Source organism: Marinovum sp. E3 (assembly GCF_055755275.1).
Genome location: NZ_CM146908.1, coordinates 717,669 through 1,617,003 on the forward strand (window position 1 = coordinate 717,669; position 899,335 = coordinate 1,617,003).

General features: G+C 65.7%; 859 protein-coding genes, 6 tRNA genes, 1 other RNA gene and 2 pseudogenes (2 of these 868 only partly in view). 446 read left to right on the forward strand and 422 right to left on the reverse strand.

Going from position 1 to position 899,335, the window contains the following annotated elements:
• On the reverse strand, positions 1-862 hold the 5' portion of the coding sequence (locus tag AC0J5K_RS03555; protein WP_048530021.1) for a hypothetical protein. It extends 101 nt beyond the left edge of the window; the window shows 862 of its 963 coding nt (coding positions 1-862); it begins with the start codon at positions 860-862; its stop codon lies off the left edge, out of view.
• Positions 863-1,060: 198 nt separating this feature from the next.
• Between AC0J5K_RS03555 and thyX the strand changes: the two genes are divergently transcribed.
• Together thyX and AC0J5K_RS03565 are read left to right on the forward strand one after the other, a co-directional pair.
• Positions 1,061-1,966: an FAD-dependent thymidylate synthase gene (thyX, locus tag AC0J5K_RS03560; protein WP_048530023.1), complete on the forward strand. Its 906-nt coding sequence runs from the start codon at positions 1,061-1,063 to the stop codon at positions 1,964-1,966.
• A gap of 562 nt (positions 1,967-2,528) precedes the next feature.
• Positions 2,529-2,750 carry a hypothetical protein gene (locus AC0J5K_RS03565; protein WP_074834435.1) on the forward strand — a complete coding sequence of 74 codons (222 nt, stop codon included), beginning with the start codon at positions 2,529-2,531 and terminating at the stop codon, positions 2,748-2,750.
• Positions 2,751-3,279: 529 nt separating this feature from the next.
• Here AC0J5K_RS03565 and AC0J5K_RS03570 read toward each other — a convergent pair.
• The 3 genes from AC0J5K_RS03570 to AC0J5K_RS03580 form a co-directional block, all read right to left on the reverse strand.
• Complete coding sequence (locus tag AC0J5K_RS03570) at positions 3,280-5,991, reverse strand: VWA domain-containing protein (RefSeq protein ID WP_170850490.1); 2,712 nt, start codon at positions 5,989-5,991, stop codon at positions 3,280-3,282.
• Between the two features lie 173 nt (positions 5,992-6,164).
• Positions 6,165-6,869: a hypothetical protein gene (locus tag AC0J5K_RS03575; protein ID WP_274565624.1), complete on the reverse strand. Its 705-nt coding sequence runs from the start codon at positions 6,867-6,869 to the stop codon at positions 6,165-6,167.
• 127 nt (positions 6,870-6,996) lie between these two features.
• Positions 6,997-7,383: a hypothetical protein gene (locus AC0J5K_RS03580; RefSeq protein ID WP_423135776.1), complete on the reverse strand. Its 387-nt coding sequence runs from the start codon at positions 7,381-7,383 to the stop codon at positions 6,997-6,999.
• Between AC0J5K_RS03580 and AC0J5K_RS03585 the strand changes: the two genes are divergently transcribed.
• Positions 7,384-8,508, forward strand: coding sequence for a HupE/UreJ family protein (locus AC0J5K_RS03585; protein ID WP_423135777.1), 1,125 nt, complete (start codon positions 7,384-7,386; stop codon positions 8,506-8,508).
• A 4-nt stretch (positions 8,509-8,512) separates the two neighbouring features.
• Here AC0J5K_RS03585 and AC0J5K_RS03590 read toward each other — a convergent pair whose 3' ends face one another.
• Both AC0J5K_RS03590 and rrtA read right to left on the reverse strand, forming a co-directional pair.
• Positions 8,513-9,238, reverse strand: coding sequence for a prepilin peptidase (locus AC0J5K_RS03590; protein WP_274565622.1), 726 nt, complete (start codon positions 9,236-9,238; stop codon positions 8,513-8,515).
• Positions 9,231-9,923 carry a rhombosortase gene (gene rrtA, locus AC0J5K_RS03595; protein WP_048530034.1) on the reverse strand — a complete coding sequence of 231 codons (693 nt, stop codon included), beginning with the start codon at positions 9,921-9,923 and terminating at the stop codon, positions 9,231-9,233. The genes AC0J5K_RS03590 and rrtA overlap by 8 nt, the downstream gene beginning before the upstream one ends.
• A gap of 26 nt (positions 9,924-9,949) precedes the next feature.
• On the opposite strand from rrtA, the gene gspG reads away from it, so the two are divergent.
• The 8 genes from gspG to AC0J5K_RS03635 are packed head-to-tail and all read left to right on the forward strand — an operon-like array spanning position 9,950 to position 15,162.
• On the forward strand, positions 9,950-10,408 hold the full coding sequence (gspG, locus tag AC0J5K_RS03600; RefSeq protein ID WP_048530035.1) for a type II secretion system major pseudopilin GspG: 459 nt from the start codon (positions 9,950-9,952) through the stop codon (positions 10,406-10,408).
• Complete coding sequence (locus AC0J5K_RS03605) at positions 10,393-10,857, forward strand: prepilin-type N-terminal cleavage/methylation domain-containing protein (RefSeq protein WP_274565621.1); 465 nt, start codon at positions 10,393-10,395, stop codon at positions 10,855-10,857. The genes gspG and AC0J5K_RS03605 overlap by 16 nt, the downstream gene beginning before the upstream one ends.
• Positions 10,839-11,237 carry a type IV pilus modification PilV family protein gene (locus tag AC0J5K_RS03610; RefSeq protein WP_274565620.1) on the forward strand — a complete coding sequence of 133 codons (399 nt, stop codon included), beginning with the start codon at positions 10,839-10,841 and terminating at the stop codon, positions 11,235-11,237. The genes AC0J5K_RS03605 and AC0J5K_RS03610 overlap by 19 nt, the downstream gene beginning before the upstream one ends.
• A complete protein-coding gene (locus tag AC0J5K_RS03615; protein ID WP_274565619.1) occupies positions 11,234-11,833 on the forward strand; it encodes a type II secretion system protein GspJ in 600 nt (199 codons plus the stop codon). The genes AC0J5K_RS03610 and AC0J5K_RS03615 overlap by 4 nt, the downstream gene beginning before the upstream one ends.
• Before the next feature lie 32 nt (positions 11,834-11,865).
• Positions 11,866-12,762: a type II secretion system minor pseudopilin GspK gene (gene gspK / locus AC0J5K_RS03620; RefSeq protein WP_274565618.1), complete on the forward strand. Its 897-nt coding sequence runs from the start codon at positions 11,866-11,868 to the stop codon at positions 12,760-12,762.
• Positions 12,759-13,940, forward strand: coding sequence for a type II secretion system protein GspL (gene gspL / locus AC0J5K_RS03625; RefSeq protein ID WP_274565617.1), 1,182 nt, complete (start codon positions 12,759-12,761; stop codon positions 13,938-13,940). The genes gspK and gspL overlap by 4 nt, the downstream gene beginning before the upstream one ends.
• Positions 13,937-14,428 carry a type II secretion system protein GspM gene (gene gspM, locus AC0J5K_RS03630; RefSeq protein ID WP_274565616.1) on the forward strand — a complete coding sequence of 164 codons (492 nt, stop codon included), beginning with the start codon at positions 13,937-13,939 and terminating at the stop codon, positions 14,426-14,428. The genes gspL and gspM overlap by 4 nt, the downstream gene beginning before the upstream one ends.
• Entirely contained in the window at positions 14,425-15,162 is a 738-nt protein-coding gene (locus tag AC0J5K_RS03635; RefSeq protein WP_274565615.1) for a type II secretion system protein N, read from the forward strand. The genes gspM and AC0J5K_RS03635 overlap by 4 nt, the downstream gene beginning before the upstream one ends.
• A gap of 5 nt (positions 15,163-15,167) precedes the next feature.
• Here AC0J5K_RS03635 and bamD read toward each other — a convergent pair whose 3' ends face one another.
• Complete coding sequence (gene bamD, locus AC0J5K_RS03640) at positions 15,168-15,689, reverse strand: outer membrane protein assembly factor BamD (RefSeq protein WP_170850494.1); 522 nt, start codon at positions 15,687-15,689, stop codon at positions 15,168-15,170.
• A 218-nt stretch (positions 15,690-15,907) separates the two neighbouring features.
• Between bamD and AC0J5K_RS03645 the strand changes: the two genes are divergently transcribed.
• The 15 genes from AC0J5K_RS03645 to AC0J5K_RS03715 all read left to right on the forward strand — a co-directional run bounded on the left by AC0J5K_RS03645 (position 15,908) and on the right by AC0J5K_RS03715 (position 34,184).
• The gene (locus tag AC0J5K_RS03645; RefSeq protein ID WP_274565614.1) at positions 15,908-16,669 is read left to right on the forward strand and encodes a type II secretion system protein N; all 762 of its coding nucleotides are present in this window, start codon (positions 15,908-15,910) and stop codon (positions 16,667-16,669) included.
• Complete coding sequence (gene gspD / locus AC0J5K_RS03650) at positions 16,656-18,584, forward strand: type II secretion system secretin GspD (protein ID WP_074834460.1); 1,929 nt, start codon at positions 16,656-16,658, stop codon at positions 18,582-18,584. The genes AC0J5K_RS03645 and gspD overlap by 14 nt, the downstream gene beginning before the upstream one ends.
• Positions 18,585-18,588: 4 nt before the next feature.
• Entirely contained in the window at positions 18,589-20,052 is a 1,464-nt protein-coding gene (locus AC0J5K_RS03655; protein WP_274565613.1) for a GspE/PulE family protein, read from the forward strand.
• Positions 20,049-21,266, forward strand: coding sequence for a type II secretion system F family protein (locus AC0J5K_RS03660; RefSeq protein ID WP_274565612.1), 1,218 nt, complete (start codon positions 20,049-20,051; stop codon positions 21,264-21,266). Before AC0J5K_RS03655 ends, AC0J5K_RS03660 begins: the two co-directional genes overlap by 4 nt.
• Positions 21,267-21,575: 309 nt before the next feature.
• Complete coding sequence (locus AC0J5K_RS03665) at positions 21,576-22,310, forward strand: FCD domain-containing protein (RefSeq protein ID WP_074834467.1); 735 nt, start codon at positions 21,576-21,578, stop codon at positions 22,308-22,310.
• Positions 22,311-22,541: 231 nt separating this feature from the next.
• Positions 22,542-23,576, forward strand: a complete 1,035-nt coding sequence (locus tag AC0J5K_RS03670) for a zinc-dependent alcohol dehydrogenase (protein ID WP_139211157.1) — start codon at positions 22,542-22,544, stop codon at positions 23,574-23,576.
• 3 nt (positions 23,577-23,579) lie between these two features.
• Positions 23,580-24,350: an SDR family oxidoreductase gene (locus tag AC0J5K_RS03675; RefSeq protein ID WP_274565611.1), complete on the forward strand. Its 771-nt coding sequence runs from the start codon at positions 23,580-23,582 to the stop codon at positions 24,348-24,350.
• A 251-nt stretch (positions 24,351-24,601) separates the two neighbouring features.
• Positions 24,602-26,122 (forward strand): sulfatase-like hydrolase/transferase, encoded by a 1,521-nt coding sequence (locus tag AC0J5K_RS03680; protein ID WP_274565610.1) that lies wholly within the window; start codon positions 24,602-24,604, stop codon positions 26,120-26,122.
• An 11-nt stretch (positions 26,123-26,133) separates the two neighbouring features.
• The gene (locus tag AC0J5K_RS03685; protein WP_274565609.1) at positions 26,134-27,288 is read left to right on the forward strand and encodes a mandelate racemase/muconate lactonizing enzyme family protein; all 1,155 of its coding nucleotides are present in this window, start codon (positions 26,134-26,136) and stop codon (positions 27,286-27,288) included.
• 29 nt (positions 27,289-27,317) lie between these two features.
• Entirely contained in the window at positions 27,318-29,237 is a 1,920-nt protein-coding gene (locus AC0J5K_RS03690; RefSeq protein WP_274565608.1) for an ABC transporter substrate-binding protein, read from the forward strand.
• 76 nt (positions 29,238-29,313) lie between these two features.
• Complete coding sequence (locus tag AC0J5K_RS03695; RefSeq protein WP_274565607.1) at positions 29,314-30,297, forward strand: ABC transporter permease; 984 nt, start codon at positions 29,314-29,316, stop codon at positions 30,295-30,297.
• On the forward strand, positions 30,294-31,439 hold the full coding sequence (locus AC0J5K_RS03700; RefSeq protein ID WP_274565606.1) for an ABC transporter permease: 1,146 nt from the start codon (positions 30,294-30,296) through the stop codon (positions 31,437-31,439). The genes AC0J5K_RS03695 and AC0J5K_RS03700 overlap by 4 nt, the downstream gene beginning before the upstream one ends.
• A complete protein-coding gene (locus AC0J5K_RS03705) occupies positions 31,429-32,454 on the forward strand; it encodes an ABC transporter ATP-binding protein (protein ID WP_420398624.1) in 1,026 nt (341 codons plus the stop codon). The genes AC0J5K_RS03700 and AC0J5K_RS03705 overlap by 11 nt, the downstream gene beginning before the upstream one ends.
• Positions 32,447-33,433 carry an ABC transporter ATP-binding protein gene (locus AC0J5K_RS03710; RefSeq protein WP_083415910.1) on the forward strand — a complete coding sequence of 329 codons (987 nt, stop codon included), beginning with the start codon at positions 32,447-32,449 and terminating at the stop codon, positions 33,431-33,433. The genes AC0J5K_RS03705 and AC0J5K_RS03710 overlap by 8 nt, the downstream gene beginning before the upstream one ends.
• A gap of 79 nt (positions 33,434-33,512) precedes the next feature.
• The gene (locus tag AC0J5K_RS03715; protein ID WP_074834481.1) at positions 33,513-34,184 is read left to right on the forward strand and encodes a GntR family transcriptional regulator; all 672 of its coding nucleotides are present in this window, start codon (positions 33,513-33,515) and stop codon (positions 34,182-34,184) included.
• Here the strand turns inward: AC0J5K_RS03715 and AC0J5K_RS03720 are convergent.
• The 7 genes from AC0J5K_RS03720 to AC0J5K_RS03750 are packed head-to-tail and all read right to left on the reverse strand — an operon-like array spanning position 34,181 to position 40,894.
• Positions 34,181-35,329 carry a CaiB/BaiF CoA transferase family protein gene (locus AC0J5K_RS03720; RefSeq protein ID WP_274565604.1) on the reverse strand — a complete coding sequence of 383 codons (1,149 nt, stop codon included), beginning with the start codon at positions 35,327-35,329 and terminating at the stop codon, positions 34,181-34,183. The two genes, AC0J5K_RS03715 and AC0J5K_RS03720, sit on opposite strands and share 4 nt — an antisense overlap.
• On the reverse strand, positions 35,326-36,483 hold the full coding sequence (locus AC0J5K_RS03725) for a CaiB/BaiF CoA transferase family protein (RefSeq protein ID WP_274565603.1): 1,158 nt from the start codon (positions 36,481-36,483) through the stop codon (positions 35,326-35,328). The genes AC0J5K_RS03720 and AC0J5K_RS03725 overlap by 4 nt, the downstream gene beginning before the upstream one ends.
• Positions 36,484-36,500: 17 nt before the next feature.
• Positions 36,501-37,304 (reverse strand): IclR family transcriptional regulator, encoded by an 804-nt coding sequence (locus tag AC0J5K_RS03730; protein WP_274565602.1) that lies wholly within the window; start codon positions 37,302-37,304, stop codon positions 36,501-36,503.
• Positions 37,301-38,065, reverse strand: a complete 765-nt coding sequence (locus AC0J5K_RS03735) for an enoyl-CoA hydratase/isomerase family protein (RefSeq protein WP_274565601.1) — start codon at positions 38,063-38,065, stop codon at positions 37,301-37,303. The genes AC0J5K_RS03730 and AC0J5K_RS03735 overlap by 4 nt, the downstream gene beginning before the upstream one ends.
• The gene (locus tag AC0J5K_RS03740; protein WP_274565600.1) at positions 38,062-39,354 is read right to left on the reverse strand and encodes a TRAP transporter large permease; all 1,293 of its coding nucleotides are present in this window, start codon (positions 39,352-39,354) and stop codon (positions 38,062-38,064) included. The genes AC0J5K_RS03735 and AC0J5K_RS03740 overlap by 4 nt, the downstream gene beginning before the upstream one ends.
• Entirely contained in the window at positions 39,351-39,842 is a 492-nt protein-coding gene (locus tag AC0J5K_RS03745; RefSeq protein WP_274565599.1) for a TRAP transporter small permease, read from the reverse strand. Before AC0J5K_RS03745 ends, AC0J5K_RS03740 begins: the two co-directional genes overlap by 4 nt.
• A gap of 56 nt (positions 39,843-39,898) precedes the next feature.
• Positions 39,899-40,894 carry a C4-dicarboxylate TRAP transporter substrate-binding protein gene (locus tag AC0J5K_RS03750; protein ID WP_274565598.1) on the reverse strand — a complete coding sequence of 332 codons (996 nt, stop codon included), beginning with the start codon at positions 40,892-40,894 and terminating at the stop codon, positions 39,899-39,901.
• A 162-nt stretch (positions 40,895-41,056) separates the two neighbouring features.
• Here AC0J5K_RS03750 and AC0J5K_RS03755 point away from each other — a divergent pair, with 162 nt between their 5' ends.
• The 9 genes from AC0J5K_RS03755 (at position 41,057) to AC0J5K_RS03795 (ending at position 51,740) form a co-directional block, all read left to right on the forward strand.
• On the forward strand, positions 41,057-42,169 hold the full coding sequence (locus tag AC0J5K_RS03755) for an extracellular solute-binding protein (protein WP_274565597.1): 1,113 nt from the start codon (positions 41,057-41,059) through the stop codon (positions 42,167-42,169).
• Positions 42,170-42,172: 3 nt separating this feature from the next.
• Complete coding sequence (locus tag AC0J5K_RS03760; protein ID WP_074834492.1) at positions 42,173-42,889, forward strand: SDR family NAD(P)-dependent oxidoreductase; 717 nt, start codon at positions 42,173-42,175, stop codon at positions 42,887-42,889.
• Positions 42,890-42,899: 10 nt separating this feature from the next.
• Positions 42,900-43,946: a zinc-binding dehydrogenase gene (locus tag AC0J5K_RS03765; RefSeq protein ID WP_274565596.1), complete on the forward strand. Its 1,047-nt coding sequence runs from the start codon at positions 42,900-42,902 to the stop codon at positions 43,944-43,946.
• A 120-nt stretch (positions 43,947-44,066) separates the two neighbouring features.
• Complete coding sequence (locus tag AC0J5K_RS03770) at positions 44,067-45,680, forward strand: GMC family oxidoreductase (protein ID WP_211568826.1); 1,614 nt, start codon at positions 44,067-44,069, stop codon at positions 45,678-45,680.
• A gap of 14 nt (positions 45,681-45,694) precedes the next feature.
• Positions 45,695-46,651 carry an ABC transporter permease gene (locus AC0J5K_RS03775; protein ID WP_473009800.1) on the forward strand — a complete coding sequence of 319 codons (957 nt, stop codon included), beginning with the start codon at positions 45,695-45,697 and terminating at the stop codon, positions 46,649-46,651.
• 44 nt (positions 46,652-46,695) lie between these two features.
• On the forward strand, positions 46,696-47,727 hold the full coding sequence (locus AC0J5K_RS03780) for a sugar ABC transporter substrate-binding protein (RefSeq protein ID WP_274565594.1): 1,032 nt from the start codon (positions 46,696-46,698) through the stop codon (positions 47,725-47,727).
• Positions 47,728-47,783: 56 nt separating this feature from the next.
• Complete coding sequence (locus AC0J5K_RS03785) at positions 47,784-48,764, forward strand: ABC transporter permease (RefSeq protein ID WP_274565593.1); 981 nt, start codon at positions 47,784-47,786, stop codon at positions 48,762-48,764.
• The gene (locus AC0J5K_RS03790; RefSeq protein ID WP_274565592.1) at positions 48,761-50,263 is read left to right on the forward strand and encodes a sugar ABC transporter ATP-binding protein; all 1,503 of its coding nucleotides are present in this window, start codon (positions 48,761-48,763) and stop codon (positions 50,261-50,263) included. The genes AC0J5K_RS03785 and AC0J5K_RS03790 overlap by 4 nt, the downstream gene beginning before the upstream one ends.
• A 40-nt stretch (positions 50,264-50,303) precedes the next feature.
• On the forward strand, positions 50,304-51,740 hold the full coding sequence (locus AC0J5K_RS03795) for an aldehyde dehydrogenase family protein (protein WP_274565591.1): 1,437 nt from the start codon (positions 50,304-50,306) through the stop codon (positions 51,738-51,740).
• 39 nt (positions 51,741-51,779) lie between these two features.
• Here the strand turns inward: AC0J5K_RS03795 and AC0J5K_RS03800 are convergent, their stop codons facing one another.
• Positions 51,780-53,699 (reverse strand): acyl CoA:acetate/3-ketoacid CoA transferase, encoded by a 1,920-nt coding sequence (locus tag AC0J5K_RS03800; RefSeq protein ID WP_274565590.1) that lies wholly within the window; start codon positions 53,697-53,699, stop codon positions 51,780-51,782.
• 130 nt (positions 53,700-53,829) lie between these two features.
• On the opposite strand from AC0J5K_RS03800, the gene AC0J5K_RS03805 reads away from it, so the two are divergent.
• Positions 53,830-55,905, forward strand: a complete 2,076-nt coding sequence (locus AC0J5K_RS03805) for an FAD-dependent oxidoreductase (RefSeq protein WP_274565589.1) — start codon at positions 53,830-53,832, stop codon at positions 55,903-55,905.
• Here AC0J5K_RS03805 and AC0J5K_RS03810 read toward each other — a convergent pair.
• From AC0J5K_RS03810 to AC0J5K_RS03845, 8 genes are all read right to left on the reverse strand, one after another.
• Complete coding sequence (locus AC0J5K_RS03810; protein WP_274565588.1) at positions 55,875-56,891, reverse strand: LacI family DNA-binding transcriptional regulator; 1,017 nt, start codon at positions 56,889-56,891, stop codon at positions 55,875-55,877. The two genes, AC0J5K_RS03805 and AC0J5K_RS03810, sit on opposite strands and share 31 nt — an antisense overlap.
• Positions 56,892-56,967: 76 nt before the next feature.
• Complete coding sequence (locus AC0J5K_RS03815) at positions 56,968-57,285, reverse strand: Dabb family protein (RefSeq protein WP_274565587.1); 318 nt, start codon at positions 57,283-57,285, stop codon at positions 56,968-56,970.
• The gene (locus AC0J5K_RS03820; protein ID WP_274565586.1) at positions 57,282-58,874 is read right to left on the reverse strand and encodes a GMC family oxidoreductase; all 1,593 of its coding nucleotides are present in this window, start codon (positions 58,872-58,874) and stop codon (positions 57,282-57,284) included. Before AC0J5K_RS03820 ends, AC0J5K_RS03815 begins: the two co-directional genes overlap by 4 nt.
• Before the next feature lie 26 nt (positions 58,875-58,900).
• Positions 58,901-60,394: a GMC oxidoreductase gene (locus AC0J5K_RS03825; RefSeq protein WP_274565585.1), complete on the reverse strand. Its 1,494-nt coding sequence runs from the start codon at positions 60,392-60,394 to the stop codon at positions 58,901-58,903.
• The gene (locus AC0J5K_RS03830) at positions 60,395-61,507 is read right to left on the reverse strand and encodes an ABC transporter ATP-binding protein (RefSeq protein ID WP_074834515.1); all 1,113 of its coding nucleotides are present in this window, start codon (positions 61,505-61,507) and stop codon (positions 60,395-60,397) included.
• Between the two features lie 4 nt (positions 61,508-61,511).
• Positions 61,512-62,393, reverse strand: coding sequence for a carbohydrate ABC transporter permease (locus tag AC0J5K_RS03835; RefSeq protein WP_048530126.1), 882 nt, complete (start codon positions 62,391-62,393; stop codon positions 61,512-61,514).
• A complete protein-coding gene (locus AC0J5K_RS03840) occupies positions 62,393-63,292 on the reverse strand; it encodes a carbohydrate ABC transporter permease (RefSeq protein ID WP_274565584.1) in 900 nt (299 codons plus the stop codon). Before AC0J5K_RS03840 ends, AC0J5K_RS03835 begins: the two co-directional genes overlap by 1 nt.
• 59 nt (positions 63,293-63,351) lie before the next feature.
• Positions 63,352-64,599 (reverse strand): ABC transporter substrate-binding protein, encoded by a 1,248-nt coding sequence (locus AC0J5K_RS03845; protein WP_211568828.1) that lies wholly within the window; start codon positions 64,597-64,599, stop codon positions 63,352-63,354.
• A 262-nt stretch (positions 64,600-64,861) separates the two neighbouring features.
• Here AC0J5K_RS03845 and AC0J5K_RS03850 point away from each other — a divergent pair, with 262 nt between their 5' ends.
• The gene (locus AC0J5K_RS03850) at positions 64,862-65,905 is read left to right on the forward strand and encodes a LacI family transcriptional regulator (protein ID WP_074834516.1); all 1,044 of its coding nucleotides are present in this window, start codon (positions 64,862-64,864) and stop codon (positions 65,903-65,905) included.
• A gap of 114 nt (positions 65,906-66,019) precedes the next feature.
• Here AC0J5K_RS03850 and AC0J5K_RS03855 read toward each other — a convergent pair whose 3' ends face one another.
• The 10 genes from AC0J5K_RS03855 to trmD form a co-directional block, all read right to left on the reverse strand.
• Entirely contained in the window at positions 66,020-67,546 is a 1,527-nt protein-coding gene (locus AC0J5K_RS03855) for an aldehyde dehydrogenase family protein (protein WP_074834518.1), read from the reverse strand.
• A gap of 3 nt (positions 67,547-67,549) precedes the next feature.
• Complete coding sequence (locus AC0J5K_RS03860; RefSeq protein WP_274565583.1) at positions 67,550-68,317, reverse strand: enoyl-CoA hydratase/isomerase family protein; 768 nt, start codon at positions 68,315-68,317, stop codon at positions 67,550-67,552.
• On the reverse strand, positions 68,314-69,885 hold the full coding sequence (locus AC0J5K_RS03865; protein WP_274565582.1) for an acyl CoA:acetate/3-ketoacid CoA transferase: 1,572 nt from the start codon (positions 69,883-69,885) through the stop codon (positions 68,314-68,316). Before AC0J5K_RS03865 ends, AC0J5K_RS03860 begins: the two co-directional genes overlap by 4 nt.
• Complete coding sequence (locus AC0J5K_RS03870; RefSeq protein ID WP_274565581.1) at positions 69,882-70,886, reverse strand: Gfo/Idh/MocA family protein; 1,005 nt, start codon at positions 70,884-70,886, stop codon at positions 69,882-69,884. Before AC0J5K_RS03870 ends, AC0J5K_RS03865 begins: the two co-directional genes overlap by 4 nt.
• A gap of 139 nt (positions 70,887-71,025) precedes the next feature.
• The gene (locus AC0J5K_RS03875; protein WP_274565580.1) at positions 71,026-73,203 is read right to left on the reverse strand and encodes a hypothetical protein; all 2,178 of its coding nucleotides are present in this window, start codon (positions 73,201-73,203) and stop codon (positions 71,026-71,028) included.
• Between the two features lie 107 nt (positions 73,204-73,310).
• A complete protein-coding gene (locus tag AC0J5K_RS03880) occupies positions 73,311-74,096 on the reverse strand; it encodes a division plane positioning ATPase MipZ (protein WP_074834525.1) in 786 nt (261 codons plus the stop codon).
• Between the two features lie 238 nt (positions 74,097-74,334).
• Positions 74,335-75,543: a multidrug effflux MFS transporter gene (locus AC0J5K_RS03885; protein ID WP_274565579.1), complete on the reverse strand. Its 1,209-nt coding sequence runs from the start codon at positions 75,541-75,543 to the stop codon at positions 74,335-74,337.
• Between the two features lie 97 nt (positions 75,544-75,640).
• Entirely contained in the window at positions 75,641-75,862 is a 222-nt protein-coding gene (gene rpmE, locus AC0J5K_RS03890) for a 50S ribosomal protein L31 (protein WP_048530142.1), read from the reverse strand.
• A gap of 11 nt (positions 75,863-75,873) precedes the next feature.
• Positions 75,874-76,260, reverse strand: coding sequence for a 50S ribosomal protein L19 (gene rplS / locus AC0J5K_RS03895; protein WP_048530144.1), 387 nt, complete (start codon positions 76,258-76,260; stop codon positions 75,874-75,876).
• Positions 76,261-76,802: 542 nt separating this feature from the next.
• Positions 76,803-77,603 carry a tRNA (guanosine(37)-N1)-methyltransferase TrmD gene (gene trmD / locus AC0J5K_RS03900; RefSeq protein WP_048530146.1) on the reverse strand — a complete coding sequence of 267 codons (801 nt, stop codon included), beginning with the start codon at positions 77,601-77,603 and terminating at the stop codon, positions 76,803-76,805.
• Between the two features lie 81 nt (positions 77,604-77,684).
• Here trmD and AC0J5K_RS03905 point away from each other — a divergent pair, with 81 nt between their 5' ends.
• Positions 77,685-78,560, forward strand: a complete 876-nt coding sequence (locus AC0J5K_RS03905) for a phosphotransferase (protein ID WP_274565578.1) — start codon at positions 77,685-77,687, stop codon at positions 78,558-78,560.
• Here the strand turns inward: AC0J5K_RS03905 and rimM are convergent.
• The 7 genes from rimM to AC0J5K_RS03940 all read right to left on the reverse strand — a co-directional run bounded on the left by rimM (position 78,557) and on the right by AC0J5K_RS03940 (position 83,468).
• Complete coding sequence (gene rimM / locus AC0J5K_RS03910; RefSeq protein WP_274565577.1) at positions 78,557-79,072, reverse strand: ribosome maturation factor RimM; 516 nt, start codon at positions 79,070-79,072, stop codon at positions 78,557-78,559. The genes AC0J5K_RS03905 and rimM overlap by 4 nt on opposite strands.
• Positions 79,073-79,264: 192 nt before the next feature.
• A complete protein-coding gene (rpsP, locus tag AC0J5K_RS03915; protein WP_048530149.1) occupies positions 79,265-79,630 on the reverse strand; it encodes a 30S ribosomal protein S16 in 366 nt (121 codons plus the stop codon).
• 46 nt (positions 79,631-79,676) lie between these two features.
• Positions 79,677-79,973: a chorismate mutase gene (locus AC0J5K_RS03920; protein WP_048530151.1), complete on the reverse strand. Its 297-nt coding sequence runs from the start codon at positions 79,971-79,973 to the stop codon at positions 79,677-79,679.
• Positions 79,966-80,565: a GNAT family N-acetyltransferase gene (locus AC0J5K_RS03925; RefSeq protein ID WP_082154397.1), complete on the reverse strand. Its 600-nt coding sequence runs from the start codon at positions 80,563-80,565 to the stop codon at positions 79,966-79,968. The genes AC0J5K_RS03920 and AC0J5K_RS03925 overlap by 8 nt, the downstream gene beginning before the upstream one ends.
• Positions 80,562-81,125, reverse strand: a complete 564-nt coding sequence (locus tag AC0J5K_RS03930) for a GNAT family N-acetyltransferase (protein WP_274565576.1) — start codon at positions 81,123-81,125, stop codon at positions 80,562-80,564. Before AC0J5K_RS03930 ends, AC0J5K_RS03925 begins: the two co-directional genes overlap by 4 nt.
• Before the next feature lie 3 nt (positions 81,126-81,128).
• The gene (ffh, locus tag AC0J5K_RS03935; protein WP_274565575.1) at positions 81,129-82,634 is read right to left on the reverse strand and encodes a signal recognition particle protein; all 1,506 of its coding nucleotides are present in this window, start codon (positions 82,632-82,634) and stop codon (positions 81,129-81,131) included.
• 288 nt (positions 82,635-82,922) lie between these two features.
• Positions 82,923-83,468 (reverse strand): FMN-dependent NADH-azoreductase, encoded by a 546-nt coding sequence (locus AC0J5K_RS03940; RefSeq protein WP_074834854.1) that lies wholly within the window; start codon positions 83,466-83,468, stop codon positions 82,923-82,925.
• A gap of 118 nt (positions 83,469-83,586) precedes the next feature.
• On the opposite strand from AC0J5K_RS03940, the gene AC0J5K_RS03945 reads away from it, so the two are divergent.
• Positions 83,587-84,483 (forward strand): LysR family transcriptional regulator, encoded by an 897-nt coding sequence (locus AC0J5K_RS03945; RefSeq protein WP_048530159.1) that lies wholly within the window; start codon positions 83,587-83,589, stop codon positions 84,481-84,483.
• Positions 84,476-85,378, forward strand: coding sequence for a DMT family transporter (locus tag AC0J5K_RS03950; protein WP_274565574.1), 903 nt, complete (start codon positions 84,476-84,478; stop codon positions 85,376-85,378). The genes AC0J5K_RS03945 and AC0J5K_RS03950 overlap by 8 nt, the downstream gene beginning before the upstream one ends.
• Positions 85,379-85,382: 4 nt before the next feature.
• On the opposite strand, the gene AC0J5K_RS03955 is transcribed toward AC0J5K_RS03950, so the two are convergent.
• The gene (locus tag AC0J5K_RS03955) at positions 85,383-85,718 is read right to left on the reverse strand and encodes an ArsR/SmtB family transcription factor (protein WP_274565573.1); all 336 of its coding nucleotides are present in this window, start codon (positions 85,716-85,718) and stop codon (positions 85,383-85,385) included.
• A 252-nt stretch (positions 85,719-85,970) separates the two neighbouring features.
• Between AC0J5K_RS03955 and AC0J5K_RS03960 the strand changes: the two genes are divergently transcribed.
• The 5 genes from AC0J5K_RS03960 to AC0J5K_RS03980 all read left to right on the forward strand — a co-directional run bounded on the left by AC0J5K_RS03960 (position 85,971) and on the right by AC0J5K_RS03980 (position 88,596).
• Positions 85,971-86,312: an AtpZ/AtpI family protein gene (locus AC0J5K_RS03960; RefSeq protein WP_048530162.1), complete on the forward strand. Its 342-nt coding sequence runs from the start codon at positions 85,971-85,973 to the stop codon at positions 86,310-86,312.
• Positions 86,302-87,060 carry a F0F1 ATP synthase subunit A gene (locus AC0J5K_RS03965; protein ID WP_048530166.1) on the forward strand — a complete coding sequence of 253 codons (759 nt, stop codon included), beginning with the start codon at positions 86,302-86,304 and terminating at the stop codon, positions 87,058-87,060. The genes AC0J5K_RS03960 and AC0J5K_RS03965 overlap by 11 nt, the downstream gene beginning before the upstream one ends.
• Before the next feature lie 103 nt (positions 87,061-87,163).
• Positions 87,164-87,388, forward strand: coding sequence for a F0F1 ATP synthase subunit C (locus AC0J5K_RS03970; protein ID WP_022572950.1), 225 nt, complete (start codon positions 87,164-87,166; stop codon positions 87,386-87,388).
• 86 nt (positions 87,389-87,474) lie between these two features.
• The gene (locus tag AC0J5K_RS03975) at positions 87,475-88,023 is read left to right on the forward strand and encodes a F0F1 ATP synthase subunit B' (protein WP_274565572.1); all 549 of its coding nucleotides are present in this window, start codon (positions 87,475-87,477) and stop codon (positions 88,021-88,023) included.
• Between the two features lie 3 nt (positions 88,024-88,026).
• Positions 88,027-88,596 (forward strand): F0F1 ATP synthase subunit B, encoded by a 570-nt coding sequence (locus tag AC0J5K_RS03980; protein WP_048530172.1) that lies wholly within the window; start codon positions 88,027-88,029, stop codon positions 88,594-88,596.
• A gap of 88 nt (positions 88,597-88,684) precedes the next feature.
• Here the strand turns inward: AC0J5K_RS03980 and AC0J5K_RS03985 are convergent, their stop codons facing one another.
• On the reverse strand, positions 88,685-89,458 hold the full coding sequence (locus tag AC0J5K_RS03985) for an FCD domain-containing protein (RefSeq protein ID WP_048530174.1): 774 nt from the start codon (positions 89,456-89,458) through the stop codon (positions 88,685-88,687).
• 253 nt (positions 89,459-89,711) lie between these two features.
• Between AC0J5K_RS03985 and AC0J5K_RS03990 the strand changes: the two genes are divergently transcribed.
• The 3 genes from AC0J5K_RS03990 (at position 89,712) to AC0J5K_RS04000 (ending at position 94,036) form a co-directional block, all read left to right on the forward strand.
• A complete protein-coding gene (locus AC0J5K_RS03990) occupies positions 89,712-90,002 on the forward strand; it encodes a hypothetical protein (RefSeq protein WP_274565571.1) in 291 nt (96 codons plus the stop codon).
• Between the two features lie 152 nt (positions 90,003-90,154).
• The gene (locus tag AC0J5K_RS03995; protein ID WP_274565570.1) at positions 90,155-93,610 is read left to right on the forward strand and encodes a chromosome segregation SMC family protein; all 3,456 of its coding nucleotides are present in this window, start codon (positions 90,155-90,157) and stop codon (positions 93,608-93,610) included.
• A gap of 63 nt (positions 93,611-93,673) precedes the next feature.
• The gene (locus AC0J5K_RS04000) at positions 93,674-94,036 is read left to right on the forward strand and encodes a hypothetical protein (protein ID WP_053083323.1); all 363 of its coding nucleotides are present in this window, start codon (positions 93,674-93,676) and stop codon (positions 94,034-94,036) included.
• A 15-nt stretch (positions 94,037-94,051) separates the two neighbouring features.
• Here AC0J5K_RS04000 and AC0J5K_RS04005 read toward each other — a convergent pair whose 3' ends face one another.
• The 4 genes from AC0J5K_RS04005 to AC0J5K_RS04020 form a co-directional block, all read right to left on the reverse strand.
• Positions 94,052-94,792: a maleate cis-trans isomerase family protein gene (locus AC0J5K_RS04005; protein ID WP_074834545.1), complete on the reverse strand. Its 741-nt coding sequence runs from the start codon at positions 94,790-94,792 to the stop codon at positions 94,052-94,054.
• Positions 94,789-95,955: a M24 family metallopeptidase gene (locus AC0J5K_RS04010; RefSeq protein WP_274565569.1), complete on the reverse strand. Its 1,167-nt coding sequence runs from the start codon at positions 95,953-95,955 to the stop codon at positions 94,789-94,791. The genes AC0J5K_RS04005 and AC0J5K_RS04010 overlap by 4 nt, the downstream gene beginning before the upstream one ends.
• Positions 95,952-97,100, reverse strand: coding sequence for an amidohydrolase (locus AC0J5K_RS04015; RefSeq protein ID WP_274565568.1), 1,149 nt, complete (start codon positions 97,098-97,100; stop codon positions 95,952-95,954). The genes AC0J5K_RS04010 and AC0J5K_RS04015 overlap by 4 nt, the downstream gene beginning before the upstream one ends.
• A 153-nt stretch (positions 97,101-97,253) precedes the next feature.
• Positions 97,254-97,718 carry an Lrp/AsnC family transcriptional regulator gene (locus AC0J5K_RS04020; protein ID WP_074834550.1) on the reverse strand — a complete coding sequence of 155 codons (465 nt, stop codon included), beginning with the start codon at positions 97,716-97,718 and terminating at the stop codon, positions 97,254-97,256.
• A 100-nt stretch (positions 97,719-97,818) separates the two neighbouring features.
• On the opposite strand from AC0J5K_RS04020, the gene AC0J5K_RS04025 reads away from it, so the two are divergent.
• A complete protein-coding gene (locus tag AC0J5K_RS04025) occupies positions 97,819-98,880 on the forward strand; it encodes a pyridoxal-phosphate dependent enzyme (protein ID WP_274565567.1) in 1,062 nt (353 codons plus the stop codon).
• 14 nt (positions 98,881-98,894) lie between these two features.
• Here the strand turns inward: AC0J5K_RS04025 and AC0J5K_RS04030 are convergent, their stop codons facing one another.
• On the reverse strand, positions 98,895-99,662 hold the full coding sequence (locus AC0J5K_RS04030) for an IclR family transcriptional regulator (RefSeq protein WP_274565566.1): 768 nt from the start codon (positions 99,660-99,662) through the stop codon (positions 98,895-98,897).
• Between the two features lie 107 nt (positions 99,663-99,769).
• Between AC0J5K_RS04030 and AC0J5K_RS04035 the strand changes: the two genes are divergently transcribed.
• The 11 genes from AC0J5K_RS04035 to AC0J5K_RS04085 all read left to right on the forward strand — a co-directional run bounded on the left by AC0J5K_RS04035 (position 99,770) and on the right by AC0J5K_RS04085 (position 113,734).
• Positions 99,770-101,371 (forward strand): GMC family oxidoreductase, encoded by a 1,602-nt coding sequence (locus AC0J5K_RS04035; protein ID WP_274565565.1) that lies wholly within the window; start codon positions 99,770-99,772, stop codon positions 101,369-101,371.
• 235 nt (positions 101,372-101,606) lie between these two features.
• Entirely contained in the window at positions 101,607-102,656 is a 1,050-nt protein-coding gene (locus tag AC0J5K_RS04040; RefSeq protein ID WP_274565564.1) for a TRAP transporter substrate-binding protein, read from the forward strand.
• A gap of 216 nt (positions 102,657-102,872) precedes the next feature.
• A complete protein-coding gene (locus tag AC0J5K_RS04045; protein ID WP_074834554.1) occupies positions 102,873-105,191 on the forward strand; it encodes a TRAP transporter large permease subunit in 2,319 nt (772 codons plus the stop codon).
• 14 nt (positions 105,192-105,205) lie between these two features.
• A complete protein-coding gene (gene hisD / locus AC0J5K_RS04050) occupies positions 105,206-106,513 on the forward strand; it encodes a histidinol dehydrogenase (RefSeq protein ID WP_274565563.1) in 1,308 nt (435 codons plus the stop codon).
• 77 nt (positions 106,514-106,590) lie between these two features.
• Positions 106,591-107,001, forward strand: a complete 411-nt coding sequence (locus tag AC0J5K_RS04055; protein ID WP_048530194.1) for a universal stress protein — start codon at positions 106,591-106,593, stop codon at positions 106,999-107,001.
• Positions 107,002-107,288: 287 nt separating this feature from the next.
• Positions 107,289-108,338 carry a LacI family DNA-binding transcriptional regulator gene (locus AC0J5K_RS04060; protein ID WP_274565562.1) on the forward strand — a complete coding sequence of 350 codons (1,050 nt, stop codon included), beginning with the start codon at positions 107,289-107,291 and terminating at the stop codon, positions 108,336-108,338.
• 26 nt (positions 108,339-108,364) lie between these two features.
• The gene (locus AC0J5K_RS04065) at positions 108,365-109,633 is read left to right on the forward strand and encodes a sugar ABC transporter substrate-binding protein (protein WP_048530196.1); all 1,269 of its coding nucleotides are present in this window, start codon (positions 108,365-108,367) and stop codon (positions 109,631-109,633) included.
• A gap of 51 nt (positions 109,634-109,684) precedes the next feature.
• Positions 109,685-110,755, forward strand: a complete 1,071-nt coding sequence (locus AC0J5K_RS04070; protein WP_074834560.1) for a carbohydrate ABC transporter permease — start codon at positions 109,685-109,687, stop codon at positions 110,753-110,755.
• Complete coding sequence (locus AC0J5K_RS04075; RefSeq protein ID WP_048530200.1) at positions 110,755-111,636, forward strand: carbohydrate ABC transporter permease; 882 nt, start codon at positions 110,755-110,757, stop codon at positions 111,634-111,636. The genes AC0J5K_RS04070 and AC0J5K_RS04075 overlap by 1 nt, the downstream gene beginning before the upstream one ends.
• Before the next feature lie 10 nt (positions 111,637-111,646).
• Entirely contained in the window at positions 111,647-112,642 is a 996-nt protein-coding gene (locus AC0J5K_RS04080; protein ID WP_274565561.1) for a glycoside hydrolase family protein, read from the forward strand.
• A gap of 6 nt (positions 112,643-112,648) precedes the next feature.
• Positions 112,649-113,734 carry an ABC transporter ATP-binding protein gene (locus AC0J5K_RS04085; RefSeq protein WP_074834563.1) on the forward strand — a complete coding sequence of 362 codons (1,086 nt, stop codon included), beginning with the start codon at positions 112,649-112,651 and terminating at the stop codon, positions 113,732-113,734.
• Positions 113,735-113,744: 10 nt separating this feature from the next.
• Here the strand turns inward: AC0J5K_RS04085 and AC0J5K_RS04090 are convergent, their stop codons facing one another.
• A complete protein-coding gene (locus tag AC0J5K_RS04090; RefSeq protein WP_074834565.1) occupies positions 113,745-115,208 on the reverse strand; it encodes a sulfatase-like hydrolase/transferase in 1,464 nt (487 codons plus the stop codon).
• 125 nt (positions 115,209-115,333) lie between these two features.
• On the opposite strand from AC0J5K_RS04090, the gene AC0J5K_RS04095 reads away from it, so the two are divergent.
• The 5 genes from AC0J5K_RS04095 (at position 115,334) to AC0J5K_RS04115 (ending at position 120,447) form a co-directional block, all read left to right on the forward strand.
• A complete protein-coding gene (locus AC0J5K_RS04095) occupies positions 115,334-116,254 on the forward strand; it encodes a Bug family tripartite tricarboxylate transporter substrate binding protein (protein ID WP_274565560.1) in 921 nt (306 codons plus the stop codon).
• Positions 116,255-116,317: 63 nt separating this feature from the next.
• Positions 116,318-116,791 carry a tripartite tricarboxylate transporter TctB family protein gene (locus tag AC0J5K_RS04100; protein WP_074834568.1) on the forward strand — a complete coding sequence of 158 codons (474 nt, stop codon included), beginning with the start codon at positions 116,318-116,320 and terminating at the stop codon, positions 116,789-116,791.
• 3 nt (positions 116,792-116,794) lie between these two features.
• Complete coding sequence (locus tag AC0J5K_RS04105) at positions 116,795-118,285, forward strand: tripartite tricarboxylate transporter permease (protein ID WP_074834570.1); 1,491 nt, start codon at positions 116,795-116,797, stop codon at positions 118,283-118,285.
• Positions 118,282-118,980 (forward strand): FadR/GntR family transcriptional regulator, encoded by a 699-nt coding sequence (locus AC0J5K_RS04110; RefSeq protein ID WP_274565559.1) that lies wholly within the window; start codon positions 118,282-118,284, stop codon positions 118,978-118,980. Before AC0J5K_RS04105 ends, AC0J5K_RS04110 begins: the two co-directional genes overlap by 4 nt.
• Before the next feature lie 9 nt (positions 118,981-118,989).
• Positions 118,990-120,447, forward strand: coding sequence for a sulfatase family protein (locus AC0J5K_RS04115; protein ID WP_274565558.1), 1,458 nt, complete (start codon positions 118,990-118,992; stop codon positions 120,445-120,447).
• 51 nt (positions 120,448-120,498) lie between these two features.
• On the opposite strand, the gene AC0J5K_RS04120 is transcribed toward AC0J5K_RS04115, so the two are convergent.
• Entirely contained in the window at positions 120,499-120,945 is a 447-nt protein-coding gene (locus AC0J5K_RS04120; RefSeq protein ID WP_048530217.1) for a YHS domain-containing (seleno)protein, read from the reverse strand.
• 140 nt (positions 120,946-121,085) lie between these two features.
• Here AC0J5K_RS04120 and AC0J5K_RS04125 point away from each other — a divergent pair, with 140 nt between their 5' ends.
• Both AC0J5K_RS04125 and AC0J5K_RS04130 read left to right on the forward strand, forming a co-directional pair.
• Positions 121,086-121,436, forward strand: coding sequence for a hypothetical protein (locus AC0J5K_RS04125; protein WP_074834573.1), 351 nt, complete (start codon positions 121,086-121,088; stop codon positions 121,434-121,436).
• Between the two features lie 41 nt (positions 121,437-121,477).
• Positions 121,478-121,936, forward strand: a complete 459-nt coding sequence (locus tag AC0J5K_RS04130; RefSeq protein WP_074834575.1) for a copper chaperone PCu(A)C — start codon at positions 121,478-121,480, stop codon at positions 121,934-121,936.
• Between the two features lie 32 nt (positions 121,937-121,968).
• On the opposite strand, the gene AC0J5K_RS04135 is transcribed toward AC0J5K_RS04130, so the two are convergent.
• Complete coding sequence (locus tag AC0J5K_RS04135; protein ID WP_074834576.1) at positions 121,969-122,658, reverse strand: NAD-dependent deacylase; 690 nt, start codon at positions 122,656-122,658, stop codon at positions 121,969-121,971.
• Between the two features lie 80 nt (positions 122,659-122,738).
• Between AC0J5K_RS04135 and AC0J5K_RS04140 the strand changes: the two genes are divergently transcribed.
• Positions 122,739-123,182: a low molecular weight protein-tyrosine-phosphatase gene (locus AC0J5K_RS04140; protein WP_274565557.1), complete on the forward strand. Its 444-nt coding sequence runs from the start codon at positions 122,739-122,741 to the stop codon at positions 123,180-123,182.
• Between the two features lie 74 nt (positions 123,183-123,256).
• Positions 123,257-123,376 carry an entericidin A/B family lipoprotein gene (locus tag AC0J5K_RS04145; RefSeq protein WP_074834579.1) on the forward strand — a complete coding sequence of 40 codons (120 nt, stop codon included), beginning with the start codon at positions 123,257-123,259 and terminating at the stop codon, positions 123,374-123,376.
• On the opposite strand, the gene AC0J5K_RS04150 is transcribed toward AC0J5K_RS04145, so the two are convergent.
• From AC0J5K_RS04150 to lepA, 5 genes are all read right to left on the reverse strand, one after another.
• A complete protein-coding gene (locus AC0J5K_RS04150; protein ID WP_048530224.1) occupies positions 123,373-123,588 on the reverse strand; it encodes a dodecin in 216 nt (71 codons plus the stop codon). The genes AC0J5K_RS04145 and AC0J5K_RS04150 overlap by 4 nt on opposite strands.
• Before the next feature lie 67 nt (positions 123,589-123,655).
• Positions 123,656-123,892 carry a hypothetical protein gene (locus AC0J5K_RS04155; protein WP_048530226.1) on the reverse strand — a complete coding sequence of 79 codons (237 nt, stop codon included), beginning with the start codon at positions 123,890-123,892 and terminating at the stop codon, positions 123,656-123,658.
• Between the two features lie 77 nt (positions 123,893-123,969).
• Positions 123,970-124,965, reverse strand: a complete 996-nt coding sequence (locus tag AC0J5K_RS04160) for a PIN domain-containing protein (protein ID WP_274565556.1) — start codon at positions 124,963-124,965, stop codon at positions 123,970-123,972.
• A gap of 79 nt (positions 124,966-125,044) precedes the next feature.
• A protein-coding gene (locus AC0J5K_RS04165) for an IS5 family transposase (protein ID WP_141224905.1) occupies positions 125,045-125,802 on the reverse strand; the annotation gives its coding sequence in 2 pieces (ribosomal slippage) (positions 125,045-125,466 and positions 125,466-125,802; 759 coding nt in all).
• Between the two features lie 211 nt (positions 125,803-126,013).
• Positions 126,014-127,813 carry a translation elongation factor 4 gene (lepA, locus tag AC0J5K_RS04170; RefSeq protein ID WP_048530228.1) on the reverse strand — a complete coding sequence of 600 codons (1,800 nt, stop codon included), beginning with the start codon at positions 127,811-127,813 and terminating at the stop codon, positions 126,014-126,016.
• Positions 127,814-128,001: 188 nt separating this feature from the next.
• On the opposite strand from lepA, the gene AC0J5K_RS04175 reads away from it, so the two are divergent.
• Positions 128,002-128,283 (forward strand): acylphosphatase, encoded by a 282-nt coding sequence (locus AC0J5K_RS04175; RefSeq protein ID WP_048530231.1) that lies wholly within the window; start codon positions 128,002-128,004, stop codon positions 128,281-128,283.
• A 136-nt stretch (positions 128,284-128,419) separates the two neighbouring features.
• Here AC0J5K_RS04175 and AC0J5K_RS04180 read toward each other — a convergent pair whose 3' ends face one another.
• Positions 128,420-128,872 (reverse strand): Lrp/AsnC family transcriptional regulator, encoded by a 453-nt coding sequence (locus AC0J5K_RS04180; RefSeq protein WP_048530233.1) that lies wholly within the window; start codon positions 128,870-128,872, stop codon positions 128,420-128,422.
• A gap of 120 nt (positions 128,873-128,992) precedes the next feature.
• Between AC0J5K_RS04180 and AC0J5K_RS04185 the strand changes: the two genes are divergently transcribed.
• Positions 128,993-130,042 carry a Glu/Leu/Phe/Val family dehydrogenase gene (locus AC0J5K_RS04185; protein ID WP_274564165.1) on the forward strand — a complete coding sequence of 350 codons (1,050 nt, stop codon included), beginning with the start codon at positions 128,993-128,995 and terminating at the stop codon, positions 130,040-130,042.
• 105 nt (positions 130,043-130,147) lie between these two features.
• Entirely contained in the window at positions 130,148-130,891 is a 744-nt protein-coding gene (locus AC0J5K_RS04190; RefSeq protein WP_048530239.1) for a 1-(5-phosphoribosyl)-5-[(5-phosphoribosylamino)methylideneamino]imidazole-4-carboxamide isomerase, read from the forward strand.
• 102 nt (positions 130,892-130,993) lie between these two features.
• Here AC0J5K_RS04190 and AC0J5K_RS04195 read toward each other — a convergent pair whose 3' ends face one another.
• Positions 130,994-131,686: a metal-dependent hydrolase gene (locus tag AC0J5K_RS04195; protein ID WP_074834584.1), complete on the reverse strand. Its 693-nt coding sequence runs from the start codon at positions 131,684-131,686 to the stop codon at positions 130,994-130,996.
• 153 nt (positions 131,687-131,839) lie between these two features.
• On the opposite strand from AC0J5K_RS04195, the gene AC0J5K_RS04200 reads away from it, so the two are divergent.
• From AC0J5K_RS04200 to rpmG, 7 genes are all read left to right on the forward strand, one after another.
• Positions 131,840-132,490 (forward strand): ceramidase domain-containing protein, encoded by a 651-nt coding sequence (locus AC0J5K_RS04200; protein WP_274564608.1) that lies wholly within the window; start codon positions 131,840-131,842, stop codon positions 132,488-132,490.
• A gap of 37 nt (positions 132,491-132,527) precedes the next feature.
• On the forward strand, positions 132,528-132,815 hold the full coding sequence (gatC, locus tag AC0J5K_RS04205) for an Asp-tRNA(Asn)/Glu-tRNA(Gln) amidotransferase subunit GatC (protein ID WP_048530245.1): 288 nt from the start codon (positions 132,528-132,530) through the stop codon (positions 132,813-132,815).
• A complete protein-coding gene (gene gatA, locus AC0J5K_RS04210; protein ID WP_274564613.1) occupies positions 132,815-134,302 on the forward strand; it encodes an Asp-tRNA(Asn)/Glu-tRNA(Gln) amidotransferase subunit GatA in 1,488 nt (495 codons plus the stop codon). Before gatC ends, gatA begins: the two co-directional genes overlap by 1 nt.
• 33 nt (positions 134,303-134,335) lie before the next feature.
• Positions 134,336-135,019 (forward strand): hypothetical protein, encoded by a 684-nt coding sequence (locus AC0J5K_RS04215; RefSeq protein ID WP_274564615.1) that lies wholly within the window; start codon positions 134,336-134,338, stop codon positions 135,017-135,019.
• 74 nt (positions 135,020-135,093) lie between these two features.
• Positions 135,094-135,717 carry an N-acetylmuramoyl-L-alanine amidase gene (locus tag AC0J5K_RS04220; protein WP_274564901.1) on the forward strand — a complete coding sequence of 208 codons (624 nt, stop codon included), beginning with the start codon at positions 135,094-135,096 and terminating at the stop codon, positions 135,715-135,717.
• Between the two features lie 12 nt (positions 135,718-135,729).
• An RNA gene (rnpB, locus tag AC0J5K_RS04225) (RNase P RNA component class A) lies at positions 135,730-136,137 on the forward strand.
• 233 nt (positions 136,138-136,370) lie between these two features.
• Positions 136,371-136,538 carry a 50S ribosomal protein L33 gene (gene rpmG / locus AC0J5K_RS04230; protein ID WP_048530254.1) on the forward strand — a complete coding sequence of 56 codons (168 nt, stop codon included), beginning with the start codon at positions 136,371-136,373 and terminating at the stop codon, positions 136,536-136,538.
• Between the two features lie 313 nt (positions 136,539-136,851).
• On the opposite strand, the gene AC0J5K_RS04235 is transcribed toward rpmG, so the two are convergent.
• Positions 136,852-137,592: a Bax inhibitor-1/YccA family protein gene (locus AC0J5K_RS04235; protein ID WP_048530255.1), complete on the reverse strand. Its 741-nt coding sequence runs from the start codon at positions 137,590-137,592 to the stop codon at positions 136,852-136,854.
• Between the two features lie 129 nt (positions 137,593-137,721).
• Positions 137,722-137,928, reverse strand: a complete 207-nt coding sequence (locus tag AC0J5K_RS04240; protein ID WP_048530257.1) for a DUF1127 domain-containing protein — start codon at positions 137,926-137,928, stop codon at positions 137,722-137,724.
• A 120-nt stretch (positions 137,929-138,048) separates the two neighbouring features.
• On the opposite strand from AC0J5K_RS04240, the gene AC0J5K_RS04245 reads away from it, so the two are divergent.
• The gene (locus AC0J5K_RS04245) at positions 138,049-138,903 is read left to right on the forward strand and encodes a LysR family transcriptional regulator (RefSeq protein WP_074834862.1); all 855 of its coding nucleotides are present in this window, start codon (positions 138,049-138,051) and stop codon (positions 138,901-138,903) included.
• A 41-nt stretch (positions 138,904-138,944) separates the two neighbouring features.
• Here the strand turns inward: AC0J5K_RS04245 and AC0J5K_RS04250 are convergent, their stop codons facing one another.
• Entirely contained in the window at positions 138,945-139,904 is a 960-nt protein-coding gene (locus AC0J5K_RS04250; protein WP_274564617.1) for an NADPH:quinone oxidoreductase family protein, read from the reverse strand.
• Positions 139,905-140,228: 324 nt separating this feature from the next.
• Here AC0J5K_RS04250 and AC0J5K_RS04255 point away from each other — a divergent pair, with 324 nt between their 5' ends.
• From AC0J5K_RS04255 to AC0J5K_RS04270, 4 genes are all read left to right on the forward strand, one after another.
• The gene (locus tag AC0J5K_RS04255) at positions 140,229-140,606 is read left to right on the forward strand and encodes a helix-turn-helix domain-containing protein (protein ID WP_048530261.1); all 378 of its coding nucleotides are present in this window, start codon (positions 140,229-140,231) and stop codon (positions 140,604-140,606) included.
• Between the two features lie 45 nt (positions 140,607-140,651).
• Positions 140,652-141,455 carry a histidinol-phosphatase gene (hisN, locus tag AC0J5K_RS04260; RefSeq protein WP_407657371.1) on the forward strand — a complete coding sequence of 268 codons (804 nt, stop codon included), beginning with the start codon at positions 140,652-140,654 and terminating at the stop codon, positions 141,453-141,455.
• A gap of 107 nt (positions 141,456-141,562) precedes the next feature.
• Positions 141,563-142,897, forward strand: a complete 1,335-nt coding sequence (locus tag AC0J5K_RS04265; RefSeq protein ID WP_274564619.1) for an 8-oxoguanine deaminase — start codon at positions 141,563-141,565, stop codon at positions 142,895-142,897.
• Entirely contained in the window at positions 142,894-143,325 is a 432-nt protein-coding gene (locus AC0J5K_RS04270; protein ID WP_274564621.1) for a CAP domain-containing protein, read from the forward strand. The genes AC0J5K_RS04265 and AC0J5K_RS04270 overlap by 4 nt, the downstream gene beginning before the upstream one ends.
• Before the next feature lie 232 nt (positions 143,326-143,557).
• On the opposite strand, the gene guaD is transcribed toward AC0J5K_RS04270, so the two are convergent.
• Complete coding sequence (gene guaD / locus AC0J5K_RS04275; protein ID WP_274564623.1) at positions 143,558-144,850, reverse strand: guanine deaminase; 1,293 nt, start codon at positions 144,848-144,850, stop codon at positions 143,558-143,560.
• 112 nt (positions 144,851-144,962) lie between these two features.
• Here guaD and mgtE point away from each other — a divergent pair, with 112 nt between their 5' ends.
• The 4 genes from mgtE to AC0J5K_RS04295 all read left to right on the forward strand — a co-directional run bounded on the left by mgtE (position 144,963) and on the right by AC0J5K_RS04295 (position 149,773).
• Positions 144,963-146,354 carry a magnesium transporter gene (gene mgtE, locus AC0J5K_RS04280; protein ID WP_048533687.1) on the forward strand — a complete coding sequence of 464 codons (1,392 nt, stop codon included), beginning with the start codon at positions 144,963-144,965 and terminating at the stop codon, positions 146,352-146,354.
• The gene (locus AC0J5K_RS04285; protein ID WP_274564630.1) at positions 146,351-146,914 is read left to right on the forward strand and encodes a 5-formyltetrahydrofolate cyclo-ligase; all 564 of its coding nucleotides are present in this window, start codon (positions 146,351-146,353) and stop codon (positions 146,912-146,914) included. The genes mgtE and AC0J5K_RS04285 overlap by 4 nt, the downstream gene beginning before the upstream one ends.
• 174 nt (positions 146,915-147,088) lie before the next feature.
• Positions 147,089-147,904, forward strand: a complete 816-nt coding sequence (locus AC0J5K_RS04290; RefSeq protein WP_274564632.1) for a TIGR00282 family metallophosphoesterase — start codon at positions 147,089-147,091, stop codon at positions 147,902-147,904.
• A gap of 90 nt (positions 147,905-147,994) precedes the next feature.
• Positions 147,995-149,773 carry an SLC13 family permease gene (locus AC0J5K_RS04295; protein ID WP_274564905.1) on the forward strand — a complete coding sequence of 593 codons (1,779 nt, stop codon included), beginning with the start codon at positions 147,995-147,997 and terminating at the stop codon, positions 149,771-149,773.
• Here AC0J5K_RS04295 and AC0J5K_RS04300 read toward each other — a convergent pair.
• Entirely contained in the window at positions 149,764-150,498 is a 735-nt protein-coding gene (locus AC0J5K_RS04300) for a glutamine amidotransferase (protein ID WP_274564633.1), read from the reverse strand. The two genes, AC0J5K_RS04295 and AC0J5K_RS04300, sit on opposite strands and share 10 nt — an antisense overlap.
• A gap of 104 nt (positions 150,499-150,602) precedes the next feature.
• Positions 150,603-152,375, reverse strand: a complete 1,773-nt coding sequence (locus tag AC0J5K_RS04305) for an SLC13 family permease (RefSeq protein WP_048530275.1) — start codon at positions 152,373-152,375, stop codon at positions 150,603-150,605.
• Between the two features lie 168 nt (positions 152,376-152,543).
• On the opposite strand from AC0J5K_RS04305, the gene AC0J5K_RS04310 reads away from it, so the two are divergent.
• From AC0J5K_RS04310 to AC0J5K_RS04350, 9 genes are all read left to right on the forward strand, one after another.
• Positions 152,544-153,074 carry a MarR family winged helix-turn-helix transcriptional regulator gene (locus AC0J5K_RS04310; protein ID WP_074834601.1) on the forward strand — a complete coding sequence of 177 codons (531 nt, stop codon included), beginning with the start codon at positions 152,544-152,546 and terminating at the stop codon, positions 153,072-153,074.
• A gap of 38 nt (positions 153,075-153,112) precedes the next feature.
• The gene (locus AC0J5K_RS04315; RefSeq protein WP_274564635.1) at positions 153,113-153,538 is read left to right on the forward strand and encodes a group I truncated hemoglobin; all 426 of its coding nucleotides are present in this window, start codon (positions 153,113-153,115) and stop codon (positions 153,536-153,538) included.
• Between the two features lie 150 nt (positions 153,539-153,688).
• On the forward strand, positions 153,689-154,429 hold the full coding sequence (locus AC0J5K_RS04320; RefSeq protein WP_048530278.1) for a YebC/PmpR family DNA-binding transcriptional regulator: 741 nt from the start codon (positions 153,689-153,691) through the stop codon (positions 154,427-154,429).
• A 128-nt stretch (positions 154,430-154,557) separates the two neighbouring features.
• The gene (locus tag AC0J5K_RS04325) at positions 154,558-155,700 is read left to right on the forward strand and encodes a lytic murein transglycosylase (protein ID WP_274564640.1); all 1,143 of its coding nucleotides are present in this window, start codon (positions 154,558-154,560) and stop codon (positions 155,698-155,700) included.
• Between the two features lie 237 nt (positions 155,701-155,937).
• Complete coding sequence (locus AC0J5K_RS04330) at positions 155,938-157,707, forward strand: PAS domain-containing protein (protein WP_423135778.1); 1,770 nt, start codon at positions 155,938-155,940, stop codon at positions 157,705-157,707.
• Positions 157,708-157,796: 89 nt separating this feature from the next.
• Complete coding sequence (locus AC0J5K_RS04335; RefSeq protein WP_048530284.1) at positions 157,797-158,393, forward strand: heme NO-binding domain-containing protein; 597 nt, start codon at positions 157,797-157,799, stop codon at positions 158,391-158,393.
• Entirely contained in the window at positions 158,393-159,424 is a 1,032-nt protein-coding gene (locus AC0J5K_RS04340) for a diguanylate cyclase domain-containing protein (RefSeq protein WP_274564645.1), read from the forward strand. Before AC0J5K_RS04335 ends, AC0J5K_RS04340 begins: the two co-directional genes overlap by 1 nt.
• A 71-nt stretch (positions 159,425-159,495) precedes the next feature.
• A complete protein-coding gene (gene tsaA / locus AC0J5K_RS04345) occupies positions 159,496-159,978 on the forward strand; it encodes a tRNA (N6-threonylcarbamoyladenosine(37)-N6)-methyltransferase TrmO (protein ID WP_274564647.1) in 483 nt (160 codons plus the stop codon).
• A 51-nt stretch (positions 159,979-160,029) separates the two neighbouring features.
• Positions 160,030-161,691: an ABC transporter permease gene (locus AC0J5K_RS04350; RefSeq protein WP_074834612.1), complete on the forward strand. Its 1,662-nt coding sequence runs from the start codon at positions 160,030-160,032 to the stop codon at positions 161,689-161,691.
• Between the two features lie 141 nt (positions 161,692-161,832).
• Here AC0J5K_RS04350 and AC0J5K_RS04355 read toward each other — a convergent pair whose 3' ends face one another.
• Complete coding sequence (locus tag AC0J5K_RS04355) at positions 161,833-162,846, reverse strand: Fe(3+) ABC transporter substrate-binding protein (RefSeq protein ID WP_048530291.1); 1,014 nt, start codon at positions 162,844-162,846, stop codon at positions 161,833-161,835.
• Between the two features lie 166 nt (positions 162,847-163,012).
• Here AC0J5K_RS04355 and AC0J5K_RS04360 point away from each other — a divergent pair, with 166 nt between their 5' ends.
• Positions 163,013-163,609 carry a LysE/ArgO family amino acid transporter gene (locus AC0J5K_RS04360; protein WP_074834613.1) on the forward strand — a complete coding sequence of 199 codons (597 nt, stop codon included), beginning with the start codon at positions 163,013-163,015 and terminating at the stop codon, positions 163,607-163,609.
• A 46-nt stretch (positions 163,610-163,655) separates the two neighbouring features.
• On the forward strand, positions 163,656-164,558 hold the full coding sequence (locus AC0J5K_RS04365) for a DMT family transporter (protein ID WP_048530293.1): 903 nt from the start codon (positions 163,656-163,658) through the stop codon (positions 164,556-164,558).
• Between the two features lie 4 nt (positions 164,559-164,562).
• Here the strand turns inward: AC0J5K_RS04365 and AC0J5K_RS04370 are convergent, their stop codons facing one another.
• Positions 164,563-165,420: a helix-turn-helix domain-containing protein gene (locus AC0J5K_RS04370; protein WP_074834616.1), complete on the reverse strand. Its 858-nt coding sequence runs from the start codon at positions 165,418-165,420 to the stop codon at positions 164,563-164,565.
• A 105-nt stretch (positions 165,421-165,525) separates the two neighbouring features.
• Here AC0J5K_RS04370 and AC0J5K_RS04375 point away from each other — a divergent pair, with 105 nt between their 5' ends.
• A complete protein-coding gene (locus AC0J5K_RS04375) occupies positions 165,526-165,729 on the forward strand; it encodes a DUF2061 domain-containing protein (RefSeq protein ID WP_048530296.1) in 204 nt (67 codons plus the stop codon).
• A 2-nt stretch (positions 165,730-165,731) separates the two neighbouring features.
• Here the strand turns inward: AC0J5K_RS04375 and AC0J5K_RS04380 are convergent, their stop codons facing one another.
• Positions 165,732-166,430: an NUDIX hydrolase gene (locus AC0J5K_RS04380; RefSeq protein WP_274564656.1), complete on the reverse strand. Its 699-nt coding sequence runs from the start codon at positions 166,428-166,430 to the stop codon at positions 165,732-165,734.
• Between the two features lie 11 nt (positions 166,431-166,441).
• Positions 166,442-166,903: a DUF983 domain-containing protein gene (locus tag AC0J5K_RS04385; RefSeq protein WP_082154571.1), complete on the reverse strand. Its 462-nt coding sequence runs from the start codon at positions 166,901-166,903 to the stop codon at positions 166,442-166,444.
• A gap of 219 nt (positions 166,904-167,122) precedes the next feature.
• Here AC0J5K_RS04385 and AC0J5K_RS04390 point away from each other — a divergent pair, with 219 nt between their 5' ends.
• From AC0J5K_RS04390 to AC0J5K_RS04405, 4 genes are all read left to right on the forward strand, one after another.
• Positions 167,123-167,737: an EF-hand domain-containing protein gene (locus tag AC0J5K_RS04390; protein ID WP_274564662.1), complete on the forward strand. Its 615-nt coding sequence runs from the start codon at positions 167,123-167,125 to the stop codon at positions 167,735-167,737.
• A gap of 161 nt (positions 167,738-167,898) precedes the next feature.
• Positions 167,899-168,492: an RNA polymerase sigma factor gene (locus AC0J5K_RS04395; RefSeq protein WP_074834619.1), complete on the forward strand. Its 594-nt coding sequence runs from the start codon at positions 167,899-167,901 to the stop codon at positions 168,490-168,492.
• Positions 168,479-168,868: a hypothetical protein gene (locus AC0J5K_RS04400; protein ID WP_074834621.1), complete on the forward strand. Its 390-nt coding sequence runs from the start codon at positions 168,479-168,481 to the stop codon at positions 168,866-168,868. The genes AC0J5K_RS04395 and AC0J5K_RS04400 overlap by 14 nt, the downstream gene beginning before the upstream one ends.
• A gap of 2 nt (positions 168,869-168,870) precedes the next feature.
• A complete protein-coding gene (locus AC0J5K_RS04405) occupies positions 168,871-169,362 on the forward strand; it encodes a periplasmic heavy metal sensor (RefSeq protein ID WP_074834622.1) in 492 nt (163 codons plus the stop codon).
• A 6-nt stretch (positions 169,363-169,368) separates the two neighbouring features.
• Here the strand turns inward: AC0J5K_RS04405 and AC0J5K_RS04410 are convergent, their stop codons facing one another.
• Positions 169,369-170,790: a diguanylate cyclase gene (locus AC0J5K_RS04410; RefSeq protein WP_274564666.1), complete on the reverse strand. Its 1,422-nt coding sequence runs from the start codon at positions 170,788-170,790 to the stop codon at positions 169,369-169,371.
• Positions 170,791-170,886: 96 nt separating this feature from the next.
• On the opposite strand from AC0J5K_RS04410, the gene AC0J5K_RS04415 reads away from it, so the two are divergent.
• Together AC0J5K_RS04415 and AC0J5K_RS04420 are read left to right on the forward strand one after the other, a co-directional pair.
• Entirely contained in the window at positions 170,887-171,171 is a 285-nt protein-coding gene (locus tag AC0J5K_RS04415; protein WP_274564668.1) for a DUF3572 domain-containing protein, read from the forward strand.
• Positions 171,168-171,860 carry an HAD family hydrolase gene (locus tag AC0J5K_RS04420; protein WP_274564670.1) on the forward strand — a complete coding sequence of 231 codons (693 nt, stop codon included), beginning with the start codon at positions 171,168-171,170 and terminating at the stop codon, positions 171,858-171,860. The genes AC0J5K_RS04415 and AC0J5K_RS04420 overlap by 4 nt, the downstream gene beginning before the upstream one ends.
• A gap of 120 nt (positions 171,861-171,980) precedes the next feature.
• Here the strand turns inward: AC0J5K_RS04420 and betA are convergent, their stop codons facing one another.
• From betA to betI, 3 genes are read right to left on the reverse strand one after another with little or no spacing between them, the layout of a single operon-like run.
• Complete coding sequence (betA, locus tag AC0J5K_RS04425) at positions 171,981-173,639, reverse strand: choline dehydrogenase (RefSeq protein ID WP_274564672.1); 1,659 nt, start codon at positions 173,637-173,639, stop codon at positions 171,981-171,983.
• A 1-nt stretch (position 173,640) separates the two neighbouring features.
• Positions 173,641-175,101, reverse strand: coding sequence for a betaine-aldehyde dehydrogenase (betB, locus tag AC0J5K_RS04430; RefSeq protein ID WP_074834630.1), 1,461 nt, complete (start codon positions 175,099-175,101; stop codon positions 173,641-173,643).
• Positions 175,098-175,679, reverse strand: a complete 582-nt coding sequence (gene betI, locus AC0J5K_RS04435; RefSeq protein ID WP_048530313.1) for a transcriptional regulator BetI — start codon at positions 175,677-175,679, stop codon at positions 175,098-175,100. Before betI ends, betB begins: the two co-directional genes overlap by 4 nt.
• An 80-nt stretch (positions 175,680-175,759) precedes the next feature.
• On the opposite strand from betI, the gene AC0J5K_RS04440 reads away from it, so the two are divergent.
• The gene (locus AC0J5K_RS04440) at positions 175,760-176,680 is read left to right on the forward strand and encodes a choline ABC transporter substrate-binding protein (protein WP_048530315.1); all 921 of its coding nucleotides are present in this window, start codon (positions 175,760-175,762) and stop codon (positions 176,678-176,680) included.
• Between the two features lie 59 nt (positions 176,681-176,739).
• On the opposite strand, the gene AC0J5K_RS04445 is transcribed toward AC0J5K_RS04440, so the two are convergent.
• Positions 176,740-177,363 (reverse strand): glutathione S-transferase family protein, encoded by a 624-nt coding sequence (locus AC0J5K_RS04445; protein WP_048530316.1) that lies wholly within the window; start codon positions 177,361-177,363, stop codon positions 176,740-176,742.
• A 71-nt stretch (positions 177,364-177,434) separates the two neighbouring features.
• Between AC0J5K_RS04445 and choW the strand changes: the two genes are divergently transcribed.
• Both choW and choV read left to right on the forward strand, forming a co-directional pair.
• Positions 177,435-178,268 (forward strand): choline ABC transporter permease subunit, encoded by an 834-nt coding sequence (gene choW / locus AC0J5K_RS04450; RefSeq protein WP_048530318.1) that lies wholly within the window; start codon positions 177,435-177,437, stop codon positions 178,266-178,268.
• Positions 178,265-179,299: a choline ABC transporter ATP-binding protein gene (gene choV / locus AC0J5K_RS04455; RefSeq protein WP_048530320.1), complete on the forward strand. Its 1,035-nt coding sequence runs from the start codon at positions 178,265-178,267 to the stop codon at positions 179,297-179,299. Before choW ends, choV begins: the two co-directional genes overlap by 4 nt.
• Positions 179,300-179,408: 109 nt before the next feature.
• Here choV and cysG (AC0J5K_RS04460) read toward each other — a convergent pair whose 3' ends face one another.
• The 13 genes from cysG (AC0J5K_RS04460) to AC0J5K_RS04520 form a co-directional block, all read right to left on the reverse strand.
• Positions 179,409-180,791 carry a siroheme synthase CysG gene (cysG, locus tag AC0J5K_RS04460; protein ID WP_274564677.1) on the reverse strand — a complete coding sequence of 461 codons (1,383 nt, stop codon included), beginning with the start codon at positions 180,789-180,791 and terminating at the stop codon, positions 179,409-179,411.
• Between the two features lie 26 nt (positions 180,792-180,817).
• Positions 180,818-181,774: a glycosyl transferase family protein gene (locus AC0J5K_RS04465; protein ID WP_074834635.1), complete on the reverse strand. Its 957-nt coding sequence runs from the start codon at positions 181,772-181,774 to the stop codon at positions 180,818-180,820.
• The gene (locus tag AC0J5K_RS04470; RefSeq protein WP_074834637.1) at positions 181,771-184,401 is read right to left on the reverse strand and encodes a nitrate reductase; all 2,631 of its coding nucleotides are present in this window, start codon (positions 184,399-184,401) and stop codon (positions 181,771-181,773) included. The genes AC0J5K_RS04465 and AC0J5K_RS04470 overlap by 4 nt, the downstream gene beginning before the upstream one ends.
• Complete coding sequence (gene nirD / locus AC0J5K_RS04475; protein ID WP_274564681.1) at positions 184,401-184,733, reverse strand: nitrite reductase small subunit NirD; 333 nt, start codon at positions 184,731-184,733, stop codon at positions 184,401-184,403. Before nirD ends, AC0J5K_RS04470 begins: the two co-directional genes overlap by 1 nt.
• Positions 184,730-187,162 (reverse strand): nitrite reductase large subunit NirB, encoded by a 2,433-nt coding sequence (gene nirB / locus AC0J5K_RS04480; protein WP_274564682.1) that lies wholly within the window; start codon positions 187,160-187,162, stop codon positions 184,730-184,732. Before nirB ends, nirD begins: the two co-directional genes overlap by 4 nt.
• Positions 187,163-187,173: 11 nt before the next feature.
• A complete protein-coding gene (locus AC0J5K_RS04485) occupies positions 187,174-188,115 on the reverse strand; it encodes a GAF domain-containing protein (RefSeq protein ID WP_274564684.1) in 942 nt (313 codons plus the stop codon).
• The gene (locus tag AC0J5K_RS04490) at positions 188,112-189,803 is read right to left on the reverse strand and encodes an ABC transporter ATP-binding protein (RefSeq protein WP_274564685.1); all 1,692 of its coding nucleotides are present in this window, start codon (positions 189,801-189,803) and stop codon (positions 188,112-188,114) included. The genes AC0J5K_RS04485 and AC0J5K_RS04490 overlap by 4 nt, the downstream gene beginning before the upstream one ends.
• 43 nt (positions 189,804-189,846) lie before the next feature.
• Positions 189,847-190,929: an ABC transporter permease gene (locus tag AC0J5K_RS04495; protein ID WP_048530334.1), complete on the reverse strand. Its 1,083-nt coding sequence runs from the start codon at positions 190,927-190,929 to the stop codon at positions 189,847-189,849.
• A gap of 107 nt (positions 190,930-191,036) precedes the next feature.
• On the reverse strand, positions 191,037-192,404 hold the full coding sequence (locus AC0J5K_RS04500; protein ID WP_274564687.1) for a CmpA/NrtA family ABC transporter substrate-binding protein: 1,368 nt from the start codon (positions 192,402-192,404) through the stop codon (positions 191,037-191,039).
• Between the two features lie 267 nt (positions 192,405-192,671).
• Positions 192,672-193,847 (reverse strand): CmpA/NrtA family ABC transporter substrate-binding protein, encoded by a 1,176-nt coding sequence (locus tag AC0J5K_RS04505; RefSeq protein WP_074834645.1) that lies wholly within the window; start codon positions 193,845-193,847, stop codon positions 192,672-192,674.
• A complete protein-coding gene (locus tag AC0J5K_RS04510; protein WP_048530340.1) occupies positions 193,844-194,428 on the reverse strand; it encodes an ANTAR domain-containing response regulator in 585 nt (194 codons plus the stop codon). Before AC0J5K_RS04510 ends, AC0J5K_RS04505 begins: the two co-directional genes overlap by 4 nt.
• A gap of 293 nt (positions 194,429-194,721) precedes the next feature.
• Positions 194,722-195,090 (reverse strand): DMT family transporter, encoded by a 369-nt coding sequence (locus AC0J5K_RS04515; RefSeq protein ID WP_048530342.1) that lies wholly within the window; start codon positions 195,088-195,090, stop codon positions 194,722-194,724.
• Positions 195,087-196,577: a UbiA family prenyltransferase gene (locus AC0J5K_RS04520; protein WP_420398625.1), complete on the reverse strand. Its 1,491-nt coding sequence runs from the start codon at positions 196,575-196,577 to the stop codon at positions 195,087-195,089. Before AC0J5K_RS04520 ends, AC0J5K_RS04515 begins: the two co-directional genes overlap by 4 nt.
• 124 nt (positions 196,578-196,701) lie before the next feature.
• On the opposite strand from AC0J5K_RS04520, the gene AC0J5K_RS04525 reads away from it, so the two are divergent.
• Positions 196,702-198,393: a glycosyltransferase family protein gene (locus AC0J5K_RS04525; protein WP_274564693.1), complete on the forward strand. Its 1,692-nt coding sequence runs from the start codon at positions 196,702-196,704 to the stop codon at positions 198,391-198,393.
• 117 nt (positions 198,394-198,510) lie between these two features.
• On the opposite strand, the gene AC0J5K_RS04530 is transcribed toward AC0J5K_RS04525, so the two are convergent.
• Both AC0J5K_RS04530 and AC0J5K_RS04535 read right to left on the reverse strand, forming a co-directional pair.
• Positions 198,511-199,362, reverse strand: a complete 852-nt coding sequence (locus AC0J5K_RS04530; protein WP_274564695.1) for a carbon-nitrogen hydrolase family protein — start codon at positions 199,360-199,362, stop codon at positions 198,511-198,513.
• The gene (locus tag AC0J5K_RS04535) at positions 199,362-200,447 is read right to left on the reverse strand and encodes a C45 family autoproteolytic acyltransferase/hydolase (RefSeq protein ID WP_274564697.1); all 1,086 of its coding nucleotides are present in this window, start codon (positions 200,445-200,447) and stop codon (positions 199,362-199,364) included. The genes AC0J5K_RS04530 and AC0J5K_RS04535 overlap by 1 nt, the downstream gene beginning before the upstream one ends.
• Before the next feature lie 154 nt (positions 200,448-200,601).
• On the opposite strand from AC0J5K_RS04535, the gene AC0J5K_RS04540 reads away from it, so the two are divergent.
• From AC0J5K_RS04540 to AC0J5K_RS04550, 3 genes are all read left to right on the forward strand, one after another.
• Positions 200,602-201,102 (forward strand): VOC family protein, encoded by a 501-nt coding sequence (locus AC0J5K_RS04540; RefSeq protein WP_274564699.1) that lies wholly within the window; start codon positions 200,602-200,604, stop codon positions 201,100-201,102.
• Positions 201,103-201,181: 79 nt separating this feature from the next.
• Positions 201,182-201,535 carry a hypothetical protein gene (locus AC0J5K_RS04545; RefSeq protein ID WP_048530352.1) on the forward strand — a complete coding sequence of 118 codons (354 nt, stop codon included), beginning with the start codon at positions 201,182-201,184 and terminating at the stop codon, positions 201,533-201,535.
• A 197-nt stretch (positions 201,536-201,732) separates the two neighbouring features.
• Positions 201,733-203,202 carry a biotin carboxylase gene (locus AC0J5K_RS04550; RefSeq protein WP_274564701.1) on the forward strand — a complete coding sequence of 490 codons (1,470 nt, stop codon included), beginning with the start codon at positions 201,733-201,735 and terminating at the stop codon, positions 203,200-203,202.
• Positions 203,203-203,297: 95 nt separating this feature from the next.
• Here the strand turns inward: AC0J5K_RS04550 and AC0J5K_RS04555 are convergent, their stop codons facing one another.
• Entirely contained in the window at positions 203,298-204,230 is a 933-nt protein-coding gene (locus AC0J5K_RS04555) for a LysR family transcriptional regulator (protein WP_074834652.1), read from the reverse strand.
• A gap of 506 nt (positions 204,231-204,736) precedes the next feature.
• Here AC0J5K_RS04555 and AC0J5K_RS04560 point away from each other — a divergent pair.
• The 9 genes from AC0J5K_RS04560 (at position 204,737) to AC0J5K_RS04600 (ending at position 214,072) form a co-directional block, all read left to right on the forward strand.
• Complete coding sequence (locus AC0J5K_RS04560) at positions 204,737-205,756, forward strand: tripartite tricarboxylate transporter substrate binding protein (RefSeq protein ID WP_048530354.1); 1,020 nt, start codon at positions 204,737-204,739, stop codon at positions 205,754-205,756.
• An 83-nt stretch (positions 205,757-205,839) separates the two neighbouring features.
• Positions 205,840-206,313, forward strand: a complete 474-nt coding sequence (locus tag AC0J5K_RS04565) for a tripartite tricarboxylate transporter TctB family protein (protein ID WP_074834655.1) — start codon at positions 205,840-205,842, stop codon at positions 206,311-206,313.
• Positions 206,310-207,833, forward strand: coding sequence for a tripartite tricarboxylate transporter permease (locus tag AC0J5K_RS04570; protein WP_274564705.1), 1,524 nt, complete (start codon positions 206,310-206,312; stop codon positions 207,831-207,833). Before AC0J5K_RS04565 ends, AC0J5K_RS04570 begins: the two co-directional genes overlap by 4 nt.
• A complete protein-coding gene (locus AC0J5K_RS04575; protein WP_274564707.1) occupies positions 207,826-208,656 on the forward strand; it encodes a sugar phosphate isomerase/epimerase family protein in 831 nt (276 codons plus the stop codon). Before AC0J5K_RS04570 ends, AC0J5K_RS04575 begins: the two co-directional genes overlap by 8 nt.
• On the forward strand, positions 208,653-209,969 hold the full coding sequence (locus AC0J5K_RS04580; protein ID WP_274564709.1) for an enolase-like domain-containing protein: 1,317 nt from the start codon (positions 208,653-208,655) through the stop codon (positions 209,967-209,969). Before AC0J5K_RS04575 ends, AC0J5K_RS04580 begins: the two co-directional genes overlap by 4 nt.
• Before the next feature lie 35 nt (positions 209,970-210,004).
• Positions 210,005-210,667: a TetR/AcrR family transcriptional regulator gene (locus tag AC0J5K_RS04585; RefSeq protein ID WP_074834660.1), complete on the forward strand. Its 663-nt coding sequence runs from the start codon at positions 210,005-210,007 to the stop codon at positions 210,665-210,667.
• A 267-nt stretch (positions 210,668-210,934) separates the two neighbouring features.
• Positions 210,935-212,086 carry a Gfo/Idh/MocA family protein gene (locus AC0J5K_RS04590; RefSeq protein ID WP_274564712.1) on the forward strand — a complete coding sequence of 384 codons (1,152 nt, stop codon included), beginning with the start codon at positions 210,935-210,937 and terminating at the stop codon, positions 212,084-212,086.
• A gap of 10 nt (positions 212,087-212,096) precedes the next feature.
• Positions 212,097-213,251 carry a dihydrodipicolinate synthase family protein gene (locus AC0J5K_RS04595; protein ID WP_274564714.1) on the forward strand — a complete coding sequence of 385 codons (1,155 nt, stop codon included), beginning with the start codon at positions 212,097-212,099 and terminating at the stop codon, positions 213,249-213,251.
• Positions 213,248-214,072: a sugar phosphate isomerase/epimerase family protein gene (locus AC0J5K_RS04600; RefSeq protein WP_274564716.1), complete on the forward strand. Its 825-nt coding sequence runs from the start codon at positions 213,248-213,250 to the stop codon at positions 214,070-214,072. The genes AC0J5K_RS04595 and AC0J5K_RS04600 overlap by 4 nt, the downstream gene beginning before the upstream one ends.
• A 69-nt stretch (positions 214,073-214,141) precedes the next feature.
• Here AC0J5K_RS04600 and AC0J5K_RS04605 read toward each other — a convergent pair whose 3' ends face one another.
• The 9 genes from AC0J5K_RS04605 to AC0J5K_RS04645 all read right to left on the reverse strand — a co-directional run bounded on the left by AC0J5K_RS04605 (position 214,142) and on the right by AC0J5K_RS04645 (position 223,731).
• Positions 214,142-215,122, reverse strand: coding sequence for an aldo/keto reductase (locus AC0J5K_RS04605; RefSeq protein ID WP_074834667.1), 981 nt, complete (start codon positions 215,120-215,122; stop codon positions 214,142-214,144).
• A 28-nt stretch (positions 215,123-215,150) separates the two neighbouring features.
• Positions 215,151-216,434, reverse strand: a complete 1,284-nt coding sequence (locus AC0J5K_RS04610) for a TRAP transporter large permease (RefSeq protein ID WP_048530372.1) — start codon at positions 216,432-216,434, stop codon at positions 215,151-215,153.
• A gap of 11 nt (positions 216,435-216,445) precedes the next feature.
• A complete protein-coding gene (locus AC0J5K_RS04615) occupies positions 216,446-216,973 on the reverse strand; it encodes a TRAP transporter small permease (RefSeq protein WP_274564720.1) in 528 nt (175 codons plus the stop codon).
• Between the two features lie 68 nt (positions 216,974-217,041).
• A complete protein-coding gene (locus tag AC0J5K_RS04620) occupies positions 217,042-218,022 on the reverse strand; it encodes a TRAP transporter substrate-binding protein (protein ID WP_048530375.1) in 981 nt (326 codons plus the stop codon).
• 467 nt (positions 218,023-218,489) lie between these two features.
• Positions 218,490-219,848: a type III glutamate--ammonia ligase gene (glnT, locus tag AC0J5K_RS04625; protein ID WP_274564724.1), complete on the reverse strand. Its 1,359-nt coding sequence runs from the start codon at positions 219,846-219,848 to the stop codon at positions 218,490-218,492.
• Between the two features lie 98 nt (positions 219,849-219,946).
• On the reverse strand, positions 219,947-221,287 hold the full coding sequence (locus AC0J5K_RS04630; protein WP_274564726.1) for an FMN-binding glutamate synthase family protein: 1,341 nt from the start codon (positions 221,285-221,287) through the stop codon (positions 219,947-219,949).
• A gap of 10 nt (positions 221,288-221,297) precedes the next feature.
• On the reverse strand, positions 221,298-221,981 hold the full coding sequence (locus tag AC0J5K_RS04635; RefSeq protein ID WP_274564728.1) for a GXGXG domain-containing protein: 684 nt from the start codon (positions 221,979-221,981) through the stop codon (positions 221,298-221,300).
• A gap of 1 nt (position 221,982) precedes the next feature.
• On the reverse strand, positions 221,983-222,879 hold the full coding sequence (locus AC0J5K_RS04640) for a class II glutamine amidotransferase (RefSeq protein WP_274564729.1): 897 nt from the start codon (positions 222,877-222,879) through the stop codon (positions 221,983-221,985).
• 195 nt (positions 222,880-223,074) lie between these two features.
• On the reverse strand, positions 223,075-223,731 hold the full coding sequence (locus AC0J5K_RS04645) for a helix-turn-helix domain-containing protein (protein WP_244526414.1): 657 nt from the start codon (positions 223,729-223,731) through the stop codon (positions 223,075-223,077).
• A 143-nt stretch (positions 223,732-223,874) separates the two neighbouring features.
• Here AC0J5K_RS04645 and AC0J5K_RS04650 point away from each other — a divergent pair, with 143 nt between their 5' ends.
• Positions 223,875-224,822 (forward strand): GlxA family transcriptional regulator, encoded by a 948-nt coding sequence (locus AC0J5K_RS04650; protein ID WP_148562914.1) that lies wholly within the window; start codon positions 223,875-223,877, stop codon positions 224,820-224,822.
• An 84-nt stretch (positions 224,823-224,906) separates the two neighbouring features.
• Here AC0J5K_RS04650 and AC0J5K_RS04655 read toward each other — a convergent pair whose 3' ends face one another.
• The 5 genes from AC0J5K_RS04655 to AC0J5K_RS04675 all read right to left on the reverse strand — a co-directional run bounded on the left by AC0J5K_RS04655 (position 224,907) and on the right by AC0J5K_RS04675 (position 230,910).
• Positions 224,907-225,470 carry a sarcosine oxidase subunit gamma gene (locus tag AC0J5K_RS04655; RefSeq protein WP_274564733.1) on the reverse strand — a complete coding sequence of 188 codons (564 nt, stop codon included), beginning with the start codon at positions 225,468-225,470 and terminating at the stop codon, positions 224,907-224,909.
• Positions 225,463-228,420, reverse strand: a complete 2,958-nt coding sequence (locus AC0J5K_RS04660) for a sarcosine oxidase subunit alpha family protein (RefSeq protein WP_274564735.1) — start codon at positions 228,418-228,420, stop codon at positions 225,463-225,465. The genes AC0J5K_RS04655 and AC0J5K_RS04660 overlap by 8 nt, the downstream gene beginning before the upstream one ends.
• Entirely contained in the window at positions 228,417-228,704 is a 288-nt protein-coding gene (locus tag AC0J5K_RS04665) for a sarcosine oxidase subunit delta (RefSeq protein WP_274564737.1), read from the reverse strand. Before AC0J5K_RS04665 ends, AC0J5K_RS04660 begins: the two co-directional genes overlap by 4 nt.
• Before the next feature lie 67 nt (positions 228,705-228,771).
• Positions 228,772-230,022: a sarcosine oxidase subunit beta family protein gene (locus AC0J5K_RS04670; RefSeq protein ID WP_274564907.1), complete on the reverse strand. Its 1,251-nt coding sequence runs from the start codon at positions 230,020-230,022 to the stop codon at positions 228,772-228,774.
• 120 nt (positions 230,023-230,142) lie between these two features.
• The gene (locus AC0J5K_RS04675; RefSeq protein ID WP_274564739.1) at positions 230,143-230,910 is read right to left on the reverse strand and encodes a DeoR/GlpR family DNA-binding transcription regulator; all 768 of its coding nucleotides are present in this window, start codon (positions 230,908-230,910) and stop codon (positions 230,143-230,145) included.
• Between the two features lie 168 nt (positions 230,911-231,078).
• Here AC0J5K_RS04675 and AC0J5K_RS04680 point away from each other — a divergent pair, with 168 nt between their 5' ends.
• The 6 genes from AC0J5K_RS04680 to AC0J5K_RS04705 are packed head-to-tail and all read left to right on the forward strand — an operon-like array spanning position 231,079 to position 236,858.
• The gene (locus AC0J5K_RS04680) at positions 231,079-232,047 is read left to right on the forward strand and encodes an ABC transporter substrate-binding protein (RefSeq protein ID WP_274564741.1); all 969 of its coding nucleotides are present in this window, start codon (positions 231,079-231,081) and stop codon (positions 232,045-232,047) included.
• Positions 232,047-233,750 carry an ABC transporter permease gene (locus AC0J5K_RS04685; protein WP_274564743.1) on the forward strand — a complete coding sequence of 568 codons (1,704 nt, stop codon included), beginning with the start codon at positions 232,047-232,049 and terminating at the stop codon, positions 233,748-233,750. The genes AC0J5K_RS04680 and AC0J5K_RS04685 overlap by 1 nt, the downstream gene beginning before the upstream one ends.
• Positions 233,738-234,787 (forward strand): ABC transporter ATP-binding protein, encoded by a 1,050-nt coding sequence (locus AC0J5K_RS04690; RefSeq protein WP_274564744.1) that lies wholly within the window; start codon positions 233,738-233,740, stop codon positions 234,785-234,787. Before AC0J5K_RS04685 ends, AC0J5K_RS04690 begins: the two co-directional genes overlap by 13 nt.
• Positions 234,788-234,838: 51 nt before the next feature.
• A complete protein-coding gene (locus AC0J5K_RS04695) occupies positions 234,839-235,855 on the forward strand; it encodes an MBL fold metallo-hydrolase (RefSeq protein WP_420398647.1) in 1,017 nt (338 codons plus the stop codon).
• Positions 235,852-236,397 (forward strand): histidine phosphatase family protein, encoded by a 546-nt coding sequence (locus AC0J5K_RS04700; protein ID WP_274564748.1) that lies wholly within the window; start codon positions 235,852-235,854, stop codon positions 236,395-236,397. Before AC0J5K_RS04695 ends, AC0J5K_RS04700 begins: the two co-directional genes overlap by 4 nt.
• A complete protein-coding gene (locus AC0J5K_RS04705; RefSeq protein WP_074834692.1) occupies positions 236,394-236,858 on the forward strand; it encodes a phosphatase domain-containing protein in 465 nt (154 codons plus the stop codon). The genes AC0J5K_RS04700 and AC0J5K_RS04705 overlap by 4 nt, the downstream gene beginning before the upstream one ends.
• Positions 236,859-237,043: 185 nt before the next feature.
• On the opposite strand, the gene AC0J5K_RS04710 is transcribed toward AC0J5K_RS04705, so the two are convergent.
• Positions 237,044-238,561: a GAF domain-containing protein gene (locus AC0J5K_RS04710; RefSeq protein ID WP_082154409.1), complete on the reverse strand. Its 1,518-nt coding sequence runs from the start codon at positions 238,559-238,561 to the stop codon at positions 237,044-237,046.
• 77 nt (positions 238,562-238,638) lie between these two features.
• Positions 238,639-238,908, reverse strand: coding sequence for a hypothetical protein (locus AC0J5K_RS04715; protein WP_274564754.1), 270 nt, complete (start codon positions 238,906-238,908; stop codon positions 238,639-238,641).
• A 70-nt stretch (positions 238,909-238,978) separates the two neighbouring features.
• Between AC0J5K_RS04715 and AC0J5K_RS04720 the strand changes: the two genes are divergently transcribed.
• Positions 238,979-239,569, forward strand: coding sequence for a YeiH family protein (locus tag AC0J5K_RS04720; protein WP_283638394.1), 591 nt, complete (start codon positions 238,979-238,981; stop codon positions 239,567-239,569).
• A gap of 66 nt (positions 239,570-239,635) precedes the next feature.
• On the opposite strand, the gene AC0J5K_RS04725 is transcribed toward AC0J5K_RS04720, so the two are convergent.
• The 6 genes from AC0J5K_RS04725 to AC0J5K_RS04750 all read right to left on the reverse strand — a co-directional run bounded on the left by AC0J5K_RS04725 (position 239,636) and on the right by AC0J5K_RS04750 (position 246,427).
• Positions 239,636-241,435 (reverse strand): NAD(P)/FAD-dependent oxidoreductase, encoded by a 1,800-nt coding sequence (locus AC0J5K_RS04725; RefSeq protein WP_274564756.1) that lies wholly within the window; start codon positions 241,433-241,435, stop codon positions 239,636-239,638.
• A gap of 189 nt (positions 241,436-241,624) precedes the next feature.
• Positions 241,625-242,365 carry a sulfite exporter TauE/SafE family protein gene (locus AC0J5K_RS04730; RefSeq protein WP_048530414.1) on the reverse strand — a complete coding sequence of 247 codons (741 nt, stop codon included), beginning with the start codon at positions 242,363-242,365 and terminating at the stop codon, positions 241,625-241,627.
• A 66-nt stretch (positions 242,366-242,431) separates the two neighbouring features.
• Positions 242,432-243,403: an ABC transporter substrate-binding protein gene (locus tag AC0J5K_RS04735; RefSeq protein WP_274564758.1), complete on the reverse strand. Its 972-nt coding sequence runs from the start codon at positions 243,401-243,403 to the stop codon at positions 242,432-242,434.
• Positions 243,404-243,431: 28 nt separating this feature from the next.
• Positions 243,432-244,259: an ABC transporter ATP-binding protein gene (locus tag AC0J5K_RS04740; RefSeq protein ID WP_274564760.1), complete on the reverse strand. Its 828-nt coding sequence runs from the start codon at positions 244,257-244,259 to the stop codon at positions 243,432-243,434.
• Entirely contained in the window at positions 244,259-245,017 is a 759-nt protein-coding gene (locus AC0J5K_RS04745) for an ABC transporter permease (RefSeq protein ID WP_048530417.1), read from the reverse strand. Before AC0J5K_RS04745 ends, AC0J5K_RS04740 begins: the two co-directional genes overlap by 1 nt.
• A 12-nt stretch (positions 245,018-245,029) precedes the next feature.
• Entirely contained in the window at positions 245,030-246,427 is a 1,398-nt protein-coding gene (locus AC0J5K_RS04750) for an amidohydrolase family protein (protein ID WP_274564762.1), read from the reverse strand.
• Positions 246,428-246,615: 188 nt separating this feature from the next.
• Here AC0J5K_RS04750 and AC0J5K_RS04755 point away from each other — a divergent pair, with 188 nt between their 5' ends.
• From AC0J5K_RS04755 to dctP, 7 genes are all read left to right on the forward strand, one after another.
• The gene (locus tag AC0J5K_RS04755; RefSeq protein ID WP_371398852.1) at positions 246,616-247,476 is read left to right on the forward strand and encodes a LysR family transcriptional regulator; all 861 of its coding nucleotides are present in this window, start codon (positions 246,616-246,618) and stop codon (positions 247,474-247,476) included.
• A gap of 99 nt (positions 247,477-247,575) precedes the next feature.
• On the forward strand, positions 247,576-248,805 hold the full coding sequence (locus AC0J5K_RS04760) for a GNAT family N-acetyltransferase (RefSeq protein WP_274564766.1): 1,230 nt from the start codon (positions 247,576-247,578) through the stop codon (positions 248,803-248,805).
• Between the two features lie 254 nt (positions 248,806-249,059).
• Positions 249,060-250,502 (forward strand): NAD-dependent succinate-semialdehyde dehydrogenase, encoded by a 1,443-nt coding sequence (locus AC0J5K_RS04765; protein ID WP_274564768.1) that lies wholly within the window; start codon positions 249,060-249,062, stop codon positions 250,500-250,502.
• Positions 250,503-250,842: 340 nt separating this feature from the next.
• The gene (locus AC0J5K_RS04770) at positions 250,843-251,628 is read left to right on the forward strand and encodes an SDR family NAD(P)-dependent oxidoreductase (RefSeq protein ID WP_274564769.1); all 786 of its coding nucleotides are present in this window, start codon (positions 250,843-250,845) and stop codon (positions 251,626-251,628) included.
• A gap of 47 nt (positions 251,629-251,675) precedes the next feature.
• Entirely contained in the window at positions 251,676-252,218 is a 543-nt protein-coding gene (locus AC0J5K_RS04775) for a TRAP transporter small permease (protein ID WP_048530427.1), read from the forward strand.
• A 69-nt stretch (positions 252,219-252,287) separates the two neighbouring features.
• Complete coding sequence (locus AC0J5K_RS04780; protein WP_048530429.1) at positions 252,288-253,574, forward strand: TRAP transporter large permease; 1,287 nt, start codon at positions 252,288-252,290, stop codon at positions 253,572-253,574.
• Between the two features lie 33 nt (positions 253,575-253,607).
• Positions 253,608-254,660 (forward strand): TRAP transporter substrate-binding protein DctP, encoded by a 1,053-nt coding sequence (dctP, locus tag AC0J5K_RS04785; protein ID WP_274564776.1) that lies wholly within the window; start codon positions 253,608-253,610, stop codon positions 254,658-254,660.
• A 38-nt stretch (positions 254,661-254,698) separates the two neighbouring features.
• On the opposite strand, the gene AC0J5K_RS04790 is transcribed toward dctP, so the two are convergent.
• Positions 254,699-255,064: a winged helix-turn-helix transcriptional regulator gene (locus AC0J5K_RS04790; RefSeq protein WP_048530436.1), complete on the reverse strand. Its 366-nt coding sequence runs from the start codon at positions 255,062-255,064 to the stop codon at positions 254,699-254,701.
• 153 nt (positions 255,065-255,217) lie between these two features.
• Between AC0J5K_RS04790 and AC0J5K_RS04795 the strand changes: the two genes are divergently transcribed.
• The 6 genes from AC0J5K_RS04795 (at position 255,218) to AC0J5K_RS04820 (ending at position 261,814) form a co-directional block, all read left to right on the forward strand.
• The gene (locus tag AC0J5K_RS04795; RefSeq protein ID WP_274564779.1) at positions 255,218-255,946 is read left to right on the forward strand and encodes an SDR family NAD(P)-dependent oxidoreductase; all 729 of its coding nucleotides are present in this window, start codon (positions 255,218-255,220) and stop codon (positions 255,944-255,946) included.
• Between the two features lie 197 nt (positions 255,947-256,143).
• The gene (locus tag AC0J5K_RS04800; RefSeq protein WP_074834717.1) at positions 256,144-257,091 is read left to right on the forward strand and encodes a tripartite tricarboxylate transporter substrate binding protein; all 948 of its coding nucleotides are present in this window, start codon (positions 256,144-256,146) and stop codon (positions 257,089-257,091) included.
• Positions 257,092-257,187: 96 nt separating this feature from the next.
• Positions 257,188-258,756 (forward strand): sulfatase family protein, encoded by a 1,569-nt coding sequence (locus tag AC0J5K_RS04805; protein ID WP_274564783.1) that lies wholly within the window; start codon positions 257,188-257,190, stop codon positions 258,754-258,756.
• Between the two features lie 25 nt (positions 258,757-258,781).
• Complete coding sequence (locus AC0J5K_RS04810) at positions 258,782-259,300, forward strand: tripartite tricarboxylate transporter TctB family protein (RefSeq protein WP_074834722.1); 519 nt, start codon at positions 258,782-258,784, stop codon at positions 259,298-259,300.
• A 10-nt stretch (positions 259,301-259,310) separates the two neighbouring features.
• The gene (locus tag AC0J5K_RS04815; protein WP_048530446.1) at positions 259,311-260,831 is read left to right on the forward strand and encodes a tripartite tricarboxylate transporter permease; all 1,521 of its coding nucleotides are present in this window, start codon (positions 259,311-259,313) and stop codon (positions 260,829-260,831) included.
• A gap of 65 nt (positions 260,832-260,896) precedes the next feature.
• A complete protein-coding gene (locus AC0J5K_RS04820; protein ID WP_048530447.1) occupies positions 260,897-261,814 on the forward strand; it encodes a LysR family transcriptional regulator in 918 nt (305 codons plus the stop codon).
• Between the two features lie 5 nt (positions 261,815-261,819).
• On the opposite strand, the gene AC0J5K_RS04825 is transcribed toward AC0J5K_RS04820, so the two are convergent.
• From AC0J5K_RS04825 to AC0J5K_RS04835, 3 genes are read right to left on the reverse strand one after another with little or no spacing between them, the layout of a single operon-like run.
• Positions 261,820-262,950 carry a mandelate racemase/muconate lactonizing enzyme family protein gene (locus tag AC0J5K_RS04825; RefSeq protein WP_274564786.1) on the reverse strand — a complete coding sequence of 377 codons (1,131 nt, stop codon included), beginning with the start codon at positions 262,948-262,950 and terminating at the stop codon, positions 261,820-261,822.
• A gap of 14 nt (positions 262,951-262,964) precedes the next feature.
• Positions 262,965-264,569, reverse strand: coding sequence for a GMC family oxidoreductase (locus AC0J5K_RS04830; protein ID WP_074834726.1), 1,605 nt, complete (start codon positions 264,567-264,569; stop codon positions 262,965-262,967).
• 38 nt (positions 264,570-264,607) lie between these two features.
• A complete protein-coding gene (locus AC0J5K_RS04835; RefSeq protein ID WP_211568833.1) occupies positions 264,608-265,489 on the reverse strand; it encodes a beta-keto acid cleavage family enzyme in 882 nt (293 codons plus the stop codon).
• 162 nt (positions 265,490-265,651) lie between these two features.
• Between AC0J5K_RS04835 and AC0J5K_RS04840 the strand changes: the two genes are divergently transcribed.
• Entirely contained in the window at positions 265,652-266,416 is a 765-nt protein-coding gene (locus AC0J5K_RS04840) for an SDR family NAD(P)-dependent oxidoreductase (RefSeq protein ID WP_048530453.1), read from the forward strand.
• A 6-nt stretch (positions 266,417-266,422) separates the two neighbouring features.
• Here AC0J5K_RS04840 and AC0J5K_RS04845 read toward each other — a convergent pair whose 3' ends face one another.
• The 4 genes from AC0J5K_RS04845 to AC0J5K_RS04860 form a co-directional block, all read right to left on the reverse strand.
• Positions 266,423-267,133: a GntR family transcriptional regulator gene (locus AC0J5K_RS04845; RefSeq protein WP_048530454.1), complete on the reverse strand. Its 711-nt coding sequence runs from the start codon at positions 267,131-267,133 to the stop codon at positions 266,423-266,425.
• A 150-nt stretch (positions 267,134-267,283) separates the two neighbouring features.
• Complete coding sequence (locus AC0J5K_RS04850) at positions 267,284-267,814, reverse strand: gamma carbonic anhydrase family protein (RefSeq protein ID WP_274564792.1); 531 nt, start codon at positions 267,812-267,814, stop codon at positions 267,284-267,286.
• A gap of 79 nt (positions 267,815-267,893) precedes the next feature.
• Entirely contained in the window at positions 267,894-268,892 is a 999-nt protein-coding gene (locus AC0J5K_RS04855) for an LLM class oxidoreductase (protein WP_274564794.1), read from the reverse strand.
• A gap of 53 nt (positions 268,893-268,945) precedes the next feature.
• Complete coding sequence (locus tag AC0J5K_RS04860) at positions 268,946-269,248, reverse strand: DUF1330 domain-containing protein (RefSeq protein WP_048530462.1); 303 nt, start codon at positions 269,246-269,248, stop codon at positions 268,946-268,948.
• A 151-nt stretch (positions 269,249-269,399) separates the two neighbouring features.
• Here AC0J5K_RS04860 and AC0J5K_RS04865 point away from each other — a divergent pair, with 151 nt between their 5' ends.
• Positions 269,400-270,305: a LysR family transcriptional regulator gene (locus AC0J5K_RS04865; RefSeq protein ID WP_274564800.1), complete on the forward strand. Its 906-nt coding sequence runs from the start codon at positions 269,400-269,402 to the stop codon at positions 270,303-270,305.
• A 111-nt stretch (positions 270,306-270,416) separates the two neighbouring features.
• Here AC0J5K_RS04865 and AC0J5K_RS04870 read toward each other — a convergent pair whose 3' ends face one another.
• The 5 genes from AC0J5K_RS04870 to AC0J5K_RS04890 form a co-directional block, all read right to left on the reverse strand.
• On the reverse strand, positions 270,417-271,403 hold the full coding sequence (locus tag AC0J5K_RS04870) for a zinc-dependent alcohol dehydrogenase family protein (RefSeq protein WP_274564801.1): 987 nt from the start codon (positions 271,401-271,403) through the stop codon (positions 270,417-270,419).
• A 231-nt stretch (positions 271,404-271,634) separates the two neighbouring features.
• Positions 271,635-271,730: a DUF2474 domain-containing protein gene (locus tag AC0J5K_RS04875; RefSeq protein ID WP_274564803.1), complete on the reverse strand. Its 96-nt coding sequence runs from the start codon at positions 271,728-271,730 to the stop codon at positions 271,635-271,637.
• Positions 271,730-272,749 carry a cytochrome d ubiquinol oxidase subunit II gene (gene cydB, locus AC0J5K_RS04880; protein ID WP_274564805.1) on the reverse strand — a complete coding sequence of 340 codons (1,020 nt, stop codon included), beginning with the start codon at positions 272,747-272,749 and terminating at the stop codon, positions 271,730-271,732. The genes AC0J5K_RS04875 and cydB overlap by 1 nt, the downstream gene beginning before the upstream one ends.
• A gap of 3 nt (positions 272,750-272,752) precedes the next feature.
• Entirely contained in the window at positions 272,753-274,177 is a 1,425-nt protein-coding gene (locus tag AC0J5K_RS04885) for a cytochrome ubiquinol oxidase subunit I (protein ID WP_274564807.1), read from the reverse strand.
• A 233-nt stretch (positions 274,178-274,410) separates the two neighbouring features.
• A tRNA-Met gene (locus AC0J5K_RS04890) sits at positions 274,411-274,487 on the reverse strand.
• Positions 274,488-274,661: 174 nt separating this feature from the next.
• Here AC0J5K_RS04890 and AC0J5K_RS04895 point away from each other — a divergent pair.
• Positions 274,662-274,736, forward strand: a tRNA-Gln gene (locus AC0J5K_RS04895).
• A 192-nt stretch (positions 274,737-274,928) separates the two neighbouring features.
• Here AC0J5K_RS04895 and AC0J5K_RS04900 read toward each other — a convergent pair.
• The 5 genes from AC0J5K_RS04900 to fnrL all read right to left on the reverse strand — a co-directional run bounded on the left by AC0J5K_RS04900 (position 274,929) and on the right by fnrL (position 278,561).
• Complete coding sequence (locus AC0J5K_RS04900; RefSeq protein ID WP_274564808.1) at positions 274,929-276,095, reverse strand: WD40/YVTN/BNR-like repeat-containing protein; 1,167 nt, start codon at positions 276,093-276,095, stop codon at positions 274,929-274,931.
• Between the two features lie 69 nt (positions 276,096-276,164).
• Positions 276,165-277,160, reverse strand: coding sequence for an aldose epimerase family protein (locus AC0J5K_RS04905; RefSeq protein WP_274564810.1), 996 nt, complete (start codon positions 277,158-277,160; stop codon positions 276,165-276,167).
• A gap of 62 nt (positions 277,161-277,222) precedes the next feature.
• On the reverse strand, positions 277,223-277,408 hold the full coding sequence (gene hemP, locus AC0J5K_RS04910) for a hemin uptake protein HemP (RefSeq protein ID WP_244526417.1): 186 nt from the start codon (positions 277,406-277,408) through the stop codon (positions 277,223-277,225).
• Entirely contained in the window at positions 277,405-277,542 is a 138-nt protein-coding gene (locus AC0J5K_RS04915; RefSeq protein ID WP_274564812.1) for a hypothetical protein, read from the reverse strand. Before AC0J5K_RS04915 ends, hemP begins: the two co-directional genes overlap by 4 nt.
• Before the next feature lie 284 nt (positions 277,543-277,826).
• On the reverse strand, positions 277,827-278,561 hold the full coding sequence (fnrL, locus tag AC0J5K_RS04920; protein WP_170850505.1) for a transcriptional regulator FnrL: 735 nt from the start codon (positions 278,559-278,561) through the stop codon (positions 277,827-277,829).
• An 84-nt stretch (positions 278,562-278,645) separates the two neighbouring features.
• Between fnrL and hemN the strand changes: the two genes are divergently transcribed.
• Positions 278,646-280,001, forward strand: coding sequence for an oxygen-independent coproporphyrinogen III oxidase (gene hemN, locus AC0J5K_RS04925; RefSeq protein ID WP_274564814.1), 1,356 nt, complete (start codon positions 278,646-278,648; stop codon positions 279,999-280,001).
• 97 nt (positions 280,002-280,098) lie between these two features.
• Here hemN and AC0J5K_RS04930 read toward each other — a convergent pair whose 3' ends face one another.
• The 5 genes from AC0J5K_RS04930 to AC0J5K_RS04950 form a co-directional block, all read right to left on the reverse strand.
• Positions 280,099-281,682 carry an ABC transporter ATP-binding protein gene (locus AC0J5K_RS04930; RefSeq protein WP_274564816.1) on the reverse strand — a complete coding sequence of 528 codons (1,584 nt, stop codon included), beginning with the start codon at positions 281,680-281,682 and terminating at the stop codon, positions 280,099-280,101.
• Complete coding sequence (locus AC0J5K_RS04935) at positions 281,679-282,785, reverse strand: ABC transporter permease (RefSeq protein WP_074834752.1); 1,107 nt, start codon at positions 282,783-282,785, stop codon at positions 281,679-281,681. The genes AC0J5K_RS04930 and AC0J5K_RS04935 overlap by 4 nt, the downstream gene beginning before the upstream one ends.
• Before the next feature lie 3 nt (positions 282,786-282,788).
• Positions 282,789-283,943, reverse strand: a complete 1,155-nt coding sequence (locus AC0J5K_RS04940) for a microcin C ABC transporter permease YejB (protein ID WP_274564819.1) — start codon at positions 283,941-283,943, stop codon at positions 282,789-282,791.
• A gap of 3 nt (positions 283,944-283,946) precedes the next feature.
• Positions 283,947-285,890 carry an extracellular solute-binding protein gene (locus tag AC0J5K_RS04945; protein WP_048532468.1) on the reverse strand — a complete coding sequence of 648 codons (1,944 nt, stop codon included), beginning with the start codon at positions 285,888-285,890 and terminating at the stop codon, positions 283,947-283,949.
• A 201-nt stretch (positions 285,891-286,091) separates the two neighbouring features.
• A complete protein-coding gene (locus AC0J5K_RS04950) occupies positions 286,092-286,604 on the reverse strand; it encodes a c-type cytochrome (RefSeq protein ID WP_074834758.1) in 513 nt (170 codons plus the stop codon).
• A 119-nt stretch (positions 286,605-286,723) separates the two neighbouring features.
• Between AC0J5K_RS04950 and AC0J5K_RS04955 the strand changes: the two genes are divergently transcribed.
• Positions 286,724-287,557 (forward strand): prephenate dehydratase, encoded by an 834-nt coding sequence (locus tag AC0J5K_RS04955; protein ID WP_048532466.1) that lies wholly within the window; start codon positions 286,724-286,726, stop codon positions 287,555-287,557.
• 49 nt (positions 287,558-287,606) lie between these two features.
• On the opposite strand, the gene AC0J5K_RS04960 is transcribed toward AC0J5K_RS04955, so the two are convergent.
• The 3 genes from AC0J5K_RS04960 to ileS all read right to left on the reverse strand — a co-directional run bounded on the left by AC0J5K_RS04960 (position 287,607) and on the right by ileS (position 292,133).
• The gene (locus tag AC0J5K_RS04960) at positions 287,607-288,059 is read right to left on the reverse strand and encodes a methylated-DNA--[protein]-cysteine S-methyltransferase (RefSeq protein WP_048532465.1); all 453 of its coding nucleotides are present in this window, start codon (positions 288,057-288,059) and stop codon (positions 287,607-287,609) included.
• A 52-nt stretch (positions 288,060-288,111) separates the two neighbouring features.
• On the reverse strand, positions 288,112-288,975 hold the full coding sequence (yghU, locus tag AC0J5K_RS04965; RefSeq protein WP_274564827.1) for a glutathione-dependent disulfide-bond oxidoreductase: 864 nt from the start codon (positions 288,973-288,975) through the stop codon (positions 288,112-288,114).
• A gap of 167 nt (positions 288,976-289,142) precedes the next feature.
• Complete coding sequence (ileS, locus tag AC0J5K_RS04970; RefSeq protein ID WP_274564829.1) at positions 289,143-292,133, reverse strand: isoleucine--tRNA ligase; 2,991 nt, start codon at positions 292,131-292,133, stop codon at positions 289,143-289,145.
• A 491-nt stretch (positions 292,134-292,624) separates the two neighbouring features.
• On the opposite strand from ileS, the gene AC0J5K_RS04975 reads away from it, so the two are divergent.
• The 9 genes from AC0J5K_RS04975 to AC0J5K_RS05015 all read left to right on the forward strand — a co-directional run bounded on the left by AC0J5K_RS04975 (position 292,625) and on the right by AC0J5K_RS05015 (position 303,661).
• Positions 292,625-293,392: a LytTR family DNA-binding domain-containing protein gene (locus AC0J5K_RS04975; protein WP_048532461.1), complete on the forward strand. Its 768-nt coding sequence runs from the start codon at positions 292,625-292,627 to the stop codon at positions 293,390-293,392.
• A gap of 491 nt (positions 293,393-293,883) precedes the next feature.
• Positions 293,884-295,815 (forward strand): acetate--CoA ligase, encoded by a 1,932-nt coding sequence (gene acs / locus AC0J5K_RS04980; protein WP_274564832.1) that lies wholly within the window; start codon positions 293,884-293,886, stop codon positions 295,813-295,815.
• Between the two features lie 5 nt (positions 295,816-295,820).
• Positions 295,821-296,501 (forward strand): adenylate kinase, encoded by a 681-nt coding sequence (locus AC0J5K_RS04985; protein ID WP_048533883.1) that lies wholly within the window; start codon positions 295,821-295,823, stop codon positions 296,499-296,501.
• A 131-nt stretch (positions 296,502-296,632) separates the two neighbouring features.
• Positions 296,633-296,893: a DUF4212 domain-containing protein gene (locus tag AC0J5K_RS04990; RefSeq protein ID WP_274564836.1), complete on the forward strand. Its 261-nt coding sequence runs from the start codon at positions 296,633-296,635 to the stop codon at positions 296,891-296,893.
• 12 nt (positions 296,894-296,905) lie between these two features.
• Positions 296,906-298,693: a sodium:solute symporter family protein gene (locus AC0J5K_RS04995; protein WP_074834771.1), complete on the forward strand. Its 1,788-nt coding sequence runs from the start codon at positions 296,906-296,908 to the stop codon at positions 298,691-298,693.
• Between the two features lie 162 nt (positions 298,694-298,855).
• Complete coding sequence (locus AC0J5K_RS05000) at positions 298,856-300,679, forward strand: DUF294 nucleotidyltransferase-like domain-containing protein (protein ID WP_274564839.1); 1,824 nt, start codon at positions 298,856-298,858, stop codon at positions 300,677-300,679.
• Between the two features lie 6 nt (positions 300,680-300,685).
• Positions 300,686-301,198 (forward strand): hypothetical protein, encoded by a 513-nt coding sequence (locus AC0J5K_RS05005; protein WP_048532456.1) that lies wholly within the window; start codon positions 300,686-300,688, stop codon positions 301,196-301,198.
• Positions 301,199-301,206: 8 nt separating this feature from the next.
• Positions 301,207-301,602: a response regulator transcription factor gene (locus AC0J5K_RS05010; protein ID WP_048532455.1), complete on the forward strand. Its 396-nt coding sequence runs from the start codon at positions 301,207-301,209 to the stop codon at positions 301,600-301,602.
• Positions 301,603-301,606: 4 nt separating this feature from the next.
• Positions 301,607-303,661, forward strand: a complete 2,055-nt coding sequence (locus AC0J5K_RS05015) for a 3'-5' exonuclease (protein WP_274564858.1) — start codon at positions 301,607-301,609, stop codon at positions 303,659-303,661.
• A 152-nt stretch (positions 303,662-303,813) separates the two neighbouring features.
• Here AC0J5K_RS05015 and AC0J5K_RS05020 read toward each other — a convergent pair whose 3' ends face one another.
• The 7 genes from AC0J5K_RS05020 to AC0J5K_RS05050 all read right to left on the reverse strand — a co-directional run bounded on the left by AC0J5K_RS05020 (position 303,814) and on the right by AC0J5K_RS05050 (position 311,244).
• A complete protein-coding gene (locus AC0J5K_RS05020; RefSeq protein WP_274564860.1) occupies positions 303,814-306,000 on the reverse strand; it encodes a 3-hydroxyacyl-CoA dehydrogenase NAD-binding domain-containing protein in 2,187 nt (728 codons plus the stop codon).
• Positions 306,001-306,029: 29 nt separating this feature from the next.
• Positions 306,030-307,241: an acetyl-CoA C-acetyltransferase gene (locus tag AC0J5K_RS05025; RefSeq protein ID WP_048533881.1), complete on the reverse strand. Its 1,212-nt coding sequence runs from the start codon at positions 307,239-307,241 to the stop codon at positions 306,030-306,032.
• Between the two features lie 11 nt (positions 307,242-307,252).
• Positions 307,253-307,894, reverse strand: a complete 642-nt coding sequence (locus tag AC0J5K_RS05030) for a glutathione S-transferase family protein (protein WP_274564862.1) — start codon at positions 307,892-307,894, stop codon at positions 307,253-307,255.
• A 316-nt stretch (positions 307,895-308,210) separates the two neighbouring features.
• Complete coding sequence (locus tag AC0J5K_RS05035; RefSeq protein ID WP_274564864.1) at positions 308,211-308,423, reverse strand: hypothetical protein; 213 nt, start codon at positions 308,421-308,423, stop codon at positions 308,211-308,213.
• Between the two features lie 53 nt (positions 308,424-308,476).
• Positions 308,477-310,252, reverse strand: a complete 1,776-nt coding sequence (locus AC0J5K_RS05040; RefSeq protein ID WP_274564865.1) for an acyl-CoA dehydrogenase C-terminal domain-containing protein — start codon at positions 310,250-310,252, stop codon at positions 308,477-308,479.
• A 30-nt stretch (positions 310,253-310,282) separates the two neighbouring features.
• Entirely contained in the window at positions 310,283-310,684 is a 402-nt protein-coding gene (locus AC0J5K_RS05045; RefSeq protein WP_048532449.1) for a MerR family transcriptional regulator, read from the reverse strand.
• A 152-nt stretch (positions 310,685-310,836) separates the two neighbouring features.
• Positions 310,837-311,244: a MerR family transcriptional regulator gene (locus tag AC0J5K_RS05050; RefSeq protein WP_074834784.1), complete on the reverse strand. Its 408-nt coding sequence runs from the start codon at positions 311,242-311,244 to the stop codon at positions 310,837-310,839.
• A gap of 190 nt (positions 311,245-311,434) precedes the next feature.
• Here AC0J5K_RS05050 and AC0J5K_RS05055 point away from each other — a divergent pair, with 190 nt between their 5' ends.
• The 3 genes from AC0J5K_RS05055 to AC0J5K_RS05065 all read left to right on the forward strand — a co-directional run bounded on the left by AC0J5K_RS05055 (position 311,435) and on the right by AC0J5K_RS05065 (position 313,744).
• Positions 311,435-311,857 (forward strand): PaaI family thioesterase, encoded by a 423-nt coding sequence (locus tag AC0J5K_RS05055; RefSeq protein WP_074834786.1) that lies wholly within the window; start codon positions 311,435-311,437, stop codon positions 311,855-311,857.
• Between the two features lie 32 nt (positions 311,858-311,889).
• Positions 311,890-312,396, forward strand: a complete 507-nt coding sequence (locus AC0J5K_RS05060; protein ID WP_048532446.1) for a PaaI family thioesterase — start codon at positions 311,890-311,892, stop codon at positions 312,394-312,396.
• Between the two features lie 73 nt (positions 312,397-312,469).
• On the forward strand, positions 312,470-313,744 hold the full coding sequence (locus AC0J5K_RS05065; RefSeq protein WP_274564912.1) for an MATE family efflux transporter: 1,275 nt from the start codon (positions 312,470-312,472) through the stop codon (positions 313,742-313,744).
• A 43-nt stretch (positions 313,745-313,787) separates the two neighbouring features.
• Here AC0J5K_RS05065 and AC0J5K_RS05070 read toward each other — a convergent pair whose 3' ends face one another.
• The 4 genes from AC0J5K_RS05070 to AC0J5K_RS05085 form a co-directional block, all read right to left on the reverse strand.
• Positions 313,788-314,927 (reverse strand): glycosyltransferase, encoded by a 1,140-nt coding sequence (locus AC0J5K_RS05070; RefSeq protein ID WP_274564872.1) that lies wholly within the window; start codon positions 314,925-314,927, stop codon positions 313,788-313,790.
• 67 nt (positions 314,928-314,994) lie between these two features.
• The gene (locus tag AC0J5K_RS05075; protein WP_274564873.1) at positions 314,995-315,987 is read right to left on the reverse strand and encodes a YcjF family protein; all 993 of its coding nucleotides are present in this window, start codon (positions 315,985-315,987) and stop codon (positions 314,995-314,997) included.
• Positions 315,984-316,430: a GNAT family N-acetyltransferase gene (locus tag AC0J5K_RS05080; RefSeq protein WP_274564874.1), complete on the reverse strand. Its 447-nt coding sequence runs from the start codon at positions 316,428-316,430 to the stop codon at positions 315,984-315,986. Before AC0J5K_RS05080 ends, AC0J5K_RS05075 begins: the two co-directional genes overlap by 4 nt.
• Positions 316,427-317,842 (reverse strand): YcjX family GTP-binding protein, encoded by a 1,416-nt coding sequence (locus tag AC0J5K_RS05085; RefSeq protein WP_274564875.1) that lies wholly within the window; start codon positions 317,840-317,842, stop codon positions 316,427-316,429. Before AC0J5K_RS05085 ends, AC0J5K_RS05080 begins: the two co-directional genes overlap by 4 nt.
• A 108-nt stretch (positions 317,843-317,950) precedes the next feature.
• On the opposite strand from AC0J5K_RS05085, the gene truA reads away from it, so the two are divergent.
• The 3 genes from truA to argF all read left to right on the forward strand — a co-directional run bounded on the left by truA (position 317,951) and on the right by argF (position 321,085).
• Complete coding sequence (gene truA / locus AC0J5K_RS05090) at positions 317,951-318,721, forward strand: tRNA pseudouridine(38-40) synthase TruA (protein ID WP_274564876.1); 771 nt, start codon at positions 317,951-317,953, stop codon at positions 318,719-318,721.
• Between the two features lie 192 nt (positions 318,722-318,913).
• Positions 318,914-320,086 carry an aspartate aminotransferase family protein gene (locus tag AC0J5K_RS05095; protein WP_274564877.1) on the forward strand — a complete coding sequence of 391 codons (1,173 nt, stop codon included), beginning with the start codon at positions 318,914-318,916 and terminating at the stop codon, positions 320,084-320,086.
• Between the two features lie 72 nt (positions 320,087-320,158).
• Positions 320,159-321,085 (forward strand): ornithine carbamoyltransferase, encoded by a 927-nt coding sequence (argF, locus tag AC0J5K_RS05100; protein ID WP_074834802.1) that lies wholly within the window; start codon positions 320,159-320,161, stop codon positions 321,083-321,085.
• A 40-nt stretch (positions 321,086-321,125) separates the two neighbouring features.
• Here argF and AC0J5K_RS05105 read toward each other — a convergent pair whose 3' ends face one another.
• A complete protein-coding gene (locus AC0J5K_RS05105) occupies positions 321,126-321,653 on the reverse strand; it encodes a TetR/AcrR family transcriptional regulator (RefSeq protein WP_074834804.1) in 528 nt (175 codons plus the stop codon).
• 70 nt (positions 321,654-321,723) lie between these two features.
• On the opposite strand from AC0J5K_RS05105, the gene AC0J5K_RS05110 reads away from it, so the two are divergent.
• Entirely contained in the window at positions 321,724-322,794 is a 1,071-nt protein-coding gene (locus AC0J5K_RS05110) for an alcohol dehydrogenase family protein (protein WP_274564881.1), read from the forward strand.
• 51 nt (positions 322,795-322,845) lie between these two features.
• Here the strand turns inward: AC0J5K_RS05110 and AC0J5K_RS05115 are convergent, their stop codons facing one another.
• On the reverse strand, positions 322,846-323,757 hold the full coding sequence (locus AC0J5K_RS05115) for a pirin family protein (protein WP_274564883.1): 912 nt from the start codon (positions 323,755-323,757) through the stop codon (positions 322,846-322,848).
• A 173-nt stretch (positions 323,758-323,930) separates the two neighbouring features.
• On the opposite strand from AC0J5K_RS05115, the gene AC0J5K_RS05120 reads away from it, so the two are divergent.
• Complete coding sequence (locus tag AC0J5K_RS05120; RefSeq protein WP_048532434.1) at positions 323,931-324,410, forward strand: hypothetical protein; 480 nt, start codon at positions 323,931-323,933, stop codon at positions 324,408-324,410.
• Between the two features lie 76 nt (positions 324,411-324,486).
• Here AC0J5K_RS05120 and AC0J5K_RS05125 read toward each other — a convergent pair whose 3' ends face one another.
• The 3 genes from AC0J5K_RS05125 to AC0J5K_RS05135 are packed head-to-tail and all read right to left on the reverse strand — an operon-like array spanning position 324,487 to position 327,194.
• A complete protein-coding gene (locus AC0J5K_RS05125) occupies positions 324,487-325,056 on the reverse strand; it encodes a TadE/TadG family type IV pilus assembly protein (RefSeq protein WP_048532433.1) in 570 nt (189 codons plus the stop codon).
• Between the two features lie 6 nt (positions 325,057-325,062).
• On the reverse strand, positions 325,063-325,602 hold the full coding sequence (locus AC0J5K_RS05130) for a TadE/TadG family type IV pilus assembly protein (protein WP_074834809.1): 540 nt from the start codon (positions 325,600-325,602) through the stop codon (positions 325,063-325,065).
• Positions 325,599-327,194 carry a TadE/TadG family type IV pilus assembly protein gene (locus tag AC0J5K_RS05135; RefSeq protein ID WP_274564888.1) on the reverse strand — a complete coding sequence of 532 codons (1,596 nt, stop codon included), beginning with the start codon at positions 327,192-327,194 and terminating at the stop codon, positions 325,599-325,601. The genes AC0J5K_RS05130 and AC0J5K_RS05135 overlap by 4 nt, the downstream gene beginning before the upstream one ends.
• Positions 327,195-327,666: 472 nt before the next feature.
• Here AC0J5K_RS05135 and AC0J5K_RS05140 point away from each other — a divergent pair, with 472 nt between their 5' ends.
• From AC0J5K_RS05140 to AC0J5K_RS05155, 4 genes are all read left to right on the forward strand, one after another.
• Positions 327,667-329,097: a Glu/Leu/Phe/Val family dehydrogenase gene (locus AC0J5K_RS05140; RefSeq protein ID WP_074834812.1), complete on the forward strand. Its 1,431-nt coding sequence runs from the start codon at positions 327,667-327,669 to the stop codon at positions 329,095-329,097.
• Positions 329,098-329,403: 306 nt separating this feature from the next.
• A complete protein-coding gene (locus AC0J5K_RS05145) occupies positions 329,404-331,023 on the forward strand; it encodes a TadE/TadG family type IV pilus assembly protein (protein ID WP_074834814.1) in 1,620 nt (539 codons plus the stop codon).
• Positions 331,020-331,559, forward strand: coding sequence for a TadE/TadG family type IV pilus assembly protein (locus tag AC0J5K_RS05150; protein ID WP_074834816.1), 540 nt, complete (start codon positions 331,020-331,022; stop codon positions 331,557-331,559). The genes AC0J5K_RS05145 and AC0J5K_RS05150 overlap by 4 nt, the downstream gene beginning before the upstream one ends.
• 5 nt (positions 331,560-331,564) lie before the next feature.
• The gene (locus AC0J5K_RS05155; RefSeq protein ID WP_074834881.1) at positions 331,565-332,125 is read left to right on the forward strand and encodes a TadE/TadG family type IV pilus assembly protein; all 561 of its coding nucleotides are present in this window, start codon (positions 331,565-331,567) and stop codon (positions 332,123-332,125) included.
• A 63-nt stretch (positions 332,126-332,188) separates the two neighbouring features.
• Here AC0J5K_RS05155 and yghX read toward each other — a convergent pair whose 3' ends face one another.
• Complete coding sequence (gene yghX / locus AC0J5K_RS05160; protein ID WP_274564895.1) at positions 332,189-333,091, reverse strand: YghX family hydrolase; 903 nt, start codon at positions 333,089-333,091, stop codon at positions 332,189-332,191.
• A 314-nt stretch (positions 333,092-333,405) separates the two neighbouring features.
• On the opposite strand from yghX, the gene AC0J5K_RS05165 reads away from it, so the two are divergent.
• The 4 genes from AC0J5K_RS05165 (at position 333,406) to AC0J5K_RS05180 (ending at position 338,034) form a co-directional block, all read left to right on the forward strand.
• Entirely contained in the window at positions 333,406-333,822 is a 417-nt protein-coding gene (locus tag AC0J5K_RS05165) for a secondary thiamine-phosphate synthase enzyme YjbQ (protein ID WP_048533878.1), read from the forward strand.
• A 926-nt stretch (positions 333,823-334,748) separates the two neighbouring features.
• Positions 334,749-335,132 (forward strand): hypothetical protein, encoded by a 384-nt coding sequence (locus AC0J5K_RS05170; protein ID WP_074834820.1) that lies wholly within the window; start codon positions 334,749-334,751, stop codon positions 335,130-335,132.
• Positions 335,133-335,297: 165 nt separating this feature from the next.
• Positions 335,298-336,055 (forward strand): IS5 family transposase gene (locus AC0J5K_RS05175; RefSeq protein ID WP_141224905.1). Its coding sequence is split into 2 segments (ribosomal slippage): positions 335,298-335,634 and positions 335,634-336,055, totalling 759 coding nucleotides; the frame shifts between segments, so codons are not numbered across the junction.
• A gap of 32 nt (positions 336,056-336,087) precedes the next feature.
• Complete coding sequence (locus AC0J5K_RS05180; protein ID WP_420398627.1) at positions 336,088-338,034, forward strand: hypothetical protein; 1,947 nt, start codon at positions 336,088-336,090, stop codon at positions 338,032-338,034.
• Here the strand turns inward: AC0J5K_RS05180 and AC0J5K_RS05185 are convergent.
• Positions 338,029-339,188, reverse strand: a protein-coding gene (locus AC0J5K_RS05185; RefSeq protein WP_203277091.1) for an IS3 family transposase whose coding sequence is annotated in 2 segments (ribosomal slippage) — positions 338,029-338,930 and positions 338,930-339,188 — 1,161 coding nt in all. Because the reading frame shifts where the segments join, the coding sequence is not laid out codon by codon here. The two genes, AC0J5K_RS05180 and AC0J5K_RS05185, sit on opposite strands and share 6 nt — an antisense overlap.
• Positions 339,189-339,492: 304 nt before the next feature.
• On the reverse strand, positions 339,493-340,107 hold the full coding sequence (locus tag AC0J5K_RS05190) for a hypothetical protein (protein ID WP_274563460.1): 615 nt from the start codon (positions 340,105-340,107) through the stop codon (positions 339,493-339,495).
• 347 nt (positions 340,108-340,454) lie between these two features.
• Between AC0J5K_RS05190 and nrdR the strand changes: the two genes are divergently transcribed.
• Both nrdR and ribD read left to right on the forward strand, forming a co-directional pair.
• Positions 340,455-340,922: a transcriptional regulator NrdR gene (nrdR, locus tag AC0J5K_RS05195; protein WP_048532372.1), complete on the forward strand. Its 468-nt coding sequence runs from the start codon at positions 340,455-340,457 to the stop codon at positions 340,920-340,922.
• A gap of 17 nt (positions 340,923-340,939) precedes the next feature.
• The gene (gene ribD, locus AC0J5K_RS05200; RefSeq protein WP_274563462.1) at positions 340,940-342,034 is read left to right on the forward strand and encodes a bifunctional diaminohydroxyphosphoribosylaminopyrimidine deaminase/5-amino-6-(5-phosphoribosylamino)uracil reductase RibD; all 1,095 of its coding nucleotides are present in this window, start codon (positions 340,940-340,942) and stop codon (positions 342,032-342,034) included.
• 8 nt (positions 342,035-342,042) lie between these two features.
• Here ribD and AC0J5K_RS05205 read toward each other — a convergent pair.
• The 5 genes and pseudogenes from AC0J5K_RS05205 to AC0J5K_RS05225 form a co-directional block, all read right to left on the reverse strand.
• Positions 342,043-342,864, reverse strand: a pseudogene (locus AC0J5K_RS05205) (capsular polysaccharide export protein, LipB/KpsS family); the annotation flags it as partial.
• Between the two features lie 26 nt (positions 342,865-342,890).
• A protein-coding gene (locus AC0J5K_RS05210) for an IS3 family transposase (RefSeq protein ID WP_203277091.1) occupies positions 342,891-344,050 on the reverse strand; the annotation gives its coding sequence in 2 pieces (ribosomal slippage) (positions 342,891-343,792 and positions 343,792-344,050; 1,161 coding nt in all).
• A 68-nt stretch (positions 344,051-344,118) separates the two neighbouring features.
• A pseudogene (locus AC0J5K_RS05215) lies at positions 344,119-345,333 on the reverse strand (capsular polysaccharide biosynthesis protein); the annotation flags it as partial.
• A gap of 4 nt (positions 345,334-345,337) precedes the next feature.
• The gene (locus tag AC0J5K_RS05220; RefSeq protein ID WP_473009822.1) at positions 345,338-346,474 is read right to left on the reverse strand and encodes a polysaccharide biosynthesis/export family protein; all 1,137 of its coding nucleotides are present in this window, start codon (positions 346,472-346,474) and stop codon (positions 345,338-345,340) included.
• 130 nt (positions 346,475-346,604) lie between these two features.
• On the reverse strand, positions 346,605-347,897 hold the full coding sequence (locus AC0J5K_RS05225) for a capsule biosynthesis protein (protein ID WP_074837184.1): 1,293 nt from the start codon (positions 347,895-347,897) through the stop codon (positions 346,605-346,607).
• 98 nt (positions 347,898-347,995) lie between these two features.
• Between AC0J5K_RS05225 and AC0J5K_RS05230 the strand changes: the two genes are divergently transcribed.
• From AC0J5K_RS05230 to AC0J5K_RS05260, 7 genes are all read left to right on the forward strand, one after another.
• The gene (locus tag AC0J5K_RS05230; protein ID WP_274562599.1) at positions 347,996-348,583 is read left to right on the forward strand and encodes a riboflavin synthase; all 588 of its coding nucleotides are present in this window, start codon (positions 347,996-347,998) and stop codon (positions 348,581-348,583) included.
• A 116-nt stretch (positions 348,584-348,699) separates the two neighbouring features.
• On the forward strand, positions 348,700-350,679 hold the full coding sequence (locus tag AC0J5K_RS05235; RefSeq protein ID WP_274562597.1) for a sensor histidine kinase: 1,980 nt from the start codon (positions 348,700-348,702) through the stop codon (positions 350,677-350,679).
• A 116-nt stretch (positions 350,680-350,795) separates the two neighbouring features.
• Positions 350,796-351,425 (forward strand): ATP-dependent Clp protease proteolytic subunit, encoded by a 630-nt coding sequence (locus AC0J5K_RS05240; protein ID WP_048532365.1) that lies wholly within the window; start codon positions 350,796-350,798, stop codon positions 351,423-351,425.
• A 125-nt stretch (positions 351,426-351,550) separates the two neighbouring features.
• Entirely contained in the window at positions 351,551-352,816 is a 1,266-nt protein-coding gene (gene clpX, locus AC0J5K_RS05245; protein ID WP_048532364.1) for an ATP-dependent Clp protease ATP-binding subunit ClpX, read from the forward strand.
• A gap of 125 nt (positions 352,817-352,941) precedes the next feature.
• Positions 352,942-353,325 carry an NADH:ubiquinone oxidoreductase subunit NDUFA12 gene (locus tag AC0J5K_RS05250; RefSeq protein ID WP_048532363.1) on the forward strand — a complete coding sequence of 128 codons (384 nt, stop codon included), beginning with the start codon at positions 352,942-352,944 and terminating at the stop codon, positions 353,323-353,325.
• 10 nt (positions 353,326-353,335) lie between these two features.
• A complete protein-coding gene (mlaD, locus tag AC0J5K_RS05255) occupies positions 353,336-353,785 on the forward strand; it encodes an outer membrane lipid asymmetry maintenance protein MlaD (protein WP_048532362.1) in 450 nt (149 codons plus the stop codon).
• On the forward strand, positions 353,785-354,141 hold the full coding sequence (locus AC0J5K_RS05260; RefSeq protein ID WP_274562592.1) for a DUF2155 domain-containing protein: 357 nt from the start codon (positions 353,785-353,787) through the stop codon (positions 354,139-354,141). Before mlaD ends, AC0J5K_RS05260 begins: the two co-directional genes overlap by 1 nt.
• Here the strand turns inward: AC0J5K_RS05260 and aat are convergent.
• The 9 genes from aat to AC0J5K_RS05305 all read right to left on the reverse strand — a co-directional run bounded on the left by aat (position 354,108) and on the right by AC0J5K_RS05305 (position 362,846).
• Positions 354,108-354,755, reverse strand: coding sequence for a leucyl/phenylalanyl-tRNA--protein transferase (gene aat / locus AC0J5K_RS05265; RefSeq protein ID WP_048532360.1), 648 nt, complete (start codon positions 354,753-354,755; stop codon positions 354,108-354,110). The genes AC0J5K_RS05260 and aat overlap by 34 nt on opposite strands.
• Before the next feature lie 4 nt (positions 354,756-354,759).
• The gene (gene accC, locus AC0J5K_RS05270; RefSeq protein WP_074837188.1) at positions 354,760-356,106 is read right to left on the reverse strand and encodes an acetyl-CoA carboxylase biotin carboxylase subunit; all 1,347 of its coding nucleotides are present in this window, start codon (positions 356,104-356,106) and stop codon (positions 354,760-354,762) included.
• 10 nt (positions 356,107-356,116) lie between these two features.
• Complete coding sequence (gene accB, locus AC0J5K_RS05275; RefSeq protein WP_048532358.1) at positions 356,117-356,608, reverse strand: acetyl-CoA carboxylase biotin carboxyl carrier protein; 492 nt, start codon at positions 356,606-356,608, stop codon at positions 356,117-356,119.
• A 221-nt stretch (positions 356,609-356,829) separates the two neighbouring features.
• Entirely contained in the window at positions 356,830-357,336 is a 507-nt protein-coding gene (locus AC0J5K_RS05280; RefSeq protein ID WP_274562588.1) for a hypothetical protein, read from the reverse strand.
• Positions 357,337-357,535: 199 nt separating this feature from the next.
• Entirely contained in the window at positions 357,536-358,291 is a 756-nt protein-coding gene (locus AC0J5K_RS05285) for an ABC transporter ATP-binding protein (RefSeq protein WP_048532356.1), read from the reverse strand.
• Positions 358,292-358,369: 78 nt separating this feature from the next.
• Positions 358,370-359,128 carry an ABC transporter ATP-binding protein gene (locus AC0J5K_RS05290; protein WP_274562585.1) on the reverse strand — a complete coding sequence of 253 codons (759 nt, stop codon included), beginning with the start codon at positions 359,126-359,128 and terminating at the stop codon, positions 358,370-358,372.
• 12 nt (positions 359,129-359,140) lie between these two features.
• Positions 359,141-360,355 carry a branched-chain amino acid ABC transporter permease gene (locus AC0J5K_RS05295; protein WP_048532354.1) on the reverse strand — a complete coding sequence of 405 codons (1,215 nt, stop codon included), beginning with the start codon at positions 360,353-360,355 and terminating at the stop codon, positions 359,141-359,143.
• 4 nt (positions 360,356-360,359) lie between these two features.
• On the reverse strand, positions 360,360-361,391 hold the full coding sequence (locus tag AC0J5K_RS05300; RefSeq protein ID WP_048532353.1) for a branched-chain amino acid ABC transporter permease: 1,032 nt from the start codon (positions 361,389-361,391) through the stop codon (positions 360,360-360,362).
• Positions 361,392-361,499: 108 nt separating this feature from the next.
• Positions 361,500-362,846: a substrate-binding protein gene (locus tag AC0J5K_RS05305; RefSeq protein WP_048532352.1), complete on the reverse strand. Its 1,347-nt coding sequence runs from the start codon at positions 362,844-362,846 to the stop codon at positions 361,500-361,502.
• Between the two features lie 223 nt (positions 362,847-363,069).
• Here AC0J5K_RS05305 and AC0J5K_RS05310 point away from each other — a divergent pair, with 223 nt between their 5' ends.
• From AC0J5K_RS05310 to AC0J5K_RS05330, 5 genes are all read left to right on the forward strand, one after another.
• On the forward strand, positions 363,070-364,383 hold the full coding sequence (locus AC0J5K_RS05310) for a helix-turn-helix transcriptional regulator (protein WP_274562577.1): 1,314 nt from the start codon (positions 363,070-363,072) through the stop codon (positions 364,381-364,383).
• A 183-nt stretch (positions 364,384-364,566) separates the two neighbouring features.
• Positions 364,567-364,935 carry a response regulator transcription factor gene (locus AC0J5K_RS05315; protein WP_274562575.1) on the forward strand — a complete coding sequence of 123 codons (369 nt, stop codon included), beginning with the start codon at positions 364,567-364,569 and terminating at the stop codon, positions 364,933-364,935.
• Complete coding sequence (locus AC0J5K_RS05320; RefSeq protein WP_274562573.1) at positions 364,932-365,219, forward strand: hypothetical protein; 288 nt, start codon at positions 364,932-364,934, stop codon at positions 365,217-365,219. The genes AC0J5K_RS05315 and AC0J5K_RS05320 overlap by 4 nt, the downstream gene beginning before the upstream one ends.
• Positions 365,216-367,945 carry an ATP-binding protein gene (locus AC0J5K_RS05325; RefSeq protein ID WP_274562572.1) on the forward strand — a complete coding sequence of 910 codons (2,730 nt, stop codon included), beginning with the start codon at positions 365,216-365,218 and terminating at the stop codon, positions 367,943-367,945. Before AC0J5K_RS05320 ends, AC0J5K_RS05325 begins: the two co-directional genes overlap by 4 nt.
• 59 nt (positions 367,946-368,004) lie before the next feature.
• Positions 368,005-369,090: a flagellar motor switch protein FliM gene (locus tag AC0J5K_RS05330; protein WP_274562570.1), complete on the forward strand. Its 1,086-nt coding sequence runs from the start codon at positions 368,005-368,007 to the stop codon at positions 369,088-369,090.
• 14 nt (positions 369,091-369,104) lie between these two features.
• On the opposite strand, the gene AC0J5K_RS05335 is transcribed toward AC0J5K_RS05330, so the two are convergent.
• From AC0J5K_RS05335 to AC0J5K_RS05345, 3 genes are read right to left on the reverse strand one after another with little or no spacing between them, the layout of a single operon-like run.
• Positions 369,105-369,536, reverse strand: coding sequence for a protein tyrosine phosphatase family protein (locus AC0J5K_RS05335; protein WP_048532346.1), 432 nt, complete (start codon positions 369,534-369,536; stop codon positions 369,105-369,107).
• 9 nt (positions 369,537-369,545) lie between these two features.
• Positions 369,546-369,977: a DUF6691 family protein gene (locus AC0J5K_RS05340; RefSeq protein ID WP_048532345.1), complete on the reverse strand. Its 432-nt coding sequence runs from the start codon at positions 369,975-369,977 to the stop codon at positions 369,546-369,548.
• Positions 369,977-370,402: a YeeE/YedE family protein gene (locus AC0J5K_RS05345; protein WP_074837194.1), complete on the reverse strand. Its 426-nt coding sequence runs from the start codon at positions 370,400-370,402 to the stop codon at positions 369,977-369,979. Before AC0J5K_RS05345 ends, AC0J5K_RS05340 begins: the two co-directional genes overlap by 1 nt.
• A 282-nt stretch (positions 370,403-370,684) precedes the next feature.
• On the opposite strand from AC0J5K_RS05345, the gene AC0J5K_RS05350 reads away from it, so the two are divergent.
• Positions 370,685-370,900: a hypothetical protein gene (locus AC0J5K_RS05350; protein ID WP_048532343.1), complete on the forward strand. Its 216-nt coding sequence runs from the start codon at positions 370,685-370,687 to the stop codon at positions 370,898-370,900.
• A 58-nt stretch (positions 370,901-370,958) separates the two neighbouring features.
• On the opposite strand, the gene AC0J5K_RS05355 is transcribed toward AC0J5K_RS05350, so the two are convergent.
• Entirely contained in the window at positions 370,959-371,174 is a 216-nt protein-coding gene (locus AC0J5K_RS05355) for a hypothetical protein (RefSeq protein WP_048532342.1), read from the reverse strand.
• A gap of 116 nt (positions 371,175-371,290) precedes the next feature.
• Here AC0J5K_RS05355 and AC0J5K_RS05360 point away from each other — a divergent pair, with 116 nt between their 5' ends.
• From AC0J5K_RS05360 to AC0J5K_RS05375, 4 genes are all read left to right on the forward strand, one after another.
• A complete protein-coding gene (locus tag AC0J5K_RS05360) occupies positions 371,291-371,563 on the forward strand; it encodes a DUF2312 domain-containing protein (protein WP_048532341.1) in 273 nt (90 codons plus the stop codon).
• Positions 371,564-371,567: 4 nt separating this feature from the next.
• Positions 371,568-371,978 carry a CopD family protein gene (locus AC0J5K_RS05365; RefSeq protein ID WP_274562562.1) on the forward strand — a complete coding sequence of 137 codons (411 nt, stop codon included), beginning with the start codon at positions 371,568-371,570 and terminating at the stop codon, positions 371,976-371,978.
• Positions 371,979-372,050: 72 nt separating this feature from the next.
• Entirely contained in the window at positions 372,051-374,771 is a 2,721-nt protein-coding gene (locus AC0J5K_RS05370; RefSeq protein WP_274562560.1) for a M1 family metallopeptidase, read from the forward strand.
• A gap of 145 nt (positions 374,772-374,916) precedes the next feature.
• Positions 374,917-375,774 (forward strand): lysophospholipid acyltransferase family protein, encoded by an 858-nt coding sequence (locus tag AC0J5K_RS05375; protein ID WP_074837196.1) that lies wholly within the window; start codon positions 374,917-374,919, stop codon positions 375,772-375,774.
• Positions 375,775-375,801: 27 nt separating this feature from the next.
• On the opposite strand, the gene AC0J5K_RS05380 is transcribed toward AC0J5K_RS05375, so the two are convergent.
• On the reverse strand, positions 375,802-376,551 hold the full coding sequence (locus AC0J5K_RS05380) for an SDR family NAD(P)-dependent oxidoreductase (RefSeq protein ID WP_074837197.1): 750 nt from the start codon (positions 376,549-376,551) through the stop codon (positions 375,802-375,804).
• A 333-nt stretch (positions 376,552-376,884) separates the two neighbouring features.
• On the opposite strand from AC0J5K_RS05380, the gene AC0J5K_RS05385 reads away from it, so the two are divergent.
• The 3 genes from AC0J5K_RS05385 to AC0J5K_RS05395 all read left to right on the forward strand — a co-directional run bounded on the left by AC0J5K_RS05385 (position 376,885) and on the right by AC0J5K_RS05395 (position 381,680).
• Positions 376,885-378,456 carry a Re/Si-specific NAD(P)(+) transhydrogenase subunit alpha gene (locus AC0J5K_RS05385; protein ID WP_048532336.1) on the forward strand — a complete coding sequence of 524 codons (1,572 nt, stop codon included), beginning with the start codon at positions 376,885-376,887 and terminating at the stop codon, positions 378,454-378,456.
• A 13-nt stretch (positions 378,457-378,469) separates the two neighbouring features.
• Positions 378,470-379,903 carry an NAD(P)(+) transhydrogenase (Re/Si-specific) subunit beta gene (locus AC0J5K_RS05390; protein ID WP_048532335.1) on the forward strand — a complete coding sequence of 478 codons (1,434 nt, stop codon included), beginning with the start codon at positions 378,470-378,472 and terminating at the stop codon, positions 379,901-379,903.
• 487 nt (positions 379,904-380,390) lie between these two features.
• The gene (locus AC0J5K_RS05395) at positions 380,391-381,680 is read left to right on the forward strand and encodes a DUF3422 family protein (protein ID WP_074837198.1); all 1,290 of its coding nucleotides are present in this window, start codon (positions 380,391-380,393) and stop codon (positions 381,678-381,680) included.
• On the opposite strand, the gene AC0J5K_RS05400 is transcribed toward AC0J5K_RS05395, so the two are convergent.
• The 4 genes from AC0J5K_RS05400 to AC0J5K_RS05415 form a co-directional block, all read right to left on the reverse strand.
• Positions 381,607-382,689 (reverse strand): YeeE/YedE family protein, encoded by a 1,083-nt coding sequence (locus tag AC0J5K_RS05400; protein ID WP_274562548.1) that lies wholly within the window; start codon positions 382,687-382,689, stop codon positions 381,607-381,609. The two genes, AC0J5K_RS05395 and AC0J5K_RS05400, sit on opposite strands and share 74 nt — an antisense overlap.
• A gap of 209 nt (positions 382,690-382,898) precedes the next feature.
• On the reverse strand, positions 382,899-383,849 hold the full coding sequence (locus tag AC0J5K_RS05405) for an ABC transporter permease (RefSeq protein ID WP_274562546.1): 951 nt from the start codon (positions 383,847-383,849) through the stop codon (positions 382,899-382,901).
• Positions 383,842-384,879: an ABC transporter permease gene (locus AC0J5K_RS05410; protein ID WP_048532331.1), complete on the reverse strand. Its 1,038-nt coding sequence runs from the start codon at positions 384,877-384,879 to the stop codon at positions 383,842-383,844. The genes AC0J5K_RS05405 and AC0J5K_RS05410 overlap by 8 nt, the downstream gene beginning before the upstream one ends.
• A gap of 89 nt (positions 384,880-384,968) precedes the next feature.
• Positions 384,969-386,666: a peptide ABC transporter substrate-binding protein gene (locus tag AC0J5K_RS05415; RefSeq protein ID WP_274562544.1), complete on the reverse strand. Its 1,698-nt coding sequence runs from the start codon at positions 386,664-386,666 to the stop codon at positions 384,969-384,971.
• A gap of 249 nt (positions 386,667-386,915) precedes the next feature.
• Between AC0J5K_RS05415 and AC0J5K_RS05420 the strand changes: the two genes are divergently transcribed.
• The gene (locus AC0J5K_RS05420) at positions 386,916-388,736 is read left to right on the forward strand and encodes an ABC transporter ATP-binding protein (RefSeq protein WP_274562542.1); all 1,821 of its coding nucleotides are present in this window, start codon (positions 386,916-386,918) and stop codon (positions 388,734-388,736) included.
• 52 nt (positions 388,737-388,788) lie between these two features.
• A complete protein-coding gene (locus tag AC0J5K_RS05425; RefSeq protein ID WP_074837290.1) occupies positions 388,789-389,952 on the forward strand; it encodes a M20 aminoacylase family protein in 1,164 nt (387 codons plus the stop codon).
• Positions 389,953-390,036: 84 nt separating this feature from the next.
• On the opposite strand, the gene rsgA is transcribed toward AC0J5K_RS05425, so the two are convergent.
• Positions 390,037-391,056 (reverse strand): ribosome small subunit-dependent GTPase A, encoded by a 1,020-nt coding sequence (gene rsgA, locus AC0J5K_RS05430; RefSeq protein WP_274562539.1) that lies wholly within the window; start codon positions 391,054-391,056, stop codon positions 390,037-390,039.
• A gap of 224 nt (positions 391,057-391,280) precedes the next feature.
• A complete protein-coding gene (locus AC0J5K_RS05435; protein ID WP_274562537.1) occupies positions 391,281-391,586 on the reverse strand; it encodes a DUF2934 domain-containing protein in 306 nt (101 codons plus the stop codon).
• Between the two features lie 183 nt (positions 391,587-391,769).
• Here AC0J5K_RS05435 and AC0J5K_RS05440 point away from each other — a divergent pair, with 183 nt between their 5' ends.
• Complete coding sequence (locus tag AC0J5K_RS05440) at positions 391,770-392,549, forward strand: glycosyl transferase (RefSeq protein ID WP_074837204.1); 780 nt, start codon at positions 391,770-391,772, stop codon at positions 392,547-392,549.
• Between the two features lie 156 nt (positions 392,550-392,705).
• Here AC0J5K_RS05440 and moaA read toward each other — a convergent pair whose 3' ends face one another.
• A complete protein-coding gene (gene moaA / locus AC0J5K_RS05445; protein WP_074837291.1) occupies positions 392,706-393,713 on the reverse strand; it encodes a GTP 3',8-cyclase MoaA in 1,008 nt (335 codons plus the stop codon).
• Positions 393,714-393,795: 82 nt separating this feature from the next.
• Here moaA and AC0J5K_RS05450 point away from each other — a divergent pair, with 82 nt between their 5' ends.
• A complete protein-coding gene (locus AC0J5K_RS05450; RefSeq protein ID WP_244526519.1) occupies positions 393,796-394,287 on the forward strand; it encodes a hypothetical protein in 492 nt (163 codons plus the stop codon).
• Here AC0J5K_RS05450 and AC0J5K_RS05455 read toward each other — a convergent pair.
• Genes AC0J5K_RS05455 through glmU form a run of 4 tightly spaced genes read right to left on the reverse strand, consistent with a single transcriptional unit; the run spans position 394,277 to position 398,683 of the window.
• Positions 394,277-394,957, reverse strand: coding sequence for a DNA alkylation repair protein (locus AC0J5K_RS05455; protein ID WP_074837206.1), 681 nt, complete (start codon positions 394,955-394,957; stop codon positions 394,277-394,279). The genes AC0J5K_RS05450 and AC0J5K_RS05455 overlap by 11 nt on opposite strands.
• A complete protein-coding gene (locus tag AC0J5K_RS05460; RefSeq protein WP_274562533.1) occupies positions 394,954-395,505 on the reverse strand; it encodes a pyridoxamine 5'-phosphate oxidase family protein in 552 nt (183 codons plus the stop codon). The genes AC0J5K_RS05455 and AC0J5K_RS05460 overlap by 4 nt, the downstream gene beginning before the upstream one ends.
• Positions 395,505-397,328, reverse strand: a complete 1,824-nt coding sequence (gene glmS / locus AC0J5K_RS05465; protein WP_274562531.1) for a glutamine--fructose-6-phosphate transaminase (isomerizing) — start codon at positions 397,326-397,328, stop codon at positions 395,505-395,507. Before glmS ends, AC0J5K_RS05460 begins: the two co-directional genes overlap by 1 nt.
• Positions 397,328-398,683: a bifunctional UDP-N-acetylglucosamine diphosphorylase/glucosamine-1-phosphate N-acetyltransferase GlmU gene (gene glmU / locus AC0J5K_RS05470; RefSeq protein WP_274562529.1), complete on the reverse strand. Its 1,356-nt coding sequence runs from the start codon at positions 398,681-398,683 to the stop codon at positions 397,328-397,330. Before glmU ends, glmS begins: the two co-directional genes overlap by 1 nt.
• 109 nt (positions 398,684-398,792) lie before the next feature.
• On the opposite strand from glmU, the gene AC0J5K_RS05475 reads away from it, so the two are divergent.
• Both AC0J5K_RS05475 and AC0J5K_RS05480 read left to right on the forward strand, forming a co-directional pair.
• Entirely contained in the window at positions 398,793-399,467 is a 675-nt protein-coding gene (locus AC0J5K_RS05475; RefSeq protein ID WP_274562527.1) for an HAD-IA family hydrolase, read from the forward strand.
• A 54-nt stretch (positions 399,468-399,521) separates the two neighbouring features.
• The gene (locus AC0J5K_RS05480) at positions 399,522-400,727 is read left to right on the forward strand and encodes a DegT/DnrJ/EryC1/StrS family aminotransferase (RefSeq protein WP_274562525.1); all 1,206 of its coding nucleotides are present in this window, start codon (positions 399,522-399,524) and stop codon (positions 400,725-400,727) included.
• Here AC0J5K_RS05480 and AC0J5K_RS05485 read toward each other — a convergent pair.
• On the reverse strand, positions 400,703-401,179 hold the full coding sequence (locus tag AC0J5K_RS05485) for a CreA family protein (RefSeq protein ID WP_048532318.1): 477 nt from the start codon (positions 401,177-401,179) through the stop codon (positions 400,703-400,705). The genes AC0J5K_RS05480 and AC0J5K_RS05485 overlap by 25 nt on opposite strands.
• A gap of 343 nt (positions 401,180-401,522) precedes the next feature.
• Between AC0J5K_RS05485 and AC0J5K_RS05490 the strand changes: the two genes are divergently transcribed.
• From AC0J5K_RS05490 to AC0J5K_RS05675, 38 genes are all read left to right on the forward strand, one after another.
• Positions 401,523-402,170, forward strand: a complete 648-nt coding sequence (locus AC0J5K_RS05490; protein ID WP_048532317.1) for a DUF1236 domain-containing protein — start codon at positions 401,523-401,525, stop codon at positions 402,168-402,170.
• A gap of 198 nt (positions 402,171-402,368) precedes the next feature.
• The gene (locus AC0J5K_RS05495) at positions 402,369-403,532 is read left to right on the forward strand and encodes an isovaleryl-CoA dehydrogenase (protein WP_074837212.1); all 1,164 of its coding nucleotides are present in this window, start codon (positions 402,369-402,371) and stop codon (positions 403,530-403,532) included.
• A 61-nt stretch (positions 403,533-403,593) separates the two neighbouring features.
• The gene (locus tag AC0J5K_RS05500) at positions 403,594-403,998 is read left to right on the forward strand and encodes a DUF1622 domain-containing protein (RefSeq protein WP_244526520.1); all 405 of its coding nucleotides are present in this window, start codon (positions 403,594-403,596) and stop codon (positions 403,996-403,998) included.
• A 49-nt stretch (positions 403,999-404,047) separates the two neighbouring features.
• Entirely contained in the window at positions 404,048-404,779 is a 732-nt protein-coding gene (locus tag AC0J5K_RS05505; protein WP_048532315.1) for a flavodoxin family protein, read from the forward strand.
• A 1-nt stretch (position 404,780) separates the two neighbouring features.
• Positions 404,781-405,371 carry a hypothetical protein gene (locus AC0J5K_RS05510; protein ID WP_274562516.1) on the forward strand — a complete coding sequence of 197 codons (591 nt, stop codon included), beginning with the start codon at positions 404,781-404,783 and terminating at the stop codon, positions 405,369-405,371.
• Positions 405,372-405,462: 91 nt separating this feature from the next.
• Positions 405,463-407,070, forward strand: coding sequence for a carboxyl transferase domain-containing protein (locus tag AC0J5K_RS05515; RefSeq protein WP_274562514.1), 1,608 nt, complete (start codon positions 405,463-405,465; stop codon positions 407,068-407,070).
• Between the two features lie 66 nt (positions 407,071-407,136).
• On the forward strand, positions 407,137-409,080 hold the full coding sequence (locus tag AC0J5K_RS05520; RefSeq protein ID WP_274562512.1) for an acetyl/propionyl/methylcrotonyl-CoA carboxylase subunit alpha: 1,944 nt from the start codon (positions 407,137-407,139) through the stop codon (positions 409,078-409,080).
• On the forward strand, positions 409,077-409,739 hold the full coding sequence (locus tag AC0J5K_RS05525) for a glutathione S-transferase family protein (RefSeq protein WP_274562510.1): 663 nt from the start codon (positions 409,077-409,079) through the stop codon (positions 409,737-409,739). Before AC0J5K_RS05520 ends, AC0J5K_RS05525 begins: the two co-directional genes overlap by 4 nt.
• Positions 409,736-410,608, forward strand: a complete 873-nt coding sequence (locus AC0J5K_RS05530) for a hydroxymethylglutaryl-CoA lyase (RefSeq protein ID WP_274562508.1) — start codon at positions 409,736-409,738, stop codon at positions 410,606-410,608. The genes AC0J5K_RS05525 and AC0J5K_RS05530 overlap by 4 nt, the downstream gene beginning before the upstream one ends.
• The gene (locus tag AC0J5K_RS05535) at positions 410,601-411,380 is read left to right on the forward strand and encodes a crotonase/enoyl-CoA hydratase family protein (RefSeq protein WP_074837218.1); all 780 of its coding nucleotides are present in this window, start codon (positions 410,601-410,603) and stop codon (positions 411,378-411,380) included. The genes AC0J5K_RS05530 and AC0J5K_RS05535 overlap by 8 nt, the downstream gene beginning before the upstream one ends.
• 297 nt (positions 411,381-411,677) lie before the next feature.
• Positions 411,678-412,043 (forward strand): NADH-quinone oxidoreductase subunit A, encoded by a 366-nt coding sequence (locus AC0J5K_RS05540; protein WP_048533867.1) that lies wholly within the window; start codon positions 411,678-411,680, stop codon positions 412,041-412,043.
• Positions 412,034-412,642, forward strand: a complete 609-nt coding sequence (locus tag AC0J5K_RS05545; RefSeq protein WP_244526521.1) for a NuoB/complex I 20 kDa subunit family protein — start codon at positions 412,034-412,036, stop codon at positions 412,640-412,642. Before AC0J5K_RS05540 ends, AC0J5K_RS05545 begins: the two co-directional genes overlap by 10 nt.
• Before the next feature lie 11 nt (positions 412,643-412,653).
• Positions 412,654-413,265 carry an NADH-quinone oxidoreductase subunit C gene (locus tag AC0J5K_RS05550; RefSeq protein WP_048532308.1) on the forward strand — a complete coding sequence of 204 codons (612 nt, stop codon included), beginning with the start codon at positions 412,654-412,656 and terminating at the stop codon, positions 413,263-413,265.
• The gene (locus AC0J5K_RS05555; protein ID WP_048532307.1) at positions 413,265-413,438 is read left to right on the forward strand and encodes a hypothetical protein; all 174 of its coding nucleotides are present in this window, start codon (positions 413,265-413,267) and stop codon (positions 413,436-413,438) included. Before AC0J5K_RS05550 ends, AC0J5K_RS05555 begins: the two co-directional genes overlap by 1 nt.
• A 2-nt stretch (positions 413,439-413,440) precedes the next feature.
• Positions 413,441-414,670: an NADH-quinone oxidoreductase subunit D gene (locus AC0J5K_RS05560; protein ID WP_170850553.1), complete on the forward strand. Its 1,230-nt coding sequence runs from the start codon at positions 413,441-413,443 to the stop codon at positions 414,668-414,670.
• A 53-nt stretch (positions 414,671-414,723) separates the two neighbouring features.
• Positions 414,724-414,957, forward strand: a complete 234-nt coding sequence (locus AC0J5K_RS05565) for a hypothetical protein (protein WP_048532305.1) — start codon at positions 414,724-414,726, stop codon at positions 414,955-414,957.
• A gap of 40 nt (positions 414,958-414,997) precedes the next feature.
• Positions 414,998-415,552 carry a hypothetical protein gene (locus tag AC0J5K_RS05570; protein ID WP_274562497.1) on the forward strand — a complete coding sequence of 185 codons (555 nt, stop codon included), beginning with the start codon at positions 414,998-415,000 and terminating at the stop codon, positions 415,550-415,552.
• Complete coding sequence (locus AC0J5K_RS05575; protein ID WP_274562495.1) at positions 415,552-416,859, forward strand: NADH-quinone oxidoreductase subunit E; 1,308 nt, start codon at positions 415,552-415,554, stop codon at positions 416,857-416,859. Before AC0J5K_RS05570 ends, AC0J5K_RS05575 begins: the two co-directional genes overlap by 1 nt.
• A 43-nt stretch (positions 416,860-416,902) precedes the next feature.
• On the forward strand, positions 416,903-417,394 hold the full coding sequence (locus AC0J5K_RS05580) for a hypothetical protein (RefSeq protein ID WP_274562493.1): 492 nt from the start codon (positions 416,903-416,905) through the stop codon (positions 417,392-417,394).
• A gap of 16 nt (positions 417,395-417,410) precedes the next feature.
• Positions 417,411-417,629, forward strand: a complete 219-nt coding sequence (locus AC0J5K_RS05585) for a DUF5337 domain-containing protein (RefSeq protein WP_048532301.1) — start codon at positions 417,411-417,413, stop codon at positions 417,627-417,629.
• Between the two features lie 15 nt (positions 417,630-417,644).
• Positions 417,645-418,943, forward strand: coding sequence for an NADH-quinone oxidoreductase subunit NuoF (gene nuoF, locus AC0J5K_RS05590; RefSeq protein ID WP_074837223.1), 1,299 nt, complete (start codon positions 417,645-417,647; stop codon positions 418,941-418,943).
• A gap of 5 nt (positions 418,944-418,948) precedes the next feature.
• Positions 418,949-419,287, forward strand: a complete 339-nt coding sequence (locus AC0J5K_RS05595) for a hypothetical protein (RefSeq protein WP_048532299.1) — start codon at positions 418,949-418,951, stop codon at positions 419,285-419,287.
• A complete protein-coding gene (locus AC0J5K_RS05600; protein WP_048532298.1) occupies positions 419,284-419,679 on the forward strand; it encodes a DUF5333 domain-containing protein in 396 nt (131 codons plus the stop codon). Before AC0J5K_RS05595 ends, AC0J5K_RS05600 begins: the two co-directional genes overlap by 4 nt.
• Positions 419,680-419,684: 5 nt before the next feature.
• Positions 419,685-421,706: an NADH-quinone oxidoreductase subunit NuoG gene (gene nuoG, locus AC0J5K_RS05605; protein WP_274562484.1), complete on the forward strand. Its 2,022-nt coding sequence runs from the start codon at positions 419,685-419,687 to the stop codon at positions 421,704-421,706.
• A complete protein-coding gene (locus tag AC0J5K_RS05610) occupies positions 421,703-422,110 on the forward strand; it encodes a hypothetical protein (protein WP_048532296.1) in 408 nt (135 codons plus the stop codon). The genes nuoG and AC0J5K_RS05610 overlap by 4 nt, the downstream gene beginning before the upstream one ends.
• A 6-nt stretch (positions 422,111-422,116) precedes the next feature.
• Positions 422,117-423,154, forward strand: a complete 1,038-nt coding sequence (nuoH, locus tag AC0J5K_RS05615) for an NADH-quinone oxidoreductase subunit NuoH (protein ID WP_048532295.1) — start codon at positions 422,117-422,119, stop codon at positions 423,152-423,154.
• A gap of 1 nt (position 423,155) precedes the next feature.
• A complete protein-coding gene (locus tag AC0J5K_RS05620) occupies positions 423,156-423,431 on the forward strand; it encodes a hypothetical protein (protein ID WP_074837225.1) in 276 nt (91 codons plus the stop codon).
• Positions 423,431-423,925 (forward strand): NADH-quinone oxidoreductase subunit NuoI, encoded by a 495-nt coding sequence (nuoI, locus tag AC0J5K_RS05625; protein ID WP_048532293.1) that lies wholly within the window; start codon positions 423,431-423,433, stop codon positions 423,923-423,925. The genes AC0J5K_RS05620 and nuoI overlap by 1 nt, the downstream gene beginning before the upstream one ends.
• On the forward strand, positions 423,922-424,329 hold the full coding sequence (locus AC0J5K_RS05630; RefSeq protein WP_048532292.1) for a carboxymuconolactone decarboxylase family protein: 408 nt from the start codon (positions 423,922-423,924) through the stop codon (positions 424,327-424,329). Before nuoI ends, AC0J5K_RS05630 begins: the two co-directional genes overlap by 4 nt.
• Positions 424,326-424,928, forward strand: a complete 603-nt coding sequence (locus tag AC0J5K_RS05635) for an NADH-quinone oxidoreductase subunit J (RefSeq protein ID WP_048532291.1) — start codon at positions 424,326-424,328, stop codon at positions 424,926-424,928. The genes AC0J5K_RS05630 and AC0J5K_RS05635 overlap by 4 nt, the downstream gene beginning before the upstream one ends.
• Positions 424,929-425,099: 171 nt before the next feature.
• A complete protein-coding gene (gene nuoK / locus AC0J5K_RS05640; RefSeq protein ID WP_048532290.1) occupies positions 425,100-425,405 on the forward strand; it encodes an NADH-quinone oxidoreductase subunit NuoK in 306 nt (101 codons plus the stop codon).
• Positions 425,406-425,409: 4 nt separating this feature from the next.
• Positions 425,410-427,482 (forward strand): NADH-quinone oxidoreductase subunit L, encoded by a 2,073-nt coding sequence (gene nuoL, locus AC0J5K_RS05645; RefSeq protein WP_074837226.1) that lies wholly within the window; start codon positions 425,410-425,412, stop codon positions 427,480-427,482.
• Positions 427,482-429,023 (forward strand): NADH-quinone oxidoreductase subunit M, encoded by a 1,542-nt coding sequence (locus tag AC0J5K_RS05650; RefSeq protein ID WP_048532288.1) that lies wholly within the window; start codon positions 427,482-427,484, stop codon positions 429,021-429,023. Before nuoL ends, AC0J5K_RS05650 begins: the two co-directional genes overlap by 1 nt.
• 11 nt (positions 429,024-429,034) lie before the next feature.
• Positions 429,035-430,474, forward strand: coding sequence for an NADH-quinone oxidoreductase subunit NuoN (gene nuoN / locus AC0J5K_RS05655; RefSeq protein ID WP_074837228.1), 1,440 nt, complete (start codon positions 429,035-429,037; stop codon positions 430,472-430,474).
• Between the two features lie 104 nt (positions 430,475-430,578).
• Positions 430,579-431,313 carry a biotin--[acetyl-CoA-carboxylase] ligase gene (locus AC0J5K_RS05660; RefSeq protein WP_274562475.1) on the forward strand — a complete coding sequence of 245 codons (735 nt, stop codon included), beginning with the start codon at positions 430,579-430,581 and terminating at the stop codon, positions 431,311-431,313.
• A gap of 14 nt (positions 431,314-431,327) precedes the next feature.
• Positions 431,328-432,116 (forward strand): type III pantothenate kinase, encoded by a 789-nt coding sequence (locus tag AC0J5K_RS05665; protein WP_048532285.1) that lies wholly within the window; start codon positions 431,328-431,330, stop codon positions 432,114-432,116.
• On the forward strand, positions 432,106-433,773 hold the full coding sequence (locus AC0J5K_RS05670) for a ribonuclease J (protein ID WP_048532284.1): 1,668 nt from the start codon (positions 432,106-432,108) through the stop codon (positions 433,771-433,773). The genes AC0J5K_RS05665 and AC0J5K_RS05670 overlap by 11 nt, the downstream gene beginning before the upstream one ends.
• 206 nt (positions 433,774-433,979) lie before the next feature.
• Complete coding sequence (locus AC0J5K_RS05675; protein WP_048532283.1) at positions 433,980-434,405, forward strand: OsmC family protein; 426 nt, start codon at positions 433,980-433,982, stop codon at positions 434,403-434,405.
• A 57-nt stretch (positions 434,406-434,462) separates the two neighbouring features.
• Here AC0J5K_RS05675 and AC0J5K_RS05680 read toward each other — a convergent pair whose 3' ends face one another.
• The 4 genes from AC0J5K_RS05680 to AC0J5K_RS05695 form a co-directional block, all read right to left on the reverse strand.
• Positions 434,463-435,899, reverse strand: a complete 1,437-nt coding sequence (locus AC0J5K_RS05680; RefSeq protein ID WP_074837230.1) for a DEAD/DEAH box helicase — start codon at positions 435,897-435,899, stop codon at positions 434,463-434,465.
• 207 nt (positions 435,900-436,106) lie between these two features.
• Complete coding sequence (locus AC0J5K_RS05685) at positions 436,107-437,051, reverse strand: glycosyltransferase family 2 protein (RefSeq protein ID WP_274562471.1); 945 nt, start codon at positions 437,049-437,051, stop codon at positions 436,107-436,109.
• The gene (locus tag AC0J5K_RS05690; protein ID WP_274562469.1) at positions 437,048-438,838 is read right to left on the reverse strand and encodes a glycosyltransferase family 2 protein; all 1,791 of its coding nucleotides are present in this window, start codon (positions 438,836-438,838) and stop codon (positions 437,048-437,050) included. Before AC0J5K_RS05690 ends, AC0J5K_RS05685 begins: the two co-directional genes overlap by 4 nt.
• A 145-nt stretch (positions 438,839-438,983) precedes the next feature.
• Positions 438,984-440,591, reverse strand: coding sequence for a peptide chain release factor 3 (locus tag AC0J5K_RS05695; protein ID WP_274562603.1), 1,608 nt, complete (start codon positions 440,589-440,591; stop codon positions 438,984-438,986).
• Between the two features lie 98 nt (positions 440,592-440,689).
• Here AC0J5K_RS05695 and AC0J5K_RS05700 point away from each other — a divergent pair, with 98 nt between their 5' ends.
• Entirely contained in the window at positions 440,690-440,941 is a 252-nt protein-coding gene (locus AC0J5K_RS05700) for a Rho termination factor N-terminal domain-containing protein (protein ID WP_074837233.1), read from the forward strand.
• A gap of 46 nt (positions 440,942-440,987) precedes the next feature.
• Here the strand turns inward: AC0J5K_RS05700 and AC0J5K_RS05705 are convergent, their stop codons facing one another.
• On the reverse strand, positions 440,988-441,992 hold the full coding sequence (locus tag AC0J5K_RS05705) for a Hint domain-containing protein (RefSeq protein WP_274562467.1): 1,005 nt from the start codon (positions 441,990-441,992) through the stop codon (positions 440,988-440,990).
• A gap of 171 nt (positions 441,993-442,163) precedes the next feature.
• On the opposite strand from AC0J5K_RS05705, the gene AC0J5K_RS05710 reads away from it, so the two are divergent.
• The 4 genes from AC0J5K_RS05710 (at position 442,164) to AC0J5K_RS05725 (ending at position 447,445) form a co-directional block, all read left to right on the forward strand.
• Positions 442,164-442,943, forward strand: a complete 780-nt coding sequence (locus AC0J5K_RS05710; RefSeq protein ID WP_074837234.1) for an SDR family oxidoreductase — start codon at positions 442,164-442,166, stop codon at positions 442,941-442,943.
• Positions 442,940-444,061 (forward strand): hypothetical protein, encoded by a 1,122-nt coding sequence (locus tag AC0J5K_RS05715; RefSeq protein ID WP_074837235.1) that lies wholly within the window; start codon positions 442,940-442,942, stop codon positions 444,059-444,061. The genes AC0J5K_RS05710 and AC0J5K_RS05715 overlap by 4 nt, the downstream gene beginning before the upstream one ends.
• A 75-nt stretch (positions 444,062-444,136) precedes the next feature.
• Positions 444,137-445,240, forward strand: a complete 1,104-nt coding sequence (locus AC0J5K_RS05720; protein ID WP_048532275.1) for an ABC transporter ATP-binding protein — start codon at positions 444,137-444,139, stop codon at positions 445,238-445,240.
• A gap of 141 nt (positions 445,241-445,381) precedes the next feature.
• On the forward strand, positions 445,382-447,445 hold the full coding sequence (locus tag AC0J5K_RS05725; RefSeq protein ID WP_074837236.1) for a DEAD/DEAH box helicase: 2,064 nt from the start codon (positions 445,382-445,384) through the stop codon (positions 447,443-447,445).
• Here the strand turns inward: AC0J5K_RS05725 and AC0J5K_RS05730 are convergent.
• Positions 447,442-448,104 (reverse strand): helix-turn-helix transcriptional regulator, encoded by a 663-nt coding sequence (locus AC0J5K_RS05730; protein ID WP_048532273.1) that lies wholly within the window; start codon positions 448,102-448,104, stop codon positions 447,442-447,444. The two genes, AC0J5K_RS05725 and AC0J5K_RS05730, sit on opposite strands and share 4 nt — an antisense overlap.
• A gap of 202 nt (positions 448,105-448,306) precedes the next feature.
• Between AC0J5K_RS05730 and AC0J5K_RS05735 the strand changes: the two genes are divergently transcribed.
• The 4 genes from AC0J5K_RS05735 to AC0J5K_RS05750 are packed head-to-tail and all read left to right on the forward strand — an operon-like array spanning position 448,307 to position 450,806.
• Positions 448,307-448,531, forward strand: coding sequence for a twin-arginine translocase TatA/TatE family subunit (locus tag AC0J5K_RS05735; protein ID WP_048532272.1), 225 nt, complete (start codon positions 448,307-448,309; stop codon positions 448,529-448,531).
• A 6-nt stretch (positions 448,532-448,537) separates the two neighbouring features.
• Positions 448,538-449,047 (forward strand): Sec-independent protein translocase protein TatB, encoded by a 510-nt coding sequence (gene tatB / locus AC0J5K_RS05740; protein ID WP_048532271.1) that lies wholly within the window; start codon positions 448,538-448,540, stop codon positions 449,045-449,047.
• Positions 449,047-449,967: a twin-arginine translocase subunit TatC gene (gene tatC / locus AC0J5K_RS05745; RefSeq protein WP_048532270.1), complete on the forward strand. Its 921-nt coding sequence runs from the start codon at positions 449,047-449,049 to the stop codon at positions 449,965-449,967. Before tatB ends, tatC begins: the two co-directional genes overlap by 1 nt.
• A complete protein-coding gene (locus AC0J5K_RS05750) occupies positions 449,967-450,806 on the forward strand; it encodes an ATP-binding protein (protein WP_274562460.1) in 840 nt (279 codons plus the stop codon). Before tatC ends, AC0J5K_RS05750 begins: the two co-directional genes overlap by 1 nt.
• A gap of 425 nt (positions 450,807-451,231) precedes the next feature.
• Here AC0J5K_RS05750 and AC0J5K_RS05755 read toward each other — a convergent pair whose 3' ends face one another.
• The 23 genes from AC0J5K_RS05755 to AC0J5K_RS05865 all read right to left on the reverse strand — a co-directional run bounded on the left by AC0J5K_RS05755 (position 451,232) and on the right by AC0J5K_RS05865 (position 473,856).
• Complete coding sequence (locus AC0J5K_RS05755; RefSeq protein WP_274562459.1) at positions 451,232-452,407, reverse strand: peptidoglycan DD-metalloendopeptidase family protein; 1,176 nt, start codon at positions 452,405-452,407, stop codon at positions 451,232-451,234.
• A 63-nt stretch (positions 452,408-452,470) separates the two neighbouring features.
• The gene (locus AC0J5K_RS05760; RefSeq protein WP_048532267.1) at positions 452,471-453,115 is read right to left on the reverse strand and encodes a protein-L-isoaspartate(D-aspartate) O-methyltransferase; all 645 of its coding nucleotides are present in this window, start codon (positions 453,113-453,115) and stop codon (positions 452,471-452,473) included.
• Positions 453,112-453,897: a 5'/3'-nucleotidase SurE gene (gene surE, locus AC0J5K_RS05765; RefSeq protein ID WP_074837238.1), complete on the reverse strand. Its 786-nt coding sequence runs from the start codon at positions 453,895-453,897 to the stop codon at positions 453,112-453,114. The genes AC0J5K_RS05760 and surE overlap by 4 nt, the downstream gene beginning before the upstream one ends.
• Positions 453,898-454,014: 117 nt before the next feature.
• Positions 454,015-454,662 carry an SDR family NAD(P)-dependent oxidoreductase gene (locus AC0J5K_RS05770; protein ID WP_074837293.1) on the reverse strand — a complete coding sequence of 216 codons (648 nt, stop codon included), beginning with the start codon at positions 454,660-454,662 and terminating at the stop codon, positions 454,015-454,017.
• A gap of 103 nt (positions 454,663-454,765) precedes the next feature.
• The gene (locus AC0J5K_RS05775; RefSeq protein WP_048532265.1) at positions 454,766-455,029 is read right to left on the reverse strand and encodes a hypothetical protein; all 264 of its coding nucleotides are present in this window, start codon (positions 455,027-455,029) and stop codon (positions 454,766-454,768) included.
• A gap of 211 nt (positions 455,030-455,240) precedes the next feature.
• Complete coding sequence (purF, locus tag AC0J5K_RS05780) at positions 455,241-456,698, reverse strand: amidophosphoribosyltransferase (protein WP_048533861.1); 1,458 nt, start codon at positions 456,696-456,698, stop codon at positions 455,241-455,243.
• 238 nt (positions 456,699-456,936) lie between these two features.
• The gene (locus AC0J5K_RS05785; protein WP_274562451.1) at positions 456,937-457,500 is read right to left on the reverse strand and encodes a CvpA family protein; all 564 of its coding nucleotides are present in this window, start codon (positions 457,498-457,500) and stop codon (positions 456,937-456,939) included.
• A gap of 32 nt (positions 457,501-457,532) precedes the next feature.
• On the reverse strand, positions 457,533-458,900 hold the full coding sequence (gene radA, locus AC0J5K_RS05790; RefSeq protein WP_274562449.1) for a DNA repair protein RadA: 1,368 nt from the start codon (positions 458,898-458,900) through the stop codon (positions 457,533-457,535).
• 46 nt (positions 458,901-458,946) lie between these two features.
• Entirely contained in the window at positions 458,947-459,732 is a 786-nt protein-coding gene (locus tag AC0J5K_RS05795) for a DNA repair protein (protein WP_274562447.1), read from the reverse strand.
• Between the two features lie 109 nt (positions 459,733-459,841).
• Positions 459,842-460,276, reverse strand: a complete 435-nt coding sequence (locus tag AC0J5K_RS05800; protein ID WP_048533857.1) for a paraquat-inducible protein A — start codon at positions 460,274-460,276, stop codon at positions 459,842-459,844.
• Between the two features lie 69 nt (positions 460,277-460,345).
• Positions 460,346-460,738: a hypothetical protein gene (locus tag AC0J5K_RS05805; protein WP_274562444.1), complete on the reverse strand. Its 393-nt coding sequence runs from the start codon at positions 460,736-460,738 to the stop codon at positions 460,346-460,348.
• Complete coding sequence (locus tag AC0J5K_RS05810) at positions 460,735-461,481, reverse strand: ABC transporter ATP-binding protein (RefSeq protein ID WP_274562443.1); 747 nt, start codon at positions 461,479-461,481, stop codon at positions 460,735-460,737. Before AC0J5K_RS05810 ends, AC0J5K_RS05805 begins: the two co-directional genes overlap by 4 nt.
• A complete protein-coding gene (locus AC0J5K_RS05815) occupies positions 461,478-462,263 on the reverse strand; it encodes an MlaE family ABC transporter permease (protein WP_148562865.1) in 786 nt (261 codons plus the stop codon). The genes AC0J5K_RS05810 and AC0J5K_RS05815 overlap by 4 nt, the downstream gene beginning before the upstream one ends.
• The gene (gene alr, locus AC0J5K_RS05820) at positions 462,260-463,297 is read right to left on the reverse strand and encodes an alanine racemase (protein WP_048532260.1); all 1,038 of its coding nucleotides are present in this window, start codon (positions 463,295-463,297) and stop codon (positions 462,260-462,262) included. The genes AC0J5K_RS05815 and alr overlap by 4 nt, the downstream gene beginning before the upstream one ends.
• Positions 463,298-463,493: 196 nt before the next feature.
• On the reverse strand, positions 463,494-464,984 hold the full coding sequence (locus AC0J5K_RS05825; protein ID WP_048532259.1) for a replicative DNA helicase: 1,491 nt from the start codon (positions 464,982-464,984) through the stop codon (positions 463,494-463,496).
• 224 nt (positions 464,985-465,208) lie between these two features.
• A complete protein-coding gene (locus tag AC0J5K_RS05830) occupies positions 465,209-465,886 on the reverse strand; it encodes an orotate phosphoribosyltransferase (RefSeq protein WP_074837243.1) in 678 nt (225 codons plus the stop codon).
• Between the two features lie 57 nt (positions 465,887-465,943).
• On the reverse strand, positions 465,944-466,981 hold the full coding sequence (gene pyrC, locus AC0J5K_RS05835; protein ID WP_274562440.1) for a dihydroorotase: 1,038 nt from the start codon (positions 466,979-466,981) through the stop codon (positions 465,944-465,946).
• A 43-nt stretch (positions 466,982-467,024) separates the two neighbouring features.
• A complete protein-coding gene (locus AC0J5K_RS05840; RefSeq protein WP_074837245.1) occupies positions 467,025-467,960 on the reverse strand; it encodes a phosphoadenosine phosphosulfate reductase in 936 nt (311 codons plus the stop codon).
• A gap of 121 nt (positions 467,961-468,081) precedes the next feature.
• Entirely contained in the window at positions 468,082-469,122 is a 1,041-nt protein-coding gene (locus AC0J5K_RS05845; RefSeq protein ID WP_274562437.1) for a glycosyltransferase family 2 protein, read from the reverse strand.
• A gap of 28 nt (positions 469,123-469,150) precedes the next feature.
• Complete coding sequence (locus tag AC0J5K_RS05850; RefSeq protein WP_274562435.1) at positions 469,151-469,849, reverse strand: FkbM family methyltransferase; 699 nt, start codon at positions 469,847-469,849, stop codon at positions 469,151-469,153.
• Between the two features lies 1 nt (position 469,850).
• Complete coding sequence (locus AC0J5K_RS05855; RefSeq protein ID WP_274562433.1) at positions 469,851-472,178, reverse strand: glycosyltransferase family 2 protein; 2,328 nt, start codon at positions 472,176-472,178, stop codon at positions 469,851-469,853.
• Positions 472,175-472,819, reverse strand: coding sequence for a sulfotransferase family protein (locus tag AC0J5K_RS05860; RefSeq protein ID WP_274562431.1), 645 nt, complete (start codon positions 472,817-472,819; stop codon positions 472,175-472,177). The genes AC0J5K_RS05855 and AC0J5K_RS05860 overlap by 4 nt, the downstream gene beginning before the upstream one ends.
• Positions 472,816-473,856 carry a glycosyltransferase family 2 protein gene (locus AC0J5K_RS05865; protein ID WP_274562430.1) on the reverse strand — a complete coding sequence of 347 codons (1,041 nt, stop codon included), beginning with the start codon at positions 473,854-473,856 and terminating at the stop codon, positions 472,816-472,818. Before AC0J5K_RS05865 ends, AC0J5K_RS05860 begins: the two co-directional genes overlap by 4 nt.
• Before the next feature lie 230 nt (positions 473,857-474,086).
• Between AC0J5K_RS05865 and AC0J5K_RS05870 the strand changes: the two genes are divergently transcribed.
• Entirely contained in the window at positions 474,087-474,998 is a 912-nt protein-coding gene (locus AC0J5K_RS05870) for an AAA family ATPase (RefSeq protein ID WP_274562428.1), read from the forward strand.
• A gap of 97 nt (positions 474,999-475,095) precedes the next feature.
• Positions 475,096-476,355, forward strand: a complete 1,260-nt coding sequence (locus AC0J5K_RS05875) for a vWA domain-containing protein (protein WP_274562426.1) — start codon at positions 475,096-475,098, stop codon at positions 476,353-476,355.
• A 50-nt stretch (positions 476,356-476,405) separates the two neighbouring features.
• Here AC0J5K_RS05875 and AC0J5K_RS05880 read toward each other — a convergent pair whose 3' ends face one another.
• Entirely contained in the window at positions 476,406-476,864 is a 459-nt protein-coding gene (locus tag AC0J5K_RS05880) for an Lrp/AsnC family transcriptional regulator (protein ID WP_048532249.1), read from the reverse strand.
• 141 nt (positions 476,865-477,005) lie between these two features.
• On the opposite strand from AC0J5K_RS05880, the gene cysG (AC0J5K_RS05885) reads away from it, so the two are divergent.
• The 6 genes from cysG (AC0J5K_RS05885) (at position 477,006) to AC0J5K_RS05910 (ending at position 482,571) form a co-directional block, all read left to right on the forward strand.
• Entirely contained in the window at positions 477,006-478,421 is a 1,416-nt protein-coding gene (gene cysG / locus AC0J5K_RS05885) for a siroheme synthase CysG (RefSeq protein WP_048532248.1), read from the forward strand.
• Positions 478,421-478,720, forward strand: a complete 300-nt coding sequence (locus AC0J5K_RS05890) for a DUF2849 domain-containing protein (protein WP_048532247.1) — start codon at positions 478,421-478,423, stop codon at positions 478,718-478,720. The genes cysG (AC0J5K_RS05885) and AC0J5K_RS05890 overlap by 1 nt, the downstream gene beginning before the upstream one ends.
• 42 nt (positions 478,721-478,762) lie before the next feature.
• Positions 478,763-480,427, forward strand: a complete 1,665-nt coding sequence (locus AC0J5K_RS05895; RefSeq protein WP_074837254.1) for a nitrite/sulfite reductase — start codon at positions 478,763-478,765, stop codon at positions 480,425-480,427.
• A 45-nt stretch (positions 480,428-480,472) separates the two neighbouring features.
• Complete coding sequence (locus AC0J5K_RS05900; RefSeq protein WP_074837255.1) at positions 480,473-481,219, forward strand: phosphoadenylyl-sulfate reductase; 747 nt, start codon at positions 480,473-480,475, stop codon at positions 481,217-481,219.
• Positions 481,216-481,614: a DUF934 domain-containing protein gene (locus AC0J5K_RS05905; RefSeq protein ID WP_074837256.1), complete on the forward strand. Its 399-nt coding sequence runs from the start codon at positions 481,216-481,218 to the stop codon at positions 481,612-481,614. Before AC0J5K_RS05900 ends, AC0J5K_RS05905 begins: the two co-directional genes overlap by 4 nt.
• Before the next feature lie 108 nt (positions 481,615-481,722).
• Entirely contained in the window at positions 481,723-482,571 is an 849-nt protein-coding gene (locus AC0J5K_RS05910; RefSeq protein WP_048532243.1) for a ferredoxin--NADP reductase, read from the forward strand.
• Positions 482,572-482,757: 186 nt separating this feature from the next.
• Here the strand turns inward: AC0J5K_RS05910 and infC are convergent, their stop codons facing one another.
• Entirely contained in the window at positions 482,758-483,255 is a 498-nt protein-coding gene (infC, locus tag AC0J5K_RS05915; RefSeq protein ID WP_244526523.1) for a translation initiation factor IF-3, read from the reverse strand.
• A 258-nt stretch (positions 483,256-483,513) separates the two neighbouring features.
• Here infC and AC0J5K_RS05920 point away from each other — a divergent pair, with 258 nt between their 5' ends.
• A complete protein-coding gene (locus tag AC0J5K_RS05920) occupies positions 483,514-484,668 on the forward strand; it encodes a hypothetical protein (RefSeq protein ID WP_274562410.1) in 1,155 nt (384 codons plus the stop codon).
• Between the two features lie 58 nt (positions 484,669-484,726).
• Here the strand turns inward: AC0J5K_RS05920 and AC0J5K_RS05925 are convergent, their stop codons facing one another.
• From AC0J5K_RS05925 to AC0J5K_RS05950, 6 genes are all read right to left on the reverse strand, one after another.
• Positions 484,727-485,716, reverse strand: a complete 990-nt coding sequence (locus AC0J5K_RS05925; protein ID WP_274562408.1) for a molybdopterin-binding protein — start codon at positions 485,714-485,716, stop codon at positions 484,727-484,729.
• A complete protein-coding gene (locus AC0J5K_RS05930) occupies positions 485,713-486,672 on the reverse strand; it encodes an XdhC family protein (RefSeq protein ID WP_274562406.1) in 960 nt (319 codons plus the stop codon). The genes AC0J5K_RS05925 and AC0J5K_RS05930 overlap by 4 nt, the downstream gene beginning before the upstream one ends.
• A gap of 221 nt (positions 486,673-486,893) precedes the next feature.
• A complete protein-coding gene (locus AC0J5K_RS05935; protein ID WP_074837260.1) occupies positions 486,894-487,835 on the reverse strand; it encodes a Gfo/Idh/MocA family oxidoreductase in 942 nt (313 codons plus the stop codon).
• Positions 487,836-487,850: 15 nt separating this feature from the next.
• Positions 487,851-488,732: a class III extradiol dioxygenase subunit beta gene (locus AC0J5K_RS05940; RefSeq protein ID WP_048532237.1), complete on the reverse strand. Its 882-nt coding sequence runs from the start codon at positions 488,730-488,732 to the stop codon at positions 487,851-487,853.
• Entirely contained in the window at positions 488,732-489,133 is a 402-nt protein-coding gene (gene ligA / locus AC0J5K_RS05945) for a protocatechuate 4,5-dioxygenase subunit alpha (protein WP_048532236.1), read from the reverse strand. The genes AC0J5K_RS05940 and ligA overlap by 1 nt, the downstream gene beginning before the upstream one ends.
• 177 nt (positions 489,134-489,310) lie before the next feature.
• Positions 489,311-490,537, reverse strand: coding sequence for a LysR family transcriptional regulator (locus tag AC0J5K_RS05950; RefSeq protein ID WP_274562402.1), 1,227 nt, complete (start codon positions 490,535-490,537; stop codon positions 489,311-489,313).
• Positions 490,538-490,647: 110 nt separating this feature from the next.
• On the opposite strand from AC0J5K_RS05950, the gene AC0J5K_RS05955 reads away from it, so the two are divergent.
• The 4 genes from AC0J5K_RS05955 to AC0J5K_RS05970 are packed head-to-tail and all read left to right on the forward strand — an operon-like array spanning position 490,648 to position 494,065.
• Complete coding sequence (locus tag AC0J5K_RS05955; protein ID WP_048532234.1) at positions 490,648-491,385, forward strand: PIG-L deacetylase family protein; 738 nt, start codon at positions 490,648-490,650, stop codon at positions 491,383-491,385.
• On the forward strand, positions 491,382-492,074 hold the full coding sequence (locus AC0J5K_RS05960) for a 4-carboxy-4-hydroxy-2-oxoadipate aldolase/oxaloacetate decarboxylase (RefSeq protein ID WP_074837263.1): 693 nt from the start codon (positions 491,382-491,384) through the stop codon (positions 492,072-492,074). The genes AC0J5K_RS05955 and AC0J5K_RS05960 overlap by 4 nt, the downstream gene beginning before the upstream one ends.
• A 60-nt stretch (positions 492,075-492,134) precedes the next feature.
• Positions 492,135-493,178: a 4-oxalomesaconate tautomerase gene (locus tag AC0J5K_RS05965; RefSeq protein WP_274562398.1), complete on the forward strand. Its 1,044-nt coding sequence runs from the start codon at positions 492,135-492,137 to the stop codon at positions 493,176-493,178.
• Positions 493,175-494,065, forward strand: coding sequence for an amidohydrolase family protein (locus tag AC0J5K_RS05970; protein ID WP_274562396.1), 891 nt, complete (start codon positions 493,175-493,177; stop codon positions 494,063-494,065). The genes AC0J5K_RS05965 and AC0J5K_RS05970 overlap by 4 nt, the downstream gene beginning before the upstream one ends.
• A 67-nt stretch (positions 494,066-494,132) precedes the next feature.
• On the opposite strand, the gene AC0J5K_RS05975 is transcribed toward AC0J5K_RS05970, so the two are convergent.
• Complete coding sequence (locus AC0J5K_RS05975; protein ID WP_274562394.1) at positions 494,133-494,999, reverse strand: helix-turn-helix domain-containing protein; 867 nt, start codon at positions 494,997-494,999, stop codon at positions 494,133-494,135.
• Positions 495,000-495,073: 74 nt separating this feature from the next.
• Here AC0J5K_RS05975 and pobA point away from each other — a divergent pair, with 74 nt between their 5' ends.
• Positions 495,074-496,243 carry a 4-hydroxybenzoate 3-monooxygenase gene (gene pobA, locus AC0J5K_RS05980; RefSeq protein WP_274562392.1) on the forward strand — a complete coding sequence of 390 codons (1,170 nt, stop codon included), beginning with the start codon at positions 495,074-495,076 and terminating at the stop codon, positions 496,241-496,243.
• 11 nt (positions 496,244-496,254) lie between these two features.
• On the opposite strand, the gene AC0J5K_RS05985 is transcribed toward pobA, so the two are convergent.
• The 3 genes from AC0J5K_RS05985 to AC0J5K_RS05995 form a co-directional block, all read right to left on the reverse strand.
• Complete coding sequence (locus AC0J5K_RS05985; RefSeq protein ID WP_274562390.1) at positions 496,255-498,450, reverse strand: PAS-domain containing protein; 2,196 nt, start codon at positions 498,448-498,450, stop codon at positions 496,255-496,257.
• Positions 498,447-499,589 carry an FIST N-terminal domain-containing protein gene (locus tag AC0J5K_RS05990; RefSeq protein ID WP_274562388.1) on the reverse strand — a complete coding sequence of 381 codons (1,143 nt, stop codon included), beginning with the start codon at positions 499,587-499,589 and terminating at the stop codon, positions 498,447-498,449. The genes AC0J5K_RS05985 and AC0J5K_RS05990 overlap by 4 nt, the downstream gene beginning before the upstream one ends.
• A 73-nt stretch (positions 499,590-499,662) precedes the next feature.
• Positions 499,663-500,361, reverse strand: coding sequence for a response regulator transcription factor (locus tag AC0J5K_RS05995; RefSeq protein WP_048532228.1), 699 nt, complete (start codon positions 500,359-500,361; stop codon positions 499,663-499,665).
• 167 nt (positions 500,362-500,528) lie between these two features.
• On the opposite strand from AC0J5K_RS05995, the gene AC0J5K_RS06000 reads away from it, so the two are divergent.
• The 4 genes from AC0J5K_RS06000 (at position 500,529) to AC0J5K_RS06015 (ending at position 504,899) form a co-directional block, all read left to right on the forward strand.
• The gene (locus AC0J5K_RS06000; RefSeq protein WP_074837270.1) at positions 500,529-501,065 is read left to right on the forward strand and encodes a CoxG family protein; all 537 of its coding nucleotides are present in this window, start codon (positions 500,529-500,531) and stop codon (positions 501,063-501,065) included.
• Positions 501,066-501,112: 47 nt separating this feature from the next.
• The gene (locus AC0J5K_RS06005) at positions 501,113-501,598 is read left to right on the forward strand and encodes a (2Fe-2S)-binding protein (RefSeq protein WP_274562380.1); all 486 of its coding nucleotides are present in this window, start codon (positions 501,113-501,115) and stop codon (positions 501,596-501,598) included.
• Between the two features lie 120 nt (positions 501,599-501,718).
• A complete protein-coding gene (locus AC0J5K_RS06010; protein ID WP_074837271.1) occupies positions 501,719-504,097 on the forward strand; it encodes a xanthine dehydrogenase family protein molybdopterin-binding subunit in 2,379 nt (792 codons plus the stop codon).
• A 13-nt stretch (positions 504,098-504,110) separates the two neighbouring features.
• Positions 504,111-504,899 (forward strand): FAD binding domain-containing protein, encoded by a 789-nt coding sequence (locus AC0J5K_RS06015; protein ID WP_274562377.1) that lies wholly within the window; start codon positions 504,111-504,113, stop codon positions 504,897-504,899.
• 191 nt (positions 504,900-505,090) lie between these two features.
• On the opposite strand, the gene AC0J5K_RS06020 is transcribed toward AC0J5K_RS06015, so the two are convergent.
• Both AC0J5K_RS06020 and AC0J5K_RS06025 read right to left on the reverse strand, forming a co-directional pair.
• Entirely contained in the window at positions 505,091-505,489 is a 399-nt protein-coding gene (locus AC0J5K_RS06020) for a nuclear transport factor 2 family protein (protein ID WP_048532223.1), read from the reverse strand.
• Positions 505,490-505,505: 16 nt separating this feature from the next.
• Positions 505,506-506,099, reverse strand: coding sequence for a redoxin domain-containing protein (locus AC0J5K_RS06025; protein ID WP_211568888.1), 594 nt, complete (start codon positions 506,097-506,099; stop codon positions 505,506-505,508).
• A gap of 64 nt (positions 506,100-506,163) precedes the next feature.
• On the opposite strand from AC0J5K_RS06025, the gene AC0J5K_RS06030 reads away from it, so the two are divergent.
• The gene (locus AC0J5K_RS06030) at positions 506,164-506,718 is read left to right on the forward strand and encodes a TetR/AcrR family transcriptional regulator (protein WP_211568890.1); all 555 of its coding nucleotides are present in this window, start codon (positions 506,164-506,166) and stop codon (positions 506,716-506,718) included.
• A gap of 79 nt (positions 506,719-506,797) precedes the next feature.
• On the opposite strand, the gene AC0J5K_RS06035 is transcribed toward AC0J5K_RS06030, so the two are convergent.
• Positions 506,798-507,772 carry a type I glyceraldehyde-3-phosphate dehydrogenase gene (locus tag AC0J5K_RS06035; RefSeq protein WP_074837274.1) on the reverse strand — a complete coding sequence of 325 codons (975 nt, stop codon included), beginning with the start codon at positions 507,770-507,772 and terminating at the stop codon, positions 506,798-506,800.
• Positions 507,773-507,973: 201 nt separating this feature from the next.
• Here AC0J5K_RS06035 and AC0J5K_RS06040 point away from each other — a divergent pair, with 201 nt between their 5' ends.
• Genes AC0J5K_RS06040 through ccmI form a run of 4 tightly spaced genes read left to right on the forward strand, consistent with a single transcriptional unit; the run spans position 507,974 to position 512,150 of the window.
• Positions 507,974-509,965 (forward strand): heme lyase CcmF/NrfE family subunit, encoded by a 1,992-nt coding sequence (locus AC0J5K_RS06040; RefSeq protein WP_074837275.1) that lies wholly within the window; start codon positions 507,974-507,976, stop codon positions 509,963-509,965.
• A 5-nt stretch (positions 509,966-509,970) separates the two neighbouring features.
• A complete protein-coding gene (locus AC0J5K_RS06045; protein ID WP_074837276.1) occupies positions 509,971-510,525 on the forward strand; it encodes a DsbE family thiol:disulfide interchange protein in 555 nt (184 codons plus the stop codon).
• Complete coding sequence (locus AC0J5K_RS06050; protein ID WP_274562368.1) at positions 510,522-511,001, forward strand: cytochrome c-type biogenesis protein; 480 nt, start codon at positions 510,522-510,524, stop codon at positions 510,999-511,001. Before AC0J5K_RS06045 ends, AC0J5K_RS06050 begins: the two co-directional genes overlap by 4 nt.
• Positions 511,002-511,004: 3 nt before the next feature.
• On the forward strand, positions 511,005-512,150 hold the full coding sequence (gene ccmI, locus AC0J5K_RS06055; protein WP_074837277.1) for a c-type cytochrome biogenesis protein CcmI: 1,146 nt from the start codon (positions 511,005-511,007) through the stop codon (positions 512,148-512,150).
• Between the two features lie 324 nt (positions 512,151-512,474).
• Here the strand turns inward: ccmI and AC0J5K_RS06060 are convergent, their stop codons facing one another.
• Together AC0J5K_RS06060 and AC0J5K_RS06065 are read right to left on the reverse strand one after the other, a co-directional pair.
• Complete coding sequence (locus AC0J5K_RS06060; protein ID WP_274562364.1) at positions 512,475-514,502, reverse strand: protein-disulfide reductase DsbD family protein; 2,028 nt, start codon at positions 514,500-514,502, stop codon at positions 512,475-512,477.
• Between the two features lie 100 nt (positions 514,503-514,602).
• Entirely contained in the window at positions 514,603-517,602 is a 3,000-nt protein-coding gene (locus tag AC0J5K_RS06065; protein WP_274562362.1) for a hypothetical protein, read from the reverse strand.
• A 250-nt stretch (positions 517,603-517,852) separates the two neighbouring features.
• Here AC0J5K_RS06065 and AC0J5K_RS06070 point away from each other — a divergent pair, with 250 nt between their 5' ends.
• On the forward strand, positions 517,853-518,491 hold the full coding sequence (locus AC0J5K_RS06070) for an SIMPL domain-containing protein (RefSeq protein WP_170850551.1): 639 nt from the start codon (positions 517,853-517,855) through the stop codon (positions 518,489-518,491).
• Positions 518,492-518,497: 6 nt separating this feature from the next.
• On the opposite strand, the gene AC0J5K_RS06075 is transcribed toward AC0J5K_RS06070, so the two are convergent.
• The 8 genes from AC0J5K_RS06075 to AC0J5K_RS06110 form a co-directional block, all read right to left on the reverse strand.
• Positions 518,498-519,253 (reverse strand): FkbM family methyltransferase, encoded by a 756-nt coding sequence (locus tag AC0J5K_RS06075; RefSeq protein ID WP_158499035.1) that lies wholly within the window; start codon positions 519,251-519,253, stop codon positions 518,498-518,500.
• Between the two features lie 121 nt (positions 519,254-519,374).
• A complete protein-coding gene (locus AC0J5K_RS06080; protein WP_274562356.1) occupies positions 519,375-520,667 on the reverse strand; it encodes an O-acetylhomoserine aminocarboxypropyltransferase/cysteine synthase family protein in 1,293 nt (430 codons plus the stop codon).
• Positions 520,668-520,894: 227 nt separating this feature from the next.
• Entirely contained in the window at positions 520,895-521,848 is a 954-nt protein-coding gene (locus AC0J5K_RS06085; protein WP_211568892.1) for a homocysteine S-methyltransferase family protein, read from the reverse strand.
• A gap of 40 nt (positions 521,849-521,888) precedes the next feature.
• Positions 521,889-522,646 (reverse strand): IS5 family transposase gene (locus AC0J5K_RS06090; RefSeq protein ID WP_141224905.1). Its coding sequence is split into 2 segments (ribosomal slippage): positions 521,889-522,310 and positions 522,310-522,646, totalling 759 coding nucleotides; the frame shifts between segments, so codons are not numbered across the junction.
• 179 nt (positions 522,647-522,825) lie between these two features.
• Positions 522,826-523,827, reverse strand: a complete 1,002-nt coding sequence (locus AC0J5K_RS06095) for a hypothetical protein (RefSeq protein WP_274564385.1) — start codon at positions 523,825-523,827, stop codon at positions 522,826-522,828.
• 115 nt (positions 523,828-523,942) lie between these two features.
• A complete protein-coding gene (locus AC0J5K_RS06100; protein ID WP_274564387.1) occupies positions 523,943-525,064 on the reverse strand; it encodes an amidohydrolase family protein in 1,122 nt (373 codons plus the stop codon).
• A 123-nt stretch (positions 525,065-525,187) separates the two neighbouring features.
• Positions 525,188-525,874, reverse strand: a complete 687-nt coding sequence (locus AC0J5K_RS06105; RefSeq protein WP_274564389.1) for a DUF1045 domain-containing protein — start codon at positions 525,872-525,874, stop codon at positions 525,188-525,190.
• Between the two features lie 3 nt (positions 525,875-525,877).
• The gene (locus AC0J5K_RS06110; RefSeq protein ID WP_048532207.1) at positions 525,878-526,801 is read right to left on the reverse strand and encodes a LysR family transcriptional regulator; all 924 of its coding nucleotides are present in this window, start codon (positions 526,799-526,801) and stop codon (positions 525,878-525,880) included.
• 92 nt (positions 526,802-526,893) lie between these two features.
• Between AC0J5K_RS06110 and AC0J5K_RS06115 the strand changes: the two genes are divergently transcribed.
• Positions 526,894-527,865 carry an NAD(P)-dependent alcohol dehydrogenase gene (locus tag AC0J5K_RS06115; protein WP_274564392.1) on the forward strand — a complete coding sequence of 324 codons (972 nt, stop codon included), beginning with the start codon at positions 526,894-526,896 and terminating at the stop codon, positions 527,863-527,865.
• Positions 527,866-527,904: 39 nt separating this feature from the next.
• Here the strand turns inward: AC0J5K_RS06115 and AC0J5K_RS06120 are convergent, their stop codons facing one another.
• Positions 527,905-528,918: a LacI family DNA-binding transcriptional regulator gene (locus AC0J5K_RS06120; protein ID WP_274564394.1), complete on the reverse strand. Its 1,014-nt coding sequence runs from the start codon at positions 528,916-528,918 to the stop codon at positions 527,905-527,907.
• A 155-nt stretch (positions 528,919-529,073) separates the two neighbouring features.
• Between AC0J5K_RS06120 and iolG the strand changes: the two genes are divergently transcribed.
• From iolG to iolB, 5 genes are read left to right on the forward strand one after another with little or no spacing between them, the layout of a single operon-like run.
• Complete coding sequence (gene iolG / locus AC0J5K_RS06125; protein ID WP_274564396.1) at positions 529,074-530,069, forward strand: inositol 2-dehydrogenase; 996 nt, start codon at positions 529,074-529,076, stop codon at positions 530,067-530,069.
• The gene (locus tag AC0J5K_RS06130) at positions 530,062-532,056 is read left to right on the forward strand and encodes a bifunctional 5-dehydro-2-deoxygluconokinase/5-dehydro-2-deoxyphosphogluconate aldolase (RefSeq protein ID WP_420398630.1); all 1,995 of its coding nucleotides are present in this window, start codon (positions 530,062-530,064) and stop codon (positions 532,054-532,056) included. The genes iolG and AC0J5K_RS06130 overlap by 8 nt, the downstream gene beginning before the upstream one ends.
• Positions 532,053-533,885 carry a 3D-(3,5/4)-trihydroxycyclohexane-1,2-dione acylhydrolase (decyclizing) gene (iolD, locus tag AC0J5K_RS06135; RefSeq protein WP_274565299.1) on the forward strand — a complete coding sequence of 611 codons (1,833 nt, stop codon included), beginning with the start codon at positions 532,053-532,055 and terminating at the stop codon, positions 533,883-533,885. Before AC0J5K_RS06130 ends, iolD begins: the two co-directional genes overlap by 4 nt.
• Positions 533,886-533,932: 47 nt before the next feature.
• Positions 533,933-534,838, forward strand: a complete 906-nt coding sequence (iolE, locus tag AC0J5K_RS06140; protein WP_274565298.1) for a myo-inosose-2 dehydratase — start codon at positions 533,933-533,935, stop codon at positions 534,836-534,838.
• Between the two features lie 10 nt (positions 534,839-534,848).
• Positions 534,849-535,655, forward strand: coding sequence for a 5-deoxy-glucuronate isomerase (gene iolB / locus AC0J5K_RS06145; RefSeq protein WP_085851855.1), 807 nt, complete (start codon positions 534,849-534,851; stop codon positions 535,653-535,655).
• Positions 535,656-535,667: 12 nt separating this feature from the next.
• Here the strand turns inward: iolB and AC0J5K_RS06150 are convergent, their stop codons facing one another.
• Both AC0J5K_RS06150 and AC0J5K_RS06155 read right to left on the reverse strand, forming a co-directional pair.
• Positions 535,668-536,594 carry a 2-dehydropantoate 2-reductase gene (locus tag AC0J5K_RS06150; protein WP_274591103.1) on the reverse strand — a complete coding sequence of 309 codons (927 nt, stop codon included), beginning with the start codon at positions 536,592-536,594 and terminating at the stop codon, positions 535,668-535,670.
• Between the two features lie 266 nt (positions 536,595-536,860).
• Positions 536,861-536,944, reverse strand: a tRNA-Tyr gene (locus AC0J5K_RS06155).
• A 169-nt stretch (positions 536,945-537,113) separates the two neighbouring features.
• On the opposite strand from AC0J5K_RS06155, the gene rlmB reads away from it, so the two are divergent.
• The 7 genes from rlmB to AC0J5K_RS06190 all read left to right on the forward strand — a co-directional run bounded on the left by rlmB (position 537,114) and on the right by AC0J5K_RS06190 (position 541,620).
• Positions 537,114-537,896 carry a 23S rRNA (guanosine(2251)-2'-O)-methyltransferase RlmB gene (gene rlmB / locus AC0J5K_RS06160; protein ID WP_274563515.1) on the forward strand — a complete coding sequence of 261 codons (783 nt, stop codon included), beginning with the start codon at positions 537,114-537,116 and terminating at the stop codon, positions 537,894-537,896.
• A 58-nt stretch (positions 537,897-537,954) separates the two neighbouring features.
• Entirely contained in the window at positions 537,955-538,287 is a 333-nt protein-coding gene (locus tag AC0J5K_RS06165) for a hypothetical protein (protein WP_274563517.1), read from the forward strand.
• 13 nt (positions 538,288-538,300) lie between these two features.
• Positions 538,301-538,933 carry a CDGSH iron-sulfur domain-containing protein gene (locus AC0J5K_RS06170; RefSeq protein ID WP_048532197.1) on the forward strand — a complete coding sequence of 211 codons (633 nt, stop codon included), beginning with the start codon at positions 538,301-538,303 and terminating at the stop codon, positions 538,931-538,933.
• Positions 538,934-539,014: 81 nt separating this feature from the next.
• On the forward strand, positions 539,015-540,127 hold the full coding sequence (gene ribB / locus AC0J5K_RS06175; RefSeq protein ID WP_048532196.1) for a 3,4-dihydroxy-2-butanone-4-phosphate synthase: 1,113 nt from the start codon (positions 539,015-539,017) through the stop codon (positions 540,125-540,127).
• A 6-nt stretch (positions 540,128-540,133) separates the two neighbouring features.
• Positions 540,134-540,685, forward strand: a complete 552-nt coding sequence (locus tag AC0J5K_RS06180) for a 6,7-dimethyl-8-ribityllumazine synthase (RefSeq protein ID WP_048532195.1) — start codon at positions 540,134-540,136, stop codon at positions 540,683-540,685.
• Positions 540,682-541,179 (forward strand): transcription antitermination factor NusB, encoded by a 498-nt coding sequence (gene nusB / locus AC0J5K_RS06185; protein ID WP_048532194.1) that lies wholly within the window; start codon positions 540,682-540,684, stop codon positions 541,177-541,179. The genes AC0J5K_RS06180 and nusB overlap by 4 nt, the downstream gene beginning before the upstream one ends.
• A gap of 66 nt (positions 541,180-541,245) precedes the next feature.
• Positions 541,246-541,620 carry a hypothetical protein gene (locus AC0J5K_RS06190; protein WP_306456265.1) on the forward strand — a complete coding sequence of 125 codons (375 nt, stop codon included), beginning with the start codon at positions 541,246-541,248 and terminating at the stop codon, positions 541,618-541,620.
• 455 nt (positions 541,621-542,075) lie between these two features.
• On the opposite strand, the gene AC0J5K_RS06195 is transcribed toward AC0J5K_RS06190, so the two are convergent.
• Together AC0J5K_RS06195 and AC0J5K_RS06200 are read right to left on the reverse strand one after the other, a co-directional pair.
• On the reverse strand, positions 542,076-542,825 hold the full coding sequence (locus AC0J5K_RS06195; protein ID WP_274563527.1) for a COG3904 family protein: 750 nt from the start codon (positions 542,823-542,825) through the stop codon (positions 542,076-542,078).
• Positions 542,822-544,153, reverse strand: a complete 1,332-nt coding sequence (locus AC0J5K_RS06200) for an AAA family ATPase (protein ID WP_274563529.1) — start codon at positions 544,151-544,153, stop codon at positions 542,822-542,824. Before AC0J5K_RS06200 ends, AC0J5K_RS06195 begins: the two co-directional genes overlap by 4 nt.
• 107 nt (positions 544,154-544,260) lie before the next feature.
• On the opposite strand from AC0J5K_RS06200, the gene AC0J5K_RS06205 reads away from it, so the two are divergent.
• Positions 544,261-544,740 (forward strand): MmcB family DNA repair protein, encoded by a 480-nt coding sequence (locus AC0J5K_RS06205; RefSeq protein ID WP_048532191.1) that lies wholly within the window; start codon positions 544,261-544,263, stop codon positions 544,738-544,740.
• Positions 544,741-544,749: 9 nt separating this feature from the next.
• Here the strand turns inward: AC0J5K_RS06205 and AC0J5K_RS06210 are convergent, their stop codons facing one another.
• Positions 544,750-544,944: a DUF6324 family protein gene (locus tag AC0J5K_RS06210; protein WP_074838615.1), complete on the reverse strand. Its 195-nt coding sequence runs from the start codon at positions 544,942-544,944 to the stop codon at positions 544,750-544,752.
• A gap of 70 nt (positions 544,945-545,014) precedes the next feature.
• On the opposite strand from AC0J5K_RS06210, the gene AC0J5K_RS06215 reads away from it, so the two are divergent.
• The 7 genes from AC0J5K_RS06215 to AC0J5K_RS06245 all read left to right on the forward strand — a co-directional run bounded on the left by AC0J5K_RS06215 (position 545,015) and on the right by AC0J5K_RS06245 (position 549,817).
• On the forward strand, positions 545,015-545,500 hold the full coding sequence (locus tag AC0J5K_RS06215) for a GNAT family N-acetyltransferase (protein WP_274563540.1): 486 nt from the start codon (positions 545,015-545,017) through the stop codon (positions 545,498-545,500).
• 71 nt (positions 545,501-545,571) lie between these two features.
• Positions 545,572-545,648: transfer RNA gene (locus AC0J5K_RS06220), tRNA-His, on the forward strand.
• Positions 545,649-545,980: 332 nt separating this feature from the next.
• Positions 545,981-546,295, forward strand: coding sequence for an MT-A70 family methyltransferase (locus tag AC0J5K_RS06225; RefSeq protein ID WP_473009878.1), 315 nt, complete (start codon positions 545,981-545,983; stop codon positions 546,293-546,295).
• 47 nt (positions 546,296-546,342) lie between these two features.
• Positions 546,343-547,100 (forward strand): IS5 family transposase gene (locus AC0J5K_RS06230; protein WP_420398465.1). Its coding sequence is split into 2 segments (ribosomal slippage): positions 546,343-546,679 and positions 546,679-547,100, totalling 759 coding nucleotides; the frame shifts between segments, so codons are not numbered across the junction.
• Positions 547,101-547,845: 745 nt separating this feature from the next.
• On the forward strand, positions 547,846-548,502 hold the full coding sequence (locus tag AC0J5K_RS06235) for a cytochrome c3 family protein (protein WP_274565279.1): 657 nt from the start codon (positions 547,846-547,848) through the stop codon (positions 548,500-548,502).
• Positions 548,499-549,329 (forward strand): hypothetical protein, encoded by an 831-nt coding sequence (locus tag AC0J5K_RS06240; protein ID WP_274565278.1) that lies wholly within the window; start codon positions 548,499-548,501, stop codon positions 549,327-549,329. The genes AC0J5K_RS06235 and AC0J5K_RS06240 overlap by 4 nt, the downstream gene beginning before the upstream one ends.
• Positions 549,326-549,817 carry a hypothetical protein gene (locus AC0J5K_RS06245; protein ID WP_274565277.1) on the forward strand — a complete coding sequence of 164 codons (492 nt, stop codon included), beginning with the start codon at positions 549,326-549,328 and terminating at the stop codon, positions 549,815-549,817. Before AC0J5K_RS06240 ends, AC0J5K_RS06245 begins: the two co-directional genes overlap by 4 nt.
• On the opposite strand, the gene AC0J5K_RS06250 is transcribed toward AC0J5K_RS06245, so the two are convergent.
• Positions 549,804-550,115 (reverse strand): DUF6476 family protein, encoded by a 312-nt coding sequence (locus tag AC0J5K_RS06250; protein ID WP_274565276.1) that lies wholly within the window; start codon positions 550,113-550,115, stop codon positions 549,804-549,806. The two genes, AC0J5K_RS06245 and AC0J5K_RS06250, sit on opposite strands and share 14 nt — an antisense overlap.
• Here AC0J5K_RS06250 and AC0J5K_RS06255 point away from each other — a divergent pair.
• Both AC0J5K_RS06255 and rpoH read left to right on the forward strand, forming a co-directional pair.
• Positions 550,114-551,133, forward strand: a complete 1,020-nt coding sequence (locus AC0J5K_RS06255) for an RluA family pseudouridine synthase (protein ID WP_274565275.1) — start codon at positions 550,114-550,116, stop codon at positions 551,131-551,133. The two genes, AC0J5K_RS06250 and AC0J5K_RS06255, sit on opposite strands and share 2 nt — an antisense overlap.
• A gap of 258 nt (positions 551,134-551,391) precedes the next feature.
• Entirely contained in the window at positions 551,392-552,288 is an 897-nt protein-coding gene (gene rpoH, locus AC0J5K_RS06260; protein WP_048532183.1) for an RNA polymerase sigma factor RpoH, read from the forward strand.
• Positions 552,289-552,387: 99 nt separating this feature from the next.
• Here rpoH and AC0J5K_RS06265 read toward each other — a convergent pair whose 3' ends face one another.
• Entirely contained in the window at positions 552,388-554,322 is a 1,935-nt protein-coding gene (locus AC0J5K_RS06265; RefSeq protein ID WP_074838596.1) for a calcineurin-like phosphoesterase C-terminal domain-containing protein, read from the reverse strand.
• Positions 554,323-554,503: 181 nt separating this feature from the next.
• On the opposite strand from AC0J5K_RS06265, the gene AC0J5K_RS06270 reads away from it, so the two are divergent.
• Entirely contained in the window at positions 554,504-555,478 is a 975-nt protein-coding gene (locus AC0J5K_RS06270; RefSeq protein ID WP_274565274.1) for a Gfo/Idh/MocA family protein, read from the forward strand.
• A 90-nt stretch (positions 555,479-555,568) separates the two neighbouring features.
• Here AC0J5K_RS06270 and phaZ read toward each other — a convergent pair whose 3' ends face one another.
• Complete coding sequence (gene phaZ, locus AC0J5K_RS06275; protein ID WP_048532180.1) at positions 555,569-556,834, reverse strand: polyhydroxyalkanoate depolymerase; 1,266 nt, start codon at positions 556,832-556,834, stop codon at positions 555,569-555,571.
• A gap of 115 nt (positions 556,835-556,949) precedes the next feature.
• Between phaZ and AC0J5K_RS06280 the strand changes: the two genes are divergently transcribed.
• The 4 genes from AC0J5K_RS06280 (at position 556,950) to phaR (ending at position 561,109) form a co-directional block, all read left to right on the forward strand.
• A complete protein-coding gene (locus tag AC0J5K_RS06280) occupies positions 556,950-558,743 on the forward strand; it encodes a PHA/PHB synthase family protein (RefSeq protein WP_274565273.1) in 1,794 nt (597 codons plus the stop codon).
• A gap of 131 nt (positions 558,744-558,874) precedes the next feature.
• Entirely contained in the window at positions 558,875-559,330 is a 456-nt protein-coding gene (locus AC0J5K_RS06285; protein WP_048532178.1) for a phasin family protein, read from the forward strand.
• A gap of 172 nt (positions 559,331-559,502) precedes the next feature.
• On the forward strand, positions 559,503-560,450 hold the full coding sequence (locus AC0J5K_RS06290; RefSeq protein ID WP_274565272.1) for an HlyD family secretion protein: 948 nt from the start codon (positions 559,503-559,505) through the stop codon (positions 560,448-560,450).
• 110 nt (positions 560,451-560,560) lie between these two features.
• A complete protein-coding gene (phaR, locus tag AC0J5K_RS06295) occupies positions 560,561-561,109 on the forward strand; it encodes a polyhydroxyalkanoate synthesis repressor PhaR (protein ID WP_048532176.1) in 549 nt (182 codons plus the stop codon).
• Positions 561,110-561,185: 76 nt separating this feature from the next.
• Here the strand turns inward: phaR and AC0J5K_RS06300 are convergent, their stop codons facing one another.
• The 11 genes from AC0J5K_RS06300 to AC0J5K_RS06350 all read right to left on the reverse strand — a co-directional run bounded on the left by AC0J5K_RS06300 (position 561,186) and on the right by AC0J5K_RS06350 (position 572,088).
• Positions 561,186-562,385, reverse strand: a complete 1,200-nt coding sequence (locus AC0J5K_RS06300) for a DegT/DnrJ/EryC1/StrS family aminotransferase (protein WP_274565271.1) — start codon at positions 562,383-562,385, stop codon at positions 561,186-561,188.
• Between the two features lie 101 nt (positions 562,386-562,486).
• Entirely contained in the window at positions 562,487-563,782 is a 1,296-nt protein-coding gene (locus AC0J5K_RS06305) for an NAD(P)/FAD-dependent oxidoreductase (protein ID WP_274565269.1), read from the reverse strand.
• 67 nt (positions 563,783-563,849) lie between these two features.
• Positions 563,850-565,208, reverse strand: coding sequence for a glutamine synthetase family protein (locus AC0J5K_RS06310; protein WP_048532173.1), 1,359 nt, complete (start codon positions 565,206-565,208; stop codon positions 563,850-563,852).
• Positions 565,205-565,882 carry a type 1 glutamine amidotransferase gene (locus AC0J5K_RS06315; protein WP_274565268.1) on the reverse strand — a complete coding sequence of 226 codons (678 nt, stop codon included), beginning with the start codon at positions 565,880-565,882 and terminating at the stop codon, positions 565,205-565,207. Before AC0J5K_RS06315 ends, AC0J5K_RS06310 begins: the two co-directional genes overlap by 4 nt.
• A gap of 16 nt (positions 565,883-565,898) precedes the next feature.
• Entirely contained in the window at positions 565,899-567,233 is a 1,335-nt protein-coding gene (locus AC0J5K_RS06320; protein ID WP_048533843.1) for a glutamine synthetase family protein, read from the reverse strand.
• Between the two features lie 171 nt (positions 567,234-567,404).
• Positions 567,405-568,211: an ABC transporter permease gene (locus tag AC0J5K_RS06325; RefSeq protein WP_274565267.1), complete on the reverse strand. Its 807-nt coding sequence runs from the start codon at positions 568,209-568,211 to the stop codon at positions 567,405-567,407.
• Between the two features lie 97 nt (positions 568,212-568,308).
• Positions 568,309-569,193: an ABC transporter permease gene (locus AC0J5K_RS06330; RefSeq protein ID WP_274565281.1), complete on the reverse strand. Its 885-nt coding sequence runs from the start codon at positions 569,191-569,193 to the stop codon at positions 568,309-568,311.
• Positions 569,194-569,276: 83 nt separating this feature from the next.
• Positions 569,277-570,005: a transporter substrate-binding domain-containing protein gene (locus AC0J5K_RS06335; protein WP_274565266.1), complete on the reverse strand. Its 729-nt coding sequence runs from the start codon at positions 570,003-570,005 to the stop codon at positions 569,277-569,279.
• Positions 570,006-570,030: 25 nt separating this feature from the next.
• The gene (locus AC0J5K_RS06340; protein ID WP_048532169.1) at positions 570,031-570,807 is read right to left on the reverse strand and encodes an ABC transporter ATP-binding protein; all 777 of its coding nucleotides are present in this window, start codon (positions 570,805-570,807) and stop codon (positions 570,031-570,033) included.
• A 142-nt stretch (positions 570,808-570,949) separates the two neighbouring features.
• Positions 570,950-571,387: a tellurite resistance TerB family protein gene (locus AC0J5K_RS06345; protein ID WP_048532168.1), complete on the reverse strand. Its 438-nt coding sequence runs from the start codon at positions 571,385-571,387 to the stop codon at positions 570,950-570,952.
• Between the two features lie 125 nt (positions 571,388-571,512).
• A complete protein-coding gene (locus AC0J5K_RS06350) occupies positions 571,513-572,088 on the reverse strand; it encodes a DUF6151 family protein (protein ID WP_274565265.1) in 576 nt (191 codons plus the stop codon).
• Between the two features lie 138 nt (positions 572,089-572,226).
• Between AC0J5K_RS06350 and AC0J5K_RS06355 the strand changes: the two genes are divergently transcribed.
• Positions 572,227-574,185, forward strand: coding sequence for a bifunctional 2',3'-cyclic-nucleotide 2'-phosphodiesterase/3'-nucleotidase (locus AC0J5K_RS06355; RefSeq protein ID WP_074838570.1), 1,959 nt, complete (start codon positions 572,227-572,229; stop codon positions 574,183-574,185).
• 117 nt (positions 574,186-574,302) lie between these two features.
• On the opposite strand, the gene AC0J5K_RS06360 is transcribed toward AC0J5K_RS06355, so the two are convergent.
• The 3 genes from AC0J5K_RS06360 to AC0J5K_RS06370 all read right to left on the reverse strand — a co-directional run bounded on the left by AC0J5K_RS06360 (position 574,303) and on the right by AC0J5K_RS06370 (position 577,198).
• Positions 574,303-575,946, reverse strand: a complete 1,644-nt coding sequence (locus AC0J5K_RS06360; protein ID WP_074838568.1) for a CTP synthase — start codon at positions 575,944-575,946, stop codon at positions 574,303-574,305.
• A gap of 191 nt (positions 575,947-576,137) precedes the next feature.
• Entirely contained in the window at positions 576,138-576,500 is a 363-nt protein-coding gene (secG, locus tag AC0J5K_RS06365; protein WP_048532164.1) for a preprotein translocase subunit SecG, read from the reverse strand.
• 302 nt (positions 576,501-576,802) lie between these two features.
• Positions 576,803-577,198 (reverse strand): DUF6524 family protein, encoded by a 396-nt coding sequence (locus tag AC0J5K_RS06370; protein ID WP_074838565.1) that lies wholly within the window; start codon positions 577,196-577,198, stop codon positions 576,803-576,805.
• Between the two features lie 189 nt (positions 577,199-577,387).
• On the opposite strand from AC0J5K_RS06370, the gene AC0J5K_RS06375 reads away from it, so the two are divergent.
• From AC0J5K_RS06375 to AC0J5K_RS06385, 3 genes are all read left to right on the forward strand, one after another.
• Positions 577,388-578,683 (forward strand): adenylosuccinate synthase, encoded by a 1,296-nt coding sequence (locus AC0J5K_RS06375; protein WP_274565264.1) that lies wholly within the window; start codon positions 577,388-577,390, stop codon positions 578,681-578,683.
• Positions 578,684-578,690: 7 nt separating this feature from the next.
• Entirely contained in the window at positions 578,691-578,936 is a 246-nt protein-coding gene (locus AC0J5K_RS06380; protein ID WP_274565263.1) for a DUF2842 domain-containing protein, read from the forward strand.
• 106 nt (positions 578,937-579,042) lie between these two features.
• On the forward strand, positions 579,043-579,972 hold the full coding sequence (locus AC0J5K_RS06385) for a DMT family transporter (protein WP_274565262.1): 930 nt from the start codon (positions 579,043-579,045) through the stop codon (positions 579,970-579,972).
• Here AC0J5K_RS06385 and AC0J5K_RS06390 read toward each other — a convergent pair.
• A complete protein-coding gene (locus AC0J5K_RS06390) occupies positions 579,923-580,615 on the reverse strand; it encodes a thiamine diphosphokinase (protein WP_074838555.1) in 693 nt (230 codons plus the stop codon). The two genes, AC0J5K_RS06385 and AC0J5K_RS06390, sit on opposite strands and share 50 nt — an antisense overlap.
• Before the next feature lie 138 nt (positions 580,616-580,753).
• Between AC0J5K_RS06390 and AC0J5K_RS06395 the strand changes: the two genes are divergently transcribed.
• Positions 580,754-582,730, forward strand: coding sequence for a chemotaxis protein CheA (locus AC0J5K_RS06395; protein ID WP_274565261.1), 1,977 nt, complete (start codon positions 580,754-580,756; stop codon positions 582,728-582,730).
• A 57-nt stretch (positions 582,731-582,787) separates the two neighbouring features.
• On the opposite strand, the gene AC0J5K_RS06400 is transcribed toward AC0J5K_RS06395, so the two are convergent.
• Complete coding sequence (locus AC0J5K_RS06400; RefSeq protein ID WP_274565260.1) at positions 582,788-584,161, reverse strand: L-serine ammonia-lyase; 1,374 nt, start codon at positions 584,159-584,161, stop codon at positions 582,788-582,790.
• Positions 584,162-584,394: 233 nt separating this feature from the next.
• Here AC0J5K_RS06400 and rpiA point away from each other — a divergent pair, with 233 nt between their 5' ends.
• The 6 genes from rpiA (at position 584,395) to AC0J5K_RS06430 (ending at position 590,714) form a co-directional block, all read left to right on the forward strand.
• The gene (gene rpiA / locus AC0J5K_RS06405) at positions 584,395-585,195 is read left to right on the forward strand and encodes a ribose-5-phosphate isomerase RpiA (protein WP_074838549.1); all 801 of its coding nucleotides are present in this window, start codon (positions 584,395-584,397) and stop codon (positions 585,193-585,195) included.
• A gap of 10 nt (positions 585,196-585,205) precedes the next feature.
• Positions 585,206-586,564, forward strand: coding sequence for a glutathione-disulfide reductase (gor, locus tag AC0J5K_RS06410; protein ID WP_048532155.1), 1,359 nt, complete (start codon positions 585,206-585,208; stop codon positions 586,562-586,564).
• Between the two features lie 70 nt (positions 586,565-586,634).
• Positions 586,635-587,822 (forward strand): FtsH protease activity modulator HflK, encoded by a 1,188-nt coding sequence (hflK, locus tag AC0J5K_RS06415; protein ID WP_274565259.1) that lies wholly within the window; start codon positions 586,635-586,637, stop codon positions 587,820-587,822.
• Positions 587,822-588,856 (forward strand): protease modulator HflC, encoded by a 1,035-nt coding sequence (gene hflC, locus AC0J5K_RS06420; RefSeq protein WP_274565258.1) that lies wholly within the window; start codon positions 587,822-587,824, stop codon positions 588,854-588,856. The genes hflK and hflC overlap by 1 nt, the downstream gene beginning before the upstream one ends.
• The gene (locus AC0J5K_RS06425; protein WP_048532152.1) at positions 588,853-589,050 is read left to right on the forward strand and encodes a DUF2065 domain-containing protein; all 198 of its coding nucleotides are present in this window, start codon (positions 588,853-588,855) and stop codon (positions 589,048-589,050) included. The genes hflC and AC0J5K_RS06425 overlap by 4 nt, the downstream gene beginning before the upstream one ends.
• A 239-nt stretch (positions 589,051-589,289) precedes the next feature.
• Positions 589,290-590,714: a DegQ family serine endoprotease gene (locus AC0J5K_RS06430; protein WP_074838545.1), complete on the forward strand. Its 1,425-nt coding sequence runs from the start codon at positions 589,290-589,292 to the stop codon at positions 590,712-590,714.
• Positions 590,715-590,777: 63 nt separating this feature from the next.
• Here the strand turns inward: AC0J5K_RS06430 and AC0J5K_RS06435 are convergent, their stop codons facing one another.
• Both AC0J5K_RS06435 and AC0J5K_RS06440 read right to left on the reverse strand, forming a co-directional pair.
• Positions 590,778-591,326: a peptidoglycan-binding domain-containing protein gene (locus AC0J5K_RS06435; RefSeq protein ID WP_074838543.1), complete on the reverse strand. Its 549-nt coding sequence runs from the start codon at positions 591,324-591,326 to the stop codon at positions 590,778-590,780.
• A 42-nt stretch (positions 591,327-591,368) separates the two neighbouring features.
• A complete protein-coding gene (locus tag AC0J5K_RS06440) occupies positions 591,369-591,719 on the reverse strand; it encodes an OB-fold nucleic acid binding domain-containing protein (RefSeq protein ID WP_274565280.1) in 351 nt (116 codons plus the stop codon).
• Between the two features lie 281 nt (positions 591,720-592,000).
• Here AC0J5K_RS06440 and AC0J5K_RS06445 point away from each other — a divergent pair, with 281 nt between their 5' ends.
• A complete protein-coding gene (locus AC0J5K_RS06445; protein ID WP_048532150.1) occupies positions 592,001-592,324 on the forward strand; it encodes a 2Fe-2S iron-sulfur cluster-binding protein in 324 nt (107 codons plus the stop codon).
• Positions 592,325-592,455: 131 nt separating this feature from the next.
• Positions 592,456-593,109 (forward strand): FG-GAP repeat domain-containing protein, encoded by a 654-nt coding sequence (locus tag AC0J5K_RS06450; RefSeq protein ID WP_274565257.1) that lies wholly within the window; start codon positions 592,456-592,458, stop codon positions 593,107-593,109.
• An 85-nt stretch (positions 593,110-593,194) separates the two neighbouring features.
• Here AC0J5K_RS06450 and AC0J5K_RS06455 read toward each other — a convergent pair whose 3' ends face one another.
• Positions 593,195-594,946 carry a trypsin-like peptidase domain-containing protein gene (locus tag AC0J5K_RS06455; protein ID WP_274565256.1) on the reverse strand — a complete coding sequence of 584 codons (1,752 nt, stop codon included), beginning with the start codon at positions 594,944-594,946 and terminating at the stop codon, positions 593,195-593,197.
• 223 nt (positions 594,947-595,169) lie between these two features.
• Between AC0J5K_RS06455 and AC0J5K_RS06460 the strand changes: the two genes are divergently transcribed.
• The 8 genes from AC0J5K_RS06460 (at position 595,170) to glmM (ending at position 605,994) form a co-directional block, all read left to right on the forward strand.
• Entirely contained in the window at positions 595,170-596,114 is a 945-nt protein-coding gene (locus AC0J5K_RS06460; protein WP_074838535.1) for a glycine--tRNA ligase subunit alpha, read from the forward strand.
• Positions 596,111-596,641, forward strand: coding sequence for a DUF6446 family protein (locus tag AC0J5K_RS06465; protein ID WP_074838532.1), 531 nt, complete (start codon positions 596,111-596,113; stop codon positions 596,639-596,641). Before AC0J5K_RS06460 ends, AC0J5K_RS06465 begins: the two co-directional genes overlap by 4 nt.
• 150 nt (positions 596,642-596,791) lie before the next feature.
• A complete protein-coding gene (gene glyS / locus AC0J5K_RS06470) occupies positions 596,792-599,062 on the forward strand; it encodes a glycine--tRNA ligase subunit beta (protein ID WP_274565255.1) in 2,271 nt (756 codons plus the stop codon).
• A 97-nt stretch (positions 599,063-599,159) separates the two neighbouring features.
• Positions 599,160-601,742, forward strand: coding sequence for a putative PEP-binding protein (locus tag AC0J5K_RS06475; RefSeq protein ID WP_274565254.1), 2,583 nt, complete (start codon positions 599,160-599,162; stop codon positions 601,740-601,742).
• A gap of 176 nt (positions 601,743-601,918) precedes the next feature.
• Complete coding sequence (locus AC0J5K_RS06480) at positions 601,919-602,560, forward strand: cell wall hydrolase (protein ID WP_053083360.1); 642 nt, start codon at positions 601,919-601,921, stop codon at positions 602,558-602,560.
• A gap of 107 nt (positions 602,561-602,667) precedes the next feature.
• Positions 602,668-603,600 carry a dihydroneopterin aldolase gene (locus AC0J5K_RS06485; RefSeq protein ID WP_274565253.1) on the forward strand — a complete coding sequence of 311 codons (933 nt, stop codon included), beginning with the start codon at positions 602,668-602,670 and terminating at the stop codon, positions 603,598-603,600.
• A gap of 27 nt (positions 603,601-603,627) precedes the next feature.
• Positions 603,628-604,647, forward strand: coding sequence for a dihydropteroate synthase (folP, locus tag AC0J5K_RS06490; RefSeq protein WP_274565252.1), 1,020 nt, complete (start codon positions 603,628-603,630; stop codon positions 604,645-604,647).
• A 3-nt stretch (positions 604,648-604,650) separates the two neighbouring features.
• Entirely contained in the window at positions 604,651-605,994 is a 1,344-nt protein-coding gene (glmM, locus tag AC0J5K_RS06495) for a phosphoglucosamine mutase (RefSeq protein ID WP_048532143.1), read from the forward strand.
• Positions 605,995-606,085: 91 nt separating this feature from the next.
• Here the strand turns inward: glmM and AC0J5K_RS06500 are convergent, their stop codons facing one another.
• From AC0J5K_RS06500 to AC0J5K_RS06515, 4 genes are all read right to left on the reverse strand, one after another.
• Positions 606,086-607,210: an aminotransferase class V-fold PLP-dependent enzyme gene (locus AC0J5K_RS06500; RefSeq protein WP_274565251.1), complete on the reverse strand. Its 1,125-nt coding sequence runs from the start codon at positions 607,208-607,210 to the stop codon at positions 606,086-606,088.
• 64 nt (positions 607,211-607,274) lie between these two features.
• Positions 607,275-608,156 (reverse strand): CHAD domain-containing protein, encoded by an 882-nt coding sequence (locus AC0J5K_RS06505; protein ID WP_274565250.1) that lies wholly within the window; start codon positions 608,154-608,156, stop codon positions 607,275-607,277.
• A 37-nt stretch (positions 608,157-608,193) separates the two neighbouring features.
• On the reverse strand, positions 608,194-608,655 hold the full coding sequence (locus AC0J5K_RS06510; RefSeq protein ID WP_274565249.1) for an Lrp/AsnC family transcriptional regulator: 462 nt from the start codon (positions 608,653-608,655) through the stop codon (positions 608,194-608,196).
• 10 nt (positions 608,656-608,665) lie between these two features.
• Entirely contained in the window at positions 608,666-609,121 is a 456-nt protein-coding gene (locus AC0J5K_RS06515; RefSeq protein WP_048532139.1) for an Lrp/AsnC family transcriptional regulator, read from the reverse strand.
• A 136-nt stretch (positions 609,122-609,257) separates the two neighbouring features.
• Between AC0J5K_RS06515 and ilvC the strand changes: the two genes are divergently transcribed.
• The 3 genes from ilvC (at position 609,258) to AC0J5K_RS06530 (ending at position 611,984) form a co-directional block, all read left to right on the forward strand.
• Positions 609,258-610,280 (forward strand): ketol-acid reductoisomerase, encoded by a 1,023-nt coding sequence (gene ilvC, locus AC0J5K_RS06520; protein WP_048532138.1) that lies wholly within the window; start codon positions 609,258-609,260, stop codon positions 610,278-610,280.
• Between the two features lie 189 nt (positions 610,281-610,469).
• The gene (locus AC0J5K_RS06525; protein WP_274565248.1) at positions 610,470-611,690 is read left to right on the forward strand and encodes a S8 family serine peptidase; all 1,221 of its coding nucleotides are present in this window, start codon (positions 610,470-610,472) and stop codon (positions 611,688-611,690) included.
• A gap of 51 nt (positions 611,691-611,741) precedes the next feature.
• Positions 611,742-611,984 (forward strand): hypothetical protein, encoded by a 243-nt coding sequence (locus AC0J5K_RS06530; protein WP_074838514.1) that lies wholly within the window; start codon positions 611,742-611,744, stop codon positions 611,982-611,984.
• A gap of 3 nt (positions 611,985-611,987) precedes the next feature.
• On the opposite strand, the gene AC0J5K_RS06535 is transcribed toward AC0J5K_RS06530, so the two are convergent.
• Together AC0J5K_RS06535 and AC0J5K_RS06540 are read right to left on the reverse strand one after the other, a co-directional pair.
• Entirely contained in the window at positions 611,988-613,184 is a 1,197-nt protein-coding gene (locus AC0J5K_RS06535; protein ID WP_274565247.1) for a UbiH/UbiF family hydroxylase, read from the reverse strand.
• A gap of 84 nt (positions 613,185-613,268) precedes the next feature.
• Positions 613,269-613,913 carry a pyrimidine 5'-nucleotidase gene (locus AC0J5K_RS06540; RefSeq protein WP_274565246.1) on the reverse strand — a complete coding sequence of 215 codons (645 nt, stop codon included), beginning with the start codon at positions 613,911-613,913 and terminating at the stop codon, positions 613,269-613,271.
• Between the two features lie 137 nt (positions 613,914-614,050).
• Between AC0J5K_RS06540 and AC0J5K_RS06545 the strand changes: the two genes are divergently transcribed.
• Positions 614,051-614,656 (forward strand): GntR family transcriptional regulator, encoded by a 606-nt coding sequence (locus AC0J5K_RS06545; RefSeq protein WP_371398934.1) that lies wholly within the window; start codon positions 614,051-614,053, stop codon positions 614,654-614,656.
• Here AC0J5K_RS06545 and AC0J5K_RS06550 read toward each other — a convergent pair.
• Together AC0J5K_RS06550 and carA are read right to left on the reverse strand one after the other, a co-directional pair.
• Positions 614,653-616,557 (reverse strand): glycosyltransferase family 2 protein, encoded by a 1,905-nt coding sequence (locus AC0J5K_RS06550; protein WP_274565245.1) that lies wholly within the window; start codon positions 616,555-616,557, stop codon positions 614,653-614,655. The genes AC0J5K_RS06545 and AC0J5K_RS06550 overlap by 4 nt on opposite strands.
• A gap of 127 nt (positions 616,558-616,684) precedes the next feature.
• Positions 616,685-617,848 carry a glutamine-hydrolyzing carbamoyl-phosphate synthase small subunit gene (gene carA, locus AC0J5K_RS06555; protein WP_274565244.1) on the reverse strand — a complete coding sequence of 388 codons (1,164 nt, stop codon included), beginning with the start codon at positions 617,846-617,848 and terminating at the stop codon, positions 616,685-616,687.
• 206 nt (positions 617,849-618,054) lie between these two features.
• Between carA and AC0J5K_RS06560 the strand changes: the two genes are divergently transcribed.
• A complete protein-coding gene (locus AC0J5K_RS06560) occupies positions 618,055-618,519 on the forward strand; it encodes a GatB/YqeY domain-containing protein (RefSeq protein ID WP_048532131.1) in 465 nt (154 codons plus the stop codon).
• A 374-nt stretch (positions 618,520-618,893) separates the two neighbouring features.
• Here the strand turns inward: AC0J5K_RS06560 and AC0J5K_RS06565 are convergent, their stop codons facing one another.
• From AC0J5K_RS06565 to lipB, 6 genes are all read right to left on the reverse strand, one after another.
• Positions 618,894-619,793: a hypothetical protein gene (locus tag AC0J5K_RS06565; protein ID WP_274565243.1), complete on the reverse strand. Its 900-nt coding sequence runs from the start codon at positions 619,791-619,793 to the stop codon at positions 618,894-618,896.
• 7 nt (positions 619,794-619,800) lie between these two features.
• Complete coding sequence (locus AC0J5K_RS06570) at positions 619,801-620,292, reverse strand: DUF2244 domain-containing protein (RefSeq protein ID WP_074838505.1); 492 nt, start codon at positions 620,290-620,292, stop codon at positions 619,801-619,803.
• 259 nt (positions 620,293-620,551) lie between these two features.
• A complete protein-coding gene (locus AC0J5K_RS06575; protein ID WP_158499034.1) occupies positions 620,552-620,728 on the reverse strand; it encodes a hypothetical protein in 177 nt (58 codons plus the stop codon).
• A 167-nt stretch (positions 620,729-620,895) separates the two neighbouring features.
• A complete protein-coding gene (ctaD, locus tag AC0J5K_RS06580) occupies positions 620,896-622,566 on the reverse strand; it encodes a cytochrome c oxidase subunit I (protein ID WP_048532128.1) in 1,671 nt (556 codons plus the stop codon).
• A 174-nt stretch (positions 622,567-622,740) separates the two neighbouring features.
• A complete protein-coding gene (locus tag AC0J5K_RS06585) occupies positions 622,741-622,908 on the reverse strand; it encodes a hypothetical protein (protein WP_170850590.1) in 168 nt (55 codons plus the stop codon).
• Between the two features lie 286 nt (positions 622,909-623,194).
• On the reverse strand, positions 623,195-623,851 hold the full coding sequence (gene lipB, locus AC0J5K_RS06590; RefSeq protein WP_274565242.1) for a lipoyl(octanoyl) transferase LipB: 657 nt from the start codon (positions 623,849-623,851) through the stop codon (positions 623,195-623,197).
• Positions 623,852-624,069: 218 nt separating this feature from the next.
• Between lipB and AC0J5K_RS06595 the strand changes: the two genes are divergently transcribed.
• A tRNA-Leu gene (locus tag AC0J5K_RS06595) sits at positions 624,070-624,156 on the forward strand.
• 88 nt (positions 624,157-624,244) lie between these two features.
• Here AC0J5K_RS06595 and AC0J5K_RS06600 read toward each other — a convergent pair.
• Positions 624,245-625,609: an MATE family efflux transporter gene (locus AC0J5K_RS06600; protein ID WP_074838500.1), complete on the reverse strand. Its 1,365-nt coding sequence runs from the start codon at positions 625,607-625,609 to the stop codon at positions 624,245-624,247.
• A 120-nt stretch (positions 625,610-625,729) separates the two neighbouring features.
• A complete protein-coding gene (locus AC0J5K_RS06605) occupies positions 625,730-626,425 on the reverse strand; it encodes a GntR family transcriptional regulator (RefSeq protein ID WP_420398632.1) in 696 nt (231 codons plus the stop codon).
• Between the two features lie 251 nt (positions 626,426-626,676).
• Between AC0J5K_RS06605 and AC0J5K_RS06610 the strand changes: the two genes are divergently transcribed.
• The 11 genes from AC0J5K_RS06610 to tig all read left to right on the forward strand — a co-directional run bounded on the left by AC0J5K_RS06610 (position 626,677) and on the right by tig (position 638,708).
• On the forward strand, positions 626,677-627,780 hold the full coding sequence (locus tag AC0J5K_RS06610) for an ABC transporter ATP-binding protein (RefSeq protein ID WP_048532124.1): 1,104 nt from the start codon (positions 626,677-626,679) through the stop codon (positions 627,778-627,780).
• Positions 627,777-628,781, forward strand: a complete 1,005-nt coding sequence (locus AC0J5K_RS06615) for an ABC transporter permease (RefSeq protein ID WP_082154489.1) — start codon at positions 627,777-627,779, stop codon at positions 628,779-628,781. The genes AC0J5K_RS06610 and AC0J5K_RS06615 overlap by 4 nt, the downstream gene beginning before the upstream one ends.
• Positions 628,782-628,794: 13 nt before the next feature.
• Positions 628,795-629,676, forward strand: a complete 882-nt coding sequence (locus AC0J5K_RS06620) for a carbohydrate ABC transporter permease (protein WP_048532123.1) — start codon at positions 628,795-628,797, stop codon at positions 629,674-629,676.
• 111 nt (positions 629,677-629,787) lie between these two features.
• On the forward strand, positions 629,788-631,359 hold the full coding sequence (locus AC0J5K_RS06625; protein WP_244526490.1) for an extracellular solute-binding protein: 1,572 nt from the start codon (positions 629,788-629,790) through the stop codon (positions 631,357-631,359).
• An 85-nt stretch (positions 631,360-631,444) separates the two neighbouring features.
• A complete protein-coding gene (locus AC0J5K_RS06630; RefSeq protein WP_274565304.1) occupies positions 631,445-633,775 on the forward strand; it encodes a DUF4962 domain-containing protein in 2,331 nt (776 codons plus the stop codon).
• Between the two features lie 38 nt (positions 633,776-633,813).
• A complete protein-coding gene (locus AC0J5K_RS06635) occupies positions 633,814-634,146 on the forward strand; it encodes a cupin domain-containing protein (RefSeq protein ID WP_274565240.1) in 333 nt (110 codons plus the stop codon).
• A 38-nt stretch (positions 634,147-634,184) separates the two neighbouring features.
• Positions 634,185-635,066: an NAD(P)-dependent oxidoreductase gene (locus tag AC0J5K_RS06640; protein WP_274565239.1), complete on the forward strand. Its 882-nt coding sequence runs from the start codon at positions 634,185-634,187 to the stop codon at positions 635,064-635,066.
• Between the two features lie 267 nt (positions 635,067-635,333).
• Positions 635,334-636,014, forward strand: a complete 681-nt coding sequence (locus AC0J5K_RS06645) for a GntR family transcriptional regulator (RefSeq protein WP_074836625.1) — start codon at positions 635,334-635,336, stop codon at positions 636,012-636,014.
• Positions 636,015-636,198: 184 nt separating this feature from the next.
• Positions 636,199-636,678: a peptidase associated/transthyretin-like domain-containing protein gene (locus AC0J5K_RS06650; protein WP_074836626.1), complete on the forward strand. Its 480-nt coding sequence runs from the start codon at positions 636,199-636,201 to the stop codon at positions 636,676-636,678.
• On the forward strand, positions 636,675-637,268 hold the full coding sequence (locus AC0J5K_RS06655; RefSeq protein ID WP_274565238.1) for a ferric reductase-like transmembrane domain-containing protein: 594 nt from the start codon (positions 636,675-636,677) through the stop codon (positions 637,266-637,268). The genes AC0J5K_RS06650 and AC0J5K_RS06655 overlap by 4 nt, the downstream gene beginning before the upstream one ends.
• A 108-nt stretch (positions 637,269-637,376) precedes the next feature.
• Positions 637,377-638,708: a trigger factor gene (gene tig, locus AC0J5K_RS06660; protein ID WP_274565237.1), complete on the forward strand. Its 1,332-nt coding sequence runs from the start codon at positions 637,377-637,379 to the stop codon at positions 638,706-638,708.
• Positions 638,709-638,776: 68 nt separating this feature from the next.
• On the opposite strand, the gene AC0J5K_RS06665 is transcribed toward tig, so the two are convergent.
• From AC0J5K_RS06665 to rpsF, 5 genes are all read right to left on the reverse strand, one after another.
• On the reverse strand, positions 638,777-639,577 hold the full coding sequence (locus AC0J5K_RS06665) for a methyltransferase domain-containing protein (RefSeq protein ID WP_074836628.1): 801 nt from the start codon (positions 639,575-639,577) through the stop codon (positions 638,777-638,779).
• Positions 639,578-639,716: 139 nt separating this feature from the next.
• A complete protein-coding gene (locus AC0J5K_RS06670; RefSeq protein WP_074836629.1) occupies positions 639,717-639,950 on the reverse strand; it encodes a hypothetical protein in 234 nt (77 codons plus the stop codon).
• A 217-nt stretch (positions 639,951-640,167) separates the two neighbouring features.
• A complete protein-coding gene (gene rplI / locus AC0J5K_RS06675) occupies positions 640,168-640,800 on the reverse strand; it encodes a 50S ribosomal protein L9 (protein WP_048532115.1) in 633 nt (210 codons plus the stop codon).
• A gap of 12 nt (positions 640,801-640,812) precedes the next feature.
• Positions 640,813-641,040 carry a 30S ribosomal protein S18 gene (gene rpsR, locus AC0J5K_RS06680; protein WP_005982441.1) on the reverse strand — a complete coding sequence of 76 codons (228 nt, stop codon included), beginning with the start codon at positions 641,038-641,040 and terminating at the stop codon, positions 640,813-640,815.
• 19 nt (positions 641,041-641,059) lie between these two features.
• Entirely contained in the window at positions 641,060-641,416 is a 357-nt protein-coding gene (gene rpsF, locus AC0J5K_RS06685; RefSeq protein ID WP_048532114.1) for a 30S ribosomal protein S6, read from the reverse strand.
• A gap of 275 nt (positions 641,417-641,691) precedes the next feature.
• Here rpsF and AC0J5K_RS06690 point away from each other — a divergent pair, with 275 nt between their 5' ends.
• The 6 genes from AC0J5K_RS06690 to mltG all read left to right on the forward strand — a co-directional run bounded on the left by AC0J5K_RS06690 (position 641,692) and on the right by mltG (position 646,937).
• On the forward strand, positions 641,692-641,946 hold the full coding sequence (locus tag AC0J5K_RS06690) for a hypothetical protein (protein ID WP_139211339.1): 255 nt from the start codon (positions 641,692-641,694) through the stop codon (positions 641,944-641,946).
• Positions 641,947-642,113: 167 nt separating this feature from the next.
• Entirely contained in the window at positions 642,114-643,052 is a 939-nt protein-coding gene (gene fabD, locus AC0J5K_RS06695) for an ACP S-malonyltransferase (RefSeq protein WP_274565130.1), read from the forward strand.
• 36 nt (positions 643,053-643,088) lie between these two features.
• Positions 643,089-643,826 (forward strand): 3-oxoacyl-[acyl-carrier-protein] reductase, encoded by a 738-nt coding sequence (fabG, locus tag AC0J5K_RS06700; protein WP_274565128.1) that lies wholly within the window; start codon positions 643,089-643,091, stop codon positions 643,824-643,826.
• Between the two features lie 218 nt (positions 643,827-644,044).
• Positions 644,045-644,284, forward strand: a complete 240-nt coding sequence (locus AC0J5K_RS06705) for an acyl carrier protein (protein WP_048532110.1) — start codon at positions 644,045-644,047, stop codon at positions 644,282-644,284.
• A gap of 236 nt (positions 644,285-644,520) precedes the next feature.
• Positions 644,521-645,777: a beta-ketoacyl-ACP synthase II gene (gene fabF, locus AC0J5K_RS06710; protein ID WP_048532109.1), complete on the forward strand. Its 1,257-nt coding sequence runs from the start codon at positions 644,521-644,523 to the stop codon at positions 645,775-645,777.
• 5 nt (positions 645,778-645,782) lie between these two features.
• Positions 645,783-646,937: an endolytic transglycosylase MltG gene (gene mltG / locus AC0J5K_RS06715; RefSeq protein ID WP_274565124.1), complete on the forward strand. Its 1,155-nt coding sequence runs from the start codon at positions 645,783-645,785 to the stop codon at positions 646,935-646,937.
• Positions 646,938-646,989: 52 nt separating this feature from the next.
• Here mltG and AC0J5K_RS06720 read toward each other — a convergent pair whose 3' ends face one another.
• Positions 646,990-647,265 (reverse strand): DUF6552 family protein, encoded by a 276-nt coding sequence (locus AC0J5K_RS06720; protein ID WP_274565122.1) that lies wholly within the window; start codon positions 647,263-647,265, stop codon positions 646,990-646,992.
• Between the two features lie 162 nt (positions 647,266-647,427).
• On the opposite strand from AC0J5K_RS06720, the gene AC0J5K_RS06725 reads away from it, so the two are divergent.
• The 20 genes from AC0J5K_RS06725 to cysE all read left to right on the forward strand — a co-directional run bounded on the left by AC0J5K_RS06725 (position 647,428) and on the right by cysE (position 663,800).
• Positions 647,428-648,240 carry a LysR substrate-binding domain-containing protein gene (locus tag AC0J5K_RS06725; protein ID WP_473009849.1) on the forward strand — a complete coding sequence of 271 codons (813 nt, stop codon included), beginning with the start codon at positions 647,428-647,430 and terminating at the stop codon, positions 648,238-648,240.
• 159 nt (positions 648,241-648,399) lie between these two features.
• A complete protein-coding gene (locus tag AC0J5K_RS06730) occupies positions 648,400-648,741 on the forward strand; it encodes a hypothetical protein (RefSeq protein WP_074836635.1) in 342 nt (113 codons plus the stop codon).
• On the forward strand, positions 648,650-650,017 hold the full coding sequence (locus AC0J5K_RS06735) for a DNA-packaging protein (RefSeq protein WP_274565115.1): 1,368 nt from the start codon (positions 648,650-648,652) through the stop codon (positions 650,015-650,017). Before AC0J5K_RS06730 ends, AC0J5K_RS06735 begins: the two co-directional genes overlap by 92 nt.
• A 195-nt stretch (positions 650,018-650,212) precedes the next feature.
• Positions 650,213-651,391, forward strand: coding sequence for a phage portal protein (locus AC0J5K_RS06740; protein WP_274565113.1), 1,179 nt, complete (start codon positions 650,213-650,215; stop codon positions 651,389-651,391).
• Positions 651,384-651,605, forward strand: coding sequence for a GTA head formation protein, RCAP_rcc01685 family (locus AC0J5K_RS06745; RefSeq protein ID WP_048532105.1), 222 nt, complete (start codon positions 651,384-651,386; stop codon positions 651,603-651,605). The genes AC0J5K_RS06740 and AC0J5K_RS06745 overlap by 8 nt, the downstream gene beginning before the upstream one ends.
• A 73-nt stretch (positions 651,606-651,678) precedes the next feature.
• Positions 651,679-652,233, forward strand: a complete 555-nt coding sequence (locus AC0J5K_RS06750; RefSeq protein ID WP_274565110.1) for an HK97 family phage prohead protease — start codon at positions 651,679-651,681, stop codon at positions 652,231-652,233.
• A gap of 22 nt (positions 652,234-652,255) precedes the next feature.
• Positions 652,256-653,434, forward strand: coding sequence for a phage major capsid protein (locus tag AC0J5K_RS06755; protein WP_274565109.1), 1,179 nt, complete (start codon positions 652,256-652,258; stop codon positions 653,432-653,434).
• A 164-nt stretch (positions 653,435-653,598) separates the two neighbouring features.
• Complete coding sequence (locus AC0J5K_RS06760; RefSeq protein WP_274565107.1) at positions 653,599-654,204, forward strand: head-tail connector protein; 606 nt, start codon at positions 653,599-653,601, stop codon at positions 654,202-654,204.
• The gene (locus AC0J5K_RS06765; RefSeq protein WP_274565105.1) at positions 654,201-654,539 is read left to right on the forward strand and encodes a head-tail adaptor protein; all 339 of its coding nucleotides are present in this window, start codon (positions 654,201-654,203) and stop codon (positions 654,537-654,539) included. The genes AC0J5K_RS06760 and AC0J5K_RS06765 overlap by 4 nt, the downstream gene beginning before the upstream one ends.
• Complete coding sequence (locus AC0J5K_RS06770; RefSeq protein ID WP_274565103.1) at positions 654,536-654,946, forward strand: DUF3168 domain-containing protein; 411 nt, start codon at positions 654,536-654,538, stop codon at positions 654,944-654,946. Before AC0J5K_RS06765 ends, AC0J5K_RS06770 begins: the two co-directional genes overlap by 4 nt.
• Positions 654,947-654,969: 23 nt before the next feature.
• Complete coding sequence (locus tag AC0J5K_RS06775) at positions 654,970-655,383, forward strand: phage major tail protein, TP901-1 family (RefSeq protein ID WP_048532100.1); 414 nt, start codon at positions 654,970-654,972, stop codon at positions 655,381-655,383.
• A 3-nt stretch (positions 655,384-655,386) separates the two neighbouring features.
• Complete coding sequence (locus AC0J5K_RS06780) at positions 655,387-655,713, forward strand: gene transfer agent family protein (protein ID WP_274565100.1); 327 nt, start codon at positions 655,387-655,389, stop codon at positions 655,711-655,713.
• On the forward strand, positions 655,710-655,907 hold the full coding sequence (locus tag AC0J5K_RS06785) for a rcc01693 family protein (protein WP_048532098.1): 198 nt from the start codon (positions 655,710-655,712) through the stop codon (positions 655,905-655,907). Before AC0J5K_RS06780 ends, AC0J5K_RS06785 begins: the two co-directional genes overlap by 4 nt.
• Positions 655,907-656,557: a phage tail tape measure protein gene (locus AC0J5K_RS06790; protein WP_274565099.1), complete on the forward strand. Its 651-nt coding sequence runs from the start codon at positions 655,907-655,909 to the stop codon at positions 656,555-656,557. Before AC0J5K_RS06785 ends, AC0J5K_RS06790 begins: the two co-directional genes overlap by 1 nt.
• Before the next feature lie 16 nt (positions 656,558-656,573).
• Positions 656,574-657,206, forward strand: coding sequence for a DUF2460 domain-containing protein (locus AC0J5K_RS06795; protein WP_274565097.1), 633 nt, complete (start codon positions 656,574-656,576; stop codon positions 657,204-657,206).
• The gene (locus tag AC0J5K_RS06800; protein ID WP_274565095.1) at positions 657,203-658,090 is read left to right on the forward strand and encodes a DUF2163 domain-containing protein; all 888 of its coding nucleotides are present in this window, start codon (positions 657,203-657,205) and stop codon (positions 658,088-658,090) included. The genes AC0J5K_RS06795 and AC0J5K_RS06800 overlap by 4 nt, the downstream gene beginning before the upstream one ends.
• On the forward strand, positions 658,087-658,530 hold the full coding sequence (locus tag AC0J5K_RS06805; RefSeq protein ID WP_074836646.1) for an NlpC/P60 family protein: 444 nt from the start codon (positions 658,087-658,089) through the stop codon (positions 658,528-658,530). The genes AC0J5K_RS06800 and AC0J5K_RS06805 overlap by 4 nt, the downstream gene beginning before the upstream one ends.
• Positions 658,530-662,525: a baseplate multidomain protein megatron gene (locus tag AC0J5K_RS06810; RefSeq protein WP_274565093.1), complete on the forward strand. Its 3,996-nt coding sequence runs from the start codon at positions 658,530-658,532 to the stop codon at positions 662,523-662,525. The genes AC0J5K_RS06805 and AC0J5K_RS06810 overlap by 1 nt, the downstream gene beginning before the upstream one ends.
• Before the next feature lie 4 nt (positions 662,526-662,529).
• Positions 662,530-662,835, forward strand: a complete 306-nt coding sequence (locus AC0J5K_RS06815; protein WP_048532092.1) for a DUF7742 family protein — start codon at positions 662,530-662,532, stop codon at positions 662,833-662,835.
• Between the two features lie 155 nt (positions 662,836-662,990).
• Positions 662,991-663,800 (forward strand): serine O-acetyltransferase, encoded by an 810-nt coding sequence (cysE, locus tag AC0J5K_RS06820; protein WP_048532091.1) that lies wholly within the window; start codon positions 662,991-662,993, stop codon positions 663,798-663,800.
• Between the two features lie 22 nt (positions 663,801-663,822).
• Here cysE and AC0J5K_RS06825 read toward each other — a convergent pair whose 3' ends face one another.
• The 9 genes from AC0J5K_RS06825 to AC0J5K_RS06865 form a co-directional block, all read right to left on the reverse strand.
• Positions 663,823-665,733: a beta-galactosidase gene (locus tag AC0J5K_RS06825; protein WP_074836648.1), complete on the reverse strand. Its 1,911-nt coding sequence runs from the start codon at positions 665,731-665,733 to the stop codon at positions 663,823-663,825.
• Positions 665,730-666,338, reverse strand: coding sequence for a 2-dehydro-3-deoxy-6-phosphogalactonate aldolase (locus tag AC0J5K_RS06830; RefSeq protein ID WP_074836649.1), 609 nt, complete (start codon positions 666,336-666,338; stop codon positions 665,730-665,732). The genes AC0J5K_RS06825 and AC0J5K_RS06830 overlap by 4 nt, the downstream gene beginning before the upstream one ends.
• A complete protein-coding gene (locus AC0J5K_RS06835; RefSeq protein WP_274565087.1) occupies positions 666,335-667,237 on the reverse strand; it encodes a 2-dehydro-3-deoxygalactonokinase in 903 nt (300 codons plus the stop codon). The genes AC0J5K_RS06830 and AC0J5K_RS06835 overlap by 4 nt, the downstream gene beginning before the upstream one ends.
• A 4-nt stretch (positions 667,238-667,241) precedes the next feature.
• Positions 667,242-668,012, reverse strand: a complete 771-nt coding sequence (locus AC0J5K_RS06840) for an SDR family NAD(P)-dependent oxidoreductase (protein ID WP_274565085.1) — start codon at positions 668,010-668,012, stop codon at positions 667,242-667,244.
• On the reverse strand, positions 668,013-669,722 hold the full coding sequence (locus tag AC0J5K_RS06845) for an IlvD/Edd family dehydratase (protein ID WP_274565084.1): 1,710 nt from the start codon (positions 669,720-669,722) through the stop codon (positions 668,013-668,015). It abuts the gene before it with no gap.
• Positions 669,719-671,803 carry an alpha-galactosidase gene (locus tag AC0J5K_RS06850; RefSeq protein ID WP_274565082.1) on the reverse strand — a complete coding sequence of 695 codons (2,085 nt, stop codon included), beginning with the start codon at positions 671,801-671,803 and terminating at the stop codon, positions 669,719-669,721. Before AC0J5K_RS06850 ends, AC0J5K_RS06845 begins: the two co-directional genes overlap by 4 nt.
• Positions 671,800-672,648 (reverse strand): carbohydrate ABC transporter permease, encoded by an 849-nt coding sequence (locus AC0J5K_RS06855; RefSeq protein ID WP_048532084.1) that lies wholly within the window; start codon positions 672,646-672,648, stop codon positions 671,800-671,802. The genes AC0J5K_RS06850 and AC0J5K_RS06855 overlap by 4 nt, the downstream gene beginning before the upstream one ends.
• A gap of 1 nt (position 672,649) precedes the next feature.
• Positions 672,650-673,576, reverse strand: a complete 927-nt coding sequence (locus AC0J5K_RS06860) for a carbohydrate ABC transporter permease (RefSeq protein WP_048532083.1) — start codon at positions 673,574-673,576, stop codon at positions 672,650-672,652.
• Between the two features lie 130 nt (positions 673,577-673,706).
• Complete coding sequence (locus AC0J5K_RS06865) at positions 673,707-674,945, reverse strand: ABC transporter substrate-binding protein (RefSeq protein ID WP_048532082.1); 1,239 nt, start codon at positions 674,943-674,945, stop codon at positions 673,707-673,709.
• A gap of 144 nt (positions 674,946-675,089) precedes the next feature.
• On the opposite strand from AC0J5K_RS06865, the gene AC0J5K_RS06870 reads away from it, so the two are divergent.
• The 3 genes from AC0J5K_RS06870 (at position 675,090) to glpK (ending at position 678,654) form a co-directional block, all read left to right on the forward strand.
• The gene (locus tag AC0J5K_RS06870) at positions 675,090-675,875 is read left to right on the forward strand and encodes an IclR family transcriptional regulator (RefSeq protein WP_074836654.1); all 786 of its coding nucleotides are present in this window, start codon (positions 675,090-675,092) and stop codon (positions 675,873-675,875) included.
• A 33-nt stretch (positions 675,876-675,908) separates the two neighbouring features.
• On the forward strand, positions 675,909-676,970 hold the full coding sequence (locus AC0J5K_RS06875; RefSeq protein WP_074836655.1) for an ABC transporter ATP-binding protein: 1,062 nt from the start codon (positions 675,909-675,911) through the stop codon (positions 676,968-676,970).
• A gap of 211 nt (positions 676,971-677,181) precedes the next feature.
• Positions 677,182-678,654, forward strand: a complete 1,473-nt coding sequence (glpK, locus tag AC0J5K_RS06880) for a glycerol kinase GlpK (protein ID WP_274565075.1) — start codon at positions 677,182-677,184, stop codon at positions 678,652-678,654.
• A 16-nt stretch (positions 678,655-678,670) separates the two neighbouring features.
• Here glpK and AC0J5K_RS06885 read toward each other — a convergent pair whose 3' ends face one another.
• The 6 genes from AC0J5K_RS06885 to AC0J5K_RS06910 form a co-directional block, all read right to left on the reverse strand.
• On the reverse strand, positions 678,671-679,966 hold the full coding sequence (locus AC0J5K_RS06885) for a pyruvate dehydrogenase complex dihydrolipoamide acetyltransferase (RefSeq protein WP_274565073.1): 1,296 nt from the start codon (positions 679,964-679,966) through the stop codon (positions 678,671-678,673).
• An 86-nt stretch (positions 679,967-680,052) separates the two neighbouring features.
• Entirely contained in the window at positions 680,053-680,310 is a 258-nt protein-coding gene (locus AC0J5K_RS06890) for a hypothetical protein (protein ID WP_074836658.1), read from the reverse strand.
• Positions 680,310-681,749 carry a pyruvate dehydrogenase complex E1 component subunit beta gene (locus AC0J5K_RS06895; RefSeq protein WP_274565071.1) on the reverse strand — a complete coding sequence of 480 codons (1,440 nt, stop codon included), beginning with the start codon at positions 681,747-681,749 and terminating at the stop codon, positions 680,310-680,312. Before AC0J5K_RS06895 ends, AC0J5K_RS06890 begins: the two co-directional genes overlap by 1 nt.
• Positions 681,750-681,752: 3 nt before the next feature.
• A complete protein-coding gene (locus AC0J5K_RS06900) occupies positions 681,753-682,139 on the reverse strand; it encodes a VOC family protein (RefSeq protein WP_274565070.1) in 387 nt (128 codons plus the stop codon).
• Complete coding sequence (gene pdhA / locus AC0J5K_RS06905; protein ID WP_048532074.1) at positions 682,139-683,137, reverse strand: pyruvate dehydrogenase (acetyl-transferring) E1 component subunit alpha; 999 nt, start codon at positions 683,135-683,137, stop codon at positions 682,139-682,141. Before pdhA ends, AC0J5K_RS06900 begins: the two co-directional genes overlap by 1 nt.
• 105 nt (positions 683,138-683,242) lie before the next feature.
• Complete coding sequence (locus AC0J5K_RS06910; protein WP_048532073.1) at positions 683,243-683,545, reverse strand: FtsB family cell division protein; 303 nt, start codon at positions 683,543-683,545, stop codon at positions 683,243-683,245.
• Positions 683,546-683,720: 175 nt separating this feature from the next.
• Between AC0J5K_RS06910 and AC0J5K_RS06915 the strand changes: the two genes are divergently transcribed.
• Complete coding sequence (locus AC0J5K_RS06915; RefSeq protein WP_274565064.1) at positions 683,721-684,695, forward strand: alpha/beta hydrolase; 975 nt, start codon at positions 683,721-683,723, stop codon at positions 684,693-684,695.
• A 16-nt stretch (positions 684,696-684,711) separates the two neighbouring features.
• On the opposite strand, the gene tcuB is transcribed toward AC0J5K_RS06915, so the two are convergent.
• The 9 genes from tcuB to AC0J5K_RS06960 form a co-directional block, all read right to left on the reverse strand.
• The gene (gene tcuB, locus AC0J5K_RS06920) at positions 684,712-685,779 is read right to left on the reverse strand and encodes a tricarballylate utilization 4Fe-4S protein TcuB (protein ID WP_074836662.1); all 1,068 of its coding nucleotides are present in this window, start codon (positions 685,777-685,779) and stop codon (positions 684,712-684,714) included.
• Positions 685,769-687,154, reverse strand: a complete 1,386-nt coding sequence (gene tcuA / locus AC0J5K_RS06925) for an FAD-dependent tricarballylate dehydrogenase TcuA (RefSeq protein ID WP_274565241.1) — start codon at positions 687,152-687,154, stop codon at positions 685,769-685,771. The genes tcuB and tcuA overlap by 11 nt, the downstream gene beginning before the upstream one ends.
• A gap of 18 nt (positions 687,155-687,172) precedes the next feature.
• Entirely contained in the window at positions 687,173-687,850 is a 678-nt protein-coding gene (locus AC0J5K_RS06930; protein ID WP_048532070.1) for a GntR family transcriptional regulator, read from the reverse strand.
• Positions 687,851-688,011: 161 nt separating this feature from the next.
• Entirely contained in the window at positions 688,012-688,983 is a 972-nt protein-coding gene (locus AC0J5K_RS06935) for a D-2-hydroxyacid dehydrogenase family protein (protein WP_074836663.1), read from the reverse strand.
• Positions 688,980-689,204, reverse strand: a complete 225-nt coding sequence (locus AC0J5K_RS06940) for a hypothetical protein (RefSeq protein WP_074836664.1) — start codon at positions 689,202-689,204, stop codon at positions 688,980-688,982. Before AC0J5K_RS06940 ends, AC0J5K_RS06935 begins: the two co-directional genes overlap by 4 nt.
• A gap of 64 nt (positions 689,205-689,268) precedes the next feature.
• Complete coding sequence (locus AC0J5K_RS06945) at positions 689,269-689,430, reverse strand: hypothetical protein (RefSeq protein ID WP_158499032.1); 162 nt, start codon at positions 689,428-689,430, stop codon at positions 689,269-689,271.
• Positions 689,431-689,488: 58 nt separating this feature from the next.
• Positions 689,489-690,577 carry a 4-oxalomesaconate tautomerase gene (locus AC0J5K_RS06950; protein WP_274565055.1) on the reverse strand — a complete coding sequence of 363 codons (1,089 nt, stop codon included), beginning with the start codon at positions 690,575-690,577 and terminating at the stop codon, positions 689,489-689,491.
• Positions 690,578-690,588: 11 nt separating this feature from the next.
• On the reverse strand, positions 690,589-692,619 hold the full coding sequence (locus tag AC0J5K_RS06955) for a tripartite tricarboxylate transporter permease (RefSeq protein ID WP_274565053.1): 2,031 nt from the start codon (positions 692,617-692,619) through the stop codon (positions 690,589-690,591).
• Between the two features lie 84 nt (positions 692,620-692,703).
• Positions 692,704-693,783 carry a type 2 periplasmic-binding domain-containing protein gene (locus AC0J5K_RS06960; RefSeq protein ID WP_048532065.1) on the reverse strand — a complete coding sequence of 360 codons (1,080 nt, stop codon included), beginning with the start codon at positions 693,781-693,783 and terminating at the stop codon, positions 692,704-692,706.
• A 150-nt stretch (positions 693,784-693,933) separates the two neighbouring features.
• Between AC0J5K_RS06960 and AC0J5K_RS06965 the strand changes: the two genes are divergently transcribed.
• Together AC0J5K_RS06965 and AC0J5K_RS06970 are read left to right on the forward strand one after the other, a co-directional pair.
• Entirely contained in the window at positions 693,934-694,605 is a 672-nt protein-coding gene (locus AC0J5K_RS06965; protein ID WP_048532064.1) for a response regulator transcription factor, read from the forward strand.
• A complete protein-coding gene (locus AC0J5K_RS06970; RefSeq protein WP_274565048.1) occupies positions 694,602-695,993 on the forward strand; it encodes a sensor histidine kinase in 1,392 nt (463 codons plus the stop codon). Before AC0J5K_RS06965 ends, AC0J5K_RS06970 begins: the two co-directional genes overlap by 4 nt.
• Before the next feature lie 52 nt (positions 695,994-696,045).
• Here the strand turns inward: AC0J5K_RS06970 and AC0J5K_RS06975 are convergent, their stop codons facing one another.
• Positions 696,046-696,939 (reverse strand): fructose bisphosphate aldolase, encoded by an 894-nt coding sequence (locus AC0J5K_RS06975; RefSeq protein WP_074836668.1) that lies wholly within the window; start codon positions 696,937-696,939, stop codon positions 696,046-696,048.
• A 406-nt stretch (positions 696,940-697,345) separates the two neighbouring features.
• Between AC0J5K_RS06975 and AC0J5K_RS06980 the strand changes: the two genes are divergently transcribed.
• Complete coding sequence (locus AC0J5K_RS06980; RefSeq protein ID WP_274565045.1) at positions 697,346-698,116, forward strand: hypothetical protein; 771 nt, start codon at positions 697,346-697,348, stop codon at positions 698,114-698,116.
• A 177-nt stretch (positions 698,117-698,293) separates the two neighbouring features.
• Here AC0J5K_RS06980 and AC0J5K_RS06985 read toward each other — a convergent pair whose 3' ends face one another.
• The gene (locus AC0J5K_RS06985; protein WP_274565043.1) at positions 698,294-699,469 is read right to left on the reverse strand and encodes a phosphoglycerate kinase; all 1,176 of its coding nucleotides are present in this window, start codon (positions 699,467-699,469) and stop codon (positions 698,294-698,296) included.
• A gap of 131 nt (positions 699,470-699,600) precedes the next feature.
• On the opposite strand from AC0J5K_RS06985, the gene AC0J5K_RS06990 reads away from it, so the two are divergent.
• From AC0J5K_RS06990 to AC0J5K_RS07000, 3 genes are all read left to right on the forward strand, one after another.
• Entirely contained in the window at positions 699,601-700,107 is a 507-nt protein-coding gene (locus AC0J5K_RS06990; protein ID WP_048532059.1) for a peptidylprolyl isomerase, read from the forward strand.
• Positions 700,100-700,681 (forward strand): peptidylprolyl isomerase, encoded by a 582-nt coding sequence (locus AC0J5K_RS06995; RefSeq protein WP_274565039.1) that lies wholly within the window; start codon positions 700,100-700,102, stop codon positions 700,679-700,681. The genes AC0J5K_RS06990 and AC0J5K_RS06995 overlap by 8 nt, the downstream gene beginning before the upstream one ends.
• A 218-nt stretch (positions 700,682-700,899) precedes the next feature.
• Complete coding sequence (locus AC0J5K_RS07000; RefSeq protein ID WP_048532057.1) at positions 700,900-701,871, forward strand: DUF3179 domain-containing protein; 972 nt, start codon at positions 700,900-700,902, stop codon at positions 701,869-701,871.
• A 58-nt stretch (positions 701,872-701,929) separates the two neighbouring features.
• Here the strand turns inward: AC0J5K_RS07000 and AC0J5K_RS07005 are convergent, their stop codons facing one another.
• The gene (locus tag AC0J5K_RS07005) at positions 701,930-702,883 is read right to left on the reverse strand and encodes a radical SAM protein (RefSeq protein WP_274565036.1); all 954 of its coding nucleotides are present in this window, start codon (positions 702,881-702,883) and stop codon (positions 701,930-701,932) included.
• A 223-nt stretch (positions 702,884-703,106) separates the two neighbouring features.
• Between AC0J5K_RS07005 and zwf the strand changes: the two genes are divergently transcribed.
• The 3 genes from zwf to pgi are packed head-to-tail and all read left to right on the forward strand — an operon-like array spanning position 703,107 to position 706,908.
• The gene (gene zwf / locus AC0J5K_RS07010; RefSeq protein WP_274565034.1) at positions 703,107-704,561 is read left to right on the forward strand and encodes a glucose-6-phosphate dehydrogenase; all 1,455 of its coding nucleotides are present in this window, start codon (positions 703,107-703,109) and stop codon (positions 704,559-704,561) included.
• Between the two features lie 38 nt (positions 704,562-704,599).
• Entirely contained in the window at positions 704,600-705,271 is a 672-nt protein-coding gene (pgl, locus tag AC0J5K_RS07015) for a 6-phosphogluconolactonase (protein ID WP_048532054.1), read from the forward strand.
• Positions 705,272-705,306: 35 nt separating this feature from the next.
• Positions 705,307-706,908 (forward strand): glucose-6-phosphate isomerase, encoded by a 1,602-nt coding sequence (gene pgi / locus AC0J5K_RS07020; RefSeq protein ID WP_074836805.1) that lies wholly within the window; start codon positions 705,307-705,309, stop codon positions 706,906-706,908.
• Positions 706,909-707,228: 320 nt separating this feature from the next.
• Here pgi and AC0J5K_RS07025 read toward each other — a convergent pair whose 3' ends face one another.
• Positions 707,229-707,642, reverse strand: a complete 414-nt coding sequence (locus AC0J5K_RS07025; RefSeq protein ID WP_074836673.1) for a hypothetical protein — start codon at positions 707,640-707,642, stop codon at positions 707,229-707,231.
• Positions 707,643-708,132: 490 nt separating this feature from the next.
• On the opposite strand from AC0J5K_RS07025, the gene AC0J5K_RS07030 reads away from it, so the two are divergent.
• Positions 708,133-708,405, forward strand: a complete 273-nt coding sequence (locus AC0J5K_RS07030) for a glycine zipper 2TM domain-containing protein (RefSeq protein WP_048532051.1) — start codon at positions 708,133-708,135, stop codon at positions 708,403-708,405.
• Here the strand turns inward: AC0J5K_RS07030 and AC0J5K_RS07035 are convergent.
• The 4 genes from AC0J5K_RS07035 to AC0J5K_RS07050 form a co-directional block, all read right to left on the reverse strand.
• Positions 708,402-708,827 carry a GNAT family N-acetyltransferase gene (locus AC0J5K_RS07035; protein WP_083416035.1) on the reverse strand — a complete coding sequence of 142 codons (426 nt, stop codon included), beginning with the start codon at positions 708,825-708,827 and terminating at the stop codon, positions 708,402-708,404. The genes AC0J5K_RS07030 and AC0J5K_RS07035 overlap by 4 nt on opposite strands.
• Before the next feature lie 151 nt (positions 708,828-708,978).
• A complete protein-coding gene (eno, locus tag AC0J5K_RS07040; RefSeq protein ID WP_074836675.1) occupies positions 708,979-710,256 on the reverse strand; it encodes a phosphopyruvate hydratase in 1,278 nt (425 codons plus the stop codon).
• Between the two features lie 172 nt (positions 710,257-710,428).
• Positions 710,429-711,310, reverse strand: a complete 882-nt coding sequence (locus AC0J5K_RS07045; RefSeq protein WP_274565029.1) for a DMT family transporter — start codon at positions 711,308-711,310, stop codon at positions 710,429-710,431.
• A gap of 65 nt (positions 711,311-711,375) precedes the next feature.
• The gene (locus AC0J5K_RS07050; protein ID WP_048532048.1) at positions 711,376-711,786 is read right to left on the reverse strand and encodes a Fur family transcriptional regulator; all 411 of its coding nucleotides are present in this window, start codon (positions 711,784-711,786) and stop codon (positions 711,376-711,378) included.
• A gap of 187 nt (positions 711,787-711,973) precedes the next feature.
• Here AC0J5K_RS07050 and AC0J5K_RS07055 point away from each other — a divergent pair, with 187 nt between their 5' ends.
• The 4 genes from AC0J5K_RS07055 (at position 711,974) to AC0J5K_RS07070 (ending at position 717,530) form a co-directional block, all read left to right on the forward strand.
• The gene (locus AC0J5K_RS07055; RefSeq protein WP_274565027.1) at positions 711,974-714,376 is read left to right on the forward strand and encodes a GcvT family protein; all 2,403 of its coding nucleotides are present in this window, start codon (positions 711,974-711,976) and stop codon (positions 714,374-714,376) included.
• On the forward strand, positions 714,376-715,914 hold the full coding sequence (locus AC0J5K_RS07060) for a trimethylamine methyltransferase family protein (protein ID WP_274565025.1): 1,539 nt from the start codon (positions 714,376-714,378) through the stop codon (positions 715,912-715,914). Before AC0J5K_RS07055 ends, AC0J5K_RS07060 begins: the two co-directional genes overlap by 1 nt.
• A gap of 9 nt (positions 715,915-715,923) precedes the next feature.
• Positions 715,924-716,583 carry a TetR/AcrR family transcriptional regulator gene (locus tag AC0J5K_RS07065; RefSeq protein WP_074836678.1) on the forward strand — a complete coding sequence of 220 codons (660 nt, stop codon included), beginning with the start codon at positions 715,924-715,926 and terminating at the stop codon, positions 716,581-716,583.
• A 71-nt stretch (positions 716,584-716,654) separates the two neighbouring features.
• Positions 716,655-717,530: a DMT family transporter gene (locus AC0J5K_RS07070; protein WP_274565023.1), complete on the forward strand. Its 876-nt coding sequence runs from the start codon at positions 716,655-716,657 to the stop codon at positions 717,528-717,530.
• Between the two features lie 3 nt (positions 717,531-717,533).
• Here the strand turns inward: AC0J5K_RS07070 and AC0J5K_RS07075 are convergent, their stop codons facing one another.
• From AC0J5K_RS07075 to AC0J5K_RS07085, 3 genes are all read right to left on the reverse strand, one after another.
• Complete coding sequence (locus AC0J5K_RS07075) at positions 717,534-719,774, reverse strand: xanthine dehydrogenase family protein molybdopterin-binding subunit (protein ID WP_274565021.1); 2,241 nt, start codon at positions 719,772-719,774, stop codon at positions 717,534-717,536.
• A 1-nt stretch (position 719,775) separates the two neighbouring features.
• A complete protein-coding gene (locus AC0J5K_RS07080; protein WP_274565019.1) occupies positions 719,776-720,237 on the reverse strand; it encodes a (2Fe-2S)-binding protein in 462 nt (153 codons plus the stop codon).
• A 171-nt stretch (positions 720,238-720,408) separates the two neighbouring features.
• Positions 720,409-721,599, reverse strand: a complete 1,191-nt coding sequence (locus AC0J5K_RS07085) for a lytic murein transglycosylase (protein ID WP_274565017.1) — start codon at positions 721,597-721,599, stop codon at positions 720,409-720,411.
• Between the two features lie 228 nt (positions 721,600-721,827).
• Here AC0J5K_RS07085 and AC0J5K_RS07090 point away from each other — a divergent pair, with 228 nt between their 5' ends.
• Positions 721,828-722,208 carry a response regulator transcription factor gene (locus AC0J5K_RS07090; RefSeq protein ID WP_274565015.1) on the forward strand — a complete coding sequence of 127 codons (381 nt, stop codon included), beginning with the start codon at positions 721,828-721,830 and terminating at the stop codon, positions 722,206-722,208.
• Here the strand turns inward: AC0J5K_RS07090 and AC0J5K_RS07095 are convergent.
• Together AC0J5K_RS07095 and AC0J5K_RS07100 are read right to left on the reverse strand one after the other, a co-directional pair.
• The gene (locus tag AC0J5K_RS07095) at positions 722,172-723,167 is read right to left on the reverse strand and encodes a glutathione S-transferase family protein (RefSeq protein ID WP_274565013.1); all 996 of its coding nucleotides are present in this window, start codon (positions 723,165-723,167) and stop codon (positions 722,172-722,174) included. The genes AC0J5K_RS07090 and AC0J5K_RS07095 overlap by 37 nt on opposite strands.
• A gap of 138 nt (positions 723,168-723,305) precedes the next feature.
• Positions 723,306-724,484 (reverse strand): MalY/PatB family protein, encoded by a 1,179-nt coding sequence (locus AC0J5K_RS07100; RefSeq protein WP_274565011.1) that lies wholly within the window; start codon positions 724,482-724,484, stop codon positions 723,306-723,308.
• Between the two features lie 98 nt (positions 724,485-724,582).
• Between AC0J5K_RS07100 and queA the strand changes: the two genes are divergently transcribed.
• The 4 genes from queA (at position 724,583) to lpdA (ending at position 729,119) form a co-directional block, all read left to right on the forward strand.
• Positions 724,583-725,638: a tRNA preQ1(34) S-adenosylmethionine ribosyltransferase-isomerase QueA gene (gene queA / locus AC0J5K_RS07105; RefSeq protein WP_274565010.1), complete on the forward strand. Its 1,056-nt coding sequence runs from the start codon at positions 724,583-724,585 to the stop codon at positions 725,636-725,638.
• 97 nt (positions 725,639-725,735) lie between these two features.
• Complete coding sequence (locus AC0J5K_RS07110) at positions 725,736-726,992, forward strand: MFS transporter (protein WP_074836686.1); 1,257 nt, start codon at positions 725,736-725,738, stop codon at positions 726,990-726,992.
• 90 nt (positions 726,993-727,082) lie between these two features.
• Positions 727,083-727,658 carry a DUF924 family protein gene (locus AC0J5K_RS07115; protein ID WP_048532035.1) on the forward strand — a complete coding sequence of 192 codons (576 nt, stop codon included), beginning with the start codon at positions 727,083-727,085 and terminating at the stop codon, positions 727,656-727,658.
• Between the two features lie 66 nt (positions 727,659-727,724).
• The gene (gene lpdA / locus AC0J5K_RS07120) at positions 727,725-729,119 is read left to right on the forward strand and encodes a dihydrolipoyl dehydrogenase (RefSeq protein WP_274565007.1); all 1,395 of its coding nucleotides are present in this window, start codon (positions 727,725-727,727) and stop codon (positions 729,117-729,119) included.
• A 168-nt stretch (positions 729,120-729,287) separates the two neighbouring features.
• Here lpdA and gltA read toward each other — a convergent pair whose 3' ends face one another.
• On the reverse strand, positions 729,288-730,583 hold the full coding sequence (gene gltA, locus AC0J5K_RS07125) for a citrate synthase (protein WP_048533809.1): 1,296 nt from the start codon (positions 730,581-730,583) through the stop codon (positions 729,288-729,290).
• An 81-nt stretch (positions 730,584-730,664) separates the two neighbouring features.
• Positions 730,665-732,080, reverse strand: coding sequence for a glutamate--tRNA ligase (gene gltX, locus AC0J5K_RS07130; RefSeq protein ID WP_074836688.1), 1,416 nt, complete (start codon positions 732,078-732,080; stop codon positions 730,665-730,667).
• 83 nt (positions 732,081-732,163) lie between these two features.
• Here gltX and AC0J5K_RS07135 point away from each other — a divergent pair, with 83 nt between their 5' ends.
• A complete protein-coding gene (locus AC0J5K_RS07135) occupies positions 732,164-734,173 on the forward strand; it encodes a ComEC/Rec2 family competence protein (RefSeq protein ID WP_274565001.1) in 2,010 nt (669 codons plus the stop codon).
• A gap of 3 nt (positions 734,174-734,176) precedes the next feature.
• Here the strand turns inward: AC0J5K_RS07135 and lexA are convergent, their stop codons facing one another.
• From lexA to AC0J5K_RS07170, 7 genes are all read right to left on the reverse strand, one after another.
• The gene (gene lexA, locus AC0J5K_RS07140) at positions 734,177-734,878 is read right to left on the reverse strand and encodes a transcriptional repressor LexA (RefSeq protein ID WP_048532031.1); all 702 of its coding nucleotides are present in this window, start codon (positions 734,876-734,878) and stop codon (positions 734,177-734,179) included.
• 128 nt (positions 734,879-735,006) lie between these two features.
• Entirely contained in the window at positions 735,007-736,185 is a 1,179-nt protein-coding gene (locus AC0J5K_RS07145) for a molybdopterin molybdotransferase MoeA (protein ID WP_274564995.1), read from the reverse strand.
• Positions 736,182-736,658 (reverse strand): cyclic pyranopterin monophosphate synthase MoaC, encoded by a 477-nt coding sequence (gene moaC / locus AC0J5K_RS07150; RefSeq protein ID WP_274564993.1) that lies wholly within the window; start codon positions 736,656-736,658, stop codon positions 736,182-736,184. The genes AC0J5K_RS07145 and moaC overlap by 4 nt, the downstream gene beginning before the upstream one ends.
• On the reverse strand, positions 736,651-737,460 hold the full coding sequence (gene trpC, locus AC0J5K_RS07155; RefSeq protein WP_074836692.1) for an indole-3-glycerol phosphate synthase TrpC: 810 nt from the start codon (positions 737,458-737,460) through the stop codon (positions 736,651-736,653). The genes moaC and trpC overlap by 8 nt, the downstream gene beginning before the upstream one ends.
• Entirely contained in the window at positions 737,457-738,110 is a 654-nt protein-coding gene (locus AC0J5K_RS07160; protein ID WP_274564991.1) for a uracil-DNA glycosylase, read from the reverse strand. The genes trpC and AC0J5K_RS07160 overlap by 4 nt, the downstream gene beginning before the upstream one ends.
• Positions 738,107-739,123, reverse strand: coding sequence for an anthranilate phosphoribosyltransferase (gene trpD, locus AC0J5K_RS07165; RefSeq protein WP_074836695.1), 1,017 nt, complete (start codon positions 739,121-739,123; stop codon positions 738,107-738,109). Before trpD ends, AC0J5K_RS07160 begins: the two co-directional genes overlap by 4 nt.
• On the reverse strand, positions 739,120-739,701 hold the full coding sequence (locus tag AC0J5K_RS07170) for an anthranilate synthase component II (RefSeq protein ID WP_274564987.1): 582 nt from the start codon (positions 739,699-739,701) through the stop codon (positions 739,120-739,122). The genes trpD and AC0J5K_RS07170 overlap by 4 nt, the downstream gene beginning before the upstream one ends.
• 167 nt (positions 739,702-739,868) lie before the next feature.
• On the opposite strand from AC0J5K_RS07170, the gene AC0J5K_RS07175 reads away from it, so the two are divergent.
• A complete protein-coding gene (locus tag AC0J5K_RS07175) occupies positions 739,869-741,605 on the forward strand; it encodes a divergent polysaccharide deacetylase family protein (RefSeq protein WP_274564985.1) in 1,737 nt (578 codons plus the stop codon).
• A 3-nt stretch (positions 741,606-741,608) separates the two neighbouring features.
• Here AC0J5K_RS07175 and AC0J5K_RS07180 read toward each other — a convergent pair whose 3' ends face one another.
• The gene (locus AC0J5K_RS07180; protein ID WP_048532024.1) at positions 741,609-742,370 is read right to left on the reverse strand and encodes a helix-turn-helix domain-containing protein; all 762 of its coding nucleotides are present in this window, start codon (positions 742,368-742,370) and stop codon (positions 741,609-741,611) included.
• 297 nt (positions 742,371-742,667) lie between these two features.
• Between AC0J5K_RS07180 and AC0J5K_RS07185 the strand changes: the two genes are divergently transcribed.
• Positions 742,668-743,039: a hypothetical protein gene (locus AC0J5K_RS07185; RefSeq protein WP_148562861.1), complete on the forward strand. Its 372-nt coding sequence runs from the start codon at positions 742,668-742,670 to the stop codon at positions 743,037-743,039.
• 114 nt (positions 743,040-743,153) lie between these two features.
• Here AC0J5K_RS07185 and ilvN read toward each other — a convergent pair whose 3' ends face one another.
• The 3 genes from ilvN to AC0J5K_RS07200 form a co-directional block, all read right to left on the reverse strand.
• Positions 743,154-743,717, reverse strand: coding sequence for an acetolactate synthase small subunit (gene ilvN / locus AC0J5K_RS07190; protein WP_048532023.1), 564 nt, complete (start codon positions 743,715-743,717; stop codon positions 743,154-743,156).
• A gap of 100 nt (positions 743,718-743,817) precedes the next feature.
• Positions 743,818-745,572, reverse strand: coding sequence for an acetolactate synthase 3 large subunit (locus AC0J5K_RS07195; RefSeq protein WP_048532022.1), 1,755 nt, complete (start codon positions 745,570-745,572; stop codon positions 743,818-743,820).
• A gap of 534 nt (positions 745,573-746,106) precedes the next feature.
• Positions 746,107-746,864, reverse strand: a protein-coding gene (locus AC0J5K_RS07200) for an IS5 family transposase (protein WP_420398465.1) whose coding sequence is annotated in 2 segments (ribosomal slippage) — positions 746,107-746,528 and positions 746,528-746,864 — 759 coding nt in all. Because the reading frame shifts where the segments join, the coding sequence is not laid out codon by codon here.
• Between the two features lie 157 nt (positions 746,865-747,021).
• On the opposite strand from AC0J5K_RS07200, the gene AC0J5K_RS07205 reads away from it, so the two are divergent.
• From AC0J5K_RS07205 to AC0J5K_RS07225, 5 genes are all read left to right on the forward strand, one after another.
• Positions 747,022-748,101: a TRAP transporter substrate-binding protein gene (locus AC0J5K_RS07205; RefSeq protein WP_048532021.1), complete on the forward strand. Its 1,080-nt coding sequence runs from the start codon at positions 747,022-747,024 to the stop codon at positions 748,099-748,101.
• A gap of 113 nt (positions 748,102-748,214) precedes the next feature.
• Positions 748,215-749,138, forward strand: a complete 924-nt coding sequence (locus AC0J5K_RS07210) for a TRAP transporter small permease subunit (RefSeq protein WP_048532020.1) — start codon at positions 748,215-748,217, stop codon at positions 749,136-749,138.
• A gap of 12 nt (positions 749,139-749,150) precedes the next feature.
• A complete protein-coding gene (locus tag AC0J5K_RS07215) occupies positions 749,151-751,505 on the forward strand; it encodes a TRAP transporter large permease (RefSeq protein ID WP_274564975.1) in 2,355 nt (784 codons plus the stop codon).
• Positions 751,506-751,729: 224 nt separating this feature from the next.
• Complete coding sequence (locus AC0J5K_RS07220; RefSeq protein WP_074836700.1) at positions 751,730-752,626, forward strand: diacylglycerol/lipid kinase family protein; 897 nt, start codon at positions 751,730-751,732, stop codon at positions 752,624-752,626.
• Entirely contained in the window at positions 752,626-753,429 is an 804-nt protein-coding gene (locus AC0J5K_RS07225; RefSeq protein WP_274564971.1) for a metallophosphoesterase family protein, read from the forward strand. Before AC0J5K_RS07220 ends, AC0J5K_RS07225 begins: the two co-directional genes overlap by 1 nt.
• Here AC0J5K_RS07225 and AC0J5K_RS07230 read toward each other — a convergent pair.
• From AC0J5K_RS07230 to AC0J5K_RS07245, 4 genes are all read right to left on the reverse strand, one after another.
• Positions 753,426-754,250 (reverse strand): arginyltransferase, encoded by an 825-nt coding sequence (locus AC0J5K_RS07230; protein WP_074836704.1) that lies wholly within the window; start codon positions 754,248-754,250, stop codon positions 753,426-753,428. The genes AC0J5K_RS07225 and AC0J5K_RS07230 overlap by 4 nt on opposite strands.
• A gap of 115 nt (positions 754,251-754,365) precedes the next feature.
• Positions 754,366-754,803, reverse strand: a complete 438-nt coding sequence (locus AC0J5K_RS07235; protein ID WP_338020377.1) for an RDD family protein — start codon at positions 754,801-754,803, stop codon at positions 754,366-754,368.
• A 58-nt stretch (positions 754,804-754,861) separates the two neighbouring features.
• Positions 754,862-755,320: a DUF2852 domain-containing protein gene (locus AC0J5K_RS07240; RefSeq protein WP_048532015.1), complete on the reverse strand. Its 459-nt coding sequence runs from the start codon at positions 755,318-755,320 to the stop codon at positions 754,862-754,864.
• 102 nt (positions 755,321-755,422) lie between these two features.
• Complete coding sequence (locus AC0J5K_RS07245; protein ID WP_274564966.1) at positions 755,423-755,899, reverse strand: YbaK/EbsC family protein; 477 nt, start codon at positions 755,897-755,899, stop codon at positions 755,423-755,425.
• A 180-nt stretch (positions 755,900-756,079) separates the two neighbouring features.
• Here AC0J5K_RS07245 and AC0J5K_RS07250 point away from each other — a divergent pair, with 180 nt between their 5' ends.
• Both AC0J5K_RS07250 and AC0J5K_RS07255 read left to right on the forward strand, forming a co-directional pair.
• Positions 756,080-758,863 (forward strand): [protein-PII] uridylyltransferase family protein, encoded by a 2,784-nt coding sequence (locus AC0J5K_RS07250; protein WP_274564964.1) that lies wholly within the window; start codon positions 756,080-756,082, stop codon positions 758,861-758,863.
• The gene (locus AC0J5K_RS07255) at positions 758,860-759,123 is read left to right on the forward strand and encodes a hypothetical protein (RefSeq protein ID WP_048532012.1); all 264 of its coding nucleotides are present in this window, start codon (positions 758,860-758,862) and stop codon (positions 759,121-759,123) included. The genes AC0J5K_RS07250 and AC0J5K_RS07255 overlap by 4 nt, the downstream gene beginning before the upstream one ends.
• Positions 759,124-759,138: 15 nt before the next feature.
• Here AC0J5K_RS07255 and eda read toward each other — a convergent pair whose 3' ends face one another.
• Both eda and edd read right to left on the reverse strand, forming a co-directional pair.
• Entirely contained in the window at positions 759,139-759,783 is a 645-nt protein-coding gene (eda, locus tag AC0J5K_RS07260; RefSeq protein ID WP_048532011.1) for a bifunctional 4-hydroxy-2-oxoglutarate aldolase/2-dehydro-3-deoxy-phosphogluconate aldolase, read from the reverse strand.
• Between the two features lie 87 nt (positions 759,784-759,870).
• Complete coding sequence (edd, locus tag AC0J5K_RS07265; protein WP_074836715.1) at positions 759,871-761,676, reverse strand: phosphogluconate dehydratase; 1,806 nt, start codon at positions 761,674-761,676, stop codon at positions 759,871-759,873.
• Positions 761,677-761,847: 171 nt separating this feature from the next.
• Here edd and AC0J5K_RS07270 point away from each other — a divergent pair, with 171 nt between their 5' ends.
• On the forward strand, positions 761,848-763,041 hold the full coding sequence (locus AC0J5K_RS07270) for an RSP_2647 family RNA methyltransferase (RefSeq protein ID WP_274564958.1): 1,194 nt from the start codon (positions 761,848-761,850) through the stop codon (positions 763,039-763,041).
• 86 nt (positions 763,042-763,127) lie between these two features.
• Positions 763,128-763,667, forward strand: a complete 540-nt coding sequence (locus AC0J5K_RS07275; RefSeq protein ID WP_274564956.1) for an RSP_2648 family PIN domain-containing protein — start codon at positions 763,128-763,130, stop codon at positions 763,665-763,667.
• Between the two features lie 60 nt (positions 763,668-763,727).
• Here the strand turns inward: AC0J5K_RS07275 and AC0J5K_RS07280 are convergent, their stop codons facing one another.
• From AC0J5K_RS07280 to AC0J5K_RS07290, 3 genes are read right to left on the reverse strand one after another with little or no spacing between them, the layout of a single operon-like run.
• Positions 763,728-764,411, reverse strand: coding sequence for a M48 family metalloprotease (locus AC0J5K_RS07280; RefSeq protein ID WP_048532008.1), 684 nt, complete (start codon positions 764,409-764,411; stop codon positions 763,728-763,730).
• Between the two features lie 26 nt (positions 764,412-764,437).
• On the reverse strand, positions 764,438-765,049 hold the full coding sequence (locus AC0J5K_RS07285; RefSeq protein WP_074836717.1) for a DedA family protein: 612 nt from the start codon (positions 765,047-765,049) through the stop codon (positions 764,438-764,440).
• A complete protein-coding gene (locus AC0J5K_RS07290; protein ID WP_074836718.1) occupies positions 765,046-765,414 on the reverse strand; it encodes a hypothetical protein in 369 nt (122 codons plus the stop codon). Before AC0J5K_RS07290 ends, AC0J5K_RS07285 begins: the two co-directional genes overlap by 4 nt.
• A 237-nt stretch (positions 765,415-765,651) precedes the next feature.
• On the opposite strand from AC0J5K_RS07290, the gene AC0J5K_RS07295 reads away from it, so the two are divergent.
• Positions 765,652-766,662, forward strand: a complete 1,011-nt coding sequence (locus AC0J5K_RS07295; RefSeq protein WP_274564951.1) for a Hint domain-containing protein — start codon at positions 765,652-765,654, stop codon at positions 766,660-766,662.
• Between the two features lie 9 nt (positions 766,663-766,671).
• On the opposite strand, the gene AC0J5K_RS07300 is transcribed toward AC0J5K_RS07295, so the two are convergent.
• Positions 766,672-767,274 (reverse strand): HD domain-containing protein, encoded by a 603-nt coding sequence (locus tag AC0J5K_RS07300; RefSeq protein ID WP_274564949.1) that lies wholly within the window; start codon positions 767,272-767,274, stop codon positions 766,672-766,674.
• A gap of 270 nt (positions 767,275-767,544) precedes the next feature.
• Here AC0J5K_RS07300 and AC0J5K_RS07305 point away from each other — a divergent pair, with 270 nt between their 5' ends.
• From AC0J5K_RS07305 to AC0J5K_RS07315, 3 genes are all read left to right on the forward strand, one after another.
• On the forward strand, positions 767,545-768,552 hold the full coding sequence (locus AC0J5K_RS07305) for a DctP family TRAP transporter solute-binding subunit (protein ID WP_048532005.1): 1,008 nt from the start codon (positions 767,545-767,547) through the stop codon (positions 768,550-768,552).
• Between the two features lie 156 nt (positions 768,553-768,708).
• The gene (locus AC0J5K_RS07310) at positions 768,709-769,398 is read left to right on the forward strand and encodes a TRAP transporter small permease (protein ID WP_048532004.1); all 690 of its coding nucleotides are present in this window, start codon (positions 768,709-768,711) and stop codon (positions 769,396-769,398) included.
• 4 nt (positions 769,399-769,402) lie between these two features.
• Positions 769,403-770,779, forward strand: a complete 1,377-nt coding sequence (locus tag AC0J5K_RS07315; RefSeq protein ID WP_074836723.1) for a TRAP transporter large permease — start codon at positions 769,403-769,405, stop codon at positions 770,777-770,779.
• A gap of 142 nt (positions 770,780-770,921) precedes the next feature.
• On the opposite strand, the gene tpiA is transcribed toward AC0J5K_RS07315, so the two are convergent.
• Positions 770,922-771,677, reverse strand: a complete 756-nt coding sequence (gene tpiA, locus AC0J5K_RS07320) for a triose-phosphate isomerase (protein ID WP_274564946.1) — start codon at positions 771,675-771,677, stop codon at positions 770,922-770,924.
• Positions 771,678-771,826: 149 nt separating this feature from the next.
• Here tpiA and AC0J5K_RS07325 point away from each other — a divergent pair, with 149 nt between their 5' ends.
• Both AC0J5K_RS07325 and dddP read left to right on the forward strand, forming a co-directional pair.
• The gene (locus tag AC0J5K_RS07325) at positions 771,827-772,735 is read left to right on the forward strand and encodes an isopenicillin N synthase family dioxygenase (protein WP_074836726.1); all 909 of its coding nucleotides are present in this window, start codon (positions 771,827-771,829) and stop codon (positions 772,733-772,735) included.
• 102 nt (positions 772,736-772,837) lie between these two features.
• Positions 772,838-774,190 carry a dimethylsulfonioproprionate lyase DddP gene (gene dddP, locus AC0J5K_RS07330; protein ID WP_274564943.1) on the forward strand — a complete coding sequence of 451 codons (1,353 nt, stop codon included), beginning with the start codon at positions 772,838-772,840 and terminating at the stop codon, positions 774,188-774,190.
• A gap of 22 nt (positions 774,191-774,212) precedes the next feature.
• Here the strand turns inward: dddP and AC0J5K_RS07335 are convergent, their stop codons facing one another.
• The 6 genes from AC0J5K_RS07335 to rimK all read right to left on the reverse strand — a co-directional run bounded on the left by AC0J5K_RS07335 (position 774,213) and on the right by rimK (position 778,564).
• A complete protein-coding gene (locus AC0J5K_RS07335) occupies positions 774,213-774,608 on the reverse strand; it encodes a HesB/IscA family protein (RefSeq protein WP_274564941.1) in 396 nt (131 codons plus the stop codon).
• A gap of 24 nt (positions 774,609-774,632) precedes the next feature.
• On the reverse strand, positions 774,633-775,199 hold the full coding sequence (locus AC0J5K_RS07340) for a sugar O-acetyltransferase (protein ID WP_274564939.1): 567 nt from the start codon (positions 775,197-775,199) through the stop codon (positions 774,633-774,635).
• Positions 775,200-775,205: 6 nt separating this feature from the next.
• Positions 775,206-775,568, reverse strand: a complete 363-nt coding sequence (locus AC0J5K_RS07345) for an SUF system Fe-S cluster assembly protein (protein ID WP_048531997.1) — start codon at positions 775,566-775,568, stop codon at positions 775,206-775,208.
• Between the two features lie 175 nt (positions 775,569-775,743).
• Positions 775,744-776,019 (reverse strand): NfeD family protein, encoded by a 276-nt coding sequence (locus AC0J5K_RS07350; protein WP_048531996.1) that lies wholly within the window; start codon positions 776,017-776,019, stop codon positions 775,744-775,746.
• The gene (locus AC0J5K_RS07355; RefSeq protein ID WP_074836731.1) at positions 776,019-776,906 is read right to left on the reverse strand and encodes an SPFH domain-containing protein; all 888 of its coding nucleotides are present in this window, start codon (positions 776,904-776,906) and stop codon (positions 776,019-776,021) included. Before AC0J5K_RS07355 ends, AC0J5K_RS07350 begins: the two co-directional genes overlap by 1 nt.
• A 272-nt stretch (positions 776,907-777,178) precedes the next feature.
• Entirely contained in the window at positions 777,179-778,564 is a 1,386-nt protein-coding gene (rimK, locus tag AC0J5K_RS07360; RefSeq protein WP_274564932.1) for a 30S ribosomal protein S6--L-glutamate ligase, read from the reverse strand.
• 176 nt (positions 778,565-778,740) lie between these two features.
• Between rimK and tgt the strand changes: the two genes are divergently transcribed.
• The 3 genes from tgt (at position 778,741) to AC0J5K_RS07375 (ending at position 781,996) form a co-directional block, all read left to right on the forward strand.
• A complete protein-coding gene (gene tgt, locus AC0J5K_RS07365; RefSeq protein WP_074836810.1) occupies positions 778,741-779,868 on the forward strand; it encodes a tRNA guanosine(34) transglycosylase Tgt in 1,128 nt (375 codons plus the stop codon).
• A gap of 93 nt (positions 779,869-779,961) precedes the next feature.
• Positions 779,962-780,996 (forward strand): fatty acid desaturase, encoded by a 1,035-nt coding sequence (locus tag AC0J5K_RS07370; RefSeq protein ID WP_048531993.1) that lies wholly within the window; start codon positions 779,962-779,964, stop codon positions 780,994-780,996.
• A gap of 157 nt (positions 780,997-781,153) precedes the next feature.
• Positions 781,154-781,996 (forward strand): extensin-like domain-containing protein, encoded by an 843-nt coding sequence (locus tag AC0J5K_RS07375; RefSeq protein WP_420398633.1) that lies wholly within the window; start codon positions 781,154-781,156, stop codon positions 781,994-781,996.
• Between the two features lie 7 nt (positions 781,997-782,003).
• Here AC0J5K_RS07375 and AC0J5K_RS07380 read toward each other — a convergent pair whose 3' ends face one another.
• Entirely contained in the window at positions 782,004-782,870 is an 867-nt protein-coding gene (locus tag AC0J5K_RS07380) for a hypothetical protein (RefSeq protein WP_274564924.1), read from the reverse strand.
• A gap of 332 nt (positions 782,871-783,202) precedes the next feature.
• On the opposite strand from AC0J5K_RS07380, the gene lon reads away from it, so the two are divergent.
• Together lon and AC0J5K_RS07390 are read left to right on the forward strand one after the other, a co-directional pair.
• Entirely contained in the window at positions 783,203-785,614 is a 2,412-nt protein-coding gene (lon, locus tag AC0J5K_RS07385) for an endopeptidase La (RefSeq protein ID WP_048531991.1), read from the forward strand.
• Between the two features lie 461 nt (positions 785,615-786,075).
• Positions 786,076-786,150: transfer RNA gene (locus tag AC0J5K_RS07390), tRNA-Val, on the forward strand.
• Positions 786,151-786,315: 165 nt separating this feature from the next.
• On the opposite strand, the gene AC0J5K_RS07395 is transcribed toward AC0J5K_RS07390, so the two are convergent.
• Entirely contained in the window at positions 786,316-787,407 is a 1,092-nt protein-coding gene (locus tag AC0J5K_RS07395; protein ID WP_274564920.1) for a helix-turn-helix transcriptional regulator, read from the reverse strand.
• 250 nt (positions 787,408-787,657) lie between these two features.
• Here AC0J5K_RS07395 and AC0J5K_RS07400 point away from each other — a divergent pair, with 250 nt between their 5' ends.
• From AC0J5K_RS07400 to purU, 3 genes are all read left to right on the forward strand, one after another.
• The gene (locus tag AC0J5K_RS07400; RefSeq protein WP_274564918.1) at positions 787,658-788,419 is read left to right on the forward strand and encodes a hydroxypyruvate isomerase family protein; all 762 of its coding nucleotides are present in this window, start codon (positions 787,658-787,660) and stop codon (positions 788,417-788,419) included.
• 248 nt (positions 788,420-788,667) lie between these two features.
• A complete protein-coding gene (gene folD / locus AC0J5K_RS07405) occupies positions 788,668-789,570 on the forward strand; it encodes a bifunctional methylenetetrahydrofolate dehydrogenase/methenyltetrahydrofolate cyclohydrolase FolD (RefSeq protein WP_420398634.1) in 903 nt (300 codons plus the stop codon).
• A gap of 33 nt (positions 789,571-789,603) precedes the next feature.
• The gene (purU, locus tag AC0J5K_RS07410) at positions 789,604-790,488 is read left to right on the forward strand and encodes a formyltetrahydrofolate deformylase (RefSeq protein WP_048531987.1); all 885 of its coding nucleotides are present in this window, start codon (positions 789,604-789,606) and stop codon (positions 790,486-790,488) included.
• 13 nt (positions 790,489-790,501) lie between these two features.
• Here purU and AC0J5K_RS07415 read toward each other — a convergent pair whose 3' ends face one another.
• Genes AC0J5K_RS07415 through AC0J5K_RS07435 form a run of 5 tightly spaced genes read right to left on the reverse strand, consistent with a single transcriptional unit; the run spans position 790,502 to position 795,288 of the window.
• The gene (locus AC0J5K_RS07415) at positions 790,502-791,980 is read right to left on the reverse strand and encodes an aldehyde dehydrogenase (RefSeq protein WP_274564552.1); all 1,479 of its coding nucleotides are present in this window, start codon (positions 791,978-791,980) and stop codon (positions 790,502-790,504) included.
• Positions 791,981-791,988: 8 nt separating this feature from the next.
• On the reverse strand, positions 791,989-793,023 hold the full coding sequence (locus AC0J5K_RS07420; protein ID WP_274564553.1) for an LLM class flavin-dependent oxidoreductase: 1,035 nt from the start codon (positions 793,021-793,023) through the stop codon (positions 791,989-791,991).
• A 3-nt stretch (positions 793,024-793,026) separates the two neighbouring features.
• Positions 793,027-793,941 (reverse strand): flavin reductase family protein, encoded by a 915-nt coding sequence (locus AC0J5K_RS07425; protein WP_274564555.1) that lies wholly within the window; start codon positions 793,939-793,941, stop codon positions 793,027-793,029.
• A complete protein-coding gene (locus AC0J5K_RS07430) occupies positions 793,938-794,717 on the reverse strand; it encodes an alpha/beta fold hydrolase (protein ID WP_274564556.1) in 780 nt (259 codons plus the stop codon). The genes AC0J5K_RS07425 and AC0J5K_RS07430 overlap by 4 nt, the downstream gene beginning before the upstream one ends.
• Positions 794,689-795,288, reverse strand: coding sequence for an amino acid synthesis family protein (locus AC0J5K_RS07435; protein WP_048531982.1), 600 nt, complete (start codon positions 795,286-795,288; stop codon positions 794,689-794,691). The genes AC0J5K_RS07430 and AC0J5K_RS07435 overlap by 29 nt, the downstream gene beginning before the upstream one ends.
• A 106-nt stretch (positions 795,289-795,394) precedes the next feature.
• On the opposite strand from AC0J5K_RS07435, the gene AC0J5K_RS07440 reads away from it, so the two are divergent.
• From AC0J5K_RS07440 to AC0J5K_RS07450, 3 genes are all read left to right on the forward strand, one after another.
• The gene (locus AC0J5K_RS07440) at positions 795,395-796,240 is read left to right on the forward strand and encodes a LysR family transcriptional regulator (RefSeq protein WP_274564558.1); all 846 of its coding nucleotides are present in this window, start codon (positions 795,395-795,397) and stop codon (positions 796,238-796,240) included.
• A gap of 217 nt (positions 796,241-796,457) precedes the next feature.
• Positions 796,458-801,545 (forward strand): DUF7507 domain-containing protein, encoded by a 5,088-nt coding sequence (locus AC0J5K_RS07445; protein WP_274564560.1) that lies wholly within the window; start codon positions 796,458-796,460, stop codon positions 801,543-801,545.
• Between the two features lie 90 nt (positions 801,546-801,635).
• Positions 801,636-802,892, forward strand: a complete 1,257-nt coding sequence (locus tag AC0J5K_RS07450; protein WP_274564562.1) for an NAD(P)/FAD-dependent oxidoreductase — start codon at positions 801,636-801,638, stop codon at positions 802,890-802,892.
• Positions 802,893-802,896: 4 nt separating this feature from the next.
• Here the strand turns inward: AC0J5K_RS07450 and AC0J5K_RS07455 are convergent, their stop codons facing one another.
• The gene (locus tag AC0J5K_RS07455) at positions 802,897-803,190 is read right to left on the reverse strand and encodes a GNAT family N-acetyltransferase (RefSeq protein WP_048531978.1); all 294 of its coding nucleotides are present in this window, start codon (positions 803,188-803,190) and stop codon (positions 802,897-802,899) included.
• Between the two features lie 376 nt (positions 803,191-803,566).
• Here AC0J5K_RS07455 and AC0J5K_RS07460 point away from each other — a divergent pair, with 376 nt between their 5' ends.
• Complete coding sequence (locus AC0J5K_RS07460; RefSeq protein WP_274564566.1) at positions 803,567-804,838, forward strand: DEAD/DEAH box helicase; 1,272 nt, start codon at positions 803,567-803,569, stop codon at positions 804,836-804,838.
• A 32-nt stretch (positions 804,839-804,870) separates the two neighbouring features.
• Here AC0J5K_RS07460 and AC0J5K_RS07465 read toward each other — a convergent pair whose 3' ends face one another.
• From AC0J5K_RS07465 to AC0J5K_RS07510, 10 genes are all read right to left on the reverse strand, one after another.
• The gene (locus AC0J5K_RS07465) at positions 804,871-805,755 is read right to left on the reverse strand and encodes a TolB family protein (protein WP_074836759.1); all 885 of its coding nucleotides are present in this window, start codon (positions 805,753-805,755) and stop codon (positions 804,871-804,873) included.
• Positions 805,756-805,780: 25 nt separating this feature from the next.
• Complete coding sequence (mgrA, locus tag AC0J5K_RS07470; RefSeq protein WP_048531976.1) at positions 805,781-806,824, reverse strand: L-glyceraldehyde 3-phosphate reductase; 1,044 nt, start codon at positions 806,822-806,824, stop codon at positions 805,781-805,783.
• A 295-nt stretch (positions 806,825-807,119) separates the two neighbouring features.
• Positions 807,120-808,751, reverse strand: coding sequence for an alpha-D-glucose phosphate-specific phosphoglucomutase (locus AC0J5K_RS07475; protein WP_274564576.1), 1,632 nt, complete (start codon positions 808,749-808,751; stop codon positions 807,120-807,122).
• Complete coding sequence (locus tag AC0J5K_RS07480) at positions 808,739-810,727, reverse strand: 4-alpha-glucanotransferase (protein ID WP_074836764.1); 1,989 nt, start codon at positions 810,725-810,727, stop codon at positions 808,739-808,741. Before AC0J5K_RS07480 ends, AC0J5K_RS07475 begins: the two co-directional genes overlap by 13 nt.
• Entirely contained in the window at positions 810,724-812,832 is a 2,109-nt protein-coding gene (gene glgX / locus AC0J5K_RS07485) for a glycogen debranching protein GlgX (protein WP_244526493.1), read from the reverse strand. Before glgX ends, AC0J5K_RS07480 begins: the two co-directional genes overlap by 4 nt.
• Positions 812,829-814,268: a glycogen synthase GlgA gene (glgA, locus tag AC0J5K_RS07490; RefSeq protein ID WP_274564581.1), complete on the reverse strand. Its 1,440-nt coding sequence runs from the start codon at positions 814,266-814,268 to the stop codon at positions 812,829-812,831. The genes glgX and glgA overlap by 4 nt, the downstream gene beginning before the upstream one ends.
• 1 nt (position 814,269) lies before the next feature.
• Positions 814,270-815,529: a glucose-1-phosphate adenylyltransferase gene (gene glgC / locus AC0J5K_RS07495; protein WP_274564583.1), complete on the reverse strand. Its 1,260-nt coding sequence runs from the start codon at positions 815,527-815,529 to the stop codon at positions 814,270-814,272.
• Positions 815,530-815,575: 46 nt separating this feature from the next.
• On the reverse strand, positions 815,576-817,786 hold the full coding sequence (gene glgB / locus AC0J5K_RS07500; RefSeq protein ID WP_274564585.1) for a 1,4-alpha-glucan branching protein GlgB: 2,211 nt from the start codon (positions 817,784-817,786) through the stop codon (positions 815,576-815,578).
• Positions 817,783-820,161: a glycogen/starch/alpha-glucan phosphorylase gene (locus AC0J5K_RS07505; protein WP_274564586.1), complete on the reverse strand. Its 2,379-nt coding sequence runs from the start codon at positions 820,159-820,161 to the stop codon at positions 817,783-817,785. The genes glgB and AC0J5K_RS07505 overlap by 4 nt, the downstream gene beginning before the upstream one ends.
• A gap of 127 nt (positions 820,162-820,288) precedes the next feature.
• Positions 820,289-821,473: a cytochrome P450 gene (locus AC0J5K_RS07510; RefSeq protein WP_274564588.1), complete on the reverse strand. Its 1,185-nt coding sequence runs from the start codon at positions 821,471-821,473 to the stop codon at positions 820,289-820,291.
• Between the two features lie 58 nt (positions 821,474-821,531).
• Between AC0J5K_RS07510 and AC0J5K_RS07515 the strand changes: the two genes are divergently transcribed.
• Together AC0J5K_RS07515 and AC0J5K_RS07520 are read left to right on the forward strand one after the other, a co-directional pair.
• Positions 821,532-823,283, forward strand: a complete 1,752-nt coding sequence (locus AC0J5K_RS07515; protein ID WP_274564590.1) for a sensor histidine kinase — start codon at positions 821,532-821,534, stop codon at positions 823,281-823,283.
• On the forward strand, positions 823,280-824,506 hold the full coding sequence (locus AC0J5K_RS07520) for a sigma-54-dependent transcriptional regulator (RefSeq protein ID WP_274564591.1): 1,227 nt from the start codon (positions 823,280-823,282) through the stop codon (positions 824,504-824,506). The genes AC0J5K_RS07515 and AC0J5K_RS07520 overlap by 4 nt, the downstream gene beginning before the upstream one ends.
• An 8-nt stretch (positions 824,507-824,514) precedes the next feature.
• On the opposite strand, the gene AC0J5K_RS07525 is transcribed toward AC0J5K_RS07520, so the two are convergent.
• From AC0J5K_RS07525 to AC0J5K_RS07545, 5 genes are all read right to left on the reverse strand, one after another.
• Positions 824,515-825,699 carry a vWA domain-containing protein gene (locus tag AC0J5K_RS07525; RefSeq protein ID WP_274564592.1) on the reverse strand — a complete coding sequence of 395 codons (1,185 nt, stop codon included), beginning with the start codon at positions 825,697-825,699 and terminating at the stop codon, positions 824,515-824,517.
• Between the two features lie 9 nt (positions 825,700-825,708).
• On the reverse strand, positions 825,709-825,876 hold the full coding sequence (locus AC0J5K_RS07530) for an apolipoprotein acyltransferase (RefSeq protein ID WP_074836778.1): 168 nt from the start codon (positions 825,874-825,876) through the stop codon (positions 825,709-825,711).
• A gap of 39 nt (positions 825,877-825,915) precedes the next feature.
• A complete protein-coding gene (locus AC0J5K_RS07535) occupies positions 825,916-827,289 on the reverse strand; it encodes a DUF2927 domain-containing protein (RefSeq protein WP_274564597.1) in 1,374 nt (457 codons plus the stop codon).
• A gap of 3 nt (positions 827,290-827,292) precedes the next feature.
• Positions 827,293-827,742, reverse strand: coding sequence for a GNAT family N-acetyltransferase (locus AC0J5K_RS07540; protein WP_074836782.1), 450 nt, complete (start codon positions 827,740-827,742; stop codon positions 827,293-827,295).
• A gap of 486 nt (positions 827,743-828,228) precedes the next feature.
• Positions 828,229-829,068 carry an AAA family ATPase gene (locus tag AC0J5K_RS07545; RefSeq protein ID WP_048531963.1) on the reverse strand — a complete coding sequence of 280 codons (840 nt, stop codon included), beginning with the start codon at positions 829,066-829,068 and terminating at the stop codon, positions 828,229-828,231.
• A 182-nt stretch (positions 829,069-829,250) separates the two neighbouring features.
• On the opposite strand from AC0J5K_RS07545, the gene dksA reads away from it, so the two are divergent.
• Both dksA and AC0J5K_RS07555 read left to right on the forward strand, forming a co-directional pair.
• Positions 829,251-829,673 carry an RNA polymerase-binding protein DksA gene (dksA, locus tag AC0J5K_RS07550; RefSeq protein ID WP_048531962.1) on the forward strand — a complete coding sequence of 141 codons (423 nt, stop codon included), beginning with the start codon at positions 829,251-829,253 and terminating at the stop codon, positions 829,671-829,673.
• A gap of 74 nt (positions 829,674-829,747) precedes the next feature.
• Entirely contained in the window at positions 829,748-830,923 is a 1,176-nt protein-coding gene (locus tag AC0J5K_RS07555; protein ID WP_274564601.1) for an FAD-dependent monooxygenase, read from the forward strand.
• Between the two features lie 61 nt (positions 830,924-830,984).
• On the opposite strand, the gene AC0J5K_RS07560 is transcribed toward AC0J5K_RS07555, so the two are convergent.
• Positions 830,985-833,408: a vWA domain-containing protein gene (locus tag AC0J5K_RS07560; RefSeq protein WP_423135779.1), complete on the reverse strand. Its 2,424-nt coding sequence runs from the start codon at positions 833,406-833,408 to the stop codon at positions 830,985-830,987.
• Between the two features lie 186 nt (positions 833,409-833,594).
• Here AC0J5K_RS07560 and uvrA point away from each other — a divergent pair, with 186 nt between their 5' ends.
• Positions 833,595-836,471, forward strand: coding sequence for an excinuclease ABC subunit UvrA (uvrA, locus tag AC0J5K_RS07565; protein ID WP_274564604.1), 2,877 nt, complete (start codon positions 833,595-833,597; stop codon positions 836,469-836,471).
• A gap of 65 nt (positions 836,472-836,536) precedes the next feature.
• On the opposite strand, the gene AC0J5K_RS07570 is transcribed toward uvrA, so the two are convergent.
• Positions 836,537-837,274 (reverse strand): hypothetical protein, encoded by a 738-nt coding sequence (locus AC0J5K_RS07570; protein WP_274564606.1) that lies wholly within the window; start codon positions 837,272-837,274, stop codon positions 836,537-836,539.
• A gap of 243 nt (positions 837,275-837,517) precedes the next feature.
• On the opposite strand from AC0J5K_RS07570, the gene AC0J5K_RS07575 reads away from it, so the two are divergent.
• A complete protein-coding gene (locus AC0J5K_RS07575) occupies positions 837,518-838,744 on the forward strand; it encodes an IS110 family RNA-guided transposase (protein WP_274565301.1) in 1,227 nt (408 codons plus the stop codon).
• Between the two features lie 62 nt (positions 838,745-838,806).
• On the opposite strand, the gene AC0J5K_RS07580 is transcribed toward AC0J5K_RS07575, so the two are convergent.
• The 8 genes from AC0J5K_RS07580 to AC0J5K_RS07615 all read right to left on the reverse strand — a co-directional run bounded on the left by AC0J5K_RS07580 (position 838,807) and on the right by AC0J5K_RS07615 (position 846,475).
• Positions 838,807-839,136: a hypothetical protein gene (locus tag AC0J5K_RS07580; protein WP_074835791.1), complete on the reverse strand. Its 330-nt coding sequence runs from the start codon at positions 839,134-839,136 to the stop codon at positions 838,807-838,809.
• A 56-nt stretch (positions 839,137-839,192) separates the two neighbouring features.
• On the reverse strand, positions 839,193-840,065 hold the full coding sequence (mmsB, locus tag AC0J5K_RS07585) for a 3-hydroxyisobutyrate dehydrogenase (RefSeq protein WP_074835790.1): 873 nt from the start codon (positions 840,063-840,065) through the stop codon (positions 839,193-839,195).
• A complete protein-coding gene (locus AC0J5K_RS07590) occupies positions 840,062-841,108 on the reverse strand; it encodes an enoyl-CoA hydratase/isomerase family protein (protein ID WP_274564507.1) in 1,047 nt (348 codons plus the stop codon). The genes mmsB and AC0J5K_RS07590 overlap by 4 nt, the downstream gene beginning before the upstream one ends.
• Positions 841,105-842,247, reverse strand: a complete 1,143-nt coding sequence (locus AC0J5K_RS07595) for an acyl-CoA dehydrogenase family protein (RefSeq protein WP_274564508.1) — start codon at positions 842,245-842,247, stop codon at positions 841,105-841,107. Before AC0J5K_RS07595 ends, AC0J5K_RS07590 begins: the two co-directional genes overlap by 4 nt.
• 166 nt (positions 842,248-842,413) lie before the next feature.
• Positions 842,414-843,085, reverse strand: a complete 672-nt coding sequence (locus tag AC0J5K_RS07600) for a DUF2161 domain-containing phosphodiesterase (protein ID WP_274564509.1) — start codon at positions 843,083-843,085, stop codon at positions 842,414-842,416.
• Complete coding sequence (locus AC0J5K_RS07605; protein ID WP_048531953.1) at positions 843,082-844,209, reverse strand: carboxylate-amine ligase; 1,128 nt, start codon at positions 844,207-844,209, stop codon at positions 843,082-843,084. The genes AC0J5K_RS07600 and AC0J5K_RS07605 overlap by 4 nt, the downstream gene beginning before the upstream one ends.
• 88 nt (positions 844,210-844,297) lie before the next feature.
• Positions 844,298-844,699, reverse strand: a complete 402-nt coding sequence (locus AC0J5K_RS07610; RefSeq protein WP_048531952.1) for a hypothetical protein — start codon at positions 844,697-844,699, stop codon at positions 844,298-844,300.
• A 276-nt stretch (positions 844,700-844,975) separates the two neighbouring features.
• Positions 844,976-846,475, reverse strand: coding sequence for a CoA-acylating methylmalonate-semialdehyde dehydrogenase (locus AC0J5K_RS07615; protein WP_274564513.1), 1,500 nt, complete (start codon positions 846,473-846,475; stop codon positions 844,976-844,978).
• 103 nt (positions 846,476-846,578) lie between these two features.
• Here AC0J5K_RS07615 and AC0J5K_RS07620 point away from each other — a divergent pair, with 103 nt between their 5' ends.
• The 3 genes from AC0J5K_RS07620 to coaD all read left to right on the forward strand — a co-directional run bounded on the left by AC0J5K_RS07620 (position 846,579) and on the right by coaD (position 848,580).
• The gene (locus AC0J5K_RS07620; RefSeq protein WP_274564514.1) at positions 846,579-847,475 is read left to right on the forward strand and encodes a LysR family transcriptional regulator; all 897 of its coding nucleotides are present in this window, start codon (positions 846,579-846,581) and stop codon (positions 847,473-847,475) included.
• 73 nt (positions 847,476-847,548) lie between these two features.
• The gene (locus AC0J5K_RS07625; RefSeq protein ID WP_048531949.1) at positions 847,549-847,986 is read left to right on the forward strand and encodes a CBS domain-containing protein; all 438 of its coding nucleotides are present in this window, start codon (positions 847,549-847,551) and stop codon (positions 847,984-847,986) included.
• A 99-nt stretch (positions 847,987-848,085) separates the two neighbouring features.
• Positions 848,086-848,580 carry a pantetheine-phosphate adenylyltransferase gene (gene coaD / locus AC0J5K_RS07630; protein WP_048531948.1) on the forward strand — a complete coding sequence of 165 codons (495 nt, stop codon included), beginning with the start codon at positions 848,086-848,088 and terminating at the stop codon, positions 848,578-848,580.
• 55 nt (positions 848,581-848,635) lie between these two features.
• Here coaD and AC0J5K_RS07635 read toward each other — a convergent pair whose 3' ends face one another.
• The 3 genes from AC0J5K_RS07635 to AC0J5K_RS07645 form a co-directional block, all read right to left on the reverse strand.
• Positions 848,636-848,800 carry a hypothetical protein gene (locus AC0J5K_RS07635; protein WP_170850518.1) on the reverse strand — a complete coding sequence of 55 codons (165 nt, stop codon included), beginning with the start codon at positions 848,798-848,800 and terminating at the stop codon, positions 848,636-848,638.
• 224 nt (positions 848,801-849,024) lie between these two features.
• The gene (gap, locus tag AC0J5K_RS07640) at positions 849,025-850,026 is read right to left on the reverse strand and encodes a type I glyceraldehyde-3-phosphate dehydrogenase (protein WP_048531947.1); all 1,002 of its coding nucleotides are present in this window, start codon (positions 850,024-850,026) and stop codon (positions 849,025-849,027) included.
• Positions 850,027-850,136: 110 nt separating this feature from the next.
• Complete coding sequence (locus tag AC0J5K_RS07645) at positions 850,137-850,280, reverse strand: hypothetical protein (RefSeq protein ID WP_048533793.1); 144 nt, start codon at positions 850,278-850,280, stop codon at positions 850,137-850,139.
• Between the two features lie 130 nt (positions 850,281-850,410).
• On the opposite strand from AC0J5K_RS07645, the gene ggt reads away from it, so the two are divergent.
• Positions 850,411-852,204: a gamma-glutamyltransferase gene (gene ggt, locus AC0J5K_RS07650; protein WP_274564520.1), complete on the forward strand. Its 1,794-nt coding sequence runs from the start codon at positions 850,411-850,413 to the stop codon at positions 852,202-852,204.
• Here the strand turns inward: ggt and AC0J5K_RS07655 are convergent.
• The 3 genes from AC0J5K_RS07655 to gap (AC0J5K_RS07665) form a co-directional block, all read right to left on the reverse strand.
• Positions 852,116-852,715: a helix-turn-helix transcriptional regulator gene (locus AC0J5K_RS07655; protein ID WP_074835776.1), complete on the reverse strand. Its 600-nt coding sequence runs from the start codon at positions 852,713-852,715 to the stop codon at positions 852,116-852,118. The two genes, ggt and AC0J5K_RS07655, sit on opposite strands and share 89 nt — an antisense overlap.
• Positions 852,618-853,274, reverse strand: a complete 657-nt coding sequence (locus AC0J5K_RS07660; protein ID WP_274564527.1) for a cytochrome b/b6 domain-containing protein — start codon at positions 853,272-853,274, stop codon at positions 852,618-852,620. The genes AC0J5K_RS07655 and AC0J5K_RS07660 overlap by 98 nt, the downstream gene beginning before the upstream one ends.
• Before the next feature lie 191 nt (positions 853,275-853,465).
• A complete protein-coding gene (gene gap, locus AC0J5K_RS07665) occupies positions 853,466-854,470 on the reverse strand; it encodes a type I glyceraldehyde-3-phosphate dehydrogenase (RefSeq protein WP_274564529.1) in 1,005 nt (334 codons plus the stop codon).
• A gap of 202 nt (positions 854,471-854,672) precedes the next feature.
• Here gap (AC0J5K_RS07665) and AC0J5K_RS07670 point away from each other — a divergent pair, with 202 nt between their 5' ends.
• Together AC0J5K_RS07670 and AC0J5K_RS07675 are read left to right on the forward strand one after the other, a co-directional pair.
• Complete coding sequence (locus AC0J5K_RS07670) at positions 854,673-855,053, forward strand: DoxX family protein (protein WP_074835771.1); 381 nt, start codon at positions 854,673-854,675, stop codon at positions 855,051-855,053.
• 37 nt (positions 855,054-855,090) lie between these two features.
• Positions 855,091-856,056 carry a DUF808 domain-containing protein gene (locus AC0J5K_RS07675; protein WP_274564532.1) on the forward strand — a complete coding sequence of 322 codons (966 nt, stop codon included), beginning with the start codon at positions 855,091-855,093 and terminating at the stop codon, positions 856,054-856,056.
• A gap of 3 nt (positions 856,057-856,059) precedes the next feature.
• On the opposite strand, the gene AC0J5K_RS07680 is transcribed toward AC0J5K_RS07675, so the two are convergent.
• Both AC0J5K_RS07680 and tkt read right to left on the reverse strand, forming a co-directional pair.
• Entirely contained in the window at positions 856,060-857,322 is a 1,263-nt protein-coding gene (locus tag AC0J5K_RS07680; protein WP_048531942.1) for a cation:proton antiporter, read from the reverse strand.
• A gap of 154 nt (positions 857,323-857,476) precedes the next feature.
• Positions 857,477-859,498: a transketolase gene (gene tkt / locus AC0J5K_RS07685; protein WP_074835768.1), complete on the reverse strand. Its 2,022-nt coding sequence runs from the start codon at positions 859,496-859,498 to the stop codon at positions 857,477-857,479.
• Between the two features lie 239 nt (positions 859,499-859,737).
• Here tkt and AC0J5K_RS07690 point away from each other — a divergent pair, with 239 nt between their 5' ends.
• The gene (locus AC0J5K_RS07690; protein WP_048531940.1) at positions 859,738-860,253 is read left to right on the forward strand and encodes a hypothetical protein; all 516 of its coding nucleotides are present in this window, start codon (positions 859,738-859,740) and stop codon (positions 860,251-860,253) included.
• Entirely contained in the window at positions 860,253-860,669 is a 417-nt protein-coding gene (locus tag AC0J5K_RS07695) for a cell division protein ZapA (RefSeq protein ID WP_274564537.1), read from the forward strand. The genes AC0J5K_RS07690 and AC0J5K_RS07695 overlap by 1 nt, the downstream gene beginning before the upstream one ends.
• Positions 860,670-860,784: 115 nt before the next feature.
• On the opposite strand, the gene grxD is transcribed toward AC0J5K_RS07695, so the two are convergent.
• The 6 genes from grxD to AC0J5K_RS07725 form a co-directional block, all read right to left on the reverse strand.
• On the reverse strand, positions 860,785-861,147 hold the full coding sequence (gene grxD, locus AC0J5K_RS07700) for a Grx4 family monothiol glutaredoxin (RefSeq protein ID WP_048531938.1): 363 nt from the start codon (positions 861,145-861,147) through the stop codon (positions 860,785-860,787).
• Entirely contained in the window at positions 861,144-861,386 is a 243-nt protein-coding gene (locus tag AC0J5K_RS07705) for a hypothetical protein (RefSeq protein WP_048531937.1), read from the reverse strand. Before AC0J5K_RS07705 ends, grxD begins: the two co-directional genes overlap by 4 nt.
• 4 nt (positions 861,387-861,390) lie before the next feature.
• Positions 861,391-861,621: a BolA/IbaG family iron-sulfur metabolism protein gene (locus AC0J5K_RS07710; protein WP_048531936.1), complete on the reverse strand. Its 231-nt coding sequence runs from the start codon at positions 861,619-861,621 to the stop codon at positions 861,391-861,393.
• A gap of 70 nt (positions 861,622-861,691) precedes the next feature.
• Positions 861,692-862,561: a hypothetical protein gene (locus AC0J5K_RS07715; RefSeq protein ID WP_274564542.1), complete on the reverse strand. Its 870-nt coding sequence runs from the start codon at positions 862,559-862,561 to the stop codon at positions 861,692-861,694.
• 4 nt (positions 862,562-862,565) lie between these two features.
• The gene (gene purL / locus AC0J5K_RS07720; protein ID WP_274564544.1) at positions 862,566-864,725 is read right to left on the reverse strand and encodes a phosphoribosylformylglycinamidine synthase subunit PurL; all 2,160 of its coding nucleotides are present in this window, start codon (positions 864,723-864,725) and stop codon (positions 862,566-862,568) included.
• A gap of 339 nt (positions 864,726-865,064) precedes the next feature.
• Positions 865,065-865,964 (reverse strand): LysR family transcriptional regulator, encoded by a 900-nt coding sequence (locus tag AC0J5K_RS07725; RefSeq protein WP_074835762.1) that lies wholly within the window; start codon positions 865,962-865,964, stop codon positions 865,065-865,067.
• 167 nt (positions 865,965-866,131) lie between these two features.
• On the opposite strand from AC0J5K_RS07725, the gene AC0J5K_RS07730 reads away from it, so the two are divergent.
• The 8 genes from AC0J5K_RS07730 to AC0J5K_RS07765 all read left to right on the forward strand — a co-directional run bounded on the left by AC0J5K_RS07730 (position 866,132) and on the right by AC0J5K_RS07765 (position 875,015).
• Positions 866,132-869,551: an indolepyruvate ferredoxin oxidoreductase family protein gene (locus AC0J5K_RS07730; protein WP_274564546.1), complete on the forward strand. Its 3,420-nt coding sequence runs from the start codon at positions 866,132-866,134 to the stop codon at positions 869,549-869,551.
• A 75-nt stretch (positions 869,552-869,626) separates the two neighbouring features.
• The gene (locus tag AC0J5K_RS07735; protein ID WP_074835759.1) at positions 869,627-870,505 is read left to right on the forward strand and encodes a lysophospholipid acyltransferase family protein; all 879 of its coding nucleotides are present in this window, start codon (positions 869,627-869,629) and stop codon (positions 870,503-870,505) included.
• 6 nt (positions 870,506-870,511) lie between these two features.
• On the forward strand, positions 870,512-871,324 hold the full coding sequence (locus AC0J5K_RS07740) for a glutamate racemase (RefSeq protein WP_048531930.1): 813 nt from the start codon (positions 870,512-870,514) through the stop codon (positions 871,322-871,324).
• An 81-nt stretch (positions 871,325-871,405) separates the two neighbouring features.
• Positions 871,406-872,434 carry an N-acetyl-gamma-glutamyl-phosphate reductase gene (argC, locus tag AC0J5K_RS07745; RefSeq protein WP_274564547.1) on the forward strand — a complete coding sequence of 343 codons (1,029 nt, stop codon included), beginning with the start codon at positions 871,406-871,408 and terminating at the stop codon, positions 872,432-872,434.
• A gap of 11 nt (positions 872,435-872,445) precedes the next feature.
• Positions 872,446-872,889 (forward strand): cytochrome c maturation protein CcmE, encoded by a 444-nt coding sequence (gene ccmE, locus AC0J5K_RS07750; protein WP_048531928.1) that lies wholly within the window; start codon positions 872,446-872,448, stop codon positions 872,887-872,889.
• A 123-nt stretch (positions 872,890-873,012) separates the two neighbouring features.
• The gene (locus AC0J5K_RS07755) at positions 873,013-873,630 is read left to right on the forward strand and encodes a holin-associated N-acetylmuramidase (RefSeq protein WP_048531927.1); all 618 of its coding nucleotides are present in this window, start codon (positions 873,013-873,015) and stop codon (positions 873,628-873,630) included.
• Positions 873,621-874,163, forward strand: coding sequence for a holin family protein (locus tag AC0J5K_RS07760; protein ID WP_274564548.1), 543 nt, complete (start codon positions 873,621-873,623; stop codon positions 874,161-874,163). The genes AC0J5K_RS07755 and AC0J5K_RS07760 overlap by 10 nt, the downstream gene beginning before the upstream one ends.
• Before the next feature lie 75 nt (positions 874,164-874,238).
• A complete protein-coding gene (locus tag AC0J5K_RS07765; protein ID WP_074835753.1) occupies positions 874,239-875,015 on the forward strand; it encodes an enoyl-CoA hydratase-related protein in 777 nt (258 codons plus the stop codon).
• A gap of 102 nt (positions 875,016-875,117) precedes the next feature.
• On the opposite strand, the gene AC0J5K_RS07770 is transcribed toward AC0J5K_RS07765, so the two are convergent.
• Genes AC0J5K_RS07770 through AC0J5K_RS07785 form a run of 4 tightly spaced genes read right to left on the reverse strand, consistent with a single transcriptional unit; the run spans position 875,118 to position 878,123 of the window.
• The gene (locus AC0J5K_RS07770) at positions 875,118-876,179 is read right to left on the reverse strand and encodes a dihydropteroate synthase (RefSeq protein WP_074835751.1); all 1,062 of its coding nucleotides are present in this window, start codon (positions 876,177-876,179) and stop codon (positions 875,118-875,120) included.
• Positions 876,176-876,835, reverse strand: a complete 660-nt coding sequence (locus AC0J5K_RS07775; protein ID WP_274564549.1) for an HAD family hydrolase — start codon at positions 876,833-876,835, stop codon at positions 876,176-876,178. Before AC0J5K_RS07775 ends, AC0J5K_RS07770 begins: the two co-directional genes overlap by 4 nt.
• An 8-nt stretch (positions 876,836-876,843) precedes the next feature.
• Entirely contained in the window at positions 876,844-877,773 is a 930-nt protein-coding gene (locus tag AC0J5K_RS07780; RefSeq protein ID WP_274564550.1) for a methylenetetrahydrofolate reductase, read from the reverse strand.
• A gap of 44 nt (positions 877,774-877,817) precedes the next feature.
• On the reverse strand, positions 877,818-878,123 hold the full coding sequence (locus tag AC0J5K_RS07785; RefSeq protein WP_048531921.1) for a virulence factor: 306 nt from the start codon (positions 878,121-878,123) through the stop codon (positions 877,818-877,820).
• Between the two features lie 299 nt (positions 878,124-878,422).
• On the opposite strand from AC0J5K_RS07785, the gene AC0J5K_RS07790 reads away from it, so the two are divergent.
• Complete coding sequence (locus tag AC0J5K_RS07790; RefSeq protein WP_048531920.1) at positions 878,423-879,535, forward strand: Ppx/GppA phosphatase family protein; 1,113 nt, start codon at positions 878,423-878,425, stop codon at positions 879,533-879,535.
• 113 nt (positions 879,536-879,648) lie between these two features.
• Positions 879,649-880,386, forward strand: coding sequence for an RlmE family RNA methyltransferase (locus AC0J5K_RS07795; protein ID WP_048531919.1), 738 nt, complete (start codon positions 879,649-879,651; stop codon positions 880,384-880,386).
• A 397-nt stretch (positions 880,387-880,783) separates the two neighbouring features.
• Here the strand turns inward: AC0J5K_RS07795 and AC0J5K_RS07800 are convergent, their stop codons facing one another.
• The 3 genes from AC0J5K_RS07800 to AC0J5K_RS07810 all read right to left on the reverse strand — a co-directional run bounded on the left by AC0J5K_RS07800 (position 880,784) and on the right by AC0J5K_RS07810 (position 884,367).
• Positions 880,784-881,998, reverse strand: a complete 1,215-nt coding sequence (locus AC0J5K_RS07800) for an NADP-dependent isocitrate dehydrogenase (protein WP_074835748.1) — start codon at positions 881,996-881,998, stop codon at positions 880,784-880,786.
• Between the two features lie 102 nt (positions 881,999-882,100).
• Complete coding sequence (locus AC0J5K_RS07805; RefSeq protein WP_048531917.1) at positions 882,101-882,736, reverse strand: DsbA family oxidoreductase; 636 nt, start codon at positions 882,734-882,736, stop codon at positions 882,101-882,103.
• A 110-nt stretch (positions 882,737-882,846) separates the two neighbouring features.
• Positions 882,847-884,367 carry a class I adenylate-forming enzyme family protein gene (locus AC0J5K_RS07810; RefSeq protein ID WP_274564551.1) on the reverse strand — a complete coding sequence of 507 codons (1,521 nt, stop codon included), beginning with the start codon at positions 884,365-884,367 and terminating at the stop codon, positions 882,847-882,849.
• Between the two features lie 65 nt (positions 884,368-884,432).
• On the opposite strand from AC0J5K_RS07810, the gene AC0J5K_RS07815 reads away from it, so the two are divergent.
• The gene (locus AC0J5K_RS07815) at positions 884,433-885,059 is read left to right on the forward strand and encodes a helix-turn-helix domain-containing protein (protein ID WP_274562344.1); all 627 of its coding nucleotides are present in this window, start codon (positions 884,433-884,435) and stop codon (positions 885,057-885,059) included.
• A gap of 54 nt (positions 885,060-885,113) precedes the next feature.
• On the opposite strand, the gene AC0J5K_RS07820 is transcribed toward AC0J5K_RS07815, so the two are convergent.
• Both AC0J5K_RS07820 and AC0J5K_RS07825 read right to left on the reverse strand, forming a co-directional pair.
• Complete coding sequence (locus tag AC0J5K_RS07820; protein ID WP_048531915.1) at positions 885,114-885,347, reverse strand: hypothetical protein; 234 nt, start codon at positions 885,345-885,347, stop codon at positions 885,114-885,116.
• A gap of 261 nt (positions 885,348-885,608) precedes the next feature.
• Positions 885,609-887,372 (reverse strand): extracellular solute-binding protein, encoded by a 1,764-nt coding sequence (locus AC0J5K_RS07825; RefSeq protein ID WP_283643585.1) that lies wholly within the window; start codon positions 887,370-887,372, stop codon positions 885,609-885,611.
• Positions 887,373-887,739: 367 nt separating this feature from the next.
• Between AC0J5K_RS07825 and AC0J5K_RS07830 the strand changes: the two genes are divergently transcribed.
• From AC0J5K_RS07830 to AC0J5K_RS07840, 3 genes are all read left to right on the forward strand, one after another.
• Positions 887,740-888,513 carry a 3-hydroxybutyrate dehydrogenase gene (locus tag AC0J5K_RS07830; protein WP_048533784.1) on the forward strand — a complete coding sequence of 258 codons (774 nt, stop codon included), beginning with the start codon at positions 887,740-887,742 and terminating at the stop codon, positions 888,511-888,513.
• Positions 888,514-888,617: 104 nt separating this feature from the next.
• Positions 888,618-889,658: a patatin-like phospholipase family protein gene (locus AC0J5K_RS07835; protein WP_074835743.1), complete on the forward strand. Its 1,041-nt coding sequence runs from the start codon at positions 888,618-888,620 to the stop codon at positions 889,656-889,658.
• A gap of 149 nt (positions 889,659-889,807) precedes the next feature.
• Entirely contained in the window at positions 889,808-890,371 is a 564-nt protein-coding gene (locus AC0J5K_RS07840; protein WP_074835742.1) for a methyltransferase domain-containing protein, read from the forward strand.
• Here the strand turns inward: AC0J5K_RS07840 and AC0J5K_RS07845 are convergent.
• The 8 genes from AC0J5K_RS07845 to AC0J5K_RS07880 all read right to left on the reverse strand — a co-directional run bounded on the left by AC0J5K_RS07845 (position 890,368) and on the right by AC0J5K_RS07880 (position 897,674).
• Positions 890,368-890,589 (reverse strand): ribbon-helix-helix domain-containing protein, encoded by a 222-nt coding sequence (locus tag AC0J5K_RS07845; protein WP_048531912.1) that lies wholly within the window; start codon positions 890,587-890,589, stop codon positions 890,368-890,370. The genes AC0J5K_RS07840 and AC0J5K_RS07845 overlap by 4 nt on opposite strands.
• A gap of 172 nt (positions 890,590-890,761) precedes the next feature.
• Positions 890,762-890,974, reverse strand: coding sequence for a DUF4169 family protein (locus tag AC0J5K_RS07850; RefSeq protein ID WP_274562332.1), 213 nt, complete (start codon positions 890,972-890,974; stop codon positions 890,762-890,764).
• Positions 890,975-891,078: 104 nt separating this feature from the next.
• On the reverse strand, positions 891,079-892,470 hold the full coding sequence (gene fumC, locus AC0J5K_RS07855) for a class II fumarate hydratase (protein ID WP_048531910.1): 1,392 nt from the start codon (positions 892,468-892,470) through the stop codon (positions 891,079-891,081).
• A gap of 194 nt (positions 892,471-892,664) precedes the next feature.
• Positions 892,665-893,138, reverse strand: a complete 474-nt coding sequence (locus tag AC0J5K_RS07860; RefSeq protein WP_074835739.1) for an SspB family protein — start codon at positions 893,136-893,138, stop codon at positions 892,665-892,667.
• A gap of 74 nt (positions 893,139-893,212) precedes the next feature.
• Entirely contained in the window at positions 893,213-894,469 is a 1,257-nt protein-coding gene (gene chrA / locus AC0J5K_RS07865) for a chromate efflux transporter (RefSeq protein WP_274562328.1), read from the reverse strand.
• Between the two features lie 578 nt (positions 894,470-895,047).
• Positions 895,048-895,791 carry a DUF502 domain-containing protein gene (locus tag AC0J5K_RS07870; protein WP_048531908.1) on the reverse strand — a complete coding sequence of 248 codons (744 nt, stop codon included), beginning with the start codon at positions 895,789-895,791 and terminating at the stop codon, positions 895,048-895,050.
• 88 nt (positions 895,792-895,879) lie between these two features.
• Entirely contained in the window at positions 895,880-896,794 is a 915-nt protein-coding gene (locus AC0J5K_RS07875; protein ID WP_274562325.1) for a pseudouridine-5'-phosphate glycosidase, read from the reverse strand.
• Positions 896,787-897,674, reverse strand: a complete 888-nt coding sequence (locus tag AC0J5K_RS07880) for a PfkB family carbohydrate kinase (RefSeq protein ID WP_048531906.1) — start codon at positions 897,672-897,674, stop codon at positions 896,787-896,789. The genes AC0J5K_RS07875 and AC0J5K_RS07880 overlap by 8 nt, the downstream gene beginning before the upstream one ends.
• A gap of 107 nt (positions 897,675-897,781) precedes the next feature.
• On the opposite strand from AC0J5K_RS07880, the gene AC0J5K_RS07885 reads away from it, so the two are divergent.
• The gene (locus AC0J5K_RS07885) at positions 897,782-898,885 is read left to right on the forward strand and encodes a HupE/UreJ family protein (RefSeq protein WP_274562322.1); all 1,104 of its coding nucleotides are present in this window, start codon (positions 897,782-897,784) and stop codon (positions 898,883-898,885) included.
• Between the two features lie 91 nt (positions 898,886-898,976).
• Here AC0J5K_RS07885 and xth read toward each other — a convergent pair whose 3' ends face one another.
• Positions 898,977-899,335: the 3' end of an exodeoxyribonuclease III gene (gene xth / locus AC0J5K_RS07890; RefSeq protein WP_170850517.1), read on the reverse strand. Its footprint extends 424 nt past the window's final position; only the last 359 of its 783 coding nucleotides appear in the window; the start codon falls outside the window, past its right edge — the gene reads right to left on this strand; its stop codon occupies positions 898,977-898,979.

Here is an 899,335-nt window from a genome sequence, read left to right on the forward strand (position 1 = left end):
TGTGATCGCTGACGGAAACGATCCCGGCCACGCTGGTGGCGCCGTTGCCGCCAAAGATACCGCCGTAATCGCCGACGTCGGAGCCGACTTCGCCGCTCATCTCGACATCGCCAAAGAACTCGCCGTTTTCGTCGATGTCGCTGACCACCAGCGTCAGATCGTCGAGCACGACGGTGGTGGTGTTGTCGATCGGGCTGATCAGCACGCGGTTGTAGATCTCGCCATTCACCGCATTGTCGGCAAAATTTGCGTTGAGGAAGATCGTGCCCTCGATGCGCGACGGCTGGCCCGGCAGATCGGGAAGATCGTCCGGGTCGACGCCCGGCGGGATCGGCAACAGATCGGCGCCCTCGGAGCTACTGATATTGGTCACGGCGGCATAGTTGCCGGCATAAGAGACCTGACCTTCGCCGGGGCCGTTGCCGATCGACGGCGCATTGAAGCCGCCGTCACGCTGGTAATAGCCGCCGCCGTGGAAATAGTTGAACTGGCCGCCATCGATGGCCACCCCGGCATGCACGCTGCCGTCAAGGCTCTCGGCCGCCAGCGCAATGAACATCCGGTCCAGCGGATCTTCCTGCGTGGTATAGGCCATGTAGCCGGCGGTATCGAGCGCGGCATTGCGGGTGAAGGAATTGGTCAGCGGCGTGCCGTCGAGCGCAAAGATCTCGACGGTGATCGTGTCGGCGCCGGGCTTGGACACGTTGGACACATTCGACGCCAGCGCCTCGTTGATCGTGCTGGCCTCGGCCTGCTCTTCGGTGTCTTCCGGATCTTCTTGGAAGGGATTGTCTTTGCCTGTGCTGCCTTCGCAGGCACTGACGGCCACCGCTGCAATCAGCGGTAATACAAAACGATTCATGAAACTGCCCCGGTCTTTGCCCGTTTGTTTTGTCCACACGCTGATTTTCGGGGCCTTGAAAGTCAATGTAAAAAGCCGCGCGGGCGCCCGACACCCGGCAACTGCGGCAAATCGGGCATACCAAGTCTCCGCTTTTTTCTTGGGCGCCACACCAGATATAGTGGAGCCCTGATTCATCTTGTAGAAAGGATTCGCCCCATGTCCGTCACGCCCGAACAGGCCGCCGAAATCGAAGCTCTGCGGGCCGAGACGCGACCGACCCTGCGCGCCACCTCGGCCGGGATGGAGGCGCATCTCTATACCGCCTATCCGGTGCTCGATCACGGCTTCGTGCGGGTTGTCGATTACATGGGCGACGATGCCGCCATCTGTCAGGCCGCCCGGGTGAGCTATGGTCGCGGCACCAAGTCGGTGCAGAACGACGAAGGGCTGATCCGCTATCTGATGCGGCACTGGCACTCGACGCCGTTCGAGATGTGCGAGATCAAGCTGCACGTCAAACTGCCGGTGTTCGTGGCGCGGCAGTGGATTCGCCACCGCACCGCCAACGTGAACGAATATTCCGCCCGCTATTCGATCCTCGACCGCGAGTTCTACATCCCCGAGCGCGATGCGCTGGCGGCGCAATCCGTGGTCAACAACCAGGGTCGGGGCGAGGCGCTGACCGGGGAAGAGGCCGACCGCGTGCTGCGCTATCTGCGCGACGATGCGATGCGGGCCTACGACCATTACGAGGAAATGATTTCGTCGGACGGTCAGCAGGGGCTGGCGCGAGAGCTGGCGCGGATGAACCTGCCGGCCAACATCTACACGCAATGGTACTGGAAGGTCGATCTGCACAATCTGCTGCATTTCCTGCGCCTGCGTGCCGACGCCCATGCGCAATACGAGATCCGGGTCTATGCGGATGAAATCTGTAAGGTTGTCGCCGACTGGGTGCCCTTCGCCTTTCGCGCCTTCGAAGATTACCGGATGGGCGGGGCGACCCTGTCGTCGACCGCACTCGACTGTGTGCGCCGGATGCTGAAAGGCGAAGAGGTGACGCAGGAAACCTCCGGCATGTCCAAAGGCGAGTGGCGGGAGTTTCAGGCCGTCTTGGGTTGAAACCCCGTGGAATTGGCGGTCGGCTGAATCCCAAAGTGCTTTGAAGTTGATAAATCAATTGCGTATCAATTTTAATTCCCAGCCGCGGGATAGAACGTTGAATGCGAATTTGGAATGGTTCCAATTGGTGGTTCGCGTTCAACGCTTGACGTGTTCAATAGCCAGGTAACCTTTGCCTGAAATGAAACAGGGTGGGTTTTAGCCCGCTTGCGCGCAGGGGTGGGTTGAAAATCCACCCCACGGCGGACTTCGCCGACCGTCCCGATGCAGGGTGCCGTGCCACTGCTGGCCTCGCTTGCCCGCAGGGTGGGTTTCAACCCACTGGCGCGAAATTGCAGAAGAAAATCACTCCAAAGCGGCCGTCGCGAATCGCGTCAGACCGGCCCCGATGCCGCATTTTTCACCCTCTGAGGTGCCTTGTTACCCAGTTTCCGCAAAAATCGCAGAAGACATGCATGTTTTACGTGAATTTTCAGCGAAATATCGCACACGCCAAGATTGTCTCTGGACCAGTGCGCACAATTTGGTCCAACATGGATACAACCTGAAATGGAGTATAGTCATGCTAGCATGTGTCATATTCGGAGCGCTGGCCGGCGTTTTTGCCGCGATCTATGCACTGGCGCAGGGGCTTTCGTTCGGCGATGCCTTCGGCATCTATCTCGGCATTTCGCTCTTTTCGATGGTGGGTGTGCCGGTGATGTGCATGGCTGCTCGGCGCCTGCGACAGTTCGTCAAGCAAGCGCAGACTGGTCACCTGGTCACCCGGTGGTCGAACGGCTGAGAGATTTGCCGCCAGGGCCACGCGGTTTCTCTTCTGATCTCACACAAGGCAGCGGGTGGCACTTTCGCGCCGCCTCGGCCTGCCAACAAAGTCCTCGCCTCGTGCGGGGACTTTTGAGTCTATGGGGTGTGTTGGTCATCGCAGCAAAGCGATCTTGAGACGGTGACGCTGGAGCGGTTGGTGCCTGGCGATGGTCCTTTGCGCAAGATCGGCGCGGGCATCGACTTGGGGCTCGTCGGGGAGATGACCGAAGGCCTCTGTGCCCGGACCAAGGCCGCCCGCCGCGCCCTTCCGTCAGAACCGGCGTCGCAGAGTTGACGGGACGGATGTCGGCCAGGGCCTCCTCGCCGCCAGCGCCCAGAACATCAAGAAACTCGTATTGGCACCATGGGCTGCCATGTCCCGCAGGCCTGGAACCAGCTCCGAACCTCACACGTCAAAACAAAACCCCGCCAAAATGACGGGGTTTGCCAGTGGTCCGAGAAGGCCCGGATTATCCGGGCCTTCTTTTGCTGATCTCCGCCAGCGATTACATGATGCGACGCCGCTGTCTCAGGCCGATCAGGGCGAGCAGTGCCGCGAACATCACGCCCCAGGGGCCGATGCCGCCGCCGGAACCGCCGCCGCCGCCATTGCCGCCGCCGCCGCCGCCGTTGCCGCCGCCATCAGGCACTTTCACCGGCTCATCCGAGGCCAGTTTTGCCCCGATCGAGACCGCATAGTTGCCCATGGCCGCCGTGGCATCGGCGTGTTCCACCGTGACCACGTGACCCGCGGCATCCAGCGAAGAGGCCGGAACCGTGGCCACAGCCCCCGAAGCCGCATTGGCGCTGGTCGACAGGTCGACCATCAGCAGCTCGGTTCCACCGGTCGCGTCGTAGACCCGCACCACAGGTTGCATGTCCAGCGCCAGCGAAGTCACGCGGGCGATCAGATCATTGGCGGTGGAGGTCGGCGTGAAGAAGAAGCAGTCCACGTCGCCGGCCGCGTCGATCCGCCCGGCGGTATCGACGTTGTTGTCGGTGATTGCGGTACAGGCTCCGGGCACCGACGGATCATTGCTGTGATCGTCGGGTGCGACACCCGTCACCGCCGCGTTGGTCACCGCAACGCGGGTGAACATCTCGGTGATGTTGGTGGGTGTCGGGGTCACGCCATTGCCGTTTTCATCCACCGAGATCGCAGTCGCGGTGAAGGTGGTCTGCGCATTGCCTGACGTGTTCTCGGCGGTGACCACCGCGGTATAGGTGCCGTCCATGTCGTAGGGCACATCCGCGGTGTAGGTGCCGTCGTCGGCCAGCCGGTCGGAGTTCTTGCCGTCGTCGAGCAAGGGCAGATTGACCGTCGAACTGTCCGGCTTGGTCACCGTCGCCGTCACGTCGAGACCGGTGATTGCCGGGCCGTCGGTGACGGTGGCTTCGATCGCGAAGCTCTGGGGATAGTTCACGTTGTTGAACTCGACGGCGATGTCATAGCTCTCGAAGTCCGAGGGTGTCCCCGATACCAGAACCGAAACATCGATGTCGCTCGAGGTGTTGTTCACCACCTCGACCCCGTATTGCCCTGCGCCCAGGGTCGTAACGTCGACCTCGGCGTCACAGGAGACCTCGGCCCCAGCGTTGCAGGTAAAGGCCGCGCCGGTGTCCGCGCCGGTGCCGTCGAGCAGCCGCAGCGAGACATCGGTCACCGCCCCCGCGAAGGAGACGTTGATCGCCGCTGTCGCCAGCGAGCTGTCAAGCGTGACATTGCGCACGTCGGTGGTGCTGGCGGTGGCCGCCGCAGTGGTCGATTGCACAACCACACTCGACGAGAAGGCGGCATTGGCAGCGACAAAGGCCTGCTGGATCTGCGCCAGCGTGGTGGGCGAGAAGAAGTACTGCCCGCCGGTGCCATTGGCCAGGCTCTGCAACAGGCCGGCGTTCACGCCCGAGCCGAAGCCGAAGGTCACCAGAGGCACCTTGGCGGCGGTATAGGCGTTGATCACGGTCGTCTGATTGACCGAACTCTGACCATCGGTCAGCAGATAGACCACCGAGGGACGGGTGCCGCCCTGGAAGCCCTGCACCTGTGCCAGCGCGGTCAAGGCCGCGTCCTCGATATCGGTGCCCCCGCCAGCGCTGAAGGCGGCGATGGCCGTCTGGGCGCCGCTGCGCACGCCGGTATCCGGATCAGGAATATCGGTGATCGCAAAGACCTGGGTGGCGCTGCTGGTGAACCGGCCGACGCCGACGGCGTTTTCGCCCGGGGTCAGTTGGCCGACCAGAAGGCTGGCCGCGGTCTTGGCATTGGAAATCGGCGTGCCTGACATCGACCCCGAGGTGTCGATCATCAGTTCCGCCACCTGATTGCCGGCCCAGATGATGTCAAGCTCGCTGCGGGCGGTGCTTTCGTCATCGTTGACGATCAGGTTCGGCGCGGTGGGTGCCACCAGGTTGGTGTATTGCGTCCGCGTCGGCAGGAAGCTGTGCCGCGGGTCAGTCGCCGGATCACGCGTGAGCGTGGCCCATCCGTTTTCGCCGAACACCCTGGCCTGACCGTTCTTGTCGTCGCCATCGGCCTGTGTGGCATAGGGTTCGACGCCGAGGGTCGAAACCTCGAGCCAGTCCTGGCTGCCGCTGACCGCGGTCCATTGGCCGTTCATGATGGACGGCGACGAGGCGGTATCGGTCGAGCGCGGGAAGAAGATCACGCAGTTGGTTTCCGGCGTCTGGCCGCAGTTGGCGACATATTCGTCATAGATGCCGTAGGTGTAATGTCCCCATTCATGCGCCAGGGTGAACCCTGCGCCTTTGGGGGTGTCCATCAGCGTCGGCGCGCCTTCCCAGTTGGTGCAGAAATAGATCCGGGCGCCCGCCACGCCAAAGCCGCTCGGATTGGCCCGCGGCCCGGGGGCCGTAGTGGTCGGATCGCTGTCGGTGCAGTTTTCCTTCCATTGCACGTCGGTGTTGTTGGCCTGATCGCCATCGCGGAAGATCGTGACCTTGCCGATCTTGTGTTTGCCGTTGGTCATCTGGAAGACGGCGTCGGCGAATTCTTCGATTTTCTTCTCGAATTTGTTCTGGTCGTCGTCATCCGTGGCCGGTGTCGGTTCTTCCGGATACTCGTCGTCGCCCTGCGGGTTTTCCTCGAGCGAGATGCTGAGATCGAAGACCGCGGTGGTGCTGGTGGCCCTTGGCAGCGGTCGGCTGCTCAGTTCCCCGGCACTGTAGGTCGTGCGCGCGCCATTCTCGATGGTTGTCACCGTCGACAACCAACTTGAGGCGGCATAGGCCGGCTGGGCCGCCAAACAGGCCACCCCGGCGGTCGCCAATAATTTGGCTATAGTGTGTCGTACATGCTTCATCAGACGAACTCCCCCTGGATCAATGGTTTTTCGAACAAACATCCATCGGGCGCATGAGTGCCGCTAAGCGGTCACCTGCCCGAAAGAATACCAAAATACGCGTGGCCGTCCGGCAGGTCCGCTATGAATCGGGACCGGCCCGGGTTGGTTTCGACGAACCCCCGGAACGCACTGTCGGTACGGGTTACAATGTGACTTCCGCCAAGTGCCTCAGCCAAATTCTTTTCAATGTCCCCGCCACAGCCGTCCGCGGAAAGCGCGAGATCGGCACGACCGGGGTTGTTTGGCGCCAGAATGGACCAGATGTAGTTTCCGCTGGGCGGCGCACTCACTGGCGCCGCGCCGCGCCAGGCCTCGATCAACCCGCTCAGCGCCGGCGTGGCGGCAATGCGGAAGACAAAGCGGGTTTTGCCGTCGGGTTCGAGATAGGCGATCTCGACGGTAAATGTCGGAGGCGAAGGGATCGTGCCATCGTTGGGCACCATGGCGTGACGCGGCTGCGTGCGGGAAATATCCGCCAGGGCGCTTTGATATGCCTCTACCCCAAGGTCGACAAGTTGGGACCGGCCGAGCATATTGTTTCCGTCGTTCCAGAGCGCACGGCTCAATGTGCCGTCCGGGCTGATCCTGAATCCTTCGCGAAGATAAGAGCCGGCATCAAGCTGCCCGATGACCACGTCGATGCTGCGGGTGTCGCGAGTCTCGCATGCGGCCAGCGCTGCACCCGGAATGACCAGGCTGAAAATTAAAAAGAATAGCGGCAGTATATTCCGCACGACCGGACTCCCGGTTAAACGATAAAATCTATGAGAAGAGGATAAACGCCGTATTGTCCCTGCGTCAACTCTTGCTGTAACGCTTTGTTAACGTGAAGTTTATTATGGCGATGATCGGCATTTCGACTCAGTTGGAACAAGCGGAGCGCGATTGCGGGTGCAGATTTGGCAATCCACGGACATTGTTGCGATACTTGACGGAGTGTCCAAAGATTGCATCCATAGAGTGTCCGTACCCGGGCGCTGGCCTCACCAAGGCGCGCGCGGACTGCGGTCGCGGTGAAAAAGGATGCCGGTGATGCCGGCCGCGCAAATTATTGTCACACTTACCAAGTAATTCGGTGACTTGAATTTTATCAACCCGGAGCCTTGCGAATTCATGCGGATTTGTTTTTCCAAGCGACGTCCCCGCCTTTTCCCGGCGCAGCGGGCAATCTATATCCTGACGTGTCTTTTCCTTGTCATCGCCGGTGCGGCGCAGGCGCATTTCAGCCTCGGCACCAAGATCCGCCATATGTTTCTGAGCGAGGCGGAGGGCCTGACCGAGGTTCTTGTCTTTTCGCCGATCCCGCTGGTTTTTGCCGATGTGCTGAGCGGCGAAAGGGACACCGAGGGGTTTCTTGCCACCGTCGGCCCCGCCGATGCGCCCGGCGTCATTCTTTTGCCCGAGGCCGCCAATGCCGCGCCAGAGGCTTTTGCCGCGCGACTGGCACAAAGCCTGCGCTGGCGGGTCGGCCCACGCGAGATCACGCCCGAGATCGAGGCGTTCCGTATCCTGCCGGGGCCGCCGCCCGAGGGGCTGGCCTCGGTCGAGGCGGCGGCCGCGCTGCTGGCCACGCCGTCGCCCGAAGGGCCGGTGAGCATCGGTTCGGGTTATGTCGCCATGCGGCTGCGGCTGGACGCGCAGGCCCTGCTGCTGCCCCTGACGGTAGAGGCCGGATTGCCGGCGCTGACCCTGGCCGAAGGTGTCAGGATCGACAATCATGTGGTCGATGCCCGCAGCGACACGCCGCGCAGCTTCACCCGCCCGGGCCAGCTCGAACGGCCGCTGACGCTGCCCGAGGGCTGGATCGGCTGGGCGGCGGAATATGTCTATCAGGGCATCGTTCATATCCTCGAAGGGATCGATCATGTCTTCCTTGTGGTGGCCATGTCGCTTGCCGCGACGACCGCGCTGAGCCTGCTGCGCAACATCACCGCCTTCACCCTGGGCCATGCGGTCACGCTGGCCGCCGGGTTCCTTGGGTATGCCCCGAGGAGCGCGTGGTTCATCCCCGCCGTCGAGGCGGCGATTGCCGCGACGATCATCATGGCGGCGATCACCAGCTACCTGCGGATGCGCGCCTCTGCCACGATTTACGTGCTGATCGGCCTGCTGCACGGCTTCGGGTTTTCCTTTGTTCTCGCCCGGTTGCTGGGGCCCGGCTCGCCCGATCTGGTGCCGGCTCTGGCGGCATTCACGGTCGGGATCGAGATCGGCCAGCTGGCTATCGTGGCGATGGTGCTGGCGTTGTTCTGGGGGCTGCGCCAGGCCACCGCACCGGGGGCCGAACTGGCCCGCAAGAGCGTTCTGGTGATCCTTGGTCTGGTGGCAACCTACATGGTGGTCGAGCGGATTCCGGCGCTCCTGGGCGCCTGAGTCGTCACCGCCACAGCAGGACAAGCCCCGCCGCCGCGCAAAGAAAGACGCCGAAGGGCAGGGGCGTGTCGCGGTTGGCGCGGCCGAAGACCCCCAGCGCCGCCGCCGCCAGCCCGGCCAGCGAGGCCAGCAGGCCCACCCAAGGCAACGCCAGCACGCCCAGCCCGGCGCCGATGCCGGCGGCCAGTTTCACGTCGCCCAGCCCCAGGCCCTCACGGCCCCGGAGGCCCTGATAACCCCAGCGCAACGCCAACAGCGTCACGGCGCCGATTGCCCCGCCGACAAGCGCATTGCCCGGGCCCCGGCCGTCCAGCCACGCCAGCCCCAGCCCGAGGGCAAACAACAGCCCGGTCATCACATCCGGCAGCCGCAGGCAGATCAGGTCGGTCACTCCCAGCGCCAGCAACAGCCAGAGGTATCCGAGGGTCAGCGCCAGCCCCGGCCAAGTCTCTGTCACCACGATGGCCGCCAGCGCCGCGGCGATCGCCAGAACCTCTGCCGCCAGCAAGCGCCAGGGCAGGGCGGTGCCGCAGTACCGGCAACGCCGCCTGCGCAAGAGGAAGGACACCACGGGGATCAGGTCACGCGCCGCCAATCGCCTGCCGCAACCGGTGCAGGCCGAGGGCGCCGAGAGCGAGCGCCCGTCACAGCTGCGCTCGGCCCAGACTGCCAGGAACGAGCCCACCGGCCCGGCCAGCAACACGGCAAGCCAGAGCCAGAGATCATCCATCGGCGGTGACCGCCGCCGGCAGCGCCGCCGCTTCGCGCTCGGCATGGATCAGCGACAGCATCAGGCAGACCAGCCCGACACCGAGCCGCGGCCAGAACGGCCCCTCGCGCGCGGCCAGCGCTCCGCCCAGGGTGCCCAGCGTATGCGACACGAAGCTGACCCGCCCGCCAATCGCCGCATCGGCGCCCGGCACCGCGCCATTGAAGAATTCCTGCCCCAGCTTGGCCGCGACGCAGGCCAGGATCAGCCCGCCGAACCAGCGTGGCCCGGTCCGCAGCATCACCAGCCCGCCAAAGGTCATCACGCCATGGGTGATGCCGGAAAATCCGACATAGGTGACCCCGGCTGGCATCAGCGCCAGCCAGCCCAGGCTGATCGCCGCGCCGGAGAGCAGGATCGCGCGCGCCAGCATCCGGGGTGTCAGGATCGACCACAGGCTGACCAGGATCAGCCCCAGCCCGAGGATGTTGAGATGGGTGTGCACACGACTGAGATTGACCAGATGCGCGGTCACCAGCCGCCAGAGCTCGCCCCGCAGCACGGCGTCATTCTCCAGCAGGAAAAGCCGCCGCAGCGCCGCACCCCCCAGATCGGTCACCAGCATGACAAGCGCGATTGCAACCGCGATGCCGACCAGCCGCAACAACATTGAGCGCTGCTCAATCATCGGATAGGCTCGATGCATGTTCTCCTCGCGGCATTGATAATTCCATGATTGAAAACAACCACATTCCCTCGAAAACGCAAGGCCGGGACGCGGGCTTCTCGCTGTTGGAGCTTATGGTCGTCGTGGTCATCATGTCGATCCTCGCCCTGGTCATCGTGCCCCGGGTGATCGACCGGCCCGATCAGGCGCGCGCGGCGCGGGTGCAGACCGATCTTTCGGTGCTCAAGAGCGCGGTCGAGCTCTACCGGCTCGACAATTTCCGCTATCCCACCACCGAACAGGGGCTTGCCGCGCTTGTCGAACGGCCAAGCCAGCCGCCGGTGCCCGAGAATTATGCCAGCAAGGGCTATATCGACCGGGTGCCGCGCGATCCCTGGGGGCGCGCGTACCAATATCTTCAGCCCGGTATCCATGACAGTTTCGACATCTTTTCGCTTGGCGCCGATGGGCGCGAAGGCGGCAGCGGAAGTGACGCGGATTTGGGGACATGGCAGGTCGAATAACGCCTCAAAGCGGGTTTTCGCTGGTCGAACTGATGATCGTCGTCGCGGTCCTGTCGATCCTGAGCCTCGGCGCGGTGCTGGCCATCAACCTGCGCGATCCGCGCGGCAGCCGCGACGTGGCCTGGCTGGAACAGACCTTCGCGACCGCACGCCGCGAGGCAATTCTGACCCGGAGGGAGGCGCGCTTTGCGATCAGCCCGACCGGAGTGACGCGGATGGCGCCGGGAGAGGACGGATGGCAGCCCGAGGGGGCCGAGTCCGCGCTTGACGGTCTGGTTACCGCCACCGCCGGCTATGGCGCGCTGCGGGATGATCTGGGCCGTGTAATCATTGCGCTGCTGCCCGACGGCCGCACCAGCGCGTTCGACCTGCGGCTCGAAGCCGGACGGCAGGTCTGGACCTGCGCCGCCGATGGCTGGGGGGCGCTGGCATGCGACGGCGAGAGCTGAGACAGGCAGATGCGAAACGGGCGCGCGAGCGCGGCTTGACGCTGATCGAGGTGACGGTGGCGGTGCTGGTGCTGTCGATCGGCACCGTGGCGGCGCTGCGGGCCTTCGATGCCGCCCGGTTTCAGATCGGCGGCGCACCGGAGCGGCTCTTTGCGCAGCAGGTGGCGCTCAATCGTGCGGCGGAGTTCCGGGCGCTGGGCGCCGAGGCCGCGCGCGGCCTGCCCGAGACCGTCACCTATGCCGGCCGCGACTGGCAACTTGCGGTGACCGAGACCGAAACCCTCGGCGGCTACACCGAGCTCAGGATTCAGGCGGTTGGGCCCGGGGGCGAAGGCGCGCTGGTGGTGGGCTTTGTTGGCGAAGAGGAGGCGGCAGGATGACATCCGAACGCGGGCTGACCCTGCTGGAACTGACCGCCGCGCTGGCGATCTTTTCGCTGATCGCGGTGATGGGGTTGCAGGCGTTGAGCGCGACGGTGCTGTTGCAGGACCGTCTCGGCACCCGCCATGCCGCGACCTGGGAGCTGGGCGAAGCGCTGACCCGCCTGCGCGCGGATTTCGACGCGCTGGCGCCCTTTGCCTTTGTACCGCCGGACGGGCAGGACGACCGCCAGCCGGCTTTTGTTGCCGATGCCGCCAACGGCCGCTTCAGCCTCTCGCTTGCCGGTGTCGGGCGGCTGCCCGGCACGCAGGAGACCGGGCTGGGCCGGGTCGAATGGCGGCTTGACGCGGCCAGCGGCACCCTGCGCCGCCGTTACTGGCGCGACCTGGCGCCGTTCAATGCCAGCGTCGCCGGGCCGGACCAGGTGATCCTGCGCGACGTCAGCGCGCTTCAGGTCCGGGCGCTGACCGAGACCGGCTGGGTCAGCGATTTCGGGCTGGAGGAGGCCGCCTCGCGTACCCGGTTGCCCCGGGCGGTGGAAGTCACGCTGAGAACCGGCGATCACGGCGATCTTCGGATCGTGGCGGCGCGATGATCCGGTGGCGGGATAGCGGCCGTGATCGGGGCGTGGTGCTACTCAACGCGCTGCTTCTGGTGGTGGCGATGACCGCTGCGGCCAATACCGTGTTGTCGCTCGCGGTGGGCGATACCACGCGCCTGGCCGCCATCCACGGTGGCGATCAGATGGCGCTCTATCTCGATGCGGGCACGCCGCTGGTGTCCCAGGTGCTGACGGCCGATTGGGAAGCCGGCGCCGAGATCGACCATGGCGGCGAGATCTGGGCCACCGAGGGCTATTCGGTGCCGATCGACCGGGGTGTGCTCGCCGGTCGCATCACGGACCTGCAAGGCCGGTTCAACCTCAACTGGCTGGCCAGTGACAACGCCGGCCCGGCGCAGGCGGCCTTCGAGCGGCTGATCCGCCTGCTCGGGCTGGATATCCGGCTCGGTCGCGCGGTGACCGAGCATCTGCGCCCCGGCGGCCCGGCCAATCCGGCGCCCTATTACAACCGCGCCCTGCCGGTGACCGCGCCCGGCGGCACAATCGCCACAATTGCAGAGCTGCGCCGGGTGCCGGGGATGACCGAGGCGGCCTTTGACACGCTTGCGCCGCATGTGGCGGCCTTGCCGTTGGGCACCGGGCTCAACGTCAATACCGCCAGCGCGCCGGTGCTGGCCGCTGTGTTGCCGGGCGCCGCGCTGCGCGATGCCGAGAAGCTCTTAAGCGAGCGGGCGGCCGCGCCCTTTGCCTCTGCCGGCGATTTCGCCAGCCGCGCCGGCACGATCCTGCGCCGCGAGGTCGCCGCCGGTCCGGCCCCGCGTGATTTTCGCGTCGTGAGCGAATATTTCGCCGCCGCACTCGATGTCGCACTGGACGATCAGCGCCAAAGCCGGATGATCTGGCTGCATCGCAGTCTCAGCAGCGGCACGGTAACGGAAACCTATAGAATGACATTGCCATGAAGGGCCGCAAGACGAGGACCACGCCGGATATCTGGCGGATGGACAGCGGCGATGCGCCGCCCCCAAGCGGCGCATTCATCGCCGTGGTGCCGGGCGAGGCGGCGCCGCTCTTTCCGCTCGATCTGCCGGCGCGCCTGCGCGGCGGCATCCGCAACCAGGTCGCCCGCCAGCAGGTGGAAAACCTGCTTCAGGACAATCTCGACGCGGTCGAGCTTCGGGTGAACCGGCCCGGGCGCGACGGCGCGGCGGCGGCGCTTGTGGTCACGGCAGAGCGCGCGCGCGACTGGCGTGACCGGCTGAGCGAGCAGGGCCGGCGGGTCGCCGCGCTCTTGCCCGACTATCTGGTCCTGCCGGTGGTGGCCGAGGGCTGGGCGCTGCGCTGTTTGCCCGAGGGCGAACGGGTGCTGGCGCGGCTCGGCCCGGCCGATGGCTTTGCCGCCGGCCTGCCGGTGGCGCTGGCGCAGCTCCGCGCGGTCCTGGCGCGATCCGGGGCGCCACAGCGTGTCTACCTTTGTGACAGCCCGGTGTCCGAGACCCTGCGCAGCGTCCTCGAAGCGACCTCGGCCGAGATCCACGCCGGCTGGCCGGACGAAGCCGCGCTGCTGGGCCATGGCGAGGCCGATTTCAACCTGTTCCGCGATCCTGCTGCCGACCGGATGGCGGTGCGGCGGCAGGTGCGGCGCTGGCGCGGGCCGATGGCGGCGATGGCAGCCGGGCTGGCGGCGCTGGCGGCGGCGCTCTGGATCGACGGCGCGCGGATCGAGGCCGCGGCCCAGCGCCAGCGCGACGCCGCCACCGAGGTGGCGCGCGCGGCGTTCCTGCCCAGCGGGCCGATCCTCAATTTGCGGCTTCAGGTGGGCCGTGTCGTGGCCGAAAGGCAGGCGGCCGAGGCCACCCCGGCGCAGGGGGTGGGCTCGATGGATGTGCTGCACGCCGCGGCGCAGGTGCTGGCGCAGAGCCCGGTCACCCTGCGCCGCGTCACGCGCACCGCCGGCACACCGCTGCGGGTCGAGCTCGAGGTTGGCGACTTTGCCGCGCTCGAGCGGGTGGTCGCGCGGCTGAACGGGGGCGCAACCCGGGCGCGCGTGGTCAATTCCTCGGCTGAGGCCGATGCGCGGGTAGCGGCGCTGGTGGAAATCGTGGCGGCGCCGGGTGCGGCGGAAAGGGGGCTGCGATGATCCCGGTCTCGGACAGCCTTGCCGCGCTCAGCCGCCGTGAACGCGGGCTGTTCGGCCTGTTGGTGGCGGGCGCCCTGCCGCTGGCGGTGGTGTTTTTGGTGCTCCTGCCGTTGGTCGAGGCCCGTCAGGCCGCGAGCCAGAGGCTGGCCGAGGCGCGCGAGCTGCATCTCTGGGTCAGCACCCAGGCGCGGCTGTATCCGCCAGTGGAGGATCCGGCCAGCGAGGCCGGTCCGCGGCCCGCTGCGGGCATGTCGGGGCTGGAACAGAGCCTTGTTGACGCCGGTCTGCGCGCGGCGGTCTCGTCGCTGTCGAACCAGGGTGCGGACCGGGTGGCATTGCGTTTCGACCGCGTGGCCTTTGGCCGGTTCATGCCGTGGTTTGCGGGGCTGGCGGACACCGCGGGCTACACCCCCGAGAGCTTTTCGATCGAGAGCCTCGGCGCGCCGGGCTATGTCGCGGTGGCGCTGGTTCTGGAGCCGGGGGCATGAGGGTGCTGCTGGGCATTTTCGGCCTGCTGGTCGGCCTGCTGTCGGCGGTGGCGCTGTTTGGCGCGGTCGGCCATCTGCGCCAGGCCGCGCCGGAGAGCCTGCCGCCCTGGACGGCCGGGCTGGACGACGCCGCGGGGCTGGTCAGCGGCCGTGCCGAGGTGGCGGCCGGAACGCCATGGCCCGAGGATATCGCGCTCACCTGGGCCTGGGCCGGCCTCGAGGCGGGCGCGCCGCGCTGGCGGGTGACGGCCGGCACGACCGGCGCGCAGGCTTCGGCACATCTGCTGCTGCCCGCCCCGTTCAGTCATGCCCGGCTGCAAGGCGGCAGCGGCAGTCTCGACCTGGCGGCGCTGCCGGCTCTGGGTGCCCGCGGCGAGGTGCGGCTGGACCGGCTCGAGGCCAGCGTCGTCACCGCCGCCCGGCGGTTGGAGCGGCTGACCGGGGCGGGGCGCATCCTCGGCGCGTATTATGATGGCACGCTGCTCGGCAACGGCAGTTTCAACATCGCCACCGACGCCGGCGGCGCCTGGCGGCTCAGGTTCGAGCTGGCGGGGCCCGCGGTCGCGCTCGAGGGCCGGTTGTCGGGCCTGATCGGCGGTGCCGAGGCCACGCTGGATGCGCGGATCACCCCGCGCGAGGCGATGCCGGAGGCCTGGCGGCAATCGCTCGACCTACTGGCCGACCGGCTCGAGGCCGGCGGCTGGCAAGTGCGGACACGTCTGCCGCTGCGCTGAGGCGCTTAGCCCAGCGCGGCGAGTTCACTGGTGATCAGCGCCCGGCGCCGGGCCATCGCCTTGCCGATGTCGAGCCCGGGATATTCCGCCAGCAGCTCATCGAGCGCCGAGGCCGCCGCTTGCAGGCGCTGGCGGGTGGCGGCGCCCCGGTCGCCGGCGGCAATCGCGCTCCGGGCGATCTCGTGGTCGGCCGAGGCCGCCACCGCCAGCGCCATGCCGCGCACCGGCCCGGTCTGCGACGCGGCCAGGCTGCGCGCCGCGCGCGAGGCGGCTTCGTAGTCGCCGCCACGCAGCTGGGCGTGACTCAATTCCAGCATCAGCCGGGCCTCGACCGCGCCGGCGGGGTAGTTTTTCAACAGTTTCTGATAGCTGCGGGCGGCCGCATCATAACGCCCGGTTTCCAGGGCATCGCGCGCGGCGAAATATTGCTGCTGAAAGCCGCCACCGGACGGGGCGGCGAGATCCGTACAGCCCGAAAAGCCCAGCAGGGCCAGTCCGACCACGGCCGGAACGCGGAGTCGTGCCATGCTCATACCCATTGAATTGATTTGAAATTCTGCCTCTTTTTTTCTAAACTATATCAAAAGTTCGCGTTGGTTCAATCTGCTGGAAATTGTCTTTCATTCACAGGGGACCGGGCGCAACACTATAATATACTCGCCAATGAGGCTGGCGGCATCCATGGAGGAGCGAAGCGCAACTCGTGTTTCGGGCAGATCACATTCTATCGCTTGTCGGATCCGCCGTGTTGGGGCTGGGCGGGGGCGCCTTGGCGCTGATCCTGACCGCGAGCCCGGAAATCCCGCTGAGCCGTGTCACCTTTGATCCGACTGCCCGCGCCGAGGCCGCCGAGAGCCGCGCCGAGTGGCTCTGGCCGGCGCTTTTCGGCGAGATCCCGCCGGAGCCGGTGGCCGCCACCGAAACCGCCGCGCCCGAGCCTTCACCGGATTTCAGCCTCAAGGGGCTGGTGGCGGGCGGCGAGGGGGGCTGGGCCATCGTTTCGGCCGACAGCGGCGATCACCTGGTCAGTGTCGGCTCGGTGCTGCCGGGCGGAGCCAAGGTGATCGAGATTCAGCCGGATGGCGTGCGCATCTCTCTGGATGACAAGGAATTTCTGATCGGGTTCGACGAAGAGGCCGAGGCGCCGATGGTTGCGGCAGAACTCGCGCCAGCGCCGGCGGTGCAAAGTGCCAGCCTGTCGCTCTCGGCGCTGCGCGACGACGGGTTCCAGCGATCGCTTGGGCTGGCCGGGGGCTCGAAGATCGTCGATCAGGGCAACGGCAATCTGGCGCAGCAGATTATGTGGGTGCGCAACGGGCGGCTCTATGACAAGGTCGGGTTGCGCAAGGGCGACATCATCCTGACGCTGAACGGCGTACCGGCGGGCGATATCGACGCGCTGCGCCAGGCCGCGCCGGAGCTGTTGCGGCAACGTGATTTCGAGCTTGAGCTTCTGCGGGCCGGGGCGCGCATGACATTGAAAGTGCAAATTGATGAAGACAGTTGAGCGTCTCTTTCTTGCCGGGTTGATCTGGCTCGCGGTGGCCACGACCGGCGCGGCGCAGGTCAAGCTCGACATGCGCCAGGCCAACCTGCGGGATTTCGTCTCGATCGTCGCCGACAGCACCGGGCGCAATTTCATCCTCGATCCGCGGGTGCAGGGCACGGTCACCGTGCTGGCCCCGCGCGAGGTGACGCCGGCGGCGCTCTACGAGATCTTTCTCAATGTGCTCGAACTCAACCGGCTGACCATTGTCGAGGGCACCGAGGCCGACCGCATCGTGCCGCTTGATGTCGCGCGCGAGCTGGCGCCGCCGCGGGTGGTGGGCAGCGGCGGCTATCAGACGCGGGTGATCCCGGTCAACAACGTGCCGGTGACCGACATCGTCGACGTGATCCGCCCGCTGGTCGCTGGCGAGGCGGTGCTGACGGCGGTGCCGGATGCCAACCTGCTGGTGCTCTCCGACCGGCTCGAGAGCTATCAGCGGATCTCGGCGCTGGTGGCCCGGCTCGACACCCCGCGGAGCGACGCGATCGAGACCATCCGACTGCAAAACGCCAATGCGGTGGAGCTGCTGGCGGTGGTGCAATCGCTCGATCTCGGGCCCGAAGGTAGCAATGTCTCGGCCGATTCCCGCGCCAATGCGCTGGTGGTCTCGGGCGACAAGGCCTATCGGCAGCGGGTGCGCCGGCTGGTCGGCCAGCTCGACACGCCGCAGCGCAGCTTTGCCACCGTCGTCGTGCGACTGAACTATGCCGATGCCAAGGAGCTGGAGCCGGTGATCCAGCGCTCTTTCGGCGCCGCGACGGGCGAAGACGGCAGCTCGGGCGGGGAGATCAATATCGTCGCCGAGCCGCAGCAGAATTCTCTGATCATCACCGGCCCGACCGAGCGCATCCAGACCGTGGCGCAATCCATCGCGGCGCTCGATCAGAAGCCCAGCCAGGTGTTGATCGAGGCGGTGGTCTTCGAGCTGTCGGTCGAGAATTTCTCGGATCTCTCGGTGCAGTTCGGCGCGCTGCTCAACGATGCGCTGGTCGGCGGGGTGGAGTTCTCGCTCGACGGTCGCCCGACGCTGACCGGGTTGGTCAGCTCAGTGCTTCAGGGCAATATCTCGGCGCCCGGCAGCGGCGGATTCCTGGGTGGCCGGCAGGTCAGGGGCGAGTCCGGCATCGGCGGCTTTCTTGCCGCGCTGGCCAGCCAGAGCTCGACCCGGCTGCTGTCGACCCCCTCGATCCTGACGCTGAACAACGAAGAGGCAAGGATCGTCGTGGCGCAGAACGTGCCCTTTGTCACCGGCAGCTATTCCACCGTCGGCGACAGCGCCATCCCGAATGATCCCTTTCAGACCATCCAGCGCGAGGATGTCGGCCTGACGCTCGAAGTGACGCCGCAGATCACCGCCGACCACAACGTGCGGCTCAAGATCAATCAGGAGGTCTCGAACCTGACCAATTCCGCCTCTGCCGCCGGCGGCGAGATCACCTCGAAACGGACACTGTCGACCAATGCCATCGTACGCGACGATCATGTGATCATCCTCGGCGGGCTGGTCGAGGACGGCTCGGGCGTCAACGATCAGCGGGTGCCGGGGCTGAGCCGGGCGCCGATCATCGGCAATCTTTTTCGCGGCCGCAATGTCGCGTCGGGGCAGCGGGTGCTGCTGATCATGCTGCGGCCCCGCATCCTAGACAGCGCCGAGGAGGCGACGCGTTACACCCGAAAGATCGCCCGCGAGGCCCGGCTTGTGACCGAGCGGATCGCGCCGCGCGACGATGGCCGTTATCCGACGATCCCCGAGGGCCGGCTGCCCTTCGACGGTGCCGATCTGAACCAGCCGTTCGAGGCCGGCGCCTCGGACAACATGGTGATCGAGCGGCTGATGCCGGCCCTGCCGAAAAGGCTCGAATTCAGCAGGTGAGGGCATGAGCACAAGGGCACAGCTTCCGTTCGCCTTCGCCCGCGACCATCAGGTTGTGCTGTCCGAAGGCGCCCTGGTGGCCGGGCCGGAAGCCACGCCCACCGGGCTGCGCGAGGCCCTGCGCCGCGCCTTTGATGCCCCGGTCGATTTCACCCAGCTCGACGCCGACGCTTTTCAGGACAGGCTGATGGCCGCCTATCAGGGCAATGGCCAGGACGGGCCCGAAGAGGTCGAGGCGCAGGACAGCGTGGTGCTGGACGACAGCTCGCTCGAGGCGCCGCCGACCGATTTGCTCGACACCGGAAGCGACGCACCGGTGATCCGGCTGGTCAACCATTTCCTGCGCCGCGCGGTCGAGGCCCAGGCCTCGGACCTGCATGTCGAGCCGCATGAAGGCGGGCTGCGCGCGCGCATCCGGGTCGATGGCACCTTGCAGACGATCTATGACCGCGCCGGCGCCCCGGCACGGCGGGTGATCTCGCGGCTCAAGGTGATGGCCGGGCTCGACATCGCCGAGACCCGGCTGCCGCAGGACGGCCATATCGCGTTGCGCTATGGCGGGCGCTCGATCGATGTGCGGGTCTCGACCCTGCCGGGCAACTACGGCGAACGAGTGGTGATGCGGGTGCTCGACAAGACCGCCGGGCTGATGCCGCTGGCCGATCTCGGGCTGCGCCCGGCGCAGGTGGCCGAGCTCGAGGCGCTGAGCGCCGCGCCGCATGGCATCGTGCTGGCCGCCGGGCCGACCGGCGCGGGCAAGACCACCACGCTCTATTCCCTGCTCAAGCTCGCCAATCAGGCCGAGCGCAACATCCTCACCGTCGAGGACCCGATCGAATACGATCTGCCGGGCATCAACCAGAGCCAGATCCACGCCGAGATCGGGCTGACCTTTGCCGCCGGGCTGCGCGCCGCGCTGCGCCAGGACCCCGACATCATCCTGGTCGGCGAAATCCGCGATCAGGAGACCTCGAGCGTCGCCGCGCAGGCGGCGCTGACCGGCCATCTGGTGTTCTCGTCGGTGCACGCCAATTCCTCGGTCGCGGCGATCATCCGGCTGCGCGACCTCGGGCTCGAGGATTACCTGATCGCCGCCACCGTCCGCGCGATTATCGCGCAGCGGCTGTTGCGTCAGCTCTGCCCCGCCTGCCGCCGCGCGGCACCGCCCGATGCGGTGGCCCGCGCGGCTTTTGACGCGGTGGAGATGAGCCCCCCGGCCGAGGTCTTCCATGCCGAGGGCTGCCCGGAGTGCAATGGCAGCGGCTATGCCGGACGGGCCGGGATATACGAGATCGCCACGGTGACAGACGCGCTGCGCGCCGCGATTGACGAGGGCGCGCCGGAACAGCGGCTCAAGGCGCTGGCGCTCACCCCGCAACAGACACTTCTGGGCGAGGCGCTGCGCCTGGTCAGCGCCGGCACCACCGATTTCCGCGAGGTGGCGCGGGTCGTGGGCACCAGCCCGTGACCGCCTTTCGCTACACCGCCTATACCGCTTCGGGCCAGCGCCGCCGCGGTACATTGGTGGCCGAGACCCGGACCCAGGCCAATGACCAGCTGCGCGCCAAGGGGTTGTTTCCGGCCGAGATCGAAGCCCGCGCCGCCGGGCGCCGCATCGCCTTTCTGCGACCGCGCACCGTGCTCAGCGCCGATGAACGCGCGGTTTTCACCCGTCAGCTCGAGGTGCTGCTCTCGGCCGATATCGCGGTCGACATGGCGCTCGAGACGGTGAGCAGCTCGGGCGGATCGCAGCGCATAGAAGCGGTGGCCAATGCCGCTCGCGCCGCACTTCAGGAAGGCGAGAGCCTGAGCCGGGCGCTGGGTGACAGCGATGCCGGGTTTCCGCCGTATTTTTTGGCCGCCATTGCCGCCGGCGAGACATCGGGCGAGCTGGCACGGGTGGTCAACGAGCTGGCCCACCACCTGGAAACCGCCGGACAGGACCAGTCGCGCCTGGCCACGGCGCTGATCTATCCGGCCTTCGTTGCCGCCGTCTCGCTGGTGGTCTGCGCCATCCTCGTCACCAGCGTCGCGCCGCAGCTGGTCACGATGTTCGAGGCGACCGGCCAGCCGCTGCCGGGGATCACCCTGCGTCTGCTGGCGGTTTCGCACTGGCTGCAAGCCAACTGGCTGGCCTGCCTGGTTGCGGTAATCGTGGCCGGGACCGCCGCGCGGCTGGCGCTGCGCGTGCCGCGCCTGCGCGACCGTTGGGACGGGTTCCGCCTGTCATTGCCGATTGCCGGCCGGCTGATCCGCAACGCCGCCGCACTGCAATATCTCCGGACCCTGGCGCTGGTGATCTCGAGCCGGCAGACCGCGCTTGATGCGGTGCGCAGCGCCGAGCGTGTCCTGACCATCCGCCGGTTTCAGCGCGAGGCCGCCGAGGTCTCGGTGGCGCTGCAACGGGGCGAAAGCCTCAGCCGCGCCCTGGCGCAGCTGACGGTGATTCCGCCGGTCTGCTGCCAGCTGATCGGCGCTGGCGAGCAAAGCGCGCGGGTGGCGCCCATGGCCGACCGCGCCGCGCGGCTGGTGGCAAGCTGGCTGGAGAACGACCGCAAGCGCATCGCCGCGCTGATGGACCCGCTGCTGATGATGATCGTCGGCAGCTTCGTTCTGGTCGTGGTGCTGGCGATTCTGTTGCCGATCTTCGATCTGCAAGCGATGGTGGCGGCGCCGGGCTGACATCGGCGCGCCTCGGGGATGCGCGGCGGAGCCGGTGACACCGCTGTCGAGCCGTATCTGGGCGATCACCAGTTCGAAATGCGTGTGATCGCCTTGCGTTGCATCGCTGAGCACCTCGGAGAGCGGCAGGGTGAACAATTCGGCGGTGACGGCTTCTATCCTGGGCATACATTATCCTCCTGCCTTCGTTTGGTCTCGCCAAATTATCTACATATACGTCAATATTGTAAGATATTGCTCGCCTTTCCGATATTTGGTAAGTCCATTGTCGCAGCTTGTTCTGCCTGGATTCACATGGGATAAATCCGCATGAGCGACATTCAGCCAGCCTCTTCCGAATCTCAGGTCGCGCCGCGCGAAAGCGCGGTAGAGCGGGTGGTCGCCGCCATCGAGGCGCAGATCATCTCGGGTGAGTTGAGAGACGGGGAATCGCTTCCGGCCGAGCGCAGCATTGTCGAGGCCATGGGCGTCAGCCGCCCGGTGGCACGCGAGGCGATCAAGATCCTCGGCAGCAAGGGCCTGCTGGACATTCAGCCGCGTCACCGGCCGATCGTGCGCAAACCCGATGCCCATACGGTGATGGATGTGCTGGGCGGGCTGGTTGGCCATCTGACCGGTCAGGCGGGCGGGGTGCGCCAGATTTTCGATGTCCGCATCTTTGTCGAGGCCGGGCTGGTGCGCCAGGCCGCGACCCGGGCCGACAAGGCCGATATCGCCAGGCTGCGCCAGGCGCTGGAGGCCAATCACACCAGCATCGATGACTCGCTGGCCTTTTACGAGACCGACACCGCCTTTCATGGTGTGCTCTATTCGATCCCAGGAAACCCGATCTTTCCGGCGATCCACAACGCCTTTCGCGACTGGCTTGATCTGCGCTGGCGTCAGATGCCACGGCTGCCGGAGCGCAACCAGCAGAACTACGAGGCGCATGCGCGGATCCTGGAGGCGATCCTCGACCGCGATCCCGACCGCGCCGAAGCGGCGCTGCGCGATCACCTCGAATCGGCGTGGAAACAGGTCCGCGATACTTTCGACGATCTCTAGGTCTCGGGCGCTCCGGTAATTTGGCTGTGCGGTGGCGTCCTTGGGCGGACGGCCTGCGCTCCCCTTTGCTGTTTTAAGTTCTCAGAATTTTGGTAATACCATGCGTGGCAGATAGGTGGCATTTCGCGCAAAAATCGTGAGGAGTTGACATGCATCCTCATTTTTGGTCATACCATAAATCAAGATTGGCCGCCGGTGAATGGCGGGCGCGAACCAGAGGAGACTTTCCGGATGACCGACACCCAGATCCATGCCGCCTTTTACCGGGGCGACCGGCGCTTTGACGTCGCCCAGAAGCCTGCCCCGGCGCCTGGGCCGGGCCAGGTTGCCCTGCGCATCGCCTTTTGCGGCATCTGCGGCACGGACATGCATGTCTTTCACGGCAACATGGACGCCCGCGTCGGATTTGAACGCATCATCGGCCATGAGATGTCGGGCACGGTCGAGGCGCTTGGCGCGGGTGTCGAAGGCTTCACGAAGGGGCAAAAGGTCGTCGTGCGGCCGTTGGATCATTGCGGCGACTGCCCGGCCTGTGACGCCGGCCACACCCATATCTGCCACAATCTGAAATTTCTCGGCCTCGACACCGATGGCGCGATGCAGGAGGTCTGGAACGTGCCGGCCCATACCCTGCATGCCCTTCCCGATGACATGCGGCTCGACCATGCGGCGCTGATCGAGCCGGTGGCGGTGGCCTGTCATGATGTCCGCATGGCCGATCTGACGGCGGGCGAGGACGTGGTTGTCATCGGCGGTGGCCCGATCGGCGTACTGGTGGCGATGGTCGCGCGCGAGGCGGGCGGCAAGGTAGTAATCTCCGAGGTCAATGAAAACCGTCTGGCGATTGCCGCCGACATGGGCTTTGACGTGGTGAACCCGGCCAAATCCGACCTGGTTGCCGAAATCGGCAATCGCACCGGCGGCAAGGGTGCCGACGTGGTGTTTGAAGTGTCGGGCAGCCAGCCCGGCGTCGATGCGATGACCGATGTGGCCGCCACCCGCGGGCGCATCTGCATGGTGGCGATCCACGCCAAGAAACCGCAGGTCGACATGTTCCGCTTTTTCTGGCGCGAGTTGCAGCTGATCGGTGCGCGGGTCTACGAGGCGGCGGATTACGACAAGGCGATCGCGCTGGTGGCCTCGGGCGCGATTGCTGCCGACAAGGTGATCACCGATGTCAGCCCTTTGGCCGAGATCCAGCGGGCCTTCGAACAGCTCGATGCCTCGCCGACCGCGCTGAAGAGCCTGATCAAGGTGGGGGCCTGAGCCATGGATGTTCTGAAATCCTTTGACCTGTCCGGCAAGACTGCGCTGGTGACCGGCTGCAAACGCGGCATCGGCCGCGGCATGGCCGAGGCGCTGGCGCAGGCCGGGGCGGATATCGTCGGTGTTTCGGCCTCGCTCGAGGTTTCCGGCTCCGAGGTGGAGCAGGCGGTCACGGCGCTGGGCCGCCGCTTCACCGGCTACCAATGCGATTTTTCCGACCGCGCGGCGGTGACGGCCTTCGCCGCGCAGCTGGATAGCGATGGCGTGGCACCGGACATCCTCGTGAACAATGCCGGCACCATCAAGCGCAAGCCGGCCGCCGAACACCCCGACGCCTGGTGGGATGAGGTGATCGAGGTCAACCTCTCGGCGCAGTTCATCCTGTCGCGCGAGATCGGCCGGGGCATGGTGGCGCGCGGGTCCGGCAAGATCATCTTCACCGCCTCGCTGTTGACCTTTCAGGGCGGTATCACCGTGCCGGGCTATGCGGCGTCCAAGGGCGGGGTCGGCCAGCTCACCAAGGCCTTGGCCAATGAGTGGGCGGGCAGGGGTGTCAACGTCAATGCCATCGCGCCGGGCTATATCGCGACCGACAACACCCAGGCGCTGCAAGACGATCCCGCGCGATCGAAATCGATCCTCGAACGTATCCCCGCCGGACGCTGGGGCCGGCCCGAGGATTTCGCGGGTCCGGCGGTGTTCCTGGCCTCGGCCGCATCGGATTACGTCAATGGCGAGATCCTCACCATCGATGGCGGCTGGATGGGGCGGTAGGCCGACCCGCGTCAGAGCGCCGGTCCCGCCGGCCCCGGCCTTTTGGAAAGCCGCCCCACTTCGGGGCGGCTTTTACGTTTGTCGAGGGTTTTTGAAATTTAGAGCGATGAACACAATAAAATCGTCGACTATCTTGAAATCTTCATATAACTATTAACCCGGGGGAACACCGAATCCCGGGAGGAAGAGATGAACGGCGTTGCACCGGCCTTGGCCGAACAGAGAGAGTGTGTCTGCTTGGGGGTCGCCCCGTGAGCCGCACGCCCGACATCCTCTTGATCACAACCGATCAGCAGCGCGGCGACTGCATCGGCGGCGCCGGCCGCCAGGTGCGCACCCCGAACATCGACCGGATCGCCGGTCGCGGCGCACGGTTCGATACCTGCATCACGCCGCATCCGATGTGCCAGCCCGCCCGCGCCTCGATCCTGACCGGCAAGCTGCCCTACAGCCACGGCGTGCGCGACAATGGCCGCAACCTCGATCCGGCGCTTGCCGAAGAGGGGCTGGGCGGACTGTTTGCCCGCGCCGGCCACGACACCCGCTTCATCGGCAAGGCGCATCTTTCGACACATGAGACCTTTGCGCCGACCGGCGCCGCGGAATGCTACAGCTCGGTCGCGGATTACGACGGCGATTGGGCCGGGCCGTACATGGGCTTCGAACGGGTCGATCTCACGCTCAGGCCGCACCATCACTGCGGCTGGAAGGACCGGCCGTATACGCTGCACTACGAAAATTTCCTCGACCAGGACGGCAGGGGCGGCGACCGCTGGGCGCAGGCCAAGGACCGGGTGTCGCCGCTGACCGAGCACAAGCAGGTCTGGCGCTCGGCGCTGTCGGAGGAGTGGTTCTCCACCGCCTGGGTCGGCGACCGGGCCATCGACATGCTCGAGGAAGACCGCGACCGGCCGCTGATGTCCTGGATCTCCTTTCCCGATCCGCATCCGCCTTTCCTGGCGGCGGCGCCCTGGGCCACGATGTACGACCCGGCCAAGGTCGATCTGCCGCCGCACCGGGCGCTCGATCTCGACCGGCGGCCCTGGTGGCACCGCGCCTTTCTCGAAAGCCCGGCGCGGCGCAACCAGAAGCGGCCGCATGCCGGCGACCAGCCGTTTTGGGGCAACGACGATGCCTTGCAGGACAAGGATCTGCGCGACGTGATCGCGGTCTACTACGGCATGATCGCCGCCATCGACATGCAGGTCGGGCGCATCCTCGATCACCTCGAGGCCTCGGGTCGGCTCGAGAACACCATCGTGATCTTCACTTCGGATCACGGCGAATGGCTGGGCGATCACGGCCTGCTCTTGAAGGGGCCGATGCTCTATGACGGTCTGCTGCGGGTGCCGCTGGTGATGGCCGGGCCGGGGGTCACGCGGGGGCGCCTTGATGCGCCGGTCTCGACCCTCGACCTCCGCGCCACCCTGGCCGAGCTTTGCGGGCTGAGCGCCTCCGCCGATGACGGAACATCACTCACCGACGTGATGCAGGGCGGCGCGCGCGAAGTGGCGCACAACGAATGGGAGGTGGATGCCACCCGCAGCGGCGTCGATCTCGATCTGCGCACGGTGCGGTCTCGCAGCCACCGCCTCTCGGTCGACCTCAATAGCGGGGCGGGCGAACTTTATGATCTCGCCGCCGATCCCCACGAAATGACCAACCTCTGGGATGATGCCGGAGCCGCCGCCATGCGCGACCGGCTCTGCGCGACAATCGCGACTGACCGCCCCGCAATGATCCCCGCCGCGCCCCGCGTCGGCTGGCACTGAAAAGGACCAAGATGACCAAGATCGCCTCGATAGAACCGCTTCACGCCCGTGTCGGCATCCGTAACCAGCTTCTGGTGAAGGTGACGACCGAGGATGGCCTGTACGGCTGGGGGGAATCCGGCCTGTCCTGCCGCGAGGGCGCGGTGGCCGCCGCCATTGCCCATTTCGCCGATTTCCTGGTGGGCAAGGATTCCCGCCAGATCGGGCGGATCTGGCAAGAAACCTACCGCAGCCAGTATTTCGAAGGCGGGCGGGTGTTCACCGCGGCCATGTCGGCCATCGACATCGCGCTTTACGACATCCTCGGCAAGCGGCTGGGCGTGCCGGTCTATCAGCTTCTCGGCGGCAAGCAGCGCGACGAGATCCCGACCTTTCCGAGCTGTCAGTCACCGGACATGGACGAGCTTCTGTCAAAGGCGCGGGTGCTGGTCGATGCCGGCTGGGACTGCCTGCGAATCTATACCGGTGATTTCGACGGCGACGCGGTGTTCGACCCGCGCCAGAACCTGAACCGCGCGGCCAAGGAACTGATCGCCATGCGCGAGGAATTCGGCCCCGACCTCTGCCTCGGGATCGATTTGCACCACCGTCTGTCGATCGCCGAGACCGCGGATTTCTGCAACCGCCTGCCGGCCGGCACGCTGGATTTTCTCGAAGAGCCGATCCGCTGCCAGACGCCGCAGGCCTATCGCACCCTGCGCGGCATGACCAATATCCCCTTTGCCGTGGGTGAGGAGTTCGCCTCGAAATGGGAGGCCGCGCCTTACATCGAAGAGGGGCTGACCCAGTACATGCGGCTCGATATCTGCAACATCGGCGGCTTTACCGAGGCGATGAAGGTCGCCGGCTGGTGCGAGCAGCATTACATCGACCTGATGCCCCACAACCCGCTTGGCCCGGTCTGCACCGCGGCCACGGTCCACATGGCCGCGGCGGTCCCGAACTTCAGCTGGGCAGAGACCCGGCAGGGCCCGACCGAAAGCCTCGGCTTCCACGATCCCGAATTGTTCCCGGTTCAGATCCCGCTCGACGGCATCACCTACAAGGTGCCCGACAGGCCGGGGCTGGGGGTCGAGGTCGACGAAGAGAAGATCCGGGCATCCCGGCCCACCCATGTCGAACCGCCGCATCTGACGCGGCCGGACGGCTCTGTCACCAACTGGTGATACACTTCAACGGAGGAGGAGAAAGACCAATGAAAAACAGATGGAAATGGACCACGCTCGCTAGCGCGCTTGCAATGGCCGTCGCCAGCCACGCCGCGGCCTATGAGCAGGCGCCGGTTCTGGACGAAAAGGTTTCTGCCGGCGAACTGCCGCCGGTGGACGAACGCCTGCCGGCGGAACCGCTGGTGATGGACACCATCGAAGGCCCCGGCGAATACGGCGGCACCCTGCGTCGCGCCATCCTCGGCGGCGGCGATCAGCACAACATGGTGCGCACCATCGGCAGCGACAACATGGTGCGCTGGTCCCCCGACTGGTCCGAGGTGCGGCCCAATATCGCCAAGTCCTGGGATGTCTCCGACGACGCCTCGAAGTTCACCTTCCACCTGCGCGACGGGATGAAATGGTCGGATGGCGCGCCCTTTACCGCCGATGACATCATGTTCTGGTACGAGGATGTCTTTACCAACACCGATCTGACGCCGAACAAGGACAGCACCTTCATCGGTCCGGCCGGCCCGGTCACCGTGCGCAAGATCGACGACGTCACCGTCGAATTCGATTTCGGCGCGCCCAACGGGCTGTTCCTGCAAGCGCTGGCCTATGGTTTCGGTTATCACCCGACCGCCTATCCGAAACACTACCTCAGCCAGTTCCATGCGAAATACAATGACGACCTGCAAGCGCTGGTCGATGCCGAGCCGGCGGCGGCGGACTGGAAACAGCTGTTCAACCTCAAGGCCGGGCCGATGGACACGCCGCTTTTCTGGCAGAACCCGGATCGCCCGACGCTGCATGCCTGGCATCTGACCAATGCCTATGGCGCCACCGACCGCGTGGTCGCCGAGCGCAACCCCTATTACTACAAGGTCGACAGCGAAGGGCAGCAACTGCCTTATATGGACCGGATCACCTATGATCAGGTCGAGGATGTGGAAACCATCCTGCTCAAGGCCTTCAACGGCGAGATCGACTATATGCTGCGCCACCTCGGCCGGCCGTCGAACAAGGCTTCGCTGACCGACAACATGGAACGCGGCAAATACGGGTTCTTCGACGTCGGCGATCTTCCGGCCAACATCATGATCCTGATGATGAACCTCAACCACACCGATCCGGTGAAACGCGAGGTGATCAACAACAAGGATTTCCGCATCGGCGTCAGCCACGCGATGAACCGGCAGGAGGTGATCGATCTGCTCTACTTCGGGGCGGGCGAGGCGGCCCAGACCGCGCCGCGTGAAGGCACCGAGCTCTACAAGGAGGAATACGTCAAGCAGTACACCGAGTATGACGTCGAGAAAGCCAATGAATATCTCGACAAGGTGCTGCCCGAGAAGGATGCCGAAGGCTTCCGCCTTGGCCCGGACGGCGAGCGCTTCTCGCTGATCTTTCTGGTCGCCGATGTGTTTGGCCTGCAATATCCCGACGCGATGGAGCTGATTGCCGGCTATGCGCGGGACGTGGGGCTCGACTTCCAGATCCGCGCCACCGACCGGTCGCGGCTGATCGAATTGCACACCTCGAACGATTTCGACGCCTATCTGTGGAATTGTTCGGGCGGGCAGGCGGATGCCTATACCTCGCCGATCTGCTACGTGCCGACGATCTCGAACTCGGTGAGCTGGGCCCGGGAATGGGCGGCCTGGGGTGTCGATCCGACCACCGGTGAAGAACCGCCGCAGGAGGTCAAGGACATCTTCGAGACCTATCGGCAGGTCCGCGCCGCGGCCACGCCGGAAGAGCAGAAGGCGCTGATGCAGCAGGTGCTCGACATGGCTGCGGATCAGTTCTTTACCATCGGCATGGTGCAGAACGACCCGGTCTTCGGCATCGCCCGCAACAATGTGCGCAACGTGCCCGATCCGCTGCCGATCGCCGGTCAGCTCTGGTTCCCGGCACCCTATACCGCGCAGATGTACTTCGAAGGTGGCACCAACCTGCCCTGATCCGAAGTACAGTGACGGGGCGTCCGGTATCCTCCCTTCCGGGCGCCCCACTTGAACTCAAACGCAAGGAGCGGACATGGGTGGCTTCATCCTCCGAAGGGTTCTCTACATGATCCCGACGGTCTTCCTGGTCTCCATCGTGACCTTTATCATCATCCAGCTTCCGCCGGGCGACTACCTCGACAGCCTCGCCGCCGAGATGGGCGAAGCGGGCGTCGACAATACCGCCGTCGTCGAGCAGCTGCGCGCGCAATACGGCCTAGGCCAGCCGATGTATCTGCAATACTGGAAATGGATGACCGGCATCCTGCTGGAAGGCGATTTCGGCATTTCCTTTGAAAAGAACCTGCCGGTGACGGATGTGATCTGGGACCGGCTCGGCTGGACCTTCGGCATCTCGCTGCTGACGCTCGGGTTCATCTGGGCGGTGGCGCTGCCGATCGGCATCTATTCGGCGGTGCGCAAGTATTCGGTGGGCGACTACATCGCCACCTTCTTCGGCTTTGTCGGTCTCGCGATCCCGAATTTCCTGCTGGCGCTGGTGATGATGTATGTCGCCTTCAAGTATTTCGGCCAGTCGGTCGGCGGTCTGGTCAGCCCCGAATACCTCGATCAGCCGTGGACCTGGGCAAAATTCGTCGATCTGCTGAAACACATCTGGATGCCGGTCTTTGTCGTCGGCACTTCCGGCGCCGCCGCGCTGATCCGCATCATGCGCGCCAACCTGCTGGACGAGCTTTATCGGCCTTATGTCGTGACCGCCCGCGCCAAGGGCATGTCGGAATTCCAGCTTCTGATGCGCTACCCGGTGCGCGTCGCGCTCAACCCGTTCATCTCGACCATCGGATGGATCCTGCCCACGCTTGTCTCGGGCGAAATCATCGTCGCCGTGGTGATGAACCTGCCCACCACCGGCCCGCTCTTGCTGCGCGCGCTTCTGGTGCAGGACATGTACCTGGCCGGATCGCTGATCCTGATCGTCAGCCTGCTGACGGTGATCGGCACGCTTCTGTCCGATGTCCTTCTTGCCTGGGTCGACCCGAGGATACGCTACCAATGACAGCCATCGATACCGCAGCCGAAGTTCAGGCGGCCGAATCCGTGAAATCCCCGGCGCTCCTGGGGCCCTGGGCCCTGATGTGGCGCCAGTTCCGCCGCCACAAGGTCGCCTGGGTCAGCCTCTATATCGTGGGTTTCATCTATTTCGTCGCGCTCTTCGGCGAGTTTCTGGCCCCCGCCAATTACCTCGACACCAACACCCGCGCGCCCTTTGCGCCGCCGCAGGGCATCCATTTCTTCACCGAGGGCGAGGACGGCGGCCGCGACTTTCAACTGCATGCCCGCGGGCTGAAGATGGAGATCGACCGCGAGGCGATGCGCCGGCATTTCGTCGAAGACCCGTCCAAGGTGATCCCGCTGGGGTTCTTTGTCGAAGGGTACGAGTACAAGCTGCTCTGGTTGATCCCGACGAACCGGCATTTCTTTGGCCCGACGGACCCCGGGCAAAGGGTCTATTTCTTCGGCGCCGACCGGCTGGGTCGCGATATCCTGAGCCGGATATTCATGGGCACGCGGATTTCTATGTCGATCGGTCTGGTCGGCGTGGCGGTCTCGCTGGTCGTCGGCGTCAGCCTGGGCGGCATCTCGGGCTACTACGGTGGCTGGATCGACAATGCCATCCAACGGCTGATCGAGTTCCTGCGTTCGATCCCGACGATCCCGCTCTGGATGGGGCTGGCGGCGGCCATCCCGCTCGACTGGCCGCCCTTGCGCACCTATTTCGTGGTGACGCTGATCGTGTCGATGATCGGCTGGACAACGCTGGCGCGCGAGGTGCGCGGCAAGTTCCTGTCGCTCAGACACGAGGACTTCGTCATCGCGGCGCGGCTTGACGGCCTGTCGGACTGGGAGGTGATCCGCAAGCATCTGGTGCCCAGTTTCGCCAGCCATATCATCGCCTCGCTCACCCTTGCGGTGCCGTTGATGATCCTGGCGGAAACCTCGCTGTCGTTCCTCGGCATCGGGCTGCAACCGCCCATCGTGTCCTGGGGCACCCTGCTGAAAGAGGCACAGAACATCCGCACCATCATCGAGGCGCCCTGGCTTCTGATCGCGCCCGGATCGGTGATCGTGGTCACCGTGCTTGCCCTCAACTTTCTAGGAGACGGCCTTCGCGATGCCGCAGATCCCTATGCACACTGACACCTCCGCAAAACCCCTGGTCGAGATCAAGGGCCTGAAAACCCACTTCTTCACCGATGACGGGCTGGTCAAGGCGGTCGAGGGCGTCGATCTCGACATTCTGCCCAACCGCACCCTCTGCCTTCTGGGCGAGAGCGGTTGCGGCAAGTCGATCATGGCGCGATCGATCCTGCGCATCGTCGACGCGCCGGGCCGGATCACCGGCGGCAGCATCCTTTATCATTCCGCCGATGGCCGAACGGTCGATCTGGCGCGCGCCCGGGCGGGATCAAAGGAGCTGCGCTCGATCCGGGGCAGCGACATCGCGATGATCTTTCAGGAGCCGATGTCCTCGCTTGGCCCGATCCAGAAGATCGGCAAGCAGATCACCGAGACCATCCGCCTGCACCGCGACGTTTCAAAGGCCGAGGCCCGCGAAGAGGCGATCGACATGCTGGCCCGCGTCGGCATCCCGCGTCCGGCCGAGCGGTTCGAGGCCTATCCCTTCGAGCTCTCCGGCGGCATGCGGCAAAGGGCGATGATCGCCATGGCGCTGAGCTGCCAGCCGCGCCTGTTGATCGCGGATGAGCCGACCACGGCGCTCGACGTGACGACGCAGGCGCAGATCCTCGACCTGATCGCCGAGCTGAAAGAGGAATTCCAGATGGCGGTGATGCTGATCACCCATGATCTGGGCGTGGTGGCCGAAGTGGCCGATGACGTGGCGGTGATGTACATGGGCAAGATCGTCGAGAAATCGGATGTCTACGGGCTGTTCGAGACGCCGCAGCATCCCTATACGCGGGCGCTGCTCGATTCCGTGCCGCGTATCGGGGTGACGGCACGGGCCCGCCTGCCGGCCATTCGCGGCATGGTTCCGCATCCGCTGGCGCGGCCCTCGGGCTGCACCTTCCGCACCCGCTGCGATCATTTCATGCAGGGTCTCTGCGACCTGCGCGAACCGCTGCTGAAACCGCATGGGCCGGGGCAGGTGGCCTGTTTCCTGCACGAAGAGGAGGCGCATGCCAATGTCTGAGGCCATTCTCGAGGTCAAGGACCTTACGATGTCATTCGGCGGCAGCAAGGGCGGCTGGTTCTCGGACCCGGTGCAGGGCTTTGTCGCGGTGGATTCCGTCTCCTTCGAGGTGCGGCGCGGCGAGACCTTCGGCATCGTCGGCGAGTCGGGCAGCGGCAAGACGACGCTCGGCCGCTGCATCCTGCGGGTTCTGGACCCGAGCTCCGGCAGCATCCGCTTCCTGCCGAAAGAGGGTGGCGAGGTCGAGCTGGCCAATGCGCCGCTGGAGCAGATGCGGCAGGTCTGGCGCAAGGTGCGGATGATCTTTCAGGATCCGCAGGCCTCGCTCAACCCGCGCCTGCGGGTGATCGACGTGGTGGGCCAGGCGCTGCAAAAAACCGAAGGGCTGAAAGGCAAGGCGCTGAACGCGCGCGTGGCCGAGCTTCTGGAGAACGTCGGGCTGCGCAAGGAATTCATGCACCGCTATCCCAACGCGTTTTCCGGCGGCCAGCGCCAGCGACTGGGCATTGCCCGGGCGCTGTCGACGCACCCCGAGCTGGTGGTCGCCGACGAGGCGGTTTCGGCGCTGGACGTGTCGATCCAGGCGCAGACGCTGAACTTGTTGCAGGATTTGCAGGAGGAATTCGCGCTGACCTTTCTGTTCATCGCCCATGACCTGGCCGTGGTGGAACATATCTGCGACCGGGTGGCGGTGATGTATCGCGGCCAGTTCGTCGAGGTGGCCGACACAAGAACCCTGTTCGAAAACCCCCAGCACCCCTATACCCGCGCGCTGCTTCAAGCGGTGCCGGTGGCCGATCCGCGCCAGCGCGGCCGTCGCTCCGGCAAACCCGAGCCGGTCGATGTCGGCGTGCCGCCAAAGGGCTGCCGCTTCAGCCCGCGCTGCCCGCACGCCACCGATCTCTGCCGCGAGACTCGGCCGCCGGCAAAGTCCAGCGCCGGCGCCGATGTGCTGTGCCACTATGCGGGAGAGATCTGACAGCAAGGGCCCCGCCCCACTGGAACAGGGCGGGGCAGACCGTTATGATGGCGCTTGATCCAAAGAGTATGACATTATCATGAAAACCGGCGACGATACCGCGGAACTCCCGCTCTACGATGCGATCCTCGATGACATCTATGATGGCCGTCTGGCCGGTGGCCAGCGGCTGAAGGTCTCCGAGATCGCCGAGCGCTATGGCACCAGCACCAGCCCGGTGCGCGAGGTTCTGCGCCGGATGCAGGGTGAAGGGTTTGTCGAGATCCATCCCAACCGCGGCGCCACGATCCGGCCCACCGATGCCGGATCGATCCAGAACATCTTCGAGGTCCTGCAAATGCTCGAGCCGTATTTCGTCAATTGGTTCGCCGATTACGCGCCGCCCGATCTGCTGGACGAGCTGGAGGGCATCCAGGCCAGGATCCACGAGCTGCCGCATTCCGAGCAGCGGACCTTTCGCAAGCTCGACTTTCAGTTCCACGAGATTTTCTGCCGGGGGCATTACAACCAGACAGCGGCCGAGATCTGGCGCAACCTGCGCACCACGCTCAACGTCCAGGCGGCCCGGCTGCGGATTTCACCGGCGCGGTTCGAGGCGATCAAGAAGGAACATGACGAATTGATCGTCGCCCTGCGCGCCAATGATCCGGCCCGCGCGGATACCGTGATCCGCAAGCACGTCGACGGCTCCTTCGTGCAGATGTCACAGCAGATCCGGGCGCTCGGGATGAAGAACGTTGCGGCGCATTAGCCTGTCGCGGCCGCAGCGCTGAACCCGAACTCCGCGGCCAGTTTTTGCCCGTGTTCGTTCAGTGCCGGGCCGCGCCGGGCAGGCTCCGGACGCTGACCGTCGAGCCGGAACGGCGCCGCAACGCGGGCCAGTTCCGCTCCGGGCCGCAGCATTCCGGTCACCGCCGGGCCGCCCTCGGCGATCATGTCCTCCCAGGTGCGGACCCGGGCGCACCAGATGCCCTTGGCCGCAAGCTCCGCTTCCCAGTCCGCCGCCCGGCCGGTGGCGAAAACCGCCTGCACCGCGGCGCGGATCGCCTCGCGGTCGGCGAAGCCGTCCATCCCGTCCAGCTCTGCCGTCAGCGCCGGCCGGCCCAGCGCCTCGGTCAGCACCGGCAGCGGGGTCATGGCCAGCGCCAGCCAGCCCTCCGCGGTGTCGTAGACCCCGTAAGGCGCGGCGAGATAGCCATGCGCCGACCCCTGGCGCATCCGGCGCGGCGGGGTCTGGCCGTTGCTCATCCAGGTGGTCAGGAATTCGAATTGCAGGTCGATCAGCGCTTCCAGCAGGCTGGTCTGCACATGGGCGCCCACGCCGCTGCGGGCCTGCCGGAAAAGCGCGGCGAGCAGCCCCTGCGCCAGACAGGCACCGGCGGCGATATCGGCAACCGGCAGCCCCACCGGCACCGGACCCTGGCCCCGGTCGCCGCTCAGCCACATCAGCCCGCTGCGCGCCTGCGCCAGCAGATCCTGCCCCGGCAGCCCGGCCCAATCGCAGGTCTCGCCGTAGCCGGAAATCGAGCCGTAGACGAGCCCCGGCCGCAGGGCCTGCGCCGCCTCATAGCCGAGGCCCAGCCGGTCGATCACGCCGGGGCGAAAGTTCTGGATCACCACATCGGCCCCGGCGACAAGCCTTTGCGCCGCCTGCTGTCCGTCGATGCTCTTGAGGTCGAGGGTCAGGCTTTCCTTGCCACGGTTGATGGCGTGAAACAGCGTGCTGTCGCCTTCGACGCGGGTCGCGGACACATAGTGATGACGACAGAGATCGCCACGGTCGGGGTTTTCCACCTTGATCACCCGCGCGCCCAGATCGAGCAGCCGCAGCGCGGCATAGGGACCGGCCAGGAACTGGCTGAAATCCACCACTGTCACGCCATCGAGCGGCCTCATGCCCGGGCTGCGGCAACAAGGCTGCCGAACACCGCGTCGGTGTCGGCGCCCAGCGCCGGCGCGGCCACGGGGTTGCGCAGCATCCGGCCGTCGATGCGGATCGGGCAGCGGGTGGTCTTGGCGTCGGCACCGCCTTCGGTTCTGATCACCTGCACCGGATCGAGCGCCGCGAAACCCGGGGTCGCGGCAAAGGCGGGCCAGTCGAGAACCGGCGCACACCACAGCCCGGCCGGTTCGAGAATGTCGAGCCAATGCTTCGTCGGTTGCGTCGCGAGAACGCCGGCCACCACCGACTTGATCTCGTTGAGCCGAGCAAAGGCCTGCGCCTGTCCGAAGGCCGCGATCTCGGGGCAGGCGAGCAGCTCCGCCAATCTGGCCAGAGGTGCCATGGCCAGCGCCATGTGGCCATCGGCGGTCCGGTACACACCGTAAGGCGCGGGCTGATAGGGGTTGGCGTTGCCCTGCGCGTGGCGGCGCGGCTGGCCGCTGTCGTCATTGAGGAAACAGGTGAACTGCTCGAAGGTCATGTCGATCGCCGCCGACATCAGATCGACTTCGACCAGCCCGCCTCTGCCGCTGACCCCGCGCCGCACCAGACAGGCAAGGATGCCCTGCACCAACTGCCCCGCCGTCGCCACGTCGAGCATGGCAAAGCCGGTCGGCACCGGCCCGTCACCGTCATTGCCGTTTAGCCAGGCAATCCCGGACAGCGCCTGCACCAGCAGGTCCTGTCCCGGCTTGTCCTTCCACGGACCCTCGGCGCCATAGCCCGAGACCGCGCCATAGACCAGTCGCGGGTTGAGAGCCTTGACCGCGTCATAGCCCAGCCCGATCAGCTCCATCACGCCGGGACGGAAGTTGTGGATCATCACGTCGGCGGTTTCGATCAGCCTGCGCACGTCGGCCAGATCCTCGGGCCTCTTGAGGTCGGCGGTGACGCTTTTCTTGCCGCGGTTGAAGGTGTGAAACACCAGGCTGTCGCCGTCCAGCCGTTGATCGTTGACCACCATCGACCGACACAGATCGCCGCCCTGGGGCCGTTCGATCTTGATCACCTCCGCCCCCAGGTCGGCCAGCCGCAGCGCCGCCACCGGGCCGGCAAGGAATTGCGCGAAATCCAGCACGCGCAGGCCGGAGAGCGGAAGATCGGTCATGGGTCAGGTCCTTTGTGTCATGAGGTAAGTGCGGCGCCGAATGGGCTGGCGTCGGGCAGAAAGCCCAGCGAACGCGACAGTTCGAGCGCGGTGAGGCGAATTGTGGCGAGGGCGTCTTCGGCGCTGGGCGCGTCGCCCATCTGGCCGATGAACCCCGAGGTAATGGCGGCGGTGACGCCGCGCGTGTCAAAGACCGGCACGCAGAGGTTGCGCACGCCGGTGATCATCGTGCTGGGCGTATCCTCGAAGCCGTTCTGGCGGATGCGGGCGAGGCGCCGGGCCAGCGCCGCGCGCTGGTCTTCGGGCTGGCGGGCGATGTGGCGGTCCTGCACGTCCTCGGGCGAGAAGGCGAGGATCACATGGCCGGAGCTGGTCTGGCTGACCGGAAACAGCGCGCCGGTGCGCACCGCATAGCCGGCGGGCAGGGGGCTTTGCACCGAGGTGAGCACAAGGACGTTGTCGCGGTTTAGGACACCGAGATGACAGGATTGGCTGGTGCGCGCGGCAATCCGTTCCAGCAGCGGCAGGGCGGCATGGATCAGCCGTTCGGTAGGGTCGTGCCGGTGCGACAGCTCGAACAGTTTCAGCGTCAGCGCATAACGGCTGGTGCGCGGATCCTGATGCAGGTAGCCGCGTTCGGTGAGATAGACCACGACGCGATAGATTTCGCCCATGGTTCGGCCCAGCGCATCGACGATCTCGTTCATCGTCAGGCCGCCCGACCGGTCGGTCAGCAGTTCCAGCACGTCGAGCGCCTTTTCGACCGCCGGAACCGAGGATTTGGCTTTCTTGGTCGCGTCATTTGCCGCAGGTTTGTTCATCTGGTGTCCCCTGATTGCCTGGCGCGCATCTTGGCCTGTTGCGCCTTGGCGAAACAGAGGGACATCAGTTCATTTTCGTTGCGCAGCCCCTGTTCCAGACTCAGATCCATCGCCCCGCGCACCGCCGCCTTGACGCCTTGGGTGGCGTGCGGCGCGTGTCCCGCGATCTGGCCGGCGATGGCGCGCGCGCGCTCCAGCTCTTCGCCCGGTGCGACGAGGTATTCGACCATGCCGATCCGCGCCGCTTCTTCGGCGTCGAAGCGATCCCCGGTCAGCAGCAGCCGCATCGCCTGGCCCTGGCCGCACATCCGCGTCAGATGCTGCGCGGCGCCGCCGGCGCCATTCCAGCCGAGCCGCACCTCGGGCGCGGCAAAGACCGCTGAGCGGGCCACCACGCGCAGGTCGCAGGCCAGCGCGATTTCCAGCCCGCCGCCCAGGGCCCAGCCCTTGACCGCCGCGATGGCGGGTTTGCGCAGCGACAGGATCGGCGGGATGTAATCGAGGCGGTTGCGCCAGGCCCAGAAATCCTCATAACCCTCCAGCGCCTTGATGTCGGAACCGGCGCAGAAGGCGCGGTCGCCCGCGCCGCGAAAGATCACCACATGAACGGCGGCGGTCTCGTTCGCCTCGGCGCAGCATTGGCCGATCTGGCGATACATCTGCGGCGTCAGCGCGTTGTGCTTGGCGGGGCGGTTCAACGTGATCTCGGCGACATGTCCGTCGCAAGCGAAATCCACGCTGCTGTCGGTGTCCTGAGTCATTGCGGGCCTCCGTCGAATTGCAGGTTGGGCAGCCAGAGCGAGAGCTGCGGAAGATAGGTGAGCACGAAGAGCATCCCGAAAAGCACCAGGTAGAAGGGGGCGCAGGCGCGGATGAAATCGGCGATCCGCACTCCGGTGATCGAGCAGGTGGTGAACATCAGCGTGCCGAGCGGCGGGGTGACACCGGCGACGGTCAGGTTGAACACCATGACGACACCGAAATGCACTGGATCGATGCCGACCTTGGTGATCACCGGCACCAGTATCGGCGTCAGCAGGATCAGCGCGGCCGAGCCTTCGATGAACATGCCCGCAAGCACCAGCAGCAAGTTGATCAGCAGGAGCAGCAGCAGCGGGTTCTGGGTCAGGGCCAGCATCGCTTCGGCGACCTGCGCCGGGATCCGCTCCCATGTCATGTAGAAGCCAAAGGCGTTGGCGGCGCAGATGATCAGCAGGATCACCGCCGTCGCCTGCATCGTCTGCTCCAGGATCGGGCGAATGTGGGAAAGCTTCAGGTCGCCATGCACCAGCCCGACGACGACCGCGAAAAGCACCGCCATCGCGCCGGCCTCGGTCGGCGTGAAATAGCCCAGCCGGATGCCCAGCACGATGCCCACCGGCACCAGCAGCGCCAGGAAGGCGCCGCGAAAGGCGCGGCCGCGGCCGACCCAGGGCAGGGGCGCCTCATACGCCGGTTGCAGGTCGAGCTGGCGGGCGCGCAGGGCCACCGCGCCCATCATCGCGGCGCAGATCAGTACCCCCGGCACGATCCCGGCGAGAAACAGCCGCCCGATCGACACATCGCCCATGAAGCCGTAGAGGATCAGCCCGATCCCCGGCGGAATGATCACCGAGATGATCGAGGAGGACGCGGTGACGGCGGTTGAAAATGCCGGATCATAGCCGCGCTTCGTCATCTCGGGCACCAGAACCTTGGACTGCATCGCCGCATCGGCATTGGCCGAGCCCGAGACACCGCCCAACAGCGTCGAGAGCAGCACGTTGACCTGCGCCAGCCCGCCTTTCCAATGGCCGGTCATCGCCTCGGCGAAGCTCATCATGCGGCTGGTGATGCCGGCGTAGTTCATCACGACGCCGGTCATGACAAACAGCGGCACCGCCAGCAGTGGAAAAGAATGGGTGACGGCGACAATGCGCTGGATGAAGATCTCGGGCGGCATGGCGCCGGAAATCAGGAAGAAGGAGAGCCCCGCCATGCCGATGGCGAAGGCGACGGGAATGCCGATGGCGATGCCGAGCAGCAGGATCAGGACGGGCGCGAGGCTCATACCACATCCTCCAGCGCGTCGACCGGCGGCGGGTCCATCAGGCCCAACAGCCGCAGGGCCGAGGTCAGCGACATGCCGACAAAGGCGAGCAGCGTGGCGAGGTAGACCCAGGAGAACGGAATATCGAGCACCGGCGAGGGCCGCGTCGCGCCCTTCTGCATCATGACAAAGCTCAGCCAGGCGGCATAGGCGAGAAAGGCCAGCACCAGCCTGTCGGCCAGCTTGCGCAGCGCGCGCCGGGCCGCAGCGGGCAGGAGATCGATCAGCAGGGTCACCCGGATGTGCCGCCCTTCCTGATGGGCGGTCATCGCGCCGATAAAGACCACCCAGGTAAAAAGGATGCCGGAGAGCTCGGTTGTCCAGACCGCCGGGCGTTCGGTGACGTAGCGCGTCAAGACACCCCAGAGCACCGAGCCGGTCAGCACCGCCAGCGCCGTGAAGGACACCAGATTCTCGGCCCGCCGGACCCATTTGGCAAGGTTCTGCATGATCTCTCCTCCCTTGGTTGGCCCGGGCCGCATCTGGCCCGGACCGGGGGCCTTCCTCAGTTGTCGAGGATTGCGCGCACGCGGTCGTACAGGCCTTCGGACCAGTCCGGGAATTTGGTATAGACTTCGGCCGTGGCGTCCTGGAAGGCCGCGATGTCGACGTCGCGGTTGAATGTGACGCCTTCGGCCTCGAGCTTGGAAATCCACTCTTCTTCCGAGTTCAGCATAACGTCGGTCATGAAGACACCGGCCTTGTTGGCCTCTTCGTCCAGCACGGTTTGGATGTCCTCGGGCAACGAAGCGAAGAGATCGGCGTTCATCATCAGCCCGGTGAAGCCCTTGAAATGGCCGGTGAGCGAGATGGTTTCCTTGGTCTCGTGCAGCTTGGCGCCGTGGATCGAGGGCAGGGGCGCCTCGGCGCCATCGACCACGCCGGCGGACAGCGCCGAATAGACCTCACCCCAGGCGACCTGCGTCGGGCGCGCACCCATGGCGTTGAAGGTTTCCACCCACATGATGTTGGGCGGGGTGCGGAAGGTCATGCCTTCGGTGTCCGCGGGGCTGGAGATCGCCTTGTCGGCCAGCATGTGGCGCGCGCCGAACAGCCAGTTGAGAGACAGCAGTTCGATGCCGGATTCGCTGCGCAGCCGGTCCTTCATCTCGGTATACAGGTCGCTTTCCACGATTTTGGTGAAATCGCGGGGATCATCCATCAGGTAGGGCCCGCCCAGAACGCCGAAATCGGGCACGAAATCGCTGAGATAGCCGGGGTCGGAGATCGAGATGATCGGCGCGCCTGCGCGGATCTGCTCAAAGACTTCCGGGTTCGATCCGAGCTGCGCGTTGGCAAAGATCTGGATCGCCACCGCGCCGTCGGTGCGGGTCTCCACGTTCTTTGCGAACTCTTCCATCGCCTGCTGGATCGGCTCCTTGTCCGAGGTCACATGGGCAAGCCGAAAGGTGTATTCCGCCGCTCCGGCCGCCAAGGGGGCCAGGGCGAGGCCGGCAATGCCGATCAGGCGGGAAGCGCGGCCAATAAGTTGAAAAGTCATGAATTTTCCTCCTCCGATTCGGTGGTCGGCGGCAGTGTCTGCGCCGTTTCCGAGTCTGGGATAACACAGGAATTTCAAATTTAGAAGTAATTTTGATACTTGAAAATAGAATCCGGATTCGGCAAGCAAGAAGGCAAGCCGCAGAATCGGGAGGGCAAGCGCATGAAATTGAGGGGCATGACCTGGGATCATCCGCGGGGCTTCGACCCGGTTGTCGCCGCGTCAGAAGTGTTTCGCGCCGAGACCGGCGTCGAGATCGTCTGGGACAAGCGGTCGCTTCAGGCCTTTGCCGATGCGCCGATTGCCGAGATGGCGGAGCGCTACGATTTCATCGTGCTCGACCATCCGCACGTCGGCCAGATTGCCGAAACCGGCGCGCTGCTGTCGCTGCCGATGCCTCAAGATGCCTCGGCCTCGCTGGGTGGGTCGGCAGAGAGCTATTTCTGGAACGGCAAATGCTGGGCCTATGCGGTGGATGCGGCCTGCCAGATGGCGGCCTATCGCCCCGATCTGGGCCCCGATCTGCCGCGCCACTGGGAGGATTTCCTGGGCGGGGAGGCCGCGCGCTTCCGTCCGCTGACGCCGCTGCTGCCGGTCGATGCCTTCGACATGCTGATGACGCTTGTCGCCGGGCGCGGGGGTGCGGTGATGCCGGTGGGCCCGGCGCATTTCGTCTCTGACGACAATGGACTCTATGCGCTCGGGGTTCTGCGCGCGCTCTACAATCTCGGGCCGGATGAGCAGGTCGACATGAACCCGATCGGCGCGCTGGAGGTGCTCTCGACCACCGATGATTTCGCCCTGTCGCCCTGCCTGTTCGGATACGTCAACTACGCCCGCCCCGGATTTCGCCCGCATCCCGTGGGCTATTTCGATCTGCCGCTCTGCGCCGGGCATTCCCGCGCGCGCAGCATCCTCGGGGGCGCCGGGATCGGCGTGTCCGCCAAGTCGCGGCACCCCGAGGCCGCCATCGGTTTCGCGCAATGGATCACCTCGCCCGAGGTGCAATCCGGCGTCTACCTGGACAACAACGGCCAGCCCGCCAACCGCCACACCTGGCTGGCGCAGGCGGAGAACCCGGCAGTTGCCGGTTTCTTCAAGGGCGGCTTTCACACCATCGACAACGCCTGGACCCGGCCGCGCGACATCTGGTTTCTGGATTTTGTCGACGAGGTTTGTGCGATCATGCCGGATTTCTTTCGCAGGGCGATCCCAGAGGAGCAGTTCCTCGCGCGGATCAACCAACTCTATCACCATCATCTTTGCGAGGCCTGAGCCATGCCGATTGCCGTCATCACCGGGGGAAACAAGGGGCTGGGCCTCAGCCAGTCGCGGCGTTTCCTGCAAGCCGGGTTCGAGGTGCATGTGGTGGCCCGGAGCCGGGCCGATTTCGACACGCTGGGGCAGGGGGCGCATTTCCACGAATGCGACATTGCCGCCGATCGGGCGGCCGATTGGCTGGCTGCGATCCATGCCGGCGCCGGCCCGATCGCGGCGCTGGTTAACAACGCCGGCGTGCATTTCAAGAAGCCGATCTGGGAGGTGCCGCCGGAGGCGCTCGACCAGGTGCTCGACATCAACGTGCGCGCCATGTTCGCGGCCTGCGGGCGCTATGTCAGCCTGCATCAGGACAGCGGCGGCGCCATCGTCAACGTCTCGTCGATGGGCGGGATCATGGCGCTGCCCTCGGCCGCGGCCTATGTGACCGCCAAGACCGCCGTTGTCGGGCTGACCCGTTCCGTCGCGGTGGATGCGGCGCAGTTTGGCATCCGCTGCAATGCCGTCAGCCCGGGTTTCATCGATACCGACATGACCCGCGCCGTGCTGGCGAAAGACCCGGCGCGCCGCGACAGGATCGAAAGCCGCATCCCGACCCACAGCTTTGGCCAGCCCGAGGATGTGGCCAATGCCATCTTTTATCTCGCCTCAGACCAGGCGGCCTATGTCAACGGCGTCAACCTGCCGGTCGACGGCGGCTATGCCATCGGATTTTGAAGGAACCGTCATGAGCTTTGTCCAGACCCGCCTGACCGCCGCCGAAAGTGTTGCCACCGGCCCCCAATCGCCGCCCGAAGAGATCGCAAACGGCCATGTCCGCCTGCGCCTTGCGGTTGCCAGCCTCTGTGGCACCGATCTGCATTACTACGCGCATTTCGCCAATGCCGGGTTCGAGCTGCACAATCCGGTGACTCTGGGCCACGAAGCCTGTGCCTGGGTGGAGGATCCGAACGGATCGAGGCTGCGCAGGGGCCAGCTCGTTGCGCTCAACCCGATCATGAATTGCCAGAGCTGCGATCCCTGCAAGCGGGGCGAGGAAAACCTCTGCACCGCCAAGAAATTCCCCGGTTCGGCCACCACCGTTCCGCATCTGGACGGCTTTTTCCGCGATGTGATCGACCACCCGGCGCGCTGCTGCCGCCCGGTGGCCGAAGATGTGAACCCGCGCCACCTGACCTTTGCCGAGCCGATGGCCTGTGCGCTGCACGCGCTGAACAAGGGCGGCGTGGGCGCGGGGGACAAGGTGCTGGTGACGGGTTGCGGGCCGATGGGGCTCCTGGCGATTGCCGGCGCGGCGGCACAGGGCGCGCAAGTCACGGCGCTCGATCTGCGGCCCGGTGCGGTCGAGGTCGCGCGCAAGGCCGGCGCCGGCGAGGGGCTTCTGGCCGACCGGATCGCGGACGCCGACATCGAGAAGCGCTTTGACGTGGTGGTCGAGGCCTCGGGCGCGATCCCGGCCTTCAACACCGCGCTCAAGGCGGTGCGCCAGAAGGGCCGGGTATCGATCCTGTCGAATATCCAGCTGCGTGAGGCCCGGGTGATGCTGCATCTGGTGATGCTCAAGGAAATCGAGCTTTTCGGCTCCTTTCAGTTCAACCGCGAATTCGAGGAAGCGGTGCAGCTGATCGAATCCGGCGCGGTGAATTTCGAGGCACTGACGGCGGCGGAATACCCGCTGGATCAGACCGGGGCCGCGCTGGCGCATATGGCGGCCGGCAAGGCCTTCGGCAAGATATTGTTGCTGGGAGAGGGCCTGACAGGCAAATCTATTTAGTCTTACAAAAAATATCGAAAACGACGGCTATTGACGGAATGTCGGGCGTTTGGCACAAGTTTCTCATATTTTGGTAATACCAAAAATGAGGGGAGGGCGACTTTCCTGGGGAGGGGGATGATGGAGACTTTCGATCATATCGTGATCGGCGGGGGATCGGCGGGCAGCGTGGCCACCGCACGGCTGGTCGAGGGGGGCGCCAAGGTGCTGCTGCTCGAAGGCGGGTATCACCATCGCCATCCTCTGCTCGACATGCCGCCGGGGGTGTTCAAACTGCTCAAGAACGGCTCCAAGTTCTTTCGCACCCACAAATCCACCCCGCAGTCCCAGCTTGGCGGGCGCCAGACCGAGATCCCGCAGGGCAACGTGCTGGGCGGGGGCTCTACCGTGAACGGTCAGGCCTATGTGCGCGGCCGGCCGCAGGATTACGACGCCTGGCACGAAGGGCTGCGCGGCAACAACGACGCCATCGGCTGGGGCTGGGACGCGGTTCTGCCGCATTTCAAGCGGCTTGAGGGCAACCGCAAGTTCAACGACGATCTGCATGGCTGCGACGGGCCGCTGACGGTCTCGGACCCGGGGCATATCGACGATATGGCGCGATGGTTCGTGCAGGCGCTTCAGGCGCAGGGCGAGCCGTTCAACCCGGATTTCAACGGCAAGAGCCAGCGCGGCGCCGGGTTCTTCCAGTTCACCTATGATCGGGGCCAACGGGTTTCGGCGGCCTATGCCTTTCTTGATCCGATCAAGAACAACCCGAAGCTGACGATCCGCCTGCGAAGCACGGTACAGCGCGTGTTGATCCAGGATGGCCGCGCGGTGGGTGTGGTCTATCGCGACAAATCCGGCACCGAGCACACCGCGCGCTGCGCGGGGGAGGTGATCCTTTCGGCGGGGGCGCTGATCACGCCGAAGCTGCTGATGCTCTCGGGGCTGGGCCCAGCGGATCACCTGCGCGACCATGACATCGACGTGGTGCAGGACATGCCGGGCATCGGCCGGAACCTTCAGGATCACCCCGACGTTTCGATCGTCGCGCGCGCGAATGGAAACTACGGCTATTTCAAGCAGGATCGCGGCTGGAACATGCTGCGCAACGGCATGGAGTTCAAACTCTTCGGCCGGGGCCGCATCACCACCACCGGGCTCGAGGCCGCCTGTTTCGTCAACCCAACCGATCCCGAGGCGCTGCCCACGCATGAGGCCTACTGCATCCCGGTGATGTATCTCAATGACGCGCAGGCCAGGACCATCCCCGAGGATTACGGCGTCTCGATCCAGATGGTGCTGCTCAAGCCGCGGTCGACGGGCGATGTGAAATTGGCCTCGGCCAATCCCGAAGACATGCCGCTGGTGAACCCCAACTTCCTGTCGGACGAACGCGACATGGACGAGATGGTCAAGGGGTTGCGCTATTTCCGCGAGACCATGAACCAGTCGCCGCTGGCCGACCGGATTGCCGAGGTCGTGGCGCCCACAGACTATTCCGACGCCGCGCTGCGCGACCATTGCCGCCGCGTGGTCAAGACCAATTTCCACCCCGCCGGCACCGCGAAAATGGGCGCCGATGGCGATCCGATGGCGGTGCTCGATGCGCGCATGAGGGTGCGGGGCGTCGAGGGGCTGCGCGTCTGCGACATGTCCGCCGTGCCCGACATTCCTGCCGGCAACACCAATGCGCCCGCCATGGTGCTGGGCGACCGCTGCGCCGAGATGGTGCTGGGGCGGCTATGAGAAGGATGACAGATATGCCCAACTTCGGACGACTGCTGCGCGAAAGGAACATCATCTTCGTGACCCTCGCGCTCTGTGTGCTGTTCTATCTGATCAGCCCGCGCTTTCTGAGCCTCGACAACATGTCGGCCATCTCGCGCCAGATCGTGCCCATCGGGCTGATCGCGCTGGGGCAGTATTTTGTCGTGGTCTCGGGCAATATCGACCTGTCGATGGGCATGGGATCGGTGCTCTTTGCCATCGTTTTGGGCGTGTTCTTCGGCCTCACGGGCGGCGTCGCCCGCGGGATTGTCGCGGTGATCGTCTGCTCGCTGGCGCTGGGCTTCTTCAACGGGGTGCTGGTGGCCAAGCTCAAGTTACCGGCCTTCATCGTCACGCTCGCCATGCTGTTCAGCGCGCAGGGGCTTTCGGGCCTGATCATCCCGCGCGGGCAACAGATTTTCCTGATGGGCGATTTCTTCCGCTTCATTGGCGCCGGCAAGTTCATGGGGCTCTACTGGTCGTTCCTGTTCCTCGTGGCGCTCTTCGTGCTGGCCTATGTGGTCTACAACCACACCCGCTGGGGCGCCTATGTGATCGCCATCGGCAATTCCGAGGAAAACGCCCGCCTCGCCGGCATCGATGTCGACCGGGTCAAGATCGGGGTGTTCATGTTCTCGGCACTGTGCAGCGGGCTGGCGGGGATCGTCCTGTCCTCGCGCATGGGGTTCGTGCAGCCGGGGCTGGACGGCAACGGCCTGCTGCTCGACGGCATCGCCGCGATCATCATCGGCGGCACGCTGATCCTGGGCGGGCGCGGCACCATTGGCGGCGCTTTCTGGGGCCTGCTGTTCATCGGCGTCATCAACAACGCGCTCAACCTGCTCAACGTCGAGGACGTCTGGCACCAGGTGTTCAAGGGGGCGGTCATTCTGGCCGCGCTGGGGGCCAACTGGCTGCTCTGGCAGTCGCGGCAGGTCGAGGCGCATTGACCCGCGAAATTACCAAAGACCAATCAACAAGGAGGAGACTACAGATGACTTTCAAACGGACATTCGCCAGCACGCTTGCGCTGGCCACGGGGCTGGCCGGCGGCGCGCTGGCCGACGAAGGCAAGCTCGACATCGTGTTCATCAACGATGGCCATGTCGCGCCCTATCACGTCGCCTGGCTCTCGGGGTTCGAGGACGCCATCGAAGCCTATGACGACGCCTTCGAGGAGATCGAGATCACCGGCCGCTGGCTCTCGGCTGAAGGCTCGCTGGAAAAGATGATCCAGCAGACCGAAGTGACGATCAACGAAAAGCCCGATGTGATGTTCGTCAACGCCATCAACGTCGATGCGTTTGAGCCGCTGGTGGCCAAGGCGCAGGAGGCGGGCATCACCTGGGTCGCCGTGCATTCGCCGATGGAAAGCGCGGACTACAGCTTTACCCTGGGCGACGTGGCCAATGGCACCAATCAGGGCATGGCGATGTGCGCGCTGTCGGGCGGAGAGGCCTACAAGGTGGCCGTGATGCTGGGGCAGGCGGGCAACCCGTCGGGCGAGGCGCGGCGCGAAGGCATCATGAAGGGTATCGCCTCGTGCGACAATGTCGAGGTGGTGGCCGAACAGCCCGCCGACTGGGACACCGTCAAGGCGCAGTCGATTGCCGAGAACTGGATGACGCAATATCCGGACCTCGATGCCATCTCGGGCGTGACCGACGCGTATATGTACCCCTCGATTGCCATCGCCACCAACTCGGGCAAGGACCTGGAGTTCTTTGGCTATGACGGCGACATCCCGATCCTGCAACAGATGCAGGACGGGCCGGTCAAGGCCGATATCCTGCTGTCGGGCACCCGCGAGGGCTGGAACTTCGTGCAGATGGCCTATCGCATCCACAAGGGCGAGACGCCGGACAAGGTCTATGACTTCTTCACCCCGCTGGTGATGAGCGAAGAGAACCACAAGCTGGCACTGGCGAACGGCTTTCCCGAGGACGTGCAGGTCTATTACGTCGATCAGGCGCTCGACGTGGCCGCCAAGGGCTATCTCGAGTTCGGCCCGGATTCGGTGAAGTAACGACACGACCGGGGCGGCCCCCAGCCGGGGCCGTCCCCTTCCGGGGAGGAGAGACCATGACCACAGCCACCGCCACGACGCCGTCACGGCCGGGCTTCAAGCTCGACAGCCTGACCCAGCGCTACCTGTTCCTGATCCTGCTGATCGTCATCGCCTCGGTGGGCTTCGGCATCGCCAACGAAAATTTCTATTCGCTGGCCAATATCGGCATCCTGCTGCGCTCCATTGCGGTGCTGTTCCTGCTGTCGATGGGCATGACCTTCATCATGCTGACCGGCGGCATCGACCTTTCGGTCGGCTCCAACGTCGCCTTTTCCGGCGGGGTGGGCGTGGTGGCGCTGACCGCCACCGGTTCGGCCCCCATCGGGTTTGCCGCCGCCGTCGCCGCCGGCATGGCGATCGGCGCGATCAACGGCGTTTTCATCGGGCGGCTGAGGCTTTCGGCCTTCATGGTGACGCTGGCGACCTACGCGCTGGCCCGGGGCATGGCGCTGGTGATCTATAATGCGGATTCGATCAATGTCTCCGACGCCGCCTTCCTCTGGCTGGGCGGGGTGAGCTGGGGCAACATGCCGGTGGTCATCCCCTTTGTCGCACTGGTTTTCGTCGCGCTCTCGGTGCTGCTCTACAAGTCCACTTTCGGCCGCGATGTCTATGCCGCCGGGTCGAATATCAACACCGCCTTCGTGCTGGGCCGCCGGCCGGAACGCACCTTGGTCTGGGTCTATGTCCTCTCGGGCGCATTGGCGGGCCTCTCGGCCATCATCACCGTCGGCCGCGTCTCCTCGGGGCAGCCCTGGGCGGGGCTCTACCTCGAATTCGACGCCATCACCGCGGTGATCCTTGGCGGCACCTCGCTCTTTGGCGGTCGCGGGCGGCTGCTCGGCACAATCCTCGGCGTCCTGCTCTACGGCATCATCATCAACGGCCTCGTACTGACCGGCACCAATCCCTATTTGCAGAGCCTGATCAAGGGGATGATCCTGCTGGGCGTGGTGCTGCTCGACACGCTGGTACAGCGGAGGAACGCGCAATGACCAAACGGCTCGACATGAAGGGCATCGGCAAGAGCTTTTTCGCCACCCGCGCCCTCGACAACGTGAATTTTACCTGCGTGGCGGGCGAGGTGCATGCGCTGGTGGGGTTGAACGGCGCCGGGAAATCGACGCTGATGAAGATCCTCGGCGGCGTCTATCAGAAAGACGAAGGCGTGATCGAGATCGACGGCGCAAAAGTCGAGATCGCCGCGCCCTCGGACGCCGGAGACCGTGGCATCGCGATGATCCACCAGGAGCTGTCGCTGATCAACGAGCTGACCGTGGCGGGCAACATCTTCCTCGGCCGCGAGCTGCGCCACGGCGCCACGCCCTTCGTCAACAAGCGTAAAATGGCGCGGCAGGTGCGGGCCCAGCTTGATCGCTTCGGGCTGACGCTCGACCCCAACCGCAAGGTGGCCGACCTGAACTCGGGCGAAAAGCAGATCGTCGAGATCATCCGCGCGCTGATGTCGGACGCCTGGCTGATCGTGATGGACGAGCCGACCTCGGCGTTGTCGGAAGAGGACAAGGAGATGCTGTTCGACTTCATCCGCAAGATGAAGGAAGAGGGCATCGCCATCATCTATATCTCGCACCACATGCCCGAGATCTTCAGCATTGCCGAACAGGTGACGGTGATGCGCGACGGGGTGATCGTACTGTCGGAACGCACCGCCGCCTCGTCCGAGGATCATGTCATCCGGTCGATGACCGGCGCCGAGCTCGACCATTTCGTCAAACCGCACAAGGAGATCACCGGCAAGACCATCCTGACGGTGGAAAACCTCACCCATCTCGGTGCCTACGAGGACATTTCCTTCAATGTCCATGAAGGCGAGATCGTGGTGATGACCGGGCTGCGCGGCTGCGGCGCCCCGGAACTGGCCAAGGCGATCTTTGGGCTGGACGGCAGTTACGCGGGCAAGATCTCCTATTTCGGCCAGCCATTGAAGCCAGGACGCGGCCCGGCGCAGGCGGTGGCCGACGGCATGGGGCTGGTGACGGAAAACCGCGACAAGAACGGCATCCTGCCGCCACTCTCCGTGCGCGACAACATCGCGCTGCCCTATCTGGAGAAATCGGTGAAGGCCGGATTGATTGACGGCCGCCGGATCGACGCGCTGGTCGACAAGGCGATCCGCGACACCTCGACCAAGACCTCCTCGCCGGAACAGGAGATCCGCTTTCTCTCGGGGGGCAACAAGCAGAAAATCTGTTTTTCCCGCTGGCTCGACCCGGACCTGAAACTGCTGATCCTGCTCGAGCCGACGCGCGGCATCGACGTTCACGCCAAGGCCGACATCTACCGCATTATCGAAGACCTCGCCGGCCGCGGCGTCGGCATCCTGATCCTGTCGTATGAAATCGACGAGGTCATCATGCTCGCCGACCGCGTGCTCACCCTCTACCAGGGTGCGACGGTCTCGGAATATGCCTATCCCGGTTTCGACAAGGACCGGATGCTGGCCGACATGGCCGGCGCGGGGCAGGGGCACTAGCCGCCCGCCCGCGCCGCACCCCATCCAAAAGGACACCGACATGACCACCTATTATCAGGCGTTCATCGCCAATGAGTTCACCGATGCCGCCGGCGGCGACCGTCGGCCCGTGCGCAATCCGGCGACCGGCGCGGTCTGGGCCGAGGTGCCCGAATGCGGCCCCGAGGATGCCCGCCGCGCGATCGACGCCGCCGAGGCCGCCCGCCGCGACTGGGCGGCGCTGCCTTCGGTCAAACGTGCCGAATACATCTATCGCGTCGCCGAGGCCCTGCGCACCGAACGCGACCATTTCGCCCGGCTGCTGGTGATGGAGCAGGGCAAGCCCTTGGCCGAGGCCGGGGCCGAGGTCGACGATACCATCCGCTACATGACCTATGCCGCCGAGGCCGCGCGGCGCATCCAGGGCGAGATCCTGCCCTCTGACCTGCCCAATGAACAGTTGTTCATCTACCGCGTCCCCTATGGCACGACGCTGGGCATCTGCGCCTACAATTATCCGCTCGCCCTGATCGGGCGCAAGCTCGGGCCGGCGCTGGTGACCGGCAATGTCATGGTGATCAAACCGCATGAGGCGACCCCGGTGACCGGCAGCGAATTCTGCCGGCTGGTGCGCGACGCCGGCCTGCCGGCGGGCGTTGTCGGGCTGGTCACCGGCGGCGGGGCCGAGCTGGGCGCGGCGCTGGTCTCCAATCCCGCGACCCGTCTGGTCAGCGTTACCGGATCGACCCGCGCCGGCCAGGCCATCGCGGCGGCGGCGGCGCAGCACCTTGCGGCGCTGTCGCTGGAACTGGGCGGCAATGCGCCGTTCATCGTGCTCAAGGACGCCGATCTCGATGCGGCGGTCGAGGCGGCGGTGGTGGCGCGATATGCCAATGCCGGACAGGTCTGCATCTGCAACGAAAGCGTGCTGGTCGAGGACAGCGTGGCCGAGGCCTTTACCGAGAAATTGCTTGCCCGCGCCGCGCAGGTGAAGCTGGGCGACCCGATGCAGGATGCGGGCATGGGCCCGGTTTCGACCGAGGGCGCGCTGAGCCGGATCGAGGCGCTGGTGGCACAATCCGTCGATGCGGGCGCACGGGTCGCGCTGGGCGGCAAACGCGGCAGCGGCGATTTCGCCAGCGGCAATTGGTACGAGCCGACCATCCTGCTCGACGCCCAGGCCGACACGCCGGCCGTTTCCGAGGAAATATTCGGCCCCGTCATGCCGGTGGTGCGCATCGGCGGGCTGGACGACGCGCTTCGCATCACCAATGCACGCCCCGACGGGCTCTCGGCCTATCTCTGGACCCGCGACGCCGGCAGCTACATGCGCGCCATCCACGAGATGGAGACCGGCACGATCTTTCTCAACAAGGGGATCTCGGGCTATGTGCAGGGCTATCACAACGGCCACAAACGCTCTGGCCTCGGCGGCGAGGACGGCATTCACGGCCTCGAGGGCTTTTTGCAGAAACGCACGGTCTACATGCAATATTGACGCCGGGCGGGGCGGACCCCGGCAGGCCGGGCAGGGCCCTCAGCCCTCAAGATAGGCGCGGGCCTGTTCGGCCGTCTCGTAGATATGGGTGCGCGCCTCTGGGAAGACCTCGCCCAGCTTCATCCGCATGAAGGCCGAGCCGGAATAGCGCGAGACCTTGGCGTAAAAGCGCGCGTGCAGATCTGCGACCATCCGCGCCCAGGGCTTTTCCAGCGCCTCGTCGATGCGGAAGCCGTCGTAGTTGACCACCACGTCGACCTTGCGGCCGAGCGGCGCGCAGCGCTCTTCGACAAGACGGCCGACGCGGTCCACCTCGGCCTGCGACCGCAGGCGCATCTTTTCGAAATTGAGGAAAAGCTGGCTGGAGGCGGCATCCAGCGCCACGCGATCCGGCAGGTCGAGATGCAGCAGATCGGTGCGCAGGTCCATCTCGCGAGGCCGAAAGATGCGGGCGTCCATCATTGCCACTTCGCCGACAATCGGCCGCACCTCCATCTGGCCGAGAATATCCCGGTCGAGATCCACGCCGGGGGCGATCTCGGTCAGGCGCAGGCCCTCCGGCGTCAGCTCGAAGACGCAGCGTTCGGTCACATAGAGCACCGGCTGGCCCAGCCGCGCCGCGCGGGCACCGGAAAAGGTGACCTGCTCCACGTCGCGCAGAAACTTGCGCGAGGCGCCTTCGCGGCGGATCTGCACCGCGCCGTCCTCCACCGCCAGCTCGAGTCCCTTGGCAGTGAACGTGCCCGCAAAAACCACCGCACGGGCGTTCTGCGAGATATTGATGAAGCCGCCGGCGCCGGCCAGCCGAGGCCCGAAGCGCGAGACGTTGACGTTGCCCAGCCGGTCGGCCTGCGCCAGCCCGAGGCAGGTCATGTCGAGCCCGCCGCCGTCGTAGAAATCGAACTGCGCATTCTGCGGGATCACCGCGTCGGTGTTGACCGCCGCGCCGAAATCGAGGCCCGAGGCCGGCTGGCCGCCGATCACCCCGGGCTCTGCCGTCAGGGTCAGATGCTCCAGCAGGCCTTCCTCGGCAGCGACAGCGGCCACGCCTTCGGGCATGCCGATGCCCAGATTGACCACACCGTTCACCGGCAATTCGAAGGCGCAGCGTCGGGCGATCACCTTGCGCGCGTCAAGCCGCATTGGCGGCATGTCTCCGACCGGGGTGCGCATCCGGTTGGTGAACCCCTGCGAAAACCCGGTGGCATAGGTCTGCACATGATGTTCCGGCTGCGCCACCACCACGGCATCCACCAGAATGCCGGGGATCTGCACCTCGCGCGCGGGCAGGGTGCGGGCGCGGGCCACCCGTTCGACCTGAACGATCACCACGCCGCCGGCGTTCTTCACCGCCATCGCCTGCGCCAGGTTGTCGATGGTCAGCGCCTCGCGCTCCATGGTGATATTGCCGGCCTCGTCGGCGGTGGTGCCCCGCAACAGCGCCACCGACAGCCGCTGCGCCCGATAAAACAGCATCTCCTCAGTGCCGATCTGCATCAGGTCCAGCTGCGGGTCGGTTGAGATATCGTTGATCGCGCCGCCCCCGTTGCGCGGATCGACAAAGGTCTCGAGCCCGACCTTCGACAGCATTCCCGGCTTGCCGGCCGCGATATCGCGGTAGAGCTGACTGATACAGCCCTGCGGCAGGTTCCAGCCCTCGATCTTGCCGGCCACCGCCAGCGCCGCCACCTTGGGGATCAGTCCCCAATGCCCGCCGACCACCCGACGCAGCAGCCCTTCATGGCCCAACCGGTTGAGGCCACGGCTTTTTCCGTCGCCCTGGCCGGCAGCAAAGACGAGGCCAAGGTCGCGCGGCTGGCCGGTTTCGAGAAATCGCGCCTCGAGCGCGGCAAGCAATTCGTCGGGCACGCCGATGCCGACAAAGCCCGAGGTGGTGAGGGTATCGCCGCTCTGGATCAGGGCGGCAGCGTCAGCGGCGGAAACGACCTTGTTTGTCATGGCCTCAGCCTAGGGCCGCGCCGCCACATCGTCCAGCGCCAGACACCGCCGAGGTCGCGTCTTGACAGAAGCGGCGCCATTCAATACGTCTGAATGGAACGTTCCAATAGATCAGTCAGGCCGGACAGAAATGACCCAGACAATCCCGCAAGACATCCTCGATGCGCTGACCGACGTCGATATGCCGCGTCTGGCGCCCGAGCCGGGTTTCGACGACAAGCTGTCGCTGGCCGGGCATGTCATTCCGGTGCATCGGGCCGGCGCCATGGTGGTGGGCAGCGGTGCGGCGGGGCTGCGCGCGGCGGTGGAACTCAAGCGGCGCGGTGGCGATGTGAGCATCGTCAGCCAGAGCGCCTGGGGCGGCACCTCGGCCTGTTCCGGCTCGGACAAGCAGACCTTGCACACCGCCAATACCGCCGATCAGGGCGACAATTTCAAGGAGATGGCCCGCGCCATCCGCTCGGGCGGCGCGATGGACGAGGACACCGCCTATATCGAGGCGGTGGGCTCGGTCCGGGCGATGGCTTCGCTGCAATTTCTCGGTCTTCCGCTGCCGCAGGACGGGTTGGGCGGCACCCTGCGCTATCAGACCGACCATGACGAGGTCGGCCGCGCCACCAGCTGCGGGCCGCGCACCTCGCGGCTGATGGTCAAGGTGCTGGCACAGGAGGCGCTCCGCCTGGGCATCGGCTTTTTCAACCAGACCACCGCCGTACGCATCCTGAGCGACGGCCATCGGGTCACCGGGTTCCTCGCTATCCGCCCGAAGGACCGGTCAGAGCAGAATCCGCTGGGCCTCGCGCTCTTTCGCTGCGAGGCGCTGGTGCTGGCGGCGGGGGGACCGGGCGAGCTCTATCGCGACAGTGTCTTTCCCAACGGCTGTTTCGGCTCGCTCGGGCTGGCGCTGGAGGCCGGGCTCGAGCTGGTCAACATCACCGAGAGCCAGTTCGGCATCGGCACCCGGCGCGAGGGTTTTCCCTGGAACCTGTCGGGCACCTATGTGCAGGTCATCCCGCATATCTATTCGCTCGACGACGCCGGGCAGGAGCGCCATTTCCTCGCCGACTATTACCGCAGCACGCAGGAACTGGCCTCGAACGTCTTTCGCAAGGGCTATCAATGGCCGTTCCATGCCGCGCGGATGCTCGATTTCCGCTCCAGCCTTGTCGACCTGGCGATCTTTCGCGAGACGCAGAAGGGCCGGCGGGTGTTCATGGACTTCAATCGCAACCCTCTGCCGGTGCCCGGCGACGCACCGTTTGACCTCGACCGGCTGGATGACGACGTGCGCGGTTACCTGCGCAATGCCGGGGCCGATCAGGCGCTGCCGATCGACCGGCTGCGGCACATGAACCCGCTCGCGATCGAGCTTTACCGCCGCTACAAGGTCGATATCGCCGCCGATCCGCTGGAATTCGCGGTGAACAACCAGCACATGAACGGCGGCATCGCGGTCGATCCCTGGGGGCGGAGCAATCTCGCCGGGGTCTATGCGGTGGGCGAGGCCGCGGGCACCCATGGCGCCACGCGGCCGGGCGGGTCGGCACTGAATGCCGGGCAGGTCTTTGGCACCCGGGTTGCCGAACATATCGCGGCGGCCGGGCGTGCCTCGGTGCCGGCGCAGGGCCTGGCTCCGGGCGTGGCCGAGGCGGTGGCGGCCATCGACGCGCTGTTGCGGCCGGAAACCGGGGTGCCGTTGCAGGAGGTGCGCCGCGAGGTGCAGGCGCGGATGAGCGACACGGCCGGCATTCTCTGCACCGCAGAAGAGGTGCGCTCCGCCTTGCGGGATGCCCGCGCTTTGAACGCGCGCATCCGGGCGCAGGGCATCGCCTTTGGCCGCAGCAGCGAGGCCGGCCGGGCGCTGCAATGGCAGCAGATGGCGCTGGCCTCGGAGGCGGTGCTGGCGGCGCTCGATCACTACATCTCATCCGGCGGCGGCAGCCGGGGCGCGCGGGCAATCTGCGATCCGGCCGGCACCGCTTTGCCGATGTCGGTCCAAGGCCCGCTGGAAGACGTGCGCTTCCGCCCCGAGCGCGAGGACGACAAGGCCAGCCAGATCACCCTGCGGATGGCGGGCGGCAGGATGACGGTCGCCACGCGACCCAATCGGGCGTTCGACGAAGGGGCCAAGGCGTTTTTCGAGCGCGACTGGCCGGCCTGGCTGACCGGGGCGATCTATGACCTGCCGTCGCCGCCGCTCGACTGACGTACCACCAGGCTCACCGGCGTCCGGGTTTCCCCCGGCGGCGGGGTGCCTTTGTCGAGCCAGCCGATCACCGTTTCCGCCGCCTGCGCGCCGATCCGGGCAATGTCGCAGCGCACCGAGGTGAGCGTGGGAAAGCATTGGGCCGCCTCGGAAATATCGTCGAATCCCACGAGGCGGAAGCCTTGCCCGACGTCGCGACCCACTTCCTGAAAGCCTGACAGCATGCCCAGCGCGACGAGATCGTTGAAACAGACGGCGGCATCGACCTGCGGATGTGTCTCGGCCAGCCGTCTTGCCGTCTCGCGGCCGAATTCGCGGGTCGACTGGCCGGTCAGCATCACCGGCGTCATGCCGGCCTCGGCCAGCGCCGACAGATAGCCGTCCTGGCGCTCTTCCGTCACCGCCCGCCCCTCGAGTCCGCCGACAAAGGCCACCTGCCGCGCGCCTCCGGCCAGCAGATGCCGAGTCGCCTCGCCGCTGCCCCGGGCGTAATCGGGCGCGGTGAGGGGGAAGAGATCGAGCCGGTCGTCGACCCGGCGCAGCATCTGCATCGCCGGAATTCCGGCGCGCGCGATGGCGTCAAAGGTCGCCCGCGTCTCGCCATAGGCCGGGCAGAGGATCAGCGCCGAAACACCATGTTCGATCATCGAGCCGACCACCTGGGCTTGCAGCCCCGGGTCTTCGTCGGTGTTGGCGATGACGGCGGAATACCCTTTGTCCGCCAGTGCCATCTGCAAGGACGTGGCGAATTCGGTAAAGAACGGGTTGCGCAGATCATTGATCACCAGCCCGACCAGCCCGGCATTCGAAGACCGCATGTTGGCGGCCGATCGGTTGTAGACATAGCCGATCCGCGCCATCGCGGCGCGCACCTGCTTGCGGGTCTCGTCGCGCACCGAGGCGCTGTTCTGCAACACCAGGCTGACGGTCGATTTCGACACGCCCGCCTCGCGCGCGACGTCGATGATGGTCGGTCTGCGGGTCATTTCTGTGCTCTTCCGCCGTTCTCCTCGGATCAACCTGCCATAGGCCGGTCCGAGGGCAAACGCCAGTCGTGACCGCTCAGGCGCCCGCGACCTCCAGGTCGAAACAGAGAATGCCGTCCTTGCCGCCCTGGGCGTGTTCGGTCAGCTTGGCGCCGGCAATCTGATGATCAGGATGGTCCTGATAGGCCTGCAACCCGTCCCAGTCGGTGAAATCGGCGATAAAGCCGTGCATGTAGCCGCGCTCCATCTTTTCCGGGCTTTCGCTCTTGCCGGCGGTGATGCCGAGGCAGGCGGGCAGCTTGTCCTCGATCTCTTTCAGTTCGGCAAACAGTGCGGCGATCTTCGCCTCGCTCACCTCCGGCTGGAACCGGATCAATACCACGTGTCGGATCATGCTTTCATCCCGTTGTCTGATTTGATCATCTCTGCCGCCTTTTCGCCGATCATGATGGCGGCGGCGTTGGTGTTCGAGGAGATCACCGTCGGCATGATCGAATTGTCGACCACCCGCAGTCGCTCGATGCCGTTGAACCGCAGGCGGGTGTCCACCACCGCGCCGTCATCCACCCCCATCCGACAGGTGCCCGCGCAATGGTGCGAGGTTTTGGAATGGATGCAGATGAAATCGAAATACGCCTGATCGGTCTTCACATCCGGGCCGGGCAGGCGTTCGGCCAGGATGTATTTGGCCAGCGGGGCTTGCGACAGGATCTCCTGCGTCAGCTTCAGCCCGCGGATCGACATCGCGCGATCCAGCGGGTCTTGCAGATAGTTCGGATCGATCAGCGGCGCCTTGGCCGGATCGGCGTTCTGCAATCGGACGGTGCCACGCGAGCGCGGGCGCAGGTAGCAGGAATTCAGCGTGATCCCGCCCTGCGGCATGGCGGCGACCCCATGTTCGATGCCGGTGCCGAGGCCGAGGTGGAACTGGATGTCGGGCGAACGCGCGTCGGGATCGGCGTACCAGAAGCCGCCGGTCTCGAACAGCGACGAGGCCACCGGCCCCTTGCGGCCCATGACATATTGCAGCCCGGCCAGCGCCGCCCAATGCGGCCGGGCGTAGCGGTCATAGCTGTAGGGGCCGGACAGCTCGCTGATGCAGTAAAGGTCGAGGTGGTCTTGGAGGTTCGCACCGATCTCGGGCTGGTCGGCCACCACGTCGATGCCGAGCTGCGACAGATGGTCCGCCGGTCCGAGGCCCGAGAGCTGCAAGAGGCGTGGCGAGCCCACGGCACCGGAGCAGAGCAGCACCTCGCGATCCGCCATCAGCCGCGTGCCGTCCATCATCTCGACGCCGGTGGCGCAGCCACGCTCGACCAGCAGCCTGCGCACCTGCGCGCCAAGCTTGACCGTCAGGTTCGGGCGCCCGCGGTTCGGGGTGACATAGGCCATCGCCGCCGAGGAGCGCCGCACATTGCGCTGGGTCAGCTGGTAATAGCAGACACCATCTTGCGTTTCGCTGTTGATGTCGGGGTTGCGCGGAATGCCAAGCGCGGCGGCGGCTTCGAAATAGGCCTCGCAGATCGGCAGCGGCGCGCGCGGTTCGCTGACCCCCAGCGGCCCGCCCTTGCCATGGAAGGCGTTCTCGTAGGTCTCGTTGTCCTCGGCCTTCTTGAAATAGGGCAACACGTCGTCATAGCCCCAGCCGGTGCAGCCCATCTGTCGCCAGTCGTCGTAGTCCTGGGGATTGCCGCGGGTGTAGATCTGGGCGTTGATCGCCGAGCCGCCGCCGATCACCTTGGCCTGGGTGTAACGGAACACCTTGTTCTGCATGTGTTTCTGCGGAACCGTGTCCCAGCCCCAGGAGCCGATGCCCTTGGTCATCTTGGCGAAGCCGGCGGGCAGGTGGTAGAAGGGATGGCGGTCGCTGCCCCCCGCTTCCAGCAGCAGCACCCGCGCCGAGGCGTCCTCGGACAACCGCCCGGCCAGGACCGAACCGGCCGAGCCGCCGCCGATGATGATGAAATCGTAACCTTTGGACATGGGGTCTTCCTGAGTTTGGGGCGTGGTCAGCCCGCGAGATCGTGCTGGCGCAGATGCGCCCCGGCCCGCAACGCCAGCGCCGCTACGGTCAGCGCCGGGTTCACCGCGGCCGAGGTCGGCAGGAGCGCGGCGTCGGTGATGAAGAGGTTGGGGTGGTCGTGGCTGCGGCCAAAGCTGTCGGTGACGCTGGCACCCGGGTCATCGCCCATCCGCGCGGTGCCGCATTGATGCGACGGCGTGCGCCGATCAAAGGGTTTCGCCACAACCACCGGATAGCCTGCCTTGCGCAGCAGCCGCTTGAGCCGGCTGACCAGCGCGGCATGGGCCTGCATGTTCGAGCGCTGCCAGTCGAGCACGATCTGCCCGTTTTTCAGCGTCACCCGGCTGGCGGGGTTGGGCAGATCCTCGGACATGGCATAAAGGTCGATCGAGCGGGCGGCGATCCAGTCGGCCAGCGGCCCCGGCAGGCCGGAGCTGGCGCGCAGGATCGGACCCGAGATCTTGCCCAGCAGCTGGATATTGCCCAGCGGTTCGCCGCCGGGCCCGCCGGTGAGGTAAAAATCGTTCAGCATAAGGGTCTTCTGATAGACCGACGGGTTCTTGCGCAGCGGGTGCAGGGCCAGAACCGCCGAGCAATTGTGGTTCATGAAATTGCGCCCGACCTGATCGGAGCGATTGGCGAGCCCGGTGGGGCAGCTCTCGTCCGCCGAGGCCAGCAGCAGCGCGGCGCTCTGCACCGCGCCGGCGGCCAGGGCGACGAGGCCGGCCTCGATCACCTCGCCGCTCTCCAGTTCGACACCGCGCAGCCGGTTGCCCGCGCCGCGCAGCAGCCGCCTGACCCGCGCCCCGGTGCGCAGTGTCACGTTGTCCTGCGCCAGCGCCTGGGTCAGCGCGGCGCTTTCGGCGTCACGTTTGCCGCCATTGGTGTCGGGAAAGGCATCCCAGGGCGTCCTGGCCCGCGACAGCCAGCGCTCCAGATCGACCGCCAGCGGCACCGATGACGGATGCAGGCCGAGCGCGGCCAGCCGGTCGCGCAGATCGGCGATGACCGGTTCATGCGGCACCGGGCCAAAGGGATAGTCGCGGGCATGCGGCGGTTCCGTCGGGTCGTCTCCGGTCTTGCCGCGCACGCTGTAGAGCCGCTCGGCCTCGCAATAGAATGGTTCGAGATCGGCATAGGAGATCGGCCAGCCCGGCGTGGTGCCGCCGATGTGGCGCAGGGGGCGGAAATCCTCGGCGCGATAGCGGATCAGCGCGCCGCCGTAGAATTTCGAGTTGCCGCCGACATTGTAGTAGTTGCCGGGGTTGAAGGCGCGGCCGGCCCCGTCGAGCCATTGTTCGTCCGGGCGGTAATGGCCGCGCGCAAAGATCGCCTCGGGATCGCGATCATGTTCCGAAGGGCGCAGATGGTGGCCGCGTTCGAGGATGACGATGCGGCGGCCGCTCGGCGCCAGGCTGGCGGCGAGCGTTGCTCCGCCGATCCCGGAGCCGAGGATCACGATATCCGCCGCCGCGCGCATTCAGGAAATCCGCAGCTCGGTTTCGGGATCGAAGGCCACCGCCTTGTCCATGTTGATGGCAAAGGGGAAGCTTTGCCCGGCATGGACATCCACATCGGCGCGGAACCGTCCGGTGACCTCCTTGCCCCCGAGCTGGGTGACGACAAAGGTGTCCGAGCCCGCCGGTTCGGTCACTTCCACATGCGCCTCGACGATCTGCACCGAACGGCTGTTGCGGTCGGCACCGTCGCGGTCGGTGATCGCTTCGGGGCGCAGGCCCAGCACGATCTCGCGGCCGTCGTGCGCCTCGAACCCCTTGCCTTCGGGAAAGGGCAGGGTGGCCTCGGTGCCGTCGGCCAGCCCGGCCATGGCCACCGCGCGTCCGTTTTCCACCGCGATGCGGGCGGGGAAGAGGTTCATCGAGGGCGAGCCCATGAAGCCCGCCACGAACATGTTGGCCGGATTGTCATAGATCTCCTTGGGCGTGCCCAGCTGCTGCACATGGCCGCCGAACATCACCGCGATCCGGGTCGAGAGCGTCAGCGCCTCGATCTGGTCATGCGTCACATAGACGATGGTGGTCTTGAGCTTCTGGTGCAGTTTCTTGATCTCGGTGCGCATGTCGACGCGCAGCTTGGCATCGAGGTTTGACAGCGGTTCGTCGAACAGGAAGACATCGGGGTCACGCACCAGCGCCCGGCCCATGGCGACCCGCTGACGCTGGCCGCCGGAGAGCTGGCCGGGCTTGCGATCGAGCAGGTGCTTGATCTGCAACAGATCCGCCACCTCGTTCATCGCCTTCTCGCGCTCGGGCTTGGGCGTGCCGTGCATCTCGAGGCCAAAGACGATGTTCTGGCCGACGTTCATGTTGGGGTAGAGCGCGTAGCTCTGGAACACCATGGCGATGTTGCGCTCGGCCGGCCGGACGCCGTTCATCGACCGGCCCTTGATGGCGATGTCGCCCGAGGTGACCTCTTCCAGCCCGGCGATCATGTTGAGCAGGGTGGACTTGCCGCAGCCCGAGGGGCCGACGAGCACGAGGAATTCGCCTTCCTCGACCGAGATATTGGTCTCGTGCAGCACTTTGACCGTGCCATAGGATTTGGTGGCATTGTTGATATCGAGAAATCCCATCGGATTATCCTTTCACAGATCCGGCCATCAGCCCGCGGACGAAGTAGCGGCCGGCGACGATGTAGACGAGGAGGGTGGGCAGGGCGGCCATGATGGCGCCCGCGAAATGGACGTTGTATTCCTTCACCCCGGTCGAGCTTTGCACCAGGTTGTTGAGGGCCACGGTCATTGGCTGGCTGTCGAAATCCGAGAAGGAGGCGCCGAACAGGAAGTCGTTCCAGATGTTGGTGAACTGCCAGATCACGCAGACCACGGCGATCGGCCCCGAAGACGGCAGCATGATGCGGCGGAAGATGGTGAAGAAACCGGCGCCGTCGATCATCGCCGCGCGCACCAGTTCGGTGGGGAACTGTTGATAGTAGTTGCGGAAATAGAGCGTCGAAAAGCCGATGCCATAGACCAGGTGCACGAACACCAGCCCCGGCACGGTGCCAGCCAGACCCGCCAGCCCCAGCATCCGCGCCATCGGAATCAGCACCATCTGGAAGGGGATGAAGCAGCCGAAGAGCAGCAGGCCAAAGAGCACGGTGTCGCCGCGAAACCGCCATTTGGTCAGCACATAGCCATTGAGCGCGCCCAGCACGGTCGAGATCGCGACCGCCGGCACCACCATGACGATGGAGTTCCAGAAAAACGGCTTGAGACCCGTGGCCTCGACGCCGATCTGCGCCGTCGACCAGGCGCTTTTCCACGGCGCGACGGTCCATTGGTCGGGCAGGGACATCATCCCGCCGGCCTGGATTTCACTTAGCGGTTTCAGCGAGTTGACCACCATCACGTAAAGCGGCAGCAGATAATAGAGACAGAACAGGGTGAGCAGGGTGTAGATCACGAAGCGCGTGCCGGCCCCGGTGCGCACCACGGTTGCGGTTGCATTGCTGGACATCACTTCTTCTCCCTGAGTTCGGAATAGATGTAAGGCACCATGATCGCGGCGATCGCCATCAGCATGATCGTGGCCGAGGCCGCGCCGATGCCCATCTGGTTGCGGGTGAAGGTGTAGGAATACATGAAGGTCGCCGGCAGTTCGGTGGCCGTGCCAGGCCCGCCGCCGGTCAGCGCGATAACCAGGTCGTAGGATTTGATCGCCATATGCGCCAGCACCACGAAGGCCGACATGAAGGCCGGGCGCAGTTGCGGGATGACGATCCGGCGATAGAGCGCGATGTTCGACGCGCCGTCGATCTGCGCCGCTTTCAGCACCTCGTTGTCGATGCCGCGCAGGCCGGCGAGGAACATCGCCATGACAAAGCCGGAGGTCTGCCAGACCGCGGCGATGACGATGGTATAGATCGCCATGTCGCCGTCCTTGATCCAGTCGAAAGTAAAGCTTTCCCAGCCCCAAGAGCGTACCACGGCCTGCAAGCCGATGCCGGGATCGAGGAACCATTTCCAGGCGGTGCCGGTGACGATGAAGCTGAGCGCCATCGGGTAGAGGTAGATCGTGCGGATGAAGCCCTCGGCCCGGATTTTCTGATCCAGCAGGATCGCCAGCGTCAGGCCCAGCGCGCAGCAGATCACGATATAAAGCGAACCGAAGATCAGAAGGTTGGTAACGGCGGTGTCCCAGGCGCGGATGCGGAACAGTTTGGAATAATTTTCCCAGCCCACCAGATCGTAGGAGGGCAGGATACGGCTGTCGGTGAAGGACAGGTAGAAGGTGAAGATGATGAAGCCGTAGACGAAGATCAGCACCATCGCGAGGCTCGGGCTGAGAACGATTTTCGGCAGGGCTTCGCGCAGCCAGTCAGAACCGCCTCGGCGGGGTTTGGCAACCTGTGTCATGGGAGTCTCCGGGTGGCAGGGTGGGAAAGCGCACGCGGCGCTTTCCCGAAAGGTGCCGGTTACTGCGAGATTTCGACCGCAGTGACCAGCTCGTCGACGGCGGTTTCGCTGTCGTACTCGCCGTTGAAATGTGCGGTGATCACGTCATACATCGCGTTCTTGACCGCGGCCGGGTTGGCGTGGCCGTGGCCCATGGAGCCATAGAGGTTGCCGCTTGCCGCGGCCGCCTTGAAGTCTTCGTAGGCGCGTTGACCGCAGGCATCCAGCGCGCTGGCGTCAAGGTCGGTGCGGGCCGGAACCGAGCCCTTGACCTTGTTGAAGGCGATCTGGAATTCCGGCGACATGATCGCCTTGGCCAGTGCCGCCTGTTCATCCGACACGCCGTCGCCCTGGCTGAACATGGCGAACTGGTCCGAGTTGAAGGTCACCTGATCCTGGCTGCCGGGGAAGCGGAAGCAGAGGAAATCCTCGCCCGGCACCTTGCCGGCGTTGAGGAATTCGCCCTTGGCCCAGTCGCCCATCAGCTGGAACGCGGCTTCCTTGTTGATCACCATGGCGGTGGCCAGGTTCCAGTCGCGGCCCGAGAAATTGTCATCGACGAAGCCGCGCAGGGTGCCCATGCGGTCGAAGACCTCTTTCATCTGGTCCGAGCCCAGCGCTTCGGGATCGAGATCGATCATCGAGGCCTGGTAGAACTCGGGCCCGCCGACCGACAGCACCACCGCGTCAAAGAAGGTGGCTTCCTGCCAAGCCTGGCCGCCATGCGCCAGCGCGGTATAGCCGGCGGCTTCGGCCGCTTCCAGGGCGGCGACGAAATCGTCCCAGGACTGCGGCTCTTCGAGGCCGAGCTCGTCCATGATCGCCTTGTTGGCCCAGACCCAGTTGGTCGAGTGCACGTTGACCGGGGCCGAGACCCATTGGCCGTCATGGGTGGCGAACTTTTGCAGCGCCGCCGGGATCACTTCGTCCCAGTTGCCCTCTTCGGCGATCGGGTTGAGGTTGGCCAGTGCGCCCTCCTTGGCCCAGTCGGTGATGTCAAAGCCCAGCATCTGCACGGCGGTCGGCGCATTGCCAGAAGTCACCCGCGCCCGCAGCACGGTCATCGCCTGGGTGCCGCCGCCACCGGCGACCGGCATGTCCTGCCAGCCGATGCCCTGACCGGCCAGATCCTCCTTGAGTACGTTGAGCGCCGCGGCCTCGCCGCCGGACGTCCACCAGTGCAGTACCTCGACGTCGGCCGCCATCGCCGGAGCGGCCCCGAGGCCGACCGCCATGGCCGTCATTTTCAGTGTCTTCATCATTGTCATGATCGTTCTCCCTGTTGTTGCGCCCCTCCCGGGCAGCCATATTAAAACGTTACAAATCGCTTTTCCGTCAAGCTTTAACTTTTCATTGAACCTCCGCGATGCCGTGATGGGCGATTTAAGCCACTGTTATTATATTAAAATCTCAAGAGCATGTGTCTGTCAGAATTTTTTCCAGAAAGATTTCAGTTGAATCGTTTTAAGTTTGCCGCTTACTCTGAAACCGATTTCGTCGCCCGCTGTGGCAGTTCGTGAAGTGGATCCCATGAGCCCCGACCCCCGATTCGACCAACCCAGGCCAACGCTGCGCACGGTCGCCGAGCTGACGGGATATGCGGTGGCCACGGTGTCGCGGGCGCTGGCCGACGACCCCAAGATCGCCAAGAGCACGCGGAAAAAGATCGCCGATGCGGCGCGAAAGGTGGGCTACGTCCCCGACCGTGCGGCGCGGCGTCTGCGCACCGGGCGCACCCAGGTGGTGACGCTGCTGCTCAACACCGATCACGAGTTCCTGGGCTTTACCCACGAGTTCCTGACCGGCATCACCCAGGGTCTGCGTGGCACGGGCTATTCGGTCACGGTGGTGCCCGACAGCCTCGGGCCCGATCGGCTGAGCCCGGTGCGCACGATCCTGCGCAACCGGCTGGCTGATGGCCTGCTGTTCACCCGCACCGAAAGCTTCGATCCGCGGGTGCGGCTGTTGATGGAAGAGGGCTTTCCCTTCGTCTGTCACGGCCGGACCGAATTTGCCCAGCCGCACGCCTGGGTGGACTACGACAACGAAGCCTTTGCCCGGGTGGCCGTCGACCGGCTGATCCAGCGCGGCCGCAAGCGCATTCTGCTGATCCCGCCGGCCGAGGATTTCACCTTTGCCCAGCACATCCGCTACGGCTTTGTCTCTGCGGCCCGCGCCGCCGGCATCGATCATGAGGTTGTCTCTTCGGTCAATATCGACAGCCCCGGCGCCGAGATCGCCGAAGCGCTGCGTGCGCGGCTGGCCCGGCCCGATCCGCCCGATGGCTATGTCTGTGTCGGTGAGGCGATCGCCCTGGCCACCATGGGGGTGCTGGCGGATGCCGGTGTGGTGCCGGGCATTGCGGCCGACGTGGTCGCCAAACGCGCCTCGCCGATCTTCGACAACATCCGGCCGCGGATCGAGACCGTCTTCGAAGACCTGCGCGCCACCGGCCAGACCATGGCCGAGATGCTTCTGCGCAACATGGATGGCGAGCCGGCGGGCGGGCTTCAGCACCTCTTTCCGCCGGGCCCGGCAAGCTGGCAGGCGTCCGATGCCACGGTCTCGGCCTGAGCCCGCCAGGGGCGGGCAGGGCGGACGGGCCATCGCTGTTGTCTGTTCGCTATCGCACCACATCAGGGTCTCCATCAGCTTCGGTCTTGGCCGCAGCCACGTTTCCGAAAAATGTCAGCCTGTCTTTACCCAAGGCGCCCGGCTGCGCCCGATGCGCATGACCAGCGATTTCACCTCGAGGAACTCCTCGAACCCGTAACGTCCGATTTCGCGACCCTGCCCGGATTCCTTCATCCCGCCAAAGGCGAGTTCGGGAAAGCCGTCCATCCAGGTATTTGTCCAGACCGTGCCGGCCTGCGCCTTGCGGCAGAAGCTCAAGCAGGTGTGGACATCCTCGCTCCAGACGCCCGCAGACAGACCGTAGGCCGAGTCATTCACCAGGGCAACAGCCTCGTCGAAATCGCGAAAGGTGAGCACCGAGAGCACCGGGCCAAAGACTTCGGCCCGCGCGATCTCCATCTCTGGCGTGACCCCGCGCACCACCGTCGGTTGATAAAATTGCTGGCCCAGGCCCGGCACTTCCATCATCCCGCCGCCGAGCATGACCTCGGCGCCCTGGTCTCTGGCGGCCCGCACATAGCCGTCGATCTTTTGCTGGTGATCGGCGGTGACGATGGCGCCGACCTGGGTGTCGGGGTGCATCGGGTTGCCGAACACCACCTGCCGCGACAGCGCCACCACCCGCTCGACAAAGGCATCGGCAATGTCCTCGTGCACGATGATCCGCGAGGAGGAATTGCAGCATTGGCCGACGTTGAAATAGACGCCGAAGGTCACCGCATCGGCGGCGCTTTCGAGATCGGCATCGGGAAAGATCACCTGCGGGTTCTTGCCGCCCAGCTCCAGCGCCACTTTCTTGAGGCTGTCGCCGGCGGACTTGGTGATCAGCTTGCCCACTGCGGTGGAGCCGGTAAAGCTCACCATGTCGACATCCTTGTGGGTGGTCATCAGGCTGCCCACCGGATCGCCGTGGCCCAGCACGATGTTGCAGACCCCGGCCGGCAGGCCGGCCTCGTTGAGCAGCTCGCCCAGCATGGCGGTGGTCGAGGGCGTCATTTCCGAGGGTTTGACCACGCAGGTACAGCCGGCGGCCAGGGCAAAGGGCAACTTTTGGCTGAGGATCCAGAACGGGAAGTTCCAAGGCGTGATGATCGAGACCACGCCGATCGGTTCCTTCAGAACCACGCCAAGGATGTCGGCGCCCAGGGTGTTGTGGCTGTCGCCGTGGCTGGCCCGCGCGAGGCTGGCGGCATAGCGCCAGAGATCGGCCGCGCCGCCGCATTCGCCGCGGGCCTGGCTGATCGGCTTGCCGCTTTCCAGCGTTTCGATCACCGCCAGCCGCTCTTCGTTCGCCTCGATCAGATCGGCGACGCGGTTGAGTACGATGGCGCGCTCCTTGCCCGAAAGGTCGCTCCAGCACCCGTCGTCAAAGGCGCGGCGGGCGGCGGCGATGGCGGCTCCGGTCTCGCTGGCGGTGCCAAGCGCGGCGCGGCTGACCACAATGCCATGCGAGGGCGAGACGCGGTCGGAGGTGCGGCCATCGGCGCTGTCGTGATATTGCCCGTCGATAAAATGCCGCGCCACATAGGGCGCCTCGGGCATTGCCACGGTCTGGTCGGTCTGGATGGTGAGGTCGAGCATGACTTACTTTCCCGAGAAATCTGGTGTGCGTTTGTCGCGGAAGGCGGCGACGCCCTCGGCGCGATCGTCGGTGGCAGCGATGGCGGCGCTGCCCAGCGCCTCGACCATGGCGGCCCGATCCTCACCTTGGGCGGCATGGATCATCGTCTTGGCAACCTCGACCGCGCGCGGCGAGAGGGTGACGGCGCGCTCCAGCAGCGCCAGCGCCGCGGCGCGGGGGTCCTCGTCGACGGCGGCAACAAAGCCACAGGCCAGCGCCCGGTCGGCTTTGATGCGGTGCCCAAAGAGCGCCATCTCCTTGACCATCGGCTCGGGCAAAAGCCGCAGGAGCCGCTGGGTGCCGGACCAGCCCGGCACGATACCGACGCCGGCCTCGGGCAGGGCCAGAGCCGCCTTGGGGGCCATCACCCGCAGGTCGCAGGCCGCCGCCAGCTCCAGCCCGCCGCCGAAGGCATGGCCGTTGAGCACGGCAAGGGTCGGCTTCGACAGCCGCGCCAGCCGGTCAAAGATGCGGTGGCCGTCGCGTACCCAGTGGCGGGCGAATTCGGCCGGTGTCAGATCGCCCCAGCCGTTGATGTCGGCCCCGGTGCAGAAGGCGCGGTCGCCTTCGGCTGTGAGCATCACGGCAGCGATCGCTGGATCGCGCTCGATCCGCTCGAGATGCGTCGAGAGCGCGCCCAGCATTTCGACAGTCAGCGCGTTCATCTTGGCCGGGTTGTCGAGCCTGAGTTCGGCGATGCGGCCCCGTTGTTCGAACCGGACGCCGCTCATTGGCCCCATCCCATCGGCGCATCCGCCAGCAGTGACAGCGGCAGGGTGACGGCATCCTGGGCCACCCGGACCCGCCCGCCGGAGGCCGCGACGATATCGCGCGCGGGGTCGATGCCCGGCATGATCTCGGTGGCCACGAGACCCTGATCGGTCAGGCGGATCACGCAGCGTTCGGTGACATAGAGGATTTCCTGCTCTAGCTCCCGCGCGCGTTTGCCGGAAAAGGTCACATGTTCAACCGCTTCCACCATCTTGGTGAACTTGCCCGGGGCGGCGATCCGAATGCCCTGATCGGTCAGTTCGACCTTGGCGCCGGCCTCGAACCAGCCGGAGAAGACGATCTTCTTCGCCCCCGCCGTGATGTCGACGAAGCCGCCACAGCCGGCCGTCAGATAGGGTTTCTTGCCAAGTTTCGAAACGTTGACGTTGCCCTCGACATCGACCTCGAGGAAGGACAGGAAGGACACGTCGAAACCGCCGCCCTGGAAATAGATGAATTGCTGCGGCGAGGGCACGAAAGCATCGGCGTTGGAGGCGCAGCCAAAGGCGAAACCGGTCAGCGGCATGCCGCCCACGGCGCCCTGTTCGATGGCCCAGGTCACCGCTTCGGGCTGGCCCTCCTCGAGCAGGATGCGCGGCACCATGGCGCTGATGCCGAAGCCGAGGTTGGCCGACATGCCGGGGCGCAGCTCCATTGCCGCGCGCCGGGCGATGACCTTTTCGACACCATGTTCGGCCAGGGCAAAACTCTCCCAAGGGCGCATCACCTGGCCCGAGATCGCCGGGTCATAGGGCGTTTCGCAGGTCTGCTTCTGATCTTCGTCGATCACCACCAGATCGACCAGATGCCCCGGCACCCGCACATCATGCGGCCGCAGCGAGCCGCGTTTGGTGACCCGGCTGACCTGGGCAATCACCAGCCCGCCGTGATTGCGAACGCAGATCGCCTGTTCCAGCCCGCCCAGATAGGCGCCTTCGTGCTCATAGGTCAGGTTGCCGTGTTCATCCGCCGTGGTGGCGCGCAGGATGGCGACATTGGGCACGATATTTGGGAAATGCAGCCAGGTATCGCCATCGAACTCGACGCGCTTCACAATCGGCGCCGCGGCGCCCCGGTCGTTCATCGCGCAGCCTTCGCGGCGGGGATCGACAAAGGTATCCAGCCCCACCTTAGTCAGCACGCCGGGCCGCTCCGCCGCCGCCTCGCGGGTCATGTCAAAGAGGATGCCGGAGGGCACGTTGTAGGCCGCCACGCGGTCTTCGACGACCATCTTCCAGATCTCGGGCATCGGCTTGGACGAGGGGCCCGAGGGGTAAGAGCCGCCGAGAATCCGCGCCAGAAGCCCGTCCTTGGCAATGTGGTCGACGCCCTTGATGCCGTACATGTCGCCGGCGGCAATCGGGTGGATGGTGGTCAGGTCGCGCGGATGGCCCTCGCTGTCGAACCGCGTGCCGATGGCTTCGAGCATGCGGTCGGGGCAGCCCAGCGCCGATGAGGACGAGACGGTGACGACAGCGCCGTCGGGAATGCGTGCCGCCGCCGTTTCGGGGGTGACGATCTTGGTCATGAGGCTGCTCCGTAATTGAGGCTCTGGCGGGTGCCGCTCTGTGCGGCGTCGCGCATCGCTAGCGCAATCATCAGCGATTTCAGCCCGTCGGTGCCCGAGGCGCTGGCCTCACGACCGTCACGCGCGGCCGCTTCGAACCGGCGCACGGCGGTCTCGTAAAGGCTGGTCGTGCCGAAGGGCAGGGCGCTGCGGCCCGCGGCGGTGATCAGCTCCAGCGCGCCTTTCGGATCCTGCGCCATGACATCCCGCGCGATCAGCGAGCCTTCGGTGCCATGCACCTCGAGCCCCGACGTGGTATGCGGGTGGGTAAAACTCTCGTGGCTGAACACCATTGCGCCCGAGGGCATGCTCCAGACCGACATGGCGCTGTCTTCGACACCCTGGCCCATGCCCGAGACGGCGGATTCGGCGATCACCGATGCCGGGTCTTCCTGCAACAGGAAGCGTACGGTATCGGCGTTGTGCACGGTGATGTCGGGGATCACCCCGCCGCCGGCCGCTGGATTGTCGAGCCGCCAGCCGCGCAGATGCTCGGGCAGGTGCACGGCATGAAAGACCCGCAGCGACAGGATACGGCCCAGCCGGCCCAAGGCGATGGCCTCGCGAATGGCACGGTGGCTGCCGGCGTGGCGCAGGTGGTGATTGACGCCGAGAGTGACACCCGCGGCGCGCGCGGCGGCGATCATTTCCGCGGCCTCAGCGACACTCAGGGCCAGCGGCTTTTCGCAGAGCACATGCTTGCCGGCCGCGATCGCCGCCATCGCCTGGGCATGGTGCTTTTCGTTGGTCGAAGAGATGTAGACCGCCTCGACCGCCGGGTCCTCCAGCGCGGCGGCCAGATCGGTGCCGCTGTGCGGAATGTTGTGGCTCTGCGCATAACGTCTGGCGTGATCCTCGGAACCGCTGACCACCCAGCGGACCGTGCCACCCTGCTGCGCGCGCAGCGCGCCGATCATGTATTGGCTGGCGATCGTACTGGCCCCGGAAAGTGCCCAAATCACGCTCTGTCCTCCTGTTCGTTGGAACGTTCCATATCATTAGTGGAACGTTCCACATCGAGTCAAGAGGTTTTCCGGTTTCCCGCCTTCGCGGGCGCCTGTTTTTCGGCAGGGGCCAATGCCGCATTGGCGCGGCACCTGCTCAGAACGGGGTGCGTCTTATCCGCCCGACCGAGGTGAAAAGCCGCAAGCGCGTGGCGGTTCGCGGCGCGCTTGCGATTTCCAGCGCCGCGCTCTGATCGATCCTGACCGTCGTTCCCGCCGCGACGTCCAGCGGCAGCGGGGTGATCCCGATCCGGACCGTCCCATTGACGAAAAGCCCGGTGGCATAGACGCTGATGAGCCTGCCGTCCGGCGCCGCGATATCCAGCCTGTCGCCGGCGTTGATATCGTGCCAGGGATCGCTCAGCGCTTCGATCGGAAGCCATTGCGCGCCGGCCTGCGCCGCCGCCCGCGTGCGCGTGGCAAAGACCTGCCCTTCGGCAAAGACCGCCGGCCCGCCTCGGTCGGGCGGCCCGGTGCGGCGCTCAGCGGTGCCGGCAAAGACTGGTCCCTCCAGCCGCCCAAAGGCGTGGTTCTGGCTGTGGATCAGCCCGTCGTACCGATGAATGCGCCCGGTCCAGCGGCCTTCGCCCCCGAGCGCGTAAAGCGCCTTTCGCGCGCCGGTCAACCAGCAATCGCCCAGATCGACCCGACCGCGGAACTGGCGCAGGCGGATTGCTTCGAGCGTGCCCCGCACCGCCGCGATGCTGTGGCCCTCGCAGGTGACGTTGAGCTCGCCATGGCGCTGAATGGCGATGTCGGTGCCGGGATAAGTTTCGAATTTCGACGTGCCGGTGCCCTTGTAGAGCACGCCATAATATTCCGTCTCCGGATCGGGCGCGATCTCGATCGCGGTCTGGTGGCCCACCCGGATCGGCGCGCGGTTCACCCGCCCGCGCTGGGCCGGATTGGCAAAGGCATCCGAGACATCGCCGACCCCGATCCAATAGGGATGGCTGACCCCGACATGCTCTGCCCGGCCGACATCAGCCCCGGCCACGGCGGCCAGTTCCCAGCCCTTGGTAAAGCCATGTGTCGCCCGGTCGATCGGGCTGAGAAACTCCAGCGTCACATTCTCCGGGTGCCAGGTTTCGGTCAGCGGATAGCCGGCTTTGTCGAGCGTCTCGCGCCCGGCGGGCGGCCGGTAACGGCCGCTCCAATGGGCCAGAAACAACATGTTGCTCGGCGTGTTGGTGCGGCCGAATGTGCCGACCTGAAACACCGGGCTGTCGATCCAGCCGACTGCGGCGGTCAGGATCGAGGGGTCGCTGTCGACATAACGGTCGTTCTCGTCGCCCCGCACCGAGGCCGCACGGCACACTCGCGCCCGCAGCCGGACATCGCGCCGGCGCGGCTGGGCCTCGGTGGTGTAATAGCCGGTGATCGCCCCGGCCACGACGCCATTCTGTCCGCGGTTCGCCGGTTTCGAGCCGTAGTAGCTGTACCGTCCGATGATCCGGTCACCCTCCCAGGCGGCCCCCGAGGCCGCGAGGTTCAGGCCGCATTGAAAGGTCTGGAAATCGGTCCAGAGCACGCCGCTGTGCCGCCATTCGGCGGTCAGGTCGAACTGCCGGCAGATGTCGATATACTGGCCCGCCTCCGGCCGGTAATGTAGCACGCCGCCCAGCCCGTCGGGGGACAGCTCGATCTCATAGTCGGCGGGCGACAGCTCGACATGCACCTGCTCGGCCAGCGCGGCGCGGTCCAGCCCGGGGTCATGGCGCAGCGCTGCAAAGACCTCGGCACGATAGAGCGCGACGCGGATTTGCTCGGGCCGCTCTGCAAAGAAGGGAAAGGCCCAGCGGTCCTCGCGGCCACCGGCCCGGACGCGGCTGTAGCTGCGCACCAGGTAATCGCCTTCGGCCCGGCAGCGGCCGGCGCCCTGCGCGCGGGCATAGCGATCGGCCAGCAGGAAGCCGTTGATCGCATTGCTGCCGCCCGCGCGCAGCGGCCCGTAGACGGCGCCGTTCAGCCCGTCGAGGTCGCCCTCGCGCAGCTGTCGCCAGCGCAGGTCGGGCAGGGCGCCGAAATGCTCCGGCCGGGGGGCGCCCAGCGGCACCACGTCGGCCATGTCGGGGATCCAGCGCGCGCCCGGTTGCCAGAGATAGCCAATGCCGCCGGCGGTAAAACGCTGGCCCGCGTCCAGCCGGCCGCCCGCCGCGCGCCAGGCCCGGGCGGCGTCTCTTGTGGCAAAATCCGGCGCATCGCCGGCGGCCCGCGCCGGGCGCAGGAACGGCGCGGTGGCGGCGGCGGTCAGAAATCTGCGGCGGTTCAGCATCGGCAGGCCCTTGAAGGTCTCGTCGCCCCAGCTTGCCTGCCTGAGCGGCGCGAGAGAACCCCGCCACGGGCGCGATCACCGCGACGTGAGCGCTCCGCCGCCTGTGGTCAGAAGTTGACCGCGACCCCGGGCAGGTTCAGCGCCTTGATCAGCTCGCGCAATTCCTGCCGCGCGGCGATATTCGACATGTTGAGCTGGCGCACCCCGGCATCCTTGAGATCGAGCAGCGTCAGCCCGCGGGGAAACAGCTCGCGAAACACCACCCGTTCGGAAAATCCGGGTGCGACGCGAAAGCCGATCCGCTTTGACAGCTTCTGCACCGCCTGTTCCATCTTCATCTTGTTGACCATCTGCTGCGCGCCCACCCGGTTGCGCAGCACCACCCAGTCGATCGGCTTGCCGCCGGCGACGGCGCGCTCCTGGCGGGCGCGCCAGACCATCTCGGAATAGACCGATGGCCCGGTGATCTTGTCGCCTTCGGTGTCGATATGGGCCAGCAGGTCGAAATCGACGAAGCTGTCGTTCAGCGGCGTCACCAGGGTGTCGGCCAGCGAATGCGCCAGCTGGCTCAGCCGGGTGTGCGAGCCGGGGCAGTCGATCAGCACGAAGTCGCAGACCGGTTCCAAGGCCGCGAGCGCGCCGTGGATCTTGGCGTCTTCGTCGCCTTCGGTGGCCGGCACGTCGTGATATTGCGGTGTCGGCAGCGCCAGCCCGGCCTCGGCCATATGGCTCAGCCGGTTGTGCATGTAGCGGCCGAACGTCTTCTGGCGCAGGTCGAGATCGACCACGCCGACGCTGTGCCCGATCCGCGCCAATGCGGTGGCCACATGCATCGACACGGTGGATTTCCCCGCGCCGCCCTTTTCATTGCCGACAACGATCTTGTGCGCCATGGGTTAGCCTCTCTGCCCTGACACCTGCTGCTCTGAGTGGCCGCTTATTCCCATCAACCCGGAGCACGTACAAGAGCCCGCGCGGGGTTTTTCGCCGATCCGGTCTTCTTCTGTTTGCAAATGCCGGTGGGGGGGTGGGGGGGCATAGCCCCCCGGTGTGCGAGTCGGGGCGGCCCGGGGTCCGGGGGCAAAGCCTCCCGGCCGGTCGACCCCGCAGGCGCGGCGAAACCCGGCGCTGTCAGCCCCGCGCGCGTCCGCCGCGCGTCGCCAGCACGGTCGTAACCGCCAGCAGTGCACAGATCAGGATGGCCAGGATCAGCCGTTCGGGCGTGCCGTCAAAGACCAGCCCGGTCAGCCCGATCATCACACCGCCCACCACCATCTGCAACGTGCCGCCGTAGGACGAGGCGAGACCGGCGATCGGCCCGTGCGGGTCCAGCGCCAGCACCATCGAGGTCGGCACCACGAGGCCGAGGCAGGCATTGCCCAGCGCCAGCCCGAGGATCAGCCCGAACAGCGGCACCGCGCCGAGAAACGCCCAGAGACCAAGCAGCACCGCAAAGCCGGCAAAGCCGAAGGTCGCCCAGATCACCACCCGCGCCGCGCCAAAGCGGGCGCCCAGGGTGGCGGCGAATTGCGAGGCGGCGATAAAGCCCATGGCATTGACCGCAAAGGCCAGGCTGAACTGCTGCGGGCTGAGCCCGTAGGCGCCGGTAAAGACAAAGGGCGACATCGCCAGGTAGACGAAAAAGCTCGCCATGCCGAAACCGCCGACCAGGGTCAGCCCCATGAACACCGGATCGCGCGACAGGAGCGCGATGCCGCGCCGCATCGAACCGAGGTTGACCGGCTGGCGTGCCTCCGGCACCAGGGTCTCGGGCAGGGCGCGCAGGCTCAGCACCAGCGCCAGGCCGCCGGCGGCGGCCAGAACGCCGAAGATCATCCGCCAGCTGCCGACCCCCATGATCAGGCTGCCCGCGAGCGGCGCCAGCATCGGCGAGACCGACATCACCAGCATGATCATCGCCATCATCCGGGTCGCCGCATCGCCGGTGTGCCGGTCACGGATGATTGCGCGCGGCACCACCATCAACACCGCCGCGCCGATCGCCTGCACCACCCGCGCCGCGATCAGCACGCCGATCGAGGGCGCCAGGGCACAGGCCAGCGTGCCCAGCAGGAAGACCCCCAGCCCGGCATAAATCGGCGGTTTGCGCCCCGCGGCATCCGACCAGGGGCCATAGATCATCTGCGCCAGACCGAAGGCGATGAAATAGGCGGTCAGCGTCATCTGCGTCGCGGCGACCGAGGCACCGAGATCGCGGGTGATGTCGGGCATGGCCGGCAGGAACATGTCCACCGCAAAGGGGCCGGGAATGACCAGCGCGCCGAGGATCAGGCCTTCGCGCCAAAGCGAGGGCGCGCGGGAGAGGGAGAGGGTCGACATGGTTAAACTCGCTTTCACAAAAGAGCAGGCACAAATGAAAATGGCTGCCCGCGGAGGTTCCGGGGGCAGCCACAAAACGCGTGGAATGCACGGGTGCTTAGAACCCGAGGCCCTCGTATTTCTTCTTGAACTTCGACACGCGGCCGCCCTGGTCCATCAGGCGGGTGTTGCCGCCGGTCCAGGCCGGGTGCGCGCTGGGATCGATGTCCAGCGTCATGGTGTCGCCTTCCTTGCCCCAGGTGGTGCGCATCTGGACGACGGTGCCATCGGTCATCTTGACGTCGATGACGTGGTAATCGGGATGGGTGTCTTTTTTCATCTCGCCACTCCTTACGCTTCGGCGCCCGAAGACTTGGGCTTGTAGTTTGCGTCCTCGGCGATGCGGGCCGATTTGCCGCGGCGCGAGCGCAGGTAGTACAGCTTGGCACGGCGGACACGGCCACGGCGCACCACGGTGATGCTGTCGATGTTGGTCGAATAGAGCGGGAACACACGTTCCACGCCTTCGCCGAAGGAAATCTTGCGGACGGTGAACGATCCGGCAATGCCTTCGCCGTTCTTGCGGCTGATGCAGACGCCTTCGTAGTTCTGCACCCGGGTGCGGGTGCCTTCGGTCACCTTGTAGCCGACGCGCACGGTGTCGCCGGCCTTGAAATCGGGAATCTCCTTCCCGAGCGAGGCGATCTGTTCCGCCTCGAGTTCTGCGATCAGATCCATCTGATCCTCTCCTATGTCGCTCACGGTTTTGCCCGTGAAGGTGGTCGGCCTCAGAGCTCTCGGTCTTCTCTCGGGTCCGCATGTCGCGCCCGCCAGAGATCAGGTCGGCTTTGCTGTCGTCGGTCACACGCCTTGCCAGGGTGGCATTTGCAAGCCCCGCCAGAAGCAGACGGGAATCGACAAAAACCGGCATGGCGCGGGATGCGCGCGGTAAACCAGAGAACCGGGCAGTTTTCAAGCGAAAAGCGGCCCGACCCGGCAATCCTCCGCAGGCAAGGCCTCCGATGGCGCACGGATGGCTGCAAGGGCCGCCTCGGGGTCTCGACTCCTTGGCGCGCCATCGGCAGTCCCGCCGGCGCTCCGCCGAATTATCCGCGCGATCTGTCTGGAGCGCAGGGCCAGGCTGCTTCTTCTGGCCAAAATATCCCGGGGGTCTGGGGGCAGAGCCCCCAGCCGGTCGACGTGCGCAGGCACGGCGAAAACAAGGGCGCGCAGATCGGGCCGGCCGCCGGTCGTTGTAGCCGCGCGGGCCGCCGGTGTTGTCACCCTTGCTGCGCCAGCCAGGCCTCCCAGAGGTCGGGCCGGCGCGCCCGGGTGATCGCTTCCGACTGCGCCTGACGCCATTTGGCGATCTCGCCATGATGGCCCGAGAGCAGCACGTCGGGGATCTTGTGGCCTTGCCAATCCGCCGGTTTGGTAAAATGCGGATGTTCCAACAGGCCGTTGGAAAAGCTTTCCTCTTCGGCGCTGGCTTCATTGCCCAGCACGCCCGGCAGCAGCCGCACCGTGGCGTCGATCACCGCCTGTGCCGCCAGCTCGCCGCCGGTCATGACAAAATCGCCAAGGCTGACTTCGGTGATGCCGTAATGCTCGATCACCCGCTGGTCGAGCCCCTCGAAGCGGCCGCAGATGAAGATCGCGCCGGGCGTGGTGGCCAGGCTGCGGGCCATCGCCTGATCAAAGCGCCGGCCGCGCGGGCTGAGATAGATCAGCGGGCCGGGCCCCTTGCGCAAGGCATGTTCGATGGCGCGGCCCATGATGTCGGCGCGCAGCACCATGCCGGCGCCGCCGCCGGCGGGGGTGTCGTCGACATTGCGGTGCCGACCCTCGCCGAAATCGCGCAGATGCACGGTGTCGAGCTGCCATTTGCCGTCCTTCAGCGCCCGCCCGGTGAGCGATCCGCCCAGAACGCCGGGAAACATCTCGGGAAACAGCGTGATCACGCTGGCCCGCCAGACGTCGTGCAGGTCCGGCGTGTCGGTCATCAGCGGCTGCGGAGTCAGGGTCGGGCGCACGGCCTTGCGGCCATGGGACTTGCTCGGAGGGGACTTTGGCTGTGTCATGTGCGCTCCTTAGCCTGCCAATCTGCGCCTGCAAAGACCCCCTGGCTTGCGCGCCCGGCCAAATGCCGCATCAATGCCGCCATGATCCTTGCCGACCTGCCCCTGCGCGCCTGGGCCGCGCTGCGCCCCGAGACCGGTCCCACCGATGTCGAGCTCTTGGGCCCCGATGTCTGGCGGGTGGGGGATGTGGTGCTCAAGCTGTTCCCGCAGGCCGATCTGCCCCGGTTTCGCCGCATCGTCCGGGCGCATCGCCAGGCTGCGCGGATCTTTCGCCGGCACCCGGGGCTGGCGGCGCAGCGGTTGCTGGGGTTCGACGAAGCCTGCCGGGCCCTGTTGCTGGAGTTCGTGCCGGGGCGGTCCGGGCGCATGGCGCTGCTGGCCGGCGTGGCGCCGGAAGAGATCCTCGCCCGGGCCGCCGCCTGGCTCGACCGGCTGCATGCCGCGCGCGAGGTCAGCGCCGGCCGTTTCGATGCCCGGGGCGCGGTCGACCGGCTGCCGCCGGCGCCCGATTGCGCCGAACCCGCCGGCTATGCGGCGGCGTTGGAGCAGCTTCGCAGCCTGGCCGACGGCTTGCGGGGCCGCGCGGTCCGGCGCGCCTGCCTGCACGGCGATCTGACCCTGGCCAACCTGCTCTTTGACGAAGGCAGGGTCACCGGCATCGATTTCGAGAATCTGCGCCGGCATCCCGCCGACCGCGACATCGGCGAGCTCTGGGCCGATCTGCTGTTGCATGTCCGGCGTCTGCCGCCCGAGCTGCGGCTCATGCCGGAGCCCTGGGAACGGGTCTTTGCGGCGGAATATCCGGCGCTCTCGCCGGAGATTGCGCGATTCTACACCCGGCATCGCCTGCTCAGGGCCTGGGCGGCGATCCCGGCAGAGGCGCATCACCGCGGCCCCGGGCGCGAGCGGCAGCTGATCAACATCCGCGCCTTGATGGTGCGGGGGGCCTTTGCCTAGCCCTTGTCGGGAAAGAGCCCTTCGGGCGGGTCGGCGACGATCCGACCGGCGGCCAGATCGACGGTCGGCACCGCGGCCAGCGTGAAGGGCAGAAGCACCGTGGTCTTGAGCCCCGGGCCGTGGATTTCCAGCAGATCGTCGGCGCCGTGGTTGTGCACTGCCTTGACCCGGCCCAGCGGCGCGCCGCCGGTGTCAAAGACCTCCACCCCGATCAGATCGGCGTGGTAATATTCATCATCCGGCAAGTCCGGCAGCCGGTCGCGCGGCGCAAAGAGCTGCACGCCGCGCAGGTCGTCGGCCTGTTCCTTGGTCATCACGCCCGACAGCCGCGCGGCAAAGCCGCCCTTGACCGGGCGGCCGAGATCGAGATCGAAGCTCCGCGCGCCGTCCTCGGTGATCAGCGGCGCGTATTCGGCAATCGCGGTGGGATCGGCGGTAAAGCTCTTGAGGCGCACCTCGCCGCGCACGCCGAAGGCGCCCGCAATCGCGCCGACACAAACCAGATCGCTCATCGGGACATCTCTCCGCAATATCCGGCGCGCAGCCATTGCCCGCCGGCGGTTTCACAGGCCTCGCGCTGCGCCAGCCGTTCGAACAACACGCCCGAGACGAAAGCAACCATCACAAAAAGGATCAACCGGAGCAGGCGCATGGGCACGGAAGGCAAAGAGGCCCGGGCGCGATGCCCGGGCCCCGGCGGCCGATTACTCCTCGGCCGGAGCTTCTGCCGCTTCTGCCGCCTTGGCGGCTTTCTCTTCGGCGCGTTCCTGGGCTTTCTTGCCCGGCTCGGCCTTCTTCATGTTGGCGCGCTCTTTCTTCTCGACGACGCCGGCCGCCTCGAGGAAACGCGACACGCGGTCGGTGGTCTGGGCGCCCTGGTCGAGCCAGTATTGCACGCGCTCCATGTCCATCTTCACGCGGTCTTCGCTGTCTTTCGGCAGCAGCGGGTTATAGGTGCCCAGCTTTTCGATATAGCGGCCGTCGCGCGGCATGCGGCTGTCGGCGGCGACGATGCGGTAGAAGGGGCGTTTCTTGGAACCGCCACGTGCAAGACGAAGTTTGATGGCCATTGGTGTATCTCCTTTGAATGGCGTGTCGTGACCGGCGCTGCGCCGGTCAGGATTGGTGCTGCTTGTGATGCTGAATGACTTCAGCAATGATGAAGTTGAGGAATTTCTTGGCAAATTCCGGGTCGAGATCGGCCTGGACCGCCAGGTCCTCGAGCCGCGCGATCTGGTTTGCCTCGCGGTCCGGGTCCGAGGCGGGCAGATCGTGTTCTGCCTTGAGCTTGCCCACCGCCTGGGTGTGCTTGAACCGCTCGCCCAGGGTATAGACGAGGATCGCATCAAGCCGGTCGATGCTTTCGCGGTGGCCTTTGAGCAGCGCGGCAGCGCGGGTGACGGCGTCAGTCAAGGGCATATCCTTTCGGCTGTAACAGCGGGTCGGCGTCGTGGCTGATTTCCATGTCGATGCCCCGGGCCGTCTGGGGGCCGTCGCGCCCGGCGGACGCGGGCTGGCGGTAGACCAGGCAAGGGGTGTCGGGCTTGGGCTGCGCGGCGGCAGTGTCCAGCACCGCGCCCAACCGTTCGGCGAGCGCGATCGACCGGGTGTTCTCCGGTGTGATGTAATGCACGATCTCGGTCCAGCCCAGCCGCGCGCGGGCATCGGCAATGGCCGCCCGCGCGGCCTCGGCCGCGATGCCACGGCCTTCGGCCGCTTCGAACAGACACCAGCCGATTTCGGTCTCGGGGCGGCCATCGGGGCAGTACGGCCCCACCATGCCAAGGCCCGTGTCATCCGCCTTTTCGGTCACCATCCAGAGGCCGTAGCCGCGGATCTGCCAATGGCCGAGGATCGCCGCCGCATGGCCCCAGGCCCTGGCGCGCGACACGAAGCCGCCGGCATATTGCGACCGTTCCGAGACATAGAACTCGGTCATCGCCGGCACGTCGCGCGGCGCGGGCGGGCGCAGGATCAGCCTTTGGGTCTCGAGCCGCAGGCTCATGGCCGGGCCTCCTGCGCGCCGGCATCGGCCAGCGGATAAGAAAACACCAATGCCCCGTCGAGCCTGCCGGTCTCGCTACCGCCGAGCCGCGCCACCAGCGCCCGGCTCGCCCGGTTGTCGGGCGCCACGTAGCTCACGATCCGATCCGGGCCGAGCGATCGCAGGTGCGCCAGCGCCGCCGTCGCCGCCTCGTAGGCAAAGCCCTGCCGCTGCGCTTCGGGAGCGATGAAAAAGCCCAGCTCGATCGCCTCGTCGCCCGGTTCGACCCCGGCAAAGACAAAGCCCACCGGTGCGCCTTCGTGGCAGACGGTGAACATGCCGTCGCCGCGCAACAGCCAGCCCGCCACGTAATTGGTGAACTGCGCCCAGATCGCGTCATCGCCCGGAACCGAGCCCATGAACTTGGCCGACGGTGCCGAGAACAGCCGTCTGAACAGGGCGAAATCCGTCACCTCCGGGGCGCGCAGCAACAGCCGCTCTGTCGCGAGCACCGGCAGGGTGGCACGCGCGGCGGCAGCGATATCGGCGCCGGGGCAGGGGAGGGTGACGGGCGAAAGCATCGGTTACTTCTTCTTGCCGAACCCGCTGAGACCGGAGGGCAGGCCGCCGCCGCCAAGGCCGGGCAGACCGCCCCCCTTGCCGGCGCCCATCTGCTTGGCCGCGGCTTCCAGCGCCTTGGGGTCCATACCCTGCGCCATTTCCGGGGGGAGCCCCCCCTTGCCGCCGAACATGCCGCGCATCGCCTGTTTCAGCATGCCGCCTTTGCCCATCTTGCCCATCTTCTTCATCATGTCGCCCATCTGGCGCTGCATCTTCATGAGCTTGTTGAGGTCGGAAACTTCCATGCCGGCGCCCTTGGCGATCCGCTTCTTGCGGCTGGCCTGAAGCAGTTTGGGATTGGCGCGCTCCTTCTTGGTCATCGAGTTGATCAGCGCGATCTGCTGGCGGATCACCTTGTCGTCGAATCCCGAGTCCTCGACCTGTTTGGCCATCTTGCCCATGCCGGGCATCATCGACATCATGCCCTCCATGCCGCCCATCTTGAGCATCTGCTCCATCTGCATCTTGAGGTCGTTGAAGTTGAACTGGCCTTTCTGGAAGCGCTTCATCATACGCTCGGCCTGTTCGATCTCCAGCGTTTCCTGCGCCTTCTCGACCAGCGCGACGATGTCGCCCATGCCAAGGATACGGCCGGCGATCCGCTCAGGCTCGAAGGTTTCGAGCGCGTCCATCTTCTCGCCGAGGCCGACGAACTTGATCGGATTGCCGGTCACCGCGCGCATGCTCAGCGCCGCGCCGCCACGGCCGTCGCCGTCCATCCGCGTCAGCACCACGCCGGAGATGCCGATCTTGCCGTCGAATTCCTCGGCCACCTCGACGGCGACCTGACCGGTCAGCCCGTCGACCACCAGAAGCGTCTCGCGCGGGCTGACGACATCGCGGACGTCCTCGACCTCTTTCATCAGGACGTCGTCGATCTGAAGGCGGCCGGCGGTATCGAGCATATAGACGTCATAGCCGCCCAGCATGGCCTGCTGCCTGGCGCGCTTGGCGATCTGCACCGCGTTTTCGCCCTTGACGATGGGCAGCGTGTCGACGCCGACCTGCTGGCCGAGCACCGCCAGCTGATCCATTGCCGCCGGACGATAGATGTCGAGCGAGGCCATCAGCACCTTCTTGCCTTCGCGGTCCTTGAGCCGCTTGGCCAGCTTGCCGGTAGTGGTGGTCTTGCCCGAGCCTTGCAGGCCGACCATCAGGATCGGCGCCGGGGCATTGTCGATCTTCAGCGTGCCGGGCTCGCCTTCGCCTTTCAGCACCTCGATCAATTCGTCATGGACGATCTTGACGACTTGCTGGCCCGGCGTGACCGATTTCGTGACAGCGGCACCGGTGGCCTTTTCCTCGACCGCCTTGATGAAGCTGCGCGCCACCGGCAGCGAGACGTCGGCCTCGAGCAGCGCCACCCGCACCTCGCGCAGGGCGGTCTTGACGTCATCGGCGCTCAGCGCACCCTGTTTGGTCAGGCGGTCGAAGACGCCGGAGAGGCGGTCTGACAGGTTCTCGAACATGCGGCTCTCAAGCCTCCCGATCTGGTTTCCTCGTCAACTCACATAAGAGCCGACCGCACAAAGCACAAACGCCCCCACGGGCGCAACGCGCTGGTGGGAGGCGATCCCGGGCAAAGCCCAAGGGACCGGAAGGTGCAAGTCTTCCGGGTATCGCCGCGGGGAATAGGCAAAAGGCGGCGGCGAGTCAAGCACCGCCGCCGCGGCCCTGCGCGATCCGGTCTTCTTCAGTTCGAAAATACCGTGGGGGAGGCCGCAGGCCGGGAGGCAGAGCCCCCCGGCGCCGCCGGATCAGGCCGCGAACTGCGCGGCGTCGGCCTGTTCGGTTATGATGCTCACATCGGTCAATCCGACAAAGCCCAGCACGTGGCGCAGATAGGTCGAGGCGAAATCGTAATCCGAGCCCAGCTGCACGCCGCCGGAAGCGAAGGCCACGATCACCTTCTTGCCGGTCAACAGCCCTTCGGGGCCCTCGGCGGTGTAGCGGAAGGTCACGCCGGCGCGGGCGATGAGGTCGATCCAGGCCTTGAGCGCGGCCGGTACGCCGAAGTTGTAGACCGGCAGGCCGATCACGATGGTATCGGCCGCCTGCAATTCCGCCACCAGCGCGTCGGATTGCGCCAAACGCGCGTTCTGCGCCTCGCTGCGGTCGGCGGCGGGGGTGAAATTGGCAGCGACCCAAGTCTCGTCGATCTGCGGCAGCGGTGTCTCGGCCAGGTCGCGGGTGATCACCCGCTCGGGCGCCAGGGTCTCGGTCAGGCTCTCGGTCAGAACGCGGGTGGCCGAGCCGGCCTTGCGGGCGGATGCGTCGATGCGCAAAAGGGTGGTGGTGGTCATTGTCATGTCTCCGGGTTTGATCTGCACCTAGAGTTGGCTCTTGCATTCATGAACTCAATTGCCGCATATCAACAGGACTTGTTGATTTTTGCACATAAGTATTCGGTGGAGGTATCTGATGGACAATTGGGGAGAGGTGCGCACCGCGTTTCAGGTGGCCCTGCACGGCACGGTCAGCGGCGCGGCCGAGGCGCTGGGGGTGCATCATGCCACGGTGATCCGCCATATCGACGCGCTCGAGGCGCAGCTCGGCGCCAAGTTGTTCCAGCGCCATGCCCGCGGCTATACCCCGACCGAGGCGGGCGAGGATCTGCTGCGGGTGGCGCAGGCCACCGAGGATCAATTCAACCAGTTGCAGGGCCGGATCAAGGGCCGGGGCGAGGGCGTCTCGGGCGAGCTGGTCGTCACCTCGCTGGTCGGCATGGCGGGGATGTTCGCCCCGGTGCTGGCCGAGTTCCAGCGCGACTATCCCAATGTGGTGCTGCGCTATCTGACCGGCGACCGCCTGTTCCGGCTGGAATACGGCGAGGCGCATGTGGCGATCCGCGCTGGATCGGCGCCGGAACAGCCCGACAACGTGGTCCAGCCCTTCTTTCGCCATCCCTTCGCGCTTTATGCCTCGAAGGCCTACGTCAAGGCACATGGCAAACCCGAGCGTGACAGCGATCTGGCGCAGCACCGGATTGTCTGTCACGACGATCTCAACAGCCGCGCGCCGATGTACCGCTGGCTGCGCGATCAGGTGCCCGAAAGCGCCTGTGTCTTCCGCAGCACCGACATGCGCGCCAACACCGAAGCCGTGGTCGCCGGCGCGGGCATCGGGTTCGTGCCGGTATTCGAGGCCAGGCGGCACCCCGATCTGGTCGAGATCATGCCGGCGCGCGACGAATGGGCCTCGCAGCTCTGGCTGGTCACCCATGTCGACCTGCACCGTGCGGCCAAGGTCCAGGCCTTTCTGAAATATCTGAAATCCCATGCCAAACAGTGGGAAAAGTGCTGCGCGCTGAATGACTGAGGCGTCCAAGGGCCATCTGGCCATGTTGTGTTTCTCGGCGCTGGTGGCCGGCTCCTTTTCGCTTGGCGGGCTGGTGGCGAACGAGATCGCGCCGACGGCGCTTCAGGCGGCGCGGTTCCTTTTGGCCGCGACCCTGACCGGGGCGGTGGCCATCGCCACCGGTCGGATTCGCCGGGCACATCTGGCGGCGCCCTGGCGCTATTTCGTGCTGGCGGGATTTTTCGCCACCTATTTCGTGCTGATGTTCGAGGGCCTCAAGACGGCGGCGCCGGTGAGCGCAGCGGCGGTCTTTACCCTGACCCCGATCATCGCGGCGGGTTTCGGCTATCTGCTGATGCGCCAGCGCCTGACGCCGCGCATCGCGCTGGGGCTGGCGGTGGGGGCCAGCGGTGCACTCTGGGTGATCTTCCAAGGCAGCTGGGCGGCACTGGTGCAATTCGAGATTGGACGCGGGGAGGTGATCTATTTCCTCGGCTGCATCTGCCATGCCGTCTATCCGCCGCTGATGGCCAGGCTCAACCGTGGCGAGCCGCCGGTCGTCTTCACCACCGGCATCCTGATTGCCGGGGCGCTGCTGGTGGCGGTCTATGGCTGGGGCGATCTGCGGGCCACCGACTGGGCCGCTCTGCCGCCGCTGGTCTGGATCGCGCTGGCCTATATCGCGACCTTCGCCACCGTCGCCACCTTCATCCTGCTGCAAGTCGCCTCGCTGCGGCTGCCGGCCTCCAAGGTCATGGCCTATACCTATCTCACCCCCTCCTGGGTGCTTTTGTGGGAGCTGGGGCTGGGCCATGGCGCGCCGGTGTCCTTGGTGCTGATCGGGGTGGGGCTTACGGTGCTGGCGCTGGGGCTCCTGTTGCGGCCGGAGCCGCAACGCGAGGTCACACCGGCCTGAGCCGTCACTCTCGCTGTGGCAGCTCCGCCGCCAGAAAACGCTCGAAAGCGTCGAGGTTGACCGGTTCGAACCGGCCGAAGCCCTGCATCCAGACACTGGCGGCGCGCAGGGCGTCAGGCTCCAGCTTGCACCATTTCACCCGGCCGCGCTTTTCCTGGCTGATCAACCCGGCGCGGGTCAGGATCATCAAGTGCTTGGAGATCGCCGCCAGCGACATGTCGAAGGGATCGGCCACATCGGTCACCGCCATGTCATCCTCGAGCAGCATCGACAAGATCGCGCGGCGGGTGGGATCGGCAAGCGCGGCGAAGACCGCGTCGAGGGAGGCTGTCGGTGTCACAGCCGCCGAGGTAGCCACTGCGCCGGGCCCGGTCAAGTGGCGCAGCGGGCAAGATCAACCGATCAGTTGAATATGGCAAAGCGGCGCAATCGGCCCGCCCGCGGCCTGCGACGGTTTGACAGGCTTGCCGGGAGCTCCTCTAAGGTCGTGCAATATCAATAAGTTGACGGCTGGGCCAAAGGCGCTCACCGCTTATTGACTCGCCGCCGCCGCCGCCTTAGCACAGCGGCAGGAATTACCAAGGGGGACAGCTTGCCGGACCTTGAGCATCGCAAGCGGCTGGAAGCGCTCGACGAGCGCATCGCCAAGCTCAAGGGCGGGGAGGCCAAACCCCATCAGGAAGAGCATTATTCGCAGGCCCAGATGGGCTGGCGCATGGTGATCGAACTGGTGGCCGGTCTGGGGATCGGCTTTGGCATCGGATTCGGGCTCGACAGCCTGTTCGGCACGCTGCCGATCTTTCTGGTGCTGTTTACATTGCTGGGCTTTGCCGCCGGGGTGCAGACCATGCTGCGCACGGCCAAGGAGTTCCAGCCCAAGGACCAATCGGCCGACACGGCCGGAGAGCACGAGAGGGACGATAATGGCGGTTGAAGCGCAAGGTGCCGAAGAGGGCGGGCTGGTTTTCCACCCGATGGACCAATTCATCGTCAAGCCGCTGTTTGGCGGCTCCGAGGTGGGCATGTTCACCATCACCAACGTGACGCTCTGGATGTTCCTCGCGGTGCTCGCGGTCGTGGCCCTGATGGTGCTGGGCACCTCGCGCCGTGCGATCATCCCGTCGCGCACCCAGTCGGTCGGCGAGCTGGCCTACGGCTTTGTCTACAAGATGGTCGAAGACGTGGCCGGCAAGGACGCGCTGGCGTTCTTCCCCTATATCATGACGCTATTCATGTTCATCGTCTTCGCCAACTTCCTCGGCCTGATCCCGATGTCCTTCACCACCACCTCGCATTTCGCCGTGACCGTGGTGCTGGCGCTGCTGGTCTTCGTCACCGTGACCGTGGTGGGTTTTGTCAAGAACGGCTCCAAGTTCCTCGGGCTGTTCTGGGTCGCTTCCGCGCCGTTGGCGCTGCGCCCGGTGCTGGCGGTGATCGAGGTGATTTCCTACTTCGTGCGCCCGGTCAGCCACTCCATTCGTCTGGCGGGCAACCTGATGGCCGGCCACGCCGTGATCAAGGTCTTTGCCGGCTTTGCCGCCATCGCCGTCGTGTCGCCGATCTCGGTCGTGGCGATCACCGCGATGTACGGTCTCGAAATCCTCGTGTCCTTCATCCAGGCCTATGTCTTCACCATCCTGACATGCGTGTACCTCAAGGACGCACTGCACCCGTCGCACTAAGCCTGCGGTGGGTTGAGAAACCCACCCTACGCAATATGGGCGGAGCTTCTCTCCGCCCGGAACACCCCTGAATTCCAACTTCCAATCGTAAGGAGATACACCCATGGAAGGTCAACTCGCACACATCGGCGCAGGTCTCGCAGCTATCGGTTCCGGCGCAGCCGCAATCGGTGTGGGCAACGTCGCAGGCAACTACCTGGCCGGCGCGCTGCGCAACCCCTCCGCAGCTGCTTCGCAGACCGCGACCCTCTTCATCGGCATCGCCTTCGCAGAAGCCCTGGGCATCTTCTCGTTCCTGGTTGCTCTGCTGCTGATGTTCGCCGTCTAAGCCTTACGGAAGACTGATCCTTACGCCTCGGTCGGGCGACCTGTGTCGCCCGACCGCTGGTAACCGGACTTCCCAAGGAGGACGACATGGCAACAGTAACCACAGAGGCCGCTGGCGAATACGGGGCTGACGCCGCCGCATCCGCTCCCGGCATGCCGCAGCTGAACTTCGATCACTGGGGCAACCAGATCTTCTGGCTCCTGATCACGCTGGCCGTGATCTATTTCGTCCTGTCCCGCATCGCGCTGCCGCGCATCGCGGCGGTTCTGGCGGAACGTCAGGGAACCATCACCAACGACCTCGCCAAGGCCGAAGAGCTGAAGCGTCAGGCCGGTGAGGCCGAACAGGCCTATGACAAGGCGCTGGCGGATGCCCGTGCCGAGGCCCAGAACATCATCGCCGAGGCCAAGGCGGAAATCGCAGCCGAACTGAAGGTTGCAACCGACAAAGCCGATGCCGAAATCGCCGCCCGCACGGCGGAATCGGAGAAGGCGATCTCCGAGATTCGCGCCGGTGCGCTCGACAACGTGAAAGAGGTTGCGCGGGACACCGCGGAAGCGCTCGTCACCGCGCTGGGTGGCCGTGCGGACAGCGCCGCACTCGATGCGGCCGTGGCCGAACGGACGAAAGGGTAAGACATGCGCAAACTCATGACAGTGGCGCTGATTGCCTCTGGCTCGATCTCGGCCAGCCCGGCGCTGGCTGCCCCCGGCCCGTTCTTTTCGCTCAGCAACACCGATTTCATCGTGGTGCTGGCCTTCCTGCTGTTCATCGCGATCCTGATCTACTTCAAGGTGCCTGCGCTGCTGGCGGGGATGCTCGACAAGCGGGCCGAAGGTATCCGCAGCGAGCTGGACGAAGCCCGCGCCATCCGCGAGGAAGCGCAGACCCTGCTGGCCTCTTACGAGCGCAAGCAGCAAGAGGTGAAAGCCCAGTCGCAGCGCATCGTCGACCACGCCAAGGAAGAGGCGCGCATCGCCGGTGACGCCGCCAAGAAGGACATCGAAGCCTCGATCGCTCGCCGTCTGGCCGGCGCAGAGGACCAGATCGCTTCGGCCCGTGCCGCCGCGGTCAAGGAGGTGCGTGACCGCGCCGTCGTGGTGGCCGTCGCCGCCGCGCGCGAGGTGATCGCAAAGCAGATGACCGAAGAAGAGGCCAACCGCCTGATCGACGACTCGATCTCGACGGTGGAAGCCAAGCTGCACTGATGCGGCGGGGGCGACCCCATCCGACCGATTGACAAAACGCCCGGAGCCCCGCGCTTCGGGCGTTTTGCCGTTGCAGACGGTTGCCGTGTCAGACCTTGCGGCTCTGTTCGTGCTCGAACCTCTGCCGGGCGATCGCCTCGTTGCGTTCGGCCCGGACATCGTCGCGCAGCGCCGCCTCGACGTAATCGAGATGCGCCTCGATCGCCGCCCGTGCCGCGCCGCCGTCGCGCGCCTGGAGGGCGCTGTTGATCCGTTGGTGCTGCTCGAGCAGCATCTCACGGGTCAGCCGTTGCTTAAACATGATCTGACGGTTGTAGAACACGCCTTCGCGCAACAGTTGATACATCGAACGCATCATGTGCAGCATGATGACATTGTGGCTGGCTTCGATGATCGACAGGTGAAATTCCGCATCCAGCGCCGCCTCGTCGCTGGGGTCGCGCTTGGCATGGGCGGCGACCATCTTGTCATAGACCGTCTGGATCACCTTGAGATCGGTGTCCGAGCCGAGCCGAGCCGCCCGCTCGGCCGCCAGCCCCTCCATGTCACGCCGGAACGAGAGATAATCGAACACCGCCTCGGAATGGCTGGCAAAGAGCTGCACCAGTGCCGGCGAAAACGCCGAGCCCAGGACATCGGCGACAAATATTCCGGCACCGGCGCGGGACGACAGCAACCCCTTGGCCTGCAATTCCGCAATCGCCTCGCGCAGCGAGGGGCGCGACACGCCCAGCCGCTCCGAAAGCTCGCGTTCCGAGGGCAGACGCTCGCCGGGACGCAGGATGCCGCGCAGGATCAGCTGTTCGATCTGCCGGGTCACGGCAGTCGAGAGCTTTTCGGGCTGGATGGGTTGGAAGGGCATGGCGGCTCCGGATAATTGGTCAAATTATATGACCGCAGGCGGGGCGGGGCAAGCGATGGGCAAGGATGCGAAACAATTGCACGAAATCCGCAACAATGTTCTTCCTATGGTAATCTATTGTTAACGCCTTCCGCATTACCTCTGAGGCATGGATCGATTTGCGTTGTTTCCTCTGTTGATCCTGCTTTCAGGCTGTAACGGCCCGGGGCTGCGCCATCTTGGCGTGGCCCCGGTGCCGGTTGCCGAAGGGGGGATGACCTTCGATATCCGCACCCGCGCCGGCATGGCCGAGGCGATCCGCACCAATCCGATGGCCGGCGTGCGAATGGAGGACGTTGCCACAAACGGCGGCCGCGCCATCCTGCGCGTCACCGGCTGCGAGGTGGCCTGGCTCCGGGGCGATCCTGCGGTGCTCCTGGCCGGGCTGAACTGTGGCGCAGGGCACAAGACGCCGCCGCAACCGCGCCGGCGGACGATCTGTACCGGCACCGTCTCGGCGCTTTACCGCACCGGAGAAAGCGACGTGATCTTCACCTGTGGCTGACAAAAGGCTGATTTCAGCCGAAATCCTGTGGATAACCCCGGCCTTATCCCCACATCCTGTGTCAGACCGTTGACAGGCCACAACACCAAGGCTCACACTGGCTGAAAACCGGAATCACCGGGGTGAACCCGGGCAATCGAGAGGCCAGAGCTTTGCGCTTTTCAAAACTGCGTCTGACAGGCTTCAAGAGCTTTGTCGACCCGACCGACCTGTTGATTCAGGACGGGCTGACCGGCGTGGTGGGGCCGAACGGCTGCGGCAAATCCAACCTGCTCGAGGCGCTGCGCTGGGTGATGGGGGAGACCCGTGCCAAGGCGATGCGCGGCGGCGGCATGGAAGACGTGATCTTCGCTGGGGCTTCGTCGCGGCCGGCGCGCAACTTTGCCGAAGTGGCACTGCTTCTCGACAATTCCGACCGGCTGGCGCCGGCCGGTTTCAACGATGCCGATGCGCTGGAGATCACCCGCCGGATCACCCGCGATGTCGGCTCTGCCTACAAGATCAACGCCAAGGATGTGCGCGCCCGCGACGTGCAGATGCTCTTTGCCGATGCCTCGACCGGCGCACATTCGCCGGCGCTGGTGCGTCAGGGCCAGATCAGCGAGCTGATCAATGCCAAGCCCAAGAACCGACGTCGCATCCTCGAGGAGGCGGCCGGTATTTCGGGCCTCTACCAGCGCCGCCACGAAGCCGAGCTCAAGCTCAAGAATACCGAGGCCAACCTGCTGCGCGTCGACGATGTGATCGAACAACTCGCCGCGCAATTGTCGCAACTGGCGCGTCAGGCCAAACAGGCCGCCCGCTACCGCGCCATCGGCGAAGACCTGCGCCATGCCGAAGGGTTGTTGCTCTATCGCCGCTGGCGCGAGGCCGATGAGGCCCGGCTGCGCGCCGAAGAGGTGCTGCGCGGCATGGTCACCACCGCGTCGCAGGCCGAAACCGCCGCCCGTCAGGCCGCCAGCGCGCGCGAAGAGGCCGACACCGCCCTGCCGTCCCTGCGCGAGGAAGAGGCGATTGCCACCGCCGTGCTGCAACGGCTTCAGGTGCAGCGCGACACCCTGGCCGATCAGGAGGCCGCCGCCCGCGACAAGATCGCCACGCTGGAAAACCGCATTGCCCAGCTCGGCCATGACATCGACCGCGAGGCCGGGCTGAACCGCGACGCCGGCGAGACGATCGAGCGACTGGAATGGGAGGCCGAGGAGTTGGCCAAGGCCGGTGAGGGTCAGGACGCCGCACTCGAAGAGGCGACGGAAATGGCGCAGGAGGCCGCCGCCGTGCTGTCCGAGCGCGAAGGCGACCTGACCCGTCAGACCGAGGACGTCGCCCGGCTCGCTGCCCGCCACCAATCGGCGCAGCGCCTGCTGGAGGAGAGCCGCAAACGCCAGGCCCGCAGCGAGGCCGAGGCGCAGAAAGCCCGGGCCGCCGTCGACGAATCGAAGGCCCGGCTGGCCGGGGCCGCCGAGGACGAGGCCGCTGCCCGCGCCGCCGAAGAGGCCGCCAAGCAGATGGCGCAACGCGCCGAGGATGCGCTCACCGCCGCCGACGAGGCCCGCGCCGAGGCGCAATCGCGCGAGGCCGAGGCCCGCGCCGAACGCTCCGAGGCTGAGGGCGAGGCCAATGCCTTGCGGGCCGAGGCGCAGGCCCTGGCCAAGTTGCTGGAACGGGACACTGCCGAAGGCGGTCAGATCATGGACCGGTTGCAGGTGCAGCAGGGCTTCGAAAAGGCGCTCGGTGCCGCGCTGGCCGACGACCTGCGCGCGCCGGAGGTGCAGGCCGACGGCCCTTCCGGCTGGGCCAGCCTGCCGGATTACACCAGCCCGCCGCCGCTGCCCGAGGGGGTGACGCCGCTGTCTCGGCATGTCTCGGTGCCCGAGGTGCTGGCCCGTCGCATGGGCCAGATCGGCCTTGTGGGGGGCGACGACGGCCCCCGTCTGCAACCGCTGTTGCAACCCGGCCAGCGGCTGGTCAGCCCCGAGGGCGATCTCTGGCGCTGGGACGGATATCGCGCCTGGGCCGAGGATGCGCCCTCGGCCGCCGCCCTGCGTCTGGAACAGCTCAACCGGCTGGAAGAGCTCAAGCAGGCGCTGGAACATGCCACCACCCGGATGGACGCCGCCCGCGCCGCGCATGAGGCGTTGACCGGCCGGCTCTCTGACCTGACCCGCGCCGACAAGGAGGCTCGCGAGGCCCGCCGCGAGGCCGACCGCGCCTTCAACGATGCCAGCCGGGCGATGAACCGGGCCGAGGCCGAGAAGAACCTCGCCGAGGGCCGTCTCGAAAGCCTCGGGCTTGCCGTTCAGCGTCACGAGGAAGAGGCCCATTCCGCCGCGCTGCAACTGCGCGAGGCCGAGCGGGGCGCCTCTGACCTGCCCGATCTCGACGATGCCCGGGCGCTGGTCGAGGACGTCAAGATGACGGTCGAGGCGGCGCGGATGACGATGATGGCACGGCGTTCCGGCCTTGACGAACTGCGCCGCGAGGGCGAAGCGCGCACCCGCCGAAGCCAGCAGGTGACCAAGGAGCTCTCGGGCTGGCGCCACCGGCTGGAGACCGCCGAAAAGCGCAGCACCGAGCTGACCGAGCGCAAATCCGCCAGCGAGGCGGATCTCGCCAAGGCCGCGCAGAAACCCGAGGAGATCGCCGAACAACGCGAGGAGCTGGCCGGCAGCATCGAGGCCGCCGAGGCCCGCCGCCGCAGCGCCGCCGATACCCTGGCCACCGCCGAGGCCGCGCTGCGCAGTGCCGAACAGGCCGAACGCGATGCCGAACGCGCCGCCTCCGAGGCGCGCGAATCCCGTGCCGCCGCCCAGGCCCGGGCCGAAGCGGCGCAGGAAACCACCCGCGCCGCCGCCGAGCGGATCGAGGATGAGCTCGAAGTCACGCCGGAGCGGCTGCTGGAGAAACTGGGCACCAATCCCGAGGACATGCCCGCCTCGGAGCGGATCGAAGAGACGGTCAACCGGCTCAAGCGTCAGCGTGACGGGCTGGGCGCGGTCAACCTCCGGGCCGAGGAAGACGCCCGCGAGGTGCAGGAGGAACATGACACGCTGGTCACCGAAAAGACCGATCTGGAAGAGGCGATCCGCACCCTGCGCAACGGCATCGCCAGCCTCAACCGTGAGGGGCGCGAACGTCTGCTGACCGCCTTTGAGCAGGTCAATTCCAATTTCTCGATGCTCTTCACCCATCTCTTCGGCGGCGGCGAGGCCAACCTCGTTCTGGTTGAAAGCGACGATCCGCTCGAGGCGGGCCTCGAGATCATGTGTCAGCCGCCGGGCAAGAAGCTCTCGACGCTCTCGCTGCTCTCGGGCGGCGAACAGACGCTGACCGCGCTGGCGCTGATCTTTGCCGTCTTCCTCGCCAACCCGGCGCCGATCTGCGTGCTCGACGAGGTCGACGCGCCGCTGGACGACGCCAATGTGACCCGCTTTTGCGACCTGCTCGACGAGATGTGCCGCCGCACCGACACGCGGTTCCTGATCATCACCCACCACGCGGTGACGATGGCGCGGATGGACCGGCTGTTCGGCGTGACCATGCAGGAGCAGGGGGTGTCGCAACTGGTGTCCGTCGATCTGAAAAAGGCCGAAAAGCTGGTCGCGTGATCGTGTGCCCCCGGCCTGAGCGGATCGGCTAGGCTGCGGGGGACGAATTCCGGGAGCCTTTTTATGTTGCGTTTACTGTTAGCCCTCTGCCTTGTCACCACCTCGGTGGTGGCCGAACCCGTGATGCGGCGCGACAGCGACCGCGAGATCGGGTTGCAGGCGCTGGACAACCGGCTGCGGGGCCGGAGCATCGCCTTTTATGACGGCGGCGTATCCGAGTTCTACGAGGATGGGCGCTACACCTATACCTATGCCGATGAGGGCGGCACCGGCTACGGCTATTACGAGGTCACCGAGGACAGCACGATCTGCATCGAATTCGTCAATGGCTTTACGCGATGCGATATCTATGTGCTGGACGATCAGGACCGGCTGGTGGTGATCACCGAGAAAGGCGACCGCTTTCCGGTGCGCTCCGAAGGCTGACGCCCGCGCGCGGCCTCAGCGCGGCCGGATCAGCGACCTGTCGCATCGCGCGTCGATCCCGGCCAGATGCAGCATATGCCAGGCCAATGCGAGGTTGCTCGAGATCACCGGCCGGCCGATCCGCGCCTCGGCCTCGGCCAGCACGTCCAGGCAGCGCAGGTTGGTACAGGCGACAAACACCGCGTCGCAGGGTGTCTGCGCCGCCACGGCCTCGACCGCGCGCAGGATCGATGCGCCGGTGATCCGCGCCACCACCCGGTCGTTGCCCTCCTCGAACGAGCCGAAGCCCGCGATTTCGATCCCCGCCAGTTCCAGCTTGAGGCGCATCAGCGACGAGACTTCGGCGACATAAGGTGTCACGAACCCCAGCCGCCGCACCCCCAGGGCGCGGCAGGCGGCAATGGTCGCGGCCAGCGGATCGGTGACCCTGGCGCCGGGGCAGGCGCGCTGCACCGCCAGCGCCACCCGGTCCGATCCGATCACCGTCGAGGCCGAAGTGCAGCCGAACCCGATGGCGTCGAAATGCAGCGCCGGGGGCAGCAGCCGGGCCGAGGCGGGCAGCGCCGCCTCCATGTGGATCAGCGTCTCGGGGCGGATCTCGGGCACCATGGCGATGCGCGTGTGATAAAGCGCAACCCCGGGCCGAACCACGAGACGGGGAAATTCATGCTCGAGCGTCTCGTCGGTCTCGAGCACGATCACCCCGAGATTGGCCCGCGTGCCGATGCCACCATCGGTGTCGAAATCGAGCTTCACGCGGCCGCTCCGATCACCGGAAGCTCGGGCGGCGCGCGCTCTGTCAGAAGCGCCGCCCCCTCGGCCCGCACCACGATGTTTTCCTCATGCACCATGATCCGCCCGTCGCCATAGCTCAGCGAGGGCTCCAGCGTCAGCACCATGTTCTCGGAAATCACGGTTTCGTCCCAGGCGGCGAGCGAGGGGCCTTCGGTGAGCTGCATGCCCAGCCCATGCCCCAGCCGCCCGATGTCGCCGCCGCTCTCGCCGATCACCGCCTGCATCGCCCGAAACACCTCGTGGCAGCTGGCGCCGGGGCGGGCGGCGGCAATCCCGGCCTCGGTGGCGCGCCAGAGCCGATCATGGGCGCGGCGGGCGGCGTCTCCGGGGGGGCCGATGGCGAAGTTGCGGTCGAAATCGCAGAAATAGCCGTCCCATGTGGCGCCGGTGTCGAGCATCAGGATATCGCCGCGTGCCAGCGGCCGGCGCGTGGGCGGCGAGATCACGTCGCGGTAGCCGCCGGTCTTGGCTCCGCCAACCAGATAAGGCACATCATCGGCTCCCTGCGCCAGCGCCGCGCGGCGAAAGGCGCGGAACAAATCTTCCAGCGGCTGGCCTTCGCGGGCGATATCCGCGACGCTTGCGAAGGTGCGCGATCCGATGGCGCAGATATGCGCGATCTTGGCGATCTCGGCTTCGGATTTCACCATCCGAAGCCCGCGCATGAGCGCGGTGGCATCGGCGATCCGGATCCCCGCCAGGCCGGCCCGCAGCCTTTCGTAATCGCCAAGCGGCATCCGGAGATAGGTCTCGTGGCCTTTCATCAGGCCCAGGGTCTCGCGCCGCGCGGCAAGCGGCGCGAGCAGTTCGGTCAGCAGACTGATGCCGTCGTCGCCGGGGGTGGGGGCGGGCCAACTGCGGATGTCGTCGAGCCAGGTGGCGCGCATCAGCGCGGCGCCGATTTCGGGAATGATCGCAACGGGTTTGCCCTCGACCGGCAAAAAGAGAAACCAGGGCCGCGTCGGGCTTTGCCAGAAGGCGGTGTGGAAACCGCTGAAATAGCGCACCTCGGCTTCGGTCGTCAGCAGCAGGCCCGCCAGGCCGGCGCGGGCCATGGCTGCCTGCGCACGGGCGGTGCGGGCGGCGTATTCCGCCGGAGCAAAGCCGCGCGGCGGCGCCGTCATGCGCCCGGCTCCGGTGGCAGCCGGGCGCGCACCAGCTGGACCCAGAGATCCGCGCCGATCGGCAGAAGCGCGTCGTTGAAATCATAGTCCGAGGCATGAAGCGGCTGGCCGTGTCGTCCGCTTTCGCCATTGCCGAGCAACAGGAAGCAACCGGGCCGGGCGGCGGCGAAATGGGCGAAATCCTCGGAAAAGCTCATTGGCTCACGGTCGCGGATCAGCGCAAGCCCCGCCGCCTCGGCGGCGCGATAGACCGCTTGGGCCGGCTCGGCGGCATTGATCGTCTCGACGAATTGCGTGTCAAAGGTGACCTCGGCCCTGATATCATGTGCCGCCGCCACGCCTTCGGCGATCTGCCGCATCAGCGCCTCGACCCTGAGCCGGGTCTCCGGCGACCGGGCGCGAAAATCGCCCTTGAGCCGGGCCCGGCCGGGCAACACGTTGCGTTGCCCGTCGGTCCGGAATTCGGTGACCGAGACCACCGCGCCGCTGCCCGGCGGCAGCTTGCGCGCGACGATGGTTTGCAGGGCGAGCACGATCTCGGCCGCCACGGTCAGCGCATCGACCCCGACCTGCGGCATCGAGGCATGGCCACCCCGGCCGGTGACCGTGATCTCGAACAGGGTTTCGCTTGTGCAGATCACGCCGGCGCGGGTCGAAACCTGGCCCAGCGGGGCGCCGGGCAGGTTGTGGAGGCCATAGACCTCGTCAAAGGCGGCCCGCTCCAGCAGCCCCTCATCCAACATCGCCTGCGCGCCAAGCCCGTGTTCCTCGTTGGGCTGAAACAGGAACACCACCGTGCCGTCAAATCCCTGTTCCCGTGCCAGCCGCTCGGCGGCGCCCAAGAGCATGGCGGTATGGCCGTCATGGCCGCAGGCGTGCATCACGCCGGGGCTGGCGGACACGGGGCCATGGGTCGCGGTCTCGGTGATCGGCAGCGCATCCATGTCGGCACGCAGCGCGATGGCCCGGTTGCCACGCCCCGCGCGCAGCAGGCCGACAACGCCCGCGCCTTCCTGCACCTCGAGGCCGAGCGCCCGCAGATGCTCGGCCACCAAGGCCTTCGTGCGGGTCTCGTGAAACCCCAGCTCGGGGTTGCGGTGCAGATCCTGGCGAATCCGGGTCAGTCGGGTTTCGAAATCACTCATGCTGCGGACATCCGGTGGTTTTCCCAGTGATACCGCGCAATTCTGCATCTTTGGCATCGAGTTTCGCCGGGTTTGACAGAAAAACTTGCACCAAACGGGCCGGTTCAGATGTCTTTCGCCTGCACGACGAAGTTATCGCTCAGTACTTTGGGCTCAGATCGGCAGGCTCAGGCCGATCTTGGTGCGTTCCATCGCCACCGAAGTGCGGAAGCGGCGGACGTTGGAATTCTCGAAAAACAGCCGATGGGTCAGCGCCTCGAAGTCCTGCATGTCCTCGGCGGTGCAGATCAGGATGAAATCGGCCTCGCCGGTGACATAATAACATTGTTGGACCTGCGGTTCGGCCTTGGCGCGTTTACGGAACAGGTCGAGCTGTTGCAGCGACTCGCGGTCCAGCTCGACCATCACGATAAAGGTCATCTTGCAGGCGAATTTCGCCTGATCGAGCACCGCGACCTCCTTGGCGATCAGGCCCGACGCGCGCAGCCGCTTCAGCCGCCGCTGCACCGAGGGCACCGACAGGTTGCAGGCCTGCGCCAGATGCTCGAGCCCGGCGCGGCCGTCGTTCTGAAGCTCTCTGAGGATTGTCAGGTCTGCCGCATCGAGATCGTCGTTCATGAAGAAACCTCTCGCTTCCTGCCGTCAACGTGAAAGAATTTCTCGAGTTTAGGCGGAAGAACGAAAATTGGAAAGCGGCGCCGCCTGCTAGAAACACCCCATGACCTTGTTTGAAAGTCCCGCGATGCCCGATGCCGACCCGCTCCGCTTCGATCCCGATGTGACCCGCGCGCTGGCGTTTTTTCGGGCGCAGCCGTCTTATGCCGTCTCGCCACTGATCGAAGTGACCGGCCCCGATGGCCTGGCCGTCTTGGTCAAGGACGAGACCGGGCGCATGGGGTTGGGCGCCTTCAAGGCACTGGGCGCGCCTTATGCCGTGGCCTGCCTGCTTGCCGAAGGCTGGAAGGCCGAGACCGGCGAAGTGGTGGCGCCGGCGCGGATGGCTGAGCCGGAGTTCCGCGCGTTCACTGCGCGCCATAGCTTTGTCTGCGCCAGCGCCGGCAATCACGGCATGGGCGTTGCGGCGGGGGCAGGCGCCATGGGCGCACAGGCGCGGATCTATCTGGCCAGGACGGTGCCGGAGAGTTTTGCCGACCGGCTGCGCGGTCTGGGGGCCGAGGTGGTGCGCGCCGGCGCGGTCTATGAGGACAGCGTCGCCGCCGCCAGCGCCGATGCCGCCCGCAGCGGAGCGACCTTGCTGGCCGATGGCACCTGGGAGGGCTACACCGAGATCCCGAAGTGGGTGATGGAGGGGTATTGCGTCATCGCCGAAGAGCTGCGCGCCGCCTTCGAGGCCTCTGGCGAGTGGCCGACGCATGTCTATCTTCAGGCCGGGGTTGGCGGGTTGGCCGCGTCGATGGCGCATATGATCCGGGCGCACTGGGAAAAACAGCCAGAATTGATCGTCGTTGAACCCGAAGCCGCCGCCTGTCTGCGGGCCAGCCATCTGGCGGGGGCGCCCCGGCGGGGCGAGGGGCCCGAGACCAACATGGGCCGGCTGGACTGCAAGGCGCCGTCGATCGTGGCTTGGGCGGCGCTCGAACGTTGTGATCTGCGCTATGCGGTGCTGAGCGATGCCGAAGCGCAGAACGCCAGCACGACTCTCTCCGCGCAGGGGCTGGCCACCACGCCCTCAGGTGCGGCGGGATATGGTGCGCTGTGCAAGCAGCCGCCGCGCATGGCGGCGCGACCGCTGGTCATCGTTTCGGAAGGGCCGGCCTGAGCCGTTGCCGCTGATCAGGTCTCAGGAAAGAGCGCGCCGCGCAGCTTGACGGCGGCGGTCTGAAGGGTCGACTTGCGGGCAATCGCCTGCGCCAGTGAAACCCGCTGGGTCGGCGCGTGAAAGGCCAGCGCCGCGACGAACCGCCCCTGGGGATCGGTGACCGGCACGGCGATCGCCACCATGCCCTCGAGAAATTCCTCGCGGTCGAGCGAATAATCCATCGCCGCGATCTGATCGAGCTCATCCAGCAGCAGGTCGGGCTCGGTCAGCGTCGTCTCGGTCATCCGCGTCAGCGGCAGCGCGGCCACGAATTTGGCCCGTGCGTCCGGCGCCAGGCTGGCCAGAAAGCATTTGCCGCTGGCGGTGCAATGGAACGGCACATTGGTGCCGACCGGAAACTGGATGCGAAAGGCCCAATCGGTCTCGACCCGGTCGAGATAGCGCATTCCGGTGTCCGCGGGCATCACGTAGTTCACCGTCTCACGCACTTCGCGCGAGACCTCGAGCAGGATCTGATGTCGGGCGATGTGATCGCGCGAGCTGTGCATCAGCCCCGACCCCAGTTCGCGCAACCGCCGCGACACCTGATACCGCCGATCCGTGCCCAGACGGGTCAGGAACCCGTTGTTCTCCAAGGTGGCGCAGAGCCGGTGCAGCGTCTGCTTCGGCAGGCCCAGCTCTTCGTTGATTTCCGTCGCGGTCATGGCCCGGTCGCTTTTCCCAAGGATTTCAAGGATCAGCAGCGTCCTCAGATTGGGCGGTATCCGGTCTTGGTCAGCCATCGGGTTTGTCTCGAACAAATTGTTTGTGGATTTGTACGCGAATCATTGTAGCGTGCATACGTGGTAAAAATCGAGACCCTTGGTCCCGATTTTTACGGGGGAGGAATATGGAATTCGATTTCGTCATTGTGGGCGCCGGGTCCGCCGGCTGTGCGCTTGCCAACCGGCTTTCCGAGGACGGGCGCTACAGCGTGGCGCTGCTCGAGGCCGGGCCGCGTGACACCAACCCCTGGATTCATATTCCGGTCGGCTATTTTCGCACCATGGGAAATCCGCGCAGCGACTGGCGCTATCGCACCGAGGCCGATCCCGGCATTGCCGGGCGGGCGATTCCCTGGCCGCGCGGCCGGGTGCTGGGCGGGTCGAGTTCGATCAACGGTCTGCTGTATGTGCGCGGCCAGCCTCAGGACTACGACGGCTGGGCACAGGCCGGTTGCCGGGGCTGGTCCTGGGACGAGGTTCTGCCCTGTTTCAAACGGGCCGAGCACTGGGAGGGCGAGGATCCGGACGGGCTGCGCGGGCGGAACGGCCCGCTTTCGGTCCAGACCTCGCGGCTCACCCGTCGGGTGGTCGACCGCTGGATCGAGGCGGCGCAGCAGGCCGGGTATCCGGCGGCGCGCGATTACAATGGCGCCGATCAGGAAGGCGTGGGCTATTTCCAACTGACCATGAAGGGCGGCCGGCGCTGCTCTTCGGCGGTGGCCTACCTCAAGCCCGCGCGCCGGCGTCACAATCTCACCGTCATCACCGACGCCCAGACCGAAAAGGTGCTGCTGGAGGCGGGCAGGGCGCACGGCGTACGGGTCCGCATCCGCGACACCTTTCACGAGATCCGCGCCCGCTCCGAGGTGATCCTGAGTGCCGGCGCCATCGGTTCGCCGCAGATCCTCATGCTCTCGGGCATCGGCGACGGCGACGAATTGCAGCGGCTGGGCATCGGCGTGCAGGCCGATCTCAAGGGGGTCGCGCGCAATCTTCAGGATCACCTTCAGGCCCGCCCGGTGTTCAAGACCGATCTGAGCACGATCAACATCGAAACCAGCAACCTGTTCAAACAGACGCGCATCGCCTTGCAATACGCGCTCACCCAGCGCGGACCGATGACCATGGCCGCCAGCCTGGGCACCGGCTTTCTCAAGACCGAGCCGCACCTGGAAACCCCGGATATCCAGTTCCACATTCAGCCGTTCAGCGCCGACAGCCCGGCCGAAGGTCCGCACCGGTTTTCGGCCTTTACCGCCTCGGTGCTGCAACTGCGGCCCGAAAGCGCCGGTCATTTGCGCCTGCGCTCGGCCGATATGGACGATCACCCGGCGATCCATCCGAATTACCTGGCCACCCCGACCGATCAGAAGACAATCGTCAAAGGTATTCAGATCGCGCGCAAGATTGCCGGTACGGATCCGCTCAAATCGCATATCATGGACGAACATGCGCCCGGCCCGGGCGTGGCCTTTGACGATGAGGCGGCCACGCTCGACTGGGCGCGGCGCACCGCGGTCACGATCTATCACCCGACGGGCACCTGCAAGATGGGGATCGATCCGATGGCGGTTGTGGACCCGAGGTTGCGGGTGCGGGGAATTGACGGGCTGCGTGTCGCTGACGCCTCGATCATGCCGCAAATCGTCAGCGGCAACACCAATGCCCCGGCGATCATGATCGGCGAGCGGGCCAGCGACCTGATACTGGAGGACACCGCAGGCTAGCAACAGGAGACACCAGCCATTCCGGCGGCCTGGCCCGAAAGGGGCGGTCGTCGGGATACGACGACAGAGCAAGACGGGCGGCGCTTTCAGGGAGGAAAGCCGCCCGGTGACGACACGGCCGATCCAGCGCCTTCATCTTCGGCCCGGATAATAATAAGCGGAAGGCAAACGCATCATGGGAGGAAAATTGATGTTCAGTCTCAAGACTTTGACCGTAGGGGCCGCAGCCCTTGCCATGACGGCCACGGCCGCTTTCGCCGAAACCGTGATCCGGGTGCAATCGGTGATCCCGGCGCAGGCCGACGAAGTGACCATGCTCAATGAATTCGCCGCCGATGTGGCGGCCCTGACCGGCGGATCGCTCAAGATCGAGGTCTTGCCTGCCGGCGCCGTCGTCGGCGTGCGCGAAACGCTCGATGCGGTCGACAGCGGGCTGATCGAGGGCGGCTTTGCCTGGACGCACTATTGGTCGGGCAAGCACCCGGCGGCCATGCTCTTCGGCTCGCCCGTGGCGGGCGCCGGTGTCGGCATCGACAATATCGCCTTTGTGTCCTGGTTCCAGTACGGCGGCGGCAAGGAACTCTATGACCAGCTCTGGGACGAGATGGGCGTCAACGTCAAGGGCTTCATGCTGCAACCGGTGGGGCCGGAGGCGCTCGGCTGGTTCAAGGAGCCGATCGCCAGCATGGACGATTTCCGCAAGTACCGATTCCGCACGCCGCCGGGCATCCCCGGCCAGACCTACAAGGATATCGGCGTCGCCTCGGTCGCCATGGGCGGCGGTGACATCCTGCCGGCGCTCGAGAAAGGCACCATCGACGCCGCCGAATGGTGCTGCCCCAAGCCTGACAGCGTCTTCGGCTTCCAGAAGGTGCTGAAGCATTACTACCTGCAAGGTCTGCACCAGGTGGTGGTGAACGCCGATCTCTACATCAACGGCGATGTCTATGATGGGCTGACCGACCTCGAGAAAAAGGCGCTGGAAGTGGCCGCCAATGCCTCGCTGTCGAAAGCCATGTCGTATCGCATCTACGAAAACGGCAAGGCGCTGAAGGATCTCACCGAGAACCACGGCGTCATCCTGCATGACACCCCCGAGGACTACTTCTCGGAGTACATGACCGCCGCCAAGGCCGCGCTGGAGACCAATGCCGCCGAAAACGAATTCTTTGCGGAAGTCTGGCAGAGCCAGAAGGATTTCGCCGAGATCGCGGTGCCGTTCTGGGCCGGGGCGCAGACCTCGAACGCCAACCTCGGCCGGGCCTATGCCGACAGTCTGAAATAGGCGTTCACCGGCCCCGGACCTCGATCCGGGGCCTCTGGACCACCCGACGCAGAGGCCCCGGTCCTGTTCGTGGCGGGCAGCAAAATACGCGTGACAGGCTCGAACGCCCACCCCGGACCTTGATCCGGGGCCTCGCCATCACCCGATGCAGAGGCCCCGGGTCCTGTCCGGGGCGGGCAGCAAGACACGTATGACATTCATGACAAGGGACGTGGCATGGCCGAAGAGGTACTCCCCGAAGAGCTCGATATCACCGACGAGTTGATCGCAGAGCGACGTGCCGAGGAACCGGGGCAGACGCCGGAGGACATGACCCCCTGGCAACGTCCGATCACCGCCACCATCGATGTCATCAATCTCTGGGCGGGGCGGCTGATCTGCGTGCTGATGGTGCCGCTGATCCTTGCCATCGTCTACGAGGTGTTTTCCCGCAACATGTTCGCCGTGCTGACCCAGAACGGCATGAACGAGCAGGCCATCGCCTGGGGTTTCGGCCCGACGCTCTGGGTCTATGACATTTCGCGGATGCTGGGCGGCGTGCTGTTCATGGCGGCCGCCGGCTATGCGCTGATGCGCGGGGTGCACATCCGCGCCGATTTTCTCTATCGCAACTGGTCCGACAGGACACAGGCGACGGTGGACGCGGTGCTTTATCTCGCCTTCTACATCCCGGCGATGCTGTTTTTCACCTGGGTCTCGACCGAATACTGGCTCAAGGCCTTCGTCTCCGGCGAACAGGCCAGCGACAGCACCTGGGCGCCGCTGCTCTGGCCGGCGCGCCTGGCCATGCCGGTGGGGGCCTTTCTGCTGCTGCTCCAGGGCTTCCCCGAGCTGTTCCGCGCCTTCCACAAGATGGGCAAGACGCGCGAGGAAAAGTTCCTCCGGGTGCTGCCCTTCTACTTTGTCGCGCTGCTGATCGTCACCGGCGCGGTGTTCTTTCCCGACGTGGTGCCGATTGCCGACTGGTGGACGGCGGCTTTCGGGCGCGAGGGGCTTTTGAGCGTCGACAAGCCGATCATCGGGCTGATCATGCTGGCGGTGATGCTGTTTGCCATCTTCGTGGGTTTCCCGATCTCCTTCACCCTGATCTTCCTGGGTTTCGTCTTCGGCACCTGGGGGGCGAATTTCAAGCTTGCCACCTTCCTGATGACCTTGCAGACCAATTCCGTGATGCTGTCCGACCAGCTGGTCGCGGTGCCGCTCTTTATCTTCATGGGCATCGTGATGGAGCAGGCCGGGCTGATGGAGCGGCTGTTCCAGGCGGTGCAGATGATGATGAGCCGGACCCGGGGGGCGCTGTTCATCGCGGTGCTCTTCGTCTCGACGATCTTTGCCGCCGCCACCGGCATCGTCGGCGCCTCGGTCACCATCCTCGGCATCATGGCGGCGCGGACGATGAACAAATCCGGCTATGACGTGCGGCTGGCGGCGGGCACGATCACCGCCGGCGGCACGCTGGGCATCCTGATCCCGCCGTCGATCATGCTGATCGTCATGGGGCCGGTGCTCGAGGTGCCGGTGACCGATCTGTTCCGCGCGGCGATCATTCCCGGCGTCCTGCTGGCGGGGCTCTATCTGCTCTATGCATTGGGCCGCTGCTGGATTAATCCAAATCTCGGGCCGATCCTGCCGCCCGAAGACCAGCCCGAAACCTCGCGCTTCTACCTGCTCGAGGTCATTCTCGTCATGGCGTCGCTGATCGTGCTGATCTGGCTGATCACGCGCGGCATCACAACCGGGTACGGCTTTTTCTTCGGCGCGCTGATCGTGCCGCTGGCCTGGATCGGCGTGATGTACGCGGTCTATGCCTGGCTGCACAATGCCAAGCCCGGCGGCTTCTATTTCTCTGACCTCTGGTACGAGTTTTTCATGGGGCTGGTGCCGCCGACAGTGCTGATCGCCTTTGCCCTGGGCTCGATCCTCGCCGGCTGGGCGACCCCGGCCGAGGCCTCGGCCTGCGGTGCCTTTGGCGCGGTGCTCTTGTCGATGCTCTATCGCAAGTTCACCATTCCCGGGCTCTACGACGCGCTGATCAAGAGCCTCGAGATCACCGTGCTGATCATGTTCCTGGTCGCGGCGTCGAACTTCTTCGGCGCGGTCTTTTCCAACCTCGGCACGCCGAAGATGCTGACCGAGCTGCTCTTGGCGCTCGACATGCCCCCGGTGCTGATCCTGATGCTGATCATGGCGCTGATCTTCCTGCTGGGCTGGCCGCTGGAATGGGTGCCGATCGTGCTGATCATCGTGCCGATCCTGATTCCCACCGTCACCTCGCTCGACCTCGGCTTCGAGAGCCAGAACGATTTGCTGATCTGGTTTGCCATATTGGTGGCGGTAAACCTGCAAACCGCCTGGCTCAGCCCGCCGGTGGCGCTTTCGGCTTACTTCCTCAAGGGTGTGGTGCCAGAATGGGACCTGCGCGACATCTATCTCGGGATGATGCAGTTCATGGTGATCCAACTCATCGGGCTGATCCTGATCTTTGTCTTTCCGCAGATCGCGCTCTGGCTGCCGAACTACATCTACGGAAACTGACGTGAGGACATCCGATGCCGCGCCACTATCTGAAGAAGGCGGATCGCACGCCAAAGACCGACGCGCGCGAGACCCATGACACCGTCGCGCGCATCCTGGACGAGATCGAAGCCGGCGGCGATGCCAAGGCGCTGGAGTATGCCGCGCGCTTCGACCGCTACGAGGGCAATGTGCTGCTGTCGCCTGACGAGATCGCGGCGGCCTGTGACCAGGTGTCCGACAGGCTCAAGGCCGACATCTGCTTTGCCCATGACAACGTGCGGCGATTTGCCGAGCTTCAGAAAAGCACGCTGACCGATGTCGAGACCGAGCTGACGCCGGGCTTTGTCACCGGGCAAAAGGCGATCCCGGTGGCGGCGGCGGGCTGCTACGTGCCCGGCGGGCGCTACAGCCACATCGCCAGCGCGATCATGACGGTGACCACCGCCAAGGTCGCCGGCTGCCAGCATATCACCGCCTGTTCGCCGCCCCGGCCGGGTGTCGGTGTGCCGCCCGCGATCATCTATGCCGCCCGGATCTGCGGCGCCGACCGGATCATGGCGATGGGCGGGGTGCAGGGGGTGGCGGCGATGACCTTTGGCCTGTTCGGCCTGCCGCCGGCCAATATCCTTGTCGGTCCCGGCAACCAGTTCGTCGCCGAGGCCAAGCGCATCCTGTTCGGCCGTGTCGGCATCGACATGATCGCCGGGCCGACCGACAGCCTGATCCTTGCCGACGGGCAGGCCGATCCGCATATCGTTGCCACCGATCTGGTGAGCCAGGCCGAGCATGGCTACAACTCGCCGGTCTGGCTGGTCACCGACAGCCGCGCTCTGGCCGAAGACGTGATGGCCCGCGTCCCCGACCTGATCGCCGATCTGCCGGAGGTGAACCACGAAAACGCCGCTGCCGCCTGGCGCGACTATGCTGAGGTGATCCTCTGCGCCGACCGCGAGGACATGGCCGCCTGTTCCGACGATTATGCCCCCGAACATCTGACCGTTCAGGCCGCCGACCCCGACTGGTGGCTTGACCGGCTGACCTGTTACGGGTCGCTCTTTCTTGGCGAAGAGACCACGGTGTCTTACGGTGACAAGGCGGCGGGCACCAACCATGTACTGCCGACCTCGCGCGCGGCCAGTTACACCGGCGGGCTGTCGGTGCACAAATACATGAAGATCGTCACATGGCAGCGCGCCACCCGCGACGGGTCCAGGGCGGTGGCCGAAGCGACCGCCCGGATCTCGCGGCTCGAAGGAATGGAGGGCCATGCCCGCGCTGCCGACGTGCGGCTGGCCAAGTACTTTCCCGACGAGGAGTTCGACCTGTCGGCCGATGGATGACCCCGCCGGGGCGGGGCGGTGCGTGACCCTGGCCGCGCCCCGAGCCCCGGTACAGCCGCAGACCCAAGGAGACCGATATGTACAACAAGATACTGGTGGCCATGGCGCTCGATCACGGGATTTCGCCACAGATGCTCGAGATTGCGCAGGCGCTCTGCAATCCCGGGGCCGAGATCGTCGCTCTGCATGTCTTCGAGGCGCCGCCCTCGTCGGTCAGCGCATATCTCGGCGATGACGCGGTGCGCGACGGGTTTGATCGGGCGCGGCAGCTGATGGCGGAAAAGACTGCCCATATCGAAGGCATCACGGCCAGAATCGTGCGCGGCCACACCTATCGCACGCTGATCGATTATTCCGCCGACCACGGGGTCGATTGCATCGTGATCGGCTCGCATCAGCCGGATTTCAGCGATTATCTGTTGGGCTCGACCGCCGCCAGAGTGGTCCGCCACGCGCCCTGCGCCGTGCACGTCTTCCGCAGCAGCTGAGCGTACCGCAGACCCCCGAGACAGGCGCACCACCTGCCGGCTCCGCTGCGATTTTTGCATGGGTCTCCGATCCTTGAACCGCACACCCGGTAGCCTTGGGGGTGCGGTGCTTGCCATGTGGGCTGTCGCCGCTGGCACATCGGACGAGCGTGAAAGCCCGGCATTTCTCGTCACACGCAGGCTTTGTGGCATCTGAAAAAGGTTGACTCAGCCGGGACGCATCCCGTATGACACCGATGTCATGACACCGGTGTCATAATTGATGACGCACTTCAGGAGGGGGCAGGGTGGCAACCATTTACGACGTCGCGAAGCTGGCCGGAGTGTCGCCAAAAACCGTTTCGCGGGTTCTGAACGGTGACGCCCCGGTCAATGAAAAGACCCGCACCAAGGTCGCTAGGGCCATTTCCGAACTGGGCTATGTTCCGTCTCAGGCGGCGCGGATGATGCGGTCCAGTCGGTCGGGGCTGATTGGGCTGATCACGGGCGCGATTTCTGCCACGCCCCATGGCACCGAAACCCGCGGCCTGCCCGACATGCTGATCGTTCAGGCGATCCAGCGCGAGATGGCCGAGCGGGGCAAGATCCTGATGATTGCCGACACCGGCGGATCGCCGTCGACCGTGCCGATGCTTGCCGCGACCTTTGCCCAGCACCGGGTCGAAGGATTGATCTATGTCGCCGACCATCACCGCGCCGTCGATCTGGATCTGAGCGGCGCGAATTGCCCGACGCTGCTGACCAATTGCTACGACGATCGCGGCACCCCCTGCGTCCTGCCCGACGATGCCGCCGGCCAGCAGGCGCTGGTGGCGCGGCTGATCGCGGCCGGACACCGCCGGATCGGCTTTCTGACGCTGGATCAGGCCATGCCCGCCGGTCGGTTGCGTCTCGAGGGCTACAAGGCCGCGCTGGCCGAGGTGGGGCTGCCCTTTGATCCGGTGCTGGTCGAGGCCGGCTATGTGATCGGGCGCGAAATGCAGAGCGCGGCGCTGACCGAGGCGCTGGAGCACCTGCTCACACTGGACCAGCCGCCGAGCGTGATCTGCTGCGGCAACGACGAAATGGCGATGCGGGTCTATGGCCTGCTGCGCAGCCGGGGCCTGCGGGTGCCCGAAGATATCTCGGTTGCGGGTTACGACGATCATCGCAGCATCGCCGAGATGCTGCACCCGCATCTGACTACTGTCGAGCTGCCCTACATCGACATGGGCCGGCACACGGCGGCACGGCTTCTTGACATGATCGGGGGCGACGTCCCCGCATCCGACGATCCCCTGCTGGTGCAGGGACCGGTCGTCTGGCGGTCCTCGGTGACCGCTCTCACCGAACTCTGAATGCAGTCTCACGGGAGGAGAACTTTATGCAACGCACGAAACTGACCCTTGGCGCGCTGGTCGCGTCCACCGCCCTGGCCGGCATGGCCAGCGCCCAGACCGAGTTGACGCTGTGGTATCACGGCGCCGGCAACGAGGTGGAAAGCAACATCCTGGGCGGCATTATCGAGGATTTCAACGGCGCGCAGGAGGACTGGCAGGTCACCGTCGAAAGCTTCCCGCAGGAAAGCTACAACGACAGCGTCGTCGCCTCGGCCCTGGCCGGCAATCTGCCCTGCATCCTCGATGTCGACGGGCCGGTAATGCCGAACTGGGCCTGGGCCGGCTATCTTCAGCCGCTGCCGATCAGCCAAGAGGCAATCGACGGCCACCTGGACGCCACCATCGGCCGCTGGGATGGCGAGATCTATTCGGTCGGTCTCTGGGATGCCGCCGTTGCGCTTTATGCCCGCCAGTCCACGCTGGACGAATTGGGCCTGCGCACCCCGTCGCTGGAAGAGCCCTGGACGAAAGAGGAATTCATGGGCGCGCTGGAGGCCGCGAAGGCCTCGGGCAATTATGACTTCGCGCTCGATCTCGGAACCGCCTGGACCGGCGAATGGTATCCCTATGCCTTCTCGCCCTTCCTGCAAAGCTTTGGCGGTGACATTGTCGACCGGGACGGCTATCAGACCGCGGAAGGCGCGCTGAACGGCGAGGCGGCCATGGAATTCGGCGCATGGTGGCAATCGCTGTTTGCAGAGGGCTACGCCCCCGGCACCAGCCAGGATCCGGCAGACCGCGACAGCGGCTTCATCGAGGGCAAATACGCCTTTTCGTGGAACGGCAACTGGGCCGCGGCCAACACGCTGGCCAGCGTCGAGAACGCGGATGACGTGGTATTCCTGCCGGCGCCCGATTTCGGCAACGGCTCCACCATCGGTGCCGCCTCGTGGCAGTTCGGCGTATCCAGCGCCTGCGAGCATCCCGAAGGTGCGGCGGCCTTTGTCGAACACGCGCTGCAAGACGAATACCTCGCCGCATTCTCGGACGGCATCGGCCTGATCCCGGCCACCAAGGAGGCCGCCCAGATGACCGAGAGTTATGCCGAGGGCGGCCCGTTGGCGGTGTTCTTCGACCTCTCCGCCGAACAGGCGCTGGTGCGTCCGGTCAGCCCCGGCTACGTGGTGGCCGCCAAGGTGTTCGAGAAGGCGCTTTCCGATATCGCCAATGGCGCGGATGTGGCCGACACGCTGGATGCCGCAGTGGACGAGATCGACGACGATATCGAGGCCAACCAGGGCTACGGCCACTAAGCCCCATCGGGGGTCGCCGTGGCGGCCCCCACCCAACCCCGAGGGACTCTCATGTCTAGCAAGCTGACACGGTCGAACCGTGCCGGGTGGCTTTTTGCGCTGCCGGGCTTCTCGCTCCTGTTTCTGTTCATCATCGTGCCGTTTTTCTTTGCCTTCTGGCTTTCGCTGACAAATCAGCGGCTTGTCTCGCCCAACCCGACCGAGTTCGTGGGGCTGAAGAACTATGCCGATCTGCTCAGCGTCTCGGTCCTGACGTTGGAGCCGGAGCGTGACGAAGCGGGAGAGATCCGCCGCGACGATGACGGTGCCATCGCATATCCCCGGGTCCGCAGTATCACCCGTTCGGACGAGTTTCCGCAGTATCGCGGCATGCGCGAATGGTTCCGCTGGCACTGGGGCGACAAGGCCAAGGTGGTGATCGCAAGCGACGTGGTCTTCATGAAGGCGCTGGTCAACACGTTGACCTTCGCGCTGTTCATCGTGCCCTTGCAAGGCGGCGGGGCGCTGCTGCTTGCCCTGCTGATCAATCAGAAGCTGCGCGGCATCAATGCCTTCCGCACGATTTATTTCATGCCGGTTGTGATCTCGATCGTGGTGATCTCGCTGCTCTGGCGCTTTATCTATTCCGGCAACGAAGGGCTGTTGAACAACATCCTCGAAGCGCTGACCTTTGGTGCCTTCACGCCCGTCGACTGGCTGGGCTCGACCGACACGGCGCTGGGATCGATCATCGCCATGTCGGCCTGGCAGGCGGTGGGCTTTCACATGGTGATCTGGCTCGCCGGGCTGCAAACCATCTCGCCCACGCTCTATGAGGCGGCGGCCATCGAAGGCGCCAGCAAGTGGCAGACCTTCCGCTATGTCACCTGGCCGGGGCTGCGGAACACCGCCGTTCTGGTGCTGATCGTCATCACCATGCAGAGCTTCGCGGTCTTTGCGCAGATCGACGTGATGACCAATGGCGGCCCGCTCGATTCCACCCAGACGCTGGTCTTCCAGACCGTTGAACGCGGCTATGGCAAGCAGGACATTTCCGGGGGCGCGACGATCTCGGTCATCCTGTTCCTCATGGTCCTGATGATTTCGGCCGTTCAGGCCTTTCTGACCCGGGAGCGCAACTGATGGCCCTCGTCACCTCCGACAACCGCGGCCTGCGGCTGGCAGCGCGCTACGCGACGCTGATCCTCGTGGCCCTCATCTTCCTGTTCCCGCTGGTCTTCATGGTGGTCTCGAGCCTGAAGCCCGATCAGCAGCTTCTGGCCGACACCTCGAGCATCCGCGCCTTCCTTCCGGTGGGCGACATCAGCCTCGACAATTATTACAAGGCCTTCGACCGCGCGCCTATCGGGCTGTTCATGATGAACTCGGTGGGGATCACCATCGTCACAGTGGTGCTCTCGATCCTGCTCTGTTCGCTGGCGGCGTTTTCCTTCGTCTTTCTCGACTGGAGCGGGCGCGGCGTGCTGCTTTCGGTGATCGTCGCGACCCTGATCATCCCCTTCGAGACCATCGCGGTGCCGCTTTTGCTCTTTGTGTCGAAACTGCCCTGGATCGGCTGGGAGGGGCTGGAGTTCGGCTGGCTCAACACCTACCGCGTGCAGGTGATCCCCTGGATCGTCGATGCGCTGACGATCTTTCTCTTCGTGCAGTTCTTCAAGGATCTGCCGCGCGAACTGATCGAGGCGGCGCGGGTGGAGGGCGCAAGCTGGTTCACCGTCTACCGCCGGATCGTCATGCCGCTCTCCGGCCCGGTGCTGGCCACCGCCGCCATCCTGAAATCTCTGAAGATGTACAACGAGCAATACCTCTGGCCGCTGATCGTGGTGCAGGACGAGGCGCATCGCCCGGTCATGGTGGGCTTGGGCTACTTCTTCCAACTGCAAATCGCCTGGGGCGAGGTGATGGCCTATCTCACCCTGATCTCCGTTCCGGTCATCGCCTTCTATCTTGTCATGCAACGCGCCTTCATCTCGTCGATCGCTTCGACCGGTGTGAAAGGCTGAGGAACTCACTATGACCATCGCACTCGAAAATCACTGGATCTGGGACAGCTGGTACGCCCACGATGGCGCCCGCTGGCACGGATATTTCCTGAAGGCGCCCAAGTCGCTGGGCAACCCCGACCTGCGCCACTTCAACGTGAGCCAGGGCCATGCGGTCAGCGACGATCTGGTGACCTGGGAGCACTTGGGCACCTGCCTGACCCCCTCCGAGGGGCCTGCCTTCGACGATTACACCACCTGGACCGGCTCCGTGGTGCAGGACGGCGATGGTCTCTGGCACCTGTTCTACACCGGCACCGCGCGGGCCGAGGACGGGCTCTATCAGCGCATCGGCCATGCCACCTCGCACGATATGCACAGCTGGGAGCGGGTGGAAGACGGGCTTTGCCTCGATCTCACCGGGCCGAATGCCCGGCACTACGAGGCGGATCACGCCAAGGGCTTCTGGCACGACCGCGCGATGCGCGACCCCTGGGTGATGCACGACCCCGAGGGCGCGGGCTGGCTGATGTATTTCACCGCCCGCGCGCCGGACATCAAGGAACCCAACGCCGGCGGCGCCGTGGGCTTTGCCACGTCGCCCGACCTCAAGACCTGGACGCTTCAGCCGCCGGTCTTTACCGGCGGCTTCGGCCAGTTGGAGGTGCCGCAGGTGTTTCAGCACCAGGGCCATTGGTTCTGCCTGTTCTGCACCGCTGCCGAGCATTTCAGCAAGGCGCAGGCCGAGGCCACGCCCAGCGGTCCGGTCACCGGCAACCATTACCTGATCGGCGAGGGGCCGCGCGGCCCGTGGAAGATCGCGCCCGGCAATTTCCTTGACGGCGCGCTGCCCTGCTTTCGCTACGCGGCGCGGATCGTGGACACCGGCGAGGGGCTCGTGATCCTCGGGTTCAACGACTACGCGCCGGATGGCGAGTTCGGCGGCTTCGTGCTCGATCCCGCGCCGGTCACCCTCGACGACAACGGGCTGCTCCGCGTCGAGCAGCCGCCGAAAGCTGCGGAGTAAACGGCTATGGCAACTCTGAAACTCACCGACATTCGCAAGAGCTATGGCAACGCCTATGTCATCAAGGGGGTCGATCTGGAGATCGAGGACGGCGAGTTCACCGTTTTCGTCGGCCCGTCGGGCTGTGGCAAGTCGACCCTGTTGCGGATGATTTCGGGGCTCGAGGACATCACCGCCGGCACGCTCGAGATCGACGGTCAGAGGGTCAACGACCTGCCGCCCAAGGAACGCGGCATCGCCATGGTGTTCCAGTCCTACGCGATCTTTCCGCATATGACCGTGCGCGAGAACGTGGCGTTCGGGCTGACCATTGCCGGCGCCTCCAAGGCCGAGAAAGAGGAAAAGGTGGCCGAGGCCGCCCGGGTTCTCCAGATGGAGCATCTGCTCGACCGTCGGCCCAGCCAGCTTTCGGGAGGCCAGCGCCAGCGGGTTGCCATCGGCCGCGCCATCGTGCGCAAGCCCAAGGTTTTCCTGTTCGACGAACCGCTGTCGAACCTCGACGCGGCGCTGCGCATGGACATGCGGATGGAGATCGGCAAGCTGCACAAGCACCTGAACGCGACGATGGTCTATGTCACCCACGATCAGGTCGAGGCGATGACGCTGGCCGACAAGATCGTGGTGTTGAAGGACGGCAAGGTCATGCAGGTCGGCACCCCGATGGAGCTGTTCCACGAGCCCGCCAACCGCTTTGTCGCAGGCTTTCTCGGGGCGCCGTCGATGAACTTTCTCGAGGTGTCGGTCGACGCGCGGGACGGCCGCGAGGCACGCGTCTCGAACGCGGCGCTGGAGCCGCTTGCCGTCGCTCACAAGGGCCGGATCGATGGTCAGCCGCACGCGGTTCTGGGCATCCGGCCGCAACATGTCTCGGCCACCGAGCCGGGGCGCGGCCTGCTGCATGGCACCGTCAACCTGTCGGAGCGGCTGGGCACCGAGACCGTCGTCGACATGACCCTGAAGGATGGCACCAAGTTCATCGCCGCCTTTGACGAGGATCGGATTTTCGAGCCCGGCGAAGCCATCGACCTGGAGTTCGACCCCGCCCGCGCGCATCTTTTTGCCGCCGATGACGATCCGGCGGCGCCGCATTGACCTCTGGCGGTCAGTGCCCGCTGGCGAGATAGCGGTTGCGCTCCGGTGACGGATCGCGCCAGCGCAGATGTTCCGCCGGGGCGGTCGCGCCGACCCAGCTTCGCAGGAGGGCGTTGCGTTGCTTCGCCCTCTCTTGCGCGCGGGCAATGGCGGCGGGATCCCAGCCCTGCATCAGCACGGCGGCGAGTTCGGCGACCAGCTCGGGGCGTTGGGTTGCGAGGTCGGTCAGCTCATCCGGGTCGTCCCGCATGTCAAAGAGCTGTGGCGCATAGCCATCGTACCAGCACAGCTTGAACCGGTCGCGGCGCAGCATCCGGTGGCGTTGCGGGCCGGTGCGGATGTTCATCAGGCCGCCATAATAGCTGGCGGTGACCTGGTTGTGCCAGTCGGCCCGTTGCATCAAATCGCGCCCGATCTGGCCGGGCAGGGGCGCGGCGCCGCTGCGCGCCAGCAGCGTGGCTGACAGGTCGCAGAGGCTGACCACGCGATCATCCACCGCGCCGGCCTCGATCCCGGGGCCGGCCAGGATCATCGGCACCTTGGCGCTTTCGTCATGAAAGGTGCTCTTCCACCACAGGCCGCGCTCGCCAAGCGCCTCGCCGTGATCCGAGACATAGATCACCAGGGTGTCCGCGCGGGCCGCCACCTTGTCGATCGCTCGCCCCGCCAGACGGTCGATCATCCGCACCAGCCCGTAATAGGCCGCCCGGCTGCGCATCACGGCATCCTCGGGCACGGTATCCACCGCGCCGGCTTCGGCCCATTCGGCAAGGGCGGGATGTCGGGTCGCCGGTGCGGCCAGGCGCGGCGGGCCGACCCCGGGCGCAATCGCCCGGTAATCCTCCGGCGTGGCGATATATGGCGGGTGCGGGCAGAACAGGCTGACCAGCGCAAAGAACGGCCGGCCTTCGGCATCGCGCCGGGCGATCACCTCGTCCAGCGTGCGTTCGGCCATTTCGGTGACCGCGTGGTCATAGGCCTGATACGAGGTCTCGCCCATGCCCGACCCCGGCAATTCGGCGCCGCGGTTGCCGCGCGCCCCGGTGAGTGCGCCGATATCCGGCGCCCCGGCGCCGGGCCAGCCGGCGCCGATATCGCCGATCGGGCGGGCGCCAAAACCGTGGTGCTGATCGGGGCCGTAAAAGTGCATCCGCCCGATCAGCCGGGTGTCATACCCGGCGGCACCCATGGCATGGGCAAGGGTTGGGATGTCGGAGGGCAGGAAATCGTCGTTGCTGCGCACACCCGAGACATGCGGCTCGAGCCCGGTGAGAAAAGCCATGCGCGAGGGCACGCAGAGCGGGGCAGGGCAATAGGCATTGCTGAACCTTGTGCCGCGCGCGGCCAGCGCATCGAGGGCCGGCGTCTGTGCCGCCGGGTCCCCCGCCGCGCCAAGCGCCCGGGCCGCATGCTGATCGGTCATCACCAGCAGGATGTTCGGTTTTTCGGTGGTGTCGGATATTGGTCTGGACAATTTGAGGTTTTCCCTATATCGGTTGGTCCAATATGCCATAAATTGGCAAATTTTCAATGTGGGAGGACGGAATATTGCTTAATACACGAAAATTCATTGCGATCTTGGGGCTGGGTGTCGCAGCTTTGGCCCTTCCGGTTGGACCAATTGGCGCCGGCGCGGCCCAGGCGCAGGATTTCCCCGCCAAGCCGCTCGAGGTCATCGTGCCGTTCAAGCCCGGCGGTCGGACCGACGTGGTGGCCCGTCTGATCGGCGACAAGATCCAGGAAAAGGGCCTGCTGAGCCAGCCGATGGCGGTGGTCAATGCCGATGGCGGGGCCGGGGCCAATGCCGTCAACCGGATGCGCCGGGGCGATGACGATGGCCACACCATCGTGCATTGGCACCACCAGGCGCTGATCGCCATGGCGATGGGGCTGGGCGATTTCGGGCTCGAGGATTTCAAGTCGATCGGCTACACCGGCGGCGGCAGCCCGGTCTGGGTGGTCAGCGAGGACAGCGAATTCGACACGCTCGAAGACCTGATCGCGCATCTCAAGGAAAATCCGCGCAGTCTGATCGAGGCGGTGGGCATCGGCACCATTCCGCATTTCGTTGGTGCCATGCTGGCCAATGAAGCCGGCTTCGAGACCCGCTACGTCACCGCCAATTCCGGGGCCGACCGGCTGCGGCTGGTGCTGGGTGGCAATGCCGATATCGCGCTCTTTGCCGCGTCGGAATATCTCGCCCAGGGCGAGGGGCTGAAAGCGCTGGTCTATTTCGGTCGCGAGCGTCTGCCCGACATGCCCGATGTGCCGACCGCGACCGAGCTGGGCTATGACGTGAGCTGGGCCAACCCGAACTGGTGGCTGGCGCCGGCCTCGACCCCGGATGCCCATGTGGCCGAGCTGGCATCGGCGCTGGAAGCGGCAATCAATGATCCCGAGATCGTCGAGTATTTCCGTAACAACACGCTCGAGCCCTATTGGACGCCCGGAGACGCGGCCATGGCCGATGCCGAAAAGCAGCTCGAGGCGTTGAAGGCCGTGGCGGCCACGATCAACTGATCCCCGCGCCGGCGGGCCGGGCTGTGGCCCGCCGGCGCGATGCCTGAGAGGGGAGGCCGAGCCTTGCGCGACGCGACACGCCAGACCATCGCCGACGTCATTCTCGCCGCACTGGTGGCGGCGGGGGCGGCGCTATTGTTCATCGGTGCGGCCGAACTGCCGCCGCCGCGTTTCGAGCCGCTGGGATCGGCGGCGCTGCCGCGCATCCTCGGGACGCTGCTGATCTTTTTCGCGGTGATCCTGGTGATCCGCGCCCTGCTGCGTCTGCGCGCCGGGCAGGCCAGTGCGGCGGCACCCTCCGGCGCCGATCCACGGCGCGGCGCGCTGGTCTTCGTCGCCCTGGTGCTTTATGTCGCCGCGCTCGATTTCGGCCGCATGCCCTTCGTGCCCGCGACCACCGTCTTCGTGACCGCCACCGGCCTCGTCATCGGCGCGCGCAGCTGGGTGAACCTGGCGGTCTTTGCCGCCGTCGGTCTGGTGCTGTCGCTGGCGATCTCGACCATCCTCGAACGCTTTCTCTATATCTCGATCGGCTGACCCATGCTTGACGCCTTCCTCGCCCTCGCTGAGTGGCAAAATCTGCTGTTTCTGGCCGTCGGCACCGGTCTCGGCATCGTCGTCGGCGCCATTCCGGGCCTCACCGCATCGATGCTGATCGCCCTGACCCTGCCGCTCACCTTCCACATGGATCCGGTGAGCGCGGTGACCCTGTTGATCGGCGAATATGTCGGCGGCATTTCGGGCGGGCTGATCACCGCGATCCTGCTGAGGATGCCCGGCACGCCGGCCTCGATCGTCACCACCTTCGACGGCTATCCGATGGCGCAGAACGGTTTTGCCGAACGCGCGCTCGCGCTGGGCATCATGGCCTCGGTGGTGGGCGGCATCATCTCCTGGGGGTTCCTCGCCGGCATGTCTCCGGCGCTCGCGCGCTTTGCCCTGCAATTCGGACCCTGGGAATATTTCACCCTGGTGCTGATGGCGCTGGTGATGCTGGCGGTGCTGTCGCAGGGCTCGATGGTCAAGGGGCTGATGGCCGCCGCGCTGGGCATGGCCTTTGCGCTGCCCGGTATCGACAGTTCGATCGGGCAGGCGCGGCTCACCTTCGGCTCGAGCGCCATGCTGTCGGGCTTCGGGCTCTTGCCGGTGCTGATCGGGGCCTTTGCGATCAGTCAGATCCTGCGCGATGCCGCCACGCCGCAGGAAAGCGGCAGGATGGACATGCCCAAGTCCAAGCTGCCGATCTATCGCAGCGATCTCGGCTATGCACCCAAACTGCTGCGCGGCTCGGTCATCGGCACCTGGATCGGCCTGCTGCCCGGCATTGGCGCAAATATCGCCGCGCTGGTGTCCTATTCCACCGAAAAGCAGCTCTCGAAAGAGCCCGAGAAGTTCGGCACCGGGCACGAGCCCGGCGTTGTGGCCGCCGAAAGCGCCAACAATGCCTCGATCGGCGGCGCGCTCATCCCGCTGATCACCATGGGCATTCCCGGCTCGGTGACCGAGGCGATCCTGATCGGCGCGCTGACCATCCACAATCTGCAACCGGGGCCTTTGCTGTTCCAGAACGCGCCCGAGATCGCCTATGGCATCATCGCGGCCTACCTGGTGGCCAATGTACTGATGCTGATGCTGATGTGGGGCGCGGTGCGCTACATTGCCCGTATCGTGCAACTGCCGCGCTCTGGGCTGATGGCGGTGATCCTGGTGTTCTGCGTCACCGGATCCTATGCGGTGAACTCCAGCTTCTCGGATGTCTGGGTGATGATCGGCTTTGGTCTTGTCGGGCTGGGGCTGGAATATTGCCGGGTGCCGCTCGGGCCCTTTGTCATCGGCTTCGTGCTCTCGCCCATCGCCGAAGAACAGCTGCGCGCCTCGTTGATGATGTCCGACGGCAACCTGGCAGAGATCCTGACACGGCCCTATGCGCTGCTGTTCCTGGCGCTGGCCTTGATCACGGTGATCTGGCCTTATATCGCGGCGCGCCTGGGCGCCCGGGCGCGGGCCAAGCAAGCGGAGGAACCGTCGTGAATTTCCTGAACCTGCCAACCGGAAGCCGCCGGTATCTCGAGATTGCCCGCCACCTGGCGGGGGAAATCGAAAAGGGCGAATATGCCGCCGGCGAACGCCTGCCGCCGGAACGCGAGCTGGCGCAGACCCTCGACGTGAGCCGCACCACGGTCCGCGAGGCGCTGCTGGCGCTGGAGATCATGCAGATGATCGAGATCCGCGTCGGCGCCGGCGTCTTCGTGCGCGATGCGGCCTCTCGCGGCGCGGCGCCGATCTACGAGCCCGATGCCGCGCCGCCCTCGGCGGTGCTGGCCGCCCGCCGTCTGATCGAGGCCGAGACCGCCGCGCTGGCCGCCGCCCATGCGACGCCCGAGCAGATCGCGCTGATGGCCAAGACCAATGACGAGCTTGCCGCCAACATCGACAACGTGGCCGCCTTCGACGCCGCCGATGCCAAGTTTCACGATCTCATCGCTCAGGCCGCAGGCAATGACGTGCTGGCCGGCTTTGTCGGCCATCTCTGGCGGATGCGCGAGAGCGAGATGTGGGCCTTCTGGTACGATCAGACCCGTCACCCCGACAACCGCCGCCGTTCGGCCGAGGATCACCGGGTGATCCTGCGGGCCATCGAGCGCGGCGCCTCCGACGCCGCCCGCACCGCGATGCAAAGCCATCTCGACGTGCTGGCCGACCGTTTCTACACCCTCAAACTCTGAAAGCCGACCATGACAGCTCCGAAGCCCGACATCGTCTTCATCATCACCGATCAGCAGCGGTATGACACCATCGCCGCGCTGGGCGCCTCCCATATGGACACGCCCAACATCGACCGGCTGGTGACCACCGGCGTCAGCTTCGAACAATGCCATGTCACCGCGCCTTCCTGCGTACCGTGCCGGGCCTCGCTCTTTACCGGCTATTACCCGCACACCAATGGCGTGCTGGCCAATGGCCAGCCCTGGAGCCGCACCTGGGTCAGCGATCTGGCGCGGGCCGGCTATCACTGCGTCAACATCGGCAAGATGCACACCATTCCCTATGACGCCAAGGCCGGCTTCCACGAACGCTACGTGGTCGAGAACAAGGACCGCTACATGGAGGGCCGCTGGTTCTTCGACGAATGGGACAAGGCGCTGGCCTCGCACGGGCTGAAAAAGCAGCAGCGCGAGACCTACCGCAAACGTCCCGATTACAAGGACCGCCTCGGTGCCTTTACCTGGGATCTGCCGGCGGCGCTGCAATCGGACAACTTCATCGGCGAGACCACATGCTGGTGGCTGGAGACCAAGCCGGTGGACAAGCCGCTGTTTCTCACCATCGGGTTCCCCGGGCCGCATCCGCCCTATGACCCGACGCCGGAGATGGCCGAGAAATACATGGCGCGCGACGTGCCGCTGCCCGACGTTTCGGACGAGGAGCTGGCCGCACTGGCCGCGCCCTGGATCGAGAAACGCCAGCACGACGTCGAGGTCGACCATGACAGCGTGGCGTGGAAACTGAAGCCCACGCAAGAAGAGCTCAAGCGCATGCGGGCCTATTATTATGCCAACATGGAGATGATCGACACCCAGGTCGGCCATATCCTCGATGCGCTCGAGGCTCGCGGCAACATGGACAATACCATCGTCATCTTCACCTCGGACCACGGCGACAATCTGGGCGATCACGGGTTGAGCCAGAAATGGGCGCCTTATGACGCGGTGACCCGGGTGCCGATGATCGTCTCGGCGCCGGGCCGTTTCGAGGGCGGGCGCGAGGTGTCCGAGATGGTGCAGCTCTTCGATCTCGGACCGACGATCCTGGAATGGGCCGGAGTGACGCCGGATGCCAGTTTCGAGGCCGAAAGCCTGAACCCGGTGTTGGAGGGCAAGCCCTTTGACGGCCGCAGCCATGTTTTTTGCGAACAGGCCGGCGATGTGAACATGACCGGCGCGAGCTATCTCACCATGGTCCGCTCGACCAGCCACAAGCTGGTGCATTTCAACGGCTCGGAGGCGGGCCAGCTCTTTGATCTGGTGGCCGATCCCGGCGAGCGGGTGAATCTCTGGGACGATCCGGTGCATGCGGCGGACAAGCAGGCGCTGCTGGGCGAGCTGCTGGATTTTCACGTCGAAAGCACCCTGCGCACCCGCAACGCCCGTCACCTCATCGTCTCGCCTCCGGGCGAGCAGGCCTGGCAATAGGCGACCGGCGCCGGGGGCGGCGCGCGGTGATTGGCGGCGGCTGGGACCGCCTCAGCCGAGGATGCCCGGCCAGTTGGCCCGTCCCTTGGCGATATTGCCCGGCACATCCTCCAGCCAGAGCTCTCGGGCGCGCAGGTTGGCGTTGAGATAGAGCCGGCCTTCGTAGACCGTCCAGGCTTCGGGGATGGTGGGCGCGAGATAGCCGCGCGAGGCGGCAAAGGCGCAGTAGCCGCCGAATTGCGGCGCGTAGCGTGCCGGCTCGGCGGCAAAGGCGTCGCGATCCTCGGCGCGCGCGAAATGCCAGGTCGCGCCGTTCCAGTCGGCGGCAAAGCGACCTTCGGCGAGAACCGGCCCGCCGGTGGTGAAATAGGCCACCGGATCGGCGCCATTGATGGCGACGCCCCCGGTCTGAAAGACCTCAGGCTCGCGGGCCAGCGCAACACGGGGCAAAAGCGGCGCGGCGGCCAGGGCGGTAAAGAGGGTTCGTCTGGTCAGCATGGCGGGATCTCCGAAAACGGTGCCGGCCAAGCATGCCCGCGCGCCGGCCGTCGCAATAGCCCCCCTCACCAAGTGGTGATGCCGCGCGAGCGACACTAACGCCTCTTGGAGCCGGCGGGGAAATCGCTTACCCCGGCCGCATGCGCGCCCAACCTCGCCTCTTTGCCGGCTTGCTGCTGGCCCTGCTGCTCGGCCTCACCGGCCAGAGCATGGCGGTCGCCCGCGGGGCGCCACCACCGGTCGGCGTAATGGTGCTCTGCACCGGGGCGGGGCCGCTGAGGGTGCTGGTGGACGAGACCGGCGCGCCGGTTGGCCCGATGCACATCTGCCCCGATTGCGCGCTGTCGCTGTTTGACGCCGCCCCGGCCGCAACGCCCGAGGAGCTGGCCCGGGCCTTCACCCGGCAGGGGCGGGCGCGCAGCCCCGGCACGGCCGAGGCCGGGCGCGTGCAGCCGGCGTCCTGCGCCCGGGGGCCGCCGGCCCGGGTGTGACCCATTCGCCAATGACTCACACCCAAATTCCGGAGGTTCAGATGACCCTGACCCGTTTTTCCGCGGCGCTTGCCGCAACCCTTCTGGCCGGCCCGGCGCTGGCAGAGGATATCCTGATCGAAGACGCCTATGCCCGCGCGTCGAACGCCCGCGCCGGGGCGGCCTTCATGGTGATCCACAACCAGGGAAGTGCCGAGGACCGCTTGATTGACATCCGCTCGGACGCCGCCGCGCGGGTCGAGCTGCACAGCCACAGGGACATGGGCGATGGCGTGATGAAGATGACGCACGTCGAGGCGGGCTTTGCCATCCCGGCGGGTGGCAGCCATGCGCTGGCGCGGGGCGGCGATCACGTCATGTTCATGGGGCTCGCCGCACCGTTCGAGCAGGGCGCCACCGTCACCGTGACGCTGACCTTCGAACGGGCCGGCGAGATCGAAGTGGCAATCCCGGTCGATCTGGAGCGTCAGCAGACGGATCACGGCAAGACGGGGCATTAACCCCTTTCGGGCGTCGGACCGGCCGCCGGGCGCTAGCCCAGCAGGCTCTCGACCCAGCGGGGCACGGTCTCGGTCGCCGGCCCGCTATGGCAATGATCGAACAGATGCGAGACGGCGGTGGGCTCGAGGCTCAGCTCCACCGTCTCGGCCCCGGCGGCGCGCGCATCCTCGACAAAGGCCGCCGCCGGGTAGACCTGCCCCGAGGTGCCGATCGCGGCAAATATCCGGGCCTCGGCCAGCAGCGCCGCGATTTCCTCCATGTAATGGGGATATTCGCCGAACCAGACCACATCGGGCCGCGCCGCGGCCCGGTGACAGGCCGGGCAGGGGGTTTCCTCGTCCATCTCGGGTGGCGCCTCCCATTGGTGACCACAGACATCGCAGAGCGCGCCCGCCAGCCGGCCGTGCATCTGCAACACGTGATGCGAGCCGGCCCGGCGGTGCAGGTCGTCGACGTTCTGGGTGACGAGGGTCACCACGTCGCTGCTCTCGGCCTCGAGCCGCGCCAGCGCCGCATGGGCGGCATTGGGCCGGGCGGCGGCGGCCTGGGCGCGCCGGATGTTGTAGAAGCGGTGGACCAGCGCCGGATCGCGGGCAAAGCCCTCCGGGGTGGCGACATCCTCGATCCGGTGCCGCGCCCAGAGCCCGCCTTCGTCGCGAAAGGTGCCCAGCCCGCTTTCGGCCGAAATGCCCGCGCCGGTGAGAATGACGATCCTGCCCATGCCGGCCCCCTGCCGCTGTCGATTGCCCCGCCTGGCGGGGCGCGCTACACCCGGGGCGATACTGGCAAAGGCGCAGGCATATGACCACCCGCATCCTCTTCGTCTGTCTCGGCAATATCTGCCGCTCGCCCGCCGCCGAAGGTGTGGCGCGGGCCCTGGCCGGCGGGCGCGACCTGCGGTTCGACAGCGCCGGCACCGGCGATTGGCACCTGGGCCACCCGCCGCATCCGCCGATGCAGGCGGCGGCCCGGGTCCGGGGGTATGACCTGAGCCGGCTGCGCGCGCGTCAGGTCACGCCGGCGGATTTCGACGATTTCGACCTGATCATCGCGATGGACGCCGACAACCTCGATGCCATCGAGGCGCTGCGCGGCGGGTCGGACACGCCGGTGCGGCTCTTGACCGATTACGCCGAGGGCCCCGAGGATCACGTGCCCGATCCCTATTTCACCGGCGATTTCGACGGGGCGCTGGCGCTGATCGAGCGCTGCACCCGGGGCCTTTTGCGCGACATTGCGCCATGAGGGGCGAGGCCGGCTTTTCAACGCGCCCGCATCGCGTTATGGCCTGTCGGGCAAAACCCGCAGGAGGCCGGAGCATGTGGAAATTGGTGATTGCCGGGGTGACTTTGATCGCGCTCGCCGGCTGCGAGACGGTCCGGGGCGCCGGACGCGACCTGCAATCGGCAGGCCGCGTCGTGGAACGGTCGATTCCCTAGGCGCCGTCGCGCTCGAGCCGGAAGCCGAGCTTCACGCCCACCTGAAAATGCGCCACCTCGCCGTCGGCCACATGGCCGCGGATGTCGGTGACCTCGAACCATTCGACATGGCGCAGGCTCTGGCTGGCGGTGCGGATCGCCTGTTTCACGGCATCGTCGATGCTCTCGCTGGACGAGCCGTAGACTTCGGTGACGGGATAGACATGTGACATGTTTGGTTCCTCCGTTTGACCTCTGCCCCGGACTCTAGCGCGCCCCGCGGCCGCGTCCCGAACTTTCTCAGATCCCGAGCAATGCCCGCGCCTCGGCCAGGGCATCGACCGAGGCCTGATGGCTGCCCGACCGGTGCAGCGCCTCGCCATCGGCACGGAGCTGCTTGACGCGCGCGAGGTCGGTGGCGCTGAGGCTGGCAGTCTTCAGCGCGGCGTCGATGGCGGCCATGTCGGCCGGACATTGGAAGGCGGCAGCCGGGCTGGCGAAAAACGCCAGCAGGGCGGCGGTGATGAGGTGTTTCATGGTGTGTCTCCCCCGAGGTTGCGTGCGGGAGGGTAGCATGATTGAGGAGGGATGGGGGGTCACGATTGCGGGTGGAGTTAAAAGGGGATCTCGTCCTCAGTTGGTACGGAGGCTTCTGGCATAGGTAGGAGTCCCTGAAGCTTTTCCTTTAATTGGCCTGGAATTTTTTCAGAGAAGCCATTGAGTAAAAGTTTGTAGAACTTGAATACGTCATCATCCGACAGAATCCAGTTCACTTGGCTGTTTTCCTCGGCAGCCGCTATCAGACGCTTTATCTGGTTTATCGAGAAGTGATCTATTTGAGATAGCTTCTCGATTGCGATATGAGTGTCATAAAAGCTTCCGCTGGCTTCTAGCTCCGCCACTGCCTTCGAGGCTTCAGTGAAGGCTTCAATCGGAGCGTTTGGGAACTTCGCTGCCATGAATGTGCGAAGAGAAGGGAAGAATTCTACGTCAGCGATGTGCATCTCCATCAGTTCCCGAGCAAGAAACTCATTGAACTGGTTGTCGTGTAGAGCGCTTCGGTAGTCCTTGTCTCTGGACACAAAGCACAAAGTCTGCAAAAGGCCTATTTCAGACAGTATGCACTCCCAGTTTAATGCGTCACCTAGGCTCCCTTTTTTTCCGGGCGGGTTCCCAACCTCCACGCGAGCCTGCGCCCGCGACAAAATTTCGTCTGTCACATCAATAACTTTAGATTTTTCGAATATCTCGCCTACAAGCTCGTCGGCGCTTAACTTGTTTGATTTGGCTCTTTCTATAACTGCGTCCACCAGTAGCTTGTGTGAAGATATGTGCTGCTTTGCGTCTTTCTCGTAGGACGATGATTCTGGGAGATCTCGAGCAAGCGCTGGAACCTTTCTTGAAACAGGTAGTCTGAAGTCCTTGATAGCTTCGGCTATCTTTGCTTCGCGATTTCTCCAGAATTCATCGATCACTTGTTTGGGGAGGAAAAATTTTATTTCTCCTTCTTGGGAAAGTATAAACAGGTTCCTGAACTGCATCAGGTCGTCTTCTGAAAAGGCGTAGAGCGATAGGAATATATTCGTATCGACAAATAAATTGATGGCCATGCTGGACCTTCGGCTGATTTTTAACGATTGAAATGCCTCCATAGTAATCTATGGGTGCCGGTCGGGCTAGGGTCAGGACTCATAGCCAGTAAATGACGAGTGCGGCGAGAGCGATGGCTGACAGGAAGACCTTCGGGCACCGGTCGTATCGGGTCGCCACACGCCGCCAATCCTTCAGCCTGCCGAACATGATTTCGATCCGATTGCGGCGTCTGTAGCGGCGCTTGTCGTACTTGACGGTTTTCTTGCGCTGCTTGCGACCGGGGATGCAGGCGCGTATCCCTTTGTCTTTCAACGCTTCTCGGAACCAGTCGGCGTCATACCCTCGATCTCCGAGCAGCCATTCCACCTTTGGCAAACTGCTCACCAAGGCGCGGGCACCGATATAGTCGCTGACCTGACCGGCAGTGACAAACAGGTTGAGCGGTCGGCCCTGACTATCGCAGACCGCATGCAGCTTTGTGTTCATGCCGCCTTTGGTCCGACCTATCAGGCGTCCAGGCCCCCCTTTTTCACGCCCATGCTGGTCGCTGTGCGATGCGCCTTCAGGTAGGTGGCGTCAATCATCACGGTCTTCTCTTCGCCGTGCCCGGCAGCCAGTCCGGCCATCATCCGGGTAAAGATGCCTCTGTCACTCCACCGCTTCCAGCGGTTGTAGAGTGTCTTGTGTGGGCCATACGCACTCGGCGCGTCGCGCCACCGCAAGCCATTGCGATTGATGAAGATAATTCCACTCAACACACGCCGATCATCGACGCGGGGTTTGCCGTGGGACTTCGGGAAGAAGGGCTCAAGACGCGCCATCTGTGCATCTGTCAGCCAGAAAAGATCGGACATGTTCACCGCTCGTTTTTCGAACCGTGAATCACGCCGACAGGCGGAAATCAATGGGTCCTGACCCTAGGTCAATAATTTTAGTGTGTGATCGACGGACCACCGCCAACCACTCGGCTTGCCGCACTATCAATTGCCGTGGCGAAAGCCGTAGGGTGGGTTTATAACCCACCATATTTTTCGACGAAGGTGGGGTGAAACCCCACCCTACGGGTCACCCGTCCATCTTCAGCGCCGAGATAAACGCTTCCTGCGGGATATCCACCTTGCCGAACTGACGCATCTTCTTCTTGCCGGCCTTCTGCTTCTCGAGCAGCTTCTTCTTCCGCGTCGCGTCGCCGCCGTAACATTTCGCCGTCACGTCCTTGCGCAGTGCCGAGAGGGTCTCGCGGGCGATGACCTTGCCGCCGATCGCTGCCTGGATCGGGATCTTGAACATGTGGCGCGGGATCAGCTCTTTCAGCTTCTCGCACATCGCCCGGCCGCGCATCTCGGCGCGGTCGCGGTGCACCATGGTCGAGAGCGCATCCACCGGCTCGTCATTCACCAGAACCTGCATCTTGACGAGGTTGTCCTCGCGGTAGTCGGTGATCTGGTAATCGAAGGAGGCATAGCCCTTGGTCACCGATTTCAGCCGGTCGTAGAAGTCGAACACCACCTCGTTCAGCGGCAGGTCATAGACCACCATGGCCCGGCTGCCGGCATAGGTCAGGTCAAGCTGGATGCCGCGGCGGTCCTGGCAGAGCTTCAGCACGTCGCCCAGGAACTCGTCCGGCACCAGGATGGTGGCCTTGATCCGCGGCTCTTCCAGGTGATCGACGGTCGAGGGGTCGGGCATGTCGGCCGGGTTGTGCAGCTCGGTCATCGCGCCGTCTTTCATGTAGACGTGATAGATCACCGAGGGCGCGGTGGTGATCAGCTCGATGTCATACTCGCGCTCGATCCGGTCGCGGATCACCTCGAGGTGCAACAGCCCGAGAAAGCCGCAGCGGAAGCCGAAGCCCAGCGCCGCCGAGGTCTCCATCTCGTAGCTGAAGGAGGCGTCGTTGAGCGCCAGTTTCTCGATCGCGTCGCGCAGATCCTCGAATTCCGCCGAATCCACCGGGAACAGGCCGCAGAACACCACCGGCTGCGACGGCGCAAAGCCGGGCAGGGGCTTTTCGGCGCCCTTCTTCTCGTGGGTGATGGTGTCGCCGACCTTGGTGTCGCGCACCTGCTTGATCGAGGCGGTGATGAAACCGATCTCGCCCGGCCCCAGCTCGTCGACCTTGGTCATCGCGGGGCGGAAGACGCCGATCCGGTCGACGCCGTATTTCGCGCCGGTCTGCATCATCTTGATCTGGTCGCCCTTTTTCAGCACGCCATCCATGATCCGCACCAGCACGACAACGCCGAGATAGGGGTCGTACCAGCTGTCCACCAGCATCGCCTTGAGCGGCTGGTCGCGGTCGCCCTGCGGCGCGGGCAGACGGTGCACGATGGCCTCGAGCGTGTCCTCGATGCCGATGCCGGTCTTGGCCGAGACCTGCACCGCCTCGGAGGCGTCGATGCCGATCACATCCTCGATCTGCTCGGCCACCCGGTCGCAATCGGCGGCCGGCAGGTCGATCTTGTTGAGCACCGGCACGATCTCGTGGTCGGCATCGATCGCCTGATAGACATTGGCCAGGGTCTGCGCCTCGACGCCCTGGGTCGAATCGACAACCAGCAACGAGCCCTCGACGGCGCGCATCGAGCGGGACACCTCATAGGCAAAGTCGACGTGGCCGGGGGTGTCGATCAGGTTGAGCACATAGGCCTCGCCATTGCGGGCGATGTAATCGATCCGCACGGTGTTGGCCTTGATGGTGATGCCGCGCTCGCGCTCGATATCCATGGCGTCGAGCAATTGCTCTTTCATGTCCCGTTCAGCCACCGTGTTGGTGGATTGGATCAGCCGGTCGGCGAGGGTGGATTTCCCGTGGTCGATATGCGCGACGATCGAGAAATTGCGAATATGGGCGAGGTCTGTCATGGATCGGGATATGATGTGAAACGGGCGGATCGTCAATTGGATCTGTGGTCCGAGGCGCGACAATCGGCGCCGCGGGGGCCCCTTTGGCGGCTTGGCGCGGCGGCGATGCGCCGAAGGCCGCCCGGGTGGTTTCACCAGACGGCGATCCGTGGCAAGCTTTCCGCGCAACTATGACGGAGAGCCCCGAGATGACGCAGCAGATTGCCAGGCGGGCCCGGGTGATGGGCCGGGTGCAGGGCGTGGCGTTTCGCGCCTGGACGCAGGGACAGGCCGAAAACCTCGGGCTGCGCGGCTGGGTCTGCAACAACCCCGATGGCTCGGTCTCGGCGCTGATCGTCGGCCCGCCCGACAAGGTCGAAGAGATGCTCGACAGCATGTGGGCCGGCCCGGGCGCGGCCGCGGTGCGCGACGTTTCGGTCGAGACGGTCACGCCGGTGCCGGAGGTGTCTGGCTTCGAGATCACCGGCTAGGCTGCCGCGGGCAGGGCGTGAGGCGCGAGGTCCCGGAGTGTGCGGCGCGAGGTCCCGGATCGGGGTCCGGGACGGTGGGCGCGTCGATGTCGCCGTACGCGCCCCGGACCCCGATCCGGGGCCGCCCGGCCGCCGCTCACATCGGCAGAACATCCCGACGGATCATCGTGCGCAGGGCAAAGCTCGAACGCATGTTGCGGATGCCCGGCACCTGCATCAGCCCGTCCTCGAGGAACCGGTCGAAAGCCGCCAGATCGCGCGCCACCACGCGGATCAGCACATCGCGGGTGCCGGTCATCAGGTAACATTCCATCACCTCGTCGAACCGTCGCAGCGCCGTCTCGAAGGCGGCAACCGCGTCGCGGCTCTGGTGTTCCAACTCGACGAAGATGAAGGCATTGAGCGGCAGCCCGAGCTTTTCCTGATCAACCCGCGCCGAGTAGCCGGTGATCACGCCGCTTTCCTCCAGCCGGGCAATGCGGCGGGCGAGCGGCGTGGCCGAGAGGCCGACGGTCTCCGACAGATCGGCCAGCCGCTGGCGGCCGTCGCGCTGCAAGGCCTGCACGATCTTTGCGTCCGTAGCGTCCATTTACCATTTGCCTCCGCTGTCTTGGTGATTTTCACCAATCCGACCAGGATCGGCAATGGTCTTTGGTGAGTTTTTGCGTTGGTGCCGCGCTAGGATTCTCTCATACAGGAGGAGAGAGCCATGTTGACACGGATCGATTGCAGCACTCACGAAGAGGTCTACCGGGTGACCGACCGCGAAAGCGGGCTCGAAGGGCTGATCGCGATACATTCGACGCAGGCAGGGCCCGCCGCCGGCGGCCTCAGGATGCGGGTCTATCGCGGGTTTGACGAGGCGCTGGCCGATGTGCTCGCCCTGTCGCGCGGCATGACCTACAAGAATGCCGCCGCCGGCCTGCCGCTGGGTGGCGGCAAGGCGGTGATCCTTGGCGATCCCCGGACCGACAAGACCGAGGCCAAGCTGCGCGCCATGGGTCGTGCGGTGGCGGCGCTCGAGGGCCGCTACTGGACCGCCGAAGACATGGGCATGAGCCCGGAGGACATGAAGGTGCTGGCCGGCGAGGCCGAGTTCGTCGCCGGGCTGGCCGACGGGCGGTTCGCCAGCGGCGATCCCTCGCCGATCACCGCGCAGGGCGTCTTCAACGCGCTGAAGATCGGCGCGGCGCGGCACTTCGGCAGCGCCGATCTGAAAGGCCGGCGCGTGGCGGTGCAGGGACTGGGCCATGTGGGCTGGTATCTCTGCGACTATCTTGCAGGGGAGGGGGCGCAGCTCATCGTGGCCGATACCGTGGCGGCCCGGGTCGAGGAGGCGCAGGCGAAGTTCGGCGCCGAGCTGGCCGCGCCCGACGAAATCCACCGGGTTGTGGCCGATGTCTTTGCGCCCTGCGCTATCGGCGGCATCCTGAACGGCCAGACTGTGCCCGAGCTGCGCGCCTCGATGATCTGCGGCGCGGCCAACAATCAGTTGGCCGATGACGCCGCCGCCGATGCGCTGCATGCCCGCGGCATCCTCTATCTGCCGGACTACGTCGCCAACGGCGGCGGGATCATCAACGCCGCGACCGAAATCCTGCGGATCGAGAACCGGCCGCGTTTCGTCGCCGAGCGGCTGGCGCAGCTCGAACAGACCATGCGCGGCATCCTGGCCGCCGCCGCGCGCCAGGACACCAGCCCGGCGCATGTCGCCGACGCCACGGTCGAGCAGGGGATGGCGCTGCGCCGCGCCGGCTGACGCCGCCCCGCGAAGGTCGAAATCAGACCCTTGAGCGCCGCGTTTCGCGCGGCGTTCCCGCACCAGCCCGCCTAATGCTATACTCATGCGGCAAGGAGGGGTGACATGCAGCTAATTCCGACCATCGAACTTCAGAACGGCCACCCGGTCAGTCTCTATCGCGGGCGGCTCGAGGAGCCGCAGATCTGGCATGTCGATCCGTGCGACTGCGTGCGCCGCTTTGCCCATGCCGGGGCCGAGTGGATCCATGTGACCGATTTCGACGCCGTCGCTGGCGGGGCGCCGCAGGATGCGCTGTTGCAGGCGCTGATCCGTGCCGCCGAGGCGCCCTTGCAGGTGGGCGGCGGCGTGCGCTCGCGCGAGCGGATCGAGCATCTGCTCGACATGGGGGTGGGGCGGGTGGTGATCGGCACCGCGGCGCTGAACCAGCCCGATCTTGTCAAGGCGGCGGCCAAGTATCACCCCGACCAGATCGTTCTGGCGGTCGATGTCTACCAGGGCCGGGTGATGACCCATGGCTGGCGCGAAACCTCGGCCTTCACGCCGGAAGATTTCATCGATTATTTCAAGGACGACCCCTTGGCCGCGATCATGGTCACCGACATCGACAGCGATCTGTCGGATGCCGAGGCCTCGCTGGCGCTGGTCACCGACCTGGCGGCGCACTCGCGCCATCCGGTGATCGCCAGTGGCCTGGTGCGCACGCTCGACGATCTGGCGCGGCTGAAATACGTGCGCAACGTGTCCGGCGCGGTGGTGGGCCGGGCGCTGTTCAACAAAAGCGTCGACCTGGGCGAGGCGCTGAAACTGGCGGCGCGGCCGATCGAGGAGGTGGCGGAGTTCCTGTGAGCCTTCGGTCGGGCCCGCGGGGTGCCGGCGGGGAGTCTACGTCCCCCCGCCGGCACCCCGCGGGCCCGCAACAGGCCAAGGATACCTTGCGTATTCAACCGGTCAGAGCGTGATCGGGGTCAGGATCTCGGGTTCGATGACGTTCACGCCGGGGAGGCCGTCTTTCAACGCCTCGGCCGATTGCTCGAGCAGCGGGAAGGTCCGGTAGTGACAGGGGATCACCGTCTCGAAATCGAAATAACGGCTGGCGGCATAGGCCGCGGCCTTCATGTCCATGGTGAAATGCCCGCCCGCCGACAGGATGCCGATCTGCGGCTTGTGGTAATCGCCCATCCAGTCCATGTCGGCCATGATCGTGGTATCGCCTGAGAGGTAGATCACCTTGCCCTCGGCCGCGATCATGTAGCCCACCTCGCTGCCGGCCGCCTGCGGTCCGCTGTCGGAGCCGAAGGTCGAGCTGTGCGAGGCCGGCACCATGGTGAGATGCACCCCCGCCGCCTCGACCGTGCCGCCCTTGTTGAAGCCGATGGTTTCGACGTTCTCGTGTTCACCCCAGTATTTCATCACGTCGAACTGGCCGATCACCGGGATCTCGAGCCGGCGCGCCAGCGGCAGCACGTCGACCACGTGATCGAAATGGCAATGGGTCAGCAGGATATGGGTGGCGCCGGCGGTGGCCGTCTCGTGCTGGCTTTCCTCCAGCATCGGGTTGCCGGTGAGCCAGGGATCGATGAGGATCCTGGCCGCGCCGGTCTCGAGCCGGAAGGAGCCGTGGCCGAGCCAGATGAGTTGCATGTCGGTTCTCCCTTGAGGTTTCGCCAGAGCCTAGCATGATCGCGCCGGCGGTCCAGTGAGCCGGGGCGGGGGCGCTGGGCCGTGCCCTGCCCACCGGCGGCGCCTGTCGTTCGGGCGTGCACGAGGTATTTTCGGCAAGAGGAAGGGCAGGGAGTGGATTGGGGTCAACCGGTGGACGGATATTGCGAGCGGCTGGGGCCGGGGCTTTGGGCCGAGCCGCTGAACGCGGTGACGAACCTGGCGTTTCTTGTCGTGGCGCTCTGGCTCTGGCCACGGGTGGCGGGCCGGGCGCGGCTGCTCTGTGCGGTGCTGGCGGTGATCGGGCTGGGCTCGGGGCTGTTTCACACATTTGCCCAGGCCTGGGCCGGGCTGGCCGATGTGCTGCCGATCGCGGTCTTCGTGCTGCTCTATCTCTACCTGGCGAACCGGGCGTATTGGCGCCTGCCGGTCGGGCTGTCGCTGCTCGGGGTGGGGCTGTTCTTTCCCTATGCGGCGCTGGTGGTCTGGCTGCTGGCGCCATTGCCAGGGGTCGGCGGCTCGGCCGCCTATCTGGCGGTGGCGCTGCTGATCGCGCTTTATGCGCTGGCGCTCCGTCGCCGGCTGCCGCATGTGGCGCGCGGGCTGGCGTTGGGCGCGGCGCTGCTGGCGCTTTCGATCACCTTTCGCGCGCTGGACGGCCCGCTTTGCGCCGCCTGGCCGATCGGCACGCATTTTCTCTGGCATCTGCTCAATGCGGCGATGCTGGGTTGGATGATCGTGGTTTACCACCGGCACATGGTTGCGGGCGGCGGGGCGGGGCGGTAAAGCCCTTGCCAGACCTGAATGGATTGGGAGCGACCCGATGTCGATCGATCAAGGCACCGCCGCCAAGGTGGCGAAACTGGCGCGCATTCGCGTCGACGACGCAGACCTGCCGGCGCTGGCGCAGGAGTTCAACAATATCCTCGGCTTCATCGAGCAACTGGGCGAGGTGGATGTCGAGGGTGTCGAACCGATGGTCTCGGTCACGCCGATGCGGTTGAAGCGCCGCAAGGACGGGGTGACCGACGGCGGCCAGCAGGACAAGGTCCTGTCGAATGCGCCGGATGCGCGGGAAGGCTTCTTTGCAGTGCCGAAGGTGGTTGAGTGATGGCTGAATTGAACGGACTGAAGATCGCCGAGGCGCGCGACGCGCTGCGCAAGGGCGATGTGACAAGCGTGGAACTGACCGAGGCCTGCCTCTCGGCGATCGAGGGCGCCGGCGCGCTCAACGCCGTGGTGCACAAGACACCCGAGATCGCGCTCGAGCAGGCGCGCGCCGCCGATGGCCGGATCAAGGCGGGGGACACGCCCGACATGTGCGGCATTCCACTGGGCATCAAGGACCTGTTCTGCACCAGGGGCGTGGCCAGCCAGGCGGCCTCGAAGATCCTCGACGGCTTCACGCCGGAATACGAGAGCACCGTGACCCGCCAGCTGTTCGAGAGCGGCGCGGTGATGCTGGGCAAGCTCAACATGGACGAGTTCGCCATGGGCAGCTCGAACGAGACCTCGACCTACGGCAATGCGGTCAACCCGTGGAAACGCGGCAATGACGAGGCCCAGCTCACCCCGGGCGGCTCCTCGGGCGGCTCGGCCTCTGCCGTGGCGGCCGACCTCTGCCTCGCGGCCACCGGCACCGACACCGGCGGCTCGATCCGCCAGCCGGCGGCCTTTACCGGCATCACCGGCATCAAGCCCACCTACGGCCGCTGCTCGCGCTGGGGCATCGTGGCCTTTGCGTCCAGCCTCGATCAGGCCGGGCCGATGACCAAGGACGTGCGCGACGCCGCCATCATGCTGGAAGCCATGTGCGGCCACGACCCGATGGACAGCACCTCGGCCGATTTGGCGGTGCCGGATTTCGAGGCCATGCTGACCGGCGACATCAAGGGCAAGAAGATCGGCATCCCGCGCGAATACCACATGGACGGCATGCCCGAAGAGATCGAGACGCTCTGGGCCGAGGGCCGCAGGATGTTGCAGGCGGCCGGCGCCGAAATTGTCGACATCTCGCTGCCGCATACCAAATACGCGCTGCCGACCTACTACGTCATCGCCCCGGCCGAGGCCTCCTCGAACCTGGCGCGCTATGACGGCGTGCGTTACGGCCGCCGCGCCCCGCTGGCGCAGGGCGACGGCATCACCGAAATGTACGAAAAGACCCGCGCCGAGGGATTCGGCCACGAGGTGCAGCGGCGGATCATGGTCGGCACCTATGTGCTTTCGGCCGGTTTCTACGACGCCTATTACAACCGCGCGCGCAAGGTGCGGACGCTGATCAAGAAGGACTTCGAGGATGTCTTTGCCCAGGGGGTCGATGCGATCCTGACGCCGGCCACGCCTTCGGCGGCCTTTGGCCTGGGCGAGATGAAAGAGGCCGATCCGGTGCAGATGTACCTCAACGATGTTTTCACCGTGACCGTCAACCTCGCGGGTCTGCCGGGCATCTCCGTGCCCGCCGGCACCGACCGGCAGGGGCTGCCGCTGGGGCTGCAACTGATCGGCCGACCCTGGGAAGAGGGTGATCTGCTGAATTGCGCCTATGCGCTCGAGCAGGCGGCCGGTTTTGTTTCCAAGCCGGCGAAATGGTGGTAAGCAGCGCGAAAGAGCAGGTATGAGGCTGGATCCATGCGTTTTTTGCTGATCAGTGCCGCGCTGGGCGCGGCGACCGTCCTGGCGGCCTGTGCGCCGACTGTGCCCGATAGCGGCGCCGGCGTGGGATTCGACCGGGTCGACCAGGACAGGATCGCGCGGAGCACGCGCGAGCGCCGACTGGAAGGCGCGGCACCGGTCACCACCATGACGCTCGACGGCGAACCGGTCGACGATGAGGCGCGTCAGGCAACGGCGGCCAATTCCGGCGTGGCGCCCGTTCAGGCCGGCCCCGACAACCCGCCGCCGCAGGCGGTGACCGATGCCGCGGGCATCAGCCGCGAGCAGGATTTCCAGGCGGTCTCGGGCGAGCGCGACATCGAGGACGACGCCGAGCGCCTGCGCCAGGCGCAATCGCAGTACCGCGTGATCCAGCCGACCGCCCTGCCGTCGCGGCCGGGCAGCGACCGGCCCAATATCGTGGCCTTCGCGCTGCAAACCAACAATCCGGTGGGCGTGGCGATCTACAAGCGCTCGTCGCTCAATTCCCAGGCCAAGCACCAGCGCAATTGCGCCGGTTTTGCCAGCCCCGATCTGGCGCAGGAGGACTTCCTCGCCAATGGCGGCCCGGAGCGTGACCGCAAGGCGCTCGATCCCGATGGCGACGGCTTTGCCTGCGCCTGGGATCCGACGCCCTTCCGCCGGGTGCGGGGCGGCTGATCTTGCGCGACGGCGCGGCGCTCTGGCACCCGTCGCCGAATTTCGGCGCGCGGCGCGGCGGCGCGCGGCCCGACATGGTGGTGCTGCATTACACCGCCATGGCCGACACCGCCGCCGCGCGCGACTGGCTCTGTGATCCGGCCTCTCAGGTCTCGGCGCATTATCTGATCTCCGCCACCGGCCGCCTGATCCAGATGGTCGACGAAGGCGCGCGCGCCTGGCATGCCGGCGCCGGGCGCTGGGGGGCGGTGACCGACGTCAATTCCCGCTCGATCGGCATCGAGATCACCAACAGCGGCGCACAGCCCTTCACCGAGCCGCAGATGGCCTGTCTCGAGGCGATGCTGCGGCGCATCACGGCGCGCTGGCAGATCCCGCCGGAACGGGTAATCGGCCATTCCGACATGGCCCCGGGGCGCAAATCCGACCCCGGCCGCCGCTTCGACTGGCGCCGGCTGGCCCGTCGCGGCCTGGCGGTCTGGCCGGCGCCGGCCGCGGCGGCCCCGGATCGGATGCAGTTCCGCGAGCTTGCGGCCGCGGCCGGCTACACTGCCGAGGTTGCCGAGGACATCCTGCTTGATGCCCTCAGGGCGCGCTTTCGTCCCTGGGCCATCGGGCCGCTCGCGCCGGAGGACATGGCGCTGGTTGCTGGCCTGGCGGCGCGCTTTCCCGTTGACCGGAGCCGGCTGAGCGCCTAGAGGCTGCGATGCGCGGAAGGCTGGATGGCCGCGGGGTCGCAAGATTCCGAGGAAAGTCCGGACTCCCTGAAGCAACGGTGCCGGGTAACGCCCGGGCGGGGCAACCCGACGGATCAGCGCCACAGAAAACAGACCGCCTCGTATGTCGCTCGCGATATACCGGGTCAGGGTGAAACGGTGGGGTAAGAGCCCACCGGGGGGCTGGCAACAGCGCCCGCATGGCAAGCCCCACCGGGAGCAATGCCAAATAGGGGCCTCGCGCGCGGCTGATCGCCTTCGGGGGATATCGGCGCAGGGATGCTTCAGCCCGAGAGGCCCGGGTTGGCAGCTAGAGGCGCGGGGGCAATCCCGTGCCAAGAGGAATGGTCATCGGCGGTCGTCAGACCGTCACAGAATCCGGCTTACAGGCCTTCCGCGCATGCCGTGGCCAGAGGGCGCAGTTCCGCTGCTTCCTCTTGCCGAAAATACCCTCGGGGGAGGCCGCAGGCCGGGGGCGGAGCCCCCAGGACGCACCTGGAGGCCGAAGAACGACCTCTTGCCGGCAAAACCGCGCAAAACCGCTTGACTCGCGCGCGATCCCCGGTAGAAGGCGACCTTCATAGAGATTTTCGAGTGCGCGATGGCCTTGGCCCGCGCCACGCAGGAGACGAGACATGGCGAAGCCGACCACCATCAAGATCCGCCTGAATTCGACCGCGGGCACCGGCCACTTCTACGTGACCAAGAAAAACGCGCGCACCATGACCGAGAAGATGGTCGTGCGCAAGTTTGACCCGGTTGTGCGCAAGCACGTCGAATACAAGGAAGGCAAGATCAAGTAAACGATCTGCCGGACGACCAGACAACGCCGCGCCGCCTCCGGGCCGCGCGGCGTTTTCGTTTCCGGGGGCGCCCGTGGCGTGGTTCCTTGCCCCCTCTGGCCGCTTCGCCGAAGGGGCGCCGGAGCGGCCGGTAGGGGTTCCCGGTCACGCTCGCGTCACGCGGCAGCAGAGCGCCCCAGGGCCCGTCAGGAGCCGCGCAGGGGCCTTGTCCGGCCCCACCCGGGTGCGGGGCTGTCCGGCGCGCAGCGCGTCGCGCAAGCAAAAGGGCCGGTCAAACGACCGGCCCCTGACATTCTGGCATGAGATGCCCTGGTTACTCGCGGTTGCCCATCAGCTGGAGCAGGAACATGAACATGTTGATGAAGTCCAGGTAGAGGTTCAGCGCGCCCATGATCGCCGCCTTGCCCAGCCACTCGCTGTCGCCGTTGTGGGCGTGGGCCAGATAGGTGTTCTTGATGTTCTGGGTATCATAGGCGGTCAGCCCGGCAAAGATCAGCACACCCAGGATCGAGATCGCGAACATGATCGCGGGCGAGCCCAGGAAGATGTTGATGATCGAGGCCACGATCAGACCGATCACACCCATGATCAGGAAGGAGCCCCAGCCCGAGATGTCCTTCTTGGTGGTGTAGCCCCAGAGGCTGAGGCCGGCAAAGGCGATCGAAGTCACCAGGAAGACCTGGGCGATCGAGAAACCGGTGAAGGCCACGAAGATCCAGCTCAGCGACAGGCCCATCACCGCCGCGAAGGCAAAGAAGAACAGCTGCGCGGCGGCGGCCGAAAGCTTGTTGATCATCGCACCGAAGGCGAAGACCATGATCAGCGGCGCGAACATGACGATCCAGCCGAGGATGTTGGGCTGAAGCGTGGCGGGATCGCGGAACACGGCCAGAAGCTGCGGGCTGGTGCCGACCGCCCATGCCACCGCAAAGGTGAGCAGCATGCCGATCGACATGGTCCCGTAGACCTTGTTCATGTGGGCGCGCAAGCCCTCGTCAATCTGGGCGGCGCGGGCGCCTGCCGCAGACGTCCTGATTGTGTTGTAGTCAGCCATCGATTTCCTCCGAAAAGAACAGGTGGCACGCGAATGCGGGCCGTCCACCCAAATATTGGCGGAACGGCCCGGATTTTCAAGATCGTTGCGTGCTGGATTCGACGTGATTTGCGTCGGTTCCGCCGGTTCTCAGCGCCGCCAATGGGCGGGAATGTCCCAAATCGGTTTGCCGGCCTCGCGGCGGGCCTCTTCGGCGCTCAGCCCCAGGTCGTCGAGCCGGGCCGCATCCATCCGGCTCAGCGCCCGGCGCTGGCGATGGAGCGCCAGCAGCGCGCTCAGGCGGGGCAGGCTGGGGGCACGGTGGCGGGGGGCGGTGATGTGAAGGGTGCGGGCCATTGGGCTCTCCTTTCTTTCGTGATGATTGCGGAGCGTTGCATTTTGTATCTTGATACATAGCGCTGGCGGTATCATAGTGAAAACGAATGTTTATGATCTCTCTTATCACGGAGTGTGATGGTGATGCGCAATCTTGATGTCACGGTCCTGCGCAGCTTCGTGGCGGTGGCCCAGACCGGCGGTGTCACCCGCGCCGCGGGTTTTCTGAATCTGACGCAATCCGCCGTCTCGATGCAGCTCAAGCGGCTCGAGGAATTGCTGGGCCTGGAACTGCTCGACCGCTCGGCCCGGCAGATCGGGCTGACCGCCGCCGGCGAACAGCTGCTGGGCTATGCCCGGCGCATGGTCGATCTCAACGACGAGGCTTTCGCCCGGCTCACCCATGAGGAATTCTCGGGCGAGATCTCGCTCGGGGTGCCGTATGACATCGTCTATCCGGTGGTGCCGCGAGTGTTGCAGCGCTTTGCGCTGGAAATGCCGCGGGTGCGGGTCAACCTGGTGACCGGAAACACGAAATCGCTCAAAGATGAGTTCTCGCGCGGGGCGGTGGACCTGATCCTGACCACTGAGAGCGAGGTCGACATCGGCGGCGAGACCCTGACCGAGATTGCCCTGCGCTGGATCGGCGCGCCGGGCGGGCAGGCCTGGCGGCAGCGGCCGCTCAATCTTGCACAGGCCCGGGTCTGCGCCTTTCGGGCCGGTGTGGTCGACCGGCTCGACGCGGCGGAGATCGACTGGATCTCCACCGTCGAGACCGACAGCGACCGCACGGTCGAGGCCACGGTCAGCGCCGATCTGGCGGTGACGGCGCTGCTCGAGGGGACCGCGCCCAAGGTGCTGATCGAACTGCCGCCGGGCTGCGACCTGCCCGATCTGGGCAGCTACAAGATCAACCTCTACTGCAACCGCCGCAACGGTCAGACGCCGGTCGACGTGCTGGCCGAGATGATCGAGCAAGGCTACGACACGCTCTAGCCGGCGTCACGGGCCGATGATGCGGGGCAATCCGCCGGTGGTCAGATCGTGACCACCACCTTGCCGGTGGATTTCCGGTCGCGCAGCAGTTGCATGGCCTGGCCCGCGTCCTCGAGCGGCAGCGCGTGGCTGATATGCGGGGTGATGCGCCCTTCGCTGTGCCAGCGCATCAGGGTTTTCATCGAATCGGCAATGACCTGCGGATTGAATTTCAGGTATCCGCCCCAGTAGAGACCCAGCACCGAGAGGTTCTTGACCAGCAGATGGTTGGCCTTGATCTGCGGCACATCGCCGCTGGCAAAGCCGATCGGCAGCAGACGGGCCTCGGGGTTGCAGGCGCGGAACGCCGCCTCGAACTGTGTGCCGCCCACCGGATCGTAGACCACATCTGCCCCGCCCAGGGCCTTGACGTCGGTGCGCAGGTCGCAGGTCTCGCTGTCGAGCAGGTGATGCGCCCCGGCGGCGCGCGCCGCCTCGAGCTTTTCGGCCCCCCGGGCGCAGGCGATGACCGTCGCGCCCATGATCCGGCCGATCTCGACCGCGGTCAGACCGACACCCCCCGAGGCCCCCAGCACCAGCAGGTGCTCGCCCGGCTGAAGCCGTGCGCGATGGCTCAGGGCGAGGTGTGACGTACCGTAAGCGATCTGAAAGGCGGCGGCATCGGTGAAACTCATCGTTTCCGGGATGGCAACGGCGCGGGCGGCCTCGAAACAGCCGAATTCGGCCAATCCGCCCTGGCCGCCAAAAACCGCGACCCGCTGCCCGGGTTCGAGCCCCGTGACCCCCTCGCCAAGCGCGTCAACGGTGCCGGCCACCTCCATCCCGAGGGTGAAAGGCGCCTCTGGGGTATCCTGGTAGGTACCCTTTTCCATGAGCAAATCCGCGAAGTTAAGCCCGCAGGCAGCGATCCGAAGGCGGATTTGCCCCGGCTCCGGCCGCGGCGTTTCGATCTCGGCAAGCTGCGCCGGCGCCCCGGCGGAGGCGATGTGAAAAGCACGCATTTGTGTCAGATTTCCCGTAAAGATTGCCCTGAGCCTTTACAGTTTCGCGCAACTGACGCAATGTAAAGAGCATGACATGTCGCGCCTTTGGGGAGGCTGCGAGCGGTGTTTCCATACCGCTTCGCGTGTGTTTTCGGTTAACCGTAAAATCTAAACGCGTTCTTTTTTCTTGCTTTCTTCTTCACCTCCCATATTCTTCGTGACGCTGCAGGGGTGCACAGTCGATATCGTCGGGCCGGGGGATAACTCTGCCTCGTTACAGGAAAAGAATGCGCGGTCCTGCATTTGAAATGCCGGACCAGCGCTAAGTGAAGGATGAATAGTATGCCACACCCCGTGGATGTTCATGTTGGCAAGCGTGTCCGGCATCGTCGCTGGCTGGTCGGGATGACCCAGCAGCAACTGGCCGAGCATGTCGGCATCAAGTTCCAGCAGATCCAGAAATACGAAACCGGTGCCAACCGGGTCAGCGCCTCGCGGCTCTGGGACATCGCCGACGCGCTCGACGTGCCGGTCAGCTTTTTCTTCGAAGGCATCGACGCGGGTGAAACCGAGCCGGCGCAATCCACTGAAAGCAGTGTGCCGGCCGATCTCCTTGGTGACAAGGAAGCGCTCGATCTCGTGCGGTCGTACTACGCGATCCCGGAAAATCAGCGTCGTCGGTTGTTCGAGCTTGCCCGTGTGCTGAGCGACGTCGCATAACGCCCCCAGGTTGCGGCGCCGGTGCGGCGCCGCGTCGAAGGGCGGATGAGACAGATGCAAGACAGCGAGATGCGCCACCTCTGGCAGGTGGCCAATGAAATGGCCGACGCAGCGCGTGCGGCCATTTTGCCATTTTTCCGGGGGGCAGCGCTCGGCACCGAGAACAAGCAGAGCGGCGGTTTCGACCCGGTGACCCTGGCCGACCGGGCGGCGGAACAGGCGATGCGCGATGTTCTGGCCCGGGCCCGGCCCGAGGATGGTATCCTTGGCGAGGAATTCGGCCATGACGCCGGCAGCAGCGGGCTGACCTGGGTGCTCGACCCGATCGACGGCACCCGCGGTTTCATCAGCGGCACCCCGACCTGGGGCGTGCTGATCGCATTGTCGAACGCCGATGGCCCTTTTCTGGGCATCATCGACCAGCCCTATATCGGCGAACGGTTTCGCGGCGGTGGCGGCGAAGCGCGAATGGAGGGGCCCCAAGGCGCGCAAGATCTGCGCACCCGCGCGACCGGCGATCTCTCGGAGGCCCTGCTCTTCACCACCTTCCCCGAAGTCGGCACACCGGAAGAACGCGCCGGCTTTGAGCGGGTCGCCGAGGCGGTCAAGCTGACGCGTTACGGCATGGATTGTTATGCCTATGCGCTGTTGGCGGCCGGGCAGGTCGACCTGGTGATCGAAGCCGGGCTCAACGCCTATGACATCCAGGCGCCGATCGCGGTGATCGAGGCCGCCGGTGGCGTTGTCACCGACTGGCAGGGCAGGCCGGTGCACAATGGCGGCCAGGTGCTTGCGGCCGGCAATGCGGAGCTGCACCGGGCGGCGATGGCCAAGCTCAACAGCGCTTGATCGCCGGCCGGGCCCTTGCTAGCCTGCGGCAACGCCGCGCGAACTTTGCCCGTTACCGGCGCGGCGGGCTTCACCTCAGAAATGGGCGCCACATCTGAGGTTTCTTCATGACCGAAATTCTGTTGCAGCGGGCCAGCCTTGCCCTGACCATGGACGATCACAGCCGCGAGTTGACGGGCTGCGATATCCGGCTTCGCGATGGCGTGATCGCCGAGATCGGCACCGGGCTGAGCAGCGATGGCGACGTGATCGATGCCGCCGGTTGCCTTGTGACGCCGGGGCTGGTGAACACCCACCACCACCTCTACCAGACGCTGACCCGCGCGGTGCCGGGCGGGCAGGATGCGCTGCTCTTTGGCTGGCTCAAGACACTGTATCCGATCTGGGCGCGCTTTGGCCCGGAAGAGATGTTTATCTCGGCGCAGGTCGGTCTGGCGGAGCTGGCGCTCTCGGGCTGTACCATGTCCTCGGATCACCTCTACCTCTATCCCAACGGCGCGCGGCTCGATGACACGATCGCCGCCGCGGGCGAGGTCGGCCTGCGGTTTCACCCGACCCGTGGCGCGATGTCGATCGGCGAAAGCGCGGGCGGGTTGCCCCCTGACAGCCTGGTCGAAGGCGAGGCCGCGATCCTCGACGACATGACGCGGGTGGTCGATGCCTTTCACGACGGGGCCGAGGGCGCCATGGTGCGCGTCGGCCTGGCGCCCTGTTCACCGTTTTCGGTCAGCCGAGAGCTGATGCGCGACACCGCGCTGCTGGCGCGCGACAAGGGGGTGATGCTGCACACTCACCTGGCGGAAAACGATGAGGATATCGCCTATTCGCTGGAGAAATTCGGTTGTCGGCCGGGGCAATATGCCGAGGATCTGGGCTGGACCGGGGACGACGTCTGGCATGCGCATTGCGTGAAGCTCGACGGCGAAGAAATTGATCTCTTTGCCAGAACCCGCACCGGCGTGGCGCATTGTCCGTGCTCGAACTGCCGCCTCGGCTCCGGTATCGCGCCGATCCGGACGATGCGCGATGCCGGCGTCAAGGTGGGGCTGGGCGTCGATGGATCGGCCTCGAACGACAGCGGCAACCTGATGCTCGAAGCCCGGCAGGCGCTGCTGTTGCAACGGGTGGCGCGCGGCGCCGACGCCATGTCGGCGCGCGAGGCGCTGCGGATCGCGACCCGGGGCGGCGCCGAGGTGCTGGGCCGGACCGACTGCGGCCAGATCGCCCCCGGCAAGCGGGCCGACCTTGCGGTCTGGGACATGTCCGGCGTCGAGGCGGCGGGCAGCTGGGATATGGCCGCGCTGCTGCTGGCCGGCCCGGCGCGGGTCCGCGACCTCTTTGTCGAGGGGCGCCCGGTGGTGCGAGGCGGCGACCTGGTTTCCTTCGATCTGGCGGCGGCGTTGCTACGGCAGAATGATCTGGCGCGGAGGCTGATGGCATGAGGCGGCGGAGGCTGCTGGCGGCAGGCCTGGCCTGGGCGGCCTGTCCGGCCTTGGCCGGCGAAGAGGCCGCGCTGGCCCGGGTCAACCGCCTGCGTCGCCAGGCTGGCCGCGCGGCGCTGCGCTGGTCGCCGGTGCTGGCCGAAGTGGCGCAGGCCCATGCCGAGGACATGGCGCGCAACGGGTTTTTCGCCCATCAGGGCTCGGACGGATCGACGATCAGCGACCGGGTGGCGCGGGCCGGCTATGGCTGGTGCAGGGTGGCCGAAAACATCGCCCAGGGCCAGCGCAGCCTCGACGCGGCGATCGCCGGCTGGCAGGGCTCTGCCGGCCACCGTCGCAACATGCTGAACCGCGACATGGCCGATCTGGGTGTGGCGCGGGGGCCGGGCAACACCTGGGTCATGGTGCTGGCCCGGCCGGGGTGTTGACGGCGGGGTTGGAAAATGTGCGCTTCCGCGCGCTTGTTTCCCGCCCGTGGCCGCTGTGACGCCCGGGCGGCCGGCGACGGAGCATGGGGCGGGCGGTGTCGGATCTGCTGAGAGGCGGTTCAGGAGCAGGTCTGCTCTGAACGCGCCACCGCCATCGTCTTGCGAGTCGGCCGCGCCTCAAGGTCCTTCGGCCCGCTGCGCGGGTGCTGCGCAACCTTGACCCGCGGCCGACTCACGGTTTGGAAGTGACCGGGCGGCCATTGATCCAGGTGGCGCGCACCGCGCGGTCATCGCCCATCATCAGGGTCGGAAACACCGCCTCCCAGAGATTGCGGGCCTCGGCCTGGCGCTGGGCAATGGCCGGGGTCGAGGCAAGGTCGAGCACCACCAGGTCGGCGGCCATGCCCGGGGCGAGATTGCCGATCTCATGGTCGAGGTGCAGCGCGCCGGCGGAGCCCTGGGTGGCAAGCCAGATCAACTGGGCGGCGTGCAGCGGCGTGCCGGTGAGCTGGCCGATCTCATAGGCGGCGGCCATGGTGCGCAGCATCGAGAAACTGGAGCCGCCGCCGGTGTCGGTGGCGAGGCCGGTGCTGATGCCGCGGGCCTTCATCGCCGCAGTGTTGAACAGGCCGGAGCCGATGAAGGTGTTGGACGTCGGGCAGTGGATCAAGGCGGCGCCGGTTTCTGTCAGCCGGTCGATCTCGCGCGGTTCGAGGTGGATGGCATGGCCATAAAGGCCGCGCGCGCCGAGCAGCCCGTGCGCCTCGTAGGTATCGAGGTAGTCGCGCGCCTCGGGGTGCAGGTCGCGGACCCAGGCGATCTCGTCGGTCTGTTCGCTGAGGTGGGTCTGCATCAGGCAGTCCGGGTGTTCGGCCCAGAGCCCGCCGAGCGCCGCCAGCTGATCGGGCGAGGAGGTCGGGGTGAAACGCGGGGTGATGGCGTAGTGCAGCCGGTCGCGCCCATGCCAGCGGGCGATCAGCGCCTTGCTGTCGTCATAGGCCGATTGCGCGCTGTCGCGCAGATCGTCGGGGGCGTTGCGGTCCATGCAGGTCTTGCCCGCCACCACACATTGGCCGCGCGCCTGCGCCTCGGTGAACAGCGCTTCGACGCTGGCCGGGTGGATGGTGCAGAAGCTGGCCATGGTGGTGGTGCCATGCGCCGCCGTCAGGTCGAGATAGCGGGCGGCGATCTCGGCCGCGTATCCGGGATCGCCGAACCGCGTCTCTTCGGGAAAGGTGTAGGTGTTGAGCCAGTCGATCAGCCGCAGCCCCCAGCTGGCGATGATCGCGGTTTGGGAGTAATGCACATGGGCATCGACAAAGCCGGCGCAGATCAGATCCGCGCCGTAAGAGATCACCTCGGCCTGCGGATGGGCGGCGCGCAGGGTTTCGGCCTCGTCCACCGCGCGGATGCGGCCGTCCTCGATCAGCACGCCACCCTGGCGACGCAGGGTGCAGGCCTCGGCAAAGGGGACGGCAAAGGGATCGTCGCGAAAGCTCAGGGTCTGTCCGGTCAGCAGCTGCATGATGTCCTTTCCGTGGCGAGAGGCGGCAGAATTGCCGCGGCGCCACTGTTGCTTTCCCATACTCTATCGTATGGTCCGCGCAAATCGTCGGATGCGGCAGAGGGGGCAGGTGATGACCGATCAGATCGAAGAACAGCCCGATGTCGAGGCTGAGTCCGAGGACGCCTATGCGCTTGACCGAAAGGCGGTGATGGCGATCCTCTTTGCGGTCGAGACCGAGGACCGCGCGGCGCTTGTCGCGGCAATGGAGCCGCTGCACGCGGCCGACATCGCCGACCTTCTGGAACAGGTCAACCCCTATGACCGGGCGCGGCTGATCCGGCTCTATGACAAGGAATTCGACGGCGACATCCTGTCGGAGCTCGACGAGGGAATCCGCGAAGAGGTGATTTCCGTCCTCAATCCGCAGGTTCTGGCGGATGCGGTGCGCGAGCTCGACAGCGACGATGTGGTCGACCTGATCGAAGACCTCGAGGAACCGCAGCAGGAGGCAATCCTCGACGCGCTGGAAGACAGCGAGCGGGTTGCCGTCGAACAATCGCTGGCCTATCCCGAATATTCCGCCGGCCGCCTGATGCAGCGCGAGGTAGTGGCGGCGCCAGAGCATTGGACGGTCGGCGATGCGATCGATTTCCTGCGCTCGAGCGAGGAGCTGCCGGAGCAGTTCTATCACATCACCCTGGTCGATCCGCGCATGCATCCGGTGGGCAACGTGACCCTCGGCCGGCTGATGGGCTCGCGCCGCGAGGTGCCGCTGAGCGATCTGGTGGAAGAGGTCTTTCAGGTGATCCCGGCCACCCAATACGAAGGTGACGTGGCCTATGCCTTCAACCAGTACCACCTGATCTCCGCCCCGGTGGTGGATGACGAAGGCCGGCTGGTGGGGGTGATCACCATCGACGACGCCATGGCGGTGCTGGACGAGGAGCATGAAGAGGACATCATGCGACTGGCCGGTGTCGGCGAGGGCTCGCTCTCGGACCGGGTGATCGAGACCACCAAGCAGCGGCTGCCCTGGCTGGCGGTCAATCTGGTGACGGCGGTGCTGGCCTCGCTGGTGATCGCGCAGTTCGAGGCGGCGATCGCCCAGCTTGTCGCGCTGGCGGTGCTGATGCCGATTGTGGCGTCGATGGGCGGCAATGCCGGCACCCAGTCGCTGACCGTGGCGGTGCGCGCGATTGCCACCAAGGACCTTACCGGCGCCAATGTCTGGCGGGTGATCCGGCGCGAGGTGCTTGTCGGGCTGGTCAACGGGGTGATCTTTGCCGTGGTGATGGGGATTGTCGGCCTGCTCTGGTTCGGCTCGCCGGCGCTGGGCTATGTGATCGCCGCCGCCATGGTGATCAACCTGGTGGTCGCGGGGCTCGCCGGCACGGTGATCCCGGTGCTGCTCGAACGGGTGGGCGTCGATCCGGCGCTGGCCTCGGGCGCCTTCGTGACCACGGTGACCGATGTGGTGGGCTTTTTCGCCTTTCTCGGCCTGGCCGTGGTGGTGTTGCTGTGAGCGCGCTCGAAGAGACCAAGCGCGCCGCCCGTGTCGCCGGGTTTGCCCGCCGCGCGGCGGCGCATGCGGCCGCCGGGCCCGGCCCGGCGGGGCATCTGTCGGCGCTGCTGGCGGGGCATCGTGGCGTGCCGGTCTCGGGCTACATGGCGATGCGCTCCGAGATCGACCCGCTGCCGGCGATGGAAGAGGCGGCGGCGCATGGGCCGGTCTGCGTGCCGGTGATCGAGGCCAAGGCGCAGCCGCTGAAATTCGCCCTGTGGGAGCCGGGCTGCGAGATGGTCGACGGGCCTTTCGGCGCGCGTGTCCCCAAGGCGCTGGAGTTCATCGAGCCGGAGATTCTGATCGTGCCTCTGGTGGCCTTTTCCCGCAGCGGCGGGCGGTTGGGCTATGGCGGCGGCTTCTACGACCGCACGCTCGAACGCCTGCGCGCCAGACGCCCGACCCTGGCGGTGGGCTTTGCCTATGGCGCCCAGGAAGACCCCACCCTGCCGCTCGAGCCGACCGACCAGCCGCTCGATGTGATCGTGACCGAAGCCGAGGTGATCACCCCCGGCGCCTGAGCGCGCCCCGGGCTGCCTTGGGCCTCCGGGGTCAAGGACGAGGGCCCGGCGTGGGGGCCGGGGCGGGGCTTGGTGTGGCGTGGGCGGGTCGGCCTCCTTGCGGGGCGGCGCAAAACTTGAGCCGGGGGCAAGATCCGGCTTGTGAAGCGCCTGCCGGGGCACTAACCCAAAGGCATGCGAATACTTTTTCTAGGCGATGTGATGGGGCGGGCGGGCCGCACCGCGGTCAGCGAGCGGCTCAAGGGGCTTCGGGCCGACTGGAAGCTCGATTTCGTCGTGGTCAACGGCGAGAATGCCAGCAATGGCGCCGGGCTCTCGGGCGATCATGCCAAGCTCCTGCTCGAGGCCGGGGCCGATTGCATCACGCTGGGCGATCACGCCTTCGATCAACGCGACATGCTGCAATTCATCGAGACTGAGCCGCGCATCCTGCGGCCGATGAACTTTGCCAAGGATGCGCCGGGCCGCGGTGCCGCGATCTTCGATGCCGGTCGCGGCCGCCGCATTCTCGTGGCCCAGGTGCTGGGGCAGGTCTTCATGAAACGGCCCTTCGACGATCCGTTCTCGGCGGTGGATGCGGTGCTGCGCAGCCACCCGCGCGGCGGCCAGGTGGCGGCCAGCCTGATCGACATGCATTGCGAGGCGACCAGCGAAAAGATGGGCATGGGCCATTTCTGCGACGGCCGCGCCAGCCTGGTGGTCGGCACCCATACCCATGTGCCCACCGGCGACGCCCAGATCCTGCCCGGCGGCACCGCCTATCTGACCGATGCCGGCATGTGCGGCGACTACAATTCCGTCATCGGCATGGAAAAGGCCGAACCGATGCGCCGCTTTGTCACCGGCATGCCCAAGGCGCGGTTCAAGCCCGCCACCGAGGAGGCGACGCTCAGCGGCCTTCTGGTCGAGACCGATGACCGCAGCGGCACGGCGCTCTCTGCCCACATGATACGCCAGGGCGGTCGGTTGCAGCCGGCGGGGCCGCAGTGACCGGGGTGCCGCGCCAAGCGGCCCTTGCCGCCGCCGACGCCTGCGGTAACACTGTCCGACAGGCGCAGTGAAGGGGCCGCAATGAACCAGATGTTGGAACTGTCCCAGACCGGGCAGGCGGTGGTCACCCTGGCCGTCGTCCTGGTGATGTTCGCGCTCTTCATCCGCGAAGTCTATCCGACCGAGGTGGTCGCCATGTCGGGCGCGGCCTTTCTGCTGATCACCGGCGTGCTGCCCTATGACAGGGGGCTCGAGGTGCTGTCGAACCCGGCGCCCTGGACCATCGCGGCGATGTTCATCGTCATGGGGGCGCTGGTGCGCACCGGCGCGCTCGACAGTTTCACCAAGATCGCCGACCGCCAGGCGCGCACCAATCCGCGCGTGGCGATTGCCATGCTGATGGCCTTCGTCATTCTCGCCTCGGCGGTGGTGTCGAACACGCCGGTGGTGGTGGTGATGATCCCGGTCTTCGTGCAACTGGCCCGCACCATGGGGATGCCGGCCTCCAAGCTGCTGATCCCGCTCAGCTATGCCGCCATTCTCGGCGGCACGCTGACGCTGATCGGCACGTCGACCAACCTGCTGGTCGACGGGGTGTCGCGCGCGCTGGGGCAGGCGCCCTTCACCATCTTCGAGGTGACGCCGCTGGCGGTGGTGCTGGTGGCCTGGGGCATGATCTACCTGCGCTACATCGGCCCCTTCCTGCTGCCCGAGCGTGACAGCATGGCCGATCTGCTCTCGGACAAGAGCCGGATGAAGTTCTTTACCGAGGCGGTGATCCCGCCCGACAGCAACCTGATCGGCCGCGAGGTCACCGGCGTGCAGCTCTTCAAGCGCGACGGTGTGCGGCTGATCGACGTGGTGCGCGGCGATGTTTCGCTCCGCCGCAACCTCAAGGGGGTGGAGTTGCAGGTCGGCGACCGGGTGGTGCTGCGCACCCAGATGACCGAGTTGCTCTCGCTCCAGCGCAACAAGGAGCTCAAGCGCGTCGATCAGGTTTCGGCGGTCGAGACCACGACGGTCGAGGTGCTGATCACCCCGGGCTGCAAGATGGTCGGCAAGAGCCTCGGCGCCCTGCGGCTGCGGCGGCGGTTCGGGGTCTATCCGCTGGCGGTGCACCGCCGCAACCAGAACATCGGCCAGCAGCTCGACGCGCTGGTCGTCAAGGTCGGTGACACGCTGCTGCTCGAAGGCGCGCCGGATGACATCAAGCGGCTGGCCACCGAAATGGATCTGGTGGATGTCACCCAGCCCTCGGCCCGGGCCTATCGCCGGGGCCATGCGCCGGTGGCGCTGGTGGCGCTGTTCGGCATCGTGACGCTGGCGGCTTTCGGCGCCGCGCCGATCTTTCTGCTGAGTTTCGCCGCCGTGGCGCTGGTGCTGCTGACCCGCTGCATTGACGCCGACGAGGCGTTTTCCTTCGTCGATGGCCGGCTGCTGTCGCTGATCTTCTCGATGCTGGCGATCGGGGCGGCCCTGGAAAGCTCGGGCGCGGTCGAGCTGATCGTCGGCGCGGTGGCGCCCTGGATCGGCCTTCTGCCCGGGCCGCTGATCATCTGGGCGATCTACCTGCTGACCTCGGTGCTGACCGAACTGGTGAGCAACAACGCGGTTGCCGTCGTCGTCACCCCGATCGCCATCGGTCTCGCTGCGGCGCTGGGGATCGACCCGCGGCCGCTGGTGGTGGCGGTGATGGTGGCGGCCTCGGCCAGTTTCGCCACGCCGATCGGCTATCAGACCAACATGCTGGTCTATGGCCCCGGCGGCTATCGTTTCACCGATTTCCTCAAGGTGGGCATCCCGCTCAATCTTTCGGTGGGGCTGCTGGCAAGCTTCCTGATCCCGTTTCTCTGGCCGCTTCAGCCGTAACGTTCGACAAAGCGCCGCAGGATGTGCTCGGGCTGCGTGACCTTGGCCGCATGGCAGGTGGCAATCAGCGCATCCGCCGTCTCGGGCGGGAAATAGCCATGGTTGCGATAGGTGCGGATCCGCGCTTCGAAGACCGCGCCATCGGCCTCGGGGTGGAACTGCGTGGCATAGACGTGACGCCCGTGACGCACCATCTGGAACGGGCAGGGCGCCGAGCTCAGCAGATGGGCACAGCCCTCGGGCAGCACCTGCAAGGCCTCCTTGTGGCCGACAAAGGCCTCGAATTCCTGCGGAAACCCCTCGAGCAGCGGATCGCGCGCGCCGTCCTCGGTCAGCCGGCAGAGCACCGGACCCACCGGCTCGCCGTACCGCGCCTTCGACACTTCCGAGCGCAGATGCGCGCCAAGGATGCCGATGCCGTAACAACAGCCCATGAAGGGATGGTCGCTTCCGGTGATTGCCGGCATCAGCGACAGAACGGCACGTTCGATCCGCGCCTCGACCTCGGATTTCGCCTCTGGCGCATCCGACACGCAGCCCGGCCCGCCACCGACAATCACCCCGGCATAATCGCGCGGATCGAGCCCCTCGGGCAGGGCTTCGCAATCCAGCCGGATGCGGTGACAGCGCGCCGCGTTCAGCCCCGCCTTGTCGAGAATGGCGGCATATTCCCCGTCGGCGGCATCCGCCTCGGGCCGAAGTTGCAGGATCAGAAACTGTCTCATGGGCCTCCCCATACTGCCCCGCGCCCATCCGGAACAGTCCCCTGCTTCTTCTGGCCGAAAATATTCCCGCGGGTCCGGGGGCAGAGCCCCCGAAGTGCGCCGCCCTACAGCGGCCAGAACACCAGAATGGCCGGCACCGAGACCGCGATCACCAGCATTTCCAGCGGCAACCCCATCCACCAGTAATCGCCGAAGCGATAGCCCCCGGGGCCGAGGATCAGCGTGTTGTTCTTGTGCCCGATCGGCGTCAGGAACGCCGCCGAGGCCGCCACCGCCACGCACATCAGGAACGGGTCGGGCGAGACCTCGAGCGTTTGCGCCATCTGGATGCCCACCGGCGCGGCGACAATCGCCGTCGCGGTGTTGTTGAGCACATCCGACAGGGTCATCGTCACCACCATCAGCACGGTCAGCACCGCCCAGACCGGCCAGCCCTCGGTCAACCCCACCAGCGCGCCGGCGATCAGCTCGGTCCCGCCCGAGGTCTCGAGCGCCGCGCCGAGCGGGATCATCGAGCCGAGCAGCACCACCACCGGCCATTCGATGTGGTCGTAAAGCTCGGACAGTGGCAGGATCTTGAGCAGCACATAGGCCACCACCACCAGCCCCAGCGCCACCGGCAGATAGACCAGCCCGAAGCTTGCCGCGGCGACGGCAGCGGCAAACAGCCCGATGGCGGCCCAGGTCTTGGTGTTTTCGGTCACCGCCAGGCCGCGGTCGGCCAGCGGCAGCACGCCCAGCCATTCGGCCACCGTATTGGCGCTTTCGCGCGGTGCCAGCAGCAGCAGGATGTCGCCCGGTTCGATCTGCGTCTGGCGCATCTGCTTGGTGATCCGCCGGCCCTTGCGCGAGATGCCCATCAGGATCGTCCGATGCCGCCACGCCAGGCCCACCGCCTGCACCGTTTTGCCGTTGAGCCGGGAGGTGTCGGGCACCACCACCTCGACCAGGCTCAGCCCGTCGCTTTCGGCTTTCAGCAATTCCTCGCGGCGGTCGTCGGAAAAGGCCAGGTCGAGCGTGGTGCGGAACTCGTCCAGCGCTTCCGGCGTGGCCTCCAGCACCAGCGCATCCTCGGCCTCGATCCGGGTGTTGAGCACCGAGCCATAACGCCGGTTGCCATCGCGGATCAGGCCGAGGATGGCAACGTCGGATTTGTCGGCGGTCTCCGACAGGTCGCGCACCCGCTGGCCCACCGCCTTGTTGTCGGCGGGGACGGTGAGCTCGGCGATATAGGGATCGAGCTCGCGCGCCTTGGACAGCGCATCCTCGCGCTGCGGGATGAACCGCCAGCCGATCAGCGCCACGAAGGCCAGGCCGGTCAGCGCCGCCACCGCGCCCACCGGGGCGAAATCGAACATCCGGAACGGTGTGCCGAAGGTCTCGCCCCGGATCGAGGCGATGATGATGTTGGGCGGCGTGCCGATCAGCGTGACCATGCCGCCGAGGATCGTGGCGAAACTGAGCGGCATCAGAGATTTGGCCGGCGATCTTCCAGCCTTGCGCGCGGTCTGGATGTCGACCGGCATCAGGAGCGCCAGCGCCGCGACGTTGTTCATGAAACCCGAAAGCACCGCGCCGACCCCGCCCATGATGGCGATATGGGTGCCCAGCCGGCGGCCTGAATCCACCAGGGTGCGGGTGATCAACATCACCGCGCCCGAGCGCACCAGCCCGGCCGAGACCACCAGCACCAGCGCCACGATCAGCGTCGCCGGATGGCCAAATCCCGAGAAGGCGTCCTTGGTCTCGACCACGCCCAGCACCACGCCGAGCAGCAGCGCCGAGAAGGCGACGATGTCATATCGGAACTTGCCCCAGAGCAGGAGGCCGAAAACCGCTCCGAAGAGCGAGAAGAGGATGATCTGATCAACTGTCATGGTTCAGTCCTAACCCTGCGCCGGCCGAGGCAACAGAAGGATATTGCGCGAATCGCCGGATATGTTATTCATGTATGTATAGTTCACGCATGAATGAAAATTCCGGACAGGTCGGGCGACCAGGCCTGACCCGATGTGTCCCGGACCGAGCACTGAGGATCTTTTGCCATGACCGAAAGCGACCCGAGCGGGCAAGAGCCGCAGGAGACCGCCCCGGGGCCTGGCACCGTCCGGCTGGAGGATCAGCTCTGCTTTGCGCTTTATGCTGCCACCAATGCGGTGACGCGGGCCTACCGCCCGGATCTGATGGCGCTCGGGCTGACCTATCCACAATATCTGATGATGATGGTGCTCTGGCAGTACGGCCGCGCGACACCCTCCGAGATTGCCCGGCGGCTGGGGCTGGGCCTGAACGCGGTGACGCCGGTCGCCGATCAGCTTGTCGCCTCGGGCTTCGCCAGCCGCAGCCGCAGCACCGAGGATCGCCGCAAGGTGGTGATCGAACTGACGCCCAAGGGGGCGGAGGTGGAACGGCATGCGGCGCGGGTCCAGCAGGGGGTGGTCTGCCGTACCGGCCTGTCGCCCGAACGCTTCGCCGCGCTGCGCGAGGCGCTGCACGCGCTGACCGACGAAATGACCGGATTGCCCGGATCCGATACGCCGCGCAGGGAGGCGCGGCAGCGGAACGACCGGGAATGACCGTCCCGCAAGGGGCATCGAAAGGGAGGACCAGGTCCATGACCGAGAAGATCGAAGACATCGCTGCCGCTGCGCCCTATGATACGGGCGACGACAGCCTCTATTCCCGTCTCGGCGGGTTGTACGGGATTTCTGCCGCCGTCGACAATCTGGTGGACCGGCTCTACGTCAACCAGTTCGGCAACGCCAACCCCAAGGTCGCCGAGTTTCACGACCAGCAGGGCCATGCCGGGTTCAAGTTCCTGGTCACCGCCTGGTCGATCCAGGAAACCGGCGGGCCGGCGATCTATCCCGGCCGCGATATGCGCGCGAGCCACGCCCACCTGAATGTCACCGCGCGCGAGTTCGACATGGTGCGCACCGAGATCAAGACCTCGCTGTATCAGCTCAACGTGCCCGAACGCGAGTTCGATGAATTCATGGCGATCATCGACAGCTACGAGGATATGGTGGTCGGCGGATAAGGCACGGGATGTCCCGGCCGACGGCGGCGGCGGGCGGGGGGCGCCGCGCCCCATCTGCCGGCCCGCTACGGCCAGAGGTGACGGCCTTGCAGAGCATTGCCCTGCTGGACTATAGAAGCGCCTGATCCGCAGACATGACATGAGGCAGCCATGGCCGGCCATTCCAAATGGGCAAACATCCAGCACCGCAAGGGGCGCCAGGACGCGGCGCGCTCCAAGCTCTTTTCGAAATTGTCGAAAGAGATCACCGTCGCCGCCAAGATGGGTGACCCCGACCCGGACAAGAACCCGCGCCTGCGGCTGGCGGTCAAGGAGGCCAAGTCGCAATCGGTGCCGAAGGATGTGATCGACCGCGCGATCAAGAAATCGCAGGCCAACGAAGGCGATGACTACGAAGAAATCCGCTACGAGGGCTACGGCCCGGGTGGCGTGGCGGTGATCGTCGAGGCGATGACCGACAACCGCAATCGCACTGCCTCGACCGTGCGCTCGACCTTTACCAAGGCCGGCGGCAACCTGGGCGAGACCGGTTCGGTGGGCTTCATGTTCGAACGCAAGGGCGAAGTGGTCTATCCGGCCGAGGTCGGCGACGCCGATGCGGTGATGATGGCGGCGATCGAAGCCGGCGCCGAGGATGTCGAGAGCTCGGACGACGGCCATGTGATCTATTGTGCCGACACCGATCTCAACGAGGTCTCGACAGTGCTCGAGGCCGAGCTGGGCGAGTCGGAGTCGACCAAGCTGATCTGGAAACCGACCACCACCACCGAGCTGGACCTCGAAGGCATGCAGAAGCTGATGAAGCTGCTCGACGCGCTGGAAGACGACGATGACGTGCAACGCGTGACCGCCAATTTCGAAGCTTCCGACGAGGTGATGGAGCAGCTCTGAGAGGGCTTGCGCCCGGGTGTCGGCGGGCCTCTGCCGAAACCCGGCACCATGCCCCGCCACACCGGCGCAGCGATTGCGCCGCCGCCGCGATGCGATAAGCTCGGCGAAAAAGCGGTGAGGGCAGTTTCATGAGGATGACCAGACGGGGTTTCGGCGCAGGGCTGACGGCGACGCTGCTGGCCGGATGCGGTGGCCGATCGGGGCGTGACGACGGCAGTGGTCGCCCGGCCGGGCTGCCGGAGGATCTGCGCCCCGCGCGCAATGCCGGTTACGATGCCTGGGTCGCGGATTTCCGTGCCCGCGCGGCCGACAGGGGGATTTCGCAGGCCACGCTGAATGCCGCCTTTCGCGGCGCCGGCTATCTGCCCGGTGTCGTCACCCGCGACCGCAACCAGACCGAATTCAAGCGCACGCTCGAAGATTACCTGTCGATCGCGGCCTCTGACGCGCGCATCGCCAAGGGCCGCGCGGCCTATCGCCGGCACGAAGGCGTGCTATCGGCCGTCGAGGCCCGCTATGGCGTCGACCGCTATATCGTCACCGCGATCTGGGGGCTCGAGAGCTTCTACGGCGAGCGGCAGGGCGAGATCCCGGTGATCTCGGCCACGTCGACGCTGGCATATGACGGCCGGCGCGGCGCGTTTTTCGAGGCCCAGCTGCTGGCCGCGCTGCGCATCCTGCAACGGGGCGACATCTCTGCCGCGCGGATGACCGGAAGCTGGGCGGGGGCGATGGGCCATACCCAGTTCATTCCGACCACCTTTCAGGAATATGCCGTCGATTTCACCGGCGACGGGCGGCGCGACATCTGGGCCGAAGATCCCTCCGACGCGCTGGCCTCGACCGCCGCCTACCTGTCGCGCCACGGCTGGCAGCGCGGGCTGCGCTGGGGCGCCGAGGCGGGGCCGGGGGCGCCGTCGGGCCGCAGCCTTCAGCCCGAACCGGGCGGGCCGGTCTTTGCCGTGACCGGCAATTTCAACGTCATCAAGCGCTACAACAATTCCGACGCCTATGCGCTGGGGGTCGGCCATCTGGCCGACCGGATCGCCGGCGGCGGGCCGCTGCGGGCGGGCTTTCCGCCCGACCGCTACGGGCTGACCAAGGACGACCGCATCCGCCTGCAACAACGGCTTACCGCCCGCGGCTTCGATACCGGCGGTGCCGACGGCGTGATCGGCGACAAGACCCGCGCCGCGATCGAGGCCTTCCAGCGCCGCCAGGGGCTGGCGGTGACCGGTCTGCCATCGCCGGACCTGCTGCGCCTTTTGTAACCGGTCCCGCGCCAGCGCCGTAGGGCGACGGGCGGGCCGGGCAAGCGGTACATGCAAAAAAAAACCCTTTGCCATATGGGTTTGTCCTTCTAAGTTGACGGGGAGATGACGCGGTGTCGGCCGGTGCGTGGCCCTGGCGCCTTGTCATCGCACCCACGGCGAGAGGCACCCTCTGTGGCACATCAGAGCGACCCGGGCGGGTTTGACAGCGCCGACCTCCCGCGCGGGATGGCCGACATGGAGCTCATGCGCCGCATCATCGATCAGACGGTCGGTTTTGTCGGCCTGCTCGCGCCCGACGGAACGCTGACCGAGGCCAATGCGCCGGCGCTCGAGGCCGGTGGCGTCAGCCGCGACGAGGTTATCGGCAAGAAATTCTGGGAATGTTACTGGTGGTCGCATGACACCGCCGGCATGGCCCGTCTCGAAGCGGCGGTGCAGCGCGCCGCGCAGGGCGAGGTGGTGCGCTATGACGCCGAGGCGCGGATGGCGGGGGATACCCGCATGTGGATCGCCTTCATGCTCTCGCCGCTGCGCGACGCCGCGGGCCGGGTGGTGGCGCTGGTGCCGTCGGGCTTTGACATCACCGAGCGCAAGGCGGCCGAGGACCGGCTGCGCGCCGCGCATGACACCTTTCGCGATCTGGTCGAACGTTCGCCCTTCGGCATCTATACGGTCGATGCCGATTTCCGGCTGCACCAGGTCAGCCAGGGCGCGCAGAAGGTGTTTGAGAATGTCCGGCCGCTGATCGGGCGTGACTTTGCCGAAGTGCTGCGCATCATCTGGCCCGAACCCTTTGCCTCCGAGGCGATCGGCCTGTTTCGCCACACGCTCGAGACCGGCGAACCCTATCATGCCCCCGGCACGGTCGAAACCCGCGCCGACATCCAGGTGCGCGAGGCCTATGACTGGAAGATCGAACGCCTGACCCTGCCGGATGGACGCGACGGGGTGGTCTGTCATTTCTATGATCTCTCGGAACGGCAACGCTTTGAAGAGCAGATCAAATTGCTGATGCGCGAGGTCAATCACCGGGCCAAGAACATGCTCTCGCTGGTGCTCTCGATCGCCCGTCAGACCGCCGCCAGCAGCCCCGAGGATTTTGTCGAACGCTTTACCCAGCGCATCCAGGGGCTGTCGGCGGGGCAGGACGTGCTTGTCCAGAGCGGCTGGCGGCATGTGCCGATTGGCGCGCTGGTGCGATCGCAGCTCAGCCATTTCCAGGATCTGATCGGTACGCGCATTCATCTGGACGGGCCCGAGATCGAGGTCACCGCCGCCGCCGCGCAAACCTTGGGCCTGGCGCTGCATGAACTGGCGACGAACGCGGCGAAATACGGCGCGCTGTCGGTGCCGGGTGGCGAAGTCCACCTGCGCTGGAAGATCGCGCCGCAGCAGGGCCAGCCGCAGTTTCTTCTGGAGTGGCAGGAAAGCGGCGGACCTGACGTGACAGAGCCGCAGCGGCGCGGCTTCGGCTCGACCATGACCGGGCATCTGGTGCGCAGCTCGCTCAACGGCGAGGTCGAGACCAGATATGCCGCCGCGGGGCTGGTCTGGCGGCTGGCCTGCCCGGCGGACGGCGTCATCGAAGACCCGGTGCCGGCGCGCCGGCCGCTGAGCGACGAGACCGGCTATGTGGACACCCGCCCCGACAACACCGTTCTGGTGGTGGACGACGAGCCGCTGATCGCGCTCGATATCGCCGAGGGCCTCGACCGGGCCGGGTACAAGGTACTGGGGCCGGCCAATTCCGTCGCCCAGGCGCGGACCCTGCTGAGCCAGTCGCGCTGCGCGGCGGCGGTGCTCGACGTCAATCTCGGGCGGGAAACCTCGGTGCCGCTGGCCAAGGAGCTGCGCCGGCTCGGCATTCCCTTAATCGCAGTCTCCGGCTACAGCGCGACGCAGCTGCCGGACGAGTTCGAAGGCGTGCCGCTGATCGGCAAGCCGATGAATTTCAACATCTTGTTCGATCAGCTCGGCAAGGTGCTTTCGCCTGGGGCGGAGTGAGCAGCAGGCGGCGTTTATCCCTCGCATTTTATCTGTTGGGAGATCCTTAACGGTCTGTCGCCATCCTGCGCGGAAACGGAGGCTTGGCGATGCATGGTCTGATCAATCGGGCGATCCAGTGTTTTTACCGCGACACCTATGGCGCCCCGGCCTGGGGCGAGGTGGTGCGCCGGCTCGAGCTGGATTTCACCGAATTCGAGCCGATGCTGCACTATGGCAACGAGCTGACCCAGCGGATGATCGGGGAAATGGCGGCTGCGCTCGGCAAGGACCGCGAAACCGTACTCGAGGATGTCGGCACCTACCTGATCTCCAACCCCGCGGTCGAGGCGCCCCGGCGCCTGTTGCGCTTTGGCGGCGAGACGTTTCTCGATTTCCTGCATTCGCTCGACGATCTGCCCGATCGCGCCCGCCTCGCGGTCGAGGATCTGGTGCTGCCCGCGCTCGAGCTGCGCGATTACGGCGGCAATCAGTTCAGCCTGTTCTGCACCGGCGATTTTGCCGGCATCGGTCATGTGGCGGTGGGGGTCCTGCGCGCCATGGCCGACGATTACGGCGCGCTGGTCTTTCTCGAACACAAGGGCGTGTCGCATGGGGCCGAGGTGATCGAAATCACCCTGATCGAAGCCGCCTTTGCCGAGGGCCGCGCCTTCGAGCTTGGCCTGGCCCGGGCCGGGGGCGCGTGATGGACGATCTGGCTCTTTTGCTCGATGTCCTGTGCCCGATGCATCTTGTGCTCGACCGCACCGGCCATATCGCCCATGTCGGCCCGACGCTTGCCAAGCTGCGGCCGGCCGAGGTTCTGGCCGGCCAGCGCTTTCTCGAGGTGTTCGAGATGCGGCGCCCGCGCTCGGTGCGCGACGCCGGCGATCTGCGCCATCACGCCGGGGCGCGGCTGCACATGCGGTTTCGCAGCGGGGCGCCGATCGGGCTCAAGGGCGTTCTGATGCCGGCGCCGGGCAAATCCGGCGGTCTGGTGGTCAACCTCTCCTTCGGGATTTCGGTGGTCGAGGCGGTGCGGGAATTTTCCCTCACCGGCGGCGACTTTGCCGCCACCGATCTGACCATCGAGATGCTCTATCTGGTCGAGGCCAAATCCGCCGCGATGGAGGCGTCGCGCAAGCTCAACCAGAAGCTCGAGGGCGCCAAGATCGCCGCGGAGGAACAGGCCTTTACCGATACGCTCACCGGCCTGAAGAACCGCCGCGCCATGGATCACGTGCTGGCGCGCCTGGTGGCCGGGCCGGGGCGTTTTGCGCTGATGCACCTCGATCTCGATTATTTCAAGGCGGTCAATGACAGCATGGGCCATGCGGCGGGCGACCATGTCTTGCAGGAGGTGGCCAAGATCCTCGTCGAGGAGACCCGCCGCGAGGATACGGTGGCGCGGGTCGGCGGTGACGAGTTCATGCTGCTCTTTGTCGGCAAGATGAACCGAAGGCGGCTGGCAGACATCTCCGAGCGGTTGATCGCGCGGCTGGAACGGCCGATTACCTTTGGCGCGGAGGCCTGCCGGATATCGGGCAGCATCGGCATCACCATGAGCGAGGATTACGAGGCGCTCGACATGGCCCAGCTGCAAGAGGATGCCGACATCGCGCTTTATGCCTCCAAAAACCGGGGCCGGGCCTGTCATACCTTTTATGATCCGGCGCTGCGCACGGGGGCCTTTGCCATCTCGCCTGAGGCACCGGGCGGCAATGTGACGCTCGGCTGACCGGATGGCTTGTTGCCCCGCCACGCCGCGCGCTAGGCTGATGTGACGGAGACGCAGGCCGGGGGCCGGAGATGACACAGAAGTTGCGCGACAACGAGGTGGCGGTTGCGACGGATGCGCCGCGCGATGCGGCGCTGCATTTCATCGGCCGGATCCGCACGCCGTTCACCCGCCGCGACCTCTGCCCGCGGCAGGGGCGGCTCGACGGCCCGGACTGCCGGCTGGTGCTCGACGCGCCCTGGGCCGCCGGTCTGGCCGGGCTCGAGCGCTACGAATTTGCCGATGTGCTCTACTGGCTGCACGAAAGCCGCCGCGACCTGGTGCTGCAAAGCCCGAGCTCGGATGGCGCGGTGCGCGGTGTCTTTTCGCTGCGCTCGCCGGTACGGCCCAATCCGATCGGCCTGTCCAAGGTGGCGATTCTGCGGATCGAGGGGCCAGAGGTCATCGTGCGCGGTCTCGACTGTCTCGACGGCACGCCGCTGATCGATCTCAAGCCCGACCGCTGTGCCTATACCATCGCCGCGCCCGACAAGCCGGCCGACCGCAGCCCCTGAGCAGGGGAGCGGGGCTTGCGTCCGCCCGAGACACCTGACAAAAAAGCTCGGATGCCGACCGACAGCACCCTGAGCCCGCCCCGCCGCCGCCGTCATGCGGAACCGCTGCGCCTTTTGCGCGCGGCGGCCTATGCGGTGGCCGGGCTCTGCCTCTTGCCGATCCTCGCGGTGACGCTGGCCGGGGTCACCGGCGGGGTCGAAACGCTGACCCACCTGGCGCAGACCGTGCTGCCGCGTTACGCCGGCAACACCCTGGTGCTTGTCGCCTGCGTGGCGCTGGGCACGCTCAGCATCGGCACCGGCGCGGCCTGTTTCGTCACCATGACCGAATTTCGCGGCCGCCGGCTGTTCGAGATCCTGCTGGTGGTGCCGCTGGCCTTTCCGGCCTATGTGCTGGCCTATGCCTATACCCATCTGCTCGACCATCCCGGCATCGTGCAGAGCACCCTGCGCGAGGTCATGGGCTGGGGGCCGCGCGATTATTGGTTCCCCGAGATTCGCAGTCTCGGCGGGGCCGCGGCCATGCTGGTTCTGGTGCTCTATCCTTATGTCTACCTGCTGGCGCGCGCCGCCTTTCTGGGCCAGAGCGCGAGCACTTTTCACGCCGCCCGCGCGCTGGGCAACACGCCGCTTCAGGCCTTTCTCAAGGTGACCCTGCCGATGGCGCGCCCGGCGATTGCGGCCGGCGTGTTGCTGGCGACGATGGAGACCATCGCCGATTTCGGCACGGTGTCCTATTTCGGCGTCCCGACCTTTGCCACCGGCATCTACACCAGCTGGTTCTCCATGGCCGACCGTGCCGCGGCGGCGCAGCTGTCGCTCGGGCTGCTGGCCTTTGCGCTGACCCTGGCGGTGCTCGAGCGCCGGTCGCGCGGCGAGGCCAAGTATCATACCGGCCAGCGGGTCGAGCGGCTGACCCGGCTGCGGCTGCATGGCAGCTCCGAATTCGCGGCCTGGGCGCTGTGCGCGGTGCCGGTGCTGTTCGGGGCGGTGATCCCGATCGTCGCGCTGGTGATCATGGGGCAGGGCTCGGGGCAGGATCTTATGAGCCGGCGCTATCTGGGGTTCATCCAGAACTCGCTGGTGCTCGCCGGCACGGCGGCGCTCTGCACTCTGGCCGCGGCGGTGGTTCTGGGCTTTTTTCACCGCGCCGCACGCCGCCCGGGCGCGCGCTGGGCGATCTATGCCGGGCGGCTGGGCTATGCGGTGCCGGGCGGGGTGATCGCCGTCGGGCTGATGGTGCCTTTCGCCGCCTTCGACAACGCGCTGGACGCGGTGATGCGCGATTGGTTCGGGGTCTCGACCGGGCTGCTGTTCACCGGGTCGATCTGGGTCCTGGTCTTTGCCTATATGATCCGGTTTATGGCCGCCGCCATCGGCGCCTATGAGGGCGGGCAGAGCGCGATCAACCCCAATCTCGACGCCGCCAGCCGGGTGCTCGGCCAGTCGAGCTACGGCACCCTTCGGCGCATCCATCTGCCGATCCTGACGCCGTCCCTGCTGACCGCGCTGCTGATCGTCTTTGTCGACGTGATGAAGGAATTGCCGGCGACGCTGATCCTGCGGCCGTTCAATTATGACACGCTGGCGGTGCAGGCGCATCGGCTGGCGGCCGATGAACGGCTCGAAGGAGCGGCGGTGCCCAGCCTGGTGATTGTGGCGGTGGGCGTGCTGCCGGTTATCCTGCTCTGCCGCCGGGTGGGCCGGGAATAGCGGCGCAGACTGGCGCGGGAGCCTGCCGCCGCGCATTGCTTGGCTCCGCAGGTCGGCGAGGCACGGCGCTTGATCCGCTGGACAGAGAAAAGCCCCGCCTGCGGAACAGGCGGGGCCCTGGTCTTCGATCGGGCGCGGAGATTACTCCCAGCCGACCTGGTTGAAGATTTTCTGTGCGGTCGGGATGTTGCCGGCCACGGCGCTCAGATCGACGCTGTCGGGCTTGAAAAAGCCGAGCTCGGCCACCGAGGGGCTGATCGCCACACCGGGCACAGCCGGGTATTCATCGTTGCCGGCCGAGAAATACTGCTGCGCCTGATCCGAGGTCAGATATTCGAGGAACTTGATCGCGTTCTCGCGGTTCGGGGCGTTCACCGCCACACCGCCGCCCGAGAGGTTCATATGCGCGCCGTTGCCGTTCTGATCGGGAAAGACCCAGCCGATGCTGTCCAGGCTGTCGCTCAGACCGCTGACATCGGTGCGGATGGCGCGGGCAAAGTAATAGGTGTTCGACACGGCGATATCGCATTCGCCCGAGACGATGCCGCGGAGCTGGTCGGTGTCGCCGCCCTGCGGATCGCGGGCAAAGTTGTCCTTGACTGCCTGGGCCCAGTCGCGCGCGGCCTCTTCGCCCTCATGCTCGACGATGGCGGCCAGCAGGGTCTGCATGTAGGCGTTGGTCGAAGAGCGGATGCAGACCAGGCCTTCATACTCCGGCTTGGCCAGATCGGCATAGGTCGCGGGCGGGTTTTCCACATCGTTCTTGTCGTAGAAGATGATGCGCGAACGCTGCGAGAAGCCGAACCACTGGTTGTCGTCATCCTGGAGATAGGCCGGCACCCGCGCCTCGAGCAACTCGCTGTCGATCGCTTGCAGCACGCCAGCTTCCTTGGCGCGGGTCAGCCGCGAGGTGTCGACGGTGAGCAGCACGTCGGCCGGCGAGTTGGCGCCTTCGGATTCCATCCGCGCGATCAGTTCGTCGGCATTGCCTTCGATGCGGTTGATGGTGATGCCGGTCTGCGCTTCGAAATCGGAATAGAGCCGCTCGTCGGTGTCGTAGTGACGCGAGGAATAGAGGTTGACCTCACCCTCGGCCAGCGCCGCACCGGCGCTCAGGGACAGGGCAAGGATCGAGGTGACAGCGGTGTGCCGCATGTGTATCTCCATGGGTTGATATCTTACTAAATCTCTCGGTAATTGATCCGCAGGCGCGCTGCAATCCAATTCCGACAAAATAGATCGGAATATTTGCCGCGGGCGCTGCGCTGGACTTTCCGGTCCGGCCGCGCCAGAGAACGCAGCGAACAGGAACGGAGCGGACATGCAGGCGGCAGTCGCGGGATTTGCACTCGGGTTTTCCCTCATTCTGGCGATCGGGGCGCAGAACGCCTTTGTGCTGCGGCAAGGGCTCAAGGGGCTGCATGTTCTGCCGGTGGTGCTGACCTGCGCGCTGAGCGATGCATTGCTGATCGCCGCCGGCGTGGCGGGGTTTGGCGCTCTGGCCGAGGCGGTGCCGCTGTTCGAGACGGTGATGCGCCTGGGCGGGGCGGCCTTTCTGATCTGGTACGGGCTGCGCAATTTCCGCGCCGCGGCCGCGGGCGGCGCGGCGCTGGCTGACACCGGCGAAAGCACCCAGAGCCTGCGGGCGGCGGTGCTGACCTGCCTGGCGCTGACCTGGCTCAACCCGCATGTCTACCTCGACACCGTGGTGCTTCTGGGCTCGATCTCGGCGCAATATGACGAAAGACTGGCCTTCGCGCTGGGGGCGATGAGTGCCTCGTTTGCCTTTTTCTTCTCGCTGGGTTTCGGCGCCCGGCTGCTTCGGCCGCTCTTTACCTCGGCCCGGGCCTGGCAGATCCTCGACGTGGTGGTCGGGCTGACTATGTGGGCGATCGCGGCAAAACTCATTCTGGGATAACGCTGCGGGCCTTGCACATCCCGCCCGGGCGGGTCTTGATGCGCGCATGACAAAACCCCAGCCTTCCCCTGTGCGTGGCGTGTTCTGGATGCTGGTCACGGGGCTGTGCTTCGTGGCGGTGACGGCGCTCGTCAAATACCTCGACAATGCGGTGCCTTCCGCGCAGGCGGCGTTTCTGCGGTATGTGCTGGGGCTGGTCTTCCTGTTGCCGGCGGCCAGGACGCTGCTTGCCACACGGATGAGCCCGCGTCAGTGGCGGCTCTTTGGCCTGCGCGGCGCGGTGCACACCCTCGGGGTGATCCTGTGGTTCTTTGCCATGACGCGTATTCCCATCGCCGAGGTAACGGCGATGAACTATCTTTCGCCGGTCTATGTCACCATCGGGGCGGCGCTGTTTCTGGGTGAAAAGCTGGCTTTTCGGCGGATCCTGGCGGTCTGTATCGCGCTGCTGGGGGCGGTGATCATCCTGCGGCCGGGCTTTCGCGAAGTGAACCCCGGCCATCTGGCGATGCTGGGCACCGCGGTGCTGTTTGCCTGTTCCTACCTGGTGGCCAAGATCGTGGCCGACGAGGTGTCGCCGACGCTGGTTGTCGCCATGCTCTCGGTCACCGTGACCATCGGGCTGGCGCCTTTTGCCTTGGTCGTCTGGGTCGCGCCCGACCTGTGGACGCTGGCGGTCCTGTTTGCCGTCGCCTGTTTCGCCACGGGGGGGCATTTTGCCATGACCCTGGCGTTTCGCGCCGCGCCCCTGACGGTGACCCAGCCGATCACCTTTCTGCAACTGGTCTGGGCGGTCAGCCTCGGAGCACTGGTCTTTGGCGAACCGGTCGATCCGGCGGTGGTGCTGGGCGGCGGGCTGATCCTGGGCTCGGTCATCTTCATCACCCTGCGCGAGGCGCAGCTCAAGCGCCGCGAAGTGACGCCCGGGGTCAACGCGCCCAAGGTCTGAGCCCTCACATCTCCTGCAACAGCGTTTCGATGTGATCGCCCAGAGCGCGGGCCGGGACCGCGGCCTCGCGCACCAGGTGATCGAAATGCCGGGTGATGGCGCGCACCCGCTCGGTGTCGCGGAAGGCCAGGTAATTGCTGCCGAGATAGATCACCGCCTGCAAGGGGCCAAAGATCGTCAGCGGCGCGGAATAGAGCCGGCGGGCGTCGAACAGGCAGATGCGCATCCGCGGATAGAGCTGCGCAGCCAGCCGCTGCAACCGCGCGAGCTGGGCCTGGCGCAGATCGCGGGGCAGCCCGGCGTAATATCCTGTGCCGCCGGCAAAGCTGGCAAGTTCGAACATCGGCAGGGAGATCTCGTAGTCCGAGGCGGAATCGCGCATCCATTCCAGCCGCTCTTCCGAGGCGTTGATCGCCTGTTCGGCGGTGCGGCCCAGATGCGGCGTATATTCCCAATCCAGCACCTCGCGGGTCTTCAGCATGTCGGGCAGGGCAGGGGGAACATAGCGGATCTTGTAGCCGTCGGCCTCGAGATGCCAGTCGAAGATCTGCTGATCGACCAGCGCGCGCGGTGCCTCGGTGATGCGAAAGGCATTGGCGACAATGCGCGCGGCGCTCTCGGGTCGGTCCGACAGGCCCAGCAGCCAATCGGCCGAGACGCCCAGCGCCCGGGCACATTCCGCCACCACTTGGCCGTTGGGCAGGCGTGCGCCGCTGCCGGAGACAAGCTGTGACACGGTCGATCGATCAACGCCGATGTCGCGCGCCAGGGCGCTCTGGTTGGTGCCGGCCTGGGCCATCGCTTCGCTGACCCTGCTTCGGAAGGTTTCAGCTCTGACGCGCTTGTCGGTTTTTGCCATCATGTGGTGAATAATATCACAGATGCGGAATTTTGCTAACTATATTCCGAATGTCCCCACAGGCCTGACAGGCGTATGCCGAAGCCATATCAACAAATGGAGGCAGACTTGGAAACGCGCGAACGCACGATCGTCAAAGGTGTGGTGTGGATTTTCATGGGGCTGGTGGTGATGAGCCTCGTGGGGCTGCTTTTCACCGGCTCCGTGGCCGTGGGCGGCACCATGGCGCTGGTGAATTCTGCAATCGGCTTCGTCAACTACGTGCTCTATGAACGCTTCTGGGCCGGGGTGCGCTGGGGTCGGCAGGCCTGAGGTCAGTCCGGCAGGGCGCGGCCGTGCAGGCGCAGAAACAGGCTTTCCTCGTCGTCATTGCGAAAGAATGGCACCGAGGCGGGCGGCGCGGGGTCATCGACCCGCGCGGCCACCTCGGCCAGCACCACTTCGGTGATGAACGGCAGGTCGAGCGCCCGCACCTCGTCGAGCGCGACCCAGTGCAGATGGCTCAACTCGTCGCAGGCGGCCGAGAAATCATCCGGGTCCGAGGCCAGGTCGGCGGCATCGATCAGGAAAAACCGCGCATCGAAGCGCCGGGGCCGGCCCGGCGGGGTGACGGCGCGAAAAACGAATTGCAGCGGCGCGGCATCGGGCAGAAGGCCCATGTCGGCAAAGCCCTGCCAATCGGCCGGAACCGCGCCGGGCCAGCGGCCTTTCTGGCCAAGCAACAGGCCGGTTTCTTCCCAGAGTTCGCGAATCGCGGCGGCGGCAACCGCGTGGCTGTTGTCGTCGGCGCAATCCTCGCGCAGGCGATGGGCGCAGGGCAGGGCAATCGGACGGGCGAGCGGCACATCGGCATCCGCCGCATCCACCGCGCCGCCGGGAAAGACGAACTTGTTGGGCATGAAGGCCGCGGCAGCGCCGCGCTGACCCATCAGGATACGCGGCCGTGTCGCCCGGTCGCGCAGCACGATCACCGTCGCCGCGTCGCGTATCCCGGTCTTGTCGATGCTGCTCATCCTACCCCCTGTCAGGGGCGCGGCGCCTCTGGTTCGGCCGGTTTGCCAAATCCGTGCATCCTGCGCGCCCATTGAAATGCCACGATCATGCCCTTGAGCCTCGGCAGAAGATATAGCGAGAGCGCAATCGTGCCAACGCCAAATATGGTGAAGAGCACCAGCGGCTCGGGCCGCCAGGTGGTAAAGACAACCAACAGCAACGGCGCCAGAAGATGGCCCACGATCAGGATGGTGAGATAGGCCGGGCCGTCGTCGGCGCGGTGGTGATGCAGCTCCTGCCGGCAGACCGGGCAGGCATCCCGCACCTTGAGATAGCCGGAGAGCATCGGACCGTTGCCGCAGTTCGGGCACTTGCGCCGCCAGCCCTTCCAGAGCGTCGGCCAGAGCTCGCGTTCTGCCGTGTCGGGCCTGCTGCCGGGCCGCAGATCGACCGTCTCGACCGCATCGCGATCGGACAATTGATAATTCTTCATGGTCACCACCTCGCTAACCAAACCGAGACTATGAGCCTTCCAATGAAAAAAACATCGGACAATCCGTCCTTGCGGCGGGATGTCGCGTGAGCGCTCACGGCGACGTGATCAAAAAACCTGCGCAGGGCCGACGGAAGCGCCGGGCCGGCCCGTTTGAGGCTCAGATCGCGACGGAAAAGACCGCCGCATCGCAAGCAGGAAACCGAAAGGACGACTACAATGAGCAAGACACGCACTCCGCTGATCGGCGCGGCCCTCATCGCGGCCATCGCCCTGAGCGTTCCGGCAGGCAGCGCGCTGGCCAAGGGCGGCGCCGGCTTTGGCGGCATGGGGGGCGCAGCCGCTCTCGAGTTCGAGCATTTCGATCAGAACGGCGACGGCAGCCTGACCCCCGAGGAAATGCGCGACATCGGCAAGGCCCGCTTTGCCCGGATGGACGCCAACGGCGACGGCGAGCTGAGCGCCGAAGAGCTCGAGGCCGCGGCCGACGCGCGCCGCGACGCCCGCTTTGCGCGAATGATCGACCGTCTCGACACCGATGGCAACGGCACCGTCAGCGCCGCCGAAATGGAGGCCGGCCACGACAAGATGCGCAAGGGCGGGAAGATGGGCAAAGCGCATGCCCGCGGCGACAAGGCGCGCGGTGGCAAGGACGGTGGCGAACATCGCCGTGCCGACCGTGACGGCGCCCGCGGCGGCGCAGGTTTTGACCGGCTGTTCGCGCTGATCGACACCGATGGCAACGGCAGCGTCTCGGAGGCCGAATTCGACAGCGCCAAGGAACGTCTTGCGGCCCGCCGCCCCGGCAATGCTCCGGCCCCGACCGAGAACTGAGCCCGGCTTCGGGCGCGAGCTTTCATCCCTTTGCTCCCGCCCGGTCCGCGTCTCCCCCTGCCATGGCGGGGGGAGGCGTCGAACAGACCAGGGATGACCGCAAGGGGGCTGGCGGGATTGCCCGGTTCCCAAGCGCGACAAAAGGATTTAGGCCGCGGTATATGGACATGGCGCTCGACGCAACGGACGGGATCAGTGACGAGGCATTGCTGGTGCTCTACGCCAATGGCGACGGGCCGGCGGCGCGTGCCCTGACGCTGCGGCTGACGCCCCGGGCCTATGCCCAGGCCTTTCGCATGCTGGGCGACCGCGCCGAGGCCGAGGACGTGACACAGGATGCGCTGATGCGCCTGTGGAAGATCGCGCCCGACTGGCGGCAGGGCGAGGCGCAGGTCAGCACCTGGCTTTGGCGGGTGGTGGCCAACCTGGCCACCGACCGGCTGCGCAAACGCCGCCGGGTTGCGCCGCTCGAGGACGCCGGCGAACCGGTGGACGACACCGGCGACGCCCCGGCACAGATGCAGACCGAGGCGCGACGCGCCGCCCTGGCCGGGGCGCTGGCCAAACTGCCGGAACGGCAGCGCCGGGCGGTTGAACTGAGGCATTTCGAGGGGTTGGGCAACCCCGAGATCGCCGCCATACTTGGGATCAGCGTTGAGGCTGTCGAAAGCCTTACCGCACGTGGCAAGCGGGCCCTGGCCCGCGCGCTTGAGGGCCGCAAGGCAGAACTGGGGTACACCGATGACGAGGTCTGACAAACTGGGCGAGGAGGCTTTCCTCGAGGCGCTGTTCGAGGAAGAACGGCAGGCGCGCCGTCCTTCTGGCCCGGAGGTCTCGCCGGAGCTGCTGGCGCGGGTGATGACCGATGCCGAAACGGTGCAGGCCGGTTTCGACACAGCTAAATTGCCGGAACGCAAAGCGCCGCCGCGCCCGGGTCTTTTCGCGCAGCTTGGCGCGGCGCTGGGCGGCTGGCCGGCCTTTGCCGGGCTGGCGGCGGCGTCGGTCAGCGGGCTGTTGATCGGCATCAGCCCGCCTGAGAGCCTCAGCGAGACGGCGGCCTATTACACCACCGAGGAGGCGGCGCTTTATGATCCGGTCTCCGGCTTCGACTTCGACCTTGGGGAAGGCTGACCATGGCGGACAATACCAAACCACGCCGCATTTTGCCGGGCCTGCGGGTCGTGCTGTTTCTGTCCCTGGCGATGAACCTGGCGATTGTCGGGCTGGTGGCGGGCTTTCTGCTCACCGGCGGGCCGGGCAAGGCGCCGCCGCGCAACCCGCGTGACGCCGTGGCGCCTTACACCCAGGCCCTGACCCGCGACGACCGCAAGGCGATCGGCCGCGAATGGTTTCGCGAGATGCGCAAGGAAGGCCCGCGCGAGGCGGTGCGAGAGCGGGCCCGGGCCGAATACCGCGAAGCGCTGGCCGTGCTGCGCGCCGAGCCGTTCGATGCGGGCGCCTTCGCCGAGGTGCTCGATCGCCAGAACGCCCGTGCCGCCGCGCGTCAGCAGCGCGGCCAGGAGATCCTGGTGTCCTATGTGGCCGCGATGAGCCCCGAGGGCCGCGCCGCCTTTGCCGACCGTGTGGCCGAGGCGCTGGAGCGCGGCGACCGGCGCCACAAGTAACCCCGCTCAGGCCGCCGGGCGGCGCAGTTCGACCTGGTTGCGGCCGTGCGCCTTGGCCTTGTAGAGCGCGGCATCGGCATCCCGCAACAGCGCCTCGGGCCGCAGCGGGGCGGCACCGGCGGCGGCGCCCGGCGTGGCCTGCGGCCGCGCGATCATCACGCCGATCGAAATCGTGATGCGGATCGGCGCCTCCTGCCCGGGAATGGCGAAGGGCGCGTCCGACACCGCGGCGCAGAGCCGGTGCGCGGTGCGGTTGGCCCGGTGATCGGCGGCATCGGGCAGCACGACGAGAAACTCCTCGCCGCCGATCCGCGCCACCAGGTCGACGGCGCGCAGATTTTCGCGCAGCCGCCGCGCCAGCTCCGACAACACGGCATCGCCGGCGGCATGGCCAAAGTTGTCGTTGACCTTCTTGAAGTGATCGAGATCGGCAACCATCACCGCGAAGGGCCGGCCCAGACGGGTCGCCCGCTCCGAGATGCGGGTGATATGGGGCAGGGCGTAGCGGCGATTGAACAGCCCGGTCAGCGGATCGGTCACCGCCGCGCGGAGCCCTTCGCGCACCGTGCTGCGCAGCCGGTCGGCCATGCGTTTGCGCGCCACCAGCCGCTCTACCCGCAGGGCGATCTCGGCGGGCGAGGTATCGGCCGGGGCGACATCGTCGGCCCCCAGATCGAGCACTGCGGCCGCCAGCGGCCCGGCGTTCTCCGGTGCCAGCACCAGCACCCCGGCATAGCGGGTGGCGGCGCGGGCGCGCAGGTCGGGCAGGATCTGTATTTCCGCATCCGCCTTGCCGGCATCGAGCGCGATCACCAGCACATCCGGCGTCGCCCCGGCGGGGCCACCCGGCGGCCGGTTCAGCGGATGAAACACCTCGCGCGGCGACATCAGGTCGAGCCGATGCGGCAGCAGCCCGCGCAGCTCGCGCAGCCGGCCGGCCAGGCCGCGCCGCTCTTCGGCGATGATCCCGATGCGGGCCGGAAGATCGAAGCGCGCCGCCGGTTCCGACAGGCCCAGCGCGCGGTGGGTGCCGTCGCGCATCCGCAGCTCCATCTCGGTTTCGTGGCCACGCAGCAGCGCCCGCAGCCGGGCCAGCAAGAGCGCGTCGCAGCACGGCTGATCGAGGATGCTGCTGGCCCCGGCCTCAAGCGCGGCAATGCGGGCATCGGCGTTGTTTTCCGATGCCATCAGCACGATCGGACAATGCGCCGTGGCGGCAAGGCCGCGCAGCCGGCGGCAGAGATCGACCGGCGAGGCATCGCCCAGCCCGCCGATGAGGATCACCGAGGGGGTCTTGCGGCGTACCTGCTCCAGCGCTTCGGCGGCGCTCACCGCCTGTTCGACCTCGTAGAAGGCCGCCGCCAGTTTGACTTTCAGAACGATGCGGTTGGTCGCCACCGCATCGACAAGTAGGATTTGCCGTGCCAACAGTGAACCCTCGGGTCTTTCCTCAATCTTGTGTTAAGTTTTCGGCCCGAAGAGTTAAGAAATTCTTTCCACGCGGTAACATTCGGGAGCGCACATATGGCGTATACGCGGGAATCTGCCGAAACCCTGGGCTTGCAGGTCCTGGCTTGGCTGGTGGCGCAGGAGGATCTTGTCGGGGTCTTTCTCGGCTCGACCGGGATGGCAGAGGCCGATCTGCGGCAGCGGGCGGCCGAGCCGGATTTCCTCGGCTCGGTGCTGGATTTCATCATGATGGATGACGCCTGGGTGATCCGGTTCTGCGATGCCCACGGGCTGGCATATGAGCGGATGATGCTGGCGCGTGCGGCGCTGCCCGGCGGCGCGCAGGTGCATTGGACATGACGATCAGGGCCATCGCCTTTGACAAGGACGGCACGCTGTTCGATTTCGGCGCCACCTGGGATGGCTGGGCGGCCGGGGTGATCGCCACGCTGTCGGACGGCGATGCGGCGCTGGCGCAGGCGATGGCGGCCTCGGCGCGCTACGATCTGGAGCGGCTGACCTTCGAGCCCGACAGCCCGGTCATCGCCGGCACCGCGCGCGAGGCGGCGGAATGTTTTGCCCGCGTATTGCCCGGCCGTTCGGTGGAGCAGGTCGAGCGCTTTCTCGACGCGGCCGCCCGCAATGCGCCGCTGGCCCCCGCGGTGCCACTGGCGCCGCTGCTCGGCGCCTTGACCGCCCGCGGCCTGCGGCTTGGCGTGGTGACCAATGACACCGAAACCTCGGCGCGGGCGCATCTGGCGGCGGTCGAGGTCACCGGGCTGTTCGATTTCATCGCCGGGTTCGACAGCGGCTATGGCATGAAGCCCGATCCGGCGCCGCTCCTGGCCTTTGCCAGTGCGGTCGAGATCCCGCCGGAAGACGTGGTGATGGTGGGCGACAGCACCCATGACCTGATTGCCGGCCGCGCGGCGGGCATGGTCACGGTCGGCGTGCTGACCGGCCCGGCCCGGGCCGACGCGCTGGCGCCGCATGCGGATGCCGTGCTGGCCGACATCGGTCATCTGCCCGACTGGCTCGACGGACGCTGAGATGACCCGCGCGCCCCGGCGCGGGGGCCGGGGCCTCCTGGCGCGCGGGCCGTTTCCCGAGGTGCGCGCCTTGGGCGGAGAGGTCCCGGCGCGGGGGCCGGGACGGGGGCGGACTGACGGTCAGCGCTGGCTGGTTTGCCAGTCGGGGTGAATCCAGGGCTCGGCGTTCTCCGGCGGCAGCGGGCTGCGGCCGAGGATGTGATCGGCGGCTTTCTCCCCCACCATGATCGAGGGTGCATTGAGGTTGCCATTGGTGATCCGCGGAAAGATCGAGCTGTCGGCCACCCGCAGCCCCTCGACGCCGATCACCCGGGCCTCCGGGTCGACCACCGCGCCGGGATCGTCGCGGGCGCCCATCCGGCAGGTGCCGCAGGGATGATAGGCGCTTTCCACGTGCTCGCGGATGAACCCGTCAAGCTCGGCATCGCTCTGCACATCCGCGCCCGGCTGAATCTCGGCGCCGGCAAAGGGTTGGAAGGCCTCCTGGGCAAAGATCTCGCGGGTGAGGTGGATGCAGGTGCGGAAGTCTTCCCAATCCTTGGCATGCGACATGTAGTTGAACTGGATTTTCGGCGCGTCCCGCGGATCGCGCGAGCGCAGGCTGACCGAGCCACGCGAGGGCGAGCGCATCGGGCCGACATGGGCCTGGAAACCATGGCCCTCGGCCGCCGCCTTGCCGTCGTAGCGCACGGCGATCGGCAGGAAGTGATACTGGATGTCCGGGTAGCGCACACCCGCGCGCGAGCGGATGAAGGCGGCGCTTTCGAACTGGTTCGAGGCGCCCGGCCCGCGCCGCGCCGCCAGCCATTGAAGCCCGACCCAGGCCTTGCCGAAGAGGTTCCAGTACTTGAACAGAGAGACCGGCTGCGAGGCGGCCATCTGCACATAGAGCTCGAGGTGGTCCTGAAGGTTCATCCCCACGCCGGGGCGGTTGGCCAGCACCTCGATGCCATGCGCCGAGAGATGCGCGCCGGGGCCCACGCCCGAGAGCATCAGCAGCTTGGGTGAATTGATCGACGAGGCGGCGAGGATCACCTCGCGGCCGGCATGCACGGTGTCGCGCCCGCCATGACGCAAAAGCTCGACGCCGGTGGCGCGGCCCTCCTTGATTACCACCCGCGTCGCCAGCCCGCGCACCAGGGTGCAGCGGCCCGTGGCGCGGGCCGGTTTGAGGTAGGCCCGCGCCGCCGACCAGCGTTCGCCCCCGTGAATCGTCGAATCCATCGGGCCAAAGCCTTCCTGCTTGGCGCCGTTGTAATCCTCGGTGGTCTCGTAGCCCGCCTGTCTGCCGGCTTCGACAAAGGCCTTGACCAGCGGGTTCTCGCGGCTGCCGCGGCTGACGTGCAGGGGGCCGTCGGTGCCGCGCCAGGACGGATCGCCGCCATGGCCGCTGGCGTGCCAGTTCTCCATCCGCTTGAAATAGGGCAGCACATCCGCCGCCGCCCAGCCGCTGGCGCCGGTGTCGCTCCAGTGATCGAAGTCCTCGGCATGACCGCGCACATAGACCATGCCGTTGATCGACGACGAGCCGCCGATCACCTTGCCGCGCGGACAGGCCAGCCTGCGGCCGCCGAGATAGGGCTCGGGCTCCGACTGGTACCCCCAGTCGTAGCGCTTCATGTTCATCGGGTATGACAGCGCGCCGGGCATCTGGATGAACGGCCCCTTGTCCGAGCCGCCATGCTCGATCACCACGACGCTGCGCCCGGCTTCGGTCAGGCGGTGGGCCAGTGCGCAGCCGGCGGACCCGGCGCCTACGATGACGTAATCGGCCTGCATATCAGAAAGGTGCCTCGATCTGGGACATGCGGACATAGACGGATTTGAGCTGGGAATAATGCTCGATCGCCGCCTTGGCGTTCTCACGTCCGACCCCCGAGAGTTTCGAACCGCCAAAAGGCACTTCGACCGGGGCGTCGTTGTAGGAATTGATGAAGCAGCTGCCGGCCTGCAACTGGCGGATCACCCGATGGGCGCGGGTGATGTTGGTGGTGAAGACCCCGGCCGAGAGGCCGAATTCCGTCGCATTGCCACGGGCCACGGCCTCGGCCTCGTCGTCGAATTTCAGCACCGAGAGCACCGGACCGAAAATCTCTTCGCGGGCAATGGTCATCTCGTCGGTTACATCGGCAAACAGCGTCGGGGCCACCCAGAAACCGGGGCCCTCCAAGGCGGCGCCGCCAGTGACGAGACGCGCGCCTTCGGCTTTGCCGGCCTCGATGTATCCCAGCACCTTGTCGCGCTGTTCGGCGCTCACCAGCGGGCCGAAATTGACCTCCGGATCCAGCGGGTCGCCGGTCTTCACGCCATGCAGCCGTTCGGCCATGCGGGCAACGAAGGCGTCGTAGATGCCAGCCTGCACGAAAACCCGGGTGCCGTTGGAACAGACCTGGCCCGAGGAATAGAAGTTGGCCAGGATCGCGCCCGAGACCGCATCCTCGAGATCGGCGTCGTCGAAGATCAGCAGCGGCGACTTGCCGCCCAGCTCCATGGTGACATTCTTGATGCCCTCGGCGGCGGCGGCATAGACCTTGCGGCCGGTGGGCACCGAGCCGGTGAGCGAGACCTTGGCGATGCGCGGATCGGCGATCAGTTTCGCGCCCACGTCGCCGCGCCCCTGGATGACGTTGAACAGGCCCGGAGGCGCGCCGGCCTCGACCAGTATCTCGGCCACCTTCAGAGCGCAGAGCGTGGTGGTTTCGGAGGGTTTGAACACCATGGCATTGCCACAGGCCAGCGCCGGCGCGGCCTTCCAGCAGGCGATCTGGGTGGGGTAGTTCCAGGCCCCGATCCCGGCGCAGACGCCCAGCGGCTCGCGCATCGTATAGGCCCAGTCCTCGCCCAGCGGGATATGCTCGCCGGTGAGGCTGGCGGCGAGGCCGCCGAAATATTCCAGCGCATCGGCACCCGAGGTGGCATCGACCAGCGAGGTTTCCTGATAGGGTTTGCCGGTGTCCAGGGTTTCGAGCTGGCTCAGCTCGTGGTTGCGGGCGCGCATGATGTCGGCGGCGCGGCGCAGCACCCGGCCGCGTTCGGTGCCCGAACGCGCGGCCCAGTCCTGCTGGGCATGCAGGGCGGCGGCGATCGCCTGTTCGACGATGCCATCGGTGGCGGCATGGACGCTGGCGATCTGTTCGCCGGTGAAGGGATAGATCACTGCGATCTCGTCGCCCGAGGTGTCTTCGATGTAATAGCCGCCGACGAAATGGCTGGCCTTGGGCTGGGGGGCGGGCAGGGTCATTGCGCGCTTCCTTTCAGTTCCAACTGGATATGTGTCATCGCCAGATCGGCGGCATGACGGTGTTCGGTCTCGCGCGGGGCGAGGCCCTCGCGCAGGTAGAGCCCGTCGATCATCGCCGCGATTCGTTCGGCGGCGGCGGCGGGGTCGGCGACCAGCGGGCGCAGGGCGTGGCGCAGGTTGGCGCGCAGGCGGCGTTGATAGACCGACAGGAGCCGCGCGGCCTCGCCCGAGGACAGCGCCAGCGCATAGAAGTTCATCCAGGCCGAGACCACCTCGCGGCGGAAATGCCCGGGCGCGAATCCGGCCAGAACGATGGCCTCGAGCCGCGCCTGCCGGCCCTGAGCCCCGCGCAGCGCCTCGCGCACGTCGGCGCCATAAACGCTGAGGATATGCCGCATGGTCGACAGGAACAGCTGTTCCTTGCCGCCGAAATAATGATGCGCCAGTGCCGGCGACACGCCGGCGCGGCGCGCGATGGCAGAGACCGTGATGTCAAGCGTGCCTTTGGCGCCGATCTCGGCAATAGTCGCCTGTATCAGCGCTTCACGACGGATCGGCTCCATTCCGACCTTGGGCATGAGATCCTCCGGATTGAAGTCTGGGATTTATATGTTATTGATTGACTGGTCAGTCAACAAAAATCAGGGAGATGAATCACATGAAACTCAGGATCACGGCCTCCGCGCTGGCGATCGGCCTAGCCACGCCTGCCTTTGCCGAATGTGACGAAGTGAACTTTGCAGATGTCGGCTGGACCGACATCACCGCCACCACCGCCGCCACCACCACGGTGCTGGACGCGCTGGGCTATGAGACCGATATCAAGGTGCTGTCGGTGCCGGTCACCTATACCTCGCTGGCCAACGGCGATATCGATATTTTCCTCGGCAACTGGATGCCGACGATGGAAGGTGACATCGCGCCCTACCGCGAAGCCGGCACCGTCGATACCGTGCGCGCCAACCTGGAAGGCGCGAAATACACATTGGCGGTGAACAAGGCCGCGTCCGATCTGGGGATCGCCGATTTCGCCGATATCGCGGCCCACAAAGAGGCGCTCGACGGCGAAATCTATGGCATCGAGCCGGGCAATGACGGCAACCGGCTGATTTTGTCGATGATCGAGGAAAATGCCTTTGGCCTCGAAGGTTTCGAAGTGGTCGAAAGCTCTGAGCAGGGCATGCTGGCCCAGGTCGCCCGGGCCGACCGGCGGGACGAACCGGTGGTCTTCCTCGGCTGGGAACCGCATCCGATGAACGCCAATTACGAGATGTCCTATCTCACCGGCGGCGACGATTACTTTGGTCCCAACCTCGGCGGTGCCACGGTCTTTACCAACACCTCCGCCGGCTATGTCGAGCAATGCCCCAACGTCGGCAAGCTGCTGCAAAACCTCGAGTTCACGCTGGCGATGGAAAACGAGATCATGGCGGCGATCCTCGACGACGGCGAAAGCCCGTCGGATGCGGCCAGGGCCTGGCTCTCGGCAAACATGGGGGTGCTCGACGGCTGGCTCGACGGCGTCACCACCAAGGACGGCGGCGATGCGATGGCCGCGGTGAAGGCCGCGCTGGAGTGAGTTCGGCCGCTGCGGACATGTTCGCCCCTGCCTGCGGGCAGGGGCGCTTGCGCGGCGCGTCAGCCCTCTTCGGGCATCAGCGCGTTGTCCAGATCATTGGCGCGCATCGCCGCCGGGCGGCTGGCCAGCCGCTTGGCGTAATCGGCAAAGCCGGGGCGTTCGGGCAGGGTGCGGAACTGCATCCCCCACTGGATCTGCGCCCCCACGTAGACATCGGCCGCCGTGAACCGCGCGCCGCAGACAAAGGGCCGCCCGTCGGCCAGCATCGCCGCAAGCGCATCGGCCACTGTATCGAGACTGCCATAGCCCGATCGTCCGCGTGCCTGCGGATCGTCGGGCAGGGCGAAGCCGAACGACGTATTGGTGACCGCCTGCTCGCCGGGACCGGCAGCCAGAAAAAGCCAGCGAAAGAAATCGGCGCGCTCGTCGGGCTCGGGCGCCAGCCCGGCCTCGGGAAAGGCAAAGGCGAGATAGGTGCAGATCGCCGCCGCCTCGGTCACCACCTGGCCGTCATGCACGATGGCCGGCACCTTGCCCATGGGATTGAGCGCCAGATACTCCGGCGATTTCATCTCGGGGCCGTAAGCCAGCACCTTGGTCTCGTAGGTCGCGCCGACCTCTTCGAGCATCCAGCGGGCAATCCGGCCGCGCGACATCGGGTTGGTGTAGAACACAAGCGCCATGAACAATCTCCCTCGGGTTTGGAGGAAAGAGTGACAGCAGACACTACAATCGGCAACCGGGAGGCCCGCGCATGGAGTGGCTGACCGACAACAAGATCCCCGTGGGCAAATCCGCCGCCTGGATCTTTGATCTGATGCAGGACTACGGCGCCTGGTTCTTCGACGCCCTGTCGGATGCCATGGACGCGATGATCGAGGCCATCCTCTGGGTGCTGCAAAGCCCGCATCCGCTGCTGGTCATCGCCGCCTTCGCGGCGCTGACCTACGGGTTGCAACGCAGCTGGAAGGTCACGCTCTTCGTGGTGCTGGGCTTTCTCTTCATCCTCAATCAGGGCTACTGGGAGGAAACCACCGAGAGCCTGACGCTGGTGTTGTCGGCCTGCGTGGTCTGCATGGGGGTGGGGGTGCCGATCGGCATCGCCGTGGCGCACCGGCCCAGGCTCTATGCCTGGATGCGGCCGGTGCTCGACCTGATGCAGACCTTGCCGACCTTCGTCTATCTGATCCCTGCGATCGTGTTCTTCGGCATCGGCATGGTGCCCGGCCTGATCGCCACGGTGATCTTTGTCGTGCCGGCGCCGATCCGGCTCACCCATCTGGGTGTGACCTCGACCCCTGATGCGCTGCTCGAGGCGGCGGATGCATTCGGCGCCACCGGCTGGCAGAAGCTGCTGAAGGTGGAACTGCCCTATGCCTTTCCGCAGATCATGGCCGGTCTGAACCAGACCATCATGCTGTCGCTGTCGATGGTGGTGATCGCCGCGCTGGTGGGCGCCGACGGGCTTGGCGTGCCGGTGGTGCGCGCACTCAACCAGGTGAATACCTCGCTGGGCTTCGAGAGCGGCTTTGTCATCGTCGTCGTTGCCATCATGCTGGACCGGATGCTGAGGGTGGACCGCAAATGACCACACGCAAGAACGCCGTCGAATTCGACAATGTCTCCATCGTCTTCGGCAATCATCCCGAAGAGGCGCTGCCGTTGATGGACAAGGGCCGCGACCGCGCCGAGATCCAGCAGGAAACCAGCCAGGTTCTGGGCGTGCACAACTGCCGCATCGACGTCCGGGAGGGCGAGATCCTCGTGCTCATGGGGCTCTCGGGCTCGGGCAAGTCGACCCTCTTGCGCGCGGTCAACGGGCTCAACCCGGTGGTGCGCGGCCAGGTCCGCCTGCGCTGCGGCGATGAAATGGTGAATGTCACCCACGCCGATGCAAAGAGCCTGCGCGACCTGCGCCTGCGCCATGTCGCCATGGTGTTCCAGCAGTTCGGCCTGCTGCCCTGGCGCACGGTGCGCGACAACGTGGTGCTGGGGCTGGAGCTTGGCGGCATGGACCGCAAGGCGCGCAATGCCCAGGCCGAGGAAGAGCTGGCGCTGGTTGGCCTCGCCGACTGGTCCGACCGCAAGGTCGGCGAGCTCTCGGGTGGCATGCAGCAGCGGGTGGGCCTGGCGCGGGCCTTTGCCACCAAGGCGCCGGTGCTTCTGATGGACGAGCCGTTCTCGGCGCTCGATCCGTTGATCCGCACGCGGTTGCAGGATGAGCTGCTCGACCTGCAACAGCGCCTCGGCCGCACCATCATCTTTGTCAGCCACGATCTCGACGAGGCCTTCAAGATCGGCGACCGCATCGCCATCATGGAGGGCGGGCGGATCGTGCAATGCGGCACCCCGCGCGAGATCTTCTCCAACCCGGCCACCGATTACGTGGCCGATTTCGTGGCGCATATGAACCCGCTCGGCGTGCTCTGCGCCCGCGACATGATGCAGCCCGGCGCGGGCGGGGGACCGGAGGTCGCGCCGGAGACGCCGATCAACGATCTGGTGCAGATGTTCTCGGATCAGGTGGACGAAATCACCGTGACCCGCGACGGCCAGGCGCTGGGCGTGGTGACCCGCGACACCCTGCTGCACCGCCTGGCGCAGACCATGCCGGGGTGATTGACGCGCCGCCGTCCCGGCCTCCGCGCCGGGACCTTTTGCCTTTGACGTCGGGGCCCCGGATCAAGTTCGGGGCGCACCAGCCTCCCTCGGTCTCGGCCCCGCCAAGTCATGCCGAGAGCGCCACCTCCGATGCGGCGACCTTGGGCCATGTGATCAGCAACACCGCCACGCCGGTCACTGCTTGGGCGGCCAGGCTCTCGGCCAGCCGGTCCAGCGTGCAGGTGAACCGGCGCTCGCCGGGTTTCGAGACCTCGACCGCCACCGTCACCTCCGCCGCGCCGGGCAGACCGCGGGCGCGCAGCCCGTCGACGATCCGTGTCGCCTGCCGCACCGCCATGTAAAGCGCCAGCGTGGTGCCCGGCCGGGCGTGGCGGGCGCAGTCGGGCAGGGGATCCTCGTCGCGGCAGGTGCCGGTGGTCAGCACCAGCGTATCCGACACCCCGCGCGTGGTCAGCGACCGGCCGGCGCTTGCCGCTGCGGCGCAGGCGGCGGTGATGCCGGGCACGATCTCCACCGCGATGCCGGCCGCCTCCGCAGCCTCCAGTTCCTCGGTGGCGCGGCCGAAGATGCCGGGATCGCCCGATTTCAGGCGCACCACCCGCTGGCCGCGCTGCGCCGCCGCAACGATCACCGCGTTGATCCGTTCCTGCGGCCAAGCATGGGCGCCGACCACCTTGCCGACAAAGACCCGCTCGGCATCGCGCCGCGCCAGTTCCAGCACTTCGGCATCGACCAGACGGTCATAGAAAATCACATCCGCCTCCTGCAACCGCTGCACCGCGCGCAGGGTCAGCAGGTCGCGGGAGCCAGGGCCGGCGCCGACCAGCGCGATGCTCCCCTCGGGCGCATCGCCGGGCGCGCGTCCCTCGGCAATCGCTGCCTTCAGCGCCTGTGCCGCCGCGCGTTCGGCGCCCCGGGTCCAGGCCGCGCGCGGCGTGTCGGAAAACGCCCAGGCCCAGAAGGCGCGGCGCCGCGCGGGCGCGACGCGTTGCGCCACCGCGCCGCGCATCCGCCCCGCCAGAGCGGCCAGCCCGCCGAGGTTGGGGGCCAGCATCTGTTCCACCTGGGTCTTGATCTGTCGCGCCAGCACCGGGGCGGTGCCTTCGGTGCCGATCGCCACCACCACCGGGTCGCGATCGACCAGCGAGGGCGTCGTCAGGTCGCAGAGATCGGGCCGGTCGACCACATTGACCTGGCAGCCGCCGGCCTTGGCCAGCCCGTGCAGCGCCGCATCGAGCCCCGGGCAGCCGGTGGCGACAAAACCCATGGCCGCGCCTTCAAACAGCGCCGGGGTGATCGCCCCGGCGTGATGCACCGCACGGCCCTCGGCCACCAGCGCCGCCAACTCGGCGTCCAGTTCCGGTGCCGCCAGCACCAGCGTCGCGTCGGTCTTGAGCATCAGCCGCGCCTTCTGCGCCGCCTGTTCGCCGCCGCCGCAGATCACAACCCGGCGGCCGGTGGTGCGGATGAACATGGGAAAGCTTTTCATCTCGGTCTCCTCTCAGGCAGACATCCTCAGGCGGCCCGCGCGCGGTGGCGCCGGGCCCAGAGCGATTGCGCCAATTCTTCCGGCCGGTCATGGCCCAGCGTTTCCAATGCCAGCGCGGCGGTGCCCGTCACCACGGCCCGGGCGAAGGGATCGTCGCGGTCGCCGGCCCAGAGCGCGGCGAGATGCGCGGGGTCGGTGTCGCCGTCATCCAGCCGGCGGGTGTCGTCGGTCAGCGCGGGCGCCACGCCTTGCCAGGCTGCGCCGTCGCGCAGGCCAAAACAGGCGATCTGCTTGCCGGCGTGGCGTTCGAACTCGCCGCCGCCGCCCTTGATCACCGTCTGTCGCGTCAGGCCGAGGTGCTGCGCCGCCTCGGTCTGCAACCCGCGATAAGACGGGTGAAACACCCCCTGAACCGAGGCTGCCGCGCCGCCGGGGTTGAACATCCGGCAGACGGTGTTGACGCAGGAGCGCAGGCCCAGAACGTCGCGCAGCCGGAGCAGCGCAAACAGCCGGGGCGAGAGGGTTTCCAGCGGCAGATAGGCCACGCCCTGGGTGGTGAGGCTCTGCGCGCATTCGGCCGGATCGGCGATCAGGGGAATCCCCGCCGGGCCGAGCGCCTGCCGCACCGCGCCATCGGCGCCGTTATAGCCATGCATCAGCACCCGGTGCCCGGCCCGCGCCACCAGCCGCGCCGAGAGCAGAAACCAGGGAAGCCCGCGCGTCCGGCCTGCGGCATAGGAGGGCCAGTCGAGGTCGGGGCGGGGCAGGGGCGGCAGGGTGGCGCCGGCGGCGCGGGCAAAGCCCGCGATCTCTTCCGGCGTTTCGCCTTTCATCCGCATCAGCATCAGGAGCGCGCCGATCGCTTCCGGCGCCGCGCCACCGCGCAGCATCAGCGCCATTGCTTCCTGCGCCTCTTCCTGCGTCAGCGACCGCGACCGGCCGGGGCCGCGCCCGAGGATGCGGACATAGGGGGCCAGGCTCATTCCGCCGCCTCCGGGGTGGCGCAGCGCGCCAGAAGCTCGGCCAGCTCGGGCCGGCAGGAGCCGCAGTTGGTGCCGGCGCCAAGCGCCGCGCCGATTGCCTCGACGCTCATCAGCCCCTCGGTCTCGATGGCGGTGAGGATGGTGTTGACCCCGACCGAGAAGCAGGAGCAGAGCACCGGCCCGGGGTCGGGCTGATCGGCCGGCGGCGCGCCGGTGATCGCCTGCGGTGCCTCGGCTCCGGGCAGAGTGACGAGATAGTCGCGCAGCACCGCCACCGGCTCCGGGGCGACAAAGAGCGCGGCCAGCAAGCGGCCCTCGTCGTAGAACGCCAGCCGGGCGATGCCGCGCGCGCTGTCGATCACCGATTGCACCTCTGCCTCGGGCAGGCCGAAGAGCCTGCGAGCCTCGGCCTCCCAGTCGGCGACCGGCGTGGTGCCGGCCAGTTCGGCGCGATACCCCGAGGGCGTGCGGGCGCGCGCCCAATAGGCGCAATCGGGGGCGAGATCGCCGGCGGTGACGGCAAAGCCGTACCAGGCCGCCGCCAGTTTGGTGACGGCGCAGACCGCCGCCTTGCTTTCCGGCTGGCCCGAGACCGGATCGACCACCGGCGCCACCAGCGCGTCGATCCGGCCCGAGGGCGCGGTCTCGCCGGTCCAGTGCATCGGTGCAAAGACGTCGCCCTGCTGCACATCTGAGCTGATCCGGGCGCGCAGGATGGCGTTGCCCTGCGGGCTCTGCACCTGCACCAGGTCGCCCGGTTCAAGCGCGAGCGCGGCGGCGTCGCCGGGGTGAATGTCGAGGAAGGGCTCGGCCAGATGCGCCGAGAGCCGCGGCGACAGCGCGGTACGCGTCATCGTGTGCCATTGGTCGCGGATACGGCCGGTGTTGAGCCGGAAGGGATAACGTGGCGCGCGTTTCGCCTCTGGCGCGCGGTGGCGCAGCGGCAGCATCCTGCCCCGGCCGTCGGGGTGAAAGAATTGGCCGTCGGCAAAGAAACGTCCGCCTTCGCGCGCCTCGGTCAGCGGCCAGCGGCGGGGCGCCAGCATGTCGTAATCCGGGTCGTCGAGATCGCGCAGGGCCGAGATGTCGAAATCGCGGCCGAAGTAGCCGGCAATGCCGGAGAGTGCGGCGTATTCACGGAAGATCTCGGCAGGGGCCTGATAGTCGAAGGCGGCGCGAAAGCCCATGCGGCGGCCGACATCGGCCAGGATGTCCCAGTCGGGCCGCGCCTGGCCCGGCGCCGGCAGGACGCTGCGCTGCCGGCTGATGGTGCGGTCGGAATTGGTGACGGTGCCGCTTTTCTCGGCCCAGGCGGCGGCGGGCAGGAGCACATCGGCCAGCCGCGCGGTATCGGTCTCGGCGGTGATGTCGGAGACCACGGTGAAATCGCAGCCGGAAATGGCGTCGCGCACCGCGTCGGCATCGGGCATCGAGACCGCCGGGTTGGTATGGATGATCCAGAGCGCCTTGATCCGGCCGTCGCCCACCGCCTGAAACATGTCGACGGCCTTGAGCCCCTGGGTCTCGGGCATTGCTGGCGCCTGCCAGAATTCGCGCACGGCGGTGCGGTGGCTGGGGTTCTCGATATCGAGGTGGCAGGCCAGCATATTGGCCAGGCCGCCCACTTCCCGCCCACCCATGGCATTGGGCTGGCCGGTGACGGAAAACGGCCCCGCGCCCGGCTTGCCGATGCGCCCGGTTGCCAGATGACAATTGAGAATGGCATTGACCTTGTCGGCCCCGGACGAGGATTGGTTCACCCCCTGGCTGAAGACGGTAACCACCTTGTCATGCCGCATCCAGAGCTGGCAAAAGGCGGCGATCTCGGCCTCGCTCAGCCCGGTGACCGTGGGATCATCGGCATAGGCGGCCTCGAGCGCGGCGTCGAAACCATCGACATTGCGCAGGTAGGCTTTGTCAAAGGCGCCGCCCTCGTAGATCTCGACCAGAAGCCGGTTGAATAGCGCCACGTCGCTGCCAGAGGCGAGCGCCAGGTGCATGTCGGCGCCGTCGCAGCTGGCGGTGCGGCGCGGGTCGACGACGACGATCTTTGTCCCGCGTTTCGCCCGCGCGGCCAGCACCCGCTGATAGAGCACCGGATGGCACCAGGCGAGGTTGGAACCCACCAGAACCACGAGGTCGGCCGCGTCAAGATCCTCGTAGGAGCCGGGCACGGTATCGGTGCCGAAGGCGCGCTTGTGGCCGGCGACGGTCGAGGCCATGCAGAGCCGCGAATTGGTGTCGATATTGGCCGAGCCGATAAAGCCTTTCATCAGCTTGTTGGCGACGTAATAATCCTCGGTCAGCAATTGGCCCGAGACGTAGAAGGCCACCGAATCCGGCCCGTGCCGCGCGATGGTGTCGGAGAACTTTTTGGCGACCAGGTCGAGCGCGCTGTCCCAGCCCACCTCCTGCCCGCTGATGCGGGGGGCGAGCAGGCGGCCGGCCCGGTCGAGCGTGTCCCCCAGAGCCGAGCCCTTGGAGCAGAGCCTGCCGCGATTGGCCGGGTGGTCCGGATCCCCCCTGACGTCCAGACCACCCGCGCCGTCCGGGCGCAGGATGACCCCGCATCCCACGCCGCAATAGGGGCAGGTAGACCGTGTTTCACTCACACCCGCCCCGTCCATCACGCCGCACTCCGATGCGCGAGTTTGGTGGTGTCGATCAGGATCCTCCCATCCTCGACCCGCACCGGATAGGTCGCGATGCGGCCCTCGTCGGCGCCCTGCGCCTGACCGGTGTTCAGATCGAACACCCAGTTGTGCAGCGGGCAGGTAACCGACTGGCCGTGCACGATGCCGTGGTTCAGCGGCCCGCCCTTGTGCGGGCAGCGGTCGGAGGTGGCAAAGACCTCGTCCGGCGCAGTGCGAAACAGCGCCACGCAACCGACCTTGGTCTTGATCACCCGGGCGCCGCGCAACGGGATGTCGTTGAGGTCTCCGATGTCGAGCCAGCTCATTCCGCGGCCTCCAGGGTAAGATCGGCAAGGGGTTGATATTGCTCGGACTTGCTCTCGGCCTCTTCGGCCCAGGGGTCCTTGCGATAGATCGTTTGCGACAGCTCGAAGCGCGCGATCAACGCCGCGCGTTCCTCGAGGTCGTCGACCACACGCTCTTTCACCCAGTCGAGACCCACCTTGGCGACCCATTTGTAGGGCCGGTCGAGGTATTTGGCGTTCTCGCGGTAGAGCTGCATGAAGGCGGTGGCGAGGTCGATCGCCTCCTGCTCGGTCCTGGCTTCGGCCAGCCGCTCGGTTTCCTTCACGTCCATGCCGGCGGCCCCGGCGACACCGATCTGATAGCCGCTGTCGACGCAGACCACGCCAATATCCTTGCAGGTCGCCTCGGCGCAGTTGCGCGGGCAGCCCGAGACCGCCAGCTTGACCTTGTGTGGCGTCCAGGAGCCCCAGAGCTTTTTCTCGAGCTGGATGCCAAGCCCGGTGCTGTCCTGCGTGCCGAAGCGGCAGTGATCCTTGCCAACGCAGGTCTTCACCGTGCGCAGGCCCTTGGCATAGGCATGGCCAGAAACCATGCCGGCGGCGTTGAGATCGGCCCAGATCGCGGGCAGGTCCTCGCCCTTGACCCCCAGCAGGTCGATCCGCTGGCCGCCGGTGACATGCACCGTGGGCACCTTGTACTTGTCCGCCGCATCGGCGATGGCGCGCAGCTCGTCCGGCGTGGTCATGCCGCCGAACATCCGCGGTACCACCGAGAAGGTGCCGTCTTTCTGGATGTTGGCGTGCTTGCGCTCGTTGATGAAACGGCTCTGCGGGTCGTCCTGATATTCCAGCGGCCAGTCGGCCAGCAGGTAATAGTTCACCGCCGGGCGGCAGACATGGCAACCGTTGGGCGTGGACCAGCCCAGCTCCTGCCAGACCGCGGCCTGGCTTTTCAGCTCCTGGCTCTTGATCAGCCGGCGCACGTCCTCGTGGCTGAGATCCGTGCAGCCGCAGATCGCTTGCGACGCCGGCATCTGGAAATCGTCGCCCAGCGTGACTTGCAACACCTGTTCCACCAGCCCGGTGCAGGTGCCGCAGGAGGCGCTGGCCTTGGTGGTGGCCTTGATTGCGCCGAGGTCTGTGGCCCCGTCTTCGATGGCAGATACGATGGTGCCCTTGCAGATGCCGTTGCAGCCACAGATTTCCGCATCAAGCGGCAATGCTGCAACGGCTGACAGAGGGTCCGCGGCGGCACCTCCCTGATAGGAGGGGCCAAAGATCAGCGTGTCGCGCATCTCTTCGATGTCCGTGCCGTCCTTGATCAGCCCGAAGAACCAGTTGCCGTCGGCGGTATCGCCATACATCACCGCGCCGATCAGCCTGTTGTCCTCGATCACCAGCCGCTTGTAGACGCCGCGCGCCGGATCGCGGAACACGATGTCCTCGCGACCTTCGCCCTCGGCGAAATCGCCGGCGGAGAACAGATCGCAGCCGGTGACCTTGAGCTTGGTCGACAGCTCCTTCGGGACGAAAGCGCCGTCTTCGCCCAGAAGCGCGGCTGCGACGACCTTGGCCTGATCGTAGAGCGGCGCGACAAGGCCGAAAAGCTGGCCGTCGAACTCCACGCATTCGCCCACGGCATAGACATCGGGGTCCGAGGTCTGCATCTGCGCGGAAACCTCGATGCCACGCCCCACGGTGAGGCCCGCATCATTGGCCAGCCGTGTTTCCGGGCGGATGCCCACGGCCATGACCACCAGATCGGCAGGCAGGGTTTCGCCGCTGTCGAGCAGAACCGCTTCGGCCTTGTCCTCGCCCAGAATGGCCTTGGTCGAGGCCTGGGTCTTGACGGTAATGCCGCGCCCCTCCAGATCCTTGCGCAGCAGATAGCCCGCGGCTTCGTCGAGTTGCCGCTCCATCAGGTGGCCCATCAGGTGCAGCACGGTCACATCCATGCCGCGCTGGGCGAGGCCGGCGGCCGCTTCCAGACCCAGCAGACCGCCGCCGATCACCACGGCGCTGCCGCCCTTGGAGGAGGCCTCGATCATCGCGTTGGTGTCATCGAGATCGCGGTAGGAGATCACCCCGGGCAGGTCCTTGCCGGGCACCGGAATGATGAAGGGCGCCGAGCCGGTGCCGATCAGCAGCTTGTCATAGGCGACCTCGCCGTTTTCGCCGATCACCACCTTGCGGGCGCGGTCGATGCCGACAACGCTTTCGCCGAACCGGCAGGTGACCTTGTTGCCATTGTACCAATCGTCGTCATGGGTGACGATCTCGGCATAGCTCTTTTCCCCCGACAACACCGGTGACAGCATGATGCGGTTGTAGTTGCCGCGTGCCTCTGCGTTGAACAGGGTGACTTCATAGGCGTCGGGGGCTTGTTCGAACAGATGCTCCAGCACCCGTCCCGAAGCCATGCCGGCGCCGATAACGACCAGTTTCTGCATGTCGTTTCCTTTCACGAATACCAGGCGACGATGTGTGACACCTCGCCCTTGGAATGGATCGGCAGGGCCACGAAATTCTCGTAGCCGGCGGCAATTCCGGCGACGCCTTGGTCGACCACCGGCAGGCCGGAGCCCAGCACCCGGCCGATCAGCCCCTGCCAGGCAGCGGCGCGGCGCGGCTCTTCCGCCTCGGCGGCCCAGAGCCGGCCCTCGCGGGCGCAGATGCCGTCGATCAGCACCGCCGCACCGTCCTTGCCGACGCGAGCCGCGCGGGCGTCCCAGATCTCGAAACGCCGGGCGATCGGCGTGCCCCGCGCCGACAGCAGCGTCAGCACGAAGGTCTCGCCGCTCGGCACCGGCACCGGCAGGCCGAGACCGGTGGTCAGCCCGGCCTGTCCGGCGCTTTCCGAGCGGACGAAGCCATAGCTCGAGCCCAGGTCGCGCATCAGGATCGGCGTATTGGCTGCCCAGACCGCCCCGGGCAGACCCTGGCCGCGCGGGAAATGCGTGTGTTTCGAGACAAATTCGAAATGTTTGGCGGCGCCGTAATAGCCGTCTTCGAGCATCAGCAGGTTGTCTTTCGACTGCCAGACCTCAAGCGCGCCGATCCTGTCCTCGCCGTCGCCGCAGAGCACCACGAGCACCGCCTTCAGCGCCTTGCCGTCAAACAGCGGCACCGCCACGGCGCTGGTCAGACCTGCCGCCCTGGCGGCATCGGCGCGTTTGAAGCTGGCCGGGTCCAATGTCTTGAAGACCACCGGGCGTTCCTCGGCCCAGGCCATGCCCGGCAGGCCTTCGCCCTTGGCAAAGCTGGTCTGGCCGGAGGCCGCCTTGAACTCGGTCAGATCGCCGTAGTTGCCGCCCGCCAGTTTCAGCACGCCCTCTTCGGGCACCCAGTATTCGGTGACCTCGATGAAGGTGCGCACCTCGGTGTCGATCATCGCTTCCATCATGCGGCTTCCTTCTCATCGGGCTTGGCGGTCGGGGTGGCGGCCTTCGGCTTGGCACCATGCTCGTATTCTTCGAGAAAGCTCAGCACCTGCTCGCGGTAGAGGTAGTAATCGGGATGTTCGAGCAGCGCCTTGCGGGTGCGCGGGCGGGGCAGGTCGACGTTGACGATGCGGCCGATGGTGGCCTGCGGGCCGTTGGTCATCATCACCACGCGGTCGGCCAGCAGGATCGCCTCGTCCACGTCATGAGTGACGCAGATCGCGGTGACCTTGGTGCGCGACCACACTTCCATCAGCACCTCCTGCAACTCCCAGCGCGTCAGGCTGTCGAGCATCCCGAAGGGCTCGTCGAGCAGAAGCAGTTTGGGCGAAAGCGCGAAGGCCCGGGCGATGCCGACACGTTGTTTCATGCCGTTCGACATGTCGGCGGCAGAGCGGTCCATGGCATCGGCCAGGCCCACCCGCTCGAGGTAGTATTCCACGACGTCCTGACGCTCGGCCTGGCTGGCCTTGGGATAGACCTTGTCGACGCCGATGGCGCAGTTTTCGCGTGCCGTCAGCCAGGGAAAGAGGTTGGGCGACTGAAACACCACCGCGCGCTCCGGATCGGCGCCCTGAACGTGGTAACCGTCAAGCCGGATTGCGCCCTTGGAGATGTCGTTGAGACCGGCGGCCATGGTCAGCACGGTGGACTTGCCGCAGCCGGAATGGCCGATCAGCGAGATGAATTCGCCCCGGTTCACCTTGAGATCGAAATCCTCGACCACGGTAAGCGGGCCTTTCGGCGTCGGGTAGATCTTGTGCAGCTGCGAGAAGTCGAGGAAGCGCTCTTCGATCATGCCTTCCTGCGCCTGTTGCACCGCCTTCGGAACCGAGTGGATCGGCGTCACGTCGGGCAGGATGCGCGAGCCTTCGACCTTGGCTTCGATGCCCACATCCATCAGGTAGTTGGTGACCTTGGCGCGCAGGGCCTTGAACCCGTCGTGGTGGTTCATCTCGCCCCGGTCGCGCGGGCGGGGGATGTCCACCGGGAACTCTTCGCCCAGCGAGCCATCGGGGTTGAGCGCGATGATCCGGTCGGCCAGCATGATCGCCTCGTCGACGTCATTGGTGATCAGCACGCAGGTCTTCTTGTCAGCTTCCCAGATCGCCTCGATCTCATCCGCGAGGTTGGCACGGGTCAGCGCGTCGAGCGCCGAGAGCGGCTCATCCAGGAGCAGCACCTCGGGATTCATCGCCAGCGCCCGCGCCACGTTGACCCGCTGGCGCATGCCGCCCGAAAGCTCGGCCGGGCGGCGGTGGGTGGCGTGGCTGAGGCCCACCATCTTGACGTAATGCGCGACCTTTTCGGCCTTTTCCGCCTTGGGCAAGCCGGGGAAGATGGTATCGACCGCGAGGCCGACGTTGCCCGCCACCGTCAGCCAGGGCATCAGCGAATAGCTCTGGAAGATCACGCCGCGTTCCGGCCCCGGCCCGGTGATCGGCTGGCCCTTGAAGGTGACCTTGCCGCGGGTCGGCTGTTCCAGCCCGGCCATCAGGTTGATCAGTGTCGTCTTGCCGGTGCCGGAGAAGCCCAGCAGCACGAGGAACTCGCCCTCCTGCACCTCGAGGTCGATGTTCTTCAACACCGAGGTGGCGGCAGTGCCTTCGCCGAAGCTCTTGGAGACATTGTCGAATTTCAGGATGCTCATCTGCTTGTCCTTTCTGCGCGACCCCGGAGGTCCGGGGCGCATGTCACCGGTTGTTCGAGAAGGTGAAGAGCGATTGCAGGGCGAACATCACGCGGTCGAGCAGGAAGCCGATCACGCCGATGGTCAGCACCGCGACCATGATTTTGGCGAGCGACGAGGAGCTGCCGTTCTGGAACTCGTCCCAGACGAACTTGCCGAGACCGGGGTTCTGCGCCAGCATCTCGGCGGCGATCAGCACCATCCAGCCGACGCCGAGCGACAGGCGCAGACCGGTGAAGATCAGCGGCAGGGCCGAGGGCAGGACCAGCTTGGTGATCTTGGTATAGGTGTTCATTTTCAACACCTTGGAGACATTCACCAGATCCTTGTCGATGCTGGCCACACCCAGCGCGGTGTTGATCAGTGTCGGCCAGAGCGAACAGAGCGTCACGGTGATCGCCGAGATCAGGAACGATTTGGAGAACATGCCGTCGTTGGTGGCATAGACCGCCGAGACGATCATGGTGACGATCGGCAGCCAGGCCAGCGGCGAGACCGGCTTGAAGATCTGCACCAACGGGTTGATCGCGGCGTTGGCGGTGGGCGAGAGACCGGCGGCGATGCCCAGCGGCACGGCGACGGCGGTGGCGATCAGGAAACCGAAGAACACGGTCTGGATCGAGGTCCAGATCTGCTGGTAGTAGGACGGCGCACCGGTATAGGCGATGTCCTTGACCTCGTCAGCGCGGCCAGCCTCGACCAGCTTTTCGTTGCGCGCGGCGACCATGGTTTCGAACTTCTCGCGCTTGACGGCCTTGGCGGCGGCGTCCTCGTGCAGGTTGACCGCCTCTTCCCAGACCGCGGCCGGGCCGGGGACTGCGCCCAGCGACGTCTGCACCTTGGGCGCCAGCGTGGCCCAGAGCATCAGGAAGGCGATGATGGCAATCAGCGGCACGGCCAGCAGGCGCCAGATTTCCTTGACCTGCGCTTTCGGATTGTCCCCTGCTGCGGCCTTGAGTACCGGGGTGGCCCAGGAGAGGCCGAGCACCTGGAACCATTTGTCGGCTGCGTTGATGCGAGTGAAGAGTTTCGCGCGGCGGGCTTCGCGGGCCTCGGCGGCGGAGAATTCGGGGTCGACGGTGGTCATGGCGGGGTCCTCGGGAGATTGGGGGGAGGCCCCGGATCAAGTCCGGGGCGCGTGTCGCGGGATCATCGCGCCCCGGGCCTGACCCGGGGCCTCTGCCTGGATTGAGCTCAGCCCTTCACTTCGGTGCCGACAACGGTCTGCTCGCCTTTCAGCCCGATCGGCAAGCTGTCGAGGTAGGCGTTGGGGGCCTTGCCGTCATAGGCGATGCCGTCGATGATATCCTCGGCCGGGGTCGGCGCCTTGTAGCCGTCGCTGTCCCAGGGGAAATCGGCCGCATCGGCAAGACCTTCATCGACCAGCAGCCGCGCGGCCTCGAGATAGATGTCCGGCTTGTAGACCGACCTGGCAACCTCGTCGTACCAGCTGTCCGATTTCGGCTCGGCAATCTGGCCCCACCGGCGCATCTGGGTCAGATACCAGACCGCATCCGAATAGAAGGGATAGGTGGCGTTGTAGCGGAAGAAGACGTTGAAGTCGGGGACGTCGCGCTTGTCGCCCTTTTCGTATTCGAAGGTGCCGGTCATCGAGGCGGCGATCACCTCGGCATCGGCGCCGACATATTCCGGCCGGCTCAGCATTTCGACCGCTTCCATACGGTTGGCGTTGTCGTTTTCATCCAGCCATTGCGCGGCGCGGATCAGCGCCTTGGTGACAGCCAGCGTGGTGTTGGGGTAGTCCTCGGCAAACTCAGCGGTGATGCCGAAGACCTTCTCGGGATTGTTCTTCCACAGCTCGTAATCGGTGATCACCGGCACGCCGATGCCCTTGAACACCGCCTGCTGGTTCCACGGCTCGCCCACGCTGTAGCCATAGATTGTGCCGGCTTCGAGCGTGGCGGGCATCTGCGGCGGCGGGGTGACCGAGAGCAGCACATCGGCGTCGATCTGGCCCGAGATGTTTTCCTGGCTGTAATAGCCCGGATGCAGCCCGCCGGCCGCCAGCCAGTAGCGGATTTCGTAATTGTGGGTCGAGACCGGGAAAACCATGCCCATGTTGAAGGGCTTGCCCTCGTTCTTGTAGCTCTCGACCACCGGGGCCAGCGCTTCTGCGCTGATCGGGTGGATCGGCTTGCCCTCGGCATCGGCGGGGATGTTGGGCTTCATTTGCTCCCAGATCTCATTCGACACGGTGATGCCGTTGCCGTTCAGGTCCATCGAGAAGGGGGTGATGATATGCGCCTCGGTGCCGAAACCGATGGTCGCCGCCAGCGGCTGGCCGGCCAGCATATGCGCGCCATCGAGCTGGCCGCCGATCACGCCGTCGAGCAGAACCTTCCAGTTGGCCTGGGCTTCCAGCGTCACGAACAGGCCCTCGTCGAGGAAATAGCCCTGTTCATAGGCCACGGCGAGCGGCGCCATGTCGGTGAGCTTGATGAAGCCGAAGGTCAGTTCGTCTTTTTCAAGATCCAGCATCTGCGCGAAACCGGGAGTGACCAATGCGGTAGAGGCGGCAAGGCCGAAAATGAGGGTCTTCATGAGGTTCTGTCCTTTACTGAGGCCCGGGAAGAGAGGGATCGGGCAAAGAAAAAAGCCGCTGACGCACTTCGCCGGGGGCGAAGGGTCGAGCGGCTTTGCTCATCGGGTCCCGGACGTTCGGGAGAATTCCTGCAACGGACGCCATTGCCCGTCGATGCAAGCTTTATGCCAAATCAGCCTGCGGTGGCGCAAAGGAAAGGCGGCGGGAGGGCGGTGATTTTCTGCATTGCAGCGAGATCATCGCTGCAACTGCACAATAATTGGGCGTCAGGCCAGGTCGGGGTCAAAAATGCGGCCATCGAAGAACCGGTCGCGTCCGAGAATCAGCTGGCCGACGTCGGCCGGCACGGCGGTGGGTTCGGTCACGCCGCCCTCGATCCGCGACGAGGCGGTGGGCAGGCTGGCCGACAGCCCCGAGAGCGCGGCGCGGTGCAGATCGGTGCGAAACACCCGCGCGGCGGCGGATTTGGCGGCGGTCCGGTCGAGCCCGGTGCGCGCCGCCAGTTGCAGCCCGATCCATTCCGCCTGGCTGCGCCAGGGAAAGGTCGCGGCGGAGCGATGGAAGGTAAGGAAGTCGGGCACGCTGCGTTCCTCGCCGCGCCCCGAGAGCACGAGACGCCCGGACAGCGCCCGGTCGAGGATGTCGGCGGGCAGGTCGAGATAGCCGGGCCGTGCCAGGATCTCGGCGGCGAGGCTGGTCGAGGCCGGATCGCCCAGCCAGCGGCCGGCGCGCCAGACCGCGCGGATCAGCCGACCGCGCAGCATGGCCTCGGCCTCGGCCCAGTCGGCTCGCATGGCCAGCACCTTCTCCGGCGCAAAGGCCCAGATCGCCGAACCGGGCAGCAGCAGTTCGCCCATGCCGTCCTCGACCGCCTGAGAGCCCCAGGGTTCGCCGACGCAGAAGGCGTCGATCTCGCCGGCGCGGATCGCATCGCCCATCAGCGGCGGCGGTACGGTGCGCACAGAAACCGATTGCGGCGCCGGCAAGCCCAGCGCCGAGAGCCAGTAATAGACCAGCTCGGCATGCATCGAGAACGGGAAGGGCACGCCGATACGCAGGCCGGCCCCCGACGCGGCGATCAGCGCCAGTCCGGCGGCGCGGGCATCGTTGAAGGCAAAGTCATGGCCGGCGTCGCGCAGCCGGTCGGCCAATGCCCGGCTGATCCCGATGACATTGCCATTGACTGAGAGCACCGAGACCGCAGACAGCGGCGCGCCGGCACCGCCCAGGCCCAGCGCCGTGGCGATGGGAACGGGCGAGAGCATATGCGCCGCCTCGACCTTGCCAAAGCTCAGCATGTCGCGCAGCGACGACCAGGAGGGCGCACGGCGCAGATCGAGGGTGATGCCCTCTTCGGCGGCAAAGCCCATTTCCTGCGCCAGGACCAGCGGCGCCGCATCGACCAGCGGGATGAACCCGACCGAAAGCGTGGTTGCGCTCATCCCAGAAGCCCCGCTGCGGTCACCAGCGCCTGCGCCACATCGGCCACGCGCTTGCCCTGATCCATCGCGGCCTTGCGCAGGATGGCATAGGCCTCGTCCTCGCTGACGCCGCGAGCCTTCATCAGCATGCCCTTGGCGCGGTCGATCACCTTGCGTTCCTCGAGCGCGCGTTTGGTCTCGGCCAGCTCGGTGCGCATGCGCTGGAACATGCGGAACCGGGTGATGGCGGCGTCGAGCACCGGTTTGACGCGGCCGGGCTGCATGCCGTCGACCACATAGGCCGAGACGCCGGCCTCGATCGCCGCGGTCGAGAGGCCCTCGGCCGACCGGTCGACGAACATCGCCACCGCGCGGTCCTGCGGCCCCGAGGCCAGCGCTAGTTCCTCGAGCATGTCGCGCGAGGGGTTCTCGATGTCGATCAGCACCACGTCGGGCTGGCGCGCCTGGATCTGCCGGGCGAGGCTGGTGGGCTCGGCAATCACCTGGATGTCGAAATCGCCGGCGGCGCGCAGGCTGTCGACGATGAGCAGCGCGCGGTCGCGGTCGGGTTCGACGATGATGATCGAGAGTGGGCGGGACATGAGCGCAAATGGGGGGGCTGGTGGAGCTTTGTAAATGGGTGGCGCGGTGTGCGAGGGGCGGCGGCCTGGCGTATGCACAATTATTAATCAGAATGCCGGTCCTGTCTTCCCCGCGCGCAACAAGACCGCAGGCCGCCGCGCGATCGCCGGCCCCTCGGGGGCGGCGATTTGGCCCGCGCACCCCTGTTGATCGGAGGTTCTACGGATTTGGCTGCCATAAGGCGCCGTGAGCAAGACTGTTGCATCGCCATCCCGCGGCTCGGCGCTCGCATGGCGTGGGCTTCAGTGCCCGCCTACCGCCCCACCGCCATCACCAGCAGCCCCGAGATGATCAGCGCCATTCCCAGCACGCGGGTCAGGCTCAGGGTCTCCCCCAGGACCAGCACCCCCGACGCGGCCACCATGACAAAGCTCATCGCCACGAAAGGATAGGCCAGCGACAGGTCGATCCGCCGGAGCGCAAAGAGCCACAGAACCGTGCCCACTCCGTAGAACGCCAGCCCGCCCAGCACCCAGGGCGAGAGCAGCAGCGACAGGCTTTTCTGCACCAGTCCGGCGGTCTCGGCAAAGCTCACCCGGCCAACGCCGGTCTTGAAACAGGTCTGGCCCAGCGCCGAAAGCGCGACGCTGGCGAAGATCAGGGCAAATCCCGCCGGGCTCATCGGATGACCCCGGAAAATTCGAGGTAGCGCGCGGCAAAGAAGACCGCGAGCACCGCAGTCAGCGTGATCTGGCTGATCCGGTCGGTCAGGGCAAAGACCACCGGATCGTCGCCCACCTTGCCCCGGATCGCCCACATCCAGCTGCGGTAGATCCAGAACATCATCAGCGGCACCGCCAGCCAGAGAATGTCGCGGCCGCCATAGGTCTCTCTCGCGGTCGGGCTGTTGATGTATTGCGCCAGGGTCAGCAGGCTGACCGCCGCATTGGCGATGCCGAAGATCTGGATGCTGGCCAGCTCCGCGCCCCAGTAATTGCGATGCGGCAGCTTGGCGTCCTCGGTCACGGCATCAAGCTCGATGAACCGTTTCATGTAGGCCAGGCTGACAAAGAAAAAGAGCGAAAAGGACAACAGCCAGGGGCTCAGAATGATCCCGCCTGCCGCCGCCCCGGCGAGGATGCGCACGGTATAAAGCAGTGACAGCACGATCACGTCGATCGTCGAGAACCGCTTGAGCGCGAAAGAGTAGGCGGTGGTCAGGCCGAGATAGAGAAGAAGCACCAGGCCGAAGGGCAGGCCCACTGCGCCGAACCCCAGCGCAAGCGCGGCGACCAGCAGCGCCAGCGCCGCGCCGACCCCCTGGGCCGGGCGCAGCAGCCCGGCGGCAAAGGGCCGGAGCCGCTTGCGGACGTGGCGCCGGTCGGCCGGAATGTCGAGCAGATCGTTGATCAGATAGACCCCCGAGGCCATCAGCGACATGGCGGCAAAGGCCAGCCCGGCCAGCAGCAGCGCGCCGGGTTCGGTGTAGAGATGGGCAAAGAACAGCGGCAGAAAGACCAGTACGTTCTTGGCCCATTGATGCGGCCGCATCGCCGCCCACAGGCCACGCCAGACCGGTGGCGCCGGATCGGTGGTCAGCGACAGGCGCGGGCCCGCTGCCTGCATCTCGGCCCGGGCGGCGGCGTCGGGGCGGACGAAGCCGGCCTTCTGCGCCGCGCGCCAGATGGGGATGTCGGCGGCGCCGTCGCCCAGATATTCGAACGGACCGGCGCTGTCGCCGCGGATCGCCGCAAGCTTGGCCGCGCCCTTCAGGTTGTGGCCCGGCTCCGAGGCCAGCACCGCGTCGAACAGGCCGAGGTGCACCGCGATGGCCTCGGCCGCCTGGCGGTCGGCGGCGGTGGCCAAGACGATGCGGCGGCCCTGGGCGCGGGCGCTGCGCAGGTAGTCGAGCACCGTGTCGTCATAGGGCAGGAGCGCCGGGTGAAAGCCGTCGCGGTTCCAGACCGCATGCTTGATGCCGCTGACGCCATGCCGGTGCCAGGCGGCGAGGATCGGCCGCCAGTTGCCGGGCCGGGCCAGGGCGGCAACCAGCAGTTCCTGCGCCACGTCGGTGTGCACCAGCGTGCCGTCAAGATCGACATAGAGCGGCAGGGTCGCCGCCTGATGATGCGTCACATCCTCGGCCAAATATCCGTCCAAATTCCGCAACAATCCCGCTCCGTCGCCATTTTCCTCCGCCTGCGCAAGACAATGGTGCGCAAATGTGCGGATTTTCTGGCGCGCCGCGGGTTTGACTGTAAAAAGTTAAGATATGTCTGGCAAAAGTGATTTTGTGACACGCCTCTCGGTGGGTCTGGGCCTGTTTCTTCTGGCGTTCGCCTTGCGTGCCCTGGGCGCGGATTACGGCTATTTCCACGGCGATGAGCGGATCAATGATGCCGCCAAGGTGCTGGCCGGGCAGATCGTGCCGGGGCAGCATTTCTATCCGCCGCTGATCACCTATCTCAACGGGCTGGCCTTCGGCGGGCTGTTCGCGCTGGGGCTGCCGCTCGGCTGGTGGGGGTCGCCGGGCGAATTCCGGGCGCAGTATTTTTCCGATCCGACGGTCTTCTACCTCACCGCCCGCTATCTGACGGCGGTGATCGGCGCGCTGATCGCGCCCTTGTTCTTTGCCATCGGGCGGCGGGTCGGGCTCGGGCTCTGGCCGGCTCTGACCGTGGGACTGCTCGGGGTCTTCTTTCCGCTCGGGGTCTTCATGTCGCATATCGCCAAGGGCGACGTGGCGCTGGCCACGGCCACCGTCGCGGTCTTCTGGGCGCTGATCGCACGGCTTCAGGCGGCGCGGCCGGGGCGCTGGGACATCTGGCTCGGGGTGCTGGCGGTGCTGGTGGTGAGCTTCAAGCAATCGGGGGTCTTCGTGCTGCTGCCGCTGGCGCTCGGCCTGGCGGCGCTCCTGATCCGGGCCGAGGGCGTGGGTGCGATGGCGCGGAGCATGGGCCGGGCGCTGCTGACGGTTGTACTGCTCTGGCCGGTGCTGAACATCGGCATCCTGCTGGATTTCGGCAATTTCCTCGCCTTTCAGAAAATCCAGACGGTGATGTCGCTGCGCACCGGGGACGGCATCTGGCCGGGGCTGACCACGCTGGGGCTGCGGTCGCTGGGCCTGGTCTGGGGGATGACGCCGGTCTTTGCGGCCATGGCGCTGCTGACGCCCCCGGTGCTGATGCTGCCGGCCTGTGCGTTGCGGCAGAAACCGGCGTTGCTGCTGATCTGGGCCGCGCTGGCGATCGGCACGCTCACGCTGGCCCTGCTGGCCGGGCCGCGCCAGCCCGAGCACCTCTGGATTGCCAGCTTCGCCGGCTTCACCCTGCTTGGCGGCCTTGCGCTGGCCGGGCTGATCGGCGCGCCGGGCCGTGCCGGGCAGGCGGCGGCGGGCGCGCTGGCGCTGGGCGCGGGGCTGTCGCTGCTGGGCGCGGTGATCGCGGTGAGCGAGGCGCTGGCGCCGCCGATGTGGCAGGAGACCGACGCCTATATCGCCGAGCACCTGGCGGACGAGAAGATCATGACCATGGCGGTGACCCATCTGCCGCAGCGCCAGGCGGCGCAGCAGATGGAGATCGCCCGTTGGCAACGGCTGGCCGAAAAATACGACACGCCGCTGCCGGAGATGGCCGAGGAACGGCGGATCACCGAAGATGCGCGGGGGGCGGTGTTCTACATCGCCATGCCGACGGTGCTCTACGGCCTGGAAGGTGTGGACGAGGACGATCCGGACTTCCAGGCGCAGGTCCACGCCTGGCCGCCGCAGCGCGCGGAATGGCAGCTTGACCACTGGCGCGATCAGGGGTTCGACAACTTCGTGGTGAAAGATCCGGAGTTCATGCGGTCGCAGGTCAACTCGGCGCTGATGCGGGGGTTTTTCAGCGACCTGCATGCGCGTTGCGCCGTGGTGGCGGCGTTTGAACCCAACAAGCCGCTTTTCCTCGAGCGGGAGATTGCGATTTATCGGTGTGGGCCGGGGTGAGGGGCGCCTGAATTTCGCTGTGCCTGCGCACATCGACCGGCTGGGGGGCCAGCCCCCCAGACCCCCCGAGGGTATTTGGGGCAAGAGGAAGGGGGAGCGGGGCGGTTTTGCCGGGGCTCAGCGGAGGCGCTGGGCTTTTTGCAGCGGACCGAGGCTGTCGAGATAGTCCGAACGGTAGCCGTCCTCGTAGATCGGAAAGCGCGCCGGGCTGTCGCGAAAGCTCTTGAGGGGCTGGCCCATGTTGAGGATGCCGCGCTCGCGCTGGCGGCGGGCTTCGGCGAAATCCACTTCCAGCGGAATCATCTCTTCCTGCACGTTGCCGTCATGCAGCAGCCGCCCGGCCGGGTCGATGACCTGGGAATAGCCGTTGCCGCCGGCCAGCAGCCCGTTGATGTGAAAGACATACATCTGGAACATCGCGGCCGAGGCGCGGGCGCAGGCCAGATCGGCGTGGCGGTCGACAAAGGCGGCGTTGACCGGGTTGATCAGCACTTCGGCGCCCATCGAGGCCAGGGTGCGGGTCAGTTCCGGGAACCAGATGTCATAGCAGATCGACAGGCCGATGCGGCCGACACCGGGCACCTCGAAGACGCAGGGCGCGGTGCCGGCGGTGACCCCCTCTTCGTAGGGGGTGAAAGGGAACATCTTGTCATAGCGCGCGACCTCTTCGCCCGCCGGATTGAACACCGGGGCGGCATTGTAGATGCGGCCATTGCGCCGTTCGAAATAGCTGCCGGGCTGGAGCCAGATCCGGTGCTGGCGCGCCATGTCGGCAAAGGCCTGGTCAAAGTCGCCGCCGGCGGCCTGGGCGCTGGGCAGGGCCGGGCCATGCGCGGCCAGCTCGGAAAAACACACCATCTCGACCCAGGGGTAGAGATGCATGAGCAGCGCCAGCCGCTTGCGCATCTCGGCGATGTTGTTCTGGGTGGTCACATGCATCTGGATGCCTGCGATTGCGAATTTACTCATCACGCCGTCCTTTGCAGGTCTGTCAGGAAGGTCGGCGCGGCAAGCAGCCGGCTGCCGAGATCGGAAAATTCCACGTCGAGCGTGGCGGGCGCAAAGGCCGGTATCTGCCAGTCTTGGCCGGTGCCGCAGCCCCAGAACAGCCGCGCGGTGCCCTGCACGGGCCGGTAGACGATGGAAAACACCGTGCCATAGCCCGCGCGGTACTTGGCCGAAAAGAACGGCGGCGTGAGAAAGCTGGCTTGCAGCGTCGCCTCGTCGGGCGGATTTCGGGCGAACATGAGGCCGAGGCTCTGCGCCCGTTCGAGCGTCGCCGAGATCCGGCCGTGGCGAGGCCATTCCACGCCCAGCTGGTGATTGGTGGCCCAGGGCGTGAACTGCACCATCGGAGGGCGGTCGGGGCTGAGAAACACGGTGGCCGCCTGGCCCCGGCGATCGGTCAGGGTGACATTGTAGGACATGTGGCAGGGCACCGCGCGCAGCGCCTCGAGCCCGTCCTGCACATCGGTGCAGGTCTCGAGCACGTAGCGGATCAGCAACGGAATGCCGAAGCCGCGGCCGGTGCCGACCCGGCCGCCGAAGCTGAGCGAGACGGCCAGCCCGTCCTGGTTCATCCCGTCCGAGAGGCCGGCCAGCCCCTCGACCATGCCCATCACCACCTTGCCGCGCCAGTTCGAGCGCAGCAGCGTGGCCTCGCTCAGCGCAGGGTCGAGATCGTAGTTGCGCATCAGGAACGGCCCGCGGGCATCCTGCGAAGCGGCCTGGGTGCAGCTCACCAGATAGCGCGGCGGGCACCAGAAGGTCAGGAATTCGCGCAGCACCGGATCATCGGGCAGGGTGGCCGACAGCCGGTCGATCAGCTTGGTCATTTCGGGCATGTGGCGGCGCAGGGCGCGCTCGGCCTCGCGGGTGGTCTCGGCGGTGGTGCCGCCGCGCGCCAGATACCAGTCGCGCCAGCCCGGCCAATGGGCGTGCAGCAGGCTTTCCCAGGTCTCGGCCGGCCGCTCCTCGGACAGGGCGGCGAAACGGCGGTGCAGGGCATAGCCCGGTCTGGCCTGCGATGGATGGAGGGGGGCGAAAGGGGGCATGCGGCGGATTTCCTGTCGGTATTCCCTACACTATGTGTCATGGTGTTGCAGTTTCAAGGGCAATATGCTACACCATGGTCCATGGTGGCGAAAATGCCCCAACGTGACTGTTCGAAAAACGGACAAGAGTCCGCCTGACGTGGAGACATCCCGAATGCCGAAGAAACCCGCTGTGACGCCGCGCGGCTATCGCACCTCGACTGCCGCTCTGGCGGTGTCGGACGTGCCCGCCGCGCTGGCTTTCTACGAGACTGCCTTTGACGCGACCGTTCAGGCTCGCGACACAGAGGACGCCCCCTGCTTTGCCGTCGTCAAGATCGGCACATCGATGCTGTTTGTCACCGCCGGCTGGCCGGGGCATGGCCATCAGCCGACACCGGGCGCGGCCTCGGTTGCGCAGCATATGTATGTCGCCGATGTCGACGCCGCCTTTGCCACGGCCATCGATGCCGGGGCGCAGGCGCTGGCCGCGCCGTCGCTGGCCTATTGGGGCGAGCGCTGTGCCACGATCTGCGATCCCTTCGGCCATGTCTGGACGCTGGCGACCCGGATCGAGGCGCTCGGCCCCGACGAGATCGCCGCGCGGGCAAAGGCGCTGCGCGACACGGCCGAGACCGCCCCGGCGCCGGTCGAAGTTGCGGATGTTGTCGGCTGACAAAGGCTTCGCGTTGCCAATCCGGTGATCCGCACCGTATCACGGGGTGGAAGCCTCAGCAGACAAGATCGCGACAGACATGCAGGAAACACCGGCGCCGACCTTCACGATCCGGCAGAACGATCTTGCCGATCTGGCGTCGCAAAAGCGGATCGGCGACTATCCCGTTGCCGTTCGCTCTGCCCGCGAGGTGCTGGGCGGCGGTTTTGCCGATCAGTCGAAGCATCCCAACACCTGGACCGTCTATTTCCTGGTGGATGATCAATGGGCGCTGGTGGAAAGCGCCCGGGGCCTGCGCCGCGAATGGGCCAGTCTCGACCGGCTGGAGAAATGGCTGCGCGGCATGGGCTTTCGGTTTTTCTACGTGCGCAACGATATCGACCCGGTCGAGATGGAATGGGATGGCCCGCTGGGCGGCCCGGCAATGAAATGAGCCGTCTCAGCCGCACCGAACTGCCCCGGCGCGCGGCGCGGCGCAGACGGGCCAATCGGCTGAGACATTGGCTGACTCCCGCGCCGTGGCGATTTTTCGGGCGGCTGCAAGAGACGGCGAGGCTGTGGATAAAAACACAAGGCTTGCGAATCCTGCTAGAGCTGGAGGACGCTTGGGTAATCAAAAAAGGGAATCACATGCCACCCGCCAAAAAACGCACCCGCAGGAAGAAACTCACCGGTCTCAGCGAGATCTTCAATTACCTTCGCAAGAACACGAAGCCGATCTATATCGTCACCCCGACGCCTTACTCTCTCCTGGGCCTCGATCAATGGGTCGGCGGGCTCGAGTTCATCAATTATTTCGACATTTTCGATGGCAGCCATCCCCGCGCCTTCGTGCCCACCAAGATCATGCATGACGAGTTCCAGTCGATGGAGGACGTGGGCAATTACCTGGTCAGCCATCCGCAGTTCGTCGCCAAGGCCAAGGCCAACCCCGGCGGCAAGGCGATCTTCGTGATGTTCAACGAGACCACCGAACAGCTTTGCGCCGATGCGGGGATTGAGGTCGCCCTGGCGCCTGCCGCGCTGCGCGAGCGGCTCGATAGCAAGATCGTCACCACCCAGCTTGGCAACGAGGCCGGGGTCGATAGCGCGCCGAACATCATGGGCGAGGCCGACAGCTACGAGGCGCTGATGGACCTGGCCAAGAAGGGCAAGCTGGGCTCGGACCTAGTGGTGCAGACGCCCTATGGCGACAGCGGCCGGACCACCTTCTTCATCAAGTCGCGCAAGGACTGGGACAAGTATTCCGCCAAGATCATCGACCAGAAGCTCAAGGTGATGAAGCGACTCAACCACCTGCCCGGAGCGATCGAGGGCTGCGCCACGCGGCTTGGCACCTTCGTCGGCCCGGTGATGACCGACATCACCGGTTTTGCCGAGGTCACGCCTTACAAGGGTGGCTGGTGCGGCAATGACGCCTCGCCGGCGCTCCTGCCCGAAGGCGTGCCGGACAAGGTGCGCGAGATGGCGCGCAAGTTCGGCGACCGGCTCTACAAGGAGGGCTACAAGGGCGTCTTCTGCCTCGACTTCCTGCTCGATACCGACACCAACGAGGTTTACCTGGGCGAGCTGAACCCGCGAGTTTCCGGTGTCACCCCGCCGACCAACCTGATCACCTCGACCTATGGCGGCTGCCCGCTGTTCCTGTTCCACCTGCTGGAATATCTCGACGTCGATTACGAGGTCGATGTCGAAGCGGTGCAATCGCGCTGGAACGACTACGACAACTGGACCCAGCTGGTGCTCAAGCAGACCGAGGACAAGGTCGAGCTGATCACCAAGGCGCCGCAGTCGGGCATCTGGAAGCTGACCGACGACGGCAGTGCGGAATTCGTCCGCCCGGCGCTCAACGTCCAGTCGCTGGGCAATGAGAACGAGGCCTTTTATCTGCGGGTCTATTCGGCGGGTGATTACTGCTATCACGGCGCCGATCTGGGCTGTGTTCTGGCGCGCGGTCGGATGCAGACCGACCGGCGCAATCTGACCCGGCGGGCCAAGCTCTGGAATTCGGGCATCAAGGCGCAGTTCGAGTCGATCCCGCTGCCGGCGGTGGAGCCGATCGCCATTCCCGACAACATTTCGGACGGCAAGTGGTTCTGACGCGGGCGTGCGCGTCGAAGGAATGACCATGCGGCCGCCCGGGGATTCCGAGCGGCCGCATGTGCGAATGGCGCGCTGAAACGGCGCCGGCCGGGTCAGGCGAACTCTGGGTCGCGGCTCTGAAGCTCCTCCGCCATGTCGACGAACTTCTTCTCGGGCGGCGACAGTTTTTCGTTCGGCGCATGCACCAGGTAGACATCGGCGCCAATCGGCTCGTTTGCGATATCAAGCCGCCACAGCAGGCCGCGCCGGATGTCCTCTTCCGCCGACAGCAGCGGCAGGATGCCAATCCCGAGCCCGGCGACGAGCATCCGCCGCACCTCTTCGAGATTGGTGCTCAGCCCGTTGATTCGGTTGCTCAGGTGCAGCCCCTCACGCAAGATCGACACCGGCTCGAGATCCGGGCCGTCGGTGGCGCAGGCGAAGGAAATCAGCGGCTCGCGCTGAAGCTCCTCGAGCGGAACCGAGCTTGCGCCGAAAAGCGGATGGGTCTGGCCGCAGAACAGGCCAAACTCGCGGCGGAACAGCCGGATCGAGGGCAGGTTGACCAGCGGGTCGACCAGCAGGCAGAAGCCGATGGTCGCCTTGTCCTGCTGGATCGCGCGCACAATGGCCTGGCTGTTTCTCACCTCGCTCTGAAAGGCCACCGACGGGTAGCGCTGGTGATAGAGCCGCATCAGCTCGTCGAGCAGCGGTGACACCAGGTCCGAGATGATCTGATAACGGACCTGGCCGCGCTCTTGCTCGTCGATGTCGTTCACCAGCGACGATATGCGCTCGGCGCTCTGAAAGATGTCGCGGCATTCCTGATAGATCCGGTCGCCCCGCGCCGTCAGGTTGAAATGACGGCTGTCGCGGATGACCAGTTGGCAATCGAGTTGGGTTTCGAGTTTCTGGAGCGCGCTGCTCACCGAGGGTTGGCTGAGCCCCAGGCTCTTGGCCGCTTTGGTGATGCTCTGTTCCTTGGCGATGACGTAGAACATGCGCAGCAGGTTCCAGTTCAGGTCGGAGTGCAGGCGGGAGGTCATGTGCGTTGCTCTGTCGATGCGGTGATCTTCGAAAGACTGCCTAATACCGTGCAATGTACCCGTGTAGCGTGTGCAAAATCCTATGGAGGTATCCCAGTATCCTACAAGATGATGCGTCAAGTACCGTATATGCTAACTTTTTGGGCTCTTTAGTCAAGGAGTGTGACAAATAAAACCGTGACGCTGGGTCCGCTGTCGCGGCGTTCCGCAAAGTAACAGGGGTGGCGGAGTCCGAGCCTTTTTGGGCGGCGGCGGCGAGATTCTTGAGATGGCATCGGCAAAAGGGTTTCGGAATTCCGGCTCGCGGCGGAGGCCATGGGTGCGCCTCAAGAAAAGGGGGGGCGGGGAGGCGCTGCTCTGGTCCGGGCCAGGACCGCCCTGACCCCTGCGCGGGGGCACAACCGCTGCATCTTGGCGATGGTTTCTCTTCACCAGGCCGCCAAAAGGTTTGACAGGTCCCGATCTGACTCCTAACCTACTACATGGTAGATAACGGAGGAGATATCATGCCAGCCCTTAAAACCATTGCGCTCGTCGCGGCCGCAGGCGCCTTTGCCGCACCGCTTGCCGCCCAAGATTACAGCTGGAAGCCCGACCGTCCGATCAACATCATCGTGCCGTGGTCGGCCGGCGGTTCGACCGATCAGGTGACCCGCGTGGTTGCGCCAATTCTGGAAGAGGCCCTCGGCACCGAGGTCGTGGTGGTCAACCAGCCGGGCGCGTCGGGATCGACCGGCACCAAGGCCGCGCTGGATGCGCCGCGCGACGGCTATACCTGGACCGCCAATGCCATCGCCAACAATGCGACCTATGCGGTGACCGGGCTGATCGAGGATACGTCGATCGAGGATTATCACATCTATCTGCACGTCGCCAACGTGCCGGTTGTCAGCGTCAACGCCGATGCGCCGTATCAGGATTTCCCGGCGCTGCTCGAGGCGATGAAGACCGGTTCGGTCACGGTTGGCACCGCGGGGGTGAACTCCTCGGGCGGCATGGCGCTGGCGGCGATCAAGGAAAGCGCCGAGGGCGATCTGTCGGGCGCGCGTATGATCACCTATGACGGCGGCAACCCGGCGGTGATCGCCGCGGCGAGCGGCGAGGTCGAGGTGACCACCCAGCTGGCGGTGGAACAGACCGAGATGATCCGCGCCGGCCGGCTGCGGGCGCTGACCGTGTTGTCGGATACCGCGCTGAACGTCGAAGGCATCGACCCGGTGCCGCCGATCACCGATTTCATCCCGGATTTCCACGTCGCGGCCGATTACTTCGGCGTTTTCATCCCGATGGGTGCCCCGCAAGAGGTCTATGATACCGTCGATCAGGTCTGGCAGGACCATGTGATGAACAGCGAGGCGCTCAAGACCTATGCCACCGACCGGGGCGCCGTCTTTGCGCCGAGCTACGGCGAGGCCGCGCTTGAAAAGGCGATGCCGGTGGTGATCGCCGAGGCCTGCGCCCGGGTGACCCGCGGCGAAGCGGTCGTCAGCCCGTCGGAAATCGGCATCGATTGCCCGGCTGAATAAGGGCACACTCCGGGTGGGGCCAGATGCTCCGCCCGGACTGCCAAGTGCCCGGCACAACGACAGGTGATTTCATGACTATGGCTATGGCCGACCGCCTCACGGCAGGTCTTCTCTTTCTGCTCGGGCTGGCGCTGCTGGTCGGCGGCTACACGATGGACCGGCTGGAGATCCGACAGATCCACCCGGCCTCGATCCCCGGGCTGGTGCCGATCATCCTCGGCCTGCTGCTGGCGCTCTGCGCGGCGCTGCTGTTCCTGTCGTCCTTCAAGACCGACGACCAGCGTCGGGCGCTTGTCCTCGCCGACGGTTCCTGGGCGCGATTGGGGCTGACGGCGGCAATCTGCACGCTCTACGCGCTCGGGCTGGTGGGCTGGCTGCCGTATTTCTGGGCCACCTTCGTCTTTGCCACTTGTTTCGCACTGCTGTTTTCCTTTCCCCCGGCCGGCGCGCGTCGGGCCCAGGTGATTGCGGTACTCGCGGCGCTGGCGCTGGGCGCCGGGGTGGCGCTGGGATCGTCGTTGCTGTTCGAGAAACTCTTTCTGGTGCGGCTGCCATGAGCGGGCTGGGCGATCTGATCACCGGGCTTGGCACGCTGGCCACACCCGAGATGCTGTTTCACGCCGCCTGGGCGACGCTGCTGGGCATTGTCGTGGGCTCGTTGCCAGGGCTGACGGCGACCATGGGCGTGGCGCTGATGACCACGCTGACTTATTCGCTGGAATCGACCACCGCGATCCTGGTGCTGGTCTGCATGTATGTCGGGGCGATCTACGGCGGCTCGCGCAGCGCCATCCTGCTCAACATCCCCGGCACCCCGGCCAGCGCGGCCACCTCGCTTGACGGCTATCCGCTGGCCAAAGCGGGGCGGGCCGGCTACGCCATGGGGCTGGCCACGGCGGGCTCGGCGCTGGGCACGTTGGCGGGTGTCGTGATGCTGGTGCTGGTGGCGCCGCCGCTGGCCGAGGCCGCGCTCAATTTCGGCAGCTTCGAGTTCTTCTGGCTGGCGGTCTTCGGCATTCTGATCTCGGGTCAGCTCACCGCCGACACCTCGCCCTTGAAAGGCTATATCGCCGGGCTTCTTGGGCTGGCGGTGGCAATGATCGGGTCGGAGGGCATTCACGCCCATGTGCGCTTCAACATGGGGCTTCAGGATCTCAACGCCGGGATCGCGCTGATCCCCGCCATGGTCGGCGCCTTCGGCTTTGCCGAGGTGCTGACGGCGATGTGGAACCGTGCCGGCGAGCTGGCGGTGAAGAAGGACAAGAGCGACCGGACGATCCCCGATCTGGTCGATCTCTGGCGCTACAAGCTGACCATCGCACGCTCGGGGCTGATCGGCACGCTGGTCGGCATCATCCCCGGCGTGGGCGAGGATATCGGCGCCTGGGCCAGCTATGCGGCCGCGCGCAAGACCTCGAAGGAAAAGGAAAAGTTCGGCCACGGCAGCCATGAGGGGCTGATCGCGGCAGAGACCGGCAATTCCGCCGTGGTGCCCGGTTCGCTGATCCCGGCGATCACCCTGGCGGTGCCCGGTTCGGCGTCTTCGGCGGTGCTGATCGCCGCGCTCTTTATCCACGGCATCCGGCCGGGGCCCCTGATCATGATCGAACAGCCGGATTTCATCGGGCTGATCAGCGCCATGGTGGTGACCGCCACGCTCTTCATGGCCTTCTACGGGCTGACGCTGACCAAGGCCTTCGTGCAGGTGCTCAAGGTGCCTTATGCCTATCTGATGCCGGTGGTCTTCGTGCTTTGCGTGATCGGCACCTTCGCGCTGAGCCAGCGGATCTTCGACATCTGGATCATGGTGTTCTTCGGCCTCGTGGGCTTTGTCCTGCGGCAGATGAAATACCCGATGGCGCCGCTGGTGCTGGGGATCATCCTCGGCGATCTGCTCGACAAGAGCCTGCGCCGCGGGCTGACGCTGAGCGATGGCGAGTTGGCGCCGTTCTTCACACGGCCGGTCTCGGCCGGGTTCGTGGCGCTGATCCTGCTGTCGATCGCGATGAACGTGCCGGTGGTGCGGCGGCTGGCGCTGGCGCCGGTGCGCTGGATCGGAGCGCGGCTCGATGCTTGACTATACGCTCTGCAACGAGCTGCTGGCCGAAGAGGGCAAGTCGCTGGCCGAACAGGCCCGGATCGCGGCGGATCTGGGCTATGTCGGGCTGGAGCTGGCGCCGGCGACCCTGGGGGCAGCACCGCACCGGCTGAGCGCCTCCGAGGTGGTCGGCATCCGGCAGACCGTCGAGGATGCCGGGCTGCGCGTCACCGGGCTGCATTGGCTCCTGAGCGGCTACCCCGAGCTGTCGATCACCGATCCGGCGCGGCAGCGCAGGGCGCGCGACGTCCTGTTGCGGCTGGTCGATCTCTGCGCTGATCTGGGCGGCGCGGTGCTGATCCACGGCTCTCCGAAACAACGGCTCCGGCCGGGGGGCATGGGGGATGCGGCGCTGACCGCCCATCTGGCCGCATTTTTTGCGCCGGTCGCCGCGCAGGCCGCAGCGCGCGGCGTGACCTATTGCATCGAGCCGCTGTCGCGGGCTGAGGACAACACGGTCAACACCGTGGCAGACGGTGTTGCGCTGGCCGAGGCGATCGCCAGCCCGGGGTTTCGCACCATGATTGACATGAGCGCTGCCGGCCAGACCGAGCCGCCGGTGGCCGAGCTGATCCGGCACTGGGTGCCGGGCGGGATGATTGGCCACATCCACGCCAATGACACCAACCGCGGCGCGCCGGGCATGGGCGACGACCCGCATTTCGAGATCATCAAGGCCCTGCGCGCGGTGGGCTGGGACAAGCCCGTCGGCGTCGAGCCGTTCCGCTGCCTGATCGACGCCAGCGTCACCGCCGCCACCGGGATCGCCACCCTCAAAGCCTATGAAAGGGCCGCCGCATGACCCGCATCGAACTCCTCTCTGCCTCTATCGCGGAGCGCCCGGTGGTGATGCGGCTGCCGTTTCAATTCGGCAGTACCGAGGTGCGCGAGACCGCCGAAGCGCATTGCCGGGTCGAAATCATGGTCGATGGCTGGCGCGCCGCGGGGCGCGCGGCGCAGCTGATGGTGCCGCGCTGGTTCAACAAAGCTCCCACGCTGAGCAATGCCGACACCATCGACGAGCTGCGCCGGGTGGTGGCCACGGCCGTGCAGGCGGCCCCGGGCCAGGCGGGAACGGCGTTGGAGGTTACCCGGGCGCTGCGCGCGCGGCTTTCGCAAGACTTGCCCGAGGTGCCCAGGCTGGCGCGGGGCTTTGGCCCCGCGCTGGTGGAAATGGCGATGATCGATGCCCTTTGCCGGGGGCTGGAACTGCCGTTCTGGCAGGCGGCGCAGGCCGATGTCTTTGGCCTCGCGGCGGGCTGTCCCGCGGATCAGGCGCCCGAGGATGTCACGAGATCTCTGGCGCGGATCGGTCCGCCCGAACGGCTGGTGCTGCGCCATACGGTGGGCTTCGACGCGCCGCTGTGGCGGGCGGACGTGGGGCCCGAAGCGCCCGACGATGGTTGGCCGGTCTCGCTCGAAGAGGTGATCGACCGGACCGGGATCGCCGCTTTCAAGGTCAAGCTCAAGGGCGATCCCGAGGCCGATCACAGGCGGTTGCGCGGCATCGCGGCGCTGATCGACCGGGGGGGCGATTATGCGGTGACGCTGGACGCCAACGAGCAATATGCGCCCGAGGATTTCGACCGTCTGCTGCGCGGGCTGGCGGGGGACAAGGCGCTCGCCCGGCTTTATCCGGCGATCCGTTTTGTCGAACAGCCCTTCGCCCGGGAAATCGCGCTGGACACCCCGGTCTCGGCGCCGCTGCCGCTGATCATCGACGAAAGCGACGACAGCGAAGGGGCCTTTGCCCGCGCGCTGGCGGTGGGTTGGTCCGGCACCTCGATCAAGAGCTGCAAGGGCGTGTTGCGTGCGCTTCTCAACAAGGTGCGGGCCGAAGTGGCGGGCGCGCATCTCTCGGGCGAGGATCTGACCTGCCAGCCGGGGATCTGCTGGCTTCAGGACGCGGCGATGATGGCGGCCTGCGGTGTCCGCGACGTCGAGCGCAACGGCCACCATTTCGCCGGCGGCTTGCAGGGCGCACCGGCGGCAGAGCGCGCGGAACTGCTGGCGGCGCATGGCGATGTGCTGGCGGAAATCGACGGGCGCGTGGTGCTTCGGATTGCCGGTGGCGCGGTTGAGATCGGGTCTCTGGCACGGCCGGGACTGGGCTGATAGGATGTGCGTCTGACCAGAAGTGACGAGGATGAATGGCCAAGCAAGTGACCCCGATCCGCAAGGACCGCAAGCGCAACCCGGAGGTGACCCGCGCCGCCATTCTCAACGCCGCTCTTCAGGAATTCAGCGAGGTCGGCCATTCCGGCGCCAGGGTTGACCGCATTGCTGCCCGGGCCGGTGTCAGCAAGCCGATGATCTACGATTACTTCGGCGACAAGGATGCGGTCTATGCCGCCGCCCTGCGCGAGGCCTATGTGCAGATCCGCCAGGGCGAGATGACGCTCAACCTGGATACGCTGGCGCCGGAAGAGGCGATCCGCGCGCTGGTGAAGTTCACCATGAACCACTTCTGGAGCAACCCGTGGTTCATCCGGATGCTCAACACCGAAAATCTGATGGGCGGGGCGACGATCCGTGACCTTGACGACGCCACCGATATTCAGTCGGTGCTGTTGCAGCGGGTCGAGGAGATCCTGCGGCGCGGTCATGACGACGGGCTGTTCCGTGCCAGCATCACCCCGGTCGAGCTTTATATCTTCATCGCCTCGGTCTGCTGGTTCCCGATCTCCAACATGCACACGTTGTCGGTGGTTTTTCAGGCGCCGATCGGCGAGGCCTGGTTGAAGGACCACGCCGAAAAGGCCGCCGGCATGATCATCGGCTACCTCAAGTCCGCCGAACCCGCCGCCCCGTAATGCGCGGCGCCAGCCTGTTGTAATCTCGCCCTGTTTCCCGGATGCGCCGTGCTTCGGCTGGTCCCGCCAATCGCTGGATCGGCGGGGTGGCGGCATGCCGGCGCTTGACACATTTGGCATAACCTACTAATTGGTAACTTATGATCTACCAACCGGTAGGCAAAGGGAATCACTGCCGCGCGCCTGGCATCGGACAAGCGCGGCGGCGGGGTGGAGGACATCGGGTCAGAGGATGGCCCGGCGGGATTTCAAGCAAGGGAAGAGACCATGGCACAACAACGCATCGGCATCATCATGCATGGTGTTACCGGACGGATGGGGATGAACCAGCACCTGATCCGCTCGGTTCTGGCGATCCGCGATCGGGGCGGCATGCTGCTGAAAGACGGTGATCGTCTGGTGCCCGACGTGATCATCGTCGGCCGCAACGAAAAGAAGATCGCCGAGCTGGCCGCCAAACACGGCGTCGAACGTTACACCACCGATCTCGATGCCGCGCTGGCCAACCCCGATGACACCATCTTCTTTGACGCCGCCAGCACCCAGATGCGCCCCGGTCTGCTGCGCAAGGCGATCGACGCGGGCAAGCATGTCTATTCGGAAAAGCCGGTCTCGGAAGGGCTGGAAGAGGCCGTCGCGATTGCCAAACATGCCAAGGCCAAGGGCGTCAAGAACGGCATCGTGCATGACAAGCTCGATCTGCCCGGTCTCGTCAAGCTCAAGCGCCTGCGCGACAGCGGTTTTTTCGGCAAGATTCTCAGCGTGCGCGGTGAATTCGGCTATTGGGTCTTCGAAGGGGACTGGATGGCGGCGCAGCGCCCGTCGTGGAACTACCGCAAGCAGGACGGCGGCGGCATGGTCTCGGACATGCTCTGCCACTGGCGCTACGTGCTCGACAACGTGGTCGCCCCGGTCAAGGCGGTGTCCTGCAACGCCGTGACCCATATCCCCGAGCGCTGGGACGAAAACGGTGACCCCTACAAAGCCACCGCCGATGATGCCGCCTATGCCACCTTCGAACTCGAGGGCGACATCATCGCCCATATCAACAGCTCCTGGTGTACCCGTGTGCGCCGTGACGATCTGGTGACCTTCCACATCGACGGCACCCATGGCAGCGCGGTGGCCGGGCTGCACACCTGTTACAGCCAAGCGCGGGTGAACACGCCGAAGCCGGTCTGGAACCCGGACCAGAAGCAGACCATGAACTTCTTCGAGGATTGGGTGGAGGTGCCCGACAACACGGTCTTCGACAACGGCTTCAAGGTGCAATGGGAACAATTCCTGCGCCATGTGGTCGAGGATGGCCCGTGGTCCTACACGCTGGAAGAGGGCGCCAAGGGCGTGCAGCTGGCGGAACTGGGCTACGAAAGTTCGGAAAAGCGCTGCTGGCTCGACGTGCCCGCGCTCGACATCTGAGGGGGCTGACATGGCACAATTGATCCTTCCCACCCCTGGCGGCGGCACCGCCCCGCTCGAGATCACCACCGGCCCGACCCCGGTGCCGGGCGGCACCTGGACCCGCACCGCCTATGCGGCGGCCCATGTAGTGGCCGATCCGCTGGCCGAGGTCGACCCGGGCGAAGGCGTTGCCGTCGATTGGGACCGGACGCTGGCCTTCCGCCAGCATCTCTGGTCGCTGGGCCTCGGCGTGGCCGAGGCGATGGACACCGCGCAGCGCGGGATGGGGCTCGACTGGACCACCTCGCTGGAGCTGATCGGGCGCAGCATGGACGCCGCGCCCGAAGGCGCGCTGATCGCCAGCGGCGCAGGGACCGACCATCTGGCACCAGGCCCTGATGTCAGCATCGACGACGTGATCGCGGCCTACGAGATGCAATGCGAAGCGGTCGAAGCCACCGGCTCTCGTGTCATCCTGATGGCCAGCCGTGCGCTGGTGCAGGCCGCGAAGGGCCCGGAGGACTACGCCCGGGTTTATGGCCGCGTGCTCGCGGGCCTCAAACAGCCGGCGATCCTGCACTGGCTGGGCGAGATGTTCGACCCGGCGCTGGCGGGCTACTGGGGCGACGCCGACCACATGCAGGCGATGGAAACCTGCCTTTCGGTCATCGCCGACAACGCCGACAGGATCGACGGCATCAAGGTCTCGCTGCTCTCGGCCGAGAAGGAGATCGCGATGCGCCGCCGACTGCCCGAAGGCGTGGTGATGTATACCGGCGACGACTTCAATTACCCCGAGCTGATCAAGGGCGACGATCAAGCGTTTTCCCATGCGCTGCTGGGCATCTTCGACCCGATTGCCGGGGCCGCCTGCCGGGCGTTGAGCGCGCTCGCCGAGGGCGATGACGCAGCCTATCATGCCGCCTTCGATCCCACCGTGCCGCTCAGCCGGCACATCTTCAAGGCGCCGACGCGGTTCTACAAGACCGGGGTGGTCTTCATGGCCTATCTGATGGGGCATCAGGATCATTTCACCATGGTTGGCGGCCAGGAAAGCGCGCGTTCCACCCTGCATCTGGCCGAGGCGATCCGGCTGGCCAATGCGGCACAGCTCTTTACCGACCCCGAGGACGTGGTGCGCCGCGCCACGCCGGTGTTTCAGGCACGAGGGGTCTCGGCATGAGAACGCTTTCCGCATCCGACCTGTCGCTGAACACCGCGACCGTCAGCAAGCAATGGAGCCTCGAGGAATGTATCGAAGGCTGCAAACGCCACGGCATCGGCGGCATCGCTCCCTGGCGGGACAAGTTGCAGGACTGCGGCGTCGACCGGGCCGCCAGGCTGATCCGCGACGCCGGGCTGGGCGTTTCGGGGCTGTGCCGGGGCGGCTGGTACACCGCAGAGGGCGCGCTGACACAAGGCGTCATCGACGACAACAAGCGCGCCGTAGATGAGGCCGCCGCCATTGGCGCCGAATGCCTGGTGATGGTGGTGGGCGGGCTGCCGGAGGGGTCGAAAGACCTTGTCGGCGCGCGCGAGATCGTCACCGAGGGGCTGGCGAAGACGCTGGATTATGCCCGGACGCAGGGCGTCAAGATCGGCATCGAGCCGCTGCACCCGATGTATGCCGCCGACCGCGCCTGCGTGAACACCACTGGCCAGGCGCTCGATATCTGCGACCAGCTGGGCGATGGGATCGGCGTGGCGCTGGATGTCTATCACATCTGGTGGGACCCGGAGATCGCGGCGCAGATCGAGCGTGCCGGCAAGGAACGTCTGCTCGCGTTCCATGTCTGCGACTGGATGAGCCCGACGCAGGACATGCTGACCGATCGCGGCATGATGGGCGAAGGGGTGATCGACATCCCGGCCTTTCGCCGCATGGTCGAGGAGCAGGGCTTCGACGGGCTCGTCGAGGTCGAGATCTTTTCGGCCGCAAACTGGTGGACAAAGCCCGGCGACGATGTGCTGAAAGCGATGGTTGGCGCGTTGCCGGCGATCTGACGGCACGCCCAACAGAAACGCCCTCCCTGCCGATCGGGGCAGAGAGGGCGACAGTGCGGGGCAGGGGAGTTAGCGGGTGCGGCCCTTGCCCCACATGTCGATATCGGCGCCAAGCGCCTGTTTGAGCGGCTCCGAGGCACCGTCGAGCGCTTGCAACACCGAAGCCTCCAGCTCCACATCCAGAAGCTTCTTGAGCCCGCGGCTCTGTTCGCCGTTGCGCGTGCCGACGATCACGCCGCCCACGGCAGGGCGCGATTTCAGCCAGCCGATGGCCAGTTCTTCCATGCTCAGCCCGGTCTCTTCCGTCAGCGTCCAGAGCGCATCGAGCAGCTCCTGGCCGGCCGCTTCGGCGCCCTCTTCCTTGTGCACCACCTCGGCCCATTTGCGATGATCGAACATCCGGGTGCGGGCGCGGTTGACCGGGAAGTCCTGCAACGAGCGGTACTTGCCCGCCAGCAGCCCCTGCATCAGCGAGGAATAACACATGATCGGCACGCCGGCCGTTTCGCATTTGGGCTGCACCTCGAATTCGATGGCGCGGTAGAACAGGTGATAGGGCAACTGGTTGACCGAGATCTCCCCCAGCGCCAGCGCCTCGTCGAGATCGGCGCTGCCGAAGTTCGACACGCCGTAATGGCCGATCTTGCCCGCGTCCTTCAGCGATTTGAGCGCGCCGAGGGTCTCGGCCAGGGGCACGTCGCGGTTGGGCCAGTGCAACATGTAGATGTCGATGTGATCGGTGCCCAGGTTCTTGAGGCTGCGCTCGCAGGCGGTGATCACGTCGTCGGGCGCGGCGTTCTGTTCCGCGACCTTGGAGGAGATCACGATTTCCGAGCGCTGCGCGCCAAGCGCGCGGTTCAGGAGCTGCTCGGAATAGCCGGCGCCATAGGCCTCGGCGGTGTCGAAGAAGTTGATGCCGACATCGAAGGCGGCGCGCAGCGCCTCGATCGAGTCGGTCTCCTCCTGCGCGCCGAATGCGCCGGCGCCGCCCATGCAGCCATAAACGATGGGGCTGGTTTTCAGGCCGGTGTTTCCGAAAGTCTGGTTCACAGTAGATACCTCAGGTTGAAGTTTTGGGTTACACGCCGATCAGGCTCGGCAGGGTGAGGGATATCGCCGGCACGAAGGTGATCAGCATCAGCGCCACGAAGATCGCGATGTAGAACGGCCAGATCGTGCGCACCGCCTTTTCCATCGGCAGCCCGCCGACGGCACAGCCGACGAACAGGCAGGAGCCCACCGGCGGGGTGCAGAGCCCGAGGCCGAGGTTGACGAGCAGGATCATGCCGAACTGGTAGGGGTCGACGCCCAAGCTGTTGGCCACCGGCAGAAAGATCGGCGTGCAGATCAGGATCAGCGCCGCCATGTCCATGATCATGCCGAGCATCAGCAGCACCGCGTTGATCATCAGCAGGATCAGGATCGGGTTGTCGGTCAGCCCGGTCAGAAGCTCGATGGTCAGGCTCGGCACCCGGTAGAAGGTGAGCATATAGGCAAAGGCCGCGGCACAGGCGATCAGGATCATCACCATCGAGGTGGTCTTGACCGACGAGGACACCGCGATCTTGAAGTTCGCCCAGGTGATGTTGCGATAGACCAGCAGCGTCACCAGGAAGGCATAGATCGCGCCGAAGGCCCCGCTTTCGGTGACGGTGAAGACGCCCGAAAGCACGCCGCCGACAATGATCACCGCCGTCAGCAGTCCGGGGATGGCGCTGAAGAAGGTGAAGGCCAGCGCCTGCCAGCCCGGAAAGCGCTCGGCCCGGTAGCCGCGCTTGACCGCGACGACATAGGCCGCGGCGGCGAGGCAGAGGCACATCAGCACCCCGGGCACGACGCCGGCGAGAAAGAGCTTGGAGATCGAGATGCCGCCGCCCGCGGCGATGGCAAAGATGATCATGTTGTGCGACGGCGGGATGATGATCCCGGCGATCGAGGAGGTCACGGTGACATTGACGGCGTAATCGGCGTCATAGCCCTTGTCCTTCATCACCGGCACCAGGATCGAGCCCAGCGCCGAGATATCGGCGATGGCCGAGCCCGAGATGCCGCCGAAGAGCATCGAGGAAAAGACATTGACGATGCCGAGCCCGCCGCGCACCGCGCCAACGGCGGCCGAGGCGAAGCGGACCAGCCGCATGGCGATGCCGCCGTGAAACATCAGCTCGCCGGCAAAGATGAAGAACGGGATGGCCATCAGCGAAAAGACGTTGATGCCGGAAATGATCCGCTGAAAGCCCACCATCAGCGGCAGGCCTTCGTACCAGAAGGCGGCGATGGCCGAGATGCCGAGCGCGAAGGCCACCGGAGTGCCGATGACGACGCAGAAGGCAAACAGCCCGAGAAGCAGCATGAGTCCCATTGGGTTTGCCCTTATTCGATGTGGTCGATGCGTGTGTCGCGGCCCAGGAAGACACGCGTCAGATGGCCGAGAGAGAAAACGAGGATCAATCCGCCGGCGACGGTCAGCGGCAGCGAGCGATAGCCTTCGCTGATCTGGATCAGCGGGATCAGCGAATTCCATTTGAACTGGGTGAGCAGCGCCCCGTACCAGAGCATCAGCGCTCCGAAGACCGCCATGAAAAGATCCGAAAAGATCACGAAGAGGGTGCGAACGCGCGCCGGCACCAGGGTGCGGAAGGCCACGACCGAAAGATGGGTGTTCTCGCGCACGCCGACGGCGGCACCGAGAAAGGCGATCAGCATCACCAGCAAAAGCGCATATTGCTCGACCCAGGTGGGGGTGTCGTTGAGCACGTAGCGGCCAAAGACCAGCCAGCCGAAGATGACGGTCATGACAACCAGCGCCACGCCGGCGACGACGCGGCAGATCCAGACGATCGCGTCGAAGACACGTTCAAACGCGCGCAGGCCCTGGGGCAGTTCGGGGGTATCGTTCATTGTATTCTCCCGAAAAGCGCCCGGGACCGCAGGGGACCGGGCGCTTCCGAATGGGTGTCGGTCAGGCGTTATTCGGTCGACTGGGCAATCTCGACGAGCTTGCGCATGTCGGGGTTGGCGGCCAGGTAATCGTCATAGACCGCAACCATCGCGTCCTGAAACGGGGTCTTGTCGGCGATCTCGTTGACCATGACGCCGGCGGCCTCGACATCCTTGCGCGCCTGTTCCGATTGCACCGCCCAGAGCTCACGCTGATAGAGGCCGGCCTCTTCCGCCGCGGCCCGCACCGCATCCTGAAGCTCGGGCGAGAGCGCCTCGAACTTCGAGGTGTTGACGCAGATGCATTCCGGGATGATCAGGTGCTCGGAAAGCGAGTAATTGGTCGTCACCTCGTAATGCGCCACGTTCTTGAACGAAGGGAAGTTGTTTTCCGCACCGTCGACAACGCCGGTTTTCAGCGATTGATAGACCTCGCCAAAGGCCATCGGCGAGGGGTTGCCGCCCATGGCCGAGATCATCGCGGTGTAAAGATCGTTGTTCATCACCCGGATCTTCAGACCGGCGACATCGTCGGGTGTGTTGATCGGTTTCTGGGTGTAGAACGACCGCGCGCCGGCATCGACCCAGGCCAGCGGCAGCAGGCCGGCCTGGCCCATGGCATCCGAGACCATGTCGCCGGCCTCGCCTTCGAGCACGCGGAACATGTGCGGCACGCTCTTGAAGATGAAGGGCAGCGAGACGAGGTTGGCCTCTTTCACCATCGGGCCGATCGGGCCGAGGTTGAAATTGCCCACTTCGATGGCGCCAAGGCGCACCTGCTCGAGCGCGTCGGGCTGGCTGCCCAGAACGCCGCCGTGGAACACCTCGATGGTGACTTCGCCGTCGGTCTTCTCTTCCACCAACTCGGCAAAACGGTCCATCGCGGCGGTGTTGGGGTGGCCTTCGCTGTGGATGTTCCAGGCGCGCCAGGTTTCGGCCGTGGCAGCGGTGCCGAGCAGGGCGACGGCCGCAGCCGCACCGATGAGCGTGGTGGTGAATTTCTGGTACATGGTGTCCTCCCTTGGATGTCGTAACCAGTTGAATGGATTGGCCTGTGACGCATGTCCGGCAACAGGCATCGCCCGGGGCCGGGATCAGACCTGCGATCTGCTGCGGCGCGCAGGCGGCGGACCCTGGTGGAAACCGGTGATCGGTTTGCCGGGTCGCTCCGGTCTCGCGGGCCGCGGTCCTCCCTTTGTCACATCCGTTGGTTTCCGCCGAACCGGCGCCCGTTCTCTCCCGGGGCGCGCGGCCGGCGTGTTCTTCTGGCTCCTAAAGAGTACTAGTATCCCAGTTAAGTCAAGAGAAAAGTTTTCATGCGTCGGAACGAGCCTGCGGCGCGGCCCGGCGGCACCGGACATTGTCCGCCCCGGACCCCGATCCGGGGTCCCATGCTACAGGGACCGGGAGGCCCCGGATCGGGGTCCGGGGCGGGGTCATGTCGAGGCTGCCGGCCAACGGCCCCCGCGGTCGGGCTTCAGATGTCCAGCGTATGGGTTTTTTCCCACTGCGAGAAATGCGACACGAAGGAATTCCACTCCTCGCGCTTCAGCTTGAGAAAGGCGGCCGAAAATTCCTCCCCCATCATCGACTTCAGGTCCTTGTCCTTGTCATAGCCGCGCAGCGCATCGAGCATGTTGAGCGGCAGTTTCGGCGCGCCGCGAACCTTGTGGCCCTCGGCATACATGTCAATGTCGTACCGCTTGCCGGGATCGGCCCGAGTCCGCAGGCCGCTGAGGCCGGCGGCAATGATCACCGCCTGCAACAGATAGGGATTCGCAGCCCCGTCAGGCAGCCGCAGCTCGAAGCGGCCGGGCCCGGGGACGCGCACCATATGGGTGCGGTTGTTGCCGGTCCAGGTCACCGTGTTGGGCGCCCAGGTCGCGCCCGACATGGTGCGCGGCGCGTTGATGCGCTTGTAGCTGTTGACCGTCGGATTGGTGATCGCGGCCAGGGCGCTGGCGTGTTTCATGATGCCGCCGAGGAAGTGCTTGCCCTGTTCCGACAGGCCCAGCTCGGCGGTCGGGCTGTCGCCTTTCTCGCCGGCAAAGACATTGGTCCTGGAGTGCTCGCCCGGCGCGTCCCAGACCGAAATATGCGCGTGACAGCCGTTGCCGGTCAGCCCCTCGACGGGCTTGGGCATGAAGGTGGCGCGGAAGCCGTGTTTCTCGGCCACCGACTTGGTCATGAACTTGAAGAAGGAATGCTTGTCGGCGGTCTTCAGGACGTCATCGAACTCCCAGTTCATCTCGAACTGGCCGTTGGCGTCCTCGTGGTCGTTCTGGTAGGGGCCCCAGCCCATTTCCAGCATGTAATCGCAGATTTCGCGCACCACGTCATAGCGCCGCATCACCGCCTGCTGGTCATAACAGGGCTTGTCGGCGGTGTCGTATTCGTCGCTGATCTGGGCGCCGTCCGGGGTCAGCAGGAAGAACTCGGCCTCGATGCCGGTCTTGACGTGCAGGCCCGCGTCGGCGGCCTCGGCAATCAGCCGGCGCAGCACGTTGCGCGGCGCCTGGGCCACGTCCTGGCCTTCCATCACGCAGTTGGCGGCGACCCAGGCGACCTCGGGTTTCCACGGAAGCTGGATCACCGACGCCGGGTCCGGCACCGCCAGCATGTCGGGGTGGGCCGGCGTCATGTCGAGATGGGTGGCAAAGCCGGCGAAGCCTGCGCCGTCCTGCTGCATGTCGGCAATCGCAGCGGCGGGAACCAGCTTGGCCCGCTGGCCGCCGAACAGATCGGTGAAGGAAATCATGAAATACTTGATGTCGCGCGCGGCTGCAAAGGCGGCAAGGTCGGTCCGGGCGTCGGGCGCCACTTGATCTCTGGGCATGTGGTCGTGTTCCTCTCTGTCGGTATGTGGCGCGGGGGGCTCCCCCTGCATCCTCTTGCGCAACGGCGCGGCCCCGTCGGGAGCCGCGCCGTCGTATGTCAGAACCCCGCCTTGCCGGGCCACCAATCGGTGCCGGCCAGTGGCACCCTGGCCATGGCCGCCGCCTCCATGGTCAGCGCGCAGAGGTCTTCCGGTTCCAGGTTGTGCAGATGGTTGTGGCCGCAGGCCCGGGCGATGGTCTGGGCCTCCAGGGTCAGTACCTTGAGATAGTTCTTCAGCCGCCGGCCGCCCTCGATCGGGTCAAACCGCGCCATCAGCTCAGGGTCCTGGGTGGTGATGCCGGCCGGGTCGCGGCCTTCGTGCCAGTCGTCATAGGCGCCGGTGGTGGTACCCATTTTCTGGTATTCGGCCTCCCATTTCGGGTCGTTGTCGCCCAGGGCCACCAGCGCGGCGGTGCCGATGGCCACCGCATCGGCCCCCAGCGCAACGGCCTTGGCCACATCGGCGCCGGTGCGGATGCCGCCCGAAACCACCAGCTGCACCTCGCGGTGCAGCCCCTGATCCTGAAGCGCCTGAACGGCCGGGCGGATGCAGGCCAGCGTCGGCAGGCCGACATGTTCGATAAACACGTCCTGGGTCGCGGCAGTGCCGCCCTGCATGCCGTCGAGCACGACCACATCGGCACCCGCCTTGATCGCCAGGGTGGTGTCATAATAGGGCCGCGTGCCGCCGATCTTGACGTAGATCGGCACCTTCCAGCCGGTAATCTCGCGGATTTCGAGGATCTTGATCTCCAGGTCATCCGGCCCGGTCCAATCCGGGTGCCGGCAGGCCGAACGCTGGTCGATGCCCGTGGGCAGGTTGCGCATGCCGGCCACGCGGTCGGAGATCTTCTGACCGAGCAGCATGCCGCCGCCACCGGGCTTGGCGCCCTGACCCACGACGATCTCGATGGCGTCGGCCCGGCGCAGGTCGCGCGGGTTCATGCCGTAGCGCGAGGGCAGGTACTGATAGACAAGCTTGCTGGAATGGCCGCGCTCTTCCTCGGTCATGCCGCCGTCGCCGGTGGTGGTCGAGGTGCCTGCGGCGCTGGCGCCCCGGCCCAGCGCTTCCTTGGCGGGGCCGGAGAGCGCGCCGAAACTCATGCCGGCGATGGTCACCGGAATGTCCAACTCGATGGGGGTCTTGGCAAAGCGGGTGCCCAGCGTCACCTTGGTTTCGCAGGTCTCGCGGTAGCCTTCGAGCGGGTAGCGCGAGATCGAGGCGCCGAGGAACAGCAGGTCGTCGAAATGCGGCACCCGCCGCTTCGCGCCGCCGCCGCGGATGTCGTAGATGCCGGTATGCGCCGCGCGGCGGATCTCGGCGTTGATCGAATTCGAGAAGGTCGCCGACTGGATCGGCTCGGTCCGCGGGAGGGTGTCGATTGTCTGATCTTTCATGTCCATCTCCTCAATACGCGGACGCGTTGTCGACGTCGAAATTGTAGAGCTTGCGGGCCGAGCCATAGCGTTTGAACTCTTCCGGTTTGGCGTCGGCTCCGGCGCGTTCCAGCAGGTCGGCCAGGATTTCCAGATGCTCGGGACGCATCTCCTTCTCGATGCAATCGGCGCCGAGGCTCTTGACGCCGCCGCGCACGAAGAGCCGCGCCTCATAGAGTGAATCCCCCAGCGCGTCACCGGCATCCCCCAGCACCACGAGATTGCCGGATTGCGCCATGAAGGCCGACATATGGCCGATGTTGCCATGCACCACGATGTCGATCCCTTTCATCGAGATACCGCAGCGCGAGCTTGCATTGCCCTTGATCACCAAGAGCCCGCCGTGTCCGGTGGCCCCGGCGTACTGGCTGGCGTCGCCCTCGACGATGACCGTGCCCGACATCATGTTCTCGGCCACGCCCGGTCCGGCCGAGCCGTGGACGTGCACCGTGGCCTGGCTGTTCATCCCGGCGCAGTAATAGCCGGTGGAGCCCTTCACGGTCACCTCGATGGGCGCGTCAAGGCCGACGGCAATGGCGTGGCTGCCCTTGGCGTTCACGACTTCCCAGTTGGCCTGGCTGAGGGTCTCGGCCTGCGCGTGCAGCGCTGCGTTCAGGGCGCGGAGGCCTTGCGCTTCCAAATCGAATGTCTGCATCTCAGTGGTTCCAGAAATAAACGGTTGCGGGTTCAGGCTCCCAGACGCGGGCGGTCTCGATCCCCGGCAGGTTGACCAGCGCGCGGTATTCGCTGCCGAAGGCGACATATTGATCGGTCTCGGCCATCACGGCGGGTTTGCAGGCGATCGGGTCGCGCACCACGCCAAAGCCGTCCTTGGTGCCAACGACAAAGGTGAAGAAGCCGTCGAGATCCTCCAGGCTGCTTTTCAGCGCCTCGCCCAGGCTCGATCCGGTTTGCATCTTCCAGGTCAGGTAGGCGGCGCCCACTTCGGTGTCATTCTCGGTCTCGATATGGATGCCTTCGCGGCGCAGCTTGCGGCGCAGGGCGTTGTGATTCGACAACGAGCCATTGTGAACCAGGCATTGGTCGAGGCCGGTCGAGAACGGATGCGCGCCGAGCGTGGTGACGGCGGATTCGGTGGCCATGCGGGTGTGGCCGATGCCATGGCTGCCGCTCATCTGCGAGACGGCAAACCGGGCAGCCACGTCGCGGGGCAGGCCGACTTCCTTGTAGATCTCCATCGCCGCGCCGGTGCTCATGACCCGCACGCCCTGCCGCAGCTCCGGCAGCGCCTGGCGCGCCGCGGCCACCTTGTCGGCCGGCAGGGTCAGCACGATATGGCTGTCTTTGACCGCGCCGCTCACCGCGGCGTCGATGACGCTGCCCAGTTCCTCGGCCAGGGTTGCGAAATCCGCCTGCGGGTCGTCGGATTGCACCGTCAGCTTGGCGCTGCCGGCCGCCTCGCCGCCATAGATCGCGATGCCGGCACTGTCCGGGCCCCGATCGGTCATGGTGACAAGCATGTCGGTCAGAAGCGCGCCGAGCCGAGGCTCGAGCGACCTGTCCTTGAGAAATAATCCAACGATTCCGCACATGGCGCAGACCCTCTCCTGTGGTTGACTCGAAGCCTATCGGGTAGAGCCGGGCGCATCAACTTTCAAGAAACAATTTTTCCTGTAAAGAATATCGGGCCATGCACACACCGAGCCAGATGCCGCCGAATTCGGCGGTCTGCCTGCTTTGCGGGCAATCCGGGATCAGGAACTGTGGTGCCGGGCGGGCGGCCGCGGCTAGTTGGCCTGTGGATACGAAATGATCGACAGGTAGCGGATCGGCAGGCGCACCAGCACCTCCGGCCCATGCGGCGCATCTGCGTCAAAGAACAGCGTATCGCCCGGTTCCAGCCGGAAGACCTCGGTGCCGTGGCGATAATCGACCGCGCCTTCGAGCATGTAGATCGTCTCGATCCCCTCGTGCTGGAAGGTGGGGAAGACGTCAGAGGTTTCGGACAGGGTGATCAGATAGGGTTCGACCATCACGCCGCTGGAATTCGAGCCGATGTGACCGAGCAGGTTGTACTGATGGCCGGCCCGGGTGCCGTCGCGCTCCATCTCGACACCGTGCCCGGCCTTGGTGTGCACCGCCGAGCGCTTTTCTTCGAACCGGCGCAGGAAGGCGGTCAGCGGCACGCTCAGCACATGCGACAGCGTTTGCAAGGTGTTGAGCGAGGGAGAGGTGTTGCCGTTCTCGATCTTGGACAACATGCCGATCGACAGGCCGGAGGCCTTGGCCAGATCGGCCACGGTCATGTTCTGCTGTTTGCGGAAGGCGCGGACCTCGCGGCCGATGGCAACCTCGAGAACCTTTTCGCGGTCTTCGCCGACCCGATGCGGATCCTGTGACAGGGCCTTGGCGTTCATTGCGGCGTCCGGTTTTTGCTGTATCATCGCACCTTCCTAATTTTCACCACCGGAAAATTCCAGCGCCGGAAAGCCACTTGACCCGCAACAAGTTTCCTATCAGGAATATTGCAATGACCAGAGGTGAAAGTACAACCACTTTGGGGTTTCTGATCTTCCCCGGGTTTCCAATGTCCTGCCTGACCTCGGCGATAGAGCCCCTGCGCGCGGCCAACGAGATCTCGGGGCAGGCGGCCTTTGACTGGAAGCTGATCGGCGAAACCGGCGCGCGGGTGGAATCCAGCGCGCATATCTGGTTCGACCCGGATCGGGCGCTGGCCGACGACCTTGAGCTCGACTATCTATTTCTGCTCTCCGGCCCTTTGGCCCGGTTCGAGACGCCGCGACCGTCAAACGGCCGGCTGCGCAGCCTGAGCCGTCACGGCGTTCGTGTCGGCGGGGTCAGCGGCGGGGTCTTTCCGCTGGCGCGCTCCGGGCTTCTGGCGGGGCACCGATGCAGCGTGCACTGGTGTTATGCCGCGGCCTTCGCGGCCGAATTTCCCGATCACCCGGTCGAGGACGACGTCATCATCATCGACCGCGACCGGCTGACGGTGTCCGGGGCGGCCGCCGTCTTTGACCTGATGCTGGGTCTGATCGATGCCAGGCTGGGCGAGGAGGTGACCACCGAAGTGGCCTGCTGGTTCCAGCATCCGCTGATGCGCGGGCAGGGGGTGCGGCAGAAGGTGCCGACCCTGCGCCGCGAAAGCACATCGGACATGTTGCCGCCCTCGGTCGCCGAGGCGATCCGCATCTTTGGTGATCACATCGAGGATCCGGTGAACGTGGACGACGTGGCGCAGCTGGTGGGGCTGTCGCCGCGCCAGCTGGAACGCAACTTCAAGACCGCCACCGGCCAGAGCCCGTCGCGCTATTACCGCAACCTGCGAATGAACGCCGCGCGCCAGCTGGTGCTGTATTCCAACGACAGCATGGCGCGCATTGCCGCGGCGGTGGGCTATGGCGCCACCGCGCCGCTGGTGCGGCAGTACCGCCGGGCCTTTGGCGCGACGCCGCAGCAGGACCGGCAGAAGATCAACCTGTTCCGGGTGGAACGGAACCGGCCGATCCCGTCCTGAACCCGTCCGGTCCTCGCGTCGGGGCCTCGTCTCCCCCACTGGCCGAGAGGCCCCGGCGCAGGGCCGGGGCGCGGGGCGGCGATGTCAGAGCGCGCTGTGCGCCGCCTCGATCAGCGCGTGATGCAGGCTCTGGGCCGACGAGCGTGGCCCGATCACGCTGAAATGCCTTTCGGCCCGGCGGATCAGGAAACAGCTTTGGTGCGCGATTGCGGTGCGGGTTGCGGCCGGGCTGTCCATTCGCCGCGTGTCGGCGTTGCACAGGAGCTCAAGCACCTGGTGACAGCCAGCGCCCTCCAGGTCGAAGCGCACCCAGCCATCGGTCTGTTCGGTGACCGAACCGGCGTCCCCCATGGCCGCCTTGATCCGCGCGGCAAGGTCTTCGTGGCTGCCGTGCGGCGCCTCGAGCATCCATTGTTCCGGGCCGATCCAGAAGGCCGTGACCGGCCCGTCCCCGGCACAGGCTCCGACCCCCGGCAGGTCTGCGCCCAGAAGGGCCCGCGCCGTTGCGGCGACCTCGTCCTCGCGGCCCGGCCTCGGCGCCAGCGAGGCCAGCGCCCAGTCCGGGCATTCCGAAATGCGCAAGCCCTCGAAGTCGCGGACCTCGGCGGTGGTGCCGCCAAGCGCGGTCGTTGCGGTCAAGTCATGCACGGAGACGGTCTCCCTCTGGATCGACGAAATGGGCCGAGACCACCTCGACCTCGATGTTCTGCCCGGTCAACGGGCTGACCAGGCGCAGGCGCTCGCCCATGCGTTCTGACCCGGATTTCAGATAGCCGATGCCGATATGGCTATTCAGGATCGGCGAATAGCAGGCCGATGTGACATAGCCCTGGTCATGCTTTGCATCGACGGGGCCCTCGCGGTTCATCAGGTGCCCGCCGGCGGTGACCTTCTCCTCGGGCAGCTTCGGCAGAAAGCCCACCAGCGCCAGCGCATCCGGCGTGTTCAGCCCCGCGCGTTCCGACAGGGTCGAACCAATGGCGTCCTTCTTCTTCGACACCATCCGCGCCATGCCGAGGTTGAGCGCGGTGGTGGTGCCGTTCAGCTCATTGCCCGCCGCATGGCCCTTTTCGATCCGCATGACGCCCAAGGCTTCCGTGCCGTAAGGGGTCACGTCGAATTCCTCGCCTGCCGCCATCAGCCTGCGGATCAGCGCGTCGCCATAACGCGTCGGCACCGCGATCTCATAGGCCAGTTCGCCGGAGAAGGAGATGCGAAACAGCCGCGCCCGCAGCCCGCCGCAGATCGTGACCGCCCCGCAGGCCATGAAGGGAAAAGCCTCGTTCGAGATATCGAACCCGGGGTCGACGATCTTTTGCAGCAGTTTTCGGGCGTTGGGCCCGGCCACGGCATATTGCGCCCAGGCCTCGGTGGTCGAGATCAGTTGCACGTCCATGTCCGGGAACAGGCACTGGCGGACGAATTCCAAGTGGCGATAGACCGGCACGGCATTTGCCGTCGTGGTGGTCATCACGAAGTGATCCTCGGCCAGCCGCGCAGTGGTGCCGTCGTCCATGACGATGCCATCCTCGCGCAGCATCAGCCCGTAGCGGGTCTTGCCGACCGCCAGCTTGGCAAAGCCATTGGCATAGACCTTGTTGAGGAAGGCCGCCGCGTCGGTGCCCTGCACGTCGATCTTGCCCAGCGTGGTCACATCACAGACCCCGACCGAGCCGCGCACCGCCCGCACCTCGCGGTCGACGCTCTGGCGCCAGTGGGTCTCGCCGGGACGCGGAAACCACTGTGCGCGCAGCCAGTTGCCGGCTTCGACGAAAACGGCGCCCTGTTCGCGGGCCCAGATGTGGCTGGGCGTCTCACGCACCGGGTGGAAATGCGCCCCGCGCGCCCGGCCGCCCAGCGTGCCCATGGCGACGGGGGTGTAGGGCGGGCGGAAGATGGTGGTGCCGACGCCGGGGATCGATTTGCCGGCCAGCTCGGCCATGATCGCCAGCCCGCCCATGTTCGAGGTCTTGCCCTGGTCGGTGGCCATGCCCAGCGTGGTGTAGCGCTTGAGGTGCTCGACCGAGCGGAAGTTCTCCTGATGCGCCAGTTTCACGTCCTTGACGGTGACGTCGTTCTGCTGATCCAGCCAGGCGCGGCCGCGGCCTTCGGTGACATGCCAGAAGGGCTGGATGTTGACCGGCGCATCTTCGGCGCGGGGCAGGCGGGCCTTGTCGGGTTTGATCCCGAGATCGCCGAGAATTGCGGCGGCCTGTTCGGCCCCCGAGCGGAGCGCGGCATGGGTGGAAAAGGCCCCAGCCGCCGCCCCGGCCACGCTTTGGCCCTGCGGCAGATCCGTGCCGGGAACGAAGGCAGAGATGGCCGCGTTCCAGGCCGGGCGGCCGCGCTGATTGCAGGTCAGATGCACGTTGGGGTTCCAGCCGCCCGAGACACCGAGCGCGCCGCATTCGATGATGCGTTCGGAGCCGTCGGCCTGACGCAGCTTGACAAAGCTGAGGCCGAGCCGGCCGGAGGTGTCGATCACCTGCGAGCCGGCCAGCAGCTCGCAATCGGCGATACGCGGGGCGTCGGGGCGAACGTCGATCACGGCGGCGACCCTCACGCCCTTGGCCATCAGATCGCGGGCGGTGCGGTGGCCGTCGTCGTTGTTGGTGAAGACCGCGACCTTTTGCGCCGGCGTCGCCGCCCAGCGATTGGCATAGGCGCGCATGGCCCCGGCCAACAGGATGCCGGGGCGGTCGTTGTTGGCAAAGGCGATCGGCCGCTCGATGGCCCCGGCGCAGAGCAGGGCGCGCCTGGTGTAGACGCGCCAGAGGATCTGGCGCGACTTGCCGGGCGCAGGCGTCGGCAGATGGTCCGAGACCCGCTCGACCGCGCCGTAGATGCCATGATCGAAACCGCCGATCACCGTGGTGCGCGGCATGAGCCGGACGTTGTCCATGCCGTGCAGCTCGGCCACGGCAGCGGCGGCCCATTCGGCCCCGGCGGTGTCATCGATGGCAAAGGTCTCGGCATTGAGCCGCCCGCCCATGGCAAAATCTTCGTCGGCCAGGATCACCCGCGCACCGGAGCGGCCTGCCGTCAGGGCCGCCGACAACCCCGCCGGGCCCGCGCCCACGATCAGAAGATCGCAATGCAGGTAGCCTTTGTCGTAGGAATCCGGGTCTTCCTCCAGCGACAAGGAGCCCAGCCCGGCGGCCTTGCGGATGATCGGCTCGTAAAGCTTTTCCCAGAAGGCGGCGGGCCACATGAAGGTCTTGTAGTAGAACCCGGCGGTCAGGAAGTTCGAGAACCGGTCGTTGACTGCCATGGCGTCAAAGGTGAGCGAGGGCCAGCGGTTCTGGCTTCTGGCCGCGAGCCCGTCGAAGAGTTCGGCGGTGGTGGCGCGGGTGTTGGGCTCCTGCCGCGCGCCGGAGCGCAGTTCGACCAGCGCATTGGGCTCTTCGCTGCCCGAGGTCAGCACCCCGCGCGGGCGGTGATACTTGAACGACCGGCCCATCAGCCGCACGCCGTTGGCCATCAGCGCCGAGGCCAGCGTGTCGCCGGGGTGGCCCGTGAAACGCTTGCCGTCGAACGTGAAGTCGAGGTTCTGGCTGCGGTCGATCTGGCCGCCCGGAAGTCGGTTTTTCTGGCTCATTTGCTGCGCCCCCGGCTGCGGGCCACGTCGCGGGCCAGTTCGACCGATGTGATCTCATGGGTCAGCGTATTGCGCGTCACCACCAGCCAGCTGCGGTCGCCCACCTCGTGGAACCACAGCTCGCGATGTTCGCCCGCCGGGTTGTCGCGCAGGTAGAGGTAGTCGTGGAATTGATCCACGGCATCCTCGGCCTGCCAGTCGGGGCGGTCGATTAGCGACGCATCGCCGAGATAGGTGAACTCCTGCGCGTCACGCGGGCCGAGGAGGGGATGGTCGATCATCATCTGTCAGATCCTTTGTGCGCATCTCGAACCGCAAAACCGGTTCTCACGTTTTCCGGGAAACGCATGGTCAATGCAGGTTGGGTTGCGCGCCCACGCCCTTTTCGTCGATCATCCGCCCGTGGCGGAACCGGTCGAGGCGATAGGCGGTGGCGGTTTCATGCGGGGTGTCGGTGGCCAGCAGATGCGCATAGCACATGCCCGAGGCCGGCGTCGCCTTGAAGCCGCCGTAACACCAGCCGCCATTGAAATAGAGCCCGTCGATATGGGTGCGGTCGATGATCGGCGAGCCGTCCATCGACATGTCCATGACGCCGCCCCACATCCGCAGGAGTCGCGCCCGGCCCAGCGCCGGGATCAGCGCCATGCCGCTTTCGCAGACGTCCTCGACCGTGGGCAGATTGCCGCGCTGGGCATAGGAATTGTAGCCGTCGATATCGCCGCCAAAGACCAGCCCGCCCTTGTCCGACTGGCTGCAATAGAAATGCCCGGCGCCAAAGGTGATGACCCCCGGCAGCACCGGTTTCAGCCCCTCGGAGACAAAGGCCTGCAAGACGTGGCTCTCGATCGGCAGGCGTATGTCGGCCAGCGCCATGACACGGCTCGACGATCCGGCAACGCAGGAGGCCACTTTCCCGGCGCCGATATAGCCGCGCGAAGTCTCGACGCCCCGGATGGCGCCGGCCTCGATGCGCAAACCGGTGACCTCGCAGTTCTGGAGGATGTCGACGCCATGGCTGTCGGCGCCGCGCGCGTAGCCCCAGGCCACCGCGTCGTGGCGCACGGTGCCGCCACGATGCTGGGCCAGCCCGCCCTTGATCGGGAAACGCGCATTCTCGAAATCGAGAAACGGATAGCGCGCGCGGATCTGATCGACGTCCAGAAGCTCGGCATCGGCGCCGTTCAGGATCATGGCATTGCCCCGGCGGACAAAGGCGTCGCGCTGGCCGTCGCTGTGATAGAGATTGAGAATGCCGCGCTGGCTGACCATCGCGTTGTAGTTCAGCTCCTGCTCCAGACCCTCCCACAGCTTGAGCGAATATTCGTAAAACGGCTCATTGCCATCCAGAAGGTAGTTCGACCGGATGATCGTGGTGTTCCGCCCGACGTTGCCGCCGCCGATCCAGCCTTTCTCCAGCACCGCAATGCGTTTCTTGCCGAAATGTTTGGCCAGGTAATAGGCGGTTGCCAGCCCGTGTCCGCCGCCGCCGATGATCACGTAGTCATAGCTTTTCTGCGGCTCGGGATCGCGCCACGCCGGGCCCCAGCCCCTGTGGCCGGTCAGGGCTTCCTTGATGACACGCAGACCAGAGTACTTCATCGCGACCTCGCTCATTTGCGACACCAAGATGCCTGCATCCGCCTGTGTTTGCGAGGTCGGGATCGGACGGGTCGCTGTTCAAACCCGACATTGGCGGCATTTGCCGCGCGGGGATACGGCTCAGACCCGAAGCAGGCGGCAAGACCGCTGCGCGCAGGCGCGCCGTACATCGGCAGGCAATTGCGCGCCGGTGACGATCACGTCGTAATCCCACAGATGCGCGTGCCGGCAGGCCAGGTCCAGCCCGGCCTTTTCGGTGTCGGCGACCAGAATCGTGGTGTTGGCACAGCCGGCAATCGCCTTGCGAGCCGAAATCTCGTCGGAATTGTAATCCATCACCGCGCCGTCGGGCGACAGGCCGCCGCAGCTGAACACCGCGTAATCCACCCGGAAATTGGCAAAGAACGCATGCGCGGCAATGCCGATCATGTCGAGATCGCGCATCCGCACCGACCCGCCCGCCAGTTCGACCACGGCGCCCGGGGCGTTTTGCAAGGCGCAGACCGCATGAATGCTGTTGGTTGCGACAAACAGGTTCTCGCGCGCGGCCAGCAGACGCGCGCATTGCTCGACCGTGGTGCCGGTGCCAAGCGCGACGCGCGCGCCGTCGGGGATCAGGTTCTTCACCGCCAGGGCGATGCGCCGCTTTTCCTGGCGCGCGACGCTCTCGCGCGGGAGATAGCCGATGTTCTCGCTTTGCTGGCGCAGGCGCGCCGCGCCATTGCGGCGCTGCACCAGGGCGGCGTCATCGAGATCACGCAAATCCGCCCGGATGGTCTGAACCGACACCGCAAGACGGCCGGACAACTCGGCCGCCGACAGCTCGCCTTCCTCCGACAGGAGCGCGATAATGCGGTCACGGCGCGCTGCCAGGTCCAATCGCTTCATGACTTTCCTTCGAAAACAACCGCAGGTTACGGCAAGGTTAGGCGGGAACGAAATTCTGCGCAATATCATTAAAAAGTTTACGTTTCTGTCACAAAATCGTTGCCTCCGGCGGGAATAAGGCCCTCGTGAACCACTTTCGAACGAAAGCTGCATCTCCAGGAGAGCCCCATGAAGATCTTCCTCACCACGACCGCCTTTGCCCTCATGGCCAGCACCGCCATGGCAGACACGATCACGCTTTATACCTCCCAGCCGAACGCCGATGCGCAACAGACCGTCGATGCTTTCGAGGCGGCCAATCCGGGCACCGAAGTGGAATGGGTCCGTGACGGCACGACCAAGTTGATGGCCCGTCTGCGCGCCGAGATCGAAGCCGGCAACCCGCAGCCCGACGTTCTGCTGATCGCCGATACCGTGACGCTGGAAGGCATGGCGCAAGAGGGGCTGCTGACTGCCTATCAATCGCCCGAGGCCGCCAATTACGACGCCGCGCTCTATTCGGCCGAGGGATACTATCACTCGACCAAGCTGATCACCACCGGCATCGTCTACAACACCGGCGTCGAGACGGCGCCAGCCTCCTGGGCCGACCTGTCCGATGCCGCGCTCAAGGGCCAGATCGCGATGCCGTCGCCGCTCTATTCCGGTGCGGCGCTGATCCATCTTGCCACCCTGACGGGCGACGAAAGCCTCGGCTGGGATTACTACGGTGCGCTGGCCGCGAACGATGCCCGCGCCCAGGGCGGCAACGGCGGCACCTTCAAGGCGGTGGCCGCAGGCGAAAAACCCTATGGCATGGTCGTCGACTTCCTCGCCATCCGCAACAAGGCCGATGGCTCGCCGGTCGAGTTCGTCTTTCCCGAAGAGGGCGTGTCTTACGTGACAGAGCCGGTGGCGATCATGTCCTCGGCCAAGAACGTCGAAGGCGCCCAAAAATTCGTCGATTTCCTGCTCGGTGAAACCGGTCAGGAGCTGGTGCTCGACATGGGCTATATTCCGGCGCGCGACGGCATGGGCGTGCCCGCGGGCTTTCCGGCGCGGGAAGACATCGCGCTGATGGCCTTCGACCCGGCGGTCGCGCTGGAGAACGCCGAAGCCAACAAGGCGAAATTCGCAGAGCTGTTCGGCGCCGAATAATGGGTCTGGCGACGAAAACGGGAGGCAGCCGGTCGGAAGGCCGGCTGCTCTCTGCCATTCTGGTGGTGGCGATCTGCCTTACGCTGGCGCCGGTCCTGCGGCTGTTTGTCGAAGGGATGACCGATCAGGGGACACCCGGTCTGGCGCTGATGGGCGGGGTCCTGTCGCAGCCCGCGACGCTCAGCGCGCTGAAACATTCGCTGATCACCGCGGGCTTTGGCACCCTGGTGTCGCTGGTGCTGGGCGCGGGATTTGCCTTTCTGGTGGCGCTGACCGATCTGCGGGCCAAGGCGGCGCTGGTCTTCTGCCTGATGATCCCGATGATGATCCCGCCGCAGATCACCGCGCTGTCCTGGACCCAGATCATGGGGCCGTCGTCGGTGCTGCTCAAGACGCTGGGCCTGGCGCCGCCGCTGGGCGCGCCGCAGCCACTGTATTCCGCCGAGGGCATCATCCTGCTGCTGGGCATTCAGCACATGTCGATCATCTTCCTGACCCTGCGTGCCGGGCTGCGGGCGATCCCGCAGGAGGTGGTCGAAGCGGCGCGGATCAGCGGCGCGCGGGGATTGCGCACCTGGTGGCAGGTGGTGATGCCGCTGACGCTGCCGAGCCTGGCCGCCGGCACCGCGATCACCTTTGTCACCGCGCTCGGCAATTTCGGCATTCCGGCCATGCTGGGCATTCCGGCGGGCTATGCGACGCTGCCGACGCTGGTCTATCAGAAGCTCGCCGGCATGGGCACCAGCGTGCTGGCCGAGGTTTCGGTGCTGGCCATGCTGATCGGGACGGTGGCGGTGGCAGGCATTCTGGTACAGCGGTTCTTCCAGTCGCGGCAAAAGGTCCATCTGGTCGGCGCGACCTCGCGGCCGCTCGCCATTCCGCTGGGCGCGGCGCGGCTGCCGGTGGAGATCCTGCTCTGGGCGGTGGTCTGCGCGATTCTGGTGCTGCCGATGTTCGGCCTGCTGGCGACCTCGCTGGTGCCGGCCTACGGCGTGCCGCTGCGCCTCGATACGGTGACCCTGGCGTCGTGGTCCGAGGTGCTGTTGCGTCAGCCGGTGACGGCCCGGGCCTTCGCGAATTCCTTTGGTCTCGCCTTCGGGGCGGCCCTGGTGCTGATGGCGCTCTGCCTGCCGCTGGCCTGGCTGATGGAGCGCAATCCGACCCGGTTGTCGCGGCTCTTCGACAGCCTGCTCGACCTGCCTTATGCGCTGCCCGGCGTGGTGCTGTCGATTGCGATGATCCTGCTGCTGATCAAGCTGCCATTTACCGAGGCCACGCTCTACGGCACGATCTGGATCATTTTCCTGGCCTATCTGGCACGGTTCTTCGCCGTCATGTTCCGCCCGGTGCAGGCCAGCCTCAAACAGCTCGACCCGGCGATGGGAGAAGCGGCGCAATCGGTCGGCGCCTCGCTGTTCCAGCGGTTGCGCGACGTGATCCTGCCGCTTTCCGCTCCCGCCGCCGCCGCCGGCGCGATCCTGGTATTCCTCACCGCGTTCAACGAGCTGACCGTCTCGGCGCTGTTGTGGTCGTCGGGCACCGAGACCCTGGGCGTGGTGATCTTCAATCTCGATGACAGCGGCGAAACCGCGATGGCCAGTGCCCTGGCGATGACCATCGTGTTTGTGGTCATGGCGCTGATGGCCCTGATCGAGCTGTTCTCGCGCCGTTTTCCGAAAGGAGTTGTTCCATGGCAGACATAAGCCTGTCGTCGGTCGGCAAGACATTTGCGGGCGCCCCCGCCTTGTCCGACATCACCACCCGCTTCGAAGACGGGGAATTCATTGCGCTGCTGGGGCCGTCGGGCTGCGGCAAGACCACGCTTCTGCGGCTTCTGGCCGGCTTCGAGATGCCGAGCGCCGGGCAGATCGGCATTGGCCGGCGCACCATGGCCGATGCCGGCAGCGGCGCGATGGTGCCGCCAGAGCGTCGCAACATCGGCTTCGTGTTCCAATCCTACGCGCTCTGGCCGCATATGTCCGTGCGCCGCAACATCGCGTATCCGCTGGAAATTCGCCGGCTGGCCCGGGCGCAGATTGCCGAGCAGACCGAGGCGGCGCTGGCCGCCACCGGGCTTGGCGCCTACGCCAACCGCATGCCGTCGGAACTCTCCGGCGGGCAGCGGCAACGGGTGGCGCTGGCGCGCTGTCTGGTGTCCGATCCCGACGCCGTGCTGCTGGATGAGCCGCTGGCCAACCTGGATGTGGCGCTTCGGGCCTCGATGCAGGGGGTGTTCACCGATTTCCACCGGCGCACTGGCGCGACCATGGTCTATGTCACCCACGACCAGGCCGAAGCCATGGCCATGGCCGACCGGATCGCGGTGATGGATCGTGGCACGATCCAGCAATTCGACACGCCCCAGACGCTTTATGAGCGCCCGCGCAACCGGTTTGTGGCCGAATTCGTCGGCCGTGGCACGGTGGTTCCGGTGCAGGCGGTCGAAGCGACCGATAGCGCGGTCCATGCCCAGGTGCTGGGCGCGCGGATCGCCGTGCAGAGCGGCCGGAACGGCGGCGGCATCGACCACGTCTGCCTGCGCCCGGAGAACCTGACCATCACCGAGACCGGCGATCTCAGGGCCAGGGTCGCGCGGGTCACCTATCTGGGCGGGAAATACCTGCTGGAAACCGTGGCCGACTGCGGCACCCGGCTGCTCGCCGAGACGCGGGCAAAATTCGATGTCGGCGCCCAACTCGGCCTGACCATCACCACCCCATGGGCGTTTTCCGAGGACTGAATGCAAAGCGTAAGACTCCTTTCCGGCATCGGCGACAAGGGCCCCGCCTGCATGCAACTGAACCTCGGCGACCGGCGCTGGCTGCTGGATTGCGGCTTCGGCCCCGAAGCCCATGCCCATTTCGATCCCGCCTGGCTCGACGGTGCGGATGCGGTGTTCATCACCCATGACCACATCGATCATATCGGCGGCGCCTCGCATGCGGTGGAGGCCGGTCTGCCGATCTTTGCCACCGCCCAGACCGCCCGCGCCCTGCCGCCCGCGGCCGAGGTGCATCTGCTGCCCGAACAGGGCGAAACCGTTATCGATGGCGTGCGCCTGACCACCGGGCGCAACGGCCATGCCTTGGGCGGGGTCTGGATGCATTTCGCGCTGGGAGAGGGGGTGTTCTATTCCGGCGACTGGTCCGAGGAATCCGACTGGTTCCCCTTTGATCCGCCCCCAACGGCGGCCACCGCCATTCTCGATTGCTCTTACCATCTCGACGACGTGCCGCAATCAGAGCGCTTTGCGGCGCTGGATGCGCTGCTCGACGGGCTGGAAGGCCAGGTGCTTTTGCCGGTGCCGCCCTCGGGACGCGCCGGCGAAATGGCGTTGCACCTGATCCGGCGCTACGGGGTCGAGAGCGTCATGTTCGATCCCGAATGCCAGGCAACCCTGCGCGCCGCCCTGGCCAGCGCCGCGCTAGGCCCGGCGGTGCAGGAGATCGCACCGCTGCTGTCGCGCGGGCCGATGGATCAGGCGCGCTTTCTGGTCTGCGACACGCCGAATGCCGATGGCGGCGCGGCCTGGGGCTATGTCCGGGCCTGGCATGAAAGCGGGCGTCTGGGCCGTGATGCGCATGTGGTTTTTACCGGTCACATGACCGCCCATGCGCGGGCTATCTGTCGCGTGCCGGGCGGATATTTTCAGCGCTGGAACGTGCATCCGCCGTTTCGCGATCAGGTCAGGATGCTCGAACGGCTCTGCGCGAAACGGTTTGCCCCGGCGTTCTGCGCTCAGCCCGAGGACTACTTGATCGAGGATCTCGGAGTGGAGATTTTCCTGCACGATCCGGTGCGGCTGTGACCGACGTCGCGCCGCCGCCCCGCAGCTTCTGCCTGATCCGCCATGGCGAGACCACGGCCAATGCCGATGGCTGCATTGCCGGGCGCACCGATGTGGCGCTGACCGAGCGCGGCCGCGCGCAGGCCCGTGCCCTGGCCGACCGTGCCTGGCCCATGCGGATCGCCCTGTATTCCAGCCCGCTGTCGCGCGCGCGGGAGACCTGCGACCTGGGCTTTCCCGGTCTGGCCTTCACCTGCCACGACGGGCTGCGCGAGCGCGACTGGGGGGTGTTCGAAGGCCGCCCCCTGGCCGACCAGCCCCGCCGCGAGGACACCCCGGAGACCGGTGAGTGCTGGCCCGGGATGCAAGCCCGGGTGCATCAGGCGATTTGTGAAATCTGCGCCGCATCCGGCGCCGCCTTGCCCGTTCTGGTGTGCCATTCCGGCGTGATCCGCGCCGCCCGGCTGCTCTGGACCGGCGGCGGCGTCGGAGCGCGGCCCGCCAATGCCGTCCCGATCCTGTTTCAGCGATCCGGCGGCCAATTCGAGGAGAAAGAGCTATGAAAGATGCCGTTGCCACCCCCTGCGTGGTGTTTGACGTCGATGGAACCCTGGCCGAATTCGATGCCGGCAAACTGGGGCATCTGGTGCATGGGATCGAAAAGCAATGGGAGGAGTTTCACCTCGCCATGGCCGATGCTCCGCTGATCGCGCCGATCGCCAGATTGATGCAGCGGCTGAAGGAAAGCGGCGAAACCATCGTGATCTGCTCGGGCCGGCCGCGGGGCTGGGCCGACCACACGATTGCCTGGCTGCACAAGCACGATCTGCCGTTCGACGGGCTTTACCTGCGGGGGGAAGACCAGGACGCGGCCAGCGACCCCGACGTCAAACGCCGCGCGCTGGCCGAGATGAAGGCGGACGGGCTTGTTCCCTGGCTGATCATCGATGACCGAAGCTCCGTCGTCGACGCCTGGCGGGCCGAAGGGCTTGTCTGTCTGCAATGCGCGCCCGGGGATTTCTGAACAAAGGCGCGGGGCGGGCGTCGAATAATCGGCCCACCTTGTTCTGGTGGTCGACCCCCCAAAGCCGGGACTTGGGCTGAGGGCGCCCACATCGGTAGGGGGTGAAGAAACCGGTTTGGATCGCCACGATGCGGACCACCGGCCGGAGGACCAGGCCGAGCGCGCCGGAGGCGGTCTTGACCGGTCTAGCCCGGCGGCGCCGGGTCCGCCGAAGCGGCGATACGATCCGTTGGCAGGCGCAGGGTGCAGAGGAAGCCGGTTTCGTCCAGCTTTCGCTCGCAGGTGCCGTCCAACCGCCCTTCGACCATGAGCTGAATGAGCTGGGTGCCAAAGCCGATGCGTTCAGGATCGCTCGGGGTCGAGGCAAGCGGCGCGTTGCGGGTTTCGCGCCATTCGAGCACGAGATGGCCCTGCGTCGTGTCGTAACGGCCGCAGATCGACAGGCGCGCGTCTTCATAGGCCGCGTTGTGTTTCAGTGTGTTGGTCGCCAATTCGTTGAGCACCAGCGCCAGCGGCATGACCGTCTCGCCACCGACGACAAGTTCGGGTGTCTCGATCGTGATGCTGCCATGGTCGGGCAGGATCCCGATCGCGGCCCGGATCAGGGCCGGCAGCGCGAGGCCTTGGCCGCCGTCCTCGACGGCGATGCGATTGGCCCGTCCGACGGCCATCAGCCGGCCCAGAAAGGCCTCGTCGAGCTCTGCCTTGTCCTTGGCCACTTTCGAGCAGCTGCGGTAGATCGAGGCCAGGACGGTCAGGCTGTTGCCCACCCGGTGGCTCATCTCGCGCCGCAGGGTCTCGCGGTGCTCGGCGCTTTCCTTGCGTCGGATGGCGACACCGATTTGGCTGCCGATGGTCTGCAACATGCGCAGCAGCTCGCTGTCGAGCCGAGCCTCTTCGGTGCCGAAGAACTCCAGCACGCCATGCACCTGGCCGCCCTGCGACACCGGCAGGGCAACCGCCCGGGTGAGGCCGACCTGCGAAAAGGTATCGCGCCGGACGAACTGATCGGAGGCGGAGAGGTTCTCCAGCGCCTCGAGCTGGCCGGATTGCCAGGCCCGCCCGGGAAGCCCCTCGCCCCGGCGAAAGCGCAGCGGGGCGGTGACCTCGACAACGGGGGCGAGGCGCGGATCGGCGAGGTGCCAGATGCCCGTCGGATGCAGGCGGGCCTGGCGGCCGGTGCCGCGCACCACGTGGAAATGCCCCGCCTTCATGCCCGAGACCGAGCAGACGGTGTCGAGGCAGAACTGGGTGAACTCGTCGAGCGAGACATCGTCCAGCAACTTCTGCGCCACCGCCAGGAGCGCGTCGGCCTCGCGTGCGCGGAATTCCTGCTCGCGGCGAGCGGCCTCTTCGGCGACCATGCTGCGGATAAAGGCGTAAAAGCAGCGCTCCTCGCGCATCGGAAAGATCGACAGTTCGACGGGAAACTCATGCCCGTCGCGGTGCATGGCAGTGATCTGGATACGTTGTTCGAGAACCGGGCCTTCGCCCGTGCGGTTGTAATGCGCCAGGCCCCGGGCGTGGGCCTCTCGATATTGCGGAGGAACGATCAGATCGCCCATCGAGGCGCCCAGGGCTTCCTCCCGGGACCAGCCGAAGATCTCTTCGGCAGAGCCGTTCCACGCGGTGACGTGCCCGGATTCGTCCATGCCGACCACCGCGTCAAGCGCGCGGTTGAAGAGAGTTTCCAAAGGTACCATCTGGCTCGTCCGCAGTTTCTGCAACAGCTATCCTCGCTGTGCGGCGGTGTCGAGACAATTGCCCGCAGGCCCAAGGATCACGGGGGTCCGTCCAGCTCGGCCGGTCGCAGCGCGAACGCCTTCTGCCAATGGTCGACCAGCGCGATGGCGGCGTCGTTTTCGGTATTGGCATAGAGCACCATCTCGATGTCCTCATGCCCGAGGTGATGCGCGGTCGAGAGGATGTCGCCGCTTTCCAGCTCGCGGTAACACATGCTCAGCGGCGGCCAGCCCAAGCCCAGGCCTTTCAGCACCAGCTCCTTGATACCGCTCGAAAGTGCGGTTTCGCACAGCGAGTTGCGCGACATCTGCCGACGCCGCTCGAACCGATGGACCGGTTGAGCGAGGAACTGGGCGATCTGCGGCGCGTCGGCGGCCATGGCCCTTGCAGCGGTCCTGCCCAGGAATGAGAATTCCGAACGCAACCTCGTCTTTACCGTGATCAGCGTGACCCTGCTCAGCACGGTGGCGATGGTCGTCTATCCGATGCTGATGACCCTGCTCGGCTTTGACGCGCGCGCCGCCGGCCTGTTTCTCGGCGGCACGATCCACGATGTCGCCCAGGTGGTGGGCGCGGGCTACACCATGTCGGAAGAGACCGGCGACGTCTCGACGGTGGTCAAGCTGATGCGCGTGTCGCTGCTGGCGCCGGTGGTCTTCCTGATCGCGCTCGCCGCACGCAGGGTTGGCGCCACCCGGCAAAGGGCGCCGCTGCTGCCGGGCTTCGTCCTGGCCTTCCTGGGCTTTGCGATGATCAATTCGGTGACACCGATGCCCGAGGGCCTGACGCGGACGATCGGCGACGCCTCGGGATGGCTGCTGCTCACGGCAGTCTCGGCGGTAGGAATGAAAACCTCGTGGAAACAGGTGCAGGACGTCGGCGGGCAAGCCTTTGCGCTGGTGATCTGCGAGACGCTGATCCTGGCGGGGTTCTTCCTGGGCGGATTGTGGTTCCTCGGCACGTCATGAGCGCCAGGGCTCGGCCGTGAGGGGGAAAATGCGCCCGGGCCGGGAGCGGGCCCGGGCGCCCGGGCATCACGACAGGTGATGCACCTCCTGCAACCCGTAGACGGGGGTATCGAGGCCCTCCATCCGGGCCTTCAGTTGCAGCGCGAGATAGAGCGAATAATGCCGCGACTGGTGCAGGTTGCCGCCGTGGAACCAGAGATTTTCCTGCTGGGTGGGTTTCCACATGTTGCGCTGTTCGCCCTCCCAGGGGCCGGGATCCTTGGTGGTGTCGGAGCCGAGGCCCCAGACCTTGCCGACCTTGTCCGCGACCTCTTGAGAGATCAGATCGGCGGCCCAGCCGTTCATGCTGCCATACCCCGTCGCCATCACCACCAGATCGGCCTCGAGCCGGGTGCCGTCTGCCAGAACAACGGCATCTTCCTCGAAATGATCGACCTGACCTTTCACCAGCTTGACCTCTCCATCGATAATCAGCTGGCTGGCGCCGACATCGATGTAGTAACCCGAGCCGCGGCGCAGGTATTTCATGAACAGCCCCGAGCCATCGTCGCCCCAGTCGAGCTCGAAACCGGCCTTCTCCAGCCCGGCGTAGAACTCGGCATCGCGCTCGCGCATCTGGTCGTAAAGCGGGATCTGGAAGTCATGCATGATCTTGTAGGGCAGGGAGGCAAAGATCATGTCGGCCTTTTCGGTGGTCACCCCGTTGGCCACGGCCTCTTCGGAGTAAAGCCCGCCGAGACCGATATCCATCAGCGTCTCCGAGCGCACGATATGTGTCGAGGAGCGCTGCACCATGGTCACATCGGCATCCGCCTCCCAGAGCGCGGCGCAGATGTCATGGGCGGAATTGTTGGAGCCGACCACAACGACCTTCTTGCCGGTCCAGGCGTCGGGGCCGTCGTGCTGCGAGGAATGCTGGACCTCGCCCTTGAAGGTTTCCATGCCGGGGAAGTCGGGCAGGTTCGGTTTGCCCGACATGCCGGTCGCCAGCACAAGCTGGGTGGGGCGCAGGGTGAGCGTTTCGCCGTCGCGGTTCACCGTCACGGTCCAGCTTCCGGTGTCCTCGTCATAGCTGGCCTGCTGCACCTCCGAGCGGGTCCAGTAGTTCAGCTCCATGACCTTGGTGTACATCTCGAGCCAGTCGCCGACCTTGTCCTTGGGGGTGAACACCGGCCAGTTGTCGGGGAACTTGATATAGGGCAGGTGGTCGTACCACACCGGGTCATGCAGACAGAGCGACTTGTAGCGGTTGCGCCATTGGTCGCCGGGGCGGTTGTGCTTGTCGAGCACGATGGTCGGCACGCCGAGCTGGCGCAGCCGCGCACCCAGCGCGATGCCGCCCTGACCGCCGCCGATGATCACCGTATAGGGCTGTTTGTCATATCCCAGCTCGGCCGCCTCGGCCTCGCGCTTTTCCTTCCAGCTCGCGCGGTTCTTTTTCGCGCCGTGCTCGGCCCCGATCGGCCGTCGCGTGCCGCGATTTTCTTCGAAGCCTTTCAGCTCGGTCAGCGCCGTCAGCAGCGTCCAGATCCGGTCGTCCTTGAGCCGCAGAAGCCCCCAGCCGCGCCCCGCTGCGGTCTCGAAGGTGATCCAGGCGGTGATGACGCCGCCGTCTTCGGCCGGCAGTTCGCCGGATTGAAGCTGAAAATTGCCGGGGCGGGTGTGCGCCAGCTGACGGGTCAGCATCTCGGCGACGCCCGGGGGGCCTTCGACGGTCTTGAGGTTCCAGCTCACCGCCACCAGATCGCGCCAGTAGCTGTCGGTGGCAAAGAGATCGCTGGCACGCCTGACGTCGCCCTCCTCCAGGGCGGCGTTGAAACTGTCCAGGACCAGCTGGGTGCGGTGTGTCACCGTTGAATCGAGCATCGTGTTCCTCCTCCTGATGCACGTGGATGTGCGAGGAGTATCGCGGTGCCGCCCGCTGCCGATCCATCAAAGCCTGCGGTTCGGGCCGGGGAAAATGCGCTCTGCGCTGCGGCATGTTGCAGGCGCAACAGCGGCGCAACACAGGCTGTTGCCCGGCCCGAGGATGCAACCGCGCCCTGCGCCTTTCGGTCAGAGGCTGAGCAGCAGCATGGCCGTGGTCGCCGTCAGCACCACCAGCAGAACTTTGCGAAACAGCGCCTCGGACAGTTTCCGGGACACGCCCGACCCGGCGGCGATGCCCAGGATCAGCGCCGGCGCGAGCCATGCCGCCAGCTTCAATGTCTCTGTGCCGAAGCCCGACACAAGCGTATAGGTCAGCACGTTTGCGCCATAGGCGAAAACAAAAAAGGCGAGGATGGTCGCGCGCACCGAAGTCTTGTCGAAGGCGCGCAGCGACATCCAGGTGGCGGCCAATGGCCCCGGCATGGCCAGCATCCCGCCCATGATCCCCGCCAGCGTTCCGATGGAGGCGGTTTCCACGGCGGCCGGCGGCGGCTTTGCCCGCCCGGACGCCCGGCGCATGTCGGCGACAAGCGTGAAGGCGACAAATGCCACCATGGCAGCCGCAACCAGCTTCAACGCGGCAACGTTCAAAAGGCTTTGCAGGCCGAGGCCAAAGGCGATCCCGGCACTGCTGCCGGCCATCAACCAGAGCAGAACCCGCTTTTCCACGCCGCCGCGCAGCATCGGGGCCAGGATGAGTGCGATGGCGAGGTTGTGCAGGGCGCTGATCTGGATCGCCTCGGCGCCGTTCAGCGCGACCAGAAAGATCGGCCCGGCGATGACGCCATAGCCGATCCCGGTGGCCGCCTGAAGCGTGGCGGCGCCAAAAACCGCGAGGCCGAGCAATGTCAGAAGCGCAGGATCCATGAGGCAAGTCCATGAAAAGGGCCGGATCACCGCGGTGACCCGGCCAGAAGGGGAGCTGTGGCGAGATCAGTTCAACGCGACCCGACCGGTATCGATGTCGGACAGGAAGCTGCCGTCGACATAGGCGCCGATCGACGCGCGGGTCGGAACCTCGCCCTTGATCGAACCGCGTGCGTTGATCCAGACGCCTTCCTCGACCATCAGATCGATCAACGCATCATCCAGCCCGATTTCGAAGGCATAATTGGCCGAGGCCTCGGCCACTTCGTCGGGCTTCAACGTGCCGCCCAGCACGCGCGAGACCGCTTCATGCGAGGCTGCGGGATCAGAGGTCACGACCTGTTCGGCCTCAAGCAATGCGGTCAGAACGGCAGAGACCGCCGCCGGGTCGTCGTCGATCAGCTCTTGCGTGGCGACAAGGATGAAATGGGTGTTGTAGCTGGAGATCGGGATTTCCCGATATTTCTCGCCGAGGGTCTCCTTGGCGCCGCCGTAGAAAGACGGGAACATGGCGCCGGCAAAGATGTCGCCGCGCGACAGGGCCGGCACGATATCGGGCGGGCCGACCGAAACGATCTCGGCCTCGATCGCGGCGTCCTTCAATTCGTTTTCGAGCCAGAAATGCACATTGGTGCCGGCGGTCACGCCAATCGGCTTGCCGGCCAGATCGGCCACGCTGTCGATCTCGGGGCCGCCGGTGTGGATGATGCGCGTCGCCCGATATTGCGACAAGCCGGCGATGACCTTGAAGTCCTGTTCGCGCATGGCGCCGATGACGGCGGGAAACTCGGCCATGACCGCGACATCGAGCTGACCGCCAAGCAGCGCCTCAAAGGCGGCGCGGCCGGACTGGAAGGGGATGACATTCACGTCAAGCCCGTGTTTGGCGAAAAGGTCGTGATCCATCGCCACGGACAGCTGCGGAATGTCGAGATAGGCGCCGCCGCCGAAGGTGATTTCGGTGTTCTGCGCGGTGGCCCCGGTCGCCAGGATGGCGAGGCTGCCGGCAAGAAAGGTGGATTTCAGAATATGGTGCATTGTTTCCTCCTGTTGGTTTGTGTCTTGTTCAATGATCCTCGGCGCCGGGCTGACGCAGAAGGCCGATGATGTGGTTGCGGTTCTTCAGGAAGCTTTCGGTCACCTCATGGGCGCGGCGCGGGCGCTCGTCGGTGATTTCCATGGTTTCGATGATGCGCCCCGGCCCGGCGCTCATGATGTGGGCGCGGTCGGACAGGATCAGCGCCTCATCCACGTCATGGGTGACAAAGATCACCGTGGCCTTGTGCGCCTCCCAGACGCGAAGCAGGATCTCGTGCATCACCACCCGGGTCTGCGCATCCAGCGCGCCGAAGGGTTCGTCCATCAAGAGCACCTTGGGCGAGGTCACGAAGGTCCGCGCCAGCGCCACCCGCTGCCGCATGCCGCCGGAAAGCTGGCCGGGATAATTGGCCTCGCGGCCTTCCAGCCCGGCTTCCTTCAGCGCTGCCATGGCGCGATCGCGGCGCTCCTGCTTCGAGATCGGAAAGCGTTTCAGCGCGAACATCACGTTGCCGAGCGCTGTGAACCAGGGGAACAGGGCGTATTGTTGAAAGACCACGCCGACGTCGGGGTTGATGCCGGTCACCGGCTCGCCATCGAGCTTGATGACCCCGCCCGAGAGCGGCACGAAGCCACCGACGGCATTCAGCAAGGTCGACTTGCCGCAGCCCGACGGGCCGATCAGCGAGACGAAAGAACCGGGGTCGATCACCAGGTCGGTGGGGGCGAGGGCTTCGATCTTCTTGCCCTTGGGGCCCTTGAAGGTGACGGCGGCGTTCTCGACGTCAATTCTGCCGACCTCGGTGTTGGTCATGGTCTGAGGTTCCTCGACGATTTTCAGTGCTGCATTCTGCATCATGCGCTCTCCCAATGGACCAGCCGGCGGCTGATGAGGACAAAGACCGAGTCGAGCAGGGCGCCCAGGATGCCGAGCTCGATGAGCCCCACGAACATCCGGTCGGTCTGGATGAATTGGCGGGCGTCCTGAAGGCGGAAGCCGATGCCGGAGGATGCGCCGCTGAGTTCCGCCGCGACGAGGCTGAGAAAGGCCAGGGCGGCGCCGAGGCGGAGTCCCACCACGATATGCGGCGCGGCGGCGGGCACGACGACCTCGAAGAACTCGCGGAACCGGTTGGCGCCCAGCGACCTCGCGGCGCGGATATAGGTGCCGGCGACGGAGGAGGCGCCGGCGTGAGTGTTGAGCCAGACAGCCAGGAACACGGTGTAGGAGATCACGAAGTACTTTGATCCCTCGCCGATGCCGAACCAGACGATGGCGATCGGCACCAGCGCAATGGCGGGGATCGGCCTGAGCAGCGTCAGGAAGGGTTCCAGCGCCACCGAGAAGGCAAAGACCCGCGCGGTGAGCAGCCCGATCAGCACCCCCAGCGTCGAGCCGATGGTGAAACCGATGGCGGCGCGTTTGAGCGAGATCTGAAGGTCGGAGATCAGCACCCCGTCACGGTAGAGCTCGACCGCGGCGGCCAATACCTGTGGTGGCGTTGGAAAGAGGTTCTGGTTGACGAGCCCGAAGCCCGAGACGATCCACCAGACCGCGATCACGCCGGAAAGCGAGACGGCGAGCTGGCCGTATTTCTTGAGGTGAGTTTCCATCGCGATGCCCTTTCATCTGTTCCGGAAATCGGCCGAACGGCCATGACACCGGATGATCGGCGCGGCGCCGACGGCGTCGCGCGCGCGTTTCCGGTTGGTCTTCAGAAAGTCTTCGGCGTCCCAGCCCACCGGGCGGGATTGCGCCATCACGCAGCGGCCGTCGACGACGACGGCCTCGATCTGGTCGCGGTTGTAGAGCCGTACCAGCTCCCATTCGAAATCCCAGGACGGGGTGACTTCGGGCTGGCGCCGGTCGAGCACAAGGAAATCGGCGCGCTGGCCCGGGGCGATCTGCCCGGTCACATCGCCAAGGCCGGCGGCATCGGCGCTGCCGCGGGTGGCGGCGTCGATCCAGGTCCAGGCCGCGCCGCAGGAGAAATCGGCGTTCTGCATGCCTTGTGAAAACCGCTGCGCAGTCTCGGCCGATTCCAGCAGGCGCAGCGCGTCCGAGCGGGTGCTGTCGGTGCCGATGCCAAAGCGCACGCCGCGCGCGGCGAAGCCCAGCGCCGGGGCGATACGGTCGCCTTTCCAGGCGCTGGCCAGCGGGTTGTAGCTGACCGCCGAACGGGTCTCGCGCAGGATCTCGATCTCGCGGTCGGTGACCAGGGTGCAATGATGGTGGAGCGTGTGCGGACCGACGGCACCGTGGTCGGCGAAATATTCCAGCGGGCGCTTGCCATGGGTGCAGACGCTCCAGTGCACCTCGACATGGTGTTCGTTGGTGTGGATCTGGAACAACACGTCATGCGCTGCGGCGTAGTCCGACAGGGCGCGCAGCATTTCGCCCGGCGCGCTCTGCACCGCGGGAACGCAGAGCGAGGGGGTGATCAGCGGCTGGCCCTTGCAGGTGGCGATATGCGCCTCGGCCTGTTTGAGCGCGCCGTCGATGGCCTTGGCGATGTCGCAGGGCGAGGGCTGTCTCGTGCCGTCGACCGGCAGCGCCGCGCCGGTGGCAGAGACCAGCCGGATGCCCACGTCGGTCGCGGCCTGATGCAGCGCAGCGGCCTTTTCGCCATCGAGCACCGCGAAATTGACGATGCCGGTAAAGCCGCCACGCAGCGCCTCGAGAAACATCCACTTGGCCGAGACATAGACCGTCTCGGCGTCATAACTGCCTTCCATCGGCGTCCAGATGCGGCGCCAGATCTGCGCCGGTTCGCCGCCGGTGATCGCCTTGCCGAAGGCCTGGCCCAGATGGGTGTGCGCATCGATAAAGCCCGGCACGATGGCGCGTTCGGGCAGATCGACGACGGGGGTGCCGGCTGCAACCAGACCGCGCGGCCCGACCTGCACGATCTCACCGTCGCGGACTTGTACCACCATGTCGCTCAGCGCGCCCTCGGGCGTCAGCACGAGTTCGGGGGCCAGCGCATAGCTGCCGCGATTGGTGAGTTCCGACAATCCTGACATGGTTTTCCCAGATCCTTGTTACGCATCTTGCGAGTCGCGGGAACGACCGCTTGCAGAAAGCGTAGACAGGGTCTTCAATAGAAGATAATACTAAATTTTGCGCCACTCATAGGTAAAAACTATGGACTTTAACTGTGATCAATATTCGTCAGCTTGAATGCCTGCGTGCCGTGATGATGAGCGGAAACATGACTCAGGCGGCGGAATCGCTGGGCATAGCGCAGCCTTCGGCAAGCAGCCTGATCGCCAACCTCGAACATGCGCTGGGATTCAAGCTGTTCGAACGGGTCAAGGGGCGGCTGGTGGCGACGCCCGAGGCGAAAGTGCTGATGCCGGACGTGCAGCGCACCCTGGAAAGCGTCGAGCTGACCGAACACCGGGCGCGGCAGATCCGCGACAATCGCCGGGGCGATCTGGTCGTGGTGTCCTATCCCGATATCGCCATCGATTTTCTGCCCGAGGCGCTGAGCGACTTTCTGGCCGACCGGCCATCGGTTCGGGTCCACCTTCAGGCGCGGCGCTCCGAAATGATGACCGGGCTGTTGCAGACCCATGATTTCGATCTGGCGATATCGACCCGGCTGGCCGAGGCACGCAACCTTGATGTGCGGGAATTCGCGGTGCCCTGCATGATCGCTTTTCCGCGCGGGCAGGCGCCGCCGGGCCGGCTGGCGCTGGAGCCCATCGACCTGCAATCGCAACCGCTGATCAGCGTGAGCGCCGGCCACCCGAGCGCCATCCAGCTGTCCGAGCGCTTTGACCAGCGTGGCGTCGGGTATCCCGGCACGGCGGTCGAGACGCAGACCTTCGAGTCGGTCTGCGGTTTCGTGCGCCGTGGCTTCGGCGCCGGGCTGATCGATGCCATCACGGCAAGCCGATACCGGGACGAACTGGATATCGTCGGCTTCGTGCCGACGGTCTGGCAGACGATCTATCTGCTCCGCCCGCTGGACCGGCCGGCCTCCAAGATCGCACGCGAATTTTCCGACATGCTCGCCGCGCGGATCGAGGCGCTGGTGTCCGAGGGGATGTCTGCGCCGGAGGGCTGACAGGGACCGCCAGATCCGCCTGCGGCCTTTGCAATTCCGGCACATTCGTACCGCAATTGGTTGATAGGGTCACGCCGGAGACATGGAAAGAGGTGCCCCGTGAACGCGACCGCTGCGCTTGAGTCCGCGCCCCGATGCGATCTTCGCACCGAGGTGATCGATCGCCTCGAAGAGCTGAACAAATTGCGCCGCGGGTGGGAGCGGCTTGCTGGGATCGATCCCCATGCGGGGTTTTTCCTCTCCTGGGAGTGGATGAAAACCCTGCTCGCCGACAATCCCGGAAGCTGGCACGTGCTGGTCGTGCGCGATGGCTCTGATCCGCAGGAGATTGCCGCCATCCTGCCGTTGCGCCATTCCTTCCACTGGAGCGAAAGCAGCGAAACCTGTCAGACCCGCTACGATGCGGCCGGTCGTTTTGGCCTCAGCGACGCGACCGGCTTTCTCTGCTACCCCGACCGCGAAGACGCCGCCCTTGCGGCCTTGGCACAGTGCCTTTCAGAGATGCCGTGGAAACGCCTCTCCCTGCGCTATGTCGCCGCCCCACATCGGGCCCGACGGTTCGCCGATGCCTTTGACCCCGAGCGGTTTCGAATCCATTGGCCGCCCTATACAGACAACGCCGGACGCACCGACAAGCTCCGGGTGCCGACCGTTGCCTTGCCCGGGAGCTTCGAGGCCTATTTGAATGAGACGGTGAGCAAGAGCATTCGCGGCAAGATCCGCCGCTTTCGTCGCAGGTATCTGGACGACGGCCCTTACCGCATCACGCTGACCACGCCGGAAACCTTCGCCCGGAATGCCGACGCGCTCCAGCATCTGTGGCGTGCCCGCTGGAGCGACACGCTGTCGCCGCAGGTGATGCGGAGCTATCAAAAGAAGCAGCGTTTGCTGCTCGAAAGATGCCAGGACATGGGCACCCTCTTCATGCCGGTGCTTTGGCGGGATCGGCATCCGATCGGCGTTCTGGCCCGGCTGATCGACCGTCGGAAAAAGACGATGACCGGCATGATCGCCGCCCGCGATCACCGCGACGCCTTGCCCTGCATCGGCTTGTTGCTGAACGCGTTCTGTATCGAGGCCGCCATCCGCATGGCGTTGACCAGCTACGAGCTGGGCCACGGCAACGAACCGTACAAATATCAGTACGGCGCGAGCGACAAACACCTGGCGTATCTGACACTCCGCCGCCGTGGAGGAGATACGCCGGACGTCTTCAGCCCCGCGTCGACCGCCGGTGCGGCCCGTCGCGCGCAGAATGAACTCCGGCAGGGCGCACATGGGCGGACCATGGGCATCCTGCGCCAGATCGAGGATGTGTGCGAGGGGTAGGGCTTGCGGCCGGGCGGCCCTTACCTGAAGAACTTCAGCGCCATCGCGGATTTCGGTCCGGCGGCGTAGCCATGCGGTGAAAATCTCGGGTATTGCATAAACATTTAAAAGTATATATGTTTTGATCAACCTGCGGTGCCGCTCAGGCTCGCTGGGTCATGGCAATTGAAATGGCGGCCTTGGCAACGCGCGCATGTGGCGCCGCGACGGGCCCGCCGCCGGCGGTTGAACTCCCCACGAAAAGGACAGAGATAATGAACGCCTATCCAGAGCTGAACCTGTTGATCGATGGCGCCTGGAGGGCGGGTGCCGCCGGGGCCGCGCAGGAGGTCATCAACCCTGCCACGGAAGAGGTGCTTGGCGTGCTGCCCTCGGCCGCGCCCGAGGATCTCGACGCGGCGTTGCACTCGGCCGCGCGCGGGTTTGCCACCTGGCGCGCCATGTCGTCATATGACCGCGCCGCCATCATGACCCGCGCGGCACAGCTGATCCGTGAGCGGGTCGAGACAATCGCCGTCGCCGTCACGCTCGAGAACGGCAAGCCGCTGGCCGAGGCCAGGATGGAGATCGGTACAGTTGTCGATATCCTCGAATTCAGCGCCGAAGAGGGCAAGCGCCTGCATGGCCGCATCGTCGAAGGCCGCGCCGCCGGTGTCCGGCATCACGTGGTCAAGGAGCCGGTCGGCGTTTGCCTGGCGATCACCCCCTGGAACTTTCCGATCAACACCGTGGCCAAGAAAATCGGTGCGGCGCTGGGGGCGGGGTGTTCGGTGATCCTCAAGGCCTCGAACGAAACTCCGGCCGCGGCCGTCCTGCTGGTGCAGGCGCTGATCGACGCCGGCCTGCCCGAGGGGGTGGTGACGCTGGTCTTCGGGCCCTCGGCGCAGGTGACACGCCATCTGATGGCCTCCGACATCGTCCGCAAGGTCTCGCTGACCGGCTCGGTGCCGGTCGGCAAACAACTGGCGGTCCTCGCGGCCGAACGGATGCAGCGCCTGACCATGGAGCTGGGCGGGCATGCGCCGGTGGTGGTGTTCGACGACGTCGATATCGCCAGGGCTGTCGATCTTCTGGTGCCGGGCAAGTTCCGCAACGCCGGCCAGATCTGCATCTCGCCTACGCGGTTCTTTGTACAGGATGCGATCTACGACGATTTTGTCGCGGCCTTCACCACACGTGCGGCGGCGATCAAGGTGGGCGACGGGATGGCGGCGGGCAACATGATGGGCCCGCTCGCCAATGCCCGGCGGCTGGCCGCGATGGACGGCTTTGTCGACGACGCCCGCACACGCGGCGCAACCGTCACCACCGGCGGCGAGCGGATTGGCAACCGGGGCTATTTCTATGGCCCCACCGTCATCAAGGACGCCCCCGACGACAGCCTGGTCATGACCGAGGAACCCTTTGGCCCGATGGCCCCGATGACCCGCTTTGCTACGATCGAGGAGGTGGCCGAACGCGCCAATGCACTGGACCTGGGGCTGGCCTCTTACGCGGTCACCAATTCGCTGGAGCGGGCGAGCCGGATCGGAGAGGTGCTTGCCGCCGGCATGGTGGGCATCAATACCGTCGGCGTCGCCAGCCCGGAAACCCCCTTTGGCGGCGTCAAGGAAAGCGGCTATGGCGTCGAGAGCGGCCCCGAGAGCCTGGAACATTACCTTGTGCCGAAATCCATCGCGCTGAAACCGTATCTGTGACCAAAGCTACCAGTCGAAGAGCGGCCATGTCCGAAAGGGCGTGGCCGGTCTTGTTTCAGGCACGGGCCACTCAGAAGAAATCCCGTCCCGGGCCTGCCGCCGGGCGGGCGTGGCTTGGTGGGTGAGATTTCTATTGATATAAAGGTATATATGTTTTATTGTATCTGCAAGGCGGCGAGTCACCGGAGCCTGACGCTCGATACTTACAAAAATGTGGGTACTTGAGTTTTTTGCACCCGGCGCGGAAAACTCGCCGAAGGAAACGATTGCCCGCCGCGCGCGGCGGCACTGCCAGGGTCCGCCATGTCGCGCGGCCGAAGATGGCGAAAGGGAGGAACCGATGTCCGAAGACAAGCCGCTCGCCGGGAGAACCGCTGTGGTGACGGGGGCGGGCCGAGGGCTCGGCCGGTCGATTGCGCTCTATTTCGCCCGCGCCGGGGCGGATCTGGCGATTTGCTCGCGCACACTGGCCGAGCTTGAAGCGGTGAAAGCCGAGGTCGAGGCCTGTGGCGTGCGGTGCCTCCTCGGAGCCGTCGATCTTTCGGATCAGGAGGTCACAGCGGCGTTCTGCGATCAGGTCATTGCCGGGTTCGGCTGCGTTGACCTGCTGGTCAACAACGCCGGAGCCGAAGTGGAAACCGGGCGCATCGAAGAGTCCGATCCGGCGAACTGGTGGAAGACCATCGAGATCAATCTGCGGGGCCCCTACATGGTGACGCGCTTCCTTCTGCCGGGGATGTCGGATGGCGCCAAGATCATCAATGTGACCTCGGGCATGGGCAAGCGCGCGGGCAATGCCAACAGCGCTTATCACGTGTCCAAGGCGGCGATGAACATGTTCACCGATGCCCTGGCAAACGAGCTCTGGCCGCGCCGGATCGACGTCAACAACCTGATTCCCGGGCCGGTGGCGACCAGCATGCTCAACAAGGACAAGCCCGGCGACCGGCGCACCCCGCCGGAGGAGGTGCTGGAGCGGTTTGCCGAGGCCCTGCCGCCGGGATTCCCGGAATGGGAACGGCTGAAGCATCCCGATGAGGTCGGCGAACTGGCACTTTACATGGCGACGCGGCCAATCGGCGGGCCAACCGGTCAGAGCTTTTCGCTCGCGCGGCGGCCGCTGTGAGCCTTGCGGGGCGTCTCGATACCGGGCGGGGCCCGTGGGAGGACAGGATGACAGCTCTGACACGCGGTCTCGACCGGATCAACAGGACGATCTGCAAGCTGTTGCGATGGCTGACCATTTTCCTGATGGCGGCGATCACCCTGAATGTCTTTGCCGGTGTCTTCTGGCGCTACGTGGTGAACAGCTCGCTGCCCTGGTACGAGGAGGCCGGCAAATACATGATGTTCTGGCTGGTCTTCGTGGCGGCGCCGATCGTGCTGAAAAACCGCGGCCAGATCGCGCTCGATATCCTGCCGAACCTGCTGCCGCCGCGGCTGCGGAACCTGAACTACCTGATCATCTATGCGGTGGTCTTCGGGCTGATGTGTGTCTTTGTCTGGCAGGGCTATTCCATCGCCTGGATCGCGCGCAAGCAACAGCCTTCGTCCTTCGAGCTGTCGTTTTTCTGGATCTATTTCGCCATCCCCTTCGGGAGCGCGATTATGGCTCTGATATCGCTCGAGTTTCTGCTGAAGGCCCTGCATGGGATCTTCAGGCCCGACGCGGTCGACCTCGAGCCGGGCAACATGATCGACAATTCACTGACGTGAGGCCGCACAGCCCCGTTTGACGTACGCAAGACCGCAGCCGCTGCGGGCTCTTGGGAGGAGACTTGCACCATGCCTTTGACGTTCTTCTGGGTCTTTCTGGTCCTCATGGCTGCCGGGATACCGATTGTCTTTGCCCTGGCGGCCGGGCCGCTGGCGGGCTTCCTGCTGGCCGATCAGGCGACCTTCATGAAGATGCTGCCGCAGCGCATGTTCGGGGGGATCGCGCAATTCCCGATCCTCGCCATCCCGCTGTTCATTCTGGCCGGCGAGGTGATGAATGTCTCGGGCATCACCAAGAGCCTGGTGCATTTCGCCAATGTGCTGATCGGCCATGTCCGGGCCGGGCTGGCACAGGCCAATATCGTGGCCTCGATCATGTTCGCGGGCCTCTCGGGCTCGGCCGTGGCCGACACTTCGGCGCTGGGGTCGATCTTCATTCCGGCGATGGAGAAGGACGGCTATTCCCGCCCCTTCGCCGCCGCCGTCACCGCCGCCAGCTCGGTCATCGGGCCGATCATCCCGCCTTCGATCATCATGGTGATCTATGCCTATGTCATGAACGTCTCGGTCGCGGCGCTGTTTCTGGCCGGCATCGTGCCCGGGGTCATGGTGGGCGCGGGCCTGATGATCGTCACCGCGATCATCGGCAAGCGCCGCGACTACCCCAAGGCCCATCGCCGCGCCACCACGGGCGAGGTCTGGACCGCGTTCAAACCGGCCTTCTTGCCGCTGCTGACCCCGGTCATCATTCTCGGCGGCATCGTCTCGGGTATCGTCACGCCGACCGAGGCGGCGGGGGCGGCGGTGTTCTATGCGCTGGTGCTGTCGATGCTGATCACCCGCACCGTCAAGCCGGCGGATCTGGTGGGCATCTTCTACCGCACCGGGCTGGTGTCCTCCTCGATCCTGCTGATCGTCGGCTCGGCCACGATCTTTGGCTGGGCGGCCACCGTGTCGGGCGTGCCGCAGGCGCTGGGCAAGATGCTCTTTACCATCACCGAAAATCCGTTCCTGCTGCTGCTCCTGGTCAATATCCTGCTTCTGTTCATCGGCATGTTCCTCGATGCCGTGCCCGCGATCCTGATCCTCGGACCGATCTTTGCCCCGGCGCTGGCCCAGGTGGGCGTCGACCCGGTGCATTTTGCCATCATCATGTGCGTCAACGTCACCGTGGGCCTGGTGACGCCGCCGATGGGCATGATCCTCTTTGTTGCCTCCGGTCTGACCCGCACCGGCATCGAGGTCATCTCGCGCGAACTCTGGCCCTATCTCGCCGTGCATTTCCTGGTGATCGTCCTGATCTCGATGATCCCGGCACTGACGCTGACCATTCCGAAACTCTTCGGCTTTCTCTGAGCCGGCCCCACCAGACAAAAGGGAGGACCTATCATGTCTGTCACATCAAAACTCACAAATGCCGCGATCGGGCTAAGCAGCGCCATCGCGCTGGCATCCGCCGCGCAAGCCGCGGAATACACGTTAAAAATCGGGCATGTCTCCGCCGTCACCCAACCGCTGTCGACCTGCGCCGAAGTGATGAAATCGCACGTCGAGCGCTACTCCGGCGGCCGCATCGAGGTCCAGCATTATCCGGCCGGGCAACTCGGCAACTTCCGCGAAAACGTCGAGGCGGTGCAATTCGGCACGTTGGAAATGACCCTGACGTCGGGCGGCGGCATTGCCAATTTCTTTGGCCCAATTCAGGCTTTTGATATCCCCTACCTTTTTGCCAACGATCAGGTGATGGACAAGGTCATGGCCGATCGCGAGCTGACCGAGAGGCTGCGCGCCGATGTGCTGGAAGCGACCGGTTCGGTGCGGCTGATGGGAATGACCGGCGGCGTCGGCTGGCGCGACTTTTTCACCAATGTGCCGGTGAAGACCGCGGCCGATCTGCAAGGCATCAAGATGCGCACGGTGGAATCGCCGGTGTCGATGGAATTTGCAAGCGCGCTCGGCATGAATCCGACGCCGGTGCCCTGGCCCGAGCTCTACACCTCGCTGGCGACCGGCGTGGTCAACGGGACCAAGAACGCGCTGTCCGACGTGGTCGATACCAGCCTCAACGACTATGTCAAATATGCGGTCGCCGACCACCACACCCACAACCTGATCTTCTGGTGGATGTCCGACACCTGGCTGCAATCGCTGCCGGCAGACCTGCAAGCGGTCGTGGCCGATGGCTTCCACGAATTGACCAAGACCTGCAATGGCTTGCCCGGTGCTCTTTATCTCGAAAAATACCAGAAGTTCGTCGACTCCGGCGGCGAGGTGCATATCCCCTCCGAAGAGGAAAAGGCCACCTTCCTGCCGGGCCAGCAGCCGGTGATCGACTGGTTCGTCGATAAATACAGCAGCGAATATTACGACCTCGTGCAGGCCGCGGTAGACCGCGCCAATGCCGAGATCGCGGCCGAACGCGCCAGCTTTACCGGCCAATGATCACCGTGCCAGCCCTGCGGCCGCGGGGCTGGCGCCGATCAGGCCGCGTCGTCGGGGTGGGCCTGCGCCTCTTCGGACAGTTTGCGGGCCTTGAAGGCAATGCCCCATTCCCGCATCACCGAAAGCACCGGCTCCAGGGACCGCCCGAACTCGGTCAGCTCGTATTCCACCCGCGGCGGAACCTCGGCATAGACATGCCGCCTGATTACCCCGTCGGCCTCGAGCTCGCGCAGTTGCAGGGTCACCATCCGCTGGGTCGCGTTGGGCATGTTGCGGCACAGCTCGCCGAAACGCAGCCGCCCGACCAGCAGGTTGCACAGGATCACCGGCTTCCAGCGGCCGCCAATGACGCTGAGCGTCGCCTCGACATTGCTGCCGGTTCGCCAATCGTATTTCCGCGCCATCACACACCTCGTCACGCCCATGTATCGACTGGCCCGGCCTAAGCCGCGCGCGGCACGGGGTCAATTGATCGCACCGCGCGCGAAAATCGTACCATCCGCGAAAGCCGCGCAGCGCCAGGCCGCGACTGCGGCAATCCAGCAAAGGAACAGCACATGAACCGCCTCGACACCAAGGTCGCCCTCATCACCGGCGGGGCAAACGGGCAGGGGGCGATCGAAGCCGAACTGTTCATCGAAGCCGGCGCCAGTGTCGTCATCACCGATATCAATGACGGGGCGGGCGCCGCCACCGCCGACCGGCTCGGCCCGCGCTGCACCTTCGTGCAGCATGATGTCAGCTCGGAAGAGGATTGGGCCCGCGTGGTGCAGACCACGCTCGACCTGCACGGCCGGATCGACGTGCTGGTCAACAACGCCGGCATCTTCCGGGTGCTGACGCTCGAGGACACCGATCTCCGGGCCTGGGATCAGACCGTGGCGATCAACCAGACCGGCGTGTTTCTGGGCATGCGGGCGGTGGCCCCGGCGATGAAGCGGCAGAAGGCGGGCAGCATCGTCAATATCTCGTCGATTGCCGGGCTGACCTCGGCCAAAGCGCATGCCTATTGCGCAACGAAATGGGCGGTGCGGGGCATGTCCAAGGCGGCGGCGGTCGAACTTGGGCCGTCCAACGTCCGGGTGAACTCGGTGCATCCGGGCTTCATCGATACGCCGATGCTGGATGGTCACGGCGTCCCGCGCGAAGAGCTCATCGCCAGGGTGCCGATGGGCCGCACCGCCGAGGTGATCGAAGTGGCGCGGGTCGTGCTGTTTCTGGCGTCGGACGATTCCAGCTATTGCAGCGGCCATGAATTCGTCGTCGACGGCGCGATCAAGGCCTGATCGCCCGCCGCGGCCCTGTTCTCGGCCGCCCGCTCCCCAACCGGGTCGAGGACAGGTCTCGTGCGCCCATGTTGCGGGATGGAGATCGCAGATACATTCCCGTTGGATATGTATTCCGCCCAGATGTTATTGGATCGGCAAGTATTGACCGCTTAGAACGGTGGCAAGCCGAGATATACGCAAGGGAGGAATTTCGTATGATCAAAGGTCTCTTCACCACCGCCGCCACCGCGCTTGCGCTGTCGGTTTCGGCGGCCGGCCCCGCCGCCGCCCAAGCCTACCCGGAAAAGCCGATCAAGGTCATCGTGCCCTTTGCCGCTGGCGGCCAGGGCGACGTGAAGGCGCGTCTGGTGATCCAGCGGATCGAGGAAATGGACCTGCTGGAACAGCCGATGGTTGTCGTCAACGTGCCCGGCGGCGCCGCCACTATCGGCATCCGCCAGGCCAGGGATGCCGATCCCGATGGCTATACGCTGCTTTATATCCACCAGACGATGATGACCGCCGAGCTGATGGGCACGCTGGATTTCAAATACAGCGAGATGGTGCCGGTGGCCGAGACCAACTTTTCCTGCCTGATGACGGCGACCGCCGAAGGTTCGGGGATAGCCGACGTCCAGGACTGGATCGACCAGACGAGGGCCGCGCCCGGCGGCGTCAAGGAGGCCACCTTGGTGGGTAGCATCGCGCATTTCACCACCGAGATGTTTGCCAATGCCGCCGACATGAAGGTGGGCTATGTGAACGCCGGCGGCGGGGCGGACCGCATCGCCTCGATCCTCGGCAATCACACCAAGACCGCTGTCGTGGTGCCGACGCCGGTGACCCGCAATCCCAAGCTCAAGGGGCTGGTCTATTACGGCGAGGCGCGCCATGGCGATCTTCCCGATGTGCCGACCGCGAAAGAGCTGGGCCATGATGTCGTCTCCTGCCTCGACAACATCTGGTATGCGCCGGCGGGCACCCCCGATGAGGTGGTCGAAACCCTAGCCGGCGCCTTCGAGCAGGTGACCAGCGACCCGCAGTTCGCGACCACCATCGAGGCCAAGGGCGACGAGGTGAAATTCCTCGCCGGTGAGGCGCTCGACGCGCATCTGGCAGCCATCTACGAGGATCTCTCCGCCGTCGCCGACAGCCTCAGGTAACCCCTTTGCCAATGCCTGCCGGTCCGGGATCGGCAGGCCCCTCTGCCTGCGTGGCCCCCCGGGGCCGCGCCCGCCTCCTATTTGCCGGAAGAGACCATGACCCGGAAGCCCAACTACCTGTTTATCGTGACCGATCAGCACCGCGCCGATCATCTTGGATGCTATGGCAACCCGGTGGTCAGGACGCCCAACATCGACGGCCTGGCAGACCGCGGCACACGGTTCGACCGGTTCTACGTCGCCAATCCGATCTGCATGTGCAACCGCGCCAGCATCCTGACTTCGCGGATGCCGAGCCTGCACGGCGGGCGGCACAACGGCATCCCGTTGTCGCTCGATGCGACGACCTTCGTCGATCTCCTGCGCGACAAGGGGTACAGCACCGCGCTGATCGGCAAATCGCATCTTCAGGGCATGACCGGTCTGCCCGCCACCGCCAAACGTCAGGTCAAGCCCGGGCTCGAGGAGGCCTCGGAGGAACTGCGCGAGGCCATCCGGCGCCAGCGTGCGGGGGAGCCTTACGAACAGGAAACCGCAACGCGCTGGCGGGACGATCCCGCGCATCAGGTCCGCACGCCGTTTTACGGCTTCGACCATGTGCAGATTGCCAATGATCACGCCGATCAGGTGACTGGCGACTACGAGGCCTGGTTGAAGAAAAATCACCCCGAGATCGCGGCCCTGCGCGGCAAGGAAAACGCGCAGCCCGACGACCGCTATTGCGCGCCGCAGGCCTGGCGGACGCAGGTGCCGGAAGAGCTGTATCCCACCTCCTGGATCGCTGGTGAATGCGAGCGATACATCAAGGAGCGCGCGGGCGAGGAGGATCCGTTCTTCCTGATGATGTCCTTTCCCGATCCGCACCATCCGTTCACCCCGCCGGGCAAATACTGGGACATGTATGATCCCGACGAGATCGAGCTGCCCAGCTCCTTCGGCAAGGGGGATATCCCGCCGATCCACAACCTGCGCCGGCAGTTGGCCGAAGCGCCCGAGACGCGGGTGGGCCAGGACCCCTTTGCCGTCACCGAACGCGAAGCTCGCGAGATCATTGCGCTGACCTATGGTGCGATCACCATGATCGACGACGCGGTGGGCCGCATCCTGAAGGTATTGGAAGAGCAGGGGCTGGCCGAGGATACCGTCGTTGTCTTCACGTCCGACCATGGCGATTACATGGGCGATCACGGCCTGATGCTGAAGCTACTGATGCATTACCAGGGACTGATCCGCGTGCCGTTCATCTGGGCCGATCCGCGCGATCCCGAGGCCCGCGGCGACGACGCGCTGCGCAGCGCCATCGACATCGGCCCGACCATCCTTGAGCGCGCCGGCATCCAGCCGTTCAACGGCTGCCAGGGGGTCAATGCGCTCGAGCCGGTCGCGCGGCAGGGGCTGATCGTGGAAGAGGACAGCCAGCGCCGGATGGCGGCCTTCGAACGGCCGCAGCGAATCCGCACCTATGTCGAAAAGGACTGGCGCATTACCCTGCGCTATGGCGAAGACTGGGACGAGATGTACGACCTGAAGAACGATCCCGACGAGGTGACAAACCTTTGGGGACAGCCGGAATATGCCGCAGAGCAGGCCCGGCTGGTGCACAACATGGTTGTCGAGATGATCAACCTGCAAGACCGCGCGCCTCTGCCGACCTGTCGGGCCTAGAGACCGTCGCGAGGGAGGAGCGAAAATGAATTTCCTGACAAAAGACCGCGGCGGCGAGGCGATTTGCCTGCTGCTGTTGCTGGCGACCGGCGTCGCCCTGCTGGTCGGGGCGGCGGCGCTGCCAGAGCCGATGTTCGACCCGCTGGGGCCGGCCGGCCTGCCACGCTACGTGGGATATCTGCTGCTGGTCTTGCTGGCGCTGCGTCTGGTGTCGCTGTTCCGCGAAAGCCGGGCGGCACCAGCCGCCGAAGCGGATGCCGCAAGCCCGGAGGCGCGCCGGCCTGCGGGCGCCGGCACGGGCGAAGGGCCGCAGAGGCTCCGTTTCGCCCTGGTGGCGCTGATCACGCTGGCCTACCTGACGGCGCTGACCGTTGGGGGGCTGTCCTTCACCTGGCTGACATTGGCCTTCCTCGCGGCGCTGGGCGCGGCGATGAGCGATCTCTCCGCGCGCAAGCTGATCATCGTGGGCGTCATTGCCGCCGTCATGAGCTTTGCCCTGACCTACACCTTCACCGACGTGCTGTCGGTGGTCCTGCCGGAATAGGAGCCACCTGATGCCCCTGCTTGATGCTTTTGTGAACGTCCTCGCCCCGGCGCCGATGTTCTTCATCTTCCTCGGCGTGCTCCTGGGCATTGTCGTCGGCGCCATCCCCGGACTTGGCGGCGCGATGCTGATCGCGCTTCTGCTGCCGGTCACCTTCTATATGGACTCGGTGCTGGCGCTGATGCTGCTGGTGTCGATCTACGTCGGTTCGGTCAGCGGCGGGCTGATCACCGCGATCATGCTCAAGATGCCCGGCACGCCCTCGGCGGTGATGACGGTGCTCGACGGCCATCCGATGGCGCAGCAGGGCCGGGCAGGCCGCGCGCTGTCGCTGGGCATCATGGCGTCCTTCGTGGGCGGCATCGTGTCGTGGCTCTTCCTGGCGCTGCTCTCGCCGCCGCTGGCGGATTTCGCGCTGAAATTCGGGCCCTACGAACTCTTTACCCTGGTCCTCATGGCGCTGGTGCTGATTGCCACGGTGGCCGAAGGCACGCTGGTCAAGGGCCTGCTGATCGCGTTGTTCGGCATGGCGGTGGCGATGGTCGGGCCGGATGCCTCGTCGGGCGTGATGCGGCTGACCTTCGGCGTCGACAGCTTTGCCGGCGGCTTTTCCCTGCTGCCGGTGCTGCTTGGCGTGTTTGTCATCAGCCAGATCATCGAAGACGTGCTGAAAAAGGAACTGCCGATCCAGCAGCAGGGCGGCAGGCTGACCGAATTCATGCCCTCGGCAGGCGACGTCAGAAAACATGGCCCCAACGCCGTCCGTTCCTCGCTGATCGGCACCTGGATCGGCGTGCTGCCCGGCGTCGGAAGCGCCATCGCCGCGATTGTCGCCTACACCACGACCAAGAGCTTTTCGAAACACCCCGAGACCTTCGGCACCGGCGAAGAGGCCGGGATCGTGGCGGCAGAGGCCTCCAATAACGCCTCGGTCAACGGTGCGCTGATCCCGCTGATCACGCTGGGCATTCCGGGCAGCGTCATCGACGCGATCCTGATCGGTGCGCTGGTGATCCACAATCTGCAACCCGGCCCGCTTCTCTTCACCAACTCGCCCGAAATCGCCTACGGCGTGATCGCGGCGGCGCTGGTGGCCAATTTCCTGATGGCGGCGCTGATGTTTGCCGGCGTCCGGCCGATCGCGCGGATCGCCACGATCTCGCGGGCCTATCTCTTTCCGACGATCATCGTCTGCTGTGTGATCGGCGTCTATTCGCTGTCGAACTCCATGTCGAGCGTCTGGGTGATGATGGTTTTTGGCGTGCTGGGCTTCCTGTTCCGCCGCGGCGGCTTTCCGGTGGGGCCGTTCGTGCTGGGCTATATCCTCGCGCCGCTGGCCGAGAAAGAGCTGCGCTCGGGCCTGATGCTCTATGACGGCAGCCTGATGCCGCTGGTGACGCGGCCGATCTCGCTGTTCTTTATCCTGCTGACGCTGGTGCTGGCGCTCTGGCCGCTGGTGCAGGCCCGGATCAAGGCGCGTCAGGCAACACGGTCAGGGGGCCACCAGGCCGCGCGGCCCGGCAGAGGATGACGCCCGGCGCCGGGCGGTGTAGCGTGACGCGGCATCCCAGCCCAAGCCGCAACCCGGACCCGCCCATGCAGATCGACCCCCGACACCTCATCCAGCTGGCCACCATCGTGCAATGCGGCTCTTTCGGCGCGGCGGCGGCCAAGCTGAACGTCGCACAGCCGGCGCTGAGCAAAAGCATGAAAAAGCTCGAGGAACGTCTCGGCGCGCCGATATTCGAGCGCATCGGGCGGCAGTCGGTGGCCACCGACTTGGGCACCACCTTCGCGCGCTTCGGGCTGATGATGCTGGCCGCCGAAGATCAGGCCCGCGCCTATGCGCAACATCTGTCCACCGGGCAGGCGGGCAGCCTGCTGATCGGAACGGCCCCTTCGCTGGCCGACAATCTGTTGGCGCCGATCCTCAGCGATTTCCTGGCCAGCCATGTCGGCTGTCGGGTCGAGCTTCGGGTCGGTCTCCTGGCCGAGCTCGAAACGCAATTGTCCACCGGGCAGGTCAACCTCGTGATCGGGCCGGCGCGTCCGCTGTCGGCCGATTTGCAGCTCGAGACCGAAACGCTGGCCGATGACATGCTGGGGATTGTCTGCCGCAAGGGCCATGCGCTGACCCGGCAGGCCGAGATCCTGCCGCGCGATCTCGAAGCGCAGCGCTGGGTGGCGCATTCCCGCGGCAGCTATCTCAGGATGCAGACCGAAGACGGGCTGGCCAAGTTCGGGGTCAGCTCTTTCGACATCGCGCTGGACACGGATTCGACCGAAACCGCCTACAAGGCGGTTGCCAAATCCGATCTGATCACCGTGATGCCGCGGCTGCCGACGGTGCTGTCCGGCCACAATGACGCCATCGAGTTCCTGCCGCTCGACAGCACCGCCTTTCAGCGCCCGATCGGCATCGTCCAGCGCGCCTCGCATCCGAGATCGAGCCTCGAACTGGCGTTCCTGCGCCAGCTCAGGCGCGCGGTGCAGCCCGCGGGCGGGGCCGGCTGACCGGTTTATCCGAAGGCCGCGTCCAGCGCCGCGACATCGACCCCGAGGCCGGGCGTGTCGGCCAGCGTGACCCAGCCATCGCGGAGTGCGAGCGGGAAGACCGCGTCGCGAAAGGCGTTCTCGTTGGCGTCGCATTCAAGCAATCCCGGCCCGCCCGCCGCCGCCAGAAGATGCGCCGAGGCCGCCAGCGCGATGCCGCCGCCCAGCGAATGCGGGCAATAGGTCAGGCCGTTGGCCACCACCGCCCGCGCTACCGGCAGACCTTCGGTAAAGCCGCCCCATTTGGCAATGTCGGGCTGCACGAAATCCAGCCATTTGCCGCGTGTGGCATCGTCATATTCCTTGCGGCTCAGGAAATTCTCGCCACCGGCAATCGGCACCGAGGTCTCAGACTTGAGCATGTGCCAGGCCGCCGGCGGCACATCCACCGGCATCGGCTCTTCGATCCAGCGCGGCGCGTGACCTTCGATCCAGCGCAGGGCGCGGCCGGCCTCTTCCGGCGACCAGCCCTGGTTGGCGTCGAGCAGAAAGCTTTCGCCCGGCCTCAGGTCGCCGGCCACCGCCGCGACGTTGGCTTGGTCGGTCACGTCGCCGAAGCCGACCTTGACCTTGAAATGCCGGTGCCCAACGGCGCGGGCGCGGGCGACCGTTTCGAGGACGCCGACCGGGTTGATGCCGCTGGCATAGGCCGGGATGCGCGACCGCTCGGCCCCCAGGATCGCATGCAGCGGCGCCCCCAGGCGTTTGCCGATCATGTCCCAGATGGCGATGTCGACCCCGGCGATGGCCTGCGCGATCGGCCCCGGCTCGCCGGTTTGCAGCCGCAGGATGCGCAGCCGCTCGGTCATCGCCGCGTAACAGGCCTGCGGGCTGGCGAAATCGGTGCCGGTGATCCGCGGTGCGATCTCGGTCTCGATCAGCCGGAGGCGGTGCTCGGCGCCACAGACCGGAAAGTTGCACCAGACCTCGCCGTAACCCTGCACGCCGGCCGCATCCGTGACCCGGACAAGAAGCGTCGGGCGGTCGTGCATCACGCCAAACGAGGTGCGCACCGGCGTGGAAATCGGCGTCCGCACCAATCGGGCCTCGATGGCGGTCAGGTTCAGGCGCATGTCCTTGGTTGTCATATCGGTCATCTCTTGTCCGTCCCTCATGCGCCGCGCGCGTCTTCCAGGATCATGTCGCTGGCCTTTTCTCCGATCATCACCGCCGGCGCATTGGTGTTGCCCGACACGATCTCGGGCATGATCGAACAATCGACGACGCGCAGGCCCGCGATGCCCTGCACGCGCAGCCGCGCATCGACCACCGCCCCCCTGTCGGTGCCCATCCTGCATGTTCCGGCGGGATGGTAAACCGTCGTCGAATTGTCCCGCACCCAGGCAAGCGCCGCGGTGTCATCGCTCAGGTCGAGATCGAAGGGCGGGCGGAATTCCTCGGAGATATCCGCCGCCAGCGCGCGCTGCCGCGCAATCCTGCGCGAGATGCGCACGCCCGCCACGGTGCGGCGGCAATCGTCTTCGGTGGCAAGGTAGTTGGGCTGAATCCTCGGCGCCTGCATCGGGTCCGGCCCGGCCAGCGCGATCTCGCCCCTGCTGGTCGGGCGCAGCACGCAGACCGTCGCGGTAAAGGCCGAAAACGGATGCACCCCCTCGGCCGGGCTGTCGGCGGACCAGGGGTTGATGTGGAACTGGATGTCGGGGGTGGCCTCCTCCGGCGCACTGCGCAGGAAGCCGGCCACCATGCTGGCGCCCATGGTCATCGGGCCATTGCGGCGCAGGCCGTAGCGCATCGCCGTCCTGGCCTTGGCAAACAGACTGCGCACCTCGTCGTTCACCGTGGTGGTGCGGGTCTTGAAGGTGGTGCGGGCCTGAAGGTGATCCTGAAGGTTCTTGCCCACCCCCGGCAGATCGTGGTTCGGCGCCACGCCCGCCTTGCGCAGTTCGGCGCCGTCGCCGATGCCCGACAGCATCAGGATCTGCGGCGAGCCGATGGCGCCCGAGGACAGGATGACCTCGCGCCGGGCCCTGAGAATGCGGGCCTCGCCGGCCTCGTCGGTGATCTCGACCCCCACCGCGCGTTTGCCCTCCAGCACCACCTTGCGCACCTGCGCGCGCGTCAGGATGCGCAGGTTGGGCCGGTGCTTCACCGGTCTGAGATAGGCCACGGCGGTGCTGCACCGGCGGCCATTGCGGGTGGTAAGCTGATAATAGCCCACGCCTTCCTGCGTCGCGCCGTTGATGTCGTCATTCGCCGGATAGCCTGCCTGCCGCGCCGCGCTGATCCAGGCGTCACAGATCGGATGCCGGTAGCGCGGGTCCGAGACCCCCAGCGGCCCGGTCGCCCCGTGCAGCGCGTCTTCGCCGCGTTCATTGCCTTCGGAGCGCTTGAAATACGGCAGGACATCGTCCCAGCCCCAGCCAGGATTGCCCATCTGCCGCCAGCGGTCGTAATCCTGCGGCTGGCCGCGCACATACAGCAGCCCGTTCAGCGCCGAGGATCCGCCCAGCACCTTGCCGCGCGGCCAGTTGACCACCTTGCGATTGAGCCCGGGCACCGGCTCGGTCTTGTAACACCAGTCATAGCCGGGGTTGTTCATGGTCTTGAAATACCCGGCAGGCACGTGGATCCAGGGGTATCTGTCGCGCCCGCCGGCCTCGATCAAGAGCACCCGGTTGCGTGGGTCGGCGCTGAGCCGGTTGGCCAGAACGCAGCCGGAAGACCCCGCGCCGACAATGATGAAATCCGCGTCCATGCGATCTCCCGAAGCTGTCATGTCTGGGCCTGCGCGGCTCAAAGCTGCGGCAGCCCGAGAATCTCGCGCGCCTCGGCCGGCGTGGCCATGCTGCCGCCCAGAGATTCCACGATGCTGACGCCCTTTTCGACAAGTTGCGCGTTGCTTTTGCACAATTCGCCCCGGTCGATATAGACCGTGTCTTCCATCCCGATGCGCACATGCCCGCCCATCAGGTAGGACAGCGCCAACATGCGAAAGGCGTTCTTGCCGATGCCGAAGGCCGCCCATTCGCTGGCCTCGGGCAACTGCGAGATCAGGTAGGCCAGTGTCTGGTAATTCGCGGCAGCGCCGAAATTGATGCCCATGACAAACTGAAACATCGGCGGCGCCCTGAGAACGCCCCTGGCCAGGAAATCCTTGGCCATGTTGAGATCGCCGGAATCGAAGATCTCGATCTCGGGCTTGGTGCCGGCCGCATTGGCAATGTCGGCCATGATCTTCAGGGTGGGGGGCGTGTTGATCACTGTCCAGGTCTTGTTGACCATGGTGTTGAAATCCAGCGTGCAGATCTCGGGTCTCAGCGCCTTCACATGCGCCGCGCGCCGGGCCGGGTGGCACAGCGTGGTGCCGGGGCCGGCGACGCTGGGATCGTCCTCGCTTGGCACGAAGCGCTGGCCTTCGCCCGTGGTCAGGTTGATCACGATGTCCGAGCCGGCCTCGCGGATCCGGTCGACCACCTCGCGATAGAGGTCGAGGTCCATCGATCCCTTGGCGGTGTCAGGGTCGCGCACATGCATATGCGCGATGGCGGCGCCGGCCTGGCCGGCCTCCACGGCGGCCTGCGCGATCTCGGCCGGGGTCACGGGCAGGTTCTGGTTCTGCGCCGGCATGGTTCCGTTTCCGGTCACGGCGCAGGTCATGATGGTTTTCTTGGCCAAGGGTCGGGTCCTTTCCTCGCGTCGCGATTCGACGTGGTTTCGAAGGGTTAAAAATTTCTATTGTTATAAACTACTATATGTTTTAATGTTTGTCAAACATGGCAGACAGTCGGCGTGACGTGCCCCGTTTGGGGCCGCGCGCTTTGAACATTGGAGCAAATGATGGAAAATCGGACTGACACCGCCCGGACGGCACTGGTGACCGGGGGGGCCTCGGGCATCGGGCTGGCCTGTGTGACACAGCTTGCGCAACAGGGCGTCCGGGTCGCGATGAACCACCTCGAAGAAGATGCGCAGGGCCCGGAGCAGGTGGCGCGGCTACGTGCGCAGGGCCTCGACGTGATTGCGGCGCCGGGCAATGTCTCGATTCCCGGCGGTGCCGAGCGCATGGTGGAGGCCGCGATTGCCGCGCTTGGCGGGCTCGATTACCTGGTCAACAACGCCGGCATTTCCGGCACCCGAGATCCGATCCCGGCAACGGCGCTGGAGCAGATCGACGAAGACCTGTGGATGGCCCTGCTGAACACCAACCTGATTGGCGTCTTCCGTTGTGCCAAGGCCGCGGCGCCGGCTCTGCGCGCCTCGGGCGGGGCCATCGTCAACACCGCCTCGACCGCCGGGATGGGGCTGCAAGGCAGCAGCACGCCGTATGCGGCCAGCAAATCAGGTGTGGTCAGCGTGACCCGCTCGCTGGCGCGGGGGCTGGCGCCGGATGTGCGGGTCAACGCGGTGGCGCCGGGGCAGGTCGCCACGCCCTGGACGGCGAACTGGCCGCAGGCGCGCAAGCAGGCGGCGCTCGACAAGATGCTGATCAAGCGGCACGTACAAGCCGAGGACGTGGCGCAGACCATCGTCTACCTGCTGACCGGTGCGCCGATGATCACCGGCCAGACCATCGTGATCGACGGCGGGATGACGGTGTCCTGAGGCCGGTCAGGCCAGAAAATCGATGCGGAACTCCAGCGCGTCGCCGGGATAGATCAGGTCGCCGAAATAGATCAGCCGGTCGGCGTCGTCCTTGACCTTGCGGACCACTTTGAACACCGGCGAATTGACCTCGACCTGCAAACCCTCGGCCATCTCGAGATCGGCCGAGGCCAGCGCCACCGTCTGGGTGGCCGAGCCCAGCGCAATGCCGAGTTCCTTGAAGGCCGAGACGATCAGCTCTCGGTCGAATTTCTCCGGCGCATCCTGATAGATGTCCTTTCTCAGATGCACGTCCAGCATGCAGAACGGCTGGCCGCCCAACTCGTGCCGCCGTTTCAGTCGTTTGAAGGCGACGCCATCGATCACCACATCCTCGTCAAAGCTGGTGTCGGTGCTCAGCACGACCTCGAGCGGCATGTCCCCGCCCAGAAGCTGCGACAGGTCGGATTTGACGGAGAAGACCCGCCGCGGCTTGATTTCCACCTCTTTCACAAAGGTGCCCCGGCCCGAGGCGCGTTCGATCAGCCCCTCGTCGTCCAGCGTGTTCATCGCCTGGCGCACGGTCAGGCTGGTCACGCCAAAGACCTTGGCCAGTTCGGCCAGCGAGGGCAGGCGTTCGCCGCTTTTCAGATCACCGCTGAGGATCCGGCTGCGCAGCAGCGAGGCCACCTCGACGTGCAGGGGCACATTGGCCCGACGCATGGTTTGCAGGGACATGGGATCTGACCTCTCGAAATCGTCGAAACTTAGAAACCTATATAAGTCTATGTTCCAAGCTTCGGCAACCCCCGGAGGGCCTGTGATGATCCCTCATCTCCAGAGTTTCCATGGCGCTTCCCTCGCGTCCCGCGAGATCGCGAGCGCGGTTCAGTCGATCCCTCTGAGCTCGCGGGCAAACCGCCGCCAGTTCTGGACGTAGGCCTCGGCCGGCCGGCGCAGACCGGCGCGGCCCTCGTCGCCGAGCATTCGCACCACCTTGGCCGGGCTGCCCATGACCAGCGCGCCATCGGGGATGTCCTTGCCTTCGGTCACCAATGCGCCGGCACCGATCAGGCAGTTGCTGCCGATCCTGGCCCCGTTCAACACTGTCGCGCCCATGCCGATCAATGTGCCATCGCCGATGGTGCAGCCGTGAACGATGGCCCGGTGCCCGACCGTCACGCCGGCGCCGATCCTCACCGGAAAGCCCGGATCGGCGTGGATCATCACATGTTCCTGGATATTGCTGCCATCGCCGATGGTCAGCGGTTCCTTGTCGCCGCGCAGCACCGCGCCGAACCAGATGCCGACATCCCGGCCCAATCGCACATCGCCGATCACATGCGCCCCCGGCGCAATCCAGAAACTGCCGGGGCCCGGCGTTTGGGGCACGAGCTCGCCAAGAGCATAAAGGGGCATGGCCACTTACCTTTCAAGATGCGCGCGAGGGGCGCCGCAGAGGACAACTGTCATCTTGTAAAACGTATATATGTTTATATCAAGGGGGCGTACCGGGAGAGCCCGGCTCCGCATCGGCAAAGGCGGGCAGGACCTCTTGCGCCAGCGTCTGCATCGTGTCCTCGACGTCGGCGCCGTTGAACCGCAGGTTCAGCGCGACGTGGTTGATGCCAAGGCTCTGTACCTCTGACAGATACTGCCGCAGATAGCCGGTGCCGGAGCGAAAGCCGAGGTGGATCGGGCTCGGCGGCGCCCCGGCGTCCGCGACAAGATCGACATAAAGCGACTGCATCACCGGCCGGTCGGGCAGGCCCGCGGCGGCGATCCGGTGGCGATACTCGGCCACCACGCGGCCCTGGGCCACCGGATCGCGCGGATAGGTCATCCAGCCGTCGCCGTTGCGCGCCACCCAGTCCGGCGATTGCTGGCTGCCCCCGGTGATCAGCAGCGGCAGTTGGCCGCCAGCGGGCTTGGGCAGCATGTCGATCCCGCCGGACAGCGTACCGTGATCGGTGTCGCGGCGCGGATAGCTCTCGGCCATGGCCCTTATGTAATCGACGCTGTCGCGAAACCGCATGCCGCGGTCGGGAAAGCTCTTGTTCAGCGCCGGATATTCCTCGGGACGGTCGCCGGAGGCGACGCCAAGAAGCAGCCGTCCGCCGGAGAGAACATCCGCCGAGGCCGCCGCCTTGGCCACATGCGCGGGGTGGCGCAGCGGCAGGACGATGCTGGCCGCGCCAAGCGCGATGTCGCGGGTCGCGGTGGCCAGGGCGCCGAGATAGACAAAGGGGTCAAAGACCTGCCCGGCATCCCCGAAAGAAGGCACGTTGAACGGCACATCGCGCAGCCAGAGCGCCGAAAAGCCCAGCGCATCGGCCAGTTGCGCCCGTTCGATATGGCACGCCATGTTCGGCACCGCGCTATCCGCATAGGTCTCGAGCGGGACAACAAGGCCAAGGCTCAGCCGACCGGGGCGAAACACGGTGTTATAGGCGCGGTTGAGGCGCGGAAAGGCGGTTGTCGTGGTTTGGTCCAGCATGGTTTGCTCCTTCGGCAGGGGCGGCCCGGGCAGGCGGGGCCGCGCGGGGCCCCTCAGGCGAGGTCGTCCTGACCGGCGATCAGCCAGTGCAGGCTGGTCGATCCGGCATGGCGGTTGTCCAGGTGCGGGCGGTAATCCGGGTCGGCCATGAAATCCTTGGCGGCCTGTTCCGAGGGCCATTCGATCACGATGCGCAGCGCGGCATTGCGCGGGGCGCCTTCCAGTTGCTCGTGGCTGGTGGTGCGCGCCAGATATTTGCCGCCGTGTCTGGCCATGATCCGGGTCGCGGTGGGCAGGTAGTCGGGTATCCAAGCCTCGTTCGAGGGGGTCACTTCGAGAACGGAATAATGTGCCATGTCAGGTCTCCTTGATGCGATCGTCGAGGCGTGGCGCCGTGAGATGGTGGACTTGTCCGCCTGTGCCCCGTGTTGCCAATTTAACTCTTGCGAAATTCCGTAAAACCGGCAGATCTCGGATTTCATTTTTCGGAATGCGGATATAATCACCATGGACACCGACAATCTGCACCTCTTTGTCATGGCGGCCGAACGGCTCAACATCTCGGCCGCGGGGCGCGAGCTGGGCCTGGCCCCGGCGGTGGCGAGCGCGCGTCTGGCCAAGCTGGAACAGGAGCTCGGGACCGAGCTCCTGCGCCGCACCACCCGCAAGGTGTCGCTGTCTCTGGAGGGATCGGATTTCCTGCCCTACGCGCGCGAGATCCTGGCGCAGGCCGAGGCCGCAAAGGCGGTCCTTGGCGGCAGCGGGGCGGGGCCGAAAGGCACCCTTCGCTTTGCCGCGCCAAGCAGTTTCGCGCAATTGCACATCATGCCGCTGCTGCCGGCGTTCCACGCGGCCTACCCCGATCTCACGCTGGATCTGCGCCTGTCTGACACGCGGTTCGATGCCATCGAGGGCAGTTTCGATCTTGCCCTGCGCAGCGCGCCGCTGACTGACAGCAGCCTGAAGGGCCGCAAGCTTGCCGATGACACCCGCATTCTCTGCGCATCGCCCGGCTATCTTGCGGCGCAGGGCACGCCGGGGACGCCGGCCGAACTGGCAGGCCACAGGTTCATCGCCTGGAGCAATCTGGAACCGCGGGAGCTGATCAACCGGGCCGGCGATACCGCCGCCCTCGACCCGGCGGGGATGGTCTGCCGGGCCATCGTCGACGATGGCGATGCCCAACGCGAGGCGACGGTGACGGGCGCCGGCCTGTCGATCAACTCGCTCTGGAGCGTCGCGCATGAGATCGCCGCCGGCCGGCTTGTCCGGGTGCTGCCCGATTGGAAGATGAACGACCGATCCGTGCTCTGGCTGGTCTATCCCCGTTCAAATGTGCTGACGCCCAAGACGCGGATTTTCATGGATTTTCTGATCGGAAAGCTGGGCGGTCAGCCGGATTGGTCCGGCTGATACATCGGGCGGCGCTGCTCTCTGTCCGGCGCTGCCGAGCCCGGCGCAAAAGCGGAAAAGGAGCGCCGGAACCGAATTGGCCCCGGCGCCTCTGGTCATTGCAAGGCGGGATCAGACCTCGACAACGACCTTGCCGATGGCCGCGCCGCCGGTCAGCCGGGCGTAAGCGGCGCCGACTTCTTCAAGCCCGAAACGCTCGCTGTCCAGCTGCGGGGTCAGGGCGCCGGCATCGACGATCTCGGCCAGTTTCGCCAGCACCTCGCCATGCACCTCGCGGCCGGTGTCGTGCAGCATCGGCAGCAGCATGAAGATGATGTGCAGCGACAGCCCCTTGAAGTGCGCCGGCGTCAGGTCGATTTCCAGCAGGGCCACGGTCGACACCACCTGCGCGTTCAGCGCCGCCGCTTCGAAAGAGTTTGTCATGTTCGCGCCGCCGACTGCGTCAAAGATCACGTCGAAGCCGGCACCGCCGGTCCGGGCCGCGACGTAATCGACGACCTTCTCTTGCATGAAGTCGATCGGCGTCGCGCCAAATCCCTCGATCGCCGCCAACTGCGCCGCGCCGGTTCCGGTGGCCGAAACCTCGGCGCCGAGGTGTCGGGCCAACTGGATCGCCAGATGGCCGACGCCACCGGCGCCGCCTTGCACCAGAACCTTGTGCCCGGCTCTGACGCCTGCGCGTTGCACGCCTTCATAGGCCGTGATCCCGACCAGCGGCAGCGCCGCGGCCTCGCGCATCGAAAGCGTCTTTGGCTTGTGCGCGATCAGGCGGGCATCGGCCAGCATGTATTCGGCCAGCGCGCCCTGCAATTCGCCCAGACCTCCGGCGCAGCCATAGATTTCGTCGCCCACGGCAAAGCCGGTCACGCCGGCGCCGACCTCTTCGATGACGCCGGCGAAATCCATGCCCAGCACTGCGGGCAGGGCGGGCGACAGCGGCAGATCGGTGCCCATGGCCTTGATCATCGTGTCGATGGTGTTGACGCTGGTGGCATGGACGCGAAGCACCACGTGGCCCGGGGTGACGGCGGGGCGCGCGCGCTCGGCGGCTTCAAAGGGGGCGTCGGGACCATAGGCGGTGAGGGTCATGGCTTTCATCGGTGAACTCCTGTTGATGAAGGGCTGGCCCTCTATCTACACCTCGCTCGAAATTGATAAATCCGGGGATTTCTGGCTTCAGAATTCCGGTTTCGGATATAATCGCCGTGAAAGGAAAGGCGCGCGGCCGTCCGGCCCGATGCTTGGCGGGCTTGATCCGAACTTGCGCGGTCGGGGCTGCGGGCCCGACCTGTCCAAGCCCCTTTGCGCCTCCGGGGCAGCAGCGGCCGCCTACAAGAGCACCAGCCGCAACAGATAGGCGACGCTCACAACGGTGAGCACGCCGGCCAGCCAGAGCGCCACGAACCAGCCCAGTTTCCTCCACATCAGTGATATCCGTCTTCGGGGTCGAGCTTGCCGCGGAACACCCAATAGGCAAAGCCGGTATAAGCCAAGATGATCGGCACCAGCACGATGGCGCCGAAAAACATGAAAAGCTGGCTCTTGTAGGGGCTTGCGGCCTGCCAGATCGTGACTTCGGTCGGAATGATATAGGGCCAGATCGAAATGCCGAGGCCGACGAAGCACAGCAGGAACAGCAACACCACCATCAGCATCGGCAGCCAGTCGTGCCCGCCCTTGTACAGCGACCGCGCCAGGACATAGCCGATCAGCCCGGTCAGCAGCGGCACCGGCACAACAAAGAGGATCTGTGGAAACGACAGCCAGCGCATCCAGTAGGCTGCCTCCAGTGTCGGCGTCAGCGCGCTGACCAGCGCGATGAAGCCAAGCGACAGCAGGCCCGACAGTTGTGCGGCCTTTTTCACCCGTTGCTGCACCGCGCCCTCGAGCTTCCAGTTGAGCCAGCAGGCCCCCATCAGCGCATAGCCCGCCACCACCCCGAGCCCGACAACCAGGGTAAATGGCGTCAGCCAATCCCACCAGCCGCCGCCATAGGCGCGGCCGTCGATCTCGATCCCCTGCAAGAGCGTGCCGAGGACGATGCCCTGCATCAGCGCGGCGACGACGGAGCCGCAGATGAACGACATATCCCAGGCCCGGGCCGAGAAGCGGCGCTGCGAGCGCCAGCGGAACTCGAAGGCCACGCCGCGAAAAATCAGCGCCAGCAGCATCACGATGATCGGCACGTAGACCGCCGGCAGGATGATCGCATAGGCCAGCGGAAAGGCGGCAAACAGCCCGCCGCCGCCAAGGATCAGCCAGGTCTCGTTGCCGTCCCAGACCGGGGCGACCGAATTCATCATCAGATCGCGGTCGGACTTTTCCGGAAAGAAGGGATAGAGGATGCCGATGCCCAGGTCGAACCCGTCGAGAACGACATAGACGAAGGTGGCAAAGGCCAGAAGCAGGGCCCAGGCAATGGTGAGATCAAACGAGACTTCCATGGCTCAGGCCTCCTCTGCCGCTTCGCGCGTGCCAACTGGCGCCGAGGTCATGCCGGCGGTGCGGATCGGCCCGGCCTCGGATTCCACGCCGGTTTCGCCGAGAAGGGGCACCTTGCCCATCAGATGCAGCAGGTAGACCACGCCGGCGCCGAAAACGACGAAGTAGACGGCGACAAAGGCAAGCAGCGAGGCTCCGACGGCGCTGGCGGCGACCGGGGCCACGGCATCCGCGGTCAGCAACTCGCCATAGATGACGAAAGGCTGGCGCCCGACCTCGGTGGTGATCCAGCCCGCCGTCACCGCGATCAACCCCGAAGGGCCCATCACCAGCGCGACGCGGTGCAGCCACCGGTCGTCATGCAGCCGGCCGCGCAGCCGCGAGACCAGCGACCAGAGGCCGACAGCGGCCATCAGGACGCCGATGCCCACCATGATGCGAAAGCTCCAGAACACCACCCCCACCGGCGGCTCGAGCGCGTCAGGCACCGTGTCCAGCCCGTCCATCTCGGCGTCCCAGGACTTGCCCAGGATCGGCCCGCCGATCCTGGGGAGCGACAGTGCATAGCGCATCTCGCCGGCCGCCTGATCGGGAATGCCGAACAGGATCAGCGGCACGCCATCGTCGTAGCTCTCGAAATGGCCTTCCATGGCGAGCACCTTGGTCGGCTGATGCTCATATGTGTTCAGCCCCTGTTCGTGGCCGATGACGATCTGCAAGGGCGCGACGATCGCGGCCATCCACATCGCCATCGAGAACATGGTGCGCACGCCCTTGTTGTGGCTGTGATGGCGCAGCAGATGCCAGGCCCCGACGCCACCGACGACAAAGGCCGTGGTCAGATAGGCGGCGGTGATCGTATGCGCCAGGCGGTAGGGGAAGGAGGGGTTGAAGATGATCTGCCACCAGTCCTCGGGCAAATATTGCCCGGTGTTCGAGATCGAATAGCCCGCGGGCGTGTGCATCCAGCTGTTGACGCTGAGAATCCAGGTGGCCGAGATCGCCGTGCCGACCGCCACCATCACGCAGGCGAACATGTGCAGCCCGTCGCCGACCCGATTGCGGCCAAAGAGCATGATGCCGAGAAAGCCCGCCTCGAGAAAGAAGGCGGTCAGGATTTCATAGGCCATCAGCGGCCCGATCACCGGCCCGGCGCGATCCGAAAAGACCGACCAGTTGGTGCCGAACTGATATGACATCACGATCCCCGAGACGACCCCCATGGCAAAGGAGATCGCGAAGACCTTGATCCAGTATTCGAACAGCCGGAGATAGGTTTCGTGCCGTGTTTTCAGCCAGAGCGCATTCAGCACCGCCAGAAAGCTTGCCAGGCCGATGGTGAAGGCCGGAAAGATGAAGTGGAACGCAACCGTGAAGGCAAATTGCATCCGCGCCAGAAGCAGCGCGTCGAAACCCAGAAAAGTGTCCATGTACCCGTGACCCTGCGATGACTGCCGTTGATACCCGATACCGGTAACGTAGGTCTCCGGACCTATGCCCGGATTGCGACATGGCAACGCAGGCGGGAACTTCCCTGAGGGCGGAACGCGGCAAGGGCAGCAGGCCGGTCTGATTGCCGGGGGGTGGCCGGCAAGATGCGCATGCGCCGCCGGTCAGGGGCGGGGCGAGGCCGTGCTGCAAGGCTGAAATGTAGGAGGTTTTGTGGTAGCGGAGGAGGGACTTGAACCCCCGACACGCGGATTATGATTCCGCTGCTCTAACCAACTGAGCTACTCCGCCACAGGCCCGGCGGGATTAGGACAGCAGCCCTCTGGCGTCAAGACAAAAAGCGCCGGAGTTTGGCGGATTTTCCGCAGTTTTGCCTCGCGGCGTGCGGGATGCAAAAAAGCTGAATTTTTTCGTCAGACGGGGCTTGATCCCGCATGCTGATTTGCGTAGAGACACCCGCACCGTTGGGGTGTAGCCAAGTGGTAAGGCAACTGTTTTTGGTACAGTGTACCGTAGGTTCGAATCCTACCACCCCAGCCATAATTCCGCAAAATCCAATCCTTGCAACGAGATAGCCGCTGATCCTGCGCGCTGTCCGGCCTGTGTTTCCGATCACGCGTCACGCCGGCCAAAGCGCGTCGTTCGGCCCCGGTTCCCCGGATGGGGCCGCTTTGCGCAGGGGCGACTCACCCCGTCTGGCCGGAACAGCCATGCTGCCCGGTGTCGCGGACCTCAGGCCCGGGCCAGCACCTCGACGCAGAGCACCGTCGGCAAGTGGCGCGCGATCTCGTGCCAGGTTTCACCTTCGTCGCGGCTGGCAAAGACCGAGCCGGAGTTGGTGCCGAAATAGACCCCGGCCGGGCGGGCGCGGTCGGTGGCAAGGGATTGACGCAGCACCGTGAAAAAGCAGTTCTCCGTCGGCAGCCCGGCCTGTTTCTTCTGCCAGCTGTCGCCGCCGTCGGTGGATTTCCAGATCGCGGCCGAGGCGTCCGGCGGATACCGCCCCTGGCTGTCGCCGTTGAGCGGCAGCACCCAGATCGTGCGGCTGTCTTCGGGATGCACGGCGATCGGAAAGCCGAATGTCGACGGCAGTCCGGTGGTGATCTCATGCCAGCTGCGCCCGCCATCCTCGGAGCGGAAGGTGCCGTGGTGGTTCTGCTGATAGAGCAGGTCGGTGCCACCACCCTGTTCGGCGCGCACCATGTTGTGCACGCAAAGCCCGGTCTCGTCGCCGGTGCCGGCCGCCGGATGGTCCGACGCAGGGGCCGGGCCGTCCAGATTGCTGCGGCGGTTGCGCAGCTCCCAGCTTGCGCCGCCGTCCTCGCTGGCAAAGACCCCGGCGGCGGAGATGCCCAGCCAGAGCTTGGCGGGATCAGCCGGATCGGTGAGGATGGTGTGCAGCGTCAGCCCGGCGGCGCCGGGCTGCCAGTCTTCGGCCGAGGGGTGCTGGTTGAGCGCCGGCAGCTTCTCCCAGCTTTCGCCGCCGTCGGAGCTGGCGAACAGCGTGGCGGGCTTGGCTCCGGCATACAGCCGGTCGCCGCCCCGGCGGATCGACCACAGCGCCTCGATCTCGCCGGTAAAGGGCGCCGGCGGGCTGGGCTCCATGCCGAAGGTCCTGGCCATCTCGGGGTCATCGGCCAGCCAGGCGTCCATCTGGCCGTTTGCCAGTTTGCTCAGTTGCCAAGAGGCGCCATGATCGGACGACCGCCAGACCCCGGCACCACACCAGTCATTGCCGCCCGCCGCCCAGAGCGCGCCGCTTTCGGGGTCGCCGGCCATGTGGTTGATCGGCCAGCCGTCACAGAACGGGCCGGCGACGGACCAGGCGTCGCGGTCTTCGGTGCCGTCCAGCAGGAAGGCACCTTTGGTTGTTCCGACAAGAACGGTCGTCCGGGGCATGGGGCACCTCGAGGCAGGGCAAAGGTGGCGCGAGGATACCGTCGGTGCGCCCCGGGACCGAAGGGATTTTCAGCTTACCCGTTCGAACGAAAGCCGGATCTCGCTGCGCCAGGTCTCGCCGGGGCGCAGGAGCGCCTGCGACGCCCAGCTCTGGTTCGGCGCGTCGGGCCAGGCCTGCGGTTCCAGCGCAATGCCGGCATGGGGGCCATAGGGCGTGCCTTGCAACCCGGGCCGATTGGTTCCGCCGAGCGCGGCGCCGTCATAGACGTGGAGCCCGGGTTCGGTGGTCTCGAGCGTCATGTGCAGCCCTGCGGCCTCGAGCGTGGCGGCGGGGCCGAGCGCGGTGCGGGCTTCGGCGCGGCAGAAGGTGTGATCGAGCGGAGCGGTCAGCCCGGCGGGGGTGCGGAAATCGAACGGCGTTCCCGCCACATCCGCGGGCGCACCCAGCGGGATCTGGCGCGCATCGACCGGCAGATAGCGTTCGGCGGTGATGCAGAGCCGGTGCTCTTTGATATCGGCCGCGCCGGTGAGGTTGTAATAGGCATGGCTGGCCAGGTTGCAATAGGTCGTCGCGTCGCTGCGCCCGGTCAGCAGGATGGTCAGCGTCGACCCTCGAGTGCTGTAGCGGCAGCGCAGGTCGAGCGCGCCCGGAAAGCCCATGTGACCGTCTTCCAGCATCAGCCCCAGGGTGACGTGATCGTCGGCGGATTCGAGCAATTGCCAGCTTTGCGCCGAGGTGCCCAGGCTGCCGCCATGCAGGCATTGCACGCCGTTTTCGTTGCGGTCGACCTGGTGGCCGCGGCCGTCGAGCGTGAACCGCCCATCGGCGATGCGGTTCGCGTAGCGGCCGACAATCGCCCCGAGATAGCCGGGATTGTCGAAATAGGCCTCGGGTTCGGCATGGCCCAGCACCACCGGCACGTCATGCCCGCCCAGCCGCAGGTCCTGCAAGGCCGCGCCGAAGGTCAGGACGCGGGCTGTCAGCCCGCCGCCGCCGATGGTGATGCTCTGAAAGACCTTGCCGTCCGGTGCGATTCCGAGGTCGGTGATATGTCGCTGTGCCATGCGCGCCCCCTTTGCCGCGCAGCAAAGTCGATGCCGACGGGCGCGTCAATGGGCGCGACGCGTCACTTGGTCAGGATCAGCTTGCCGGCCTTGGTAATGCGCAGGGTATAGACCTTGCCATCAAGCAGGATGCGGGCGGTGGCATTGTTGCCCACCAGCATGCGGGCGTCATAGATCGGCCCAGTGTCTTCGGGGGCAGGCGAGGCATTGGCGCGGCGCAGGTCCATGGGGCGGGCAATGGCGTTCAATTCCGGCCCTCCAGACGGTCAAAGAGCGCCTCGAGCCGGATATCGGCCGGGTAGCTGCAGCCGAGGGCGGTGCTGAGAAGATCGACCCACTGCGGCGTGGGGCGGGTGAGATCACGGGAATATTCTGTCGCCATTTTAACTCTCCAGAACTAGGGAAAAACCGGGCTGTCCTAGGAGGATGGCTGGGCGTTGCGTTTAAGTTGACTGAAATAGTAGGATATGTCAAGCGAGGCCGGGCCGACGTTTTCGGCGCGCGGGCGCGGGGTTTCGGTCGGGTTTTTGCGGAGCGCAGGGAGACGGCGGGACGTGCCCGGCGCCGCCGGGCCGCACGACACCGGCGGTTGGCGCGCCGGATTCGCAGGTCGGGAGATCAGAGAGGCTGGTGGCGGTTACGATCGGGGCGCGGAAAATTGCCCGCTCAGGCCACCAGGCCACCGTCGCTGTCTTCGCCGGCCTCTTCGAGCAGCCGGTCGAAATCGGGCACCGACACCTGGCGTTTTCCCGCCAGTTCGATCACCCCGTCGCGTTTCAGCGACGACATCTGCCGGCTCACCGTCTCGAGCGTCAGGCCGAGGTAATCGGCCATCGCTTCGCGGGTCAGGGGCAGTTCGAAGGACATGCCATCGACGGTGCCGATCAGCCGCAGCGAGGCGTCGCGCCGGCCGATGATCGACAGCAGCGAGGCGATCTTTTCGCGCGCGGTCTTGCGGCCCAGCACCAGCATCCATTCGCGCGCGGCATCGAGCTCGTCCAAGGTCATTTCCAGCAGCCGATGCGCAATATGCGGCGTGCGGTTCATCAGCGCTTCAAAGGGTTTCTTGCGAAAACAGCACATCACCAGATCGGTGGTGGCCACCACGTTGTAGGCGGCGCTGTCGCGCCCCGGGCGGCCGACGAAATCGCTGGGCAGCAGCAGGCCCACCATCTGGGTGCGGCCATCCTCCATGGTCTGGGTCAGCGTGGCGATGCCGGTGACCACCGAGCCCACGAATTCCATCCGGTCGCCGGACCAGACGATGGTCTGGCCGGCCTCGTAGCTGCGGTAATACTTGATGTCTTCGAGCAGGCTCAATTCGTCGCTGTCACAGCGGGCACAGACGGCCCGATGCCGGATCGGACAATCGCCGCATTGCAGGGACAGGTCGGGGGACATCTTGCTTAGCATTGTCGTAAATCGTGGCTTCGGCTTGATCTGGGTCAAGGATCGCGGCGCGTCCCTTGCCCTAGAGCTATGCCCATGGTTACGAGAACACAACTGTCCGCACTGGGGCTTTTTGACGCGAAGGTCCCGCGCTACACCTCCTATCCCACCGCGCCGCATTTTTCGCCCGAGGTGGGGCCGGAGCATTTCAGCCAATGGATCGCGGAGGTGCCGCCCGGCGGCGAGATTTCGCTTTACGTGCATGTGCCGTTCTGCCGGCGGCTCTGCTGGTTCTGCGCCTGCCGCACCCAGGGCACCCAGAGCGACGCGCCGGTGCGTGCCTATCTGGGGACACTGCTGGCCGAGTTGCGGCTGCTCAAGGCGCATCTGCCGGCCGGGGTGCATCTGTCGCGGCTGCATTGGGGTGGCGGAACGCCGACGCTGCTGGCGCCCGACATGATGGAAGAGCTGAGGCAGGCGATCTTCGAGGTCGCGCCGCTGGGCCCCGCGGGCGAATTTTCGGTCGAGATCGACCCGAACGAGATCGACGCCGCCCGGCTTGACGCGCTGGTGGCCTTGGGCCTGACCCGCGCGTCGATCGGGGTGCAGGATTTCGACCCGGCGGTCCAGGAGACGATCGGACGCTTGCAGAGCTTCGAGGTGACCCGCGCCGCCTGCGACATGCTGCGGGCGCGCGGCGTGGCCAGCCTGAACGCCGATATCCTGTATGGGCTGCCGCATCAGACCACCGCGCGGATCACCGATTCCGTGCAGAAGCTGTTGTCGCTCGGCCCCGACCGGGTGGCGCTTTACGGCTATGCACATGTGCCCTGGATGGCGCGGCGGCAGGCGCTGATCCCGGAAGCGGCGCTGCCGTCGCCGGAGGCCCGGCTCGACCTGTTCGAAACCGCGCGGCGGCTCTTTTTCTGGGATAGCTACGACGAGATCGGCATCGACCATTTTGCCGCCCGCCACGACGGGCTGGCCGAGGCCCGGCGCATGGGCCGGCTGCGGCGAAATTTCCAGGGCTATACCGACGACACGTCCGAGGTGCTGATCGGGGTGGGGGCCTCGTCGATTTCTCGGTTTCCGCAGGGCTATGCCCAGAACGCGCCGAGCACCGGCAAACATACCGGCGCGCTCCGGCAGGCGCGGTTTTCCACCGTCAGGGGCCATGTGTTCTCTGACGAGGACCGGCTGCGCGGCCGGATGATCGAGGCGCTGATGTGCGATTTCCGCATCGACGCGGCGGAGATGGCGGCGCGCTTCGGGCTCGACGCCGCCGGTTTTGCGCGGCGCGTGGCACCGCTGCGACAGCGGTTCGGCGCGCTGGTGCAGGTGACGGAGACCGAGGTTTTCGTGCCGGTCGAGTCCCGGCCCCTGACCCGGATCATGGCGCGGACGCTTGATGCCTATGACCTGAGCAGGGCGGGGCATTCCTCGGCGGTGTGAGGGGGCGTGCCATGGCGGGGGGGGATTGCGTGGCGCCGGGGGCGCTGCCCCCCGGCGCCAGCGGTATTTTCAAACAGAAGAAGCTGGGTCGGGCGCCTCAGGCCACCGCGGCAAGCAGAGTGCGGGCATAGTCGGTCTGCGGCGCGGTAAAGATCCGTTCGGCCGGGCCGGCCTCGACCACATCGCCCTGTTTCATCACGATGACATGGTGCGACATGGCCCGGACAACCTTGAGATCGTGGCTGATGAAGAGATAGGCAAGCCCGTATTTGCGTTGCAAGGCGCGCAGCAGTTCGACGATCTGCACCTGCACGGTCATGTCGAGCGCCGAGGTCGGCTCGTCCAGAACCACCAGCTTGGGCCGCAGGATCATCGCGCGGGCGATGGCGATGCGTTGCCGCTGGCCGCCGGAGAATTCATGCGGGTAGCGGTCCATCATCGCCGGGTCGAGGCCGACCTCCTCCATCACCTCTGCCACCTTCTCGCGTCTCGGGCGGGTGTCGCCACGGTCGCCGTGCACGCCCAGGCCCTCGGCGATGATCTCGGCGCAGGACATGCGGGGAGAGAGCGAGCCGAAGGGATCCTGAAAGACGATCTGCATCTCGGCGCGCAGCCGGCGCAGGTTGCGGGTGGTGTAATTGCGCAGGTCGGTGCCGTCGAAGGTGATCGCGCCCTCGGAGGAGATCAGCCGCATGATCGCCAGCGCCAAGGTGGTCTTGCCGGAGCCCGACTCGCCGACGATGCCGATGGTCTCGCCGGCACGGACGGCAAAGCTGGCGTCATTGACCGCCTTGACGTGGCCGACGGTGCGTTTCAGCAGGCCTTTCTGGATCGGGAACCAGATCTTGAGGTTTTCGGCCTTGGCCACCACCGGCGCATCCGATGCCACCGGATCGGGCTGGCCAGTGCTTTCGGCGGCCAGCAGCATCCGGGTGTAGCGATGGCGCGGGTTGGCAAAGATTTCCGCGGTCTTGCCGGTTTCGACGATTTCGCCGTTCTTCATCACGCAGACCCGGTCGGCGATGCGGCGCACGATGCCGAGATCATGGGTGATGAAGAGCAGCGAGAGGTTCTCGGCCTCCTTGAGCTCGGCCAGCAGATCGAGGATCTGCGCCTGAATGGTGACGTCGAGCGCGGTGGTAGGCTCATCCGCGATCAGCAGGTCGGGGCCATTGGCCAGCGCCATGGCGATCATCACCCGCTGACGCTGGCCGCCGGAGAGCTGGTGCGGATAGGCGGTGAGCCGGTCCTCGGGGTCGCGGATGCCGACCTTGTTGAGCAGGTCGATGATGCGGGCGCGCGCCTCGGCGCCGGTGACCTGCTGGTGCAGCTCCATCGACTCGCGCAGCTGTTTCTCCAGCGTGTGCAGCGGGTTGAGCGAGGTCATCGGCTCCTGGAAGATGAACGAGATGTCGTTGCCGCGGATCTGGCGCAGGGTCTTGTCGTCGGCATGCACCATCTCGCGGCCGTCATAGGTGACCGAGCCCTCGACCTCGGCCGAGCCGCCCAGAAGCGAGACGGTCGAGAGCGCGGTGACCGATTTGCCCGAGCCCGATTCACCCACCAGCGCCACGGTTTCACCGCGTTCGACATCGAAGGAGACGCCCTTGACCGCCGCGACGCGCTGGCCATCCTGGCGGAAGCCGACCTTGAGATTTCGGACCTTGAGAAGCGCCGTCATTGAAAGGTTTTCCTTGGGTCGAAAGCATCCCGCACGCCCTCGAAGATGAAGACGAGCAGCGAGAGCATGAAGGCAAAGACGAAGAAGGCGGTAAAGCCCAGCCAGGGCGCCTGGAGGTTCTGTTTCGCCTGAAGCGTGAGTTCGCCGAGGCTGGGCGCCGAGGATGGCAGGCCGAAGCCGAGGAAGTCGAGCCCCGCCAACTGGCTGATCGTGCCGGTTACCAGGAAGGGCAGGAAGGTGACGGTGGCGACCATGGCATTGGGCAGCATATGGCGGAACATGATGGTGCGGTTCGGCACGCCGAGCGCCTTGGCGGCGCGGACATATTCGAGGTTGCGGGCGCGCAGGAACTCGGCCCGCACCACGCCGACCAGCGCCGTCCAGCCGAAGAGCACCATCAGGAACACCAGCAGCCAGAAGCTGCGTCCGAGGATCGCGAAGAGGATGATGATGATGTAAAGGCTGGGGGTGGCACCCCAGATCTCGATCACCCGCTGGAAGATCAGATCGAGCCAGCCGCCGAAATAGCCCTGGAGCGCGCCGGCGATGATGCCGATCACCGAGGCCAGGGTGGTGACGATCAGGGTGAAGAGGATCGACAGGCGGAAGCCGTAGATGATCCGCGCAAGCACATCGCGCTTGGTGTCGTCTGTGCCGAGCCAGTTCTGCTCGTTCGGGGGCAGGGGGGCGGCGCCGGGGCGATCGACCGGTGTGTCATAGCTGTAGGGAATCGGCGGCCAGATCATCCAGCCCTCCACGAAATCGCCACTGGGCGTGCCGCCGGCATCGACCGTCTCGACAAGGCCTTCGGGGTCATCCCAACAGGTCTCGAGCCCGCCGGTGCGGATCAGGCATTTGACCTCGATGTCGCGATAGATCGCTTCGGTCCGGAAATCGCCGCCAAAGGTGGTTTCGGGGTAGAAGTTGAAAACGGGGGTGTAGAACTCGCCGCGATACTTGACGAGGATCGGTTTGTCGTTGGCCACGAATTCGGCAAACAGCGTGATGGTAAAGACGATCAGGAAGATGATCAGCGACCAGAGCGCCCGGCGGTTGGCCTTGAAGTTGCGCCAGCGGCGCTGGTTGATCGGAGAGAGGGCCATGGCTCAGCCCTCCCGCTTTTCAAAGTCGATGCGGGGATCGACGAAGACATACATCAGGTCCGACAGGATGCCGACCAGGAGGCCCAGCAGGCCGAAGACGAAGAGCGTGCCGAAGATCACCGGGTAATCGCGTGCCACCGCCGCCTCGAACCCCAGCCGGCCGAGACCGTCGAGCGAGAAGATCGTCTCGATGATGATCGAGCCGCCGAAGAAGACGCCGATGAAGACCGCCGGGAAGCCGGCGATCACGATCAGCATGGCATTGCGGAAGATATGGCCGTAAAGCACCCGCCGCTCGGTCAGCCCCTTGGCGCGGGCAGTCATCACATATTGCTTCTTGATCTCGTCCATGAAGCTGTTCTTGGTCAGCAGGGTCAGCGTGGCAAAGGCCGAGATCGTCGAGGCCAGCACCGGCAGCGTGATGTGCCAGAAGTAATCGCCGATCTTGCCCAAGAGGCTGAGGTTTTCGAAATTGTCCGAGGTCAGCCCCCTGAGCGGGAAGATCTGCCAATAGGAGCCGCCGGCAAAGAGCACTAGCAGCAGGATGGCAAAGAGAAAGCCGGGGATGGCATAGGCCACGATGATCACGCCAGAGGTCCAGGTGTCGAAGGTGGTGCCATCCCTGACCGCCTTGCGGATGCCCAGCGGGATCGAGACCGCATAGGCGATCAGCGTCGACCAGAGGCCCAGGGTGATCGAGACCGGCAGCTTTTCCAGCACCAACTCGAGAACGCCGATCGAGCGGAAATAGCTCTCGCCGAAATCGAGCCGCAGGTAATTGCCCATCATGATGAAGAAGCGTTCGCCGATGCCGATGTCTTCCTTGAGACAGGCCGGATCATCGAGGTCGGGTGCGCCGGTGTGACCTTCGTCACAGACAATGCGGGCAAAGCCGAAATCCACCTCGAGCTGTTCGATGAATTCCTTGTCGAGCCCGCGTGCGCCGACATAATCGCTGTCGGAGCCGAAGGTCTCTTCTCCCACGTCCTCGCCGCCCCCGGAGAAGCCGCCAAAGACGTCGCCCTCGCCCTGGATCTGGGCGAGCATCTGTTCCACGGGGCCGCCGGGCACGAATTGCACCAGAGCGAAGTTGATGATCATGATCCCCAGAAGCGTGGGGATCACGAGCAGAAGTCTGCGAAGGATATAGGCGCCCATGGGTTACTTCAGTGCGCCCGCGGTTTTCAGAGCCTCGTATTTCTCCTGGTTGAACCACCAGAAATCCAGCACTCCGAGCGCCAGAGGCGGCAGAGGGTCGGGTCGTTCGAACATGTCGTAATAGGCCACCCAGTATTCCGGCACATAGCCGTCATGGGTCACGATCCGCTCGTACCGCAGCGCCCGGTCGAGCGCCTTGAGCGCGGTGATCTCGTCTTCGCGGTTGTCGGTGTCGAGGGCGGCATCGATTAGCGCATCCACCAGCGGGCTGCGCAGGGCGGCGCTGTTGTACGACGATACTTCGGCGGTCTCGGAGCCGAAGAGCTGGCGCAACCCGGTGCCGGCGACCGAGAAGGTCAGATAGCGGGTGTGGATCAGGTCGTAATCCTTGTCGAGGAACCGCTGCTGGCCCTGGGCGCTGTCGATCGCCTCGGCGCGGACGGCGATACCCCAGCTTTCCAGTGTCTGGGCATAGGTCTCGATGATCGCCTTGCGGGTGTCGTCCCAGCTCGACAGCACGAGGAAATCGAGGCTGAGTTGCTGGCCCTCGGCGTCGACCATCCGGCCCTGGTCGTCGACGCTGTAGCCTTCGTCAGCCAGCAGTTTCAGCGCGGTCCGCTGGTTGCGGCGGTCGCTCGGGTCGCGCGGGTTCGAGCTGTGCGGCATGACCACTTCGGTGGTCAGCATCTCCGGCGGCACGACGTCGCCCAGCGATTTGAGCAGTTCGAGCTCGTCGCCCTCGGGCACGCCGGTGGCCTGCCAGTCCTGGCCTTCGGCAAAGGAGCTGCGCTGGGTGGTCAGGCCGAATTGCAGCGAGTCGCGGACCCATTCGAAATTGAACGCCAAGGACAGCGCATGGCGCACGTTGCGATTGTCGAGCGGCGGGCGCAGGGTGTTGAAGATGATGCCCGAGTTGTTGGGCGCGGTGCCGTCGGCGATCTCTTCGCGCACCACATGGCCCCTGTTGAGCGCGGGAAAGTCGTAGCCGGTGGCCCAGCGCTTGGTCGAGCCTTCGGCGCGGAAGGTGTAGATGCCTGCCTTGAAGGCCTCGAACTCGGCGGCGTCATCGGCAAAATATTCAAAGCGGACGCGGTCGAAGTTGTGCCGGCCGACATTGAGCGGATGATCCCAGCCCCAGTAGTTCGGGTTGCGTTCGTAGACGACGTAGCGATTGAATTCGTAATCGCCCACCTGATACGGCCCCGAGGCCATTGGCGAGGCCACCGAGGGTTCATCCAGCCGTTCGCCGGTCTCCTTGTACCAATCCTCGGAAAAGATCGGCGTGCCGCCGACTTGGGAAATCAGCGACCGGCGCGAGATCTCGTCGGCGAAAGTGTAGCGGATGGTCAGATCGTCGATCACCTCGACGCCGGTGATCCGTTCCTTCACCGCGCGGGCGTAAGAGCGGATGCCCTGTTCGAGAAACAGGTTGTGGGTAAAGGCCGCGTCGCGGGCGTGCAGCGGCTGGCCGTTGCGGAAGGTGACGTCGTCGCGCATGTGAAAGACGCACCAGGTCTTGTTCTTGGGGTATTCGACCTCGCGGGCGATCAGGCAATAGGCATCGGTGATCGAATCCGCCGGCAGCCCGCCGCCCCAGGGCATTTCGCCGAACATCGCCTCGGCGACGATGCCCGAGTTGCTCTCGGCATTGCCGCGCCAGGCCCAGCGGTTGAACCCGTCAAAGGTGCCGCGGGTGCCAAGCGAGATCTGCCCGCCCTTGGGGGCGTTCGGATTGACATAATCGAAATGCTTGAAGCCTTCGGGGTATTTCAGGTCGCCGTAGAAGGAATAGCCGTGGCTGACGATGATCTCTTCGCCCTCGCTGGTCTGGGCGATCACCCGCGCGGGCGGCAGAGCGGCACCAAGCGCCGTCGCGCCGAACATGCCGAGGGCGGCACGGCGTGAGAATTCGAACCCTGTGCGGGGGAGGTATCGTTCGTCGGTCATTCAGTCGCTCCTGTTGGCCACGTGACGCGGGGCGCGCAAGCTCAAGGCGTCTTGGCCCTGTACGCTAGAGCGGTGCGGCGGGATCAATCAAGTCGATATTCCGTGAACTTGAGTGAGAACCTGCCGAAACACCGGGACGCAAAGAAAAACCGCCGCTCCCGAGGGAACGGCGGCCAAAATCGGTGCGGGGTGCGCGCGCGATCAGCCGTCGAGGCTGTCGAGCCATGCGATCAGGTTGGCCCGGTCCTCGGCGTCCTTCAGACCCGAGAAAGACATCTTGGTGCCCGGTGCAAAATCCCTGGGATTCTCAAGGAAGGCTTGCAGGTTTTCCGGTGTCCAGACATCGGCGACGGCGACAAGCGCGCCCGAATAGCCGAAGCCGGCAACAGAGCCGACGTCACGGCCCACGACACCGAACAGGTGCGGGCCGGTGCCGTTCGCGCCGTCCTCGACCTTGTGGCAGGCGCGGCATTTGCCCCAGACGCGTTCGCCCTTGCCCGGATCGGCCGCGGCTAGAAGTTCGGCGAAAGGTACGGCCTCTTCGGCTTCGCCGCTGGTTTCTTCTTCGCCGGTATCGATGACATAGGCCTGCTCTTCGCCGCCATGGCCGCTACCGGTTTGATAGATCTCTTCCGCCGCCCATTTGCCGAGCAGGAAGATCAGGAAAGCGCCGCAGAAGCCCCCCAGAATCTTGGTCGAGGTCATTGTATCCATAACACGCGAGTCCCTTAGCTTGGTCTTGTTCGGGGTCTTACGGCTTCCCCTTCGCGGAGGCAAGGTATAGAAACCGCGACGAAACGCCCGGGGCCGGGCCGAAATATGGAAAATCAGCCATGACAGGACGCATCGCCTTTCAAGGGGAGCCCGGAGCCTACAGTCACGAAGCCTGCCGTGACGCACGGCCGGACATGGAGCCGCTGCCCTGCGGCAGTTTTGAAGAAACCATCGCCGCAGTGACGTCCGGCGCGGCCGAGCTGGCGATGCTGCCGGTCGAGAACACCACCTATGGCCGGGTGGCCGACATTCACCGCCTGCTGCCGCAGAGCGGGCTCAGGATCGTCGGCGAAGCCTTTGTGCGGGTGCATGTGAGCCTGATGGCGCATCACGGCGTGCAGATCGAGGATGTCGAAACGGTGCGCGCGCATATGGTGCTCTTGCCGCAATGCGCCGACTTCCTGAAGACCTATGGCATCCGCGGCGAGGCCGCCGCCGACAGCGCCGGGGCCGCCGCCGAACTGGCCGAGAGCGGTGACCGGCGCTCCGGTGTGCTGGCCTCGGACCTGGCGGCCGAGATCCACGGGCTGCACATCCTCGCGCGCCATATCGAGGACCATGCCCACAACACCACGCGCTTCCTGCTGATGGGGCGCGAGCCCGACATGTCGCGGCGCGGCGATCACGGCATGCTGACGACCTTTGTCTTTCAGGTGCGCAACATTCCGGCGGCGCTGTACAAGGCGATGGGCGGCTTCGCGACAAATGGCGTCAACATGACCAAGCTGGAAAGCTACATGGTGGGCGGGTCGTTCACCGCGACGCAGTTCTATGCCGATATCGAGGGCCATCCCGACGATCCGGCGGTGCAACGCGCGCTGGACGAGCTGGATTACTTCACCGACATGCTGGAAATCCTCGGCACCTATCCCCGCGATCCGCGGCGCGATTGAGGCGTCCTGCGGTTGCCGTCGACTGGGACGGTGGCCGATCGGCGGGGGGCTATATCAGCAGGCTGGCGGCCCCTTCGTGCCGCAACAGCCAGACCTTGGTTTCCACGCCGCCCTTTGCCGAGAAACCGCCCAGGCCAGAGGCCCCGAGAATGCGGTGACAGGGAATCAGCACCGGGATCGGATTGGCGCCGCAGGCCTGACCGATGGCTTGAGCCGGCACCTGCATCTCGCGCGCAAGATCGCCATAGGTGCGGGTTTCGCCAAACGGGATGGCCTGCATCGCGGCGCAGGTGCGGCGGGTGAGGTCCGAGCCGCGCGGCGCGAGCGGCAGATCAAAGCTCTGGCGGGCTCCGGCAAAATAGGCGTCAAGCTGGCGCGCGGCCTCGATCAGCAGCGGATCGTCATCGCAGCCGCCGGCCCGCCAGTGCAGGGCGGTGATGGCGCCATTTTCCGCTTCCAGCGTCACGGGGCCGAGGGCTGTGGTCAGGCTGCGTTCCGGCATAGAGGCAGATTGGCCTGTCTTGGCGGCAGGCTCAATCCGGTTCCTGCGGATATCAGGCGTTTTCCAGCTTGTCCTGGGTGCGGTTCTCGAAATCCTCGGCCGCGTGACGCTCGTGCAGTTGCGACGAGAGGTCGCCGCCGGTGCGGTTGACCATGCGGCCGCGCTGCACCGCGGGGCGGGCGTCGATGCGTCTGGCCCAGTCCATCACATGGGCATAGCTCTCGACGTCGAGGAATTCGGCGGCATTGTAGAGCCGGCCCAGCACCAGCTGGCCGTACCAGGGCCAGATCGCCATGTCGGCCAGGGTATATTCGCCGCCGACCATCCAGTCGCGTTCGGCCAGATGCCGGTTCAGCACGTCGAGCTGGCGCTTGCTCTCCATGGCGTAGCGGTTGATCGGATATTCGTATTTCTCCGGCGCGTAGTTGTAGAAATGGCCGAAGCCGCCGCCGAGGAACGGCGCGCTGCCCATCTGCCAGAACAGCCAGGACAGAAGCTCGGCGCGGTGCTCGGGCGCGCCCTGGAAGGCATTGCCGAATTTCTCCGACAGATGCAGCATGATCGCCACGGATTCGAACACCCGCACGGGGGTCTCGCCCGAGCGGTCCATCAAGGCGGGGATCTTGGAGTTCGGGTTGATCTCGACGAAGCCCGAGCCGAACTGATCGCCATTGCCGATGCGGATCAGCCAGGCGTCGTATTCGGCGGCGTGGCCGGCGGCCAGCAGTTCCTCGAACAGCACCGTGGCCTTGACCCCGTTGGGCGTGCCCTGGGAATAGAGCTGGAAGGGATGTTTGCCGACCGGCAGCTCCTTGTCATGGGTGGGGCCGGCGATGGGGCGGTTGGTCGAGGCGAACTGGCCGCCGTTTTCCTGATCCCATGTCCATACCTTGGGGGGCGTGTAGCTTTCGGTCATCGGTCCGTCCTTGGATTGGGTCTTGGTGCAGACCTAGGGCGTAGCGCGGGTTCAACCAAGGTCTGCACAGGGCTTGTGCGTTTATATGGGGGCTTTGCCCCCCGGCCTGCGGCCGCCCCCCAGGAATATTTGGGGCCATAAGAAGCAGGGGGGCGGTGCGGGATCGCTCAGGTCAGCGCGGCGTTGCAGCGGGCGCAGGTGGCGGGGTGGGCATGCGTGCCGACGTCGGGCAGGATCTTCCAGCAGCGCTGGCATTTCTCGCCTTCGGCTTTCTCGAAGACCACGCCGACGCCGTCGATCTCGGGCAGGCGGAAGGCCTCGGCCGGTTGCGGATCGCCGGTCAGCGACATGCCGGAGGTGATGCAGATGTCGTCGAAGTTGATCGACGTCAGCGCCGCCAGCATCTCCTTGTCGCGGATATGGACCACCGGGGCCGCCTCGAGCGAGGCGCCGATCACCTTGTCGCTGCGCTGGATTTCCAATGCGGCGGTGACCACGCGGCGGGCCTGGCGGACCTTGGCCCATTTCGCCGCCAGCGGCTCGTCGAGCCAGTCGGCGGGGGTTTCCGGGATGTCGGTCAGGTGGACCGAGCTCTCCTCGCCGGGGAAGCGTTCGAGCCAGACCTCTTCCATGGTGAAGACCAGGACCGGTGCCAGCCAGGTGGTCAGCCGGTGGAACAGCAGGTCCATCACGGTGCGCGCGGCCCGGCGGCGCTGGGTGTCGCCGTCGCAATAGAGCGCGTCCTTGCGGATGTCGAAGTAGAAGGCCGAAAGCTCGACCGTGGCGAAGTTGAACAATTGCTGGAAGACGCCCTGGAAGTCGAAGGCGGCATAGCCCCTGCGCACCACATGATCGAGCTCGGCCAGCCGGTGCAGGATGTAGCGTTCAAGCTCGGGCATCTCGGCGGGTGCGACCCGGTCGCTTTCCTCGAAATGCGACAGCGCCCCCAGCAGGAAGCGCATGGTGTTGCGCAGCCGCCGATAGCCGTCGGCCACGCCCTTGAGGATCTCGGGCCCGATGCGCTGGTCGGCGGTGTAATCGGTCTGCGCCACCCAGAGGCGCAGGATGTCAGCGCCGTATTGCTTGACCACCTGGTCGGGGGCGATGGTGTTGCCGAGCGATTTGGACATCTTGTTGCCCTTCTCGTCCAACGTGAACCCATGGGTCACCACGTTGCGATAGGGGGCACGGCCGAGGGTGCCGCAGGCCTGCAACATCGAGGAATGGAACCAGCCGCGGTGCTGGTCGGTGCCCTCCATGTAGACATCGGCGATACCGTCCTCGGTGCCATCCTCGCGGTCGCGCAGCACGAAGGCATGGGTCGAGCCTGAATCGAACCAGACGTCGAGGATGTCGAAGACCTGATCCCAGTCGTCGGGGTTGTGATCCGTGCCCAGGAAGCGTTCCTTGGCGCCGTCCTTGTACCAGGCGTCGGCGCCCTCGGCCTCGAAGGCTTCGAGGATGCGGGTGTTGACCGCCTCATCCCGCAGCAGGAACGCGGGATCGGTGGGCAGGGCGCCCTTTTTCGTGAAGCAGGTCAGCGGCACGCCCCAGGCGCGCTGCCGCGACAGCACCCAGTCGGGCCGGTCCTCGATCATCGAATAGAGCCGGTTGCGGCCGGTCTTGGGCGTCCAGTGCACCAGCTGATCGATCGAGGTCAGGGCGCGTTGGCGGATGGTCTTGCCGTATTGATCCTGGCCGTCGCCGACCTCGCGGTCGATGGCGGCGAACCACTGCGGCGTGTTGCGGAAGATCACCGGCGCCTTGGAGCGCCAGGAATGCGGGTAGGAGTGCTTGATCTTGCCGCGCGCCAGAAGGCCGCCGACGGAGGCGAGCTTGTCGATGATCTTCTTGTTGGCGTCGCCTTCGCCGCCCTTGCGCGACAGGATGTAGCTGCCGCCAAAGAACGGCAGATCGGGCCGGAAAGACCCGTCGTCGAGCACGTTGTAGGTGATGACCTTGTCGAGCATGTTAAGGTCACGGTAGAGCTCGTATTCCTCCATCCCGTGGGAGGGCGCGCAATGCACGAAACCGGTGCCTTCGGTGTCGGTGACGAAATCGGCGGCGCGGAAATCGCGCGGCGCGTCCCATTCGCCGTTCGCGCCCTCGGCGCCTGCCAGCGGGTGCAGCAGGGTCAGCCCGGCCAGCAGATCGGCGCTGACGCTGCGGACACGGGCGTACTGGTCCTCGCTCAGGCGGGCGCGCTTGAAGACATCGGCGGCCAGGTTGTCGGCCAGCAGGAAGCGGTCGCCCTCGGCGGCCCAGCATTCCTCGGGCGCGCCGGTGACCTCGTAGAGCCCGTAGCTGATGTCGCGGCCGAAGACCACGGCCTTGTTCGAGGGCAGGGTCCAGGGGGTGGTGGTCCAGATCACCACATGCGCGCCGATCAGGTCATGGGCGACTTGTTCCTCGGCGGCCATGACGGCGCGGCCTTCCTCGGCCTCGGTCTCTTCGCCGGCCAGCGTCAGGTCGGGGAAATCGACATTGGAGACGCGGAACTTGACCCAGACGGTAAAGCTCTCCTTGTCGTGGTATTCGACCTCGGCCTCGGCCAGGGCGGTCTTTTCCACCGGTGACCACATCACCGGCTTGGAGCCCTGGTAGAGTGTGCCGTTCATCAGGAATTTCTGGAACTCTTCGGCGATCACCCGCTCGGCGTGGAAATCCATCGTCAGATAGGGCGCGGGCCAGTTGCCGGTGACGCCCAGCCGTTTGAATTCGTCGCGCTGGACATCGACCCAGCCTTCGGCAAAGCGGCGGCATTCCTGGCGGAAATCGATGACCTCCACCTCGTCCTTGTTCTTGCCCTTCTTGCGGTATTGTTCCTCGATCTTCCATTCGATCGGCAATCCGTGGCAGTCCCAGCCGGGGATGTAGCGCGCGTCGAAGCCCATCATCTGGTGGCTGCGGACGATCATGTCCTTGATCGTCTTGTTCAGGGCGTGGCCGATGTGCAGGTGACCGTTGGCATAGGGCGGGCCGTCGTGCAGGGTAAAGGGCTTGCGGCCCGCTGCACGCTCGCGCAGGCGGTCGTAGATGCCGATGCTTTCCCAGCGCTCGAGCCATTCGGGTTCGCGCTTGGGCAGGCCGGCGCGCATCGGGAAATCGGTCTTGGGCAGGTTCAGAGTGTCTTTGTACTCAGGCGTATCGGCGCACATGAAGGGCGTCCTTGTCGGTTTATTCGGATGTCAGGGGTGAGGCGGCGCGGCAGTCCATACGCCTTGTCCCGGCGGCTCGTCTGATCAGAGCGCCGGGCATGTAATTCGAATGATGATCGCGAAATGTGCCATCTTGGGGTTGCTTATAGGCGCGGGGGAAACGGGCGTCCAGTGGGCCCGGATGGCATGGGGGCGGGCGCCGGGGCGCAGGTGCACCCGATAGACCGCGCTGCAAAAGGAAAGGCCGGCCTCGGTGGTGCAACTCCCCCAGGGTCATTGCGCCATCCAGGCCGGCCCGCTCTAGAACACGCACCTTCAAAGGTGCGGCGGTTTGGTAATGGGTCCGAAGACCCGCAAAAGAACTGTAAGAAACGCTCCCCCCTGAATATCGCGGCAGGCTCAGGTATCAAACGCCCGAATCCCGGATCGGCCTAGTTAATCTTCGTAAATTTTTGCTGGATTTCGTGAGTTACCTAGGGTCAAATTTCACGATGCGTGAAACTTTGGCAGAGATCTGGGCCTCCATCGACTGGGAACGCAAGATCATCGCGTTCTTTGGCGGGGTGCTGGTGATGACCCTGGCCGGGCCCTTCGGAACCTATGAGTACATGAGCTTCAACCAGAGGCTGGTGTTCTGGCTCGTGGTCTTTACCGGCGTCGGGTTTTTCATGCATGTGTTCCAGACCACGGCGCTCAAGTCGGCTTATCTGGGCCGGATGCCCAGGCTGTTGCGCCTTGGCATCGGAGCGGTGCTGGCCGGGCTGCCGGGGGCGGCGGTGGTGATCTTTGTCTACGGCGTGTTCCGCCCGGCGATGATCTCGGCCGAGGCGTTGCCTGTGATCTGGATGCAGGTGGCACTGATCGGCTGGGCCGTGGGGACCGTCGAGTTCTTTGAGTGGCGTCAGGCCAGCGCGCCGGAAGAGACGCCGACCCGGCGCACCGTCTTTCACAAACGCCTGCCACCGGCGCTGGGCGACGATATCATCTCGATCTCGATGCAGGACCATTATGCAGAGGTCACCACGCCGCTTGGTTCGCATCTGGTGCTGATCCGCCTGTCGGACGCGTTGGCCGAGCTCAAGGGCGCCGCCGGGCTTCAGGTGCATCGCTCGCATTATGTCATGACGGCACATATGGAACGGCTCTGCCGCGAGGGAGGGCGGTTGCGCCTGCGTCTGACGGACGGCCGCGAGCTGCCGGTCAGCGCGCGCTACGCCGACAAGGTGCGCGCCGCGCTGAAACAGAAAGCGGCGGCGTGATCACAAGTGCGCTCCGGACCGCTGTTGTCGCGCCGGGCAATGCCCGAGGGGCCGGCCGGCCCTGCTGGAACGGCCCGGATTCGCAGGGAATCACTGATGTGATCACAAATCGGCGGTCATGAGACCATAGTCGCGGTTTTTCCGCCCCGGATGGCATGGCCGGGACGCGGCGGCGACACGCCTGCAAATTTGTCGCAGGCATCGCGCAAGATTGTTAGCGTCCCAAATCTGGCGGCCGAGCGGAAATTTACTAATTCCTGTCGGCGCGGGCAAAAATGCAAGCATCTGACGTAACGGCATTTTTCGCTGCAACGGCACAAAAATTTACTGATTGACAGCGCCGCCTGTCGATTTCTTTACAGAAAAAGCCTTAAGCTTGAGTGACCCGCATCAAATTCCCGCAATCCTCTGTAAACTTGCCGCGACGTTGTTCATCGGGGCGCATGGAGGAGCCATGCTGCGCCCCGGCACAGGGAAAAAAGGGGGACCACATGCCCAACGATCATTCCGCACGCCAGTACCATGTCGACGCAGCGAAATATCAGGAAATGTATGCCGCATCGGTTGCTGATCCGGAGGCGTTCTGGGCCGAGCAGGGCAAGCGCATCGACTGGATCAAACCCTACAGCCAGGTCAAGGATGTGAGCTTTGCCCCCGGCGACATTCACATCAAATGGTATCACGACGGCACCCTGAACGTTTCGGCCAATTGCATCGACCGCCATCTCGAGACCCGCGGCGACCAGACCGCCATCATCTGGGAGCCGGACGACCCGGAGGAGCCGGCGCAGCACATCTCCTACAGGGAGCTGCACGCCAACACCTGCAAAATGGCCAATGTGCTGACCGACCTGGGCGTGACCAAGGGCGACCGGGTGGTGATCTACCTGCCGATGATCCCCGAAGCGGCCTATGCCATGCTGGCCTGTGCCCGCATTGGCGCGATCCATTCCATCGTCTTTGCCGGGTTCTCGCCCGATGCGCTGGGTGCACGGGTCAATGGCTGTGACGCCAAGGTTGTGATCACCGCGGACGAGGCCCCCCGCGGCGGCCGCAAGACGGCGCTGAAATCGAATGCCGATGCCGCGCTGGCGCAATGCAAGGACAGCGTGAAATGCCTGGTGGTCAAGCGCACCGGCGGCGAGTCCTCCTGGAACGACGGCCGCGATCACGATTATACCGCGCTGGCCAAGGATGCCGCCGACAGCTTCGATCCGGTCGAGGTTGGCGCTGAGGATCCGCTTTTCATCCTCTACACCTCGGGTTCCACCGGTCAGCCCAAGGGCGTGGTGCATTGCTCGGGCGGCTATCTGGTCTACGCCGCGATGACGCATGAGATCACCTTCGACTACCACGATGGCGATATCTACTGGTGCACGGCGGATGTCGGCTGGGTCACCGGCCACAGCTATATCGTCTATGGGCCGCTGGCCAATGGCGGCACCACGCTGATGTTCGAAGGCGTGCCGACCTACCCGGATGCCAGCCGCTTCTGGCAGGTCTGCGAAAAGCACAAGGTCAACCAGTTCTATACCGCGCCCACCGCCATCCGCGCGCTGATGGGGCAGGGGCCGGAGTTTGTCGAGAAATGCGACCTGAGTGATCTGCGCCTTCTGGGCACCGTGGGCGAGCCGATCAACCCAGAGGCCTGGAACTGGTACAATGAGGTTGTCGGCAAGGGCAATTGCCCGATCGTCGACACCTGGTGGCAGACCGAGACCGGCGGCCACATGATGACGCCGCTGCCCGGCGCGCACGAGCTGAAACCCGGCGCCGCGCAACAGCCGTTCTTCGGCATCGAGCCCAAGGTGCTCGATCCGCAGACCGGCGAGGAAATCACCGGCAATGGCGTCGAGGGCGTCCTGGTCATCGCCGACAGCTGGCCGGGCCAGATGCGCACCGTCTGGGGCGATCACGAGCGGTTCGAAAAGACCTATTTCTCCGACTACAAGGGCTATTACTTCTCCGGCGACGGCTGCCGCCGCGACGAGGACGGCGATTACTGGATCACCGGCCGTGTCGACGACGTGATCAACGTCTCGGGCCACCGGATGGGCACCGCCGAGGTCGAAAGCGCGCTGGTGGCGCATCCCAAGGTCGCCGAGGCCGCGGTGGTCGGCTATCCGCACAGCATCAAGGGGCAGGGCATCTATTGCTATGTCACGCTGATGTCGGGCGATGCACCGACGGACGCGTTGCGCAAGGAGCTGCGCGATTGGGTCCGGCAGGAGATCGGGCCGATCGCCAGCCCGGATCTGATCCAATGGGCGCCGGGCCTGCCCAAGACCCGTTCGGGCAAGATCATGCGCCGCATCCTGCGCAAGATCGCCGAGAACGATTATGGCGCGCTGGGCGATACCTCGACGCTGGCCGATCCGTCGGTCGTCGATGATTTGATCGACAACCGGATGAACCGGGACTGATGGGCATGGAGGCTTCTGTGCAGACCCGCCCCGCCGTTCTGATCCTTCTCGGGCCTCCGGGCGCCGGGAAGGGCACCCAGGCCCGCAAGCTCGAAGAGACCTTCGGGCTGGTGCAACTCTCGACCGGCGACCTGCTGCGCGCCGCCGTGGCCGCCGGCACCGAGGCCGGCCGCCAAGCCAAGGCGGTGATGGAGGCCGGCGGGCTGGTGTCCGACGAGATCGTCATCGCCATCCTGCGCGACCGGCTGGCCGAGCCCGACACCGCGCGCGGCGTCATCCTTGATGGCTTCCCGCGCACGAGTGCGCAGGCCGAGGCGCTCGACCGGCTGCTCGATGAGAGCGGCCAGAAGATCACCGCCGCGATCTCGCTCGAAGTGGAGGATGCGGCCATGGTGACGCGGATTTCCGGCCGCTACACCTGCGCCGACTGCGGCGAAGGTTATCACGACAGCTTCAAGCAGCCGGTCGAGGCCGGGATCTGCGACAAATGCGGCGGCACCGAGTTCAAGCGCCGGGCCGATGACAATGCCGAAACGGTGGCGTCGCGGCTTGCCGCCTATCACGCGCAGACCGCGCCGCTGATTGCCTATTACGACGGCCAGGGCGTGCTGAAGCGCGTCGATGCCATGGGCGAGATCGGCGCCATCGCCGCCGCGCTCGAAGAGATTGTCGCCAAGGCCCGCTAGGGCCGGGGCGACAGACCAACCTACGCACAATCTGCGTTGGAGCAACGCGGGGGGCCTCGGCCGCCCGCGCACAGGGAAGGTGCGTCCGCGCCATGGTGGCCGGATGCTTTGGAGAGAGGGGAGAGACCGACATGTCGGACAACTCTGAAAACAATGGCTACTGGCAGGCGAATATTCGCCTCGTCAAGATTTGCCTGGTCATCTGGGCCCTAGTGTCCTTCGGCTTCGGCATTCTGCTGCGGCCGATGCTCAGCAGCATCCCGGTCGGCGGTACCGACCTGGGCTTCTGGTTCGCCCAGCAGGGATCGATCATCGTCTTCCTGGCGCTGATCTTCTTTTACGCCTGGCGGATGAACAAGCTCGATGCCGAACACGGCGTTGACGAGCAATAAGGGACGGAGATCATGGATCAATTTACCATCAACCTGCTGTTCGTAGGCGCCTCTTTCGCGCTCTACATCGGCATCGCGATCTGGGCCCGGGCGGGCTCGACCTCGGAGTTCTATGCGGCGGGGCGGGGCGTGCACCCGGTCACCAACGGCATGGCCACGGCGGCCGACTGGATGTCGGCGGCCTCCTTCATCTCGATGGCCGGCCTCATCGCCTTTACCGGCTATGACAATTCCACCTACCTGATGGGCTGGACCGGTGGCTATGTGCTTCTGGCGCTGCTGCTCGCGCCGTATCTGCGCAAGTTCGGCAAGTTCACCGTGTCCGAGTTCATCGGCGACCGGTTCTACAGCCCCACCGCGCGCATGGTGGCGGTGATCTGCCTGATCGTCGCCTCGACCACCTATGTGATCGGCCAGATGACCGGCGTCGGCGTGGCCTTTGGCCGCTTCCTCGAGGTGTCGAACACCGCCGGCCTTCTGATCGGCGCCTGTGTGGTCTTTGCCTATGCGGTCTTTGGTGGCATGAAGGGCGTGACCTACACCCAGGTGGCGCAATACTGCGTGCTGATCATGGCCTATACGATCCCGGCCGTCTTCATCTCGCTGCAACTCACCGGCAATCCGATCCCGGCGCTGGGTCTCTTTGGCGATCACGCCGCCAGCGGCGAGCCGCTTCTGGCCAAGCTTGACCAGATCGTGCAGGAGCTCGGGTTCAACGAATACACCGCGCACCATGGCGACACCTTCAACATGGTGCTCTTTACCCTGTCGCTGATGATCGGCACCGCCGGGCTGCCGCATGTGATCATGCGCTTCTTTACCGTGCCCAAGGTGTCGGACGCGCGCTGGTCGGCCGGCTGGACGCTGATCTTCATCGCGCTGCTGTATCTCACCGCTCCCGCGGTCGGCGCCATGGCGCGGCTGAACATCACCGAGCAATTCTGGCCCAATGGCACCGAAGGCCAGGCGGTCTCGGTCGAACAGATCGAAACCGACGAGACCTATGCCTGGATGCAGACCTGGCAGAAGACCGGCCTGCTGGGCTGGGAAGACAAGAACGGCGACGGGCGCATCCAGTACTACAACGATGCCAACCCCGAAATGCAGGAACGTGCGGCGGCCAATGGCTGGGACGGCAACGAGCTGACCAACTTCAACCGCGATATCCTGGTGCTGGCCAACCCCGAGATCGCCAACCTGCCGGGTTGGGTGATCGGTCTGGTCGCTGCCGGTGGTCTTGCGGCCGCGCTGTCGACGGCGGCGGGCCTGCTGCTGGCGATCTCCTCGGCGGTCAGCCATGACCTGCTCAAGGGCCAGCTGACGCCCAACATGTCGGAGCGCGCCGAGCTGATGTCGGCTCGGATCGCCATGGCGGTGGCCATCGCGGTGGCGACCTACCTGGGGCTCAACCCGCCGGGTTTTGCGGCGCAGACCGTGGCGCTGGCCTTCGGCCTCGCAGCGGCCTCGATCTTCCCGGCGCTGATGATGGGCATCTTCTCGAAGCGGGTGAACAACACCGGCGCGGTTGCCGGCATGCTGGTCGGCCTGCTGGTGACGCTGGTCTACATCTTCCTGCACAAGGGCTGGTTCTTCATCCCCGACACCAACAGCTTTACCGACGCCGATCCGCTGCTCGGCACGGTCAAGTCGACCTCCTTCGGGGCGATCGGCGCCCTGCTGAACTTCGGCACCGCGATCCTCGTGTCGAAGCTCACGGCGGAACCGCCGAAGCACATCCAGGAACTGGTCGAAAGCGTGCGTGTGCCGCGTGGCGCAGGTGCGGCCGTCGAAGGCCATTGAGATGGTGCGGCCCGGTATCCCCCGCGATATCGGGCCGACCTCTGGCGGCGTGCCTCGGTTTCCCGGGCGCGCCGCCGTCATTTGCTGTAAGCCTTGATCCAGAGCAAGGCGGGGCGACCGGACATGCCCCGAACCGGACCCGACACACAACCAGAGGCGCCCATGGCCCTTGAGACGACCAGCACGCTGGCATTCCTGCAATCGGTCCACCCCTATGACGCCATGGCGCCGGACCGGCTGGCGCAGGTGGCGGCGGCGATGACGCCCGCCGGCTTTCAGCCCGGCGCGCCGATCTATGCGCTGGGCGAGGTGCTGGCCGGGCTTTGTCTGATCGTCTCGGGCGAGGTCACGATTTCCGATGCCAACGGCGTGCAGGTCTCGGCACTGGGGCCGCGCAACTCCTTTGGCGAACGTGGTCTGCTGCGCGACCGGCACGCCGTCACCTCGGCCCGCGCCAAGACCGCGGTGCGCCTGCTCATACTGCCGGCGGCGCTCTTTGAGACGTTGCTGCGCGAGGACTGGGCCTTTGCCCGCTATTTCGATCGCGTCCGGCCGCGCCGGGCCGCCGCGCGCGACCTGGCCGAGATGCGGGTCGGCTACCTGATGGCGCCCGATCCGCTGTCCTGCCCGCCCGACACCACCGTGCAGCAGGCCGCCGCGATGCTGCGCGAGGCCAAGGTGTCGTCGATCGGGGTGGTCGAGGGGGGGCGGCTGCTGGGCATTCTCACCACCCGCGATTTCACCACCCGCGTGCTGGCCGAAGGCCTGCCGGGCGACACCCCGGTGAGCCGGGTGATGACGCCCGATCCCGCGGTGCTGAGCGTCAACGATCTGGGGTCGGACGTGCTGCACCTGATGCTCGAGCGGCGGATCGGCCATGTGCCGGTGACCGAAGCCGGCAGCTTTCACGGCATCATCACCCAGACCGATCTGACCCGGCAACAGGCGATCGGCGCGGCGGTGGTGGTCAGCGACATCGCCTTTGCCGAGAGCGTCGACGAGCTTGGCGGCTTCACCCTGCTGATCCCGCAGGTGCTGGCGCAGCTGGTGGCCACCGGCAAGCCGCATGATGTGGTGACCCGGCGGATCACCGATATCGCCGATGCGGTGACCCGCCGGCTCTTGAAAATGGCCGAGGCGGCGCTCGGCCCTCCGCCGGTGCCCTATCTCTGGCTGGCCTGCGGCAGCCAGGGCCGCCGCGAGCAGACCGGGGTCAGCGATCAGGACAACTGCCTGTTCCTGGACGACAGCGCACAGCCCGAAGATGACGCCTATTTCGCGGCGCTGGCCCGGTTTGTCTGTGACGGGCTCGACGCCTGCGGGTATTACCATTGCCCCGGGGAGATGATGGCCACCAACCCGCGTTGGCGGCAGCCGGTCGCCACTTGGCGCGGCTATTTCGCCGCCTGGGTGGCCACGCCCGACCCCATGGCGCAGATGTTGGCCTCGGTGATGTTCGACCTGCGGCCGATTGCCGGCGACGCGCGGCTGTTTGCCGACTTGCAGGCCGAGACGCTGGCGCGGGCGGCGGGAAATTCGATCTTTGTCAGCCACATGGTGTCGAATTCGCTGAAACACGTGCCGCCGCTCAGCCTGTTGCGGGGCTTTGCCACCATCCGCTCGGGCGAGCACAAGGACACCATCGACCTCAAGCACAACGGCGTCGTGCCGGTCGTCGATCTGGCGCGGGTCTATGCCCTGACCGGCCGGCTCGGCCCGACCAATACGAGGGCACGGCTTCTGGCGGCGCAACAGGCGCAGGTGATCTCGGCCACCGGCGCGCGCGACCTGATTGCCGCCTATGACCTGATTGCCCAGAGCCGGCTTGAACATCAGGCCCGTCAGATCAAGCACGGCGCCGCGCCTGACAATTTCATGGCCCCGACCAGCCTGTCCGATTTCGAACGCGGCCACCTGCGCGACGCCTTTGTCGTCGTGCGCACCATGCAATCCGCCCTCGGCCATGGCCGCGGCACCCTGGGATGACAGCTCATGTTCTATGAACTTCTAGCCACGATCTTTGCCGGCCTCGCCGGCGGCGGCCTGATCTACGGGCTCAGCCGGCTGACCCGGGGGCGCATTCCGCGCTCCTGGACGATTGCCGGCGCGGCGCTGGTGATGATCGCCTTTTCAATCTGGAACGAATACAACTGGTTCTCCCGCAGCGCGGCGCAATTGCCCGATGGCGTCGTGGTGGTGGCGGCCAGCGAGAGCCGTGACTGGTATCGGCCCTGGACCTATGCGCTGCCGGTGGTTCCGCGCTTTGCCGCGCTCGACACCAATTCGATCCGGCGCAACCCGGATGTGCCGCAGCAGCGCATCGCCGATCTCTATTTGATGGAGCGCTGGCGCGCGGCGGTGGGCGTCCGGATCGCGGTGGATTGCGCTCGCCCGGCGCAGGCGCGGCTCGAACAGGTGACCTATGGCGAGGAGGGTGCCATGATCAGCGATAGCTGGGAGCAGATGGCCACCGACGACCCGCTGATCGTTGCGGCCTGCGGGTAGGGGGACCGATGACCGGGAGCACGGAAGGCGCGCGCATCCTTTTGGTGGAGGACGAGCAGAACATCGCGCTGGCGCTGAAATTCCTGATCGAGAAGATGGGCCACCAGGTGACCCATATCGACGACGGCCACCGGGCCCTGCAAGAGGTGGCGGGGCTGGCGCCGGATCTGGTGCTGCTTGATGTGACGCTGCCGGGGGCCTCGGGCTACGAGATCTGCCAGCACATCCGCGCCAGCCACGCGCTCGATGCCACCCGCGTGCTCATTCTCACCGCGCGCGGTGCCGATATCGAACGGCGCAAGGCGCTGGCGCTGGGGGCGGATGGCTTCATGTCGAAACCCTTCGAGATGTCGGAGCTTCAGGCACAGGTCGCGGCGCTTCTGGCGCGGCCAAGGGAGGCGTGACCCGATGCTTGCCCGCAAGAGCCTGCGGCTGCGCGTCTTTCTGTTTTTTGTCCTGCTGGCGCTGGCCAGCCTCTCGCTGATCGCCGGCGGTCTCTGGCTGGGCTTTTCCCGTGCCAGCGCGCCTCGCGATCCGGCCGGTTTCGTGTTGGCGGGCGCTGTGGCGGGCTTTGCGGTGCTGGGGCTGGTGACTTGGATCTGGCGGCTCTTCGACGAAAACCTGGCCCGCCCGATGCAGGCACTGGCGGCGCAGATGCGGGTGCTGGCCCATGCCGAGGACACCCGCCTGCCGGACCCGGAAAGCGCCCGCTACCTCGGCGATCTGGCGCCCGCCGCCCAGGCCATTGCCGCGCGCCTTGCCGAGACCCGGGGCGACCTTGCCCGGGCCATCGAACGCGAGACCACCCGGCTGGCCGAGGAAAAGGCCCGGCTCGAGGCGCTGCTGGCCGATGTCAGCGCCGGCATCCTGCTCTGTTCGGCGGATCACATGGTGGTGTTTTACAATTCCGTTGCCCGCGATCTTCTGCAAGCCGGCAACGCACCGCGGCTCGATCAGCCGGTGACGGCCTGCCTGCGCGAAGGGCCCCTGCGGCATGCCCATGACCGTCTCTGCCGGCCGGGCGCGACTCAACAGGAAACCCAGTTTCTTGCCGCCACCCCGGACGGCCGGGCGATGTTCACCGTGACGATGCGGCTGGTTGGACAGGGCGCGGCGCAGGCCGGGGGCTACGCGCTCACCCTGCGCGACGTCACCGCCGAGATCGGCCTGCACGCCGAGCGCGAGGCGCTCTTGTCGGAGATGATCGAGGACATGCGCCGCAAGGCCGCCAACCTCGACACCCTGAGCCGGTTGCGCCGCGCCGGGGCGGATCCGCTGGAGCAGGCGTTTCAGCAGGAGACCCGTGATCTGGCGCAGGCGGTCGACACGTTCGGCCAGCGCTACAACGAGATTGCCCAAAACCACTGGCCGCGCTCGGAGATTGCCGCGCGCGACCTGATGGACAGCCTGCGCGCAAGGCTGCGCGGCGACGGGCTGGCCTTCGGCACCGATCACCAGCGGCTCTTTGTGCTCTGTGACGGTTTCATGATGGTGACGCTGCTGGCACGGCTGGCCGGGCAGGTGGTGGCGCAGGGCCATGGCGCCTCGGTCGCGGTGGCGCTGGGCCCGGGCGCGACGCCGGACGAAGCGCTGGTGACGCTGAGCTGGCAGGGCAGGCCAGTGGCCCTTGGCGCGCTGGAGGACTGGCTTGCCGCGCCGCTCGACCCGGCACAGCCCGAGCTGACCGGGCGACGGGTGCTGGCGCATCACGGCACCGATGTCTGGCCGGAGGACGGAGCCCGGGGGGACGCGCGGCTCTGCCTGCCGTTGCCGCGTGTGGAAGAGACCGGCGCGCAGGGCCTGCGCGGCGCGGTCTATGATTTCGCGCTTTTCGACAAATCCCGCGCCGCGCCGCTGGCCGACCGGCGGCTGAACGAGCTGACCTATGTGGTGTTTGACACCGAGACCACCGGCTTGCTGCCCAGCCAGGGCGACGAGATCGTGCAGATTGCGGCGCTGCGGGTGGTGGGCGGACGGCTGCTGGAGGCCGAGCGGCTCGAGATGCTGGTCGATCCCGGCCGCAGCATTCCCGCGGCCTCGACCCGGGTGCATGGCATCACGCAAGCGATGGTGGCGGGCGCCCCGGGGATTGCCGAGGCCGGTCGCCAGTTGCACGATTTCGCCCGCGGCGCGGTGCTGGTGGCGCATAACGCACCGTTCGACATGGCGTTTTTTCACAAGCACGCGGATGCGATCGGGCGCCGCTTCGACAACCCGGTTCTGGATACCGTGCTGCTTTCGGCCGTGCTTTTCGGTCTGACCGAAGAGCACAGGCTCGATGCGCTCTGTGCCCGGCTTGGCGTCATCCTGCCCGAGGAGCAGCGCCACACCGCGATGGGCGATGCGCTGGCCACCGGCAGGGTCTTTGTGAAAATGCTCGGGATACTGTCAGCGCAGGGGTTTGACAGCTTTGGCCAGGTGCATGACGAGATGAAGAAGCAGATGCGGCTTTATCGGCGCTGATCCGGCGGCACGTGGGGGGCGTGCAGGGGCTGCCATCACGCCATGCAGGCGCTGCGCTTGCCCTCCTGTTTCGGGGCGGCGCGCGCGGAACCGAGGGTGTTCCGAGGCATTTGCGCGGGGCGGGCCTGTGGGATGGCCCGCCCCGACTTGGGTCAGGCGGCCCGGGCGGCGGGGCCGAAACGTTTGTAGAAGCTCTGACCCTTGGCGGCCATCTCGCGCAGGAGATCGGGACAGGCAAAGCGCGCGCCATGCGCCTCGGCCAGCTGGTCGCAGCGTTCGGCGGCATAAGGCGCGCCGATCATGTCGAGCCAGCTGAACGGGCCACCGGACCAGGGCGCAAAGCCCCAGCCGAGGATGGCGCCGACATCGCCTTCTCGGATGTCCTCGAGCACGCCTTCCTCGAGCGCGCGCACCGCCTCGAGCACCTGGGCAAAGAGCAGACGGTGCTGCACCTCGGTCAGATCGGGCTGATCCGCGGCCTGCGGGTACTGCGCCTTGACCGTTTCCGACAGCCCTTGGCGTTTGCCGGCGGCGTCATAATCGTAGAATCCGGCCTTGGTCTTGCGGCCGAGCCGGCCTTCGGCCTCCATCCAGAAGATCACCTCGTCGACCTCGCCATCGGGATAGGCGTCGCCCATCGCCGCCCGGGTGGCACGGGCGATCTTGGCGCCGAGATCGATCGAGGTCTCGTCTACCAGTTGCAGCGGGCCGAGCGGCATTCCGAGCATCTTTGCGGCATTCTCGATCAGCACCGGGGAGACGCCCTCCTTGACCATGCGCATGCCCTCGTTGATGTAGGGGATGATGCAGCGATTGGCGTAGAAGAAGCGGGCGTCATTGACCACGATCGGGGTCTTGCGGATCTGGCGGACATAATCCAGCGCCTTGGCCACCGCGCGGTCACCGGTTTGCTTGCCTTTGATGATCTCGACCAGCATCATCTTTTCCACCGGCGAGAAGAAGTGAATGCCGATGAACTGCTCGGGGCGGCTCGAGGCCTTGGCGAGCTGGGTGATCGGCAGTGTCGAGGTGTTCGACGCAAAGATGCAGTCGTCGCCGATCACCGCTTCGACCTTGGCCGTGACTTCGGCCTTGATCTTGGGGTCTTCGAACACCGCCTCGATGATCAGGTCGCAGCCCTCGAGCGCGGCGTAATCGGTGGTGGCTGTGATGAGCGACAGCGTGGCCGCTTTCTTCTCTTCGGTGGCTTTCTTGCGCTTGATGCCCTTGTCCATGTAATCGGCGGTATAAGCCTTGCCCTTGTCCGCCGCTTCCTGCTTCTGGTCGATCAGCACCACCTCGATGCCGGCGAGGGCCGAGACCAGGGTGATGCCTGCGCCCATCATGCCGGCGCCCAGTACGCCCACCTTCTTGACCTTTTGGTCGGGGGCCTCGGGGCGGTTGGCGCCTTTCTCTAGCGCTTCCTTGTTGATGAAGAGCGAGCGGATCATCGCCGCCGACGACGGGTTCATCAACACGTTGGTGAACCAGCGCGCCTCGACCTTGAGCGCGGTGTCGAAGGGCACCAGCGCGCCTTCGTAGACCGCCGAAAGCAGTGCCTTGGCGGCCGGATAGACGCCCTTGGTCTTGCCGTTGACCATGGCCGAGGCGCCGACGAAGGTCATGAAACCGGCCGGGTGATAGGGCGCGCCGCCGGGGATCTTGTAGCCCTTTTCATCCCAGGGTTTGACGAATTTCGGCTCGGACAGGATCCACTCTTTCGCGGCGGCGACGGGATCATCCGCCACCTCGTCGATCAGCCCGGCCATCTTGGCCTTTTTCGGATCCGAGAGCTTGCCTTCGAGCAGGAAGGGCGAGGCCGCCATGGCGCCCATCTTGCGCACCAGACGGGTGGTGCCGCCGGCGCCGGGGAAGATGCCGACCATGATCTCGGGCAGGCCGATCTTGGCCTTCGGGTTGTCGGCGGCAAAGACCCGGTGGCAGGCCAGCGGAATCTCGAGCCCGATGCCCAGCGCGGTGCCGGGCAGGGCGGCGGCCACCGGCTTGCCGCCCTTGTTCTTGTCGTCCATGCCGCCGCGCTCGATCTTGCGCAGGATGGCGTGCATCTGCATGATGCCGTCGAACAGCCCGCGCGCGGGATCGTCGCCGGCGCTTTCCTTCATCTTGGCGATCACGTTGAGATCCATGCCGCCGGCAAAATCCGGCTTGGCCGAGGTGATAACGATGCCCTTGACGGCGTCATCGGCCAGGGCGGCATCGAGATGGCCGTCAAGCTCGGCCAGCCCGTCGAGGGACAGCACGTTCATGCTCTTTTCAGGCACGTCCCATTCGATGATGGCCACGCCATCGGCGTCCTTGCGCAGGGTAAAATCGGTCATTCTGGCTCTCCCAAATCCTTGAACGGCGCTCACAGGCGCTCGATGATCGTTGCGGCCCCCATGCCGGACGCAATGCAGAGCGTGGCGAGACCCACGCCCTTGCCGCTGCGCTCCAGCTCGTCGAGCAGGGTGCCGATGATGATCGCGCCGGTGGCGCCCAGCGGATGGCCCATGGCGATGGCGCCGCCGTTGACGTTGACCTTGTCATGATCGACATCGAACGCCTGCATGAAGCGCAAGACGACGCTGGCAAAGGCCTCGTTGACCTCGAACAGATCGATGTCGGAGATCGACATCCCGCTGTCGGCGAGGATCTTCTCGGTCACCGGCACCGGGCCGGTCAGCATGATCGTCGGATCGGTGCCGATCTTGGCAGTGGCGCGGATGCGGGCCCGGGGCTTGAGCCCATGCGCCTCGCCGAATTCCTTGTTGCCGATCAGCACGGCGGCGGCGCCATCGACGATGCCCGAGGAATTGCCGGCGTGGTGGATGTGGTTGATGCGCTCGAGATGCGGATATTTCATCAGCGCCACGGCATCGAAGCCGGGCATGGTTTCGCCCATGTCCTTGAAGGCGGGCTTGAGGCCGCCAAGGCTTTGCATGTCGGTGCCGGGACGCATGTATTCGTCCGCTTCGAGGATCGGCAGCCCGTTGACGTCGCGCACCGCGACAACGGATTTGTCGAACCGCTTGTCCTGCCAGGCGGCGGCAGCGCGCTTCTGGCTCTCCACCGCCAGCGCATCGGCGTCATCGCGGGAAAAGCCGTATTCGGTGGCGATGATATCGGCCGAAATGCCCTGCGGCACGAAATAGCTCTCCATCGCCAGCGACGGATCGACGGCAATCGCCGCGCCATCGCTGCCCATGGCGACGCGGCCCATCATCTCGACCCCGCCGGCGATATAGGCCCGGCCGGCGCCGCCGCGCACCTGGTTGGCGGCTAGGTTCACGGCTTCCATGCCGGAGGCGCAGAAGCGGTTGATCGAGAGGCCGGGAATGCGTTCGTCAAGATCGGAGGCCAGCACCGCCGAGCGCGCCAGGCAGCCGCCCTGTTCGCCCACCTGGGTGACATTGCCCCAGATCACGTCCTCGACGGCATGGCCGTCAAGCCCGTTGCGGTCCTTGACCGCGTTCAGGATCTGGGCCGAAAGCCGCAGGCTGGTCACCTCGTGCAGGGAGCCATCCTTGCGGCCCTTGCCGCGCGGGCTGCGCAGGGCGTCGTAAATATAGGCGTCGGTCACGTGCATCCTCCTCAGGTGGCCCGGTCGGCAGGCGAGCCGGGCATCAGGTCATAGGGGGGCTTCCACCCCGGTGTTTCGGAAAGCCGGCTGAGCCAGGCGTCGATATTGGGCCAGTCGGCCCGCTCGAAGCCGAAAGGCTCGGGATAATAGAGATAGCCGCAGCAGCTCAGATCGGCATTGGTGAGGCCCGCGCCGACGATCCAGTCGCGGCCGGCCAGATGGGCATCGAGCACCCCGTAAGCGGCCTTGAGCCGGCCCTGCATGAAGGCGATCACCTCGGCCGGGCGCCGGTCTTCCGGCAAAAAGTTCATCAGGAAGCGCAGCGGGCCGTTCTGGCCGGACAGCTTGTGATTGTCCCACAACACCCAGCGCAGCACCTCGCGCGCCTCTTCCGGCGTGGCGCCGCCGAACTTGCCGGTCTTTTCGGTGACATAGGACTGGATCACGCCGGACTGGCTGAGCCGGATGTCGCCATCCACCAGCACCGGCACCTCGCCCATGGCGTTGATGGTCTCGCGGTATTCCGGCGTGCGGGCCGCGCCATTGAAGAAATCGACATAGACCGGCGTCCAGTCGAGGCCGGAGAGTTCCAGCGCCAGCGCCGCCTTGTAGGCATTGCCGGATTCGCCGAAGCAGTGGAGTTTCATGGTCATGTCTTCCCATTCCTGATCTGGTCGCCCCTGGCGGGCGTGGCACTGGCGTATTTTTCAAAGAGAAGAAGCAGCAGGGGGTAACCCGTTGTTAAGGTTAATCGGCGAGGCTCGAAGCTGCGGTACAGGCTGGCGAGCCGATGACCGCAAGAGGAGAAGCCCCGTCGCCCCGCCAGCAGCCCGCCGCGGGTCCGGGCCGGGTGACGGGGTGGACCTCCCTTTCGTGTTTCTTCTCTTTCCAAATACGCCTTTCTGCGGGCGGTTCGGGCCCGCGTGACCTTGGACGCTGTCGCGCCGGTCGCTGTCACCTGCCGCGCCCTCATCGCTTCCGCGCATCCAGGTCCGAGTTGAAGAGCTGCAGCCTGTGGGTCAGCGCCTCGTTGTCGGTGATGCTGTCGAAATGCTCGAAGACGAAGGACAGCGCCTCGCCCTCGTCGAGACCGGCGGCCTCGGCAAAGCGGCGCAGCCGGCGATAGCCGTCTTCGGTCATTGCCGCGTTGAACCGGCGGGTGAGGCGAAAGCGTTTGGGCATCGGGCGGTCCTTGGTCTGAGAGGTCGGGTGGGGGGTGTTCCCCCACCGTATTTTCAGAAGTTCTCGGCCGCCAGCCCCATCACCGGCGCCGCGCCGGTCTCGATCCGCACCAGATGCGTCTTGGTCATCGGCAGTTGCCGCGCCATGTAATAGCGCCCGGTGGCGAGCTTGGTTTCGTGGAAGTCGCGGTCGGCGGTGCCGGCGGCCAGCGCTGCCTGCGAGGCCTTGGCCATCCGCGCCCACATCAGCCCGAGGCAGACATGGCCGAAGAGATGCATGAAGTCATGGCTGCCGGCCAGCGCCGCGTTGGGGTTCTTCATGCCCTGCTGCATGAAGAACATGCCGGCCGCCTGAAGATCCTTCGACGCGGCTTTCAGCGGCTCAACGAAGTCCTCGAGATCCGCGTCGTCGGCGTTCTCCTTGCAGAATCCCTTGACCATGTCGAAGAAGCCCATGACGTGTTTGCCGCCGTCCTGCGCCAGCTTGCGGCCGACGAGGTCGAGCGCCTGCACACCATTGGCGCCCTCGTAGATCATCGCGATCCGGGCGTCGCGGGCAAATTGCGACATGCCCCATTCCTCGATGTAGCCATGGCCGCCGTAAACCTGCTGCGCGGCGACCGTGCAGTCAAAGCCCTTGTCGGTGAGGAACCCCTTGATCACCGGCGTCAGCAGCGAGATCAGCCCCTCGGCCTGCGGGTCATCGTTGCGGTGCGCCCGGTCGATCAAATTGGCGCCCCAGAGGCCAAAGGCCCGCGCGCCTTCGACAAAGCTCTTCTGGTCGAGCAGGTTGCGCCGGATGTCGGGATGCACGATCAGCGGATCGGCCGGGCCATCCGGGTTTTCCGTGCCGGTCACCGCCCGGCCCTGAAGCCGGTCCTTTGCATAGGCCAGCGCATTGTCATAGGCCACCGCGGCCTGGCCCAGGCCTTGCAGGCCGACGGCGATGCGCGCCTCGTTCATCATGGTGAACATCGCCCGCATGCCCTTGTGTTCGGTGCCGAGCAGCCAGCCCTTGGCACCGTCGTAGTTCATCACGCAGGTCGAATTGCCGTGGATGCCCATCTTTTCCTCGATCTTGCCGACCGAGACGCGGTTGCGGTCGCCGAGGCTGCCGTCGTCGTTCACCAGGATCTTGGGCACGATGAAGAGCGAGACGCCCTTGATCCCTTCGGGGCCGCCGGGAATTTTCGCCAGCACCAGGTGGATCACGTTGTCGCTGAGGTCATGATCGCCGGCCGAGATGAAAATCTTCTGTCCGGTGATGGCGTAGGAGCCATCGGCCTGCGGCTCGGCCTTGGTGCGCATGAGCCCGAGGTCGGTGCCGCAATGCGGCTCGGTCAGGTTCATGGTGCCGGTCCAGTCACAGGTGACCATCTTCGGCAGGTACATCGCCTTTTGCGCCGCCGTGCCATGGGCATGGATGGCGGAATAGGCGCCATGGGTCAGGCCCGGATACATCTGGAACGCCATGTTCGATGCGGTCAGCATTTCGCCCACCGCGGTCTGAACCAGGTATGGCAGCCCCTGCCCACCATACTCCGGGTCACAATCCAGGGCCGTCCAGCCACCTTCACGCAGCTGATCGAAGGCTTGTTTGAACCCCTTCGGCGTGCGCACGACGCCGTTCTCCAGAGTGCAGCCTTCGGTATCACCCACCACGTTGAGCGGTGCGAGCACATCGCGCGCGATCTTGCCGGCTTCTTCCAGCACCGCGCTGGTGAAATCAGCATCCAGCTCGTCATAGCCGGGCACATCCTGCGCCGGTGCGTTCAGCACCTCGTGCAGAATGAATTGCAGATCCTTGGTAGGCGGTGAGTAGCTGGGCATCTGGGTCTCCCTGGGGGTCTTACATGGCCGCTATTCTGCGGCCTTCTTGTGAGCGGACATCGAGGCGATCATCTTTTCGCCCCACTTCAACTGGTCCTTGAGGTCCTTGATGTTGGCGTCGAGTTCGGCACGCTGGCGCTCCAGATCGTCAAGCCGCTTGCTGGCAAGCTCGTAGGTCTGGCGCAGCTGCGTCTGCTGCTGATCGCCGATATCGTAGAGGTCGAGAAGCTGGCGGATTTCCTCGAGCGAAAACCCGAACCGCTTGCCGCGCAGGATGAGCTTGAGCCGGGCCCGGTCGCGGCGGGAAAACAGACGTTTCTGCCCGTCGCGTCTGGGGAACAAGAGTTCCTTGGCTTCATAGAAGCGGAGAGTTCTTGGAGTGACCTCGAATTCATCGCACATCTCGCGGATTGTCATCGTTTGTTCTGTCATTGGTAGCACCTGTTGATCATCGTCGACCAAGGTGCAGTTGCAAATCGCACCCTCTGCCTACAATGGGAAAAATGGGTGACGTAACCCAAACGCTACGTCAGTTTCAGGGTGACGTAAGATCACTGCGCATCACCCTACGTCAGCGCAACATTCTAACCGCTTTGAAAAGGGCCGGAGGCCGCTTCGGCCCCGTCGTTCAAGGTCTCTGCGGTCTCTTTGCGAAGGTCGCTCAGCTCGCGCATCGCGGCGTCGAGCTGTTCTTTCTGCTCGGCCAATGCGATCAGCTGACGGTCGGCCATATCGAGAAACACCCGCATCTGCGCGCGGGTGCCTTCGTGGTCGTAGATCATCAGCCATTGCCGGCATTCCTCGAGCGAGAAGCCAAAGCGCCGGCCGCGCATGACGAGTTCCATCCGCGCGATTTCGCGCGGGCCGTAAAACCGAGAACGGCCTTCGCGCTCTGGCGAAAGCAATTCGATATACTCGTAATAACGCAAGGTTCGTGGTGTGACGTCAAACTTGGCGCACATCTCCTTGAAGCTGAGCCTTGTCTCGCTCATGCCGCATTCCCCCGGTTGCTCTGCTGCCTGCCTCACACCGAAACACCACCCCCAAGGCGGCTTGCGCTCCGGGCATCGGGCCATCCGCGGACAGATTAGGCCAAAAAGGGCGGGGGGCGCAATGACCGCTCGCCGCTTGCAACCGGTGAGCGGGAATGCGCATAAATCGGAAACACTGCAAGGACAGAACATGCCGACCGACAAGACTTCCTTTGCCCGACAGTTCATCGGCAGCATCCCGCATTCACGCGAGCTTGGCATGACGATCACCGAGGTCTCGGACGGCAAGGCCGAGATCGCCATGGGATATGACACCCGCTTTGTCGGCGACCCCGAAACCGGGGTGATCCACGGCGGCGCGGTCTCGGCGCTGATGGACACCTGCTGCGGCACCGCGGTGATGAGCCATCCGCAGGTCGGCGGCGCCACCGCCACCATCGATCTGCGGATCGATTACATGCGGGCCGCCACCCCGGGGCAGACGATCACCGCGCGGGCGGAATGCTACCATGTCACCCGGACGGTGGCCTTTGTCCGCGCCACCACCTACGACGAGGATTTCGACCGGCCGGTCGCCACCGCAACCGGCGCCTTCACCGTCGAGAAAAGCTGAGCCCCGAAACCGCCTGACCCCGAGGTCGCCCCATGCCCCAGAACCGCCGTGAACCCCTGCAACAGGTCAAGCACCGTCGCGACGCCGCCCTGCGCGCCCTGGCCGGCGGCATTCCCTATGCGCAATACCTGGGCATCACCTTCGACCGGCGCGGCGACGAGTTGACGGCGCTGCTGGCCTATGACGACAAGCTGATCGGCAACCCGATGCTGCCGGCATTGCACGGCGGGGTGACGGCGGCCTTTCTCGAGGTGACGGCGATTGTCGGCCTGTCGTGGTCGTTCATCTGGGAAGACATGGAAAGCGGCGCCCTGCCGCTCGAGGAGGTCGAGGCCGGCACATTGCCGCGCCTGCCCAAGACGATCGATTTCACCGTCGATTACCTGCGCTCGGGCCTGCCGCGCGACAGCTATGCCCGCGCCCGGGTGACCCGTTCGGGCCGGCGCTATGCCAGCGTGCACGCCGAGGCCTGGCAGGACAACCGCAACCGGCCACATGCCCAGGCGACCGGGCACTTCCTGATGCTGCCCCGTGACTGACCCGGCCACGGGCCCGGCGCCGGGGCCCGCGCCGCTGACCCATCGGCGGGTGCTGAAGATCTCGCTGCCGATCATGGTGGCGGCGATGACGACGCCGCTGATCGGGGTGGTCGATACGGGCGTGGTAGGCCAGATCCCCGCCGCCGAACCGATTGCCGCGGTCGGTGTCGGTGCGGTGATCCTCTCGGCGGTCTACTGGATCTTCGGCTTTCTGCGCATGGGCACCACCGGGCTGACCGCGCAGGCGGCGGGGCAGGGCGATAGCGCCGAGGTGGCGGCGCTGCTCACCCGCGGGCTGATGATCGGCCTGGCGGCGGGGGTGATGTTCATCCTGCTTCAGCCGCTGCTCTATCCGCTGGCCTTCGCGGTCTCGCCGGCCTCGCCGGAAGTCGAAGCAATGGCGCGCGACTACATGCAGATCCGCATCTGGTCGGCGCCGGCCGCCATCGCCATCTACGGCATCTCGGGCTGGCTGATCGCCCAGGAACGCTCGCGTGCGCTGCTCGGGCTGCAACTCTGGATGAACGGCGCCAACATGGTGCTTGACGTGATCTTCGTGCTGGGCCTCGGCTGGGGGGTCAGCGGCGTGGCATTGGCCAGCTTCCTGGCGGAGTGGAGCGGGCTGGCCATGGGGCTCTGGATGTGCCGCGCCGCCTTTCGTCACCCGTCCTGGCGCGACTGGGCGCGGGTCTTCGACCGGGTGCGGCTCAAGCGGATGGCGGTGGTCAATGCCGACATCATGATCCGCTCGGCGCTGTTGCAGGCAATCCTGGTGAGCTTTCTGCTCTTTGGCGGCCGTTTTGGCGATGCCACACTGGCGGCCAATCAGGTGCTGCTGCAATTCCTCTACGTGACCGGCTATGCGCTCGACGGTTTCGCCTTTGCCGCCGAGGCGCTGGTCGGCCAGGCCTTCGGCGCCGGCGCGGTAGACAGGGTCCGGCGCGGCGCCGCGCTCACCACGCTCTGGGCGACGATCACCGCCGGGCTGCTGTCGCTCCTGTTCTGGCTGTTCGGCCCGGCCTTCATCGACATCCTGGCCAAGGCCCCCGACGTGCGGCTTCTGGCGCGCGAATTCCTGCCATGGATGATCGCCGCGCCGGTGATGCAGATCGGCCTGACCATGCTCGACGGCATCTTCATCGGCGCCACCCGGTCGGCCGACATGCGCAACATGATGCTGCTGGCGGCACTCTGCTATCTCGCCGCGGTCTGGTTGCTGACCCCGGTCTGGGCCAACCATGGCCTGTGGCTGGCGCTGCATGTCTCCTTTGCCGCCCGCGGCCTCAGCCTCCTGGCGCGGTATCCGGCGCTGGAGCGGGCGGCCCATGCCGTAAGCGCCGCCCGGTAGGCAGGCTGATCGCGCCGCCACCGGGGCTGAAGCCGCGGAAGGATCAGCCCGCCACCGTCTCCCGGATCACCCGTTCCAGCTTTTCCAGCAGCTTCCGGTTGTCAAAGCGGTCCTCGGCCACCTGCCGGGCCTCGGCGGCCATGGTGGCGCGGTTCCCGGCGGTCATGGCGCTGCGGATCGCATCGGCAAAACCGGCCTCGTCGTGCTCGTCCACCAGCCAGCCGGTGCGGCCTTCGTCGACCGCCTCGGGAATGCCGGCATGGCGGGTCGAGACGGTCAGGCAGCCGCAGGCCATGGCCTCCTGGATGGCGGTGGGCAGCCCTTCGGTGTTGCCGTTGGCGGCGGTGATCGAATGCTGGAGAAAGAATTCGGTGCCGGCCAGACGGTCGCGCACCGCCTCATGCGGCTGGGCACCGTGGAAACTCACCCTGGCCTCGGCTCCGGCTTCGGCCACCAGGGCCCGGGCCGGCGTGAGCAGGGGGCCGTCGCCGATGACATCGAGATGCGCCCCCGCCAGCCCCTCGCTCGCCTTCAGGAAGGCGCGGAGGGTCACCAGCGGCGCCTTCTTCTCGACCATCCGCCCCACTGCGAGGCACGAGAGCGGGCGTTTCTCGGCGGGCCGGAACAGCCGCACGTTCACCCCCGAAGGGATCACATGCGCATTGGGATGGGTGACGCCGCGCGCCGCCAGATTGTCGAGCAAGAATTGCGAGACCGAGAACACCCCGGCCAGCCGCGGCATCATCTTGGCATAGGCGCCGGGGATATTGCCCTGGTTCAGCGCCTTGGAGGCATCGGTGCCGCGAAAATAGGAAAAGCAGGGAATGCCCATCTCGTTCGCCAGCGGCGCCACCGCCAGCGCCTGGGTGCCGAACTCGGCCAGGATCCCCTCGATCCGCTGCGCTTTCAGAAAGGCCTTCAGCTCGCGTTTGGCCTGGCCGAACGGCAGACGCCCGGTGCCGTGGCGCAGCCGGTTGACCCCGACGGCGAGGGGCATCATCAGCCGGTCGGCCAGCCCGATGTCGCGGCCGCGCCGGTTGAACCAGGCCACGTCATAGGGATTTTCGCCGTGATAGCGGCCGCAGACCACCGCCGCCGCGCCGCCGAAGATGTGCTGGATATGACGGTTGATGAAGGTCTCGCCGGGCAGGTGATACTCACCGGTCACGATGCAGATGCGCATGGGCGCGGGGCCTTTCCTTGGTTCCGCGCCTGCCTAGCAGCGCCCCCCGATTGCCGCAAGCGCGGCCTTAGCGATCGCTCTTGAAGACCCCGGTCAGCGCGCTCTGCACGATGCCGCGCACCGAGGGGCGGGTCTTGACCCCGAAAGGCACCGGGCGACAGACATCCATCGCGGCGACGCCGACCCGCGCGGTCAGCGCCCCGTTGACCATGCCCTCGCCAAAGCGCCGCGAGAGCTTGCCCAGCAGCGAGCCGCCGAGCAGCGGCTCGAGCATGTCGTCGCCCACCGCCACCGCGCCGGTGGCCACGATATGCGCCATCACCGCCTTGGTCAGCCGCCAGCTGCCCAGCGTGCCCGAGCGGCCGCCGTAGATCTCGGCGATGCGGCGGATCATCCGCAGGTTGGAGGTCAGCGCCGCCACCACGTCGGCCAGCGCCAGCGGCACCACCGCCGTCACCGTCGCCACCTGCCGCGCCGCCGCCTCGACCTCGCGCCGGGCGGCGGCATCGAGCGGCGCCAGCAGGTCAAGCTCGACCTCCCCGAGCATGGCGTCGGCGTCAAAGGCATCCTCCATCCCGTCGCGCAGCTTGTCGCGGCCCCAACGCGTGTCCTCGCGCCCGGCGTAGAAGGTCAGGAGATCGGCGGCCACCGCACGGGCGGCCTTGAGATCGGAATTGGCCAGTGCCTCATCCGCCCGGAGCCGCAGCCTGTCGATCCGCCGCAGCCGGCCGAAGGCGGCGACCTCCTTGAGCGAGATCAGCACCATCACCAGCAGCAGCGCGGTGATCAGCGCGGTCACCGCGTAGCCCAGGATCGGCTGCCGGTCGATCATCGCGGTGGCGAAATCCCAGGCCGCGACCGAGACCGCAGCGCCGATCACCGCCCCCAGCAGCCCCCAGAACCAGCGCGCCAGCCGCGACGGCCGCCGCGCCGCCAGCACCGCCGCCGTCTGCATCGCCTGGCCCTTGGGCGTCGGCGCGCCCAGTTCGGGCACCGGCGGCGCCTCGGCGGGCGAGGGGGTGTCTTCGTCAAGCTCGATCAGCACCGGTCCCTTGCTCATGTCTTGGCCTCCCAGGCATAGCGCACGTCGGGCAGTTGCTCCTGGTTGCCCGCGCCGTCGCTGCGCGTCACCTCGGCAAAGCCTTCGCGTTCATAGAATTTCTGCGCCCCGGTGTTGCGCTGGAAGGTCCAGAGCTCGAGCCGGTTCGCCCGGGCCTTGGCGTCGTCGAGCAGCGCCACCCCGACCCCCTGGCCGCGCTCCGGCGCCGCCACGAAGAGCGCATCGATCTCTTCGCCATTGCGGGCGATAAAGCCCAGGATGCGGCCGTCGCCGCTCTCGACCACCCGGACCCAGCCCTTGTCGATCATCCGGCCGCAATGGGCCACGTCCTGCGCGCCGCTGTGCAGGTTCGGCTTCCACGGCGGCGTGTCCATGGCTTCGGTCAGGATCGCGGCGATCTTGCCGGCGTCGGTCGAACGGGCGTCTCGGATGTCGGGGGTCACAGCTTGTCTCCGATCAGGAATTGCGCCGCCCGGTCAATCCGGATGTGGGGCGGGCCGTCGCCGGGTTTGAGTGTCAGCGGCGCCGGGGCGAAGCGCATCGCCTGGAAATCGCCGTCGAGCCAGCGCTCGGCGCCGTCGCGCGCCGGGCCGAGCAGGGAGTTCGGATCCTCCGGCAGTTCGCCGGGGTAGAAGGCCGCCTGCCGGCCGCCGTCGAGCAGCGCGCCGCGCACGCAATCGAGGCTGCGGCCCTTGTGGGCGAGGGTCTGTTCGGTGGTGGCGCGCAACGCCGCGATCGACATCGCCGCCGTATCGGCGCCGGCAAAGCGCGCCCGGTCGCGGGCGTCGCGGGTCAGCGCCTCCATGATCGCGGTCAGCCGGGGGTGCTGGACGTGGTGCAGGTGATCGGCCTTGGTGGCGGCAAAGAGGATCTTCTCGACCCGCTTGCCCATCAGCAGGCGGGTGAGGAAATCGTTGCGTCCGGGGCGGAAGGCCGAGAGGATGTCGGCCATCGCATGGCGCATGTCCTCGACCGCCTGCGGCCCCTTGTGGATCGCGCCGAGGGCATCGACCAGCACCACCTGCCGGTCGATCCGGGCAAAGTGATCGCGAAAGAACGGCTTCACCACTTCGCGCTTGTAAGCCTCGTAGCGGCGCTCCATCTCGCGCCAGAGCGCCTTGCGCGGGGTCTCTTCCGGCTGCGGCAGCGGCGCGAAGGTCAGCACCGGCGCGCCGGCCAGATCGCCGGGCAGCAGGAACCGCCCCGGCGTGCAGTCGTAGTATCCGGCGTCGCGGGCGGCGTTGAGATAGGTGGTGAAGCTCGCCGACAGCGCCTTGGCGACCGGCTCCCCGGCCGGCTGCGTCGCGTCGGTCTGACCGGAAAGCACCAGAAAATCAGCAGCTTCCGAGCGCCCCTTGATCCGTTGCATCACCTCTTCCGACCATTCGGCATAGCTCTTGTCCAGAAGCGCCAGGTCAAGCAGCCATTCACCGGGATAATCGACGATGTCGAGGTGGATGACCCGCGGCCCCTGCAAGCCCGAAAGCAGCCCGCCGGGCTGCACCTTGAGCGAGAGCCGCAATTCGCTCACCGCCCGGGTGCTTTCCGGCCAATGCGGGCTGCGCGAGGTCAGGTCGCCCAGATGCGCCTCATAGTCAAAGCGCGGCACGGTATTGTCGGGCTGCGGCTGAAGATAGGCAGTGAGCAGCCGGCCCTCTGCGGCGGCGACCAGCCCCGGCATCCGCCCGCGATCCATCAGATTGGCCACCAGCGACGTGATGAACACCGTCTTGCCCGAGCGCGCCAGCCCGGTGACGCCCAGCCGGATCACCGGCTCGAAGAAGGTGCCGCTGACCGTATCGGTCACCGCTTCGACGCTGCGCAACACACCATCGGCCAAAGTATTGATGACCAAACCTGCCCCCTCGTTCTGACTGTTCCAGAGGATAGGCGCCGCGACGCCGCAGTTCCAGTGGCGCGAGGGGGATTGTTTCGGCCCGGCCCTCGGGGTAGATGCGCGGCCATGCCCAGATATGCGCTGAAAGTGGAATATGACGGCACCGGGTTCGCCGGGTGGCAACGGCAGGCCGATCAACCCTCGGTGCAAGGTGCGATCGAGGCCGCGCTGGCCCGTCTGGAGCCGCGCGACCACACCATCGCGGCCGCCGGTCGCACCGATGCCGGGGTGCATGCCCGCGGCCAGGTGGCGCAGTGCGACATGGTCAAGCAGTGGGATCCCTTCCGGCTCTCCGAGGCGTTGAACCACCACCTGAAACCCGCCCGCGTGGCGATCCGCGATTGCGCGCCGGTGGCCGATGACTGGCATGCGCGCTTCTCGGCGCTGGAGCGGCGCTATCTCTTCCGGCTGCTGTCGCGCCGCGCGCCCTGCACCATGGAGGCGGGGCAGGTCTGGCGAGTCAACAATCCGCTCGATCTCGAGGCGATGCGCGCGGGCGCGGCGCATCTGGTGGGGCATCACGATTTCACCACCTTCCGCTCGTCGATCTGTCAGGCGGCCTCGCCGGTCAAGACGCTCGACAGCCTCGAGATCACCCTGGCCGAGACCGATGCCGGGCCTGAATACCAGTTCCGCCTGGCGGCGCGGTCGTTCCTGCACAACCAGGTGCGCAGCTTCGTCGGCACGCTGGAACGGGTGGGCTCGGGCGCCTGGCCGCCCGATCGGGTCAAAGACGCGCTCGACGCCCGCGACCGCGCCGCCTGCGGCCCGGTCTGCCCGCCGCAGGGGCTTTACCTGATGGGCGTGGGCTATCCCGAGGATCCCTTTGCGCGATGAGCCCTTGCGCGCGGCGGCGTTCCGCCCTAGACAGCGCGCATGACACAGACACCCCGGATCCGACGAGATTTCTGATCTTCCCGCCGCGCCGCCCCGCGCGCGGCCCCGGCCTGTTTGTTTTCAATCCCATCAAAACCTTGACTTGACCGCGTGCCCTTGGCACCAATCGGCCTTCTTGCAAAGGATGACGCCATGATCCCTCCTGTCCTGCCAACCTACAACCGGGCAAAACTGCACTTCGCCAAGGGCGAAGGCAGCTGGCTGATCGAAGAGGACGGGCGCCGATTTCTCGACCTGGGCAGCGGCATCGCGGTAAATGTCATGGGCCATGCGCATCCGGCGCTGGTCAAGGCGCTGACCGATCAGGCGCAGGCGCTGTGGCATGTCTCCAACCTCTACGAGATCCCGCAGCAGGAGGCGCTGGCCCGGAAGCTGGTCGAGGCGAGTTTTGCCGACACCGTTTTCTTTACCAATTCCGGCACCGAATGCGCCGAGCTGGCGATCAAGATGGCGCGCCGGTATCATCACGCTGCCGGCCAGCCGGAAAAGACCGGCTTTCTTACCTTCGAGGGCTGTTTCCACGGCCGCTCCACGGCCGCCATCGCCGCCTCGGGCAGCGAAAAGATGACCCAGGGCTTCGGCCCCTTGATGCCCGGCTTCACGTCTCTGCCCTGGGACGATCTCGATGCCGTCGAGGCGGCGATCACCGAGACCACCGGCGCCGTGCTGATCGAGCCGATCCAAGGCGAGGGCGGCATTCGCCCGGCCTCCGACGCCTTCCTCAAGGGGCTGCGGGCGCTCTGCGATGCCCACGGTCTGCTTTTGATCTTCGACGAGGTGCAATGCGGCATGGGCCGCACCGGCCGGCTCTTTGCCCATGAATGGTCGGGGGCGACGCCGGATATCATGATGGTGGCCAAGGGCATCGGCGGCGGCTTCCCGCTGGGCGCGGTGCTGGCCACCGAGGCGGCGGGCGGCCCGATGACCGCCGGCAGCCACGGCTCGACTTATGGCGGCAATCCGCTGGCCTGCGCGGTGGGCTGCGCGGTGATGGATCACGTCGGCACGCCGGCCTTCCTCGACAGCGTCAACCGCAAGGCCGGGCTGTTGCGCCAGAAACTCGAAGGCCTGGTGGCCGATCACCCCGGCATCTTCGAGGGAGTCCGCGGCCAGGGTCTGATGCTCGGGCTGAAGTGCCGGGTCGCCCCGGGAGATCTGGTCGCCGCCGGCTATGACGCCCAGGTGATCACCGTGCCCGCCGCCGACAACGTGGTGCGCCTCTTGCCGCCGCTGACCGTCACCGAGGACGACATCGCCGAGGCCGCTCGCCGTCTCGACCGGGCCGCCGCCGCGCTCGCGGCCTGATCTTCTTCTGTTTGAAAATACCGCGGGAGCTTGGGGGCTGGCCCCAATCTTCCGCCAGAAAAGCGAATAGCCATGAACCATTTCCTCGACATCCACAAGACCGCCGCCGCCGACCTGCGGACCATCATCGACAATGCCCAGACGATGAAGAAGGCCCGGCTCGGCCGGACGCGCGGCGCGCCCGACGACGACCAGCCGCTGGCCGGCCGGATGGTGGCGCTGATCTTTGAAAAACCCTCGACCCGCACCCGGGTCAGCTTTGACGTCGGCGTGCGCCAGATGGGCGGGCAGACCATGGTGCTCTCGGGGCAGGACATGCAGCTGGGCCATGGCGAGACCATCGCCGATACCGCCCGCGTGCTGTCGCGCTATGTGGACCTGATCATGATCCGTACCTTCGATGAATCGGTGCTGATCGAAATGGCGGAATATGCCGATGTGCCGGTGATCAACGGTCTCACCGACCGCACCCACCCCTGCCAGATCATGGCCGATATCCTGACCTACGAGGAACACCGCGGGCCGATCCGGGGCAAGCGCGTGGTCTGGGCCGGCGACGGCAACAATGTCTGCGCCTCCTTCCTGCATGCCGCCGGGCAGTTCGGCTTCGACATGGTCTTTACCGGCCCGTCGCAGCTCGATCCCGAGGCCGAGTTCATCGGCCATGCCCGCAAGCAGGGTGTCAGCGTCACCATCGAGCGCGATCCGGTGCGGGCCGTGACCGATGCCGATCTGGTGGTGACCGACACCTGGGTGTCGATGCATGACAGCCAGTCCTCGAAGGAGCGGCGTCACAACATGCTGCGGCCGTATCAGGTCAATGCGGCGCTGATGCAGCACGCCCGGCCGGACGCGCTTTTCATGCATTGCCTGCCGGCCCACCGCGAGGAAGAGGCGACCTCGGAGATCATGGACGGCAAGCATTCGGTGGTCTTCGACGAGGCGGAAAACCGGCTGCATGCACAAAAGGCCGTCATGCGCTGGTGCCTGGGCGTCTGATCCCGGCGCAGAGGCGTGTCTCAGGGCGCTCAGGGCGCGTTCACGCCGATGCGTCGGCCGTGAGCGTCTTGGCCAGTGCGCCGGCCGCGGCCATGGCCGCGGCGCCGCGCAGCGGCCAGGTCTGCGTCAGCCCTTCGAACAACAGCAGCAGATGGGTCTCGCGTCCGGCAAGGCCGGTGGCGGCCGCCGCGCGGGCGGCGACTTCGGTCTTGTGGCGCTCGAGCAGGGCGCGCAGGTCGGCATTGCCGGGATCGGCGGCCACGGCGGCGTGAAACAGACAACCATGCGAGGCTTCGGTCTCCATCCATCCGCCGATCCGGGTCAGGATCTCGTCAAGCGCCGCCTCCGGCGCCGGCGGCAGATCGTCGAACACCCGCGCCAGATAGCGCCGGTGCCGGTTTTCCAGCGCCGCGCGCACCATTTCGACCCGCGAGGGGGTGTATTTGTAAAGCGTGCGCAGGCTTACCCCAGCCGCATCGCGCAGATCCTCGACGCTGGGCGCGGCAAAGCCGCCGCTGGCAAATGCGCGCTCAAGCCCGCTGGCGATCCTGGTCATCGTGTCGGTCATGCTTGACGATGTAGAATGGTTGCTCTACCTGGGCAAGTAGAGAGATCATTCTACACGTGGAGATTCCGCAATGACATTGCCCCGAACGATGAAAGCCGTTGTCCTGACCGGCCATGGCGGGCTCGACCGGCTCGAGTGGCGCGAGGACGTGCCGGTGCCGCAGCCGCGGGCCGGCGAGGTGCTGATCCGGGTCGGCGCCTCGGCGGTGAACAACACCGATGTGAACACCCGCACCGGCTGGTATTCCAAGGCGGTGCGCGGCGACACCGGCTCGGCCGCCGCCGGGGGTTATGACGGTGCCTCGGATGCCGATGGCGGCTGGTCGGGTGCGCTGAGCTTTCCCCGGATCCAGGGCGCCGATTGCTGCGGTGAGATCGTCGCCCTGGGCGCCGGTGTTGCGCCGGAGCGGCTGGGCGCGCGGGTGCTGGTGCGTCCGATGTACCGGCCTGAAGGGGGCGATGCCGATGCGCTGGAGACCTTCGGTTCGGAGCGTGACGGCGGTTTCGCCGAATATACCACCATCGATGCCGCCAATACCGTCCCGGTCGACAGCGCGCTCTCGGATGTGGAGCTGGCCTCCTTCCCCTGCGCCTTCTCGACCGCGGAAGGGATGATCCAGCGCGCCGCCCTGGGCGCCGAACGGGTGCTGATTACCGGCGCCTCCGGCGGGGTCGGCTCGGCTGCGGTGCAATTGGCCAAACGTCGTGGCGCCCATGTCACGGCGGTGACCAGCCCGGCCAAGACCGCGGCGCTCAGAACGCTCGGTGCCGATGCCACCCTGGGCCGCGACGACCAGCTGCCGCAGGACGCCTTTGACGTGGTGCTCGATCTGGTGGGGGGCACGCGCTGGCCCGGGCTGCTCGACGCGCTTGCGCCCAGGGGCCGCTATGTGACCTCCGGCGCCATTGCCGGGCCGATTGTCGAGCTCGACCTGCGCACCCTCTACCTCAAGGACCTGACCCTGATCGGCAGCACCCGGCAGGAGCCGCGGGTCTTCACCGATCTGGTGGGTTATATCGAGCGGGGCGAAATTCGCCCGGTGGTGGCCGAAACCCATCCGCTGCACGATCTGCGCCAGGCGCAGGAGGCCTTTCTGGAAAAATCCCACATGGGCAAGATCGGCATCGTGATCGCCGGCTGATGTCGTGGCGAAAATGATCAGGGCGCCCGGTGTCGGGCGCCCCGCCTGCGATCAATGCGCCGGGCGGATGAAGGTGTCGTTGCGCAGCTCTGCAAAGGCCTGGGTCAGCTCTTCGCGGGTGTTCATCACGATCGGCCCGTGCCAAGCCACCGGCTCGTTGATCGGCGCGCCGGAGATCAGCAGAAAACGGATGCCCTCGGGCCCGGCCTGCACCGTCACCTCGTCGCCGGTGCCGAAGCGCACCAGCGTGCGGTTGCCCGAAAGGTCGCGGATATTGACCTCCTGGCCCGCCACCTCCTTCTCAAGCAGCACGCCCTGCGGCCCGGAGGCATCGGCAAAGGCGCCGGCGCCCTCGAAGACATAGGCAAAGGCGCGGCGGTAGGTGTCGACCCGGAAGGTCTTCTTGACGCCCGCCGGGACAAAGACATCGAGATATTGCGGATCGGCGGCGATGCCGTCGACCGGCCCGCGCTTGCCCCAGAACTCGCCGGTGATCACCTTGACCCGCGTCCCGTCGTCATCCACCACTTCGGGAATGTCCGGCGCGTGGATGTCCTGATAGCGCGGCGCGGTCATCTTCAGCGAGGAGGGCAGGTTGGCCCAGAGCTGAAAGCCGTGCATCTGGCCTTTGGCGTTGCCCTTGGGCATCTCCTGGTGAAGAATGCCCGATCCGGCGGTCATCCATTGCACCGAGCCCGCGCCCAGGGTGCCGGAATTGCCGAGGCTGTCGGCATGATCCACCGCGCCCCCCAGAACATAGGTGATCGTCTCGATGCCGCGGTGCGGGTGCCAGGGAAAGCCGGCGCTGTAGTCGTCGGGCGTCTCGCCGCGGAAATCGTCGAACAACAGGAAGGGGTCGAGCTCGCTCGGATCCTGAAAGCCGAAGGCGCGGTGCAGTTTGACGCCGGCACCCTCCATCGTGGGTTGGGCGCGGCGGGTTTCCAATGTGGGTCGCAAAGACATGGTATGGTCCTTTCTTGCCTCTTGCGGCAAAGATAGGTCGTGCATCAGCGCGCTGCAATCGCGGTCGCCGAAGGGGTCATGTGCGTCAGGACACAAGTCCATTGGCCCGCAAGCCCCCTCGCACCCGGCCGCAAAGCAGGGTAAGAGGCGGCGGAGCTGAGGAGAACGCGCATATGGCAGAGGTTTTGGCGGAACTGGCGGCATCGCCCGCACGGCGGTATTTCGGCGTCGGCACGATGTTCGGGCTGGGGCTGCTGGTGCTTTATCTGGCGCTGTCTCAGAGCTTTGATGCCTTTTACTGGCAGCTGGCGTTGATCGGGCTGGGTGGCGCGGCGCTTTATGCGGCGATGCGGATGCTTCAGGCCACCGCGCTGCGACTCGAGCTGCGCGATGACGGGCTTTTCGATTCCGAAGGTCATCTGCTGGCGGCCTTCGACGATATCGTCACCGTCGAACGCGGCATGCTGGCGATGAAGCCGTCGAACGGCTTCATGATCGTCACCCGGACCAGACAGCCCCGGCGCTGGCGGCCCGGGCTCTACTGGGTGATGGGCAAGCGGATCGGGGTCGGCGGGGTGACGGCGGCGGCGGATGCGAAATACATGGCCGACCTGATGAACATGCAGCTGGTCGAGCGGCGCGGCGGGCTCTGACAGGAGGAACAGACCGGACATTGCTGCCCGGTCTGTCGCTGGTCACAACACGTCTGTCGGTGTGCCTGTTGGGGGGTTAGCTTCCCAGCCAGACGAGTTGTGGCGCAAACCGGGGGCGGGTAAAGACGCGCGCGGTCAGCACGCCGTCATTGAACCCGAGCTCCAATGGCCAGTCGTAATCGACATAGGTTTCGACCACGATCAATTGTTCGCCGCTCACCATCACCGGCAGTTGGTCATGCTGGCCGGCAAGCTCGGCATCGGTCAGGGTCATGGCATGGGCGCCGCGCACCTCGCTCCATTCGACGTTGTAGCTTGCGCCCGGCCCGTCATAGGACACGACGCTGACGCGGATGGTGTTGTCGGCATCGCCGGTGCCGGTGAGAAAGCCGAACAGGTCCTTGGCGCTGTCGACATACGCCGGCGTGATATAGGCGGTCTCGCGCGAGAGCATGTCGCCCAGGGTATAGGTGGCCTTTTCGCCCATGCTGTCGCGGCGGAACGCATCGTAGAACACCATCGACACCGCCATCGTCAGCAGCAGCACCGGCATCAGGATGATGGCCTCGATATTGACGCTGCCATCGGCATCGCGGCGGAATTTACGCAGTTGCGAGGCGAGTTTTCCGAAATTTTTAACAATCATGACGAATTACCTCGGTTCCTGGACAAAGGAGGTTGCGGCCAACAGGGCGTAGTCTCCGGCATTGTCCTTCTGGAGAGACGGCGCCAGGAAAGTAATCGGAAAGATCGGCGTGACCTTGGCGCAGGCGCGCAGCACCATCAGCTCGTTGGTCTGGCCGTTGACGAAGGCGCGCACCGGCGCGACCTCGAGCGCAGTGTCGGTGCAGTCGGCCGAGCCGGGCAAGGCCGTCCAGCCGCGCGGGTCGCGCTGCACCATCTCGAGCCGCAGGTTGGTGGTGCAATCGGGCAGGATCACGGCGCGTTCGCAGATCATGTCCTTGATCGCATTGTGTTGCGGCGCCGCCCCGGTCTCGAGCCGGATCGACCGGACGGTCTGATCCATGGCGCGTTCCAGCATCGTGGCACGGGCGGTATAGGCGCCCACCTCGAGCATGGTCAGCAGGATCAGCACGATCATCGGCATCCAGAGGGCAAAGGCCACGGTTTCGACCGAGCCCGACTCTTCGCGGACAAACCGGCGCATATGGAGTTTCAGGCGATGGGTCATTGGGTCAGCCTCAGTTGGGTGATGGTCCGGGCGATGGAATTGAAGGCGTCGGAGATCTCGACACCGGCGACGTCGAAGTAATGGGACGGCGAGGAGGCGCAGTTCTCCATCGCGTCCAGGCCGCGCTGGGGCGCCTCGAAGCCGATGGCGAAGACCACGATGCCTGCATCCCGAGCCTGGCCACAGATCGCCGCAAGCCGGGTGTCGGCGTGGTCGGCGTAAACGATACCCTCATAGGCGTTGTACTGCCCGGCATAGGTGCTGTAGGACACCCGGCCATCCCGGTAGGGCGTGCGATAGAACTTGGTGGCGCGGCCGCGGGTGCCCCAGCGGGCAAAGGTTTCGGCGTTGCTCATCTGCCGCGCGTTGCTGCCGCCGTCGGGCGAATTGCGGTACTTGTAGCTGTTCGAGTAGTTCTCGTAGCGATCCCAGTAGTAGACATCCGAGGAGGTACCCGACTGGTCGACGATGCGGGACGAGAACCGGTCGTTCGACGGATTGTTGTCGCCGCGGTCGTCAATGAAGATCTCCGACATGCCGGTCTGGAACTCGGGCTTGAGATCATATTCGGTGGTATTGGCGCCGTCGGTCATCAGCACGATGATCTTGAGCGCGTCGGGATCGGTATAGGCGCTGGGACGGCCGGCGACGATGGGATCGGCCTGGCCATCGGCGATCATGTCGTCGACCAGCGATTGCGCGCTCGGATCGAGCAGGGCGGTGCCCCATTTCATCCCGAGGTCGATCGCGGTGTTGCCGCCGGCGCCGAGGTTGTCGATGTGGCCTTTGAGGGCCGTGGCATCGGCGCTTTGCACCACGATCGCGCCGTAATCGTCATCCGGGCACCAGGGCTGCGAGATCTCGGTGGTGTATTCGCTGCTGCTCCAGGGGTCGAAATGGCTCAGCCGGTCAAGCTCGGAAGTGCGCGAAATGCCCAGGGTGTCGAAGGCGGTATCGGGAAAGATCGCGCAGCTCGAATAATTTTGCTCGGCCGAGAGGTTGAAATACTGCGACACCACCGATCCGAGGTTCACCGTGGCATTGTAGCTGACCAGGTTGACCGTGGTCAGGCTGGGGGCACCCTCGGGCTGGATCACCGTATCGACGAATTCGCGGGCGGCGGCGCGCAGGTTCTGGATCTTGTTGTTCGATCCCATCGAACCGGAGCGGTCGAGCACCAGCGAGATCTCGACGTTCGACATTCGTTCCATGGCTTCGCCGGCGGCCGGGGCGATCATCTGATCGATGCCGAGCACGCCGAGAAAGAGCGGGTTGGAGGACTGCTGGGCCGTGGCCGAGACCACGCGGTAATTCAGCCCGTCGTCCACCGAAGTGGAGCTGAGCGTGCCGTCCATGCCGGATTTGACGAAGTAATCGTCAACCACCGCGGCAGGATCGAGATCCTGTTCGAGATCGGCCGCGGCCAGGACGGCCCGGTCAAGCGTGGCCTGCAATTTGGCGCGCTTCATCTCGTTCATCATCAGATCGACGCCGAAGCCGCAGATCGCGATGATGCCGACAAAAATAATCATGGCAAGTACGGTGATGGTGCCCGCGTCGTCGCGCCGGAACCGGTGCAACCGGGTCGCCATCCTTTCCCTTACGGAAAGCGGCGGACCAGAAATGTCCTTATGCATTATTACAATCCTCACTCACTGAAGCCCCGAAGTTTCAGTCTGGCGCCGAAATGGCGGTGGAAGCAGCTGTTCCCGGGACGGACCTCGTGCTGCAATATCTATGCCCGATGAACTCGGCGAAATTAAGGCAAGTCACTGTATAATAACGTGTTTTTGTATCTGTTTCAGCGTTAGTGCAAAGTCCTTCGGGGGATTGTCTGGGCGCTAGAAACAATTTGAGGGAAATTGGGCCTACTGCGCGGTGTCAGCTGTCCGACGCATGGCTTGCCCGGCCATCTCGTGCGCCGAGGCCCGGGGCGGCGGGGAAAATCCGGCAAGGAAAAACCGGAAAAAATGCTCGCGCGCCTTAACCTTAGCGTCATAGGCTTGATGCCAAAAGATTAATCAAATGGGCGAGTCGCCTGCCCGGACCCAATGGAGGAACCCAATGCAGCCAGCCAATGAACCGACATTCCGCGAGAGCGTCGATCTGATGTTCAACCGCGCGGTCTCTCTCATGGACCTGCCGCCGGGGCTGGAGGAAAAGATCAGGGTCTGCAACGCGACCTATACGGTGCGCTTCGGGGTGCGGCTGAGGGGCCGGATACAGACCTTTGTGGGCTATCGGTCGGTGCATTCCGAGCATATGGAGCCGGTCAAGGGCGGCATCCGCTATTCCAACGCCGTCAACCAGGACGAGGTCGAGGCGCTGGCGGCGCTGATGACCTACAAATGCGCGCTGGTCGAAGCGCCGTTCGGTGGCTCCAAGGGCGGGCTCTGCATCGATCCGCGGCAATATGACGAGCACGAGCTGGAACAGGTAACGCGCCGCTTTGCCTATGAGCTGGCCAAGCGCGATCTGATCAACCCGTCGCAGAACGTGCCGGCGCCCGACATGGGCACCTCGGAACGCGAGATGGCCTGGATCGCCGATCAATACGCCCGGATGAACACCACCGACATCAACGCCCGGGCCTGCGTGACTGGCAAACCGCTCAATGCCGGTGGCATCTCCGGTCGGGTCGAGGCGACCGGGCGCGGTGTGCAATATGCCCTGCGCGAGTTCTTTCGCGACCGGCAGGGCGTTGACAAGGCCGGTCTCTCGGGCACGCTCGACGGCAAGCGGGTCATCGTTCAGGGGCTCGGCAATGTCGGCTATCACGCCGCCAAGTTCCTGTCCGAAGAGGACGGCTGCCAGGTGATCGGCATCATCGAGCGTGACGGTGCGCTGTTCAGCGCGGAAGGTCTCAACGTCGAGGGCGTGCGTGAATGGATCGTCAAACATGGCGGTGTGACCGGCTATCCGGATGCCGCGCATCATTCCGAAGGCGCGGCGGTGATGGAGGAGGAATGCGACATCCTCATTCCGGCCGCGCTCGAGGGCGTGATCAACATGTCGAACGCCGAACGGATCAAGGCGCCGCTGATCATCGAGGCGGCGAACGGCCCGGTGACGGCCGGGGCCGACGATATCCTGCGCAAGAAGGGCACGGTGATCATCCCCGACATGTATGCCAATGCCGGCGGTGTCACGGTGTCCTATTTCGAATGGGTCAAGAACCTGTCGCACATCCGCTTTGGCCGGATGCAGCGCCGGCAGGAAGAGGCGCGCCACGAGCTGATCGTCAAGGAGCTTGAGCGGCTCAGCGATCACCTGGGCGACAAATGGTCGATGACGCCGCACTTCAAGGAGAAATACCTCAGGGGCGCGGATGAGCTCGAGCTGGTGCGCTCGGGCCTCGATGACACCATGCGCACCGCATTCCAGTCGATGCGCGATGTCTGGCACGAGCGTGAGGACGTCGACGATCTGCGCACCGCCGCCTATCTGGTGGCGATCGGCAAGGTGGCGTCGAGTTATCGCGCCAAGGGGCTCTAGGGCCAGACAGCTTTCGCCGCGGGGCCGACCCGCGGCGAAATGCGGCGGAGATCGCCGCGCTTTACGGAAAGATAACGGCGCGATCACGCGCGGCCCGCTTTTGGCCCTGTTCCGCTGAATTCCCCCAACCACCTGGTTTTCAAGGAAAACACCATGTCTGCCGTGGCGCAGATGTGGCAGGATTTTCTAAATTCCTCGGATAAAACCCCTTTTTTGCCGCTTTTGTGCCCTCAGCACGCACCAATTCTCACCCAATAGTAAATGCCTCACAGAGATCCGCTCCGTGGTCACAGAGGGAACGACAACATGACAGGATTTGCGAAAGGGCACCGCGCCTTTGTACGCCGCTTCTGGCAGGATGACTCCGGCAACGCCACCATCGTGTGCGTCTACCTGAGCCTCGCGATCCTGCTGACCACTGGCGCGGCCATTGACGTGATGCGCTATGAATCGATCCGCACCAAGATGCAGCACGTGCTCGACCGTGCCGTGCTGGCTGCCGCCGATCTCGATCAGGAGGCCGATCCGTCCGGCGTCGCCCAGGATTACGTCGCCACCGCCGGCGTCGCCGGTGCGCTGACGCAGGTCACCGTCGATGAGGGGCTCAACTATCGGACGGTCTCGGCCACCGGCAACACCGATGTCGAGACGCTGTTCATGCGCATGGCCGGGATCGACAGCCTGAACGCGCCGGCCCACAGTGTCGCGGAAGAAAAGATTTCCAAGGTCGAGATCTCGATGATCCTCGATATCTCGGGTTCGATGGGATCGAACAGCAAGATCCAGAACCTGCGCGCCGCCGCCAAGGAATTCGTCGATACGGTGATCACCCCGACTACCGACGCGATGGATCAGACCACCGTTTCCGTGGTGCCGTACAATGCCACGGTGAACCTCGGCCCGACCGTTTCGCAATATTTCAACATCGAGGACACGCACGACTATTCCAACTGCGTGATCTTCAACGACAATGAATTCGACACGGTCGATATCACACAGGACCAGCTGCTCAAGCGTCTGGCGCATTTCGATCCCTATTCGTCAAGCGAGACCACGACCGAGATCTCCAATCCCTGGTGCCCGGATGACGACTATGGCCAGATCGTCGTGGCCTCGAGCGATGCAAATGCGCTGAAGGCCCATATCGACTCGCTCGGGGCCGGCGGCAATACCGCCATCGACCTCGGCATGAAATGGGGGACGGCCCTGCTGTCCGACGCGGCCGCCCCGGTGTTCGACCAGATGCGCGCCGACGGCCACCTGTCGGAATCGGCCACCCAGCGTCCGGCAACCTTCACCGACACCGAGGCGATGAAAGTGGTGGTGCTGATGACCGATGGGCAGAACACCACGCAATATGACCTCAAACCCGAGTTCAAGACCGAATGGTCCGACGTCTGGATCGACGACCGGGGCACCACGTCGATGAGCGATGACCGCTTCTCGGTGCTTGTCGATGACAACACGGGCACCAGCAACGACACATACTACTGGGTGCGCTACGACGGCTGGAGCTGGGATTACCGCTATCGCAACTATCTCGACGGTGGCACGTCGGCTCGCCGGATGACCAACGCCGAAGTCTATGCCCGCTGGGGGGTCAAGGGCGTGGCCAAGAAGTTCTGGGAACGGCCCGAGCGCGACAACTTCATCTCGCAGAGCGCCTATTCCAACATCTACTACGGCTATACTGGCATCGTCGGTGCGACCTCGGCCGACACCCGTCTGTCGACGGTGTGCCAGGCAGCCAGGGACAAGGGCATCGTGGTCTTTGCCATCGCCTTCGAGGCGCCGACAGCGGGGCAGAACGCGCTCAAGGACTGCGCCTCCTCGGACTCGCATTACTTTGCAGTGGAGGGGATCGAGATCACCGAAACCTTCCACGCCATTGCCCGCCAGATCAACAACCTGAGGCTGATCCAATGACACGCAACCTGAAACAGGCAACCGCCCGGTTCTGCAAGGACGAAAGCGGCGCGGCCTCGGTCATCGAATTCGCCATCGTCCTGCCGCTGTTTGCAGTCTTCCTCGGCGCGATGGTCGAGATGGGCTGGATGAACATCCGCCACGCCATGCTGGAACGCGGCCTCGACACCACGGTGCGAGAAATCCGCCTCTCCACCGGTTTCGCGGCCAATTACGACACCATCCGCGAAAAGATCTGCGACACCGCCGCCATCATTCCCGAATGCACCGCAACGCTGCGGCTCGAGATGAAGGTAGTCGATCCGCGGGCCTTCGCCGGCATTCCGAGCGCCGCCGAATGTCAGAATTCGGCCGAAGACGCCCGGCCGCTGCGGAATTTCCAGAGCGGCGAGGACAACGAGATCATGCTGCTGCGTGCCTGCTACAAGTTCAAGCCGGTGTTCCCGACAACCGGTCTCGGGGGCCAGCTGGCCAAGGACAGCGAAGGCTTCACCGCAATCGTTTCTACATCCGCATTCGTCCAGGAACCGAGGTAATGGCCATGATGACCAGGATTCTGCAAAAACTGCGCCAGTTCACCGGCGACACCCGCGGCGGCGTCAGCCTCGAACTGATCATCTTCACCCCGGTGCTCTTCGTGATGCTGGCCGGCGCCTATGTCTACTATGATGCCTTCCGGCAAAAGGCGATCAACACCAATGCCGCCTATACCATCTCGGATGCGCTCTCACGCGAGACCGATGCAATCGATGACGACTATCTCGACGGGTTGCACAGCATGCTCGAATTCCTGACCCATGCGAACGATCAGGTCGGACTCCGGGTGACGATGGTGCGCTGGAACAAGCGCAAGAACGCTTACCGCCGCGACTGGTCACAGACCCGCGGGCCACTCTATCCGCTGAAGAACCGCGACCTGAACACCACCCTTGCCGAACATCTGCCGACGCTCTTGCACAATGAACGGGTGATTGTGGTGGAGACCTCCGCCATCTATTCGCCGATCTTCGACGTGCCGGGCATGAGCGAGGATACCGAGCTCTACAACTTCGCCTTCACCCGGCCGCGCTTTGCGCCCAAGCTGGAATGGGCCGGCATGTAACCCACCTCTGCCGTCATGGCCGCGAGAGGGCGCCCCGCGAGGCGCCCTTTTGCCGTGCTCTGCTCAGCGCAGATAGCGGTCGAAATGCGCGATCGTGCGGTCCCAGGCCAGTTCCGCCGCCGCTTCGTCATAGCGCGGCGTGCTGTCGTTGTGAAAGCCGTGGTTCACGCCTTCGTAGATATGCGCCTCATAGGTCTTGCCATGTTCGTCCAGCGCCGCCTTGTAGGCCGGCCAGCCCTCGTTGATGCGGCTGTCGAGCCCGGCATAATGCAGCAACAGCGGCGCCTCGATCCTCGGCACATCCGCTGCGCTGACCTGACGCCCGTAGAAGGGCACCGAGGCACCAAGCTCGGGATAGGCCACCGCCATGGCATTGCAGACCCCGCCGCCGTAACAGAAGCCGACGCAGCCCACCTTGCCCGTGGTCTCGTCATGACCGGCGAGGAATTCATAAGCGGCAAAGAAGTCGTTCATCAGCTTTTCGCGATTCACGGTCTGCTGCAACTCGCGCCCCTCGGCGTCATTGCCGGGATAGCCGCCGACCGAGGTCAGCCCGTCGGGCGCCAGCGCGAGAAAGCCGGCCTTGGCCACCCGGCGCGCGACGTCTTCGATATAGGGGTTGAGACCGCGGTTCTCATGCACCACGACGACGGCCGGCACCGGGCCCTCGACATTGGTCGGCCGCACCAGATAGCCGCGCACCTCGCCATGGCCGTTCGGCGAGGGGTAGGTTATATATTCCGGCAGGATGTCGGGATCGGTGAATTGCACCTGTTCGGCCAGCGCGTAATTCGGGCTGAGCATGCCCAGCAGCGCCGCGGCGGTGACCCCGCCGACGGCAAATTTGCCGGCGCGGTCGAGGAACTCGCGTTTCGTGATCTTGCCATGGGCGTAATAATCATAGAGGTCGAGCAGCTCCTGATCAAAATCCTTGGCGGTCATGCGGGGAGGGGAAATCTCGTTCATCGGTAGTCCTTTTTACAAACACAAGCCGGACGCCGGCCGCCCGACCGGTTCACGATACCGCGCAACGCCCAGTTGAACAGGTGAAAAGCCGGAGTTTGGCGCTGCCTCCGCTCACAGTTGCGTGCGTGGCGACCCCTCCGCCCGCGCCGCCGGGCCTGGGCATTTCCCCCTGACCTGCCGCGGTCATCCATGATAGGGAGCGGCCGAAACGCAGAAACAACGGAGCGTGCCATATCTGTCGTCAAACGCCGCCTTTGCATTCCGCGCGGGCGGGTCACGCTGCCGCCGACCACGTCCGAAGGATGACCGGCGCCATGCAGACCACCCTGTCCATCGCCACCCGGGGCCCGGGGCTTTACGAGGTCACCCGCGAAGTCGCGGCCTGGGTCGCCGGCGGCCCGGCCGGACCGGCGCTGCTGACGCTGATGATCCGCCATACCTCGGCCAGCCTGCTGATCCAGGAAAATGCCGACCCGGAGGTGCAGAGCGACCTGCGCGCTTTCTTTCACCGCCTGGTGCCGCCCTCGGACGATCCGGCGATGTCCTATCTCACCCACACCTACGAGGGCCCGGACGACATGCCGGCGCATATCAAATCCGCGCTGCTGCCGGTCTCGCTCTCCATTCCCGTGCTTGATGGGCGCCTGCGGCTCGGAACCTGGCAGGGGATTTACGTTTTCGAACACCGCCGCGCACCCAAATCCCGGGACATCGTGGCCCATCTGGCCTGACGCCAGCCGCCCCCGCCACTCCTGTTGCAAAATGCCCTCGGGGGAGCCCCGCAGGGATAGCGGCCAACGCCTCTGTTAGTTGAAACACATTCTTTCAGGGGATACCGGAAGAGGTCAGAAGAGGCCGGAAGAAGCCGGATCACAAAAAAAATCAGGGTGTTGAGACGTCGCCCGAGCTGATGTGCAGACGAAACTGCAATTCTTTCAGAAACCTTCCGAAACGGCGGTTTGGACGTTGAATGGCTCTTTTGGGCGGTCAGAAGGTGATCGCGCTGATGGTCCGTATAAGCCCGGTTCAATACACGTAAAATCCGTGTTTGAACCGGCTTTCAAAGGCGTTTTTGGGTGTCACGGTGAGCATAATTCTCGGACGTCGGCGTCCGAGAAAGGCACAGGCGTCCGAGAACGGGAATTCGTGCTATATTTTAACGCCATGTGAGATCGGCACTCGCCGGGGACGTGCGGCAAACTCGGACGCGTTTTTTGGGTCTGCCCGAGCTAGGCGGCTAAGAATACCGTTCATGGTCGTGCTGCGGAATATGCTGTGCACTGTCACACCGCAGTCGGTGCGCAAACTCGCGCGGCGGCTGGGACTCAACAAATAAATGATCTGGCGCTGGCGGATGCTTGTGTTTTCCATCATCGGCAGCAGCCCGGCAGTGAGCTTCTCCGAGATCGTTGAGGCGGATGAGACTTTCCAGCGGGAAACGCGCAAGGGTTCTCGCGAATAGGTCCGGCACTTCGCGGATCCGAGGAGAGTCGCACCGCCGCCCCGGCTCAAGTGGGAGGATTTCACGACGCAGGGGCTTAAGTTGTGGCAAGGCTTCTCGAAGTGGCAGCTCCCCATTCTCACCGTCGCTGACCGAGGCGGCGCGCGTCACTTCCGACGCCTGCCGAACCGATAGGGCGTGACACTCGAGCGCGCCATGAAGCCGCTGGTTCCGAGCGATGCCGTGCTCTGTTCCGACGGCGCCACCGGATACAAAAACGTCGCAGCAGCAGGCGGTCTCGAGCACTTCGTGGTCGGAAGCAAGCCTGGCACGCGCGTGGCCTCAGGCTGTTATCACATCCAGAACGTGAACTCGCTCCACGCCCGCTGCAAAAGGTTCATGAAGCTTTTCTGCGGACCGGCCACTAAGAACCTGCGCGGCTACATCCGCTGGTTTGAGGTGCGGCTGGCGGGTATGCGCCCGGCGAAGATTGTCCGCGCATTGCAAACCAAGCGTCACGCAGAAGTCTGCTTCGAGCCCAAAATGACCGCGTTGGTCGAAGGAGGCTTCGCAGTTGCAGCATGGGCGCGCATGTCGTGAAGGCCCAAACTAGACCTGCACGCATATGTAGCGGAGGTTTGCTTCGAGCTCCCAGGAAGGGAGATGCTGAGCTGGACATCAATTGCGGGTTGCGCATACTAGGGTCAGGACCCATTGATTTCCGCCTGTCGGCGTGATTCACGGTTCGAAAAACGAGCGGTGAACATGTCCGATCTTTTCTGGCTGACAGATGCACAGATGGCGCGTCTTGAGCCCTTCTTCCCGAAGTCCCACGGCAAACCCCGCGTCGATGATCGGCGTGTGTTGAGTGGAATTATCTTCATCAATCGCAATGGCTTGCGGTGGCGCGACGCGCCGAGTGCGTATGGCCCACACAAGACACTCTACAACCGCTGGAAGCGGTGGAGTGACAGAGGCATCTTTACCCGGATGATGGCCGGACTGGCTGCCGGGCACGGCGAAGAGAAGACCGTGATGATTGACGCCACCTACCTGAAGGCGCATCGCACAGCGACCAGCATGGGCGTGAAAAAGGGGGGCCTGGACGCCTGATAGGTCGGACCAAAGGCGGCATGAACACAAAGCTGCATGCGGTCTGCGATAGTCAGGGCCGACCGCTCAACCTGTTTGTCACTGCCGGTCAGGTCAGCGACTATATCGGTGCCCGCGCCTTGGTGAGCAGTTTGCCAAAGGTGGAATGGCTGCTCGGAGATCGAGGGTATGACGCCGACTGGTTCCGAGAAGCGTTGAAAGACAAAGGGATACGCGCCTGCATCCCCGGTCGCAAGCAGCGCAAGAAAACCGTCAAGTACGACAAGCGCCGCTACAGACGCCGCAATCGGATCGAAATCATGTTCGGCAGGCTGAAGGATTGGCGGCGTGTGGCGACCCGATACGACCGGTGCCCGAAGGTCTTCCTGTCAGCCATCGCTCTCGCCGCACTCGTCATTTACTGGCTATGAGTCCTGACCCTAGGGCATCGAGAGGCAAATTTATGGCTGGTCAACCGACGGCAACACTGACCGAAGGGTCAACTGTAAGCCATATTCTCGGGCTGAAGGATGGCTCGACAGTCCGGCAGGCGCTCTCGGACCTCGCGGCGCAGCTCCTCGTGTCTCCCGTGCTCGCGGCCCTGATCAGCAACTACGATCTGTTTCAGGGCGAATGGGACGCAAGCGGCGGTGTGTTCCCGTCTGGCGCCGCGAAAGGTCATTTCTGGAGGGTGAGCCAGGCCGGGGCCGGCACTGTCGATGGTGTCTCGTTCGCTGCAAGTGATGTCCTCATTGCCTTGGTGGATGACGCCAGCACCGAGGTCTACGCCGGAAATTGGCACAAGGCCGCTTACACTGGCGTTTCGCACGAGCATGCGATCTCTGCCATCGTCGGCCTTCAGGCGGCGCTCGACGCCAAGGCCTCGGCCGCGCAAGGCGAGAAGGCCGACACGGCCGTGCAGCCAGGTGACTTGGCCGGTGTGGCCACCAGTGGCAATTCCGATGATCTGAGCGAGGGCGTGGCCAAGCTGCTGATGACAGCGGCGGAGCGGTCCAAGCTCGCCGGCATTGAAGCGGGCGTGTTCCCGGTTTCCGACCGGCCCGGCGACCACCCGGAAGCCTTTTCGGCTGGCTATACCGGGGCGGGCGGCGCAAAGGAGCCTCTATCAGGAGGAGTAGAAATCGTTGGGGCTGGCACGGCCTATGTCCTCACCGGCGCGGGCACGGTCGCCGCGCGCTATCCGGTTGCGCTCAACAACGACGTCATGGAGTTCACGGCCCGGTTTCGTCGCACCGCCAACCCCTCCGATCCGAACAATCACGCGGTGCGCCTACAGGTTGCCTGGCTGGACAAGAGCAAGTCGCTGATCGGCAGTGTTCAGACACTTGCCACCAAGTCGGATGCCCTGACCTCTTCAGGGCTTATCGAGCTCTCGTCCCGGGTGTCTTCCATGGCGGTTGAGGACGTTGTGACGCCACCCATCGGCGCCGTTTATGCTTGCCCGTTCGTTCAAACATATGGCGAGGACGGAAGCACAGCCATCGAAACGCTGCGCAGTCTAGAAGTCACGGATTTGCATGCAGTCGAAAGCGCAGACCTTTCGACATTGATTGCCCAGACAGAGGCTGCCCGCGATGCGGCCGAAACTGCAGCCAATGTCGTTGCGACCGAGACCCTCGATACTATGGCGGACGTGGCCAGCTACGATCGTGCCGCTGGTGTCGGTGTCATCAGCCTCAAGGGCGGATATGCCCGTGGCGATGGTCTCGGCGGCCAGTGGGTCTATGACCCGGATGGCGTTGAGGTCACGCCGGACGCGCCCACTTTGCTCATTGGCAATGATGGGGCCAACTACAAGATGACTGCCGCAAATCTCGTCTATCGGACCAAAACGACCATTGCCGCCCTTGCCGCGGCTACTGATATAGCCGTTGGTCAGACGATAACGGTTTCGCAGGGCCATAACGGCGAGAAGGAGACCTTTGTCGCTGTCGCGCCCGGAACGTACAACGCCAATGGTACGACCGTTGTTGATGGCGTGAGTGTGCAGCTTGTTTCGACGCGAATGCGCTTTAACTCCGACGACGAGTTTCAAGCCGACACCCGACCTGATGCGTGGTTTTCCGCTGATACCTTCGTCGGTGTTGGCGGTGGCTCGGGTTACGTCCTCAAAAAGGTATCGAGCGGGGAGAAGCGTACAACGGATGGCGGCGCGAAGTTTGTGCCGATGCCGGGCGTGACAGGGTGGAGTGCCGCCGCGTTCGGCGCTAAGGGCAATGAGTCGCCGGACGACACCGCTGCGATCGGGCTTGCAATCGACAGTGTGAGCGCACTTGGCGGGGGCACGGTGATCATCCCAAACAGCACGCACTTCGTAGACATGATCGCTTTCGGCGTCCACTTGAAGGACAACGTGATGACCTGCCCCCCGCTGGTCCCTCGCTCATGACGAGAGTCTGCCGGTTTGATTTTGGTAGTCGTCGGTTTCGGGCTTGGCAAGCGTGGCAGGCGCGGAGCCCTCAAATAGCTCAAGCGCCTGCCGCGCTTGCTTTGGCGTTCTGTTCCCCAGCGAAGAGTGCGGCCTGACGTTGTTGTAATCGTAGCGCCACAGCGCCAGCTTGCGGCGGGCATCGTCGAGGGTATCGAACAGCTCTTCATTGAGAAGCTCGTTCCGCAGGCTGCCGTTGAATGACTCGATAAAGGCATTCTGCTGCGGTTTTCCGGGGTCGATGTAATGCCAATCCACGCCGTTCCTGTCGGCCCATCTCAGGATTGCCCGGCTGGTGAATTCCGTGCCGTTATCACTGACAATGCAAGCAGGCTTTCCGTAGATCCGGACGAGCGCGTCCAGTTCTCGGGCAACTCGCTCACCTGAAATGCTGGTGTCTGCCGCCAGGCACAGGTTTTCCCGGCAGCAATCATCATTCACGGCCAAGATGCGAAACTTCCGCGACGCCCCGAAGCTGTCCGACAGGAAATCCAGGGACCAGCGCTGGTTGGTCTGTGTGGCTTCAGGCATTGGCGTTCTCGAGCCCCGGGCGCGTTTACGGCCCCGCCGTCGTTTCACTGCAAGGCCCTCCTCTCGGTAGAGGCGGTAAAGCTTTTTGTGGTTCATGATCATGCCTTTTCTCTCAAGCAGCACGCCGATCCGCCGGTAGCCGAACCGGCGGCGTCTGCCAGCGATCTCCTTCATCTCCTGGCGGATCTCAGGATGGTCGGGCGGGCGTTCGCGCCGGACCGTCTTGGGGTCGACACCGACAAGCCGGCAGGCCCTGCGCTGCGAGATGCCATGATCCCGCATCGCATTGAGCGCTGCCTCTCGCCGCTCCTTCGGTGCCGTCAGCTTTTTCCCAGCAGGTCTTTCAGAACCACATTGTCGAGCATCGTGTCTGCCAGCAGCCGCTTCAGCTTGCCGTTCTCATCTTCCAGCGCCTTCAGCCGCGCGGCCTCTGACACCTCCATGCCGCCATACTTGGACTTCAGCTTGTAAAAAGTCGCCGGGCTCAGGCCGTGCCGACGGCACACCTCCGCTGTCGGCATCCCGGCTTCCTGCTCTTTGATCATCCCGATGATTTGCGCCTCGGTGAAACGGCTCTTACGCATTCGTCTGCTCCTTCAGAGTTGGCGCAGACTCTACATCATGGTGAGGGATTTTGCGGGGGGCAGGTCAGCCTCAACAACGTCGAGGCCAGCAACCACGGGGCGGCCTCGCGTGCGCTTTTCCGGGCGTTTCTGTCTAGAGCGGCCTTCGAGAGCCGGGCACAGTACGTGGCCGAGTTCCTGGTGGAGTTCACACCGGATGTGTCTGAGCCGATCTGGCCGCAGGCCTATGCGGCACTGCTCGAAAGGGAGGAAATCAATGAGCCGGCGGACGCGTAGATCAGGGCTTCGGGGCGGCGGTGTACAGCTAATGCTTCCGCCGATCCCGCCGCTGCTTCGCCCGTTCCGCTCGCCGTTGGTTTCGGTTTTTTTCATGAGCCTTACTTTCGCTGTTTGGCAAAGCGGGTCTTTGCTTTGGCCGGAGCGATCTGAAATCAGGCTGCGATGTGTCGTACACTTCCTCGAAGGCAGCAGTAGCAACGTCTTCAACGGTATAGTTGCTCCCGCGATGTTGGTAATATGCGAAGACGGCCATAGCTACAGCTGCCATAGCGGAGACGAAGGCAGAGCCAACTGTAAGCCACTCTCGGAACAATCTTCCGGCTTCCGGGCTGGCAAGACGCACTCGCCCCGCGATTTCCTCCGCCTTACGCGGCGATCGAAGGTAGTCCTTCGTCGCGAGCTCGATCGCGGTGTGCACCTCTGATGTGTAGGCGGACGACGAAAAGAATTTGACGCTGTCTTTCACGATACGAAAAATACCATCAGGTATTGGAGCTCGTGCGTGACATCGAGGGCAAATACTTGCGCTTCCGCTGAACTCTACATACGCGCCCGTACCTTCGCCAAAAGGAACGAATGCTGGAGTTGGAAACATCAGTCCACAATTTTGGCAAATGGCGGGAATACGAAAAACAGCCATTCCACTCTCCTAGCCCCCCGGTGAATTCAGGCGACTTTGCGGCAGCCCAAATGGAGAGTCCAGACCATGCTGGCCCCCAAGCTGAGTCTGCCAGCGCCAATCCGTCTGCTGCAAATATTGCTTTCAAACTCTGCAAATTTCGGTTTCACGCTACAGTTTCACGCTACAATTGGCGCGCCGAGGCAGAGACCGGGTAATCCAAGACAAAATTCCCCTTGACCCATGCGCCACACAATATTGTTGTGCGATTTTCGCTCTACCCAAATGCGGGCGGCTCTCCTATACTTTGTGGATAAGTGGGCGAGGAGACCCATAAGAGGCGGATTAGAGGAAAAGGGGAACGGCCAATGCGCTGTCCGTTTTGCGGAAATATCGACACTCAGGTCAAGGATTCACGGCCCGCAGAGGACCATGTCTCGATCAGGCGGCGGCGCTTTTGCCCGGCCTGTGGCGGGCGCTTCACCACCTATGAACGGGTGCAGCTGCGCGATCTGGTGGTGATCAAGACAAACGGACGGCGTGAGGATTTCGACCGCGACAAGCTCGAGCGCTCGATCCGAATCGCCTTGCAGAAACGCCCGGTCGAACCCGAGCGCATGGATCAGATGATCTCCGGCATCGTGCGGCGGCTCGAAAGCATGGGCGAGACCGACATCCCCTCGAAGCAGATCGGCGAGATCGTGATGGAGAGCCTGGCCCGGATCGACACCGTTGCCTATGTGCGCTTTGCCAGCGTTTACAAGAACTTTCAGGCCGCCGACGATTTCGACAAATTCGTCAGCGAGCTTCGCCCGGACGCCCCGAAAGAAGGGTGAGGCGAAAGGCCCGCGGCATGAGAGACGAGGATCGGCGCCACATGGCGCATGCGCTGGTGCTGGGCCGCCGCGGCCAGGGCCGCTGCTGGCCCAATCCGGCGGTGGGCTGCGTGATTGTCCGCGATGGCCGGGTTGTCGGGCGCGGCTGGACCCAGCCGGGCGGGCGGCCGCATGCCGAGACGCAGGCCCTGGCCCGGGCCGGGGCGGCGGCGCGGGGCGCCACCGCCTATGTCACGCTGGAGCCTTGCGCCCATCACGGCCAGACACCGCCCTGCGCCGAGGCGCTGATTGCCGCCGGCGTGGCCCGGGTGGTGGTGGCGGTCGAGGATGACGACTCGCGGGTCGCGGGTCGGGGTCTCGCCATGCTGCGCGCCGCCGGCATCGCGGTCGAGACCGGCGTGCTGGCGCAGGAGGCGGCGCGCGATCACGCGGGCTTTTTCCTCAAGACCGGGGCGGGCCGGCCCTTCGTGACGCTGAAGCTTGCCACCACGCTCGACGGCCGCATTGCCACTGCCACCGGCGAAAGCCAGTGGATCACCGGGCCCGGCGCGCGCCGCGAGGTGCATGCGCTGCGCGCGCGGCATGACGCGGTGATGGTGGGCGGCGGCACGGCGCGGGCGGATGACCCGGCGCTTACCGTGCGCGGCCTGGGCATCCGGCATCAGCCGCTGCGCATCGTTGTCTCGCGCAAGCTCGATCTGCCGCTGACCGGGCAATTGGCCCAGACCGCCGGCGATGTGCCGGTCTGGCTCTGCCACGGCCCCGACGCCGATCCGGGGCTCTGCGAGGCCTGGGAGGGGCTGGGGGCACGGCTGGTATCCTGTCGGCTGGCCGGTCGCCAGGTCGACATGCGCGATGCCTTGCACGGACTGGGCGCCGCCGGTCTGACGCGGGTGTTCTGCGAGGGCGGCGGGCAACTGGCCGCCTCGCTGTTGGCGGCCGGGCTGGTGGACGAGCTGATCTGTTTCACCGCCGGCATGGCGCTGGGTGCCGAGGGCCAGCCGGCCATCGGCGCGCTGGGGGTGGAACGGCTGGCCGAGGCGCCGCGGCTGGCCCTGGCCGAGGTGCGCCCGGTGGGGGCGGATGTAATGTCGGTCTGGCGCAGGGTCTGAGGGCTGTTTCAGCGCCGCCAGAGATGCGCCTGACTGGCAAAGAGCCCCTGGAGTTTCGCCAGCAGCCGATTGGCCGGGCCGGGCCCGGGCAAGGCGCCGCCGGCGAGCCGCTGCACCACCACCTCGGGCGGGCAGGGCAGGCCGGTGACCGGATCGTGATAGCGCGGATAGGCAATCAGCGTGGCATGCACCAGTGCATCGAGCGACACCCGCGCCCGGCGCCGGGCGGGCACCGCGCCGTGATCGCGGGTCAGCCCCCAGCCGGCATAGAAGGGCGCGCCCAGCGTGGTCACCGGCACCTCGCGCAGCAGCGCCTCGAAGCCCAGCAGCGAGGTCAGTGTCCAGACCTCCTGCACCTGATCGAGCAGCGTCACCGGGTCGGCGTGATCGAGCACCAGATCGGCCAGATCCCGCGCCTCGGGCACGGCCCCCCGGCGCAGGCCGGCCTCGACATCCGGGTGCGGCTTGTACAGGATCACCGCCTGCGGGTTGGCCGCGCGCGCCGCCTCGAGCAGCCCGCGGTTGGTGTTGATCCCGGCGCAGCCGGTGAGGATCGAGGCGTCGTCCTCGACCTGCCCGGGCACCAGAATGCGATGGCCTTCGGGCAGGGCAGGTGTGGCGCCTGCCAGGTTGTATTTGCTCAGCCGGGCCTTGAGGATGTCGCGTCGCAGCCCGTAAGCGCGGTGCAGCTTGTCGGGGCGCAGGCCCTCGCTTTCGGCGATCAGCCGCTCCAGCCGGCTCTCTCGGCGCGGATCGTAGTAGATGCCCAGATCGTCGGCGACCAGCGAGAGCGGCGGCACCAAATTCGCGCCCAGCCCGCGCGAGCGCAGTGACCTGCCCCCCGCTGGTCCCTCGCTCATGACGAGAGTCTGCCGGTTTGATTTTGGTAGTCGTCGGTTTCGGGCTTGGCAAGCGTGGCAGGCGCGGAGCCCTCAAATAGCTCAAGCGCCTGCCGCGCTTGCTTTGGCGTTCTGTTCCCCAGCGAAGAGTGCGGCCTGACGTTGTTGTAATCGTAGCGCCACAGCGCCAGCTTGCGGCGGGCATCGTCGAGGGTATCGAACAGCTCTTCATTGAGAAGCTCGTTCCGCAGGCTGCCGTTGAATGACTCGATAAAGGCATTCTGCTGCGGTTTTCCGGGGTCGATGTAATGCCAATCCACGCCGTTCCTGTCGGCCCATCTCAGGATTGCCCGGCTGGTGAATTCCGTGCCGTTATCACTGACAATGCAAGCAGGCTTTCCGTAGATCCGGACGAGCGCGTCCAGTTCTCGGGCAACTCGCTCACCTGAAATGCTGGTGTCTGCCGCCAGGCACAGGTTTTCCCGGCAGCAATCATCATTCACGGCCAAGATGCGAAACTTCCGCGACGCCCCGAAGCTGTCCGACAGGAAATCCAGGGACCAGCGCTGGTTGGTCTGTGTGGCTTCAGGCATTGGCGTTCTCGAGCCCCGGGCGCGTTTACGGCCCCGCCGTCGTTTCACTGCAAGGCCCTCCTCTCGGTAGAGGCGGTAAAGCTTTTTGTGGTTCATGATCATGCCTTTTCTCTCAAGCAGCACGCCGATCCGCCGGTAGCCGAACCGGCGGCGTCTGCCAGCGATCTCCTTCATCTCCTGGCGGATCTCAGGATGGTCGGGCGGGCGTTCGCGCCGGACCGTCTTGGGGTCGACACCGACAAGCCGGCAGGCCCTGCGCTGCGAGATGCCATGATCCCGCATCGCATTGAGCGCTGCCTCTCGCCGCTCCTTCGGTGCCGTCAGCTTTTTCCCAGCAGGTCTTTCAGAACCACATTGTCGAGCATCGTGTCTGCCAGCAGCCGCTTCAGCTTGCCGTTCTCATCTTCCAGCGCCTTCAGCCGCGCGGCCTCTGACACCTCCATGCCGCCATACTTGGACTTCAGCTTGTAAAAAGTCGCCGGGCTCAGGCCGTGCCGACGGCACACCTCCGCTGTCGGCATCCCGGCTTCCTGCTCTTTGATCATCCCGATGATTTGCGCCTCGGTGAAACGGCTCTTACGCATTCGTCTGCTCCTTTAGAGTTGGCGCAGACTCTACATCATGGTGAGGGATTTTGCGGGGGGCAGGTCAGCAGGAACCCGTCCTCGACCCGCACCACCGCATCCCCGTCCCCCGCCTTGCCGGCCCAGGCCATGCGGCGGCGGCCTTCGGTCTCGGCGCGGCTGCGCGCCTTGGCGGGGTCCGCTTCGAAGACCATGGGGCGCTCGCGGCCGAACACCTTCTGCAACGGCCGGCGCTTCCACAGCCGCATGCCCGAGGCGACCCAGCCGCGATGATCCTCGCGCCAGGCGCGGGTGCGGGCCTCGAAGGCGTCGAGCGCGGTCTCGATGCCGCAGAGTCGGTCGGTGAACGGATCATACCACCGCGGATAGAGGATCATCGCGGCGGCAAAGAGCTGATGCCGGGTCAGTCGGCGTTCGCGCCGGGGCACCGGGGTCTCATCCGTGGTCAGCCCCCAGCCGGCATAGAAGGGCTGGCCGAAGACGCGGGGCTTGTGGCCGGCGAAAATCGCCTCGAAGCCCATCTGCGACGACAGGGTATAGACCCCGACTGCGCCCTCGAACAGCCGCCAGGGGCTGACCGGCTCGCTCAGCAGGGTGATGCGGTCGTTGGCGTCGGCCTCGGTGAAATGGCCGGGGCGCAGGCCGCGGGCGGTCTCGGGGTGGGTCTTGATGACGACCGGCGTGCCTGGGTGTTCCTCCTGGGCAAAGACCAGCATCTCCTGAAACTGCGCCCGCGCCGCGCCCGAGGCGGTGACCGAGGCGTCGCCGCGGGTCTGGTCGATCACCAGCACATAGCCGGGCGCCGGTGCCGCGGTCGTGGCGTCGAAACCGCTGTATTTCGTCAGATGTGCGGCCCGGATCCGGGCAATGGCGTCGCCGGCGCGGGTCATCAGCGCGGCATCGTCGAGCGGCGCCTCGGTCAGCAGCCGTTCGAGATCGCTGATCCTGGCAGCGTCGAAATGCACGCCGGCATGGTCGATCATCAGCCCCAGCGGCGGCTCGCCGCCGGCACGGCCGGGGTGGAGCGAGCGCAGAAAGGCATCCTCGATGCGGACAAGGCCGGCGCCGCGACGGGCGGCAACGGCTTCGCCGCGATGGGCCGTCGGGCTCTGGCCCCAGACCGCCACCAGATCGTCGGGGCCGGGCAGGCCGATGCGGATGTCGTAGCCGGCCAGCGTGAGGATGCGGCGCGGCCGGGGCTGGGTCAGGAAACCGCCGTTGTAGACATAAAGACGCCGGGGCCCTGCGGCCCCGGCGCGGTTGTCGTCATCGGCTGTGCTCACTTGGTCAGCCGCCGGTCAGATCGCCGGAGGCCAATGCGCTCACCGAGGTCGCCGTCGAGGACAGCGTGGTGATCGCGCCAAGGCTGCCGGTGAGGGCGGCGATGGTCTTGTTCCACTGCGACAGCGGCGCTTCGGTGACATAGAGCAGGTCGTCGTCGCGGACGATGAAATCGCGCGCCAGGAACAGCCCGTTGGGCTCGGTCAGATCGAGCACATAGACCATGCGCTGCGGGCCTTGCAGATCGTCGCGGCCCAGCACGTTCTCAGCGATCACCTCGGCCTCGTTGCGCAGGACAAAGACGCCGGTCGGATCGGCCGAAGTCGACAGCAGCCCGCCGACCTGGGCGATGGCCTCGACCGCCGAGAGGGTCTGTGTCTCGAAGGGCACGCGCGATTGCGCGCCGGTGGCGCCGAGGGCGACAAAGGCGCGGGTGTCTTCCTCGATCAGGATCTTGTCGCCGCCACGCAGGGCGATGTCCATGCGCGGATGGGCATAGAGATCCTCGAACCAGATCTTGCCGGTCTGACCGCCACGGGTGACGGTGATCTGGGCGATTTCGGGCTCGATGGTCACGCCCCCGGCACGGGCCATCATCGACGACAGCGTGCGGGTCGGCCGCTCGATCGCATAGACGCCCTGGGCGCCCACCGCTCCGACCACCGAGACGGTGGCGCCGTCACCGGCCTCGCGGCGGATTTCGACCTGCGGATCGGGGGTCTGCTCCTCGAGCTTGCGGGTGATGATGCGGCGGACGGCTTCGGTGGTGTTGCCGGCGGCCTTGATGCGCCCGGCATAGGGCACAAAGATAAAGCCCGCGCCATCGACCTGTACCGTCTCGAGCAGGGTGGAGGAGGAGGTTTCGCCCGCCAGAAGCCCGTCATCGACGTTTTCCCAGATCGTCAGTCCCAGCGTATCGCCGGGGCGGATGACGTCAGAGCCGATCACGCCGGCGGATTTGAAGGTCTCGGAAAAGCCCAGTGCGGGCACCACACCGGTGGCGCGGGTCACGCGATCGTTGACGCTGACGATGAAGGCATCGCCCTGGCGCTGCACCGATCCGGCAAAGATTTCACGCTTGTTCGGGCCGGAGCGCGGCAATCCGCAAGACGCCGCAAGCGATACGGCAAGAAGCAGGGCCACGGAACGGGCCCATCCTGTCTGATGGTTTTTCACTGCTCGGTCTCCTCGACCTTGTCGTTATGCTGCCTCAGCTTTTTGCCGCAGGCTACGGGAATCCGTATCAAAACGCCAGAGGCCGCACCTGTGGATATCAGGTCACGAGCCGCAACTGTTGCCGTGGGGCCGCGGTGCCGGAATTGAACCCGTCATAGGGATCTTCCGGTGAGAGCATCATGTCGACCACCAGCCGCAGCAACTGGCGGCGGCCCTTGGCCGAGTAGAAACCGCCCGGCACCTGGCTGGTTTCCAGCAGGTAGCGGCGGTAATCCTTGTAGGCGCGGTTGTCGGGCCGCTCGGGCGCGGCAAAGAATTCCTTGAGCGGCTGCATCGAGACGAATTCGGGTTTGGCATAGACCGCGCGGCCGAAGACCCGGAGCGGAATGCCGCGCCAGAGCACCTGCTGACCGGCGGTGGAATTCACCGTCACCGCGCTGCGGGCATCGTTCAGCAGCGGCGCAAGCTTGCCGCCGCGGACATAATGCACCCGGCCCCTGACACCGTATTTCTGCGCCAGCCGCCGAAGCTCGCGGCGGATGTTGGTGCGGCCGTTTTCCAGCGGATGCGCCTTGAAGACAAGGTGATGATGGCCCGGCGCGCCCTGGGCAAAGCCTTCGACCACCAGTTCGAGAAACTCGGTCATCCGCTTGAACGGCGAATGTTCGAGGAAGGAGCTGTCATGCTCGAGTTGCAGCAGGCAGAGGTGATAGGGATAGCCGCCGTGCCGGATGCCGAAGGTCGCGGCGCGGCGCTCCAGCGCGTGCAACGGCATCAGCAGCAGCCGCTTGAGATACAGCGCGAATTCCATTGTCACCGGCAGGTCGCGATGGGCGCGGAAATTGCGGTAATCGCCGTTTCGGAACATAACGAACCAGTGGTAAAGCGCGCCATAGAACACATGTTGCCGGGTGTCGCCCCAGTGGCCCGGCGGCAGCGGCGCCTCCATGTCCGACAGTTGCAGCGCCTTCTGCATCTCGTCGACCGGCATCTCCATCAGACGCGAATGGCCGTTCGCTCCGCCGCGCTCATAGGTCACCCAATAGGGCCGCATGTAGCCCTCTTCGAAGACATGCACGGTGAGCCCCAGATCGCGGGCGATCCGGATCGCCTCGGCGTGGATGGTGCGGGTGTCGCCATACAGCACGATGTCGGTGACCTGCCGTTCGGCGATCATCCCGGCAAAGGCCTCGGGCCAGCCTTCGGGGGTGCCGGTGTAGGGGATGAAGCTCTTGGGGTGAAACCAGAATGCCCGGTCGCCGGCGTTGAACCCCACCCGCCAGACCTGCGCCCCGGTGAGCCGCAGCATCCGTCCCAGACGGTGAAAGAACGGGCCGTGCGGACCCTGTAGGAACAGGAAGACCCTTTTCTCTCCGGCGGCGTTGCCCATCAGGCGGATTTCCCTCATACGGTTGCGGATGGCGGCTGTGTAGCAAGCCATCTGGACGAAAATATGGCCGAAAGCGCCAGCAGCGGCGAGGGAAAACGATGTTTACCGGGATCATCACCGACATGGGCCGGATTGCGGCGCTTGAGAAGCGCGGCGACCTGCGGGCACGGATCACCACCGGATATGACACCGCGACGATCGAGATCGGCGCTTCCATCGCCTGTGACGGCGTCTGCCTGACGGCGGTGGCGCTGGGGCCGGACTGGTTCGACGTGGACATCAGTGCCGAGACGGTGTCGCGGACCAATCTCGATTTCTGGGCCGAGGGGCGTACGATCAATCTCGAACGGTCGCTCAAGGTCGGGGACGAGCTGGGCGGCCATATCGTTTCGGGCCATGTCGACGGCGTGGCCGAGATCGTGGCGATGACCGACGAGGGGGATTCGACGCGGCTGACCCTGCGGGCGCCGGAGGCGCTGGCGAAATACATCGCCTCCAAGGGCTCGGTGGCGCTCAACGGCACCTCGCTGACGGTCAATGAGGTGGCGGATTGCACGTTCGGCATCAACGTCATTCCGCATACCCAGGAGGTGACGACCTGGGGGCGGGCGCAGGTCGGCGACCGGGTCAACCTCGAGATCGACACGCTGGCGCGCTACGTGGCGCGGCTGCGCGACTGGGGCTGACCGGCGACACCAAAGCCGCGCCAAATTGGCGAAATCTGCAAAATTAACCCATCGGCAAGGATGTCGGGCTATCGTCGCTGAAGAATGTGTTCTTCTCGATTGGGCGGAGCCTGTCGATGACCCGTGATCTGACCCGCCGGCGCCGTGACCTCCCGGACTGGACGAACCTTCTTGCGGTGCTGCCGCTGGCCTGGGCGCTGCTGGTGCTCGGGCTGGGCTGGGGGCTGGGGTACGAGGGGCTGGTGCGGCTGCGTGCCGATCTTCCGGCGATGGTGCCGGAAACCGCGCTGGCGCTGGTCTTTGCCGGCATCGGAACGCTGGCCACGATCAACCGATGGCCGCCGGCAGTGGCGGCGCTGGCCACCCTGGCGCTTGCGGCGGTGGTCGGGGCCTATTTCATCGAGCCGGTGATGCGCCGCGGGCTGGCCGCGGGCGAGCGCATCGTGCCCGCCCCCGGCGACGGCATGGCAATGGCCACGGGCTTCTGTCTGCTGTGCCTCGGCATCGCGATCGTGGCGCTGGCGGTGCCGGTCCGCGGCGCGCGTGCGGTCGCCATCACCGCCAGTGCGCTCTGTGCCTTGGTGTCGGGCACGGCACTGATGGCACATGGCTTGTCTTCGGCCTCGGTGCGCGATGTGCTGGGCTTCAAGGAAATGTCGCTCTCCACCGCGGCGGGCGTCTTCCTGCTGAACCTCTCGCTGGTATTGTCGCACCGCGACAGCCCGCATTTTCGCGGCCTGTTCGGCCCGCGCCGGCAGAGCGTGATCCTGCGGGCCTCGCTGATCCTGTCGATCCTCGGGGTGCTGGTGATCGGCGAGCTGACGCGGTTCATGACCCTGCGTGACTGGATCACCCCGGATTTCCGCCTGGTCTTCCTGTGCAGCGCGATGATCGCCTTGCTGGTGGCCTCGGCGCTGATCGTCGGCTTTCTGATCGACCGGCTGGAGGCCGAGAAAAAACGGATCACGGCGCTCGAGAGCGCCTCGGACCGGGCTTTGCAAAACATCGAGATCAACAACGCCCGGGATGAGAACCTGCGCATCCTGGGCCAGATCGTCGCCGGGGTGGCGCATGATTTCAACAATGCTCTCACGGCCTTGCGCGGCAACCTTGAACTGATGGAAATCGATCCCTCGAAATCCGGCACCTACCTGCGCGAGGCGATCAGCGCCGCCGACCGCGCTGCCGGGCTGACCAATCAGCTGCTGGACTCCGGCCGCCAGACCCGGCTGCACAAGGGCGACGGCGATGTCGTCACCATCGCCGAGCAGGTCGTCGAGCTGTTCAAGCGGGTGGCGCCGATCAACATCGGTGTGACCCTGACCGCGCAGCCCGCCACCCTGGGCCGGGTCGGGATCGACGATTCCACGCTCGAGCGGGCGCTGCTCAACCTTCTGGTCAACGCGCGCGACGCCATGCCTTCGGGCGGCGATCTTCATGTCACGATCTCGCAGCGGGTCATCACCAACGGCTTTGCCGCGACCTTCAATTTCAACGCCGGCCTGACCCCCGGCGAACATGTGGTCATCGAGGTCACGGACACCGGCTTGGGGATGGATGAGGCGACGGTGCGCAGGGCGGTGCAGCCCTATTTCACCACCAAGGAGGTGGGCAAGGGCAGCGGCCTCGGGCTGGCCTCGGTCAATGGCGTCTGCCAGCAGATCGGCGGCGGCCTGCTGATCAACAGCGCACCGGGGGCGGGCACCACCGTCGTCGTCGCGCTGCCGGTCGCGCCCGCCGAAGACGACCAGGCCACGCCGGCCGGGGAGGGCAGCGCCCCGGTCGATATCCTGCTGGTGGCCAACAGCGCCTGGCGGCACCGCGACGTTCTTGGCTATCTCGATGGCCAGGACCGGCATGTGCGCCGGGTGGGCACCGAGCAGGAGGCGCTGGAATTTCTCGACATCACCCGGCTGCCCTCGGTGGTGCTGATCGACGAGGGGCAGTTCGGCGGCATCGACGGCGAGCAGATCCGCGCCGATATCGAAAACCGCTTTCCCGATCTTCCGGTGGTCTATGTCGGTGACTACGGCGAAAGCCGCTTTGACCGCGCCGCCCCGTCCGACAAGGGCGACCGCACCCTGGCCTGCGCCTGAGCCCGGGGCCGCGGCATCCTTTTCCCCGCCGCCCCTTGCAGCCCCCCAAGCCCATGACTAAGACTCTGGTAATTCCGGCGGGGTAGAAACCCCCAGAGCACAAGAGGCAGGCTGCGATGCACGACCCGTTAGACACCTACATGAATACGCTCGTCCCGATGGTCGTCGAACAGACGAGCCGCGGCGAACGCGCCTACGACATCTTTTCGCGCCTGTTGAAGGAGCGGATCATCTTTGTCTCCGGTCCGGTGCATGACGGCATGTCGTCGCTGATTGTGGCCCAGCTTCTGCACCTCGAGGCCGAGAACCCCTCGAAAGACATCTCGATGTACATCAACAGCCCCGGCGGCGTGGTGACCAGTGGTCTTTCGATCTATGACACGATGCAATACATCAAACCCAAGGTTTCGACCCTGGTGATCGGCCAGGCGGCCTCGATGGGCTCGCTGCTGCTGACCGCCGGCGAAAAGGGCATGCGCTTCTCGCTGCCCAACAGCCGCATCATGGTGCACCAGCCCTCGGGCGGCTATCAGGGCCAGGCGACGGACATCATGATCCACGCCGAGGAAACGCTTAAGCTGAAGAAGCGGCTGAATGAAATCTACGTGAAGCACACCGGCCAGACCCTGAAAAAGGTGGAAGCCGCGCTGGAACGCGATAACTTCATGTCTCCCGAGGACGCAAAGGACTGGGGCCTGATCGACGAGATCGTCGAAAATCGCGCCAAGGCGGGCGACGAAGACTAAGCAAGGGGCGGCAGGGGACATTTTGCAATTGTGACCCCTTGCCGCCTGTCCTAAGCTGGGTGAAAGCCTGTGGCGGTGGTGAGCGCAGCGTCACAAGAGCACAAGACGGCTCCGAAAGGTAAGACATGGCGACGACAACCGGCGGTGACAGCAAGAACACCCTCTATTGCAGCTTCTGCGGCAAGAGCCAGCACGAGGTGCGCAAGCTGATTGCCGGACCGACGGTGTTCATCTGCGATGAATGCGTCGAGCTCTGTATGGACATCATTCGCGAGGAAACCAAATCGGCCGGGCTCAAGAGTTCGGACGGGGTGCCCACGCCGAAAGAGATCTGTCAGGTGCTCGATGACTACGTGATCGGTCAGGCAGTGGCCAAGCGGGTGCTTTCTGTCGCGGTGCACAACCACTACAAGCGGCTCAATCACGCGGCGAAATCCGGCGATATCGAGCTTCAGAAATCCAACATCCTGCTGATCGGCCCCACCGGCTGCGGCAAGACGCTGCTGGCACAGACGCTGGCGCGCATCCTCGACGTGCCGTTCACCATGGCCGACGCCACCACGCTGACCGAGGCCGGTTACGTGGGTGAGGATGTGGAAAACATCATCCTCAAGCTGCTGCAATCCTCGGAATACAATGTCGAGCGGGCGCAGCGCGGCATCGTCTATATCGACGAGGTCGACAAGATCACCCGCAAGTCGGAAAACCCCTCGATCACCCGCGACGTCTCGGGCGAGGGTGTGCAGCAGGCGCTGCTCAAGTTGATGGAAGGCACCGTCGCCTCGGTGCCGCCGCAGGGCGGCCGCAAGCATCCGCAGCAGGAGTTCCTGCAGGTCGACACCACCAACATCCTGTTCATCTGCGGCGGCGCCTTTGCCGGTCTCGACAAGATCATCGCCCAGCGGGGCAAGGGCTCGGCCATGGGCTTTGGCGCCGATGTGCGTGACAATGACGATCGCGGCGTCGGCGAGGTGTTCAAGGACCTCGAGCCCGAGGACCTGCTGAAATTCGGGTTGATCCCGGAATTCGTCGGCCGCCTGCCGGTTCTGGCGACGCTCGAGGATCTCGACGAAGACGCGCTGGTGACGATCCTGACCAAGCCCAAGAACGCGCTGGTCAAACAATATCAGCGGCTGTTCGAGCTGGAGGATACCACGCTGTCCTTTACCGATGAGGCGCTGACCGCGATTTCCAAGCGCGCCATCGAACGCAAGACCGGCGCCCGTGGCCTGCGCTCGATCCTCGAGGATATCCTGCTCGACACGATGTTCGACCTGCCGGGGATGGAAAACGTCGACGAGGTTGTCGTCAACGAAGAGGCGGTCACATCCGACGCCGCGCCGTTGATGATCTATGCCGATGCCGAGAAAACCCCCGCCACCGCCGGGTGACTGATCTCGTGGGCCGGGCGTCAGCCCGGCCTTCGCCCAACCCGGCGCGACGGACCGGCGGGCATTGCGGCTGGATCTTTGCCGCCGCTTGATCCATACCGATCACAAGCAAATCGGAGGCTTCCATGGGTATCCTGAACACGCTTCTGCGCGCCGTGACATGGTGGAACGGATCGACGCTGAACACCCAGCTCTACACCCGTCGCAACGGCGTGCAGGTAGGCGAGGACGATCAGGGCAATGTCTATTTCGAGACCCGTGATGGCAAGCGCCGCTGGGTGATGTTCAACGGTGAGGCCGAGGCCAGCCGGGTGAACCCGGAATGGCACGGCTGGCTGCACCACACGATGAAAGAGCCGCCGAACAAACGCCCGCTGCCGCACAAGGCCTGGGAAAAGCCGCACCAGGAAAACCTGACAGGCACGCCGCTGGCCTATGCGCCAGCCGGATCTTTGCGCCGGGCAGAGCCTGCCCCGCGGCAGGATTATGAGGCCTGGACCCCCGAATAAGGTCGCGCACATGTCTGAAAACAAAACCGAAGTTCTCGTCGGTGGCGCCGTTCTGGCGGTGGCGCTGGGCTTTCTGATCTATGCCGGTCAGGCCGCCGGGCTGGCCCAGGGCAGCCAGGGCTATCCGCTTCATGCGAGCTTTCGCTCGCTCGAAGGGGTGCAGGTCGGCACCGATGTGCGGCTGGCCGGGGTCAAGATCGGCACCGTCACCGACGTCGCGCTCAATGCCGAAACGTTTCGCGCCGACACGGTCTTTTCCGTCGCCAACGGCATCCAGATCCCCGATGACAGCGCGGTGGTGATCGCGCAGGAGGGGCTATTGGGCGGCAATTTCGTGGAAATCGTGCCGGGCGGATCGCCGTTCTATTACGAGCCGGGCCAGGAAATGGAAGACACCCAAGGCGCGGTGAGCCTGATCTCGTTGCTGTTGAAATTCGTCTCCGGCGGGGAGGAGAGCTGATGAAACATCCGGTTCTGGCCGCCCTGTTCCTGGCCGCGTTCCCGCTGGCGGCGCAAGAGCCCGCCGCGCGCGGAGAAGGGGCTGTTCTGCGCGGCCTCGACAAGGTGTCGGGCGAAACCACCGATCTCGAGCTGGCCAATGGTGGCGCGACAGAGTTTGGCAATCTGCGCATCGACATGAGCGAATGCCGCTATCCCGAGGGCGACCCGTCAGGTGATGCCTATGCCTTTCTCAACATCTGGGAAAAGGGCGCCGATCAGCCGGTGTTCTCGGGCTGGATGATTGCCTCGTCGCCGGCGCTCAACGCGCTCGATCACGCGCGTTACGACGTCTGGGTCATGCGCTGCAAGACCTGATCGGCGCGCGCGAGGGGCGGCGCCAGAAACGAGGCCTCGCGCGCCGTGGCGGCGCGCAACAGCCCGTGATAGGTGGCCCGGGGCACTTCGATCGCGCCAAGTGAGGCGAGGTGATCGGTCAGGAACTGGGTGTCGAACAGGGTGAAACCACCCTGCCGCAAGCGGTCGATCAGATAGGCCAGCGCCATTTTCGAACCATCGGTGCGGCGCGAAAACATCGACTCGCCACAGAACAGCCCGCCAATGGCCAGCCCGTAGACGCCGCCGATCAGCGCATCCTCCTGCCAGATCTCCAGCGAATGGGCATAGCCATGGGCGTGCAGCGTCTGGAAAACATCGAAGATCGGCGGGTTGATCCAGGTCTCGTCGCGCTCGCCACAGGCGCGCATTACCTCGCCGAAAGCGGTGTTGATGCGCATGTCGTGCGGCGTGCGACGCAGCCGGCGGGCCAGCGACCGCGACAGGTGAAAGCCGTCGATCGGCAGGATGCCGCGGCGGCGCGGATCGACCCAGAAAACCTCCGGGTCGTCGCGCCGCTCGGCCATCGGAAAGATGCCGGCCGCATAGGCCTGAAGCACCAGGTCCGGGTCCAGCGCATGGGCCGGATCACTCATGCGGTCAGCCCAGGTTGCGGGCGAGCCACTTTTCGAGCCAGTGGATGTTGTAATCGCCGGACAGGATCGCCGGCTCTTGCAGCAGCTCGTGGAACAGCGGGATCGTGGTATCGACACCATCGACGATCAGCTCTCCCAGCGCGCGGTGCAGACGCGCCAGCGCCTCTTTCCGGTCGCGGCCGTGCACGATCAGCTTGCCGATCAGGCTGTCGTAATAGGGCGGGATGGAATAGCCGTCGTAAAGCGCCGAATCCATCCGCACGCCAAGCCCGCCGGGGGCGTGGTATTGGGTGATGCGCCCGGGGCAGGGCGAGAAGTTGGGCAGCTTCTCGGCGTTGATCCGCACCTCGATGGCATGGCCGTTGATTTCCAGCTCGTCCTGGGTGAAGGACATCGGCAGACCCTCGGCGACGCGAATTTGCTCGCGCACCAGATCGACGCCGAAAATGCCTTCGGTGACCGGGTGTTCGACCTGAAGCCGGGTGTTCATCTCGATGAAATAGAACTCGCCATCTTCGTAGAGAAACTCGATTGTGCCGGCGCCGATATAGTTGATATTGGCCATCGCCTCGGCACAGATCTTGCCGATGCGGGCGCGTTCCTCGGGTGTGATCGACGGGCCGGGCGCCTCTTCAAACACCTTCTGGTGACGGCGCTGGAGCGAACAGTCGCGCTCGGCCAGGTGCACCGCGGTGCCCTTGCCGTCGCCAAAGACCTGGATCTCGATATGGCGCGGCTTTTGCAGGTATTTCTCGATATAGACTTCGTCGTTGCCGAAGTTGGCCTTGCCTTCGGCGCGCGCGGTCATGAAGGCCTTTTCCATCTCCTTGTCGGAGTTGGCCACCTTCATGCCCTTGCCGCCGCCGCCGGCGGTGGCCTTGATGATCACCGGATAGCCCATTTCCTGGCCCAGTTTCTTGGCCGTGGCCAGATCGGGCACACCGCCTTCGGAGCCGGGAACGCAAGGCACCCCGAGCTTGATCATGGTGTCCTTGGCGGTGATCTTGTCGCCCATGATGCGGATGTGCTCGGCGGTGGGGCCGATGAAGGTCAGCCCGTGATCCTCGATCACCTGCACGAAATTGGCGTTTTCCGACAGGAAGCCGTAGCCCGGGTGAATCGCCTGAGCGCCGGTCACTTCGCAAGCGGCAATGATCGAGGGGATCGACAGGTAGCTCTGCGGCGAAGGCGGCGGGCCGATGCAGATCGATTCGTCAGCCATGCGCACATGCATCGCGTCGGCATCGGCAGTGGAATGCACCGCAACGCTGGCGATACCCATTTCACGGCAGGCGCGGATCACCCGCAGGGCAATCTCGCCACGGTTGGCAATCAGGATTTTATCGAACATCTGTGGCCCCTTACTCGAGGATCACGAGCGGCGAGCCGAACTCCACCGGGTCGCCATCGCCGACCAGGATACGGGTGACCTTGCCCGAGCGGGGGGCGGGGATGTGGTTCATGGTCTTCATCGCCTCGACGATGAGCAGCGTATCGCCCTCGGAGACGCTGTCGCCGACGCTGATGAAGCTGGGCGCGCCCGGTTCGGCCTGCATGTAGACGGTGCCGACCATGGGCGAGGCGACGGCGCCGGGGTGGTTGGCCGGATCGCTGGTGTCGGCTTCGGCAGCGGCGGCAGGTGCCGGGCTCGCGGCGGGCGCTGCGGCGGCAGGTGCCGGTGCGGCTACCTGGATCGGGGCCGCGGCCGGCGCGGCGCGGCTGACCCGCACATTCAGGCTGTCGTCCTCGCCGTATTCGCGCTTGACCTGCAATTCCGTCAGGTCGTTGTCATGCAGAAGCTTTGCGAGGGCTTCGATAAAGGTCACATCGGCGTCATGCGTATTCTTCGTCATTCTCGTTTCCACCCGTTGTTTTGCCCCGCGGGCCGGTCTTTTGCCATCTCGTCCCGAGGTTGCTTATAGGCCAGCGAAACGGCTGTGAAAAGCGATCAAACCGGCCATCGGCATGTGTGTGAACTGCCGATAACGCGGTTTGTGGGGGAAAAACAGGGGGACTCGCGAGAATTTCGACGCAGCTATCGCGCCCGGCCGGCACAGGCGGGCCGCGGGCACGGTCAGATCGCCTTGCTCAGCCCGGGTTCGGGCGCCTCGGGGCCGGCGGCGGCGTAGAGCGTGCTGGCCGGGCTGGGAGCCGGTGCACCGTTTTCCGGCCCGGCCGGGGTGGTTGACGGCGGTTCGACGGCGTGTGGCGCGGCGACGTGCGGGGCAGGGCCGTCACGCCCGCCGGGGGTCTGCGCCGTGTCATGTGCGGCTGCCGGCGCGCTGTCCGGGGCGGCATGCTCGGCGGCGGTCTCCTGCGCGCGCTGCTGTTGCTCTTCGAGCAGGGTGTTGATCTTGAGCTGAAGGATGGTTGGCGGCGCCGAGGCCTGTTCCCGGTTGCGGCCGTTGTGCCGGGGGCTGTCGCCGGCGGAATGATCGCTTCGGGCAGAGCCGGCCGCGCCCCCGGGTTGGCTGGCGGCGATACGCGTGTCGCCGGTCTGCCGCCCGAGTTCCTGGGGCAGGGCGGCGGGATGTCCGGTGGTTTGCGGTGCCGTGAGGGGCAGAGCGGCGGTGAACATCATTCTCAGCTCCGGGGTGGCTATTGGTGACAGATCCTTATGACTGTCTAAAGAATGATGAAGAGGCCTTAACAGCCGCTTAACAGCGCCGCGTCAGACCCCGGCCATTTGCCTAAAACGCGATTGACCGATCCGAGTCAAAAACCCGCGCAGCCGGGGACCGCCTGCGCGGGGTGCAATCGTTTCCAGCTCCCGAAAAGAGTCAGATCGCCAGGTATTCGGCGCGTAATTCGTCGTTTTCCAGCACTTCGGCAGCGGTGCCGTCGAACACGATACCGCCGGTATCGAGGATCACCGCGCGGTCGGCCAGTTCGAGGGCACGGACCGCGTTCTGTTCCACCAGGATGGTTGTCATGCCCTGGCTCTTGATGTGCATCAGGGTCTTTTCGATCTCGTCGACGATCACCGGGGCCAGGCCCTCGTAAGGCTCGTCCAGCAGCAGCACCTTGATGTCGCGCGCCAGCGCCCGGGCGATGGCCAGCATCTGCTGCTCGCCGCCCGAGAGGGTCACGCCCTCCTGCTTGCGACGCTCGCCGAGCCGCGGAAAGAGGTCATAAAGCCGCTCGAGCGACCAGCCCACCGGCGGCGCGATCTGCGCCAGCTCCAGGTTCTCTTCGACGGTCAGCCCCGGGATGATGCGGCGATCCTCGGGCACCAGGCCGAGGCCGCTGCACGCCGCCTCGTGGCTCGCCATCTTGTGCAGCGGCTGGTGATCGAGCCAGATTTCGCCCTGGGTGACCAGCGGCGAGCCGATCCGCGCGATCGAGCGCAGGGTCGAGGTTTTGCCGGCGCCGTTGCGGCCCAGAAGCGCCAGGATCTCGCCTTCGTGGACGTTGAAGCTCACGCCCTGCACGATGTAGCTCTCGCCGTAATAGGCGTGCATGTCCCAGACCGAGAGAAAGGCCGGGGCGGTTTCGGCCATGTTGGCGTTCTTGCTGAAGTCCGGTTTGATGTTCATCTTGCGCTCCCCGTCCCGGGCTTGCCCCGGGACCTCATGGCGGTGGAGGCCCCGGATCAGGTCCGGGGCACGATTGGATCAGGCGGCGCTTTCGCCGAGATAGGCCTCGCGGACCTTTGGGTGGCCCTTGATCTTGTCCGGCGTGTCCTCGACCAGTGGCGTGCCCTGGGCCAGAACGGTGATCCGGTCGGCGAGCGAGAACACAACGTGCATGTCATGCTCGATGATGGCGATGGTGATGTCGCGCTCGTCCTTGATCTGTTTGAGCAGGTCGATGGTGTTGTTGGTATCGGCCCGCGCCATGCCCGCCGTCGGCTCGTCCAGCAACAGCAGCCGGGGCTGCTGCGACAGGCACATGGCGATCTCGAGCCGCCGCTTGTCGCCGCGCGACATCGAGGCCGCGTGCATGTGCCGCTTGTCGGCCAGGTTCATCTCTTCGAGCATGTGTTCGGCCTGTTCCAGCACGTCCCGCTGGGCGAAGACACTGGAAAAGGCGTTGAGTTCGAAGGCGCCATCGCGCTTGGCGAAGATCGGGATCATCATGTTTTCCAGCACCGAGAGGTCGCCGAAGATCTCGGGCGTCTGGAACACCCGGGAAATCCCCATCTGGCAGATCTCGTAGGGCGTGCGCCCCAGCACCGACTGGCCGTCGAAGAGCACCGATCCGGTGTCGGGGATCAGCTTGCCGATCAGGCAGTTGAGCAGGGTGGACTTGCCGGCGCCATTGGGGCCGATGATGGCGTGGCAGGAGTTCTCCTGCACGCTGAGATTGACGTCGCCCAGCGCCTGCAATCCACCGAACCGCTTGCCCACGTCTTTGACTTCAAGAATACCCATGGGTCGCGCTCCTTATTCCGCGGCGTTGCGTTGCTGGGCGGCCTCGGCCTCGGGGCCGGTTGATTTGATGTCGCGGCGGCGGAACAGCCGCCCGACCCGCTGACCGCCCTCGACCAACCCGCCGGGCAGGAAGATCACCACCAGCATGAAGAGAATGCCCAGCGTCAGGTGCCAGCCCTTGCCGACAAAGGGATGCACAATTGTGACCATCAGGTTTTCCAGCCCGTCGGGCATGAAGGCGAACCAGCCGTGCAGCACATTGTCGTTGAGCTTCGAGAAGATGTTCTCGAAATACTTGATGAAGCCCGCGCCCAGCACCGGCCCGATCAGGGTGCCGGCGCCGCCGAGGATGGTCATCAGCACCACCTCGCCGGAGGCGGTCCATTGCATCCGCTCGGCGCCGGCCAGCGGATCCATCGAGGCCATCAGCCCGCCGGCCAGCCCGGCATACATGCCCGAGATCACAAAGGCCGCGAGGGTATAGGGCTTGGTGTTCAGCCCGGTGTAGTTCATCCGCTGCTGGTTCGATTTCACCGCCCGCAGCATCATGCCGAAGGGCGAGCGGAAGATGCGGATCGCCATGTAGAAGGCGGCAAGCAGGATCAGCGCGCAGAGGTAGTAGCCGGCGTTGAAGGTGAACTGCCAGTCGCCCAGGACCAGATCCCAGGACGCCCGCATCTCCAGCCCGAAGAGGGCGGGCACCGGGATGTTGCCGCCGGCGGTCTGGCTGATGCCGAGAATGCGCGGATCGTCGAGCGCCAGCTGCAACCCGGTCTCGCCGCCGGTGATCGGGGTGAACACCGAATAGGCGAGCGCAAAGGACATCTGCGCGAAAGCCAGCGTCAGGATCGAGAAGTAGATCCCCGAGCGGCGCAGCGAGACATAGCCGATGATCAGCGCGAAAACGCCGGAGAGCAGCACGCTGAGCAGGATCGCGGGGATCACGTTCATGCTCAGCAACTTGAACATCCAGACCGCCGAATAGCTGCCGACGCCCAGAAAGGCGGCATGGCCGAAGGAGAGGTAGCCGGTCAGCCCGAACAGGATGTTGAAGCCGACGGCGAAGATGCCGAAGATCACGAAGCGCTGCATCAGGTCCGGGTAGCCGGCGTTGAACTGCGCCAGCCCGCTGCTGGTGGGAAACGGGTTGAGGATGAAGGGCGCGAACAGGCAGAGCACCGCCACGATCAGCAGGAGCTTGGTGTCGGTCTTGTCTAATCCGAACATGGGGTCAGTCCTCCATCACGCCCTTGCGACCCATGAGGCCGCGCGGACGAGTGAGCAGAATGGTGATGGCGACCAGGTAGATGATGACCTGGTTGATGCCGGGAATGAGGTCGATCACCGCCGACATCGAGGCAAAGCTCTCGAGGATGCCGAGCAGGAAGCCGGCCAGCACGGCGCCGGGCAGCGAGCCCATGCCGCCGACCACGACGACCACGAAACTCAGAACCAGAAAATCCATGCCCATGTGATAGTTGGGCGAGTTGATCGGGGCGTACATCACCCCCGCAAGCCCGGCGACGGCGGCGGCGATGCCGAACATGATGGTGAAGCGGCGGTCGATGTCGATGCCCAGAAGGCCCACAGTCTCGCGGTCGGCCATGCCGGCGCGCACCACCATGCCGAAGGTGGTGAACTGCAAGAAGGCAAAGACCGCGCCGATGATCAGCGCCGCAAAGGCGAAATAGACCAGCCGCCAGTAGGGATAGATGATCTGGTTGGCCTCGAAGCCCACCATCGCGCCGAAATCGAACGAGCCGCGAAAGACATCGGGGGCCGGGGTCGGGATCGGATTGGCGCCGTAGAAATACTTGATGACCTCCTGCAAGACGATGGCCAGGCCGAAGGTGACGAGGATCTGGTCGGCATGGGGGCGCTTGTAGAAATGCTTGATCAGCCCGCGCTCCATCACGAAGCCCACCAGCAGCATCACCGGGATCGAGAACAGGATCGCAAGCGGCACCGCCCAGTCGATCAGCGCGTCGCCCACCACCGGGCCAAAGAAGTCATGCGCATAAGGCACCTCGACCTTGAGCGGATTGCCGAGGAAGTCGGTCTGCGTCTCGTCGATGGTGGTGCGGCTGAGGGTCAGAATCCGGCTCAGGGTGACGGCACAGAAGGCGCCGATCATGAACAGCGCACCATGGGCAAAGTTCACCACCCCCAGGGTGCCGAAGATCAGTGTCAGCCCCAGAGCGATCAGCGCATAGGCCGAGCCCTTGTCGAGACCGTTGAGTATTTGAAGAATGATTGCGTCCATGAGACCCACCCCGGCGGTTGCATGTCGGGGCCCGGCAATCCGCGCGGGGCCCCGATGTCCTGGAAAGAAATCGGCCCGGACTTCTTGGAAACGTCCGGGCCCGGCGTATCAGGCGCCGTTGTTGCAGGTGCCGAGCGCGCCGCCGGAGAACTGCGGGTGGTCCGGCGCATAGGTGACCTGCGACGCCGGGGTGACCTCGACGATCTCGAGCAGGTCGAAATCCGAGGTCGGGTTCTCCTTGCCTTTCACCACGAGCACGTCCTTGAAGCACTGGTGATCCTCGGCGCGGTAGAGCGTCTTGCCGTTGCCGAGCCCGTCGAACTCGTAGCCCTCGAGCGCCTCGGCCACCGCGCAGGGCGCGAAGGAGCCGGCCCGCTCGACCGCATCGGCATACAGCAGGGTCTGCACGTAGCAGGTATGCGCCGCCTGCGACGGCGGGAAGCCGTACTTGGTGCCGAAGGACTTGACGAAGGCCTTGGACCCTTCGTCCTGCAACGACCAGTGCCAGTTGGTGGAGCCGAAGATGCCCTTGACGTTGGCACCGGCACCTTTGGCCATCAGCCGCGAATAGAGCGGCACGACAATCTCGAAGTTCTTGCCGTTGACCTGCTTGTCACGCAGGCCGAACTGCACCGCGTTGGTCAGCGAGTTGACCATGTTGCCGCCGTAGTGGTTCAGCACCAGCACGTCGGCGCCCGATTGCAGCACCGGCGCGATATAGGAGGAGAAGTCGGTCTGGGTGAGTGGCGTCTTGACGGTGTTGACGGTCTCCCAGCCCATCGCCTCGGTCGAGGATTTGACCGCTTCCTCGGTGGTGTAGCCCCAGTTGTAGTCGGCGGTCAGGTGATAGGCCTTGCGGTCCGAGCCATACATCTTCTCGAGCACCGGAGCGAGCGCCGCGCCGGACATGTAGGAGTTGAAGAAGTGGCGGAAGCCGTTGGCGCGCTTGTCCTTGCCGGTGGTGTCGTTGGAGTGGGTGAGACCGGCCATGAAGATCACGCCCGCCTCCTGGCAGAGCGCCTGCACCGCCACCGCCACGCCCGAGGACGAGCCGCCGGTGATCATGATGGCGCCGTCCTTCTCGATCATCGACTTGGCGCTGGCGCGGGCGGCGTCGGATTTGGTCTGGGTGTCGCCGGTGACATATTCGACCTTCTTGCCGAGGATGCCGTTGCCCTGAAGCGCGTTCGACGAGAAGGTGCCCATCATGCCGCCATCGCCGCCGCCGTTCAGATGCTCGACCGCCAGCTCATAGGCGCGCAGCTCGTCGGCCCCCTCGTCGGCATAAGGCCCGGTCTGCGGCACGTTGAAGCCCAGCGTCACTGTCGCGCCGGCGGGCGCGTTGGTAAAGCCGGAATGGCTGGCGGCGGTCAGGATCGTCGGCAGCGCGAGGCCGCCGGCGGTCATCGCGCCCGTGCGCAGCACGCCGCGTCGCGTGAAGTTCGATTTGGACATGGATATCCTCCCGTTTGATGATTGGTGCCCCTCGGGGCTCCTCTTCCCCGGGGCACATGGCACTTTTCGTGCAGGGCCATTATCGCGGCAGCTCAGAAAATTTCGCAACAAGGGCTTTTGATGGAACGTTTTTTTTGTAAAGAAATGGACTATGCAGGGGCAGAATTTGTAAATAACTTATTCTGCGACGCAGAACGCCCTTAAAACTTCCGGGGAAATGCCCATGGCCCGCGACACTCTGACAGGCACCCGCATCCGCGAGCGGCGCACCGCGCTCCGGCTCAAGCAGGCCGAGCTTGCCGAGGCGGCGGGCATCTCGGCCTCCTACCTCAATCTGATCGAACACAACCGCCGCAGAATCGGCGGAAAATTGCTGCTTTCGATCGCCCGCATCCTCGAGGTCGAGCCCTCGGCGCTGGTCGAAGGCGCCGAGGTGGCGCTGATCGCGGCTCTGCGCGAGGCCGCCGCGGCGCGCCCCGATCTCAAGGCCGAGCTCGACCGGATCGACGAATTTGCCGGCCGCTTTCCCGGCTGGGCGGCGCTGCTGGCCGACAGCCGCAAGCGGATCGACGCGCTGGAACGCACGGTCGAGACCCTGACCGACCGGCTCACCCATGACCCGCATCTGGCCGCCTCGCTGCACGACATGCTCTCGACCGTGACCTCGATCCGCTCCACCGCCGGCATCCTCGCCGAGACCGGCGAGATCGAGCCGGAATGGCGCGACCGGTTCCACCGCAACATCAACGAGGATGCCCGCCGGCTGGCGGAAAGCTCGACCGCGCTGGTGCGCTACCTCGATTCCGCTGACAGCGAGGCCAACCTGACCTCGCCGCAGGAAGAGGTGGAGGCCTTTCTCGAGGAAAACGCCTATCACTTCCCGGTGCTCGAGGAGGGAAGCCGCACGGTGGACGAGATCGTCGACGGCTCGGCGTCGCTCACCATGGCGGCCTCGCGCGATGCCATGCGGCGCTATCTGTCGCGCTACGCCCGCGACGTGACCCGCATTCCCCCCGCGCCGCTGCGCGATTTCGTCGCCGCCCAGGGATTCGACCCGGCGGCCCTGGCGCAGGCCTTCGACGCCCCGCTGGGCAGCGCGCTGCACCGGCTGGCGACCCTGCCGGCCGAGGCCGGGCTGGGGCCGCTCGGGCTTGTGATCTGCGACGCCTCGGGCACCTTGCTGTTCCGCAAGCCGCTCGACGAGTTCCCGCTGCCGCGCTTCGGCGCCGCCTGCGCGCTCTGGCCGCTGTTCACCGCGCTGACCCGGCCGGCGCAGCCGATCTATCGCCTGGTCGAACAATCCGCCCGCGAGGCGCGGCGCTTCGAGACCTTCTCGGTGGCCGAGCCCACCGGCGGCATGCGCTTCGGCGATGTGGCGCGGATCGAGGCGGTGATGCTGTTCCGCCCGAGCTTCGACAGCCAGCGCGCGGGGCAGACCGGCCAGGCCCCGGTGCCGATCGGCGTCTCCTGCCGGATCTGCGCCCGCACCGGATGCAGCGCCCGGCGCGAGCCCTCGGTGCTGGCCGAAGGGCTGTGACCGGCCCCGGGCCGACGCTCCTGCTTCCTCTTGCCGAAAATACCCTCGGGGGAGGCCGCAGGCCGGGGGCAGAGCCCCCGGGGACGCGCCGGCGCCCAGAAAGCGTTTTGACTTGCCCCGGAAATCGGCCGATAAAGCCGGGATAATATAAGTGCGCGGCGCTGACCTGGGGAGGAGGACGCGATGGGCAAACGGGTTCTCGTCATCGAGGACGAGCCGAATATCATCGAGGCGATCAAGTTTTTCCTGTCCCGCGACGGCTGGGAGGTCTTCACCCATTCCAACGGTCACGACGCGCTCGAGGCGGTGGACCGGCGGGCGCCGGATCTGCTGATCCTCGATGTCATGCTGCCCGGCCGCTCGGGCTATGAAATCCTGCGCGAACTCCGGGCACAGGAACGCTGGGCGAAGCTGCCGGTGCTGATCCTCACCGCCCGCGGCCAGACAAAAGACCGCGAGATGGCGGCGGCGGCGGGGGCCAGCCGCTTCATGACCAAGCCGTTCTCCAACACCGACATTCTCGAAGCCGTGCGCGAGCTGGCCGCGGCATGAGCGACCGGCCCCGGCATCTGTTTGTCGAGCGCCAGACCTATCGCCGGCGCCGGCTTCAGGATGCGGCGCGGTTCCTGCCGGTGCTGGGCATCGTGCTGATGATGGTGCCGCTGCTCTGGTCCGAAGGCGCCGAGGGCGTGACGATGTCGGGCGCGGTGATCTATCTCTTTCTAATCTGGGCGGCGCTGGTGGCGGCGGCGATGGTGCTTTCGCTCTATCTGCACGACGACCGGAGCGAGCCCGAGGACAGCCCGCCGGAAAGCCGGCGGGAGGCCGGCAGATGAACACCGTCAACCTGCTGATCCTGGTCTGCACGGTCTATGTGGCGCTGCTCTTCCTCGTCGCCTTCGTGGCCGAGCGCAGCGCCATGCGCGGCCGCGGCCGCTGGCTGCGCTCGCCGATGGTCTACACCCTGTCGCTGTCGATCTATTGCACCGCCTGGACGTTTTACGGCGCCGTCGGCTATGCCGCGCGATCGGGGCTTGAATATATCACCATCTACCTCGGGCCGACCATCGTGATGATCGGCTGGTGGTGGGTGCTGCGCAAGCTGGTGCGGGTCGGCCGGGCGCAGCGGGTGACCTCGATCGCCGACCTGATCTCGGCGCGGTTCGGCAAGTCGAACCTGCTCGCGGTCGGTGTCACCATCCTCGCCGTGGTCGGCACCACGCCTTACATCGCGCTGCAATTGCAATCGGTGACCCTGTCCTTCGCCTCTTTCGCCGATGCGGTGGGCCAGCCCGGGCCGGGGGACGGCGCGCGCGCCTCGACGGCGCTCTGGGTGGCGATGGGGCTGGCGCTCTTTACCGTGCTCTTCGGCACCCGCAATCTCGATGCCAACGAACGTCACCACGGCGTCGTCATGGCCATCGCCGTCGAGGCGGTGGTCAAGCTGGTGGCGTTACTGGCGGTGGGCGTCTTCGTGGTCTGGGGCCTTTCCGGCGGGGTGAACGAGACCCTGGCGCGGATCGATGCCTCGAAGATCGGCAACTGGCAGATGGACGGCGGCCGCTGGGCGGTGCTGACCTTCCTGTCGGCGGCGGCCTGCCTCTGCCTGCCGCGGATGTTTCAGGTGATGGTGGTGGAAAGCGCCGACGAGGCGCATCTGCGCACCGCCTCCTGGGCCTTTCCCGGCTATCTGCTGCTGATGAGCCTGTTTGTCGTGCCGATCGCGGTGATGGGGCTCGAACGGCTGCCCGAGGGCGCGAACCCCGATCTCTTTGTCCTCACCCTGCCGCTGGCCGAGGGCCAGACCGCATTGGCGATCTTTTCCTTTCTCGGAGGCTTTTCCTCGGCGACCTCGATGGTGATCGTGGCGGCGTTGGCGCTGGCGACCATGGTGTCGAACCATATGGTGATGCCGCTCTGGCTGCGCTGGACCGGCGGGCGGGCCAGCGTATCGGGGGACGTGCGCCATGTGGTGCTGCTGTCACGGCGGATTTCCATCGCCGGGGTGGTGGCGCTGGGATACGTCTATTACCGCACCACCGGCGGCGGCGCGGCGCTGGCCTCGATCGGGCTGGTCAGTTTCGCCGGGGTGGCGCAGGTGTTGCCGGTGATGATCGGCGGGCTCTACTGGCGTGGCGCGACACGGCTTGGCGCGCTGGCGGGGCTGAGCGTCGGCTTCGGGCTCTGGGGCTACGCGCTGTTCCTGCCGAGCCTCGGCGGCGGGATCATGCCGCAGGACATCCTCGCGAACGGCCCGCTCGGCATCGCCTGGCTGCGGCCGCAGGCGCTCTTTGGCATCGAGGGGCTCGATCCGCTGGTGCATGCGGTGCTCTGGTCGCTTCTGCTCAATGCGCTGACCTTCTTCACCGTGTCGCTCGCCACGTTCCCGACGCCGCTGGAGCGGCTTCAGGGGGCGCAATTCGTCAATGTGCTCAATCAGGCCGGCTCGGCGCGTAGCTGGTCGGCCGGGGCGGCGCAGGCCGAGGACCTGATGGTCATGGCGCAGCGTATCCTCGGCGCGCCCGAGGCGCAGGCGTTTTTCGAGCAGGAGGCGGAACGGCAATCGGGCCGGGCGGTGCGCCCCGGCGCCCTGCCGGAGCCGAACCCGGATTTCCTGCAACGGCTGGAGCGCGAGCTGTCGGGCTCGGTCGGGGCGGCCACGGCGCATGCCATGGTGGCGCAGATCGTCGGCGGCGCCAGCGTCTCGGTGCGGGAACTGCTGGCGGTGGCCGACGAAACTGCGCAGATGATCGAATATTCCGACCGGCTCGAGGCGCAGTCCAAGGAACTGGCCGCCACCGCCGCCAAGCTGCGCGAGGCCAATGACAAGCTGACCCGGCTGTCGGTGCAGAAGGACGCCTTCCTGAGCCAGATCAGCCACGAGCTGCGCACGCCGATGACCTCGATCCGGGCGTTTTCCGAGATCCTGCGCGACACCGCCGATGTCTCGCCCGAGGAACAGCGGAAATATTCGTCGATCATCCATGACGAATCCGTCCGGCTGACCCGGCTGCTCGACGATCTGCTCGATCTCAGCGTGCTGGAGAACGGCCAGGTCAACCTCAACATCCGCCAGGGCGATCTGCGCGAGGCGCTGGACAAGGCGGTTTCGGCCGCCGCCGCCGAAGGCGATGCCGGGCTGCGGGTGCTGCGCGAGGATGCCGCCGCCCCGATCCGGCTGGAAACCGATTTCGACCGGCTGGGGCAGGTCTTCATCAATCTGATCGCCAATGCCCGCAAATATTGTGACGCCGCGGCGCCGGAATTGCGGATCACCACGCGGCCGCTCTCCGACGGGCAGGTGCAGGTGGATTTCGTCGACAATGGCTCGGGCATTCCGCTCGAGGCGCGCGACCTGATCTTCGAGAAATTCGCCCGTGCCAGCCCGCAGAGGGCCGGCGGCGCCGGGCTGGGCCTGTCGATCTGCCGCCAGATCATGGAGCGGCTGGGCGGGGCGGTGGATTACCTGCCGTCGGAGCGCAATGCGCATTTCCGCGTCACCTTGCCTGCCACTGCCGCGGCTGCGCGGCCGGCACGGGGTAAGCCGAAGTTAACCAATTGACGGCATAGATCATCTGGTATGAGCAAAGAGCCCGCCGGGCTCGCGATGACCGGGAAATCATGGCTGACACCCAACGCAAGAATCTGCTCCGGAATCTGGCCTCTGCCGCGCGCAGGGCGCAGGAGGTGCGGGAAATGTCGCCGGCCCGGGCGCTGCGACTGGGGCTGGCCCGCGCTGCCGCGCAGCTCTACGAGCTGCCGGTGCAGGTCACCGAGGTCAAGTGCACGGGTCTCGGCGGCGAGGAGGTTGCCGCCGCCTGCGGCCCGGACATGCTGCTGGCGCTGCTCGACGGGCCAGATGGCGCGCGCGGCGCAGTGGCGCTGAACCGGGCAATGGTGGCGGCGTTGATCGAGGTGCAGGTCATGGGCGTGGTCAGCACCCTCGAGCTGTCCGACCGGGCGTTGACGCCGACCGACGCCGCGATGGTGGCGCCCTGGCTCGATGCCGCTCTGGAACGGGTCGACCTAGCGCTTGCGGAGGGGCTGCCCGAGGGGACCGGCCCGGACTGTGGCAAGGCGGGCGACTGGCTGATCGGCTACCGCTTTGGCGCCATGGCCGAGGATGCCCGCGCGCTGGCGCTGGCGCTCGACGCGACCCGGTTTCACCTGCTGCGGCTGACGGTGGATGTGGCGCTGGGCCGACGGACCGGCGAGATCGTGCTGCTGCTGCCGGCCGCCGACATGGCCGAGCGCCGGAACCAGGCCGAACCCGCCGCAACGGCGGGCGAGAGTTTCTTGCAGGTTCCGGCCGAGCTGCGGGTCGTTGCCGGGCGCCTGTCGCTGCCCTTGTCGCGCGCCGGGGCATTGCGGCCCGGCGATGTGCTGCCGCTGGACCGGCTGGCGCTGGCCACGGCCGAACTGCGATCGGTTGACGGCACCCTGGCCGGGCAGGCGCGGCTGGGTCGCGTGGGCGAGCATTGGGCGGTGCGCTTTGGCCCGGCCGCGCGGCCCGAGCCCCCGGCCGAGCCAGTGGCGGATACACCAGCGCGCAGCGCGCCCGCCGGACCGGCGCGGCAGGTGCCGAAAGAGCAGGTGACGTCGCTGCCCGAACTGCCGCCCATGGATTTCGACGACCCGCCGGAGCCGGACACCGCGCCGGTGGCCTTGGACGGGACGCAGGAACTGGGCAATGCCGGGTTCGAATGATCCCGGCGGCGGGCTCAGATCTGCCGCATCAGGTCGAGCTGCGGGCGCAGACCGGCGAGGTCGTAGCCGCCCTCGGCCGCCTTGGCGAGGATCTCGTCGGTCGAGCGGTCGCCGGCCATCGCCTGTGCCAGAGACCAGATCACCGTACAGCGCGTGCCAGAGGCGCAATAGGCCAGAACCGGCCCCTTTGCCTCGGCCACGAGCCGCGCCTGTTCAGCGATATTGTCCGGCGTCATGGTCTGATGGGTGAGCGGCAGGACGTGAAAGTCGAGCCCGGCCGCCTCGGCCGCCTGCCGCATCGCCTCGGCCTGAAGCGCCGGCGGCACCTCGGCATCGGGGCGGTTGCAGATGAGGGTCGAAAACCCCGCCTCGGCCAGCGCGGCGGCGTCTTCGGGCGTGATCTGGGGAGAGACGTGATAGCTCTCGTCAATGTGCCTGATATCCATGATGCCCTATTAGGCCGGCGCGCCGTATCTGTCCAGTTGCCCTCTGATCGCCGGCGCCGCGAACATCCCGGCAAGCATCGCCGCGACAAAGACCGCATGGCCCCAATGGCCAAATCCCAGCGCCGCGATGGAGGGGCCGGGGCAGAGCCCGGAGAGCCCCCAGCCCATGCCGAAGAGCACCGAGCCCAGCACCAGGTTGCGGCCGAGCTTCGGCTCTGGCGGGGCGGGGAAGCTGCCTCCGGTCAGCGGCGTGCCACGCCGGGTCAGCCGCCAGGCCAGCGCCATCGGCACGATCGCGCCGCCCATGACAAAGGCCAGCGTCGGATCCCAATCGCCAAAGACATCGAGCCAGCCCTGCACCTTGGCGGTGTCGGTCATGCCCGAGATGAACAGCCCGGCGCCAAACAGCGACCCGGCCAGCAAAGCCATCAGATACCGCATCAGATCACTCCCAGAAGGTGGCGGAACAACACGACCGTCAGCGCCCCGGCGCCGATATAGAACACCGTGGCGACGATGCCGCGCAGCGACAGCCGCGAAATGCCACAGACGCCATGGCCGGAGGTGCAGCCATTGGCCAGCCGGGTGCCGATGCCGACCAGCAGCCCGGCCGCCACCAGCACCGCCGGGTTGGTTGTCAGATGGGTGTCGGCCTCGGGAAACAGCGGCAGGAGCAGCAGCGGCAGGACAAAGACCCCGGCGAGAAAGATCAGCCGTTCCCCGACGGTGCCGCGACCGCTGCCATCGACCAGTCCACCAATGATGCCGCTGGCGCCCATGATCCGGCCGTTGCCGAGCAGGTACACCGCGCCGCCGCTGCCGATCAGCAGCCCGCCGACCAGCCCCCAAATCCAATCCGCTTCCATTCGTGCCGACCTTTTCCTGCGCCGGGCCGGTCTTCGGCCCGTCCTTCTAATACTTCATATATTGATAATGGAATGTGTTTCAAGGGGGGACATGCCGCGCCCGGATTGACGCGGGCTTGATGTGGGTCAACGCGCGCCCGACGGCATTGCCGACATACTGGGCAGCGCCGAGGAAAAAGAGCAAAAACCCACCGAAAATCGCCCGAAATACAACCCATGCGTGCAGAAACTGTTACTCGAATCTGAGAGTGTGCTACTGTCGCAGCTACGGGGAGGACCAAAATGACCAGGATGCAATATCAGACATTGATCGCCGACATCGAAGCCCAGATCGCCGCCAGCGGCCCCTTGGACAAGGACCGTCTGCGCGCCCATCTGGCCGCGATGAAGCAAAAGGCGGGGACCGACCGCGTCCACTTTGGCCGCTATGGCACGCGGCCCGAGCAGGACCGCTTCGAGGAAGAGGTCGAAGCGCAGTTCGACAATCTTCCGGTCTGAGAGAACCGGGGCCTGCCCCCCGGGGGCGGGCCTCATTCCGGCGCGATCGCAGCCGTCCTCAGCCGAGGGAAATGCCGACGATCACCATCATCAGCCCGATCACCGACAGAAACAGCGATCCGAGATTGCGCGGCAGCACCCGTTGCATCACCGCGCGCATCTCTGCATCGTCAAGGCCGGCCCTGCGCGCACGCATCACGGTGACGATGCACCAGACCAGCCCGAGCAATCCCACCACCGACAGCGCGGCGCCGCCCCAGATCAGCCAGTCCATATCTCGTCTCCTGAGCAATTTCGCGCTTCGGTAATAGAAGCGGCGTGCCATCGCAAGGGTCTTGCGGTAAAGGCGCGGCAAAGCTAGCAACACCTGAAAACAGGCAGGAGCACATCATGGACGTGACCGAGAACGAGAATGGTATCCCCGACAGCTACAAGGTGACCGCCGGCGAGCTGCGCCAGTTCATCGAACGCTTCGAGCGGCTGGACCAGGAAAAGAAGGACATCGCCGAACAGCAGAAAGAGGTGATGGCCGAGGCCAAGGCACGCGGATATGACACCAAGGTCATGCGCAAGGTGATCGCGCTGCGCAAGCGCGACAAGGACGACATCGCCGAGGAAGAGGCGGTGCTCGAGATGTACAAGGAAGCGCTGGGCATGTCCTGAGCCCATGCACTGGGTCAAGATCATACATCTGCTCTGCGTCATGGGCTGGATGACCTCGATCTTCGCGGTCCCGCGCGCGCTGATCTATTGGAAGCGCGAATGGGCGCGGCTGGGGGAATTCGGCCCGCTGGGCGATCTGACCTATCGGCTCTATCGGTTTTCGGCCGGGCTCGGCGTCATCGCGCTTTTGACCGGGCTCTGGCTGGGATGGGCCTGGGCCTTCGCGCCCTGGGTCTGGGTCAAGCTGGGCCTGGTGGCACTGTTGGCGGGGCATTACGTCCTGACCGGCCGCATGGTGGCGCGGGCCCGGCTGGGCGAGTTCCGCGAAAGCGATCTTTACCTGCGGATTTTTAACGAAATCAGCGTGTTGGGCGTGGTTGCCGTGCTCTGGGTGGTGGTGGTCAAACCGTTCTGACCGGGCTTTGGCTTGTGGAGGTCCGGCACAGGGCCTACCTTCCGCCCCAGACCCATACGGAGCAGGCCCGCCATGAAAGACGCATCCCCCCAGACCATTTATCTCAAGGATTACACGCCCTTCGGATTCACCGTTGAAAGTGTCGAGCTGACCTTTCGGCTGGCGCCGCATGCGACGCGGGTGCTGTCGAAGATCCGCTTTGCGCCCAACTCCGAGGCGACGGACCGGACCTTCTTTCTGCACGGCGAAGATCTGCGCCTGATCTCGGCCAGGATCGACGGCAGGGAGGTCAACCCCGAGCTCAGCGACAGGGGACTGACCTGCGCCGTGCCCGAGGGCGCCTTTACCTGGGAGGCCGAGGTCGAGATCGACCCGGCCAACAATACCGCGCTCGAAGGCCTCTACATGTCGTCGGGGATGTATTGCACCCAATGCGAGGCCGAGGGCTTTCGCAAGATCACCTTCTACCCCGACCGGCCCGACGTGATGTCGGTCTTTACCGTGCGGATCGAGGGCGATCTGCCGGTGATGCTGTCGAACGGCAACAAGGCGGGGCAGGGCGCGGGCTGGGCCGAATGGCACGATCCCTGGCCGAAACCGGCCTATCTCTTTGCGCTGGTGGCGGGCGATCTGGTCAATCATCCCGACAGTTTCACCACCGGATCGGGACGCGCGGTCGAGCTGAACATCTGGGTGCGTCCGGGCGATCTGCACAAATGCGCCTTTGGCATGGAGGCGCTCAAACGCTCGATGACCTGGGATGAAGAGGTCTATGGGCGTGAATACGACTTGGACATCTTCAACATCGTGGCCGTGGATGACTTCAATATGGGGGCGATGGAGAACAAAGGGTTGAACATTTTCAACTCTTCAGCGGTTCTGGCCAGCCCCGAGACCGCGACCGATGCGAATTTCGAACGTATCGAGGCGATCATCGCGCACGAGTATTTTCACAACTGGACCGGCAACCGCATCACCTGCCGCGACTGGTTCCAGCTCTGTCTGAAAGAGGGGCTGACGGTGTTCCGCGATGCGCAGTTCACTTCGGATGTGCGTTCGGCCCCGGTCAAGCGGATCGGCGATGTCATGGACCTGCGCGGCCGGCAGTTTCCCGAGGACAACGGGCCGCTGAGCCACCCGGTGCGGCCGGAGAGTTTTCAGGAAATCAACAATTTCTACACCGCCACGGTCTATGAAAAGGGCGCCGAGGTGATCGGCATGCTGAAACGGCTGGTCGGAGAGGAGGCGTATTACAAGGCGGTCGAGCTGTATTTCGAGCGCCATGATGGCGATGCGGCGACGATCGAGGATTGGCTCAAGGTGTTCGAGGACACCACGGGCCGCGATCTCGGCCAGTTCAAGCGCTGGTATTCGCAATCCGGCACCCCGCGGCTGACGGTCGAGGAGGCCTGGGAGCCGGGCGAGACCGGGGCGGAAGGCGTTCCCGCGTCCCGCCCCCCGAGCCGGGACCTCGCCGCCGAACAAGGGGCAAGTGATGATTCAAAGGGAAGCCAAGGGGCCCCGGATCAGGTCCGGGGCGCGGCGCGCGAACAGGCTTCGGGCGGGGCTGCGCCGACCGGCGGCGGCACCTATACGCTGACTTTCCGGCAGGAGACGCGGCCGACGCCGGGGCAGGAGGAGAAACTGCCACAGGTCATCCCGATCGCCGTCGGGCTGCTGGGGCCGAACGGCGCCGAGGTGCGGCCGACCGAAGTGCTCGAGATGACGCAGGCCGAACAGAGCTTTCGCTTCACCGGGCTGGCGACGAAGCCGGTGCCGTCGATCCTGCGCGATTTTTCGGCGCCGGTTGTCCTCGATCGCAGCCTGACCAGCACCGAGAACGCCTTTCTGCTGGCGCATGACACCGATCCTTTCAATCGGTGGGAGGCCGGGCGCAACCTGGCCCGGGCAACCTTGCTCGACATGGCGACGGGCGATGCACGGCCGGATGGGGACTACCTCGACGGGCTTACCGCCGTGCTGCGCGACCGGGGGCTCGATCCGGCGCTGCGGGCGCAGATGCTGGCGCTGCCGACGCAATCCGAAATCGCGCAGATGCAGCATGATCGCGGTCAGACCCCCGACCCTGAGGCGATCTATACCGCGCATGAGACGCTCAAGCTGCGGATGGCCGAGCATTTGCAGGATCTTCTGCCGGTGCTCTACGCCGAGAACCAGATCGAGGCGCCGTATCGCCCCGACGCCGACCAGGCAAGCAAACGCGACCTGAGCACGGCAGTGCTGGGGCTGCTCAGCCGGATCGACGGCGGTGCCCAGGCGGCACAGCAATATGCGCGGGCCGACAACATGACCTTGCAGCTCTCGGCGCTCGCAGGTCTGCTGATCGCCGGCAAGGGCGAGGCCGAGCTCGAGGCATTCCAGCAGCAATGGAAGGATGACCGTCTGGTGATGGACAAGTGGTTCGGCTTGCAGGTGAGCCATGCCGCGCCCGCCCGGGCGGCCGAGGTGGCCGAACGGCTGACCCGGCACCCGGATTTCACCCTGACCAACCCGAACCGGTTCCGCGCCGTGCTGGGCGCGCTGGGCATGAACCACGCGGGCTTTCACCATGGCTCGGGCAAGGGCTATGCGCTGGTGGCCGACAAGCTGATCGCGCTCGATGCCAAGAACCCGCAGACCACCGCGCGGATGTGCGCGCTGTTCCAGACCTGGCGGCGCTATGACGCGTCTCGTCAGGCCCATGCCAGGGCGGCGCTCGAGCGGATTGCGGCCACCCCCGGGCTCAGCCGCGACACCACCGAAATGGTCACCCGGATGCTTGCCGGCGCCTGATGCCGACGCGCGCCTCCCGGCCGGTCCGGGCCGGGGGCGGCGGGTTTTGGCGCATCAAACGGCTTTTTGCCCCGCCGGGCTTTCCTCGGACCGAATTCGCGCCATATGTCATGAAGCTGTTGCTTAGCCATGACGATTTGGGCGAATGAGAGATCGCATAGACCCACTGATTCAAGAGCGCGCCAACTGGCTCTTTGCCGACCGCTTGCAGGCGCGACTGGCCCGTCGCCTCCTCGACCGCATGTTGAGTTACGAGGACACCATTGCGCTGGCCACGGAGCTGCGCGACAGCCCCTATCCCGAGATCATGGATCGCATGGGTCGGCTTCTGGCGCGGCGGGTCGAGGCCAGCGGGCTCGAGAACATTCCCGCCAGCGGGCCGGCGCTGATCGTCGCCAACCATCCGACAGGCATTGCCGATGGCATCGTGTTGCACCGGCTTCTGGCCCGCAAACGCCCCGACAGCTATTTCTTTGCCAATCACGACATCCTGCGCGTGCTGCCGCAGATGGAGGGGATGATCGCCCCGGTCGAATGGCGCAAGGAAAAGCGCAGCCATGCCAAGACGCGACAGACCATGGCCTATACCAGCAAGGCGGTCAAAGAGGGCCGGTTGGGGGTGATCTTTCCCTCCGGCCGCCTGGCCAAGCGGCGCGGCCTGAGGCTTTATGAACGGCCGTGGATGTCCTCGCCGGTGACCCTCGCGCGCAAGTTCGGCCTGCCGGTCATCCCGCTGCGGATGGAGGCGCGCAATTCCGCGCTGTTCTACCTGTTTGACGCGATCCACCCCACCCTGCGCGACATCACCCTGTTTCACGAGACGCTGAACAAGCATCGCCAGATCTTCCGCATCCAGGTCGGCACACCGATTGCCGCCGCAGATCTTCCGGCCAGGCCGGAAGAGGGGATCGCCATGCTGCGCGAGGCGACCCTGTCGCTGGCCGGGGGGCGGTCGGATTACGAACGCGCCGTGCCGCTGGTACATGCGCCGGAACTGGCCTGACGGCTGCCGCCGGCCTCTGGCAATCCGCTACATCTGGCCGCCGGCGATCTCGATGGTCTGGCCATTGACGCTTTGCGAGCCCGGCCCGCAGAGCCAGAGCGCCGCCGCCGCAACCTCTTCGGCGTCCAGCAGCCGCCGGTGGCGGTTGGCCTTGACCATCACCGCCAGCGCATCCTCTGCACTCATCCCGGTGCGTTCGGCAATGCTGCTCTGGTTGCGGCTGACAATCTCGGTGTCCACATAGCCGGGGCAGAGCGCATTGAAGGTAAACGGCGTGCCGAGGAAATCCTCGCTCAGGCCGCGGATCAGCCCGACCAGCCCGTGTTTCGAGGCGGTATAGGCCGGCGCGCCACGCAACCCGCGGATGCCGGCAATCGACGAGACGGCGATGACCCGGCCCCAGTCGGTTTCGGTCATCGAGGGCAGGCAGGCGCGGATGGTCAGAAAGGCACCGTCGAGATTGGTGCGCATCGTGTGCCGCCAGGCGTCCAGATCGGTCTTGCGGATCGACTGGCCTTCGGCAATCCCGGCATTGGGCACGCAGATTTGCACCGGGCCCCGCGCCGCCACCGCCTGCGCAACGCCTCGGGTCACCGAACTTTCCTCGGTCACATCCATCACCAGCGGATGCAGCCCGGGGCCGGCGACCGCCTCCAGCACTTCGGCCCGGCGGCCGGTGATAGTCACCTCAGCGCCGGCCCCGGCCAGCGCCTGCGCGATCGACAGCCCGATGCCGGTGCCGCCACCGGTGATCACGGCGTGTTTTCCCTCGAGCATGTCGTCTCCTTCGCTGTGTCGCCAACCTGCGCCGCAATGCCGCCTTTTGGCAAGCAGGCCGCGCCCCTGCTACGGGGCAAATGACGATGGCGGCGCGTCCGGGCGCGGGCCTGAGGCCGGGCAAGGTTTCCTCTGGTGGCGTCGAATCTGCACGATAATTCGTCAATATTCGTGAATTACGTGGCGGCATGGACATGCCGCAACGCAACAAATATGAAGTTGCGGCAGGGAATCGACCTGTGTTCTTTCATCTCGACAGAAGTCGCGTTGAAATATAATTGCGCAGCGGATATTGCGCAATGGAACGACGTAACCGACGAAGGAAACGCACACGTGAAAATCGGGACGCCACGAGAGATACTGAACGGCGAGAACCGGGTCGCCATGACGCCGGACAGCGCGACGCAGTTGCAGAAGCTGGGCTACGAGTGCCTGGTCGAGACCGGGGCCGGGGCGAAAGCCGGGTTCTCGGATGATCTCTACCGCGAGGCGGGTGTCACCGTCGTCGACAGCGCCGAGGCGCTCTGGGGCACGGCCGACATCATTGCCAAGGTGCGGATTCCGACCACCGAAGAGCTGGACTATCTGACCGAAGACAAGACGCTGATTTCCTTCTTCAATCCGGCCGGGAACGAAGAGGGCATGGAGGCCGCCAAGGCCAAGGGCGCCTCGGTCATCGCGATGGAGATGGTGCCGCGTATCTCGCGTGCGCAGAAGATGGACGCCTTGTCGTCGATGGCCAATATCGCCGGTTACCGCGCGGTGATCGAGGCCGGCAACAACTTCGGCCGCTTCTTCACCGGTCAGGTGACGGCCGCCGGCAAGGTGCCCCCGGCCAAGGTTCTGGTGGTCGGCGCCGGTGTGGCCGGTCTGGCCGCAATCGGTACCTCGACCTCGCTTGGCGCCATCACCTATGCCTTCGACGTGCGGCCGGAAGTGGCCGAACAGGTCGAATCGATGGGGGCCGAGTTTGTCTATCTCGACTTCGAGGAAGAACAGGCCGACGGCGCCGCCACCGGCGGCTATGCCGCGGTCTCCAGCCCGGAATTCCGCGAGGCCCAGCTGGCCAAGTTCCGCGAGCTGGCCCCCGAGATGGACATCGTCATCACCACGGCGCTGATCCCCAACCGCGAGGCACCCGAGCTCTGGACCGAGGACATGGTGAAATCCATGAAACCCGGTTCGGTGATCGTCGACCTGGCGGCGGAAAAGGGCGGCAACTGCAAGCTGACCGTGGCCGACGAGAAGGTGGTGACCGACAATGGCGTGACCATTATCGGCTATACCGATTTCCCCTCGCGCATGGCGACGCAATCCTCGACGCTCTATGCCACCAATATCCGTCACATGTTGACCGATCTGACGCCCGACAAGGACGGCACGGTCAACCACAACATGGACGACGACGTGATCCGTGGCGCGACCGTGACCCACAAGGGCGAGATCACCTTCCCGCCGCCGCCGCCCAAGGTGCAGGCGATTGCGGCGCAGAAGAAGGAGAAGCCCAAGGAGCTGACCGTCGAGGAGAAGAAGGCGCAGGAGGTTGCGGCCTTCAAGGCGCAGACCAAGCGGCAGTTCACCCTGCTCGGCGTCGGCGGCGTGCTGATGCTGCTGGTGGGCCTCGTCGCCCCGGCAAGCTTCATGCAGCACTTCATCGTTTTCGTGCTGGCCGTTTTCGTCGGCTTCCAGGTGATCTGGGGCGTGGCGCACAGCCTGCACACGCCGCTGATGGCGATCACCAATGCGATTTCCTCGATCATCATTCTCGGCGCTCTGATGCAGATCGGTTCGGGCTCCTGGCTGGTGATCCTGCTGGCGGCATTGTCGATCTTCATGGCCGGAATCAACATCTTCGGCGGCTTCCTCGTCACACGGCGCATGCTCGCCATGTTCCAGAAATCCTAAGGAGTCCGTGCAGATGGAATTCGGATTCACCACTGCCGCCTATGTTGTCGCGGCTGTTCTCTTCATCCTCTCGCTCGGCGGCCTGTCGAACCAGGAAAGCGCCAAGCGCGCTGTCTGGTACGGCATCGTCGGCATGGGCCTGGCGGTCTTTGCCACCCTGGTCGGCCCCGGCGCGGGGCTCTGGCTGCTGTCGCTGATCCTGATCGCCGCCGGCGGCGTGATCGGCGTCTATGTGGCCAAGCGCGTGCAGATGACCGAGATGCCGCAGCTGGTCGCGGCGATGCACAGCCTCGTCGGTCTGGCCGCCGTCTTCGTCGGCTTCAATGCGCATTTCGAGATGGGCCGGGTGCTGGCGATGGAGCCCGAGGCGCGCAAGGCGCTGGAAGGTTTCGCCGCCGTGCTGGCCAAGAAGAACGGCGCCGAGCTGGCGATCCTCAAGGTCGAGCTGTTCCTCGGCATCTTCATCGGGGCGATCACCTTCACCGGGTCGGTCGTGGCCTTCGGCAAGCTGGCCGGCAAGGTCACTTCGGCCGCGACCAAGCTGCCGGGCGGGCATATGCTCAACCTCGCGGCCGCGATCGTCTCGCTGCTCTGCCTGGTGTGGTACTTCAACACCGGTGGCTTCCTGCCGCTCTTCCTGATGACCCTGGCGGCGCTCTTCATCGGCTATCACCTGATCATGGGCATCGGCGGTGCCGACATGCCGGTGGTGGTGTCGATGCTGAACTCCTATTCGGGCTGGGCCGCCGCGGCGATCGGCTTCTCGCTCGGCAACGATCTGCTGATCGTGGTCGGCGCGCTGGTCGGCTCATCGGGTGCGATCCTGTCCTACATCATGTGCAAGGCGATGAACCGGCATTTCGTCAGCGTCATCCTCGGCGGCTTCGGCGGCCCGGCGGGTGAGCAGATGGCGGTCGAGGGCGAGCAGATCGCCATCGATGCCGAGGGCGTGGCCCAGGCCTTGAACGAGGCCGACAGCGTGATCCTGATCCCCGGCTACGGCATGGCGGTGGCCCAGGCGCAGAACGCGGTCTCGGACCTGGTGCGGAAGCTGCGCGGCCAGGGCAAGAACGTGCGTTTCGCCATCCACCCGGTGGCGGGCCGTCTGCCCGGCCACATGAACGTGCTGCTGGCCGAGGCCAAGGTGCCGTATGACATCGTAATGGAGATGGACGAGATCAACGAGGACTTCCCGGAGACCGATGTTGCCATCGTCATCGGCTCGAACGACATCGTGAACCCGGCCGCCCAGGACGACCCCAACAGCCCGATCGCCGGCATGCCGGTTCTGGAATGCTGGAAGGCCAAGCAGGTCTTTGTCTGCAAACGTGGCCAGGGCACCGGCTATTCCGGCATCGAGAACCCGCTGTTCTTCAAGGACAACACGCGGATGTTCTACGGCGATGCGCGCGAAAGCCTCGACAAGCTTCTCGGGCTGGTCGACTGACAGCCGGCGGTGGGTTGAACACCTGCCCAGCGAACATCAACAAGCCTTCCCGGAGAAATCCGGGGAGGCTTTTTCTTTGCGGCAGGCCGTAGTTTTTGGGTTACGTATATACGATGTCTATAGTATGAATATATACAGCGCGGCGCAGACCGCGTGTGACCTCAATCAAAAAGGAGCCTGTCATGGCGAGCAAAGCAAAGATCAAAGACCTGAAAAAAGAAATGGCTGCCCGCAAGAAGAAAGTCGCGCGGCAGGAAGCCAAGCTGAAGAAAGCCAAGAAGGCGCTGAAAAAGGCCGCGTGATCCGGCCTTTTGACGACGATCTCCGGGGCGGCGCAGCGATGCGGCGCCCCGTTTGCGTTCGGGCGCCGGGGGCAGGGCGGACGGTATGCCGTTGTATTCACGTAACATATTGAAACTGCGACAATATCTTTCTTTACCTTGCGGGAAGAGCGGTTAAGTTGCACCAAAACAACGGGGCCGCTGCCATGCCGGAATTCACCGATCATCCCTTGCGCTACCAGCTGTCGAACGAGCTGCACGCACGGCCGTTTCCGACCGCACATGCGCCGGGGCGGGCGGTCTATCTTGTTGTCAGGAAAGAAAATCACGCCGCCTCTCGCGACAAGAGCGAAGACCTGGCGCATCTCATAGACCTGCTGGACCGCTACGGCGCGGCGCATCCCCAGCCCGGCGCGACTCATCATTCGGCGCAGATCGGCAAGCACAATCTCAAATGGGAGAGCCACACCGAGGTGGTGACCTATTCGGTGTTCATGGACGGTCTGGGCGAGCGGCCCTTCGACCCGGCGGATTTCGACGTCTTTCCCAAGGACTGGCTGGCCAGCGCGCCGGGCCAGCGGGTGACATCGGCGCTGGTCAGGGTCGAGACGCCACCGGAGGAGGAGCGGCTGTCGCATGCCTTGCAGGAATGGTTCGTGCCGGAAAGCCTGGCGGTCAGCCATGTGCTGGAAGGAGCGGCGATCGTGGCGGGGGATTTCCGCATCGATCCGGCCGGGCATGTGCGGTTTGCGGTATTTCCCGGTGAGGGCACGGGCGCCAGCCGGGTCGGCCGAATCCTGCAACGGATCTGCGAGATCGAGCTTTACAAATCCTTGTCGATGTTGGGCTTTGCCCGCTCACGCGAATTGGGCCCGGTCCTGGGGGCGCTGGATGACCGGCTGTCGGACCTGATGAACCGGATGACGGACGAGACCGTTCCGGCCGATGAGACGCTGCAAGCGCTGCTGGCGATTTCGGCCGAGCTCGAGGCGCAGTCGGCGACCTCGTCCTTCCGGTTCGGGGCCACGGGGGCCTATGAGGCCATCGTGCTGCAACGGATCGAGATGCTGCGGGAAAGCCATTTCAATGGCCGGCAGAGCTGGCATGAATTCATGATCCGGCGGTATGACCCGGCGATGCGCACCGTGAAATCGACCGAGCGGCGGCTGGCCAATATGGCAGAGCGGGCAATGCGGGCCAGCGAACTCCTGCGCACGCGGATCGAGGTCGAGCGCTCGGCACAGAACCAGTCGCAGCTCGAGGCGATGAACAAGCGGGCGGAATTGCAGCTGCGCCTGCAAGAAACGGTCGAAGGTCTGTCGGTGGTGGCGATCAGCTATTACGCCGTGTCGCTGGCCGGCTACCTCGCCTATCCCTTTGGCAAGAGCCTCGGGATAAGCAAGGAATGGGTGCTGGCCGGGCTTACTCTGCCGGTTGTGCTGCTTGTCGCTTGGGCGCTGCACCGGATGAGGAGTCGCCTCGGCGCCCAGCATTGAGCGCCGCATTGGTGGCCAGGGCGCCGACGACGATGGAACCCAGCGCCAGGAGCGCGGCAAGCGACAGCGTCGGTACACCGGCGAGGCCGGCGCCGACGGTGCAGCCGCCGGCCAGAACGCCGCCAATCCCCATCAGCGTCGCGCCGGACAGGTAGCGGCCGGTTTCGCGCGGCGAGACAAAGCTCTGCCAGCGGAAGCTGCGAAAGACCAGCGCGGCCAGCAGCGCGCCGCCGAGGACACCGCCGAAGAAGCCGACGCCAAAACCCGGCGCGATGGCGGTGCTGGCAACGGTCCAGAACAGGGTTTCGGTGGCGGGGGCGGTGAAGGACAGGCTTTCCATCGCGATCGGATCGAAATCGTCGTAGAGCAGGAAGCCGGTGCCGACCCAGGCGGCGGGCACCAGCAGGCCCAGAAGGCCGGCCATGACGAGATGCGAGGCGCGGCTGCCCGAGCGTACTGCAACGCCCAGCGCCAGCGCCGCGATGAGGCCGGTCCAGACAAGCGCGCCGCCGGGCAGGGCGGCCAGCGAGATATTCTCGCCCAGCGGCAGGGTGACGCTGGCAAGGGCGGTGCGGGCCGGGGCCAGAACGCCCTTGAGCGTGGCATGCGCCACCACGGCAAAGACCAGGATCACGGTCAGCGCCCGCAGGTTGCCGCCGGCGCCCAGCACCGTCAGTCGGGAGATGCAGCCCCGGGTCAGCACCATGCCGGCACCGAACATCGCGCCGCCGAGCGCAATGGCGAGCCAGGCGAGATCGGCGGTCATGAAGCGGTGGTCGTCAAAGCTGATCACACCGGCGGCCACGGCGGCCTGGGTGCCGAGCAGGGCGGTGGCCAGCGCCATGAGCCAGACGCCGGCGGCCTGCTTGCGGTCTTCGCCCACCAGAGCGCGGCGGAAACAGAATTTGGTGCGTTCGGCCAGAATGCCGAAGAGCGCGCCAAGGATCAGCGCCAGCACAAGGCTGGCCTGTTTGACGGTGGTGTCCTCAAAGCCGAATTGCTCGAACATGGGGCAGACTCCCTTTGGCAGATCCGGGTGCACATGCGCATAAATCCCGCCGCGATCAAGGGGGCAGGCCGGGGATCTGGCCGGCTTTCACGGAACATTCGCCTTGTCGCCCGGGCTTTGGGCGGAATGGCGTTCCGGCGGGCTCCGTCGGGTCGAAATCGCCGCCAGCCGCGCGCCGGTCGGGCCGAACAGGTGATCTTATTTTCGCCTCACCGCCCCCGGATCCGCGGGTCGAGCGCATCGCGCAGCCCGTCGCCGAGGTAGTTGACCGAGAGCACGGTAAGCGAGATCAGGATGCCCGGCCAGATCGGCCGCTCGGGGTAGCTCGAGAGCCGCACCACGCCGTCGTTGAGCAGCCGGCCCCAGGTCGGGAAATCCGGCGGAAATCCGAAGCCGAGAAAGGAGAGCGCAGATTCCGTGATGATCGCCGTGGCGATGCCCAGCGTCGCCGAGACCAGGATCGGCGAGAGGATGTTGGGCAGCATGTGGCGGGTGATCAGCCGCGTGTCGGTGGTGCCGATCGAGCGGGCGGCGAGGACGAATTCGCGCTCTTTCAGCGCCAGCACGTCGCCCCGCACGATCCGCGCGGTCTGCATCCAGGAGGTCAGGCCGATCAACGTGACGATCAGGATGAACACCCCGCCTTCGGGCCCGAAACGCGCCGCCAGCGCCTCGCGAAAGAGCAGCGAGGCGACGAGGATGAGCGGCAGCAGCGGCAGCGCCAGGAACAGATCGGTGAGCCGCATCAACGGCCCGTCTAGGCGGCGGAAAAACCCGGCGAGAATGCCGATGAAGGTGCCCAGAAGCACCGAAAGCACCATGGCGGTCAGACCCACCGCAATCGAGACCCGGCCACCGAACATCAGCCGGGCGAGTGTGTCGCGGCCGAGGTTGTCGGTGCCCAGAGGATGCGCCCAGCTCACCTTGGCGCCGCCATCCCAGAGCGCCACATAGATCGGCCGGGTGTCGCGCAGATCGAGAAAGTCGCGGCCGCGCGGCAGAAACTGCGGATCGACCGTCCAGACCAGCGGGCCGAGATAGACCGCCCCGACGAGGAAGACAAAGACGAAAGCGCCGAACATCGCGCCGCGATGGTGCCGGAACTGGTGCCAGACGTCGGCCCATTGGCTGCGCGGCGGGGCAAGCGGGGTGTCAGTCATAGCGGATCCTCGGGTCGAGCATGCCGTAGGCGAGGTCGGCGATCAGGTTGAAGAGCACGATCAGCACCGCAAAGACAAAGGTCAGCGTCTGTACCATCGGCAGGTCATTGGCCTCGATGGCGGTGATCAGCAACTGGCCGATGCCGTTCACCTTGAACACCTGCTCGGTGATGATGGCGCCGCCAAAGATATTGGGCACGCCAAGCGCGATCACCGTGACCACCGGGATCATCGAGTTCCTGAGCACATGCACCAGCACCACGTTGGGTTCGCCCAGCCCCTTGGCGCGGGCGGTGCGCACGTAATCCTGGCCCAGGTTGTCGAGCATCGAGGCGCGCATGAAACGGCTGAGCTGCGCGGTGATCTGCAAGGTCAGCACCATCACCGGCAGGATCATCTGGTTGATCTGGCGCAGAAAGCTGTCCCAGTCGGTCACCTGCAAGGTGGTGTCGTAGATCGAGGGGAACCAGCCGAGCTGGACCGAGAAGATCACGATCACCAGAACGCCGGAAAAGAATGGCGGGATCGAAAAGCCGATCATCGACACGAAGGTGCCGGCCTGGTCGAACCAGGAATATTGCCGATAGGCGGAATAGATGCCGATCGGCACGGCGATGACGATGGCCAGCAGATAGGCGGTGCCCACCACCCAGAGCGTCTGCGGCAGGCGCTGGACCACGATGTCCATCACCGGCGACCGGGTCTGCCAGGAGATCACCCGCAGCTCGCCCTGATAGAGCGCGGTATCGGGCAGCCAGCCAAGCAGCAGGCTGTCGGCGGTGAGCCAGTCGATCAGCACTTTGGGCTCGGTCCAGAACATCGCCACCAGCCATTTCCAGAACTGAAGCGGCAGCGCCTCGCCGATGCCAAGCGCCTCGCGCATCTTCTGTTTGACCTCGGGCGGGATCGTCAGCGGCACCTGGGCCATCGGATCGTTCGGCGCGAGGTTGAGCAGCAGAAAGATCACCAGCGCGATGAAAAGCAGCGTCGGTACCGAAAGCACCAACCGTCTGATGGCAAAAGTCAGCATGTCATGGAAGATCCGTGTCAGCGCGCAGGCGCTTGTCGTCGATACCGCCAGGCGCGGTCATCCGCCTGGCGGTCAGGTTTCGGCGCCGATCAATCCGCGCGGCGCCAGTCGTGGATGTTCCAGAGCTCGCTGTCCCAGGCGTTCATCACCACCCCTTCGAGCGTGTTGGACTGTGCCGAGACGCGGCCACGGTGCACCAGCGGGATCATCATGCCATCTTCGATCGCCATGTCGTTGAGCCTGCGGCCGATGGCGCCGCGCGCCTCGTTGCCGACCGCGGTCTTGAGCTCTTCGAACAAGGCGTCAAATTCCGGGTTGCAATAGCGCGAGATGTTTTCCCCCTGCCATTGCTTTTCCGGGGTCGGCGCCTTGTCGCAGAGACCGTTGCCGAAATAGCCTTGGGGATCGGTGCCGCCGAATGTGTTGGAATACATCTGCACGTCGGCATAGAACTTCTGGAAGGTGTCGGGACTGCCGGCATCGCCGCCGAAATAGACGCTGGCATTGATGTTGCGCAGCTCGGTCTCGATGCCGATGTCGGCCCACATCATCTTGACCAGCTCCTGGGTGTCCTGGCGCACCGCATTGGTCGAGGTCTGGTACAGCACCTTGAGCGGCACGCCGTCCTTTTCGCGGATGCCGTCGCCGTCGGTATCGACGATGCCGGCGTCATCCAGCAGCTTGTTGGCGCCTTCGAGATCCTGTTCGTCGCAATCGAAGGTGTCGGAGTTGTGCCACTCGGGCGCCGGCACCCAGTTGCAGGTGACCTTGCCGGCCGGGCCATAGCCCACTTCGACCAGCAGCGGCCGGTCGATCGCCAGCGACATCGCCTTGTAGATCGCCGGATCCTGCAAGAAGGGATGCGGCTTGATGATCGAGCGTTCGTCGGGCCCGAGGCTCGGGTCGGGATTGCTGTGGTTGAGCACCAGCCGTTCGACCGTCGGGCCGAATTCCGAGATGAACCGGCCCTTGCCGCTGGCTTCCATGCTCTTGATGATGTCGGGGGCCAGCTGCTGGTTCCAGGCGTAGTCGAATTCGCCGGTCTCCATCACCGCCCGCGCCGCCGAAGCCGCGTCGCCGCCGCCCTTGAGCGTCACCTTGCCGAAATGCGGCTTGCCTTCCAGCCGGAACCGGTCATTGGCGGAATAGATGATCACGTCGTTCGGCTTGAACTCGTCCACCACGAAGGGGCCGGTGCCGATCGGGTTGAAATTGGCCTCGGTACAGGTCGAGGCGGTGGCGCCGAGACAGTCGGCGAATTGCGCTGCCTGCAAAACCGGGCTCTCGAGACCGACAAAGGCCACATGCGGATTTGGGGTGGGGGCGTCGAAGGTGATGACGACGGTCTGCGCGTCGGGCGCCTCGACCGAAGTGATGCCGTCGAACTTGGTCTGATGCGCACAGCCGCCTTCGGGATGGGTGCAATAATCGTAGGTGAACTTGACGTCGGCCGAGGTCAGCGGCGTGCCGTCGGACCATGTGACGCCGGGAGAGAGCTTCCAGGTGATCTGGGTCAGATCCTCGCGCACCCCGCCATTTTCGACGGTGGGGATCTCGTCGACCAGCCAGGGGGTCAGAACGCCGCGCTCGTCAAATCGCGCCAGCGGCTCGAGCACCAGCCCGGCGGCTTCGGAATCCTTGCGCCCACCCGATAGAAACGGATTCAGCGTCGAAGGCGCTTGCCAGTAGAGCAGCCGGAGCTCGCCGTCGCTGCCCCGTTCGGCTTGCGCGCTTGCGGCCATGGCAATGCTCGCCGTCGCCCCGAGCAAAAGGGTTCTTGCCGTCATGTCGATCTCCTTGCTGACTCTGCGCCGCACGGTGTCGCGGCCGGGATGACGCAGCATCGGGTTGTGAGTGGTGCGAGCAGAATTACGCGTATAGGCGGTATTTTGCCAGCCTTTCACAGGCACACATCGAAACAGAAGCTGAAAGAAATGCAAGCGTTGTCATTCTGCCATGGGGGCTGTCGGTTTGACACCGCTTTGACCCGCGCCTAGCTTGCCCGCCAATTCAGCACCCACGGGGACATTCGCCAGATGCTCGATCAGCCGATTGCCAGGATCGACCGCCTGCGCGTCACCTTTCAGACCCGCGACGGTCCGGTTGCCGGGGTCGCCGATCTGTCGTTCGACATAAATCCCGGCGAAACGGTCTGCGTGGTCGGCGAATCCGGCTCCGGCAAATCGGTCTCGTCGCTGTCTCTGATGCGGCTGGTGGAGTTCGGCGGCGGCGAGATCGCCGGCGGCCGGCTGCTGTTCGACCGGCGCGAGGGCGGCGAAACCGATCTGACGCAGAGCACGCAGGAGGCGATGCGCGGCATTCGCGGCAATGAAATCGGCATGATCTTTCAAGAGCCGATGACCGCGCTCAACCCGGTGTTCACCGTCGGCCGGCAATTGACCGAGGGGCTGCGCCTGCACCGGGGGATGAGCCGGCGTCAGGCGCGCGCGCGGGCGCTCGAGTTGTTGCGCCAGGTGCGGATGCCCGAGCCTGAGCGGCGGCTGCGGCAATATCCGCACGAGCTGTCCGGCGGCATGCGCCAGCGGGTGGTGATCGCCATGGCGCTGGCCTGCGCGCCGCGTCTGCTGATCGCGGATGAGCCGACCACCGCGCTCGACGTCACCATCCAGGCCGAGATCCTGGCGCTGATCGACCGGTTGAAGCGCGAGACCGGCACCGCGGTGATGTTCATCACCCATGACATGGCCGTGGTGGCGCAGATGGCCGACCGGGTGGTTGTCATGCACCAGGGCCGCAAGGTCGAGGAGGGGCCGGTCGAGCGCCTCTTCGAGGCGCCGCAACACGCTTATACGCGGGCGCTCTTGGCTGCGGTGCCGCGGCTGGGCGAGATGCGCGGCAAGCCGGCGCCGGAGCCGATGCGGCTCCTGGGCGCCGACGATCAGCGGATCGCGCCGATCCCGGGCAGCACGACGCCGCTGCTGCGTGTGCGCAACCTGACCACGCGCTTTGCCGTTCGGGGCGGGCTGTTCCGACGTACGGTGGCGCAGGTGCATGCGGTCGAGGATGTGTCGTTCACGCTCAATCGCGGGCGCACCCTCAGCCTTGTCGGCGAATCGGGCTGCGGCAAATCCACCGCCGGCCGTTCGATCCTGCGGCTGGTCGAACCGCAGGCGGGCCAGGTGAATCTGGACGAGACCGATGTCACGGCGCTGGCCCCGGCAGAATTGCGCCGCGCGCGGCGCGACATGCAGATGATCTTTCAGGATCCCTTTGCCTCGCTCAATCCGCAGATGCGGCTGTTCGACCAGGTGAGCGAGCCGCTGCGCAATTTCAACATCGCCTCGGGCAGCGCGTTGACCGATCGGGTTGCCGCGCTGTTCGACCGGGTCCACCTGCCGCGCAGCTTCCTGCGGCGCTACCCGCATGAACTGTCGGGCGGCCAGCGCCAGCGGGTGGCGATCGCCCGGGCGCTGGCCCTGAACCCCAAGCTGATCATCGCCGACGAGGCGGTCTCGGCACTGGATGTCTCGGTGCAGGCGCAGGTGCTCAACCTGATGATGGAGTTGCAGGCCGATCTCGGCCTGTCCTTCCTGTTCATCAGCCACGACATGGCGGTAGTCGAACGGGTGAGCCATGATGTCGCCGTCATGTACCTGGGCCGCATCGTCGAGATCGGGCCGCGCGCGGCGGTCTTCGAAAATCCGCAGCACCCCTATACAAAGGCGCTGATCAAGGCGGTGCCGGTCGCCGATCCGCAGCGCCGGAAAGGCGAAAAAGACCTGAATTTCAAGCCCATCCCCTCGCCAATTCATCCTGTGGGCCATGTGCCCGAGCCTTCGGTGTATGCGCAGGCCGGCACCGATCACTTTGTTCTGACGACCGCATCGGGATATTGACGCGCGGCGCGGAAAGGCGCACCTCAGAGGCAAGCAGACAAGGAGAGTGATGATGCCCGTGAAGAACCGTTTTGCCGAGCTCCAGGAGGAGATCACCGAATGGCGCCGGGATCTGCACGCGCACCCCGAGATCCTGTTTGACACCCATCGCACCGCCGCGCTGGTGGCGGACAAGCTGCGCGACTTCGGCTGTGACGAGGTGATGACCGGCATCGGCCGCACCGGCGTGGTCGGCGTGATCAAGGGCAAGGCCAATGGCTCGGGCAAGGTGATCGGGCTGCGCGCCGACATGGACGCGCTGCCGATCCACGAGCAGACCGGGCTCGACTATGCCTCCAAGACTGATGGCGCGATGCACGCCTGCGGCCATGACGGCCATACCGCGATGCTGCTGGGCGCCACCAAATACCTGAGCGAGACCCGCAATTTCGATGGCACCGTGGTGGTGATCTTCCAACCCGCCGAAGAGGGCGGCGGCGGCGGCAAGGAAATGTGCGACGAAGGGCTGATGACGCGCTGGGGCATCCAGGAGGTCTATGGCATGCACAACTGGCCGGGCCAGCCGCTGGGCTCTTTCGCCATCCGGCCGGGCGCCTTCTTTGCCGCGACCGACCAGTTCGACATCACCTTCGAAGGCAAGGGCGGCCATGCCGCCAAACCGCATGAGACGGTCGACAGCACGGTGATGGCGGCGCAGGCGGTGCTGGCGCTGCAAACCATCGCGTCGCGCAATGCCGATCCGGTAGATCAGGTCGTCGTCTCGGTGACCTCGTTCCAGACCTCGTCGAATGCCTTCAACGTCATTCCGCAAAAGGTCGATCTGCGCGGCACCGTGCGCACCATGTCCGCCGAGATGCGCGATCTTGCCGAGACCCGGATTGCCGCGATCTGCGACGGCATCGCCGCGACCTTTGGCGGCACGGTGGATGTGCGCTATCACCGCGGCTATCCCTGCATGGTCAACCACGAGGAACAGACCGATTTCGCCGCCGAGGTCGCCCGCAAGGTGGCCGGCGATTGCGCCACCGCGCCGCTGATCATGGGCGGCGAGGATTTCGCCTATATGCTCGAAGAGCGCCCCGGCGCCTATATCCTCGTCGGCAATGGCGACACCGCGGCGGTGCACCACCCGGAATACAACTTCAACGACGCCGCGATCCCGGCGGGCTGCTCCTGGTGGGCCGAGATCGTCGAGACCCGGATGCCGGCGGCATAGCCGCAACGCGCCCCGGACGTGATCCGGGGCCGCGCGGTTCCTTGCGGGGCGAGGTCCCGGATCGGGGTCCGGGACGCGGGCAGGTCAACGTTCGACGTCGCGCTTGCGTCGCCCTTCGGCCTTGGCTTCCTTGATCACCCGGGAAAAGCTCCGCCCACGGGCCCGCGACTGTGCCAAGGTTTCCGAGTTGTGGCGATCCTCGCGCAAGAGCTTCTGCCAACGCGCCACCCGGTCGGCCGCCACCGCGCCGCTGGCCACCGCCGCCTTGATTGCACAGCCGGGCTCGCTGTCATGGCCGCAATCGCTGAACCGGCAATCGGCGGCCAACTCCGCGAGATCGTCGAACACCGCGCCAATGCCCTCGGCGGCATCGGTGAGCTGCAACTCGCGCATGCCCGGGGTGTCGATCAGCCAGCCGCCGGCCCGCGTCGGCCGCAGCGCCCGAAAGGTCGTGGTATGGCGGCCGCGGGCGTCGTCTTCGCGGATCTCGCGGGTCTCGGCGCTTTCTCCGGTCAGCGCATTGCGCAGCGTGGTCTTGCCGACACCGGACGAGCCGATCAGCGCCAGGGTCTGCGCCCTGGAACACCAGGGCGTGAGCCGCGCGGCATCCTCCGGGTCCTTGGCGTTGAGCGCCAGCGCGGTCACCAGCGGCGAGAGCTTTTCGGCTTGCCGAAGAAAGGGACGGGCGTCCTCGGTCTTGTCGGCCTTGGTGAGGATCACCAGCGGCAGACAGCCGGCGGAGGAGACCAGCGCCAGATAGCGCTCGAGCCGGGGCACCGAGAAATCGTCGTTGCAGCTGGTGACGATGCCGATGGTGTCGATATTGGCGGCAATGCGCTGCGCGGTGACCCCCGGCCCGGCGGCGCGGCGGCTGAGATCGGACACCGGCGTCAAGCGGCGCACCGCCGAGGTGCCGTCGGTCAGCACCCAGTCGCCCACCGCATAGGCGCCGCTGGCTTCGCGCGGGTGCAGGTTGAAAGAGCCTTCGGGCGTGACAACGACCAGCCGGTCGCGATGGATTTCGGCCACGCGGGCAGGCGAAAAGACGGCGTCGGCCGCGGTGAGCTGACGTGCGAATTGCTCTGACCATCCGAGGTCAGACAAGGTTTTATCGTTCAAGGGATTTGTCCTGTTTCAGGGGGATCACATGCTCGGTGTCCAAGCATAATTCCGAACCGGGCGCCGTCAGACGGCGGCCCGCAGGGTGCTGACATTCTCCATGAAGCCCTCCTGCGCTGAAACAATGGCTGCGGGCACCTTAATCCGCCGGATGCGGCGGATCAAGCGAATTGGCGGGCGGCCGCAGCAAGCCACCCGCCCATCGAGGCTCAGACCTTGGGTTTGGCAGGGGCCTTGGGTTTGGCGGTCTTGGGCGCCGTTTTGGCCGCCGCTTTGGCGGCCGGCTTGGCGGCGGATTTGGCCTTGGCAGTTGTCTTGCCAGCGGCTTTCTTCGGCGATGCGGCCTTTCGGGCGGTGGCGCGGCGCGCCTTGGGCGCGGCAATGGCCGCGTTCAGCGTCTGTTCGGCGCGCAGCCAGAATTCCTGATCGCGGCCCTGCGGCTGGCCTTCTTCGAGCCACAGGTAAAACGCGGCTTCGGCAATGGCAGTGGTGTCGGCGGTGTGACCCTCGGACATGATGTCCCCTCGCTCATGGGTTAGGTTAGCGCTAACATGGATAGCGATTTTTCTGCACCTGCACAATTCCCCGGACCTGTGCAGAAATGTCACGCCCCGGCTGGTGTGGCAAAAAAATCCGCGCTAAGCGGGGAGGGCAGAAAAAAGGAGCCAAGGGTGACGCAAGCTCAGACCGCGAACATCATGTGCATCAAATGGGGCACGCTTTTCGGCCCGGAGTACGTCAACCGGCTCTATTCCGGGGTGCGGCGCAACCTGGACCACCCGGTGCGGTTTTTCTGCATGACCGAAGAGCGCGCCGGGCTGCACCCGGACATCGAGCTGCTCGACCTGCCGGTCGAACCCTTTGCCGAGCCGATGAATGCCGCCCTTGCCGTCGCCAACCGGCAGGGGGCGATGCGCAAGGTCTCTTTGTTCCGCCCCGGGCTGGTGCCGGATCTCGACGGGCCGGTGCTGGGGTTCGATCTCGACGTGGTGATCACCGGCGACCTGACGCCGATCTGGAAGATGTCGCCGGGCAAGATCGCCATGCGCCACGACTGGACAGAAGCCCGCAAGGGCCGGCCCACCGGTCATGGATCGGTGTTTCGCTTCGATCCCGGCCGGCATGGGTTCCTGTATGAAGATCTGGCCGCAAACCCTTACGAAGAAGTCGAAAAGGCCCGTGGATCCGAACAGCGTTACACGTCGCACAAGGCGATGGATGAGGGCGTCTTCGACTATATTCCCGGCGATTGGGTGGTGAGTTACAAATACGATTGCAACCCGTTCCCGCGCAATTACCTTGCCGCCCCGCGCCTGCCAGACGAGGCGCGCGTCGTCTGTTTCCACGGGCGCCCGAAAATGCCGGATGCGCTCGAGGGGTACACCGGCTCTTTCATCCGCTACTCCAAGCCCTGCGACTGGCTGAAAGACCACTGGATCGATCGCGCCCACGACGATCTCGGGCCGGAGTGGGCCTGATCCGGTGACCCTGGCCGGGGACGCGGCGCCCAACTGGCGTCAAACAGGGCATGAAACGAGGTGCAGGCGTATTTGGGAAAGAGAAGAAAGACCTGCTGCTTCTTCTCTTTGACAAATACGCTGCGCGCCGGCCGCCCCGGGCGCGCCGCCGGCGGATCAGCCGCCGGTGTGGCTCATGTGGCGCGAGACCTGACCATCGGCGCGCTGGCGGGAATAATCGAAATCATGGCCCTTGGGCTTGTGCGCGATGGCGTCGCGGATTGCGGCCTCGAGCGGCGCGTCATCCTCGGGATGATTGCGCAGCGCGGCGCGCAGGTCGGCATTGTCTTCCTGGCCGAGGCACATGAACAGCTCGCCGGTGCAGGTCAGGCGCACGCGGTTGCAGCTTTCGCAGAAATTATGGGTCAGCGGCGTGATGAAGCCGAGTTTCTGGCCGGTCTCCTCGAGCCGCACGTAACGCGCCGGGCCGCCGGTGCGCTCGGGCAGGTCGGTGAGTCGGTATTCCTGTCGCAGCTGGTCGCGCAGGTCGTCGAGCGACCAATATTGGCCGACCCGGTCCTCGTTGCCGAGATCGCCCATCGGCATCACCTCGATGAAGGTCAGGTCGATGTCGCGCGCGGCGCACCAGCGGGTGAGCGTGAAGAGCTCGTTTTCGTTGAAGCCCTTGAGCGCGACGGTGTTGATCTTGACCCGGAGCCCGGCCTTTTGCGCCGCGTCGATGCCGCGCAGCACCTGGGGCAGGCGGCCCCAGCGGGTGACGCGAGCGAATTTCTCCTCGTCCAGCGTGTCGAGCGAGACATTGACCCGGCGCACGCCGGCGGCAAAAAGCTGATCGGCGAAGCGTTCGAGCTGGCTGCCATTGGTGGTCAGGGTCAATTCCTGGAGCGCGCCACTGTCGAGATGGCGGGTCATCGCCTGGAAAAACGTCATGATGTCGCGACGCACCAGAGGTTCGCCGCCGGTGATGCGCAGCTTTTCCACCCCGAGGCCGATGAAGGTCGAGCACATCCGATCCAGTTCCTCCAGCGTCAGCAGCTCTTTCTTGGGCAGAAAGGTCATGTTCTCGGCCATGCAATAGACACAGCGGAAATCGCAGCGGTCGGTGACCGAGACCCGAAGGTAGGAGATCGGGCGGAGAAAGGGATCGATGAGCTTTGTAGTCATGTGATGAACGTAAGGTTGCCGAAACGGGCCGACAAGGGGAATGTGGCGTTGACGGCCGAGACCATTGGCGTAACCTGCCGCCATGATGTACCGGTTTTTCTTCGGCGCCACGGCGCTGGTTGTGCTGGCAGGTTGTACCGAGTTGAGCGCCCCGTTCCAGCAACGAGAGCGGCAGGCGGATGCGCCTGCCGGGGTTTCCGACACCGACGGTGCGCCGGAAACGGCTGCCGCGCCGCCGGCCGATGCGGCGTCGGAAGCGGCTTTTGACACCACGTCGGCCGAAGAGCGCGCCAGGGCCGCCGCGGCGCCCTCCGAGGCCGGCGCGCAATCGCTTGGCACCACCGTCGCCTCGCTGGGCGATCCGACGCGCTCCGGCTTCTGGCTCGAGACACCGCTGGTGGATGCGCCGGCGCAGGGCCGGGTGGAGTACCCGGAGACCGGCAAATCGGCGCAGGTCGAGCTGATCCCGATCGACGGGGCGGCGACCGCCGGTAGCCGGATTTCGCTGCCTGCGATGCGCCTGCTCGGAGCGCCGCTGACCGGGCTGGTCACGCTCCGGGTGTTCAGGAACTGAGGTATTTGCCGGCCTCGCGGCGGGCAAAGGGCTTCATCCGCGCGCCATGCTGCGCCAGGAACGCGCGGGTCAGCTCGGGGGCATGTTTCGACAGGTCGCGCAGCCACCAGGCCACGGATTTCTGGATGAACCAGGCGGGATCGTCGACGTAGCCCGCCGCCCAGCCGAGAATACGGTGCCGCTCGGCCTCCTGCGCCGGCTTCGGATGGCGCAGCTTGGCCCAGGGCAGGGTGATGACAAGCGCTGCGCGCCGGGTCCACAGGTGATCCGAGGCGGTCCAGGTCTCGACCTGGTCGAGCCGCGACGGATCGGCGCTCAGCCGACGCTGCCCGGCCATGCAGGCATGATCGGCAATCGCCCAGGCGTCGAAATCGGGAACCCAGGTGCAGATCAGCGCCCAGACGGCGTCATCCGGGCGGAGGCGCGCCTGGGTGAGCAGCTTGGCGGCGGCGATCCGGGCCTCGTGGATGTCGGTCTGCCAGAGGGCCTCGGCCAGGGCCAGGCGTTCGGGCAGCGACAGCGCCTGCCGCCAGCTCTTGGTCAGGTCGTTGAGCACCGGGTTCGGTACGCCGAGATAGCGCCGCGCCGCCTTGTGATAGGCGGAGGCGCCTGCCGCGCGGCCGGCGTCGCTTCGGGCCTCGAGCGCCGCGAGCGCGTCGTCGAGGGTCATGTCAGGTTGGCGTCGATGCCGGTGGGCAGGCCGTCGATCGTCTCGCGGTTGCGGCTGGCCCAATAGTCGCGGATCCCCTCGGCGCCCCGGTCCTCGCCCCAGCGGGTAAGGGTGTCGCGTTCGCCGGTGAAATCCATGAAGGGGATGGAATAGCCGCAGGAGGTCTGCACCATGTCAATGCTCAGGTCATAGATCTGGCGCGCGCCGAGCCGGTCGCCGAACCGGGCGATCATGTCGTCCCAGTCGGCGGCATCGCGGTGCAGGGTGCGGGCGCGGCCATAGGTGCGCAGGATTTGCGGGCGCTTGTCGAAAGAACACCACATCAGCGTCATCCGCGGGTCGCGCGCCAGGTGGCCGACGGTTTCATTGCCCGATCCGGTCATGTTGAGCCAGACGATCCGATTGGGGCCGAGCACCCGCAGGCTGTCCATGCCCTTGGGCGAGATATTGACCCGGCCCTCGGCCGCCGCCGTGCCGCAGAAGAACATGTGCTGCGCGGCGATGAAATCGCGGTGTGCGTTGCTCAGGGCCTCGAACTGCTTGCCCATTATTCCACCGTCACCGATTTGGCGAGGTTGCGGGGCTGGTCGACGTCGGTGCCCTTGGCGATCGCGGTGTGATAGGCCAGAAGCTGTGCCGGGATGGCATAGAGGATCGGGGTCAGCACCTCGGGCACCGTCGGCAGGGCCAGGCTGTGCCAGACGTCCTCGGCGGCCTCGTCGCGGCCCTGCGCATCGGTGATGAGGATGACCCGGCCGGAGCGGGCGATGACCTCCTGCATGTTCGACACCGTCTTGTCGAAGAGCGAGTCGCGCGGTGCCATGACCACCACCGGCACCGTCGGATCGACCAGCGCGATGGGGCCGTGCTTGAGCTCGCCCGACGCATAAGCTTCGGCGTGGATGTAGCTGATTTCCTTGAGTTTCAGTGCGCCTTCCAGTGCCAGGGGGTACATCAGGCCGCGGCCCAGGAACAGCACGTCGCTGGCATCGGAAAGATCGTGCGCGATGTCGCGCAGCGCGTCGCTCAGGGTCAGGGCGTCGTTGATCTGGCCGGGCAGCGCGCGCAGGGTGGCCAGGTGATCCTGAAGCTGCTCGGTGGTGATCTGGTCCCGGACGTGGGCCGCTTTGAGCGCCAGCAGGAAAAGCACGGTGAGCTGGCAGGTGAAGGCCTTGGTCGAAGCCACGCCGACCTCGACCCCGGCATGGATCGGCAGGGCGGTGTCGCTCTCGCGGGCGATCGAGCTTTCAGGGACATTGACCACCGAGATCACGTGATCGGCCTTGTCGCGGACATAGCGCAGCGCCGCCAGGGTGTCAGCGGTCTCGCCCGACTGGCTGACAAACAGCGCGGCGGTGCGCGGGGTGACCGGCGGTTCCCGGTAGCGGAATTCCGATGCGATATCGACCTCGACCGGCAGGCGGGCGATGCGTTCGAACCAGTATTTGGCGGTGAAACAGGCGTAAGAGGCCGTGCCGCAGGCCACCATCGTCAGCCGGTCGACCTGCGAGAAATCCGGCAGGGTCTCGGGCCAATTGAGGCCGGTGCCGGCCTCGTCGAGATATTTGGTGATGGCGTTCTGGATCACCGCCGGCTGTTCGGCGATTTCCTTGGCCATGAAGTGTTTGTAACCGGCCTTGTCGACGTTGGTGGCATCCAGCGCCACGGTCTTGGTGGGGCGGTTGGCCAGGCGGCCCTGGTGGTCGCGGATCTCGAGGCTGGTGCGGGTCAGAACGGCGCGGTCGCCTTCCTCGAGGTAGGTGATCTTGTCGGTCAGCGGCGCCAGCGCGATGGCGTCGGAGCCGACGTACATCTCGCCCTCGCCATGGCCGATGGCCAGCGGGCTGCCCTTGCGGGCGGCGACCATCAGGTCTTCTTCGCCGTCAAAGAGAAAGGCCAGGGCAAAGGCGCCTTCGAGCCGGTCGAGCGCGGCATGGGCGGCCTCGACCGGGGACTTGCCCTGGCTCATGTGGTGATGGGTCAGCAGCGCCACGGTCTCGGTGTCGGTGTCGGTCTCGGTGGCGATGCCGGCGGCGGCCAGCTCTTCGCGCAGCGCGCGGAAATTCTCGATGATGCCATTGTGCACCACCGCCACGCGACCGGTGTAATGCGGATGCGCATTGACCTCGGAGGGCGCGCCATGGGTCGCCCAGCGGGTGTGGCCGATGCCTGATTTTCCGGCCAGCGGTTCGTGCACCAGCCGGTCGGATAGGTTCACCAGCTTGCCGACGGCGCGCCGCCGTTCGAGACGGCCACCGTGCACCGTGGCGATGCCGGCGCTGTCATAGCCGCGATATTCCAGCCGTTTCAGCGCGTCGACAAGGATCGGCGCGGCCTCGTGGTTTCCAAGGTATCCGACAATACCGCACATTATCCCTTGCTCCCCGCCTGATTTGCCTTTTTGGATTTTAACATCTCGAACAATTTCCGGGCCAATCCCGGTTTGTTGACCTGATCGGCGCGGGAAATCGCCAGCGCGCCCGGGGGCACCTCCTTGGTGATTACCGCACCGCTCGCGGTCATCGCTTCGGCCCCCACCTTGACCGGCGCCACCAGCATGGTGTTCGAGCCGATGAAGGCCCGCGCCCCGATCTCGGTCCGGTGCTTGAAGACCCCGTCGTAATTGCAGGTGATGGTGCCGGCGCCGATGTTGGTCTTTTCGCCGATATGGGCGTCGCCGATATAGGTCAGGTGATTGACCTTGGCGCCTTCGTCCAGCACCGCGTTTTTGATCTCGACGAAATTGCCCACCCGGACATCTTCGGCCAGTTCCGCGCCGGGGCGCAGACGGGCATAGGGGCCGACGACGGCGCCGCGCGACACATGGCATCCCTCGAGATGCGAAAAGGCCCGGATATGGGCGCCGTTCTCGATCGTCACACCGGGGCCGAAGACGACGTTGGGCTCGATCTCGCAATCCGGGCCGATCCAGGTGTCATGGGCAAACCAGACGGTCTCGGGCGCGGTCATCGTCACGCCCTCGATCAGCGCCTCGGCGCGTTTGCGCGACTGGAACCCGGCCTCGGCAGCGGCCAGGTCGACGCGCGAATTCACGCCCATGGTCTCGGCCTCGTCGCAAGAGACGGCCGTGGCCGAAAGCCCGGCCTCGCGTGCCAGTGCCACGATGTCGGTCAGGTAGTATTCGCCAGAGGCATTGTCGTTGCCGACCCGGTCGAGCAAGGCAAAGAACGTATCCGCGCTGGCCGAGATCACGCCGGAATTGCAGAAATCGATTGCCCGTTCGCGCAGGCCGGCATCCTTGAATTCGACGATCTGCATAAGCGCGTCGCCTTCCATCACCAGCCGGCCGTATTTGCCCGGATCTGCGGCGGTAAAGCCCAGCACCACCACATCATGGCTCCTGCGCGCCTCGGCCATGGCCTCGAGCGTTTCGGGACGGATAAAGGGCGTGTCGCCATAAAGCACGATGACATCGCCGCTGAAGCCTTCGAGCGCCGGGCGTGCCTGAAGTACCGCATGGCCGGTGCCCAATTGCTCCGATTGCAGCACGCAGGTCGCCGTCTCGTCGATTTCGCGCGCGGCGGCCTCCACCTGCTCGGCGCCGTGACCGGTGACAATCACCGTGCGTTCGGGCGAGAGGCTGGCGCCGGAGGCCATCGCATGGGCCAGCAGCGGCGCGCCGGCCACCTTGTGAAGGACTTTCGGCAGGTCGGAGCGCATCCTTGTGCCTTTGCCGGCGGCAAGGATGACGAGTGCGATGCTCATAACAGATTCTCTTTGTAATTAGGTCGGTCCCGTTTTATCCGCTGAGGCGCGCGCCGCAAGGACGCGCCGCTCACATTGGATTTCCGTCTGTGTCAGGAAAGGCACGCCGATGCGCACCGTGATTTTTGACCTCGACGGCACACTGGCCGACACCAGTGGCGATCTGCTGGCCGCCGCCAATGCCTGTTTCCGGGCGATGGGCGAGGGCGATCTGCTGGGCCCCGAGGATGCCGGCACGGCACTGCGCGGCGGGCGGGCGATGCTGCTTCTGGGGATGCAGCGGCTGGGCCGGGCGGATGATTTTGCCACCATCGATGCCTGGTATCCGCGGCTGCTCGAGGAATATGACGCGGCGCTGCATCACACCACGGTGCTCTATCCCGGCGCGGTCGAGGCGATCGGCACCTTGCAGGGCGCCGACATCCGTACCGGCATCTGCACCAACAAGCCCGAGCGCCTGGCACACAAGCTGCTGGTGGCGCTTGGCGTGCGTGATCTGTTTGGCTCGCTGGTCGGGGCCGATACGCTGCCGGTGCGCAAACCCGATGCCGCGCCTTACCGCGCCTCGGTCGAACGGGCCGGCGGCGCGGTCGAGCGTTCGCTGCTGGTGGGCGACAGCGTGACCGACCGCGAGACCGCGCGGGCGGCCGGCGTGCCCAGCGTGCTGGTGACCTTCGGCCCCTCGGGCGACGACATGGCGGCGCTCGAGCCGGAACATCTGTTGCAAGCTTATGGCGATCTGCCGGGCGTGGTGGATTTGGCGCTGGGGCGCGGCGCACTCTAGAACGGCGGCCGGCAGGTGGTTGACCTCGGCCGGAGCCCGCCGCAAGACTGGCGCATGAACGAGAGATTTCACGGCAGTTTCACCCAGCAGGAGCCAATCCCCGAAGAGGGGATCGAGGCGGCGCTGGCGGTTTTGCGCTCGGGGCGGCTGCATCGCTACAACCTGGCCCCCGACGAGGCTGGCGAAGTGGCGCTGCTGGAGCAGGAATTCGCCGCCCGGGTCGGGGCGAAATACTGCCTCGCGGTGGCCTCGGGCGGCTATGCCATGGCCTGCGGGCTGCGGGCCATCGGGGTCCGGCCGGGCGACCGGGTGCTGACCAATGCCTTCACGCTGGCGCCGGTGCCCGGCGCCATCGCCTCGGTCGGTGCGGTGCCGGTGTTTGTCGGCGTGACCGAGGGGCTGGTGATCGATCTCGACGACCTGGCGGCCAAGGCGGATCAGGCCGAGGTGCTGATGCTGAGCCACATGCGCGGGCACATCTGCGACATGGACCGGCTGATGGCGATCTGCGACGCGGCGAACATTCGGGTGATCGAGGATTGTGCCCATACCATGGGCGCCGCCTGGCGCGGACTGCCCTCGGGGCGGCACGGGGTTCTGGGCTGTTATTCCTGCCAGACCTACAAACATGTGAACTCCGGCGAGGGCGGCTTGCTGGTCACCGATGACGAAGAGGTGGCGGCGCGGGCGGTGATGCTTTCCGGTTCCTACATGCTTTACGGCCGGCATCTGGCGGCGCCGGGGCCAGAGGTGTTCGAGCGGGTGAAATACGACACGCCCAATGTCTCGGGGCGGATGGACCATCTGCGCGCGGCGATCCTGCGCCCGCAACTGCGGGCGCTCGACCGGCAGATCGGGCGCTGGAACGCGCGGTACAGCGTGGTCGAAGAGGGGCTGCGCGACACGCCCGGGCTGCATGTGGTGGCGCGGCGCGAGGGCGAGGCCTTTGTCGGCTCGTCGATCCAGTTTCTGCTGCTCGACTGGGGTGAGGCAGCGATTGCCGAGGCGCTGCGCCGCTGTGCCGACCGGGGGGTCGAGCTCAAGTGGTTCGGTGGCGCCGAGCCGGTGGCCTTTACCTCGCGCTACGACAGCTGGCGTTATGCGCCGTCAGAGGCGATGCCGGCCACCGACCGGGTTCTGAAGGGCATCGTGGACATGCGCCTGCCGCTGACCTTCAGCCTCGAGGATTGCGCGTTGATCGCGCGGATCATTCGGGCCGAGGTGAGCGCGGTTCATCAATCCTGCAACCGGGCGCCATAGAGCGGCACCGTCGACATCGAGACCTTGGCCGAGCCATCGGTCAATTCGGCGGCATGGGCGACATAGATCAGCGTCTGATTGGCCTCGTCGAAAATGCGTTTGACCCGCAGCGATTTCAGGATGATCGACCGCGAGGTGCGGAACACGTCCTCGCCGTCTTCGTCCAGGTCGATGTCGCCGACCTTTAGCGGCCCGGTCTGGCGGCAGGCGATCGAGGCGTTCGAGGGATCTTCGAACCAGTTGCCCTTGGACAGCCGGTCGAACAGGCCGCGTTCGAAATAGGCGATATGACAGGTGACACCCTCGACCTTGGGGTCGGCGATGGCCTCGATGAGAATGTCGTTGCCCACCCAGTCGACATCGATCTCGCCGACCTGTTCGGCGCCGGCAGCGCCAGCAAGGCCGAGGCAGAAGGTGGCGGTGGCGCAGAGGCGGGCGAGGGTGGCGGGCATGGCGAACTCCTGAATGCGTCGGGCGTAAGGCGCCCACCAGACATGATCCCGGTCGCGGCGACCGGTCAAGGTGCAACGCAGCCCTCGCGTCCTCGGTTCCCGCGCGGCGGCGCGCGCCAATGCCGGTGCGTTGAAAAGGTTGCATCACGTTGTCGCGCATCGGCACGGAAACGCCGGGCCCTTCGGAGGTTTTGGGCGGGATTTTGCCAAGGGACCGAGGGCCTTGCGCAAAGCGCCGCAAGTTTGCACGACAGCGCGGAACAAACCTCATCGGCTGGCGATTGGACCCCCGAACGCCGCGCAACATGCGCCGCTTCAAAGCAAAGTGAGAAGGAGTCTACCCATGTTTCGCAAAGCTATCCTGACCGCCTCGACCGCCATTTTTGCCGCCGGTTCGGCCGCTGCCGCGACCTCGGCCACCGCCGTGACCGACCTCAACCTGCGCGCCGGCCCCGGCCCCCAGTATGAGATCATCGGCGTGATCGATGCCGAGGCCAAGGCCAGCGTTGACGGCTGCATCGAGGAATCGAACTGGTGCAAGGTGACGTATGACGGCCAAGAGGGCTGGGCCTATGGCAACTATCTGACCGCCATGGTCGAAGAGACCCCGACCGCCGTGATCGCCCCGGAAGTGACCGTCGGCACGGTCACCTATGACTCATCCAAGGACGGCGAGGCCTTTGCCGGTGCCGGGACCGTGGGTGCCGTGGCCGGTGCGCTTGTCGCCGGGCCGATCGGTGCCGTTGCCGGTGGTCTGCTGGCCGGGTCGGCCGGGGCCTATGCCCAGCCTGACGAACGCGTGGTGACCTATGTGCGCACCAACACGCTCGATCCGATCTATCTAGAAGGCGAAGTGGTGCGCGGCGCCGTGGTGCCCGAGAGCGTGGAGCTGGTCGAAATCCCGGATGCCGAGTTGCGTTATGTCTACATCAACGGCCAGCCGGTCCTCGTGGAGCCGGAACAGCGCACCATCGTCTACGTCGTGCGCTAAGTTTCCCGACGTTCGGTAACCAGTGTCACGGGCGGCCCGGATGGGCCGCCCTTTTTCGTGGTAGGCTCGGGGTCGCACTTTCGGCCGAGAGGCCCCGGCGCGGGGGCCGGGGCGGGTGGGGCAACTGGCCATTGACCGACTCGAAACCTGCTGGTATGGATTTATTGAACACTTGTTCATTAATTGGGAGGCAAGGTCATGTTCAACGCGGTGATGGCGTTTGATCTGGGCGAAGATGTAAACGCGCTGCGCGAGATGGTGCACCGCTGGGCGCAGGACCGGGTCCGGCCGATGGCGGCGGAGATCGACGCCAAGAACGCGTTCCCCAACGAGCTCTGGCAGGAGATGGGCGAGCTGGGCCTGCTGGGCGTGACCGTGCCCGAGGAATACGGCGGCGCGGGCATGGGCTATCTCGCCCATGTCATCGCGGTCGAGGAAATCGCGCGGGCCTCGGCCTCGGTGTCGCTGTCTTACGGCGCGCATTCCAACCTCTGCGTCAACCAGATCAAGCTGAACGGCTCCGAGGAGCAAAAGCAGAAATACCTGCCGCGGCTCGTCTCGGGTGAACATGTCGGTGCGCTGGCGATGTCCGAGGCCGGTGCCGGCTCGGACGTGGTGTCGATGAAGCTGCGCGCCGAAAAGCGCAACGATCACTACCGGCTCAACGGCAACAAGTTCTGGATCACCAATGGCCCCGATGCCGATACGTTGGTGGTCTATGCCAAGACCGACCCGGACGCCGGGTCGAAAGGCATCACCGCCTTTCTGATCGAGAAGGAAATGAAGGGCTTTTCCACCTCGAAGCATTTCGACAAGCTGGGGATGCGCGGCTCGAACACCGCCGAGCTGGTGTTCGAGGACGTCGAAGTGCCGTTCGACAACATCCTCGGCGAAGAGGGCAAGGGCGTGCGCGTTCTGATGTCGGGGCTGGACTATGAACGCGTCGTGTTGGCCGGCATCGGCACCGGCATCATGGCCGCCTGTCTCGACGAGATCATGCCCTACATGGCCGAGCGCAAGCAGTTCGGACAGCCGATCGGAAACTTCCAGCTGATGCAGGGCAAGCTGGCCGACATCTACACCAAGATGAACTCGGCCCGCGCCTATGTCTACGAGGTGGCCAAGGCCTGCGATCGCGGTGAGGTCACCCGTCAGGACGCCGCGGCCTGCTGCCTCTATGCCAGCGAAGAGGCGATGGTGGTGGCGCATCAGGCGGTGCAGGCGATGGGGGGCGCGGGCTTCATGAACGAAACCCCGGTGGCCCGCATCTTCCGCGATGCCAAGCTGATGGAGATCGGCGCCGGCACCAGCGAAATCCGCCGCATGCTGATCGGTCGCGAGATGATGGCGAAGATGGGCTGAACGGAACCGCGACTTCGGCGGCCGGGTTGGGCGTACGATCCGGAACCCGGAACGGAGGTGTGTGATCTTGGGAAGTCTTGTCGATCTGGAACTTGAGGGCGGCATTCTGCATGGCCAGTTTTCCTGGCTGGTCGAACTGCTGGAATGGGCCGCCGCCATTGTCGATATCGCCGCCGTGGTGCTGATTTTGCTGGGGGCGGTGCGCTTCATCATCGGGGTGAGCGGGGCCGAGATCTTCGGGCGCGGCTCCGAGCGCGTCAACCGAACCAACCGCGAACGCATCGAGCTGGGCCGTTATATTCTGGCCTCGCTCGAACTCTTCATCGTGTCGGACATCATCCACACCGCGCTGAGTCTGGCATTCTCGGATCTGATGTTCCTCGGCCTCCTGGTGGTGATCCGGTCGATCACGTCGTTCTTTCTCGATCGCGAGTTGGAGCAATTGAAGAAGGACCTAGGTGAATAGGTCGGGCATGGCACGCGTGCTAGGCTGACCCCACCCATGGAGGATGACAATGACCGATGGCAAACAGACATTCGCAGGACTCAAGGCGCTCTTTATCAACACCTCGCTGAAGAAAGACGGCAGCAAGAGCCACACAAGGCTGTTGATGGGGGCCTCGGCCGACATCATGGAAAAAAACGGCGTCGACGTCGAACATCTGCATCTGCTCGATTACCAGGTGCCGCCCGGCATCTTTCCCGACATGACCGAACATGGCTGGGACAGCGACGACTGGCCCAAGCTCTGGGACAAGGTCAAGGCGGCCGATATTCTGGTTGTCGGCACGCCGATCTGGCTGGGCGAGGAAAGCTCGGTCTGCCGGGTGCTGATCGAGCGGCTGTACGGCATGTCGGGCGAACTCAACGACAAGGGCCAGTCGATCTATTACGGCAAGGTCGGCGGCAGCGTCATCACCGGCAACGAGGATGGCGTCAAACATGTGGCGATGACCCTCGGGTTCGCGCTGAGCCACCTGGGCTATACCATCCCGCCGCAGGCCGATTGCGGCTGGATCGGCGAGGCCGGGCCGGGGCCGTCTTATGGCGATCCGCAGGAGGGGGACACGCCGGTCGGCTTCGACAATGATTTTACCCGCCGCAACACCACGATCATGACCTGGAACCTGATGCATGCCGCCCGGATGCTGCGCGACGCCGGCGGCTATCCGAACGAGGGCAACGACCGCAAGGCGTTCGAGGCGGGCTGTCGTTTCGACTACGAAAACCCGGACTATCGCGCCTGAGATGGGCTGCGGGGCGCAGATCATCGGCGGGGCCGTCGCGGCCCTGGTGGGCCTGGCCGGGGCGGCCCGGTCGGAGGAGACGCTGCCGGAGTTCTCGGCCTGCATCGATGCCGAGGTCGCGCGCTACGAATGGCGGCTTCGGGTCCATCGCGACCGGGCGCTCGATGCGGCGGATTTCGATCTCTGGGATGTGCGCGGGGTGGAATACTGCGGCAATATCGGCGTCACCCGCTGCGACCGCTCGGCGGCGCCGCTGGCCTGCCAGAAGGCGCTGGCCGGCGACCAGCATGTGCTGCACGGCCATATCATGGCGGCACTGCCGGACCCGCCGCCGCCAAGCGAGGGGCTGCCGACGCGGCTTTATCATACGGCCTGGCACCTTGCGCGTGACATTTCGGCGGGGCCGGATTGCGCCGGGGCGGGCGAGGTCATGGCCACCTGGTGCACCGCGCGCGAGGCCAATCTGCGGCTGAAAAGCGCCGTGCTGGCCTGGCAGGTGGGGCGATACCTAGGGCTGGCGGCGCCAGCGGTGACAACCGGCTGGGCCGATCCGCCACCGCCGCCCCGGCCCAAGGCGCGACCCGGGCGATGAGGAAGGCCCGGCCCGGAGCGAACAGACCGAGACGAATGACAGGACGAAGGGCCCTCGCCGGAGGGCCGGGATTGCGCAGGAGGCGCGGAACATGAAGCTGACATCGAAGCTGGTGACCGGATCGGACGCGGCAAAAGCCAATCGCGCCGCCCATGAAGAGGCGCTGCGCGTGGTGCAGGAGGCGGCCGAAGCCGCGGCCGCCGGTGGCGGGGCGAAATCTCGCGAGCGCCATGTGGCGCGTGGCAAGATGCTGCCGCGCGAGCGGGTGGCCAACCTGCTCGATCCCGGTTCGCCCTTCCTCGAGATCGGCGCCACCGCGGCGCATGGCATGTACGACGGCGCGGCCCCTGCCGCCGGCGCCATCGCCGGCATCGGCCGGGTGATGGGCCGCGAGGTCATGGTGGTCTGCAACGACGCCACGGTGAAAGGCGGCACCTATTACCCGATGACCGTCAAGAAGCACCTACGCGCCCAGGAGATCGCCGAGGAAAATCATCTGCCCTGTATCTACCTGGTGGATTCAGGTGGGGCGAACCTGCCGAACCAGGACGAGGTCTTTCCGGACCGCGACCATTTCGGCCGAATCTTCTACAATCAGGCGCGGATGTCGGCCAAGGGGATCGCGCAGATCGCCGTGGTGATGGGCTCCTGCACGGCGGGCGGCGCCTATGTGCCGGCGATGTCGGACGTGACCATTATCGTCAAGGAACAGGGTACGATCTTTCTCGCCGGGCCGCCGCTGGTGAAGGCGGCGACCGGCGAGGTGGTGAGCGCCGAGGATCTTGGCGGTGGCGATGTGCATACGCGGCTTTCGGGCGTGGCGGATTACCTGGCCGAAGACGACAGCCACGCGCTGGCGCTGGCGCGGCGGGCTGTCGGGTCGCTTGGCGGACACAGCGGCGGTGGGTTGCAAACCCACCCTACGGGGTCGGCGCCGGCCTATGACCCTGACGAGCTCTTCGACGTGGTGCCGGGCGATCTGCGCACACCATATGACATTCGCGAGGTGATCGCGCGGCTGGTGGACGGCTCGTATTTCGACGAGTTCAAGCCGCGCTTCGGCGAGACGCTGGTGACCGGCTTTGCCGAGGTGAACGGCTGCCCGGTGGGGATCGTGGCCAACAATGGCGTGCTGTTTTCCGAAGCGGCACAGAAAGGCGCGCATTTCGTGGAATTGTGCTCGCAGCGCAAGACGCCGCTGGTCTTCCTGCAAAACATCACCGGCTTTATGGTCGGGCGGAAGTACGAGAACGAGGGCATTGCCCGCCATGGCGCCAAGATGGTGACTGCGGTGGCCACCACCTCGGTGCCGAAGATCACCATGCTGGTCGGTGGCTCCTTCGGGGCCGGTAACTACGGCATGTCGGGCCGCGCCTATCAGCCACGCTTTCTCTGGACCTGGCCCAACAGCCGCATCTCGGTGATGGGCGGGGCGCAGGCGGCCGGCGTGCTGGCGACGGTGAAACGCGATGCCATCGAACGCGGCGGCGGCAACTGGAGCGAAGCGGAGGAGACCGAATTCAAGCGGCCGACGATCGAGATGTTCGAGGAGCAGAGCCACCCGCTTTATGCCAGCGCCCGGCTCTGGGACGACGGCATCATCGATCCGCGCAAGTCGCGCGAGGTGCTGGCCCTGTCGCTGTCGGCGGCGCTCAATGCGCCGATCGAGGACACGCGCTTCGGCGTCTTCCGGATGTGATCGGGGCAGGCGGCATGAGGCGTATTTGCAAAGAGAAGAAGATTTGGACCAGCGAAGGGAAGCCCGATGTTTGACACGATCCTGATTGCCAACCGGGGCGAGATCGCCTGTCGGGTGATGAAGACGGCGCAGAGCCTGGGCGTGCGCTGCGTGGCGGTCTATTCCGAGGCCGATGCCGGGGCGGCGCATGTGGCAATGGCCGATGTGGCGCGCTGCATCGGGCCGGCGGCGGTGGCCGAGAGCTATCTCAAGGGTGACCGGATCATCGAGGTGGCGCTGGCCGAGGGCGCGCAGGCGATCCACCCGGGCTATGGCTTTCTCAGCGAGAACCCCGAGTTCGTCGAGGCGGTGGAGGCGGCCGGGCTGACCTTCATCGGACCTTCGGCCAAGGCGATCCGAGCGATGGGCCTGAAGGATGCCGCCAAGGCGCTGATGCAGGAGGCCGGGGTGCCGGTGGTGCCGGGCTATCACGGCGCCTCGCAGGAGGGGCTGGCGGCGCGCGCCGAGGAAATCGGCTATCCGGTGCTGATCAAGGCGGTCGCCGGAGGCGGCGGCAAGGGCATGCGGCTGGTGGAACGGCCGGCCGAGTTCGAGCGGGCTCTGGAGAGCGCGCGGGCCGAGGCGCGCACCGCCTTTGGCAATGACGCGGTGCTGATCGAGAAATTCGTCACCCAGCCGCGCCATATCGAGGTCCAGGTCTTTGGCGATGGCGACCGGGCGGTGCATCTCTTCGAGCGCGATTGCTCGCTGCAACGGCGCCATCAGAAGGTGATCGAGGAGGCACCGGCGCCCGGCATGACCGAGGAGATGCGCGCGGCCATGGGGCAGGCGGCGGTGCGCGCGGCCGAGGCGATCGGCTACAAGGGCGCGGGGACGGTGGAGTTCATCGTCGATGGCTCGCAGGGGCTGCGGCCGGACGGGTTCTGGTTCATGGAGATGAACACCCGTTTGCAGGTCGAACATCCGGTCACCGAGATGATCACTGGCGTCGACCTGGTGGAATGGCAGCTCCGGGTGGCGGCCGGCGAAAGCCTGCCGGCGCGGCAGGAGGCGCTGACGATCACCGGCCATGCCTTCGAGGCGCGGCTTTATGCCGAGGATGTGCCGGCGGGGTTCCTGCCGGCCACCGGGACGCTGACGCATCTGTCGTTCCCCGAGGGCGCGCGCGCCGATACCGGGGTGCGCGGCGGCGATGAGATCAGCCCGTGGTACGACCCGATGATCGCCAAGCTGATCACCCATGGGCCGACCCGGGAGATCGCCCTGAAACGGCTGCGCCAGGCGCTGGGACGCACCGAGGTGGCGGGATCGGTGACCAACCTGGCCTTTCTCGGGGCGCTGGCGGCGCATGAGGGCTTTGGCCGTGGCGAGGTGGACACCGGGCTGATCGGCCGCGAGATCACAGCGCTGACCGCCGTGACGGAAGAGAATGCCGCGGCGCTGGCGCAGGCGGCGCTGGTCGAGGCCGGGCTCTGGCAGGGCGACGGTTGGGCGACAGGTTTCACCCTCTGGCAGCCGCTGGCGCGGACACTGGTACTCGACGAGGGCGAGAGCCGGCACGAGCTGCGGCTGCGGGTGCGCGGGCCGGGCGCCTGCGACGTCGAGATCGGCGATCGGGTGATCGAAGCCCGGCGCGGCCCCGGCGGCTGGACGTTGGATGGCCGCGCGGCCTGGCCCTTTGCGGTGGCCGGCGATGTGGTGACCGTCTTTGCCGATTACGGAAGGGCCTACCGGGTGATCCGGGCGCTCGACCGGGCGGCGGGGGCGGCCAGCGATGCCTCGGTGATCGAGGCGCCGATGCCGGGGCTGGTGCAGAAGATCGACGTGCAGGCCGGGCAGGAGGTGCAGGCCGGCGACCGGCTGGCGGTGCTCGAGGCGATGAAGATGGAACATGCCCTGACCGCGCCGCGCGATGGCGTGGTGGCCGAGGTGCTGGTGCCGGCCGGGGCCCAGGTCGAGGCCGGGGCGGCGCTGATCCGGCTGGCCGAGGACGGGGAGGCGGCGGCATGATCCGTCTGCACCATGTGCCGCTGGCGCGCTCGTTCCGGGTGCTCTGGCTGATGGAGGAGCTGGGGCTCGATTTCGAGGTGGTGCCCTATTCGATCCGCGACGGTTCCCTGCGGCGGCCGGAGTTCAAGGCGTTGTCGCCGGCCGGCCGGGTGCCGGCGCTGGAATATGGCGACGAGGTGCTGTTCGAGAGCGGGGCGATCCTGCAATGGCTCTGCGAACAGCATCCCGAGCCCGGGCTTCAGCCGGCGCCGGGCACGGCCGAGCGGGCGCGCTATCTCGAGTTCATCGCCTATTCCGAGACCATCGGTTGTCTGGTGGAGAACCTCAATCTCAACCGGGTGTTCCTGCGGGATCCGGCGGATGCCTCGCCGGTGGTGATCAAGCTGCTGACCGCACGGCTGCGGGCGGCGCTGGGCGCGATGGAGGCCCGGTGGCAGCACGACCATTGCCTGGCCTCGGGGTTTTCGGCGGCCGATATCATGTTTTCCTACGGGTTCGAACTGGCGCGTTATTACGTGCGGTTCGACGAATTTCCCCGGCTCTCGGCCTATTGGGATCGGCTGAAGGCGCGCCCCGGCTATCAGCGGGCCAAGGCGCGCGACGGTGAGCAGGATCTCTATGATCGCGACTTCTATCCGCTGGAGGAGGTCGGGACATGAGCGCGAAGGTCGAGATTTTCGAGGTCGGCCCGCGCGACGGCTTGCAGAACGAAAAACGCCGAATCCCGACGGCGGAAAAGATCGCGCTGGTCGACTGCCTGAGTGGCGCCGGGTTTCGCCGCATTGAATGCGCCAGTTTCGTTTCGCCGAAATGGGTGCCGCAGATGGCGGATTCCGGGGCGGTGCTGGCCGGGATCGACCGGGCCGAGGGGGTGTCTTATGCCGCGCTGACCCCGAACCTGCGCGGGCTGGAGGGGGCGCTTGCGGCGCGCGCCGACGAGGTGGCGATCTTCGGCTCGGCCTCCGAAGGGTTTTCCAAGGCCAATATCAACGCCAGCATCGCCGAGAGCCTGGCACGCTTCCGCCCGGTGGCCGAGGCGGCCCGGGCGGCGGGGCTGGCGGTCAGGGGCTATGTCTCCTGCGTGGTGGAATGCCCCTACGACGGGCCGGTGGCGCCGGATGCGGTTGCGCGGGTGGCGCGGGCCCTGCTGGACATGGGCTGCTACGAGATCTCGTTGGGCGATACCGTGGGGCGGGCCACGCCGGAGGGCATCGCCGCGATGCTGGAGGCGGTGACCGCGCAGGTGCCGGCGGCGCGGCTGGCGGGGCATTACCATGACACCGGCGGGCGGGCGCTGGACAATATCGAGGTGTCGCTGGAGCGGGGCCTGCGGGTCTTCGACGCGGCGGTGGGCGGTCTGGGGGGCTGTCCCTACGCGCCGGGCGCGGCGGGCAATGTGGCGACCGAGGCGGTGGCCGCACGGCTGGAAGCGCTGGGTTATGAGACCGGCCTCGACCGGGGGGTGATCGCCACGGCGGCAGAGATGGCGCGCGCGATGCGCGTGCCGCGGGAGACGGATGATGTATGAGACTGTAAGAACAGAGACCGACGCCCGCGGCGTGGCGACGCTCTGGCTGGCGCGGAGCGAGAAACACAATGCCATGTCGGCGCAGATGCTGGCCGATCTGGTGGCGGCGGCCAAGGCGCTGGACGCGGATGACCGCGTGCGGGTGGTGGTGCTGGCGGCCGAGGGCAAGAGCTTTTGCGCCGGTGGCGATCTGGCCTGGATGCGGGCGCAGTTCGAGATGGACGCGGCGACGCGCAAGCGCGAGAGTGCCAAGCTCTCGACCATGTTGCAGGCGCTTGATACCCTGGCGAAACCGTTGATCGGGCGGGTGCAGGGCAATGCCTTTGGCGGCGGTATGGGGCTGATGTCAGTCTGTGACGTGGTGATTGCCGAGGAGGGGGCGAAATTCGGCTTTACCGAGACCCGGCTGGGGCTGATCCCGGCCAATATCGGGCCGTTCGCGCTGAAACGCATGGGGCCGGCGATGGCACGGCGGGTCTTCATGTCGGCGCGGATTTTCGATGCCGCCGAGGCGATGGCGCTTGGGTTGGTGGCGCGGGCGGTGCCGGCGGCCGATCTGGATGCGGCGGTCGCGGCGGAAGTGGCGCCCTATCTGGCCTGCGCGCCGGGCGCGGTGGCCGAGGCCAAGGCGCTGATCCGCGCGCTGGGCGGCGGCGTCAGCCAGGACGAGATGGATTTTGCCGCCGGGGCGCTGGCCGAACGCTGGGAAAGCGCCGAGGCACAGGAGGGCATCGCCGCCTTCTTCGACAAGCGCAAGCCCGGCTGGGCGTGACACCGGCGGCCTGGCGCGGTCGCGCCGGGCAGGCCGTGGGGCCCCGGATCGGGCCCGGGGCGGGGGCCGCTTGGGGCCGGCGCTGTTAGCGCACAACAGAGTGCGACGCACCCGGGCGCGACGGGCCGGAAATTTCGCCCGGAAGTCCCTAATTTCCGGGCGATTACCGAGGTCATCAATTCTCGCGAATATGTGATGGGTGGATTGACCCCCTTGGGCGGCAGCGATAAACCCGGGACAAGCCCAGCGAGCCAATTGAGCGCACGTGCGATGCGCGTGCTGAAAGGAGCCTGCCCCGTGGAAGAGATGCTCAGGGAATATCTTCCCATTCTCGTCTTTCTCGCCGTCGCCGTCGGACTTGGCATTGTCCTCATCCTGGCCGCCGTGATCCTCGCCGTCCGCAATCCGGACCCCGAGAAGGTCTCGGCCTATGAATGCGGGTTCAACGCCTTCGACGACGCGCGGATGAAGTTCGACGTGCGGTTCTACCTCGTTTCGATCCTCTTCATCATCTTCGATCTCGAGATCGCCTTCCTGTTTCCCTGGGCCGTCGGCTTCCGGGATATCTCGATGGTCGGTTTCTGGTCGATGATGGTCTTCCTGGCCGTGCTCACCATCGGCTTTGCCTATGAATGGAAGAAGGGGGCCCTGGAATGGCAGTGAACCAAACGCCCGAACCCGATGTCACCGAAGTGCAGGGCATGGGCCCGCAGCATGAGCGGGTGAAATCCGGCGCCTCCGCCCAGGCACCGATCGAAACGGCGGGGCTGCCGGCCGGCGCGGAGGCGCTGAATGCCGAATTGCAGGACAAAGGCTTCCTGCTGACCTCGACCGAGGACATCATCAACTGGGCGCGCACCGGCTCGCTGCACTGGATGACCTTTGGCCTGGCCTGCTGCGCGGTCGAGATGATGCACACCTCGATGCCGCGTTATGACGCCGAGCGGTTCGGCATCGCGCCGCGCGCTTCTCCGCGCCAGTCCGACGTGATGATCGTCGCCGGCACGCTGACCAACAAGATGGCCCCGGCGCTGCGCAAGGTCTATGACCAGATGCCGGAGCCGCGCTACGTGATCTCGATGGGCTCCTGCGCCAATGGCGGCGGCTATTACCACTACAGCTATTCCGTGGTGCGCGGCTGTGACCGGATCGTGCCGGTCGACATTTATGTGCCGGGCTGCCCGCCGACCGCCGAGGCGCTGCTCTACGGTCTGATGCAGCTGCAACGCAAGATCCGCCGCACCGGCACGATCACAAGGTAAGGGGGCAGGCGATGACCGCAGCACTCAACGAGCTTGGCGCGCATATCGAGCTGAAACGGCCGGATTGCGTGTTGAGCTATTCGGTCGATCACGGCGAGCTCAACGTCAATGTGGCGCCGACGAACCTCACCGGGCTGGTGGAATTCCTGCGCAGCGACCCGAATTGCCAGTTCTCGTCGCTGGTCGACATCACGGCGGTGGATTACCCCGAGCGTCAGAAACGCTTTGACGTGGTCTATCACTTCCTGTCGATGTACCAGAACCACCGCATCCGCCTGCGGGTGTCGATCCGCGAAGAGGCGATGGTGCCCTCGATCACCGCGATCCACCCTTCGGCCAACTGGTTCGAGCGCGAAGTCTTCGACATGTTCGGCATCCTGTTCTCGGGGCATCCCGATCTGCGCCGTATCCTGACCGATTACGGCTTTCGCGGCTATCCGCTGCGCAAGGATTTCCCGACCACCGGCTATACCGAGGTGCGTTACGACGAGGCGCAGAAACGGGTGGTTTATGAGCCGGTGAACCTGGTGCAGGAATATCGGCAGTTCGATTTCATGTCGCCCTGGGAGGGCGCGGAATACATCCTGCCCGGCGATGAGAAACCCGACGCGGAGGCCAAGTGATGGGCACGCTGATCTGGATCATCATGTCGGTGCTCACCATCATTCCGATGATGAAGCTGTTGCCGCATTTCGGGTATGACAAGCTCTGGGCGCTGGCCTGTGTGATTCCGCTGGGAACCTTGATCCTGCTGTGGCTGATGGCCACCAAGCTACAGGAATTGGAGAAACGCTGATGATGGACGGCTCCAAGTTCGACGACGGCAGCACCGACGCGCTGTCGGGCGAGCAGAAAATTCGCAACTTCAACATCAACTTCGGCCCGCAACACCCTGCGGCGCACGGGGTTCTCCGGCTGGTGCTCGAGCTTGACGGCGAGATCGTCGAGCGCTGCGACCCGCATATCGGCCTGCTGCACCGAGGCACCGAAAAGCTGATGGAGAGCCGAACCTACCTGCAAAACCTGCCGTATTTCGACCGGCTCGATTACGTCGCGCCGATGAACCAGGAACATGCCTGGTGTCTGGCCATCGAAAAGCTGACCGGCGTGCAGGTGCCGCGCCGCGCCTCGCTGATCCGGGTGCTCTATTCCGAGATCGGCCGTATCCTGAACCACCTGCTGAACGTCACCACCCAAGCGATGGACGTGGGCGCGCTGACCCCGCCGCTCTGGGGCTTCGAGGAACGCGAAAAGCTGATGGTGTTCTACGAGCGGGCCTGTGGCGCGCGGCTGCACGCGGCCTATTTCCGGCCCGGCGGCGTGCACCAGGATCTGCCGCCCGACCTGATCGACGATATCGAGACCTGGGCGCATGAATTCCCCAAGGTGATCGACGACATCGACGGGTTGCTGACCGAAAACCGCATCTTCAAGCAGCGCAACGCCGATATCGGCGTGGTCAGCGAAGAGGACATCCAGCAATGGGGCTTTTCCGGCGTGATGGTGCGCGGCTCGGGCCTGGCATGGGATTTGCGACGGGCGCAACCCTATGAATGTTATAACGAATTCGACTTCCAGATCCCTGTGGGCAAGAACGGCGATTGCTATGACCGCTATCTCGTCCGCATGGAGGAAATGCGCCAGTCGCTGAAGATCATCCATCAGGCGATCGAGAAATTGCGCGCGCCCGAGGGGCAGGGCGAAATCCTTGCCCGGGGCAAGATCACGCCGCCATCGCGCCGCGAGATGAAGACCTCGATGGAGGCGCTGATCCATCACTTCAAGCTTTATACCGAAGGCTTCCACGTGCCCGCCGGCGAAGTCTATGCCGCGGTCGAGGCGCCCAAGGGCGAATTTGGCGTCTATCTCGTGGCGGATGGCACCAACAAGCCCTATCGCGCCAAACTGCGGGCGCCGGGGTTCCTGCATTTGCAGGCGATGGATTACGTCGCGGGTGGCCACCAGCTGGCCGATGTGGCGGCGATCATCGGCACGATGGACGTGGTCTTCGGGGAGATCGACCGGTGACCCCAGTGCGTTACGGTCTTTTCCTCACGCCGGTTGCGGCCCTTTCCGGGTGCATGGATCTGCCGCCAGACGGGACCACCGTCGAGGACCTGGCGGCCTATGACGCCGCGGTGGGCACGCTCGGCTGCCAGTTGGTCAGCGAGGCCGATTACGGCGTGGTCGAATTTCAGGCCGGGCTGACCCGCGCCCAGGCGATAGCGATCACCGAACGGCGGCTGGCCCGGGACGAGGCGGTGCGGCTGGCAGACGGTGGCGTTCGGCTGACTTCGGGGAGCTGCGCGGCATGAGATTGACGCGGGGCGCATATGGCCTTGCGGGGCAGGGCGCATGAGAAGGCCCGGCACCTCCCGGCCGGCGCGCGATGCCTCGACCATCGTGCTGGCGGCCTCGACGCTGGTGGCAGCGCTTTTTGTCGCCGTGCAGGCGTGGTATGCCCGGACGTCCTTTGTCGAGGCCTCCGAGACCCGATTCCTCGAGCGCAAGCTCGACATCTGCTTCGAGAACTTCGACGCCGCCGCCCAGCTTGACATCGAGCTGCGTGCCGCGGTGCCGGAAATGGCGGCGCAGGAGGTCTGGCCGCCGCAGATCGCGGTGACGACACCGGAGCGGCTGGCGCGGTTCCACCGCGAGGTGGTGCCGAAACTCGATGCGCTGGATGCCGGTCTGACCAAGGCCGGCGTTCTGGAAAGTCTCGACAAGTACCGGGCCTATCTGGCCCAGAAAATCCGCGGCCTCTCGAAGCGGCTGATGGATGTCTCGCCGGGCGATCTGAGCCCCGAGAACAAGGACACACAAGCGGTCTTTGCCGCGCTGAGCGAATTTCTGGGTGGTCAGTACCAGGTCCTGACCGGTTGCCGCCTGGTTGCGGAAGGAAAAGCCTGATGCTGCGACGTCTGTATCCCGATCAACCCGAAAGCTTTGCTTTCACCGAGGCGAATCTGGCCTGGGCCGAAGCGCAGGTCACGAAATATCCCGAGGGCCGTCAGGCCAGCGCGGTGATCCCGCTGCTGTGGCGTGCGCAGGAGCAGGAGGGCTGGCTGACCCGGCCGGCCATCGAACATGTCGCCGACATGCTGGGCATGGCCTATATCCGGGTGCTCGAAGTGGCCTCGTTCTACTTCATGTTCCAGCTGCAACCGGTTGGCTCCGTTGCCCATATCCAGGTGTGCGGCACCACCTCCTGCATGATCTGCGGCGCCGAGGACCTGATCGGCGTCTGCCGTGACAAGATCGCCCCGGCGGCGCATCAGCTGTCCGAGGATGGCCGGTTTTCCTGGGAAGAGGTGGAATGCCTGGGCGCCTGTGCCAATGCGCCGATGGCGCAGATCGGCAAGGATTACTACGAAGACCTGACTGCCGCGCGTCTGGCCGAGATCATCGACGAGATGGCCGCAGGCCAGGTGCCGGTGCCGGGGCCGCAAAACGGCCGCTACACGTCCGAGCCGGCCGCCGGTCTGACCAGCCTCGCCGAAGGCAACGATGACCGTCACCAGTACAACGCCTCGGCCCAGCTGGCGACCGACCTCGGCGACACGATCAAGCGGATCGACGGCAGCGAGGTTGCGCTGAGCGCGCCCTGGCAGAAAGGCGCCAACCATGGCGACAAGCCGGCCAGCGTGACCGCGCCCATGACCCATCAGCCGCGGCCTTCCAAGGGGGATCCGGCGGATGAAACCGGCATCGACACCCGCGAGGCCCATGCCACCACCAAGGGCCATCCGATTTCGTCGAGCTCGCCCGAGACCGATGCCGAGGCGGCTGGCCATCCCACCGAAGACGCCAAGAACTTGACCGCCGATGGCGACAAGGACGCCGTCACCGCGTCGAAAGGCAAGACGGCCAAGAAGCCCAAGGCCAAATCCACCAAGAAAATGGCCAAGACCGAGACCGCCAAGGCGGAAACCGCCGACGTGGGCCAGCGCCCCCAGGCGCTTGACGCGCCGCGCGGCGGCAAGGCTGACGATCTCAAGAAGATCAAGGGCATTGGCCCCAAGCTGGAAGAGCTGTGCCACAGCCTCGGCTTCTACCATTTCGACCAGATCGCCGCCTGGACCGAAGACGAGGTCGCCTGGGTCGACCAGAACCTCGAAGGCTTCAAGGGCCGGGTGACGCGCGACGACTGGATGTCTCAAGCCAAAGTCCTGGCCGAAGGTGGAGAGACGGAATTCTCCTCCCGTGATAAAGAGTGAGGTGTTTTAGGACATCGACACAGTAGAAACGGGAGACAAGACCATGACAGAGACCAACACCGGAAAATGCAGGAGCACCTGCTGGAAGGGCGCCGCCGCGGCGGGCGCGCTGTTGTTCGTGATCTTGTTTCTCACTGCGGGTTTCGGCTTTTTCTCGGCCTTGCTGATCGGCCTGGTGTTCTACGGCGGGCTCGGGTTGGCGCTGTCGAGGATGGTCTGCGGCGACACCGCAGAAAGCGCCTCGGTCAGCCAGAGCGCCGCTTCGGCCAGCACCAGCACGGCCGCCTCGCCCGCCGCTGCGGCCGTCGCACCGACACCGCAGCCGGCGCCGCGGCCCGAGCCGGAGCCCGAGACCGAGACCGAGCCAGACGCCGCGGCGGAAGCGACGGCACCCACGCCCGAGGCTGAGGCGCCCGAGGCTGAGGCGCCCATGGTCGCGACCCGGCCCCTGGTCAAACCGTCGGCCGTTCTGGCCGGCGAGGCCGAGTTGAGCGCGCGCAAAGGCAGGTGGCGCTATGAGCCCGGCGGGAAATAAGGACAGGGACGAGGCCATGGCACGCGAGAGCGAAGAGCAGATTGCACGGCAGGGGCGCGTGACGGCGCTGGTGATTGCCGGCACCATGCTGATCTGGCTCGCGGCCCAGTTTATCGGGCCGAGGATCGGTCTGGCGGGGCGCTATGCGCTGCTGATTGATCTTCTGGCTCTGGCGGCGTTCATCTGGGCGTTCGTCAATATCTATCAGATCTGGCGCAAGCGTCAGGGCAACTAAAAGGTGGCATCGCACATGCTCAAGGATCAGGACCGGATCTTTACCAACATCTACGGGATGCAGGACCGGACGCTGGACGGCGCCAAGAAGCGCGGCCATTGGGACGGCACCGCCGGCATCCTCGCGAAGGGCCGCGACTGGATCATCGACCAGATGAAGGCCAGCGGGCTGCGCGGCCGTGGCGGCGCGGGCTTTCCCACCGGGTTGAAATGGTCCTTCATGCCCAAGGAAAGCGACGGGCGGCCGGCGTATCTCGTGGTCAACGCCGATGAATCCGAGCCCGGCACCTGCAAGGACCGCGAGATCATGCGCCATGATCCGCATACGCTGATCGAAGGTTGCCTGATCGCCAGTTTCGCGATGCAGGCGCATGCCTGCTACATCTACATCCGCGGCGAATACATTCGCGAACGCGAGGCGCTGCAAATCGCCATCGACGAGGCCTATGACGCAGGCCTGGTGGGGCGCGATGCCGCCGGCTCGGGCTGGGATTTCGACATCTACCTGACCCATGGCGCGGGCGCCTATATCTGCGGCGAGGAAACCGCCCTGATCGAGAGCCTCGAAGGCAAGAAGGGCATGCCCCGGATGAAGCCGCCGTTCCCGGCCGGCGCCGGGCTTTACGGCTGCCCGACCACCGTGAACAACGTCGAGTCGATCGCCGTGGTGCCGACCATCCTGCGCCGCGGGCCGGACTGGTTTGCCGGCTTCGGCCGCGCCAACAATGCCGGAACCAAGCTCTTTGCCGTCTCCGGCCACGTGGAAAACCCCTGCGTCGTCGAAGAAGCGATGTCGATCTCTTTCGAAGAGCTGATCGACAAGCACTGCGGCGGCATCCGGGGCGGCTGGGACAATCTTCTGGCGGTGATTCCCGGTGGCTCTTCGGTGCCCTGCGTGCGCGGCGAGAAGATGCGCGATGCGGTGATGGATTTCGACTATCTGCGCAATGAGCTGGGCTCGGGTCTGGGCACGGCGGCGGTGATCGTGATGGACAAGCAGACCGACATCATCAAGGCGATCTGGCGGCTGTCGAAGTTCTACAAGCACGAAAGCTGCGGCCAGTGCACGCCCTGCCGCGAAGGCACCGGCTGGATGATGCGGGTGATGGACCGTCTGGTGAAGGGCGAGGCCGAGGTCGAGGAGATCGACATGCTCTTCGACGTGACCAAGCAGGTCGAGGGCCATACCATCTGTGCGCTTGGCGATGCGGCGGCCTGGCCGATTCAGGGCCTGATCCGCAACTTCCGTGAAGAGATCGAAGACAGGATCAAGGCCCAGAAAACCGGTCGCATGGGCGCGATGGCGGCGGAGTGAACGGAATGAAGCGCCTGATCCTCCCCCTTGTTGCCGGCCTCGGCCTTGCCGCCTGCGGCAATGTGGTCGAAACCTTCACCAGCAAGAGCGTGACCTTCGACGGCGTGTCGTTCCGGGGCAAGGCCGCAGCGGCGAACAAGGCGGACAGGCGCGATTTCGTCGCCACCGTCGGCCCGGCGTCGCGCAGTATGGTCGGCGCGCGCGAGGCCGTGCAGTATCAGGGGACGCGCTATTGCATCCTGAACTTCGGCGTCTCGGACATCGCATGGGAGATCTCGCCCGAGGCAGAAGAGCTGCCGATGGAGAATGACAGGATCGTGCTGAAAGGACGGTGTCTGGAATGAAACGTCTTGGATTTCTGATCGCCCTGGCCCTGGCCACACCGGCGCTGGCGCTGCCGCCGCTGGCCACCGTCAAGCCGATCAATGACGGGCTGCGCGCGGTGATGATCGCCGATCAGATCCGCATTGCCTGTCCCAGTATCGCGGCGCGGATGATTGCCGGCTGGTCCTTTATCCGCTCGCTCGAGGCGCAGGCGCGCGACATGGGCTACAGTGCCGGGCAGATCGAGGAATTTGTCGAAAGCTCGGCCCAGCGCAAGCGCCTCGAGGGCGAGGCGGCGGCCTATATGAAGGCGGGCGGCGTGGTGGGCGGCCAGCCCGAGACCTATTGCGCGCTGGGGCGCGAAGAGATTGAGAAGGGCAGCCAGATCGGTGCCTTTCTGAGAGTGAAGTGAGAGCCATGAGCGACCTGAAAAAGATCATCATCGACGGCAAGGAAGTGGAAGTGGACGGGGCGATGACCCTGATCCAGGCCTGCGAGATCGCTGGCATCGAGGTGCCGCGCTTCTGCTATCACGAACGCCTGTCGATTGCCGGCAACTGCCGCATGTGCCTTGTTGAGGTGGTGGGCGGCCCGCCGAAACCCGCCGCTTCCTGCGCCATGCAGGTGCGCGATCTGCGCCCCGGCCCCGAAGGCCAGCCGCCGGTGGTCAAGACCAACTCTCCGATGGTCAAGAAGGCGCGCGAGGGGGTGATGGAGTTCCTGCTCATCAACCACCCGCTGGACTGCCCGATCTGCGATCAGGGTGGCGAATGCGACCTGCAAGACCAGGCGATGGCCTATGGTGTCGATTTCTCGCGCTTCCGCGAACCCAAACGCGCGGTGGACGATCTCGACCTCGGGCCGCTGGTCGAGACCCACATGACCCGCTGCATCTCCTGCACCCGCTGCGTGCGTTTCACCACCGAAGTGGCGGGCATCACCCAGATGGGGCAGACCGGCCGCGGCGAGGATGCCGAGATCACCGCTTATCTTGGCGAGACGCTGGATTCGAACCTTCAGGGCAATATCATCGATCTTTGCCCGGTGGGCGCGCTGGTGTCGAAGCCCTACGCCTTTACCGCCCGTCCATGGGAGCTGACCAAGACCGAGACCATCGACGTGATGGATGCGCTGGGGTCGAACATCCGGGTCGATACCAAGGGCCGTGAAGTGATGCGCATCCTGCCGCGCAACAATGACGACGTGAACGAGGAATGGATTTCCGACAAGACCCGGTTTGTCTGGGACGGGCTGCGCCGTCAGCGGCTGGACCGGCCATACGTGCGCGAAAACGGCAAGCTGCGCCCGGCGAGTTGGCCGGAAGCCCTGGACAAGGCCGCAGAGGCGATCAAGGGCGCCGAGAAACCGGTCGGCCTGGTCGGGGATCTGGCCCCGGTCGAGGCGGCCTTCGCGCTCAAAGAGCTGATCGAAGGGCAGGGCGGCAGCGTCGAATGCCGCACCGACGGCGCGCATTTGCCGGCGGGCAACCGGTCCGGCTATGTCGGCACCGCGAGCATCGCCGATATCGACAGCGCCGGTGCGATCATGTTGATCGGCTGCAACCCGGCGCTCGAGGCACCGGTGCTCAACGCCCGTATTCGCGGCGCCTGGAGCCGCGGCGCCAAGGTCGGCGTTGTCGGCGAGGCGGTCGATCTGACCTACGAGTATTTCCACCTCGGCAGCGACCGGGCCGCACTCGACAAGCTGGTCGCAGGCGACAATTCCGACGCGCTGAGCCGCGAGACGCTGGTGATCCTCGGCCAGGGTGCGATCCGCGAGGCCGATGGCGCGGCGGTGCTGGCCAAGGCGATGGCATTCGCCGACCATACCGAGAGCAAATTCCTCGTGCTGCATTCGGCCGCCTCCCGGGTTGGCGCGATGGACGTGGGCGCGGTGACCGAAGGTGGCCTGGCGGCGGCGATGGAGGGGGCCGATGTGGTCTACAACCTTGGCGCCGACGAGATCGAGATCGGCGACGGCGCTTTCGTGATCTATCAGGGCAGCCATGGCGACCGGGGCGCGCATCGCGCCGACGTGATCCTGCCGGGCGCGGCCTACACGGAAGAAAACGGGCTTTTCGTCAACACCGAAGGCCGCCCGCAGCTGGCCCTGCGCGCCGGCTTTGCGCCGGGCGAGGCCAAGGAAAACTGGGCGATCCTGCGGGCGCTCTCGGGTGAGCTGGAGGCCAAGCTGCCCTATGATAGCCTGGCGCAACTGCGGCAGGCGCTGGTCAAGGCGGTGCCGCATCTGGCCAAGATCGACACGGTGGTCGAGAACGACTGGCAGCCGCTTGCGGCCGGCAAGCTGGGCAAGGCGGATTTCCGCAACGCGGTGTCGGATTTTTATCTGACCAACCCGATTGCCCGCGCCAGCGCCCTGATGGCCGAGCTCAGCGCCGCCCAGAAGGCCCGGACGGAGAAGCGAATTGCGGCTGAATGATCCGGCATATCTCGATATGGCTCCGGGCGGCGTTGCTGCCCGCGATGGCGCTTGCGGGGTGCGAGGTGTCTGAGACCGCGCAGGATATCCCGTTCGAGCCCGAATACCGGGGCATCGAGACCCGCCTGCTCGAGGGCGATCTGGTCAATTTTCACGTGAAGATGACCGGTGCGCGTGATGTGCAGGACCTGGCCGATTACGCCGAATGCGCCGCGGCGCAATATGCGCTGATCCGGGGCTACGGATTTGCCCGCCACGTGCGGACGACAAGCGAAGTTGAGGCTGGCCTTTGGCGGGGGGATGCGGTTTACACCATCTCGCCAGCGCTGCCCGACGGATTGAAGACGATAGATGCCGAAGTGGCGGTGGCCAACTGCCGCGAAAGACGCATTCCGACTGTGTGAGGGACCATGGCTGAATTCTTTACTACCCCGCTCGGGATCGGCATCACGATCCTTGCGCAATGCCTGGCGGTGCTGGGCTTCGTGATGGTCTCGCTGCTGTTCCTCGTCTATGGCGACCGCAAGATCTGGGCCGCCGTCCAGATGCGCCGCGGCCCCAACGTGGTGGGGGCCTTCGGCCTGCTGCAATCGGTGGCCGACGCGCTGAAATACGTGGTCAAGGAAGTGGTGGTGCCGGCCGGCGCCGACAAGCCGGTGTTCTTCCTGGCGCCGATGCTCAGTTTCGTGCTGGCGGTGATCGCCTGGGCGGTGATCCCCTTTGCCGATGGCTGGGTCCTGTCAGACATCAACGTGGCCATTCTCTATGTCTTCGCCATGTCCTCGCTCGAGGTGTACGGCGTCATCATGGGCGGCTGGGCGTCGAACTCGAAATACCCGTTCCTCGGCTCGCTGCGTTCGGCGGCGCAGATGATCTCCTACGAGGTTTCGATCGGCCTGATCATCATCGGCGTGATCATCTCGACCGGCTCGATGAACTTTGGCGACATCGTGCAATCGCAGGACGGCCGCTTCGGCTTCTTCTCGTGGTACTGGCTGCCGCATTTCCCGATGGTGTTCCTGTTCTTCATCTCCTGTCTGGCCGAAACCAACCGCCCGCCCTTCGACCTGCCGGAAGCGGAATCGGAGCTGGTGGCAGGCTATCAGGTGGAATATTCCGCGACGCCTTTCCTGCTGTTCATGGCCGGCGAATATATCGCCATCTTCCTGATGTGCGCGCTGACCGCGCTGCTGTTCTTCGGCGGCTGGCTGTCGCCGATCCCGGGCCTGCCTGACGGGGTGATCTGGATGGTGCTGAAGATGGCATTCTTCTTCTTCATCTTCGCGATGGTGAAGGCGATCACGCCGCGGTATCGCTACGACCAGCTGATGCGGCTGGGCTGGAAGGTCTTCCTTCCGTTCAGCCTGGTCTGGGTGGTCTTCGTGGCCTTTGCCGCCAAATTCGACTGGTTCTGGGGCGCTTATGCCCGCTGGGCCGTGGGAGGCTGAGATGACCGATCTGAAAAACGCAATTCTTGACGCGAAATACATCGACATGGTGTCGCTGGCGGATTTCGTGGTGCAGGACTGCGGGCTGCCCGACTACGACGACGACGGCAACCCGCTGCCGCAGCAGAACGAGATCGCCGCCGCGATCTTTCGCTGGGCGGCCAAGCAGGGGTCGGCAGCCGAGGCCGCCTCCGAGGCGCCGGCGGGCGACACCAGGCGCAACTGGCCCAACATCGGCAAACTGCCGGAAAAAGATGCCGGCGAAGGGGACGACTGATGGCTGATATCGACTATGGCCGGGCGGCCAAGTATTTCCTGCTCACCGATTTCATCCAGGGTTTCAAGCTCGGGCTGAAGTACTTCTTTGCCCCCAAGGCGACGCTGAACTATCCGCACGAGAAGGGCCCGCTGTCGCCGCGTTTTCGCGGCGAGCACGTGTTGCGGCGCTATCCCAACGGCGAGGAACGTTGCATTGCCTGCAAGCTCTGCGAGGCGATCTGCCCGGCGCAGGCGATCACCATCGACGCCGAGCCGCGCGAGGACGGCAGCCGCCGCACCACGCGCTATGACATCGACATGACCAAATGCATCTATTGCGGCTTCTGCCAGGAGGCCTGCCCGGTCGATGCCATCGTCGAGGGGCCGAACTTCGAGTTTGCCACCGAAACCCGCGAAGAGCTGTTCTACGACAAGGCCAAGCTGCTGGAGAATGGCGACCGCTGGGAAGCCGAGATCGCCGCCAATCTCGCCGTGGACGCGCCCTACAGATGAGTGCTGGAAAAACCCCGTTCGAGCTGATGATGGAGCAGGCGCAGGAGATGGCCAAGGCCTTCAACCCGGCGCTCGAGACGTTCTCGCCCAAGGGGTACGAGGCGCTCTGGCCGACCATGCCCAAGGAGATGATGGAGATGGCCTTCGGTCGCGGCATCTCGAAAGAGGGGCTGGATGCCAAGACGCGGCTGTTGCTGACCATTGCCGGGCTGACCATGCAGGGCGCGCAGGCGGAAACGCCGTTTCGCATGACCGTGCGCCATGCCATGGAGGCCGGCGCCACCAAGGATGAAATCGCCGAGACCATCGCCCAGATGTCGATGTTCGCCGGCCTTCCCGCGATGAACCGGGCCATGGAGCTGGCCCGCGACGTCATGGACGACCAAGAGGATGACGAACAATGACCGTCTTCGCCTTTTACCTCTTTGCCCTCAGCACCCTGGCCGGGGGGCTGTTCACCGTGATCGCCCGCAACCCGGTGCATTCGGTGCTCTGGCTGATCCTCGCCTTCCTGTCCTCCGCCGGGCTGTTTGTGCTCCTGGGGGCGGAGTTCGTGGCGATGTTGCTGATCATCGTCTACGTCGGCGCGGTGGCGGTGCTGTTCCTCTTCGTGGTGATGATGCTCGACGTGGATTTCGCCGAGCTCAAGGCCGAGATGGCGCAATACATGCCGCTGGCGCTCTTGATCGGGGTGATCCTGGTGATGCAGTTCGGCATGGCGGTCGGCGCCTGGCAGACCGCAGAGGTGGCCGAGGGGCTGCGCGCCCAGGTCACGCCGGTCGATGTGCACAATACCCATGCGCTGGGGGTGATCCTCTATGACGATTACTTCCTGCTGTTCCAGCTGGCCGGCCTGATCCTGCTGGTGGCGATGATCGGCGCCATCGTTCTGACCCTGCGGCATCGCCAGGACGTCAAGCGTCAGAACGTGCTGGCGCAGATGTACCGCGATCCGGCCAAGGCGATGGAACTGAAGGACGTGAAGCCGGGGCAGGGGCTGTGAGACCCTGACCCGGCCCCGGACGCGATCCGGGGCCTCCGGGCCGGGGCAGACGATGAGGTCCCGGAGCAGGTCCGGGACGGGGACCGGCGACAGACCGGGACGCGACAAGACAAACCCGGGCGTGCCCCGGGACGGACAAGACGAAACGGGCCAGAGGCCCAGAGGGACGACATGATCGGACTTGAACATTATCTGACGGTGGCCGCGGTGCTGTTTGTCATCGGCATCTTCGGCCTTTTCCTGAACCGCAAGAACGTGATCATCCTGCTGATGTCGATTGAGCTGATGCTTCTCGCGGTCAATATCAACCTCGTCGCCTTTTCCGCCCATCTCGGCGATCTGGTGGGGCAGGTCTTCACCCTCTTTGTCCTGACCGTGGCGGCGGCGGAGGCGGCCATCGGGCTTGCCATCCTCGTCTGCTTCTTCCGCAACCGCGGCACCATCGCCGTGGAAGACATCAACGTGATGAAGGGGTAGGCCCATGGAAAGCATCATCCTCTTTGCCCCGCTCGTCGGCGCGATCATCGGCGGCTTCGGCTGGAAGCTGATCGGCGAACGCGGCGCCATGTGGATCACCACCGGGCTGCTGTTTGTCGCCTGCGCCTTTTCCTGGATCGTTTTCCTGACCCACGGGCCGGAAACCCAGCACATCCAGATCATGCGCTGGATCGAGAGCGGCTCGCTCTCGACCGACTGGTCGATCCGGCTCGACCGGCTGACTTCGGTCATGCTGGTCGTGGTGACGACGGTCTCGGCGCTCGTGCATCTCTACAGCTTCGGCTACATGGCCCACGACCCGCAGTGGAAAAAGGGCGAGACCTATAAGCCGCGCTTTTTTGCCTATCTGTCGTTCTTCACCTTCGCGATGCTGATGCTGGTGACCGCCGACAACCTGGTGCAGATGTTCTTTGGCTGGGAAGGCGTCGGCGTCGCCTCTTACCTGCTGATCGGCTTCTACTATCGCAAGCCCTCGGCCAATGCCGCCGCGATCAAGGCCTTCGTGGTCAACCGGGTCGGCGACTTCGGCTTTGCGCTCGGCATCTTCGGTCTATTCTTCCTGACCGACTCGATCCGCTTCGACGATATCTTTGCCGCCGCGCCCGAGCTGGCGACGACGCAGCTCACCTTCCTCTGGACAGAGTGGAATGCCGCCAACCTGATCGCCATCCTGCTGTTCATCGGCGCGATGGGCAAATCGGCCCAGCTCTTCCTGCACACCTGGCTGCCCGATGCGATGGAAGGCCCGACGCCGGTCTCGGCGCTGATCCACGCCGCGACGATGGTGACGGCGGGTGTCTTCCTTGTCAGCCGCATGTCACCGCTGATGGAATTTGCGCCCGAAGCCACCGCCTTCATCACCTTCCTCGGCGCGGCCACCGCCTTTGTCGCGGCGACCATCGGCCTAGTTCAGAACGACATCAAACGGGTGATCGCCTATTCGACCATGTCGCAGCTGGGCTACATGTTCGTGGCGGCGGGCGTCGGCGTCTACTCGGTGGCGATGTTCCACCTGCTGACCCATGCATTCTTCAAGGCGATGTTGTTCCTCGGCGCCGGCTCGGTGATCCACGCGATGCACCACGAGCAGGACATGCGGAACTATGGCAACCTGCGCAAGAAGATCCCCTATACCTTCTGGGCGATGATGATCGGTACGCTGGCAATCACCGGCGTCGGCATCCCGCTGACCGGCTGGATCGGCTTTGCCGGTTTCGCGTCGAAGGATGCGGTCATCGAAAGCGCCTATGTCGGGACCGCCGGCGGCTTTGCTTTTTGGGCGCTGGTGGTGGCGGCGCTGTTCACCAGCTTCTATTCCTGGCGGCTGATGTTCATGACCTTCTACGGCAAGCAGCGCGGCGACAAGCACACGCATGAGCACGCGCATGAAAGCCCCATGACCATGCTGGTGCCGCTGGGCGTTCTGGCGGTCGGCTCGGTATTTGCCGGGATGATCTGGTACAGCTCGTTCTTCGGCAAGCCCAACGAGGTGGTGAAATACTTTGGCGGCACCTATGGCGAACCCTCGGCCGAACTGGTCGAAGCGGTCAAGGAGCGCAGCCCCAAGGCATCGGAACTGCACTACGTGATGGAAAGCGCGCCGGGCGAGGCGGCGATCTACATGGCGCCCGAGAACACCGTGCTGCACGAGGCGCATTATGTGCCCACCTGGGTCAAGCTGTCGCCGTTCATTGCCATGCTGATCGGTTTCGGCACCGCCTTCTGGTTCTACATCGTCAACCCGGGCCTGCCGAAGCGGCTGGCCGAGCAGCAGCGCCCGCTCTACCTCTTCCTGCTCAACAAGTGGTACTTTGACGAGGCTTATGACTTCCTCTTCGTGCAACCGGCCAAGGCGATCGGCCGCTTCCTGTGGAAGCGCGGCGACGAAGGCACGATCGACGGCACGATCAACGGCGTCTCGATGGGCGTGATCCCGTTCTTCACCCGTCTCGCCGGGCGCTTCCAGTCCGGCTACATCTTCAGCTATGCCTTTGCCATGGTGATCGGCCTCGCGCTTCTGATCACCTGGATGACCATCGGCGGAGGAGCGCACTGATGGACAACCTGCTTTCCATTGTCACCTTCATTCCCGCTCTCGGCGCGCTGATCCTCGGCGTCTTCCTGCGCGGCGAGGACGAGGCGGCGAACCGCAACGCCAAATGGCTGGCGCTGATCGCCACCGGGGCGACCTTTCTGATCTCGCTGTTCATCCTGGCGCAGTTCGATCCCAATGACACCGGCTTCCAGTTTGTCGAAGAGGCCGACTGGCTGCTCGGGCTCAAGTACAAGATGGGCGTCGACGGCATCTCGGTGCTCTTTGTCCTGCTGACCACCTTCATCATGCCGCTCTGCATCGCCGCGAGCTGGGACATCAAGGTGCGGGTCAAGGAATACATGATCGCCTTCCTGGTGCTCGAAACGCTGATGCTCGGCGTCTTCATGGCGCTCGACATCGTGCTGTTCTACCTGTTCTTCGAGGCCGGTCTGATCCCGATGTTCCTGATCATCGGCATCTGGGGCGGCAAGAACCGGATCTATGCCAGCTTCAAGTTCTTCCTCTACACCTTTATCGGCTCGGTGCTGATGCTGGTGGCGCTGGTGGTGATGTACACCCAGGCCGGCACCACCGATATTCCGACGCTGATGAACCACGAATTCGGCTCCGAGAGCTTCTCGCTTCTGGGCATCCAGATCGTCGGCGGGGCGCAGACCCTGATGTTCCTGGCCTTCTTCGCCAGTTTCGCGGTCAAGATGCCGATGTGGCCGGTGCACACCTGGCTGCCCGACGCCCACGTGCAGGCGCCAACCGCGGGCTCTGTCGTGCTGGCGGCGATCCTGCTGAAGATGGGGGGTTACGGCTTCCTGCGCTTCTCGCTGCCGATGTTCCCGGTCGGCTCGGAGGTGATGGCGCCGCTGGTGCTCTGGCTCTCGGCCATCGCCATTGTCTACACCTCGCTGGTGGCGCTGGTGCAGGAGGACATGAAGAAGCTCATCGCCTATTCCTCGGTGGCGCACATGGGCTATGTCACGGCGGGTATCTTTGCCGCCAACCAGCAGGGCATCGACGGCGCGATCTTCCAGATGATCTCGCACGGCTTCATCTCCGGCGCGCTCTTCCTTTGCGTGGGGGTGATCTATGACCGGATGCACACCCGCGAGATCGACGCCTACGGCGGGCTGGTGAACCGGATGCCGGCCTATGCGCTGATCTTCATGCTCTTCACCATGGCCAATGTCGGCCTGCCGGGCACCAGCGGGTTTGTCGGTGAATTCCTGACGCTGGTGGGCATTTTCCAGGCCAACACCTGGGTCGCGGCGGTGGCCACCTCGGGGGTGATCCTCTCGGCGGGCTATGCGCTCTGGCTGTATCGCCGGGTGGTGTTCGGCGATCTGATCAAGGAGAGCCTGCGCACGATCACCGACATGACCCGCCGCGAACGCGCGATCTTTGCGCCGCTTGTCGTGATGACGATCCTGCTGGGCGTCTATCCGGCGCTGGTCACCGATATCATCGGGCCCTCGGTCGAGGCGCTTGTATCCAACTATCAGACGGCGCTGGCCGCATCGGGTGATGCGGTCCAGGTTGCCGGGCATTAAGGAGCCGGAACATGATTCAGGCTGATCTGAACGTCATCCTTCCCGAGATCGTGCTATCGGTCTATGCCATGCTGGCGCTTCTGGCGGCCGTCTATACCGCCAAGGACGAGCTGGCCGGGCTGCTGACATGGATCACCGCCGGGGTGTTCGCGGCGCTGGCCTTCTATATCGCCACCAGCGGCGGCACCACGGTGACGGCCTTTGGCGGCATGTTCATCGACGACGGCTTTGCCCGGTTTGCCAAGGTGATGATCCTGCTTTCGGCGGCGGCGGTACTGGCGATGAGCCAGGGCTATCTCGCGGCGCGGGGCCTTCTGAAATTCGAATATCCGCTGCTGATCGCCCTGGCCACCGTCGGCATGATGATGATGGTCTCGGCCGGCGACCTGATGGCGCTCTACATGGGGCTCGAGCTGCAATCGCTGGCGCTTTACGTGGTGGCGGCCCTGCGCCGCGACAGCGTGAAATCCACCGAGGCGGGCCTCAAGTACTTCGTTCTCGGCGCGCTCTCCTCGGGCCTGCTGCTCTATGGCGCCTCGCTGGTTTACGGCTTTGCCGGCACCACGCAGTTCGCCGGCGTGATCCTGGCGGCCTCGGGCGAGACCTCGCTCGGCCTGCTCTTCGGTCTTGTCTTCCTGATCTCGGGGCTGGCGTTCAAGGTCTCGGCGGTGCCGTTCCACATGTGGACGCCGGATGTCTACGAGGGCTCGCCGACGCCGGTCACCGCCTTCTTTGCCACCGCGCCCAAGGTGGCGGCCATGGCGCTCTTTGCCCGGGTGCTGCACGATGCCTTCGGCGGGGTCACCGGCGACTGGCAACAGATCATCGCGCTCCTGTCGGTGCTGTCGATGTTTCTCGGCGCGGTTGCGGCGATCGGCCAGACCAACATCAAGCGCCTGATGGCCTATTCCTCGATTGCCCATATGGGGTATGCGCTGATGGGGCTGGCCTCGGGCACGGTGTTCGGCGTGCAGGCGATGCTGCTCTATATGGCGATCTACGTGACGATGAACGTCGGCACCTTCGCCTTTATCATGTCGATGTCGAAGGACGGCGCGCCGGTGGTGTCGATCGACAGCCTGCATCTCTATTCCCGCCGCGAACCGGGCAAGGCGCTGGCGATGCTCTTCCTGCTGTTCTCGCTGGCCGGTGTGCCGCCGTTCCTGGGGTTCTTCGGCAAGCTCTACGTGCTGCGCGCGGCGGTCGAGGGCGATCTGGTCTGGCTGGCGGTGGCCGGTGTCATCGCCTCGGTGATCGGCGCATTCTATTACCTGCGGATCGTCTTCTACATGTATTTCGGCCAGGAGACCGACGAGGCGCTCGACAGGGGCGGATCACCGATCCTCTACGGGTTCCTGATGGCCTCGGCGGCGGTGATGCTGATCGGCGTGGTCAATTTCTTCGGCATCGAGACCGTGGCAGAGGCCGCGGCGGCAACGCTTGTCAACTGACCGGACCGGCCGGGGGCCGGGCGGGCCGCGCAGGGCATCGAGCCCCGCGCGGCCCGGTGCCGTTCCGGCACGGGCGTATTTGACAAGAGAAGAAGGACCACGTGATGCACTGGCCTGAGGGGTATGGGCGCCGGGTTCTGCCCGAGGTCGACAGCACCAATGCCGAAGCCGCGCGGGTCGCCGAGGGGCTGAGCGGCCCCGAGTGGATCCTCGGCCTGCGGCAAACCGCCGGGCGTGGCCGGCGCGGCCGGCCCTGGGCCGATCCCGACGGCAATTTCTCGGCCACCCTGGTGATGCGGCCGCAGGGCGCGCCGCAGACGGCGGCGCTGCGCTCTTTCGTGGCCTCTCTGGCGCTTTACGACGCCTTTATCGCGGTCACCGGGCGGGCCGGGAGCTTTGCGCTGAAATGGCCCAATGACGTGCTGCTGAACGGTGGCAAGGTGGCCGGCATTCTGCTGGAGAGCCCGCGGCCGGGCCTGCTGGCCATCGGCATCGGCGTCAACCTGACCCAGGCGCCGCCGGTGGCGGCGGTGGAGGCGCGGGCGCTGCGGCCGGTGTCGCTGCTGTCGGAAACCGGGGTGGCGGTGACGGCGGAGGAATTCCTGACGCCGCTGGCCGTGGCCTTTGCCCGCCACGACGCCGGTTTCGCCACCTACGGCTTTGCCCCGGTCCGCGAGGCCTGGCTGGCGCGGGCGGCGCGGCTGGGCGAGGTGATCACCGCGCGCACCGGCAAGACCGAGACCACCGGCACCTTCGTGGATGTGGATGCGACCGGCAACCTAGTGTTGCAGACCGCGAAATCCCGCGTCGCCATTCCGGCGGCGGATGTGTTTTTCTGAAAGGGAGGCGCGCAATGCTGCTCTGCATTGACTGCGGCAATACCAATACCGTGTTTTCGATCTGGGATGGCCGCGAATTCCTCTGCACCCTGCGCACCTCGACCCATCACGCGCGCACGGCGGATGCCTATTTCACCTGGTATTCGACGCTGATCAAACATTACGGCATCGACACCGACATCACCGATGTGATCATCTCGTCGACCGTGCCGCGGGTGGTGTTCAATCTGCGGGTCTTTTCCGACCGGTTCTTCGGGTGCCGACCGATGGTGGTGGGGCGGCCCGAGTGCCTGTTGCCGATCCAGGCGCGGGTCGATGCCGGCACCGCGGTGGGGCCGGACCGGCTGGTCAATTCCGCCGGCGCCTTCGACCGCCATGGCGGAGATCTGATCGTGGTGGATTTCGGCACCGCCACCACCTTTGACGTGGTGGCCGAAGACGGGGCCTATGTCGGCGGGGTGATCGCCCCCGGCGTCAACCTCAGCCTCGAGGCGCTGCACATGGGCGCCGCCGCGCTGCCGCATGTGGACATCTCGCGCCCGGACAAGGTGATCGGCACCAATACGGTGCAATGTATCCAGTCCGGCGTGTTCTGGGGATATGTCGGCCTTGTCACCGGCATTACCGAGCGGATCCGCAAGGAATATGCCCGTCCGATGCGGATCATCGGCACAGGCGGGCTTGCGCCCTTGTTCGCACAGGGTGACATGTTATTTGACACCATCGAAGACGATCTGACGATGCATGGGCTGACGGTGATCCATGCCTACAACAAGGAAAACGGGATTGCCCATGAGCAGTGAACGCATCATCTACCTGCCGCTTGGCGGGGCAGGCGAAATCGGCATGAATGCCTATGTCTACGGTTACGGGCCGGAGGACAACGAACGCCTGATCCTGGTCGATCTGGGGGTGACCTTCCCTGACATGGACGGCACACCGGGGGTCGACCTGATCTTTCCCGACATGACCTGGCTGATCGAGCGGCGCGACCGGCTCGATGCGATCTTCATCACCCATGCGCATGAAGACCATGTGGGCGCGGTGCACCAGTTCTGGGAGCGGCTCGGCGCGCCGGTTTATGCCCGGGCCTTCACCGCCAATATCGCCCGGCGCAAGATGGACGAGAAGGGCCTGCCCGAGACCACGGTCAAGACCGTCTCGGCCTGGCCCGAGACGGTCGAGGCCGGGCCCTTTTCCGTGGGGTTCCTGCCGATCTCGCATTCGATCCCGGAAAGTTCGGCGCTGGTGATCGACACGCCGGCGGGCCGGCTGGTGCACACCGGCGACTTCAAGCTCGACGAGACGCCGGTGGTGGGCGAGGCCTTCGACCCGGCGCTCTGGGCGGAGGTGGCGACCCCGGGCATCAAGGCGCTGGTCTGCGATTCGACCAATGTCTTTTCGCAGCATGCCGGCCGGTCCGAGGTGACCGTGGGCCCGGAGATCGAAACCCTGGTGGCCGGTGCTTCCGGGCTGGTCTGTGCCACGACCTTCGCCTCGAACGTGGCGCGGGTGAAGACTCTGGCGGAGGCCGGGCAGCGGGCCGGGCGGTCGATCGTGCTGCTGGGCCGGGCGATGCGGCGGATGATCGAGGCGGCGATCGAGACTGGGGTGCTCACGGATTTCCCCAAGGTGGTCTCGCCCGAGGATGCGGGCAGCATTCCGCGCGAGAACCTGATGCTGCTGGTGACCGGCTCGCAGGGCGAACGCCGCGCGGCCTCGGCGCAGCTGGCGCGGGGCAAGTACAACGGGCTGGAGCTGAAGGAGGGCGATCTCTTTCTGTTTTCCTCCAAGACCATTCCGGGCAACGAGAAGGGCGTGATCCGCATCATGAACCAGCTCTCGGAAAAGGGGGTGGATGTGGTGGACGATTCCTCCGGGCTCTACCACGTGTCGGGCCACGCCAACCGGCCCGATCTGGAGCGGATGCAGGACATCGTGCAGCCGCAGATGGTGATCCCGATGCATGGCGAGCATCGGCACCTGCGCGAGCATGTGAAGCTGACCCAGCGCAAGGGCCGGGCGGCGGCGCTGGCAATCAATGGCACCATGCTCGACCTCACGGGCGACCGCCCCGAGGTGGCGGGTTTTGTCGAGACCGGCCGGGTCTATCTGGACGGTGCGATCCAGATCGGCGCGCTGGACGGCATCATCCGCGACCGGATTCGCATGGCGCTGAACGGCCATGTGATCGTGACGGTGATCCTCGACGAGGACGACGAGCCCCTGGGCAACCCCTGGTGCGAGGTCATGGGGCTGCCGGAGATCGGCCGCAGCCAGGCGCCGCTGGTCGATGTGCTGGAAGAGGATCTGGCGCAATACCTCGGACGCGCCGGCGACCGGACCTTGACCGACGACGACAAGCTTGACGAGGACATGCGGCGGATCGCGCGCAATTCGACGATGAACGAGATCGGCAAGAAACCGGAAGTCACGGTGATTGTCAGCCGGCTGAGTTGAGGTCGCCACGCTTGCGCGTGCCGAGAGCGCCGGGGGCTCTGCCCCCGGACCCCCGGGATATTTCCGGCCAGAAGAAGCGGCGGAGCGGCGCAGGACTTGCGCCGGAGGGAAATTAATCGCGGTTCCAGGGTGCAAGCGCGGCGCAACGCCCTATTGTCTGGAGGGAGCGGCCGCAGGGCCGTGCAATCAGACAACGGAGTGTACCCATGATCAAGAAATCCGGTTCCGCCAATTGGAAGGGTGGCCTGAAGGACGGCAGCGGCACGGTTTCGACCGAGTCGGGCGTGCTGGACAAGGTCAACTACGGTTTCAACAAGCGGTTCGAAGGCGAGGCGGGCAGCAACCCGGAAGAACTGATCGCCGCGGCGCATGCGAGCTGTTTTTCGATGGCGCTGTCGATGATTCTCGGCGAGGCCGGGTTAACCGCCGATGACATCGCCACCTCGGCCACGGTCTCGCTGGAGCAGAAGGACGGCGGCTTCGCGGTGACCAAATCGCATCTGGTGCTCGAGGCCAAGGTGCCCGGCGCAAGCGAAGAGGATTTCATGAAGGCCGCCAATGCCGCCAAGGAAGGCTGCCCGATCTCGAAGCTTCTGAATGCCGAGATCACCCTGGACGCCAAGCTGGCCTGAGGCGGCACATCAGGGCGAACAGATGCGGCGGGGTCGGTTGCGGCCCCGCCTTTTTTGTCAGCCGGCGCGGCGTTCGTCGAAGCTCAGCGCGATGAACTGGGGCATGTGATCGCCCATGCCGACCACCTTGTTGTCGCCCCCGCCGGTGCGGCGGCCGCCCCGGCCGCGGGACGGCTTGTCCTGCGGCTTGGTGTCGGTGCGGTCGTTGCGCTCCTGGCGCTCGGGTGCGGCCTCCTTGCGCTCGGGGCGTTCGCCCCGGCTGCGGCGGTCGGGCTTGGCGGCGGTTTCGGCCTCGGGGGTCTCTTCGGCTTTTTCGGATTTGCCGCGGCGCGGCTTGTCCTCGGTCTTGACCGGGTTTTCGACGCGGGGGATCTCTTTCTGGATCAGCTTTTCGATGGCGTCGAAGTTCTTTTCGTCCTTCGGCACGCAGATCATCAGCGCCTTGCCATCGCGCCCGGCGCGGCCGGTGCGGCCGATGCGGTGGACGTAATCCTCGGCATGGCTGGGTACGTCGAAGTTGAACACATGGCTCACCGAGGGCACATCGAGGCCGCGGGCGGCGACATCGGAGGCCACCAACACCTTGAGCTCGCCATTGCGGAAGGCCTCGAGCGTGCGGGTGCGCTGCGACTGGTCGAGGTCACCGTGGATCGGCGCCGCGTCCATGCCGTATTTCTTCAGCGATTTCGCGGTGATGTCCACATCGGTCTTGCGGTTGCAGAAGACGATGGCGTTGGTGCATTTCTCGCCCTCACCCTCGATCAGCGCGCGCAGCACCTTGCGTTTCTCGCTGCCTTCGCGATCGCGGCGCGAGGCCTTGAACATCACCACACCCTGTTCGATGGTTTCCGAGGCGGTGGCCTGGCGGGCCACTTCGATGCGCTCGGGCGCCGACAGGAAGGTGTTGGTGATCCGCTCGATCTCGGGCGCCATGGTGGCCGAGAAGAACAGCGTCTGGCGGGTGAAGGGGGTGAGCGAGAAGATGCGCTCGATGTCGGGAATGAACCCCATGTCGAGCATCCGGTCGGCCTCGTCCACCACCATGACCTGCACGCCGGTCAGCAGCAGCTTGCCGCGCTCGAAATGGTCGAGCAGCCGGCCGGGGGTGGCGATCAGCACGTCGACGCCCTTGTCGATCAGGAGGTCCTGCTCCTTGAACGAGACGCCGCCGATCAGCAGCGCCTTGGTCAGCTTGACGTGCTTGGCATAGGTGTCGAAGTTCTCGGCCACCTGCGCGGCCAGTTCGCGGGTCGGGCAGAGCACCAGGCTGCGCGGCATCCTGGCGCGGGCGCGGCCGCGCGCCAGCATGTGGATCATCGGCAGGGTGAAGCTGGCGGTCTTGCCGGTGCCGGTCTGGGCAATGCCCAACACATCGCGGCCCTGAAGCGCGGCCGGAATGGCGCCGGCCTGAATCGGCGTCGGCGTCTCGTAACCGGCTTCTTCGACGGCTTTCAGGACTTTGGGGTTCAGGTCGAGATCAGAAAATTTCGTCATGTGTGTCCGATGTTTACGGACACCTCTGGCCCGTACGTATTTTGGGGGAGGCCCGTATGGCCCTGCGTTTTCGCAGCATGATCCCCGCGCGGGCTTCTAACCTGCCAAGCGCGCGCGGTCAATCATGCTGCATTGCAGCGTAAACAAACGGCCTGAATCTGACCGTTTGTCGCTGTATTGTGACAAATGGGAAGCATTTCCGGCGTTTCAAGTGCCGGGAAACTGCCTGACGCGGGCTGCGTCGAGGTTCAGGTCGTGCCGGCGCAGCAGGCCCTCGGCGGCGAGACGGTCGCAAAGCGCCGGGGTGGCGAGGCAGATCTCGTCGTAAAACCGGCGCAGGCCGGCGACGCCCGCCTCGGATTCGAGTCGCGAAAACAGCTCGTGCAGGCTCAGCCCGCCGGAGTGCCGGTTGACCTGCGGCTTGAGGTCCGGGCGGTAGGAGCCTCTGGCCATGCGATAGCGATAGCTGCTTTGCCAGTCTTCCCAGCTTTGCGCATGCATGTGGCAAAGCTCGGTCTCGGGCAGGGGCTGTTCGCCGGGGTTCTGGCGGCCGTCGACCTCGATATTGTGGATTTTTGCCCGCAGCCCGTCGATGCCAGTGCGGTAGACAAGCTTGCCCGCCACATGGCTGAGAAAGCCGCCGCTGAGATGCCGGCCATAGGTGGGAAACACCCGCTCGGCGGCGCGCTGGCGCTCTGCCGGGGCCAGGTGAAAGGCCTTGAAGGTGGTTTCGGGGCCGCTGCTGCCCGGGGCGGGGGCCAGTGCCTCGATCGGGCGGACGCGGGCGCAGAGGCAGTCCTGGGGCAGGTCGGCCAGCTGCGCGGCCAGGGGGCGGGCGGGCCAGAGGAATTCGTCGACGTCGATATGCGCCAGCCAGTCGACCTCGACCCTGCGGTTATAGGCGTGGCGGGCGTTGAGGAACTGGCGCGACTGGTGTTTCTCGGGTCGGCCCCGGCGTTTGGCCCACCAGTTGTCGTCGCAGGCCACCACCTTGATCTTGGGATGCGCCGCGAGCCGGTCGAACACCGCGGGGTCGGGCGCGTCGAGATAGAGATAAAGCCGATGCGCGCCGTGCTCGAGGTGATAGGCGGCAAAGTTCAGGATGTCGCGCGCGTCTGCCTTGACTGTCGAGACAATGCCCCAGCGGGTCATGCGGCGCCCGCATCCGCCGCGCGCGGGCCAAAGACGGTCCGGACCTGGGCATCGAGATCGAGCTCTTGCGTCACCAGCATGTCATGGTGCGCCAGCCTGTCGCGCAGCGGGGCGCTGTCGGTGCAGACCTCGTCGAAGAAATGCCGCAGACCGGCCTCGCCCTCGGTGTCCAGCACGAAATCCAGCACATCGCCCAGGCGCATGGCATCGTCATCCTCGGGCTTGCGATAAGAGCCGCGGGTCAGGCGAAATGTCACCCGGTCGCGGAAATGTTCGAAACTGGCGGCGTGGCAATGCGCCAACATCATGCGCGGCAGCGCGCCCTCGTTGCCCACCGCCTTGCCATCCAGCCGCAGCCCGTGAATGCCGAAACGCACATCCGAGAGCCGGGTGCGGGCAAAGACCTTGCCGCTGGTGTGGCTGATGAAGCCGCCGGTGAGATAGCTGCCGTAATGCGGGTAGATCTCGGAGAGCACGCCGCGTTTCGCGCCGACCTGGCGGTGGGTGCGCTTGAAATGGCGGGGCAGACCGTCCTGCGGCGCCAGAAGCTCGACCGGGCGGACGCGGGCCTGGGCGCAGTCCTCCGAGACAAAGCGCAGGCCACGCGCCACCTCGACCTGTGGCAGAAGGAATTCGTCGGTGTCAAAATGGCCGAGGAAATCGAGATCGCTGGCGCGGTAGGCCCGGGTCGCATTATGCGCCTGGCGCAATTGATGCGCGGCGGGGCGCGGCTTGCCGGCGTCCTGCCAGTAGGCCGCGTCGCAGGCGATGACCTCGACTGCGGCATGCCCGGCGAAAAAGGCGCTGACCTCGGGCGCGGGATTGTCGAGGTAGAGTGTGATGCGGCTGGCGCCGAGGGTCAGGTAATGCGCGGCAAAGCGCTGGATGTCGGCCAGCGGCGCATGGGTGGTGCAGACCACGCCCCACCTTGGCAGCGGCCCGCGCCGGGGCGGCACGTGGCGGACGGGGGCGGTGACCTTCGGCTCCTCAGGGGTGTCGGTTTCGGCCGCCTGTGCCGCGTCGCGGCGGGCCTTGCGCTGGCGCATGATGCGCAGCCGGCGAAAGACGGTGCGCGGATCGTGGATCAGCAGGTCGAGCAGGTGATGCGCCAGGGGGCGCAGCACCACGTCCTCTTCGGCATCGACCCAGAGCCGGCCGAGCATATTAACGTCGAGCCCGCCGGCGGGCAGGTGAAAGGCATCCATTTCCAGCGGCAGCGGCCCGCGATCCTTGCCTTTCAGGGCAAACGGCCGGTCGGCCGCGAAACCGGAATAGCGCCGTTCGCTCTCGTAGAGTTTCATCGTGCCGAACAGCACCGTCATCGCCTGACCGACCCGGCGTTGCACCTCGGTCTGGCCGTGATCGCCGAAGGTCGTGAGCGCCGATACCAGCCAGCGCGGATCGAGCCGCGCCAGCAGGTGGTCGCTTTCCTCGGCCCACATCCGATGAAACAGCGCGGCGGTATGGGCCGGTTGCGCCGATTTGCGCAGATGCGCGATAAGCAGCCCGTGCAAGGCGCAGAACTCGCTCCGGCCGGCCATTTCCTCGCGAATTTCCAGCAGCTTGCGGCGATTGGACGAGCGCACCGGCGCATGGCGCAGGGGGTCGTCGTCCTGCGGCGGCACGATATGCGCCTTGAGCGGGCCGAAATCCACATCCGGCGGCGGCAGCGCCTCATTGGCGGCAAAGCTCAAGGGCTCGCGCCGCGCCTCCATCTGGGACAGAACGCCCGTGATTCCATTGTCATAGGTGGATGTGCGGTCGGGGCGGCTGGGCGTATCGGTCATGCCGCGACTTTGCCGCGTTCCCGCTGGCAATGCAATTGCCGGCTGCGCGCGCGGACGCCCTTGAAGCGACGCCCGCGCGGCACCCCGAAGTGATCCGCGCCCCGGGCGCGACCCGGGGCCTCCTGGCCGACACCCGGGCCCGGGCTCAGACCATCATTTCCTTGGTCGACGTGAGCTTGACGTCCGGATAATCACGTTCGATCCGGTCGATGTCCCATTGCAGCCGCGTCAGGTAGACAATGTCGCCGTCGTTGTCATGGGCGATGTGCTGCTTGTTGGCGTTGATGAACTTGTCGACCGCCAGCTTGTCGCCCTGGACCCAGCGGGCCGAGGTGAACTGCGACGGCTCGAAGCGCACCGGCAACCCGTATTCCAGCTCGATCCGGCTGGCCAGAACCTCGAACTGCAGCGCCCCCACGACGCCGACGATGAAGCCCGAGCCGAAGGAGGGTTTGAAGACCTTGGCCGCGCCCTCCTCGGCAAACTGCATCAGCGCCTTTTCCAGGTGCTTGGCCTTCATCGGATCACCGGCGCGGCAGGTCTGCAGCAGTTCCGGCGCGAACGAGGGGATGCCGGTCACGCGCAGCGCCTCGCCCTCGGTCAACGTGTCGCCGATGCGCAACTGGCCGTGGTTGGGAATGCCGATGATGTCGCCGGCCCAGGCCTCTTCCGCCAGTTCGCGGTCTGAGGCGAGAAACAGCACCGGGTTCGACACCGCCATCGGTTTCTTGGTGCGCACATGGGTCAGCTTCATGCCGCGCTTGAAATGGCCGCTGGCCATGCGCAGAAAGGCCACCCGGTCGCGGTGCTTGGGGTCCATGTTCGCCTGAACCTTGAAGACGAAGCCGGAAACCTTTGTTTCCTCGGGCGAAATTTCTCTCGGCTGGGCGCGTTGCGGCTGCGGTTTCGGCCCGTAGTGGCCAATGCCTTCCATCAGCTCCTTGACGCCAAAGGAGTTGATGGCAGAGCCGAACCAGATCGGTGTCATATGGCCTTCGAGCACCGCCTGCGGGTCGAGTTTGGGCAGCAGTTCGCGCGCCATCTCGACCTCTTCGAGAAACGGCTCGAGCAGCTCCGCCGGCACGTGTTTGGCCAGCAGCGGATCGTCCAGGCCCTTGATCTCGATCGATTCCGCCACCTTGTTGCGGTCGGCGCGGTCCATCAGTTCCAGCCGGTCGTTGATCAGGTCGTAGCAGCCGATGAAATCGCGGCCGACGCCAATCGGCCAGGAGGCCGGTGTCACGTCGATCGCCAGGTTTTCCTGGATCTCGTCGATGATCTCGAAGGTCTCGCGGCTCTCGCGGTCCATCTTGTTGCAGAAGGTCAGGATCGGCAGGTCGCGCAGCCGGCAGACCTCGAAGAGCTTCTGGGTCTGGCTCTCGACCCCTTTGGCGCCATCGATCACCATCACCGCCGCATCCACCGCCGTGAGCGTGCGATAGGTGTCCTCGGAGAAATCCGAGTGCCCGGGGGTGTCGACGAGATTGAAGCGGAAGTCCTTGTAATCGAACGACATTGCCGAGGCCGAGACGGAGATGCCCCGGTCCTTTTCCATCTGCATGAAGTCCGAGCGCGTGCGCCGCGCCTCGCCTTTGGCGCGCACCTGTCCGGCCATCTGGATCGCACCTCCGTAAAGCAGGAATTTTTCCGTCAGCGTGGTCTTGCCGGCGTCGGGGTGCGAAATGATGGCAAAGGTGCGCCGCCGGGCTATTTCCCGGGGCAGGTCAGGGCGGTTTGGCGTCACGTCAAGCATGGCGCGCGTATAGAGCCTGGCCGGTCCCGGCGCAATATGGCGCAACCGGCCCGGTCCCTGGCCTCGCGGCAACTTGTACCAGTGAAAGGAGCGTGATCATGCCCAACCCGAGCATCAAGGATGAAGAGACCTATCAAAGTCTGCGCGACGACGGCCATTCCAAGGAAAAGGCAGCGCGGATCGCCAATGCCCAGGCCAACGACAAGCAGGACCCCTCGAAGAAAGGCGGCCAGCAGCCGCCCTACGAGGACTGGACAAAGGCAGAGCTCTATGACCGCGCGCAGGAGCTCGAGATCGACGGCCGCAGCGACATGACCAAGGATGAACTGATCGAAGCGCTGCGCAAGTGAGCGGCGTGCGCCCCGGATCAAGTCCGGGCCGCGATGGTTTCTGCGGCTATCGCGTCGAGGCGCGGCGCAGAAGTTCGGCGGCGTCGGGCCGGCAGGCCAGGTTTTCGCTCAGCTCGAACTCGCTGCGCAGCCGGCTGTCGTGGGCGGGCAGGGCAGAGCGCAGCTTGTCGTCCAGCGCCTTCGGCAGCGCGGCGCGGGTGCGGGTGTCGACCAGCAGCGTCTCGGCGGCGATGCCCTCGGCATAGATGATCTGATGATCATCGAACAAAAGCTGGAAATACTCGACAAATCCGCCTTCGATCCGGCGCACGCTGTCGCCATTGATCAGATGGCGCGCCTTGACCAGAACCTCGGAGCGGCCGGCACCCATGTGATCGTGGCGCTGGTAGACAAACAGCCGGTGATCGGGGCTGACCAGCAGATCGCCGGCATTGTTGAGCGTGCCCGCCCGGATCAGGATCGGGGCCCCTTCGCCGGTGGCGCGCGTGGTGGACTGGCCGACCCAGCGCAGCGGCTGCGCGCCGTCATCGCGGGTCAGAACCATGTCGCCCTCGGCCAGCTCCTCGACCGGCTTCTGGGCGCCGCTGGCCATGGTGATCATCGTGCCATGGGTGAAGGACACGCAGGCGACTTCGGCAAAGCGCCGCTCGGGCGTGGTGAAATCGAGGCCGATGATGCGGTAATCGGTCTTGGCGCGGAGCTGGCCCAGCGGCAAGCCATAGGTCGCGGCAACCAGCCCCTCGGCATCCACCTCGACCAGCACGATCAGATCGAGCGTGTCGCCATCGTTGCACATGAAGGTGATGCAGCAATCGACAAAGACATTGCACCCGGCCCGGCCCAGTCGGCTGCCTTCGGCCAGTTGCAGGCTGCGGGGCCCGCTCTGGCGAAGCCGCAGATCGGATCGCAGGGCCCCTTCGCGCAGGTGATAGACATCGTCATGCTGAAGATCCTCGGCACATCCCAGATCGTCGCCCAGATTGGCGCCGTCGACGACCGTCAGGTCGCCGGCCTGATACACAGATAGCGTCTGGGTCGTGCCGCGTGCCATGCCATTCTCCGATTGCCCGTTTCGGGCGGAAAAATCCAGTTCTGGGGCTTACTCTGGCCGCCGATTGTGGCACCACTGGGAAAAGTGGCGGGCGATTTCCCGGCACGGGCCCCTGATCGAGGATACTAGGGCAACCCGGGACAGAAGCGAAGCAGAACAAGGAGATATATCATGGATCTGGGCATTGCCGGCAAACGTGCAGTGGTTTGCGCCGCCTCAAAGGGCCTTGGGCGCGGTTGCGCCATGGCGCTGGCCGAGGCGGGCGCGCATCTGGTGATCAACGCACGGGGCGCGGAGGCGCTGGAGGACACCGCCGAGGCGATCCGCGCGGCGCATGGCGTCGATGTCACCGCGGTGGCCGCCGACATCACCACCGAAGAGGGCCGGGCCAAGGTGCTCGACGCGGCGGGCGACACCGACATCCTGGTCAACAATGCCGGCGGCCCGCCGCCGGGCATGTGGCAGGACTGGGACCGCGAGGATTTCATCAAGGCGCTCGACGGCAACATGCTGGCGCCGATCGCGATGATCCAGGCGCTGGTGCCGGGCATGATGGATCGCGGCTGGGGCCGCGTCGTCAACATCACCTCGCAATCGGTCAAGGCGCCGATCCCGGTGCTGGGGCTGTCGAATTCGGCCCGGGCCGGGCTGACCGGTTTTGTCGCCGGCACCTCGCGGCAGGTGGCGGGCAGCGGCGTGACGATCAACAACCTTCTGCCGGGCATCCACGCCACCGACCGCGCCAAGGCGCTGGACGAGGGCGTTTCCAAGCAACAGGGCATCTCGACCGACGAGGCCAAGGCGCAGCGCTGCAAGACCATTCCGGCCGGCCGCTACGGCACCGCCGAGGAATTCGGCGCCGCCTGCGCCTTCCTCTGCTCGACCCATGCCGGCTTTATCGTTGGCCAGAACCTGCTGCTCGACGGTGGCGGGGTCAACGCCACGCTATGAGCGAGGCCTTCTCGCTCCGCGATCATCTGTTCAACGCGGCGACCCTCGGCCAATTGGCCGAGGAGTTCGCCGTCGGGGTTCCGGGCTTTGACGCGGAGCGGTTTCTGGCGACGGTGCTGCCGCAACTGCCCGAGCTGGGGCTGCTGCATCGGCTCGAGGCCTTGGCCGACGGGATCGAGGCGCAGCTCGCCGGCGATTTTCCCACCATGGCCGATCAGCTCACCGCCGCCATGCCGCCACCGCTCGACCCGGCGTTGCGCGATGACGATTTCGGCCGCTTCATCCACGCGGTTCCCGGCATCCTGGCAGTGCGCCACGGGCTCGAGGATCACCGCGACCGCGCGCTTGATCTGCTTTACGCGGCGACGCAGCGGTTCTCGATGGAGTTCTACATCCGCCCCTTTCTCAACCGCTGGCCGGAAGAGACCATGGCGCAGCTCGCGCTCTGGGCGGAGGACGACAATTATCATGTGCGCCGCCTGGTCAGCGAAGGCACGCGCGCCCGGCTGCCCTGGGCGCGGGCGATCACGCTCGATCCGCTGGCGCCGCTGCCGCTGCTGGACAGGCTGCACGCTGATCCCGCGCGCTATGTCACCCGCTCGGTGGCCAACCACATGAACGACATCGCCAAACTCGCGCCCGAGGTGGTGATCGCGCGGCTTGCCGCCTGGCGGGCCGAGGCCCGGCAAACCCCGAAAGAGCTGACCTGGATCACCCGCCATGCCCTGCGCACGCTGATCAAGCAGGGCCATCCCGGCGCGCTGGAGCTGCTGGGCTACCGCGCCGATGCGCCGGTCACGGCGCAGTTGTCGCTGGCGGCCCAGCGGATTGCCCGGGGCGATCCGCTGGAGTTCGACGTCTCGCTGACCGCGCCCGAGGACGTGCCGGTGCTGGTCGATTACGTGATCTCGTTTCGCAAGGCCGATGGCCGGCTCGCGCCCAAGGTGTTCAAGCTGAAACAGGCCGCGCTTTCCGCCGGCGCGCCGCTGACCCTGCGCAAGCGGCACCGGCTGAAATGGGATGCCACCACCTTCCGGCTCTTTCCCGGGGGGCAGCGGCTCGGGCTTCAGGTCAATGGCCGTCTGGTGGCCGAGGCCGAATTCACCTTGCTGGACTGACCTTGCAGGGCGGGGCCGGGGTTGTTATCTCACGCCGAAGCCGATTGTTTTGATCGGGAAACGCGAGAGGCCCCCTTGCCGCCCGAGACCAAGCAGACCCTCCCTCCGCCGCGCCTGGAAATCCGCAACCTCGTCCGCAATTTCGAGGGGCGCCGGGTGGTCGACGATGTTTCGCTCTCGATCCAGCCGGGGCAGGTGACCTGCCTGCTCGGGCCGTCGGGCTGCGGAAAATCGACGACACTGCGGATGATCGCCGGGGTCGACATGCAGGACGCGGGCGAGATCTATGTCGACGGCGAGCTGATCTGCGACACCCTGTTCCGGGTGCCGCCCGAACGCCGCTCGATCGGGCTGATGTTTCAGGATTTCGCGCTGTTTCCGCATCTGACGGTGGGGCGCAACGTGTCTTTCGGCCTGACCGAGCGCGGCGCGGTGGCGCGCGCACGGGCCGAAGAGATGCTGGCCAAGGTCGGTCTGGAGCGGTTCATCGACAGCTATCCGCATGAGCTTTCGGGCGGCGAACAGCAGCGCGTGGCGCTGGCCCGCGCGCTGGCGCCGCAGCCCAAGATCATGCTGATGGACGAGCCGTTTTCCGGCCTCGACAACCGGTTGCGCGACGGCATCCGCGACGAAACCCTGGCGGTGCTCAAGGAAGAGGACACCGCCGTCCTGCTGGTCACCCATGAGCCGGAAGAGGCGATGCGCATGGCCGACGAGATCGCGCTGATGCGCGACGGCAGGATCGTGCAGCAGGGCGCGCCCTACAATATCTACCGCGCGCCCAAGGACAAGGCGGCGGTGGCTTTCTTCAGCGATGTCAACGTGATCGAGAGCGAAGTTCACGGCGCGCTGGTGGATACGCCGTTCGGCGATTTCCTGGCGCCCGGTCTGCCGGACGGCGCCCAGGTCGAGATCGTCTTTCGGCCGCAGCACGTCGGCATCGACTTTGATCGCGCGGGTCAGGGCCCGCACCCCACCGCCGAACGGGGCGTGGCGGCGCGCGGCGTGGTGGAACGCGCCCGCTTCATGGGCAAGGAAAGCCTTGTCGAGTTCCGCATGGACCACGACGACACCAGCCTGCGCGCGACGGTGCCCAATGTCTTTCTGCCCAAGAAAGGCACGCCGCTCTGGCTCACGATCCGCCGCGACCGCTGTTTCGTCTTTCCCCGCGTCGGCTGACCTCCGCTGCGACAGATCGCGCCAGGGGCAATTGACCATGTACATCCGCCGCGCTTTGCGCTAGGCGGGCGGCTTCGCAACCTGTCCTTCGGGGCAGAAGGGCTGGCACCATGCCGCCCGCCACTCAGAACGGTTTTCCACATGATCCAGACCCTGTCCGATGCGCTTGCCGAGCGTGGCTATGACACGTTGACCCCGGTGCAGACGGCAGTCACCGACCCGGAGCTGGCCAGTTCCGACCTTCTCGTTTCGGCCCAGACCGGCTCGGGCAAGACGGTGGGCTTCGGCCTCGCCATCGGTCCGACGCTGCTGGACGAGACGGGCCGCTTTGGTCCCGCCGCGGCGCCGTTGGCGCTGATCATCGCGCCGACCCGCGAATTGGCCTTTCAAGTCAGCCGCGAGCTGACCTGGCTGTATGAAAAGGCCGGTGTGCGGATGGCAACCTGTGTCGGCGGCATGGACATGCGCGACGAACGCCGCACGCTGGAGCGCGGCGCGCATATCGTCGTCGGCACCCCGGGCCGGCTGCGCGACCACATCCAGCGCGGCTCGCTCGAGATGGGCGACCTGCGCGCGGTGGTTCTGGACGAGGCCGACGAGATGCTCGACCTCGGCTTCCGCGAGGATCTCGAATTCATGCTGGGCGAGGCGCCGGAAGAGCGCCGCACGTTGCTGTTCTCGGCCACGGTGCCGCCGATGATCGTCAAGCTGGCGCAGAATTACCAGCGCGACGCCGTGCGCGTCACCACCCTGGCGGAAAAGGGCCAGCACGCCGATATCGCCTATCAGGCGCTGCGGGTGGCGCCGCAGGATGCGGAAAACGCCATCATCAACGTGCTGCGCTATCACGACGCCCAGAACGCCATCGTCTTTGCCAATACCCGCGCCACGGTGAACCGGCTGACCGCGCGCTTTGCCAACCGCGGCTTTTCCGTGGTCTGCCTGTCGGGCGAGCTGAGCCAGAGCGAGCGCACCCATGCGCTCCAGGCGATGCGGGACGGGCGGGCCCGGGTCTGCGTCGCCACCGACGTGGCGGCGCGCGGCATCGACCTGCCCAATCTCGAACTGGTGGTGCATGCCGAGCTGCCGTCGAACTACGAAAACCTGCTGCACCGCTCGGGCCGCACCGGCCGCGCCGGGCGCAAGGGCGTCTCGGCGCTGATCGTGCCGCCGAAGGTGACGAAGAAGGCCGAGCGTCTGCTCAAGATGGCCAAGGTCACCGCCGAATGGACCGAGGCCCCTGGCGCCGACGAGATCCTGCGCCGCGACGAAGAGCGGCTTCTGGCCGATCCGACCTGGGCCGAGGAGATCAAGCCCGACGAGGCTGATTTCGCCGCCCGCCTGCTGGATCTGCACAGTCCCGAAGTGATCGCCGCCGCCTATCTGCGGCTGGCGCGGTCGCGCTATTCCGCGCCCGAAGACCTTTCCGATCCCAACACCCGCCCCGAGCGCAAGGAGCGCAAGCCCTTCGGTCCCAGCACCTGGGTCGCGCTCTCGGTGGGCCGCGATGACCGGGCCGAGGCGCGCTGGATTCTGCCGCTGCTTTGCCGCGCCGGCGGGCTCGACAAGGACGCGATCGGCGCCATCCGGGTGCAGCAGAACGAGACCTTCGTCGAGCTGACCGAAGCCGTGGCACCCGGCTTCCTGACCAATCTCGGCGCGGGCAACGTGCTTGACGAGAATATCACCGTGCGTCCGGCCGAGGCGCCGCCGCAAGGTCCGCGCCCGCCACGCGATGACCGCGGGTCGGGCAAACCGCGCCCGAAACGCGATTTCGACGGGCCGCGCCCAAAGCGCGACTTCGACGCGCCGCGCCCGACGCGGGACGAGGCACCGAAGCCGCGCCCGGCGCCGAAACCCTACAAACCCGTCGATCCCGAAACCCATGCCCCGGCGAAGAAACGCGGCAAATCGGCGGATGCGCCGCGCCGTGACGACAAGCCGCGCGATTTCGACAAGGCGCCGAAACACCGTGGCGACAAGCCGGGAAAACCGTTCAAGCCGGGCGGCAAGCCCGGCGGCAAACCGGCCGGAAAACCGGCGCCGGGCAAGGCCTTGGCGGGCCGTGTTCCCGGCGGCAAAGGGCCGGGCAAGCCGGCCAAGCCGCGCGCCAATGCCTCGGACACCTCCAAGCGCTTCACCCCGCCGGGCAAATCCGCAGGCCCTCGCAAGGGCGGCAACCAGCCGCCGCGTCGCAAGCCCTAACGGCCCGGACGCGCGTGATAATCCTGTAGCCTCTTGCCCGGCTCCTCGACAAAGAGGCCGGGCAGGGGCGCCAGCGCCTCGATCTGGTCGATGCGGAAACTGGTGAAATCACCTGCGCTCTCGCTCCATCCGACGCAGGCCCAGATCCGCCCCCAATAACGCAGCTCCAGCGGCCGCAGGTCGTGCCGCGTGCCGTCGCTCAGCGTGATCCGCAGCTTCTGCCGGGCGCGGATCGCCGCCCGAAAGGCCGGCATGTGGCGAAAGCCGCGCGCCGCCGCCTCGAAGGGGTAGGCGGCAAAGGCAAATTGCGTCGGTGCGGCGTGATCCTCGGGCAGCAGCGCGTCGATCTTGGCCATCAGCGCGCGGGCGGCCTCTTCCATCCCGTCCCCGCCGGAGCGCGCGACAACCGCCAGCCCCAGATGAAGCGCCTCGAGCTCGGCATCGGTGAGGTTGATCGGCGGCAGGGTGATCGCCGCCTGCGCCGAATAGCCCAGGCCCCGCTCGCCGATCACCGGCACTCCGCTTTCGATCAGCGTGTCCATGTCGCGGTAGATCGTGCGCACCGAGACCCCGAGTTCGCGCGCCAGATCTTCGGCGCGGTGCAGCGAGCCATCCTTCAGACGCTCCATCAGCCGGTACAGCCGGTCGGCCCGTTTCATCGCGTGATTCGCCCCCAGTTTTTGCCCATTACTGACAATAATCTGTCACCTGACAATGCTATGTCAAAATGCGCCCGAAATTGCCACGCCCCGCGCCCCGGAATAGGGTGTTTTGCCACTTTCAGGGCGGGGGCGAAGGCTTTATGCAAGGCAGCGAGAGGCCGCGCGGCTGGCGCGGGCGCGAGATGTGGAGACAGAACCCATGCTGAACAATATCGGCCTTCCCGGCCTTCTTCTGATTGCCGTCGTGGTGCTGGTGCTTTTCGGGCGCGGCAAGATTTCGTCGCTGATGGGCGAGGTGGGCAAAGGCATCACCGCGTTCAAGAAAGGCGTGAAGGACGGCAGCGAAGAGAGTGACGAACTCGATGACAAGACCGGCGACAGCGCCAAGGACGTCACCCCGAACGACGAAAAAGACAAGGTTTAACCGCAGATGTTCGACCTTGGCTGGACCGAGCTTCTGGTCATCGGGGTGGTGGCGCTGATCGTCGTCGGCCCCAAGGACCTGCCCGTGCTGTTCCGCCGCGCGGGAGAGTTCGTGGGTCGCGCCCGCGGCATGGCGCGCGAATTCAGCCGCGCCATGAACGAGGCCGCCGACGAAGCCGGGGTGAGCGACATCAAGAAGACCATCCACACCGCGACCAACCCGATGAAATCGGCGATGGACGGGGTCAAGGATGCGGCGCGGCAGGTGGCCGATCCGCTGGGCGATCTGGAAAACGGCAAGAAGACCGGCGGCTCCAAGGGCGACAATACGTCCAGCGCGCCCAAGCCCGACGACGCCGAAAGCGCCAAGCGCGACGCACAGGCCAGAAAGATCCAGGCCGCCACCGCGCGGGCCGCGGCGGAACGCAAGCGGCGCGAGGCGGATGAGGCGATCAAGGCCGCCGAGGCAGCGGAAGCGGCGGCCGACCAGCCGGCCAAGGACACGAAAGACCTTTGATGAGCCATAGCGACGAGATCGAAGACAGCTCGGCCCCGCTGATCGAGCATCTGGCGGAACTGCGCACGCGGCTGATCCGCTGCGTGGTCTATTTTCTGATCGGCATGGTGATCTGTTTCACCGTGGCCACGCCGATCTTCAACTTCCTGACCGATCCGCTCTGCCAGGTGCTGGCCGAGCGCGGGCAGGATTGCGACCTGATCTTCATTTCGCCGCAGGAAGGTTTCTTCGTGGCGATCAAGGTCTCGTTCCTGGGGGGCTTCATCCTGGGGTTTCCCTTTATTGCCAACCAGTTGTGGCGCTTTGTTGCGCCGGGGCTCTACAAGTCGGAAAAAGGCGCCTTCCTGCCATTCCTGATCGCCTCGCCGTTCATGTTCTTCCTCGGCGCCGCCTTTGCCTTCTACGTGGTGACGCCGCTGGCCTATGACTTCTTCCTCGGCTTCCAGCAGTTCGGCGCCGAAGGCGAGGCGGTGGTCGGCGAAGAGATCGAGCAGGGGCTGTCGGTGGTCTTCCAGGGCTCGGCACAGGAGTACCTGAACCTGACGATCAAGTTCATCGTCGCTTTCGGCCTCTGCTTTCAACTCCCGGTCCTGCTGACGCTGATGGGCAAGGCCGGGCTGGTCAATGCCGAGGGCCTGGGCGCGGTGCGCAAATATGCGGTTGTCGGCATCCTGGTGCTGGCAGCGCTGGTGACACCGCCCGATGTGATCACCCAGGTGATCCTTTTCGTGGTGGTGTACGGGCTCTACGAGGTGTCGATCTTCCTGGTGCGCCGGGTCGACCGCAAGCGCGAGGCCGATCTGCGCGCACAGGGCCTGTGGTTCGAGGATGAAGAAGAGAGCGAAGACCTTGCCGATGATCCGCTGATGTCGGAATTCGACGAGGACGAAGATGATCTTGGAAAACCGGACAAGAGTTAATGAGTAAAGCTTTGAAACGTATCGCCGCCGCGCTGGAGCGGATGGCGCCCGCACCTCTGGACGCGCCTGATTTCACCGCCGCCGAGGCCTTTCTCTGGCATGTGGAGCCGGATCGGCTGCAACCGGTGCCAGAGGTCAGCCGGGTGGACATCGCGCTTTTGATCGGTGTCGACCGGGCGCGGGACACCCTGCTGGCCAATACCTTGCAGTTCGCGCGCGGCCTGCCGGCCAACAATGCGCTGCTCTGGGGCGCGCGGGGCATGGGGAAATCCTCGCTGGTCAAGGCGGTGCACGCCGAGGTTCTGCGCCAGGGCGAGGGGCTCAAGATCGTCGAGCTGCAACGCGAGGACCTGCCGTCGGTGGGGCGGTTGCTGGGGCTCCTGCGCGGCCGCAAGGAGCGCTTTGTGCTGTTCTGCGACGACCTGTCGTTCAGCCATGACGACCAGCACTACAAGTCGCTCAAGGCGGTGCTGGACGGCGGCATCGAGGGCCGGCCGGACAATGTGGTGTTCTACGCCACCTCGAACCGCCGCCACCTGATGCCGCGCGACATGATCGAGAACGAACGGTCGTCGGCGATCAGCCCGTCGGAGGCGACCGAGGAAAAGGTCTCGCTGTCGGACCGCTTTGGTCTCTGGCTGGGGTTCCATCCCTGTACCCAGGACGAATACCTGACGATGATCGGCGGCTACTGCGCGGCCTATGGTCTGGAGATCGACAGCGCGGAGCTGCGCGCCGAGGCGGTCGAATGGCAGGCGACCCGCGGCGGTCGGTCCGGCCGGGTGGCCTGGCAGTTCTTTACCGACCTCGCAGGCCGCAGGGGTGTGGCGCTGAGCTGAGGCTGGCGGCTTGCCTGGGCCGGATCCGATCGGGCGGCACCACCGCGCGGCAAAGTCCTATTCGACACGCTCGCATCCTGCCGGGCCCGGAACAAGGGCGCAGCCCGCCGGGTCAGTGGCGGCCCGCCCCATCGGGCTGCCGCTTTGGCCGCTCCAAGTGCATTGATCAGGTGTTCTACGGGCTGGGCTGCCATAAAGCGTGGCCATTGCCAGCGTCGCAGCGGCATCCCGCGGGTCGCCGCTGGCCCGGCTCCGATGCCCGGTCTCGACGCAGCAACAGCGGCCCGCGCATGACACGCTCTGCGCTCGCATGACGAGTGTTTTACAGATCTTGTGGCTAGAGCGGCCCACCGCCGCCAGCCGACTGCAAACAACCCGCCCCGGGCTTGACCCGGGGCCCCCCGCCTCAAGCAACCGACCTCGGATCAGCGGACGTAGGGCAGGGGGTCGACGCTTTCGAAACCTTCGCGCACTTCGAAGTGCAGATAGGCCGGATCGCCCGCCGCCACCTTGCCCAGGGTCTGGCCGCGGCTGACGCTGTCGCCCTTCTTGACGGTGATCCCATCGACATTGGCATAGACGGTCAGCACGTTGTCGGCATGTTTCACCACCACGATCGGCACCTGGTCGGCGCTGGCGGTGATCGCGGCCACGGTGCCGGCTTCGGCGGCCTTGACCGGGGTTCCGGCGCTGGCGGCGATGTCGATGCCGTCGTTGCGGCCCTTGGCGTATTCGCGGATCACCGAGCCGCTGACCGGCATCTGCATGCGTGTCGCCTTGGCCGGGGCCTTGGTCTGCTCCTTGCCGAGATCGGGCGAAGGCGGCGTCGGCACCGGCGTTGCGGCGGCGACCGGCGTCGCGGCGGGCAGCGGCTTGGCGGCGCTCGGCGGGGTCGGCGTGGGCGAGCCCTGGCCGGGTTCGGAGGTCTCCAGCGGTTCGGGCTCGGCGACGGCGGCCGTTTCGCGCACGGTGGGGATCAGCAGGAATTGCCCCTCGCGCACGGTAAATTCCTGGTCGAGACCGTTCCACTCGGCCAGAGAGCGCACCGAGACATTGTAGAGCCGCGAAATGGTAAAGGCGGTCTCGCCGCGCGCGACCTGGTGGCGCACCGGCTCGGTGCCGGTCTGGACCGGCGGAAGTTCGCTTGTCTGCACCGGCGTGGCGGCGGCATTGTCGATGGCGGCACCGGCAATCGCAGTGAGGTCGCGCGCCTCGGAGGCGGGGCGGATCGGGCCTGCGGCGGGTTCATCGACCTTGTAGGGCAGGGCGATGACCTCTCCGGCGCGCAGGCTGTCGTCGGGCCGCATGCCGTTGAACCGCGCCAGATCGGCCACGTTCATGCCGATGCGTCCGGCCAGTCCGCCCAGGGTATCGCCGCGCCGGGCCACAGCGACCTGATAATTGGGATAGGAAATAATCCCGCGATCGTCGGGACTTGGCCGGTTCGCTGTGGCATTGCGCGCCGCTTCGGACGTGTCATACCGGCTGTCGCCGATCTTGCCGCGCAGATCAAAATCGTTGGGCAGGCTCTCACAGCCCGCCAGAACGGCCAGCGCCGAGCCAGCCATGATCACCGGAAAGCGGGGCGGAAAACTCCACATCTCGATATCCCTCAAACTTCGTCCGGTTGGCCCGGATTTGACGTTAACATTTCTATACACCGTTCACGTGTCACGCCCAAGCCCTTCGACCAGCGGCACAAAGCGCACGGCGCGCAATTCGTCGTATTCAAAGCCCTCCGGCCCGCGTTTTACGCGGATCAGGCGCTGTACGGCGTCCGATTGGCCCACCGGCAGCACCATGACACCACCCACCCGCAGCTGCGCCAGAAGCGGCCCGGGCGGGTCTTCGGCGGCGGCGGTGACGAGGATGCGGTCAAACGGGGCCTGATCGGGCAGGCCAAAGGAGCCGTCGGCGGTGAAGGCGGTGATATTGGCCAGGTCGAGCTTGTCGAACACCGCCCGCGCCCCCTGCACCAGCCGCTTGTGGCGGTCGACGGTGTAGATGCGTCGCGCCAGTTGGCTCAGGATCGCCGCCTGATAGCCGGAGCCGGTGCCGACCTCGAGCACGGTGTCGCGCGGCTGCACGTCGAGCGCCTGGGTCATCAGCCCCACCACCGAGGGCTGGCTGATGGTCTGGCCGCAGGCGATCGGCAGGGGCATGTCCTCATAGGCGCGTTCGGAAAAGAAGCCCTGGATGAAATCGGCGCGGTCGATCTTTTCCATCGCCATCAGCACCCGCCGGTCGGTCACGCCCTTGGAACGGACGGCATAGAGGAACTGCATCTTGCGTTCGGCTTCGGGGCTCATTCCAGTACGCCCCGCAACGCCTCGAGCGCATCCGGCGCGGTCAGATCGGCGCGCATCGGGGTGACCGAGATATAGCCGTCGAGATTGACGCCGGCGTCGCTGTTGGCTGCCACCGGGGCGCGCTGGTCGCCGCCGCGGATCCAGAAGAACCGCCGGCCCGAGGGCGAGAGCTGCGGTTCGACGCTAAAGGCGGTGTTCTCGCGCAGGCCCTGCGGCGTGGCGCGGGTGCCCTTGACGCTCTTGGCCGAGACCGGCGGAAAGTTGATATTGTAGAACAGCTGATAGGCCGAGGGATTGGCCAGGCGCGCCTTGAGCACCCGGCGGACGACATCGGCGCCATGCTGGCGCGCGGCTTCGAAAGGATCGTCGAGGTCTCGGTTCTCGGGGCCATAGTATTGCGACAGCGCCATCGCCGGAAGCCCCTGAAGCGCGGCCTCGAGCGCGCCGCCCAGAGTGCCGGAATAAAGCGCGTTCTCGGCCGAATTGTTGCCGCGGTTCACGCCCGAGAGCACAAGGTCGGGCCTGTTGTCCTTCATCACGTCGTGCAGGCCGACCATGACGCAATCTGCCGGGCTGCCCTCGGCGGCATAGCGGCGCCTGCCCATTTCCGAGACCATGAAGGGATGGGTGTAAGAGATGCAATGCGCCACACCCGATTGCTCGAAGGCCGGGGCCACGGTCCAGACCTCGCCGTCGGGGCCTGCGATCTCGGTGGCGATCTGATGCAGAACCTTCAGGCCCGATGCGTTGATGCCGTCGTCATTGGTGATGAGAATGCGCATGAATACCCCAGGGAACAACTCGCTTCTGCTTAGTGGAGCAGGGGCCCCGGGGCAAGCCGGGGCAGGGCCGATCCGTCCCCGGACCGGTGCCGATTTACCATGCTGGCGGGGCTGGTCTCAGCCCAGCCCCAGCGTCGCCAGGACCCGGGCCGCCTCGTCCCGCGGGCGGGCCAGTTCGCCGGCATCCTGACCGGGAAAGAACCGTGCCCGGGTGCCGCTTGGCATCTGCGCCGGCTCCAGCACATGCACCTTGGGGCCCATGAGCTCGGTTTCTGACTGCCAGCTGCGCGCCAGTGCGATCTGCGCCGCCTTGGTGGCGCCGTAGGAGGCAAAGAATTTCTGCCCGGCGCGCGGATCGTCGAAGAACACGGCCTGCCCCTCGGTGCCCAGCAGGGGCGCGATAAAGGGGATCAACCGGCCCAGCGCGGTGACATTGACCTCTATGCTTTTCTGCCAGTCCTTCATGTCGAGGTGATCGGCCGGCGTCAGCGGCGCGGCATGCACCGCGGTGTGGCACCAGAGGTCGAGTTTGCCCCAGCGGTCATGGATGCCCCGACAGAGCTGCGCCATGGCGGCCTCGGTGGTGATGTCCATCGGCGCCAGGGTGGCGCTATGGCCTCTGGCCTGGATCCGGTCGTCAAGCTCTTCGAGCGCGCCGGTGGTGCGGGCCACGGCGATGATGTGATGCGTCGGCGCCAGCGCTTCGGCCAGCGCGGCGCCAAGCCCGCGGGAGGCGCCGGTGATCAGGGCGGTTTTCTCGGTCATGCGCCCGGGTTTGGTGCGGTTCGGCGCGAAGGTCAAGCGGGCGTCGCCGGAAAATGGCGGCCCCGCTCGGGGCGCCGCCATGTCCCGGACGGATCGCGGCCGGTCAGGAGCCGGGAATGGTCAGCTTGATGCCACGCCCGTCTTGCGAGATGTAGACCTCGCCATCGCGGATCGCGGTGACTTCGCCGCCATTGATATGTTCTCCGACGCTGACCGTGGAGACGCCGCCAAAGCCGTTGCGCAGGATGGCCTTGGTGCCGGATTGCGATGTCAGCGTGCCGAGCAGAACGGTTTCGGTCATCGGCAGTTCGGCTTTCTGCGTCGCCGCCGCCCGGGTTTCAGGTGTGATTTTGACAGTCTGTGCCATGTGGCTTTCCCCATACGTAAAAGCACCGCAAACCTATCGAGCAGGTGGTCGCACTGCGATGCTGCGAAAGGCATCTATGCAGTTCGGTGGGATAGGGAAAGTGACCGAAAGATCATCGGCAGAATGGCGCCCCGATGCGCGACCGGGGCGGCAGATTACGGCTTGTTGCGGCACTCGGTCGCGTTTCGCGTCCGGCGGGATTGCCCCGAAGTTATTCCGCCGCCTTCATTTCAAAGCCTTTTTCGATCATATCCGCCGGTGTGACCGGATATTCGCCCGAGAAACAGGCGTCGCAATACTGCGGACAGGCCTTGTTGCGGCCCTCGGCCTCACCCACGGCGCGGTAAAGGCCGTCGAGCGAGATGAACTTGAGCGAATCGACCGCCAGGTGATCGCGCATCTCGTCTTCGCTCATGGTCGCGGCCAGCAGTTTTTCGCGCTGCGGGGTATCGACCCCGTAGAAGCAGGGCCAGGCGGTGGGCGGAGAGGCGATGCGGAAATGCACCTCCTTGGCGCCGGCATCGAGGATCATTTCCTTGATCTTGCGGCTGGTGGTGCCGCGTACGACCGAGTCGTCGACCAGGATCACCCGCTTGCCTTCGATCAGCGCGCGGTTGACATTGAGCTTGAGCCGCACGCCCATGTTGCGGATCTGCTCGGTCGGCTCGATGAAGGTGCGGCCCATGTACTGGTTGCGGATGATGCCCATGCCGTAGGGAATGCCGCTCTCATGCGCAAAACCGATCGCCGCCGGAGTGCCGCTGTCGGGCACCGGGCAGACGAGATCGGCCTCGACCGGGGCTTCGCGGGCCAGTTCGACGCCGATCTGGCGACGGGTCTCATAGACCGAGCGGCCGCCGAGGATGGAATCGGGACGCGAGAAGTAGACATGTTCGAAGATGCAGAAGCGCGAACCGGCGGGGGCGAAAGGCCGGTGCGAGTGCACCTTGCCACCCTCGATCACCACCATTTCGCCGGGTTCGACCTCGCGCACCAGTTCGGCGCCGATGATGTCGAGCGCGCAGGTCTCGGAACTGAGCGCATAGCCCTCGTCGCCGATCTTGCCCAGCACCAGCGGGCGCACGCCCAGCGGATCACGCACGCCGATCAGCTTGGTGCGGGTCATTGCCACGACGGAAAAGGCGCCTTCGACCCGGCGCAGCGCGTCCTGCATCCGTTCCGGCACCCGGCGTTGCAGCGAGCGGGCCATCAGATGGATGATGCATTCGCTGTCCGACGAAGACTGAAAGATCGAGCCGCGCTCGATCAGCTCGCGCCGGAGCGCATCGGCATTGGTGATATTGCCGTTGTGGGCGATCGCGGCGCCGCCCATCGAGAACTCGCCAAAGAACGGCTGCACATCGCGGATCGCGGTCTGGCCTTTCGATCCGGCGGTGGAATAGCGCACATGACCGATGGCGAGATCGCCGGGCAGCGTTTCCATCAGCGATTGCTTGGTGAAGTTGTCGCGCACATAGCCGAAGCGACGGGCCGAGTTGAAGCCGTGATCGGGGTGATACGAGACGATCCCCCCGGCTTCCTGGCCACGATGCTGAAGCGCGTGCAGGCCGAGCGCCACGAAATTGGCGGCGTCGGTTACTCCGACAACGCCGAAAACGCCGCATTCTTCTTTGAGTTTGTCGTCATCGAAAGGGTGGGCGGGGGGCATCTGGGCGTCGGCCAAGGGGTGGCTCCGAATCCGTTGTGGCTTACGGGGGTTACTTAAGCCCTCATTGCGCACATGTCACGGAACTATGACGGACTTGTGCAAAACTGGCGTGCGAGCACCTTACGTTGCGGCACCCAGCACCGTCCTTAGCGCCCAAGAGAGAGCCACAGGCCGCCCGATCAGGACCAGCTGCGGGAACAGCCGCTGTCCCGGATCGTGCGGGCGAGGATGGGCGGGCTTACTCGGCCGGGGCGTCACAGACGCCGACAAGCTCTTCGTATTGCGTGGTGACCCAGCCCAGCGCCTGCTCGGGATTGCGCTCTTCGATGGCGTCAGTCATCCGGCCGAAGACCTGCGCCGAGCGCGAATCGTCAATCATCGCGATGTCCTGGCTGCTAATCACCGTCTCGTAGACAAAAAAGGCGATTGCCACCAGCAGGATGCCGCGTGCTACGCCAAAGAGAAAACCGAGCCCCTGATCCAGTCCGCCAAGCGCCGAGCGTTGGACGATCGAGGAAAACAGCGGCGTGAAGAGCGAGACAACCACCAGCGCTCCGGCAAAGACCACGGCAAAGGCGGTGATGATGCTCAGTTCGCAGCTGTCGCGGATGAAATCGCCGAGCACGGGAATTTCCTTGACCAGCGGATCGACCTGCGGGGCAAAGATGAAGGCGAGGATCGCGGCGGCGACCCAGCCGGCAATCGCCATGGTTTCACGCACAAGGCCGCGCGAATAGGCCAGCAGCGCGGATAGCACGATGACAACGGCCACAATGCCGTCAACCAGTGTAAAACCTTCCATGTCCTGCCCTTCACTGCCCTTGGCGGTGCCGCTTACCCGGCACCAAACGTTTCGCCCACGAATGCGGTCAGATCGGCCATGCGGTTGAGCGAGAGGCCGCCGTTGCCCGACATCTTGCCGCCCTCGGGCACGATCGCGGATGTAAAACCAAGTTTGGCCGCTTCTTTCAACCTGTTTTCGCTCTGACCCACCGGGCGCAGGGCACCAGATAGGCTGATTTCGCCGAAAACCACCGTTTCCGGCGGCAATGCCGCATCTTCGCGCGCGGAAAGCAATGCCGCCGCGACGGCCAGATCCGCCGCCGGTTCGCTGACCTTCATGCCGCCGGCGACATTGAGGTAGACGTCGAGCCCGGCAAAGGGGATGCCGCAACGCGCCTCAAGCACCGCGAGAATCATCGCCAGCCGCGAGCCGTCCCAGCCGACGACCGAGCGCCGCGCCTGGGCATGCGGCGTCGGCGCGACCAGCGCCTGCATCTCGACCAGCACCGGCCGCGTGCCCTCGATGCCGGAGAACACCACCGAGCCGGGGGCCGGGGTGCCGCGTTCGCTGAGAAACAGCGCCGAGGGGTTGAGTACCTCCTGCAAGCCGCTGCCGGTCATCTCGAAGACGCCGATCTCATCCGCCGGGCCGAACCGGTTCTTGACCGCGCGCAGGATGCGGAACTGATGCCCGCGTTCGCCTTCGAAATAGAGCACGGTGTCGACCATGTGCTCGACCACCCGGGGGCCGGCGATCTGGCCGTCCTTGGTCACATGGCCGACCAGGATCACCGACATGCCCTTGCGCTTGGTGAAGGAGGTCAGCTCATGCGCCGCCGCCCGCACCTGAGACACCGAGCCCGGGGCAGAGCCCACGTTGTCGGCCCACATGGTCTGGATCGAATCGATGATCGCGAGTTGCGGCCGCTCCTGATCGAGCGTGGTCAGGATATCGCGCAGGTTGGTCTCGGCGCCGAGCCGCACCTCGGCCTGGGTCAGCCCCAGCCGCTGCGCCCGCATCCGCACCTGTGCGCTGGCCTCTTCGCCCGAGATGTAGACGGTTTTCAGCCCGGCGCCCGCAAAGCGCGCGGCGGCCTGCAACAGCAGGGTCGATTTGCCGATGCCGGGATCGCCGCCGACGAGGATGGCGCTGGCCGGAACCAGCCCGCCGCCCAGCACCCGGTCCAGCTCGTCCATGCCGGAATGGGTGCGGGGCGGGGGTGTCTCTTCGGTCGAGAGGTCGGACAGCGCCACGGCGCGGCCACGGGCGTCGCCCAGGGATTTTCCCGCCGGGCCGGCGGATATGCCGCTGTCCTCGGAAATCGAGTTCCATTCGCCGCAGGCTTCGCAGCGCCCCGACCATTTGGTGGTGACATTGCCGCAGGCGGTGCAGGAAAAGGATGCTTTCGTCTTGGCCATAAGGCGTCATGCCCGAGGACAGACGCCTTGCCAAGTCGATCCTGAGCTATTCGGCGGCCTGGCGCCCGGCGAGTTCGATCATCCGGCCATTCGCCATCCGGCTGGCCTGCCGCAGGTCGGCGCCTTCGGGCAGGTCGAGTTCCGGCATCACGTCGGACAGAAGCTCCGACAGCCGCTGGATCTCGGAGCGGGCGATATCTTCCTCGATCTCGACCCGCATCGCCCAGTTGTGGATGTCGTTGGCGATCACCTTGGCCTCGTCGAGCCGCTCTTCGATCATCTTCACCTCTTGCTGGCGCTGCGCGAGGAAGGCGCGGGCCCGATCGACCTTTTCGTCGGAATAGACCTCGGCCAATTCGTGGCTGATCGCGCCCATCTGGGCCGCCACCTCGAGAAGATCGGTCTCGAGCACGTTCAGATCGGGGTGGTTGCGAAGAAAGATCATGCGTTCGCGAACCGCGTCGAATTCCGACTTGAGCTCGAAGACGCCGGCGCGGTCGGCCTTGTGGACGGCGTCATAGGCGCGGGCGACATCCTGCATGTTGATGGAAAAACGGCGATGGCTGTTCTCCAGGCGCAAGATGCGCTGATTGGATGGCAGATAGACGACCAGGCCAAGCACCATGGCTGTCAAGGCAATCTGGACAATCCAGCCCAGATCGACCGGCGGATTGCTGCCGAACTGGATGGGCAGAGTCAGCCAGGAGGCTTGTCCCAGGGCACTCGCGATTGTAAAACCGAGCAGGCCGATGCCGGCCACGGCATAAAAGGCCATGAAAATCATTTGGAAAACTACGGCGGCCAGCCGCAGGGCAGTGTGAAAATTGCGCATATGATCCCCCTAGGATCTGAAAATGGGCGGCCCAGAGGAGTATGCAGGCCTGCGACTTTTCGACCTAGAAGTATTTGATTGTCGGTCAACCTTTGCCGATCTGCTGTGATCAATATTTCGATTCGTTACGCTTTGTGAGAATTGAGCAGCCAATCGACGTCAGAATGCACAGGGTAAAGAGATACAGCCCCCAGAGCGTCTCGATTCGCCCGACGCCGATTCCCTTGATCACCGTGATGTAGAGCGCGATCAAAAAGACATCCGCCATCGCCAGCTTGCCCAGCAGGGTCAGCGCCGGCAAGAGCCGCGGATCGGCCAGCCCGAAATGCACCAGCGCCAGGCCAATGGTCTTGAGGTAGGGGGCGAAAAGCGCAAAGAGCGTAACCACCAGCGCCAGCACCACGTCGCTCGACCACAGCGCCTGAAGCCCGGTGATGACGCTGATCCGTTCCAGCCCGAAAAGCGGCAGCAGCCCGGCCTGCATCAGAGGCGCGAACCAGGCCACCGGAAAGAGCACCAGCAAGGACAGGTTGATCCAGCGCATCTTGTCATGTCTCCGCACGGCCGCGCACCTGCGCCGCAGGCCGGATTTCATTCTCCGCAGGCGCCGCATTCAATAAAACCGCGTATATCCCCAAAGCCCCAGCAGCACCGCCAGCAGCACAACATGCGCCCAGTCGACCCATTTCCATGCCCGCCCGGCGACAAAGCCGGAGGCCAGCAGCGGCAAAGAGGCGATCAGCGGCAGCATCATGCCCCCCGCCGGCTTGGTCATCAGCGTCGCCAGCCGGGGCAGCGGCCCGGTGTAGAGGTTGAGCAGCGGCGGGCCGAAATGCGCCGCCATGCCCAGCAGCGCCAGCGCCAGGCTGGCCAGCCCGAGCCAGCGGCTCGGGCCGCGCGCGGCGCCGGTGCGACAGGCAGCCAGGATCGCCAGCAGCGGCAGATAGAGAAAGGTCTGAAGGCTCAGCAGCGCCATCACTGCCGGGCTCGGTTGCAAAAAGGTCATCGCACCGCCTCGATCGGGCCGTCGGCGCGGCCACGGATGAATTGAGCCAGATAGGGATCATCGGCGCCGTCCATCTCGGAAATCGGGCCTTCCCACTGGATCACCCCGTCATGCAGCATCGCCACCCGGTCGGCGATGGTGCGCACCGAGGTCATGTCATGGGTGATGGTCATGGTCGTTGCGCCCATTTCGGTGACGATCTCGCGGATCAGCTCGTTGATGACGCCGGCCATGATCGGATCGAGACCGGTGGTTGGCTCGTCGAAAAAGATGATCTCGGGATCGGCGGCGATGGCGCGGGCGAGGCCGACGCGTTTCTGCATGCCGCCGGAGAGTTCCGAGGGGAAAAGATCGGCCACTGCGGCGCGCAGCCCGACCCGGCGCAGCTTGTCGACGGCGATCTCGCGCGCCTCTTCTTTCGGCCGCTTGAGCGCGCCGCGCATCAGTCGAAAGGCGACGTTCTGCCAGACCGGCAGGCTGTCGAACAGTGCGCCGCCCTGAAACAGCATGCCGAAGCGCGCCAGAAAGGCATCGCGGTCGCCTTCGTGCACCTCGCGTCCATCGACCTCGATCCGGCCGCTGTCGGGTTCGACCAGCCCGAGCACCGATTTGATCGTCACCGACTTGCCGGTGCCCGAGCCGCCGATGATCACCATCGACTGGCCCTTGGGCACATGCAGGCTGACGCCTCGCAGCACGTGGTTGTCACCAAAGGATTTATGCACGTCGGTAAGGGTGATCATGCCGCGAAAAACACCTCGGTCAGGATGTAGTTGGCGGCAAAGATCAGCACCGAGGCGGTGACCACGGCCGATTTTGTCGCCCGGCCGACGCCCTGGGCGCCACGGCCCGAGTTCATGCCGAAGTAACAGCCGCAGAGCGCGACGATAAAGCCAAAGACCGCGCCCTTGATCAGCCCCGAGGTCACGTCCCAGAGCTCGAGGAAGTCGAAGGTGTTCTTGAGGTAGGCGGCGGCGTTGAAATCGAGCCGCGTCACCCCAACGAGGTAGCCGCCGAGAATGCCGATACTGTCGCCCACCGCCACCAGCACCGGAACCGCCAGCGTCGCCGCCACCACGCGCGGCACGGTGAGGTATTTCATCGGATGGGTCGACAGCGTCACCAGCGCGTCGATCTGTTCGGTCACCTTCATGGTGCCGATCTCGGCGGCAATCGACGAGGCCACCCGCGCCGCCACCATCAGCCCGCCCAGCACCGGGCCCAGCTCGCGCACCATGCCGATGGCGACGATCGAGGGCACGGCGAATTCTGCCTGGAATCGCGCGCCGCCGTCATAGATCTGCAAGGCCAGCGCGCCGCCGGTAAACAGCGCCGTCATCCCCACCACCGGCAGCGACAGCCAGCCGATCTGCATCAGCGCCCAGCCGAACTCGCGCCAGTACCAGGGGGGCCGGAAGACATGGGCCACCGTCGCGCCGGCAAAGATCGCCACCCGTCCGACATAGGCCAGAAGCGCCAGCACGCTGCGTCCCAGCGCCGCGACAGGGGACAGCAGACCGCTCATTCGCCGCGATAGACCCGGCTCAGCCGCGCGCCCAGCGAGGTCAGGATTTCATAGCCGATGGTGTCGGCCCATCCGGCCAGCGTATCGATCGATTGGTGCTGGCCAAGAAGCTCGAGCCTGTCGGGCAACTCCGGCGCATCGGTCACGTCGACGCCGATCAGGTCCATCGAGATCCGCCCCGCGACCGGGCAGCGCGTCTCGCCCGCCATCAGACTGGCCCTGGGCCCCATGCCTCGGAGGATGCCGTCGCCGTAGCCGGCGGAAATCGTGGCGATGCGGCTGGGACGGCTGGCGGTGAAGCTGTTGCCATAGCCCACGGTCTCGCCCGGCTCCAGCTCGCGGACCTGGATCACCGGCACTTCGAGCGTCACCACCGGGGTCGCATCGACAAAGGGCAGCCCGCCATAAAGCCCGACGCCGGGGCGGGTCAGGTCGAAGTGATAGTCCGGCCCGAGGTGAATGCCGCCCGTCGCCGCCAGCGAACGCGGCACATCGATGCCATCGGTCATCTCGCGAAAGGCCTGCAACTGTCGCGCGTTCATCGGATGTGCCGCATCATCGGCGCAGGCCAGATGGCTCATCACCAGCACCGGGTTCTGGGCCAGGGCGATGTCACGCAGCGCGGCCCATTCGGCAGGCTCCATGCCCAGCCGATTCATGCCGGTGTCGAGTTGAATGCCGAAGGGCGCGCCGGGCAGGGCCTCGACGTGGCGCAGCATCTGGTCGATGTTGTTGATCATCGGCACCAGCGACAGATCGTTGATCATGTCGGTATCGCCCGGCATATGCCCGGAAAAGACGCAGATCTCAGGCCCCGGACCCAGCGCCTCGCGCAGGGCGGCGCCTTCCTCGGCCAGCGCCACGAAGAACCGGCGGGCCCCGGCGCGGGCCAGCGCACGCGCCACGCGGGGCGCACCAAGACCATAACCGTCGGCCTTGACCACTGCCGCCGTTTCGCCCTCGGAGCGGGCGTCGAGCGCGCGCCAATTGCTGCGCAGCGCGTCGAGATCGATTGTCAGTTTCGCCTGTGCCATGCGGGCTTAGTCGGGCGGCGCGTGCCCGAGGTCAAGGGGGAATTCAGAACCGCCGCGTGCATTCGCGGCTCTCCGCCAAGGGGCGGCGGCGGGCCTCGGAATGACTGCGGGCCGGACCTTGCCCTGTCCGACCCGCAAACCTGCCCTCGCTCGATTATTCCTGGAAGCCCCGGCCTCTGCCGCGGCTCCGAAAGTTCTAGAAGTTCTGGCCGCCGCCGTCCTGTTGCCAGGGTTTGACGAGGTTGCCGAAACGGGTGAACTGGCTTTCAAAGCTCAGCTCGACGGTGCCGATCGGGCCGTGACGCTGCTTGCCGATGATGACCTCGGCCTTGGCGTGCAGGCGTGACATGGCCTCCTGCCATTCCGCCATCTTGTCGAGTTCGTGATCGCCGGGTTTTTCCCGTTCCTTGTAATATTCCTCGCGGAACACGAACATCACCACGTCGGCATCCTGTTCGATCGAGCCCGATTCCCGCAGGTCCGACAGCTGCGGCCGCTTGTCCTCGCGACTTTCCACCTGACGCGAGAGCTGCGACAGCGCGACCACGGGAATGTTCAGCTCCTTGGCGATGGCTTTCAGGCCCATCGAGATCTCGGCGATCTCCTGCACCCGGTTGTCGGCGGTGCCGCGCGCGAGTTGCAGGTAGTCGATGATCAGAAGGTCGAGCCCATGGGTCCGCTTGAGCCGCCGGGCACGGGCGGCAAGCTGCGAGATCGGAATCGACGGCGTGTCGTCGATATAAAGCGGGCAGGCCTCGAGCGCCTTGGCGGCATCGACGAAGCGGCGGAATTCCTCTTCGGTCATGTCGCCCTGGCGGATCTTGTGGCTGGAGATCTCGGAGGCTTCGGCGAGAATACGGCCGGCCAGCTGCTCGGCGCTCATCTCGAGCGAGAAGAAGCCCACCACGCCGCCGTCGATCGCGCCTTCGCTGCCATCGGGACGCAGGCCGCGCTTGTAGGCCTTGGCCACATTGAAGGCGATGTTGGTGGCCAGCGAGGTCTTGCCCATCGAGGGCCGCCCGGCCAGGATCAGAAGATCCGAAGGGTGCAACCCGCCCAGCTTCTTGTCCATGTCGATCAGCCCGGTCGAGAGCCCGGCCAGCCCGCCCTCGCGCTGATAGGCGGCATTGGCCACATTGACCGCATCGGTGACCGCCTTGAGGAAGGACTGGAACCCGCCCTCGGTCTGGCCCTGTTCGGCCAGCTTGTAGAGCTTCTGCTCGGCCTCGACGATCTGTTCGCGCGGCTCTGACGCCACATCGACCCGCGCTGCCTTGGCCGAGATGTCGCGGCCCAGCCCGATCAGGTCGCGGCGCACCGCGAGGTCATAGATCATCTGCGCATAGTCGCGCACCGCAAAGGCGCTGACCGCCGCGCCCGCCAGCCGCACCAGATAGGCGGCGCCGCCCAGCTCCTGAAGGCCTTCGTCATCTTCCATGAAGGCCTTGAGCGTGACCGGCGAGGCCAGGTTGTTCTTGGCGATGCGGGCGGCGGCGATGTCGAATATCCGCGCATGCACCGGTTCGTAGAAATGCCGCGCGCCGATGATCGAGGCGATGCGGTCGTAGACGTCGTTGTTGGTGAGAATTGCCCCCAGAAGCTGCTGCTCGGCCTCGATCGAATGCGGCATTGTCTCTTCGGATTGAATCTCCACGCCTGTGGGATTGATCGTTGTGATCTCGTTCATTGTGCCCGCTCTTGTCTTTGCCCCATGGTGCCCAGTTCTAGCCAAACCGGGGCCACCAATCCATCTGGATAACGCTGTGGATACCCCGCAGGGATAACTTTTGTGACCTTAGGTCACATCGCTTTTGCCTCGGCTCATATGGTAGCCGATTACAGGCGTTCTGCCAAATGTTGAATGTACCGGTGAGTCGCGGCCGGGTTTTCCCCAGCCGTCCACAGGTGGATTTATTTCTTGTTGGCTTCCTGCCACTTACGTGGATCGTTCAGGAAGGTCTCGACCTCCGTCAGCGTTTCGGCGGCGAATTTGCCCTGGCGCCTGGCCTCGGCCAGCACGTCCCACCAGGTGCAGAGATGGTGCAGCGCGACACCGTGATCGCCCAGCGTCTTCTCGGTCTCGGGGAAGATGTCGTAATAGAAGATCACCGCCGTATGGCCGCAGCTGGCGCCGGTCTCGCGGATCGCATCGACAAACGACAGCTTGGAGCCGCCGTCGGTTGTCAGGTCCTCGACCAGCAGCACCCGCTCGCCTTCGGACATCGCACCTTCGATCCGGGCGTTGCGGCCGTAGCCCTTGGGCTTCTTGCGCACATAGGTCATCGGCAGCGCCATGCGCTCGGCCACCAGCGCGGCAAAGGGGATGCCGGCCGTCTCGCCGCCGGCGATATTGTCGAAGGCCTCGAAACCGGCCTCGCGCATCACCGTGACGGCGAGGAAGTCCATCAGCGTCGACCGGATGCGCGGAAAGGAGATCAGCTTGCGGCAGTCGATGTAGCTCGGCGAGGGCAGGCCGGAAGCCAGGGTATAGGGCGCGTCGGTGTTGAAATTCACCGCGCCGATTTCCAGCAGCATGCGGGCGGTCAGGCGGGCGATTTCTTCCTTGGCGGGATAGGTCGAGGGGATCATGGCGAGGGTCCGTTGCTGTGGCAGGCGGTGGATTGCGTATTTGGAAAGAGAAGAAGATCAGGCGACATGCCAATGCACCGGAACGCCCGGGTCGAAGACGGTGACGGGGCCGTCCTCGGTCTCGATCTTGTCGGGGAAGGTCACGGCGTCGCCCCTGGTGAGGGTGATCGTGGCGTCGTTGACCGGCAGGCCGTAGAAGCCGGGGCCGTTGAGCGAGGCAAAGCCTTCGAGCTTGTCGAGCGCGCTTTCCTCTTCGAAGACATGAGCGAGCAGGGCCATGGTGTTGGTGGCGGTGAAACAGCCGGCGCAGCCGCAGGCGCTTTCCTTGTTCGGGTCGGTATGCGGCGCGCTGTCGGTGCCGAGGAAGAAGCGCGCGTCTCCGCTTGTGGCGGCGGCGCGCAGAGCGAGGCGGTGTTCCTCGCGCTTGGCCACCGGCAGGCAGTAGTAATGCGGCTTGATGCCACCGACCAGGATGTGGTTGCGGTTGATGATCAGGTGATGGGTGGTGATCGTGGCCCCGAGGTCGCGGTCGTTCGCCTTGACGTAATCGACGCCGTTTTTTGTGGTGATATGCTCCATCACCACCCGCAGGCCGGGGGTGGCGCGGCGGATCGGGTCGAGCACCCGGTCGATGAACACCGCCTCGCGGTCGAAGATGTCGATATCGGCATCGACCATCTCGCCATGGACGCAGAGCGGGCAGCCGATCTCGGCCATCCGTTCGAGCACCGGGCGGACCCTGTCGAAATCCTGAACGCCGCTGGCGGAATTCGTCGTCGCACCGGCCGGGTAGAGCTTGACCGCGGTGATCAGGCCGCTGGCATGGGCGGCGGCCAGGTCGTCCGGGTCGGTGTCCTCGGTCAGATAGAGCGTCATCAGCGGGGTGAAATCCGCGCCCTCGGGCAGCGCCGCCAGGATGCGGTCGCGATAGGCCGCGGCATCGGCGCCGGTGACCACCGGGGGCACCAGATTGGGCATGATGATGGCGCGGGCGAAATGGCGCGTGGTTTCGGGCAGGACGGCGCGCAGCATGGCGCCGTCGCGCAGATGCAGGTGCCAGTCGTCGGGGCGGCGGAGGGTCAGGCTCTGGGTCATGCGCCAGCAGTTACACCAGCCGCGTGAGGGGTGCCAGAGGGCTTTAGCCGGCCTTTTTCTTGTCGGCCACGATCTCGTCGAGCCGGCGCTGGAACTTGGGCGCGCTCTGACGCGAGACCACGAAGCGGCAGAGCCGTTCGGCCAGCGCGGTGCGCCGGTCGCGATCCAGCGCGCCGAGCAGGTTGCGCAAATAGGGCGGATGGCTGCGCCGCGCCCGCATCAGCCGGTAGAAGCTTTGCGGATCGAGCTTGCCGGTGCCGGCCTTGGCGAGAATGCGGAACAGGACCGACATCTCGAGCAGGTCGCTCTGGATCGTGTCGCCGAGGCCCGGCACCGGCAGCAGCGTGGTCTGCGGCCCGTGAAAGAGCGCGGCATGCATCGCGTCGAGCGGCTCGCGCGGGTCATAGATCACATACAGCTGATCGGCGCCCTGCGACATGTCGGGGGCATAGCCGTACCGCGAGGTGAAATCCATCGCGCGCAGATCGGTGAACCGGTCGTCCCAGCCGGCAAGCCGCGGATTGAGTGTCGCCTGCGGCTGGATCGCCACCACCGTCGCGCCCGGTGCCGCCACCGAAAAGGCCGTTGCCGCATAGCCGCAGGGCCCGGCGCCATAGAAGATCACCCGGTCGAATTCGTCGAAGAAGCCGTCGTCGGTCAACTCGTCGAAGAATTCATAGACCTCGCCGGTGCGGAACCATGTCTCGCCGTCGCAGACCACGCCGAGATGCGACCAGCCCATCGCGCGCACCAGATCGAAGCCCAGCGGCTGGCCGGTCTCCGACAGGGCCTGGATGCCCTGAAAGCTTTCGAAGGTCACCAGCAGCGTATCGCCTTCCTCGATGAAGGCGGCGGCGTGTTTCGGGCCGAGCGGGGCATAGAATCCCTCTTCCTCGGCGATGTCCTTGAGCGCGCCAAACCACTTTGCCTTGGGCAAGGAAGTCATCGGCGCGTCAAATGTGTTCAGCGTGTCCTGCATCGTCAATTCCTCGGAGCGCACGCGGCTTTTGCGCGATTACCTCAGGGTTAAACGACAATTTAGGCGAAAGTTGGAAGAATTCCCCGGGGAACAAGGCGAATTCCTGACGAATTCTGCCTATTCAGGGGCTTAGTCCCTGGCTTCGCCGGGCATGGACGATCAGCTTGCGGGCGGCGTCGCGCGGGAGGGGATGCGACGGCGGGGTCATCATCAGGCGGCCGAAGAGTGCGCGGTAGTCCTCGGTCTGCATCAGCTCGGCAAATCGTGCATGACGCCAGGCCACCGCCGCGGCATGCAGACGGGCCAGCTCGGGGTCGGCGGCCAGCCGGGCGCGCTCCGCGGCCACCTCGGCGCCAAGCCGCAGGATGCTGCGATCTTCCTCGGTGTTGAAATTGCGATCGGTCCAATAGTCCATGCCGAGCCGGTCGTCGGAATGCACCGCCCGGCCGCGGGCGGATTTCAGGACGAAGCTTTCCATCGCCCCCAGCGCGTAGTGATTGAGCTGGGCGAGGCGGCAATGGCGTTGCCCCAGCGGCGAGAACACCCGCCGGTCATGCGCCTGCAAATCGAGCGTGCGGCCCGCGCCATCGCGCCACTGCACCGCGCGGCCGTCGCGCAGCCCGCGCGGGCGGTGCACCCCCAACTGCCGGAAGCTGCCGTCGTTGCGATAGAGCGTCTTGAACATCTGCGCCCGCCACGGCCAATGCATCACCTCGGGGGCCGCGCGGGTAAAGACCTCGGGCACCGGGGCGTCGCGCCAGGCAATTTCGCCGGCATTGCCGAACAACCGCCAGGTGAGGGTGATGGCGCTGGCTCCGGGCAGGGCGGCGATCAGATCGGGCAGCCGGTGGCCGCCGGCGTGAATGTTGACAAATTCGTCGATGTCGAGCGCCATCAGCCAGTCGGCCTTGCGCACCGGCTTGACCTTGCCCGCCAGCTTCAGCCCGGTGAACTGGATACCGGCCTGATGATAGGGCCCGTCGTTGCGGATGTGGGTGACGCCCCCCAGCGCCGCCAGCCGGTCGGCGATCAGATCGGTGCCGTCGGCGCAATCATTGGTGCAGATCACCACATGGGAAAAGCCCACCGTCCGGTGATGCGCCAGCCAGTCGAGCACAAAGGCGCCTTCGTCGCGCAGGCACAGGACGGCGGTGGCCTGCATCAGCGGGCTCCGGCGGGGGACATGCGGCTCACCATCCCCGGCGGAAGGTCACGACCTTGCCATGTGAGGCGCGCGGGAAATAGCTCAGCCCCGCGCCCTGCATGGCGTCAAACACCGCCTGAACACCGGACTGGCCGATCCATTGCGGATGCAGCTCGATCACCGCCGCACGCAGCGACGACCAGTCGCCGGCCGGCAAAAGCTCGGCCTCGCCGCCCTCGATGTCGCAGATCAGCACCTCTGGCCGCACCTCCTCGAGCACCGGGCCGATGGCCTGGCGCGCGACCTCGACGGTACCGGTGATGGCGCCAGGATCGACGGTGCCATCGAGCGACGAGCTGAGGATATTCTTGCGCAGGTAAAACGGCAGCGGGGCGCCACCCTCGGGGGTGAGCAGCGCATTGCGCAGCTCGATCCGCTCGGCATCATTAGCGGCGTGCATCCGGCGGATATGCGGGATCAGTGCCGGGTTGGCCTCGTAGCTCACCAGCCGCCGGGCCTGTCGCTGGGTGGCGATCAGCGTCGAGACATAGCCGATGCCGCCGCCCAGTTCGAGCACCCGGTCGCCTTGCTGCACCACACGCATCACGGCCTCGCATTCCTTGCGCTCAAAGGTCTCGGCCCGAAGCGCGGCACGAATCCGGCCTGTGGTGATGCCGGGATGGCGCGGCACCCGCATCCCGCGCGAGCGGATAAAGCCCCGGGCGGGCGGCGTCTCGACGTTCATCTCAGGTCTCCATGTCGAGCGCCAGCGCATAGGCCGCGCGTTCGGTTTCGGTCAGGCGCAGGGCCATGGCCTGGTCGTAAAGCTCGGCGAATTCCGGCACCTGCCGCAACTCGGCGGCCTTGGCCCGGTGCCAGGCCAGCCCCCTGGCGTGCCACTCGGACAGCACCGGATCGGCCAGCAGCCGGTCGTATTCCGCCCGCACCCGCGGCAGGTTGCGCTTGATGGTGATGTCGCGGTGATCGTTCCAGTCCATGCGAATCCAGTAGTTCAGCCCGATGGTCCGGTCGACATGCAGCGCCCGGCCGCGCTGGCGCTTGATCAGGAAGCTCTCGGCCGAGCGCAGGGCGTAGTGGTTGAGCTGCAAGAGGTCATAGCCGATCGAGCGCTTGGAATTGCGCCAGCCGTTCTTCTTGACCTCGTCGCCCATCGGCAGGCCCGAGCCGTTGACCCAATGCACCCGCTCGGCCATGTCCGGCACAAGCTTGTTGGGCCGGTGGCAGGAGAGTTTCTCGTAGGCGCCGATATTGCGCACCATGGTCTTGAACCCCCAGGCGGTGTGCGGCTTGGGGCAGAACTTCGGCGCGCAGCTGTCGAATTGGTCGATGACAAAGTCGTCGCCGAGACTGGTGACTCCGTTATGGCCGAACAGCCGCCAGGTCATGGCGACATTGGTGGCCTCGGGCACCCGGTCGAGGAAATCCTGAAGCGTGCCATTGCCGCAGCGGATGTTCATGAATTCATCGACGTCGATATGAATGATCCACTCGGCCTGGCGGATCACAGGCTCCTTAAGCGACTGGTTGAGCGCATATTGCTGCGGCGACTTGCCCGACCAATTCTCGTTGTCGCGGTGCTCGATCACGCCAAGGGTTTGCAGGCGATCGAGGATCTCGTCGGTGCCGTCGGCGCAGCCGTTGGTGTAGATCAGGAAACTGTCGATGCCGATGGCGCGGTGATAGGCGATCCATTCCAGGATGTAGGGCGCCTCGTTCTTCATGCAGCCGACAATGACATTGCCGCTCGAGCCCGGCGGCAGGCGGCGCGCCGGAGCCGGGGCAAAGGCCTGCGCCAGCTCTTCCTCGTTGACCCGCCCGAGCCGGTTGTGCGGCGCGAATGGCCCGCCCCGCAGTTGCGCGAATTTCTCTTTCGCCAGCTGCGGCATCAGTGCGGCGGCCTGACGCGACAGCCCCGCGACATCGGCCCCGTTTGCGGCGCGGTCGGCGGCGCGCGCCTCGCGGGTGGATTTTTCGATCCGGGGGAGGGCCGCCAGCAGGTGTTGCGAGGCGCGGTAGCCCTCCGTCGTCTCGGCCTCCTGCCAGCGCGCGAGCGGTCGGTCGGCGGTAAAGGCGGGGGCCAGGGCCGGCGTCTCCTGCGCAAGCGCCGCCAGGTCGCCGGCAAACCGCGCGGCGATCGGCGCCAGCGTTCCGGCCTGCATCGCCGGGCCGGGCAGCCGCAGATAGCCCAGCATCCGTTTCCAGATCTGCCGCGATACGCGGTGATCGCCCTGTGCCAGAAGCCGGGTGAGGACATCGTTGAACTGCCGCGCGCGCGCCATCCATTCCGCCGACGGCATGGCGGGCGCGGTGATCGCCTCATGCTTGCCGATCTGCGCGTCGAGGCCAAGGCAGGTGCGCAGCTCTTCGGTCACATCCTCGCGGCAGAGTGCCGCCACGTCCAGCGGCCGAAACCGCACCGATCCGGCGCCAAAGACTGCCTCCCAATGGCGCCGCAGGGCGGGGTAGTCGAGCCAGGCCGGCGCCATCTGCACCTCGGGGAATATCCCCTGGTCGGGGCGCGCCCGGGGCCGGTCGGCCAGCGCCGCCGCCCACCAGTCGGGGCAATCGGCCAGCCGCAGTTCGAGCTCGAGCGGCCGCATCCGCCCATCCAGAACCTGCACGATATACTGCCGCAACAGCATCCGCGCCGGGCAGTCCAGATGGGCAATCACCTCGACCCGGTCGGAAATCGGCGCCAGCACGGCCTTCAGCCGCTCCAGCTCGGAGCCGGTCAGCAGGCTGCTGCCGAACTGATGCGCCGAGAGGATCAGATGCCCGGCGCCGCTGGCCTCGACCTCGCGTGCCAGCGCCTCGGTCACATCGGCACGCAGCTGCGCCTGCCGCTCGGGCGCGGCAAAGCCCCGGTTGTGGCGCAGGGTGTCCACCGCGCCGGGATCGCTCACCGCCATGAACAGCCGCGTGTGGTTGCGCGCGCCCGGCGTGCGGGCAAACAGCACGCCATTGCGCAAGAGCTGCCGCCGCTTGGCGTCCAGCACCTGCTGAAGCCGTGTCGTGGCCCAGAGGTCGGGCCCGATATGCAGGCTGATTTTCATGCGCTGTCATCCTCTTGCGCGGCGCGCACCGGGTTCACGTTGGTTTTGCCCCACCATGGCAGGTCGCGGCCCAGGAACGCGCCGATCCGCGCCGGCGCCGCCCCATCGGCCACGTCGATCCGCAGGAACTCCTCACAGCCGGCGAAATACCGGTCGAGCGCGGCGTAATGCCCGGCGATCCAGGTCTCGCGTTCGCGGGTCGTCACGCCATAGCCGGCGGGCAGGCCGGGAATATCCGCCGCCGGGAGCCGCTCTGTCCCGAGGTTCGACCAGCGCAGCATGGAATCCGCGATCTCCTCGGGCCGCCGCCAGGTCGCCAGAAACCGCGTGCCCGGGTGACAGGCGCGAATGGCGGCCAGCAGCCCGAAATCGAACTGCGGCCAGATCGAGCGCGGCGGGCGCAGGGCGTTGATCTCGGCAAAACCGTCAAAGACGTCGAGCCCGTGCAGCGGATCGCCGCGCAGGAAATAGCCATCATACATCATCTCGCCGACGAACCGCCCGTGCAGTGCGGCCTCGTCGGTCTGCACCGGCTTGATCCGGTGATCGGCCACATGCAGCCCGGCCTTGCGCAGCGCGCGGGCCAGCGTGGTGGTGCCCGATTTCGGCAGCCCGAGGTTGATGACCCGCAACCGGCTCATGGCAGGGCCAGAACCGGCGCGGCGCCGATCCGCGCCAAGAGCTCGTCTTCGCCCGGCGGCAGGGTCGACGCCGCGCGCAGCTGCGCCTGCATCGCCTGATAGCGCGCCTGCTGCACCAGCGCATCGCGCCGCGCCCGGTGCAGGCGCACGCATTCCGCATGCAGTTCCGCCACGCCGGGCAGCGCCTTCAGGGCCGCGATCTGCGCCTCGAGCTTCGGCAGCATCCGCAGGATCGAGGGCTCTTCGCAGGCGCCGTCGTTGCGCTCGCGCCAGTAACTGTCGTCGAATTCCCGGTTCTCGCGGTTGACGTCGCCGCGGTCGTTCTTGACCAGGTAACTGTCGAGCGAGCGCAGCGCGTAATGGTTCAGCGTGGCGAAACTGCGCGCACCCTTGGCCGGGAACTTGCGGATCCGGCGCTTGTTGGCGGCCCGCAAAAAGGCCTCGGGCACATCGCGCCCCGCACCGTCCTTCCAGACCGGTGCCGCCGCTTTGTTTGGCTTGTGAAACGGTCGATGCGCGCCGTAATATTGCAGCGGAAAATCGCGCCGCACCAAAGTCTTGACCTCGATCGCGCTCTCGCCGCACCAGAGGTCGGGGGCGTGGCAGCGGGTGAACTGGCCGATCACCGGCCGGTCTTCGAAACGCGTGACCCCGGCATTTGCAAAGAACCGGAAACTCACCGAAATGGCCTGCGGATCGCCACAGGCCGTGATCAGCGCCGGGATGCTGTGATCGCCGACGTGGATGTTGAGGAACTCGTCGACATCCGCCACCCAGAGCCAATCGGCGGCGTGCACCATCTCCTGCCCGCGGGCGTGTTTGAGCGCTTCCATCTGGTAATTGCGGCCTTCGGCCGGATTGGCCAGATGGGCCACCACGCCATGCGCCGCCAACCGATCCAGCAACCTGTCGGTGCCATCGGAGCAATCGTTGGAATAGAACAGGTGATCGCGCACGCCGATCACCCGGTTGTAGGCAATCCATTCCAGCAGGAACGGGCCTTCGTTCTTGACACATGTCACGGCGGCTATGCGCATGAAACCGCACCCTCACCGTCGTGTTTGACGCTCTGCATTGCCGCCCCGTGATCGCGGATCGCCGCGATACTGCCGCCTCTTGGTTATCTTTTTGCAAAAACTCGCATGTTGCCGGCCCTGCGTCAATTGCGCTGCCGCCGGGGCGGGCGAACCGGAGGCAACGCGACTTTTGTCGTCTTGACCCCAAAGACGGCGCGTGTAGCCCTTGCTGCACAAGGGAGAGGGCTTGAATGACACAGACACCGGCAAGCATCGACGCGGTTCAGACCATGCTGGGCGCTCAGGATTACGTCTGCGACCGGGCGCTCGGCACGGTGGCCTTTCTGGCGCTCACCCTGGGCAAGCCGCTGTTTCTCGAGGGCGAGCCGGGCACCGGCAAGACCGAGATCGCCAAGGCCATCGCCCGGGGCCTCGGCCGCCGGCTGATCCGCCTGCAATGTTACGAGGGGCTCGACGCTGGCTCGGCGGTCTATGAATGGAATTTTCCGGCCCAGATGGTGGCGATCCGCACCGCCGAGGCCGAGGGCGTCGCCGACCGCAACCTGCTGAAATCCGAGCTCTTCGGCCCCGACTACCTGATCGAACGCCCGCTGCTCGAGGCGATGCGGCCCGACGAGGCCGGCGCCCCGGTGCTGCTGATCGACGAGCTCGACCGCACCGACGAGCCCTTCGAGGCCTTCCTGCTCGAGGCGCTGTCAGACTACCAGGTCACCATCCCCGAGCTCGGCACCATCAAGGCGCCGGAACCGCCGATCGTCATCCTGACCTCGAACCGCACCCGCGAGGTGCACGACGCGCTGAAACGCCGCTGCCTTTACCATTGGGTCGATTACCCCGATTTCGGCCGCGAGATGGAGATCCTGCACGCCCGCGTGCCCGAGGCCACCGACACCCTCTCGCGCGAGATCGTGGCCTTCGTGCAGCGCCTGCGCACCGAGGACATCTTCAAGCGCCCCGGTGTCGCCGAAACCATCGACTGGGCGAAATGCCTGCTCGCCCTCGATGTCATCGCGCTGTCGCCGCAGGTGATTTCCGACACCCTCGGCGCGATCCTGAAATACCAGGACGACATCGCCCGCCTGCAAGGCTCCGAGGCCAAGCGCATCCTCGACGAGGCTCGCGCCTCCCTCGAACCCGCCTGAACCAGAACGCCGAAACCGCCAGATCCACAGACTGATCCTTCTCCTGGCCCAAAAATATTCCCGGGGGTCCGGGGGCAGCGCCCCCGAAAATCAACAGATGCCAGAATACGCCCCGCTCGAGCTGCCGGAAAACCCGGCCCTCACCGCCAACATCACCCATTTCGCCCGCGCGCTGCGCAAGGCCGGGCTGCCGATCGGCCCCGGACGGGTGATCGAGGCGATCCGCGCGGTCGAGGCGGCGGGCTTCACCGAGAAACGCGACTTCTACTGGACCCTGCATTCGGTTTTCGTCAACAAGCCCGAGCAGCGCGTGGTCTTTGCCCAGATCTTTCGGCTCTACTGGCGCGATCCGCGCTACATGGAGCACATGATGTCGCTGATGCTGCCCGCCATCCGCGGCGTGCAGGAAGAGCGCAGCGCCAAGGCGGCCGAGAAGCGCGCCGCCGAGGCGCTGCTTGACGGCGCCGACCTGCCAGAGCCCGAGGAGCCGCCGAAAGGGCGCGAAGAGGAGCCGACGATCGAGGTCGACGCCTCGCGCACCATGTCGGCCGAGGAAAAGCTGCGCAGCCTCGATTTCGAACAGATGAGCACCGAGGAAATGGCCCGCGCCCGCCGCATGCTTGCCCGGCTCACCCTGCCGGTGCCGCCGATCAAGTCACGCCGCGCCCGCGCCAGCCACCAGGGCCACCGAGTGGATTTCGGCAAGACCCTGCGGCTCTCGATGCGTCGTGGCGGCCAGTTGCGCGAACTGGCGCTCAAGGAGCCGCGCCTGCGTTGGCCAAACCTCGTGGTGCTTTGCGACATCTCAGGCTCGATGAGCACCTATTCCCGCATCATCCTGCATTTCCTGCACGCGGTCTCGAACGAGAAGGGCGCGGGCTGGGCCCGGGTGCATGCCTTCACCTTCGGCACAAGGCTGACCAATATCACCCGCCATCTGGCGACCCGCGATGTCGATGCGGCGCTGGCCGCCGCCGGGGCCGAGGCGCAGGACTGGGAGGGCGGCACCCGGATCGGCGACTGCCTGCATGATTTCAATCGCGACTGGTCGCGCCGGGTGATGGGGCAGGGGGCGGTGGTGCTGCTGATCACCGACGGGCTCGACCGTGGCGATCCGGATGCGCTCGACAAGACCATGGAGCGCCTGCACCTGTCCGCGCGCCATCTCATCTGGATCAACCCGCTGCTGCGCTGGGACGGATTCGCCGCCCGCGCCACCGGCATCCGTACCATGCTGCCGCATGTCGACACCTTCCGCGCCGGCCACAACATCGACAGCCTCGAGGCGCTGGCCGAGGCGATCTCGAAACCCAACGACCCCGGTGAGAAGGCGCGGCTCATGGCCGATCCGGGCTGATCCGATCCGTCAACAGACCGGCATCGATCCAGGGAAGCATCGGCCGCCGCTCACAACGCCAGCGCCGTCGTCGACTTGATCTCCTCCATCGACAGCAGCGCGGTGACATTGTGTACCTTCACCTCTGATATCAGCGCCTGGTAAAACGTGTCATAGGCCCGCGCGTTCGACACCCGCACCTTGAGGATATAGTCGATATCGCCGGCCAGCCGATGCGCCTCCTGCACCTCGGGGCGTTCCTTCAGCGCCTTCAGAAAGGCCTTCTGCCAGGTGGCATCATGTTCCGAGGTGCGGATCAGCACGAAGAAACAAGCCTCGAAGCCCAGCTTCTCGGCATCGAGCTGCACGGTCTGCGCGCCAATGATCCCCGCCTCGCGCATCTTGCGGATTCGGTTCCATACCGGCGTCTTGGAAGAGCCCACAACCTTGGCAATCTCGTCCAGCGAGCGGCTGGCGTCCTCTTGCAGCGCCTTGAGGATTTTCCGATCGGTGTCGTCGATACGTGCCATCTGTCCGGCCTTTCCCGCGTTTTTGAAACAAGCGTTCCTTCTCTGCGCCCCATTAGAACGAGCATCCTTAAATCCGCAACCCACTAGCGCCAAAACGGGAAGATTTCCTATATATCCTCCTAGGACAGGCAGGAGAGTCAGATGCAGCATTTTCCGATCTTCGTGAACCTCGCCGGGCAGCGCGTTGTTGTCTCCGGTGGTGGTGAGGCGGCGCTGGCCAAGCTGCGGCTGCTGTTCAAGACCGAGGCTGCGCTCGTGGTTTATGCCGCCGATCCCGCCGGGGAGATCGTGCAATGGGCCGAGGCCGGGCGCCTGACCCTGGTGCGGCGCCCGCTGGCTGAAGGCGATGTCGCCGGCGCGCGGCTGTTCTATGCCGCCGACGAGGACGCGGGCGAAGATGCCCGCACCTCGGCCGTGGCCCGCGCCGAAGGCGCGCTGGCCAATATCGTCGACAACCTGCATGACAGCGAATTCATCACCCCCGCCATCGTCGACCGGGATCCGGTAACCGTGGCGATCGGCACCGAGGGCGCGGCCCCGGTGCTGGCCCGCGCCATCAAGGCCGATCTCGAAGCCCGGCTGCCGGTGCGTCTCGGCCCGCTGGCGCGGATCGGCAAGGCCTTTCGCAAGATGGCCGATGCCCTGCCAATGGGCCGGCCGCGCCGCGACTTCTGGGCCGATTACTATTTCAACGCCGGCCCCCGCGCCTTTGACGAAAAGGGCGCCGAGGGTGCCGATGCGGCGCTGAAGGGCCTGCTGACCGATCACCTCTCGCGCCAGTCGCGCAAGGGCCACGTGGCCTTTGTCGGCGCCGGCCCGGGGGATCCCGAGCTGCTGACGCTCAAGGCCCGCCGCGCGCTCGACGAGGCCGATGTGGTGATCCACGACCGGCTGATCAGCCCCGAAATTCTCGAGCTGGCGCGCCGCGAGGCCCTGTTGCTCGACGTCGGCAAGGAGGGCTTCGGCCCTTCGACGAAACAGGAAGACATCGATGCGCTGATCGTCGAACATGCCCGTCAGGGCGCCCAGGTGGTGCGGCTGAAATCCGGCGACAGCACCGTCTTCGGCCGGCTCGACGAAGAGATCGACGCGGTCGAGGCCGCCGGTGTGAGCTGGCATATCGTGCCCGGCATCACCTCGGCCTCGGCCGCCGTCGCCGCCATCGGCCAGAGCCTGACCAAGCGCGGCCGCAATTCCTCGGTCCGCTTCCTCACCGGTCACGACACCAAGGGCTTTGCCGATCACGACTGGCGCACCCTGGCACGCGAGGGCGAGGTCGCGGCGATTTACATGGGCAAGAAATCCGCCCGTTTCATCCAGGGCCGGCTGCTGATGCACGGCGCCGATCCCGCCACCCCGGTGACACTCATCGAGAATGCCTCGCGCGCCGAACAACGCATCCTCGAGACCTGTCTCGCCGATCTTCCCACCGATCTCGCCGCGGCTTCGGTCGATGGCCCCGCGCTCACCTTCTATGGCCTCGCCCCGCGCGAAGCGGCCCTTGCCCGGCAGGGGATGGCCCACAAAGACCTCACACTGACACAGGAGCTTGCCTGATGCCCCGTCCCTTTACTCCCAAGGTGATCACCGCCAATGCCCTGATCGAGGGCGATGTGGTCTATCTCACCGAAGACGACCGCTGGAGCCGCGCGCTGAAAGAGGCCGAGGTCATCACCGACGAGGCCCATGCCGAGGTGCGCCTGCTCGACGCCTCGTCGCGCCATGCCGAGGCGGTGGGCGTCTATCTCGCCGATGTGGCGGTGAAGGACGGCACGCCGGAACCCACCCATTTCCGCGAAGAGTTCCGCCGCACCGGCCCCTCGAATTATTTCCACGGCAAACAGGCCGAAGGCTGAGGTCCACCCCGATCTCGCCCCAGCCCAACGCAAGGATACGACATGTACAGCTATACCGACTTCGACCGCGCCTTCCTCGCCGAGCGCAACCGCCAGTTCCGCGCACAAGTGGAACGCCGCATCGACGGCTCGCTGACCGAAGATGAATTCAAGCCGCTGCGCCTGATGAACGGCGTCTACCTGCAACTGCATGCCTACATGCTGCGGGTCGCCATCCCCTATGGCACGCTGAATTCGGCCCAGATGCGCCAGCTGGCGCTCTTGGCCGAGAAATGGGACAAGGGCTACGGCCATTTCACCACCCGCCAGAACATCCAGTACAACTGGCCGAAACTGTCGGATATCCCCGACATGCTCGACGCGCTGGCCGAGGTGAATCTGCACGCCATCCAGACCTCGGGCAACACCATCCGCAACGTGACTTCGGATCATTTCGCCGGCGCCGCCGCCGACGAGGTCGAAGACCCGCGCCCCACCGCCGAGCTGATCCGCCAGTGGTCCACCGACCACCCGGAATTCCAGTTCCTGCCGCGCAAGTTCAAGATCGCGGTGATCGGCGCGCCCAACGACCGCGCCGTCATCAAGTCGCATGACATCGGCGTCGAGATCACCGAACAGGACGGCCAGCGCGGCTATCGCATTCACGTCGGCGGCGGCCTCGGCCGGACCCCGATGCTGGGCAAGGTGGTCCGCGAGTTCCTGCCCAAGGCCGACCTGCTGCCCTATCTCGAGGCCATCGTCAGCGTCTACAACCTGCTTGGTCGGCGCGACAACAAGTACAAGGCGCGGATCAAGATCACCGTGCATGAAAACGGGCTCGAGAAGATCCGCGATCTGGTCGAAGAGCGCTTCGACCTGCTGAAATCGCAGTTCGGCGGCGTCGATCAGGAGATGCTGGCCGCGATCGAGCCGCAGTTCGCCGCGCCCGACTTCCGCGATGCCGCCACCGGCGCCTTCGAGGCGGCCTACAGCAACGACCCGACTTTCCGCTCCTGGGTCGACACCAATATCGCGGCCCACCGCCGCGCCGATCATGCCATCGTCTCGATCTCGCTCAAGGCGCATGGCAAGACCCCGGGCGATGCCACCGGCGCACAGATGCGGGTGATGGCCGACCTGGCCGAAGAACATGCCTATGACGAGCTGCGCATCAGCCACGAGCAGAACGTGATCCTGCCGCATGTGCCCAAGGACGCGCTGCCGCAGCTCTACCGGGCGCTCAAGGCCGAAGGCCTCGGCACCGCCAACATCGGGCTGGTGTCGGACATCATCGCCTGCCCGGGCATGGATTACTGCGCCCTGGCCACCGCCCGCTCGATCCCGATCGCGCAGGAGATCGCCACCCGTTTCGACGAGCTCAAGCTGGAGCATGAGATCGGCGACCTGAAGATCAAGATCTCGGGCTGCATCAACGCCTGCGGCCATCACCACGTGGGCCATATCGGCATTCTCGGGCTCGACCGGGCGGGGGTGGAGAACTACCAGATCACCCTTGGGGGCGACGGCACCGAAACCGCGAGCATCGGCACCCGTGCCGGGCCGGGCTTTTCGGCGGATGAGATCGTGCCCGCCATCGAACGGCTGGTGGTGGGTTATCTCGACCTGCGCAACGACGCCGACGAGACCTTTCTGCAAGCCTATCGCCGGCTCGGGGCCGAGCCGTTCAAGGCGCTGCTCTATCCGGAAGCCCGCGAGAAGGCCGCCTGAGACAGCCGGGCCGTCCACCCTTTCAAGCTACGCAAAGGCGATACAGTGACCCATGTCACCGACATAAAAGACCTGCGCGACACCATCGCCAGCCTCAACACCGAGTTCCGCCACCACGGCGCGACCTCGGTGCTCGAGGCGGCGCTTTCGCGGCCCGAGTTCGGCAAGATCGCCATGGTCTCCAGCTTCGGCGCGGAATCCGTGGCGCTGCTGCATCTCGTGGCGATGGTCGACCGCACCACCCCGGTGCTCTTCATCGACACCCAGATGCTCTTTGCCGAAACCCTGGTCTATCAGACCGAGGTCGCCGAGCGGCTGGGGCTGAAAAACGTCCGCGCCATCCATGCGGACCCGGCCGAACTGGCGCGCCGCGACCCGGACGGGCGGTTGCACAAGACCGATACCGACGCCTGCTGCACCCTGCGCAAGACCGAAGCGCTCGACGGGGCGCTGGCCGGATATGACGGCTGGATCACCGGCCGCAAACGCTTTCAGTCGGGCACGCGGGCGCAGATGGAGTTCTTCGAGATCGAAGCGGCCACCGGCCGGATCAAGGTCAACCCGCTGGCTTTCTGGGCGCCGGGCGACGTGGCTGCCTATATGGAAGAAAACCGCCTGCCGCGCCACCCGCTGGTGGCCCAAGGCTATCCCAGCATCGGCTGCGCCCCCTGCACGTCCAAGGTGAAACCGGGCGAAGACCCCCGCGCCGGGCGCTGGCGCGGCGAGGAAAAAGAGGAATGCGGCATCCATTTTGTCAACGGCAGGATGGTGCGAAAAGGAGAGACAGCATGACGGATACGGTGATCGTGCGCGACACGGGCTTTGCGCCCGAGGATTTTTTCGATGCCTTCGACGGCGAAACGGCGCTTGACCTGGCCTCGGACGCCGATGTCGAGGCGGTGGCAGACACATTTTCCGGGCTCCGGATGATCCGGGTGGATTTTCCCAGCTTCGCCGATGGCCGGGGCTTTACCATCGCCCGGCTGCTGCGTCTCAAGGGGTATACCGGACGCCTGCGCGCCCGCGGCCATGTGCTGGCCGACCAATATGCCATGGCGCGGCGCGCGGGCTTCGACGAGGTGGAGATCTCCGCCGATCTCGCCGCCCGGCAACCCGAGGACCAATGGGTCTTTCGCGCCGACTGGCAGGGCCATGACTATCAGTCGCGGCTGCGCGCCGGCGTCTGACGGGCCAGAACCGGAGGGCAGGGGACGCGCCCGCGACAGCGCGTCCCTTTCTCTGCCTTGCAGCAACGTTTAAAGTGAGGTGCCGGCCAACCGTGCCGGCAGGATGAAATGACAGAGTTGACCAACGTGACCGAAGCCAAAGCCATCAAAGTGCCCACCCTGCCGGACGCCCAGACCGTGACGTCGGTCACCCATTGGACCGACCGGCTGTTCTCCTTCCGGGTGACGCGGCCCGCCAGCCTGCGCTTCCGCTCGGGCGAGTTCGTGATGATCGGCCTGATGGGCGACCCGCACCCCGAGACCGGCAAGGTCAAGCCGCTGCTGCGCGCCTATTCCATCGCCTCGCCCTCCTGGGACGAGGAACTGGAATTCTATTCGATCAAGGTGCAGGATGGCCCGCTCACCTCGAAGCTGCAACACATCCGGCCCGGCGACGAGATCATCCTGCGCCCCAAGCCCGTGGGCACCCTGGTGCATGACGCGCTGCTGCCCGGCAAGCGGCTGTGGTTCTTTGCCACCGGCACCGGCTTTGCGCCCTTCGCCTCGCTGCTGCGCGAGCCGCAGACCTACGAGGATTACGACGAGATCGTCATCACCCACACCTGCCGCGAGGCCGGCGAGCTGACCTATGGGGCTGAGCTGATCGAGAGCTTGAAGGCCGACGAACTGCTGAACGAGGTGATCGGCGACGGGTTCTGGAAGAAGATCAAGTACTACCCCACCACCACCCGGGAAGAGAGCGCCAAGAAAGGCCGGATCACCGACCTGATGCGGTCTGGCGAGGCCTTTGCCGATCTCGAGGTGCCGGCGCTCAGCCCCGACACCGACCGCGCGATGATCTGCGGCAACCTGGCGTTCAATCTCGAGCTCAAGGAAATGCTCGAAGGCTACGGCCTGGTCGAGGGCGCGAACTCGAACCCGCAGCATTACGTGGTCGAAAAGGCCTTCCTGGACTGACTGCACTCCCCGAGGGCATTGCCAAACAGAAGAGGCAGGGGATGCGTCGTCCTGCTTCCTTTTGCTCCAAATCCCTCGGGGTGAGGCCGCAGGCCGAGGGGCAGAGCCCCTGTCACGCCACAGCCGCCAAACGCGAAACGCCGGAGCAAATGCCCCGGCGTTTGTCGTTTCGGTGCCGAAACGCGTCTATTTCTGTGGCAGCGGGCCGATCATCATGATCATCTGACGGCCTTCCATCTTCGGCATATTCTCGATCTTGCCGATTTCCTTGACGTCTTCCGCCACCCGTTCCAGCAGTTCGCGGCCCAGGTTCTGGTGCGCCATCTCGCGGCCGCGGAACCGCAGGGTGACCTTCACCTTGTCGCCGTTCTCGAGGAACTTGAAGACATTGCGCATCTTGACGTCATAGTCGTGGGTGTCCGTGTTGGGACGGAACTTCACCTCTTTGACTTCGATGATCTTCTGCTTCTTGCGCGCTTCGGATTCCCGCTTTTGCTGTTCGTATTTGAACTTACCGAAATCCATGATCTTGCAGACCGGTGGGTTGGCATTGGGCGAAATCTCGACGAGATCGAGCCCCGCGTCTGCGGCCATTTCCATCGCGCGGGCCGGCGATACGACGCCGACATTTTCGCCTTCGGCGCCGATCAGGCGAATCTCGGGGGCTCGGATACGTTCATTCACGCGCGGGCCGGTGTCTCTTGTCGGGGGCGCGTTGTGAGGTCTGCGGGCTATGACGTTGTTCCTTTGACAGTTTCAGACATGAAATCAGGGCTGCAAGGTAGTGGGGGGCGGACAGTCTTTCAAGCGTATAATCGGCGCAAGGGGGGCGCCCCGGGCGCTTTTCCCCTTGCCTATGCTGCAAGTGCAGCGCAGGTCTTGGGGCGAGAGGGTCGCGGATCGTCGCTGGCCCCGAAAACCTAGTCTGAGGGATTTCACGAGATGAAGAACAGCACCTGGGTAGTGGTTGCCGTTGTCGCCGCCGTGGCGGTGGGCGCGGGCGTGTATCTCAACCGGACACCGGAGGTCAGTGCGCCTCCGGTTGCCGATGTCGCCACGCCGGTTGAAGAAGTCACGCCGGTTGAAGAAGAGGTGGCGGTGCCGGAAGAAGAGGGCGCCGAAGAGCTGGACCCTGCCGCCGAAGAGGCGGAAGAGCCGGCCGACGCGATGCAGGACGCGGCCGACGAGATGATCGAGACCGTCGAACAGGCGACCGATGAGGTCGCGGGGGCGGTGGAAGAGGCCGTCGATCAGCTTGAAGAGGCGATCGAAGCCGCCAGCGCGCCGGAGACCGCTGAGCCCGAGGCGGACGGGACGTCCGAAGCTGAGATGGCCGGCGAGGCTGAAGCAGACATGGCGGCGGGTGAAGCGGCGGCTGACGCGGATATGGTCGCCGAGGATGCGGCCGCGGCGGATGCGGGCAGCGACGCGGACATGGCGGCGGGTGACGCGGCCGAGACCGATCCTGCGGCGGACACCGATGCGGCGACAGATGACGCGTCCGGCGCGGACACAGGCGCCGACGCGGACATGGCGGCGAACGATGGCGCCGGGGCCGAATCGGAGGGGGCCGCCACGGAGGCTGGTGCCGGGGCCGATGCGGCGGCCGAGGTGGCGGTTGAAGACGCCAGGGCCGCGGATCTGGCAGAGGCCACGGAAGAGGCGGCGGACAGCATCGCGGCAGCGGTGGACCCCGAACTTGAGGCGACAGCCGAGTCAGAGGCCACGGAGCCCGCCGCCGACATGGCCGATGCCCCGGCCGAGGAGGGCAGTGCAGTGGCCACTGATGACGCGGAAGCGACCACCGACGAGATCGGCACGGCGATCACCGAGGCCATCGAGCCCGCGACAGAGCCCACCGAAGGCGCGGAAGAGACCGCCGCGCCGGCGTCTCCGCAAGAGCTTTTGACCGTCGAAGGCTTTGACTACGACGCGGTGATCGCGCTGATCGACGACTCCGAAGAGGTGAGCCCGCTGCTCAAGACGCCGCTGAAACAGGCGCTTGAGCAGGCCCGCGACAATCCCGATTTGCTCACGGCCGCGCTCGAACGGGTGCGTGATGCGCTGGGCATCGAAGCGCCGGCCGCCGCCGAATAAGGCAGCGCCAACAGGACAAGCCGCGCCCGGCCTCGAACGGGCGCGGCTTCTCGGGGTGTCAGCCGCGCCGCGGCTGCGGCCGCGTCGGGATCTCCTTGAGCAGCCCGCCGACTCCCATGGCGGCGATGTCGGCATGGCTGACCGCGATCCCGCAGGCCACTCGCGCCAGCACCCAATCGGCGCCATTGAGCGCCGGTGCCCGGGCGCACCCCGGCAGGCCGATCACCGGACGCCCCGAAAGCGCACCCAGAAACAACAGGTTGCCCGGATCGACCGGCATGCCGAAACGCTCCACCGTTCCACCGGCCTGGCGCAGTGCCTCGGGGGCCACGTCATGCGGGTCTGAGGTGGCCGATCCGGTGAGGACAAGCGCCAGATCGCTGCCGACGCGGCCCAGCGCCTCGGCAATCTCCGGCATCCTGTGCGGCACCATGACCACCTGGTCGAGCGTCATGCCCAGCGCGGCGAGCCGCCCGCGGATGGCCGGCACGCCCTTTTCGCCGGCGCCGCCGGGAATTTCCGTCACGATCAGCGTCGCGGTGGCCAGCACCGGGCGGGCCAGCCGCACCGCGCCGCGGGCGATCTCGCAGGCGGCGGCCAGGTCGGCGCCGGGAACGGCGTAAGAGATGATCTTGACCGTTCCGACCATGCCGCCCTCGGCCATCTGCCGGCAGGCGGGTACGGTGGCCAGGGTGATCATCGGGTTGATCAGGTTGAGCCGGCTCAGCCGCGCCACATCGAGCATCGCCACGCCGGGGCCCTCGGCCAGCAGGTTGACCCGGCCGGTAAACGCCTTGGTCAGTCGCAGCCCGGCGGCCTGCGGATCGGGCACCAGGGCGGCGGCAAGCCGGGCGGCGGCCTGGTTTTCGTGCACGTCACCGGGGTCGAGCCGGGCCGCGATGACCTCGGTTTCGCCGGCCCGGGCGAGATCGGCCAGATGCGCCGGCGTCAGCGTCACCCCCTTGCGCAGCCGCTGGCCGTTGAGCCGCACCGAATGGGCAAGCACCGCGCCTTCGGCTTCGGCCAGCGGGAGAGGGCCGAATTTCATCCGCCTTTCCTCAGAACGCGGATCATCTCGGCAAGGATGGAAACGGCGATTTCCGCCGGGCTGGCAGCGCCGATATCAAGCCCGATCGGGCCGTGGATGCGGGCGCAATGCTCTGGCGCAAAGCCGGCCTCGGTCATCCTTTCGAGCCGCTTGCCATGGGTCCGGGTGGAGCCCAGCGCGCCGATGTAGAAGACATCCGCCGCCAGCGCCGCCATCAGCGCCGGATCGTCGAGCTTGGGGTCATGGGTCAGCAGGCAGAGCGCGGTGCGGCTGTCGAGGCCAAGCTCGTCGACCGCCGCGTCGGGCCAGTCGTGCAGCAGGCGGGTGTCGGGAAAACGGGCGGCAGAGGCAAAGCTCTCGCGCGGGTCGATCACCACCGGGTCATAGCCGATGTCACGGGCCATGGGCACCAGGTGCTGGGCGATATGCACCGCGCCGACCACGATCAGCCGCAGCGGCGGGTTGTGGATCGCCACGAAGGTCTCGCCGTCCGGCTCGAAGCCCGAGCGGTCCATGCGAAAGCGGCTGGCGTGGCCCGCGCTGTCGAGCCGGCGCGCGCCGCTCTCGATGTTGACCACATAGGCCGCCGGGCGGCGGGCGGCGCGGGCGGCGGTCAGCTCGGCCAGCAGAGGTTCGGGCAGGGCGGTGCCGATGGGTTCGACCAGCACCTTGATGGTGCCGCCGCAGGCCAGGCCCACGGCAAAGGCATCGCCGTCCGAGACGCCGTATTCCAGCACCCGCGCCGCGCCGGCCTCGAGCGCCTCCAGCGCCTCGACCACCACGGCGCCCTCGACGCAGCCGCCCGAGACCGAGCCTTCGATCTCGCCCGCGCCGCTGATCGCAAGCTGCGCGCCGATCCGGCGCGGCGCGCTGCCCCAGGTCTCGATCACCGTGGCCAGGGCCGCGCCCTTGCCGGCGCGGTGCCAGTCCAGTGCGGTTTCCGCTATGCCCTTCATCTCAGGTCCTCCCGCGCCGCAGTCTATCAGCTTTGGCGGGGGTGTCTCGCCCCATCGGCCCGGACTTTGGTCGCAGGGGTCGCCTCGGCAAGACACCCCGCCCCGGGCCCGACCCGGGGCCTCCTGGTAGAACGGGATGGCAGCCGCCGCAGAGGTCCCGGAGCGGCTCCGCGACGGGGCGCCTGTCTCGACGCGGTCTTGCCGGAGACGTGAACCGGAGGTCAGAAGCTCTGTTCGATCCGGTCCAAGGTCTTCATCGCCGCCAGCACGTCATGCACCGAGCCATTGGGTTCGCGGCCCTCCTCGATCGCCGAGATGAACTCGCGGTCGATCAACTCGATGCCGTTCGACGACACCGCCACATCGCTCAGGTCGATGGGGTTTTCGTTGCCGTCAAACAGATCGTCGTACCGCGCGATATAGGTGCCGTTGTCACAGATATAGCGGAAGAAGGTGCCCAGCGGCCCGTCGTTGTTGAACGACAGCGACAGGGTGCAGAGCGCGCCCGACGGGGTCTTCATGCCGATCGACATGTCCATGGCAATGCCCAGCTCGGGGTGGTGCGGGCCTTCGAGACCGTAGGCCTGGCTCACCTCTTCGCCGGTCTGGTACTGAAACAGATCGACGGTGTGGCAGGCATGGTGCCAGAGCAGGTGATCGGTCCAGCTCCGCGGCTCGCCCTTGGCGTTCATGTTGGAGCGGCGGAAGAAGTAGGTCTGCACATCCATTTGCTGGATCTTCAGCGCGCCGGCGGCGATCTTGTTCTGGATCCACTGGTGCGAGGGGTTGAAGCGGCGCACCTGTCCGGCCATCGCCAGTACGCCGGTCTCTTTTTGCACTTTGCAGATCGCCTCGCTGTCGGCCAGCGAATCCGCCATCGGAATTTCGATCAGCACCGGCTTGCCGGCCTTCATGCAGGCAATCGCCTGCTCGGCATGGAGCTGTGTCGGCGTGGCCAGGATCACCGCGTCGACGTCGTCGCGGGCGAGACATTCCTCAAGCGTGGTGGCGGCGTGGCCGATGCCACGCTCCTGCGCCAGCGCGTCGATCTTGGCTTGGGTCGGGCCCATGACCGAGGTGACATCGACCCCGTCGATGGCGGCCAGGGCGTCGAGATGTTTGATGCCGAATGCGCCATAGGCGCCGGCGACACAAATCCGCATGTCGGTGTCCTTTCGTTATTCGGCCGCGATCGTGCGACCGTCGTGGTAGGATTTGTTTTCCAGGATGATATGGCCCACGGCGGTGTTCGATGCCGGCACATGGTAATGCCGGTGCACCTCGACCACATCGTCCTCGAGCGCGCCGCGCATGACGTGCCACATCACCATCTCCACGCCTTCCGATCCGGCCTCGCGCAGATACTCCACATGCGGCATCCGGCTCAGGCCGACCGGGTCGGAGGTGAGGCGGTCAAGAAAGGCGTTGTCCCACTCGGGGTTGATCAGACCGGCGCGCTTGTATTGCAGCTGGTGGCTCATGCCGCCGGTGCCAAAGATCATCACGTCGAGATCCTCGTCATAGCTCTCGACCGCGCGGCGCACTGCCTTGCCGAGATTGTAGCAGCGGTTGCCGGTGGGGGCGGGGTATTGCACCACGTTGACCGCCAGCGGGACTACCAGGCAGGGCCAGGCTTCTTCCGGCGCGACCTCGCCGAACATGACCGAGAGCGGCACGGTCAGCCCATGGTCGACCTCCATCTCGTTCATAATGGTCATGTCGAATTCGTCGAGCACCAGGCTCTGGGCGATATGCGAGGCCAGTTTCTGGTGATTCTTGACCACCGGCACGGGGCGCGGGCCCCAGCCTTCGTCGGCCGGCTGAAACTCGGCCGCGGCCCCCAGCGCGAACGTCGGGATGCAGGAGGCGTCGAAGGCGGTGCAATGGTCGTTGTAGACCAGGAAGATAACGTCGGGCTTGTTCGCCTTCATCCATTCGCGCGATTTGCGGAACCCGTCGAAGACCGGCTTCCAATAGGGTTGATCGGTGATGCCGGTGTCCATAGCGACGCCGATGGCGGGCACATGAGAGCATCCCACGCCTGCGGTGATACGGGCCATCAGGTTTCCTCCTCTTCGTCCCATTCGGATGTATAACGGTTGCCTTCGACCGAGCGGCCGCCATGCAGCATCATGTCGCGATAGGCCTCGACGCCCATGCCGGTCATCAGCCCGGCCAGGTTCTGGAAGTTGATGCCGTCGTTGGCGGCGAGCTTCGAGGTGTAATAGATATTGCCGCCGAGCTCGAGCAGGCGGTTCCATTGGCGTTTGCGCACCGCTTCGCGCTGGTCCGCCGTCATCGGATACTTGTCGAGATAGGCCTCTTCGTCGGCATTGAAGGCGTCGCGGTTCTTTTGCAGCCGCAGCGAGATGCAGAACTGGTTCAGATGATATCCTTCGCGGCTCCTGTCGGCGTCAAACACGAAGGTGCCGGGGATATCCTCGTAGTCCTTCTTGGTCATGGCGTGTCCTCCTCTTCCTCCGCACCGGTCCGCCCGGTGCCCCGGCCGCCCTCATCCCGGGCCCGCCAGGGCAGGCGGCAAAGGCGACCGGTTGCGCAAGAGCCTAGCATCCGGGCCCGGCAGCGGCCAATTGGAATGCGAGGCGTAGCATTGGAAAAAGCTATAGAGCCCGAAATATCAGGGGGTGTTCTCCGGCTCCGGGCGGCTGTGTTGGCGCAGGAAACCGATGAAGCTCTCCTGCGTCCGGGTCGGCCGCCAGTCGCGGCGATGGGTCAGGCCGATGGCGCGGCCGCTGCCGGCAAGCGGGATGTCCAGCGCAGTCAGCAGGCCGGCGCCGATCTCGACCGAGACCTGGTGGCGCGAGACGATCGAGACATAATCGCCCTGGGCCAGGATGCCGCGCAGCATGACCAGCGAGGATGAGACCACCCGCACCGGCGTTCGGTCGCGTTCGTGGATGCGCAGGGTTTCAAAGACATATTGCCCCGCAGGGGTATCCTTGGGCGAGGCGACCCAGGGGTAGGCCAGCGCCTCATCCAGTGTCACGCGCGTCCGTCCGGCCAGCGGATGGCCGGGCCGCGCCACCACGGCAAGCCGGTCCTGGAACAGCTCTTCCTGCACCACGTCATCGGCCGGCAACGGATGGCGCAGGGCGCCGATCAGGCAATCGAGATCGCCTTCGCGCAGCGAGCGCAGCAGCTCGTGATAGCGACCGTCGATCACCCGCACCTGCACCCCGGCAAAGCGCGACACCATCGCATGGGTGGCCCTTGGTACGATGGCGGTGCGCGCAAGCGGCAGGCTACCCAGCAGAAAGATGCCCCGGTCTTCCCCCAGCTCGCGGCCGATTTCCTCCATGCCCTGCCGGATTTCCGCCTGCGCCAGCTTGGCCCCCAGGGTAAAGGCCTGGGCGGCGGCGGTCAGCTCGACCCCGGCCACGGTGGATTTGAAAAACGGCACCCCCGCCACCTGTTCCAACGCCCGCGCGGCGCGGTGGACGGTGGGCTGCGACAGGCCCAGCCGCCGGGCGGCCACGGTAAAGCTGCCGCTGCCGGCGATGGCAATCAGGGCGCGGATCTGCGCCGGGGTGACATTGCGTTCAAAGCCGGCGGTATCGCGCGCCCGCGAGGCGGTGCCGCGCCGCGCCTCGCGCGCCCCGCGTTGCAGGTGATCGAGCGCCGCCTCGGCCCGGCGCACGAAGAGCGCACCGCAGGGGGTGGCGCCGAAGGCCTGCGGCTGGCGGAGCACCAGCGGCGCGCCCATGCTGGCCTCGAGCTTGGCAATCGCCTGGGTGGCGGCCGGTTGCGACATGTGACAGCGCTGCGCGGCAACCGAAACCGAGCCGCTGCGCAGGCATTCCAGAAACACCCGCATGTGTCGCAGGTTGGGCAGGGTGAATTCCATTTTCGGCGTGCCTCATAGCAAAAACTTATATTAGGAATATTATTCGAAATAGGCAAATCCCGCGACCTGCGCCATGATGCGGCCAAGGTGAAACGAGGGAGGGATTTATGATGTCCGACAAGAAAACGGCACTGGTGATCAGCGCGCATTCCGCCGATTTCGTCTGGCGCGGGGGCGGGGCCATCGCGTTGCATCAGGCAAAGGGCTACGAAGTGACCGTGGTCTGCCTGTCCTACGGCGAACGCGGCGAAAGCGCCAAGCTCTGGAAACAGGAGGGCATGACCCTCGACAAGGTCAAGACCGAACGCCGCAAGGAGGCCGAGAGCGCCGCCGCCGCGCTTGGCGTGACCGACATCCGCTTTTTCGACGTGGGCGACTATCCGCTCGACCTTGGCCGCGAGACCCGCGATCGCATGGTCGACGTGATCCGCCAGGTGCAGCCAAATTGGATGATGTCGCATTCCAAGTGGGATCCCTACAACACCGACCACATGAACACGACGCAATTCGCGCTGGAATGCCGGATGGTGGCGCAGGCCTGGGGCCATAACCCGGGGCAAAAGGTGCTGGGCGCGCCGCAGCTCTATCTCTTCGAGCCGCACCAGACCGAGCAGATGGAATGGAAACCTTCGGTCTTTCTCGACATCACCGATGTCTGGGACAAGAAATGGGCTGCCATCCAGTGCATGCAGGGCCAGGAGCACCTGTGGAATTTCTACAAGAACGTCGCCGAAAACCGCGCCAACCACTTCCGCCGCAACTCCGGCGGCATGGCCGGGGGCCGGGCGGCGAAATACGCCGAAGGGTTCCAGACGATCTTTCCCCGCACTGTGGATGAACTGGAATGACCGGTGCAGTGGGACAAAGGGGCGTGGTCGTGCAAGAGATCGACCGCGCCGATCCGAAGGTGGTCGATGCCCTGGGCGCCTGTGGCGTCGCCACGGTGCACGAGGCGCAGGGCCGCAAGGGCCTGCTGGCCAGCTACATGCGGCCGATCTATCGCGGCACCCGGCTTGCCGCCTCGGCGGTGACGATCAGTGCCGCACCGGGCGACAACTGGATGGTGCATGTCTGCATCGAACAGTGCCGTGCCGGCGACATCATGGTTCTGGCGCCGACAAGCCCTTGCGAAGACGGCTATTTCGGCGATCTTCTGGCGACTTCGGCGCAGGCGCGCGGGGTGCGCGGGCTGGTGATCGATGCCGGTGTGCGCGACGTCATGGATCTTGAACAGATGGGCTTTCCGGTCTGGTCCAAGGCGATCTACGCTCAGGGCACGGTGAAAGAAACGGTGGGCTCGGTCAATGTGCCGCTGCTCTGTGCCGGCCAGCTGGCGAACGCCGGCGATGTGATCGTGGCCGATGACGACGGCGTCTGTGTGGTGCGCCGCGAAGAGGCCGAGGACGTGCTCGTCAAGGCGCAGAAGCGCGAGGCGGCGGAACAGGACAAGCGCCGACGTCTGGCGGCCGGCGAACTGGGGCTCGACATCTATGACATGCGCGGGCGGCTGGCCGAGAAGGGCCTGAAATATATCTGAAATCCGCGCCGGCGGCGCCCGGATGCGGTGCCGGCAAGAGAACGCAGGAACGGAGCTGACATGGACGCTGTGCGCTGTATGTGGATGCGGGGCGGCACCTCGAAAGGCGGGTATTTCCTGGCCGACGATCTGCCGCAGGACCGGGACGGGTTTCTGCTGCGGGCCATGGGCTCGCCCGATCCGCGCCAGATCGACGGCATGGGCGGGGCGGATCCGCTGACTTCCAAGGTGGCCGTTGTGCGGCCGTCCGAGCGCGCGGGCGTCGATGTGGATTACCTGTTTCTCCAGGTGTTCGTGGATCAGCCGATCGTTACCGATGCGCAGAACTGCGGCAATATCCTGGCCGGTGTCGGCCCTTTCGCCATCGAGCGCGGGCTGGTCGCGGCACAGGACGGCGAGACGCCGGTGACGATCTTCATGGAAAACACCGGCCAGGTGGCGGTGGCGCGGGTGGCGACGCCGGGCGGCAGGGTGTCGTATGCCGGAGAGGCGCGGATCGATGGCGCGCCCGGCGGTTCTGCGCCGGTGCCGATTGCCTTTCGCGATACCGCCGGCTCGTCCTGCGGTGCGCTTCTGCCCAGCGGCGCGGTGGTGGACGAGGTTGAGGGCGTCGCGGTGACGATGATCGACAACGGCATGCCCTGCGTGGTGATGCGGGCCGCGGACATGGGGATCACCGGCGATGAGCCACCGGAAGAGCTCGAGGCCAACACGGCGCTGCGCGACAAGCTCGAGGCGATCCGGCTGGCCTGCGGGCCGGTGATGAGCCTTGGCGATGTGCGCAAGAAATCGGTGCCCAAGATGACCATGGTCTCGGCGCCGCGGGCGGGTGGGGCGATATCCACGCGCACCTTCATTCCGCACCGCTGCCACAAGACCATCGGCGTGCTGGGCGCGGTCTCTGTTGCCACCGCCTGTCTGCTCGAAGGATCGCCGGCCTACGAACTGGCGTCGCGTGGCGCGGGGCGCGAGCGGGTGCTTTCGGTCGAACATCCCACCGGCGAGATGACGGTGGTGGCGACCCTCGGTGACGAAGGCATGGTGGCCGAGGCGGCAATCCTGCGCACGGCGCGCAAACTGATGGACGGAGAGATTTTCGGATGAGCGAACAACAGATCATGGATGCCGATTGGCTGGTCTTTCACCCCAATCCGAAGCGGCCCGACTTTCGGCTGCCCGAGGGGGCGGTGGATGCGCATTGCCATGTCTTCGGGCCGTCGCCGGAGTTTCCCTTTGCGCCGGAGCGCAAGTACACGCCCTGCAACGCCGGCAAGGAAGAGCTTTACAAGCTGCGGGATTTCCTCGGGTTTTCGCGCAATGTGATCGTCCAGGCGACCTGTCACGGCAAGGACAACCGCGCCATGGTCGATGCCTGCCGCAGCGCCGGCGACCTGGCGCGCGGGATTGCCAGCGTCGGGCCCGACATCACCCTGGACGAGCTGCAAGAGATGGACGCCGCCGGGGTGCGCGGGGTGCGGTTCAACTTCGTCAAGCGGCTGGTGGATGCGACCCCCAGAGAGGTCTTTCTCGGGATTGCCGAGAAGGTAGCGCAGCTTGGCTGGCACATCGTGGTCTATTTCGAGGCTGCCGATCTGGAAGAGCTGGAGCCCTTCCTGAAGCAGCTGCCGACCACCATCGTGGTCGATCACATGGGGCGGCCCGATGTGTCCAAGGGCGTGGATCATCCCGATTTTCAGCGCTTTATCCGGCTGATGGACGAGGTGCCGACGATCTGGTCCAAGGTGACCTGCCCGGAGCGACTGACTGCGGCCGGGCCGCCCTATGACGACGTGGTGCCGTTCTACCGGGCGATCGTCGAGCGCTTTCCCGACCGGGTGCTCTGGGGCACCGACTGGCCGCATCCGAACATGAAATCGCATATGCCCGACGATGGCGCGCTGGTTGATTACATCCCCCGTATCGCGGTGACCGAAGCGCAGCAGCGCAAGCTTCTGGTCGACAATCCCATGCGGCTGTACTGGGCGCGCTGAGGCAGCAGCGGCCCCGGGGGCGTGTTTGCAAGGCCCGGGCGATCTGTGGCGGGTCCGCTTGGGCGGTTCAGCCCTGGCTCTGCTGCCGGAAGCTGCGGGGCGACAGGCCGGTCGCGCGGGTGAAGACGCGCGAGAAATAGGCCGGGTCGTCATAGCCCAGGTCATAGGCGATGCTCTGCACCGGCAGGTTGGTATAGACCAGATGGCGGCGGGCCTCGCGGATGATACGGTCTTCGATCACCGCGCTGGCCGGGCGGCCGGTGGCGGCGCGGCAGAGCCGGCTGAGATGCGCCGGGGTGATCGCCAGTGCCGCCGCATAACGCGCCACCGGCCAATGCTGGCGGAACCGCGCCTCGACCAGAGCGTCGAAACGATGCAGAAGATCGGTCTTGCCCGCCGCGGGCCGCGCCGTGTTGCGCTGTGCCAAGGCGCGTGCGATCTGTCCAAGCAGCAGGGCGCAAAGCCCCCGCAGGATCTGCGCCCTGGCAAAGCCGCGGTCGGAAAAGGCGGCGGCGATCTCGGATAATGTGGCGGCGACTTCGGCAGGTGCCGGCAGCACCGCCGGGCGCGACAATTGCGCCGCCAGCCCTTCGCCGGGGCGCAGCGTCTCGTCGAGGATTTCCGCCGCCAGGGTGACCACCAGCCCCGAGGATCCCGGCGCAAACCGATATCCATGCACCAGACCCGGCGGTACGTTGACCAATGTGCCATCGCCCAGCGTCAACTCGCCGCCGTCGAGCGTGACGCGGCCGCTGCCCTGTTCGAGCAGCAGCACCTGATGCAGTCGCGCGTGGCGGTGCGGTGCGAATTCCCAATTGTGCAGCCGCGACCGGGCCTCGATGGTTTCACAATGCACCACATCGGGCAGGTCGCGGGATTCACCGAACAGGTTGTAATTGAGGATCTCGGGGTGCGGCATGTGCGATTTGTACATGTTTCTGCCGTTCCGGTCCATTCGCGCGCGCCGGGTTTTTCGGCATGATGCGAGAGATCAAGAGGAGGGATGGCATGAAAACTCAGGTTTGTATCATCGGCGGCGGGCCGTCCGGGCTGTTGCTCAGCCAGTTGCTGCATCGCAAGGGGATCGAGACCATCGTTCTGGAACGTCAGACCCGGGCGCATGTGCTCGGCCGGATCCGCGCCGGCGTGCTGGAGCATGGCTTTGCCGATCTGATGCGCGAGGCCGGCTGCGGCCAGCGAATGGATGCCGAGGGCGCGGTGCATGACGGCTTCTACATTGCGCATGACGGGCGGATGGACCGGGTGGACCTGCACCGCTTTTCCGGCCAGAGCGTGCTGGTCTATGGCCAGACCGAGGTGACCCGCGATCTCTATCAGGCGCGCGATGCCTTGAATGGCCAGATCCTGCATGAGGTGAACGAGGTCGTGCTGCACGACCTGAAAGCCGCGACGCCGCATGTCACCTTTGTCCAGGACGGAGAGGCCAGGAGGATCGACTGCGATTTCATCGTCGGCGCCGACGGCTATCACGGCGTCAGCCGCAAATCGATCCCGGCGGATGTGCTGAAGGAATATGAAAAGGTCTATCCCTTCGGCTGGCTGGGCGTGCTGTCCGAGACCGCGCCGGTCTGCGACGAGCTGATCTATGCGCGCCATGATCGTGGCTTCGCGCTCTGCTCGATGCGCAGCCAGGTGCTGAGCCGCTTTTACATCCAGGTGCCGCTGTCCGACAGCGCCGAGAGCTGGTCGGACGAGGCGTTCTGGGCCGAGCTGAAGGCACGGTTGCCGGAGGACGTGGCGGCGCGGCTCGAGACCGGTCCCTCGATCGAGAAATCCATCGCGCCGCTGCGGGGCTATGTGGCCGAGCCGATGCGTTATGGCGCGCTGTTCCTGGCCGGTGACGCGGCGCATATCGTGCCGCCGACCGGCGCCAAGGGGCTCAATACCGCGGCCTCGGACGTGCATTACCTCTATCACGGCTTGCTGGCGCATTACGCCGAAGGCGACGAGAGCGGCCTCGACAGCTATTCCGAAAAGGCGTTGGCGCGGGCCTGGAAGGCGCAAAGGTTCAGCTGGTGGATGACCTCGCTCCTGCACCGGTTCCACGACGGCGACAGCTATGACAGCCGGTTGCAGCAGATCGACCTGGCCTATCTGTTCACGTCCGAAGCGGCGCAGGTCTCGCTGGCCGAGAATTACGTCGGCCTGCCGTATTGAGCCGTCAAGCCTCAGGCCAGTTCCGACAGGAAATGCTCCAGGTCGCGGCCGTCGAGCGGCTTTGACAGCAGTGGCACGCCGAGGCTCTTGCAGCGTTTGCCCAGGCCCGCCGCACGGTGGGCCGAGATGATGCGGGCCGGGATCGGGCCATAGCGTTCGGTGATCTCGCGCAACAGCTCGGTGCCGGTCATGCCGGGGCCGAGATCCTCGTCGAACATCAGCGCGTCGGGGGTGATCTCGAGCTCGTCGAGCAGGTCGAGCGCGTCGCGGGCATTGGCCACATCGATCACATCCGCCCCCAGCCCTTCGAGCGAGAGGGTCAGCGCGCGGCGCAGGTCGGCGTCGTTTTCCACCAGGAAGACCACGCGGCCCGGCACTGGCGCGCCCGGCGGCGAAAGGCGACTGCCGTGCGATGCGGGGTTGCGCGGCGCCTGCGCGGCCAGTGGCACGGTGACGGAAAAGACAGTGCCGCGCCCCGGTTCCGACCGAAGATCGAGCGGCAGTCCGAGACCGGCGCAGGCGCGGTCGACAATGGCCAGGCCCAGCCCGAGGCCTTCGGAGGCCGAAGCCGGGGCGTCGACCCGGCTGAACTCGCGAAAGATCATGTCGCGGTGCTCATGGGCGATGCCGGGCCCGGTGTCCCAGACCTCGATCCTGACGCTGTCGCCCTGGCGGCGCGCGCCCATCAGCACCCGGCCGTGGCGGGTGTAGCGCACCGCGTTTCCCAGCAGGTTTTGCAGGATGCGGCGCAGATAGGAAGGATCGGTTTCCACTCTGGCCGAGGTCGGGCGCACCCGGAGGCCAAGGCCTTTCTGCGCCGCCAGCGGTTCGAGCTGGGTGTCGAGCGCGGTGAAGATCTGGCCGAGATCGATGGGCCGGATGTCAAAGGCCGCACGGCCGCTGTCAAGCTTGGACATGTCGAGCAGCGCCTCGATGATATGTTCGAGCGAGCCCAGCGCCGAAGAGATCTTGCCCAGCGTCTCGCGGCCTGTCGGCGAGAGGGTTTCGCCCGAGAAGGTGCCGACAAACAGTTTTGCCGCCGACAGCGGTTGCAGCAGGTCATGGCTGGCGGCGGCGACAAAGCGGCTCTTGGAGGCATTGGCGCGTTCGGCCTCGGCCAGCGCCGACGCCAGCTCGGTGGTGCGTTCGGCGACCCGCGCCTCGAGCCGTTCGTTCATCTCGCGCAGGGCGCGGGCGGCGTTGCGCTCGGCGGTGACATCGGTAAAGGAGATCACGAAGCCGCCGTCCGGCAGCCCCTGGGCAAAGGCATCGAGGGTCAGCGCCGCGCCTTGGGTCGCCTCGAACCGCAGCGCGCCGCGCCGCGCCGGACGGTCCGCCCAATCCAGCAACCGTTTGCGTGACATGCCGTGCGACAGGGCGAAATCCTCCGGCAACTGGGCGATCAGGCCGCCAAAGCTCGCGCCACGCTGGACCCGGGTCAGCGGCAGCCGCAAGAGCTCGGCCACCCGCGCGTTCCAGCCGATCAGCCGGGCGGCATCGTCAAAGATGCAGACCCCCTGGTTGAGATGTTCGAGCGTCGCGGCGATCAGCCTTGCCTGCTTGTTCTGCAATCGCGCGCGTTCCTTGCGCTCGAGCCGGATCAGATCGGTCACGTCGGTTTGCAACACCACGGTGCCGTTGCTGGCGGTGCGCCGTTCCGAAACCTGAAGCCAGAGATCCTGGGTCAGGCGCACGTTGAACATGGCGTCGTTCTCGCGGTGGCGCGCCTTGCGTTTCAGCGCCCAGGCCAGCCCGGTTTCGCCCGGCGGCAGGGCGAGATAGGCGGACCGGCTGACAAGATCGACATAATCGTCGAACCGCAGCCCCGGGGTGAGTTGATCGGCGATGTCGCGCATGTCCTGGCAGAACCGGCTGTTAGTCAGCACCAGCCGGTCCTGGCTGTCGAAGAGCGCAAAGCCCTCGTGCACCGCCTCGATCGCGTCGGCAAGGTTGGCCCGGGCCGCCTCGGTCTCGGCGCTGGCCTGTTCCAGTTGCAGGTTGCTGTCGTGCAGGAGGTCGAGCGCACGCTCCAGATCGCGGGTGCGCGAGCGCACCTGATCCTCGAGCAGGGCGGCGCGCTCGAACTGGGCATAGGCCAGCCCCGAGGGATCCTGTTGTTGCTCCACCCGGCGCATCAGCGACTGGGTGATCCGCAGGAGCTTTTCGTTCTGGCGCTCGACACTGTCGGCGGGGTTGATCAGCGTCATTCGGCATCGTCCGGCGGATAAAAGGCCACGCCGGTCATCGTGTGGTTCACATGCAGCGCGCCGAGCTGTTCGCCATAGGTCGAAAAGCCGCGCACATTGTGCCGGCGCAGCACGTCCGAGACCGCCCGGCTCTGTTGGTTCTGGCCGGCTTCCAGCCGCCGCAGGATGCAGTCGCAGCCAAGGATCATCGCCGGGTCGCGGTCGCGCGACAGGCCGGAAAGCTCGGTTTCGAGATGGCCCGCCATATCCTCGGTTGTGGCCAGCGTCAGCACCATGCCTTCGTCGATGGCGGAAAAGAACACCAGCTCGCCTGCGGCATTGACCCGCTGGATGGCGCGGACGTGATGGCGATGGCCGAGCTGGACCACAACCGGATGGGCGGCAAAGGTGAACTGGTCGAGTTGATCGGGCAGCTTGCCGACGATGCGGGCATATTCCCGCGCTGCCGGTTCGGCATTGATCTGGCGGACGATGCGGCGTTCGGGGTCGGCATCGGTCACCACCATCTTGATATCGGTCGGGGTCAGGTGATCGAGGCTGAACACCCGGATCGGGCAGATCGAGCGCACCATCGACACCACGGCGGCATTGCCCCGGGTCTCGCCGTCGAGCGCAAGCAGCGTGCGGCGGAAGGTTTCGCCATCGCCGGCCGAGCCGCCGAACAGCGGCACACCGCCCAGCCCGGCCGAGAGGACGGCGGTCAGCTCGTCTTCGCGCAGCGACAGGCCGTCGATGGCGAGAAAGGCGAATTCCGAGGTGAAATCCGGCGCGCAATCGGCCAGCGCCACCCGGTGGCGGATCAGCTTGTCGATCTCGGATTGCGGGTCGAGCCGGTCCAGCCCGTCGACCAGGTAACAGACGGCGCGGAAATGCGAGGGCAGCAGGCCCAGCGCCACGATCTGGTCTTCCTCATAGCCCTCGGCGCCGATCTCTCCGGCGGTGGTACAGGCGGTGACATGGCGCGCATCGAGCCGTTCATGCGCCTCGACGGACAGCGCGGCGAAATCGCCGCGATTGCTGACAAACAACAACACGAGTTCGAACGGGCCGGGGCCAAGCCCCGCCGCGATGGCCCCCACCGGATCGGCTTCGTGCACCGACACCTGCGCATTGCGCAGCCCCGCTGCCTGTCCTCCCACGGCGGACGGTTCTGGTGTCTGGCCGTCCAAAATTTCGGATGTCCCGGATTGTTCCTGTCTTGCGCGCCGGATCTTATGCGTGTTGGGAATGGTCTGGCAAGCCGCCACCAAGCCGCGCGTCCTGCGCCACCAGCACCGCCTGGGTCCGGCTCTGCACCCCGAGCTTGCGCATGATCGCGGTGACATGCGCCTTGACGGTGGTTTCGGCGATCGACAGGTCATAGGCGATCTGCTTGTTCAGCTTGCCCTCGCAGATCAGTTGCAGGATGCGCGATTGCTGGTTGGTCAGCGTGGACAGCCGCTCCATCGCGTCGTTTTCCTGCGGCTGTTCATCGGCGTCGGGCAGGTAATCCTCGGGCGTATAGACCTGGCCCTTGCGCACCGCGCTCAGCGCCTTGTGAAAGGCCGGCTTCTGGCTGTGCTTCGGCACGAAGGCCGCCGCACCGGCCGCGAGCGCCTTGGAAATCGTCCGGTTGTCGGCCATCGAAGAGACCACGATCACCGGGCTGTTCTGACCCAGCGCCGCGCGCAACCGCAACAGCCCGTCAAGCCCGTTCACATCCGGCAGGTTGAGGTCGAGCAGCACGATGTCGGGCGATCCGGTCTCGGCCACGCGGGTCAGCCCCTCGTCCAGACTGGCGGCGGTTTCCACCCTGGCCCCGACACAGAGCGCGCGCAGGGTAAGCACCAAGGCGTCGCAGAACAGCGGATGATCGTCGATCACAAGGGCGCGGGAAATGCCATTTATCGGCGTCTGGGGGGCATTGGTCATTGTGCACTGTCCGTTCTGCGTTAGGCTCAGCCTAGCGGCGATGGCGGGGCCGGTCTTTTGTCCAATAGTCGCATGGGCGCGGCCGCGCCAGCGGCCACCCGGCACCTTTGTATAATAGCCGGTTACGCCGATCCACGCCTAGGTTCGGACCCGAGGAGACCAACACCATGCAACTAACCGATTCCCGAGAGATTGCCGCGACGCCCGAGATCGTCTGGGCGGCCATCCTCGACCCTGAAGTGCTCAAGCAATGCGTGCCCGGTTGCCAAGAAATGACCGGCAGCCCGGAAGAGGGCTTCGAGGCCAAGGTCGTCCAGAAGGTCGGGCCGGTGAAAGCCACCTTCAAGGGCACCGTTACCCTGTCGGACATGCAGCCGCCCGAGAGCCTGACCCTGACCGGCGAAGGCAAGGGCGGGGCGGCGGGCTTTGCCAAGGGCGGCGCCGACGTGCGGCTCGAGCCCAAGGGCGAGGGCACCTTGCTGAGCTATGATGTCGAGGCCAAGGTCGGCGGCAAGCTGGCCCAGCTGGGCAGCCGGATCATCGACGGTTTTGCCAAGAAGATGGCCGACCAGTTCTTCGACAACTTCAAGGCCGCGGTCGAAGGGCCGGGCGAAGACGCGGCCGACGACGCCCCCGAGGCAGCGGCTTCCGACGGGGACGAAGCGGCACCGAAAAAGGGCTGGTTCAAGCGGGCGGTGACCTGAGATACCGTCCGATTCATTCATTTGAGACATAACCAAGGGAGGACTTCATGACCAAGGTAACGATGACCGTAAACGGCAAGTCCGTGAGCGGCGACGTGGCGGGCAACACGTTGCTTGTCGAGTTCCTGCGCAGTGATCTGCATCTGACGGGAACCCATGTCGGCTGCGACACCAGCCAATGCGGCGCCTGCGTGGTGCATGTCAACGGCGGGGCGGTCAAGAGCTGCACCATGTTCGCCGCCGAGGCCGAGGGCGCCGAAGTGGCCACCATCGAGGGCCAGGCCAATGCCGATGGATCGCTCAACACCATCCAGCAGGCGTTTCAGGATTATCACGGGCTGCAATGCGGCTTTTGCACGCCGGGCATGGTGATGTCGGCGGCGGCGCTGCTCAAGGACAATCCCAAGCCGTCCGAACAGGAGGTCAGGGCCTATCTCCAAGGCAATATCTGCCGTTGCACCGGCTATCACAACATCGTTCGCGCGATCATGGCCGCATCGGGTCAGGAGGTCCCGGCGGTCGCCGCCGAGTGATGTGACGCCGCGGGGCGCAAAGAAGGCGCACCCGACAGCAACACCCCGTAGGGTGCGCATTCACTGCGCACCGTCCGTAGGGTGGGCTTGCAGCCCACCGATCCCATGGGAGGAACGAAAATGCCGAAAGATCATGGCATAGGAGCCAGCACCAAGCGCCGCGAGGACGTGCGCTTTCTGACCGGCGCCGGAAATTACACCGATGACATCAACGTCCATGGCCAGGCCTATGTGCATTTCCTGCGCTCCGACGTGGCGCATGGCCGGATCACCAATATCGATACCGCCGCCGCTGCCGCCATGCCCGGCGTGGTGCGCATCTTCACCGGGGCCGATTTCGAAGGCGTCGGCGGGCTGCCCTGCGGCTGGCAGGTCACCGACAAGCACGGCGAGGTGATGAAGGAGCCGCCGCACCCGGTGCTGGCCCAGGGCAAGGTGCGCCATGTGGGCGAGCCGATCGCCGCCGTCGTCGCCGACACGCTGCAACAGGCGCGGGACGCCGCCGATGCGATCGATCTCGACATCGAGGAGCTGCCCGCCGTCGTCAACATGAAGGCGGCGCTGGAGGAGGGCGCCACCAAGGTGCATGACGACCTTTCCGACAACCTCTGCTACGACTGGGGCTTCGTCGAGGAGAACAAGGGCGCGGTGGAAGAGGCGATTGCCAATGCCGCCCATGTCACCACGCTCGAGCTGGTCAACAACCGGCTGGTCGCCAACCCGATGGAGCCGCGCGTCGCAGTGGGCGATTTCAACCGCGCCACCGGCGATTCGACGCTCTACACCACCAGCCAGAACCCGCATGTGATCCGGTTGCTGATGGGCGCCTTCGTGCTGGGCATCCCCGAGCACAAGCTGCGTGTGGTGGCGCCGGATGTGGGCGGCGGCTTCGGCACCAAGATCTTCCATTATGCCGAGGAAGCCTTCTGCACCTTTGCCGCCAAGGCCTGCAACCGTGCGGTGAAATGGACCTCGACCCGGTCCGAGGCCTTCATGTCCGACGCCCATGGCCGCGACCATGTAACCAAGATCGAACTGGCGCTGGATGCCGACAACAACTTTACCGCCGTGCGCACCGAGACCTATGCCAACATGGGGGCGTATCTGTCGACCTTCGCGCCCTCGGTGCCGACCTGGCTGCATGGCACGTTGATGGCGGGCAACTACAAGACGCCGAACATCTACGTGAACGTCAAGGCCGTCTTCACCAATACCGTGCCCGTCGATGCCTACCGTGGCGCCGGCCGGCCCGAGGCGACCTATCAGCTCGAACGCGTCATCGACAAGGCGGCGCGCGAGCTGGGGGTCGACCCGGTGGAGCTGCGGCGGCAGAACTTCATCACCGAATTCCCCTATGCCACCCCGGTGGCGGTGGAATATGACACCGGCGATTACCATGCCACCATGGACAAGATGCTCGAGCTGATCGACCGCGACGGCTTTGCCGCCCGCCGCGCCGAGAGCGAGAAGAAGGGCAAGCTGCGCGGCCTCGGCATCAACTGCTTCATCGAGGCCTGCGGCATCGCGCCGTCGAACCTGGTGGGGCAGCTGGGCGCGCGTGCGGGGCTCTACGAATCCGCCACGGTGCGGGTCAATGCCACCGGCGGCCTGGTCGTCATGACCGGCTCGCACAGCCACGGGCAGGGGCATGAGACCGCCTTTCCGCAGGTGATCTCCGAGATGATCGGCATCCCCGAGGACCAGGTCGAGATCGTGCATGGCGACACCGCCAATACGCCGATGGGCATGGGCACCTACGGCTCGCGCTCGATCGCGGTCGGCGGCTCGGCCATGGTGCGGGCGGCCGAGAAGATCATCGCCAAGACCAAGAAGATCGCCGCCCACCTGCTCGAGGCCGCCGAGGCGGATATCGAGCTCAAGGACGGTCAGTTCTCGGTCGCGGGCACCGACAAATCGGTGGCTTGGGGCGATGTCTGCCTGGCGGCTTACGTGCCGCACAACTATCCGCTCGAGGATATCGAGCCGGGGCTGGAGGAAACCGCCTTCTACGATCCGTCGAACTTCACCTATCCGGCGGGGGCCTATGCCTGCGAAGTCGAGGTCGACCCCGAAACCGGCGTCACCACGATCGAAAAGTTCGTTTCGGCGGATGACTTCGGCAATGTGGTCAACCCGATGATCGTCGAGGGCCAGGTACATGGCGGAATCGCCCAGGGCATCGGCCAGGCGCTGCTGGAGAACTGCGTCTATGACGAGAACGGCCAGCTGCTCTCGGCGTCTTACATGGATTACGCCATGCCGCGGGCAGATGACCTTCCCGAGATGGCGGCCTATACGGTCGATCATTCCTGCCAGACGCCCTGCACCCACAATCCGTTGGGGGTCAAAGGCTGTGGCGAGGCCGGGGCCATCGGCTCGCCGCCGACGGTGATCAACGCGATCCTCGACGCGCTGAATTCCGGTGGGCATAAAGTGGATCACATCGACATGCCGGCCTCGCCTTCGCGGGTCTGGGCGGCGATCAACAACGCGTCTTAAGGGAGGGCTGAATATGTACAGCTTTGACATCGAACGGCCAACCACCCTGGCCGATGCTCTGGCGGCGCTGGCCGACGACGAGGCGCAGGCGCTGGGCGGCGGGCAGACCCTGATCCCGACGCTCAAGCAGCGTCTGGCAAGCCCGTCGAAACTGGTCTGCCTGTCGGGCATCGAAGAGCTCAAGGGTATCAGCCGCGACGGCGACACGCTGACCATTGGCGGCGGCACCACGCATGGCACCATCGCGCGCGAGACGGCGGAGGGCTTTCCCGGTCTTGCGGGGCTGGCTTCGAAGATCGGCGATCCGGCGGTGCGCAATCGCGGCACCATCGGCGGCTCGCTGGCCAACAACGACCCGTCGGCCTGTTATCCGGCGGCGGCCATGGCCTGCGGCGCGACCATCGTGACCAACTCTCGCGAGATCGCGGCGGACGACTATTTTCAGGGCATGTTCGCCACTGCGCTGGAGGAAGGCGAGATTATCACCGCGGTGAAATTCCCGGTGCCCGAGAGCTCGGCCTATATCAAGTTCGAGCAGCCGGCCTCGCGCTTTCCGCTGGTGGGGGTCTTTGTGGCCAAATACGCCGACCGGGTCGGCGTCGGCGTCACCGGCGCCTCGGAAGAGGGCGTATTCCGCTGGACCGAGGCAGAAGCGGCGTTGGGCGGCAATTTCGCCGAAAACGCACTTGAAGGGCTGTCGGTCTCTGGTGACGGCATGATCGGAGATCTGCATGGCACCGGCGCATATCGCGCGCATCTGGTGGGCGTGATGACGCGGCGGGCGGTGGCTGCGGCCCGGTGACCGTCAGGGGCATGAATTGAGAGAGGGGCGGCCCTGACGGGCCACCCCTTGCCGTTGGTTGGAGGTGTCGGGCGGGCGCCTCTGACATGGCCGAGGCTGCGGGGGTGGCGCAATGCGCCATGATCAGAGGCCAATTGGCGATCGCCCGACTGCGCGCCATTGCCGTCCGCGCTGCGCGTATATGGCTCGGATCAGGCCGCTTTCTGGTCCGGACGGCTGAAATTCACCTCGCGGACCACCTGCCAGCGGCCGTCTTCAAAGACGAAATCGATGCTCAGATCGATCATCATGTTCGGGCCACCAACCGGAATCCTGCGCGAGATAAGCACATGGCCACGGTCCCCTGTGACCGTGAGGCTGTGGATTTTCGACCACATGTGATCTTCCGGCGTCTTGTCCCGGAAGGTCTCCTTCAGCAGCGCCATGAAGTCGTTTTTCTCCAGCGTCATCAGGCGGCCGTCGATGCTCAGATCCATGACGACGATGTTGTCATGGTAAATCTTGTCCAGCGTCTCCATGTCAGCGCTGACCCCGGCTTTCATCAGCTCGTCGATCCTTGCGCGCAGAGCGGTTTCAGTTTTTTCGGTCATGATGTTTCCTTCTGGTTCAGGCATATGTGCCGTTGATGGGGGCCTCTTTCATGGGCCCGCGCCGGAAGCTGATGCCCTTGGCAATCCACTCCAGGTTGGGCCGGGAAAACGGAACGTTCGAGATATCGACGATTTGCAGAGCCCCGGTCTCATCGAGGACAAACAGTCCCGGCTCGGCGAAAGGGGCCTCGACATCCATCCCGTTGCGGGGATCCGAGATATAGAGCCCCAGCCTCGCCATCTGCGGGATCGTCAGGCCATAGGCGACGTCGAACCTGGGCGAGACTTTCGCCATCTGCGCGGTCGCCCGGGCTTCGCTGTCGGCCGATACCGCGATCACGTCGACGCCCTGAGCGTTCAGCTCGGGCAAGGCGGCGTTGAGCTCTTGCAAATAGGTCGTGCAAAGCGGGCAGTGCTTGCCGCGATAGACGACAACAAGCATCCATTCAAAGCCCTCGGCGGGCTTGGCAATTTCGCGACGGCGACCGCCGAGCACAGGAAGGTCGATCGCCGGAAATACCGATCCGGCGGCAAGTTTTCCACTGGTCAATTTGGGTGATCCTCTATATGTAACGATCAACACATAAATCGCAGAGCCCGTGAGGGTCAAGGATTATATATTGTCCGTTACAAAAAAATTAGGGCGCCCGCGAACCTTCGATTATGACACGGCCTTGCTGCAAGCGATGGCCGTGTTCTGGGAGAAGGGCTACGATGGGGCGTCGATGCGCGACCTGACCGGCGCGATGGGGATCACGGGGCCGAGCCTCTATGCCGCCTTCGGCGACAAACGTGGGCTCTACCTGAAAACGATCGATCACTATTGCTCGGCCGATGCCTGCACGCCGCTTGTCGTCCTGGAGGGCGAAGAGAACATCGAGCCGGCGCTGCATGGCTTTCTGGTCGAGGTGATCCGGTCGGCGACCGAGCATGAAAGCGGGGCAAAGGGGTGTTTTCTCGCGTCCAGCGTCGTGGCCTCTGTCGGCCAGGTGGACGGGGTGGCCGAACGTGTCGAGGATGCCATTGCCGACACCGAACGCAGATTGACGGCCCGCTTTGAACGAGAGATCGACAAGGGCACCTTGCCGGCAACCTTTCCCGCCCGGGAACGGGCGGCCCTGCTCTTTGACATCAGGCAGGGCTACATGTTTCGCGGGCGCGCGGGGTTGTCGCGCGAGTGTATGTTGAAGGACGTGCCCGAGCGGGTTGCCATGCTGCTTTCGAACTGATCTTCACCCTGGCAGATCTGGGCAGCGCAATCCGGCCGAACGACCCCGTGGCGCCCGCAGCCGTCCGGCCCATGCCACGTCAGGCCATCCGGCGTGCCATATCGAGCATCCGCGCCGAAAAGCCCCATTCGTTGTCATACCAGCCGAAGATCCGCAGCACGCCGCCTAGCGAAACAGAGGTTTCGCGGCCCGCCACCACCAGCGATTCCGGCCGGCCGCGCAGGTCGGTCGAGACAAGCGGCAGGTCGGTATAGCCGAAGAGCGCGGGATCGGCGGCGCGGATCAGCCCGTTCAGCCGCTCGGCCGTGATCGCCGCGCGGGTCTGCACGGTGAGGTCGATGGCCGAGACGCTGGCGGTGGGCACCCGGATGGCGCGGGCCTCGATCCGGCCGGCCAGATGCGGCAGCACCACGCCGATCAGCCGGCCGGCCGAGGTGGTGGTGGGCACCATCGACAGCGCCGCCGCGCGCGAGCGCACCAGATCGCCGCGCGGCGCATCGACGGTGGGCTGCGAACCGGTGTAGCAATGCACTGTCGTCATGTGGCCGCTCTCCACCCCCGCCGCCTCGTCGAGCAGGCGCAGCAGCGGTGCCAGCGCATTGGTGGTGCAGGAGGCGTTGGAGATCACAATCTGATCGCCCAACAGCTCGGTGTTGGCGCCAAGCACGATGGTATCGTCGGTCGCCGGTGAGGGCCCCGAGATCAGGATGCGGCGCGCCCCGGCGGTGCGGCCACGCAGCGCCACCTCGCGGGTCTGGGCCTTGCCGGTGCACTCCATCACGATGTCCACGCCCGTGAGGTCCAGCGCCGAGATATCCGGCGCATGGGTCATCGGCAGGGCGCGGCCGGCCGCATGCAGCGTGCCGTCGCGGCCCTCGGCACCGCCGGGGAAGGGGCCGAAGACGCTGTCGTAGCCGAACAGATAGGCGCAGGTCTCGAGCGGCGCGATGTCGTTGATTCCAACGATCTCGATATCGGGGTGATCGGTCAGGATCATGCGGGTGATGGTGCGGCCGATGCGGCCGAACCCGTTGATGAAGATGCGAAGGGACATGGGCGATCCTGCGGCTTTGGGAGGTCACCGGAAGTGACCTCATTGCGGCGCCAGAGGCAATGGCCCGCGGCGGAAACTTTTGGCCGCGACGCCCGGGCTGCGACCAAATGATACGTAAAACAACGAAATGGTGACTTAAATTTTCACCTCTCAGCGGCTAGGACTGTCGCAATGATCTGACAGCCCATGGGGAGTGGTGCCATGATCCCGGAACTCGGACAATTCGGCCTGGCCCTGGCGCTCGCGCTGGCGGTGGTGCAATCGGTGGTGCCGATGGCAGGTGCGGCCCGCGGCAACCTGGTGTGGATGCGCTCGGCGCAATCGACGGCGCTGGGGCAATTGGTGTTTCTCGCCCTGGCCTTCGGGGCGCTGATGTGGGCCTTCGTGGTCAGCGATTTCACCGTGCGCAACGTGGTCGAGAATTCCAACTCGCTGAAACCCATGTTGTTCAAGGTGGCCGCCACCTGGGGCAGCCACGAGGGTTCGCTGCTGCTCTGGACGCTGATCCTGGCGCTGTTCGGCGCGGGGGTGGCGGTCTTTGGCACCAATATTCCCCATGCCCTGCGGGCGCGGACACTGTCGGTGCAGGCGTGGATTTCGGTCGGCTTCCTGACCTTCATGCTCTTCACCTCGAACCCTTTCGAGCGCATGTTGCCGCCGCCGGTCGACGGCAATGACCTCAATCCGCTGTTGCAGGACATCGGCCTCGCGATGCATCCGCCGCTGCTCTACGTCGGCTACGTGGGCTTTTCCATCGTCTTCAGCTTTGCCGTCGCCGCGCTGATCGAAGGCCGGGTCGATGCCGCCTGGGCGCGCTGGGTGCGTCCCTGGACGCTGGCGGCCTGGATGTCGCTTACCGCCGGCATCGCGCTCGGCTCCTGGTGGGCCTATTACGAGCTTGGCTGGGGTGGCTGGTGGTTCTGGGACCCGGTCGAGAACGTCTCGTTCATGCCCTGGCTACTGGGCACCGCGCTGTTGCATTCCGCCATCGTCACCGAGAAACGCGGCGCCTTCAAGTCCTGGACCATCCTTCTGGCAATCCTCACCTTTTCGCTGTCGCTGCTGGGCACCTTCATCGTCCGCTCGGGGCTGCTGACAAGCGTGCACGCCTTTGCCGTCGATCCCGAGCGCGGGATCTATATCCTCGGGCTGCTGGGCATCTCGATCGGCGGTTCGCTGACCCTCTATGCGGTGCGCGCACCGGCGATGGAGGGCGGCGGGCTGTTTGCGCCGGTCAGCCGCGAAGGCGGTCTTTTGATCAACAACCTACTGCTGGCGGTGGCCACCGGCACGGTGCTCTTCGGAACGCTCTATCCGCTGTTTCTCGAGGCGATCACCGGCGACAAGATCTCGGTTGGCCCGCCGTTCTACAATGCCTCCTTCGTGCCGATCATGCTGCCGCTGGTGTTCGTGATGGGGCTGGGGCCGTTCCTGACCTGGAAGCGGGCCGACCTGAAGGGCGTGCTGCAACGGCTCTGGCTGGCGCTGGCGCTGGCGGCGGTCGCGGCCTTGGTGCTCTGGTATCTGGTGACCGAGGGGCCGGTGCTGGCCGTGCTGGCCTTCGGCCTCGGCATCTGGCTCTTTGTGGCGACGGCGCAGGAATGGGCGTCGCGGATCAAGCTGTTCCGCGCGCCGTTTTCCGAAAGCCTGCGGCGCGCCCGCAATCTGCCACGCGCCAGCCATGGCATGACGCTGGCGCATCTCGGGTTGGCGGTCTGCATCTTCGGCTTTGTCGGCTCCTCGGCCTGGAAGGAAGACCTGATCGTCTTTGCCGAACCGGGTACAGAGGTTCAGGTGGCGGGCTTTGACCTGCGCCTCGAGGGCGTCGAAGAGGTGCCCGGGCCGAATTACACCGCCTTTCGCGCCACCCTGGTGGTAAGCCGCGATGGTGAATTCCTGCAAAACCTCTATCCCGAGCGGCGCAACTACCCGGTGGCGCGCAGCCAGACCACCGAGAGCGCCATTCGCCATTCGCTGGCCGGCGACCTCTATGCCTCGATCGCCGAGCCGGCCTCGCAGACCGCGGGCGAGGCCTGGACGCTTCGGGTGCTGTACGAGCCGCTGGTGAATTTCATCTGGCTCGGCTCTTTCATGCTGGTCCTCGGTGGCGCGCTTTCGCTCAGCGACCGGCGGCTGCGCGTCGGCGCGCCACGCCGGGCCAAGGCGCCCGAGATGGCGCAACCTGCGGAGTAAACGACATGCAACGTATCCTTGTCCTGCTGCCCATCGCGGTGGTTCTGGTGATCGGTGGCTTCTTTGTCTGGGGGCTGAACCCCGAGCGCGACCCCAACGCCATTCCCTCGGTGCTGATCTCGAAACCGGTGCCGGTGTTTGACCTGGCGCCGATCGCCGGGGTCGATGTGCCGGGGCTGGCCAGCGGCGATCTGGCGGCAGGCGAACCGGTGCTGGTCAATGTCTTTGCCTCCTGGTGCGTGCCCTGCCGGGCCGAGCACAAGGTGCTGACACGCCTGGCTGCGCAGGAAGGCTTTCCGCTTTTTGGCATCAATTATAAGGACAAGCCCGAGGATGCGAAGGCATGGCTTGAAGAGTTGGGCAATCCCTATCTGCGCATCGGATCGGATGAGAGCGGCCGTTCCGGGCTGGAATGGGGCATCTCCGGCGTGCCCGAGAGCTTTCTGATCGACGGCACCGGCACCGTGATCTGGCGCTATGTCGGACCGATTGTCACCGAGCAGGCGCAGGACGATCTGCGCCGCGCGCTGGCCGCGACGCGGGAAAGGGCGGCGTCGTGAGGGGGTTGCTTGCCGCGCTGCTGATCGCGCTGGCCGGAATGGCGGCGGCGGTCGAGCCGGATGAGATCCTCGACGACCCGGCACTCGAGGCGCGGGCGCGGGAAATCTCCAAGGATATCCGCTGCGTGGTGTGTCAGAACGAACCGATCGACAGTTCGAACGCCGGGGTGGCGCGCGACCTGCGGCTGCTGATCCGCGAACGGCTGGTGGCCGGCGACAGCGATGACGAGGTGCGGCAGTACCTGGTCGACCGCTACGGCGATTACGTGCTGTTCAAACCGCCTTTCAAGCCGTCGACCTATGCGCTCTGGCTGGCGCCCTTCGTGCTTCTGGGGCTGGGCAGCGTGGCGGCCGGGGCGGCGCTGCGGCGACGCAGCATGCGCGCCGGTGCCGAGGCGCTCAACGCCGAGGACGAGGCGCGCGTGGCCGAGTTGATGGCGCGCTATGACGGCGATCAGAGCAGGAAAGACGACTGAGTGATGACATTCTGGATACCCGCCGCGGCGATGGCGCTTCTGGCCGTTCTGATGATCCTGCTGCCGCTCTGGCGCCGCGATGGCGCTGCGGTGGATCACCGCGAGGGCGCGCTGGCGATCTTTGTCGATCAGCTCAAGGAGATCGACGCCGAACGCGCCCGTGGGCTGATTTCACCGGCCGAGGCCGAGGCCGCGCAGCTCGAGATCAAGCGCCGGATGCTGGCGGTCGGTCGCCTGAAGGGGCGCGGACCGGCACGAACCGGCGGCGCGGCGATGCTGATGGCGCTGGCGGTTCTGGTGCCGCTGCTGGCCGGCGGGGTCTATGTGATGACCGGCGCGCCGGGGGCCGAGAGCCTGCCGTTTGCCGAACGCGCCGAGGAGCGCGCCGACACTCGCGAGATCGTGGAGCTGACCGAACGGCTGCGTGAGCGGCTGACGAGCGACGAGAATGGCGGGCCGACCGAGGGCTGGGAGCTTCTGGCCCAGACCTACATGAGGATGGGCCGATTCGACGCCGCCGCCGAGGCGCTGGGCCGGATCGTCGACCGCGAGGACGCCCATTCCGGCCATCTGACGCAATGGGCCGAGGCGCTGATCGCCGCCAATGACGGCATCATCACCGCCCAGGCCGGAGCAGCGATCGACCGGGCGCTGGACATGGATGTGCTGAACCCGGCTGCGAGCTACTACAAGGCGCAATGGCTGGAGCAGGAAGGCCGCTCGGGCGAGGCCCGCGAGCTGCTGGTGCTGCGGTTGCGGCAGGCAGACGAGGCGCAGCCCTGGATGGAGGTCTTTCTGCGCCAGATCAACCGCCTCGGCAGCGAGACCGGCGCGGCACCCGTGGCGCTCGACGATTTCGTGGTGACCCGCGGCCCCAGCGCCGAGGACGTGGAGGCGGCCCAGGCCATGACCGCAGAAGAACGCGGCGATTTCATCCGCTCGATGGTCAACCGTCTGGCCGAGCGGCTGGAGGACGAACCCGACGATCTCGACGGCTGGCTGCAACTTGGCCGCGCCTATGGCGTTCTAGGCGAGCAGGCGCGGGCCTTGCAGGCCTATCAGGCGGCCGAGGGGCTGCTGGAAGGGCTGGCTGCCAACGATCCGCGGCGGGAGGTCGTGGCCGCCGGACTGGCGGAACACGGCGGATAAGCGGCGCGGCCGGGGTCGGAGCGAGGGGCCAGCCCCTCGCGCTCCCCGCGGTATTTTCGGCAAGAGGAAAGCCCGGGCGGGGGATCACCCGCCGGCCTGTTCGACACTATTCCGTTTGCGAACGAGCTGAGGACGCCGGGCCCATGAGGTTTCGGCCGCGCAGGCGTGGTCTTGCAGGTCCATCGGGCGGTCGAGGAGGCTCTGGTGGGGGGCGCCGGGCCGGCAGAAACCGGCGGACAAGCGGCGCGGCCGGCGTCGGAGCGCGGGGCCAGCCCCGCGCGCTCCCCGTGGTATTTTCGGCAAGAGGAAGGCCCGGGCCGGGCGTCAGCCGCCGGCCTGTTCGATCGCCTCGAAGATCGCTGCTTCGCTGAGGATCTCGGGCAGCGGGATGCCGTTGGGCGCGGCCGGGCCGTAGACTGCGTTGAACGGGATGCCGAAGCGGCCGAAGCTTTCCAGATAGGCCGAGATCGCCGGGTCAGGGCGGGTCCAGTCGGCCTGCATCGGCAGGATGTCTTCGGTCGCAAGTGCCTGCGACACCGGGCCCCGGTCGAGCACCAGCGCTTTGTTGGCCTTGCAGGTCAGGCACCAGTCGGCGGTGACATCGACAAAGACGATCTTGCCGGCGTCCACATGTTCGGCCAGGCGCGTGGTGTCGAAGCTGACCCAGTTGGTGGCGCTCTGGGCGGCCGCGGCCGGGGCGGGATCGCGCAGGGCGGGCAGGGCGACGGTGAGCGCCGCTAGCGCCGCCACGGTGAGCACGCGGCCGGGCAGGCGGCGGAAGGCAAGCGCCACGAGGATCAGCGCCATCAGCGTCGCGGTCAGCGCCGCGGCGGTGAGCCCGGCGACGCCGGTCAGGACAAAGAAAAGCCAGGCGGCGGTCAGTGCCAGAAGGCCCCCCATCACCAGCTTGAGCGCCAGCATCCAGCGGCCGGGCTTCGGCAGCAGCGCCACCACGCCCGGAAACGCTGCGACGGCGAGATAGGGCAGCGCGAGGCCGAAGCCCAGCGCGGTGAAGATCACCGCAATCTCGCGGCCGCCGCCGGACATGGCATAGGCCACCGCGGTGCCGAGAAAGGGCGCCGAACAGGGCGTGGCCAGGACCGCGGCAAAGGCGCCGGTGGTGAAATCGCCCAGCCGCCCGCTGCCGCCGGCGACCGAGAGCCGGGTTTGCAGCGCGGCGGGCAGGGATAGTTCGAACAGGCCGAAGAGGTTGGCGGCGAAGAGCACCAGGATCACGATCATCGTCGAGAGGAACACCGGGCTCTGGAATTGCAGGCCCCAGCCCACCGCGTGGCCCATGGTTTGCAGCCCCCAGGTGACCGCCGCCAGCGCCCAGAAGAAGGTCAGGACGCCCGCCGCCGAGAGCAGGAAGCCGGCCCGCACCCGGGCGCGGCCCTGGTCGGATTTGCGCACCGCCGCGGCGAGCTTGATCGACAGCACCGGCAGCACGCAGGGCATGACATTGAGGATCAGCCCGCCGAGGACCGCGATCAGCGCCATGGCCACCAGGCCCCGCCCGGGCGACGGCGCCGGCGGTGTGCTGCCGCCCAGCTCTGCCGAAATGGTGCCGGCATAGCTGCCGTCGGTCACCGTCAGGCGCAGCGCTTCGGGTGCGCCGTCCAGCGGATAGAGCAGCGGCACCTCGGCCCAGAGCCGGGTGCGGTCGCTGTCGAGGCGCAGATCGGGCTTGCCGAAGATCGCCTCGTCCAGTTCGGGAAAGACATCGGGCGTGCGAAAGCCGTTTGCATGGCGCACCGCGAAGGTCAGCGCCGTGTCGGAGAGATGTGCGGCTTCGATCTCGAGGCCCGAGGCCGCCTCTTCCTCCGGCACCCGCGCCAGGGCGTCGGCAAGGGTTTCGGCGGCGGCGGTGTCGATGCCGGTGCCCTGCGGCAGATCGAGCGTGAGGCTGAAATCCTCGGGGATGCAGATGTCCTTGCAGACCAGAAGCCGAACCTGGGTGGCCAGGCGGGCCGGCTGGCCCGGGCTCTCGAGCGCGACCTGGATCGGAAAGGTCACCGCATCGCCATAGCCGAAATTCTCGATGTCGAAGGCGGTGAAGCGGGTCGGCGCCGGAAACAACAACTCGGTCGAAGCGAGATTGCCGGAAGCCCCCCAGTCGAGCTCCGGCGGCAGGCCGACTTCGCCGGGGCTGCGCCAATAGGTCTTCCAGCCGTCCGCCATTTCGAGCACCAGCCCGGCCGAGAGCGTGCCGGCCTCGGGCGCGACGCCATCCTCGGCGGTGATCAGCCGGGCGGTGAGGGCGGTCGAGCTGTAGGTGTCTGACGTGGCTGCCGCAGCCGCCGTGGGCAAGGCGAGGCTCAGCATTGTCCAGAGGACGGGGGCGAGGCGCATGGGATCTCCTTTGATGAGAGATGTTAGCCGATCTCGCGCCGGTATGCGCCATCCGCCCGATCACGTCGAGGGGGGCAGAAGGTCACTTTGGCGCGAGGCTTCAGCCCCGCGGCATGCGCAGGACGATGTTGCGGCCGCTCTTGACGTAGCTGAGCTGGCCGTCGCCGATCGCCGAGACCCGGCCGCCATCGATCCGGTCACCGACCTTGACCTTCTGGTAGCGGCCATTGGCAAGACGCACCAGCGCCCGGCGGCTGGCCGGTTTGCCATAGACACCGATCAGGTTGACCTTGTGCAGGTTGATGGCGTTCTTTTCGGTCGCGGCCGAGGTCACCGAGGCGCGCGAGGGAATGCTGGGCTGGACGGTGCGCGGCTGAACGGCGGCGGCCTGTTGCACCTCCTCCGCCTCGGTCGAGCGCTGCGCGCGGGTGACCAGGGCGGCGATGTTCGACGGCCGGCGCTGCGGCTGCGGCGAGGCGGCCACTGCCAGGGCGCTGGCCTCGATGTCCTCTTCGGCCGCGATCTTCTCGGCTTCCTGCTCGGGCCGGGGGCGCGGGCGCTTCTGGCGCAGCTCTTCCAGGCTGACGCCGCCCAGGTTGGCGCGCTCGTTCTGTTCGATCAGATCGCCGGGACGGCCGCGTGGTTTGATGCCGGAAAGCGTTTCATCCACCGCGGCCGCGACGTTGAGCCGCGGCGCTGATTCCGGTGCGTCCGCCTCGGGATCGGCCTCGGTTGTGGCGGTCTCTGCGTCGGGCGCTGCGCCGGTGGCGGCCTCGGGGCTGGCCGGCAGGGCGGTCTCGACCGGGGTGCCGGTGCCGGGGCGCTGCGGCGGCTTCAGCGGCGGCGGGCCCTGTACCAGAAGGAAGCCGGCCGGGTGGCGCACCCCTTCGGGGGTGGGCCGGATCAGCCCGTTGTCATCGAAGGTCAGCCCGGCATCGGCGGGATAGGGGTTCACCTGCGAGGGCGGCAGGACGTCGGTCTGCGCCTCGCGGCTGGTGGGGATGGCCACGGCGTCGCCCACCGCGACCGAGGGGTCGATCGAGGCGACATAGACATCGCCCAGAAGGCTCTGGGCGGGCTCATCCGGGGGCAGGGGCGCGCGCTGCCAGATGCCGGTCGCCGCATAGCGCGCTTCGGCCTGTTCCGGGCTCAGCGCCTCAGCTTCGAAAGGCACCGAGAGCCCGTCGACCTGATCCTCGACCAGATCGCGGCTCAGCGCCGGCAGGCCGGCATTCAGGGCTGCGACATTGATGGCGGCCGGATCTTCCGGGTTGATCCGATCGCCGGTTTCGGGCAGGGCAAGCGCGGTTTCGGGCACCGGCTCGACCCGGATCGCGGCCGGCGCATCCGGCGGCGTTGCGGCCTGGGCCGCCGCGCTGTCTTGCGGCAGGTTTTCGGGGGCGGCGGCCGCGGCGACCTGGGTGTCGGGGCTGCGGCGGAAAAAGCCGGCGAGCCCCTCGTCGAGGAAGATCGAGGCCATGGCGGCCACGGCCAGCATGACAAGCAGCAGCGCGGCGGTCAGGAACAGCCCGAGGAACCGCGGCTTGCCGCCCACCTTTTGCTGGCCGCGCGCGCCAAAGACGGTCATCCGCTCGCTCTCGTCCATCACAGCGCTGCCTGGGCCGGCGGCGGGCCGCTTGCCCTTGCCAAAGGCCGGCTTGCGGATATCGGCCGCCGGGTCGGCGGGTTTCAGCGGCTTGCGGCGGCTGGCAAAGCCGACGGATGGTCCGGAAGCCTCGGGCGCGGCCGTGCTTGCGGCGACGGCCAGGGCGGCGGTGGAGCTGGCGGGTTTGCCCTTGTCCGGGCCGGCTGGGTCGGGCTGGGCCTTGGGCCGCATCGAGAACGAGGCGCGGGCCTTGGCGGCAAGTTCCTCGGTTGCATCCTGCGGCTTGGGCGCCGTGCTGGGGCCGGTCGGGGCGTCGGACCGGGCGCTGATCTGTTTCGCCGGGCGCGGGGCCGGGGCATCGCGATGGGCGCGGATGCTGGCAAAACTGGGCGCGGCGGCGCTGTCGCTGGCAGCAGGCGCCTTGGGAGCGGCCGGTTTCGCCTTGGGCGGGGCGGATTTCGGCTTGGCGGTCGGCGCGGGTCGGGGCGCCGGGGCCGGCTTGGCTGCGGGGGGAGCTTCGGGCGGGACCGCCGGTGCCGGTTTCGGTGCGGCCGGTTTCGCCTTTGGCTTGGCGGCCTTGGGTTTCGGCTTGTCTGCTTCCGGTTTCGCCTTCGGCTTCTCGACGACAGGTTTCGCCTTTGGCGCGGCCGCCTCCGGTTTCGGCTCGGTGACCGGGGCAGGGGCTTTCGCGGAAGTTGTTGCCGGCGTTTTCGCCGAGTTCGGCTTGGGCGTGGCCACCGCATCCGCAGCGGGCGTCGGCGCGGCCATCGGTTCCGGTGCGGGCTCGACTTTGGCCGCGGGCTTGGCGTCCGGTTCGGCTTTTGCCGCAGGCGCGGGCTTGTCTTGCGGTGCGGAGCCTTTCGCAAGGTCCGGTTCCGGTTCGGCGGCGGATTTGGCCTCCGGTTCGGCCAAGGGCTCCGGTTTCGGCGGCGTCGGGCGGGCAATCACGGTGATCGGCGCCGCGTCGCCTTCGACCGTCACGCCCGGGGCGAGCGAGGTCAGCGCGGTTTCGGTCGGGCCAAAGAACGGCTCGCGGCCAAAGCCGGCGCCGCTGGCCACCGCCGATACAAATCCCAGCGGGTGAAACCCGTGCGAGGTGGCAAAGCTCTCGGCCTCTTCCAGCGTTTCGCGGGCCACGGCCGCAATATGCAGCTTTCCGTCGCCGGCCTCGTAATCATAAACCAGATCGTCGATCGCATAGGGCGTGGCGCCATCCAGGGCCGATTCGACCGAGGCCACCGGCGAAGTCCCCGCTGCGGGCGCCGGAATGTCGAGAAACCGCACCTGTTCGGTCGGCAGGACAAGCTTGACCTCCGCCGGATCACCGCCCTCTGCCGAGGCGGAATTTCGCAGGTCTGCAAGGGCTTTGGGCAGGTTTTCCGTTTCGGGCGCCACATCGCCGAGCTTGTACCAACGGCCCTCGGTGTCGCCGTCTGCACGGCGCAGAAGGGCGATCCCGTCAAAGGACAGCAACAGTGCAAAATCTGGTTTCATTCGTTCGGCTTTCGCACTCCTTCGCGGGTCGCACAAGTCACGACCGCCTCACCTCGAATTTAGGGCAGCTTCCCGCCGAGAAAACCCTTTGCGCCGCTCCGCCGCCGCTTCTAGATTGGCGGGCACAGGGCGGTCCGGCATCCGCCGTGATGAGTATAACACAAAGGTTCCGCCAATGTTGAGACGTTTGATTGTAAACACTTTTGTTGCCCTGATCGCAACGATTCCCGTGGCCGCGCAAGAAACGCCTGTGGCGCGGCAGATCGTTGTCACCGGCGAAGGCCAGGTGCAGGCCGCGCCGGATATGGCGACGCTGTCGATCGGCGTCGGCCACGAAGCGCCGACCGCGGCCGAGGCGATGGCGGAGGTAAGCGGCACGGTGCAGCAGATCTTCACCCGGCTGACCGAGCTGGGCGTTGCGCCGCGCGACGTGCAGACCGCCTCGCTGCGGATCGATCCGATCTGGCGCGACCGCAACCGCTCGACACCCGAAGAACCGCCGGAGATCGTGGGCTTTCGGGCGCAGAATGACATCACCGTCCGTCTGCGCGACATGGCGCGGCTCGGCGAGGTGATCGGCCTGCTGGTCGAAGACGGGGCCAATCGGCTCTCGGGCGTCAGCTTCGGCGCCCAGAGCCCCGATTTGCACATGACCGAGGCGCGCCGGCTGGCGGTTGTCGACGCGCAGGCCCGCGCGGCGCTTTATGCCAAGACCGCCGGGGTCGAGTTGGGCCCGGTGATCGAGATCGTCGAGCCGGGCAATTCGGGCGGTCCCGGCCCGATGTTTGCCCGCGCCGAGTCGATGTCGGTGGTCGGGGATGTGCCGGTGGCCGGCGGCGAACTGACCTTTTCCGCGCAGGTGCGGATGACCTTTGCGATCACCCGCTGAGGGCGATCAGCGCGCGGCGTCGGGCAGGAAAAACGCATTGCGCTCCATCTGCCCGACCATGCGATAGCCGAGGCCGGGAAAGGCCTCGGTCAGACGGGCCTCGAAGCTGCGTTGCGCCCAGGCCTTTTCGGCCTCGAGCACGAGCAGCGGCCGGCAGGTCTCGATCACCCGCCGGGCGCCCAGAAGAGCCGGCCATTCGTGACCTTCGAGATCGAGATGCAGCACCGAGACGCGGCGCGAGGCATCGACCAGATCATCGATCGGCACCACCGGCACGGCAACCGTCTTGCCGGCGATCTCATCCTCCACCACTCGGGCGCGCGCGGCCATCGGCTGGCCGCTGTCCGAGACGGTCTGAAGATGCAGCGTGCCCGGCGTCTCGCCCACGGCGAGCGGATGCAGCGCGGCGTTGTCGATCCGGTTGAGCCGCAGGGTGATGCGAGCGGCGGCATGGCTGAGCGGCGCGGGCTCGAAGGAATGCACCGTCGCGCCCGGCACCATCACCTGTGACAGTGCGGGCAGGAAGTCGCCGACAAAGGCGCCGCCGGTGACGACATCGCCATCGCGCACCCAGCGCCGCATCAGTTTCAGCGTTTCGGGTTCATAGACGCCGCCAGCCAGCAGCACCCGCGGCACCTCGCGGCGGGCATAGGCATCGGGCAGGCAATAGAACCCGTATTCATTGACGGCGGTGGTATAGCCGAAGTCCGGATCGGCCATGGCGGTCTCGGATCCCTTGGCGGCAATTGTCCTGTGCTGCATCCTGCTTGGCCTCGCTCGGATTTTTGCCGCCAGCATAAGGCCATTGCGGCCCAGTCCAAGACAAATCGCGCCCCGGGGTAAATCGGGGCGCGATCTGTGGCTTGCGGTGGTCAGTCGCGGCTCAGGCCGAGGCGGCCTTGAGCGCCTGATCGAGATCGGCGATCAGATCGTCGGCGTCTTCGATCCCGATCGAGATGCGCACCACGTCGGCTCCGGCGCCCGCCGCCTCCTGCTGTGCCGGGGTGAGCTGGCGGTGGGTGGTCGAGGCCGAGTGGATCACGAGGCTCCGGGTGTCGCCGAGATTGGCAACATGGCTGAACAGCTCCAGCGTATCGACGAATTTGACACAGGCGTCGTAGCCGGCCTTGAGCTTGATGGTGAAGAGGCCACCGGCGCCCTTGGGGCAGAACGCGTCCTTGCGCGCCTTGTAGGGCGAGCTGTCGAGGCCGGCATAGGTAACGCCCGCCACGGCGTCGTGGCTTTCCAGCCATGCGGCGATCTTTTCGGCGTTCTGCACGTGGCGCTCCATGCGCAGCGACAGCGTCTCGATGCCCATCAGCGTGTAATGCGCCGCCTGGGGGTTCAACGTCATGCCGAGATCGCGCAGCCCGATGGCAATGCCGTGGAAGGTGAAGGCCAGCGGCCCGAAGGTCTCGTGGAACTTGAGCCCGTGATAGGCCTCTTCCGGGGCGCTGAGCGACGGGAACTTGTCCGAGGCCGACCAGTCGAACTTGCCGCTGTCGACCACCACGCCGCCGGTGACGGTGCCGTTGCCGGTCAGGTATTTGGTCATCGAATGCACCACCAGCGTCGCGCCATGTTCGATCGGCTTGCAGAGGTAGGGCGTGGCCGAGGTGTTGTCGACGATCAGCGGAATGCCGGCGGCATCGGCCAGTTTCGCGGCAGCGGCGATGTCGGTGATATAGCCGCCGGGGTTGGCGATGCTTTCGCAGAACACCGCGCGGGTGTCGTCATCGATGGCGGTTTCGACGGCGTCCATGTCGTCGAAATCGACGAATTTGGCCATCCAGCCGAAGCGCTTGATGGTCTGGCTGAACTGGGTGATCGAGCCGCCGTAGAGCCGGGTCGAGACCACCACGTTCTTGCCGGGCGCCATCAGCGGAAAGAGTGCCATGATCTGTGCCGCGTGCCCCGAGGAACAGCAGACTGCACCGACGCCGCCCTCGAGCGTGGCGACACGTTCCTGCAAGACCGCGACGGTGGGGTTGGTCAGGCGCGAATAGATATAGCCCACTTCCTGGAGGTTGAAGAGCGCGGCGGCATGTTCGGCATCGCGGAACACATAGGCCGTGGTTTGATAGATCGGCGTCTGCCGCGCGCCGGTCGCCGGATCGGGGCGGGCGCCGGCGTGGATTTGCAGGGTGTCGAAACCGTAGTTCGGGGCGTCGGTCATGTGGTCCTCCGTTGAAATTGCGCGGAAGGTATGCAGTGCGGGGGCGGAAGGCCAGAGGGTATGTAGCGGGAGAATGTCGAGTGTCGGGTTTGCGGACAGAGCGTCATTTCGTGGCGTGTGCTCCTGTGTCCGCTTTGGGCGTAACGGATGAATGCACCGGTACGAACGAAACATGTTGAATTAATTGGCGCAGTCAGCCACGATTCTGGGCTATCAAGTTGAGATTTTTAGGTTGCAGCGACCCTTTCTGCAATCTTGCGGAGATGCCGCAGGTCCGTTCCACAGCAGCCGCCCAAAATGCGGACGCCAGAGTGTGACCCCTTGAGGTCGGCGAGCTGCCGACTCAACTCGTCAGGATCGCCATCATCAAGAACTTCCGCATTGTCCAACTCTTCGTGGCTTTGCCGAGATGCATTTGCGACGATGCCAGCAAGTTTGACTTCCCAGTTTCCGCCGTCAAACCCGTTTGCAATATGGTCTGGATGCGCGCAATTCACCATAATCGCCAGTGGATTCGCCGTGTCGGCAAGTTGCGTGACGGCGTCGGCCAAAGTCGTCCCATCGGCCAGCTTACCGTCTGTCTCAACAACAAAGGAGATGACAGCCGGTATGCCCAACTCTTGCGCCGCCAGCGAGATGCCGATCGCCTCTGCTGCTGACCCAAGTGTGTAGGCACTTATGACGTCAGCGCCAGCCTCCTTGGCGGCCGCAATCTGCGGGCGGTGATAGTCGGCGGCGAGCTTGGCCGATGCCATCCCCGGCGCGTAGCCATCGCCTTGAGGGCCAATCTGAACACTGACACAAATCGCTGCATCGGCGTGTTCATTCGAGACGCTGCGCACCAGAGCAACCGCATCGCGGGTCACACGCGGCAGGTCTTCGGCCGCATAGCCGACAGCTTTCGCGCGGTCAGGATTTGCCATCCAAGTTGGCGTGTCCAAAATTACGCCTGCACCGGTGTCGCGGCCGATCTGGATCAAATCCTCATAATAGTCCCGAAGCCGCTGTCGTCCGTCAGAGTTGTCGATCAAGGGGAACGCCGCAAATTCCGGCAACTCTACACCGTGATTGAAAATCAGATCGGTCTCCATGCCTGTCCACGACAGCCAAGTCCGATCACCACCTAGAATTTCCGTTTTCATCATTTTTTTGACCCCCGTCCTCTTGCCGAAGACGGTCATGGCTTCAGCTTGGAATTGGACCTCACATTAGGGTCAGGACTCATAGCCAGTAAATGACGAGTGCGGCGAGAGCGATGGCTGACAGGAAGACCTTCGGGCACCGGTCGTATCGGGTCGCCACACGCCGCCAATCCTTCAGCCTGCCGAACATGATTTCGATCCGATTGCGGCGTCTGTAGCGGCGCTTGTCGTACTTGACGGTTTTCTTGCGCTGCTTGCGACCGGGGATGCAGGCGCGTATCCCTTTGTCTTTCAACGCTTCTCGGAACCAGTCGGCGTCATACCCTCGATCTCCGAGCAGCCATTCCACCTTTGGCAAACTGCTCACCAAGGCGCGGGCACCGATATAGTCGCTGACCTGACCGGCAGTGACAAACAGGTTGAGCGGTCGGCCCTGACTATCGCAGACCGCATGCAGCTTTGTGTTCATGCCGCCTTTGGTCCGACCTATCAGGCGTCCAGGCCCCCCTTTTTCACGCCCATGCTGGTCGCTGTGCGATGCGCCTTCAGGTAGGTGGCGTCAATCATCACGGTCTTCTCTTCGCCGTGCCCGGCAGCCAGTCCGGCCATCATCCGGGTAAAGATGCCTCTGTCACTCCACCGCTTCCAGCGGTTGTAGAGTGTCTTGTGTGGGCCATACGCACTCGGCGCGTCGCGCCACCGCAAGCCATTGCGATTGATGAAGATAATTCCACTCAACACACGCCGATCATCGACGCGGGGTTTGCCGTGGGACTTCGGGAAGAAGGGCTCAAGACGCGCCATCTGTGCATCTGTCAGCCAGAAAAGATCGGACATGTTCACCGCTCGTTTTTCGAACCGTGAATCACGCCGACAGGCGGAAATCAATGGGTCCTGACCCTAGCAACCTTAACTTCGAAATAAAGTGAAAGCTGACCTTCGTGCATTTTGCAGCATCGGTCAAAGTGGGCTCGAAGCAGTTATTGAACCCACGGCAATGCCGCACCATCCACCCCTCATCGCATCCAGAAACCTTCGCGCCTGATCTTGTTGCGGATCGCCTGTTCCTTGCGCGGCAGGTTATCGCGGTCGAACAGGTCGCGTACCTTGTGGCCGCGCCCCTGATAGATCATCCGCAGGGCGGGTTCGTATTCCTTGAGCCGTTTCTTCACCTTGTTCGGCGCGGCGACGATCTCGAGCGTGTCGACCACATGCTTGCCCTCGCGCGCAAAGAGCAGCGGCAGGAACCGGTAGTGACAGGAATGCGTGCCATCGAGCATGCCGGGGGGCAGGGTATCACGTCCGCCGCCGAGAGAATGGATCACCAACGGCAGCGCCACCTGGTCGAGCCAGGGGGTCATCGGCTGACAGACCAGCGCCGGCGGGGGATCGTCGCGGATCGCCAGGGCATAATCGAGGAACCGCGCGCCGAATTCGCGGGGGCAGCGGTAGAAGAAGAAGCCGGCGTTGAAATAGAGGTAACGCTGCCAGTATTCCTCGGGCTGCGTCGGATCGAGCGAGCTTTCGAAATCGAGGCCGAACTTGTCGTAGAGCGATTTCCAGATCTCGGTATACCCCGGCCCGTATAGCTCGATCCTGGGCCAGGTGCCCTCGCGCCGCAGCGAGGCGGTGGGCCGGTCGAAATCGAAAGGCACTTCGGACAAAGCGCCGGTGATTAGTGTGTCGGTGTCGAAGAACACGAAAGGCTCGCCCTCGGGCAGAGCCGCCAGCGCCTCGATCTTGTTGCCATGCGGGTAGCTGTGGCCGAAATGGCGGTTCTCGAACGGCAGGAACTCGGCGCCCAGCTCGAGCAGGAAATTGCGCAGGTCGTCGTTCTTGATGCGGGGGTCATGCGGCCAGAGCGGGCCGGGCTGCGGTTCGGCGATGAACAGCCGGCCGCGAAAGCCGCGGTTGGAATAGCGGAACGAGGCGGCGAAAAGCAGGGCCTCGTATTGCAGCCGTCCGGCCTGGGCCACGATCACGATATTGAACGGCCTGTCGCCTGTTGCCTGTCGCACCTGACTGCCCCCCGGAGTTGCCCATGGCTGTTTTGCCGGTGACTATAGGATGGAACCGGGCGCGCCAAAAGCCGTCATGACCGGGAAAATTCGCCGCCTTTCGGGGGCGGCCGGTTCAGCGCTCGCCGGCGGTTTCGGCCAAGGCCCGCGCGCCGATCTCGCGCCGGGCGGGCTGGGGCGCATGCAGCGGCGGGGCGAATTCGGGGTTGCGATAAATCCAGCGGCCGGCCGACATGGTGGCGGCGACAGCGCCGCTGGCGCGGTGCAGCAGCACCAGGTCGGCACGCTGCCCGGGCGCCAGCCGGCCCCGGTCGCGCAGCCCCAGCACCTGCGCCGGGCGCGACGATATCAGCGACCAGGCCCCGGCGATCGGCAGGGCGCCGCTGCGGTCGAGATGCAGCGCCGCCTGCATCAGCATTTCGGGCGTGCCATCGGAAACCAGCGCATCGCACATCCCGGCGGAAATCAGGTCGCGCGGATCGGGCATGTCGGGGCGGAGGCCGGGCGATGTCACCCCGGCGGCCGGAAGCGCCACCGGATCGGACCAGGCCCGCGCCACCGAAGCCGCGCCGCTCGCCACCGGGGCGACGCAGATCTTGGCGCCCATCATCGCCAGCCGCTCGCGCGACTGGCCGTCGCGGTCGCCGTAGCTGCCCGAGCGGATGTTCATCACGTCGAAGGCATGGGCCAGGTTGCACAGGAACCGGTGCACCTCGTCGCCGCGCAGGCGCAGCGCCCCGGCGGTGGCACGCAGCTCGGGCGCCACCGGCACGGCGGCATCGCTCAGGCTGTCGACAAACAGCACCGCGCTTACCCCGTAGCGGTGCAGCAGCTCGAGCAGCCGTGTCTCGGCGTCCATCATGTGGGTGTCGCAATGCAGCAGCACCCGCAGATCGGTGCGTGACCGCAGCCGATGGCTGGCGTGGCGGTCGAGAAAGCCGGCGGCGGCATCGGGCGCGCAGGCGCCGCCCTGCCAGCCCCAGCCCTGTGCCACCCAGGCGGTCGTGATCCCCTGGGCCGCAAGCTGCCGGTCGAGCGCGGCAAGGCTGGTGGTGCCGCCGGGCCGGGCGTGGATGTCGACGATGCCGGGCAGGATGTCATAGCCGGGCAGCGCCACTTCCGGCGCCGGGCCTTCGGAAATCATGCCATCCGAAATGGTCAGCGCCCGGGCCTCGAAGCCGGTGGCACCGAGCACACGCGCGCCGGTGATGCGCAGAGGCAAGGAAAGAACGGACATGGGCCTGCTCGTGGTTCTCGATCTGAGACCTTGGTAGCGCAGCAATGTTGCGCCGACGTGACAAACCGCCCCCGGATGCCTCACTTGGGCGTTATGTTTGTATCCATGTGTCGCGCGCGCGCCTCAGCCGGTCAGCGGCGCGCGGCGGATCAGGTGAAATCGCCCGGTCGCGGCGTCGGCCCCCAGCAGCGAGAGCGCCTCGATGGCAAAGGGGGCCGGCAGCAGCGGCGCAAGATGGCGGGTGAGCGCTTCGGTTACCGGCGCGATCTCCTCCGGGCGCAGCGGGCCGGTCAGGGTGATGTGAAAGCGGAAATCCTCCATCACATGCGGATAGCCCCAGCGGATCAGGTTGGCCTCCTGCCGCGGGCTGAGCCGTGCCTTGCGGCGGCGGGCCAGCGCCTCGGCCGTGGGCGGGGCGCGGAAACGGTCGAATTGCTGCACGGTCGCGGCCGCCAGATCGGCAAGCGCCCGGGTGTCGCCGCGCGGGACGAGCGCCAGGAAACGGCCGATCCGCGTCACCTCCAGCTCGTCGAGCCACACCGGCGCGCGGCCGGCGGCAAAGGCGTCCAATGCACCCGTCAGTTCATCCGCCACGCAGCCGGGGGCGAGGTGAAACGGCGGTTTGAGCGTGCCATGCGCGCCGTATTTGCGGGGCCTGTCGGTGAGCGCGGCGGCCGGGCGGGGCAGCCCGGCCAGCACCGGCGGCTGACGATCGGCGCCGCGCGTCGCATCCCAGCCCAGCCAGTCGGCCAGCGCCTCGGCCAGCGCCCCTTCGGGCGGGGTGTAGTAGATCGCGTACCGGTCGAACATCGCTCACTCTTCGGGTTTCGGGCGCAGCCGGGCGCGCAGGTGCCGCTCGATCCTGTCCCAGACCAGGCGGATGCGGCGCGAGGATTTCACCTCGCGATGCGCCACCAGCCAGACCGGGTAGCGGATCGGCCCGTGCCCCGGCAAGAGCCGCACCATGCCCGGGGTGGATCGGCCAAGGAAATCCGGCCCGATGCCGATCGCCACACCTTGCCGGGCCAGCTCCCAATGCACCAGGTGGTTGTCGGCGCGGATGGCCAGCATCTCACGCGTCAGGGGGATGTCGAAATTCGCCAGCGCACCGATCATCTGTTCGGCGCTGTCCATGGCGACAAAGTCATGTCCGGCGAAATCCTCCAGCCCCTGTGGCGTGCCCCGGCGGGCCAGATAGGCCTCGGAGGCATAAAACCAGCCGGTGTCCTCGGCGATCCGCTTGGCGGTCAGCGCCGGATCTTTCGGCGCGGTGTTGCGGATCGCGATATCGGCCTCGCGGCGGCGCAGGTCGGTCACCGCATTGGTGGCGTTGATTTCGATCTCGAGCCCCGGCGCGTTCTGACGCAGCTCGGCCACCACGGCGGGCAGCAGATAGGCGGAATAGATCTCGGATGCGGTGATGCAGACCCGCCCGGCGATTTCCTGGCTCTGCCCCGAGGCGGCAAGCGAGATGCGGGTGGCAGCGGCGCCCATGGCGCGGACATGATCGACAAGCTCGATCCCGGTGGGCGTCAGCTCCAGCCCCCGGCCGGTGCGTTCAAACAGCGCCACGCCCAATTCATCCTCGAGGGCGCTGACCTGACGGCCAAGCGTGGGTTGCGCCATGCCCAACGCACGGGCGGCGGCCGAAAGCGAGCCCTCCTCGGCGGTCACCAGGAACGCGCGGGCGCGGTTCCAGTCAAAGGTGATGCTGCGCCAATCCATGCGAAAATGCATATCAGCCCTGCCGGATTGGTCAATTCCCCAAAGGCTCGCGCATGGCTACCTTGGCGTCAATCAGGGGATCAACCCGAGGAAGGAGGCCGGTCATGAAAGCGGCGATCTATCGGAAATATGGCGGGCCCGAGGTGGTTCGGATCGAAAACACCGCCCGGCCCGCGCCCGGGCCGGGCGAGATGCTGGTCAAGGTGGCGCATGGCAGCGTGACGACCGCCGACTGGCGGCTGCGCGCGGCGGCCTTTCCCGGCGTCCTGGCGGTTCCGGGGCGGCTGATGTTCGGGCTGCGCCGCCCGCGCCAGCCGGTGCTGGGCAGCGAGTTTTCCGGCGAGGTGGTGGCGCTGGGCGCGGGCGTGACCGAGTTCGCGCCGGGGCAGGCGGTCTTTGGCTTTGTGATGCAGGGCGCGCATGCGGAATACCTTGTGGTCAAGGCCGCTGGCGCGGTGCTGCCGGTGCCCGAGGGGCTCGATCCGGCCGAGGCGGCGGCGCTGCCGTTCGGCGGGCTCTCGGCGCTGGTGTTCCTGCGCGACTATGCAAAGCTCGCCCCGGGGCAGAAGTTGCTGGTGGTCGGGGCCTCCGGCGGGGTCGGTGCCTATGCGGTGCAGATTGCGCGGGCCCTGGGGGCAGAGGTGACCGGCGTCGCCTCCGGCGCGCATGAGGCCTTTGTGCGCGGCCTGGGGGCGGTGGGCTTCGTCGATTACCGCCGCCAGTCGCTGCGCGGGCTGGGCAGCCGGTTCGATGTGGTGATCGACACCGTGGGCGCGACGGATTTCGCCACCGCCCGGGCGGTGCTTGCGCCCAGGGGGGTCTTCGTGCCGCTGAACTTCGGGGTGCGCGAGATCGGGCAGGCGCTCTGGTCGCAGGTCTTCGGTCGGCGAAAGCTGCGCCTCGGGGTCAGCGGTGACACCAAGGCGGATCTGCGGGTACTCGCGCGCTGGGTCGAGGAGGGCCGCCTGCGCCCGGTGATCGACCGGCGGTTTCCGCTCACGGAAATCCGGGCCGCCTATGCGCTTGTCGAGGGGCGCCACCGCCAGGGCGCGGTTCTGCTCGACATGGCGGCCTGAGGGCGGCTTGAGGGCGGATTGCGGCTCCGGCGGGCGCTCTCAGGCGCTGTGCCGGGGCACCAGGCGACCGCCGAACTGGCACAGGCCGCTGCCGTCACTGCGGTTGAGCACCACCTCGGCAAGCGCCTCGGCCATGGCGGTCATCGGCTGGCGATAGGTGGTCAGGTCATAGACCCGGTTGGCCGCCAACGGCACATCGTCAAAGCCGGTGACGGCAATGTCGTCGGGCACCCGCAGCCCCAGCGCGTGGCGCAGCGCATCCATCGCGCCGATTGCCAGCGCATCGTTCTCGCAGACGATCACATCCGGGTAGGCGCGACGCGACGTCAGATTGCGCTCGATGATCTCGAAGGCGCGGCGCGGGTCATAGGAGCCGACGCTCAGCACCTCTGGCGTGACGTCGAAACGGCTCTGCCAATGGGCGACAAAGGTCTCCTTGCGAAAGACATGCGCCGAACGGGTGTCGGGGCCGGCCAGGAACAGCGGCCGGCGATAGCCCTTGTCGATCACGTAGTCGGTGATCTCGCGCATCGCCGCGACGTCATCGACGCAGATCGAGATGGTCTCGGGATGGTCCGAGGCGCGGGCAAAGAGGATCAGTTTCTTCACCCGCCGCGCCCCCAGCGCCGCATGCAGGATCGAATCGTCGAAATTCACCCCGATCAGCACCGCCGCATCGACCCGCCGCTGGGTGGCATTGCGCAGCGCGTGCTGCGCATCCTCCGACCCCAGGGTGTTGACCAGCAAGGTGTCGAGCCCGGCATTGCGCATCGCCGTGGTGAGCCGTTCGAGCATCACCAGCTTGTGCGGGTTGTTGAAATCGTCAACCAAAACCGCCACCAGGTTCGACCGCTCCGAGGCCAGGGAAGAGGCCAGCAGATCAGGCGCATAGCCCAGCTCCTCTGCCGCCGCCATCACCTTGGCGCGGGTCTTTTCCGAGATCGAGGCATTGTTCTTGAAGGCGCGGGTCACCGTCCAGCGCGACACGCCGGCAATCGCTGCCACGTCGTCTGCGGTGGGCAGGGGCCGGGAAGAAAGCTCGTCGTCTGTCATGCGTTGTGCTGGTCGCTCCTTCTGCGCCCGGCGCCGGGCGCGCCGTAATGAGACCGGGTAGACCACATTTTGCTCGCGCGTGCAATAAGCTCTTGCACGCGCGAGCAAGCTTGACCATGTTGCGGCCAAATCAAAGGGAATCGGGGGAGATGAACATGCTGAGGGTCGGACTTCTTGGGGCAGGGCGGATCGGTTTTGTCCATGCCCGCACCATCACCCGCCATGCCGACAGCACGCTGGTTGCGGTGTCGGATTTCGTTCCTGACAATGCGGAAAGGCTGGCCGCGCAATACGGCGCCACGGCGCGCACGACGGACGGGATCCTTGCCGATGCCGAGATTGACGCGGTGCTGATCGCGACCTCGACGGACACGCACTCCGATCTGATCGAACGGGCGACGGCGGCGGGCAAGGCGGTGCTGTGCGAGAAACCGGTCGATCTTTCGCTGGAGCGGGCGCAGCGCTGTCTTGCCGCGACACGAGGCAAGGGCCAGCCGGTGATGATCGGCTTCAACCGGCGGTTCGACCCCAGCTTCGGCGCGCTGAAATCCGCGCTCGACGCGGGCGAGGTGGGCAAACCCGAGTTGCTGTCGCTCACCTCCTTCGATCCGGCGCCGCCGCCGGTGTCCTACATCAAGGTCTCGGGCGGGCTGTTCCGCGACATGATGATCCATGATTTCGACATGGCGAATTTCCTGATGGGCGGGGCGCCGGTCTCGGTCTCGGCCACCGGCAGTTCGGTTGTCGACCCCGAGATCGGCGCGTCGGGCGATGTCGATACCGCCGTGGTCACGCTGAGCTATGCCGATGGCCGCATCGCGGTGATCAAGAACTCGCGCCGGGCGGTGTATGGCTATGATCAGCGGATCGAGCTTCTTGGCTCCGAAGGGCTGTTGCAGGCGCAGAATATCGCGGAAAACACCGTGGTCAAATCCACCGCGGCCGGCGTGACCGGCGCCAGGCCGGTGCTGTTCTTCCTCGAACGCTACATGCCGGCCTATGCCGCCGAATGGGAGGCCTTCGTGACCGCGATCAACTCCGGCGCGGCGATGCCGGTGACGCTGGAGGACGGGGTGGCGGCGCTGGCGATGGCCGAGGCGGCGACGCGATCCGCCAAGTCCGGCCAACCCGTGAGGCTTGCGGATGTCTGAAGTATTTGCAGCAAAAGTGGGCACAGGCTTTGCGTCCGCAAATACGTCCGGCGAACATGAGCTCGATCTGATCACCATCGGCCGGTCGTCGGTGGATCTTTACGGCGCGCAGGTTGGCGGGCGGTTGGAGGATATGGGGTCCTTCGACAAGTACATTGGCGGCTCGCCGACCAATATCGCCTGCGGCACGGCACGGCTGGGGTTGCGTTCGGCCGTGATCACCGGGGTGGGGGACGAGCACATGGGCCGCTTCATCACCGAGCAGCTGGCGCGTGAGGGGGTGAGCACCGAGGGCGTCAAGGTCGACCCGGAGCGGCTGACCGCGCTGGTGCTCCTGGGCATCCGCGACCAGGAGCAGTTTCCGCTGATCTTCTACCGCGAGAATTGCGCCGACATGGGGCTGACCGAGGATGACATCGACCCCGATTTCATCCGCCGGGCGCGGGCGGTGGTGGCGACCGGCACGCATCTGTCGAACCCCAAGGTCGAGGCGGCGACGCTGAAGGCGCTGGAGATCGCGCGGGCGGCGGGGGCGAGATGCGCGCTCGACATCGATTACCGGCCCAACCTCTGGGGGGTGGCGGGCCATGGCGCGGGCGAGCGCCGCTTTGTCGAAAGCGCCGCGGTGACCGCCAAATTGCAGGAAAGCCTGCCTCTGTTCGACCTGATTGTCGGCACCGAGGAGGAGTTCCACATCGCAGGTGGCTCGACCGACACGGTCGCGGCGCTGCGCGCGGTGCGGGCGGTCTCGGGTGCGACGCTGGTCTGCAAACGCGGCGCGGCCGGCGCGGTGGCCTTCACCGGCGCGATCCCCGACAGCCTCGATGAGGGCGAGACAGGCCCCGGTTTCCCGATCGAGGTGTTCAACGTGCTGGGCGCGGGCGATGGCTTCATGTCGGGGTTGCTGAAGGGCTGGCTCGATTTCGAGAAGGGGGGCGAGGACTGGCCCACCGCGCTCAAATACGCCAATGCCTGCGGCGCCTTCGCGGTCAGCCGCCATGGCTGCACCCCGGCCTATCCGTCCTGGGACGAGCTGCAATTCTTCTTCGACCGGGGCCTGCAACGGCCCGACCTCAGGAACGATGCCGCGTTGGAGCAGGTGCATTGGGCGACCACCCGCTCTTCCAGATCGGGGGGCGACTGGTCGCAGGTCAAGACCTTTGCCTTCGACCACCGCCTTCAGCTCGAGGAGATGGACGGCTATACCCTGGAAAAGGGCGGCCGGTTCAAGGAACTCTGCCTTGAGGCCGCGCTGCGGGTGCAGGCCGGCCGGCCGGGCTACGGCATCCTCTGCGACAACCGCATCGGGCGCGCGGCGCTGCACCGGGCCTCCGGCAGCGGGCTGTGGATCGGGCGGCCGACGGAGCTTCCGGGCTCGCGGCCGATCGCCTTCGAGCCGGAACTGGGCGCCGATCTCGGCCAGTTCCGCGAATGGGCCCGCGAGAATGTGGTCAAGCTGCTGGTCTTCTGCCACCCCGACGACGCTGCCGACACGATGGCCGCGCAGGTCGGGCAGGTGACGCGCCTGTTCACGGCGGCGCGGCGCAACGGGCTGGAATTCCTGCTGGAACTCATCCCGTCCAAGGTCGGGCCGGTGGATGACGAGACCTCGGCCAGGCTGATCCAGCGCTTCTATGATGCCGGCGTCTTTCCCGACTGGTGGAAGCTGGAGCCGTTCAGGACCGAGGCGGCCTGGGCGAATGCGGTGGCAGCGATCACCCGCAACGATCCGCGCAGCCGCGGCATCGTGGTGCTGGGGCTCGACGCGCCGGAAGAGGCGCTGGCGGAGAGCTTTGCGCTGGCCGCGAAACAGCCGCTGGTCAAGGGCTTTGCCGTGGGGCGCACGATCTTTGGCCCGGCCGCGCGGCGCTGGCTGGCCGGCGAGATCACCGATGCCGAGGCGGTGGCCGAAATGGCCGAGAACTACAGCCGCCTGTGCACCATCTGGGACAAGGCCCGCGCCCGGGCCATGGAGGAGGCCACATGACAGCAACGATCCGACTGACCGCCGCACAGGCGATGGTGCGCTATATCGCGGCGCAGAAAAACCAGGATGGCGATCCTTTCCTTGCCGGGTGCTGGGCGATCTTCGGCCATGGCAATGTGGCCGGGCTCGGCGAGGCGCTGCATGCCGTGAAGGACAGCTTTCCCACCTGGCGCGGCCACAACGAACAGACCATGGCGCATGCCGCGATTGCCTATGCCAAGCAATCGGGGCGCAAACGGGCGATGGCGGTCACCTCCTCGATCGGTCCGGGGGCGGCCAACATGGTCACCGCCGCGGCGCTGGCGCATGTCAATCGGCTGCCCGTGCTGCTGATCCCGGGCGACGTCTTTGCCACCCGTGGCCCCGACCCGGTGCTGCAACAGATCGAGGACCTCCAGGATGGCACGGCAACCGTTAATGATGCGTTTAGGCCGCTGACGCGGTATTTTGACCGCATTACCCGCCCGGAACAGCTTCTGACGGCGCTGCCGCGGGCCTTTCGCGTCCTGACCGATCCGGCAGACTGCGGCCCGGTCTGCCTGTCTTTCTGTCAGGATGTTCAGGCCGAAGCTTTTGAATATCCCGAGAGTTTCTTTGTGCCCCGGGTCTGGCGCCCGCGTCGCATCCGCCCCGACGAGGCCGAGCTGGCCGAGGTCGCCGAGATCATCCGCGCCGCCCGCCGCCCGGTGATCGTGGCCGGCGGCGGGGTGCATTACGCCGGTGCCACCGGGGCGCTGCACGCCTTTGCCGAGGCGCACAACATCCCGGTGACCGAGACCCAGGCCGGCAAATCGGCGCTGCCCTGGGACCATGCGCTCAACCTCGGACCGGTCGGTGTCACCGGCGGCGCGGCGGCCAATACGGTCTGCGCCGAGGCCGATATGGTGCTCGGGGTCGGCACGCGGTTCCAGGACTTCACCACCGGGTCGTGGGGGCTGTTCGCCAATCCGTCGCGCAGGCTGATCTCGCTCAATGTCGCGGCCTATGACGCGATGAAACACGGCGCCGCGCCGTTGCTGGCGGACGCCCTGGTCGGGCTGACGGAGTTGAGCGCGGCGCTCGACGGCTATACCGCGCCGGGCAAGACCGACGGGCTGAAAGACGACTGGTTCGCCAAGGTCGACCCGCTGACGGCGGCGCCTGAGGACAGCAATCAGCTGCCGACCGACATGCAGGTGATCGGCGCGGTGCAGCGCGCCGCCACGCCGGAAACCGTCGTCATGTGCGCCGCCGGCACCATGCCGGGCGAGCTGCACAAGTTGTGGAAGGCCGGGCGCCCGGGCAGCTACCACATGGAATACGGCTTTAGCTGCATGGGCTACGAGATCGCCGGCGCCATGGGCATCAAGATGGCGGATCCGGCGCGCGACGTGATCTGCTTTACCGGCGACGGCACCTACATGATGGCCAATTCCGAGATGGCGACGGCGGCGATGATGGGCATCGCCTTTACCGTGGTGGTGACCGACAACCGCGGCTATGGCTGCATCAACCGGCTCCAGATGGGCTGTGGCGGGGCCGAGTTCAACAACCTGCTCGATCACACGATCCACGAGACCCCCTCGGCGATCGACTTTGCCAAACATGCCGAGGCGATGGGGGCCACCGCGGTCAAGGTCGGCTCGATCGCCGAGCTGGAAGCGGCGCTGGCCCGGCGTCACGACGCCAGGGGGCCTTACGTGGTGGTGATCGACACCGATCCCTATCCCTCGACCGAACACGGCGGCGCCTGGTGGGATGTCGGCGTGCCGGAAGTCTCGGAGCGCCCAGCGGTGCGCGATGCCCGCGCCCGATACACCGAAAACAAGCAGAAACAACGCGCGGATTGATCCGTAGGGTGCGTGCTTTGCACGCACCGCCAAGAAGGACGAGACCCATGGCTGTAAGGATCGGCATCTCCCTGATCGCCTGGCAGAACGACGACCTGCCGGAGCTGACGAAGGACTTCACCACCGAGGGCGCGATGCAGGATGCCGCCAGGATCGGCTATTCCGGCGTCGAGCGCGGCCGCCGAATGCCGGCCGACACCGCGGGCCTGCGCGCATACCTCGACCGCTACGGAGTCGCGCTTTGCGGCGGCTGGTGCTCGGGCAACCTGTTGGTCAACGACCTCAAGACCGAGAAGGCGGCGATCGCGGCGCAAGTGGAACAATTCGCCGCCCTCGACGCGCCCTGTATCGTCTATGCGGAATGCTCCAACACCATCCAGGGCGACCGGGGCACGCCGGTGTCGCGCCGCCCCAGGCTCTCGCGCGACGAAGTGACCGCCTATGCGAAGAAACTCTCGGAGCTGGCGAAATGGACGCGCGATCAGGGGGTTGTGCTCTCCTACCACCACCACATGGGCGCCATGGTGCAGGATGCCTGCGACATCGACTGGCTGATGGCGGGCTCCGACCCGGCGCTGACGCTGCTCTATGACACCGGGCATCTGCATTTTGCCGGCGCCGATCCGCTGGCGGTGCTCGACCGCTGGGGCGACCGGGTGCATCATGTGCACGTCAAGGACGTGCGCCAGCCGGTGCTCGACTGGGTCCGGGCCGAGGACCGCAGCTTCCTCGACGGCGTCGCGGCCGGGGTCTATTCGGTGCCGGGCGACCCGGAGGGCTGCCTCGACTTCCAGGCGGTGACCGACCGGCTGAAGGCGATGGACTATGATGGCTGGATCGTCGTCGAGGCCGAACAGGATCCGGCCAAGGCGCCGCCGTTTGAATATTCCAGGCGCGGGTATGACCATCTCGTCGAGATCTGCACCCGGTCCGGACTGAACATCCAACCCTGAGGAGGCGCCCATGCCCGATCTGCTCTGCAAACCCTTCGGCACTCACGGCAAGGTGCATGAGATCACCCCCGCGCGCGCCGGCTGGCGCCACGTCGGCTTCTCGCTCTACCGCCTGCGCCCCGGCGAGACCGCGGCCGAGGCGACCGGCGCGCGCGAGGTGATCCTTGTCATGGTCGAGGGCAAGGCGGCGATCACCGCCGCCGGCCGGGATTGGGGCACCCTCGGCGCGCGGATGAATGTCTTCGAGAAGACCCCGCCGCATTGTCTTTACCTGCCGAACGGGACCGAATGGTCGCTGCTGGCCGAGACCGATTGCACCGTCGCGGTCTGTTCGGCGCCGGGCCGCGGCGGCCATGCGCCGCGCCGCATCGGCCCCGAGGGCATCACGCTCACCGAACGCGGCCGGGGCACCAACACCCGCCACATCAACAACATCGCGATGGAAGCCGAGGATTACTGCGACTCCCTCTTGGTCACCGAGGTATTCACCCCCGCCGGTCACTGGTCCTCCTACCCCAGCCACCGTCACGACGAGGACGACTTCCCGCGCATCACCTATCTGGAGGAAACCTATTACCATCGCCTTAACCCGGCCTCGGGATTCGGCGTGCAGCGGGTCTATACCGAGGATGGCACGCTCGACGAATGCATGGCGGTGCACGATGGCGAGGTCGTTCTGGTCCCCCGCGGCCACCACCCCTGCGGCGCGCCTTACGGCTTCGAGATGTACTACCTCAACGTCATGGCCGGCCCCCGCCGCAACTGGCGATTCCTGCCCGACCCCGCCGTCAAGTGGATCATCGATAAAGACGGGTGACCGCGCCGGCATTCAACCGGACATCTGCGCCTCGGCAATCGGTTTCAGCGCCGCGTAGAGCACGCTGTGGATCGGGGTCGGCACGCCGTGACTTGCGCCGGCCCGCACCAGATCGCCGCTCAGATACTCATGTTCCAGCGGCTTGCCATTGCGCAGATCGTCGAGCATCGAGGCATGCATGTGATCGGGCAGCCCCTCGAGGAAGCCCCAGACCGTCTCGGCCGTGTCCGCCGGCATGTCGGGGCGCACCGCGCGGGCCACGGCGACCGCCTCTTCGACAGCGGCGCGAAACAGCGCCCGGCTCTCGGCGGTGGCACGCAGCGGCCCCATGTCGAGCCCGGTCAGCGTGGTCATCGAGGCCATGGTGCTCTGGCCGCAGAACTTGGTCCAGAGATCGATCAGGATGTTTTCGTGCAGCACCGGGGTGGTTCCGGCCTCGGTCAGCGCCTCGGCCAGCATTTCGCAGCGCGGGCTGATGCCGCCGCCGGCCTCGCCAAAGGTCAGCATGTCGAACGGCGCGGTATGGGCGATGACCCCGGGCTTGGCAATATGGCCGGGAATGCGGGCGACGCCGGGGATGACGTGTTGCGCGCCGATCGCGGCTGCCAGACGTTCCCAGGCGGTGATACCGTTCTGGCAGGTCACGACGGCGGTTTCCGGCGTCAGCATCGGGCGGATCGCCTCGGCCGCCGGTTCGACGTCGATGTTCTTGACCATGAACAGCACCGTATCGACCGGCCCGACCTCGGCCGGATCGCCGCTGGCGCCGATCCCGGGCAGATGCGCGTCGCCCTTGGGGCTACGGATGGTCAGACCGTTGCGGCGCAGCGCGTCGAGATGCGCGCCCCGTGCGATCAATGTCACCTCATGGCCGGCCTGCGCCAGCCGTCCGCCGAAATAGCCCCCCAGCGCGCCTGCGCCCATCACCGCGATCTTCAATGCCTGATCCTCCGTATCTTGCGGGAAGCATAACAGCAGATGGCGGAAAACCGAGCGGAAACAGGCCGGCGCAGGCTGTGCCGGAGGGCGGGTCATGGTTCTGGAGAAGTGGTGGGCGACCTTGGAATCGAACCAAGCGTGCGTCTCCGCGAGGGAACCGCAGGTGGCCGCTGCCACATGCCAGGGAACGCGGGATCGATCCGGGGGATCGATCGGTATCCAGCCGCGCAGGCTGTGCCGGAGGGCGGGTCATGGTTCTGGAGAAGTGGTGGGCGACCTTGGAATCGAACCAAGCGTGCGTCTCCGCGAGGGAGTTACAGTCCCCTGCCACACCTTGCGGCCTGTCGCCCACTGTGTGGGGCTGATTAATGATGGGGCCGGGGGAGGTCAAGCCGGAAATCCGGGAAAATTTGCCGGCCCGCATCTTTTCTTGCGGGGGGCATTTGCGCCCGGTAAGGGGCGGCGGGTTGCGCCATGGGGCGCGGGCGGCCATTGTCGCCAGAGGCGAAGGGGATTGCGATGAAAAAGCCCAAGTGGGTTGTCGAAAAGGAACAGGCCAAACGGGCGGCGGCGGCTGAAACCGTCTGGCTCTTTGGCATCCATGCGGTGCGCGATGCGCTGGAAAATCCGGCCCGCGAAAAGCTGCGGCTGATCGTGACGCGCAATGCCGCAGCCAAGCTGGACGCGGCCATCGCCGCCAGCGGCCTGACCCCCGAAGAGGCCGATCCGCGCAAGTTCCCGGCCCCGATCGATCCGCAATCGGTGCACCAGGGCGCGGCGCTCGAGGTCAAGCCGCTGGCCTGGGGCTCGCTCGAGGATGTGGCGCTGGCCGACGGGCCGGGGGCGCAGCGGCTCTTGCTGCTCGACCGGGTGACCGATCCGCACAACGTGGGCGCCATCCTGCGCTCGGCCGAGGTCTTTGGCGCCCGCGCGGTGATCGCCCCGCGCCACCACAGTGCGCCCGAGACCGGTGCGCTGGCCAAGACCGCCAGCGGCGCGCTGGAGCGGCAGCCCTATCTCAGGGTGCGCAACCTCGCCGATACGATCCTCGCATTGCAGGAGATGGGCTATATCGTCCTCGGACTGGCCGGCGAAGCCGAGCAGACCATCGAACAGGCGCTCGAGGGCCGCGCCGACCGGCCGGTGGCGCTGGTGCTGGGCGCCGAGGGGCCGGGGCTGCGTGAACGCACGCGCGAGACCTGCGACGCGCTAGTCCGGATCGATTTCGCCGGCGCCTTCGGTTCGCTCAATGTCTCCAATGCTGCCGCCGTGGCGCTTTATGCCAGCCTGAGCCGCGGCTGAAGGCTTTCAATTCGCGGTGCCGTGCTTAGGTTGGAGGGCACACATCACGGAGGATGCGATGCCGCAGGGCACAAAGATCGCCACATGTTGTTATTGCGGCACCCGCGCCGCGCTGATCCTGACCGGCAAGACGCGGCACGAGCTGAGCTGTCAGGGCTGCGGCGCGCCGCTGCATGACCTCAAGATGATGCCCGGCCCCCGCGCCGAAGTGCCCAGACAGGCGAAGGCCTCCAGGACGCCGAAGGCCGGCAAACGCAAGTCCGCGACGCCCAATCCGCTCTGGGAGATGAAGCGCGACGACAGCTACAAGCGCAAGAAGAAGAAAAAGAAACGCGGCGTAAGCTGGTTTCTGGAAGAGGCCTTCGACGTGATCGAGGAAATTTTCGACTGACCGGGAGGACAACATGGGGAAAGCCAGGACTTACGACGGTAAGGACATCGCCATCTCTTTCGACATGTCGCGCTGCATCCACGCGCGCAATTGCTATCTCAAGCTGCCGCAGGTCTTCGACCCGTCGCGCCGGCCCTGGGTCGACCCCGATGCCGCCCCGGCCGAGGACATCGCGGCGATGATCCGCACCTGTCCCTCCGGCGCCTTGACCTATGCCCGCCGCGATGGCGGCCGCGACGAGACGCCGCCGGCGATCAATCGCGTCGCTGTCTGGGAAAACGGGCCGCTGGCTCTGGCCGGAGATTTGCAGATGGGCGAGGACCGGATGCAGCGCGCCACGCTCTGCCGCTGCGGGCTCTCCGCGACCAAGCCGTTCTGCGATCACAGCCACGTCAAGGGCGGGTTCCAGGCCACGGGCGAGCCGGCGGAGGCCGAAGGCGAGGCGCAGGCGCCCGGGCCGCTGAAGATCACCTGCCGCGAGAACGGGCCGCTGGTGCTGGTCGGCCCGGCCGAGGTGACCACCGGCACCGGCCGGCGGGTGAAACAGGCGGGCCGGCTCTTTCTCTGCCGCTGCGGCCAGTCCGGCAACAAGCCTTTCTGTGACGGAAGTCACAAGGAGGCCGGCTTTACCGCGGATCCGGTCTGACGCGATGGGACGGCGGCGGGATGGTCTTTCCAATTCGCGCGGCCTCCTTTATCCCGAGCGGCAGAATTCAGGAGGCGTGCCATGGAATATGTGACCCCGGGGCCGGTCGAAGAGAACTGGAGCGAGGCGATCTCTCCGGTCGAGGAGATCATCAACGAGGCCCGCAACGGCCGGATGTTCATCCTTGTCGATCACGAAGACCGCGAGAACGAGGGCGATCTGGTGATCCCCGCGCAGATGGCGACGCCGGATGCGATCAATTTCATGGCCACCAATGGCCGCGGGCTGATCTGCCTGACCCTGCCGGGCGAGCGGGTCGATGCGCTGGGCCTGCCGCCGATGGTGACCAACAATTCCTCGCGCACCGAGACGCCCTTTACGGTGTCGATCGAGGCGCGCGAAGGCGTCAGCACCGGGATTTCGGCGCATGACCGGGCGCTCACGGTGGCGGTGGCCATCGATGGCAGCTCCACCGCCTCGGATATCTCGTCGCCGGGCCATGTCTTTCCGTTGCGCGCGCGTGATGGCGGCGTGCTGGTGCGGGCCGGCCATACCGAGGCCTCGGTCGATGTCAGCCGGCTGGCCGGGCTCAACCCCTCGGCGGTGATCTGCGAGATCATGAACGAGGACGGCACCATGGCGCGGCTGCCGGAACTGGTGTCCTTTGCCCAGAAACACGGGCTGAAGATCGGCACGATTTCCGATCTGATCGCCTATCGGCGGCGGCATGACAATCTGGTCAAGGAAACCGCGACACAGGAAGTGGTCTCGGCCTTCGGCGGCGACTGGGTGCTGCGGGTCTTTACCGACGTCACCGAAGGTGTCGAGCATGTGGTGCTGACCAAGGGCGACGTGACCTCGCCCGAGCCGGTGCTGGTGCGGACCCATGCGCTTTCGGCCTTGCAGGACGTGCTGGGGATCGGCAATTCCGGCGAGCTGCGCAAGGCGATGGAGATCATCGCGCGCGAGGGCAGGGGCGTTGTCTGCCTGTTCCGCAATCCGCAGGCGCGGGTCATTCGCGAAGAGGCCGAGGAGGGGCCCAAGACAGTGCGCGAGATCGGTCTGGGCAGCCAGATCCTCTCGACCATGGGTCTGTCGAAGCTGATCCTGCTGAGCGACCACGAGGCGACGCGTTATGTCGGCCTCGACGCCTATGGGCTTGAAATCGTGGGCACCCGCCCGATCACGGAGTAACAAGAGATGGCCGAAGCCGAGACCCACTACATCCTGCCGCGCGCCGAATTCGACAAGCCGGTGAAGATCCTCATCGTGGTGGCGCCCTATTACAAGGCCATCGCCGACAATCTGGTGGCCGGCGCCAAGGCCGAGATCGAAGCCTCGGGCGGCACCTGGGAGCTGATCGAGGTGCCCGGCGCGCTCGAGGTGCCCTCGGCGATCGGCATCGCCGAGCGGATGAGTAACTTCGACGGCTATGTGGCGCTGGGCTGCGTGATCCGCGGCGAGACCACTCATTATGAAACGGTGTGCAACGACAGCTCGCGCGGGATCACCCTGCTGGGGCTTCAGGGGCTTTGCATCGGCAATGCCATCCTCACGGTGGAAAACATGACCCAGGCCGAGGTTCGGGCCGATCCGGACCGCGGCAACAAAGGCGGCGGGGCGGCTGCGGCGGCCTTGCATCTGGTGGCACTCAGCCGTAAATGGGGCGCTTCGCGTGACGGTGTGGGATTCCGCCCGGCGCGAGACGAATACCAGATAGCCGCCGACATGAAGAGCACCCCGACCGCATGAGTGACGAGACCGAAGCCTCCGCCCCCAAGGCGCTGTCAGGCAATCAGAAGCGCAAGATGAAATCCGCCGCCCGGCTTTATGCCGTGCAGGCGCTGTTTCAGATGGAGGCGCGCGGCCAATCCGTGCCTTCGGTGACGCATGAGTTTGTCGAACACCGCTTTGGCGCGGTCTACGAGGGCGACGAGATGGTCGAGGGCGATGTCAGCCTGTTCGGCCAGCTGGTGGCGGAGGCGGTCAACCATCAGGCCAGGATCGACCAGATGACCGACCGGGCGCTGGTGGCGAAATGGCCGATCGCGCGAATCGACCCGGTGCTGCGGGCGTTGTTCCGCGCCGCCGGCGCCGAGCTTGTCGAGGGCGAGGCGCCGCCGCGGGTGGTGATCAAGGAGTTCGTCGACGTGTCCGGCGCCTTCTTTCCCGAGGGCCGCGAGCCGCAGTTCGTCAACGCGGTGCTCGATCACATGGCGCGCGAGGCCCGCCCCGAGGCATTCTGAGCGAAAAAACGCCGGATGACGTGATGTCGCAGCGGCTTTTCATATCGCTTTGGCGTGATATCCTGTATGCTGAACGGCAAGCGCCACATTCCTTGGGGCGCCGGGAGAGGGATTACGATGCGAGAGCCGCAATTGCCGAAACTTGTCCGTCAGTACTTCAAGCACGTCTTGATCGGGTTCCTGGCCTCGGCGGTCTTCGTGATCATGCTGCTGGGTTTCAACATCGCCAATCTCGCGCATCTGGTTGCCACGTCGCCGCTGGGTATCCTTGCCGTGTTCCTGCTCTGGGTGGTTAACGGCATCGTTTTCGCCGGGGTGCAATTCGGCATTTCCACAATGGGCGATGACGATGACGACACCCCCGGCGGGGGCCTGCGCGCGCCGGTACGCGAATATGCCCCGGTGCGGGTGCCGGTCGCGAAGCCGCGCCGCAGGATCTGACGTCGGGGCCGCGTGGTGCCCGGCTTTTCGTGAAGGTGCGCAGGCGTTGCGCGCCTTTTTTCATGCCATGACGTTTTTGCCGTGATTGTTTTCGTGCCGTGACGGCAGGGAAGCCGCCAGGGGCGGCGATCTGGTGGAAAACGGCGGGCCCGCAAACGCGACCGTGGGGTTATCTCATTCCCGAGGACCTGTATATACAGGTGGGCGCCAGGTAACCAGGCCAGGACCAGGACAGAGCCAGCTCCCTCGGAATTGCTTAAGGCCACCGGAATGCAACCGTACACGAGAAGGGCAGCACCCGCCTTCACGCCAGATAGGGGCTCCGTGGCGCGGCGGCAAGGGGGGCGGGAAAGAAATCCCGGCCCGGCTGCGGCGAACGGGCGGAGGCGCGGCCCCTGCCGCCTGTGGCGAAATCCCCGAGGGGGCTTGAAAACAGAAGAAGATCAGGCGCTGTCCTAGCCGTCGGAGGCGCTGCGGAACTTGTAGCGGTCAAGCTCTTCGGGCAGGAGCAGGTAGATTTCATCCGGCGGTGTGGCCAGCGCATGGCGCATCACCAGCGGGTCGATGCCCATCTCTGCCAGATAGCCCATGACCTCGCCCTGACCGCGCTGGATGTCTTCCACCGCGACAAAGGCGGGCAGCAGGGAGCTTTCGCCGAAGTAGTGCTGATGGACCCCGACCGAGGCCGTGGCGTCGATCACGCGGCTGCTGCCGCCGGCCAACAGATAGGGGCAGGCAGAGTAACAGAATTCGCCTGCCAGCATCTGCGTCTCGATCCCCCTGGCGCGCAGGTGGCGGCCGAGAGTCAGCGCCTCGGCCACGGCGCCGCCGGGGGATTGCAGGATCAGCCGCTCCGGCACCGGCTCGGCGCTCTCGAGCTGGTCGATGATGCGGCTGGCGTCGCCCTCGGCAATGGTGCCTTCGAGCCGCCAGGTGCCGCCTTCGGCGGGGGTGAGAACAAGGCGGTCCGGCAGGGTGCCGGGATCCCGCAGGGGCTGTGTCGCCGGGCGGTCGCGGCCCGGATCGAAGACCCGGCGCTGGTCGCCCGGTCGCACCGGTTCGGACAGCCGCGGCGTGTCGGTCCAGAGTTTCGGCAGCCGCAGCCCGCCGCGCTGCACATCGCCCACCACCAGCAGCACGCCGATGCCGACCTGAAACACCAGCACGCCGGTGAGGATGCGGGCAATGGCGCTGCCGGCGCTCATGTGGATTTGCCGGTCAGCGGGTGGACCTTGCCGCCGTCCTTGCCGGTCTCGGGCTGGGGCTCGCTGTCGGCTGCGGGGGGCTCTGCCGGGGTCTCGGGCACCTGGCGCATGGCGGTTTCGACATCGCGCAGGGCGGCCAGGGCGGCGCGCAGCTCGGCCAGGGTCATCGTGTCCTCGACCCCGGCCCCGTCGCGGCCGGCGCGAATCGCCGCCTGGGTGATGGCGAGAATGAAGACCAGCACCGCCGGCAGCAGGTCGATGGCAATCGCCCCCGCCCAGGAGGGCACGAAATTGCCGGCATAGAGGATGACCGCGTCGGCCGAGGAGATCGGCGCATAAGAGACCTCGGGCGGCGGCGCGAGGGTGCGGACATCGCGGGCGGCGTTTTCCAGTGTGGCGGCGCGGCGGACCAGCACGTCGAGCACCGAGGTGATGGTGGCGGCCTGATCGCCGCGGTTCTGTTCGGTGGCGCCATCCAGCTCGGGCAGCACGACAGAGGCCGCGAGATCCTGCGCCGCGCGTTCCACCAGCGGTGCCACCGAGAGCTGACGCAGCTGGGTGATCAGCCCTTGCAGTTCGACCGCCAGTTCGGAGAATTCCACCGACCGGGGTTCGACCGCGCCGGGCTCGACCGTCAGGGCGCGCATCCGGCTGAGCAGGGCGTTGCCCTGGGTGAAGGCGGTCTCGACCCGGGGGGTCTGGGCGGCGATCTGCGCCTCGAGCGCGGCCAGCTCTTCGGATTTCTGCCGCAGCACGCGGAACACCGCCCCGCGCCCCGCCAGCCCCGAGAGATTGCCGGTCGCCTCCTGTTCCGAGAGATCCTCGAAGCCCTGGCGCACCCGGGAGACATCGCGCTCCAGCGCCTGGCCGGTGAGCGCCACCTCATGCGCCCGTTCGAGCGAAGTCTGATAGCGTTGCACGGTTTCGGCCAGGTGCTGTTCGACGGCCGCAGAGCCGGCCAGCGCGGCGGCATTGAGCCAGGATGACATGGCAACGATGGCCAGCGAGCCCAACCCCATGGCGGCCAGCAGGCCGATGCGGGCCTGGGCGGTGCGCACCGCAGGAAACAGCCGCATCATGTAGGACCAGAAGACAAAGATGCCGACCGAGACCGCGACCGAATAGGCGATGGCGGCAAAGACCGACATGGCGCCGTTCTCGTCCAGCAGCGAGGAGACCCCGAGATAGGTGTAGATCCCCGAGGCCACCGCCAGCACGCCGAGCGCGGTGCCGGAAAAGGTGTCGAGCCAGCCGAGATGGCCCTGCAATTCGCGCGCATGGCGCACGCCGCGCGCCTGCGCTTCGGTCAATTCGGTCTCTTTGGCCATTCTGTCCTCGACGGTTGCAGGATTGAAAATATGAGGGCCGGTGGATTTGGCAACGGCGGGGCGGCAGGGGATTGTCAACGTTCGCCTTATGTTCCAGTATTTACCGCATGAGCACCGCGTCCAGACCCGACCCGACCGCCGATCTTGCCACAGATCTCATGCCCGGCCAGCTTCTGGCGCGCGGGGTATGCCGCCACATGGCGAGCCTGGGGTTTGTCACCGTCGAGGAACTGGTGGTGACCCGGGGCTTGCGGGTCGACGTGATGGCGCTTGGGCCCAAGGGCGCGCTCTGGGTGATCGAATGCAAATCCTCGCGCAGCGATTTCATCACCGATCGCAAGTGGCAGGGATATCTGGAATGGTGCGACCGTTATTTCTGGGCGGTGGACGCGGCCTTTCCGACCGATCTTCTGCCCGAGGGCACCGGGCTTATCATGGCCGATGCCTATGATGCCGAGGTGCTGCGCATGGGCGAAGAGAGCAGGCTTGCGCCGGCGCGGCGCAAGAAGATGATCCAGTGTTTTGCCACCCATGCTGCCCGCCGGCTTCAGGCGTTGCGCGATCCCGGTGCGCGGATCGAGATGTGACGGCGGGCCTCAGCGGCGCTTGCCGGCCTTTTCGGCGGCGGCGGCCGCGGCGGTCAGCTCTTCGGCGATCTCGCGTGCCTCGTCGGGGTCGAAATCCATCGGAATCTCGATACCATCGGCGCTCACGAAGAGGCGCACCATGCCGGCGTCGGTTGGGCCAATCTGAAGATTGGCCTCGATGTCACGTTCGGAATTGATACCCATGATAGCCTCCTTCTGGCCGCCTCTGACAAGGCCGGATCGGGCTACAGGAGGCGGCGCGGAAAGGCAAGAGATGCAACAGGAGGTGACATTGCGCGCCCTGCGGCAGGGCGATGTGGACTGGCTGACCCGGGCGCATGGCCGGCTTTATGCCCGCGACGAGGGATTCGACGCCAGTTTCGAGACATTGGTGGGCCAGGTGCTGGCGGATTTCCTGCGCGATATGGATCCGGCCTGCGAAGCCGGCTTCGTGGCCCAACGGGGCGGGGCGCGGCTGGGCAGCATCCTCTGCGCCCGCGAGGATGCCACGATCGCGCGGCTGCGGCTGTTCCTGCTGCTGCCAGAGGCGCGGGGGCGGGGCCTGGGCCGCTGGATGCTGGGGCGCTGCACGGGGTTCGCGCGAGAGGCGGGATACAGCCGCATGGTGCTGGCCACCCATCGCAGCCATGCCGCGGCCTGCGCGCTTTATGCCAGCACCGGCTGGCGCCTGCTGGACAGCCGGCCGGTCACCAGCTTTGGCGTCGAGCTGGAAGAGATGCGCTGGGAGGTGGATTTGTGAGCGGTTTCGGCAGAATTTTCGCCGCAAACGGCTTGCAATCGACGCGCGTCAGAGCTATTCCGCCTGCCAGTGCCGCCTTAGCTCAGTAGGTTAGAGCGCTTGATTGTGGATCAAGAGGTCGCCCGTTCGAACCGGGCAGGCGGTACCATTTCTCTCTATATATAGACAGATAGTTGTGCGTTCAGCGACGCTGATGAACTTAATCAAGAGCTACACCTAGCTAGGCGCACGAATGATGCGCAGTGAGTTGCTATGATTGATTCTGTTGTCCCCAGCGAGAGGTGTTTGGGAGACAAGGGAGAGTCACGGGTGTGGTATACTAACTGCATATGTACAAGGTGATATACGCTGATCCTGCTTGGGTGTATCAAGACAAAAGCAAGTCTCACGGCGGTGGAGCAGAGCAACACTATAAATGCACTCCAACAGATGAAATGGCTTCTTGGAGGATTCCTGCTGATGAAAAATTCAGTTTGTTTGATGTGGTGTACTTACCCGCAATTGAAAGAGGGCTTTAAGTTATTGGAGGCTTGGGGCTTCAAATATAAGACCATGGCTTTTACTTGGGTAAAGACTAATAAGAACGGAAGTATATATATGGGGATGGGGAGGCATACGCGAGCAAACGCGGAAATATGCCTCTTGGGGACAAAAGGAAAGGGGGTACCACGTCAAAGTGCGTCAATTTACAACACACAACTTCATCAACGCGGTAGGCATTCTGAAAAACCCGAAGCTTTTCGAGCATCAATTGAAGAACTCTACGGCGACGTACCTAGGCTCAGGATGCATTGATTTCGGCCGCACCGCGTGATTCACGGCTCTTAAAACGGAGCTGTGACATGAGCGATCTTTTCTGGCTGACCGACGCGCAGATGGCGCGTCTGAAGCCCTTCTTTCCGAAATCGCACGGAAAGCCGCGCGTTGACGACAAGCGTGTGTTGAGCGGCATAATCTTTATCAATCGTAATGGCTTGCGCTGGCGTGACGCTCCTGCCGCCTACGGCCCGCACAAGACGCTCTACAGCCGATGGAAGCGTTGGAGCGAGAAAGGCATCTTCGCGCGGATGATGGCGGGTCTGGCCGCCCTGCACGGCGAGAAGAATACAGTGATGATCGATGCGACCTACCTGAAGGCACATCGCACGGCGTCCAGCCTGGGCGTGAAAAAAGGGGGCGTGGTCGCCTGATCGGTCGCACCAAGGGCGGCATGAACACCAAACTGCACGCCATCTGCGACAGTCAGGGGCGCCCGCTCGACCTGTTCGTCACCGCCGGTCAGGTCAGCGATTACATCGGCGCGCGGGCATTGCTCAGCGGCCTTCCAAAAGTCAATTGGCTGCTCGGGGATCGCGGCTACGATGCCGACTGGTTCCGGGAAGCGTTGAAAGACAAAGGGATACGCGCCTGCATCCCAGGTCGAAAGCAACGCAAGACCCCGGTCAAATACGACAAGCGCCGATACAAGCGGCGCAACCGCATCGAGATCATGTTCGGAAGGCTCAAGGACTGGAGGCGCGTCGCGACCCGCTATGACCGCTGTCCAAAGGTATTCCTCTCTGCCATAGCCCTCGCAGCTATTGTCATCTATTGGTTATGAATCCTGACCCTAGGATAGAATTATTTGCTAGAAAGTCGTCGCCCGGTTGGGACATATGGGGAAATGAGGTCCACTCTGATATTAAGCTAGCTGCATAATAGTAGAGAGGCCGCCCGAAGACGACCTCCCCATCAGACCTTACAGCCCGAAGTACTTCAGAAGCCAACCCAGAGCGATAACGCCCAGGGACAGTTCCATACGGTACTTCGTACCGTTCGACCTGCTGGCTTCGAGAATCAAAGTAGCCCGCATTACACGTGCCTCCCTCTCTGCTCGTGCGCGGGTCCCTTATGGTAGCGGTCTACGCGCATTAGGCCAGTTGCCGGGATTCTGTGTTTGAAGAGAGCACAAGGGTCCGGCAACCACCGCTCTCAACTGGAGAATGTATGTCGCGCCTTTGAGTCGTGCAAGTCCGAACATTGCTCATCATGCTGGCCTTTGAAGCTCAAAGAACCAAGGAGACAAAATAGAGTCAATAACTCCTAAGTGTCTGTTAACAAACGGTAGCGTTTCAATTGTGGATCAAGAGGTCGCCCGTTCGAACCGGGCAGGCGGTACCATCTCCAACCTGACAAATGTCACGACGCCCCGCATGGCGCAGGTGTCCAATCCCGCCGCTGGCGTCGGGTTGGCTGAGCGGCGAGGCGCGAAAAGAGAGTAAATTTCTGCCGCCTTAACCAATTATTAAGGGCGATTAATCAACTTAAAAGCGATTTCGGGGTTAAGGCATTCTGGAGAGATCGCGATGACGTTGCGCCGGTCGGCAGTGACCATGGCCATTCCGGTGGCCTTTCTGGGGGCGATGGGCCTCTGGACCGGGCCGGCGGCGCATTGGCTGGCGCAGGGGCCGATTCAGCAGGGCCATGCCGAGGTCTCCTGTCAGGGTTGTCACACGCCCAGCCCCGGCACGACGCGGCAGCAGGTGCAGGCCCGTTTCGCCTTTGCCATCGGGCGGCGCGACAGCGATGTCGATTTCGGCAATGGCCCGGTGACCAGCGATCACTGTCTGGCCTGCCACGCGCGGCCGAACGAGCGACATCCGATCTATCGTTTCCGCGAGCCGCGGTTTGAACCGGCGTTGCGCACGGTCCGCGCCGACAGCTGCCTTGGCTGCCACTCCGAGCATGACGCGGCGCGGGTGTCTGCCACGCCCGATATTTGCAGCGCCTGTCATGGCGATCTGACGCTGGCCCGAGATCCGGTGAACATCCCGCATGACCGGCTGATCGCGGAGGAGAAATGGGAAAGCTGCCTGGGCTGTCACGATTTCCACGGCAACCATGTCTTCGAGCCGCCGACCCGTGTGCAGGCGATGATCCCCGGCGCCGCCATCCGCGCCTATTTTCATCAGGGCGCGGGGCCCTACGGCACCTTCAAACATTTCGAGGCAAAGCCGGAATGAGTTTCAGGATCATCGTCGCATTTGGCTGTTTCACCTGTCTGGCGATCTATCTGGTAGTCACCGCGCCGCCGCCGCTGCCGCTCGAGGCCAGCCGCGCCGGGGCCGGGCGCAGCCTGCCGGTGGCGCGGATGTTCGACGCGGTAAATGCGATCAACGATGCGGCGCGGGCGACCTATACGGCGCGGATCGTCGGCCCCGGCGGCAAGGCGGGGCTGAAATTCGGCGAGGACTGGGCCGAGCCGGGGGTCGACAAGGGGCCGTTGCCGGCGCTGTTCCTGCGGCTGACGGCGGCGCGGATCGAGGCCAGGCCGCCGCGCCTGGGGCTCTATCTCGGCTCGGATGCGCCGATCAACGCTTCGAATCTGTTTGCCGGGCCGCAGGCGACGGCCTTTGCCCGGGTCCGCGCCACCAAGGCGCCGGTGTTTTCCACTTCGGAGCGCGGCGATCAGGTGGCGATGTACCCCGATTTCGCCAGCGCCGCGCCATGTGTGAGCTGCCACAACGACCATCCCGACAGCCCGCGCAAGGATTGGCAGCTCGACGCGGTGATGGGGGCCACGACCTGGACCTATCCCGAGGCCGCGTTGAATGCCGACAGCGCGCTCGAGGTGACCGAAGCCTTTTACCGTGCGGTCGAAGAGGCCTATCAGCGCTATCTCGACAAGGCGGCGGGTTTCGCCGTTCCGGTGACGATCGGCGCGGCCTGGCCCGAGGCGGGCGCGCCGGTGCTGCCCGACAGCGCGACCTTCATGGCCGAGGTCCGGGCCCGGGCGGGCGGGGCGGTGATGCGCGCGCTGATCCTGAGCGGCGGCGAGGGCGGGGCATGACCGAGATTCTGTTGCGCATCCGGCGGCGGCCCTACGTGATGCTCGGGTTGCTGGCGCTCGCCTTTGCCGTCGCGGCGCTGACCGCCGGCACGGCCTTTCGGCCCTGGCCCCTGGGCGGAACGCTGACCTGGCAGGTGGTGACCGGCACGCTGCTGCTGACCGGCATGGGCTATCAATGGATGCTGCTGCGCGCCCGCACCGGCGGCACCGCGGCCGATGTCCGGCGCCATTATGCCGCGCATCGCTGGGTCGGGGTCGGGCTGGTGCTTGTCTTTGCGTTGCATGCGGTGCGCTTCGGCCATGCCTGGACTTCGGCGCTGGCGCTGTGCTTTGTCGCCATCGCCGCCACCGGCCTGCTGAACCGCGAGGTCATTCCCTATCGCAGCCGCTGGCTCTACCGGGCCTGGCTCTGGATGCACATCGCCCTGTCCTCGGCGCTGATTCCGCTGGTCGCGCTGCACATCTGGGTGGCGCTCACCTATCAGTGAGCTCCACCTCCTGGGTCATCCGCCCGGTGACCCGATCAAAGATCAGGATGCGGTTGTCGCCGGTCACCACCGCCACCCAGCCGGTGCCGAAGGTCACCGCCTGGGCCTCCACCCCGGCGGGCAGGCTGAGATCTTCGGGCAGCTGCGGCCCGGGATCGCGGAAGCGGATGACAATCAGCGCGATGATCAGTATGACCCCTGCGATCATCACGCCCGTGAGCACGGTCACCAGCAGGCGCAGAAAGCGCAGGTTGGCCGGTTCGGGCAGCTCCGCCTGCGTTTCAGAAGGGTCATCCATGCCGGAACTCCGTTTCACCATCGGCGCCAATCCGCCCGGACGTCTTGATAAGGCCTTGGCCCGCGATGTGCCAGAGGTGGCGGCCCTGTCGCGCACCCGGCTGGCGCGTCTTCTGGAAAGCGGGGCGGTGCGGCTGGATGGCGCGGTCGAGGTCAATCCCAAGGCCAGGGTCGCCGAGGGCGCCGAAGTGGCGATCACGCTGGAAGAGGCGGAAGAGAGCCATATCCTGCCCGAGGACATTCCGCTTGACGTGCTTTACGAGGACGATCACCTGATCGTCGTCAACAAACCGGTGGGCATGGTGGTGCATCCGGCGCCGGGCACGCCCTCGGGCACGCTGGTCAATGCGCTGCTGCATCATTGCGGCGACACGCTCTCGGGCGTGGGCGGCATGAAGCGGCCGGGGATCGTGCACCGGATCGACAAGGACACCTCGGGCGTGCTGGTGGTGGCCAAGGATGACGCCGCCCACCATGGGCTGGCGGCGCAATTCGAGAAACACACCGCCGAACGCGCCTACAAGGCGGTGGTTTTCGGCGTGCCGGATGCGGCCGATCCGCGACTCAGGGGGCTGCGCGGCATCAGCTTCGAACCCGGCAACGTGCTGAAGGTGACCACGCAACTGGCCCGCCATCGCACCGACCGTCAGAAACAGGCGGTCTGTTTCGAAGGCGGCCGGCATGCGGTGACACGGGCGCGGGTGGTCGAGCGCTTTGGCGCGCCGGCGGCGGTGGCGCTGCTCGAATGCCGGCTGGAAACCGGCCGGACCCATCAGATTCGCGTGCATATGGCCCATGCCGGACATGGGCTGATCGGCGATGCCACCTATGGCGGCAAGCGCAAGATCGCCAAGGGCGCGCTTGCCGAGGCCGGGCAGGGGGCGGTGCAGGGCTTTCCCCGTCAGGCGCTCCATGCCGAGACGCTGGGATTTGTCCATCCGGTCACCGAAGAGCGTCTGAGCTTCACCGCCGCGCTGCCGGAAGACATGGAATTGCTGCTTGCCGCGTTGCGCGGCTGAAACATTTCCAATGCGATGATGCACGAAGGCCCCGGTCCGATCCGCAGGGTCTGTGCATTTGTGCACATGGACACCAATTATTCACGCTCTTATGACAGGTTTTGTCGTGAAGTGCACATGGCTGTGATCCGGCCACATGGGGCTTCCAATCTGAACGGATCGGTACAATTATCGTAATCAAGGTGGATATGTGCTCTTGAAAGGCCCGATTTCCACACCATATGGAATGTTAAAGCCCTAAACATTGGAGGGACCAACATGGCTAACTACGCAAATCTCCCGGCGCCGACGCCCGAAGGCGGCCTGTCGCGCTATTTGCAGGAAATCCGCAAGTTCCCCCTGCTTGAGCCGGAAGAGGAATACATGCTGGCCAAGCGCTGGGTCGAGGAGCAGGACACCGAGGCGGCGCACAAGATGGTCACCTCGCACCTGCGTCTGGCAGCCAAGATCGCCATGGGCTATCGCGGCTACGGTCTGCCCCAGGCCGAGGTCATCTCGGAGGCCAATGTCGGTCTGATGCAGGCGGTCAAGCGCTTCGACCCGGAAAAGGGCTTTCGTCTGGCCACCTATGCCATGTGGTGGATCCGGGCCGCGATTCAGGAATATATCCTGCGGTCCTGGAGCCTGGTGAAACTGGGCACCACCTCGGCACAGAAGAAGCTCTTCTTCAACCTGCGCAAGGCCAAGGCCAAGATCGGCGCGCTGGAAGACGGCGACATGCACCCCGACAACGTGGCGCAGATCGCCACCGATCTGGGCGTGACCGAACAGGAGGTCATCAGCATGAACCGGCGCCTGTCCGGCGGCGATGCCTCGCTCAATGCCACCGTCGGCTCCGAAGGCGAAGGCACCATGCAATGGCAGGACTGGCTCGAGGATGAAGACGCCGACCAGGCCGCCGATTACGAGGAACGCGACGAACTGGAAGCGCGCCGCGCGATGCTGGCCGAGGCGATGGATGTGCTCAACGACCGCGAAAAGGACATCCTGACGCAACGCCGGCTGTCGGATCAGACGGTGACGCTCGAGGATCTGTCCGGCCAATATGACGTCAGCCGCGAACGGATCCGCCAGATCGAGGTGCGGGCGTTCGAAAAGCTGCAAAAGCGGATGAAGGAACTGGCCAAGAAACAGGGCATGGCCGCAATGGCCTGAGCGTTTCCAGAGAGGCCCGAGGGTTTCTTAACGAGTGCGGCGGCCCGGGGGTGACCCCGGGCCGTTTTTTGTCGCCTGCGGGCCGAGCAGGCGCCGGGATCATTGCCAGAGCTGCGTCTGCCAGGTCATCTGCGGGATCTCTGCCACCACTTCGAAGGTGTAATCGGTGGTGAAGGCCCGGCCGTGACGGTCGGTGGCGGTGACGGTCATCACATGCACGCCGTCCGACAGGTCCGAGGGCAGATCGGCACGCCACAGGTGCAGGCTGTTGTCGGTCAGAAGCCAACGCGGAAAGGGGCCGGCGACACCGGACATGCGGTTGCCCTGGAACATGGCATAGCCGGCGGTGTCGTCACCGCCGCGGTCCGACCGGATGGCCAGGCTGCCCTGGGTCGCCTGTTTCAGGATCGCCGCCGGGTCGGCATAGTCGAGCCCGCGGTACTTGGCCTCGCCCTCGCCGGGCTGGGTGCGCGTGGCCACCATCGGCGTGCCGCCATCGATCGACACGGTGACCTCGGTCGATTTGCCGCCGTTCCAGACATTCACCGCGACCCAGCTGTCACCTTCCAGATCGGCGCGGGTCAGCATAAAGGGATCGGCCAGATCGTTGCGCGTCACCGGCGGCAGCACCTTGGAGGGCGTGCCGTAGAGCTCGGCATAGGTGATCAGCGCATCGGCCCATTTGCGGAACCGGGGCGTATTGAACGCGGCGTGGAACTGGCTGTCCTCGGTGGTATGGAAGGTCAGATAGGTATCGACAAAGGTTGCGCCGTCGAAATCCAGCCGGAAATAGCCCCGTGGGCTGCCCAGACGCTGGGTGGCATGCGGCACGCCCTGGGCGTTCAGGTCGCCGGCCCACCAAGAGCCCGACAGCCCGCCGATCACCAGTTGATGAAAGGGCGAGGTCGCCAGACCGGTGGCCGCTTCCCAACCTTCAAAGCCTTCGCCCGGTTCGATGTTTTCGGTGGTGTGGGTGTGGCCCGCCATGGTCAGTACCTTGCGCCCGTCGAGCAGCGCGGCCAGCTCGGCGAGGTTGTCGGTCTGGTGCTTGGCGGCGGTGTTGTCGGTGAAGGTCTGGAACGGGATATGCGCCGTCATCACGATCAGCCTGTCCTCGGGCACCTGCGGCAGCAGGTTGCCCAGCCATTCCATCTGCCGCTCGGAGATCACGCCGTTGTAGGTATGGCTCTTGTCGGTCGAGCAGAAGGGGTGCGGATCGACGCCGTTGCAGGGATAGCGCACATTGTCGAGGCCGATGAAGAGCACGTTGCCGAACTCGGCCGCCCAGTATTCCGGGCCCCATTCGCGGCGGAAGGTGTCAAAGCTGTGGGCATCGGTCTCGGCGTCGAAATCGACGTCATGATTGCCGCCCACCCAATATTGCGGCGTCTGGCCGACGGCGATGATGCGCTTGAAACGCGGATAGAGCGACAGGTCGTCGCCCATCACGTCACCGGCAAAAATCAGGCATTCGGTCGAGGACAGATCGGCGGTTGCCAGCAGCTTGCCGGCGGTTTCGCGGACGTAAGAGACCTCCTGATTGGTATAGGGCTGGGCGTCGCCGAAGGCGAGGCAGCTGAAGCGGTCGCCGGCCGCGTCCTCGATCATGGGAAAGTTGATCGCGGCGGGCAGGGGGCCGGTCGGGGCGATGCCGCCAAAGCGCAGCTCGGGCGAGCCGGCCTGTTTGTGCACATAGGCGAACTGCGGGATCATCTGTTGATCGACCGGGTTGGCATAGCCGGCGGGTTTGATCACGCTCAGGTTCATGTCGTCATAGGCCGGCAGCGCGTAGGTGCCATCGGCGCCGGTTGCCACGACTTCGCGGCCATTGGTCACCAGCGCGCCTCCGATCCCGGTTTCGCCGGCGTCGAGGCGGCTGTTGCGGTTGGCGTCGACAAAGACGGTGCCGCGCGCCATGCCGGCGCTGTCGCCGGCAACGGTTTCGACGGTGCCAATGTAGCTCGCGTCCTTGGCCGCGGCGGGCAGGGCGGCAAGCCCGGCCAGGGCCGCCAGTGAGAGAGAGGAAAGTCGCATGTGGGATGTCCCTTTTGTAAAAGCGCCGAGGCCCAATCTCGCCGCGCTTCGCAAAGGGGATTTTGCGGCGCTGTGAAACTTGAGTGACGCCTCTGTGACAGCGCCGGGCCGGGCGCTTCCGGGTTGCAGCCGCGCCGCAGGTGGCTAGGGTTCGGCGCAAGCATTTCAGGGAGACGAGATCATGGCAGACCACATTCGTTGGGGCATTCTGGGCGCGGCGAAATTTGCCCGGCAACATATGGCTCCGGCCATTCAATCCGCGCGGCGCGGCCGTCTGGCGGCGCTGGCCACCTCGAGCGCGGACAAGGCCCGGCCGTTCCAGGAGCTGACGCCCGGGATCGAGGTGTTCGGGGACTATGACGAGATGCTGGCCAGTGATGCGGTGGACGCGGTCTATGTCCCGCTGCCCAATCACCTGCACGTGGAATGGGCGGAAAAGGCGCTGCGCGCCGGAAAACATGTGCTGGTGGAAAAGCCGCTCGCGATGAAGGCCGGCGCCTTCGACAGCGTGATCGCGCTGCGCGACGAGACCGGGCTTCTGGCGGCCGAGGCCTATATGGTGGTGCACCACCCGCGCTGGCAGAAGGTGCGCGAGCTGGTGCAGGCCGGCGAGATCGGCGAGCTGGTGCTCTGGGACACGGTGTTTTCCTATGACAACCGCGCCGACACCGGCAACATCCGCAACCGCGCCGACACCGGCGGCGGCGCGATCCCCGACATCGGCGTCTATACCTACGGCACCGCGCGTTTCGTGACCGGCGAAGAGCCCGAGGAGATCCTGTCGACCGAGATGCGCTGGGAAGAGGGGGTCGACGTCTGGAGCCATGTGACGGCGCGCTTTCCGTCCTTCCACTTTTCGGGGATCAATTCGATGCGCATGGCGCCTCGTCAGTATGTGGCGATCCAGGGCGACAAGGGCGTCATCACCGTCAAGGCGCCGTTCAACGCCGGGGTCTTCGACCAGGCCGAGCTGACGCTGGAGCGCGCCGGGATGGAGGCGGTGACCTGGCGCTGGCCGGGGGTCAACCACTATGTCTGCCAGGTCGAGAACTTCAACGCCAGCGTGCTGGATGGGGCCGAATATCCCTGCCCTCTGGAATTCTCGCGCGGGACGCAGGCAATGATCGATGCGGTGTTTGAGAAAGCCAGAGCCTGACCGGCCGTCGTGTGCGCCTTTACGGCGCACCCTGGTTCCTGCGGATGTATCTGGCGGAAGGTGCGCCGTGAAGGCGCACCCTACGGGGGGTCACACCGCGCGGATTTGGGTTGCCGCCGGCGGTGTATCGCTGTTGGCATCGATGAATTCGAGCACCAGCGGACGGATGTTGTTGCGCCAGGACTTGCCGGCAAAGATGCCGTAGTGGCCGGCGCCCGGCTCGAGGTGGCTGGCCTTCTTGTTGTCGGGCAGCCCGGTGCAGAGATCGAGCGCGGCGATACATTGGCCCGGTGCGGAGATGTCATCCTTGTCGCCTTCGACGGTTTTCACCGCCACGGTGGTGATCTTGCCGATATCCACCGGTTTGCCGGCGACGGTGAAGGCGTTCTTGGCAATCTCGCTGTTCTTGAAGATCCGCTCGACGGTCGAGAGATAGAATTCCGCCGGCATGTCCATCACCGCGAGATATTCATCATAAAAGCGGTTGTGCGCATCGTGGTCCGAGGCCTCGCCCCGGGCGACACGGCCGATCTGATCGACGAAAGCCTTGGAGTGGCGATCGGCGTTCATCGAGATGAAGGAGGTCAGTTGCAGCAGCCCCGGATAGACCTTGCGGCCGACGCCGGTGTATTTGAAGCCGACCTGCTGGATCATAGATTGCTCGAGCTGGCCCATGGTCACCCGATGGCCGAAATCGGTCACGTCGGTAGGGGTGGCGTCGGGGTCGATCGGGCCGCCGATCAGGGTCAGCGAACGGGGCTGGGCCTCGGGGTCCTCTTCCGCCAGATAGGCGGTGGCGGCCAGCGTCAGCGGCGCCGGCTGGCAGACCGCGATGACGTGGGTATCTGGGCCAAGATGCCGCATGAAATCCACGAGGTAGAGGGTGTAGTCCTCGACATCGAACTTGCCTTCTGACACCGGAATATCACGTGCATTGTGCCAATCGGTGACATAGACTTCACAGTCAGGGAGCAAGGACCGAACTGTCGAGCGAAGGAGCGTGGCATAGTGTCCGGACATAGGTGCAACCAGCAAAACCTTGCGTGGTGCGGGCGTGCGGCCTGCAATCTCGAAGTGAATCAGGTCGCCGAACGGCCGGCTGATTTCGGTGCGGATATTGACCAGGTGATCGCGCCCGTCTTCGCAGGTGATCGAATGGATGCCCCAGTCGGGCTTGACGGCCATGCGTTCGAAAGCCCGCTCGGTCACCGACCCCCACGCCGCGAGCCAGGTCATCGCCGGATTGGGCCACATGGCAAAGGCGGGATAAGAGGCCATCGCCTCGGCCGTCGCGCCGAGCCACTGGTTCGTGTTCCGAAGGGTTTCCATCATATCGTAGGTGACCATGTAACGCATTTGCGTGGGCTCCGGAGCTATGGGGCACTGGCACGCCCCGTTGTTTTTGTCGCTTTGCCCCCTCCAACAAAGCAATCTAATGCTGCGCCTGCAAGATTAAAGAGGAATCGTTGAGATGACAATCGAAGACGCTAAACAGAGTAATAATATTGCTCATCTAGACGAGAATATTGCCAAAATTGACGAGTTGACGCAGCGTCTGACCAAGGCCTTGACGCTACGCAAACCGCCGAATCCGCAAATTGCTGCGCCCGAGTCCGAGCTTTTTGCACGTGCAGCGACGGCCTATTGGCAGGAATGGATGCAGAACCCGGCCAAGATCCTCGAGCATCAGGTGGACTATTGGGGCAAGTCGCTGAAGCATATCGTCGAGGCGCAGCAGCTTCTGGCCCAGGGCAAGCTGGCCGCGCCGGAAGACAACACGCCGGACGACAAGCGGTTTTCCAATCCGGTCTGGAAATCCAACCCCTATTTCAACTTCATCAAGCAGCAATACATGATCAATTCCGACGCCATCAAACAGGCGGTCGAGGACATTGAGGACATCGACGAGAAGGAAAAGAAGCGGCTGCGCTACTTTTCGCAGCAGATCGTCGACATGATGGCGCCGACGAATTTCTTTGCCACCAATCCCGACGCGCTGATGAAGGCGATCGAGACCGAGGGCGATTCCGTGGTCAAGGGGCTTGAGAACCTTGTCGCCGATCTCGAGGCCAATGACGGCGAGTTGGTGGTGCGGCTGGCCGATACCGAAGCCTTCGAAGTGGGCGGCAATATCGCCACCACGCCGGGCAAGGTGGTGTTTCGCAACGACATGATGGAGCTGATCCAGTACAGCCCCAGCACCGACAAGGTGCATGAAATCCCGGTCGTGCTGTTTCCGCCCTGGATCAACAAGTTCTACATCCTCGATCTCAAGGACAAGAACAGCTTTATCAAATGGGTGGTCGACCAGGGCTATACGCTGTTCGTGGTCAGCTGGGTCAATCCCGATCCGACCTATGCCGACAGGGGCATGGAGGATTATGTCGAGCATGGCTATCTGGCCGCCATCGAAGAAGCCAAGAAGCTCTGCAAGGTCAAGCAGGTCAATGCGATCGGCTATTGCATCGCTGGCACCACGCTCAACCTCGTGCTGGCGCTGCTCAAGAAGCGTGGCGACAAGTCGGTCAAATCCGCCACCTTCTTTACCACGCTGACCGATTTCTCGGATCAGGGTGAATTCACGCCGTTCCTTCAGGATGATTTCGTCGACGGGATCGAGGCCGAGGTCGCGCAGCACGGTATCCTGCGCAGCTTCATCATGGGGCGGACGATGTCCTTTCTGCGCTCGAACGACCTGATCTATCAGCCGGCGATCCGCAGCTACATGATGGGCGATACGCCCCCGGCCTTCGATCTGCTGTACTGGAACGGCGATGGCTCGGGCCTGCCCGGCAAGATGGTGATGCAGTACCTGCGCGGCCTGTGCCAGCGCAACGAGATGATCGAAGGCACCTTCGAGCTTCTGGGCGAGAGCCTGTCGATCAAGGATGTCACCGTGCCGATCTGTGCCGTCGCCACCGAGACCGATCACATCGCGCCCTGGAAGGATTGTTATCGCGGGTTCCTGCAAACCGGCAGCCGGTCGCGCAGCTTCATCGTCGGCCAGTCGGGCCATATCGCCGGGATCGTCAATCCGCCGACCAAAAAGAAGTATGGCCATTACGTCAACGACGATCTGCCCGATACCGCGGAGGAGTGGATGGAAGGCGCCGAGTTCCACGAGGGCTCCTGGTGGCCGCGCTGGGAGGCCTGGCTCAAGCCGCGTGCAGGCAAGATGATCGATGCACGCGACGCGGGTGATTCTGAGCACCCGCCGCTTGGCGATGCCCCGGGTGACTACGTTCGGGTCAAGGCAAGCATCTGAATTTACGTAGGGAAAACCTTTTTCTGCACCGCAGCAAAAAGTGGTTGAAATGCTGCGGTGCAGCGGCTATATTCTTTGCAGACGCAGAGACGGGGTGGGCCCGCTCCGCGCAGAAACAAAGGATTTAGATTATGGCTGCTGCAAAAGCACAAGACGTCACCGCGCTGCTGAAAGACATGATGGGCGCGTTCCCGGTTGACACTTCGGCTCTGGAAGATGCCTTCAAGACCCAAGCGACCCTGAACGAGAAACTCTCGGGCGTTGCTCTGGAAGCTGCCGAGAAGTCGACCGAGATCTCCTCGAAATGGACCAAAGACACCCTGGCCAAACTGGCCGAGCTGTCGAAAGCCAAATCCGAGCCCGCCGACTATGCCAAGGCGATGACCGATTTCGCTTCGGCTCAAGCTGAAGTTGCCGCCGAGAACGTGGCCGCTTTCGCTGAAATCGCCAAGAAAGTTCAGATGGAAACCGTCGAACTGATGATGGCGGCCGGCAAGGAATTCTCGGAAGAAGCTTCGGCTGCCGTGAAAAAAGCCACTTCGGATGCGACCGCTGCCACCAAGAAAGCGACCGCAACCGCCAAGTAAGCTGATCGTCTGATCAGGATGTAGTCCGCGCTGTCTCCTCCCCCCTGATGCGCGACGACATCACGGAAAGACGGGTCCCTCGGGGCCCGTCTTTTCTTTTGCGCCCGCCGCTCTTGCCAGATCGCCCGGCATTGCGCACCATCACCCGGATCGCAGCGGGGAAGGGCGCATCATGATCGGCAAGATTGCATCGAGACGCGGGGCGCTGGCCCTTGGCCTGGCGGCGACGGGGGCCGTGGCCCAAGAGACAGAGGCCGAATTTCAGCCGTTCACCTTTGCCGGCACCGTGGTGGCCCGTGAGATCACCGGGCTGTCTTATGAAACCGGCGGCTGCATCGTCACCGTCTCGGACAGCGCCCGCCGTACCGGCGCGGCCGAAAGCGGGCAATTGCTGGTCGAGCTTGACGCGCAGGACGCCGAACTGGCGCTCGAGACCGCCAAGGCAAGGGTTGCCGATCTCGAGGCGGCGGTGGCTGAGAAACAGCTCGCCATCGACGCCGCCGAGGCCAATGTCGACCGCCGGGCGCAGGAACTGGCCTTTGTCGGCAAGGAATTTGCCCGCAACGAACAGATGTTCCGCCGCGGCTTGATCAACGAAAGCACCATGGAAGGCGTCGAAAGCCGGATGATGAACGCCGATTTCGCCGCCGATCAGGCCAAGGAGACCCTGGCCAGCGCAATCTCCGCCAAGAAACGCGCCGAGATCGCGCTCGACATCGGCCAGCTCGACCTGCAATTGCAGCAGGTGGCCCATGCGGCGCTTCAGCTGCGCGCGCCTTATGCCGGTGTTCTACTGGGGTTTGCGCCCAATGTCGGCGATTGCGTCAGCGCCGGCGCCTCGGCCGCGCAGATCTATGCGCCCGAGAAGAAATCGGTCGAGGTTTTCGTGCGCGTCGATCAGCTTGTGGCACAGCAATCCTCGGGGGTGACCATTGGCGCGCCGGTCCGGATCGCGCGGATCAACGGCCAAGCCTGTGGCGGCAGCTTCACCTGGATCGGCACCGAGGCCGACCTTGAACATCAATACGTCAAATCCTCGATCGAGGTCGACGAAGACTGCGCCGCCGCGCTCTATCTGAACGAGGCGGTCGAGGTCGAAACCCTGCCGGATCCCGCGTGATGCTGCGCAGCATCATGTTTTTCGCGCCTGCGGCGTGACAACGCTTTTCTTTTTGCAAACGCTGGCCTAGGCTTTTTTGCAACGCTGAAACTCACGGGAGGACGGCCCAAGTGGCGGACAAACCGAAACCCCTTCTGATCAAGCGGTACGCGAGCCGCAGGCTCTACAATACCGAAACCAGCGATTACGTGACGCTCGAAGACATCTCGGGGTTCATCCGCGATGGCCGCGACGTGCAGATCGTCGATCTGAAATCGGGTGACGACCTGACCCGGCAATACCTGCTTCAGATCGTCGCCGAACACGAGAGCCGCGGCGAAAATGTGTTGCCGCTGGGGGTGCTTACCGACCTGGTCCGCAGCTACACCACCCAGGCGCAAAGCGTCGTGCCGCAGTTCCTGACCGCCTCGTTCGAGATGCTGCGCGAAGGCCAGAACCGCATGCTCGAGATGAGCCCGATGGCCAAGATGCCGGGCTTCGAGGCGATGAAGGCGCAGCAGGAAGCTTTCATGAAGGCGATGACCGGTGGCATTTCTCCGCAATGGTCGGGCCCCGATCAGGGCGAAGGCCAGAGCGACCAGAAAGACGAGGAAGACCTCGACGCGATCAAGAAACAGCTGGCCGAGCTTCAGGCCAAATTGTCCAAGATGGACAAGTAAACCGCGAGCAAAAGCTCAGGTTTGCAAAGCCCCGCGCCGGTCGCGGGGCTTTTTCGGTTCCGACCCTTGCGGCGGATCAGGTGCCGTAGGCCCGGGGCGTGCCCATCACCGTCTCTGCCGCGGCGATCAGCGCCTCGGCGATAAAATCGCACTCCGCCCGCGTCAGCCGCGCCGGCAGCCGCACGTCGCAGGCCCGCATCAGCATCGCCCGGGTGGCGGGCAGATCTTCCGGCAGATCCGGTACGAAATGCCAGTTCCAGAAGGCGCGCGCATTGTCTGTCGAGAGCCCGAAGATCTGCACCTTGACGCCCATCGCCTCGGCCGCCTCGGCAAAGCTGCGGCGCTGGGGCTCGGTCATGCCCTCGAGGTTGAACTGGATCGAATCCGGCGCGCGCTCTTCACCGGGCAGACTGTCGGGCACCTGCATCCAGGGAGAGGTGTTGAGCCGCGCCGCCACGTGATCGTGGTTCGCCCGCCCGTCGCGCACCCGGCGCGCCAGATGCGGCAACTGCGGCCGGATCACCGCCGCCGACAGGTTCGACATGCGCTGATTGTAAAGAGGCAGGCGGTTCTGCAACGCCGGGAAATGATCGCGCAGCACCGGGTGTTTCTTCCAGTTGTGCTCATAGGCGCCCGACAAGATGATCGCGCGCGCCACCAGCTCGGCATTATCGGTAACCAGGATGCCGCCTTCGCCGGCGTTGATCATCTTGTAGCTCTGAAAGCTGAAACAGCCGATCCGGCCAATGGTGCCGATCTTCTGCCCGCGCCAGGTGGTGCCCAGAGAATGCGCCGCATCCTCGACCACCGGAATGCCACGCGCGTCGCAAAGCGCCATGATCGCCGCCATGTCCGAGGTATGGCCGCGCATGTGGCTGATGATCACCGCCGCGACATCGTCGAGCTTGGCGGCGAAATCCTCGAGGTCGATGCGGTAATCGTCGCCGACCTCGCACAGCACCGGGCGGCATTCGGCATGCACCACCGCCGAGGGCACCGCGGCAAAGGTGAAGCCGGGGATCAGCACGCGGGCGTCGCGCGGCAGCTCCAGCGCCTTGAGCGCCAGAAACAGCGCCGCCGAACAGGACGCGACCGCCAGCGCATAGCGCATGCCCATCATTTCGGCGAATTCCGCTTCGAGTAGAGCCACCGGCGCATCCTCGGGCGCGGTATAGCGGAACAGGTCGCCACTTTGCAGCAACCGGTCGATTTCGGCGCGGGCCGCCTCCGGGATCGGCTCGGCGTCATGAACGTTGGGGGCCTCGAGACTGCTCATATTCGCTTTCCTTAATCGGGGTTTTCAGAAAACTAAATCAGAGCAATGCGGCAAAAAAGTGAATTTTCCGTAACGGGCGTCAATGCCCGTCGCCTGTGTCGTCAGATCCCCAATCTGTCGCGCAGGGCATACCAGCTCATCGCCAGGGTCAGCAGCGGCGTCCGCATCATCCCGCCGCCGGGAAAGGCGGGGGCGGGCAGGGCGGACATGGTCTCGAACCCCTCCTGTTCGCCCATGATCGCCCGCGCCATCAGCCAGCCGGCATGGGTCGCCGTGCCGACCCCGTGGCCGGAGTAACCCGAGGCCGAGAGCACCCCCGGCGCCACCCGCGCCAGAAAGGGCAGGCGTTTCATGGTGATCGCCAGGGTGCCGCCCCAAGCATAGTCGATCCTGACGTCTTTCAGATGCGGGAAAATCTCGGCCATCGGCCGCCGCACCTTGGCGGCGATGTCCTTCGGGAACCGATAGCCATAACTCTCGCCACCGCCGAACAGCAGCCGCCTGTCGTGGCTGAGCCGGAAGTAGTTCACCACGAAGCGGCTGTCGGCCACGGCCACATCCTCGGTCAGCACCTGCGCCGCGCCCGCGCCCAGAGGCTCTGTGGCAACGACAAAATTGTTGATCGGCATGACCCGCGCCCGCACCTTCCGATCCAGTGTGCCAAGATAGCCATTGCCGGCCAGGATCACGTGATCGGCCTTGACCCGCCCATCGGCGGTCTGCACCAGCCCCGGCGCGACGTGATGCACGCAAGAGCCTTCATGGATCGCCGCCCCGGCCGCCGCCGCCGCCCGCGCCAGCCCCACCGCCAGCCGCAAGGGGTGCAGATGCGCCGCATCCCGGTCGATCATCCCGCCCTTGTAATCGGGAGACGGGCAGAGCGCCCGGCAGGCCGCTTCGTCCAGCGCCTCGACATGGTCATAGCCATAGCGGTCGCGCAGGAAATCGACATTGCCGTGCAACTCGGCCACCTCCGCCGCGCTCGAGCCGGTCCAGGCCACGCCCGGCTTGAGCTGACACTCGATGTCATGGTCGGAAATCAGCCGCTTGACCAGCGCCTTGGCCGCCTCGCCAAGCGCCCAGTATTTCGCCGCATCCGCGCGTCCCACCAGTCGCTCCAGCCCCTGCTGGTCGACCCGCTGCCCCGAGCCCAACTGCCCGCCATTGCGTCCCGAGGCGCCAAAGCCCACCCGATGCGCCTCGAGCAGGACAACCCGGCGCCCGGCCCGCGCCAGTTCCAGCGCCGCCGAGAGCCCGGTATAGCCACCGCCGACAATACAGACATCAGCCGTCACCGCGCCCTGGAGCGGCGCAAAGGGCGGCAGAAACGCGGTTGTCGCCGCATACCAGCTCTCCGGGTACTGGCCCTGGCGATCGTTGGAAAACAGCAGGTTCATGCCCCGCTCCCCTGCTTCTTCTCTTTGACAAATACCGCCGGGGGTCCGGGGGCAGCGCCCCCGATCCTCACACGTTCAGCAACAGGTGTTCCCGCTCCCACGGCGAGATCACCTGAAGAAACTCCTCGTATTCCGTGCGTTTGACGATGCCATAGACCCGGGCGAATTCCGGCCCCAGCACCTCGTGCAGCTCGGTCGCCGCGTCAAACAGATCCAGCGCCGATCCCAGCACCTGCGGGATGTCCGGCTCGCCCTCGTAGGCATCCCCCGAAAACTGCCCGGCCGGCGTCACCTTGTTGACCAGACCGAGATAGCCACAGGCCAGCGACGCTGCGATCCCGAGGTAGGGGTTGCAATCCATGCCGCCGATGCGGTTCTCCACGCGCCTGGCCTCCGGATCCGAGATCGGGATGCGGATGCCTGTGGTGCGGTTGTCGCGCGCCCATTCCAGGTTGATCGGGGCAGCATGGTCCCGCACGTAGCGGCGATAGGAGTTCACATATGGCGCCATCACCGCGATGGCGCTTGGCAGATACCGCTGTAAACCGCCGATGAAATGCGCAAAGGCATCTGTCTCGCCGCCCTGCGGCCCAGCGAACATGTTGCGGCGGGTCTCCAGGTCGAGCACCGAATGATGGATGTGCATGGCCGAGCCCGGCTCATCGGCGATCGGCTTGGCCATGAAGGTGGCAAAGCAGTCGTGGCGCAGCGCCGCTTCGCGGATCAGCCGCTTGAAATAGAACACCTCGTCGGCCAGTTTCACCGGATTGCCATGCCGCAGATTGATCTCGAGCTGACCGGCGCCGCCCTCCTGAGTGATACCGTCGATCTCGAAACCCTGGGCCTCGGCAAAATCGTAGATGTCGTCGATCACCGGGCCGAATTCATCCACCGCCGTCATCGAATAGGCCTGACGCGCCGCGGCCGGCCGGCCCGAGCGGCCCATCATCGGCTCGATGCTCTTGGCCGGGTCGATATTGCGGGCCACCAGATAGAATTCCATCTCCGGTGCCACCACCGGCTTCCAGCCGCGCTGGTGGTAGAGGTCGACCACCCGTTTCAGCACGTTGCGCGGGCTCGCCGGGATCGGCACGCCCTCGCGGTCAAAGGCGTCGTGGATCACCTGCAAGGTCCAGTCGCCGGTCCAGGGCGCGGCAGTGGCGGTCGACATGTCGGGCTTGAGGATCATGTCGCGCTCGATAAAGCCGTCGGCGCCGGCGGCCTCGCCCCAGCCACCGGTGATGGTCTGATAGAAGATCGAATCTGGCAGGAAGAAGAACGACTGCCGGGCGAATTTCGACGCCGGGACCGCCTTGCCGCGGGCAATGCCCGGCAGGTCGGGGATCACGCATTCCACCTCGTCGAGCCGGCGCCCCTCGAGATAAGCCTGCGCGGCCTGCGGGGTCTGGGCGATCCAGTCGGTCATGCAAGGCTCCTGTCGCGAAAGAACTGGCCGATCATCCGGCCCAGCGTGGCATTGGCCACCGGCTTGTCGACCGTGGCACGCGCCTCGGCCAGCATCTCCGGCGGGATCGCCCCGCCGCGCGCCTCCATCAGCCCGGTGAGAAAGCCGGCGTCAAACTCGGGATGCGGCTGCACCGAGAACATCTTGCGGCCATAGACCAGCCCGGCGTTCTCGCAGAAATCGGTGCGGGCGATCACCCGGGCCTCCTGCGGGCGCGCGGTCACCTGATCCTGATGCCAAGCGTAAAGCGGCAGGGTCTCGCCGTCGAATTCATAATCCACCCGGCCCACCGACCAGCCACCCGAGAATTTCTCGACCCGCCCGCCAAGCGCCTGGGCCATGATCTGGTGGCCAAAGCAGATTCCCACCATCGGGATATCGGCCGCATAGGCCGCGCGGATCAGCGTCTCGAGCGGCGCGATCCAGGGCAGGTCGTCATAAGCTCCGTGTTTCGACCCGGTGATCAGCCAGCCATCGGCGTCCTCGACGCTGGCGGGAAACTGGCCATCCACCACGTCGTAATTGTCGAAGTCAAAGCCCTGGCCGTCCAGCAGATCGCGGAACATGCCGGAATAGGTCTTGTGGTCTGGCAGCGCCTCGGGCCTGTGCCCGGTGGTGAGGATGCCGATCTTCATGGTTCACCCATTTGTTCTAGACCGTGTCGAGATAGATCTCGACGCGCTCCGTTTCAGTCAGTTCTTCCATATAATGGGCCTCCTGCCGTTTGGTCAGGAGGAAATTGCGGATCATCTCCGGGGCAAAGATGCGGCGGATGTGATCGCTGCCTTCGAAGGCGTCCATCGCGCCCACCCAGGTGACCGGAATCCGCGGCAGATCCAGCGCATAGGCGTTTCCGGTGATCGGCGCCGGCGGCTCGATCGCATCCTCCATGCCGTTCATCGCCGCCCCGAGGATCACCGCCAGCATCAGATAGGGGTTCACGTCGCCGCCCGCCACCCGATGTTCGATCCGTCGCGCCCGGGCATCGCCAGACGGCACCCGCACCGCCGCGGTGCGGTTCTCATAGGCCCAGCAGATGCCGGTGGGCGCATGCGCCTCTGGCACCAGCCGGTCATAGGAATTGTGATGCGGCGCAAAGATCAGCGCCGAATCGGCCATTGCATCGAGACAGCCGCCAATCGCATGGCGCAGCACCTCGGTGCCGGTTTCGCCGCCGTCGTCGAAGATGTTGTCGCCGTTCTCGTCGAGCACCGAGAAATGCGTGTGCAGCCCCGAGCCGGCATAATCGTCATAGGGTTTGGCCATGAAGGAGGCGGCAAAGCCGTGCCGCCGCGCCAGCCCCTTGACCAGCCATTTGAACAGCCAGGCATCGTCGGCCGCCCGCAGCGCATCCTCTGAATGCATCAGGTTGATCTCGAACTGCCCCAGCCCGGCCTCGGAGATCGCGGTATCGGCGGGGATGTCCATCTCTTCGCAGGCATCGTAGAGATCGGTGAAGAACTGGTCGAAACTGTCGAGCGCGCGGATCGACATCGTCTCGGCCGCCTTGCGCCGCTTGCCCGAGCGCTCGCTCACCGGCACCTGCAACGACCGGCCGCTGTCGTCGATCAGGTAGAATTCCAGCTCCACCGCCACCACCGGCGTCAGCCCCTTGGCCTTGTAGCGGTCCAGCACGGCGCGCAGCGCATGGCGCGGATCGCCCTCGTAGGGGCGGCCATCCTCGCGGAACATCCAGATCGGCAGGAGGGCGGTCGGCGCCTCGAGCCAGGGCATCGGCAGAAAGCCGCGTTCGGTGGGCAGGAGCACGCCGTCGCGGTCGCCGCTCTCGAACACCAGCGGGCTGTCGTCGATATCCTCGCCCCAGATGTCGAGATTGAGCACCGAAACCGGAAAGCGGGTGCCGCTCTCGACCACCTTGTCGGCGAAACGCACCGGCACCCGCTTGCCGCGCGGCTGACCGTTGAGGTCGGCGGCGGCGACACGGATCGTGCGCACCTGCGGATTCTTGCGCAGCCAGGATTTCATTGCATTGCCGGACATGGGGCACCTTGGGTAAATAATTTGATCAAATTATGGATAACGACCCCCGCCGGGGTTTGGCAAGCGGGAAATGAAAACCCAATTGCCGCGCCCCGGACCTGATCCGGGGCCGCGCCGATGGCCAGGGGACGTCCCGGATCGGGGGTCCGGGACGGGTCAGCGAATGAGGTTCAGCCGCAGCTTCATCTTGGCCCGCCGCGCCTGCGGCAGATGCCGGTTGAGCCGCCGGTTGATCAGCCCGAAGAGCGCGATCAGCAAGAGCGTCAGCAGGATGAAATAGCCCGCCAGGATCGGGTAGGGGACAAAGGGGTTGAAGGTCTTGTCGGCAAAGTAATTGGCATAATACAGCGCGTCGCCGCGTTGCTGAAACGCCGGAAAGCCCGAGAAATAGACCAGCGTGGTGGCGTGAAACAGAAAGATCGCCTCGTTGGTATAGGCCGGCCAGGCCAGCCGCAGCATAGTCGGCCAGACAATGCGCCGAAACCGCACCCAGCCGGAAAAGCCATAGGCGTCGGCGGCTTCGGTATCGCCCTTGGGCACCGACAAAAGCGCGCCATAGAAGATCTCGCCGGAATAGGCGGCGGTGTTGAGAAACAACACCACAAGCGCCCCGGCCCAGGCCGAGGTCAGCGGCGTGAAGACGGGCGCCACCTGTTTCAGCGACAGGAACAGGAAATAGGCAAAAAAGAACTGGATAAACAGCGGCGAGCCGCGAAACAGGAAGATGAACCATTCCGCCGGCTTGCGCAGCCAAGGGCTTTGTGCCGCCTTGCCCAGCGCCACCGCCGTCGCCAGGAAAAAGCCGGCAAAAAGCGCCAGCACCCCGAAATAGACGTTCCAGATCATCCCCGAGCCGATCAGCACGAACTGCTGGCAGAGGGTAAAATCCGACCGCGGCAACAACCGCTCCCCCACACCGACAGAACGCAGGGCATAATCGGCAATAGTCTCCCAACAACTCATTCCACGCCCCCCCTGCAGCTTCCTCTTGCACAAAATACTCTCGGGGGAGTCGCCAAAGGCGACGGGGGCAGAGCCCCCAGAGTACCGCCACCCAACCTCATGCCGCCGCCTTCCGCTGCGCTTCGCCGCCGGCTGTCGCCTGCCCGAAGGTCAGACGTTGCATCACCCGGCCCAGCACCACCTCCGACACCTTGGTGAACCCCAGGTAGAACACCAGAAGCGCCAGGAAATACCACATCCGCCAGTCGCCATGCGGATATTCGGTGAAGCGCGGGGTCTTGGTGCCGCCTAGCTCGCGCGCCCAATAGACGATATCCTCGACACCGAGCAGGAACAGCAGCGGTGTTGCCTTGATCAAAACCATCCAGAGGTTCGACAGGCCGGGCAGGGCATAGACCCACATCTGCGGCACCAGAATGCGCCAGAAGCTCTGCCGGCGCGACATGCCATAGGCCTCCGCCGTCTCGATCTGGGCCCGGGGCACGGCGCGCATGGCGCCAAACAGCACATTGGCGGCAAAGGCGCCAAAGACGATGGCAAAGGTCAGCACCGCCAACAGGAACCCATAGGTCTCGTGCACCCATTGCGGCGCGGTGCCCAGCGGCAGCTTGGCGGCGTCGCAGACCACGAAATCATTGCCCTGCCGGATCGGCTGATCCCAGCCCGGGCAGAGCGCCTGGTGGCGCAGCCATTCGAATCCCTGGTCGAGCGCGATGACAAAGAACAGGAAGAACGCGATGTCGGGCACGCCACGGACGATGGCGATATAGGTCCGGCCCAGCCAGTTGATCGGAAAGATGTGGCTGCGCGCCGACATGGCGCCGAGAAATCCGAAGGCCAGCGCCACCGGCGCGGTGATCGCCAGCAAGAGCAGCACCGTGCCGAAAGAGGCATAGAAGGCCATGTGCTTGCCGGTCGTCAGATAGCACGCCAGCCAGCGGGCGCCTTCGAGCAGCTCGGGATCTGCGCAATAGCTGAAAATGGCAGCTCTCCTGCGGAGCGGGCGGGCCGGCAGGCCCACCCTGCGTTTCAGGGCCGAAGGCGGGTGTCAGCCCGCCCGCGGGATCAGAAGATTTCGCCGACGTCCCATTTCTCGATCAGGGCATTGAGCGAGCCATCTTCCTTCATCGACTGGATCGCCGCATCGAACTTGGCGCGCAGCTCGGCGTCGCTTTCGCGGAAGCCCATGCCGATGCCGCCGCCCAGCAGGATATCCTCGGCCACGAAATCAAGCTCGGCGCTTTCTTCGGCATAAGGCGTCAGGAAGGATTTGTCGGCCAGAACCGCATCCGCCTCGCCATCGCGCACCGCGCCGATGGTTTCTTCCGGGTTGGCGAATTCCAGCAGGGTGGCGCCGATCTCGGCGATATGCGCCGCCTGGATGGTGCCGGCCTGCGCCGCGATCACCGCGCCGGCCGGATCGATCTCGGTGCCGGCCATGCCGAGATAGGACGAGGGGTCGGGCTGGGTGTAGTTCTGGGTGAAGTCGATGACTTCCTCGCGCTCGTCGGTGATCGACATGCCGGCGATGATGGCATCGTAGTTGCCCGAGACCAGGTTCGGGATGATCGAATCCCATTCGTTGGTGACCCATTCACAGGTCAGCTCGGCGCGGGCGCAGAGTTCGTCACCGACCTCGCGTTCGAAGCCGTCGACCTCGCCGGCATCATTGAGGAAGTTGAACGGAGGATAGGCGCCTTCGGTGCCGAGCCGCACGGTCCCGGAATGGCTTGCGGCCATGGCGAGGCTGGCGGTCAGGGCCAGAGCGGCGGTGCCGGTCAGGAAAAGTTTCATGTCTGTTGCTCCCTTGGTTGGTGGTTCAGGCGGCTTTGGTCGAGGACAGAAAGCCCCGCAGCCGCTCGGATTTGGGCGCGTCGAACAGCGGTCCGGGCGCACCTTCTTCTTCGATCAGACCCTGGTGAAGAAAAACCACGTGGTCGCTCACGTCATGGGCCATCTTCATGTCATGGGTCACGATCAGCATGGTCCGGCCTTCGGTGGCCAGATCCTTGATCACCCGCACAACCTCCTGCTCGAGCTCCGGGTCCAACGCCGAGGTCGGCTCGTCGAAGAGCAGCGCCTCGGGCTCCATGCAGAGCCCGCGGGCAATCGCCGCGCGCTGCTGCTGGCCGCCGGAAAGCTGTGCCGGATAGGCCGCGCATTTGTCGCCGATGCCGACCTTGTCGAGGTAGTGGCGCGCCCGTTCCTCGACGTCGGCCCGGTCGCGGCCCAGCACGGTGACCGGTGCTTCCATCACGTTTTGCAGGATGGTCATATGGGCCCAGAGATTGAACTGCTGGAACACCATCGACAGGTTGGTGCGGATGCGCAGCACCTGTTTGGCATCGGCCGGCCGGCGCGCCAGCCCGCTGCCTTTCCAGCTCACCGGCTCGCCCTTGAACAGGATCTCGCCCTGCTGGCTGTCTTCGAGCAGGTTGGCGCAGCGCAAAAGCGTCGATTTGCCCGAACCGGACGAGCCGATCAGCGAGATCACCTCGCCCCGGTGCGCCGTGATCGATACGCCCTTGAGCACTTCGAGCTGGCCGTAGCTCTTGTGAAGGTCGCGGATCTCGATGACGGGGGGCTGGTCTGGCACGTGACGCTTTTCTGTGTGTGAAGGTTCCCTGTAATAGGGCAGTAATTTTGCGGCCTTGCAACTTGCAAAACGGCGGAAATGCCCGGATTCCGCCGGACTTGCCGTCACGGCAGGCCAAATCGGAGGGCCCTTGCCCCCCGCGTCACTCCCGTGTGACGCGCTGGCGGGCCATGGCGCTGTCGACATCGCTGATGCCCAGCATCGGCGCCACCATGCGCAACAGCGCATCTTCGGCCTCGTCGCGGGTGCCATCGGCCAGCACCACCTGCCAGAGCGCCTCGATCACCCCGAGGCGGGCCTCGAAAGGCACCGCATCCTTGATCGCGCGGGTAAAGCGCACGGTGTCGGGGGCCTCGGATTCGAGCTGTTCGGCTTCGCGCCGCAGGGCGCTGGCCTCGAAGGGCGAGAGGCCGAAACGGCTGGCGGCAATCTTGTCGATCAGGGTGCGTTCGTCATCGTCATAGGTTTCGTCCGACCGCGCCACCCGCACCAGAAGCGCAGTCAGCGCGAGGCGGGCGTCTTGGTCGGGCAACTGGGCGGGCTCTGGCTGGGTCAGCCGTCTGAGGAAATCTGCGAACATGGGGGAGATATAGGCGCAAGCCGGGGGAGGGCCAAGCACTTCGGCCGAGGGTTCGAGGGATGGCCGGCGCCTTGGCGGGGGCGCGGGCCAAGGCTTATGCGCCGCGCCGTGGCCCGGTGTGCCGCTCAGGCGCGCGCCCTGAGACGCGCCTGCTCGCTCAGGATCTGCGGTTCCGCCACCGGCGCCCAGTCGGGCGGCGCAAAGAACGGCGTCTGTTGCCAGCGTCCCGACAGGCGCTCGGCCAGGAGCCGCTGGCCAAAGGCCAGCACCATCCGGCCCAGCCCCCGGTCCTTGCGCGGTGCGCCGGGCCCGCTGGCCCAGACGGTGTTGGCATGGGCCCGCACCGGCCCCAGCAGCTTGTCCTCGCCCTGGTGCGCCGCGCAACTCAGCGAGACAAAGGGCAGTTTGGCCGATTTCAGCGTATTGGCCACCGGCGTGCCGCAACAGGTGGTGTGCCAGCGCGACAACCCCTGTGGCGAGAGCCGGAGCAGGCCGAGATTGCCGATCCCGCGCGTGAACGTCACCTGTGATGGCGCCACCTGAAGCAGATCGGTGCCGCCGGCCTCGTTCAGGATATCGGCGCCGAGGTGGCGCGGAAAGCTCTGGCAGTCGGCGCAATAACAGATCAGTCGCGTCCCCCGCCGGGGCGCGCTGACGTGCCATTCAGTGGCACCGCAGGTGCAGGCAAAACGGGCGTTCATGGCGGCGAGGCTAGCCGCGCCTCCGGCGCGCCGCAAGTCGCCACGTCAACCGACAGCTTTCCTTCGCGGAATCGATCCGGAGGTGTAGCATTCACACGGCACCTGTGTGTCAAAATAACCGAAAGTTGGGGAGTTCTCATGTCTATGTCCTTGTCCCGCCGCGGCTTTTTGGCTGGCACAGCCGGATTCGTCGCGCTGCACCCGTTCTCTCTCCGCGCTGCCGCCAATCAGGCACATCTGCGCATCATGGAAACCACAGACCTGCATGTGCACGTCTTTCCCTATGATTATTACGCCGACCGTCCGATCGATACGGTCGGCCTGGCCCGCACCGCCGCATTGATCGACGATGTTCGCGCCGAGGCGACCAATGCGCTGTTGATCGACAATGGCGATTTCCTGCAAGGCAACCCGATGGGCGATTACATCGCCTATGAGCGCGGCATGAAAGAGGGCGACATGCATCCGGTGATCGCCGCAATGAATGCGCTGGGGTTCGATGCCTCGACGCTGGGCAATCACGAATTCAACTACGGGCTGTCCTTCCTCGAGAAATCCCTCGCCGGGGCCAAGTTCCCGGTGGTCTGCGCCAATATCGCCAAGTCTCTGGGCGCCAGCCCGACCGAGGATGAGACCCTTCTGCCGCCCTATGTCATCCTCGATCACAGCGTCACCGACGGCGCCGGCGAAAGCCATCAGATCAAGCTCGGGCTGATCGGCTTTGTCCCGCCGCAGGTGATGAACTGGGACCGTCGCCACCTCGAAGGCAACGTCATGGCCCGCGACATCGTCGAAACCGCCCGGGCCTATGTGCCGCAGATGCGCGAGGCCGGCTGCGATCTGGTTGTAGCGCTGTCGCATTCCGGCATCGGCGGGGCGGATCATACCGACGGCATGGAAAATGCGTCAGTACCGCTGGCCGCGGTCGACGGCATCGACGCCATCCTCACCGGCCACAGCCACCTGGTCTTCCCGTCTTCGACCTATGCCGAATTCGCCGGTCTCGATGTCGAACAGGGCACGATCATGGGCAAGCCGGCCGTGATGGGCGGGTTCTGGGGCTCGCACATGGGGCTGATCGACCTGATGATCGAGCGCGACGGCAGCGGCTGGCGGGTGCTCTCGCACACCGCCGAGGCGCGGCCGATCTACACCCGGGGCGAGGACCGTTCGATCACTCCGACGGTCGAAAGCGTCGACAAGGTGCTGGCCGCCGCCGAACAGGAGCATCAGGAGACTCTGGCCTATGTGCGCCGCGCCGTGGGCAAGACCGATGCGCCGCTGCACAGCTATTTCGCTCTGGTGGCGGATGACCCCTCGGTGCAGATCGTGTCGAACGCCCAGACCTGGTATATCGAGCAGATGATGCAGGGCACCGAATACGAGGGCCTGCCGATCCTCTCGGCCGCGGCACCTTTCAAGGCCGGTGGCCGGGGCGGGCCGGAGTATTACACCGATGTCGCCGTGGGCGACGTGGCGATCAAGAACGTTTCCGACCTCTATCTCTATCCCAATACCGTGCGCGCGGTGAAGGTGACCGGGGCCGAGGTCAAGGACTGGCTCGAGCGCTCGGCCGGCATGTTCAACCAGATCGAACCGGGGGCCGAGGATGCCACGCTCTTGAACCCGGAGTTCCCGAGCTACAATTTCGACGTGATGGACGGGGTGACCTATCAGATCGACCTCAGCCAGCCGTCGAAGTTCGGGCCCAAGGGCGAGTTGATCAACCCCGAGGCCAGCCGTATCGTGAACCTCGCCTACAATGGCGAACCGATCGACCCGGCGCAGGAGTTCATCATCGCCTCGAACAACTACCGTGCCGGCGGCGGCGGCTCCTTCCCCGGCGCCTCGCCCGAGACCACTGTTTTCGAGGGGCCCGACACCAACCGCGACGTGATTGTGCGGTATATAGTCGAGAAGGGCACCGTCAGCCCCCGCGCCGATGGCAACTGGTCCTTCGCGCCGATGGAGGGCACCACGGTGATCTTCGAGACCGGCCCGGCGGGCGCGCAATATGCCGACGGCGTGCCGGGGGTGACGATCGAAGAGGCGGGCCAATCCGACAGTGGCTTCGCGCGGTTCCGCATTTCGCTCTAGGCGCGTCGCGCTCCAACCTCCCGTCCCGGCCTCAGCGCCGGGACCTTTCGCCTGCGGCTGGCGACCGGACGGCCCCGGATCAGGTCCGGGGCGCGGTGCTGCGGACCGTCTCGCGCCTCACACCAGTCGCGAGATCTCTTTCGCCGCCCGCACGAAATCCTTGAACAGCGGATGCGGCTCAAAGGGTTTCGATTTCAGCTCCGGGTGGAATTGCACGCCGATGAACCAGGGGTGATCCTGCCATTCGACGATCTCGGGCAGCCGCCCGTCCGGGCTCATCCCGGAGAACACCAGCCCGTGTTCCTCGAGCTTGTCCTTGTACTTGATGTCGACCTCGTAGCGGTGCCGGTGCCGCTCGTCGATCGCCTGGGAGCCATAGACCTGCGCCACCTTCGACCCTTCGGCCAGCGCCGCGTCATAGGCGCCCAGCCGCATGGTGCCGCCCTTGTCGTCATCGGCCGAGCGCGAGACCTTGGCATTGCCCTGAACCCACTCCTTGAGGTGATAGACCACCGGCTCGAAGCGTTTCTTGCCGGCCTCGTGGTCGAATTCCTCCGAGCCCGCGCCGGAGACGCCGGCGACATTGCGCGCCGCCTCGATCACCGCCATCTGCATGCCGAGGCAGATGCCGAGATAGGGCACCTTGTGCTCGCGGGCGAATTGCGCCGCCTTGATCTTGCCTTCGGTGCCGCGCTCGCCAAAGCCGCCGGGCACCAGGATCGCGTGATAGCCTTGCAGATGTACCGCCGGATCCTCGCGATCGAAGAGCTCGGCATCCACCCATTCCACCTTGACCTTGACCCGATTGGCAATGCCGCCATGGGTCAGCGCCTCGGCGATGGATTTATAGGCATCCTCGAGCTGGGTGTATTTGCCGACGATGGCAACCCGCACTTCGCCCTCGGCGTGATGGATGCGGTCGCTGACGTCTTCCCATTTGCTCAGCTCGGGTTTGGGCGCGGGCGAGATCTGGAAGGCATCGAGCACCGCCTGATCCAGCCCCTCGCGGTGATAGGTCAGCGGCGCGTCATAGATCGTCGAGAGATCCTGGGCGGCAATCACCGCCTCGGGACGCACGTTACAGAACAGCGCCAGTTTCTCGCGTTCCTTGGCCGGGATCGGCCCCTCGGAGCGGCAGACCAGGATGTCGGGGGCAATGCCGATCGACCGCAGCTCCTTGACCGAGTGCTGCGTCGGCTTGGTCTTCAGCTCGCCCGACGCGGCGATATAGGGCAGCAGTGTCAGATGCATGAAGATGCATTGCCCTCGCGGCTTGTCTTGGGAAAACTGGCGGATCGCCTCGAAGAAGGGCAGCCCCTCGATATCGCCGACGGTGCCGCCGATCTCGCAGAGCATGAAATCCACCTCGTCCTCGCCGATCGAGATGAAATCCTTGATCTCGTTGGTGACGTGCGGAATGACCTGGATGGTCTTGCCGAGGTAATCGCCGCGGCGCTCCTTCTCCAGCACATTGGAATAGATCCGCCCCGAAGAGACCGAGTCGGTCTTGCGCGCCGCCACCCCGGTGAACCGCTCGTAGTGCCCGAGGTCGAGATCGGTCTCGGCGCCATCGTCGGTGACAAAGACTTCGCCGTGTTCAAAAGGGCTCATGGTGCCGGGATCGACGTTCAGATAGGGGTCGAGCTTGCGCAGCCGGACGGAGAAGCCGCGGGCCTGCAACAGGGCGCCGAGCGCGGCCGAGGCCAGCCCCTTGCCAAGCGAAGACACAACACCGCCGGTGATGAAGATAAAGCGCGCCATGCTGAAGGAAACTCCCGTAGTCGAACGTCGTTTGAACCGCGCGGCCAGAGGCCAAATTTTCGCAGTACCACGGGAGTCCATCGTTACAGGATTCGCGTGGATTTGACAAGCCGACCGCAAGATACTGTTGCGGTCAGCCACGAAATCTCAATGGATTGTAGAGCCCCGAAATTCCGGCGCGGTCAGGCCCGTCAGTCAGCCCGCGGCACCAGCGGCGCGTTCTCGTCCTGGCCGGGCGGCAGAAGCTCGTCGCCGGGCAGGGCGGGGGTCGCAGGGCCGTCGCCTTCGCTGGCGGCTGGTGGGGTCAGGCGGTCGATGACCGAGCTGCCGGCGGAGTTCTGCGCGGCGATGATGGTCAGGGTGATCGAGGTCACGATAAAGGCCACGGCCAGCACCCAGGTCACCTTGCCCAGCGCGGTTGCCGCCGACCGTCCCGCCACGGCGCCGCCGCCGCCACCCATGCCAAGGCCGCCGCCTTCCGAGCGTTGCATGAGCACAACGCCAATCAGCGCCAGCGCCAACAGCAGGTGGATGATCAGGACGACGTTTTCCATGGGGCCTCGCGGGTATCGTGTTGCCGGGGTATGTAGGCGGAAAGATCCGCACGCGCAACCCGCAACCCGGCAACAGTCCGCAGCCCCGCCGCCGTCCGCCCGGAAACCACCCCCGGCCCAATCCCCAAAGACGCGCTCACCCCGCCCAGCCCCCCGGCCGCATACACCACGGCGCGCGAACAAAGCGCCCCGCACCGCTCTTCCTCTTGCTGAAAATACCCTCGGGGGAGGCCGCAGGCCGGGGGCAGAGCCCCCCATTCCCGCGACAGCCCGCCGACAGCCAAAAGTCCCTAACCGGGAATTCAGACGTCGACGTCATCCACATCCGCCTGGCCGGAAAGCCGCCGCCGCAGGATCGACCAGCTCAGCCCGATTCCCAGCACCGTCGAAAGCGCCAGGATCCCCAGCCAGGTGTTGAGCGCCTGGTTGTCCAGCGTCAGCACCCCGAAATCATGCAGCACCCAGAGCAGGGCGGCGACGATGGCGGCAATCAGCATCATGCCGAAGGCGCCGATCGAGCGCAGGGTGGCGCGCAGGTAGACGATCCAGCCGACCAGCAGCAGCAGCCCCAGCAGCAGGACCAGCGGCAACTGGCTGTCCCAGGCGCGCAACGCCCAGCCGAGATAGCTGAAGGCGGTCGGATTGAAGGTGGCGGCAACCAGAAGGAAGGCAAAGACCCAGCGAACGAGAAAACCCATGGCGGCCTCTTTTGGTGACACGCGTTTCCGGTTCTGCCGAAACGCGCTCCACATCTAGCCGATTGCCGGCTCATGTCCAGCGGCGGCAAATTCCGCCCCGCGCCGGCGGCGAGGTCAATTTCGCGGTTTCGCCCCCGCGCGGCAACGGCTATATCGGCGCGGGTTTGGCACCATAGAGAAGGATGTGACATGGCCAATGTTGTCGTGGTCGGCGCACAATGGGGCGACGAAGGTAAGGGCAAGATCGTGGACTGGCTCAGTGAACGCGCCGATGTGATCGCGCGCTTTCAGGGCGGCCACAACGCGGGCCACACCCTCGTCATCGACGGCAAGGTCTACAAGCTGCATGCGCTGCCCTCGGGCGTGGTGCGCGGCGGCAAGCTGTCGGTGATCGGCAACGGCGTGGTGCTCGACCCCTGGAACCTGCTGAAAGAGATCGAGACGATCCGCGCCCAGGGCGTGGAGATCTCCCCCGAAACGCTGATGATCGCCGAGAACACGCCGCTGATCCTGCCCTACCACGGCGAGCTTGACCGGGCGCGCGAAGAGGCCGCCTCCAAGGGCACCAAGATCGGCACCACCGGCCGTGGCATCGGCCCCTGCTACGAGGACAAGGTCGGCCGCCGCGCCATCCGGGTCGCCGATCTGGCCGATCCGGCGACGCTCGAGGCCCGCGTCGACCGTGCGCTCCAGCACCACGACCCGCTGCGCAAGGGGCTGGGGGTCGAGGCGATCGACCGCGACGGGTTGATCGCGCTGCTGCAAGAGGTGGCGCCGAAGATCCTCGAATATGCCGCCCCGGTCTGGAAGGTGATGAACGAAAAGCGCAAGGCCGGCAAACGCATCCTCTTCGAAGGCGCACAGGGCGCGCTGCTCGACATCGATTTCGGCACCTATCCCTTTGTCACCTCGTCGAACGTGATCGCCGGGCAGGCGGCCACCGGCGTGGGCATTGGCCCCGGCTCGATCGATTACGTGCTGGGCATCGTCAAGGCCTATACCACCCGCGTCGGCGAAGGCCCGTTCCCGACCGAGCTGGATGACGCCGACGGCCAGCGCCTCGGCGAGCGTGGCCACGAATTCGGCACCACCACCGGCCGCAAGCGCCGCTGCGGCTGGTTCGACGCCGCGCTGGTGCGCCAGACCTGCGCCACCTCGGGCGTCACCGGCATCTCGCTGACCAAGCTCGACGTGCTCGACGGCTTCGAGACGCTCAAGATCTGCACCGGCTACGAGCTTGACGGCGAAACGCTCGACTATCTGCCCACCGCCGCCGACCAGCAGGCGCGGTGCACGCCGATCTATGAGGAAATGCCCGGCTGGACGGAAAGCACCGAGGGCGCGCGCAGCTGGGCCGAGCTGCCGGCCAATGCGATCAAATACGTGCGCCGGGTCGAGGAGTTGATCCAATGTCCGGTGGCGCTGCTCTCGACTTCGCCGGAGCGTGAGGACACCATCCTCGTCACCGATCCTTTCGCGGATTGAGGGCGTCATGGGTCTCGGCAAGGGATTGAGCTACAAGGCCCGGCGGCGCTGGTCGCTGGTGATCCTGCTGGTCGGACTGCCGGCCTATGTCGTTGCGGCGGTCAGCATCGCGAACATGCTGAGCCGCCCGTCGATCCTGGTGGAACTGCTGGTCTATATCCTGCTCGGCGTCCTCTGGGCGCTGCCGTTCCGCTTTGTCTTTCGCGGCGTCGGTCAGGAGGATCCCGACGCCGACGGCGGCCCCGAAACCTGATCTCGGGCCTCGGCCCGGGGTGGCGGCCGCTGATGACGGGGCAGGCCGCGAAATTTCCCTTGCGTCAGCATTGGCGCTGCGCGAGCCTTTGGTCTAGCGTTCCACCATGACGCGCGCGCCCGACATTCTGGCTCAGGACAACCCCTTTCTCGGCATACTGCTGATGCTGGGCTTCTGCCTGCTGGCGCCGCTGGGCGACGCCATCGTCAAGCTTCTGGGCGAGACGGTGCCGCTGCTGGAAATCCTCACCATCCGCTTCGTCATTCAGGCGGTGGTGCTGGCGGTGCTGGTCGGCATGACCGGCCGGTCGTGGTACATGTCGCGGCGGGTGTTCTGGCTGGCCTGGCTCCGGGCCTTCCTGCATATCGCCGGAATTGCGACGGTCTTTGCCGCGCTGCGCTATCTGCCGCTGGCCGAGGCCATGGCGATTGCCTATGTCATGCCGTTCCTGATGCTGCTTCTGGGCCATTACGTGCTGGGCGAAGAGATCGGCGCCCGGCGCGCCTGGGCCTGTGCGGTCGGATTTGTCGGCACCTTGATGGTGGTGCAGCCGACCTTTGCCGATGTCGGCTGGCCGGCGCTGCTGCCGCTTGCCGTCGCCGTGATCTTTGCCTTTTTCATGCTGGTCACCCGCCAGATCGCGCGCGAGACCGATCCGATCTCGATGCAGGCGATCAATGGCGTCATGGCCTCGCTGGTGCTTGTCCCGCTCTCGGTCCTGGCCGAACGCGCAAGCGCCGGCCTGCATTACGTGGCGCTCGATCAGACCGAGATCCTGCTGCTTGCCGCCGTCGGCATCACCGGCACCGTGGCGCATCTGCTGATGACCTGGAGCCTGCGGTACGCGCCCTCGGCCACAGTCGCGCCCATGCAATATCTCGAGATCCCGGTGGCGATGTTCTACGGCTGGCTGATCTTTGCCGATCTGCCCAATGGCCTCGCTCTGTTCGGCATCGCGGTGACCATGGCGGCCGGTCTCTATATCGTCATGCGCGAACGGTCGATGGCGCGGACCCCGCCGCTAGAACAGCCCTGACCGCCGCGTCAAGACAATCCCGCGGCAGGATCACCAGCATACCGGGGCCGTCCATTTCCAGGGTGACCTCGTCGGCCAGCGCTTCGTTCGAGGTGCCGACCCGGCCGCCGGGGGTGAAATCTATGCCATGGATCGGCCAGCGCAACCCGGTGCTTTGGCCGGTCACCGGCCGCAACGGAAACAGCGAGACCCGGGTGCCGGCCGCCAGATCGAGCGCCAGCCGGGGCGGGGCGTGAAATACCACGTCCTCGCGTCCGATCAGGATGCAGGGCCGGTCGGCCCGCGCCGCCAGCCGGTTGAAGACCGAGAGCTGATGATCCACCCGCGCGCCCAGAAACCCCAGCCCGAGGATTAGCGGCGCCTCGATATTGCGCAGGCACTTGTCGAAATCGGTGCTGTCCTGTTCGGCGATGTGATGCAGGGTGTCGGGCGAGAGCGCGGCGCGGGTCTCGGCCGGAAGCGAATCGAAATCGCCGATCACCGCCTCGGGGGTCACCCCGTGGCGCAGCAGCACCAGCGCCCCGCTGTCGGCCGCCACCGCGCGTCCGGCCCAGGTTTGCGCCAGCGTCAGGTCGGCGTGGCGGAACTCTCCGCCACCGACAAGCAGGATCGGCGCTTCGGCAGTAATGATGGGGTGATTCATGGCTTTTTAGCCGTATTCCGGGAGAAAGGTCACAATCTGGTCACGAAATGATACCCTCACTTGCACAGATTCGGGCCGCTTTGGCCGGGACCATCATGATAAACATGAGCTTGCAGGTATTTGGAAGGCGAGCACACGATGGTACAGACAAATAAAATCCTGACCGTCTCTTACGGCACATTCTCGTGCACGTTGGAAGGGTTCGACGAATCCTTCGAGACCATGAAGGCAATTGCAGAATACTTCCGCGACCTCGCGTCGGATGACCGGTATTTCGGGGCGGAGCCGCCCACACCAGACGCCGAAATGCTGGCCCGGATCGCGGAAAAGGAAATTTCGCGCCGCGTTGAGGCCCGGTTCGAGGATGACGGCATCGTGCTGCGCCCCTCGCTGGCCGCTGCCGCCGAGGCCGAAACCGCGCCGCAGCAGGCCGCGCCACAGAGACCCGCGCCGGAACAGCCCGCAGCCGCCAAAGCCGAAATCGCAGCGCCCGCCGCCCCGTCGGAGCCGGCCCCCGCCGCCGTGACCGAAGCGGTGAGCGACGCCGGGCTCGACGACGAACTCGAGACTATGTCCGCCGCGCTCGAGGTTCACGCCGAGCCGGAAGTCGAGACAGGGATCACGCCCGAGGCTGCCCCGGTGCAAGAGGCCGCGCCGGAAACGGTGGAAGCGGTCAGCGACGTCCCGGCAGAGCCACCGAAGACCGAAGCGGTCGACGATTCCGCCGTCGCCGCCGCCAAGCCCGATCGCATGCCGGAATCGATTGCCGACAAGCTGGCCCGCATCCGCGCCGTCGTCTCTGCCAGTTCCCCGGCGGCCGCGCCGGCGGCCCCCGAAACCGAAGCCGTGCCCGCGACCGAGAGCGCCGAAGCCGCGCCCGAGACCATGGTCGACCCGGTGATCGGAAATGTCATGTCGACCCTGGCCTCCGGCGACGCCGAGGACCGGCTGACCGACGCCCCCGAGATGCAGGACGTGGCGGTGACCGAAGTCACGCTTGACGGCATTGCGGACCTGGTGCCCGCCAAACCCGAAATCGAACCGGCCGAAGAGATGGACGGGGATGCCGCGGCGCCGGAAGCCGAGGCGGAACCAGAGGTTACCGCCGCCGCCGAACCCGAAACCGCGCCGGAAGCCGAGCCTGCGCCCGCGCCGGAAGCCGAGCCCGAGCCCGCGCCGGTCGCGCCGCGCCGTGTGGCCCCGCGCCGCCCGGTCCGGGTGGTCAAGGTCAAGCGCCGCGCCGTTGAAACGCCGCCGAGCAGCCTGTCGCAGGATGACGAGGCCGAGCTGATGCGGGAGCTGGCCGAGGTGGAGGCCGAAATCGGCACGCCCGAGGCCGAGGCACCTGCGGCCGGGGCCGGCGCGCTTGAAGTTTCCGACGTGGTCGAAGACACCCAGCGCGCGGTGCGCGCCATGTCGCGCCGCGACCGCCGCGAGAATTTTGCCGAGGAAGAGGGCGACGTGTCGCGCCTGTTGGCGGCCACCGACGAGCAGTTGCAAGAGCCCGAAGGCCGCTCGCGCCGCAATGCCATCGCGCATCTGCGCGCCGCCGTCGCCGCCACCCGCGCCGATCGCAGCAGCGAGAGCCGTCATGACGAAAGCGATCCGCGTGGCGCCTATCGCGACGACCTTGCCGCCGCTGTCCGCCCGCGCCGCACCGCCTCGGCCGAGCCCGATCCCGAGCTGCCGCGCGTCGCGCCGCTCAAGCTGGTGGCCGAACAGCGCGTCGACCTGCCGGAAACCGAGCTGCCGGCACCCGGCGCCGTGGCCCAGACCGTGCGTCCGCGCCGTGTGTCGATGCCGCTGGAACGCGATGACGACGACAGCGCCGGCGGTTTCGCCAGCTTTGCCGAAGAGGTGGGCGCCAACCGTCTTCCCGAGCTGCTGGAAGCGGCCGCCGCCTATATGTCCTTTGTCGAGGGCCGCGACGAGTTCTCGCGCCCGCAGCTGATGACCAAGGTGCGCCAGGTCGACACCGGCGACACCAGCCGCGAGGACCGGCTGCGCAGCTTTGGCCAGCTTCTGCGGGATGGCAAGATCGAAAAGGTGCAGGGCGGGCGCTTTGCCGCCTCGGACAGCATCGGCTTCCGCCCCAAGGATCGCGCCGCCGGATAAGGCTCGCGGATATCGTACAAAAGGCCGGGGCAAGCGCTCCGGCCTTTTGCTTTTGTATCAACAGTTTGGCACGTTGACCGCCAGCCCGCCGAGCGACGTTTCCTTGTACTTTTCGTGCATGTCGGCCCCGGTCTGGCGCATCGTCTCGATCACCGCATCGAGCGGCACGAAATGGTCTCCGTCGCCGCGCAGCGCGAGACTTGCGGCGGAGACCGCCTTGATCGCACCCAGCCCGTTGCGCTCGATACAGGGCACCTGCACCAGCCCCTTGACCGGATCGCAGGTCATTCCCAGATGATGCTCCAACGCGATTTCCGCTGCATTCTCAATCTGTTCCGGCGTGCCCTTCATCGCCGCGCAAAGCCCGGCGGCGGCCATGGCGGCGGCCGAGCCGACCTCGGCCTGGCAGCCGGCTTCGGCGCCGGAAATCGAGGCATTGTATTTCACCAGCCCGCCAATCGCCGAGGCGGTGAGCAGGAAATCCGGCACGCCTGCGCGCGTGGCGCCCGGCACATGGTCGAGCCAGTAACGGATCACCGCCGGCACCACCCCCGCCGCGCCATTGGTGGGCGCGGTCACCACCTGATTTCCGGCGGCATTCTCTTCGTTGACCGCCATGGCATAGGCGCTCATCCAGTCGTTGATCGTATGTGGCGCCGAGAGGTTGCGGCCGCGCTCGGCCAGCAGCGCCTCGTGGATATTCTGCGCCCGCCGCCGGACGTTGAGCCCGCCCGGCAGGGTGCCGCCGCTTTCGAGGCCGCGATCGATGCAGTCGTTCATCACCTGCCAAATCCGGTCGAGGCCCTTCTCCAGCCGGTCGTGCCCGCCGCGCGACACCTCGTTGGCGCGCTTCATATCGGCGATGGATTTGCCGGAAGACGCCGCCATTTCAAGCATTTCCGAGGCGCTCTTAAAGGGGTAGGGCACCGGCGGCCCATCGTCCTTGTCGCGGCCTTCGGCCAGTTCGGCCTCGGTCACCACAAAGCCGCCGCCAATGGAATAATAGGTTTCCGACAGGATCACGTCGCCTTGGGCGTCGCGCGCGCGCAGGACCATGCCGTTGGCATGGCCGGGAAGATTGGGGCCGAAATCGAACACCAGATCGTTCTTGGGATCAAAAGAAAGCGTTCCGAGTCCCTCCGGGCAAATGGTTTTTTCACTCTGGATACGGGCAAACTCGGCCTCTGCGCGGGCGGCATCATAGCTTTCAGGGGTAAAGCCGGCCAGGCCGAGGATGGTGGCGCGGTCGGTCGCATGACCGACGCCGGTAAAGGCGAGAGACCCGTGAAGAGTCGCCTGTAAGCCTTTGAACTCAAACGGAGAGCCGCGCATCGTCTTGAGGAAACGCGCGGCGGCGACCATGGGGCCCATGGTGTGCGACGAGGACGGGCCGATGCCGACCTTGAACATCTCGAAAACCGACAGAAACATCAAAAGCTCTCCCTTGCGCGGGTTGGCGGGTTCGGGACGAGTGGTACAGCCCGGCTCAGAGATTCCAAGGGCGGAAAGCGACGTCTTGCGCGGCTTTGCGGCCGTGGGAGCAGCGCAAACGCCCCGAAGATCACGCAAAACTGCGCGAATCCGGGAAAATGCGTGCCGAAACGGTCTCGCAACCCCACCGGCGATTTCCTATAACTCCGCGAAGCTTGAGGGAGTCGCTCACAATGTCCGGAGAATTGTCGCCAATTGACAAGGCCAAGTTCGTGGCCGCCAAACGTGCATCCGACCTCGTCGAGGATGGCATGCGTGTCGGCCTGGGAACCGGCTCCACCGCCGCCTGGCTGGTGCGCTGCCTGGGCGAACGGGTGCGCGAGGAGGGGCTGCGGTTTCGCGGCGTGCCGACCTCGACCCGCACCGCCGAGCTGGCTCGCGAGGTGGGGATCACCGTCATCAGTCTCGACGAGGCGCGCTGGCTCGATGTCACCATCGATGGCGCCGATGAATTCGACGGCAACTTCAACCTGATCAAGGGCGGCGGCGGCGCGCTGTTGCAGGAAAAGATCGTCGCCACGGCCTCGGATCAGATGGTGGTGATCGCCGATGCTGCCAAGCGGGTCGAGCACCTGGGGGCCTTTCCGCTGCCGGTCGAGGTGATCCCCTTCGGCTGGCCGACGACCCAGGCGCTGATCGAGGAAATGCTGGTGTCGATGGATGTGATGGGCCGCAATTCGACGCTGCGGATGACGGGCGACGCGCCATATGTTACCGATGAGGGCAACCACATCCTCGACCTGCATCTCGGCCGGATCGGCGACCCGCGGCAATTGTCGCTGGTGCTCAATCAGATCCCCGGCGTTGTTGAAAACGGGCTTTTCGTGGATATCTGCGATACGGTGATTGTGGGTTTCGGCGACGGCCGCATCGAGTTGCGCGACATCAACACCGGCGAAACCGAGAATGAACGCCTCGATTTCGTGGAAAACGAGAACATGTTCGCCGACCTCGGCGACTGGAAACGCGATTAAGGGATCCTTCATGGAATTTGACTACGACCTGTTTGTCATCGGTGGCGGCTCCGGTGGCGTCCGCGCTGCACGGGTTGCGGCGGGTGAAGCCGGCGCCAAGGTCGCTCTGGCCGAGGAAGACCGCTATGGCGGCACCTGCGTGCAACGCGGCTGCGTGCCGAAAAAGCTGATGGTCTTTGCCTCGGGTTACGGCGTCTCGGCCAAGGAGGCGCAGGACTACGGCTGGACGATGATGGCAGGCGGCTTCGATTGGCCAAAGTTTCGCGGCACCCTGGAGTCCGAACTTGACCGGCTGGAAGGGGTCTATCGCAAGATCCTGGCCAACAACGGTGTCGAGACATTCGACGCCCGCGCCCGGATCTCCGATCCGCATACGGTGGAGCTTTCGACCGGCGAGACAAAGACCGCCAAACATATCCTTGTTGCCACCGGCGGCTGGCCGGTGCGGCCGGATATCCCCGGCGCGGAGCTGGCGATCACCTCGAACGAGATCTTCCATCTCGACGTGTTGCCGGAACGCATGCTGATCGTCGGCGGTGGCTATATCGCCTGTGAATTTGCCTGCATCATGAATGGCTTGGGCGTGAAGACCACGCAATTCTATCGCGGCGCGCAGATCCTGCGGGGCTTCGACGAAGAGGCGCGCGGGCTGGTCTCGGAAGAGATGATTCAGAACGGTGTCGATCTGCACCTCGGCACCAATGTGCTCGAGATGAAGAAGGTCGACGACGGCATCTGGGTCAAGGCCACCAACGGCCAGGAATACACCGTCGATCAGGTGATGTTCGCGACCGGCCGGGCGCCCAATTCCAAGGATCTGGGCCTCGAGGAAATCGGCGTGAAGCTGGGCCGCGGCGGCCAGATCGAGGTGGATGAATACAGCCAGACGGCGGTGCCCTCGGTCTATGCCATCGGCGACGTGACCAACCGGGTCAACCTCACCCCGGTGGCGATCCGCGAGGGCATGGCCTTTGTCGAGACCGTGTTCAAGGGCAATCCGACGCCGGTCGATCACGAGATGATCCCCAGCGCGATCTTCACCCAGCCCGAGATGGGCACCGTGGGCCTGAGCGAAGAGGCGGCGCGCGAGCGCGAGCCGATCGAGGTCTATTGCACTTCGTTCCGGCCGATGCACACCGCCTTTATCGGCAAGTCCGACCGGGTGATGATGAAGCTCGTGGTCAGCCAGGAGAGCCGCAAGGTTCTGGGCTGCCACATCGTGGCGCCGCAGGCCGGCGAGATGATCCAGCTGGCCGGCATCGCCGTGAAGATGGGGGCGACCAAAGAGGATTTCGACCGGACCGTGGCGGTGCATCCGACCATGTCCGAAGAGATCGTGACCATGCGGACTCCGGTACGTACGGGTTGATTATGACCGTCCGCTCCCCGATTTTAGGGAGAGGACAAGAGATGAAGCGAACCTGAAGGGAAGAGCGGAAATGGCAGGCAATTCTGGCGGACCCTGGGGCGGTGGCTCTGGCGGCTCGGGTGGATCGGGCGACGACAGGCGCGGCTCCGGCGGTGGCAAGAGGGGCGGCGGACGTCGCCCCGGCGACGGCGAGAACCCACAGATCCCCGAGATCGACGAATTGATGAAGAAAGGCCAGGAGCAGCTTCGTGTGCTCATGGGCGGACGCGGCGGCGATGGCCGTCAGAACGGCGGCGGCGGGGGTGGCGGCCGGGGCAATGGCCCGATGCTGACCCGGGGCACCATCGGCCTCGGCATTGTCGGCGCGGTGATCCTCTGGGCGATGGCGAGCTTTTATACCGTCAAGCCCGAGGAACAATCGGTCGAGCTGTTTCTCGGCGATTACTCCAGCACCGGCAGCCCCGGTCTGAACTTTGCGCCCTGGCCTCTGGTCACCGCCGAGGTCATTCCGGTGACCCGAGAACAGACCGAAGACATCGGCGTCGGCGGCCGTGGCAGCGATGCCGGCCTGATGCTGACCGGGGACGAGAATATCGTCGACATCGATTTCCAGGTGGTCTGGAACATCAACGATCCGGCGAAATTCCTGTTCAACCTGCGCCAGCCGCAGCCGACCATCCGGGCGGTGTCGGAATCGGCCATGCGCGAGATCATTGCGCAATCCGATCTGGCGCCGATCCTCAACCGCGACCGGGGCGTGATCGCCGCGCGGCTTCAGGATCTGATCCAGTCGACGCTCGACAGCTATGACAGCGGCGTCAACATCGTCCGTGTCAACTTTGACAAGGCCGACCCGCCGACGCCGGTCATCGCGGCCTTCCGCGATGTTCAGGCCGCCGAGCAGGAGCGGGACCGTCTGCAAAACGTCGCCGACGCCTACGCCAACCGGGTTCTCGCCGAGGCGCGGGGTGAAGCCGCGCAGCTTCTCGAGCAGGCCGAAGGCTATCGCGCCCAGGTGGTGAACGAGGCCGAAGGTGAAGCCAGCCGCTTCTCTGCCGTCTTGCAGGAATACGAAAAGGCGCCGGAAGTCACCCGCCGCCGCCTCTATCTCGAAACCATGGAGCAGGTGCTGGGCCGGGTCGACAAGATCATCCTCGACGAAAACGGCGCCGGCGGCCGGCAGGGCGTTGTCCCCTATCTCCCGCTCAATGAACTGCGCCGCAACACCGCCACCACCAATACCGGAGGGTCCAACTGATGCGGAGAACCACCTATCTTCTGCCCGTCGCCGTGGTCGCCCTGATGGTGGCCCTGTCGGCGGTGTTCATCGTCGACGAACGCGAAAAGGCGCTGGTGCTGCAATTCGGCCGCGTGGTCGCGGTCAAGGAAGAGCCGGGGCTGAACTTCAAGCTGCCGCTGATCCAGGACGTGGTGCGCTATGACGACCGTATCCTGAGCCGCGATGTCGATCCGCTCGAAGTGACGCCGCTGGATGATCGCCGCCTGGTGGTCGATGCCTTCGCGCGCTACCGGATCGCCGATGTGAACCAGTTCCGCGAAGCCACCGGTGCCGGCGGCGACCTGGCGATCGAGGTGGCCGGGCAACGGCTCGACTCGATCCTGCGGTCGCAGACCCGGGAAATCCTCGGTTCGGTCTCGTCCAATGATATCCTGAGCTCCGACCGGGCCGCGCTGATGCTGCGGATCCGCAATGGCGCGCTGGAGGATGCCCGCGAGCTGGGCCTCGACCTGCTCGATGTGCGGCTCAAGCGCACCGACCTGCCGGCGGAAAACCTCGATGCGACCTTTGCGCGGATGCGCGCCGAGCGTGAACGGGAAGCGACAGACGAACGCGCCCGCGGTAACGAGGCGGCACAGAGGGTGCGCGCCCAGGCAGACCGGACCGTGGTCGAGCTGACCTCGGATGCGGCCCGCCAGGCCGAGATCATCCGCGGTGAGGCCGACGCCCGTCGGAACGGCATCTTTGCCGCGGCCTTTGGCGAAGACCCGGAGTTCTTCGAGTTCTACCGGTCGCTTACCGCCTATCAGCGTGCCTTGCAGGAAGGCAATTCGACGCTGGTCCTGTCGCCCGACAGCGATTTCTTCAACTATCTGAAATCCGACACCGGGGCGCAGGCCGACCGGCGGCGCGATACGGCCGCGGCCCCCGCGGCTGAGGTCCCGGCCGAGGAGGCATCCGAAGCGGCGCCCGCCGACGCGCCGGCGCCCGAAACGACCCCCGCCCCCGAGGCACCGGTCGACGACAGCGGCGACGCGGCCGTGACGCAATGATCGAAACCGCATTTCTGGCCCTCGGGCTGGTCTTGATCGTGGAGGGGCTGGCCTATGCGCTGGCCCCTTCGCTTGTGGAGCAGCTGCTGGAAGCGTTGCGCGCCCTGCCGGAGACCCAGCGCCGCAACCTCGGCCTGCTGGCACTGGTGCTCGGCGTGCTGATGGTCTGGATCGCCAAGACGCTGGGCGGATGAGGTCTGCCGCGGATGTGATCGTGGGCCGGTTGCGGATGTGTTACTTTCTTCACGATCAAATCACAGGTGGTTGAAGGCGCGAGAGTTCCTTTGTTTGTGGCTTTTGAGTACCTACATTGGCACTGGTTATTCAGGCAGTGACCGCGGCGTGCGGTCAAACAGGAGGAGTTCTTCAATTGAGACCCCAATTCAATGCAATTGCCCGAGCAGAGCACCAGACGCATCCCGCGCGTCTGCGCATGCTGTGGATGCTGGGCATCTCGGTGATGTTCGTGCTGACCCAGGCGCTGGCTGCCGCGGCGCGCGGCGCACCTGACAGCTTTGCCGATCTGGCCGAAAGCATCAGCCCGGCCGTGGTCAACATCACCACCACGACCACCGTCGCCGGCCGCACCGGCCCGCAGGGCATCGTTCCCGAAGGTTCGCCCTTCGAGGATTTCTTTCGCGAGTTCCAGGACCGCAATGGTCAGGGGCAGGGCGACCGGCCGCGCCGGTCCTCGGCGCTGGGTTCGGGCTTCGTGATCTCTGAAGACGGCTTCGTGGTCACCAACAACCACGTGATTGACGGCGCGGACGAGATCCTGATCGAGTTCTTCGGCGGCCGGGAGCTGCCGGCCGAAGTGATCGGCACCGATCCCAAGACCGACATCGCGCTGCTCAAGGTCGAGGCCGATGCGGCGCTGCCCTTCGTCAGCTTTGGCGACAGCGACACCGCCCGTGTCGGTGACTGGGTGATGGCCATGGGCAACCCGCTGGGTCAGGGCTTTTCGGTCTCGGCCGGCATCGTCTCGGCCCGCAACCGCGCGCTGTCGGGCACCTATGACGATTACATCCAGACCGACGCCGCGATCAATCGCGGCAACTCGGGCGGCCCGCTGTTCGACATGGACGGCAATGTGATCGGCGTGAACACCGCGATCCTTTCGCCCAATGGCGGCTCGATCGGCATCGGCTTTTCGATGGCGTCGAACGTGGTGACCAAGGTCGTCGACCAGCTCAAGGAATACGGCGAGACCCGCCGTGGCTGGCTTGGCGTGCGCATCCAGGACGTGACAGAGGACGTGGCCGAGGCCATGGGGCTCGAGACCACCTCCGGCGCGCTGGTGACTGATGTTCCCGAAGGCCCGGCGATGGAAGCCGGCATGGAAGCCGGGGACGTGATCGTCAAGTTCGATGGCCGCGACGTGAGCGACACCCGTTCGCTGGTCCGGCAGGTGGGCAACACCACCGTCGGCAAGTCGGTTCTGGTGGTCGTCAATCGCGAGGGCAAGACCCAGACGCTGAAGGTGACCCTGGGCCGCCGCGAAGAGGCCGAAGGCACCGCGGTGCCGGCCTCGCAGCCGCTGGAAGAGACCGCCCCGGCAGAGGCCGAGATTCTCGGCCTCACCGTCTCGCCGATGAACGACGAGCTGCGCGGACAGCTCGAGCTGCCGGCCAGCGCCGAGGGGCTGGTGGTGACCGATGTCGACGAGATGTCGGAAGCCTATGAAAAGGGCCTGCGCGCCGGTGACGTCATCACCGAAGCCGGCCAGCAGAAGGTGACCGAGATCGCCGCCCTGGAAGAGCAGATCGAGGCCGCCCGCGAGGCCGGTCGCAAGTCGCTGCTGCTGCTGGTGCGGCGCGCCGGTGACCCGCGCTTTGTGGCGCTTGGTCTGGAAGAATGATCTCGCACGTTGCGTGAGACCGAAAGGGGGCGTCCTGCGGGGCGCCCCCTTTTTGTTTGTGGCTCAGCCCAGCTCGACCGCCGCCAGCCCCAGCTCGCGGGCGGTCTCGATCGTCAGCAGCGCCGTTTCGACCCCCTGCGCCCGCTGATAAAGCCGCAGCGCGGCCTCGGTGGCGGGGTTGATCTCGCCCGAGATCGCGCCATCGTATTTGCCGCGCACCTGAAGCGCGCGTTGCAGCGAAGCGACGAATTCCGGCGTGATCTCCTCGGCGCAGAGCGTCTCGAAGACATATTCCCGGCGCGGGGTGACGATCTCCTGCTGAATCTCGGTGGCATAGATTGCCGGCGCCAGCAGCGAGCCGTCGGCATTGAGGATGGCGGGCTGTTCCAGCACCTGCGCGGTGCGCGTCTCGAGTACGGCCGGCGTCACGTCGCGGGCCCAGCAACTGCCGGGCCGCGCTCCCGCGGGGGCGGGCACCCGGGCCCGCTCCAGCGCGGTAAAGGCAAAGCGGGTGGGGGGATCGGGGGGCGGAGCGCAACTGGCCAGGGCAAGACAAAGCGCCACACCAAGCGGCGCGACGCAGGCCCTGCGGGATGCGGTGCGGTGGATCATCTGCTTCTGCCTCTTGCCCTCTGCCGGGGGCTTTGGGGCAGGTTAGCGGCTTTGGCCCGGGGCGGAAAGCGGGACGGATGGCGGGGCGGCACCTTCGCCGGGATCTGTGACATCGAGAAGACTGTCGAGCATGGCCGAGATGTCCTCGACCTCTTCGGCGATCACATGGATCACCCCGGCCTCGCGCTGCACCCGGCCGGTGACGCGCAACAGGCGGCCGGCGATCACCGCCCGGCGAAACCGTTCGTAGAGCTTGCGCCAGACGATGACATTGACCACCCCGGTCTCATCCTCCAGCGTGATAAAGATCACCCCCTTGGCCGTCCCGGGCCGTTGCCGCAGGATCACCAGCCCCGCCACGGTGACCCGCGCGCCCTCCGGCGGTTCGACCAGCCGCGCGGCCTGAAGCGCGGCCGGCGGACGGGGCCAGTCCTCGCGGCCAGAGACGCCCGGACCGGAGGCGCCCGGACCGCCGTGGGAGGGCCCGGAGCGAACCGGACGCGCCGGGTCGGAGAGAGCAGAGCCGGAGGGGGCAGCACGCAGGATCTTCATGAGAACGAATATAGAACATTCACACCTCACCGCAAGTTGCAAGAGGCGGGGTCGCAAAAGGGGATAAAACACCATAAGAGGCTTTGCTAACACCAAGGCGAGATTCCGAAAGAGGGCAAGGCATGGCGAAGATCACCTATATCGAGCACAACGGCACCCGGCACGAGGTCGACGTGGCCACCGGGCTGACCGTGATGGAAGGCGCGCGCGACAACAACATTCCCGGCATCGAGGCCGATTGCGGCGGCGCCTGCGCCTGTTCCACCTGTCACGTCTATGTCGACAAGGCCTGGACCGAAAAACTGCCGCCGATGGATGCCATGGAAGAGGACATGCTCGATTTCGCCTACGAGCCCGACCCCGAGCGCTCGCGGCTGACCTGTCAGCTCAAGGTCTCCGACGACCTGGACGGCCTGGTCGTCCAGATGCCGGAGAAACAGATCTGAGCGGCGCGCCGCGTCACCCGCTGCGCCCCCGGCGCGGCCCCGCCCGCGGCGCTTGGCTGGCGGCAGCCCTGTGGCTGGCCGGGGCTGCCGCGGCACAAACACCGGACGAGCCGCCCTGTGGCGAGAGGCCGATGCAGGCCAGCTATGGCGCGCCGACCGATCGCTATCCGCATGGCGTGCTGGGCGACGATCTGGAATGGGGCAGCTTGCAGGTCACCTGCGGCGGCAGCCGCCACAGCGTGGACCTGCCCGAGGCCCTGGTCTTCGAGGATGTCGCGCCGCGGCTGGCGCAGCTTGACGGGCAGGGCCCGCCCGAGGTCATCGTGGTGGAAAGCCACCGCGACCGGGGCGCCCGGCTGGCGATCTGGGGGCTGGACGACGGCGCCTTGCAACGCCGCGCCGCGACACCTTTCATCGGCACGCGCTTCCGCTGGCTGGCGCCGCTGGGCGCCGCGGATCTCGACGGCGACGGCAGGATGGAAATCGCCTATGTCGACCGGCCGCATCTGGCGCGTGTGCTGCGGGTCTGGCGCTATGAGGCCGGGGACGGGCTGCGCGAGGTGGCGCAGCTGCAAGGGCTCAGCAACCACCGGATCGGCGCGCCCGACATTGCCGGCGGCATCCGCGACTGCGGCCAGGGCCCCGAGATGATCCTCGCCGATGCGCAGTGGCGCAGGCTGGTCGCCGTCACTCTGAACGACGGCACGCTTACCCGCAGGGATCTCGGCCCCCACCGGGGCCGCGACAGCTTTGGCGCCGCCATGGGCTGCGACCGACCCCGCTGACGCAGCCCGGCTCTTCCTCATGCCGAAAATACCCTCGGGGGAGTCCCGCAGGGACGGGGGCAGCGCCCCCATCCCCGCTGCGGCATCAGTCCCAGCAGCTCACCAGGACCGCCATTCCGCGCGCCTTGTTGGTCAGATCCTCCGGCGCCATCTCCGCGCCGCCCGGCGCCATCCGCGCCGTGACGCCGGCCTGCCGCATCGCCGCCTCCAGCGCGCTGGCATCGGCGGCAAAGCTGACCTCCTCGGGCAGCCTCCGACCGTCGCCGTCGCGCGGCAACAGCATGCCGATCACCGCGCCCGAGCGGTCCATCACCGGCCCGCCGGCATCGCCGGGCAGGGCCGAGAGCGCCACCCGGTCGAGCGCGTCCTCGCCGTTCAGCCCGCGCAGATCGACCAGCGTGCCAAAGGTCATCGAGGGCGCGCCCAGCACACCTTCGTAGGAAAAGCCCGCAACCGCGATCTCGGATTGCAGGCGCGGCGCGGCGCTGGCCAGTTCGGCCACCTCCAGCGGCGCCAGGGCGCTCTGGGGCGTCAGCAGGGCCATGCCCAGCGCGGTGTCGGTCGCGGCGACGCGCGCCTCGGTCGTGCCATCGAGCGTGACCCGGGTGCAGCCGTCGACCGCCTCCAGGGTGGTCAGCACGGTGCCATCCGCCGCGACAAAGAACCCGGTGCGCGACACCCGCGGCCTGCGGATTTGCAGTCCCGACAGCAGGTCGACCGACTGGCTGTCGTCGGCCCCCAGGTCAGACGGCAGCACGCCGGCGAGGCGGGTGAAACTCTCGGACATCTCCTGAAGCACCCGCGTCCGGCGGTCTTCGTCGCCGGCCGGCCAGACCAGCATGAACCCCTTGATCTCGCCGTCCCGCAGGCTGACCTCGGTGTGAGAGACGATCTCGTCATTGCGGCCGGTTATGCTGAAACCGTCGTCGCGGCGCTCGCGCGGGCCGTCAAGCGGCACCACTTCCAGGGTTTGCAGGATGTCGTAGAGACCGAACAGGCGGCGCGGGTCACCGGCCTGCGATATCAGCAGCACCTGGGCCGGCAGATCGCCGGTGGCCGCATAGCGGGCAAAAGGCGCCTCATGCGCCTCGAATGCCACCACGCCCAGCGGCAGCAGCATCTCGATCCCGGCCTGGCTGTCGGTGACCTGTTGCAGGTCCATGCCCTCGAGCACGGCATTGTATTGCCGCAAGGCCTGGGCCCGCTGGCGGGTGGTCATCACGCTGGTGGCCTCATGGCCGTTGGCCTCTTGCCAGGCTGCCATGGCGCGGCGGGTGCCGGCGCCATAGGCGCCGTCGATGGCGGCATTGTAAAAGCCGGCCCATTGCAGCGCGACCTGCAAGTCGCGTTTCTCCTGGCCGGTCATCTGCGCCTCGCTGCGGCGGGCCTGGGCCAGGGTTTCCTCCGGCACCTCCGGGGCGCCGGGCGCCGCCTCTGCCGCCGCCTCCGCCGCCTGGTCATCCGGCAGGTCCGAGGTCTCGACCGGCGGCGGTGCGGTCTGCGCATCGGCGCCCACCGGCCAGAACTGGCGTTGCAGCGACTGCGCGCCGACGACAAAACTGTCCCGCGGCACCCGGCCCCGGGCACGCAGTTGGCGCAGCTCGCCATTGGCGGCATTGCGCGACGCATAGGGCCCGAGCGCCACCGCATACCAGCCCGATCCCACGGCAAATCCGTTCACATTGGGCAGAAATTCGGCGTAATCGCGCACCCGGTCTTCGGCTTCGAGTAGGCTGGGCAGCGCCTCGATCTGAATCCAGGCCCGGTTGTCCTGGGCGATGGCGGCGCTCAGGGAAAATACCAGCGCGCAAAGGGTGGCAAAAAACAAACGTGTCATATGTGTGGGTCGTCCTGGCCTGCATATCTGTCGTATCGAACCAGTGTAGAGCATGGCGGCCGGCTTGCACGTTGAAAGTGGCGGATTTCCGCTTTTGTCACGTGATCGTCAGCCCAGGGTTGCCGCAATGCCGCAGGGCACTATTTGCCGCCAATCCGGGGCCTCTGATTGACCCTCGCGCCGCATCCGCCTAAGCAGGCGCAAAGCTTGCAAAGGCCATGACATGACACGCGACACCGCCACCAAACCGCGCTCTTTCCAGGAGATCATCCTGCGGCTCCAGGCCTATTGGGCCGAGCAGGGCTGCGCCGTGATGCAGCCCTATGACATGGAGGTCGGCGCCGGCACATTTCACCCCGCCACCACCCTGCGGTCGCTCGGTTCGAAGCCCTGGGCCGCGGCCTATGTTCAGCCCTCGCGCCGCCCCACCGACGGCCGTTACGGCGAGAACCCGAACCGGCTTCAGCATTACTACCAGTATCAGGTGCTGATCAAACCCAGTCCGCCCGATCTTCAGGCGCTCTACCTCGGTTCGCTGCAAGCCATCGGCATCGACATGGCGCTGCACGATATCCGCTTCGTCGAGGATGACTGGGAGAGCCCGACACTGGGCGCCTGGGGCCTGGGCTGGGAGGTCTGGTGCGACGGCATGGAAGTGTCGCAATTCACCTATTTCCAGCAGGTCGGCGGCCATGATTGCCACCCGGTCTCGGGCGAGCTGACCTACGGGCTCGAGCGGCTGGCGATGTATGTGCTGGGCATCGATCACGTGATGGACATGCCCTACAACGATCCCCAAACGCCGATCGCGCTCAGCTATGGCGACGTGTTCCGCCAGACCGAGCAGGAATATTCCCGTTGGAATTTCGATGTGGCCGACACCGAGGTGCTGTTGCGGCATTTCGAAGAGGCCGAGGCGGAATGCGCTCGCATCCTTGAGGCGCCGCACCACGATCCCAAGACCGGCAAGCGCATCGTCATGGCGCATCCGGCCTATGACCAATGCATCAAGGCCAGCCATATCTTCAACCTGCTCGACGCCCGGGGTGTGATCTCGGTCACCGAACGGCAGGCTTATATCGGCCGGGTCAGGACGCTGGCCAAGGCCTGCGCCGATGCCTTCGTGCTGACCGAGGCGGGCGGCCATGTGGCGGAGGCCGCAGAATGAGCGGCCGGATTATTGCGGGGGTGATCGTCTTGGTGGCTTTGGTCGCGGGCGCGCTGGTCTACTACATGCAGATCTATGCCTTCTACTCGCCGGTGGCCGCCAACGGTCAGGATGACGTGCAGCTTGTCTCGCTGACGTCCGGCGTGCCGGAGCCGATCGTCTATGACGCCTTCGAGGCGATCGACGCCGACAGCTCGCCGATCCGCTACCGCGCCTGCTTCACCACCATCCACAGCCTCGCCATGCTGACCGAGACCTATGAAATCTACGACGATGCCGAGCCGCGCATTGCGCCCGGCTGGTTCGACTGTTTCGACGCCGAGGCCATCGGCGCCGCGTTGGCGGCCGGGGACGCGCTGACCTTTCTGAGCCAGAAGAACGTGGCATATGGCGTCGACCGGGTGGTGGCGATCACCGATGACGGGCGCGGCTTTGTCTGGCACGAGCTGAACGACTGCGGTGACAAGGCCTATGACGGCACAGTGGTGGGCGAGGAATGCCCCCCGCGCGAAAATTCCACCGACTGAGCACGGTGCACCGGCCTCCCGCGTCGAGCCTTCGGCAGAGGTGCCCGGCCCGGCCAGAAGATGGGAGGGCAAATTCGCCGCTATCGGCTTGCCGTGCAGGGGCAGGGGCATTAAGCACCGGGGCGTTGATCCAGAACCCCCGGTGACCCTATGCCCGACCTGCTTATCGAACTCTTTTCCGAAGAAATTCCCGCGCGGATGCAGGCGCGCGGCTGTGATGACCTGAAAAAGCGGATGACCGACGGGCTGGTCGAGGCCGGGCTGACCTATGCCTCCGCCGCCGCCTTTTCGACGCCGCGCCGGCTGGCGCTGACCGTCGAGGGGCTGCTGGCCGAAAGCCCCACCGTGCGCGAAGAGCGCAAGGGCCCCAAGGTGGGCGCGCCTGACAAGGCGATCGAGGGGTTTCTGCGCGGCGCCGGTGTGAGCCGCGACGATCTTGAGGAACGCGAAACCCCCAAGGGCGCGGTCTATTTCGCCACCATCACCAAGCCCGGCCGCCCGGCGGCAGAGATCGTCGCCGAGGTGCTGGAAGAGGTGATCCGCAACTTCCCTTGGCCGAAGTCGATGCGCTGGGGCGCGGGCAGCCTGCGCTGGGTGCGGCCGCTGCATTCGGTGATCTGCCTGCTGAGCGACGAGGCCGGCGCCGAGGTGGTGCCCTTCGAAATCGACGGCATCCGCGCCGGCGATGTGACCCGCGGCCATCGCTTCATGGCACCGGATGCATTTTCTGTTGTGTCTTACGAGGATTACGCGGCAAAGCTAAAGCGCGCGCATGTGGTTTTGGATGCGCAGGAGCGGGCCGATCACATCTGGAACGACGCCACCAACGTAGCCTTTTCGCAGGGGCTGGAGGTGGTCGAGGACAAGGGGCTTCTGGCCGAAGTGGCCGGGCTGGTGGAATGGCCGGTGGTGCTGATGGGTGAGATCGGCGCCAATTTCCTCGGGCTGCCGCCGGAGGTGCTTCAAACCTCGATGAAAGAGCACCAGAAGTTCTTTTCGGTGAAGAATCCCAAGACCGGCCGGATCGAGAAATTCATCACCGTTGCCAACCGCGAGACCGCCGACAACGGCGCCACCATCCTGGCCGGCAACCAGAAGGTTCTTTCGGCCCGGCTGTCGGATGCAAAGTTCTTTTGGGAGAACGACTTGCGCGCCGTTTCTGATGCGGGGCTCGAAGGCATGGCGGCGCCGCTGGCGCAGGTCACCTTCCACAACAAGCTGGGCTCGCAGGCCGAACGCATCGCCCGCATCGCCGCACTGGCACGCGAGATCGCGCCGATGGTCGGGGCGGACGCCGATGCCGCGGAACTGGCCGCGAAAGTGGCCAAGGCCGACCTGTCGTCAGAGATGGTCTATGAATTCCCCGAGTTGCAGGGGATCATGGGGCGGTACTACGCCATGGCGGCCGGGCTGTCGCAGCCGGTGGCCGACGCCTGCCGCGACCATTACTCGCCGCTCGGCCCTTCCGACGACGTGCCGGTCGAGCCGGTCTCGGTCGCCGTGGCGCTGGCCGACAAACTCGACACGCTGACCGGCTTCTGGGCGATCGACGAAAAGCCGACGGGATCGAAGGATCCGTTTGCACTCCGGCGGGCGGCTCTGGGGGTGATCCGGTTGGTTTTTAACAATAAAATATGGTTATCTTTGGTTTCAATCGTTGAGAATCACTATTCCCGCACCATTAAAAGTCTATCGGACCTGAACATCCTATATTTCAAGCCTGGTGATACCTTTCAGCCTTGGCATCCCGATCTACACTCTACGGAAACAAATCCGTCAACTCTCTTCATCGGACCTCGGTTCACTCGAAGCGAAAACATTACAATTGTTGAAGCAGACGATACTTTTGACTGGCCAGCGGAAACCTATGAAATTCCAAGTTCATCGCGAGTTTCTGCTGACCTCCTGTCCTTCTTCCACGACCGTCTGAAGGTCTTCCTGCGCGATCAGGGTATCCGGCACGACGTGATCGACGCTTGTGTCGCCATGCCGGGCAGTGACGATCTGGCGCTGCTGGTCAAACGCGCCCAGGCCTTGCAGGGCTTCCTCGACACGTCGGACGGCGAAAACCTGTTGCAGGGCTTCAAGCGCGCCAACAACATCCTGACTCAGGCCGAAGAGAAGGACGGGGTTGAATACAGCTTTGGTGGCGACGTGAAGTTCGCCGAGGAAGCCGAGGAAAAGGCGCTGTTTTCCGCTCTGGATGCCGCCCAGCCCAAGATCAAGGCGGCGCTGGAGCGTCAGGATTTCGAGGCGGCGATGTCGGCGCTGGCGGGCTTGCGCGGGGCGGTCGACGGGTTTTTCGAGGCGGTGCAGGTCAACGCCGAAAATGAGGTGCTGCGGCGCAACCGGCTGAACCTGTTGTCGAGCATCCGCACCGCCTGTCTTTCGGTGGCCGATCTGGCGCGTATCGAAGGGTGATCGGGGGGCCCGATGGTCGGCCGGGCCGGGCATGGGGTGATGTAACGATGGCGGGGCACGGCGTGAGTTAGCGCTTGTGCGATGCGTGGTGGCGCTTATGCTGCGCTGCAACGCAAAGGAGCCGCGCTTGCTTCAGGACAACCCCGATATCACGCCGATCACGCCCACGGCACAGATGAAGGCCCACACCCATGGCGGGCGGGCGAAATGCCTGCAACGTCTGGTGCGGCTCGACATGCCGGTGCCGACGACCGTAGCGCTTTCCTTCGAAACCGTGCATGGTATCGCCAGCGGACACATGCCCGACATGGCGGAAATCCTCGCCGCCTTTCCCGAGGGCGCGCTGCTCTGTGTGCGGCCGTCGAGCCAGGATCCGGATTGGGGCGGGCCGGGGGCGATCCTCAATATCGGCATGAACGATGCTCGTTACGTCGAGATGTGCGATACTCTGGGGAGCCACGCGGCCTCGGCGCTTTATGCAAGGTTTGTCGAGGCTTACGCCCTGCATGTGGCGCGGCTCGACCCGGATGTCTTTGAAGAGATCACCGCCGAGGGGCCGCAGGCGCTGTCCGAAGCGCTGCGCGCCTATGAAGACGAGGCCGAAGAACCCTTTCCGCAGGATCCGGCGGCGCAATTGGCGCAGGTGCTGCGCTCGATGGCGCGGGCCTGGGAGGGCACCACGGCGCGGCTGTTGCGCCAGGCCAAGGGCGCGCCGGCGGATGCCGGTCTTGGCCTGGTGGTGCAGGAGATGGCGCTGGGGATCGGCCACCCCGAGGCGCGCGACGGCGAGACCGGATCAGGCGTGCTGCAACTGGTCAACAGCCACACCGGGCTGCGCCAGATTACCGGGCGCTACCTGAGCCAGAGCCAGGGTCGCGAGGCGCTTTCGGGGGCGTCCGAGGCGCTGTTTCTGGCGCGGGACGAGCGCGGGCCGTCGCTGGAAGAGGTGGCGCCAGAGGCCTTCAACGAGATCGTCGGCATTGCCGAGCGGATGCGCCGAAAGCTGCGCGCCGAGATGCAGATCGAATTCACCATTCAGGGCGGGCGGGTGCATGTACTCGACGGGGTGCGGGTGCGTCGCTCGAACCGGGCGGCGGTGCGGATTGCCGTGGCGCTGGCACAGGACAAGATCATTCCGCGCGAAGAGGCGCTGATGCGGGTCGAGCCGCGGGCGCTGAGCGAATTGCTGCACCGTCAGATCGACACCGACGCGCCGCGCGACATCCTCGGCCACGGCGTTGCCGCCAGCCCCGGCGCGGCCACCGGCAGGATCGTCTTCAGCGCCACCGCAGCCCAGGCCAGCGCGGCGCGCGACGAACCCTGTGTGCTGGTGCGGCGCGAGACCTCGCCCGAGGACATTCGCGGCATGCAGGCGGCGGTCGGCGTGCTGACCGAACGCGGCGGCATGACCAGCCACGCGGCGGTGATCGGCCGTGGCATGGGCATTCCCTGCATCGTCGGCGCCGCGAGCCTGGCCTTCCACATCCGAAAGAAACGTCTGGTGGCGGCCGATGGCCGGGTGTTCCACGAGGGCGACGTGATCACCATCGACGGCGCCACGGGCGAGGTGCTGGCCGGCAGCCCGCCGATGCTCGAGGCGGCGCTTGACGAGAGTTTTCAGACGCTTATGGACTGGGCCGATGCGGCGCGCGACATCGACATCCGCGCCAATGCCGATACGCCGATGGACGCCCAGACCGCGCGCAACTTCAAGGCCGACGGCATCGGGCTGTGCCGCACCGAACATATGTTCTTTGAAACCGACCGCATGATCGTCATGCGCGAGATGATCTTTGCCAAATCCTCCGAGGACCGGCGGGCGGCGCTAGAGCTGCTCCTGCCGATGCAGCGGGCGGATTTCATCGAGCTGTTCCGCATCATGCAGGGCCAGCCGGTCTGCATCCGGCTGTTCGACCCGCCGCTGCACGAGTTCCTGCCATCGGACAAGCCCGGCATGCGGGCGCTGGCCGAGGCGCTGGACCTGCCGGTCTCGGATGTCGAACGGCGGGTGGAATCTCTGGGCGAATACAATCCGATGCTGGGCATGCGCGGGGTGCGGCTGGGCATCACGCTGCCCGAGATCTACGACATGCAGGCCCGCGCCATCTTCGAGGCGACGCTGGCGGCCAGCCGCGAAGGCGCGCCGGTGGTGCCGGAAATCATGATCCCGCTGGTTTCGGCCAAGCGCGAGGTGGAAATCGTCAAGACCCGCGTCGACGCGGTGGCCGCCGCGGTGCGCAACGAACGGGGCCGGGATTTCGACTATCGACTGGGGGTGATGGTGGAAACGCCCCGCGCCGCGCTGCGCGCCGAAGAGATCGCCGGCCATACCGATTTTCTCAGCTTCGGCACCAACGATCTGACGCAGATGACCTATGGGCTGTCGCGCGACGACGCCGGGCGGTTCATGTCGGATTACGTCAAGCAGGGGGTCTTTGCCGAAGATCCGTTCCATGTGCTGGACCGCGACGGCGTGGCCGAGCTGTTGCGGATCGGGGCCGAGCGCGGCCGCAAGGCGCGGCCCGACGTGGTGCTTTCGATCTGTGGCGAACACGGCGGCAACCCCGAATCGATTGCCATCTGCCGGGACATGGGATTCACCTATGTTTCCTGTTCGCCCTTCCGTGTGCCGGTCGCAAGGCTTGCGGCGGCGCAACTTGCGTTGGGCGGCAAGATATAGAGGAAGGCCCTTTGCGGCCGGGTCGATCTTGTGGATTATCCGCGCGCCGCCTCCGCGCTGTGGCGGTTTTCTGCCCTGCGTCAGGCTGCCGCTAGAAGAAAATTCACTTTCTGACTATACAACGCGGGTTGCCAGCAGCCCGGGACCCTCTCGGGCTTTCGCGTGTGAGGGATAGAATGCGTCTGATAATTGCCGGTATAGCGGCCGCGATCCTGGGGCTTCCAGGTCACGGTGCCAAGGCCGAATTGCGTCCGAACGAGGTCGGCAGCCTGATCCAGCTGGAGCGCAAGGGGCTCAAATCCGTGCCCAAGGGCACGTTGAAATGGGCGCTTGGCGCCAATCAGCCCAAATCCGCCGGTTCCATCGACTACGATGAGGCCTGGCTCAGAAGCCTGCCCAACGGCAAGGGCGGCGAACAATTCACCTGTCTGGCCGAAGCGCTCTATTTCGAGGCGCGCGGGGAAAGCATCAAGGGCCAGGTTGCCGTCGCCGAGGTCATTCTCAACCGCGTCGAGAGCAATAAGTTCCCGAACACGGTCTGCGGCGTGATCAATCAGGGCACCGGCCGCAAATACGCCTGCCAGTTCACCTATACCTGTGATGGCCGTGCCGAGACCGTGGGCAATCCCGGCGCCTATGCCCGGGTGGCCAAGATCGCCAAGGCGATGCTCAGCGGCCTGCCGCACAAGCTGACCGGCGGCGCGACCTATTACCACACCACGGCGGTGCGCCCGAACTGGTCGCGGGTCTTTGCCCACACCACCACCATCGGCGTGCACAAGTTCTATCGCGAAGACACCCGTCTTTCGCAGAAGTAACGGCCCATGCACTTCGCCTCTTGCGGCGAACAGGCCGGTTTTGGGTCTGCCAGCGCGGCAGGATTGCTGCTAGACACGGGCGGCAGACCCAAAGCCGGAAACCCATGATGAGCCAGGACATCCACCTCGCATTCGCCCACCCCTCGGAACGGGCCGCCGCCACCGAGGGCGCGGCCCCGCGCGACCGCATCTCGCTGCGCGATCATATCGTCGAGGTCGAGATCGGCGCCTTTCAGTCCGAGCGCGGCCACACCCAGCGGGTCTGTTTCAACGTGGTGGTCGAGGTCGCCCGCGCCGGCGACCGCATCGACGACGATGTCGACCGCATCCTCAGCTATGACCGGGTGACCGAGGCAATCGCCTTCGAGCTTGCCGAGGAACGGCTCAACCTTCTGGAAACCCTGGCCGAACGGGTGGCCGAGCGCATTCTGCTCGAGCCGCAGGCGATGCGGGTCTTCGTACGGATCGAAAAGCTCGATCGCGGGCCCGGCGCGCTGGGGGTCGAGATCGTGCGCAGCCGGGGCGATCTCGATCCGGCCCATGCCGCGCAGCTCACCGGCGCGCGGCCGCATCCCCGGGTGGTCTATCTGTCGAATGCGGCCATTGCCGCGCCGCATCTGACCGACTGGCTCGACTGGCTGGCCGGGCAAGCGGCGCCGGTCGTGCTCTGCGTCGGGTTGCCCGACGGCGCGCGGCCCGAGGCCGATCATCCGCTGGCGCAGCGCCGGGTCGATCTTCTGGCGATCGAGCAGAACGGCTGGGTGCTTGCGGCGCGCGATCCGCGCTGCGTGGTCGTCGGCACGCTGACCGAGCTCGACTGGGGCATGAAACACGATCAGATGAGCCTCTGGGCGCCGTCCAAGATCGTTCTGGACGCGGTCGAAGGCCCCAAGACTCGGCCGCGCGACAGCGTGGCGCTTGCGGCCTGGTTCGCGGGGCATATCGAGGCCAGCGACTTCCTGGTGATCGGCGAAGATCTGCCCGAAACCCAAGGCTTGAAGGCCCGCGCCGTCGCGGTGACGCAGCGCCACCTTGCATGACCGGAACGATTGGATCATGTGAACGCCATGACGGCGACTCGTGAGACATATTTCCGCCCGCTGGTCCAACGCGGCACCGCCCGTCCGGAGAGTGCCGTGGCGCTTGCCGGGGGGCCGGGCTGGTTCACCCAGGCCGAGCGGCTGAGCCACGACGGCGGCCGGGCTATTGTCGCGGCCGACGCCATCCCCGACGACCTGTTGCAGTGTCTCAGCGCGCCGCGTGCGGCCATCGCCGGGCTGGAGATGGACCGGCCCCGCCTGATGGGCATTCTCAACGTCACCCCCGACAGCTTTTCCGACGGCGGAAGGCACAGCGGCTTTGACAGCGCGCTGGCGCATGGCCGTGCCATGGCCGATGCCGGGGCCGACATCATCGATGTCGGCGGCGAAAGCACCCGTCCGGGGGCGGTCGATATCTCGGAAGCCGAAGAGATCGGCCGGGTTGCGCCGGTGATCGAGGCGCTGTCCTCGGCGGTGCCGCTGCCGATCTCGATCGACACCCGCAAACGGGCGGTGGCCGCGGCCGCCGCCGACGCCGGGGCGCATCTGGTCAACGATGTCTCTGGCTTCGTCTTCGACGCCGGTCTCGCGCCGTTCTGCGCCGAGGCAGGGCTGCCGGTCTGCATCATGCACAGCCAGGGCACGCCGCAGACCATGCAGGACAATCCGCGCTACGGCGACGTGCTGCTCGAAGTCTATGATTTTCTGGCTCGCCAGATCGCCCTGGCCGAGGCCGCCGGCATTCCGCGCCACAGGATCGTCGCCGATCCCGGCATCGGCTTTGGCAAGACCACCGCGCACAACCTTGCGCTGCTGCGCGGCCTGAGCTTGTTTCACGGGCTGGGCGTGCCGCTGCTGCTCGGCGCCTCGCGCAAGGGACTGATCCGCGATGTGGGCCAGGCGCCTCGGGCCGAGGACCGGATGCCCGGATCGGTGGCGGTGGCGCTTGCCGGGGTTGCGCAGGGCGTGCAGATTCTAAGAATTCATGATGTAGGTGACACCAGGCAGGCCCTGCGGCTCTGGTTGGCGATTGAAGAAGGAATTTAAGTAATGTCTCGCAAGCTTTTTGGCACCGACGGGGTGCGCGGCAAGGCGAACACCGCGCCGATGACCGCCGATATGGCGCTTCGGATCGGCGCGGCGGCCGGGCGGTATTTCCGCCGGGAAAACGGCGGCGTGCACCGGGTGGTGATCGGCAAGGACACCCGGCGCTCGGGCTACATGTTCGAAACCGCGCTGACCGCCGGGCTCACCTCGACCGGGATGAGCGTTCTGCTGCTGGGGCCGGTGCCGACGCCGGCGGTGGGGCTGCTGACGCCCTCGATGCGGGCGGATGTGGGCATCATGATTTCCGCTTCGCACAATCCGGCCGAGGACAATGGCATCAAGTTCTTTGGCCCCGACGGGTTCAAGCTTAATGACGAGGCCGAGGCTGAGATCGAGCGGCTGGTCGAAGAGGGGGTGGAACCCGCGCTGGCCGGTGATATCGGCAAGGCCAAGCGGATCGACGATGGCCGTTTCCGCTATCAGGAGCGGGTCAAGAGCACCTTTCCGGCGGGCATGCGCCTCGACGGCATGAAGGTGGTGGTGGACTGCGCCAATGGCGCCGCCTATCGCGCCGCGCCCGAGGTTCTCTGGGAGCTGGGCGCCGAGGTGATCCCGGTCGGGGTGAACCCGGACGGCTTCAACATCAACAAGGCCTGCGGCTCGACCAAGCCGCAATCCGCCGCGGCCGCGGTGCTTGAACACGGTGCGGATGTCGGCATCTGTCTCGACGGCGATGCCGACCGAGTGATGATCATCGACGAAACCGGCACCGTGGCCGATGGCGATCAGATCATGGCGCTGATGGCGGCGCAATGGGCGGCGGAAGAGCGCCTGCGCGGCGGTACGCTGGTGGCGACGGTGATGTCGAACCTCGGGCTCGAGCGGTTCCTGCATGGCCACGGCCTGCGGCTCGAGCGCACCGGCGTCGGCGACCGCTATGTCGTCGAGGCGATGCGCGCCGGCGGCTGGAACCTCGGCGGCGAGCAATCGGGCCATATCGTGATGACGGATTACGCCACCACCGGCGACGGGCTGATGGCGGGGCTGCAATTCCTTGCCGCGATGACGCGCACCGGCCGCAGCGCCAGCGATCTGGCGAACAATTTCGATCCGGTGCCGCAGATGCTCAAGAACGTGCGTTTTGGCGCCGGGCAATTGCCGCTGGAGACCGATGGCGTCAAGGCGGCCATCGCCTCGGCCGAGACCGAGCTCAATGGCAAGGGCCGCCTGCTGATCCGCAAATCGGGCACCGAGCCGCTGATCCGGGTGATGGCCGAATGCGAAGACCCGGCGATGCTGGAAGCGGTAGTCGACCGGGTTGTCGAAGCGGTGCAGGACGTGGTCTGAGCCAGTCCGGCCCGGCGCGACCGCGTTATCGAGAAGCCCCCGGACAGGGGGGAGCGCGCCCCGGGTCTGACCCGGGGTCTCTTTGTTTCCGTCAGAGCACGTCTGACAGAACTCTGTCGAGCCGCGCCACCGTGGCATCGACATCATAGAGCTTGTCGAGCCCGAAAAGCCCCAGCCGGAAGGTCGAAAAGCCGTCGCCTTCGTCGCATTGCAGCGGTACTCCGGCGGCGATCTGGGTGCCTTGGGCGGCAAAGGCGCGGCCGGATTGCACCTCAGGATTGTCGGTGTAGCTCACCACCACGCCCGGCGCCTCGAAGCCCTGGGCCGCCACCGAAGCGATGCCCTTGGCGACGAGCAGCGCCCGCACCTTGCTGCCCAGCGCCCATTGCGCCTCTTTCAGCCGGTCGAAGCCGTAGTCGCGGCTTTCCAGCATGGTGTCGCGGAACATCCGCAGCCCGTCGGTGGGCATGGTGGCGTGATAGGCATGGCCGCCGTTTTCATAGGCCATCATGATCTGATGCCATTTCTTCAGGTCGGCGGCAAAGCTGTTCGAACTGGTCTCTTCCATCCGCGCCAGCGCCCGTTGCGACAGCATCACCAGCCCGGCGCAGGGCGTCGAGGACCAGCCCTTCTGGGGGGCCGAGATCAGCACGTCGACGCCGAGCGCGCCCATGTCGACCCAGACGCAGCCCGAAGCGATGCAGTCGAGCACCATCAGCGCGCCGACCTCATGCGCCGCTTGCGCCAGCGCTGTCAGGTAATCGTCGGGCAGGATGATGCCGGAGGAGGTTTCCACATGCGGAGCGATCACAAGGTCGGGCTTTTCCTCGCGGATGCGGGCGGTGACGTCTTCGATCGGCGCCGGGGCAAACGGGCTTTGCGGATCGTTGCCGCTGCGCCGCGCCTTCATCACGGTTTCCGAGCCTGCGAAGCCGCCCATCTCGAAAATCTGGCTCCAGCGGAAGGAGAACCAGCCATTGCGCACCACCAGGCATTTGGCGTCCTGGGCGAACTGTCGCGCCACCGCCTCCATGCCGAAGGTGCCGCCACCGGGCACCACCACAGCGGCCTCGGCGCCATAGACCGATTTCAACGTGTCGTTGATGTCGCGCATCACCTGCTGAAAGGTGGCCGACATGTGGTTGAGCGAGCGGTCGGTGAAGACCACCGAGAACTCGTCGAGACCTTGGGGATCGATATCGTCGCGCAGGGCCATGCGGGCCTCCTTCCTGAGAGTTTTCTCAGGGCTAGCGCGGCGGCGGTGAAAAGGCAATCGCGTGTCAGCCGCGCCATTTTTTCCAGCGCTTGCGGTAGCTCCCGACCAGCGCTTTCGGCGGTTTGCCGAGCACCTTGGGCGCCAGTGCAAAGGCACGGTTTTGCAGCCGGTCCATTTCGATGGCGAGCGGCGAGGCCAGCGCCTGCGCCGCCTCGGGCGGCAGGGCCTCGGCGTCGATCATCCGCCGCAGATCGGCCAGGTCCTGGTGATCGCCCAGAAGGTCCGACAGTTCGCCCAGCCGGTCGATGCGCCGCCGCAGCTTCTTCGACGCCAGCGGTTTCAGCAGCCGCGTGTGATACCAATGGTATTTCACCCGTTTGCGCCATTGGTGCAGGTCGCGGGGATCGCGGGTCTCGAGCGCCGTGGCCCAGGCGGCGCGGGCGCGTTTGTAGGTTTTCTTCAGCCCGCCCTCGATCGCGCCAAAGCCGGTCTTGTCGACCTCCCAGAGCGCGGCCCGGTGGCGCACCGCCTTCAGCGCGTCGCGAAACGCCGCGCGGCGACTGTCGAAATCGTCCAGATGCGTTTCGGCGCGCCGCGCCTTGAGCGCGTCGCGCAGGGCGGCGGCATTGGGGCCGGAGAGCCGCTCGGGATAGCTTTGTTCCAGCCGCGTCAGAATCTCCAGCGCCGCGCCGGTTTCGCGCAAGTCCGACAGGCGGCGGGCAGCGTCGCGAAATGCGCGGTTTTCGGTCTTGTAGTCGATGAACTGCGGCCGGACGAGGCGGATCAGCCCGCGCAGCTTCTTGCAGCGCTTGCGGGCGTCATGCACCGCTTCGGCCATGTCGCCGGTGCCATCAAGCGCGGCAAGCGCCCTGTCGAGCTGGTCGCAGGCGATGCGGCGCAGCCCTTCGGAGACATCCTCGTCGGATCGCTTGAGCTTGTATCCCATGGCCCGAAACCTAGCCTCGGGCCGGGCCGCGGCAAGATCAGCCCAGCGGGCCGGGCAGACGTTCCTCGGAGAGCACCACATTGGCCTCGACCTGGCCGGCGCCGGGCAGGGTCATGATCCGGCGGCGCAGAACCCGTTCGAAATCCGACAGATCGCGCGCCACGATGCGCAGGCGGTAATCGTAGAGGCCGAGAATGTGTTCGACGGTCTGTACCTCGGGGATGGCGGTGACCGCGCGTTCGAAATCCTCGAGACTGATGCGGCCCTTGGTGGCCAGCTTGATGCCGAGAAAGACGGTGACGCCAAACCCCAGCTTTTCGCGGTCGAGCAGCAGGCGGGTGCCCGAAATCACGCCGGCCTCGCGCAGACGCTTGATCCGCCGCCAGGTGGCGGGTTGCGACAGGCCGAGACGCCGGCCAATCTGACCGGCCGAAAGGCTGGCGTCACGGGACAGGGCGCGCAGGATGGCGCGGTCGGTGTCGTCGGTCTCGATGGTCATGAAAGCGGGCTCATACCGGCAGCGCCTCGTCGTCCTTGATCCGGGCGACATGCATTAGCGCCTCGACATCAGCGATATGGGGCAGGGTGAGCAGGCGTTCGCGATAGATCTGCTGGTAATGCGGAATGTCGCGGGCGATGACGGCAAGGCGGACGTCGACCTGGCCGAGAAATGTCTGTATCTCGATCACCTCTGGCACCTGGCGGGCGGCGGCGAGAAAATCCTCGAAGGCGCGCGATTGCGTCTTGTCCAGGGTCAGTCGCAACGAGACCTCGACCGCATAACCGAGGCTAGGCCAGTGGATCTCGGCGCGCTTGCCCTTGACGATGCCGGCCTCGCGCATCCGTTCGAGCCGCCGCGACAGGGTGGCCGGCGTCAGATCGGCGCGCTGCGCGAGATCGGAGAGCGGCAGGTCCGGGGCGGCCTGCATCTGGCGAAGGATGCGTCTGTCTGTATCGTCGAGCATGATTTCACCGAGATACCGTAATCAGACGAATAGTTAAATCGCCAAATGGCGAAATCATCGCGGTTTTGAACGCGCATTCACGGCAGGCCTCGCGTAGGTTGCCGCTCAAACGTACACTGAAAGAAGGAAGACCGATATGCGCGTCTATTATGATCGCGATTGCGATGTGAACCTGATCAAGGACAAGAAAGTCGCCATCCTGGGCTATGGCTCGCAAGGCCACGCCCACGCGCTGAACCTGCGCGACTCTGGCGCCAAGAACATCGTCGTCGCCCTGCGCGAAGGCTCGGCCTCGGCCAAGAAAGCCGAAGGCGAAGGTCTTCAGGTCATGGGCATCGCCGAAGCGGCGGCCTGGTGTGACGTGATCATGTTCACCATGCCCGACGAACTTCAGGCCGAGACCTACAAGAAATACGTCCACGACAACCTGCGCGAAGGCGCGGCGATTGCCTTTGCCCACGGTCTGAACGTGCACTTCGGTCTGATCGAGCCCAAGCCCGGCGTCGACGTCATCATGATGGCGCCCAAGGGCCCCGGCCACACCGTGCGCGGCGAATACACCAAGGGCGGCGGCGTGCCCTGCCTCGTGGCCGTCCACCAGGACGCCACCGGCAAGGCGCTGGAAATCGGCCTGTCCTATTGCTCGGCCATCGGCGGCGGCCGCTCGGGCATCATCGAGACCAACTTCCGCGAGGAATGCGAAACCGATCTCTTCGGTGAGCAGGCGGTTCTCTGCGGTGGTCTGGTCGAGCTGATTCGCATGGGCTTCGAGACCCTGGTCGAAGCCGGCTACGCCCCGGAAATGGCCTATTTCGAGTGTCTGCACGAAGTGAAGCTGATCGTGGACCTGATCTACGAAGGCGGCATCGCCAACATGAACTATTCGATCTCGAACACCGCGGAATACGGCGAATATGTCTCCGGCCCGCGCATCCTGCCCTACGACGAGACCAAGGCTCGCATGAAAGCCGTGCTGCGCGACATCCAGACCGGTGCCTTCGTGCGCGACTTCATGCAGGAAAATCAAGCGGGTCAGCCCTACTTCAAAGGCACCCGCCGTCTCAACGACGAGCACCAGATCGAGCAGGTCGGCGAGAAGCTGCGCGGCATGATGCCGTGGATTTCCGCCGGCAAGATGGTCGACAAGGAAAAGAACTGATCTACGCCCACCGGCGTTGATTTCAGGCGATTTGCGCCCGGCAGTCGAGGGGCTGCCGGGCGTTTTTGCATGCGGCCGGGGCAGGGATGCCAGTTCTCCACGGTTGAAAATTTGCAAATCTGTGCTACCATTGCGGGTATTGCCGCAGTCTATTTTCTCGTCCTTTTTCGCAACAATTCGGTTGGTCCCATGTCCCAGATCCTTCATGAATTCCTTCGCCCGCAGCCCACCGGGGGCACCATTGTCACCTTTCACAAGGATTCAGACGTCGCGACCCAGCGCCAGGCTCTGGTGCGCAGTGCCGGCGAGGGGGTTCGATCGCTCTCGGGCGGTCCCGGCCGCTCGGCCGAGATGAGCGACGATGCCCCGGCGTTTCACCTGGAAGACGTGGGCATCGGGGTGATCTCGGAGCATGTGGATGCCCAGCGCTCGGCCGGCATTCTGAGCGGCGAGGAGTCGGTGGTCGAGGCGCGGCCGGAATTCTGGCTGTTTGCCATTCAGGATTTTCAGGACACGGCTGACCGCACCTGGGGAATTGCCGCCACCGGGGCCGAGACCTCGCAGTTTACCGGCGCGGGCATCAAGCTTGCGGTGCTCGATACCGGGCTCGATTTCGAACACCCGGACTTCACCGGCCGCAACTTGGTGCAGCAGAGCTTTGTCACCGGTCAATTGGCGCAGGACGTCCAGGGCCATGGCACCCATTGCTGTGGCACCGCCGCGGGCCGGGAGGTGAGCCAGGGCGTGCCGCGTTATGGTGTCGCGCCGGAGGCGCATCTGCATGTCGGCAAGGTGCTCAACGATTCCGGTTCGGGGCGCGAGCGCGACATCATCAACGGCATGATCTGGGCGATCCAGCAGGGCTGCGCGGTGATCTCGATGTCGCTGGGCCGCCGGGTCAGGCAGGGTGAAGGGCCTTCGGCCGCCTATGAGCGTGTCGGCGAGCTGGCGCTGGATTCGGGATCGCTGATCATTGCCGCCGCCGGCAATGACAGCGCCCGCCAGTTCGGCTTTATCGCGCCGGTGGGGGCGCCGGCCAATTCCAAGTCGATCATGGCGGTGGCGGCGCTGGATGAAAATCTCAAGATCGCCGATTTCTCCTGCGGTGAGATCAACGCCGGCGGCGGCGAAGTCGATATCGCCGGGCCAGGGGTGAACGTGCTGTCTTCGGTGCCGCGGCCACAGCTTTATGACGTCAAGAGCGGAACCAGCATGGCCTGTCCGCATGTCGCCGGCATCGCGGCGCTGCTGGCGCAGAGCGATGCCAACCTGCGCGGCAAGGCCCTGTGGACGGCGCTGACCGACAGTGCCAAGGCGCTCTCGGCGCCGGCCTCGGACGTCGGGGCCGGTCTGGCGCAGGCGCCGCAAGGCGCGCCGGACGAGGGCTATGGCAAGACGCCGGTGGCATAGCAGGCGGCGGCTTCTTATATCATCAGGGCAATCCGCCACGGGATGGAAGCCATGTCAGACGTCACCCTGAAGATCGTGCTCGACGACGCGCATCGCGACAAGTCGGACGAGGTCTGCCGCGCGCTGGAAGCGGCGGGTCTGCGGATCGAAGACAGCATTCCGGCGATCGGAGTGATTTTCGGCACCGCCGACAGCGAAAATCTGGCCCGGGTCAAGCAGACCCGGGGCGTGCTCGAGGCCGAACCCGAGGCGCAGTATCAGCTGCCGCCGTTTGACAGTGATCAGCCGCAATAAACGCTAGCGCGACTGGCCAAGACCAAGCTGCATCAGCGCCCGGCGCAGCGGCGCCGCGCCATGCAGCGCGGCCAGGCCGGCGGCGCGCAGGTCGCGCAGCGGCGGCGGCTTGAGCATCGAGACCTGGTTGAGCGCGGTGATCCCGGTGATGCGGGCGCGGATGTCGGTGATCCGGGCGCGGTGATAGCGGTCGAGCATCTCGGCACTGCCGAGGCTCTCCGGCGCGGCGCGGGCCAGATCGAGCAGCGCCGAGAGATCGGTCAACGACATATTCAGCCCCTGCGCGCCGATCGGCGGCACCACATGCGCGGCCTCGGCCACCAGCGCCAGCCGTTCGGAGGTGAGCGCCTTGGCGTGCTGCGCGATGATCGGCCAGATCGACCGCCGCGAGGCCAATGTCAGCGGGCCGAAGAGATGCGCCGAGCGCTCGGTCATCGCCGCTTCGAAGGCCGGCACGTCGAGCGCGTGCAGCTCTGCCGCTCTGGGGCCTTCCTCCATCCAGACCACCGCCGACGACGGACGGCCCTGGTGGTCGGACAGCGGCACCAGGGTGAAGGGGCCGCCGGTGCGGTGAATCTCGGTCGAGACATTGCCATGCGGGATCGGGTGGGTGACGGCAAAGGCCAGCGCCTTCTGGCCGAAGCGTGTGCAGGCAACATCGATGCCCGCCGCCTGACGCAGCGCGCTGTCGCGGCCATCGGCGGCGATCACCAGGCGGCAGCGGATACGGTTGCCGTCCGACAGGGTGACGCGGGCCTCGTCGGTGCGGGTAAAGAGCGCCTCGGCGGCGACACCGGTGCGAAACGTGACGTTGGCCATCTCATCGAGCCGCGCCGCCATCTCGCGCCGCAGCAGCCAGTTGGGCAGGTTCCAGCCAAAGGGCAGGTCGGGCGAGAGATCGGCGGCCTCGAAATCACGGCTGAGGCGGGCCTCGGGTTCCGGCCCGCCGGCGTCGACAATGCGCATGGTTTGCAGCGGCGTGGCATGCGGGGCGAGCCTGTCCCAGAGACCGGCCGCGTCGAGAAAGGCCTGCGCCGGTTGCAGAAAGGCGGTGCTGCGCATGTCGGCGCCCTCGGCCTCGCGACTGGTGACCGGCGGCGCGGGGTCAACGCAGAGCACGGTGAAACCGGCGGCGCCAAAGGCGGCGGCGGCGGTCAGCCCGGCGATACCGCCGCCGGCTATGAGAATGTCGTGGTCCATGGGGCGACTCCTTTGCCCAAGGTTATAGCGCGGGCGCGGGCGGGGGCCATGGGACAAAGCGCGGCGGTGGGGTGCAAACCCGCCCTACGCAAGGCCGGAGAGAAATCGGCTCAGATTGTCGGTGTGGTGGTGGATGTGATCGGCCAGAAGCCGTTCGGGCGCCACATGCACGGTGCGCATCCCCATGGCATGGGGCGCGGCAAGGTTGCGGGGGTCATCCTCGAACATGGCGGCGTGGGCGGGATCGGTGCCGTCGCGGGCAAAGATCGCTTCGAAGGCCTCGCGCTCGGGCTTGGGGCGGAACTGGGCATGTTCGACGCCATAGACCGCATCGAAGAGCCCGGAGAGCCCGCGCGCCGCCAGCACCTCTTCGGCATAGGGCGAGGTGCCGTTGGTGTAGACGATGCGGCGGCCGGGCAGGGCGCGGATGCGGGCCGCCAGCTCGGGGTCGGGGGTGAGCACGGAAAAGTCGATCCGGTGCACGTCCTCGAGATAGGGCGTGGGATCGACGTCATGTTCGCGCATCAGCCCGGCGAGGGTGGTGCCATAGGTCTTCCAGTAATGCACCCGCAGGTGACTGGCCTCGGCCTCGGTGACGCCGAGCGCCTGCATCACATAGGCGGTCATCCGCGGTTCGATCTGGGAAAACAGCCGGCTCTCGGGCGGATAAAGCGTATTGTCGAGATCGAAGACCCAATGGGCCACATGCGAGAAGTATTCTTTTGCCATGCGCCGGACGCTACGCCCGGCGCGGGCGCGGCGCAATGGCCGTATTGCCGGCCAAGGTCGGGCTGGGTAAGGTCTCGCCCGGGACAAAGGAGACACGCGTGAGCCAGAAGACGACGCCGCAGAAAGACGCCTATACGATGATCCTCGAAGCGATTGACGTGGGCACCTTTCGCCCCGGTGATCGGCTGGTGGAAAGTGATCTGGCCGAACGTCTGGGCATGAGCCGCACGCCGATCCGCGAGGCGCTGCAACGACTGGAGACGCAGTCACTGCTGTCGCGCGATGGCCGCTCGCTGATCGTCGCCTCGCTCGACCACAATCAGATGGCCGAGCTTTACGTGGTGCGCACCGAGCTCGAGGGGTTGGCGGCGCGGCTGGCGGCGCGACATGCCACTGCGGAAGAGGTGCGGGTGCTGCGCGACATGGTCAAGGAGGACCATGCGCTGATCGATAACCCGTCGGCGCTGTCGCGCGCCAACCGGCGGTTTCACAAGCAGATTCACCTGGCCTCGCACAACCGCTTCCTGGTGCAGCAGCTCGACCTGGTGCACCGGTCGATGGCGCTGATGGCCACCACGTCTCTGGCCGCCGAAGGGCGCGGCGAAAAGGCCTTGGAGGAGCATGACGCCATCGTCCGCGCCATCGAGGCGCGCGACGAGGCGGCGGCTTACGAGGCGCTGAAATCGCATATCTCGGTGGCTTTTGTCACGCGGCTCAAACTCGACTCGCGCAATGAGGGTTAGGGCGCAGCCTCCCGGTGATCGATCAGCGCTTCGCTGTTGGAATGGCCGTGCTCGGTCTTGTCCCAGTAGAAGGGCTTGATCAGCAGTTCGATCAGCCCCTTGTAGATCGCGATGCTGCCCATCGGGAAATAGAACAGCAGCGTCGGCACCCAGGGGATCAGCCCACGGTGCTGCGGGCTGGCCACCGCCGTGGCGCCGATCACCAGCCCGGCACATTCCGCCAGCAGGAAGAACGACAGCACAACGGTCTCGGTGGCCGGGCCCATCCAGTCGATCAGAGGATGGCCGAGGCCTAAGACGGCGATCCAGAACGACCAGAGCACCGGCGCCAGAAGCGCTTGGCTGATGGCGCCGAGAAACAGCGCCTGAAAGCCCAGAAAACGCCTCCAGCCGAGATCGCGCAGCAGGGCGCCGGGGCGGCGCATATGCACCAGATAGGTCGCCATGTAGCCCTTGAGCCAGCGCGAGCGCTGTCGGACCCAGGGCCAGGGGCGGCAGTTGGCCTCTTCCAGGGTGACGGAATCGATCAACTCGATGCGAAACCCGCGCCGGGCCAGACGAATGCCCAGGTCGGCATCCTCGGTGACATTATGCGCGTCCCAGCCGCCGACCTGCTCGAGCACCCTGCGACGGCAGAACAGCGTGGTGCCGCCCAGCGGAATGGGAAAGCCCAAGCGCGACAGGCCGGGCAGGACGATACGAAACCAGGTGGCGTATTCAATGGTGAAACAGCGCGACAGCCAGTTGGAATAGGGATTGTAGTAATCGAGGATGCCTTGCAGGCAAGCGACTTCTGGCGGTGCCTCCTGGAAATGTGCCGCGACCCGGCCGATTTGGTCGGGGGCGGGATTGTCCTCGGCGTCGTAGATGCCGATGATGTCGCCGTTGCAGAACCGCAGCCCGTAATTCAGCGCTCGTGGCTTGGTGGTGAGTTCGCCCGGCGGCACCACGAGAATGCGCATCCAGGGCGGCAGATCGGCACATGACAGCGCCTGGCGGGTCAGCAGATCCTCGGCTTCGAGCAGCAGGACGATATCGAGGCGCGATTTCGGATAGGTCAGCCGCGACAGTCGGGTGACCAGCTGCGCGGCAATCGAGGTTTCGCGGAACAGCGGTACCAGGATCGAGACCTTGGGCGGGGCGGGCTGGCCGGGCGTCTTCGGCGGGGCCTGGGGCCGGAGCAGCGGCGGGCGCAGCCGGGCCAGAAAGGCCGCCAGTTTGAGCCCGGCCACCGCCACCAGCGTGAGCCCCGCCCAGCCGGCGGCCAGGGCAAAGAAAAGCAGCGGCTGCACCAGCACCGCCGCGACGCCAAAGAGCGCCGCCAGCGCCACCCGCCGCAGACGACGCGGGCTGGCCACGGCGCGCAGGCTGCGGCAGCTGTCCTCCTCGGGCAGTGCGGTTTCGGCCAGCTCCGAGAGCTGCGGGCCATGACATAGGGCGATCGCGGCGTGAACGTCGGCCTCGGTGGCGATGCCCATCACCACCGGGCCGATATCTCGCGGCAAGAGATCGCGCAGCGCCTCGAACCGGTCGGGATGGCAGGTTGCCAGCACCAGCGTCTCGCCAAGCCGCATCCAGGGCATGACCCCGTGTTCGAGACAGGTGAGCGGATCGAGCGCCAGGGCGCAATCGGCATCCGGCGGCGCCTCGTCCAGCACCAGCGAGATGGCGGCATGTTGCGCCGCCTGGGCGTGCAGGATGTCCCGCGCCGAGGCGAAGCCCTCGGCCAGAAAGACCTGGTGGATCGGTGCCTGACACTGGTTGTGGATCGCCAGCGCGCACAGGAGATCGGCCGCCGAGATCACCCCCATGTCGACCAGGATGCGCCCCAGCGGCAGTTGGTAATGACGACTGAGGCGCGCGGACTGAAGACCGCGCAATTGCAGTTGTGGGGGACTCATGATCCTGGCCTCGTAGCTGCTGGGCCAAGATTGACAAGCTTTAGATTAATACTAGGTAAACAAGAGCTTAACAAAAAATTAACCGCGCCGGAGCGCGGTTAATCATCTTGTCGCAATGGTGCCCGGCTCAGCCGCGTGCGGCCATCGCCTCGGCGAATTGCTCGAACAGGTAGAAGCTGTCCTGCGGGCCGGGGCTGGCCTCGGGGTGGTGCTGCACCGAATAGACCTTGCGGACGTCGGAGTTCAGCGCGATGCCGCAGTTCGATCCGTCGAACAGCGAGACATGGGTCTGCACCACGTTCTCGGGCAGGGTGGCGGCATCGACGGCGAAGCCGTGGTTCATCGAGGTGATCTCGACCTTGCCGCTCTGCATGTCCTTGACCGGGTGGTTGGCCCCGTGGTGGCCGTGGTTCATCTTGATAGTGCGACCGCCAAGCGCCAGCGCCAGCATCTGGTGGCCGAGACAGATACCGAACATCGGCAGATCGGTCTCGTCCAGCAGCGTCTTGATCATCGGCACGGCATATTCGCCGGTGGCCGCCGGATCGCCGGGGCCGTTCGACAGGAAGATGCCGTCGGGGTTGTGGGCCATCACCTCTTCCGCGGTGGCGGTGGCGGGCAGCACGGTGACGTCACAGCCGGCCGAGGCCAGGCAGCGCAGGATGTTGCGCTTGGCGCCGTAGTCCACGGCGACAACCTTGTGTTTCGGCGCCTGCTGGCGGGCATAGCCCTCGGGCCAGGACCAGCGCATCTCGTCCCAGCGGTAGCTTTGGGTGCAGGTGACCTCCTTGGCGAGATCGAGGCCCATGAGCCCCTTGAAGGCGCGCGCCTTGGCAACCAGCGCCTCGATGTCGAAATTGCCGTCGGGATCATGCGCCAGGGCCACATGCGGCGCGCCCTGCTGGCGGATCGCGCGGGTCAGGCGGCGGGTGTCGATGCCGCCGATGGCGATGCGGCCGCGGGCGGCGAGCCAGTCGGAGAGCTCCTGCACCGCGCGCCAGTTCGAGGGCTCGGTGGGCATCCATTTGACCACCATGCCTTCGGCCACCGGATCGCCGGTTTCGTCGTCTTCGGGGTTCACGCCGACATTGCCGATATGCGGAAAGGTGAAGGTGACGACCTGGCCGGCATAAGAGGGATCGGTCATGATCTCCTGATAGCCGGTCATGGCGGTGTTGAAGCACAATTCGGCCACCCGGATACCGGTGGCACCAAATCCTGTGCCGTAGAAAACCGTGCCATCGGCAAGGGCGAGGCAGGCGGTGGGCGTCTGATCGGCGCGTGCGGTCATCTGGGCGACTCCCTGTGACGGACTGTGGGGCAAATTTGCGCGAAACTATGCCCGGACCGACACGGGGTCAAGGGGCTAGATTGTCCTGCCGGAAATTTCGATTTTATTGTCTTTTCAATAGCTTGGGTCGCGGCTCCGGGCATTGCCTCGGATCGAGGCATCGCGTATGGTTCGAGGCTGGTATTCACCCATGGGGATGGGACGACATGAGTTTACGCGCAGAGATCAATTCAGCGCTCAAACAGGCCATGCGGGACAAGGACGCCCGGCGCCTGTCGACGCTGCGCCTGATCAACGCCGCCATCAAGGACCGCGAGATCGCGCTGCGTGGGTCCGGCGAGGAAGAGAGCCTGGGAGAGGCCGATGTGCTTGCCATCCTGGGCAAGATGGTCAAGCAGCGGCAAGAAAGCGCCCGCACCTATGAAGAGGGCGGGCGGCTGGACCTGGCCGCGCGCGAGCTGGAAGAGATCGAGGTGATCGAGGAATTCCTGCCGCGCAAGCTCGACGACAAGGAAGTATCGGCGGCGATCGATGCGGCGGTGGCCGAGGTCGGTGCCTCGTCGATCCGCGATATGGGCAAGGTGATGGGGGCGCTCAAGGCGCGCCACACCGGGCAGATGGATTTCGGCGCGGTCGGCTCGCAGGTCAAGGCGCGGCTGGCGCAGGGCTGAGCCGGCGTCGCTCCGCCCGCTTCGATCGGCCTGCTTCGATCAGCCTGCTTCGATCCGGGGCGCCTGCGGCGCACAGTAGGCCTCGGCCCCCATCCTGACCTTCCCCCGGACACGGGGGAAGGAACCTCTTGGCGGGCCGACCCTGTTTCACCTCTGTCTGTGTGCCTCGCTGATGAGGCCGGGCTCAGGGCTCACCAAAGCAATGCCTCGAAGACACCCCACGCCCTCTCCGGGCGAGGGGCGGCTCCGAAGCAATGAGCAGGCTTCCTGGAAACGCTCCGGTGGAGCGTTTCGCCTGCGCATGGGCGGAGCCCAAGGCTTCCCGGAAATGCTCCGGTGGCGCGTTTCGTCTGCGCATGGGGCGGCGCGTCGGATTATAGGTGAAATTCCTGCCGGATGGCCCGGTCGTCCGCGACGCGGAAGCGCTGCACGAAGCGGGTCTTGAAGCTGATGCGGCCGCGGCGGGCGCCGAAGTTTTCGCCGTGGTTGAGCAGGTAGAGCACGCGCGGTGCCTCGAGCGTCGTCAGCGGGCGGCCCGCCAGGCGCGCCAGATAGGGGAACATGCGGTGTTCGTGCTGGCTCATCTCGCGCAGCAGGTCGATCTCTGCCGGGCCATTGGCGAGATCGAAGCGCAGGGCGGCACAGGAGCCGCAGAGCTTCCAGAAGGGTTTGCGCAGCGGTTGCGTCAGGCTGCGCGGCGCCGCCAGCGCCAGGGCGTCGGCGGATTTGTCGTAGACGTAACCGGTTTGCGCCAGATAGCCGCCGCGGGCCTCGCGACTGATGATCTCCGAGACCAGGCCGGGATGGGCCAGATCGTCGGCGTCGAAGGTCATGGCATAGCCGGCGGCGATGCCGAGCGCCGGCAGGTGATCGCAGAGCTGCGCCAGCTTGCGCCATTTGTCGTTGCCTTCGACCGGGGTGGTGAAAGGCAGGAAGGTGACGCGCGGATCGTCGGCCAGGTCTTTCGGCCGGTCCTGGCCGCAGATCACCGCCTGCCAGCGGGCGTCGCTCTGGCGCCGCAGGCTGGCCAGCGTGGCGGCGAGGCGGGCGCAGGTACCCGCCCAGTCGCCGACATGGTGGCGGCCGACCAGCGGGATCAGGAAGACGACCGTGTCGGCCGGGGCGGTGGCCTGATGCGGGCGCAGGGTCAGAGCCGCGCGTTCTGAGGATTGCAGGCCAGTGTCGCGCGCCAGCAGCCGCGAGGGGCCGAGGCTCGCGGCAGACACGAGGCGCCGCAGACGGGCAGGTTTGGGGGTCGCGGGGATCTGGGCCATGTCGGGATCAGCGGCGCGCCGGGGGCAATTGCCGGCTGAGGTCCTGGAACAGGGCCATGCGTTCGTCTTCGGACAGGAAGGCGCCGATCTCGACCTCGCGGCCGCAGCCGGTGAGGGTGACGTAATTGGGCACCGGGCCGCCGTCGGCATGCAGGTGCGGCCGGGTCCAATAGGCGTTGCAGGCCCAGTTCTGATCCGGGCCATTGGGGTTGTGGCGGGTAAGCGATACCGTCTCGGGCGTCAGGCGCAGCACCTCGAGCAGCTGGCAATCGCGGTGGTTGCGGTCGAGCGCGTACCACAGCCCGCCGAGCGCCAGCAACAGGAACGGCAGCAGTCCCCAGAGCAGCACCGTGCCGAGCACCGTATAGAGCGGGATCGTGGCGAGGGTGAAGGTGGCCAGGAGAAACGCCGCATAGCCCCGGGGTGGCAGCGATTCATGCGGCCAGAGGCGCAGTTCGGCCTCGTTCGGAGAGGGGCTTGGCAACCATCGATAGGGCATAGGAAGTATATAGGAGTCGGCCGGGCCGGCGTCGACTGAAATATCGCCGCAGGACGGGGCCGGGCGCACGGGAAGCGAGCCAGGGGATGGTCGCGCACCGCGGCCCCGGCTGGCGATCCTTGGGGGGTCCGCCAGCAAAAGCGCCTTGCGGCGCCCCCTGCGTCAGGCTGGCATGAAATCATCGGCGCCCCTGTGAGACAGGTCACAGCGCCGGTGACTGCCCGCCCGGTTCTGGAGAAAACCGGAAAACGCGTTTGGGTCAGCCTGCCGTTTTCGGGCAGAGCAGGCAGGGGCCCCGGGTGGGGGTGTCGCCCTGCGGCCGCGGGTCGGAGGGAAAGGTCAGAAGGGGCAGAGTGCCGGCACCGAAAGCCTGTGCGGGCGGGGGTGTCGCGCTGGCCAGAAAGCCGGCGGCGAGCAGGGTGAGAAGGCGGGTCATGGCAAAGTCCTTTGCGGCAATAATGCAGTTGCAGCATAGCGCGTGACCCAACGTCAACCTGTGTGACCGGTCACACTTCCGACCGCTTTCAACCAGCGCATTTTCAACCAGCGCATGAAAAAGGCCCGCGCAATGCGCGGGCCTTTTCCTGTTTCTGTCTGGCGCGATCAATGCGCCGGATGCTTGTCCCAGTCTTCCTGCTTGGGCAGGATTTCGAAGGTGTGCTCCGGCGGCGGGGTCGGCAGGGTCCATTCCAGCGTATCCGCGAATTCGTTCCAGTAGTTGTCGCGGGTCTCCTTGGCGCCGCGCAGGAGGGCCTGGCCGACGATGTAGAAGAACAGCAGGAACGAGGCGAAGGAGATGAACGCACCGATCGACGACCACCAGTTCCAGGTGGCGAATGCCTCCGGGTAGTCGATGTAGCGGCGCGGCATGCCCTGACGGCCGAGGAAGTGCTGCGGGAAGAAGGTCAGGTTGGCACCGATGAAGAACATCCAGAAGTGCACCTGGGCCAGCTTCTCGTTGTACTGGCGGCCGGTCATCTTGGCGAACCAGAAGTACATGCCGGCAAAGATGCAGAACACCGCGCCCAAGCTCATCACGTAGTGGAAGTGCGCCACGACGTAATAGGTGTCGTGATAGGCCCGGTCGACCGCTGCCTGGCTCAGCACGATGCCGGTCACGCCGCCAACGGTGAACAGGAACAGGAAGCCCATGGCAAAGAGCATCGGCGCCTTGAACTCGATCGAGCCGCCCCACATCGTTGCGATCCAGGAGAAGATCTTCACGCCGGTCGGCACCGCGATCACCATGGTCGCCAGCATGAAGTAGCTCTGCTGGGTCAGCGACATGCCGACGGTGTACATGTGGTGTGCCCAGACGACAAAGCCCAGCGCGCCGATCGCGATGATCGCCCAGACCATCGGCAGGTAACCGAAGACCGGCTTGCGCGAGAAGGTCGCGATCACGTGGCTGACGATGCCGAAGCCCGGCAGGATCACGATGTAGACTTCCGGGTGACCGAAGAACCACAGGATGTGCTGGTAGAGGATCGGGTCACCGCCGCCGGCGGGGTCGAAGAAGGTGGTGCCGAAGTTGCGGTCGGTCAGCAGCATGGTGATCGCGCCTGCCAGAACCGGCAGCGAGAGCAGGATCAGCCAGGCGGTGACGAAGATCGCCCAGGAGAACAGCGGCACCTTGAAGAGCGTCATGCCCGGGGCACGCATGTTCAGGAAGGTGGTGATCATGTTGATCGCGCCGAGGATCGAGCTGGCGCCCGAGACGTGCACCGCAAAGATCGCCAGGTCCATCGACAACCCGCCTTCGTTGGTCGAGAGCGGCGGGTAGAGCACCCAGCCCACGCCGGAGCCAAGCTGGTCGTTGCCGCCCGGGGCCAGGACCGAGGAGACGGCCAGGGTGGTGCCGGCGACATAAAGCCAGAAGGACAGGTTGTTCATCCGCGGGAACGCCATGTCGGGCGCGCCGATCTGCAACGGCATGAAGTAGTTGCCGAACCCGCCGAAGAGGGCGGGGATGACCACGAAGAACATCATCAGGATGCCGTGGCCGGTGATCAGCACGTTCCAGAGGTGGCCGTTCGGGGTACAGACCGCGTCCGAGGCAATCAGCCGGGCGCCTTCCATGCACATGAACTGCACGCCGGGCTCCATGAGCTCCAGACGCATGTAAACGGTGAAGGCCACCGAGATGAAGCCCGCAAACGCAGAGACGATGAGATACAGGATCCCGATATCTTTGTGGTTGGTGGACATGAACCAGCGGGTGAAGAAACCGCGCTGATCCTCATGCTCGTGGCCGTGAATGGCGGCGTCAGCCATGTCTCGTGCCTCCTGCTAGACAAAACATGGGCGCATGCACCATAGCCGGCGCCCGGACTCTCGGACCGGTTCTAGAATGCACGCCCGGGATCGGCAACGGGTCAGATTGACCTAGATCAAGAAAAAGTGTCGCGGGGGGCGTGGCTTCGCCGGTGGCGCCTGGCTGGCGACGCTCTAGCTGGCGACGACGATGAGCCCGAGCAGGGGAATCACCAGCGCCGCCAGCCAATAGGGCAGCCTGCGGTTCCAGATCGGGGTGGGTTGAAAGCAATTGCCACAGACCGGCGCGCCAAAGCGCAGGCGATGGGCGCAGCTGGGACAGTGAAACAGACGACGGGCCACGGGGGTACCTCGGGCGGTGCTTACGGGGCGAAACGGTTGGGAAGGCGATTTGGTTCCAGCCCGATGATGCAGATGGCCCGATGTGCAGAAAGCGAAATGCGCGCGGGCCAGTGACATCTATCACCACCCCGGCGCGTTTTCATGCGACGCCAGAACTGATGCTGCGCAGTCGGGCACAGGGGGGCGGATATGCGGTGAATGGCGCGACTTCGTGAGCTGAGCTGCGGCCCGGCGGATGGTCGGAAAAGCCAGCGGGCGCCCGGCCCGGTGATGGCGCGGGTCGGGATCAGTCGATCTCGCCGAAGACCGCGTCGAACTGGCTGCGCAGCGCGACATCGAGGTCGGCCATGGTGACGGGCAGCCCGAGATCGACCAGGCTGGTGACCCCGTGGTCGGTGATGCCGCAGGGGACGATGCCGGAGAAATGCTCGAGATCCGGCTCGACGTTGATCGAGACGCCGTGAAAGCTCACCCATTTGCGCAGGCGGATGCCGATGGCGGCGATCTTGTCTTCCTGTGGCTCGCCGGTCGCGGTCAGCGGCTTGTCGCCGCGCGCGACCCAGACCCCGACGCGGCCGTCGCGAATCTCGCCCTTGACGTTGAAGGCTGCGAGGGTGGCGATCACCCAGGACTCGAGCTGATGCACGAAACGGCGCACGTCGCGGCCGCGCCGGCCGACATCCAGCATGACATAGGCCACCCGCTGCCCCGGCCCGTGATAGGTATACTGGCCGCCGCGCTTGCTGGGATGCACCGGGAAGCGGTCGGGATCGGTCAGATCCTCGATCCTGGCAGAGGTGCCGGCGGTGTAGAGCGGCGGATGTTCGACCAGCCAGACGGCCTCGTCCTCGCGGCCCGCGGCAATGGCGGCCGCGCGGGCTTCCATGAAGGCGACGGCGGCGTCGTATTCGGTCAGCCCGTCGGAGATGATCCATTCTACCATGCGGATGAGGTACACCGGCGGCGCGGGAGGGGGAAGCGGAAAGCGGTGTCGGGGGCGCTGCCCCCGTCGCCTTTGGCGCCTCCCCCGAGGGTATTTTCGGCAAGAGGAAGCGGCAGGAAGGGGGCTTTGGCGGCGGTGGGAAAAAAAGTGCCGGGGGGCGGTTTTCGCTCTTGGCATTGTCCGGGCTATTGGCTAAACCCCGCCCACCAGTTCAAAGTGCGGTCGTGGCGGAATTGGTAGACGCGCAGCGTTGAGGTCGCTGTGGGGTAACTCCCGTGGAAGTTCGAGTCTTCTCGACCGCACCAATTCTCTCTCGCGAGAAAGACGGTGACGAAAGAGCCCCTGTTTGTCAGGGGCTTTTCGCGTTTTGCGAGGGGCCTGAAGGCCCGATTCTCAGGGCTCCGGCGGGGCGGTCTTCCATGTGCCTTTCAGCAGCCGCAGATGGAAGGGCGGGAATTTCACCAGCTCCTCGAGCAGCAGCAGCGAGAAGATCCAGATCACCGGCAGGTCGAGCCAGAGAACCATGACGGCGGTCGCCGGCACCCGGAAGAGCCATTGCGACCAGATGAAGATATGCATCACATAGACCGTGTCGCCGCCGGCGCGCAGGGTGTTGCCGCAGATCGCGTTGGAGCCCTTGGGGAAGGGCAGTACCAGCAGGATCGGCAGGAAGCCGAGCAGCGTCATCTGGGTTTCGCGGGACAGATCGGCGTAGAGCCAGGGGCTGGCCAGGATGACCCCGGCGTAGAAGGTGGCGACCAGGGCCGCGGCCAGCAGCGCCACGCGCCATGCGGCGGCAAGAAAGACCTCGAGATCCTCGGGCGGGGTCTGGCGGCCCAGCATCTGGCCCACCATGATGCCGGTGGCCTGGGCCCAGCACATGCCGACGGTGCCGGCGACCTGGACCCAGGGCATGATGATCGTCATCGCCGCGAACTGGTTGACCGGCAAGGTGGCATAGATCAGCCCGCAGACATGCAGCGCGATGGTGGCGCTGGCGAAGGTGGCGGCGATCGGCAGGGCAAAGACCAGATGCCGCCGGAGTGATGCGGAAAAGCTGCCGTTGCGCCATCCCGGTGTACGCAGCAGGTCACGGCGGGTTCTGAGCAGCACGACGGCGAGAAAGCCGACCTGCACCATGGAGGCCAGGGCGCTGCCGAGTGCCGCGCCGAGCACGCCGAGCGCCGGGGCGCCGAAATGGCCGTGGATCAGGATGACGCTGGTGGCGATGTTGACCGGCACGGCGAGGCCATAGCTCAGCGCCGGCAGACGGGTGTCGCCGCAGCCGTTGAAAAATCCGGTCAGGCATTGGCCCACCGCCTCGGCCAGGATCACCACGGCGAAGACCGAGAGATAGCGCCGCGCCTGATCCGCGATCCAGGCGTCATGTGCGAGGGCCTCGATGGCGGGGCCGGCGGCGAGGGCCAGCACGGCGAGGCCTGCGAGGATCACCGAGACATTGATTGTCAGCCCGGCCAGCAGGGCAGATTTCAGGAACACCCGGTCACCGGAGCCGAAGGCCTGGGCGATGCGGATCTGGGTGGCATTGGAAAAGGCGACGATCAGCCCGAGCAGCAGACCGGCGATCGAGGCCGAGAGGCCCAGCACCGCCACCGCCGGCTCGCCCAGCGACGAGACGAGCCAGGCGTCGATGACGACGATGCCATGCAGCATGATCGCCTTGAAGGTCAGCGGCCAGGCGAGGTTGAACACCGCGCGCGTCGAGGGAATGTCCCTCGTCAGGGGGAAATGGGTCATCGTGACTGGGTCCATGGGTTCGCGACGGCCCGGGTGGGCGGTCGCTCTGGGGCGGCGGGCGCGCGGGGCGCCCTGGCGGCAAGGGTCAGGGGGGAGACGGCAGGGGCGGCAGGGCCCCTGTCATTTTTCATTTTCGAAGTATGAAGCGTTGTCTTTGGTTATTTTTTCGAGGGTGGAGTCGAGTCTTTTGAGGTGTTGCATTCCGTTGGCGACGGCGGTTTCGGGGTCTCCTTGGAGGATGGCGTTTGCGATGGCTTCGTGGTCTGCGAGGAGCTGGGGCATGCGGTCCTGTTTGGCGAGGCCGAGCAGGCAGAGGCGGTCGACCTTGGCCTTTTCGGCGGCGATCACCTCGAAGGCGAAGGCGGCGCCGGCGATGGTGCAGAGGGCGCGGTGGAAGGCGTAGTCGAGGGCGCTGAAGCCATGGGCGTCGCCGGCGGCGAGGGCGGCGCGCTGGCGGGAGAGTTCCTGGGTCAGGGCCTGGCGGGCGGCGGCCTGGGCCTCGGCGGCGGCCAGGGCGGCGCGGCGCAGCACCTCGGCCTCGACGGCGGCGCGGACAAAGCGCGACTTCTCGATCTCGCGGGCCGAGAACCGCTTCACCTCGGTGGCGCGCTGCGGCCGGATCAGCAGCAGGTCGAGATTGGCCAGCCGGGTGAAGGCATCGCGCACCGGCTGGCGCGAGACGCCGAAGCGGGCGGCGATCTCGGCCTCGGAGATGCGGTCGCCGGGGCGCAGGCGCAGGGCGTCGATCTCGGCGCGCAGGTGGTCGAAGATCTCGTCGACGGCGGTGCGCCGGTCGCTGGACAGGCTGTGTGGCATCCCTCGGGTCTCCCTGTGCGGGGCCGGCGGCTGCCCCCTGATGGCTGTGGCTGCGGCGCCGGCGCGCCGGGCCCCCTGGGGGGGCTGGCGGGCGCCCTGCCGAACTTCATACTAGTATTCCAGATTTGTTACTAGTATACCAGTCTTAAGTTAGCCCCGAATCGCACCGCCATGCAACTGATTGGGGGCGGCATCCGCACAGGCGGGACCGGCGGGGGCCGGGCGCCGGCAACTTTAACGGAGGAGAGGACATGTCGGGAGTTCGTTTGGAGGGCATCGTCAAGGCCTATGGCGCGGTGCAGGTGGTGCATGGCATCGACCTCGAGGTGGCGGAGAAGGAGTTTGTCGTGCTGGTCGGGCCCTCGGGCTGCGGCAAGTCGACGACGCTGCGGATGATCGCCGGGCTGGAAGAGATCAGCGACGGCGATCTGACGATCGACGGCCGGCATGTGAACCGGGTGGCGCCGAAGGATCGCGACGTGGCGATGGTGTTCCAGAACTACGCGCTCTACCCGCATCTCAACGTCGCCGACAACATCGCCTTCGGGCTGCGCATCCGCAAGGAAAGCAAGGACCACATCGCCGCCTCGGTCGACGAGGTCGGCGGCATCCTCGGGCTCACGCCCTATCTCGAGCGGCGGCCGGCGGATCTCTCGGGCGGCCAGCGCCAGCGGGTCGCCATGGGCCGTGCCATCGTGCGCCGGCCCAAGGTCTTCCTGTTCGACGAGCCGCTGTCGAACCTCGACGCCAAGCTGCGCACCCAGATGCGGGCCGAGATCAAGCGGCTGCACAAGCGGCTCGGCGCGACCTCGATCTATGTCACCCACGACCAGGTCGAGGCGATGACCCTGGCCGATCGCATCGTGGTCATGCACGACGGGCGGATCGAGCAGATCGGCAGCCCGATGGAGCTCTTCCTGAACCCGGCCAACACCTTTGTCGCGGGCTTTCTCGGCTCGCCGCCGATGAACATGATCCGCGCGCAGGTGGTGGCCGGCGATCGCGGCCCGGTGGCCGAGTTCGACGGCCAGCGCATCCAGCTGCAACCGATCCCGTCGTTGCAGAACGCGGTCGGCCAGACGGTCATTCTCGGCATCCGGCCCGAGTTCGTCGCGGTCGCCGGGGCCTCCGACCCGACCCGGGTCGGCCTCGATGTCGATCTGGTCGAGACCCTGGGCTCGGAGGCGCTGATCCATGCCAGCCTGCAGGGCGAGCCCTTTGTCATCCGCACCGAGACGGTGGGCCAGATGCACATCCTCGACGGCATCTCGGGCTTCACCATCGCGCCGCATCTGATCAAGGTCTTCGACGCCGAGACCGGCCGGACGCTGCCCGGGCAGGTGCTGGAACAATGAGCAACGATCCCAACTTCACCGGCGCCGCCGGCCCGGCGACCGAAGAGCTGATCTTCGACGCCTCCGAGGCGCGGCGCGCGCGCCGGCCGAGCCGCATCCAGAGGGTGGGCGACCACCTGCGCCGGGAATGGCAGCTCTATGTCATGCTGATCCCGACCATCCTGTGGCTGGCGGTCTTTCTCTACAAGCCGATGTACGGGCTTCAGATCGCCTTCAAGGATTACTCGATCTTCCGCGGCGTGGCGGCCAGCCCCTGGATCGGCTTCGAGCACTTCCAGACGCTGTTCGGCAACGACCAGTTCCTGCGGGCGCTGAAGAACACCATCATCATCTCCTTCTACGGGCTGCTCTTCGGCTTTCCGATGCCGATCATCCTGGCGCTGATGTTCAACGAGATCCTCAAGCAGAGCTTCAAGAAGACGGCGCAGACCATCGTCTATCTGCCGCACTTCATCTCGAGCGTGATCATCGCCGGCATCGTGATCACCGCCTTCAGCCCCTCCGCGGGCATCGTCAACACCTTCCTCGGCTGGATCGGGGTGGAGCCGATCTACTTCCTGACCAAGCCCGAGTGGTTCCGGCCGATCTTTGTCGGCACCGGCATCTGGCAGGAGGCGGGCTTCCAGTCGATCGTCTATCTGGCGGCCATCGCCGGGGTCTCGCCGACGCTGTATGAATCGGCCGTGGTCGATGGTGCCAGCCGCTGGCAGATGATGTGGAAGATCACCATTCCCTCGATCCTGCCGACGATCATCATCATGCTGATCATCCGCATCGGCAACATGCTCGAGATCAGCTTCGAGATGATCATCCTGCTCTATCAGCCGGCGACCTACGAGACGGCGGATGTGGTCAATACCTTCATCTACCGCCAGGGCATCCAGGGCGGGCAATACGATCTGGCGGCGGCCGCGGGCCTGTTCAACGCGGTGGTGGCCTTCGTGCTGGTGATGACGGCGAACACGATCTCCAAGCGCTATTCGCGCACCTCGCTCTGGTAAGGGAGGACCGGACATGACCAACATGAACCTCTATTCGCGCGGCGACAGGCTCTTTGTCATCGTCAACATGGTGCTGATCGGCCTGTTCACCATCTCGACGCTCTATCCCTTCATCTACATCGCCTCGATGTCGATGAGCACCGGCTTCGAGGCCCGCGCCGGCAATGTCATCCTGACCCCGGTGGGCTTCACGCTGGAGGCCTACAAGCAGGTGCTCTCCGAGCCGCTGTTCTGGTCGTCTTACGCCAACACCTTCATCTACACCATCGGCGGCACGCTGATGAGCCTGGCCTTCATCATCCCCGGCGCCTATGCGCTGTCCAAGCCGCAGCTCTACGGCCGGCGGTTCTGGAACCTGGTGGTGGCCTTCACCATGTGGTTCAACGCCGGCCTCATTCCGTTCTTCCTGAACATGCGCGATCTGGGCCTGCTCGACAGCTACTTCGGCATCATCATCGGCTTTGCGGTCAACGGCTTCAACATCATCCTGCTGCGCAACTTCTTCGAGGGCATTCCGCGGAGCTTCGAAGAGGCCGCGCGGATGGACGGCGCCAACGAGTTCCAGGTGCTGTGGAAGGTCTATGTGCCGCTTTCCAAGCCGGCGATCGCCACCGTGGCGCTGTTCTGCATCGTGTCGCGCTGGAACGGCTTCTTCTGGGCCATGGTGCTGCTCCAGGACGAGGACAAGATCCCGCTCCAGGTCTATCTGCGCAAGGTGATCGTCGAGCTCTCGGACGACGAGGAGTTCGCCACCTCGCTGCTGACCGCGGCCTATTCGGTCGAGACCGTGACCGCGGCGATCATCGTCTGTTCGATCATCCCGATCCTGATGATCTACCCCTTCCTGCAGAAATACTTCTCCAAGGGCATCCTGCTCGGCGGGGTGAAGGAGTGAGCGGCGCCCGGACAGGGCTCCGGTGGAGCCCTGTCCGGGCGCGAACGCCCGAGGCCCTCCCGAGGGCCTGGCAACCGAATACCGAATGAATTCGCATAAAGGGAGGACACCATGCGAAACCTGTCACTGACCATGCTGGCGACGACGGCCTTGACGGCGGCCATCGCCGTGCCGGCGTCTGCCGAAAGCCATCTGCCGATCACCGAGGAGCCGCTCGAGCTGACGATCCACATGCATTGGCCGCGCGCCCAGGGCTATGGCCCCGGCGGCGACACCTCGAAGCTCTACCCGGTCGAGGAAGTGGCCCGCGAGAAAACCAATATCCACCTGATCGATCAGACCTCGGGCCGCAACACCAAGGACAACAACGAGGCGATGAACCTGCTGCTCGCCACCGGCGATCTGCCCGACATCGTCGGCGGCAACCTGATCAAGCAGCCGGTCAACCAGTACGGCCCCGAGGGCGCCTTCGTGCCGCTCAACGATCTGGTCGAGGACCATGCGCCCAACATCAAGGCCTGGTTCGACGACCATCCCGAGATCTGGGATGCGATCAAGGCCTATGACGGCAATGTCTATTACATCCCCTATCTGCCGGACGGCAAATACGCCCGCGCCTGGTTTGTCCGCCAGGACTGGCTCGACGCGCTGGGGCTGGAAGCGCCCGACAACGTGGAAGAACTCTACGACGTGCTGGTGGCCTTCCGCGATCAGGACCCCAACGGCAACGGCGTGCAGGACGAGATCCCCTTCTTCGTGCGCGACTGGGAAGAGGTGCTGCGGCTGCTGACGCTCTGGGATGCGCGTTCGACCGGGGCGGATGTCTATCACCAGTTCTACGTCAAGGACGGCCGCGTGGTGCATCCTTACGCCCAGGAGGCCTATCGCGACGGTCTGGCCAATATCGCGCAATGGTACGAGGAAGGCCTGATCGACCCCGAGGTCTTCACCCGCGGCTCCTCGGCGCGCGACTATCTGCTGGGCGAGAACCTGGGCGGCATGACCCATGACTGGTTTGCCTCCACCAGCGGGTACAACGTGGCGCTGGAAGACAAGGTCGAGGGCTTCAACTTCATCCCCTTCCTGCCGCCGAAATCGGTCTCGGGCGTGCGCATCGAGGAAAACCGCCGCATCCCGATGAAGCCCGACGGCTGGGCGATCTCCTATTCCAACGACCATCCGGTCGAGACCATCAAGTACTTCGACTACTGGTTCTCGGAAGAAGGGGCGCTGCTCGCCAACTTCGGCGTCGAGGGCAAGACCTGGGACATGATCGACGGCGCGCCGGTCTACAAGGACGAGGTGCTGAGCTCGGGCCAGCCGGTCAACAGCCAGATGTATCTCGAGGGCGCGCAGGTCTATCGCGGCTATCCGCAGGACTACCGCTACGAATGGCAATGGACCCGCGACAGCGCGCGCAAGGGCATCGAGCTCTATGACACCGAGGACCTGCTGATCGAGCAGTTCCTGGGCGTCGCCTTCAACAAGGAGGAGCAGGAGGTCTACGACCGGTACTTCCCCTCGATCCAGACCTACATGCTGGAGCGCCAGCAGGCCTGGATTCTCGGCTCCGGCGACATCCAGGAGGACTGGGACAGCTACATCGAGACCCTGAACAAGATGGGTTACGAGGAGGTGCTCGAGGTGATGAACTCGGCCTACGAGCGCCAGTACGGCGGCTAGGCCAGAGCCCCCCGGACAGACCCGCCTGCGGCCGTCGCCGGCCGCAGGCCCCCCGAATCTTCCCCGCAAGCAACAGGATATCCCGATGCCCGGCGCCACCGCCCCCACGCTCGACGAACCCAGAACCGGCCGCCTGACGATCCAGTATGCGCCCGACGCGGAGACCCCGATCGTCGAGAACCCGCCGCGCTTCACCTGGCTGCCGGTGATCGAGGACGAGGCGCTCTATCTGCTGCGCCTGTCGCAGGACCCGGCCTTTCCCGCCGCCGAGACCCGAACCCACGGGCCGGTGCCGCTCAACTTCTTCACCCCCGACCGGGTGCTCGAGCCCGGCACCTGGCACTGGGCCTATGCGGTCTGCGACGCCGAGGGCCAGCCGGTCACCGGCTGGAGCGCCACCCGGCAGTTCACCCTGGCCGAGGGCTTGCCGGAAACCCCGCTGCCCGGCCGCGCCAGCCGCTTTGCCGAGGCCCCCGAAAGCCACCCGCGGCTCTGGCTCGACGCCGCCCGGCTCGAGACCTTCCGCAAGGCGGTGAAGGCCGATCCCGACCATTGCACCTGGGCGCGCTTCTACGAGAAATCCGTCCTGCCCTGGATGGACCGCGAGATCACCCGCGAGCCGGCGGGCTATCCCGGCCACCAGCGCACCGCGCCGGTCTGGCGCCAGACCTACATCGAGTTGCAGGAGGTGATCTATGCCATCCGTCACCTCGCCATCGGCGGCCAGGTGACCGGCGACCAGGCGATGCTCGACCGCGCCAGGGACTGGCTGCTGGAGGTGGCTTCCTGGGATCCGATGGGGGTGACCAGCCGTGCCTATACCGACGAATGGGCCTACCGCGTCACCAATGCCCTGGCCTGGGGCTACGACTGGCTTTACGACCAGCTCTCCGACGACGAGCGCAGGCTGGTGCGCGACGCGCTGCACGAACGCACCCGCGACATTGCCGAACACGCCATCCTCAACGCCAAGATCCACCTCTTTCCCTATGACAGCCATGCGGTGCGCTCGGTCTCGCTGACCCTGGTGCCGGCCTGTATCGCGCTCTTGGGCGAGGACGAGGGCGAGAACGGCAGCGGCGAGGCCCGCGACTGGCTGAACTACTGCATCGAGTTCCTCGCCACGGTCTATTCGCCCTGGGGCGATGCCGATGGCGGCTGGGCCGAGGGCACCAACTACTGGATGATGGGCATGGCCTATCTGATCGAGGCCGCCAACCGGCTGAAGAGCTTTGCCGGCATCGACCTCTACCAGCGCCCCTTCTTCCGCAACACCGGCGACTTCCCGCTCTATTGCAAGGCGCCGAACACCCGCCGCGCCACCTTCGGCGACGACAGCACCCAGGGCGATCTGCCCTGCATCAAGACCGGCATCAACCTGCGGCAATACGCCGGCGTCACCGGCAATGGCGCCTATCAATGGTACCATGAGGAGCTCGCCCGGCTGAACCCCGGCACCGAGGGCGCCTTCTACAACTGGGGCTGGTGGGACACGCATTTTGACGAGCTGACCTATCTCACCGACTTCCCCCTTGTCGAAGCTACGGATCCGCCCTCGGGCATGCGCCACTTCAAGGGCATCGGCTGGGTCGGCATCCAGCACGAGATGGCCGACCCCGACCGCCATATCCAGTTCGTGTTCAAAAGCAGCACGTTCGGCTCGATCAGCCACAGCCACGGCGACCAGAACGCCTTTTGCCTGGCCGCCTTCGGCGAGGACCTGGCGGTGCAATCGGGCTATTACGTCGCCTTCAACTCCTCGATGCACCGCAACTGGCGGCGCCAGACCCGGTCGAAAAACGCCATCCTGATCAATGGCAAGGGCCAATATGCCGACAAGGACAAGGCCCGCGCCATGGCCGCCACCGGCACGATCCTCGCCGCCGAGCAGCGCGACGACCACATCTACATCCACGGCGACGCCACCGCCGCCTATCGGAGCCTCTCGCCCGAGGTCACCCGCGCCGGCCGCGAGGTCTACTTCGTGAACGGCAGCTACTTCGTCATCGTCGACAGCGTCGATGCCGACGCAGCCGTCACCATCGACTGGCTGCTGCATGCCAACCAGCCCTACGACCTCGGCCGGACCTCCTTCCGCATGACCGGCGAGACGGCGGGCTTCTACGGCCAGGTGGTCTGGTCCGAGGCCGGCAAGCCCGAACTCAGCCAGGTCACCGGCTTCCCCGGCGTCGACCCGGCCGATTACGCCGGCCTGCCCGAAAGCACCTGCCTGCACGCGACATACCCCGCCGCCAGACGCCATCGCATCGCCACCCTGCTGGTGCCCTACCGGCGCTCCGAACCCAGGCGCATCTTCAACTTCATGGACGACCAGGGCTACGACGCCGACCTCTACTTCACCGACCCGGACGAAAACACATTCAAAATTACCCTCAAAAAACTCGCAAAATCATGAGCCGAGCACGAGGGACCCCAACGACACGGAGATGAGACATGACAGTAAAGAACTACTTCCCGGGGAGCGAAAACCAGCTCTTCGACGCCGGTGGCGGGCTGACCCGGAAGGTCGGCGCCTATAATGACAATGCGATGGTGGTCGAGGTGCATTTCGACACCGGAACGGTGGCAGCGCGCCACCACCATCCACACGAGCAGATCACCTATGTGATCTCGGGCAAATTCGAATTCGCGGTGGGCGACGAGACCTACATCGTTGCCGCCGGCGACTCGCTCTACAAGCAGCCCAATATCGAACACGGCGCCACCTGTCTCGAGGCCGGTACGCTGCTGGATATCTTCACGCCGCATCGGGAAGATTTCCTATGAAAGACAATCCTCAAGACCAACTTAACGGAGTACATGGCATGACCAAACCTGTCATCGGGTTCATCGGCCTCGGCCTCATGGGCGGCAATATGGTGGAGAACCTTCAGAAGCGGGGCTACGAGCTCATCGTGATGGATCTCAATACCGAGGCCGTGGCAAAATGCCTCGCGCGTGGCAAGGCGCGCGAGGCGGCCTCGGCCAGGGAACTGGCGGAGGCCAGCGACATCGTGATGCTCTGTCTGACCAAGTCGGACGTGGTCGAAAAGATCGTCTATGCCGAGGACGGCATCCTTGCCGGCATTCGTGACGGCGCGGTGCTGATCGATTTCGGCACCTCGATCCCGGCCTCGACCCGCAAGATCGGCGCCGACCTGGCCAAAAAGGGCGCCGGCATGATCGACGCGCCGCTGGGCCGCACCCCGGCCCATGCCACCGACGGGCTGCTCAATATCATGGCCGCCGGCGACAAGGCGACCTTTGACAAGGTCAAGCCGGTGCTGGAAGAGCAGGGCGAGAATGTCTTCTACCTCGGCGCGCTCGGGGCCGGTCACACCACCAAGCTGATCAACAATTTCATGGGCATGACCACGGTCTGCACCATGAGCCAGGCCTTTGCCGTGGCCGACAGGGCCGGTGTCGATCGCCAGCAGCTCTACCACATCATGTCGACCGGCCCGTCGAATTCGCCGTTCATGGGCTTCTGCAAGAACTATGCCGTGGATGGCGTCAGCGACCTGGGCTTTTCGATCAACAATGCCAACAAGGATCTGGGCTATTTCCTCGAGATGGCCAAGGATCTGGGCACGCGGGCCGAGATTGCCGAGGGCACCTCGCACAATCTTCAGGCTGCGGTCGACGCCGGCCTGGGCGAGGGCAATGTTCCGGAGATCTTCGATTATTTCATGACCCTCGAGCGATGAGGCCTCCGGCGGGAAGGCTTGCCTTTCCGCCGCTCGCCGGCGCGCGCAGGCCGGCGGCAACGGCGGCGCCCGCTGGCGCGGGCCAACCGCCACGTTTGAATTGATTCCGCCGCACAAGTCATTATTTAACGGCATGACAAGGTGAGACTGGTCTATAATGGCAGAATTCCGCGCGTTTTCGACGTGAAACGCGACATTCCGAGGCGCCGGCTTGGCAGCAGCGCTTTCGTAAGGGAATTTGACATATAGACGACGGGGAGCGACGGCATGCTGAAAACTATGGATACGCCGGTGGCACGGACATCGACCGACATGGTCTTCAATGCGCTCTACGAAGAGATCTCGACGTTGAAGCTCCTGCCGGGGACCAAGATGTCCGAGGCCGAGGTGGCCAACCGCATGGGCGTGTCGCGGCAGCCGGTGCGCGATGCCTTCAACCGGCTGGGCAACATGGGGCTGCTGCTGATCCGGCCGCAGCGCGCCACGGTGGTACGCGGTTTCTCAATGGACGAGATCCAGAATTCGCGGTTCATCCGGCTGGCGGTCGAGCTGGAGGTCATCCGGGAGGCCTGCGCGGTCTGGGACGCCGAAAAGGCCGGTCTGCTCGAGGCCAGCCTGGCCGAGCAGCGGGCGGTCATCGACGCTGGCCAGAACGACCGATTTCACGCGATGGACTATGATTTCCACCGACTGATCTGCGAACTCGGCGGCCGGCCGCTGGCCTTCGAGACGATCGAACGCTGCAAGCAGACGGTCGATCGGCTCTGCGTGCTGAGCTTTGGCCAGGAACGGGCCCTGAGCGATGTTTTTGGCGATCATTGCGATATCGCGCAGGCGCTGGCGGCGCGCGACGAACAGGCGGTGCGCGATGTCATGCGGCGCCATCTGCGACGGTTGGACGAGACCGTCACCCAGATCCATTCGGCGCATGCGGATTACTTTGAATAACCGGCCCCGAAAGCGGGCGGGCAGGGGCCGCGCCGCCCCGGCTCACGCAATCGTGGGCGCAATGTGTTTGGTGCAGGCGGCTCCGGTTCTTGGGGGCTGCGCCCAAAGACGGTAAACTCGGTCAGGTAATTGTAACGGTTGCCGACAGCGCCCGGCTGCGGGCCTGTCCGACAGGAGAGTTTCCATGCCTCAACTTCCAATCCGACGCCGACACCTGATTGCCGCCGGTGGCGCGGCTCTGGCTCTGGGACTGATATCACCCCTGGCCGCGCAGTCGGTCACGCCGACGCGCACGATGCGGGGTGGTGCCAACAATTACCGCCCCGGCGCGCCGATCGTCGACCGCATCGGCGGCGGCGGCTTCTGGATGAGCGGCACCGTGCGCCGCGCCGGTGACGGCGCGCCGCTTGCCGGCCAGCGCATCCAGATCTGGGCGCATACCACCGAAGGCCACGAACGCGACCCGCAGAGCCACGGCGCGACGCTGACCGACGAGAACGGCATGTTCCGGCTGGAGATGCCGCAGATCGTGCCGGCCTTTGGCCAGCCGCATGGCCATTTGGCCTATGACAGCGGCGATTATGAGACGGTGTTTCTGCGCCCGGTGATGGGCAGCGCGCGCGACACCAGTCTGGAGGCGCATTTCGTCCTGCAACCGGCGTGAGGGGGCCGGGCCGGCTGCCTGCGGCGCTGATCTGGGCGGGGCTCGGGCTGGCGCTGGGCCTTCCCTTGGTCGCGGCGGCGGACAGCCCCTTGCTGGCCTATCGCCGACCGGTCTATATCGCGGCCGGCTTGGCCGGGGTGGTCGGGCTGATGCTGCTGGCGGTGCAGCCCCTGCTGGCGGCAGGCCTGCTGCCGGGGCTGTCGCCGAGGCAGAGCCGGCGGCTGCACCGGTTTGCGGGTGCGGCGCTGGTGCTGGCGGTGATCGGACATGTGGTGGGGCTCTGGATCACCAGCCCGCCGGATGTGATCGACGTGCTGCTCCTGCGGTCGCCGACGCCGTTTTCGATCTGGGGCGTGCTGGCGATGTGGGCGCTGTTTGCCAGCGCCACGCTGGCCGTGCTGCGCCGCCGCCTGGCCTCTCGGCTCTGGCGCCGGGCGCATCGCGGGCTGGCGCTGGTGATCGTTGCCGGGACGGTGGCGCATGCGCTTCTGATTCAGGGCACGATGGAGCCGGTGAGCAAGGCCGGTCTCAGCATTCTGGCCGGGCTTGCGGTGCTCTGGGCCGTGGCGGGGCGAAACTCTGCCCGGTAGCCGCCCGGACGTGCAGATCCGCCTTGCACGCTTGGGCGGGGGCGCTTAGAAGACCCCAGATTTGAAATAGGCGGGCTGGGACTCGCCCTCGAACTTATGGGGAATGGGATGCAGGTCACCGAGACTCTGAACGAAGGTCTGAAGCGCGAATACGCGATCACCGTCAGCGCCGCCGAGCTGGAAGAAAAGGTCAACGAAAAGCTGGCCGAAGCCCAGCCCGAGATCGAGATGAAGGGCTTTCGCAAGGGCAAGGTGCCGATGCCGCTGCTGAAGAAGCAGTTCGGCCAGCGTCTGCTGGGCGAAGCGATGCAGGAAACCATCGACGGCGCGATGAACCAGCATTTCGAAGCCAGCGGCGACAAGCCGGCGCTTCAGCCCGAGGTCAAGATGACCAACGAGGACTGGAAAGAGGGCGACGACGTCAATGTCGAGATGTCCTATGAAAAGCTGCCCGAAATCCCCGAGGTCGATCTGAAATCGATCTCGCTCGAGAAGATGACCGCCAAGGCCGGTGACGACGAGGTGGACGAGGCGCTGAAGAACCTCGCCGAGACCGCGCAGGACTTCAAGGCCCGCGACGAAGGTGCGGCCGCCGCAGACGGTGATCAGGTGGTCTTTGATTTCGTCGGCAAGGTCGACGGCGAAGCCTTCGAAGGTGGCTCGGCCGAGGATTACCCGCTGGTGCTGGGCTCCGGTTCGTTCATCCCGGGTTTCGAGGAGCAGCTGGTCGGCGCCAAGGCCGGCGAGGAAAAGGACGTTACCGTCACTTTCCCCGAGGAATACCAGGCCGAGCATCTGGCCGGCAAGGAAGCGGTTTTCTCCTGCACCATCAAAGAGGTGAAGGAGCCGGTTGCGGCAGAGCTCGATGACGAACTGGCCAAGAAATTCGGCGCCGAGTCGCTGGATGCGCTGAAAGAGCAGATCCGGGAGCGTCTGGAAGCCGAATACGCCGGTGCCGCCCGCCAGGTGACCAAGCGGGCGCTGCTCGACAAGCTGGACGAGATGGTGAAATTCGACCTGCCGCCGACGCTGGTGGAGGCCGAGGCCAAACAGATCGCGCACCAGCTGTGGCACGAGGAAAACCCGGACGTGGAAGGCCACGATCACCCCGAGATCGAGCCCACGGACGAGCACAACAAGCTGGCCGAGCGCCGCGTGCGCCTGGGGCTTCTGCTGGCCGAACTGGGCCAGAAGGCCGAAGTGCAGGTGTCGGACGCCGAGATGACCCAGGCGATCATGAACCAGGCGCGCCAGTACCCCGGTCAGGAACGTCAGTTCTTTGAGTTCGTGCAGCAGAACCAGCAGATGCAGCAGCAGATGCGCGCGCCGATCTTTGAAGACAAGGTCGTCGACTACATTCTCGAGCTGGCCGAGGTGACCGAGAAAGAGGTCTCCAAGGAAGAGCTTCAGAAGGCTGTCGAAGAGCTCGACGAAGAATAATCAGCACACCTCATGTGCTGAATTCGGGCCGTTCCCCCTCGGGGGGCGGCCTTTTTTCTTGGGTACTATCAGATCTTTTGCGCGATGGCGGTGGCAATGGCCTGATATCCGTAGAGCCGGCCATCGGCGGCGCGCTGAGCATGTTCGGCGATCAGCGCATCGGCCAGCCCCTGACCGATCAGCCCCCGGGTCACCATGTCGCGGGTGGTGATCTCTACCCAGGGCAGCATCTGGGCTTCAGTGATGATGACGCGGCTTTGCACATCGAAATGGTCGAGTCTCAGGCCGGCGTCGGCAATCAGCCCGCGCAGCCGGCCGACGAGGTGCGGGTCGGTCACATAGGTGCGGACGAATTCCTTGGCACAGCAATCAAGCGGATCATTGGCGGCGCTGGCAAGCGCGGCCTTGGAAAAATCGACATCTGCCACGACCAGCCAGCCGCCGGTGCGGAGCGCGCGCGCGGCTTCGGCCAAGAGGGTCTCCGGCGCAACGACGTGGGTCAGCACGGTGTGCAGGATGGCATTGTCGACGCTGTTGTCGGCGACAGGCAGGGTGGCGCCGTCGGCCTGTTCAAATCTCAGATTGTCGAAGTTGGGCGCGCGGGCCCTTGCCTCTTTGACAAAGCCTGCCGAGGGTTCGTAGCCGATCACCTGCGCCGGCGCGGCATGTTTGGCGATACGGCGGGTCACCGCGCCGGCCCCGGCGCCGATTTCGACGGTCAGGCTGTCCTTGGCGAAATCCAGCCGCGAGAGATAGCCGGCAACGAGCGCCTCCATTGTCGGGTCGCTTTGACGGATTTCCATGGTATCGGCAAAGATCTTGATGAATTCGGGCCCCGCGGCATCGACGTTCTGAAACGGATCGGTCATGTCAGTCGCTCCCTGTCACACGCAAGGGCAGTCTACACCGTTTCGGGATTTCTCGCGCCGCCGTGTCAGACTTGAAAAGGCCGCCTCGGGAGGGAGAGGCGACCTTTCCATAGGCCGGAGGCATCCGGGGACAAGGAATTTACCGGCCGTCGTTTCCGAACCGCGTTTTCATGCGCGCGATCGCTTCCGCCACGCGGCGGGTGGTGCTGGCCTCCGCCAGCGCGGCGTTGCGGGCAGCCAGAATGTCTGCGTGGCTGCGCTCTGCCGCGGAGAGCGGGGCGTCGATCAATCGAAGGACACGGGCCGATGCAAGCGAATAGAAGACCGCGCCGGGTGCCGGGGCGACGTTCTGAACCAGTCCTTTCTGTGCCATGGCTGCAATCTTCCGTAATCGTTACTGTATACTTTTACCGGTACTCTTTATGTCGAAGCATCGGCCCGTTTGCCTTCCTTGGTGTTGTACCGCGTCTGGGCGATACACGGCAAAGCTGCTGGCGGATACGCGGGCCATCCTTTCAGGTATGCCAAATGACAAAAGGCCGTGCGTCGGGGACGCACGGCCTTCGAAAGTATAGGGATGGACCGGGAAATCAGCCGCGGTCTTCTTCCGGTTGTTCTTCGCCGGAGTCGTCCTGGACCACTTCGGCCAGGTCGTCGTCGTCCGAAGCGGCCGAGCCGATATCGTCGAACAGTTCCGCGATCTCGAATTCGGCGGCGGCTTCTTCTTCCGCAGCCAGTTCCTGGATCGACTTGCCCGAGGCTTGCAGTTCGGCCTCTTCAGGCGAACGTGCGACGTTGAGGTTAACGGTGGCCATCACCTCGGGGTGCAGGTGCACCTCGATCTCGTGCAGGCCCAGTTCCTTGATCGGCTGACGGATCAGGATCTGCTTGCGGTCGATCGAGAAGCCCTCTTCGGTGGCCACGTTGGCCGCGTCACGGGTGGTGACCGAGCCATAGAGCGAACCGCCGTCGGAGGCCTGGCGAATCACGACGAACTGCTGGCCGTCGAGACGCGATGCCAGAGCTTCGGCTTCTTTCTTGGTTTCCAGGTTGCGCGCTTCGAGCTGGGCTTTCTGCGCCTCGAATGCCTCGATGTTGGCTTTCGACGCGGTCAGCGCCTTGCCTTGCAGCAGCAGGTAGTTGCGGGCGAAGCCGGGCTTGACGTCGACGACGTCGCCCATCTGGCCGAGCTTGGCCACGCGTTCGAGAAGGATGACTTGCATGTGCTTAACTCCTTACTTCACAGCGTAGGGCAGCAGCGCGAGGAAGCGGGCGCGTTTGATGGCGCGGGCCAGTTCACGTTGCTTCTTGGCCGAGACGGCGGTGATCCGGGACGGCACGATCTTGCCGCGCTCGGAAATGTAGCGCTGAAGAAGGCGGGTGTCCTTGTAGTCGATCTTGGGTGCATTGTCGCCCGAGAAGGGGCAGACCTTGCGGCGGCGGAAAAACGGTTTTGCGGCCATGGGTTAGCTCTCCTTCGACTTAGCGGCGTTCACGACGGCGGTCTTCGCGCTCGTCACGTTTCTGCATCTGGATCGACGGACCTTCCTGGTGCTCGTCGACCTTGATGGTCAGCACGCGCATCACGTCGTCATGCAGGCGCATCAGGCGTTCCATTTCCTGCACGGCGTCCGACGGGGCGTCGGTGCGCATGTAGGCATAGTGGCCCTTGCGGTTCTTGTTGATCTTGTAGGCCATGGTCTTGACACCCCAGTACTCGGTGTCGACGACCTTGCCGCCGTTGTCGGACAGGACAGTGCCGAAATGCTCGACGAGGCTTTCGGCCTGCGCGCCGGAGAGATCCTGGCGCGAGATAAAGACATGCTCATAAAGGGGCATGTGCACTCCATTTATATCAAGGCGCATTTCAAAGGGCGGGGCCATGTCCTTTCGCCCCCAACCCACGAGAGACTGCGCGGTTCATACGTCTTGCGAAAGGATGGCCCGATATACAGCCTCGGGCACAAATGGCAAGGGGGCTGGGGGCGGCTGCGGCCCGTTGACGGCCCGTTGACGCCCCGGGGGCGGATCGTTCCGCCTCTTTTCCCTGTTTGTGCCGCATTCCTGCCGGAATTCGCGCGGAACCTCTCCAATATGCCAATGGGAGAAGCCAGATGACCGTAGCCAGCCTCTTGATGCGCGCCGACCCCGAGAGAGAGACCGAAATGAACGCGGACATGATTGCACGGTGGTTTGTCCGACTGGTTGGCCTGTCGCTGGTGGTCGCAAGCCTGGGCATGTGGGTCGCGCCCAATGCCGCGACGCTGCCGGAACTGATGATGATAAAGCTCTGCGCCTCCTTCTTCTTTGCGTTGACTGGTGGCTATCTGCTGTATTTCGCCCGAACGCCAAAGTCTTCGCGCGGCTGAGCGGGGCGGCTGGGTCGCACCGCCGAACCGATTCGACCGGCTGTCCGCCTGACTGGCGCGGCCGGTTTTTCTTTTGAATTTCTCCGCACTGCGGCGTGGCATAGACATTGCAGTCGGGTTTCGTGGCGCGTATCCATGGCAAAACGACGCTGCAACAGAGGGATGGTATGGGCCGCGCATTTGTTTTTCCGGGACAGGGGGCACAGGCGATCGGTATGGGCAAGGCCCTCGCTGATGCCTATCCGGCGGCGAAAGCCGTTTTTGAAGAGGTCGACGAGGCGCTCGGCGAAAAGCTCTCTGACCTGATCTGGGAAGGCGATGCGGCCGATCTGACCCTGACGCAGAATGCCCAGCCGGCGCTTATGGCGACCTCGCTGGCGGCGATGCGCGCGCTCGAGGCCGAGGGCATCGATGTGACGGCGGCCAACTATGTCGCAGGGCATTCGCTGGGGGAATATTCGGCGCTGGCCGCCGCGGGTTCTTTGAGCATCGGCGATTGTGCACGTCTTCTGCGCACCCGGGGCAAGGCAATGCAGGCGGCGGTGCCGGTCGGCGAGGGCGCGATGGCGGCGCTGCTGGGGCTTGACCTCGAACGCGCGCGCAAGGTCGCGGCCGAGGCAGCACAGGGCGAGATCTGTGCGGCGGCAAATGACAATGACCCCGGTCAGGTGGTCGTCTCAGGCCACAAGGCGGCGGTGGAACGCGCGGTCGAGCTGGCCAAGGCGGCCGGCGCGCGGCGCGCGGTGCTGCTGCCGGTGAGCGCGCCGTTCCATTGCAAGCTGATGGAGCCGGCCTCGCATGTGATGGCCGACGCGTTGGACGATGTGCAGATCCACCGGCCCAAGGTGCCGCTGGTGGCCAATGTGGTGGCCGAGGCGGTGAGCGATCCGGCGACAATCCGCTCGCTTCTGGTCAATCAGATCACCGGTGCCGTGCGCTGGCGCGAGAGCGTGCAGTGGATGGCCCGTCACGGCGTCACCGATCTTTGGGAAATCGGCGCCGGCAAGGCGCTGATCGGCATGGTGCGGCGGATCGATCGGGATATCGCCACCCGCAACATCGGCACGCCCGAAGACGTGGCGGCGGCAAAGGATGCGCTGGCCTGAGCGCCGGCGCCACAAGCAAGACAAGAGGAAGAGCGGATGTTTGATCTGAGCGGGAAATCTGCGCTGGTGACCGGGGCATCGGGCGGCATCGGCGGCGCGATCGCCAAGGCGCTGCACGGGGCGGGGGCGACCGTCGGCCTGAGCGGCACGCGCGAGGCGCCTTTGCAGGAACTGGCGGCGGAACTGGGCGAGCGGGCGCATGTGCTGCCCTGCAACCTGAGCGATCTGGAAGCCGTCGAAGCGCTGCCGAAACAGGCCGCCGAGGCGATGGGCGCGGTCGATATCCTGGTGAACAATGCCGGCATCACCCGGGACAACCTGTTCATGCGGATGTCGGATGACGAATGGAATTCGGTGCTTTCCGTCAATCTCACCTCGTCAATGAAGCTCTGCAAGGGGGTGATGCGCGGAATGATGAAGGCGCGTTGGGGGCGGATCGTGAATATCTCGTCGATTGTTGGCGCCACCGGCAACCCCGGGCAGGCGAACTATGCCGCGTCGAAGGCCGGGATGATCGGCATGGGCAAATCGCTGGCCTATGAGGTGGCGAGCCGCGGCATCACGGTGAACGCCATTGCGCCCGGTTTCATTGCCACCGCGATGACCGACAAGCTGACCGACGACCAGAAGGAAAAGATCAACGTGCAGATTCCCGCCGCGCGCATGGGAACGCCCGAGGAAATCGCCGCCGCAGTCCTCTATCTGTCGAGCCCGGAAGCCGGGTATGTGACGGGTGCGACGCTGCATGTGAACGGCGGAATGGCCATGATCTGACGCCATGACCGGTTCTCCCGGAAAGCGTTTGCCAATCGCTGCTCTTATGCTATAGGCGCGTGGAAATCCGGGGGGGCTCGTGCTGGCCTGGATCGACCTGCTTATGCGGGGAACAGGCCAAAGGCCAACCGCCGCCTCGGGAGGGGCAAGTAAAGTTCGAACCCCTCGGGGCACGGGCAAAACAGGGCCAAAGGCCCAAGACGATGAGGATTAAAGATATGAGCGACGTCGCAGATCGCGTGAAGAAAATCGTTGTGGAACACCTCGGTGTCGAAGAAGGCAAAGTTGTCGAAGGCGCGTCGTTCATCGACGACCTCGGCGCAGACAGCCTTGACACCGTGGAACTGGTGATGGCGTTCGAAGAAGAATTCGGCATCGAGATCCCCGATGACGCCGCCGAGAACATCCAGACCTTCGGCGATGCGGTCAAATTCATCAACGACGCGAAAGAAGCGTAAGAACGCTTTGATCCGTCAGGATTTTGTGGGAACGGCGTGCCTTTTCGGGTGCGCCGTTTTCCGTCGTGAGGCACGGCGCGGCAAGCGGCCGTGACAGGGCTTGTCAGTTGCCGCAGAGCCGGCTTCCGGCATAGGGTTTCGATACGCGGGGGCTTGCCCATCCGGCATCGCTTTCCCTTGCCCCTCTTCCCCCTGTCGGGGTAAGAGCGTGCAACTTGTTTCAAAGGGGCAACACCATGCGCAGAGTAGTTGTGACAGGGCTTGGTCTGGTGACACCGCTGGCTTGCGGCGTCGAGGAGAGCTGGAAGGCGATTCTGGAAGGCAAATCGGGCGCAGGCACGATCACCCGGTTCGATGCCAGCCAACTGGCCACCACCTATGCGTGCGAAGTGCCGCATGGCGACGGCACCGACGGCACCTTCAACGCCGATGACTGGATGGCGCCGAAAGAACGCCGCAAGGTCGACGATTTCATCCTGTACGGCGTTGCCGCCGCCGAGCAGGCGGTGAAGGATGCCGGCTGGACGCCGGAGGACAAGGAAAGCCTCGAGACCACCGGTGTGCTGATCGGGTCGGGCATTGGCGGGCTGAACTCGATCGCCGAGACCGCCGTGCTGATCAAGGAACGCGGGCCGCGCAGGGTGTCGCCTTTCTTTATTCCCGGCGCGCTGATCAACCTGATTTCGGGCCAGGTGTCGATCCGCTATGGCTTCAAGGGGCCGAACCATTCGGTGGTGACCGCCTGTTCGACCGGCGCCCATGCGATCGGCGATGCGGCCCGGATCATCAAGGACGGCGATGCCGAGGTGATGATCGCCGGTGGTGCCGAGGCGGCGATTTCCGAGATCGGCATTGCCGGCTTCAACGCCTGCAAGGCGCTGAGCACCAAGCGCGGCGACGCGCCGGAAACCGCCAGCCGGCCGTATGATGCCGACCGCGACGGTTTTGTCATGGGCGAGGGCGCCGGTGTTGTCGTGCTGGAGGAATACGAGCACGCCAAGGCACGTGGCGCGAAAATCTACGCCGAGGTCGTGGGATACGGCATGTCGGGCGACGCCTATCACATCACCGCCCCGTCGGAGGATGGCGAAGGCGCCGAGCGTTGCATGAAGATGGCGCTGAAAAAGGCCGGCGTTGGCCCGTCGATGATCGATTACATCAATGCGCATGGCACCTCGACCATGGCCGACACCATCGAGCTTGGCGCGGTCGAGCGGCTGATGGGTGAGGCGGCGTCGAAGGTGACCATGTCCTCGACCAAATCGGCCACCGGGCACCTTCTGGGCGCCGCCGGCGCGATCGAGGCGATTTTCTCGATACTGGCGATCCGCGACCAGGTGGCGCCGCCCACCATCAACCTCGACAATCCGGCGGTAGAGACCAAGGTTGACCTGGCGCCGAATGCAAAACGCGAGCGCGAAATCAACTACGCGCTGTCGAACTCCTTTGGCTTTGGCGGCACCAACGCTTCGGTCATCTTCAAGAAGGTCTGAAATACATGTGGCGCAGTATCGCCTCGAATGCCCTGAGCTTTTTCGTCGTCGCCATCTTTCTGGCTGGCGGCGCCTTGCTCTGGGCGCAGGGGGAATATTCGGCGGAAGGGCCGCTGGAGGCGCCGATCTGCCTCGAGGTGGCGCGGGGGTCGAACTTTTCGCGTGTCTCTCGCGATCTGGCCGGTCAGGGTGCGATTTCCAGCGGCTTTCTGTTTCGCGTCGGTGCCGACTATGCCGACAAGACCGACGCGCTGAAGGCCGGGTCTTTCCTTGTGCCCGAGGGCGCGAGCATGGCCGAGATCGTCGATACCGTGACCCGGGGCGGGGCCAGCACCTGCGGCACCGAGGTTGTTTATCGGATCGGCGTCAACCGGGTTACCGCCGAAGTGCGCGAGCTTGACCCCGAGACCCAGCGCTTTGTCGAGCTGGCGAAGTTCGTGCCGGGCGAAGACGAGGTGCCGGAAGACTACAGCCGCGTCCGCGGAGCTGCCGATACCCGCTACCGGATCGCGCTGGCCGAGGGGGTGACCAGCTGGCAGGTTGTCGAGGAACTCACGGCGCTCGACGTGCTGGAAGGTGCGGTAGCGGAGCTGCCGCCGGAAGGTTCCCTGGCGCCGGACAGCTACGAGCTTCGGGTCGGCCAGACGCGGGCCTCGATTGTCGAAGAAATGCAGCGGCGGCAGACGGCCATCGTGGCCGAGGCCTGGGCCGACCGGAGCGAGGGACTTCCCTTCGACACGCCGGAAGAGATGCTGACCCTGGCCTCGATCATCGAAAAGGAAACCGGGGTGGCCGGCGAGCGCGGGATGGTGGCGAGCGTCTTTGTCAACCGTCTGAACCAGGGCATGCGGCTTCAGACCGACCCGACGGTGATCTATGGCATCACCGAGGGCAAGGGTGTGCTGGGCCGCGGGCTGCGGCAGAGCGAGCTGCGTGGCGCGACGCCTTATAACACCTATGTCATCAATGGCTTGCCGCCGACGCCGATCGCCAACCCCGGGGCGGCTGCGATTCAGGCGGCGGTGGCGCCGGAAGACACCGATTTCCTGTTCTTTGTGGCCGATGGCACCGGCGGGCACGCCTTTGCCGAGACCCTGGCAGAACACAACGCCAATGTCGCCAAGTGGCGGCAGATCGAGGCCGAGCGCAGCGGCAACTGAGTGGCGTGGCGCTGGACCGGAAGGCAGGCCCTTGTGGCCTGCCTTTTGCGTTTCAGGCGGCGAAGATTCCGGCCACCATTGAGCCGAAGGCGATGACGTGGATCAGGATCACGGCACGATCTTTCCATAGCAATCCGACAACGAACCAGCCGATCAGACCGAGCAGGAACAGGTAGATGTTCCACGGCACGAGGCCGAAGCCGGTGGCGGCATATCCCATGATCTGAAAGATCGAGGCGAGCCATTTGATCACGGTGACGGGCGCGGCCCGGGTAATGCCGCGCCGGGCGGAATGGGTGAGGTCCTGGGCGGTAAGGGATCGGCTCATTGTAGAATTCCTGTTTCCTGCGGCTTGGATGTGGTAGATATGCGGCAGGCAAGGCGTGTCGTGAAGCCAGATGATGGCCTGCGTGACTGTAGGAAAACTATTGGCATGAGAAATCTACCGCCATTGAATGCATTGCGGGCCTTTGAAGCGGCGGGCCGGGCCATGACCTTTCGCGCCGCGGCGGAGGAACTGGGCGTGACCCAGGGCGCGGTGGCGCAGCATGTGCGGGCATTGGAAGCGCGGTTGCAGGTGCAATTGTTCGAGCGCCGCCACCGCGATCTGGCCTTTACCGCGGCCGGCCGCGCCTATCACGAGGCAGTGGAACGCGCGTTTTCCAGCATCGAGACCGCAACGGCGCGGTTGCAGCCGGCGACCGCCGAGGTGACGATCAGCGTCACTCCGAGTTTTGCCGCCTGTTGGCTGATCCCCAACATGCGGTCGCTGACCGAGGCGCATCCGGATGTGGAGCTTCAGATCCGTGCGACCGAGCGGCTCGCGAGTTTTTACTCAGATCCTGTGGATCTGTCGGTCCGGCAGGGGCGCGCGCCTTTTGGCGCCGCGTTGCGGGCGGAGCTGTTGTTCGAAAACCGGCAGATCGCGGTGGCGGCGCCGCAGGTGGCCGGGCTGGCGCGTGCGGCGCCGGAGCGTGCCACTTTGCTGCATGAGCCGCATGGCCGCTGGCCGGAGTTTTTCGACCAGGTGCTCGGACTGTCGGGAGAGCGCGCGCAGCGCGGCGCAAAGTTCAGTCAGACCGCGCTTGCCATCGATGCAGCGGCCATGGGCCAGGGCGTTGTGCTGGCGCCGGAGGTGCTGGTGGAACGGCACATTGCCGAGCGACGGCTGGTTCAGGTCTGGCCGGGTGACTACCTGGGCGCGCGGCATTTCTATCTGCTGGCCCGCAACGATGTGGCGCTGCGGCCGGAGGTGGAAGCGGTCTGGGATTGGTGCCTGTCGATGCGGAAAACGGTGCGGTAACAAAGCGTTAACTCACTTTGCCTTGACTTGGCGAACGGTTTCTCCTATAAGTTGTGACATGCTGGAAGACATGGGCAAACGGCCCCCGGGGAAACCCGGGCGGCCGTTTTTTTGTGTCGCTCGTGCGGGGGCAATCCCAGCATGGAAGGTGACGTATCAATGACACTCATCACCGCGAAACAGGAAGTCGACCGCCTGGAAGGCAAACTTCTGGTCGTTCGGGAAAGTCTCGAAGACTTCGAGGCGGCGCTCAGAGACCTGAAGCAACAGGTGCGGAGCGGGGAGGTCACAGCACTCAAGGATGTCAGCAAGACGCTCGCGGAAATTCGCGGCTGGATGAAGCTGGCGATGGAAACGGAGGCGCAACTTGCTGAATATGCACGAAGAGAAGCCGCTATCGAAGGCGCATATGGGATCGACCTTGAAAGGGCACGATCTGAGATCGGGTGCCGTCTTGCTAAGCTGCGCAAGTGCTGCGGTGCAGGACGAGTTCCTCGATAGCCTCAGCGAGGGAGAGCTTCTGGCTCTCCCTTTCCTGTTCGAGTTCTGGGCCCATCCGCACCAATTGCCCCCCGAGGGCGATTGGCGGTCCTGGGTGGTCCTTGGCGGGCGCGGTGCGGGCAAGACCCGGGCCGGTGCGGAATGGGTGCGCGACATGGTGGAAGGGGCGCGACCGAGGGATGCGGGGCGCGCCGCGCGGGTGGCTCTGGTGGGCGAGACCTATGACCAGGTGCGCGACGTGATGATCTTTGGCGACAGCGGCATTCTTGCCTGTTCGCCGCCCGACCGGGTGCCGAAATGGGAGGCCAGCAAGCGCCGCCTGGTCTGGCCCAATGGAGCGGAGGCCAAGGCGTTTTCGGCCAATGACCCCGAGGCGCTGCGGGGCCCGCAGTTTGATGCGGCCTGGGTGGACGAACTGGCGAAATGGCCCAATGGCGAGAGCACCTGGGACATGTTGCAGTTTGCCCTGCGGCTGGGCGACGATCCGCGGGTCTGCGTGACCACGACGCCGCGCAATGCGGAGGTGTTGAAGACGCTGCTGGATTCGCCGTCGACGGTGGTGACGCGGGCGCCGACCGAGGCGAACCGGGCGCATCTGGCGGAATCCTTCCTGCGCGAAGTCCGCGACCGCTATCGCGACACACGGCTGGCGCGGCAGGAGCTCGATGGCGAGATGCTGACAGATCTCGAGGGCGCGCTCTGGACGCATGAGATGCTGGATGGCTGTCGCGGGCGCAAGGTGCCGGAGCTTGATCGCATCGTGGTGGCCGTCGATCCGCCGGTGAGCGGGCATTCCGGCTCTGACGCCTGCGGCATCGTCGTGGCGGGGGTGAGGATGTGCGGCCCGGTGCAGGAGTGGGAGGTGCATGTGCTGGAGGATGCCAGCGTCGCGGCGGCGAGCCCGAAGACCTGGGCCGAGCGCGCGGTGCGGGCCTATCGCGAGCATCGGGCCGATCGCATCGTCGCCGAGGTCAACCAGGGCGGCGCGCTGGTCGAGAGCGTGATCCGGCAGGAGGATGGCGCGGTGGCCTATACCGCAGTGCATGCCAGTCGCGGCAAGGTGGCGCGGGCGGAACCGGTGGCGGCGCTTTATGAGCAGGGCCGGGTGTTTCACGGCGCGGGGCTGGCGGCGCTGGAAGAGCAGATGTGCCTGATGGCGCTGCGCGGCTTCGAGGGCAAGGGCAGCCCGGACCGGGTGGACGCGCTTGTCTGGGCGCTGACGGAGCTGGTTGTCGCGGCGCAGGAAAGACAGCGGCCGCAGGTGCGTACGCTGTGATCAAGCGGGTTTAACCTTTTCGTAGCAGAGTGGTCTCGTCAGGCCGGGGAGCCTCCGGCGGGCGTTTGCGGGGCAAGATGAAATGGCGCGGCTGCGCTGAATTCCGAAGACGACACGGCGATGCCAGCCGGGCCGGATGCGGCCCCGGAGCAGGCCGCGCCATGCCCGAAGGGCGATGAAGGAGCACGGGACGCGATGTTTGATTTTCTGCGGCGGGACAACAAGGCGGAGAGCGCGGGCGAGACCAAGGCCAGCGCCACGGGGCGGGTTGTGGCCTGGCAGGGCGCGGGCCGGGTGGCCTGGAGCCCGCGCGATACGGTGTCGCTGACCAAGGCGGGTTTTGCCGGCAATCCGGTAGGCTTTCGCGCGGTGAAGCTGATTTCCGAGGCGGCGGCGGCCCTGCCGCTGGTATTGCAGGACGCCGACCGGCGTTATGAGGTGCATCCGCTGCTGGACCTGATCACCCGGCCCAACCCGGCGCAGGGGCGGGCGGAGTTGCTCGAGACGCTTTACGGCCATCTCTTGCTGTCGGGAAATGGCTATGTCGAGGCCGTGGCCGGTGATGACGGGCTGCCGCTGGAGCTGCATGTGCTGCGCTCTGACCGGGTGTCGCTGGTGCCGGGGCGGGATGGCTGGCCGGTGGCCTATGATTATGCCGTGGGCGGGCGCAAGCATCGGTTCGACGTGAGCGGGCCGGTTTCGCCGATCTGTCATATCAAGAGCTTTCATCCGCAGGACGACCACTACGGCATGGCGCCGATGCAGGCCGCAGCGCAGGCGCTGGATGTGCATAATTCGGCCTCGCGGTGGTCGAAGGCGTTGCTGGACAACGCCGCGCGGCCCTCGGGGGCGATTGTCTATCGCGGTGCCGATGGCTCCGGCACGATGAGCGCCGAGCAGTTCGACCGGCTCAGCCATGAGATCGAGACAAACCATCAGGGCGCGCGCAATGCCGGGCGGCCGATGCTGCTGGAAGGCGGGCTGGACTGGAAGCCGATGGGGTTTTCGCCCGCAGACATGGAGTTTCACAAGACCAAGGATGCGGCGGCGCGCGAGATTGCGCTGGCTTATGGTGTCCCGCCGATGCTGCTCGGCATTCCGGGGGAGGCGACCTATGCCAATTACCAGGAGGCGCACCGGGCGTTTTATCGCCTGACGGTGCTGCCGCTGGCGGCGCGGGTGACGGCGGCGATTTCGGCCTGGCTGGTGCAATTTGGCGGCGAGGCGGTGGCGCTGAAGCCCGATCTCGACCAGGTGCCGGCCCTGGCGGCGGAGCGCGAGGCGCAATGGGCGCGGGTGAGCACCGCGGAGTTCCTGAGCAATGCGGAAAAGCGGCGGCTGCTTGGGCTGCCGGCGGAGCCCGAGGATGGGTGAGCGTCCAGGGTTCGAGGCTTTCGATTGCGCGCCGGCGCTGCGCCTGGAGGCACATGAGCGGGTGGCGGAGTTGCAGTTTGCGGCGATGACCAAACGGCTCGACCGGATGGAGGCGCTGCTGGAGCGGTTGGAACGGCGGCTGTGGCTGGCGGTCTACGGGGTGGCGGCGGCGATTGTCGGGCAGGCGTTTCAGAGCCTGTTGGTGGTGCAGTGAGGTAGGCGGGGCGCCGGACGAAAGCCCGGCCACCGGAGCGCGGCTTGCGACGGCGGCACATGTGGAGACGGATATGGATCTAGAGACGAAATTTGCGCGGTTCGACACCGGGTTGAGCGTGACCGACGGGCAGGTGATCGAGGGCTATGCGAGCCTGTTCGGGGCCTGCGATCAGGGCGGAGATGTGGTGGCCGAAGGGGCTTATGCGGCCTCTTTGAAGCGGCTGACGGCGGAGCGGCGGCAGGTGCGGATGCTCTGGCAGCATGACCCGGCGCAGCCGATCGGCGTCTGGGACGAGGTGCGCGAGGATGGGCGCGGGCTTTTCGTCAAGGGGCGCATTCTGGAGACGGTTGCGAAGGGACGCGAGGCGGCAGCGCTTTTGGCGGCGGGGGCGATCGACGGGCTGTCGATCGGCTATCGCACCCGGAAAGCGGTGACATCGGACAGGGGTCCCAACAAGGGCAAGAGGCTCTTGCAGGAACTGGAGCTTTGGGAGGTGTCGCTGGTGACCTTTCCGATGCTGCCCAGTGCGCGGGTGGCGGCCAAGGGCGAGCGCCCGGACGACACCTTGCGGGAATTGGCCGCGGTTTTCGAGGCGGCGCGCCAGGAGATCGCGCGCAACAGCTAGCGCGGGACAACAGGAGAAGCGGATGGAAATGACCGATGCAGAGGCAGCGGGCGGGGATCCTTTGTCCCCGGCGCAGGAGGTGAAGACAGCGGTTGGCGGCTTTGTCACCGAGTTGAAGGCCTTTCGGGCCGAGATCGAAACCAGAGTTCAGAAGCAGGAAGAGAAAATGACCATGTTTGAACGCAAGACCCTTGCTGCGGCCCGCCCGGCGCTTGCCGCGACCGATTACGACGCACCGCATCAGAAGGCCTTTGACGCCTATCTGCGCTCGGGTGATGACGACGGGCTGCGCGGGCTGGAGCTGGACCAGAAGAGCATGTCGACCGCGGTGAATTCTGATGGCGGCTTTCTGGTCGATCCGCAAATGTCGGAGACCATCAAGTCGGTGCTGCATTCCGGCGCGTCGATCCGGGCGGTGGCCAGCGTGGTGAATGTCGAAGCGACCTCTTATGACGTGCTGGTCGATACCACCGATCTGGGCGCCGGCTGGGCCAGCGAGACCGCGGTGAGCGCCGAGACCGGTACGCCGACCATCGACCGGATCACCATTCCGCTGCATGAGCTCTCGGCGCTGCCCAAGGCGTCGCAGCGGCTGTTGGACGATGCTGCCTTTGACATCGAGAGCTGGCTGGCCGGGCGCATCGCCGAGAAATTCGCCCGCGCCGAGGCGGCGGCCTTTGTCAGCGGTGACGGCATCGACAAGCCGACAGGCTTTCTGACCCATCCGGTGGTGGACAATGACATCTGGGCCTGGGGCAATATCGGCTATGTGCCGACCGGTCTCGACAGCGCGCTGGGCAATGGCGATGCGATCATCGACCTGGTTTATGGGCTGGGGGCGGAGTACCGCGCCAATGGCACCTTCGTGATGAACTCGAAAACCGCTGGCGAGGTGCGCAAGCTCAAGGATGGTGACGGGCGCTTTCTGTGGTCGGACGGTCTTGCGGCGGGCGAGCCGGCGCGGCTGCTGGGCTATCCGGTGCTGATCGCCGAGGACATGCCGGACATTGCCAGCGGCTCCGATTCCATCGCCTTTGGTGATTTTGCGGCGGGCTATACCGTGGCCGAGCGCCCCGATCTGCGGGTGCTGCGCGACCCCTTCAGCGCCAAGCCGAACGTGCTGTTCTACGCCACCAAACGCGTGGGCGGGGACGTGAGCGACTTTGCCGCGATCAAGGTGCTGCGCTTCGCCGTCTCGTAATCCGGGGCGGTGAGGCCGGGGGGCGAGGCCCTTCGGCGGGCGCGCGTCGGTTGACCGGCGTTGTCTGGCTGCTCCCCTCCGTTCGAGCAACGTGGGTGGCGCGCGCCTGAAACCGGACGGCGGGAAAGCATGGGGCCGTGGGGGCCGAAGACGGAGTTACCGAAATGATGTTGGTAGAAGAGACCAATGTGCCCCTGGCGGCGCTTCCGGTCGAGGAATTCAAGGCGCATCTGCGGCTGGGCAGCGGCTTTGCCGGGGCAGGCGTGCAGGATGCGGTGCTGGCAAGCTTTCTGCGCGCGGCCATCGCGGCGATCGAGGCGCGCACCGGCAAGGCGCTGATCCTGCGGCCGTTCACCTATACGGTGGAGCGCTGGCGAGAAACGGCGGCCCAGCGCCTTCCGGTGGCGCCGGTGACGGCGGTGAGTTCGGTCACGATCACCGATGCGGCGGGCACGGCGGAGGTGGTGGACCCGGGCGATTACCGGCTGCGCCCCGATGCCCAGGCGCCGCAGCTGCGCGCCACCGGGAGCTGTCTGCCGGTGATCCCGGCAGGGGGCAGCGCGGCCGTCGCCTTCAGCGCGGGATATGCGCCGGACTGGGCCGGGCTTCCGGCCGATCTGGGGCAGGCGGTGATGCTGCTGGCGGCGCATTACTACGAATACCGCGACGAGACGGCGCTGGGGCAGGGCTGCATGCCGTTTGGCGTGACCACGCTGATCGAACGCTACCGGATGATGCGGGCAAGTTTCGTCGCAGGGGGGCTGGGATGAGCGCGCCGCGGATCAATCGGGCGCTGGTGCTCGAGGCGCCGCAGGATGTGCCGGACGGCGCCGGCGGGTTTGACCGACTGTGGCTGCCGCAGGGCACGCTCTGGGCGGAAATCACCGCCCGCAGCGGACGGTTTGCCCGGGGTGAGGCGGGGCCCAGCTCTCTGACCGGCTACCGCATCGTGGTGCGGGCCGCGCCGGTGGGCGATTCGCAACGGCCGGTGGCAGGCCAGCGGTTTCGCGAGGGAACACGGAGCTGGCGGATCGAGGCGGTGGCAGAGAAGGGCGCCGATGCCCGGTATCTCACGTGTTTTGCCGAAGAGGAGGTGGCGGCATGAGCTATGCGGTGGCGGCCGCCTTGCAGGCGGCGGTGTACAGCCAGCTCTCTGGCGATACGGCGCTGGGCGCGATCGTCGGGACGGCGGTCTATGATGCGGTGCCGGCGGGGACGCTGCCGGCGATCTATGTGACGCTGGGCGCCGAAACGGCGCGCGACCGGTCGGACATGACCGGCCGGGGGGCGGCGCATGATCTGCGGATTTCGGTGATCTCTGACGCCCAGGGCTTTCAGCAGGCCAAGGAGGCGGCGGCGGCGGTGAGCGATGCGCTGGACGCTGTGCCGCCGGCGTTGAGCCGCGGGCGTCTTGTCGGCCTCTGGTTCCGACAGGCCAAGGCGACGCTGGACCGAAGCGACGGCATGCGGCGGATCGACATGATCTTTCGCGCCCGGGTGGAAGACAACTGACATTCTTTATCGGAGGACGCGATATGGCGGCTCAAAACGGCAAGGACCTTTTGATCAAGGTCGATCTCAGCGGCGCTGGGCAATTCGAAACCATGGTGGGCCTGCGTGCCTCGCGGATCAGCTTCAATGCGGAACCGGTCGATGTGACCTCGCTGGAAAGCGCCGGGGGCTGGCGCGAGCTGCTGGGAGGTGCCGGGGTGAAAAGCGCGGCGATCTCGGGCGCCGGCATCTTCAAGGACGACAGCACCGACGAACGCGCGCGGCAGATCTTCTTTGACGGCGAGGTGCCGAATTTTCAGGTCATCATCCCGGATTTCGGCACCGTCGAAGGGCCCTTTCAGGTGACCAGCCTGGAATATGCCGGCAGCCATGACGGCGAGGCCACATATGAACTTTCGCTTGCCTCGGCCGGTGCGCTGACCTTCGTGGCGCTCTGAGCCATGGGCAATCCGTGGCGGGGCGAGGTCACGCTGGTGATCGATGGCGAGGCGCAGGTGCTCAAGCTGACACTGGGCGCCTTGGCCGAGCTGGAAGAGGCGCTGGACGAAGGATCGCTGGTCGACCTGGTGGCGCGGTTCGAGGCGGGGCGGTTTTCAAGCCGCGACGTGCTGGCGCTGATCGTGGCCGGGCTGCGGGGCGGCGGCTGGCAGGGCGGGCCGCGCGATCTGGTGCGGGCCGAGATTGCCGGCGGGCCGATGGGCGCGGCGCGCGCGGCGGCCAAGCTTCTGGCGCGGGCCTTCATGCTGCCGGAGGCACAGGAGAGGTGAGCCGGATCAACTGGCCCAAACTGATGGCCGCGGGCCTGCGCGGGCTGGGGCTGACACCGGCGGCATTCTGGGCGCTGACCCCGGCCGAGTTGATGCTGATGCTGGGTGTGGGCGGCGGCGGTGGCGCGCTGACCCGGGACCGGCTGGATCAGCTGATCGCGGCCTTCCCGGACGATGAGAAAGGAACGGAGTGATGGCGGAACTGGACGGATTGGACGATCTCGATATGCAGGTCGACGCACTGGCGCAATCGCTGGGCTCGGCGGGCGCGTTGGCGGCCGGGTTCGACAGCGAACTCAAGCGGATACACCAGACGTTTGCCGCGACAGGCGATCAGGCACGTTCGCTGGGCACGACACTTTCGGGCGGTCTGCGCAAGGCGATCGACGGCGTGATCCTCGATGGGATGAACCTGTCGGATGCGCTGGGGGTCGTCGGAAAGTCGATGATCAACGCCGCCTTTAACGCGGCAGTGAAACCGGTGACCGATCACTTCGGCGCGCTTCTGGGCGGTGCGCTGACGCCTCTTGTGCCGTTCGAGAAAGGCGGTGCCTTCAGTCAGGGGCGGGTGACGCCCTTTGCCAATGGCGGGATCGTCAGCGGCCCGGTGGTCTTTCCGATACGCGGCGGCATGGGGCTGATGGGCGAGGCCGGGCCGGAAGCGATCATGCCGCTGGCCCGGGGGGCGAACGGCAAGCTCGGGGTGCAGGCCCAGGGCGGCGCCGGCCCGATCAACGTGGTGATGAACATCCAGACGCCGGATGCGCAGGGCTTCCAGCGCAGCCAGAGCCAGATCGCGGCGCAGATGAGCCGGGTGCTCGCACGCGGCACGCGCAACAGGTAACCGGGGAGGGGAGACGATGGCATTTCACGAGGTACGGTTTCCCGCCAACCTGAGCTTTGGCTCGGTCGGCGGGCCGGAGCGGCGGACCGATATCGTCACGCTGGCGAATGGCTTCGAAGAGCGCAACACGCCCTGGGCGCAATCGCGCCGGCGGTATGACGCAGGGGTCGGGCTGCGCTCGCTTGACGATATCGAGCGGCTGATCGGGTTTTTCGAGGCGCGTCAGGGCCAGATGTACGGCTTTCGCTGGAAGGACTGGTCGGATTACAAATCGGCGCTGCCGAGCAAGGAGGTCGCCTATCGCGACCAGGTGATTGCCCTGGGCGATGGCGCCTCGGTCACCTATCCGCTGATCAAGACCTATCGATCCGGCGCTGCCGCATACGCCCGGCGGATCACCAAGCCGGTGCAGGGCACGGTGCGGATGGGGGTGCAGGGCGACGAATTGCAGGAAGGCGTGCACTACGAGGTGGACGTGTCCAGCGGCTTGGTTACCTTTGCCACGCCGCCCTTGCAGGACGTGGAGATCACCGCGGGCTTCGAATTTGACGTGCCGGTGCGCTTTGACACCGACCGGATTGCCACCTCTGTGGCCTCGTTCCAGGCGGGCGAGGTGCCCTCGGTGCCGGTGGTGGAGGTGCGGCTGTGAGGGCGCTTTCCGAGGCGCTGGCAGCGCATCTGGAAAGCGGTCTGACGACGCTGTGCCGGGCCTGGGCGATCGACCGCACCGATGGCGTGGCGTTCGGCTTTACCGATCATGACCGCACGCTGGATTTCGAGGGGCTGAGCTTTCGCGCCGATACCGGGCTGTCGGCCATGGCGTTTCAGCAGGGCACCGGGCTTTCGGTCGACAATTCCGAGGCGGTGGGGGCGCTGTCAGATGCGGCGATCACCGAGGCGGATATCCTCGCCGGGCGCTATGATGGGGCAACGGTGCGAGCCTGGCTGGTGAACTGGAAGAACGTGGCCCAGCGGCACATGCTGTTTCGCGGTACCATCGGCGAGATGCGGCGGGTGGACGGTGCCTTCGAGGCCGAGCTGCGTGGGCTGGCGGAGGCGCTGAACCGGCCGTTCGGGCGGGTCTACCAGTCGCCCTGCACCGCCGTGCTGGGGGATCGGGCCTGCGGCTTTGACCTGACGACGCCCGGCTATCACTGGCAAGGCGCGGTTCAGGAGGTCGACGAGACCTCGAGCGTGGCGGTGTTTACCGACAATGGTTTTGAACCGGAGTGGTTTCAGCGCGGGCGGATGGAGGTGCTTTCCGGCACGGCCAAGGGGCTCTCGGGGCCGATCAAGCGCGACAGTACGGAGGGGGCCGGGCGCAGGATCGAGCTTTGGGCACCGCTTCGGGCGCAGATGGCTGCGGGCGATCTGGTGCGGCTGACGGCGGGCTGCGACAAGCGGCTCGAAACCTGTCGATTCAAGTTCAACAATCTGCTGAATTTCCGGGGGTTCCCGGATGTGCCCGAGGACGACTGGCTGATCGTCAACCCGGCGCGGGCCGGGGCGAAATCCGGCGGGAGCCGGAGATGAGCGGCGGCGAGAGGGCGGTGGCCGCGGCGCGGCGTTGGATCGGCACGCCCTATCTGCACCAGGCGTCGGTCCGGGGGGCAGGCTGCGACTGTCTCGGGCTGTTGCGCGGGGTGTGGCGCGAGGTAATCGGAGCCGAGCCCGAAGCGGCCCCGGCCTATTCGCGCGACTGGTCCGAGCCGCAGGGCGAAGAGCGGCTGTGGCAGGCCGCCCGCCGGCATCTGCGCGCCAAGTCGCGCACCGCCGAGGCGCCGGGCGACGTTCTGTTGTTTCGTATGCGTGAGGGAGCGGTGGCCAAACATCTAGGCCTTCAGGCGCGCACCGGTGCGGCGGCCAGTTTCATCCATTCCTACAGCGGTCACGGGGTGATCGAGAGCCCGTTGAGCGGCCCCTGGGCGCGGCGCATCGCGGCCCGATTTGCCTTTCCAGAGGAGACGACCTGATGGCGACAATCGTTCTTTCCGCCGCCGGTGCCGCGCTTGGCAGCGCCGTCGGCGGCACGTTCCTGGGCTTGTCGATGACCGCTGTCGGCCGGTTCGTCGGCGCCTCGATCGGGCGCGCCATCGACCAGCGGCTGATGGGGCAGGGATCGGAGGTGGTGGTCGAGGGCAACCGCATCGACCGGTTTCGGGTCAATCGCGCCGGTGAGGGCGCGCCGGTGGCGCGCAGCTATGGCCGCACGCGGATGTCGGGGCATGTGATCTGGGCCAGCGCCTTTACCGAACATGTGGATACCGAGACCAGTGGCGGCGGCGGTGGCAAGGGCGCGCCCGCGCAGCCCGAGGTGACAACAACCACCTATTCCTATTCGGTCAGCCTGGCGATTGCGATCTGCGAGGGCGAGATCACCGGGATTGGCCGGATCTGGGCCGATGGCGAGGAAATCTCGCCCGAGGATCTGAACCTCAAGGTCTATCCCGGCAGCGCCGATCAATTGCCCGATCCCAAGATCGAGGCGATCGAAGGCAGCGGCGCGGTGCCGGCCTATCGCGGCACCGCCTATGTGGTGCTGGAAGAGCTTGACCTCTCGCCCTTTGGCAACCGGGTGCCGCAGTTCAGCTTCGAGGTGACCAAGCCGGTGCAGACCGACACGCCCGAGGGGCCGGCAGAGGTGCCGCACAACCTGCGCGGCGTGGCGCTGATTCCCGGCACCGGCGAATATGCCCTGGCCACCACGCCGGTGGCCTATCGCTATGGCGCGGGCCAGTCTCGGATGGCCAATGTCAACACGCCCTCGGGGCGCAGCGATCTCGACACCTCGCTTGACCAACTGGTCGCGGAATGCCCCGACATGGGCGCAACCTCGCTGGTGGTGAGCTGGTTCGGCGATGACCTGCGCTGCGGAACGTGCAGCCTGCGGCCCAAGGTCGAGCAGACCGAGTTTGACGGGCGCGGCGCCAAATGGCGGGTCAGCGGGCTGGCGCGAAGCGCGGCAGAAACCGTGGTGCAGGAGAGCGATGCCACGCCGGTCTATGGTGGCACCCCGTCCGATGGCGCGGTGCTCGAGGGGATCAGGGCGCTTCAGGCGCGCGGGCAGGCGGTGATGTTCTATCCGTTCATCCTGATGGAGCAGATGGCGGGCAACGGTCTGCCCGACCCCTACGGCGCGGCGACGGATCAGCCGGTGCTGCCATGGCGCGGGCGGATCACCACCTCGGCCGCGCCGGGGCTGACCGGCAGCCCGGATGGCACGGCAGCGGCCGAGGCCGAGGTTGCGACCTTCTTTGGTACGGCGCAGGTCGGGGATTTTGCCATCGACGGACAAAGTGCGACCTCGGGCGGGGTGATCGCTGCGCTGGGCGGCACGGATGAGGTGATCGGCAAGACGGTCACCTATAGCGGGCCCGAGGAATGGAGTTATCGCCGTTTCATCCTGCACTATGCCGCGCTTTGTGCGGCGGCTGGCGGGGTGGATGCCTTCTGCATCGGATCCGAGATGCGCGGGCTGACGCAGATCCGGGGCGCGGGTGGCAGTTTTCCGGCGGTGGCGGCGATGGTGCAGCTTGCGGTAGACGTGCGCGAGATCCTCGGGCCGGGGGTGAAGATCGGCTATGCCGCCGATTGGTCGGAGTATTTCGGCTATCACCCGCAGGACGGATCGGGCGACGTCTATTTCCATCTCGATCCGCTGTGGAGCGATGCCAATATCGATTTCGTGGGGATCGACAATTACATGCCGCTTTCGGACTGGCGCGCCGGCGATGACCACGCCGATGCGGCTTTCGGCGCGATCTACAACCTCGACTATCTGCGCGGCAATGTCGCGGGCGGCGAAGGCTATGACTGGTATTACGACACGCCCGAGGCGCGTGCGGCGCAGCGCCGCGAACCGATCAGCGATGGCGCCCATGACGAGCCTTGGGTGTTTCGCTACAAGGACATCCGCAATTGGTGGGAGCACAAGCACCATGACCGCATCGGCGGCGTGCGCCAGGCGGGTTCAACCGCCTGGGTGCCACAGAGCAAGCCGGTGTGGTTCACCGAATTCGGCTGTGCCGCCGTCGACAAGGGCAGCAACCAGCCCAACAAGTTCCTCGACCCGAAGTCCAGCGAAAGCAGCCTGCCACGGTTTTCCAATGGCCGGCGGGACGAACTGATCCAGCGGCAATATCTGAGGGCGGTCACCGAATTCTGGGGCGATCCGGCCAACAACCCGATTTCCGAAGAATATGGCGGCACCATGATCGACATGGCCCGCGCCTTTGCCTGGGCCTGGGACGCGCGGCCCTTTCCGGCCTTTCCCGGCAATGAGACGCTCTGGAGCGACAGCGGCAACTACGTGCAGGGGCATTGGCTCAACGGGCGGGTCTCGGGGCTGTCGCTGGCCCGGCTGGTGGCGGAGATCTGCGAAGAGGCCGGGGTGCTGGCGTATGACGTCTCGCACCTTCATGGCTTCGTGCGGGGCTATACCGCGGCCGACAGTGGCGACATGCGGCGGCTGTTGCAGCCGCTGATGCTGCGCTTTGGCTTTGATGCAGTGGAACGCGACGGGGTGCTGCATTTCCGGATGCGTGACGGCCAGACCGCCAAGGTGATCGATGCCGCGCGGCTCGCCGAAAGCCCCGATCTCGACGGCATCCTAATGCAGAGCCGCGCCTCGGAGGCCGAGATGGCGGGGCGGGTGCGGCTCGAGTTCATCCGCTCGGACGGCGATTACGAGACCATTGCAGAAGAGGCGGTGCTGCCGGACGACGCGACCCATGCGGTCTCGCGCAGCGAGATGCCGCTGGTAATGACCCGCGCCGAGGGGCGGCAGACGGTCGAGCGTTGGCTGGCCGAGGCGCGGGTGGCGCGCGAACAGGCGCGTTTTGCGCTACCGCCCTCGCGGCTCGATATCGGGCCGGGCGATATTGTCTCGTTGCCCGAGGAGGCGGGCCGTGCGCTCTATCGCGTCGACCGGATGGAGACCGGTCGCGAACAGATCATCGAGGCGGTGCGGATCGAGCCCGAGGTTTACGACCCGGTGGATGTGCCGGAGGATCCGGGAACGGTCACGCCCTTTGTGGCCCCGGTGCCGGTGCTGCCGCTGTTCATGGACCTGCCGCTGATGTCCGGCGACGAGGTGCCGCATGCGCCGCATCTGGCGCTGGTGGCCAAGCCCTGGCCGGGCACCGTGGCGCTCTATGCTTCGGCGCAGGATGCCGATTACGCGCTGTCCGACACCTTTGCTGCCCGGGCCACCTTTGGCGTGACCGAGACCGCGATGACCGCGGCGGCGGCGGGGCTGATCGACCGCGGGGCGGGGCTTCAGGTGCGACTGACCAGCGGGATGTTCTCTTCCGTCACCGAGGCGCAGCTTCTCTCCGGCGCCAATCTCTGCGCCATTGGCGATGGCACGCCCGACGGCTGGGAACTGTTCCAGTTTCGCGATGCCCGGCTCATCGACACCGACACCTGGGTGCTGAGCCACCGGCTGCGCGGGCAGCTCGGCACCGATGCGCTGATGCCGCAGACCTGGCCCACGGGGTCATATGTGGTGCTGCTTGACGGCGCACCGCAACAGATCAGCCTGGCCTCGTCGCAACGCCGGGTGGCGCGGCACTACCGGGTCGGGCCGGCGCGGCGCCCGGTGGGCGATCCGTCTTACACCCATGAGGAACACGCTTTTGACGGCAATGGCCTGCGGCCCTATAGCCCGGCACATCTGCGGGGACGCTGGGCCGGCGGCGATCTTGAACTGAGCTGGATCCGTCGCACACGGGTGGATGGCGATAGCTGGGACCTGGCCGATGTGCCCCTGGCCGAAGCGCGCGAGAGCTATCTGGTGCGGGTGCTGGACCAGAGCGGTGTGTTGCGCGAGGCGATGGTGGACACGCCGGGCTTTACCTATGGTGCGGCGATGCAGGCGCAGGACGGGGCCGGCACGGGGCTGGCGGTCGAGGTGGCGCAGGTGTCGGATATCTACGGCCCGGGCCTTTTCGCGCGCTGGGCGGGCTGAGGCGATGCGGCCGGTTCTGCATGGCGATGTGACGGCGGCGGCCCGGGCGCTGCTGATGGTGCCGGCAGAGGCGCGCGACGGGCTCTGCCGCCGGATGATCGAAGAGGCGGATTTCGCCGACCGCTATGCCAAGCGCCTCGGGCGGCCGCATCGGCTCTGGGGCAACGGCACGTTGATGGCCGCCGCCCGGGCGCGGCCGTTGGCGGCCGAGCCTGCGCTGGGCGAAGAGCGCTATTGCCGCTGCCTCGAGACGGTGTTTCGCATGCTGCTGGAGTGGCGGGCGGTACGGCGTCCCGCTGCGCGGACATAACGCAGGTCGCGCAGCGCGATCGGGGTATCGCCTTGGCGGCGCTGGCTTTCTTGCCGGCGTTCACCGGCCGGAATACACCTTATCACAGGTTTGCGTTTGGCCTCGGCCGCAGGCGTGTTATATCACAGGGCACGGACACCGGAGACGAGGATGCCATGGCCCGGACACAGACGCATATTGCAGAGGTCGACCCGATCTGGGCGCGGATCCTCGACGAGGCAGAGGCCGCGGTGGGCGATGAGCCGCTGCTCGGCGGGTTGATCCACCAAAGCGTGCTGCACCATCCTTCGCTCGAACGGGCTCTGAGCTATCGGATTTCGCTCAAACTGGCCTCGGGCGAGATGTCAGAGCAAATCCTGCGCGAGATCTGCGACGAGGCCTATGCCGCCGATCCTGCGATCGGGCAGTCGGCGCGGGCCGATATCTCCGCCGTTTATGACCGCGATCCGGCCTGCCACAGGTTCTTGCAGCCTCTGCTGTTCTTCAAGGGATTTCAGGCGATCCAATCCTACCGCATCGGTCACTGGCTCTGGCATCAGGGCCGCCGCGACATGTCTTATTTCATCCAGATGCGGGTGTCGGAGGTCTTTGGCATCGACATCCATCCGGCCGCGCGCATCGGCAAGGGCATCATGATCGACCACGCCCATTCGATTGTCATCGGCGAGACGGCGGTGGTGGGCGACAATGTCTCGATGCTGCATTCGGTGACCCTTGGCGGTACCGGCAAGGAAGAGCAGGACCGCCATCCCAAGATCGGCGATGGCGTGCTGATTGGCGCCGGGGCCAAGGTGCTGGGCAATATCCGCATCGGCAATTGCTCGCGCATCGCCGCCGGGTCGGTGGTGCTCTCGGAAGTGCCGCCCTGCAAGACCGTTGCCGGCGTGCCGGCCCGGATCGTGGGCGAGGCGGGCTGTGATCAGCCGTCGATGTCGATGGATCAGATCCTCAAATCCGGGGCGTGAAGACCGCCCCGGAAACTCTTGATTACACACGTGTTACCGAGATCGGCGGCAGAGTTTGCCCGGCCACTTCGGCGGCGCTTTCGCTGTAGTTGAACCAGAAGCATTCCGCTCCGGTCTCGCGCCGGCGCACGCCTTCGGGCATCTCGCAGGTCTCCAGCCCGGCTTTGTCGCAGGCCCAGTTCAGCACCCGGGCCAGCGCCGCCGCATCCAGCCAGCCGCTGACATAGGCCAGCGGGCCCTGGGCGATCAGCACCGGCGCGCCATCGACGCTTTCCTCGATGACTTCGGCCGAGCCTTCGACAAATTCGCGATACAGCGTCACCGCGCCGGTGGTCTTCAGCGCCACCGGCATGTCGGGCCGCAGGCTTTCGACCCGGGACACCAGCGCATCGAGCCCCGGCATCGCCGGCGGCAGCGGCACCGGGATGGCCATGTTCTCGGTGCGGGCGCCGCTGCGCGGACCGAGCAGCACCACGGCGCCGCTCTCGGCCAGGGCGGTCTTCACCGTCTCGGGCAGGTACATTGCCCCCGGCGCCACGATCAGGCGATAGCCCGAGAGATCGCCACCGGGTCGCAGGATGTCGACCGACAGGCCGAGCTTGCGCAGCCCGCGATAGGTCTCGAACACCAGATCGAAATAGCTCAGCCCCCGGCCATGCGGCTGGATCTGCCAGGTCCAATCGGCCTCGTAGTCAAACAGCAGCGCCACGGGCGCCTGCGCCCTGGCAACATCGGGCGCATCGGCCAGCTCTGCCGCCACTTCGCGCGCCTCGACGATCGCCGGAGCGTCGGCGCTGTCGGGCCGCAACATGCCGGCGTGCATCAGTTCCTGCGCCATAGGCGCCTGCCGCCAGCGGAAATAACAGACCGCCTCGGCGCCATGGGCAAAGGCCTCCCAGGTCCAGATCCGGACCATGCCGGGCAGGGGGGCGGGGTTGTAGGGCGCCCAGTTCACCGGGCCGGGCTGCTGTTCCATCACCCACATCCGGCCACGTCCCACGGCGCGGTAGAGATCGTGGTGAAAGGCCTGGAAATCCGGGTCGCCCTGGCGCGCATATGTCCGGCGGTGGGCCTCGGTGGCGGTCAGCCGATCTTCGAGAAAGCCCAGAGGATAGCTGTCCCAGGCAGCGATATCGAGATCGTCGCCGACCTTGTAGTGATCGAAATCCGTAATCTTTCCCATGTAGTTATGGGAAATCGGCGCGTCGGAATGGCGGCGGATGATTTCGACCTGGAGGCGGTTGAAGCTGACCACCTCATCCGAGGCGAAGCGGCGGAAATCGAGCACATGGCTCGGGTTCGGCTCGGTCACCGTGAGGTTGGGCAGGTCGATCTGATCGAAGCTGTCATATTCCATCGACCAGAAGACATTGCCCCAAGCCCGGTTCAGCGCGTCGATATCGCCGTCGTTGCCCTTTCCGGGATATTGCGCCCGGAGCCAGCCGCGAAAGCCCTGCCGCGCGGCTTCGGAATAGGAGAGCACGGTATCGTGGCAGGCGTATTCGTTGTCGGTCTGCCAGGCGGCGACATGGGGATTGCGGCCATAACGTTCGGCCAGCTTGCCGGTGATCACCGCGCATTCCTCGCGGTAACCCCGGTGGGAAAAGCAATAATGCCGCCGCGAGCCGAACTTGCGGGGCCGGCCCTCGGCATCCACGGCCAGCATGTCGGGGTGACGGTCGACCATCCAGCGCGGCGGGGTGGCGGTGGGGGTGCCCAGCACGACCTTCAGCCCGGCGGTTCCCAGCACGTCGATGGCGTCATCGAGCCAGCCAAAGTCATACTGCCCCGGTTGCGGCTCGAGCCGCGACCAGGCAAATTCGCCGATCCGGACCCAGGTCAGCCCGGCCTCGGCCATGCGCCGCGCGTCCTCTTCCCAGGTCGCGCGCGGCCAATGCTCGGGGTAATAGCAGGTGCCGAGGGTGCGTTTCATGCCGGTTGGCCGGCGTCATAAGCGGCGACGATGGCCCGTGCCTTTTCACCGACCTCACCCGCCGTCATGCCGGGCTTGTAAAGCGCCGAGCCGATGCCGAAACCGGTCACCCCGGCGTCGAACCATTCTCCGAAATTCTCGGGCCCGGCACCGCCGACGGCATAGGTTTTGGTGCCTTTCGGCAGCACTGCCGAGATCGCGGCGAGGCCCTTGGCGCCCACCAGGAAGCCAGGGAAGAACTTCAGCCCGTCGGCGCCGTGGCGCAGGGCGGTGAAACATTCGGTCGGGCTGGCCACGCCGGGAAAGGACAGCATGCCCAGCTCCTTCGAGCGGTCGATGACGGCCGGGTTGCAGTCGGGCGAGACCACCAGCGTGCCGCCGACGGATTTGAGCTCGTCCACCTGCTCGGGGGTCAGCACGGTGCCGGCGCCGATGGTGGCGCGGCCTTTCAACCCCTCGGCGAGGATGCCGATTGACTTGAACGGCTCGGGCGAATTCAGCGGCACCTCGATCCGGTCGATACCGGCGTCAACCAGCGTCTCGCCGATCTCCAGAACCTCATCCGGCGTCACGCCTCGCAGAATGGCAATGATTTCGCGGCTCATGTCATGCTCTCCTCATAGGCGGCCCTGAGGCCCGCCAATACGATTTCGGCCCCGTCTGTTTCACTGACGGAGGCCCCCTGCGGCGCCAGCGCCGCCTTGTACAATGCGTTGAGTTTCGGCGCGCCGATCAGCACGATCTCGCGGCCGAGCCAGTATTCCTTTGCCCCGGCAATCTCGAGCCCCATCAACAACCCTGAGAGCCGCGCCCGCGAGGTCGCAGCCTCGGTGCCGTCAAGCAGCGATCCGGCACGCAGCGAAAACAGCCGCGCGGTGAATTTCTGTGGCGCGCTCATGGCGTCGGTGACCGCTTCGTCGAAAGCCGCCTGATCCCAGCCGTCGCCTGCTACGGAATGGCGCAGCACCGATTGGCCCGAAAGCAGGGCGAAAATCTCGCCGGTCATGAAAGTGCGGAAGCTGACGATCTCGCGCGCGCTGATATGCACCCATTTGGTATGGGTGCCGGGCAGGCAGAGCACGCCGTCGAACTCCGGGTGCGCGGCCAGAAAGCCGGCGATCTGGGTTTCCTCGCCGCGCATCACGTCCGCCGGGCTGGCCTGCGACACGCCGGGCAGGATACGGACCTTGAGCCGCGGGTCGCGGACCTCCGGCGTCACGGCCTGACCCACGCCGGGCGCGGCGCAGGGGGTGGTGACATAAGGCGCCTCGTGCCAGCCCTGACGCGCGCCCACCATGCCGCAGGCGATCACCGGCACCGTGCCGCGCTCGGGCAGGCAATCGCCCACCAGCCGCAGCAGTTCCGGCTCGAAGCCGTCCCGTTCCAGAGCGCCCATGCCCTTGTCAGAGGTGACCATGCCGATCACCCCGTCCTTGCCCATCAGCCATGCCCTCAGGTTCGACGTGCCCCAGTCGACCGCGATCCAATCCGCAATTTCATTCATAATATCAGCCTGTTACAACAACTCCGCCATCCACGACCATGGCCTGGCCGGTCATCATCCGGCTGGTCTCCGACGCCAGGAAAAGCACCGCATCGACGATGTCCTGGGGCGCCAGATGATCCTTGAGGCACTGCCGCGAGAGATGTTCGGCCAGCGCCTCCGGCGTGGCCCACATGTCGAGCTGTTTTTCGGTCAGAACCCAGCCGGGGGCAAGGGCGTTTACCCGAATTTTATCTGGCCCGAACTCGCGCGCGAGCGACCGGGTCATGCCATTGATGCCGGAATTGGCGGTGGTGTAGCTGACGTAACCGGCATTGCCCATCATGTAGCTGATCGAGGTGAAATTGATGATCGAGCCGCCGCCGGCCGCGCGCATTCCCGCCATCACTGCCTGACAGGCAAAGAAATAGGCCTTGAGGTTGACCGCCTGCGACCAGTCCCAGAATTCCTCGTCCACCTCTTCCGCGCTGTGGCGCTTGTCATTGGCGGCATTGTTGATCAGCGCGGTGATCGGGCCATGTGCCTCGGCCGCCTCGGCGATACAGGATTTCAGCCGGTCGATGTCGGTGATGTCGCATTGCAGGAACAGCGGCCGGCGGCCGTGCTTGGCCTCCATCTCGTCGCAAAAGCCGCTGGCGTCGGAGCGCTGGACAAAGGCCACCTGTGCGCCCTGCGTCATGAAGCCATCGGTGATCGAGGCACCGATGCCGGCGCCGCCGCCGGTGATGAAAACGCTTTTGCCCTCAAGGTCGTGAAATGTTGCAGTCTTGGTCATTCAATGGCTCTCTCGTGTCACGGGGCGGGTGTCCTTGCCCACCAGAAAATCCAGATCGGCGCCCTGATCGGCCTGAAGTACATGGTCGACGTACATCTTGGCATAGCCGCGGGTGTAGCGCGGCGCGTCGGGCTGCCAGATGGCGCGGCGCTCGGCCAGTTCGGCGTCAGAGACCAGCAACTCGAGCGCGCCGGAGCTGGCTGAGACGCGGATGCGGTCGCCGGTTTTCACCAGGGCCAGGGTGCCGCCCTCGTTGGCCTCGGGCGAGACATGCAGGATGACGGTGCCAAAGGCGGTGCCCGACATCCGCGCATCCGAGATCCGCACCATGTCGCGCACCCCCTGTTTCACCAGCTTGGACGGGATCGGCATGTTGCCGACCTCGGCCATGCCCGGATAGCCCTTGGGGCCGCAGCCCTTGAGCACCAGAATGCTGTTCTTGGTCACCGGCAGGTCGTCGGAGTTGATCGTGGCCTTCAGCTCTTCGATGTTCTCGAAGACGTAGGCCTCGCCCTCGTGTTCCAGCAGCGCATCGGTCGCGGCAGAGGGCTTCACGATGGCGCCGCGCGGCGCCAGGTTGCCCTTCAGCACCCGCAGGCCGGCGGCGGGTTTCAGCGGCTCGTCGAAGCTGCGGATCACGTCGCGGTTCCAGCATTCGGCGCCTTCGGCATAGGTGCTGATATCGCAGTCGAGCACGGTGTTGGCGGGCCGCAGCAGGTGCTGCAATTCCTTCAGGATCACCGGCATGCCGCCGGCGTAACAGAAATCCTCCATCAGATACTTGCCCGAGGGCATGCAGTTGACGAGCAGGGGGATTTCGCTGCCGATCTCGAAATCGTCCAGCGTCAGGTCGACGCCGACACGGCCGGCCATGGCCAGCAGATGCACCACCGCATTCGTCGAGCCGCCGACAGCAGCATTGGCGAGGATCGCGTTTTCAAAGGCCTCGCGGGTCATGATGTCAGACAGTTTCAAGCCTTCTTCCACCATGCCGACGATGCGCTTGCCGGTCATATGCGCCAGCGCCATGCGGCGGGCGTCGACGGCGGGCAGGGCGGCATTGGTGGGCAGGCTCATGCCCATCGCCTCGACCACGCTGGCCATGGTCGAGGCGGTGCCCATGGTCATGCAGACGCCCTTGGAGCGGCTCATGCCCGACTCGGCGGCCATGAAATCGGCCAGCGTCATGTCGCCGGCGCGCACGGCCTCGGAGAACTTCCAGACGTCGGTGCCCGATCCGATGTCCTTGCCCTGCCACTTGCCGTTCAGCATCGGGCCGGAGCTGACCACGATGGTCGGCAGATCGACCGAGGCCGCCCCCATGAGCTGGCCCGGCGTGGTCTTGTCACAGCCGCCGAGCAACACGACACCGTCGATGCCATAGGCGCGGATCGATTCCTCGACATCCATCGCCAGCAGGTTGCGAAACAGCATGGCGGTGGGTTTCATCTGGGTCTCGCCCAGCGACATCACCGGGAATTCCACCGGAAAGCCGCCGGCCTCCCAGACGCCGCGCTTGACCCCTTCGGCCAGCTCGCGCAGGCCCGAGTTGCAGGGCGTGAGTTCCGACCAGGTGTTGCAGATGCCGATCACCGGCCGGCCGTCGAAGGCGTGATCCGGGAACCCCTGGTTCTTCATCCAGGAGCGGTGAATGAACCCGTCCTTGTCCAATTTGCCATACCAGGCGCGGTTGCGGCGTTCGTCGCTCATACCAGCGTTCCTTTCACGACCCACATGGTTTCGGGAAAGCTCCAGGGCAGGGTCAGCCCGTGGCTCATCAGATAGGCGCCGCTCAGGGTGAGCGGCTCGGACTTGATCGCCTGATCGCCGCGCGACAGGGCGGGCGCATCACCCCGGTTGAGCAGCTCGATCCGGTAATACCGGTCCGGCGACAGCCGGGTCAGGCGCAGCGGCCGGGGGGCGATCTGCGCCGAGGTCTCGGCCTTGCCGGCAAAGACCACGAATTGCCCGCCGCCCTGTTCCAGCTGCTGCTCGGCGATCACCGCCGGGTCGGAGCTGTCGAGCCGCAGGATATCGGCGCCGGCCAGCCAGTGGCGGTTGTCCTTCCACCAGCGGGTGACCTCGGTCAGCACCTTCACCTCGTCCTCGGTCAGCTCGCGCGGGTCCATCTCGAAGCCCATGTGCCGCTGTGCCGCGACCCAGGCCCGCATCCGGATGTCGATGGTGCGCCCCGAGGTGTGGCAGGTGCGCGGCCCGACATGGCTGCCGGTCACCACCATCGGCAGGAAAAGCGCGGCGTTGTGCTGCATCCTCAGCCGCTCGATGGCGTCGTTGCTGTCGGACAGCCAGACCCGGTGGGTGCGCTTGAGGATGCCGAAATCGATCCGCCCGCCGCCAGAGGCGCAGCTCTCGATCTCGACCTTGGGAAAGGCCGCGCGCAGCTGATCGATCAGCGCATAGGATCCGCGTGTCTGGGCCGCATCGGGCATCGGCAGGACGCGGTTGTGATCCCACTTGATGTAGTCGATGTCATTGTCGCCCAGCACCTTGCCGATGCGGTCGAACAGAAAATCGCGCACCTCGGGCAGCGCCATGTTCAGCGCCATCTGCTGGCGGCCGAGGATCTGGTCTTCGCCGCCAAGCGCCCAGTCCGGGTGGGCGCGGAAGACGTTGGAATCCTCGTTGATCATCTCGGGCTCGAACCAGATACCGAAGGACATGCCCAGCCCGTGCACATGGTCGATCAGCGGCGTCAGCCCCTCGGGGTACTTGCGCGGATCGACCTCCCAGTCCGAGAGCGAGGTGGTGTCGTCATCGCGGTCGCCGAACCAGCCGTCATCGAGCACGAAGCGCTCGGCGCCGAGGTCTGCGGCGCGGTCGGCGATCTCTTTCAGCTCGGGCAGGTTGTGATCGAAATAGACCGCTTCCCAGCAATTGTAATGCACCGGACGGGCGCGCGCGGGATCGGGGAAGGTGACGATCCGGTCGCGCAGATGCCGCTGAAAGGCCACGGCGCAACCGTTCAGGCCATCATCGGAGAACATCGCGTAAAGCGGCGCGGTGGCAAAGCGGGTGGCCGCCTCGGTCTCGATCCGGGAGGCGTGGCCAAACTGCACCTGACGGCGGCCGTCGGGCAGCTCTTCGGCAATCATCCGGTGGCCGCCGGACCAGCCGTAGTGAAACCCGTAGGCATGGCCGGTGGCATTAGTGGCGCCTCGGCAGGGCACGATCAGCCCGGGGAAATGTTCGTGGCCGGTGCGGCCGGTGCGGTTCTCGCGGTAGCGGATGCCGGCAGACCAGGCGGTACGGTTCATCTGGAACTCGCCGCACCAGCGGCCGGCGAAATCGATCATCTCGTCGCTGGCCTGGGGCGCCGGAAAGACCGGGGCCGAGAGCCAGTGCAGGTGCATCGGCGCGGTCGCCTCGATCTCGGCCCTTGCCTCGATCACATGGGTCTGCGGATCGATCGAGAACAGCGCGCGATAGCCCAGCACACCGGATTGATCGCGAAAGCTCAGGGTCAGCCGGGTGTCGTCTTCCTCGGCGCTGTCGAAGCAGAACTTGGGCAGGAAGGGCTGGCCGGAGGCATCGCGGATCACCAGCCCGGGTTGGCCGGGAAAGCTGCGCGTCGCCTCGGGGCAGAGCGACAGCTCCGGGTTGGCATCGAGCATGCCGCCGGTCACGTCGATGGCATGGGCCCGGGCCAGGGTCTCCAGGTCTTCGTCGTCGGGCAGGCGCGGCCCCCAGTAGACCACCTCGGCGAGGTGGTCTTTCCGGGAAGCCAGCACCAGCGTTTGACGGGAGTCATCCAAACGCCAGCTTTGGATCATTTTACGGCTCCGAGGGTGAGACCAGCAATGAAGTGGCGCTGCATCAGGAAGAACATCAGCACCGGCGGCAGGGCAGCCACGATCGACCCGGCCGAGACCAGGTGCCAGGCGGCGACCCATTGGCCGTTGAGCGAATAGAGCCCGGCGGTGATCGGTTGTTGATCGGCGCCCTGGGTCAGCACGGTGGCCCAGAAATAGTCGTTCCAGATGAAGGTGAAGATCAGCACCGAGAGCGCCGCCAGCGCCGGTTTCATCAGCGGCATGACCACATACCAGAAGATGCGGATTTCGCTGATGCCCTCGACGCGCGCGGCCTCGATCAGCTCGTAGGGCAGGGCCTTGATGAAGTTGCGCATGAAAAGCGTGCAGAACCCGGCCTGAAAGGCGATGTGGAAAAGCGCAAGGCCATACCAGGTGTTGTACATGCCGAGATCGAGCGTCAGATCGCGCACCGGCACCATCAGAATCTGGAACGGCACGAAGTTGCCGGCGACGAACATGAAGAACAACAGCAGGTTGCCCTTGAACTTGTAGACCGCCAGCGCAAAGCCGGTCATGCAGGAGATCGCCACCGCGCCGATCACCGTCGGGATCGTCACCTTGAACGAGTTCAGGATGTATTTGCCGATCGGCGTCTGCTCGAAGATCGCGGTGTAGTTCTCGATCAGGTTGAAGCTGGTGGGCCAGCCCCAATAGTTGCCGGCGGTGATGTCGCCGGCCGAGCGCACCGAGGTCAGCGCCACGGCGATCAGCGGCAGCAGCCAGACGATGAGCGCGACGGGCAGGGCGATCTTGTAGGCGATCTGCGCGCCGGATGAGGTCTTTTCGATAGGGGTCGGAAACATCTTAGCGCCCTCTCTCGTCGCGGTACATTTTGTAAAGGAAGCCGGTGATATAGATCATCATGATCAGAAAGAGCACGACGGCGATGGCCGCGCCGTAGCCCATGCGGAAGCCGTATTCGCTGAACGCCTGTTCATACATGTAGAAGGCCAGCACCCGCGAGCTGCCCCAGGGCCCGCCATCGGTCATGATCGAGATCAGGTCGAAGGAGCGCAGCGCGCCGATCACGGTGACCACCACGGCGATGAAGGTGGCCGGGCGCAGCTGCGGCAGGATCACGTACCAGAGCATCTTGACGCCCTTGGCATTGTCCAGCCGTGCGGCCTCGATCTGCTCGGGGTCGACGGCGTTCAACCCGGTGAGATAGAGGATCATGCAATAGGCGGTCTGTGGCCAGAGGCCGGCGGCGATGATGCCGTAGGTGACGTAATCCTCGTTGGCCAGCACCGCGATGGGCTCGATCCCGAACCAGCCCAGGGCGATGTTCATCAACCCGAAGTTGGGATCGTAGAACCAGGCAAAGACCAGGCCGACCACGACCTGCGAGATCACGAAGGGGAAGAAGAACAGCGATTTGTAGATGCGGATGCCGCGCACCGTCTGGTTGAGGAACAGCGCCACCAGCAGCCCGCCGGGAATGGCCAGCATGTAGAGCACCAGCCAGATCACGTTGTTCTTGAGCGAGGTATAGAAGGCCTCGTCGTCCATCAGTTCGATGTAGTTGTCGGCCCCGACCCAGGTGGCCTCGCCCAGACCATCCCATTCGTAGAAGGAAATGTTCACCGATTGGAAAATCGGGATGATCACGTACATCATGAACATGAAAATCCCCGGTGCCAGGAACAGCCATGGCGCAAGCCGCTGCTGGTTCTGCTGCCACCACGTCTTTTGTGCGGGTGGGTGGGTATCGGGAAGGGCGGGGGCGGTCATGGCAATACCTCCGGACAACAGGAAGCCTGTCCCGGGCCGGACCCGGGACCTCATGGTCGGATTCGGGGGTGGATGAAGGGCGAGGCCCCGGGGCAGGCCCGGGGCGCCGCGGTGTCACCCGGCGGGGGTGTTACTTGTAGACCCGGGCGCGGACCTTTTCGAGCCGCTCGAGGATCGCGTCCATGCGCTCGGGCTTGACCATGAACTCCTGGAAGCCTTCCATGCCCGCCTTGGCCATCTCGGCCGGGTAGTCACGGTCAAAGAACTGCGCGATGCCGCCGTCGGTGGTCGAGAGCATCTCGTAGCCGGCTTGCAGGAACTTGTCCTCGCCCACTTCCGAGTTCTTGTTGATCGGAAGCTGTCCGAGCGTCTTGTTGATCTCGGTCTGCACCTCGGGCCGGGCCAGGTAGGCCAGGAATTTCTTGGCGTCTTCCTTGTTCTTGGCATTGGCCGGGATGTGGATCGTGTCGGTCGGCGCCTCTTCGGCCAGCGGCACATCGGGGTTGATCACCGGGAACTGGAAAAAGCCCAGCTGATCGTCCGACAGGCCGGCCTCGCGCAGCGGCGCCACCGCGAAGTTGCCCATCACATACATTGCCGCATCGCCCTGGACCATCGGCGCCAGCGCCTCCTGCCAGGAATAGGCGGCGTGGTTTTCCAGGAAGAAGCCGGCGTCGATCAGCTCTTTCCAGTTGTTCATCGTGGCTTTCACCCGGTCGTCGGTCCAGGACACCTCGCCCTTGCCCAGCGCCATGTGGAAATCATAGCCGTTGGTGCGCAGGTTGATGTAGTCAAAGACCCCGCCGGCGGTCCAGAGGTACTTGGTGCCGATGGTGATCGGGGTGATGCCGGCTTCGCTCAGCTTGGCGCCGGCCGCCTTGAACTCGTCCCAGTTGGTGGGAACGGCGATGCCCTGCTCTTCGAAGATGTCTTTCCGGTAGTACACGCCCCATTGGTAATAGGTGTAGGGCACGCCCCAGATCTTGCCGTCGATGGTCATCGATCCGACCGAGGAGGCGAGCGAGTCCTTCAGGCCGTTTTCTTCCCAGACATCATCGACCGGCTCGAACAGCCCGGCGTTGACATAGGGCAGCATGCGGTTGCCGGCGTACCAATTGGCCAGATCCGGCGAATCTGCGGTCAGAAAGTTGCGGATCGAGGTCTTGTAACCTTCGTGGTCGAACAGGTTCCAGGTGACGGTGACATCGGGGTTTTCCGCCTCGAAGCCTTTGATCAACGCCTCGAAGGCGGCTTTCGGCGCCGGGTCGGACGTATCTGTGTTGATCACCAGTTCGCCAGCCAAGGCCGCCGAAGAAATCAACGTGGACGCGGCCAGTGCCGCCGTCAGTTTCAACGATGTGTAGAGCATCTCTCTCCCTTTCTCCTCCACAGCTGCAAAGTCCCGAATAGTGGAACAAATGTTTTGCATGTTGATCTTTTAGTCCCATACTGCTAGAAGAGTCAAGAATTACTTCCCCGGGCTCTTCCGGGGCTCAGGAGAGCAGGCATTGGGATGAACAAGCAAGTCACATCGGACGGAACTGTCGGCAAGGCCTTGGAACTGCTGGATATGGTTGTGGCGTTCGGCCGGTCGGTGCGGTTTTCCGAGGTGCTGGAGGTCAGCCCTTACCCCAAGGCGACCACCCATCGCCTGTTACAGACCCTGACGAATCAAGGCATGCTGGCTTTCGATGACGAACGGCATGTCTATGTGCCGGGCATGCGTCTGGTGCGGATCGCGCGACACGCCTGGAACCAGTCGTCGCTGGGGCCGCTGGCCTTGCCGTTCCTTCAGACCCTGGCCGCCGACGTGAAAGAGACGGTGCATCTGGCGCAGATGGAACATGGCCGGGTGGTCTTTGTCGAAAAGACCACACCCGACGAGGGGTTCAAGACCATGGCCACCCCCGGCCGCCGCTCGCCGGCGCATTGCACCGGGGTGGGCAAGGTCATGCTGGCCTTCATGGACGACACCCGCCGCGCCGCGGCGCTGGAATGCCAGACCTACGAGGCCTTCACGCCCAACACCCACAAGAGCGAGAAGACGCTGCTGCCGGAACTGGCGCAGATCCGGGCCGAGGGCGTGGCCTTTGACCGCGAAGAACACGAAGAGGGCATCATCTCGATTGCCGCCCCGATCCTCGGCGGATCGAACCGGGTGATTGGGTCGCTCTCCGTGGTCACGTCGACCTTTCGCATGTCACTCAAGGATATCGAGAAATTCCGGCCCGCCTTGCAGCGGACGGCGGCGCAGATCGGGGGGGAGGCGGCCGTCTGGCCGTATCCGATCGCGCAATGATCACCACCTAATTCCCGAGGGAGAGGAAAGAGAATGTCAGGTGTCGCACTCAACAGTGCCGTGAAACGTTATGGCGATGTTCAGGTCATCCACGGAGTGGATCTTCAGATCGAGGACGGCGAGTTCTGCGTCTTTGTCGGCCCCTCGGGCTGCGGCAAGTCCACGCTCCTGCGGATGATCGCCGGGCTGGAGGAGACTTCGGACGGCAATATCTCGATTGGCGGTCGCGATGTGACCCGCGCCGATCCGGCCGAACGCGGGGTGGCGATGGTGTTTCAGACCTATGCGCTCTATCCCCATATGACGGTCGAGGAAAACATGGGCTTCGGGCTCAAGATGAACGGCCATCCGAAACAGGAGATCAAGTCCAAGGTCGCCGAGGCCAGCCGCATCCTGAAACTCGACGATTACCTTGCCCGCAAGCCCAAGGCATTGTCCGGTGGCCAGCGCCAGCGCGTGGCCATCGGCCGCGCCATCGTGCGCGGTCCCGAGGTCTTTCTGTTTGACGAACCGCTGTCGAACCTCGACGCCGAGCTGCGCGTCGACATGCGGGTCGAGATCGCGCGCCTGCACAAGGAGATCGGCGCGACGATGATCTATGTCACCCACGATCAGGTCGAGGCGATGACCCTGGCCGACAAGATCGTGGTGCTGCGCGCCGGTCATATCGAGCAGGTGGGCAGCCCGATGGAGCTGTATCAGAACCCCGACAACAAATTCGTGGCGGGCTTTATCGGGTCGCCCAGCATGAACTTTCTCGCCGCGCGGGTGAACGGGCAGGGCGTGATTGTGCCGGGGCTCGACAACATGCAGGTGCCCACCGATGTCGCCCTGCCGGCCGAGGGCAGCGAGGTGATCATCGGCATCCGGCCGCAAAACCTCACCGTGCGCGAGGCCGAGAGCCCGGTGCGCATCGACATCCGCGAACGGCTGGGCGGGGTGGCCTATGACTATCTGATCTCGGCCAATGGCGAGCGCATCATCGTCGAGACCCGCGGCGACGAGGCGATTCCCGAAGGCACCGGGGTGGCGGTCGAATTCGATCCGGCCACCGCCATGTTCTTTGACGCCAAGACCGAGGCGCGCCTGCGCTGATCACAGCATGGGCCCGGGCTGAAAAAAACGGCGCGCTCCGCGAGGGGCGCGCCGAATTGCGCTGGCCTGACGCGCCGGAATGTGCTGAAACGAAAGCGGGGGCTGGCGAAAGCGAAGGCCGAACGTCGGCAATACGAAAGAAACCGCGCGCAAGAACCCAGGGAAACGAACGTACGACGCGCGGGAACGCGCCGAAAAGGGAGGCCACCGAATGACCCATATCCTTGCCATCGATCAGGGCACCACCTCGACCCGCGCCATGGTGTTTGATGACGCCCTGGCGCTCGTGGCCTCGGCGCAGGAGGAGTTCACCCAGCATTTTCCGCAGAGCGGCTGGGTTGAACACGATCCGAAGGACCTCTGGGACACCACGCTGGCGACCTGCCGCAAGGCGATCGAGACCGCCGGCGAGATCGCCGCCATCGGCATCACCAACCAGCGCGAGACCACCGTCGTCTGGGACCGTGAGACCGGCGAACCGGTCTATAACGCCATCGTCTGGCAGGACCGGCGCACCGCCGAAGTCTGTGCCGATCTCAGAGCGGAAGGTTTCGAGGAGGTGGTGACCGCGCGCACCGGGCTGTTGCTCGATCCCTATTTCTCCGGCACCAAGCTGGCCTGGGTTCTCGACAATGTCGAAGGCGCGCGGGCGCGGGCCGAGGAGGGCGAACTGATCTTTGGCACCGTCGACAGCTGGCTGGTGTGGAACCTGACCGGCGGGCGCGCGCATGTGACTGATGCCACCAATGCGGCGCGCACCATGCTTTATGACATCCACAAGGGCCGCTGGTCGCAGACCATCTGCGACAAGCTGGACATCCCGCGCGAGATGCTGCCCGAGGTCAAGGATTGCGCCGCCGATTTCGGCGAAACCGATCTTCTGGGCGGCACGATCCCGATCCTCGGCATCGCCGGCGACCAGCAGGCGGCCACCGTCGGGCAGGCCTGTTTCCAGCCGGGCATGATGAAATCCACCTATGGCACCGGCTGTTTTGCGCTGTTGAACACCGGCGACACCCCGGTGACCTCGCAGAACCGTCTGCTGACCACCATTGCCTATCAGCTGGACGGCAAGCCCACCTATGCGCTCGAAGGCTCGATCTTCATTGCCGGCGCGGTGGTGCAATGGCTGCGCGACGGGCTGAAGGTGATCGAGAGCGCCGGCGAGACGCAAGCGCTGGCCGAGGCCGCCGATGCCGGCCAGGAACTGATCCTGGTGCCGGCCTTCACCGGGCTGGGCGCACCTTACTGGAAACCGGAGTGCCGGGGCGCGATCTTTGGTCTGACGCGCGGGTCGGGCCCGGCGGAATTTGCCCGGGCGGCGCTTGAAAGCGTGGGCTTTCAGACCCGCGACCTGCTCGAGGCGATGTGCGCCGACTGGGACGGCGCCGGCGACACCGCGCTGCGCGTCGATGGCGGGATGAGCGCCTCGGGGTTTGCGATGCAGTTCCTTGCCGACATCATCGGCGCGCCGGTGGAACGGCCCCGGGTGCTGGAAACCACCGCCATGGGTGCGGCCTGGCTGGCCGGGCACAGGGCGGGCCTCCTGCCGGACATGGCGGAATTTGCCGCGAGCTGGGAATGCGAGGCGCGGTTCGACCCGGCGATGGCCGAAGACATCCGCGACAAACGGTATGCGGGCTGGCGCAAGGCGGTCAGCGCCACCATCGACGTGGCCAGCTGACCGCTGCGACGTCGGCTCAGGCCAGCAGCGCGAGCGGGTTTTCCAGCCCGTCCTTGATCGCCGCCAGCAGCTGCGCCCCGAGGGCGCCGTCGATCACCCGGTGATCGACCGAGAGGGTGACCGACATGACGGTGGCCACGCCCAGTGTGCCATCCGCCTGAACCACCGGTTTCTGCACCCCGGCGCCAACCGCGAGAATGGCGCCATGCGGCGGGTTGATGACGGCGTCGAAGTTCTCGATGCCGAACATGCCGAGATTGGAGATCGCGAAACTGCCGCCCTGATATTCCTGCGGGCTGAGCTTGCGGTCGCGGGCGCGGGCGGCGAGATCCTTCATTTCGGTGGAGAGCGCCGAAAGCGATTTCTGATGCGCGTCGCGCAGCACCGGAGTGAACAGCCCGCCCTCGATCGCCACCGCGACCGCCACGTCAGAGGGCGTGAGCCTGAGAATCCGGTCGCCGGCCCAGACCGCATTGGCCTCGGGCACCTGTTGCAGCGCGGCCGCGCAGGCCTTGATGATGAAATCATTGACCGAGAGCTTGATTTCGCGCGGGGCGAGCTGGCGGTTGATCTCGGCGCGCAGCGACAGCAGCGCATCAAGGTGGATGTCGCGGCGCAGGTAGAAATGCGGGATCTGCTGCTTGGCCTCGGTGAGCCGGGCGGCGATGGTCTTGCGCATGCCGTCGAGGGTGACCTCCTGATAGTCGCGGTCGGCATAGAGCGCGGCGATCTGGCCTGCGTCGGGGCCCGGGGCCGGCGCGGGGGGCGCGGCCTGCGCCGGGGCTTCGGCTGCGGCGGGTTTCGGGGCGCCGGCGGCTTCGACATCGGCCTTGACGATGCGGCCGCGCGGGCCCGAGCCGGTGATCTGGGCAAGATCGATGCCCCTGTCGGCGGCGATGCGCCGGGCCAGCGGCGAGGCGAAGATGCGGGCGCCGTCGCCACGCTTTCCGGCCGGGGGGGCGGCTGTCTCGGAGCGCCCTGCGGGCGCCGCCTCGGCATCCGCGTCGGACGGCCGGGCCGCCTCCGGCGCAGGGCGCGCGGCGGGCTCGGCAATGTCGTCTTCGCTTTCGTCCTCACCCAAAAGCACCGCGATCGGGGTGTTGACCTTGACCCCGGCGCTGCCCTCGGCGACCAGCAGCTTGCCGATCACGCCCTCGTCGACCGCTTCGAATTCCATCGTCGCCTTGTCGGTCTCGATCTCGGCCAGCAGGTCGCCAGAGGCCACGCTGTCGCCTTCCTTGACCAGCCATTTCGCCAGCGTGCCTTCTTCCATCGTCGGGCTGAGGGCGGGCATCAGGATTTCGGTGGGCATGGTGTCGTCTCCGGACATGGCACTGGGGGCGCTGGGGGCCAGGGGCGGAGCGAGGGGCCAGCCCCCTCACGCTCCCCGCGGTATTTTCAAACAGAAGAAGGGATCAGGGTGATGGTGTCAAAGGGCGGTTTCGGTCGTTGGCCGCGGGCGAGCCTGGTGATGGCGGTCTCGATCTCTTGTTTGTGGCCGGCCATCCAGACATAGGCGTCCTGATGCGAGGGCCGCCCGGCCAGCCGCAGATCGGCGGCGAGCCGCTCGGGTACCAGGGCCATGACCTTCTGCCCGTCCACCTCATGGGTGACACGGTAACATTCGGTCTCGATATCGCGGCCGTGCACCTCCATCAGCGATAGGTGACCTTTCTCACCGCCTCGATCACCTCGGCGGTCGAGGTCAGCGCGTGTTTTTCCAGATTGGCAGCATAGGGCATGGGCACGTCCTTGCCGGTGCAGTTGATCACCGGAGCGTCGAGCCAGTCGAAGGCCTGTTCCATCAGAAGGGCGGTGATCTGATTGCCGATCGAGCCGCGCGGGAAACCCTCTTCGACCGTGACGCAGCGGTTGGTCTTTTTCACGCTTTCGAGGATCGCCGCGCTGTCCATCGGCCGCAGGGTGCGCAGGTCGATCACCTCGGCGTCGATGCCGTCCTCTGCCAGCTTCTCGGCCGCTTCGAGGGCATAGGTCATGCCGATGCCGAAGCTGACGAGGGTGACGTCGGCGCCGGTCCGCCAGATCCGGGCCTTGCCGAAGGGCAGGGTGAAATCCTCGAGCACCGGCACGTCGAAGCTCTTGCCGTAGAGGATCTCGTTTTCGAGGAAGATCACCGGGTTGGGATCGCGGATCGCGGTCTTCAGCAGCCCCTTGGCGTCCGAGGCGGAATAGGGCATCGCCACCTTGAGCCCCGGGATATGGCTGAACCAGGCGGCAAAATCCTGGCTGTGCTGCGCGGCGACCCGGGCGGCGGCGCCATTGGGGCCACGAAACACCATGGGCGCGCCCATCTGGCCGCCGGACATGTAAAGCGTCTTGGCGGCGGAATTGACGATCTGGTCCATCGCCTGCATGGCGAAGTTGAAGGTCATGAATTCGACGATGGGTTTCAGCCCGCCAAAGGCCGCGCCGACGGCGAGACCGGTAAAGCCGTGTTCGGTGATCGGGGTGTCGATGACACGCTTGGGGCCGAACTCGTCGAGCAGGCCCTGGGAGATCTTGTAGGCGCCCTGGTATTCGCCGACCTCCTCGCCCATCAGAAAGACGTCGTCGTCACCGCGCATTTCCTCGGCCATGGCGTCGCGCAGCGCGTCGCGCACGGTCTGCTGCCGCATTTCGGTGCCTTCGGGCCAGTCGGGTTCGGCCTGGGATGGTCCCGAACCTGATCCTGCCTGCCCCGGACCTGATCCTGCCTGCCCCGGACCTGATCCGGGGGGGGCGGCTTCCTGGTCTTTGTCTGCGTCTGCGTCGCGCGGCTGGGCCGGAGGCCCCGGCTCGGGGGCCGGGGCGGTGGTCGTTGCGGCCTCGGTCTTGATATCCTCGGCGCTTTCGCCTTCTTCTACCAGCACGGCGATGGGGGTGTTGACCTTGACGCCCTGGGTGCCTTCGGAGATCAGAATCCGACCCAGCGTGCCTTCGTCGACCGCTTCGAACTCCATCGTTGCCTTGTCGGTCTCGATCTCGGCGATGATGTCGCCCGAGCTGACGCTGTCGCCTTCCTTGACCAGCCATTTGGCCAGCGTGCCTTCTTCCATCGTCGGCGAGAGGGCGGGCATGAGAATTTCGGTGGCCATGGCTCACGGCTCTCCTTTTTCGGGCGCGAGGAAGCCCACGATGTTGCCTTCGCCATCCTCGACATAGGCGGCACGGCCGATGCCGGGGTAATCAGTGGGCGGCAGCGCCTCGGCGCCGCCATTGGCCAGCGCCCATGAATAGCGGTCGTCGCAATCGGCGACCTCGAAGGTCAGCGTGCAGCCGCGCACCGGGGTGCCGGAGGCCGGGGTCTCGCCCATGCGCTGCATCATGCCGCCGGTGAGGCCGGCGTCGAGGCCGGGGCCGGAAATCAGGTGATAGGCCACCTCTTCACCGCCGGGCATCGGTTCGAAGGACCAGCCAAAGAGGCCGCTGTAGAAGGTCCGGGCGCGCACCGGATCGGCGACGTGAATTTCGAAATGTGCGGGCATCAGCGGGCCTCCGCGTAGATGTCTGTCCAGAGTTCGTCGAGCGCCGGTTCCGGGCTCTCGCGGGCAAATTCGGCGGAGTCGTTGACCACCTTCTTGATCTCCTTGTCGATCGCCTTGAGATCCTCTTCGCTGGCATGTTTGCCCTCGAGCAGCATGGCGCGGACATGTTCGATCGGGTCGCGTTCCTCGCGCATCTTCTGCACCTCTTCGCGGGTGCGGTATTTCGCCGGGTCCGACATCGAATGGCCGCGGTAGCGGTAGGTTTTCACCTCGAGGATATAGGGGCCCTTGCCGGCGCGGCAGTGGCCCACCGCCTTTTCGCCCGCCGTCTTGACCGCCAGCACATCCATGCCGTCGACCACCTCGCCGGGGATGCCGAAGGCCTCGCCGCGGGTGTGCAGATCGGGGGTCGAGGTCGAGCGCTGTTGGGCGGTGCCCATGGCGTATTGGTTGTTTTCAATGACAAAAACCACTGGCAGAGCCCAGAGCGCGGCCATGTTGAATGTTTCATAGACCTGGCCCTGGTTGGCGGCGCCATCGCCGAAATAGGTGAAGGTGACGCGGCCGTTTTCCTTGTAGCGGTCGGCAAAGGCCAGGCCCGCGCCAATCGGCACCTGGGCGCCGACGATACCATGGCCGCCGTAGAAATGCTTTTCTTTCGAGAACATGTGCATCGAGCCGCCCTTGCCCTTGGAATAGCCGCCCTCGCGGCCGGTCAGCTCGGCCATCACGCCGCCCGGGTCCATGCCGCAGGCCAGCATATGGCCATGGTCGCGATACGAGGTGACGCGCTTGTCGCCCTCTTCGGCGGCGGCCTCGAGCCCGACGACAACCGCCTCCTGACCGATGTAGAGGTGGCAGAAGCCGCCGATCAGCCCCATGCCGTAAAGCTGGCCGGCCTTTTCCTCGAACCGCCGGATCAACAGCATGTCGCGGTAATATTGCGTCAGCTCGTCCTTGGAAATGTTGGGTTTTTTCGTCGCTCTGCGCGCGGCCATTGCGGCGCCCTCCCGGAGGCGAATTGTTTAGTGTTAAACTATAGCCTAGCCCAAGCGGCCCCCGGGTGGAAAGGGGGCTTTCCCGCTGCACCTGCGAAGGGCGGGTCAGCGAATGACGATCTCGTCGCTGCGGATCAGGCCCAGCACCTCGCGCGCCTGCTGGTCGAGCAGGTCGAGATCGAGATATTCGTCGGACAGCCGTCGGGTGAGATTTTCCATTTCCGCCAGCTCGGCGCGCAGCACGTCGCGCTCGGCCTCGAGGCGGGCGGCATTGTCGAGGATTTCCGCCCGCCGGAACAAGCCGTAATCCCCTTGCACGGCGGCAAAGGTGAAATAGGCCCCCAGAGTGAACGCGATGGCGAACACGCTTAACGGGACGATGTTCCGGCGGGTCGGATGTGTGCTCATGGTCTGCCTCAATGCATCTCTGACGGATGCTGTAGGGCCACTATGACACAGGTGATTCGCCATGTGAATCCCTATTGCGAATCCTTGCGTGAATTATGTGCGATTCTCGCCCGTTGCCGTCAGAAATCTTGGCCAGCCGCCGGCATCGGGGTATCACTTGGGCATGAGGGTTCTGGTGCTTCTTTTCGTGGCGATGCTTGCGCTTGCCGCCTGTGCGCCGCGCGGCGTGCTGCATCTGGTTCGGGGCGCCGACGAAGGCGATGTGCGGCAGATTTTCGTCGCCTCGAACCGGGTGCTGAAACATGACAACGGGGTGCAGTTTTCCGGGCGGCGTGGCACGCGGCTGTATTTCTCGCGGCTCGACGTGTCGGTGCCGCCGGTGCATCGCGATGGTCGGATCGAGCGCCCGGCGCCGGAGGCCGCACCCGATCCGGCCCGGCATTTCGTGCTCTCGGGGGCCTATGCCTTTCCCACGTTGGCGGATTTCCTGGCCGGGGTGGCCAAGGCGCCGGGCGGGGCGGAGGAGGTCTTTGTCTATGTGCACGGCTACAACACCAACAATGCCGAGGCGACCTATCGGCTGGCCCAAATGGCGCATGACTTCGATGCCGAGGTTCCGGTCGTGTCGTTTTCCTGGCCGTCCGGCGGCGATCCGCGCGGCTATGTCTATGACCGTGACAGCGTGATCCACTCCCGCGACGCGCTGGAAGAGCTGCTCGTGGCGCTGACGCGGCACCGCAAGGTCTATCTGGTGGCGCATTCCATGGGGTCGCAACTGGTGATGGAGACGCTGCGGCAGATCTCGATCGCCCGGAACACCGCCGTTCTGCACAAGATCAGCGGCGTGACGCTGATCTCGCCCGATATCGACCCGGAAGTCTTTGTCGTGCAGGCGGGCCGGATCACGCCGTTTCCGCAGCCCTTCATCCTGATGACATCGACCCGCGATTCGATCCTCGATCTGGCGGCCTGGATCGCCGGCCGACCGCGGCGGCTGGGCGAGATCACGACGGCGGACGAGCTGGGCGGGCTGCCGGTGACCGTGATCGACCTGAGCGATTTTGCCGATCCCGGCCAGAACGGACATGACACGGCCTTTGCGGCGCCCCGGGCCATCGAATATTTCCGGAACTTCCATGGCCTGAAATGAGCCGCGACGCGGCGGCTCAGGCGGCCCTGTTCTGCGCCGCGTCGCGGGTCAGCGCGGCCATGCGATAGAAGCCATGCGCCATCTTGGAATAGGGCGTAAGCAGAAAGAAGGTCAGCACCGCGCCGAGATGCAACGGCAGCAGCCAGGCCACGGCGGAGGTGCCGGTCGCGGCGTAAAGCGCGAGGCCCGAGACCGCGACGGCAAAGAGCAGCAGGACAAAGGCCATCTCGCCGCCCCAGGCGGCGGGGGCCCCCAGCTCGGGATCGGCCTTGAGCTTGAGCCAGGCGAGCCCGGCACACCCCACGCTGAGCAGCAGGCCGCCGGGAACCCCGAGCAGCTTGGGCAGGCTGAAGAATCCATAAGGCGCCTCTATTCCGAAGGCGTAGTGCAGCACGGTGCCGCTCGCGGTCGAGGCAAAGCTCAGCAGGAAGCCGTAAAGCACAGCCTGATGAAAATGCCGCCGCGCCTGGCTGAAGCGGTCCTCGTCCTCGAAGTTGCAGCCGTCGCCATGGCCGCCGTCGAGGTTCTTCATCCGGCCGGCCGAACGCAGCGCGCCCCAGATATCGCCGGGCCGGACCGGGCCGCCGCCGACGGTGCGCCAATAGCCGCGCAGCGACACCGCGATGGCGAGCAGGGGCAGCAGAAACGCAGGGGTAAAGATCGTCACCATCAGCCCGTGGGACATATAGGCGTAGAAACCGGCGCCGCTGTCGGGGCGCAGCGCCTGCGCCAGGGCGAAGATTAGCGCAAAGCCCAGCACCAGCCCGCCGGCCATCAGCACGCCCGACCGGTCGAACAGATGCGCAAAGCCGCGCGGCCAGGCGTGATCCTTCCAGCTTGCCTGCCGCACCTCGGCCAGCGCCCGGGGCAGGTTGAGGTCGAACTCGTGCGGTGCGGTGTATTGGCAGGCGTAGTAGCAGCCGCGGCAGTTGTGGCAGAGATTGGCGAGCTGGGTGATGTCGCCGTCGCTAAAAGCACGTTCGCGGTGCAGGGCAGGGAAGACCGAGCAATAGCCTTCGCAATAGCGGCAGGCGTTGCAGATCTCGGCCTGGCGGCGGGCTTCCTGGATCAGGTCAGTTTGCATGGGCTGCGGCCTCCTTGCCTGCGATACGTCCAAAGACGGTGCCGATGGTCATGCCGAACCCGGCGAGATAGCCCTGGCCGAGGATCGACCCGGCCATCGTCTCGCCTGCGGCCCAGAGATTGGTGACGGGGCGGTCGCCGATGCGGCATTGCGCGTTTTCGTCCACTTTGAGCCCCAGATAGGTGAAGGTGACACCGGTTCTCAGCGAATAGCCGTAAAACGGTGGCTCGGTGATCGGGCGGGCCCAGTTGGTCTTGGGCGGGGTGAGGCCGTTGGTGGAGACGCCGTCAAGCTCGGTCGGGTGAAATCCCGAAAGATCGCCGCAGGCGGCGTTGAACTCGTCGACCGTGGCGCAGAGCTTGTCTGGCGGCAGGCCCATCTTTTCCGCCAGCTCCGGGAGCGTCGCGGCCTCGATCGGTGGAAACACCGAGGGCATGAAGAGCTTGAGCGATTTCGCGTCGATGATGACATAGCCCACCTGATCGGGCTGCGCCGCCACCAGCCGGCCCCAGATGGCATAGCGCTTGGGCCAGACATCCTCGCCCTCGTCGTAAAAGCGCTGCGCCTCCTTGTTGACCACGATGGAAAACGGCACGCAATCCAGCCGGGTGACGATGCCGCCATCGAATTTCGGCGCACGGCCGTCGATGGCGACGGCGTGGCACTGCGTCGGGTCGCCCACCTGTTCGACGCCCTGGTCCAGCAGGTCGGACAGCACGACGCCACGATTGTAGGGGGTGCCGCGGATCAGGAAATTCCGGGCCGCCGGTCCCCAGGCGCGGGCGAGCCAATCGGTATCGGCCTGAAACCCGCCCGAGGCGACGACGACAGATTTGGGTGTCACGGTCTTCTCTTCGCCGGCGTGGGTAAAGGTCATCTGGGCGATCCGGTCATCCGCGAGGTCCAGATGTGTCACCGCCGCCTCGTAGAGCACCTCGACCCCCAGCGCCTCGGCGGTGCGGTAATAGGCGTTCACCAGGCCCTTGCCGCCGCCGAGGAAAAAGGCATTCGTCCGCGCCAGTGACAGTGTGCCCGACAGCGAGGGTTGAAACCGCACGCCATGTGCTTCCATCCAGGGCAGGCAGTCCTCGGAGGTGCGGATGGCGAGGCGCGCCAGGTGTTCGTCGGTCTTGCCGCCGGTCACCTTCATCAGATCGGAAAAATATTCCTCTTCGGAATAGCTCTCGACCAGCGGGCCCAGGGGGCCGCTGTGCATGCAGCGAAAATTGCGGGTGTGGCGCGAATTTCCGCCGCGATAGGGCTTGGGCGCGGTCTCCAGGATGAGAACCCTCGCGCCCGCTTCGGCGGCGGTGATCGCGGCGCAAAGCGCGGCATTGCCACCGCCGATCACGGCGATGTCGTAGCTGTCGGGAATGGCTGTCATGGCTGTCCTCTAGGTGTCGTCGTGGCCCCGGTCGCGCTCGCGCAGGGCGCGGATGCGCATGCGCTGCGCGGCTTCGATATGGGCGCGCATCTGCGCCTCGGCGGCGGCGCCGTCGCGGGCCTGAAGTGCCGCCATGATGTCGCGATGCTCGCTCACCGCCTCGTCGGCGCGCTGGCCGTCCAGGAGCTGCGACGGCCCGAGGATCAGCAGCGCCTTTTGCAGCGACAGCATCGACCGGGCAAGAAAGCGGTTCTTGGCCGCATCGAGAAGCGTGGCGTGGAAAATGCGGTTGATCCGCGTCGCCTCGGGGCCGGTGCCGGCTTCGGCCAGCTGGTCGTTCAGCGCGCCGAGCTCGTCGAGTTCCACATCCGAGGCGGCCCGCGCCGCCAGCCGCGCGGCGGTGCCCTCAAGCACGGCGCGCATCTCGTAAAGCTCCATCACCTCGGCATAATCGAGGCTGCGCACGGTCGCGCCCTGGCGCGGCACATGGGCGACCAGCCCGTCGGCCTCGAGCTGTCGGATCGCTTCGCGCACCGGCGTGCGCGAGACGTTCAGACGCTCGGCCAGCTCGGTCTCGCGCAGGCGATCACCGGGGAGCAATTGCCCCTCGCGGATCTCGTCCAGCAGGCGGGTGTAGGTCGAACTGCCTTGCGGTCCGGGCTGTGACGCGTCGTCCTGGTCGCTCATCTCATTTCCTCGGCATTGGTATCCATATGTATACAAGTGGATACATAAGCGGTCAACCCTTGTTTCCGTCGCCCAGACGGCAAAAGCGCGGCTGCACAAAGAAAAAGACGGCGCGCAGGACTGCGGCCGTCTTTGGCAAGGCTCCGGGGCGGGGGGGAGGGTCAGATTCGGACCTCGGGGTTGATCATGTGGATCGGCCGGCCTTCGGCAAAGGCGTTCACCTGCGCGAAGATATCGCTGAACTGAAGATCGAATTCGTCCTCGGTGACAAAGCCGATATGCGGCGTGCAGATCAGCCTGGGGTGCGACAACAGCGGATCGTCGGGATCGGTCAGCGGCTCGGTCTCGAATACATCGACCGCCGCCATGCCGGGGCGCCCGGCGTTCAGCGCGTCAAGCAGCGCGCCCGGTGCCACCAACCCCGCGCGTGAGGTGTTCACAAAGAGCGCCCCGTCCTGCATTTCGGCGAAATCCGCTGCGGTGACGATACCGCGGGTGTCGGGCTTCAGCCGGATATGGATCGAGACCACGTCGCTTTCGGCGAAAAACGCCGCGCGGCTTTCGGCCACGGTTTCGCCCGCTGCCCGGGCGCGGGCCCGGCCGGCCTCGGAGCTCCACCAGACCACCTTCATTCCGAAGGCGCGGGCGTAGTCCGCCACGGCGCCGGCGATCCGGCCATAGCCGTAAAGACCCAGCGTGCGGCCGCGCAGGGTCTTGCCGACGCCCATCTGCCAATGCCCGGCCCGGGCCGAGGCCATCTGTTGCGGGATCTGCCGCATCGCCGCGAGGATCAGGCCAAAGGTCAGCTCCGCCGCGGCATAAGACGGCGTGCCGGAATGCATGTTGGAACACAGCAGCACGCCGGTGTCGGTGCAGGCCGGAACATCCACATGCGGATAGACGCTGCGCTGCGAGATCAGCCGCAGGTTCGGCAGGCGTTGCAACAGCCCGCGGGTCACCTTGGTCCGTTCGCGAAAGAGCACCAGCGCCTCGGCGTCGTGCAGGCGGTCTGCCAGGGCGGCCTCGTCAGGCGCGTGATCGGTCCAGACCGTCACCTCGTGCCCGTCGAGCAGGCGAAAACAGGGCAGGCCGCGCAGCGTGTCGAACCAATCGTCGAGGATGTGGACCTTCATCGGCTTTCCACCCCCGCGCCGGGGTGCAGGCTGCGCGGCGTGGCGACGAACACCTCGCCATCGAGGGCTGTCAGGGCGTTGCGGATGCGGGTCCGCGTGGCCAGAAGGTGGGTGTATTGCGCGTCGCAGCCGGCAATCGGGCCGGGGTACTCCGCAAGGTCGCGGGTCACCTCTTGCAGCGCCGCATGCAGATGCGCCCGAGCCTTGGCAATCTCCGACATGGTGCCTCCGTCATTTGTGTATACCGAGGTATACCAAATTTCCCGGCCGGATCAATCCCGCCAGTCAGCCTTGCCCCGAGAGCGCCGTGAGTGCCTTGCTCACCCGCTGGTGCAGCTCGGTCATGGTGCGGGTATCGCCTTCGCGTGCCTCGATCTTCTTGACCAGGTCGAAGCGAAGCCTTTCCAGATTGGCGACAGCGGAGCGGAGTTGATCGTATTCTGACATGGGTCCTTTTCCCTCGATGCGACAGAAGAACGGATATGCGGATGGGCAGACGGCCGGCTCAGGGGCCTTGCCAGATGTGCGCCGGCACGTAGACCCGGCCATCCGCCAGCTTGCGCGCGGTGCGCAAAAGCCCGGCCGAATTCAGTGCGAAGCCCTCGCTTGCGTCAAAGTTCACCAGCACCTCGATGGTGCCGGATGGATGCTCCAGCACCACATTGGCCGGGCTTGCCGTCGGCCGGTCGAGCAGGCCGTCGGCAATGGTGCCCGGGGTCAGGGCGCAGGAGGCCATGCATTGTCCGCCGGTGACCGCCATGCTGGGGTGAGTGTCCCAGGGCATGAAATAGCGCGCCGCAATGGTGCCGCCGTCGCGGGCCGGGGCGAACAGCCCGAACTTGGGGGTGACCGATTGCGCCACGTCGCCCATGCCCATCCGGGCCCCGGCCTCGATGCGCACCGCCTCCATGCGGGCAAAGAACGCCTTGTTTTCGTTCAGCTCCGCCAGGGTTTCATGGCCGCTCAGGCCAAAATCGGCGGCGCGGGCAAGGACCATCGGCATCGCGACATCCATGCAGGTGATCTCGATCCCGTCGATCTCGTCGCGCAGCTGCCCGGTGGGCAGGAACTTTCCGGTCGACGAGCCGACAACCCCCATGAAGTTGAGCGCGATCGGCGCGGCGCTGCCCGGAACGCCGGCAATCTCGGCCGCGCCGTCATAGGTCAGCACGCCGCCCGGGGTCTGGAGTTTCGTCACAACCTTGGCGCCGGTGTTGACCGCGCGGATCCGGATCTCGGTCTCGTCGGTCGTCGGTGTCACCAGCCCCAGTTCGATGGCGGCCGGCCCGACCCCCGAGAGGATATTGCCGCAGGTCGGTTTGAAATCGACCAGCCGGTCGCTGACGGACACCTGGGCAAAGAAGTAATCGACATCGGCCCAGGGATCCTCGGAGGGCGAGAGCATGGCGACCTTGGTGGTCACCGCAACGCCGCCGCCGATGCCGTCGATATTGATCGGATGGCCAGAGCCCAGCGCGGCGATCAGCACCTCGGCCAGCCTGTCGAGTTCTTCGGGCAGGTCGGCGCGGTTGAAATAGGGGCCGCGTGACGTGCCGCCGCGCATGAAGACAAAGGGAATGCCGGTCTGTGTCATCTCGATCCCTCTCAGTTCAGCGGCCAGGGCAGGTCGACGGCGTCCTGCAACAGGCCCGGCGGAAAGTCGCGATTGAGCGCCCCGGCCATGACGCACATCAGCGCGACGCCGGCGGCGGTGAGGATCGCGGTCTTCTGCCAGGAGGCGCCGGCGCGGATCCGCAGGAAGGCGGTCATGAAGCCGACGAGCGCAAGGATGAAGCCGACGACAAAGGTCAGCCCGATCAGCGCGGCAAACCAGGCCAGCGTCGACCAGAGACCATAAGGCGCATCTGCGTCCTCGCCCGAGACTTCCTTGTCGGCAAAGATCACGTCGGTCTCCGGCCGCAGCATCATCTGCACCAGCATGATCAGGCAGCAGGTCAGGGCGATGCCTCCGACCACCAGCGGCACGATCTTGTCGGTAAGGTTGAAGTTCGGGATCAGCGAGGCATTGATCAGCGCGGTCACGAGATAGGCCGAGATCACCAGCAGGAAGACCAGCGGCGCGCGTTTCGAGCCGGACTGGACGTCACCTTCGGCCATGATCGACTTGGCCTGCCGCAGACCGAGCACGACCGACACCACGGTGACGATGATCAGCACGATCACGATCGGCGAAAACACGTAATCCATGCCCTCCTCGAAGGACTTGCGGAAGCGGAACGAGGCGATCTGGAACGCCTGGTTCGAGAATTTCTCGACCGGGTTGGACAGCACGAAGCCGATCAGGAAGGCCGGGCGCGACCAGTCGAAGCGGCGCAGGAAGATGCCGATCAGCCCGATCACGAAGAGCGCCAGAAGGTCTTCGAAGTTCTGCCCCGACTGGAAGGCCGCAAAGGAGATCAGCATGAAGAGGAACGGCGCGAGATAGGTGAAGCGGATCGTGGTCAGCCGGGCGATGCCGCCGGACGCCGCGATGCAGAGCAGCGTGCCCACCACATTGGCCAGCGCCAGCAGCCAGACGATGGAATAGGTGATGTCGAGGTTGTCGCGCAGCATCGAGGGGCCGACCTCGATATCGCCCGAGCCCAGCAGCGCGATGGCACCGATGAAGATCGCCATCGAGCCCGAGCCGGGAATGCCGAACAGCAGGGTGGGGACCAGGCCACCGCCTTCCTTGGCGTTGTTCGAGCTTTCCGGGCCGATGACGCCGCGGATCTCGCCCTTGCCGAAGTTCGACTTGTCCTTGGTGGTCTGCACCGAATGGCCATAGGCGATCCAGTCGACGACCGAGCCGCCAAGGCCCGGAATGATGCCCACCAGCACGCCGATCAGCGAGCAGCGGACCGAGAGCCACTTGTTGGCGAACCAGTCGCGCACGCCCGCGCCCCAGCCGGCGCCCAGCTTGGCGTCCTTGGCGATCGAGCGGTCCTGGCGCAGCAGCGAGACGATTTCTGGCACCGCGAAGATGCCGAGACCGACGATCACCAGCTTCAGCCCGTCGGTAAGATAGGGAATGTCATAGGTCGCCATGCGCAGCGAGCCGCCGGCGTCGGCCTCGCCGATGGTGCCGATTATCAGGCCCAGTCCGGCGGCGGCCAGCCCCTTGAGCGCGACGCGGCCGGCCAGAACCGCCACCATCGACAGGCCGAGGATGGTGATCATCAGCATTTCCGGCAGGCCAAAGGCCAGCACGATGGGCCGGGCCACCAGAATGAAGATCGTCAGGAACAGCGCGCCCACCAGCCCGCCGAAGAGCGACGAGGAAAAGGCAGCGGCCAGCGCCCGCGCGGCTTGGCCCCGTTTGGCCAGCGGAAACCCGTCCAGCACCGTCGCCTGTGACGCCGAGGAGCCGGGGATGCCCATGAGCACGCTGGCAAAGGTGTCCGAGGTCGGCACCACGGCGACCATGCCGATCATCAGCGCAAGGCCCAGCACCGGTTCCATGCCGAACATGAAAGGCAGCAGCAGCGACAGCCCGGCGATGCCGCCCAGGCCGGGAAAGACCCCCACGGCGAGGCCCATGACCACACCCAGAACAAGATAACCGAGAACAACAGGTTGCAGAATCAGGGCCCATGCATCGCCGAGGGCGGGCAGGGCTGTTGCGAGAATATCCATCGCACCGGCCTTTTGAATTGTGAGGGGGGAGTCGGAGGTGCGGCCCGGGGCAATCATGCCCCGGACCGCGCTTCTGCTCGATTATCAGTTCAGCGAGACGCCGTAGGCCTCTTGCAGCCAGTTGGTGACAAAGGCCTTGGCATCGGCGGACACGGTGGTGCCTTCCTTGGTGGCCCGGGCCGCGCCTTCGCCCACGAAGACCGGATATTTGCCAACCCGCTTGGCGGCGATTTCGGCAAAGTCGTCGCGGTTGCGCACCGCGTCGAAAGCCGCTTCATAGGTCTCGCGCACGTCATCCGGCGTGCCGGCCGGCAGGAAGGCGATTTTCTGCACCGGGAAGCCGGCGATAAAGAAGGCTTTCCAGGCGTCCCAGGCCTCGCCGGAGGTTTCGCAGCCCTCGGTGGCTTCGCAGACTTCCTTGAAGGTCGGGATGTCCGGGAAGGTCGGGTCGCGGACGATGTTGCCATCGTCATCCAGCGCGCCCCAGGTCATCATCGGCACGGCGGTGCCGGCATCGACGAGATCCTTGGCGGCGCCGAGGTAGGCCGAGGAGGTCTGATAGTCGATGGTGGCTTCGCCGCGCTCGAACATCAGCCGGCCATCGCCGCGGCCCTTGATGCCGAACACCGGCTCGACGTTCATGCCCAGCATCTGCCAGGCGAGCAGCGGCACCAGATCGAGGCGGGTGGCGCCCTGCGAGCCGTAGATGAAATCGATGTCTTTCAGGTTGTTGGCCGAGCCGTCGAATTTCTTGCCGTCTTCGGCGTTGAGATAGGCCACGCCGCCGGTGCCCGAGGCCATGACCGGCACCCAGTCGCTGTATTCATAGCGCACGCGGGGATCGCCGAGCAGATAGGGGAACTGGGTCGAGCCGGAGGTGCCGAACATCAGCGTGCCGTCTTCGTGTTCCTGTTCCTGGAACCAGTTGGCGCCCTTGGTCGAGCCTGCGCCCGGCATGAACTTGACGACGACGGTGGGGTTGCCGGGCAGCTCTTCCGAGAGCAGCGGGGCAAAGAAATTGGCCCATTTGGCCGAACCACCGGTTTCCGAGAACGGGATAACCCATTCGATGGTCTCCCCGGAAAAATCGACCTCGGCCGAGGCGGCGGTGGCGGCGACAAGCGCGGCCGCAGCCACGGTGGATGCGAGTGTACGTATGGTCATTGGTGTCCTCCCTGGACGGTTTCGATTGCCTCACGGTCTCCCGTCCGGCGCAATCGGTCTTCCATTAAGGGAACGAATCCCCTCTCCAATGGAGACACAATGACGTTCCAACCTTGCGCGAAACTTGCGCAACATGACAAAGTTCACGCCATGCGAATTGCCATCATCGAAGACAACGTGGAGCTGGCCCACGGCATTGCCTATCGGCTGCGCGACCGTGGCCATGCCGTGGACGCGCTGCATGACGGCGAAGAGGCCGACCGGTTTCTCGCCCAGGAAGGCGCCGACCTGGTGGTGCTCGACATCAACCTGCCGGGCATGTCCGGGCTGGATATCCTGCGTGCGCTGCGGCGGCGCGGGGACGGCACGCCGGTGATCCTCCTGACCGCGCGCAGCGAAACCGAAGAGCGGGTGGCCGGGCTGGATGCCGGGGCCGACGATTACCTGACCAAACCCTTCGAGATGGACGAACTCGAGGCGCGGCTCCGGGCGCTGGCACGGCGCAAGGACCTTGTGTTCTCGGCCCGTGACAGGCTTGGCGGGCTGGTCTTCGACCGCAGCGCGCGGCAGCTTCTGGATGGCGACCGGCCGCTCGAGATCCCGCGCAAGGAGATCGCGACGCTGGAATGCCTGTTCGAACGGCGCGGGCGGATCGTGTCGAAGCCGCAGCTCATGGCGCATGTCTACGGCACCGGCGCCGATGTCGAGGACAGCGCCATCGAGCCGCATGTCTCGCGGCTGCGAAAGCGTCTGGAATCCTACGGCGTGCGGATCAAGACGGCGCGCGGGCTGGGCTATATGCTGGATGTCGACGGCGCATGACCCGCACCGCCCTGTCGCTGCGCGCGCGGCTCTTTCTGATGATCCTGGCGCCGTTGATCCTGGTGGCGATCCTGCTGGGATTCTGGCGGATCGAGACGGCGCGGGCCACCGCCGAGGACCTGTTCGACCGTGGGCTGCTGGCCGCCGCGCTGGCGATCTCACGCGATGTGGCGATTTCCGAGGGTGACGCGCTGTCGCCGCGCACCCGCGGGCTGATCTCGGACGCGGGCGGCGGCGAATTATTCTATCACGTGACCGGTCCCGGCGGCATCTATGTCACCGGCTACGCCTATCCGCCGCGCCAGAGCGAGCCGCGCGCGGGCGACGGCCCGCATTATTTCCGCGCCCTCTATCGCGGCGAGGCGGTGCGCGTGCTGCGGATGTCGGAAACCACCACCATCGGCAATCTGACCGGCGAGACCGTGGTGACCGCCTGGCAGCGGATCAGCGACCGCAACGCCTTTGCCGCCGCGCTGGCCCGCCGCGCGGTGGCCCTGATGGCCGCGCTGATCGCGACGCTGGCCATCGTCGTCTGGTTCGGCGTGCAATTCGGCCTGCGCCCGCTGCGCGATCTTCAGGACGCCATCGAACAGCGGTCGCCGGACGACCTGAGCCGCATCCGGCGGCCGGTGCCGGCCGAAGTCACGGGGATCGTCGCGACGCTGAATCGTCTGCTCGGCCAGGTCGATCATTCGATCCAGACCCACCAGGCCTTTATCTCCGACGCCGCGCACCAGCTGCGCAACCCGGCGGCGGCGATCCTGTCGCTGGCAGAGACCCTGCCGGATGTGACCGACCCCGAGGCCCGGCGCCAGCGCGAGCAGGAGCTGATTTCCGCCTCGCGCAAATCGGCGCGGCTGGCCGGGCAGCTGCTGCATCTGGAACGGCTGCACTATGGCAACACCGCCACGCCGGAACCCTTTGACCTGAATGCCGTGGTCGAGGAGGTCTCTGCCGATCTGGCGCCGGCGGTGCTCGGTCAGGATATCGGCTTTTCCTTCGACCGCAGCCCCGAGCCCTTGCCGGTCTGCGGCGATGCCACGCTGATCGGCGAGGCCGTCCGCAATCTGATAGACAATGCGCTGCGCCATGGCGGGCCGGGGCTGGGCCGGATCGCGATCCGCACCCTGCGGCAGGAGGATCGGGCATTGGTCGAGGTCACTGACGACGGGCGCGGGCTGTCCCCCGACAACTCCGAGATCGCCTTTCGGCGGTTCGGTCAGGTCGAGCCCGGCGAAGGCAGCGGCCTCGGCCTCTCCATCGTGCAATCGGTGGCCACGCTTCACGATGGCGAGATCGAAGTCGGCGATGTGCCGAATGGCGCGCTCTTGCGGTTGCGGTTGCCGCTCACTGCCGGGGCGCCGGCGACAGGAGGCGGCGGCGCGTGAAAAGGGCGGCCCCGCAGGGCCGCCCCGTGTCGTTCTGGAATTGCGCCGGGGCTCAGCCCGCTTTCGACGCCTGATAGATCGAGTCGATCGCGTCGCCCAGCTTGGCGTTGAAATCCTCGTCGCTCTGCTGTGCCGAGAGGCCTTCGGTCAGCCCGCGCGAGAAGCTGGCGATCAGCCCTTCGTTTCTGGCCAGAAGCGTGTTGGCCTCGTCGCGCGAATAGCCGCCCGAGAGCGCCACGACGCGCATCACCTTGGGGTGGTCGATCAGCGGCTTGTAGAAATTGTCCTCGCTGGGCAGCGACAGCTTGAGCATGATCTGCTCGCCTTCGGGCAGTTTGTCGAGGTGCTTGAGGATCTCGTCGCGCAGGATCGCCTCGGCTTCGGCCTTGTCGTCGATGGTGATCGTCACCTCCGGTTCGAGGATCGGCATCAGCCCGTTGGCCTTGATCTCGCGGCCGAACTCGAACTGTTGCGAGACGATGGCGGTGATGCCGGCCGGGTTGGCCGCATCGATCACCGAACGCATCTTGGTGCCGTAGATGCCCTTGCCCACGGCGCGGGCGCAGAGCGCGTCGAGACCGGGAATGGCCTTCATCAGCTTGACGCCATCGGTCGGTTCGCAAAGCCCCTTGTCGACCTTGAGAAAGGGCACGACGCCGCATGTGTCCCAGAGGTATTCGGCGGTGGGCGTGCCGTCGATGTCGCCGTCCATGGTGCGTTCGAACAGGATCGCGCCGATCACCTTGTCGCCGGAAAAGGCCGGGGATTTGATGATCCGGGCCCGCATCTCGTGGATCAGGCCGTACATCTCTTCGTCACCGGAATAGGCGTCTTCCTCGATGCCGTAAAGACGCAGCGCCTTGGGGGTCGAGCCGCCCGACTGGTCGAGTGCCGCGATAAAGCCGTCCTTGTTGGCCATCTGCTTGGCCATTGCGTCGTTGCTCATGGAAATGTCCGTCCCGAAAGTTGATCACCGGGGCGTGACCGCCCCCTGTCTGGCAGTGGTAAGCGAGGGGGCCGGCGCTTGCAATGTGCAGCGCGGCGTGATGGCGCTAACTTGGCCGCTCTGTTGCCCACGGGGCGACAGGGCAGGCGCGGCGCACCGGGCGTGGCCTCGGACAAGGGCCGGCGGGCCCGGGCGCCTTGCGCGAGGGGAGCCTGGGCGGGCGACGGCGCGCGCGATCCATCCAGGGGGAAGGGGGGCTTGGAGGCCGGACTATTTGATGCTGCGCTACGCGCGAACGGCTGCAATGCGCAGGAAGCAGACTTTACAAAGCTTGGCTCATGTCAGCTTCGCTTGCAAAGCAAGCCCTTGTGTGAGAGCTTTTTGGTTTCAAAACTGACTTCGTGATATGACAAAAAGATACACCTTAAAACAAAGCCTCTATGTTCGTGCCAGCATGTTTACCGCTGATGAGCTTCGGCGGCAGAAACGGCTTGGCCTAGATGAAATAAATGAGAACCTTCTCGAAGGATTGATAGACCAAAGGGCGAAGCTTGAGGGTCAGCAAAACAACCTCATTCGTACTCTCACGATTTCACTGTTCTTGGCGTTCGTAGCTTGGAGTGGGGGAAACATCCAAGTTCCCGGAACAGGCGCGTCAATAGCAGAAGTACCCGCGTTTTTAGAGCTTAGCCTGATCGTGGCAGCTTTAAACGTATTGATGGTAACCTACACGTTTCTTTCACTACAACTGTACAACGCAGTGATTGCTGCTGTGACAAGTGATGTACTAGGAAAGAACGAGCTTGATCCCGATTTATTTGCTGCTGCCCACGCTCCTACGTGGTTGTTCGTAAAATACTGTAAAGAGGCTCCTGTTGACGGGCGAATCCCCGGCTTTAAGGTATCGAAAAGTGGAAGAATTTTTTATAGCCTCCTCGTTGGATCCTTATCAGTAATCCTGCTTGCTTTGTGGTTCCTCGCAATCGTTAGCATTTTGTATATTGCCCATTCAGGGTTAACTGATAATGTCGCCGGATGGGCGGTCTACACCACATGTGTCGCAATCGTATTGGCGTCATTCATATCTATGGCGGCAAATGTTGTTCAATTCACTCACGAGATGGATTTTTCAGTTTTAGAAGAGTTAGAAAACGACAGAGGCAATCTCAATAGCTAGTCCGCTAATGAGTTAAGTTCGAACGGCCGTTCTGGGCTGGGTGCCGTCATTCGCCGCTTCGGCGTGAACAACCGCTTCGTCCGCCAGCAGGCACCCAAGGTCAAATGCCCTCGCAACGATCTGCGAGGGCGCCTGTGTGCAACGCCTGCTCCGGGCCTCCGGCCTTGGTCGGAGGTGTCAGCCGAGGGCGGCGACGCCGGGCAGGGTCTTGCCTTCCATCCATTCGAGAAAGGCGCCGCCGGCGGTGGAGATATAGGTGAAATCCTCGGCCGCCCCGGCCTTGTTGAGCGCCGCCACGGTGTCGCCGCCACCGGCGACCGAGATCAGCCTGCCGGCCTTGGACAGTTCGGCGGCCTGTTTCGCGGCGGCATTGGTGGCGCGGTCGAAAGGCTCGATCTCGAAGGCGCCCATCGGGCCGTTCCAGATCAGCGTCTTGGCGCCTTCCAGCACCTCGGCCACCTTCTTCACCGTCTCCGGCCCGGCGTCGAGGATCATCGCGTCGGCGGGGCAGGCATCGGCGGCGACGGTCTCGTTTTCGGCCCCGGCCTTGAATTCGCGGGCGACCACCACGTCGAAGGGCAGCAGGATGTTGCAGCCGGCGGCCTGGGCCTTGGCCATGATCTCGCGGGCGGTGTCGGTCATGTCATGTTCGGCCAGCGATTTGCCGACGTCGATTCCCTGCGCGGCGAGGAAGGTATTGGCCATGCCGCCACCGATCACCAGATGATCGACCTTGCTGACCAGATTGCCCAGCAGGTCGAGCTTGGTCGAGACCTTGGCGCCGCCAACCACGGCCACCACCGGGCGCTCCGGTTGGCCGAGCGCCTTTTCCAGCGCCGAAAGTTCGGCCTGCATCAGCCGGCCGGCGCAGGCCGGCAGCAGCCGCGCCACGCCCTCGGTCGAGGCATGGGCGCGGTGCGCGGCGGAAAACGCGTCGTTGCAGTAGACGTCGCCCAGCGAGGCGAGGAATTGCGCCATCCTGGGATCGTTCTTCTCTTCCATCTCGGAGAACCGGGTGTTTTCCACCAGCACGATGGTCCCCGGGGCCAGATCGTCCAGCGCCTCGCGTGAGGGGCGTTCGACAAAGGTGACCGCCTGGCCGAGCGCGGCTTCGAGCGCGGGCACCACCTGTCGCAGGCTCATCTCGGGCACCGGCTTGCCCTTGGGGCGGCCGAAGTGGGCCAGCATCACCGGGGTGCCGCCCTTGGCGAGGATATCCCGGATCGTCGGAACGATGCGCTGAATGCGGGTGTCATCGGTCACTTTGCCGTTATCCATCGGCACGTTGATGTCGACACGCGTCAGCACGATCTTGCCGTCGAGGTCCATGTCGTCGAGAGTTTTCCAGCCCATCTCGGTGTTCCTTCCCTAGGGTTCAGGTTGCGCCTTGTTTGGCCGCTAACGGCCGGAGGGTCAATCGCGTGCTTGCCGCGGGCGCGCTGGCAAATTAGGTATCAGGCCAATTGCATGCAGAGGAGGGCCCTATGGCCGAGATCAAGGATCCCGAAAACACCATCCTGATGGAACTCAAGGGCGGCACTGTCACCATCGAGCTGTTGCCCGACGTGGCCCCCAAACATGCCGAGCGCATGAAAGAGCTGGCGCGCTCCGGCGAATATGACAACGTCGCCTTTCACCGGGTGATCGACGGTTTCATGGCGCAGACCGGCGACGTGCAGCACGGCGACATGGAAGACGGGTTCAACATCCGCATGGCCGGCACCGGCGGCTCCGACAAGCCCGATCTGCCGGCCGAATTCTCCAAGCTGCCGCATGACCGCGGCACCCTGGGCGCGGCCCGCTCGCAGAACCCGAATTCCGCCAATTCGCAGTTCTTCATCAACTTCAAGGACAACCATTTCCTCAACGGTCAATACACCGTCTATGGCCGCGTGGTCGCGGGCATGGAACATGTCGATGCCATCACCCGCGGCGAGCCGCCTGCGGAGCCGGACCGGATGATCTCGGTCAAGGTGGCCGCCGATGCGTAAACTGACCCTTGCCCTCGGCGTGATGGCCGGCCCGGTGCTGGCAGGTCTGGCGGGTGCGCCGGCAGGCGCCACCGGTCTCGAAATCGAGATCGAAGGCGCGGCCAATGGCACCGTCAGCATCGATCTCTTCGAGGATGTCGCCCCGAAACACGTGGCGCAGATCACCGAGCTGGCGGCGGCCGGCGCCTATGACGGCGTGGTGTTTCACCGGGTGATCGACGGCTTCATGGCACAGACCGGCGACGTGCAGTTCGGCAAATCCCAGGCTGAAGGCTTCTCGATGCAGATGGCGGGCCGCGGCGGTTCGGACAAGCCCGACCTGCCGGCGGAGTTCTCCGATCTCGCTTTCGAGCGCGGCGTAGTCGGTATGGCCCGCTCGCAATCGCCCAACAGCGCCAATTCGCAGTTCTTCATCATGTTCGAGCCGGGGTATTTCCTGAACGGGCAATACACCGTCGTCGGCGAAGTGACCGAAGGTATGGAGGTGGTCGACGCCATCCATCGCGGCACCGGGCCGAATGGTGCGGTCGTGGGCGCGCCGGACCTGATGAAAACGGTGACCGTCACCGAGTGACATCCTTCGCGGGCGCCTGACCTGATCCGGGAGCCCGCTCCGGACTTGAACCGGGAGCCTGCCCCGGACGTGATCCGGGGTTTCCCGGTCATCGACCGCGAGGTCCCGGATCGGGGTCCGGGACGCGGGGGCGGGTGTGCACGGATGATCAAACCCGCGTGCGGGGGGCTAGGCAAGGGCCCCCCGCGCGGCGCATCCTGAAGAAAAGGGGATGCGCCATGATTTTCAGAACCACCATTCTTGCCGCGGTCTGTGCGGCGCTGGCCACGCTGGCCACGGCCGAACCGAGGGCCTGGCAGGGCGAATGGCCCGATACCAATTTCAACAAGACCACCGTCGACGCCTGGTCCGAAATCCTCTCGGGCGGCCCGCCCAAGGACGGCATACCGGCGCTCGACAATCCCGGTTTCATTCCGGCGGCGCGCGAAACCCGGATCGGGGCGCGCGAACCGGTCATCACCGTCGAGGTCAGGGGCGCCGAGCCGCGTGCCTATCCGATCCGATATCTGACCTGGCACGAAATCGTCAATGACACCGTGGCCGGGGTGCCGATCGCCGTCACCTTCTGCCCGCTGTGCAACTCCGGCATCACCTTCGACCGGCGCACGCGCCACGGTGTGCTGAGCTTCGGGGTTTCGGGCAAGCTGCGCAATTCCGACATGGTGATGTATGACCGCCAGACCGAGAGCTGGTGGCAGCAGGCCCTGGGCGAGGCGATTGTCGGCGATCTGACCGGCACCGTGCTCGACACCCTGCCGACCTGGATGGAAAGCTGGGCGCAGTTCAAGGAGCGCAACCCCCAGGGGCTGGTGATGAAAGAGCCGTCATGGTCCCGCGATTACGGCCGCAACCCCTATCGCAACTACGACAGCTCGAAGCAGCCCTTCCTCTATAACGGCGAGATGCCACCGCATGGCATTCCGCCGCTGATGCGGGTGGTGCGGGTCGGCGACCGGGCCTGGCCGATGTCGCGTTTCGACACCCAGCAGAAGATTAGCGAAGCCGGCGTCACGCTGACCTGGAGCAAAGGTCAGGCCTCGGCGCTGGACGCCAGCCGGATCGATCAGGGCAGGGAAGTCGGCACCATCCGGGTGCGCGACGCGTCGGGCCGCGACCTGCCACATGACATGTTGTTCGCCTTTGCCTTCCATGCCTTCTGGCCCGATGGCCGCTGGATGCTGGGACAGTAAGGCCGCACGCGAGACCGGGCTTTGGCCCTGCGGCCCTGCTCAGGCGGGGCCGCGCGGCTCAGCCCGAGCAGCTCGCCCCGCCCAGCACGCAGAACTTGGCACAATGGGGATGGTTGAGCGCGACCGGGCGCTCGGCCTCTTCCAGCGTCTGGCCGAGGTCGAACTCGGGCTCATACGGCAGGAGCGTGCAGGCCAGCACCGAAAGATGCCCGGCGCCCTTGCGCTTGACCACCATCCGGGAGGAGGAGCACATCACATCCTTGGGCGATTTGCCCAGGATGCCCCAGCAGGCGGTGGTGATCTCGGGCACTTCGACCCGGGTGTCCATTTCGGGAAACAGCACCGTCTCTGCCGGGCTGTCGGCGTCGATGGCAAAGCCTTCGTCGGCAAAGAGCCGGCCAAAGCCCTGTCGCGCCGCCGCTTCGCTCTCGGCCCAGATGATCCGCCCGGCAACCGCCATGCGCACGCCCTGATCGCGCAGCCAGCGCATGCCGACAAGCGTGGACTCGTAGCTGCCCTCGCCGCGCTCGGCGTCGTGATGCACCCGGCTCCAGTGATCGAGTGAGACGCGCAGCGTGAGCTTGTCGCCGTATTCCGCCTGAAGCTCGGCAATCCCCGCCTGCACGCGTTTGCGCATCATCGGTCGCATGGCATTGGTCAGGATCAGAACCTCGTAGCCGCGCGCCAGCGCAACGCGCGCCATGGCGACCATCTCGGGGTTCATGAAGGGCTCACCGCCGGTAAAGCCGATCTCGCGCACGCCCCAGCGCCGCGCCTCGAGTTCATCGAGAAAGCGCGCCACCTCGGACTCGGTGATATAGACCAGTGCATCGTTGCTGGGCGAGCTTTCGATATAACAATTCGCGCATTCGATGTTGCACAGGGTGCCGGTGTTGAACCACAGGGTCTGCGGATCGCTGAGCGCGACCTTGGCGCGCGGCTCGCCCTTGGCGGTCAGGTTGGGGTCGATGAATTTGCCGACATTGGCGTCGGAAAGCGTTTGATCTTTCATGAACTTGTCGCATATCTCCCGTTTCTTCCGGGGTAACTTGCGGGCGAAACGTTGCCAATGCTCAACACTGAGCCTGACGCCATTGTGATGCGCAAAATGCGTGTTAGACTTTTCGCGACCAACCGGGTAGTGAGGCACCGAAGCCGGAAGTTAGCGCTAACAGCGTTGCGGCGGAAACTGATGCCGGTCTTAAAAAAGACCAATGACAGCAAAAGGATAGCTCATGGTTTCACGTGTCATCCCTGTGAACCCGTTTGATCTGGTTGTGTTTGGCGGCACGGGCGATCTGGCCCGCCGCAAGATTCTTCCCGGCCTGTTTCGCCGGTTCTGCGCCGGTCAGATGCCGCAGGACGCCCAGGTGATCGGCGCCGCGCGTTCCGAGATGGATGCCGAGGGCTATCGCCAGATGGTGCGCGACGCGATCCATGAATTCGACGGTCGGCGGCCCGAGGAATGCCCCGAGCTCGAGGGGTTTCTCAGTCGTCTCAGCTATGTGCAGGTCGACGCCCAGGGCGAGGGCGGCTGGCAGGAGCTCAAGGACCTGCTGCGCAAGGACACCGTCAAGGCCTTCTACTTTTCGGTGGCGCCTTCGCTCTTCGGCGATATCGCGGAGCGGCTCAAGAACAACGGGCTGGCCAAGCGCGACGCGCGCATCGTGGTGGAAAAACCCTTTGGCCGCGATCTGGCTTCGGCGCAGGCGCTGAACAAATCGCTGGCGGCCTATTTCCACGAGGATCAAATCTACCGGATCGACCATTACCTCGGCAAGGAAACCGTGCAGAACCTGATGGCGGTCCGTTTCGGCAACATGCTGTTCGAGCCGCTGTGGAACAGCCAGTACATCGACCACATCCAGATCACCGTGGCCGAGACCGTCAGCGTCGGCGGCCGTGGCGGCTATTACGACAAATCCGGCGCGATGCGCGACATGGTGCAGAACCACCTGATGCAGCTGCTCTGCCTGATTGCCATGGAGCCGCCCTCGAAATTCGAACCGGGCGCGGTGCGCGACGAAAAGCTCAAGGTGATCCGCGCGCTCGAACCGGTCGAGCCGCATCACATCGTGCGCGGCCAGTATGACGCCCAGGGCGACGAAGGCAGCTATCGCGACCATGCCGAGAACCCGCGCTCGCGCACCGAAAGCTTCGTGGCGCTGAAGTGCCATATCTCGAACTGGCGCTGGGCCGGCACGCCGATCTATCTGCGCACCGGCAAGCGGCTTCGGGCGCGCACCAGCGAGATTGCCGTGGTCTTCAAGGAAACCCCGCATTCGATCTTTGACGATGACGCCGGGCGCCATCGCAATATCCTGACCATCCGGCTTCAGCCGAACGAGGGCATGGAGCTCGGGGTGACGATCAAGGAACCGGGGCCGGGGGGCATGCGTCTTGTTGATGTGCCGCTCGACATGTCGTTCTCTGACGCGCTGGGGCCCGATGCCGAAGAGGTGCCGGATGCCTACGAGCGCCTGATCATGGATGTGATCCGCGGCAACCAGACGCTCTTCATGCGTGGCGACGAGGTCGAGGCCGCCTGGGCCTGGACCGATCCGATCATCGAGGGCTGGGAAGCGCGCAACGACGTGCCCAAACTCTATGACCCGATGTCGTCGGGGCCAGAGGATTCGCTGATGCTGATGCACCGCGACGGCCGCAAATGGCGGGAAATCAGACCCTGATCTCCCGGCACCGCAACTGAGACAAGAAAGGACATGTCATGGACTTCGTCGACTATCCTGACCGTGAAATGCTGGCGATCGACGTCGCCAACAAACTGGCCGGCGAGCTGCGTGCGGCGCTGGAACACGAGGACCGGGTGCTGATGGCGGTGCCGGGCGGCACCACGCCAGGGCCGATCTTCGACGATCTCTGCGCCGCCGATCTGGATTGGAGCCGGGTCGACGTCATGCTCTCTGACGAGCGCTGGGTGCCCGAGGACAGCGAGCGTTCCAACACCCGTCTGCTGCGGCAGCGGCTTCTGGTCGAACGGGCGGCGGCGGCGCGGTATCTGCCGCTCTATCTGCCGGGCGATGCGCCCGAAGAACGGCTGGAAGAGCTCGAGGCCAATATCACCCCGCGGCTGCCCATTCAGGTGCTGGTGCTGGGCATGGGGGCCGACATGCACACCGCCTCGCTCTTTCCCGGCGCCGACAAGCTGGCCGAGGCGCTCGATCCCAAGGCGCCGGCGCTGATGGCAATGCGTGCCCCCGGCGCGCCCGAGCCGCGGATCACCCTGACCGCGCCGGTGCTCGATGGGGCCATGTCCAAGCACATCATCATCTTTGGCGCGGAAAAGCGCGAGGCGCTGGAACGTGCCCGCCACCTCAAGCCCAGCGAAGCGCCGGTGGCGGCCGTGCTGTCGCAGGCCCAGGTGCATTGGGCGCCCTGAACAGATCAACCGGCCTTACGAAGGACATGGAATTCATGTGGACCAAGCTGAAGTCTCTGGCGCAGGACGCCGAGACCCGTAAAATCACCGAGCTGTTCGAAGACCCCGGGCGCGCGGAGGCCTTCTCTACCAGTTTCGACCAGACCCTGTTTGATTTTTCCAAGACCAACATTGACGCCGCCACGCTTGCGGCGCTGCTCGAACTGGCCGAAAACGCCGGCGTCGCAACCAAGCGCGATGCGATGTTCTCGGGCGCGAAGATCAATGAAACCGAAGGCCGCGCCGTGCTTCATACCGCGCTGCGCAACCTCGACGGCGCGCCGGTGGCGGTCGACGGCGAGGATGTCATGCCCGGCGTCCTGAAGACGCTGGACCGGATGAGCGACTTTGCCGGCCAGGTGCGCGACGGCAGCTTCCGGGGGCAGGGCGGCGCGATCACCGATGTGGTCAACATCGGCATCGGCGGATCGGATCTGGGGCCGGTGATGGCCTACAAGGCGCTTGCGCCATATGCGGACGGCCCGCGGGTGCACTATGTGTCGAACGTCGACGGCGCCGACATTGCCGATACGCTGCGCGGGCTGAACCCGGAAACCACGCTGGTGATCGTGGCGTCCAAGACCTTTACCACCATCGAGACGATGACCAATGCCCGCACCGCGCGAGCCTGGATGTCGGAAAAGGTCTCGGATCCGGCGGCGCAATTCGCGGCGCTGAGCACGGATCAGGAAAAGACCGGCGCTTTCGGCATCGACCCGGCCCGCGTCTTCGGCTTCGAGGATTGGGTTGGCGGGCGTTATTCCGTCTGGGGTCCGATTGGCCTGTCGCTGATGATCGGCATCGGCTCCGATGCCTTCCGCGCCTTCCTGCGTGGCGGCCAGGCGATGGATCGGCACTTCAAGGAGGCGGAGTTTGCCGAGAACATGCCGGTGCTGCTGGCGCTGGTGGGGATCTGGCACAACCAGGTGCTGGGCCACGCCACCCGCGCGGTCCTGCCTTATGACAACCGGCTTGTGCGCCTGCCGGCCTACCTGCAACAGCTCGAGATGGAGAGCAACGGCAAGAGCGTCGCCATCGACGGATCGGACCTTGGCCACAATTCCGGGCCGGTGGTCTGGGGCGAGCCGGGGACCAACGGTCAGCACGCTTTCTATCAGCTCATTCACCAGGGCACGCGGGTCATTCCCTGCGAGTTTCTGGTCGCCGCCGAAGGCCATGAGCCCGAACTGGCGCATCACCATCAGCTTCTGGTCGCCAATTGCCTGGCGCAATCCGAGGCGCTGATGCGCGGCCGCACGCTCGACGAGGCGCGCGAGAAGGTGGCCGGCAAGTTCGAGGGCGACGAGATGGAACGGCAGGCACGGCACCGGGTCTTTCCCGGCAACCGGCCCTCGACCACGCTGATCTATCCGCAGCTGACGCCCGAGATACTCGGCCAAATCGTGGCGCTTTACGAGCATCGGGTCTTTGTCGAAGGCGTCATTCTCGACATCAACTCCTACGACCAATGGGGCGTCGAACTGGGCAAGGAGCTGGCCACCGCGCTGGGCCCGATCGTCGCCGGCGAGGAAAGCGCCGAGAGCAAGGACGGCTCGACCCGCCAGTTGGTGGAATACGTCCTGAAACACCGCGGCTGAGCGCCGCCAGACCCGGCCGGTCCCGCACCGGCCGGGCCACGCCTCGGCAGGACCGGGGTGGCCCCGATCTGGCCCATGCGGCGCGGCCGCACATGATCATTTCCAAAATTTCAGGTCCCCAGTCGCCCGGCGCCGCGGTCTTGGCGTCGTTGTGGCGGGGCGCGGTCCTTGGGCGCCGGCAGGGCACCGGCGCCTGTGGCCGTCTCCGGCCTGGCCCGAAGGGGCCGGAGCAAGCGCAGGCCCAAACGAAAAATGGACGGGAATATATCCCGTCCAAGTTAGTAGAGCTGGTGGTAAAAAAAGGTTCCGGCCGGGGAAGGCTAGAACAGGCCTTGCCAACCACCACGGACAAGGGCCGTCTCGCCACCGCCCTGGATTGTCAGGATCAGCAGCGCGAAGAGGAAGCCTGTGGCATGCAGGAATTCCCAGACGGCCGCCGGACCGTAGACAGCATAGGGGGCGGTAAAATCAAACAGGATCAACACCGTGATCAGGACCATCGACGAAAAGGCGATGATGCGGGTGCGGATGCCCAGCATCAGCCACAGTGCGAAGATCAGGATCAGCAGGACGAGGGGGACGGTCATGAAGCGAAACTGCGACACGTAGTCGAAGTTCATCCATGAATGGGAAAACGGCCCCCGGTAAACGCCGATTGTCGTGAGGGCACACAGCAGGAGCGTGTACCCACAGAACAGACGCAACAGAAGTGTCATGTAGCGTTCGTATTTCATCACTGCCTCGGTAGGATCTTGTTATCTTTTAGTTGAGTTCATCATATTTAACAAAATTAGCAATTCAACCAAAAAGGTGCATGTCAGATGCTGTTTAATATGTGAAGTAACGGCGGACTTGAGTTAATACGTTGATTTTAAACAGTTGTTGGTATTGATGTTACATTGATTACCGTGGCGTTCGCGTCACGCAATATGTAAATCAGGCTGATTTAGCGACCGCACAGGTTGTATCGATTGTGTCGAGGCGCTTTGGCTAATTTGTAAGTTGCACTGAATTACCAATGATAGTCTCTGCCTATAGATGTTGACGTGGGTATTCGGCACGTCAGCCGTTTGACTATTTCGCTTTGGCCAAAGCGGTTTCGGCGGGGTTTCGCCGACCATAAAAGTTTTTACGCAAAAACGCGCTTGGCGGCATAATCCGGCTGGCCCCGACGCGCAGCGGCACTAGGTTCGGGGTCATCAACACTGGAACCAGGAGACACAGATGAAACTCCCAAGTATTGCGGCTGCGGCCTTTGCGCTCACTGGCCTCGCGGCCTGCGAGTCCCTGACACCTGAGCAACGTTCTGTCGTTGGTGTGACCGGCGGCGCGGCAGCGGGCCTTATCGCGGCCTCCGCTCTCGAGGCTGATGACAACTGGCGCCTGATCTCGGCTCTGGCCGGCGCGGCGGCAGGGACGGTCGTGGCGCAGAACACCGCCACCGGCAGCTGCGCCTACGCGCGTGGCGACGGGACCTACTACAAGGCGCCCTGCTAAAGCGTCATTTCAAAGTACAGCAGGTGCCCCTCGGCTTCGGGGGGCACCGGTTGATAGGGGCCGCGCAGGCGAAAGCCGAGCGACAGATAGAGCCTCTGCGCCGCAACAAGCGGTTTGGACGTATCCATCAGGATACGTTCAAAGTGCAATCTCCGACATTCTGCGATCAAGGACTGCATGAGTGCATAGCCTGCGCCTATGCCTCTGGTGGTGTCTGTGACATAGACTCGCTTGATTTCGGCCGACCTTGGGGAGAGCGAATGCACCATTCCGCACCCTACGGATGATTCGCCCAGCATCGCCAATCTGATGAAGCCGTGCGGCGGCGCATGGCTCTCGGCGATCTGCTCCATCAGCGCGGCATATTTGGCCTCGGGGTAGAACAAGGTGACCAGTTCGGCGTCAAAGGCCGAGAGCGACATCAGATAGGCCCGGTACTCCCAGCACAGCTGTCGGACCGCCTCGAGCTCGGCGGGGGTGCGGGGCGATATGATCCGTAGGTCCGGCAACAAAAAGGGCCTCTCCAAGCGAATGGAGAGACCCTAGACCCATGCCACCCGAGGCGGCAAAAGGTTATTTCTTCAGAATCGACCGCCCGGCATATTCCGCCGTCTCGCCCAGCATCTCTTCGATGCGGATCAGCTGGTTGTATTTGGCCAGCCGGTCCGAGCGCGCCAGCGAGCCGGTCTTGATCTGGCCGCAGTTGGTGGCCACGGCGAGATCGGCAATGGTGGCGTCCTCGGTCTCTCCCGAGCGGTGCGACATGACGTTGGTATAGCGCGCGCGGTGGGCCATATCGACCGCCTTCAGCGTCTCGGTGAGCGAGCCGATCTGGTTGACCTTGACCAGCATCGAGTTTGCCACGCCGCGTTCGATGCCGTCGGCCAGGCGGGTCGGGTTGGTGACGAACAGGTCATCGCCCACAAGCTGGATCTTGTCGCCCAGCTTGTCGGTGAGGATTTTCCAGCCGTCCCAGTCGTCCTCGGACATGCCGTCCTCGATCGAGATGATCGGGTAGTCGTTGCAGAGCGCGGCAAGATAGTCGGCATTTTCCTCGGACGTCAGCGATTTGCCTTCGCCCTTCATCTGGTATTTGCCGTCCTTGAAGTATTCGGTCGCGGCGCAATCCATGGCGAGATAGATGTCTTCGCCGGGCTTGTAGCCGGCCTTCTCGATCGACTTGAGGATGAAGTCGAGCGCCTCGCGGGTCGAGCCCAGCTCGGGCGCGAAACCGCCTTCGTCGCCGAGGCCGGTCGACATGCCGGCGGCCGAGAGCTCTTTCTTCAGGGTGTGGAACACTTCGGACCCCATGCGCACCGCGTCGCGGATGTTCTCCGCGGCGACCGGCATGATCATGAATTCCTGGATGTCGATCGGATTGTCGGCATGTTCGCCGCCGTTGATGATGTTCATCATCGGCACCGGCAGGACACGAGCCGAGGTGCCGCCGACATAGCGGAAGAGCGGCTGCGCGGTGTAATCTGCGGCCGCCTTGGCCACTGCCAGCGACACGCCAAGGATGGCATTGGCGCCGAGCCGGCCCTTGTTGTCGGTGCCGTCGAGCTCGCACATCGCCAGGTCGATCGAGACCTGTTCGGTCGCATCCATGCCGACGATCTCGTCGGCGATCTCGCCATTGACCGCGGCCACGGCTTCGAGAACGCCCTTGCCCATGTAGCGGGCCTTGTCGCCGTCACGTTTTTCGACGGCCTCATAGGCGCCGGTCGAGGCGCCCGAGGGCACGGCGGCGCGGCCGATGGTGCCGTCTTCCAGGGTGACGTCGACTTCGACGGTCGGGTTGCCGCGGCTGTCGAGAATTTCGCGTGCATGGATATCAATGATAGTGCTCATGGGCATGTCCCTCATGACGATAAAGTTGGTGCCTCCTTAACAGAGGCCTCGGGCTTTGGGAACCAGTTTGGTTAGCGCTAACAAGTGCGCCGTTGCAGCGCACCGCCGCGCTGCTGCCCTTGCGGCAGGCCCTGCGTATCGTGCGGGCAGGGCGGCCTGTCGCGAATCTCGCTCAGGCCGGGGCCTGGACCTGCGCCCTGGCCAGCTGTCGTTCGCGGAAAAAGGTGTAGAGGCCGGAGATCAGGATGATCGTCGCGCCCAGCAGCGTCAGCGTATCGGGTCGGTCGCCCAGGACGATCACGCCAAGCCCCATGGTAAAGACCAGCCGGCTGTAGCGGAACGGCGAGACGATGGCCGCCGGCGCAAGCCGCATCGCGGCGGTGACGAGGTAATAGCCCGAGGTGGTGACCACCACGGCCACGCCGATATAGGCAAATCCGCCGCCGCCGGTGCTCCAGTCCGGCCCCATGATCAGCATCAGCACCAGCCCCGCCGGCACCGTCGCGCCAAATCCCCAGGTCGAGAGGGTCAGCGAATTGATCGCCGCCGGCACCCGTCGCGTCAGAAGATCGCGTGCCGCCAGCCCACAGGCGCCAAGCGCCACCAGAAGCGCCGCCGGCTCGAACCCCGCCATGCCCGGCCGGATCACCAGCAGCATGCCGACCAGCCCGGCCAGGATCGCGGCCCAGCGGCGCCAGCCCACGGCCTCGCCCAGAAACAGCGCCGCGCCCAGGGTGACAAGCAGGGGTGTGGTCTGCATGATCGCCGCCACCATCGGCAGCGGTGTCCAGGCGATGCCGGTCACCATCCCCAGGGCCGCGAGCACCTCGGCCAGGTTGCGGGACATCACAGTCGGATGCCAGAACGCCGGGCTGACAAGCGGGATGCCGCGCAGTGCCGCGATCAGCATGAACAGAAGCGTGCCGCCAAGGCTGAGAAAGAACATCACCTGCCCGGGCGGCAGGCTTTGCGCCGAAAGCTTGATGAACAGATCGCTCAGCGCGAGGCAGGCCATCGACGCCGTCATGAAAAGGATCGCGCGCAGCACCTGCATCAGCTTACTTTCAATGTTAAGTATCCCGCCCTGACTATCCTCTGCACAGCGGGAAGCCAAGGCGCTTACTTCTTGAGCGGCACCCCATAGAGCTCGAGCCGGTGCCCCTTGAGCCGATAACCCAGCTTTTCGGCGATCTTTTCCTGCAAGGCCTCGATCTCGGGATCGACGAATTCGATCACCGCGCCCGAGTTCATGTCGATCAGATGGTCGTGGTGGTCGCGCTCGGCATCTTCATAGCGCGCCCGGCCGTCGCCGAATTCGTGCTTTTCCAGAATGCCGGCCTCTTCGAACAGTTTCACCGTGCGATAGACCGTGGCAATGGAAATCGCCGCGTCGCGGGCCGAGGCGCGGGCATAAAGCTCTTCGACGTCCGGGTGATCGTCGCTGTCTTCCAGCACTGCCGCAATGACCCGTCGCTGGCCGGTCATGCGCAGGCCCTTGGCCTCGCAGCGTTCCAGAATGGTGTAGCTCATGATCTCGCCCGGTTGTCGTCCCGCGCGGCGACGTCTAGGCGATTTGCCCCGACGGGAAAAGCCCCGGCTGGCGATTTGTTCGCGTCGCCGCAGCGTCGCTGAAGGCATCGCGAGAGCATTGGACAAAAATGTCTAGACGGAATCAGAGACCCGTCCTACCGTCGCCCTGACAGCCAGGGAGAGCGCCATGAAATCGCAATACCGCGTGGTCGTGATCGGGGGAGGCGTCGTGGGCGCCTCGGTGCTCTATCATCTGGCCCGGTATGGCTGGACCGATGTCTGCCTGATCGAGCGCGACGTGCTGACCGCAGGGTCGAGCTGGCATGCGGCTGGGGGCTTTCATGCCTTGAACGCCGATCCAAATATCGCGGCGCTGCAAGGCTATACCATCGACCTGCTGTCAGAGGTCGAGGCGGAAAGCGGCCAGTCCATCGGCATGCATATGACCGGCGGCATGCATCTGGCCGGCACCCCCGACCGTTGGGAATGGTTGCAGGCCAATTACCGCACCTTTCAATCCATCGGCATCGACGACGTGCACCTTATTACCCCCGACGAGGCGGCGCAGCTCTCGCCGGTGCTCAACACCGAGGGCATCCTCGGCGGCATGTGGGCCGACCGCGAAGGGTATGTCGATACCACCGGCACGGTGCATGCCTATGCCATCGCCGCGAAAAAGCGCGGCGCCGAGGTGATCGAGAAGAACCGCGTGCTCGAACTGCATCAGGTGCCCGGCGGCTGGCAGGTGGTGACCGAGCAGGGCACCGTGAGCTGCGAACATGTGGTCAACGCCGGCGGGCTCTGGGCCAAGCAGGTCGGGCGGATGGCCGGGGTCGAGCTGCCGGTCTCGCCGCTGGCGCATCATTACCTGATCACCGACACCATCCCGCAATTGCAGGGGCTGGAGCGGGAACTGCCGATGTGCGTCGATCTCGAAGGCTTTACCTATTCGCGGCAGGATCAGCAGGGGATGCTGGTGGGGATCTATGAGCTGACCCCCAAGCACTGGATGATGGACGGCGCACCCTGGAATTACGGGGTCGAGCTGTTGCAGGAGGAACCCGACCGGATCGAAAGCGAGCTGTGCCACGTCTTCAAACGTTTCCCGGTGCTGGAAAGCGTCGGCGTCAAGACCTGGGTGCATGGCGCCTTTACCTTTTCGCCGGACGGCAACCCCTTGGTCGGGCCGGTGCGCGGCAAGCCCGGCTATTGGTGCGCCTGCGCGGTCATGGCCGGGTTCCTGCAAGGCGGCGGTGTCGGCAAATCGCTGGCGGAATGGATGATCCACGGCGAGACCGAGGCCGATGTCTTTGGCATGGATGTCGCGCGCTACGGCGACTACGCGGCGAACAAGAGCTATATCCGCGAAACCACCGGCCAGTTCTATTCCCGCCGCTTCGTGATGACCTATCCCAACGAGCAACTGCCGGCTGGCCGGCCGCTCAAGATGGCCCCGGCGCATGACGCCATGTGCGCCGCCGGCGCACGCTGGGGCGAGAGCTGGGGGCTGGAGGTGCCGCTCTACTTCGCGCCCGAGGGGTTCGAGGAACATCCGAGCCTGCGCCGTTCCAATGCCTTCGATCTGGTGGCCCAAGAGGTGCGCGCCACGCGCGAGGCCGTGGGGCTGCTGGATATTTCGGGCTTTTCGCGTTTCGAGGTGACGGGGCCGGAGGCCGCCGCCTGGCTCGATCACCTGCTGGCCGGTCGGCTGCCGGGGCCGGGCCGCACCCGGCTGGCGCCGATGCTCTCGCCCAGCGGACGGCTCAAGGGCGATCTGACGGTGTTCAACTGGGGCGATGGCATCTGGTGGATCATGGGCAGCTACTACCTGCGTGAATGGCACATGCGCTGGTTTGCCGATCATGCGCGCCCCGGGGTGGCGCTGCGCGACATTTCGGATGCGGTGGTGGGGTTTTCGCTTTCCGGCCCGAACAGCCGCCGGGTATTGGAACAGCTCACCGAAGGTCCGATTTCCGAGCTGCCCTTCATGGGCTGCGGGCGCTTCGACATCGGGCTGATCCGCGCCCATGTCGGCCGGCTCTCGGTCAGTGGCGCGCTGGGCTACGAGATCAATTGCACCGCCGCCGAACATGTCGCGCTGCGCCGCATGCTGCTGGCGGCGGGGGCGGACCTCGGGATATGCGAAATCGGCTATGAGGCGCTCGGCAGTCTGAGGCTGGAAAAGAGCTTTGGCATCTGGTCGCGCGAATTTACCCAGATCTACACCCCGGCACAGACCGGCATGGACCGCTGGATCGACTGGTCGAAAGCGTTCATCGGAAGTGATGCGGCCCGCGCCGAACGCGATGGCAACGGCCCGGCCCGGGTGATCGCCACATTGGCGATCGATGCCGAAGACGCCGACGCCAGCGGCTACGAGCCGGTCTGGCAGGGCGACCGGCTGGCGGGCTACGTCACCTCGGGCGGCTATGGCCATTCCGTCGGCCGGTCGCTGGCGATGGCGATGCTGGACCGCGAGGCGGCGAATGTGGGCACCGACCTGACGGTGCATGTGGTGGGCAAGGCGCGGGCGGCGCGGGTGATCGCGGCTTCGCCCTATGACCCGCAAGGCAAGGCAATGAGGGCATGATGAGCGATCACACCAAATCTCGCCGCCGCAAGCGCGCTCCTCGCGGCGCAGAAGCGCATCACCGCCAGATCGATTACACCGAGCTGCGCAGCCCGTTCCCGATCATGAAGGCCTTTTCCGACGACCGGATCGCGGCGATCCACACGGCGGCGCTGGACCTTCTGGAAACCGCCGGCATCAAGGTGCTGCTGCCTGAGGCGCGACAGATTTTGAAGTCCGCCGGTGCAAGCGTCGATGAGGAAAGCCAGATGGTGCGCATCGGCCGCGAGATCGTGCGCGCCGCGCTGGCCACGGCGCCGCGCCGTGTGGTGATGAAGGGCGGCCGGCCCGAGCGCGATGTGACGCTGGAGCTTGGCCGGCTGGTGTTCCAGCCCGGCGGCGGGACGCCGCATGCCTCGGACCGGTTGCGCGGCCGCCGCCCCGGCACCGGCCGAGATTTCCGCGAGTTGGTGCAGCTCACCCATCATTTCGACGCGCTGCAAATGGTCTCGGCGCTGCTTGAACCGCAGGACATTGCACCCAGTTTGCGCCATTACTTCATGATCGAGGCGCAACTCACATTGATGGACAAATCGCCTTTCGTCTATGGCCGCGGCAGCCCGCAGGTCCGCGAGAGCTTCGAGATGATCCGCGATTTCAGGGGGCTGGCGGACGCGGCTTTTGCCGCCGAGCCCTGGAGCTACACCGTCATCAATACCAATTCGCCGCGCCAGATCGATATTCCCATGGCCCAGGGACTGATCGATTTCGCCCGCCACGGCCAGATGGTGATTGTCACGCCCTTTACCCTGATGGGGGCGATGGCGCCGATCACCGTGGCCGGTGCCATGACGCTGAGCCATGCCGAGGCGTTGGCCGCGATTACCCTCAACCAGCTGGCGCTGCCCGGCGCGCCGGTGCTCTATGGCACTTTCACTTCGAACGTCGACATGAAATCCGGCGCGCCGGCCTTTGGCACGCCCGAGCATTTCACCGCCTCGCTGGTCGCCGGCCAGTTGGCGCGACACATCGGCCTGCCATGGCGCTGCGCCAGCGGCGCGGCCGGGGCGGCGGCGGATGCGCAGGCGGCGAATGAAACGCAATTCGGCCTCTGGGGCTGCCTGCTGTCCGGCGCGACGGTGGTGATCCATGCGGCGGGCTGGCTGGAAGGCGGGCTGACGCTGGGCTATGAAAAGCTGATCACCGATATGGAGGTTCTGCAAATGGTGGCCGAACTCTGCACGCCCACATCCGCCGCCGATGCGGAGCTGGCGCTCGATGCCCTGGCCGAGGTGCAGCCGGGTGGCCATTTCTTTGGCTGCGCCCATACCATGGAACGCTATCAGACCCAGTTCTATCAGCCGCTGGTCGCCGATTGGTCGAATTACGGCCGCTGGCAGGAAACCGGCAGCCAGAACGCCACCGAACGCGCCACTGGCATCTGGCAGGGCATTCTCGCGGCCGGCAAACGCCCCGGGACCGACCCCGCCCGCGTCGCCGCCTTGCACGCCTATATCACCAGACGCAGCGCCGAAGGCGGCGCGCCGCCGGAAAGCTGAGGCAAGCGCATGGCAAACGGCCCGGTGCTGCACCGCGACGATCCCGACAAGGAGCCGCTGGTCGGCCATATAAAGGTCACCCGCGAGGATTGGCTCAACGTGGCGCGCGATATTCTGGTGACCGATGGTGTGGCCGAGGTCAAGGTGCTGGCCATCGGCACCCGGCTCGAGGTCTCGCGCTCGAGCTTTTACTGGTATTTCAAGAGCCGCAAGGATCTTCTGTCGCAATTGCTCGACGATTGGGAGGCGCGCAACACCGCCCGGATCGAGGCCCATTGTGCCGCGCCCGCGGCGACGATCACCGGTGCGATCTGCAATTTCTTCCGCTGTTTCATGGATCCGGCGCATTTCGATCAGGGGCTGGATTTCGCCATCCGCGAATGGTCGCGCCGCGACGGCCAGGTGCGCCGCCGCATCGATCTGGCCGACAAGGCCCGGATCAAGGCGGTCACCGCGATGTTTGCACGGTACGGATATGACAGCTACGAGGCCGATGTCCGCGCCCGCATCCTCTATTTCATGCAGCTCGGCTATCACGCGCTTGACCAGACCGAGCCGATGGCCGACCGGGTGGCGCGCACCCGGGGCTATCTGCTGGGCTTCACCGGGCAAGAGGCCGATCCGGCGGCGCTGGCAGACTTCACCGCATTTGCCGAAAGCCTTGGCTGAGATCTTGCGCATTGCCGCGCCGCCGCAGGCCCGATAGGCAGCGGTAAAAGGCATTCTGGCGGGGCAGCGGCATGACACGGGGCGGACGGATGATGGGCATCGCGGCGGTGATCGCCGCGGCGGCGCTCTGGGGCACCACCGGCACGGTTCAGGCGCTGTTGCCGGAGGGCAAGCAGCCGCTTGTGGTCGCGGCGCTGCGGCTCTCCTTCGGCGCCGCCGCGCTGATCTTTCTGGCGGCGCTGCGCCCTGAGAGCCGGCGGGCCTTTCGCGATTTGCCGCCGGCGGTGGTGATCTTTGCCGGGCTGGCGATCGGGCTTTATAACCTGTTGTTTTTCTGGGCGGTTCTCGAGACCGGCGTGGGGGTCGGCACGGCCATCGCCATCGGCTCGGCGCCGCTCTGGGTCACCGCCTATGAGATCGGTATCAAACGCCAGTTGCCCGACAGGCTGCGTGCTTTCGGCCAGGCGATCTCGATCTGCGGCGCGGCGTTGCTGGTGCTGTCGGGCGCGGACGCCGGCGCCTCGGGGTTCGGCGTCGCCCTCGCGGCGCTGAGCGGCGCGGCATATGCCGCCTATTCACTGGCCACCAGCCGCATCAGCCAGCGCGCGCCCTCGGCCACCGTGGCCGCCGCCACCTTCACCGTTGCCGCCGTCGCGGTGCTGCCGGTCTTCCTGATCGTGCCGCTGGGGTGGCTGGCGGCGCCGGGCATCTGGCCGGCGATGCTGTTTCTCGGCATCTGCGCCACCGGCGTCTCTTATGCGCTCTACACCTGGGGGCTGGGACGGGTCGCGGCCTCGACCGCCGTCACCCTCGCGCTGATCGAGCCGCTGACCGCCTGGGCGCTGGCGACCGTGGTGGTGGGCGAGGTGCTGACGCCCGCCAAGCTGGCGGGCGCGGTGCTGCTGATCGCCGGCCTGGCGATTGTCACGGTGTTTCCGAAGCGCTGAGCTTCAGACGAAATCGACGAATTTCGCAAACGGCATTTCGCGCAGCCGTGTGCCGGTGGCGGCAAAGATCGCGCCGGCCAGGGCAGGGGCGGCGGGCGGCACCGGCGGCTCGCCAATGCCACGGACCCTGTCGCCGTTCTCCAGCCCGCGCACCGCGATCTCGGGGGTCTGATATAGCCGCATGGCCGGATAGCCGTCATAGTTCGACTGCTCCGCTCGGCCGTCCCGATAGGTGATCTCGCTGTGGATCGCATGGCCCAGCGCAAAGATCACGCCGCCCTGCACCAGGTTTTCGAAGTTCACCGGGTCGAGCACCCGGCCCACCTCGGCCGCGACCCAGACCTTTTCGAGCCTGATGCCGTCATCGGTGGCCCGCACCTCGACCACCTCGGCGCAGCGTACGCCGAAGCTGGTGGTCAGCGCCACGCCGCGCCCCCGGCCATCGCCCAGCACGCCCTCCCACGACGACATCTCGCCCACCGCCTCGAGCACGTGCCGCGCCAGCGGGTCGTTACAGAGCCGCAGGCGTTCCGCCAGCGGATCGGCCCCGGCGGCATGGATCAGCTCGTCCAGCGCGGCATTGTGGAAAAAGCCGGCGTGCGAGGCGCCCACCGAGCGCCAGGACGAGATCGGCGCCAGCGGCGCGGCGCGGTAGCCGGTGACCCGATGATGCGGAATGGCAAAGGGCGCGTTCCAGGCGCCGGCGACAATCTGGCTGTCGGGGCCGGGGACGGAAATGCCCTGGCGACCCATCTGCGAGACCATGACCGACGGGCTGGCGATCGACAGATCCATCGCCGCGACCTGGCCGGCGTCGACCGTGCCGCGCAGCCGCGCCATGGCGATCTGGCGGGGAAAGTCGTGGGTCATGTCCTCTTCGCGCGAATAGGTGAGCTTGATCGGCACGCCGGGCATCTGCACCGCGATTTCGGCGGCGCGTTTGACCACCTCGTCCTCGAGCCGGTGCCCGAAGGAACCGCCCATCATCTGCACATGCAGCGTGACATCCTCGGCCGCGATCCCGGCAATGGTGGCGACATTTTTCTGAACGAAGCGAGGAACTTGCGTGCCGGTCCAGACCTCGGCCTTGCCGTCCCTCACGCGCACGACGGCGCTGATCGGTTCCAGCGGCGCATGGGCGAGATAGGGCGCGCGGTACTCGGCCTCGATCACCTCGGCGGCCTCGAGCGCCGTGTCGACATCGCCGTCGTCGCGCTGGCGGCTGTCGCGGGCGTCCTCGGTGAAGGCGTCCGCCAAGGCCTGCCAATGATCCGCCATCGTGGCGGGCATCTCGGCCGGTCCCCATTGCACCTCGATCGCCTGTGCCGCCTGAAAGGCGCGCCAGGTGTTGTCAGCCACCACGGCGACGCCGCCGGTAACCGGCAGCACCGCCTGAACGCCGCGCATCTTTTCGGCCGCGCTGGCGTCAAACCCCCGCATTTCGCCGCCCTGCGCCGGGTTCAGCTTGACGGCGGCATGCGCCATGCCGTCGACCTCGACGTCGATGCCATAGACCTGGGTGCCGGTGCTCTTGGCCAGAATGTCGATCCTCTGCATCGGCTGACCGAGCTGGCGCCATTGCGAGGGATCGCGTGGCGGCACGTCCTGCACCACCTCGACCTCGGCCAGCGCCGGGATCAGCCCGGCATAGGGCAGGGCGCTGCCGTCGGGCAGGAGAACCTGGCCGTTTTCGGTGCGCAGCTTGTCTGCCGCCACGCCGGTCTGGTGAGCCGCGGCCGCCTTCAACGTTTCGCGGGCCGAAGCGGCGGCGGCGCGCAGCTTGTCGAACTGGTCGGGCACCGTGGTCGAGCCGCCGGTGATCTGCATGCCCATCATCTTCATCACCGCGCCGACGGCGGTTTCGGCGACAGTGCGCATCAGCCCTTCGGAGGGTACCGAGAACTCCGCCGCCTCTTCGGCCAGCGCGGAATTCCAATAGGCCGCCCCCGGCGGGCCGGGATCGGTGCGCACCTCTGCCAGATCGAGGTCGAGCTCTTCCGCCAGAAGCGCCGCCTGCACGTGATAGGCGCCCTGGCCCATGTCGGCGCGCGGAGTGATCAGCGTCACCCCCCGGGCGTCGAGCCGCAGATAGGGCGTGAGCGCGGCCTCGCCCGGGGCCAGGCTGTCGGTCAGCGGGTTTTCATGTGGCTTGCGCACCGAATAGATGCCAAAGGCGACGCCGCCGGCGACAGTGGCAGAGCCGACAAGGAAGGCGCGGCGGGTGAAGGTCTTCAACCGGCCCATGTCACGCCTCCCGCAGCCTGGCGGCGGCGCTGTGGATCGCCGCGCGAATCCGCGGATAGGTGCCGCAGCGGCAGAGATTGCCCGACATCACCTCATCGATCACCGCGTCGCTGGGGGCCGGGTCTTCAGCCAGAAGCGCGGCGGCCTGCATGATCTGGCCGGACTGGCAGTAGCCGCATTGCGCCACCTGATGTTCGATCCAGGCGGCCTGCACCACGTGCAAGGCCTCGGGTTGGCCAAGTCCTTGAATGGTGGTGATTTCCGCGCCCTCGGCATCCTCGGCCCAGACCTGGCAAGAGCGGACGGCGGCACCATCGAGATGCACGGTACAGGCGCCGCATTGGGCAATGCCGCAGCCGTATTTCACACCCTTGATCTTCAGCTCGTCGCGCAAAACCCACAACAGCGGCATGTCGGCCTCGACATCCACCTCATGCGCCACGCCGTCCACGGTCAGTCTCATCGCCCCTCCGGTGGGATTGCCCTGTTGGTCAGAGGATAGGGACGGCGGGGCGAGAGCGCTAATCTTACGTGGCGTTAGGCCGGCCGGGCCGGGCGCGCATGATCGTCGGCAATTCGTCCTGACGCGGGACGTAAGCCGGCGCGGCGCACCGGGGGCGCGCCGCATCCGGGATTACAGCCGGTTCAACAGATCGCGGGTCGGCCAGGCGTCGGCGGGCAGGCCCAGCTCCTGCTGCACCTGTTGCACCGCGTTGCGGGTGCCGGCACCAAGGATGCCGTCGATCTCGCCGACATCATGGCCGCGTGCCTGGAGCTTGCGCTGAAGCTGCTTCATCTCTTCGTCGCCCAGGCCCGGTTCCGGGGTGCCGGCGTCGAACACCGCGGCGCCTTCCAGCCGGTTGGCGAAATAGGCGGCGGTCAGCACATAGACAAAACTCTTGTTCCACTCGAAGTAGACGTTGAAATTGGGATAGGCGAAAAACGCCGGGCCCTTGCGCCCCTGCGGCAGGATCAGCGCCGCCGGCAGATCCGCCGCCTGACCATCGCGCACCCGCACGCCCATCGCCTGCCAGTCCGAGGGGGGGCGCGGCTGGTCGAGCCCGGTGAGCGACCAGTCGAGATCGGCGGGCACGGTCACCTCCTGCAACCACGGCTCGCCGGCCCGCCAACCCTGATCGCGCAGCATGTTGGCGCCCGAGAGCAGCGCATCGGGGGGCGAGGTCTTGAGGCTGACCTGGCCGTCGCCATCACCGTCGACGCCATTGGTCAGGATGTCTTCGGGCAGCATCTGGACCATGCCGATCTCGCCGGCCCAGGCGCCGGTGGTGGTGCGGGGATCGAAATTGCCGCGCTCGAAGAGGTCCAGCGCCGCAAAGACCTGCGGCCGGAAGAGCTCGGGCCGGCGGCAATCATGGCTCAGCGTCACCAGCGCATTCAGCGTGTTGAAATCGCCCTGCACCTGGCCATAGTCGGTCTCGAAGGCCCAGAACGCCAGCAGCACGCCGGGCGAGACGCCGTATTCCCGCTCCATCCGTGCGAAGACGTCGGCATGGCGCTGCCGGTTGGCCTTGCCGTTGTCGATCCGGTTCTGGCTGATCAGGCGGCGGGCGAAATCGACAAAGGGCATCTGAAACACCCCCTGACGCCGATCGGCGCGCAGCACCGCCGGATCCTGCTGGACGCCGGCAAAAAAGCGATCGACGGCGGCGGCGGAATGGCCCTTGGAGACAGCCTCGGATTTCAGCCCGGCCACGAATTGCGAAAACGAGCCGCCGCAGTCCTGCGCCAGGGCGGGTGACGTCAGGACGGGCGAAGACAGGGCAAGCACGCAAGCCAAAACGGACGCACGGCGGAAAAATCTCATGAAGGACCCTCTGGATATGCCAATTTCACGGCAACCTAGCAGCCATCGGCCCGGGGACAAGCGCCAAGCCCGAAGCCGGGCCGCCGCCCGCCGGGCTGGGGCCGCGGCGGGCGAATTATCGCCTGCGCTCCGGATTTTAATCACTTGTTAAGGAATTTGGCCGAGGCTGCACCTCAGGGCACGGTGACATTCACGAGTTCAGGTCATGAGGTCATTGAGGTCAGGGACATGCACGTATTGATCGTCGAATCCAATCCGTCGCTGGGTCTCATATGGGCGCGTCATCTCGAGCGTTTCGGCGCTCGGGTGGTGCTCGTAGATGCGCCTCCGCCGGCGATTCAGGCGCTGACCGACACCGAATTCGAAGTGATCGTTCTCAACCTCGCGCTGGGTGACGGGGCGGCGCTGACCGTGGCCGATTTTGCCTCCTATCGCCAGCCCGAGGCACGGATCATCTTTGTCACCAACGCCGGCTTTTTCTCGGACGGGTCGATCTTTCAGTTCTTCGGCAATGCCGCCGCCATCGTGCCGTGCACGACGCCGCCAGAGGATCTGGCGGCGCTGGTCGAGCATCACGCCGCTTTCGGAACCGACAATTCGCGGCCATGAGGCGCGTTGAAATCGATGTCGGGCCCGATCGGCACGATCCGATGCGGATTGATGGTCTCGTGGCTGTAGTGGTAATGGCGTCGGATGTGATCGAAATTCACCGTCTCGGCCACGCCCGGCACCTGATAGAGTTCTCGGGTATAGGCCCAGAGATTGGGGTAATCGACGATCCGCGCGCGGTTGCATTTGAAATGGCCGTGATAGACGCGATCGAAACGCACCAGCGTGGTGAACAGCCGCCAGTCGGCCTCGGTCAACCGGTCTCCCATCAGATAGCGTTTGCCGCTCAGCCGGTCTTCCAGCCAGTCGAGCGTGTTGAACAGTGGCCGGACGGCCGTGTCATAAGCCTTTTGCTTGGTGGCGAAACCGGCCTTGTAGACGCCGTTGTTGACCGTGTCATAGACCCGGGCGTTGACCTCTTCGATCTCGTCGCGCAGCGCTTCGGGCCAGTAGTCGTCATGGTTGCCGGTGATTTCGTCGAAGGCGCTGTTGAACATGCGGATGATCTCGGCGCTTTCGTTGCTGACGATCGTCTTGCGCACCTTGTCCCAGAGAACAGGCACCGTCACCCGGCCCGAAACCTTGGGATCGGCCTTGAGATAGATGTCGCGCAGGTAGGGCAGCCCATAGAGCCGGTCGCCGGTGGCACCGGGATAGCCGGCGTCGAGCTCCCAGCCGTCCGACAGCATGTCGGGATGCACCACCGAAATGCTGATGAAATCCTCGAGCCCCTTGAGCTTGCGAAAGATCAGCGTGCGATGCGCCCAGGGGCAGGCAAGACTGACATAGAGGTGATACCGTCCGCATTCGGCCGGAAAGCCGCCATCGCCACTGGGGCCGGGCGCGCCGTATGCGGTGATCCAGTTGCGGAATTTCGCGGTCGAGCGTTCAAAGGCGCCGCCGGTTTTCTTGGTGTCATACCATTGGTCGTGCCATGTGCCGTCGATCAGAAGTCCCATGTCATCCTCCTTTGAGTTGACACAAGACATAGCTTGCATCGGCGCACAGAACACCGGAATTAACGCGCAAGACCTGCGCATTTCTGCACAGCTCTGGTGGGAACCCGGCGGTGGGCCGGGTAACCCCCGCGCCGCCACTTATTGAAGGTCGCCAAAGGCCTTTTGCAGCCGCTCCACCGCTTCGGCCACCCGGGCGCGGGGGGTGGCGAAATTGAACCGCAGGAAGGTCTCGCCGCCGGCGCCGAAGGTCGGCCCGTGGTTCACCGCGATGCGGGCGTGTTTCTCGACTCGGCGCAGCAGCTCTTCATGCTCCATGCCGGTGCCCTTGAAATCGGCCCAGGCCAGATAGGTCGCCTCGAGCGGCATGGAGGTGACGCCCGGCAACCCGTTCAGCCCCTCGTCCAGCAGCTTGCGGTTGCCGTCGAGATAGGCGACCAGCGCATCGACCCAGGCAGCGCCCTCGGGGCTGTAGGCCGCCTCGACCATGTGCATGCCAAAGGCATTGGTGGAAATCCCAAGGCCCCCCATGACGGCGGAATATCTCGCGCGCAGCCTGGCGTCGGGGATGATCGCATGGCCGGTGTGATGGCCGGCAAGGTTGAAGGTCTTGCTGGTGGCGCCCAGCACGATCAGCCTGTCGCGGGCCTCGGGCACCGCCACATCGGTGGGCAGGAAGTTGGCCCCGGGAAAGACGATGTCCTGGTGGATTTCGTCCGACACCAGGATCAGGTCATGGCGGCGGCAGAAATCGGCCACGCCGCGCAGCTCCTCCGCGCTCCAGACCCGACCGCCGGGATTGTGCGGCGAACACAGCAGCAGCACCTTTTCGCGCCCGGTCATCTGCGCATCCCAGGCGTCGAAATCCATTTCGTAGCGGCCATCGCGGTTGGCCAGCTCACATTGCACCGCCGTGCGGCCGGCGGCGCGGATGATCCGGCCAAAGGCGTGGTAGACCGGCGACATGACGACAATGCCGTCGCCCGGCTCGGAAAAGGCATGGATGCAGAGCGCCGCCCCGGTCACCACCCCCGGCGTATAGCGGATCCAGCTGTCCTCGATCTCCCAGTCGTGGCGGTTCTTCATCCACCAGACGACGGCGGCATTGGTGGCCGAGGCATCGCCGAAATAGCCATAGACACCATGGGCGGCGATTTCTTCCAGCTTGGCCTGCACCGCCTGCGGCGGGCGGAAATCCATGTCAGCCACCCACATCGGAATGCCGTCGTCGGGCGAGACGCCGTAGTGGCCCTCCATCGCATCCCATTTCGAGGAATGGGTTCCGCGGCGGTCGATGATCTCGTCGAAGTCGGGGGACATGGGCAAACTCCTGATATTTGCCGGGACGCTAGCAATTTGCTGCGGGGATGCAAGACCCGCCGATTGCCCCCGCAGGGAGGCTCGGCTAGAGGAAGCGCATGCAACTCTCCGATTTCGATTTCGACCTGCCGCAAGACCGCATCGCAACGCGCCCCGCGCGGCCCCGTTCCTCGGCCCGCCTGCTGGTGGCCGAGGGCGACGCCGTGACCGATGCCCATGTCTTCGACCTGCCGGATTGGTTGCGCCCCGGCGACCGGCTGGTGCTCAACGACACGCGGGTGATTCCGGCGCGGCTCTCGGGCAGCCGGCGGCGCGAGGGCGCCCAGGGGCCGACCGAGGCGCGCATCGGCGTGACCCTGCTCGAGCCGCAGGCAGACGGCACCTGGTCGGCGTTGATCAAGCCGCTCAAGAAGGTGGCCGATGGCGAGGTGATCCGCTTTTCCGACGCCCTGTCTGCGGTGATGGAGGCCCGGGCCGAAGGCCAGGGCCTGTTGCGCTTCAACCTCGAAGGCGAGGATTTCGATGCCGCGCTGGCCGAGGCCGGCGCCATGCCGCTGCCGCCTTACATCGAGGCGCTGCGCCCGGCCGACGCGCAGGACCGCGAGGATTACCAGACCGTCTGGGCGGCGCGCAAAGGGGCGGTGGCCGCGCCCACCGCCTCATTGCATTTCGACGCCGCGCTTCTGGCAGCGCTCGAGGCCCGAGGCATCGGCTTTACCAAGGTCACGCTGCATGTCGGTGCCGGCACCTTTCTGCCGGTCAAGGTCGAGGACGTGACCACCCACAAGATGCATGCCGAATGGGGCGAGGTCAGCAAAGAGGCCGCGGCCGAGATCGCGGGCACCAAGGCGGCGGGCGGCCGGGTGATCCCGGTCGGCACCACCGCCCTGCGGCTGATCGAGACGGCGGCCCGCGACACCGGCGCCATCCGGCCCTGGCAGGGAGAAACCGACATCTTCATCTATCCCGGTTTCGCCTTTCGTGTCACCGATGCGCTGATGACCAACTTCCACCTGCCGCGCTCGACCCTGATGATGCTGGTCGCCGCCCTGATGGGCCGCGACCGCATATTGCGCGTCTACGATCACGCCATCGCCAGCGGCTACCGATTTTTCTCCTATGGCGACGCCTCGCTCTTGATCCCGCAGAGGTAATCTGAGAGGCGTCAGGCCAAGCCCGCATCGAGTCGCTTTTGGGCCAGCGTTGACACCGAACTGGCGCTAGAGTGCCGGAAGTGAAAGGGATAAGCCCATGATGGCCGTGGTTTCAAACGCCTGGGCGTTGCTCCTTGGTATTATGCTCCTGATGGTTGGCAACGGCCTGCAAGGTACGCTGCTCGGTGTCCGGGGCGAGATCGAGGGCTTTACGACGCTCGAGATGTCGATCGTGATGTCGGCCTATTTCGTAGGCTTCCTAGGCGGGTCGCGCATGGCGCCCGAAATGATCCGCCGCGTCGGGCATGTGCGGGTCTTTGCCGCGCTGGGCTCGTTCATCTCGGCGGTGCTGATCCTCTATCCGGCACTGACCCATCCCATCGCCTGGACGCTGGGGCGGGTGATCATCGGCTTTTGCTTTTCCGGCGTCTATGTCACCGCCGAAAGCTGGCTCAACAATGCTGCCACCAATGAAACCCGGGGCCAGACGCTTTCGGCCTACATGATTGTCCAGATGGTGGGCATCGTCGCGGCGCAGGGGCTTCTGCTGGTGGCCGATCCTTCGGGCTATGCGCTCTTTGTCATCATCTCGGTGCTGGTTTCGGTGTCCTTTGCGCCGATCCTGTTGTCGATTTCGCCAACGCCGGCCTTCGACACCACCAAGCCGCTGAGCCTGCGCGAGCTTTACAGCATCTCGCCGCTGGGCTGTGTCGGCATGTTCCTGCTGGGTGGCGTGTTCTCGGCCCAGTTCGGCATGGCGGCGGTCTATGGCGCCGAGGCGGGGCTGACGCTGAGCCAGATTTCGATGTTCGTCGCGGCCTTCTACATCGGCGCGCTGGTGGTGCAATATCCGCTGGGCTGGCTGTCGGACCGGATGGACCGGCGGATGCTGATCCTTGCTGCGGCGCTGGTTTGCGGCCTGGGGGCCTTTCTCGGCGCGCTGACCGGCGGCTATTTCCCGGTGCTGCTGGTGGCCGCCTTCATGATCGGCGGCATGTCGAACCCGCTGTATTCGCTGCTCATGGCCTATACCAACGATTACCTTCAGGTCGAGGACATGGCCGCAGCCTCGGGCGGGATGATCTTCATCAATGGCGTCGGCGCCATTTCGGGCCCGCTGATCACCGGCTGGGCGATGGGGTTCTTTGGCCCGACCGGATATTTCCTCTATATCGGCTCGCTGATGATCCTGATGTCGGCCTATGCCGCCTATCGCGCCATGGTGCGGCCCTCGGTGCAGGTGGAAGAGACCACCTCTTACGCGCCGGTCGGCCCGTCGGCCACGATGGTCGCCGTCGAATTCGCGCAGGAATATGCCGTTGCCGAGGCCGAAGAGGATGAAAAGTCGGGATAAAGTGTTAACTCTGTCGCAAATTGTGATCACCATTTTAGCCAAACATTATGTAACGTGAATATAAGGGGGGTGAACGTGAGGAGACCAGAGATGGTAGCACCCGAGGATATTCTGGCCTTTTGGCTGGACGATATTGGACCCGAAGGCTGGTACGTGGCCGATGCCGCGCTTGACGCCAAGATCCGCGACAGATTTCTCGACGCCTGGACCGGCGCGATGGAGGGGCGATACGCGCTTTGGCTGACCTATCCCAGCGGCACCCTGGCCTATCTGATCCTGCTGGATCAATTCTCGCGCAACATGTTCCGGGGCGAGGCCAGGGCCTTCAGCTCGGACCGGGTGGCAATCGCCGCCGCCAAGAGCGCGATCGCCAAGGGCTATGACCTCAAGATCGACCCGCCGGCGCGGCAGTTCTTTTACCTGCCGCTGATGCATTCGGAAAACCTCTGCGATCAGGAGCGTTGCGTGCGGCTGATGGCCGAGCGGATGCCCGAGGCCGAGGGCAACCTGCTGCATGCCCGCGCTCACCGCGAGATCATCCGCAAATTCGGCCGTTTTCCCTATCGCAACGAGGCGCTGTCGCGGCGGGCCACCGCGCCCGAGCAGGCCTATCTTGCCGAAGGCGGCTATGGCGAGACCTTGCAGGAGCTGCAACAGGCGGTCTGAGCCATAGCGATTGAAGCTCCCCCGGCCATCGGCTAGCGTTTGCCGACATGAACGGGAGGGCGCAGAATGGCAGGCCAGAGCTTTGACATGATCGTAATCGGGGCAGGGCCGGGCGGCTATGTGGCCGCCATCCGGGGCGCCCAGCTTGGCCTCAGCGTGGCGATTGTCGAACGCGAGCACATGGGCGGCATCTGCCTGAACTGGGGCTGCATCCCGACCAAGGCGCTGCTGCGCTCTTCGGAGGTCTTCCATCTGATGCAGAACGCCGGCGCCTACGGGCTCAGGGCCGATGCGGTGGATTACGACCTCGACGCCGTTGTCAAACGCTCGCGCGGGGTGGCGAAACAGCTCAACGCCGGCGTCAGCCACCTGATGAAGAAGAACAAGGTCACCACCTTCATGGGGGCGGCGACACTGCCCGGCGCCGGCAAGGTCCGGGTCAAGACTGACAGCGGCACCGAAGAGCTGTCATCGAAGAACATCGTGCTCGCCACCGGTGCCCGCGCCCGCGAATTGCCCGGGCTCGAGGCCGACGGCGATCTGGTCTGGACCTACAAGCACGCGCTGGTGCCACCGCGCATGCCGAAAAAGCTTCTGGTCATCGGATCGGGCGCCATCGGCATAGAATTCGCCAGTTTCTACAATACCCTGGGCGCCGAGACGACGGTGGTCGAAGTACTCGACCGCATCCTGCCGGTGGAAGATGCCGAGATCTCGGCCTTCGCGAAGAAGGCCTTTGAGAAACAGGGCATGGTGATCCGTGAGGCATGCATGGTCAAACAGCTGGACCGCGGCAAGGGCAAGGTCACGGCGCATCTGGAGCAGGGCGGCAAGGTCACCAGGGAAGACTTCGACACGGTGATCTCGGCGGTGGGCATTGTAGGCAATACCGAAGGCCTGGGGCTCGAGGCGCTTGGCGTGAAGGTCGAGCGGGCCCATGTGGTGACCGACCGGCACTGCCGCACCGGCGTCGAGGGGCTTTATGCCATTGGCGATGTCGCCGGCGCGCCCTGGCTGGCGCACAAGGCCTCGCACGAGGGGGTCATGGTGGCCGAGCTTATCGCCGGCGGCGCCCCGCATGCGGTCGATCCCGATGCGATTGCCGGCTGCACCTATTGCCAGCCGCAGATCGCCTCGGTCGGGCTCACCGAGGCGCAGGCGAAAGAGGCCGGCCACGAGATCCGGATCGGCCGCTTTCCGTTTATCGGCAATGGCAAGGCCATCGCCCTGGGCGAGCCGGAAGGGCTGATCAAGACGGTGTTCGACGCCAAAACCGGCGCGCTGCTCGGCGCGCATATGGTGGGGGCCGAAGTGACCGAGCTGATCCAGGGCTATATCGTCGCCCGCCAGCTCGAGACCACGGAGGAAGATTTGATGCACACCGTCTTCCCGCATCCGACGCTGAGCGAGATGATGCACGAAAGCGTGCTGGATGCCTTTGACCGGGCGATCCACATGTAAGCGCCGCGCCCGCCGCCGCCGTGGAGCCGCGTACTTTGGAAAGAGAAGAAGCGGCAGGGTCTTCTTCTCTTTGGCAAATACGCAAGCCCGACCGCCAAGAGGTGCGCCGGTCACGAAAAAGGCGCCCCCGGTGACGGAGGCGCCCTTGAGCTGTCAGGACACTGCGGCTCAGCGCTTTTCGATATCCACGTAGTCGCGCGCGGTCTCGCCGAGGTAGAGCTGGCGCGGGCGGCCGATCTTGTTCTGCGGATCGGTCAGCATTTCCTTCCACTGGCTCACCCAGCCGACGGTGCGCGACAGCGCGAAGATCGGGGTGAACATCGAGGTCGGAAAGCCCATCGCCTCGAGGATGATGCCGGAGTAGAAATCGACATTCGGGAAGAGCTTTTTCTCGGCGAAGTAGGGATCGCTCAGCGCCGCTTCCTCGAGCGCCTTGGCGGTGGCCAGCACCGGGTTGTTCTCGACCCCCAGCAGATCAAGCACCTCGTCGGCGCTCTGCTTCATCACCGTCGCGCGCGGGTCGAAGTTCTTGTAGACCCGGTGGCCGAAGCCCATCAGGCGGAACGGATCGTTCTTGTCCTTGGCGCGGGCGATATACTCGGGGATGTTCTCGGGCGAACCGATTTCCTTGAGCATTTCCAGACAGGCCTGGTTGGCGCCGCCATGCGCGGGCCCCCAGAGGCAGGCGATGCCGGCCGCGATACAGGCAAAGGGGTTGGCGCCGGAGGAGGAGGCCAGCCGCACCGTCGAGGTCGAGGCATTCTGCTCGTGATCGGCGTGCAGGGTAAAGATCCGGTCCATCGCGCGGCTCAGGATCGGGTTGACCTCGTAATCCTCGGCCGGAACGCTGAAACACATGCGCAGGAAGTTCGACGCATAGTCCAGATCGTTGCGCGGATACACGAAGGGCTGGCCGGTGTGGTATTTGTAGGCCCAGGCCGCAATGGTCGGCATCTTGGCGATCAGCCGGATCGAGGCGACCTCGCGCTGCCAGGGATCGGAGATGTCGGTGCTGTCATGGTAGAAGGCCGACATTGCGCCGACCACACCCACCATGATCGCCATCGGATGGGCGTCACGGCGGAAACCGCGGAAGAAATACTGCATCTGTTCGTGCAGCATGGTGTGGTTGGTCACCCGGCTTTCGAAATCCTCGAGCTCGGTGGCGGTGGGCAGGTTGCCGTAGAGCAGCAGGAAGCAGACCTCGAGGTAATGCGATTTGCTGGCCAGCTGGTCGATCGGGTAGCCGCGGTGCAGCAGCACGCCCTCTTCGCCGTCGATATAGGTGATGGTCGAGTCGCAGGCCGCCGTCGAGGTGAAGCCCGGATCATAGGTGAAAACACCCGCCTGGCCGTAAAGCTTGCGGATGTCGAGCACGTCCGGCCCCACGGTCGGGCTGTGGATCGGGAGCTCATAGCTCTGATCGCCAATCGTGAGGTTCGCGGTCTTGTTGCTGTCTGCCATGGTCATCCCTTCGTCCTTGAGCCGCGCAATCCTGCCTCGGCAATCCATAAATCACGTGACGGTCAATCGGTTTGCAAAACCTCAACCGGCCTCAGTCGCGGCGTGGGTCAGTCGCAGAATAGTCTCGTCCTTGCCCAGTACCAGCATCATGTCAAAGACGCTGGGGGTCACCGCGCGCCCGGCCAGAGCGGCCCTGAGCGGGCCTGCCATCTTTCCGAATTTGATCCCGAGGGTCTCGCCAACCCGGGCTGTGACCGCCTCCAGCTCTTCCCGGGTCCAGCTAGCATTTTGCAACTGCGGCGTCAATCTGTCCAGTATACCACGGGATACATCGTCCAGGTTCTTGGCCGCCTTGGCATCCGGTTCGATCGGGGTGCTTGTCAGGGCAAAGTGTGCCTTTTCAAGCAGTTCCGGGAATGTCTTCGCGCGCTCCTTGAGGCAGTACATGGCGCTCAGCATTTTTGCCCGCTGCGCTTCGGTCAGGGGCGGTTGGCCGCTCACGGCGAGATAGGCCTGCACTTCTTGCAGCAGCGCAGCATCATCGGCGACGGCGATATGCTGGCCGCAGAGATTTTCCAGCTTCTTGAAATCGAACCGGGCGGGGGATTTGCCGATCCCGTCGAGGCCGAACCACTCGATGGCCTGGCCGTCGGTAAAGAACTCGTCGTCGCCATGGCTCCAGCCCAGCCGCGCCAGATAGTTGCGCATGCCGGCCGCCGGGTAGCCCATCGCCTGATACTCCTCGACCCCGAGCGCGCCGTGGCGTTTCGAGAGCTTCTTGCCGTCGGGCCCGTGGATCAGCGGAATATGCGCCCAGACCGGCACATCCCAGCCCATCGCCTGATAGATCATCATCTGCCGGGCGGCATTGTTGAGGTGGTCGTCGCCGCGGATCGCATGGGTCACCCCCATGTCGTGATCGTCGACCACCACCGCCAGCATGTAGACCGGCGTGCCGTCAGAGCGCAGCAGCACCATGTCGTCGAGCTGGTCGTTGCGGATCGTCACATCGCCCTGCACCGCGTCGCGGATCACCGTCGCGCCGTCGAGCGGCGCCTTGATGCGCACCACGAAAGGCGCCTCGGGATGGGATGCCGGGTCGGCGTCGCGCCAGGGCGAGCGGAACAGGGTGGAGGTGCCCCGGGCCTTGGCAGCCTCGCGGAAGGCGGCGATCTCTTCCTGGCTCGAGAAGCACTTGTAGGCCTTGCCGTCGGCGAGCAACTGATGCGCCACCTCGGCATGGCGGTCGGCGCGGGCGTGCTGGCTGATCACCTCGCCATCGTGATCGAGGCCCAGCCAGTCGAGACCGCGCAGGATCGCATCGGTGGCTTCCGGGGTCGAACGCGCGCGGTCGGTGTCTTCGATGCGCAGCAGAAACTTGCCGCCACGGCCGCGGGCGAACAGCCAGTTGAACAGCGCGGTGCGCGCGCCGCCGATGTGAAGGAAACCTGTGGGCGAGGGGGCGAAACGGGTCACCACCTGAGAGACGTCGGACATGGGGGCCGTTAACCTTTCGATAACCATGGCGGGATAGCTTGAGGCCTGATTACCCTCCGCAGCGGGCGGGAACAAGCATGTGGATGTGGCAGGCAATCGGTCAGGGGATCCTCGGTCAGCGGGGCGCGCTGATGCCATGGTCGCCGGTGATGCTTGCTCTGGGCATTGGGGGGTACTTTGCGCTTCGCCAGGAGCCGCCGGTCTGGGCGCTGATCGCGCTTGCCGGCTGCGCCGTGGTGGCGTTCCTGGTTGCCTGGAAGGCCGGGCCACTGCTCGGGCCCGGCCTTCTTGCTGCCGGTCTGGTTGCGGCCGGGGTGGCGCTTGCCGGCGCCCGGGCACAGGCGGTGGCCGCGCCGGTTCTGGATTTTCGCTACTATGGCCCGATCGAGGGCCGTGTTGTCGGCATGGACCGGTCGGCCTCGGGCGCTTTGCGGCTGACGCTGGACCGGGTGCGGCTGCATCGGGTGCGCGAGGTGCCGGCCCGGGTGCGTATCTCCTTGCACGGGCCGCCGGGGGCGGTGCCGCGCCCCGGCCTGCGGGTGATGACCACCGGCCATCTGTCGCCGCCCCAGGGCCCGGTCGAACCCGGCGGTTTCGACTTTCGCCGCCACGCCTGGTTTCTCGGGGTCGGTGCGGTGGGCTATGCCCGGGTGCCGCTGGTGGTGAGCGCACAGCCCGATGGCGGGCAACCGGTCTTTGCCCTGCGCATGCGCCTGTCGCGGGCGGTTCAGGCGGCGTTGCCCGGAGAGGTCGGGGCCTTTGCCGCCGCCATCACCACCGGCGACCGGTCCGGCATGGGCGAAGCGACCAAGCAGGCGCTGCGTGACACCAACCTTGCGCATCTGCTGGCGATCTCGGGGCTGCACATGGGGTTGTTGGCCAGTTTCGTCTTTGGCGCCGTGCGGCTGGCGCTGGCGGCGGTGCCGGTGGTGGCGTTGCGGGTGCCGGGGCGCAAGATCGCGGCCCTTGCCGCGCTTGTTGCGGCGGCGGGCTATCTGGCGCTGTCGGGTGGCAACGTGGCGACGGAACGCGCCTTTGTCATGGTTGCCGTGGCCCTGACGGCCGTGCTGTTCGACCGCCGCGCGATCAGCCTGCGCGCGGTGGCGGTTGCGGCGATGATCGTGCTGATCCTGCGGCCCGAGGCCCTGCTGGGCCCGGGATTCCAGATGTCCTTTGCCGCGACAACGGCGCTGGTGGCGGTGTTTTCGCGGCTGCGCGGCGCGCCGCAGATGATGCCGCGCTGGCTCTGGCCGTTGGTGGCGGTCATGCTGTCCTCGGCGGTGGCGGGGCTGGCCACCGCGCCGGTCGCGGCGGCGCATTTCAACCGGATCGCGCAATGGGGGCTGTTGGCCAATCTCGCGACCGTGCCGCTGATGGGCCTCGTCGTGATGCCGGCCGCGGTGGTGGCGGCCTGCCTAGCGCCGTTCGGTCTCGAGGCGCCGGCGCTCTGGTTTCTGGGGCGCGGCCTGGCCTGGGTTCTGACCGTGGCGCACGAGGTCGCCGGATGGGATGGCGCGCTGCGGCATGTGGTGGCGCCGGGCGCTCTGGTTTTGCCGCTGATGGCCCTGGGCGGGCTGTTTTCCATGCTCTGGCGCGGCCGGGTCGCCATGCTGGGCGCGGGGCCGGTTCTCGCGGCTCTGGCGCTCTGGTCCACCGCGGAAAGGCCGGCGATCTTGATCGCCGAATCCGGCGGTCTGGTCGGCCTCACCGGCGAGAGCGGCCGGGCGTTGAGCCGCGCGCGCGGCTCCGGCTTCGTCGCCCGGGTCTGGCTCGAGAACGATGGCGACGGTGCCGATCAGGCCGGCGCTGCCCTGCGCTGGCCAGAGGTCGACGGCGGCCTGGCCTCTGCGCCGATGCCGGGCGGCGGCACGCTCTGGCATGTCGCGGGCCAGCGAGGGCGGGCATCCTTTCCCGGCTGTCGCTCCTCCGACCTGGCGGTCTTCAACACCCCCGGGCCGCATCCGGGCGCCTGCCTTGCCTTCACTCCTGAAACGCTGCGCCAAAGCGGCGCCCTGGCTGTCACCTTCTCGGAGGGCGCGCCGCAGGTCCGCACCGTCGCGGATCAGAGCGGGCGACGGCTCTGGACGCCGTAAGGCTCAGTAAGTGCGGATCAGCCCGACCAGCCGGCCCTGCACCTGAACCATGTCCTCGCGCACGATGCGGGTCTCGTAAGCGGGATTCGCGGCCTCCAGCGCGATGGCCCCGCCACCGGCGCGGCGAAACCGTTTCAAGGTGGCCTCCTGACCTTCGATCAGGGCCACCACGATATCGCCATTGTCGGCCACGTCGGTTTCGCGGATCACCACGACATCGCCATCGTTGATCCCGGCGTCGATCATCGAATCGCCTTTGACTTCAAGCGCATAATGATCCGAGCCATGGCGCAGCATCTGCCCGGGAACGGCCACGGCATGCGAGGCATGGCTGATCGCCTCGATCGGGACGCCGGCGGCGATCTGCCCCATGACCGGCAGTTCCGCCACATGCATCGGCGCGCCCTGCGGATCGCGTGGGCCGGTGCCGCCGCCATCGATGACCCGCGGCTGAAAGGCCTGCGTCGCCGCAGTCGGCGCGCCGCCAAGGGATTCCGGCAGTTTCACGATCTCGAGCGCGCGCGCCTTGTGGGCGAGGCGACGGATGAATCCGCGTTCTTCCAGCGCTGTGATCAGCCGATGGATGCCCGATTTCGATCGCAGGTCGAGCGCCTCTTTCATCTCGTCAAACGAGGGCGGAACACCGTCAGTCTGGATGCGCTTGTTAATGAAATCGAGCAAATCGAGTTGCTTTTTCGTTAACATGGTATTCGCCCTTCGGAATTTATTGATTTGGGTTTTGTTCTACGCATGTTCCCGTTTTGTGTCAATGGGCCCTGTGGATAACATGTTTAGAATGCGCCCGAGAATGCCGGTGGGCGATTAAGAATTCTTTAACTTTGCAGTGAAATATACTCGGCCATCTCACCGGCCTTGCGAGCGCCGTCGCGGGGCGGGCGGACAAGCAGGGCATCGGCCCGCGACAGCACGTGCAGCAGGGCGGAATCCTGTGCGGCGAAGGGCAGAATGCCCTGCGGGGTCAGGGTTGCGCGCATGTAATGCTCGCGGGGGCCGTTGGAGGCGATATCGGCGGCCAGCGGCGCCGTGATGCGCGGTGCGGGCGCCGCCGCGAGGCCGGTCATTGCGCGGATGACCGGCGCCAGAAAGACATGGCCACAGACCATGGCCGACACCGGATTGCCGGGCAGGCCCAGCATCATGGCGTCGCCGAGGCGACCGGCCATCAGCGGCTTGCCCGGGCGCATGGCGACCTTGTAGAACGCGCGCTCCATGCCGCGTTCGGAGGTGACATCCGCGACCAGATCATGATCGCCGACGCTGGCGCCGCCGATGGTGACGACAAGATCGGCCCCGGCCGCCAGATCGAAGGCGGTGGCCAGGGAGGCTCTGGTGTCGCGGGCGATTGGCAACAGGCGCGGCGCGGCACCGAGATTGCGCAGCAGTGCATGCAGACCGAAGGTGTTCGAGGCGATTATCTGGTCCGGGCCGGGGTGTTCGCCCGGCATGACAAGCTCGTCGCCGGTCGAGATGAGGGCGACGGACGGCCGTCGGGCCACAGTGACGCTTGCGACGTTCATCGACGCCAGGAGCGCGATGTCTTCCGGGCTCAGGCGCCGGGGCGCCGGGACCCGGTCACCGGCATGAAAATCTCCGGCGGCGGGGCGGATGTTGGTTGCCTCGCCGAGCCCTTGCCCGAGCGTGATGACATCGCCGTCGCGGTGCACATCCTCCTGGATCACCACGCAATCGGCCCCGGGTGGCACCGGAGCGCCGGTGAAGATGCGCACGGCCTGACCGGCGCGGACCTCACCGTCGTAGCGATGGCCCGCGGCGGCTTCGCCGACCACCTCGAACCGGGCCCCGGGCGTCGCTTCGGCTCCGATCACCGCGTAGCCGTCCATGGCAGACGCCGCGAAAGGCGGCTGATCTCGGGTCGAGATGGCATTGCGGGCAAGCACCCGGCCGGCGGCCTCGCGCAGCGGCACCTCTTCGCCGGGCAGGCGCCGGGTCAGCGCGAAGAGGTGATCAAGCGCCTGCGAAACCGATATCATGTCGCCTCGTAACGCCCTGATTTACCGCCGTCTTTCAGTTTCACCCGAATGCCGCCGATCTCCATGGCCCGGTCCACGGCCTTGGCCATGTCATACACCGTCAGCGCGGTGACCGAGACGGCGGTCAGCGCCTCCATCTCGACGCCGGTCTGCCCGGTTGTCTTGACCGTGGCGCTGAGCCGCAATCCGGGCAAATCGGCATCGGGCGTCAGATCGACAGAGACTTTGGTAATCGGCAGCGGGTGGCACAGCGGAACGAGGCTCGATGTCTGCTTGGCCCCCATGATCCCCGCGAGCCGCGCGACGGAGATGACATCCCCCTTCTTGGCACGACCTTCCGTAATGATATCAAAAGTTTCCCGCGCCATCTTGATGTAGCCCTCGGCGGTGGCAATGCGCGCGGTCACCGCCTTGTCCGAGACATCCACCATATGGGCGTCGCCCTTGGCATCGAAATGCGTGAGATCAGCCATTGGCGGGCACCGGGTCGGCCAGAAGGCTGCGGGTGGCGGCGGCGACATCGGCCTGACGCATCAGGCTCTCGCCGATGAGGAAAGTGCGCGCGCCGTGGCGGGCCATGTCGGCCAGATCGGCGGGGCCGGTCAATCCGCTTTCCGAAATCAGCAGCTTGCCCTCGGGCACCCGTCTGGAAAGTTCACGCGTCGTCTCAAGAGTGGTTTCGAAGGTTTTGAGATTGCGATTGTTTACGCCCAGAAGGGGCGACTTCAAGGCCAGCGCGCGGTCAAGTTCTTCGCCATCATGCACCTCGACCAGAACATCCATGTGCCAGGAAAAGGCCGCGTCCTCGAGCTCTTGCGCCTGGGCGTCGGAGACGCTGGCCATGATGATCAGGATGCAATCGGCCCCCAGCGCGCGCGCCTCCGCAACCTGATAGGTGTCGTACATGAAATCTTTACGAAGTGCCGGCAGGCTGGTGGCATTGCGGGCTTCGGTGAGGAAGCTTTTGGCGCCTTGAAAGGAGGGAGTATCAGTCAACACGGAAAGACAGGTAGCACCGCCGGTCTCATAGGCCCGGGCCAGTTGGGCCGGATCGAAATCGGCGCGGATCAACCCTTTGGAGGGCGAGGCCTTCTTGACCTCGGCGATCAGCCCATAGGCCTCGCGCGAGGCACGGCGCAGGGCCTCGGCAAAGCCGCGGGTGGGGCCCGCGGCGCGGGCGGCCTCTTCGACGGCAGAGCGCGGGGTCGCGGCCTTGTCGGCGGCAATCTCTTCGAGCTTGTAGGCCTTGATCTTGTCGAGAACGGTCTGGGTCATCTGCCTGTCCAGTCTATCGCGGGGTCACCTTGCTTCTTAAGCCAGTCGTTGACGCGACTAAAGGGTCGCGAACCGAAAAATCCGCGCCGTGCCGAAAGCGGTGAAGGATGGGCGGTTTCGATCCGCAGGTGATCGGGATGGGTGAGCCGCGTCCCCAGCTTCTGCGCCGGTTTGCCCCAGAGCAGCAGCGCGCGGGGCGCGAGGTCGAGCTCGGCGAGGATATCGGCGGTCAGACCGGACCAGCCGAGCTTGAGATGGCCGCCGGCCTCGCCGGAGGGCACGGTGAGCGCGGTGTTGAGCAGCAGGACACCCTGATCGGCCCAGAATCGCAGGTCGCCGGTGGCGGGGCTTTGGCCGAGGTCTTCGGTCATCTCGGCGTAGATGTTGCGCAGCGAGCGGGGCAGCGGCGCTACCTCGGGCGCGACCGAAAAGGCGAGGCCATGGGCGTGACCGGGGGTCGGATAGGGATCCTGCCCGAGGATCAGCACGCGGACATCCTCGGGCGCGCAGGCCTCGAGCGCGGCAAAGGTCTGCGGCGCCGGCGGCAGGATCTCGCGCGTTTCGGCGGTCAGGGCGGCGTCGAGCGCCGGCCAGGTCTCGGCAAAAAACGGCAGATGCGCCCAGGCGGCCGGGACGGTGCGGGCGCTCATGCGGCGCGGGTGGCCTGGGCCAGGGCGATGATGCGCGCCTTGGCCGCGCCGCTGTCGATCGATTGTGCCGCCAGTTCGACGCCGGCCTTCAGATCGGCGGCCTTGTCGGCCACCACAAGCGCCGCGGCGGCATTGAGCAGAACCGCGTCGCGATAGGCCGAGGTCTCGCCGTCGAGCAGGGCGGCGAAGGCGCGGCCGTTTTCCGCCGGCGTGCCGCCGAGGATCGCCTCGAAGGGATGTTCCGGCAGGCCGGCCTCCTCGGGGTGGATTTCGCGGTCGGTCACGCGGCCGTTCTCCAGCGCGGCAACCCAGCTGACGCCGGCGATCGACAGCTCGTCGGTGCCGTCGGAGCCATGCACCAGCCAGGCGCGCTCGGACCCCAGTGTCAGCAGGGTTTCCGCCATCGGCCGGATCAGATCGCGGGAAAAGGCGCCGGTGAGCTGGCGTTTGACGCCGGCCGGATTGGTCAGCGGGCCGAGGATGTTGAAGATCGTGCGGGTGCCCAGCTCTTGCCGCGTCGGCATGACATGGGCGATCGCCGGGTGGTGCAGCGGCGCCATCATGAAGCAGATGCCGGTTTCGGCCAGCGCCCGTTCGGCCACCTCGGGCCCGACCATGACGTTCACGCCCATCTGGGTCAGCGCATCGGCGGCGCCGGATTTGGACGAGAGGTTGCGGTTGCCATGCTTGGCCACCGGCACCCCGGCACCGGCCACCACAAAGGCGGTGGCAGTGGAGATATTGAGCGTGCCCTTGCCATCGCCGCCGGTTCCGACGATGTCCATCGCGCCCTCGGGCGCCTTCACCGGATTGCATTTGCCGCGCATCACCGCCGCGGCGGCGGCATATTCCTCGACCGTTTCGCCGCGCGTGCGCAGCGCCATCAGCAGCCCGCCGATCTGGCTCGGCGTGGCCTCGCCTTCGAACAGGATGTCAAAGGCGGTTTCGGCCTCCTGGCGGCTCAGCGGCCGGTCGGCGGCGGCACCGATCAGCGGCTTCAGTTTCTCGCTCATGCCGGCACCTTCAGCAGATCGGTGAAATTCCTGAGCAGCGCGCGGCCATGCTCCGAGCGGATCGATTCCGGGTGGAACTGGACGCCGTGGATCGGCAGATCGCGGTGTTGCAGCCCCATGATGGTGCCATCCTCGAGCTCGGCGGTGATCTCGAGACAGTCGGGCAGGCTTTCGCGCGCGACCACCAGAGAATGATAGCGGGTGGCGTCGAACGGCGAAGGCAGGCCGGCAAAGACCCCCTTGGCGGTGTGATGCATCCGCCCCATCTTGCCATGCACGATCTCGTGGCAGCGCACCACCTTGCCGCCAAAGGCCTGGCCGATCGCCTGGTGGCCGAGGCAGACGCCCATCAGCGGAATGCCGGTCTCGGCCGCGGCCTCGACCAGCGCCAGGCAGATGCCGGCCTGATCGGGATCGCAGGGCCCCGGCGACAGCAGGATGCCGGCGGGGTTGAGCGCCATCGCCTCCTGCACATCGAGCGCGTCGTTGCGATGCACCTGAACGTCGGTGCCCAGCTCGCCGAGGTAATGGACCAGGTTATAGGTGAAACTGTCGTAGTTATCGATGAGCAGCAGCATGGGATGAACTTTGCCGTTAGGGGCTGGGAAGGGGGGCCTTCACCGCAGTATAAGGATCGGGGTATACATGTTCAGGCTTGGCCGCCAGCGTCAAGGGCGGTCGGGGCTTGCAGAGGGCGGCACCCGGTGAAAAAGAGGCGCGGTCCGGGATCGAGGAGTAGGCAGTCATGGCACAGAATTTCGTGGCAGGGGCGCTCGCGGGCCTTGTGGTGGCGGGCATCGGCGCGGGGACCGTTTCGGTCCTGATGGGGCCGGTGCTGTCGCCAAGTCCGGATGTGGCCGTGGTGCCCGCCGCCGGCACGCCGCCGCCCGCCGCCGCGCCAGATGCCCTGCCGCGGGCGGGCACCGGCGATGGCAGCTCGCCGCAGGCCGCCTCGCCGGGCATTCCAGAGCCCGACTCCGGAGCCGAAGAGGCGCGCGGGCTGGCCGACACCGCCTCGACCGGCCGGTCGGAAACCGGCGATGTGGCCGATCTCGGCCCCGGACCCGACGGCGAGGGCGCCGGCGAGGTGGTCGCCCGCGGCGTCTCGCCGGTGCAGCCCGGCACGCCGGGCACCCCGCCGGCGCGTCCCGAGGCGGATGAGCTGTCGATTTCCAACAACCCGGCACAGCCGGCGGCGCCGGCGGTGACCGAAGCCGCGCCCCGGCTGGGCTCGGCCGAGCCCGAGGCAGGGGCGGGGCCGGTGGCCCCCGAGGCCGAAGCGCCGGTCGGCGCCAGCGAGGCCGATCCGGCCCGCGCCCGGGCCGAGGCCGAGGCCGACGGCAGCATCGCCCCCGGTGCCCCGGCCGCCGCGCCCGAGGCCGCCGATGACACGCCGATGACCGCCGCCGCCCCGGACAGCACCGATCTGCCAGCGCCACCGGCAGCCGAACCGGAGGCGCCGCAGACCGCCGCCGCGCCGCAGGCGCCCGGCGGCGAACAGGCGCGGCCCAGCCCCGTGGTGGTGCCCGAAGAGCCGCCGGCGGTCATCGCCCTGGCGCCCGAACCCGCGGTGACCGAGGATTTGGCCCCCGTAGCGCCAGCCGCCGAAGAGGCGGTGCGAGACAGCCGGCCGGCCCGGCCGCAGGTCTCGTCGCTGATCGAGCGCGACGCGGGCGAGGATGGCCGCCCCGACATCGGCACCCCGGCCACCACGCTGACCGACCGCGCGACCGGGGTGATCGTCGGCCGCCTGCCGACACTCGACACTCCGCCCGAGACCGGGGCAGCGGCCGCGCCGCGCCGCCCGGTCGAGGCCTTCGCGGTGCCGGCGGAGGTCGACAGCGACAAGCCGCTGATGTCGATCGTGCTGATCGACGACGGCAGCACGCCGATGGGTCTCGAGGCGCTCGAGGCCTTTCCCTATCCGATCACTTTTGCCGTCGACACCGCGTGGCAGGGCGCGGCCGAGGCGATGCGCCGCTATCGCGATGCCGGGTTCGAGGTGATGGCGCTGGCCAATCTGCCCGCCGGAGCGCGGCCGCAGGATGCCGAGATCTCGCTCGGATCGGCGCTGTCGGCCGTGCCCGAGGCGGTGGCGGTGCTCGAAGGTGATGCCGGCGGATTGCAGGAAAGTCGCGAGGTCTCGGATCAGGTGGCGCGCATCCTGGCCGACAGCGGCCATGGTCTGGTGCTCTATCCGCAGGGGCTCAACACCGGCCAGGCGATCGCGGCGCGCGCCGGGGTGCCGGCGGCGACGCTGTTCCGCGACTTCGACAGCAAGGGTCAGACCGCCACGGTGATCCGCCGCTTTCTCGATCAGGCCGCCTTCAAGGCGGGGCAGGAGGGGTCGGTGATCATGCTGGGCCGGCTGCGCCCCGAGACGATCTCGGCATTGCTGATCTGGGGCTTGCAGGACCGGGCCAGCCGCGTCGCCTTTGTGCCGGTGACGCGGGTGCTGCTGCCCGAGGGGGCCGACAGCTAGGTCTCAGGCAAAGGGCTTGTCGGGGCGCAGCAGCGCCTGATCGCTTTCGCTGAGCTGGCTGAAGGTGCGGAAACCGGCGCTGCGCCCGACCTTGAGCGCCCCCGACATGCCGCGCCCGAGATGTTCCCAGACGATGCGCGCCATGCGGTGGCTGTTCTCGCTCTCATGGGTGATGCGCGCGGTAAAGCCGGTCCAAGTCCGGTTCTCGAGCGAGGGCACCCGGTGCAGGAAGGTGAAGGAGCCGCTGGTCGCCCCGCGCCGCGCCACGATCGCCGCCACACCGCGATCCTGACGAAAGAAGAAGCCGCCGAATTCGCGCCCTCGCGGGCTTTCCGGCAGGCCGACGCGCGACATCGCCTCTCGGGCCTCATGGCCGCGCACGAAACAGAAATCGCCCAGCCGATAGACATAGACCAGCGCCTCGACGAATTTCTGCTGATCCATGAAGGACCGGCGGATGAACCGATAGAAGCCGTCCGGCAGAAGTTCCTGGCCGATCTGGGTGACTTCCGGCCCGAGAAACCCGGCCAGTTCCGGGTGCTGCATCACAAAGCCCGAAGTTGTCGCTATTTGTTCCACCGGCTCGAGCAGTATGCGCGCATCAACGTCAAAGAAGGTGCAGATACGATGCAACACGTCGGGGCGAGGGAAACTCTCGCCGCTCAGGTATCGGTTGAACTGCGTGCGATTGATGCCAAGATCGCGGCACAGGGCCGAAATCGAAGGCGCGTCGCGGCAGAGATGTTTGAGATTTGCGCCGAACATGGCACGCAATTCGGCCGGGGAGGCAGAAGATCGGGACAGGGTTGTAGCAGTATTCGACAAGTTTTGCGTCTCGCAGCGTATGGTCAGGTCTATTCAGTTACAAATCGCCGGGACAACTCACGAAACCGGACGATCTGAACTCCAAATGATGCTATGCCGCGTCAGCCGACGCGAATTAGCTTCAAACCTGTACCAAGCTGGCACAAATTACAAGAGCAGGTGACCCTCTACGTACCTTCGCAAGAACGAAAATTGTGCCACATTTGTCCCCAACGAGACGCAATAAAGGTGAAGGCAATGTCACTTGGACGCATGTGCGGATTGGTGCTCTGGGCCAACTCAGACGACCAGAAAGCGGTAGTCTGGTGTGAAGATCAGGGCGATCTGGCCTTTTACGTCGAGCCGAAAGACACGGCGATGTCGGGCGTGGCGCTGGATGCCGGCGATCTGATCGAATTCGAACTGAGAGAAGACCGCCAGTTCCGCCGGGTGACCAACCCGACGCTGCTGGTGCAGGACCACGCGCCGGAGCTGGTGGCCAAGCTGGGCCGCTGCGCCAATTCCGGCGGTGTCGCGCCCTCCGGGGCGGATACAAACAGCAATGTCGTGCCCTTCCGCCGGGCGCGTGACTGGGCCAATTCGATAGCTACCACTCACGTCACGGCCTGAGAGAGGTCTCGCCGCTCTGTGGGGGCGCGGCAGACCTGAAAACGCCGCCGACGGCTTTGGGCCGCGGCGGCGTTTTTTATTGCGAGCGGCGCAAGGCCAGGCGCCGGGCGGGGATCAGTGCGATCCCCGGCTGATCGCCGCGACGCCGGTGCGCGCCACTTCGACAAGGCCCAGCGGCCGCATCAGATCGGCAAAGGCGTCGATCTTGTCGGGCGCGCCGGTGATCTGAAAGACAAAGCTTTCAAGAGTCGAATCAACCACATGCGCGCGGAACACATCCGCCAGCCGCAGCGCCTCGACCCGGTCGTCGCCCTTGCCGGCGACCTTGATCAACGCCAGCTCGCGTTCGACGGAGGGGCCTTCGACGGTCAGGTCATGCACTTCGTGCACCGGCACGATGCGGCCGAGCTGCGCCTTGATCTGTTCGATCACCTGCGGCGTGCCGGTGGTGACCACGGTGATGCGGCTGAGGTGGCCGGTATGGTCGACCTCGGCCACGGTGAGGCTCTCGATATTGTAGCCCCGGCCCGAGAACAGCCCGATCACCCGCGCCAGAACCCCGGGTTCGTTGTCGACGATGACCGCCAGGGTATGGCTTTCCTGCACGTCCGAGAAATTCGGCCGCAGGTTATAGGCGGAGTGTTTGGACGAGCCTTTTTTGATCTTTAGCGCAGACATGATCTCTTCTTCTGTTTGAAAATACCGCGTGGGGTCGACTTTGACCCGCCATTGGTCCGAGGGTCAATGTCGACAGACAGAGCCCCCGGACAGCGCATCGTCACACCATCACCGCGCCCTTGGCGCCGATGGCATCCTTGGTCGAGGCCGCGCCCAGCAGCATCTTGTTGTGCGGCTCGCCCGACGGGATCATCGGGAAGCAGTTCTCGTGCTTCTCGACCAGACAGTCGAAGATCACCGGCCCGTCATACTCGATCATTTCCATGATCGCATCGTCGAGCTCGCCGGGGTCCTTGGCCAGGATGCCCTTGGCGCCGAAGGCTTCGGCCAGCTTGACGAAATCGGGCAGCGCCTCGCTCCAGGAATGCGAATAGCGTTCGCCGTGCAGCAGCTCCTGCCACTGGCGGACCATGCCGAGACGCTCGTTGTTGAGGATGAACTGCTTGACCGGCAGGTTGAACTGCACCGCGGTGCCCATCTCCTGCATGTTCATCAGCCACGAGGCCTCGCCGGCGACATTGATCACCAGCGATTTCGGATGCGCCACCTGCACGCCGACCGAGGCCGGGAAGCCATAGCCCATGGTGCCGAGCCCGCCGGAGGTCATCCAGCGGTTGGGATCCTCGAAGCCCAGGTATTGCGCCGCCCACATCTGGTGCTGGCCGACCTCGGTGCAGATATAGCGGTCGTGCCCCTTGGTCAGCGCCTCGAGCCGTTCGAGCGCGTATTGCGGTTTGATGCCGGGGCCGTCGTTCTTGTAGCTCAGGCAGTTGACGCGCTTCCAGTCGTCGATCTGAGCCCACCACTTTTGCAGCCCCTCGCGGTTGACCTTGCGGCCGCGCGCCTTCCAGACCTTGAGCACATCCTCGAGCACATGGCCGACATCGCCGATGATCGGCATGTCGACGCGGATCACCTTGTTGATCGAGCTGGGATCGATGTCGATATGCGCCTTGCGGCTGTGCGGGCTGAAGGCATCGAGCCGGCCGGTGATCCGGTCGTCGAAGCGGGCGCCGATGTTGATCATCAGGTCGCATCCGTGCATCGCCAGGTTGGCCTCATAAAGCCCGTGCATCCCCAGCATGCCCAGCCAGTGCTTGCCCGAGGCGGGATAGGCGCCAAGGCCCATCAGCGTCGAGGTGATCGGAATGCCGGTGGCCTCGACCAGTTCGCGCAGAAGCTGGCTGGCCGCCGCGCCCGAGTTGATCACGCCGCCGCCGGTGTAGAACACCGGGCGTTCGGCGTTCTCGATCGCCTCGACCAGCTCGGTGATCGTCTCCATGTCGCCCTTCACCCGCGGCTGGTAATGGCCAAGATCGGCCTTGGCCGGCGGGGTGTACTGAGCCGAGGCAAACTGCACGTCCTTGGGAATGTCGATCAGCACCGGGCCGGGGCGGCCCTGGCAGGCGACGTGGAACCCTTCGTGGATCAGCGACGCGAGGTCCTTGGTGTCCTTCACCAGCCAGTTCATCTTGGTGCAGGGGCGGGTGATGCCGACGGTATCGGCCTCCTGAAAGGCGTCCGAGCCGATCATGAATGTCGGCACCTGGCCCGACAGCACGACGATCGGGATCGAATCCATCAGCGCATCGGTCAGCCCGGTCACCGCGTTGGTGGCGCCGGGGCCGGAGGTCACCAGCGCCACGCCCGGCTTTCCGGTCGAGCGGGCATAGCCCTCGGCGGCATGCACCGCCGCCTGTTCGTGGCGCACCAGGATGTGGCGGATCTCGTTCTGCTGGAACAGCTCGTCATAGATCGGTAGCACAGCACCGCCCGGATAGCCGAATACCGTGTCCACACCCTGATCCTTCAGGGCCTGAACCACCATCTTTGCTCCGGTCATCTGACGTGTCATCTTGTTGCTCCGTTCATGACGTCATCATTTTTTTCTTCTGCGCACAAAAAAGCCCCCGAAATTTCGGGGGCGCATGGGGTACCGTTCAGGGTGTCCGTTACCGGCCCATGCGCCACTTGCCTACTACGACGACTAGACGTGTCATTGAATGCGTCCTTCCTTGTGCGTGGGCGCGACACTAGGTGAGGGCGGCAGGAGGGTCAACCGCTGTTTGACGGGTTTTCTTTGCAAATATTGCCCGGCGAGCCGATCTGGCGACAGGAATGCAAAGTTTCCCGGAGTGGCGGCCTGGTCTGGAAAACGGTGCGCCGGTCGCGCCGCCGCTCGGGAATTTCCGCCGGCCGAACCTGTGAGCGTTACCGGTCATTTAACAAGATAAATATGTCTGAAATACAGGCACTTGCCTGCCGCAACGGCAGCTTTCCGGGGGTGGGGCGCGCTGCCTTCAAACCCCTTCGGATGCAAGTCGAAAAAATGTCCAATCCGGAAATTGTGGGTATTTACACATGGCGACACAGCCGCTAGGGTCAGGATTCATAACCAATAGATGACAATAGCTGCGAGGGCTATGGCAGAGAGGAATACCTTTGGACAGCGGTCATAGCGGGTCGCGACGCGCCTCCAGTCCTTGAGCCTTCCGAACATGATCTCGATGCGGTTGCGCCGCTTGTATCGGCGCTTGTCGTATTTGACCGGGGTCTTGCGTTGCTTTCGACCTGGGATGCAGGCGCGTATCCCTTTGTCTTTCAACGCTTCCCGGAACCAGTCGGCATCGTAGCCGCGATCCCCGAGCAGCCAATTGACTTTTGGAAGGCCGCTGAGCAATGCCCGCGCGCCGATGTAATCGCTGACCTGACCGGCGGTGACGAACAGGTCGAGCGGGCGCCCCTGACTGTCGCAGATGGCGTGCAGTTTGGTGTTCATGCCGCCCTTGGTGCGACCGATCAGGCGACCACGCCCCCTTTTTTCACGCCCAGGCTGGACGCCGTGCGATGTGCCTTCAGGTAGGTCGCATCGATCATCACTGTATTCTTCTCGCCGTGCAGGGCGGCCAGACCCGCCATCATCCGCGCGAAGATGCCTTTCTCGCTCCAACGCTTCCATCGGCTGTAGAGCGTCTTGTGCGGGCCGTAGGCGGCAGGAGCGTCACGCCAGCGCAAGCCATTACGATTGATAAAGATTATGCCGCTCAACACACGCTTGTCGTCAACGCGCGGCTTTCCGTGCGATTTCGGAAAGAAGGGCTTCAGACGCGCCATCTGCGCGTCGGTCAGCCAGAAAAGATCGCTCATGTCACAGCTCCGTTTTAAGAGCCGTGAATCACGCGGTGCGGCCGAAATCAATGCATCCTGAGCCTAACCTCCGCCTCGTTACCAACGATCCGCCATGCTGCGACCGGCGCAGGCCGCTGGCAGGAGCGTGGCAATCAAAAAACCATGGGAGGTATGAATGGATCGTCGTTCATTTCTGAAGAATTCCGCACTTGGCGGCACCGCGGCCGCGGCCACTACGCTGGCCGCCCCGGCTTATGCCCAGGGCAAGCGCACCCTGCGTCTGGTCACCTCGGTGCCCGAGGGCTTTGCCGTGTTTGACGACGCCGCGCAGTATTTCACCGACGCGGTCAACGCGATGTCGGAAAACATCACCATCCAGAAGAACCCGGCCGGCACCCTCGTGGGCGCCTTCGAGGTGTTCGACGCGGTGACCGCCGGTCAGGCCGATCTGTATCACTCGGCCGACTACTACTTCGGCGGCCAGCACCCGGGCTACTATTTCTTCACGGCCGTGCCGTTCGGCGGCACCGGCCAGGAGCTGATGAACTGGTATCTGCACGACGGCGGCGCCGAGCTGCATGACGAGCTGGGCGAGATCTTCGGCCTGAAGTCCTTCCTCGCGGGCAACACCGGGCTTCAGCCGGGCGGTTGGTTCAACAAGGAAATCAACTCGGCCGAAGACCTTCAGGGCCTCAAGTTCCGCATGCCGGGCCTCGGCGGCCGCGCGCTGGGCCTCACCGGCGCCTCGGTACAGAACGTGCCGGGCGGCGAGATCTATCAGGCCCTGTCTTCGGGCTCGATCGACGGTGCCGAGTGGATCGGTCCCTTCGCCGACGAACGCCTCGGCCTGCAAGAGGTCTGCGAATTCTACTACACCGCCGGTTTCCACGAGCCGGGCTCGGCGCTGTCCTGTGCCTTCAACCGCGACGTCTTCAACGAGCTGGACGCCGCCGATCAGAAGATCGTCGAGATCGCGGCGCAGGCCACCCACCACTGGTCGCTCGCCCAGAGCTATGCCAACAACGCGGCGGCGCTCGAGCGTCTGCAATCGGGCGGCACCAAGCTGATGACCTTCCCCGACGACGTCTGGGAAGCTTTCGGCAAGGGCTCGCAAGAGGCGCTCGACGAGCATATGGGCGACGAGCTCTATGCCCGCATCCGCGAAAGCTTCAACGCCTCGCTGAAGAAATCGTCGAAATGGACCTCGGTTTCCGACGACGCCTATCGCCAGCAGCGCGACCGCGTCCTGGGCTGATCGTTCCGACACTTCACTGAAAAAGGTCCCCGGCATCCGTGCCGGGGGCTTTGCTGTACCGACGGCACGGGCCAGAGGCCCGGCCGGACACGGGGATATCGAAAGGGGGCACGATGCTGGACGGTCTTGTTTGGGCGCTGCAAAACCTTGTGCTGGCGTTTTTCAATTTCGCCAACGCGCTGATAAACTGGGACCAGTGGATGAGCTGGACCGGCGGGATGGAAACACCCGAGGACAAGCAGGCGCTGATGCGCTTCATCTACTACGGCGGGTCGACAGAATTTTTCTTTGTCGTCTTCACCCTGTTCCTCGTGATCTTCCTGGTCGGCCTCTGGAGCCGGAAGTTCCTCTGGGGCGTGGTGATCGGGCTCGAAGGATTTGCCAATGGCATCGGACGGTTCTTTGCCTGGGCCGGGATCCTGATGGTGATCCAGCAGATCCTGATCGTCTTCAACCAGCGGATTTTCGCGACGCCGGAAATTTCGCTGGGCTTCGGTTCTGTGCTGACCCGCGACATCAGCTGGTGGGCCGAGGAGCTCAAGCTCTATAACGCGATGATCGTGGCGCTCTGTGTCACCTACACCTTTGTCCAGGGCGGGCATGTGCGCGTCGACCTGATCTATTCCGCGATCTCGTTCCGCGCCAAACGACTGGTCGACATGGTGGGCTGTATGATCTTCATGATCCCGGCGGCGGTGCTGACCTGGATGTACGGCTGGTACTTCCTGTGGCGGCATCTGGTGGTGCCCAAACCCTCGGCCTCGGACACGCTCGACCGGCTGATCGCCAAGGCGCGCGCGCTGCGCTGGAACGTTGAGACCATCGGCTTTTCGCCGAACGGCTTCGACGCCTATTTCCTCTTTAAAGTCCTGCTCGTGGCCTATGCCGGGCTGGTCTTCATCCACGGCTGGGCGTTCTTCTACCGATCCTACCTGGAATGGCGCGAAGGACCTGAGAGCGAACACAAATACCTCGACCGGGACGTGCTTGGCAGCGACGAAGCCGAACTCGTTCACGCGATCGAAGAACATCACTAAGGGGCAGGGTACATGCTATTCGGACTTGATGGCGTCGAGATCGGCCTGATCATCGTCTTCCTCTGCCTCTTCGGGGGCATTCTTTCCGGCTTTCCGGTGGCCTTTGCCATCGGCGGCGCCGGCATCATCTCATTCGGCATCATTGCCGCGCTCGACAGCGCCGGGCTGCTGCTGCACCAGGCGATCGACACCGGATCGGCGATGTATGCCGATCTGGTGGCGCAGGGGGTGCGGCCGGAGTCGATATCGACCTTCCGATACCCGGATCTGCCCAGATACAGCGAACCGGTATTCCCGCGCGGCTGGGAAGTGGCGCTCGACCGCAACATCTCTTTCGTGGTCAACCGGATGAACGAACGCGTTCTGGCCGGCCAATCGATCGAGACGCTGCTGGCGGTGGCGATGTTCGTGCTGATGGGCATCACGCTGGAGCGGTCGCGGATCGCCAATGACCTGTTGACCACCATGGCGCGGGTCTTCGGCCCGCTGCCCGGCGGCCTCGCCGTCTCGGTGGTTGTGGTGGGGGCCTTCCTGGCCGCCTCGACCGGGATCGTCGGTGCCACCGTGGTGACCATGGGTCTGCTGTCCCTGCCCACCATGCTGCGCGCCGGCTATTCGCCACAGCTCGCCACCGGCGTGATTGCCGCCTCGGGCACGCTGGGGCAGATCATTCCGCCGTCGATCGTCATCGTCCTTCTGGGCACGCTGGCGGGCGATCTCTATTCCGCCGCGCAGGAAGAGCGCGCGACGCTGGCCGGCTGTACCGATGCCCTGACCTTCCTGGGCGAACCGGCGGTGGTCTCGGTCGGTACGCTGTTCCAGGCGGCGCTGCTGCCGGGCATCCTTCTGGCCGGGCTCTACGGGCTTTATGCCTTCGGCTACGCGCTGGTGAACCCCTCCAAGGCCCCGGCGGTTGAACTGGGCGACGGCGGCTCCGAGCCGGTGACCCGGGGCGAGGCGATGACCTGGTTCCTCGGTGTGCCGGCGCTGCTGATCGTCGGCATGCTGGCGCTGGGGCAGGTTGGCGTGATCGGTTCGCAGGATGTGACCGTCGACACCTATTCCGACGCGGGTGAAACCGCCAGCCTGCGCACCAACGTAGGCGAGCAGTGCCGCGCGTCGATGATCGATCTGCACGGCCAGGCTGCCTGGGACCGGGCGGTCGCCGAACAGCAGGCGATCAACGAGGCGGGCGGTGTCGAACAGGCGCGCGCGCTGAGCGAAGAGGAACGCGACGCCCTGCGCGACGCCAAGATCGCCAACAGCCCGGTGATCGGCACCGGCGTGGCGGTGGGTTTCCTGCTGCTGGCGCTGGCGCTCAGCGTGGCGCGGGGGGTGTCGCCCACCGCTGAGCCGCTGCCGCTGATTGTCGGCGCGGCAGGGGTGGCGTTGGCACTGCTGTTCGACGCGCTCTTCATCTCGCCGCTGGCCAGCGCGGGCGTGACCTTCCTGATCCTGTTGGTGCCCCTGGCGCTGACGCTCTGGGGCGTGCGCTACGCAACCGGCATCCTGTCGCAGAACGAGCTTTTGCGCGTGGTCTTCCCGCCGCTGGTGCTGATCGTCGCCGTGCTCGGCTCGATCCTCGGCGGCATCACCAACCCGACGCCGGCGGCCGCGCTTGGTGCGGGCGGGGCGATCATGCTGGCGGCCTATCGCAAGCTGGCGGACGAGAACCGGTCGGGCAAGCTGATCATCTGGACCACCTTCGCGGTGGTGATCATGATCCTCGTCGGCATCAACTTCGATCTGCGGGTCGGGCTGGCCGACGTGGCGCTGGAAAGCTGGATCGCCTATGTCGTGGCGCAGGCGGCCTATCTGTTTGCCATCTTCGGGCTGTTCTATGCGCTCTGGGTGCTCTTTGCCGGCGGGGTGCTGACCCCGGTGGTGCGCGAGACGGCCAAGGTGACCTCGATGGTCTTTACCATCCTGATCGGCTCGCAGCTCTTGAACCTCGTGGTGATCAGCTTCGGCGGCGAGCATTACATCCAGACCTTCCTTCAGAGCTTCGACAACGAGTTCAAGGTCTTCCTGATCGTGATGCTGGTGCTCTTCGTGCTGGGCTTCGTGCTCGACTTCCTCGAGATCATTTACATCGTGATCCCGATCGTCGGGCCGGTGATCTATGGCGGCACCTTCGATCCGAAATGGGTGACGATCATGATCGCGGTCAACCTTCAGACCTCCTTCCTGACACCGCCCTTCGGCTTTGCGCTCTTCTACCTGCGCGGCGTGGCGCCCAAGGAGGTGACCACGGGGCACATCTATCAGGGCGTGTTGCCCTTCGTGCTGATCCAGGTGGTGGGGATCGCGATCCTGTGGTTCTTCCCGGCGATCGTGACCATCGTGCCGGATCTGATCCCGAACTAGGGTCGTTTCAAGGAAATCGGAAAGGCCGGGCTCAGCGCCCGGCCTTTTTTGTTGCGGGTGGGGCAGGGTGATGGGTTGGAAACCCGTCCCAAGGGGGGCGATTTGCCCTCCGGCCGCGCGGTGTTCCGAAAGGGAGGTGCGCCGCACCGTGGCCCGGCGATGGAACCGAGGCCGGTCTCGCGCATTGTTTCGGCGAGGCTGGAAACCACGGACAGTGACCGCAAATGCGCGCATGTATCATTCTCAATCCCGCGTCGGGGCGCGGCGACCACAGGGGTGACGCAATCCGCGCCGCCGCGGCGAAATTCCCCGGGGTCGAAATTCGTGAGGTGCCGTCCCCGTCGAAGCTGGGCGACACCGTCGACACCGCCTTGGCCGAAGGCTGCGATCCGATCATCGCCGCCGGCGGCGATGGCACCATCGGCGCCCTGGCCGCCGCCCTGGCCGGCACCGACGTCGCGCTGGGAATCCTGCCGATGGGCACCTTCAACTATTTCGCGCGCAGCCTGGGCCTGCCGGAAGACCCGGAACAGGCGCTGACCGCGGCGCTCGAGGGCGACACCCGCGCGGTCTCTGTCGGCGAGGTGAACGGCCGGGTCTTTCTCAACAACGCCAGCCTCGGCGCCTATGCCTCGGTGCTCAGCGTGCGCGAAAGCATCTACAAGAACTGGGGCCGCAGCCGGTTGGCGGCCTATTGGTCGGTGATCGTGGCGATGACGACGATCTACAAGTCGCTCAAAATGACGATCACCGTCGACGGCAAGACCCACCGGGTGAAATCGCCAATGGCCTTTGTCGCGATCAGCGCCTATCAGCTTGAGCAGTTCGATCTCGACGGCGCCGATGCGGTCTCTGACGGCAAGCTGGCGTTGTTGGTGGCGCGCGACGTCGGCCGGCTGCATCTGTTGTGGCGGGCGGTGCGCATCTTCTTTCGCGGCGCCCGCTCGGGCACCGATTACGTACTGCTGACCGGCGAGGACATCACCATCGAAACCAAGCGCAGCAAACGCCTGATCGCCCATGACGGCGAAAAGGAGCGCATGCCGGGCCCCTATCGCTTTCACCTGAGGAAAGACGCCCTGACGGTCCGTGTGCCGCGCCCGACCGACGGGGTGCGGTGATGCGACTGGCCCTGCTCTCGGATCTGCATTTCGGCCGGGCCAGCCCCGAGCTGGTGCCGCCGCTGCTTGCCGCGCTGGAACGGGCCGCGCCCGATCACATCGTCATCGCCGGCGATTTCGTGCAGCGCGCCCGGGCCAGCCAATACGACATGGCGCGCAGCTTCGTCGATCGGCTGCCAGCGCCCTGGCTCGCGGTGCCCGGCAACCACGACATTCCGCTGTTCAACCTGCTGGCCCGGGTGGCCTGGCCGCGCCGCGCCTATCGCCGCTGGATCGCCGACGACACAGAGCCGATGCTGGTGACCGACAGCTGCGCCATCCTCGGTCTCGACACCACCCACCGCTGGAGCCGGCAGGGCGGGCGGGTCGATCCGGCCCAGATCGAGCGTGTCGCCGGCTTCATCCGCGAGCATGCGGCCGACCGGGTGGTGCTCATCGCCGCCCACCATCCGTTTCACCAGGGTGCCGAGATCGCCAAGAAGCTGATGCGCGGTGCGCCACGGGCGCTCGAGGCCTGGGCCGAAGCGGGGCCGCATGTGATCCTCACCGGCCATCTGCACCGCTGGCTGGTCGAGCCCTTCGTCTCGCGCAAGAACCGGTCGGCCACCTTGCAGGTGCACTGCGGCACCGGGCTCTCGACCCGCCTGCGCGGCGAGCCGAACGAATTCGCCCTGATCGAGATCCATGATCACGCGGTGGAAATCCGCCGCATGGTGGCCGAGGGCGCCGAAACCGGCTTTGACGCGGCCGGACGCTGGTGTTTTGTGATCGAAGCGGGCGACTGGGCGCTGTCCGAGGACTAGCGGCCTCTGGGGCTCAGGTCGGGCAGTGAGATATTGGCGACCTGTTCGGCAATCGGATCGGTCGACAGCGGATGGTGATCGGCGTCATAATCCTGCGGGTTCCGCATCCGGGTCCAACGCCCGCCGCGATAGACCTCGAGACCGGCGAATTTTGCCTTGTAGCCCATCTTGGGGCTGCCCGGCACCCAATACCCGAGGTAGACATAAGGCAGGCCGGCCTCGCGCGCGATTTCGATGTGATCGAGGATCATGTAGGTGCCGAGGCTCTGGCGCGGCAGTTCGGGCTTGTAGAAGGAATAGACCATGCTCAGCCCGTCATCGAGCACATCGGTCAGGCAGACCGCCGTCAGGTCGTCGTCGGCCTCGCGGTCGGTGTATTCGACGACCCGGCTGCGAATCGGCGTCTCTTCGATCATCGCGGCGAATTCAAACACATCCATGTCGGCCATGCCGCCTTCGGCATGACGGCTCTCGAGATAGCTGCGGAACAGGTCGTATTGCTCGTCGGTGGCCCAGGGCGAGGTCGCCCGGCGGTCGAGGTGGGCATTGCGGCGCAGGGTGCGCTTCTGGCTTCTGGAAGGGGCGAAATCCGCCACCGAGATCCGCGCCGACATGCAGGCGGCGCAATCGGTGCAGGACGGCCGGTAGAGCACGTTCTGCGACCGCCGAAAGCCCTGTTTCGACAGGCTGTCATTGAGCTTTTCCGCGCTTTCGCCCTGCAAGGCGGTGAACAGCTTCCGTTCCAGCCGCCCGTCGAGATAGGGGCAGGGCTGCGGAGCCGTCACGTAGAATTGTGGCGCGAGTGGAAGCGTATGGCGCATGTGGACATCCCTGAGCTTCCCAGAAGATAACAACGAATATCGCCGCCGCCAAGCGCAAGACTGGGGCGGCGGCGGTCCTTTGCGTGGCGGGCCTCGGGCGGCACCGGCGGCGGGCTCAGATCCGGCGGTTCACCATCACCGTGCCAAGCACCATGTCGGTCAGGCCCTGGCCGCGCTCCGAGGTCAGCATCAGCACCACGGACCCCAGCTGCACCAGCGCCATCAGGCAGCTCAGATAATAGCCCAGCGTGTGCAGAAAGGCGCCGCCCAGGTCGAGCCTTTCGCCCCGCGCATTGCGCAATTCGACCGACATCACCCGCATGCCCAGCGTCGCCGAGCCGCCGGCAAGGGTCATCACGCGATAGGCAAAGCCCAGAGCCGCATAAAGAAAGGGCAGGAAAAACAGGCCGATAAAGGCGGTGAACGGCAGCGCGATCAGCGTCAGGCCCAGGATCAGGCCGACATCGATCATCCAGGCCATCAGCCGCTTGGGGGCGATATCGGCGTAGAACTCGGGCTGATACTGCGGATCGGGCAGGGCGGCGGTATGCATCATGTCCTCCGTTGGCAAGGGTGGCCCCCTTCGGGGGACCACCCGGTCATGCTCTGGCTCAGGCGTCGCGACGGTCGTCGTCATCGGCGCTGTCTTCGGCGCGGGCCTTGCGGGCGTCGCGGGCGCGCTCGTCCATGAACTGGTCGAATTCGGCCTTGTCCTTGGCGGCGCGCAGCCGTTCGAGGAAGGCCTCGAAGCTCTCCTGTTCCTCCTGGAGCCGGCGCAGGGTCTCTTCCTTGTAGGCGTCAAAGGCGCTGTTGCCCGAGGGTTTCATCGCGTTCCAGCGCGCCGCGTGGCGGCTGTGACGGCGGGAAGACATGCTGCATTTTCCAAACATGCGTTTGCTCCAGATCATATAGGCAAGAAGGGCGAGGCCGACGGGCCAGAAAAAGATGAAGCCCAGGACCATCGCAGCAATCCAGGCACCTCTGCCCTTGCTGTCGAGCCAGGCCTCGCTGCGCGAGAACCAGCCCTGGGTGGACCGGATCGGGTGGACTTCGGTGGCGACGGTTGTCATCGGGGCTCTCCGTTGTTGGGTTCAATGTGAATGCTCTTCACATCACAACAGATGGGAAGCCGGTCCCCGGGGCGCAAGCCTCCATGTGAATGTTTTTTACATTTATTTTGACTCTACAACGAAATCAGATACTTGAGCCCCGGTCAGCGGCTGCAATTCCGCCGAAGGCATGGCAAAGACATGCCGCGGCGTGCCGCCTGCGGCCCAGACCTCGGCAAAGGCCTGCAAGCGCGGATCGAGAAAGGCGCGGATCGGAGCGAGATGGCCGATCGGCGCCACCCCGCCGATGGCAAAGCCGGTCTGCGCCCGGATCAGCGCCGCATCCGCCTTGCCCAGCGGCTCGCCGGCCAGGGCGCTGGCCTTGGCGCCATCCACCCGGTTGCCGCCGGCGGTGAGAAACAGGATCGCGGCGCCGCTCGCCTCGCCGCGAAAGATGATCGACTTGGCGATCTGGTCGATATGGCAGCCGACGGCATCGGCCGCCTCCTCCGCGGTGCGCGACTGGCCCACCTCGACGATCTCGGTCTCGATCCCGGCCTCTGCCAGGGCGCGCGCCACCCGTTTCAGCGATTTGCTCATGTCAGCCTCCTGTCTCACCGTCACAAACGCAAAACGCCGGCCGGGGTCAAGCGGGCTCCGGTCTTCCTCTTGCCGGAAATACCTCGGGGGAGGCCGCAGGCCGGGGGCAGCGCCCCCTGTGATCCCGCCGGTCCCAAGCGCCACTTGACGGGGTCCCGCCCCCATGCACAACGTGGCGGCATGAATTTCGCCAGCCGCATCACCCGCTTGCCCCATCCCTTCGAGCCCGACCGCGGCGCCGAGACCCGCGCGCTCTTTCCCGGGGTCGAGCAGGGGGTCGGTGATCTTCTGGCCGGCACCGGCGGATGCAGCCCCTATCTCAAAGGACTCTGCGAAAAGGAGCAGGCCTGGCTGGCGCCGGCCCTCTACGATGCCGAAGCGGCAATCGAGGCGCTCTTCGACACGCTTCGCGCCACCGCCCCGGATCAGCTCGCCTCGGCGCTGCGGCGGGGCAAGCGCCGGGTGGCGCTCTTGGCAGGGCTTGCCGATCTCGGCGGTGTCTGGTCGCTGGAAGAGGTCACCGGCACGCTGACCCGCTTTGCCGATCTCGCCACCCACCTGGCGATCCGCGCCTGCGTCGGCCACGAGCTGCGCCGCGGCAAGATCCCCGGCAAGACCGAGGAGGATGCCGAAACCGGCGCCGGCATGGTGGCGCTGGCGATGGGCAAGATGGGCGCGCATGAGCTGAACTATTCCTCCGACATCGACCTGATCTGCCTGTTCGACGAGAGCCAGTTCGAACGCGACGATTATCACGAGGCCCGCGCCGCGCTGATCCGGGCCACCCGCAAGATGGCGGCGATGCTCAACGACCAGACCGGCGAGGGCTATGTCTTCCGCACCGACCTGCGGCTGCGGCCGGATGCCTCGGTCACTCCGGTCTGCATGACGATGGAGGCCGCCGAACGCTATTACGAAAGCCTCGGCCGCACCTGGGAACGCGCCGCCTATATCAAGGCCCGCGCCTGTGCCGGCGATATCGCGGCGGGCGAGCGGTTCCTGCATACGCTGCGGCCCTTCGTCTGGCGCCGGCACCTGGATTTCGCCGCCATTCAGGACGCCCATGACATGCGGCTGCGGATTCGCGAGCACAAGGGGCTGGGCGGGCCGATCACCCTGCCAGGGCACAACATGAAGCTCGGCCGTGGCGGCATCCGCGAGATCGAGTTCTTCACCCAGACCCAGCAGATCATCGCCGGCGGCCGCGATCCCGATCTGCGGGTGCGCGGCACCGTCGAGGGGCTGGCGGTGCTGGCGGACAAGGCGTGGATCCCCGACGATCTGGCGCAGCTGCTGACCGACCATTACCGCTGTCACCGCGAGGTCGAGCACCGGCTCCAGATGGTGGCCGATGCCCAGACCCAGACCCTGCCCACCAGCCAGGAGGGCTTCGACCGCATCGCCGCGATGATGGGCACCGACCGCGTCGCGCTCGAGGCCGATCTGATGGCCCGGCTGACAGAGGTTCACGAAAGCACCGAGGGTTTCTTCGCACCCGATCCCGAAACCGAGCCCGGCGCCCCCGAGACCGAGTTCGACAGCGGTGTCACCAGCCGCTGGCGCAGCTATGCGGCGCTGCGCAGCCCGCGCGCGGTCGAGATCTTCACCCGCATCCGCCCCGAGATCCTGCGCCGCCTGGCCGAGACCGCGCGGCCCGACGATGCGCTCAATGCCTTTGACGGGTTCCTGTCGGGGCTGCCTGCCGGGGTGCAGCTGTTTTCGCTCTTCGAGGCCAATCCGCAGCTCATCGACCTGCTGGTCGACATCGCCGGCACCTCGCCGGCGCTGGCGAAATACCTGTCACGCAATTCCTCGGTCTTCGACGCGGTGATCGGCGGCGATTTCTTTGCCGACTGGCCCGGCACCGAGGCGCTGACCGAGGAGCTGGCCGAAGTGCTGGCGCGCGAGGGCGATTACGAACGCAAGCTCGACGCGGCGCGACGCTGGGCCAAGGAATGGCATTTCCGTATCGGCGTGCATCACCTGCGCGGGCTGATCGATGCCCGTCGGGCCGGGGCGCAATATGCCGACCTGGCCAGTGCCAACCTCGCCGCGCTCTGGCCCGAGGTGGTGGCGCAGTTCAGCCTCAAGCACGGAGACCCGCCGGGCCGCGGCGCGGTGGTGCTGGGCATGGGCAGCCTCGGCGCCGGGCGGCTGACCTCGGCGTCGGATCTCGACCTGATCGTGATCTATGACGCCGAGGGGGTGGAACAGTCGCAGGGCCGCCGCCCGCTGGCGGCGCGCACCTACTACGCCCGGCTGACCCAGGCGCTGGTGACCGCGATGACCGCGCCGATGGCCGAGGGACGGCTCTACGAGGTCGACATGCGGCTGCGGCCCTCGGGGACGCAGGGCCCGGTGGCCACCTCCTGGCAGAGTTTCGAGAACTACCAGCGCAACGAGGCCTGGGTCTGGGAGCATCTGGCGCTGACCCGGGCGCGGGCGGTGGCCGGCACCGCGGCGCTGGGGGCCGATGTCGAGGCGCTGCGCCGCGATCTGCTGGGGCAACGCCCGCGCGCCGAGGTGCTGCGCGAGGTGGCGAAGATGCGGGCGCGGATCGCCGCCGCGAAATCGCCCGATGGCCCGCTCGACGCCAAGATCGGCCCCGGCCGGATGCAGGACATCGAACTTCTGGCTCAGGCCGGCGCGCTGATCGACGGCTGCGCCGTACGCAGCACCTCCGAGGGGCTGGCGGCGGCGGCCCGGGCCGGGGTGATTTCGGCGGCGTCGGCGGGGTATCTGACCGAGGCTTATGCCTTGCAGGGGGCCTTGCAGATGGCCTCGCGGCTGTTGAGCGAGCGGGCTTTGGACCCCGAAACGCTTGCCGGCGGCGGCGCGGGCTTCGTGCTGCGCGAATGCGGTGCCGAGACGCTGAGCGATCTCGGCGGGATGTTGGCGGATTTCCGGGATCAGGCGGATCAGGCGATCAGCGCCGCGCTGCCCGGGTTGGAGGAGGTGTCATGAGCAAGGGCGATGCATTGGATCCGCGCGGGCTGATCCACGAAAGCTATCGGATGGAGGGGATCACCGAAGGCGAATGCCGGTCGATCTTTCTCGACTGGGCCTTGGCGGTGGAGGGCGATGTCACCACCACCATCGATGCGCTGCTGGAGCGTCACGGCCAAGCCCACCCGGACCACCCGATGACAGGCGTTCTGCGCGAAGGCCGCGCCCCGGCCGCAAAACCGCGCCGCCGGGGCGGCTGGCGGTCGCGCGACCGGTAAGGCCCGGCGGGCGGCTCAGCCGCGGGCCAGGGCGGCCGCTTCGCGGGCCAGTTCCTCGATGGCTTTCCAGTCGCCGGCCTGCACCAGGTTTTTCGGCGCGACCCAGCTGCCGCCGCAGCAGAGCACGTTCGACAGGCCCAGGTAATCCGGCGCGTTCTTCAGCGAGATGCCGCCGGTCGGGCAGAACTTGATCTGCGGCAGCGGCGCGCCGATCGAACCCAGCGCCTTGGCGCCGCCGTTGGCCTCGGCGGGAAAGAACTTCTGCACGGTATAGCCGCGTTCCAGCAGGCGCAGCGCCTCGGTGGTGGTGGCCGCGCCGGGCAGGGTGGGCAAATCGGCCGCTTCGACGGCGTCGAGCAGCCGGTCGGTGCAGCCCGGTGTCACGCCAAAGCGCGCGCCGGCCGTCTTGGCGTTCTGCACGTCTTCCGGCGTCAGCAGGGTGCCGGCGCCGACCACGCCGCCCTCGACCTTGGCCATCTCGCGGATCACGTCGAGCGCGGCCGGCGTCCGCAGGGTGACCTCGAGCGCCGGCAGTCCGCCCGCGACCAGCGCCTCGGCCAGCGGCCGGGCATGGGCCACGTCCTCGACCACGAGCACCGGCACCACAGGTGCGCGGCGGCAGAGGGCTTCGGTTTCCTTGGAGGCGTCTTGCGGGGTCATGTCACTGGGACCTTTCTGCTTGGGGCCGGAGCTGCGGCCGGCGGCGGGGCTGCGTATTTGACAAGAGAAGAAGCACGGGAGCGACGATTAGACAACCACCGCCGCGCCATTGGAGGCAAGACCGACGTTCTGGCGGAAGGCCTCGAAGAGCTCGCGTCCGACGCCATGGCCATTGCCGGTGATATCGGCCACCACCGCCTCGCGGCTGTCGAAATTCTCGACCAGCGCCTCGATCCTGCCATTGGTGGCATCGACCCGGACGATATCGCCGTCGCGCAGCTTGGCCAGCGGGCCGCCGGCGGCGGCCTCGGGCGAGATGTGGATCGCCGAGGGCACCTTGCCGGAGGCGCCCGACATCCGGCCATCGGTGACCAGCGCCACCTTGAGCCCGCGGTCTTGCAGCACCGCAAGTGTCGGGGTCAGCCCGTGCAGTTCCGGCATGCCGTTGGATTTCGGCCCCTGAAAGCGGACGACAATCACGGTGTCGGAGGTGAATTCGCCGTTCTTGAAGGCCTGTTTCACCGAGGCCTGATCGTGGAACACGCGGGCCGGCGCCTCGATGATGTGACGTTCGGGAGCCACGGCCGAGACCTTCATCATGCCATGGCCGAGGTTGCCGTACATCTGCTTGAGCCCGCCGGTCGGCTGAAAGGCCTCGCCCACCGGGCGCAGGATCTTGTCGTTCTGGGTCACCTTGGCACCGTCTTCCCAGACCAGCGTGCCGTCCTTGATCTTGGGTTCCTGGGCATAGGCTGCGAGCCCGCTGCCCATCACCGTGGTGGTATCGTCATGCAGCAGTCCCGCGTCGAGCAGCTCGCCGATCATGAAGCCGAGCCCGCCGGCGGCGTGGAAATGGTTCACATCGGCCAGCCCGTTGGGATAGACCTTGGCCATCAGCGGCACGACGCTCGAGATCGCGTCGAAATCCTCGAGCTCGAGTTCGACGCCCGCCGCCCGCGCCATCGCCGGCAGGTGCAGCACCAGGTTGGTCGAGCCGCCGGTCGCCATCAGCCCGACGATGCCGTTGACAAAGGCTTTTTCGTCCAGCACGTCGCAGACCGGGGTATATTGGTTGCCCAGCGCGGTGATCGCCAGCGCGCGTTCGGTTGCCGCCTCGGTCAGCGCCTCGCGCAGCGCGGTGCCGGGGTTGACAAAGCTGGTGCCGGGCAGGTGCAGCCCCATGAACTCCATCAGCATCTGGTTGGTATTGGCGGTGCCGTAGAATGTGCAGGTGCCCGGCCCGTGATACGAGGCCATCTCGGCCTTCATCAACTCGTCCCGGCCGACCTCGCCGGTGGCGAATTTCTGCCGCACCTTGGATTTTTCGTCATTCGGCAGCCCCGAGGTCATCGGCCCGGCCGGGATGAACAGCCCGGGAATATAGCCGAAAGTGGCGGCGGCGATGATCAGACCGGGCACGATCTTGTCGCAGACCCCGAGGTAAACGGCGGCGTCATAGGTGTTGTGCGACAGCGAAACCCCGGTGGCCAGCGCGATCACGTCCCGCGAGAACAGTGACAATTCCATGCCCACCTGACCCTGGGTCACCCCGTCGCACATCGCCGGCACGCCGCCCGAGACCTGCGCCGTGCCGCCGGCGCGCCGGGCGGCCGCCTTGATCAGCTGCGGATAGGTCTCGAAGGGCTGGTGCGCCGAGAGCATGTCGTTATAGGCGGTGATGATTCCCAGGTTGGGCTTTTGCGAGGCCGCGAGGGCGTCCTTGTCCTCCTCCAGCGCGGCATAGGCATGGGCCTGGTTGCCACAGCTCAGATGGCCGCGGCGCGGGCCCTCCTCGGCGGCGCGGCGCATCTTGTCGAGATAGCCGGCGCGGCGCGCCTCGGAGCGTTTGCGGATCTTGTCGGTGACATCGGCAATGATGGCGTTCAGGGTCATGCTGGCTCCTATCGCGGCGGCAGGTCTGTCGCGGCTGTTAGCGCTAACTTCCTGGGTCTTCTAGCTGGCCGGCCTGGGGATTGCAACCCTCGTCCCGCGCGCAGGATAACACAGTGGCGCGGAATGGCGACGGGTCTTTCCTCGGCGCGGTTTTGGCCCTATCAGCGCGCTATGACAGATTTACCCGTGATCCGCCTGAAACCCCAAGCCAACGCCCGCGCCATTCGCCATGGCGCGCCCTGGGTCTTTGCCAACGAGGTGGTCACCGACCGCCGCACCCGTTCGATCGCGCCGGGCGCGCTGGCCGTGCTCGAGGATGCCGACCGCACGCCACTGGCGCTGGTGGCGGCCAATCCGACCTCGAAGATCATCGGCCGGGTGCTGTCGCGCGATCCGGGCGAGACCGTGGATCAGGCCTGGTTCGCGGCGCGGCTGAGCAAGGCGCTGGCGCTGCGGGCGCAGCTTTATGATGCGCCCTTCTATCGACTGGTGCATGCCGAGGCCGACGGGCTGCCGGGGCTGGTGATCGACCGGTTCGGCGACACTGCGGTGGTGCAGCCCAACGCGGCCTGGCTCGAGGTCCGGCTCAAGGCGCTGACCGCGGCCCTGCAACAGGTGACGGGGGTCCAGCATGTGCTCAAGAACGCCGGCGGCCGCACAAGGGCGCTCGAAGGGCTCGACGACCAATCCGGCGTGCTGGCGGGGCAGGCGCCCGACGCGCCGCTGCCGGTCACGATGAACGGCGCCACCTACATGGCCGATCTGACCGGCGGCCAGAAGACCGGCCTGTTCTTCGACCAGCGGGCCTCGCATGCCTTTGCCCGCCGGCTGGTGACGCCGGGGGCCGAAGTGCTCGACGTCTTTTCCCATGTCGGCGGCTTCGGCCTGGCCATGCTGGCGGCCGGCGCAAGGACGGCGCTCTGCGTCGATGGCTCCGCCCCGGCGCTGGCGCTGGCCGAGGCGGGGGCCGAGGCCTCGGGCTTCGGCGACAGGCTCTCGGTTCGTCAGGGCGATGCCTTCGACACGCTGACCGTGCTGGCCGAGGCGGGCGCGCAATTCGACGTGGTGGTCTGCGACCCGCCGGCCTTCGCGCCCTCGAAACAGGCGCTGGAGGCCGGGCTGCGAGCCTATGAGCGCATCGCGCGGCTGGCGGCGCCGCTGGTCCGTGATGGCGGTTATCTGGGCCTCTGTTCCTGCTCGCATGCCGCCGATCTCGGCGCCTTCCGCACCGCCTGCACCCGCGGCATCGGCCGCGCCGGGCGGCAGGGCACGCTGATCCACACCGGATTTGCCGGGCCGGACCATCCGCTGATGCCGCAGCTGGCGGAATCGGGTTACCTCAAGGCGTTGTTCTACCGCCTCTGATCCCGTCCTCAGTTTGCCAATACCCTTGGGGTGAGGCCGCAGGCCGAGGGGCACGGCCCCACTCTCCCCGTTACGGAGCCTGTATCGTGAAAGTCCTGCTCGACGCCTGCGTGATCTATCCGACGGTGATGCGCGAGATGCTGCTCGGCGTGGCGGCGCAGGGCGCCTTCACACCGCTCTGGTCGGCCCGTATCCTCGAGGAATGGGCGCGGGCGGCGCGCAAGATCGGACCGGGCGGCGAGGCCCAGGCACGCGGCGAGATCGCGCTCCTGGCGATCGACTGGCCGGAGGCGGAGGTGAGCTGGCCACCATCGCTGGAGGCGCGGCTGTGGCTGCCCGATCCGGCCGACATACATGTGCTGGCGGCGGCGATCGCCGGCTCGGCCGACATGATCTGCACCATGAACGCCAAGGATTTCCCCCGTCAGATCCTGGCCGAAGAGGGGCTGTCGCGGCTCGATCCCGACGGTTTCCTGTATGGCATCTGGCAGGCCCGGCCGGAGCTGGTGGAGCCGGTGGCGACAAACGTGCTCGCCAAGGCTCGCAGCCTTTCAGAACATGACTGGCAGATGCGGCCGCTGTTGAAAAAGGCGCGTCTCCCCCGGTTGGCCAAGGCTCTCGCCTAGGGAGCATCGAACCCACCCGGGCAGGCCGGCCGTCGCGCCACGTTGGGGTGCACACCCGCCCTAGGACTGCCAGCGGCCTTCCAGCTTCTCCAGCTCCGCCACCCGCTCGGCGGTCTTCGGGTGGCTCATCAGCCAGGCCGGTGCGGCACCGGCGCGTTTCGCGGTCAGCGCGTCCAGCTTGTGGAACAGGCTGATCTGCGGCGCCACGCCGATCCCGGCCTTGGTCAGCAGCGCCGCCGCGTAGGCATCGGCCTCGTATTCATCCGACCGGGACAGCCGCGCCGCCAGCAACGAGGTCAGCGCCCCGGCAATCCAGACACCGATCCCCGGCAGGAAGCGGCTCAGCACCATGCCGAGCGCGGTGCGCAGCGCGTTCTGGCCGGAAAAATCGATCATCCGCCGCCGCGAATGGCCCAGCGCCACATGGCCCAGCTCATGGGCGATCACGCTGGCCATCTCCTCGGCGGTGACCTCGCCGTTGCGATACTTGCGATAGAAGCCGCGGGTGATGAAGATCCGCCCGTCCGGCGCCGCCAGCCCGTTGACCGGATCGATCTCGTAGATATGCACCCGAATGCGCGCCAGATCGAGCGCCGCGGCCATCCGGTCGGTCAGCCGCTTCAGCGCCGGATCGGCCAGTTCGGTCGACCGCGCGTCAAGCTCCTTGCGGGTGCGCCAGGCCGAGAAGTGATACATCGCCAGGCCATAGAGAAGGGCGAGCAGGATCGGGGTGAATTTCAACATGGCTCAGATATGGGGCCGGCGCGGGCTCATGTCGAGCCCGCCCGCGCCCGGGCCCGGCGCACCCGCGCCCGCAGGAGCAGCCCCAGACCCAGCGCCACCGCCGCCGCCGCCAGGAAACCCGAGGCATTTGCGGCAATATCCGCCACCTGCGCCAGTTGATCGGCAAAGACATAGCCCAGGGTGATGTAGCCGCCGACCCAGATCGCCTCGCCGGCGGCATCCCAGAGCAAAAAGCGCAGCCAGCCCAGCCCGCTGGCCCCGGCGATGAAGTTGACGTAAGGCCCCAGCGGCGCCACCAGCCAGGTGGAAAAGAACACCCCGAGCCCGCCTCGCCGCGCCACCAGTGCCCGGGCGCGGGCAATCAGCGCAGCCTGTTTGGCATGGCGCGCGGACAGCCGGTCGAGCAAAGGCGCGCCGCTGCGGCCGATCAGATAGCCGGTCTGATCGCCCGCCACTGCCGCCAGCCAGGTGGCGAGGAACATTGCCGTGAATTCCAGATCGCCCGCCGCGACAAAGGCGCCGCCGGCCAGCATCAGCAGCGACGAGGGGATCGGCACCAGCAGGCACGACAGGAAACAGGCTCCGGCCAGCAGCCAGATGCCATTGCTGGCGACAAGCTCGAACAGCGCCTCGCTCATCCGCGCGGTCCCGGCGTCGGCCCGCCGCGCGCCGCGCGGTCGGCTTCGATGGCGGCGATCACCCGGGCGGCGATTTCCGGCAGGCTCACGCCTTCGCGCGCCGCGATCTCGGCCATGGTGATGCGTCCGCCGCCGGGGGTGAGCCCCAGCGCCTCGGCCACCACCTTTGGCGGCACATGCCAGGAATGCGCCACATAACGCGGTGTCATCCAGGGCTCGATCGCCTGATTGCGATGCGCCGGATCGGCCCAGTAGATCCAGAACCCCACCGCCCGCACCGCAAAGAATCCGGCCAGCACCAGCGCCAGCACGAAACCGCTCAGCAGCAGCTTGTTGTCGCGCCACAACAGGGCCAGCGTGCCCATCACGACAGGCCGGTCACGGGCAGGGCAGAGCTTCGCAGGACCATGGCGCGCCTCCTCGGAAACATCGCCGCCAGCCTAGCGGCCCGTGGACGGAGGACCAAGCCCCGATCCGCCCCGCCTGTGGTGTTTGCGCCGCGCTGCGCGGGCAAGGGCGCGGGCCGGATTGACGCCGGCCTCCGGCATGCCGCATTCTCGGCGCCGAGCAGAATGAATAACAGTCAGAAAAAAGGGTAAAAAATGCCCAGCTATACGATCTATTCCCTGGGAGAGTCGCAGATTTCGATCTCCGGGGGGGCCGAGCTTTCGGGGTACGACCAGGGCGACGGCTCGCATCTGGTCGGCGAGACCATCACGCTGAACTCCACCGCCTGGGAAACGATTGACGTCGACGACAGCGAGAACAATTTCGAGGACACCGACAGCAGCCAGACGCTGGACGGCGCGCAGAGCTTTGACGGCGTGTCATATGACAGCGGCCTGCGGGTCGAGGCCGAATATCAGCTTGTGGTGCAGGATCCCGACGGCAACAGCTACACGCTGATCGGCTTCAACATCAACGAACCGGGCGGCGGGGCCTCTTATGGCACGGTCGAAGGGCTGGCCTTCATGGGCGGCCCCGGGGGCTTTCCGCCGCCGGGTGTGCCGCTGACGGTGGTGTCGGCCTCCGAGGGCGGATCGCGCCCCTATGAAGAACTGGCCACACCGGTCTGTTTCCGCGCCGGCAGCCGCATCGCCACCGAAACCGGCCCGGTCCGGGTCGAGGCGCTGGCGCCGGGCATGCGGGTCAAGCTGCATGGCGGCGGCACGGCCGAGGTGCGGCAGGTGCTGATGAAGCGTTATCCCTTGGCCGCGGTGCGCGAGGACCGGCGGTTCTGGCCGGTGCGCATCGGCGCCGAGGCACTGGGCCCGGGACGGCCGCGCCGCGCGGTCGAGCTGTCGCCGCAGCACCGGGTTCTGGTGCGCGACTGGCGGGCCCAGATCTATTTCGGCGAAGAGGCCGTGCTCGTCCCCGCCATCAAGCTGACCAATGGCGACAGCATTCGCCAGGTCGCGCCCGAGGGCGATCTTGTCTATGTGCATGTGGCGCTCGAGGGGCATGAGGTGCTGATCTGCGAGGGGCTGGGCTGCGAATCCTTCCTCGGTGACGTGGCGCAGGGCCTGGCCGCCTATTTCGAGACCGAAGCCGAGGTTGCGCCGCCCACCGCATTGCCCGCGATCCGGGACCGTCGGCTGGTCTGTTTGCGCTGAGGCGGCGGCTCAGGGGGCGCCGCCGCGAGGCTGCGCCGCCTTGCGCCGCGTCATCGCGTCCACACGATGCCGCAGATCCCGCAAGAGATCGGTCTGCGCCGTGCGGCTGACGCCATAGCCGAGGTTCCATAGGTAGTCGAAATCGGGCTGCTGCGTGCCGGTGACGTGCTGCACCATGGTCTCGATCTTGTCCAACCCCTTGGCCAGCGCCGCTTCCGGCGTCTCGCCCCGGTCGTATTCCTCCCAGAGCGCGAGCAGCCGCGTGGTGACATCCTCGGGCAACCCGTCGCAGAGCGTCAGAAGATCGGCACGCTCACGGGCGGATTTGTCGTCCTCCGGGGTCTGGTGGATCGCCGGCACGTCGCCCGAGATCGCCTCGCCCAGATCATGCACAAGGCAAAGCCGCAGGAGCTGCAAAAGGTCGGCGCCGGCAATCTCGTCCTCGAGCAGCAGCACCAGCAGGCAGATCGACCAGCTGTGCGCCGCCACGCTCTCGGGCCGCCCTTCGGCGGTCCGGCCTGAGCGCAGGGTATCCTTCAGCCGTTCGGCCCGTTGCAGAAAGGCAAGCAGCCGGTCGAGCCGGTCGGGCGGGATGTCTTCGGGCTGCGTCATGCGGAGCAGGGTGACTGCCCCGCGGGAGATTCGCCAGCCCCGCCGACCTGTGCGGATTTTCGCACTGTTTGCCGCTAACCTTGTGCGGAATTTCGCACAGGTGACATGTGGTGCTCGGACTTGAAATTTGAAATTTAAATAAAATCAGTTGGTTGAAGGATTATTCTCACCTGCGATCACAACCTCTTGAGCGGATTCCCGCCGCGCTGTCTAGTACGGTCATCGGTCCGGAGCGCACTCCGGGCGCGTCAATTCTCGGGAGGAGAGACCATGAAAACATTCCTGACAACCGCCGCAACTGCCGTGGCCTTGACCGTCACCACCGCATCCGGTGCGCTGGCGGCCTGCGAAGAGGGCGAGATCGTCATCAAGTTCGCCCATGTCACCAACACCGACAAACACCCCAAGGGCATTGCCGCCTCGCTGCTGGAAAAGCGCGTCAACGAGGAAATGAACGGCAAAGCCTGCATGGAGGTCTTTCCGAACTCGACCCTCTACAACGATGACCAGGTGCTCGAGGCGATGCTGAACGGCGACGTCCAGTTCGCGGCGCCCTCGCTGTCGAAATTCGAGCGCTTCACCAAACAGTTCCGGATTTTCGATCTGCCGTTCATGTTCAACGACATCAACGCCGTCGACGCCTTCCAGAACTCGGAAACCGGCCAGGCGATGAAGGAATCGATGACCCGCCGCGGCCTGCTGGGCCTGGCGTTCTGGCACAATGGCATGAAGCAGATGTCGGCCAACAAGCCGCTTCTGGTGCCGTCCGACGCCGAAGGCCTGAAGTTCCGGGTGCAATCGTCGGACGTGCTCAAGGCGCAGATGTCGGCGATGGGCGCCTCGCCGCAGCCGATGGCCTTTTCGGAGGTCTACGGCGCGCTTCAGACCGGCGTTGTCGACGGTCAGGAAAACACCTGGTCCAACATCTACGGCCAGAAGTTCTTTGAGGTGCAGGACGGCATCACCGAGACCAACCACGGCATTCTCGACTACCTGCTCGTGACCTCGGTGGATTTCTGGGACAACCTGCCCGATGATGTGCGCGAGCAGCTCCGCACCATCGTCGACGAGGTGACCGAAACCCGGAACTCGGAATCGGCCAAGGTGAACGGCGAGGCCAAGCAGGCGATCATCGATGCCGGCGGCACCGTGCGCCAGCTCGACGCCGATCAGCGCCAGGCCTGGGTGGACGCAATGAAGCCGGTCTGGGCGGAATTCACCGAGGACGTCGGCCAGGAGAACATCGACGCCGCGCAGGCGATCAATAACATGAACTGATCCGGCACTGCCGACCCGGCCCGCTTGCGGGCCGGGACCGCCAGACCGCGGGGACAGGGGCCGGGATCCGCAACGATCCCGGCCCGTTTCACTTCCGGGGCACGGCCGGCAACGCGCCGGGTGTCCGGCAACTTCCAGACGAAAAGGGGACGGGCGATGTCAGCCCATTACGAACCCAAGGGGATTCTGGGCCGCATGGTCCATGAGCTCGAGGAAACCTTCATCGCGCTGATCCTCGGCGCCATGACCATCATCACCTTCATCAACGTCGTTTTGCGCTATGGCTTCAACACCGGGCTGATCTGGGGGCTGGAGATGACCGCCTTTCTCTTCGCCTGGCTGGTGCTCTTCGGGGTGAGCTATGCGGTCAAGGTCACCGCCCATCTCGGCGTCGACGCGGTGATCAACCTGTTCGACCGGCCGGTGCGCAAGGCGCTGGCGCTGATCGCCGGGGTGATCTGCATCGTCTATGCCTTCCTGCTGCTCAAGGGGTCCTGGGACTACTGGGCCAATTTCGCAAATCTGCCGCAGACCACCGGCCGCTGGTTCCCCACCGGCTTGGAAGAGATGGGGCGTTCGTCGTTCCGCGCCTGGTACGAGGTCAACGACATCCCGATGCCGGCCTTTCTCGCCTGGCTCGGCGATGCGATGAACGAAGGCGAGGCCTACGAGAAGATCCCGCGCTTCATCCCCTATGCCATGCTGCCTTTCGGCGCGGCGCTGCTGCTCTTTCGCTTCATCCAGGCCTTCCTGCGTCTGGTGACTGACAAGGCCGAGGGGCTGATTGTCAGCCATGAGGCCGAAGACGCCGTCGATGATGTCCGCCACATGAACTACGAGGAATAACCCAATGGAAGTCGTCTTCCTCTTTGTCATGGTGATCGGCCTGATGCTGATCGGCGTGCCCATCGCCGTTTCGCTCGGCATGTCGTCCATCCTGTTCCTGCTGCTGCTGTCGGACACCTCGCTGGCCTCGATTGCCCAGACCTTCTTTCAGGCGATGGCGGGCCATTACACGCTGCTGGCGATCCCGTTCTTCATCCTGGCGTCCAGCTTCATGTCGACCGGCGGCGTGGCGAAGCGGATCATCCGCTTCTCGATCGCGCTGGTCGGCCATTTCCACGGCGGCCTGGCGATCGCCGGCGTCTTTGCCTGCATGCTCTTTGCCGCGCTCTCCGGCTCGTCGCCGGCAACCGTGGTGGCCATCGGTTCGATCGTCATCGCCGGCATGCGCCAGGTCGGCTATTCCAAGGATTTCGCCGCCGGCGTGATCGCCAACGCCGGCACCCTGGGCATCCTGATCCCGCCCTCCATCGTCATGGTGGTCTATGCCTCCGCCACGGATGTGTCGGTCGGGCGGATGTTTCTGGCCGGTGTCATTCCGGGGCTGATGGCGGGCACCATGCTGATGGTGACGATCTACATCATCGCCCGCATCCGCGCGCTGCCCAAGGGCGAATGGAAGGGCTGGGGCGAGGTCTTCGAGTCCGGCGCAGAGGCCGGCTGGGGCCTGTTCCTCATCGTCATCATCCTGGGCGGCATCTACGGCGGCATCTTCACCCCGACCGAGGCGGCGGCGGTGGCGGCGGTCTATGCCTTCTTCATCGCCACCTTCGTCTATCGTGACATGGGGCCGCTGTCGCGTCCCGAGGGCGAGCGCAACCTGTCGCTGATGCAGAAACCCATCGCGCTGGTCACCGCCTTCGTGCACCGCGACACCCGCGACACGCTGTTCGAGGCCGGCAAGCTGACGGTCACGCTGATGTTCATCATCGCCAATGCGCTGATCCTGAAACACGTGCTGACCGACGAGCAGATCCCGCAACAGATCGCCGCCTCGATGCTCGCGGCGGGCTTCGGCGCGGTGATGTTCCTGGTGATCGTGAACGTGATCCTGCTGATCGGCGGTCAGTTCATGGAGCCCTCGGGGCTTATCGTGATCGTGGCGCCGCTGGTGTTTCCGATTGCCATCGAACTCGGCATCGACCCGATCCACCTCGGGATCATCATGGTCGTCAACATGGAGATCGGCATGATCACACCGCCGGTCGGCCTCAACCTCTTTGTCACCTCCGGGGTGGCGGGGATGCCGATGATGCGGGTGGTCAAGGCGGCGCTGCCCTTCCTCGCGGTGCTCTTTGTCTTCCTGATCATGGTGACCTACATCCCCTGGCTCTCGACCTGGCTTCCCACCACCTTCATGGGGCCGGAGATCGTGGTTCAATAGACCTGCGCCCGCGCCGCCGCGCGCCTGTTCCCGACAAACCAAAAAGGCGACGCTCCATCCGGGCGTCGCCTTTGCAGTCTGCTTTCCTCTTGCCGGAAATACCGCGGGGAGCGCGAGGGGCTGGCCCCTCGCTGCCGCAGTCTCAGCCCGCGCTGGCCTCGAGGGTGTCGATGATCGGGCCGAAATCCTCAGGCTTCAGGCTGGCGCCCCCCACCAGCGCACCGTCGACATTCGAGACCGCAAAGATCTCGGCCGCATTGCCCGGCTTGACCGAACCGCCGTAGAGAATGCGGATGGCATCGCCGGCCTCGGCGCCGAACCAGCGGGTGAGGCCCGCGCGGATGAAATCATGCACCTCGCCGATCTGATCGGTGGTGGGCACCTTGCCGGTGCCGATCGCCCAGACCGGCTCATAGGCGATGACCACGCGCGCGCCGCTGGCGCCATCGGGGGTGGAACCTTCGAGCTGGGTGCCGATCACGTCGAGCGTCTGCCCGGCGTCGCGCTCTGAGAGGCTTTCGCCGAGGCAGATCACCGCGGTCAGCCCGGCGGCAATGGCGGCCTCGGATTTGGTGCGCACCAGGGCATCGCCTTCGCCATGGTCGGCCCGGCGCTCGGAATGGCCGAGGATCACGTGGCTGGCGCCAGCGTCCTTCAGCATCCCGGCCGAGATGTCGCCGGTATGGGCGCCGCTGGTGGCGCCGTGGCAATCCTGTCCGCCAACCGCGATGGCGCTGCCCGAGAGCGCCTCGGCGGCGCGGCTGAGCAGGGTGGCGGGCGGGCAGATCAGCACGTCGCAGCCGGCGGAGCCGTGGCTTTCGGCCAGGGTTGTCAGCCGGGCGAGCTCGGCCGAGGTTCCGTTCATCTTCCAATTGCCGGCGGCAAGTTTTCTGCGCATGACCACTCCTCTGGTTTGATTGGCGCGCATCATTGCCGCTGCCGGCCAAAGGTCAACCCCGGTTGCAGGACCGCGGGGGTTCTGAAACACAGGGGGCCGAGGCACAGGGGCCCGACGCACAGCGGCCGGCCGGCAAGGGAGGCGCCAGCATGATACCGAGGATCGACGCCTGTTCGCTGCGCGCGGGCGATCCGCTGACGCTCGATGCCCTGCGGGTGGCGGCGCAGGAGATCGGCTTTCTCGTCCTGACCGGTACCGCGCTCGATGCGGCCCGGGTGACGGCGGTGATCGCCGCCTACCGCGATTTCTTTCGCCGGCCCGAGGCCGAGAAACGTGCGGTCGACATGGCGCGCACCGGGTCGAACCGGGGCTGGGGCGCGGCGCAGAGCGAACAGGTCGATCCCGGCGCCAATCCCGATTACAAGCAGGTCTTCGATTGCGGCTTTGAACTGGCGGCGGGCGATCCGCTGCGCGGCCTTGATCTGCCGGTCTATGCCGACAACCTCTGGCCGGCGCGGCCCGCGCGGTTCCGGCGCATCGTGCAGGCCTATTACAGCGATGCGCTGGTCGTGGCGCGCGACATGCTGCGCGGCATCGCGCGGGCCATCGACGCGCCCGAGGATTATTTCGACGACAAGTTCACCCGGCCGATGGCGCTCTTGCGGGGCAATTACTATCCAGAACGCCCGACCTGGGCCGGCGAAAAGGATTTCGGCATCGCCCCGCATACTGATTACGGCTGTCTGACGCTGCTGGCCACCGACGGGGTGCCCGGGCTCGAGGTGCAGACCCGCGACGGGCGCTGGCTGCCGGTCGCGGCACAGCCCGGCAGCTTCATCATCAATTTCGGCGAAATGCTCGAGATGTGGACCGAGGGGCAGGTGGTGGCGACGCTGCATCGGGTGAAGGGCTCCGAGCAGGAGCGAATCTCGGTGCCGATGTTCTTCAACCCCAATCATGACGCCAATGTCGCGCCGCCGGGCTCGGGTGTGGTGATCCGCGCCGGCGATCACCTCGCCAAGCGGTTCAACGAGACGTACCTGCATCTGAAGGGCTGAGGCGGACGGCAGGTCGTTTCCGCCGCCCCGACAGGTCGCAATCCGGCGCATCGGGGCGTCTGGCATCGGGTCATACTCGGTGCGAGCGATCCCGGAGGCCCCATGAGCAAGGACAGGTTCGAACCCTACAGCACCCGGCGCAAGATCGATCCGGGCCGGGGGCGGCGGCTGGCCGACAACACGCCCAACGATGCTGATCGGGTCGAGATCGGGCCGACGCGGCTGGCCTATGACGAATGGGCGGCGGCGGGGCTGGCGCTGCCCGATCTTCAGGCGATGCGGCGCTGGCGCTGGCAGCGTCTGGTGCAGGCGGTGCAGGCGCGCGGCTGGGGCGGGCTTCTGATCTTCGATCCGCTCAACATCCGCTATGCCACCGACAGCACCAACATGCAGCTCTGGAACACCCACAACCCGTTCCGCGCCGTGCTGGTCTGTGCCGACGGCTACATGGTGATCTGGGATTACCGGGTGGCGCCGTTTCTTTCCGGCTTCAACCCGCTGGTGCGCGAACAGCGCTCGGGCGCCGATCTGTTCTACTTCAGCCGCGGCGACGGGCTGGAGGCGGCAGCGACGGTCTTTGCAGGCGAGGTGCGCGATCTGCTGGCTGACCATGGCGGCGGCGAGATGCGGCTGGGGGTGGACAAGATCATGCAGCACGGGCTGCGGGCGCTGGAGGGGCTGGGCATACGCCTCTTCCCCGGCGAAGAGGCCACGGAAAAGGCCCGCAGCATCAAGGGGGCGGACGAGATCCGCGCAATGCGCTGCGCGATCCATGCCTGCGAGGCGGCCATGGCCGAAATGGAGCGCTTTGCCCGGGCAGAGGTGCCGCGCGGCGATGTGAGCGAAGATGACATCTGGGCGGTGCTGCATGCCGAGAACATCCGCCGGGGCGGCGAATGGATCGAGACGCGGCTGCTGACTTCGGGGCCGCGCACCAACCCCTGGTTTCAGGAATGCGGCGGCCGGATCGTGCAGGAAAACGAGATCTTCGCCTTCGACACCGATCTGGTGGGCGCCTATGGCTTCTGCACCGACATCAGCCGGACCTGGTGGATCGACCCGGGGCCGCCACGGCCCGACATGGTCGACGCGATGCGCCACGGGCTCGACCACATCCGAAGCAACATGGACATGCTGGGGCCGGGCGTGCAGATCGAGGATCTGAGCCGCAATTGCCACCGCCTGCGGCCGGAGTTCGAGATGCAGAAATACAGCTGTCTGGCCCATGGTGTCGGGCTCTGCGATGAATGGCCGCTGGTGGCCTATCCCGATCACACGATGCCCGGCGCCTTCGATTATGCGCTGGAACCGGGCATGACGCTTTGTGTCGAGGCGCTGATCAGCCCTGAGGGTGGCGATTTCTCGATCAAGCTGGAGGATCAGGTGCTGATCACCGAGACCGGTTATGAACTGTTGTCACGTTATCCCTATGACCCACGGCTGACCGGGCAATGAGCGGCCGGCGGAGCGGCCCGGCTCAGCTCAGCTTCGGAATGCCGTCGGGGAATTCCTCGGCCAGCTCCTCGACATCCTTGAACTTGATCGATTCGCCGCAGCCGCAGGCGTCTTCGACATTGGGATTGTTGAATTTGAAGCCGCTTTCCAGAAGCGAGGTCTGGTAGTCGATCTCGGTGCCGAAGAGGAACATCTGCGCCATCGGCGCAATCATCACGCGGGCGCCGTCCTGATCGACCACCTCGTCGTTTTCGCCGATCTCGTCGGCGAAATCCATGGTGTATTCCATGCCCGCGCAACCGCCTTTCTTGACGCCGACGCGCAGGCCGGCATGGCCTTTCTGCTGCATCAGCTTCACGATCTGACGGATCGCGGCGGGGGTCATGGTCACGGCCTGCTTGCCGGGGATGCCAAACATGAGCGGGTCTCCTTTGCGCCTTACCTAAGCCTGCACCCGGCGCGAAACAAGCGGGCGGGCCGGATTTCCGCCAACCGTGATGCCGGCGGCCACGTCGCGGGTGACAACGGCGCCGGCGCCGATCACCGCGTCATCGCCGATGCTGACGCCGGGCAGAAGGATCGCGCCGCCGCCGATCCAGACATTGCGGCCAATGGTCACCGGCCGGCCGAATTCCAGCCCCCGATCGCGGGTTTCCGCGTCGCGCGGGTGATCGGCGGTGAGGATCTGCACATAAGGGCCGATCTGGGTCATGTCGCCGATGGTAATCGGACAGACATCGAGCAGCACGCAGCCATAGTTGAGAAACACCTTGTCGCCCAGAAACACGTTCCAGCCGTAATCGACAAAAAGCGGGGCGCGCAGGGCGCAGCCGTCGCCCCGGCGGCCCAGAAGTTCATCCAGAATGGCGGCGCGGGCCGCGCCTTCGCCGTAGATCGTGGCATTGTAGTCGCGCATCAGGCTCTGGGCGCGCTGCCGCGCCGCCGCCAACTCGGGATCGCCGGCATCATAAAGCTCGCCGGCCTGCATGCGCGCCTTCTGCGACGTCATCGGCGCCTACATGAACCCCAGCTCGAGCCGGGCCTCGTCGCTCATCATGTCCATGCCCCAGGGCGGATCCCAGGTGATCTCGACATCGACCTCCTGCACGCCATCGACGGGCGAGACCGCATCCACCAGCCAGCCGGGCATTTCCCCGGCTACCGGACAGCCCGGCGCGGTGAGGGTCATGATGATCATGACCTTGTTTTCGGGGCTGATCTCGATCGTGTAGACCAGACCGAGATCGTAGATATTCACCGGGATCTCGGGATCATAGACCGTCCGGCAGGCTTCGACGATATTGTCGTAGAGCGGGTGTTCGGTGCTCGAAGGCTTGATCAGCGGCGCGCCTTCCATTGGCGCGGTGGCGTCATTCATCACGGGGCCTCGTTTGATTTCTTACCAAACATATAGGGAATGGGGGCGGCAGGGTCCAGAGGGGCCGATGCCCCGGCAGCACGCGCGCCCCGGGCCTGACCCGGGGCCTCTCGGCCCGAGCCGGGGAAGACCGAGGCCTCGGCAGCGGCGCCGGGGCGGGCCGGGGACCGAGACGTCAGTCGTTGATGTCGCGGTCGAAATGTTTGACCTGGCCCTTGGGCAGCGAAAACAGCCGTCGCAGCACCAGCCAGGCCAGCAGTGACAGGGCCGCAAAGACCAGCAGGATCATCGCTGGTGACAGCCAGGCCAGCGGCCCCAGCATCGCCAGCCCGACCAGCGCCGCGCCAATCGCGAAGCCGAGAAAGACGAAGCCGGGCACCAGAACCTCGAGGCTGCCCAGCACCAGCGCCGCCGCCAGCCAGACCCACCATGTATTGACCAGTTCCGCCATCACGCCCGGCCCTTGAGCAGCTTGAAGGCATCGCCGAAGGCCTCGAGCGCCTGCGCCGGGATCACCACCGTCTGGTTGCCGGCGCTGGCGCCTAGGCCGGCCATCGCCTCGACCTGTTTCAGCGCCACTTGGTATTGCGCCGCCTCGATGCCGTGGTCGGAGATCGCCTGGGCCACCACCGCGGTGGCATAGGCCTCGGCGTCGGCCTGGATGCGGCGTGCCTTGGCGGTCTGTTCGGCGGCATAGAGTTCGGCATCGGCGTTCAGTTCGACCGCGCGTTTGGCGCCCTCTGCCTTGGTCACCTGCGCCCGGCGCTCGCGTTCGGCATTGAGCTGTTGCAGCATCGCTTCGCGGGTCGCCTGATCGAGATTGACGTCGAGGATCTCGGCCCGTGTCACCTCGATCCCCCAGTTGTCCACCGCGTCCTCGACGCTGTGCTTGATGGTGTCGATCAGCGCCGACCGGTTGGATTGCACATGGTCGAGCTCCATCTTGCCGATCTCGGCGCGGACGATGCCGGCCACCGTGGTCTCGATCGCGGCGTCGATGTCGCGGATGCGATAGACGGTCTTTTCCGGCTCGATGATGCGGTAGAACACCGAGGTGTCGACCTGCACCAGCACGTTGTCCGAGGTGATGGCGTCCTGCGAATGGGTGGGAAGCTGCCGTTCGAGGATCGAAATCCGGTGCGCGACCCGGTCGAGGAAGGGCACGATGAAGTTGATGCCGGGGCCAAGCACCGCATGCAGCCGGCCGAAGCGTTCGACGACGAATTTCTCGGATTGCGGCACGATCTTGACCCCGCGCACGACAACGAGGATCAGGAACAGCGCCGCCAGCAGGATCACCAGATTGTCCTGCAACAGGGGGAGGATCACGTCTTCCATGGGTTCTCTGCGAGCTCCGGGTCTGAGGCCCGAAATCGCGGGCGGATCGTTTTGTAAAGCTGTGGTCAGTATAACGTTCGAAGGGAGGCGGGGAAGGGCGCTTTCATGAGAACTGTCTGATTTCTCAAGACGTCCCGAAGCCGCACATCCCCGGGTCGCGGCGCGGCGATCCTCGGCGTGTGCCGAAACGGTTTATGCCCGCCGGGCCCATCCGACCGCTGAACAATGCGCCTGCGGGCAGGCAGCCCGCCGGCAAGGCGCGTGGCGTGATTTCAATCCGTCTTCCGCCGCCGCACCGGCTGCGGCCGCACATGGGTCTCGATGTGATCGTAAAGCAGACCGGCGATGTTCTTGCCGCTGGCCTTCTCGATGCCCTCGAGACCGGGCGAAGAGTTGACCTCCAGCACCTTGGGGCCGGCCTCGGAGCGCAGCAGGTCCACGCCCGCCAGCTTCAGCCCGAAGACACGGGCCGCCTTGACCGCCGCCTCGCGCTCTGCGCGGGAGATGCGGACCACCTCGGCCGAGCCGCCGCGGTGCAGGTTGGAGCGGAAATCGCCCTCGGCGCCGGTGCGCTTCATCGCCGCCACAACCTTGCCGCCCACCACCAGACAGCGGATGTCCTCGCCCGCGGCTTCTTTCACGAAGTCCTGCACGAGGAAGTTGGCCTTGAGCCCGCGGAAGGCGTCGATCACCGATTGCGCGGCCTTCTTGGTTTCGGCTAGCACGACGCCCTTGCCTTGGGTGCTCTCCAGCAGTTTCACGATCAGCGGTGCCGTCCCGACAAGCCCGATCAGCCCGTCGGTGTCCTTGGGCGAGGCGGCGAAGGCGGTGTTGGGCATGCCGATCTTGTGGCGCGCCATGAGCTGGTGGGCACAGAGCTTGTCGCGGCTCTGGGTGATGCCCTGGCTGCCGTTGATGCAATAGGTGCCGATGGTCTCGAACTGGCGGACCACGGCGGTGCCGTAGGAGGTGACCGAGGCGCCGATGCGCGGGATCACCGCGTCGTAGCGGGGCAGGCGCTTGCCGTCGTAGTAGACGTCGGGCGACAGCGCATTGATCGCCATGTAGCAGCGGGTGGTGTCGATGGTCTCGACCACATGGCCGCGCTCCTCGCCCTCGGCCACCAGACGCGCGGTGGAGTAGTTCTGTTCGCGGCTCAGCACGGCGACGCGCAGCGCCCGGTTCGGCGCCATCTTGCGCACGCGGGTGGAGTGGTAGACGTCGAAGCTGAGCTCGGGCTGCTGGAACTTCTCGGAGGGCACCACGGTGACCTGATCGGCCAGCGCCTGACGGCCCAGCAGCATGTGGTTGGACATGCCGCGCCGGTCGGTGAGGGTGACCTCGATCGGCCAGGACTTGTCGCCGACCTTGAGGTTGGTGGCGATGACGTAGCGGCTTTCGGCCTCGCCGTTGGACGAGATCACCTCGCGCCGGTCGATGATCTCGGCCGAGCAGGGAATCGAGAGATCGTCCCGGCCGGGGATCGGGTGGACGGCAAAGCGGACCTTGGGCTTGGACGCCGGGCCGAAGCGTTCGATCTCATAGGCGTGCAGCGCCGAGGTGCGCGCGCCGGTGTCGACCTTGGCGCGCAGCGCCGGCAGGCCCAGGTCGGGCAGCGATACCCATTCTTCCCATCCCAGCTTGATCTCTTCGCTCATGTTTCATGCCCCCGGTTGCCGTGCGGGGCAGCGGTAGCGATTACGGGGCGATGTAGCAAGGAAAGAACGGGCAGGGGGCTGGGATCATCATGCATGGGCTGCAAGCTAAGGCAGAGCCGGCGCGGGTCAAATCCGCGCTCTCGACAAATGCCGTCAAACCGGGCAAATCCGGGCGCATGACACAGACCTCCTTCACGCTTCACGCCAGTGATGGCCGCGCCCGCACCGGGGTGATCTCGACCCCGCGGGGCGATATTCGCACCCCCGCCTTCATGCCCGTCGGCACCGCCGCCACCGTCAAGGCGATGCTGCCGGAAAGCGTGCGCGAGACCGGGGCCGATATCCTGCTGGGCAACACCTATCACCTGATGCTGCGGCCTACGGCAGAGCGCATCGACCGGCTGGGGGGGCTGCATGTCTTCATGAACTGGCAGCGGCCGATCCTGACCGACAGCGGCGGCTTTCAGGTGATGAGCCTGGCGAGCCTGCGCAAGCTGACCGAGCAGGGCGTGTCGTTCAAATCGCATATCGACGGCTCGAAACACATGCTCAGCCCGGAACGTTCGATGGAGATCCAGCGGCTTTTGGGCTCTGACATCGTGATGTGTTTCGATGAATGCCCGGCCCTGCCTGCCGACCGCGACCGGATCGCCGAGAGCATGGAGCTTTCGATGCGCTGGGCCGCGCGTTCGAAAGCGGCCTTTGGCGACCGCCCCGGGCACATGCTGTTCGGGATTCAGCAGGGCGGGCTGGAGCAGGACCTGCGCCAGCACTCCGCCGAGGCCTTGCGGGAGATCGGCTTTGACGGCTACGCCATCGGCGGGCTGGCGGTGGGCGAAGGCCAGGAGGCGATGTTCGGCTGTCTCGATTTCGCGCCCGGACAATTGCCCGAGGACCGGCCACGCTATCTCATGGGGGTGGGCAAGCCCGACGATATCGTCGGCGCGGTAGCGCGGGGCGTCGACATGATGGATTGCGTGCTGCCGTCGCGATCGGGGCGCACCGGGCAGGTCTTTACCCGGCTGGGCCAGCTCAACATCAAGAACGCGCGCCATCAGGACGATCCCAGGCCGCTGGACGAAAGCTGCGGCTGTCCGACCTGCCGCAACTATTCGCGGGCCTATCTGCATCATGTGTTCCGCAGCCAGGAGATCATCTCGTCGATGCTGCTGACCTGGCACAACCTGCATTATTACCAGGAACTCATGGACGGAATGCGCACCGCCATCGCCAAGGGCGGCTTTGCCCAATGGGCGTCCGAGTTCCATGCCCAGCGGGCCCAGGGCGACATCGATCCGCTGTAGAGCCGCGCCGCAGAGCCGGATGACGTTAAGCTAACGTTTGCATGCTTGGGTTATTGCTCTATGAAGCCGGCCAACCAACGAGCAAGCAGGCGCATGACCGAGACACCGCAATCGCCCCGGCGATCCCCCGAACCGCGCGCCGCGCGCGACTGGGTCAAACTCCTTTCGGAATACCGTGATCCCGATACCACGCGCAGCTGGTTCGAGCTGGCGGTGACCATCGGGCCCTTCGTGCTGCTCTGGGCGCTGGCCTGGTGGTCGCTCGGGGTGAGCTACTGGCTGACGCTGGCGCTGTCGTCGCTCAACGCGGCCTTTCTGCTGCGGCTCTTTGCCATCCAGCACGATTGCGGCCATGGCGCGTTTTTCCGCAACCGCACGCTCAGCGACTGGCTGGGCCGGGTGCTCGGCGTGCTGACGCTGACACCTTATGACGTCTGGCGGCGGTCGCATTCGATTCACCACAGCTCTGCCGGCAATCTCGGCCGGCGCGGCATGGGCGATATCCACACCCTGACCGTGGCGGAATATCGCGACCTGACGCCTTACAACCGGCTGATGTACCGGCTTTATCGTCATCCGCTGGTACTGTTCGGCCTGGGGCCGGGCTATCTGTTCTTTCTGCAAAACCGCCTGCCGCTCGGCTTGATGGAGACCGCGCGCTACTGGATCAGCGCGATGTGCACCAATGCGGCGATCCTCGCCCTGCTGGGGCTGATCTTCTGGTTTGGCGGGCTGATGCCGATCCTGCTGATCTTCTTGCCCTCGACGCTGCTGGCCGCCACCGCCGGGGTCTGGCTGTTCTATGTGCAGCACCAGTTCGAGACCACCCATTGGGAGGCCGAGGAAGACTGGCAGTTGCACGATGCCGCGCTGCATGGCAGCTCGCATTACGTGATGCCGGCGGTGCTGCAATGGCTGAGCGCAAATATCGGCATTCACCACGTGCATCACCTGCACAGCCGCATCCCGTTCTATCGCCTGCCGCGTGTGCTGCGCGATCACGCAGATCTGGCCACCGGCAACCGGATGACGATCCGCGAAAGCTTTCAGAACGCGCGCCTTCATCTTTGGGACGAAGACAGCCGCCGGCTGCTGTCGTTCCGCGAGGCGCGGACGTTGATCGGCTAGGGCGGCTTCGGCAGGTCGTCGCCACCGGCCGGCCTGGACGGGAACCCGAGGCGAAACCCGGCGTTGACCGGCCATGATACGCCGAAACCGCCACACCGCTTATGTGAGTTCGCCTCCGGCCCGGCCAGCGCCGCGCGAGGACGCGCGGCCGCGACACATGCCGTCGGCGGCGGCGGCTGGCGACCGGGTGTCACAATCTGGCGGGATGTGGGGCGCGGTTCTGGTCGCGGCGCTGGTCGCCTTTCCCGTCGTGGCGCAGGAGGCGGACGCGCCCGCCCGGCCCGAGGTGCCGCCCGAGACTTCCCTGAAACCGCAGGCCCGGCCTGCTGACCGCGCCGGCACGCCCGATGCCGATGAACCGGGCCGCGACGCGCCGCTCGCCGCCGGGCAAGGTCTGGCGCCAGAGACGCCGCCGAAACCCGACAGCATCGCCATGGGGACGGCTGAGCTGGCGGCCTGTCTTGCCGCGCTCGATCTCCTTGGCGTGCAATATCAGACGATTGCCCCGATCAGTGAACCAGAGGATGCCGCCTGCGGCATCCGCCAGCCGGTCGAGGTCAGCGCCCTGCCGGGCGGGGTGGCGCTGGAGCCGGCGGGCCAGATGCGCTGCGAAACCGCGCTGGCGCTGGGGCAATGGGTGCAGGATTTTGTCATTCCGGCGGCAGAGAGGCTGCCCGAGCGCGGGGCGCTGGCGGCGATCGACCAGGGCAGCAGCTACATCTGCCGCCGCCGCAATTCGCAGCCCGATGGCAAGCTGTCGGAACATGCGGTCGGCAATGGCATCGATATCACCGGCTTCCGCTTCGCGTCCGGCGCGCCGATCCCGATCCAGCCACGTGAACGTGACGGCGGCATGGCCGAGGCGTTCCAGGATACGGTGCGCGCCACGGCCTGCCTGCATTTCACCACGGTGCTGGGGCCGGGGACGGATGCCACCCATTCCGATCACCTGCACCTGGACGTGATCGCCCGGAGCAGCGGCTTCCGGCTCTGTCAGTGAGTGCCGCTCACGCCCGGAGCTTCAGCAGACCTTCGATCGCTTCCTGACGGCCTTCGCCGATGTAGCGGTTGTAATCGGGGTGCTCGAACAGGTGGCCATAATAGATCTGGTGGCGGTACGGCAGGTAATCCTGATGGATCAGGTTCTGGTTGCGGTGGATGCGGATCGCCTCCTGCCCGGCGTTCAATTCGGCAATGGCGCGCAGCTGGCCATTGTGTTCGCCGTACATTTCGAGCTCGGAGCCGAGAACATCGTCGAAATACATGAAGATCCGCGGCAGGAAATGTTCGGGCTTCTCTGCCACTTCGTCAAAGATGTGAAAGCTTTCGCGGGTCGAGGAATGGTAATCGGTGTCATTGAACATCACGCCGATCGGGGCGGGCTTGTGGGCATCGAGAAAGCCGGCGATGGTTTCGCGGATGTCGCCGATCACCAGCTTGGCCTGCGGCACCCGGGCTTGCAGCGCGGCCTGGTCCATCCGGTATTGCTTGGCGGCGAACCAATAGGGCAGGTCATAGGCGCCTTCCGGCTCCGGCATGCCGGCGCCGGTGTCAAAGCCGTAGCATTCGACGGTGACCCCGGTCACCGCCTTCACCTGTTCGGCAAAGTCGCACATGTAGGCCAGCCCGTTGCCGCCGGCGACGCCGAACTCGATGGCTGAGATCCGGTCATGACCCAGCGCCTTGCCCAGCCGCGCGGCATTGAGCATGCACCAGGCGTAATGCGGGCGCTCGACGGCCAGCATGTCGACCTGGAAATCGACCGAATATTTCATCCGCGACGCGGTGGCGCGGATCAGCTTGCGGGTCAGCGCCCCGGCCATGGAATTGCGAAACTCGCGCGAATAAAGCAGGTCGGAAATCATCGCCTTCATGCGGTACCCCATATATGACAGCTGGCGCGGCGTGCTGCCGGCCGGGATAAAATACGTCGGGCCGGACGATGGCCCAAGGATTGCGCGCGGTATGGCCAACAATTGTGGCGATTTTGCGAGCGATGGCCGGGTGGATTGCGGCCCGAATCCCGGGGCTGACCCAAGATACCCGCTTGCCCCGCCGCCGCCGCGCGGGCATTCTGAACCGGACAAGACCAACCGCCCATCCTTGAATGGGACAGGGCGCCGCCCTACTTGATTAGCCTGACAGGAGCTGGTGAGTGCTGCCGCAAAGCGGGGCCGTGCCAGTTTGCCAAGAATAAGGAAAGAGCATGCAAGACCCCCTCAACTCAAGCTATCCCGTGCTTCCGCTGCGCGATATCGTGGTCTTCCCGCATATGATCGTGCCGCTTTTCGTCGGCCGTGAGAAATCGGTTCGCGCGCTGGAAGAGGTGATGGCCGACGACAAGCAGATCCTGCTGTCGAGCCAGATCGACCCCGCCGTCGATGACCCCGAAGCCTCGGGCATCTACAAGGCGGGCGTGCTGGCCAACGTTCTGCAACTGCTCAAGCTGCCCGATGGCACCGTCAAGGTGCTGGTCGAAGGCGTGGCGCGGGTGCGTATCGTCGAATACCTGGAAAACGAAGAGTTTTTCGAGGCGCGTTGCGATTACCTGACGGAAATGCCGGGTGACCAGGCGTCGATCGAGGCGCTGCTGCGCACCGTCGCGGCCGAGTTCGAGCGCTATGCCAAGGTCAAGAAGAACATCCCCGAAGAGGCGCTTGTCGCCGTGTCCGAGACCGAGGAGCCGGCCAAGCTGGCCGACTTGGTGGCCGGGCACCTGGGCATCGAGGTCGATCAGAAGCAGGATCTGCTGGAAACGTTGTCGGTCTCGGAACGACTGGAAAAGGTCTATGGCCTGATGCAGGGCGAAATGTCCGTCCTTCAGGTCGAGAAAAAGATCAAGACCCGGGTCAAGAGCCAGATGGAGCGCACCCAGCGCGAATATTATCTGAATGAGCAGATGAAGGCCATTCAGAAGGAGCTGGGCGACGGCGAGGACGGCGCCAACGAGATCGCCGAGCTGGAAGAGAAGATCGCCGGCACCAAGCTCTCGAAAGAGGCCAAGGAAAAGGCCGAGGCCGAGCTGAAAAAGCTCAAGAACATGAGCCCGATGTCGGCCGAAGCCACGGTTGTGCGCAATTACCTCGACTGGATGCTGTCGATCCCCTGGGGTGTGAAGAGCCGCGTCAAGAAGGATCTGAACAAGGCGCAGGGCGTGCTTGATGACGATCACTACGGTCTGGAAAAGGTCAAGGAACGCATCGTCGAATACCTTGCGGTGCAGCAGCGCTCGAAGAAGCTGAAGGGCCCGATCATGTGCCTTGTCGGCCCTCCGGGCGTGGGCAAGACCTCGCTGGGCAAATCCGTGGCCAAGGCCACGGGACGCGAGTTCATCCGCATCAGCCTCGGCGGCGTGCGGGACGAGAGCGAGATCCGCGGCCACCGCCGGACCTACATCGGCTCGATGCCGGGCAAGATCATCCAGGCGCTGAAGAAGGCCAAGACCACCAATCCGCTCATCCTGCTCGACGAGATCGACAAGATGGGGCAGGACTTCCGTGGCGATCCGGCCTCGGCCATGCTCGAAGTGCTCGACCCGGAACAGAACGGCACCTTCGTCGACCACTATCTCGAAGTGGAATACGACCTGTCGAACGTGATGTTCCTGACCACCTCGAACAGCTACAACATGCCCGGACCGCTGCTTGACCGGATGGAGATCATCCCGCTGGCCGGCTACACCGAGGACGAGAAGACCGAGATCGCCAAACGGCACCTGATCGGCAAGCAGATCAAGAACCACGGTCTGAAAAAGACCGAGTTCGAGCTGACCGACGAGGCGCTGTCGGACATGGTGCGCTATTACACCCGCGAGGCCGGGGTGCGGAACCTCGAGCGCGAGATCGCCAAGACCGCGCGCAAAGCGGTGACGCAGATCGTCAAGGGCGAGAGCGACAAGGTGGTCGTGAACTCCGGGAACCTCTCGGATTTCCTCGGCGTGCGCAAACACCGCTTTGGCCTGGCCGAGGATGAGCATCAGGTCGGGGTCGTGACCGGGCTGGCCTATACCTCTGTCGGCGGCGACCTGTTGCAGATCGAGGCGTTGCGCCTGCCGGGCAAGGGCCGGATGAAGACCACCGGCAAGCTCGGCGACGTGATGAAGGAATCGATCGACGCGGCCTCGAGCTACGTGCGCTCGATCTCGCCGCAGATCGGGGTCAAGCCGCCGAAGTTCGAGAAGTGGGACATCCACGTCCACGTGCCCGATGGCGCCACTCCCAAGGACGGCCCCTCGGCCGGTCTGGCGATGGTGACCTCGATCGTCTCGGTGCTGACCGGCATTCCGGTGCGCAAGGACATCGCCATGACCGGCGAGGTCTCGCTGCGCGGCAATGCGATGCCGATCGGCGGGCTGAAGGAGAAGCTTCTGGCGGCGCTGCGCGGCGGGATCAAGACGGTCTTCATTCCGGAAGAGAATGAAAAGGACCTGGCGGATATCCCCGACAACGTCACCTCGGGGCTCAAGATCATTCCCGTCACCCATGTTTCGGATGTGCTGGAACAGGCGCTGATCCGCAAGCCCGAACCGGTGGAATGGGATGAGGCTGCCGAAGAAGAGGCCGCAGCCCGGCGCGCGCTCTCGAAGGGAGACGACACGACGAGCGCCGTGGCGCACTGAGCCTGTCGCGAGAGAAATGACCGAGGCCGTCCGATCCGCTCGGGCGGCCTTTTTCGTGCGGGGACAACCCGAGGCCGTTGCACGACTGCGCCGCGCCAAAGACCACAAGGAGCATCGGCAGAAGCGCCGTTGCCGGCCAAGGATGCGCGGACCGCCTCGGGCCTGACCGCGACGACCACGGGCCGGACAGCGGGCTGCCGGCCCGCGCCGCGTTGGCAACGCGCGCCGCGCAAGTGACTGCGATCAATGATGCCTTCATCTTTGCAGACCGCCTTTCCCTACGCCGCCCGAGGTGGGCGCCGCCGGTGCAACCGGTCACGCCTTCGCCGGTCCGGCGGGGATCTCACGCACCGGCGATCGGGCCGGGCAGACAGGGGCAGGGGCGCGGGATTGGCGGTGCGGAATTTTCTCCCGATCCCCTCTTGCACGGCCCGAAAAGGGGCGTTAATAGACGCGCTACCGGGTGATTAGCTCAGTGGTAGAGCGCTTCGTTCACATCGAAGATGTCAGGAGTTCAAATCTCTTATCACCCACCATCTCCCCCCCTTTGCGACCAAGAACACCTTTTCCCCAACCGCACTGCCTCCGTTCCCGCCGAACAGACTGGGTTGCGCGGATAGCCGGCAGAGGGAGGAAACCGGAAAAAGAGCTTTGATCAATCCGGGCATCAGGGCGCGCGGGCGATCTTGCCACCGGTTCGGTTACAAAAGACCGCCTTTCAGGGCCCGGGCAACAGCCTCGAGCATTGTCCGCGCCCCGAGCTTGCGCCGAACGTTTCTGCTGTGCAGGTCGACTGTGGCAACAGAGATATCGAGTTCGAAAGCGAGCTGATCACGCCGCTGACCTTTCATCAGGCCGCGCAGGACTTCCGCTTCGCGGGCGGTCAAGACGGCCTTTTCCTCGGGAGCGTAGGCCGCGGCTTTCAGGGCTGGCAGTTCCTCGGTTGTCGCGATGACAAGGACATGTCGCCCACCGTTGGTTTGAGGCAAGAAATTCACCCGCATCCCGGGCAAAATTCGTCCGTCGGCACCGCGAACCTGGGGCAGGTCCAATGTGTTCGCCCGGCCGTATGTGGCATCCGTGGCAAGTCCGACACCGGCCTGGAACTGCGCGGCCATCGGACCGCTCAGCGTCACGACCTGATCGTTGCGAAAGATGAAATTCGGGTGTTGCCGCAGCAGGAAATCCGCCAGTCCGTTCAGGCGAAGCAAGCGGCCCTCATGGTCCAGCTCGAACATCGGAACTTCGCCGTTCAGGGAACCGTCCGCGGCCGCGATGTCGCGAACCCGGTTTCTGATCAGCTCCCGCCTGATTGCGTGCATCCGACCGAGGTCGGACTGGCGCCGATTGAGCAGCGCCATCTCATCGTCGGAAAAATCGCCGGCGTGCTTGCCCTTGTGAAAGGCCGTGACCACCCGCCCGTCCCGGGTGTCTTGCACCAGCCCGAGACACCAGAAGCGCTCGAGGCGATTCTTCACGATGAACTCGTTGTACATCAGGCTTTTCTGAAACGTCTCGGGGCTTACGAACTGGGTCAGCCGAAAGGCGCCCGTGCCGATCCTTTCATCATTGACCTGGGCCATCCACGGATCGCGGCGCATGAACTCGGCGTAGTCGTCATTGGTTTCGGGCTGCGTCCCGGCGCTTACTTCCTGAAGGTCACCGGGATGCAGCCAGAAGAACATCGCCGACGGCACATCCATGTCGCGGGCCAATTGCCGGGGCAGTGTCTCGAAGAGTTCGTTGTCAAGGGCCGCATCATAAATCTCGTGATGGGTAAGTTTTTCGTTCATTTGGGCATACTTACGACGCTGGACTGCCTTCGCCCGAAAGGTGGCAGAACTTTCGGGCGTGAGCAACATCTTGTGAACCGGGGCCCGTTCGGCGATCCCGCCTGGCCGGGCGCACGTCTCACGCGCGATCATCCGCCTCCGCGCTGGCATCGGGCCGCCGGGGCGGTTAAAGCTGTTTCCAGTCTGACTGCCCGGCGTGCCGGAGGGGTCGGAAGGTGCCGGCGCGCAGGGCTGACAGGGAGTGGAACACATGAAATTTTCGGCAAATCTCGGGTTTCTCTGGGCCGACAGGCCTTTGCCAGAGGCGATCCGGGCGGCCAAATCGGCGGGGTTCGATGCCGTCGAATGCCACTGGCCCTATGACACGCCGGCCCAGGAGGTGCGCGCCGCGCTGCGCGAGACCGGGCTGGAGATGTTGGGCCTCAACACCGCGCGGGGCGACCTGGCGGCGGGCGACAACGGGCTGTCGGCGCTGCCCGGGCGCGAACCCGAGGCGCGTGCCGCGATTGACGAGGCGCTGGCCTATGCCAGCGAAATCGGCGCGCGGAACCTGCATGTGATGGCCGGTTTTTCCGCCGGCCCGGCGGCGCAGCGCGCCTATGTCGACAACCTGGCCTATGCCTGTCAGGAGGCGGACGACGCCGGGATCACGATCCTGATCGAGCCGCTCAACCGCTACGACGCGCCGGGCTATTTCCTGACCACCACGGTGCAGGCGGATGAGGTGATCCGCGCCGTCGGGGCGCCGAACCTGAAACTGATGTTCGATTGTTATCATGTGCAGTTGATGGAGGGCGATCTGAGCCGCAGGCTCGAGGCGCTGCAAGCGCAGATCGGTCATATCCAGTTTGCCTCGGTGCCCGATCGCGGCGCGCCCGATCATGGTGAGGTCAATTACGCCCATGTCTTTCAGGTGATCGAGAGGCTTGGCTTTCCCATGCCGCTTGGCGCCGAATACAAGCCCGCCGGCGCGACCGAGGACAGCCTCGGCTGGCTGACGGCGCTGCGCTGATCCCGGCGCCGGCGCGCATTTTTCCGGACCATCGCGGCGCATGCATGCGCCGGGGGCCGGATCGGGGCAGGTGACCACTAAAGGAACCGCCAAGCTGCTATTGGAAAAGCCTGCCGCCTCTCTGCGGTCATTTCCGTCTGACCGGGCGGCAATTCGGGCTGGCGTCCGCGCTCCGGGCGTGGTCGTGATCCACCTCAGGGCCGTTTGCGCAGGAACGCCGCGGCCAGAGCGAGTGCAGGAGAGCGGATATGACGGCCCGGATCATCGATGGCAAGGCCTTTGCGGCCAAAGTGCGGGGACAGGTAGCAGGGCAGGTGACCCGGCTCAGCGAGGACCACGGGCTCACGCCCGGGCTGGCGGTGGTGCTGGTGGGCGAAGATCCGGCCAGCGAAGTCTATGTACGCAACAAGGGCAAGCAGACCGTCGAATGCGGCATGGCCTCCTTCGAGCACAAGCTTGACGCCCGCACCTCCGAGGCAGAGCTTCTGGCGCTGATCGCGCAGCTGAACGCCGATCCGGCGGTGCATGGCATCCTGGTGCAACTGCCGCTGCCCGATCATCTGAACGAGAATCTGGTGATCAACGCCATCGCGCCGGAAAAGGACGTCGACGGCTTTCACATCTCGAATGTCGGCCTGCTGGCCACCGGGCAGAAGGCGATGGTGCCCTGTACGCCGCTGGGCTGCCTGATGATGCTGCGCGAGGCGCATGGCAGCCTGTCGGGGCTGAATGCCGTGGTGGTCGGCCGGTCGAACATCGTCGGCAAACCGATGGCACAGCTTCTGCTGCGCGACAGTTGCACCGTGACGCTCGCCCATTCCCGCACCCGCGATATCGAGGCGCTCTGCCGCCAGGCCGATATCCTGGTGGCCGCCGTGGGCCGGCCGCAGATGGTGACCGGTGATTGGGTCAAGCCCGGCGCCACGGTGATCGACGTCGGCATCAACCGCATCGACGCGCCGGAAAAGGGCGAAGGCAAGACCCGGCTCGTGGGCGACGTGGATTTCGCCTCGGCCGCCGCCGTGGCCGGCGCCATCACCCCGGTGCCCGGCGGAGTGGGGCCGATGACCATCGCCTGCCTGCTGGCCAATACGCTGACCGCCTGTTGCCGCAGCCACGGTCTGCCCGAACCCGACGGCCTGACCGCCTGATCCCTTGACAGACAAATTCGCCCGGAGCCCCCAATGAGCAAATATGCCCTCACCGTTGCCTGCCGTTCGACCCGCGGCATCGTCGCCGCCATCGCCGGATACATGGTCGGGAACGGCTGCAACATCACCGACAGCGCCCAGTTCGACGACATGGAGACCGGCAATTTCTTCATGCGCATCAGCTTCACCAGCGAAGACGGCGTCGACCTGGCGACCCTGCGCGCCGGCTTTGTCGACACCGCGGCCGAGTTCGGCATGACCTGGGATTTCCATGACGAGGCCGAAAAGATGAAGGTCATCATCATGGTCTCGCGCTTCGGTCATTGCCTGAACGATCTGCTTTATCGCTGGCGCATCGGTGCGCTGCCGATCGACATCGTGGCGGTGATCTCGAACCACATGGATTATCAGAAGGTGGTGGTAAACCACGACATCCCGTTCCACTGCATCCGGGTGACCAAGGAAAACAAGCCGCAGGCCGAGGCGGCGATCATGCAGGTGGTGGAAGAGACCGGCGCCGAACTGGTGGTGCTGGCGCGCTACATGCAGATCCTGTCGGACGAGATGTGCCAGAAGATGTCGGGCCGGATCATCAACATCCACCACTCGTTCCTGCCGTCGTTCAAGGGTGCGAACCCCTACAAGCAGGCGTTTCAGCGCGGCGTCAAGCTGATTGGCGCGACCTCGCATTACGTCACCGCCGATCTCGACGAGGGGCCGATCATCGAACAGGACATCGTGCGCGTCACCCACGCCCAATCGCCCGAGGATTACGTCTCGCTTGGGCGCGACGTCGAAAGCCAGGTGCTGGCCCGGGCGATCCACGCGCATATCCACCGCCGGGTCTTTCTCAACGGCAACAAGACGGTGGTTTTTCCGGCCTCGCCGGGTTCCTACGCGTCCGAGCGCATGGGCTGAGCGCCGGACCGGATCAGCGCATCACGAAGGGATTGGCCATCGGCCGGTCCGAGGTGCTGATCCAGGTGGTCTTGGTACGGGTGTAGTCCTGGATCGCCTCGATCCCGGCCTCGCGCCCGTAGCCGGACTGGCCATAGCCGCCAAACGGCGCGATCGGCGACACCGCGCGGTAGGTGTTCACCCAGCATATCCCCGCCTTGAGCCGCGCCGAGACCCGGTGCGCGCGGGCGAGGTTTTCGGTAAAGACGCCCGAGCCGAGGCCGAACGGCGTGTCATTGGCCAGGGCGATTGCCTCTTCCTCGCTGTCGAACGGCAGCAGCGACATCACCGGGCCGAACATCTCGACATGCAATGTCGCGGTGTCGGGGCCAGCGCATTCCACCAGCGTCGGCGGCATGTAATTGCCGGGACGCGCGAGCGGCGCACCGCCAAAGCGGATCGTCGCGCCCTGGGCCGTGGCGGTGGTCAGCGTGGCCTCGATCATCGCGATCTGCGCCGCGGTGCAGAGCGGGCCGATCTGCGTCTGCGCCTCCAGCGGGTCGCCAATGGTGACCCCGGCCATCTTTTCCTCGATCCGGGCGACAAGCGCGTCGAAGACCGGGCGATGCACCAGCCCGCGCGAACCGGCGACACAGCTTTGCCCGGAGGCGCCGAAATTGCCCGCGATCAGCCCGTTGGCCGCACCTTCGAGATCGGCATCCTCGAACACCAGGATCGGGGATTTTCCGCCGAGTTCCAGCGTCGTCACCGCGAAGCTTTCGGCCGAATTGCGCACCACGTGCCGCGCGGTTTCCGGCCCGCCGGTAAAGGCGATGCGGTCGACCCCGGGGTGACGGGTGAGCGGAATGGCACAGGCCTCGGCGTCACCGGTCAGCACCGAGACGACGCCGGGCGGAAAGCCCGCCTCCTCGATCAGCCGGGCAAACTCGAGCATCGGGGCGGGGGCCACCTCGGAGGCTTTCAGAACCACCGCACAGCCCGCCGCCAGGGCCGGGCCGAGCTTGGTGGCGGTCAGGAACATCTGCGCATTCCAGGGCACGATTGCCACCACCACACCAATCGGCTCGCGGCGGGTAAAGACATGCATGTCGGGTTTGTCGATCGGCAGCACCGCGCCTTCGATCTTGTCGGCGAGGCCGGCATAATAGCGATAGTAATCGGCTACATAGGCGGTCTGGCTGGCGGTTTCGGCCAGGAGCTTGCCACTGTCCGTGGTCTCGATCCGGCCGATCCCGGCGGCGTGTTGTTCGATCAGATCGGCGAGGCGATGGAGCAGCTTGCCGCGCGCGGTCTGGCTGAGGTCACGCCAGGCTGGATCGGTCAGCGCGCGGCGGGCGGCGGTCACGGCGCGGTCGATGTCCGCAGGCGCCGCGCAGGCGAAAGTCGCCCATTCCTCACCGGTCGCGGGGTTTAGCGTGCTCATGGTCTGGCCATCCGCGCCCTCGATCCATTGGCCGTCGATGAAAAGCTGGTAATGCGGTGTGTCGGTCATCTGATCCCTCATTGAAAGGCCGGCATAACTTCGTCGATGAACCGCGCGAGCGAGGCGCGCTTGCGCTCGAAGCTCATGCCGCTGTCGATCCAGAAGGCGAATTCATCGTAGCCCAGGGCCTCGTAGGCCTTGATCCGCCGCGTCACCTCCGGCGCGGTGCCGATGGTCAGATCGCGCGCAAGGTTTTCCGGCGCCATCATCGCATTGCCGGCGATTTCCGCCGCCGAAAGCGGCGCGATCAGTCCTTGTTCCACTGGTCGCTTGTTCTGGAACCAGGCCCCGAAATAACAGTAGAAGCGCGACAGATCCCGCGCGGCCTGCGCCACGTCGTCGCCGTCGGCTCCGACATAGGTGTGGTGCAGCAGCATGATTTTCGGCCGCGCGCCATCGTGGCTGGCGCAGGCGGCGTCAAACCGGGACATCAGGGTTTCGATCTCGCGCATTCCCTGCCAGAGCGGGGTGACCTGGATGTTGAACCCGTTGTGCACGCCGAATTCATGGCTGTTGGGGTCACGTGCGGCAATCCAGATCGGCGGGCCGCCGGGCTGTGCCGGTTTCGGCGCCGAGGTGGTGGCGGGAAAGGCGAAATACTGGCCGTCATGGACGCAGTCCCCGGCCCAGAGCCGGGGCAGAAGCGGCGTCATCTCGCGCATTCGCTGGCCGGCTTCCCAGGCGTCCATGCCGGGCATCAGACGCTCGTATTCATAGGCATAGGCCCCGCGCGCCACGCCAAGCTCGATCCGTCCACCGGTCATCAGATCGGCGGCGGCGGCTTCTCCGGCGAGCTTGATCGGATGCCAGAACGGCGCGATCACCGTGCCGGTGCCAAGCCGGACCCGTTTCGTGTGATGGGCGAGGTTGACCAGCGTCGTCAGAGGGTTGGGCGCAATGGTGAATTCCATGCCGTGATGCTCGCCGGTCCAGATGGCACGCATGCCGGCGGCATCGGCCATCTTGCAAAGTTCGATGAATTCATCGTTCAGCCGGGCCTGCGGCTGGTCGGGCGTGAGCCGTTCCATATGCACGAAGAGCGAGAACTCCATGGGTCAGGTCCTTTCAGACGGGGTGTGAACATCGCCGCGCTGGCCATCGCCGAGGTAGAAGCCAAAGCTGCGGCTGCCGGCCTCGCGGGCGAAACGCGCCATCATGTCGGCGATGGGCGGGGCGGTGTAAGTCAGATGCGGCAGCGCGGCGGTGGCGATGGCCTCGATGTCGCCGGCGGGCGTGGCCTCGGTGGTGGCGCGCAGATAGGTAAAACGGGTGTTCGCCACGTCAAAGACGGAATAGGCGGCGTGCAACCGGGCCGGCAGCCCCCGTCCGGCCAGGTCCTGCGACAAGTCGTGCCGCAGCCGGCCCCGGTCGGGCAGCGCGACCTGTGGCGGGCGGTGGCCGTGCGGCGTGCGCTCCAGCAGGACACGGTCGCCGCGTTCGAGGATCGCGCCGCAGATCGTGGCACCGGGGCGGCGCTCCAGCGCCGCGCGTTCCAGCCCGAGGCTGAAATACTGGCCGCCGGCATAGCCCAGCCCGCGCCCTTCGGCACAGGCGAAATCCTGCACCCGGCCAATCAGGATGCTGTGGTCGCCGGCGTCGAGCACCCGTTCCGTGGTGCAGGAAAATTGCGCCAGCGCGCCCTCGATCAGCGGATTGCCACGGGCGTCGCTGCGGTGCGGTACACGGGCAAAACGGTCGCCCTTGAAGCTGGCAAAGGTATTGGAAACCTCCTGCTGGCCTTCGGCGAGGATATTGACGGCAAACCCCGTGCAGGTGGCAAAGCGGTCATGGGTCGAAAGGAACTTGCCCGGACAGACCAGAAGAAGCGGCGGATCGAGCGCGACGGAGGTGAAGGAATTGGCGGTAAAGCCCAGCGGCCGGCCGTCGTCCGTGCGGCTGGTGACGACGGTGACGCCGGTCATGAAACTACCGAAGGCGCGGCGCAGCGCACGCGGGTCGAGGGCGGTCATGGCAGAACCTCCGTGGCCAAGTCGATGAGCGCGGCATTGACGTCTCCGGCATGGGTCATCGGCATCATGTGAGCGGCGCCCGCGGCGATCCGCACGCGGCCCCGTGGCGCCAGGCGGGCCATGGTGTCCGACATCTGCGGGGTGGAGTTGGGCTCCAGCGCGCCGGTCATGAAGAGCACCGGGCAGGGCAGGCGGGCCAGGGCTTCGCGGGCCGGGCCCTGGGCGCGGGCAAAGGCAGCATAGGCCATCCTGTAACCTGCCGGATCGACGGCGCGCAGCCAGTCGCCGCAGGCGTGGCGCTCTGGCGTCTCGTCCGGACCGAACCAGCGCGCCAGCGTCGGCCCGGGATCGGCCGCGCGTTCGCCGTCGAGGCTGGCGGCGCGGGCCTCGACCGCTGCGGCGGCCGCGGCATCACGTTCGAACACTGCGTTCAGCGCCGCCACGCCGCGGACCATTTCAGGATGACGCACGGCCATGTCGAGCGCGATCATCGCCCCCATCGAATGACCGACGATCAGCGCCGGTTCGGCCAGAACGGCCAAGGCCGCCTCGGCGTAGTCGGCCAGCGCCATCGGCACGGCCGGCCGGGGGCTTTCGCCATGGCCCGGCAGGTCGGGCGCGGTCACCCGGTAGCGGCGGGACAAGGCGTCGATCTGCCGGTTCCAGGCCTCGGCGCGCAGGCCGACACCATGCAGGAGTAAAACCGGCGGGCCCTCGCCGCAGCGGATCGCGGCCAGCCCGCCGATCTCAGACCGCGGCCGGGTTGTCCAGGTCATGGCCCAGGTCCTTAAGGTCTTGGTAGCGGTCGCCAATGCGGTGATGCGGCCGGCCGCCGGTGGCGGCGCCCAGCACGACGACGATCTCATCGGCGCGCGGCGCGTCGGGAATGGCGAACTGGAGCGTCAGATAATGCGAGCGGCGGCCGGCATCGTCCTTGTCCATCAGCGGCACCATGATCGGCGCATTGGCCGGGCCACGGGTGTTGGTGAATGCGAGGTAGGATTTCGCGGCCACCGCCTCGCGGTAGTGATTGCCGAACCGCAGCGTGTGGATCAGCCCGGAGGCATGTTCGATCTCGCCGTCAAGGCCCACCACCGCCGCCTTGCCATAGGCCTCGATCGCCGCGCCGCTTCCGGCAAGGCGGATCATCCGCTCGGTCAGCAGAGCGCCCAGAACCGGGCCATAGGCCTGGATCTCGGGCTTCAGGTTCTCGACGAAACGGCCCGCCCAGGGGTTGCTGACCACGGCGGCCACGGCGAACATGCGCCAAGGTGGGTCGGCCGGGCGAAACCCCTCGATCAGAACGTCTTCGGCATAGGTTACGATTTTGCGGATTTCGGGGCGCATGGTCACTCCTGTTCGTGTGACCAAACGCTAGAAACCCGTTGCTTTTTTCACAAACGAAGGATTTCCCCCCTTAGCCATTAGCAAGACTTATGGCTAAGTTGACCTCATGGCCAAATCACTTCCTCCCCTGACCTGGTTCCGCTCGTTCGAGGCGGCGGCGCGGCATCTGAGCTTTACCGCCGCGGCGGAAGAGATCGGCATGACCCAATCGGCGGTCAGCCAGCAGGTCAAATCGCTCGAGATGCGTCTTCGGGTGCCGTTGTTCGTGCGGCAGCCGCGCGGGCTGGCGCTGACAGATCACGGAAGGCGGCTTCTGCCCGAGGTCGGCGCGCCGCTCGAGGCGCTGGCCGCGGCCACCGCCCGGTTCGAAGCCGGGCCGGGGACCGATCTGCTGACCGTCGCCACCTCGGTCAGCGTGGCGCAATGGGTGATCGCGCCGCATCTGCCGGTTTTCACTGCCCGCCACCCCGAGATCCGGGCGCGGTTCCTGAGCGCGATCTGGCCCGATGATTTCCAATCCGCCCGCGCCGATGTGGAAATCCGTTTCGGGTCTCTCAAACAGGTGGGCAGCGATGCCGAACTGTTGCTGCCAAACCGGCTTGTGGCGCTGAAATCGCCAGGTCTGTCCGGGGCGCTCGCCGATCTGCCGCTGATCGAGGCGGTGGGCACGTCGAGCGGCTGGCGCGCCTGGGCCGAGATACAGGGCGGCGGCGCGCTGCATCCGACGCTCTATGCCGATACCTATGGAATGGCCCTGCAACTCGCCGCACATGGCAACGGTGTGGCGCTGGTAAGCGAGCTTCTGGCGCAGCATGCGGTCATGACCGGGCTGGTGCAGCGCGCGCATCCGGGCTCGATCCCATGTCAGGAGGGGTATTTCCTCTCGGTCAAAGAACATCGTGCCGCCGCCACGGCCTTTCGAAGCTGGCTGCTGGAACAGCTCGGCAGGTGATCTGCCACGGTTGAATCGACAGGCGCGGTCTACCTCGAAAGGATAGGGGCGCACACCGGATGCGCGGCCCGGCTACCCGGGCGATCAATGGCGCCTGTCCGGTCTTTCGTGCGACATATGCCTTGTCCATGTGTCTCTTCGGGCTGCGGTGAAATTAATGAATGTATGTTTGGCGATACCGTATGCACGGGCGGTAAAAAGTGTCCTTGTTTCCTTCTTGCTCCTGCTGACCACCGCGCTTGTCGCGGCGGCGCAGGAGCTCATCCTTCAGCCGGTGGGGGCGCCGCAGGTGACCGGCGCCGGAGCCGGCAAGCGCGCCGTGTGGCGCAATGCCGGCACGGTCGGCGGCGCGACGGTGGACATCGTCGGCGTGATGACCGACGCGGCGCTCGATCACAGTCTGACCACCGCCAATGGCCAGATCCAGATCACCTCGGCCGCGCAGGACGTGCATTACCTCGACATGTACATCTACAGCGCCGGCACCTATGATCTTGCCAGCGACAGCGGCGGCGTTCCGGTCATCGCCGACGTGCATATCCAGATCAACGATATCGACGGGCCGTCCAACGAACAGGTCTATGTCGAATTGTGTTCGGGCCAGGTGGAATACGTCCGCATCGACCGCAACGCCACCACCCGCCGCTCCTTCGTGGCCGGGCCGGCGCCGGTGGGCACCGAAATCTTCGTTCTGTCGGGCGATCGGAATTACAGCAATCAGCCGGTCTCGGGCCTCGAGATCTATTACCCGCAGACCTCGGTGTTCCGTTTCGGCCGCACCGCCAACAGCCGGTTTCTGGTGCGCCTGGCCAACCCGACCTATGACGAGGCCGATACCTTCGATCTGAAATGCGGCGATTTCCGCACCATCACGCTGGTCGATGACCTCAAGGAACAGGTGTTGGGCCAGCCGGTGACGCTCAACATCCTCTACAACGACACAGTGTCGACCGAAAACAACAATGGTCCGGCCAACGCGTCCCGCTTGCCGAGCACCTACGGCACCCAGGCGGTGGATCTGATCGCGCCGACCGGGGCGATCAACCAGGTGACCGACAGTTCCGGCCATCTGGTCGGTTTCGACGTCATCGGAGAAGGCACCTGGAGCTACGATGACAACACCGGCGAGCTGACCTTCACCCCCTTTGCCGCCTTCTTCGGTGTGCCGACGCCGATCGACTATCGCTTTCAGCGCCCCGAGAACACCACCGGCGTGGCCTATTCGGCCCCGGCCCGAGTGTCCATCGACATCGGCGCGCTCGGTCTGCTCAAGACCGCGACGCTGGTCGACACTAACGTCAACGGCTATGCCGATCCGGGCGAGACAATCGCCTATGTCTTCACCGCCGAGAATTTCGGCAATGTCACCCTGACCAATGTCACCCTGGCCGAGACCCAGTTCAGCGGCAAGGGCGCCACGCCGGTGATGCAGTTCCAGGCGGCGACCGGATTGTCGCCGGAAGGCACGCTCGAACCCGGCGAGCGTGCGGTCTATACGGCGACCTACACCCTGGTGCCCGAAGACCTCGACACCACGATCAGCAATCAGGCCCGCGCCACCGCCACCACGCCGGGCGGCACCGAGGTCTCGGACCTGTCGGACTCCGAGAACCCGTCGGATGGCGATGGCGAGGCCCGGAACGGCCCGGGGGCGGGCCGGGACGATCCGACGACAATCTACGCAGGCTCCGGCCCGGACCGGGGCGATGCGCCGCTGAGTTACGGCGATCCGCAGCATGCCGACACCGCGCAATACCGCATCGGCGCGGTCAACGGCGACGGCGACAGCAGCGCCCAGCACAGCGCCGATGCCAGCGGCGACGATCTCGACGGCAATGACGACGAAGACGAAACCATGCTGCCGCAGCTCTATGGCGGCCTGACGCGGACCGTCACCATCCCGGTGAGCGAGCCCGCGCCGGGCACCGGCCGCTTGCAGGTCTTTGTCGATTTCGGCGCCGATGGCAGCTTTCTGACGCCCGGCGATCAGGTTGTTACCGATCTGCGCGATGGCGGGCCGCAGGATCTTGACGGGGCGGTCAATGGCCAGATCAGCTTTGCCGTCGCAGTGCCGCCCACGGCGCCGCTGGTCCCGACCTTCGCGCGGCTGCGCTGGTCGAGCGTGGCCGGCCTGAATGCCATTGCCGCAGCCGCCGATGGCGAGGTCGAGGACCATGCGATCACGCTCAAGACCCCGCCCGATGCCGACCGGGGCGATGCGCCGGCCAGCTATGGCGATCCGCAGCATGTCGTCGAAGGGCCGGGTGCGCCGACCATCTACCTGGGCAGCGTGCCGCCGGATGTCGACCTGGTGTCGCAGGCGGGCGCAGGCGCCACCGGTGACGATCTTGACGGCAGTGACGACGAGGACGGCGTGACCCTGCCGCAGCTCTACGCCGGCGGCCTGACTGAAGTGACGGTGAATGTGGCCGAGCCCGCCGCCGGCACCGCCTACCTTCAGGCCTTCGTGGATTTCGACGGTGACGGCACATTTGCCGGCGAACAGGTGGCCAGCGATCTTCAGGACGGTGGCACGCTCGACAAGGACGGCGCGGTCAATGGCGCCATCACCTTTGAATTCACCGTGCCCGCCGGGGCCACCACGCTGCCCACCCATGCCCGGTTCCGCTGGTCCACCGATCTGACCGGCGCCGAGACCGCCTTTGACGGCGAGGTCGAGGATTACGGGCTGACGATCTCGTCCGATCCGCCGCCCTTCATCTGCGACGCGTCGCTCTATGCCTTCTCGACCAGCCGGACGACCCTGTCGCGGCTGACCTTCTCGGATGCCGGCGGCAGCTATGCGGTCACGGCGACGACGGTCGGATCGACCGGGTCCAACCGGGACGGGCCCTGGGGGTTCAACGAGCTCGACGGCTATTTCTATGGCGTCGATCAGGGCCGGCGCAGGCTCTACCGCGTCGACGGCGGCGGCACATTCACCGATCTCGGCAATATCTCGGGCGCCAGGACCGCGGCGGACGCGGGCGATATCCTGCCCAACGGCCGGATGATCTATGAGGTCGACGAGGGCAGGTGGCATATCGTCGACCTGAGCGGCGCGGGCGCAGCCACTGCGGTCGGCGATATCGATCTCAGCTTCGATGTCTTTCCGGATGATCTTGCCTACAACCCGATCGATGGACTGGTCTACGGCATCGACCGCTCCAGCCGCCGGCTGTTCAGTGTCGCGGTCAACGGCGGGGTGCCCGGCACCCGCACGCCGCAGCTGATCGGCCCCGCGATCTATTCCGGTGTTTTCGATTCCCTCTGGTTCGATCGGGACGGCCGGCTGTACGGCTATTCCAACTCGACCAACAATCTTTATCTGATCTCCACCGTCACCGGCGAGGCGCAGTTGATCATGACGCTGCCCTTCGACGAAGGCGACAGAAGCGATGGCGCCTCCTGTCGCGGTCCGGCGCCGATCCCCTTTGGCGCGGTGTCGGGCAATGTCTTCGAGGATCGCGACGCCTCGGACATCAAGGAGGCGGGCGAGCCGAATTACGGCGCCGGCATCGGCCTGACGATCTTTGCCGACAATGGCACGCCGGCGAATTTCGGCGACGATCTGCAAGTCGCGGTGACCGAGACACTGCCCGATGGCACCTACGGGTTCGGCGACCTGCTGATCAACACCACCTACCGTATCCTGCTGGACGAGACCGACCCCGATCTCGGCCCCGGCGCCACCATCGGCACCTCGAACCCGCTGACTTCGGTCGCGGTGGACGGCAACGCCGTGACCGAAGATCAGGACTTCGGATTTGACGCCGCCGAGGCCGACCTCTCGATCACCAAGTTCGCCGCCGCCTCCGGCACGGCCACGCCGCGCAGTTCGGCCACACCGGGCGACCTGATCGACTGGGTGATCACCGTCGAGAACATCGGGCCGGGCTCGCCCTCGGGCGTCAAGGTGATCGACCGGATCCCCGACGGCTATGAATACGTCTCCGACAGCGCGCCCAACACCGGCGACACCTACGACCCGGCCACCGGGCTGTGGTTTGTCGACGAGATCCTCGCCGGCACCTCCGAGACGCTGACCGTGACCGTGCGGATGCGCGACACCGGCGAGACCACCAACCTCACGGAAATCGTCTACAGTTCGCTGCCCGATCCCGACAGCGATCCGGATGTCGGCCATCTGGTCGATGACCTCGGCGACGGCAGCGTCGACGACGACGAAGCCGCCTATGCGCTGGCCCGCATCGTCGATACGCGGCGCCTGGCGGGCCGGGTCTTCCTCGACACCGGCGCCGGCGGCGGGAGCGCCCATGACGCGCTGGTCAACGGCGCCGAAGCCGGCGTCGGCGGCGGAACCCTGCGCCTGATCGACAGCGCCGGAACCGAGATCGCCGCGCCGGTGATCGGCTCCGATGGCAGCTGGAGCGCCAGCCTGCCCAGCAGCGTCACCGGGGCGGTCACGCTGGAGCTGATCGCCGCCGAAGGCCGGATCGCGATTTCCGAACGCACCGCCGGGCTGCCCGCGCTGAGCAATGCCGATCCGAACGACGGGCGCTTTACCTTCACCCCCGATCCAGGCAGCGACTACACCGATCTCGATTTCGGCGTGATCGAAACGCCGCGGCTCACCCAGGATCAGGTTGCCGCGATCATGGCCGGCCAGGTGATCGCGCTGCCGCACCGCTACACCGCCAGCTCGGAAGCCACGGTTGCCTTTTCGACCAATGTGACCACCGAGACCCCGGCCGGCGCCTATTCGATCGCGGTCTTCCGCGACACCGATTGCGACGGCGCCGCTGACAGCCCGCTGTCCGCGCCGGTGGGCGTCTCGCCCGGGGCCGAGCTGTGCCTCGTGGTGCGGGTCTCGGCGGGGGCCGGGGTCGGCGCCGGATCGGCGCTGACCTATGATCTGATCGCCACCACCGGCTTTGCCCGCACCAGCGCCAGCCATGTCACCCGCAACACCGACCGGATCGCTGCTTCGAGCGAGGCCGCCGTGGTGCTACGCAAGACCGTGCGCAACCTGACGCTCGGCTCGGCCGAGGGCACTACGAATGCGGGCGCGCCGGGCGATGTTCTGGCCTATCGCATCTACCTCGACAACACCTCGAGCGAGACGGTCTCGAACCTGACGATCCACGACCGGACGCCGCCATATACCGTGCTCGGCGCGGCGCCGACCTCGCCCTCGGCCGTGGCGTCGCAGCTCAATTGCCTGCTGGTCGTTCCGGCCAGCGCGGCGCCGGGCTATGCCGGGGTGCTGCAATGGGATTGCAGCGGCATGCTGCCTCCGGGCGACAGCGGCTTTGTCAACTTCGAGGTGCGCATCCTCGACTAGCCGCCGGGCCGCGCCAAAAAATGGGGCTGTCACCCGGCGGCCTGTCGTAGCACAGTGGCCCCGAAACGGATGCAGCCATGGGGGCGCCGGGTGACGCAGGCCAAAGAGCAGATCAGAACCGCCGTGGTGGGCGCCGGGATCATCGGCACCAGCATCGCCCATGCGTTGCAACAGCGCGGCCATGCAGTGGCGCTGATCGACCGGGATGCGCCGGGCCGCGGCGCCTCATTCGGCAATATGGCCTCGATCGCGGTTTCGGGGTTCATGCCGATTTCCCGGCCGCGGGTCTGGATGCAGGCGCCGGGTTGGCTGCTCGATCCGAAGGGGCCGATCCGGGTCGCGCCGGGCTATGCGCCGCGCCTTGTGCCCTGGATGCTGCGGTTTCTCTCGGCCGGGCGGCCGGGCCGGCTGCGTGCCTTGCAGGGGCAGGGGGCGGCGCTCTGCGCCCGCGCCCTGGCCGACACCCGGGCGCTGCTCGGCGACATCGGGCTTGCCGATCACATGAGCGAGACCGGTTGCCTCTCGCTCTATGCCACGCCGGCCGAATTTGCCGCCGACCGCGAAGCGCTCGAAATGCTCGACCGGTTCGGCTTTGGCTACGACGTGCTTGATGCCGAGACCCTGCGCGCCCGCGAGCCCGCCCTCGGGCCGGGGCTGCACAAGGCGGTGCTGATGCCCGACAACCGTACATTGCGCGACCCCCATGCCCTCGTTACCCGGCTGGCCGAGGTGGTGAAAGCCCGCGGCGGCCGGCTGGTGCGCGCCGCCGTCACCGGGGTCGAACGCCGGGGCGCGGCCGCGACGGGGCTGCGTCTCGACGGCGGCGAAACGCTGGCGGCTGACCGCGTCGTGCTTGCCGCCGGGGCGCACACCGGGGCGCTGGCGCGGCAGTTGGACGAGCCGATCCCACTCGAGACCGAGCGCGGCTATCACACCCAGATCGGCCGCCCGGGGATCAGCCTGACCCATGCGCTGATCTGGCCGGCGCGGGCCTTCATGGTTTCGCCCACCGGCGGCGGCATCCGCATCGGCGGGACCGTGGAATTCGCCGGTCTGGAGGCGCCGCCGAACTGGCGCCGCGCCGAGATCACCGCGCAGCGGGCAAAGACGATCCTGCCGGGGCTCAGGCTGGAAGAAACCAGCCGCTGGATGGGCCATCGCCCGGCGCTGCCCGACACCATCCCGGTGATTTCGCCCTCGGCACGGGCGCCCGGTGTCTTTTACGCCACCGGCCATGGCCACCTCGGCATGACCCAGGCGGCGACCACCGCTCAGCTGATGGCCGATCTGGTCACCGGCGCCGCGCCGCCGATCGACATGGCGCCGTATCGCATTGACCGGTTCTGAAAACTCAGCGGCCCTGAAGCACGTCCTGCCACTCCGGCGTGCGGTCGATTTGCGCCTTGGTAAAGGGGCAGAGCGGCACGATCTTGCGGCCTTCGGCGCGGGCGTCGGCGACGGCCCGCTCGACCAGCCGGCGCCCGGCGCCGGTGCCGCGCAGGGCATCGGGCACGGCGGTGTGATCGATGATGATGGCCGCGCCGCCAAGGCGGGAATAGGTCAGCTCTGCTGTCCCGCCCTCCTGGCGGAGCATATAACGGCCCTTGCTGTCGTTCTCTTCGCGGGTGATTTCGGGGTCGGACATCGGGGCTCCTGACGGCTGCGTTGCGCCCCGGCACCCTGCGACAGGCGCCGACCCCCGGTCAACCGGCGGGGTGTGACATCGGAGCCCGAGGCGCGCTGTCCCGCCGCGCCCGGCGACACCCCGCTTGACTTTTCCGCCGGCAGAGCGCATCTGACAGGTGTCGCTGCGCTGCCGCGTGAGCATGCCGCCCCTTGCAAGGGGCTCTCAGCGACAGCGATTTTCAGTTCCCCATCACGCAGGGTTCCTGACGCGACGGCCGGATGCGGCGGGACACGCCCGCACGTCCAGAGGCCCCGCGCACCCTCACAGGGCTGCGGATGCGGCCTGCAACAACGGGCTCGCCGGTCTCCCCCGGTGCGGCTCCGAAGGATACGACTTGTTCGATTTCGACATGCTGGGCCTGGCGCCCGCGCTCAACGATGCGCTGACCCGCGCAAAATTCGACAAACCCACGCCGATCCAGGCCAAGGCGATTCCGCTGGCCATGGAAGGCCACGACATCCTGGGCCTGGCCCAGACCGGCACCGGCAAGACCCTGGCCTTTGGCCTGCCGCTGATCGACCACATGCTGGCCGAGCCCGGCAAACCGGCGCCCAAGACCGCCAAGGCGCTGATCCTCGCGCCGACCCGCGAACTGGTGAATCAGATCGCCGACAGCCTGAAGAACCTGACCCATGACACCCGCATCCGGGTGGTCACCGTGGTCGGCGGCCAGTCGATCAACCGCCAGATCAACGCCCTGGCGCGCGGCACCGACATCCTTGTCGCCACGCCCGGCCGGCTGATCGATCTGATGGACCGCCGCGCCGTGGATCTGGGCCAGGTGCGGCACCTGATCCTCGACGAGGCTGACCAGATGCTCGACCTGGGCTTCATCCATGCCCTGCGCAAGATCGCGCCGCGGCTGGGTACGCCACGCCAGACCATGCTGTTCTCGGCCACCATGCCGAAACAGATGGAAGAGCTGTCGCGCGCCTATCTGACCGATCCGCGCAAGGTGCAGGTCTCGCCTCCGGGCAAGGCCGCCGACAAGATCACCCAGTCGGTGCATTTCGTCGACAAGGCCGCCAAGCCGACCAGGCTGCGCGAGATTCTGTCGCGCGACACCGAGGCGCTGACGCTGGTGTTCTCGCGCACCAAGCACGGGGCCGAAAAGCTGATGAAGGGGCTGGTCGCCGATGGCTACAACGCCGCCTCGATCCACGGCAACAAGAGCCAGGGCCAGCGCGACCGGGCAATCAAGGGCTTCCGCGAGGGGGACATCAAGGTGCTGGTGGCGACCGATGTGGCGGCGCGCGGCATCGACATTCCGGGCGTGGCCTATGTGGTGAACTACGATCTGCCGGAAGTGCCCGACAGCTATGTGCACCGCATCGGCCGCACCGCGCGGGCCGGCCGTGAAGGCGAGGCGATTGCCTTCTGCTCGGCGGAAGAGGTCGATCTGCTGTTGCAGATCCAGAAGCTGATGAAGATCGAGATCCCGGTCGCCAGCGGCACCATGCCGGCGGCGGTCAAGGCTCCGACCCGCGGCGGCAACCGCGGCCAGCGCCGCGGTGGCGGCGGTCGCCGGGGTCCGCAAGGCAATGCCGGCGCGCCCTCGGGCAACGGCGCCAAACGCCGCCGGCCGCGCCGTCGCAAGGCCGCCTGAATGGGAAAGGGCCGGGGGTTTCCCCGGCCTTTTCATTTGCGTCGGTGCGGCCGCCGCGCCGTTCCGGAGGCGGTTGGCGCGCGTGCACCGGTCTCGTGTCGGGCATAGCGCACGAAGGCAAACCGCCCGCCGTCGGGCGCCCAGCTGGGCACGTTGAGGGAGCCTTGCCCGCCATGGAAGGCCAGCAGGGTCCGCGGAGTGCCGCCCGCGACCGGCATCAGCCGCAATTCGACTTCGCAGCCCGCCGGGTGTCCCTCGGTTCCCGGCGCATAGGCCAGGTAACAGACCGCGCGGCCATCCGGCGAGGGATGCGCAAACCAGTCGACGCTGGCGCCAAAGGTCATCTGCTCCGGGTCCCGGCCATCCGCCCGGATCCGCCAGAGATGCATCCCGCCACCGCGATCCGAGTTGAACCAGATCCATCCGCCATCCGGGGTGTAATCCGGCCCGTCATAATGATGCGGGCTGGTGATCAGAAGCCGCTCGTCGCTGCCATCCAGCGCGCAGGTGGCAATGGCGAACTGGCCGGCGCGCACGCAGGCATAGGTCAACCGCGTGCCGTCGGGCGAAAAGCCGTGAAACCAGCTGGGCAGCAGCGGCGTGATCCGCCGGGGCGGGCCGCCGTCGCGGGGCAGGGTATAGATGCAGGAGGCCGCCGTATCGGTCTTGTCGCAGAAGGCCAGCAGCCGGCCATCGGGCGAGAGCCCATGGTCGTTGTTGAGCGTCTGGTGCCAGCCGGTATCGACTGGAACCAGGGCCGGTTCGGCCAGATCGACCTGGTAAAGCGCGCCCTCGGCATTGACCAGCAACGCGCTGCCGTCCGGCGTCCAATTCGGCGCCTCGATGTGCCGGTCGCTTTGCAGCACCACGCGGGTTTCGCCGCTGGCAACATCGATGATCTCGAGCGAGGCGCGCATCAGCGCGCGCCGCCCGGGCTAGCCCTCACCGCGACGGCCCCTCGCGTTCCGCCGAGGCCGCCCACAGGTTGATGTTGGCGTCCTTGGCATGCTGGTCGATCCGCGCCAGCTCGTCTTCGGTGAAGTCGAGATTGGCCACGGCGCCGGCGCAATCCTCGATCTGCGACGGTTTCGACGCGCCGATCAGCGCCGTCGTGACCCGGCCGCCGCGCAGCACCCAGGCCAGCGCCATCTGCGCCAGCGTCTGGCCGCGCTCTTCGGCGATGGCATTGAGCGCGCGGACGTTGGCCAGCGCCTCTTCGGTCAGGAACCCCTCGCGCAGAGATTTGCCCTGGCTGGCGCGGCTGCCTTCGGGGATGCCGCCGAGGTATTTCCTGGTCAGCATGCCCTGGGCCAGCGGCGAAAAGACGATCGAGCCGATGCCCAGATCGTCGAGCGCATCAAGCAGCCCGTCCTCCTCGACCCAGCGGTTGAGCATGGAATAAGACGGCTGGTGGATCAGGCAGGGGGTGCCCAGTTCCTTGAGGATCGCCGCCGCCTCGCGGGTGCGCTGCGCGTTGTAGGACGAAATCCCGACGTAAAGCGCCCGGCCCGAACGGACGATGTGATCGAGCGCCATCATGGTTTCTTCCAGCGGGGTGTCGGGATCGAACCGATGCGAATAGAAGATATCGACGTAATCCAGCCCCATGCGTTTGAGCGACTGGTCGCAGGAAGAGATCAGATACTTGCGGCTGCCCCATTCGCCATAGGGGCCGGGCCACATGCGATAGCCGGCCTTGGACGAAATGATCATCTCGTCACGATAGGGCGCGAAATCCTGTTGCATCAAGTGACCAAAGGCCAGCTCGGCCGAGCCCGGTTCCGGGCCGTAGTTGTTGGCCAGGTCGAAATGTGTGATGCCGTGATCGAACGCGGTGCGGGTGATCGCGCGTTTCGTTTCATGCGGGGTGTCGTCGCCGAAATTGTGCCACAGCCCCAGCGAGATCGCCGGCAGCATGAGGCCCGAAGTGCCGCATCGGCGGTAGTGCATGGTGTCATAGCGGGTGTCGGACGCGGTCCAGACCATGGTATGTCTCCTGAGATCGCGGCCCCGGATGCGCGCCATGGGGTGGCGGGCAGGGCAGGCCGTTGGGATACTTGTATGCGATGGATGCCGGAAGCGGCGGCCGAGGTCCACCACCCGGAGTGAAATAATCGCGCTGTGGGTTGGGGGCCTTGGAGGGGGCGCTGGCGGGCGTTGCGCCGCTGCGATGGAAATGAACCCGCTGAGCAGCCGGCCGAAACTCTATCACCGCGCAAACGACCCCGCGCAGGCCCGCCACCGTCCTTAGCGGCACGCCCGCCCGAAACCACCGATCGGATCAGGTCATCACGTCCGGCGTCTCGCGGCCGGTGCGGGCGGTGAGGGCGCTGAGTTCGGCGACCGCCGCCGCCACCTCCCGAAGCGCGGTCTGGGTCTCGATGGTCAGAGCGCCCTCGGCGGGCATGTATCGCTCGAGATAGACCCGCAGTGTCGCGCCTTCGGTGCCGGTGCCCGACAGGCGCAGCACCGCGCGTGATCCGCCATCGAAGAAGATGCGGATGCCCTGGTTCTTGCTCACCGAGCCATCGACCGGATCATGATAGGCGAACTGGTCGGCTTTGGTCACCGTCAGCCCGTGCACCTCGGTGCCCGGCAGCTCACCCAGCCTGGCCTCGAGATCGGCCATCAGCGCATTGGCCTTGTCGCTGTCGACCGCCTCGTAGTCGTGCCGCGAATAGTAGTTGCGGCCATAGGTCTGCCAGTGATGCAACAGGATCTCGCCCACCGAGGCCTTGCGCTCGGCCAGGATGTTGAGCCAGAGCAGCACCGCCCAGAGCCCGTCCTTTTCGCGCACGTGGTCCGATCCGGTGCCGGCGCTTTCCTCGCCGCAGAGCGTGGCGCGACCGGCGTCCAGAAGGTTGCCGAAGAACTTCCAGCCGGTGGGCGTCTCGAAACACTCGATACCCAGCTTCTCGGCCACCCGGTCGGCGGCCTGGCTGGTGGGCATCGACCGCGCCACCCCGGCCAGCCCCGTGTCATAGCCCGGCGCCAGATGCGCATTGGCGGCCAAAACCGCCAGGCTGTCGGAGGGGGTCACGTAACACCGCTTGCCGAGGATCATGTTGCGGTCGCCATCGCCGTCCGAGGCGGCGGCGAAATCCGGGCCATCCTCGGCCATCACCATATCGACCAGCGGTTTGGCCCAGATCGGGTTGGGGTCGGGATGGCCCTTGCCGAAATCCACTTTCGGCTCGCCATTCAGCACCGTGCCCGCCGGCGCGCCCAGCGCGCCTTCGAGGATGGCCTTGGCGTAAGGCCCGGTGACGGCATGCATGGCGTCGAACTTCAGGCTGAACCCGCCGGCGATATGCGCCCGGATCGCATCGAAATCGAACAGGGTCTTCATCAGAGCGGTGTAATCCTCGACCGGGTCGACGATCTCGACCGTCATCTCGCCGAGTCGGGTCTCGCCAATCGAGCCGAGGTCGATGTCCTGCGCGTCGAGCGTGTGGTACTCCGAGATCCGCTTGGTCTCTTCATACATCGCCGCCGTCACCTTTTCCGGCGCCGGGCCGCCGTTGGCGGTGTTGAACTTCAGGCCGAAATCCTCGTCGATGCCGCCGGGGTTGTGGCTGGCCGAGAGGATCAGCCCGCCGTCGGTCTCGCGCTGGCGGATCAGGTTCGAGGCGGCGGGGGTGGACAAGAGCCCGTTCTGCCCGACGATGGCGCGATGCGCGCCATTGGCGGCGGCCATGCGCAGGATGGTCTGGATCGCTTCGGCATTGAAGTAACGGCCGTCGCCGCCAATCACGAAGGTCTTGCCCTTGGCGCCGCCGATGGCGTTGAAGATCGATTGCACGAAACATTCGAGGTAATGCGCCTGCATGAAGACCCTGGTCTTCTTGCGCAGACCGGAGGTGCCCGGCTTCTGGCCGTCAAAGGGTGTGCAAGAGTGGGTTACTCGGGACATGACATCGGTCCTTTCTCTGCTGGAACAGGCGGTTGGCGGTTGCCGGCCCGCATGGTGGCGCCGATCTCGGCGAGGCGCGGCGAGGTCTCGAAATTTTCGACGGCGAGGCCGGTGCGGCGGCGCCAGTTGGGGTGTTCGTCGATCGTGCCAGGCAGGTTGGGCGCGTCGATCTGGCCCAGCACATCGTCGAGCTGCACCGCGACCATGGCCGCCGGCGCGGCGGTCAGCGCGCCGTGGATCACCCCGGCGATTTCGTCCGGCCCGGCGGTGGGCGCAATGTTGCAATCGCGTCGCAACCCGGCGCGTTGGTGGCTGCGGTCGCCATGGCGGCGCTTGGCCCCGGCATCCGAAAGCCAGCCCATTCCGCGCCAGACCTCGACATCGGCGCCATACCAGAAGCCGCGCAGGGTGGGGGTATCATGGGTCGAGAAACAGGCGAGGCTGAAGGGCCGCAGATCCCCTGCGGGGCGCAGGCTGCCGTCGTCGAATGTCTCGTATTGCCAGACGGCATAAGAATAGAGCCCGGCCTCGTTCATCGTCTGCCGGAACCCGGCGGGCACTAACCCGAGGTCTTCGCCCACGACGACGCAGCGGGCGCGGTGGGCCTCGATGGCGATCACCGCAAGCAGCCTGTCGAACGGTTGCGAGATATAGGCGCCCGGGCTGCCATCCTCGGGCAGCCAGTAGCTGCGCATCAGGCCCAGCGCATGATCGATCCGCAGCAGCCCGCATTTCTCCATCAGCTTGCGCAACATGCGGCGCAGCGGTCGGTAGCGCGCCCGGGCGAGGCGGCCCGGCGCATGCGCCACCAGATCCCAGGACTGGCCCTGGGGGCTGAGCTGGTCCGGCGGGGCGCCGATGGTGACGCCATGGGCAATGGTGTCGTTATGCATCCAGGCCTCGGCGCCGCCCGGGCGGGCGCCGACTGCGAGATCGAGATAAAGCCCGAGCGACATGCCCGCGCCCCTGGCCGCCGCCTGCGCGGCGTCGATCTCGGCTTCGGCACGCCATTGCAGCCAGCGGTGAAATTCGGCGCGTTGGCCGGCGGCGGCCACTGCCGCCGGTCCTGGCTGTTGCAACTCGGCGGGCCAGCGGCGGCAATCCGGACCATAGCGATCGCTGAGCGCCTCGAAGCAAGAGAAATCTTCAAGCGATGCATCGGCTTTGGCGCAGAAGCTCTTGAAATCCTTGCGCCTCGCGGTCTTCTTGTAATCCGCCTCCAGCGCGGGGCGCTGCCGGGCGCGAAACGCCGCATAGTCGATCAGCGCGCCGTCCGGGCTGGGGCCGAGGCCGGCGGCAACGGCAATATGATCGGCATTGAAAAAGCCGCGATGGGTCGGCGAATAGGGGCTGATCGTCTCGGTCGCGGCCCAGCCCAGCGCCGAGACCGGGTTGATCCCGAGAAACTGCGCGCCCTGTGCACCAAGTGCGCGAGCGGCAACCGCGAGGTCGTCATAAGAGCCGAGCCCGCCATTGCGGGCCGAGCGCAGACCGTAGAGCGCGGTGGTCACCCCCCAGCTGCGGGAATGGCCCGAAGTCTCGGACAAAAGCGGCGCATGGGCCGGGCGCACCAGCAGAAAGCTCTCTTCGCGCCAGCCGCCGCCGGTCAGATGCAGGCTGTAATAACCGACTTCGAGCGGCGGCAGCGCGAGGCTGTCATCGGCCTTGCCGGCGGCCAGTTCGGCGCCGTCCTCGTCCAGCAGCTGCCAGCCGCAGGGCGTGGCGATCGCGATCTCGGTCGGCTGGCCGGCCCGCAACAGGATCTCGTCGGGCAGATGGCGATGCGCCGTGCCGGCGCGCCGCAGGGCGAGCGCCTCGGAAACCTGGGCCGCGCTTTCGGCCTCGACGCCCAGCGCCCGCAACAGCGCGCGCAGGGTGGGCACCGGAGTTTCCCGCCGGGTGCCGGAGAGGTCGTGAAAGTCCAGGTGCACGCCGCAAAGCTGGGCCAGTTGGCGCAGCGCCCCGTCGTCACTCATTCCGAAACCTCTTTGCTCAGGACAAAGGCCGCCACCGAATTCGCCGCCACGCGGGTGCGCCGCACCGGCATCACCACCGCTGACTGCTCGGCCTGCGAGGTGTCGATCTCGCGCACCCATTGGCGGCGTCCGGGATCGGGCAGGACAAGCACCTCGGTCCGCGCCTCACGGTTGAAGGCCAGAAGGATGGTGTCGTCCATGGCGTCGCCCAGGGGATGTTCGGCACAACCGCGCAGCACCAGGCAGAGGCTCGACAGCCCCGGATCGCGCCAGTTCAGCGGCCCGCCGTCAAAGCCCATCCAGGCCACGTCGCGTTCGCCGTCGCTGGCGCGTTTGGCACCATGCAGAAAGCATTTCTGCCGCACCAGCGGGTGCGCCTTGCGGAAATTGGTCAGCGTTGCGGTAAAGGCGATCTGTTCCTGGTCGAGCTTGTCCCAGTCGATCCAGGTGGTCGGATTGTCCTGGCAATAGGCGTTGTTGTTGCCGCCCTGCGAATGGCCGCCCTCGTCGCCGGCCAGCATCATCGGCGTGCCCTGTGACAGCATGACCGTGGCGAGGATATTGCGCTGCCGCCGCTTGCGCCCGGCCAGGATCATCGGGTCGTCGGTCTCGCCTTCGACGCCGAAATTGTCGGAATGGTTGGCGTGGTGGCCGTCGTGGTTGTGCTCGCCATTGGCTTCGTTGTGGCGTTCGACATAGGCGGTGGTGTCGGCCAGCGTGAAACCGTCATGCGCGGCGGCGAAATTCACCGAGGACCAGGCCCGCCGCCCACGCTGATCGAAGAGATCGGCCGACCCCAGCAGCGCCGATCCCAAATCCTGGGCGCTGTGGCCGTCACCGCGCCAGAAACGGCGCACGGTGTCGCGGTAGCGGTCATTCCACTCGGCAAAGATCGGCGGGAAATTCCCGAGCTGATAGCCGCCGGGGCCAATGTCCCAGGGCTCGGCGATCATCTTGACCCCGGCCAGCACCGGATCCTGCCGCAGCGCGGTCAGGAAGGAACCATGCTGATCGAAACCCTGCCGCCCCCGACAGAGCGTGGTGGCCAGATCGAAGCGAAAGCCGTCGACGCCCATCGCCTGGACCCAGAACCGCAGGCTGTCCATGATCATCCGCAGCACGAAGGGATGGGTGGTATCCAGCGTGTTGCCGCAGCCGGTGTCATTGACGTAGTACCGCGGCTGACCGTCGAGCAGGCGGTAATAGGCGGCGTTGTCGAAGCCCTTGAACGACAGTGTCGGCCCAAGCTGATCGCCCTCGGCGGAATGGTTGTAGACCACGTCGAGGATGACCTCGATCCCGGCTTTGTGGAACCTCTCGACCATGGCGCGGAACCCGGCCACCCCCTTGGGCCCGAAATAGCGCGGCTCGGGCGCAAAAAAGCCAATGGTGTTGTAGCCCCAGTAATTCACCAGCCCCTTGTCGCGCAGCATCGGCTCGGATTTCAGCGCCTGCACCGGCAGAAGCTCCACCGCCGCGACGCCCAGCCGGGTCAGATGGTCGAGCATCGCGTCGGAGGCCATGCCGTCATAGGTGCCGCGCAAGTCTTCCTCGACGCCCTTGTTCAGCATGGTGGCGCCCTTGACATGGGCCTCGTAGATCAGCCCGCCGTCATGGCCGCAGGTCAGCGTCCTTGCGTCGAGCGGGAACAGCGCCGGATCGGAGACCACAGATTTCGGCACATGCGGTGCGCTGTCGCTGGCGGAAAAGCTCAGGTCGTCACCGCCGCCCGCCGCGTCATAGCCATAGGTGGCGTCATGGTCGGAAAAGGCGCCGCGCAGCTCGCGGGTATAGGGATCGATCAACAGCTTGTTGGCATTGAAGCGGTGGCCGCGCGACGGTTCGTACGGGCCGTCGACGCGGTAGCCGTAAAGCGTGCCCGGCACCAGCCCCGGCACATAGCCGTGCCAGACCGCGCCGTTGCGCTCGGGCAGGTCGACGCGATGCTCCTCGCGCCGTCCGTCGGGCGAGAACAGGCACAGGGTGATCCGGGTGGCATTTTCGGAAAAGACCGCAAAGTTGGTGCCTTCGCCGTCGAAATGCGCCCCGAGTTGATGCGAGCGGCCCGGACGGATTTCGACCGTCATCGGCGCACGGGTGTTCATTCGCTCAGAACCTCTTTGTACAGATCGGCATAGGCGCGGGCCGAGATGTCCCAGCCCACTTCCTGAGACATAGCGGCGCGCTGCATGCTCTGCCAGTCATCGGTGCTGGCATAGCTGCGAATGGCGCGGTCGAGCACCTCGGTGACACCCGCGACACCAACGTCATCAAACAGGAAGCCGGTCGCGGTCTTCGCCCGCAGTGCGGCCAGGTTGCCGTCGATCACCGTGTCGGCCAGACCGCCGGTGCGGGCCACCACCGGCAATGTGCCATAGCGCAAGCCGTAAAGCTGGGTCAGGCCGCAAGGCTCGAAGCGCGAGGGGATCAAGATGGTATCGCTGCCTCCTTGCAGCAGATGCGAAAAGCCTTCGTCATAGCCGATGTGGCAGCCGACCTTGCCGGGATGCGCTTCGGCCGCGCTGCGGAACGCGGCCTCGAGCTCCGGCGCGCCGGAACCCAGTACCGCGAGCTGGCCGCCGCTGGCGACAAGATGCGGAATGGCCTCGGCCAGCGCATCCAGCCCTTTTTGCTCGGTCAACCGGCTGATGACGCAGAACAGCGGTCCCTTGTGGGCCGGATCGAGGCCGAGGCGGGTGCAGATTTCGGCGCGGTTGGCCGCCTTGCCGGCGAGGCTGTCGGCGTCATAGTTGCGGGCCAGCGCCGGGTCGGTCGCCGGGTTCCAGGCGGCGGTGTCGATGCCGTTGAGAATGCCCGAGAGCACGGATTGCCGCGCGCTCAGCACGCCTTCGAGCCCCATGCCGAACCGCGGCGTCAGGATCTCGCGGGCATAGGTCGGGCTGACGGTGGTGATGCGGTCGGCATAGACCAGTCCGGCCTTCAGAAAGGAAATGTCGCCGTGGTATTCGAACCCATCGGGGGTGAACCAATCCCAACGCAGCCCGAGCTGCTGGCCTTCATGCGCGGCGAAGCGGCCCTGAAAGGCGATGTTGTGAATGGTGATCACCGATCTGGGGGCCGGCACGCCGGGCTGTTTCAGATAGACAGGCGTCAGCCCCGCCTGCCAGTCGTGGGCATGCACGATGTCGGGTTTCCAGTCTGCCAGCCCGTCAAAGCTGATCCTCGCTGCCGCCTGCGCCAGCGAGGCAAAGCGGCGGTGGTTGTCGTTCCAGTCGTGGCCGCCCTCGTGGGAATAGGGACCGCCGCGCCGGTCAAAGAGCTGCGGCGCGTCGAGTAATAGCAGGGTGAGCCCCTCGGCCTCGACCTGCACCACGCGGCCGGGGCCGCCGGGCAGGTCGCCGAAGCTGGCAACTTCGGTGCCCCGGGCCACCAGCGGCATGAGCGCCGGATAGGCCGGCAGCATGGTGCGCAGGTCGATGCCAAGCGGCGCGAGCGCCCCCGGCAGCGCGCCCGCCACATCCGCCAGCCCGCCGGTCTTGATGAAGGGCGCGCATTCCGAGGTGACCATCAGGACATTCATGTCAGCCATCCAGCTTGTCGATCATCTTCTGGGTGATCAGGCAGATGCCGTTTTCGGTGCGGCGAAACCGCTTGGCGTCGGCCTCGGCATCCTCGCCCACCACAAGGCCCTCGGGAATCATGGCGCCGCGGTCGACGATGCAGTTCTTGAGCTTGGCGTTGCGGCCGATATCGGCATAGGGCAGCACGATGACCCCCTCGAGTTCGGCAAAGCTGTGGGTCCGCACGCCGGTGAACAGCAGGCAGCGATGCAGTTGCGAGCCCGAGATGATGCAGCCGCCCGAAACCATCGACGAGGTGGCGGAGCCGCGGCGGCCTTCCTCGTTGTGAATGAACTTGGCCGGCGGGGTTAGCTCGGAATAGGTCCAGATCGGCCAGTTCTGGGTATAGAGGTCGAGCTCGGGCTTGAAATCGGTCAGGTCGATATTGGCTTGCCAATAGGCATCGATGGTGCCGACATCGCGCCAGTACGGCCGGTCCTCCAGCCCCGACATCACGCAGGAGCGCCCGAAGGGATGGGCATAGGCGCCGCCTTGGGCCACGATATCGGGAATGATGTCATTGCCGAAATCATGGCTGGAGTTCGGATCGTCATTGTCCTTTTCCAGCAACTCGTAAAGGTATTCCGCCTCGAAGACGTAGATCCCCATGCTGGCCAGCGCGCGGCTCTCGTCGCCGGGCATGGCGGGGGGATTTTCCGGCTTTTCGACGAATTCGAGGATCTTGTCGTTCGCGTCCACCCCCATCACGCCAAAGGCCCTAGCCTCGTCGCGCGGCACTTCGATACAGCCGACCGTGACCTTGGCGCCGGTCTTGACGTGCTGCTCAATCATGACCGAATAGTCCTGCTTGTAGATATGGTCGCCGGCCAGAACGAGGATGTATTTCGGCCCGTAGCCGCGCAGCACGTTGATGTTCTGCGTCACCGCGTCGGCGGTGCCCTTGTACCAGTTGTCCTCACCCATCTGCTGCGAGGCGGGCAGGATGTCGAGGCTTTCGTTGCGCTCCGCGCGGAAGAAGGACCAGCCGCGTTGCAGATGGCGGATCAGGCTGTGGGCCCGGTACTGCGTGGCGACACCGATGCGGCGGATGCCGGAGTTCACCGCGTTCGACAGTGCAAAGTCGATGATCCGCGTCTTGCCGCCAAAGAACACCGCCGGTTTTGCCCGGATATCGGTCATTTCCTTCAATCGGCTGCCGCGCCCCCCGGCCAGAACATAGGCCATCGTTTGTTGCGCGAGTTCGTGTCGTGCCTGTGTCATCGGGTCCTCCCAGACTTGATCGGATGGTCTAATAAATGGTTGAAATTCATGTCCCTTTATAACGCAGGAACGTTGTCGCCAGCGGCGGCACGGTCAGCTCAATCGACTGTGCGCAGCCATGCGCCGGCTCTTCTGTCGTGGCCAGCGGGGTGGCGTTGATCTGGTTGCTGCCGGCATAGGCGGCCGCATCGGTGTTCAGAACTTCCTCCCAGGTTCCCGCCAGCGGCACGCCGATGCGATAGCCGGGTCGTGTCACCGGCGTGAAATTGCAGACCACCAGCACCGGGTCGCTGCCGTCTTTGCCGTGGCGGAGCCAGGAAAACACCGACTCGCCGGCGTTGCCGCCGTCGATCCAGCGGAAGCCCTCGGGCTTGCTGTCGAGCTCGTAGAGCGCAGGGGTGTCGCGATAGAGGTGGTTGAGATCGCGGACCAGCGACTGCACGCCCTTGTGGGTCGGATACTCGAGCAGGTGCCAGTCGAGGCTCTTTTCGTTGTTCCACTCATCCCACTGGCCAAACTCGCAGGACATGAAGAGCAGCTTCTTGCCCGGATGGCCCCACATGAAGCCGTAATAGGCCCGCAAATTGGCAAACCGTTGCCAATCGTCGCCCGGCATCCGGTCGAGGATCGAGCCCTTGCCATGCACCACCTCGTCATGGCTCAGCGGCAGCACGAAATTCTCGGAAAAGGCGTAATGCAGCCCGAAGGTCATCTTGTCGTGGTGATACTTCCGGTGGATCGGATCTTCGCCCATGTAGCGCAGGGTGTCGTTCATCCAGCCCATGTTCCACTTGAAGCCGAAGCCAAGGCCGCCGGTGTCGGTGGGGGCGGAGACGCCGGGGAAGGCGGTGCTTTCCTCGGCGATGGTCATGATGTCGGGCTGGTCGGCATAGACCGCCTCGTTCATCCGCTGCATGAAGCTGATGGCTTCGAGGTTCTCGCGGCCGCCGTGGATGTTGGGCACCCATTCGCCCTCTTTCCGGGAATAGTCGCGATAGAGCATCGAGGCCACGGCATCAACGCGCAGCCCGTCGATGTGATATTCCTGCACCCAGAATTTCGCGTTGGCGATCAGATAATTGGCCACCTCTGTCCGGCCGTAGTTATAGACCAGCGTGTTCCAGTCCGGGTGATAGCCTTCTTTCGGATCGGCATGTTCGTAAAGCGCCGATCCGTCGAACCGGCCAAGGCCGTGTTCGTCTGTCGGGAAATGGCCCGGCACCCAGTCGATGATCAGCCCGATTCCCGCCTGGTGGCAGGCATCGACGAAATAGCGGAAATCGTCGGGCGTGCCGAAGCGCGAGGTGGGGGCGTAGAGCCCCACCGGCTGATATCCCCAGGAGCCGCCGAAGGGATATTCGCTGATCGGCGTGGTCTCGATATGGGTGAACCCCATCTCCTTGACATAAGAAACCAGCGCGTCGGCCATTTCGCGATAGGTGAGCGAGCGGCCATCCTCTTCGGGCACCCGCCGCCAGCTTTCGAGGTGCACCTCGTAGACCGAGATCGGCCGGTCGATGCGGTGCGCGCCGCTGCGCCGTGCCATCCAGTCGCCGTCCTGCCAGTCGTAGCGCGACAGGTCGCGCACCACCGAGGCGGTGCGCGGCGGAAGCTCTGCGCCAAAGCCCACCGGATCGGCCTTGAGCGGCATCAGCTGACCGTCGATGCCCAGCACCTCGTATTTGTAGGCGGTGCCATCGGCGACGTCGGGCACAAAGATCTCGTGCACACCGGTCGCGCCCCGCCGGCGCATGACAAACCGGCGGCCATCCCAGCCGTTGAAATCGCCGACAACCGAAACCCGCCGGGCGTTCGGGGCCCAGACCGCGAAATGCGTGCCCTCGACACCTTCATGGGTCATCACATGCGCGCCGAGCGCTTTCCACAGATATCCGTGCGTGCCTTCGCCCAGCAGGTATTCGTCGAATTCGCCCAGCACGTTGCCAAAGGCATAGGGGTCGTATTCCGTCCAAACGTTGCCGCCCCGGGTCATCCGCAGCTTGTAGTCAAAGCGTTTCTTGCGCCGCGGCACCTCGGCGGCAAAAACGCCGTCGCCCCCCGTGACCCGCCCGAGCGAAACAACCGCCTTGCCAGTCTTGGCATCGATCAGTTCGACGCTGTCTGCTTCGGGGCGGAACACACGCACGACAAGCTTGCCGTCGGTCTCGTGCATCCCGAGCACGGCAAAGGGATTGCCGTGCGACCCATCTGCAAGGGAGGCTGCTTCTTCGGGGTGGATCAGGGGGGCGTCAATCATGCAATTTTCTCCATTCCACCAGTGTTGACCGGGCCCGCATGCCAGATATCGCGCGCGTAGCCCTGAATCGTGCGATCCGACGAGAACCAGCCCATGTTGGCCGTGTTCTTGAGCGCCATGGCCGCCCAGCCGGTCTTGCTGCGATAGGCGACATCAACACGGCGCTGCGCGTCGAAATAGCTGTCGAAATCGCAGGTCACGAGGAAGTAGTCGTGATCGTAGAGATTGCCGACAAGTTCATGGTAGCGCGTGACTTCGTCCGGGCAAAACACACCATCGACGATCTGGCCCAGCACCCGGCTCAGCCGCGGGCTGGCCTCGATGGCGGCGCGGGCGAAGCCATGTTGCAGGCGGCGTTCCTGCACCTCCTGCGCGGTTAGACCGAAGAGGAAGAAGTTCTCGGCGCCCACATGCTCGCGGATCTCGACATTGGCGCCGTCGAGCGTGCCGATGGTCAGCGCGCCGTTCAGGGCGAATTTCATGTTGCCGGTGCCCGAGGCTTCCTTGCCGGCGGTCGAGATCTGTTCGCTGAGGTCGGCGGCGGGGATCAGATTCTCGGCCATGGTGACATTGTAGTTCGGCGGATAGACCACCTTGAGCAGATCGCCGGTCACCGGGTCGTTGTTGATCCGGGTGGCGACGTCGTTGATCAGGTGGATGATCTGCTTGGCGACGTGATAGCCCGGCGCCGCCTTGCCGCCAAAGATCTTGACGCGCGGCGTCCAGTCGCCGCCCGGATTGTCGCGGATCTCGTTCCAGAGCGCCACGGTCTCGAGGATGTTCATCAACTGGCGCTTGTATTCGTGGATCCGCTTGATCTGCACGTCGAACATCGCGTCGGGGTTCACCTCGGTGCCGCAGGTTTGCCTGATCCATTGCGCCAGTTGCACCTTGTTGGCGCGCTTGGCGGCCTGGAACTCGGCGAGGAACGCCTTGTCGCCGGATTTCTCGTTCAGCGCCTTGAGCTGTTCGAGATCGGCCACCCAGCCATCGCCGATTTCGCGGGTGACGAGATCGGACAGCGGCTGGTTGCAGGTATACAGCCAGCGCCGCGGGGTGATTCCGTTGGTCTGATTGATGATCCGGGTCGGGTGGATCTTGTGCAGATCCTCGAACACCGTCTCCTTGACCAGCTCGCTGTGCAGCGCCGAGACGCCATTGACCTTGTGCGCCATGATAAAGGCCAGTTCGCCCATCTGAACATGGTCATGCTCGATGATGCGCGGGCTGCCGGGGTGGCGTTCCTGGTGGTCGTGGTCGATGGCGCGGATGATTTCCAGATGCCGGGGCAACACATAGGCCATCAGCCCGACGTGCCATTTCTCCAGCGCCTCGGGCAGCAGCGTGTGGTTGGTGTAGCCCAGGCAGTTGCGGGCGATTTCGATGGCTTCGGGCATCTCGAGCCCGTGCACGTCGACCAGTTGCCGCACCAGTTCCGGCCCGGCAATCGCCGGGTGGGTGTCGTTGAGCTGGATCGCCACGTGATCGGGCAGGGCGCGCAGATCGTCGTGATCGCTCAGGTAGCGCCGCATCAGGTCCATCAGCGAGGCGGCGGTGAAGAAATATTCCTGCTTCAGCCGCAGCTGCTTGCCGGCGTCGGTGGTGTCATCGGGGTAAAGCACGCGGCTGATGGTGCGCGCCAGCGCCTCGGAGCGGCCGGCGGCAAGGTAATCGCCCCGGTTGAAGCTCTCGAGGTCAAACGCCCCCGGCGCCTTGGCCGACCAGAGCCGCAGAGTGTTGCCCCAGGTGCCCTTCCAGCCGATCACCGGCGTGTCATAGGCGGTGGCCAGCACGGTCTCGGACGAGATCCAGCGCGCCTTGCCCTCGTGATGCTCGACATGGCCGCCGAACTGGATGCGGTATTTCACCTCCGGCCGTTCGAATTCCCAGGCGTGGCGCTGGGTCAACCAGGTCTCGGCGGTCTCGACCTGTTTGCCGTCGGAAAACTTCTGCTCGAACAGCCCGTGCTCGTAGCGGATGCCGTAGCCATAAGCCGGAATGCCCAGGGTCGCCAGCGAGTCCATGAAGCAGGCGGCAAGACGCCCGAGGCCGCCGTTGCCCAGCGCCGCATCGGGCTCGTCATGCACGATTTCCTCGTAATCCTGGCCCAGCGCCTCGATGGCGTCGCGGGCTTCGCGGTCGAGGCCGAGGTTGGCGGCCATGTCCTCGACCAGCCGGCCCATCAGAAACTCGAGCGAGAGGTAATAGACGCGTTTGGCGTTCGAGGCATAGGTCTCGCGCGTGGAGCGATACCAATGATCGACCATCCGGTCGCGCAGCGCCAGCGACAGCGCGATGCGCCAGTCGTAAACCGAGGAATGCTCGGCGTCCTTGCCCAGCGAATAGCGGATATGGTGAAGGATTTCGTCTTTCATCTGGCTTGCTCACAGCAATTTCTTTGAGGTACTGTTAGCGCTAAACCCGCCATTTTTCCACTCGGAACGTCGCGTCCGGCCAATTTGCCACATTGCCCGGTCGCGTGGGCCCAAGACCGGCGGCGGGTCATTGCGCACACAGCAAGAGACGCTCAAGCCCGTGAAAATGGTAGAGGTTCGCGTAGCGCGGCGGCGCGGCGAGGCGCAGGCCGGGCAGGCGGGCAAAGAGCACCTGAAGCGCGATGCGCAACTCGAGCCGGGCCAGTGGCGCGCCAACGCAGAAATGGCGGCCGGCGCCAAAGGCCACATGCGGCTTCAGATGTCGATTCGGATCGAAACGGTCGGGGTCGACCCACATCTCGGGATCGCGGTTGGCCGCCCCCAGCAAGAGGCCGATGCGGTCGCCGCGCCGCAAGGGGCTGCGCCCGATCTCGAGGTCTTCGTATACCCAGCGGGTGAACATGTGCAGCGGCGGATCGAACCGCAGGATTTCCTCGACCGTCGCATCGATCATCGAATCAGAGGACCATTCGGGGCGCATGCCGGTCTCGAGCATCGCCTTCACCCCATTGCCCAGAGTATGCACCGTGGCCTCATGGCCGGCGTTCAGCACCAGAACGCAGGTGGCGATCAGCTCGTCCAGGCTCAGCTTTTCGCCATCGGCCTCTGCCGCGATCAGCCGGGTGATCAGATCGTCCGAGGGGGTGCGGCGGCGGGTGGCGATGTAATCGGCCAGAAAGGCCGAAAACTCGCGCGCGGCGGCATTGGCGCCGTCTTCGATCGTCCGGTCGCGGCGGGCCTGGTACATCGCCACCATGTCGTTCGACCAGGCCAGCAACCGGTCGGCCATGTCGTCGGGCACGCCCAGCAGCCGTGCGATCACGATTACCGGCACCTGGGTGGCATACTGCGGCAACAGGTCGAAATCGCCCTCGGGGCACGCGTCGATCAATTGGTGACAGAGCGCCTCGATCTCCGGCGCCAGCCCGGCAATGCCGCGAGCGGTGAAGGCATGCAGCACAAGCTTGCGCAGCCGGGTGTGGCGCGGCGCTTCCAGTTCCAGCATGGAATTGTCGTCGATGGCATAGAAGTCGCGCAGATGCGCGGGCCGCGGCTCTTTCAGCTCGTCGGGTGCCTCGCGGCCCATGCGGCTGTCGCGCAGGGCGGCATTGACGGCGGCATGCGAAAAGGCGCAGTGGATCCCATAGTCGCGCCACTGGTGCACGGCGCCCTTGGCCCGCGCCTCGGCGTAAAACGGATAGGGATTCTGGACAAAACCCGGGTCGGTCGGAGATTGCGAAAGCTCTGCCATGAGATCATCCTGACGGGCTGGCTTTCCTTTGCAAGGGGGGACGCGCTAAAGTATCGTCATGTCGTCGAAATCTTCCTCACTTCGTGGTCTGGCGGCGCTCTACATCGCATGTATAGCGGCGGTGAGCGCCGGCGTCTGGCACACCGGCTTTCGTCAGGGCCTCGATCAGATCGCCCGGCGCGGCGAGGCCGGGCTGTCGCTGGCCGCCGACCGACTCACCGCCCAATTGCAGCATCACGCCGAGGTGGCAGTGCTGACCGCCGATCACCCGGCGCTGGCGGCGCTGCACGATGGCGGCGAGCGCGCACCGGCCGATGCGCTGCTGCTCGACGTGGCCGACAAGACCTCGGCGCTGACCATGCATTACGTCGATGCCTCGGGCCGGGTGCTGGCGGCCTCTGGGCCGCGCACGCCGGAGGCTCTGGGCGACAGCGCCTATTTCCGCCGGGCGATGCAGGGCGCGCTGGGCTCGGCGCATGTGGTGAGCGAGACCTTCGGCGTGCGCGCCTGGTTCTTTGCCGCGCCGACTTTTGATGCCGCCGGCAAGGTGCGCGGGGCGCTGATCCTCGGCGTCGACATCGACCGGCTGGAAGAGAACTGGCGCGGCGACCGCCCGGCGATCTATTTCGTCGACGGCGACGGCCGGGTCTTCATCTCGAACCGTTCCGAGCTCTTGTACTGGCGTCAGCCGCCCGGCGCGCTGGGGCCGGAGACGCCGGCGGGCGAAACGCCGCGCGCGGTGCAGGTGGGCGCGCATGAGGTCTGGTGGCTCGACTGGTCGCCCTATGTGCCGCGCCGCGCCTTGCATCTGAGCCAGGATCTGCCGGTGATCGGAATGCGCGCCGAGGCACTGATCGACACCAGCCCGGCGCTGCGGCTGGCGCTCTGGCAGGCGGCGGCGGTGGCGGCACTGATGGCGACCTTCGGCGCGCTGCTGTTTCTTGCCGGGGCGCGACGGCGGGTGCTGGCACAGGCCAATGCACGGCTCGAGAGTCGGGTCACCGCGCGCACCGCCCAGCTGTCGCAGACCAACACCGCGCTGCGCCACGAGGTGCGCGAACGCCAGGAGGCCGAGGCGGCGCTGAAACGCGCCCAGGCCGATCTGGTGCAGGCCGGCAAGCTCTCGGCGCTGGGGCAGATGTCGGCCGGCATCAGCCACGAGCTGAACCAGCCACTGATGGCGATCCAGCACTATGCCGAGAACGCCCAGGCCTTCCTTGACCGCGACCGCCCCGCGACCGCACGCGAGAACCTGGGTCGCATCGCCGCCATGGCGCGCCGCATGGCGCGGATCATCAAGAACCTGCGCGCTTTTGCCCGCAACGAAAGCGAGCCGATGGGCAAGGTCGATATCGTCGCGGTGATCGACAGCGCCATCGAACTGGCCGAGCCGCGGCTGCGCCAGGGCGCGGTGACGCTGGTCTGGCAGCCACCGCCGGCGCCGGTCTGGGTCTGGGGCGGCGAGGTGCGGCTGGGACAGGTCTTTGTCAATCTGATCTCGAACGCTGCCGACGCCATGGAGGACGCCCCGCGCCGCGCCCTGACCATCACGCTCGACGCCGGCACGCGTCCGGTGGTGACGGTGGCAGACACCGGGCCGGGCATTGCCGATCCCGACCGTATCTTCGACCCGTTCTATTCCACCAAACAGGTCGGCGGGCCCGACGGCATGGGGCTTGGCCTGTCGATCTCCTATGGTCTGGTGCAGAGCTTTGGCGGCACCATCCGCGGCAGCAACGCGCCCGGCGGCGGGGCGGTCTTTACCGTCGAGCTCGACCAATGGCGTGAAGCGCAGGAGGCGGCGGCATGAGGCAGGTCTTGTTGGTGGACGACGACGCGGGCCTGCGCGAGGCGCTGTGCCAATCGCTGGAACTGGCAGAGTATGCACCGGTTCCGGCGGGGTCTTTCGTGGTCGCCAAGGATCATATCACACCGGACTTCGACGGGGTGATCCTGAGCGATATCCGCATGCCGGGGCGCGATGGCTTTCATCTGCTCGACCACGCCCAGCAGGTCGATCCCGACCTGCCGGTGATTCTGCTGACCGGCGAGGGCGACATCCCGATGGCGGTGCGCGCGCTTGGCGCCGGGGCCTTCGCCTTTCTCGAAAAGCCCTGCGCCACCGAGGATCTCCTCAAGGTGCTGGACCGGGCGCTGAAGGCCCGCGCCATGGTGCTGGAAAACCGCCGGTTCAAAAGCCAGATCGAGGCCGGCGATCCGGCGGCGCGGATGATCTTCGGCACCTCGGCGCTGGCCGAGGCGCTGCGCGCGCAGGTCCGTCAGGTGGCGGCATCGACCGCCGATGCGCTGATCATCGGGCCGCAGGGTTCGGGCATCTCCAAGGTGGCCGAGGTCATTCACCTATCCTCGCCCCGCGCCAAGACGCCGTTCGAGAAACGCGCCGCGCGCAGCCTCGATCCCGCCGGCCTGCGCGACGTGTTCTCGCGCGCCGAGGGCGGGGCGCTGTTTCTCGATGGCATTGCCGATCTTTCGGCCGACAGCCAGCTTGTGCTGCTCGATCTGCTGGACTCCGGCCAGGGGTTGCGGCTGATCGCGGGGGCGGTCGACGGGATCGATGCGGCCTTTGCCGAGGGCCGGGTGACCGCCGATCTCTATTACCGGCTCAATGTCCATGTGGTGCGCATTCCGGCGCTGTCGGAACGGCCCGAGGACATCCCGGTGCTGTTTCGCCATTACGTCGACCAGGCCGCCGAACAGGCCGGCATCACCGCGCCTGAAATCAGCCCGGATCATGCTGCCGCGCTGATGGCGCAGAGCTGGCCGGGCAATGCGCGCTCGCTGATGTCGGCGGCGATGCGGTTTGTGCTGGGCATGCCGGAAGAGGTGGCGCGCAATGCCGAACAGGGGCTGGCGGCGCAGATGGCGCAGGTCGAACGCTCGCTTCTGATCGCCGCGCTCAGCCGCCAGAACGGACGCGCCACCGAGGCCGCGAAACAGCTGAAACTGCCGCGCAAGACGCTTTACGACAAGCTCGCGCGCTATGGCATCAAGCCCGAGGATTACCGCCGCTGACAGGCGGGCTAACGCGCCAGCGCCTTCATGCCGCGTTCCAGCCCTTCGAGCGTCATCGGCACCATGGCACCCTCGAAGATCTCGTGGATCATGCCGATCGACTGGGTGTATCTCCATTGCTGTTCGGGCACCGGGTTGATCCAGAGATTGTCGGGCCATTGGTCGCGAGCGCGCGCCAGCCAGACCTGGCCGGCTTCCTCGTTCCAATGTTCGTTGGCGCCGCCGGCAAAGGCGATCTCGTAGGGTGACATGCTGGCATCGCCGACAAAGATGCACTTGTAGTCCGAACCATAGGTGCGCAGCACCTCCCAGGTCGGCGTTACCTCGGACCAGCGGCGGCGATTGTCGCGCCAGACACCTTCGTAAAGGCAATTGTGGAAATAGTAATATTCGAGGTGCTTGAATTCGGAGCGCGCGGCCGAGAACAGCTCTTCCACCACCCGGATATGCGCATCCATCGAGCCGCCGACATCGAGAAACAGCACCACCTTGACCGCATTGTGCCGTTCCGGCCGGGTCTTGACGTCAAGGTAGCCGTGTTCGGCCGTCGCCCGGATGGTGCCGTCGAGGTCCAACTCGTCATTGGCACCGGTCCGTGCCCAGTTGCGCAGGCGTTTCAGCGCCACCTTGATGTTGCGGGTGCCAAGCTCGATCTGATCATCGAGATTGCGGAACTCGCGCTTGTCCCAGACCTTGACGGCGCGCTGGAGGCGGCTTTTCTCCTGGCCGATGCGCACGCCCTCGGGATTGTAGCCATTGGCGCCGAAAGGCGAGGTGCCGGCGGTGCCGATCCATTTGTTGCCGCCCTGATGGCGGCCTTTCTGCTCCTCGAGCCGCTTCTTCAGCGTCTCCATCAGTTGATCGAAACCGCCGAGGCTCTCGATCTCGGCCATTTCCTCGGGGCTGAGGTGTTTCTCGGCCATCTTGCGCAGCCAGTCCTCGGGCAGATCGACGGCGCTCAGCACGTCCTGCGCCGAAATTTCTTCCAGCCCCTTGAAGCTGTGCGCAAAGGCGCGGTCGAACTTGTCGAGGTTGCGCTCGTCCTTCACCATCGCGGTGCGCGCGAGGTAATAGAAGGCATCGACGTCATAGGTCGCCAGACCCGCGCTCATGCCTTCGAGAAAGGTGAGATATTCCCTGAGCGACACCGGAACGCCGGCGCGGCGCAGGGTTTCGAAGAAGGGAACGAACATCGCCGCGCCTCAGAGGGCCAGGCGGTGGATCACCAGCGTGGCCAACATGCCCAGAAGCGCGAAGGCCAGCGCATAGATGCCGACATATTGCACCACGTCCAGCGTCTTGCCGCCGCGCCGCCTGGCGATCGTGCCGCCGATGATACCGCCGATAATGGCGCCGATGATGACCAGCATCTGTTCCTTGTCCTTCTGTCTGCGCCGGCGCCGCCGGAACTACCCGCGCGGGCCCTTGAGCGGGTTGAGCGCGGCAATCTCGCGCAGTTTCGCGCGCACCGCCCAATCCGCGCCAAAGCCGTAGCGCGCCCATCCCAGAGAGTCCATCCGCACCTCGCGCGCTTCCGAAACCCGTCCGGTCAGATCGAGCGCCTCGGCGCGCAACAGCAGCAGCGTGCTCAGCAGCGCCGCGTTTTCATGGCGCGCGGCGGTGTCGAAATGCGGTGCCACCAGCGCCAGCGTCTGGTCCGGCCGGCCGCGCGTCAATTCGAGCGCGCCGAGCTGCGAGGCGACATAGGCCAGATGCAGCTCGGTCGCCGGGCTCATGCGATAGAACCGGTCGGCGGCCTCGAATTCGGCGCGCGCCCGATCGGGGTCGCTGATCAGAAGAATGCGGCCCATGGCGTAATGCGAAAAGGCGCGGCGGTGATCCTGCCAGCCCATGGCGGCGGCGATCCTGAGCGCCCGGGTGGCGGCGGTCCGGCGTTGAGAATGCCTGGCGCCGGGCCCCAATGCCTCCTGCACCGCCTCGATCCAGGCGCGGGGCGTGCGCGACTGCCGGTTGGTGCCGATGCCGGCGCCGCGCGGGTTCAGCCGGGCGAGAATGGCGGGCAGGCGGGCGGCGACACTCGCGCGGTCCATGCCGGAGCGCAGCGCGCTGTCATAGGTCGCCCGCAGGATCAGCATGTCGAAACCGGTCAGGACGGTGTGCACATTGTCGTCGTTGAACACCGAATCCGGCAGGCGATAAAGATCGTTGAGCGGCCCCAGCGCCTGGGCCAGCTCTTCGTGCAGGCAATCGCGCATCTCTTGCGGGGAGGTGTCATTGGGCACGAAGATCGCCACCGTGGTGCGCTGTTGCAGCTGCGCCCAATTCAATTTGCCGGAGCGGCGCTTGCGCTTGTAATCGGCCAGAGAAGTGACATTGGGCACCACGAAACAAGCCGCCATCGGCAGGGCGCGGCGGATCTCGGCCGAGCTGATCGCCTCGATCGTCACCGCCGCCGGCGCGTCTGGCGCCACCTGGCGAATGTCCAGCGCCGCCTCGCTGCGCAGCCGGTGCAGGAGCTGCTTGAGATCGCGGTCGAGCTGGGCCGGGGCATCGCCGGTCACCCGCACCCCGATCGGCCCTTCGAACCGGGTCAGCCGAGGCAGCGGGCGGCCGCTTTCAAGCTGGAAGTGCAGGTCGATGAAATCGCGGGCAATATCGGTATTCGACCGCGCCGCCGGCAGCGGGCGGGGCTGCGAAAAGGTCTTCATCACCGGCAATGTGGATTCCAGACTGGCGGCGCGGGTCGGCATATCCGAAGAGGCCATCGGCACGCAGGCCGAGAGCAACATGTAAAGCGGCAGGAAAAGACGGCTGCGGCGCATGTGTCAGGCTCGCTGGTATTTGATGAACGGGGTCAACACGCCGATCCGGTCATAGAGATCGCGGGCGGTGTGGTTGAACTCCTGGGTGAGCCAGTAGACCGAGGGCGCGCCCGCCGCATCGGCTCGGGCATAAACTGCCTCGATCAGCTTGCGGCCGATGCCACGCCCCCGCAGATCGGGCACGGCGTAGAGATCCTGCAAGTAACAGACCTCTTCCTCTTTCCAAGCATGGCGGTGAAACAGGAAGTGCGTCAACCCGACGAGCCGGTCCCCGGAAAGGGCGACAAGGCCATTGAAATCGCGGCTGTCGTCTCCCAGCAAACGATGAAAGGTGCTGTCATAAATCCGCGCCGGAAGCTCGGTTTCATAAAACGCGAGATATTGCCGCCAAAGCTCCTGCCATTGGTCCCGATCTGCGGGCCGCAGCGCGCGGATAGTCATTTCAATCGACATTCTGGTCTGCCTGCTCTTTCGGATGCATCAGGACATCCCGTTTGGCGTTATCGCCTTATGGGGGAGTATACGGCAAAGCCGGGATTTCCTAAGCCGTAAATCGGCCGAGTTTTTCCGGCGTCCGAAAGCGTTGCAATTCAGCCGAATCAAGGGGTTGGGTTGTGGGCGGGCAATCGGGATCACACCAGATATGGTGAATTGCCGACGTTTGCCGACAGGTAATGCACGAGGGCAGGATGCAAATGCCCGGCTATGCCGGGCGGGGCCGTCCGACTGGCCGTGCCACGCCGCAAATTCGTCGCCGGCCGCCAGGGATTGGCGCGTCGGTGGCCGCCGCATCCGGCGCCCGGTCAATCGCCGGGCGCCGGATCTTTTATCGCGCGATCGCGCCGGTTTCCCGATCAGGGCAGGGCGGTCTTTCCGTCCATGGGCCCTGGCCCGCTCCGCCACAGGTTTTCGACCGGAACGGGACCGGGCCGCCCCGGATCAGCGGCCGCGGCGGGCCATGAAGGCGAGGCGTTCGAAAAGATGCACATCCTGCTCGTTCTTGAGCAGGGCGCCGTGCAATTTGGGCAGGGCGTTGGCCCCGTCGCGGGCCAGATCCTCGGGCGTGAGATCCTCGGCCAGCAGGAGCTTGAGCCAGTCGAGCACCTCGGAGGTCGAGGGTTTCTTCTTGAGCCCGGCCTGCTCGCGGATCTCGTAGAACTGGGTCAGCGCGGTGGTCAGCAGCGCCTGTTTGATACCGGGATGATGAACCTCGACGATCTGGCGCATCGTCGCCTCGTCGGGGAACCGGATGTAGTGAAAGAAACAGCGGCGCAGGAAGGCGTCGGGCAGTTCCTTTTCATTGTTCGAGGTGATGATGACGATCGGGCGCTGGCGGGCCTTGACGGTTTCGCCGGTCTCGTAGACGTGAAATTCCATCTTGTCGAGCTCCTGCAACAGGTCGTTGGGAAACTCGATGTCGGCCTTGTCGATCTCGTCGATCAGAAGCACCACCTTCTCTTCCGCCTCGAAGGCCTGCCAGAGCTTGCCCTTGCGGATGTAGTTGCGCACGTCATGCACCCGCTCTTCGCCGAGCTGGCTGTCGCGCAGGCGCGAAACGGCGTCGTATTCATACAGCCCCTGCTGCGCCTTGGTGGTGGATTTGACGTTCCACTCCAGCATCCGCAGGCCCAGCGCATCGGCCACCTGACGCGCCAGTTCGGTCTTGCCGGTGCCCGGTTCGCCCTTGACCAGCAGCGGCCGTTCCAGCGTTACCGCGGCATTTACCGCTAACGTGAGATCTTCGGTCGCCACATAGCTCTCGGTGCCCTGAAATTTCATGCCTGCTCCTTGTTTCGGCTTCTGGCGCGGAGCCTATCGATACCGAGAATTCGCCGCAATACAGCGCTTTGTGTAGTGACATTCCGGTGCTCAGGGAGTACTCCGAGCGCGCAGGGGTTGCCGGTCAAAAGGAGCATTCAAAATTGATTTCAACTGAGGCTGGCCAGAAAAAGGGAGCGGATATGAAACAAGAATCGTTTCTACCCGAAGATTATCGTCCCGCTGAGGACGAACCATTCATGAACGAGCGGCAAACTGAATATTTCCGCCGCAAGCTGATTTCCTGGAAAAACGAATTGCTCGACGAAACCCGCGATACGATCGAAGGGCTTCAGGAGAGCACGCGCAACATTCCCGATGTTGCGGATCGCGCCAGCGAAGAGACAGACCGCGCCATTGAACTGCGCACCCGCGACCGTCAGCGCAAGCTGGTCGCCAAGATCAATGCGGCCCTGCGCCGGATCGACGAGGGGGAATACGGCTATTGCGAGGTGACCGGCGAGCCGATCTCGCTCAAGCGTCTCGACGCGCGGCCGATCGCCACCATGAGCCTCGAGGCGCAGGAGCGTCACGAGCGCCGCGAAAAGGTGCACCGCGACGATTGAGCCGCGGCGCTGCATTGTAAAATAACGAAAACGCCGGGGCGCTCGCCCCGGCGTTTTTGTCAGAAGGGAAAGAGATGAGCCTTCTAGGTCTTGATATCCGCATCGTCGGCGGGGGCATCGGCGGGCTGGCCGCTGCGCTGTGCCTGGCCGGGCGGGGTGCACAGGTCACCGTTCTGGAACAGGCCGAGGCGATCCGCGAGGTCGGCGCCGGGCTTCAGATCAGCCCGAACGGGCTGCGGGTGATCGAGGCACTGGGGCTGGCGCCGGAGCTGGCGGCGCGCTCGGCCGAAGGCCGGGCGGTGTCGCTGCGCGATTTTCGCGCCGGCGACGAGGTGGCGCGGCTCGATCTCGGGCTGTTGCCGCGGGATCAACGCTATTTCTTTGTCCACCGCGCCGATCTGATCGATCTTCTGGTCACCGAGGCGCGGGCGCGCGGCGTGCGCTTCCGGCTGTTGCAAAAGGTGGCGGAGGTCCGGCCCGGCGCGGGGCCCGAACTGGTGATGGCCAATGGCGACGCCTGTACCGCCGATCTGGTGATCGGTGCCGACGGGCTGCATTCGCGGCTGCGCGAAGCGCTGATCGGCCCGGCCAGTCCGCAATTCACCGGTCAGGTGGCCTGGCGCGCGGTAATCCCGAATGTCACCGGCCAGGGTGCAGAGGTGCAGGTGCACATGGGGCCGGGCCGGCATCTGGTGTGTTATCCGCTGCGCGACGGCTCGGTGCTCAACCTCGTGGCGGCGCAGGAGCGCGCGGCCTGGGCCGAGGAAGGCTGGCAGCACCGCGACGATCCGGCCAACCTGCGCGCGGCCTTTGCCGGGTTCGGTCCGGCGGTGCAGCGGATGTTGGGCGCGGTGGAGGCGGTCCATCTCTGGGGTCTGTTCCGCCATCGGGTGGCGCCGCGCTGGGTCGGGGGGCACTGCGCTCTGCTGGGCGACGCGGCCCATCCGACGCTGCCCTATCTGGCGCAGGGGGCCAATATGGCGCTCGAGGATGCCTGGGCGCTCGGCGCCTGCCTGGCCGGGCATGAGGATATCGGCGCGGGGCTGGCCGCCTATCAGGCGCTGCGCATGGCGCGCTGTCAGAAAATCGTGGCCGCGGCCACCGGCAACGCCTGGAAATACCATTTGCGGCCCGGGCCGCTGCGGCTGGCGGCGCATACCGCGCTGCGTCTTGGCGCGCGGCTGGCCCCGGCGCGGGCGTTGCGGCAGTTCGACTGGCTCTACGGCTATGACGTAACCCGCGCGGTCTGACGCGCGGGGGCTGCGGCGCTGCGGTCGGGGAGGCCCCGGCGCGGGGCCGGGGCGGGGGTGGCTATTCGACCGTCAGCGGCTTGCGGGCGATCACCTTGCGGTTCTGGCCGACCACATAGCGCAGCTCGTAAGCGCCGGGCTGTTCGGGCAGTTTCAGGATCAACGGGCTGTCCTGACTGGTGCGGCCATAGGTTTCGTATTCATCGTCCGAAGATTGGGCGCGGGCGATCGACACGTAATCGTCGCTGAAATCAGGCCCGTCCCAATGCACCGCCAGATTGCCGCCGGCGGCGCCGCGCTCGGCGGCCTGCAAATCCGCGCTTACTTCGGTCAGGGTGATCTCCTTGCGGGCCAGGACCGAGGTGCCGTTGCTGGCCGCCACATAGCGCACTTCGTAGGTGCCGGGCACCGCCGGGGTACGCAGCAACAGGGGCGAGCCGGTCCGGGTGTAGCTATAGGCATCATGGCGGCTGTCGCCGGGCCGCGAAATCGAGATATAGTCGCGGTCATATCCCGGGCCCTCCCAGTTCACCACGATCGGGGCCCCGGCGCGGGCGGTCTCGGGAAGAGCGAGCGTCGCCTGCACATCCTGCACCTCGATCGGCAGGCTCGCCAGAACCGTGCGGTCCTGCGACATGACATAGCGCAGCTCGTAGCGGCCCGGCACCAGCGGCATGGTGAGCGAAAGCGGCATGCCCTTGCGGGTGTAGGTATAGGCCTCGTGGCCGTCGTCGCCGGGCCGGGCGACAGAGATGTAATCATTGGCATAATCCGGCCCGGTCCAGCGCACCTCGAGCGGCTGGCCGGCGGCGGCCTCGGCGGGGGCCTCGAGCGTGGCGCTGATTGCGACCACCGCGATGGGCCTGGTCGCCAGCACGGTGCGATCCTGCGACATCACATAGCGCAGCTCGTAGTCGCCGGGCACCGTCGGCATGACCACCTGCGCCGGGCTGCCCTTGCGGGTATAGGCGTAATTCTCGTAACCGTCATCGCCAAGCCGCGCGATGGAGATGTAATCATTGGCATAATCCGGGCCCTCCCAGGTCACCGGCAGGGTGGCGCCGGCGAGCGCGCTGTCTTCGGAAGCCAGTGTCGCCGTGACCTCGGTCACCGTCACCCTGCGGGTCGCCAGAACGGTGCGGTCCTGCGACATCACGTAGCGCAACTCGTAGTCGCCGGGCAGGGGTGGCATCAGCAACTGTCCGGGGCTGCCCTTGCGGGTGTAGACATAGCTCTCATAGCCATCATCGCCGGGCCGGGCGACCGAGATGTAGTCATTGGCATAATCCGGCCCTTGCCAGGTGACGGGCAACTGCGCCCCGGCGACGACGCTGTCGGCGGCGTCGAGGCTGGCGGTCACCTCGGTGACGGCGATCGGCCGGGTTGCCAGAGTCTTGCGCCCGTCCGAGAGGACATAGCGCAGCTCGTAGTCGCCGGGCAGGGCGGGCAGCAGTAACTCTGCCGGGCTGCCCTTGCGGGTATAGGCATAGGTTTCATAGCCGTCATCGCCGGGGCGCGCGACAGAGATGTAATCGTTCTGCGCATCGGGGCCGTCCCATGTCACCGGAAGGGTCGATCCGGCCGGCGCGCTATCGGCCGCTTCTAGGCTGGCGGGCGGCAACAGCGCGGGCAGGGCCAGGGTGACGGTTTGCGGGGCGTCGCCCTGGGCAAAGGTCATCTCGGCGCTGGCCTCGTCCTCGGGGCGCAACACCGACACAAGGTAATCACCCGGCAGCAGATCGGCGCTGACGGTGGCGCCACGCTCGAAATCGAGGATTGCGGTCTCGCCCCGCGAAAGGGACCAGATCAGCGGCGTGGCGATGCGTGGCCCGTCCTCGCCGTCGGTGGCGGCGAAATCGACGGTCACCGGCATCGGCTCGGGCGCGGCGGCGACCTCGGTCAGCGCCTCGCCCAACTCGCCGGCATTGGCGGCGGTGAGAAAGCGCCCGCCGGTCTCTTCGGCCAGGCATTGCATCTGCTCCAGCGCCTCGGGGTCGCTCACGTCGAAGCCCACCACATGCACGGTGAACTCGGCGCCGGCCTGTTCCAGCGCGCGGGCGGCGGCGCAGGGATCGGGGTTGCAGGTCTCGATGCCGTCGGACACCAGGATCACCGTCGCCTTTTCTTCGGTGTAGCGCAGCGCCTCGGCGGCGGCGGTCACCGCATCGGTCATCGGCGTCTTGCCGCGCGGCTGAATGCCGTTGACCGCAGTGGCGATGGCGTCGCGGGTGCCGGCACCGGGGGCAACCAGCGTCTCGATGTCGCTGCAATCGCCCTTGGTGCGGTGGCCATAGGCGGTCAGCCCCAGTTCCTGATCTCCGGGCAGGGCGGCCAGCAGATCACCCATCACCGTCTGGGCGATCTCGATCTTGGCCCGGCCGTCGATCTGGCCCCACATTGAGCCGGAGCCATCGAGCACCAGGATGGTGCGCGGGTTTTCCTGCGCCGACAACAGGCCCGGCAGCGCGAGCAGAGAAACTAACAATGTGCGGAGAAATGACATCCCGACCCCCAAATGACCAATTGAATGCGATAACCCTGCGTAAAGTGGACCCGCCGATCAACAGGGGAAATCCTCGCCTCGGCAGATGTTCGCCTTGTGTTCTCATTTTTCCATTGGCGAAACCGGCCTCATCCCCTATGTGTTAACCACTGCCGAAGGGGGGCTGAAATGCCGGAACTGAAACATATCGAGGTGCGCGGCGCGCGCGAGCACAATCTCAAGGGCATCGACGTCGATATCCCGCGCGATCAGCTTGTGGTGATCACCGGGCTGTCGGGCTCGGGCAAATCCTCGCTGGCCTTTGACACGATCTATGCCGAAGGGCAGCGCCGCTATGTCGAGAGCCTCTCGGCCTATGCGCGGCAGTTCCTCGACATGATGGAAAAGCCCGATGTCGATCATATCACCGGCCTGTCGCCGGCGATTTCGATCGAGCAGAAGACCACATCGAAGAACCCGCGTTCAACCGTCGGCACCGTGACCGAGATCTACGATTACATGCGGCTGCTCTTTGCCCGCGCCGGCACGCCCTATTCCCCCGCCACCGGCAAGCCGATCGAGGCGCAGCAGGTGCAGGACATGGTCGACCGGGTGATGACGCTCGAAGAGGGCACGCGCGGCTATCTGCTGGCGCCGATCATCCGCGACCGCAAGGGCGAATACCGCAAGGAATTCCTCGAGCTGCGCAAGCAGGGCTTTCAGCGGGTCAAGGTCGATGGCGCCTTCTACGAGCTCGACGAGCCGCCGGTGCTGGACAAGAAATACCGCCATGACATCGATGTGGTGGTCGACCGCATCGTAGTGCGCGAGGGGCTGGAGACGCGGCTGGCCGACAGCTTCCGCACCGCGCTCGACCTCGCCGATGGCATCGCCATCCTGGAAACCGCACCGCGCGACGACGAAGACCCGGAGCGGATCACTTTTTCCGAGAATTTCGCCTGTCCGGTCAGTGGCTTCACTATCCCCGAGATCGAGCCGCGGCTGTTTTCCTTCAACGCGCCGTTCGGCGCCTGCCCGGAATGTGACGGGCTGGGGATGGAGCTGTTCTTTGACGAACGGCTTGTGGTGCCCGACACCACTCTGAAGATCTACGATGGCGCGCTGGCGCCCTGGCGCAAGGGCAAATCGCCCTATTTCCTGCAAACCATCGAGGCGCTGGCCAAGCATTACGAGTTCGACAAGAACACCCGTTGGAAGGATCTGCCGAAACACGTCCAGCAGGTCTTCCTCTATGGCTCTGGCGACGAGGAGATCGAGTTTCGCTATGACGAGGGCGGCCGGGTCTATCAGATTTCCCGCGTCTTCGAGGGCGTCATTCCGAATATGGAACGGCGCTACCGCGAAACCGACAGCAACTGGATTCGCGAGGAATTCGAACGCTACCAGAACAACCGGTCGTGCCATGCCTGTGGCGGCTACCGTCTTCGGGACGAGGCGCTGGCGGTCAAGATCGGCGCGCCCGAGGACGATCTGCTGCATATCGGCCAGGTGGTGCAGATGTCGATCCGCGAGGCCTTTGACTGGTGCAATGAGGTGCCGCAGCACCTCAGCTCGCAGAAGAACGAGATCGCCCGCGCCATCCTCAAGGAGATCCGCGAACGGCTGGGGTTCCTCAACAATGTCGGCCTCGAATATCTGACGCTGAGCCGCAATGCCGGCACGCTCTCGGGTGGCGAGAGCCAGCGGATCCGGCTGGCGTCGCAGATCGGCTCTGGCCTGACCGGCGTGCTCTACGTGCTCGACGAGCCGTCGATCGGGCTGCACCAGCGCGACAATGACCGGCTGCTCGGTACGCTCAAGAACCTGCGCGACCAGGGCAATACTGTGATCGTGGTGGAACACGACGAAGAGGCGATCCGCGAGGCGGATTACGTCTTTGACATCGGGCCCGGTGCCGGGGTGCATGGCGGCCAGGTGGTGGCCCATGGCACGCCGGCCCAGGTGGCGGCGGAACCGTCGTCGGTCACCGGCCAATACCTCTCGGGCCAGCGCGAGATCGCGGTGCCGTCGGAACGGCGTGAGGGCAATGGCAAATCGGTGACCGTGGTCAAGGCCACGGGCAACAACCTGCGCAAAGTCACCGCCGAGTTTCCGCTGGGCAAATTCGTCTGCGTTTCGGGCGTGTCGGGCGGGGGCAAATCGACCCTGACCATCGAGACCCTGTTCAAGACCGCCTCGATGCGGCTCAACGGCGCGCGGCAGACGCCCGCCCCCTGCGAGACGATCCAGGGGCTGGAGCATCTCGACAAGGTGATCGACATCGACCAGCGGCCCATTGGCCGCACCCCACGGTCGAACCCCGCCACCTATACCGGCGCCTTCACCCCGATCCGCGACTGGTTTGCCGGGCTGCCGGAGGCCAAGGCGCGCGGCTACAAGCCCGGGCGCTTTTCGTTCAACGTCAAGGGCGGTCGGTGCGAGGCCTGTCAGGGCGACGGTGTCATCAAGATCGAGATGCACTTTCTGCCCGATGTCTATGTCGAATGCGAGACCTGCAAGGGCGCGCGCTACAACCGAGAGACTCTGGAAATCAAGTTCAAGGGCAAGAGCATAGCCGACGTTCTTGATATGACGGTTGAAGAGGCGCAGGAGTTCTTCAAGGCGGTGCCCTCGATCCGCGACAAGATGGATGCGCTGATGCGGGTGGGCCTTGGCTATATCAAGGTCGGCCAGCAGGCGACGACCCTCTCTGGCGGCGAGGCGCAGCGGGTGAAACTGTCGAAGGAACTGGCCAAACGCTCCACCGGCCGCACGCTCTACATCCTCGACGAGCCGACAACGGGCCTGCATTTCGAGGACGTGCGCAAGCTTTTGGAAGTGCTGCACGAACTGGTCGAGAGCGGCAATACCGTGGTGGTGATCGAACACAACCTCGACGTCATAAAGACCGCTGACTGGATCATCGACATCGGCCCCGAGGGTGGTGATGGCGGTGGCAAGATCGTCGCGACCGGCACGCCCGAGAAAGTGGCCAAGGTCAAGGCCAGCCACACCGGCCATTACCTCGCGCCGATGCTCAAACCACGCAAGTTGGCAGCGGAATGACAAACAGGGCCGGGCGCCGAGGCCCGGCCCTGTTTCCTGGGCGCTTTGACGTCCGGCCGCGCCGTTCAGCCGCCTTGGGCGACAAGGGACGAGGGCGCGATGGCGGCGATCCGCAGCAGCTGGATCATCTCGTAGGCGCGCAGCGGCATCAGCAGCACTTCGCCATCGACGGCGGCGTAATAATGATCGGGCTCGGGTTCGGGCAGGTCATAGGTTGCCAGCAGCCGGTCATGCCCCGCCAATGACGTCAGGTCGAGATCCTCGACATCGAACACCTGCACGTCCTGCAACCCGCGCAGCAGGCGGATGCGGCGATAATTCTCCATGTCGAGAAGCACCGGCTGGCCGTCGATGATGATATAGGCATGATCTTCGGGAGCCGGGTCGAGCGCAAAAATCTCGACGATCCGCTCTTGCGTCAGGGCGAAATCATTGACGAACGGGTCGAGGTCGGCGCCGTCCTCGACCTCGATATCGAGGTCATATTCCCGTTCGATCTCGCGGTCGATGTCGCGCTGGCGTTCGATCAGGTGCAGGTGCACGTCCTCGTCGTTGCGGCTGGCCCAATCCTCGGCGGTAACGGATTTTTTCGCCTGTCCGGGCGGCACGCAGGGCACGTCTTTCCCGGCCAGCCCCGGTGGGCAATCGATCAGAATGTCGCTGAGCCCCGAGGTGCCAAGCACCGCCAGCGGCACGCCCAGCCCGGCGATCCGCGACAGCGCGCGACGAGCAAAATCGGCGTCGCCATCGATCTCGACCTTGGACTTGCCGTCCTTGACCTCGATCTTGGCTTTATCCGGCATGATAGAATCGGCGCTTCGAAACCCTGCCAGTCTGTGCAGATCGGAGATAGGGTAGCACCATCCGGGATTTGGGGCGCCGGGAGCACGAAAGTGCGGGCAGACCGAGCTTGAGACATGGGCTGCGAGCCCGAAGCTTTATCTGGTCGCCCCTGCGGCTTGCCCGGATGTGCCGAGAGCACGGATCTGTAGTTGCCGCGTGCCCGCCTGCTCCCACGACGTGAATGCTTTTGAAGTGGAGGGAGTATGCGGATCATAGGAATGGACATTCATCGGGACTTTGCCGAAGTGGTGGCGCTGGAAGGTACCGCGCTGACCCATCTGGGCCGAGTAGAGATGACACGCGACAAACTTAGGGCCTTCGCGGCAGAATTGGAGGCCGCGGACCACGTCGTGCTGGAATCGACCGGCAATACGGTAGCGGTGGTCGACCTTCTGTCGCCGCATGTGGCACGGGTTGCGGTAGCCAACCCGCTGCAGGTGCATCTGATCGCGAAGGCCAAGACCAAGACAGACAAGATTGATGCGGGCGTTCTGGCAAAACTCTACGCCGCGGGTTTTCTACCCGAAGTGTGGATCCCGGACGAGGCGACGCTGGCGCGGCGCCGGCAGGTGGCGCGCCGCAGCCAGCTCGTGAAACAGCGTGTCCGGCTGAAGGGCTTCGTTCACTCAATCTTGCATGCGCATCTTGTCCCGCGGTGCCCCCATGCCGATATCTTCGGCGGCAAGGGGCGCGCTTGGCTGCGCGCGCAAGTGTTGCCAGACGATGAGCGCTCCGCAGTGGAGCGCCATATCGCCGAGCACGACCGACTCACAATCGCGCTGAAAGACATTGAAAAAGACATCGCCCAGGCGGCGCTGGCGGACGAAAACGTCCAACGGTTGATGACGATCCCGGGCATCGACATGATCGTGGCAGTCGGCGTGATGGCGGCCATCGGCCGGATTGATCGGTTTGGCTCACCCGACGCGCTTGTGGCCTATATCGGTCTCAATCCCAGCGTCTTTCAGTCCGGGGATGGACCTGCCCGTCATGGCCGTATCACCAAGCGCGGGCGCTCTCACGCGCGCTTCCTGCTGGTCGAGGCTGCCTGGCAGACCGTCCGTTCGCCCGGCCCTCTGCGCGCCTTCTACGAGCGCGTCCGCGCCCGCCGCGGCAATCACATTGCCGCTGTGGCCGTCGCGCGCAAACTGGCGGTCCTCATCTGGCACCTGCTGACCAAACGTGAGGACTATACCTGGGCGAGCCCGGCTCTCATGGCGCGCAAGCGCCGGTCCATGGAACTCGCTGCCGGGATGCCTTCTGAACGCGGAAAAAAGGGCGCCACGGCAGACTACAATCTGCCACATCGCCGGCGTGCCGACCGCGCAGGCGCCGAACTGTCAGAAATCGCCTATCGCCGCATGATGGAGGGCTGGCGAAAGAAGAAGCCGCGGAAGGGTGCGGGCGCCACACCCGAGGAACGACTATGACAAGGCTGCGTGACGGGACTTGAACCTCACGTCCCGTCCTTCGCCACGTGGTCACCCGCGCCTCAAGAATAGCACAAAATCGAAAAATGGGGCTGTTCAATCTCATCTGTGTCCTTGCCATCCTTGATCTCGATCTTGGCCTTGTCGTCCTTGATGTCGATCTTGGCTTTGACCTTGCCCTTGTCTTTCGACTTGTCCTTTTTCTTCTTCTTTTTCAGCTTGGCCTTTTTCTTGCCCTTCTTCTTGTCTTTGTCCTTGACGAGCAACAGGTCGGCACCCGCCACGGCATTGGCCTGAACATCCGGCCGGGGCATCTGGGTCGGGGCCGCCTCGGCGGCGAAGGGCAGCGAAAGCGCGGCGGCAAGGGCGAACGGAGAGATGAAGCGGGTCATGGCGTTCCTCGCAGTATGAACTGCAACGTCAACGCGCCAGCTTTGCGCCCGGTTCCTCAGCCACGGCTCCGGGTTTCGAACCGGGGCAACATGGCCGAGAAATCTCGGCCCGACCCGTCCTCGTTTTCGACGAATTGCGCATAGAGATCGCGCGCTGCCTGACCCATGGGCGTGTCCGCATCCGCGGCTTCCGCCGCCTGCTGGGCCAGTCGCAGATCCTTCAGCATCAATTCGGCCGCGAAGCCGGGCTGATAGCCGTTGTCGGCGGGGCTTTTCGGGCCGATGCCGGGGGCCGGGCAATAGGCGTTCATCGACCAGCTGTACCCCGATGAGGTCGAGACCACGTCGAACATCGCCTGCCGGTCGAGGCCCAGCTTGTCGGCCAGGGCAAAGGCCTCGCAGGTGGCGATCATGGTGACACCGAGGATCATGTTGTTGCAGATCTTGGCCGCCTGACCATTGCCCGAGGGGCCGCAGAGCACTGCTTTCTGGCCCATCACGTCAAACAGCTCTTTCACGGCGGCAAAGCCCATGTCGGAGCCGCCCACCATGAAGGTCAGCGTGCCCGCCGCCGCCCCGGTGACTCCGCCGGAAACCGGCGCGTCGAGCGGCTCGAGCCCGGCGGCCTGGGCCTGTTCGGCCACGACGCGGGCGCTTTCCACATCGACGGTCGAGCAATCGAGGAAGACCGCGCCTTTTTCCATCGCCGGAATGATTTCATCGGCGACGGCGCGCAGGATCGCGCCATTGGGCAGCATGGTGATGACCACCTGCGCGCCGCTTGCCACCTCGGTGGCAGAGCCGGCCTTCGCCACGCCCTCGATCTCGACGTCGGCAGTGTCGAAGCCCGTGACCTCATGGCCGGCCTTGGCCAGATTGGCGGCCATTGGCCCGCCCATGTTGCCCAATCCGATAAACCCGATCTTCATTTTGCATCCTCCCCGAATGTCAGCCCGTCCTTGCCCAGCGGTTGCAGCATCTGCGTGACCCGCGGCGGTTTCAGCCCGCGCAGATCGTCGCTCCACTTCGGGCTCTTGTCCTTGTCGATGATCGCCGCGCGAATGCCTTCGAGAAAGTCGCCATGTTCCATCGCACGGGCGGAAAAGCGGTATTCGGTCTCGAGCGCGCGGCGGATGTCGCCACCGGGGCCGCGCAGCCGGTGCACCATCTCGAGCGTCGCGCCCATCGAAAGCGGGCAGTTGCGTTCGAGCATCTTCAGCGTCTCGGTGGCAAATGCGCTGTCGTGGTGATCCAGCGCATTGACCACGTCCAGCAGGGTTTCGCCGCCGAAGGTGGCGTCGATCTCGGGCTGGAGCGCGGCCAGCCGGCTTTCCGGCGGGGTCACACAGGAGCGGTCGATCATGGTCCATTCGCCGGTGCGTTCCAGCACCTCGATCAGCGCCGGCCAGTCGGCCTCGGGAATGTAGCAATCGGCAAATCCGGCGTGGATCGCATCGCCGGGGCCCATGCGTGCGCCGGTGAGACCGAGGTATTCCCCAAGCCGCCCCGGCGCCTGCGCCAGCAGCAGGCTGCCGCCCACGTCCGGCACCAGACCGATGCCGCATTCCGGCATGGCGATGCGCGAGCTTTCCGCCACGATCCGGTGCGAGCCGTGACAGGATACGCCGACGCCGCCGCCCATGGTGAAGCCCTGCATGAAGCTCGCCACAGGCTTGGGAAACTGGAACAGCCGGGCATTCATCCGGTATTCGTCGCGCCAGAACCGCCGGCCATATTCATAGTCGCCGCGCAACCCACTGGCATACATTTCGGCGATATCGCCACCGGCGCAGAACGCCTTTTCGCCCTCGGCATCGATGATCAGCATTGCGACATCGGTGTCGGCGGCCCACTCCCGGAGCGCGGCGTCGATCGCCAGGCACATGTCATGCGTCAGCGCGTTGAGCGCCTCGGGGCGGCTGAGGGTGATGCGGCCGGCGCGGCCGGTCTTGCGTATCGAGATATCGGTCATCTGTTCTTCAGCAGGTGGCGCGCGACGATCACGCGCATGATTTCATTTGTGCCTTCGAGGATCTGATGCACGCGCAGATCGCGTACCAGTTTTTCGATCCCGTAATCGGCGAGATAGCCATAGCCACCGTGCAGTTGAAGGCACTGATCCACAACCTGGCTTCCGGTCTCGGTCACAAATTTTTTCGCCATGGCGCAGGCCGGGGTGGCATCAGGCGCGCCGGAATCCAGTTTCCAGGCTGCCTGCCGCAGAAAGACACGGGCGGCCTGTAGGTTGATCTCCATGTCTGCCAGGCGGAACTGCAATGCCTGGAACTGGTCGATCGGCTGGCCAAAGGCCTTGCGCTCGCCCATGTAGTCCAGCGTCAGGTTCAGCCCGCTCTGCGCCGCGCCCAGCGAACAGGCCGAGATATTGAGCCGCCCGCCGTCGAGCCCGGCCATGGCGTATTTGAAGCCACTGCCTTCCGCGCCCAGCAGGTTCTCGGCCGGCACCAGACAATCGTCGAGCTGCACCTGGCGGGTCGGCTGGCTCTTCCAGCCCATCTTGTCTTCGAGCCCGCCAAAGCTCAGCCCCTCTGTGCCGTCTTCGACGATCATCGCCGAGATGCCGCGCGGGCTGTCATCGCCGGTGCGGCACATCACGATATAGGCGTCGGAATAGCCGCCGCCCGAGATGAAAGCCTTGGTGCCGGTCAGACGATAGCCTTCGTTGGTCTTGGCGGCGCGGGTCTTGAGCCCGGCGGCGTCAGAGCCCGAGCCCGGCTCGGTCAGGCAGTATGAGAACACCGTCTCCATCGACACCGCCTTGGGCAGCACCCGCGCCTTGAGATCGTCGGAGCCGAAGCTGTCGATCATCTTGGCGCACATGTTGTGGATCGACAGGAAGGCCGCCACCGAGGGGCAGGCCATACTCAGCGCCTCGAAGACCAGCGTCGCGTCGAGCCGCGACAGGCCCGAGCCGCCGCTCTCTTCGGAGACGTAGAGCCCGCCCAGGCCCAGCTCGCCGATCCGCGGCCAGAGATCCTTGGGAATCGAGCCCTCGGCCTCCCATTGCCGGGCATGGGGCTCGATATGCTCCTGCCCGAACGCATGTGCCATGTCGAAAATGGCGGTCTGTTCCTCGGTGAGTGCAAAGTCCATGTCGCGGCGCTCCCCCTTGCCGTGAATTGAATGCCTGTTCAATTATCGCGGAGATATGGGGCAGTTTGCAAGAAACTTTTTGGCCAGTCGGGGCCGGGCAGGTCGGGGAACAGGTCAAAAAGATGGCAGGGCGGGCATCGCGGCGCGGCCCATGCAGGCCAATACGTCACAACTCGGTGTCGTCGCCGTTGCCCATCGCCTCGGTCCCGCGCGGGGTAAGCTGATAGACGCCGCGCGTGACCCGCTCGAACCAGCCATAATGGTCGTCGGCCATGATGCGGGTGGCTGTGGTGACGCCGGTGACCGCGCGGATCTCGGCACATTTCGAGGCGCCATGGCGCCGCAGATGCAGGGCGATCTTGACCGCGTCCTGCCGATAGGCGGTGACCAGCGGGCCACTGCGCGCGGCACCGCCGAGGTTCGGGTCGCCCTCGCGGCGGGCAAATTCGCGCAACAGCCGGGACTTGCGCGCCTTGACCTTGCGCGGCGCATAAGGCGCGGGGTCGAGGTGGACCTCGGTATGGCCATCGCTCAGCCGCACGGTGATCAGACCGAGCCCGAGCCGGCGGCACAGGGTCTTGTTGTCCTTGAGCGCCCGCAGGAACCGCTTGCCGGGCAGGCGCGGCACCGCGACATAGACAAAATCCGTCATCGCCTGCCGCGCCACGGCCTGATGAAACAGGGTCAGCGCAAAGCCGGTCTTCAGCTCGACGATCACCGGTTCGTCCTCGCCGGGGCGCAGGGCCACGACGTCGGCGGCGCCGATCTCGGCTTTCACGTCATAGCCCTGCGCCACAAGCAGCGCCTTCACATGGGGGTAGAGATCGGTTTCTTTCACAGGTCGGCCTGAAAATCCTCGATCAGATGGCTGACCACCGCGCGCATCTGGGTGTCATGATCAGCGCCGGCGGCCTCGGCCGCGACACGAACCGCGCGCTGGCGCATTGCAGAGGTGCCGCGGTCGAGGATGGTGCGCAGGTGCATCAGCTCTTCGACACAGTTCAGCGCCTCGGCGTCCTCGTGCAACAGGCCGATCAATTCGTTGGTCAGCTCGTCCATCGGTACGATCTCGCCCCGGCCGAAATCGATCAATCCTTCCTCGATGCCATAGCGCTGGGCCCGCCAGCGGTTTTCCGAGATCAGGAAGCGGTCGTAGATCCGCCAGCGCTGGTTGCGGGTGCGCAGGCGCCACAACATGCGGTGCAGGCATTGGATCACCGCCGCCACCGCCAGCGTGTCTTCCATCCGCGGGCAGACATCACAAATCCGCGTCTCGAGCGTGGGAAAGCTGTGGCTGGGGCGCAGATCCCACCAGATCTTGGTGCTGTCCTCGATCAGCCCAAGATCGACCAGCGCCTTGACGGAACGTTCGTATTCGTCCCAGGAGCTGAGCTGCGGCGGCAGGCCGGTGCGCGGAAGATTGTCGAAAACCGACAGGCGGTAAGAACTCAATCCGGTGTCCTCGCCCTGCCAGAACGGCGAAGAGGTGGACAGCGCCAGGAGATGCGGCAGAAAATAGCTGAGCTGACGCAGCAGGTCGGCCCGCAGCGGGTCGTCGTTCAGGCCGACATGCACATGCATCCCGCAGATCAGCATCCGTCGCATCACTCCGCCCAGATCCTGGCGGATCCGGTTGTAGCGTTCCTTGTCGGTGTGGTGCTGGTTTTTCCAGTCGGCGAAGGGGTGGCATGAGGCGGCAATCGGCGCGGCGTTGTGCCTGGCGGCGCAATCGGCAATCGTCCGGCGCAGGTGACGCAGGTCATCGCGGGCCTGGCCGACGTCCTCGCAGACGCCGGTGCCGATCTCGATCTGGCACTGCATGTACTCCGGGCTCACCTGATCGGCCAGCGCCTGCTTGCAATCGGCCATCATGTCGTCGGGCACCTCGACCAGGGCGAGGCTGTCGCGGTCGACCAGCAGGTATTCCTCTTCGATGCCGATGGTGAACTCGGGTGTGGCCATTGCGTCGGTCCCTTCGCCCGGCTGCTGCGCATTGCGACGAGCCTGCCATAACCTGCTGGCAGCGCGCAATATTAAGCACCCGGCGCCGTCAGGGAACCCGCAGCGTTTCGGGCGCCACGGCGAGAAATCTTGCCGCTTCGGCGCGGTCGCGGAACACATCCGCCGTGATCCCGTCAAAGCCCTGCATGAGCGCCAGATACATCCGCGCGGTGCCGAAGCCGATGTCGTTCGGGGCCAGGATGGCCACCCGAACCTCTTTGGCCTGCTCATAGAAGCCGGTGCGCGAACGCGTCAGGCTCATCACCTGGGTAAAGCTGAGATCGGCACTTTCCAATCCGGTCAGGTCGCAAAAGACATTCTGATCCGGCTTTCGATCGGGACTGGCCGCGAGTTCCTGGAACAAATCAGCCATGTCCTGTGCGCCGATCCGCCCGTCCAGTCGCAGCAGAAATAAACCCCGGTCGTGATCGACATCGAACTTGTAACGCATTTACCTCTCCCGACCTTGCGGTGCCGCCATTAAGCTTCGTGTTCCAAGGAACATCAGGGGAAAAAGCGGGTCAGCTTGCCATCACCATGACGGCACATGTCGGGAAACTCCATAAAAACGAGTGGTTGCAGGGGGTATTTGACGCCATCGTCACGGTCTTGTGATGATGTATCCGATATGCGTTAATTAATCGGGCGGACAATGACCCGCCAAAGCGCTTGATGCAAAAAAAGGGCGACCGCAAGGCCGCCCTTTTGGAATTATCACTCTGAGCGATTAATCCATCTCCTTGAAGTTGAATTCGCCGCCTTCCTTGATTCCCGAAAACCAGCGCGCGGTAACGGTCTTGGTCTTGGTGTAAAACCGGAAGGCATCGGGGCCGTATTGATTGAGGTCGCCGAATGCCGATTTTTTCCAGCCGCCAAAGGTGTGATACGACAGCGGCACCGGGATCGGAAAGTTGATTCCGACCATGCCGACATTGACCCGATGGGCAAAGTCGCGCGCGGTGTCGCCATCGGCGGTATAGATCGCGGTGCCATTGCCGTAGTCGTTGTCGATGATCAGGTTCAGCGCGTCTTCATAGCTGTCCATCCGCACCTGGCTCAGCACCGGACCGAAGATCTCTTCGCGGTAGATGTCCATTTCGGGGGTGACATTGTCAAACAGCGACGGCCCGCAGAAGAAGCCGTTCTCATAGCCCTGCAATTGAAAGCCGCGGCCGTCGACCACCAGCTTGGCGCCTTGCTCGACACCGCTGTCGATCAGCCCGTTGATCCGTGCCTTGGCCTGGGCGGTGATGACCGGGCCGAAATCGACGTCATCGCCGGCGGTATAAGGCCCGACTTTCAGCTTTTCGACGCGCGGCACGAGTTTCTCGACGAGACGGTCGGCAGTCTCCGCGCCCACCGGCACCGCGACCGAGATCGCCATGCAGCGTTCGCCCGCCGCGCCGTAGCCCGCGCCCACCAGCGCATCGGCCGCCTTGTCGAGATCGGCGTCGGGCATGATGATCATGTGGTTCTTGGCGCCGCCAAAGCACTGGGCGCGTTTGCCGTTGGAGCAGGCGCGGCCATAGATATATTGCGCGATCGGGGTCGAGCCGACAAACCCCACAGCGGCAATGGTGTCATTGTCGAGGATCGCGTCGACGACCTCCTTGTCGCCGTTGACCACCTGAAGCACACCATCGGGCAGGCCGGCCTCTTGCAGCAGCTCGGCGAGGCGCAGCGAGGTCGAGGGCACCCGCTCGGAAGGTTTCAGGATCATCGCGTTGCCGGAGGCGAGGGCAGGGCCCATCTTCCACAGCGGGATCATCGCCGGGAAGTTGAAGGGCGTGATACCGGCCACGACACCGAGCGGCTGGCGCATGGAATAGAGGTCGATGCCGGGGCCGCCGTCATTGGTGTGCTCGCCCTTGAGCAGATGCGGCGCGCCCATGCAGACCTCGATCACCTCGAGCCCGCGCTGCACGTCGCCCCTGGCGTCGGGCAGGGTCTTGCCGTGTTCGCGGCTGACCAGCTCGGCCAGCTCGTCCATGTGCTGGTTGATCAGCTGGCCGAATTTCATCATCACCCGGGCGCGGCGCTGCGGGTTGGTCGCGCCCCAGGCCTTTTGCGCTTCGGCCGCCTTGGCGACGGCGGCGTCAAGCTCGTCCTTGCTGGAGAGCCTGACCTGCGCCTGAACTTCGCCGGTGGCCGGGTTCATCACGTCGGCGGTGCGGCTTGAGCTGCTCTCGACCATCTGGCCGTCGATGTAATTCTTGATCACGTCCATGGGATCCTCCTGGGGTTCTTTGCGCAGAGCTTAGTCTTGCAATTTCGCCATGGGTAGGCGCAATGTGCCAAAGAGGTTTTGCATTATTGCAAAGGATGCCCGTATGGACCCTTGGGATGATTTCCGTGTCTTTCTTGCCGTGGCACGGCAGGAAAGCCTGTCAGCGGCAGGCCGTGCACTGCGGATCGATCCGGCGACGGTGGGGCGGCGCGTGGCGCGGCTTGAACAGCGGCTGGGCCAGCCGCTGTTTGCCAAATCGCCGCAAGGCTATGCGCTGACCGATGCGGGCCAGCGGTTGTTGCCGCATGCGGAACAGGCCGAACAGGCCACCCAGGGGGCCGTGGAGGCGCTGGCAGGGGCGACCGAGGGGCTGACCGGACAGATCCGCATCGGGGCGCCGGACGGCTGCGCCAACTTCCTGCTGCCCCGGGTCTGCGCGGCGTTGTCGCGCGACAATCCCGAGCTGGAAATCCAGATCCTCAGTCAGCCGCGTGTCGTCAACCTGTCGAAGCGCGAGGCCGATCTGGCGATCTCGGTCAGTCCGCCCACCGCCGGGCGGCTCAGCGTGCAGAAGATCGCCGATTATCACCTGCACATCGCCGCAGCCGAGGCCTATCTGGCGTCGAGACCGCCGATCGCCGCCCCGGGCGATCTCAGGGGGCACCGAGTCGTCGGCTACATCTCCGACATGATCTTCGACCGCGAGCTCGACTACCTCTCGGAACTGGGCCTCGACCAGGTGCACCTGGCGTCGAACTCGGTCTCGGTCCAGCTCAACTGGCTGCGCCAGGGCGGGGGGATCGGCATCGTGCATGATTTTGCGCTGCCCTTCGCGCCAGAGTTGCGCAAGGTGCTGGCGCAGGAGATCTCTCTGACCCGGGCCTTTTATCTGGTGCGGCATGCCGATGACCGGCGTCTCGACCGCATGAACCGCTTTGCCGCGGCGCTTGTGGCGGAAATGCGCGATGAAGTGGCCCGTCTCGAACACTTGGCGGAATAAGTCTTTAGGATTGGTTGACAGGCGAAGGACTTGCGGGAAAGCTGAACGCAAGAAGCAAGGCAAGGAGCACGCGATGCTGGTCCAGCAGATTCTCAAGTCCAAGGCAGATGCAACTGTCTTTACCGTGCCCCCCGGCACTCTGGTCTCGGAAGCGGCGGAAATCCTGGCCGAAAAGCGCATCGGGACGGTGATCGTCTCGGCCGATGGTGGCAAGACGGCCATGGGGATCCTGTCGGAACGCGACATCGTTCGGGAACTCGCCAAGACCGGCGGCGCCTGCCTCTCTGAAAAGGTCGAGGCCTATATGACCAGCGATCTGGAAACCGCGACCCGCGACGAAAAGGCCGATACCATACTGGCGCGGATGACCGAAGGGCGCTTTCGCCACATGCCGGTGATCGAGGGCGGCGAGCTTGTCGGGCTGATCACCCTGGGGGATGTGGTCAAGGCGCGCCTCTCAGAACTGGCGATGGAAAAAGACGCGCTTGAAGGGATGATCATGGGCCATTAACGCCCTGATCGCACGCAACTTCTGACGATGCGCTTGACACTGCATCCTGCAACGCGGCATTCATCCGCCAAGTGACACGACCCGAAAGCGGACTTGCTCATGCGCATCGGCCTCTATCCCGGCACCTTCGACCCGATCACCGAAGGCCATATCGATATCATCCGCCGGGCGACCGTCCTGGTCGACAGGCTGGTCATCGGCGTCGCGATCAACCGCGACAAGGGCCCGTTGTTCACGCTCGAGGAACGGGTGGCGATGATCGAGCGGGAATGCGGCCACCTGGCCGAGCAGACCGGCACCGAAATCGTCGCGCATCCTTTCGAGAACCTGCTGATCGACTGTGCCCGCGATGTCGGCGCCGGGGTGATCGTGCGTGGCCTGCGCGCGGTGGCGGATTTCGAATATGAATTCCAGATGGTTGGCATGAACCGGGCGCTCGACGATTCCATCGAGACCGTCTTTCTGATGGCCGAGGCCCGGCATCAGGCGATCGCGTCGAAGCTGGTCAAGGAAATCGCCCGTCTCGGCGGCGATGTCAGCAAATTCGTCACGCCGGCGGTGCATAAGGCGCTGACCGAGAAGTTCAGCAAATAAAAACGCCCCGGGATGGCCGGGGCGCGGGGTCTCTCAGGCGGTGCGGGCTGGCGCATCAGGCGCCATAGACCGCCCGCGCCGCGATCTTGTCGGCATCGCCCTGACGGATGCCCAGGTCCAGGGCCGTGCCATGCGGCAGGCTGCGCAGCTCTTTCGCGGTGCGGCGATAGGCAACGTGTTTTTGCAGGCGGTCGCGCAAGGTGGTCATTGCATGGGTCATGGTTTGTCCTTTCCCGATCTGTGTTCCTGACGCTTTCGCGCCGGTTACAGCAGGGATATGGGCCCGTTTGGCGGCCGGACAACGCCCGGCGCGACAAAGCCGCCATGCATGAGGCGTGCAGCTGAAGGCGCTGAAAACACGGGCTTTCCCCGCAGCGACCCACAAAAAGAAACGCCCCCGCAGGTCTGCGGGGGCGCTCTCGTTCAAATTCGACGGGCGTGGGCTCAGATCAGCTTGCCCATGGCGACGGCGGTGTCGGCCATGCGGTTGGAGAAGCCCCATTCATTGTCGTACCAGCTCAGGATGCGCACCATGGTGCCCTCCATGACCTTGGTCTGGTCGCAGTGGAACACCGAGGAATGCGGGTCGTGGTTGAAATCCGAGGACACCAGCTGACGGTCGGTATAGCCGAGGATGCCTTTGAGCGGGCCGTCGGCCGCGGCGCGGATCGCGTTGTTGATCTCCTCGACCGTGGTTTCGCGCGCGGCTTCGAAGGTCAGATCGACAACCGAAACATTCGGGGTGGGGACGCGGATCGCAACACCGTCGAGCTTGCCGTTCAGCTCGGGCAGCACCAGACCCACGGCCTTGGCGGCACCGGTCGAGGTAGGGATCATCGACAGCGCCGCGGCGCGGGCGCGATAGAGATCCTTGTGCATCGTGTCCAGCGTCGGCTGGTCGCCGGTGTAGCTGTGGATCGTGGTCATGAAGCCCTTGGCGATGCCGATCTCGTCGTTCAGCACCTTGGCCACCGGCGACAGGCAGTTGGTGGTGCAGGACGCGTTCGAAACGATCAGGTCTTCGGCGGTCAGCGTGTCATGGTTGACGCCATAGACGATGGTCTTGTCGGCGTCCTTGCCCGGGGCCGAGATCAGCACGCGGGACGAGCCGTTCTCGAGATGCGCCTGGCATGCCTCTTTCGAGGTGAAGATGCCGGTGCATTCCAGCACGACATCGACGTCTTTCCAGGGCAGGTCGGCGGGATTGCGCTCGGCGGTGACGCGGATCTTGCCACGGCCGACATCGATCCAGTCGTCGCCGGTGGTCACTTCGGCGGGAAAGCGGCCGTGCACAGAGTCGAATTGCAGCAGATGCGCATTGGTTTCGACCGGACCCAGATCGTTGATCGCAATGACGTCGATGTCCTTGCGGTCGCTTTCGATGATGGCGCGCAGAACGTTGCGGCCAATGCGTCCAAATCCGTTGATGGCAACTTTAACAGCCATGATCTTCTCCTAGCTTCGCGCAGAGTGACTGGGCAGCCAGAGCCGCCCGGCGATTCCGATTTCCGTTATCGCTAACAAACTCATTTGATCCCGAGAGTCAATCGCCGGCCTCAGCGCCAGAAGGCGACCCACTCCAGGAGTTCCAGGAATTTCTTGGCCAGAAACAGGAAGTTCTCGGTGCCGGAGAGGACGTAAACTGCGGTGATTGCGGCCAGAATGGCCAGTCCCAGGTAAACGGCGATGCGGTTCGTCATGACGGCTGGCTCCGGTTTGCTGTCAGCCTGCCGCAGAGTGACCCAAGGGGCAACCGGCAAATTGGCGCTTTGCCTGATGCCGGATCGGTGGCACCCTCCGAGGTAGATTTCAGGAGGAGAGGATACCGTCATGAGATATTTTTCCGGCACGATGACGCTGGCCGCGCTGGTCGCCTGGCCGGCGCTGGCGCAGCAGGCCGCCGACGATGTCGCCCCCGAGGCCGAGATCGGCCGGCCCGCTGCCTTCGAGGCGCTGTCAGATCAGGCGCAGGCGGCGATGGATGCCAAGGCCGCGGGCATGCCGGTCACGGCGCAGGAGTGGATGGTGGTCGCAGCCAACCCGCTGGCGGTCGAGGCCGGGGCCGAGGTGCTGGCCGCCGGCGGCAGCGCCGCCGACGCCATGGTCGCCGTGCAGAGCGTGCTGGGGCTGGTCGAGCCGCAATCCTCGGGGCTGGGCGGTGGCGCCTTTCTGGTCTGGTACGACGCCGAGAGCGGCGAAGTCACCACGCTCGACGGCCGCGAAACCGCGCCGCTGGCGGCGACTCCGCGATTGTTTCAGGACGAGACCGGCGAACCGCTGCAATTTTTCGACGCGGTTGTCGGCGGGCTTTCGGTGGGCACGCCGGGCACACCCCGGCTGATGGAAGAGGCGCATCGCCGCTGGGGCCGGTCCAACTGGGCCGGGCTGTTCGACCGGGCCACGCAGCTGGCGGAAGACGGCTTTGTCGTCTCGCCGCGTCTGGCCGGGCTGGTGCGCGACGATGCCGAGCGGCTCCAGCGCTTTCCCGCCACCGCCCGCTATTTCTTTCCCGACGGCGAGGCGATTGCCGAAGGTGACAGCCTGGCCAACCCGGAGTATGCCGAGGTGCTGCGACTGATGGCCGAGGGCGGCAGCGAGGCATTCTACAGCGGGCCGGTGGCCGAGGATATCGTCGCCACCGTGCGCGGCGCCGAGGGCAATCCCGGCGTGCTGTCTTCGGTCGATCTGGCGCTTTACCATGTCAAGGAGCGCCCGGCGGTCTGCGTGCCCTATCGCGCGCATGAGGTCTGCGGCATGGGGCCGCCGTCGTCGGGGGCGCTGACCGTGGGGCAGATCCTCGGCATGCTCGACCACTACGATCTTGCCACCCTTGGCGCGACGTCGCCAGAGGCCTGGCGGCTGATCGGCGATGCCTCGCGGCTCGCCTTCGCCGACCGGGGCCGCTACATGGCCGACAGCGATTTTGTTCCGGTGCCGGTTCAGGGGCTGGTTGCCGCGCCTTATCTCGAGGAGCGGTCGCAACTGCTGTCAGGCGATGACGCGCTGCCCGAGGTCAGCCCCGGCACCCCGGAATATGACCACGCCTTCCTCTGGGCCGATGACGAGAGCATCGAACTGCCTTCGACCTCGCATATCTCGATCGTCGATGCCGAGGGCAATGCGCTGTCGATGACCACGACAATCGAAAACGGCTTCGGTTCGCGGCTCTTCGTGCGCGGCTTCCTGCTCAACAACGAGCTGACCGATTTCTCCTTCCGCACCCATTCCGACGGCATGCCCATCGCCAACCGGGTCGAGCCCGGCAAGCGACCGCGCTCTTCGATGGCGCCGACCATCGTGCTCCGGGACGGGGCGCCGGTGCTGGTTACCGGCAGCCCGGGCGGCAGCCGGATCATCGGCTATGTGGCGCAATCGATCATCGCCGTGCTCGATTGGGGCATGGATGTGCAGCAGGCCGTCGCCATGCCGCATCTGGTCAACCGCTTCGGCACCTATGACGTCGAAGAGGGCACCTCGGCCGCCGATCTGACCACCGCGCTTGCGGACATGGGGTTCGAGGTCAATGCGCGCGGGCTTACGTCAGGCCTGCATGCGATTTCGCTGGGTGAGGCTCTGACGGGAGGGGCCGATCCGCGCCGGGAAGGGATTGCACTGGGGCAATAGCTCCGGTTCCGGTCAACAGCGGTGCGCGCATCAGATCCTCGATCAGAAGGCTGAGCAGCGCGCCGCGCCCGGACACCCCCGCCTTGCGATAGATCGCATTGAGCTGGGATTTGACCGTCCCCTCGGCCGAGCCGCGATGGCCGGCAATCTCGGGGATGGTCAGCCCCTTGAGGGTAAAGAGCGCGACGTCGCTTTCGGCCGGCGTCAGGGCCCAGGCCTCGAAATGCCGCTGCATCACCTGATGCAGCTCGCCCGCCGCGATGCTGACCTGCCGCTCCAGCGCGGTCTTGCGCTGCAAGAGCATCCGCAGATAGCGCACCTGAAAGAAGATCGCCAACACCAGCGTCAGCGTGATCAGCGCTTCGGGGATCAGGTCGGCCTCTTCGGGGGCCGTCCATTCTTCGGTCAGAAGATCATATATGACGTCGCCGACGAAATACCCGGCGCTCAGGAGTTGCGCCAGGATTGCCAGCGCGAGGGTGCGCGGTTGCTGCGTCGTGGTCGGGGCCATTGTGCCAGTATAGGTCATCGGGCAGGGGTTTGACACCGGTGAGCAAGGTCAGACCCAGATTGGCCCGGTAGTGCAGGCTGGCCCAGACCACGCCGGCCAGATAGGCCGCCAGCGCCACGTGAAAGCCCAGGGCCAGCGCCTCGTGGATCGCCTCCGTCCCGCCGCGCGCGCCGCCAAGCGCCAGGGCGGCGCCACTGAGCACCACCAGCGCCAGCATGGTCAGCAGGACAAGCGAGAGCACCGCGCCGAGGGGTGATGGCCCGAGATCGAAGCGTTTCTCGCCCCGCGCCAGATCGGACAGCTGCAATGCGATCTCGGCACGGCCCGGCCAGAGCGCGCCAAGCGCCGCGCTCTGCGGGCCGATCACACCCCAGAGCAGCCGCAGGACAAGACAGAGGCCAAGCATCGCGCCGGCCCAGACATGGGCCGCGCCCCCCTCTGGCGTCACGATGGCGGTGAGATAGCTGACTGCCAGGGCCCAGCGCAGGCCAAGCTGCACCGGATCGCAGCAGCGGACGGCGGTGACGGAGGGGCAGGCCGAACCTGGGCTGTGGGTCATGGGGGCTTCCTCTGACAAGGCCGATATCCATGGGTCTGCCCTGACATTGGCCTGTGACAGTTTCATGAGATATCCACCAAAGAGGCAAAATTGCCGCCTATAACTTTGGTTCAGCGCCAATCCCCAGGCGGCCGCCGCAAAAAAGCCCGCCGGAACACCGGCGGGCCTGGATCGTGGGGCTGCGGAAAGGTTCAGTGGAGCAGCCGGCCCATGGCGGCGGCGACATCGGCCATACGCACCGAAAAGCCCCATTCGTTGTCGTACCAGGCGAGCACCCGCACGGTGCGGCCGCCGACGACCTTGGTCTGGTCCGGGGCAAAGATCGAGCTTTGCGGCGTGTGGTTGAAATCGATGCTCACCTTGGGTTCGGGGTCATAGCCCAGCACCGCGCCCATGTGGCCGGCGGCGGCTTCGCGCACGATCTCGTTGACGTCCTCGACGGTGACATCCTTGCCCGCTTCGAAGGTCAGGTCGACGGCCGAGACATTCGGCGTCGGCACCCGCATCGCCGTGCCGTCGAGCTTGCCCTTGAGGTTGGGCAGCACCTCGCCCAGGGCTTTCGCCGCACCGGTGGAGGTCGGGATCATCGCCATGGCGGCGGCGCGGGCGCGGTAGAGGTCGTTGTGGCGGCGGTCCAGCGTCGGCTGATCGCCGGTGTAGCTGTGGATCGTGGTCATGATGCCGCGTTCGATGCCGATCGCCTCGTCCAGCACCTTGGCCAGCGGCGCCAGGCAGTTGGTGGTGCAGGATCCGTTCGAGATCATCGTGTCGCCGGGGATCAGATCGCGGTGGTTGACGCCGTAGACCACGGTTTTCTGCACGTTCTTGGCCGGCGCCGAAATCAGCACCGATTTGGCGCCACGTTCCAGGTGTACGCCGGCCTTGTTGCCGTCGTTGAACTGGCCGGTGCATTCCAGCACCACGTCGCAGCCCGACCAGTCGAGCTCTGCGGGATCGTAGGTCGAGAACATCTCCATCGGGCCGCGGCCGAGATCCATGGTGCCATTGGCGACTTTGACCTCGCCGGGAAAGCGGCCATGCACGCTGTCATAGCGGAGGAGGTGGGCCGAGGTCTCGAGCGGGCCGGTGGCGTTGATCTTGACCACCTGCACATCGTTGCGCGCCGCCTCGGCGATATGCGCCAGCGTGCAGCGGCCGATCCGGCCAAATCCGTTGATCCCGACAGTGACAGTCATCCGATTTCTCCTGCGCGTTTCCTTGGCCGTGGTGATACCGAGCAGGCGCAGCATGTCAAAGGGAAATGCCTTGTTTTCCAATGTGATAGCGTTAACCGTGGCGCGGGAGCGCATGGTGGCGCTAACCTGTTTGCGCTATCCTCGCATGGTGGCGTTAACGGCGGCGGCGGGACTTTGCGCCGGGCGCGCTAGGTAGACGTCGATGAAGACTCGACTTGATGATCTCGCGGTATTCACCGGCCGCCTTCTGATTGCCGCCCTCTTCCTCGGTGGTGCGGTGCAGAAAGCGCTGAGCCCCGGCGGCACGACCGGCCTGCTGGCCGATTGGCAGCTTCCGCTTTGGCTGATCTGGCCGGCGTTCGGGTTCAACGCCCTGGCCGGCCTTGCGTTGGTGTTCGGGGTGCAGGTGCGGGCGGTGGCGGTCCTGCTGGCGCTCTATTGCGGCGTGACCTCGGTGTTCCATTTCCTGCCCGACGATCCCTGGCAGATGACGATCTTTGTCAAGAACTGGGCGATTGCCGGTGGGTGCCTGGTCCTGGCCGCGCATGGACCGGGGCGATGGGCCTTGCAGCCGGAGAGCTGACCTCTACATTGCCCACGGACAGCCTGGGGAGAATGACATGAGCGGTTTGCTGGCGCTGCTGGACGATGTGGCGGGGATTGCCAAGGTGGCGGCGGCGTCGGTCGACGATATTGCCGGCCAGGCGGCCAAGGCGGGCGCCAAGGCGGCCGGCGCGGTGATCGACGATGCGGCGGTGACGCCGAAGTATCTTACCGGTTTCGAGCCGGCGCGCGAACTGCCCATCGTCTGGCGCATCGCCCGGGGCTCGCTGATCAACAAGCTGGTGTTCCTGCTGCCGGCGGGGCTGGCGCTTTCGGCCTTCGCGCCCTGGCTGATCGCGCCGCTGTTGATGCTGGGCGGCGCCTACCTCTGTTTCGAGGGCGCCGAGAAGGTGGCCCATGCGCTGGGTTTTGGCGCCCATCACGGCGGGCCGGACGGCAGCCATCTCAACCAGGATCCGGCGCATCTCGAAGAAGAGAAGATCAAGGGCGCGATCAAGACCGATTTCATCCTGTCGGCCGAGATCATGACCATTGCCCTGGCGGCCATTCCGGCCAGCACCTTCTGGCTCGAGGCGGCGACGCTGGCGACCGTGGCGGTGGGCATCACGCTCGCGGTCTATGGCGCGGTGGCGCTGATCGTGAAGGCCGACGACCTCGGGCTGTGGATGGCGGCGAAGGGCCGGCTGGGCCTGACCCGGGCGCTGGGCCGGGGGATCGTGACCGCCATGCCCGGCTTCATGAAGCTTCTGATGGTGGTCGGCACCGCCGCGATGCTCTGGGTCGGCGGGTCGATCATTGTGCACGGGCTGGCCGAGATGGGCTGGCACGGGCCGGAAGAGGCGATCAAGCACTACGCCGTGGCCGTCGCCGATCTTGGTGCGGAAAGCTGGCGCGGCGCGCTGGAATGGACCGGCAAGGCGGCGATTGACGGGCTGTTGGGGCTGGCGCTGGGGATCGTGCTGATCCCGATCGGCACCAGGCTGATCGCGCCGCTCTGGGCGCGGGTCTTTGCCCGAGGCTGAGGCTCAGGCCTCGGGGCCTTCGGCTTCCTGCGACAGATCCTCGATCGCCATGGCCGAGGTGAAGCCGTGCAGCAGGGTGGAAATCAGGATGGTGAAACCGACCAGCGCCCAAAGCCGGTCTTCGTTGAGAAACTCGATCTTGCCGGCGGCATAGGCGAGGTAATAGATCGAGCCGATACCGCGCACACCATAGATCGCAACCACCCACCGGTCGCGGCCGCGCACATCGGTGCCGATCAGCGACAGCCAGCCCGCAATCGGCCGTACCAGAAGGATCAGCGCCAGGGCGATGCCGGCATCGGTCCAGCTCAGCCCTTGGAGCAGCGCCGGCAAAACCGCCCCCAGCGCCACCAGAAGCACCGCCGTCAGCGCATGTTCCAGCGCCTGGGTGAAATTGTGCAGCCGGCGGTGAAACTCGTGCTCGGCCTCGATCCGCCGCAGGGTCAGCCCCATGACGGCGACGGCGATAAAGCCGTAGCCCTCGACCAGCTCGGTGCTGCCGTAACACAAGAGTACCCCGGCCAGCGCCACGACACCCGACGCGGTGTCGGCCAGCGTCGCGCCGCGGGGCAGCACGAAAAGCACCTGTCCCAGTGCCCAGCCGCCGGCGGTGCCCATGGCCACCCCGGCCGCAATCCGCCAGGCCACGTCCTGAGCCAGCCATTGCGGCCCCCAGTCGCCAAACAGCGTGCCCTGTGCCGCCACCGCCAGTCCGAGATAGACAAAGGGAAAGGCCAGCCCGTCGTTCATCGCCGCCTCGGTGGTCAGCGCAAAGCGCACCGGATGCTCGCCGCCCTCGAGCGGCGGGCCGACCTGGACGCCGCCGGCCAGCACCGGATCGGTGGGCGCCAGCACCGCGCCCAGCAGGATCGCGGCGGCGACCGTCATGCCGGCAAAGACATGGCCCATCACCACCACGGCAAGAATGGTCAGCGGCATCGCCAGCGCCAGCAGGCGGATCGTCGGCGCCCAGCGGCGGAGCGACGACAGGTTGTCGATCCGGATGCCGGTGGCAAAGAGCGCAATGATCACCGTCAGCTCGGCGACAATTTCCCAAGGCTGGGGCTGGATGCGCGGATCGGGCAGTGCGGGCAGGCCCGGCACCACCGCATAGGCCAGCATCCCCAGCAGGATCATCAGCCCCGGCGCCGCCGGCTCGCGCCGGCTCACCCAGCGGGGCAGCCAATGGGCGAGGATGATCACACCGCCAAGCGCGGTCAGCAGAAAATGATAGCCATCGAGGCCGAAAAAGGCACTGTCGCTCATCGGTCGATCCTCGTGTTACGCGCCGGGGCGGGCTCCGGGCGGGCAGGGCCGCCGTCGGAAAAGGAACGGGCCGGTTGCGCAGGCAGTTCCCTGCGCGCCCGGCCCGTCCAAAGATGTACCGGCCCGGGTCGCGGGCCGGAGGAGGTGCGGGCGATCAGCCCAGCAGATCCTTGACCTTGGCGACAACCGCCTCGGCGGTGATGCCGAAATGCTCGAAAAGCTCGCCGGCCGGGGCCGAGGCGCCAAAGCTGTCCATGCCGATGAACCCGGCCTTGGCCTCGCGGCCGCGCTCGCCCAGAAGCCAGCGATCCCACCCGCCGGCCCGCATGCCGGCCTCGATGCCGACACGCACCGGGCCGCCGGGCAGGACACGTTTGCGATAGGCGTCGTCCTGCTGGGCGAAAAGCTCCATGCAGGGCATCGACACCACGCGCACGCCGATCCCCTCAGCCTGAAGGGTTTCGCGCGCCTGCATGGCGATCTCGACCTCGGAACCGGTGGCGATCAGGATGACCTCGCGCTTGCCCTCGGCATCGGCCAGCACATAGCCGCCCTGCGCGACCATGTTCTTGGTCTTGTGCTCGGTGCGCACGGTGGGCAGGCCCTGGCGGGTCAGCGACAGCACCGACGGTGTCTTCTGCTGGGTCAGCGCGATTTCCCAGGCCTCGGCGGTTTCCACCGTGTCGGCCGGGCGAAACACCAGCGTGTTGGGGGTGGCGCGCGAAATCGCCAGATGCTCGACCGGCTGGTGCGTCGGGCCGTCTTCGCCGAGGCCGATGCTGTCATGGGTCATGACATAGACCACCGGTTGCTGCATCAGCGCCGAGAGACGCATGGCGGGGCGGGCGTAATCGGTAAAGCACATGAAGGTGCCGCCATAGGGCCGCACGCCGCCATGCAGCGCCATGCCGTTCATCGCCGAGGCCATACCGTGTTCGCGGATGCCGAAATAGACATAGCGCCCGGCGCGGTTGTCCACGTCGAAGACCCCGAGATCGCCGGTCTTGGTGTTGTTCGAACCGGTCAGGTCGGCCGAGCCGCCAAGGGTCTCGGGCATGATCGGGTTGATCACCTCGAGCACCATTTCCGAGCTCTTGCGGGTCGCCGCCTTGGGCTTTTCCTCGCTGACCTGTTTCTTCAGCGCCTTGATCGTGGCCGAGAGTTTCTTGGGCGCCTCGCCGTTTTGCTGGCGCTCAAACTCTTTCTGCTTGGCGCCGGAGGCCGCGCTGAACCGCGTTTCCCAGTCGCCACGCGCCGCGGCGCCGCGCTGGCCGATCGCTTCCCAGGCGGATTTGATCTCGGCCGGCACTTCGAAGGGGCCGTAAGGCCAGTCATAGGCCTCCTTTGCGGCCGTCAACTGCTCGGGATCGGTCAGCGCGCCATGGCCCTTGGAGGTGTCCTGCGCGGCATGGCCCAGGGCGATATGGGTCTTGCAGGCGATCATCGACGGCAGATCGGATTTCTTCGCGGCGGTGATGGCGGCGTCGATTTCCTCGGGGTTGTGGCCGTCGATTTCCTGCACATGCCAGCCGGCGGCCTCGAAGCGCGCTTTCTGATCGGTGCGGTCCGACAGCGCGACCTTGCCGTCGATGGTGATGTTGTTGTCATCCCAGAAAACGGTGAGCTTGGACAGCTTCTGCCGCCCGGCAAGGCCGATGGCCTCGTGGCTGACGCCTTCCATCAGGCAGCCGTCGCCGGCGATGACATAGGTGTGGTGGTCAACCAGCTTGGCGCCGAAACGGGCGCGCTGGATCTCTTCGGCCATGGCGAAGCCGACGGAATTGGCGATGCCCTGACCCAGCGGGCCGGTTGTGGTCTCGATCGCCTTGGCGAGGAAGTTCTCGGGGTGGCCGGCGGTCTTGGCGCCCAGCTGGCGGAAGTTCTTGATCTGGTCGAGGGTGATTTCCGCATCGCCGGTCAGGTAGAGCAGCGAATAGAGCAGCATCGAACCATGGCCGGCCGAAAGGATAAAGCGGTCGCGGTCGGGCCACTCGGGGTTGGCGGCGTCGAATTTCAGGTGCTTTTCAAACAGCACGGTGGCCACGTCGGCCATGCCCATCGGCATGCCGGAATGCCCGGAATTGGCCGCATGTACCGCGTCGAGCGTCAGGGCACGGATCGCTGCCGCTTTCTTCCAATGGTCGGGATGGGCAGATTTCAGCGCGTCGATGTCCAAGGGAGCGTTCCTTCTTGAGCTGTGGTTGCCAGCTGAATAGCAGTCGGGCCGCAGAGTTCAAGGCGGCGTGAACAGTGTCGTGTAAGTGCTTGATGTCAATCGGGGCGCAATTTTCCACAGGGTTGGCTAAACTCGCCCGGAAAGACCCTGCGCGATGATTCGCTGCGGGGCCGGCAACAGGCGCCACAGGTGATACGCAAACCGCGATACGGTTGTGGCAGAAAGGAAAGGCAGGCGGTATGGCCGACATCGAGGAGTTGCAGCGCAGATTGACGGCTGCGATCGACCGGATCGGAAAAGGAGTGGAGCGGCTGGACGCGGCCAGCGAACCGCCCGAGGATCCGGTGGATATCGAGGATTTGCAGGCCAGGCTCGGCGCGTCCGAGGCGGCGCTGGAAGAAGAGCGCATCGCCGGGCAGCAGCGCGAGGAACGGATCAAGACGCTGCATGCCAAGCTCGAAGATGCCCAAGCCACGATGAAGGCGCGGATGGACGCGCAATCCGAGGCCACGGCACAGGTCGATCTCGAATTGCAAAGGCTGCGCAAGGCCAATGAGCAGCTGCGCGCCAACAACAAGGCCCTGCGCGAGGCCAACAAGGCCGGGCTGGCCGATCCGCATCTGATCAACACCGGCATGATCGCCGAGCTCGAGGCGCTCAATGCCGCCCGTTCGGCCGAAACCGCCGAGGCCGAGGCGATCGCCGCGGCCTTCAAACAGCTGTTGCCCGATGATTCCCCAAGGGAGGACGCCTGATGCCCGAAGTCACGATCACCATCGGCGGCCGCAGTTTCGACGTCGCCTGCCAGTCTGGCGAAGAGCATTTCCTGCATGCCGCCGCCGGCATGCTCGACGGCGAGGCGCGGGTGTTGTCGGATCAGATCGGCCGCCTGCCGGAATCGCGGATGCTGTTGATGGCCGGGCTGATGCTGGCCGACAAGACCGCCGGCCTCGAGGACAAGGTGCGCGAGCTCGAGGACAAGATCACCGATCTGGGCGCCGAGGCCGAGGGCCTGCGCAACAAGCCGGCGCCGGAGCCCGAGCGCATCGAGGTGCCGGTGGTGCCCGGCGCGGTTGTCGACACCCTGGCCGAACTGGCCGCGCGGGCCGAGGCCGTGGCCGAGCAGGTCGAGGCCAAAGGCCGGTCGGACGCGGCCGGTCAATCGGGCTAGCAGGACAGGGCGGGTCGATCGCACGCCACGCGTCCCGGCCTTGCGCCGGGACCTCTCCCTCGCTCCTTGCCCCGCCGGGGTCTTTCGCCGGCGCGGGGGCCGGGGCGGGCGGCGCTTAGCCGTTGGCTTCGCGGATCTTCTCGGCGGCGTCCTTGTCGAAGGCGACGCCGTTCTGCTCGAACATGGTGTCAAGTTCGCCCGACAGCGTCATCTCGGTGATGATGTCGCAGCCGCCGACAAACTCGCCCTTGACGTAGAGCTGCGGGATGGTCGGCCAGTCGGAAAACTCCTTGATGCCCTGACGCAGCCCGTCGTCGGCCAGGACGTTCACGTCCTTGAAGTTGACGCCCATGTAGTTCAGCACCCCGGCGACCCGGCTGGAAAAGCCGCATTGCGGCATTTCCTTGGTGCCCTTCATGAACAGCACGACGTCGTTTTCGGTCACGGTTTGCTGGATGTTCTCTTTGACTTCTGTCATTTGTCTTTTCCCTTCGGAATGAAGCGTTTGGCGTATTCCTGCGGATCGCGCGGCACCTTGTAAGAGCTGTCTTGCCCGCCCAGGCCCGAGGAATAATGCGAATGCAGGGTGTGATATCCGCTGCCGGGCTCGGAGCCGCGGCCGGTCTGTTTCTTGTCCTCGCGGATCGCGCGCCGGGCCAGCAGGAGGGTCACTCCGATGATGGCCAGAACCAGCACGATGATGCCGAGGAGATCCATCCCCCTAGTCCGGGGCGCGGGTGGTCAGTGCCAGCGCATGCAGCTCGCCACTGTCGAGCTTGGCACGGATGGCGGCGTTGACCGCGCGTTGCTGCTGCACGCGGTTCATGCCGCGAAAGCTCTCGTCCACCACTTCGGCCGCAAAATGCTGGCCGTCATCGCCCTGAACGATGATCTGGGCGTCGGGAAAGCTCTGGCGGATCAGCTGTTCGATTTCGGTGGCATTGATCGGCATTGAGTGTCCTTTGGTCCTTTGGTCGAAAGGTAAGTGTGGCGCGTTGGGATGGCAAGTGGCCGCCGCAGCATCAGGGATGCAGCACCCGGGCCAGCCCGCGGCTGGCGATGCGCTGCAAATCCTGGTCGTAACGCTCTGACATTGCGGTCTTTTCCCTCTGCGTCCAGGGCTGAAAGGCGGGATACTCCGGCCCCTTGGGAAAGCGGCGCAGCGCTTCGACGGTGGACTCCGGCGTGACCTGGCCCACCTCGGCCAGATAGTCGAGCGCCCGGGCCGAAAAGCCGGGATTGGCGGCGCTCTCGGGCAAGGTGATGCGGGCGCTGGCCTCGCCCATGCACCGATGCAGAACCTTGGATGCGATGGTAGGGTAATCCTCGTAGCGCCAGAGGAAAATCGGCGTGTCGCCAAGGGCTTGGCGCAAGCGCCTGACCAGTTTGAGCCAGCCGATTTCCGCCACCTCGGCGGTGCCGAGGTAATCGCAGAAGGGGCGGAAGGCATGGCCTTTCATGTGTTCCTGCCAGGACGAGACCAGAAAGCCGGCCGGGTTGCGCACCGCCATGCCGACCTGGATGTCATGGCCGGGAAAGAGGTCGAGCAGCCGTTTTACCCGCTGCGGCGCGAATTTGTAGAGCTGGCCGTCCTTGAAGGCCATGTCGGGGGCCAGAGAGGCGCTGAGGATGTTCTCGTTCATCAGCACCACGGTTTCGGCGTCTCCCGCATGTTTGTGCAGAAACCCCTCCGAGGCCAGCGCCAGCAGGTCGGGCTCGGCCCGGCCGCGCAGCAGTTCGGACAGCGGCAGCAGGGTGCCGCCGATCGGCAACGGGCCGATCACGCCGACGCCGGCCGGGGCCAGCGCCGCGCGCTGCGCCACCAGCGCGCGTTGCAAATGGGTCGAGGCGGTCTTGTGCGCGCCGATCAGAAAGGTCAGCCGGCGCCGCATCGGCTCAGCCGAAGAGCGCGGGCAGGGTGGCGCGAGAGGTTTCCCGCAATTCCGCGACAGCGGCGCTGGAAGTGCCGATGACCAGATCGCTGCCGGTGAATTTGCCGACCGTGACCAGCGGCAGATCGGCCTTGGCCGCCGCCCCCATCAGCGCCTCGGCCTGATCGAAGTTGCAGGCGATCAGATAGCGGCCCTGATCCTCGCCGAACAACCCGGTCGTGTCGGTGACCGTGAGCACCGCGCCGACGTCGCCGGCCTCGGCCATCTCATAGGTCGCCAGCGCCAGGCCACCGTCCGAGATATCGGTGCAGGCGGTGATCCAGTCGCGGTTGTCGCGGATGAAATCGCCGGCCGCCTTCTCGGCCTCGAGATCCACATGCGGCGCGTCGCCATCGGTGCGGTTGAACACCTCTGCCAGCAGCGCCGAGCGGCCCAGATGCCCCTCGGCCGCGCCCAGCATCAAGAGCACATGGCCCTCGCGCGGCACGCCGGTGATGGCGTGTTCGGCGTCGTCGATCAACCCGACCGCGCCAATGGTGGGCGTCGGCAGGATCGCGGCACCGTCGGTTTCGTTGTAGAGCGAGACATTGCCCGAGACGATCGGCATGTCGAGCGCGGCGACGGCCGCACCGATGCCCTTGATGGCGCCGACGAACTGGCCCATGATCTCGGGCTTTTCGGGGTTTCCGAAGTTGAGATTGTCGGTTGTGGCCAGGGGCTTGGCACCCACGGCGGTGAGGTTGCGATAGGCTTCGGCCACCGCCTGCTTGCCGCCTTCGACCGGGTTGGCCTGCACATAGCGCGGCGTCACGTCCGAGGTGAAGGCCAGCGCCTTGGCGGTGCCATGCACCCGGATCAGCCCGGCGCCAAAGCCCGGCGTGCGGATGGTGTCGGCCATGACTTGGCTGTCATATTGTTCGTAGACCCAATTGCGCGCGGCATAGTTGGGCGAGGCCAGAAGCGCCTTGAGCCCGTCGACACCGTCGATCTCGGGCACATCGGCCAGGGCTTCTGCGGCGGGCGTCTCGACCCAGGGCCGGTCGTATTCCGGCGCGGTCGAGGCGAGCTGCGACAGTGGCAGATCGGCCTTGGCCTCGTTGTTGTGCATGATGAGGAAACGGTCCTCGGCAATGGTCTCGCCAACGATGGCGAAATCGAGGTCCCATTTGTCAAAGACCGCCTTGGCCTCGGCCTCCTTTTCCGGGCGCAGCACCATCAACATGCGCTCCTGGCTTTCCGAGAGCATCATCTCGTAGGCGCTCATGTTCTCTTCGCGCACCGGCACATTCTCGAGGTCGAGCCGAATGCCCAGCTTGCCTTTGTCGCCCATTTCCACTGCAGAGCAGGTGAGGCCGGCGGCGCCCATGTCCTGGATCGAGATCACGGCGCCGGTCTGCATCAGCTCGAGCGTCGCCTCCATCAGGCGCTTTTCGGTAAACGGATCGCCGACCTGAACGGTGGGGCGCTTTTCCTCGATGGTGTCGTCGAACTCGGCCGAAGCCATGGTCGCGCCACCCACACCGTCGCGGCCGGTCTTGGCGCCGAGATAGACCACCGGCATGCCGACGCCCGAGGCGGCAGAGTAGAAGATACTGTCGGTCTCGGCCAGGCCTGCGGCAAAGGCGTTGACCAGACAGTTGCCATTGTAGGCCGGGTCAAAGCGCAGCTCGCCGCCGACGGTGGGCACGCCGAAGCAATTGCCATAGCCGCCGACACCTTCGACCACACCGTTGACCAGCTGTTTGGTCTTGGGGTGCGCCACCTCGCCAAAGCTGAGCGAGTTCATCGCCGCGATCGGCCGGGCGCCCATGGTAAAGACATCGCGCAGGATGCCGCCGACGCCGGTGGCCGCGCCCTGGTAGGGCTCGATATAAGACGGGTGGTTGTGGCTCTCCATCTTGAAGACCACGCATTGGCCGTCACCGATATCGACGATGCCGGCGTTTTCGCCGGGGCCGCAGATCACCTGCGGGCCGTCGGTCGGCAGGGTGCGCAGCCACTTCTTGGAGGATTTGTAGGAACAATGTTCGTTCCACATGGCGGAGAAGATGCCAAGCTCGGTAAAGCTTGGCTCACGCCCGATGATTTCGAGGATCCGATCGTATTCATCGGGGCTCAGCCCGTGTGCGGCGATCAGATCGGGCGTGATGGAAGGCTCTTGCATATCCGTAAAATCCCCAGGCTCCGGTTTGGGCTCCGTTTACGACATGGGCGTGACGGGTACAATCCGGGTTTCGCGCGCGCTCAAACCTGTTGCGCCGGATGCTCAAACTCCGGGCAGCCAAAAAAAAGGCCGAGCACTAAGCTCGGCCGAAGTCCAACAGGGAGGTATGAAGTCTGGCGCGATGCGCAATCAAACTTCATGAAGCTGAAATAAGTCGCAGGGCTGAGTCGATCAAGGGAATTAATGCCGCATGTGCAGCATAGTGGGTATGCGTTGCAGGCATACCTCACCTCGCGAGTGATCAATTCGTGGGCGTCGGGGCGGGTTGTTGGCTGTGGCTCAGACGTTCTCACGCAGCTGGCGGCGATGCGCGATGATTTCCTCCTGAACGAAATCCCTGAAAGCAGCGATACGGCGAGATTGCCGCAACTCTTCGGGATAGGCAAGGAAAACAGGGATTTCGCCGCTCTCTTCATCGGGCAGAACCCGCACGGCCCGGGGGAAATCCTCGATCACGTAATGCGGCAGAACGCCGATGCCGAGATTGTTGATCACCGCCTGAAGCACACCGAAATAGTTGTTCACGTTGAGCGTCGATTTCACGTCATAGGTCAGCAAACGCTGAACAAAGACTTGACCGGCACCTACCTGGGTAGAATCGGTCCTTTGACAGATCAACCTGTGGTTTTCCAGATCATCCAGCGATTGGGGGGTGCCATGCTGTTCGAGATATTCCGGCGACGCATAGAGCCGCATCCAGACCGACATCAGCCGCTTGCGCACGAGATCAGCCTGGCTCGGCTCTTTCATGCGGATGGCGACGTCGGCCTCGCGCATCGGCAGGTCGAGCACGCGCTCCTCGAGCATCAGGTCGATGTTGAGGTCGGGGTATTTTTCATAAAGCTTGGCCAGACGTGGCGCCAGCCAGAGCGAGCCGAAGCCGGTGGTGGTGGTCACCCGCAGGCTGCCAAAGACCTCTTCCTCGCTGTCACGGATGCGCGCGGCGGCCGCTTCGAGCCGTTTGTTCATCGACGAGGTGGCGTCGAACAGCAGCTCGCCTTGTTCGGTGAGAATCAGCCCCCGCGCGTGGCGGTGAAACAGCGTCGTGTTCAGGCTTTCTTCGAGCGCACGGATCTGCCGGCTCACCGCCGATTGCGACAGGTGAAGCACATCGCCCGCATGCGTCAGGCTGCCGGCGTCGGCAACCGCATGAAATATTCTGAGTTTATCCCAATCCATAGTCGTTTCTTTCGTGATGCCTGTCGCCTGATTTTGCAAGAAAAACCTTTATGACGCCTAGATAACGCTAACATGGCAATGTCACGAAAAATTTTCCTCGTAAGGTCAGCAATTATGACCTAATATGGCGCTATACTCTAGCACGCGCAGCACCTTGGGAGGGGTCCATGAGCCAGCAGAAAATTTCCCTGAACGACCGGTTCGATCTGACGAAATCGCCTGTCCTGTTGAACGGCACCCAGGCGCTTGTCCGGCTGATGCTGGCGCAAAAGGCGCGCGATGCAGCGGCCGGGCACAATACCGCAGGCTATGTCACCGGCTATCGCGGTTCGCCTCTGGGCGCGGTCGATCTTCAGATGAGCAAGGCGGAAAAGCTGCTGCGTGCCTCCGATGTCACCTTCAATCCCGGGCTGAACGAAGACCTGGCCGCCACCGCGCTCTGGGGCTCGCAACAGGCCGAGCTGCGCGGCGAGGGTAAATATGACGGCGTCTTCGGCCTTTGGTACGGCAAGGGGCCGGGGGTGGACCGCTCCGGCGACGTGATGCGCCATGCCAATATGGCGGGCACCTCGGCGCTGGGGGGCGTGCTGATGGCGATGGGCGACGACCACACCGGCGAAAGCTCGACCGTGCTGCACCAGTCGGAATGGGCGCTTGTCGATGCCTATATGCCGGTGGTTTCGCCGGCCGGGGTGCAGGAGATCCTTGATTACGGCCTCTACGGCTTTGCCCTGTCGCGGTTTGCCGGGCTCTGGGTCGGCCTCAAGACGATGAAGGACACCATCGAGACCACCGCCGTGGTCAATGGCGACCCGCACCGTCTGAGCTTCCGCTTGCCTGACTTCGACATGCCCGAAGGCGGTCTCAACATCCGGCTAGGCGACACGCCGCATGCCCAGGAAGCGCGGATGATCGATTACAAGCGGTTTGCCGCCGAGGCCTTTTCCCGCGCCAACCGGATGGACAAGCGCGTCTGGGGCAAGCCCGGCGCCAAGATCGGCTTTGTCGCCGCGGGCAAGAACTGGCTCGATCTGCAACATGCAATGAGCCTGCTCAACATCCACGAGGGTGAGGCCGACCGGCTGGGTATCACCACCTACAAGGTGGGCCAGACCTTCCCGCTCGACATGCATTCCTTCCACGACTGGGCCGAGGGGCTCGACCTGATCGTCATCGTCGAGGAAAAGCGCAAGTTGATCGAGGTGCAGGTCAAGGAAGCAATCTTCGACGACCGGCGGGGCCGCCGCGTCTATGGCTGGTACAAGGGCGGGGCCGGCGGCATGCACCGCGACGAGCTTTTCCCGACCCGTGGCGCGCTCGATCCGATCTGGATTGCCGAAAAACTGGGCGACATCCTGATCGAAGAAGGGCGCGGCACCGATGGCATCCGCGCCGGGCTCGACGCGCTGCGCCAGGCCCGCGCCGGCGACAACGCCCAGGAGATCGCGGCGCGGCTGCCCTATTACTGCGCCGGCTGTCCGCACAACACCTCGACCAAGGTGCCCGACGGCAGCCGGGCCTATGCCGGCATCGGCTGTCACTACATGGTGCAATGGATGGACCGCCAGACCACTGGCTTTACGCATATGGGGGCCGAGGGCGCGAACTGGATCGGCGAGGCGCCGTTTTCCAACACCAACCACGTGTTCCAGAACCTCGGCGACGGCACCTACAACCACTCCGGGTCGCTGGCGATCCGCGCCGCCTTGGCGGCAGGGACGAATATCACCTACAAGATCCTCTACAATGACGCCGTCGCCATGACCGGCGGCCAGCCCAACGAGGGCGACCTTAGCCCCTATCGCATCGTGCGCGAATTGCAGGCGATGGGCGTGAACAAGGTTTTCGTGGTTTACGACCAGAAAGAAGACGTCGATCTCGAGAAATTTCCCAAGGGCGTGGAAATTCAGGAGCGCGACGAGATGGAGAACGTCCAGACCCGGTGCCGCGAGATCGAAGGCGTGTCGGCCATCGTCTATATCCAGACCTGTGCTGCCGAGAAGCGCCGCCGGCGCAAGCGCGGCAAGTTCCCCGATCCCGACAGGCGGGTGTTCATCAACACCGACGTCTGCGAGGGTTGCGGCGATTGCGGCGTGCAGTCGAACTGCGTCGCCATCGTGCCGGAAGAGACCGAACTTGGCCGCAAACGGGCCATCGACCAATCGGCCTGCAACAAGGATTTCACTTGTCTGAAAGGGTTTTGCCCGTCGTTCCTCACGTTGGAAGGGGCCAAGGTGAAAAAGGGTGCCACGCGCGAGCTTGACCTGCCGGACCTGCCGCAACCCGAATTGCCGGCGATCAACGGCACCCACAACGTGGTGATCACCGGCGTCGGCGGCACCGGCGTGGTGACCATCGGCGCGGTGATGGCCCAGGCCGCCCAGCTTGACGGCAAGGGCGCCGGCATGATGGAAATGGCCGGCCTTGCGCAGAAGGGCGGCGCCGTGGCGATCCATTGCCGGCTGGCGGAAAAACCCGCTGATATCAGCGCGATCCGTGTCGCAACCGGCGAGATGGATGCGCTGATCGGCGGTGATCTGGTGGTCTCGGCCGGGGCCAAGACCATCGGCCTGATGCGCAGCGGGCGCACCGGCGGCGTGGTCAACAGCCATGAAATCATCACCGGCGACTTTACCAGAAATACGGAATTTTCCATTCCGTCCGACAGGTTGCAGCTCGCTCTTGAGGCGCGGCTCAAAGATCGGCTGACGATGTTCGACGCATCGGAACTGGCCCGCGCGGTGATGGGCGACTCGATCTATTCCAACATGATCCTGTTTGGCGCCGCCTGGCAGAAAGGCCTCGTGCCGCTCAGCCATGCGTCCATCCTTCAGGCGGTCGAGATGAACGGCCAGGCGGTCGAGCGCAACCAGCGCGCTTTCGAAATCGGGCGCTGGGCTGCGCTGTACCCGCAAGAGGCCGACGAGATGGCCAAACCCAGGGTGGTCGAGCTGCCCAAATCTCTGGAAGAGCGCATCGCCTTCCGCGCCGATCATCTCACCCGGTATCAGGGCAATCGGCTGGCCAAGCGCTATCGCGGCCGCGTCGATGCAATCGAGGACGAGGCGCTGCGCGAGGCGGTGGCGCTCGGCTATCACAAGCTGCTGGCCTACAAGGACGAATATGAAGTGGCGCGGCTGCTGATCGACAGCCGGGAAAAGGCCAAAGGCACTTTTGAGGGTGAGTTCAAGATGCGCCTGCACATGGCCCCGCCGATCCTGAGCAAGGCGGGCCCCGACGGCCGCCCGAAAAAGCGCGAGTTCGGCGAATGGCTGCTTGGGCCGATGAAAATCCTCGCCAAGCTCAAAGGGTTGCGCGGCACGCCGCTGGATGTCTTTGGCTATTCAGCGGATCGCCGCTTGGAACGCGCCCTGATCACGCAATACGAGCGCGACCTGGACGAGGTTCTGCCCGGTCTGACGGCCAATGCCCGCGACGCCATCATCGCGCTGGCGCGGCTGCCGCTCGATATTCGCGGCTTTGGCCCGGTCAAGGCGGCCAATGAAGCCAAGGCGGCCAAGCGCCGCGAAGAGCTTCTGGCGGTGATCCGCGCGGGCGGGCCCGAACTGCGCAAGGCAGCCGAATGAGCCCACGCGGTTTTGCTTTGAAGCGGGCAGGAAAGGGATGTAAACAGGCCGAAAACCCCTGACAAAGGTCTTGCCATGCAGAGCAAGCGGCAGGTCGCCAGAGACATCTCTTATGCCTATTCCGCCGAGACCCGTGGCGGCCGCGCCATGATCCGGCTGATGGAAAATGCCACCGGCCGGCTTGGCCTGATCAAGCGTGCCGATGGCTATGAGCTGGCCGTCGCCGATGGCGAGGATTTCTGGCAGGTCATGGTCGAACGTTACGGTCTGGGGCTGGAGGTGACGCGCGGCGCGCTGGACAATATCCCCAGGGACGGCCCGCTGATCGTTATTGCCAATCATCCCTACGGCATTCTCGACGGGCTGATGCTGGGCCATATCCTGTCGGTGGTGCGGGGCGATTTCCGCATCATGGCGCACAAGATTTTCCGCAAGGCCTCCGAGCTCGACCGGATTATCCTGCCGGTCGATTTCTCGGAATCCAAGGAGGCGATGCGCACCAATATCGAGACCCGCAAGGCCTCGCTGGCCTATCTGGCCGAGGGCGGCGCCATCGGCATCTTTCCCGGCGGTACGGTTTCGACCGCGGTCAAACCGTTCAGGCGGCCGATGGATCCGGGGTGGCGCACCTTTACCGCGCGGATGATCGCGAAATCCGATGCGGCGGTGGTGCCGATCTATTTCGATGGCCACACCTCGCGGCTGTTCCAGCTGGCCAGCCATCTGCACAACACCCTGCGCATGGGGCTGCTGATCCAGGAGTTTCGGCGGCGGGTCAACACCCCGGTGCGGGTGGCGATCGGCGAGCCGATCCCGCGTGCGGAGTTGCAGGCCCGCGCCAAGGATGGGCGGGCAATGATGGATTTCCTGCGCAAAGCCACGTATGAGCTGTCTCCGACACCTTTGGAATCCTATGATTACGGGTTCGAGTTCGAGGAGCGGCACAGGTCGTAAGCGCTGATGGCAGTTGGAATTTTCGATAGCGGCCTCGGGGGGCTGACGGTCTGGGACGCGGTGGCGAGGCGGCTGCCGGAGGTGCCCTTTGTCTATTATGCGGATTCGGCGCATGCGCCTTATGGCGTGCGCACGGTGGATGACATCCACGATCTCACCCGCGCCGGCGTGACCCGTCTCTGGGATGAGGGCTGCGATCTGGTGATCCTCGCCTGCAACACCGCCAGCGCCGCCGCGCTGCGCCGGATGCAAGAGGCCGGCGTGCCGCAGGGCAAGCGGGTGCTCGGCGTCTTTGTGCCGCTGATCGAGGCCATGACCGAGCGAAACTGGGGCGACCAGTCGCCGCCGCGCGAAGTCGCGATCAAGCACGTGGCGCTCTTTGCCACGCCGGCCACCGTATCGAGCCGGGCTTTTCAGCGCGAATTGGCCTTTCGCGCCATAGGGGTAGACGTCGAAGCTCAGGCTTGCGGCGGCGTGGTCGACGCCATTGAAGAAGGCGATCTGATCCTTGCCGAAGCGCTGGTGCGCAGCCATGTCGAAGCGCTTAGGCGTAAGATGCCTGGGCCGCAGGCGGCGGTGTTGGGATGCACCCATTATCCGCTTCTGGCCGAGATTTTTCAGCAGTCCCTGGGCCCCGATGTCAAGGTGTTCAGCCAGGCCGATATCGTCGCCGAGAGCCTCGCGGATTACCTGCATCGCCATCCGCAAATGGTTGGCGATGCCGGAGAAACCCGCTTTCTGACCACCGGCGATCCGCGCCGGGTGAGCGATGGCGCCACGCGGTTTCTGCGACGAAAGATCGACTTCGTCAAAGCCTGACCGTGATCCAATGCACGCGCGGCGACGGCCCTGACCGCAGGCCTCGTGCGGCACATTCATACCCTTGTGGGAGATCTTGATATGACAAAGAAAATCGCAATCCTCGGCGCGTCGGGGTATACCGGGGCAGAGCTGGTCCGGCTGATCGCCACCCATCCCGATATGGAAATCGCCGCGCTTGCGGCCGAGCGCAAGGCCGGCCTGAAGATGGCCGATGTCTTCCCGCATCTGCGCCATCTCGATCTGCCCGATCTGGTCAGGATCGACGAGATCGACTTTGCCGGCATCGACCTGTGTTTCTGCGCCCTGCCGCACAAGACCAGCCAGGAGGTGATCCGCGATCTGCCGCGCGACCTCAAGATCGTCGATCTGTCCGCCGATTTCCGGCTGCGTGATCCGGCGGCCTATGAAAAATGGTACGGCAACGCCCACGCCGCGGTCGAGATGCAGGGCGAGGCGGTCTATGGCCTTACCGAGTTCTACCGCAACGACATCCGCGCCGCGCGGCTGGTGGCCGGCACCGGATGTAATGCCGCGACCGGCCAGTTTGCCCTGCGGCCGTTGATTTCCGCCGGGGTGATCGGGCTGGACGACATCATCCTCGACATGAAATGTGCCGTTTCGGGCGCCGGGCGCAGTCTCAAGGAAAACCTGCTGCATGCCGAGCTGTCCGAGGGGTACAATGCCTATGCGGTCGGCGGCACACACCGGCATCTGGGCGAATTCGATCAGGAATTCTCGGCACTTGCCGGCCGCGAGGTCAAGGTCCAGTTTACTCCGCACCTGATCCCGGCCAATCGCGGCATTCTGGCCACCGGCTATGTCAGCGGCGATGCGGCCCAGGTGCATGAGACCTTTGCCAAGGCTTATGCCGATGAGCCCTTTGTCGAGGTGCTGCCGTTTGGCCAGACCCCGAGCACCCATCACGTGCGCGGCTCGAACTTCGTGCATGTCGGTGTCACCGGCGACCGCATCGCGGGGCGGGCGATCCTTATTGTCGCACTGGACAATTTGACCAAGGGCTCCTCTGGACAAGCGCTTCAGAATGCCAATCTTATGCTTGGGCTGGAAGAAACCGCCGGGCTGATGATGGCGCCGCTGTTTCCATAGGGAGGTCGCTGATGAGAAACCTGAAAAAACAACGCCGTATTCAGGTGATCGCCGTGGCAGCGGTGGCGCTTGTGCTGGCCACCGGGCTGATCGGCTATGCCATGCGCGACGGGATCAACTTCTTCCGCTCGCCGTCGCAAGTGGTTGCCGATCCGCCGCGCGAAACCGAGGTGTTCCGCATCGGCGGGCTGGTCGAAGCCGGCTCGCTGCAACAGGGGCAGGACAACCGGATCGATTTCAAGGTGACCGATGGCAACGCCGTCGTGCCGGTCAGCTATCAGGGCATCCTGCCCGACCTCTTTGCCGAGAATCAGGGCATGGTGGGCACCGGGAAATACATCAACGGAACCTTTGAGGCCTCTGAAATCCTTGCCAAACACGATGAGACCTACATGCCGCGAGAGGTGGTGGACGCGCTCAAGGAGCAAGGTGTCTACCAAGAGCCGGAGGGCTGATTTGCCCGCGCCGGCATCCGGCGTGGTGTGCGGCCGCCGGATGTTGCACCGCACGCTGGCATGAGCCTGCGTTAACCCCGTCCTGCCCAGACTTGTCGCGTCAACAGCGCAAGCGAGGCAGAGATGCTGCAACATTCGGTCCGGCAGATTGCCGATGAGATCATCGCCCGCGAGGGCGGCTATGTGAACGACCCCGACGATCCCGGCGGCGCTACCAAGCACGGTGTCACCATTCACACCCTGCGCCGGCTCGGGCTCGATCTCGACGGTGACGGCGCGGTGACAACGGCCGATGTCCGCCGGCTGACCCAGGAGCAGGCGGTGGATATCTTCATCCGCCATTACTTCATTCGGCCCGGCATCGCGAAACTGCCCGAAAGCATTCAGGCCAGCGCCTTTGACATGTATGTCAACGCCGGCGCCAATGCGGTCAAGATCCTCCAGCGGCTGCTGTGCGACATGGGCCAGAAGATCGCCGTCGACGGCGTGATCGGCCCGCAGACCGCCGCCGCCGCCGCCCGGGCCGAACGGGCCGGCCCGCGCCATTTCGCCGACGCCTATGGCATTGCCCGGCGCAACTACTATTTCCGTCTCGCCGACCGGCGCCCGGCCAGCCGCAAATATGCCCGCACGCGGGCCGGCGGCAAGGGAGGCTGGATCCGGCGGGCCGAGGATTTCATCTCGCCGCGCTATCACCTGACAGATGCGGAATTCGGCCGGAGGGTGGCGGCATGGGGCTGATCGAACGGGCCCTGTCGCTTGTCTTTGGCGGCGGCCGCAATGCCCTGGTCGAAACGGTCGAGGTGTTTCGCGAGAATGCCGAAAAGGGCGCCGCGCGCGAGGTGACGCTGCACCAGGCGACGCTGGCGCAATTTGGCAAGGAGTTCCGCCGCGACCGGCGCGGCTGGTTCGACCGGCTGATGGATGCGGTGAACCGGCTGCCGCGGCCGGCGATGGCGATGGGCACGCTGGGCCTCTTCGTGGCGGCGATGGCCGATCCGATCTGGTTCGCGGCCCGGATGCAGGGCATCGCCCTGGTGCCAGAGCCTTTGTGGTGGCTGCTCGGGGCCATCGTCAGCTTCTATTTCGGCGCCCGCCACCAGGCCAAGGGCCAGGCGTTCCGGCGCGAGCTGGCGCAGACCGTCGCGCAGGTGCCGCAGGTGGTCGACAATCTGCGCCGGCTTGACGACATGCAGGCGCCGGATGCGCCCGACCCCTCTGCGGGCGCCGGTGACAACCCGGCGCTTGAGGCCTGGCGCCGAGAGGCGGCGTGACGCCGCGTTTGCTCTGGCCTCGGACCTGCCATTGCGCCAGTCTCGCGCCGACAGCAAACACCAGGGCCGCGAGACATGAACTACGAAGCCATCACCCTCGAGATTTCCGACGACATCGCCGTACTCACGCTGAACCGCGCCGATGTGATGAACGCGCTCAACACCCAGATGCGCGCCGAGATCACCGATGCCGTGCGGGCGGCGGGCGAAACGGCCCGCGTGCTGGTGATGACCGGGGCCGGGCCCTCCTTCTGCTCTGGCCAGGATCTGGGCGATGCCAGCTCTGCCGCCAAGCTCGATCTGGAGCGGGTGCTGCGCGATGAATATGTGCCGATGCTGCGCGCGATCTTCGATTGCCCGATCCCGACGATCTGCGCCGTCAACGGCCCGGCCGCCGGGGCCGGCGCCAATCTCGCGCTGGCGGCGGATGTGGTTATTGCCACCGAGAGCGCCTTTTTCCTCCAGGCCTTCACCCGCATCGGCCTGATCCCCGACGCCGGCGGCACCTATTGGCTGCCGCGTCAGATGGGCGCCGCCAAGGCGATGGGCGCGGCGCTGTTCGCCGACCGGATCAGCGCGCAGCAGGCCAGCGATTGGGGCATGATCTGGGAAGCGGTCGAGGATGACGCCTTTGCCGCCCATTGGAAAGCCCGCGCCGCCCATCTCGCCAAGGGCCCGACCGAAGCCTACCGGCACGTCAAGACCGCGATCCGCAGCTCGTTCGACAATCCGCTCGACGACCAGCTCCTGCTCGAGGCCCGGCTGCAAGGCAAATGCGGCCAGACCCGCGACTTCAAGGAGGGTGTTCTGGCCTTCATGGAAAAGCGCCCGGCGCAATACGAAGGCCGCTGACCGCCCGAACCCGAAAGGGGCGCCGACCTCGGCCAGCGCCCCTGATTTCCTCTTGCTCGAAATACCTCGGGGAGCGCGAGGGGCTGGCCCCTCGCTCCGCCCTCAGGCCCGGCGCCGGCGGCCGCCGCTGCGGCCGGCCCGGCCGCGGCCTTCCTGGCCGGCTTTCGGCGCCACCTTGTTGAACGCGATCCAGGCGCCGCCATGGGCGTCGTTGTCGGTCAGCAGGTTGGCGGCGCGAATGGCCTCCATCTCCTTGCCGGGGCGCACCTTGGTCGAGCCGAGGCCAAAGAGCGTCACGAAGGTCTCGTCGTCCATCCCCTCGGGCAGAACGAGTCCGGCGGCAGCCACTTCCGCCTTCTTTTCGGCGATCCTGGCCTGGGTTACCGGCATCTGGACCGGGTTCATGATGGCGCTGGTCATGCCGGCGCCCATGGCCATCGGCAGGAAGGCGTTGTTGATGCCATGCCGGTTGGGCAGGCCGAACGAGATGTTCGAGGCGCCGCAGGTGGTGTTGACCCCCAGTTCGTCGCGCAACCGGCGCACCAGGGTAAAGACCTGCTTGCCCGCCGTCGCCATGGCGCCGATCGGCATCACCAGCGGGTCGACCACGATGTCATGCGCCGGAATGCCGAAATCGGCGGCGCGCTCGACGATCTTCCTGGCGACCGCAAAGCGCACGTCGGGATCCTCGGAAATGCCGGTGTCGTCGTTCGAGATCGCCACCACCGGCACGTTGTATTTCTTGACCAGCGGCAGCACCAGCTCCAGCCGCTCCTCCTCGCCGGTGACCGAGTTCAGCAGCGGCCGACCTTCGGCAGCGGCCAGGCCGGCCTCGAGCGCGCCCGGCACCGAGCTGTCGATACAGAGCGGCACGTCGACGAGGCCCTGCACCAGCTCGATGATCTTGGTCATCAGCGGCGGCTCGGTCTCGTTCGGGTTGGGGTTGGAGTTGTAGACCACCCCGGCGTTGATATCGAGGATATTGGCCCCGGCGGCGACTTGCGCCAGCGCGTCGGTCTCGACGGTCGAGAAATCGCCGGCCTCCAGCTCGGCGGCCAGCTTCTTGCGGCCGGTGGGGTTGATCCGTTCGCCAATGACGCAGAACGGCTCGTCAAAGCCCAAGACGGCGGTTTTGGTTTTCGACTCGACGATGGTGCGCGTCATGCGGCTACTCCTTTGAAGCGCTTCAGGACATCTGACAGCGCGGGATCGGTGAAATCTTGCAGGGTGACATGCGCCCCGGCCTGGCGCAGGCTGTGGTCGTCCAGACCCGAGCGGATGCCCACGGTATAGGCCCCCGAGCTGCGCGCCGCGCGGGTGCCCGAGGGGCTGTCTTCGAAGGCCACCGCCTGATCAGGGGTGACGCCCAACTGGCGCATGGCCTCCTGATAGGGATAGGGATCGGGTTTGCCCCTGGGGCATTCCTCGCCGATCACGATCACCTCGAAATGCTGGCGCAGCCCGATCGCGCCCAGCATCGCTTCGGCATTGAGCCGCATGGCATTGGTGACGATGGCGCGCGGCCAATCCTCGGCCACCGCCTGCGCCACCAGCGCCTCGACCCCCGGCATGGCCGGATAGGGCCGCGGCAGGCGCGCGCGGAACTGCGCTTCCTTCCAGTCCGACAGGCCCTGGTGGTCGGGCTCGTCGGGCAGGAATTCGGCATAGATATCGACGTTCAGGCGGCCGTGCATATGTGTCATGTATTCCGCGTCCGCCAGCTCCATGCCACGCGCTGCCCACATCTCCTTGTAGACCTGAAGATGGATCGGATCCGAATTGAGCATCGTTCCGTCGAGATCGAAAAGCAACGCGGGCATGTCTGTCCTCAGGTCTGGCTGGCGGGGCGGGTGGCCGCGCCGCCGTGGTCGATGGCCCAGGTGGCATTGGCCTTGATCCCGCCCAGCGGGAAGAAATGCACCTGTTCGATGTTGAATTCCGGGTGGCGGGCCTTGTGCAGCGCCAGCTCGGTGACGACGTCGGTGGGCTCATAAGGCAGCAGCAGCTTGGAGACATCCATCGCCCGCTTTTGCAGCACTTTCAGCGACGGGCCGACACCGCAGGCGATGGCGAACTTGATCAGGGTTTGCAGCTTGGCCGGGCCGGCGATGCCGATGTGGATCGGCAGGGTGATGCCGGCCTCGCGCAGCGCGTCGGCCCAGGCGATGATCGGCCCGGCCTCGAAGGCGAACTGGGTGGCCAGCGCCATCTCGGCGTCGGTGGTCTCGTTGAACTTGTTCTTCCAGCGCAGCGCCGCTTCGACATTGGCCGAGCCGCCGTCGGGATCGATGTCGCGGTTGCCCTCGGGGTGGCCCGCGACATGCAGACGCTTGAAGCCCGCCTTGTCGAAGAGACCGGTTTCCAGGAGCTGGATCGAGCTGTCGAAGTCACCGACCGGCGTCGTGACGCCCCCGGCCAGCAGCAGCGCCTGGTCGACGCCGGCCTCGCCGCGGTACATGGCCAGCCAGTTTTCCAGCGTCGCGCGGTCCTTGATGATGCGCGCCGGGAAATGCGGCATCACCGGATAGCCCTCGTCGGCCAGCCGGCGGGCGGTGGCAACCATGTCCTCGATCGGCGTGCCGTCGATATGGGCGATATAGACCCGGGTGCCCGGTGCCAGCAGGTCGCGAAAGCTCTCGACCTTTTCGGCGGTGCGGGGCATCACTTCGATGGAATAGCCTTGCAGAAAGGCCTCGACCTCGGCGGCGGCCGGACGATCTGGCGCTGTGTCGCGCTTCTTGAAACTGAGCAGGGCCATCGCGGCCTCCCATAGCTTGTGTGGCGTCATCGGGTCGGGCCGCCTTAGCCGGCAGTTGCCCATCCGTCGTTGGCAATGAGAGCCTTGATCCTGTCACGATCATACTCCGCCTCGAGCCGCGCCGCTTCCTGCGCGGCCACCTCCGAGGCATCGCCCTCAACCGGATAGGGGGCGGCCTTGCGCCATTCGGCCAGATAATCATCCGTGCCGTCGGCGCCAACCTTCATTGCAGCCCTGTCGATGGCCTGTTCGAACCGCTCCGGCAGCTGGACCTTGGCAGCCCGGCGACCCTTGCCGACGATGACCTGCGCCGGAATATCCCGCCAGTAGACCACTGTCACATCAACCATGCGATTCCCCTTCTCCGATGGACCCTGAATAGATCAGGGGGGCCGGGTGCCACGTCTCAATTTCGACAATTGACCGCGTCCGAGCGACGCCGGATGCGCCCGAACTCTGGATAAAGGCAGGAGGCGCCAAGGGAAACCCTGAAGCCCGCTCATAATACTCATGCAGATGATGAGCCGGGCTCAATGCCGATTTCCCGGGCGAGAGGCCGCCTTGTTGACGATCGCATGACAGGGTGGCTTGCGCGAAGCCGGGCGCGCGCCTATCCTCGGAAGCAACACGATACTCGGAGGGCGTTAAGATGGCGCCCAGGCGTCCCAAGGGTGCGGGCGCATTCCCGAAACCGGTCGAGAGCCCCGCGCCGAAACCGCCCAATCCGGACGAGCTTTATGCCGCCCTGGATCTGGGCACGAATAGCTGCCGCATGCTGATTGCCCAACCCAAGGGCAGTCAGTTTCATGTGGTGGACAGCTTCTCCAAGTCGGTGCAGCTGGGATCGGGGCTGGAACGCTCCGGGCGGCTGAGCCGCGCCTCGATGGGGCGCACGGTTCAGGCGATGCGAATCTGCGGCCAGAAGCTGCGCCGCCACAAGGTGACGCGCATGCGGCTGGTGGCGACGGAGGCCTGTCGGCGGGCCAAGAACGCCCGCGACCTGGTGAAATTCGTCCGCCGCGAGACCGGGCTGCAACTCGACATCATCGAGCCGGAGGAAGAGGCGCGGCTGGCGGTGATCTCCTGCGCGCCCCTGGTCTCGACCAAAACCGAGCAATTGCTCGTGGTGGATATCGGCGGCGGCTCGACCGAGCTGGTCTGGATCGATCTCTCGACCGTGCCCAACCATGACCGGCCGCGGGCGATCATGCGGCTGCACGCCGGCTTTCACAATGCCGACAGCCCGTTTCCGGTGGCCCGGGTGGTGGACTGGATCTCGGTGCCGCTCGGCGTGGCGACGCTGCGCGACCAGTTCAACGACGTGCAGGACGATGCCGCGCGGTATGCGCTGATGTCGTGGTTCTTCGAGGAGAACCTGGCCGATTTCGCGCCTTACAAGGACGAACAGGCGCGCGAGGGGTTCCAGATCGTCGGCACCAGCGGCACCGTGACCACGGTGGCGGCCTCGCATCTCGGGCTGAAGCGCTATGACCGGACCAAGGTGGACGGGCTGCGGATGACCTCCGACCAGATCGACAAGGTGATCAACCGCTATCTCGAGCTTGGCCCCGAGGGCCGGCGGCGCGATCCGCGGATCGGCCAGGACCGGCAGGCGCTGATCATGTCGGGCGCGGCGATCCTTCAGGCGCTGCTGCGGAGCTGGCCGACCGACCGGCTCTCGGTGGCGGACCGGGGGCTGCGCGAGGGACTGCTTTATGCGCAGATGTCGGCCGACGGGGTGCTCGAGGACGGGCCGTTCTGAGGCCGGCGCTTTGACAATGGCTGCTGCGCAGGCTTAATGAGCCCTTCGGGCCGGAATGGGGGCTCTGCCCCCAAACCCCCGGCGGTATTTGTGAAGAAAAGAAGTGCTGGACCATGGCGAAGACACCGAGCGGCAAGAACACCTCCGGGCGCGGGCAGCGCGACCTCAAGGTCAAGGTCAAGACCGCGCGGGGGCGCAAGCTGTCCTCGACGCGGTGGTTGCAGCGGCAGTTGAACGATCCCTATGTCAAACGGGCCCAGGCCGAGGGCTATCGCGGCCGCGCGGCCTTCAAGATCCTCGAGCTGGACGAGAAGTTCCGCTTTCTGGTGCCGGGGGCGCGGGTGGTGGACCTGGGCTGTGCACCGGGCGGCTGGTGCCAGGTGGCGGTAAAACGGGTCAATGCGCTTGGCGAGAAAAGCGGCAAAGCGGTGGGGTCGGTGCTGGGGATCGATCTCCAGGAGGTCGAGCCGATTGCCGGGGCCGAGATCCATCAGCTCGATTTCCTCGAGGATGACGCTGACGAGAAGGTGAAGACCTGGCTGGGCGGCGCGGCGGATGTGGTGATGTCGGACATGGCGGCGGCCTCCTCGGGGCACAAGCAGACCGACCACTTGCGGATCATGATGCTCTGCGAGACGGCGGCGCATTTTGCCTTTGACGTGCTGGAAGACGGCGGAACCTTTGTCGCCAAGGTGCTGGCCGGCGGGGCCGAGGGCGATCTTCAGAAGCTGTTGAAGCAGAATTTCACCAAGGTGGCGCATGTCAAACCGCCGAGCTCGCGATCGGATTCCTCGGAGAAATTCGTGGTGGCGATGGGCTATCGGGGGGGCAGGGCCGCGCCGGAGGCGTGAGGGCCGACGCCCGTGTGGTGCGGGACCGAGACGGGAACGAGAAAGGCCGGCCCGGATGTGAGAGCGGGGCCGGCCTTTGGGCGAAACGCTTGAGAGGGCCTCAGCCGTCCAGCGGAATTGTGATCCGGGGGGAAGAGGCCGCCGTCTCCAGCTCTGGGCGGCCGCGGGTGGGGGCCTGCGCCGGGGGCGTCTTCCACTTTCATTCGATGGGGACATGAGTAAGCCCAAGCCGCTGTTTTGACAACTTCCATCTCGAAAAACGACGCATTTTCAGCAAATTGCAGCGGCTCTTTTGCCTGGTCGGAACCATTCTGCGCGGCCTTGGGGGATTGCGCGCTCCGGCGAAACAATGCCGCGCCCGATTGCGGCGGAAATCGGGCGCGGCGATTCGCCGAGCCTACCCCTTGAGCGCGCGGTCGAGGTTCTGATCGATCTTTTCGAGGAAGCCCATGGTGGTGAGCCACTTCTGATCGGGGCCGACCAGCAGTGCCAGATCCTTGGTCATATGGCCGGATTCCACGGTTTCGACGATCACCCGCTCGAGCGTTTCGGCAAAGGCCCGGAGGGCCACGTTTTCATCCAGCTTGGCGCGGTGTTTCAGCGCGCCGGTCCAGGCGTAGATCGAGGCGATGGAATTGGTCGAGGTGGCCTCGCCCTTCTGGTGCTGGCGGTAGTGGCGGGTGACGGTGCCATGGGCCGCCTCGGCCTCGACCGTCCTGCCATCGGGCGTCATCAGGATCGAGGTCATCAGCCCCAGCGAGCCGAAGCCCTGGGCCACGGTGTCGGATTGCACGTCGCCGTCGTAATTCTTGCAGGCCCAGACGAAGCCGCCCGACCATTTCAGCGCGCTGGCCACCATGTCGTCGATCAGCCGGTGTTCGTACCAGATGCCGGCGGCCTTGAACCTGGCGGCGAATTCATCCTCGTAGACCTCTTCGAAGATGTCCTTGAAGCGGCCGTCATAGACCTTGAGGATGGTGTTCTTGGTCGAGAGATAGACCGGCCAGCCGAGGTTGAGCCCGTAATTCAATGACGCGCGGGCGAAATCGCGGATCGACGCGTCGAGGTTGTACATGCCCATGGCGACGCCGGCGGCGGGGGCGTCAAATACCTCTTTCTCGATCACCGTGCCATCGGCGCCTTCGTATTTCAGGGTGATCCTGCCGGGGCCGGGATAGTGGAAATCGGTGGCCTTGTACTGATCGCCGAAGGCGTGGCGGCCGACGACGATCGGCTGGGTCCAGCCCGGTACCAGGCGCGGCACGTTGCGGCAGATGATCGGCGCCCGGAACACCACGCCGCCCAGAATGTTGCGGATGGTGCCATTGGGCGAGGGGTACATGCGTTTCAGGCCGAATTCCTCGACCCGCGCTTCATCCGGCGTGATGGTGGCGCATTTGACGCCGACGCCGATCTCCTTGATCTTTTCGGCGGCGTCGAAGGTCACCTTGTCGTCGGTGCGGTCGCGCTCCTCGATACCGAGATCGTAATACAGCAGGTCGATATCGAGATAGGGCTCGATCAGCTTCTTCTTGATGAAATCCCACATGATGCGGGTCATCTCGTCGCCATCGAGCTCGACGATGGGGGTGTCTACCTTGATCCGGGTCATCGGGGCCTCTTTTGATAGGTCGGTTCGAACACTGGATATAGTGCTAGAGCAAACCGCGTCTCAAAAGAAGCCCTGTATGCAAATGTATACCGACTGTGGCGCTCAGGCGGACTTTTCGCGAATTTCCGCGATCACCTTTGCCCAAAGTTCGGGCGGTTGCGCGCCGGGCACCGCATGTTTGCCATCGACGATGAAGGTCGGCACGCTGGTCACGCCCATGTCGCGGGCGGCGGCGTCGCGGTCGCGGATGTCTTGGGCGTCGCTGTCGCTTTGCAGCAGGCGCAGGATCACCGAGGCGTCGATCTCGAGCCCGTCGGCGATATCGGCCAGAGTGTCATGATCGCCGATGTCGCGGCCCTCGACGAAATAGGCCTTGAACAGGGCCGAGACCGCGGCGGTCTGCTTGCCCTCGATGCCGGCCCAGTGGATCAGCCGATGTGCGTCGAGCGTATTGGGCGTGCGGGTGATCTTGTCGAGATGGAGTTCCAGCCCGGCGGTCTCGGCATGTTCATGCACCGGCAGATAGGCCTGGATCGCGGCCTCCTTGCCGCCGAACTTGCCTTCGAGATAGGCGCGGCGGTCCATGCCGTCGGCGGGCATCTCGGGGTTGAGCTGGAAGGGGTGCCATTCGATGGTAAAGGGGTGATCGGGTGCCGCCGCCAGGGCGCGATCGAGGTAGGATTTGCCGATGTAGCACCACGGACAGATCGGGTCTGAGAGGATATCGAGCTTGACCATGGAACAGGCACCTTTGTTGCGGAATTCCCGGGCATGTAACAGGATGTTGCCGGAATGGCGAGGGGGGAGGTCCCGGCGGGGGCCGGGACGCGGGCCGCTCCGGGGCCCCGTCAGGTGGTGAACCCCCGGCGCAGGGCGCGGCGCGACAGCTTGCCGTTGGGGCCGGTGGGCAGGCGGTCCAGCCGGCGGAACAGCCGGGGCTGTTTGTAGCGGGCAAGCTGCGCCTCGGCGCGGCGGGTCAGCGCTTCGGTCAGATCGGTTTCGGCGGTGTAGAAGGCGGCGATGACGCGGGTGTCGGCCTTGATCTCGACATCGGTGACGGCGAGGCCGGTGAGGCCGGGCACATCGTGCAGCGCCTGTTCCACCTCCTGCGGCGAGACGCGGAAACCGCCGGCGTTCATCATGTCGTCGGCGCGGCCGAGATAGGCGATCTGGCCGTCGGTCTCCATCCGCCCGAGGTCGCCGGTATGGAACCAGCCGCCATGACGCCGGGCGGCGGTGGCCTCGGGGGCGCCGAGGTATTCCAGCATCAGCCCGGGATCGCTGTCGGCAATGCAGATCTCGCCCGGTTCTCCCAGCGGCACCGGGCCGTCCCCGTCGCAAAGCGCGATGCGGCGGCCGGGCTGGGGCCTGCCCAGCAGCCCGCGGCGCGCGGGCGTGGCCGGGCTGGAGGATATGAAGGTCGAACATTCCGACATGCCGTAGGCCTCGTAGATCTCGGTCCCGGTCTCGGCCCGCCAGGCGCCGCGCAGGGTCTCGGGCAGCTTTTCACCGGCCGAGAGCGCATGCCGCAGCCTGGGCAGCGGCGGCAGCGGGCGCGAAAGCAGCTTGCGGAAGATGCCGGGGGCCGCGGCAAAGAGCGTGGCGTCGTGGCGTTTCAGCAGGAGCGGCAGCATCGCCGGATCGGTGCCGGGCGCCGGGATCAGCGCGGTCGCCCCGGCGGCCCAGGGGTCGAGCAGGCCGGTGCCGAGGGTGAAGGTCCAGTTGAAGGCACCGGCGTGGCAGAGCCGGTCGCTGGCGCGCAGATCGTACCAGCCCGCCACCATCATCTGCCGCGCCCAGACCGCGCGATGCGCGTGCACCACCGCGCGCGGCACGCCGGAGGTGCCGGAGGAAAAGACGACATAGGCCGGGCGGTCGGGGGCCCCCAGGGCGAATTCCGCCGGCGGCAGGGCGGCCATTTCGTGCAGCGCGGCGGCGGGCAGCAGCGGCACGTCGGTCTCGGCGCAGGCCACTGCCGGGTCACGCAGGATGAGCGCCGGAGAAAGGATGTCGATGATTCGCGCGGTTTCGGGTTCGGAGAGCTGGGCCGAGGTCGGCACCGGGATCAGCCCGGCGGCAATGCAGCCGAGGAAGGCCAGCGGGAAATCCGGGGTATTGCCCAGCCGCATCAGCACCCGGTCGCCCGGGGTCAGCCCGCGCTGCAAGAGCCCGGTGGCGATGCCGCGCACCGCACCCTCGAGCCGGGCATAGCTCCAGCGTTCGGCCCGTGACGGACCGAGCAGGGCAAGCGCGATCTTGTCGGGCTGGGCGCTGGCATGGCGCAGCACGAAACCGGCCAGGTTGAAGGGCGCGGGGCAGGGCGGCGGCGGGCCCTGATCGAACAGGCTGGATGCATCGGGCGTCATCATGGCGCAAGGCCTAGGTAAGCGCAGGCAGAGTTGCAAGCGCGGCCAAGCCTGCCTATAGCATTTGCATGACGAAAGAAGACAATGCGCAGTTGATCCGCGTCGCCCGCGACAAGACCGGCGAGCCGATCCATACCGAGCCGCTCGATCTGGGCGAGCGTGTGCGCGAGCTGCGCAAGGGCCACGGCTGGACGCTGGAACAGGCCGCCAAGAAGGCGGGCCTGGCGCGGTCGACGCTGTCCAAGATCGAAAACGGCCAGATGTCGCCCACCTATGACGCGCTCAAGAAGCTGGCGCAGGGGCTGGGCATCACGGTGCCGCAGCTCTTTACCCAGCCGCAGAACGAAAAGGTCAACGGCCGGATGTCGGTCACCCGTTCGGGCGAGGGCGCGGCACATGCCACGACCACCTATGAGCATGCGCTGCTGGCCGAAGGGCTGACCAAGAAACAGATGCTACCGTATCGCGCCCGCATCCGGGCCCGCGACCTGGCGGAATTCGACGGCTGGGTGCGCCATGACGGGGAAGAGTTTCTGTATGTGCTGACCGGGGCGATCAAGCTGTACACCGAATTCTACGAGCCGATCGAGATGCGCCGCGGCGACAGCGCCTATTACGATGCCACCATGGGCCACAACGTCATCTCCGTCAGCCAGGATGACGCCACCATCCTCTGGATGACATCGCTGGCGTGACAGGTTGGCCGGAGCGGAAGGTCAGAGACCGGAGCGGGCCGTCAGAGCGCGGGCTCAGCCGGCCTCGAGTTCGCTGGCCTGGCGGGCGAGGCTTTGAACATAGGCCCAGTCGCGCAGTTCCTCTTCGGCCTCAAGCTCGGTCAGGTCGTGCTGATGCGCCAGATGCGCGGCAAGCACGTCACGACGCACCGGCTCGTCGCCGAACTTCTGTTCGTCGATGCGCGGAAAGCGGGACTTCAGCCGTTTGAAGCTGTCGGTCCAGTTCGTGCTTATATCGTTCCAGTCCATAATGGCGCCCTATGTCAAGATCGCCCCTCGCTGAACGGACCTTAGCATGTCGCGGCAACGCCTCAAGCGTCATTATCGGAAAATTCGAATATAAACCGGCAAGGGCGGCGGCGCGTGGCGCCACCGCCATGGTTCCGTTGGTCAGAGCAGGGTATCGACCACCGCGTCGGCGGCGTTGACCGGCGCCTTGATGACCGCCTTGACCGGGCCGCAGGCGACAAGCGTGCCGCATGCGACAATCAGGAGAATGCAACGCAATGATCAGTCCTCTTCATACCACCAGACGTCAGGCTGCCAGCCGATCCAGTCGCCGTACATCGGGATGTGCGCGGGGTACTTGAGTTCCTTTACATGTGCAATCCGGCTGATGTTGAACTGATAGATCGGGATCACATAGCGCCCGGTGGTCAGCACCCGGTCAAGCGCCCGCACCGAGGCGAGGAATTGCTCGCGGCTTTCGGAATTGACCAGCTTGTCGATCATCGCCTCGGCCGCCGGCGAATTCATCCCCATCCAGTTCTTGGTGCCCGGCGCCTCGACGCCCTCGCTGCCCCAGTAGAGGCGCTGCTCGTTGCCCGGGCTGAGCGAAACGCCGACCCGGTAATAGGTCATGTCGAAGTCGTAGTCGTTGGTGCGGTCCTTGAACTGCGCGCTGTCGACCACCGTGACCGTCGGGCTGATGCCCAGCCGTTCGAGCGCCTGGGTATAGAGGTCGATCATCGATTGCTCTTCGGTCGCGCCCTGGCTGAGCAGGATTTCGAAGCGGAAGGGCTGGCCTTCGGCGTTCTTCATCACGCCGTCCTGCACCGTCCAGCCAGCCTGTTCCAGCAAGTCCATCGCCTTGGCGATGTTCTTGCGGTTGCGGGCCGAGCCATCGGCCTGGGGCAGGGCGTATCCCTCGAGCGCGCCGGGCAGCAGCTCGTCCTCGAAAGGCTCGAGAAACTCGGCCACCAGCCCCTCGGCCGGGCCGTCCCGCATCGCCAGCACCGAATTCGAGTAATACGAGGTGATGCGCGGCTGTTCGCCGCCGGTGAGCGTCTCGTTGATGTATTCGAAGTTGAAGGCATGGATCAGCGCGTCGCGGACCCGCCAGTCCTGAAAGATCTCGCGGCGGGTGTTCATCACGAAACCGGTGATGCCCGAGGGCCGCTGATGCGGGATCACCGATTTGATCACATCGCCGCGTTCGAAGGCCGGGAAATCATACTGCGTCTCCCATTTGCCGCCGTTGAATTCGCGGTTGGTGGTGACCTCGCCGGCCTTGAAGGCCTCGAAGGCGACCGAGCCGTCGCCGTAGAACTCCATGCGGATCTCGTCGATCACGTTGGTGCCGCGGCGGAAGGGCAGATCCTTGCCCCAATACTCGGGGTTGCGCTTGAGCGAGACGAAGCGGCCAGCCTCGAAATCCTCGATCACGTAAGGCGCGGTCGAGACCGGGATATTGTCGAGCCCGGAGCGGGTGAAATCCTTGTCCTGCCACTGCGCCTTTTTCAGGATCGGCCGCATGCCGACCAGCAGCGCCAGTTCCCGGTCCTCTTCAGCGAAGGTAAAGCGGATCTTGCGCGGACCGGTCTGCTCCATGGTCTCGATCTTGTTCCACAGCCCGTGGTAGCGCGGGTGGCCCTCGGTGCCGAGCGTCTCGTAAGACCACATCACGTCTTCGACAGTGACCGGGCTGCCATCCGAGAACCGCGCCTCTTCGCGCAGGGTGAATTCCGCCCAGCCTCGATTCGGCCCGACCTCTATCGATTCGGCCAAAAGCCCGTAGAGCGAGAAGGGTTCATCCCAGCTCCGGCCCAACAGGCTCTCGTAGGCCAGAAACCGCAACTGCCAGGGAACCGAGCCCTTGGCGATATGCGGATTGAGGCTGTCGAAGCCGCCGGTCTCGCCGGTGACGATACGCCCGCCGGTGGGCGCATCGGGATTGGCATAGGGCAGATGCTCAAAATCTGGGGGAAGGGCCGGGTCTCCGTACATAGCTATGCCATGCTGAGGCGCGGCCCAGGCGAATCCGGCGACGGACATCAGTGCCGCTGCGGCACCCGCGGCGGCGAGGTGACGGAAAAAAACTGGACGCATTTTGGCAACAATCTCCCGCATGCCTTATATTATTGGCCTCGGACCGTAACGGGGGATTTATGCCTTTTCAAACTTTTAGCTTGGATACCGGCGCGAGATTGCTTATAAAGGGGGCACTGCTCGATAGGTTTCTTGCCTGTATGAAACCTGCCTCAATAACTTAACCCCGGCTTCGTGCCGGGGTTTTTTTCTGCCCAAAACCCAAGCAGATCTGCCTCTTAGCGATGTCCGCGCCCGGCGCAACCCCTTGGCCTTTTGCAAATGCAGCGACTAGGCTGCGGTGCAGAATCACGGCATCAAGGGAACGCGGATCATGACGCTCAAGGGCAAGACGGCTGTTATCACGGGATCGAATTCTGGCATCGGGCTTGGCGTGGCGCGCGAGTTGGCCAGGGCCGGCGCCGATGTGGTGCTCAACTCCTTTACCGACCGCGACGAAGATCACGCCCTGGCGCGCGCGCTTGGCGAAGAGTTCGGCGTGACCGCGAGGTATATCAAAGCTGACATGTCCAAGGGCGCGGAGTGCCGCGCGCTGATCGAGCAGGCCGGGGTCTGCGACATCCTGGTGAACAACGCCGGCATCCAGCATGTGGCACCGATCGATGAATTCCCCCAGGACAAATGGGACGCGATCATCGCGATCAACATGTCCTCGGCCTTTCACACCACCGCCGTGGCGCTGCCGTTGATGCGCAAGGCGGGCTGGGGCCGGGTGATCAATATCGCCAGCGCCCATGGGCTGACCGCCTCGCCGTACAAATCGGCCTATGTGACGGCCAAGCACGGCGTTGTCGGCATGACCAAGACCGTGGCGCTGGAATGCGCACGCGAGGAGATCACCGCCAATGCGATCTGCCCAGGCTATGTGCTGACGCCGCTGGTCGAAAGCCAGATCCCCGACACCGCGAAGAAATACGACATGACCGAGGAAGAGGCCAAGCAGAAGGTCATCCTCGAGCGCCAGCCTTCGAAGGAATTTGCCACCACCGAACAGATCGGCGGCACCGCGGTGTTCCTTTGTTCCGACGCGGCGGCACAGATCACCGGCACCACGATCAGCGTCGACGGCGGCTGGACCGCGCTCTGAGGGCGCGGCTGCGGGCCTTGCCCGTAGGTTCAGAAAGGCGGGCCTGCCGGGCCCTCCGGCCTGCCCCCCAAGGGGGTTTCCAAACAGAAGAAGTGGATAGGTGATTGCCCGAGACCGTGCGGATCAATCTGGCCTTGCAGGGCGGCGGCGCGCATGGCGCCTTTACCTGGGGGGTGCTCGACCGGCTGCTCGAAGAGGAGTGGATCGAGATTGCCGGCATCTCGGGCACCTCGGCGGGGGCGCTCAATGGCGCCGCGCTGAAATCCGGCTGGGTTGCCAATGGCCGCGCGGGCGCCCGCGAGAGCCTGCGCGCGCTCTGGAACGAGGTCAGCGGGCTGGGCGACATGCGCATCCCGGCCTGGATGGAGAACTTTGTTCCCGATCCCTATTTTGTCGCGCGTGCGATCGAGGCCTCGCCCGCCTTTGCCTTTGTCGACACCCTGAGCCGGGTGGTCTCGCCTTATGCCTATGGGCCGTTCTACCAGAATCCGCTGGCCAAGGTGGTCGGTCATTTCGACTATGGCCGGGTCTGTGACGAGGGGCAGGGCCCGGATCTTCACATCTGCGCCACCCGGGTGCGCGACGGAAAGGTGCAGGTCTTTACCGGTGACGAGATCAACACCGACGTGATCCTGGCCTCGGCCTGCCTGCCGACGCTGTTTCAGGCGGTCGAGATCGCCCAGCCCGACGGCACCACCGAGGCCTATTGGGACGGCGGCTATACCGGCAACCCGGCGCTGTTTCCGCTGTTCGACCCCGCGTTGCCCGATGACATCGTGATCATCAACATCAATCCGATCGAACGCCGCGCAGTGCCGCGCAGCGCCCAGGATATCCAGAACCGGATCAACGAGATCAGCTTCAATTCCTCGCTTCTGCGCGAGCTGCGCGCCATCGATTTTGTCCAGCGGCTGATCGGCCAGGGCAAGATCGAAGACGGCAGCATGAAAAACGCCCGCATTCACATGATCGCCGATGACGCGCTGATGAACGATCTCAGCGTTGCCACCAAGCTGGTGCCGCTCGCGACGGTGATCGGCCAGCTGCATGACGCCGGGGCCGCGGCGGCCGAAGGATTCCTGGACGCCCATGGCACGGATCTGGGGCAAAGACAGACCTTGGCGCTGCGCCAGATGTTTGCCTGAGCACCGCTGGCCAGCCTGACCCCGGGCGGAGGGCCGGGACGCCACAGAAATGCCGTATTTCCCTGCCCTGATCCGGCCCGGAGTGGCGGGCGGAGAGGCGCCCGAGGCCCGCCAGGCCGGGCCGGGACGACAGGAGCAGAGGGACATTCGTGGCGAGCTTGAACCGCGTCTACATGCAGAAGAAGAGCCGGATTCTGATCCGCACGCTCGAGCCGGCGGGGCTCGATGCGGTCGAGATTTCGGGCACCTGGGGCAAGCCGCTGGGCTTCAGGACTTACCGGTCGCTTTTTTATCCCGCGCATGACATCTGTCAGGGGCCGTTGCAGGAGGACGGGGCGGCGATCACCTGCGATATCGTGCTGGCCAATCAGGTCTGGGAACATCTCGACCGGCCATATGCCGCCATTCGCCATGTACGCGAAATGCTGCGACCGGGCGGCTATTTCTGGCTCGCCGTGCCGTTTTTCGTGCCGTATCACGCGGCGCCGGTGGATTGCTCGCGCTGGTCGGCGCGGGGCCTGGCCAACCTGTTGATCGAGGCCGGGTTTTCCGAGGACAACGTGGTTGCAGACCAATGGGGCAACCGGGCGGCGGGGCTGCGCAACCTGGTGGGCAGATGGCCGCCGGTCCTGGACCGTGACCATGACGACCTGAGCAATGACGAGCACTTTCCGATCTGCGCCTGGGCGCTGGCGCAGAAAGAGGGCTTTTAGGCGGCGTTGCGATAGTGGCGCAGCACAAACAGGCGGATGGCCGAGGCCAGCCCGCAATCGGTGCCGCGCTCTTCGTCGATCTCGGCGGCCAGGGCGTTGATCGCCCGGCCTTTTTCATCGGCGATATCGCGAAAGGCGCGCCAGAAGTCATCTTCGAGCGAGACCGACGTGCGGTGGCCCCGCAGCGTCAGTGATCGTTTTTTGGGCCGTCCGTTCATGACAAGCTTCCCCACAACAGCAAGCCACACCCAGGACCGGACTCTTTTGGCCAGAACGCTTCGCCACCGGTACAGGCAGAGATTGTAAAACATGGCTTATCAGAAGGTTCTGGCAGAAACCTTACCTGGTGCGGCCCGCAGACTACGCAATTTTTTCGAGTTCTACAAAACTTTAAGGCGAATTCGTGTCATCATTGGCACCGGAAGGGGGCGATTCAATCTCGGCCTGATCCAACCTGCGGCGCTGGCGCTCCGCAGCCGCGGCCTCGGCCTCTTTCTGCCCGGATGTCCGGCCAAACTTCGCGGCGTTTTCAGAAGCTTGTGCGGCTTTTTTCTTGCGCGCTATCTGCTTGCGCGCGGTCTTGAGATTGATGATCTTGGCCATTCTTCGCCTGTTCTGCCGAAACAACCTTAACTAGGCATGGACATAGGTCAAGAAAAACGCCCGGCAAGCGCGTGCCGGGCGTTTCCTGGGCTCGAAGGGCCGGCTTACCTGGGGCCGACCATGTCTTCCGGGCGGACCACCCGTTCAAAGGTCTCTTCGTCGACGAAGCCCAGTTTTATGGCCTCTTCCTTCAACGTGGTCTTGTTCTTGTGCGCGGTCTTGGCGACGGTGGTGGCATTGTCATAGCCGATTTCCGGCGCCAGCGCGGTCACCAGCATCAGGCTCTCGCGCATCAGCTTTTCGATCCGGTCGCGATCGGCCTGGAGGCCGACCACAAGATTGTCGGTGAAGGCCGAGGCGGCGTCGCCCAGAAGTTGCATCGATTGAAGCACGTTATAGGCCATCATCGGCTTGTAGACATTGAGCTCGAAATGCCCCTGCGAACCGGCAAACCCGACGGCCGCGTCATTGCCCATGACATGGGCGCAGACCTGGGTCAGCGCCTCGCATTGCGTCGGATTGACCTTGCCCGGCATGATCGAGGAGCCGGGCTCGTTTTCCGGCAGGATCAGCTCGCCCAAACCGCAGCGCGGGCCGGAGCCCAGCAGGCGGATGTCATTGGCGATCTTGAACAGCGAGGCGGCAACCACCTTGAGCTGGCCGGAGATCTCGACCATGGCGTCATGCGCGGCCAGCGCTTCGAACTTGTTGGGCGCGGTGACAAAGGGCAGGCCGGTGATCTCGGCCATGTTGGCGGCGACCTTCTCGCCCCAGCCTTCCGGCGTGTTGAGGCCAGTGCCGACGGCGGTGCCGCCCTGCGCCAGCTCGTAGATCCGGCCGAGGCCATCCTTGACCCGCTGGATGCCCATGGCGATCTGATGGGTATAGCCGCCGAATTCCTGGGAGAGCGTCAGCGGTGTCGCATCCTGGGTGTGGGTGCGGCCGATCTTGATGATGCCGTCGAATTCCTCGACTTTCTTCTGCATCGCGGCATGGAGCTTCTCCAGTCCGGGCAGCAGCACGTCATGCGCGGTCATCGCGGTGGCGATATGCATGGCGGTGGGGAAGGTGTCGTTGGAGCTTTGCCCCATGTTGCAGTGATCGTTGGGGTGAACCGGATCCTTGGAACCGAGCTGGCCGCCGAGGATCTCGATGGCGCGGTTGCCGATCACCTCGTTGGAATTCATGTTTGACTGGGTGCCCGAACCGGTCTGCCAGACCACCAGCGGGAAATTGTCGTCGAACTTGCCCTCATAGACCTCGCCGGCGGCCTGGATGATCGCATCGGCGATCGGCGCGTCGAGCTTGCCCAGATCCTTGTTGGCCATGGCACAGGCCTTCTTGATCACGCCGAGCGCGCGAACGATGGCCACCGGCTGCTTTTCCCAGCCGATCGGGAAGTTCTGGATCGAACGCTGGGTCTGGGCGCCCCAATACTTGTCCGAAGGGACTTCCAGCGGGCCGAAGCTGTCGGTTTCAGTGCGGGTTTCGGTCATCGGGACACTCCTTGACGGTTTGCCCCTTCAATACAAGAACCGCGGCCAAGATCAATGATGTATACGACGGAATACCGCGACCTTCGGCGTTAACATGCGGGCCGGACCCCGCGATGGGAGCGCCGCGCCCCGGACCTGATCCGGGACCTCTTGGCCAGCTGTGGGGGAGACCCCGGATCAGGTCCGGGGCGGGATCACTTGCGGAAGCTGTCGAGGCTCACCACCTCGGCGTCGTGCTTGTCCTCGGCGCCGTCGGCTTCGGTGTCGGGGGTGTCATCCTCGTCCGGCAGCGCGGCGAGAGATTGCTCGTCCTCTTCCTGGGTCTCGAACCGCAGGCCGAATTCCACCGAGGGATCGACGAAGGTCTTGATCGCATCGTAGGGGATGTAGAGCGGCTCCGGCGCATCGCCGAAATTCAGCGTCACCGAGAAGCCGTCTTCGCCGACATCGAGGTTTTCATACCAATGCTGCATCACCACTGTCATGTCGGTGGGGTAGCGGTCGGTCAGCCACTGCGCGAGCTCGACATCCGGGTGGGTGGTGTCGAAGGTGATGAAGAAGTGGTGATCGCCGGGCAACCCGTGTTCTGCCACATCCTCAAGCACTTCGCGGATGAGCCCGCGCATGGCGCGGTGCATGAGATTGCCGTAGTCGATACTGGTCTTCATTGAGGGTCCCCGGAATTCGTCCTTGGATCATACGGGATTCGAGCCGAAACAAAAGGGGCTCAGGCCGCCGTTTGTCACATTCCGGTGATCCACATCAGCACCACCGCCGCCAGGGCCGTGCAGAGCAGCGTCAGCGGCACCGCGAGGCGCAGAACAAAGATCAGACCGCCGGCAAATGCGGTGAGCAGCAGCGCCGTCGGATCGAGGCTGGCCGGGGCGGGCAGGGTGAGGCGGACCGGCCCGACCGCCCATGTGACGCTCTGGGCAAACAGCACGCCGATGGCGAACCAGACCGAGAGATTGGCGATCACACCGACCACCGCCGCCGTCACCGCCGAGAGCGCGGCGCCGATCCGCGGCCGGGCGGTGATCTGTTCGAGATAGGGCGCGCCGGCGAAGATCCACAGGAAACAGGGGGTGAAGGTCATCCAGAGGGTCAGCGCCCCGGCCAGGGCAAACCCGGCCCAGCCGGTCTCGTTGAAGCCGGCCAGGTGGCCGACGAATTGTGTCACCAGGATCAGCGGGCCGGGGGTGGTCTCGGCCAGGCCCAGCGCGTCGATCATCTCGGCGGTGGTGATCCAGCCCTGGGCCTGCACCACCTCCTGGGTCATATAAGCCAGCACCGCATAGGCGCCACCGAAGGTGACCAGCGCCAGCTTGCCGAAGAACAGCGCCAGATCGAGCAGGAAGGGCATGTTGAGCGTCCAGAGGACCACCAGCGGCAGCAGCCAGAGCCCGCCCCAGACCGGAACCGCCAGCCAGGGTGCGCGGCCCCGGCGCGGCGGCAGGGCCTCGTCCGGCACCACAGGCGCGCGCAGCGCGCCGATCAGCGCCACCAGCGCGATGATCAGCGGAAACGGCAGGTGCAGGGCAAAGAGCGCCACGAATGCCGCCACCGCCAGCGCCACGTCGCCCGCGCCTTTCAGCGCCTTGCCCGATAGCCGCGCCAGCGCCTGGGCGACGATGACGATCACCGTTGCCTTGACGCCCAGAAACAGCGTCTGCACCAGCGGCACTTCGCCATAGCTGATGTAGATCGCGGCCAGCGCGGTGATGACCACGGCCCCCGGCAGGACAAAGAGCAGCCCGGCCAGCACGCCGCCGAAGGTGCCGCGCAACCGCCAACCGGCATAGGTGGCAAGCTGCATCGCCTCGGGGCCGGGCAACATCATGCAGAAACTGAGCGCGCGCAGGAACTGGGCCTCGGTCATCCACTTGCGGTCGTCGACCAGCTCGCGGTGCATCACCGCGATCTGCGCCGCCGGGCCGCCAAAAGACAAAAGCCCGATCCGCCCGAAGGCGCTGAGCATCTCGGAAGGTGTCGGGGTCATGCCTTGCCTGTCTTTGCCGCCCGGAACCGGGCCAATCACGGTCTTCGTCATAGCCCTCCCGCGCCGGGCGGTACAGGGCATCATGTGGCGAAAGACCTGTCGGCAACTGTGCCGGATCATTGCAAAACCTGCGTGACAAAGTTCCAGGTACGCGCCGGCTTTTCCGGCTGGCGTCTCCGGCTCGGCCCCAACCGCGACGCCCACCCGGGATACCACTGTCGAGAGCGCGACAATTGCCCGGCACATACGGACGCTATCCGTGATCCCGTCCCGACGCCCGCAAGCTGCTCCGTTGCGCGAGGCTGTTCACGCGTACTTTGCATCACAGGATCAGGCCCCATGACCCGACCTCATGCCAAGATGGGATGCGACGTCGCCAAGCCGGAGCTCGCGTTTTTCGAACCCGCCGCCGCGGTCAACCATATCGCCAATATCCCGCCGGAGATCACCGCGCATCTGCGGCGCAATGTCCACCGCCCCGGAGCTGCGCTGGGGTTATGGGGTGCAGCCCTGGGTCCCGGATCGTGTCCGGGACGTGTTTCTTCTGTATGGACTTGCTGCGCCGACCCGGCGCCGGATCATTTTCGCGGCGGCTTGGTCGGGTCGTCGCCGTTGGGATAGACCAGCCCGGCCGAGATCACCAGTTTGGCCGCCTGTTCGACGGTCATGTCGAGCTCGATCACGTCTTCCTCGGGAAAGAACAGCAGAAACCCCGAGGTCGGGTTCGGCGTGGTCGGCACAAAGATCGACATCAGCCGCCCGCCGGTTTCGGCGCGGCGCGAAATCTCGCCCTTGGCGGTGGTCGAGATGAAGCCGATCGCCCAGATCCCCTTGCGCGGATACTGGATCAGGCAGGCTTTCTCGAACGACCGGTCCTCCTGGTTGAACACCGTCTCGGCGATCTGCTTGACCCCGGAATAGATCGAACGCACCACCGGCACCCGCTCGACCAGGCTCTCGGCATAGCGCACCAGCGAGCGGCCGATCAGCCCCTTGGCGATCCAGCCGACCAGCAGGGTAAAGAGCAGAAAGACGATGACGCCGACGCCGCGCACGTTGACGCTGATCCAATCGGGATCAGAGGCATCGCGGATGCCGAGAAAGCGGTTGAGCAGGGCTTCGGGTTGATAGGCCTGCGGCACGAACGGCCAGACAAAGCCATCGACCCAGCCGATTACCGTCCAGATCAGCCAGACCGTCAGGCCGACGGGCGCAATCACCACGATCCCGGTCAGGAAAGAGGCGCGCAGACTGGCCATCCGGCTTGCCATCCACCCCGACCGCGGCCGCGGCAGTGGATCTTCATCAAATGGCGTGGTCATTCAGGTCCGTGATCCCGTGGTCATCCCCGTCGGCCAAGCTATGCATTTTGCATGCCAACCTCAATGGCTTGGGACGTGAATAACCTGTTCAGGTAACGATTTTGCCCACAGCGCAGGCGATCTCGGCCCCGAGGCGGGCATTGTTGCGGACCAGCGCGATATTTGCGGTGAGCGAACGGCCTTCGGTCAACTCGTAGATCCGTTGCAGCAGATAGGGCGTCACATCCTTGCCGCCGATGTTGTGGGTCTGGGCGTCGGCCAGGGCGCGGGCGATCACCGGGTCGATCTCGCTGCGAGGGATTTCGGCCTCGGCCGGGATCGGATTGGCCACCAACTGGCCACCCGAGAGGCCCAGCGCGCCGCGCGCCAGGTGGGCGCGGGCGATGGTTTCGGGATCGTCCATTCTCAGCGGCGCACGGTAAGCCGAGGTCGCCGACCAGAAGGCTGGAAAGGCCTGTTGGCCATAGGCGATCACCGGCACGCCCAGGGTTTCCAGCACCTCCAGCGTCTTCGACAGGTCGAGGATCGCCTTGGCGCCGGCCGCCACCACGGTGACGGCGGTGCGCGACAGCTCTTGCAGGTCGGCCGAGATGTCAAAGCTCTGTTCGGCGCCGCGATGCACCCCGCCAATGCCACCGGTGGCAAAGACGCCGATCCCGGCCTGCGCCGCGCCGATCATCGTCGCCGCCACGGTGGTGGCGCCGGTGCCGCCGGTGGCCATGCAGGCCGCCATGTCGGCGCGCGACAGCTTGGCCGCACCCTTGGTCTGCGCCAGCCCTTCGAGCTGGGCATCGTCGAGCCCGATGCAGAGCTGACCCTCGATCACCGCGATCGTCGCCGGGATGGCGCCATTGTCGCGGATCACCTGTTCGACCCCGCGCGCCATCTCGAGGTTCTTGGGCCAGGGCATGCCATGGGTGATGATCGTGCTTTCCAGCGCGACCAGCGGGATGTTCTCGGCGCGGGCCTTGTTCACTTCGGCGGAATAGCGGATCTCAATCATGGGGTGTTTCTCCGGAGACATAACGTGCGGCGGCGGTCAGGGCGCGGCTGAGTGCGGCCTCGCGGTCCTGGCCGGCGGCTTCGGCGGCCATATGCGCCGCCATGAAGGTATCGCCCGCGCCGGTGACCCGTGTCACCAACACCTCGGGCGGGCGTTCCGACACCAGCCCCTCGGCCGAGGCATCGGCACAGGCGTTGCCGCCATCGGTCACCACCGCACGTTTCGCCCCCCGGGCAACCAGCGCCGCGGCCGCGCCGGGGGCGTCGGCAAAATCGCTCTGGCACAGGATGCCGGCCTCTTCGCGGTTCACGTAGAGCACCGCGCCGGGGCGGGTGACAAAGGGCTGCAACCGCTCGGCCTTGCCCGGCGAGGCGGGGGCGACACGCAGATCGGCGGCGGCAAAGGCCGGATCGCGGGAAATCTTCGACAGCAGGGTTTCGGTCAGGTTGCCGTCAAGCGCGATCAGTCCGGCATAGGGCGCCTCGGCGCTGCCCAGCCGGCCGTCTTTCAGCGGTCGCAGGATCTTGTCATCGGCGGCTTCCAGCGAATGCGCATCGGCGATGGCGGCAATCAGACCATTGGCGCCTTCGATTGCCATGTAGCGATCGGTCGGCAGATCCTCGGAGCGATAGAGCCAGGTGCAATCCAGGCCCATGCCCTCGCATTCGGCGATCAGCACATCGCCCAGCACATCGCGGCCCACCGCGCTCAGAAGCGCCGGTTTCATGCCGAAACGCACCAGGGTCATGGCGATATTGAGCGCCACGCCGCCGGGGATCTGGGTGATCCGGCCGGGCACGTCGGAGCCCTGGCGCATCACCGAGGCCGACCGGCCGATCACGTCCCAGAGCACGGACCCTATGCAAAGAACATTCCCCATTGAAGCCCTTCATGGCGCGAAACTTTTTTCGCCGCAAGCCGTAGCTTGGGGTTGCAGCTGGGACGGATCGCGGCATTCTGCCGCCAGGCAAACAGGGTGAGATTGTGATGAAGCGGATTTTGTTGAGTGTATTGGGCCTTTGGGCGGGCGCGGCCGGGGCGCACGAGGTGATGCCGACGATTGGCGATCTCACGGTGACCGAGGGTGCGGCGCAGATCGAGCTGCGGCTGAATGCCGAGGCGTTCATCGCCGGGATCGATCTTGACGGGCTCGAAGACACCAACACCACCGCCCGCTCCGATGTCTATGACGCCCTGCGCGCGCTGCCGCCCGAAGACCTGGCCGAGCGCATGGCACCGACGGCCGACACCATGGCCGAGGCGATCCGGCTGGAAAGCGGCGGGACGACGGTGCCGCTGGCGGTGACCGGCTTTGCACCGGGCGAAATCGGCAATCCGACGTTTGCGCGCGAAAGCATGTTGTCGCTGCGCGCGGATCTGTCGAACAGCACCGCGCCGCTGGTGCTGCACTGGCCCGACGGCTACGGCACCCTGGTGCTGCGGCAGTTGGGGCTCGAGACGGGCTATACCGGCATAATCGAGGGCGGCGACATGAGCGACAGCATCCTGCCGACCGGGCAGACGCCGAAATCCGGGTTTGCGGTCTTTGCCGAATATATCCCGGTCGGCTTTGACCATATCCTGCCCAAGGGGCTGGATCACATCCTGTTTGTGTTGGGGCTGTTCTTTCTCAGCACGCGGCTTGGCCCGCTGTTGTGGCAGGTCACCGCGTTCACCGCCGCCCATACGGTGACGCTGGCGCTTGGCGCGCTTGGCATCGTCACCATTCCTGGCAGTATCGTCGAGCCGATCATTGCCGCCTCGATAGTCTATGTCGCGGTCGAGAACATCTTTTCGCCCCGGATGCACGCATGGCGGCCGCTTGTGGTCTTTGGCTTCGGGCTGCTGCACGGGCTGGGTTTTGCCTCGGTGCTGAGCGAATTCGGTCTTCCGCAGGGGCAATTTATCCCGGCGCTTCTGGGGTTCAACGTCGGGGTCGAGCTGGGCCAGCTTACCGTGATTGCCATGGCCTTTCTTGCGGTCGGGCTCTGGTTTGGCCGCAAGAGCTGGTATCGGCCCGCCATCGCGGTGCCGGCCTCGGCGGTGATCGCGCTGGTCGGCGCCTATTGGTTTGTCGAACGGGTGATCTGAACTGCGGCGTTGTCGGGTGAACGATACGGCACGATGAGGGGATGCGCGGCTTTATAGAGTGGGTTCTCAACCCACCGCGCATCCGCCGGTCTCAAGCGGCGAGATCGACCCAGACCGGCACGTGATCCGAAGGCTTTTCGCCGCCGCGCACGGCGGCGTCGATCTGGCAATCCTGCATTAGATCCGCGCATTCCGGCGACAGCAGGAAGTGATCGATCCGGATGCCGTTGTTGCGCTGCCAGGCGCCGGCCTGGTAATCCCAGAAGGTGTAATGCCCGGGCCCCTGAACCCGCGCGCGAAAGGCCTCGGTATAGCCCAGATTCTCGATCCGACGGAAAGCGGCGCGGCTCGCCGGAAGGAAAAGCGCGTCGTCTTTCCATTGCGCGGGCGTTTCTGCATCTTCTGATTGAGGAATTATATTAAAATCTCCCGTTATAAGTGTGGGGAGCT

Coding starts and splice junctions, on each gene's coding strand:
- AC0J5K_RS03750 (WP_274565598.1), bottom strand. CDS start 40,894: ATGACTTTTCAACTTATTGGCCGCGCTTCCCGCCTGATCGGCATTGCC.
- AC0J5K_RS06840 (WP_274565085.1), bottom strand. CDS start 668,012: ATGACCAAGACTGCAACATTTCACGACCTTGAGGGCAAAAGCGTTTTC.
- AC0J5K_RS05320 (WP_274562573.1), top strand. CDS start 364,932: ATGAGCGACCGGCCCCGGCATCTGTTTGTCGAGCGCCAGACCTATCGC.
- lipB (WP_274565242.1), bottom strand. CDS start 623,851: ATGGTAGAATGGATCATCTCCGACGGGCTGACCGAATACGACGCCGCC.
- AC0J5K_RS06205 (WP_048532191.1), top strand. CDS start 544,261: ATGAGCACCGCGTCCAGACCCGACCCGACCGCCGATCTTGCCACAGAT.
- AC0J5K_RS04385 (WP_082154571.1), bottom strand. CDS start 166,903: ATGAAGAATTATCAATTGTCCGATCGCGATGCGGTCGAGACGGTCGAT.
- AC0J5K_RS05635 (WP_048532291.1), top strand. CDS start 424,326: ATGACCGTCTTCGCCTTTTACCTCTTTGCCCTCAGCACCCTGGCCGGG.
- ccmI (WP_074837277.1), top strand. CDS start 511,005: ATGACATTCTGGATACCCGCCGCGGCGATGGCGCTTCTGGCCGTTCTG.
- AC0J5K_RS05830 (WP_074837243.1), bottom strand. CDS start 465,886: ATGATCCCCTCGACCTATCCCGCCAAGGAAGAAATCGCCCGCCTGACC.
- AC0J5K_RS07185 (WP_148562861.1), top strand. CDS start 742,668: ATGTCACTTGGACGCATGTGCGGATTGGTGCTCTGGGCCAACTCAGAC.
- ggt (WP_274564520.1), top strand. CDS start 850,411: ATGAGATATTTTTCCGGCACGATGACGCTGGCCGCGCTGGTCGCCTGG.
- AC0J5K_RS04705 (WP_074834692.1), top strand. CDS start 236,394: ATGAAAGATGCCGTTGCCACCCCCTGCGTGGTGTTTGACGTCGATGGA.
- AC0J5K_RS05495 (WP_074837212.1), top strand. CDS start 402,369: ATGTTCAACGCGGTGATGGCGTTTGATCTGGGCGAAGATGTAAACGCG.
- AC0J5K_RS05005 (WP_048532456.1), top strand. CDS start 300,686: ATGTTCTATGAACTTCTAGCCACGATCTTTGCCGGCCTCGCCGGCGGC.
- AC0J5K_RS05480 (WP_274562525.1), top strand. CDS start 399,522: ATGAACGAGAGATTTCACGGCAGTTTCACCCAGCAGGAGCCAATCCCC.
- fumC (WP_048531910.1), bottom strand. CDS start 892,470: ATGACCGAAACCCGCACTGAAACCGACAGCTTCGGCCCGCTGGAAGTC.
- AC0J5K_RS04085 (WP_074834563.1), top strand. CDS start 112,649: ATGGCAACTCTGAAACTCACCGACATTCGCAAGAGCTATGGCAACGCC.
- AC0J5K_RS04775 (WP_048530427.1), top strand. CDS start 251,676: ATGACAGCTCTGACACGCGGTCTCGACCGGATCAACAGGACGATCTGC.
- AC0J5K_RS04985 (WP_048533883.1), top strand. CDS start 295,821: ATGGAGGCTTCTGTGCAGACCCGCCCCGCCGTTCTGATCCTTCTCGGG.
- AC0J5K_RS04045 (WP_074834554.1), top strand. CDS start 102,873: ATGGCCGAAGAGGTACTCCCCGAAGAGCTCGATATCACCGACGAGTTG.
- AC0J5K_RS05280 (WP_274562588.1), bottom strand. CDS start 357,336: ATGATGTTCACCGCCGCTCTGCCCCTCACGGCACCGCAAACCACCGGA.
- glgA (WP_274564581.1), bottom strand. CDS start 814,268: ATGAATGTCCTGATGGTCACCTCGGAATGCGCGCCCTTCATCAAGACC.
- AC0J5K_RS05410 (WP_048532331.1), bottom strand. CDS start 384,879: ATGCTGACTTTTGCCATCAGACGGTTGGTGCTTTCGGTACCGACGCTG.
- AC0J5K_RS04905 (WP_274564810.1), bottom strand. CDS start 277,160: ATGGCACAGCGACATATCACCGACCTCGGAATCGCACCGGACGGCAAG.
- nuoN (WP_074837228.1), top strand. CDS start 429,035: ATGATTCAGGCTGATCTGAACGTCATCCTTCCCGAGATCGTGCTATCG.
- AC0J5K_RS06180 (WP_048532195.1), top strand. CDS start 540,134: ATGGCCGAAGCCGAGACCCACTACATCCTGCCGCGCGCCGAATTCGAC.
- AC0J5K_RS04840 (WP_048530453.1), top strand. CDS start 265,652: ATGGAAAATCGGACTGACACCGCCCGGACGGCACTGGTGACCGGGGGG.
- AC0J5K_RS05060 (WP_048532446.1), top strand. CDS start 311,890: ATGCCCCAGAACCGCCGTGAACCCCTGCAACAGGTCAAGCACCGTCGC.
- AC0J5K_RS05455 (WP_074837206.1), bottom strand. CDS start 394,957: ATGACCCTCGACGACGCGCTCGCGGCGCTCGAGGCCCGAAGCGACGCC.
- AC0J5K_RS06645 (WP_074836625.1), top strand. CDS start 635,334: ATGCTGAAAACTATGGATACGCCGGTGGCACGGACATCGACCGACATG.
- AC0J5K_RS04235 (WP_048530255.1), bottom strand. CDS start 137,592: ATGGCTGACTACAACACAATCAGGACGTCTGCGGCAGGCGCCCGCGCC.
- AC0J5K_RS04800 (WP_074834717.1), top strand. CDS start 256,144: ATGATCAAAGGTCTCTTCACCACCGCCGCCACCGCGCTTGCGCTGTCG.
- AC0J5K_RS05490 (WP_048532317.1), top strand. CDS start 401,523: ATGTTTCGCAAAGCTATCCTGACCGCCTCGACCGCCATTTTTGCCGCC.
- AC0J5K_RS04675 (WP_274564739.1), bottom strand. CDS start 230,910: ATGAAGCGATTGGACCTGGCAGCGCGCCGTGACCGCATTATCGCGCTC.
- AC0J5K_RS05670 (WP_048532284.1), top strand. CDS start 432,106: ATGAGCAGTGAACGCATCATCTACCTGCCGCTTGGCGGGGCAGGCGAA.
- AC0J5K_RS06890 (WP_074836658.1), bottom strand. CDS start 680,310: ATGGAGGTGCACGGCCGCGATATCGAGACCGAATGTTACCGTGTCACC.
- AC0J5K_RS06335 (WP_274565266.1), bottom strand. CDS start 570,005: ATGAAACTTTTCCTGACCGGCACCGCCGCTCTGGCCCTGACCGCCAGC.
- AC0J5K_RS05890 (WP_048532247.1), top strand. CDS start 478,421: ATGCCCCGTCCCTTTACTCCCAAGGTGATCACCGCCAATGCCCTGATC.
- cysG (WP_048532248.1), top strand. CDS start 477,006: ATGCAGCATTTTCCGATCTTCGTGAACCTCGCCGGGCAGCGCGTTGTT.
- AC0J5K_RS05315 (WP_274562575.1), top strand. CDS start 364,567: ATGGGCAAACGGGTTCTCGTCATCGAGGACGAGCCGAATATCATCGAG.
- AC0J5K_RS03865 (WP_274565582.1), bottom strand. CDS start 69,885: ATGACCAAGATCGTCACCCCCGAAACGGCGGCGGCACGCATTCCCGAC.
- AC0J5K_RS05695 (WP_274562603.1), bottom strand. CDS start 440,591: ATGCTTGACGTGACGCCAAACCGCCCTGACCTGCCCCGGGAAATAGCC.
- AC0J5K_RS05710 (WP_074837234.1), top strand. CDS start 442,164: ATGGATCTGGGCATTGCCGGCAAACGTGCAGTGGTTTGCGCCGCCTCA.
- AC0J5K_RS04745 (WP_048530417.1), bottom strand. CDS start 245,017: ATGGAAACTCACCTCAAGAAATACGGCCAGCTCGCCGTCTCGCTTTCC.
- rplS (WP_048530144.1), bottom strand. CDS start 76,260: ATGGATCTGATCGCAGAACTCGAGGCGGAACAGATCGCCTCGCTCGGG.
- AC0J5K_RS05910 (WP_048532243.1), top strand. CDS start 481,723: ATGACAGAGTTGACCAACGTGACCGAAGCCAAAGCCATCAAAGTGCCC.
- AC0J5K_RS07435 (WP_048531982.1), bottom strand. CDS start 795,288: ATGCGCCCCGAAATCCGCAAAATCGTAACCTATGCCGAAGACGTTCTG.
- AC0J5K_RS03880 (WP_074834525.1), bottom strand. CDS start 74,096: ATGGCGCACAAGATCGTTGTCGGCAATGAAAAGGGCGGCGCGGGGAAA.
- AC0J5K_RS05570 (WP_274562497.1), top strand. CDS start 414,998: ATGAGAAGGCCCGGCACCTCCCGGCCGGCGCGCGATGCCTCGACCATC.
- AC0J5K_RS06280 (WP_274565273.1), top strand. CDS start 556,950: ATGACAATCGAAGACGCTAAACAGAGTAATAATATTGCTCATCTAGAC.
- AC0J5K_RS06530 (WP_074838514.1), top strand. CDS start 611,742: ATGTCAGACGTCACCCTGAAGATCGTGCTCGACGACGCGCATCGCGAC.
- mltG (WP_274565124.1), top strand. CDS start 645,783: ATGTGGCGCAGTATCGCCTCGAATGCCCTGAGCTTTTTCGTCGTCGCC.
- AC0J5K_RS07370 (WP_048531993.1), top strand. CDS start 779,962: ATGACCGAGACACCGCAATCGCCCCGGCGATCCCCCGAACCGCGCGCC.
- AC0J5K_RS05940 (WP_048532237.1), bottom strand. CDS start 488,732: ATGGCCCGTATCACCGCAGGCGTGGGATGCTCTCATGTGCCCGCCATC.
- AC0J5K_RS04380 (WP_274564656.1), bottom strand. CDS start 166,430: ATGAGCAGCATCGACAAGACCGGGATACGCGACGCGGCGACGGTGATC.
- AC0J5K_RS06485 (WP_274565253.1), top strand. CDS start 602,668: ATGAGCCAGGACATCCACCTCGCATTCGCCCACCCCTCGGAACGGGCC.
- AC0J5K_RS06245 (WP_274565277.1), top strand. CDS start 549,326: ATGACCGAGATTCTGTTGCGCATCCGGCGGCGGCCCTACGTGATGCTC.
- AC0J5K_RS07335 (WP_274564941.1), bottom strand. CDS start 774,608: ATGTTTGGCATCCCCGGCAAGCAGGCCGTGACCATGACCCCCGCCGCG.
- iolE (WP_274565298.1), top strand. CDS start 533,933: ATGGCTGTAAGGATCGGCATCTCCCTGATCGCCTGGCAGAACGACGAC.
- eda (WP_048532011.1), bottom strand. CDS start 759,783: ATGACCCCGCAAGACGCCTCCAAGGAAACCGAAGCCCTCTGCCGCCGC.
- zwf (WP_274565034.1), top strand. CDS start 703,107: ATGGTTTCACGTGTCATCCCTGTGAACCCGTTTGATCTGGTTGTGTTT.
- AC0J5K_RS04325 (WP_274564640.1), top strand. CDS start 154,558: ATGAGGATGACCAGACGGGGTTTCGGCGCAGGGCTGACGGCGACGCTG.
- gltX (WP_074836688.1), bottom strand. CDS start 732,080: ATGTCCGACGTCTCTCAGGTGGTGACCCGTTTCGCCCCCTCGCCCACA.
- AC0J5K_RS05070 (WP_274564872.1), bottom strand. CDS start 314,927: ATGCGCATCTGCATCGTGACCGGTGAGTATCACCTGCCCGGCGAGACC.
- AC0J5K_RS07820 (WP_048531915.1), bottom strand. CDS start 885,347: ATGGACTGGAACGATATAAGCACGAACTGGACCGACAGCTTCAAACGG.
- AC0J5K_RS06865 (WP_048532082.1), bottom strand. CDS start 674,945: ATGCTCTACACATCGTTGAAACTGACGGCGGCACTGGCCGCGTCCACG.
- AC0J5K_RS03715 (WP_074834481.1), top strand. CDS start 33,513: ATGAAAACCGGCGACGATACCGCGGAACTCCCGCTCTACGATGCGATC.
- AC0J5K_RS05105 (WP_074834804.1), bottom strand. CDS start 321,653: ATGACCGACACGATGACCAGGATCGCCAGCGGGCTTGAGCGCGCATTT.
- aat (WP_048532360.1), bottom strand. CDS start 354,755: ATGAGTGATCCGGCCCATGCGCTGGACCCGGACCTGGTGCTTCAGGCC.
- AC0J5K_RS05510 (WP_274562516.1), top strand. CDS start 404,781: ATGGGCTGCGGGGCGCAGATCATCGGCGGGGCCGTCGCGGCCCTGGTG.
- AC0J5K_RS05095 (WP_274564877.1), top strand. CDS start 318,914: ATGATCCCTCCTGTCCTGCCAACCTACAACCGGGCAAAACTGCACTTC.
- AC0J5K_RS05580 (WP_274562493.1), top strand. CDS start 416,903: ATGACAGAGACCAACACCGGAAAATGCAGGAGCACCTGCTGGAAGGGC.
- AC0J5K_RS03810 (WP_274565588.1), bottom strand. CDS start 56,891: ATGACCCGCAGACCGACCATCATCGACGTCGCGCGCGAGGCGGGCGTG.
- AC0J5K_RS07305 (WP_048532005.1), top strand. CDS start 767,545: ATGAAAACATTCCTGACAACCGCCGCAACTGCCGTGGCCTTGACCGTC.
- AC0J5K_RS06635 (WP_274565240.1), top strand. CDS start 633,814: ATGACAGTAAAGAACTACTTCCCGGGGAGCGAAAACCAGCTCTTCGAC.
- AC0J5K_RS04420 (WP_274564670.1), top strand. CDS start 171,168: ATGACGATCAGGGCCATCGCCTTTGACAAGGACGGCACGCTGTTCGAT.
- AC0J5K_RS07595 (WP_274564508.1), bottom strand. CDS start 842,247: ATGGACTTTGCACTCACCGAGGAACAGACCGCCATTTTCGACATGGCA.
- coaD (WP_048531948.1), top strand. CDS start 848,086: ATGCGCATCGGCCTCTATCCCGGCACCTTCGACCCGATCACCGAAGGC.
- AC0J5K_RS04995 (WP_074834771.1), top strand. CDS start 296,906: ATGGATCAATTTACCATCAACCTGCTGTTCGTAGGCGCCTCTTTCGCG.
- AC0J5K_RS05630 (WP_048532292.1), top strand. CDS start 423,922: ATGAGTGCTGGAAAAACCCCGTTCGAGCTGATGATGGAGCAGGCGCAG.
- AC0J5K_RS04495 (WP_048530334.1), bottom strand. CDS start 190,929: ATGACCACCGTCGACCCCGAATTCTCCGCCGCCGAGGCCCGCGAAGCC.
- AC0J5K_RS04340 (WP_274564645.1), top strand. CDS start 158,393: ATGGACGATCTGGCTCTTTTGCTCGATGTCCTGTGCCCGATGCATCTT.
- AC0J5K_RS05155 (WP_074834881.1), top strand. CDS start 331,565: ATGATGACCAGGATTCTGCAAAAACTGCGCCAGTTCACCGGCGACACC.
- AC0J5K_RS07215 (WP_274564975.1), top strand. CDS start 749,151: ATGCTATTCGGACTTGATGGCGTCGAGATCGGCCTGATCATCGTCTTC.
- AC0J5K_RS07080 (WP_274565019.1), bottom strand. CDS start 720,237: ATGAGACTGACCGTGGACGGCGTGGCGCATGAGGTGGATGTCGAGGCC.
- AC0J5K_RS06545 (WP_371398934.1), top strand. CDS start 614,051: ATGATCCTCGAAGCGATTGACGTGGGCACCTTTCGCCCCGGTGATCGG.
- AC0J5K_RS04590 (WP_274564712.1), top strand. CDS start 210,935: ATGGCACAACAACGCATCGGCATCATCATGCATGGTGTTACCGGACGG.
- AC0J5K_RS04620 (WP_048530375.1), bottom strand. CDS start 218,022: ATGTACCAGAAATTCACCACCACGCTCATCGGTGCGGCTGCGGCCGTC.
- AC0J5K_RS04815 (WP_048530446.1), top strand. CDS start 259,311: ATGCCCCTGCTTGATGCTTTTGTGAACGTCCTCGCCCCGGCGCCGATG.
- AC0J5K_RS07050 (WP_048532048.1), bottom strand. CDS start 711,786: ATGAGCTACACCATTCTGGAACGCTGCGAGGCCAAGGGCCTGCGCATG.
- cydB (WP_274564805.1), bottom strand. CDS start 272,749: ATGGAAGTCTCGTTTGATCTCACCATTGCCTGGGCCCTGCTTCTGGCC.
- AC0J5K_RS04130 (WP_074834575.1), top strand. CDS start 121,478: ATGACCCTGACCCGTTTTTCCGCGGCGCTTGCCGCAACCCTTCTGGCC.
- AC0J5K_RS07055 (WP_274565027.1), top strand. CDS start 711,974: ATGAAATCGCAATACCGCGTGGTCGTGATCGGGGGAGGCGTCGTGGGC.
- glmU (WP_274562529.1), bottom strand. CDS start 398,683: ATGAGCATCGCACTCGTCATCCTTGCCGCCGGCAAAGGCACAAGGATG.
- argC (WP_274564547.1), top strand. CDS start 871,406: ATGACAAAGAAAATCGCAATCCTCGGCGCGTCGGGGTATACCGGGGCA.
- AC0J5K_RS04660 (WP_274564735.1), bottom strand. CDS start 228,420: ATGAGCCAGAAAAACCGACTTCCGGGCGGCCAGATCGACCGCAGCCAG.
- AC0J5K_RS06535 (WP_274565247.1), bottom strand. CDS start 613,184: ATGGACCACGACATTCTCATAGCCGGCGGCGGTATCGCCGGGCTGACC.
- AC0J5K_RS07110 (WP_074836686.1), top strand. CDS start 725,736: ATGATGGCCGTGGTTTCAAACGCCTGGGCGTTGCTCCTTGGTATTATG.
- AC0J5K_RS04635 (WP_274564728.1), bottom strand. CDS start 221,981: ATGCAGACATTCGATTTGGAAGCGCAAGGCCTCCGCGCCCTGAACGCA.
- AC0J5K_RS04670 (WP_274564907.1), bottom strand. CDS start 230,022: ATGAAGTACTCTGGTCTGCGTGTCATCAAGGAAGCCCTGACCGGCCAC.
- AC0J5K_RS04935 (WP_074834752.1), bottom strand. CDS start 282,785: ATGGCCCTCTCTCCGATCAACCAGCGCCGCTGGCGCAACTTCAAGGCC.
- AC0J5K_RS04105 (WP_074834570.1), top strand. CDS start 116,795: ATGCTTGACGCCTTCCTCGCCCTCGCTGAGTGGCAAAATCTGCTGTTT.
- AC0J5K_RS07245 (WP_274564966.1), bottom strand. CDS start 755,899: ATGAGCAAATCGCTGAAACGGGTGGCGCGCGCCCTGGCAGAGGCCGGG.
- AC0J5K_RS07070 (WP_274565023.1), top strand. CDS start 716,655: ATGACACGGGGCGGACGGATGATGGGCATCGCGGCGGTGATCGCCGCG.
- AC0J5K_RS07380 (WP_274564924.1), bottom strand. CDS start 782,870: ATGAAGGCGATGATTTCCGACCTGCTTTATTCGCGCGAGTTTCGCAAT.
- AC0J5K_RS05595 (WP_048532299.1), top strand. CDS start 418,949: ATGAAGCGCCTGATCCTCCCCCTTGTTGCCGGCCTCGGCCTTGCCGCC.
- AC0J5K_RS05300 (WP_048532353.1), bottom strand. CDS start 361,391: ATGGACGCAATCATTCTTCAAATACTCAACGGTCTCGACAAGGGCTCG.
- ffh (WP_274565575.1), bottom strand. CDS start 82,634: ATGTTCGAGAACCTGTCAGACCGCCTCTCCGGCGTCTTCGACCGCCTG.
- AC0J5K_RS05530 (WP_274562508.1), top strand. CDS start 409,736: ATGAGCGCGAAGGTCGAGATTTTCGAGGTCGGCCCGCGCGACGGCTTG.
- AC0J5K_RS04565 (WP_074834655.1), top strand. CDS start 205,840: ATGGCCGACCGCCTCACGGCAGGTCTTCTCTTTCTGCTCGGGCTGGCG.
- AC0J5K_RS06945 (WP_158499032.1), bottom strand. CDS start 689,430: ATGTCAGAATACGATCAACTCCGCTCCGCTGTCGCCAATCTGGAAAGG.
- betI (WP_048530313.1), bottom strand. CDS start 175,679: ATGCCCAAGGTCGGAATGGAGCCGATCCGTCGTGAAGCGCTGATACAG.
- gltA (WP_048533809.1), bottom strand. CDS start 730,583: ATGGCAGACAGCAACAAGACCGCGAACCTCACGATTGGCGATCAGAGC.
- AC0J5K_RS05815 (WP_148562865.1), bottom strand. CDS start 462,263: ATGAGCGGTCTGCTGTCCCCTGTCGCGGCGCTGGGACGCAGCGTGCTG.
- AC0J5K_RS04330 (WP_423135778.1), top strand. CDS start 155,938: ATGGAGCTCATGCGCCGCATCATCGATCAGACGGTCGGTTTTGTCGGC.
- AC0J5K_RS05995 (WP_048532228.1), bottom strand. CDS start 500,361: ATGACCAATGCCCCCCAGACGCCGATAAATGGCATTTCCCGCGCCCTT.
- AC0J5K_RS04465 (WP_074834635.1), bottom strand. CDS start 181,774: ATGAGCCTGGCCCCCTATGTCCGCATCCTCGGGCGCGGCCCCGGCCGG.
- AC0J5K_RS03675 (WP_274565611.1), top strand. CDS start 23,580: ATGGATGTTCTGAAATCCTTTGACCTGTCCGGCAAGACTGCGCTGGTG.
- AC0J5K_RS06705 (WP_048532110.1), top strand. CDS start 644,045: ATGAGCGACGTCGCAGATCGCGTGAAGAAAATCGTTGTGGAACACCTC.
- AC0J5K_RS03785 (WP_274565593.1), top strand. CDS start 47,784: ATGACCACAGCCACCGCCACGACGCCGTCACGGCCGGGCTTCAAGCTC.
- AC0J5K_RS05485 (WP_048532318.1), bottom strand. CDS start 401,179: ATGCCCGCCACCCTCGCCCGCCTCTGCGCCACCGCCACCTTCTGCCTC.
- AC0J5K_RS04220 (WP_274564901.1), top strand. CDS start 135,094: ATGGTGGTGCTGCATTACACCGCCATGGCCGACACCGCCGCCGCGCGC.
- AC0J5K_RS07625 (WP_048531949.1), top strand. CDS start 847,549: ATGCTGGTCCAGCAGATTCTCAAGTCCAAGGCAGATGCAACTGTCTTT.
- AC0J5K_RS04515 (WP_048530342.1), bottom strand. CDS start 195,090: ATGAGCCCGGCGGGATTTGCCCTGATCTTCGCCAGCGTCGCGCTTTCG.
- hisN (WP_407657371.1), top strand. CDS start 140,652: ATGAGACAGATGCAAGACAGCGAGATGCGCCACCTCTGGCAGGTGGCC.
- AC0J5K_RS05555 (WP_048532307.1), top strand. CDS start 413,265: ATGGGCACGCTGATCTGGATCATCATGTCGGTGCTCACCATCATTCCG.
- AC0J5K_RS05845 (WP_274562437.1), bottom strand. CDS start 469,122: ATGCAGGCCACCGCCGTCCTGTGCCTGCGCGACGAAGGCGCCTTTGTG.
- AC0J5K_RS05675 (WP_048532283.1), top strand. CDS start 433,980: ATGATCAAGAAATCCGGTTCCGCCAATTGGAAGGGTGGCCTGAAGGAC.
- AC0J5K_RS05250 (WP_048532363.1), top strand. CDS start 352,942: ATGGGTATCCTGAACACGCTTCTGCGCGCCGTGACATGGTGGAACGGA.
- AC0J5K_RS05810 (WP_274562443.1), bottom strand. CDS start 461,481: ATGATCACCCTTACCGACGTGCATAAATCCTTTGGTGACAACCACGTG.
- AC0J5K_RS05380 (WP_074837197.1), bottom strand. CDS start 376,551: ATGCTCGAGGGAAAACACGCCGTGATCACCGGTGGCGGCACCGGCATC.
- AC0J5K_RS06040 (WP_074837275.1), top strand. CDS start 507,974: ATGATCCCGGAACTCGGACAATTCGGCCTGGCCCTGGCGCTCGCGCTG.
- tpiA (WP_274564946.1), bottom strand. CDS start 771,677: ATGCGCAGAAAACTTGCCGCCGGCAATTGGAAGATGAACGGAACCTCG.
- AC0J5K_RS05165 (WP_048533878.1), top strand. CDS start 333,406: ATGCAGACCACCCTGTCCATCGCCACCCGGGGCCCGGGGCTTTACGAG.
- AC0J5K_RS05240 (WP_048532365.1), top strand. CDS start 350,796: ATGCACGACCCGTTAGACACCTACATGAATACGCTCGTCCCGATGGTC.
- AC0J5K_RS06100 (WP_274564387.1), bottom strand. CDS start 525,064: ATGTCCGTTCTTTCCTTGCCTCTGCGCATCACCGGCGCGCGTGTGCTC.
- AC0J5K_RS05560 (WP_170850553.1), top strand. CDS start 413,441: ATGGACGGCTCCAAGTTCGACGACGGCAGCACCGACGCGCTGTCGGGC.
- AC0J5K_RS06845 (WP_274565084.1), bottom strand. CDS start 669,722: ATGAGCGACGAACGCCGCAACCGCGCCTGGTATGGCAAATTGGACAAG.
- tig (WP_274565237.1), top strand. CDS start 637,377: ATGCAGGTCACCGAGACTCTGAACGAAGGTCTGAAGCGCGAATACGCG.
- AC0J5K_RS04630 (WP_274564726.1), bottom strand. CDS start 221,287: ATGAAAGATCAGACAATCGACACCCTCCCGCGGACCGAGCCGATCCAG.
- AC0J5K_RS04790 (WP_048530436.1), bottom strand. CDS start 255,064: ATGGCGCGGAAATACGATTGGCGAACCGGCAGCAATGTCGAGGCGACG.
- AC0J5K_RS05360 (WP_048532341.1), top strand. CDS start 371,291: ATGGACGTGACCGAGAACGAGAATGGTATCCCCGACAGCTACAAGGTG.
- AC0J5K_RS07620 (WP_274564514.1), top strand. CDS start 846,579: ATGGACCCTTGGGATGATTTCCGTGTCTTTCTTGCCGTGGCACGGCAG.
- AC0J5K_RS03720 (WP_274565604.1), bottom strand. CDS start 35,329: ATGAGGCCGCTCGATGGCGTGACAGTGGTGGATTTCAGCCAGTTCCTG.
- chrA (WP_274562328.1), bottom strand. CDS start 894,469: ATGACCCCGACACCTTCCGAGATGCTCAGCGCCTTCGGGCGGATCGGG.
- AC0J5K_RS05290 (WP_274562585.1), bottom strand. CDS start 359,128: ATGGGTATTCTTGAAGTCAAAGACGTGGGCAAGCGGTTCGGTGGATTG.
- AC0J5K_RS04650 (WP_148562914.1), top strand. CDS start 223,875: ATGTCCTGCCTGACCTCGGCGATAGAGCCCCTGCGCGCGGCCAACGAG.
- AC0J5K_RS04535 (WP_274564697.1), bottom strand. CDS start 200,447: ATGCCCCCTTTCGCCCCCCTCCATCCATCGCAGGCCAGACCGGGCTAT.
- AC0J5K_RS05880 (WP_048532249.1), bottom strand. CDS start 476,864: ATGGCACGTATCGACGACACCGATCGGAAAATCCTCAAGGCGCTGCAA.
- AC0J5K_RS03855 (WP_074834518.1), bottom strand. CDS start 67,546: ATGCTCGACCTCACCATCCAGACCGACCAGACCGTGGCAATGCCCGAG.
- AC0J5K_RS07790 (WP_048531920.1), top strand. CDS start 878,423: ATGGCGCCCAGGCGTCCCAAGGGTGCGGGCGCATTCCCGAAACCGGTC.
- AC0J5K_RS03990 (WP_274565571.1), top strand. CDS start 89,712: ATGACCTTCGATATCCGCACCCGCGCCGGCATGGCCGAGGCGATCCGC.
- AC0J5K_RS05960 (WP_074837263.1), top strand. CDS start 491,382: ATGACCGGTGCAGTGGGACAAAGGGGCGTGGTCGTGCAAGAGATCGAC.
- acs (WP_274564832.1), top strand. CDS start 293,884: ATGCCCAACGATCATTCCGCACGCCAGTACCATGTCGACGCAGCGAAA.
- AC0J5K_RS07075 (WP_274565021.1), bottom strand. CDS start 719,774: ATGGGCCGGTTGAAGACCTTCACCCGCCGCGCCTTCCTTGTCGGCTCT.
- AC0J5K_RS07850 (WP_274562332.1), bottom strand. CDS start 890,974: ATGGCCAAGATCATCAATCTCAAGACCGCGCGCAAGCAGATAGCGCGC.
- AC0J5K_RS06910 (WP_048532073.1), bottom strand. CDS start 683,545: ATGAGCACACATCCGACCCGCCGGAACATCGTCCCGTTAAGCGTGTTC.
- folP (WP_274565252.1), top strand. CDS start 603,628: ATGACGGCGACTCGTGAGACATATTTCCGCCCGCTGGTCCAACGCGGC.
- AC0J5K_RS03635 (WP_274565615.1), top strand. CDS start 14,425: ATGAGGGTGCTGCTGGGCATTTTCGGCCTGCTGGTCGGCCTGCTGTCG.
- fabD (WP_274565130.1), top strand. CDS start 642,114: ATGGGCCGCGCATTTGTTTTTCCGGGACAGGGGGCACAGGCGATCGGT.
- AC0J5K_RS06650 (WP_074836626.1), top strand. CDS start 636,199: ATGCCTCAACTTCCAATCCGACGCCGACACCTGATTGCCGCCGGTGGC.
- nirD (WP_274564681.1), bottom strand. CDS start 184,733: ATGAGCTGGCTCGACATCGGAGACCTCAACGACATCCCGTTGCGCGGC.
- iolB (WP_085851855.1), top strand. CDS start 534,849: ATGCCCGATCTGCTCTGCAAACCCTTCGGCACTCACGGCAAGGTGCAT.
- AC0J5K_RS06255 (WP_274565275.1), top strand. CDS start 550,114: ATGCCGGAACTCCGTTTCACCATCGGCGCCAATCCGCCCGGACGTCTT.
- AC0J5K_RS05690 (WP_274562469.1), bottom strand. CDS start 438,838: ATGACCGATACGCCCAGCCGCCCCGACCGCACATCCACCTATGACAAT.
- glnT (WP_274564724.1), bottom strand. CDS start 219,848: ATGCCCAGAGATCAAGTGGCGCCCGACGCCCGGACCGACCTTGCCGCC.
- AC0J5K_RS07025 (WP_074836673.1), bottom strand. CDS start 707,642: ATGAAATACGAACGCTACATGACACTTCTGTTGCGTCTGTTCTGTGGG.
- AC0J5K_RS06930 (WP_048532070.1), bottom strand. CDS start 687,850: ATGAGCGACCAGGACGACGCGTCACAGCCCGGACCGCAAGGCAGTTCG.
- glgC (WP_274564583.1), bottom strand. CDS start 815,529: ATGACACAGGCACGACACGAACTCGCGCAACAAACGATGGCCTATGTT.
- AC0J5K_RS04710 (WP_082154409.1), bottom strand. CDS start 238,561: ATGGTACCTTTGGAAACTCTCTTCAACCGCGCGCTTGACGCGGTGGTC.
- AC0J5K_RS07170 (WP_274564987.1), bottom strand. CDS start 739,701: ATGCTGCTGCTCATCGATAACTACGACAGTTTCACCTATAACCTGGTC.
- AC0J5K_RS04575 (WP_274564707.1), top strand. CDS start 207,826: ATGCTTGACTATACGCTCTGCAACGAGCTGCTGGCCGAAGAGGGCAAG.
- AC0J5K_RS04405 (WP_074834622.1), top strand. CDS start 168,871: ATGGCGGACAATACCAAACCACGCCGCATTTTGCCGGGCCTGCGGGTC.
- AC0J5K_RS05930 (WP_274562406.1), bottom strand. CDS start 486,672: ATGAAGGGCATAGCGGAAACCGCACTGGACTGGCACCGCGCCGGCAAG.
- AC0J5K_RS03690 (WP_274565608.1), top strand. CDS start 27,318: ATGAAAAACAGATGGAAATGGACCACGCTCGCTAGCGCGCTTGCAATG.
- AC0J5K_RS07175 (WP_274564985.1), top strand. CDS start 739,869: ATGGCACAGAATTTCGTGGCAGGGGCGCTCGCGGGCCTTGTGGTGGCG.
- AC0J5K_RS05860 (WP_274562431.1), bottom strand. CDS start 472,819: ATGAGCCGGTTGCGGGTCATCAACCTCGGGCTGCCGAAATCGGGCACC.
- AC0J5K_RS06170 (WP_048532197.1), top strand. CDS start 538,301: ATGGGGAAAGCCAGGACTTACGACGGTAAGGACATCGCCATCTCTTTC.
- AC0J5K_RS07465 (WP_074836759.1), bottom strand. CDS start 805,755: ATGCGCGCCTCGCTCGAGATCATCGATGTTGCCAGCGGCGAAACCCGC.
- AC0J5K_RS04490 (WP_274564685.1), bottom strand. CDS start 189,803: ATGAGCATCCTGAAATTCGACAATGTCTCCAAGAGCTTCGGCGAAGGC.
- AC0J5K_RS05115 (WP_274564883.1), bottom strand. CDS start 323,757: ATGTCTTTGCGACCCACATTGGAAACCCGCCGCGCCCAACCCACGATG.
- AC0J5K_RS03820 (WP_274565586.1), bottom strand. CDS start 58,874: ATGTCCAAAGGTTACGATTTCATCATCATCGGCGGCGGCTCGGCCGGT.
- AC0J5K_RS06165 (WP_274563517.1), top strand. CDS start 537,955: ATGCCGCAGGGCACAAAGATCGCCACATGTTGTTATTGCGGCACCCGC.
- AC0J5K_RS06080 (WP_274562356.1), bottom strand. CDS start 520,667: ATGACCGACGCCCCGAACTACGGTTTCGACACCCTGCAAATCCACGCC.
- AC0J5K_RS07580 (WP_074835791.1), bottom strand. CDS start 839,136: ATGACCCGCTTCATCTCTCCGTTCGCCCTTGCCGCCGCGCTTTCGCTG.
- AC0J5K_RS05895 (WP_074837254.1), top strand. CDS start 478,763: ATGTACAGCTATACCGACTTCGACCGCGCCTTCCTCGCCGAGCGCAAC.
- AC0J5K_RS06300 (WP_274565271.1), bottom strand. CDS start 562,385: ATGAGCAGTCTCGAGGCCCCCAACGTTCATGACGCCGAGCCGATCCCG.
- AC0J5K_RS03940 (WP_074834854.1), bottom strand. CDS start 83,468: ATGACCACCACCACCCTTTTGCGCATCGACGCATCCGCCCGCAAGGCC.
- AC0J5K_RS03725 (WP_274565603.1), bottom strand. CDS start 36,483: ATGACCGATCTTCCGCTCTCCGGCCTGCGCGTGCTGGATTTCGCGCAA.
- AC0J5K_RS06035 (WP_074837274.1), bottom strand. CDS start 507,772: ATGTCCCTTCGCATCTTCATCAACGGGTTCGGCCGCATCGGCCGCACC.
- AC0J5K_RS06235 (WP_274565279.1), top strand. CDS start 547,846: ATGACGTTGCGCCGGTCGGCAGTGACCATGGCCATTCCGGTGGCCTTT.
- yghU (WP_274564827.1), bottom strand. CDS start 288,975: ATGACCGAAAGCTACACGCCCCCCAAGGTATGGACATGGGATCAGGAA.
- alr (WP_048532260.1), bottom strand. CDS start 463,297: ATGGCACAGGCGAAACTGACAATCGATCTCGACGCGCTGCGCAGCAAT.
- AC0J5K_RS04185 (WP_274564165.1), top strand. CDS start 128,993: ATGTTGACACGGATCGATTGCAGCACTCACGAAGAGGTCTACCGGGTG.
- AC0J5K_RS06950 (WP_274565055.1), bottom strand. CDS start 690,577: ATGACACAGACCGGCATTCCCTTTGTCTTCATGCGCGGCGGCACGTCA.
- AC0J5K_RS04930 (WP_274564816.1), bottom strand. CDS start 281,682: ATGACGGCGCTTCTCAAGGTCCGAAATCTCAAGGTCGGCTTCCGCCAG.
- AC0J5K_RS05505 (WP_048532315.1), top strand. CDS start 404,048: ATGACCGATGGCAAACAGACATTCGCAGGACTCAAGGCGCTCTTTATC.
- AC0J5K_RS07290 (WP_074836718.1), bottom strand. CDS start 765,414: ATGGGCACGCTGGCCCTGTTGTGGCGCGACAACAAGCTGCTGCTGAGC.
- AC0J5K_RS04120 (WP_048530217.1), bottom strand. CDS start 120,945: ATGCTGACCAGACGAACCCTCTTTACCGCCCTGGCCGCCGCGCCGCTT.
- AC0J5K_RS06250 (WP_274565276.1), bottom strand. CDS start 550,115: ATGGATGACCCTTCTGAAACGCAGGCGGAGCTGCCCGAACCGGCCAAC.
- AC0J5K_RS06130 (WP_420398630.1), top strand. CDS start 530,062: ATGTCTGAAGTATTTGCAGCAAAAGTGGGCACAGGCTTTGCGTCCGCA.
- AC0J5K_RS05955 (WP_048532234.1), top strand. CDS start 490,648: ATGTCCGACAAGAAAACGGCACTGGTGATCAGCGCGCATTCCGCCGAT.
- AC0J5K_RS04075 (WP_048530200.1), top strand. CDS start 110,755: ATGGCCCTCGTCACCTCCGACAACCGCGGCCTGCGGCTGGCAGCGCGC.
- AC0J5K_RS04730 (WP_048530414.1), bottom strand. CDS start 242,365: ATGGATCCTGCGCTTCTGACATTGCTCGGCCTCGCGGTTTTTGGCGCC.
- AC0J5K_RS03925 (WP_082154397.1), bottom strand. CDS start 80,565: ATGAGCCTGCGGCTCGAGACCCAAAGGCTGATCCTGCGCCCGCCCGCG.
- AC0J5K_RS03970 (WP_022572950.1), top strand. CDS start 87,164: ATGGAAGGTCAACTCGCACACATCGGCGCAGGTCTCGCAGCTATCGGT.
- AC0J5K_RS07135 (WP_274565001.1), top strand. CDS start 732,164: ATGTGGCAGGCAATCGGTCAGGGGATCCTCGGTCAGCGGGGCGCGCTG.
- AC0J5K_RS06290 (WP_274565272.1), top strand. CDS start 559,503: ATGATCGGCAAGATTGCATCGAGACGCGGGGCGCTGGCCCTTGGCCTG.
- AC0J5K_RS04145 (WP_074834579.1), top strand. CDS start 123,257: ATGTGGAAATTGGTGATTGCCGGGGTGACTTTGATCGCGCTCGCCGGC.
- ilvC (WP_048532138.1), top strand. CDS start 609,258: ATGCGCGTCTATTATGATCGCGATTGCGATGTGAACCTGATCAAGGAC.
- AC0J5K_RS07400 (WP_274564918.1), top strand. CDS start 787,658: ATGAAATTTTCGGCAAATCTCGGGTTTCTCTGGGCCGACAGGCCTTTG.
- AC0J5K_RS06560 (WP_048532131.1), top strand. CDS start 618,055: ATGAGTTTACGCGCAGAGATCAATTCAGCGCTCAAACAGGCCATGCGG.
- dksA (WP_048531962.1), top strand. CDS start 829,251: ATGAAACAAGAATCGTTTCTACCCGAAGATTATCGTCCCGCTGAGGAC.
- edd (WP_074836715.1), bottom strand. CDS start 761,676: ATGACCCTGAACGCCATCATTGCCGATGTCACCGACAAGATCCGCAAA.
- AC0J5K_RS06315 (WP_274565268.1), bottom strand. CDS start 565,882: ATGAAGATCGGCATCCTCACCACCGGGCACAGGCCCGAGGCGCTGCCA.
- AC0J5K_RS06830 (WP_074836649.1), bottom strand. CDS start 666,338: ATGAGCCGCGAAATCATTGCCATTCTGCGAGGCGTGACGCCGGATGAG.
- bamD (WP_170850494.1), bottom strand. CDS start 15,689: ATGGCACGACTCCGCGTTCCGGCCGTGGTCGGACTGGCCCTGCTGGGC.
- AC0J5K_RS05805 (WP_274562444.1), bottom strand. CDS start 460,738: ATGACCTTTTTGCAACCGAGCCCGGCAGTGATGGCGCTGCTGAGCCTT.
- AC0J5K_RS07755 (WP_048531927.1), top strand. CDS start 873,013: ATGCTGCAACATTCGGTCCGGCAGATTGCCGATGAGATCATCGCCCGC.
- AC0J5K_RS05565 (WP_048532305.1), top strand. CDS start 414,724: ATGGATCTGCCGCCAGACGGGACCACCGTCGAGGACCTGGCGGCCTAT.
- gatA (WP_274564613.1), top strand. CDS start 132,815: ATGGCTGAATTGAACGGACTGAAGATCGCCGAGGCGCGCGACGCGCTG.
- AC0J5K_RS06450 (WP_274565257.1), top strand. CDS start 592,456: ATGCAGGCCAGCTATGGCGCGCCGACCGATCGCTATCCGCATGGCGTG.
- AC0J5K_RS06940 (WP_074836664.1), bottom strand. CDS start 689,204: ATGTCGGAGATTGCCAAGGCTCGGGCGCATCTGCATGCGGCGCTGCAA.
- AC0J5K_RS06980 (WP_274565045.1), top strand. CDS start 697,346: ATGACAAAAAGATACACCTTAAAACAAAGCCTCTATGTTCGTGCCAGC.
- AC0J5K_RS04215 (WP_274564615.1), top strand. CDS start 134,336: ATGCGTTTTTTGCTGATCAGTGCCGCGCTGGGCGCGGCGACCGTCCTG.
- tatC (WP_048532270.1), top strand. CDS start 449,047: ATGAGCCATAGCGACGAGATCGAAGACAGCTCGGCCCCGCTGATCGAG.
- yghX (WP_274564895.1), bottom strand. CDS start 333,091: ATGAACGAGATTTCCCCTCCCCGCATGACCGCCAAGGATTTTGATCAG.
- rrtA (WP_048530034.1), bottom strand. CDS start 9,923: ATGCATCGAGCCTATCCGATGATTGAGCAGCGCTCAATGTTGTTGCGG.
- AC0J5K_RS05620 (WP_074837225.1), top strand. CDS start 423,156: ATGACCGATCTGAAAAACGCAATTCTTGACGCGAAATACATCGACATG.
- AC0J5K_RS04950 (WP_074834758.1), bottom strand. CDS start 286,604: ATGGATACAATGACCTCGACCAAGATTCTGGGGGGCTTCTGCGGCGCT.
- AC0J5K_RS03655 (WP_274565613.1), top strand. CDS start 18,589: ATGAGCACAAGGGCACAGCTTCCGTTCGCCTTCGCCCGCGACCATCAG.
- AC0J5K_RS06390 (WP_074838555.1), bottom strand. CDS start 580,615: ATGAATCACCCCATCATTACTGCCGAAGCGCCGATCCTGCTTGTCGGT.
- AC0J5K_RS06385 (WP_274565262.1), top strand. CDS start 579,043: ATGACGCGCGCGCCCGACATTCTGGCTCAGGACAACCCCTTTCTCGGC.
- surE (WP_074837238.1), bottom strand. CDS start 453,897: ATGCGCATTCTCATCACCAATGACGACGGCATCAACGCATCGGGCCTG.
- AC0J5K_RS04725 (WP_274564756.1), bottom strand. CDS start 241,435: ATGCTCGATTCAACGGTGACACACCGCACCCAGCTGGTCCTGGACAGT.
- AC0J5K_RS06065 (WP_274562362.1), bottom strand. CDS start 517,602: ATGAAACCAGATTTTGCACTGTTGCTGTCCTTTGACGGGATCGCCCTT.
- AC0J5K_RS07315 (WP_074836723.1), top strand. CDS start 769,403: ATGGAAGTCGTCTTCCTCTTTGTCATGGTGATCGGCCTGATGCTGATC.
- AC0J5K_RS07860 (WP_074835739.1), bottom strand. CDS start 893,138: ATGAAGACCAGTATCGACTACGGCAATCTCATGCACCGCGCCATGCGC.
- AC0J5K_RS05575 (WP_274562495.1), top strand. CDS start 415,552: ATGCTGCGACGTCTGTATCCCGATCAACCCGAAAGCTTTGCTTTCACC.
- AC0J5K_RS05735 (WP_048532272.1), top strand. CDS start 448,307: ATGCTGAACAATATCGGCCTTCCCGGCCTTCTTCTGATTGCCGTCGTG.
- AC0J5K_RS06960 (WP_048532065.1), bottom strand. CDS start 693,783: ATGACCATACGTACACTCGCATCCACCGTGGCTGCGGCCGCGCTTGTC.
- trmD (WP_048530146.1), bottom strand. CDS start 77,603: ATGACACAGCCAAAGTCCCCTCCGAGCAAGTCCCATGGCCGCAAGGCC.
- AC0J5K_RS04080 (WP_274565561.1), top strand. CDS start 111,647: ATGACCATCGCACTCGAAAATCACTGGATCTGGGACAGCTGGTACGCC.
- AC0J5K_RS07455 (WP_048531978.1), bottom strand. CDS start 803,190: ATGTCCGACCCCGAAATCACCCGCGAAGAGAACGACAGCAAGGGCCGT.
- AC0J5K_RS07645 (WP_048533793.1), bottom strand. CDS start 850,280: ATGACGAACCGCATCGCCGTTTACCTGGGACTGGCCATTCTGGCCGCA.
- AC0J5K_RS06855 (WP_048532084.1), bottom strand. CDS start 672,648: ATGTTTCCGACCCCTATCGAAAAGACCTCATCCGGCGCGCAGATCGCC.
- AC0J5K_RS03735 (WP_274565601.1), bottom strand. CDS start 38,065: ATGACTCAGGACACCGACAGCAGCGTGGATTTCGCTTGCGACGGACAT.
- AC0J5K_RS06765 (WP_274565105.1), top strand. CDS start 654,201: ATGAGCGCGCCGCGGATCAATCGGGCGCTGGTGCTCGAGGCGCCGCAG.
- AC0J5K_RS04115 (WP_274565558.1), top strand. CDS start 118,990: ATGACAGCTCCGAAGCCCGACATCGTCTTCATCATCACCGATCAGCAG.
- AC0J5K_RS04990 (WP_274564836.1), top strand. CDS start 296,633: ATGTCGGACAACTCTGAAAACAATGGCTACTGGCAGGCGAATATTCGC.
- AC0J5K_RS06790 (WP_274565099.1), top strand. CDS start 655,907: ATGGCGGAACTGGACGGATTGGACGATCTCGATATGCAGGTCGACGCA.
- AC0J5K_RS03965 (WP_048530166.1), top strand. CDS start 86,302: ATGGCGGTTGAAGCGCAAGGTGCCGAAGAGGGCGGGCTGGTTTTCCAC.
- AC0J5K_RS05040 (WP_274564865.1), bottom strand. CDS start 310,252: ATGCCCAGCTACTCACCGCCTACCAAGGATCTGCAATTCATTCTGCAC.
- AC0J5K_RS06735 (WP_274565115.1), top strand. CDS start 648,650: ATGGGATCGACCTTGAAAGGGCACGATCTGAGATCGGGTGCCGTCTTG.
- AC0J5K_RS07295 (WP_274564951.1), top strand. CDS start 765,652: ATGCCCAGCTATACGATCTATTCCCTGGGAGAGTCGCAGATTTCGATC.
- AC0J5K_RS04150 (WP_048530224.1), bottom strand. CDS start 123,588: ATGTCACATGTCTATCCCGTCACCGAAGTCTACGGCTCGTCCAGCGAG.
- AC0J5K_RS04240 (WP_048530257.1), bottom strand. CDS start 137,928: ATGGCCCGCACCCTTCACATCACCGCCCCCCGCCACCGTGCCCCCAGC.
- AC0J5K_RS05925 (WP_274562408.1), bottom strand. CDS start 485,716: ATGAAATTCGGCCCTCTCCCGCTGGCCGAAGCCGAAGGCGCGGTGCTT.
- AC0J5K_RS07880 (WP_048531906.1), bottom strand. CDS start 897,674: ATGGGGAATGTTCTTTGCATAGGGTCCGTGCTCTGGGACGTGATCGGC.
- AC0J5K_RS03580 (WP_423135776.1), bottom strand. CDS start 7,383: ATGGCGGATCTTGGTGCCGAGGCTGAAATGCGCCTGCGCCGCACCGGC.
- AC0J5K_RS03780 (WP_274565594.1), top strand. CDS start 46,696: ATGACTTTCAAACGGACATTCGCCAGCACGCTTGCGCTGGCCACGGGG.
- AC0J5K_RS04025 (WP_274565567.1), top strand. CDS start 97,819: ATGACCTTGTTTGAAAGTCCCGCGATGCCCGATGCCGACCCGCTCCGC.
- AC0J5K_RS04440 (WP_048530315.1), top strand. CDS start 175,760: ATGAAACTCAGGATCACGGCCTCCGCGCTGGCGATCGGCCTAGCCACG.
- AC0J5K_RS03930 (WP_274565576.1), bottom strand. CDS start 81,125: ATGCTTTCGCCCGTCACCCTCCCCTGCCCCGGCGCCGATATCGCTGCC.
- AC0J5K_RS06630 (WP_274565304.1), top strand. CDS start 631,445: ATGCCCGGCGCCACCGCCCCCACGCTCGACGAACCCAGAACCGGCCGC.
- AC0J5K_RS04685 (WP_274564743.1), top strand. CDS start 232,047: ATGGGTCTGGCGACGAAAACGGGAGGCAGCCGGTCGGAAGGCCGGCTG.
- AC0J5K_RS06860 (WP_048532083.1), bottom strand. CDS start 673,576: ATGACCGCCCCCGCCCTTCCCGATACCCACCCACCCGCACAAAAGACG.
- AC0J5K_RS07695 (WP_274564537.1), top strand. CDS start 860,253: ATGCCCGAAGTCACGATCACCATCGGCGGCCGCAGTTTCGACGTCGCC.
- AC0J5K_RS05425 (WP_074837290.1), top strand. CDS start 388,789: ATGCCCGTGAAGAACCGTTTTGCCGAGCTCCAGGAGGAGATCACCGAA.
- AC0J5K_RS03705 (WP_420398624.1), top strand. CDS start 31,429: ATGCACACTGACACCTCCGCAAAACCCCTGGTCGAGATCAAGGGCCTG.
- AC0J5K_RS05305 (WP_048532352.1), bottom strand. CDS start 362,846: ATGTCCAAATCGAACTTCACGCGACGCGGCGTGCTGCGCACGGGCGCG.
- AC0J5K_RS05140 (WP_074834812.1), top strand. CDS start 327,667: ATGCAGCCAGCCAATGAACCGACATTCCGCGAGAGCGTCGATCTGATG.
- lexA (WP_048532031.1), bottom strand. CDS start 734,878: ATGTTAACGAAAAAGCAACTCGATTTGCTCGATTTCATTAACAAGCGC.
- AC0J5K_RS07885 (WP_274562322.1), top strand. CDS start 897,782: ATGAAGCGGATTTTGTTGAGTGTATTGGGCCTTTGGGCGGGCGCGGCC.
- AC0J5K_RS05370 (WP_274562560.1), top strand. CDS start 372,051: ATGAAAGACGCATCCCCCCAGACCATTTATCTCAAGGATTACACGCCC.
- rpmE (WP_048530142.1), bottom strand. CDS start 75,862: ATGAAAAAAGACACCCATCCCGATTACCACGTCATCGACGTCAAGATG.
- AC0J5K_RS05535 (WP_074837218.1), top strand. CDS start 410,601: ATGTATGAGACTGTAAGAACAGAGACCGACGCCCGCGGCGTGGCGACG.
- AC0J5K_RS05970 (WP_274562396.1), top strand. CDS start 493,175: ATGAGCGAACAACAGATCATGGATGCCGATTGGCTGGTCTTTCACCCC.
- AC0J5K_RS07250 (WP_274564964.1), top strand. CDS start 756,080: ATGAATTTCGCCAGCCGCATCACCCGCTTGCCCCATCCCTTCGAGCCC.
- rpsR (WP_005982441.1), bottom strand. CDS start 641,040: ATGGCCGCAAAACCGTTTTTCCGCCGCCGCAAGGTCTGCCCCTTCTCG.
- AC0J5K_RS06270 (WP_274565274.1), top strand. CDS start 554,504: ATGGCAGACCACATTCGTTGGGGCATTCTGGGCGCGGCGAAATTTGCC.
- AC0J5K_RS04360 (WP_074834613.1), top strand. CDS start 163,013: ATGCAGGCGGCAGTCGCGGGATTTGCACTCGGGTTTTCCCTCATTCTG.
- folD (WP_420398634.1), top strand. CDS start 788,668: ATGACGGCCCGGATCATCGATGGCAAGGCCTTTGCGGCCAAAGTGCGG.
- uvrA (WP_274564604.1), top strand. CDS start 833,595: ATGCCGGAACTGAAACATATCGAGGTGCGCGGCGCGCGCGAGCACAAT.
- AC0J5K_RS05985 (WP_274562390.1), bottom strand. CDS start 498,450: ATGACGCTGATCAACCCCGCCGACAGTGTCGAGCGCCAGAACGAAAAG.
- AC0J5K_RS07735 (WP_074835759.1), top strand. CDS start 869,627: ATGCAGAGCAAGCGGCAGGTCGCCAGAGACATCTCTTATGCCTATTCC.
- AC0J5K_RS04470 (WP_074834637.1), bottom strand. CDS start 184,401: ATGGACGGGGCGGGTGTGAGTGAAACACGGTCTACCTGCCCCTATTGC.
- AC0J5K_RS07350 (WP_048531996.1), bottom strand. CDS start 776,019: ATGGCGGAACTGGTCAATACATGGTGGGTCTGGCTGGCGGCGGCGCTG.
- rpmG (WP_048530254.1), top strand. CDS start 136,371: ATGGCGAAGCCGACCACCATCAAGATCCGCCTGAATTCGACCGCGGGC.
- AC0J5K_RS06395 (WP_274565261.1), top strand. CDS start 580,754: ATGGTACAGACAAATAAAATCCTGACCGTCTCTTACGGCACATTCTCG.
- AC0J5K_RS05825 (WP_048532259.1), bottom strand. CDS start 464,984: ATGAACGAGATCACAACGATCAATCCCACAGGCGTGGAGATTCAATCC.
- AC0J5K_RS05950 (WP_274562402.1), bottom strand. CDS start 490,537: ATGGAATTCACCCTGCCCAACCTGCGACACATGCGGGTGTTTCTGGAA.
- AC0J5K_RS07045 (WP_274565029.1), bottom strand. CDS start 711,310: ATGCAGGTGCTGCGCGCGATCCTTTTCATGACGGCGTCGATGGCCTGC.
- AC0J5K_RS05345 (WP_074837194.1), bottom strand. CDS start 370,402: ATGGAAGCGGATTGGATTTGGGGGCTGGTCGGCGGGCTGCTGATCGGC.
- AC0J5K_RS04135 (WP_074834576.1), bottom strand. CDS start 122,658: ATGGGCAGGATCGTCATTCTCACCGGCGCGGGCATTTCGGCCGAAAGC.
- AC0J5K_RS06455 (WP_274565256.1), bottom strand. CDS start 594,946: ATGACACGTTTGTTTTTTGCCACCCTTTGCGCGCTGGTATTTTCCCTG.
- AC0J5K_RS07775 (WP_274564549.1), bottom strand. CDS start 876,835: ATGCCCGCGTTGCTTTTCGATCTCGACGGAACGATGCTCAATTCGGAT.
- glpK (WP_274565075.1), top strand. CDS start 677,182: ATGACCCATATCCTTGCCATCGATCAGGGCACCACCTCGACCCGCGCC.
- AC0J5K_RS04010 (WP_274565569.1), bottom strand. CDS start 95,955: ATGACGGCGCCGCCGCGCGGCTTTGCTCCGGCGGAATACGCCGCCCGC.
- AC0J5K_RS07440 (WP_274564558.1), top strand. CDS start 795,395: ATGGCCAAATCACTTCCTCCCCTGACCTGGTTCCGCTCGTTCGAGGCG.
- AC0J5K_RS07535 (WP_274564597.1), bottom strand. CDS start 827,289: ATGCGCCGCAGCCGTCTTTTCCTGCCGCTTTACATGTTGCTCTCGGCC.
- AC0J5K_RS05335 (WP_048532346.1), bottom strand. CDS start 369,536: ATGGATATCAGGCACATTGACGAGAGCTATCACGTCTCTCCCCAGATC.
- AC0J5K_RS03830 (WP_074834515.1), bottom strand. CDS start 61,507: ATGGGATTTCTCGATATCAACAATGCCACCAAATCCTATGGCACGGTC.
- AC0J5K_RS04735 (WP_274564758.1), bottom strand. CDS start 243,403: ATGCACCATATTCTGAAATCCACCTTTCTTGCCGGCAGCCTCGCCATC.
- AC0J5K_RS07800 (WP_074835748.1), bottom strand. CDS start 881,998: ATGACCCGGATCAAGGTAGACACCCCCATCGTCGAGCTCGATGGCGAC.
- AC0J5K_RS03770 (WP_211568826.1), top strand. CDS start 44,067: ATGGAGACTTTCGATCATATCGTGATCGGCGGGGGATCGGCGGGCAGC.
- AC0J5K_RS07670 (WP_074835771.1), top strand. CDS start 854,673: ATGAAGACTCGACTTGATGATCTCGCGGTATTCACCGGCCGCCTTCTG.
- AC0J5K_RS05055 (WP_074834786.1), top strand. CDS start 311,435: ATGCCGACCGACAAGACTTCCTTTGCCCGACAGTTCATCGGCAGCATC.
- AC0J5K_RS07005 (WP_274565036.1), bottom strand. CDS start 702,883: ATGAAAGATCAAACGCTTTCCGACGCCAATGTCGGCAAATTCATCGAC.
- AC0J5K_RS05610 (WP_048532296.1), top strand. CDS start 421,703: ATGATCCGGCATATCTCGATATGGCTCCGGGCGGCGTTGCTGCCCGCG.
- AC0J5K_RS05225 (WP_074837184.1), bottom strand. CDS start 347,897: ATGGGCAACGCCGCCGGAGAGAAAAGGGTCTTCCTGTTCCTACAGGGT.
- AC0J5K_RS07730 (WP_274564546.1), top strand. CDS start 866,132: ATGAGCCAGCAGAAAATTTCCCTGAACGACCGGTTCGATCTGACGAAA.
- AC0J5K_RS07255 (WP_048532012.1), top strand. CDS start 758,860: ATGAGCAAGGGCGATGCATTGGATCCGCGCGGGCTGATCCACGAAAGC.
- AC0J5K_RS07810 (WP_274564551.1), bottom strand. CDS start 884,367: ATGATGACGCCCGATGCATCCAGCCTGTTCGATCAGGGCCCGCCGCCG.
- AC0J5K_RS04885 (WP_274564807.1), bottom strand. CDS start 274,177: ATGGACACTTTTCTGGGTTTCGACGCGCTGCTTCTGGCGCGGATGCAA.
- rimK (WP_274564932.1), bottom strand. CDS start 778,564: ATGAGCGAAGAGATCAAGCTGGGATGGGAAGAATGGGTATCGCTGCCC.
- AC0J5K_RS07575 (WP_274565301.1), top strand. CDS start 837,518: ATGCGGATCATAGGAATGGACATTCATCGGGACTTTGCCGAAGTGGTG.
- AC0J5K_RS07300 (WP_274564949.1), bottom strand. CDS start 767,274: ATGACGCAGCCCGAAGACATCCCGCCCGACCGGCTCGACCGGCTGCTT.
- AC0J5K_RS07675 (WP_274564532.1), top strand. CDS start 855,091: ATGAGCGGTTTGCTGGCGCTGCTGGACGATGTGGCGGGGATTGCCAAG.
- AC0J5K_RS07615 (WP_274564513.1), bottom strand. CDS start 846,475: ATGGACGTGATCAAGAATTACATCGACGGCCAGATGGTCGAGAGCAGC.
- AC0J5K_RS05725 (WP_074837236.1), top strand. CDS start 445,382: ATGATCCAGACCCTGTCCGATGCGCTTGCCGAGCGTGGCTATGACACG.
- tcuB (WP_074836662.1), bottom strand. CDS start 685,779: ATGCAAACTGACCTGATCCAGGAAGCCCGCCGCCAGGCCGAGATCTGC.
- AC0J5K_RS04530 (WP_274564695.1), bottom strand. CDS start 199,362: ATGAGTAAATTCGCAATCGCAGGCATCCAGATGCATGTGACCACCCAG.
- pgl (WP_048532054.1), top strand. CDS start 704,600: ATGGACTTCGTCGACTATCCTGACCGTGAAATGCTGGCGATCGACGTC.
- AC0J5K_RS04415 (WP_274564668.1), top strand. CDS start 170,887: ATGGCGTATACGCGGGAATCTGCCGAAACCCTGGGCTTGCAGGTCCTG.
- AC0J5K_RS06000 (WP_074837270.1), top strand. CDS start 500,529: ATGCAACTAACCGATTCCCGAGAGATTGCCGCGACGCCCGAGATCGTC.
- AC0J5K_RS05010 (WP_048532455.1), top strand. CDS start 301,207: ATGACCGGGAGCACGGAAGGCGCGCGCATCCTTTTGGTGGAGGACGAG.
- AC0J5K_RS05715 (WP_074837235.1), top strand. CDS start 442,940: ATGAGCGAGGCCTTCTCGCTCCGCGATCATCTGTTCAACGCGGCGACC.
- AC0J5K_RS04550 (WP_274564701.1), top strand. CDS start 201,733: ATGCCACCCGCCAAAAAACGCACCCGCAGGAAGAAACTCACCGGTCTC.
- gor (WP_048532155.1), top strand. CDS start 585,206: ATGGAATTTGACTACGACCTGTTTGTCATCGGTGGCGGCTCCGGTGGC.
- AC0J5K_RS05050 (WP_074834784.1), bottom strand. CDS start 311,244: ATGAGCGAGACAAGGCTCAGCTTCAAGGAGATGTGCGCCAAGTTTGAC.
- AC0J5K_RS06325 (WP_274565267.1), bottom strand. CDS start 568,211: ATGAGTTGTTGGGAGACTATTGCCGATTATGCCCTGCGTTCTGTCGGT.
- rimM (WP_274565577.1), bottom strand. CDS start 79,072: ATGAGCGATCTGGTTTGTGTCGGCGCGATTGCGGGCGCCTTCGGCGTG.
- AC0J5K_RS05600 (WP_048532298.1), top strand. CDS start 419,284: ATGAAACGTCTTGGATTTCTGATCGCCCTGGCCCTGGCCACACCGGCG.
- AC0J5K_RS05770 (WP_074837293.1), bottom strand. CDS start 454,662: ATGACCGAGAAAACCGCCCTGATCACCGGCGCCTCCCGCGGGCTTGGC.
- AC0J5K_RS06510 (WP_274565249.1), bottom strand. CDS start 608,655: ATGACCATCGAGACCGACGACACCGACCGCGCCATCCTGCGCGCCCTG.
- AC0J5K_RS07000 (WP_048532057.1), top strand. CDS start 700,900: ATGATTTTCAGAACCACCATTCTTGCCGCGGTCTGTGCGGCGCTGGCC.
- phaZ (WP_048532180.1), bottom strand. CDS start 556,834: ATGCGTTACATGGTCACCTACGATATGATGGAAACCCTTCGGAACACG.
- glgB (WP_274564585.1), bottom strand. CDS start 817,786: ATGATTGACGCCCCCCTGATCCACCCCGAAGAAGCAGCCTCCCTTGCA.
- AC0J5K_RS05965 (WP_274562398.1), top strand. CDS start 492,135: ATGGACGCTGTGCGCTGTATGTGGATGCGGGGCGGCACCTCGAAAGGC.
- AC0J5K_RS04955 (WP_048532466.1), top strand. CDS start 286,724: ATGACAGGACGCATCGCCTTTCAAGGGGAGCCCGGAGCCTACAGTCAC.
- AC0J5K_RS07085 (WP_274565017.1), bottom strand. CDS start 721,599: ATGAGATTTTTCCGCCGTGCGTCCGTTTTGGCTTGCGTGCTTGCCCTG.
- AC0J5K_RS06460 (WP_074838535.1), top strand. CDS start 595,170: ATGACACGCGACACCGCCACCAAACCGCGCTCTTTCCAGGAGATCATC.
- AC0J5K_RS06045 (WP_074837276.1), top strand. CDS start 509,971: ATGCAACGTATCCTTGTCCTGCTGCCCATCGCGGTGGTTCTGGTGATC.
- AC0J5K_RS05850 (WP_274562435.1), bottom strand. CDS start 469,849: ATGAACGTCGAGACGCCGCCCGCCCGGGGCTTTATCCGCTCGCGCGGG.
- AC0J5K_RS07635 (WP_170850518.1), bottom strand. CDS start 848,800: ATGACCCATGCAATGACCACCTTGCGCGACCGCCTGCAAAAACACGTT.
- AC0J5K_RS06750 (WP_274565110.1), top strand. CDS start 651,679: ATGGATCTAGAGACGAAATTTGCGCGGTTCGACACCGGGTTGAGCGTG.
- AC0J5K_RS03885 (WP_274565579.1), bottom strand. CDS start 75,543: ATGTCGACCCTCTCCCTCTCCCGCGCGCCCTCGCTTTGGCGCGAAGGC.
- AC0J5K_RS04900 (WP_274564808.1), bottom strand. CDS start 276,095: ATGCCCCGGACGACCGTTCTTGTCGGAACAACCAAAGGTGCCTTCCTG.
- AC0J5K_RS07770 (WP_074835751.1), bottom strand. CDS start 876,179: ATGACGCGCACCATCGTCGAGTCGAAAACCAAAACCGCCGTCTTGGGC.
- hflK (WP_274565259.1), top strand. CDS start 586,635: ATGGCAGGCAATTCTGGCGGACCCTGGGGCGGTGGCTCTGGCGGCTCG.
- AC0J5K_RS04015 (WP_274565568.1), bottom strand. CDS start 97,100: ATGAGTGATTTCGAAACCCGACTGACCCGGATTCGCCAGGATCTGCAC.
- AC0J5K_RS04645 (WP_244526414.1), bottom strand. CDS start 223,731: ATGATACAGCAAAAACCGGACGCCGCAATGAACGCCAAGGCCCTGTCA.
- nuoI (WP_048532293.1), top strand. CDS start 423,431: ATGGCTGATATCGACTATGGCCGGGCGGCCAAGTATTTCCTGCTCACC.
- gatC (WP_048530245.1), top strand. CDS start 132,528: ATGTCGATCGATCAAGGCACCGCCGCCAAGGTGGCGAAACTGGCGCGC.
- AC0J5K_RS04000 (WP_053083323.1), top strand. CDS start 93,674: ATGTTGCGTTTACTGTTAGCCCTCTGCCTTGTCACCACCTCGGTGGTG.
- carA (WP_274565244.1), bottom strand. CDS start 617,848: ATGACCGCACGCGCCGATCAGACGCCCACCGCCTGCCTCGCCCTTGCC.
- guaD (WP_274564623.1), bottom strand. CDS start 144,850: ATGCAGCTGCTGACCGGACAGACCCTGAGCTTTCGCGACGATCCCTTT.
- AC0J5K_RS07825 (WP_283643585.1), bottom strand. CDS start 887,372: ATGTCCGTCGCCGGATTCGCCTGGGCCGCGCCTCAGCATGGCATAGCT.
- AC0J5K_RS06615 (WP_082154489.1), top strand. CDS start 627,777: ATGAGCAACGATCCCAACTTCACCGGCGCCGCCGGCCCGGCGACCGAA.
- AC0J5K_RS06005 (WP_274562380.1), top strand. CDS start 501,113: ATGACCAAGGTAACGATGACCGTAAACGGCAAGTCCGTGAGCGGCGAC.
- AC0J5K_RS06935 (WP_074836663.1), bottom strand. CDS start 688,983: ATGAAGGTCCACATCCTCGACGATTGGTTCGACACGCTGCGCGGCCTG.
- AC0J5K_RS05065 (WP_274564912.1), top strand. CDS start 312,470: ATGGTGGCGGCGATGACGACGCCGCTGATCGGGGTGGTCGATACGGGC.
- AC0J5K_RS05920 (WP_274562410.1), top strand. CDS start 483,514: ATGAAGAACAGCACCTGGGTAGTGGTTGCCGTTGTCGCCGCCGTGGCG.
- pdhA (WP_048532074.1), bottom strand. CDS start 683,137: ATGGCCGCGCGCAGAGCGACGAAAAAACCCAACATTTCCAAGGACGAG.
- AC0J5K_RS04610 (WP_048530372.1), bottom strand. CDS start 216,434: ATGGGACTCATGCTGCTTCTCGGGCTGTTTGCCTTCTGCGTCGTCATC.
- AC0J5K_RS05685 (WP_274562471.1), bottom strand. CDS start 437,051: ATGACCCGCTGGGGCATTGTCTCGACAGTCAAGGCAGACGCGCGCGAC.
- AC0J5K_RS06435 (WP_074838543.1), bottom strand. CDS start 591,326: ATGATCCACCGCACCGCATCCCGCAGGGCCTGCGTCGCGCCGCTTGGT.
- AC0J5K_RS06015 (WP_274562377.1), top strand. CDS start 504,111: ATGTACAGCTTTGACATCGAACGGCCAACCACCCTGGCCGATGCTCTG.
- AC0J5K_RS05120 (WP_048532434.1), top strand. CDS start 323,931: ATGGCAGAGGTTTTGGCGGAACTGGCGGCATCGCCCGCACGGCGGTAT.
- AC0J5K_RS04865 (WP_274564800.1), top strand. CDS start 269,400: ATGGACACCGACAATCTGCACCTCTTTGTCATGGCGGCCGAACGGCTC.
- AC0J5K_RS04255 (WP_048530261.1), top strand. CDS start 140,229: ATGCCACACCCCGTGGATGTTCATGTTGGCAAGCGTGTCCGGCATCGT.
- gap (WP_274564529.1), bottom strand. CDS start 854,470: ATGACTGTCACTGTCGGGATCAACGGATTTGGCCGGATCGGCCGCTGC.
- truA (WP_274564876.1), top strand. CDS start 317,951: ATGCCCAGATATGCGCTGAAAGTGGAATATGACGGCACCGGGTTCGCC.
- AC0J5K_RS06505 (WP_274565250.1), bottom strand. CDS start 608,156: ATGGGATACAAGCTCAAGCGATCCGACGAGGATGTCTCCGAAGGGCTG.
- AC0J5K_RS05760 (WP_048532267.1), bottom strand. CDS start 453,115: ATGAGCCCCGAAGCCGAACGCAAGATGCAGTTCCTCTATGCCGTCCGT.
- AC0J5K_RS07530 (WP_074836778.1), bottom strand. CDS start 825,876: ATGCTGGTCATCATCGGCGCCATTATCGGCGGTATCATCGGCGGCACG.
- AC0J5K_RS07065 (WP_074836678.1), top strand. CDS start 715,924: ATGGCAAACGGCCCGGTGCTGCACCGCGACGATCCCGACAAGGAGCCG.
- nirB (WP_274564682.1), bottom strand. CDS start 187,162: ATGCAGAAACTGGTCGTTATCGGCGCCGGCATGGCTTCGGGACGGGTG.
- AC0J5K_RS04615 (WP_274564720.1), bottom strand. CDS start 216,973: ATGAACGATACCCCCGAACTGCCCCAGGGCCTGCGCGCGTTTGAACGT.
- AC0J5K_RS04270 (WP_274564621.1), top strand. CDS start 142,894: ATGAGGCGGCGGAGGCTGCTGGCGGCAGGCCTGGCCTGGGCGGCCTGT.
- AC0J5K_RS07030 (WP_048532051.1), top strand. CDS start 708,133: ATGAAACTCCCAAGTATTGCGGCTGCGGCCTTTGCGCTCACTGGCCTC.
- AC0J5K_RS06445 (WP_048532150.1), top strand. CDS start 592,001: ATGGCGAAGATCACCTATATCGAGCACAACGGCACCCGGCACGAGGTC.
- mgrA (WP_048531976.1), bottom strand. CDS start 806,824: ATGGTCTGGACCGCGTCCGACACCCGCTATGACACCATGCACTACCGC.
- AC0J5K_RS03760 (WP_074834492.1), top strand. CDS start 42,173: ATGCCGATTGCCGTCATCACCGGGGGAAACAAGGGGCTGGGCCTCAGC.
- AC0J5K_RS06770 (WP_274565103.1), top strand. CDS start 654,536: ATGAGCTATGCGGTGGCGGCCGCCTTGCAGGCGGCGGTGTACAGCCAG.
- AC0J5K_RS04640 (WP_274564729.1), bottom strand. CDS start 222,879: ATGTGCGGAATCGTTGGATTATTTCTCAAGGACAGGTCGCTCGAGCCT.
- AC0J5K_RS06200 (WP_274563529.1), bottom strand. CDS start 544,153: ATGGCCAAAGAGACCGAATTGACCGAAGCGCAGGCGCGCGGCGTGCGC.
- AC0J5K_RS03795 (WP_274565591.1), top strand. CDS start 50,304: ATGACCACCTATTATCAGGCGTTCATCGCCAATGAGTTCACCGATGCC.
- AC0J5K_RS07270 (WP_274564958.1), top strand. CDS start 761,848: ATGACAGATTTACCCGTGATCCGCCTGAAACCCCAAGCCAACGCCCGC.
- argF (WP_074834802.1), top strand. CDS start 320,159: ATGAACCATTTCCTCGACATCCACAAGACCGCCGCCGCCGACCTGCGG.
- AC0J5K_RS06345 (WP_048532168.1), bottom strand. CDS start 571,387: ATGTTCGCAGATTTCCTCAGACGGCTGACCCAGCCAGAGCCCGCCCAG.
- AC0J5K_RS03825 (WP_274565585.1), bottom strand. CDS start 60,394: ATGCGCGCGGCGGCGGATATCGTGATCCTCGGCTCCGGGATCGGCGGA.
- AC0J5K_RS05230 (WP_274562599.1), top strand. CDS start 347,996: ATGTTTACCGGGATCATCACCGACATGGGCCGGATTGCGGCGCTTGAG.
- AC0J5K_RS04445 (WP_048530316.1), bottom strand. CDS start 177,363: ATGGCGCTTGTGTTCTACACCAACCCGATGTCGCGCGGCCGGATTGCC.
- AC0J5K_RS04065 (WP_048530196.1), top strand. CDS start 108,365: ATGCAACGCACGAAACTGACCCTTGGCGCGCTGGTCGCGTCCACCGCC.
- nrdR (WP_048532372.1), top strand. CDS start 340,455: ATGCGCTGTCCGTTTTGCGGAAATATCGACACTCAGGTCAAGGATTCA.
- ctaD (WP_048532128.1), bottom strand. CDS start 622,566: ATGGCTGACGCCGCCATTCACGGCCACGAGCATGAGGATCAGCGCGGT.
- AC0J5K_RS06575 (WP_158499034.1), bottom strand. CDS start 620,728: ATGACCCGCCTTCTCACCCTGCTCGCCGCCGGCTTTCTGGCCAGCGCG.
- AC0J5K_RS06570 (WP_074838505.1), bottom strand. CDS start 620,292: ATGCCCTATCGATGGTTGCCAAGCCCCTCTCCGAACGAGGCCGAACTG.
- AC0J5K_RS04870 (WP_274564801.1), bottom strand. CDS start 271,403: ATGAAAGCCATGACCCTCACCGCCTATGGTCCCGACGCCCCCTTTGAA.
- AC0J5K_RS04320 (WP_048530278.1), top strand. CDS start 153,689: ATGGCCGGCCATTCCAAATGGGCAAACATCCAGCACCGCAAGGGGCGC.
- AC0J5K_RS06755 (WP_274565109.1), top strand. CDS start 652,256: ATGGAAATGACCGATGCAGAGGCAGCGGGCGGGGATCCTTTGTCCCCG.
- iolD (WP_274565299.1), top strand. CDS start 532,053: ATGACAGCAACGATCCGACTGACCGCCGCACAGGCGATGGTGCGCTAT.
- accB (WP_048532358.1), bottom strand. CDS start 356,608: ATGACGAAGAATACGCATGACGCCGATGTGACCTTTATCGAAGCCCTC.
- AC0J5K_RS04765 (WP_274564768.1), top strand. CDS start 249,060: ATGAACGCCTATCCAGAGCTGAACCTGTTGATCGATGGCGCCTGGAGG.
- AC0J5K_RS06610 (WP_048532124.1), top strand. CDS start 626,677: ATGTCGGGAGTTCGTTTGGAGGGCATCGTCAAGGCCTATGGCGCGGTG.
- secG (WP_048532164.1), bottom strand. CDS start 576,500: ATGGAAAACGTCGTCCTGATCATCCACCTGCTGTTGGCGCTGGCGCTG.
- ligA (WP_048532236.1), bottom strand. CDS start 489,133: ATGACCAAGAAGGACTACGAGGATATCCCCGGCACCTTCGTGTTTGAC.
- AC0J5K_RS04690 (WP_274564744.1), top strand. CDS start 233,738: ATGGCAGACATAAGCCTGTCGTCGGTCGGCAAGACATTTGCGGGCGCC.
- AC0J5K_RS07765 (WP_074835753.1), top strand. CDS start 874,239: ATGAACTACGAAGCCATCACCCTCGAGATTTCCGACGACATCGCCGTA.
- AC0J5K_RS07475 (WP_274564576.1), bottom strand. CDS start 808,751: ATGTCCCGAGTAACCCACTCTTGCACACCCTTTGACGGCCAGAAGCCG.
- AC0J5K_RS05390 (WP_048532335.1), top strand. CDS start 378,470: ATGGAATTCGGATTCACCACTGCCGCCTATGTTGTCGCGGCTGTTCTC.
- fnrL (WP_170850505.1), bottom strand. CDS start 278,561: ATGTCCCCCGACCTGTCCCTGCAATGCGGCGATTGTCCGATCCGGCAT.
- AC0J5K_RS04720 (WP_283638394.1), top strand. CDS start 238,979: ATGGCCCTTGCAGCGGTCCTGCCCAGGAATGAGAATTCCGAACGCAAC.
- rpoH (WP_048532183.1), top strand. CDS start 551,392: ATGGCTAACTACGCAAATCTCCCGGCGCCGACGCCCGAAGGCGGCCTG.
- AC0J5K_RS05750 (WP_274562460.1), top strand. CDS start 449,967: ATGAGTAAAGCTTTGAAACGTATCGCCGCCGCGCTGGAGCGGATGGCG.
- AC0J5K_RS03945 (WP_048530159.1), top strand. CDS start 83,587: ATGGACAATTGGGGAGAGGTGCGCACCGCGTTTCAGGTGGCCCTGCAC.
- dctP (WP_274564776.1), top strand. CDS start 253,608: ATGTCTGTCACATCAAAACTCACAAATGCCGCGATCGGGCTAAGCAGC.
- AC0J5K_RS04665 (WP_274564737.1), bottom strand. CDS start 228,704: ATGATGATCGACCATCCCCTCCTCGGCCCGCGTGACGCGCAGGAGTTC.
- AC0J5K_RS05015 (WP_274564858.1), top strand. CDS start 301,607: ATGCTTGCCCGCAAGAGCCTGCGGCTGCGCGTCTTTCTGTTTTTTGTC.
- AC0J5K_RS04750 (WP_274564762.1), bottom strand. CDS start 246,427: ATGTCAGGATTGTCGGAACTCACCAATCGCGGCAGCTATGCGCTGGCC.
- AC0J5K_RS06265 (WP_074838596.1), bottom strand. CDS start 554,322: ATGCGACTTTCCTCTCTCTCACTGGCGGCCCTGGCCGGGCTTGCCGCC.
- AC0J5K_RS06900 (WP_274565070.1), bottom strand. CDS start 682,139: ATGCCCGCACATTTCGAAATTCACGTCGCCGATCCGGTGCGCGCCCGG.
- AC0J5K_RS06195 (WP_274563527.1), bottom strand. CDS start 542,825: ATGAGCGCCGGCAGCGCCATTGCCCGCATCCTCACCGGCGTGCTGGTG.
- AC0J5K_RS07225 (WP_274564971.1), top strand. CDS start 752,626: ATGCGACTGGCCCTGCTCTCGGATCTGCATTTCGGCCGGGCCAGCCCC.
- AC0J5K_RS04570 (WP_274564705.1), top strand. CDS start 206,310: ATGAGCGGGCTGGGCGATCTGATCACCGGGCTTGGCACGCTGGCCACA.
- AC0J5K_RS07740 (WP_048531930.1), top strand. CDS start 870,512: ATGGCAGTTGGAATTTTCGATAGCGGCCTCGGGGGGCTGACGGTCTGG.
- AC0J5K_RS06965 (WP_048532064.1), top strand. CDS start 693,934: ATGCGAATTGCCATCATCGAAGACAACGTGGAGCTGGCCCACGGCATT.
- AC0J5K_RS06110 (WP_048532207.1), bottom strand. CDS start 526,801: ATGCATTTTCGCATGGATTGGCGCAGCATCACCTTTGACTGGAACCGC.
- AC0J5K_RS03610 (WP_274565620.1), top strand. CDS start 10,839: ATGCGACGGCGAGAGCTGAGACAGGCAGATGCGAAACGGGCGCGCGAG.
- AC0J5K_RS07340 (WP_274564939.1), bottom strand. CDS start 775,199: ATGACGTCGCAGAAGGCGCGCATGCAGGCCGGCGAGCTTTATGATGCC.
- AC0J5K_RS06550 (WP_274565245.1), bottom strand. CDS start 616,557: ATGAGTCCCCCACAACTGCAATTGCGCGGTCTTCAGTCCGCGCGCCTC.
- AC0J5K_RS05775 (WP_048532265.1), bottom strand. CDS start 455,029: ATGGCACAGACTGTCAAAATCACACCTGAAACCCGGGCGGCGGCGACG.
- nusB (WP_048532194.1), top strand. CDS start 540,682: ATGAGTGACGAGACCGAAGCCTCCGCCCCCAAGGCGCTGTCAGGCAAT.
- AC0J5K_RS04315 (WP_274564635.1), top strand. CDS start 153,113: ATGACCGAGAAGATCGAAGACATCGCTGCCGCTGCGCCCTATGATACG.
- AC0J5K_RS05170 (WP_074834820.1), top strand. CDS start 334,749: ATGAAGCCGCTGGTTCCGAGCGATGCCGTGCTCTGTTCCGACGGCGCC.
- AC0J5K_RS04820 (WP_048530447.1), top strand. CDS start 260,897: ATGCAGATCGACCCCCGACACCTCATCCAGCTGGCCACCATCGTGCAA.
- AC0J5K_RS06075 (WP_158499035.1), bottom strand. CDS start 519,253: ATGCAGCACAGGACAATTGCCGCCAAGGGATCCGAGACCGCCATGGCC.
- AC0J5K_RS06625 (WP_244526490.1), top strand. CDS start 629,788: ATGCGAAACCTGTCACTGACCATGCTGGCGACGACGGCCTTGACGGCG.
- AC0J5K_RS06780 (WP_274565100.1), top strand. CDS start 655,387: ATGGGCAATCCGTGGCGGGGCGAGGTCACGCTGGTGATCGATGGCGAG.
- ribB (WP_048532196.1), top strand. CDS start 539,015: ATGGAATATGTGACCCCGGGGCCGGTCGAAGAGAACTGGAGCGAGGCG.
- AC0J5K_RS06810 (WP_274565093.1), top strand. CDS start 658,530: ATGGCGACAATCGTTCTTTCCGCCGCCGGTGCCGCGCTTGGCAGCGCC.
- choW (WP_048530318.1), top strand. CDS start 177,435: ATGGAGTGGCTGACCGACAACAAGATCCCCGTGGGCAAATCCGCCGCC.
- AC0J5K_RS07280 (WP_048532008.1), bottom strand. CDS start 764,411: ATGTTGAAATTCACCCCGATCCTGCTCGCCCTTCTCTATGGCCTGGCG.
- AC0J5K_RS05680 (WP_074837230.1), bottom strand. CDS start 435,899: ATGACGAAATTTTCTGATCTCGACCTGAACCCCAAAGTCCTGAAAGCC.
- AC0J5K_RS04770 (WP_274564769.1), top strand. CDS start 250,843: ATGTCCGAAGACAAGCCGCTCGCCGGGAGAACCGCTGTGGTGACGGGG.
- AC0J5K_RS06500 (WP_274565251.1), bottom strand. CDS start 607,210: ATGGCCCTGCGCGACGATATCGATCCCCAAGGTCTCGACGAGTTCTCG.
- AC0J5K_RS07285 (WP_074836717.1), bottom strand. CDS start 765,049: ATGAGCGAGGCGCTGTTCGAGCTTGTCGCCAGCAATGGCATCTGGCTG.
- AC0J5K_RS06105 (WP_274564389.1), bottom strand. CDS start 525,874: ATGTTCGACCGGTACGCGATCTACTACACCCCGCCCGAAGGGGCGCTG.
- AC0J5K_RS05840 (WP_074837245.1), bottom strand. CDS start 467,960: ATGCAGGACACGCTGAACACATTTGACGCGCCGATGACTTCCTTGCCC.
- AC0J5K_RS06885 (WP_274565073.1), bottom strand. CDS start 679,966: ATGCCCACCGAAATCCTGATGCCCGCCCTCAGCCCGACGATGGAAGAA.
- AC0J5K_RS05785 (WP_274562451.1), bottom strand. CDS start 457,500: ATGGAAGGTTTTACACTGGTTGACGGCATTGTGGCCGTTGTCATCGTG.
- AC0J5K_RS07210 (WP_048532020.1), top strand. CDS start 748,215: ATGCTGGACGGTCTTGTTTGGGCGCTGCAAAACCTTGTGCTGGCGTTT.
- AC0J5K_RS05515 (WP_274562514.1), top strand. CDS start 405,463: ATGAAGCTGACATCGAAGCTGGTGACCGGATCGGACGCGGCAAAAGCC.
- AC0J5K_RS05035 (WP_274564864.1), bottom strand. CDS start 308,423: ATGCCCAAACGCTTTCGCCTCACCCGCCGGTTCAACGCGGCAATGACC.
- AC0J5K_RS07725 (WP_074835762.1), bottom strand. CDS start 865,964: ATGGATTGGGATAAACTCAGAATATTTCATGCGGTTGCCGACGCCGGC.
- AC0J5K_RS06355 (WP_074838570.1), top strand. CDS start 572,227: ATGTCTATGTCCTTGTCCCGCCGCGGCTTTTTGGCTGGCACAGCCGGA.
- nuoG (WP_274562484.1), top strand. CDS start 419,685: ATGAGCGACCTGAAAAAGATCATCATCGACGGCAAGGAAGTGGAAGTG.
- AC0J5K_RS06850 (WP_274565082.1), bottom strand. CDS start 671,803: ATGATCCAAAGCTGGCGTTTGGATGACTCCCGTCAAACGCTGGTGCTG.
- AC0J5K_RS04370 (WP_074834616.1), bottom strand. CDS start 165,420: ATGATGGCAAAAACCGACAAGCGCGTCAGAGCTGAAACCTTCCGAAGC.
- AC0J5K_RS04855 (WP_274564794.1), bottom strand. CDS start 268,892: ATGCTGGACCAAACCACGACAACCGCCTTTCCGCGCCTCAACCGCGCC.
- AC0J5K_RS06825 (WP_074836648.1), bottom strand. CDS start 665,733: ATGAAACGCACCCTCGGCACCTGCTATTACCCCGAGCATTGGCCGCGC.
- fabF (WP_048532109.1), top strand. CDS start 644,521: ATGCGCAGAGTAGTTGTGACAGGGCTTGGTCTGGTGACACCGCTGGCT.
- AC0J5K_RS07520 (WP_274564591.1), top strand. CDS start 823,280: ATGAGGCAGGTCTTGTTGGTGGACGACGACGCGGGCCTGCGCGAGGCG.
- AC0J5K_RS04795 (WP_274564779.1), top strand. CDS start 255,218: ATGAACCGCCTCGACACCAAGGTCGCCCTCATCACCGGCGGGGCAAAC.
- AC0J5K_RS05190 (WP_274563460.1), bottom strand. CDS start 340,107: ATGGCTGTTTTTCGTATTCCCGCCATTTGCCAAAATTGTGGACTGATG.
- gspG (WP_048530035.1), top strand. CDS start 9,950: ATGATTGAAAACAACCACATTCCCTCGAAAACGCAAGGCCGGGACGCG.
- AC0J5K_RS05755 (WP_274562459.1), bottom strand. CDS start 452,407: ATGTGGAGTTTTCCGCCCCGCTTTCCGGTGATCATGGCTGGCTCGGCG.
- AC0J5K_RS03755 (WP_274565597.1), top strand. CDS start 41,057: ATGAAATTGAGGGGCATGACCTGGGATCATCCGCGGGGCTTCGACCCG.
- AC0J5K_RS04140 (WP_274565557.1), top strand. CDS start 122,739: ATGACCACCCGCATCCTCTTCGTCTGTCTCGGCAATATCTGCCGCTCG.
- AC0J5K_RS04390 (WP_274564662.1), top strand. CDS start 167,123: ATGAGCAAGACACGCACTCCGCTGATCGGCGCGGCCCTCATCGCGGCC.
- hisD (WP_274565563.1), top strand. CDS start 105,206: ATGCCGCGCCACTATCTGAAGAAGGCGGATCGCACGCCAAAGACCGAC.
- AC0J5K_RS07540 (WP_074836782.1), bottom strand. CDS start 827,742: ATGTCGATTGAAATGACTATCCGCGCGCTGCGGCCCGCAGATCGGGAC.
- accC (WP_074837188.1), bottom strand. CDS start 356,106: ATGTTCGATAAAATCCTGATTGCCAACCGTGGCGAGATTGCCCTGCGG.
- thyX (WP_048530023.1), top strand. CDS start 1,061: ATGTCCGTCACGCCCGAACAGGCCGCCGAAATCGAAGCTCTGCGGGCC.
- tatB (WP_048532271.1), top strand. CDS start 448,538: ATGTTCGACCTTGGCTGGACCGAGCTTCTGGTCATCGGGGTGGTGGCG.
- AC0J5K_RS05310 (WP_274562577.1), top strand. CDS start 363,070: ATGGCCCGCGACACTCTGACAGGCACCCGCATCCGCGAGCGGCGCACC.
- AC0J5K_RS05545 (WP_244526521.1), top strand. CDS start 412,034: ATGGCAGTGAACCAAACGCCCGAACCCGATGTCACCGAAGTGCAGGGC.
- eno (WP_074836675.1), bottom strand. CDS start 710,256: ATGAGCACTATCATTGATATCCATGCACGCGAAATTCTCGACAGCCGC.
- AC0J5K_RS04070 (WP_074834560.1), top strand. CDS start 109,685: ATGTCTAGCAAGCTGACACGGTCGAACCGTGCCGGGTGGCTTTTTGCG.
- AC0J5K_RS04810 (WP_074834722.1), top strand. CDS start 258,782: ATGAATTTCCTGACAAAAGACCGCGGCGGCGAGGCGATTTGCCTGCTG.
- AC0J5K_RS05730 (WP_048532273.1), bottom strand. CDS start 448,104: ATGAAACGGGCCGACCGGCTGTACCGGCTGATGGAGCGTCTGAAGGAT.
- AC0J5K_RS03950 (WP_274565574.1), top strand. CDS start 84,476: ATGACTGAGGCGTCCAAGGGCCATCTGGCCATGTTGTGTTTCTCGGCG.
- AC0J5K_RS04600 (WP_274564716.1), top strand. CDS start 213,248: ATGAGAACGCTTTCCGCATCCGACCTGTCGCTGAACACCGCGACCGTC.
- gspD (WP_074834460.1), top strand. CDS start 16,656: ATGAAGACAGTTGAGCGTCTCTTTCTTGCCGGGTTGATCTGGCTCGCG.
- AC0J5K_RS07425 (WP_274564555.1), bottom strand. CDS start 793,941: ATGACCGCCCTCGACCCGCGTGCGCTGCGCCGCGCCTTCGGTAGTTTC.
- AC0J5K_RS03615 (WP_274565619.1), top strand. CDS start 11,234: ATGACATCCGAACGCGGGCTGACCCTGCTGGAACTGACCGCCGCGCTG.
- AC0J5K_RS05000 (WP_274564839.1), top strand. CDS start 298,856: ATGGCCCTTGAGACGACCAGCACGCTGGCATTCCTGCAATCGGTCCAC.
- AC0J5K_RS04485 (WP_274564684.1), bottom strand. CDS start 188,115: ATGATGGAAGCGATGATCGACACCGAGGTGCGCACCTTCATCGAGGTC.
- AC0J5K_RS06515 (WP_048532139.1), bottom strand. CDS start 609,121: ATGCTCGACGATACAGACAGACGCATCCTTCGCCAGATGCAGGCCGCC.
- AC0J5K_RS06605 (WP_420398632.1), bottom strand. CDS start 626,425: ATGCCACACAGCCTGTCCAGCGACCGGCGCACCGCCGTCGACGAGATC.
- moaC (WP_274564993.1), bottom strand. CDS start 736,658: ATGGCTGATCTCACGCATTTCGATGCCAAGGGCGACGCCCATATGGTG.
- AC0J5K_RS06775 (WP_048532100.1), top strand. CDS start 654,970: ATGGCGGCTCAAAACGGCAAGGACCTTTTGATCAAGGTCGATCTCAGC.
- AC0J5K_RS07510 (WP_274564588.1), bottom strand. CDS start 821,473: ATGGCAGAGCTTTCGCAATCTCCGACCGACCCGGGTTTTGTCCAGAAT.
- AC0J5K_RS07715 (WP_274564542.1), bottom strand. CDS start 862,561: ATGCGGCGCCGGCTGACCTTTCTGATCGGCGCGCACAAGACCGCCTCG.
- AC0J5K_RS04180 (WP_048530233.1), bottom strand. CDS start 128,872: ATGGACGCTACGGACGCAAAGATCGTGCAGGCCTTGCAGCGCGACGGC.
- AC0J5K_RS06760 (WP_274565107.1), top strand. CDS start 653,599: ATGATGTTGGTAGAAGAGACCAATGTGCCCCTGGCGGCGCTTCCGGTC.
- AC0J5K_RS03775 (WP_473009800.1), top strand. CDS start 45,695: ATGCCCAACTTCGGACGACTGCTGCGCGAAAGGAACATCATCTTCGTG.
- AC0J5K_RS03815 (WP_274565587.1), bottom strand. CDS start 57,285: ATGATCCGACACGTGGTATTGATCCGGTTCCAGCCGGAGGTGAGCGAG.
- AC0J5K_RS06240 (WP_274565278.1), top strand. CDS start 548,499: ATGAGTTTCAGGATCATCGTCGCATTTGGCTGTTTCACCTGTCTGGCG.
- AC0J5K_RS07100 (WP_274565011.1), bottom strand. CDS start 724,484: ATGTCCCCCGACTTCGACGAGATCATCGACCGCCGCGGAACCCATTCC.
- mmsB (WP_074835790.1), bottom strand. CDS start 840,065: ATGAAGATCGGGTTTATCGGATTGGGCAACATGGGCGGGCCAATGGCC.
- AC0J5K_RS05395 (WP_074837198.1), top strand. CDS start 380,391: ATGCCGGAATTCACCGATCATCCCTTGCGCTACCAGCTGTCGAACGAG.
- choV (WP_048530320.1), top strand. CDS start 178,265: ATGACCACACGCAAGAACGCCGTCGAATTCGACAATGTCTCCATCGTC.
- purL (WP_274564544.1), bottom strand. CDS start 864,725: ATGCAAGAGCCTTCCATCACGCCCGATCTGATCGCCGCACACGGGCTG.
- rpsF (WP_048532114.1), bottom strand. CDS start 641,416: ATGCCCCTTTATGAGCATGTCTTTATCTCGCGCCAGGATCTCTCCGGC.
- purF (WP_048533861.1), bottom strand. CDS start 456,698: ATGCCCCCCGCCCACCCTTTCGATGACGACAAACTCAAAGAAGAATGC.
- AC0J5K_RS04540 (WP_274564699.1), top strand. CDS start 200,602: ATGCCGAAGAAACCCGCTGTGACGCCGCGCGGCTATCGCACCTCGACT.
- AC0J5K_RS06425 (WP_048532152.1), top strand. CDS start 588,853: ATGATCGAAACCGCATTTCTGGCCCTCGGGCTGGTCTTGATCGTGGAG.
- hflC (WP_274565258.1), top strand. CDS start 587,822: ATGCGGAGAACCACCTATCTTCTGCCCGTCGCCGTGGTCGCCCTGATG.
- AC0J5K_RS07690 (WP_048531940.1), top strand. CDS start 859,738: ATGGCCGACATCGAGGAGTTGCAGCGCAGATTGACGGCTGCGATCGAC.
- AC0J5K_RS07680 (WP_048531942.1), bottom strand. CDS start 857,322: ATGAGCGACAGTGCCTTTTTCGGCCTCGATGGCTATCATTTTCTGCTG.
- ccmE (WP_048531928.1), top strand. CDS start 872,446: ATGAGAAACCTGAAAAAACAACGCCGTATTCAGGTGATCGCCGTGGCA.
- AC0J5K_RS07795 (WP_048531919.1), top strand. CDS start 879,649: ATGGCGAAGACACCGAGCGGCAAGAACACCTCCGGGCGCGGGCAGCGC.
- AC0J5K_RS03985 (WP_048530174.1), bottom strand. CDS start 89,458: ATGCCCTTCCAACCCATCCAGCCCGAAAAGCTCTCGACTGCCGTGACC.
- AC0J5K_RS04310 (WP_074834601.1), top strand. CDS start 152,544: ATGACCGAAAGCGACCCGAGCGGGCAAGAGCCGCAGGAGACCGCCCCG.
- AC0J5K_RS05585 (WP_048532301.1), top strand. CDS start 417,411: ATGGCACGCGAGAGCGAAGAGCAGATTGCACGGCAGGGGCGCGTGACG.
- AC0J5K_RS06795 (WP_274565097.1), top strand. CDS start 656,574: ATGGCATTTCACGAGGTACGGTTTCCCGCCAACCTGAGCTTTGGCTCG.
- AC0J5K_RS03840 (WP_274565584.1), bottom strand. CDS start 63,292: ATGACACAGGTTGCCAAACCCCGCCGAGGCGGTTCTGACTGGCTGCGC.
- AC0J5K_RS07195 (WP_048532022.1), bottom strand. CDS start 745,572: ATGACACGTCAGATGACCGGAGCAAAGATGGTGGTTCAGGCCCTGAAG.
- AC0J5K_RS06740 (WP_274565113.1), top strand. CDS start 650,213: ATGTTTGATTTTCTGCGGCGGGACAACAAGGCGGAGAGCGCGGGCGAG.
- AC0J5K_RS03565 (WP_074834435.1), top strand. CDS start 2,529: ATGCTAGCATGTGTCATATTCGGAGCGCTGGCCGGCGTTTTTGCCGCG.
- AC0J5K_RS04595 (WP_274564714.1), top strand. CDS start 212,097: ATGGCACAATTGATCCTTCCCACCCCTGGCGGCGGCACCGCCCCGCTC.
- AC0J5K_RS06720 (WP_274565122.1), bottom strand. CDS start 647,265: ATGAGCCGATCCCTTACCGCCCAGGACCTCACCCATTCCGCCCGGCGC.
- AC0J5K_RS06565 (WP_274565243.1), bottom strand. CDS start 619,793: ATGGCCCAGATCCCCGCGACCCCCAAACCTGCCCGTCTGCGGCGCCTC.
- AC0J5K_RS03850 (WP_074834516.1), top strand. CDS start 64,862: ATGAGCCCCGACCCCCGATTCGACCAACCCAGGCCAACGCTGCGCACG.
- AC0J5K_RS04020 (WP_074834550.1), bottom strand. CDS start 97,718: ATGAACGACGATCTCGATGCGGCAGACCTGACAATCCTCAGAGAGCTT.
- AC0J5K_RS05700 (WP_074837233.1), top strand. CDS start 440,690: ATGCCCAACCCGAGCATCAAGGATGAAGAGACCTATCAAAGTCTGCGC.
- AC0J5K_RS04300 (WP_274564633.1), bottom strand. CDS start 150,498: ATGAGACAGTTTCTGATCCTGCAACTTCGGCCCGAGGCGGATGCCGCC.
- AC0J5K_RS03710 (WP_083415910.1), top strand. CDS start 32,447: ATGTCTGAGGCCATTCTCGAGGTCAAGGACCTTACGATGTCATTCGGC.
- AC0J5K_RS06350 (WP_274565265.1), bottom strand. CDS start 572,088: ATGAACGCCCGTTTTGCCTGCACCTGCGGTGCCACTGAATGGCACGTC.
- AC0J5K_RS04875 (WP_274564803.1), bottom strand. CDS start 271,730: ATGTGGAGGAAACTGGGCTGGTTCGTGGCGCTCTGGCTGGCCGGCGTG.
- AC0J5K_RS03590 (WP_274565622.1), bottom strand. CDS start 9,238: ATGGATGATCTCTGGCTCTGGCTTGCCGTGTTGCTGGCCGGGCCGGTG.
- AC0J5K_RS04740 (WP_274564760.1), bottom strand. CDS start 244,259: ATGCAGAATGCAGCACTGAAAATCGTCGAGGAACCTCAGACCATGACC.
- AC0J5K_RS06870 (WP_074836654.1), top strand. CDS start 675,090: ATGAACAAGCAAGTCACATCGGACGGAACTGTCGGCAAGGCCTTGGAA.
- AC0J5K_RS05440 (WP_074837204.1), top strand. CDS start 391,770: ATGTGCATCAAATGGGGCACGCTTTTCGGCCCGGAGTACGTCAACCGG.
- AC0J5K_RS05045 (WP_048532449.1), bottom strand. CDS start 310,684: ATGACAGAACAAACGATGACAATCCGCGAGATGTGCGATGAATTCGAG.
- AC0J5K_RS05475 (WP_274562527.1), top strand. CDS start 398,793: ATGCGCACCGTGATTTTTGACCTCGACGGCACACTGGCCGACACCAGT.
- AC0J5K_RS05795 (WP_274562447.1), bottom strand. CDS start 459,732: ATGCGCAATTTTCACACTGCCCTGCGGCTGGCCGCCGTAGTTTTCCAA.
- AC0J5K_RS07760 (WP_274564548.1), top strand. CDS start 873,621: ATGGGGCTGATCGAACGGGCCCTGTCGCTTGTCTTTGGCGGCGGCCGC.
- AC0J5K_RS06955 (WP_274565053.1), bottom strand. CDS start 692,619: ATGGATATTCTCGCAACAGCCCTGCCCGCCCTCGGCGATGCATGGGCC.
- AC0J5K_RS04335 (WP_048530284.1), top strand. CDS start 157,797: ATGCATGGTCTGATCAATCGGGCGATCCAGTGTTTTTACCGCGACACC.
- AC0J5K_RS06640 (WP_274565239.1), top strand. CDS start 634,185: ATGACCAAACCTGTCATCGGGTTCATCGGCCTCGGCCTCATGGGCGGC.
- AC0J5K_RS06540 (WP_274565246.1), bottom strand. CDS start 613,913: ATGGCAAAAGAATACTTCTCGCATGTGGCCCATTGGGTCTTCGATCTC.
- AC0J5K_RS04400 (WP_074834621.1), top strand. CDS start 168,479: ATGACGAGGTCTGACAAACTGGGCGAGGAGGCTTTCCTCGAGGCGCTG.
- AC0J5K_RS05375 (WP_074837196.1), top strand. CDS start 374,917: ATGAGAGATCGCATAGACCCACTGATTCAAGAGCGCGCCAACTGGCTC.
- pobA (WP_274562392.1), top strand. CDS start 495,074: ATGAAAACTCAGGTTTGTATCATCGGCGGCGGGCCGTCCGGGCTGTTG.
- AC0J5K_RS04825 (WP_274564786.1), bottom strand. CDS start 262,950: ATGACCGATATGACAACCAAGGACATGCGCCTGAACCTGACCGCCATC.
- AC0J5K_RS05285 (WP_048532356.1), bottom strand. CDS start 358,291: ATGAACATCAAACCGGACTTCAGCAAGAACGCCAACATGGCCGAAACC.
- purU (WP_048531987.1), top strand. CDS start 789,604: ATGAGCAAATATGCCCTCACCGTTGCCTGCCGTTCGACCCGCGGCATC.
- trpC (WP_074836692.1), bottom strand. CDS start 737,460: ATGACCCAGACCGTTCTCGACAAGATCAAGGCCTACAAGCTCGAAGAG.
- AC0J5K_RS03805 (WP_274565589.1), top strand. CDS start 53,830: ATGACCCAGACAATCCCGCAAGACATCCTCGATGCGCTGACCGACGTC.
- AC0J5K_RS06210 (WP_074838615.1), bottom strand. CDS start 544,944: ATGGGTATCAATTCCGAACGTGACATCGAGGCCAATCTTCAGATTGGC.
- fabG (WP_274565128.1), top strand. CDS start 643,089: ATGTTTGATCTGAGCGGGAAATCTGCGCTGGTGACCGGGGCATCGGGC.
- queA (WP_274565010.1), top strand. CDS start 724,583: ATGCAACTCTCCGATTTCGATTTCGACCTGCCGCAAGACCGCATCGCA.
- AC0J5K_RS06670 (WP_074836629.1), bottom strand. CDS start 639,950: ATGGCACAGAAAGGACTGGTTCAGAACGTCGCCCCGGCACCCGGCGCG.
- AC0J5K_RS04395 (WP_074834619.1), top strand. CDS start 167,899: ATGGACATGGCGCTCGACGCAACGGACGGGATCAGTGACGAGGCATTG.
- AC0J5K_RS07420 (WP_274564553.1), bottom strand. CDS start 793,023: ATGGAGTTCTCGCTCTTCGTGCATATGGAACGGCTCACGCCCGACCAG.
- AC0J5K_RS06975 (WP_074836668.1), bottom strand. CDS start 696,939: ATGAGCAACGACGCAATGGCCAAGCAGATGGCCAACAAGGACGGCTTT.
- AC0J5K_RS07090 (WP_274565015.1), top strand. CDS start 721,828: ATGCACGTATTGATCGTCGAATCCAATCCGTCGCTGGGTCTCATATGG.
- AC0J5K_RS04580 (WP_274564709.1), top strand. CDS start 208,653: ATGACCCGCATCGAACTCCTCTCTGCCTCTATCGCGGAGCGCCCGGTG.
- iolG (WP_274564396.1), top strand. CDS start 529,074: ATGCTGAGGGTCGGACTTCTTGGGGCAGGGCGGATCGGTTTTGTCCAT.
- AC0J5K_RS06225 (WP_473009878.1), top strand. CDS start 545,981: ATGTGGTGTACTTACCCGCAATTGAAAGAGGGCTTTAAGTTATTGGAG.
- AC0J5K_RS06360 (WP_074838568.1), bottom strand. CDS start 575,946: ATGGCGCGCTTTATCTTCATCACCGGCGGTGTTGTGTCTTCGCTTGGC.
- AC0J5K_RS04055 (WP_048530194.1), top strand. CDS start 106,591: ATGTACAACAAGATACTGGTGGCCATGGCGCTCGATCACGGGATTTCG.
- trpD (WP_074836695.1), bottom strand. CDS start 739,123: ATGAGCGAGAAACTGAAGCCGCTGATCGGTGCCGCCGCCGACCGGCCG.
- AC0J5K_RS04365 (WP_048530293.1), top strand. CDS start 163,656: ATGACAAAACCCCAGCCTTCCCCTGTGCGTGGCGTGTTCTGGATGCTG.
- AC0J5K_RS04945 (WP_048532468.1), bottom strand. CDS start 285,890: ATGACCGACGAACGATACCTCCCCCGCACAGGGTTCGAATTCTCACGC.
- AC0J5K_RS06305 (WP_274565269.1), bottom strand. CDS start 563,782: ATGAACCTGCTGTTTTCCAACGATCGCCAGGGCCAGTACCCGGAGAGC.
- AC0J5K_RS04695 (WP_420398647.1), top strand. CDS start 234,839: ATGCAACTGAACCTCGGCGACCGGCGCTGGCTGCTGGATTGCGGCTTC.
- AC0J5K_RS07590 (WP_274564507.1), bottom strand. CDS start 841,108: ATGACCGATATCTCGATACGCAAGACCGGCCGCGCCGGCCGCATCACC.
- AC0J5K_RS07870 (WP_048531908.1), bottom strand. CDS start 895,791: ATGACCACGCCATTTGATGAAGATCCACTGCCGCGGCCGCGGTCGGGG.
- gap (WP_048531947.1), bottom strand. CDS start 850,026: ATGGCTGTTAAAGTTGCCATCAACGGATTTGGACGCATTGGCCGCAAC.
- AC0J5K_RS05870 (WP_274562428.1), top strand. CDS start 474,087: ATGACACAGACACCGGCAAGCATCGACGCGGTTCAGACCATGCTGGGC.
- AC0J5K_RS07325 (WP_074836726.1), top strand. CDS start 771,827: ATGATACCGAGGATCGACGCCTGTTCGCTGCGCGCGGGCGATCCGCTG.
- AC0J5K_RS04960 (WP_048532465.1), bottom strand. CDS start 288,059: ATGCCGGAACGCAGCCTGACCACAGCCCTCGGCCCCGTGACGCTGGAA.
- dddP (WP_274564943.1), top strand. CDS start 772,838: ATGAGCAAGGACAGGTTCGAACCCTACAGCACCCGGCGCAAGATCGAT.
- nuoL (WP_074837226.1), top strand. CDS start 425,410: ATGGAAAGCATCATCCTCTTTGCCCCGCTCGTCGGCGCGATCATCGGC.
- AC0J5K_RS04250 (WP_274564617.1), bottom strand. CDS start 139,904: ATGCGTGCTTTTCACATCGCCTCCGCCGGGGCGCCGGCGCAGCTTGCC.
- AC0J5K_RS05650 (WP_048532288.1), top strand. CDS start 427,482: ATGGACAACCTGCTTTCCATTGTCACCTTCATTCCCGCTCTCGGCGCG.
- AC0J5K_RS03800 (WP_274565590.1), bottom strand. CDS start 53,699: ATGACAAACAAGGTCGTTTCCGCCGCTGACGCTGCCGCCCTGATCCAG.
- AC0J5K_RS06190 (WP_306456265.1), top strand. CDS start 541,246: ATGCTGAACGGCAAGCGCCACATTCCTTGGGGCGCCGGGAGAGGGATT.
- AC0J5K_RS06895 (WP_274565071.1), bottom strand. CDS start 681,749: ATGGCCACCGAAATTCTCATGCCCGCCCTCTCGCCGACGATGGAAGAA.
- AC0J5K_RS05295 (WP_048532354.1), bottom strand. CDS start 360,355: ATGTTCGGATTAGACAAGACCGACACCAAGCTCCTGCTGATCGTGGCG.
- AC0J5K_RS07780 (WP_274564550.1), bottom strand. CDS start 877,773: ATGGCCCTGCTCAGTTTCAAGAAGCGCGACACAGCGCCAGATCGTCCG.
- AC0J5K_RS07430 (WP_274564556.1), bottom strand. CDS start 794,717: ATGACCTGGACAACCCGGCCGCGGTCTGAGATCGGCGGGCTGGCCGCG.
- AC0J5K_RS03875 (WP_274565580.1), bottom strand. CDS start 73,203: ATGCTGAACCGCCGCAGATTTCTGACCGCCGCCGCCACCGCGCCGTTC.
- AC0J5K_RS04160 (WP_274565556.1), bottom strand. CDS start 124,965: ATGGCCATCAATTTATTTGTCGATACGAATATATTCCTATCGCTCTAC.
- AC0J5K_RS07830 (WP_048533784.1), top strand. CDS start 887,740: ATGACGCTCAAGGGCAAGACGGCTGTTATCACGGGATCGAATTCTGGC.
- AC0J5K_RS04350 (WP_074834612.1), top strand. CDS start 160,030: ATGCCGACCGACAGCACCCTGAGCCCGCCCCGCCGCCGCCGTCATGCG.
- AC0J5K_RS05975 (WP_274562394.1), bottom strand. CDS start 494,999: ATGTACAAATCGCACATGCCGCACCCCGAGATCCTCAATTACAACCTG.
- lepA (WP_048530228.1), bottom strand. CDS start 127,813: ATGACAGACCTCGCCCATATTCGCAATTTCTCGATCGTCGCGCATATC.
- clpX (WP_048532364.1), top strand. CDS start 351,551: ATGGCGACGACAACCGGCGGTGACAGCAAGAACACCCTCTATTGCAGC.
- AC0J5K_RS05340 (WP_048532345.1), bottom strand. CDS start 369,977: ATGCGGTATCTGATGGCTTTGCTGGCCGGGTCGCTGTTTGGCGCCGGG.
- lpdA (WP_274565007.1), top strand. CDS start 727,725: ATGGCAGGCCAGAGCTTTGACATGATCGTAATCGGGGCAGGGCCGGGC.
- AC0J5K_RS05145 (WP_074834814.1), top strand. CDS start 329,404: ATGACAGGATTTGCGAAAGGGCACCGCGCCTTTGTACGCCGCTTCTGG.
- AC0J5K_RS07480 (WP_074836764.1), bottom strand. CDS start 810,727: ATGAGTGACGACGGGGCGCTGCGCCAACTGGCCCAGCTTTGCGGCGTG.
- AC0J5K_RS04780 (WP_048530429.1), top strand. CDS start 252,288: ATGCCTTTGACGTTCTTCTGGGTCTTTCTGGTCCTCATGGCTGCCGGG.
- AC0J5K_RS04035 (WP_274565565.1), top strand. CDS start 99,770: ATGGAATTCGATTTCGTCATTGTGGGCGCCGGGTCCGCCGGCTGTGCG.
- AC0J5K_RS07660 (WP_274564527.1), bottom strand. CDS start 853,274: ATGACCCACAGCCCAGGTTCGGCCTGCCCCTCCGTCACCGCCGTCCGC.
- AC0J5K_RS04500 (WP_274564687.1), bottom strand. CDS start 192,404: ATGAAGACCCTCATTTTCGGCCTTGCCGCCTCTACCGCATTGGTCACT.
- AC0J5K_RS04355 (WP_048530291.1), bottom strand. CDS start 162,846: ATGCGGCACACCGCTGTCACCTCGATCCTTGCCCTGTCCCTGAGCGCC.
- AC0J5K_RS03835 (WP_048530126.1), bottom strand. CDS start 62,393: ATGTCCAGCAATGCAACCGCAACCGTGGTGCGCACCGGGGCCGGCACG.
- rpiA (WP_074838549.1), top strand. CDS start 584,395: ATGTCCGGAGAATTGTCGCCAATTGACAAGGCCAAGTTCGTGGCCGCC.
- AC0J5K_RS04850 (WP_274564792.1), bottom strand. CDS start 267,814: ATGCCCCTTTATGCTCTTGGCGAGCTCGTGCCCCAAACGCCGGGCCCC.
- AC0J5K_RS04040 (WP_274565564.1), top strand. CDS start 101,607: ATGACGGCCACGGCCGCTTTCGCCGAAACCGTGATCCGGGTGCAATCG.
- AC0J5K_RS07505 (WP_274564586.1), bottom strand. CDS start 820,161: ATGAAAGACGAAATCCTTCACCATATCCGCTATTCGCTGGGCAAGGAC.
- AC0J5K_RS07845 (WP_048531912.1), bottom strand. CDS start 890,589: ATGAACGGACGGCCCAAAAAACGATCACTGACGCTGCGGGGCCACCGC.
- AC0J5K_RS06310 (WP_048532173.1), bottom strand. CDS start 565,208: ATGACCGACTGGATCGCCCAGACCCCGCAGGCCGCGCAGGCTTATCTC.
- AC0J5K_RS06620 (WP_048532123.1), top strand. CDS start 628,795: ATGACCAACATGAACCTCTATTCGCGCGGCGACAGGCTCTTTGTCATC.
- AC0J5K_RS05420 (WP_274562542.1), top strand. CDS start 386,916: ATGCTCGATCAGCCGATTGCCAGGATCGACCGCCTGCGCGTCACCTTT.
- AC0J5K_RS07545 (WP_048531963.1), bottom strand. CDS start 829,068: ATGAAATTTCAGGGCACCGAGAGCTATGTGGCGACCGAAGATCTCACG.
- AC0J5K_RS05705 (WP_274562467.1), bottom strand. CDS start 441,992: ATGGCACGCGGCACGACCCAGACGCTATCTGTGTATCAGGCCGGCGAC.
- gspL (WP_274565617.1), top strand. CDS start 12,759: ATGAAGGGCCGCAAGACGAGGACCACGCCGGATATCTGGCGGATGGAC.
- AC0J5K_RS04940 (WP_274564819.1), bottom strand. CDS start 283,943: ATGGGCGCCTATATCCTTCGCAGACTTCTGCTCGTGATCCCCACGCTT.
- AC0J5K_RS06995 (WP_274565039.1), top strand. CDS start 700,100: ATGCGTAAACTGACCCTTGCCCTCGGCGTGATGGCCGGCCCGGTGCTG.
- AC0J5K_RS07205 (WP_048532021.1), top strand. CDS start 747,022: ATGGATCGTCGTTCATTTCTGAAGAATTCCGCACTTGGCGGCACCGCG.
- AC0J5K_RS07555 (WP_274564601.1), top strand. CDS start 829,748: ATGAGCCTTCTAGGTCTTGATATCCGCATCGTCGGCGGGGGCATCGGC.
- AC0J5K_RS05075 (WP_274564873.1), bottom strand. CDS start 315,987: ATGAGCAAGGGACCGGTGCTGATCGAGCTTGACGAAGACACCCCCTCG.
- AC0J5K_RS03605 (WP_274565621.1), top strand. CDS start 10,393: ATGGCAGGTCGAATAACGCCTCAAAGCGGGTTTTCGCTGGTCGAACTG.
- AC0J5K_RS06835 (WP_274565087.1), bottom strand. CDS start 667,237: ATGAATGAAATTGCGGATTGGATCGCGGTCGACTGGGGCACGTCGAAC.
- AC0J5K_RS04125 (WP_074834573.1), top strand. CDS start 121,086: ATGCGCGCCCAACCTCGCCTCTTTGCCGGCTTGCTGCTGGCCCTGCTG.
- AC0J5K_RS03845 (WP_211568828.1), bottom strand. CDS start 64,599: ATGACAATGATGAAGACACTGAAAATGACGGCCATGGCGGTCGGCCTC.
- AC0J5K_RS07240 (WP_048532015.1), bottom strand. CDS start 755,320: ATGACAACCGTCGCCACCGAAGTCCACCCGATCCGGTCCACCCAGGGC.
- pgi (WP_074836805.1), top strand. CDS start 705,307: ATGTGGACCAAGCTGAAGTCTCTGGCGCAGGACGCCGAGACCCGTAAA.
- AC0J5K_RS03765 (WP_274565596.1), top strand. CDS start 42,900: ATGAGCTTTGTCCAGACCCGCCTGACCGCCGCCGAAAGTGTTGCCACC.
- AC0J5K_RS07610 (WP_048531952.1), bottom strand. CDS start 844,699: ATGCGTTACAAGTTCGATGTCGATCACGACCGGGGTTTATTTCTGCTG.
- AC0J5K_RS06115 (WP_274564392.1), top strand. CDS start 526,894: ATGAAAGCGGCGATCTATCGGAAATATGGCGGGCCCGAGGTGGTTCGG.
- AC0J5K_RS06875 (WP_074836655.1), top strand. CDS start 675,909: ATGTCAGGTGTCGCACTCAACAGTGCCGTGAAACGTTATGGCGATGTT.
- AC0J5K_RS06475 (WP_274565254.1), top strand. CDS start 599,160: ATGCTGCGCTGCAACGCAAAGGAGCCGCGCTTGCTTCAGGACAACCCC.
- AC0J5K_RS06725 (WP_473009849.1), top strand. CDS start 647,428: ATGACCTTTCGCGCCGCGGCGGAGGAACTGGGCGTGACCCAGGGCGCG.
- ribD (WP_274563462.1), top strand. CDS start 340,940: ATGAGAGACGAGGATCGGCGCCACATGGCGCATGCGCTGGTGCTGGGC.
- AC0J5K_RS05150 (WP_074834816.1), top strand. CDS start 331,020: ATGACACGCAACCTGAAACAGGCAACCGCCCGGTTCTGCAAGGACGAA.
- tgt (WP_074836810.1), top strand. CDS start 778,741: ATGACACAGACCTCCTTCACGCTTCACGCCAGTGATGGCCGCGCCCGC.
- AC0J5K_RS04755 (WP_371398852.1), top strand. CDS start 246,616: ATGACTCAGGCGGCGGAATCGCTGGGCATAGCGCAGCCTTCGGCAAGC.
- AC0J5K_RS06320 (WP_048533843.1), bottom strand. CDS start 567,233: ATGAAATCCTGGCTGCGCAAGAATCCGCAGGTGCGCACGATCCGTGTC.
- AC0J5K_RS07415 (WP_274564552.1), bottom strand. CDS start 791,980: ATGACCGACACACCGCATTACCAGCTTTTCATCGACGGCCAATGGATC.
- AC0J5K_RS06745 (WP_048532105.1), top strand. CDS start 651,384: ATGGGTGAGCGTCCAGGGTTCGAGGCTTTCGATTGCGCGCCGGCGCTG.
- AC0J5K_RS05330 (WP_274562570.1), top strand. CDS start 368,005: ATGGCTGACACCCAACGCAAGAATCTGCTCCGGAATCTGGCCTCTGCC.
- AC0J5K_RS06375 (WP_274565264.1), top strand. CDS start 577,388: ATGGCCAATGTTGTCGTGGTCGGCGCACAATGGGGCGACGAAGGTAAG.
- AC0J5K_RS05135 (WP_274564888.1), bottom strand. CDS start 327,194: ATGGCGACCCGGTTGCACCGGTTCCGGCGCGACGACGCGGGCACCATC.
- hemN (WP_274564814.1), top strand. CDS start 278,646: ATGGTTACGAGAACACAACTGTCCGCACTGGGGCTTTTTGACGCGAAG.
- nuoK (WP_048532290.1), top strand. CDS start 425,100: ATGATCGGACTTGAACATTATCTGACGGTGGCCGCGGTGCTGTTTGTC.
- AC0J5K_RS07875 (WP_274562325.1), bottom strand. CDS start 896,794: ATGATTGAGATCCGCTATTCCGCCGAAGTGAACAAGGCCCGCGCCGAG.
- moaA (WP_074837291.1), bottom strand. CDS start 393,713: ATGACTACAAAGCTCATCGATCCCTTTCTCCGCCCGATCTCCTACCTT.
- AC0J5K_RS07220 (WP_074836700.1), top strand. CDS start 751,730: ATGCGCGCATGTATCATTCTCAATCCCGCGTCGGGGCGCGGCGACCAC.
- AC0J5K_RS05235 (WP_274562597.1), top strand. CDS start 348,700: ATGACCCGTGATCTGACCCGCCGGCGCCGTGACCTCCCGGACTGGACG.
- AC0J5K_RS04505 (WP_074834645.1), bottom strand. CDS start 193,847: ATGAGCGCAACCACGCTTTCGGTCGGGTTCATCCCGCTGGTCGATGCG.
- AC0J5K_RS04290 (WP_274564632.1), top strand. CDS start 147,089: ATGCGAATACTTTTTCTAGGCGATGTGATGGGGCGGGCGGGCCGCACC.
- AC0J5K_RS05660 (WP_274562475.1), top strand. CDS start 430,579: ATGCACTGGCCTGAGGGGTATGGGCGCCGGGTTCTGCCCGAGGTCGAC.
- AC0J5K_RS07230 (WP_074836704.1), bottom strand. CDS start 754,250: ATGCGCCATACGCTTCCACTCGCGCCACAATTCTACGTGACGGCTCCG.
- AC0J5K_RS05665 (WP_048532285.1), top strand. CDS start 431,328: ATGCTGCTCTGCATTGACTGCGGCAATACCAATACCGTGTTTTCGATC.
- rpsP (WP_048530149.1), bottom strand. CDS start 79,630: ATGGCCATCAAACTTCGTCTTGCACGTGGCGGTTCCAAGAAACGCCCC.
- AC0J5K_RS07310 (WP_048532004.1), top strand. CDS start 768,709: ATGTCAGCCCATTACGAACCCAAGGGGATTCTGGGCCGCATGGTCCAT.
- rplI (WP_048532115.1), bottom strand. CDS start 640,800: ATGCAAGTCATCCTTCTCGAACGCGTGGCCAAGCTCGGCCAGATGGGC.
- AC0J5K_RS07180 (WP_048532024.1), bottom strand. CDS start 742,370: ATGTTCGGCGCAAATCTCAAACATCTCTGCCGCGACGCGCCTTCGATT.
- AC0J5K_RS06480 (WP_053083360.1), top strand. CDS start 601,919: ATGCGTCTGATAATTGCCGGTATAGCGGCCGCGATCCTGGGGCTTCCA.
- nuoF (WP_074837223.1), top strand. CDS start 417,645: ATGCTCAAGGATCAGGACCGGATCTTTACCAACATCTACGGGATGCAG.
- AC0J5K_RS04680 (WP_274564741.1), top strand. CDS start 231,079: ATGAAGATCTTCCTCACCACGACCGCCTTTGCCCTCATGGCCAGCACC.
- AC0J5K_RS03665 (WP_074834467.1), top strand. CDS start 21,576: ATGAGCGACATTCAGCCAGCCTCTTCCGAATCTCAGGTCGCGCCGCGC.
- AC0J5K_RS04190 (WP_048530239.1), top strand. CDS start 130,148: ATGCAGCTAATTCCGACCATCGAACTTCAGAACGGCCACCCGGTCAGT.
- AC0J5K_RS07060 (WP_274565025.1), top strand. CDS start 714,376: ATGAGCGATCACACCAAATCTCGCCGCCGCAAGCGCGCTCCTCGCGGC.
- AC0J5K_RS05550 (WP_048532308.1), top strand. CDS start 412,654: ATGACCGCAGCACTCAACGAGCTTGGCGCGCATATCGAGCTGAAACGG.
- betA (WP_274564672.1), bottom strand. CDS start 173,639: ATGCAGGCCGATTACGTCATCGTAGGCGCCGGGTCCGCCGGCTGCGCA.
- AC0J5K_RS06430 (WP_074838545.1), top strand. CDS start 589,290: ATGCTGTGGATGCTGGGCATCTCGGTGATGTTCGTGCTGACCCAGGCG.
- AC0J5K_RS07805 (WP_048531917.1), bottom strand. CDS start 882,736: ATGGTCAAGCTCGATATCCTCTCAGACCCGATCTGTCCGTGGTGCTAC.
- AC0J5K_RS05905 (WP_074837256.1), top strand. CDS start 481,216: ATGACGGATACGGTGATCGTGCGCGACACGGGCTTTGCGCCCGAGGAT.
- pyrC (WP_274562440.1), bottom strand. CDS start 466,981: ATGACCCAGAGCCTGACCCTCCGCCGCCCCGACGACTGGCACCTGCAT.
- AC0J5K_RS05460 (WP_274562533.1), bottom strand. CDS start 395,505: ATGGGCAAGCAGTTCGAGGCCCTGAGCAACGCACACCGCGATTTCATC.
- AC0J5K_RS04510 (WP_048530340.1), bottom strand. CDS start 194,428: ATGTCCCGCCCACTCTCGATCATCATCGTCGAACCCGACCGCGACCGC.
- AC0J5K_RS04555 (WP_074834652.1), bottom strand. CDS start 204,230: ATGACCTCCCGCCTGCACTCCGACCTGAACTGGAACCTGCTGCGCATG.
- AC0J5K_RS05180 (WP_420398627.1), top strand. CDS start 336,088: ATGGCTGGTCAACCGACGGCAACACTGACCGAAGGGTCAACTGTAAGC.
- AC0J5K_RS03790 (WP_274565592.1), top strand. CDS start 48,761: ATGACCAAACGGCTCGACATGAAGGGCATCGGCAAGAGCTTTTTCGCC.
- AC0J5K_RS06690 (WP_139211339.1), top strand. CDS start 641,692: ATGACCGTAGCCAGCCTCTTGATGCGCGCCGACCCCGAGAGAGAGACC.
- AC0J5K_RS05350 (WP_048532343.1), top strand. CDS start 370,685: ATGACCAGGATGCAATATCAGACATTGATCGCCGACATCGAAGCCCAG.
- AC0J5K_RS05020 (WP_274564860.1), bottom strand. CDS start 306,000: ATGACCGATTTTACCCTGCGCAAGGACGCCGATGGCGTGGCCATCATC.
- AC0J5K_RS05875 (WP_274562426.1), top strand. CDS start 475,096: ATGCCAGAATACGCCCCGCTCGAGCTGCCGGAAAACCCGGCCCTCACC.
- AC0J5K_RS03585 (WP_423135777.1), top strand. CDS start 7,384: ATGTTTCTGAGCGAGGCGGAGGGCCTGACCGAGGTTCTTGTCTTTTCG.
- ilvN (WP_048532023.1), bottom strand. CDS start 743,717: ATGTCTGCGCTAAAGATCAAAAAAGGCTCGTCCAAACACTCCGCCTAT.
- AC0J5K_RS07705 (WP_048531937.1), bottom strand. CDS start 861,386: ATGGATCTCCTCGGCATCATCGTGCTGGTTCTGGCCATCATCGGAGTG.
- gspM (WP_274565616.1), top strand. CDS start 13,937: ATGATCCCGGTCTCGGACAGCCTTGCCGCGCTCAGCCGCCGTGAACGC.
- AC0J5K_RS05365 (WP_274562562.1), top strand. CDS start 371,568: ATGCACTGGGTCAAGATCATACATCTGCTCTGCGTCATGGGCTGGATG.
- AC0J5K_RS05450 (WP_244526519.1), top strand. CDS start 393,796: ATGATGTACCGGTTTTTCTTCGGCGCCACGGCGCTGGTTGTGCTGGCA.
- cysE (WP_048532091.1), top strand. CDS start 662,991: ATGGCCCGGACACAGACGCATATTGCAGAGGTCGACCCGATCTGGGCG.
- AC0J5K_RS07570 (WP_274564606.1), bottom strand. CDS start 837,274: ATGCCGGATAAAGCCAAGATCGAGGTCAAGGACGGCAAGTCCAAGGTC.
- mlaD (WP_048532362.1), top strand. CDS start 353,336: ATGTCTGAAAACAAAACCGAAGTTCTCGTCGGTGGCGCCGTTCTGGCG.
- AC0J5K_RS07095 (WP_274565013.1), bottom strand. CDS start 723,167: ATGGGACTTCTGATCGACGGCACATGGCACGACCAATGGTATGACACC.
- AC0J5K_RS06370 (WP_074838565.1), bottom strand. CDS start 577,198: ATGGGTTTTCTCGTTCGCTGGGTCTTTGCCTTCCTTCTGGTTGCCGCC.
- AC0J5K_RS05415 (WP_274562544.1), bottom strand. CDS start 386,666: ATGACGGCAAGAACCCTTTTGCTCGGGGCGACGGCGAGCATTGCCATG.
- AC0J5K_RS06985 (WP_274565043.1), bottom strand. CDS start 699,469: ATGGGCTGGAAAACTCTCGACGACATGGACCTCGACGGCAAGATCGTG.
- AC0J5K_RS06465 (WP_074838532.1), top strand. CDS start 596,111: ATGAGCGGCCGGATTATTGCGGGGGTGATCGTCTTGGTGGCTTTGGTC.
- glgX (WP_244526493.1), bottom strand. CDS start 812,832: ATGAACACCCGTGCGCCGATGACGGTCGAAATCCGTCCGGGCCGCTCG.
- AC0J5K_RS05030 (WP_274564862.1), bottom strand. CDS start 307,894: ATGACCATGAAACTCCACTGCTTCGGCGAATCCGGCAATGCCTACAAG.
- rlmB (WP_274563515.1), top strand. CDS start 537,114: ATGAAAAAGCCCAAGTGGGTTGTCGAAAAGGAACAGGCCAAACGGGCG.
- AC0J5K_RS06525 (WP_274565248.1), top strand. CDS start 610,470: ATGTCCCAGATCCTTCATGAATTCCTTCGCCCGCAGCCCACCGGGGGC.
- AC0J5K_RS06380 (WP_274565263.1), top strand. CDS start 578,691: ATGGGTCTCGGCAAGGGATTGAGCTACAAGGCCCGGCGGCGCTGGTCG.
- AC0J5K_RS03975 (WP_274565572.1), top strand. CDS start 87,475: ATGGCAACAGTAACCACAGAGGCCGCTGGCGAATACGGGGCTGACGCC.
- AC0J5K_RS06970 (WP_274565048.1), top strand. CDS start 694,602: ATGACCCGCACCGCCCTGTCGCTGCGCGCGCGGCTCTTTCTGATGATC.
- AC0J5K_RS06730 (WP_074836635.1), top strand. CDS start 648,400: ATGACACTCATCACCGCGAAACAGGAAGTCGACCGCCTGGAAGGCAAA.
- AC0J5K_RS03860 (WP_274565583.1), bottom strand. CDS start 68,317: ATGAGCGGCGTCCGGTTCGAACAACGGGGCCGCATCGCCGAACTCAGG.
- AC0J5K_RS04860 (WP_048530462.1), bottom strand. CDS start 269,248: ATGGCACATTATTCCGTTCTCGAAGTGACCCCCTCGAACGAGGCTTGG.
- AC0J5K_RS07710 (WP_048531936.1), bottom strand. CDS start 861,621: ATGCCGATCAATGCCACCGAAATCGAACAGCTGATCCGCCAGAGCTTT.
- AC0J5K_RS06400 (WP_274565260.1), bottom strand. CDS start 584,161: ATGTTTCTGTCGGTTTTCGAGATGTTCAAGGTCGGCATCGGCCCGTCC.
- AC0J5K_RS04155 (WP_048530226.1), bottom strand. CDS start 123,892: ATGAAACACCTCATCACCGCCGCCCTGCTGGCGTTTTTCGCCAGCCCG.
- AC0J5K_RS06120 (WP_274564394.1), bottom strand. CDS start 528,918: ATGACAGACGACGAGCTTTCTTCCCGGCCCCTGCCCACCGCAGACGAC.
- AC0J5K_RS06085 (WP_211568892.1), bottom strand. CDS start 521,848: ATGACCGTCTTCGGCAAGAGGACGGGGGTCAAAAAAATGATGAAAACG.
- AC0J5K_RS06805 (WP_074836646.1), top strand. CDS start 658,087: ATGAGCGGCGGCGAGAGGGCGGTGGCCGCGGCGCGGCGTTGGATCGGC.
- AC0J5K_RS03700 (WP_274565606.1), top strand. CDS start 30,294: ATGACAGCCATCGATACCGCAGCCGAAGTTCAGGCGGCCGAATCCGTG.
- AC0J5K_RS04265 (WP_274564619.1), top strand. CDS start 141,563: ATGACCGAAATTCTGTTGCAGCGGGCCAGCCTTGCCCTGACCATGGAC.
- AC0J5K_RS04975 (WP_048532461.1), top strand. CDS start 292,625: ATGCGTGAAACTTTGGCAGAGATCTGGGCCTCCATCGACTGGGAACGC.
- AC0J5K_RS07115 (WP_048532035.1), top strand. CDS start 727,083: ATGGTAGCACCCGAGGATATTCTGGCCTTTTGGCTGGACGATATTGGA.
- AC0J5K_RS06285 (WP_048532178.1), top strand. CDS start 558,875: ATGGCTGCTGCAAAAGCACAAGACGTCACCGCGCTGCTGAAAGACATG.
- AC0J5K_RS05865 (WP_274562430.1), bottom strand. CDS start 473,856: ATGCGCATAGCCGCCGTGACATGTGTCAAGAACGAAGGCCCGTTCCTG.
- glmM (WP_048532143.1), top strand. CDS start 604,651: ATGTCTCGCAAGCTTTTTGGCACCGACGGGGTGCGCGGCAAGGCGAAC.
- AC0J5K_RS07525 (WP_274564592.1), bottom strand. CDS start 825,699: ATGTTCGTTCCCTTCTTCGAAACCCTGCGCCGCGCCGGCGTTCCGGTG.
- AC0J5K_RS04175 (WP_048530231.1), top strand. CDS start 128,002: ATGACGCAGCAGATTGCCAGGCGGGCCCGGGTGATGGGCCGGGTGCAG.
- AC0J5K_RS07375 (WP_420398633.1), top strand. CDS start 781,154: ATGCCGTCGGCGGCGGCGGCTGGCGACCGGGTGTCACAATCTGGCGGG.
- betB (WP_074834630.1), bottom strand. CDS start 175,101: ATGACCCTGCCCGCCCCCCAGCCCAAGGCCAGCCATTTCGTCGGCGGC.
- cysG (WP_274564677.1), bottom strand. CDS start 180,791: ATGAAAAGCTTTCCCATGTTCATCCGCACCACCGGCCGCCGGGTTGTG.
- AC0J5K_RS03740 (WP_274565600.1), bottom strand. CDS start 39,354: ATGAGCCTCGCGCCCGTCCTGATCCTGCTGCTCGGCATCGCCATCGGC.
- AC0J5K_RS05525 (WP_274562510.1), top strand. CDS start 409,077: ATGATCCGTCTGCACCATGTGCCGCTGGCGCGCTCGTTCCGGGTGCTC.
- AC0J5K_RS03980 (WP_048530172.1), top strand. CDS start 88,027: ATGCGCAAACTCATGACAGTGGCGCTGATTGCCTCTGGCTCGATCTCG.
- AC0J5K_RS03670 (WP_139211157.1), top strand. CDS start 22,542: ATGACCGACACCCAGATCCATGCCGCCTTTTACCGGGGCGACCGGCGC.
- AC0J5K_RS03905 (WP_274565578.1), top strand. CDS start 77,685: ATGATCCTTGCCGACCTGCCCCTGCGCGCCTGGGCCGCGCTGCGCCCC.
- AC0J5K_RS05800 (WP_048533857.1), bottom strand. CDS start 460,276: ATGCGCTGGATCAACCTGTCCTTGCTGGTGCTCTTTCCGGTGGCCTGG.
- AC0J5K_RS07605 (WP_048531953.1), bottom strand. CDS start 844,209: ATGGCCACACCCGAGTTCACCATCGGCATCGAAGAGGAATACCTGCTG.
- AC0J5K_RS06815 (WP_048532092.1), top strand. CDS start 662,530: ATGCGGCCGGTTCTGCATGGCGATGTGACGGCGGCGGCCCGGGCGCTG.
- AC0J5K_RS04830 (WP_074834726.1), bottom strand. CDS start 264,569: ATGGACGCGGATTTCATCATTGTCGGCGCGGGGTCTTCCGGCTGCGTT.
- AC0J5K_RS07515 (WP_274564590.1), top strand. CDS start 821,532: ATGTCGTCGAAATCTTCCTCACTTCGTGGTCTGGCGGCGCTCTACATC.
- AC0J5K_RS07160 (WP_274564991.1), bottom strand. CDS start 738,110: ATGAGCGCCCGCACCGTCCCGGCCGCCTGGGCGCATCTGCCGTTTTTT.
- AC0J5K_RS04195 (WP_074834584.1), bottom strand. CDS start 131,686: ATGCAACTCATCTGGCTCGGCCACGGCTCCTTCCGGCTCGAGACCGGC.
- AC0J5K_RS07785 (WP_048531921.1), bottom strand. CDS start 878,123: ATGGTTGATGTGACAGTGGTCTACTGGCGGGATATTCCGGCGCAGGTC.
- grxD (WP_048531938.1), bottom strand. CDS start 861,147: ATGACAGAAGTCAAAGAGAACATCCAGCAAACCGTGACCGAAAACGAC.
- AC0J5K_RS07355 (WP_074836731.1), bottom strand. CDS start 776,906: ATGGAAGACGTGATCCTCCCCCTGTTGCAGGACAATCTGGTGATCCTG.
- AC0J5K_RS07655 (WP_074835776.1), bottom strand. CDS start 852,715: ATGGCCCCGACCACGACGCAGCAACCGCGCACCCTCGCGCTGGCAATC.
- AC0J5K_RS05400 (WP_274562548.1), bottom strand. CDS start 382,689: ATGTTCGAGCAATTCGGCTTTGAGGACACCACCGTCAAACAGGCCAGC.
- AC0J5K_RS05405 (WP_274562546.1), bottom strand. CDS start 383,849: ATGACTGACACCCCGCTTGCCCCGCCGCGCAGCCAATGGGCCGACGTC.
- tsaA (WP_274564647.1), top strand. CDS start 159,496: ATGACACAGAAGTTGCGCGACAACGAGGTGGCGGTTGCGACGGATGCG.
- AC0J5K_RS03685 (WP_274565609.1), top strand. CDS start 26,134: ATGACCAAGATCGCCTCGATAGAACCGCTTCACGCCCGTGTCGGCATC.
- AC0J5K_RS04560 (WP_048530354.1), top strand. CDS start 204,737: ATGCCAGCCCTTAAAACCATTGCGCTCGTCGCGGCCGCAGGCGCCTTT.
- AC0J5K_RS04305 (WP_048530275.1), bottom strand. CDS start 152,375: ATGACAGTTGATCAGATCATCCTCTTCTCGCTCTTCGGAGCGGTTTTC.
- AC0J5K_RS07395 (WP_274564920.1), bottom strand. CDS start 787,407: ATGAACGAAAAACTTACCCATCACGAGATTTATGATGCGGCCCTTGAC.
- AC0J5K_RS07145 (WP_274564995.1), bottom strand. CDS start 736,185: ATGATATCGGTTTCGCAGGCGCTTGATCACCTCTTCGCGCTGACCCGG.
- AC0J5K_RS05325 (WP_274562572.1), top strand. CDS start 365,216: ATGAACACCGTCAACCTGCTGATCCTGGTCTGCACGGTCTATGTGGCG.
- mgtE (WP_048533687.1), top strand. CDS start 144,963: ATGACCGATCAGATCGAAGAACAGCCCGATGTCGAGGCTGAGTCCGAG.
- AC0J5K_RS06020 (WP_048532223.1), bottom strand. CDS start 505,489: ATGACCGAAAAAACTGAAACCGCTCTGCGCGCAAGGATCGACGAGCTG.
- AC0J5K_RS07815 (WP_274562344.1), top strand. CDS start 884,433: ATGACGAAAGAAGACAATGCGCAGTTGATCCGCGTCGCCCGCGACAAG.
- AC0J5K_RS05110 (WP_274564881.1), top strand. CDS start 321,724: ATGACATTGCCCCGAACGATGAAAGCCGTTGTCCTGACCGGCCATGGC.
- AC0J5K_RS05935 (WP_074837260.1), bottom strand. CDS start 487,835: ATGCGGATTTGTGTCGCCGGCGCCTATGGCGCATTCGGCATCAAACAT.
- AC0J5K_RS04585 (WP_074834660.1), top strand. CDS start 210,005: ATGGCCAAGCAAGTGACCCCGATCCGCAAGGACCGCAAGCGCAACCCG.
- AC0J5K_RS04545 (WP_048530352.1), top strand. CDS start 201,182: ATGCAGGAAACACCGGCGCCGACCTTCACGATCCGGCAGAACGATCTT.
- nuoH (WP_048532295.1), top strand. CDS start 422,117: ATGGCTGAATTCTTTACTACCCCGCTCGGGATCGGCATCACGATCCTT.
- AC0J5K_RS05130 (WP_074834809.1), bottom strand. CDS start 325,602: ATGACCCATCGCCTGAAACTCCATATGCGCCGGTTTGTCCGCGAAGAG.
- AC0J5K_RS06060 (WP_274562364.1), bottom strand. CDS start 514,502: ATGCGCCTCGCCCCCGTCCTCTGGACAATGCTGAGCCTCGCCTTGCCC.
- AC0J5K_RS03745 (WP_274565599.1), bottom strand. CDS start 39,842: ATGCAGAACCTTGCCAAATGGGTCCGGCGGGCCGAGAATCTGGTGTCC.
- AC0J5K_RS07235 (WP_338020377.1), bottom strand. CDS start 754,803: ATGCATACCGCCGCCCTGCCCGATCCGCAGTATCAGCCCGAGTTCTAC.
- AC0J5K_RS07035 (WP_083416035.1), bottom strand. CDS start 708,827: ATGTCGCTCTCGGCCTTTGACGCCGAACTGGTCACCTTGTTCTACCCC.
- AC0J5K_RS05260 (WP_274562592.1), top strand. CDS start 353,785: ATGAAACATCCGGTTCTGGCCGCCCTGTTCCTGGCCGCGTTCCCGCTG.
- AC0J5K_RS03730 (WP_274565602.1), bottom strand. CDS start 37,304: ATGAACAAACCTGCGGCAAATGACGCGACCAAGAAAGCCAAATCCTCG.
- AC0J5K_RS04915 (WP_274564812.1), bottom strand. CDS start 277,542: ATGGCGACAGAATATTCCCGTGATCTCACCCGCCCCACGCCGCAGTGG.
- AC0J5K_RS04715 (WP_274564754.1), bottom strand. CDS start 238,908: ATGTCGCGCAACTCGCTGTGCGAAACCGCACTTTCGAGCGGTATCAAG.
- AC0J5K_RS04295 (WP_274564905.1), top strand. CDS start 147,995: ATGTTGGAACTGTCCCAGACCGGGCAGGCGGTGGTCACCCTGGCCGTC.
- AC0J5K_RS06990 (WP_048532059.1), top strand. CDS start 699,601: ATGGCCGAGATCAAGGATCCCGAAAACACCATCCTGATGGAACTCAAG.
- AC0J5K_RS04845 (WP_048530454.1), bottom strand. CDS start 267,133: ATGTCCCTGCAAACCATGCGTCGGGCCAATGTGCCCCTGCACGTCGAG.
- AC0J5K_RS03695 (WP_274565607.1), top strand. CDS start 29,314: ATGGGTGGCTTCATCCTCCGAAGGGTTCTCTACATGATCCCGACGGTC.
- AC0J5K_RS06600 (WP_074838500.1), bottom strand. CDS start 625,609: ATGACCCATTTCCCCCTGACGAGGGACATTCCCTCGACGCGCGCGGTG.
- AC0J5K_RS05355 (WP_048532342.1), bottom strand. CDS start 371,174: ATGGACTGGCTGATCTGGGGCGGCGCCGCGCTGTCGGTGGTGGGATTG.
- radA (WP_274562449.1), bottom strand. CDS start 458,900: ATGGCCAAGACGAAAGCATCCTTTTCCTGCACCGCCTGCGGCAATGTC.
- AC0J5K_RS06665 (WP_074836628.1), bottom strand. CDS start 639,577: ATGACCGATCCGTTTCAGAACGTCGATGCCGCGGGGCCCGAATTCATC.
- AC0J5K_RS05125 (WP_048532433.1), bottom strand. CDS start 325,056: ATGATTGTTAAAAATTTCGGAAAACTCGCCTCGCAACTGCGTAAATTC.
- AC0J5K_RS06010 (WP_074837271.1), top strand. CDS start 501,719: ATGCCGAAAGATCATGGCATAGGAGCCAGCACCAAGCGCCGCGAGGAC.
- AC0J5K_RS07345 (WP_048531997.1), bottom strand. CDS start 775,568: ATGAATGACGCCACCGCGCCAATGGAAGGCGCGCCGCTGATCAAGCCT.
- glyS (WP_274565255.1), top strand. CDS start 596,792: ATGCCCGACCTGCTTATCGAACTCTTTTCCGAAGAAATTCCCGCGCGG.
- ileS (WP_274564829.1), bottom strand. CDS start 292,133: ATGTGCGCCGATACGCCTGAGTACAAAGACACTCTGAACCTGCCCAAG.
- AC0J5K_RS04805 (WP_274564783.1), top strand. CDS start 257,188: ATGACCCGGAAGCCCAACTACCTGTTTATCGTGACCGATCAGCACCGC.
- AC0J5K_RS06215 (WP_274563540.1), top strand. CDS start 545,015: ATGCAACAGGAGGTGACATTGCGCGCCCTGCGGCAGGGCGATGTGGAC.
- AC0J5K_RS05520 (WP_274562512.1), top strand. CDS start 407,137: ATGTTTGACACGATCCTGATTGCCAACCGGGGCGAGATCGCCTGTCGG.
- AC0J5K_RS05435 (WP_274562537.1), bottom strand. CDS start 391,586: ATGTCCGAGGGTCACACCGCCGACACCACTGCCATTGCCGAAGCCGCG.
- AC0J5K_RS05855 (WP_274562433.1), bottom strand. CDS start 472,178: ATGAAAATCAGCCTGCATATCGGGCCCGACCTCTGGGCCACGACACGG.
- lon (WP_048531991.1), top strand. CDS start 783,203: ATGCAAGACCCCCTCAACTCAAGCTATCCCGTGCTTCCGCTGCGCGAT.
- glmS (WP_274562531.1), bottom strand. CDS start 397,328: ATGTGCGGTATTGTCGGATACCTTGGAAACCACGAGGCCGCGCCGATC.
- AC0J5K_RS04030 (WP_274565566.1), bottom strand. CDS start 99,662: ATGGCTGACCAAGACCGGATACCGCCCAATCTGAGGACGCTGCTGATC.